The organism is Rhizobium sp. AN80A (assembly GCF_030053015.1).
Classification (GTDB): domain Bacteria; phylum Pseudomonadota; class Alphaproteobacteria; order Rhizobiales; family Rhizobiaceae; genus Rhizobium; species Rhizobium metallidurans.
The window spans coordinates 237,268-1,160,013 of sequence record NZ_JASJPX010000001.1 but is presented as its reverse complement, the minus strand read 5'-3'; the positions used below and the strand labels follow the sequence as shown (position 1 = coordinate 1,160,013).

General features: G+C 61.9%; 767 protein-coding genes, 57 pseudogenes and 4 riboswitches (2 of these 828 cut by a window edge). Of the genes and pseudogenes, 416 read left to right on the top strand and 408 right to left on the bottom strand.

What is annotated here, in order from left to right; translation table 11 throughout:
• The 4 genes from P3R82_RS05240 to P3R82_RS05225 form a co-directional block, all read right to left on the bottom strand.
• Positions 1-27, bottom strand: partial view of an ABC transporter substrate-binding protein gene (locus tag P3R82_RS05240; protein WP_283193283.1) — the beginning only. 1,671 nt of this gene lie to the left of the window's left edge; 27 of the gene's 1,698 nt are visible here — the first part of the coding sequence; the start codon lies at positions 25-27; its stop codon lies beyond the left edge, outside the window.
• Positions 28-175: 148 nt separating this feature from the next.
• The gene (locus tag P3R82_RS05235; protein WP_283193282.1) at positions 176-1,099 is read right to left on the bottom strand and encodes a polysaccharide deacetylase; all 924 of its coding nucleotides are present in this window, start codon (positions 1,097-1,099) and stop codon (positions 176-178) included.
• Positions 1,100-1,179: 80 nt separating this feature from the next.
• Positions 1,180-2,055 carry a carbon-nitrogen hydrolase family protein gene (locus P3R82_RS05230; RefSeq protein ID WP_283193281.1) on the bottom strand — a complete coding sequence of 292 codons (876 nt, stop codon included), beginning with the start codon at positions 2,053-2,055 and terminating at the stop codon, positions 1,180-1,182.
• Between the two features lie 172 nt (positions 2,056-2,227).
• On the bottom strand, positions 2,228-3,244 hold the full coding sequence (locus P3R82_RS05225; RefSeq protein ID WP_283193280.1) for a LacI family DNA-binding transcriptional regulator: 1,017 nt from the start codon (positions 3,242-3,244) through the stop codon (positions 2,228-2,230).
• A 165-nt stretch (positions 3,245-3,409) separates the two neighbouring features.
• On the opposite strand from P3R82_RS05225, the gene P3R82_RS05220 reads away from it, so the two are divergent.
• The 6 genes from P3R82_RS05220 (at position 3,410) to corA (ending at position 9,372) form a co-directional block, all read left to right on the top strand.
• Positions 3,410-4,249, top strand: coding sequence for an alpha/beta fold hydrolase (locus P3R82_RS05220; protein ID WP_283193279.1), 840 nt, complete (start codon positions 3,410-3,412; stop codon positions 4,247-4,249).
• A gap of 106 nt (positions 4,250-4,355) precedes the next feature.
• Positions 4,356-5,318, top strand: coding sequence for a sugar ABC transporter substrate-binding protein (locus tag P3R82_RS05215; RefSeq protein ID WP_283193517.1), 963 nt, complete (start codon positions 4,356-4,358; stop codon positions 5,316-5,318).
• A 1-nt stretch (position 5,319) separates the two neighbouring features.
• Entirely contained in the window at positions 5,320-6,354 is a 1,035-nt protein-coding gene (locus P3R82_RS05210; protein ID WP_283193278.1) for an ABC transporter permease, read from the top strand.
• A gap of 9 nt (positions 6,355-6,363) precedes the next feature.
• On the top strand, positions 6,364-7,155 hold the full coding sequence (locus P3R82_RS05205) for an ATP-binding cassette domain-containing protein (protein WP_283193277.1): 792 nt from the start codon (positions 6,364-6,366) through the stop codon (positions 7,153-7,155).
• A gap of 351 nt (positions 7,156-7,506) precedes the next feature.
• A riboswitch (yybP-ykoY riboswitch) is annotated at positions 7,507-7,676 on the top strand.
• 4 nt (positions 7,677-7,680) lie between these two features.
• The gene (locus tag P3R82_RS05200) at positions 7,681-8,244 is read left to right on the top strand and encodes a manganese efflux pump MntP family protein (RefSeq protein WP_283193276.1); all 564 of its coding nucleotides are present in this window, start codon (positions 7,681-7,683) and stop codon (positions 8,242-8,244) included.
• A gap of 180 nt (positions 8,245-8,424) precedes the next feature.
• Positions 8,425-9,372: a magnesium/cobalt transporter CorA gene (gene corA / locus P3R82_RS05195; RefSeq protein ID WP_283193516.1), complete on the top strand. Its 948-nt coding sequence runs from the start codon at positions 8,425-8,427 to the stop codon at positions 9,370-9,372.
• A 130-nt stretch (positions 9,373-9,502) separates the two neighbouring features.
• Here corA and P3R82_RS05190 read toward each other — a convergent pair whose 3' ends face one another.
• The gene (locus tag P3R82_RS05190; protein WP_283193275.1) at positions 9,503-10,426 is read right to left on the bottom strand and encodes a LysR substrate-binding domain-containing protein; all 924 of its coding nucleotides are present in this window, start codon (positions 10,424-10,426) and stop codon (positions 9,503-9,505) included.
• Between the two features lie 104 nt (positions 10,427-10,530).
• Between P3R82_RS05190 and P3R82_RS05185 the strand changes: the two genes are divergently transcribed.
• The 5 genes from P3R82_RS05185 to P3R82_RS05165 all read left to right on the top strand — a co-directional run bounded on the left by P3R82_RS05185 (position 10,531) and on the right by P3R82_RS05165 (position 15,509).
• Positions 10,531-11,598, top strand: a complete 1,068-nt coding sequence (locus tag P3R82_RS05185) for an ABC transporter ATP-binding protein (protein ID WP_283193274.1) — start codon at positions 10,531-10,533, stop codon at positions 11,596-11,598.
• A complete protein-coding gene (locus P3R82_RS05180; RefSeq protein WP_283193273.1) occupies positions 11,598-12,479 on the top strand; it encodes a sugar ABC transporter permease in 882 nt (293 codons plus the stop codon). The genes P3R82_RS05185 and P3R82_RS05180 overlap by 1 nt, the downstream gene beginning before the upstream one ends.
• A complete protein-coding gene (locus P3R82_RS05175; RefSeq protein WP_283193272.1) occupies positions 12,476-13,306 on the top strand; it encodes a carbohydrate ABC transporter permease in 831 nt (276 codons plus the stop codon). The genes P3R82_RS05180 and P3R82_RS05175 overlap by 4 nt, the downstream gene beginning before the upstream one ends.
• A 42-nt stretch (positions 13,307-13,348) precedes the next feature.
• Positions 13,349-14,599 carry an ABC transporter substrate-binding protein gene (locus P3R82_RS05170; protein ID WP_283193271.1) on the top strand — a complete coding sequence of 417 codons (1,251 nt, stop codon included), beginning with the start codon at positions 13,349-13,351 and terminating at the stop codon, positions 14,597-14,599.
• A 67-nt stretch (positions 14,600-14,666) separates the two neighbouring features.
• On the top strand, positions 14,667-15,509 hold the full coding sequence (locus P3R82_RS05165) for a phosphodiesterase (protein WP_283193270.1): 843 nt from the start codon (positions 14,667-14,669) through the stop codon (positions 15,507-15,509).
• A 65-nt stretch (positions 15,510-15,574) separates the two neighbouring features.
• On the opposite strand, the gene P3R82_RS05160 is transcribed toward P3R82_RS05165, so the two are convergent.
• Positions 15,575-15,739, bottom strand: a complete 165-nt coding sequence (locus P3R82_RS05160; protein WP_283193526.1) for a hypothetical protein — start codon at positions 15,737-15,739, stop codon at positions 15,575-15,577.
• Between P3R82_RS05160 and P3R82_RS05155 the strand changes: the two genes are divergently transcribed.
• Positions 15,662-16,282 (top strand): HAD hydrolase-like protein, encoded by a 621-nt coding sequence (locus P3R82_RS05155; RefSeq protein WP_283193515.1) that lies wholly within the window; start codon positions 15,662-15,664, stop codon positions 16,280-16,282. The genes P3R82_RS05160 and P3R82_RS05155 overlap by 78 nt on opposite strands.
• A gap of 158 nt (positions 16,283-16,440) precedes the next feature.
• Here the strand turns inward: P3R82_RS05155 and P3R82_RS05150 are convergent, their stop codons facing one another.
• Complete coding sequence (locus P3R82_RS05150; protein WP_283193269.1) at positions 16,441-17,256, bottom strand: IclR family transcriptional regulator; 816 nt, start codon at positions 17,254-17,256, stop codon at positions 16,441-16,443.
• Positions 17,257-17,552: 296 nt separating this feature from the next.
• On the opposite strand from P3R82_RS05150, the gene P3R82_RS05145 reads away from it, so the two are divergent.
• From P3R82_RS05145 to P3R82_RS05120, 6 genes are read left to right on the top strand one after another with little or no spacing between them, the layout of a single operon-like run.
• Positions 17,553-19,145: an ABC transporter substrate-binding protein gene (locus P3R82_RS05145; RefSeq protein ID WP_283193268.1), complete on the top strand. Its 1,593-nt coding sequence runs from the start codon at positions 17,553-17,555 to the stop codon at positions 19,143-19,145.
• A gap of 21 nt (positions 19,146-19,166) precedes the next feature.
• Positions 19,167-20,168, top strand: a complete 1,002-nt coding sequence (locus tag P3R82_RS05140; RefSeq protein ID WP_283193267.1) for a membrane dipeptidase — start codon at positions 19,167-19,169, stop codon at positions 20,166-20,168.
• Positions 20,169-20,208: 40 nt separating this feature from the next.
• Positions 20,209-21,156: an ABC transporter permease gene (locus tag P3R82_RS05135; RefSeq protein WP_283193266.1), complete on the top strand. Its 948-nt coding sequence runs from the start codon at positions 20,209-20,211 to the stop codon at positions 21,154-21,156.
• Positions 21,153-21,980: an ABC transporter permease gene (locus tag P3R82_RS05130; protein ID WP_283193265.1), complete on the top strand. Its 828-nt coding sequence runs from the start codon at positions 21,153-21,155 to the stop codon at positions 21,978-21,980. The genes P3R82_RS05135 and P3R82_RS05130 overlap by 4 nt, the downstream gene beginning before the upstream one ends.
• A complete protein-coding gene (locus P3R82_RS05125) occupies positions 21,973-23,604 on the top strand; it encodes an ABC transporter ATP-binding protein (RefSeq protein WP_283193264.1) in 1,632 nt (543 codons plus the stop codon). The genes P3R82_RS05130 and P3R82_RS05125 overlap by 8 nt, the downstream gene beginning before the upstream one ends.
• A 41-nt stretch (positions 23,605-23,645) precedes the next feature.
• Positions 23,646-25,082, top strand: coding sequence for an amidase (locus P3R82_RS05120; protein WP_283193263.1), 1,437 nt, complete (start codon positions 23,646-23,648; stop codon positions 25,080-25,082).
• Between the two features lie 195 nt (positions 25,083-25,277).
• On the opposite strand, the gene P3R82_RS05115 is transcribed toward P3R82_RS05120, so the two are convergent.
• The 6 genes from P3R82_RS05115 to scpA all read right to left on the bottom strand — a co-directional run bounded on the left by P3R82_RS05115 (position 25,278) and on the right by scpA (position 37,733).
• A complete protein-coding gene (locus P3R82_RS05115) occupies positions 25,278-27,356 on the bottom strand; it encodes a peptidyl-prolyl cis-trans isomerase (protein WP_283193262.1) in 2,079 nt (692 codons plus the stop codon).
• Position 27,357: 1 nt separating this feature from the next.
• Positions 27,358-28,491, bottom strand: coding sequence for an FtsH protease activity modulator HflK (gene hflK / locus P3R82_RS05110; RefSeq protein WP_283193261.1), 1,134 nt, complete (start codon positions 28,489-28,491; stop codon positions 27,358-27,360).
• Positions 28,488-29,405: a protease modulator HflC gene (locus P3R82_RS05105; protein WP_283193260.1), complete on the bottom strand. Its 918-nt coding sequence runs from the start codon at positions 29,403-29,405 to the stop codon at positions 28,488-28,490. The genes hflK (P3R82_RS05110) and P3R82_RS05105 overlap by 4 nt, the downstream gene beginning before the upstream one ends.
• An 18-nt stretch (positions 29,406-29,423) precedes the next feature.
• Complete coding sequence (gene hflK, locus P3R82_RS05100; RefSeq protein WP_283193259.1) at positions 29,424-30,965, bottom strand: FtsH protease activity modulator HflK; 1,542 nt, start codon at positions 30,963-30,965, stop codon at positions 29,424-29,426.
• A 492-nt stretch (positions 30,966-31,457) separates the two neighbouring features.
• Positions 31,458-35,456 (bottom strand): PAS domain S-box protein, encoded by a 3,999-nt coding sequence (locus P3R82_RS05095; RefSeq protein ID WP_283193258.1) that lies wholly within the window; start codon positions 35,454-35,456, stop codon positions 31,458-31,460.
• 123 nt (positions 35,457-35,579) lie between these two features.
• Positions 35,580-37,733 (bottom strand): methylmalonyl-CoA mutase, encoded by a 2,154-nt coding sequence (gene scpA / locus P3R82_RS05090; RefSeq protein WP_283193257.1) that lies wholly within the window; start codon positions 37,731-37,733, stop codon positions 35,580-35,582.
• Between the two features lie 379 nt (positions 37,734-38,112).
• On the opposite strand from scpA, the gene P3R82_RS05085 reads away from it, so the two are divergent.
• The 4 genes from P3R82_RS05085 (at position 38,113) to repC (ending at position 43,551) form a co-directional block, all read left to right on the top strand.
• Positions 38,113-39,165, top strand: a complete 1,053-nt coding sequence (locus P3R82_RS05085) for an integrase (RefSeq protein ID WP_283193256.1) — start codon at positions 38,113-38,115, stop codon at positions 39,163-39,165.
• Positions 39,166-39,869: 704 nt separating this feature from the next.
• Positions 39,870-41,048, top strand: a complete 1,179-nt coding sequence (gene repA, locus P3R82_RS05080) for a plasmid partitioning protein RepA (RefSeq protein WP_283193255.1) — start codon at positions 39,870-39,872, stop codon at positions 41,046-41,048.
• Positions 41,045-42,049 (top strand): plasmid partitioning protein RepB, encoded by a 1,005-nt coding sequence (repB, locus tag P3R82_RS05075; RefSeq protein ID WP_283193254.1) that lies wholly within the window; start codon positions 41,045-41,047, stop codon positions 42,047-42,049. The genes repA and repB overlap by 4 nt, the downstream gene beginning before the upstream one ends.
• A gap of 155 nt (positions 42,050-42,204) precedes the next feature.
• Positions 42,205-43,551 (top strand): plasmid replication protein RepC, encoded by a 1,347-nt coding sequence (repC, locus tag P3R82_RS05070; RefSeq protein WP_283193514.1) that lies wholly within the window; start codon positions 42,205-42,207, stop codon positions 43,549-43,551.
• A gap of 24 nt (positions 43,552-43,575) precedes the next feature.
• On the opposite strand, the gene P3R82_RS05065 is transcribed toward repC, so the two are convergent.
• From P3R82_RS05065 to P3R82_RS05030, 8 genes and pseudogenes are all read right to left on the bottom strand, one after another.
• Entirely contained in the window at positions 43,576-45,114 is a 1,539-nt protein-coding gene (locus P3R82_RS05065) for a SpoVR family protein (protein WP_283193253.1), read from the bottom strand.
• A 12-nt stretch (positions 45,115-45,126) separates the two neighbouring features.
• Positions 45,127-46,446 (bottom strand): YeaH/YhbH family protein, encoded by a 1,320-nt coding sequence (locus P3R82_RS05060; RefSeq protein WP_283193252.1) that lies wholly within the window; start codon positions 46,444-46,446, stop codon positions 45,127-45,129.
• Between the two features lie 37 nt (positions 46,447-46,483).
• Positions 46,484-48,432: pseudogene (locus P3R82_RS05055) on the bottom strand (PrkA family serine protein kinase).
• Between the two features lie 282 nt (positions 48,433-48,714).
• A complete protein-coding gene (locus P3R82_RS05050) occupies positions 48,715-51,144 on the bottom strand; it encodes a glucose/quinate/shikimate family membrane-bound PQQ-dependent dehydrogenase (protein WP_283193251.1) in 2,430 nt (809 codons plus the stop codon).
• Positions 51,145-51,561: 417 nt separating this feature from the next.
• On the bottom strand, positions 51,562-52,131 hold the full coding sequence (locus tag P3R82_RS05045; RefSeq protein ID WP_283193250.1) for a hypothetical protein: 570 nt from the start codon (positions 52,129-52,131) through the stop codon (positions 51,562-51,564).
• Between the two features lie 131 nt (positions 52,132-52,262).
• Positions 52,263-53,201 carry an agmatinase gene (gene speB, locus P3R82_RS05040; protein ID WP_283193249.1) on the bottom strand — a complete coding sequence of 313 codons (939 nt, stop codon included), beginning with the start codon at positions 53,199-53,201 and terminating at the stop codon, positions 52,263-52,265.
• A gap of 51 nt (positions 53,202-53,252) precedes the next feature.
• Entirely contained in the window at positions 53,253-54,527 is a 1,275-nt protein-coding gene (locus P3R82_RS05035) for an NAD(P)/FAD-dependent oxidoreductase (protein WP_283193248.1), read from the bottom strand.
• Positions 54,528-54,658: 131 nt separating this feature from the next.
• Entirely contained in the window at positions 54,659-61,672 is a 7,014-nt protein-coding gene (locus P3R82_RS05030; RefSeq protein WP_283193247.1) for a hypothetical protein, read from the bottom strand.
• A gap of 413 nt (positions 61,673-62,085) precedes the next feature.
• Here P3R82_RS05030 and P3R82_RS05025 point away from each other — a divergent pair, with 413 nt between their 5' ends.
• The 4 genes from P3R82_RS05025 (at position 62,086) to yghU (ending at position 65,684) form a co-directional block, all read left to right on the top strand.
• Positions 62,086-62,292 (top strand): hypothetical protein, encoded by a 207-nt coding sequence (locus tag P3R82_RS05025; protein ID WP_183898565.1) that lies wholly within the window; start codon positions 62,086-62,088, stop codon positions 62,290-62,292.
• A 95-nt stretch (positions 62,293-62,387) separates the two neighbouring features.
• Positions 62,388-63,506: a mechanosensitive ion channel domain-containing protein gene (locus tag P3R82_RS05020; RefSeq protein WP_283193246.1), complete on the top strand. Its 1,119-nt coding sequence runs from the start codon at positions 62,388-62,390 to the stop codon at positions 63,504-63,506.
• Positions 63,507-63,704: 198 nt separating this feature from the next.
• Positions 63,705-64,733, top strand: coding sequence for an LLM class flavin-dependent oxidoreductase (locus P3R82_RS05015; RefSeq protein ID WP_283193245.1), 1,029 nt, complete (start codon positions 63,705-63,707; stop codon positions 64,731-64,733).
• Between the two features lie 75 nt (positions 64,734-64,808).
• Entirely contained in the window at positions 64,809-65,684 is an 876-nt protein-coding gene (gene yghU, locus P3R82_RS05010; RefSeq protein WP_283193244.1) for a glutathione-dependent disulfide-bond oxidoreductase, read from the top strand.
• A gap of 86 nt (positions 65,685-65,770) precedes the next feature.
• Here the strand turns inward: yghU and P3R82_RS05005 are convergent, their stop codons facing one another.
• Positions 65,771-66,934 carry a low temperature requirement protein A gene (locus tag P3R82_RS05005; protein WP_283193243.1) on the bottom strand — a complete coding sequence of 388 codons (1,164 nt, stop codon included), beginning with the start codon at positions 66,932-66,934 and terminating at the stop codon, positions 65,771-65,773.
• Positions 66,935-66,964: 30 nt separating this feature from the next.
• Positions 66,965-67,132 (bottom strand): Thivi_2564 family membrane protein, encoded by a 168-nt coding sequence (locus P3R82_RS05000; protein ID WP_183898560.1) that lies wholly within the window; start codon positions 67,130-67,132, stop codon positions 66,965-66,967.
• Positions 67,133-67,308: 176 nt separating this feature from the next.
• On the opposite strand from P3R82_RS05000, the gene P3R82_RS04995 reads away from it, so the two are divergent.
• Positions 67,309-67,494 (top strand): DUF3008 family protein, encoded by a 186-nt coding sequence (locus tag P3R82_RS04995; protein ID WP_112818901.1) that lies wholly within the window; start codon positions 67,309-67,311, stop codon positions 67,492-67,494.
• Positions 67,495-67,517: 23 nt separating this feature from the next.
• Here the strand turns inward: P3R82_RS04995 and P3R82_RS04990 are convergent, their stop codons facing one another.
• From P3R82_RS04990 to P3R82_RS04940, 11 genes are all read right to left on the bottom strand, one after another.
• The gene (locus P3R82_RS04990) at positions 67,518-68,555 is read right to left on the bottom strand and encodes a dipeptidase (protein WP_283193242.1); all 1,038 of its coding nucleotides are present in this window, start codon (positions 68,553-68,555) and stop codon (positions 67,518-67,520) included.
• 125 nt (positions 68,556-68,680) lie between these two features.
• Entirely contained in the window at positions 68,681-69,025 is a 345-nt protein-coding gene (locus P3R82_RS04985) for a hypothetical protein (RefSeq protein WP_283193241.1), read from the bottom strand.
• A gap of 56 nt (positions 69,026-69,081) precedes the next feature.
• Positions 69,082-69,369: a helix-turn-helix transcriptional regulator gene (locus P3R82_RS04980; RefSeq protein ID WP_283193240.1), complete on the bottom strand. Its 288-nt coding sequence runs from the start codon at positions 69,367-69,369 to the stop codon at positions 69,082-69,084.
• A gap of 65 nt (positions 69,370-69,434) precedes the next feature.
• Positions 69,435-70,307: a glycine betaine ABC transporter substrate-binding protein gene (locus P3R82_RS04975; protein WP_283193239.1), complete on the bottom strand. Its 873-nt coding sequence runs from the start codon at positions 70,305-70,307 to the stop codon at positions 69,435-69,437.
• Positions 70,308-70,369: 62 nt separating this feature from the next.
• Positions 70,370-71,251 carry a proline/glycine betaine ABC transporter permease gene (locus tag P3R82_RS04970; RefSeq protein WP_183898555.1) on the bottom strand — a complete coding sequence of 294 codons (882 nt, stop codon included), beginning with the start codon at positions 71,249-71,251 and terminating at the stop codon, positions 70,370-70,372.
• Positions 71,252-71,273: 22 nt separating this feature from the next.
• Positions 71,274-72,506: a glycine betaine/L-proline ABC transporter ATP-binding protein ProV gene (gene proV, locus P3R82_RS04965; RefSeq protein ID WP_283193238.1), complete on the bottom strand. Its 1,233-nt coding sequence runs from the start codon at positions 72,504-72,506 to the stop codon at positions 71,274-71,276.
• Between the two features lie 436 nt (positions 72,507-72,942).
• A complete protein-coding gene (locus tag P3R82_RS04960; protein WP_283193237.1) occupies positions 72,943-73,437 on the bottom strand; it encodes a GNAT family N-acetyltransferase in 495 nt (164 codons plus the stop codon).
• 20 nt (positions 73,438-73,457) lie between these two features.
• Positions 73,458-74,282 (bottom strand): carbohydrate ABC transporter permease, encoded by an 825-nt coding sequence (locus P3R82_RS04955; protein WP_246400099.1) that lies wholly within the window; start codon positions 74,280-74,282, stop codon positions 73,458-73,460.
• A 56-nt stretch (positions 74,283-74,338) separates the two neighbouring features.
• Positions 74,339-75,229, bottom strand: a complete 891-nt coding sequence (locus P3R82_RS04950) for a sugar ABC transporter permease (protein ID WP_283193236.1) — start codon at positions 75,227-75,229, stop codon at positions 74,339-74,341.
• A complete protein-coding gene (locus tag P3R82_RS04945) occupies positions 75,226-76,341 on the bottom strand; it encodes an ABC transporter ATP-binding protein (RefSeq protein WP_283193235.1) in 1,116 nt (371 codons plus the stop codon). The genes P3R82_RS04950 and P3R82_RS04945 overlap by 4 nt, the downstream gene beginning before the upstream one ends.
• Positions 76,342-76,457: 116 nt before the next feature.
• The gene (locus P3R82_RS04940) at positions 76,458-77,714 is read right to left on the bottom strand and encodes an ABC transporter substrate-binding protein (RefSeq protein WP_283193234.1); all 1,257 of its coding nucleotides are present in this window, start codon (positions 77,712-77,714) and stop codon (positions 76,458-76,460) included.
• 164 nt (positions 77,715-77,878) lie between these two features.
• Between P3R82_RS04940 and P3R82_RS04935 the strand changes: the two genes are divergently transcribed.
• Positions 77,879-78,676, top strand: coding sequence for a GntR family transcriptional regulator (locus P3R82_RS04935; protein ID WP_283193233.1), 798 nt, complete (start codon positions 77,879-77,881; stop codon positions 78,674-78,676).
• Positions 78,677-78,717: 41 nt separating this feature from the next.
• Here P3R82_RS04935 and P3R82_RS04930 read toward each other — a convergent pair whose 3' ends face one another.
• Positions 78,718-80,043 carry a DUF882 domain-containing protein gene (locus tag P3R82_RS04930; protein WP_283193232.1) on the bottom strand — a complete coding sequence of 442 codons (1,326 nt, stop codon included), beginning with the start codon at positions 80,041-80,043 and terminating at the stop codon, positions 78,718-78,720.
• A 316-nt stretch (positions 80,044-80,359) separates the two neighbouring features.
• On the opposite strand from P3R82_RS04930, the gene P3R82_RS04925 reads away from it, so the two are divergent.
• Positions 80,360-80,758 (top strand): hypothetical protein, encoded by a 399-nt coding sequence (locus P3R82_RS04925; protein ID WP_283193231.1) that lies wholly within the window; start codon positions 80,360-80,362, stop codon positions 80,756-80,758.
• A 74-nt stretch (positions 80,759-80,832) separates the two neighbouring features.
• Here P3R82_RS04925 and P3R82_RS04920 read toward each other — a convergent pair whose 3' ends face one another.
• The gene (locus P3R82_RS04920) at positions 80,833-82,134 is read right to left on the bottom strand and encodes a hemolysin family protein (protein WP_283193230.1); all 1,302 of its coding nucleotides are present in this window, start codon (positions 82,132-82,134) and stop codon (positions 80,833-80,835) included.
• Positions 82,135-82,384: 250 nt separating this feature from the next.
• Here P3R82_RS04920 and P3R82_RS04915 point away from each other — a divergent pair, with 250 nt between their 5' ends.
• The gene (locus P3R82_RS04915; protein ID WP_283193229.1) at positions 82,385-83,305 is read left to right on the top strand and encodes a GGDEF domain-containing protein; all 921 of its coding nucleotides are present in this window, start codon (positions 82,385-82,387) and stop codon (positions 83,303-83,305) included.
• Positions 83,306-83,335: 30 nt separating this feature from the next.
• Here the strand turns inward: P3R82_RS04915 and P3R82_RS04910 are convergent, their stop codons facing one another.
• The 5 genes from P3R82_RS04910 to P3R82_RS04890 form a co-directional block, all read right to left on the bottom strand.
• Positions 83,336-83,599, bottom strand: a complete 264-nt coding sequence (locus tag P3R82_RS04910; RefSeq protein ID WP_283193228.1) for a hypothetical protein — start codon at positions 83,597-83,599, stop codon at positions 83,336-83,338.
• Between the two features lie 98 nt (positions 83,600-83,697).
• On the bottom strand, positions 83,698-85,788 hold the full coding sequence (locus tag P3R82_RS04905) for an HlyD family efflux transporter periplasmic adaptor subunit (protein WP_283193227.1): 2,091 nt from the start codon (positions 85,786-85,788) through the stop codon (positions 83,698-83,700).
• A gap of 35 nt (positions 85,789-85,823) precedes the next feature.
• On the bottom strand, positions 85,824-87,206 hold the full coding sequence (locus P3R82_RS04900) for an HlyD family efflux transporter periplasmic adaptor subunit (RefSeq protein WP_283193226.1): 1,383 nt from the start codon (positions 87,204-87,206) through the stop codon (positions 85,824-85,826).
• A 9-nt stretch (positions 87,207-87,215) separates the two neighbouring features.
• Entirely contained in the window at positions 87,216-87,977 is a 762-nt protein-coding gene (locus tag P3R82_RS04895) for an efflux RND transporter periplasmic adaptor subunit (protein ID WP_283193225.1), read from the bottom strand.
• A gap of 20 nt (positions 87,978-87,997) precedes the next feature.
• Positions 87,998-89,461: a TolC family protein gene (locus P3R82_RS04890; RefSeq protein ID WP_283193224.1), complete on the bottom strand. Its 1,464-nt coding sequence runs from the start codon at positions 89,459-89,461 to the stop codon at positions 87,998-88,000.
• 429 nt (positions 89,462-89,890) lie between these two features.
• Here P3R82_RS04890 and P3R82_RS04885 point away from each other — a divergent pair, with 429 nt between their 5' ends.
• The 3 genes from P3R82_RS04885 (at position 89,891) to P3R82_RS04875 (ending at position 117,134) form a co-directional block, all read left to right on the top strand.
• Positions 89,891-103,195 (top strand): tandem-95 repeat protein, encoded by a 13,305-nt coding sequence (locus P3R82_RS04885; protein ID WP_283193223.1) that lies wholly within the window; start codon positions 89,891-89,893, stop codon positions 103,193-103,195.
• Positions 103,192-115,083, top strand: coding sequence for an Ig-like domain-containing protein (locus P3R82_RS04880; RefSeq protein WP_283193222.1), 11,892 nt, complete (start codon positions 103,192-103,194; stop codon positions 115,081-115,083). Before P3R82_RS04885 ends, P3R82_RS04880 begins: the two co-directional genes overlap by 4 nt.
• A gap of 158 nt (positions 115,084-115,241) precedes the next feature.
• Positions 115,242-117,134: a diguanylate cyclase gene (locus P3R82_RS04875; protein WP_283193221.1), complete on the top strand. Its 1,893-nt coding sequence runs from the start codon at positions 115,242-115,244 to the stop codon at positions 117,132-117,134.
• A 221-nt stretch (positions 117,135-117,355) separates the two neighbouring features.
• Here the strand turns inward: P3R82_RS04875 and P3R82_RS04870 are convergent, their stop codons facing one another.
• From P3R82_RS04870 to P3R82_RS04855, 4 genes are read right to left on the bottom strand one after another with little or no spacing between them, the layout of a single operon-like run.
• Positions 117,356-117,595, bottom strand: coding sequence for a hypothetical protein (locus P3R82_RS04870; RefSeq protein WP_183898536.1), 240 nt, complete (start codon positions 117,593-117,595; stop codon positions 117,356-117,358).
• A 56-nt stretch (positions 117,596-117,651) separates the two neighbouring features.
• A complete protein-coding gene (locus tag P3R82_RS04865) occupies positions 117,652-117,999 on the bottom strand; it encodes a CAP-Gly domain protein (RefSeq protein ID WP_112425150.1) in 348 nt (115 codons plus the stop codon).
• Positions 118,000-118,015: 16 nt separating this feature from the next.
• Positions 118,016-118,339 (bottom strand): transcriptional regulator, encoded by a 324-nt coding sequence (locus tag P3R82_RS04860; RefSeq protein WP_283193220.1) that lies wholly within the window; start codon positions 118,337-118,339, stop codon positions 118,016-118,018.
• Positions 118,340-118,346: 7 nt separating this feature from the next.
• Positions 118,347-118,532 carry a hypothetical protein gene (locus P3R82_RS04855; protein WP_283193219.1) on the bottom strand — a complete coding sequence of 62 codons (186 nt, stop codon included), beginning with the start codon at positions 118,530-118,532 and terminating at the stop codon, positions 118,347-118,349.
• A 110-nt stretch (positions 118,533-118,642) separates the two neighbouring features.
• Between P3R82_RS04855 and P3R82_RS04850 the strand changes: the two genes are divergently transcribed.
• Positions 118,643-119,350 (top strand): L,D-transpeptidase, encoded by a 708-nt coding sequence (locus P3R82_RS04850; protein ID WP_349294033.1) that lies wholly within the window; start codon positions 118,643-118,645, stop codon positions 119,348-119,350.
• A 142-nt stretch (positions 119,351-119,492) separates the two neighbouring features.
• On the opposite strand, the gene P3R82_RS04845 is transcribed toward P3R82_RS04850, so the two are convergent.
• Entirely contained in the window at positions 119,493-120,485 is a 993-nt protein-coding gene (locus P3R82_RS04845) for a LacI family DNA-binding transcriptional regulator (RefSeq protein ID WP_283193513.1), read from the bottom strand.
• A 211-nt stretch (positions 120,486-120,696) separates the two neighbouring features.
• Here P3R82_RS04845 and P3R82_RS04840 point away from each other — a divergent pair, with 211 nt between their 5' ends.
• From P3R82_RS04840 to P3R82_RS04730, 23 genes are all read left to right on the top strand, one after another.
• The gene (locus P3R82_RS04840) at positions 120,697-121,485 is read left to right on the top strand and encodes a 6-phosphogluconolactonase (protein WP_349294032.1); all 789 of its coding nucleotides are present in this window, start codon (positions 120,697-120,699) and stop codon (positions 121,483-121,485) included.
• Positions 121,478-122,257 (top strand): sugar isomerase domain-containing protein, encoded by a 780-nt coding sequence (locus P3R82_RS04835; RefSeq protein WP_283193217.1) that lies wholly within the window; start codon positions 121,478-121,480, stop codon positions 122,255-122,257. Before P3R82_RS04840 ends, P3R82_RS04835 begins: the two co-directional genes overlap by 8 nt.
• Complete coding sequence (locus P3R82_RS04830; RefSeq protein ID WP_283193216.1) at positions 122,257-123,399, top strand: amidohydrolase family protein; 1,143 nt, start codon at positions 122,257-122,259, stop codon at positions 123,397-123,399. The genes P3R82_RS04835 and P3R82_RS04830 overlap by 1 nt, the downstream gene beginning before the upstream one ends.
• Positions 123,396-124,646: a neutral/alkaline non-lysosomal ceramidase N-terminal domain-containing protein gene (locus P3R82_RS04825; protein WP_283193215.1), complete on the top strand. Its 1,251-nt coding sequence runs from the start codon at positions 123,396-123,398 to the stop codon at positions 124,644-124,646. The genes P3R82_RS04830 and P3R82_RS04825 overlap by 4 nt, the downstream gene beginning before the upstream one ends.
• 106 nt (positions 124,647-124,752) lie before the next feature.
• A complete protein-coding gene (locus P3R82_RS04820) occupies positions 124,753-126,063 on the top strand; it encodes an extracellular solute-binding protein (RefSeq protein ID WP_183898530.1) in 1,311 nt (436 codons plus the stop codon).
• A gap of 121 nt (positions 126,064-126,184) precedes the next feature.
• Complete coding sequence (locus tag P3R82_RS04815; protein WP_283193214.1) at positions 126,185-127,072, top strand: sugar ABC transporter permease; 888 nt, start codon at positions 126,185-126,187, stop codon at positions 127,070-127,072.
• Positions 127,069-127,962 (top strand): carbohydrate ABC transporter permease, encoded by an 894-nt coding sequence (locus P3R82_RS04810; RefSeq protein ID WP_283193213.1) that lies wholly within the window; start codon positions 127,069-127,071, stop codon positions 127,960-127,962. Before P3R82_RS04815 ends, P3R82_RS04810 begins: the two co-directional genes overlap by 4 nt.
• A 5-nt stretch (positions 127,963-127,967) precedes the next feature.
• On the top strand, positions 127,968-129,203 hold the full coding sequence (locus tag P3R82_RS04805) for a hypothetical protein (protein ID WP_283193212.1): 1,236 nt from the start codon (positions 127,968-127,970) through the stop codon (positions 129,201-129,203).
• A 4-nt stretch (positions 129,204-129,207) separates the two neighbouring features.
• Entirely contained in the window at positions 129,208-130,281 is a 1,074-nt protein-coding gene (ugpC, locus tag P3R82_RS04800; protein ID WP_283193211.1) for a sn-glycerol-3-phosphate ABC transporter ATP-binding protein UgpC, read from the top strand.
• Positions 130,278-131,726: a mannitol dehydrogenase family protein gene (locus P3R82_RS04795; RefSeq protein ID WP_283193210.1), complete on the top strand. Its 1,449-nt coding sequence runs from the start codon at positions 130,278-130,280 to the stop codon at positions 131,724-131,726. The genes ugpC (P3R82_RS04800) and P3R82_RS04795 overlap by 4 nt, the downstream gene beginning before the upstream one ends.
• A gap of 4 nt (positions 131,727-131,730) precedes the next feature.
• A complete protein-coding gene (gene uxuA, locus P3R82_RS04790) occupies positions 131,731-132,912 on the top strand; it encodes a mannonate dehydratase (RefSeq protein WP_283193209.1) in 1,182 nt (393 codons plus the stop codon).
• Positions 132,913-132,931: 19 nt separating this feature from the next.
• Positions 132,932-133,936 carry a Gfo/Idh/MocA family oxidoreductase gene (locus P3R82_RS04785; RefSeq protein WP_283193208.1) on the top strand — a complete coding sequence of 335 codons (1,005 nt, stop codon included), beginning with the start codon at positions 132,932-132,934 and terminating at the stop codon, positions 133,934-133,936.
• A 463-nt stretch (positions 133,937-134,399) separates the two neighbouring features.
• Complete coding sequence (locus P3R82_RS04780) at positions 134,400-135,116, top strand: GntR family transcriptional regulator (protein ID WP_183898523.1); 717 nt, start codon at positions 134,400-134,402, stop codon at positions 135,114-135,116.
• Positions 135,113-136,027: a dihydrodipicolinate synthase family protein gene (locus P3R82_RS04775; protein WP_283193207.1), complete on the top strand. Its 915-nt coding sequence runs from the start codon at positions 135,113-135,115 to the stop codon at positions 136,025-136,027. Before P3R82_RS04780 ends, P3R82_RS04775 begins: the two co-directional genes overlap by 4 nt.
• Complete coding sequence (locus P3R82_RS04770; protein ID WP_283193206.1) at positions 136,020-137,537, top strand: aldehyde dehydrogenase; 1,518 nt, start codon at positions 136,020-136,022, stop codon at positions 137,535-137,537. The genes P3R82_RS04775 and P3R82_RS04770 overlap by 8 nt, the downstream gene beginning before the upstream one ends.
• Positions 137,534-138,880, top strand: a complete 1,347-nt coding sequence (locus P3R82_RS04765; protein WP_283193205.1) for an FAD-binding oxidoreductase — start codon at positions 137,534-137,536, stop codon at positions 138,878-138,880. The genes P3R82_RS04770 and P3R82_RS04765 overlap by 4 nt, the downstream gene beginning before the upstream one ends.
• A 78-nt stretch (positions 138,881-138,958) precedes the next feature.
• Entirely contained in the window at positions 138,959-139,810 is an 852-nt protein-coding gene (locus P3R82_RS04760) for a glycine betaine ABC transporter substrate-binding protein (protein WP_183898519.1), read from the top strand.
• An 85-nt stretch (positions 139,811-139,895) separates the two neighbouring features.
• Complete coding sequence (locus tag P3R82_RS04755) at positions 139,896-140,987, top strand: glycine betaine/L-proline ABC transporter ATP-binding protein (protein WP_283193204.1); 1,092 nt, start codon at positions 139,896-139,898, stop codon at positions 140,985-140,987.
• 22 nt (positions 140,988-141,009) lie between these two features.
• Positions 141,010-141,855 (top strand): proline/glycine betaine ABC transporter permease, encoded by an 846-nt coding sequence (locus P3R82_RS04750; protein WP_283193203.1) that lies wholly within the window; start codon positions 141,010-141,012, stop codon positions 141,853-141,855.
• Positions 141,855-142,712: an ABC transporter permease subunit gene (locus P3R82_RS04745; RefSeq protein WP_283193202.1), complete on the top strand. Its 858-nt coding sequence runs from the start codon at positions 141,855-141,857 to the stop codon at positions 142,710-142,712. The genes P3R82_RS04750 and P3R82_RS04745 overlap by 1 nt, the downstream gene beginning before the upstream one ends.
• A gap of 8 nt (positions 142,713-142,720) precedes the next feature.
• Positions 142,721-143,719 carry a 4-hydroxyproline epimerase gene (locus P3R82_RS04740; protein ID WP_283193201.1) on the top strand — a complete coding sequence of 333 codons (999 nt, stop codon included), beginning with the start codon at positions 142,721-142,723 and terminating at the stop codon, positions 143,717-143,719.
• A gap of 29 nt (positions 143,720-143,748) precedes the next feature.
• The gene (locus P3R82_RS04735; protein ID WP_283193512.1) at positions 143,749-144,759 is read left to right on the top strand and encodes a GlxA family transcriptional regulator; all 1,011 of its coding nucleotides are present in this window, start codon (positions 143,749-143,751) and stop codon (positions 144,757-144,759) included.
• Entirely contained in the window at positions 144,759-145,499 is a 741-nt protein-coding gene (locus P3R82_RS04730; RefSeq protein ID WP_283193200.1) for an MOSC N-terminal beta barrel domain-containing protein, read from the top strand. The genes P3R82_RS04735 and P3R82_RS04730 overlap by 1 nt, the downstream gene beginning before the upstream one ends.
• 24 nt (positions 145,500-145,523) lie before the next feature.
• Here P3R82_RS04730 and P3R82_RS04725 read toward each other — a convergent pair whose 3' ends face one another.
• Positions 145,524-146,615, bottom strand: coding sequence for a hybrid-cluster NAD(P)-dependent oxidoreductase (locus tag P3R82_RS04725; RefSeq protein ID WP_283193199.1), 1,092 nt, complete (start codon positions 146,613-146,615; stop codon positions 145,524-145,526).
• Positions 146,605-147,858: an aromatic ring-hydroxylating dioxygenase subunit alpha gene (locus P3R82_RS04720; RefSeq protein ID WP_283193198.1), complete on the bottom strand. Its 1,254-nt coding sequence runs from the start codon at positions 147,856-147,858 to the stop codon at positions 146,605-146,607. Before P3R82_RS04720 ends, P3R82_RS04725 begins: the two co-directional genes overlap by 11 nt.
• A 106-nt stretch (positions 147,859-147,964) precedes the next feature.
• On the opposite strand from P3R82_RS04720, the pseudogene P3R82_RS04715 reads away from it, so the two are divergent.
• Positions 147,965-148,851 (top strand): annotated as a pseudogene (locus P3R82_RS04715) (LysR substrate-binding domain-containing protein).
• Positions 148,852-149,167: 316 nt separating this feature from the next.
• Here the strand turns inward: P3R82_RS04715 and P3R82_RS04710 are convergent.
• From P3R82_RS04710 to P3R82_RS04695, 4 genes and pseudogenes are all read right to left on the bottom strand, one after another.
• Complete coding sequence (locus tag P3R82_RS04710) at positions 149,168-149,773, bottom strand: NAD(P)-dependent oxidoreductase (RefSeq protein ID WP_283193511.1); 606 nt, start codon at positions 149,771-149,773, stop codon at positions 149,168-149,170.
• A gap of 50 nt (positions 149,774-149,823) precedes the next feature.
• Positions 149,824-150,138: pseudogene (locus P3R82_RS04705) on the bottom strand (hydroxyacid dehydrogenase); the annotation flags it as partial.
• Between the two features lie 222 nt (positions 150,139-150,360).
• Positions 150,361-151,503, bottom strand: coding sequence for a Xaa-Pro peptidase family protein (locus tag P3R82_RS04700; protein ID WP_283193197.1), 1,143 nt, complete (start codon positions 151,501-151,503; stop codon positions 150,361-150,363).
• A gap of 141 nt (positions 151,504-151,644) precedes the next feature.
• On the bottom strand, positions 151,645-152,193 hold the full coding sequence (locus P3R82_RS04695; RefSeq protein ID WP_047504707.1) for a cupin domain-containing protein: 549 nt from the start codon (positions 152,191-152,193) through the stop codon (positions 151,645-151,647).
• 148 nt (positions 152,194-152,341) lie between these two features.
• Between P3R82_RS04695 and P3R82_RS04690 the strand changes: the two are divergent.
• Positions 152,342-153,677 (top strand): annotated as a pseudogene (locus P3R82_RS04690) (aspartate aminotransferase family protein).
• Between the two features lie 50 nt (positions 153,678-153,727).
• On the opposite strand, the gene P3R82_RS04685 reads toward P3R82_RS04690, so the two are convergent.
• The 6 genes from P3R82_RS04685 to P3R82_RS04660 all read right to left on the bottom strand — a co-directional run bounded on the left by P3R82_RS04685 (position 153,728) and on the right by P3R82_RS04660 (position 161,941).
• Positions 153,728-156,025: an FdhF/YdeP family oxidoreductase gene (locus P3R82_RS04685; protein WP_283193196.1), complete on the bottom strand. Its 2,298-nt coding sequence runs from the start codon at positions 156,023-156,025 to the stop codon at positions 153,728-153,730.
• A gap of 271 nt (positions 156,026-156,296) precedes the next feature.
• A complete protein-coding gene (locus P3R82_RS04680; RefSeq protein ID WP_283193195.1) occupies positions 156,297-157,205 on the bottom strand; it encodes a Hint domain-containing protein in 909 nt (302 codons plus the stop codon).
• Positions 157,206-157,962: 757 nt separating this feature from the next.
• Positions 157,963-158,799 carry a glycosyltransferase family 2 protein gene (locus tag P3R82_RS04675; protein ID WP_283193194.1) on the bottom strand — a complete coding sequence of 279 codons (837 nt, stop codon included), beginning with the start codon at positions 158,797-158,799 and terminating at the stop codon, positions 157,963-157,965.
• A gap of 134 nt (positions 158,800-158,933) precedes the next feature.
• Positions 158,934-159,863 (bottom strand): glycosyltransferase family 2 protein, encoded by a 930-nt coding sequence (locus P3R82_RS04670; RefSeq protein ID WP_283193193.1) that lies wholly within the window; start codon positions 159,861-159,863, stop codon positions 158,934-158,936.
• A 391-nt stretch (positions 159,864-160,254) separates the two neighbouring features.
• Positions 160,255-160,878: a glycosyltransferase family A protein gene (locus P3R82_RS04665; protein ID WP_283193192.1), complete on the bottom strand. Its 624-nt coding sequence runs from the start codon at positions 160,876-160,878 to the stop codon at positions 160,255-160,257.
• 130 nt (positions 160,879-161,008) lie between these two features.
• Complete coding sequence (locus P3R82_RS04660) at positions 161,009-161,941, bottom strand: glycosyltransferase family 8 protein (protein ID WP_283193191.1); 933 nt, start codon at positions 161,939-161,941, stop codon at positions 161,009-161,011.
• A gap of 567 nt (positions 161,942-162,508) precedes the next feature.
• Here P3R82_RS04660 and P3R82_RS04655 point away from each other — a divergent pair.
• The 9 genes and pseudogenes from P3R82_RS04655 (at position 162,509) to P3R82_RS04615 (ending at position 172,254) form a co-directional block, all read left to right on the top strand.
• The gene (locus P3R82_RS04655; protein WP_283193190.1) at positions 162,509-163,015 is read left to right on the top strand and encodes an acyltransferase; all 507 of its coding nucleotides are present in this window, start codon (positions 162,509-162,511) and stop codon (positions 163,013-163,015) included.
• On the top strand, positions 163,012-164,049 hold the full coding sequence (locus tag P3R82_RS04650) for a Gfo/Idh/MocA family oxidoreductase (protein WP_183898501.1): 1,038 nt from the start codon (positions 163,012-163,014) through the stop codon (positions 164,047-164,049). Before P3R82_RS04655 ends, P3R82_RS04650 begins: the two co-directional genes overlap by 4 nt.
• Positions 164,046-165,151: pseudogene (locus P3R82_RS04645) on the top strand (DegT/DnrJ/EryC1/StrS family aminotransferase). The gene P3R82_RS04650 and the pseudogene P3R82_RS04645 overlap by 4 nt, the downstream one beginning before the upstream one ends.
• Complete coding sequence (locus tag P3R82_RS04640) at positions 165,141-165,857, top strand: acyltransferase (RefSeq protein ID WP_283193510.1); 717 nt, start codon at positions 165,141-165,143, stop codon at positions 165,855-165,857. The pseudogene P3R82_RS04645 and the gene P3R82_RS04640 overlap by 11 nt, the downstream one beginning before the upstream one ends.
• On the top strand, positions 165,854-166,831 hold the full coding sequence (locus tag P3R82_RS04635; protein ID WP_283193189.1) for an NAD-dependent epimerase/dehydratase family protein: 978 nt from the start codon (positions 165,854-165,856) through the stop codon (positions 166,829-166,831). Before P3R82_RS04640 ends, P3R82_RS04635 begins: the two co-directional genes overlap by 4 nt.
• The gene (locus tag P3R82_RS04630; RefSeq protein WP_283193188.1) at positions 166,828-168,009 is read left to right on the top strand and encodes a DegT/DnrJ/EryC1/StrS family aminotransferase; all 1,182 of its coding nucleotides are present in this window, start codon (positions 166,828-166,830) and stop codon (positions 168,007-168,009) included. The genes P3R82_RS04635 and P3R82_RS04630 overlap by 4 nt, the downstream gene beginning before the upstream one ends.
• Positions 168,010-168,608: 599 nt before the next feature.
• Entirely contained in the window at positions 168,609-170,147 is a 1,539-nt protein-coding gene (locus P3R82_RS04625; RefSeq protein ID WP_283193187.1) for a Wzz/FepE/Etk N-terminal domain-containing protein, read from the top strand.
• Between the two features lie 63 nt (positions 170,148-170,210).
• Entirely contained in the window at positions 170,211-170,993 is a 783-nt protein-coding gene (locus tag P3R82_RS04620; RefSeq protein WP_283193186.1) for a CpsD/CapB family tyrosine-protein kinase, read from the top strand.
• Between the two features lie 67 nt (positions 170,994-171,060).
• Entirely contained in the window at positions 171,061-172,254 is a 1,194-nt protein-coding gene (locus P3R82_RS04615; RefSeq protein ID WP_283193185.1) for a hypothetical protein, read from the top strand.
• 258 nt (positions 172,255-172,512) lie between these two features.
• On the opposite strand, the gene P3R82_RS04610 is transcribed toward P3R82_RS04615, so the two are convergent.
• Positions 172,513-173,307, bottom strand: a complete 795-nt coding sequence (locus P3R82_RS04610; protein WP_283193184.1) for a WecB/TagA/CpsF family glycosyltransferase — start codon at positions 173,305-173,307, stop codon at positions 172,513-172,515.
• Positions 173,308-173,560: 253 nt separating this feature from the next.
• Here P3R82_RS04610 and P3R82_RS04605 point away from each other — a divergent pair, with 253 nt between their 5' ends.
• Positions 173,561-174,748 carry a glycosyltransferase family 2 protein gene (locus P3R82_RS04605; protein ID WP_283193509.1) on the top strand — a complete coding sequence of 396 codons (1,188 nt, stop codon included), beginning with the start codon at positions 173,561-173,563 and terminating at the stop codon, positions 174,746-174,748.
• A 47-nt stretch (positions 174,749-174,795) separates the two neighbouring features.
• Here the strand turns inward: P3R82_RS04605 and P3R82_RS04600 are convergent, their stop codons facing one another.
• The 3 genes from P3R82_RS04600 to P3R82_RS04590 form a co-directional block, all read right to left on the bottom strand.
• The gene (locus P3R82_RS04600) at positions 174,796-176,559 is read right to left on the bottom strand and encodes a monovalent cation:proton antiporter-2 (CPA2) family protein (protein ID WP_283193183.1); all 1,764 of its coding nucleotides are present in this window, start codon (positions 176,557-176,559) and stop codon (positions 174,796-174,798) included.
• A gap of 348 nt (positions 176,560-176,907) precedes the next feature.
• A complete protein-coding gene (locus P3R82_RS04595) occupies positions 176,908-177,423 on the bottom strand; it encodes a nuclear transport factor 2 family protein (RefSeq protein ID WP_283193182.1) in 516 nt (171 codons plus the stop codon).
• A 40-nt stretch (positions 177,424-177,463) separates the two neighbouring features.
• Complete coding sequence (locus P3R82_RS04590) at positions 177,464-178,936, bottom strand: aldehyde dehydrogenase family protein (protein ID WP_283193181.1); 1,473 nt, start codon at positions 178,934-178,936, stop codon at positions 177,464-177,466.
• Positions 178,937-179,112: 176 nt separating this feature from the next.
• On the opposite strand from P3R82_RS04590, the gene P3R82_RS04585 reads away from it, so the two are divergent.
• The gene (locus P3R82_RS04585; protein ID WP_283193180.1) at positions 179,113-180,024 is read left to right on the top strand and encodes a LysR family transcriptional regulator; all 912 of its coding nucleotides are present in this window, start codon (positions 179,113-179,115) and stop codon (positions 180,022-180,024) included.
• A gap of 45 nt (positions 180,025-180,069) precedes the next feature.
• On the opposite strand, the gene P3R82_RS04580 is transcribed toward P3R82_RS04585, so the two are convergent.
• The gene (locus P3R82_RS04580) at positions 180,070-180,846 is read right to left on the bottom strand and encodes a class II glutamine amidotransferase (RefSeq protein WP_283193179.1); all 777 of its coding nucleotides are present in this window, start codon (positions 180,844-180,846) and stop codon (positions 180,070-180,072) included.
• A 629-nt stretch (positions 180,847-181,475) separates the two neighbouring features.
• On the opposite strand from P3R82_RS04580, the gene P3R82_RS04575 reads away from it, so the two are divergent.
• From P3R82_RS04575 to P3R82_RS04565, 3 genes are all read left to right on the top strand, one after another.
• On the top strand, positions 181,476-182,216 hold the full coding sequence (locus P3R82_RS04575) for a 3-oxoacyl-ACP reductase family protein (RefSeq protein ID WP_283193178.1): 741 nt from the start codon (positions 181,476-181,478) through the stop codon (positions 182,214-182,216).
• Positions 182,217-182,382: 166 nt separating this feature from the next.
• Positions 182,383-182,667, top strand: a complete 285-nt coding sequence (locus tag P3R82_RS04570; protein WP_283193177.1) for an alpha/beta hydrolase — start codon at positions 182,383-182,385, stop codon at positions 182,665-182,667.
• Entirely contained in the window at positions 182,667-183,299 is a 633-nt protein-coding gene (locus P3R82_RS04565) for an alpha/beta hydrolase (RefSeq protein ID WP_283193176.1), read from the top strand. Before P3R82_RS04570 ends, P3R82_RS04565 begins: the two co-directional genes overlap by 1 nt.
• On the opposite strand, the gene P3R82_RS04560 is transcribed toward P3R82_RS04565, so the two are convergent.
• Positions 183,279-184,184, bottom strand: a complete 906-nt coding sequence (locus tag P3R82_RS04560) for a LysR family transcriptional regulator (protein WP_283193175.1) — start codon at positions 184,182-184,184, stop codon at positions 183,279-183,281. The genes P3R82_RS04565 and P3R82_RS04560 overlap by 21 nt on opposite strands.
• A gap of 142 nt (positions 184,185-184,326) precedes the next feature.
• Here P3R82_RS04560 and P3R82_RS04555 point away from each other — a divergent pair, with 142 nt between their 5' ends.
• The 8 genes and pseudogenes from P3R82_RS04555 (at position 184,327) to P3R82_RS04520 (ending at position 193,371) form a co-directional block, all read left to right on the top strand.
• On the top strand, positions 184,327-184,989 hold the full coding sequence (locus P3R82_RS04555; protein ID WP_283193174.1) for a hydrolase: 663 nt from the start codon (positions 184,327-184,329) through the stop codon (positions 184,987-184,989).
• A 282-nt stretch (positions 184,990-185,271) separates the two neighbouring features.
• Positions 185,272-185,970, top strand: a complete 699-nt coding sequence (locus P3R82_RS04550) for a nuclear transport factor 2 family protein (protein ID WP_283193173.1) — start codon at positions 185,272-185,274, stop codon at positions 185,968-185,970.
• Positions 185,971-186,048: 78 nt separating this feature from the next.
• Positions 186,049-187,091, top strand: a pseudogene (locus P3R82_RS04545) (LLM class flavin-dependent oxidoreductase).
• Between the two features lie 27 nt (positions 187,092-187,118).
• Complete coding sequence (locus P3R82_RS04540; protein WP_283193172.1) at positions 187,119-188,024, top strand: SDR family NAD(P)-dependent oxidoreductase; 906 nt, start codon at positions 187,119-187,121, stop codon at positions 188,022-188,024.
• A 27-nt stretch (positions 188,025-188,051) separates the two neighbouring features.
• A complete protein-coding gene (locus tag P3R82_RS04535; protein WP_283193171.1) occupies positions 188,052-188,987 on the top strand; it encodes a pirin family protein in 936 nt (311 codons plus the stop codon).
• Between the two features lie 78 nt (positions 188,988-189,065).
• Positions 189,066-190,316, top strand: coding sequence for a DUF5996 family protein (locus P3R82_RS04530; RefSeq protein ID WP_283193170.1), 1,251 nt, complete (start codon positions 189,066-189,068; stop codon positions 190,314-190,316).
• An 80-nt stretch (positions 190,317-190,396) separates the two neighbouring features.
• The gene (locus tag P3R82_RS04525) at positions 190,397-191,188 is read left to right on the top strand and encodes a carbon-nitrogen hydrolase family protein (protein ID WP_283193169.1); all 792 of its coding nucleotides are present in this window, start codon (positions 190,397-190,399) and stop codon (positions 191,186-191,188) included.
• A 125-nt stretch (positions 191,189-191,313) separates the two neighbouring features.
• Positions 191,314-193,371, top strand: coding sequence for a prolyl oligopeptidase family serine peptidase (locus P3R82_RS04520; protein ID WP_283193168.1), 2,058 nt, complete (start codon positions 191,314-191,316; stop codon positions 193,369-193,371).
• 147 nt (positions 193,372-193,518) lie between these two features.
• Here P3R82_RS04520 and P3R82_RS04515 read toward each other — a convergent pair whose 3' ends face one another.
• Complete coding sequence (locus tag P3R82_RS04515; protein ID WP_283193167.1) at positions 193,519-193,887, bottom strand: helix-turn-helix domain-containing protein; 369 nt, start codon at positions 193,885-193,887, stop codon at positions 193,519-193,521.
• 92 nt (positions 193,888-193,979) lie between these two features.
• Between P3R82_RS04515 and P3R82_RS04510 the strand changes: the two genes are divergently transcribed.
• The 5 genes from P3R82_RS04510 to P3R82_RS04490 all read left to right on the top strand — a co-directional run bounded on the left by P3R82_RS04510 (position 193,980) and on the right by P3R82_RS04490 (position 197,860).
• Positions 193,980-194,843 (top strand): enoyl-CoA hydratase/isomerase family protein, encoded by an 864-nt coding sequence (locus P3R82_RS04510; protein WP_283193166.1) that lies wholly within the window; start codon positions 193,980-193,982, stop codon positions 194,841-194,843.
• 297 nt (positions 194,844-195,140) lie between these two features.
• Entirely contained in the window at positions 195,141-195,509 is a 369-nt protein-coding gene (locus P3R82_RS04505; RefSeq protein ID WP_349294031.1) for a nuclear transport factor 2 family protein, read from the top strand.
• A 214-nt stretch (positions 195,510-195,723) separates the two neighbouring features.
• Entirely contained in the window at positions 195,724-196,065 is a 342-nt protein-coding gene (locus P3R82_RS04500; RefSeq protein WP_283193165.1) for a hypothetical protein, read from the top strand.
• A gap of 159 nt (positions 196,066-196,224) precedes the next feature.
• Positions 196,225-197,082 (top strand): alpha/beta hydrolase, encoded by an 858-nt coding sequence (locus P3R82_RS04495; protein ID WP_283193164.1) that lies wholly within the window; start codon positions 196,225-196,227, stop codon positions 197,080-197,082.
• A 127-nt stretch (positions 197,083-197,209) separates the two neighbouring features.
• Positions 197,210-197,860 carry a LysE family transporter gene (locus P3R82_RS04490; RefSeq protein WP_283193163.1) on the top strand — a complete coding sequence of 217 codons (651 nt, stop codon included), beginning with the start codon at positions 197,210-197,212 and terminating at the stop codon, positions 197,858-197,860.
• A gap of 78 nt (positions 197,861-197,938) precedes the next feature.
• Here P3R82_RS04490 and P3R82_RS04485 read toward each other — a convergent pair whose 3' ends face one another.
• The 7 genes and pseudogenes from P3R82_RS04485 to P3R82_RS04455 form a co-directional block, all read right to left on the bottom strand.
• The gene (locus P3R82_RS04485; RefSeq protein ID WP_283193162.1) at positions 197,939-199,435 is read right to left on the bottom strand and encodes a lipopolysaccharide biosynthesis protein; all 1,497 of its coding nucleotides are present in this window, start codon (positions 199,433-199,435) and stop codon (positions 197,939-197,941) included.
• A gap of 55 nt (positions 199,436-199,490) precedes the next feature.
• Complete coding sequence (locus tag P3R82_RS04480) at positions 199,491-199,664, bottom strand: hypothetical protein (RefSeq protein WP_283193161.1); 174 nt, start codon at positions 199,662-199,664, stop codon at positions 199,491-199,493.
• Between the two features lie 24 nt (positions 199,665-199,688).
• Positions 199,689-200,756, bottom strand: a complete 1,068-nt coding sequence (locus P3R82_RS04475; RefSeq protein WP_283193160.1) for a polysaccharide pyruvyl transferase family protein — start codon at positions 200,754-200,756, stop codon at positions 199,689-199,691.
• Between the two features lie 72 nt (positions 200,757-200,828).
• Positions 200,829-201,557, bottom strand: coding sequence for a TylF/MycF/NovP-related O-methyltransferase (locus P3R82_RS04470; protein ID WP_283193159.1), 729 nt, complete (start codon positions 201,555-201,557; stop codon positions 200,829-200,831).
• Positions 201,558-201,702: 145 nt separating this feature from the next.
• Positions 201,703-203,475, bottom strand: a complete 1,773-nt coding sequence (locus tag P3R82_RS04465; protein WP_283193158.1) for a N,N-dimethylformamidase beta subunit family domain-containing protein — start codon at positions 203,473-203,475, stop codon at positions 201,703-201,705.
• A gap of 464 nt (positions 203,476-203,939) precedes the next feature.
• Positions 203,940-205,187, bottom strand: coding sequence for an O-antigen ligase family protein (locus P3R82_RS04460; RefSeq protein WP_283193157.1), 1,248 nt, complete (start codon positions 205,185-205,187; stop codon positions 203,940-203,942).
• A gap of 301 nt (positions 205,188-205,488) precedes the next feature.
• Positions 205,489-206,431: pseudogene (locus P3R82_RS04455) on the bottom strand (glycosyltransferase family 2 protein).
• Positions 206,432-206,721: 290 nt separating this feature from the next.
• On the opposite strand from P3R82_RS04455, the gene P3R82_RS04450 reads away from it, so the two are divergent.
• Complete coding sequence (locus P3R82_RS04450; RefSeq protein ID WP_283193156.1) at positions 206,722-207,780, top strand: DNA topoisomerase IB; 1,059 nt, start codon at positions 206,722-206,724, stop codon at positions 207,778-207,780.
• Between the two features lie 39 nt (positions 207,781-207,819).
• Here P3R82_RS04450 and treZ read toward each other — a convergent pair whose 3' ends face one another.
• The 3 genes and pseudogenes from treZ to P3R82_RS04435 form a co-directional block, all read right to left on the bottom strand.
• Positions 207,820-209,589: a malto-oligosyltrehalose trehalohydrolase gene (gene treZ, locus P3R82_RS04445; protein ID WP_283193155.1), complete on the bottom strand. Its 1,770-nt coding sequence runs from the start codon at positions 209,587-209,589 to the stop codon at positions 207,820-207,822.
• Positions 209,590-209,689: 100 nt separating this feature from the next.
• Positions 209,690-212,177 (bottom strand): annotated as a pseudogene (gene treY, locus P3R82_RS04440) (malto-oligosyltrehalose synthase).
• A 100-nt stretch (positions 212,178-212,277) separates the two neighbouring features.
• Positions 212,278-213,015: pseudogene (locus P3R82_RS04435) on the bottom strand (endonuclease/exonuclease/phosphatase family protein); the annotation flags it as partial.
• Positions 213,016-213,080: 65 nt separating this feature from the next.
• Here P3R82_RS04435 and P3R82_RS04430 point away from each other — a divergent pair.
• On the top strand, positions 213,081-214,052 hold the full coding sequence (locus P3R82_RS04430; RefSeq protein ID WP_283193154.1) for a lysylphosphatidylglycerol synthase domain-containing protein: 972 nt from the start codon (positions 213,081-213,083) through the stop codon (positions 214,050-214,052).
• On the opposite strand, the gene P3R82_RS04425 is transcribed toward P3R82_RS04430, so the two are convergent.
• Positions 214,002-215,537 carry a phospholipase D-like domain-containing protein gene (locus tag P3R82_RS04425; protein WP_283193153.1) on the bottom strand — a complete coding sequence of 512 codons (1,536 nt, stop codon included), beginning with the start codon at positions 215,535-215,537 and terminating at the stop codon, positions 214,002-214,004. The two genes, P3R82_RS04430 and P3R82_RS04425, sit on opposite strands and share 51 nt — an antisense overlap.
• Before the next feature lie 189 nt (positions 215,538-215,726).
• On the opposite strand from P3R82_RS04425, the gene P3R82_RS04420 reads away from it, so the two are divergent.
• Together P3R82_RS04420 and P3R82_RS04415 are read left to right on the top strand one after the other, a co-directional pair.
• Complete coding sequence (locus tag P3R82_RS04420; RefSeq protein ID WP_183898479.1) at positions 215,727-215,984, top strand: YMGG-like glycine zipper-containing protein; 258 nt, start codon at positions 215,727-215,729, stop codon at positions 215,982-215,984.
• Between the two features lie 150 nt (positions 215,985-216,134).
• Positions 216,135-216,674 carry a hypothetical protein gene (locus P3R82_RS04415; protein ID WP_283193152.1) on the top strand — a complete coding sequence of 180 codons (540 nt, stop codon included), beginning with the start codon at positions 216,135-216,137 and terminating at the stop codon, positions 216,672-216,674.
• A 12-nt stretch (positions 216,675-216,686) separates the two neighbouring features.
• Here P3R82_RS04415 and P3R82_RS30210 read toward each other — a convergent pair.
• From P3R82_RS30210 to P3R82_RS04385, 5 genes and pseudogenes are all read right to left on the bottom strand, one after another.
• Positions 216,687-218,146 (bottom strand): annotated as a pseudogene (locus P3R82_RS30210) (aldo/keto reductase).
• 4 nt (positions 218,147-218,150) lie between these two features.
• Positions 218,151-219,122, bottom strand: a complete 972-nt coding sequence (locus tag P3R82_RS04400; protein ID WP_283193149.1) for a branched-chain amino acid ABC transporter permease — start codon at positions 219,120-219,122, stop codon at positions 218,151-218,153.
• Positions 219,119-220,030, bottom strand: coding sequence for a branched-chain amino acid ABC transporter permease (locus P3R82_RS04395; RefSeq protein ID WP_283193148.1), 912 nt, complete (start codon positions 220,028-220,030; stop codon positions 219,119-219,121). Before P3R82_RS04395 ends, P3R82_RS04400 begins: the two co-directional genes overlap by 4 nt.
• On the bottom strand, positions 220,027-220,767 hold the full coding sequence (locus P3R82_RS04390; RefSeq protein WP_283193147.1) for an ABC transporter ATP-binding protein: 741 nt from the start codon (positions 220,765-220,767) through the stop codon (positions 220,027-220,029). Before P3R82_RS04390 ends, P3R82_RS04395 begins: the two co-directional genes overlap by 4 nt.
• Entirely contained in the window at positions 220,764-221,573 is an 810-nt protein-coding gene (locus P3R82_RS04385) for an ABC transporter ATP-binding protein (RefSeq protein ID WP_283193146.1), read from the bottom strand. The genes P3R82_RS04390 and P3R82_RS04385 overlap by 4 nt, the downstream gene beginning before the upstream one ends.
• 127 nt (positions 221,574-221,700) lie before the next feature.
• Between P3R82_RS04385 and P3R82_RS04380 the strand changes: the two genes are divergently transcribed.
• The 11 genes from P3R82_RS04380 (at position 221,701) to eutC (ending at position 232,285) form a co-directional block, all read left to right on the top strand.
• Positions 221,701-222,453 carry a GntR family transcriptional regulator gene (locus P3R82_RS04380; RefSeq protein WP_283193145.1) on the top strand — a complete coding sequence of 251 codons (753 nt, stop codon included), beginning with the start codon at positions 221,701-221,703 and terminating at the stop codon, positions 222,451-222,453.
• Positions 222,446-222,796, top strand: coding sequence for a TIGR04076 family protein (locus P3R82_RS04375; protein ID WP_283193144.1), 351 nt, complete (start codon positions 222,446-222,448; stop codon positions 222,794-222,796). Before P3R82_RS04380 ends, P3R82_RS04375 begins: the two co-directional genes overlap by 8 nt.
• 10 nt (positions 222,797-222,806) lie before the next feature.
• Positions 222,807-223,859 carry an aldo/keto reductase gene (locus P3R82_RS04370; RefSeq protein WP_283193143.1) on the top strand — a complete coding sequence of 351 codons (1,053 nt, stop codon included), beginning with the start codon at positions 222,807-222,809 and terminating at the stop codon, positions 223,857-223,859.
• Between the two features lie 23 nt (positions 223,860-223,882).
• Positions 223,883-225,115, top strand: coding sequence for an ABC transporter substrate-binding protein (locus P3R82_RS04365; RefSeq protein WP_283193507.1), 1,233 nt, complete (start codon positions 223,883-223,885; stop codon positions 225,113-225,115).
• A gap of 182 nt (positions 225,116-225,297) precedes the next feature.
• Positions 225,298-225,684, top strand: coding sequence for a cytochrome c family protein (locus P3R82_RS04360; protein ID WP_283193142.1), 387 nt, complete (start codon positions 225,298-225,300; stop codon positions 225,682-225,684).
• 48 nt (positions 225,685-225,732) lie between these two features.
• Positions 225,733-225,973: riboswitch (cobalamin riboswitch) on the top strand.
• A 244-nt stretch (positions 225,974-226,217) separates the two neighbouring features.
• The gene (locus P3R82_RS04355; protein WP_283193141.1) at positions 226,218-227,249 is read left to right on the top strand and encodes an ABC transporter substrate-binding protein; all 1,032 of its coding nucleotides are present in this window, start codon (positions 226,218-226,220) and stop codon (positions 227,247-227,249) included.
• Between the two features lie 35 nt (positions 227,250-227,284).
• Entirely contained in the window at positions 227,285-228,286 is a 1,002-nt protein-coding gene (locus P3R82_RS04350; RefSeq protein WP_246400094.1) for an iron chelate uptake ABC transporter family permease subunit, read from the top strand.
• Positions 228,283-229,053 (top strand): ABC transporter ATP-binding protein, encoded by a 771-nt coding sequence (locus tag P3R82_RS04345; RefSeq protein WP_283193140.1) that lies wholly within the window; start codon positions 228,283-228,285, stop codon positions 229,051-229,053. Before P3R82_RS04350 ends, P3R82_RS04345 begins: the two co-directional genes overlap by 4 nt.
• A 6-nt stretch (positions 229,054-229,059) precedes the next feature.
• Positions 229,060-229,863, top strand: coding sequence for a class I SAM-dependent methyltransferase (locus P3R82_RS04340; RefSeq protein WP_283193139.1), 804 nt, complete (start codon positions 229,060-229,062; stop codon positions 229,861-229,863).
• 258 nt (positions 229,864-230,121) lie between these two features.
• Positions 230,122-231,507 (top strand): ethanolamine ammonia-lyase subunit EutB, encoded by a 1,386-nt coding sequence (locus P3R82_RS04335; protein WP_283193138.1) that lies wholly within the window; start codon positions 230,122-230,124, stop codon positions 231,505-231,507.
• Positions 231,500-232,285: an ethanolamine ammonia-lyase subunit EutC gene (gene eutC / locus P3R82_RS04330; protein ID WP_283193137.1), complete on the top strand. Its 786-nt coding sequence runs from the start codon at positions 231,500-231,502 to the stop codon at positions 232,283-232,285. The genes P3R82_RS04335 and eutC overlap by 8 nt, the downstream gene beginning before the upstream one ends.
• 6 nt (positions 232,286-232,291) lie before the next feature.
• Here eutC and P3R82_RS04325 read toward each other — a convergent pair whose 3' ends face one another.
• From P3R82_RS04325 to P3R82_RS04270, 12 genes are all read right to left on the bottom strand, one after another.
• Entirely contained in the window at positions 232,292-233,947 is a 1,656-nt protein-coding gene (locus P3R82_RS04325) for a GMC family oxidoreductase N-terminal domain-containing protein (RefSeq protein WP_283193136.1), read from the bottom strand.
• Positions 233,948-233,960: 13 nt separating this feature from the next.
• Positions 233,961-234,740 (bottom strand): 3-ketoacyl-ACP reductase, encoded by a 780-nt coding sequence (locus P3R82_RS04320; protein ID WP_283193135.1) that lies wholly within the window; start codon positions 234,738-234,740, stop codon positions 233,961-233,963.
• Positions 234,737-236,242, bottom strand: a complete 1,506-nt coding sequence (locus tag P3R82_RS04315) for a GMC family oxidoreductase (RefSeq protein ID WP_283193134.1) — start codon at positions 236,240-236,242, stop codon at positions 234,737-234,739. Before P3R82_RS04315 ends, P3R82_RS04320 begins: the two co-directional genes overlap by 4 nt.
• Positions 236,243-236,262: 20 nt before the next feature.
• On the bottom strand, positions 236,263-237,378 hold the full coding sequence (locus P3R82_RS04310; protein WP_283193133.1) for an ABC transporter ATP-binding protein: 1,116 nt from the start codon (positions 237,376-237,378) through the stop codon (positions 236,263-236,265).
• Positions 237,379-237,382: 4 nt separating this feature from the next.
• On the bottom strand, positions 237,383-238,318 hold the full coding sequence (locus P3R82_RS04305) for a carbohydrate ABC transporter permease (protein WP_183898458.1): 936 nt from the start codon (positions 238,316-238,318) through the stop codon (positions 237,383-237,385).
• Positions 238,315-239,268, bottom strand: a complete 954-nt coding sequence (locus tag P3R82_RS04300; RefSeq protein WP_183898457.1) for a sugar ABC transporter permease — start codon at positions 239,266-239,268, stop codon at positions 238,315-238,317. Before P3R82_RS04300 ends, P3R82_RS04305 begins: the two co-directional genes overlap by 4 nt.
• An 85-nt stretch (positions 239,269-239,353) precedes the next feature.
• Positions 239,354-240,616: an ABC transporter substrate-binding protein gene (locus tag P3R82_RS04295; protein WP_183898456.1), complete on the bottom strand. Its 1,263-nt coding sequence runs from the start codon at positions 240,614-240,616 to the stop codon at positions 239,354-239,356.
• Between the two features lie 104 nt (positions 240,617-240,720).
• Positions 240,721-242,229 carry an aldehyde dehydrogenase family protein gene (locus P3R82_RS04290; protein ID WP_283193132.1) on the bottom strand — a complete coding sequence of 503 codons (1,509 nt, stop codon included), beginning with the start codon at positions 242,227-242,229 and terminating at the stop codon, positions 240,721-240,723.
• Positions 242,229-243,008, bottom strand: coding sequence for an enoyl-CoA hydratase/isomerase family protein (locus P3R82_RS04285; RefSeq protein WP_283193131.1), 780 nt, complete (start codon positions 243,006-243,008; stop codon positions 242,229-242,231). The genes P3R82_RS04290 and P3R82_RS04285 overlap by 1 nt, the downstream gene beginning before the upstream one ends.
• Complete coding sequence (locus P3R82_RS04280; RefSeq protein ID WP_283193130.1) at positions 243,001-244,614, bottom strand: acyl CoA:acetate/3-ketoacid CoA transferase; 1,614 nt, start codon at positions 244,612-244,614, stop codon at positions 243,001-243,003. The genes P3R82_RS04285 and P3R82_RS04280 overlap by 8 nt, the downstream gene beginning before the upstream one ends.
• A gap of 5 nt (positions 244,615-244,619) precedes the next feature.
• Positions 244,620-245,624, bottom strand: a complete 1,005-nt coding sequence (locus P3R82_RS04275; protein ID WP_283193129.1) for a Gfo/Idh/MocA family oxidoreductase — start codon at positions 245,622-245,624, stop codon at positions 244,620-244,622.
• On the bottom strand, positions 245,621-246,667 hold the full coding sequence (locus tag P3R82_RS04270) for a LacI family DNA-binding transcriptional regulator (RefSeq protein ID WP_283193128.1): 1,047 nt from the start codon (positions 246,665-246,667) through the stop codon (positions 245,621-245,623). Before P3R82_RS04270 ends, P3R82_RS04275 begins: the two co-directional genes overlap by 4 nt.
• Positions 246,668-246,939: 272 nt before the next feature.
• Between P3R82_RS04270 and P3R82_RS04265 the strand changes: the two genes are divergently transcribed.
• Positions 246,940-248,106, top strand: a complete 1,167-nt coding sequence (locus P3R82_RS04265; RefSeq protein ID WP_283193127.1) for a dihydrodipicolinate synthase family protein — start codon at positions 246,940-246,942, stop codon at positions 248,104-248,106.
• 78 nt (positions 248,107-248,184) lie between these two features.
• On the opposite strand, the gene P3R82_RS04260 is transcribed toward P3R82_RS04265, so the two are convergent.
• A complete protein-coding gene (locus P3R82_RS04260) occupies positions 248,185-249,678 on the bottom strand; it encodes a DegQ family serine endoprotease (RefSeq protein ID WP_283193126.1) in 1,494 nt (497 codons plus the stop codon).
• Positions 249,679-250,189: 511 nt separating this feature from the next.
• On the opposite strand from P3R82_RS04260, the gene P3R82_RS04255 reads away from it, so the two are divergent.
• The 3 genes from P3R82_RS04255 (at position 250,190) to P3R82_RS04245 (ending at position 252,608) form a co-directional block, all read left to right on the top strand.
• The gene (locus P3R82_RS04255; RefSeq protein ID WP_183898448.1) at positions 250,190-250,975 is read left to right on the top strand and encodes a DeoR/GlpR family DNA-binding transcription regulator; all 786 of its coding nucleotides are present in this window, start codon (positions 250,190-250,192) and stop codon (positions 250,973-250,975) included.
• A 40-nt stretch (positions 250,976-251,015) separates the two neighbouring features.
• A complete protein-coding gene (locus P3R82_RS04250) occupies positions 251,016-251,474 on the top strand; it encodes a YbaK/EbsC family protein (RefSeq protein WP_283193125.1) in 459 nt (152 codons plus the stop codon).
• Positions 251,475-251,582: 108 nt separating this feature from the next.
• Positions 251,583-252,608 (top strand): Tim44 domain-containing protein, encoded by a 1,026-nt coding sequence (locus tag P3R82_RS04245; protein ID WP_283193124.1) that lies wholly within the window; start codon positions 251,583-251,585, stop codon positions 252,606-252,608.
• 22 nt (positions 252,609-252,630) lie between these two features.
• On the opposite strand, the gene P3R82_RS04240 is transcribed toward P3R82_RS04245, so the two are convergent.
• The gene (locus P3R82_RS04240; protein ID WP_183898445.1) at positions 252,631-253,302 is read right to left on the bottom strand and encodes a J domain-containing protein; all 672 of its coding nucleotides are present in this window, start codon (positions 253,300-253,302) and stop codon (positions 252,631-252,633) included.
• 349 nt (positions 253,303-253,651) lie between these two features.
• Here P3R82_RS04240 and panC point away from each other — a divergent pair, with 349 nt between their 5' ends.
• The 5 genes from panC (at position 253,652) to P3R82_RS04215 (ending at position 260,884) form a co-directional block, all read left to right on the top strand.
• Positions 253,652-254,527, top strand: a complete 876-nt coding sequence (gene panC, locus P3R82_RS04235) for a pantoate--beta-alanine ligase (RefSeq protein ID WP_283193123.1) — start codon at positions 253,652-253,654, stop codon at positions 254,525-254,527.
• Complete coding sequence (gene panB / locus P3R82_RS04230) at positions 254,527-255,348, top strand: 3-methyl-2-oxobutanoate hydroxymethyltransferase (RefSeq protein WP_283193122.1); 822 nt, start codon at positions 254,527-254,529, stop codon at positions 255,346-255,348. Before panC ends, panB begins: the two co-directional genes overlap by 1 nt.
• 306 nt (positions 255,349-255,654) lie before the next feature.
• Positions 255,655-256,728 carry an efflux RND transporter periplasmic adaptor subunit gene (locus P3R82_RS04225; protein ID WP_183898443.1) on the top strand — a complete coding sequence of 358 codons (1,074 nt, stop codon included), beginning with the start codon at positions 255,655-255,657 and terminating at the stop codon, positions 256,726-256,728.
• Positions 256,728-257,804 (top strand): efflux RND transporter periplasmic adaptor subunit, encoded by a 1,077-nt coding sequence (locus tag P3R82_RS04220; RefSeq protein WP_283193121.1) that lies wholly within the window; start codon positions 256,728-256,730, stop codon positions 257,802-257,804. Before P3R82_RS04225 ends, P3R82_RS04220 begins: the two co-directional genes overlap by 1 nt.
• Positions 257,801-260,884, top strand: coding sequence for an efflux RND transporter permease subunit (locus tag P3R82_RS04215; RefSeq protein WP_283193120.1), 3,084 nt, complete (start codon positions 257,801-257,803; stop codon positions 260,882-260,884). The genes P3R82_RS04220 and P3R82_RS04215 overlap by 4 nt, the downstream gene beginning before the upstream one ends.
• Here P3R82_RS04215 and P3R82_RS04210 read toward each other — a convergent pair whose 3' ends face one another.
• A complete protein-coding gene (locus P3R82_RS04210; RefSeq protein ID WP_283193119.1) occupies positions 260,885-262,093 on the bottom strand; it encodes a TIGR03862 family flavoprotein in 1,209 nt (402 codons plus the stop codon).
• A gap of 139 nt (positions 262,094-262,232) precedes the next feature.
• Positions 262,233-262,436, bottom strand: a complete 204-nt coding sequence (locus tag P3R82_RS04205; protein WP_283193118.1) for a DUF2735 domain-containing protein — start codon at positions 262,434-262,436, stop codon at positions 262,233-262,235.
• Positions 262,437-262,916: 480 nt separating this feature from the next.
• Here P3R82_RS04205 and P3R82_RS04200 point away from each other — a divergent pair, with 480 nt between their 5' ends.
• From P3R82_RS04200 to P3R82_RS04175, 6 genes and pseudogenes are all read left to right on the top strand, one after another.
• On the top strand, positions 262,917-263,957 hold the full coding sequence (locus P3R82_RS04200; protein ID WP_183898438.1) for a glutamine synthetase beta-grasp domain-containing protein: 1,041 nt from the start codon (positions 262,917-262,919) through the stop codon (positions 263,955-263,957).
• A 294-nt stretch (positions 263,958-264,251) separates the two neighbouring features.
• Positions 264,252-266,169 (top strand): annotated as a pseudogene (locus P3R82_RS04195) (BTAD domain-containing putative transcriptional regulator).
• A gap of 120 nt (positions 266,170-266,289) precedes the next feature.
• Complete coding sequence (locus P3R82_RS04190; protein WP_280637067.1) at positions 266,290-266,415, top strand: hypothetical protein; 126 nt, start codon at positions 266,290-266,292, stop codon at positions 266,413-266,415.
• 11 nt (positions 266,416-266,426) lie between these two features.
• Entirely contained in the window at positions 266,427-267,683 is a 1,257-nt protein-coding gene (locus tag P3R82_RS04185) for a YcaO-like family protein (protein WP_283193117.1), read from the top strand.
• A complete protein-coding gene (locus P3R82_RS04180) occupies positions 267,680-268,423 on the top strand; it encodes a TfuA-like protein (RefSeq protein WP_283193116.1) in 744 nt (247 codons plus the stop codon). Before P3R82_RS04185 ends, P3R82_RS04180 begins: the two co-directional genes overlap by 4 nt.
• 75 nt (positions 268,424-268,498) lie before the next feature.
• Complete coding sequence (locus P3R82_RS04175; protein ID WP_183898435.1) at positions 268,499-268,768, top strand: hypothetical protein; 270 nt, start codon at positions 268,499-268,501, stop codon at positions 268,766-268,768.
• A 27-nt stretch (positions 268,769-268,795) separates the two neighbouring features.
• Here the strand turns inward: P3R82_RS04175 and P3R82_RS04170 are convergent, their stop codons facing one another.
• From P3R82_RS04170 to P3R82_RS04150, 5 genes and pseudogenes are all read right to left on the bottom strand, one after another.
• Positions 268,796-269,194 carry a helix-turn-helix transcriptional regulator gene (locus P3R82_RS04170; RefSeq protein ID WP_018896782.1) on the bottom strand — a complete coding sequence of 133 codons (399 nt, stop codon included), beginning with the start codon at positions 269,192-269,194 and terminating at the stop codon, positions 268,796-268,798.
• Between the two features lie 600 nt (positions 269,195-269,794).
• Positions 269,795-270,283 carry a cupin domain-containing protein gene (locus P3R82_RS04165; RefSeq protein ID WP_283193115.1) on the bottom strand — a complete coding sequence of 163 codons (489 nt, stop codon included), beginning with the start codon at positions 270,281-270,283 and terminating at the stop codon, positions 269,795-269,797.
• Positions 270,284-270,330: 47 nt separating this feature from the next.
• Positions 270,331-270,663 (bottom strand): chaperone modulator CbpM, encoded by a 333-nt coding sequence (locus P3R82_RS04160; RefSeq protein ID WP_183898433.1) that lies wholly within the window; start codon positions 270,661-270,663, stop codon positions 270,331-270,333.
• Between the two features lie 2 nt (positions 270,664-270,665).
• Positions 270,666-271,583: a J domain-containing protein gene (locus tag P3R82_RS04155; protein ID WP_283193114.1), complete on the bottom strand. Its 918-nt coding sequence runs from the start codon at positions 271,581-271,583 to the stop codon at positions 270,666-270,668.
• 123 nt (positions 271,584-271,706) lie between these two features.
• Positions 271,707-272,506 (bottom strand): annotated as a pseudogene (locus P3R82_RS04150) (inositol monophosphatase family protein).
• 233 nt (positions 272,507-272,739) lie between these two features.
• Here P3R82_RS04150 and P3R82_RS04145 point away from each other — a divergent pair.
• The 3 genes from P3R82_RS04145 (at position 272,740) to P3R82_RS04135 (ending at position 277,132) form a co-directional block, all read left to right on the top strand.
• Positions 272,740-273,750, top strand: a complete 1,011-nt coding sequence (locus P3R82_RS04145) for a substrate-binding domain-containing protein (protein WP_283193113.1) — start codon at positions 272,740-272,742, stop codon at positions 273,748-273,750.
• A gap of 131 nt (positions 273,751-273,881) precedes the next feature.
• Entirely contained in the window at positions 273,882-274,766 is an 885-nt protein-coding gene (locus P3R82_RS04140; RefSeq protein WP_283193112.1) for an AraC family transcriptional regulator, read from the top strand.
• A gap of 170 nt (positions 274,767-274,936) precedes the next feature.
• Positions 274,937-277,132 carry a TonB-dependent siderophore receptor gene (locus P3R82_RS04135; protein ID WP_283193111.1) on the top strand — a complete coding sequence of 732 codons (2,196 nt, stop codon included), beginning with the start codon at positions 274,937-274,939 and terminating at the stop codon, positions 277,130-277,132.
• A 105-nt stretch (positions 277,133-277,237) separates the two neighbouring features.
• Here the strand turns inward: P3R82_RS04135 and P3R82_RS04130 are convergent, their stop codons facing one another.
• Entirely contained in the window at positions 277,238-277,384 is a 147-nt protein-coding gene (locus P3R82_RS04130) for a hypothetical protein (RefSeq protein ID WP_283193110.1), read from the bottom strand.
• A 249-nt stretch (positions 277,385-277,633) separates the two neighbouring features.
• On the opposite strand from P3R82_RS04130, the gene P3R82_RS04125 reads away from it, so the two are divergent.
• Positions 277,634-280,570 (top strand): PAS domain-containing protein, encoded by a 2,937-nt coding sequence (locus tag P3R82_RS04125; RefSeq protein WP_283193109.1) that lies wholly within the window; start codon positions 277,634-277,636, stop codon positions 280,568-280,570.
• A gap of 99 nt (positions 280,571-280,669) precedes the next feature.
• On the top strand, positions 280,670-281,284 hold the full coding sequence (locus P3R82_RS04120; protein WP_283193108.1) for a biliverdin-producing heme oxygenase: 615 nt from the start codon (positions 280,670-280,672) through the stop codon (positions 281,282-281,284).
• Between the two features lie 46 nt (positions 281,285-281,330).
• On the opposite strand, the gene P3R82_RS04115 is transcribed toward P3R82_RS04120, so the two are convergent.
• The gene (locus tag P3R82_RS04115; protein WP_283193107.1) at positions 281,331-281,894 is read right to left on the bottom strand and encodes a hypothetical protein; all 564 of its coding nucleotides are present in this window, start codon (positions 281,892-281,894) and stop codon (positions 281,331-281,333) included.
• Between the two features lie 11 nt (positions 281,895-281,905).
• On the opposite strand from P3R82_RS04115, the gene P3R82_RS04110 reads away from it, so the two are divergent.
• Complete coding sequence (locus P3R82_RS04110; protein ID WP_283193106.1) at positions 281,906-283,915, top strand: N,N-dimethylformamidase beta subunit family domain-containing protein; 2,010 nt, start codon at positions 281,906-281,908, stop codon at positions 283,913-283,915.
• Here P3R82_RS04110 and P3R82_RS04105 read toward each other — a convergent pair.
• The 9 genes from P3R82_RS04105 to P3R82_RS04065 form a co-directional block, all read right to left on the bottom strand.
• The gene (locus tag P3R82_RS04105) at positions 283,912-284,694 is read right to left on the bottom strand and encodes an ABC transporter ATP-binding protein (RefSeq protein ID WP_183898423.1); all 783 of its coding nucleotides are present in this window, start codon (positions 284,692-284,694) and stop codon (positions 283,912-283,914) included. The genes P3R82_RS04110 and P3R82_RS04105 overlap by 4 nt on opposite strands.
• 1 nt (position 284,695) lies before the next feature.
• Positions 284,696-285,553: an ABC transporter permease gene (locus P3R82_RS04100; protein WP_047504508.1), complete on the bottom strand. Its 858-nt coding sequence runs from the start codon at positions 285,551-285,553 to the stop codon at positions 284,696-284,698.
• A gap of 24 nt (positions 285,554-285,577) precedes the next feature.
• On the bottom strand, positions 285,578-286,594 hold the full coding sequence (locus P3R82_RS04095) for an ABC transporter substrate-binding protein (RefSeq protein ID WP_283193105.1): 1,017 nt from the start codon (positions 286,592-286,594) through the stop codon (positions 285,578-285,580).
• Positions 286,595-286,870: 276 nt separating this feature from the next.
• Positions 286,871-288,163 (bottom strand): hypothetical protein, encoded by a 1,293-nt coding sequence (locus tag P3R82_RS04090; protein ID WP_283193104.1) that lies wholly within the window; start codon positions 288,161-288,163, stop codon positions 286,871-286,873.
• A gap of 41 nt (positions 288,164-288,204) precedes the next feature.
• Positions 288,205-288,942: a histidine utilization repressor gene (gene hutC, locus P3R82_RS04085; protein WP_283193103.1), complete on the bottom strand. Its 738-nt coding sequence runs from the start codon at positions 288,940-288,942 to the stop codon at positions 288,205-288,207.
• Between the two features lie 49 nt (positions 288,943-288,991).
• Complete coding sequence (locus P3R82_RS04080) at positions 288,992-290,005, bottom strand: alcohol dehydrogenase catalytic domain-containing protein (RefSeq protein WP_283193102.1); 1,014 nt, start codon at positions 290,003-290,005, stop codon at positions 288,992-288,994.
• A 4-nt stretch (positions 290,006-290,009) separates the two neighbouring features.
• Positions 290,010-291,338: a histidinol dehydrogenase gene (hisD, locus tag P3R82_RS04075; RefSeq protein ID WP_283193101.1), complete on the bottom strand. Its 1,329-nt coding sequence runs from the start codon at positions 291,336-291,338 to the stop codon at positions 290,010-290,012.
• Between the two features lie 230 nt (positions 291,339-291,568).
• The gene (locus P3R82_RS04070; RefSeq protein WP_283193100.1) at positions 291,569-292,339 is read right to left on the bottom strand and encodes a glucose 1-dehydrogenase; all 771 of its coding nucleotides are present in this window, start codon (positions 292,337-292,339) and stop codon (positions 291,569-291,571) included.
• A gap of 85 nt (positions 292,340-292,424) precedes the next feature.
• Positions 292,425-293,228 (bottom strand): potassium channel family protein, encoded by an 804-nt coding sequence (locus P3R82_RS04065; protein ID WP_283193099.1) that lies wholly within the window; start codon positions 293,226-293,228, stop codon positions 292,425-292,427.
• A 192-nt stretch (positions 293,229-293,420) separates the two neighbouring features.
• Between P3R82_RS04065 and P3R82_RS04060 the strand changes: the two genes are divergently transcribed.
• Positions 293,421-293,630, top strand: a complete 210-nt coding sequence (locus tag P3R82_RS04060; RefSeq protein ID WP_283193098.1) for a hypothetical protein — start codon at positions 293,421-293,423, stop codon at positions 293,628-293,630.
• A gap of 318 nt (positions 293,631-293,948) precedes the next feature.
• Here P3R82_RS04060 and ugpC (P3R82_RS04055) read toward each other — a convergent pair whose 3' ends face one another.
• The 5 genes and pseudogenes from ugpC (P3R82_RS04055) to P3R82_RS04035 form a co-directional block, all read right to left on the bottom strand.
• Positions 293,949-295,013, bottom strand: a complete 1,065-nt coding sequence (gene ugpC, locus P3R82_RS04055) for a sn-glycerol-3-phosphate ABC transporter ATP-binding protein UgpC (RefSeq protein ID WP_283193097.1) — start codon at positions 295,011-295,013, stop codon at positions 293,949-293,951.
• Positions 295,014-295,037: 24 nt separating this feature from the next.
• The gene (locus P3R82_RS04050; RefSeq protein WP_283193096.1) at positions 295,038-296,558 is read right to left on the bottom strand and encodes a DUF5060 domain-containing protein; all 1,521 of its coding nucleotides are present in this window, start codon (positions 296,556-296,558) and stop codon (positions 295,038-295,040) included.
• Between the two features lie 36 nt (positions 296,559-296,594).
• Positions 296,595-297,476, bottom strand: a complete 882-nt coding sequence (locus tag P3R82_RS04045; protein ID WP_246400092.1) for a carbohydrate ABC transporter permease — start codon at positions 297,474-297,476, stop codon at positions 296,595-296,597.
• A gap of 2 nt (positions 297,477-297,478) precedes the next feature.
• Positions 297,479-298,378 carry a sugar ABC transporter permease gene (locus tag P3R82_RS04040; protein ID WP_283193095.1) on the bottom strand — a complete coding sequence of 300 codons (900 nt, stop codon included), beginning with the start codon at positions 298,376-298,378 and terminating at the stop codon, positions 297,479-297,481.
• Positions 298,379-298,471: 93 nt separating this feature from the next.
• Positions 298,472-299,708: pseudogene (locus P3R82_RS04035) on the bottom strand (extracellular solute-binding protein).
• Between the two features lie 232 nt (positions 299,709-299,940).
• Between P3R82_RS04035 and P3R82_RS04030 the strand changes: the two are divergent.
• Complete coding sequence (locus tag P3R82_RS04030; protein ID WP_283193094.1) at positions 299,941-301,140, top strand: ROK family transcriptional regulator; 1,200 nt, start codon at positions 299,941-299,943, stop codon at positions 301,138-301,140.
• A gap of 112 nt (positions 301,141-301,252) precedes the next feature.
• Here the strand turns inward: P3R82_RS04030 and P3R82_RS04025 are convergent, their stop codons facing one another.
• The 11 genes from P3R82_RS04025 to oiaX form a co-directional block, all read right to left on the bottom strand.
• Positions 301,253-303,130 carry a hypothetical protein gene (locus P3R82_RS04025; protein WP_283193093.1) on the bottom strand — a complete coding sequence of 626 codons (1,878 nt, stop codon included), beginning with the start codon at positions 303,128-303,130 and terminating at the stop codon, positions 301,253-301,255.
• Positions 303,127-304,161 carry a Gfo/Idh/MocA family oxidoreductase gene (locus P3R82_RS04020; protein ID WP_283193092.1) on the bottom strand — a complete coding sequence of 345 codons (1,035 nt, stop codon included), beginning with the start codon at positions 304,159-304,161 and terminating at the stop codon, positions 303,127-303,129. The genes P3R82_RS04025 and P3R82_RS04020 overlap by 4 nt, the downstream gene beginning before the upstream one ends.
• A gap of 3 nt (positions 304,162-304,164) precedes the next feature.
• A complete protein-coding gene (locus P3R82_RS04015; protein ID WP_183898405.1) occupies positions 304,165-305,229 on the bottom strand; it encodes an ABC transporter permease in 1,065 nt (354 codons plus the stop codon).
• The gene (locus P3R82_RS04010) at positions 305,226-306,770 is read right to left on the bottom strand and encodes a sugar ABC transporter ATP-binding protein (RefSeq protein WP_283193091.1); all 1,545 of its coding nucleotides are present in this window, start codon (positions 306,768-306,770) and stop codon (positions 305,226-305,228) included. The genes P3R82_RS04015 and P3R82_RS04010 overlap by 4 nt, the downstream gene beginning before the upstream one ends.
• A gap of 2 nt (positions 306,771-306,772) precedes the next feature.
• On the bottom strand, positions 306,773-307,417 hold the full coding sequence (locus tag P3R82_RS04005) for a DUF2291 domain-containing protein (RefSeq protein WP_183898403.1): 645 nt from the start codon (positions 307,415-307,417) through the stop codon (positions 306,773-306,775).
• Between the two features lie 84 nt (positions 307,418-307,501).
• A complete protein-coding gene (locus P3R82_RS04000; protein ID WP_283193090.1) occupies positions 307,502-308,443 on the bottom strand; it encodes a D-ribose ABC transporter substrate-binding protein in 942 nt (313 codons plus the stop codon).
• Positions 308,444-308,518: 75 nt separating this feature from the next.
• Positions 308,519-309,346: a phosphogluconate dehydrogenase C-terminal domain-containing protein gene (locus tag P3R82_RS03995; protein WP_283193089.1), complete on the bottom strand. Its 828-nt coding sequence runs from the start codon at positions 309,344-309,346 to the stop codon at positions 308,519-308,521.
• Positions 309,347-309,422: 76 nt separating this feature from the next.
• The gene (locus tag P3R82_RS03990; protein ID WP_283193088.1) at positions 309,423-309,860 is read right to left on the bottom strand and encodes an RpiB/LacA/LacB family sugar-phosphate isomerase; all 438 of its coding nucleotides are present in this window, start codon (positions 309,858-309,860) and stop codon (positions 309,423-309,425) included.
• Positions 309,861-309,913: 53 nt separating this feature from the next.
• Entirely contained in the window at positions 309,914-310,672 is a 759-nt protein-coding gene (locus P3R82_RS03985; protein ID WP_283193087.1) for a triose-phosphate isomerase, read from the bottom strand.
• A 2-nt stretch (positions 310,673-310,674) separates the two neighbouring features.
• The gene (locus P3R82_RS03980) at positions 310,675-312,009 is read right to left on the bottom strand and encodes a four-carbon acid sugar kinase family protein (protein WP_283193086.1); all 1,335 of its coding nucleotides are present in this window, start codon (positions 312,007-312,009) and stop codon (positions 310,675-310,677) included.
• Positions 312,010-312,013: 4 nt separating this feature from the next.
• Complete coding sequence (gene oiaX / locus P3R82_RS03975; protein WP_283193085.1) at positions 312,014-313,273, bottom strand: 3-oxo-isoapionate-4-phosphate decarboxylase OiaX; 1,260 nt, start codon at positions 313,271-313,273, stop codon at positions 312,014-312,016.
• A gap of 191 nt (positions 313,274-313,464) precedes the next feature.
• Between oiaX and P3R82_RS03970 the strand changes: the two genes are divergently transcribed.
• Positions 313,465-314,175 (top strand): transcriptional regulator NanR, encoded by a 711-nt coding sequence (locus P3R82_RS03970; protein ID WP_283193084.1) that lies wholly within the window; start codon positions 313,465-313,467, stop codon positions 314,173-314,175.
• 95 nt (positions 314,176-314,270) lie between these two features.
• On the opposite strand, the gene P3R82_RS03965 is transcribed toward P3R82_RS03970, so the two are convergent.
• Positions 314,271-314,558, bottom strand: a complete 288-nt coding sequence (locus tag P3R82_RS03965) for a hypothetical protein (RefSeq protein ID WP_047504423.1) — start codon at positions 314,556-314,558, stop codon at positions 314,271-314,273.
• Positions 314,559-314,858: 300 nt separating this feature from the next.
• Between P3R82_RS03965 and P3R82_RS03960 the strand changes: the two genes are divergently transcribed.
• Positions 314,859-315,848, top strand: coding sequence for an aldo/keto reductase (locus P3R82_RS03960; RefSeq protein ID WP_283193083.1), 990 nt, complete (start codon positions 314,859-314,861; stop codon positions 315,846-315,848).
• A gap of 78 nt (positions 315,849-315,926) precedes the next feature.
• On the opposite strand, the gene P3R82_RS03955 is transcribed toward P3R82_RS03960, so the two are convergent.
• Complete coding sequence (locus P3R82_RS03955) at positions 315,927-316,820, bottom strand: LysR family transcriptional regulator (protein ID WP_283193082.1); 894 nt, start codon at positions 316,818-316,820, stop codon at positions 315,927-315,929.
• Between the two features lie 130 nt (positions 316,821-316,950).
• On the opposite strand from P3R82_RS03955, the gene P3R82_RS03950 reads away from it, so the two are divergent.
• The 7 genes from P3R82_RS03950 to P3R82_RS03920 all read left to right on the top strand — a co-directional run bounded on the left by P3R82_RS03950 (position 316,951) and on the right by P3R82_RS03920 (position 325,059).
• Positions 316,951-318,144, top strand: coding sequence for an MFS transporter (locus tag P3R82_RS03950; RefSeq protein WP_283193081.1), 1,194 nt, complete (start codon positions 316,951-316,953; stop codon positions 318,142-318,144).
• 171 nt (positions 318,145-318,315) lie between these two features.
• The gene (locus P3R82_RS03945; RefSeq protein WP_283193080.1) at positions 318,316-319,389 is read left to right on the top strand and encodes an ABC transporter ATP-binding protein; all 1,074 of its coding nucleotides are present in this window, start codon (positions 318,316-318,318) and stop codon (positions 319,387-319,389) included.
• A gap of 28 nt (positions 319,390-319,417) precedes the next feature.
• Positions 319,418-320,380, top strand: a complete 963-nt coding sequence (locus tag P3R82_RS03940) for an ABC transporter substrate-binding protein (protein ID WP_283193079.1) — start codon at positions 319,418-319,420, stop codon at positions 320,378-320,380.
• A gap of 11 nt (positions 320,381-320,391) precedes the next feature.
• Positions 320,392-322,071 (top strand): iron ABC transporter permease, encoded by a 1,680-nt coding sequence (locus P3R82_RS03935; RefSeq protein ID WP_283193078.1) that lies wholly within the window; start codon positions 320,392-320,394, stop codon positions 322,069-322,071.
• 222 nt (positions 322,072-322,293) lie between these two features.
• A complete protein-coding gene (locus tag P3R82_RS03930) occupies positions 322,294-323,244 on the top strand; it encodes a 3'-5' exonuclease (protein WP_283193506.1) in 951 nt (316 codons plus the stop codon).
• 166 nt (positions 323,245-323,410) lie between these two features.
• Positions 323,411-323,557: a DUF1127 domain-containing protein gene (locus P3R82_RS03925; RefSeq protein WP_283193077.1), complete on the top strand. Its 147-nt coding sequence runs from the start codon at positions 323,411-323,413 to the stop codon at positions 323,555-323,557.
• Between the two features lie 479 nt (positions 323,558-324,036).
• Complete coding sequence (locus P3R82_RS03920; protein WP_183898388.1) at positions 324,037-325,059, top strand: LLM class flavin-dependent oxidoreductase; 1,023 nt, start codon at positions 324,037-324,039, stop codon at positions 325,057-325,059.
• Positions 325,060-325,145: 86 nt separating this feature from the next.
• On the opposite strand, the gene P3R82_RS03915 is transcribed toward P3R82_RS03920, so the two are convergent.
• The 4 genes from P3R82_RS03915 to P3R82_RS03900 all read right to left on the bottom strand — a co-directional run bounded on the left by P3R82_RS03915 (position 325,146) and on the right by P3R82_RS03900 (position 329,959).
• Positions 325,146-327,308, bottom strand: coding sequence for a glycosyltransferase (locus P3R82_RS03915; protein ID WP_283193076.1), 2,163 nt, complete (start codon positions 327,306-327,308; stop codon positions 325,146-325,148).
• Positions 327,290-327,748, bottom strand: a complete 459-nt coding sequence (locus P3R82_RS03910) for a hypothetical protein (RefSeq protein ID WP_283193075.1) — start codon at positions 327,746-327,748, stop codon at positions 327,290-327,292. Before P3R82_RS03910 ends, P3R82_RS03915 begins: the two co-directional genes overlap by 19 nt.
• Entirely contained in the window at positions 327,715-328,593 is an 879-nt protein-coding gene (locus P3R82_RS03905; RefSeq protein WP_283193074.1) for a hypothetical protein, read from the bottom strand. Before P3R82_RS03905 ends, P3R82_RS03910 begins: the two co-directional genes overlap by 34 nt.
• A 64-nt stretch (positions 328,594-328,657) precedes the next feature.
• The gene (locus P3R82_RS03900) at positions 328,658-329,959 is read right to left on the bottom strand and encodes an HlyD family efflux transporter periplasmic adaptor subunit (RefSeq protein WP_283193073.1); all 1,302 of its coding nucleotides are present in this window, start codon (positions 329,957-329,959) and stop codon (positions 328,658-328,660) included.
• 470 nt (positions 329,960-330,429) lie between these two features.
• On the opposite strand from P3R82_RS03900, the gene P3R82_RS03895 reads away from it, so the two are divergent.
• Both P3R82_RS03895 and P3R82_RS03890 read left to right on the top strand, forming a co-directional pair.
• Entirely contained in the window at positions 330,430-330,594 is a 165-nt protein-coding gene (locus P3R82_RS03895) for a hypothetical protein (RefSeq protein WP_283193072.1), read from the top strand.
• Between the two features lie 85 nt (positions 330,595-330,679).
• A complete protein-coding gene (locus tag P3R82_RS03890; RefSeq protein WP_283193071.1) occupies positions 330,680-331,135 on the top strand; it encodes a YbaN family protein in 456 nt (151 codons plus the stop codon).
• A gap of 26 nt (positions 331,136-331,161) precedes the next feature.
• Here P3R82_RS03890 and P3R82_RS03885 read toward each other — a convergent pair whose 3' ends face one another.
• Positions 331,162-332,052, bottom strand: a complete 891-nt coding sequence (locus P3R82_RS03885; protein WP_183898382.1) for an AraC family transcriptional regulator — start codon at positions 332,050-332,052, stop codon at positions 331,162-331,164.
• 201 nt (positions 332,053-332,253) lie between these two features.
• Here P3R82_RS03885 and P3R82_RS03880 point away from each other — a divergent pair, with 201 nt between their 5' ends.
• From P3R82_RS03880 to P3R82_RS03840, 9 genes and pseudogenes are all read left to right on the top strand, one after another.
• Positions 332,254-333,720 carry an alpha-glucosidase/alpha-galactosidase gene (locus P3R82_RS03880; protein ID WP_283193070.1) on the top strand — a complete coding sequence of 489 codons (1,467 nt, stop codon included), beginning with the start codon at positions 332,254-332,256 and terminating at the stop codon, positions 333,718-333,720.
• Positions 333,721-333,848: 128 nt separating this feature from the next.
• Positions 333,849-335,936 carry an ABC transporter substrate-binding protein gene (locus P3R82_RS03875; protein WP_283193069.1) on the top strand — a complete coding sequence of 696 codons (2,088 nt, stop codon included), beginning with the start codon at positions 333,849-333,851 and terminating at the stop codon, positions 335,934-335,936.
• Between the two features lie 108 nt (positions 335,937-336,044).
• Positions 336,045-337,052, top strand: coding sequence for an ABC transporter permease (locus P3R82_RS03870; protein ID WP_183898379.1), 1,008 nt, complete (start codon positions 336,045-336,047; stop codon positions 337,050-337,052).
• 24 nt (positions 337,053-337,076) lie between these two features.
• A pseudogene (locus P3R82_RS03865) lies at positions 337,077-338,186 on the top strand (ABC transporter permease); the annotation flags it as partial.
• A gap of 14 nt (positions 338,187-338,200) precedes the next feature.
• The gene (locus P3R82_RS03860) at positions 338,201-339,868 is read left to right on the top strand and encodes an ABC transporter ATP-binding protein (protein WP_283193068.1); all 1,668 of its coding nucleotides are present in this window, start codon (positions 338,201-338,203) and stop codon (positions 339,866-339,868) included.
• 21 nt (positions 339,869-339,889) lie between these two features.
• On the top strand, positions 339,890-341,260 hold the full coding sequence (locus tag P3R82_RS03855) for an alpha-glucosidase/alpha-galactosidase (protein WP_283193067.1): 1,371 nt from the start codon (positions 339,890-339,892) through the stop codon (positions 341,258-341,260).
• 236 nt (positions 341,261-341,496) lie between these two features.
• A pseudogene (locus tag P3R82_RS03850) lies at positions 341,497-342,476 on the top strand (alpha/beta hydrolase).
• 76 nt (positions 342,477-342,552) lie between these two features.
• Positions 342,553-343,266, top strand: coding sequence for a gamma-glutamylcyclotransferase (locus P3R82_RS03845; RefSeq protein ID WP_283193505.1), 714 nt, complete (start codon positions 342,553-342,555; stop codon positions 343,264-343,266).
• 168 nt (positions 343,267-343,434) lie between these two features.
• Positions 343,435-344,247 carry a cysteine rich repeat-containing protein gene (locus P3R82_RS03840; protein WP_283193066.1) on the top strand — a complete coding sequence of 271 codons (813 nt, stop codon included), beginning with the start codon at positions 343,435-343,437 and terminating at the stop codon, positions 344,245-344,247.
• Between the two features lie 93 nt (positions 344,248-344,340).
• Here P3R82_RS03840 and P3R82_RS03835 read toward each other — a convergent pair whose 3' ends face one another.
• The 5 genes from P3R82_RS03835 to P3R82_RS03815 all read right to left on the bottom strand — a co-directional run bounded on the left by P3R82_RS03835 (position 344,341) and on the right by P3R82_RS03815 (position 348,632).
• A complete protein-coding gene (locus P3R82_RS03835) occupies positions 344,341-344,574 on the bottom strand; it encodes a hypothetical protein (RefSeq protein WP_283193065.1) in 234 nt (77 codons plus the stop codon).
• A gap of 331 nt (positions 344,575-344,905) precedes the next feature.
• Positions 344,906-345,358: a hypothetical protein gene (locus P3R82_RS03830; protein ID WP_283193064.1), complete on the bottom strand. Its 453-nt coding sequence runs from the start codon at positions 345,356-345,358 to the stop codon at positions 344,906-344,908.
• A 129-nt stretch (positions 345,359-345,487) separates the two neighbouring features.
• Entirely contained in the window at positions 345,488-347,416 is a 1,929-nt protein-coding gene (locus P3R82_RS03825; RefSeq protein WP_283193504.1) for an adenylate/guanylate cyclase domain-containing protein, read from the bottom strand.
• A gap of 141 nt (positions 347,417-347,557) precedes the next feature.
• On the bottom strand, positions 347,558-347,920 hold the full coding sequence (locus tag P3R82_RS03820) for a hypothetical protein (RefSeq protein WP_283193063.1): 363 nt from the start codon (positions 347,918-347,920) through the stop codon (positions 347,558-347,560).
• 64 nt (positions 347,921-347,984) lie between these two features.
• On the bottom strand, positions 347,985-348,632 hold the full coding sequence (locus P3R82_RS03815; protein ID WP_283193062.1) for a helix-turn-helix domain-containing protein: 648 nt from the start codon (positions 348,630-348,632) through the stop codon (positions 347,985-347,987).
• Between the two features lie 155 nt (positions 348,633-348,787).
• Here P3R82_RS03815 and P3R82_RS03810 point away from each other — a divergent pair, with 155 nt between their 5' ends.
• Positions 348,788-349,762 (top strand): hypothetical protein, encoded by a 975-nt coding sequence (locus tag P3R82_RS03810; protein ID WP_283193061.1) that lies wholly within the window; start codon positions 348,788-348,790, stop codon positions 349,760-349,762.
• 52 nt (positions 349,763-349,814) lie between these two features.
• Here P3R82_RS03810 and P3R82_RS03805 read toward each other — a convergent pair whose 3' ends face one another.
• Both P3R82_RS03805 and P3R82_RS03800 read right to left on the bottom strand, forming a co-directional pair.
• Positions 349,815-351,182 carry a hypothetical protein gene (locus P3R82_RS03805; RefSeq protein WP_349294030.1) on the bottom strand — a complete coding sequence of 456 codons (1,368 nt, stop codon included), beginning with the start codon at positions 351,180-351,182 and terminating at the stop codon, positions 349,815-349,817.
• A 513-nt stretch (positions 351,183-351,695) separates the two neighbouring features.
• Complete coding sequence (locus P3R82_RS03800; protein ID WP_283193060.1) at positions 351,696-352,364, bottom strand: LuxR C-terminal-related transcriptional regulator; 669 nt, start codon at positions 352,362-352,364, stop codon at positions 351,696-351,698.
• A 268-nt stretch (positions 352,365-352,632) separates the two neighbouring features.
• Between P3R82_RS03800 and P3R82_RS03795 the strand changes: the two genes are divergently transcribed.
• The 4 genes from P3R82_RS03795 (at position 352,633) to arcC (ending at position 356,399) form a co-directional block, all read left to right on the top strand.
• Positions 352,633-352,983 carry a hypothetical protein gene (locus P3R82_RS03795; protein ID WP_283193059.1) on the top strand — a complete coding sequence of 117 codons (351 nt, stop codon included), beginning with the start codon at positions 352,633-352,635 and terminating at the stop codon, positions 352,981-352,983.
• 204 nt (positions 352,984-353,187) lie between these two features.
• Positions 353,188-354,417, top strand: coding sequence for an arginine deiminase (arcA, locus tag P3R82_RS03790; RefSeq protein ID WP_283193058.1), 1,230 nt, complete (start codon positions 353,188-353,190; stop codon positions 354,415-354,417).
• 37 nt (positions 354,418-354,454) lie between these two features.
• Positions 354,455-355,459, top strand: coding sequence for an ornithine carbamoyltransferase (locus P3R82_RS03785; protein WP_113199426.1), 1,005 nt, complete (start codon positions 354,455-354,457; stop codon positions 355,457-355,459).
• Position 355,460: 1 nt separating this feature from the next.
• The gene (arcC, locus tag P3R82_RS03780) at positions 355,461-356,399 is read left to right on the top strand and encodes a carbamate kinase (protein ID WP_283193057.1); all 939 of its coding nucleotides are present in this window, start codon (positions 355,461-355,463) and stop codon (positions 356,397-356,399) included.
• Positions 356,400-356,424: 25 nt separating this feature from the next.
• On the opposite strand, the gene P3R82_RS03775 is transcribed toward arcC, so the two are convergent.
• Positions 356,425-357,792, bottom strand: coding sequence for an amino acid permease (locus tag P3R82_RS03775; RefSeq protein WP_183898364.1), 1,368 nt, complete (start codon positions 357,790-357,792; stop codon positions 356,425-356,427).
• A gap of 222 nt (positions 357,793-358,014) precedes the next feature.
• Here P3R82_RS03775 and P3R82_RS03770 point away from each other — a divergent pair, with 222 nt between their 5' ends.
• The 6 genes from P3R82_RS03770 (at position 358,015) to P3R82_RS03745 (ending at position 366,520) form a co-directional block, all read left to right on the top strand.
• Positions 358,015-358,941, top strand: coding sequence for a cation transporter (locus P3R82_RS03770; RefSeq protein WP_283193056.1), 927 nt, complete (start codon positions 358,015-358,017; stop codon positions 358,939-358,941).
• A 146-nt stretch (positions 358,942-359,087) separates the two neighbouring features.
• Entirely contained in the window at positions 359,088-361,349 is a 2,262-nt protein-coding gene (locus P3R82_RS03765; RefSeq protein ID WP_283193055.1) for an arginine/lysine/ornithine decarboxylase, read from the top strand.
• The gene (gene speC / locus P3R82_RS03760; RefSeq protein WP_283193054.1) at positions 361,346-363,709 is read left to right on the top strand and encodes an ornithine decarboxylase; all 2,364 of its coding nucleotides are present in this window, start codon (positions 361,346-361,348) and stop codon (positions 363,707-363,709) included. The genes P3R82_RS03765 and speC overlap by 4 nt, the downstream gene beginning before the upstream one ends.
• Before the next feature lie 20 nt (positions 363,710-363,729).
• Positions 363,730-365,091, top strand: a complete 1,362-nt coding sequence (potE, locus tag P3R82_RS03755; RefSeq protein ID WP_283193053.1) for a putrescine-ornithine antiporter — start codon at positions 363,730-363,732, stop codon at positions 365,089-365,091.
• 18 nt (positions 365,092-365,109) lie between these two features.
• Complete coding sequence (locus P3R82_RS03750; protein WP_283193052.1) at positions 365,110-366,036, top strand: amino acid ABC transporter substrate-binding protein; 927 nt, start codon at positions 365,110-365,112, stop codon at positions 366,034-366,036.
• A gap of 232 nt (positions 366,037-366,268) precedes the next feature.
• A complete protein-coding gene (locus tag P3R82_RS03745) occupies positions 366,269-366,520 on the top strand; it encodes a hypothetical protein (RefSeq protein ID WP_283193051.1) in 252 nt (83 codons plus the stop codon).
• 32 nt (positions 366,521-366,552) lie between these two features.
• On the opposite strand, the gene P3R82_RS03740 is transcribed toward P3R82_RS03745, so the two are convergent.
• From P3R82_RS03740 to P3R82_RS03715, 6 genes are all read right to left on the bottom strand, one after another.
• Positions 366,553-367,677, bottom strand: coding sequence for an AI-2E family transporter (locus P3R82_RS03740; protein WP_283193050.1), 1,125 nt, complete (start codon positions 367,675-367,677; stop codon positions 366,553-366,555).
• Positions 367,678-367,717: 40 nt separating this feature from the next.
• Positions 367,718-368,566 (bottom strand): polyphosphate kinase 2, encoded by an 849-nt coding sequence (gene ppk2 / locus P3R82_RS03735; protein WP_283193049.1) that lies wholly within the window; start codon positions 368,564-368,566, stop codon positions 367,718-367,720.
• Positions 368,567-368,584: 18 nt separating this feature from the next.
• Positions 368,585-370,300, bottom strand: a complete 1,716-nt coding sequence (locus P3R82_RS03730) for a SulP family inorganic anion transporter (RefSeq protein WP_283193048.1) — start codon at positions 370,298-370,300, stop codon at positions 368,585-368,587.
• A 54-nt stretch (positions 370,301-370,354) separates the two neighbouring features.
• A complete protein-coding gene (locus P3R82_RS03725; protein WP_183898355.1) occupies positions 370,355-371,512 on the bottom strand; it encodes an HlyD family secretion protein in 1,158 nt (385 codons plus the stop codon).
• Positions 371,512-371,853 carry a DUF3302 domain-containing protein gene (locus P3R82_RS03720; protein ID WP_183898354.1) on the bottom strand — a complete coding sequence of 114 codons (342 nt, stop codon included), beginning with the start codon at positions 371,851-371,853 and terminating at the stop codon, positions 371,512-371,514. Before P3R82_RS03720 ends, P3R82_RS03725 begins: the two co-directional genes overlap by 1 nt.
• Positions 371,854-371,965: 112 nt before the next feature.
• Positions 371,966-372,127 carry a hypothetical protein gene (locus tag P3R82_RS03715; RefSeq protein WP_283193047.1) on the bottom strand — a complete coding sequence of 54 codons (162 nt, stop codon included), beginning with the start codon at positions 372,125-372,127 and terminating at the stop codon, positions 371,966-371,968.
• 58 nt (positions 372,128-372,185) lie between these two features.
• Between P3R82_RS03715 and P3R82_RS03710 the strand changes: the two genes are divergently transcribed.
• From P3R82_RS03710 to P3R82_RS03700, 3 genes and pseudogenes are all read left to right on the top strand, one after another.
• Entirely contained in the window at positions 372,186-372,476 is a 291-nt protein-coding gene (locus P3R82_RS03710) for a hypothetical protein (RefSeq protein WP_283193046.1), read from the top strand.
• 67 nt (positions 372,477-372,543) lie between these two features.
• Positions 372,544-373,976, top strand: a pseudogene (locus P3R82_RS03705) (DUF3300 domain-containing protein).
• Positions 373,977-374,012: 36 nt separating this feature from the next.
• Entirely contained in the window at positions 374,013-374,945 is a 933-nt protein-coding gene (locus tag P3R82_RS03700; RefSeq protein WP_283193045.1) for a DUF2950 domain-containing protein, read from the top strand.
• 85 nt (positions 374,946-375,030) lie between these two features.
• On the opposite strand, the gene P3R82_RS03695 is transcribed toward P3R82_RS03700, so the two are convergent.
• Positions 375,031-375,498 (bottom strand): hypothetical protein, encoded by a 468-nt coding sequence (locus tag P3R82_RS03695; protein ID WP_183898350.1) that lies wholly within the window; start codon positions 375,496-375,498, stop codon positions 375,031-375,033.
• A 344-nt stretch (positions 375,499-375,842) separates the two neighbouring features.
• Here P3R82_RS03695 and P3R82_RS03690 point away from each other — a divergent pair, with 344 nt between their 5' ends.
• Positions 375,843-376,220, top strand: coding sequence for a hypothetical protein (locus P3R82_RS03690; RefSeq protein ID WP_183898349.1), 378 nt, complete (start codon positions 375,843-375,845; stop codon positions 376,218-376,220).
• A 4-nt stretch (positions 376,221-376,224) separates the two neighbouring features.
• Positions 376,225-376,806, top strand: coding sequence for an OmpA family protein (locus P3R82_RS03685; protein ID WP_283193044.1), 582 nt, complete (start codon positions 376,225-376,227; stop codon positions 376,804-376,806).
• Between the two features lie 482 nt (positions 376,807-377,288).
• Here P3R82_RS03685 and P3R82_RS03680 read toward each other — a convergent pair whose 3' ends face one another.
• On the bottom strand, positions 377,289-377,492 hold the full coding sequence (locus tag P3R82_RS03680; RefSeq protein ID WP_183898347.1) for a cold-shock protein: 204 nt from the start codon (positions 377,490-377,492) through the stop codon (positions 377,289-377,291).
• A 224-nt stretch (positions 377,493-377,716) separates the two neighbouring features.
• Here P3R82_RS03680 and P3R82_RS03675 point away from each other — a divergent pair, with 224 nt between their 5' ends.
• The gene (locus tag P3R82_RS03675) at positions 377,717-378,013 is read left to right on the top strand and encodes a YkgJ family cysteine cluster protein (RefSeq protein WP_283193043.1); all 297 of its coding nucleotides are present in this window, start codon (positions 377,717-377,719) and stop codon (positions 378,011-378,013) included.
• Here P3R82_RS03675 and solA read toward each other — a convergent pair.
• From solA to P3R82_RS03645, 6 genes are all read right to left on the bottom strand, one after another.
• Positions 378,010-379,167, bottom strand: coding sequence for an N-methyl-L-tryptophan oxidase (solA, locus tag P3R82_RS03670; RefSeq protein WP_283193042.1), 1,158 nt, complete (start codon positions 379,165-379,167; stop codon positions 378,010-378,012). The genes P3R82_RS03675 and solA overlap by 4 nt on opposite strands.
• Before the next feature lie 10 nt (positions 379,168-379,177).
• Positions 379,178-380,668: a histidine ammonia-lyase gene (gene hutH, locus P3R82_RS03665; RefSeq protein ID WP_283193041.1), complete on the bottom strand. Its 1,491-nt coding sequence runs from the start codon at positions 380,666-380,668 to the stop codon at positions 379,178-379,180.
• Positions 380,665-381,441 (bottom strand): ATP-binding cassette domain-containing protein, encoded by a 777-nt coding sequence (locus P3R82_RS03660; protein WP_283193040.1) that lies wholly within the window; start codon positions 381,439-381,441, stop codon positions 380,665-380,667. The genes hutH (P3R82_RS03665) and P3R82_RS03660 overlap by 4 nt, the downstream gene beginning before the upstream one ends.
• A 27-nt stretch (positions 381,442-381,468) precedes the next feature.
• Positions 381,469-382,173: an ABC transporter permease subunit gene (locus P3R82_RS03655; protein WP_183898343.1), complete on the bottom strand. Its 705-nt coding sequence runs from the start codon at positions 382,171-382,173 to the stop codon at positions 381,469-381,471.
• A 10-nt stretch (positions 382,174-382,183) separates the two neighbouring features.
• Entirely contained in the window at positions 382,184-382,909 is a 726-nt protein-coding gene (locus P3R82_RS03650) for an ABC transporter permease subunit (protein WP_283193039.1), read from the bottom strand.
• 93 nt (positions 382,910-383,002) lie between these two features.
• A complete protein-coding gene (locus P3R82_RS03645; protein WP_283193038.1) occupies positions 383,003-383,845 on the bottom strand; it encodes a transporter substrate-binding domain-containing protein in 843 nt (280 codons plus the stop codon).
• A gap of 187 nt (positions 383,846-384,032) precedes the next feature.
• On the opposite strand from P3R82_RS03645, the gene hutC (P3R82_RS03640) reads away from it, so the two are divergent.
• Positions 384,033-384,791, top strand: a complete 759-nt coding sequence (gene hutC / locus P3R82_RS03640) for a histidine utilization repressor (RefSeq protein WP_283193037.1) — start codon at positions 384,033-384,035, stop codon at positions 384,789-384,791.
• A 295-nt stretch (positions 384,792-385,086) separates the two neighbouring features.
• On the opposite strand, the gene P3R82_RS03635 is transcribed toward hutC (P3R82_RS03640), so the two are convergent.
• Complete coding sequence (locus P3R82_RS03635) at positions 385,087-385,689, bottom strand: outer membrane beta-barrel protein (RefSeq protein ID WP_283193036.1); 603 nt, start codon at positions 385,687-385,689, stop codon at positions 385,087-385,089.
• Between the two features lie 359 nt (positions 385,690-386,048).
• Between P3R82_RS03635 and P3R82_RS03630 the strand changes: the two genes are divergently transcribed.
• Entirely contained in the window at positions 386,049-386,936 is an 888-nt protein-coding gene (locus P3R82_RS03630; protein ID WP_283193035.1) for a DUF6030 family protein, read from the top strand.
• A gap of 10 nt (positions 386,937-386,946) precedes the next feature.
• On the opposite strand, the gene P3R82_RS03625 is transcribed toward P3R82_RS03630, so the two are convergent.
• The 7 genes from P3R82_RS03625 to P3R82_RS03595 all read right to left on the bottom strand — a co-directional run bounded on the left by P3R82_RS03625 (position 386,947) and on the right by P3R82_RS03595 (position 394,897).
• Positions 386,947-388,098, bottom strand: coding sequence for a serine hydrolase (locus P3R82_RS03625; protein ID WP_283193034.1), 1,152 nt, complete (start codon positions 388,096-388,098; stop codon positions 386,947-386,949).
• 41 nt (positions 388,099-388,139) lie between these two features.
• Positions 388,140-389,171, bottom strand: a complete 1,032-nt coding sequence (locus P3R82_RS03620) for a histone deacetylase family protein (protein ID WP_283193033.1) — start codon at positions 389,169-389,171, stop codon at positions 388,140-388,142.
• Between the two features lie 65 nt (positions 389,172-389,236).
• Positions 389,237-390,271 carry an extracellular solute-binding protein gene (locus P3R82_RS03615; protein WP_283193032.1) on the bottom strand — a complete coding sequence of 345 codons (1,035 nt, stop codon included), beginning with the start codon at positions 390,269-390,271 and terminating at the stop codon, positions 389,237-389,239.
• Positions 390,272-390,293: 22 nt separating this feature from the next.
• Entirely contained in the window at positions 390,294-391,094 is an 801-nt protein-coding gene (locus P3R82_RS03610) for an ABC transporter permease (protein ID WP_283193031.1), read from the bottom strand.
• The gene (locus P3R82_RS03605; RefSeq protein ID WP_283193030.1) at positions 391,087-392,007 is read right to left on the bottom strand and encodes an ABC transporter permease; all 921 of its coding nucleotides are present in this window, start codon (positions 392,005-392,007) and stop codon (positions 391,087-391,089) included. The genes P3R82_RS03610 and P3R82_RS03605 overlap by 8 nt, the downstream gene beginning before the upstream one ends.
• Position 392,008: 1 nt before the next feature.
• Positions 392,009-393,109 (bottom strand): ABC transporter ATP-binding protein, encoded by a 1,101-nt coding sequence (locus P3R82_RS03600; RefSeq protein WP_283193029.1) that lies wholly within the window; start codon positions 393,107-393,109, stop codon positions 392,009-392,011.
• Positions 393,110-393,226: 117 nt separating this feature from the next.
• Entirely contained in the window at positions 393,227-394,897 is a 1,671-nt protein-coding gene (locus P3R82_RS03595) for an amidohydrolase (RefSeq protein WP_283193028.1), read from the bottom strand.
• Between the two features lie 176 nt (positions 394,898-395,073).
• Between P3R82_RS03595 and P3R82_RS03590 the strand changes: the two genes are divergently transcribed.
• The 3 genes from P3R82_RS03590 to P3R82_RS03580 all read left to right on the top strand — a co-directional run bounded on the left by P3R82_RS03590 (position 395,074) and on the right by P3R82_RS03580 (position 397,193).
• A complete protein-coding gene (locus tag P3R82_RS03590; RefSeq protein WP_283193027.1) occupies positions 395,074-395,964 on the top strand; it encodes a LysR family transcriptional regulator in 891 nt (296 codons plus the stop codon).
• 129 nt (positions 395,965-396,093) lie between these two features.
• Complete coding sequence (locus P3R82_RS03585) at positions 396,094-396,495, top strand: cupin domain-containing protein (RefSeq protein WP_283193026.1); 402 nt, start codon at positions 396,094-396,096, stop codon at positions 396,493-396,495.
• On the top strand, positions 396,492-397,193 hold the full coding sequence (locus P3R82_RS03580; protein ID WP_283193025.1) for a RibD family protein: 702 nt from the start codon (positions 396,492-396,494) through the stop codon (positions 397,191-397,193). Before P3R82_RS03585 ends, P3R82_RS03580 begins: the two co-directional genes overlap by 4 nt.
• 59 nt (positions 397,194-397,252) lie before the next feature.
• Here P3R82_RS03580 and P3R82_RS03575 read toward each other — a convergent pair whose 3' ends face one another.
• From P3R82_RS03575 to P3R82_RS03555, 5 genes are all read right to left on the bottom strand, one after another.
• Positions 397,253-397,867 carry a dienelactone hydrolase family protein gene (locus tag P3R82_RS03575; RefSeq protein WP_283193024.1) on the bottom strand — a complete coding sequence of 205 codons (615 nt, stop codon included), beginning with the start codon at positions 397,865-397,867 and terminating at the stop codon, positions 397,253-397,255.
• Between the two features lie 2 nt (positions 397,868-397,869).
• Positions 397,870-398,835, bottom strand: coding sequence for a glutathione S-transferase family protein (locus P3R82_RS03570; RefSeq protein ID WP_283193023.1), 966 nt, complete (start codon positions 398,833-398,835; stop codon positions 397,870-397,872).
• A 110-nt stretch (positions 398,836-398,945) separates the two neighbouring features.
• Positions 398,946-399,863, bottom strand: coding sequence for a LysR family transcriptional regulator (locus tag P3R82_RS03565; RefSeq protein ID WP_283193022.1), 918 nt, complete (start codon positions 399,861-399,863; stop codon positions 398,946-398,948).
• Between the two features lie 111 nt (positions 399,864-399,974).
• The gene (locus P3R82_RS03560; RefSeq protein ID WP_283193021.1) at positions 399,975-400,574 is read right to left on the bottom strand and encodes a nitroreductase family protein; all 600 of its coding nucleotides are present in this window, start codon (positions 400,572-400,574) and stop codon (positions 399,975-399,977) included.
• A gap of 136 nt (positions 400,575-400,710) precedes the next feature.
• The gene (locus tag P3R82_RS03555; RefSeq protein WP_283193020.1) at positions 400,711-400,932 is read right to left on the bottom strand and encodes a hypothetical protein; all 222 of its coding nucleotides are present in this window, start codon (positions 400,930-400,932) and stop codon (positions 400,711-400,713) included.
• Between the two features lie 166 nt (positions 400,933-401,098).
• Here P3R82_RS03555 and P3R82_RS03550 point away from each other — a divergent pair, with 166 nt between their 5' ends.
• Both P3R82_RS03550 and P3R82_RS03545 read left to right on the top strand, forming a co-directional pair.
• Positions 401,099-401,350, top strand: coding sequence for a DUF982 domain-containing protein (locus P3R82_RS03550; protein ID WP_183898330.1), 252 nt, complete (start codon positions 401,099-401,101; stop codon positions 401,348-401,350).
• Between the two features lie 162 nt (positions 401,351-401,512).
• Positions 401,513-403,330 carry an EAL domain-containing protein gene (locus P3R82_RS03545; RefSeq protein ID WP_283193503.1) on the top strand — a complete coding sequence of 606 codons (1,818 nt, stop codon included), beginning with the start codon at positions 401,513-401,515 and terminating at the stop codon, positions 403,328-403,330.
• Positions 403,331-403,339: 9 nt separating this feature from the next.
• Here the strand turns inward: P3R82_RS03545 and P3R82_RS03540 are convergent, their stop codons facing one another.
• The 7 genes from P3R82_RS03540 to P3R82_RS03510 form a co-directional block, all read right to left on the bottom strand.
• Complete coding sequence (locus P3R82_RS03540; RefSeq protein ID WP_283193019.1) at positions 403,340-405,061, bottom strand: glycerol-3-phosphate dehydrogenase/oxidase; 1,722 nt, start codon at positions 405,059-405,061, stop codon at positions 403,340-403,342.
• Between the two features lie 59 nt (positions 405,062-405,120).
• Positions 405,121-406,650 (bottom strand): FGGY-family carbohydrate kinase, encoded by a 1,530-nt coding sequence (locus P3R82_RS03535; protein WP_283193018.1) that lies wholly within the window; start codon positions 406,648-406,650, stop codon positions 405,121-405,123.
• 6 nt (positions 406,651-406,656) lie between these two features.
• Positions 406,657-407,517 carry a DeoR/GlpR family DNA-binding transcription regulator gene (locus tag P3R82_RS03530; RefSeq protein WP_283193017.1) on the bottom strand — a complete coding sequence of 287 codons (861 nt, stop codon included), beginning with the start codon at positions 407,515-407,517 and terminating at the stop codon, positions 406,657-406,659.
• A gap of 102 nt (positions 407,518-407,619) precedes the next feature.
• On the bottom strand, positions 407,620-408,567 hold the full coding sequence (locus tag P3R82_RS03525; protein WP_183898326.1) for a D-ribose ABC transporter substrate-binding protein: 948 nt from the start codon (positions 408,565-408,567) through the stop codon (positions 407,620-407,622).
• Positions 408,568-408,653: 86 nt separating this feature from the next.
• Complete coding sequence (locus tag P3R82_RS03520; protein WP_183898325.1) at positions 408,654-409,706, bottom strand: ABC transporter permease; 1,053 nt, start codon at positions 409,704-409,706, stop codon at positions 408,654-408,656.
• A gap of 23 nt (positions 409,707-409,729) precedes the next feature.
• Complete coding sequence (locus P3R82_RS03515; RefSeq protein ID WP_283193016.1) at positions 409,730-411,280, bottom strand: sugar ABC transporter ATP-binding protein; 1,551 nt, start codon at positions 411,278-411,280, stop codon at positions 409,730-409,732.
• A complete protein-coding gene (locus P3R82_RS03510; RefSeq protein ID WP_283193015.1) occupies positions 411,277-411,933 on the bottom strand; it encodes a DUF2291 domain-containing protein in 657 nt (218 codons plus the stop codon). The genes P3R82_RS03515 and P3R82_RS03510 overlap by 4 nt, the downstream gene beginning before the upstream one ends.
• 907 nt (positions 411,934-412,840) lie before the next feature.
• Here P3R82_RS03510 and P3R82_RS30205 point away from each other — a divergent pair.
• From P3R82_RS30205 to minE, 9 genes and pseudogenes are all read left to right on the top strand, one after another.
• The gene (locus P3R82_RS30205; protein ID WP_349294029.1) at positions 412,841-415,996 is read left to right on the top strand and encodes a glycerol-3-phosphate dehydrogenase; all 3,156 of its coding nucleotides are present in this window, start codon (positions 412,841-412,843) and stop codon (positions 415,994-415,996) included.
• A gap of 11 nt (positions 415,997-416,007) precedes the next feature.
• The gene (locus tag P3R82_RS03495; protein WP_283193014.1) at positions 416,008-416,940 is read left to right on the top strand and encodes a TIM barrel protein; all 933 of its coding nucleotides are present in this window, start codon (positions 416,008-416,010) and stop codon (positions 416,938-416,940) included.
• Positions 416,941-417,002: 62 nt separating this feature from the next.
• A complete protein-coding gene (locus P3R82_RS03490) occupies positions 417,003-417,971 on the top strand; it encodes a sugar-binding transcriptional regulator (RefSeq protein WP_283193013.1) in 969 nt (322 codons plus the stop codon).
• Between the two features lie 8 nt (positions 417,972-417,979).
• Positions 417,980-418,777, top strand: coding sequence for a triose-phosphate isomerase (locus P3R82_RS03485; protein ID WP_283193012.1), 798 nt, complete (start codon positions 417,980-417,982; stop codon positions 418,775-418,777).
• Positions 418,774-419,229, top strand: a complete 456-nt coding sequence (locus tag P3R82_RS03480; RefSeq protein WP_018896957.1) for an RpiB/LacA/LacB family sugar-phosphate isomerase — start codon at positions 418,774-418,776, stop codon at positions 419,227-419,229. Before P3R82_RS03485 ends, P3R82_RS03480 begins: the two co-directional genes overlap by 4 nt.
• A 237-nt stretch (positions 419,230-419,466) precedes the next feature.
• Positions 419,467-419,604 (top strand): DUF1127 domain-containing protein, encoded by a 138-nt coding sequence (locus P3R82_RS03475; protein ID WP_183898317.1) that lies wholly within the window; start codon positions 419,467-419,469, stop codon positions 419,602-419,604.
• A gap of 217 nt (positions 419,605-419,821) precedes the next feature.
• Positions 419,822-420,544: a septum site-determining protein MinC gene (gene minC / locus P3R82_RS03470; protein ID WP_283193011.1), complete on the top strand. Its 723-nt coding sequence runs from the start codon at positions 419,822-419,824 to the stop codon at positions 420,542-420,544.
• 31 nt (positions 420,545-420,575) lie between these two features.
• Positions 420,576-421,390, top strand: a pseudogene (gene minD, locus P3R82_RS03465) (septum site-determining protein MinD).
• Positions 421,387-421,644 carry a cell division topological specificity factor MinE gene (minE, locus tag P3R82_RS03460; RefSeq protein ID WP_183898315.1) on the top strand — a complete coding sequence of 86 codons (258 nt, stop codon included), beginning with the start codon at positions 421,387-421,389 and terminating at the stop codon, positions 421,642-421,644. The pseudogene minD and the gene minE overlap by 4 nt, the downstream one beginning before the upstream one ends.
• A 79-nt stretch (positions 421,645-421,723) precedes the next feature.
• Here the strand turns inward: minE and P3R82_RS03455 are convergent, their stop codons facing one another.
• Together P3R82_RS03455 and P3R82_RS03450 are read right to left on the bottom strand one after the other, a co-directional pair.
• Positions 421,724-421,933, bottom strand: coding sequence for a hypothetical protein (locus P3R82_RS03455; protein WP_112822703.1), 210 nt, complete (start codon positions 421,931-421,933; stop codon positions 421,724-421,726).
• Between the two features lie 225 nt (positions 421,934-422,158).
• Positions 422,159-423,259 carry a siderophore-interacting protein gene (locus tag P3R82_RS03450; protein WP_283193010.1) on the bottom strand — a complete coding sequence of 367 codons (1,101 nt, stop codon included), beginning with the start codon at positions 423,257-423,259 and terminating at the stop codon, positions 422,159-422,161.
• 371 nt (positions 423,260-423,630) lie between these two features.
• Between P3R82_RS03450 and P3R82_RS03445 the strand changes: the two genes are divergently transcribed.
• A complete protein-coding gene (locus tag P3R82_RS03445) occupies positions 423,631-424,623 on the top strand; it encodes a substrate-binding domain-containing protein (RefSeq protein WP_283193009.1) in 993 nt (330 codons plus the stop codon).
• Between the two features lie 51 nt (positions 424,624-424,674).
• On the opposite strand, the gene P3R82_RS03440 is transcribed toward P3R82_RS03445, so the two are convergent.
• From P3R82_RS03440 to P3R82_RS03420, 5 genes and pseudogenes are all read right to left on the bottom strand, one after another.
• A complete protein-coding gene (locus P3R82_RS03440) occupies positions 424,675-425,940 on the bottom strand; it encodes an ABC transporter substrate-binding protein (RefSeq protein ID WP_183898312.1) in 1,266 nt (421 codons plus the stop codon).
• A 27-nt stretch (positions 425,941-425,967) separates the two neighbouring features.
• Positions 425,968-426,804, bottom strand: coding sequence for a carbohydrate ABC transporter permease (locus tag P3R82_RS03435; protein WP_183898848.1), 837 nt, complete (start codon positions 426,802-426,804; stop codon positions 425,968-425,970).
• 11 nt (positions 426,805-426,815) lie between these two features.
• Positions 426,816-427,742: a sugar ABC transporter permease gene (locus P3R82_RS03430; protein WP_283193008.1), complete on the bottom strand. Its 927-nt coding sequence runs from the start codon at positions 427,740-427,742 to the stop codon at positions 426,816-426,818.
• Positions 427,735-428,897, bottom strand: a pseudogene (locus P3R82_RS03425) (ABC transporter ATP-binding protein). The gene P3R82_RS03430 and the pseudogene P3R82_RS03425 overlap by 8 nt, the downstream one beginning before the upstream one ends.
• A complete protein-coding gene (locus P3R82_RS03420; RefSeq protein WP_283193007.1) occupies positions 428,894-429,730 on the bottom strand; it encodes a metallophosphoesterase in 837 nt (278 codons plus the stop codon). The pseudogene P3R82_RS03425 and the gene P3R82_RS03420 overlap by 4 nt, the downstream one beginning before the upstream one ends.
• A gap of 302 nt (positions 429,731-430,032) precedes the next feature.
• Here P3R82_RS03420 and P3R82_RS03415 point away from each other — a divergent pair, with 302 nt between their 5' ends.
• The 5 genes and pseudogenes from P3R82_RS03415 to P3R82_RS03395 all read left to right on the top strand — a co-directional run bounded on the left by P3R82_RS03415 (position 430,033) and on the right by P3R82_RS03395 (position 434,159).
• On the top strand, positions 430,033-430,839 hold the full coding sequence (locus tag P3R82_RS03415; protein WP_283193006.1) for an ABC transporter ATP-binding protein: 807 nt from the start codon (positions 430,033-430,035) through the stop codon (positions 430,837-430,839).
• Positions 430,839-431,162 carry a TOBE domain-containing protein gene (locus P3R82_RS03410; protein WP_283193005.1) on the top strand — a complete coding sequence of 108 codons (324 nt, stop codon included), beginning with the start codon at positions 430,839-430,841 and terminating at the stop codon, positions 431,160-431,162. The genes P3R82_RS03415 and P3R82_RS03410 overlap by 1 nt, the downstream gene beginning before the upstream one ends.
• A gap of 56 nt (positions 431,163-431,218) precedes the next feature.
• The gene (locus tag P3R82_RS03405; protein WP_183898307.1) at positions 431,219-432,352 is read left to right on the top strand and encodes an extracellular solute-binding protein; all 1,134 of its coding nucleotides are present in this window, start codon (positions 431,219-431,221) and stop codon (positions 432,350-432,352) included.
• A gap of 147 nt (positions 432,353-432,499) precedes the next feature.
• Positions 432,500-433,325: pseudogene (locus tag P3R82_RS03400) on the top strand (ABC transporter permease subunit).
• Positions 433,325-434,159 (top strand): annotated as a pseudogene (locus tag P3R82_RS03395) (ABC transporter permease subunit). The pseudogenes P3R82_RS03400 and P3R82_RS03395 overlap by 1 nt, the downstream one beginning before the upstream one ends.
• Before the next feature lie 21 nt (positions 434,160-434,180).
• On the opposite strand, the gene P3R82_RS03390 reads toward P3R82_RS03395, so the two are convergent.
• The 7 genes and pseudogenes from P3R82_RS03390 to cyoA all read right to left on the bottom strand — a co-directional run bounded on the left by P3R82_RS03390 (position 434,181) and on the right by cyoA (position 440,540).
• A complete protein-coding gene (locus P3R82_RS03390) occupies positions 434,181-434,606 on the bottom strand; it encodes a hypothetical protein (RefSeq protein WP_283193004.1) in 426 nt (141 codons plus the stop codon).
• Positions 434,607-434,646: 40 nt separating this feature from the next.
• Positions 434,647-435,411 (bottom strand): phosphoglycerate mutase family protein, encoded by a 765-nt coding sequence (locus tag P3R82_RS03385; RefSeq protein ID WP_283193501.1) that lies wholly within the window; start codon positions 435,409-435,411, stop codon positions 434,647-434,649.
• Between the two features lie 92 nt (positions 435,412-435,503).
• Complete coding sequence (locus P3R82_RS03380; protein ID WP_283193003.1) at positions 435,504-436,256, bottom strand: SURF1 family protein; 753 nt, start codon at positions 436,254-436,256, stop codon at positions 435,504-435,506.
• 50 nt (positions 436,257-436,306) lie between these two features.
• Entirely contained in the window at positions 436,307-436,708 is a 402-nt protein-coding gene (gene cyoD, locus P3R82_RS03375) for a cytochrome o ubiquinol oxidase subunit IV (RefSeq protein WP_283193002.1), read from the bottom strand.
• Positions 436,705-437,325 carry a cytochrome o ubiquinol oxidase subunit III gene (gene cyoC / locus P3R82_RS03370; protein WP_183898303.1) on the bottom strand — a complete coding sequence of 207 codons (621 nt, stop codon included), beginning with the start codon at positions 437,323-437,325 and terminating at the stop codon, positions 436,705-436,707. Before cyoC ends, cyoD begins: the two co-directional genes overlap by 4 nt.
• A 4-nt stretch (positions 437,326-437,329) precedes the next feature.
• Positions 437,330-439,332 (bottom strand): annotated as a pseudogene (cyoB, locus tag P3R82_RS03365) (cytochrome o ubiquinol oxidase subunit I).
• 50 nt (positions 439,333-439,382) lie between these two features.
• Positions 439,383-440,540: a ubiquinol oxidase subunit II gene (gene cyoA / locus P3R82_RS03360; RefSeq protein ID WP_283193001.1), complete on the bottom strand. Its 1,158-nt coding sequence runs from the start codon at positions 440,538-440,540 to the stop codon at positions 439,383-439,385.
• 407 nt (positions 440,541-440,947) lie between these two features.
• On the opposite strand from cyoA, the gene P3R82_RS03355 reads away from it, so the two are divergent.
• Positions 440,948-442,279, top strand: a complete 1,332-nt coding sequence (locus P3R82_RS03355; RefSeq protein WP_283193000.1) for an MFS transporter — start codon at positions 440,948-440,950, stop codon at positions 442,277-442,279.
• A gap of 376 nt (positions 442,280-442,655) precedes the next feature.
• Here P3R82_RS03355 and P3R82_RS03350 read toward each other — a convergent pair whose 3' ends face one another.
• The 9 genes and pseudogenes from P3R82_RS03350 to P3R82_RS03310 form a co-directional block, all read right to left on the bottom strand.
• Positions 442,656-443,123 carry a cyclic nucleotide-binding domain-containing protein gene (locus P3R82_RS03350; protein WP_183898299.1) on the bottom strand — a complete coding sequence of 156 codons (468 nt, stop codon included), beginning with the start codon at positions 443,121-443,123 and terminating at the stop codon, positions 442,656-442,658.
• 93 nt (positions 443,124-443,216) lie between these two features.
• Positions 443,217-445,931 carry an ABC transporter ATP-binding protein gene (locus P3R82_RS03345; RefSeq protein ID WP_283192999.1) on the bottom strand — a complete coding sequence of 905 codons (2,715 nt, stop codon included), beginning with the start codon at positions 445,929-445,931 and terminating at the stop codon, positions 443,217-443,219.
• A gap of 185 nt (positions 445,932-446,116) precedes the next feature.
• Positions 446,117-447,256, bottom strand: coding sequence for a glycosyltransferase (locus tag P3R82_RS03340; protein WP_283192998.1), 1,140 nt, complete (start codon positions 447,254-447,256; stop codon positions 446,117-446,119).
• A complete protein-coding gene (locus P3R82_RS03335; protein WP_283193500.1) occupies positions 447,253-448,500 on the bottom strand; it encodes a glycosyltransferase in 1,248 nt (415 codons plus the stop codon). The genes P3R82_RS03340 and P3R82_RS03335 overlap by 4 nt, the downstream gene beginning before the upstream one ends.
• Positions 448,501-448,511: 11 nt before the next feature.
• A complete protein-coding gene (locus P3R82_RS03330; RefSeq protein ID WP_283192997.1) occupies positions 448,512-449,720 on the bottom strand; it encodes a glycosyltransferase family protein in 1,209 nt (402 codons plus the stop codon).
• Between the two features lie 87 nt (positions 449,721-449,807).
• Positions 449,808-450,980 (bottom strand): ABC transporter permease, encoded by a 1,173-nt coding sequence (locus tag P3R82_RS03325; protein WP_183898295.1) that lies wholly within the window; start codon positions 450,978-450,980, stop codon positions 449,808-449,810.
• A complete protein-coding gene (locus tag P3R82_RS03320; RefSeq protein WP_183898294.1) occupies positions 450,980-451,978 on the bottom strand; it encodes an ABC transporter permease in 999 nt (332 codons plus the stop codon). The genes P3R82_RS03325 and P3R82_RS03320 overlap by 1 nt, the downstream gene beginning before the upstream one ends.
• A gap of 3 nt (positions 451,979-451,981) precedes the next feature.
• Positions 451,982-453,893, bottom strand: a pseudogene (locus P3R82_RS03315) (ABC transporter substrate-binding protein).
• On the bottom strand, positions 453,887-455,782 hold the full coding sequence (locus P3R82_RS03310) for an ABC transporter ATP-binding protein (RefSeq protein WP_283192996.1): 1,896 nt from the start codon (positions 455,780-455,782) through the stop codon (positions 453,887-453,889). The pseudogene P3R82_RS03315 and the gene P3R82_RS03310 overlap by 7 nt, the downstream one beginning before the upstream one ends.
• Positions 455,783-456,176: 394 nt before the next feature.
• On the opposite strand from P3R82_RS03310, the gene P3R82_RS03305 reads away from it, so the two are divergent.
• Positions 456,177-457,517 carry a nucleotide sugar dehydrogenase gene (locus tag P3R82_RS03305; RefSeq protein WP_283192995.1) on the top strand — a complete coding sequence of 447 codons (1,341 nt, stop codon included), beginning with the start codon at positions 456,177-456,179 and terminating at the stop codon, positions 457,515-457,517.
• Here P3R82_RS03305 and P3R82_RS03300 read toward each other — a convergent pair.
• Positions 457,507-458,683, bottom strand: a pseudogene (locus tag P3R82_RS03300) (DUF3095 domain-containing protein). The gene P3R82_RS03305 and the pseudogene P3R82_RS03300 sit on opposite strands and share 11 nt — an antisense overlap.
• A gap of 272 nt (positions 458,684-458,955) precedes the next feature.
• Here P3R82_RS03300 and P3R82_RS03295 point away from each other — a divergent pair.
• Positions 458,956-459,435, top strand: a complete 480-nt coding sequence (locus P3R82_RS03295; RefSeq protein ID WP_283192994.1) for a class I SAM-dependent methyltransferase — start codon at positions 458,956-458,958, stop codon at positions 459,433-459,435.
• Here the strand turns inward: P3R82_RS03295 and P3R82_RS03290 are convergent, their stop codons facing one another.
• Together P3R82_RS03290 and P3R82_RS03285 are read right to left on the bottom strand one after the other, a co-directional pair.
• Complete coding sequence (locus P3R82_RS03290) at positions 459,436-460,314, bottom strand: FkbM family methyltransferase (protein ID WP_283192993.1); 879 nt, start codon at positions 460,312-460,314, stop codon at positions 459,436-459,438.
• Positions 460,314-462,036: pseudogene (locus tag P3R82_RS03285) on the bottom strand (adenylate/guanylate cyclase domain-containing protein). The gene P3R82_RS03290 and the pseudogene P3R82_RS03285 overlap by 1 nt, the downstream one beginning before the upstream one ends.
• Positions 462,037-462,228: 192 nt before the next feature.
• Here P3R82_RS03285 and P3R82_RS03280 point away from each other — a divergent pair.
• Together P3R82_RS03280 and P3R82_RS03275 are read left to right on the top strand one after the other, a co-directional pair.
• Complete coding sequence (locus P3R82_RS03280; RefSeq protein WP_283192992.1) at positions 462,229-463,317, top strand: glycosyltransferase family 4 protein; 1,089 nt, start codon at positions 462,229-462,231, stop codon at positions 463,315-463,317.
• A complete protein-coding gene (locus tag P3R82_RS03275) occupies positions 463,314-464,066 on the top strand; it encodes a polysaccharide deacetylase family protein (RefSeq protein ID WP_283192991.1) in 753 nt (250 codons plus the stop codon). Before P3R82_RS03280 ends, P3R82_RS03275 begins: the two co-directional genes overlap by 4 nt.
• Positions 464,067-464,076: 10 nt before the next feature.
• On the opposite strand, the gene P3R82_RS03270 is transcribed toward P3R82_RS03275, so the two are convergent.
• The 6 genes from P3R82_RS03270 to P3R82_RS03245 form a co-directional block, all read right to left on the bottom strand.
• Positions 464,077-464,907: an MBL fold metallo-hydrolase gene (locus P3R82_RS03270; RefSeq protein WP_183898284.1), complete on the bottom strand. Its 831-nt coding sequence runs from the start codon at positions 464,905-464,907 to the stop codon at positions 464,077-464,079.
• A 449-nt stretch (positions 464,908-465,356) separates the two neighbouring features.
• Positions 465,357-467,447: a glycogen debranching protein GlgX gene (glgX, locus tag P3R82_RS03265; protein WP_283192990.1), complete on the bottom strand. Its 2,091-nt coding sequence runs from the start codon at positions 467,445-467,447 to the stop codon at positions 465,357-465,359.
• 99 nt (positions 467,448-467,546) lie between these two features.
• Positions 467,547-468,341 carry an SDR family NAD(P)-dependent oxidoreductase gene (locus tag P3R82_RS03260; RefSeq protein WP_283192989.1) on the bottom strand — a complete coding sequence of 265 codons (795 nt, stop codon included), beginning with the start codon at positions 468,339-468,341 and terminating at the stop codon, positions 467,547-467,549.
• Between the two features lie 75 nt (positions 468,342-468,416).
• Complete coding sequence (locus P3R82_RS03255) at positions 468,417-469,148, bottom strand: glutathione S-transferase (RefSeq protein ID WP_283192988.1); 732 nt, start codon at positions 469,146-469,148, stop codon at positions 468,417-468,419.
• 91 nt (positions 469,149-469,239) lie between these two features.
• Positions 469,240-469,413, bottom strand: coding sequence for a hypothetical protein (locus P3R82_RS03250; protein WP_183898280.1), 174 nt, complete (start codon positions 469,411-469,413; stop codon positions 469,240-469,242).
• A 296-nt stretch (positions 469,414-469,709) separates the two neighbouring features.
• A complete protein-coding gene (locus tag P3R82_RS03245) occupies positions 469,710-469,970 on the bottom strand; it encodes a DUF2934 domain-containing protein (protein ID WP_283192987.1) in 261 nt (86 codons plus the stop codon).
• 290 nt (positions 469,971-470,260) lie between these two features.
• On the opposite strand from P3R82_RS03245, the gene P3R82_RS03240 reads away from it, so the two are divergent.
• From P3R82_RS03240 to P3R82_RS03230, 3 genes are all read left to right on the top strand, one after another.
• On the top strand, positions 470,261-471,724 hold the full coding sequence (locus P3R82_RS03240) for a phospholipase D-like domain-containing protein (RefSeq protein WP_183898278.1): 1,464 nt from the start codon (positions 470,261-470,263) through the stop codon (positions 471,722-471,724).
• A 93-nt stretch (positions 471,725-471,817) separates the two neighbouring features.
• A complete protein-coding gene (locus P3R82_RS03235) occupies positions 471,818-472,639 on the top strand; it encodes an endonuclease/exonuclease/phosphatase family protein (protein ID WP_283192986.1) in 822 nt (273 codons plus the stop codon).
• A gap of 111 nt (positions 472,640-472,750) precedes the next feature.
• On the top strand, positions 472,751-473,800 hold the full coding sequence (locus P3R82_RS03230; protein ID WP_283192985.1) for an alpha/beta hydrolase: 1,050 nt from the start codon (positions 472,751-472,753) through the stop codon (positions 473,798-473,800).
• Between the two features lie 55 nt (positions 473,801-473,855).
• Here the strand turns inward: P3R82_RS03230 and P3R82_RS03225 are convergent.
• The 4 genes and pseudogenes from P3R82_RS03225 to P3R82_RS03210 form a co-directional block, all read right to left on the bottom strand.
• Positions 473,856-474,895, bottom strand: a pseudogene (locus tag P3R82_RS03225) (sulfate/molybdate ABC transporter ATP-binding protein).
• A 9-nt stretch (positions 474,896-474,904) separates the two neighbouring features.
• Positions 474,905-475,777 (bottom strand): sulfate ABC transporter permease subunit CysW, encoded by an 873-nt coding sequence (gene cysW / locus P3R82_RS03220; RefSeq protein WP_283192984.1) that lies wholly within the window; start codon positions 475,775-475,777, stop codon positions 474,905-474,907.
• Complete coding sequence (gene cysT, locus P3R82_RS03215; RefSeq protein ID WP_183898273.1) at positions 475,767-476,624, bottom strand: sulfate ABC transporter permease subunit CysT; 858 nt, start codon at positions 476,622-476,624, stop codon at positions 475,767-475,769. Before cysT (P3R82_RS03215) ends, cysW (P3R82_RS03220) begins: the two co-directional genes overlap by 11 nt.
• A gap of 8 nt (positions 476,625-476,632) precedes the next feature.
• A complete protein-coding gene (locus tag P3R82_RS03210; protein ID WP_283192983.1) occupies positions 476,633-477,658 on the bottom strand; it encodes a sulfate ABC transporter substrate-binding protein in 1,026 nt (341 codons plus the stop codon).
• A gap of 338 nt (positions 477,659-477,996) precedes the next feature.
• Here P3R82_RS03210 and P3R82_RS03205 point away from each other — a divergent pair, with 338 nt between their 5' ends.
• A complete protein-coding gene (locus P3R82_RS03205; RefSeq protein ID WP_283192982.1) occupies positions 477,997-479,040 on the top strand; it encodes an NAD(P)-dependent alcohol dehydrogenase in 1,044 nt (347 codons plus the stop codon).
• Between the two features lie 3 nt (positions 479,041-479,043).
• Here P3R82_RS03205 and P3R82_RS03200 read toward each other — a convergent pair whose 3' ends face one another.
• The 4 genes from P3R82_RS03200 to P3R82_RS03185 all read right to left on the bottom strand — a co-directional run bounded on the left by P3R82_RS03200 (position 479,044) and on the right by P3R82_RS03185 (position 482,772).
• Positions 479,044-479,625, bottom strand: coding sequence for a DedA family protein (locus tag P3R82_RS03200; protein WP_283192981.1), 582 nt, complete (start codon positions 479,623-479,625; stop codon positions 479,044-479,046).
• A 39-nt stretch (positions 479,626-479,664) separates the two neighbouring features.
• Entirely contained in the window at positions 479,665-481,032 is a 1,368-nt protein-coding gene (locus P3R82_RS03195; protein ID WP_283192980.1) for an FAD-containing oxidoreductase, read from the bottom strand.
• Positions 481,032-481,490, bottom strand: coding sequence for a DUF4126 domain-containing protein (locus P3R82_RS03190; protein ID WP_283192979.1), 459 nt, complete (start codon positions 481,488-481,490; stop codon positions 481,032-481,034). The genes P3R82_RS03195 and P3R82_RS03190 overlap by 1 nt, the downstream gene beginning before the upstream one ends.
• Positions 481,491-481,584: 94 nt before the next feature.
• Entirely contained in the window at positions 481,585-482,772 is a 1,188-nt protein-coding gene (locus P3R82_RS03185) for an acyl-CoA dehydrogenase (RefSeq protein WP_283192978.1), read from the bottom strand.
• Positions 482,773-482,931: 159 nt separating this feature from the next.
• On the opposite strand from P3R82_RS03185, the gene mmsB reads away from it, so the two are divergent.
• Complete coding sequence (gene mmsB, locus P3R82_RS03180) at positions 482,932-483,807, top strand: 3-hydroxyisobutyrate dehydrogenase (RefSeq protein WP_283192977.1); 876 nt, start codon at positions 482,932-482,934, stop codon at positions 483,805-483,807.
• A gap of 8 nt (positions 483,808-483,815) precedes the next feature.
• Here mmsB and guaD read toward each other — a convergent pair whose 3' ends face one another.
• Together guaD and gcvA are read right to left on the bottom strand one after the other, a co-directional pair.
• The gene (guaD, locus tag P3R82_RS03175) at positions 483,816-485,183 is read right to left on the bottom strand and encodes a guanine deaminase (RefSeq protein ID WP_283192976.1); all 1,368 of its coding nucleotides are present in this window, start codon (positions 485,181-485,183) and stop codon (positions 483,816-483,818) included.
• A 172-nt stretch (positions 485,184-485,355) separates the two neighbouring features.
• A complete protein-coding gene (gene gcvA / locus P3R82_RS03170; RefSeq protein WP_283192975.1) occupies positions 485,356-486,258 on the bottom strand; it encodes a transcriptional regulator GcvA in 903 nt (300 codons plus the stop codon).
• A gap of 128 nt (positions 486,259-486,386) precedes the next feature.
• Here gcvA and P3R82_RS03165 point away from each other — a divergent pair.
• The 5 genes and pseudogenes from P3R82_RS03165 (at position 486,387) to P3R82_RS03145 (ending at position 490,470) form a co-directional block, all read left to right on the top strand.
• Positions 486,387-487,092, top strand: a pseudogene (locus P3R82_RS03165) (SDR family oxidoreductase).
• 191 nt (positions 487,093-487,283) lie between these two features.
• Entirely contained in the window at positions 487,284-487,847 is a 564-nt protein-coding gene (ahpC, locus tag P3R82_RS03160; protein ID WP_283192974.1) for an alkyl hydroperoxide reductase subunit C, read from the top strand.
• Positions 487,848-487,950: 103 nt separating this feature from the next.
• Complete coding sequence (ahpF, locus tag P3R82_RS03155) at positions 487,951-489,531, top strand: alkyl hydroperoxide reductase subunit F (RefSeq protein ID WP_283192973.1); 1,581 nt, start codon at positions 487,951-487,953, stop codon at positions 489,529-489,531.
• Between the two features lie 22 nt (positions 489,532-489,553).
• Complete coding sequence (locus P3R82_RS03150) at positions 489,554-489,925, top strand: LysR family transcriptional regulator (RefSeq protein ID WP_283192972.1); 372 nt, start codon at positions 489,554-489,556, stop codon at positions 489,923-489,925.
• Complete coding sequence (locus P3R82_RS03145) at positions 489,919-490,470, top strand: LysR substrate-binding domain-containing protein (RefSeq protein ID WP_283193499.1); 552 nt, start codon at positions 489,919-489,921, stop codon at positions 490,468-490,470. Before P3R82_RS03150 ends, P3R82_RS03145 begins: the two co-directional genes overlap by 7 nt.
• A 7-nt stretch (positions 490,471-490,477) precedes the next feature.
• Here P3R82_RS03145 and P3R82_RS03140 read toward each other — a convergent pair whose 3' ends face one another.
• Entirely contained in the window at positions 490,478-491,005 is a 528-nt protein-coding gene (locus tag P3R82_RS03140) for a hypothetical protein (protein WP_283192971.1), read from the bottom strand.
• A 445-nt stretch (positions 491,006-491,450) separates the two neighbouring features.
• Positions 491,451-492,905 (bottom strand): NADP-dependent succinate-semialdehyde dehydrogenase, encoded by a 1,455-nt coding sequence (gene gabD / locus P3R82_RS03135; RefSeq protein WP_283192970.1) that lies wholly within the window; start codon positions 492,903-492,905, stop codon positions 491,451-491,453.
• Between the two features lie 265 nt (positions 492,906-493,170).
• Here gabD and P3R82_RS03130 point away from each other — a divergent pair, with 265 nt between their 5' ends.
• From P3R82_RS03130 to P3R82_RS03105, 6 genes are all read left to right on the top strand, one after another.
• Positions 493,171-494,118, top strand: a complete 948-nt coding sequence (locus tag P3R82_RS03130; protein ID WP_283192969.1) for a lytic transglycosylase domain-containing protein — start codon at positions 493,171-493,173, stop codon at positions 494,116-494,118.
• Positions 494,119-494,296: 178 nt separating this feature from the next.
• Positions 494,297-495,442, top strand: coding sequence for an extracellular solute-binding protein (locus P3R82_RS03125; RefSeq protein WP_283192968.1), 1,146 nt, complete (start codon positions 494,297-494,299; stop codon positions 495,440-495,442).
• Between the two features lie 11 nt (positions 495,443-495,453).
• Positions 495,454-496,335: an ABC transporter permease subunit gene (locus P3R82_RS03120; protein WP_283192967.1), complete on the top strand. Its 882-nt coding sequence runs from the start codon at positions 495,454-495,456 to the stop codon at positions 496,333-496,335.
• Entirely contained in the window at positions 496,332-497,159 is an 828-nt protein-coding gene (locus tag P3R82_RS03115; RefSeq protein ID WP_283192966.1) for an ABC transporter permease subunit, read from the top strand. Before P3R82_RS03120 ends, P3R82_RS03115 begins: the two co-directional genes overlap by 4 nt.
• A 36-nt stretch (positions 497,160-497,195) precedes the next feature.
• Positions 497,196-498,323 (top strand): ABC transporter ATP-binding protein, encoded by a 1,128-nt coding sequence (locus P3R82_RS03110; RefSeq protein ID WP_283192965.1) that lies wholly within the window; start codon positions 497,196-497,198, stop codon positions 498,321-498,323.
• Positions 498,263-499,111, top strand: coding sequence for a glycerophosphodiester phosphodiesterase family protein (locus tag P3R82_RS03105; protein ID WP_283192964.1), 849 nt, complete (start codon positions 498,263-498,265; stop codon positions 499,109-499,111). Before P3R82_RS03110 ends, P3R82_RS03105 begins: the two co-directional genes overlap by 61 nt.
• Here the strand turns inward: P3R82_RS03105 and P3R82_RS03100 are convergent.
• Both P3R82_RS03100 and P3R82_RS03095 read right to left on the bottom strand, forming a co-directional pair.
• Complete coding sequence (locus tag P3R82_RS03100; protein ID WP_283192963.1) at positions 499,108-499,944, bottom strand: inositol monophosphatase family protein; 837 nt, start codon at positions 499,942-499,944, stop codon at positions 499,108-499,110. The two genes, P3R82_RS03105 and P3R82_RS03100, sit on opposite strands and share 4 nt — an antisense overlap.
• Positions 499,945-500,144: 200 nt before the next feature.
• On the bottom strand, positions 500,145-500,483 hold the full coding sequence (locus P3R82_RS03095) for a metalloregulator ArsR/SmtB family transcription factor (RefSeq protein WP_283192962.1): 339 nt from the start codon (positions 500,481-500,483) through the stop codon (positions 500,145-500,147).
• 569 nt (positions 500,484-501,052) lie between these two features.
• Here P3R82_RS03095 and P3R82_RS03090 point away from each other — a divergent pair.
• The gene (locus P3R82_RS03090) at positions 501,053-503,842 is read left to right on the top strand and encodes a bifunctional aconitate hydratase 2/2-methylisocitrate dehydratase (RefSeq protein WP_283192961.1); all 2,790 of its coding nucleotides are present in this window, start codon (positions 501,053-501,055) and stop codon (positions 503,840-503,842) included.
• Positions 503,843-503,975: 133 nt separating this feature from the next.
• Here the strand turns inward: P3R82_RS03090 and P3R82_RS03085 are convergent, their stop codons facing one another.
• From P3R82_RS03085 to P3R82_RS03060, 6 genes are all read right to left on the bottom strand, one after another.
• Positions 503,976-504,230 (bottom strand): helix-turn-helix transcriptional regulator, encoded by a 255-nt coding sequence (locus P3R82_RS03085; RefSeq protein WP_283192960.1) that lies wholly within the window; start codon positions 504,228-504,230, stop codon positions 503,976-503,978.
• Positions 504,231-504,353: 123 nt separating this feature from the next.
• Positions 504,354-504,719, bottom strand: coding sequence for a hypothetical protein (locus P3R82_RS03080; RefSeq protein WP_283192959.1), 366 nt, complete (start codon positions 504,717-504,719; stop codon positions 504,354-504,356).
• A 67-nt stretch (positions 504,720-504,786) separates the two neighbouring features.
• Positions 504,787-505,626 carry a TIGR01459 family HAD-type hydrolase gene (locus P3R82_RS03075; RefSeq protein WP_283192958.1) on the bottom strand — a complete coding sequence of 280 codons (840 nt, stop codon included), beginning with the start codon at positions 505,624-505,626 and terminating at the stop codon, positions 504,787-504,789.
• A complete protein-coding gene (locus P3R82_RS03070) occupies positions 505,619-506,896 on the bottom strand; it encodes an FGGY-family carbohydrate kinase (protein ID WP_283192957.1) in 1,278 nt (425 codons plus the stop codon). Before P3R82_RS03070 ends, P3R82_RS03075 begins: the two co-directional genes overlap by 8 nt.
• Positions 506,893-507,234, bottom strand: a complete 342-nt coding sequence (locus tag P3R82_RS03065) for a hypothetical protein (protein ID WP_283192956.1) — start codon at positions 507,232-507,234, stop codon at positions 506,893-506,895. Before P3R82_RS03065 ends, P3R82_RS03070 begins: the two co-directional genes overlap by 4 nt.
• Before the next feature lie 88 nt (positions 507,235-507,322).
• Entirely contained in the window at positions 507,323-508,060 is a 738-nt protein-coding gene (locus P3R82_RS03060) for a class II aldolase/adducin family protein (protein WP_283192955.1), read from the bottom strand.
• Positions 508,061-508,155: 95 nt separating this feature from the next.
• Here P3R82_RS03060 and P3R82_RS03055 point away from each other — a divergent pair, with 95 nt between their 5' ends.
• The 12 genes and pseudogenes from P3R82_RS03055 (at position 508,156) to ugpC (P3R82_RS03000) (ending at position 522,308) form a co-directional block, all read left to right on the top strand.
• Positions 508,156-508,932, top strand: coding sequence for a DeoR/GlpR family DNA-binding transcription regulator (locus P3R82_RS03055; protein ID WP_283192954.1), 777 nt, complete (start codon positions 508,156-508,158; stop codon positions 508,930-508,932).
• Entirely contained in the window at positions 508,932-510,332 is a 1,401-nt protein-coding gene (locus P3R82_RS03050; RefSeq protein WP_283192953.1) for a carbohydrate kinase, read from the top strand. The genes P3R82_RS03055 and P3R82_RS03050 overlap by 1 nt, the downstream gene beginning before the upstream one ends.
• Positions 510,329-511,873, top strand: coding sequence for a sugar ABC transporter ATP-binding protein (locus P3R82_RS03045; protein ID WP_283192952.1), 1,545 nt, complete (start codon positions 510,329-510,331; stop codon positions 511,871-511,873). Before P3R82_RS03050 ends, P3R82_RS03045 begins: the two co-directional genes overlap by 4 nt.
• A 31-nt stretch (positions 511,874-511,904) precedes the next feature.
• Positions 511,905-512,888 carry a ribose ABC transporter permease gene (locus P3R82_RS03040; RefSeq protein WP_183898244.1) on the top strand — a complete coding sequence of 328 codons (984 nt, stop codon included), beginning with the start codon at positions 511,905-511,907 and terminating at the stop codon, positions 512,886-512,888.
• 65 nt (positions 512,889-512,953) lie between these two features.
• Complete coding sequence (locus P3R82_RS03035) at positions 512,954-513,892, top strand: ABC transporter substrate-binding protein (RefSeq protein WP_283192951.1); 939 nt, start codon at positions 512,954-512,956, stop codon at positions 513,890-513,892.
• 77 nt (positions 513,893-513,969) lie between these two features.
• Positions 513,970-514,869 (top strand): sugar phosphate isomerase/epimerase, encoded by a 900-nt coding sequence (locus P3R82_RS03030; protein WP_283192950.1) that lies wholly within the window; start codon positions 513,970-513,972, stop codon positions 514,867-514,869.
• 1,216 nt (positions 514,870-516,085) lie between these two features.
• Entirely contained in the window at positions 516,086-516,808 is a 723-nt protein-coding gene (locus P3R82_RS03025; protein ID WP_183898239.1) for a FadR/GntR family transcriptional regulator, read from the top strand.
• Positions 516,805-517,971 (top strand): PLP-dependent transferase, encoded by a 1,167-nt coding sequence (locus P3R82_RS03020; protein WP_283192949.1) that lies wholly within the window; start codon positions 516,805-516,807, stop codon positions 517,969-517,971. Before P3R82_RS03025 ends, P3R82_RS03020 begins: the two co-directional genes overlap by 4 nt.
• 42 nt (positions 517,972-518,013) lie before the next feature.
• Complete coding sequence (locus P3R82_RS03015) at positions 518,014-519,273, top strand: sugar ABC transporter substrate-binding protein (RefSeq protein WP_283192948.1); 1,260 nt, start codon at positions 518,014-518,016, stop codon at positions 519,271-519,273.
• Between the two features lie 203 nt (positions 519,274-519,476).
• Positions 519,477-520,412, top strand: a complete 936-nt coding sequence (locus tag P3R82_RS03010; RefSeq protein ID WP_283192947.1) for a sugar ABC transporter permease — start codon at positions 519,477-519,479, stop codon at positions 520,410-520,412.
• 3 nt (positions 520,413-520,415) lie between these two features.
• Complete coding sequence (locus P3R82_RS03005) at positions 520,416-521,246, top strand: carbohydrate ABC transporter permease (protein WP_183898235.1); 831 nt, start codon at positions 520,416-520,418, stop codon at positions 521,244-521,246.
• Positions 521,247-521,250: 4 nt separating this feature from the next.
• A pseudogene (gene ugpC, locus P3R82_RS03000) lies at positions 521,251-522,308 on the top strand (sn-glycerol-3-phosphate ABC transporter ATP-binding protein UgpC).
• 12 nt (positions 522,309-522,320) lie between these two features.
• Here ugpC (P3R82_RS03000) and P3R82_RS02995 read toward each other — a convergent pair.
• Complete coding sequence (locus P3R82_RS02995; RefSeq protein ID WP_283193498.1) at positions 522,321-523,412, bottom strand: calcium:proton antiporter; 1,092 nt, start codon at positions 523,410-523,412, stop codon at positions 522,321-522,323.
• Positions 523,413-523,604: 192 nt separating this feature from the next.
• Positions 523,605-524,534, bottom strand: coding sequence for a LysR substrate-binding domain-containing protein (locus P3R82_RS02990; protein WP_283192946.1), 930 nt, complete (start codon positions 524,532-524,534; stop codon positions 523,605-523,607).
• A 175-nt stretch (positions 524,535-524,709) separates the two neighbouring features.
• Here P3R82_RS02990 and P3R82_RS02985 point away from each other — a divergent pair, with 175 nt between their 5' ends.
• From P3R82_RS02985 to fhuB, 3 genes and pseudogenes are all read left to right on the top strand, one after another.
• Complete coding sequence (locus P3R82_RS02985; protein ID WP_283193497.1) at positions 524,710-526,839, top strand: TonB-dependent siderophore receptor; 2,130 nt, start codon at positions 524,710-524,712, stop codon at positions 526,837-526,839.
• Between the two features lie 20 nt (positions 526,840-526,859).
• Positions 526,860-527,766, top strand: a pseudogene (locus P3R82_RS02980) (iron-siderophore ABC transporter substrate-binding protein).
• Positions 527,763-529,730: a Fe(3+)-hydroxamate ABC transporter permease FhuB gene (fhuB, locus tag P3R82_RS02975; RefSeq protein ID WP_283192945.1), complete on the top strand. Its 1,968-nt coding sequence runs from the start codon at positions 527,763-527,765 to the stop codon at positions 529,728-529,730. Before P3R82_RS02980 ends, fhuB begins: the two are co-directional and overlap by 4 nt.
• A 3-nt stretch (positions 529,731-529,733) precedes the next feature.
• Here the strand turns inward: fhuB and P3R82_RS02970 are convergent, their stop codons facing one another.
• From P3R82_RS02970 to P3R82_RS02945, 6 genes and pseudogenes are all read right to left on the bottom strand, one after another.
• Entirely contained in the window at positions 529,734-530,795 is a 1,062-nt protein-coding gene (locus tag P3R82_RS02970) for an Ldh family oxidoreductase (protein WP_283192944.1), read from the bottom strand.
• Between the two features lie 34 nt (positions 530,796-530,829).
• Positions 530,830-531,795 carry a hydroxyacid dehydrogenase gene (locus tag P3R82_RS02965; protein WP_283192943.1) on the bottom strand — a complete coding sequence of 322 codons (966 nt, stop codon included), beginning with the start codon at positions 531,793-531,795 and terminating at the stop codon, positions 530,830-530,832.
• A 74-nt stretch (positions 531,796-531,869) separates the two neighbouring features.
• Positions 531,870-532,859 carry a 4-hydroxythreonine-4-phosphate dehydrogenase PdxA gene (gene pdxA, locus P3R82_RS02960; protein WP_283192942.1) on the bottom strand — a complete coding sequence of 330 codons (990 nt, stop codon included), beginning with the start codon at positions 532,857-532,859 and terminating at the stop codon, positions 531,870-531,872.
• A 31-nt stretch (positions 532,860-532,890) separates the two neighbouring features.
• Positions 532,891-534,024, bottom strand: a complete 1,134-nt coding sequence (locus P3R82_RS02955) for an iron-containing alcohol dehydrogenase (protein WP_283192941.1) — start codon at positions 534,022-534,024, stop codon at positions 532,891-532,893.
• A 344-nt stretch (positions 534,025-534,368) separates the two neighbouring features.
• Positions 534,369-535,553, bottom strand: coding sequence for an exo-alpha-sialidase (locus P3R82_RS02950; protein ID WP_283192940.1), 1,185 nt, complete (start codon positions 535,551-535,553; stop codon positions 534,369-534,371).
• A gap of 10 nt (positions 535,554-535,563) precedes the next feature.
• Positions 535,564-536,468, bottom strand: a pseudogene (locus P3R82_RS02945) (dihydrodipicolinate synthase family protein).
• Positions 536,469-536,774: 306 nt separating this feature from the next.
• Between P3R82_RS02945 and P3R82_RS02940 the strand changes: the two are divergent.
• The 8 genes and pseudogenes from P3R82_RS02940 (at position 536,775) to P3R82_RS02905 (ending at position 545,201) form a co-directional block, all read left to right on the top strand.
• A complete protein-coding gene (locus tag P3R82_RS02940) occupies positions 536,775-538,415 on the top strand; it encodes an ABC transporter substrate-binding protein (RefSeq protein WP_283192939.1) in 1,641 nt (546 codons plus the stop codon).
• 158 nt (positions 538,416-538,573) lie between these two features.
• Positions 538,574-539,530, top strand: a complete 957-nt coding sequence (locus P3R82_RS02935; RefSeq protein ID WP_183898223.1) for an ABC transporter permease — start codon at positions 538,574-538,576, stop codon at positions 539,528-539,530.
• Between the two features lie 2 nt (positions 539,531-539,532).
• Positions 539,533-540,493 (top strand): annotated as a pseudogene (locus P3R82_RS02930) (ABC transporter permease).
• Complete coding sequence (locus tag P3R82_RS02925) at positions 540,493-541,500, top strand: ABC transporter ATP-binding protein (RefSeq protein WP_113362685.1); 1,008 nt, start codon at positions 540,493-540,495, stop codon at positions 541,498-541,500. The pseudogene P3R82_RS02930 and the gene P3R82_RS02925 overlap by 1 nt, the downstream one beginning before the upstream one ends.
• The gene (locus P3R82_RS02920) at positions 541,500-542,492 is read left to right on the top strand and encodes an oligopeptide/dipeptide ABC transporter ATP-binding protein (RefSeq protein ID WP_283192938.1); all 993 of its coding nucleotides are present in this window, start codon (positions 541,500-541,502) and stop codon (positions 542,490-542,492) included. The genes P3R82_RS02925 and P3R82_RS02920 overlap by 1 nt, the downstream gene beginning before the upstream one ends.
• Positions 542,489-543,550 (top strand): four-carbon acid sugar kinase family protein, encoded by a 1,062-nt coding sequence (locus P3R82_RS02915; RefSeq protein WP_283192937.1) that lies wholly within the window; start codon positions 542,489-542,491, stop codon positions 543,548-543,550. Before P3R82_RS02920 ends, P3R82_RS02915 begins: the two co-directional genes overlap by 4 nt.
• A gap of 19 nt (positions 543,551-543,569) precedes the next feature.
• Entirely contained in the window at positions 543,570-544,328 is a 759-nt protein-coding gene (locus tag P3R82_RS02910; RefSeq protein WP_183898219.1) for a FadR/GntR family transcriptional regulator, read from the top strand.
• A gap of 105 nt (positions 544,329-544,433) precedes the next feature.
• Complete coding sequence (locus P3R82_RS02905; RefSeq protein WP_283192936.1) at positions 544,434-545,201, top strand: SDR family oxidoreductase; 768 nt, start codon at positions 544,434-544,436, stop codon at positions 545,199-545,201.
• 18 nt (positions 545,202-545,219) lie between these two features.
• Here the strand turns inward: P3R82_RS02905 and uxuA (P3R82_RS02900) are convergent, their stop codons facing one another.
• Together uxuA (P3R82_RS02900) and P3R82_RS02895 are read right to left on the bottom strand one after the other, a co-directional pair.
• Positions 545,220-546,407: a mannonate dehydratase gene (gene uxuA / locus P3R82_RS02900; protein ID WP_283192935.1), complete on the bottom strand. Its 1,188-nt coding sequence runs from the start codon at positions 546,405-546,407 to the stop codon at positions 545,220-545,222.
• Between the two features lie 43 nt (positions 546,408-546,450).
• Positions 546,451-547,173, bottom strand: a complete 723-nt coding sequence (locus tag P3R82_RS02895; protein WP_183898216.1) for a GntR family transcriptional regulator — start codon at positions 547,171-547,173, stop codon at positions 546,451-546,453.
• Positions 547,174-547,383: 210 nt separating this feature from the next.
• Between P3R82_RS02895 and P3R82_RS02890 the strand changes: the two genes are divergently transcribed.
• The 6 genes from P3R82_RS02890 (at position 547,384) to recX (ending at position 552,437) form a co-directional block, all read left to right on the top strand.
• Positions 547,384-548,559 (top strand): extracellular solute-binding protein, encoded by a 1,176-nt coding sequence (locus P3R82_RS02890; RefSeq protein ID WP_283192934.1) that lies wholly within the window; start codon positions 547,384-547,386, stop codon positions 548,557-548,559.
• A 69-nt stretch (positions 548,560-548,628) separates the two neighbouring features.
• Positions 548,629-549,714, top strand: a complete 1,086-nt coding sequence (locus P3R82_RS02885) for an ABC transporter ATP-binding protein (protein WP_283192933.1) — start codon at positions 548,629-548,631, stop codon at positions 549,712-549,714.
• Entirely contained in the window at positions 549,711-550,589 is an 879-nt protein-coding gene (locus P3R82_RS02880; protein ID WP_183898213.1) for an ABC transporter permease subunit, read from the top strand. Before P3R82_RS02885 ends, P3R82_RS02880 begins: the two co-directional genes overlap by 4 nt.
• Before the next feature lie 2 nt (positions 550,590-550,591).
• Positions 550,592-551,434, top strand: a complete 843-nt coding sequence (locus P3R82_RS02875; protein ID WP_283192932.1) for an ABC transporter permease subunit — start codon at positions 550,592-550,594, stop codon at positions 551,432-551,434.
• Positions 551,435-551,574: 140 nt separating this feature from the next.
• Entirely contained in the window at positions 551,575-551,790 is a 216-nt protein-coding gene (locus P3R82_RS02870) for a hypothetical protein (RefSeq protein WP_183898211.1), read from the top strand.
• Positions 551,791-551,885: 95 nt separating this feature from the next.
• The gene (gene recX, locus P3R82_RS02865) at positions 551,886-552,437 is read left to right on the top strand and encodes a recombination regulator RecX (RefSeq protein ID WP_283192931.1); all 552 of its coding nucleotides are present in this window, start codon (positions 551,886-551,888) and stop codon (positions 552,435-552,437) included.
• Positions 552,438-552,476: 39 nt separating this feature from the next.
• Here the strand turns inward: recX and lpdA are convergent, their stop codons facing one another.
• The 7 genes and pseudogenes from lpdA to P3R82_RS02830 form a co-directional block, all read right to left on the bottom strand.
• Positions 552,477-553,874: a dihydrolipoyl dehydrogenase gene (lpdA, locus tag P3R82_RS02860; RefSeq protein WP_283192930.1), complete on the bottom strand. Its 1,398-nt coding sequence runs from the start codon at positions 553,872-553,874 to the stop codon at positions 552,477-552,479.
• 5 nt (positions 553,875-553,879) lie between these two features.
• On the bottom strand, positions 553,880-555,151 hold the full coding sequence (locus tag P3R82_RS02855) for a dihydrolipoamide acetyltransferase family protein (protein WP_283192929.1): 1,272 nt from the start codon (positions 555,149-555,151) through the stop codon (positions 553,880-553,882).
• Positions 555,152-555,153: 2 nt separating this feature from the next.
• A pseudogene (locus P3R82_RS02850) lies at positions 555,154-556,168 on the bottom strand (alpha-ketoacid dehydrogenase subunit beta).
• 1 nt (position 556,169) lies between these two features.
• On the bottom strand, positions 556,170-557,402 hold the full coding sequence (locus P3R82_RS02845) for a thiamine pyrophosphate-dependent enzyme (RefSeq protein WP_183898206.1): 1,233 nt from the start codon (positions 557,400-557,402) through the stop codon (positions 556,170-556,172).
• A 60-nt stretch (positions 557,403-557,462) separates the two neighbouring features.
• The gene (locus tag P3R82_RS02840) at positions 557,463-558,590 is read right to left on the bottom strand and encodes an acyl-CoA dehydrogenase family protein (protein WP_283192928.1); all 1,128 of its coding nucleotides are present in this window, start codon (positions 558,588-558,590) and stop codon (positions 557,463-557,465) included.
• Positions 558,591-558,612: 22 nt separating this feature from the next.
• On the bottom strand, positions 558,613-559,800 hold the full coding sequence (locus P3R82_RS02835; protein ID WP_283192927.1) for an acetyl-CoA C-acyltransferase: 1,188 nt from the start codon (positions 559,798-559,800) through the stop codon (positions 558,613-558,615).
• A 357-nt stretch (positions 559,801-560,157) separates the two neighbouring features.
• On the bottom strand, positions 560,158-561,411 hold the full coding sequence (locus tag P3R82_RS02830) for a D-amino acid dehydrogenase (RefSeq protein ID WP_283192926.1): 1,254 nt from the start codon (positions 561,409-561,411) through the stop codon (positions 560,158-560,160).
• 204 nt (positions 561,412-561,615) lie between these two features.
• Here P3R82_RS02830 and P3R82_RS02825 point away from each other — a divergent pair, with 204 nt between their 5' ends.
• The 5 genes from P3R82_RS02825 (at position 561,616) to P3R82_RS02805 (ending at position 566,620) form a co-directional block, all read left to right on the top strand.
• Entirely contained in the window at positions 561,616-562,074 is a 459-nt protein-coding gene (locus tag P3R82_RS02825; protein WP_283192925.1) for an Lrp/AsnC family transcriptional regulator, read from the top strand.
• 188 nt (positions 562,075-562,262) lie between these two features.
• Entirely contained in the window at positions 562,263-563,063 is an 801-nt protein-coding gene (locus P3R82_RS02820) for a glycosyltransferase family 25 protein (protein WP_283192924.1), read from the top strand.
• 81 nt (positions 563,064-563,144) lie between these two features.
• Positions 563,145-565,061, top strand: coding sequence for a nucleoside-diphosphate sugar epimerase/dehydratase (locus P3R82_RS02815; protein WP_283192923.1), 1,917 nt, complete (start codon positions 563,145-563,147; stop codon positions 565,059-565,061).
• Between the two features lie 43 nt (positions 565,062-565,104).
• The gene (locus P3R82_RS02810; RefSeq protein WP_283192922.1) at positions 565,105-566,040 is read left to right on the top strand and encodes an NAD-dependent epimerase/dehydratase family protein; all 936 of its coding nucleotides are present in this window, start codon (positions 565,105-565,107) and stop codon (positions 566,038-566,040) included.
• A gap of 1 nt (position 566,041) precedes the next feature.
• Complete coding sequence (locus P3R82_RS02805; RefSeq protein WP_283192921.1) at positions 566,042-566,620, top strand: sugar transferase; 579 nt, start codon at positions 566,042-566,044, stop codon at positions 566,618-566,620.
• 21 nt (positions 566,621-566,641) lie between these two features.
• Here the strand turns inward: P3R82_RS02805 and P3R82_RS02800 are convergent, their stop codons facing one another.
• A complete protein-coding gene (locus P3R82_RS02800; protein ID WP_283192920.1) occupies positions 566,642-567,895 on the bottom strand; it encodes an O-antigen ligase family protein in 1,254 nt (417 codons plus the stop codon).
• 61 nt (positions 567,896-567,956) lie between these two features.
• Between P3R82_RS02800 and P3R82_RS02795 the strand changes: the two genes are divergently transcribed.
• The 4 genes from P3R82_RS02795 to P3R82_RS02780 all read left to right on the top strand — a co-directional run bounded on the left by P3R82_RS02795 (position 567,957) and on the right by P3R82_RS02780 (position 570,901).
• Complete coding sequence (locus P3R82_RS02795) at positions 567,957-568,643, top strand: hypothetical protein (RefSeq protein WP_283192919.1); 687 nt, start codon at positions 567,957-567,959, stop codon at positions 568,641-568,643.
• Positions 568,644-568,809: 166 nt separating this feature from the next.
• Positions 568,810-569,238 (top strand): helix-turn-helix transcriptional regulator, encoded by a 429-nt coding sequence (locus P3R82_RS02790; RefSeq protein WP_183898195.1) that lies wholly within the window; start codon positions 568,810-568,812, stop codon positions 569,236-569,238.
• Positions 569,239-569,364: 126 nt separating this feature from the next.
• Positions 569,365-570,519, top strand: coding sequence for a YcaO-like family protein (locus tag P3R82_RS02785; RefSeq protein ID WP_283193496.1), 1,155 nt, complete (start codon positions 569,365-569,367; stop codon positions 570,517-570,519).
• 187 nt (positions 570,520-570,706) lie between these two features.
• Positions 570,707-570,901 (top strand): hypothetical protein, encoded by a 195-nt coding sequence (locus P3R82_RS02780; protein WP_246400052.1) that lies wholly within the window; start codon positions 570,707-570,709, stop codon positions 570,899-570,901.
• 22 nt (positions 570,902-570,923) lie between these two features.
• Here the strand turns inward: P3R82_RS02780 and P3R82_RS02775 are convergent, their stop codons facing one another.
• Positions 570,924-571,394 (bottom strand): GNAT family N-acetyltransferase, encoded by a 471-nt coding sequence (locus P3R82_RS02775; RefSeq protein WP_283192918.1) that lies wholly within the window; start codon positions 571,392-571,394, stop codon positions 570,924-570,926.
• A gap of 303 nt (positions 571,395-571,697) precedes the next feature.
• Between P3R82_RS02775 and P3R82_RS02770 the strand changes: the two genes are divergently transcribed.
• The 3 genes from P3R82_RS02770 (at position 571,698) to P3R82_RS02760 (ending at position 573,805) form a co-directional block, all read left to right on the top strand.
• Positions 571,698-572,396, top strand: a complete 699-nt coding sequence (locus tag P3R82_RS02770) for a glycosyltransferase (protein ID WP_283192917.1) — start codon at positions 571,698-571,700, stop codon at positions 572,394-572,396.
• A gap of 78 nt (positions 572,397-572,474) precedes the next feature.
• Complete coding sequence (locus tag P3R82_RS02765) at positions 572,475-572,945, top strand: acyltransferase (protein ID WP_283192916.1); 471 nt, start codon at positions 572,475-572,477, stop codon at positions 572,943-572,945.
• Positions 572,942-573,805 carry a 3-deoxy-manno-octulosonate cytidylyltransferase gene (locus P3R82_RS02760; RefSeq protein WP_283192915.1) on the top strand — a complete coding sequence of 288 codons (864 nt, stop codon included), beginning with the start codon at positions 572,942-572,944 and terminating at the stop codon, positions 573,803-573,805. Before P3R82_RS02765 ends, P3R82_RS02760 begins: the two co-directional genes overlap by 4 nt.
• Before the next feature lie 45 nt (positions 573,806-573,850).
• On the opposite strand, the gene P3R82_RS02755 is transcribed toward P3R82_RS02760, so the two are convergent.
• From P3R82_RS02755 to P3R82_RS02745, 3 genes are all read right to left on the bottom strand, one after another.
• Complete coding sequence (locus tag P3R82_RS02755) at positions 573,851-575,764, bottom strand: monovalent cation:proton antiporter-2 (CPA2) family protein (RefSeq protein ID WP_283192914.1); 1,914 nt, start codon at positions 575,762-575,764, stop codon at positions 573,851-573,853.
• On the bottom strand, positions 575,757-576,374 hold the full coding sequence (locus P3R82_RS02750; protein WP_283192913.1) for an NAD(P)H-dependent oxidoreductase: 618 nt from the start codon (positions 576,372-576,374) through the stop codon (positions 575,757-575,759). The genes P3R82_RS02755 and P3R82_RS02750 overlap by 8 nt, the downstream gene beginning before the upstream one ends.
• Positions 576,375-576,560: 186 nt before the next feature.
• Positions 576,561-576,806 carry a DUF982 domain-containing protein gene (locus tag P3R82_RS02745; protein ID WP_283192912.1) on the bottom strand — a complete coding sequence of 82 codons (246 nt, stop codon included), beginning with the start codon at positions 576,804-576,806 and terminating at the stop codon, positions 576,561-576,563.
• Between the two features lie 217 nt (positions 576,807-577,023).
• Between P3R82_RS02745 and P3R82_RS02740 the strand changes: the two genes are divergently transcribed.
• From P3R82_RS02740 to P3R82_RS02725, 4 genes are all read left to right on the top strand, one after another.
• The gene (locus tag P3R82_RS02740) at positions 577,024-579,066 is read left to right on the top strand and encodes an NADH:flavin oxidoreductase (protein WP_283192911.1); all 2,043 of its coding nucleotides are present in this window, start codon (positions 577,024-577,026) and stop codon (positions 579,064-579,066) included.
• A 195-nt stretch (positions 579,067-579,261) separates the two neighbouring features.
• Positions 579,262-580,263: an ABC transporter substrate-binding protein gene (locus tag P3R82_RS02735; protein WP_283192910.1), complete on the top strand. Its 1,002-nt coding sequence runs from the start codon at positions 579,262-579,264 to the stop codon at positions 580,261-580,263.
• Positions 580,264-580,374: 111 nt separating this feature from the next.
• Entirely contained in the window at positions 580,375-581,262 is an 888-nt protein-coding gene (locus P3R82_RS02730; protein ID WP_183898186.1) for a proline/glycine betaine ABC transporter permease, read from the top strand.
• Positions 581,255-582,340, top strand: coding sequence for a glycine betaine/L-proline ABC transporter ATP-binding protein (locus P3R82_RS02725; protein ID WP_283192909.1), 1,086 nt, complete (start codon positions 581,255-581,257; stop codon positions 582,338-582,340). Before P3R82_RS02730 ends, P3R82_RS02725 begins: the two co-directional genes overlap by 8 nt.
• An 86-nt stretch (positions 582,341-582,426) precedes the next feature.
• Here P3R82_RS02725 and P3R82_RS02720 read toward each other — a convergent pair whose 3' ends face one another.
• Positions 582,427-583,560 (bottom strand): hypothetical protein, encoded by a 1,134-nt coding sequence (locus P3R82_RS02720; RefSeq protein WP_283192908.1) that lies wholly within the window; start codon positions 583,558-583,560, stop codon positions 582,427-582,429.
• Between the two features lie 38 nt (positions 583,561-583,598).
• Complete coding sequence (locus tag P3R82_RS02715; protein WP_283192907.1) at positions 583,599-583,910, bottom strand: hypothetical protein; 312 nt, start codon at positions 583,908-583,910, stop codon at positions 583,599-583,601.
• Between the two features lie 93 nt (positions 583,911-584,003).
• On the opposite strand from P3R82_RS02715, the gene P3R82_RS02710 reads away from it, so the two are divergent.
• A complete protein-coding gene (locus P3R82_RS02710; RefSeq protein ID WP_283192906.1) occupies positions 584,004-585,077 on the top strand; it encodes an ROK family transcriptional regulator in 1,074 nt (357 codons plus the stop codon).
• 5 nt (positions 585,078-585,082) lie between these two features.
• Here the strand turns inward: P3R82_RS02710 and P3R82_RS02705 are convergent, their stop codons facing one another.
• The 6 genes from P3R82_RS02705 to P3R82_RS02680 form a co-directional block, all read right to left on the bottom strand.
• Positions 585,083-586,276 carry an ROK family transcriptional regulator gene (locus P3R82_RS02705; RefSeq protein ID WP_283193495.1) on the bottom strand — a complete coding sequence of 398 codons (1,194 nt, stop codon included), beginning with the start codon at positions 586,274-586,276 and terminating at the stop codon, positions 585,083-585,085.
• Positions 586,277-586,458: 182 nt separating this feature from the next.
• Positions 586,459-589,479, bottom strand: coding sequence for a glycoside hydrolase family 38 C-terminal domain-containing protein (locus P3R82_RS02700; RefSeq protein ID WP_283192905.1), 3,021 nt, complete (start codon positions 589,477-589,479; stop codon positions 586,459-586,461).
• Between the two features lie 26 nt (positions 589,480-589,505).
• The gene (locus P3R82_RS02695) at positions 589,506-590,348 is read right to left on the bottom strand and encodes a carbohydrate ABC transporter permease (protein ID WP_283192904.1); all 843 of its coding nucleotides are present in this window, start codon (positions 590,346-590,348) and stop codon (positions 589,506-589,508) included.
• A complete protein-coding gene (locus P3R82_RS02690) occupies positions 590,345-591,277 on the bottom strand; it encodes a sugar ABC transporter permease (protein ID WP_283192903.1) in 933 nt (310 codons plus the stop codon). Before P3R82_RS02690 ends, P3R82_RS02695 begins: the two co-directional genes overlap by 4 nt.
• 86 nt (positions 591,278-591,363) lie before the next feature.
• Complete coding sequence (locus P3R82_RS02685; RefSeq protein ID WP_183898835.1) at positions 591,364-592,647, bottom strand: extracellular solute-binding protein; 1,284 nt, start codon at positions 592,645-592,647, stop codon at positions 591,364-591,366.
• A 481-nt stretch (positions 592,648-593,128) separates the two neighbouring features.
• Positions 593,129-594,457, bottom strand: a complete 1,329-nt coding sequence (locus tag P3R82_RS02680) for a PLP-dependent aminotransferase family protein (RefSeq protein WP_283192902.1) — start codon at positions 594,455-594,457, stop codon at positions 593,129-593,131.
• A gap of 102 nt (positions 594,458-594,559) precedes the next feature.
• Between P3R82_RS02680 and P3R82_RS02675 the strand changes: the two genes are divergently transcribed.
• From P3R82_RS02675 to P3R82_RS02655, 5 genes are all read left to right on the top strand, one after another.
• Entirely contained in the window at positions 594,560-595,534 is a 975-nt protein-coding gene (locus P3R82_RS02675) for a nitrate ABC transporter substrate-binding protein (RefSeq protein ID WP_283193494.1), read from the top strand.
• Between the two features lie 40 nt (positions 595,535-595,574).
• Positions 595,575-596,465: an ABC transporter substrate-binding protein gene (locus P3R82_RS02670; protein WP_283192901.1), complete on the top strand. Its 891-nt coding sequence runs from the start codon at positions 595,575-595,577 to the stop codon at positions 596,463-596,465.
• The gene (locus tag P3R82_RS02665) at positions 596,462-597,394 is read left to right on the top strand and encodes an amino acid ABC transporter permease (protein WP_283192900.1); all 933 of its coding nucleotides are present in this window, start codon (positions 596,462-596,464) and stop codon (positions 597,392-597,394) included. The genes P3R82_RS02670 and P3R82_RS02665 overlap by 4 nt, the downstream gene beginning before the upstream one ends.
• Positions 597,391-598,170 carry an amino acid ABC transporter ATP-binding protein gene (locus P3R82_RS02660; RefSeq protein WP_283192899.1) on the top strand — a complete coding sequence of 260 codons (780 nt, stop codon included), beginning with the start codon at positions 597,391-597,393 and terminating at the stop codon, positions 598,168-598,170. Before P3R82_RS02665 ends, P3R82_RS02660 begins: the two co-directional genes overlap by 4 nt.
• 101 nt (positions 598,171-598,271) lie before the next feature.
• Entirely contained in the window at positions 598,272-599,453 is a 1,182-nt protein-coding gene (locus P3R82_RS02655; RefSeq protein ID WP_283192898.1) for a M20 aminoacylase family protein, read from the top strand.
• A gap of 111 nt (positions 599,454-599,564) precedes the next feature.
• Here the strand turns inward: P3R82_RS02655 and P3R82_RS02650 are convergent, their stop codons facing one another.
• The 5 genes and pseudogenes from P3R82_RS02650 to P3R82_RS02630 form a co-directional block, all read right to left on the bottom strand.
• Positions 599,565-600,014, bottom strand: a complete 450-nt coding sequence (locus P3R82_RS02650) for a helix-turn-helix transcriptional regulator (RefSeq protein ID WP_283192897.1) — start codon at positions 600,012-600,014, stop codon at positions 599,565-599,567.
• Positions 600,015-600,181: 167 nt separating this feature from the next.
• Positions 600,182-600,466, bottom strand: a complete 285-nt coding sequence (locus P3R82_RS02645) for a membrane lipoprotein lipid attachment site-containing protein (RefSeq protein WP_283192896.1) — start codon at positions 600,464-600,466, stop codon at positions 600,182-600,184.
• A gap of 137 nt (positions 600,467-600,603) precedes the next feature.
• Positions 600,604-601,764, bottom strand: coding sequence for a fumarylacetoacetate hydrolase family protein (locus P3R82_RS02640; RefSeq protein ID WP_283192895.1), 1,161 nt, complete (start codon positions 601,762-601,764; stop codon positions 600,604-600,606).
• 196 nt (positions 601,765-601,960) lie between these two features.
• Positions 601,961-603,805, bottom strand: a complete 1,845-nt coding sequence (locus tag P3R82_RS02635; RefSeq protein WP_283193493.1) for an IlvD/Edd family dehydratase — start codon at positions 603,803-603,805, stop codon at positions 601,961-601,963.
• Between the two features lie 127 nt (positions 603,806-603,932).
• A pseudogene (locus tag P3R82_RS02630) lies at positions 603,933-604,843 on the bottom strand (helix-turn-helix domain-containing protein).
• Positions 604,844-604,929: 86 nt separating this feature from the next.
• On the opposite strand from P3R82_RS02630, the gene P3R82_RS02625 reads away from it, so the two are divergent.
• From P3R82_RS02625 to P3R82_RS02605, 5 genes are all read left to right on the top strand, one after another.
• A complete protein-coding gene (locus tag P3R82_RS02625; protein WP_283192894.1) occupies positions 604,930-606,204 on the top strand; it encodes an ABC transporter substrate-binding protein in 1,275 nt (424 codons plus the stop codon).
• Positions 606,205-606,271: 67 nt separating this feature from the next.
• Positions 606,272-607,132, top strand: coding sequence for a sugar ABC transporter permease (locus P3R82_RS02620; RefSeq protein ID WP_283192893.1), 861 nt, complete (start codon positions 606,272-606,274; stop codon positions 607,130-607,132).
• Positions 607,129-607,965, top strand: coding sequence for a carbohydrate ABC transporter permease (locus P3R82_RS02615; RefSeq protein ID WP_018901638.1), 837 nt, complete (start codon positions 607,129-607,131; stop codon positions 607,963-607,965). The genes P3R82_RS02620 and P3R82_RS02615 overlap by 4 nt, the downstream gene beginning before the upstream one ends.
• Before the next feature lie 14 nt (positions 607,966-607,979).
• The gene (ugpC, locus tag P3R82_RS02610) at positions 607,980-609,065 is read left to right on the top strand and encodes a sn-glycerol-3-phosphate ABC transporter ATP-binding protein UgpC (RefSeq protein WP_283192892.1); all 1,086 of its coding nucleotides are present in this window, start codon (positions 607,980-607,982) and stop codon (positions 609,063-609,065) included.
• 69 nt (positions 609,066-609,134) lie between these two features.
• Positions 609,135-611,138: an aldo/keto reductase gene (locus tag P3R82_RS02605; RefSeq protein WP_283192891.1), complete on the top strand. Its 2,004-nt coding sequence runs from the start codon at positions 609,135-609,137 to the stop codon at positions 611,136-611,138.
• A 66-nt stretch (positions 611,139-611,204) separates the two neighbouring features.
• On the opposite strand, the gene P3R82_RS02600 is transcribed toward P3R82_RS02605, so the two are convergent.
• A complete protein-coding gene (locus P3R82_RS02600) occupies positions 611,205-611,510 on the bottom strand; it encodes a hypothetical protein (protein WP_283192890.1) in 306 nt (101 codons plus the stop codon).
• Positions 611,511-611,863: 353 nt separating this feature from the next.
• Between P3R82_RS02600 and P3R82_RS02595 the strand changes: the two genes are divergently transcribed.
• A complete protein-coding gene (locus P3R82_RS02595) occupies positions 611,864-613,036 on the top strand; it encodes a hypothetical protein (RefSeq protein WP_283192889.1) in 1,173 nt (390 codons plus the stop codon).
• A 54-nt stretch (positions 613,037-613,090) separates the two neighbouring features.
• On the opposite strand, the gene P3R82_RS02590 is transcribed toward P3R82_RS02595, so the two are convergent.
• Complete coding sequence (locus P3R82_RS02590; RefSeq protein ID WP_183898164.1) at positions 613,091-613,792, bottom strand: GntR family transcriptional regulator; 702 nt, start codon at positions 613,790-613,792, stop codon at positions 613,091-613,093.
• A 121-nt stretch (positions 613,793-613,913) separates the two neighbouring features.
• Here P3R82_RS02590 and P3R82_RS02585 point away from each other — a divergent pair, with 121 nt between their 5' ends.
• The 12 genes from P3R82_RS02585 (at position 613,914) to P3R82_RS02530 (ending at position 624,954) form a co-directional block, all read left to right on the top strand.
• On the top strand, positions 613,914-615,428 hold the full coding sequence (locus tag P3R82_RS02585) for an aldehyde dehydrogenase family protein (RefSeq protein ID WP_283192888.1): 1,515 nt from the start codon (positions 613,914-613,916) through the stop codon (positions 615,426-615,428).
• A gap of 253 nt (positions 615,429-615,681) precedes the next feature.
• Positions 615,682-616,632, top strand: coding sequence for a substrate-binding domain-containing protein (locus tag P3R82_RS02580; protein WP_112820326.1), 951 nt, complete (start codon positions 615,682-615,684; stop codon positions 616,630-616,632).
• Positions 616,633-616,701: 69 nt separating this feature from the next.
• Positions 616,702-617,721 carry an ABC transporter permease gene (locus P3R82_RS02575; RefSeq protein WP_283192887.1) on the top strand — a complete coding sequence of 340 codons (1,020 nt, stop codon included), beginning with the start codon at positions 616,702-616,704 and terminating at the stop codon, positions 617,719-617,721.
• Positions 617,721-618,458, top strand: a complete 738-nt coding sequence (locus P3R82_RS02570; protein WP_283192886.1) for an ATP-binding cassette domain-containing protein — start codon at positions 617,721-617,723, stop codon at positions 618,456-618,458. Before P3R82_RS02575 ends, P3R82_RS02570 begins: the two co-directional genes overlap by 1 nt.
• A gap of 37 nt (positions 618,459-618,495) precedes the next feature.
• Entirely contained in the window at positions 618,496-619,332 is an 837-nt protein-coding gene (kduI, locus tag P3R82_RS02565) for a 5-dehydro-4-deoxy-D-glucuronate isomerase (RefSeq protein WP_283193492.1), read from the top strand.
• A complete protein-coding gene (kduD, locus tag P3R82_RS02560; protein ID WP_283192885.1) occupies positions 619,329-620,084 on the top strand; it encodes a 2-dehydro-3-deoxy-D-gluconate 5-dehydrogenase KduD in 756 nt (251 codons plus the stop codon). Before kduI ends, kduD begins: the two co-directional genes overlap by 4 nt.
• Before the next feature lie 6 nt (positions 620,085-620,090).
• On the top strand, positions 620,091-620,423 hold the full coding sequence (locus P3R82_RS02555; protein ID WP_283192884.1) for a cupin domain-containing protein: 333 nt from the start codon (positions 620,091-620,093) through the stop codon (positions 620,421-620,423).
• A 196-nt stretch (positions 620,424-620,619) separates the two neighbouring features.
• Positions 620,620-621,651: a Gfo/Idh/MocA family oxidoreductase gene (locus P3R82_RS02550; protein WP_283192883.1), complete on the top strand. Its 1,032-nt coding sequence runs from the start codon at positions 620,620-620,622 to the stop codon at positions 621,649-621,651.
• 1 nt (position 621,652) lies between these two features.
• A complete protein-coding gene (locus P3R82_RS02545; protein WP_283192882.1) occupies positions 621,653-622,732 on the top strand; it encodes a Gfo/Idh/MocA family oxidoreductase in 1,080 nt (359 codons plus the stop codon).
• A gap of 140 nt (positions 622,733-622,872) precedes the next feature.
• On the top strand, positions 622,873-623,139 hold the full coding sequence (locus P3R82_RS02540) for a DUF2934 domain-containing protein (RefSeq protein WP_283192881.1): 267 nt from the start codon (positions 622,873-622,875) through the stop codon (positions 623,137-623,139).
• Positions 623,140-623,319: 180 nt separating this feature from the next.
• Positions 623,320-624,336 (top strand): diguanylate cyclase, encoded by a 1,017-nt coding sequence (locus P3R82_RS02535; protein WP_283192880.1) that lies wholly within the window; start codon positions 623,320-623,322, stop codon positions 624,334-624,336.
• A gap of 87 nt (positions 624,337-624,423) precedes the next feature.
• Positions 624,424-624,954, top strand: a complete 531-nt coding sequence (locus P3R82_RS02530; protein WP_283192879.1) for a hypothetical protein — start codon at positions 624,424-624,426, stop codon at positions 624,952-624,954.
• A 30-nt stretch (positions 624,955-624,984) separates the two neighbouring features.
• On the opposite strand, the gene P3R82_RS02525 is transcribed toward P3R82_RS02530, so the two are convergent.
• From P3R82_RS02525 to P3R82_RS02505, 5 genes are all read right to left on the bottom strand, one after another.
• The gene (locus P3R82_RS02525) at positions 624,985-626,445 is read right to left on the bottom strand and encodes an FAD/NAD(P)-binding protein (RefSeq protein WP_283192878.1); all 1,461 of its coding nucleotides are present in this window, start codon (positions 626,443-626,445) and stop codon (positions 624,985-624,987) included.
• A gap of 130 nt (positions 626,446-626,575) precedes the next feature.
• Positions 626,576-627,430 carry an ABC transporter permease subunit gene (locus tag P3R82_RS02520; protein ID WP_283192877.1) on the bottom strand — a complete coding sequence of 285 codons (855 nt, stop codon included), beginning with the start codon at positions 627,428-627,430 and terminating at the stop codon, positions 626,576-626,578.
• Positions 627,427-628,218 (bottom strand): ATP-binding cassette domain-containing protein, encoded by a 792-nt coding sequence (locus tag P3R82_RS02515; protein ID WP_283192876.1) that lies wholly within the window; start codon positions 628,216-628,218, stop codon positions 627,427-627,429. Before P3R82_RS02515 ends, P3R82_RS02520 begins: the two co-directional genes overlap by 4 nt.
• A gap of 65 nt (positions 628,219-628,283) precedes the next feature.
• The gene (gene tauA / locus P3R82_RS02510) at positions 628,284-629,297 is read right to left on the bottom strand and encodes a taurine ABC transporter substrate-binding protein (protein WP_283192875.1); all 1,014 of its coding nucleotides are present in this window, start codon (positions 629,295-629,297) and stop codon (positions 628,284-628,286) included.
• A gap of 177 nt (positions 629,298-629,474) precedes the next feature.
• Positions 629,475-630,059 (bottom strand): HutD family protein, encoded by a 585-nt coding sequence (locus tag P3R82_RS02505; protein WP_283192874.1) that lies wholly within the window; start codon positions 630,057-630,059, stop codon positions 629,475-629,477.
• Positions 630,060-630,122: 63 nt separating this feature from the next.
• Here P3R82_RS02505 and P3R82_RS02500 point away from each other — a divergent pair, with 63 nt between their 5' ends.
• Positions 630,123-630,332, top strand: coding sequence for a hypothetical protein (locus P3R82_RS02500; RefSeq protein WP_283192873.1), 210 nt, complete (start codon positions 630,123-630,125; stop codon positions 630,330-630,332).
• Between the two features lie 81 nt (positions 630,333-630,413).
• On the opposite strand, the gene hutU is transcribed toward P3R82_RS02500, so the two are convergent.
• The 4 genes from hutU to hutI form a co-directional block, all read right to left on the bottom strand.
• Positions 630,414-632,102, bottom strand: a complete 1,689-nt coding sequence (gene hutU, locus P3R82_RS02495) for a urocanate hydratase (protein WP_283192872.1) — start codon at positions 632,100-632,102, stop codon at positions 630,414-630,416.
• Positions 632,103-632,145: 43 nt separating this feature from the next.
• Positions 632,146-632,946 (bottom strand): N-formylglutamate deformylase, encoded by an 801-nt coding sequence (hutG, locus tag P3R82_RS02490; protein ID WP_283192871.1) that lies wholly within the window; start codon positions 632,944-632,946, stop codon positions 632,146-632,148.
• A gap of 204 nt (positions 632,947-633,150) precedes the next feature.
• Positions 633,151-634,686 carry a histidine ammonia-lyase gene (gene hutH / locus P3R82_RS02485; RefSeq protein WP_283192870.1) on the bottom strand — a complete coding sequence of 512 codons (1,536 nt, stop codon included), beginning with the start codon at positions 634,684-634,686 and terminating at the stop codon, positions 633,151-633,153.
• A complete protein-coding gene (hutI, locus tag P3R82_RS02480) occupies positions 634,683-635,945 on the bottom strand; it encodes an imidazolonepropionase (RefSeq protein WP_283192869.1) in 1,263 nt (420 codons plus the stop codon). The genes hutH (P3R82_RS02485) and hutI overlap by 4 nt, the downstream gene beginning before the upstream one ends.
• A 121-nt stretch (positions 635,946-636,066) precedes the next feature.
• On the opposite strand from hutI, the gene P3R82_RS02475 reads away from it, so the two are divergent.
• Positions 636,067-637,428, top strand: coding sequence for a formimidoylglutamate deiminase (locus P3R82_RS02475; protein ID WP_283192868.1), 1,362 nt, complete (start codon positions 636,067-636,069; stop codon positions 637,426-637,428).
• A gap of 57 nt (positions 637,429-637,485) precedes the next feature.
• Positions 637,486-638,205, top strand: coding sequence for a histidine utilization repressor (gene hutC / locus P3R82_RS02470; protein WP_283192867.1), 720 nt, complete (start codon positions 637,486-637,488; stop codon positions 638,203-638,205).
• 784 nt (positions 638,206-638,989) lie between these two features.
• Here hutC (P3R82_RS02470) and P3R82_RS02465 read toward each other — a convergent pair.
• Positions 638,990-640,000 carry an iron ABC transporter substrate-binding protein gene (locus P3R82_RS02465; RefSeq protein ID WP_283192866.1) on the bottom strand — a complete coding sequence of 337 codons (1,011 nt, stop codon included), beginning with the start codon at positions 639,998-640,000 and terminating at the stop codon, positions 638,990-638,992.
• Between the two features lie 297 nt (positions 640,001-640,297).
• On the opposite strand from P3R82_RS02465, the gene P3R82_RS02460 reads away from it, so the two are divergent.
• Positions 640,298-640,765: a hypothetical protein gene (locus P3R82_RS02460; RefSeq protein ID WP_283192865.1), complete on the top strand. Its 468-nt coding sequence runs from the start codon at positions 640,298-640,300 to the stop codon at positions 640,763-640,765.
• Entirely contained in the window at positions 640,762-641,244 is a 483-nt protein-coding gene (locus P3R82_RS02455) for a hypothetical protein (protein WP_283192864.1), read from the top strand. Before P3R82_RS02460 ends, P3R82_RS02455 begins: the two co-directional genes overlap by 4 nt.
• 17 nt (positions 641,245-641,261) lie before the next feature.
• Here P3R82_RS02455 and P3R82_RS02450 read toward each other — a convergent pair whose 3' ends face one another.
• Both P3R82_RS02450 and P3R82_RS02445 read right to left on the bottom strand, forming a co-directional pair.
• Positions 641,262-641,936, bottom strand: a complete 675-nt coding sequence (locus tag P3R82_RS02450; RefSeq protein WP_283192863.1) for a response regulator transcription factor — start codon at positions 641,934-641,936, stop codon at positions 641,262-641,264.
• The gene (locus P3R82_RS02445; protein WP_283192862.1) at positions 641,933-643,318 is read right to left on the bottom strand and encodes a sensor histidine kinase; all 1,386 of its coding nucleotides are present in this window, start codon (positions 643,316-643,318) and stop codon (positions 641,933-641,935) included. The genes P3R82_RS02450 and P3R82_RS02445 overlap by 4 nt, the downstream gene beginning before the upstream one ends.
• A gap of 185 nt (positions 643,319-643,503) precedes the next feature.
• On the opposite strand from P3R82_RS02445, the gene P3R82_RS02440 reads away from it, so the two are divergent.
• Entirely contained in the window at positions 643,504-643,854 is a 351-nt protein-coding gene (locus P3R82_RS02440) for a hypothetical protein (RefSeq protein ID WP_283192861.1), read from the top strand.
• A 235-nt stretch (positions 643,855-644,089) separates the two neighbouring features.
• Positions 644,090-645,727: a penicillin-binding protein 2 gene (locus P3R82_RS02435; protein ID WP_283193491.1), complete on the top strand. Its 1,638-nt coding sequence runs from the start codon at positions 644,090-644,092 to the stop codon at positions 645,725-645,727.
• Between the two features lie 36 nt (positions 645,728-645,763).
• Here P3R82_RS02435 and P3R82_RS02430 read toward each other — a convergent pair whose 3' ends face one another.
• Both P3R82_RS02430 and P3R82_RS02425 read right to left on the bottom strand, forming a co-directional pair.
• A complete protein-coding gene (locus P3R82_RS02430) occupies positions 645,764-646,822 on the bottom strand; it encodes a Gfo/Idh/MocA family oxidoreductase (protein WP_283192860.1) in 1,059 nt (352 codons plus the stop codon).
• Positions 646,823-646,839: 17 nt separating this feature from the next.
• The gene (locus P3R82_RS02425; RefSeq protein WP_283192859.1) at positions 646,840-648,324 is read right to left on the bottom strand and encodes a GMC oxidoreductase; all 1,485 of its coding nucleotides are present in this window, start codon (positions 648,322-648,324) and stop codon (positions 646,840-646,842) included.
• A gap of 136 nt (positions 648,325-648,460) precedes the next feature.
• On the opposite strand from P3R82_RS02425, the gene P3R82_RS02420 reads away from it, so the two are divergent.
• The 3 genes from P3R82_RS02420 (at position 648,461) to P3R82_RS02410 (ending at position 650,100) form a co-directional block, all read left to right on the top strand.
• Entirely contained in the window at positions 648,461-649,342 is an 882-nt protein-coding gene (locus P3R82_RS02420; RefSeq protein WP_283192858.1) for a sugar phosphate isomerase/epimerase family protein, read from the top strand.
• Positions 649,343-649,423: 81 nt separating this feature from the next.
• Positions 649,424-649,678, top strand: coding sequence for a hypothetical protein (locus P3R82_RS02415; protein ID WP_283192857.1), 255 nt, complete (start codon positions 649,424-649,426; stop codon positions 649,676-649,678).
• Positions 649,675-650,100 (top strand): hypothetical protein, encoded by a 426-nt coding sequence (locus tag P3R82_RS02410; RefSeq protein WP_283192856.1) that lies wholly within the window; start codon positions 649,675-649,677, stop codon positions 650,098-650,100. Before P3R82_RS02415 ends, P3R82_RS02410 begins: the two co-directional genes overlap by 4 nt.
• 14 nt (positions 650,101-650,114) lie before the next feature.
• Here the strand turns inward: P3R82_RS02410 and P3R82_RS02405 are convergent, their stop codons facing one another.
• On the bottom strand, positions 650,115-650,975 hold the full coding sequence (locus P3R82_RS02405; RefSeq protein ID WP_283192855.1) for a sugar phosphate isomerase/epimerase family protein: 861 nt from the start codon (positions 650,973-650,975) through the stop codon (positions 650,115-650,117).
• A 235-nt stretch (positions 650,976-651,210) separates the two neighbouring features.
• Here P3R82_RS02405 and P3R82_RS02400 point away from each other — a divergent pair, with 235 nt between their 5' ends.
• Positions 651,211-652,131, top strand: coding sequence for a DMT family transporter (locus P3R82_RS02400; RefSeq protein ID WP_283192854.1), 921 nt, complete (start codon positions 651,211-651,213; stop codon positions 652,129-652,131).
• Positions 652,132-652,143: 12 nt separating this feature from the next.
• On the opposite strand, the pseudogene P3R82_RS30200 reads toward P3R82_RS02400, so the two are convergent.
• Positions 652,144-652,349: pseudogene (locus P3R82_RS30200) on the bottom strand (hypothetical protein).
• A 131-nt stretch (positions 652,350-652,480) separates the two neighbouring features.
• Here P3R82_RS30200 and P3R82_RS02395 point away from each other — a divergent pair.
• A protein-coding gene (locus P3R82_RS02395) for an IS5 family transposase (protein WP_283192853.1) occupies positions 652,481-653,243 on the top strand; the annotation gives its coding sequence in 2 pieces (ribosomal slippage) (positions 652,481-652,812 and positions 652,811-653,243; 765 coding nt in all).
• A 22-nt stretch (positions 653,244-653,265) separates the two neighbouring features.
• Here the strand turns inward: P3R82_RS02395 and P3R82_RS02390 are convergent.
• The 5 genes and pseudogenes from P3R82_RS02390 to P3R82_RS02370 form a co-directional block, all read right to left on the bottom strand.
• Positions 653,266-654,048 (bottom strand): sulfite exporter TauE/SafE family protein, encoded by a 783-nt coding sequence (locus P3R82_RS02390; protein ID WP_283192852.1) that lies wholly within the window; start codon positions 654,046-654,048, stop codon positions 653,266-653,268.
• A gap of 4 nt (positions 654,049-654,052) precedes the next feature.
• Complete coding sequence (locus tag P3R82_RS02385) at positions 654,053-654,928, bottom strand: MBL fold metallo-hydrolase (protein ID WP_283192851.1); 876 nt, start codon at positions 654,926-654,928, stop codon at positions 654,053-654,055.
• Positions 654,918-656,372 (bottom strand): aminotransferase class V-fold PLP-dependent enzyme, encoded by a 1,455-nt coding sequence (locus tag P3R82_RS02380; RefSeq protein WP_283193490.1) that lies wholly within the window; start codon positions 656,370-656,372, stop codon positions 654,918-654,920. The genes P3R82_RS02385 and P3R82_RS02380 overlap by 11 nt, the downstream gene beginning before the upstream one ends.
• Before the next feature lie 345 nt (positions 656,373-656,717).
• Positions 656,718-656,936, bottom strand: a complete 219-nt coding sequence (locus P3R82_RS02375; protein WP_183900855.1) for a hypothetical protein — start codon at positions 656,934-656,936, stop codon at positions 656,718-656,720.
• Between the two features lie 25 nt (positions 656,937-656,961).
• Positions 656,962-658,906: pseudogene (locus P3R82_RS02370) on the bottom strand (hypothetical protein).
• Positions 658,907-659,135: 229 nt separating this feature from the next.
• On the opposite strand from P3R82_RS02370, the pseudogene P3R82_RS30195 reads away from it, so the two are divergent.
• Positions 659,136-659,399: pseudogene (locus P3R82_RS30195) on the top strand (TfuA-like protein); the annotation flags it as partial.
• A 25-nt stretch (positions 659,400-659,424) separates the two neighbouring features.
• Positions 659,425-659,850 carry a TfuA-like protein gene (locus P3R82_RS02360; RefSeq protein ID WP_283192850.1) on the top strand — a complete coding sequence of 142 codons (426 nt, stop codon included), beginning with the start codon at positions 659,425-659,427 and terminating at the stop codon, positions 659,848-659,850.
• A 57-nt stretch (positions 659,851-659,907) separates the two neighbouring features.
• Here the strand turns inward: P3R82_RS02360 and P3R82_RS02355 are convergent.
• Together P3R82_RS02355 and P3R82_RS02350 are read right to left on the bottom strand one after the other, a co-directional pair.
• Positions 659,908-660,484, bottom strand: a pseudogene (locus P3R82_RS02355) (peroxidase-related enzyme).
• A complete protein-coding gene (locus tag P3R82_RS02350; protein WP_283192849.1) occupies positions 660,481-660,963 on the bottom strand; it encodes a hypothetical protein in 483 nt (160 codons plus the stop codon). Before P3R82_RS02350 ends, P3R82_RS02355 begins: the two are co-directional and overlap by 4 nt.
• Before the next feature lie 168 nt (positions 660,964-661,131).
• Between P3R82_RS02350 and P3R82_RS02345 the strand changes: the two genes are divergently transcribed.
• From P3R82_RS02345 to P3R82_RS02320, 6 genes are read left to right on the top strand one after another with little or no spacing between them, the layout of a single operon-like run.
• Positions 661,132-662,121 (top strand): LysR family transcriptional regulator, encoded by a 990-nt coding sequence (locus tag P3R82_RS02345; RefSeq protein ID WP_283192848.1) that lies wholly within the window; start codon positions 661,132-661,134, stop codon positions 662,119-662,121.
• Positions 662,118-663,593 carry an NAD(P)/FAD-dependent oxidoreductase gene (locus P3R82_RS02340; RefSeq protein ID WP_283192847.1) on the top strand — a complete coding sequence of 492 codons (1,476 nt, stop codon included), beginning with the start codon at positions 662,118-662,120 and terminating at the stop codon, positions 663,591-663,593. Before P3R82_RS02345 ends, P3R82_RS02340 begins: the two co-directional genes overlap by 4 nt.
• An 8-nt stretch (positions 663,594-663,601) precedes the next feature.
• Positions 663,602-664,342, top strand: coding sequence for an amino acid ABC transporter ATP-binding protein (locus P3R82_RS02335; RefSeq protein ID WP_283192846.1), 741 nt, complete (start codon positions 663,602-663,604; stop codon positions 664,340-664,342).
• A gap of 16 nt (positions 664,343-664,358) precedes the next feature.
• Positions 664,359-665,177, top strand: a complete 819-nt coding sequence (locus P3R82_RS02330) for a transporter substrate-binding domain-containing protein (RefSeq protein ID WP_283192845.1) — start codon at positions 664,359-664,361, stop codon at positions 665,175-665,177.
• A 56-nt stretch (positions 665,178-665,233) separates the two neighbouring features.
• The gene (locus tag P3R82_RS02325) at positions 665,234-665,941 is read left to right on the top strand and encodes an amino acid ABC transporter permease (protein ID WP_283192844.1); all 708 of its coding nucleotides are present in this window, start codon (positions 665,234-665,236) and stop codon (positions 665,939-665,941) included.
• An 18-nt stretch (positions 665,942-665,959) separates the two neighbouring features.
• On the top strand, positions 665,960-666,652 hold the full coding sequence (locus P3R82_RS02320) for an amino acid ABC transporter permease (protein ID WP_283192843.1): 693 nt from the start codon (positions 665,960-665,962) through the stop codon (positions 666,650-666,652).
• Here the strand turns inward: P3R82_RS02320 and P3R82_RS02315 are convergent.
• The 6 genes from P3R82_RS02315 to P3R82_RS02290 all read right to left on the bottom strand — a co-directional run bounded on the left by P3R82_RS02315 (position 666,595) and on the right by P3R82_RS02290 (position 673,441).
• Positions 666,595-666,861, bottom strand: a complete 267-nt coding sequence (locus tag P3R82_RS02315; RefSeq protein ID WP_283193525.1) for a hypothetical protein — start codon at positions 666,859-666,861, stop codon at positions 666,595-666,597. The genes P3R82_RS02320 and P3R82_RS02315 overlap by 58 nt on opposite strands.
• A gap of 182 nt (positions 666,862-667,043) precedes the next feature.
• Entirely contained in the window at positions 667,044-668,024 is a 981-nt protein-coding gene (locus P3R82_RS02310) for an ABC transporter ATP-binding protein (protein WP_283192842.1), read from the bottom strand.
• 3 nt (positions 668,025-668,027) lie between these two features.
• Positions 668,028-668,825 carry a carbohydrate ABC transporter permease gene (locus tag P3R82_RS02305; RefSeq protein ID WP_283193489.1) on the bottom strand — a complete coding sequence of 266 codons (798 nt, stop codon included), beginning with the start codon at positions 668,823-668,825 and terminating at the stop codon, positions 668,028-668,030.
• 23 nt (positions 668,826-668,848) lie between these two features.
• Entirely contained in the window at positions 668,849-669,712 is an 864-nt protein-coding gene (locus P3R82_RS02300) for a sugar ABC transporter permease (RefSeq protein ID WP_183900868.1), read from the bottom strand.
• Between the two features lie 64 nt (positions 669,713-669,776).
• The gene (locus P3R82_RS02295; protein WP_283192841.1) at positions 669,777-671,051 is read right to left on the bottom strand and encodes an extracellular solute-binding protein; all 1,275 of its coding nucleotides are present in this window, start codon (positions 671,049-671,051) and stop codon (positions 669,777-669,779) included.
• 68 nt (positions 671,052-671,119) lie between these two features.
• Positions 671,120-673,441 (bottom strand): alpha-L-rhamnosidase, encoded by a 2,322-nt coding sequence (locus P3R82_RS02290; protein WP_283192840.1) that lies wholly within the window; start codon positions 673,439-673,441, stop codon positions 671,120-671,122.
• 131 nt (positions 673,442-673,572) lie between these two features.
• On the opposite strand from P3R82_RS02290, the gene P3R82_RS02285 reads away from it, so the two are divergent.
• A complete protein-coding gene (locus P3R82_RS02285; RefSeq protein ID WP_283192839.1) occupies positions 673,573-674,592 on the top strand; it encodes a LacI family DNA-binding transcriptional regulator in 1,020 nt (339 codons plus the stop codon).
• Between the two features lie 5 nt (positions 674,593-674,597).
• On the opposite strand, the gene P3R82_RS02280 is transcribed toward P3R82_RS02285, so the two are convergent.
• On the bottom strand, positions 674,598-675,515 hold the full coding sequence (locus tag P3R82_RS02280; protein ID WP_283192838.1) for a DMT family transporter: 918 nt from the start codon (positions 675,513-675,515) through the stop codon (positions 674,598-674,600).
• 301 nt (positions 675,516-675,816) lie between these two features.
• On the opposite strand from P3R82_RS02280, the gene P3R82_RS02275 reads away from it, so the two are divergent.
• Positions 675,817-677,283, top strand: coding sequence for an MDR family MFS transporter (locus P3R82_RS02275; RefSeq protein ID WP_283192837.1), 1,467 nt, complete (start codon positions 675,817-675,819; stop codon positions 677,281-677,283).
• 50 nt (positions 677,284-677,333) lie between these two features.
• On the opposite strand, the gene P3R82_RS02270 is transcribed toward P3R82_RS02275, so the two are convergent.
• From P3R82_RS02270 to pxpB, 3 genes are all read right to left on the bottom strand, one after another.
• Positions 677,334-677,747 (bottom strand): VOC family protein, encoded by a 414-nt coding sequence (locus P3R82_RS02270; protein WP_283192836.1) that lies wholly within the window; start codon positions 677,745-677,747, stop codon positions 677,334-677,336.
• Positions 677,748-677,857: 110 nt separating this feature from the next.
• On the bottom strand, positions 677,858-678,796 hold the full coding sequence (locus P3R82_RS02265) for a biotin-dependent carboxyltransferase family protein (RefSeq protein WP_283192835.1): 939 nt from the start codon (positions 678,794-678,796) through the stop codon (positions 677,858-677,860).
• Complete coding sequence (gene pxpB, locus P3R82_RS02260) at positions 678,793-679,536, bottom strand: 5-oxoprolinase subunit PxpB (RefSeq protein ID WP_283192834.1); 744 nt, start codon at positions 679,534-679,536, stop codon at positions 678,793-678,795. Before pxpB ends, P3R82_RS02265 begins: the two co-directional genes overlap by 4 nt.
• 61 nt (positions 679,537-679,597) lie before the next feature.
• Between pxpB and P3R82_RS02255 the strand changes: the two genes are divergently transcribed.
• Positions 679,598-679,837 (top strand): hypothetical protein, encoded by a 240-nt coding sequence (locus tag P3R82_RS02255; RefSeq protein WP_283192833.1) that lies wholly within the window; start codon positions 679,598-679,600, stop codon positions 679,835-679,837.
• A gap of 7 nt (positions 679,838-679,844) precedes the next feature.
• Complete coding sequence (locus P3R82_RS02250) at positions 679,845-680,705, top strand: D-amino-acid transaminase (RefSeq protein WP_283192832.1); 861 nt, start codon at positions 679,845-679,847, stop codon at positions 680,703-680,705.
• A 161-nt stretch (positions 680,706-680,866) separates the two neighbouring features.
• Here P3R82_RS02250 and P3R82_RS02245 read toward each other — a convergent pair whose 3' ends face one another.
• From P3R82_RS02245 to P3R82_RS02220, 6 genes and pseudogenes are all read right to left on the bottom strand, one after another.
• A complete protein-coding gene (locus tag P3R82_RS02245) occupies positions 680,867-681,742 on the bottom strand; it encodes a CoA ester lyase (RefSeq protein WP_283193488.1) in 876 nt (291 codons plus the stop codon).
• On the bottom strand, positions 681,739-682,191 hold the full coding sequence (locus P3R82_RS02240; RefSeq protein WP_283192831.1) for a MaoC family dehydratase: 453 nt from the start codon (positions 682,189-682,191) through the stop codon (positions 681,739-681,741). Before P3R82_RS02240 ends, P3R82_RS02245 begins: the two co-directional genes overlap by 4 nt.
• Positions 682,191-684,047, bottom strand: a complete 1,857-nt coding sequence (locus P3R82_RS02235; protein ID WP_283192830.1) for a biotin carboxylase N-terminal domain-containing protein — start codon at positions 684,045-684,047, stop codon at positions 682,191-682,193. Before P3R82_RS02235 ends, P3R82_RS02240 begins: the two co-directional genes overlap by 1 nt.
• A gap of 31 nt (positions 684,048-684,078) precedes the next feature.
• Positions 684,079-685,657: pseudogene (locus P3R82_RS02230) on the bottom strand (carboxyl transferase domain-containing protein).
• Positions 685,658-685,674: 17 nt separating this feature from the next.
• The gene (locus P3R82_RS02225) at positions 685,675-686,838 is read right to left on the bottom strand and encodes an isovaleryl-CoA dehydrogenase (protein WP_283192829.1); all 1,164 of its coding nucleotides are present in this window, start codon (positions 686,836-686,838) and stop codon (positions 685,675-685,677) included.
• Positions 686,839-686,943: 105 nt separating this feature from the next.
• On the bottom strand, positions 686,944-687,612 hold the full coding sequence (locus P3R82_RS02220; protein ID WP_283192828.1) for a GntR family transcriptional regulator: 669 nt from the start codon (positions 687,610-687,612) through the stop codon (positions 686,944-686,946).
• Positions 687,613-687,785: 173 nt separating this feature from the next.
• On the opposite strand from P3R82_RS02220, the gene P3R82_RS02215 reads away from it, so the two are divergent.
• The gene (locus P3R82_RS02215) at positions 687,786-688,556 is read left to right on the top strand and encodes a 5-oxoprolinase subunit PxpA (protein ID WP_283192827.1); all 771 of its coding nucleotides are present in this window, start codon (positions 687,786-687,788) and stop codon (positions 688,554-688,556) included.
• 196 nt (positions 688,557-688,752) lie between these two features.
• The gene (locus P3R82_RS02210) at positions 688,753-689,613 is read left to right on the top strand and encodes a DUF1989 domain-containing protein (RefSeq protein ID WP_283192826.1); all 861 of its coding nucleotides are present in this window, start codon (positions 688,753-688,755) and stop codon (positions 689,611-689,613) included.
• 136 nt (positions 689,614-689,749) lie between these two features.
• Here P3R82_RS02210 and P3R82_RS02205 read toward each other — a convergent pair.
• Positions 689,750-691,685 (bottom strand): annotated as a pseudogene (locus tag P3R82_RS02205) (methyl-accepting chemotaxis protein).
• Positions 691,686-692,083: 398 nt separating this feature from the next.
• Here P3R82_RS02205 and P3R82_RS02200 point away from each other — a divergent pair.
• The 9 genes from P3R82_RS02200 (at position 692,084) to cysG (ending at position 704,407) form a co-directional block, all read left to right on the top strand.
• Entirely contained in the window at positions 692,084-692,680 is a 597-nt protein-coding gene (locus P3R82_RS02200; protein ID WP_283193487.1) for an ANTAR domain-containing response regulator, read from the top strand.
• A 43-nt stretch (positions 692,681-692,723) separates the two neighbouring features.
• Positions 692,724-694,004 carry a CmpA/NrtA family ABC transporter substrate-binding protein gene (locus tag P3R82_RS02195; protein ID WP_283192825.1) on the top strand — a complete coding sequence of 427 codons (1,281 nt, stop codon included), beginning with the start codon at positions 692,724-692,726 and terminating at the stop codon, positions 694,002-694,004.
• A 359-nt stretch (positions 694,005-694,363) separates the two neighbouring features.
• A complete protein-coding gene (locus tag P3R82_RS02190; protein WP_283192824.1) occupies positions 694,364-695,662 on the top strand; it encodes a CmpA/NrtA family ABC transporter substrate-binding protein in 1,299 nt (432 codons plus the stop codon).
• A gap of 56 nt (positions 695,663-695,718) precedes the next feature.
• Positions 695,719-696,612: a nitrate ABC transporter permease gene (gene ntrB, locus P3R82_RS02185; protein WP_283192823.1), complete on the top strand. Its 894-nt coding sequence runs from the start codon at positions 695,719-695,721 to the stop codon at positions 696,610-696,612.
• 11 nt (positions 696,613-696,623) lie between these two features.
• Positions 696,624-697,421 (top strand): ABC transporter ATP-binding protein, encoded by a 798-nt coding sequence (locus P3R82_RS02180; RefSeq protein ID WP_283192822.1) that lies wholly within the window; start codon positions 696,624-696,626, stop codon positions 697,419-697,421.
• A gap of 4 nt (positions 697,422-697,425) precedes the next feature.
• Positions 697,426-699,888 carry a nitrite reductase large subunit NirB gene (nirB, locus tag P3R82_RS02175; protein ID WP_283192821.1) on the top strand — a complete coding sequence of 821 codons (2,463 nt, stop codon included), beginning with the start codon at positions 697,426-697,428 and terminating at the stop codon, positions 699,886-699,888.
• 4 nt (positions 699,889-699,892) lie between these two features.
• Positions 699,893-700,228 carry a nitrite reductase small subunit NirD gene (gene nirD, locus P3R82_RS02170; RefSeq protein WP_283192820.1) on the top strand — a complete coding sequence of 112 codons (336 nt, stop codon included), beginning with the start codon at positions 699,893-699,895 and terminating at the stop codon, positions 700,226-700,228.
• 53 nt (positions 700,229-700,281) lie between these two features.
• Positions 700,282-702,945 carry a nitrate reductase gene (locus P3R82_RS02165; RefSeq protein WP_283192819.1) on the top strand — a complete coding sequence of 888 codons (2,664 nt, stop codon included), beginning with the start codon at positions 700,282-700,284 and terminating at the stop codon, positions 702,943-702,945.
• Positions 702,917-704,407 carry a siroheme synthase CysG gene (gene cysG, locus P3R82_RS02160; protein ID WP_283192818.1) on the top strand — a complete coding sequence of 497 codons (1,491 nt, stop codon included), beginning with the start codon at positions 702,917-702,919 and terminating at the stop codon, positions 704,405-704,407. The genes P3R82_RS02165 and cysG overlap by 29 nt, the downstream gene beginning before the upstream one ends.
• A gap of 22 nt (positions 704,408-704,429) precedes the next feature.
• Here cysG and P3R82_RS02155 read toward each other — a convergent pair whose 3' ends face one another.
• The 4 genes from P3R82_RS02155 to cysP form a co-directional block, all read right to left on the bottom strand.
• Positions 704,430-705,464, bottom strand: a complete 1,035-nt coding sequence (locus P3R82_RS02155) for a sulfate/molybdate ABC transporter ATP-binding protein (protein WP_283192817.1) — start codon at positions 705,462-705,464, stop codon at positions 704,430-704,432.
• Positions 705,461-706,366, bottom strand: a complete 906-nt coding sequence (gene cysW / locus P3R82_RS02150) for a sulfate ABC transporter permease subunit CysW (protein WP_283192816.1) — start codon at positions 706,364-706,366, stop codon at positions 705,461-705,463. The genes P3R82_RS02155 and cysW (P3R82_RS02150) overlap by 4 nt, the downstream gene beginning before the upstream one ends.
• Positions 706,367-706,368: 2 nt before the next feature.
• Positions 706,369-707,190, bottom strand: coding sequence for a sulfate ABC transporter permease subunit CysT (cysT, locus tag P3R82_RS02145; RefSeq protein WP_183900896.1), 822 nt, complete (start codon positions 707,188-707,190; stop codon positions 706,369-706,371).
• Positions 707,191-707,424: 234 nt separating this feature from the next.
• Complete coding sequence (cysP, locus tag P3R82_RS02140) at positions 707,425-708,411, bottom strand: thiosulfate ABC transporter substrate-binding protein CysP (protein WP_183900897.1); 987 nt, start codon at positions 708,409-708,411, stop codon at positions 707,425-707,427.
• A 308-nt stretch (positions 708,412-708,719) separates the two neighbouring features.
• Positions 708,720-708,830: riboswitch (TPP riboswitch) on the top strand.
• Between cysP and P3R82_RS02135 the strand changes: the two genes are divergently transcribed.
• The 7 genes and pseudogenes from P3R82_RS02135 to P3R82_RS02105 all read left to right on the top strand — a co-directional run bounded on the left by P3R82_RS02135 (position 708,823) and on the right by P3R82_RS02105 (position 713,540).
• Positions 708,823-709,431: a YkoF family thiamine/hydroxymethylpyrimidine-binding protein gene (locus P3R82_RS02135; protein ID WP_283192815.1), complete on the top strand. Its 609-nt coding sequence runs from the start codon at positions 708,823-708,825 to the stop codon at positions 709,429-709,431. It overlaps the preceding riboswitch by 8 nt.
• A 35-nt stretch (positions 709,432-709,466) precedes the next feature.
• Complete coding sequence (locus tag P3R82_RS02130) at positions 709,467-710,291, top strand: ABC transporter permease (RefSeq protein ID WP_283192814.1); 825 nt, start codon at positions 709,467-709,469, stop codon at positions 710,289-710,291.
• Positions 710,288-711,077 (top strand): annotated as a pseudogene (locus P3R82_RS02125) (ABC transporter ATP-binding protein). The gene P3R82_RS02130 and the pseudogene P3R82_RS02125 overlap by 4 nt, the downstream one beginning before the upstream one ends.
• Before the next feature lie 65 nt (positions 711,078-711,142).
• Positions 711,143-712,114: an ABC transporter substrate-binding protein gene (locus tag P3R82_RS02120; RefSeq protein WP_283193486.1), complete on the top strand. Its 972-nt coding sequence runs from the start codon at positions 711,143-711,145 to the stop codon at positions 712,112-712,114.
• A gap of 244 nt (positions 712,115-712,358) precedes the next feature.
• Positions 712,359-712,562: a hypothetical protein gene (locus P3R82_RS02115; RefSeq protein WP_018898056.1), complete on the top strand. Its 204-nt coding sequence runs from the start codon at positions 712,359-712,361 to the stop codon at positions 712,560-712,562.
• A 176-nt stretch (positions 712,563-712,738) separates the two neighbouring features.
• Positions 712,739-712,963: a hypothetical protein gene (locus P3R82_RS02110; RefSeq protein ID WP_183900901.1), complete on the top strand. Its 225-nt coding sequence runs from the start codon at positions 712,739-712,741 to the stop codon at positions 712,961-712,963.
• Between the two features lie 322 nt (positions 712,964-713,285).
• Positions 713,286-713,540, top strand: coding sequence for a DUF982 domain-containing protein (locus P3R82_RS02105; protein WP_283192813.1), 255 nt, complete (start codon positions 713,286-713,288; stop codon positions 713,538-713,540).
• Positions 713,541-713,672: 132 nt separating this feature from the next.
• Here the strand turns inward: P3R82_RS02105 and P3R82_RS02100 are convergent, their stop codons facing one another.
• The gene (locus P3R82_RS02100; protein WP_283192812.1) at positions 713,673-716,825 is read right to left on the bottom strand and encodes an efflux RND transporter permease subunit; all 3,153 of its coding nucleotides are present in this window, start codon (positions 716,823-716,825) and stop codon (positions 713,673-713,675) included.
• The gene (locus P3R82_RS02095; RefSeq protein WP_283192811.1) at positions 716,825-718,009 is read right to left on the bottom strand and encodes an efflux RND transporter periplasmic adaptor subunit; all 1,185 of its coding nucleotides are present in this window, start codon (positions 718,007-718,009) and stop codon (positions 716,825-716,827) included. The genes P3R82_RS02100 and P3R82_RS02095 overlap by 1 nt, the downstream gene beginning before the upstream one ends.
• Positions 718,010-718,709: 700 nt before the next feature.
• On the opposite strand from P3R82_RS02095, the pseudogene bcsN reads away from it, so the two are divergent.
• Together bcsN and bcsA are read left to right on the top strand one after the other, a co-directional pair.
• Positions 718,710-719,709, top strand: a pseudogene (gene bcsN, locus P3R82_RS02090) (cellulose biosynthesis protein BcsN).
• A gap of 59 nt (positions 719,710-719,768) precedes the next feature.
• On the top strand, positions 719,769-721,958 hold the full coding sequence (gene bcsA / locus P3R82_RS02085) for a UDP-forming cellulose synthase catalytic subunit (protein WP_283192810.1): 2,190 nt from the start codon (positions 719,769-719,771) through the stop codon (positions 721,956-721,958).
• A gap of 52 nt (positions 721,959-722,010) precedes the next feature.
• Here bcsA and P3R82_RS02080 read toward each other — a convergent pair whose 3' ends face one another.
• Entirely contained in the window at positions 722,011-722,394 is a 384-nt protein-coding gene (locus tag P3R82_RS02080; protein ID WP_283192809.1) for a hypothetical protein, read from the bottom strand.
• 16 nt (positions 722,395-722,410) lie between these two features.
• Here P3R82_RS02080 and P3R82_RS02075 point away from each other — a divergent pair, with 16 nt between their 5' ends.
• From P3R82_RS02075 to P3R82_RS02055, 5 genes are all read left to right on the top strand, one after another.
• A complete protein-coding gene (locus tag P3R82_RS02075; protein ID WP_283192808.1) occupies positions 722,411-724,534 on the top strand; it encodes a cellulose biosynthesis cyclic di-GMP-binding regulatory protein BcsB in 2,124 nt (707 codons plus the stop codon).
• On the top strand, positions 724,531-725,583 hold the full coding sequence (locus P3R82_RS02070; protein ID WP_283192807.1) for a glycosyl hydrolase family 8: 1,053 nt from the start codon (positions 724,531-724,533) through the stop codon (positions 725,581-725,583). The genes P3R82_RS02075 and P3R82_RS02070 overlap by 4 nt, the downstream gene beginning before the upstream one ends.
• Positions 725,580-727,934 carry a cellulose synthase gene (locus P3R82_RS02065; RefSeq protein WP_283193485.1) on the top strand — a complete coding sequence of 785 codons (2,355 nt, stop codon included), beginning with the start codon at positions 725,580-725,582 and terminating at the stop codon, positions 727,932-727,934. The genes P3R82_RS02070 and P3R82_RS02065 overlap by 4 nt, the downstream gene beginning before the upstream one ends.
• A 130-nt stretch (positions 727,935-728,064) precedes the next feature.
• Entirely contained in the window at positions 728,065-728,232 is a 168-nt protein-coding gene (locus P3R82_RS02060; RefSeq protein ID WP_165936891.1) for a hypothetical protein, read from the top strand.
• A gap of 138 nt (positions 728,233-728,370) precedes the next feature.
• Complete coding sequence (locus P3R82_RS02055; RefSeq protein WP_283192806.1) at positions 728,371-729,039, top strand: HAD-IA family hydrolase; 669 nt, start codon at positions 728,371-728,373, stop codon at positions 729,037-729,039.
• A 72-nt stretch (positions 729,040-729,111) separates the two neighbouring features.
• Here the strand turns inward: P3R82_RS02055 and P3R82_RS02050 are convergent, their stop codons facing one another.
• From P3R82_RS02050 to ribB, 7 genes and pseudogenes are all read right to left on the bottom strand, one after another.
• Positions 729,112-730,440 (bottom strand): extracellular solute-binding protein, encoded by a 1,329-nt coding sequence (locus tag P3R82_RS02050; protein WP_283192805.1) that lies wholly within the window; start codon positions 730,438-730,440, stop codon positions 729,112-729,114.
• A gap of 82 nt (positions 730,441-730,522) precedes the next feature.
• Positions 730,523-731,374, bottom strand: coding sequence for a carbohydrate ABC transporter permease (locus P3R82_RS02045; RefSeq protein ID WP_183900911.1), 852 nt, complete (start codon positions 731,372-731,374; stop codon positions 730,523-730,525).
• A complete protein-coding gene (locus P3R82_RS02040) occupies positions 731,371-732,306 on the bottom strand; it encodes a sugar ABC transporter permease (protein WP_283192804.1) in 936 nt (311 codons plus the stop codon). The genes P3R82_RS02045 and P3R82_RS02040 overlap by 4 nt, the downstream gene beginning before the upstream one ends.
• Positions 732,299-733,399 (bottom strand): sn-glycerol-3-phosphate ABC transporter ATP-binding protein UgpC, encoded by a 1,101-nt coding sequence (gene ugpC, locus P3R82_RS02035; protein WP_283192803.1) that lies wholly within the window; start codon positions 733,397-733,399, stop codon positions 732,299-732,301. The genes P3R82_RS02040 and ugpC (P3R82_RS02035) overlap by 8 nt, the downstream gene beginning before the upstream one ends.
• A 245-nt stretch (positions 733,400-733,644) precedes the next feature.
• A pseudogene (locus P3R82_RS02030) lies at positions 733,645-735,156 on the bottom strand (alpha-N-arabinofuranosidase).
• Positions 735,157-735,263: 107 nt separating this feature from the next.
• Positions 735,264-736,190 (bottom strand): helix-turn-helix domain-containing protein, encoded by a 927-nt coding sequence (locus P3R82_RS02025; RefSeq protein ID WP_283192802.1) that lies wholly within the window; start codon positions 736,188-736,190, stop codon positions 735,264-735,266.
• A 179-nt stretch (positions 736,191-736,369) separates the two neighbouring features.
• Positions 736,370-736,996, bottom strand: a complete 627-nt coding sequence (gene ribB, locus P3R82_RS02020) for a 3,4-dihydroxy-2-butanone-4-phosphate synthase (protein WP_283193484.1) — start codon at positions 736,994-736,996, stop codon at positions 736,370-736,372.
• A gap of 110 nt (positions 736,997-737,106) precedes the next feature.
• Positions 737,107-737,250, bottom strand: a riboswitch (FMN riboswitch).
• 228 nt (positions 737,251-737,478) lie between these two features.
• On the opposite strand from ribB, the gene P3R82_RS02015 reads away from it, so the two are divergent.
• From P3R82_RS02015 to P3R82_RS01975, 9 genes and pseudogenes are all read left to right on the top strand, one after another.
• Positions 737,479-737,604 carry a hypothetical protein gene (locus tag P3R82_RS02015; RefSeq protein ID WP_283192801.1) on the top strand — a complete coding sequence of 42 codons (126 nt, stop codon included), beginning with the start codon at positions 737,479-737,481 and terminating at the stop codon, positions 737,602-737,604.
• A 16-nt stretch (positions 737,605-737,620) separates the two neighbouring features.
• Positions 737,621-737,710: a K(+)-transporting ATPase subunit F gene (locus P3R82_RS02010; protein WP_018898034.1), complete on the top strand. Its 90-nt coding sequence runs from the start codon at positions 737,621-737,623 to the stop codon at positions 737,708-737,710.
• A 31-nt stretch (positions 737,711-737,741) separates the two neighbouring features.
• On the top strand, positions 737,742-739,445 hold the full coding sequence (kdpA, locus tag P3R82_RS02005; protein ID WP_283192800.1) for a potassium-transporting ATPase subunit KdpA: 1,704 nt from the start codon (positions 737,742-737,744) through the stop codon (positions 739,443-739,445).
• Positions 739,446-739,654: 209 nt separating this feature from the next.
• Positions 739,655-741,743: pseudogene (gene kdpB, locus P3R82_RS02000) on the top strand (potassium-transporting ATPase subunit KdpB).
• Positions 741,744-741,803: 60 nt separating this feature from the next.
• Positions 741,804-742,373, top strand: coding sequence for a potassium-transporting ATPase subunit KdpC (gene kdpC, locus P3R82_RS01995; protein WP_283192799.1), 570 nt, complete (start codon positions 741,804-741,806; stop codon positions 742,371-742,373).
• A gap of 46 nt (positions 742,374-742,419) precedes the next feature.
• A complete protein-coding gene (locus tag P3R82_RS01990) occupies positions 742,420-745,131 on the top strand; it encodes a sensor histidine kinase KdpD (protein ID WP_283192798.1) in 2,712 nt (903 codons plus the stop codon).
• Entirely contained in the window at positions 745,128-745,868 is a 741-nt protein-coding gene (locus P3R82_RS01985) for a response regulator transcription factor (protein ID WP_183900920.1), read from the top strand. Before P3R82_RS01990 ends, P3R82_RS01985 begins: the two co-directional genes overlap by 4 nt.
• A gap of 2 nt (positions 745,869-745,870) precedes the next feature.
• The gene (locus P3R82_RS01980; protein WP_283192797.1) at positions 745,871-746,353 is read left to right on the top strand and encodes a PTS sugar transporter subunit IIA; all 483 of its coding nucleotides are present in this window, start codon (positions 745,871-745,873) and stop codon (positions 746,351-746,353) included.
• Between the two features lie 157 nt (positions 746,354-746,510).
• Complete coding sequence (locus P3R82_RS01975) at positions 746,511-748,394, top strand: ABC transporter ATP-binding protein/permease (RefSeq protein WP_349294028.1); 1,884 nt, start codon at positions 746,511-746,513, stop codon at positions 748,392-748,394.
• On the opposite strand, the gene P3R82_RS01970 is transcribed toward P3R82_RS01975, so the two are convergent.
• Positions 748,391-749,194, bottom strand: a complete 804-nt coding sequence (locus P3R82_RS01970; RefSeq protein ID WP_283192795.1) for an arginase family protein — start codon at positions 749,192-749,194, stop codon at positions 748,391-748,393. The two genes, P3R82_RS01975 and P3R82_RS01970, sit on opposite strands and share 4 nt — an antisense overlap.
• 393 nt (positions 749,195-749,587) lie before the next feature.
• On the opposite strand from P3R82_RS01970, the gene P3R82_RS01965 reads away from it, so the two are divergent.
• The 8 genes and pseudogenes from P3R82_RS01965 to P3R82_RS01930 all read left to right on the top strand — a co-directional run bounded on the left by P3R82_RS01965 (position 749,588) and on the right by P3R82_RS01930 (position 757,767).
• The gene (locus P3R82_RS01965; protein WP_183900924.1) at positions 749,588-749,872 is read left to right on the top strand and encodes a hypothetical protein; all 285 of its coding nucleotides are present in this window, start codon (positions 749,588-749,590) and stop codon (positions 749,870-749,872) included.
• A gap of 118 nt (positions 749,873-749,990) precedes the next feature.
• Positions 749,991-750,296, top strand: a complete 306-nt coding sequence (locus tag P3R82_RS01960; protein WP_283193483.1) for a hypothetical protein — start codon at positions 749,991-749,993, stop codon at positions 750,294-750,296.
• 92 nt (positions 750,297-750,388) lie between these two features.
• Complete coding sequence (locus tag P3R82_RS01955; RefSeq protein WP_283192794.1) at positions 750,389-751,285, top strand: LysR family transcriptional regulator; 897 nt, start codon at positions 750,389-750,391, stop codon at positions 751,283-751,285.
• 156 nt (positions 751,286-751,441) lie between these two features.
• Positions 751,442-751,921 (top strand): formate dehydrogenase subunit gamma, encoded by a 480-nt coding sequence (locus tag P3R82_RS01950; protein WP_283192793.1) that lies wholly within the window; start codon positions 751,442-751,444, stop codon positions 751,919-751,921.
• Positions 751,918-753,474: an NADH-quinone oxidoreductase subunit NuoF gene (locus P3R82_RS01945; RefSeq protein ID WP_283192792.1), complete on the top strand. Its 1,557-nt coding sequence runs from the start codon at positions 751,918-751,920 to the stop codon at positions 753,472-753,474. The genes P3R82_RS01950 and P3R82_RS01945 overlap by 4 nt, the downstream gene beginning before the upstream one ends.
• A gap of 228 nt (positions 753,475-753,702) precedes the next feature.
• The gene (fdhF, locus tag P3R82_RS01940; protein WP_283192791.1) at positions 753,703-756,582 is read left to right on the top strand and encodes a formate dehydrogenase subunit alpha; all 2,880 of its coding nucleotides are present in this window, start codon (positions 753,703-753,705) and stop codon (positions 756,580-756,582) included.
• A gap of 3 nt (positions 756,583-756,585) precedes the next feature.
• A pseudogene (locus P3R82_RS01935) lies at positions 756,586-756,842 on the top strand (formate dehydrogenase subunit delta).
• 451 nt (positions 756,843-757,293) lie between these two features.
• Positions 757,294-757,767 carry a hypothetical protein gene (locus tag P3R82_RS01930; RefSeq protein ID WP_283192790.1) on the top strand — a complete coding sequence of 158 codons (474 nt, stop codon included), beginning with the start codon at positions 757,294-757,296 and terminating at the stop codon, positions 757,765-757,767.
• 6 nt (positions 757,768-757,773) lie between these two features.
• Here the strand turns inward: P3R82_RS01930 and P3R82_RS01925 are convergent, their stop codons facing one another.
• Entirely contained in the window at positions 757,774-758,787 is a 1,014-nt protein-coding gene (locus tag P3R82_RS01925; protein ID WP_283192789.1) for a putative sulfate exporter family transporter, read from the bottom strand.
• 180 nt (positions 758,788-758,967) lie between these two features.
• Here P3R82_RS01925 and P3R82_RS01920 point away from each other — a divergent pair, with 180 nt between their 5' ends.
• On the top strand, positions 758,968-759,162 hold the full coding sequence (locus tag P3R82_RS01920) for a hypothetical protein (protein WP_283192788.1): 195 nt from the start codon (positions 758,968-758,970) through the stop codon (positions 759,160-759,162).
• A 108-nt stretch (positions 759,163-759,270) separates the two neighbouring features.
• Here P3R82_RS01920 and katG read toward each other — a convergent pair whose 3' ends face one another.
• A complete protein-coding gene (katG, locus tag P3R82_RS01915) occupies positions 759,271-761,445 on the bottom strand; it encodes a catalase/peroxidase HPI (protein ID WP_283192787.1) in 2,175 nt (724 codons plus the stop codon).
• Between the two features lie 160 nt (positions 761,446-761,605).
• Between katG and P3R82_RS01910 the strand changes: the two genes are divergently transcribed.
• Positions 761,606-762,565: a hydrogen peroxide-inducible genes activator gene (locus P3R82_RS01910; protein WP_283192786.1), complete on the top strand. Its 960-nt coding sequence runs from the start codon at positions 761,606-761,608 to the stop codon at positions 762,563-762,565.
• Between the two features lie 167 nt (positions 762,566-762,732).
• Positions 762,733-763,188, top strand: a complete 456-nt coding sequence (locus P3R82_RS01905; protein WP_183900935.1) for a DUF2721 domain-containing protein — start codon at positions 762,733-762,735, stop codon at positions 763,186-763,188.
• 50 nt (positions 763,189-763,238) lie between these two features.
• On the opposite strand, the gene P3R82_RS01900 is transcribed toward P3R82_RS01905, so the two are convergent.
• The 3 genes from P3R82_RS01900 to ltnD form a co-directional block, all read right to left on the bottom strand.
• A complete protein-coding gene (locus P3R82_RS01900) occupies positions 763,239-763,886 on the bottom strand; it encodes a phosphatase PAP2 family protein (RefSeq protein WP_283192785.1) in 648 nt (215 codons plus the stop codon).
• Between the two features lie 234 nt (positions 763,887-764,120).
• Positions 764,121-764,912, bottom strand: a complete 792-nt coding sequence (gene otnI, locus P3R82_RS01895) for a 2-oxo-tetronate isomerase (RefSeq protein WP_283192784.1) — start codon at positions 764,910-764,912, stop codon at positions 764,121-764,123.
• Position 764,913: 1 nt separating this feature from the next.
• Positions 764,914-765,828 carry an L-threonate dehydrogenase gene (gene ltnD, locus P3R82_RS01890; protein ID WP_283193482.1) on the bottom strand — a complete coding sequence of 305 codons (915 nt, stop codon included), beginning with the start codon at positions 765,826-765,828 and terminating at the stop codon, positions 764,914-764,916.
• Positions 765,829-766,023: 195 nt separating this feature from the next.
• Between ltnD and P3R82_RS01885 the strand changes: the two genes are divergently transcribed.
• From P3R82_RS01885 to otnC, 3 genes are read left to right on the top strand one after another with little or no spacing between them, the layout of a single operon-like run.
• Positions 766,024-767,028 (top strand): LacI family DNA-binding transcriptional regulator, encoded by a 1,005-nt coding sequence (locus P3R82_RS01885; protein WP_283192783.1) that lies wholly within the window; start codon positions 766,024-766,026, stop codon positions 767,026-767,028.
• 32 nt (positions 767,029-767,060) lie between these two features.
• Positions 767,061-768,329, top strand: coding sequence for a 3-oxo-tetronate kinase (gene otnK / locus P3R82_RS01880; RefSeq protein ID WP_283192782.1), 1,269 nt, complete (start codon positions 767,061-767,063; stop codon positions 768,327-768,329).
• The gene (gene otnC / locus P3R82_RS01875; protein WP_283192781.1) at positions 768,326-768,970 is read left to right on the top strand and encodes a 3-oxo-tetronate 4-phosphate decarboxylase; all 645 of its coding nucleotides are present in this window, start codon (positions 768,326-768,328) and stop codon (positions 768,968-768,970) included. Before otnK ends, otnC begins: the two co-directional genes overlap by 4 nt.
• A 92-nt stretch (positions 768,971-769,062) precedes the next feature.
• On the opposite strand, the gene P3R82_RS01870 is transcribed toward otnC, so the two are convergent.
• From P3R82_RS01870 to P3R82_RS01810, 13 genes are all read right to left on the bottom strand, one after another.
• Positions 769,063-769,569 (bottom strand): flavin reductase, encoded by a 507-nt coding sequence (locus P3R82_RS01870; RefSeq protein WP_283192780.1) that lies wholly within the window; start codon positions 769,567-769,569, stop codon positions 769,063-769,065.
• A 9-nt stretch (positions 769,570-769,578) separates the two neighbouring features.
• Positions 769,579-770,874: an LLM class flavin-dependent oxidoreductase gene (locus tag P3R82_RS01865; RefSeq protein WP_283192779.1), complete on the bottom strand. Its 1,296-nt coding sequence runs from the start codon at positions 770,872-770,874 to the stop codon at positions 769,579-769,581.
• A 7-nt stretch (positions 770,875-770,881) separates the two neighbouring features.
• Positions 770,882-771,640: an ABC transporter permease gene (locus P3R82_RS01860; RefSeq protein WP_283192778.1), complete on the bottom strand. Its 759-nt coding sequence runs from the start codon at positions 771,638-771,640 to the stop codon at positions 770,882-770,884.
• Positions 771,637-772,425 carry an ABC transporter permease gene (locus P3R82_RS01855; RefSeq protein WP_283193481.1) on the bottom strand — a complete coding sequence of 263 codons (789 nt, stop codon included), beginning with the start codon at positions 772,423-772,425 and terminating at the stop codon, positions 771,637-771,639. The genes P3R82_RS01860 and P3R82_RS01855 overlap by 4 nt, the downstream gene beginning before the upstream one ends.
• Positions 772,426-772,430: 5 nt before the next feature.
• Positions 772,431-773,456 carry an ABC transporter substrate-binding protein gene (locus tag P3R82_RS01850; protein ID WP_283192777.1) on the bottom strand — a complete coding sequence of 342 codons (1,026 nt, stop codon included), beginning with the start codon at positions 773,454-773,456 and terminating at the stop codon, positions 772,431-772,433.
• 56 nt (positions 773,457-773,512) lie between these two features.
• Positions 773,513-774,286, bottom strand: a complete 774-nt coding sequence (locus P3R82_RS01845) for a class II aldolase/adducin family protein (protein WP_283192776.1) — start codon at positions 774,284-774,286, stop codon at positions 773,513-773,515.
• A gap of 21 nt (positions 774,287-774,307) precedes the next feature.
• Entirely contained in the window at positions 774,308-775,243 is a 936-nt protein-coding gene (locus P3R82_RS01840; RefSeq protein WP_283192775.1) for an ABC transporter ATP-binding protein, read from the bottom strand.
• Positions 775,244-775,606: 363 nt separating this feature from the next.
• On the bottom strand, positions 775,607-776,485 hold the full coding sequence (locus tag P3R82_RS01835; protein WP_283192774.1) for a nucleoside hydrolase: 879 nt from the start codon (positions 776,483-776,485) through the stop codon (positions 775,607-775,609).
• Between the two features lie 58 nt (positions 776,486-776,543).
• Positions 776,544-777,473 (bottom strand): cupin domain-containing protein, encoded by a 930-nt coding sequence (locus P3R82_RS01830; RefSeq protein WP_283192773.1) that lies wholly within the window; start codon positions 777,471-777,473, stop codon positions 776,544-776,546.
• Positions 777,473-778,726, bottom strand: a complete 1,254-nt coding sequence (locus tag P3R82_RS01825) for a hydantoinase/carbamoylase family amidase (protein ID WP_283192772.1) — start codon at positions 778,724-778,726, stop codon at positions 777,473-777,475. The genes P3R82_RS01830 and P3R82_RS01825 overlap by 1 nt, the downstream gene beginning before the upstream one ends.
• 5 nt (positions 778,727-778,731) lie before the next feature.
• Entirely contained in the window at positions 778,732-779,610 is an 879-nt protein-coding gene (locus P3R82_RS01820; protein WP_283192771.1) for an alpha/beta hydrolase, read from the bottom strand.
• 43 nt (positions 779,611-779,653) lie between these two features.
• The gene (locus tag P3R82_RS01815) at positions 779,654-780,790 is read right to left on the bottom strand and encodes a pyridoxal phosphate-dependent aminotransferase (protein WP_283192770.1); all 1,137 of its coding nucleotides are present in this window, start codon (positions 780,788-780,790) and stop codon (positions 779,654-779,656) included.
• 3 nt (positions 780,791-780,793) lie between these two features.
• On the bottom strand, positions 780,794-781,576 hold the full coding sequence (locus tag P3R82_RS01810) for an SDR family oxidoreductase (RefSeq protein ID WP_283192769.1): 783 nt from the start codon (positions 781,574-781,576) through the stop codon (positions 780,794-780,796).
• 295 nt (positions 781,577-781,871) lie between these two features.
• On the opposite strand from P3R82_RS01810, the gene ugpC (P3R82_RS01805) reads away from it, so the two are divergent.
• The 8 genes from ugpC (P3R82_RS01805) to P3R82_RS01770 all read left to right on the top strand — a co-directional run bounded on the left by ugpC (P3R82_RS01805) (position 781,872) and on the right by P3R82_RS01770 (position 788,510).
• Complete coding sequence (ugpC, locus tag P3R82_RS01805; RefSeq protein WP_283192768.1) at positions 781,872-782,954, top strand: sn-glycerol-3-phosphate ABC transporter ATP-binding protein UgpC; 1,083 nt, start codon at positions 781,872-781,874, stop codon at positions 782,952-782,954.
• Between the two features lie 46 nt (positions 782,955-783,000).
• Positions 783,001-784,305: an extracellular solute-binding protein gene (locus P3R82_RS01800; RefSeq protein ID WP_283192767.1), complete on the top strand. Its 1,305-nt coding sequence runs from the start codon at positions 783,001-783,003 to the stop codon at positions 784,303-784,305.
• A gap of 15 nt (positions 784,306-784,320) precedes the next feature.
• Positions 784,321-785,259 carry a sugar ABC transporter permease gene (locus tag P3R82_RS01795; protein ID WP_051961529.1) on the top strand — a complete coding sequence of 313 codons (939 nt, stop codon included), beginning with the start codon at positions 784,321-784,323 and terminating at the stop codon, positions 785,257-785,259.
• 1 nt (position 785,260) lies between these two features.
• Positions 785,261-786,106, top strand: coding sequence for a carbohydrate ABC transporter permease (locus P3R82_RS01790; protein WP_283192766.1), 846 nt, complete (start codon positions 785,261-785,263; stop codon positions 786,104-786,106).
• Positions 786,107-786,160: 54 nt separating this feature from the next.
• Positions 786,161-786,697 (top strand): alpha/beta fold hydrolase, encoded by a 537-nt coding sequence (locus tag P3R82_RS01785; protein ID WP_283192765.1) that lies wholly within the window; start codon positions 786,161-786,163, stop codon positions 786,695-786,697.
• Positions 786,698-786,791: 94 nt separating this feature from the next.
• Entirely contained in the window at positions 786,792-787,502 is a 711-nt protein-coding gene (locus P3R82_RS01780; protein WP_283192764.1) for a GntR family transcriptional regulator, read from the top strand.
• Positions 787,503-787,563: 61 nt separating this feature from the next.
• Positions 787,564-788,259, top strand: a complete 696-nt coding sequence (locus tag P3R82_RS01775; RefSeq protein ID WP_283192763.1) for an NAD(P)-dependent oxidoreductase — start codon at positions 787,564-787,566, stop codon at positions 788,257-788,259.
• Positions 788,260-788,273: 14 nt separating this feature from the next.
• The gene (locus tag P3R82_RS01770) at positions 788,274-788,510 is read left to right on the top strand and encodes an NAD(P)-dependent oxidoreductase (RefSeq protein ID WP_283192762.1); all 237 of its coding nucleotides are present in this window, start codon (positions 788,274-788,276) and stop codon (positions 788,508-788,510) included.
• A gap of 70 nt (positions 788,511-788,580) precedes the next feature.
• Here the strand turns inward: P3R82_RS01770 and P3R82_RS01765 are convergent, their stop codons facing one another.
• A complete protein-coding gene (locus P3R82_RS01765) occupies positions 788,581-789,648 on the bottom strand; it encodes a LacI family DNA-binding transcriptional regulator (RefSeq protein ID WP_283192761.1) in 1,068 nt (355 codons plus the stop codon).
• A 233-nt stretch (positions 789,649-789,881) separates the two neighbouring features.
• Between P3R82_RS01765 and P3R82_RS01760 the strand changes: the two genes are divergently transcribed.
• From P3R82_RS01760 to P3R82_RS01730, 7 genes are all read left to right on the top strand, one after another.
• The gene (locus P3R82_RS01760) at positions 789,882-790,835 is read left to right on the top strand and encodes a sugar phosphate isomerase/epimerase (RefSeq protein ID WP_283192760.1); all 954 of its coding nucleotides are present in this window, start codon (positions 789,882-789,884) and stop codon (positions 790,833-790,835) included.
• A 53-nt stretch (positions 790,836-790,888) separates the two neighbouring features.
• A complete protein-coding gene (locus tag P3R82_RS01755; protein WP_283192759.1) occupies positions 790,889-792,118 on the top strand; it encodes an ABC transporter substrate-binding protein in 1,230 nt (409 codons plus the stop codon).
• 67 nt (positions 792,119-792,185) lie between these two features.
• The gene (locus P3R82_RS01750) at positions 792,186-793,082 is read left to right on the top strand and encodes a sugar ABC transporter permease (RefSeq protein ID WP_283193480.1); all 897 of its coding nucleotides are present in this window, start codon (positions 792,186-792,188) and stop codon (positions 793,080-793,082) included.
• Positions 793,079-793,960 (top strand): carbohydrate ABC transporter permease, encoded by an 882-nt coding sequence (locus P3R82_RS01745; RefSeq protein ID WP_283192758.1) that lies wholly within the window; start codon positions 793,079-793,081, stop codon positions 793,958-793,960. The genes P3R82_RS01750 and P3R82_RS01745 overlap by 4 nt, the downstream gene beginning before the upstream one ends.
• 6 nt (positions 793,961-793,966) lie before the next feature.
• A complete protein-coding gene (gene ugpC / locus P3R82_RS01740; protein WP_283192757.1) occupies positions 793,967-795,046 on the top strand; it encodes a sn-glycerol-3-phosphate ABC transporter ATP-binding protein UgpC in 1,080 nt (359 codons plus the stop codon).
• 67 nt (positions 795,047-795,113) lie between these two features.
• Positions 795,114-796,766 (top strand): GMC family oxidoreductase, encoded by a 1,653-nt coding sequence (locus P3R82_RS01735; protein ID WP_283192756.1) that lies wholly within the window; start codon positions 795,114-795,116, stop codon positions 796,764-796,766.
• A 173-nt stretch (positions 796,767-796,939) separates the two neighbouring features.
• A complete protein-coding gene (locus P3R82_RS01730; protein ID WP_283192755.1) occupies positions 796,940-797,974 on the top strand; it encodes an Ldh family oxidoreductase in 1,035 nt (344 codons plus the stop codon).
• A gap of 71 nt (positions 797,975-798,045) precedes the next feature.
• Here P3R82_RS01730 and P3R82_RS01725 read toward each other — a convergent pair.
• Together P3R82_RS01725 and P3R82_RS01720 are read right to left on the bottom strand one after the other, a co-directional pair.
• Positions 798,046-799,009, bottom strand: a pseudogene (locus tag P3R82_RS01725) (dihydrodipicolinate synthase family protein).
• A 117-nt stretch (positions 799,010-799,126) separates the two neighbouring features.
• Entirely contained in the window at positions 799,127-799,828 is a 702-nt protein-coding gene (locus P3R82_RS01720) for a GntR family transcriptional regulator (protein WP_283193479.1), read from the bottom strand.
• Between the two features lie 204 nt (positions 799,829-800,032).
• On the opposite strand from P3R82_RS01720, the gene P3R82_RS01715 reads away from it, so the two are divergent.
• The 4 genes from P3R82_RS01715 to P3R82_RS01700 all read left to right on the top strand — a co-directional run bounded on the left by P3R82_RS01715 (position 800,033) and on the right by P3R82_RS01700 (position 802,307).
• Positions 800,033-800,413, top strand: a complete 381-nt coding sequence (locus tag P3R82_RS01715) for a hypothetical protein (RefSeq protein WP_283193478.1) — start codon at positions 800,033-800,035, stop codon at positions 800,411-800,413.
• A 140-nt stretch (positions 800,414-800,553) separates the two neighbouring features.
• Positions 800,554-800,814 (top strand): DUF982 domain-containing protein, encoded by a 261-nt coding sequence (locus tag P3R82_RS01710; protein WP_283192754.1) that lies wholly within the window; start codon positions 800,554-800,556, stop codon positions 800,812-800,814.
• 205 nt (positions 800,815-801,019) lie between these two features.
• Complete coding sequence (locus tag P3R82_RS01705) at positions 801,020-801,373, top strand: PAS domain-containing protein (RefSeq protein ID WP_183900945.1); 354 nt, start codon at positions 801,020-801,022, stop codon at positions 801,371-801,373.
• 196 nt (positions 801,374-801,569) lie between these two features.
• Complete coding sequence (locus tag P3R82_RS01700; protein ID WP_283192753.1) at positions 801,570-802,307, top strand: Crp/Fnr family transcriptional regulator; 738 nt, start codon at positions 801,570-801,572, stop codon at positions 802,305-802,307.
• Here P3R82_RS01700 and P3R82_RS01695 read toward each other — a convergent pair.
• The 3 genes from P3R82_RS01695 to P3R82_RS01685 all read right to left on the bottom strand — a co-directional run bounded on the left by P3R82_RS01695 (position 802,291) and on the right by P3R82_RS01685 (position 803,766).
• Positions 802,291-802,530: a hypothetical protein gene (locus P3R82_RS01695; protein WP_283192752.1), complete on the bottom strand. Its 240-nt coding sequence runs from the start codon at positions 802,528-802,530 to the stop codon at positions 802,291-802,293. The two genes, P3R82_RS01700 and P3R82_RS01695, sit on opposite strands and share 17 nt — an antisense overlap.
• A 21-nt stretch (positions 802,531-802,551) precedes the next feature.
• Complete coding sequence (locus tag P3R82_RS01690) at positions 802,552-803,283, bottom strand: Crp/Fnr family transcriptional regulator (RefSeq protein WP_283192751.1); 732 nt, start codon at positions 803,281-803,283, stop codon at positions 802,552-802,554.
• 93 nt (positions 803,284-803,376) lie between these two features.
• Positions 803,377-803,766: a response regulator gene (locus P3R82_RS01685; RefSeq protein WP_283192750.1), complete on the bottom strand. Its 390-nt coding sequence runs from the start codon at positions 803,764-803,766 to the stop codon at positions 803,377-803,379.
• A gap of 191 nt (positions 803,767-803,957) precedes the next feature.
• Here P3R82_RS01685 and P3R82_RS01680 point away from each other — a divergent pair, with 191 nt between their 5' ends.
• On the top strand, positions 803,958-804,461 hold the full coding sequence (locus tag P3R82_RS01680) for a sigma-70 family RNA polymerase sigma factor (protein ID WP_283192749.1): 504 nt from the start codon (positions 803,958-803,960) through the stop codon (positions 804,459-804,461).
• 195 nt (positions 804,462-804,656) lie between these two features.
• Here P3R82_RS01680 and P3R82_RS01675 read toward each other — a convergent pair whose 3' ends face one another.
• A complete protein-coding gene (locus tag P3R82_RS01675) occupies positions 804,657-805,718 on the bottom strand; it encodes a D-TA family PLP-dependent enzyme (RefSeq protein ID WP_283193477.1) in 1,062 nt (353 codons plus the stop codon).
• A 206-nt stretch (positions 805,719-805,924) separates the two neighbouring features.
• On the opposite strand from P3R82_RS01675, the gene P3R82_RS01670 reads away from it, so the two are divergent.
• The 6 genes and pseudogenes from P3R82_RS01670 (at position 805,925) to P3R82_RS01645 (ending at position 810,276) form a co-directional block, all read left to right on the top strand.
• Positions 805,925-806,767, top strand: coding sequence for a transporter substrate-binding domain-containing protein (locus P3R82_RS01670; protein ID WP_183900952.1), 843 nt, complete (start codon positions 805,925-805,927; stop codon positions 806,765-806,767).
• Positions 806,768-806,865: 98 nt separating this feature from the next.
• The gene (locus P3R82_RS01665; protein WP_183900953.1) at positions 806,866-807,528 is read left to right on the top strand and encodes an amino acid ABC transporter permease; all 663 of its coding nucleotides are present in this window, start codon (positions 806,866-806,868) and stop codon (positions 807,526-807,528) included.
• A gap of 5 nt (positions 807,529-807,533) precedes the next feature.
• On the top strand, positions 807,534-808,193 hold the full coding sequence (locus P3R82_RS01660) for an amino acid ABC transporter permease (protein WP_183900954.1): 660 nt from the start codon (positions 807,534-807,536) through the stop codon (positions 808,191-808,193).
• A 12-nt stretch (positions 808,194-808,205) separates the two neighbouring features.
• Positions 808,206-808,977 (top strand): annotated as a pseudogene (locus tag P3R82_RS01655) (amino acid ABC transporter ATP-binding protein).
• Positions 808,978-809,004: 27 nt separating this feature from the next.
• Positions 809,005-809,394: a RidA family protein gene (locus P3R82_RS01650; RefSeq protein ID WP_283192748.1), complete on the top strand. Its 390-nt coding sequence runs from the start codon at positions 809,005-809,007 to the stop codon at positions 809,392-809,394.
• A 75-nt stretch (positions 809,395-809,469) separates the two neighbouring features.
• Positions 809,470-810,276: an IclR family transcriptional regulator gene (locus tag P3R82_RS01645; protein ID WP_183900957.1), complete on the top strand. Its 807-nt coding sequence runs from the start codon at positions 809,470-809,472 to the stop codon at positions 810,274-810,276.
• Between the two features lie 14 nt (positions 810,277-810,290).
• Here P3R82_RS01645 and P3R82_RS01640 read toward each other — a convergent pair whose 3' ends face one another.
• From P3R82_RS01640 to P3R82_RS01625, 4 genes are all read right to left on the bottom strand, one after another.
• The gene (locus P3R82_RS01640) at positions 810,291-810,638 is read right to left on the bottom strand and encodes a RidA family protein (RefSeq protein ID WP_283193476.1); all 348 of its coding nucleotides are present in this window, start codon (positions 810,636-810,638) and stop codon (positions 810,291-810,293) included.
• A 148-nt stretch (positions 810,639-810,786) separates the two neighbouring features.
• Complete coding sequence (locus tag P3R82_RS01635) at positions 810,787-811,305, bottom strand: DedA family protein (RefSeq protein ID WP_283192747.1); 519 nt, start codon at positions 811,303-811,305, stop codon at positions 810,787-810,789.
• 287 nt (positions 811,306-811,592) lie between these two features.
• On the bottom strand, positions 811,593-811,997 hold the full coding sequence (locus P3R82_RS01630) for a hypothetical protein (protein ID WP_283192746.1): 405 nt from the start codon (positions 811,995-811,997) through the stop codon (positions 811,593-811,595).
• A gap of 301 nt (positions 811,998-812,298) precedes the next feature.
• Entirely contained in the window at positions 812,299-813,180 is an 882-nt protein-coding gene (locus P3R82_RS01625; protein WP_283192745.1) for a MurR/RpiR family transcriptional regulator, read from the bottom strand.
• Positions 813,181-813,487: 307 nt separating this feature from the next.
• On the opposite strand from P3R82_RS01625, the gene P3R82_RS01620 reads away from it, so the two are divergent.
• Entirely contained in the window at positions 813,488-814,372 is an 885-nt protein-coding gene (locus tag P3R82_RS01620) for a metallophosphoesterase (RefSeq protein WP_283192744.1), read from the top strand.
• Positions 814,373-814,474: 102 nt separating this feature from the next.
• On the opposite strand, the gene P3R82_RS01615 is transcribed toward P3R82_RS01620, so the two are convergent.
• Positions 814,475-816,907: an autotransporter domain-containing protein gene (locus tag P3R82_RS01615; RefSeq protein WP_283192743.1), complete on the bottom strand. Its 2,433-nt coding sequence runs from the start codon at positions 816,905-816,907 to the stop codon at positions 814,475-814,477.
• A gap of 251 nt (positions 816,908-817,158) precedes the next feature.
• Positions 817,159-817,896 carry an IclR family transcriptional regulator gene (locus tag P3R82_RS01610; protein WP_283192742.1) on the bottom strand — a complete coding sequence of 246 codons (738 nt, stop codon included), beginning with the start codon at positions 817,894-817,896 and terminating at the stop codon, positions 817,159-817,161.
• 236 nt (positions 817,897-818,132) lie between these two features.
• Here P3R82_RS01610 and P3R82_RS01605 point away from each other — a divergent pair, with 236 nt between their 5' ends.
• From P3R82_RS01605 to P3R82_RS01575, 7 genes are all read left to right on the top strand, one after another.
• Entirely contained in the window at positions 818,133-820,439 is a 2,307-nt protein-coding gene (locus tag P3R82_RS01605) for a hydantoinase/oxoprolinase family protein (protein ID WP_283192741.1), read from the top strand.
• On the top strand, positions 820,324-821,994 hold the full coding sequence (locus tag P3R82_RS01600) for a hydantoinase B/oxoprolinase family protein (protein ID WP_349294039.1): 1,671 nt from the start codon (positions 820,324-820,326) through the stop codon (positions 821,992-821,994). The genes P3R82_RS01605 and P3R82_RS01600 overlap by 116 nt, the downstream gene beginning before the upstream one ends.
• Positions 821,995-822,059: 65 nt before the next feature.
• Entirely contained in the window at positions 822,060-823,616 is a 1,557-nt protein-coding gene (locus P3R82_RS01595) for an ABC transporter substrate-binding protein (protein ID WP_283192740.1), read from the top strand.
• A gap of 219 nt (positions 823,617-823,835) precedes the next feature.
• The gene (locus P3R82_RS01590; protein WP_283192739.1) at positions 823,836-824,843 is read left to right on the top strand and encodes an ABC transporter permease; all 1,008 of its coding nucleotides are present in this window, start codon (positions 823,836-823,838) and stop codon (positions 824,841-824,843) included.
• Positions 824,840-825,751, top strand: coding sequence for an ABC transporter permease (locus P3R82_RS01585; RefSeq protein ID WP_283192738.1), 912 nt, complete (start codon positions 824,840-824,842; stop codon positions 825,749-825,751). The genes P3R82_RS01590 and P3R82_RS01585 overlap by 4 nt, the downstream gene beginning before the upstream one ends.
• A 9-nt stretch (positions 825,752-825,760) precedes the next feature.
• On the top strand, positions 825,761-826,645 hold the full coding sequence (locus tag P3R82_RS01580) for an ABC transporter ATP-binding protein (protein WP_283192737.1): 885 nt from the start codon (positions 825,761-825,763) through the stop codon (positions 826,643-826,645).
• A complete protein-coding gene (locus tag P3R82_RS01575) occupies positions 826,645-827,469 on the top strand; it encodes an ATP-binding cassette domain-containing protein (protein WP_283192736.1) in 825 nt (274 codons plus the stop codon). The genes P3R82_RS01580 and P3R82_RS01575 overlap by 1 nt, the downstream gene beginning before the upstream one ends.
• A 74-nt stretch (positions 827,470-827,543) precedes the next feature.
• Here the strand turns inward: P3R82_RS01575 and P3R82_RS01570 are convergent, their stop codons facing one another.
• From P3R82_RS01570 to P3R82_RS01550, 5 genes and pseudogenes are all read right to left on the bottom strand, one after another.
• Positions 827,544-828,314 carry an ABC transporter ATP-binding protein gene (locus P3R82_RS01570; RefSeq protein WP_283192735.1) on the bottom strand — a complete coding sequence of 257 codons (771 nt, stop codon included), beginning with the start codon at positions 828,312-828,314 and terminating at the stop codon, positions 827,544-827,546.
• A 1-nt stretch (position 828,315) separates the two neighbouring features.
• Positions 828,316-829,163, bottom strand: a pseudogene (locus P3R82_RS01565) (ABC transporter ATP-binding protein).
• Positions 829,156-830,068 (bottom strand): annotated as a pseudogene (locus P3R82_RS01560) (ABC transporter permease). Before P3R82_RS01560 ends, P3R82_RS01565 begins: the two co-directional pseudogenes overlap by 8 nt.
• A 4-nt stretch (positions 830,069-830,072) precedes the next feature.
• Positions 830,073-831,134 (bottom strand): ABC transporter permease, encoded by a 1,062-nt coding sequence (locus P3R82_RS01555; RefSeq protein ID WP_283192734.1) that lies wholly within the window; start codon positions 831,132-831,134, stop codon positions 830,073-830,075.
• Positions 831,135-831,158: 24 nt separating this feature from the next.
• On the bottom strand, positions 831,159-832,754 hold the full coding sequence (locus P3R82_RS01550) for an ABC transporter substrate-binding protein (protein ID WP_283192733.1): 1,596 nt from the start codon (positions 832,752-832,754) through the stop codon (positions 831,159-831,161).
• A 129-nt stretch (positions 832,755-832,883) separates the two neighbouring features.
• Between P3R82_RS01550 and P3R82_RS01545 the strand changes: the two genes are divergently transcribed.
• From P3R82_RS01545 to P3R82_RS01535, 3 genes and pseudogenes are all read left to right on the top strand, one after another.
• Entirely contained in the window at positions 832,884-833,594 is a 711-nt protein-coding gene (locus tag P3R82_RS01545) for a GntR family transcriptional regulator (protein WP_283192732.1), read from the top strand.
• Positions 833,595-833,607: 13 nt separating this feature from the next.
• A complete protein-coding gene (locus tag P3R82_RS01540) occupies positions 833,608-834,516 on the top strand; it encodes a dihydrodipicolinate synthase family protein (protein WP_283193474.1) in 909 nt (302 codons plus the stop codon).
• Positions 834,517-834,526: 10 nt separating this feature from the next.
• Positions 834,527-835,665 (top strand): annotated as a pseudogene (locus P3R82_RS01535) (mandelate racemase/muconate lactonizing enzyme family protein).
• 98 nt (positions 835,666-835,763) lie between these two features.
• Here the strand turns inward: P3R82_RS01535 and P3R82_RS01530 are convergent.
• The gene (locus tag P3R82_RS01530; protein ID WP_283192731.1) at positions 835,764-835,931 is read right to left on the bottom strand and encodes a hypothetical protein; all 168 of its coding nucleotides are present in this window, start codon (positions 835,929-835,931) and stop codon (positions 835,764-835,766) included.
• A gap of 361 nt (positions 835,932-836,292) precedes the next feature.
• Between P3R82_RS01530 and P3R82_RS01525 the strand changes: the two are divergent.
• A pseudogene (locus P3R82_RS01525) lies at positions 836,293-836,987 on the top strand (L,D-transpeptidase).
• Positions 836,988-837,306: 319 nt separating this feature from the next.
• Here P3R82_RS01525 and P3R82_RS01520 read toward each other — a convergent pair.
• The 7 genes and pseudogenes from P3R82_RS01520 to P3R82_RS01490 all read right to left on the bottom strand — a co-directional run bounded on the left by P3R82_RS01520 (position 837,307) and on the right by P3R82_RS01490 (position 842,979).
• A pseudogene (locus P3R82_RS01520) lies at positions 837,307-837,737 on the bottom strand (helix-turn-helix domain-containing protein).
• 160 nt (positions 837,738-837,897) lie between these two features.
• Entirely contained in the window at positions 837,898-839,979 is a 2,082-nt protein-coding gene (locus P3R82_RS01515; RefSeq protein WP_283192730.1) for a cation-translocating P-type ATPase, read from the bottom strand.
• Entirely contained in the window at positions 839,976-840,197 is a 222-nt protein-coding gene (locus P3R82_RS01510; protein WP_283192729.1) for a copper ion binding protein, read from the bottom strand. The genes P3R82_RS01515 and P3R82_RS01510 overlap by 4 nt, the downstream gene beginning before the upstream one ends.
• A gap of 508 nt (positions 840,198-840,705) precedes the next feature.
• Positions 840,706-841,359: a thioredoxin domain-containing protein gene (locus tag P3R82_RS01505; RefSeq protein WP_283192728.1), complete on the bottom strand. Its 654-nt coding sequence runs from the start codon at positions 841,357-841,359 to the stop codon at positions 840,706-840,708.
• Positions 841,356-841,796 carry a disulfide bond formation protein B gene (locus tag P3R82_RS01500; protein WP_283192727.1) on the bottom strand — a complete coding sequence of 147 codons (441 nt, stop codon included), beginning with the start codon at positions 841,794-841,796 and terminating at the stop codon, positions 841,356-841,358. Before P3R82_RS01500 ends, P3R82_RS01505 begins: the two co-directional genes overlap by 4 nt.
• A 291-nt stretch (positions 841,797-842,087) precedes the next feature.
• A complete protein-coding gene (locus tag P3R82_RS01495; RefSeq protein WP_283193473.1) occupies positions 842,088-842,276 on the bottom strand; it encodes a hypothetical protein in 189 nt (62 codons plus the stop codon).
• 78 nt (positions 842,277-842,354) lie between these two features.
• A pseudogene (locus P3R82_RS01490) lies at positions 842,355-842,979 on the bottom strand (TetR/AcrR family transcriptional regulator).
• A 130-nt stretch (positions 842,980-843,109) separates the two neighbouring features.
• On the opposite strand from P3R82_RS01490, the gene P3R82_RS01485 reads away from it, so the two are divergent.
• Entirely contained in the window at positions 843,110-843,319 is a 210-nt protein-coding gene (locus P3R82_RS01485) for a hypothetical protein (RefSeq protein WP_183900971.1), read from the top strand.
• A 149-nt stretch (positions 843,320-843,468) separates the two neighbouring features.
• Here the strand turns inward: P3R82_RS01485 and P3R82_RS01480 are convergent, their stop codons facing one another.
• The gene (locus P3R82_RS01480; RefSeq protein WP_283192726.1) at positions 843,469-845,415 is read right to left on the bottom strand and encodes a methyl-accepting chemotaxis protein; all 1,947 of its coding nucleotides are present in this window, start codon (positions 845,413-845,415) and stop codon (positions 843,469-843,471) included.
• Between the two features lie 469 nt (positions 845,416-845,884).
• Here P3R82_RS01480 and P3R82_RS01475 point away from each other — a divergent pair, with 469 nt between their 5' ends.
• On the top strand, positions 845,885-846,928 hold the full coding sequence (locus P3R82_RS01475) for an SMP-30/gluconolactonase/LRE family protein (protein ID WP_283192725.1): 1,044 nt from the start codon (positions 845,885-845,887) through the stop codon (positions 846,926-846,928).
• A gap of 52 nt (positions 846,929-846,980) precedes the next feature.
• Here P3R82_RS01475 and rhaI read toward each other — a convergent pair whose 3' ends face one another.
• Positions 846,981-848,273 (bottom strand): L-rhamnose catabolism isomerase, encoded by a 1,293-nt coding sequence (rhaI, locus tag P3R82_RS01470; RefSeq protein ID WP_283192724.1) that lies wholly within the window; start codon positions 848,271-848,273, stop codon positions 846,981-846,983.
• Between the two features lie 83 nt (positions 848,274-848,356).
• Here rhaI and P3R82_RS01465 point away from each other — a divergent pair, with 83 nt between their 5' ends.
• The gene (locus P3R82_RS01465) at positions 848,357-848,515 is read left to right on the top strand and encodes a YqaE/Pmp3 family membrane protein (protein WP_183900974.1); all 159 of its coding nucleotides are present in this window, start codon (positions 848,357-848,359) and stop codon (positions 848,513-848,515) included.
• Between the two features lie 3 nt (positions 848,516-848,518).
• Here the strand turns inward: P3R82_RS01465 and P3R82_RS01460 are convergent.
• A pseudogene (locus P3R82_RS01460) lies at positions 848,519-850,616 on the bottom strand (bifunctional rhamnulose-1-phosphate aldolase/short-chain dehydrogenase).
• A gap of 197 nt (positions 850,617-850,813) precedes the next feature.
• Between P3R82_RS01460 and P3R82_RS01455 the strand changes: the two are divergent.
• The 9 genes from P3R82_RS01455 to P3R82_RS01415 all read left to right on the top strand — a co-directional run bounded on the left by P3R82_RS01455 (position 850,814) and on the right by P3R82_RS01415 (position 859,447).
• Positions 850,814-851,623, top strand: coding sequence for a DeoR/GlpR family DNA-binding transcription regulator (locus P3R82_RS01455; protein WP_112435443.1), 810 nt, complete (start codon positions 850,814-850,816; stop codon positions 851,621-851,623).
• A 50-nt stretch (positions 851,624-851,673) separates the two neighbouring features.
• Positions 851,674-852,669 carry a rhamnose ABC transporter substrate-binding protein gene (rhaS, locus tag P3R82_RS01450; RefSeq protein WP_283192723.1) on the top strand — a complete coding sequence of 332 codons (996 nt, stop codon included), beginning with the start codon at positions 851,674-851,676 and terminating at the stop codon, positions 852,667-852,669.
• 71 nt (positions 852,670-852,740) lie between these two features.
• The gene (locus P3R82_RS01445; RefSeq protein ID WP_283192722.1) at positions 852,741-854,276 is read left to right on the top strand and encodes a sugar ABC transporter ATP-binding protein; all 1,536 of its coding nucleotides are present in this window, start codon (positions 852,741-852,743) and stop codon (positions 854,274-854,276) included.
• Between the two features lie 9 nt (positions 854,277-854,285).
• Positions 854,286-855,299, top strand: coding sequence for an ABC transporter permease (locus tag P3R82_RS01440; RefSeq protein ID WP_283192721.1), 1,014 nt, complete (start codon positions 854,286-854,288; stop codon positions 855,297-855,299).
• Positions 855,296-856,309, top strand: a complete 1,014-nt coding sequence (locus tag P3R82_RS01435; RefSeq protein WP_283192720.1) for an ABC transporter permease — start codon at positions 855,296-855,298, stop codon at positions 856,307-856,309. The genes P3R82_RS01440 and P3R82_RS01435 overlap by 4 nt, the downstream gene beginning before the upstream one ends.
• On the top strand, positions 856,306-856,626 hold the full coding sequence (rhaM, locus tag P3R82_RS01430; protein WP_112973071.1) for an L-rhamnose mutarotase: 321 nt from the start codon (positions 856,306-856,308) through the stop codon (positions 856,624-856,626). Before P3R82_RS01435 ends, rhaM begins: the two co-directional genes overlap by 4 nt.
• Positions 856,623-858,005 (top strand): FGGY-family carbohydrate kinase, encoded by a 1,383-nt coding sequence (locus tag P3R82_RS01425; RefSeq protein WP_283192719.1) that lies wholly within the window; start codon positions 856,623-856,625, stop codon positions 858,003-858,005. Before rhaM ends, P3R82_RS01425 begins: the two co-directional genes overlap by 4 nt.
• Positions 858,006-858,090: 85 nt before the next feature.
• Positions 858,091-858,858 (top strand): fumarylacetoacetate hydrolase family protein, encoded by a 768-nt coding sequence (locus tag P3R82_RS01420; RefSeq protein WP_283192718.1) that lies wholly within the window; start codon positions 858,091-858,093, stop codon positions 858,856-858,858.
• Positions 858,859-858,943: 85 nt separating this feature from the next.
• Positions 858,944-859,447, top strand: a complete 504-nt coding sequence (locus P3R82_RS01415) for a hypothetical protein (protein ID WP_283192717.1) — start codon at positions 858,944-858,946, stop codon at positions 859,445-859,447.
• A gap of 3 nt (positions 859,448-859,450) precedes the next feature.
• On the opposite strand, the pseudogene P3R82_RS01410 reads toward P3R82_RS01415, so the two are convergent.
• From P3R82_RS01410 to P3R82_RS01400, 3 genes and pseudogenes are all read right to left on the bottom strand, one after another.
• Positions 859,451-860,705 (bottom strand): annotated as a pseudogene (locus P3R82_RS01410) (monooxygenase).
• Between the two features lie 16 nt (positions 860,706-860,721).
• The gene (locus P3R82_RS01405; protein ID WP_283192716.1) at positions 860,722-861,807 is read right to left on the bottom strand and encodes a rhodanese-like domain-containing protein; all 1,086 of its coding nucleotides are present in this window, start codon (positions 861,805-861,807) and stop codon (positions 860,722-860,724) included.
• A gap of 17 nt (positions 861,808-861,824) precedes the next feature.
• On the bottom strand, positions 861,825-863,423 hold the full coding sequence (locus tag P3R82_RS01400) for an ABC transporter substrate-binding protein (protein WP_283192715.1): 1,599 nt from the start codon (positions 863,421-863,423) through the stop codon (positions 861,825-861,827).
• 352 nt (positions 863,424-863,775) lie between these two features.
• Between P3R82_RS01400 and P3R82_RS01395 the strand changes: the two genes are divergently transcribed.
• The 3 genes from P3R82_RS01395 to P3R82_RS01385 are packed head-to-tail and all read left to right on the top strand — an operon-like array spanning position 863,776 to position 865,640.
• Positions 863,776-863,919, top strand: coding sequence for a hypothetical protein (locus P3R82_RS01395; protein ID WP_283192714.1), 144 nt, complete (start codon positions 863,776-863,778; stop codon positions 863,917-863,919).
• Between the two features lie 11 nt (positions 863,920-863,930).
• The gene (locus P3R82_RS01390) at positions 863,931-865,289 is read left to right on the top strand and encodes an LLM class flavin-dependent oxidoreductase (RefSeq protein WP_283192713.1); all 1,359 of its coding nucleotides are present in this window, start codon (positions 863,931-863,933) and stop codon (positions 865,287-865,289) included.
• A gap of 9 nt (positions 865,290-865,298) precedes the next feature.
• Positions 865,299-865,640: a DUF3088 domain-containing protein gene (locus tag P3R82_RS01385; protein WP_283192712.1), complete on the top strand. Its 342-nt coding sequence runs from the start codon at positions 865,299-865,301 to the stop codon at positions 865,638-865,640.
• 116 nt (positions 865,641-865,756) lie between these two features.
• On the opposite strand, the gene P3R82_RS01380 is transcribed toward P3R82_RS01385, so the two are convergent.
• Positions 865,757-866,767, bottom strand: coding sequence for a LysR substrate-binding domain-containing protein (locus P3R82_RS01380; protein ID WP_283192711.1), 1,011 nt, complete (start codon positions 866,765-866,767; stop codon positions 865,757-865,759).
• A 287-nt stretch (positions 866,768-867,054) separates the two neighbouring features.
• On the opposite strand from P3R82_RS01380, the pseudogene P3R82_RS01375 reads away from it, so the two are divergent.
• Positions 867,055-868,670, top strand: a pseudogene (locus tag P3R82_RS01375) (ABC transporter substrate-binding protein).
• Positions 868,671-868,740: 70 nt separating this feature from the next.
• Here P3R82_RS01375 and P3R82_RS01370 read toward each other — a convergent pair.
• The 7 genes and pseudogenes from P3R82_RS01370 to P3R82_RS01340 form a co-directional block, all read right to left on the bottom strand.
• On the bottom strand, positions 868,741-870,156 hold the full coding sequence (locus P3R82_RS01370) for an FAD/NAD(P)-binding protein (protein WP_283192710.1): 1,416 nt from the start codon (positions 870,154-870,156) through the stop codon (positions 868,741-868,743).
• A gap of 108 nt (positions 870,157-870,264) precedes the next feature.
• Positions 870,265-871,515 (bottom strand): acyl-CoA dehydrogenase family protein, encoded by a 1,251-nt coding sequence (locus P3R82_RS01365; RefSeq protein WP_283192709.1) that lies wholly within the window; start codon positions 871,513-871,515, stop codon positions 870,265-870,267.
• A gap of 83 nt (positions 871,516-871,598) precedes the next feature.
• Entirely contained in the window at positions 871,599-872,657 is a 1,059-nt protein-coding gene (locus tag P3R82_RS01360; RefSeq protein WP_283192708.1) for an aldo/keto reductase, read from the bottom strand.
• Positions 872,658-872,670: 13 nt separating this feature from the next.
• Positions 872,671-873,607: pseudogene (locus P3R82_RS01355) on the bottom strand (oligopeptide/dipeptide ABC transporter ATP-binding protein).
• On the bottom strand, positions 873,588-874,580 hold the full coding sequence (locus tag P3R82_RS01350; protein WP_283192707.1) for an ABC transporter ATP-binding protein: 993 nt from the start codon (positions 874,578-874,580) through the stop codon (positions 873,588-873,590). The pseudogene P3R82_RS01355 and the gene P3R82_RS01350 overlap by 20 nt, the downstream one beginning before the upstream one ends.
• Positions 874,580-875,584 carry an ABC transporter permease gene (locus tag P3R82_RS01345; RefSeq protein WP_283192706.1) on the bottom strand — a complete coding sequence of 335 codons (1,005 nt, stop codon included), beginning with the start codon at positions 875,582-875,584 and terminating at the stop codon, positions 874,580-874,582. Before P3R82_RS01345 ends, P3R82_RS01350 begins: the two co-directional genes overlap by 1 nt.
• The gene (locus P3R82_RS01340; protein WP_283192705.1) at positions 875,581-876,570 is read right to left on the bottom strand and encodes an ABC transporter permease; all 990 of its coding nucleotides are present in this window, start codon (positions 876,568-876,570) and stop codon (positions 875,581-875,583) included. The genes P3R82_RS01345 and P3R82_RS01340 overlap by 4 nt, the downstream gene beginning before the upstream one ends.
• Positions 876,571-876,841: 271 nt before the next feature.
• On the opposite strand from P3R82_RS01340, the gene P3R82_RS01335 reads away from it, so the two are divergent.
• From P3R82_RS01335 to P3R82_RS01315, 5 genes are read left to right on the top strand one after another with little or no spacing between them, the layout of a single operon-like run.
• Positions 876,842-878,449, top strand: a complete 1,608-nt coding sequence (locus tag P3R82_RS01335) for an ABC transporter substrate-binding protein (protein ID WP_283192704.1) — start codon at positions 876,842-876,844, stop codon at positions 878,447-878,449.
• Between the two features lie 23 nt (positions 878,450-878,472).
• Positions 878,473-879,651 carry an LLM class flavin-dependent oxidoreductase gene (locus P3R82_RS01330; protein ID WP_283192703.1) on the top strand — a complete coding sequence of 393 codons (1,179 nt, stop codon included), beginning with the start codon at positions 878,473-878,475 and terminating at the stop codon, positions 879,649-879,651.
• Between the two features lie 10 nt (positions 879,652-879,661).
• A complete protein-coding gene (locus tag P3R82_RS01325) occupies positions 879,662-880,699 on the top strand; it encodes an ABC transporter substrate-binding protein (RefSeq protein WP_283192702.1) in 1,038 nt (345 codons plus the stop codon).
• A 17-nt stretch (positions 880,700-880,716) separates the two neighbouring features.
• The gene (locus tag P3R82_RS01320; protein WP_283192701.1) at positions 880,717-881,871 is read left to right on the top strand and encodes an acyl-CoA dehydrogenase family protein; all 1,155 of its coding nucleotides are present in this window, start codon (positions 880,717-880,719) and stop codon (positions 881,869-881,871) included.
• Between the two features lie 50 nt (positions 881,872-881,921).
• Entirely contained in the window at positions 881,922-882,992 is a 1,071-nt protein-coding gene (locus P3R82_RS01315) for an LLM class flavin-dependent oxidoreductase (protein WP_283192700.1), read from the top strand.
• Positions 882,993-883,385: 393 nt separating this feature from the next.
• Here the strand turns inward: P3R82_RS01315 and P3R82_RS01310 are convergent, their stop codons facing one another.
• The 5 genes from P3R82_RS01310 to P3R82_RS01290 form a co-directional block, all read right to left on the bottom strand.
• Positions 883,386-884,138 (bottom strand): DeoR/GlpR family DNA-binding transcription regulator, encoded by a 753-nt coding sequence (locus P3R82_RS01310; protein ID WP_283192699.1) that lies wholly within the window; start codon positions 884,136-884,138, stop codon positions 883,386-883,388.
• Between the two features lie 19 nt (positions 884,139-884,157).
• Entirely contained in the window at positions 884,158-885,225 is a 1,068-nt protein-coding gene (locus tag P3R82_RS01305) for an ABC transporter ATP-binding protein (RefSeq protein WP_283192698.1), read from the bottom strand.
• Positions 885,226-885,247: 22 nt separating this feature from the next.
• Complete coding sequence (locus tag P3R82_RS01300) at positions 885,248-886,078, bottom strand: carbohydrate ABC transporter permease (protein WP_283192697.1); 831 nt, start codon at positions 886,076-886,078, stop codon at positions 885,248-885,250.
• A complete protein-coding gene (locus P3R82_RS01295; protein ID WP_283192696.1) occupies positions 886,078-886,980 on the bottom strand; it encodes a sugar ABC transporter permease in 903 nt (300 codons plus the stop codon). The genes P3R82_RS01300 and P3R82_RS01295 overlap by 1 nt, the downstream gene beginning before the upstream one ends.
• 80 nt (positions 886,981-887,060) lie before the next feature.
• A complete protein-coding gene (locus tag P3R82_RS01290) occupies positions 887,061-888,365 on the bottom strand; it encodes an ABC transporter substrate-binding protein (protein WP_283192695.1) in 1,305 nt (434 codons plus the stop codon).
• 1,009 nt (positions 888,366-889,374) lie between these two features.
• Between P3R82_RS01290 and P3R82_RS01285 the strand changes: the two genes are divergently transcribed.
• Complete coding sequence (locus P3R82_RS01285) at positions 889,375-890,040, top strand: GntR family transcriptional regulator (protein WP_283192694.1); 666 nt, start codon at positions 889,375-889,377, stop codon at positions 890,038-890,040.
• A gap of 46 nt (positions 890,041-890,086) precedes the next feature.
• A complete protein-coding gene (locus tag P3R82_RS01280) occupies positions 890,087-890,761 on the top strand; it encodes a GntR family transcriptional regulator (RefSeq protein ID WP_283192693.1) in 675 nt (224 codons plus the stop codon).
• On the opposite strand, the gene P3R82_RS01275 is transcribed toward P3R82_RS01280, so the two are convergent.
• Positions 890,758-892,644, bottom strand: coding sequence for a sugar phosphate isomerase/epimerase and 4-hydroxyphenylpyruvate domain-containing protein (locus P3R82_RS01275; RefSeq protein WP_283192692.1), 1,887 nt, complete (start codon positions 892,642-892,644; stop codon positions 890,758-890,760). The two genes, P3R82_RS01280 and P3R82_RS01275, sit on opposite strands and share 4 nt — an antisense overlap.
• Positions 892,645-892,883: 239 nt before the next feature.
• On the opposite strand from P3R82_RS01275, the gene P3R82_RS01270 reads away from it, so the two are divergent.
• The 7 genes and pseudogenes from P3R82_RS01270 to P3R82_RS01240 all read left to right on the top strand — a co-directional run bounded on the left by P3R82_RS01270 (position 892,884) and on the right by P3R82_RS01240 (position 897,473).
• On the top strand, positions 892,884-893,714 hold the full coding sequence (locus P3R82_RS01270) for a transporter substrate-binding domain-containing protein (RefSeq protein ID WP_283192691.1): 831 nt from the start codon (positions 892,884-892,886) through the stop codon (positions 893,712-893,714).
• Between the two features lie 93 nt (positions 893,715-893,807).
• A complete protein-coding gene (aroQ, locus tag P3R82_RS01265; protein ID WP_283192690.1) occupies positions 893,808-894,257 on the top strand; it encodes a type II 3-dehydroquinate dehydratase in 450 nt (149 codons plus the stop codon).
• Positions 894,254-894,923, top strand: a pseudogene (locus P3R82_RS01260) (amino acid ABC transporter permease). The gene aroQ and the pseudogene P3R82_RS01260 overlap by 4 nt, the downstream one beginning before the upstream one ends.
• Positions 894,924-894,933: 10 nt before the next feature.
• A complete protein-coding gene (locus P3R82_RS01255) occupies positions 894,934-895,578 on the top strand; it encodes an amino acid ABC transporter permease (RefSeq protein WP_283192689.1) in 645 nt (214 codons plus the stop codon).
• Positions 895,579-895,609: 31 nt separating this feature from the next.
• Positions 895,610-896,386 (top strand): amino acid ABC transporter ATP-binding protein, encoded by a 777-nt coding sequence (locus tag P3R82_RS01250; protein WP_283192688.1) that lies wholly within the window; start codon positions 895,610-895,612, stop codon positions 896,384-896,386.
• Between the two features lie 14 nt (positions 896,387-896,400).
• Positions 896,401-896,649 carry a hypothetical protein gene (locus P3R82_RS01245; RefSeq protein ID WP_283192687.1) on the top strand — a complete coding sequence of 83 codons (249 nt, stop codon included), beginning with the start codon at positions 896,401-896,403 and terminating at the stop codon, positions 896,647-896,649.
• A complete protein-coding gene (locus tag P3R82_RS01240; protein ID WP_283192686.1) occupies positions 896,646-897,473 on the top strand; it encodes a ThiF family adenylyltransferase in 828 nt (275 codons plus the stop codon). Before P3R82_RS01245 ends, P3R82_RS01240 begins: the two co-directional genes overlap by 4 nt.
• A 13-nt stretch (positions 897,474-897,486) precedes the next feature.
• On the opposite strand, the gene P3R82_RS01235 is transcribed toward P3R82_RS01240, so the two are convergent.
• From P3R82_RS01235 to P3R82_RS01150, 18 genes are all read right to left on the bottom strand, one after another.
• The gene (locus P3R82_RS01235) at positions 897,487-897,693 is read right to left on the bottom strand and encodes a hypothetical protein (RefSeq protein ID WP_283192685.1); all 207 of its coding nucleotides are present in this window, start codon (positions 897,691-897,693) and stop codon (positions 897,487-897,489) included.
• Positions 897,694-897,825: 132 nt separating this feature from the next.
• Positions 897,826-898,755, bottom strand: coding sequence for an electron transfer flavoprotein subunit alpha/FixB family protein (locus tag P3R82_RS01230; protein ID WP_283192684.1), 930 nt, complete (start codon positions 898,753-898,755; stop codon positions 897,826-897,828).
• A gap of 23 nt (positions 898,756-898,778) precedes the next feature.
• On the bottom strand, positions 898,779-899,525 hold the full coding sequence (locus P3R82_RS01225) for an electron transfer flavoprotein subunit beta/FixA family protein (protein WP_283192683.1): 747 nt from the start codon (positions 899,523-899,525) through the stop codon (positions 898,779-898,781).
• Positions 899,526-899,572: 47 nt separating this feature from the next.
• The gene (locus tag P3R82_RS01220) at positions 899,573-900,340 is read right to left on the bottom strand and encodes an aspartate dehydrogenase domain-containing protein (RefSeq protein ID WP_283192682.1); all 768 of its coding nucleotides are present in this window, start codon (positions 900,338-900,340) and stop codon (positions 899,573-899,575) included.
• 58 nt (positions 900,341-900,398) lie between these two features.
• Entirely contained in the window at positions 900,399-901,547 is a 1,149-nt protein-coding gene (locus tag P3R82_RS01215; RefSeq protein WP_283192681.1) for an alpha-hydroxy acid oxidase, read from the bottom strand.
• Positions 901,548-901,578: 31 nt separating this feature from the next.
• The gene (locus tag P3R82_RS01210; RefSeq protein WP_283192680.1) at positions 901,579-903,255 is read right to left on the bottom strand and encodes a hydantoinase B/oxoprolinase family protein; all 1,677 of its coding nucleotides are present in this window, start codon (positions 903,253-903,255) and stop codon (positions 901,579-901,581) included.
• A complete protein-coding gene (locus P3R82_RS01205) occupies positions 903,245-905,299 on the bottom strand; it encodes a hydantoinase/oxoprolinase family protein (protein WP_283192679.1) in 2,055 nt (684 codons plus the stop codon). The genes P3R82_RS01210 and P3R82_RS01205 overlap by 11 nt, the downstream gene beginning before the upstream one ends.
• A 155-nt stretch (positions 905,300-905,454) precedes the next feature.
• Positions 905,455-906,258, bottom strand: coding sequence for an amino acid ABC transporter ATP-binding protein (locus P3R82_RS01200; protein ID WP_283192678.1), 804 nt, complete (start codon positions 906,256-906,258; stop codon positions 905,455-905,457).
• Positions 906,259-906,260: 2 nt separating this feature from the next.
• Positions 906,261-906,977: an amino acid ABC transporter permease gene (locus P3R82_RS01195; protein WP_283192677.1), complete on the bottom strand. Its 717-nt coding sequence runs from the start codon at positions 906,975-906,977 to the stop codon at positions 906,261-906,263.
• Between the two features lie 12 nt (positions 906,978-906,989).
• Complete coding sequence (locus P3R82_RS01190) at positions 906,990-907,895, bottom strand: dihydrodipicolinate synthase family protein (RefSeq protein ID WP_283192676.1); 906 nt, start codon at positions 907,893-907,895, stop codon at positions 906,990-906,992.
• Positions 907,896-907,965: 70 nt separating this feature from the next.
• A complete protein-coding gene (locus P3R82_RS01185; protein WP_283192675.1) occupies positions 907,966-908,742 on the bottom strand; it encodes an ABC transporter substrate-binding protein in 777 nt (258 codons plus the stop codon).
• Between the two features lie 260 nt (positions 908,743-909,002).
• Positions 909,003-910,424: an FAD-binding oxidoreductase gene (locus P3R82_RS01180; RefSeq protein WP_283192674.1), complete on the bottom strand. Its 1,422-nt coding sequence runs from the start codon at positions 910,422-910,424 to the stop codon at positions 909,003-909,005.
• A 94-nt stretch (positions 910,425-910,518) separates the two neighbouring features.
• Entirely contained in the window at positions 910,519-911,415 is an 897-nt protein-coding gene (locus P3R82_RS01175; RefSeq protein ID WP_283192673.1) for a dihydrodipicolinate synthase family protein, read from the bottom strand.
• A 71-nt stretch (positions 911,416-911,486) separates the two neighbouring features.
• Positions 911,487-912,581, bottom strand: coding sequence for an ABC transporter ATP-binding protein (locus P3R82_RS01170; protein ID WP_283192672.1), 1,095 nt, complete (start codon positions 912,579-912,581; stop codon positions 911,487-911,489).
• Between the two features lie 69 nt (positions 912,582-912,650).
• The gene (locus P3R82_RS01165; protein WP_283192671.1) at positions 912,651-913,463 is read right to left on the bottom strand and encodes an ABC transporter permease; all 813 of its coding nucleotides are present in this window, start codon (positions 913,461-913,463) and stop codon (positions 912,651-912,653) included.
• On the bottom strand, positions 913,463-914,290 hold the full coding sequence (locus P3R82_RS01160) for an ABC transporter permease (protein WP_210279705.1): 828 nt from the start codon (positions 914,288-914,290) through the stop codon (positions 913,463-913,465). The genes P3R82_RS01165 and P3R82_RS01160 overlap by 1 nt, the downstream gene beginning before the upstream one ends.
• A gap of 45 nt (positions 914,291-914,335) precedes the next feature.
• Complete coding sequence (locus P3R82_RS01155) at positions 914,336-915,379, bottom strand: ABC transporter substrate-binding protein (RefSeq protein WP_283192670.1); 1,044 nt, start codon at positions 915,377-915,379, stop codon at positions 914,336-914,338.
• Positions 915,380-915,894: 515 nt separating this feature from the next.
• Entirely contained in the window at positions 915,895-916,764 is an 870-nt protein-coding gene (locus P3R82_RS01150; RefSeq protein WP_283192669.1) for a LysR family transcriptional regulator, read from the bottom strand.
• A gap of 92 nt (positions 916,765-916,856) precedes the next feature.
• Between P3R82_RS01150 and P3R82_RS01145 the strand changes: the two are divergent.
• Together P3R82_RS01145 and P3R82_RS01140 are read left to right on the top strand one after the other, a co-directional pair.
• Positions 916,857-917,981: pseudogene (locus tag P3R82_RS01145) on the top strand (pyridoxal phosphate-dependent aminotransferase); the annotation flags it as partial.
• A gap of 100 nt (positions 917,982-918,081) precedes the next feature.
• Entirely contained in the window at positions 918,082-918,516 is a 435-nt protein-coding gene (locus P3R82_RS01140; RefSeq protein WP_349294038.1) for a RidA family protein, read from the top strand.
• 66 nt (positions 918,517-918,582) lie between these two features.
• Here the strand turns inward: P3R82_RS01140 and purU are convergent, their stop codons facing one another.
• The 4 genes from purU to P3R82_RS01120 form a co-directional block, all read right to left on the bottom strand.
• Positions 918,583-919,467, bottom strand: a complete 885-nt coding sequence (gene purU / locus P3R82_RS01135) for a formyltetrahydrofolate deformylase (protein WP_183901656.1) — start codon at positions 919,465-919,467, stop codon at positions 918,583-918,585.
• A gap of 55 nt (positions 919,468-919,522) precedes the next feature.
• Positions 919,523-920,413 carry a bifunctional methylenetetrahydrofolate dehydrogenase/methenyltetrahydrofolate cyclohydrolase FolD gene (gene folD / locus P3R82_RS01130; protein WP_283192668.1) on the bottom strand — a complete coding sequence of 297 codons (891 nt, stop codon included), beginning with the start codon at positions 920,411-920,413 and terminating at the stop codon, positions 919,523-919,525.
• 110 nt (positions 920,414-920,523) lie between these two features.
• Positions 920,524-921,195 (bottom strand): hypothetical protein, encoded by a 672-nt coding sequence (locus P3R82_RS01125; protein WP_283192667.1) that lies wholly within the window; start codon positions 921,193-921,195, stop codon positions 920,524-920,526.
• Position 921,196: 1 nt separating this feature from the next.
• Positions 921,197-922,746, bottom strand: the 3' portion of a protein-coding gene (locus P3R82_RS01120; RefSeq protein ID WP_283192666.1) for a 2Fe-2S iron-sulfur cluster-binding protein. The gene runs 1,345 nt beyond the window's last position; the window shows 1,550 of its 2,895 coding nt (coding positions 1,346-2,895); its start codon lies off the right edge, out of view — the gene reads right to left on this strand; the stop codon is at positions 921,197-921,199.

The following is a 922,746-nucleotide window of genomic DNA, read 5'->3' as shown; positions in this document are numbered from 1 at the left end:
CGCGCCGGTGCGGTCGTCGAACTCCATGACCTGTCCGTGGTCGTCGACGAAGCATCGCCAACTGTCCCGAGATGGATCCATTTCAGCGCCCTTCTTCGCGGCCTCGCGAACGATAACACGTGCGTGGCAGGGTTTACCGGCCACGCACGAGAGTCAAGGACGTGTTAGGGAAAGCTTATCTGCCGGGCCAATTGTAATCTTTCGGCATGGGCGCAACACCACGGGCGTCGGGCAGGGCCATGCGGCGGCGATCATCGTCGTCGTCCATCCATGCGCGGGCAATCTCGTCGCAGGTCGCAAACCATACCCCGTCATGTCCCTTGATATGCTCGATCAATCTTTCGAGCATGATCATGTGATGGGCCTGCCCGATGATCTGCGGGTGCAGCGCCATCGCATAAATGCCGTTTTCCTGGTTGGCATAACCGTAGTCGAAGATGTCCTTCCACCGACGCAGGACGGCGTCGGTATCGGACATCCCTTCCTGATTGCCCGTGTATGCCAGCGCCGGGAAGTCGTCGAGATACCAACTCACCGGAATTTCGAGTACCTTGCTCGCCGGCCCGGCAACGTTGCCCGTCTCCCAGTTCACCTGCCAACGCTGCGGGCGATATGGCACAAGGTCTCGGGCCATCAGGCTGCTGTCGTAAAGAAACCCCGCCTCCTCGATCAGGTCGAGCGTGTTTTCGCTGTAGTCCCAGTAAGGCGACCGGTAGCCGGAGGGTCGAATTCCGAAGTGCTTCTTGTAGGTGGCGAACGCAAGGTCCATCAGGCGACGCTCGGTATCCCGGTTTATGAGGGTCGGGTTCTCGTGGTAGTAGCCGTGGTGCGCGATCTCATGACCAGCCTCGAAGACCTTCTGATTGATCTCGGGAAACGTATCGACCGTATGAGCCGGCGTGAAGAAAGTCGTGCGAATGTCGTGCTTCTTGAAAAGCGCGAGCAGTCTTGGCGTGCCGACGGCCGCACCGAATTCACCGCGAGACATGAACGAAGGCGTCGGACGGTTGAAACCGCCGAGCCAGAGTGATTGCGCGTCGAAATCGACACCGAGGTTTACGGCAATCTTCTTGCCGGCAGGAAGTTTCAAAGAACCCATTTTCTCCTCCTTGGATAGGGTCGCGCGAAGCCCCACGCGATCGGGGCCACGCTTCATCTCACTCATGCTTTTGGAAGGTCCTAGAGGTGCGAAGGCCACGCTCTGTAGAGATCGGCCCGACGGCGGCGATCCTTGAATGTCGTGGCCGCGCCGGTCTCCCGGTTATCGTAGAGAAGGTCCAGGTTGACCGTCCCGGTCACGGTAGTTTCGACGTTCGTCGGCGCCTGCGCGATGATGCCGGCGGGGTTCGTCCACGCGAGATCGCATGGTCCAAGAACCGAACTCTGCGCCCAGCCGTTCGGAAGCGGCCCTCCCGGCTGCCCGCCAAGGCAGCAATGGACAAGGTAGATCTGGTTCTCGATGCAGCGGGACTGCGCGCAGTGGCGCACCCGCCAAAAGCCTTGCTCGGTGAATGTCGCCGACGGTGTCAGGATGATCTCAGCGCCCTGCTCCACCAAGGATGCCGAACATTCGGGAATTTCGGTCTCATAGCAGATGTTGAAGCCGACCTTGGCGAACGGCAGCTGGATCACCTCCATCTTCGATCCCTCAGAAGTCGACCAGTGCGCTTCCGCGGGAAAGATATGCGTCTTTGAGTGCTGAAAGAGTTCGCCGTTCGGCCCGAACAGAAATGCGATGTTCTCGAAGCGGTCTTCCGAAACCTTGACCAGGTGCGAACCGGCCGCAATGAACTGCCCGCGCCTTCTGGCCTCCTCGCTGAAGAGAGACTGATAATCGCGGGTGAACTCGTCGATCAAGACCAATTCGGAAATCGGCCGCGTCTTCCAGTTCTTGAGCGTTGTGAAGAGTTCGATCGTGAATAGCTCGGGAAACACGACGATGTCTGAGCCGGAAGCCTGGTCCAGTAGCGTGCGAACGCGCATGGCCATGTCCTCGAAGCCACCGATTTCGCGAACATGGTACTGACAGGCCGATATGGTGACCTCACGTGGCATTTTTCTCCTCCTGAAATGCGCGGGCCCATGCAAGTTGCAAAGGCCTTGGGGAGAAGGCTAATGCGGGGAGGATCGAGCCTCCATACGCCTTAATGCGTACGCGATGAGATATCCGCCAGATGCACCGGAGAGATCGTCCAAAACCTTCCTCGAATGCATCGCTGTCGATAGATCACTCGCCAGCCGCATCGGGCGCCAAGGCCAAGGCTTTCCGGGTCGAATTGCGAACGATCAATTCCGGTCGCAACTCAACCATCTTGAACGGCGAGTCCGGCGCGATGCTGCGTCCAAGGATAAGCTCGCGTGCGCTCGCACCCATCTCTTGCCGAGAATAGGATATCGTCGTCAATGACACATAGTCGTAAGCCGCAATGGCAATGTTGTCGAAGCCGATAAGTTCGAAGTCCAGACCTGCGGTCAATCCTGCCTCTCTCGCGGCCCCAAGCACGCCCAAGGCCATAAGATCGTTTGCGGCGAATATGCCTGTCGGATATTGCCCGAGTGCAAAAAGTTCGCGAGCACAGCGGTAGCCACTTTCCTGCGTGTAGTCGCCGCGGAAGAGCAGAACCTCATCGCATCCGGAGTTGGCTGCCGCCCGCAAAAATGCCTCGCGGCGAAGCGATGCGCCGGCGCCATCGCCACCGTCGATATGCGCCATCTTTGCATGCGAATGGCCCATTAGATGCTCGGCGGCGATCCGGCCGCCCGCTTCGTCGTCCACCGATACGCAATCGACGCCGCCGATACGTCTGCCAACGGCGACGGTTGGAACCTGACGAGACAATTCCCGGATTTCACTCTCGCCGAGCAGCGATCCGAGAAGCACGATACCCTTCACACGATGGGACAGGAACGACTCGACCATCGCCCTTTCCCGATCGGCCGAATTGAACCCCGATGCGAGGTAGGTTTCGATCCTGGCCTCCGATGCTTCGAGAACGATGCCGTCCACGATGTCAGCCATGATGGGGTTGTGGAGATCGGAAACGAGCACACCGAATGTGGAAAAGTCAGCCGCCGCAAGGCGGCTGGCAATAACGTTTGGACGATAGCCCATCTCCTTGGCGACCTCGAGGATATGAGCCGTCGTCTTCTCGGAGATTTTCGGCGAACGTCTTAGGGCTAGGCTGACGGCACCCCGCGACACGCCCGCGCGGGCGGCGATATCGTCCATTGTGAATCGACCCATCTGAAATCCTCTGCGACGTTCTTGCCTCGATAACAAATCGTTCTTGACATCGCAAGGTAAAGCGCTTTAACAATCCAATTAAAGCGCTTTACCTAAGCCGCTTGTCAGTCACGGAGGAGGTGTCCGATCGCTGCCGATTGGTGGTCGGGCAGAATGGCAAGAATGATGAACCAGTATTTTCGCAACGGGGGGATCCCCGATTATCTCGCGTCGCATAGTGGACGCATATCAATTCCCGGCGCGGAGCCGTTCTTTATCGAAGGAAGCTCACCGACAGCGTTCCTGCTGCTGCACGGATGGTCGGCGAGTGCTGAGAGCACACGCTTCCTGGCCGCCGGTCTTGCCAAGGCTGGGCATTCGGTTCTTTCGCCGACGCTTCCCGGCCACGGGTCATCCGCCGAGGACATGCTGAACTATGGTCCGGTCGACTGGACCAGCGCCGCGCGAGAGGCCGCACAGCTGCTTCGGCGCCATTACGACCGTGTCATTGTCCTGGGTATTTCCATGGGCGGTGCTCTGGCAATCCAGTTGGCGGGCAGTTCGCCTGATCTGGCCGATGCGCTGATTACGGTGAACGCCCCTGTCTTGATGTCCAATTCGTCATTCGCGGACGAAATCGTCAGCGGAGACGCAGCGGATTATCTGTCTGGATGGAGCGTACCGGAGTTCTTTGGGGAACACGTGGATGAAATCAGCTATCCACGTCGCTTCAAGAAGAGCGGTGCGGATCTCTATTCCATGTGCGCCCTGGCGCGCGAGATACTTCCAAAGGTCGTGTGTCCAACGCTCGTAGTTCAGTCGGTTCTGGACCCGATTGTTCCCAAGGACAGCGCCGTCGAAATTCTGAACACCATCGGCGCAGCTCAAAAACAGGCGCTTTGGCTGGACCAATCATACCACGTTTCGCAGCTTGACTTGGACCGCGACCGTATCGTTTCCGTCGCGCTTGCCTTTGCCGCGGACAGTGTCGCCTTGGAACGCGCCCAGACGACCGGTGCGTGCTGAGCGCATGAGGAATGAATGGGGAGGACCGGGAGGCCTCCCTTCAAACAGGTGAGGAGCGGCCGGCACCCTGTTATCAATGGCCGCATCGGAGGAGAACAGAATGAATATGAAGATCGTTGGACTGTTGGCTGCAGTCTTGTCTCTGGGCACATCCCTGACCGCCGCGTCCGCGGCAAATATCGCGGTGATCGCCGGCAAGCCGGACGATACGTTCTGGCAACCCGTCAAGAAAGGCGTCGATGATGCCCGCAAGGTTGTTGAACTGACCGGTGGCAAGGTCTCGTTCCTGCAGCTTGCGAACTATGACAATCTCGGTCCGGATGCCGCCAATCTCGTAAGGACGGCCGTCAGCCAGGGCGTCGATGGTATCGTGGTCGCGAACTGGGTTCCCGATGCCATGGATGCGGCGATAAAGGATGCGATCGCCAAGGGCGTGAAAGTCATGCTCTACAATGCCGGCAACATCGACAAGGCGCATGAGCTTGGCGCGATGAACTATGTCGGCAGCGACGAATACGTCGCCGGCAAGGCCGCTGGCTCTTACTTTTCCGAGAAGAAATACAAGAACGTACTGTGCGTAAACCATGTCCCGGGCTCCTATCCTCTGGAGCAGCGCTGCAAGGGCGTCGTGGACGCGATCTCGCCCTTGGGCGGAAAGAGCAAGCAGCTCCCGCTTCCGTCGACCCAGGCCGACAACGCCGCCGCGGTGGCGCAATCCATCAAGGCCGCCTTGCTTACGGACCCCTCGATCGACGCAATCTTGACCTTGAACCCGGCTGTTGCCGACTGGGCCGCCAGCGGGATCATGCAGGCAGGCATGTCAGGCAAGATCGCGCTTGGTTCGTTCGACATGAACGAGGCCGGCCTGAATCGCATCAAGGACGGAACACAGACCTTCGCCATCGACCAGCAGCCGTATCTGCAGAGCTATCTCGCCGTCGGACTGATGAACAGCTATCTGGAATACGGTCTGAACCTGCCGACCAATCCTGTCCTCACCGGTCCCGGCTTTGTCGATAGCACCAATATCGAAGCCACGCTGGGCGGCGTCAAAAAGGGAGCGCGCTGACATGGTTGCCATCATGGATGCACAGGCGACAAAGCCACCGTCAAAACCCTCGCCCATTGGTGCCCTTATCCGCCGTCCCGAGACGGGGTCGTTTCTAGGCATGCTCGCCGTCTTCTGCTTTTTCGTGATCTTCGGTCAGGCGAACTTCATTTCAGCGGCCGGCGTGGCAAGCTGGCTCAACGTGGCAGCCACGCTAGGTATCGTGGCCCTGCCGGTTGGCCTGCTGATGATCGCAGGCGAGTTGGACATATCGATCGGTTCCATGATCCCGGCGGGATCGATGGTCTTCGCCATCATCTCGGGATATTTCGGACTGCCCGTCTGGGCGGGCATGGGCGCGGCCTTGCTTCTCGGCGTGGTGATCGGACTGATCAACGGCTTCATGGTGCTGAAGACATCCGTTCCCTCGCTGATCGTCACGCTGGGCACGCTCTTCGCCGTCGCGGGACTGACGCTCAGCCTGTCCGTTCTCATAACCGGCACAACCAGCGTTGCCGTCGCACCGCCACCGTTCGTGAAATCCATTCTCGGTGATTTCATTGGCGGCATGTTCCAGGTCACCATCTTCTGGTGGCTGGGTATCGCCGCGGTCTTTGCCTTCATCCTGCATTACTCGCCGGTGGGCAACTGGATCTTCGCCCTGGGGGGAGACAAGGTGAGTGCTCGCAACGCCGGCATCCCCACCGAACGGATCACGATCCTTCTTTTCGTAACGTCCAGCGTCTCCGCCTCGTTCGTGGGGCTGAGCCAGGCAATCCTGTTCAATTCCGCACAGGTGTCGTCCGGAAGCTCTTTCATCTTCAATTCGATCATCAGTGTCGTTGTCGGCGGGGTTCTGCTTACCGGCGGGTATGGATCGATCATCGGCATCGTCATGGGCACGGTAACGTTCGCGATCGTCAACCAGGGGATCTATTTCACATCGTTCGATGCGAACCTTGCGAGCCTGATCATCGGCGTCCTTATGCTCATCGCCGTGCTGCTGAACAACACGTTCCGCAAGATGGCCCTGTCCTACAGCAGCAAGAAGAAGTGAGGATGAGACATGTCGACTCCAATCATCAAGCTATCGAACATCAGCAAATCTTTCGGCCCGATCGACGTTCTCCACAACATCTCGCTTGAGGTGAACGCCGGAGAGGTTCTCTGCCTGCTGGGAGACAACGGCGCGGGAAAATCGACCCTGATCAAGGTGCTGTCCGGCGTCCACAAGCCGAATGCCGGCACTCTGGAGATGGACGGCAAGCCGATCTCCTTCGACAATCCTCGTGACGCAAGCAATCAGGGGATCGCTACGGTACATCAGTTTGGAGGGACCTTTCCACTGATGAGCATTGGTCGGTCCTTCTTTGTTGGCGTCGAACCGACAAAGCGGTTTGGGCCTTTCAGGATCTACGACCGCAAAACCGCAAACGAAACCGCGGTCAGGGCCGTGCGCGAGTTTGGAATTACCAGGATCGATGACGGTGATAGGCTGATCGGCGGTCTTTCCGGCGGCGAGCGCCAGTCCCTGGCGATCGCCAGGGCGGTGCATTTCGGAGCGCGCCTGCTTGTTCTCGACGAGCCGACAGCGGCCCTCGGCGTCAAGGAGGCCGCGCATGTGCTGCGCATTGTGCTCGAAGCCCGCAAGCGGGGTCTCGGCGTGATTTTCATCACCCACAATGTCGTGCATGCCCTGACCGTTGGAGACCACTTCGCGGTTCTCATTCGAGGTGCCAAGGCCGCGGACTTCCGCCGAGGCGAAAAGACCCGCGAGGAGATCACCGACCTCATGGCCGGCGGCGAGGCCATGGCGGAGCTTGAGGCCGAGATCGCCGCGCACACCAAGATTGCCTGACAGCCAGCTTGCGATTGATTGTTGGCCCGATGATGCGCATCGGGCCAGAATCGGACGCGGCTCGATTGTTCCTGCGTCTCACGGCGGGAGACGATTGCTGCCGTAAGTTTTCCGATCCAGCTCGCGGCCCACGAATGCCGGAATGGAATAACCTTTGTCACCGACGTCAACGGTCATATGCGGGCACCGATCAAAAACGCCTCCAGCATGATGCCGTCTGGGCCAAATTTCTGCGACTGCTTCGCACCTGCAGATCCAGCTGCAACTGCAGTTGCAAATCATTGTTAAGTAATGATATTTTCGAATGTCGCGAGTGATTTCCGGTTGACAGCCGGGGGGCGACACCCTAGGTCATCGCGCATCGGGGAGTAGCTACCGCTTACCCAGCGGGAACGTGTCAACATGCTCGTGCGCAATGCACGTGGCACGTTCAGCCGAAAACGTCGGCTCGGCAAGACCGTGGCGAAGTCTGCCACCTGGACAGGGCAGTCGACGCCCGGCTTCTATCGTCCGCGAGGTTTCAAGATGTCATTTGTTGCAATTGTCGTGCTGGCATTCAGCATGTCGATGGACGCGTTTGCGGTTTCCGTAGGGCGTGGCGCTGCTCTTGGGCGGACAAGCGTTAGAGACGCCGTTTGGACTGGCGTCGTCTTCGGCGTGGTGGAAGCAATCACGCCAATGATCGGCTGGGTCGCCGGCGTGGCGGCGGCGAGTTATGTCTCTGCCGTTGATCACTGGATCGCATTCGGCCTATTGGCGGCTGTCGGAACCAATATGGTGTATTCGGCGAGCAAGGGCGGTCCTGAGGAAGAGACCAAGCCCGGAATGTCCTTCGTTGTTCTCGTCGCTACCGCGATCGGAACCAGCCTTGACGCCATGGCGGTCGGTGTGTCGCTTGCATTTCTTCAGGTCAATATCCTGGTCATCGCTGCCGCGATTGGAGCGGCCACGTTCCTTCTCTCGTCCGGCGGCATGCTTATCGGACGTCTGATCGGCGAGCGTTTCGGGCGAATTGCGGAGGGAGTGGCCGGCGTTGCGCTTATCGCATTGGGCAGCTCGATCCTATACGAGCACATTTTTGCAGCGTGAGATCCGGAAGGTATCTCGCAACAGTTGAGGAACGCCAACCCAGGTGCACGACAATGGACCCTGACAGTCGAAGTATTAGCCCGATAGTTTGAGGCCTTTCGGAGTCCAGTCTCCGGGGCCGATATCCCCCAGGAGACTTCAATGCTACGTAGTTTTTTCCGCGATGCCGAACGCGTCGCAATGCACGACGATGTCGAAACTTTCGATGCCGGCGCCCAATATATTTGGTTCGACTTACTCAGCCCGATCCCGACGGAAACAAAATACGTGGAGGACAAGTTCTCGATCGCTATCCCGACGCGGGACGAGATGGAAGATATCGAACTTTCCGCCCGGCTCTATCAGGAGGACGGGGCACAATTCATGACGATGACCATGCTTGCCGGTTTGGAAGGTGACGAGCCTATTCGCACGCCGGTGACTTTCATCCTCAAGGAAAATTGTCTCATCACCGTGCGCTACGCTGACACGTTGCCGTTCCGCCAATCCACATCAAGATTGCTAAAGGGCCCGGCCGCCATCAGCCTTGCAGGAGAGATGGCGATGCTAGGTATCCTTGAAGCCGTTATCGATCGAACTGCCGATGTGCTCGAAAGAATCGGACGGGAGATCGATACAATTTCTCGCGAAGTGTTCCGCAGCAAGACCTCCAATGCCACCAAGAAAACGCGAAATCTACAATCCGTGATCGAGCAGATTGGCCAGAAGGGCGACTTTCTGACCGCTGTGAGCGAGGGTCTCGTGAGTATTTCAAGATTGGTGGCTTATCACGCTGCGGTTGAGCAGCCGGGACGCAAGATGTCCAAGGAAACGCGTCAGGTCATCAAGCTTCTTCAGCGAGACGGCGCATCCCTTGGGGACCATGCCGCCTTTTTGTCGAGCAAGATCAATTTTCTGCTCGACGCGACGCTTGGACTTATCAACCTCGAGCAAAACCAGATCATCAAGATCTTCTCGGTGGCCGCCGTTGTTTTCCTGCCGCCTACCCTTGTCGCGTCCATGTACGGAATGAATTTCGAAGTCATGCCTGAACTTCGCTGGGAATATGGCTACCCCTTTGCCATTGCCATGATGATTGTATCGGCCGCGATGCCATTTCTGTACTTCAAACGGCGCGGCTGGCTCTGAACTGCTGGTCTCTTGCCACCGGTTTCGCATCGTTCCAGATGGCCGATACACGATCGGCCGTCGTGGAGCGCGCCGTTCGCGAGGAAGAGCAGCTTGGTTCTTGCGAATTGCAAAGGACTGACCGGCGATATCATTCCACTATCGCCATCAGTGCTCGAACTTCACGCCTGCGTATGTTGCGTGATAGGCAAGCGACGTGTTCCACATAGAGTTCATTGAGTTCAACGACCGGCACTCTCGTCACGTCCTTATCATCACGGGTAACCGCAAGCTCGAACATGAATCCTATACCGACGCCCTGCAGCACGGCCTCGTAAACGGCTTCGCGTTCTCCTAGCCGCAGTGCCGGCTCGATCTCCAGTTCCGAAGCCTTCATCGCCTTCTGCAGCGCGTTTTGCGTCAAGGAATGCTCGGTACGGAAAATCAGCGGCTGATCTGTCAGTTCATGCATTGATACCGGCTTGTTGCGTCGGGCAAGAGAATGGCTGCTTGGAATAAGTGCGACCGCCCGCTGCTCCATATAGGGGATGCGGATCAAAGCCTCATCCTCGGGAACTCCGGTCAGGATGATGGCATCGCAGCGCTGCTCGTAAAGCGCCGTCGTTACCTGATGCCAGTTGCCGAAACTGGCGTTGATCCGCACGCCCGGATATCGACGACGGTACTCCGAAATCAGCGCCATCGCGGGGTTGGGGGCACCGCACATGACGTTCAGTTCACCGGTTTTCAGCGCGCTCGATGCGCTCAATATGTCGGTTGCCACTTCCTCGATGACGCTGAGTTCCCGGGTTTCCTGAAACAGGTTTTTCGCAAGCAGCGTCATCCTTGCGCCGTCGCCCGTGCGCTCGAACAGGAGCACGCCATAACTCTGCTCGATCGCCTTTATCTGCGCCGTCACCGCCGGCTGGCTGAGCCCGAGACGCCGCGCCGCGGCCGAAAAGCTCCCCTCCTTCGCAACGGCATTGAAGGCCCGCAACTGGGCATAGCTTAGCTTGGGACGCATGGGGGAACCTGATGTGGGGTATAAGCTGAATTTATAATGCGTCATGCGCATGTAAAATTCATGACATATCACGCCGCCATCGATGAACTTTCAGGACTTCAGGCATGGCCGGCGTAAACATCAGATCTGTCGCTAAGACGTTTGGGGAAACCCATGTGCTCAAACGCGTCGATCTCGATATCCGCGATGGCGAATTCATTTCTCTCGTCGGCCCGTCGGGCTGCGGCAAGTCGACATTGCTGCGCATCGTCGCCGGCCTCGAGCAGCAGACGGAAGGCAATATCCTTCTCGATGGCGAGACCGTCGATCGCCTGCGGCCGCGCGACCGCGATCTCGCCATGGTGTTCCAGTCCTATGCGCTCTATCCGCATCTGACGGTGGCCGAGAACATCGCGGTGCCACTGACCATGCGCCGGATGTCGACGCTGGACCGCTCGCTGCTCGGCGGCCTGCTGCCATCGGCCAGGGCAAAGCGCAAGGATATCGCCGCCGAGGTGAACAAGGTCTGCGAGGCGCTTTCCATCTCCATGCTCAAGGATCGCAAGCCGGCCGCTCTTTCGGGCGGACAGCGGCAGCGTGTCGCGCTTGCCCGCGCCATGGTGCGCAAGCCAAGCGCCTTCCTGATGGACGAGCCGCTCTCCAATCTCGATGCCAAGATGCGCGTGCAGGCGAGAGGAGAGATCGCCGCCCTTCATCGCCAGCTCGGCTCGACCTTCATCTACGTCACCCATGATCAGGCCGAGGCCATGACCATGTCGGATCGCATCGCCGTCATGATGGGGGGTGAAATCCTGCAGCTCGATACGCCCGACCAGGTCTACCAGATGCCGCAGGATCTGCGTGTCGCCGAATTCATCGGCAGCCCGAAGATCAACGTCGTCAAGGCCATCCGGCGGGATGACGGCGCTCTCTCTGTTGCGTCCGAGAAAACAGCCGGCCAGAGCATCCATGCGGCTTTCCGCCCGGAAGCCGCGCGGTTGACGGGCGAGGCAGAGGCGCCGCTTTCCGGCATCGTCCACCATGTCGAAAATCTCGGCGCCGATCTGTTCGTGCAGATCAGGCTCAATGATGGTGGGGATCTGGTCATCGTGCGCTGCGATCCCGCCGGCATACGCCCGGTCATCGGTGATCGGGCGGGTATCGCCATCGATCACGCACGGCTGCATGCTTTCGGGTCCGACAATCGCCGCATCGATGGCAGCTTCCGGCTGGAGGCCGCGTAATGAGCCTGTCCGCCAGCCAGAACAGGGCGGGGCTGACGCTGATCGCGCCGGCTGCCATTCTCGGCCTCGTCTTCCTCATCGCGCCGCTGGCGTCGATCTTCGTCCTCGCCTTCACCGATTATCAGCTCGGCGACCGCGCGCTGAGCTTCATCGGGCTTGGGAATTTCCGCGCGCTCGCGGATGACCCGGTCTTCTGGCGATCGCTGAGCAACACGCTGATCTATTCGGCCGTCGTCGTGCCGGGTTCGGTCCTGCTCGGGCTCGTCAGCGCGCTGCTGATCGATCCGGGAACATCGCTCCGTTCCTTTTACCGTACCGCCTTCTTCCTGCCGGTCATGGCAAGCCTGCTCGCCATGGCGATCGTCTGGGAGTTCATGCTGCATCCGAGTTTCGGCATCGTCAACGCGGTCATGAAGACGCTCGGATTTGCGCCGCGCAATTGGCTGAAGGATGGCAGCACCGCGCTTTACGTGCTGGCGGTGATCGGCATCTGGCAGAGCTTCGGCTTCAACATGGTGCTGTTCATGGCCGGGCTTTCGGCAATTCCGCGCGACCTTTACGACGCCGCCGAAATGGACGGTACGCCGCACGCCTGGGCGCGCTTCAAGCTGATCACCTGGCCGCTGCTGGCGCCGGTGACCGTCTTCGTCGCCATCACCTCGGTCATCCGCTCCTTCCAGGTCTTCGATACCGTCCAGGCGCTGACGCAGGGCGGACCCAACAAGGCGACGGAGGTCCTGCTCTACACCATCTACGCGGAGGGTTTCGAATTCTTCCGCAGCGGCCGGGCGGCTGCAATCACCGTGGTGTTCATCATGCTCGTCGTCGGCGTCAGCCTGCTGCGTTTCCTCTCCCTCAAGAAGACCGGATCGAACGCATGACCAGCGGCTCGTTTGTCACCTCGACGCTGCGCCACGCGGCCCTGCTGCTGATCGCAGCCTTCGCCCTCATGCCCTTCGCGGTCATGATATCGACCTCGATCAAACCTGCGAACGAGATCTTTTCCGATACCGTGCGCTGGTGGCCCGAAAAGCTGGCGCTGATCGAAAATTATTCCGAGGCGTTCTCCTCCGCGCCACTGATGCTTTATCTGATGAACGGCGTCATCGTTACGCTGGCCATCTTCTTCCTGCAGGTTCTGGTGGCCCTGCCTGCCGCCTATGCGCTGGCGAAACTGCGCTTCGTCGGCCGTCGCATCGCCTTCGGTTTCGTGCTCTTCTGCCTGTTGATCCCCTATCACGCCATCGCCGTGCCGCTGTTCATCCTGCTCTATTTCGTCGGCCTGCTGGACAGTTACAGCGCGCTCGTCCTGCCCTTCACGATCTCGGTCTTCGGCATTTTCCTGATGCGCCAGTTCTTCATGGGCGTGCCGGATGATCTGGTCGATGCCGCGCGCATGGACGGAATGTCGGAACTGTCAATCGTCTGGCGCGTCATGTTGCCGGCCGCCATTCCGGCGCTGACCGCCTTCGGCGTGTTCTCGGTGGTGGCGCACTGGAACGATTACTTCTGGCCGCTGGTGGCGGTATCGAGCGAAAGCTACTTCACTCCGCCGCTTGGCGTGATGGCCTTCCGCAATGCCGAGGCCGGCAACAATTTCGGCCCGCTCATGGCCGCAGCCACGATCATCGTCGCGCCGCTGCTCGTCGTGTTCCTGCTGGCCCAGCGCCGCTTCATCGAAGGCATCGCCTTCACCGGCATCAAATAACCACCCCTCCCACCCGACCCACTCTCACCGGAGACACTATCCATGCGAATGATCCTTACAGCCGCAGCGCTGTCGCTGACGGCATCCATGGCGATGGCGCAGACGACCATCACCGTACAGTATCCCTACCCGGAACTGTTCGATGAAACCCAAAAGCAGCTCGCCGAAGCGTTCAGCAAGAAGAACCCCGACATCAAGGTCGAGTTTCGTTCTCCCTACAAGGAATACGAGGATGCCGCCCAGCGCGTGCTGCGTGAAGGCATTACCGGCAATGTTCCTGACGTCACCTTCCAGGGTCTGAACCGTGTTCGCGTGCTTGCCGACAAGCAGATCGCCGTAGCGCTCGACGATTTCATCGCCAACGAAAAGGATTTCGACGCTGCCGGTTATCACGAAGGCATGCGTCAGGCCGGCGCCGTCAACGGCAAGGTTTACGGCCTGCCTTTCGCGATCTCGCTGCCGATCGTCTATTACAACATGGATCTGGTGAAGAAGGCCGGTCTCGACGCAAACAGCCTGCCGAAGACCTGGGACGAGATCATCGAGCTTGCCAAGAAGATCAACGCTCAGGGCGAAGCGGACGGCGTGATGGCGGAATGGTCCATCACCGGCAACTGGCTGTGGCAGGCTATGGTCCTCGCCAATGGCGGAACGATGCTCACGGAAGACGAGAGCAAGGTCGCGTTCGACGGTGAAGCCGGCAAGCAGGCAATCAACACGCTCGCGCGTCTGGCGACCGAAGCCAAGTCACCGAACCTGACGGCCAACGACATGCTGGCGGCGTTTTCGGCCGGCAAGATCGGCATCATGGTCACCACGACATCGCGCGTCAACGCCGTTACAAAGCAGGTCGGAAGCAAGTTCGAACTGAAGACCGGCGAATATCCCGACATCAAGGACGGCGTGACCCGCCTGCCTGCCGGGGGCAACGTTGCGATCATCACGGCGAAGACCACCGAGAAGCAGAAAGCCGCTTGGGAATTCCTGAAGTTCGCGACCGGCCCGGAAGGCGGCGCAATCATGGTCAAGACCACCGGCTACATGGCGCCCAACAACAAGGCCGCCGATCTTCTCAAGGATTTCTATACGCAGAATCCGAACCAGGCTGTCGCCCTTTCCGAGCTGCCTTACCTCACCGGCTGGTACGCTTTCCCGGGCGATAACGGCCTGAAGATCACCGACGTCATCAAGGATCACATGCAGTCGATCATGGATGGCACCCGCGCCAAGGAGCCGGAAGCCGTGCTTGCCGAAATGGCGTCCGACACGCAGGCGCTTCTGCCGCGCAAGTAAGCCGTCAACATGACGCCGCGCGGTCAATCCTTGGCCGCGCGGCCCCTTATCTCAGGGACTGCACACCATGAAAATCGTCCATATCACCGATACCCATTTCGTTCCGCAGCCGGCCACGCTCTACGGGCTTGATCCACGCGCCCGGTTCGATGCGGCGATCGCCAGCCTTCAGGCTGAGCATTCGGATGCCGACCTTCTGGTCATCACCGGCGATTTGGCCCACTGGGGGGAAGTGCCAGCCTATCAGGCGCTGCGCCAGCGTCTCGAGGCGGTCACACTTCCGGTGGTGATGATGGTCGGCAATCACGATGATCGGGCCTCGCTTCGGACGGTGTTTCCCGCAGCAATGGATGACGGCAACGGTTTCGTTCAGGGTAGCCGTGTCGAAAACGGCCACCGCCTGATCTTCCTCGATACCAAGTGCGAGGGAACGCATGCGGGCGCCTATTGCGAGAAGCGGCGCGCCTGGCTTGCCGATGCGTTGGCGAAGGGCGACGAGCCCGTCCTGCTATTCATGCATCATCCTCCCTTCCTCTCCGGCATTTCGTCCATGGACGCGATTGGACAACTGGATGCCGATGCCCTGTGGCTGGTTCTGCAGCCGCATGCGCGGCGCATCCGCCATATCTTTCTCGGCCATGTGCATCGCCCGATCTCCGGCAATTGGCACGGCATCTCGTTTTCGCTCATTCCGGGCCTCAACCACCAGGTGCCGCTGCAACTTGCGCCGCATGGCGAGGATATTCCCGGCAGCCACGAACCACCGGCCTATTCCGTCATTTCCGTTGGCCCGGACAGTATCGTCGTCCACCTGAAATATTTCCTCGACGGCTCGCGGCGTTTTCCGCTCGATGGCTACGAGGTCAAGGGCCGCGACTATGCGCTGGGCTTCCCGGCCTGCGAAGGCTGAAACCAAATCAAATCACGCCATTCAGGCGCCGACGCGGACAGGCGACTGTGTGCGAAAGGCCCAGCTTATTCCGGTTTCCCACTCACATGCATGAATTCCACGGCATAGACGCCACGCTTTTCGATCTTGACGGCACTCTGGTCAGCGGCGGCATCGCGCTTCCATGGGCGCATCAACTCATCGAAGCGAGCAAGGGGCATTTTGCGATCGTCACGAATGATGCCGAGCATACCTCCGCGGAGCTCGAATGCCTGATGCAGATGATCGGCCTGCCGATCAAGCAAGAGCGCATCGTGACAGCGGGGATGGAAGCCATCAGGCGGGTGGCTGAAGACATGCCCGGTGCAAAAATCGCCATGGCAACCAGTCGCTCGCTGCAGGCTTACGCGAGGACTTGCGGGCTATATGTGACGGATGCCGGCCCCGATGTCGTCCTGATCGGTCGTGACCGCCAATTTTCCTACGACACGATACGCTTTTCGGCAAATGCGGTGCTTGCCGGTGCCAAGCTCGTCGTCTGCAATCCCGATCGGACGCATCCAGGCCCGAATGGCACGATCGTGCCAGAGACCGGTGCTCTCGCGGCTTCGATTCTGGCTTGCACCGGGCCGGTGGAACATCGCGTTATCGGCAAGCCGCAGCCTGAAATTTTCCTTGCCGGACTAAAACTGGTTGATAGCGCGCCTTCCAGAACCCTGATGGTTGGCGACAACCCGGAGACCGACGGCAAGGGGGCGGAGCGGGCCGGGTTGCGGTTCTTGAAGGTCGGTTGACCGCAGCCGGTATGAGAGTGTCGGCAACATCCGAGCGTCTTCGTAAGAGCTCTTTGATGACGCGGCGATCGTCTGGTTTGCAGGTATGCTCGGCCACGCCCGCGTAAAGAGCAAACGTGACTCGACGAGAGGCCAGCCCCGAAGTGGGAAGCTGCAACTCAACTGTATTCAGACTGCGATTCACCGGCTTTTTCGAGGAGCGAGCCGAACTTCGCGGAGAATTCCTCAGGGGTGAATTCATCCGTCGATCCCCCAAGCGTGATGGCTCCCACCGGGCGTTTTCCTTCTCCCATGATGGCGACGGCTATGGCGACCTCGTGACGCTGGAGCTGGCGGTTCGAGATCGAATGCCCGCGAACGCGCGTCTCCTCGACCGCCTTCATCACCTGATCCAGCGTCGTGTAGGTGTCGGGTGTGAACGGGGTCGTGTCGGATCGCGCGAATATGTCGGCGATCTCCTCGTCGGGAAGCCGAGCCAGGATGGCGATGCCGCCCGAGGTACAATAGACGGGGACGGAATGTCCGGTCAGCGTTCCGACAAAAAGTTCGTGCTCCGACGGCATGCGAATGGCATAGATGATGCGCGTGTCGTCCCAGAACGACATATCGACACGGACGTCGGCACGTCGCCGCAGTTCCAGCAGGGCGGGCGTCACTTTCTGGCAGATCGGATTGAGCCGCAATCCCGAGTAAGCCATGGTCAGGATGCGCTTCCCAGGAAGGTAGCCGGTATCGTGCGCGTCGCGAACGATCATGCCAAGCTGGACCAATGTGTGGACGATGCGTTGTGCCGCGCTTCTGTCGAGGCCAGCCATCTGAGCGATCTCGGAAAGAGACAGCGGCTTGGGCGCGAGCTCGAAGACCGACAGCACGGCGACCGCGCGCGCGACGGCTCTGACGAAAAGTGCATCGTCGGCGAACTTGTCCGCTTCGTCAGGATCAAATGTCGATACGCCGATCAGCTTTCGGAACATGTGGCCTCCCCCCAATAAACTCGAAAAATAAGCGTTGACAGCAACAAACGTCACGGCCAATATTAACAAATACAACTGTATCGTCTAGCAATACAGTACAATTGTTTTTGTGAGGAGGCAAGAGCAAGCAGCAAGAATTTCCAATCCTGACTGAATAGCCTGACGGCGGGAAAATCCGCCGGTCGGACGCGGGGCTTTACGCACGGCGGCAGAATTGCCGCGACCTGCGCGGGCCACCAGTGAAGGATTGGCTCTACGTCACATCAATGAAATCAACATAAAAAGGGAACGAAATGATGGATGAAATGAAAACCTCGAATGCCGGTTCTGACAGCTACGTGTCTTCGCGCGATCAGTTCGCGCTTGGCCGCCGAAGCTTTCTCGTGGGAGCCGCGGCTGGCATTGGAGCAGGCTTGATCGGCCTCCCGGCGCTTGCCGAGGAGAAGCCGAAGACCGGCGGCAATCTGAAGCTGGCGATCGGGGGCGCGTCATCGACCGATTCTCTCGATCCCGCCACCTATCAGACCATGTTCCACGTCGTGCTGGCTCGCTCCTGGGGCGATACGCTGGTCGAGACGCACCCCGAAACCGGTGTCGCCGTACCGTCGCTTGCCGAAAGCTGGGAAGAAAGCGAAGGCGGAAAAGTCTGGCGTTTCAAGATCCGCAAGGGCGTCGAATTCCACGACGGAAGCAAGCTCTCCGTCAAGGATGCCATCCGCACGATCCAGCGGCATTCGGACGCTGCCTCCAAGTCCGGCGCGCTCGGCTATCTCAGCGATATCGCGTCCATCGAGGCCGATGGCGACTTCATGGTCATCACCTTGAAGTCTGCGAACGCGGACATGCCGACGATCCTGTCCATGTACAATCTCGTCATTCAGCCTGACGGCGGCTATTCGTCGCCGACCGCCGGTGTCGGCACCGGCCCCTACACGATGACGAACTTCAACGCGGGTGTCCGCGCCACGCTCAAGAAGGCGGCCAACGACTGGCGAAGCGATCGCGGCTTCGTCGAGAACGTCGAGCTCCTGGCGATGAACGATGTCTCCGCCCGCACGGCGGCGCTGGTCTCCGGTCAGGTTCACCTGATCAACCAGCTCAATCCGAACACCGTGGGCATGCTCGAGAAGACCGGACGCGTGGTGATTTTCAACACGCCGGGCCGCATGCACTACACCATGCCGATGATCTCCAACAAGGCACCGTTCGATAACAACGATCTGCGCCTCGCCATGAAATACGCGATCGACCGCGAAGCCGTGGTCAAGCAGGTCTTGAACGGATACGGATCGGTCGGAAACGACATCCCGGTCAATTCCCTTTACGACAATTTCCCGGCCGACCTGCCGCAGCGGGCCTATGATCCCGACAAGGCAGCCTTCCACATGAAGAAGTCCGGCTTTAATGGCACCATCCAGCTGAGCGCCGCCGACGTGATGGCCGGCGGCGTCGATATGGCGCTGATCTTCCAGCAGAGCGCGCGCAAGGCAGGCATCAACGTCGACGTCCAGCGTGTTCCTCAGGATGGCTACTGGAGCAATGTCTGGCGCGTGAAGCCTTTCTATCTTTCCTACTACGGCTCCCGCCTGACGCAGGACATGATCTACTCGATGGAGTTCAGCCGCAGCTCCGCGGCGAACGAGTGCTTCTTCGACAACGACGAGTTCGAGACTTTGCTTGTGCAGGCGCGTGGAACGACGGATGCCTCCTTGCGTGGTGAACTCTATGCAAAGATCGCCAAGATCGTTCATGAACAATCGGGAACCATCATTCCGGTGTTCATCAACTTCATCAATGCGGCGAGCCCGAAGCTGAAGGGCTACAAGCCGGATGTCGGAAACGATCTGGCGAATGGCTATGTCGCTTCGCGTGTCTGGCTGGAAGCGTAAGTAATGGCTGGAATGCACGCGATGAGTGATTTTGACATCGACGCAGCCGTGGCGGACATCTTTCGCCGATCGGTTATCTGGGACGGCCATTCGGGTTTCATGCCCGATCCGGCCGCCGATCTCACGCAACTGAGCCGCTGGCGGGATGCCGGTGTCAACTATCTGTCCGTGGACGTGTGTTTCGATGCTCTGGAATGGCAGAGTGCCATTGCAACCATCGCCGCCTTTCGTCGCTGGATCGATCTGAACGCCGACAAGTTCGTCCTTGTCTCGTCGGTCCATGACATCCACCGCGCCAAAGCCGAGGGCAAGATGGCCATCACATTCGATCTCGAGGGCGCGAATGCCCTCGATGGTCGCATCGAAATGGTCGAGCTCTATCATCGCCTCGGCGTTCGCCAGATATTGTTTGCGTATAACCGCAACAATCAGGCCGGTGGCGGCTGCCATGACGAGGATGTCGGCCTGACTTCGTTCGGCCGGCAGATGGTGAGTGAGATGAACCGGCTCGGCATCTTTGTCGATGTCACGCACTGCGCCTATCGCACCTCCATGGAGGCGATGGAATGCTCTTCACAGCCGGTCATCTTCTCGCATTCCAATCCGCGCGCGCTTCTGGATCATGAGCGCAACATAACCGACGAGCAAATTCGCGCCTGTGCGGCAACGGGCGGCCTTGTCGGCGTGGTGGGCCTGGAAAATTTCCTCGGCGAGGACGCGTCACCGGATACGATCTGCAACCACATCTGCTATCTCGCGGATCTGGTGGGGCCGCAGCATGTCGGCATCTCGCTCGACCACTCCTTCCCCGTCGATGTTCCGCACGCTCACGCGATGTTCGAGACGTTCCCGCAATACTGGCCGCTGTCGCAGGGCTATGGCCGCCCCAACCGTCAGCAGGCCCATCCGGGGGATCTGGCCAAGATCTGCGGCATCCTCTTGAAGCGTGGCATGTCCAGTCGCGATGTCGAAGCGATCCTCGGCGGCAACTTCATGCGTCTGGCGGCACAGGTCTGGCGCTGATCGGCGCCTCTCCTGTCTCTCAATCCAAAAAGGAACGTTGATGTACCCGATGATCCTTCGGCGTATTTTGCTCAGCGCCGCGTTGGTCCTTGCTGTCTCGGTCGTGATCTTCTGCGGCGTAAACGCCCTCCCGGGGGACTTCGCGGCGACCTATCTGGGGCAGTCGGCCACACCGCAGGCGATAGCCAACATGCGCGCGGAGCTGGGCCTGGATAGGCCCGCGACGTTGCGCTATTTCGAATGGCTTGGAAACGCGATCAGCGGTGACTTTGGCAAGTCCTGGTCGAGCGGCGCCGTCATTTCCGAACAGATCGGCCAGCGCCTCGGCAACACCCTCTTTCTGGCCGCGGCGGCGGCCGTGATCGCCGTGCCCTTGTCGATCGTCTGCGGCATGCTCGCGGTTCTTTACCGCAACCGGTGGCCGGACAAGCTGATCTCGGTCGTCTCGCTGACCGCGATTTCACTGCCGGAATTCTTCGTCGGCTATCTGCTGATCCTGGTCTTTTCGGTTCAGTTCGGTGTCTCGTCGTTCCCCTCGACCGTCTACGACGGAATGGACTTCTCGCAGCGCATTGCCGCGATCGTCTTGCCAACCGTAACGCTCGTCTTCGGCATCTTCGCGCATATGATGCGCATGACACGCGCGGCGATTTTGCAGGTGATGACGTCCGCGTATATGGAGACGGCTGAACTCAAGGGGATCGCGCCCTTCGTCGCCATATGGCGGCATGCCGCTCCCAACGCCCTTGCGCCGATCATCAATGTGGTGGCGCTCAACCTGGCCTATTTGGTCGTCGGTGTCGTCGTCGTCGAGGTGGTCTTCGTCTATCCGGGCATGGGACAATACATGGTGGATGCGGTGACGATGCGCGACATGCCCGTCGTGCAGGCCTGTGGCCTGGTGTTCTCCGCCATATTCATCTTCCTGAACATGCTTGCCGACATCTTGTCGATCGCGCTCAATCCGAAGCTGAGGCATCCACGATGAACCTGCGCCAAATTCCATTGTCCGCCTGTATCGGTCTGGCGGGGATCACGATCTTCGTTTTCACCGCCGCGCTGGCTCCGCTGCTTGCTCCCTATCAGCCCGACGCCGTCGTCGGTTCGGTCTGGCAGGCACCGGATCAATCGTTCCTGCTCGGCCTGGACAATCTCGGCCGCGATATGCTGTCGCGCATGGTCTACGGCGCGCGCACAACCCTCGTCGTGGCCCTGACGGCAACCGTCGCCGCCTTCGTCATGGGCGTGGTGCTGAGCTTCCTTGCGGCCGTCTGCGGCGGCGTCGTGGATTTCGTCGCCTCGCGCATCAACGACGTGCTGATGTCGCTGCCAACGCTGATCCTTGCGCTGGTGATACTGGCGGTGTTGCCGCAGAGCACGCTCGTGCTGATCAGCGTCATGGCGGTGCTGGGCGCCTCGCGTGTCTTTCGGTTGGGGCGCGCTATCGCGATGGACGTTACGGTCATGGAATACACCGAAGCGGCGCGTCTGCGCGGCGAAGGTCCGTTCTGGATCGTGTTTCGCGAGATCCTGCCAAACACGCTGGCACCGCTGCTCGCGGAGTTCGGCCTGCGCTTTTCGTTCGCGGTCCTCTTCCTGTCGACGTTGTCATTTCTTGGGTTGGGTATCCAGCCTCCCGTGGCGGATTGGGGAGGCATGGTGAAGGACAACAAGGATGGGATCATCTTCGGCATCTCGGCAGCCCTGATCCCGGGCGGAGCGATCGCGATTTTGACGATATGCGTGAACCTGGTCACGGACTGGGGCCTGAACCTAACCTCCAGCTTGAAAGGCGGACGTGGCGATGTCTAGGCTTCTCGAAATCCGTGATCTGAAGATTGAGGCGACGAGCTATGCTCCAGGCGAGCCTCCGCAGCTGATCAGCATTGTCGAAAATGTCTCGCTGCAGCTGGAGCAAGGCAAGGTGCTTGGGCTGATCGGGGAATCGGGCGCGGGCAAATCGACCATCGGGCTGTCGTCGATGGCCTATGGTCGCGGCGGAATCCGCATTGTCGGCGGATCTGTCAAGTTGGCCGGCCAGGAATTGCTGACCGCCAGACCGGGTGAAATTCGCAGGATCCGCGGTGCGCGCGTGGCCTATGTGGCTCAGTCCGCGGCCGCGGCGTTCAATCCCGCCCATCGCCTGATCAAGCAGGTGATCGAAGTCTCGGTCCGGCAGGGCCTCATGAGCGAGGCGGAGGCGCGCAGGCGTGCTGTCGAGCTGTTTCGCACATTAGGCCTGCCCGACCCTGAAAAATTTGGGGAACGCTATCCTCACCAGGTATCGGGAGGCCAGCTCCAGCGTGCGATGACGGCAATGGCGCTTTGCCCTCGACCGGAGCTGATCATCTTCGACGAGCCGACCACGGCTCTCGACGTTACGACGCAGCTCGATGTCCTGGCCGCGATAAAGCATGCGATCAGCACGACAAAGGTTGCGGCGCTCTACATCACTCATGATCTTGCGGTCGTCACGCAGATCGCCGACGAAATCATGGTGTTGCGAAACGGCAGAACGGTTGAAGTCGGCCCGGTGGAGCAGATCATCCACGCGCCGAGCCAGGCCTATACACGCGATCTCGTCCATGCGCAGAAAACCAGCAGGGGCACGGTCGATGTAACGTCGCAAGTCGTCTTGAAAGCCGATCGTCTGGTCGCCGGGTATAACGGACTTCCAGATACGGTCCGCGATGTCAGCTTTGATCTGAAAAAGGGCCATACCCTTGCCGTCGTGGGCGAAAGCGGCTCGGGAAAATCCACGCTTGCGCGCGTGGTCACCGGCCTGTTGCCGGCGCACTCCGGCAACATCGAGTTCATGGGGACCGCGCTCGCGCCAAGGCTGAAGCAGCGCAAGACGGATACGTTGCGGCGCATCCAGCTGATCTATCAGAGCGCGGACACCGCCCTCAATCCGCGCCAGACCGTCGGTGACATCATCGGCCGCCCCATGACCTTCTACCTCGGCCTGCGCGGAAAGGCGCGGCGGGCGAGAGTGATCGAACTGCTTGAGCAGATCGAACTGGGCGAGCGCTTCCTCAACCGCTATCCGGCGGAGCTCTCGGGCGGTCAGAAACAGCGCGTGGCAATCGCGCGCGCGCTGGCCGCCGAGCCGGATGTGATATTGTGCGATGAACCGACATCGGCCCTCGATCCGCTGGTGGCCAAGGGAGTGCTCGAGCTTCTTCTCAAGCTGCAGCGCGAGCGCGGGCTCTCTTATGTTTTCATCACGCACGACATCGCAATCGTTCGGGCGATCGCCGACAGCGTCGCGGTGATGAGGAACGGCCAGATCGTGCGGTACGGAACGAGCGCCGAGGTGCTGTCACCGCCATTCGACGATTACACCGACCTTCTCCTGAAATCGGTTCCACAGATGCATCAGGGCTGGCTGGAGCAGGCGCTCAGCGAAAGGGTGCTCGCTCCAGCGGACCACTGAGCGCGCGCCGAACAGACATTATGAACAAAAGGAAGAACGTGATGAGCGATACGCCATCGTGGGCATTGAGTGCGTCGTCGCTGGCGAAGGAAATTCGGGATGGCGTGCTGTCGGCCAAGAGCGCCGCACGCTCGGCAGTAGAGCGAATGCGCGCTGTGAACGGCCATTACAACGCGGTCGTCGATGATCTCGGCGATGCCGCCTTGGAAGAGGCCGCCGCGCTTGACCGGCTGATGTCCGAGCGAGGTTCTGTCGGACCACTCCACGGCGTGCCGGTGACCGTGAAGATCAATGTCGACCAGGCGGGTTATGCGACATCCAACGGCGTTGCGGCTTTCACCTCGACGATCGCCGATACCGACTCGCCCGTTGTCCGCAACCTGCGCAACGCCGGTGCGATCATCATCGGCAGAACGAACACGCCCGAGTTCTCGTTTCGGGCAACAACGGACAATCCCCATTTCGGGCGGACGATAAACCCGTGGAAGGAAAGCGCCTCGCCGGGCGGGTCTTCGGGAGGCGCCGGCGTTGCGGTCATGACCGGCATGGGAGCCTTGGCCCACGGAAACGATCTGGGCGGCTCCTTGCGCTACCCCGCGGCGGCGACAGGTGCCGCAACGATCAAGCCCGGTCTCGGGCGCGTGCCGGCCTATAATGCGTCGGCCGGCAAAGAGCGTGGCCTTCTTGCCCAGCTCATGTCGACGCAGGGGATTCTCGCGCGTCAAGCGGGTGATCTGCGCCTTGGCCTGCAAGCGCTGATCGCCTACGATCCGCGTGATCCCTGGATGGTGCCGATGGAATTCCGTGGCCCGTCCAGCCCCGAGGCGACCAGGGTGGCGGTTACAAGGGATGGCCTTGGCTTCGGATTGTCACCACAGACGTCGACCGCATTGGACAATGCATGCGAGGCGCTGCGCAGATCCGGATACGAGGTGGTTGAAGTCGAGCCGCCGCTGTTGCGTGAGTGTGGCGACACCGGGTTTCGCGCGCTGATGAGCGAGTCCGCGAAACTGTTGCAGCCGGACATCCAGAGATTTGGAAGCTCGCAACTCAACCAGATCTTCGAGAACCATTTGCAGGCCTTCCCGCCCTTTTCAGAGGGCGAGCTTCTGAGGGTCATGGCGCAACGCAGTTGGTTCGTGCGGGAATGGCTGATGTTTCTGGAACAGTACCCGCTCTTGCTCACGCCCTTCATGCTTGGCCCCGTTCACGACTGGAACCGGGACGCCGAGGGTGTCGAAGGCGCCGAGGACGTGTTGGGCAGAGGGCAATATAGCTACGCGATGAACTTCCTGGGGCTGCCCGCCGGTATCGTTTCAGCGCATTTTGATGGCGGGATGCCGGTCGGTGTACAAATCGTCGGCCGCCGCTTCCGAGAAGACATGATCATCGACGCCCTGGAAGCCGTCGAGGCCTATGCTGGTACGGTGTTCGAGCGACTTTGGAACGGGATCGATTCCTTGCAGACACCGGAATAGGTTCTATCCGGCCGATGGCCTTGCACTGTAGCCTCCACAACGATCGCGCGTGGAGGTTTCTTTTGTGGCGCGGACTGGGTCGGTGGCCTGCCCAGCCGTTCGATAAATCCTATGGCGCAGGTCAATCGGCAGCGGCGCGCCTCCGCGACTTTCAGCGGCTATGCGTTCCTCGGCTGGGCCACGTCCTCAAGGCCCTCACTCAACGGCGGCGGCATTCGCGTTCGAAGTCGCGTAAGCCGATAGTACCGTCGGAATGGTCTTGACGTTATACTCTTGCAGTTGCGCCCGGGTGAGTTGGTTTGCCAATTCGCGGTGCCTGCTTTTCAGCAGCGCTTCACGGATCATCGGGCGCGCGTCCTTGAAGCTTATGCGTTTGGCTTCCGTCTTCTCCAGCATCTCGATGATATAGATGCTGCCGGCGATCTCGATGGGCGCATTGGGCTTGCCAGGGTCGAGTTTCATGGCGGCCTCGTGGAGAGGATGATCGGCGATGTCGGCAAACGGATTGTTGTTTTCCCCAATCCATCCTTCGAACATGCCCCCATTCGCCCCAGCCTCGGTCGCCTCCGAATAGTCCCGCGCGATATCGGCGAACGTGCCCGCCGACCCGGCAAGCTTTGAATAGGCCTCCTGTGCCCGCACCCGCGCCCGAGCCGCTTCGTCTTCGCTGCCGCCGAGGCCTATCCTCATATAGCGTATCCGCGCTTTGGCAGCAGAGAGGATCTGCATTCTGTTGCGCGCGTAAAAGGCCTCGATCTCGGCTTCGGAGACATCGACCTTGTCGTCGACTTCCTCTTTTTCCCGCATCATCTTCAAAAGGCCGATCCTGGCTTCGTCGGACATCGATTTGTTCGTCACGTCGACAAGCTTGTCGTATGTCTCGCTCACCAGCAGCATCCGATCGATGATGCTGTCGGCAAGCGTCCTCATACCGGCGGCACCGGCATATTTCGTCCGCCCGGCCTCGGGAAGCTCTCCATATTCCGTGTAGAACTGGGCCAGAGTGTAGCGCTGGCCTTTCAACGTGAAGAGAACCTTGGCACCGTTATCCGCAAACCATTGTTCCTGCCTGCGCCGGTTAGCCTCCGCGACCACGCCCTGTCTCACTTCCTCGAGAGCTTGCTGCCGGGCCGGCCTTAGTTCGACCAGCCGGACTACATAATAGGACTCGCCCGCGCGAAACACGCTTGCCATATCGCCCGGCATCAGCGCGAAGACATTGGCATCCCATCCCGGCTTCGATTGACCTTCGGCGATTTCACGCGCGGCCTCGAGGCGCAGGTCATCGTCACGCTCGGCGACCTCCTGGAAAGACGCGCCGCCACGGATTCGCAGCAGCACATCGTTTGCCTTGGACTGGCTCGCATCCCCGAAAACCGATATCGGCACCTCGATCTGGTCGACCACGGCGCGCTTCGGCAGCGCGTATCTGGCGGTATCGCCGCGATAGACGGCATCGATCTCGTCCTGGCTCGGCGGCGGTACGTCGAGAAGTTCGAAATTGCGTTCCACCGAAGAATTGCTTCGCAGCCGCTGCAGATAGGCCTCGATATACTCGGGGGCTTTCTTTTCCGCGAGCGTGCGGCGGATCTCGTCGCGCACTGACATATAGTCGCGACCGTCGAACGTCGCGCGGTTCCCGTCGTAATAGCCGCGGATTTCGCTCTCCGTGACGACGATATCCTTTTCCTGGATCTGCTTGGACAGCGTATCGAGGCCAAGCTTTTCGTCCGCATGCTGCACGGCATGCTGGAAGGTCGCGTCCGTCTCCGGTTTGCGTTGCGAAGCCCACTCGAGGACGAGCTTGTCCGAGATCATTTCCTCGACCATCAGCAGCAATTGCGCAGACGAGCGCTTCACCTCGTTTTGGCGCGCCGGCGGCAGCACCTTGAGATGCTCCTCCATGTCCGCAACGGTGATTTCTCCACCGTCGAAGGTCGCCACGACATCGGAAAGCGCGGGTTTGGCAGGCGGCACGAAGTAGGGGATGAGAATCCAGGCCGCTATGGAAATGAGGATGACGCAAACGACCGCGGTGAAGGCCAGGACCGGCAGGATTTTGGCGTCGTGCTTTTCGGAATCGGGCGCCTTCGCAGCAGCCAATGGAGGCTGGTCCGGTGGGGAACCATCGTCCTCGGCCGCAGCCGTAGCCGTAGCCGCGTCTGTTTGGCGGTCGTCGTCATCCGTTCGTTCGGCGCCGGCATTTCCGCTCGCCTGACCAAAACGCAGGCTCGCCAGCAGATCCGCCCAAACCTGACTCCAGCCCTGTGCCATGTTACCTCTGATTCCTTCGTATCGACGGCGCGTTCTTGGCGGCATCGCCGGACAGTCTCAAATTGAATTTGCCGCCTCTGGACGTATCGACCGTATAGACCTGTACCCGCGGCATGATCTTCTCGATGGTTTCCAGATACATGCGATAGCGGGTTACATCGGCGCCGTTGGCCGCGGCGTTCCTGCGATATTCGGACAGAACCGATTGGAAGGCATCCGCACCGCCATTGGCCCTGGCCAGCACATCGGAGCGATAGGCCTCGGCATCGGCCTTGATCTGCTGCGCCTGGCCGCGCGCCTCGGGGATGAGGCTGTTCGCATATCCGCGCGCCTCGTTGATCACGCGGGCCCGCTCCTCGCGCGCCGTATTGACCGCCGTGAACGCGTCGGCGACATCGGCGGGCGGGAAGGCCTTCTGCAGATCGATGCCGACGATAACGAGCCCGCTGCGATATTCATCCAGCTGCCGCTGCGTTTCCTCGCGAATGGCTTCCTGCAGCGACTGCCTGCCGCTTGTCAGCAACGCGTCGACAGGCAGATTGGTGACACGCCGGGTGACGGCCGCTCGCAGCGTGTCGCGGACGATGCGGTAAGGCGCGTAGCGGATGTTGAACAGATAGTCGGCGGGGCTGCGGACCTGATACTGGACGATGACCTCGACATCCACGACGTTGGTGTCCCCCGACAGCGTCTGCATTTTCGACAGCGGCTCGGGATGCAGATGTTCCTCTTCCGGCAACACCACGCCAACCTGCTCACGCCGGATGTTGCTGACATTGACGATATCGACCTGATCGATCGGCCAGGGCATGCGATAGTGCAGACCCGGTTCGACGCGGGGAAGGATGATCTCGCCGAACCGACGCACGACCGCCGCCTCGCCGGGCGCCACGGAATAGACGCCGGTCGAAACATAGGTCACAAGCGCGATCGCCAGCGCGCCCCAGAGGACCAGGGCCGGGCGGATGTGACCGAGCGCCGTGCGCAGGTCGGATAGCGGCGATTCAGGATTGGTGGCGAACCACTGCAGAAAACGCAGGACAGCTCCCGTGACGCCGCCGCGTCGCGCGCGTTCCGCATCCGGCGAAGCGGCGTCCGCGTCCGCCCTGTCCGTCCTGACGCCTTCCCCGGTCATGGCCGCGTCTCCGTCGTCGGCGTTGCCGTGGTTCCGAGCGCGCTGCGCGGGTCGAGATAGCGAAGCAGTTCCGAATCCGACGGCAGGATCAGCGTCGTGCCTTCATCGATGAATTTGCCGTAGGATTCGAGCGTTCGGGAGAACTTGTAGAATTCCTTGTCCTTGCCGAAAGCCTCCGCATAGATGCGGATCGCGTCGGCATCGGCGCGTCCTCGGGCTTCCGCCGCCGACTGGTTGGCGGTTGCGAGGATTCCTGCCTTTTCGGCATCGGCGGAGGCCCGGATCTTGGCCGCCTCCTCCGTGCCTTCAGAGCGGAACTGCCGGGCGATCGCTTCGCGTTCGGAGCGCATGCGCTGGAACACGCTCGTCAGGTTTGCCTGCGGAAATGTCAGTTCCTTCAACTGCACATCGACGACGGTGAAACCATAGGGCTCCGTGCGGGATGCCGCTCTCTGGCGAACGGTCGCGAGCGTGTCTGGCAGGCGCACCTGCGCGGGATCAACCGTCACCAGGAGACTGAGATCGACCTGTCCCAACGCCGCGCCGATTTCCGACCGGATGATGTCGTTGAGCCGGACGTCGGCGGACTGCAGATCGCGGACGTTTTTCAGGAAGGCAAGAGCATCGGTCACTTCCCAGGTCGCATAGGCCTCGGCGACGATATTCTTCTTGTCGCCACTGAGAAATTCCGTGCGCGGCAGATTGTAGACCTGCACCTGCTTGCTGATCTTCACGACACTCTGGAACGGGTCGGGCAGCTTCGCATAAAGGCCGGGGGCGGTGACGACGCGGACGGGATTTCCGAACTGCGTGACAACCGCGTTTTCCGTGGTGTCGACCTGGAAGAAGACCAGGCTGACCGCCAGAAATCCGAAAGCCAGGAGGCCGAGTGCGAATATGCGAAAAAGCTTCATAAAAGGAAATCCCGATGGTTACGGCGCCGGCGGAAACGGCTGCATGCCGGCCGGCCGGCCAAGCCACAGATCCGTCGTTTCCGGCGAAACCCGTGGGTCGAGGATCAGCTTGTAGGCTCCGGCGAGCGCTTTTTCCGCTGCCTCCAGATAGAGACGCTGGCGTGTGATGTCAGGCGCCGCCGCGTAGGCGGCCTGGCGGGACAGGAAACTCGCCGTTTCGCCGGTCGCCGCCGCTGTCCGGCTGGCCGTGTAGGCCGCTGCCGCCTGAATGGTCTTGTTGCCCTCGCCCCGCGCCAGCGGGACCACTTCGTTGCGATAGGCCAGCGCCTCGTTGACGAAGGTGTTGCGGTCTTCGCGGGCGCTCGCGACATCGCGGAACGCTTCCGCGACTTCCGGCGGCGGTGCGCTCTCGAGCAACTGCACGCCGACGATGCGAAGACCGGAACGGTTGCGGTCCAGCACGATCTGCATCGCCTCCGCCGTGCGGTTCTCGATCGCCGCCTTGTCGAGCGTCAAAAGCAGATCGACTGCCTCGCTTGCTACGACCTGCCGCAAGGTGGCGGTGCCCGCCTGCATGACGAGATCCGCGGGATTGGCGACATTGAGCACGAATGCAACCGGATCGCTGACGACGAAATGCAGGCTGGCGCGGACCGAGACGAGGTTCTCGTCGCCGGAGAGCATCTGCATCTGCGGCATCACCATGCGGCGAACCTGATCGACGGCCACGATATCGACACGCTCCAGCGGCGCCGGCAGACGATAGTGAAGGCCGGGGTCGTTCTGTTCGACGACCTGTCCGAACCGCCTGACGACCGCTTTTTCTCCGGGCAATATGACGTAGAAGCCCGAAAGCATGTAGATCATCACGAGGAGAACACCGACGATCGGTCCGTAGGCGCGCCACCAGCCGCGTTGTGGCATATGCGAATGGCCCGCTTCACCTTCGATATCGACCCGACGGTGCTGTCTCAGAGCCGTAATGGCGGAAGCTGCGACCTGATAGCCCGACAGGAAAATCATCACCGCGACGATGGCCGCCGCCGCCTTGTCGAGGTTCGGCAGGCCGAGCGCCGCTCCGGCAAGGCCGGTGACAACGACGATGGAGGCGTAGATGTCGATCTGCGAATGATAGCCGCTGGCCGTCAGAGCCGGTGAATTCGTCTGCCGGCCGACGTAGAGCTTGTAGCGCGCCACGACATAGGTGATCACCACCGTCAGCATCGATGCCAGTGTGATCGTCGTAATGTTGCGCAACTCGACCGGCGCGTCGTTGAGCACATCGCGGACGATGTCGAGCCCGACGTAGAAGATCGCCACGGAGATCGCTATGGCCGTCCAGTTCTCAACCGTGCCTGACCTGCGGCCCGCCTTGACTTCCCGACGGCTGATGAACAGGCCGACGAGGACGAAGACACTGATTGCGACATCCGTCAGCGAGTGAAGCGCGCTGGAGCGCAAGGAGAGGCTGCCCGATGCCGACGCCAGCCAGAACTTCAGAAGTACGAGCAAGCCGTTGATCAGGATCGTCAGGAATATCGTGCGTTCCTTACGGTTCATCGTTCATCGAACCTCTCGCGGGAAGCCCGCTTTCTGAGGACAGGCAGTCGCTGACATGGCCGCAGCCTTACTCGACTTCAAAAGATGTCCTCGTGAACTCAACTCTCCGCAATCCCAGACCGAAGCGGTTGCGGACGAGGCGCGGTATGACAGAACCCGCGAAAAGTCAAAAATCAATTGCGTGATTTCCGCCAGTGCGACAGTTTGCCATCCTCATTCTACGGTGTCGATCGACCGCGGGATAGGTATCCCGAGCGCTCCGAAGCCGCCAGGGCGCTTGATGAAATCGTTATCGAACATCTCGGACAGATCGACCCCAAAGGGCTTTGCCCGTGGGTCGGATGCGAGGCCTCGGCCGCTGGCCGAATTCGCAAGTTCATGCGCACAGAACAACGTTTTCGAAACGTCGGCCAACTCATCGTCGGCTACTGGCGTCGAACATCCTCCTGACCGCGCCAGTGTCGAAGCGACGATGAGGTGCGGCTGCCCATCCTAGCTCGCGCCGCTGACGCTCTCCAACGCCTTCCTCAACTCGTCCAGTCCGTGTGGCTTCGTGAGCAGGACGGTCCTGGACGGATCGTCCATGTCGGGCTTCTTCTCCGAACCTGTCGCGAAAACGATGCCGATCTCCGGCCAACGCTTGCGAACCTCGCGGCAGAAATCGTCTCCGGACATTCCCGGCAGCCCAAGGTCGGTCACCAGAACGTCGGTATTTCCGGCCTCCAGCAGAGGAAGCGCCTCCTCGGCGGACTCGGCTTCGAGGACCTCGTTTCCGAGCTCGGCCAGCATGTCCGCGGTCGCCATCCTGATCAGCGCGTTGTCCTCGACCAGAACGACCCGAAGAACCTGCGACGTGGACTGCGGGATAGGCGCGGGCACGGCTGAAATGGACGTCTCCTTTCGGCGCTCGACGTTCTTCTGCGTTTCGTCGATGACATGCCGGATCTTGCGGGCGAGCGCCTCGCGTGTGTAGGGCTTGGACAGCAGCTGCACGCCGGGATCGAGCCTGCCGCCGTGAACGATGGAGTTTTCGGTGTATCCGGAGGTGAACAGCACGGCGAGACCGGGCAGGCGCTCCTTCGCCTTCTCCGCCATTTCGCTGCTCTTCAGCGGGCCGGGCATGACGACATCGGTGAAGAGCATGTCGATGTGGATGCCGCTTTCGATGACCGAGAGAGCGGCGGAAGCGTCGCCGGCCTTGAGAACACGATAGCCGAGTTCCTGCAGCATTTCGACCACCGTCGTGCGCACGCCCTCATCATCCTCGGCAACGAGAATGGTCTCGGGCCCGCCCTCGACGGGCGCATGCGGGTCGACGACCTGCAGGTCTTCCTGCTGATGCGACCGTGGCAGATACATCTTCACCGTCGTTCCGTGCCCGACCTCGCTGTAGATCTTGACGTGACCACCCGACTGCCGGACGAAACCGTAGACCATCGAGAGACCAAGCCCGGTTCCCTTTCCTTCCGCCTTCGTCGAGAAGAAGGGCTCGAACACCTTGTCGATGAGATCGGGAGAGATGCCGGCTCCGGTATCGGTGACCGAGATCGACACATACTGGCCGGGCACGACATCCTGATGCTGCCTTGCATAAGCGTCGTCGACGTAGGCGTTGCCGGCTTCGATCGTCAGATTGCCGAAACCCTCCATCGCGTCGCGGGCATTGATCGCGAGATTGAGGAGCGCGTTTTCGATCTGCATCGGATCGACAAGCGTGTTCCACAGCCCGCCCGAGACCACCGTTTCCACTTCGACGCCTTCGCCGATCGTCCGCCGGATCATCTCGTCCATCCCGCGGATGAGCCGGCCGGCATTGACCACGCGCGGATCGAGCGCCTGGCGTCGGCCGAAGGCCAGAAGCTGGGCCGCAAGCTTTGCGCCGCGCTCCACGCCGGCCAGCGCGTTGGTGATCTTGCGCTGCGCCTTGTCGTTGCCGACGACATCGCGTGACAACAGCTGGAGATTGCCCGCGACGACCTGCAGGAGATTGTTGAAATCGTGGGCGACGCCGCCGGTGAGATTGCCGATCGCTTCCATCTTCTGGGCCTGCTGCAGGGCAAGCTCCGTGTTTCGCAACGCGATCGCCGCTTCGCGCTCTTCCGTCACGTCGCGGCCGACCGCGTGAATGGACGCGTCATAGGGAACGGCGGTCCAGGAAATGGTACGATAGCTCTTATCCTTAGCCTGGTAACGATTTTCGAAGGAGAAGGTCGTTGCGCCCTCGCTGAGCTTGCCGATTTCGGCAAGCGTCGTCGCCATGTCCTCGGGATGGATGAAATCGAGGAACGACTGGTCGATGAGCTCGCCCTCCTCCCAGCCGAATACGGTCTTCCATGCCGGATTGACTGCCGTGATCCTGGCTTCGAAATCGGCGACCAGCATGATGTCGGTCGATAGCCGCCACATCCGGTCTCGGTCGGCGGTGCGCTCGGCGACGCGCTGCTCGAGCGTTTCGTTCAGCGCCTCGAGTTTGGCGCGTGTTTCCCTCTGGTCTTCGATGTCGGTGTTCGTGCCGATCCAACGGAAGACACGGCCGTCCTCGTCGCGCGACGGCACCGCGCGGGCGATATGCCATCGATAGGAACCATCGGCGCGGCGTAACCGCAGGTCCGTCTCGTAGGCCTCACCGGACGACAAGGCGGACCGCCAGCGGTCGGCCATGGCGGTGAAATCGTCGGGATGGACGATCTTGGTCCAGGCGCCACCGTCGAGTTCGCCGGGTGCGGCACCGGCATATTCATAGACGCGCTCGTTGAACCAGTCGAGCTGTCCGTCGGGACGCGCCGTCCAGACATGGTTGGGGATCGCCTGGGCGAGCGCGCGGAAGCGTGCCTCGCTCTCCCTCAGTTCGCGCTGGGCCTTGCGCCGATCCGTTACGTCCTGGACGACACCCACGAAACGCAGCGGCTTGCCGCTCGCGTCGCGCTCGAATTCCCCCTTGCGGGCGATGACCCGCTTCTGGCCGTTGTCGGCGCGACGGATGCGATATTCGACGTTCAATGGTGCGGCGCCCGCCGCCCGCGTCCGGGTGTTGGAACCGATGTCGCGGTCTTCCTCGACGATCAGCCCTTCCAGCGTCTCGATCCGGACGTCGCCGGCATCTTCGCATCCGTAGATCTTGCAGAATTCCGGCGTGGCGTTGAGAACGTTGGTTTCGAGATCGAGCGAGAAGACGCCGACACCGCCCGCTTCCTGCGCCCGGCGCAGCCGCGCTTCGGCGTCGCTCAGCGCCTGCGCCGTCAGGTGTTCTTCCGTGCGGTCGCGCAGAACCTTGACCAGGCCGACCGGCGTTCCATCCTTGTCGCGGATGGGGCGGATCTCGCCATTGGCCCAGAAACGTTCGCCGGATTTGCGAAGATGCCACCGGTCGTGGTGGGCGTTGCCCTGCCTCAGCGCCGCTGCCATCGCCTCGCTCGCCTTGTCGGCCTCGCGATCCTCAGGCGTGAAAAGCAGTTGCCAATGCTTGCCAGCGACCTCTTCTTCGGTCCAGCCGAAGATGCGGCGAGCGCCTTCGTTCCAGCGCAAGATGATCCCATCCAGATCGAGAGCAAGAATGGCGTAATCGATGGCGCCGTCCATGATCTGACGACTCTGGCGCTCGGATACCCGCAGCCCCTCCTCGGCCGCGACGCGGTCGGTGACATCGGAACCCTGGACGAAGACGCCGACGACCCTGCCGTCGGGTTCCGTCATCGGCTGGTAGACCAGATCGACATATTTTCGTTCGACCGGATCGTCGGGTGTTGCCTGCAGATCGACCGGCAGCGCCCGTCCCTCATAGGCGACGCCCGAGCTATAGACCTGATCGAGAAGTTCGTAATAGCCCTGCCCGCGAAGCTCCGGAAGCGCATCGCGCACCGACATGCCGACGACATCGCGGTCGCCGACCAGCTGGCGATAGGCGGCGTTGGTCAGTTCGAAGACGTGATCGGGGCCATGCATCATGGCAACGAAGCCGGGCGTCTGCTCGAACATGCGCCGCAGCCGCTCCTGCTCGCCATTGCGCCAGCGCTCCGCCGCCACCTTGGCGGTCGTCTCGACCACGATCGCGATTACCCCGCAAGGGCGGCCGTCCTCGTCCATGACTGGTGAATAGTCGAGGTTCATGAAGACCTGTTCGGCTTTGCCCGTCCGGAACAGAGTCAGCTCCTGGTCCTGATAGGCGAGCGTCTTGCCCGCCAGCCCGACCTTCATGACATTGTCGTTGAAATCGGCGACCTCGGGCCAGCCTTCGCGAACCTTCGACCCCAGAAGCTGCGGATGCCGCCCGCCCGCGAAGATCGAATAAGCGTCATTGTAGATCATGACGCCGTCTTCGCCCCAGAGTGTCACGATCGGCACCGGCGACTGCAAAATGGTCGATGCCGTGACCTTCACGGCGTTCGGCCAAAGCGAAGGAGGGCCGAGAGAAGTCTTCTCCCAGTCGAAGCCACGGATAAGCCGGGCGAGCTCGCCGTCATGGGCGAGAAAATCGAATTCATCAGGTGTCATGGACTTCGCCCGGTTGTTCCCGCCAGTTATGTAGCGGAAACATCGACTTGGGGAAGTGGGGCCGAGCGGAACCCAGCGCTTTATATTAGCGGTCGAACGCGGCGACAGGAGAAAACGATCACCTCACTGGTTTCGGCGCTTGCCTTCCAAGAGGTCGAGCACCGAATTGGCGGCATCCATGACATTCGTCCCGGGCCCGAACACAGCCGCGACGCCGTGCTCCGTGAGGAAGGCGTAATCCTGCCGCGGAATGACCCCGCCGACCACGACGATGACGTGCTCGGCACCCTTCGCCTTCAGCGCATCGATCAGCTGCGGCGCCAGCGTCTTGTGGCCGGCGGCCAATGACGACATGCCGACCACGTGCACCTTGCTCGATATCGCGAGGGCGGCTGCCTCCTCGGGCGTCTGGAACAGCGGACCCGCCAGCACATCGAAGCCGATGTCGCCGAAAGCCGAGGCGATGACTTTGGCGCCGCGATCATGTCCATCCTGCCCAAGCTTGGCGACCATGATTTTCGGCGCCCCGCCCAGCGCTTCGGAGATGGCCGTCATCCGCGTGCGCAGCTGCCGCAGTTCCGGCTCATCGCTATAGGCATCGCCATAGACGTGTCTGACGACCTCGGGCTCGGCCGTGTGATCGCCGAAGACGCCGCGCATCGCATCCGAGATTTCGCCAACGCTGGCGCGCGCGCGCGCCGCTTCCACCGCCGCCTCGAGCAGATTGCCCTTCCCGCTCCGCGCCACCTCGCGCAACCCGTCCAGCGTTTCCGCCACCTTGGCCGGGTCGCGGCGGCGCCTGGTGTCCTCGAGCCGCTTGATCTGCGAGGCCCGCACGGCGGTGTTGTCGATATCGAGGATGTCGATCGGCTCCTCGTTTTCCAGCCGGTACTTGTTGACGCCGACGATGATCTCCTCGCCCTTGTCGACCGCCGCCTGCCGGCGCGTGGCCGCCTCCTCGATCAACCGCTTCGGCAGTCCCTCGTTGACGGCCTTCGTCATCCCCCCCAGCGCCTCGACCTCTTCGATCAGCGCCCAGGCCTTTTCGGCAAGCTCGTTCGTCAGGCTCTCGACATAGTAGGAGCCGGCCAGCGGATCGACCACCTTGGTCACGCCCGTCTCGTGTTGCAGGATGAGCTGGGTGTTGCGGGCGATGCGCGACGAGAATTCGGTGGGAAGCGCGATCGCCTCGTCGAACGAATTGGTGTGCAGCGACTGCGTGCCGCCGAGCACGGCCGACATCGCCTCGAAGGCGGTGCGGATGATGTTGTTATAGGGGTCCTGCTCCTGCAGCGAGACGCCGGACGTCTGGCAGTGTGTGCGCAGCATAAGCGACGACGCCTTCTTCGGCGCGAACTCCTCCATGATCCGCGTCCAGAGCAGCCGCGCGGCGCGCAGCTTGGCGGCTTCCATGAAGAAGTTCATGCCGATCGCGAAGAAGAAGGACAGGCGGCCGGCGAACTCGTCGACATCGAGCCCCTTGTCGATCGCCGCCCGCACATATTCGCGTCCGTCGGCCAACGTGAAGGCGAGCTCCTGCACCAGCGTCGCACCGGCCTCCTGCATGTGATAGCCGGAAATCGAGATCGAATTGAAGCGCGGCATCTCCCTGGACGTGAACTCGATGATGTCGGCCACGATCCGCATCGAGGGTTCGGGCGGATAGATGTAGGTGTTGCGGACCATGAACTCCTTGAGGATGTCGTTCTGGATGGTTCCCGAAAGCGCGGCGCGCGATACGCCCTGCTCTTCGCCGGCGACGATGAAATTCGCAAGGATCGGAATGACCGCGCCATTCATCGTCATCGACACCGAGACCTTGTCCAGCGGAATGCCGTCGAACAGGATCTTCATGTCCTCGACGCTGTCGATCGCCACGCCCGCCTTGCCGACATCGCCTTCGACGCGCGGGTGGTCACTGTCGTAGCCGCGATGGGTGGCGAGATCGAAGGCGACGGAGACGCCCTGCTGACCTGATGCCAGTGCCTTGCGATAAAACGCGTTCGATGCCTCGGCGGTCGAGAAGCCGGCATATTGCCGGATCGTCCAGGGCCGACCCGCATACATGGTGGCGCGGGGACCACGCGTGAACGGCGCGAACCCGGGCAGTGAGCCCGGTTGCGAAACAGCGTCCAGATCGCTTTCGGTGTAGAGCGGCTTGACGTCTATCCCCTCGGGCGTTTTCCACACGAGCGTGTCGGGCGAAGCTCGAAGCTCCTTTTCGGCCAGCGCCCGCCAGTCCCCCATCGTCTTCTCCCCAGGCGTCCTCTTCGTCATCTCAAAGCTCCGCATTCTTCTTTTAGCATAGGCTAGCATTTTATCCGTGCCGGATGCGAGGGCGGCGCGCGAGAATAAGATGGCGGCTCGCATTGATGGGGATTTCAGGGCCAGACGATTGTCAAATCACCCTGATATCGCTATGTTGGCTTCCATGATGAGGGCGCGAAAGGCGCGGTTTTTAGAGAAAATTCATCATACTCAAAGCGTTGTTTTCAAGATGGAAACACCACGTTATTGAAGCTAAATCAGCCTTTTCTTTCCTGACTCATATCGCCGGTTTCCAGCCCCCCGTTCGGGGTCGTTATCGATAGTGATGGATGTCGAGTCGCAAAGTCGATATGGTGGCGATATCTCCCCGCCGAACGATCGACACGAAATGCCGAAATCTCCCCCGATAGCCTCGAATACGCTCGACGAAGCGGTCCTGCGCCGCGCGGAGACGCTAGACGCACTGGACAGTATCTTTCCGTTCGAACGCCGCGACCGGCTGGCGCAACTGCTGACGGACGAGGACGCGGAAACGCTGAGGCGGTTGATCGAGGGCGGCGCGCCGGAGAATAGCATCCGGGCACTCGCCGCCGACCTCGGCTATCTCCAGGCCTGGAGCCTCGCCAACACCGGCGGCCCCCTGCCCTGGCCGGCGCCGGAGGCTCTGGTTCAACTCTTCATGTCCCAGCACCTGACGAGCGCGACCTCGGCATCAACCGAGGGAGACGGCGGCATGCCCCAACCGGTCGAACAGGAGCTGCGCCGCCAAGCGATTCTGAAAGGCGCCCTCCCCCACGCGCCATCGACAGTGCGCCGACGGATCGCCAGCTGGGCGACGTTGACGCGCGCACGCGATCTCAGCGGACCGTTTGCCGGCGCGTCGATCAAGCAGGCATTCAAGCGGGCCGAACATGCCAGCCGGCGCTCGCCGACGAGAATGAGCGCGACCGACGTCACCGACGACATCCTCGCCCGGCTTCTGTCGACCTGCAGGCGAGACGGCTTGGTCGGCTGCCGCGATCGGGCGATCCTGCTTCTATTGGCGGCATCAGGCGGACGGCGACGCGCGGAGGTCGCCAGTCTGCGTTTCGACGATGTGGCGATTGACGGTCGAAAGGACCGTCCCGGGAAGCGCAGGCGCGCGGTTCATCTGACGGTGGAGATCAGTCGGCCGGGAAGCAGCGAACAGCTGAGCCTCACCGGCGATACCGCCACGGCGCTTCTGAGGTGGATCGCGGAAGCCGGGATCAGCGGCGGTCCGGTTTTCCGCAAGATCGATCAGTGGGGCAATGTCTCGCGGCGAACGCTGACGCCGCAGTCGGTCAACTTGATCGTGAAGGCGAGGGCGAAGAAGGCGGGCCTCGATCCGACGCTCGTCTCCGCGCAGGGGCTGCGATCGGGCTCGTCGGCGCGGACGCGCGACAAGGCTGCGGCTGATTGAGAGCAGGCGCCGGCGGACGGACGGCGAGCGTGGTGGCCGCAGAGAGATCGCGGCCGTGACCGCGGTCGAGCGGCGCACGCCTTGGCCTTGCGTCGACACCTCTCGACCGCCTCTTGAAATTCGCGGACCGCCGCATCATCTATCGTCCACTGCCCGTATCGATAGCCTGCAACGCCTGCTTTGAAGCGGCATGCTTTCGCTGTCCGGGAATGAAAGGGCGCTCCTCGATCGAGTTGAGCGCCCTTTCTGTTTTTCGGCGCACCTCCCCGAACCGCCGGCCGATCTCCGCCGGCGCGGCACGCCCGATCCCGCAAATCCAAATCAGCTGTTCGCAGTCGACGACCGGGCAAGACGCGCATGCCGACCCGTGCTATCATCCCAAGTGCAGGGCGTTGTCCCAAGCCTTTGGCACCTCGTTTTCAAATCGCCGGCCAGGCATGGAGCGCCGTCTCCAGCATCGCCTTGTCGAGAGGCCAAGATAGGAATGTTCCCCGCGGGGAACAGCTACACGCCGGTGGGCCAAGGGTGGCCAAATCCGTGTTCCCGCGGGGAACTGGCCAATTTGCAGCCAAATGCGAATCGCGCTACTTCTTCAACTACGCAAAAAGGGCGAATTATCGTTTTTTCGCGAAACAACAGGCGGGTTAACTCACCATTAACCATCTCGGCGCTTAGGTTATTGAAACCGAATTGAGGGTAGAATCGTGAACCGGCACTTGAGCAGCCTCGACTTCATGCAGAGCTTTTCCAGCAAACTGGAACTGGCCCTGCAAAACCTATCGATGGCACAATATCCACCGGACGCCCGCCGAGAGATGCGGAAGTTCACGTCGTCTGAAGTCGCATCGCTTCTCGATGTCTCCGAAGCCTATATCCGCCAGATCGTCGTGAAGGAAAAAGGCCCCGCGCCGGAGACGACGTCCAATGGCCGCCGCATGTACTCGCTGGAACAGATCCTCGAACTGCGCATGACGCTGGCCGAGAAGGGCCGCAAGAAGTGGATGAACCCGCGCCGTGTTGAAGGCGAAGCCTGCCAGGTTCTCGCCGTCACCAATTTCAAGGGCGGCTCGAGCAAGACCTCGACCACGATCCATCTCGGCCATTATCTTGCTCTCAAGGGCTACCGCGTCCTCGCCGTCGATCTCGACCCCCAGGCATCGCTGACCAGCCTTCACGGCAACCTGCCTGATTTCAATCCGCGCGAAGACGAAACGCTCTATGCCGCGATCCGCTTCGAGGATCCGAAGCCGACGCGCTCGCTTGTTCACCAGACCCACATCGCCGGCTTCGACGTCATCTGCGCCGGTCTCGATCTCACCGAGTTCGAAACCGCGGTCGCTCTCGAAATGCGCAAGAGCGGGGGCACCAGCTTCCTGCTGCGAGTTTCGCAGGCGCTCGAGCAGGTCGCCGACGACTATGACGTGATCCTGATGGATTCGGCACCGTCGCTGAACTTTCTGACGCTGTCGTCGCTCACCGCCGCGACCGCCGTCATCATTCCGGTGCCGGCGCATATGCTGGATGTCGATTCCACCGGCAAGTTTCTGGAGCTCGCATCCTCCTACATGCAGATCCTGAGCGACATGGGCGCTTCGGCGCAGTGGGATTTCGCGAAGTTCCTCGTCACCAAGTTCGAAGCCAACGATCACCCGCAGGCCAACATGACCGCGCTGATGCGTCAGGTCTTCGGCGATGATCTGTTGTTGAACATGGTGACCAAATCCACGGCCGTTGCCGATGCGCTGACCTGGAAGCAAAGCCTGTACGAAGTGCAGCGCTCCAGGTTCTCCGCGCCGAAGACCTACGACCGTGCCATGGAATCGATCAACGCCTCGAATGCCGAGATCGAAAAACTACTCTGGAATGCATGGGGGCGTGAATGAGCCGCAAAGACTCTCGGGGTATGTTCGCCAATGTGCTCGGTCAGCTCGACCAGCCATCGGCGACACCGCCGCAGGCCAAGACGACATCGCCGCATCTCTTGAAGGTGGCCGCCGGCGTTCGGCAGATTCAGGAGAAGGGCGAGGTTCTCGATCGTCTGCTGAAGGACGGCGATCATATAATCGACGTCGATGCCGATGACGTAGCGCCCTCGACCATTCCCGATCGCTTCGACGGTGCCTATGATGACAGCGCCATAGAAGATATCGCCGCATCGATCAGCGAGCGCGGCCAGATCGTGCCGGGCCTGATCCGTCCCTTCAAGAATGGCCCCAAGCCTTACCAGATCGTCTTCGGTCGCCGCCGTTTGGCAGCCGCCAAGAAGCTCGGCCTGAAGTTCCGCGCCATCGTTCGTGAGCTCACGGATGAAGAAGCGATCGTCTTCCAGGGCGAAGAGAACGCCAACCGCAACGATCTGTCCTTCATCGAGAAGTGCGCCTTCGCTTTGTCGCAGGAGCAGGCCGGATACAAGCGCGACATCATTTCGGCGTCGCTGGCAACCGGCAAGTCGCATATCTCCGAGATGCTGCGCATCGCATCCGCCGTTCCGCGTGCCACAATGCTTGTCATCGGGTCTGCGCCGGATATCGGTCGTCGTCGCTGGATCGAGTTCGTCGATACCTTCCTGGCGCGTCCCGATGCCGCCGAATGCGTGGAAGAGGCTCTCTCGGAGGTCAAGCGCAGTTCGGAGACCGATCGCTTCGCTCTGGCACTTGCGGCCCTGAAGACCGCTGCCGCCAAGCCCGCCGCTATCGAGACGCCGCAGACTGCCGAGATCCGTGCCAACGGCTTTCTCCTGGCAACCGTCAGCTACCCGAAATCAGGTCCGCGCATCAGCTTCACCAAGGCGGTGCCGACCAGTTTCGTCGATTTTCTGAATGATCGCATGGAGACGCTTCACGGCGAATTCCTGCAGTCCGTAGACAACAAGAACAAAGGATAACGCCGCAAAAGAAAAAAGCCCCCGGACGTTGCCGTCGCGGAAGCTCTTCTCATTGGTTTAGCAGCTAGAGAATCGCATTTCCTCGAATCACTGTCAAGCATCTTTGGCACCGTTTTGGTGGACGAAATTCTTTTGCCTTGAAAAAGGTGAAGGTGATGGAAGGCCAATTTGTAACGACGCCCTTTGGGCGGCGAGCGATGTCGCTTGGCATGCTCGCAAATCAGGTCAGAGCCCAGCAGATCAAGCCGGGATATTCGATCGATAAATGGAAGCTCTACCGTTCCCTGTGCGAGGCCAAGCCCTTGCTCGGTGTCACGGACCGTGCGCTCGCTGTCTTGAACGCGCTTCTGAGCTTCTATCCGCAGAACGAGCTTTCCGAAGAAAGCGGGCTGGTGGTGTTTCCTTCCAACGCCCAGCTGTCTCTGCGCTGTCACGGCATGGCCGAACAGACGATCCGGCGTCATCTGGCAGCGCTTATCGATGCAGGTCTTTTGACCCGCAAGGACAGCCCGAACGGAAAGCGCTATGCGCGCAAGGACCGCTCCGGCTCCATTCGCGACGCGTTCGGCTTTTCGCTTGCACCTCTGCTTGCGCGCGCCGAGGAGATCGAGCACCTGGCGGCAAAGGTGGTTGCTGAGAAATTGTACGTCCAGCATCTGCGCGAGCAGATCAGCCTGTTTCGCCGGGATATAGCCAAGCTGATCGAAGCCGCGATCGCCGACCAGGTTCCGGGCGAATGGGCCGAGACTTTCAACGAGTTTCGCGACATTGTCGAAAGCGTTCCGCGCACTCCAACTACCACCGAGCTGGAAGTTGTTTGCGATCTGATCGAACGTTTGCGCCTGAAAGTGCTTAACCATCTGGATCTACAACTAAAATTGCGAAATTTGAGCGCCAATCCCTATCAAAATGAGCGCCACATACAGAATTCCAATTCCGAATCTATTCTTGATTCTGAAGCGCCTGCCCAAATCGCGAACGAGCAACACGCGAGTGGACATAACGTCGAGCAAGATCGAGAGGATGCGGACAATGCGTCTCCTCGCAGATCTGTCTCGGTATCCATTCCGTCTTTGCCTGGACCTAACATGGTCGGCTCCGATGACAGAGCTGCGACGGTCGAATCAAAGGCTGGGGATAACCGGGGGTCGGAACTGAAATCCTTCCCGCTTGGTCTCGTGCTACAGGCTTGCCCCGATATCGCGGCCTATGGGCCCGGTGGCGGCATCAGAAGCTGGCGAGACCTCATCAGCGCCGCGTCCGTCGTCAAATCGATGCTGGGGGTGACACCCTCGGCCTATCACGACGCCTGCACGATCATGGGCTACGACAACGCCGCGACCGTCATCGCCTGCATCCTCCAGCGCGCTACCAAGATCAACTCCGCGGGCGGTTATCTGAGGGATCTGACACGGCGCACGGAGAAGGGTGAGTTCGCGATCGGGCCAATGCTCATGTCGCTCGTCAGGAGCAATGGAGGGCCTGTCACGCTGCAAAGCTGAGAGCAATGTCGTCCTCGGTGGCACTTACCCCGTCGAATGATCGTAGAGAACGTTGCCGGTCGCGCCATCGACGCCGGAGAGGCTGACCTCGTATCCCCAGAGATGACGGATATGGGTGAGGGTCTCGTTGCGGCTGGTCTCTTCGAGAAGAAGACCATCATTGACCGTGTGCTTCAGCCGAAGCCTGCGGTCGCCGAGGAGATCGACGTCGACGACCTGGATATCGGGCTGCCTGGCGCTGACATCGTAGCTGCGTGCGAGTGCCGAGCGGATTTCCGCGTAGCCGCGCTCGTTGTGGATCGAGGAGACCTCGCAGAACTTGTCGGCCGCCATGTCGGACAGTCTGAAGAGCCGGAATTTGCGGATCACGGCCGGGCTCAGATATTGCAGGATGAAGGATTCATCGCGATGGTTCGCCCATGCGTCGCGCAGCGTGCCCATCGGATCTCTGTTGCCGGCCATGGATGGAAACCAGTCCCGGTCCTCGTCCGTCGGATTGGTGCAGATGCGCTCGATATCCTGCATCATCGCGAAGCCGAGCGCATAAGGGTTGATGCCCGAGAAACGGGGGTCGTCGAAACCAGGCTGGAAGACGACGTTGGAGTGGCTGCTCAAGAGCTCCAGCATGTTGCCTTCGCTGATCTTGCCCTGATCGAACAGCCGATTGATGATCGTGTAGTGAACGTAGGTGGCGCACCCCTCGTTCATCACCTTGGTCTGACGCTGCGGGTAGAAGTATTGGGCGATGATGCGCACGATCCTGAGGATTTCGCGCTGCCATGGCTCAAGGATCAGACTGTGCTTTTCGATGAAGTAGAGAAGGTTCTCCTCCGGCAGGTTGAGCGCCTTCTTGCGTTCGGAGGCATTGCGCTCCGCCTCGTGGGGATCACGGCTGTCGGCGGAGGAGGGCAGGGTGCGCCAGAGGTCGCTATAGGTCTGCTCCTCGTATTCCAATCGTTCACGCGCTCTTTCACGCACCTTTTCGGAGGAGAGGCGGGGAGGGCGGCGGTAGCGGAAGACACCATTGTCCATCAGCGCATGGGCTGAATCGAGGATTGCTTCTACCGCCTCCGTGCCGTGCCGCTCCTCGCACTTGGCGATGTATTTCTTGGCGAAGTCCATATAGCCGAGGATGGCGCCGGCATCCGTCCACTGGCGGAACAGGTAGTTGTTCTTGAAGAAATGGTTGTGCCCGAAGGAGGCGTGCGCGATGACCAGCGTCTGCATGGCCATCGTGTTTTCCTCCATCAGATAGGCGATGCAGGGGTTGGAGTTGATGACGATCTCGTATGCCAGTCCCCGGTGGCCCTTGCGATAGAGACTGTCCTCGTAGATGAACCGCTTGCCGAAGGACCAGTGCTGGTACATCAATGGCATGCCGACCGAGGAATAGGCATCGAGCATCTGTTCCGACGAGATGATCTCCAACTGGTTCGGATAGATATCGAGGCCCATCTCGCCGATCGCGATATCCTGGATGGCGTCGTGGACGATCGACAGGGTCGCGAAATTCCAGTCGGAGCCTTCAAACAAGAGCTGGGAACTCTCCGCTCGTTTCGCCATATCCTTATTCCCTCAGTTACGCGTACGCGCGCCGGCTTGCCGGGTGAAGAGCTTGCGAAAGACTGGATAGATGTTGCCCGGTCTTGCGATGCGGGCCATGTGAAAGTTGGGGACCTCGCCCTCGACGGTTCGGTAGGCGCGCCACAGCGAGGTGCCGTTGTCGGTGGCGCCGAATATTTCCGTCTCGCGCTCGTCGATGATCTCGACATAGGCGTAATACTGGCAAAGCCGCATCAGGTCGCCGCGCAGGAGCGCCGCGCATCGCTCGGAATCGCCGCTGCTGTTGTCACCGTCCGAGGCTTGCGCCGCGTAGATGTTCCACATGTCGGACGGATAGCGCGCCTCGATGATCCGCTGCATCTCCTCAAGCGCTGTCGAGACCACCGTGCCGCCGCTTTGCTTGCTGTAGAAGAATGTCTCCTCGTCGACCTCATGCGCCTCGTCCGTGTGCCGGATGAAAATGATGTCGATCCGGCCGTAGCGGCGCTTGAGGAAGAGGTGCAGAAGCACGAAGAAGCGCTTGGCGAGATCCTTCTCGCGCTCGCCCATCGATGCCGATACGTCCATCAGGCAGAACATTACGGCGTTGGCGTTCGGCACCGGCTGCCGCTCGAAGCGGTTGAAGCGGACGTCGACGGGATCGACATAGGAAATCCGTCGGCGCCGCCGCTCCAGCGTTGTAAGCTCGTCGCGCAGGGCCGTCAGTTTGCGGCGGGTTTCCGCCGATAATGGGGTCTCGGCCTCGAGTGCCGCGATCTCGTCGGTGATGAGCTTCACCTGCCGCTCGCTCGGCCGCTGCAAGGCCATGCGCCGGCCGAAGCTGTTGCGCATGGTGCGGCCGATATTGATGTTGGTGGGGGAGCCCGAAGTGGTGAAGCCGACGCGCTGCGGCTTGAATGTCACCGTTTCCTTCAGGCTCAGCTTGACCAGATCGGGCAGTTCAAGGTCCTCGAAAAAGAGATCGAGCACCTCCTCGCGCGACAGGATGAACTGAAAATCGTCATCGCTTCCGCCGCCGCCCGCACCATGCCCGCCACCGCCGCCCGCGCCGCCATCCGGCTTCGAGATCCGGTCGCCCGCTGAAAACTCCTTGTTTCCCGGCAGAACATGTTCCCGATTGCCCGATGTGGGCGAGGAACGGAAGGTCGGCTCACCGGCACCACGCGCCGGCATGGGGACGCCATGGGCGGCATCGACATCCGTTATCTTGTCGGATTTTATCTGATCCTTGATCGCCCGCTTCAGCTCGTCGCGGGCGCGCTTCAGGAATCGTTGCCGGTTGCCGAGGCTCTTGTCCTTCGGGTTAAGCCGGCGATCGATGAAATTCGGCATGCGCCAATCCCTCGCTTTGGCTCCGGTTTTGGCATCGTCAACCGGCCTTGTTCACCCGCATGTACCAATCGACCAGTCGGCGGACCTGGCGTGCCGTATAGCCACGCTCGATCATCCGCTGAACGAATTCGTCATGCTGTTTCTCGGTCGAGCTGTCCTTCTTGGAGCCGAAGCTGATGACGGGCAGCAGATCCTCAACCTGACCGAACATCCGCTTTTCGATCACCTCGCGCAGTTTCTCGTAGCTCGTCCATGCCGGATTGCGGCCGCCATTGCGCGCCCTTGCCCGCAACGTGAACTTCACCACCTCGTTGCGGAAATCCTTGGGGTTGGCGATGCCGGCGGGCTTTTCGATCTGCGACAGCTCGCTGTCGAGGATTTCCCGGTTCAGGATCTGCCCGGTATCGGCATCCTTGAAATCCTGGTCCTCCAACCAGGCATCCGCGTAGGATATGTAGCGGTCGAAGAGGTTCTGGCCATATTCGCTGTAGGATTCGAGATAGGCCTTCTGGATCTCGTGGCCGATGAACTCGGCATAGCGGGTGGCAATCTCCGACTTGATGAAGTCGAGGTAACTGGCCTCCATTTCCTTCGGAAACTGCTCGCGCTTGATCGCCTGCTCGAGGATGTACATCAGATGCACCGGATCGGCGGCGACCTCCTTGGTGTCGTAGTTGAAGGTCTCCGACAGCACCTTGAAGGCAAAGCGGGTGCTGATGCCGTGCATGCCTTCGTCGACGCCGGCAACGTCGCGGTATTCCTGCACGGACTTGGCCTTGGGATCGGTGTCCTTCAGGTTCTCGCCGTCATAGACGCGCATCTTGGTATAGAGCGGCGAATTCTCATGGCGGATGAGGCGGGTCGCCACCGTGAAGCGGCTCAGATTCTCCAGCACTTCAGGCGCGCAGGCGCTCTTTGCGAGTTCGCTTTCGCGCAGCAGCTTCTCGTAGATCTGCCGTTCCTCCGTCACGCGCAGGCAATAGGGCACCTTGACGACAAGGATGCGGTCGAGGAACGCCTCGTTGTTGCGGTTGTTCTTGAACTGCTGCCACTCGGATTCGTTGGAGTGGGCGACGACGATGCCCTGATAGGGGAAGGCGCCGAAGCTTTCGGTGCCGTTGTAGCTTCCCTCCTGCGTCGCCGTCAGCAGCGGGTGGAGCACCTTGATCGGCGCCTTGAACATTTCGACGAATTCGAGCAACCCCTGCGTCGTGCGGTTGAGGCCGCCGCTGTAGGAATAGGCGTCGGGGTCGGCCTGGCTGTAGTTTTCGAGCTGGCGGATATCGACCTTGCCGACCAGCGCCGAGACGTCCTGGTTGTTCTCGTCACCTGGTTCGGTCTTGGCGATAGCGATCTGGCGCAGCCTGGATGGCATCAGCTTGACGACGCTGAAGCGCGAGATGTCGCCGCCGATCTCGTCGAGCCGCTTGGTGGCCCAGGGGGAAATAAGCCCGGTGAGGCGGCGCCTGGCAATGCCGTATTTGTCTTCCAGAAGATCGGACATCCGCTCCGGCTGGAAGAGGCCCAGCGGTGATCGAAAACCGGGCTCACCTGTCCGTCGATCGCCAGCGTGTAAATCGGAAAACGCTCCATCAGCTTCTTCAGGCGTTCGGCGAGAGACGACTTGCCGCCGCCGACGGGCCCGAGGAGATAGAGTATCTGCTTGCGCTCTTCGAGACCTTGCGCGGCATATCTGAAATAGCCGACGATCCTTTCGATCGTGTCTTCCATTCCATAGAAATCGGCGAAGGCGGGATAAATCTTGACGGTGCGGTTGGAGAAGATGCGGCCTAATCGCTCATCGGCGCTGGTGTCGATCAGTTTAGGTTCGCCAATGGCTTCCACCATGCGTTCCTGCGCGGTGGCGTATAGTCGTTTGTCATCGCGGCAGGCCAGGAGATATTCCTGGAGACTTAGCTCTTCTTGCGCGGCGTTCGTATAGATCTCCGAAAACAGATCGAATACGTCGCTTTCGCTCTTCTGCATCTTTGCTCTCCCGCGGCCGGTTGAATGAGGACGGGATCGCTACGTGTCGGCTCGCGAGATAGAACGCGTCAGACTATTTTATTACAATGCGCTTACGAAGTTCGGGACAGTCTGTAGCCGATAGCCGCGATACTCGTCAGACTCACATTATGCAGCCGCCGCGTCATATCGCCAAGGGCGCAGATAGGATTTCACTCTTTTTTGCACGGTATGTGACAAATCTCGCCTATGCACAAAAAAAGGGCCGCCGAGCGACCCTTTTTCGTTGCTTTGCGCTGACGTTCAGTTCGGCAGAGCGTAGGCGATGACGTAGTCGCCACGAAGATCCGACTGGCGTGCGCCGCCGGCCGAGATGATGACATACTGCTTGCCTGTCTTCGGCGACTTGTAGGTCATCGGGCCGCCCTGGCTGCCCACGGGCAGACGGGCTTTCCAGACTTCCTTGCCGGTCGCCGTGCTGAAGGCGCGCAGATAGAAGTCCTGCGTGCCGGCGATGAAGATCAGGCCTCCCTGGGTCGCGAGCGTGCCGCCGAGCGTCGGCATGCCGATCGGGATCGGCAGGCCCATCTTGATGCCGAGCGGGCCGGTGTCTTCGACGGTGCCGACAGGAACCTGCCAGGCGATCTTCTGTGTCTTCATGTCGATCGCCGTCAGGCTGCCGAACGGCGGTGCCTGGCATGGGATGCCGAGCGCCGACAGGAAGCGGTTCTTGTTGACCGCATAGGGAGTGCCCTTCATCGGAACGACACCCATGCCGGCATTGACGGATTCGCCGCCGCTGTTGACGGCGTTGGTCGGGGCGGCTTCCTGCATCTGTATCCAGAGGCCGAGGCGCATGTCGTTGACGAAGATGTAGTTCGAGTTCGGATCGGTCGAAAGGCCGCCCCAGTTCATGCCGCCAAGCGAGCCCGGGAAGTTGAGCGCGAGGTCGGTGCCCGGAACCGTGAAGACGCCATCGTAGCGCATTCCCTTGAAGGCGATGCGGCACAAGAGCTGGTCGAACGGCGTCGCGCCCCACATGTCGCTTTCGGTCAACGTCTTGGCGCCGATCTGCGGCATGCCGACGGAGAGCCTCTGGGTCGGTGCGTAGGGTTCGTTCGGGATGTTGCCGGGCTTGACCGGGACATCGTCGACCTTGGTCAGCGGCTCGCCTGTCGCGCGATCCAGCACATACAGCTGGCCTGCCTTGGTGCCGAAGACGAGCGCCGGAACGGTCGTGCCGTCCGCCTTCGGGAAGTCGATGAACGATGGCTGCATCGGTACGTCGAAGTCCCACAGATCGTTGTGAACGGTCTGATAGACCCACTTTTCGCGGCCGGTGGTGGCGTCCAGCGCCAGCATCGATGCGCCGTACTTGTGGTCTAGATCCGTGCGCGTCGCGCCGTAGAGATCGACCGACGAGCTGCCGACCGGCATGAAGACGGTGTTTGAAACAGGATCGTAGGACATCGATGCCCAGACGTTCGGAGTCGAACGCGTGTAGCTTTCGCCCGCAGGCGGCAGCAGCGTGATATTGGGGTTGCCTGGGTCGAACGCCCAACGCAGCTGGCCGGTCACGACATCGAAGCCGCGCATGACGCCGCCGGGCATGTCGGTGCTGACGTTATCGGCAACGCGGCCGCCGACGACGACGGTGGTGCCGGCAAGCGTCGGCGCCGAGGTCAGGACGTAGCTCGGATCGGGGGCCTCGCCCATGCCGATCTTGAGATCGACGCGGCCGTTCGTGCCGAAGTCAGGGCAAAACGCACCGGTGTCGGCATCGAGCGCGATCAGCTCGGCGGTGATCGTGTTCATCAGAATACGGCGTTCGCAAAGCGTGCCCGGTGCGACGGCGACGGCGGTGACCGGCGTGGAGCTCGGCGCCGACGGCTGCTCGATGGCGCGCGTCGCGTCGAAGTAAGCGAGGCCGCGGCACCGCATCCAGACCGACGACTTGGCGTTGATCTCGGTCTTCCAGATTTCCTTGCCGCTATCCGCGTCGATTGCGATGACGTTGTTGTGCGGCGTGCACACGAACACGCGATCGCCGACCTGCAGCGGGGTTTCCTGATCTTCCGCGCCATTGGCGCCGGGGCTGATCGGGGTGTCGCCGGTGCGGTATTCCCACGTCACCTTCAGATCGCCGATATTGTCGACGTTGATCTGGTCGAGCGCCGCGAAGCGGCTACCGCCCGAAGTGTTGCCGTAGTGTTCCCAGTTCTTCTGCTCGCGGGCGGGATCGACCGGCGTGCGGGCCGGGCCGGCGCCGCTTGCGACCACTGGCGGGTGTGGAATGAACATGCCGTAGAAGGCAGCGCCGGTGCCGATCGCCAGCACGACGGCAAGCCCGAAGGAGACACCGTAGGCGGGCGTGCGGCCAGCCGAACGACGCAGGAGCGGGAAGGAGAGGGCCACGACGATGGAGCCGACGGCAATCGCCAGCAGGCGCGAGATCAGCGGCCAGAACTCGAAGCCGGCGTCCCAGATGGCCCAGACAACCGAGAGCACGAAGACGAGCCCGAAGAGCAGGGCGCCCAGCGGCTTGCGCCGCGCGATGAGCAGGCCCGCGATGACGAGCCCGATGCCGGCGAGCAGGAAGTACCAGCTGCCGCCCAGCGAGACGAGCTTGCCGCCGCCGATTGCGAAAAACAGCCCGGCGAGCGTGATGATCGCTCCGAGCAATATCAGCCACAGACGGCCCAGGAGGGCCGGCGGGTTCGATGATTCATCCATTGAATAGCCTCACTGCATATCCGGCAAACGAAAATGGAGAGCCTGCAAATACGGGATGCTCGCCGTGTCCGTTCGCCGCTTGGTTTGCTGTCCTAACGACAGCTGGCGAAAGCTCGCGTTTCCGGGAACACCGACAAGGACAAGCAAGAAACTGGGGAAAATAGCGCCATATGCGCCAGTTCAGGGGATCTGATAAAGTCCATCAGGCTCGTCCTACGTGGTTCGTAAATGCACGTGTCAGGCACCGACAGAGGGAGACAGCATCTTAACGTCTCCAACCCTGAGCTGGGATATATCGCCAGCTAACGGATCGTTGCAAGTTCTATTTTAGACAAATGGATAATGCGCGCCGACCATTGGCATCGCCGACATCTCGCGGTGGCGATGCCGGTTCGGCTTGCCGTGCTTCGCGTTCCGTCAGAACGGGTTTGTCGTGGCGCTTTCGACCTTGGCCGGCCTCTTGTCCGACAGTCGCTCGATGCAGGCCGCATAGGTCGCATGCATCGGGTAGATGCGCGATGTCGGAATGACCCAGTCGGGTTCGTTGCCCTGGAACGAGACGTTGATGTCCGCCATTCCACTCAGCGCGGCGCGAATGATCGCCTGCACGCCGCCGGCGTTCTTGTTTCCGGGCAAGCTCCAGACGCGCAGGCTTTTGCTGTCGGCGCCGATGGCGGGCACATCCATGGTGTTGCTTTTGCCCGTGACCGAGACCTGTGTGGAGAGCTTGTCTGGCAGCGTCCACGCGTCATTCTTGATGATCCAGGATGCGTCCTTGAGGCTTTCCCGGAATTCGACGGTCTTTCCCGTCATGCTGTCCCAGACCAGCGCGCAGTAGGGCTCGCCGCCGTTGTTGACGTAGCCGATCGACCACTGGCGGGACGATCCGATCCACTCCTCGGTGCCGTTGGCAACCAGCGGCGCGCCGGCGCTGAAAAGAGCGGCGGCAAGAACAACTCTTGCAGAAAGAACGGCGAACGGTCTCATTTTTCCGTACCTCGGCGCAACGCGGCATAGCGCTCGGGGAGCGCCCCTTGATCCGTTCTTGTCGCACGAACAGGTTTCAAACCGGTGAATCGCCAGACGTGCAGCGGGCAACTCCGCGACACGCCAGGGTGTCACGGAAGGACACACAGCATCTCGTAGAGCAGATTGGCCGCGATCAGCGCCGTGTTGCCCGACGGGTCGAACGGCGGCGACACCTCCACCAGATCACCGCCGACGAGGTTCAGTCCGGCGCAACCGCGGATGATTTCGAGCGCCTGCCATGTCGTGAGACCACCGATCTCGACCGTTCCCGTGCCCGGCGCGAACGCCGGATCGAGGCTGTCGATGTCGTAGGTCAGATAGACGGGCGTCGAGCCGATCTTCGTCCTGATCTCTTCCATCAAGGGCTTCAGCGATTTGCCCCAGCAGGCCTCGGCCTGAACGACAGTCCAGCCCTTGTCGCGCGCCCAATCGAAATCCTCCGGCGAATAGCCGGTGCCGCGAAGGCCGATCTGAAACACCTTGTCGTTGACGAGAAGCCCGTCGTCATAGGCGCGGCGGAACGGCGTGCCGTGGGCGATCTTCTCGCCGAACATCTCGTCGTTGGTGTCGGCATGGGCATCGACGTGGATCAGCGCCACCGGGCCGTGCTTTTTCGCGATCGCGCGCAGGATCGGATAGGTGAGCGTATGGTCGCCCCCAAGCGTCAGCGGAATGCAGGGATGAGTGAGGAGATCGTCGTAGAAGGCGGTGATGATGTCGACCGACCGCTTCAGGTCGAAAGTGTCGATCGGCACGTCGCCGATATCGGCCACCTGCATCCGCGCGAAGGGGGCCGCGCCCGTTGCCATGTTATAGGGACGCAGCATGCAGGATTCCTGCCGGATCTGTCGAGGTCCAAGGCGGGTGCCCGGCCGGTTGGAGGTGCCGACATCGAGCGGAATTCCGACGAAGCATGCGTCCAGACCCTCCGCCGTGGCCTGGCTCGGCAGCCGCATCATCGTCGATGGTCCGGCGAAGCGGGGCATGTCGTTGCCGCCGAGCGGCTGGTTGAACCTGTGATCCGGCATGGCTTCATCTTTCCTGATCGCGATGGATATGTGTCGGGTGCTGTCTGGGCGCTACGGCGTTGCCTGAAGGACGGCGAGGACCTCGCGCGCGGCACGCTCGCCGCTTTGCAGCGCGCCGTGGGCGGTCGAGAAGTCGGTCGTATGGGTCGCTTCGCCGGCGAAGAACACACGCTGGTCCAGAGACCCGGCGAGCGTGAGACGGGCGTCGGAATGGCCCGGCAGAGCGTGGCTGTAGGCGCCGCCGATCGAGACTGTTCTGCTCCAGTCCGACGCGACGAGCGGGCGGAGATTGCGTCTTATATTGCTGCCGAACAGACGGACGAGCTGATCCGTCGCACGCGCGAATGCCTCGTCTTGGCCTCTTTCCGCCACGGCGCGCGCCCCGGCGCCGCCGAGGTAGCATTCGATGACGGGCTGACCGAAGGGGCGGATATAGTAGCTGCCGGTCGATGCATCGCGCGGGTCGCCGATAAGATGCGTCTCGTCCTCGAAGGGCGCCGGGCCGGTGATCTCGAGAAACAGCTTCTCGTTCGCGCCAAGCGGCAAGCGCATCGCCGCGGCTCGCCACGCATCGAATGCCGATGGCCAGCGAATGGTGTCCCCGGCCAGGATATTGGTGGAGACGGTGACGATGAGTGCGCGGGCACGCACGGTGCCCGCAGATGTCTTGACCTCGATGCGATGTCCGTCGAGCCCGATGGCTTCGACGGGCGTCGAGAGCTTCACCATCGCCTCAGCGGGCATGGCGGCGCCGACGAGCGCGCCATAGCCTGTCTGGACGCGCCAGTTGATCAATGTCGATGCTTCGTTGTAGGCGGCGTAGTCCTTGCAGGAAATACGCTCGAGTTCGTCGCCGCTGATATACCCGCTGAGCGCCTGCAGATAGCTTGTCCAGCCATCGGCCGGGTCCAGCGCATCGGCGGCGACATCCGACGGGGGAGGGGTCGTCGAGACGCGCTCCGTCCACCGTTCGAAGGCGAGATGGGCGGCGTCGCGTTCATGCGGCGCAAAGCCGAGATCGCGAAACTGCCCGCCCCAGGCGGATGGCTGGCGATCGACGGTGATGCCGATCTCGCCGGCGATGCGGGTCCAGGGGTTTCGATCGCCGGAGTGAAGCCAGCCGCAGCCGAGATCGACGACGTTTCCCGCCACCTTGGCCGTCGAGGCGCGGCCGCCGGTGCGGGAAAGAGCCTCGAGCACAAGCGTCTTCAGCCCGGCTTTGACGAGTGTTCGGGCCGCACCCGTGCCAGCCGCGCCGGCGCCGATGACCACGACATCGGGTTCTTCCATCATCGACATTGCCTGGGCGACTTTCCTTGCGGTCAACTGAATACGAACGTCTTCGCCACATGCTCCATAAAATGGCTTGTCGATCAATGCCGTTTCGCGGCTTTTTGCTGAAAATTCGAGCCATTGCGGGCGCGGCGTCGAATGTCGCCGCGCCCGCGATCAGTCTCTTATCCCAGATAGGACATGATCACCGAGGCAACCTGAGCCGATTCACTCGTGTCGGGTGCGGCTGCTGCCGATGCCGAGCTTGGCGTCTCCGAGGGTGCCGTGGTCGTGGTCGTCGTCGTCGTCTGGGAGGCGCTTACGCCAGCCAGCGGGCCGTTGGTCAGCGCCTGTACCTGTGCCGATGTCATCGCGTTGATCTGGGCCGGTGTGAAGGCTTCGGCCTGGCTCACCGTCAAGGCGCCGAGTGCTCTTGTGCTCAGTCCCGAAACCGCGCTCGAACTCAGCGCGATGATATGCTCGGGCGAGAAGCTGGCCAGATCATCGGGGCCGAGGGCCGCCGTCTGAACGACATTGAGGGCGCCGATCTGCGCGGTCGACAGCATTCCGATCTGCGCCGTGCTCATGGCGACGACCTGGCTGTAGCTCAGCGCTGCCACCTGACCCGTGGTCAATGCCGCGATGTCGCTTGATGGCAGGGTCGAGAACACCGCCGTCGTCAGGCCCTTGATCGAAGCCGGCGTGATTGCAGCGAACTCCTCGGTCGAGAGAGTCTGCAACTGGTCGGTCGTCAACCCGGCAAGGCCGGTCGAACTCAGGGATGCGATCTGGTCGGTGGAAAAGGTGCTGAACTGATCGGTGCTCAGCGCGCGGATCTGGTCGCTGGTCAGGCCGGATATTCCCGAACTTCCGAGCGCCGCGATCTCTTCCGTCGAGAGCGACGCCACGAAGGCCGTGGACAGTCCCTTCATGGCACCGGAGCTGATCGCCGCGAGCTTTGCGGGCGTGAGCGCATCCAGGCTGGACGAGGTCAGGCCCTTCAGCGCATCCGAGCTGAGCGCCGCGATCTGACCCGTGGACAATTTTTCCATCTGGTCGATGCTCAGCGCGCCCGCCTGAGCGCTGCCGAGGCCGGCAATCCCCTTGGCGCTCAGTGCCGCGATCTGCTCGACCGAGAGCACGGCGATGTCGCCGGTGCTCAGAGCCGCGATCTGAGCGGAGCCCAGGGCGCCGATCTGTCCTGTCGACAGCATCTCGACCTGGCTTGTGCTCAAGGCCGCGATCTGGGCGGTCGAGAGACCGGCAATGCCGGCCGTGCTCAAAGCGCCGATCTGCTCGGCCGAAAGCGAGGCGATCGTCGTCGGCGACAATCCGGAGATGGCCGCCGAGCTGATCGCGGCGATTTCGGCGGTGGTGAAGCTGTCCAGATCATCCGTTCCGAGGGCCGCGATCTGCCTGGAGCTCAGCACGCCGATCTGCGTGCTGGTCAGTGCCTCGGCCTGGTCGACGCTGAGCGCTGCGATCTGGTCCGTGCTGAGGCCGGCGACGCCCGCGGTGCTAAGCGCCGCGATCTGGCTTGGCGAAAGCGACGCCAGAGCGCCGGTCGACAGGCCGGAAATGGCGGACGAGCTGATCGCAGCGATCTCGGCCGTGGTAAAGCCGTCGAGGTCGTCGGAGGTCAGAACCCCGATCTGCCGCGAGGAGAGCGCGCCGATCTGCGTGCTGGTCAGCGCCTCCATCTGGTCGCTGCGCATGGCGACGAGCTGGCTGGTCGAAAGGCCGGCTATGCCCGCGGTGCTCAGCGCCGCTATCTGTTCGGGCGAGAACGCGGCGATGTCGGCCGTGTTGAGCGCGGCGATCTGCCTCGACGTCAGCGCACCGACCTGAGCGGTCGTGAGAGACTCCACCTGGCTGGTTCGCAGGGCGCCGATCTGGTCGCTGGTCAGGCCGGCAATGCCGGTGGGGCTGAGGGCAGCGAGCTGGTCGCCCGAGAGCGAGGAAATCACCGATGTCGAAATCCCAGCAACCGCGCTGGAGGTGATCGCGGCCATGTCGGCGGTGCTGAAACTATCCAGATCGTCCGTTCCGAGCGCCGCGATCTGCTTCGAGTTCAGCGCGCCCACCTGGACGCTTGTGAACGCCTCGACCTGACGGACGCTGAGCGCGCCGATCTGATCGCTGGTCAGGCCGGCTATACCCGCCGTGCCAAAGGCCGCGATCTGATCGACCGAGAGCGCCGCGATACGGTCGGTGGCAAGGGCCGCGACCTGCCTGGAGCTCAGCGCGCCGATCTGAGCGGTGGTGAGCGCCTCCATCTGGTTGGAACCAAGGGCGGCGATCTGGCCACTGGAGAGACCGGAAATTCCGGCCGAGCTCATGGCGACGATCTGATCCGTCGACAGCGCCCCGATGGCGGCGGTCGAAAGGCCAAGGATCGCGCCGGAGCCGATCGCCGCGATATCGGCGGTGGAGAAGCGTGAGAGATCGTCCGTGCCCAGCGCGGCGATCTGCCTCGAGCTCAGGGCCCCCACCTGCAGGCTGGTCAGGGCCTCGGTCTGGTCGGTGCTCAATGCCGCGATCTGGTCGCTGCTAAGACCGGCTATGCCCGCCGTGCTCAATGCCGCGACCTGGGCGGTCGTCAGCGATGCGAGGTCGTCGGTTCCAAGCGCTCCGATCTGCCGTGAGCTCAACGCGGCGATCTGGCTCGTGGTCAGCGCTCCGATCTGGTCGCTGCTCAGCGCGTTGATGAGATCGACGGTCAGGCCCGCGATGCCCGATGTGCTGAGTGCGGCGATCTGGCTCGTCGTCAGCGTCGCAAGCGCTGCCGCCGACAAGCCGGCGATCGCGCCGGAGTTGATCGCGGCGATGTTCTTCGCCGACAGGATGGCGATATCGTCGGTGCCAAGCGCCGCCGTCTGCTTCGAGCTCAGCGCGCCGATCTGCGCGGAGGTCAACGCCTCCACCTGATCGGTCCGCAGCGCCGCGATCTGCCCGGTCGTCATTCCCGTGATCGCCGCCGTGTTCAGCGCCGCGATCTGGCTCGGCGACAACGCGGCGATCGTGCTGGTCGAAAGGCCGGCGATGGCACCGGAGCCGATAGCCGCCATGTCCTTGGTCGAGAAGGTCGCGATGTCATCGGCGGTGAGGGCCGCGAGCTGCGCGGAGCTCAGGCCGCTGACCTGGCTGCTGGTCAGCGCTTCGGCTTGCGCGGTGGTCAGCGCGGCAAGTTGCTGGGTGGTGAGCCCGGCGATGGCATTCTTGCTCAGCGAGGCGATCTGCAGCGTCGACAGGGCCCGGATCGTATCCGTCGACATTCCTCCCAGCGCGCTGGATGTGATCGCGGCGATATCCTTGGTCGAGAAGGTCACGACATCATCCGGCCCGAGGACGGAGATCTGGCTGGAGTTCAGCGTGCCCACCTGGTTGCTGGTCAGGGCTTCGGCCTGCGCGGTCGAAAGGACCGCCAGCTGCTGCGAGTTCAATCCGGCGATGCCGGCGGCCGAGAGCGCGGCGATCTGCGCGGTCGAGAGAGCGGCGACGTCGTCCGTCCCCAGCGCGCCGATCTGCGACGAGGTGAGCGCGGCGACCTGCTTAGTCGACAGCGCCCGGACTTGCGCGTTGTCGAGGGCCGCGACCTGGCTGGTCGAAAGACCGGAAACGCCCGACGCGCTCATGGCGGCAAGCTGCTGCGTGGTCAGCGCCGCTATGTCGCTGGTGCTGAGCCCCGCCACCTGCTTGGAGGTCATCGCCGCGATCTGGCTGGTGCCGAGCGCGTGAAGCTGTGCGCTGTTCAGCGCATCGACCTGAGCGGAGGTCAGGCCGGTGATGCCCGATGGCGTCAGGACGGCGATCTGGTCCGTGGAGAAAACGCCGACATTGTCGCCAAGCGCCGCGATCTGCGCCGCCGTCAGTGCCTTCACCTGCGCGGTGGAGAGCCTGGCGATCTGGTCGGTGCCGAGTGCCTCGACCTGGCCGCTCGTCAGGCTGGCAAGAGCGCTGGTGCTCAGCAGCGCGATCTGCGCGGTCGTCAGGCCCGCGACCGCGTCCGTGCCCAGGCCAGGCAAGCCCTTGTTGGTGATCGCCGCGATGTCGGCGTTGGAAAAGGTCGCGATGTCTTCGGCCGACAGGGCGGAGAACTGCACGGAGGTCAGCGCCGCCACCTGCGCGGGCGACAGCGTCTCGATCTGAGATGTGCTCATCGCGCCGATCTGCAGGCTCGTGAGGCTGGCGATCGCGCTGGTGTTGAGCGCGGCGATCTGCTCGTTCGAAAGGCCCTCGACGGCGTCGGGGCTGAGGCCGGAGATCGCCTTGTTGGTGATCGCCGCGATATCGGCGGTGGAGAAGGTCGCAATGTCATCGGCGCCGAGTGCCGCCATTTGCGCGGAGCTCAGCACCTTCACCTGCCCGGGCGACAACGCTTCGACCTGTGCCGTACCGAGAGCACCGATCTGGTCGCTCGTCAGGCTCGCGATGGCGCTGGTGCTCATGGCCGCGATCTGGGCGGTTCCAAGCCCTGCGATCACATCCGTGCTCAGCCCCGGCAGGGCCTTGTTGGTGATCGCGGCCATATCGGCCGTCGAGAAGGTCGCGATGTCGCTGGCATCGAGCACGCCGAGCTGCAGCGAGGTCAGCGACATGATTTGGAGCGGCGAAAGAGCCTCGACCTGCGCGGAGCCGAGGGCGTCGATCTGGTCGGTGCTCAGGCTGGCGATCGACGACGTGCTCAAGGCGGCGATCTGAGCGGTGGACAGCATCGTGATCCGGTCCGTGCCCAGCGCCGCGATCTGCAGGGTCTTCAGCACGCTGATCTGGGCGGTCGTGAAGGCAGCGATCTGCCCCGAGGACAGGTTGGACAAATCAAGGCCGGGGATCGCCTTGCTCGAGAGCGCCGCGATATCTGCCGGCGAGAAGGTTGCGATGCCGTCATCGCCGATCGCCGAGAGCTGCAGCGAGCTCAGCCACGAGACCTGTGCCGGCGTGAACGCCTCGACCTGGCTGGTGCTCAGAACCGCGAGCTGCGTCGTCTTCAGCGCGCTGACCTGCGCCGTCGTCAGCGAGGCGATCTGGCCGGTGGAGAAGGTTGCGATGATATCGGTGCTGAGACCGGGTATGGCCTTGCTGGTGATCGCGGCGATATCGGCGGTCGAGAAGGTCGCCATATGCTCGGCATCGATCGCGGCGAGCTGAACGGAGGTCAGCGCCGCGACCTGTGCCGGTGAGAGCGCCTCGACCTGATCCGTGCTCAGGGCCGCGATCTGGGCGCTGGTGAGCCTCGGGATCGCGGTCGAGTTCAAGGCCGCGATCTGCGCGGTCGAGAAGGTCGCGATGATATCGGTGGTCAGGCCGGTGATGGCGCGGCTGGTGATCGCTGCCATGTCGTCGGTGGAGAAGGTCGCGATTTGCTCGGCGTCGAACGCGGCGAGCTGAACCGAACTCATGGCTTTCACCTGCGTCGGCGACAGCGCCTCGGTCTGGTCCGTGGTCAAGGCGGCCAGTTGGTCGGTTCCGAGCGCCGCGATCTGGGCAGTGGTCAGCGCCGCGATCTGGGCGGTGGAGAGCGAATCCATGCTCAGCCCGGTGAAACCCTGGTTGGTGATCGCAGCGATATCGGCCGTCGAAAAGGCGGCGATATCGTCCGCGCCGAATGCCGCGAGCTGAGACGAACTCAGCGCCTTGACCTGCGCTGGCGTCAAGGCCTCGGCCTGCTCCACGCTCAGCGCGTCGATCTGGTCCGTCGTCAGGCTGGCGATGGCGGCCGTGCTCAGCGCCGCGATCTTCGCGGTCGAAAGCCCTTCCAGCTGCCCGGTGCTGAAGCCCGCGATCTGCGCGCCCAATGCGGTTATCTGGCTGGTCGAGAACGACGCGATCTGGTCGGCACTCAAGGCTTCGAGCTGGCTGCCGGTGAGATTTGCGATCAGACTTGTGGACAGTGCGGCGATCTGGGTCGACGACAGGGCGCCGATCGCATCCGTGCTCAGGCCCGACATGGCGCGGCTGGCGATCGCGGCGATGGCGGCGGTCGAGAAGGCTTCGATATCGGCGGCGTCGAGTGCTGCGAGCTGCGCGGAGCCGAGCGCCTTCACCTGAAGCGATGAAAGCGCCTGGAATTGCTCGTCGTTCAGGGCCTGGAGCTGATCGGTCGTCAGGCTGGCGATCGAACCGGTGCTGAGGGCGGCGATCTGAGCCGAGGACAGGGCCGCGACGCTGCCGGGGCTGAGGCCCGCTATGGCCCTGCTGGTGATGGCGGCCATATCGGCGGTGGAAAACGTTGCGACGCCATCCGGGTTGATGGCCGCCAGCTGGTCGGAGCTGAGCGCCTTGACCTGCTGCGGCGTGAACGCTTCGACCTGCTCGGGGCTGAGGGCCTCGATCTGCCCAGTCGTCAGGCTGGCCAGAGCGCTCGAGGTGAGCGAGGCGATCTGAGAGGGCGAAAGCGCCTCGATCTGCGTGGGGTCGAGCGAGGCGAGCTGTGCCGTGGTCAAGGCGTTCGCCTGGGCCGTCGTCATCGCTCCGACCTGTTCGGGCGACAGGGCGGACAGGTTCAGGCCGCGCACGGCCTTGGTGTTGATCGCGGCAATGTCTTCGGGCGACAGCATGGCGATATCATCGGGGCCAAGCGCCGCCAGTTGCGCCGAGGTCAGCGCCGCTGTCTGCGTCGGCGAAAGCGCTTCGACCTGGTCAGTGCTCAACACGCCGATCTGGCTGCTCGTCAACGCCGCGACGGCGCCGGTGTTCAGAGCGGCGATCTGATCGGTGGACAGCGCCGCGATGGCAGCCGTTCCGAGACCCTGGATTGCCTTGTTCGAGATAGCGGCGATATCGGCGGTCGAAAAGGTCGCGATGTCGTCGGCCCCGAGTGCGGCGAGCTGCGCGGTGGACAGCGCCTTGATCTGGTTCGGTGTCAGGGCTTCCGACTGCTCGGTCGTCAGAGCGCTCAATTGCGTCGTGGTCAGTGCGGAGACCTGGACCGAGGTCAGGCTTTCGATGGCGTATTTGTTGAGCGCATTGAGCTGGTCGAAGGTGAGGCCGACGATCGACCCCTTGGCGATGGCGCTGAGCTGCTGGGAATTGAGCGCCTCGACATCTTCCACATCCAGCGCCGCGATCTGGGAGGAGGAAAGGGCTTTGACCTGCGCCGTAGACAGCGAAGCGATGTCTTCGGTCGTCCATGCGGCGACCGCCGCCGAAGAAAGAGATCTGATCTGCGTTATCGTCAGCGTGGAGGCAACCGTCGTCATGCTCATCAATCCCGAATGTTCAAATGGCGTCAATAAAAAGCCAGGCCGAAATTCCGATAGCGAACGGCAGGCGGCTTCCGATCCAAGGCCTGATTGAGGAATCGGTTATCCAGCCCGCGCAGCTAAGAACCGCAAACTAGGTTGTGTGGCTTGTCTGAACCTGAAATTGCAGGTGGTCTCCCCAAACAGGCTCGGGCCCGCTGCCGCGACGAGGGTTAGGCAGCGAGCCTTGCCCGCAGCTTGCCGTCTCGTACGCTCGCGGTTCGGGGCGCTGATGGCGACAAGGAAGACGCGCGAAGCCGGCAATTTCACACATGTCCAAAATTATCACGAGACTGTCACATGAAGGAATCACGGCTCCACTACACGGCGACGCAAAGCGATGGGATTTGCGCATGCCAAAGAGTGGACGAATGAACGTGTACGGGACGGCTCTTTCCGTGCCCTGCATATTTACCGAGAGCGACGACGGCGGAACGATCCGCGGATGCCCGCGATTTCTGGCGCTCGTGGCCGGAAAGCAGAGCATCCGGCTGCTCGACACCATCAGCGGCCGATCCACGCCGATCGCCTTGCATCGCGTCGGTCGACGCGGAAAGGCCTCGTTCCGCTGGCTGTGATCGCCCGGCAAGTTTGGGGCCGCGACCGATCACGAAAGGCTGATTTTCGTTATTCCGACCTTTCCCATGCTGCACTGCACCCTAGCTGATGTCGTATGGAACGCCTTATTCTCGACTTTCAGGAAGCAACCGACTGGTTGCCCGCTTGGCTGGTCAGCATCGGTGTGCTTGCCGCCGCCTTGGCCGTGGGCTTGATAATCCATCGCCTCGCTTTCCGCTTTTTGAGCCGACTGGTCGAAACGCGGGATCTGTTCTGGCGGTCGCTGGTCTCACGCGGTCGCCGGCCGCTGAGGCTGAGCATTCTTACCTTGACCCTTTCGCTTGGCGCGACCATCGCGCCGCTGACGGCAGCACAGGCAGGCGTGATCCGCCACATCCTGCTTTTGGGCTTCATCGCCGTCGTCGGCTGGATCAGCAAGACCACGCTGCATATCTGGATGACCGTCTATCTTCGTCGCTTCAAACTCGACGCCGAGGACAATCTGCTCGCCCGCACCCACGTCACCCAATCCAGGATCGGCGAGCGTATCGCGGCCTTCATGATCGTCGCCATCACGATCGCAGCCGGGCTGATGACTTTTCCGGCCGTGCAGCAATACGGAGTGAGCCTGCTCGCTTCGGCGGGCGTTGCCGGTATCGTGCTTGGCCTCGCCTTGCAGCCGGTGCTGAAGAACGTCTTCGCCGGCATCCAGCTTGCCATCACGCAGCCGATCCGCATCGACGACGCGCTGATCGTCGAGGGCGAGTGGGGCAATGTGGAGGAGATCACCTCGACCTATGTCGTGGTCAAGCTCTGGGATTGGCGAAGGCTGATCCTGCCGCTCAGCTATTTCATCGAGAACCCCTTCCAGAACTGGACGCGGGAGAGCGCGGCGCTCATCGGAACCGTCATGATCTATCTCGATTACTCGGTGCCGGTCTCGGCGATCCGCGAGAAGGTCGAGGAGATAGCCGCTTCCTCCAAGCTCTGGGACAAGCGGGTCGTTGCCGTGCAGGTCACCGATTTCCGCGAGAACGTCATGGAAATCCGCATCCTCGTCTCGGCGTCCAATGCGCCGAAGACCTTCGACCTGCGCTGCGAAATGCGCGAGAAGATCATCGATTTCGTGCAGCGGGAATATCCGGCGAGCTTGCCGCGTGTGAGAGCCGAAGGCGCGGCGAACTTCAACGGCGTGATCGGTGGCGATGCGGTTAGGGCCTCGGCGCAATCCTGATTGCGGGCGGCAGCGCGGCGCTGCTGTTCAGAGAAAGTCGGCCGTCTAGCCGAGGCATATCGGCCGGACGATGCCCGATCTCAAAAAAAAGCAGACGTCCCAACCATTGTTCGGGCGCGTCGCGGACTCCATATACCTTTCATCCAACGGCAACCGCTTCGCCGGTCGCCTCCCCTTGTTGATCTCAAAGGTATTGCCATGGCCGCTCTTTCCATCCTCGAACTTGTTCGCGTGACGGAGGAGACGGACGCCCGTGGCGCCCTCGACAACGCCCGTGATCTCGCCGCGCATGCTGAGGAGTGGGGTTACAAGCGCATCTGGGTCGCAGAACACCACAACATGATCGGGATCGCGAGTGCGGCGACATCGGTCGTGCTCGCCCATCTCGCGGCGGGCACGAAGACGATCCGCGTCGGCGCCGGGGGCATCATGTTGCCCAACCATTCTCCCTATGTCATCGCCGAACAGTTCGGCACGCTGGCGCGCCTGTTTCCCGATCGCATCGATCTTGGCCTCGGCCGGGCGCCGGGAACGGACCAGATGACGCTTCGCGCGTTGCGCCGCTCGCCCGAGTCCGCCGACCAGTTCCCGCAGGACGTTCTCGAGCTGCAGGCGTTTCTGGCGCCCGCCGGTCCGAACCAGCGTATACAGGCGGTTCCGGCAGCCGGTACCGAAGTGCCCCTCTGGATTCTCGGCTCCAGCAACTTCGGCGCCATGCTCGCGGGCGAACTCGGCCTTCCCTACGCCTTCGCCTCCCATTTCGCGCCGGAACTTCTTCTTCAGGCGTTGCAGATCTATCGGACCCGCTTCAAGCCATCAGAGCAGCTGTCTCGGCCCTACGCCATGGTCGGCGTAAACGTGATCGCCGCCGAAACCGATGCCGAGGCGCGCCGGCTTGCGACGACGCAGCAAATGTCCTTCACCAACATGTTTCGAGGCACACGCGGGCTGAGCCAGCCACCGATCGACGACATCGAGACCTATTGGTCGCCGATTGAGAAGGCGCAGGCACAGCAGATGCTCGCCCGATCCATCATCGGCTCACCCGAGACGGTTCGCGCCGGCCTGGAGCGGCTCGTCGAGGAGACCGGCGCCGACGAACTGATGATCGTGTCCGATGTCTATGATCACCGCGCACGCCTGCGATCGTTCGAAATGATCGCGGAGGCCGGGCGGGATATCGCCGGCTCGGCTGCCGGCGACATTTCGCTTCAGCGGAAGGCCTGACCGGCATTCCATCCGAATTCAGCGCAATCGAGACGGGTTGCGTATCGCATGAAGACGACACCACTGGAGACAAGCATGGCCAATTCGAATGAGTATACGCCGCCCAGAATCTGGACCTGGGACAAGGAGAACGGCGGGCAATTCGCCAACATCAATCGGCCGATCGCCGGCGCGACGCATGAAAAGGAACTGCCTGTCGGACGCCATCCGCTGCAGCTCTATTCGCTCGGCACGCCGAATGGCGTCAAGGTGACGATCATGCTCGAGGAGCTTCTCGCCGCCGGCCACACCGGCGCGGAATATGATGCCTGGCTGATCAGGATCGGCGATGGCGATCAGTTCGGCAGTGGCTTCGTCGCGGCCAATCCGAACTCCAAGATCCCGGCGCTGGTCGACCGCAGCGGCGCTGCGCCGATCCGCGTCTTCGAGTCCGGCTCGATCCTGACCTATCTCGCCGAGAAGTTTCAGGCCTTCCTGCCGACCGAGCCTGCCGCGCGTGCGGAATGCTTCTCCTGGCTGTTCTGGCAGATGGGCAGCGCGCCCTATCTCGGCGGCGGCTTCGGCCACTTCTACGCCTACGCGCCGACCAAGATCGAATACGCGATCAACCGCTTTGCCATGGAAACCAAGCGCCAGCTCGACGTACTGGATCGCCGCCTTGCCGAGAGCGAGTATCTCGGCGGTTCCGAATACACCATCGCCGACATAGCCGTCTGGCCCTGGTATGGCGGCCTGGTGAAGGGCTGGATCTACGAAGCGGCCGAGTTCCTGCAGGTTCAGGACTACAAGAATATCCAGCGCTGGGCCGATCAGATCGGCGAGCGCAAGCCTGTCCAGCGCGGGCGCATGGTCAACCGTCTCTCCGGCGAGCCATCGAGCCAGCTGTGGGAGCGTCACGACGCCAGCGACTTCGACACCAAGACGCAGGACAAGATCGGCGCTGCCAGCTGAGTTTAAGGTCGGTCGCACCCGGATCGTCGTCCTGGCGGTCCGGGTGTGCCCCTTCCTCTGTCCATCAGGAAGTCAGACAAAGCGGATCAGGCGGTGGTGGCGTTCGCCTTTCGCAAGGCGATATATTCCCACAGCGCCACCAGCAGCAGCGTGACCGTGCTCACCATCTGTATCGTGACGTTCTGCTGCCACGGCAGCAGAACGATCGTCGCGAGAAGAATGGCGAGACCGGCGATGTGAGACAGCGGCAGCGTGTGCGCGGCGGTGAACTTCAGCCAGGCATTTCCGATCAGAAACAGGGCCAGCCCGCCGAGAATGGCCAGTGCGGTCTTCAGGCTGCTGTGCTCTTCTGGACGCGACAGGCTGAAATCCTCGCCGACTGCGGTCAGGATGACGCCCGCGACGATCGGCAGGTGTCCATAGGTAAAGAGGCCATGAGCCACGGTTTCGGGAGCCGTGGTCGATTCCGCCTTGTCGGCGGCCTTCTGCTGGCCGTGATGAAAATAGATCCACCACATGAAGCCGGTGGTCAGGAAGGCGGTGCAGAACACCATCACCGACAGGCTCGACTGCATGTACTCCGCAGCGGTCCTGCCCGTCGTGAGAATGGCCTCGCCAAGACAGAGAATGACGAAGAGCGCGCAACGCTCGGCCATGTGCTCGCCCGAGATGTCGAGCGTTTCGCGCGGGGACCTGCCCATTCCGGGAACCCAGTAGCGCGCCAGCGGCGAGATATATTCGATCAGCAGCGCGACGGCCCAAAAGGCGACGCGCATCTCGATGCTAGCGAAACCGCCGATGATCCAGAAGACGCCGGATGCGATTACCCAGACGGTGATGCGCACGAAGGTGAGATAGGAGGCCCGGTTTACGCTCCTGAAAGCGTAGAGCATGAAGACCGAGCGCAGGATTTGCATGGCGCAGTAGAGCGCCGCGAATGCCAGGCCCTGATCCTTGAAAGCCTCGGGCAGCGCGATCGCCAGCAGGATGCCGCCGAACATCAGCGCGAAGAGCAGAAGTCGCACCGCCTCCTTGTTGGTATCCAGGAGGTTGGTGATCCAGGTCGTGTGGACCCACAGCCACCAGATCGCCAGGATCAGCAGGATCGATTCGGCGAGAGTCGTCGAACTGAAGTCCTCGACCAGGGTGTAGGACAGCTGGATCAGCGCGAATACAAAAACAAGATCGAAGAACAGCTCCGGAAAGCTGGCCTTCGTCTGCTTGGCGCTTTTGCCACGGATCAGGCTCAATGCGATTACCCCGCCAATCGAGCCAGGCTTTTAGAAAACCGCTAGATATTTCAAAAGCGAGATGATGCCGATGATGATCACGATGATCTGTACGATCTGCTTTGCTCTGGCATCGATCGGCAGACGCGCAACCAAGTATAGAACAAGGACGATCACCAGGAAGGTTATGAGTATTCCGATAAGAACAGATGCTGCCATTTGGATCCCACTCCGTTGAAAAATCTTTTAGTCACAGAGCGTTAGATAAAACTCTCTTTTGAAAAGGAAAGGACGGGACGTCGAGAAACTCCATTGTTGTTATCGGGCGGATCGCGCGCATGTTCTAGGAACCTTCGGGGTTGCGGCGGGTTCAAGAAGAAACGGAGGACATGACCATGCCCGCAAAATCGAAAGCGCAACAGAAGGCAGCCGGCGCGGCCTTGTCGGCCAAGCGCGGTGAAACGCCGAAAAGCAAGCTCAAGGGTGCATCGCGCGAGATGGTGGACTCGATGACGGAGAAGCAGCTCGAGGAATTCGCGTCCACGAAGACCAAGGGCAAGCCAGAGCACGTCTCCAAATAGCCCGCGGCTCGCGTTGGCCTAGACTAGCCGCCCCAGCTGCGCTCGAGCACGCTGATCCAGTTGGCGTGGGTGATGTTGATCAGCGCTTCCTCGTCGAAGCCGCCGGCGCGAAACGCATCGATCAAAAGCGGCAGGCCGGTCGCATCCTTCATTGCCGCCGGTATCGTCGTTCCATCGAAGTCCGAGCCCAGGGCGACATGGTCGATGCCGATGCGATCGGCGATATAGGCGGCGTGGCGTACCAGCAGGTCGAGACCTGTGTCCGGGTTTCTGGTGCCGTCGTCACGCAGGAAGAGCACGCCGAAATTGATGCCGACAAGCCCGCCCGTGTCGCGGATGGCGTCGAGCTGCCGGTCGGTCAGGTTGCGGCTGTGCGGGCTCAACTGGTGAACATTGGAATGCGAGGCGACCAGCGGCGCGTTCGAGAGCCTGGCGATGTCCCAGAAACCCTGCTCGTTCATGTGCGAGAGATCGACCATGATCCTCAACTCGTTGCAGGCGCGTATCAGGTCCTTGCCCGCGTCGCTCAGCCCGGGGCCGATATCGGGCGACGACGGAAAGCGGAATGGAACGCCATAGGCAAAGATATTCGGCCGGCTCCACACCGGGCCCAGCGTGCGCAGTCCGCTCTGGTGCAAAACGTAGAGCGCATCGAGATCGGCGGTGATGCCCTCCGCGCCCTCGATATGCATCACGGCGGCGAAGGCGCCCGTTTCGATCGACCGGCGAATATCGGCCGCCGTGCGGCAGACTTTCAGCCCGCCGGCGCTCCGGGCCTCGATGTCGAAGAGAATGCGCGCCATTGCCAGGGTGCGGTTCAGCGAGTCCGGCTGCGCCGGAGTCAGGAAATCATTATTGGCGTCCTTCGCCATGCCGGGCGAGGGGACGTAGATCGCGCAAAGCCCACCCGCCAGGCCACCGGCCCTCGCCCTCGGAAGATCGATGTGTCCCGCCGCCTCTCCCTCGATAAACGCCTTCGCCGGCTGGGCGATGCCCGAATGGTGCAGCCGGAGCAGCACGTCGTTGTGGCCGTCGAAAACGGGCATGAGGGCATTTGACATGGTCGGGACAGTCCTGCGTGGGTTTGCTTGCGCCTCTTCGTATGCCAGGTCGGTCCTCCCGCGCAAACGCAAACGGCGAGCCGCGTGTGGTCCGGCCCGCGTTCCGGCCTATCGCCGCATGTGGCCTATTGCCTGACGTAGGCAGCCGAGAGCGGGCCGAGTTCGGCCGATATCTGCCGCCATCTTGCCGGCTGGGCGCCCGTGCGCGAGATCATCGCCTCGATCAGCCCAGTGGAGACGGCATCCTTCAGTCTTCGATCGCCGTTGCGCATGCCGAGCTCGATCAGCTCGAATACGCGCTGCTTATCCTCGAGCGTCGAGAATCTTTCGGCAATCAGCCATCCCATGTCGGAGTAGAACGTATGCATGTCCTCGAGATCGGCGGCCCCGATGTCGTCGATTGCGTTCTCCAGGGTCGAGGTCGCAGGGACATGCTGCGCCAGTTCGGCGGTGATCGCTTTCGTATCCATTGTCGTATCCTTTTTCTTGTGTGCGGTGATCGGTCAACCGGATAGCGGGCTGCCGTTCAGCCCGGCCTGTGAGCGTTGTCGTTCGCCACCGGCCAGATCGGTCCCGCTCCGTGGCCACGCAACAGCCATGCGAGGCTGACCTCCAGTGTCTCGGCGATCGTTTCCAGGTCGCCGGCGGAGGGGGCCGCGCGGTCGTTTTCCCACGATGCCCAGATGTCCGGCGCCACGCAGAGGCTTCTCGCGGCGGCTTCGATGGAAATTTTCACGGCGTCGCGGGCGAGCGACATGCGCCCACCCATGGTGTCGTCTTCGGCGTCGGTCGGTTGCAGGCGGTCGATAGACATGCATCGCTCCTGTGCGGTCGAAGGTCCACGCCTCGCCAATCCTGGGGCGAGGCGCGATAGCGCAATCAGCCTTCCTCGCCGAGCCAGCTCTTCACCTGGTCGGGATGATCCTGGATATATTTATCCACCGCCTTGTCGTAGGACGTTTCCTGCGCGTCAAACATCGCCGCTTCGAGATCGGGGATCGGCAGTTTCATGCGCGACAGGAAGGCCGCGACCTTGGGATTGTCCGACTTGAAGTCCTTGCGGGCCAGAACGTTGACCTGTTCGGCTTCGCCGAGCGATTTCTTCGGGTCATCGAGGTAGCGCAGCTTGTGCTTGCCGAACATCCAGTGCGGGCTCCATGCGGTGGCCACGAACCACTTCTCCCCACGCGTCGCGCGGTCGACGGTCGTCAGCATGCCGGCCTCGCTCGAGACCTGGAGCTTGTAGCCGTCGAGCCCGTAATCCTTGAGTGCCTTTTCCGACAGTCGCGTGAGACCGGCTCCCGGATCGATCCCCTGGATGGTGCCGGACAGCTTCTTCTGCACGTCTTCCTTCTTCAGGTCCTCGATCGAGCCGATCTGGTCGGCGGGAATGTAATCAGGGACCACCCAGCCGAGCTTGGCGCCGTCATAGACCGTGCCGAGCATATCGACCTTGTCCTTGACCTTTGCATAGTAGTCGGCATGTGTCTGCGGCAGCCATGCCATCATCATCGTGTCGAGGTCGCCGCGCGCGACACCCTGGTAAAGCGGCGCGATGTCGGCCTGCACGAGCTCGACCTTCTGGTTCAGCTTCGTCTCGATCAGCTTGGCGGCAAGCTTGGTGACGAATTCGGCGTCGGACCAGGCGGCCCAGCCGATCTTCACCGGCTTGGCGTCCTGCGCCATGGTCGAGGTGACCGCGCCGCCCAAGAGCGCGGCGGCAAGGCCGAGGGTTGCGAGTGTTTTGAACATGAGTGCTCCTTTGTGAAGGTTCGCATTTGGCGGGCGCGCCCGCCATGATGAGTTGCTCGAGATCAGGCGGCCGCCGGCTTCAGCGCTTCGCTTTCGCTTTTGCGGAAGAAGCCCTGCCAGAATGCGGCGCGGGGCTTGCCCAGGCTCTGGGTGATGCGGTCGAGAATGACGGCGAGGATCACGACGGCGATGCCGCCCTCGAAGCCGCTGCCGACGTCAAGGCGCTGGATGCCCGTCAAGACCGTGTTGCCGATGCCGCCGGCGCCGATCATCGAGGCGATCACGACCATCGATAGCGACAGCATGATCGTCTGGTTGATGCCCGCCATGATCGAGGGCAGGGCATTCGGTAGCTGGACCTTGAACAGAAGCTGCGTCGCCGTGCAGCCGAAGGCATTGCCCGCCTCGATGAACTCGCCGTCCACCTGGCGGATGCCGAGATTGGTCAGGCGAACAACCGGTGGCATCGAGAAGATGACTGTGGCGATCGCGCCCGGCACGGCGCCGAGGCCGAAGAACATCGCGGCCGGGATCAGGTAGACGAAAGCAGGCATGGTCTGCATCAGGTCGAGCACCGGGCGCACGAAGGCGGCGACGGAATCGTTGCGGGCCATGGCGATGCCGAGCGGCAGGCCGACAAGCATGGCGATCAGCGTCGAGGCGATAACCAGCGACAGCGTTTCCATCATCGGGCCCCAGAGCTCGATATGGTTGACGAGCAGCAGCCCGAGCGCGGTGAAGACCGCAAAACCGATGCCGACGCGCCAAAGCGAGAGGGCCACGAAGATCGCGATGCCAACAGGCATGGGGATAGCCAGCAGGCCGTCCTGGATGCCCGAGGTCACGAAGCCGATCGCGGCGGCGATGAAATCAAGCACGGGTGAGAAGTTGTCGAGCACATAATTGACGGCAGCGTCGATGCCGTTTCCGATATCGAAGTTCATGATTTATCCGATGTGTTTGTGATCAGCCGGCGCGGTCGAGCGTTTCGAGCAGCGCCGATTTGCTGATGGAGCCGAGATAGCGCTTGCCGCCGTCGATCACGGGAACCGGCCAGGGGCTGGCCGCAACCTTGCCAAGAACGTTCGACAGCGGCTCGTCGGCCGGAATGGCCTCGATGTCGGGCAGGAAGGCGCCGCGATAGGGATCGGCCGTCTTCGCCCTGATCTTTTCGATCAGAGACGTCTGGCTGATCATGCCGTGATAGGTCTTGTCGCGGCCGAGGATGATCGCGTATTCGCGATCGTAGTTCTTCATCCGTTCGAGTGCCGCCGCGGCCGAAACGCCTTCGCGTTCGATGATCGTGACCTGCGACTTGCGTGCGACATCGCCGGCCTTGAAGACATGCGCGACATCGACATTGCGGAAGAAGGAGCGGACGTAGTCGTTGGCCGGCTTGGTGACGATTTCGTCGGGCGTGCCGATCTGCACGACATTGCCGTTCTGCATGATGCAGATGCGATCGCCGATCCGCATCGCTTCGTCGAGATCGTGGCTGACGAAGACGATGGTGCGGCTGTGCTCGGATTGCAGGCGAACGAGTTCATCCTGCATTTCGGTGCGGATCAGCGGGTCGAGCGCCGAGAAGGCCTCGTCCATCAGGAGAATGGTGGGCTCGCTGGCGAGCGCGCGGGCAAGGCCGACGCGCTGCTTCATGCCACCGGAAAGCTGATCAGGACGGCTGTCGGCGTAGCCGTCGAGGCCGACGGCCTTCAGCGCGGCCAATGCCTTTTCGCGACGTTCGGCCTCACTGACGCCGGCGACCTCGAGACCGAAGGCGGCGTTGTTGAGAACGGTGCGGTTGGGAAGCAGCGCGAAGGACTGGAACACCATGCTGATATCGCGGCGGCGAAGTGCGATCAGTTCGCTGCGCGACATCTCCGTGATGTCGCGGCCATCGATCTTGATCGAACCGGATGTCGGTTCGATCAACCGATTGAGAAGGCGCAACAGGGTTGATTTGCCGGAGCCGGACAGGCCCATGATGACGAAGATTTCGCCGGAGCGAATATCGAAGCTGGCGTCGTTGACCCCGATCGAGCAGCCCGTTGCTGCATGGATTTCGGTTTTTGACTTGCCGGCGCGCAGTAGCGCCATGGCCTTTTTCGGGTTTTCGCCGAAAACTTTGTAGATGTTGTTGAGACTGATCTTGGTCGAAGCCGATGGTGTCGGCGCGTCTGTTTCAGTTGCAGCATTCATATAATCTTGGCGCCGAGCTCAATAGGCCAGGCATTCTCCTTTATTCGCATACGTCCGCGATCCGAAGCATACCTTTCGGATCTGGATGTATTGTCCGTTGCCTTGCTGAGACAAATCGACGCTTCATAAGTCGAATTCGTCCGAGGAAAATATATATTATCGAAAATATCTATCCTACGTGGCGATATGCCATTCATTCAAAGTTAGATACTATAATTTTCGATGGAGCGCTGTGCTCCTTATCTGTGTATATAGGGGGATATACAAAAACTGTCCACCTTAAAATCAAATTTTGTGACAGATGCGCCGCTCGCCGGCAGCCTTGAAACAGGCCAGAACGCCTGTCGTACCGGGGAAGCGGCGCCGCGCCGGCATCGCAGGTATTTTTGAAATCAAAGGCTGAAATCCGACGCTGACGCATCCGAAATCGTGTCCTTTATGAGGAGATTTCGCTCGGGTGGGCGAGTGACAGCATGCCCCGATAGATACCTGGATCGGAGCCTTCGATCGGGATCGCGCCGACGCTCTTGCGGTAGAAATCCATAGGGCCGGCGCCGCCGATCACGCCGTAAGGATAGCCCTGCGCGTGCATGTCGAGCAGCGTTTCGAGCAGCAGAGCATGGCCGATACCCTTTCCGCGGGCCGCCTGATCGACACCGGTGGGGCCGAAGAACCCCTTGGCTGTCGCCTCGTGGCAGGCAAAGCCGATGAGCTCCCCCGCTTGGATGGCGATGAAGCAGGTGGTTGGCTGGCGCATGGCAGCGGCGGTCGTCTCGGCCGCCCAGCCAGCGCCGAAACGCGGTTCGATCCACGATGTCAGCGCCGGCAGTTCCGGCACCAGCACGCGGCGGATGATGACCCCCTGCGATGTCATGCGGCTGTCGAGGGCTGGGTCGCGCTTCAGCTCGTAGAGCTTCACAAGCATGTCCATTATCTTGATCCTTGTATCTGTCAGCCTTTGACGGCGCCGGCGGTAAGGCCCGCCACGATCCGCCGCTGGAAGACAAGCACGACGGCGATGAGGGGGAGCGTGACGGTGATCGAGGCCGCCATGATCTGCCCGAACGGATATTCATAGCGGCTGGTGCCCGCGATCAGGCCGATCGCCACCGGTACAGTGCGGTTCTCGTCCGTCAGCGTGAATGTCAGCGCGAACAGGAACTCGTTCCAGGCGAGGATGAAAGCGAGAATGCCGGTACTCGCCAGCGACGGTCCCATAAGCGGCAGGAGCACCTTCATCAGGATGCGGAAATGGGAGCAGCCGTCGATGATGGCGGCCTCCTCCAGTTCGCGTGGAAATTCCCTGATGAAGGTGGTGAGAATCCATGTCGTGAAGGGCACCGTCGACAGGAGATAGGTGAGGATCAGCGCGCTCGGGCGATTGAAGAGCCCCAGCCAGTTGATCAGCTCGAACATGCCCGAGAGCACGACCACCTGCGGGAAGATCGAGATCATCAGGACGATCATGAGGATCGCGCGGCGCTGCGGAAATTCGATGCGGCCGAGCGCGTAGGCAGCCGAAAGCCCGATGATCAGCGACAGGAAGGTCGTCGAGACCGCGACATAGGCCGAGTTGAGCAGCGATCCCATGAAGACCGGGTTGTCGATCAGCTGCCTGTAATAGGTGAAATCCAGCGCCGGCATCAGCGCCGAGCGATAGAGCGCGGCACCCTGCTTCGTCGAGGAGACGAAGGCCCAGTAGTATGGGAACAGCGTATAGATGAGCACCAGCAGCAGCGCTAAGATCTGCAGGCCGCGAACGACCCGCCGTCTCATGCGATAGTAGGCGGCGGGCTTGCGGAGCGCCTTTTGTGCGATTGCATTGGCCATCGTCAGGTCCCCGCTGCCTTGTCGAGGCGCAGCACCCCGATGATGATGATCGCGACCAGCGCGACGAGCAGGAAGACCCAGGTCGACGCCGCCGAGCCGACGCCGAGTTCCTGGAAGCTGATGAGCCGGTCGCGCGCGTAGATCGATACGGTCATGACGTTCTCGTTGCTCGCCGCCAGGACATAGGCGAGGTCGAACATCCTGAGCGCGTCGAGAACGCGGAAGAGGACGGCGACGCCGATCGCCGGGCGCAGCATCGGAAGGGTGATCGACCAGAAGCGTTTCCAGGCCGGAATGCCGTCCACCTCGGCGGCTTCGAATATCTCCGGAGATATCAGCTGCAGGCCGGCGAGGATGAGCAGCACCATGAAAGGCGTCGTCATCCACACGTCGATGAAGATGACCACGCCCATGATCAGCGAACTGCTGGCCGTCCAGGCGATGCCGTGATCGACAACGCCCAGCCCCGTCAGGATCTTGTTGATGACGCCGAACTGGTCGTTGAGCATCCATTCCCAGATCTTGGTGGCGACGACGACGGGAATGGCCCACGGCACCAGAATGGCGGCCCGCGCCAGGCCGCGGCCGGGGATCATCTCGTTGAGCAGCAGCGCGATCGCCAGGCCAAGGGCCGTCTCGATCGCGACCGAGATGACGGTGAACACAAGCGTGTTCTTGACGGCAACCCACCAGGTCGGGTCGTTGATGACCTCGATGAAGTTGTCGAGACCGACCATGGAATAGACCGACGGGTCGTCCAGATAGGCGTCGGTGAAGGAAAAGAAGAAGGTCCGGCTGAGCGGCCAGACGGCGACCAGGAGGATGACGGCGATCACGGGAACCAGAAACAGCCATGCGGCCCGGTAATCGCGGCGGGCAAGTTTGGCGCTCATGGTTCGTTCGCCTCCGACAGTCCAGCGGCCGGCGGGCTGAGGAGAACGCGATTGCCATCGGCGGTAAACGCGAAGAGGGCGGTATCAGTGAAATCCAGGCCGACAGGCCGGCCGATGAGATCGGGGGCCGGGGCTTTCGCGACGCGGATCACCCAGACGGTGTCGTCGGTGATCCGGCAATAGGCGAAATGCTCGTGGCCGAGGTCTTCGACGCGCTCCAGCGTGCAGGTGATGCGGCCTTGGTCCGCACCCACCAGCCGCAGTCCCTCCGGCCGAATGCCGATCTCGGCGATCGGTCCCGCCGGGTTGTTGGCGACCATGGCGATCGTAAGATTGCCGGGCCCGACGATCGTGCCGGCATCCGCGCCTGTCTTCGGCGACACGGCGAGAAAGTTCATCCTGGGGCTGCCGATGAAGCTTGCGACGAAGCGATTGTCAGGGGTGTGGTAAAGCTCCTGCGGCGTTCCCACCTGCTCGATGCGGCCATGATTCAGAACGACGATCCGGTCGGCGAGCGTCATCGCTTCGGATTGATCGTGCGTCACGTAGATCATCGTCGTCTTCAGGTCGTCATGGAGCTTTGCGATCTCCATGCGCATTTCCATTCTAAGATCGGAATCAAGGTTGGACAGCGGCTCGTCGAACAGGAAGATTTCCGGCTGGCGTACCAGCGCCCGGCCGATCGCCACGCGCTGGCGCTGGCCGCCGGAGAGTTCGCGCGGCCGGCGATCCATCAGGTGGTCGACCTTGAGCATGCGCGCCACCGACGAAACCTTCTGGCTGATCGCGTCCTTGGCCATGCCCAGCGTTTCCAAGGCGAAGCCGATGTTGCGGGCGACGCTCATATGCGGATAAAGCGCATAGGACTGGAAAACGAAGGCGACGCCGCGTCTTGAGGCCGGGACATCGGTCACGTCCTCGCCGCCGATCGTCACCACACCCTTGGACGCGGCCACGAGGCCTGCGACGATGCGCAGAAGCGTTGACTTGCCGCAGCCGGAAGGGCCGACGAAGACGACGAACTCGCCGTCATTGATCCTGAGGTCGACGCCCTGAATGACGGTATGCGTCCCAAAATTCTTCGAAACGGATTCAAGCGAAACCGATGCCATTTTTCACCCGGACTTGATCACGATAACTGGATCGCCACCCTGCCGGCGGCGATTTTCGATGCGCGCGACGAGGGCGGGACCGTTCGCCGGCCCACCCTCGTAGGTTCAGTTCGGGCTCAACGGCTTTCCTTGAGCTTTTCAAGCCGTCCGGCGAGCGAGGTCAGCCCGGACTTGATCTCGCCGCCGCCCGACAGCATGTCGTGGACGGCGCGATAGAAGGCCTGCGAGACGCGGTTGTAGCTGGTCCCGGTATAGCCCGAGGGGCGCACCGCGCTGTCGGCGAAGGCCTGCTGGTTGTCCTTGAGGAAGGGGATCTTCGCCAGCACGTCGGCGTCGCTGTAGAGCGCCGGGATCGACGGATTGACCGCATCCTGAAGCGCGCGCTTCTTCTGCATGTCGGGCCCGGTGATGAAGTTCACGAAGTCGGCCGCGACCTCGGGCTTGGCGCTGTACTTCGAGACGCCGTAATACATCGGGCCGAGGCATCCGCTCGACTTCTGGCCTTCCGCGCCGACGGGCAGCGGCATGACGCCGACCTTGTCGACAACGGCGCTGCCTTCCTTGTGCGACGTGCCCCAGACATAAGGCCAATTGCGGTGGAAGACTGCGTTGCCGGACTCGAAGACGGCGCGCGAGGCTTCCTCGTCATAGTTCAGCGTGCCCTCGGGGCTGATCGAGCCGATCCAGCCCTTTGCCTTTTCGATCGCCTCGGCGGCCTTCGGATTGTCGATGGTTACCTTGCCATCGTCGGAGATGATCGTGCCGCCGCCGTTCGATGCGATGAGCTCGATCGCGTCGCAGGTCAGGCCTTCATAGCTCTTGGCCTGCCATGCATAGCCCCATATATCGCCCTTGCCGTCGGCGCGCTCCTTGTCCTGGATTTCCTTGGCGGTCGCGGCCAGTTCATCCCAGGTCTTCGGCGGCTGCTTGCCGTATTTCTCCAGCAGGTCCTTGCGGTAGAACATCAGGCCGACGTCCATGTAGGCAGGCATCGCCACCAGATTGCCATCGAGCTTGGCGGCGTTGAGCGTGGAGGCGAAGTGCTTGTCCTGATCGGCCTGCGGGATGGCGGTCTTCAGGTCGAGAAGGCCGTTCTTGAACATGCCGAGCCAGATGACGTCGAGGAACAGCACGTCGATATCCGAGGATTTCGAGGCGATCAGCTGCTGATAGATCGGAATGGCGTCATCCAGCAGCGCCGGCATCTTGTTGATCTTCGCTTCGTTGCCCGTCTTCTCCTTCCAGGCATTGGCGACATTCGTGCAAAGCTCGAATTCCGTCGGCGCGCAGAACACGGAAATCGTCTCAGCGTGGGCCGTTCCGCTCCAGAGGGCGGCGGAGAACGCGAGGGCGGCAAGGCTCTTCTTAAGCATGGTGGGTTCCCTTGATTGTGATAATGCACGGCATCGTCAGGGCTCTTCTGGCTCCTTGCCATCAATAGGACTGGTTATGACCAGTTATGTCAATATGGACTTTCGAGAGAATTGCGTTGAAGATGAGAAGGGCAGAGGCGGCCAAAGCCCAGGGAAGATCGAATTTGAAGACGCTCGAAACCGACGACACATTGATCGCAACACGCGGCGTCATCGATCGCGGCGACCCGCGGCCGCTGCACAAGCAGGTGTATGAGGCACTGCTGGCGGCGATCAGCGACGGACGTCTGCCGCTGCGCGGCAAGCTGCCCTCCGAGCGCGAGCTCGTCGATCTCTACGATGTGAGCCGGATCACCATTCGCCACGCTGTGCGCGAACTCATCCAGCAGGGCGTGGTCCATAGTCAGCCCGGCAAAGGGCTTTATGTCACCGAGCGCGGCGGCGGCTTCGAGCTGCAGGTGCTGAAGAGCTTCACCAGCATCGCGCTCGCCAATGGCCGTACGCCGGGTCACCAGCTGATCGAGGCACGTCTCGTTCGGGCGCCGTTGGAAGTGAGCAGGCCGCTCTTTCTCGCCCCCGGCGCGGAAGTCGTGGTGCTATCGCGCCTGCGCTTGCTCGACAATATTCCGGCCGTGATCCAGACCGACTGGATACCCGCCGGGCGCGTGCCAGCGCTGCTGGCGCTCGATTGGGGTATCGCCAATCGCTCGCTCTACGAAGAGCTGCGGCAGCGCTACGGCATATTTCCGAAACGCGGCCAGACGACGCTGAGTGCGCGCCTGGCTGATGATGATGAGGCGCGGCTGCTGCAGCTGGCGCCGCCGGCCGCGGTGCTGACAGTCGATCAGATCGCCTTTGACGACCGCAATCGCCCGGTCAACATGACCGCGCTCGTCCACCATCCCGCCCGCTATCCGCTGACGCTGCTTCAATCGGAAACCGGCGATTTCACGCAATACTGAGTATTGTGGATCGATGGATGGTGGGCGGCTGACGATCCGCCCTAGCCGTCTAGGGCGAACCTGTCTTCGTCGAACTCGTCTTCCGCGAATTCGGTGTTATCGCTATCCATGGTCGGACCGACGTCATCCAGCGTCGTCAGACGCATGCCGGACGGACGGGGAGCGGTCATCTTGATGGTCATGCCCGGTGGCTGCAGCGCCCAGGAGACCAACGCCGCGCCCGACATGGCGCCGACGCCCGCCGATACGGCCTGCGGTTCGCGTGCCGGAACGGCGATCATGTTGGGGCGCTTCGCCGCGCTGCCGGCGAGGGAGCCGCCCGCATGGCGTGCGAGAAGAAGCTGGCCCGCCGAGCCCTTGCCCGTGACGGCGAGGGCAAGCAGCACCGGCGCGGCCGGCTTGGGAATGCTTGCCGTGGCATTTTCATCAAGCGCCGGCCTGAATGTCGGCAGCGGCACTGTGAGCGACGCGAGGTCGGGAGTGGTATTGTCGGCGCGGGGCGTCGGCCGGGCAAGTTGAAGTTCGAGGCCGCGTTCGGCGCGGGTTTGCGGCACCGGCAGCATCGCGGTCACGAGACTGGGCCTGGGTGCGGGCGGCGAACCAGCATCCTCGTCGTCGCTCTCCGACGCGCGGATGGTCTCTATCGCCACGGGGCGGTTGCGCTGTTTCTGGTCGGCGAGCGCTAGCTCATAGCCGGGCAGGGCTCTGCCGTCGGCCGGCAGATGCAGCGTACGACCGCTGGGAAACAGCCGGGCAAGTTCCTGGCGCGACATGCGCGGCCAGGCGCGAACATTGCCCACATCGAGATGCACGAAAGGCGAGCCCGAGGTCGGATAATAGCCGACGCCGCCGACCTGCATCTGCATCGCGAGCGCGCGCAGCGTGGCAAGCTTCACGCCCGGAATGTAAAAGTCCATGGCCTTGCCCAGCATGTGCTGGCTCTTCTTGGCGACGCCGCTGATGCGCGAACGGGTGCGAAGCATGTTGTTCGTGGCGGGCGAGCGATAGGCGGAGACGACGTTGATGGGCTCCTTGGCCCCGCTGCGCTGGTAGACTTCCCAAACCAGATCAAGCAGGCGCGGATCCATCTTGGTCGGCTCGTTGCGGCGCCAGTCACGCAGGAAGCGGTTGATCTGCATCAGACCCCTCGGATCGTACTTGCCGTTGCGCTTGAAGACGATGGTCGCCCGCTCTCCCGTGTGGGTGAAATAGAGATTGAGCGCGCGATCGCCCTCGGCAGCCTGTGCGGCGCCGGCCATGCCAGCGAACATGACAATGACGATCACGGCCATTCGATGCGCAACAAGCGACACCGCAAGGGCCAGCGTGGTCAGGGGAACGGAAAAGACTGCATGGTACACGAACACGACTTCCGTCATTGTTGAAGGGCGCGACGGCCGGAACTTGTGATCGGCGAAGTCGCTTTGCAGGCTATTATGGTCAACAGATCCCTAACGTATGGTTTATGACGGACTAATTTTCGAGACAGGCAACCTTCTTGGCCTCGCCGCGTGACGTTTTGAGACGTGTGCTGCGCGCAAGATGGCGTAGAATGCATGGTGGGCCGTCCGTTCGCCGAGCGTCCCTAAAGCGGAAATGCGGCCGAAAAGCGCGGGGCGGTCACAATCCTGTCGCTTCGGTTGGTATCTCTTGGAACATGGTTGCAGAGCAGAGGAGCGAGAATTGAATAATTTATACAAGACCTTGGCGATTTCGCTTTCAACAACGGCGATGATGGCGGCGCCGATCTGGGCGGCACAAGCACCGGCCGCCGATCCGCTCGTCGGCCGGGCGTGGGTCGAGACCAAGCCGCAATCCGGTCTCCCCGGCGTGATGATGGTGTTCATGGCCGACGGCAGTCTGCTGATGGATTCGTGCTGGGAAACCTACGCGCTTCGCAAATGGAGCCGCGCCTCCCAGGATACGGTTACCTGGGACGAAGATGGCGCGAAAATCACCGCGAAGGTGCAATCGGTATCGCCGACTCAGCTGACGCTTCGCGTAAAGGCCGGAAAGGATACGGTCGAGCACCGTTACAGCGTCGCCAAGGCACCGTATCTGTGCCCCGACATGAAGCGTTGAAATGGTCACCGCGCCAAAGAGCATGCGGCGAGCCGGTATCGTGTCCGGTCCGCTCGCCGCATGTCCTGTCTTGATTATTCGACGTCGGCTGTCTGGCGCGTGTCCAGCGAGCTGACGAGGATCTTGTCGATCCGTCGGCCGTCAAGGTCGATGACCTCGAAGCGCCAGCCATCCCTGGTGAAGCTTTCGCCGAGTACCGGAAGGTGTTTCAGCTCCTCGAGAACGAGGCCGGCGACCGTCTGGTATTCGAGATCGTCACCCAGCTTCAGGCTCATGAATTCCGCGAACTCGTCGATCGGTGTCCAGCCGGAGACGAGATAGGAGCCGTCGTCGCGGCGCGCGATCGCCTGTTCGTCGATCGGGCCGTCCTGCAGCGCGCCCATGATCGCTTCCATGATGTCGCCGGAAGAGATGACGCCCTCGAAATGGCCGTACTCGTCGAAAACAAGCACCATGTGCACCGGCGATGTCCGGATCGCCTGGATGACGCTGATGGCGTTGGAAAGATCCGAAACGATCGGTACGTCCTGCGTGATCGCCTTCAGGTCGGCGGTGCCCTGAACCGACATCGCGTCGTAGAAATCCTTGACCGCAAGCACGCCGAGCACCTCGTCGGAGCTGCCTTTTCGCACCGGTAGTCGCGATCGCTTCGTGCTGTGCAGCTGGGCGCGAATTTCGTCAAGGCTGTCGTCCACGTCGATGATCTCGACATCGCGGCGCGGCGTCATCAGCGCGCGCGCCGTGCGGTCGGCAAGCCGCATCACGCCGGAGATCATGGCGGACTCCTCGCTTTCGATCACGCCCGCGGATTGCGCTTCGGCCAGCACCGTCTTGATCTCTTCGTCGGAGACATTGTCGCCGGCTTTCCCGGATTGCCCGAGCAGCTTCAGGACGAGCTTGCCGGAGGCGTCCAGCAGCCAGACGAGGGGCAGCGCCATCCTCGACAGGACCGTCATGGCCGGCGCGAGCCTAGAGGCGACGGCTTCCGGTTCCCGCAGCGCGATCTGCTTCGGCACGAGCTCGCCGACGATCAGCGACAGGTAGGTGATGGCGATGACGACGGTACCGACGCCCACCGCGTCGGCGACGGCGGGCGAGACGCCATGAAACTCCAGCCAGCCGGTCAGGCGGCTGCCGAGCGTGGCGCCTGAAAAGGCACCGGAGAGTACGCCGACCAGGGTGATGCCGATCTGCACGGTCGACAGGAACCTGCCGGGGTTTTCGGCAAGCTTAATGGCTTGTGCGGCTCCTCTGCTTCCGTGATCGGCGAGAACTTTCAGGCGGGCGGGTCTGGAGGACACGACCGCCAATTCCGACATGGCGAGCACACCATTCACAATGGTGAGCAAGACCACAATTCCAATTTCGAGAAACACAGGAGCCCTTGTTCGTTGACGATGATGACGCAAGATAGGGGCATTCACACCGGTTGCAAAGCGGCGGTCACGATTTTATCCCGCGCGAAATCGCGTAAGGCATCGCAGCCATCTGTTTGGTAAATTAGCATTATAAGTCAGAAGAGCTTAACTTTCGTCTGTTAGAAGAGCGCCTGTACTTTTTGTGATCACGTGTATGGCCGACGAAGAGATACTGCCACCAGAGATCCTGACTTCGATATTGATGCGAATGTTCGAGTTCGCACCGATCGCCATGGCCGTCTCGACCAGCGACACCGAGACATCTAGCTATCTCAAGGTAAACGACGCCTATCTCAGGCTGACGGGCCTTAAATGGGAGGATATCAGCGGGAAGACGCTGATCGCGGAAGGGGCTGCGATCAGCAGTCCGGCGCGTGACCGGCGTCACCGGATGCTGGCCGAGGAAGGTGGCTACGTGCTGGAGGAAGTGGATATCCGCCATGCCGACGGTACCGTCCTGCCGACGCTGATCTCCGCGCAACGCACGGTCATCGATGGCGTATCGTTCGATGTCGAAGTCATTCTCGACATGTCCGCGCGTGTTCGCCACCAGCACGAGATCGAACTCGCACTCCGGGCTTCGGCGCGCACCGACGCGCTGTCGGGTCTTCCCAATCGCGCCTGTTTCGATGAGGTTCTGGCCGAACACCTGCAGCGGCGCGACGACAGCGAGAAGCTCTTGGCGCTGGCCTTCATCGATTTCAACGGTTTCAAGGCCGTCAACGACACGATGGGGCATGGCGCGGGCGATGAGGTGCTGAGGATCATCGCGAGCCGTTTTCGCGACAGCTTCCGCGCCAATGATTTCATCGCGCGCATCGGCGGCGATGAATTCGTCGTGCTTCTGGAAGTCGATCCCTCGCATCTGAACGACGTGGAACTGACGCTCAAGGACGCGGTGGATCGCATTTTCAAGCCGATCGCCGTCGAAGGCGTGGTTGTCGAATTGGGCGCGGCGATGGGGGTCACCCTGCTTCAGCCGGAGGACGACGCGGCCTCGTTCGTGAAACGCGCCGACAACTACATGTATCTGGCAAAGCAGACCGGCGATCGGCTCGCCATGATCTGGCTCGGCCAAGCCGGCGGAATTGAAGTGAGCGCAAGGCTTGTCACCGGTGTTACGGGTTGACCCGTCTCGGTCGCCTTGATGGCACCGTGATCAGTATTCAGGCAGCGGCGGCAACTCGCCGGCAGTGGCATCGAGCTCTGCCTGAACGGCCTTCATCGTTTCGCGTTCCGTGGGAAATGGGTTGCTGTCGACCGAGGGCAGTTCGCCGTTCATGTCGGACACGCGATAGAACCACCGCTCGTTGGCGCCGTTGATCGTCAGCCGGAACCTGCCATGGCTGGCATAGGCCCGGCCGGTGGTGTCACGCTTCCACACGGAGTGATGGTGACCTGTCCTCGACCTGAATAGGCGCATTGCGCATCCTTTCCGCTTTTGATCACCCGGAATACTATCCCCAGTATGTGATATAAAGCGATGACGCCCGCAATGGTTTCATAGTTCTTACGAAAATGTCAGGCACCCGCTTCGCGGACCAGAACTTTTACAACCTGGCGCCAAACCCGCCCGGCAATACTTTCGCCCTTGCCGTTCAATACGACCACGCCTCTCACTGTCTCCGACAAAGGCTTGCCGGATACCTCGGCGGTGATCGCATACTGTGCCGAAACAGGGCTGAGGCGCGGTCGCTCGCGGGCGTTTTGCGGGTGGACGGCGATTTCGCCGCGATACTCCGAGGTGAGCTGCGGAATATCGATTTCGGAGGCGCCGGCCGAAGCGATGGAGGTGAGCAGCACGGGCATCGAGGACTGCGAGATATCGTCGGGGATGAAGCGTCCCGCCGCGCCGACTTCGAGGCGACCGCGGTCGCCGCCGGACACGAAGCCGCGCGCCGCCGTGCCGGACGCACCGGCGATTGTCGCCAGCTGATCCTTGCGGCTGATCCACCGGCCCAGGTGGACCTGCGGATCTATGTCGATCACGGTACCGTCGAAAGGCGCGCGGACGATCAGTGATGCCTGACGGCGTGCAAGCCCGTCGCGCTTGGCTTCGAGTGCCGCCAGTTGCGATTGAAGGATGCCGCGGTCGACGAGGTTTTGCGGATCGGCGAGCACGCGGGCCAGGCGGTAGCGCGTCAGCTCGGCCTCGATCTCGGTCGTGCGCAGTTCCTGCTGCAGCTCGGGACGGCTGATCGAAAACAGCACGTCGTTTTTCTTCACGACATCGCCGCGCTTGATCTCGATCGCCTCGATCTTTCCGGGCTCCATCGGAAAAAGTCGCGTGAACTCGTTGGGATAAAGCGCTGCCGGGGCGGAGACGTTCTTGAATATGGGTAACGAGATCAATGCGATGATCGCAAGGAAGATTGCCAGCGACAGGTAGGTGCGTCTGCTCGTCTTGATGTCATGGCGCATGGTCCACCACTCCCGAAGTTCGGACAGGATTGGCCGAATGATGAAGAAGCCGATCTCGACGGCGAATAGCATCACACCCACGATCTTGATGGTGAAGTGATAGACGAGGAGCGCAATTCCGAAATAGAGAAACAGCCGGTAGATCGTCGTGGCGATCGCATAGAGCGTCACGGTCGCGTCGAGTTTCGGGCCGAAGCGATCCGGCCTCTCTTCGTCGGTGTCGAACAGCAGATGCCGAAGCCGCCAGCGCAGATGCCGGAATGCGCGCGGCTGCAGGTTCTCGACGCCTAGGAGATCGGCGAAGATGTAATAGCCGTCGAAGCGCATGAACGGATTGATGTTGACGATCAGGCTGAGCACCCAGCCGGTGGCCGCGAGAACGAAGGCCGCCGATCGAAACGGTCCGTCGGGGAGGAAGACCCAGAAAAGCAGCGCGAACACGGCGATATGCATCTCGGTCAGCACGCCGGCCATGTCGATCTTCAACCGGTCGAAGCGTGACTTCAGCCGCCATGCATCGCTGACATCCGTGTAGAGCAGCGGAACCAGCACCATGAAGGCGATGCCCATGGTGGGCACGCGGCAGCCGTGGCGGTGCGCGACATAGGCGTGGCCAAGCTCGTGCATCGACTTGATGACCGCGATCGAGACAACGGAGACCACGATGCCTTCCAGCGTGAATACATAGGGAAAGGTACCGATGAAGGCATCCCATTGCCGGGAAACCAGATAGAGCCCAAGCATGGCGGCGCAGATGGTGAAAGCCTGGAAAACGGGGCTGAAGAACACCGAAACGTAAGGTGCCGTCTTGCGGATGAAGCGGTCCGGCCGCACCAGCGGAATGCGGAAGAAGAGGTAGTTGTGGATCAGCCGCATGAAGAGCGAGTGCCGGTGGGTCGCGCCGGCGTGAAGCGCCCGCCAGGTGGCGGATGCAGGCTCCGTTACGAAGAAGCTCCTTTCCAGCATTCGCATCGCGGCGTAAATCTCTTCCTGCTCGGGAAGCCGCCCGAACTTCGTATGCACCGCCTGAATGAGACCGCGCAGCGAACGCGCGACGTTCCAGAGCGACAAGAGCTGGAACATCTCGAACGTGATGCGGAAGAAGCGGTTTCGGATCGGGTCGAGCACGATCCAGACCGGCTCGCCGGACAGGCTGGTGCCGCCGCGCACGATCTGCAGATCTTCGCGCAAGGAAGGCAGCCTGAGATCGGGCGAGGGAGGCGCCGTCATAGGCCGAGCCGCTGCCTGATGGCCGCGATCGGCCTGCGGAACAGATAGTAGGCGAGCGGCACTTTCTCGCCGAAGATCTGCGATGTTCCTCGGATGCCGAGACGCAGCCCGCGCTCCGGCGCCGCGTCAAAGCCGGCATAGATGCGATAGGCGAGAATATTGCCCTCGATCATCTGCGGATCGAAGGAGGACGACAGCGCCTTCGCCGCAACCGGACGCAGCGGATCGGAATCGAGAAATGCACTGACAGCCGCACCGTTCTCGACCGCGATCGCGTCGGCGACCGGCACGTCGATGCGCAGCTGAACGCGTTTGGGGTCGGCTACCTCCATCACCCGCTCGCCGATCGATACCGGCCGACCGATCCAGTCCCGCTTATCGGTGAAGATGACCACGCCGTCCGTCTCGGCTTTCACGTCGGTGCGCGCCAGCATGTCGGCGGCGTAGTCCCGCTTGGCCGAAGCGACACTCAGTTCGCTCCTGGTCACCGCCAGATCGCGCCGCGCTTCCGGGTCGGCAATCGCGCGCTGACTGATCTGCATCAGCCGCGCCTGAGCCACCTTCACATCCTGTTCGGCGACGCGCAGCTCGTTTCGAAGCGCGGTATCGGCGAGCCTGAAGAGCGGCTGTCCCTTTACCACGCTCGCGTTCGGGTTGACGAGGATTTCCTCGATCGCGCCGTCGAGCGGGGCCGCCACGATCTCCGGAGAGACGGGAACGACCTCGCTCGGCGCCAGCACCGTCATGTGCACGGGAATGAACATCGCGGCCAGTGCCAGCAAGGTGACGATGCCGAGCAGCGGCTTGATCGGCAGCTTGCGCTTCAGCCGTCTCGGTCCGCTCAGTGCGCGCCAGGCGTGGGAATAGGTCTCGGCCAGCCTTTCGGCAACCAGCAGATCCGCCTCCGGCCAGGGCGTCTCTCGTGCCAGAAGCATGCCCGCGAAGATATGGCCGTCGCGCAGTCGAAACGGCACCCAGGCCATGAATCGGAACGGGTAGCTGTCCTGTTCGATCTCGCCCGGCGGGCAATAGGCGGGAAGGGTAAAGGCCTTGATCTTCGCCAGCCCGGCCTCGCGGGCAAGCTGCCTGACGAGACCCTCGATGAAGCGGATGCGCGGTGCGTTTCGATCAACCGCGCCGATCGACGACACCGTCTCGACCTTGAAGGCGCCCTTGGGCACCGAAAGCACGAAGATCTGCCGCGCCTTGGCGAGCTTCATCGTCTCGTTGGCGATGAGGAAACGCAGTTCGCCCACGCTTTCGACGCGCCGCGCCTCGGCTTCGATCCTGAGCAGAAGCTCGTAGGCATGCTGGGCGGCGGCGGCTGCCGGTGGCTGAAGCTTGATTGGATCGCCAACTGGCTTTTCGACACCTTGCATCGTGCTCGCCTACTCACTCGGAATTCTGAACTGGGTGGGACCGCTCATGCCTGGCAGGATGCCGGCGGCATCGCCGGAGAAACGCCCGGTCACCTTCACGGTCTGGCTGACCGGATCGACGGTCGCGCCGATGCGGACAATGTCGATCGGCAGGGTCTTGGCCGTCTCGTCGACGCTCAGCGAAAACTGCTGGCCTTCGCGCAGCCAGCGCAGCCAGACGGACGGCACCAGCACATCGACCAGGAGGTCGTTGCTGGCGACGACATGCATGATTGGCCGGCTCGGTTCCGGGGTCTCATGCGCGCGTGACGGCATCGCCCCGATCCGGCCATCGAAGGGCGCCTTTATCGTGCAGCGGCCGAGCTTGCTGCGATAGGCATCGGCCTCGCCCGCGGCCTGGTCGGCCTTGGCGCGCGATATCTCGACTTCGAATTTTCCCGCCGCGTTCGAGCGCGCCAGCCGTTCGTCGTTGGCAAGGGCGATCTTCGCCGCCGCCATTGCCGCCTCCGCCGATTTGAGCTGAGCCTGGATATCCCCGCATTCGAAGGTGGCGAGGATATCGCCTTTCCTGAAGCTCTCTCCTTCCTTGAAGGGCAGGGTGGCGATGGCGAAGCCGAGATCGCTCGATATCGAGGCTTCGTCGGCGGCGCGAACGATGCCGCGCAGCCCTTCGAGCGATGCGGCGGCGCCCGGGACGTCACTGTCGGCGGCGTGGGCAACGCCACCCGCCAGAAGCTGTATGATCAGAACGGATGCCGCTAGGTGCTTCATCACGGTCTCCATGCCGGCCGTTATTTGGCCGCAACGAGGTCTGTCTTCAATTCACCGCGCTCCAGCCACATCTCGCGCAATTGGCCAGCCATCTCCTTGACGGGCTGGTTGGTGCGCAACGTTTGCGGGAACGGGTCGATGCCGAGCGAGGCGTAGATGTTGGCATAGGCGTTCTGCAGGTCGGCATAGGCCATATCGAGTTTCGCATCCGCCAGCAGGGCATTCATCTCCTCGCGGATCAGCATCTGTTCGCTGGTCTTCTGGGCGTCCGTCTCGGTGCGCACCTGCGTCAGGATCCGGCGTGAAACGTTGGAAAGGGCGGCTGCCGTGGAATAGGAGTTCTTCAGGTGGGCGTAGCGGGCGCGGCTGATATGGACCTGTGTCATGACCGCCATGGCAACCGAGAGCGAGCGCGTGTCGAGCATCTGCTTTTCCGCCTCGATCTTCCTGTTCACAGCAGGCAGCGTCGCGAGCTTCATCAGATTGAAGCTGACCTTGGCGCCCCACGACACCCAGTTGTTGGTGGCGATGTAGTCGTTCGAATCGTAGTTCGGTCCGGCATAGAGATTGATGCCGGGCAGCATGTCGAGCAGCGCCGCATCCACCTCGCGCCCGTTGATCCGCAGCCGGTAGGAAATCTCGCGCATTTCGGGCCGGTTGGTGGCCGCGATATTGAACATCTCCTCCGAGGTGTAGTTGATCTTCAGCTGTGTATCGCGGCGCTTGGGCACCTCGAGCGTGAACTCCGTGCCTGGCTTCACGTTCATCAGCGCGGAAAGCTGGGTCTTGGCGACGAGCAGTTCGCCTTCCAGAAGTTCGACCTCGCGCTTGACCTCGATCAGTTCGCGCTCATAGGTCAGCGCGACCAGCGGCGACGTCTCGCCGTTGGACGAAAGATTGCGGGTGTCCCTCAGGGCGCGGGCGACGCGGCCTTCAAGCGCCCGCATGCGGCCGACGAGACGCTGGTAGCTCACAGCGCGCCAATAGGCCGTGCGGACATCCTCTATGACCTTGTTGACCATCCGCCGCTTCATCTCATCCTGAACCAGCACCTCGTCCGTCGCCTGCTTGGCGCGCACATAGGAGAGGCCGAAATCCAGGATGTTCCAGGAGGAGGTCAGATCGGCTGTAACAATACTATCATCGCGGGTAGAGGCCTCGGTCGGGTCCGCTTCGTTGCGGCCAGCATACCCTGCGCCAGCTACAATCTTAGGGAGTGCGGAATAGCTTACCAGATCCGCCTCCCGTAATTTGAGCGCCGCCTGCATAACCTCTACCTTCGTGTCAAGATTGTATTTCAACGCTCTCGCCATGGCTTCGTACAAGTCCACCTTACCGGAGATGGGCTCCTGATCGGCGGTGGCAAGGGCAAGCCTCTCCTTGCCGAAGCTTGCATGCGCTTCCGGGGGTAGCGGTTTCGGGGTGACGGTGCATCCTGTCGCGATCAGGCTGACGGAAACCACTAGAAAGACTGGGAATTTCATTAAATCATTCCTCGAACCTGTTCCGTACACGACTAAGCCGCAGGTAGCTGATGTCTACGGATATGCAATTGCGTGGCGTAAATTCGGCAATCAGAGCGCGCTTTTGGAATGCGAAACTGTCGTCTGAGTGCTTTCAGTCTTTGCTAACATGGTTAATCAACACTTAACAAAACACAATTTTTCAGGGCATTCTTTATTGGTGTGTGCTAAATGATGTGTCGAACGGATACGGCTGACTGCTCCTGCAATGGTTGATTTAGTACAGGCTAATTCCTGATGCGGAAAATTAGGGAATTGTTAATTCTCTGCTCACTACGGTTGAAAATACCGGTCTTGGGAGCCGGTCGCGAGGATGACTGAACAGCAATAGACACGCGCCGGGTAATTGGGCACCCGGTCAACGAAACGATCTGTCGTGGAGGAAACCCCATGAACGAACGCTACGTTCGCCCCGCCCCTGACCGCGTCAAAAAGATGCGGGGTAGGAATGCCAAGCCGACATACGGCTCGATGTTGATGGAGTTGGAACAACGCATCGCATTCGACGCAGCCGGCGCTGCGACCGTGGAAAAATCCCAGGAAAAAAGCCAGCAGGATCAAACGGATCGTAGCGGGGCGGACGCTGTTCAGCGCGACACCACGAGTGACGGCCGCGATGCGCTTGTCGCCGCGCTCGCCGAACGCCAGGCCGCTTCGGCGCCACCCGAGGGCCCCGCGACATCCGCCGTTTCGCAACCGCGCCAGGTGGTGGTGATCGATTCCTCAGTGCCCGACTACGAGGCGCTGGTCAAAGACCTTGGCGACAATTTCAAGGTCGTGGTGGTCGATGCGAACGAGAACGGCGTTCGCGAACTGGCCGATACGCTTTCGTCCATGCAGGATGTCGAAGCGATCCACATCATATCGCACGGCAAGGAGGGTTTCCTGCAGCTCGGCTCCGCGTCGCTGACGGCCACGACGATGGCGACCGACTACGCCGCCGATCTGACATCGCTTCGCGATTCGCTTTCCGATGATGCCGACATTCTTGTCTACGGCTGCAATTTCGCCGAGGGCGATGGGGGCACGAATGCCGTCAAGATGCTCGGCTATCTCACCGGCGCCGACATTGCCGCCTCGACGGACCCGACGGGGAGTGCCGCGCTCGGCGGCAATTGGGATCTCGAATACCGCGATGGCGATATCGCTTCCGATGTGATCGGCACGGAGAGGAGCCAGGCGGATTTCGCCGAAACGCTGAATGTCGCGACCTCCAACGGCAATGGCGCGTTACTGGTGTCTGCCGGTCGGTCGATCTACAGCGTCGATGTCCTGACCGGCAAGGCGACGATGATCACGACGGTTCCGACCTCCGTCGGCGGCATCACGGTGTCAAACACGATCAACTCGCTGGCCGCCGACCAGACGAACGGCTTGATCTACTATGTCGATAGCTCGACCGATCCGGCCAACAAGGCGCTGTTCGCCTACGATTACATCAACAACACCCACATCCTGGTCGATTCCGATCTGACCACGGGCGCTACGACCAATATTGTCACGGGCACGACCGGTGTCGGCGGCGGCGCCGCGACCTTTTTCAACGGCGGCCTCTATCTCGGCGTCGAAAACATTACCGGCAGCAATGACCAGATCTACCGAATTACTTTCAGCAACAATGGTCGCACGATGGCGGGCGCGACGGCGTTCGGCGCGCAGATCACGACAGCGAACGACTGGGGCGATTTCGCAATCGATGCAACAAGCAACGCGCTGCTCAGTATCAACGCTTCGACGATTACCCGTTACAACCTGGCGAACGGGGCGATCATCGACAGCTTCACCAACGTCGGAGGCAGCACCGGCGCACAGGGCGGCGGCGATATCAACGGCAACACCTATCTCGTCGGCACCGATATCCGCCAGATCAACCCGACAACCGGCGCCGCCATTGGCTCGGCCGTTACCATCACCACCAACGGCACGACCGCGCTCACCGGTATCTCGGACGCCGCGCGCTGGACGCCGCCGACCGGGACAATCGGCGACAAGATCTTCAACGACGTCGACAAGAGCGGAACCTTCAACACCGGCGATGGCGGTATCGGCGGTGTCACTGTCCAGCTGATCGACGACGTCAACGGTGATGGCCTGGTAAGCACCGGCGAACGCATTCTGGCGACGGATACGACCGACGCCAACGGCAATTATTTGTTCACCGGCGTTCTCCCCGGCCAGTACATCGTGCGCGTCACCGACGCGAACGGTGTGCTTGGCACGGCGACGCTGACGACGGCAAGCACGACACAGGCGGTCACGCTCGCCACGATCGGCGCCACCAACCTCGCGGCCGACTTCGGCTACTATGCCCAGCCGCCCGTCGTCGACCTCAATTCCGGTACGACGCCGACGCAGATCATCACCAATGGCGGCACGCCGGGCACCACCGGCTGGACGATCGGCGGCACGGGCGCGACAGCGAATGACGGGTTTGCATGGACGCTCAATGGCGGCACCGGCACGCTCACCCAGGCGAACGTCTCCGGCTGGACCGACGGTCTCGCGCCATCGGGCGCGGCACAGCTGACCTTCGATGTGGGTTGGAGCAACAACCTGCTGCTCGGCATCTCCAACGACAACAATACCCCGGCGACGCTCGACGTCACGATCGGCGGCGTGCTTTATGCGCGTATCACGACCGGCACGCTCAACGGCACGCCGAACACCGCGACCATCACCTATTTCAACGGCGCATCCGGAACGCCGTCCACCGTCGCCGCATCGGCCGCCGGCACCACCGCCTGGGGCCGCACCGCGGTCACCATCAACCTGCCATCGACGGTGGTCGCAACCGGCGATCTTGTCTTCAGCTATTCCGCGGCCGGCGGCCTTCTGACGCCGAGCACGGATGATATCTTCATCGACAATGTCAGCGCCTTGCGCAATGTCGATACCGTTGCCGGCGTCAACTACACGACGACCTACACGGAAAACGGTGCCGGCGTGTCGATTGGCAGCACCGCGACCGACGTGCGCGATCTCGACAGCACCAACATGCGCTCGGCGACAATCGTGCTCACCAACGCGCAGGCCGGCGACGTACTCACGGTCGGAACGCTGCCGAGCGGCATCACCGGATCGGTCGATACGACGGTCGCCGGGCAGGTCACCGTCACGCTGACGGGCTCGGCCACCAAGGCGAGTTATGCCGCGGCGATCAAGGCCATCACCTTCTCCAACACCGGCGACAATCCGAGCACGACGCCGCGCGTCGTCAATGTCACGGTCAACGATGGCGGCCTGTCGTCGGCCGTCGCGACCTCCACCATCTCGGTGGTCGCGGTCAACGATGCGCCGGTCAACAACCTGCCGGCCAGCTGGACGACGAACGAGGATACCAGCCTGGCGCTGACGGGCCTCTCGGTCACCGACCTCGACGCCGGTACTGGCTCGATGACGGTGACGCTGAGCGTCGCCTCCGGCACGATCACGGCGACGGCCGGCGGCAGCGTCGGCGTTTCTGGGTCGGGAACCGGCACCGTGGTGCTGACAGGTACGCTCGCCAATATCAACGCCTATCTCGCCTCGGCGTCCGCCCCCGTCTACGTTCCCGTCGCCGATGCCAACGGCACCGTCGTACTGACCATGACGACCAACGACAACGGCAACACCGGCACGGGCGGCGCGCTCACCGATGTCGATACGCGCAATATCATCATCAACCCGGTCAACGACGCGCCTGTTCTGGATCTCGACGGCTCGACGACCGGAACCGGCTATTCGGTCGGTTACACGGAAAATGCCACCGGCGTCGCAATCTCCAACACCAACAGCAGCGTCATCGACGTCGACAATGCCAACATGGCCTCGGCCGCGATCGTGATCACCAATGGCCAGGCGGGCGACCTCCTCACGGTCACCGGCACCCTGCCATCGGGGATCACCGCCAGCTACAACGCAACGACCTTCACCCTGACGCTGTCGGGTTCGGCAACCAAGGCCGCTTACGAGACCGCCCTGCGTCAGTTACTTTATACATCCAGCTCGGACAATCCGACGCTGAACGGCGCCGCCGCATCGCGCAACATCAGCGTTACCGTCAATGACGGCGCCGCCAATTCCAACACCGCCGTCACCGCCGTTTCGATCACCGCCGTCAACGACGCGCCGGTCAATACGCTACCGGTGAGCTGGACGACCAACGAAGACACCAGCGTCGCGCTGACCGGCCTGTCGATCACGGACCCGGATGCCGGAACGGGCTCGATGACCGTCCGGCTGCAGGTGCCGACAGGCGTGCTGACGGCCACGGCCGGCGGTTCCGTCACCGTTTCCGGTTCGGGTACCGGCACGCTGGTGCTAACGGGCACACTGGCCAATCTCAACGCCTACCTGGCATCGAGTGCGGCGCCCGTCTATGTGCCGGTGGCCGACGCCAATGGCAGCGTCACCGTGACGATGACGACCAGCGACCTCGGCAATTTCGGCACCGGCGGCCCGCTGACCGATACCGACACGGCGGTGATCAACATCACGCCCGTCAATGATGCGCCGATCCTCGATCTCGACGCATCGGGTGCCGGCACCGGCTTCACCGCGACCTACACCGAAAACGACCCCGGCGTTGCGATTGCCGATACGGATGGCGTGATCACCGACATCGACAGCGCCAACATGGCCTCGCTGTCGGCGGTCATCACCAACGGTCAGGCTGGCGACATTCTGGCCGTGGCAGGCACGCTGCCCTCAGGCATCACCGCGAGCTACAACGCCGCGACCTTCACCCTGACGCTCACGGGTTCGGCCCAGCGCGCCAGCTACGAGACGGCGCTGCAGCAGATCCGCTTCCTGTCGAGCTCGGAAAATCCGTCCACCACACCGCGCAGCATCAACGTCACGGTCAATGACGGCGCCGCCAATTCGAACGTCGCGGTCGCCATCGTCAACGTCATCGCCGTCAATGACGCGCCGGTGAATACGGTGCCGACGTCAGTCACGCTGAATGAGGACGTGCAGACCGCGATCTCCGGCATTTCCGTGAGCGACGTCGACAGCGGCTCGGTCACGGTCACGCTGTCGGTCGCGAATGGTACGCTGTCGCCGTCGGTCATCGCGGGAACCGTGACGGGGAACGGAACCGCATCGGTCACTGTCTCGGGCACGCTCGCGCAGGTCAACAGCGTGCTCGCCTCGCTGCGCTACACCGGCCGCGCCGACTATAACGGCTCGGACACGCTCGTCGTTTCCACGTCCGACGGTTCGCTGACCGACACGGACAATGTCGCGATCACGGTTACGCCGGTGGCCGATATCACGCCGGATACGGTAGCGACCGCGGAAGACACGGCAATCACCTTCAACGTCATCACTGGGACGAACGGCGCAACGGCCGATACCTTCAAGGACCCCGGCCGCGCCGTCACGTCGGTCACGCAGCCGCCGGCCGGACAGGGCAGCGTCACCTTCGCCGCGGACGGGACGCTGGTCTATACGCCAGCCGCCAACTTCAATGGGCAGACGACCTTCACCTACACGGTCACCTCGGGCGGCGTCACCGAGACGGCGACCGTCACGGTCAATGTCAGCGCCGTCAACGATGCGCCGGTCAACAGCCTGCCGGCATCCGGCTGGAGCACCAGCGAGGATACCGCGATAGCGCTCTCCGGCCTGTCGATCTCCGACGTCGATGCCGGCACCGGCACGATGACGGTAACGCTCGCCGTTTCGGGTGGCACGGTCTCGGCGAGCTCGGGCGCCGGTGTCACGGTCTCCGGATCGGGATCGACCTCGCTCACCCTGTCGGGCACGCTTTCGGCGATCAACGCCTATCTCGCGTCCGCCGCCGCTCCGCAATTCAATCCGGCCGCCAATGCCAGCGGTTCGGTGACGCTGACGATGACGACCAATGATGGTGGCAATACTGGCTCCGGCGGCGCGCTCACCGATGTCGACACGCGCACCATCACCATCGATCCCGTCAACGACGCGCCAGTCAACACGCTGCCGGCGGGCGGCTGGTCGGTCAACGAGGATACGGCGCTCGCGCTGACCGGGCTTGCGATCTCGGATGTCGATGCCGGTAGCGGCACGATGACCGTCGTGCTCGGGGTCAATTCCGGACAGCTGACCGCCGTATCCGGATCGGGTGTGACGATCAGCGGCTCCGGCACCTCGTCGCTGACGCTGTCGGGCACGCTTGCCAGCATCAACGCCTATCTCGCCAGCACGGCGCGACCGGTCTACACGCCGGTGGCCGACTTCAATGGCGCGGTCACGCTGACGATGACGACCAATGACGGCGGCAACACCGGTTCGGGCGGCGCGCTGACCGACGTGGATACGGCGACCATCACCGTCATCGCCGTCAACGACGCGCCGACGCTCGACCTCGATACATCGGCGGCAGGCACCGGCTACGCGACCAGCTACACCGAGAACGCGGCCGGCGTCGCCATCGTCAACACCGGCGTTCTCGTTGCCGACGTCGACAACGCCAACATGGCATCGGCGACGATCATCATTTCGAATGGGCAGGCGGGTGACGTGCTGGCGGTCACCGGCACGCTGCCATCTGGCATCACCGCCAGTTACAACGCCTCGACCTTTACGCTCACCTTGACCGGTTCGGCGACCAAGGCCGCCTACCAGACGGCGCTCGGCCAGATCCGCTATGCCTCGACCTCCGACGATCCGGGTGCGGTGACCCGATCGATCAACGTCACCGTATCCGACGGTGCGGCGTCATCGAACACGGCCGTGACGACAGTCGCGGTCACGCCCGTCAACGACGCGCCGGTCAACACGCTGCCCACGGGCGGCTGGACTGTGGGCGAGGACGGAACGCTGTCGCTGACCGGCCTCTCCGTGGCCGACCCGGACATCGGTTCGGGCACGGCGACGGTGACGCTGTCGGTCGGCTCCGGCGTGCTGACGGCCGCGAGCGGTTCCGGCGTGACCGTCACCGGCTCGGGCACCTCCGCTATCACGCTGTCTGGCACGCTTTCCAGCATCAACGCCTATCTGGCGAGCACCGCCCGGCCGACCTATGCGCCGGTCGCCGATTTCAACGGCAGCGTGACACTGACGATGACCAGCAGCGACGGGCAGCTGACCGACACGGACACGCAGACCATTTCGGTGACAGCGGTCGCCGATATCGCCAACGATACGGCCACGACCAACGAGGACACGGCGGTTGTCATCGCCGTCGATGCCAACGACAGCTTCGAAAACGCCGGCCACACGATCACGGCGATCAACGGCTCGGCCATCGTCACAAACGGCGTGGTCAACGTCGCCAGCGGCACGGTGCGCCTCAACGCCGATGGCACGCTGACCTTCACACCATCGGTCAACGTCAACGGCAGCACGAGCTTCACCTATACGGTCACCTCCGGCGGCGTGACCGAGACCGCGACTGTCAACGTGACCATCGTGCCGGTCAACGACGCGCCGGTGAACACCGTTCCGGGCGCGCAGACCGTTGCCGAGGATACGCCGCTTGTCGTATCCGGCGTGTCGGTCGCCGATGTCGACGGCGATGCGCTGACCACGACTGTTACCGTCACCAACGGCATCGCCAACGTGACGACGGGAACCGGGGCGACGATCGCCAACAACGGCACGTCGACAGTCCGGCTGTCGGGCACGGCCGCGCAGATCAACGCGGCGCTGGCGGGCCTGACCTACACCGCCACCGCCGATTATAACGGCGCGGCGCAACTGACCATCCAGACGACGGATGGCACCCTGACCGACACCGACACGGTGGCGATATCAATCACGCCGGTCGCCGATATCGTCGCCGACAACCTGACGACCAACGAAGACACGGCCCTCACCTTCAACGCCATCACCGGCACGAACGGTGCCTCGGCCGACAATTTCGAGAATGCGGGCAGGGCGATCACATCGGTCACGCAGCCCCCTGCAGGCCAGGGTACGGTCACCTTCGCCGCCGATGGCACGATTACCTACACGCCGGCTGCCAATTTCAACGGCACGACGAGCTTCACCTATACGGTCACCTCGGGCGGCGTAACGGAAACCGCGACCGTGACGATCGTGGTCAACCCTGTCAACGACGCGCCCGTCAACACCGTGCCGCCGGCACAGACGACGGCGGAAGATACCTCCATCGTCTTCTCGTCCTCCGGCGGCAATGCGATCGTCGTCTCGGATGTCGACAATGGAACGCTGACGGTGACCGTCACCGTCACCAACGGCTCCTTCTCGTTGTCCGGCATATCGGGCCTGTCGTTCAGCGCGGGCGACGGCACGGCCGATCAGACGATGACCTTCACCGGCACCACGGCGGCGATCAACACGGCGCTCGCGGGCGCAAGCTACGCGCCGGTTGCCGATTACAATGGCACGGCGCAGATTTCGGTGCAGACCTCCGACGGTTCGCTCAACGCCACCAGCACCATCCCTGTCACCATCACCCCGGTTGCCGATATCGCCAATGATTCCGTTTCCACGGACGAGGACGTCCCGGCGGTTATCTCGGTGCTCGCCAATGACAGCTTCGAGAACCCTGCTCGGGCGATCACCGCCGTCAATGGAACCGCGATCACGGCAGGCGGGGCGGCGGTCACTGTCGCCAATGGCACTGTGCGGCTGAACGCCTCCAGCCAGCTGATCTTCACCCCGACGCTCGATTATAACGGCGTGACGACCTTCACCTATACCGTCACCTCTGGCGGGGTCACCGAAACCGCGCAGGTCAGCGTCGCCGTGGCTTCGGTGAACACACCACCCGTCAACACGCTGCCGCCCTCCTTCACCGCGATCGAGGATACGTCTCTCGGCCTCGCTGGCCTGCAGATCAGCGACCAGGATGCTGGCTCCGGTACGATGACGGTGACGCTGTCGGTCAATTCCGGCGTGCTCTCGGCGCTTGGCGCCGGTGGCGTCACGGTGAACGGCTCCGGATCGCAGGCTCTGACGCTGTCCGGCACGCTGGCCGATATCAACGCCTACCTCGCCGGCGCGACGCGCCCGAGCTTCACGCCATCAGCCAATTCCACCGCCAGCGTCACGCTGACGATGACCACCAACGACAACGGCAATACCGGCGGCCCCTCGCTCGTCGATATCGATACGGCAACGATCGCGATTACATCAGTCAACGATGCGCCCGCCGGCACCGACAATACCGTCACCATCAACGAGGACAGCGTCTACACCTTCTCTGCCGCGAGCTTCGGCTTCACCGATCCGAACGACAGCCCGGCCAACAGCCTCGCCGCCGTCGTCATCACCACCCTGCCGACCAACGGTGTGCTCTCGCTCGGCGGCACGGCCGTCACCGCCGGCCAGGTGATCTCCGCCGCCAATCTCGGCAACCTCACCTTCACGCCATCGGCCAATGCCAATGGCACGGCGCTCGCCTCCTTCACCTTCCAGGTCCGCGACAATGGCGGCACGGCGAATGGCGGCCAGGATACAGACCAGAGCCCGAACAACTTCACCTTCAACGTCACGGCCGTCAACGATGCGCCGGTCAACACCCTGCCGGCTAGCTTCGGGACAAACGAGGATACGGCGCTGTCGCTGGCCGGCCTGCAGGTCACCGATGTCGACGCCGGCTCCGGTGCGATCCGGGTGACGCTCAGCGTCAATTCCGGCACGCTCGCCGCCACCGGCGCTTCCGGTGTCACCGTCAGCGGCTCCGGATCGGGCACCTTGGTGCTGACCGGCACGCTCTCCAACATCAACGGCTTCCTCGCCGCAGCTGGCACCCGGCCTGTGTTCAACCCTGCCGCCAACGCCAATGGCGCGGTGACGCTCACGATGGTGACCAACGACAACGGCAATACCGGCAGCGGTGGCGCCTTGTCCGATACCGATACGGCGACGATATCAGTGGCCCCGGTCAATGACGCGCCCGTCGGTTCCGATACGGCGATCACCACCAACGAGGATACGGCCTTTTCCGGCACGCTGCCTGTCGCGACCGATGTCGACGGCGATAGCCTGACCTATGGCGCCGGATCGATCGCGCCGTCGCACGGCACCGTCGTGGTCAACCCCAACGGCACCTACACCTACACACCATCAGCCAATTTCAACGGCACCGACAGCTTCACCTATAGTGTTACCGACGGTACCGCCACGGTCCAATATCTGGTCAGCGTCACCGTCAATTCGGTCAACGACGCGCCTGTTGGCGTCAACGATACCGCCCAAACCAATGCCGGCGTCAGCACGAGCCTCAACGTGCTTGCCAACGACACCGATGTCGATGGCGACGTGCTGCAGGTCTCGGCCATCAACGGCGTCGCCGGCAATGTCGGGCTTGCGGTCACGGGCTCGAACGGCGGTACGTTCACGATCGGCGCCAATGGTGCCGCGGTGTTCAACCCGGGCACGGCTTTCACCGATCTTCCGGCCGGCCAGAGCCGCACCTCCAGCGTCACCTACCAGCTGTCGGACGGCCGCGGCGGCTTCTCGACGGCGACGGTCACGGTGACGGTCACGGGTGTCAACGATGCGCCGATCTCCACGCCGATCGCCAACCAGACCGGCAACGACGCGCAGTCGGTGACGCTCAACGTTGCCGGCAACTTCAGCGATCCCGATACCGGCGACACGCTGACCTTCACCGCGACCGGTCTTCCCTCGGGCCTGACGATCAACGCCACGACCGGTGTCATCTCCGGCACCATCAACCGCAGCGCCAGCGTCAACGGTCCCTATGCCGTCACCGTGACGGCGACCGACGGCAGCGGGGCGACAGCGAACCGCAGCTTCACCTGGGCCGTTCTCAATCCGCCCCCGGTGGCCGCCGCCGACAATCTGGCGACAACCGAGAACTCTCCGCTGACGGGCTCCGTCTTCGTCAACAATGGCAATGGCGTCGATACCGATCCCGATGGCGATCCGATTTCCGTCTCGGCGGTCGGCGGCAGCGGCGCTGGTGTCGGTCAGGCCGTGGCCGGGTCCAATGGCGGCACCTTCACGATCAACGCCGATGGCACCTACGCCTTCAATCCCGGCACTGCCTTCGACGATCTGGCCGCCGGCGCGACGCGCGTCACGACCGTGACCTACACGATCACCGACGGCCAGGGCGGCTTCTCGACGGCAACCGTGACCGTGACGGTGACCGGCCTGAATGATGCCCCGGTCGCGGTGGCCGATAGTTTCACCACCAACGAGGACACGTCCGTCACCTTCGACGTGCGCGCGAATGACAGCGATGTCGACGGCGGCACGCTTGGTGTCACGGCGATCAATGGCACGGCCATCGTTGCCGGCGGTTCGGTTGCCGTCACCGGCGGCGTGGTCACGCTCAATGCCGATGGCCGGCTGACCTTCACGCCGACGGCCGATTACAACGGCCGACCGACCTTCACCTATACGATTTCCGACGGCCAGGGCGGCACGGCGAGCGCAACCGTCACCGGCACCGTCAACCCGGTACAAGACCCGCCGGTCGCCGCCAACGACAGCTTCACGACCGACGAGGATACCGCTGTCACCTTCGATGTCCGCACCAACGACGGCGACGTCGATGGCGATGCGCTGGCCGTGATCCAGATCAACGGCTCGACTATCGCGTCCGGCGGCTCGGTCGCCGTCACCGGCGGCAGCGTCCGGTTGAACGCCGATGGCACGCTGACCTTTACGCCGGCAGCCAATTACAACGGCAATCCGAGCTTCAGCTACACCATATCCGACGGCCACGGCGGCACGGCGACGGCAACCGTCAACGGGACGGTCAATCCCGTTCAGGATCCGCCGGTGGCGCAAGGTGATAGCTTCACGACGCCGGAGGACCAGGCGGTCACCATCGCCGTTCTCAATAACGACAGCGATCCGGACGGCGACGCGCTGACGATCACCCAGATCAATGGCACCGGCATCACTGCCGGCAGGTCCGTGGCGATCACCGGCGGCATCGTCACCTTGAACGCCAACGGCACGCTGACCTTCACGCCGACCGCGAATTTCAACGGCAGCCCGAGCTTCACCTACACCGTCTCCGACGGCAATGGCGGCAGCGCGACCGCCACCGTCAGCGGCACGGTAACGCCGGTCAACGACATCCCCGTCGCTGTGGCCGACAGCTTCACGACGCCAGAGGATACGGCCGTCACTTTCGATGTGCTCGGCAATGACAGCGATGTCGACGGCGACACGCTCACCGTGACCGCGATCAACGGCGCCAATATCGCGGCCGGCGGGGTGGTGGCCGTTACCGGCGGCACGGTGCGGCTGAACGCCAACGGCACGCTGACCTTCACGCCGACGGCGAATTTCAACGGCAGCCCGAGCTTCACCTACACCATCTCCGACGGCAATGGCGGCACTGCGACCGCCACCGTCAGCGGCAGCGTGACGCCGGTGAACGACGCACCGGTTGCCGTCAACGACAGCTTCACCACGCTTGAAGACACGGCCGTGACCTTCGATGTCCGCGGCAACGACAGCGACGTGGATGGCGATGCGCTCAATGTGACCGCGATCAACGGCACCGCGATTGTGTCCGGCGGGTCCGTGGCCATCACGGGCGGCAGCGTCAGGCTCAATGCGAATGGCACGCTGACCTTCACGTCGGCAGCCAATTACAACGGCACCCCATCCTTCACCTACACGATCTCGGACGGCAATGGTGGCACCGCGACGGCCACCGTCAATGGGACAGTCACGCCGGTCAACGACGCGCCCGTTGCCTCCGATACCACCGTCTCGGTCGATGAAGATGGGGTGATCTCGAGCACCCTGCCTGCTGCGACCGACGTGGACGGCGATGCGATCACCTATGCCGCTGGCAGCACCACGCCGGCCCATGGCACCGTTGTCGTCAACCCAAATGGCACCTACAGCTACACGCCATCGGCCAATTTCAACGGCACGGATCGGTTCACCTATGTCGTCAGTGACGGCAAGGGCGGCAGCAACGAGTATACGGTCACGGTCAATGTCGCGAGCGTCAACGATGCGCCGGTCGGCACGCCGCTTCCGGCCCGCTCGGGCGCCGATGGCGCAGCCGTCAGCTTCGATGTTTCCGGCTTCTTCTCTGATGCCGACAACGATACCCTGACCTATTCCTCAAGCGGCCTGCCGGTCGGCCTGTCGATCAACGCGGCCGGCGTGGTGACGGGAACGATCGATCGCCAGGCGAGTGTCGGCGGTCCGACCGGCAACGGCGTCTACACGGTCACCGTCAGCGTCAGCGATGGCCGCGGCGGCACGGCCAGCCAGAGCTTCTCCTTCTCGGTCAGCAACCCGCCGCCGGTCGCCGTCAACGATGCCGTCACCGCGACCGAGGACACGCCGCTCACCTTCAACGTGCTCGACGGCACGGCCAGCGGCGGCGTGCCGGACAGCGATCCCGACGGCGATCCCCTGACGGTCACAGCGGCCAGCGCAGCAAATGGCACTGTGACACTCGGCACCGGCGGCCAGATCACCTATCAGCCGAACGCCAACTTCAATGGTACCGATACGATCACCTATACGATCTCGGACGGAAACGGCGGAACCGCGACCGCGACGGTCACCGTCACCGTTCTCGCCGTCAACGACGCGCCGGTCGGCCAGCCTATCGCCGACCGCACGAGAAACGACGGCGATACCGACAGTCTCAATATCTCCGCCTTCTTCTCGGATGCCGACGGCGATCCGCTGACCTATGCCGCGAGCGGCCTGCCCGCGGGATTGACCATCGATCCGGCCACCGGTCTGGTCTCCGGGCGTATTGCGCCGGAAGCCTCGGCCCGACCGGCGAGGCCGTCTATACGGTGACGGTAACGGCGGCGGACGGCAAGGGCGGCACGACGTCGGTCACCTTCAACTATACCGTCCTCAACCTGCCGCCGATCGCGCAGGACGATTTCGCGACCACCAACGAGGACACGCCCGTCGATATCGACGTGCTTGCCAATGACGGCGACCCGGATGGCGACAATGACGAGGTCATCCGCGTCAACAATGTGGTGCTGCAACTGAACGGTCCGGCGGTCGCGACGACGAACGGCACGGTTCGACTGGTCGATGGCCCGACTGATCGGCCGGTGCTGCGCTTCACGCCGAATGCCAACTACAGCGGTCAGGAAAGCTTCAGCTACTCGATCGATGATGGAAACGGCGGCGTCGATACCGCGACGGTGACGATCACGATCATTCCGCAGAACGATGCCCCCGAGGGGACCAACCCCATACCGGATCGCGTGCGGGCCGATGGGCAGCAGCTGATCTATCGCGTCTCCGATTTCTTCGATGATCCGGACGGAGATACGCTGAACTACACGATAACAGGATTGCCGGCCGGGTTGAGCTTCGACCAGGCGACCGGTCTCATCTTCGGCACCATCGATCATAACGCCAGCCAGGGCGGCACCGCGGGCGTCTATCAAATCACGGTGACGGCGCATGACGGGCCGAACGGGACCGGCGCGTCCGTCTCACAGAGCTTCAAGCTCGAGGTGACAAATCCGGGACCGACTGCTGTCAACGACAATCTCGCGATCAACGAAGATCAGTCCGCGACGTTCAACGTCATCACCGGCGCGGGAACGGCGAGCGGCGCCTCGGGCGCGGACACCGACCCGGATGGCGATACGCTCAGCCTGATTGCCGCCTCGGCCGGCCAGGGAACGCTGACCTTTACGGCGAACGGTTCGATCACCTACGTCCCGGCTGCCGATTTCAACGGCACCGACACGATCATCTACACCATCTCCGACGGACAGGGCGGGGTCTCGACGGCAACCGTCACGATATCGATCAACGCCGTCAACGACGCTCCCGATGTCAGCGGCCCGCTTCCAGCGCAGATGGACAGCGACGGCCAGACCGTCTCCTTCGACGCCGGCATCTATTTCTCCGATCGCGACGGCGATACGCTGAGCTATGCCGCGACCGATCTCCCGCCCGGTCTGCAGATCGACGCCGCGACCGGCGTGATCTCGGGTCCGCTTCCCAACAACGCCTCGCGTCCCGAACCCTATGTCGCGACGATCACCGTATCGGACGGGCAGGGCGGCACGATCTCGCGCACGATTACCTGGATCATCAGCAATTTCCCGCCCAAGGCATTCAGCGACGTCCTGTCGGTCGGGCAAAACAGCAGCGGTAGCGGCAATGCGCTGACCAACGATACGGACCCCGATGGCGACGCCCTGACCATCGACCGGATCAACGGCCAGGCGGGCGGTGTCGGCCAGCCGGTCGCGGGTTCGAACGGCGGAACCTTCACAGTCAACGCCACCGGCGGCTACAGCTTCAACCCGGGCAGCGATTTCGCCGATCTTCGCGCCGGCGAGACTCGCACGACGTCGGTCACCTACCGCGTGACGGATGCCGATGGCGAAAGCGATACGGCGACCATCACCGTGACGGTCACCGGCGTGAACGACAATCCGGTGGCAACACCCATCCCGGCGGTCACGCTTGCCGATGGCCAGTCGCTCGATGGAAAGCCGATCGACGTCAGCGATTTCTTCAGCGACGTCGACGGCGATACGCTGACCTTTACGGCATCCGGCCTGCCGACAGGTCTGTCGATGGACGCGAACGGGGTTATCACCGGCAAGATCGCCGCCGACGCGTCGTCGGGCGGCCCGATCTATACGGTGGAAGTAGTGGCGCTAGACGGTCAAGGCGGCAGGTTGGTGACAACCTTCAACCTCACCGTCACCAACCCGGCTCCCACCGCCGTCAACGATACCGCGACCACCACCGAGGATGTGCCGCTTCTCAACATCGACGTGCTTGGAAACGATACCGACCCCGATGGCGACGTATTGTCGATCGATCCGGATTTCCCGCCGCAGGCCGGCCACGGCACGGTGACCGTCAACAGCGACGGAACGTTGAACTACACGCCTGCAAAAGATTTCAACGGCATCGACACGGTGGTCTATCGCGTCACCGACGGCCAGGGGGGTCTCAGCACCGGCGTGTTGACGATCACGGTCGGCGCCCAGAATGACGCGCCCATCGAAACCCCGATCGCCGACATGGAACGCAACGACGGCGACACGATCAGCTTCGACATTTCGAGCTACTTCGCCGATCCCGAGGGCGGCGTGCTGACATACGACGTTCAGGGCCTGCCTCCGGGCCTGACCTTCGATCCGGTGACTGGTATCATCAGCGGCCAGATCAGCGCCGGCGCCTCCGGCCCGATGGGCCTCTCCAACTACGTGGTCAAGGTCATCGCGACCGATGACGGCGGCCTCACCGCCGAATCCGATTTCACCTACGTTATCCGCAACATCGCGCCGGACGCGATGAACGACACGGCAAGAACGCCGGAGGACCAGCCAGTCGATATCGACGTGCTCGCCAATGATATCGACACAGACGGCGATGTCAGGAGCATCACGCTCGTCAACGGCGTCAACCTGAGCGTCGGTGGCGCGGCCGTGCCGACCTCCAACGGCTCGGTGCAGCTCGTGCTGGTCAACGGCGCGCAGGTGCTGCGCTTCACGCCTGCCGCCAACTACGCCGGAACCGCTTCCTTCACCTATACGATCAGCGACGGCAATGGCGGCAGCGATACGGCGACGGTGACGGTTACGGTCGATCCCGTCAACGATGCGCCCGTGGCGACCCCGATCCCCGATCGCGCGCAGGCAGATGGCTCGGCCGTCAGCTTCGATGTCAGGGGCTTCTTCAGCGATGTCGATGGCGACACGCTGGCGATCTCGGTCAATGGCCTGCCGCCCGGCCTCGGCTTCGACCCCGCGACCGGTCTCATCAGCGGCACGCTGGATGCCAATGCATCGGCGGGCAGCCCCTACACCGTCGTCGTTACGGCCAATGACGGCCAGGGCGGCGAGGTCTCGACGCAGTTCGTCTTCACCGTCAGCAACCCCGCGCCGATCGCCGCCAACGACGCGGTTCAGACCAACGAAGACACCGCCGTCACCTTCAACCCGATCACCGGCGTTGGCACGGTCGGCGGCGGCGTGGATGTCGATCCCGACGGTGATCCGCTCACGGTCGTGGCGATCGACGGCCAGCCGATCGTCACCGATGGCACGGTTGCCGTTGCGGGTGGCGTCATCCGCCTCAACGCCGATGGATCGTTGACCTTCACCCCGACGGCCGATTTCAACGGCACCGTGCCGCTGACCTACCGTATCAGCGACGGCAATGGCGGCTTTTCGGAAGCTTCGATCGTCATCACCGTGGCGTCGGTCAACGATGCCGGCGTCGTCGATCTCAACGGTGCCGGCGCTGGCGTCGATATCGCCGTCTCATTCAACGAGGGCGATGTGCCGGTTGCGATTGCCAGCGGCGACGCCTCGGTGTTCGATGTCGAGAACGGGATCACGTCGCTGAACGTCGCGCTTGGCGGCTTCGCCAATGCGGGTTCGGAGATCATCCACCTGAACGGCGCGGTCGATGTCGTCTATGGGACGGCGAGCAGCGGCACGATCAGCTTCGGCGGCACGACCTTCCGCTTCACCTACGACGGCGCCAACGCGCTCGCCATCACCAACGCGGCCGGCGGTACCATGGGCAACGCGGCGACGAGCGCCCTGCTGCGCGCCATCCAGTACGAAAACAGGAGCGACAACCCGTCGGCGGGCGACCGCACCGTCTCGATCACCGTGACCGACGACGGCGGCGCGACCTCCGCGGCCGCGGTCGCGACGATCTCGATCGGAGCTGTCAACGACGCGCCGGTCGCCGTCGACGACACGGCGACAACGAACGAAGATACCGCGATTGTCGGCGCCGTACCCGGCGTGCTGGGCAACGACACCGACGCCGATGGCGATGTGCTCGTCGTCTCGGCCGTTGGCGGCGGCGCGCCCGGCGCCGCGGTTGCCGGCTCCACCGGCGGCAGCTTCGTTATCAACGCCGACGGCAGCTACCGTTTCGATCCCGGCGCCGATTTCCAGGGCCTCAAGGCCGGTGAAACACGGGTCACCTCGGTCAGCTATACGGTGTCGGACGGTGCTGGCGGCGCGGCGAACGCGACGCTGTCGGTTACCGTCGTCGGCGTCAACGACGCGCCGGTCGGCCAGGATGGCACCATTCAGACCGCCGAGGATACGGTTGCGACCGGCTTCCTGCCCGTCGCTACGGATCCCGACGGCGATGCGCTGACCTATGCGATCGCCACGCCGCCCGCGAATGGCGTGGTCACGATCAGCGCCGATGGCAGCTATCGCTACACGCCGCCGGCCAATTTCAACGGCAGCGACAGCTTCACCTACAGCGTTTCCGATGGCCGCTCGACGGTCACCTACACCATCGCCGTTACGGTGACGCCGGTCGACGATGCGCCCGTGGGAACGCCGATCGCCAATCAGGCCTACTCGGACGCGCAGACCATTCGCCTCGATGTCTCAGGCAATTTCAGCGATATCGATACGCCGAGCCTGACCTTCATCGCGACAGGCCTGCCGACAGGTCTGTCGATCTCGTCGCAGGGTATCATCACCGGAACGGTCGATCGCGACGCGTCGCAGTTCAACGGCGGCGCCTACTCGGTCACCGTTTCCGCCAGCGACGGCACGAACTCCGCGAGCCAGACCTTCATCATCACGGTCTCGAACCCGGCGCCCATCGCTCGCGACGATGCCGCCAGCACCGGCGAGAATGCCGATATCGCCGGCTCGGTTTTCGACGATAACGGCAATGGAGCGGACAGCGATCCGGATGGCGATGCCTTCGTCGTCAGTGCCGTCAACGGCGTTGCCGGCAATGTCGGTGCGTCGATCGCGGGGTCGTCGGGCGGGCGTTTCGTCATCGGCACCGATGGCAGCTACACCTTCGTGCCGGGCGCGGATTTCGACAATCTGAAGGCCGGCGAACAGCGCACGACCAGCGTCACCTACACCATCTCCGACGGCCAGGGCGGCACGTCGACCGCGACCTTCACGGTAACGGTATCGGGGGTCAACGATCTTCCTGTCGGTTCCGATATCGCGATCTCGACCGCCGAGGATACCGCCTTCAGCGGCCAGTTGCCGGCGGCGACCGACGTGGACGGCGATCCGCTGACCTATGCGGTCGGCAGTCAGCCGGCCAATGGCAGCGTCACCATCGATCCGACCGGCGCCTACGTCTACACGCCGGCAGCGGACTTCAACGGTAGCGACAGCTTCACCTACACGATCTCGGACGGCACCGCCGTCGTCACGCACACGGTGAGCGTGACCGTCAACCCGGTCAACGATGCGCCGGTTCTGCAGGATGTCGCGGTCTCGATCAACGAAGACGGCACGGCGACCGGCCGGATCGTGGCCACCGACATCGACGACGCGCCGGCGACGCTGGTCTACGGCCTTCAGACCGCCGCTTCCGGCGGGACCGCCGTCGTCAACCCCGACGGCACCTACAGCTACACCCCGAATCCGGATTTCAACGGCACGGACAGCTTTGTCGTTATCGTCCGCGACCCCGGCGGCGCCACCGCCACGGCAACGATCACGATCACGGTCGGCGCGGTCAACGATCCGCCTGTGGCCGTCGACGATACCGCCGCGACCACCGAGAACACCGCGATCTCCGGCAACGTGATCGTCGGCGGGCCGGGTGCCGACAGTGATCCGGATGGCGACACGCTGACCGTCGTCGGCGTCGGCGCGGCCGCCGGCAATGTCGGCACCGTGGTCCCCGGCCAGGGCGGCGGGAGCTTCGTGATTTCCGCCGACGGCTCCTATACGTTCGACCCCGGCACCGATTTCGACGGTCTGGCAGCCGGTGCTACCGCGACGACATCGGTGAGCTACACGATCTCCGATGGCAATGGCGGCGTCTCCACCGCGACCCTGACGGTTACCATCACCGGGCTCAACGACGCGCCGAACGCACCGACATTGCCACCACAGGCAAGCCTCGATGGCGCCGCGATCGTGCTGCCTCTCGGTGCTGAGTTCACCGATGTCGACGGCGATCCGCTGACCTTCGATATCACCGGATTGCCGCCGGGCCTCGGCTACAACACCCAGACCGGCGAGATCACGGGTAATATCCTCCCGGACGCCTCCGGCGCGACCGGCAGCGCGGTCTATAACGTCACGATCACCGCAAGAGACGGACTCGGCGGCGAAGCCGTTCGAACCTTCGCCTGGACGGTGACCAACCCGGTGCCGGATGCGGTCAACGATCTCTTCACGATGGACGAAGGTGGTCAGCTGACCGGCTCCGTTCTTGATGCCAACGTCAATGGCCCGGATACCGACCCCGACAATGATCCGCTCACCGTGACCCTGGTGACGGGTACCGCGCGTGGCGCACTCGTCCTCAATCCCGACGGCACCTTCACCTATACGCCGACCGCAGGGTTCAACGGCACCGACAGCTTCGTGTATCGCATCGATGACGGTAATGGCGGCACCGACACGGCGACCGTCACGATAACCATCAATCCGGTCAACGACGCGCCCGTCGTCGTCAACGACAGCTTCACCGTCGCGGAGGATGGCCAGGTGGTCATCGCGGTCTTGGCGAATGACAGCGACCCCGATGGCGATGCGCTGAGCATAACGCAGATCAACGGTCAGCCGATCAGCGTCGGCGGCAGTGTTACCCTCGCATCCGGGACGGTGACGCTGAATTCCGACGGCACGCTGACATTCGCGGCGGCACCCGATTTCGCCGGCAATGCCAGCTTCACCTACACGGTTTCCGACGGAGCCTTGAGTGTGCAGGGCACGGTCAACGGCACCGTGACGGGCGTCAACGATGCGCCGGTCAACGGCCTGCCGGCGACCTTCAATGGCACCGAGGATACGGCGCTGCCACTTGCCGGCCTGTCGATCTCCGACGTCGATGCCGGATCAGGCCCGATGACGGTGACGCTTTCGGTCGACGCGGGTACGCTGACGGCGGCGGCCGGCGGCAACGTGGTCGTGACCGGCAATGGTTCGGGCTCGATAGCGCTGACCGGCACGCTCACGGATATCAATGCCTACCTCGCCGGTGCATCGGCCCCGGCCTATCATCCGCTCTCGAATTCCAATGCGCCGGTGACGCTGACCATGGTCACCAGCGACGGCGGCAATAGCGGCGCCGGTGGCGTACAGACCGATACCGACCGGGCGACGATCATTCTCGCGCCCGTCAATGATGCCCCTGTCGCGACCGGTTCAATGATCCAGACGCGGGAAGACGTCCCGGTTTCGGGCGTGGTGGCCGCTACCGATGCGGATGGCGATCCGCTGACCTATGCGATCGCCACGGGTCCACGCAACGGCACTGCCGTCATCGATGCCTCCGGACGCTACCTCTACTCGCCGAACACCGATTTCAACGGCAGCGACAGTTTCGACATCAGCATCAGCGATGGACAGGGCGGTGTCACGACCGTGACGATCGCGGTGACCGTCACACCGGTCAACGATGCGCCCGTCGGTTCGGATGCGACGGCGACGGCGGTCGAGGACCAGACGCTGAACGGCCGGTTGCCGGTGGCGACCGACGTGGATAGCGCCAACCTGACCTACGGGCTTGGCGTCCAGGCGGCGCATGGCACGGTGACGGTCAACCCTGACGGCACCTACAGCTACGTGCCGACCGCGAACTATAATGGTGCCGACAGTTTCACCTACACCGTCTCCGATGGTCAGGCGACCTCGACCTATACTGTCTCGATCACCGTGACTGCGGTCAACGACGCACCCGTGAGCTCGGGAACCTCGATCTCTACCGAGGAGGACGAAACGGTTACCGGCCAGTTGCCCCCGGCTTCCGACGCCGATGGCGACCCGATCACCTACGGGCTCGCCACGCAGGCGTCCAACGGCACCGTGGTCATCGGTACCAACGGCAGCTACAGCTACACGCCGGCACCCGGCTACAACGGCTCCGACAGTTTCAGCTTCAGCGTATCGGATGGCACCGCTTCCACGATCTACGTGGTCAATGTCACCGTGGGGGCGGTCAATGATCCGCCGAGCGGTTCCAACGCCGCGATTACAGTCGCCGAAGACAGCCTCGCCAGCGGGAGGCTGCCACTCGCGACGGATCCTGACGGAGACGCGCTCACCTATGGGCTGGGTGCGCCTGCCGCGCATGGCACCGTCACCGTCAACGCTGACGGCACCTACAGCTATCGGCCGAATGCCAACTACAACGGCACGGACAGCTTCACCTACACGGTCTCCGACGGCATCGATCAGTCGACCTATACGGTCTCGATCACCGTGACGCCTGTGAACGACGCCCCAGTCGGATCGAACACCGCAATCACGGTATCCGAGGACGTGCCCTTCGACGGTGTGTTGCCGGCCGCCAGTGATGTGGACGGCGATCCGGTTCGCTATGCCGTCGGCACCCAGCCGATGCATGGCTCGGTGACCGTCAATCCCGACGGAACCTACCGATACGTGCCGGCAGCCGACTATAACGGTGCCGACAGCTTCACCTACCAGGTGACCGACGGCCAGGCGGTCTCGACCTACACGGTCGCGATCACGGTGACCGCGGTCAACGATGCGCCGGTTGGCAGCAACGTCTCGATCGCCGTCGACGAAGACGGCACCGCGTCGGGAACGCTGCCGCGCGCGGTGGATGTCGATGGCGATCCGCTGACCTATCTGCTGCAGAACGGTCCGAGCCATGGCGTGGCCACCGTGCTCTCCGACGGCCGCTATACATACGTCCCCGCCGCCAATTTCTCTGGGACTGATACCTTCACCTACGCGGTGTCCGATGGCACTGTGCTGTCCGTCTACACCGTGACGGTGAATGTCGGGGCTGAAAACGATGCGCCGACGGGCTCGGATCTGGCAATCAGCATCTCCGAGGATACGAGCTTTACCGGCTCGCTTCCATCAGCCTCCGACGCGGATGGCGATACCATCGTCTACGGCCTCGGCACGCCGGCGGCCCATGGGGCCGTCACCGTCAATCCCGACGGCACCTTCAGCTACGTGCCGCAGGCAAACTATGCCGGGCCGGACCAGTTCACCTACACCTTGTTCGATGGAACCGTGACGGTGACCTATACCGTGACCATCGACGTTCAGGGCGTGAACGACGCGCCGATCGGTGCGGATACGGCCATCTCGCTTGCCGAGGATACGGCCTTCTCAGGCCAGCTTCCGCCGGCCGTCGATCCCGATGGCGATCCCGTCACCTACGCTCTCGCCGGCGCGGCAAGCCACGGGACGGTCAGCATCAATGCCAACGGGACCTACAGCTACATCCCCGACAGCAACTTCAACGGCACCGACAGCTTCAGCTATTCCGTGAGCGACGGAACGGCGACCAATGTCTATCGCGTCTCGGTCAACGTCAGCGCCGTCAACGATGCGCCGATCGGGTCCGATACGTCGATTTCGGCGCAGCAGGGAGCGGTCGCGACCGGCAATCTGCCACCGGCCTACGATATAGAAGGAAGCCCGGTCACCTACGGACTGGGTGCGCAGGCCGCAAACGGAACCGTGGTGATCAGAGCCGACGGCAGCTACTCCTATCGGCCCAACAGCGGCTTCAGCGGCAGCGATCAGTTCACCTACACCGTCTCGGACGGAACGGCGGTATCGATCTACACCGTCACGGTCTCCGTCGGTGCCGTCAACAGCGCGCCCTCAGGTCAGGACACGACGCTGACGGTTTCGGAGGATACGCCGTTCGCGGGCCAACTGCCGGTCGCGACCGACGCGGATGGCGACGCGCTGACCTACGGCCTTGCCTCGGGACCGGCGCATGGCGTCGTGACCGTTTCGGCGGACGGGCAATATACCTTCACGCCCGACCGCAATTTCAACGGCGCCGACCAGTTCAGCTACTCGGTCAGCGATGGCCGGGCGACGGTGATCTACCGTGTGTTCGTCACTGTGGCACCCGTCAACGACGCGCCCGTCGGTTCGGATACAGCGATCTCGCTCGCCGAGGACACGACGTTTTCCGGACGGCTGCCGACGGCCTCCGACGCCGATGGCGACACCATCACCTATGGCCTGGCCGCCGCCGCCGGCAACGGCACGGTCACGATCAACGCCGATGGGACCTACAGCTATACCCCCAACGGCAACTTCAACGGGACCGATGGCTTCAGCTACTCGGTCAGCGACGGCACGGTTACCAACGTCTATCGCGTGAGCATCACCGTCACCGCCGTCAACGATGCGCCGGTCGGCTCGGATACGTCGATTTCGGTGCAGGAAGGAACGGTCGCGACCGGCACCCTGCCGCCGGCCTTCGACGTGGAGAATTCGCCGGTCACCTATGGCCTGGGCGCCAACCCCGTCCACGGCACGGTCACGATCGATCCGAACGGAAACTACACCTACCAGCCGGACAGCGGGTTCAGCGGCACCGACCAGTTCACCTATACGGTCTCCGACGGCACGGCGACCTCGGTCTATACCGTGACGGTGTCCGTCGGCGCGGCGAACGGCGCTCCTGTCGGCAGCGATACGACGTTGACGGTTGCCGAGGATACCACGGCGACCGGTACACTGCCCGTCGCCACCGATCCGGATGGCGATCCGCTGAGCTACGCGGTCGCGGCCGGGCCTGCGCATGGCGTCGTCACGATCACGGCCGACGGACGGTATAGCTTCACGCCGAACGGCAACTTCAACGGCACCGATCAGTTCAGCTATTCGGTGAGCGATGGCAGGGCGACGGTCGTCTATCGCGTATTCGTCACCGTCACCGCCGTCAACGACGCGCCTGTCGGGTCCGGCACCGCGATCGCGGTCGGACGCGACCAGACGGTCACCGGCACGTTGCCGCCGGCCTTCGATGTCGAGGGATCGCCGATCACCTATCAGCTGGGATCCGCCCCAGCCCATGGCGTCGTGACCGTCAATCCGGATGGAAGCTACACTTACACGCCGGCGGCCGGCTATGAAGGAGCCGACAGCTTCACGTTCACGGTGTCCGACGGCGATGCCACGTCGACCTACACCGTCGCGATAGCCGTGGGCGCCGCGGTGCCGCCGACGGAGCCGCCGGAACCGCCGCCGGGTGAACGCCCGCCGCTCGAGAGGGACCCGCCGGTCGTGTTCCCCGTCGATCCGAACGATCCGGGTGCGCCGGTCTTTGCCGACGACACGGAGGTTGGTGGTGCGTCGAAGGAGATCATGGAAGACCTCGGCGCCATATCGGACGATATCACGGCCGACGGCCCGATCGACGCGGTCGTCAACGCCGCGCAGCCCTTGAATGGTATCGGTTCTCTGCCGCGCCACGGCGCCGTGCTCGATGCCGTGCGCCAGATCTCCGAGTGGATCGAAAGCGGGCGCCGTCTCGACGACATCAACATCGGCTTCTTCAAGGGAGGGTCGAACATACACATCGCCGGAATAGGGGAAGATAACACCTGGTTCACGGTCGATACGATCTTCAACGAGAACTTCCTCTACATCCTGCCCGCCTATGGTAGCCAGACGGACAAGACGAGCTTCAGCGTGACGCTGTCGGATGGCCGCGCGTTGCCGGACTGGATGACGGTTACGCGCGGCGGCATGATCATCGGACGCCCACCCGTCGGCGCCGTCTCGGTCGACATCCGCATATGGGGCACATCGCGTGACGGTACGGTCAGCGACACGCTGCGCATCGACCTGCAGACGGGGACGGTTCTCGACCATGTCAGGGACCGGCGGGCCGATCTTGGCCCGGGTGCGCTGTTCTCCAGCCAGATGCTGGCCGAGGCGAACATCTATGGTGAGCAAAGCGATCGCCTCTGGAGCGCGTTGCGGGGACAATGAGGCAGGTCGTGGCGACACCGGCGCGGCATCTCGCAGCGAGTGCGGCAGCGGGGCGACCTCACGGCGGGGCAATAAGCTGTGGTCGCAGATTAAACGGACGGAAAGAAAATTGATGTAGTTGCGTTTTCTGTTGTCCTGAGTTCCAGACTAGACCATCGATGAACGCAACTTGGCAGATACTGCTCGGAAACCTCGCCATCACCGCGCTGGCAATATCGCTGTGGTCGCACGCCTATTATCATACGCGAGCCCTGTCCGAGCGCCGGCGCAACCAGGCGTTCGGCATCGCCATGGGCCTCGGCGCAATCTGTTCGATGATGCTGGCGGTGCCGCTGGATCAAGGCGTTTTCGTCGATCTGCGCTATACGCTGGTGGCGGTTTCGGCCTTGTTTGGCGGCCCGTTCTCCGTGCTCTTGACGATCGTGATTGCCTCCGTGTTTCGCCTTTCCGAGGGTGGATCGGGTGCGCTCGATGGCGTGACCAGCATGTGCATCGTCGGCATGGTCGGGCTCTGCGGCTATCTGATCGTGAGAAAGCGCAAGGTCAGGCTGGCCGACGCGGCCATTCTAGGGATCGCGGTATCGGCCGCGCTGCTGGTGGTCATGTCCTTGCTGACGTCGCAGGCCAATGCGCGGGCGGTCGAGCTCGTCGGGTTCCCGATCACCGTCTTGAACTTCCTCAGCATCGTGATTGCCGCCTTCGTTCTCATACAGTTCGAAAGAATGGCGCATGACCGCGATATCCTGTCGGCGGCGCTGACACAGACGCCTGACTTTCACTACGTGAAGAACCGCGAAGGCAAATTCGTGATCGTCAACAAGAACGTTGCCGAACACCATCACTACCCCTCGCCGGCCGCGATGGTCGGCGCCTCCGACTTCCAGCTCGCCACGCAACGTCGCGCCGAGATGCTCTACGCCGAGGAGCAGGCCTTGATGGAGAGCGGGCGGTCGCAGCTGGACAAGATCGAATATCTGACCGAAAACGGCCAGGAGCGTTGCTATTCGACATCGAAGGTGCCGCTTCGCGACCGGACGGGCACTGTCATCGGGCTTGCGGGCGCGACGCGGGATGTGACCGAGGAAAGAAAGATCGAGCAGGAATTGCGCGAGAGCAAGGATCTGCTTTCACTTGCCATGGCCGGGATGTCGGATGGCTTCGCCATGTTCGACCGTGCCGGCACGCTGGTCTTCAGCAACACGCAATATGCCTCGCTCTTTCCGCTGTCGGGCGAGGTCCGCGTGCCGGGAACGAATATCAGGGACATCCTCAAGAAAGTCGTGGAATCGAACGAGCGGCGGGATTTTCGCCAGGATGTCACCGATGAATGGCTGTCGGAAGCATCCGCCGCGTTGTTTTTCGACAAGGATGAGCACATCGAACTCCATGACGGGCGTTGGCTCAGCCTGCGCACGCGCGTCGCCGACAACGGCATGGCGCTTGTCGCGGTGTCGGACATCACGACGATGAAGCAGGCCGAATTCGCGCTCAGAACGGTCGCCGAGCAGATGAAAAGCCTCGCCGAGACCGACGCCCTGACGGGCCTGCTCAACCGCCGGGCTTTCGACCATGCGATATCAGTCGCGGTCGAGCGAAGCCGCCTGGAGCGCCGGCCGATGGCGGTGCTGATGATCGACGTCGATCGCTTCAAGGCCTACAACGACACCTATGGCCACCCGGAAGGCGACGAGTGCCTGAAGGCGATCGCCGATTGCCTGCGCCGCACGATGAACCGCCCTCAGGACGTGCTGGCGCGGTTTGGCGGCGAGGAATTCGTGGTTCTGCTGCCCGACACCGATGAGACCAAGGCGCTGGCGCTGGCGGAGCAATTCCGCCAAACGTTGCTTGCGCGGGCGATCGCTCACGCCGGCAGCGAATATGGCGTGGTGACGGCCAGCATCGGCATCGCGGCCAAATCCAACTGGAAGCAGCCGATGCGGGCCTCGGAACTGGTGCTCGAGGCCGATCAGGGTCTCTACCAGGCGAAGCGCGACGGGCGCAACCAGGCAGTGCTCTGGAACCCGCAAAGGACCAGCAGGACGGCGCGATAGGCGTTGCGATGACGGCCGCGGCCTCGCCCGCATATCGCCCCGGCAAAGAAAAAGGCCGGGGCGAAACCGCACCGACCTTCCTCGACCCGTCTCGACAACAACTGCCAGTACCTCCGTGGTCAGCTGTCAGAGACGAATTATGTAAGTTGAGTGTAACGCAACTTCTGGGAAGTTCAAGCGCCATTTATGGGGTCGTTTCGGGCGCGATCTACCTATTTCGGTCAGCCTGAAACGATGGCGGACAACCGATCGAGATCGACGAGCTTTACTTCAAGCGGGACCGGATCAGTCTGGGCGGCACGAAACCACTCGGCCGCCTCGCGCACCCGGTCGCCGTGCGGCTTGGGATAGGCGCCGAGCCGGATGACCCATTCCCTGACCGTTTCGCGCTCCATGCGGCCCGCCAGATAGCGTGCATGAACGGTCTTTGCGGAGGCGACGAGATCGGAGACGCTGTTCAAGAATTGTCCTCAATTTGGCGGGTGGGTTCAACATCGCGCGGTTGCGCGTATCGAACTCAGACCTCTTCCTTCTTTTTGACCTTCACCTTCGGCTCCGCCGGCGCATCGGGCGTGGGCGCAAGCAGCTTGCGCAGCGATGAGATCTTGTCCTTGACCAGCGGACGAAAGCGCGTGGCGCGAAACGGCATGTCGGCGGCTCCATAGCCCTCTGGACCATCATCGTTGCCGCGATGCAGCTCCTCCAGCTTCACGCCGAAGAAGGTGCCGTCGATGTAGTGCGTGTATTCGCCGACCCAGCGCAGCGTGTAGATCTCGCCCTTGCGAATACCCTGATCGATGCTGACATGCTTGAACCTGTCGTCGATGCACACGACCTTCTGGCCGACATGAAAGTCGTAGCTCATCTCTCAAACCTCAACTTCAACCACCGGCACCGGGAGGTGCGTCGTTCTTCATGAATTCGGGATATTGAACAACTTCCGCCTCGACCGTGTCGAACGACCTGGTCGTCGGCCGCGTCAGCCGTACGCCCGGCCCGCCCGCGATAAGCTCTCCGTCGGCTTCGAAGATGATACCCGAAGCTTCGAGCGCCAGCCTGACAGCGTTCATTGCCGTGCCGGCGCCTTCGGCCCCATGCTCGATACGGTCGAGATCGGCCAAGGAGATACCGGCGGCATGGGCCAGTTCGGCTTGCTGGAGCCCGAGCATCGCGCGGGCGCCACGGATCTGTGCGGTTGTTATCATGATGATTTTATATAACCGTATCGATCTTTTTCTCAAGCTGAAGCGTCTGGTCGATGACGCGATCGTCGAGGTCGAAAATATTGTTCGCCACGGCAAATCCGACCATAGGAGCGGCGCTCAATGCCTCCGACGAGACCGGCCTTGCCGTTGGCGCCATCTCGGCGAAGATCATTGCCGAAGCAAATATCCGCATGGATGGCGCATTTGTGATCGATTAATCGTCTTTCTGCCCGTCAGCCGCCTTGAGGCTTAAGCAGCTAAAGCCATTATAAGGGAAGAAATTTCAGTAGAAGGGAAAGAGTTTTGGTCGGTAAGCTTGTGACAAGACGAATGGCGGTCTTTGGAGGCATCGGGTTTGGTATCTCGGTCCTTGGAGGCTGTTCAGCTACCGGCGATGTGCAGCCGGAGCCGGCGGCCATGCCTGTGAGGACGTCGTCACTGGACATTACCTATGGTCCGAGGCCGGATGAGCAATTCCCGCTGCCGGCCATTCCGTACCAAAAGGTCGCCTCGCGTTTTCACCGTCAGATCGTCCCGAATCCCACCAGCGAGCGTCCTGGTATCATAATCGTGGATACCGAAAATTACTTTCTGTACCTCACTCAGGAAAATGGGATGGCTCTGCGCTATGGGGTGGGTCTTGGCCGGCAAGGCTTTGAATGGCAAGGCCGAGGCAGAATTCAGTATAAGCGCCAATGGCCAAGATGGACGCCGCCTGATGAAATGGTCGCGCGTCAGCCGGAGCTTCAACCATACAGCATTGCGAATGGCGGAATGCCGCCCGGTCTGGATAACCCTCTTGGAGCCCGTGCGCTTTATATCTTTCAGGACGGCAAAGATACGCTGTACAGAATACACGGCTCGCCGGAATGGTGGACCATTGGCAAATCGGTTTCCTCCGGTTGCGTGCGGATGATCAATCAAGACGTGGTCGACCTGTATAATCGGGTGCCTGATGGGACGCCGATCCTAGTCACGCGTATTGCAAAAGATGGCGTTGCAACGCTTTAGGTCGATCGACAGAGGCGCCGCTGCCGATAGGCGGCCTTGCCGATTCTGGAGTTCCGACAAGATCGAGATCCTGCGAGAAAAGCCGCTTTTAAGGGGCGGCTTTCATGGCTATGAACGAATTTTTCGGGCGTGACGCCGGATATCATGTCATTGCTCCGGTTGTGCTGCGAACGACAAGATGGGTCTCGAGCACATACCTCACATCGCGGATCGCGCCTGATTGCAGAAGATCAAGGAGCAGCGAAACCGCAACTCGACCCGCTTCTCGCGAACGGTTTGAGACCGAGGTCAACGCGGGATAGGTGACCGCGCCCAACACGTCGTCGCAGCCGATGAGGCTGAAGTCACCCGGCACGGAAACACGCCTCTCTGCGAGGCCGGCCAGAACCCCTTGCGCTGTCACATCATCGAAGGCGACCGCGGCTGTCGCACCCGTGGACAGGATCGCGTCGACCGCATTGCGGCCGGAATTGTAGCTGGGCAAGCTCGCGGCCACGATTTCCACGGCGATGCCTGCCGAAGCGGCCGCGGTGCGTATCGCGTTTCGCCGCTGCTTGTTTGACCACGACGTCTGTGGGCCGCTGACATAGACGATCTTGCGATGGCCGAGCTTTGCCAGGTGCTCGACCGCGCCCCGCACGCCGGAGCCACTGTCGATGAGAACACGCGGAATTCCATCGATGTCGCGATTGATCAGCACGAGCGGCAGTTGTGCTGCATGGGCCCGGATGCGTTCGTCGGAAAGCCGTGAGGAGGCAAGGACCAATCCCTCGACTTGTCCGGCGAAACGGCCGACAAGCTTGTCTTCCTGTTTTGGGCTTTCTTCCGTATTGCCGAGAAAGATACAGAAGTCCGATCGATCCGCCTCCATCTGTGCCGCCTGGATCAATGGCGGGAAGAACGGGTTGGCGATGTCTGGCACGATCAGGCCTACATTGCCGTGGCGACCGGTGCTGAGGGCGCGGGCAGTGTGGTTGGGTACGTAACCAAGAGCCTCGGCCGCCTTCATGATGCGATCGACGGTCTCCGGCAAAAGCATATCCGGCTTCGTGAAAGCGCGCGATACGCTCGAACGCGCCACGCCGGCTGCATCGGCAACCTGGCTAATGGTAACGCCCTTGGCCCGTTTTATCATGATGCGCAGAAACCCTCGTGCTCCGGCTTCGATTACCACCAAGTCCGGTGCCTTATCAATCGATGCATCACAGTGGCACACGGGTGCTTGACATGCAACCGGTTGCATGAAACTCTTCTGACGATCGGAACAGGGAATGAGACATGACGCGAGAGTGCATAATGCCTTTCGTGCCGACATTCGCTCCGCGCCCAGATATGGAGACCCATTGATGCCCGCCACTCTTGCCCGGCACCCACTGCCCAAAATCCGTCGAACCTTCGACCGGCTGGCGGTCCAGAGTTTCAGTTCGCGCGCCGACATGGGCACTGCCGCCGCGGCCGAGATAGCGGCGGCACTTGGCGATTGTCTCTCCAGGCAATCCAGCGTGCGGATGGTCTTTGCGGCTGCGCCAAGCCAGGCCGACATGCTCGCGGCACTCGCTGCCACGCCGGGGCTTGACTGGCACCGGGTAACGGCATTCCATATGGATGAATACATCGGCCTTGATCCAGCATCGCCGGCCCGTTTCGCCAACTGGCTCGATGCTCACATGTTTACGCGGCTCCCTTTTGCTGCCGTACATCACATGAGACCCGAGCCGAGCGCCGAGGCGGAAGCTGTCCGCTATGCGGCACTGATGAACGAAGCGCCGATCGATCTTGTCTGCCTTGGGATTGGGGTGAACGGCCATATCGCTTTCAACGATCCGCCGGTCGCCGATTTCAACGATCCGCATGATGTCAAGGTCGTCGAGCTCGATGATGTCTGCCGCCAGCAGCAGGTGGATGATGATTGCTTCCCCGATCTTGCATCGGTTCCCACTCAAGCGATTACGCTCACGGTGCCCCGTCTGATGCGCGCTGGACGCCTTTTCTGTGTGGTGCCGGGGGCGATCAAGCGCGATGCCGTGTCGAAGGCTCTTCACGGCCCGATCAGCACCCAATGCCCGGCCAGCATCCTGCGCCATCACGAGGCCGCCACCCTCTATATCGACGGAGACTCCGACCCCGATGCGTGAGAAAGGTCCAATCGATACCAATGCACTTTGCGAGGCCTATCTTGCCTCGACGCACGGACTGATGCGCCGGATCCTCGATGAGGAAACGGTGCCGCTCGAACGTGCCGCGGAGAAACTTGCAGAGCAGATTGCCGCCGACCGTCTGGTCTATATCTATGGTCCTGGCGGCCATTCGAACCTGGCGTCCCAGGAGGTCTTTTTCCGCGCCGGCGGCCTCATGCATATCAGCGCCATTCTCGACGAAGGTACGCTGCTTTCCAATGGCGCCTTGCGTTCCATGGCAATCGAGCGAACGCCCGGCTACGGGAGGATCGTCATCGAGAACCAGGGCTTGAAGGAAACGGATATCCTGATCCTGGTAAACGCCTACGGGATCAACGCTGCCGTCATTGATGCAGCGATAGAAGCGCGCCGTTGCGGCGTCTTCCTTATTGGTGTCAGCTCGCGCCAGCATGCCGAGCATACCGCGCCCGACCATCCGGCGCGTCATCCCACCAAACAGAACCTGCACGACGTCGTCGATATCGCGATAGACTGCAAGGTGCCAATTGGCGACGCTGTCGTCTCGATAGAAGGCATGGGAGAAAATATCGCCGCGATCTCCACCTTCGCCAATGCCTTCAGCCTGAACTGCCTGGTGGTCCGCACCGTCGCCAAGCTTGTCGAGCGTGGGATTGAACCACCCGTGTGGCGCAGCGGCAATGCACCGGGTGGCGATGAGGCGAACGGCCGGTTTATCGCCAACTTCCGCGGACGGGTGAAGGCACTCTGATGACGATCGTCGACGGCATCGATCCTGCAACCGGCAAAGGCATCTCGATCGAGATCGCCGACGGCGTGATTGCCGCCATACGGTCAGCCGACGGCAAGAACGCCAGCTATATCTCCGCGGGCCTGATCGACCTGCAGGTCAACGGCTTTCGCGGCCTCGATCTCAATTCCGGCAAGCTAACGTCGAATACCTTGCTGTCGCTCTGCGAGGAGTTGCTAAGCGTTGGCGTCACCAGCTGGCTGCCGACATTGATTACCGCTTCCGAAAGCTCGCTCCTGTCGGCTCTGGAGACGATCGCCAACAGTCGATGCGACCACAGGCTGATCGAGGAAATGGTGGCGGGCCTGCATATCGAAGGGCCATCGATTTCCGGTGAGGATGGTCCGCGGGGCGCGCATCCGCTTGCCCATGTTCGAGCGCCTTCGATCGCCGAATTCGAACGCTGGCAGAAGGTCTCGGGCGGCCTCGTCAAGATGGTGACACTGGCGCCGGAACATGACGGCACCCTTGACTATATCCGTTTCCTGAGTGCGCATGGCGTTGTCGTCGCGCTTGGCCACACCGCCGCGACGCCGGCGGAAATTCACAGCGCGGCTGAAGCTGGCGCGACGGTGTCCACGCATCTCGGCAACGGCGCCTCCGCGATGCTGGCGCGTCATCCCAATTTCATCTGGGCGCAGCTTGCCGACGATCGCCTGACCGCAACGCTGATTGCCGATGGTTGGCATCTTCCCGCCGATGCATTCAAGGCGATGTTGCGCGCCAAGGGCATCGAGCGAACCATTCTCGTCTCCGATATGGTCGCGCTTGCCGGCATGCCAGCCGGGCTTTACGAGCAGGCCGTGGGAGGCAGTGTCGAGGTCTCCTCGGAAGGGCGTATCAGCATTGCCGGCACGCCATATCTTGCCGGTGCGAGCCTGCCGCTTTGCGCCAATGTTGCGATCGCGACCGCCATGGCGGAAATACCGCTCGCCGTCGCCCTTCGGCTCGCCACCGAAAATCCAGGTCGCTTGCTCGGCGGGCGCGGACGACTGGAAGTAGGCGCGCGCGCCGATCTTGTCCGTTTTGACTGGGCTGAAGGTGCGCACGCCCTGGAGATCCGCGAAACCTGGGTGCGTGGCGAAAAGAGGTTTCAGCGATGATCCAAGCGGGGGCCGCAATTGTCGACATCACGCCGACGCCTGGTCTGGCAATGTCCGGTTTCGCCGCACGGAACCTCCCCGCCGAAGGCGTGCACGATGCCTTGAGCGTGCGTGCCGTCGTGGTCGGAGAGACCGCCATCGTCGTTGCGGATGTCATCGGCATCGATGCTGCGATGAGCGCTCGCGTCCGGTCGCGCTGTGTGCTTCCGGCCGACAATGTCGTCGTCGCGGCGCTTCACACGCATGGCGGCCCGGTATCCATGGTGGGTCGCCTTGGCATGGTCGCCGACCCTGCCTATCTCGAGCGGCTGGAAGACGCCTGTGTTGCCGCGATCGACAAGGCCGCAGCCCTGCGTCAGCCCGCAAACCTGACAGCGGGGCAGGGTAACGACCCCGGGATCGCGCGAAACAGGCGCCATCCCGGCGGACCCGTGGACGCATCCTTGCCTGTGCTGCGCATTCGCGACGAGGACGGCCAGATGATCGCGGTCGTGACAGCCTATGCCTGCCATCCGGTCGTTCTGGCAGCCGACAATCGCCTATGGACGGCCGACTATCCCTGCTATCTTCGCAAGGCACTTGAAGCGGCGTATCCCGGCGCCATCGCGCTTTTCATGACAGGATGTGCTGGGGACGCCAATACCGGCCACTCCGCTTATGCTTCGCTGGTGCTTTCGGCAAACCCGGAGCGTACGTTCGCGACCGCCGAGCGCATCGGCCGGCATGTGGCAAGGACGGCTCTCGACGCGGCCGAGCATGCCATCAGCGGCCAGGCGAGAGCCCGAAACGCAGATGTCGCGCTTGGCTTTCATCGCAGGGAAGTCGAGCACCCGGACACGCTCGAAGACCATTGGCGCCACGAAGCGCTCACCGCCGATCCCGCGCGTCAGAGCCTGCTCGGTTATTGGGCCAGATGGGCAAGAGATATCGCCCCCACCCAGCCGACACCTCTGATGGCCCGGGTAACGATGCTCGATTGGTGTGGCGTGCCGATCATCGCGCTCCCTGGAGAGATATTTGCCGAAACGGCGCTGACTATCCGTAGCGCGGTCGATGATGGCAAACCTGCTTTCGTCATCTGCTTCGCGGACGACAATCCTGGCTACATCCCGCCAACAAGCGAATTTCCGTTTGGTGGTTACGAGGTGGATGAGGCGCATCGGTATTACGGCTTGCCAATGTCGTTCGCACCTGGGGCAGCGGAAGCGCTTGCTTCCTCGGCTATCGGACTTCTGACCGCCCTCTGAAGGAGAACGGCGCGATGCAAACGCGCAGCCTCGGACGTCATCCGGCGCTTGACACGCAACCGGTTGCATGAGAGTTTTTTGTGAACAACAACAAGGGAACAGGCAAATGAAAAACACATCAGCGAAGACTGGAATTTCAACGAGGGCATTGCTTGGCGGTGCGGCCTTCGCCGCGATGCTTGCCTCCAGCGTGACCATGGCTTCCGCCGATACGCTGACGATCTGGAGCGGCTATCCGGAAATGGCGCCATTCTATCAGCATGTCGCGGATGGGATGAAAGCCAGCCATCCCGATCTCGATGTAAAAGTCGAGGCGATCGCGCTTCGCGAACATGAAAAGCGCGTGGCGCTCGGCCTCACGGGCGGAGGTCAGGAAGGCGCGACCGTCATTGAGCTTTCGGGGTCGACTGCAACCCGTTATCTGGAAAACGATCTGCTTCCCGAAGCGCCCGAGGACATGTCCGCCTTCGTCAAGGACGCGAAGAATTTCGATCCATTCTTCTCCGATATTGCCAGCTACAACGGCAAGATCTACGGCGTTCCACTGTTTCGCGGACAAGGCTCGCTCTTCTACAACACCGACATGTTCGAGGCCGCCGGCCTGAAGGCCCCGCCGAAGACCACGGAAGAATACAACGAATATGCCAAGAAGTTGACCCAGCGCGATAGCTCCGGCAAGCCGACGGTATCCGGCTGGAGCCTGCGTCTGTCCGGCGGGGGGCAGGGTATAGCGGAAAAGTTCTGGACCAATATGCATCAGTTCGGTGGCGCAATTCTCGTTCCGGCCGGCGACGGAAAATGGAAGACGAATTTCGCCAACGAGGCCGGCCGCAACGCCTTGAAGCAATATTTGCAGCTTATCTTTACGGACAATACGGTAACGCCGGAGATGCCTGCCGATGCCGACGCCTTCGAGCGCGGCCAGACCGCCATGTTTATCCGCGAATCCTGGGTTATCGGTGATATCGCCAAGAAAGCGCCGAACCTGAAATATGCGACTGCCCCGTTGCCAACCGGCTCCATCGCACTGCCGACCAACCTTTATGTCGTTGGTGAAGGGGATGGCGCCAAGCTCGGCTGGGAGTTTGCAAAGGCTGCCAACTCGCCGGAAAACCTTGTCTGGCTGCTGCAGAATGTTGGTTGGCTGCCGAACCGTGCCGGCGTCGATTATTCGTCGGTGACATCGAAACAGCCAGCCTTTGCCGCTTTCGTCGACTACCCGCAAGGCTACAAATTCTTCACGCTGCCGTCGATCGCACCGATCGAAGAGATCCTGACACGTGTCGCGGCCCAGCTTACCGTCGCCTTCGCGGATCCCTCGCTTGCGACCGATGACGCCAAAATCGATGCCTTCCTGAAGAAGGCCAGCGATGAAGTCGATACCATCCTCGATCGCGAAGGCCTGCTCGCGAAATAGTGCCGGCTATCTCCTAAATCCGATGTGCCTGGGGCGATACTGTTATGGTCGCCCCGGGCATTCTCCAGGGATAAGGGCTCGCCCCAGGGCGGATGAACCCATACGTCTACAGGTCAAACGCATGCTGAAGCGCAAAAGGTTTCTCTTTGCGATCCTCGCAATCCTGCCGACACTGGCGATCTTCGCCTATGTAAGGCTCTATCCGATCATTGATACGTTGAGGCTCAGCCTCTTTCAATGGAACATCCTGTCGAAGAACAAGCCTTTCGTCGGCCTCGCGAATTTTCGGGAGTTGATGGGCGATCAACTGTTCCTGGATGCACTTGTCAACACGACGATCATCGCGTTCGGCGTGCTCTTCTTGACGATTCCGATGGCGCTCGTCATTGCCGCGTTGATCTATCACAGGACGCGATCAAGAATGGCCGGTTTCTACGAGACCGCCGTTTTCATTCCACACGTCGTGTCGCTGGTGCCGGCCGCGATGGCCTGGAAATGGATTTTTGACGCTCGCCTCGGTCCGCTGAACGCGCTTCTGACCTTCTTTGGAATTCCCGCTCAGAACTGGTTGTTCGATCCGGTGCTGTCGGTGATCTGCATCATCATTCTCTGCTCCTGGCAGGCGCTGGGTTATGCGGTGCTAATCTATCTCGTCGGTTTCAAGAACCTTCCTGTCTCGCTTTACGAAGCCGCCAAGCTCGACGGTGCCTCTGGCCCGCAGAGCTTCTGGCACCTGTCGATCCCGATGCTCAAGCCGATCACCCTCTATGTGTCCGTCGTCACACTGGTTTCGGGCTTCAACGTCTATGCGCAGGCCTTCGTTCTGGCATCGGATTCGCAAGGCGCTCCCGGACGTCAGGTTCGTGTCCTCGTTCTCGACATGCTGGAAAACAGCTTCCGCAATTACCGCGTCGGCTATGCGGCGTCCGAAGCCGTCGTGCTTTTGGTCATCGTGCTCGGCTTGACGCTCATACAGTTTTCCATGCTGCGGGAAAGGGGGAAGGCATGAATCGTCACTATGCAGGTCCCAGCGACCGCACCGTCGAAGAAGTCGCGGAGGGCGCCAGCCTGCGCCGCAAGAAGCGGCTGACCAATCTCGCGATCGATATCTTTCTGCTGATCACTTCGATCTTCATGCTTCTACCGCTCGTCTTTCTGGTGGCGAATGCCTTCAAGACGCCGGCCGAGATGCTCGCCTGGCCGCCGACGATCATTCCGCGCGATCCGACGATCGCCAATTTCTCCGCCGTGTTGGGAGATACGCCTCTCCTGCGCTGGATCGGCAATAGCCTTGCTTTCGCGGTGCTGTCGACCATTGCCATCGTCGCCACCTCGGCGATTGCCGGCTATGTCTTCGGAAAATTCCGCTTCGGCACGATGAATGTGCTGTTCGCGCTGTTCCTCGCGACCGCGATCGTGCCGTTCGAAGTCTACATGATCCCGCTTTACTTCCAGGCAAAAAGTCTCGGAATCCTCAACTCCGTCTGGGGCCTGTTGCTTGGCTATCTGGTCATGAGTTTCGGCATTTTCCTGATCCGTCAGAATGTCATCCACACCATTCCCGATGAGTTGCTGGAAGCCGCCCGCATCGATGGGGCAGGTGAGTTCTGGATATTCCTGCATATCGTGCTGCCGCTATTGCGCGGTGCGCTTGGCGCATTGGCCGTCCTTGCCTTCTTCCAGGCCTGGACGGCCTTCGCCTGGCCGATCATCGTCGCCACGACGCGCTCCAGCTATACGATCGAGGTGGGCCTGGCGTTGTTCCAGACTGGTTTTACGGTCGATCTTGGTCGACTTAGCGCCGCCTCCGCCACCGTGCTCATTCCTTCAATTCTGCTGTTCGTCATCCTGCGTCGCAATTTCGTGCAGGGCGTCGCCAGCACGGGCATGAAGGAATGACGGAGATGACGTTTTTCGAAGAGGCCCGCCGCACCTATGTCGCGGCGAATGCCGCCACGCTTTACTGGATGCTGCAGCGGCCGATGCTTGGCGGTGGATTTCTAAATACCAAGCAGAACAGCCTGACATTGGCCGACTATGGCTCCGACGACGGCATTCGCGGACCGGATTACACCTATGGCTGGATCCAGGGCAGGGGGCTCGAAGCACTCGTTGCCCATGCGGAGTTCTTCGAAGAGGAGTTGCCGCCGCTCGCCGAAAAGCTGGATGCGGCCGGCCGTCGCCTCTACGACCTGCTGGCCGAGTTGCAGAAGGCGGATGGCCACGCCTATTTCTGCTACGACAAGCACATGAACGCCGTTTATGCCGATCAGCAAAATCGCCTTCATGCGCAGGAAAAGCCGGCGCTGATCTATTCCTATTCGGACGCTTTCGTCGCCAAGGGGTTGGTTTCGGCGGCGAGCCGCTACGGGTTGTCAGGCCTCGCCGATCATCTGGCCTATTTCGATCGCGTTGTCGCGTCGGTCGAGGCCGGCCGCTTCCAGATGGATGAGCGGCGTCCATTGTCGCAGCAGTGCCTTGGTGAACAGGCGGACGACATCGGGCCTCGCATGATCCTGCTCGGCGCTGCCGGAATGTTGAAGCGTTTCGGGCATACCGCGCATACCGCCTATGCCGATCGGTTCATTACCCATGTCATCGACAGGCATTTCGATACCCCTTCCGCTCTGCTGCGCAATGTACCGGGCGAGGACGCCTGCAATGTCGGTCATGGTATCGAGTTCGTCGGCTTCGCGCTGGATTATCTCGACGACGATGCCGATCCGACACTGATCGAGACGCTGGAGCGCATTCTTGTCGCATCGTTTGACAAGGGGTTCATTGGGCCGGGTCTGACACTGACAATTTCGATTGCAAGTGGTGAGGCACAGGGCCGCTATTGTCCCTGGTGGTCGCTGCCGGAAACGATCCGTTCCGCAGCGCTTGTCCACGGCAGGACCGGCAACCCGCAGAGCCTGCGGGTATGGAAGGCCGCGCATGCCGCCTTTTTCGAACGCTACTGGCGCGGGACGCCACCGATTGCCTATCAGACGATGGCAAAGGGCGAAGAGGGAGATGTCCCCGTGGACTTCGTTCCAGCCACGCCCGATCTCGACCCCGGATATCACACCGGCCTCAGCCTGCTTGCGGCCATTCATGCCGCGGATCGCTTGGCGCCGACCCCTCGAATTTCAGGATAAAATCATGGCTTCCGTTGAAATCCAGAATGTCCGCAAGGCTTATGGCGACTTCGAAACTATCAAGGGCGTTTCGGTCGAAGTTCCGGATGGCGCCTTCGTCGTGCTTGTCGGCCCGTCCGGTTGCGGCAAGTCCACGCTGCTGCGAATGATCGCCGGGCTTGAGGAGATTACCGGTGGCGCGATCCGTATCGATGGCCGCGTCATCAATGATGTTGAGCCGAAGAACCGCGATATCGCCATGGTCTTCCAGAACTACGCGCTCTATCCGCATATGACGATCGCGGAAAATATGGGCTTCTCGCTGCGTCTGGCCAAGAAATCGAAGGAAGAGATCGCCCAGCGCGTCGGCGACGCCGCCCGTATTCTTGGCCTGTCGGAATATCTGGAGCGTTATCCCAAGCAGCTTTCCGGCGGCCAGCGCCAGCGCGTCGCCATGGGCCGCGCCATCGTCCGCAACCCGAAAGTGTTCCTGTTCGACGAGCCGCTGTCCAACCTCGATGCCAAGCTGCGTGTGCAAATGCGCGCTGAATTGAAGGACATTCACGCCCGTATCAAGACGACGACGGTTTATGTCACCCATGACCAGATCGAGGCGATGACGATGGCTGATCGGATAGTGGTGATGAAGGACGGACTGGTCGAGCAGATCGGTGCGCCGCTCGATCTCTACGACCGTCCCGTGAATACGTTTGTTGCTAGCTTTATCGGTTCGCCGTCGATGAATTTCCTGACCGGAACGGTCGCCGAGGATGGCAGGGCGGTGATGACGGAAAACGGCATAAGGTTGCCACTCGCATCAGTGTCCGGCGCGGCACCCGGCATGGCGGTGACCTATGGTATCCGTCCCGAGCACCTGACGATCGCGGCAGCAAGCGGCGAGGTTATCCCGATGCTTGTCTCCAATATCGAGCCGACCGGCTCGGAGACTTTCGTGCAGGGCACTGTCGACGGTCAAAAGATGTCTGCCCAGTTGCGCGAGCGGATTTTTATCAAGACGGGTGAAGTGTTGAACCTGTCGCTGTCACCGGCGAATGCGCATCTCTTTGATGTGGGAAGCGGCAAGCGGGTCGAGGGATGAGCGCGCCTCTCTCAGACGCGACGCTCGGGAGCATCGACCCACGCGTCGAGCAGCCGGGCTACGATCGCTCCATCGTTACCCCTGGCATCGTGCACCTGGGAATCGGCGCCTTTCATCGTGCCCATCAAGCCGCGTTTACCGATGATTGTCTATGGGATGGCGAGAGTCATTGGGGAATTATAGGTGTCTCGCTGCGCAGCCGCGACACCCGCGATGCGTTGAAAAAGCAGGATTGCCTTTACACGCTCGCGATACGGGACGGCGATCGCCAGCAATTGCGCGTCATTGGCTCTGTCTGCGATATTCTCGTGGTTCCCGAGAATCCGGCCCTTGTGCTGGAGGTGATGTCGTCGCCGGATATTCGTATCGTCAGCCTCACGGTGACCGAAAAGGCCTATTTCCGCAATGCCGCCGGCGATCTCGATTTCGGCCATCGAGATATTCTTGCCGATCTCGCCGATCCGCGACGACCGCGCACGATTTTCGGCTTGATCGTCGGTGCCATCGAACAACGGCGGTTGCGGCGCATAAAGCCATTTACGGTGATGAGCTGCGACAACCTCGCTGCCAATGGCCGCACCTTGCATCGACTGCTTGTCCAGTTTGCGACGAGGCGGTCGGAGGAGCTGGCGGACTTTATCCGCGACCACGTTTCCTGCCCCTCGACCATGGTGGACAGGATCGTTCCGGCAACGACCGCACTGGATCGTTCCGAAGTTGGGGCTTTGCTTGGCGCCGAAGACGCGTGGCCGGTGGCCTGCGAACCCTTTTCCCAATGGGTGATCGAAGATGATTTTCCATCGGGGCGGCCATCCTGGGAACATCACGGCGCAACTTTCGTCAACGATGTCGAACCATTTGAGCTCATGAAGTTGCGCTTGCTGAACGGTGCTCATTGCGCCATCGCCTATCTCGGGCAATTGCTGCGCCACGAAACCGTTGCTGACTCATTTTCCGATCCTCGCGTTGCCCGGTTCGTCCGCGCACTCTGGCGTGAACTGATACCGACCTTGCAGCAGGGCGCGGGCTTGAAGCCAGCCGCCTACGTTGAGGATCTGGCCCTGCGGTTCGGCAATAGCGCGCTGAAGCATCGCACCGCGCAGATCGCCAATGATGGCTCGCAAAAGCTACCGCAACGGATCGTGGCGGCCGCAATGGAGCGCCTGGATCGCGGCGAACCGGTCGATCACCTGGCATTCGTCGTTGCGGCCTGGATCGCCGCGCTGCTCTCCCGTCAGCCCGATACATTCACCGATGCTCTCGATCCGCAGTTTGTGCATCTTGATCCGTCGTCGAACATAGTCGAACAGATATTCACGATAGCAGGCTTCGCCTCCGGTGACCCGCACCGCATCCCATTCGCAAAACAAGTGGCCACGCAGCTTGCCCGCATCGACGAAAGTGGTGTTGCGGCGGCTCTCGGCGCATTGAACGGAAAGGCATGAGAATATGAAGCAGACCTGGCGCTGGTTCGGACCCGACGACACCGTAGCCCTGGACCATGTGAAGCAGGCGGGCGCGACCGGTATCGTGACCGCTCTCCACCATCTGAACGATGGGCGGGCCTGGCCGGAAGACGAGGTCTTCAAGCGCAAGGCGATCATCGAGGACAAAGGCCTGACCTGGTCGGTGGTGGAAAGCATCATCGTGCACGAGGATATCAAGACGCGGACCGGGCGTTACAGGGAGTTGCTCGACAACTACAAACAGTCGATTCGCGCCGTTTCCAGAGCCGGTATCAAGACCGTCTGCTACAACTTCATGGCCATCACCGACTGGACCCGTACCGATCTCGACTACCCCATGCCGCATGGCGGCACGGCGCTCCGCTTCGATGTGGTGGAGTTTTGCGCTTATGACGTCTTCATGCTGAAGCGGCCGGGCGCGGAGGGGGATCACCCCGCCGATCGGGTCGAGCGAGCAGCCACCTGGTTGAGGGCCGCCAGCGAAACGGATCTTGCAAGACTGGAGCGCAACCTCATCGAATGGGTTCCGGCCCGCGAATTTGTCTATGACAGACAGAGCCTAAACCGCATGCTGGACGTTTATAACGAGCTTGCCGAAGACGGACTGCGCGCCAACCTCTCCGCTTTCCTGCAGGAGATCATCCCCGTTGCGGAGGAGGAAAATGTGAGGATGGCGATCCACCCGGACGATCCGCCATTCCCGCTGTTTGGCTTGCCGCGCGTGGTCTGCCAGGCATCCGACGCGCGCGCGCTCCTCGCGGCGGTGCCGTCTCCATCCAACGGTATCACGCTTTGCACCGGCTCCTATGGCGCCAATCCGGATAACGATCTGGTGGCGATGGCAAAGGAATTCGCGCCCGATATCCACTTCGCGCACTTGCGCAACGTCACCAAGGAGGGCGACGGTTCCTTCCATGAGGCTGAGCATCTGGAGGGCGACACGGATATGGTGCGGGTGACGATGGCGCTCATGGCCGAGGAAAAGCGCAGGCGGGCGAGCGGGCGGGCTGACTGGGAAATCCCGATGCGTCCCGACCACGGCCACGCCATCGTCGATGACATCGGCAAGCGGGTGAACCCAGGCTATTCATGCATCGGGCGATTGAAGGGGCTTGCCGAACTGCGAGGCATTATGAGAACGGTCGATACGCTGAACCTGGCCTGACCGACAGGAGTGCAATAAAGTGAGCAAGCTCCGGGTAGCAATTATTGGTCTTGGCATGGCGGCAGGCCACCACGCCCGCGCCGTGCTTGCGCTTGCGCACCGGGTCGAATGCGTAGCCGCCTATAGTCCGACGGCCGGTCGGCGGCAGGCTTTTTCGGCGGAATTCGGTATCCCCACTGTCGGCGGACCCGATGAGATATTCGAAGATCCCAGCATACGCGCGGTCCTTATCCTGACGCCGCCCAACACCCACCTGGAACTCGTTCGCCGCGCAACCGAGGCCCGCAAGCACATCTTGCTGGAAAAGCCGCTCGACGTATCGCTTGAGCGGGCCGAAGCGATCGTATCCTTGGCGCGAGACGCTAAGCTGCTGCTCGGCATGGTCCTTCAGAACCGTTTTCGTCCGGGTGCAATGAAACTCGACGAGATCGTCAAATCCGGCCGTCTCGGTGAACTGGTCGAGGCGTCGGCAGCGTTGCGCAACTGGCGACCGCAGAGCTATTACGATGAGGCGGGCCGAGGCACGTGGGCTCGAGACGGTGGCGGGGTGCTCTTGACCCAGGCGATACATGTGATCGACTTGCTGCTGAGCTACGCGGGAACCCCGGTCGACGTTGTGTCCTACGTTCGCACCACCCCTGTTCACAGAATGGAAACTGAAGATTTGGTCGCAGCCGTCTTTTCCTTCGAAAGCGGTGCGATAGGGTCGCTGAATGCGACAACGGCGGCATATCCCGGCTTTCCCGAGCGAATTGAACTGATCGGCACGAAAGGCACGGCAATCCTGTCTGGCGAGAGGCTGGACGTTTCCTTCGCAGATGGAACAAGTGAGAGAGTGATTGGTGGAAACACGAGTGGCGGCGCTGGTGCGAATCCGATGGCTTTTGGTCATGAGAGCCATCTCGCGCTGATCGAGAATTTCGTGGATGCGATCGAGACCGGTTCTCCGTTGCGGGTAACAGGCGAAGATGCCTTGAAAACTCACAGGTTTATCGATGCAATCCTGACCGCGGGTCGGACGTAGCAAAGGTGGCCTCCCGCCTCTCTGCCATTTGGCAGTCGAATGCAAGAACGCGGTCGTTGTTGCCCCCGCTGGCTTTCATAGACAATCCTATTGGGCGAGATAAAGCTCGTTTCGAGCATTCCGGCCTTTCGGCACCGTTTGGTGACGACCATGACGTCAGCGCGCGCAGTGGTAATGGTCAGCTTCAATTCGTTCGATAGAACGGTTGGGCGAACGGGCTGGGCTTTCGCCAGCCCTTGATAGCTTCGGCAGTCCGACTGCATCAACAAAGCTAGGTTATCGGCCAGAAATACGCACCTTAGCGTGTCGCGCAGGGTCTGCGACGGCGGCCATAACTCGCGTCTCGGAAGAATTGTGTTTTATGAATGCACTGAATGTGTACATGAAGTACACAATTACTTGACGGCCCTCGATCTCTATGAGATGCTCCTGTTCATAGCACCTGGAAGCTCGGAGTTATGCGATGGCAAAGACCGTTAAGAGCAGCCTCTACGAGGATCTGAAGCGTCAGATCCTGACGATGGAGCTTGATCCGGACACGGATCTCGACGAGATGTCGCTGAGCGAACGCTACGGCCTGTCTCGCACCCCGGTTCGCGATATCTTTCGGCGGCTGGCGGGCGAGGGTTATATCGATATCCGCGAGAACCGCGGCGCCCGCGTCATTCCGATGAACCATACGACGCTTCGCAACTTCTTTCAGGTGGCCCCGATGGTCTATGCCGCGATCGGCCGGCTGGCGGTGCAGAATTTCAAGCCGGCGCAACTTGTCGACCTGAGGGAAACGCAGGAGCGGTTCCGCAAGGCCAGTGGCGATCAGGACGCGCTCGGCATGGTTCTGCAGAACAACCGCTTCCACGAGATCTTCGGCGAAATGTCCGCCAATGCCTATTTGCAGCCGAGCCTCGGCCGCCTTCTCATCGATCACGCCCGCATCGGCCATACGTTCTTCCGGCCTCGCAGCGAGGACATGAAGCGCCGCCTGCAACTGGCGGTCGAGCATCACGACGGCTTCATCGAGGCGCTCGGCAGTCACGACGAAAACGCGGTCGTCGATCTTGTCTTCGAGCACTGGGAGCTCTCACGCGAGAACATGGAGATGTTCATTGCGCCACACGGCATCAAGTCGGATGCCATCCTTGGCGGTCCGACCACGCAATCACTGGAGAAGTCATCGTGAAGTTTGAGGGGATCTACACGCCGGCGATAACGCCGCTCGACGAGAGCGGGCAAATCGACCGGAAAGCATTCGCCGCGGTCCTGGAATCGCTGATCGAGGCCAAGGTGCACGGCATCATCGTCGGCGGCTCGACCGGTGAATATTACGCCCAGACCAACCAGGAACGGTTCGATCTCGCGGCCTACGCCAAGGAAGTCATCGGCAATCGCCTGCCGCTGATCGTCGGCACCGGCGCGACGCGCACGGAAGACTCCGTCGAATACGCCAAGGCCGCCAAGGAGATCGGCGCCGACGCGATCCTGGTCTCGACGCCGCCCTACGCGCTGCCGACCGAAAGGGAAAACGCGGTTCACGCGCTGACCGTCGATCGCGCCGCGAACATGCCGATCATGCTCTACAATTACCCTGCGCGCATGGGCGTGATGATGGGCGAGGAGTATTTCTCGCGCGTCGGCAAGTCCAAGAATGTCGTCGCGATCAAGGAAAGCTCCGGCGAGATGGCCAACCTCCATCTGCTGGCTCGCAAGTTTCCGCATATCGCGCTCTCCTGCGGTTGGGATGATCAGGCGCTGGAGTTCTTTGCCTGGGGCGCGCGCAGCTGGGTCTGCGCTGGTTCGAACTTCCTGCCGAAGGAGCACGTCGCGCTCTATGAGGCATGCGTCATCGAGAAGAATTTCGACAAGGGACGCGCGATCATGTCTGCGATGCTGCCGCTGATGGACTTTCTCGAATGCGGCAAGTTCGTGCAGTCGATCAAGCATGGCTGCGAGATCATCGGCCTCAAGGCCGGCTCGGTTCGCGCGCCGCTGCGTCCACTCAACTCCGACGAAAAAAGAACACTCGAGACCGTTGTCGCCACTCTGAAGCGCACGGTCGGAAAGATCACCTCGGGAGCCAATCGTCATGCATGAGCCATTGACCGCCGCCGAATACAAGGCGATCGCCGCCGATCTCCAGTTTCCGACGAACGCCTTCATCGATGGCACGTTCAAGCCGGCGAGTTCCGGAAAGACCTTCAAGACCAAGAACCCGGCAACCGGCGAGACACTTGCGAAGGTCGCGGCGTGCGACAGCACGGATGTCGATTTCGCTGTCCTGAAGGCGCGCGAAGCCTTCGATGACGGGCGCTGGCGCCTGCAGCATCCGGCCGAACGCAAGGCCGTCCTCCTCAAGCTCGCAAAGCTCATCGAACGGAACCGTCACGAACTGGCGGTCATGGAGAGCCTCGATAGCGGCAAGCCTGTACGCGAGTGCCAGACGGTTGACGTCCCCGATACCATTCATACGCTGCGCTGGCATGCCGAGCTGATCGACAAGCTCTACGACAACACCGCACCGGCCGGCTCCAACGCGCTGACGATGATCGTGCGTGAACCGATCGGCGTCGTCGGATGCGTCCTGCCCTGGAATTTCCCGCTGCTGATGCTCGCCTGGAAGATCGGCCCGGCATTGGCCGCCGGTTGCTCGGTGGTCGTCAAGCCGGCCGAGGACACGACGCTGACGACGCTTCGGGTCGCCGAACTCGCGCATGAAGCCGGCATTCCTGCCGGTGTCTTCAATGTCGTGACCGGTAGCGGCAAGGATGTGGGCGAGCCTCTCGGCCTTCATATGGATGTCGACATGGTCGCCTTCACGGGCTCCACGCCCACCGGCCGCCGCTTCCTGCGTTACGCCGCCGATTCCAACCTCAAGAAGGTCGTGCTCGAATGCGGCGGCAAGAACCCGGCCGTCGTGCTCGACGATGCCGAGGATCTCGACCTCGTCGCAGAACAGGTCGTCAACGGCGCCTTCTGGAACATGGGCGAGAATTGCTCGGCGACCTCGCGCCTGATCGTTCACTCGAAGGTGAAGGACGATCTCCTCAAGCGCATCGGCGCCTATCTCAGGGAATGGAAGACCGGCGACCCGCTCGATCCGGAGAACCGTATCGGTGCTCTCGTCAACAAGGCGCACTTCGACAAGGTGACGTCATTCCTCGACGACGCCAAGAAGGAAAAGCTCTCCGTCGCCCATGGCGGCGTAACGCAGAGCGGCGCCTTCGTGGAGCCGACCGTCGTTGACGGCGTCACGCCCAAGAGCCGGCTGTTCCAGGAGGAAATCTTCGGACCGATCCTGTCGGTAACGACGTTCAACACGCTTTCCGAGGCGATCGCGCTTGCCAACGATACCAATTACGGCCTGACGGCTTCGGTCTATACCGGGAGCCTGCGCAACGCCATCAAGCTCTCGCGCGAAATCCGTGCCGGTGTCGTTACCGTCAATTGCTTCGGGGAAGGCGACGCGAGCACGCCGTTCGGCGGCTACAAGGAATCTGGCTTCGGCGGTCGCGACAAGTCGGTCTTCGCTCACGACAATTACTGCGAACTCAAGACGATCTGGATCGACGTCTCCGAGCGCTCCGTGGACGAGACGATCAGATGACAACAGGATCCGTGAGGCGTCTGCCGGTCGAGAATGGCGTCTCCGGTTGGGAGGCGATCAGCGAGCGCCGGTTCCCGCTTAGAAAGCTCGAGGGTGCCGCATCCGCCGACTGGCTGGTTGTCGGCGCGGGCTTCGCCGGTCTGTCGGCGGCGCGGCGCCTGCAGGCGCTTCGCCCCGGCGAAAAGATCGTGCTCCTGGATGCGGGTGAAATCGGGAAGGGAACCTCGGGTCGCAACTCGGGCTTCATGATCGACGTCCCGCATAATCTTTCGGCAGGCGAGTATTCCAGCGGCGGAGCCGAGGCGACGCAGGTCGAGATGGCCCAGAACCGCTTCGCCATCGGCTTCGCGCGGGATGCGGCGCAGGAATACGGCATGTCGCGGGAGACGTTCGATCCGGCCGGCAAGATCAATGCCGCGGCGACGGCGCGCGGAATGAAGCTGAACCAGAGCTTCGGGCAGTCGCTGAAGGCGGCCGGCGAGAAGCACCTGTTTCTGGATGCCAACGAGATGCGGGAGCTTACCGGTTCCGACTATTATCTCGGGGGCCTCTACACACCCGGCACCGTGCTGCTCCAACCGGCGGACTATGTCCGCCAGTTCGCCGCCGGTCTCTCGGGCAAGATCGATATCTTTGAACGCTCGCCGGTTACCTCGCTGACGCGTCGCGATGGACGGTGGACCGCCGTCAGCCCATCCGGATCGGTGACCGCCGCGAAGGTGATCCTGGGCGTGAATGGCCATATCGACGATTTCGGCCACTTCGGCGGCCGGCTCATGCATATCTTCGCCTACGCTTCGATGACCTCGGGCTTTCCGGCGGACGAATTCGGCGCTTCGGTCTCGGGCAAGGATCGCTGGGCGCTGCTGCCCGCCGATGCCATGGGCGCGACGATCCGAAAGATCACGACCAACGGTGTCTCCCGCATCGTCATCCGCACGAAGTACACCTACGAGACGAAGGTCGCTGTTGGCGAACGCCGCATGGCGAAAATGAAAGAGGAGCATCGCCGCTCGTTCGAGGCGCGTTTTCCGCAACTGGCGCGGGCGGGTTTCGAACACAGCTGGGCCGGCCGTCTCTGCCTCAGCCGCAACCATGCGCCGGCCTTCGGCGAGGTGGAGGAAGGGCTCTTCTCCGCTTGCTGCGAGAATGGGCTGGGCACGGTGAAAAGCACGCTGGCGGGCGTCATGGCCGCGGACCTCGCGACCGGGACGACGTCGCCCGAACTCGACCGATACATGGATCACCCGGAGCCGTCACGGATACCGCCGGAGCCGCTTGCCTGGCTTGGTATCAATGGCGTGATCCGATTGCAGGAATTGCGTGCAGGCCGCGAGGGATAACCCCTCGCCGCGCAATATGAGGCCCGCGCCTGGCGCGACTTCAAGGAAAGTGGGAACAAAAAACTAGGAGTAAGAGCGATGAAGACGATGTGGAAGGCGCTGTGCGCCGCCGCCATGATTGGAATGAGCATGCTTCCGGCTCGTGCGGAAGAGAAGACCATCAATATGGGAACGTTGTCCTGGGAGGACCTGACCCCTATCACCGGCATCACCAAGAAGGTGCTTGAAGATGCCGGATATACCGTCAAGGTTACCGAATTCTCCGAATGGGGCATCGCTTACGCCGCTCTCGCGAAGGGCGACATCCAGGTTCTCGCGTCGCAGACCGATTACGTCGCGCAGGATTACTGGAACAAGAACAAGAACCGCCTTGAAAAGATATCGCCTGTTTCGCACGGCCTTTACCAGGGCATCGCGGTGCCCAAGTACGTGCCGATCGACAGCCTCGAGCAGCTCAACGAAAACAGCGACAAGTTCAGCGGCAAGATCATCGGCATCGAGCCGGGATCGGGCCTGATGAAGGATGCGTCCAACGCCGTAAAGGACTATGGTATCAAGCTGCAACTGGTCGAGGGCAGCACGGCTGCCATGACCGCGGCGCTGAAGTCGGCCTACGACCGCAAGGAATGGATCGCGGTCACGATCTGGGAGCCGTCGTGGATGGTCCAGAAGTACGAAGTGAAATACCTCAAGGACCCGAAGGGCGTCTTCCCGCCGCCTCAGAGCTATTACTGGATCGGCCAGAAGGGCTTCTCCGCTGATAATCCTCGTGCTCGCGAAGCCATGGCCAGCGTCTACGTACCGATCGCCGACATCACCGCGATCAACGGCGCGGTCAAGGACGGCAAGACGATGGACCAGGCCGTGCAGGATTGGATCGGCGCCAATGCCGACCTGATCAAGCGTTGGGAAAACATCAAGAAGAACTGATCACGTGTGGGTCGCCCGATGGGAGTCGGGCGACCTCTACCAAAGCAACCAGAGAAGCCAGCGCAAGTGGCTCAAGGGGATCGCCATGAAAATTGAAGCTGCTCAATCGAGCGAAATCCTGATCGACTGCCAGTCTCTCTGGAAGGTCTTCGGCGACAAGACGGGCGCCGCGATGCGATCGATTGCCGAACGTGGCATCGGCAAGAAGGAAGTGCTGCAGGAGTTCAACTGCGTTGTCGGCGTGAACAATGCGAGCCTGCAGGTTCGGCGCGGCGAGATCTTCTGTATCATGGGGCTTTCCGGCAGCGGAAAGTCGACGCTGATCCGCCTCTTGAACAAGCTCATCACGCCAAGCGCCGGCAAGGTGCTGGTCAAGGGACGCGACGTCGCGGCTCTATCTCCTCCCGATCTGCGCGAGATGCGCGCGAAGAACATCGGCATGGTGTTTCAGAACGTGGCGCTCCTGCCGCACCGGACGGTGCTTGAAAACGCAGCCTTCGGTCTCGAGGTTCAGGGTATCTCGAAGATCGAACGCAACAATACGGCCAAGCAGGCTCTCGAAAAGGTCGGGCTGGCCGACTGGCTGGAGCGTTATCCGAGGGAATTGTCCGGCGGCATGCAGCAGCGCGTAGGACTAGCGCGCGCACTGGCGTCCGACCCGGAAATCATTCTCATGGACGAGCCGTTCAGCGCGCTCGACCCGCTGATCAGAAGACAGCTGCAGGACGAGTTCCGTCAGCTGACGAAGCAGCTCGGCAAGTCCGCGGTATTCATCACGCATGATCTTGACGAAGCGATCCGCATCGGAGACCGCATCGCGATCATGAAGGACGGCGCGATCATCCAGACGGGCACGGCCGAGGACATCATTCTCAATCCAGCCGACGATTATGTGGCCGAGTTCGTGGCGGGCATTTCCCGCCTGCATCTGATCAAGGCGCATTCGGTGATGCACAGTGTCAGCGAATTCCAGAAGGTTCAGCCGAACTCGGATCTGTCGACGCTGGCCCGCACCACGCCGGACGCCGACATCGATGAGCTGATCTCGCTGACGATGCAATCGGATCGCGACGCGATCGCGGTGGTCGACAACGAACAGGTCGTCGGCATCGTCACCCCTCGCAGCCTGCTGATGGGCGTCAAGGGTTCTTCCAACAACGACCGCGCGGCGGCCTGACCTCTAGCTGGAGCTTCGTCAAATGGACACTTCAAGCTTTACGGATGCCTTCGACGAGTGGACGGATGCGAGCCTTGAATGGGTGAGCGAAAACGGTGAATCGCTTTTCGACTATGTTCGGCTGGTTCTCGAAGGCCTCTACAACGGCATCCTCTGGCTGCTGGAATCTCCACCCTTCTACGTGGTCGCGGCAATCGTGGCGCTGGTCGGCTGGCGGCTCGTCAATCGCTGGTTCGCGGTTCTGAGCGGCGTGGCCCTCGTCCTCTGCTACGCGATGGGGCTATGGTCGGAGACCATGAGCACGCTCGCGCTGGTGTTGACCGCGACCGTGCTGGCGCTGGCGATCGGCATTCCGATCGGCATCGCGGCCGGTTTCTTCACCGCGCTCGACCGTTTCATGGAGCCGGGTCTGGATCTCATCCAGACACTTCCGCCATATATCTACCTGCTGCCGGCGATCGCCCTTCTCGGATACGGTCCGGCCACGGCCTTGATCGCCACGGTTGTCGTCGCCATCCCTCCCGCGATCCGCTTGACCTCGCTTGGTATCCGGATGACGCCGAAGGAATTCATTGAGTTGGGCGAGGCGATCGGCATGACGCCGGCCAAGATGTTCTTCAAGATCCGCCTGCCCTTCGCCCTGCCGAGCATCATGGCCGGGGTGAACCAGAGCCTGATGATGGCCTTCGGCATGGTCGTCATCGCCGGCATCGTCGGATCCGGTGGGCTTGGCGAGACGATTTACGGCTCGATCCGCACGCTCGACATCGCCACGTCGATCAACGGCGCGATTGCCATCGTCGTGCTGACCATGGTGCTCGACCGGATCACCCAGAGCGCGGCTCGTATCGGAGCGGGGAGGAAGTGATGCCTGAGTTGAACCTGCAGTTTTCCCCAGGCGCCTTCCTGGCTCCTGCCGTCGATTGGCTGAACACCAACCTGCATCCACTCTTCGCGGCCATCGGCTACGTGGTGGAAGCCGTCCTCTCGGCGATCGAGGCCGCGCTGTTGTCGGTGCCGCCCTATGCGTTGATCGCGATCGTCGTCATCGCGGCGTTTGTCTTCGTCGGCCTCAGGGCGGCGATCCTCTCCGGGCTCTGCCTCGGCTTCTGCTTCCTCGTCGGACTTTGGACCGCATCGATGCAGACCATCGCGCTCGTGACCGTCGCGGTGATGATTTCCGTCATCATCGCGTTCCCGATCGGTGTCATGTGCTCGCGGCACAAGACGCTCGAGGCGGTCGTCCGGCCGGTTCTCGACGTCATGCAGACCGTGCCGCCATGGGTCTATCTGATCCCTGCGGTCATGATCTTCAGTCTTGGCCGCGTGCCGGCGATCATCGCGACGATCGTCTACGGTATCCCGCCGATGCTGCGTTTGACGACGCTGGCGTTCAACCAGGTGCCGCGGGAATTCATGGAACTCGGAAGTGCCATTGGCGCCCACCCGCGTTCGGTGCTCTGGAAGATCGAAATCCCCTTGGCCAAGCAGACGCTGCTCGTAGGCCTTAACCAGTGCATCCTGCTGTCGCTGGCCATGGTGGTGCTAGCCGGCCTCGTCGGAGCGGGCGGGCTTGGCGCGGAGGTGACGCGTGGCCTGACGCGAATGGAAATGGGGCTGGGCCTGCGTGCCGGCCTCGCGATCGTGGCCGTCGCTCTTCTTCTCGACCGGCTGAGCCGAGGTCTGCTCGACCGACGCACGGTCGCTCGACCGATCATGGAGTGAGGCAGCCTATGAGACATTCGTTCTTTTGCATCGATGCGCATACGTGCGGAAATCCGGTGCGTCTCGTTGCCGGAGGCGGGCCAATGCTTCCGCATCGTCCCATGAGCGAACGGCGGGAAATCTTCGTTCGAGATCACGACTGGGTACGGCGAGCATTGATGTTCGAGCCCCGGGGACACGACGTCATGTCGGGCGCCATCATCTACCCTGCCTATCGCGACGACTGCGATTTCGCTGTGCTGTTCATCGAGGTGAGTGGCTGTCTGCCGATGTGCGGGGCCGGGACGGTCGGAGTCGTAACGGCTGCAATTGAAGAAGGTCTGATAACGCCTCGCACAGCCGGGACCGTGGCGATCGAAACGCCGGCAGGCAGAGTGGACGTCAGCTACACGATCAAGGATGGCTTCGTCGACGCAGTCAGATTGCACAATGTTCCAAGCTACCTTCACCAAAGCGACGTCGAGGTGGAGGTCCCGGATCTCGGCCTGCTCACCGTGGATATTGCCTATGGCGGCAATTTTTACGCCGTGATCGAGCCGCAGCGGAACTGGAAAGGCTTCGAGGGCATGACGGCTTCGCAGATCGTGGAGCATAGTCAAAGGCTTCGCGAGGCATTGGCCGGCATTTGTGATCCGGTCCACCCCGAAAATTCCCGGATCAGAGGAGTGCACCATGCCATCTGGTGTGACGTACCGCTCAGCAACGGTGCCGATGGCCGCTCGGCCGTGTTTTATGGGGACAAGGCAATCGACAGATCTCCGGGAGGAACGGGCACATCCGCGCGCATGGCCCAGCTCCACGCAAAGGGGCGCCTGTCCGTCGGTGAGCACTTCCGAAACGAGAGCCTGATCGGCACGATCTTTGACGGTCGCGTCGAGGGCACGGTCGAAATCGGCCCCTTTCAAGGTATGCTGCCCAGCATCGGCGCCTGGGCGCGCGTCATCGGCCACAACACGATTTATGTTGATGATCGCGATCCGCTCGCGCATGGTTTCCAGATCCGATGAGCGACAAAAGCACGCGTGAGATCGATGCGATGAAATCATGCCACCGCGAAGAGAAAAACGGTCAAGACCAGAGCAGCCGGCTCAAGGTCGGCTTCGTCCTCGCGCGGTCGTTCACGCTGTCGGCCTTCGCGATGTTCGTCGATACGCTGCGTCTGGCGAGCGACGAGCAGGATCGGTCCGGACGGGTGAGGGCGGACTGGCAGGTGCTTGGCAGCACCCGTCATCTCATTGCATCGAGCTGCGGCGTGCAGGTCGCGCCGACGTCGGATTTCGTCGATCCCAGCCGGTTCGACTACATCGTTGTCGTCGGCGGACTGCTCAACAGGGAAGAGCCTGTCGACCGCGAGACGGTGGCATTTCTGAAGCTCGCCGATGCCAAGAAGATCCCGTTGCTGGGTGTCTGCACCGGCACGTTCATTCTCGCCGAGGCGGGGATGATGGCGAACCACGACGTCTGCGTCAGCTGGCTGCACGCAAAGGCCTTCAGGGATCGGTTCCCCGACCTGTCGGTCCGGTCGGACAGGATTTTCAATCTCGACAGACGTCGGGGCTCCTGCGCCGGAGGAAGCAGCGCCGCCGACATGGCAGCGGCGCTCGTTCGCCGTCATATCAGCCCCGAAGCGGAGCGAAACGCGCTCGAGGTGCTGCAGATCGAGAAGGCGCGCTCGCACCTGGAGGTCCAGCCACGGCGGCCGCTCTACGAGGAATACAAGGATTCGCGGTTAAGAGCGGTGATGATCATGATGGAGCAGCATCTCGACGGCGATATGCCGATAGCGCAGCTCGCGGCATCCGTGGGGGTCACGCGGCGGCAGCTCGAGCGAATTTTCGAGAAGGAGGCGGGGATGTCGCCGGCGCGAGCCTATGCCAAGGTCCGCCTCGAGCGCGCCAAGGTGCTTCTCGCGCAGACGAAGTTGCCGATGATCGACATCGCGATGGACGTCGGCTTTCATACGGCCTCGCAGTTTACCCGCTCGTTCAAGCGCGAATTCGGGCAGACGCCATCGCGCGTGCGCTCAACCCTGATGGGCGTCGGCTGATGCGTCGTGTCGGAACCATCAGCGAGCTCTGGCGCTATCCGGTCAGCTCCGTCACCGGCGAGCAGGTCGAAGAGGTGGAAGTCTCGCAGATCGGCATGATCGGGGACCGGCGATATGCCCTGGTCGATAGCTTGACCGGTATCGTCGCGCATCCGGAGCGAGACCAGCGTTGGCAAAAGGCGATCTTCATAAGGTCGAGAACCACGGCCACCGGCATCGAGATCCTGGTGCCGGAGCACGATTGGCAATCCGTCGATGATCCCGACCTTGCCAAAAGCATCAGCCAGTTCCTCGACTTCGAGGCCGACGTGCGGCCCTACGAGCGTACGCGCGAGGCCAGCCGGCGCGATGCATTCGCGCTCGATCGGTATGACGTGTCGCCGCTGCATCTCCTGACAAGCGCTTCGGTGGATCATCTGAAGACGCTGCACCCTGGCGGCAACCCCGACCGCCGCCGCTTCCGGCCCAACATCCTCATGCAGTCGGAGCCGGATATTTCGGGGTTCGCGGAGCTAGGCTGGATCGATGCCGGAATACGGCTGGGCGAGGTTGGCGGCAAGGTGATCGCTCCGACGAAGCGATGCGGCTTCACCATCATCGAACAGGAGGGGATTGCCAACGATCCCGAAATCTTGAGAAACGTCATGCGTTTCGGCAATCGAAACATGGGCGTCTATTGCGCTCCCGATGCTTCGGGAACCTTGCGAGTTGGAGACGGCGTCTTCCTGTCTGAGCAGTGACGCCGTTCATTCCATCATCGCTTCCTATCTGTCGACGACCAGATCGCTGAGCGGTTTCGAGCAGCACGGCAGGAACATGCCGGCATCGATCTCGCGCTGCCTGATGCCGCCATTGTGGTTCATCTCGACGGAACCGGAGACCAGCTTCGACTTGCATGTGCCGCAGACGCCGTTCGAGCAGGAGGATGGCAGGCGAACGCCCGCCTTCTTCGCCGACGACAGCACCGTTTGCTCGCCTTTGACTTCGATCTTGCGGTTCTGCTTCTGGAACTCGACCTGCCACACCCTGGCCGCCGCGGCCTCCTCGATTGGGAGCCCCGGCTCATCGATCACCGCCGCATCGAAGCTTTCCTCGATGTAGCTTCCGGCCTGAACGCCAAGCTGCGAGGAGATCGAGCGGGCCGCCGCCATGAACGGCGCCGGGCCGCAGCACATGACGGTTCGATCCGCGATGTCGGGTACCGCCAGTTTCATGAATTCAGGGGTGATCCGTCCGGTAAGGCCGGGCCATGAAGGCTCGCCGATGACCGTCTCGGGAAGGAAATGCAGACGCAGTCCCTTCATGCGCGAGGCCAGACAGTTCAGCTCGTCGCGGAAGATCAGGTCGAGTGGTGTACGCGCCGCGTGCATGAAGACGATGTCGGCCGGTTCGTAGCGGTCGGCGAGGTCACGCAGGATCGACATCACAGGCGTGATCCCCGAGCCGCCGGACAGAAGCAGCAGCTTGACAGGACCGCCGCGCGGACGAACGAAGTGCCCCAGGGGACCTTGGGCCTTTACGGTCGCGCCCTTGGCGAGGTTGTCGTGCAGCCAGTTCGAGACCCGGCCGTTCACCACACGCTTGACCGTGACCGTGAAGGTCGTCGATCGATGCGGCGACGAGGAGATGCTGTAGCACCGCGCTTCGGCGTCGTCGCCCACCGGAAAGTCGAAGAGGAAATACTGGCCGCTTTCGAAATCAAACCGCTTGCCATCGGGTGATGCGAAGGTGAAGCTCTTCACATCGGCGGTTTCCTGATGGATGTCGATGCAGACGAGCGTGTCGTCATGCTCCGGATCCCACACATTGCTGCCAGCGGCTGCGCCGCTCGGCCTGGTCACCAGCTCAATATCCATTTGCGCGCATCCGATCGATGTACCAAGTCGCGAACTTGTCGAGATTGGTTTCAGAGAAGCGGGAATAGGGGCCCGGGCGATAGGCGGGATCGAGCGCGCCGGCGTGAGAGCGCGCCACCAGATCGGCGTCCTGATCGGTGGTCGCGATCCAAACGTCGGTCAGCTTGTCGAAGTCGTAGTCGACACCTTCGACCGCATCCTTGTGAACAAGCCATTTGGTTCTAACGAGAGTCCGTCCAGCCGAGAGCGGGATGACGATCGCGATCACCGCATGGTCGCCCATGAAGTGGTTCCAGGAATTGTGCCCCCACAGATGCGTGTCGCCGAGATCCTTCCTGGTCATATGGCCGAGAAGTTTCGACGAGGCGGCCGTGGCGTCATGGGTCTGGGATTCGCCGGCGCCCGAGATGATCAGGCGCTGTGTCCTGAAATTGGTCGCGCAGTCGGTCAGTTGCTCGACCGCTGCGGAAGGGAAGCCGTCGGCCTCCCATGCCTTCGTCCGCTCGTCGTACAGCCGGAAGTGTTCCTCGGCCTGCTGGCGATCGTCGGGGCTCAGCGTTTCCGGATCGAAGCCGAAGTCGAGGTCGACGAAGGAAACGCAAAGCTCCGGATGGTTCGCCGAGCAATGATAGCACTCGCGATTGTTTTCCATCGTCAGCTTCCAGTTGCCGTCTTCGATAACGTCGGTCTGGTGCGCGATCCTTGCATTGCGGATATCGTAGGGCGCCAGACGTTCGATCATCGTCCGTTCGAGAACGTCGATATCCTCGGGCGGGGTGTCGGAAAGGCAGACATAGATCAGTCCGCAGATCGACCTGAAATTGACCCGCTTCAAGCCATGACAGTCCTTGTCGAAGTCCTTGCCCATGTGCGGCGCATAGCTGAGCTCGCCCGTCAGCTCATAGGTCCAGGTGTGATAGGGACAGACGAGTTTCGAGATGATCGTGCTGCCGGCGTCAAGCAGACGGGAACCACGATGGCGGCAGACATTGTGCAGCACGCGGATCTCACCCTCGTCGTCGCGCAGCAGAATGAGGCTGGTCTTGCCGATATCGACCACCGTCGCATCGCCGGGTTCCGGAACGTCGCAGTCGAGGCCGACGCAGATCCAGTGCTTGTGAAAGAAGACGTCGATATCCGCCTCGAAGACATCGTCGCGCGTATAAAGCCCGGCAGGCAGCGAGTGGCCGTTGGTGCGCGCGTCAAGCAATGACGAGATGGACGATGCAAGCTTGTTTAGCATGAGATCCCCTGATGTTTGTTTGAGTGGAGATTGCGCTTGCATGCCTTGGTTCTCAACGGCATTAATTCTCACGCTGGCATAACAAAATGTAATGCAGAGGTCGGATATGCAGTTTCGCAGGCGTCTGCCGTCCTTGACGGCGCTCATCATGCTCGAGGCGGTGCTGCGCCGCAAAAGCTTCACGGCCGCGGCCGGCGAGCTTGGAGTAACCCAGGCAGCCGTCAGCAGGCAGATTGCCTTGCTCGAGGATGAGCTCGGCGTGCCGATGTTCATTCGCAAGCATCGCGCGATCGAGCCCACGGCCGCCTGCGAGGCCCTGGGCGCGTCGCTGGCGCAGAGCTTCGTGAACATCGCGGAGACGATCGATGCCATCAAGCAATCGGCGAAGGACGTGGTGACCATTGGCGCCACGGTCGCGTTCTCGTCGTTCTGGCTGCTGCCGCGTCTGGCCGACTTCCGATCGCAAAATCCGGGAATTCAGATCCGCGTCGTTTCCCAGGACAACCGGATCAACCTGGATGACGGGGATATCGACATCGCCATTCGCTACGGCGTCCCTCCGTTCAGCGACGGTGTGGCGATCGCGTCGCGCGATGATGAACTCATGCTCGTATGCTCGCCCGAATATCTTAAGCGACGCGGCCCGGGGCCACTGGCCGCCACCGATGAGTTGATCGAAACGGATGTCGAGGACCGGTCATGGCTTTCGTGGAGCCATTGGCTTTCAAATTCGGACCTCCGCTTCGAGATAAGGCCGTCCCTGCGGTTCAATCATTACACAGAAACCATTTTCGCGGCGCGAGGGGGCAGGGACTGGCGCTCGGCTGGGGACTTCTGGTGTAGACGTTCCTCGACGATGGAACGCTGGTTCCCTTCGACGAGACAAGGCTGCCGTCCGGCGCTCGCTATAACGTCGTGTTGCCGACCAAGTCGCGGAGAACATTGGCGATCGACAGAGCGATGGCGTGGCTGACCGCGGCGCTGCATGCCTAGATCTCGGTCGCGTTCCTTGGGGCGTAACGGTCTGGTCGATTGGGCCCCAGCCGCGCGCCAAGCGCATGACGCATGGCTGCCCTGCGCAAACCTGCCTACCGTTTAGGCGCGGGCGTGTGTATATAATTCTCCATCGAAGCGATGCATCCTCCTCCCGCAGCGCTTCGAGTTTGCAAGAGCCTCACTCCTCCTCCCAGAGGCGCTTGCGCGAACAGTGGCACTCCTCCTCCCAGCTGCTGTTCATCTATTTTAAGAAGCCTGCCGCACCTCCTCCCGCGGCAGGCTTTTTTCTTTTCAGCCTTATCGCGACCGCGTCTCAGGAAACCGCCACCGGCTTCGAGCGCAAACGGCTTGCCGTTGCCGGGTCGGCGCGCCGGCAAAGCTGCGGCGGCAGGCCCTTCATGATCAGTTCGGCATCGGCCACGGCCATCGTTCCGAGTTCATAGAAGGCGTCGCGCGTGCCGCCGGTGCGATGCGCCGATAGCAGCAGGCCCGGCAATCCACGCACGGGATCGTCGCCCGCGACAGGCTCTTCCGGAAAGACGTCGGTGGCGGCGATGATATGGCCGAATTTCACCGCCTCCAGCATCGCGGAAAAGTCGACCACCGCCGCGCGGCTCATCAAGAGAAAGGCCGCACCCGGCTTCATCAACCGGAACTCGCGACGGCCGATGAAACCCTCGTTCTCGCTGGTCACGCTGGCGAAGACGAACACGACCTGGCTCTCGCTCAAGGTCTCGTCCAGACCGCAAGGAATGCAGTCCAGCCGCTCGATGATCTCGTTGGGCAGCCACGGGTCGAACACCCGCACGGTATTCTTGAACGGACGAATGAGATCGCGCAGCTGCCTGCCGAGATCGCCGAACCCGACGATCCCGACCGGCGCGCCGGCGAAGCGGAACACGCCGTCGTTGCCGGCCAGTCCATAGTGTTCGGTGCCGCCCCGGAAATCGCGATCGGCCCGGGTGATGCCGCGGCAAGATCAAGCGCCATGCCGAGCGCTGCCTCGGCCACTGGCGATGCGAATGCCGATGCCGGCGTGATCACCCAGATGCCGCGTTCGACGCAGGCCTGATAATCGATGTTGGGCATGAAGTTGGATTCGACATTGATGATCGCCTTCAGCTTCGGCGCCCGGTCCAATCTCTCGCGCGGCATGTCGGTCTGCCCGAAGATCAGGACCGTCTCGGGAAGCAATGCATCGACCTGCTCCGCTGGCATTTGCCGATCTTCGGAAATCACCAATTCGCCGAGTTTCTCCAGCCGGCGGCGAACATCCGGCTTCATGATCAGATCGAGCGTTCGTGGCAAGGGGTCTACCAGAACAATATTGCGGCTCATCACGTCATCCTCCATTCCCTGGAAGAAGACTTATCAGCAAATGCCGCCTGTAACAGGGGGCTGTCGGGCCCGTCGCCATAAAATGACGAGAGGCGAATGCCTGGGCAGCGGCCTCTCGTTTCCATCTTGCCGGGCGCCCGACAGCTCAGTCAGGCGATGCCAAGCAGGTCACGCAAACGGTTCGGTCGGGCCCTCGGCCGGTTGCGTGAACCATGCCGCGCCGGTTTCGGTCATATGGATATGGTCTTCCAGACGGATTCCGTAGCGTCCGGGGAAAACGATCATCGGCTCGTTCGAGAAGCACATGCCGGGTTCAAGCGCCGTCCGGTTGCCGCGAACGATGTAGGGCTCTTCGTGGATTTCCAGGCCGAGACCGTGGCCGGCTCTGTGCGGCAGGCCGGGTAGTGCGTAGTCCGGTCCAAGCCCGTGGCGAACCATGACTGCGCGCGCCGCGTCATCGAGGCTGGAGCAGGCTGCGCCGAGCTTGGCCGCGTCGAAGACGGCCTGCTGCGCCTCGCGCTCGATGGCCCAGGCCTGCGCGAAGTCCGCATCGGGCTCGTCCAGAACATAGGTGCGCGTCAGATCGGAATGATAACCGTCGATACGGCATCCGGTATCGACGAGAATGACATCGCCGGCCGCGTAGGTCTGCTCGCCGTCGGCGCCATGCGGCAGCGCTGTCGCTTGCCCGAAGGAGACGATGCAGAAACTCGACCCACCCGCCGCACCGAGCGCGCGGTGCTGTTCATCGATATAACGCACGACATCGGATGCCAGGACGCCGGGCTTGATATAGGCATGCGCGCGACGGTGGACTTCAAGCGTCAGGTTCATCGCGTACTGGATGATGCCGATCTCGGCCGCGGATTTGCGCAGCCGGATGTCGCGGAGCAGGCGCGCGCCGTCGACAAGGCGTTCCGCGCCGAGCGCCTCGGCAAGCGCGTGATAGACGAACAGCGGCAGGGCGTCGTCGAGCGCCACGCGGTCCTTCGCCGACAGGAGACCGGCCACCGTCTGCGCGCTGTTTTCGTCTTCCTCCCAGGTGATGATAGCGCCTTCGAGTTTCGGCAGGCTGTCGACGCGGCTGCGTTCGAAGCCGGGCACCACGTAGAAGAGGTCGTCCTGCGTGATCAGCGCGCCGACGAGCCGCTCGCTCTGGTGCCAGACAAGGCCGGTGAAATAGCGCAGGCTCTCCGTCGAGCCGAGCAGGACGGCGTTCACGCCTGCGGCGCCCATTTGGCTGCGCAGCGTCGAAAGCCGCTGGCGGCGTGCTGCTTCGGAAATCGGGGCGGGGCGGGGTGTGTCCGACATGGCTATTCCTCTTGATATCGATCCGCTGGTCTGCCGGCGCACGCGCGGCCGTATCAGCAAATCAAGTCTCAGCTTGATCGCGCGCAGCTAGTCCTCCTCGCGGTGCCAAGTCAACCGGCTGTCGATGCGTTTGGCGCGGTCTCAGAACGTCGGCGGCGTGCAGGCGCTGATCACTTCGCACGGCACGGGTCCGACGCAGCGAAAGCGATGTGGCCGCCTGCTCTCGAAGTAATAGGCATCGCCGGGGCCAAGGATGCGGCGCTCGTCCTCGACGGTCACCTCCATGCGGCCCGAAAGCACGATTCCGCCTTCCTCGCCTTCATGCACGAGCATGACCTTTCCGGTGTCGGCGCCCGGCTGATAGCACTCCTTGAGGATCTGCAACTGCCGGCCGAACAGGCTCTCGCCGATCTGCCGATAGGAAATCGGTCCCTTGCCGATCTCGACCAGCTCCTCGGCGGCGTAAAACGCCTTGCGCGACTTTTGCGGTTCGAAGGCGAAGAACTCGGCCAGCCCGATGGGGATTCCATCGAGAATCCGCTTCAGGGCGCCCACGGACGGGTTGGACGAATTGGATTCGATCAGCGAAATGGTGGAGTTGGTAACGCCCGCCCGCTTCGCCAGTTCGCGTTGCGAAAGATTGTGAAGCATGCGCAAATGGCGCAGGCGCTGGCCGATATCGACGGACATGGTGTTTCCCAGGTTTCGAGTGTTCGAAATGTAACAACATTCGACTTTGAGTGCCATGATTTTCAATGGGTTGACAGCAGCTAGAAAAGGGCTTGTTCGAATATACGAATTGGCCGATCAGTTATCATCACCATTCGGGAGAGACTTCATGGACCAGATCAGCAAAGCAAACAGCCCGTCGCTCGATAATTTCTGGATGCCGTTCACGGCCAACCGCCAGTTCAAGGCAGCGCCGCGCCTGCTGGCCTCGGCGCAAGGCATGTACTACACCGATGTCGACGGCAACAAGGTGCTTGATGGTACCGCCGGCCTGTGGTGCGTGAACGCCGGCCACGGCCGCAAGCGGATCGCCGAGGCGGTCGAGCGTCAGCTGACCACCATGGATTTCGCTCCGACCTTCCAGATGGGCCATCCGATTGCTTTTGATTTCGCCGAGCGGCTGGCCAAGGTTGCCCCCGGCGGCCCCGGCGCGCAGCTCGACCGCGTATTCTTCACCGGCTCCGGTTCCAGAATCCGTCGATACCGCGCTGAAGATCGCCATCGCCTACCAGCGCGCCATCGGACAGGGCACGCGCACGCGCATCATCGGCCGCGAGAAGGGTTATCACGGCGTCGGCTTCGGCGGCATCTCCGTCGGCGGTCTCGTTAACAACCGACGCGTCTTCCCGCAGATCCCGGCCGATCACATGCGTCATACGCTCGACGTCGACCGCAACGCCTTCAGCAAGGGCCTGCCGGCCCATGGCATCGAGCTTGCCGAAGATCTGGAAAGACTGGTCGGCCTGCATGGCGCCGAAACCATCGCGGCTGTGATCGTCGAGCCGATGTCCGGCTCCGCCGGCGTGGTCCTGCCGCCCAAGGGCTATCTCGAGCGTCTGCGCGCGATTGCCGACAAGTACGGCATCCTGCTGATCTTCGATGAAGTCATCACCGGCTTCGGACGTCTCGGCACGCCGTTCGCGACCGACTACTTCGGCGTCGTGCCCGATCTTGTGACCACGGCGAAGGGCCTGACGAACGGCGCGATCCCCATGGGTGCGGTGTTCGCAAGCCGCAAGGTCTATGACGCTATGATGACCGGCCCTGAGAACGCCATTGAGCTCTTCCACGGCTACACCTACTCCGGCCACCCGGTTGCCAGTGCCGCCGGTATCGCCACGCTCGAGATTTACGAGGAAGAGGGCCTGCTGACGCGCGGCGCTGGTCTGGCTGAAACCTGGCAGGAAGCGCTTCACTCGCTGAAGGGCCTGCCGAACGTGGTCGACATCCGCAACCTCGGTCTCGTCGGCGCCATCGAGCTTTCGTCGCGTGACGGTGCTATCGGCGCCCGCGCCTATGACGTGTTTGTCGATTGCTTCAAGAAGGGTCTGCTGATCCGCGTCACCGGCGACACCATCGCGCTTTCGCCGCCGCTGATCATCGAGAAGGATCAGATCGGCACCATCGTCTCGATCATCGGCGACGCACTGAAGCGCGCAGCCTGATCAATTCGTTACGGGCCTCGTTTAGGCGAGGCCCGTAACGTGCATCGTGCCTACCGCGCGGTCGCGCCCGTGACCGTCACTGGTACGCCTTTGTAGGCAGGTGTGCCCGAGATGCGGTCGTAGGCGGAGAGCGCGATCAGCGAATTCATCTCAGGGTAATAGCCGGCGATCGATCCCCTTGGAATATTGTACTCGATCGCGGTCAGGCCGCGTGCGCTGCGCGACCGGCCATCAGCCGCCGGCAGGGATTCGACATCGATGATATCGCCGTCCGACAATCCCCGTTTCGCAAGATCGTCCTTGTTCATGAAGATGACGTCGCGGCGGCCGAAAACGCCGCGGTAGCGATCATCCATGCCGTAAATCGTCGTGTTGTACTGGTCGTGGCTGCGCAGCGTCGTCAGGACGAGCGCGTCGGGATTCTTGACCAGAGGGTCCTCGTGGAGGCCACGGCCGATGAGGAAGTTCGCCTTGCCGCTTTCTGTCTTCCAGCGGCGATCGGAGGCCGGCACGTCCAGCCGGAAGCCACCACGCACCCGCACACGTTTGTTGAAGTCGAAGAAATCGGGAAAGACGATTTCGATCTTGTCGCGAATCCTGTCGTAATCGGCGACCATGCCATCCCAATCGATGCCATAGCGATCTCCGAGCGTCGCCTTGGCGATGCCGGCAACGATCGCGGGCTCGGATTTCAGCATCGGCCCCGGCGGGTTCAGGAAGCCGCGCGAGGCATGCACCATCGACATGGAGTCCTCGACGGTTACCGATTGCGGGCCCGTCGCCTGTGTGTCGAGATCGGTGCGGCCGAGACATGGAAGAATGATCGAGGTCTTGGCGATCAAGAGATGCGAGCGGTTGAGCTTGGTGGTGATGTGCACCGCGAGGTCCAGCTTGCGCATAGCCTCGAAGGTGACATCGGTGTCGGACATGGCAACCGCCAGATTGCCGCCGAGGCAGATCAGCGCCTTGGACGCGCCCTCCATCATCGCTTCGACGGATTCGATGGCGTTGTGTCCCTTCAAGTCGGTCGGGCGGAAGCCGAAGGCTCGCTCCATCCCGTCGATCAGCGCCTTGTTGGGGATCTCGGTGATGCCGACCGTCCGGTCGCCCTGAACGTTGGAATGGCCACGCAGGGGGCAGATGCCGGCTCCCGGGCGCCCGATATTGCCGCGCAACATCAAGAGATTGGCAAGCTGCTGCACATTGCCCGTGCCGTTGCTGTGCTGGGTGATGCCCATGCCGTAGCAAAGGATGACGCTCTTTGCCTTTACATAGACCTCGGCGGCGCCTTTGAGCGCTTCCCGGGTCAGGCCGGATACGGTGACGATGCTATCCCAACCGGTGTTGTCGATATCCTCGCGCAGCGCCTCCAGGCCGGTCGTGTGCTCGGCGATGAAGGCGCGGTCGAGAACACCAGGACCGCCGGCGGCGAGATCGGCGTCATCGATTTCGAACACACTCTTCATCAGGCCCTTGAGCGCGGCGAGATCACCGCCGGTGCGGACCTGATGATAGGCCGAGGCGATCCGCGTCGATGACAGTGTCGCCATCTCGACCGGGTCCTGCGGCGAGGCGAATTTCTCGAGCGCGCGCTCCTTCAGCGGATTGAAGACGATGATCGGCACGCCGCGCCGCGAGGCCTCGTGCAGCGTCGCCATCATGCGCGGATGGTTGGTGCCCGGATTGTGACCGAAGCTGAAGATCGCATCCGTGTGGTCGAAATCGTCGAGCGTGACCGTACCCTTGCCGACGCCGATCGACTTCGGCAGGCCGACGCTCGTTGCCTCATGGCACATGTTCGAGCAGTCGGGAAAATTGTTGGTGCCATAGGCACGCACCAGAAGCTGATAGAGAAAGGCGGCCTCGTTGGATGCGCGCCCGGATGTATAGAACTCGGCCTGATGCGGATCCTCCAGCCGATTGAGTTCGGCGCCGATCCGCGCGAAGGCAACGTCCCATTCGATCACCTCATAGCGATCGGTCTCGGCGTTGTAGATCATCGGATGCGTCAGGCGGCCCTCGTCCTCGAGAGCATGGTCGGTCCATTCCCATAATTCCGACACCGTATGCGCCGCGAAGAAGCTGGGATCGACACGCTTCGCCGTCGACTCCCAGGTGATGGCCTTGGCGCCATTCTCGCAGAACTCGAAGGACGACGTATGCTTTGGATCAGGCCACGCACAACCTGGGCAGTCGAAGCCTTCGGGCTTATTGGCTTTCAGAAGCGTTGCCGTCCCCTGGGCGACGACCTGCTGGTGCGCGAGCGTCTTTGCGACAGCACGCAAGGCGCCCCATCCGCCGGCCGGTGCGTCGTATTTCTCAATTCCCTCGGGCCGCTTCTTCGCCATGTTCATGCACTCCACACTTGGTCCAGCCAGTATGACATCCGTCGATGCCGCACTGCACTATACCCAAGCACGGGATGTTGCCATAGCTCTATAAGCGCTGCCTGACGCCGCTGGATGCGTCTTGCCGATCGCGGCGGTCATGAAAACATAGGCAAAGCGGGCAGAACCTGCTGGCCCTCGCCCTGCTGATATGAGGCGGCGGAGAATATGTGGTCACATGAAAACGGATTGGCGCGTGTCCGCGCCAATCCGCGATGGAGAGCCCGAATTATCAGCCGACCAGTTCGCCGGCGCGGCTTGATATGCGCCGCGAGACATCCTTGAACGGATCACGCATCGGAATGATCGGCGAGACGCCGAGCAACAGCAGAGCCTTCAGATGCTGCCGTCCGCTCTCTTCACCGACCACCGGCGCGTATGGCGCCATGGTGGGCCGGCGCTCGACCGGGTAGAGCTTTTCAAATTCGACGAAATTGTCGAAGTTCTCGTAGTCGCTGCCGCGAAGCTGGAATGTCTCGACCGGCGTGCCATCGGCGATCACCACGTCGTGGCTGTCGAGCAGCACGTTGTAGTATTCGATCGCTTCCCTGCCGTCAGGCAAGGCCGCTACAATCGAGCTGCCGTTGACAAGGTCCTTCGCTCGGACGAGAGCGCCATCGACATAAAGCGCGTGGCCGGCCGAGATATAGAGATCCTGGCTCGGCATGCCGTCATCCAGAGCATCCTTCGAGATGCGGACCGGCATGACGGACGGATGCCAGGCTTCGACGCTCCTGCGAAATGTCTGGCGGCCGATCCAGCGAACTGGCTTGGCTTCGCCGGAGATCGTTTCGACGAGATCGCCGAGGCGCAAGTCTTCGATCGCAACACATCCATTCGGCGTCGCAATGAGCGTTCCACGCAGCAGGCACTTGGCTCCGCCGCTGCCGCCGCCACCCGAGTTCCCGCCACCGGAGCCGCCGCCACCGTTGCCGCCGCCACCACCGCCGCCGTTTCCGCCGCCACCGCCACCACCGCGGCCGCCGCCCCAGTTGCGTCCCATCGCTTTCGCGGGCGAAGAGGCGATCGCCATCGTCGCTACGGCAATTCCGGCAACTCTTGCGCCGGTGGCTGCCGCAAAGCCGAGAAAGTGTCGGCGTGCACGGTTAGAGGGTGTTTCTTCCGGGTCCATCGGTGACATATTGCTCTCCGTCTTTTGGGTTACACCTATCTATTCTTGATTGCTGTCAGCCATCCTACACCAACTTCATCCGCGATAAACTCAGCCGAATAGGTTCACAGCTACTCAAATAGCGGTAGATAAAATGTGGCATCGAAGGTTGCGCGAATTCTGGCAATTGGACAACCTATAAGAGCGATATTTGGAAGAAAGGCGCCCCCGCGCCGGACGCCTATCTGTCGCCGATCTGGCAGGGTTGGAAGACTGGCCGCCAGATGCGGGCGCGTGATGCGGGTGGCCCCGACTGGCGGTGACGCAGCCAATGTGTCGACGGCAGGACTGCTGTCGCCAAGGTGAGATCGCGTCCAGGCAACGAGTGGCAGAGCTGCAACACGCCCTGTCTTGCCCAATCCGTCAGGAGCTCGTTTTGTTGCTGCGCTCCGAGGGCACAAAAGCGTCAGGACTGGCCGCGCCTTGATATATTTGGCCATGGACCGGGGGCAGGAACCATGAAGCTCACCAGGGCAAGCCGCCGACCTTGACGACGTGGCCGTGACTGGAGCGCGCCGGATCGTGGTACCGGCGGATGGTTCACTCCTATCCGCGTCGTCATTGACGCGGATAGACGCTCCTGCATGCCGACGCGATCGATCGAACCTGCCTCCATCGACCCTGCCCGAGCGCCGTCCTCAACAGAAGACGAAGCCCCGGCATTGAGAAGCGAGCGCCCGGATCGAATTGCTGCGCCAGCCTCTTCAACTCGAACGAAACGCTCGGCTCATCTTCGTTGAACGCCATGCAGGCCTGCTTCATCGAGATCTTTCGCCAGGTCTTTCATGACCATCCGCCGGAGCAACGACACGTCCTGACCATGGCGCCCCGCTTCCTGCAGGAAAAGCTCAAAGGCGGCCAGTCGTTGCTTGACGTCAGGCAACCTCGCCGATGCGTAAGTTTTCGACATGTTCTGTGCATGCACTCTGTAAACCGCCTGCGGCTCGTAGACGAAACCCACGGGCCCCGCAGCCGCCAGCAGCAGCCACATCGCGAGGTCGCCGGCGTGCGGCAACTCGTGATTATATCCGCCAGCCTGTTTCTGTGCGCTGGTCCTGACGACAGCGCTTGGGGTCGGGACGATATTCCTTCCCCCCAGCACTTCCACAAAATCGCGGCAGGACAAGACCGTTTCGCGAGCGCCTCGGCTTTTGCCAAGCGGTTCGCTCAGGACACGAATTCCCTCATCATTCTGCAGCATCGCGTTGCCGAACACAAAACTCAGATCAGGTCGATCCGCCATCATCCGTGCGACGCGCTGCAGAGCTCCGGGCAGCAAGGCATCATCAGCCGACAGGAGAAGAAACAGGTCGGAACTCGCCCACTCGATGCCTTCATTGTAGGTTGAAATATGTCCCTTGTTGCTGGCATGGCGACGGAATTCGACGCATGGGTGCAGCGCGGCCAATCCCTCGCCAACCTCCTGCGTGTTGTCCGGAGAACAGTCGTCTATGATCAGCACGCGAACATCGACACCGACCTGCGATACGACGCTGTTAACAGCCTCGGTAAGAAATCTTGCATAATTGTAGCACGGTATGACGACATCGACTGAAGTTCTCATCCAAATCCCCACATGCAGAAGCAGCGTTCATTCGCGAATATTATGCAAATTTAAAATCAAATCTACTGCTTCAATTTGGACATTATACTTTATGATACTTTCAGTATAATAATATACAGGTGTGCGCTTATTCGTTAAGCAGGCTGCGGTCGCTTGATCGCAGCAGGCCGTAACATTCGAAGAACCTTCTTCATGCCGGAAGAGATCACCAGTCCTGCGCTGAACGGATGATCCAAAACACTCGCTATCAGAAAGCGGTTTGCCGATCGTCTTTTGCCGAGTTTGAACAGGTGTCTGCTCAGTCCCAAAAGCAGGAGCGCTCTTTGATATCTCAGGCTCTTGAGCGTCAGCCTATTCTTGCGAAGGATACGCAGTTGCCCTATCGCCTCCCGGCGTGCGTTTCTGGAGATGCTATCCGAAGAAATAAAGCCAAGCACCACCGGCTCGATATCCTCGTGAATTGTCGTTTGTTGAGCCAGCCTTATCGCGAACTCCCAATCTTCGTTCGCTCGCGCACAGAGATCGAACCAATCGGTGCCGGAAAAACACCCCCGGCGAAACAGGGCGTTCTGCACGCTCAGTCTGTTTTCTGTCAGAAGTCTCACCACCTGGTTTTCGTCGCTTCGAAGCCTGCTCTCGGGGGGCGGCGCGTATGCCACCTTCGCAGCCCCGAAATTGAAATGGGAATCTCTCCCGTAGATAATCTTTGCGCCCGTCACGACACCAACATGCGCCGGAAGACTTGAAAGAAGCTCCATCTGCTTTGCGAGCTTTTGCGGAAGCCAGATGTCGTCGCTGTCCTGAAACGCGATGTAATCGCCCTTGGCGTGAGCAAGACCGGTGTTTCGAGCAGCCCCGGCGCCGCCGTTCCGCGGACGACGAACATAGCGCACCCGATGATCGCCGATGCTGCTCACGACCGCTTCGATATCCTCCGAAGACGCGTCATCGACAACGATCAGTTCAATATCCGAATAGGACTGCATCAATACGCTATTCATCGCAGCAGTAAGACTGTGGCTTCGATTGTAGGTCGGAAGTATGACTGAGACAGTGGCTGACATGAAACTCCTCCGGACACCTATAATGTCGCAAGCGCGTACTTGGCTGCGCGGCACTGGAAATCGACGCCAAGGCGTGTGCCGCTCGACCGCGTTCTTTCGAGATCAGCGCTAGGCGCCGCATTTGAAGTCCCGCTTTTCCGCACTCACGGATCCTGTCGGCGAGGCAGGTATGATCTGCCCGCAAAAAGAAGCAGTTTCATCAGACGCAGCATGTTGAATGGGGTCAGAGAGTAGGCCTTCACCATCTCCCTGCTTGCCTCGCCGTATCGATGCCCGGCATTCAGATAGTTCGCCAGATGAGAGCATTTTGCCGCAAGCCTCTTTACGGCTACGCGACTGGCCCGCTTGTGCCCTTCGGCCGTCCGATCGACAATTCGCTCGAACACCGTCTTCAGGCTCCGCAAGGATTTTTCGCTGTCGTTCGGTGTCTGATTGCTGTGGAACCGTCGCTGAAGCAGGGGGAGGAATCGTAGTGGAAACGCTTGGTAAGCGAAGCCCTGCTGAACCAATCTTCATCCTCGCCCATGGACAATGCCGGATCGAAGAAGCCGACCTCTAGAAAGGCAGCCCGCGTGCAGAGCATCGTGCCCAGATGGAAATAACGCCCTTCGGCGACATCAAGCACGGCATCCACGACAAAGCCGTCCGCATCAATTCGCGGCCAGATCACCTGCGACACCTGCTTCAGCAAAGAAGTGTCCTCATCAGTATCGACAAACCAGCCGACACCCTGGAAACTGAGGACACCGTCCGATGTCACGCGGTCCAGTTGCGCGCGCAGCTTTCCAGGTGCCCAAAGGTCGTCGCTGTCGAGAAATGCGATCAGCTTCGCCGAACTCTCGACGACGCCGCGATTTCGTGCCGCACTAACGCCTCCGTTTTGCTGGTAAACATAACGCACGCCGGGGCGGTGTTCCTGGAAGAGCTCCCGGGTACCGTCGGTCGAGCCATCATCGACAACGATGACTTCCACGCCGCTTATGCCCTGACTGAGAACGCTCTCGACGGCAGCCATGACCAATTGGCGCGGTTGAACGTCGGGATGATGACCGATACGGTTCGATCAACGGCGATGGAGCCGAAGCTCTCATGCTGCTTTGGTTCGAAGTCGACATTTCGGCACTGATCATTATCAACGAACACGGCTATTTATCCTCCGTGCGGCTTTGTGCGATTATGGCAGGCCTTGCGTTTCGAAAGCTCTTCGCCAAAGACCACGCCGATCGAACAAGGGACGATCTCTTCAGAAGCTTGTGTGCCAATGTCGCAATTTCTTCTCGTGCGATTTCCGGTATGCTGCGTGCGAACCTCGTCCTTGCGCGCACTGCGTCATAGCAGGCCGCATTCACGCTCATGCTGGAAGGCTTCCAAGGCTTCGACTTCGTAACGAAATGGGCGATTGCCGGTCGCCGCGCGTCGACCGCGGACACAATGCTTTCATGCGGCTCGCATTGAAAATTCCATTTGCTGTCGAGCTGTTTCCAGCGACCGTCGCACGCAACGTTGAGGGCATCCTGATCCGAAAACGGCGACTTCGGAAACCGATCGAGATAGTTGAGCGCCTTTTCCGTCACCTGCGCGTTACGCCAGTTGCCGAGATCGACGAGCAGCACGCCCGCATTGAAATAGTGGCCGACGCGCGGAACCTTCTCAAGACCACGCTTGTTTCGTTTGACTTCTGCATCAAGGGGATCGAGAACGGCGCCGATGACGGCGTCGCTCAAATCGATATCGCACAGAGGCGAAAGATCGCCAAAAACAAGAATATCGCTATCGAGATAGAGTACTTTTCCAACCCTCTCGGTCAAAACACTTGGCAACACCAAGCGCGAGAACGTCATTCTCGAGATGTATGGCAGCGGAATGTAGTCGCTGGCGAACAGTGAAACATCAATTGCGTGCCAGTCGATCGTGACAGAACCGCGGGGTGAGGAGTCGAAGATCCTCTGCTGCGTCGCGCTGTCAATGCCATCGTGAATGACATGGATTTCCAGGGGCCAAGCACTGGCATTTGCTTCCGCGACGGACCTTATCGTTGTCGCAAGCGGCATCGCATAGGCGGAGTCGGCGGCGAGCACCAGCGGGCATAGCCTTCGGCTCATGCTAGAGGTCTGACCGGCACGCCTTGCGCCTTCCAAGCCCAGTTTGTTCGTTTCACAGATGCCCACTAGGGTTGCCCCGATACCTAAACGCCTAAAGCTGTCTGCCTGCAGTGTCTTCCAACAACCGAAGCCCGGCAAGCCGGCGGTACTAAGCTAAACGGGTATGTCACGCTAACGCTTAAGCTACAGCGCGCCATCGGTTTACGCCTTTTGGTCCCACCTTATTCTGAAGCCGCTTCGTCAAGCTCGCCGGGCAAGTCGATGCCGCTGTCGGGCAGATTTCGGCGTGGCTATTGGTCATGCCCCCGCGACCGTCGTCATGGCGTCGCGAGCCGCCAAGCAACACCGATCATATATTTCGATAAATATGGATTTACTTCATCTGACAACAAGACACGTGCCGGGAGGTACGCCTTTAGATGCAAAATGTACAACATTTGTCATTCTTTACTGAGGAGTGAAAAAGCTATTCTTTTGACTTCGACAATACCAGCAGAGTTTCTGTGATCTCGATTAGTTGTGTGAAGTATGCGGGGTTCAAGCATGATTGCTGCAAGCGTGAAACTGGGGGAAGGCGTCGTTATCCACCACCCAGATCTCGTCAATCTTTATGGCTGCGTCATCGGCGCCGGGTCGCGGGTCGGGACCTTCGTGGAGATCCAGAAGGGTGCCCAGATCGGCGAAAGCTGCAAGATTTCCAGCCATTCGTTCATCTGCGAGGGCGTGACGATCGAAGACGGCGTCTTTATCGGTCATGGGGTGATGTTCACCAACGATCTGCAGCCGCGCGCCGTCAATCTGAACGGTTCTCTGCAGTCGGACGCCGACTGGTCCGTTGTCCCAACGCTGGTCAAGCGCTGTGCATCGATCGGAAGCAACGCCACAATCGTGGCAGGTGTGACGATCGGCGAAGGTGCGCAGGTCGGCGCCGGTGCGGTCGTCACCAAGAATGTTCCCGCTTACGCGATCGTTGCCGGCGTGCCGGCGCGGGTCATAGGCCGCGCAAAGGATGCGCCTGTCGAAATTCTATCATCTGGGAGGGCACGATGATCGGTATCGCCGTCGTCGGTTATGGTTACTGGGGACCCAATCTGGTCCGAAATTTCGCCGAAACCCCTGGCGCGCAGCTGATCTGGGTCTGCGACCTGAAGAAGGAGCGGCTGGGCGCCGTGCAGATGCGCTATCCCACGGTGCAGATCACCGACGATTTCGATGAGGTGCTTCGGGATCCCCGGGTGCACGCCATCGCGATCGCCACGCCTGTCTTCGCCCACTACAAACTTGCCATGCAGGCGATGATGGCCGGCAAGCACGTTTTCGTCGAAAAGCCGATGGCCTCGACCTCCGAAGAGGCGCGGCGCATGGTTGAGGAAGCCACACGCCGTGGGCTCATTCTCGCCGTCGACCACACGTTCATTCACACCGGCGCGGTCCGCAAGATGCGCGAGATCATCGAGACTGGTCTCGGCGACGTCTATTATTATGACTCCGTCCGCGTGAATCTCGGCCTCTTCCAGCACGACGTCAGCGTCGTATGGGATCTCGCCGTCCACGACCTGGCGATCATGGATTACGTACTGCCGGAAAAGCCGGTCGCGGTTTCGGCGACGGGCATGGGCCATGTGGCGGGCGAGCCTGAGAACATCGCCTATCTGACGCTGTTCTTCCAGAGCAAGCTGATCGCGCATATCCACGTCAACTGGCTAGCGCCGGTGAAGGTGCGCCGGACGCTGATCGGCGGTAGCAACAAGATGATCGTCTATGACGATCTCGAGCCCAGCGAAAAAATCAAGGTCTACGACAAGGGGATCACGCTGAACGGCGGCGCCGAGCAGAACGGCGACCAAGTCTACCAGATGCGCGTCGGCTATCGCACCGGCGACATGTACGCCCCGCAGCTCGACATGACCGAAGCACTCGGACGAGAGCTCAAGCAGTTCGTCGACTGCGTGGCCACCAACACACAACCGCTTGCCGACGGCCATGCCGGTCTGCGCGTCACGCGCATTCTGGAAGCCGCCACCCAATCCCTGGCCCAGCGCGGCCGCGTCATCGAACTCGAACAGGCAAGGCTGAGTGCATGATCCCGCTCCTCGATCTCAAGGCTCAGTATGCGTCGATCAAAGACGACGTCGATGCGGCGGTGCTGCGCGTTCTGGCCTCTGGCCACTATGTGCTTGGCGAGGAAGTCGCCCGCTTCGAGGAAGAATTCGCTAGCTACTGCAACACGAAGCACGCCATTGCCGTCAACACCGGCACCAGCGCGCTTCACCTGTCGCTGCTTGCCGCGGGCGTCGGCCCGGATGACGAGGTGGTCACCGTTTCGCTGACATTCGTAGCGACCACGGCGGCCATTTGTTACACGGGAGCGCGGCCGGTATTCGTCGATGTCGAGCCGGTAACCCTCACCATGGATCCGTCAAAGCTCGAAGCGGCCATCACACGCAGAACGAAGGCGATCGTGCCCGTTCATCTCTATGGTCAGATGGCGGATATGGATGCCATCCAGGCAATCGCCGACAGATACGGGCTGCCGGTCATCGAAGACGCCTGCCAGGCGCATGGCGCGGAATACAAGGGGCTGCGGGCCGGCAGCATCGGCCTGTCCGGATCCTTCAGCTTCTATCCGGGCAAGAACCTCGGCGCCTGCGGAGAAGGCGGCATCATCGTCACGAATGACGACGAGCAGGCCAAGACCATGCGGATGTTGCGCGATTGGGGCCAGGAGAAGCGCTACCATCACGTCATGAAGGGCTACAATTACCGCATGGACGAGATCCAGGGGGCGATCCTTCGTATCAAGCTCAGGCATCTGGAGGAATGGACGGAGGCAAGACGCGTGCGGGCCGCGCGTTACGATGCGCTTCTGGCCGGCTCGCGAAGCGTACGCGCGCCGACCGAGGCCGATGGCCGCCGCCATGTGTACCACGTTTACGCGGTGCGCAGCCCGGACCGAGATCAGCTGCAGCAGACGCTGCGCGACGAAGGCATCCACACCGGGCTGCACTATCCGGTTCCGGTGCATCTGCAGGAAGCGCATGCCGATCTAGGCTACGGCGTCGGCGATTTCCCGGTATCGGAGGCGGCAGCGCGCGAGGTCCTTTCGCTGCCCATCTATCCTGAACTGACAATGCGGCAGGTAGAGGAAGTGGCAACGCGGTGGAGCACGACGCCTATGTCAGCTGATGCCGCATCCCCGATCCGGCTCGTCCAGTCCGTCCACGGATTGAAGGAGAATATCGCCGATCCGGACTACCAGACCGAACTCGCCAAGGAGCTCCGACAGTCCTATGGACTTGCCGGACTGGTCGAACTGCACGCTCGATTTGCCAATGGCGACGGGTTCGTCGATGCCTTCATGCGCCGAGTGATCTGGCGCGCGCTGGCGCGCTCCTGCGGCTCCGGGCTTCAGGTAGGCAGCGGCGTCGGCTTCAAGCATGCCGAAACCTTCGAGATCGGCAACGGCGTGTTCATCGGCGCCCACGCCTATATCCAGGGCCGCTTCGACGGCACTTGCAAGATCGGAGACAACAGCTGGATCGGGCCGCAGGCTTATTTCGATGCCCGCAACCTCATAATCGAGGAATGCGTCGGCTGGGGGCCGGGGGCCAAGGTTCTCGGCTCGAGCCACACCGCCCTGCCGGTCGATGTCCCCGTCATCAAGACCAATCTCGAGATCAAGCCGGTGCGCATCGGCGCCTGGGCTGACATCGGAACGAACGCCACCATCCTGCCGGGCGTCACGATCGGCAAGGGCGCGATCGTGGGGGCAGGCGCGGTCGTGGTCTCCGATGTCGAGCCATTCTCGGTCGTTGCCGGCGTGCCGGCCAAATTCATTCGCTGGCGCGAAGATTGCGATCCATCAACTGTAAAGAGTCTGGAACAGCCATGAAAGACAAGCGAATTCTCATCACCGGCGGTGCTGGCCTGATCGGCTCACACATCGCTGACCTCGTGGCAAAGGAAAGCCCGCGCGAGATCGTCATCATCGACAATTTCGTGCGTGGCAGGCGGGAAAATCTGGCGGATGCGATCACGACCGCGCCAGTGACGATCATCGAGGGGGATATTCGGGACCGCCAGCTCCTGAAGGAGACCTTCGCAGGTATCGACACCGTCTTTCACCAGGCAGCCATACGCATCACGCAATGCGCCGAAGAGCCGCGCCTCGCCTTCGACGTTCTGGCTGGCGGTACCTTCGATGTTCTCGAAGCAGCCGTAGAAGCCGGTGTATCAAAAGTGGTCGCCGCCTCTTCGGCGTCCGTGCTCGGCCTTGCCGAGACCTTTCCGACGACGGAAGACCATCACCCCTACAACAATCGCACAATCTATGGGGCCGCCAAGGCCTTCAACGAAGGGCTGCTTCGCAGCTTCGCCGAAATGTACGGCTTGCGCTACGTGGCGCTGCGCTATTTCAACGTTTACGGGCCGCGCATGGATGTCCATGGCGCCTATACCGAAGTTCTCATCCGCTGGATGGAACGGATCGCCGTCGGATTGCCGCCGATCATCCTCGGCGACGGCACTGCGACGATGGATTTCGTCCATGTTCGCGACATCGCCCGCGCCAACCTCCTGGCTGCGAAGGCAGACGTGACGGACGAAGTGTTCAACGTCGCCAGTGGCGAGGAAACCAGCCTGCGCGAACTGGCTGCACTGCTGACCCACGTCATGGGGGCCTCGATGGAGCCGCAGTTCGGCCCGGCCCGCAAGGTCAACGCAGTTCCGCGGCGTCTCGCATCAACGGTCAAGGCGGCAAGCATGCTTGGCTTCAAGTCCGAAATCACGATGGAAGAAGGTCTTCGCGACCTCGTCGAATGGTGGCAGCAGGAAAAGAAGATCGTGAGCGCCGGAGAAGCGGCATGAGCCAGATACCTGTTGCCAAGCCCGTTCTCGACGAACGGGAAGTCGAGGCCGTTCGGCGCGTCATCCTTTCGGGATGGGTCACTCAGGGCCCGGAGGTTGCGGCTTTCGAACGGGAGTTCGCCGATTTCGTTGGCGCCGCACACGCCTGCGCCGTCTCCAACTGCACGACGGCGCTTCATCTTGCCCTGCTTGCCGTGGGTGTCACGGCCGGCGACGAGGTCATTACCGTCAGCCACTCCTTTATCGCAACGGCAAATGCCATTCGCTACTGCAATGCGACGCCGGTTTTCGTCGATATCGAAGAGCATGGCTTCAACATCGATCCGGATCTGATCGAGGCGGCGATAACACGGCGTACGAAAGCCATCATCTGCGTGCACCAGGTCGGTATGCCGTGCGATATGAGCCGCATCGTCGAGATCGCGGACCGCCGTGGCATACCTGTTATCGAGGACGCGGCCTGCGCCACGGGCAGCGAGATCCTTTGGAAAGGCCGGTGGGAGAAGATCGGCAAACCGCATGGCGACATCGCCTGCTTCTCGTTCCACCCGCGAAAGGTGGTAACAACTGGCGACGGCGGCATGCTGACAACCTCCAATCCGGATTACGATCGCAAGTTCAGGCTCTGGCGCCAGCACAGCATGAGCGTCAACGACACCGTGCGTCATGGCTCCAAGCAGGTTATCTACGAGAGCTACCCCGAGGTCGGTTTCAACTACCGAATGACCGACATGCAGGCGGCGGTAGGGCGCGAGCAGCTGAAGCGCCTGCCGGAAATCATCGCGCGCCGACGCGAACTTGCCGCGCACTATGCGACGGAGCTCGGTGATGCCGTCGGCATCAGTCTGCCTGTCGAGCCGCATTGGGCGCGCAGCAATTGGCAGAGTTTTTGCGTCGGCATTCCGGATCACTGCGATCAGCAGGAATTCATGCAGCTGCTGCTGGACCGTGGTGTGTCGACACGGCGCGGGATCATGAATAGCCATCTCGAGCCCGCCTACCACGGCGCGGAAACCCATCGAGTGGCCGGAAGCCTGAAAAACAGCGTCGATGCGCAGAACGGTTCGGTGGTCCTGCCACTGTTCGTACAGATGAGCGACCGCGAGTTGCTCGAGGTCACGGCGGCCATCAAGGACAGCATTGCGCTTTCGACACAGGCCATCGCCAAGGCTGGCTGATGTGGCGCTCCACACGGGACGCATATCAAAGGTGGTGGCCCTCGGTTACTTTCGCGCATCGGACAGATCGTGTGACCGGCAAAGGTGTCAGTGACGTGCTCACCGCCATTTGAGTACATCGGGGTCTATTCGGTTGACTTTATCGCGCCAAGACTTGGTGCGGGGTGGCTATTAGCAGAGCGAAATGGATACTGAGGCGTTGCCTTGACGATGTCTCCAGGCGAAAGCTCCATCGCCTCGGCCGCCTCCATTTCGGCCTTCTGCCGCACGGGCGCGAATGAATCACCATGCGCTTGTCGGCTTACACGCGGTCCAGTGTCCTCGTGGTCGTGGCTGCACGCAATAGACGTCATTTTGCCAGCGCTTTCCGCCCTGCCGCCAAGCACCATTCAACTGTTCGCACTCGCAGCATGGCAAGTATCCCGCCAGCGCATGCGCATATCTGAAGTAAAAATTCATACAGTAAAACCCGACTATCCGAATGTACTAGATGGGTTGCGCGCACATAACCTATCGAGGAACTACCGATTGCTTGGGAAGCGAATAAGATAAAAGTGCATAGGCACCTCATCGGTTTGTAAAGTTTGGGTGATCTCGTAATGAACGCCATCGATCTGAAGTTTTATCTGTCACTTGTTATTCGGAGATGGCCGCATGTACTCACCATCATCGGCCTGTGCGCGGCCACGTCGATTGTCATCGCGCTGCTGATGCCGCGCCAATATCAGTCGACGGCAAAGATTCTCGTTGAAGCACCCCAGATCCCATCGGAGTTGGTCAGGTCTACGGTGCCGACGAGCGCGCTGCAGCAGCTGCAGATTATCCAGCAGCAGATAACCACCCGCGACAACCTAGTCGAGCTGGCCGACAAGCTTGATATTTATGGCGGAGAGCGGGCAAAGCTGGCCGGAGACAAACTCGTCCGGGACATGCAGTCTCGCATCAGCTTCCTGGAATTGCCGCTGAGCAGTGACGGCATGGGCGGCGCGACGCTTCTCAGCGTTTCCTTCGATGCAGAGACGCCCGCGCTGGCAGCCAAAGGCGCCAATGAGGTCGCATCGCTTATATTGACCAGCAACCAGCGCCAGCGAACCGATCGTGCAGGCGATACGCTGCAATTCTTCAACGATGAAGTGAAGCGGCTGGATGATGAGCTCGCCCGCAACGAAGCGGAATTGTTGAAATTCAAGACCGAGAACAAGGACACTCTTCCGGAGAGCCTTAATTTTCGCCGTCAACAGCAGAGCAACCAGCAGGAGCGCCTGGTTTCGCTGGAGCGCGAGGAAGCGGATCTGCGCACACGGCGCAGCATGCTGGTCGAGAGTTTCCGCGCGACCGGGCAATACGCCAACGGCCCCATCAGTCCCGAGCAGCAGATGCTTCAGGATCTGAACAAGGCGCTGGCGGATCAGCTGACGATCTTTTCCGAGACGAGCCCCAACATTGTCGCGCTCCGCGGCCGGATAGCAGCGCTGCGCGCCAAAAGCATGTCCAAGGACGAACAGTCCGCAGGTGGTTCGGCATCGACCGGATTTGAGTTGCAAGTGTCGGACATTACCGATCGCCTGCAGGCGATCGGTCGGGAAAAGGCGGCCCTGAACCTTAGCATTATGGAGCTGACGCGCTCGGTCGGCGCGACACCGTCAACGGAAACCCAGCTGAACGCGCTGGAGAGGACGGTGGCAAACATTCAGACCCAGTACAACACCGCTATCGCGCGCCGCGCGGAGGCCTCGATGGGCAACCAGATCGAAGCGCGCTCGGATGGCGGGCGCTTTTCTCTGCTCGAGCCCGCCACCGCACCTGAAAATGCGTTGCGATCACGTCGCCGCCTGGTCGTTGCGATGGGGCTGGCGGCCGGCATCGGATTGGCGCTGGCATACATCGTTCTCCTCGAAATATCGAACAGAACGATCCGCAGGCCCTCCGAGCTTGCCCAGTTGCTGCAGCGTCAACCTCTGGCGGTCATTCCGTACATTCCGGCACCCTCGGAAATACGATCGCCCTATGCAACGCGTCAGCTCGCGACAGCTTTGACGGCCGGCGCCGTTCCCGCGTCGCTGCTTGTCGTCCACTATTTCTACATGCCCCTGGGAGCAGCGTTCCAGAAGCTGCTGTCCAGCTTTAGGAGCGGGTGACCGGTGAGTTCCAAAACCGAAGCATGCTCAGAATCTTTCGAAGTAACCGTTGGGGTCCAAGTCATGGAACGCGAGAATGTATCTACCTTGAGCCCAGACGCACTAAAGGACAAGGACCGCATGCTCACATCGCGTTTTCACGGGCTGTTGGCTTGGAGCGAACTGTCTCCTCTGAAACTCGATCCCGACGCGATAACACGAAACCGCATAGTGACGGCAAATCGGTCGGATGCTTCGCATGTCGCTTTTGACATGATGCGCACGAAGCTTTTGCAGACGATGAGACAGAACAACTGGAAATCTGTTGCGATCACTTCGCCGACGCCGGCGTGCGGTAAAACCTTTACGGCGTTGAACCTCGCCTTCAGCTTTGGAAATCAACAGGATTGCCGAACGCTGTTGCTGGATCTCGACCTCAGACGACCGCAGGTCGGCAAATCCTTGGGTGTCCGCAATGCCGCCTCAATGGAGAGCTTTCTGCGCGGCGAGATCGAGATCGACGACATTTTCCTGCGCCACGGAGACAATCTGGCAATTGCGGCGAACAGCAGCCCCGCCCATTATTCCGCCGAACTCTTGCAGAGTTCAACGACGGTGGATGTGCTGGCCAATCTGAACAGACGCGTAAATCCGGATATCGTCCTTTTTGATCTTCCGCCCATGCTGTCGACCGATGACACACTGGCATTCCTGCCGAACGTCGATTGTGTCGTTCTCATCGCCGCAGCGGAACAAAGCACGCTAAACGAAATCGACATCTGCGAGCAGACGCTCTCCGAAAAGACGAACGTGTTGGGGGTCGTGCTGAACAAGTGTCAATTCAGCGCCGAGCGATATGGCTACTGATACACTTTCCGCGACCGGGGCGACTTGCGATCTCGCCCGCGCCAACTGAGAGAAAATGAGGCACCCGATGAATGAGACATGGCGACGTGACGTTCTAAAGGTAATGGCTTCGCTGCCGCTGGCAAACCTCGGCTTGTGGCTGGGCGGCATGAACGCCGCCCATGCGGCAGAGCGCTCACTGCTTCCCGGGCCGAGCTTCTTTGTGCGCGGAGCTTACCAGCAGCCGGTTGAAAAGATGGCGCACTGGAAAGCTCTCGGCGTCAACACCATCTTCACGATGAATCGAGGCGCCGACCGCGCGGAATGGACGAAAGAGGCGGAAAAGTACGGACTATACATGGTCCGAGAGCCCGCAGGCGTCGATGACGATTACGTTCTCACAGATCCTGCGGCATTCAAAAAGGACATTTCCAGCCCTTATTTTCTGGCGATTGCCATGATCGATGAGCCGTCCAATTTAAAAGAGGGCGGCAAAGGGATCACCTATGAGGATGTCGGGGTTACGCCCGCTCAAGTCGACACCGTCGCGCGGGTCTTGTTCCGTGGCGGGAAGCCCTTGTGGCTGAATCATGTCGGAAACCACGTCAATAACATCTATGTCGAAAAGATCATGTCCGACTACGCCGACAGCCCATACATCGACTGGCTGGGACACGACTCCTATCCGATCGCCACCGGAAGCGATCTTGTCATAGACATCGACGACTATGCATCGACCCAACAGGGCCATGCTATCGACCGGCTCTCGCGCTGGAGCGGTGGCCGTCCGCAGTTTTCGTTCATCGCACTGACAAAATACGATGCGTCGTCGCCGGGAAGGAAGACAACGCCGGCCGAATTCCGAGTGCAGGCGTGGTCCTCCATTATTCACGGCGCCGTCGGCATCATCTATTTTCCGTTCATGTTCTCCCCGGAATTCTCATACGATGCGACGCCGGAAGACCTGCAGAAGGAACTGCTGGCGTTTCACCTGGAAATCGATGATATCGAAGACATTCTCGTCGACAAGGCGAAGGGCGGCAGGCGACCCTCCAAGCTGCTCAAGTCCGTCCGGACGACGGAAAAGCAGCTGGACGGCACCTTGCCCTTCCCATTTGAAGCATCGGCGATACCGACCAGCTCTGGTGAATACAAGATTATCCAGAACCTGTCGCCGAAACCGGCCGAGCTCACTTACGAAGCGTGGGGGTTGGATAAGGTCAAGTTCCAGCCATACGAATGCAAACGAGGCTTTACGGTAACGGATCTCACCAAGAGCTGACTTGTTTTTCAGAATGATTTTGCTGGTCTCCGGTTGCCTGCCGGAGGAGGGGGCGCGGTCGGTCGTCCGGGTCCGGAAGGCTTCGGCGCGCCGAGGTGTTGGATCGTCATGTCGGCGCTGTGGCCGCCGTTGACGAGCCTGCACCAACGAAGTCGTTCACCGCCGACAGCGCCCGTTTCAAAATCTTAAACCAAGCGGATGTGAACCCGGGGCGGGGTTAGGCGCCGCCGGTTTTTCTGGTGTCGCCTAACGAGCCGTCTACTGGCGTTGATGACGACGGGTGACGAGTTCCTTGGCGAACAATTGCAGCAGCGGACCAACGGCGAAAACATATCGCCGCCACAGCCGTCTGGGATCCGATGCCAGCCGGTGCGCCCACTCCAACCCCAACTGGCGCATCCAGACGGGCGCCCGCTTCTTTTCCCCGAGAAGAAACTCCAGCGATGCGCCGATGCACAGACCCACGCCGCATGCCTCCGGCCGCTGGGCAAGCGCATAGGCAATCTTCTCGGACTGCGGCGATCCGATTGCGATGAAAACAAAGCGTGCTGGCTCCGCGGCCACGAAATCCACGCAGGCCTGCAGGCCCGCAGGATTTTTCAGGACATTTGGAGGGGGAACGAAGCTTCGGAAACGGACGCCGGGAAACACTGTTGCCATCTGCTCCGCGACCATTGAATTGGCCGCGATCAGGGTAATGCGGTCGCCCGGCCGGATTACCGTCTTGAAGATACGCGCCGTCAGGTCCGATCCCGTAACGAGCGGCAGGTCGAGCGCCACGGCGTGCGACAGCGTCGAGATCGGCTTGCTGTCGCAAAGCGACATCCAGGCATCGTCATAGTAGGGCGCAAGCAACCGATCGCCGTTCAGGCGGACGACATGATCGACATTCGGCGTCACGATATAGCGAAAGCGATCCAGAGATTCACTGTTCCTCACGAGGTCGACAGCCGCATCCTGCGCGATCGTATCGAAAGGTGCGCCGAGAAAATAATGGCGTGTCCGGCTTGTCGGCGGAGCAGCCCGCGGAGATTGAACGTCCAGTAGCGGCATCTGTCCCTCCCTTGCGCTCGGGCACGCGTCGGCGTAGTGCGACGCAGAAAAACGGCTGTTCTCTTTCGTTTCAAAGATAATTTATCGGCGAATTCAAGCAATTGGCCGAAGTTCAGCAATTGGATGTATTTATTTCCGCGCGATCTAATCCGGTTCATCATAAGGGACTACCGAAGAGTGATGGGATAATTGTTCATGGCTGTGATATTCATTTTAAATTACGTGAAAACGGAGAGGCGATACTTTGCTATACATGATAGCGCTTCTGTCACTCACGGTGGCCGGCATTGCCTGTTTCGCGCTTGTGGCCATCTTCGCGATCGAATGCATCGCCGGCGCCTGGCCTTCGGGCCGGCGCGCCGAACGTTCGCTTTCCAGTCGGCCCGCAATCGCCGTTCTGATACCGGCCCACAACGAAGCGCTTGGGATTGCCGCGACGCTGAGGAGTATCGGCGATCAGATCCGCGGCGGCGATCGGATCGTCGTTGTGGCCGACAATTGCGATGACGAGACGGCGGCGATCGCGCGCACTTTCGGAGCGGAGGTGATAGAGCGCCGCGATTCCGTCAACCGCGGCAAGGGTCACGCGCTGGCTGCGGGCGTCGCGCATCTGCGGCAGGCGCCGCCGGCAATCGTCGTCTTCATCGACGCGGACTGCCAGATCGCAGGCGGTACGCTGGATGCGCTGGCCGCCGATGTCATGGCATTCAACCGTCCCGTGCAAGCGCGGAACCTGCAGCTGGCGCCGACGGGCGCGAGCATAGGCCTAGCGATCGGCGAATTCGCCTTCCGTATCAAGAACCATGTCCGGCCATTGGGAATGAGCAGGCTCGGCATGCCATGCCTGATGACGGGGACCGGCATGGCGCTGCCATGGAATCTCGTGGAACAGGCGAACCTTGCGACCGGGCACCTCGTGGAGGACATGAAGTTCGCGCTCGAGTTGGCGCAGAAGGGCGCGCCGCCGCGTTTCTGCGAGCAGGCCCTGGTAACAAGCCTTTTCCCAACATCTGCGGAAGCCGTTGAAACGCAGCGGCGGCGCTGGGAAGGGGGGCATCTGGCAATGATGCGCTTCGCGGTCGGCGCGCTTTCCCGTCCGAGCGCATGGCGCAGCGCGGCCTATTGCGCCCTTCTTCTCGACGTGCTCGTACCGCCGCTGACGCTGCTTGCCGCCGCCGTTGCCGTCATGACATTGGTCGCGGCATGCGCGGCAATCCTGGGCGTCGGCCTGCTCCCGCTGGCAATCGCCGTGGCGGCCGCTTTGCTATTTCTGCTGGCAATCAGTCTCAGCTGGGCGGCTTTCGCCACCGAGCTTCTGCCGCCGAGGCAGCTCGTCAGGCTCCCTGCCTATGCCGTCGCGAAACTATACAAATATCCCAGGATGCTGCTTTCATCCGGCCGACACGAATGGGTCAGAACCGATCGCTCGCGCCCGCAATGAAGACGAGCACCGTCCGGGTAGGCGCCAGCGCTGATTCACCGACAGACCTAATCTCTGACCGCCGCGTTACTCAACGGTTCCGGAAGCGGTTGCAGCAGCAAGTGGTCGCGGCCTGACATGCTATCTCCCTGCACCTGTTCCGAGAGGCGATCTTCATCCCGCTGCCGCACGTCTTCGGCAGTATCCTCGATATCCTGCTCCGCGTATCCCAACGTCCGAAGCCCTTCCGTACCCATCAGGTATGCGGACTCGACAGTCTCGCGGATCTGATAATCGACGCCTGCCCGGATCAGTTCGACCGCGTGGCCGCGATCGTAGCTTCTCGCCAGGATCCTGGCTTGTGGAAATTCATGCTGCATCAGTTCCACCATCTGCATCGTCGCCTTTGGATCGTTGACGCAGATCATCAGCGCATCGGCGGAACCGGCCCCGGAATGGCGCAAAGTATCGAGCCTGGTGCCATCTCCAAAAAAGACCTTGAAACCGAACCGCTCGGCATCGCGGATGCGGTCGGGATCGGTGTCGATCACAGACAGGCTGACGCCCCTTGCGAGCAGCAGCTGTGACGCGATCTGGCCAAAACGCCCGAAGCCGATCATCAGTATCCTGCCCTTCAGCTCACGGGCATGGTCAATTCCGTCCATCGACGCTTCGTTGCGCAGCAATCGATCCGCCGCAAGCATGAGAAGCGGCGTCAGGGCCATGGAAAAGATCACGACCGTCGTGAACAAGGCATTCTCGCGCGCGTCGATCACGCCGCCAGCTGCGGCGGCGGAATAGAGCACGAAGGCGAACTCTCCGCCCTGCAGGAACATCGAGGTGCGGTGCATGGCCTTGTGATTGGTGTTGCCGAACAGCCGCGCCACCCCATAGACCACCAGCCCCTTTGCGACGGTGAAGGCGACGAGCATGGACAGGAGCAGCCACCATTCCGCCGCGACGACAGACAGGTCCAACGACATCCCGACGGCAAGGAAGAACAGGCCCATCAGCAGGCCGCGAAACGGCTCGATATCGCTCTCGATCTGGTGGCGATAGCTCGAACTCGACAACATCACGCCGGCGAGGAACGCCCCCATTGCCATGGAGAGACCGGCGGCATCCATCAGCAGCGCCGCCCCCAGAACCACGATCAGCGCCCCCGCCGTCATCACCTCGCGCGCTCGGGCGCGCGCCAACAGCGCGAAGAACGGATTGAGGCCCCATTTGGAAACGCCCAGCAAGGCAAGCAGCGCGCCGACGGCCAACAGGATGTCGATCCAGCCCGACTGCTCTTGCGACAGCGGAGACAGGAATGCGACCACCGCCAGAAGCGGAACAATCATCAGGTCTTCGAAGAGGAGGATCGAGACGGATTTCTGGCCCTCGGCAGTCGATATCTCGCCGCGCTCCTGCAACACCGACATGATGACGGCGGTCGAGGACAGGACGAAACCTGCGCCGGCAACGAAAGCCACCGGTCCCGGTAGGCCGAAGATCAGCGTTCCAGCCAGGGTAAGCGCCGTGGTGGCTGCCGCCACCTGCGCCAGCCCCAGACCGAAAATCTGGCCGCGCATGGCCCAGAGCTTGTGCGGGCGCAGTTCAAGCCCGATCACGAACAAGAACATCACCACCCCGAGCTCGGAAAAACTCAGGATGGACAGCGTGTCGGTGAACAGGGCAAGGACCGACGGACCGACGAGCACGCCGGCCGAGAAGTAGCCAAGAACCGACCCCAGGCCTAGCCGCCGGAACAAAGGCACTGCGGCTACCGCCGCTCCCATTAGTACGATAGCAGGGCCGATCGTCTGCCCCAAGCTCGCTTCCGACATGCACTCGCCTTTCGGTATCAGCTACGCGCAAGAGGCCATGCCGCGTGATTGGTGCCTCTCGTGATTTCGACGCAGTTCCACATTTTGATAAACGGATGAAAATTATGGCCATGGGTCAGCCAAATCGACCAAGTTCCCCCGTGGACTGCTCGCAATCCGCTTTCAAAAATTATTGATAGCGATGCAAGGACCGACAGAATAGTCGCGTGATCGGCAAAGGGCTGTCGCAGATCCTGCAACACAAAATACCTGGCTGTCGAAGCTGAAATTCGGTCGACAATCAGAACCGACAACGCCGGCAAGCGCCATAAGCAGGATTACGGCTTTCCAGGAAGGGTTTCATCGCTCTCAGACGCTGATCTCCAATCCATCCGGATCTGCCTTGATGAGGTATTCGCCACCGCCTCTGAAACTGCGGACGGTCGCGAAGGTATCTTCCATGAATTGCACGTAGGACAATTTGCCGTTCCCGCCACGCGCCAGAACTGCAAATGGAGATGTCACCGTTTTGCGCAGAACGTGTGATGTGTAAGTGAACGTGCCGAAGATCGCTGCGCCGTCCTTATTTTCAAAACTGTCCTGAACTTCGAAGTTGTCCGTCCTCCAATATCGTCCGACATCGATAAAGGTCTGAACGAGCCCCTTGGTGCCTTGGCTGGTTCCGGCCCAAGGCATGATCTGCTTCAGTTCCGGATGGTCGTAATTGAGCGAGACATATGTGAAGTCGTCAGTCGTAAATTGTTTGACGAAATCCAAATCGGTTGGGTTCGACAAGATCGACTGAAGTACCGCTAAAGGCGACGCCGGGGATGCGGGCACCGCGATAGACAAATTCGTAGCGAGAGCAGGTGCGGTTGTGGACATGGTTGATTCCTACGTTTGGATAATGCGGCGCATTGAGATGTCAGGGTTGCTTCAAGCCGGGCTTGAGCGCGATGTGCTTATGCTCGATGAAATCGTCCAGAGCGGCCAAGCCGTTCAAACGGCCAAGACCGGACTGCTTGAAACCGCCCTCCTCTGTACCGTCGTAGACCTTCGCCCAGTCATTGATCCACACCGAGCCGGCTTCGAGCGCTTGCGCTACACGCAGGGATCTGTCCAAGTCGCGCGTCCAGATACTGGCCGACAATCCGTACTCGTTGTCATTGGACAGTCGAATTGCTTCCGCCTCATCGGAAAACCGCTGGATTGTCAGCACCGGACCAAAGGTCTCTTCCTGGATGATGGCGAGACTATTGTCGGAGACTTCCAAGAGAGCCGGGCGGAAGAAGGCGCCTCTCGAAAGCGGGCCGACCTTGATAGGACCGCCACGTTCGGCCACCTTGGCTCCTGCGGCCAGAGCGGTCTCGACAACGCCATCGACCCGCTCCACATTCGCGCGATCGATCATGGGTCCCATATCGCTGGAGGGGTCAGCAGCTGGGCCGACCTTGACGTTGCGTAACCGCTCAGCCAACGCGTCTCGAACGGCTTCGTACTTTCCATTCTGCACGAGCAAGCGGGATCCCGTCATGCAGAACTGGCCGCTGAAGACAGTCAGCGCTTTTTCTAGAACCGGCAATGCGGCATCAAGATCTGCGTCGTCAAATACAATCATCGGCGTCTTTCCGCCGAGCTCCATCCCAAACCGCTTGAGGTGCCTTGCGCCAGTGCTGCTGATGGCGCGACCGGTACGTGTCGATCCGGTGAAGCTGACCACCGGCACCTCAGGCGAATCCACGAGATAGCTGGAACCCTCCAAGCCGCTTTCGAAGAACAGATTTATGACACCGTTCGGCAGGCTTTCTGCTTCGGCCATGACCTCTGCCATAACGCTTGCAGTCTGCGCGACTTGCGCTGGGAGCTTGACGACCGTGGTACACCCGGCGGCAAGCGCCGGGGCAAGCGACCGGATCGTCAGAACAACCGGGGAGTTCCAGGGAGCGATGACCGCGGCGACCCCCATTGGTTGCCGAAGGATCAGAGAGATGCTGCCAGGCTTCGGTGTAATCGCCCTGCCGCCTTCAACTAAGGAAGTCGCTGCCGAGTAGCGCAACTTGCTCGGAACCATATCCAGTTCGAACGCGGCTTCCGCCTTTACCTTGCCGTTCTCCAACGACAGAATTTCAAGCAGTTTGGCTCGATTGCGCTCGAAGGCACACGCCAGTTGCTCGAGCACGCGAGCCCGCAGTTCGTGATCATGGACCCACATGGTCTCGTGGAAGGCTTTGCGAGCGGCCGCCACCGCTGACTTGGCTGCCTGGAGGCCAGCGTCGGGGTAGTGGCCGATCACGTCATATGTCGCTGGGTCGATTGACTCTTTCAACGGACCTTCTTGGCACTGAGAGCCATTGATCCAGTTGAACGCCTTGTGGCTTATGACGCTGTTGGGCACCATCTTCACAGTCCTTTTCAAACGTTCAGTTATCGTCTGCCGCAGCGATGCGATGCCCCGCTTGATCCGTCAGAAAGGTCACTCCCCTGAACTTGGCCGCGTCAGCAGTCTTCCGGATCAATTTGGACGAGCGAAGCAGTTGACTGAATAGGGATTTCCGTCGCATCATACCGGACATAATGTCTTCAATCCTTTCGATAGAGTCTCTTAGCGGCCTGATCGCCTTTTCCGTCGCGGTGGAAACTGGAAGTTTTGCGGCTGCGGGAAGAAAACTTGGGCTTTCCGCATCGGCCGTGGGCAAAGCGGTGGAGCGGCTTGAAGCGCGATTAGGCCTGCGATTGCTGTATCGTACCACCCGGTCGCTAGCCGTGACGGGCGAGGGCGACGTCCTCTATCGTCACGCTGCGCGCATCTTGAGAGACCTTCAAGCCGCGGAGAATGAGCTTCATCTGCTTCAGAAAGCACCACGAGGTCGCCTCAAAGTAAGCGTGCCGACTGTGATGGGGCGCAAGATTATCATGCCGGCACTGCGCGATTTTCAGGCCAGCTTCCCTGATATAACGATTGATATCAGTCTTGATGACGTGAAGGTCGATATCATTGAGGGTGGATATGACGTGGTTCTGCGGCTTGGTGAATTGGACGATTCAACCTTACGCGCACGAAGGATCGGGCCACACAGGTTCATTACGTGTGCATCACCAGACTATCTTGCGCGGTATGGGATGCCTTTGAGCCCGGCAGATCTCCTCGATCATTGTTGTATTCATTATCGCTTCCCAACCACCGGTCGGCCGGAGATCTGGGCCTTCAAGAATTTTCAACAAGCGAAGCCAATCAAACCGGCCATCGTCTTGAACGATGGCGAAGCATTGGCGTCTGCCGCTGTCGGCGGTCTGGGGATTATTCAGGCGCCAAGCTATCTCGTAAGTGAAGAGATTACCGCAGGCCGGCTTCAACCGCTCCTTTGCGATCACACAGCCGATCGCGGCAGTGTTTCGCTTGTGTGGCCGCCGATGTCGGCACGAGTTCCGAAAGTACGTGCCTTCATCGACTTCATCGCCGATCGGGTCTTCGAAGAGCTATACTAAGTAAGCTTGTTTGAGAGTTGGCTTCGAGGGATCAAGCCGGAAATTTCACTGAAACTTCCCGGGTCTGAACTCTACTTTTTGTAGTGCCTGCCCATCTGTAGCGATTGCGGTACCGGGTGAAACCTCTATCCAACCGGCACTGTCATCAAGCGGCTCGGAGCCTATCACGACGCCGTCATCTTTCACTTGATAGAACAGACTTGGAACGAAACGATCTGAAGCGTAACGAGCAGCGTAGACTTTCTTTCCATCGCTCCAGCACGCCGCGAAACGCATTTGTGGCGTGTACTCGGCTTCCCGAGCCAACGTCTGAACCTGTCCGACCGCTTGTTCCATCGCCGCGATGGGAGCCTGGTCGAGCCCCAGGCCCGCAGCAACGAGGAAAATTGCTTCACTGTCGGTGGCTCCATAGCGCTGAGCGTAGCACTCCGGCGGTATCATTCCGTCAAGCTTCTGCCGCAGCTGCAGATGCCCGCCAAGTTGCCCGTTGTGCATGAAACTCCATCGGCCCCTGCTGAACGGATGGCAGTTATTGCGTGAGGTGGCCGTCGACGTCGATGCGCGTACGTGTGCCAGGAACACGCTGGCCCTGGTGTGAGATGCAATTTGCGTCAGGTTTGCGTCCGACCAAGCGGGGTAGATGTCTTTGTAGATGCACGGCGTCTCGCGTTCCGAGTACCATGCAAGCCCGAAACCGTCGGCATTGAGCGACGTTTTCCCGATCAATGCCGATCGGCTCAGAGCTACAAGCGATTGATCGGCTTTGAGTACGAAATCATCAAGAAAGCGCGGGGCTCCGATCCAGGCAAGGAAGCGGCACATCAGATGACAACCTCGACAGTGTCGCTCGATATCCGAAAGCAACTGCCATGCGATACGTAGCTGGCAATGTCGGCGTATAGTCCGCCGGCGGGATGGGGTGACTTGATCAAGCTTGGCATCGCAAGCTGGAGAAGCGATTGCGTTAGGGATGCCTTGTCCGGAGTGATGCTATCGGTAGAACCTGCGCGTTCCATTGATTTTCCCCATCTCGACCATCGCAATATACAACTGATGTTACCTGCTCGGTAGTCGCAAAGGTTGTGTTTCTGTGTTGCGGACCGGGGAACGCGCCTCGACGGACTCCACTGCATCCAAGAAATCAACGAGGGTCGCTCATCGCAGTGACTTGAGCGACCGTTGTCGGTCAGCGACAGGCGGGGTGCCGAACATGCTCTTGTATTCCCGGCTAACCTGCGAGGCGCTTGCGACGGAGAGCCCGCGATCGGTCAACCGTCTTTCGACGGGATGCCCGGCAGCGTTCCTCCTTTTGCAACTCGGTTTAGCGGTTCTCGGCACTACGAGATGACAACTGGACGCACGAAATGTGGATCAGCGTATCGAAGATCGCTTCCCGGACCATATGCATTTCTCCTGACTACTCGAACCAACATCTTGGAAAGGATAGACTTATGATTGATCTTAGAGGCAAGCGCGCGCTCGTAACCGGCGGCTCTCGCGGGATCGGCGCCGCCATAACGTTGGCGCTCGCAGAGAACGGTGCCGACGTTGCGTTCACCTATCAACACTCCGCGGAGAAGGCCGGAGCGTTGGCCAGCTCCATCGAGAACTTGGGACGCCGAGCGATCGCAATCCAGGCCGACAGCGCCGACCCGAATGCCATAACGCGCGCTGTAAACGAGGCGGTCTCATCGCTTGGCGGGATCGACATCCTCGTCAATAGCGCCGCTATTGGCCATATGGGGACGATCGCCGACCTTGATATCGATGAATTCCAGGCCGTGATGGACGTCAACGTGCGAGCGCCGGTGCTTTTCGCCAAGCATGTCATCCCGCATCTTGCCGAAGGTGGGCGGATCGTGACGATCGGTTCGGCACTGGGGGAAAGAGTGCCATTTCCCGGCATAACACCTTACGCCATGTCCAAAGCCGCGCTGACCTCGTTCACCCGTGGTCTTTCTCGTGAACTCGGTCCCAAAGGCATCACCGTCAACCTGGTGCAGCCTGGCGCGACGGATACGGACGCCAATCCGGCAAACGGGGCAGCTGCCGATTTCCAGAAGAGCCTCACGTCGCTCGGCCGGTATGGCGATCCACGGGAAATCGCCAATGCTGTCGTTTTCCTGGCAAGTCCGGCCGCGAGCGTGATCACAGGCGCGACCCTTACCGCCGATGCGGGCGCCCTCGCCTGACGCGGGCACGATGAGCAAGGCACTGGCCGACGTTTCTTCGGCCGGTGCCTACGGGTGACGCGGACGGTCGAGTCGCTGGAGATCTGGCGGCGCTCGCCTATTCCGGTGCAGTGCTCAAGGCGGGCGAAATTCAATTTTGTTTCCATTGATGAAGAGGAAAGCAGAGATGAAGCGCATTTCTTTCATGAACGGGCAGATCGATGTCATCGGCAATATTCATCTTCCACCCCATTTCGATGAAAGCCGAAAATATCCAGCGCTTGTGCTGGCGACGCCCGGCAGTAGCGTCAAAGAGCAGATCGGCACGATCTATGCCGAGCGTCTGGCGGCACATGGCTATCTCGCACTGACATTCGACCCTTCATACCAGGGAGAAAGCGGCGGGGAGCCGCGGATCTTGAAGATCCGGCTTCCCGTGTCGAGGACATTCATTGCGCCGTCGACCATCTGATGACGTTGCCCTATGTGGACGATGCGCGTATCGGGCTTTTGGGCATCTGCGCCGGTGGTGGCTATGCCATCAAGGCTGCTCTGACAGAACCGCGCTTCAGGGCAATCGGAACCATCGTCGCCAACGATATCGGCGAGGCTTTGAGACGGCTGCTCCCAGACTTTCGCCAAACTCTCGCGGATGTCGCAAAGCAGCGCACTGCGGAAGCGCGTGGCGCCGCGCCGCGCCGCGACCCCTGGATTCCGGACAGCTTGAAGGACGCCGAGGAAGCCGGTATTGACGACCCCGATCTTTTGGAAGCGGTCACCTTCTACCGAGAATCGCAATATCGCCATCCAAACTCGACCAACCGCCTGCTGTTCACCAGCTACGGAGGTTTGCTCGGTTTCGACGCCTTCGGCCTCGTGCCCGATTTGCTGACACAGCCGATTCAAGTCATAGTTGGCGGTCGTCGCGGGGCAACAGGTCAGTTTGAGGCAGGCCAGCGCCTGTTCGATCTCTCGCCTGCCGAACACAAGCACTTTCTGTCAGTCGAGGGAGCCGGCCACTACGACATGTATTACAAGCCCGAATATGTGAGCCAGGCGGTAGAGCGGCTGGTGAAATTCTATTCACAACACCTTGTCGCTTAGTGGTGCCGAATGTTGATCCAGCTTGTCGAAGCATGCGATCATCATTTCGATCAGCACGCGAATTTTCTTTGATGGATGTTGACCTGGTGGCCGCAGGACGAAAATGCCTCCTGGCGGCGGCGGATAGCGGGTCATCACCGGAACGAGGGCTCCGGACGCTATATGTTCCTCCGTCAGGCCGTCGGGAACTCTGGCAATGCCGATCCCGGCCAATGCGGCGGCTACGAGCGCGACACCATTGTCAGCCTTGAAACGCCCCTGCGGTCGGATGGTGACGATCGCGTCACCATCCTTGATTTGCCAGGATTCGGTCCCCTGCAGGAGTGCTTGATGATCGAGCATTTCGTCCGGTGTCTCGGGTGAACCGTGTGCTTTGATATAATCCGGACTTGCAACATACTTCCCATGCACCGGACCTACCCGTCTTGCGATGAGATCTGAATCTTGCAGATAGCCGACCCTTATCGCGCAGTCGAACCCTTCGGCGATTAGGTCGACGAAGCGATCGGTATAGCAGGATTGGATTTGGAGCTGCGGATGCTCCCGCGCCATCCGAGCGAAGACGGGCGCAAAGTGCGTTGGGCCGAAAGTTAGCGGCGCAGCAATCCGGAGGCGGCCGCGGATTTCGCCGGCGGGAAGGATTGTCTCGCGCGCCGCATCGATCTCGGCACAAGCCCTTGCCGCGTAGTCTCGAAACGTCGCCCCGGCCTCGGTCAACGCGGTGCCTCGGGTCGTCCTTGCCAGAAGCTGCGCACCAAGTTCAGATTCGAGGCGCGCGATCCGCCGACTGACCATCGATTTGGAAATGCCCAGCCGAGCTGCGGCTGATGTGATTGCCCCGGAATCGGCAACTTCCACGAACGTTCTCAGATCCTCAACATCCACTAGGCGTTCCTCATTCTGCGACACAGCTTAGCATAGCCCAGGACTACCGCAGCACAACCGGGAATGACAAGTTCGGCGAGGAGGCTTTCTGGGAAATGCCTTCTCAACTTGCCTCGCGAACCGCCAATATAGGATTCATTCCATGACCTTTCGTAACGGCCTTAACTCTCTGCTGCGCCCTGAAGATTCCGTTCTCGTCTTGATTGACCATCAGGCCTATCAGCTCGCAAACGTGAACAGTCACGATCCGCAGGCGGTCGTCAATAACACGACCGCGCTGGCGAAAGCCGCGAAGGTGTTCAACGTCCCCACGGTCCTGACAAGCGTGGTCGCCGGTCGAGGGGGATTGCTTTTCAAGCATCTCACCGACGTGTTCCCCGGACAGGAAGTCATCGACCGAACATTCATCAACACCTGGGAAGACAGGAAGGTCGTCGAAATCGTGAAGGCGACCGGGCGCAAGCAGCTGATCATCGCCGGCCTGTGGACCGAAATCTGCGTCGCGATGCCGGCGATCCAGGCTGCCGGCGAGGGCTGGGACGTTACGGTGATCACAGATGCCTCGGGTGGGACCTCGGTCGAGGCGCATCAGGTGGCTATCCAGCGGATGATCGGTGCGGGTGTCAACATGATGACCTGGATGGCACTCGCCGCCGAATGGCAGCGCGATTGGGCGCGCGAGGAAACTGCACCCGCACTGACTGATGTCATCATCGCGCATGCCGGTGGCAGCGGTATCGCCTATCTTTGGGAGCAGCAGCTCCTCAATACCCCCGTCGAGGCGGCAAGCAAGCCAGGTCTGTAGGGTCGATTGGGATGACGGGATCTCGGGTTGCTGTCACCGCAAGGCCTTTCAGCTCGAGCCTCGCCATCCCGGTCCATTGCGCGGCTCCGAACCGAACCGTTAGACCGCTTCAAGCACAGTCCGCTTTCCTGACAACCCCGACAGCTATCTGTCGTTCCGGGCCATAGCGACTACTTCCGGGCAGAGCGAAACTCCACCTGGTAGCATCCCGAACCCTACGATGATCACTATTGCCGAAGGAAACCCACAATGCCGATCCACCACTTTCCAGTCGGGCTCGAGATGGATGTGTCCTATCCGGACTTTAAGGTCAGCCTGATGCTGCTCTCGACCCCGCAGTTGAAATTCGAGATCAAGGAAGGGCCGCTCAGGCATACGGAGATCGTCGATATCCATGTCATACCACTCGGCAACAGCATTTTCGCTGTCAGCTGGCAAGAGAAGGACGGTGCGACGGTCACAAACGTGCAGGACTACGACCGAGGGTTCATCCATTCACATGCAACGTTGTCGGACGGCCGGTTTCTCCGCATGACCGGAAGCATCACCGTCACCAGAGCCGCTGACCAGATCTTCGACGACCGCCCGCAGCGCAACAAGGCGCTGGTGATCGAAGCAATGACCGCGCTGTTTCAGCGCCATGATGCCGCCGCGGTGGAGAGGCTATATGTGGCGGACTATGTCCAGCACAATCCTACCATTCCGCAGGGGCGGGATGCCTTGCAGGCGATCGTGGCCAGCTTGCCGCAGGATGTCTATTACGAGCCAGGTCTGATCATTGCGGAACGCAATTTCGTCGCGATCCACGGCCGGATCCGCGGCTGGGCAGATAAGCCGCAAGTGGTGGTCGATCTCTTCCGGATCGAGGGCGACCGGCCTGCTGAGCACTGGGACGTGCTGCAGGACGAGGTCGTCACCACCGCCCGGGATATATCGATGTTCGATCCTGGAGAGGCCGCGCGTGTCGCGGGCAATCCCTAGATAGAAAATCGGCTGCGCCGCGCCTCTCGCGCAGCCGGGTAAACTAAAAGCTGTTCAATAGATCTGTAAGGAGCCCGCATGGAAATCGGTATCGACAGTTTTGCAGCAATCCTTCCCGACCCTTCGACCGGCAGGCTACCTTCGCCGACGGATCGCATGGCGGACCTCATCGAGGAAGTCGTCGTCGCCGATCGCGCCGGGCTGGATGTCTTCGGCATTGGCGAGCACCATCGCGGCGAGTTCCTCGATCTCGGCACCCACAATCATCCTGGCTGCCGCGGCGGCACGTACGAACCATATCCGATTGACGAGCGCGGTGACGGTTCTGAGTGCGGCCGATCCAGTGCGGGTCTTCCAGGAATTCGCGACGCTCGACCTGATTTCCAAAGGACGGGCGGAGCTCGTGGTCGGCCGGGGCTCCTTCGTCGAGGCCTATCCGCTGTTTGGTCTGGACACGCGCCACTATGACGCGCTTTTCGCGGAGAAGCTCGATCTGTTCCTCAAGCTCGGCGAGGCGACAGAGATCACCTGGGAAGGCCGGTTCCGTCCGGCGCTGAAGGGGCAGGGGGTGTTTCCGCGCCCGCATCAGACGCGGCTTCCCGTCTGGATCGGCGCCGGCGGCTCGCCGGAATCCTTCGCCCGTGCCGGTACGCTTGGCCTTCCCCTGATGGTGGCGATCATCGGTGGAAGTTTCGACCGCTTCCGCCCGCTGGTCGATCTCTACCGAGAAAGCAGGCCGGCGCGCCGGCCACGCTCCGGAGAAGCTCAAGGTCGGTGTGCATGCGATGGGCTTCGTCGGTGAGACCGACATCGCGGCAAAGGATGCCTTCTTCCCCGGATGGGCACATTTGACGACCAAGATCGGTCGTGAGCGCGGGTGGTCACCGCCGACGCGTGAGCAGTTCGAGGCTATGGCAGGCCACGGCGGCGCCTTTCTGGTCGGCGCTCCCGAAACAGTTGCGGCAAAGATACTGCAGGCAAGCGAAACGCTTGGCGGCCTTTCACGCATCACATTTCAGATGAGCACCGCTTCGCTCGAAACGGAGGCGATGAAGCGCTCGATCGAATTGCTTGGAACCGAGGTTGCGCCCGTCGTGAGATCAGCTCTGAATACCCTATAAGTGCACGGCTGAGATGGAGATCAGACGATGTTACGGACACCGCGGTACCCTTCTGCAGTCGTCATCGGGGCAGGTGCCGGCATAGGCCGGGCTCTGGCACTGGGGCTCGCGGCGAAAGGCTATATTGTCTTCGGAACCGCTCGCTCGACAACAGAGGTATCGGACCTCAAGGCAGCGTCCGGCAGGCGTGTAGGTCTTGCGGTATGTGATTTGGCCAGAGGCGAAAGCATTAAAGCATGGGCCGAGGGTGTATCGGACGCTCTCGGCGACGCCGGACTGAATGTTCTTTTCACCAACGGCGGCCGCTCGATCCTCGGCCCTCTTGAGGTTCTCCCAATTGAGGAAATCCGACGCGAGTTCGAGGTGAACGTGTTCGGCGTGATATCCATGATAGGCGCTTTTGTGCCCGCATTGCGAAAAGCTCACGGGCGAATTGTGCAGATTACTGACTGGACCGCGGCGATTGCCTTGCCCTTCGATGGGCCTTCAGCGGCGTCCCAGGCTGCGATGGAGGCTATCGCGATGGTCTACCGCGCCGAACTGAGGCCTTTCGGTATCGACGTGGTTATTGCCTCCGGCGGGATAGAAACATCGATGGGTGTGGCGGACACGGCGACCAAAGTAGAGAAAACGAAAGCAACGATGACGCGCGTTCATCGTAAACTTTACAAAAGGCCTTTCGACGTCGTCGGGAAGGCATTGGCTTCAATGCAAGATACCGATGCGGACCCTAGCGTGGCTGTCTCACGCCTTATAGCGCTCGCAGAGGAGCGGCCCCCCGCCATTTGTGGAGCGATCACGCATAGCGCCGAAAAGATTTTTCACGCGATACACCCGAAATCCGAGTTTGAGATCGAGGCGCTCCGGCGCGATTTTGCCGGCTTCGTTCAGACAGACAGTTACCGCCTCCCGCACCCTACAGATCGCGCATGACGAACGGAAACGCAAAGGATTGAGAACATGAGTTGGAACCCCGCCCTTGAACCAGGATGTCCCGACCAGGTCGGCATCGATGCGATCGAGACCTTGATCATCCCGCGGGCACGCGACATCGGAGGTTTCGAGGTCATGCGTGCTTTGCCGGCGCCAAAGCGACAGATGGTCGGCCCGTTTATCTTCTTCGATCAGGCTGGTCCGGCCGAACTGCTGACTGGGCAGGGGGTGGATGTTCGTCCACATCCGCATATCGGCCTCGGAACGGTTACCTATCTTTATCGCGGGGATTTTCACCATCGCGACAGCACGGGCGCCGATCAAGTCATCCATCCGGGCGAATTGAACTGGATGGTTGCCGGGCGAGGGGTATCACATTCGGAGCGTACGACCGCGATGGCGCGAACGGGGCCCAACAGCCTGTTCGGGATCCAGACTTGGTTAGCCTTGCCGGAGAGCCACGAGGACATGGCGCCGACCTTCGAGCATCACGGCAAGGAGGCACTGCCGGTGATCGAGGATCGAGGTATCTCCCTGCGGTTGATCCTTGGTGAAGCTTACGGCAAGGCCGCGCCTGCAAAGATGCTGTCTGAAACATTCTATGCTGATGTCGGTCTCGAGGCTGGCGCCCGCCTCCCCATGCCGGACAACCATGAAGACAGAGGCATCTACGTCGTCGAAGGTTCGATTTCGATCGCGGGTCAGGAATTTCAGGCGCCACAGATGATGGTGTTCCGTCCTGGCGACCGGATCACGGTGGCGGCCGGTGAACGCGGCGCAAGACTGATGATCCTTGGCGGCGCGACATTCTCCGCGCCGCGATACATCTGGTGGAATTTTGTCGCCTCCTCCCAAGAGCGCATCGAAGAAGCAAAAGCCGAATGGCGGGCTGAGAAATGGGGTAGCGGACGCTTCGATCTTCCCGCCGACGACAGGAACGAACACATCCCGCTCCCGGAATGACATCTCATCTCTACCGGAAATCGCAGAGATGGGACTCGCCGAACTTTATGCATCGTTCGTCAAAATCGGAGACGTGAAATGAGCAATAAATGGCCTCACCTGGATTACCTCAGCTGGCGGGAGACATGTGCGGCGCTGCATTTGTACATGCAGGTCGCAGGCAAGTATCGCCTGACACATACGCCGTGGCTCAACCATTCATGGAACGCGACGTTCTACGTCACTCCCAGGGGCCTGTCGTCTTCCACCATCCCCGATGGCGCAGGTATCGAGATCCATTTTGATTTTCATGATCATGTCGTCAGAGGCGTAAGTGGCGACGGTCGCCAAGCATCCTTCGCACTCGGACAGACCACGGTTGCGCAATTCCATGCGTCGTTCGTCAAGCTCGTACTGGAGCTCGGCGGCACGCCTGATTTTCACGGCCAACCCAACGAGGTTTCAGACCCTGTACCTTTCGAGGAAGATCATCGCGAACGGCCCTATGACCGAGTTGCCGTTCAGCGGTTTCATCAGGCTCTCATGGCGGTGGATAACGTCTTCAAGGCGTTTCGGACTTCGTTTCTCGGAAAGTCCAGTCCCGTCCATTTGTTCTGGGGAAGCTTTGACCTAGCCGTCACACGGTTTTCGGGACGGCGGGCTCCAGTTCATCCCGGCGGTATCCCGTCATTGCCCGACGACGTCGCGCAGGAAGCCTATGATCGCGAGGTTTCATCGGCGGGTTTCTGGCCGGGAGGCGGCGGCATCGATTATCCGGCGTTCTACGCCTATTCTTATCCCGCACCGAGCGGATTTCGCGCCGCGGCGATCCGACCCGATGACGCGTTCTGGCATGAGGGCCTGTCGGAATTCATCCTGCCTTACGAGGCTGTCCAGTCAGCCGCGGATCCGGATGAAGCGCTCATGGCATTTCTCGTTTCCACCTACGATGCCGCCGCTGATCTCGGTAGCTGGGACCGAGAGTTGCTTGACTGCTCGCACGGTGGGCGTGGCAGAGTTCGATCTCACGATGGCGAACAGGCAAAAAAATCTGCTCCCGCAGCCAGTGAGAAAGTCGAGCGGGAGGATGGCCAATCGAAGGGGCGCTACCATATCGTTGTCGATGGCGTCGAAGCGGAGATGACCTACAGTCGAGCCGGCAAGGATCGCATCATCATTGACCATACAGACGTGCCGGCTGCGTTGCGTGGACGAAAGGTTGGTGAACGCCTCGTCCGGCAGGCAATCGAGGACGCCCGACGGGATGGGATTACCATCATTCCGCTCTGCCCGTTTGCCAAAGCTCAGATCGAGCGCCATCCGGAGTGGCAGGATGTGCTTCGCAAATGAGCCATCTACGCCGGGGGCCAAGCATGCAGGGTTGCGAGGCCGCCTCGAACACCGAATGAACTGATAGAGAGGAATCACAAGTGACTCGCGTTTCCGTCGTCGAATGGCCGGACGGTTTGTCGCCTGGGTCTCAAGAATGGGACCGGATAAGAGCGGAGATCGATCATGCAAAACCGGAGCTTCTGATCACCAACGAGATGCCTTTCGGGCAATGGGCACCGACCACGCGCACATACGATAGAGACATCGCCGCGCGATGGGCAGATCTCCATGAGACCGCAATGAGTGATCTGGCGGCTTTGGGTGTGGCGAGGGTCTTGTCGACCAGACCCGTCCTAGCCCAAGGCTTCCTCGTAAACGAAGCATTTCTTCTTGAAGAGGGAAACTATCGCTTCCCGCACCACAAGCATCTATTCCCGTCGGAGCCAGACTGGGAGGAGGCCTCGTGGTTTAAACCCGTCACCTACGGCTTCACTCCCCAACCTTCCGGGAAAACGGTTGTCGGAGCGCTTGTATGCACGGAACTGATGTTTCCACAGTATGCGAGGCTGCTTGGTCAACGGCAAGCGCAGCTTATCGGCGTGCCGCGCGCGACGGGAGCAAACCATGATCTCTGGCGATCAGCAGCGGTTATGGCCGCTGTGACAGCAGGAGCCTTCGTCGCAAGTTCAAATCGGGTGAAAGGTAAAAGCTCGACTATCGCGTTTGGAGGCGGCGGCTTCATCGTGGACCCCCACGGAAAGCTGCTGGTCGCAACTTCCAAAGAACAAGCGATTGCCACTGCGGAAATCGACGAGGCTTTCGCCGATGCGGCAAAACAAGAATATCCCGCATACGTCAGCGATGATCACCTTGCAGGGAAATCGCTGTAGCGCCGCTCTGTCAGCATCGCCGTGCCAAGAAGGGCTCGGGCAACAGCAATATGTAGCGGCAGTCGCGCCCTCCAGCTTCTGGCTAAAGCCAGTTCCGCTTCACCCCATCCGGAGTTTTGCCCATCATGCTGAAAATCGATTACCCCACGACCAAACGCATCGATGTCACAGAAACCTATTTCGGACAGGCGGTGTCCGATCCCTATCGATGGCTTGAAAACGACATCCGCAGCGATATCAATGTGGCCGCTTGGGTAGAGGCCCAGAACAAGGCCACAGGCAATTATCTTTCAACCTTGCCTGGCCGCGACGTGTTCCGGCAGCGCCTCACGGCACTTTTTGATCATCACCAAGTTACCGCCCCACGCAAACGGGGCGACAACTATTTCCATACCCGCAATTCGGGGCTTGAGAACCAGCCTGTTCTCTACGTTCGCGAAGGTGTCAGCGGCCAGGACCGTGTGCTGGTCGATCCCAATGGCTGGTCGGACGATGGCGCGACCGCTTTGGCGGAGTGGGCGGTGTCTGACGATGGATCGAAGCTCGCCTATGCCGTGCAGGACGGTGGTACGGACTGGCGCACGATCCGCATCCTGGACACGGCGCGCGGCGAAGTTCTGGACGACGAAGTGAAATGGGCGAGATTTTCCGAGATTTCCTGGACCAAGACCGGCTCGGGCTTTTTCTATTCACGCTACCCGGAAGATGCCAACCCGTCGCAGGGTGGCGTTTCTAACCATGCCATCTATTTCCACAGGGTCGGCACCAGCCAATCGCAGGATCGTTTGATTTATGCAACGCCGGACCAGCCGCACTTTCTCAACCTGGTGGATCTCACGGAGGATGGACGATATGCCATTGTCTATTCGATGCCGGGAGTGGCGGCGAACACGCTTTCGGTGATCGACCTCACCAGCGACGACTGGGCACCTCGCGCGCTTGTCGCGGATCTACAGGATGAATGGAGTGTTCTCGGCAATGTGGGGACGGTATTGTATCTTGTCACCAGCAGGAATGCCGAGCGCAGGAAGATCGTCACGCTTGACCTCGAGGACGCGGCGGGCACGTTCAAGGAGCTGGTTTCGGAACGGGATGCCGTGCTGTCCAATGCCTGGCTTGTCGGGGGACGGCTGATAGCGACCTATCTCGTCGATGCCAAGAGCGAAGTCCACCGTTTCCGGCTGGACGGAACGTCCGACGGTGTTGTCGAGCTTCCTGGTATTGGTAGTGCCGGAGGGTTCCGCGGCGGTGTCGATGACAATGAAGCGTTTTTTGTTTTCACCAGTCTGAATGCGCCGACCACCGTTTACCGCTACGACGTCGCGACAAACAAAAGCAGCATCTGGGCCAAGCCCGACGCAGGGTTCGATTTCGATCGGATCCTCGTCGAACAGAAGTTTTACCTGTCTAAGGACGGCACCCGCGTTCCGATGTTTGTTGTTCGGCGCAAGGATGTCACGGGCCCTGCGCCGACTGTTCTATACGGCTATGGCGGCTTCGGCATCGCCATGCTTCCATTTTACTCTCCAGCGCAGATGGCATGGGTCGAGCAGGGCGGGGTTATGGCGATCGCAAATATTCGCGGGGGCGGGGAGTATGGTAAGGCATGGCACGACGCGGGGCGGTTTCAAAACAAGCAAAACAGCTTTGACGATTTCATCGCGGCTGGCGAATATCTGAAGGCGCAGGCAATATCATCCACCGGCGGTCTGGCTATCCAGGGTGAGTCCGGGCGGGGGCTTCTCGTCGGCGCCGTCGTCAATCAGCGCCCTGATCTCTTTGCGGCCGCGTTGCCGGGTGTCGGCGTGATGGACATGTTGCGCTACGCCAAGTTCAGTGGCGGCCAGTATTGGATGACCGATTTCGGAGATCCGGCGGTCGAGGAGCATTTTCGTAACCTCCTCGCCTATTCGCCCTATCATAACATCGCGCCAGGGCAACCTTATCCGGCAATTCTGGCGACCACGGCGGACACGGACGACCGTGTCGTGCCGGGCCACACCTTCAAGTATATAGCGGCCCTTCAGGCGGCAGACCTTGGCCCGAAGCCTCGGCTCGTGCGCATTGAGACCAGGGCAGGTCATGGGGCGGGAAAACCGACGTCGAAGATCATCGATGAATTGGCGGATCAGTGGGCCTTTGTCGCCTACTGGACGGGTCTGAAAGTGAGGCCGTTGACATGACAACAATCATCGCTTGAAAAGGCACTCTTACAGGAAACCCACACATCCTCATCGGGGCTGATCTGCCACGAACTCCCTTATATTTCTGTCGATCCAAGTCGGCTTGGCGAAAGCATTCGTGCAAGGCCAGAGGTGCTACTCGATAACTTAATGGCCCGTGTCACGCGTATCGTACTCAAATTGGCGTGACTGTATTTCATCCATGTTCTGAACTGTCCAAAGATAAAGTTGTGAGAACGGTCCTTGCAGAGAATTGCCTAGCGGTGTTCGGGCGTATTCAACCCCCAACGGAGGGCCGGGCAGTATGCGGCGGCTAACCATGCCGTTGCGTTCCAGCTTTCGCAACGTCTGCGTGAGCACGCGTTGTGTCACGCCGTCAAGTCGTCGCTTGATCGCATTGAACCGGCGCGGTTCGATGAGCACGGCAAGGACAAGCATCGACCATTTATCGGCGATCTGATCGAGAATTTCCCGGCTCGGGCAGTCGGCTCGATATACCGGATCAACATCGGACATTAGGTATTCTCCAGCATCCCTGGGATGGTTAAGGTGCGTAATTGACATCAGGTATACAAATCGTACCTTGAGTTCAATGGCTGATATTGGCCATGAACCAATGGGAATTTTCAATGATCGGTGACTATACACATTTGCGCATTCGCCTCTCCAATGGCGTCGCGTTCGTGACAATCGATAATGGGCCTGTGAACATCCTCGACGTTGCTCTCATGAGCGAACTCCGGAGCTTTCTCCTGGCAAGCCGGGGGAATGAAGACGTCAAGGTCATCGTGTTTGACAGCGCCAACCCCGACTTCTTCATTGCTCACGTTGACATGACGCTTATCGACCACCCGAATGCGTTCGACGGACTGGCAGAGGACACGCCAAAGGGCCTGAATGTGTTTCAAGCCTTTGCTGAGCTGGTTCGGCATCAGCCACAAGTGACAATCGTGAAGCTCGCTGGGATCGCCCGTGGCGGAGGCGCTGAATTCGTGACGGCAGCCGACATGACGTTCGCGGCGATTGGTAAGGCTGGCTTGGCACAGTGCGAGGCGTTGATGGGCATCGTGCCAGGCGGCGGCGGCACGCAATATGCTCTCAACCGGTTGGGACGTAACCGAGCGCTTGAAGTGGTACTCGGTGCCGATCTTATAGGCGCAGAGCTTGCTGAGCGATACGGCTGGATCAACAGGGCAGTACCAGCCGATCAGCTGGACGCCATTGTAGACGCGATCGCCTACAATATTGCGGCCTTGCCGGACGGTGTCATCGCGGCCGCGAAGCACGCGCTGCCGCCCGCTCCTATGAACGACGGCTTGCTTCGTGAGCATAAGGCATGGGAGGGCCTGTTTGCGCGACCGGCGGCTGAAGCATTGATTCGAGGCGGCCTTCGGGCTGGTGCACAAACGGTGCGCGGAGAGTTGCGTCTTGAAGAACTGCTACGCGAACTAAACCGGGCTCTCGTCGCGTAACCAACTTGTGGCTGCTTCCTCTTCCCACGACCGGCCGGGTCTTCACGATGACAATTTCCGAGTTTTCACAACAGGTCGCAGGGAAGGCGACGGATATCCTTTCGGCCTTTGTTCCGCCTTCTGCAACACTGTTTGGCGCGCTCCGGTGCTACTTGGGCCTCTGCCAATGCGCTACAACACACATGGTCATGGAAGCACTCTTTGTGGCGGAGCGGCGGAGAGACTCTTCGGTCCGCATTTTTAGGGGGTGTTTCCCAGAAGTTGCGGCTCACTCACACAAATGCGGAGGATCATATTTTGCAGTCACTTGACTACGATCAACTCATGCGCGCCAACCTGACCCGTGTGTTCAATGAGCGCGACCCTGCAAGACGCCTCGAAGCAATCGCCGAACTATACACGAGGGACGCCGTCCTCAACGAACCGGATGCCACGTTTTCTGGACATGCGGCGATTTCCCAGGCGGTCACCGATTTGCTGGACGGCTTTCCCGCGGATTTTTCCTTCACCGCAATCGGGCCGGCCATCGGCCATCACTCCATCGGTCGGCTCCGATGGAGCTCAGGTCCGCCAAGCGGACCCGCAGCCGTCACCGGTATGGACATCATCCAAGTCGAGGATGGTCGCATTCATTCCTTGCATGTTTTCATCGAACCAAATCTATGACCCTAAATCCATGGTGTAGTCTCGCGTTCAGAAACTATTCCAACTGACTGCTGAGCGGCCCCTTCACGGAGGTCCAGATTCCAAGGCGCACTTGCTGCGAAAACATCAACCCGACGGTGTGCGAAGCGGCCTGCCTCATCGGTTGGTCGCCGCTTGCGGACTTCCTTGCTTCTCTGAAGCTGCGCCAGGAGCAAACCATCAACGGAGATATGTCATGGCAGACAACTGCCCAGTTCTTACGCCGGCCGAAAGGCAAGTCGTCGATATAATCGAGCGGACCGACCAAGCTCTGATGGCTACCGTCTACAAGGCCCTTCAGAATGCCACGGATCAAGCCGCGGCGGACTTTCAATCGATCGGCTCCTCGGACAGGCCGCCGGCATACGAATATTTCGCGGCCGTTCTACATCAGAAAATGTACTGCGTGATGTGCGGAGCAGATCCGGATACGATGCAAGGCGGCGATCCCGACATCGCGGTTAATGTCATCCGCAACAGTCAAAACATCGCCAAGCACTATTGGGGCGCCGATATTGAGCCTGACGCCCAGCCCTAGCTTTGGACGTCGGCTGTTCAGCCAAATCAATACTTCAGGCGCAAGTTGCCGGCGTGACGTCGCGTAGCATCCGGACGTCGCCGGTCGTTTGTCGCGCGATTACGTCAACGCGCCGCGCTGGCCAAGTGTGTGAAGCCCGCCCGATCATAGGAGCACAAAATGACCGTCAGCTACAAAAGACAGCAGGTTGGAAATGTGGATGTCTTTTACCGAGAAGCGGGAAGAAGGGGCGCTCCGGTGCTGCTCTTGCTTCATGGCTTCCCTTCCTCGAGCCACATGTTCCGCGATCTGATCCCGCTTTTGGAGGATCGCTTCCACGTCATCGCCCCCGACCTTCCCGGATTTGGCCAAACACAAGCCCCGGGTCGAGGAGATTTTGATTACACGTTCGACAGTTTTGCCACCGTCATCAGCGGCTTCACTGAAGCTTTGGATCTTCAACGGTATGTACTGTACGTCTTCGACTACGGCGCACCGGTCGGCTACAGATTGGCGACAGCGAATCCGGAGCGAGTTCAGGCGATTATCAGCCAAAACGGCAACGCCTATCTTGATGGGTTCAGCGACGGCTGGACCGATTGGGAAGCCTACTGGCGTGACCCCACTCCGGAAAACAGGGAACTCTGCCGCGCGGCACTGTCCGCGGATGTCATCGAAAACTGGCAATACCGCACGGGAACATCGAGGCAACGCTTGTCGCCCGACGGATACCTACTGGATATCATGCTTATGGCTCGGCCGGGCGCGCAGGAAATTCAGTTGGACCTAATCTTGGACTACAGGTCGAACATTGAGCGCTATCCTGAATTTCAGGCCTACTTCCGCACCCACCAACCGCCTTTTCTGGCGGTCTGGGGTAGGCATGATCCCGCGTTCATTCCTGCAGGCGCCGAGGCATACAAGCGGGATCTTCCTGATGCCGAAGTTCATTTTCTGGACACTGGTCATTTTGCCTTGGAGACGCACGCTGCGGAGATCTCTCAGTTCATTCGGAGTTTCCTGCAGCGACACATTTAGCCGGCTTCGCAGATCGCCAGGGAACCTTGAGGCACGGATCCCTGGCGCCCTTTCGTAACGATCAATCCCAGTACCAATCATTTCTTTTGCAAGAATTCTAAGGCAGCGACTTTTTAAGGAGAAAAAATTGAACTCTCTCAACGACTATATTTTCAGCCTTTTTTCGATTGCCGCAGTTCAACTCGTCGCGGTGATGTCACCCGGGCCGAGCTTCCTGATAACAGCGCAGGCCGCCGTTGCGCGATCCCGCTCGGACGGCATCCGCATCGCCTTGGGGCTCGGGATGGGCTCGCTCGTTTGGGCGTTGGCCGCATTGCTCGGGCTCAATGTGCTGTTTCGCGCGCTGCCAATACTGCTCGTCATTGCCAAGTTCCTCGGAGCGCTTTTCATTCTCTGGGTCGCGTTCCAGATATTCCGACATGCCAATGCGCCCCTCGCGATCGAAAACGATAGTCCGACAGAACAACCAGTGCGCAAGGGGTTCCTGACGCAGATCGCCAATCCGAAGGTTGCCGTATTTTTCGGCTCAATCTTTGTGTCGATGCTTCCGGTTAACCCACCCATCGGAGCGATCATCGCGCTGTTGGTCATCGTCTTCCTGATCGAGTTTGTCTGGTACTCGGTCGTATCGATAACATTCAGTTTAAGGACGGTCAGAGAACTGTACACAGCGGCCAAGTCTTGGGCAGACCGAGCGACGGGGCTGTTCCTTGGCGCACTGGGCGCCAAGCTTCTTTGGGATCTTGGCTTATCGGAACTATTGTCGTTTGGCAGTTAACCGCGGGATTGCACGCAAGCCGGCCGCCGGTCCGCCGTTGGGTCGGCGCCATGGCGGCCACCAGCGTTCGAAATGCGATCAAGGATCTGCAAGTCGCTCACGATAGATCGCGGATACTCCCCGGCGAACGAACTGGAACAAATCCAACGCCTCGCGTTCGGGGCCCGCGGGCTTTCCGCTTACCAGCCAAAGCACGAGGCTCGCGCCGCAATAGCTGATGCCGCCGATCAGTACCATGATCGTCAGCTGCAGGCCCTCCGGCTCGTTGTTGGCCATGAGGCCGACGCTCCAGACGCAGCCAGCCATGAAGAGTGTGGCAACGCTCGCACGCCAGCCGGCGAGAAGCTGAGCCCGTACCGAGACGCCGATGAGACGCCTGGCCAGGAAAACATACATCATGATGCCGATAGCCGCGCTGATGCACCGTGCGAACAGAAGACCACTCAGCCCACCCAGGAGCAAGCCGGCGAAAATCAGGGGAAGGCGGATGAAGATGAAAGTGAGGTCAAGCTGGAACAGAGACCTGGTGCAACCGAGGCCCATGGCCAAGGGGGTCACCGGCAGTTTGAAGGCGGTGGTGGCCAAGACCACGCCCAACACCTGAGCCACCAGCGCGGCCGATGACCATGCGGGGCCAAGGACCATGTCGATGAAGGGCCTGGCGACCAGCGCGAAGCCGACACCCATCGGCAACGCTGCCGCAGCAAGCAGGCTCTGGGATCGAAGGAATGCATGCCGCAGGCGTTCGGGATCGTCCTGAAGCCGCGCGAAGGCTGGGAAGAGCACGCCCGAGATCGGCGCGGTCGATTCACGCACCGGCAGCGAGGCTAATCTGTCGCCTACCGTATACTGGCCCAGGGGGCCGGCGCCCAGCATGTCGCCAAGCGCGAGCTGGTCGGCGCGCCAATTGATCTCATTGAGGCCGGAGCTCAGAGCCGCCCACCCGGAAAACGAGAACAGATTTCTCCAGTGAGCAAATGAAATGCGCGGCAGATAAGGGAGGAGAACATACGACATCACCACACCGACCACCTGCGATGCGAGCGTGCTGATCACGAGCGCCCAATAACTGCGGAAAGCCAAGGCGATGGCGACGGCGACGACCACGCCAACCACTTTGTTGATCAGGTCGATGAATATCTCCTGGTGAAAGGAAAGGCGCCGCCGGAAATCCACGAGCCGGGGGTTTGCAAGGCCGCCGACGAGCGCTCCGCCTGCAAGCGCGAAAAATATGCTGGTGAGCCGGTCGTCGTGATAAATCCACGCGGCGGGATAACCTGCGATGACCAGCACGATGGCGATCCCCGACGCACGCAGGGCGTTCAGTGTCCATGCCGTATCATAATGCTCCCGCTGCGGGTTCTTGTGCTGGATGAGGGCCGAACTAAGCGAAAGCTCGGTTACAGCCGCAACGATCGAAAGGACGATGGTCGCAAGCGTCACCAGGCCGAAATCGACGGGCGTCAGCAGTCGAGCCAGCACCAGCATGCTGACCACGCCAAGGAGATTAGAAACAACACGTCCGCCGGCGGTCCAGATTGCTCCGACACTCAACTGTTTGCGTACACCTTCCAACGTCGTCTCCTCGCGTCATGCCTGCGGTACTCATGGTTCTAAAGACAGATATTCATCAGCCGGTGGTGCCCGGCCATCGCTTGCCCGCGGTGTGATGCGAGCAAGAGATCTTTGCATCGCGGCGCTGACGGCAATGGCAAAAGCCCTGGGCCAGGCAGCTGCTGATCGGATCGGCCGCAGCTCCACAGAAGAGCTGACGAATGCTGATCTGGCTCGTCGCAATAGCCATGCCAGCCGCTTCTCAACCAGCTCGCTAAACCGGGGTTCTTCGCGCGATGGAACGCGCGATTTCAAGCGCCTCCTCATGTGTATCGGCCCAGTGCACGGTGCTGTGGTTTTGACTTGTGTACTCGTAAACAGCGCGATTCTTGCCGAAGCGGTCAGGCAGCAGCACGCTATGTTGCGAACGCAGCGTGCAGAGAATATGCGGGTGCATGCGGTCGGTAACCAGCACCTTACCCGTGTCGAGCCTGTGGTTGCCGCTCGCCAGCATGTAGCGCGAGAAGCGATCGTAGCTGCCGGCGATCTGCCTGTTGGCGATCGAACGGAGCGCCGGCGCCAGCTTGCGGACACGGGAGAAAAAGCGCCCCGGAAACAGGACCCGCATGCCGGCGGGATCATGGTGGGTCCAGTCGAACACCTCGACCCCGCTCGGCGCTGACGATCCGACGCCCTCGATATCGTCGCGGGCGAGCCAGATGACATCATGCTCAGGCGCGCTGAGCCTCTGCTGCTGCGGCAGCAGCAGCGCCGAATCGTGGACCGTCTCCACACGGACGTTATCCGGGAATACGCTGCGTGCCGAAGCCGCGCTGACAGGATCCCTGGCCAGAAGCACCACATCGCGATGATTTCCGAAGATCGTTCTCGCCTCAAGGCGATCCTCGTCATCGACGAACAGCATGGTCGAGGGCAACGAGACGAGGCGGTTATTGGGGCACGCCTCGGCGACGATGCGCTTGATCTCCGCGTGCCGCGGCCATAGGCGCGAGACCGTGACTCCGCCCGAAAACAGTATCACGCCGTCCCCGACAGCCCGCATCATTTCCTGAAGATCGAAGTTGAGCCCATGCGCGGTGTAGGCGATGGAGGCATTGCGCTGCTTCAGATAATCCATGGCGGCCACCCACATCATATGGTTGCCGACATTGAAGTCGAACGGGAACTGCAAAATCGCTACCGGCTGGGATTCAGGTATGTATCGGTCAAGACACGCCCGAATCGCTTGCCTCTGCAACTCCAGTTGCGCCGCGTCTTCCGTCGAAAGCGCCTGACCGGTCACGTGACCATGATCTTGATTATATACTGCAGCGGCTGGCATCGATTCTCGAGTCCTTGCTGTATCTCATGCTGGCGGTTCCGTCTGAAACGTGTCTTGCAGGACGGAGAAGGTTCAGCGCGTTCGGGTCACAAGCAGGTGTCCGGCCGAGGTGTCGAAGGTCAGTCCTTCCCGTCCGACGCGAGAGAAGTAGTCGTCTGTCGCCTTTCGGCATCCGGACCAATCCGAATAGGCGCGAAGTGCAACGGCGCCGCCCACGATGACATGAGGCATGATCCGCTCCAGGCAGGCGGTAACGGGCTCGTACCAATCCACATCGATATTGGCCAAAGCGACCGGCTCGGCGACTGCAACCGTGTCTTGCGCCTTGCCTTTTATGAGCTGGACGTTGTTGGCTCCGACGGCATAACCAAACCTGGCGAAGTTGTTTGTCACCGTCGCCATCAGGTCTTCATCGTAGAGATAGTATTGGTCGCCGCCGAGGCCGACAGCGTCGCCAGCGGCAATCTCAGCGTACCGGGCTTTCATGTCTTCCCCGTCGTGCTCCGATGGTGGAGGGAGCATCGCAAACAGGTCGTACACGCGCATCGGGCGCTGCGGCGCCTTGGCCGAACACATCAGGATTGCCGAACCGCCGCGCGCGCATCCTGTTTCAATGATCAGCGCTCCGCTCCGGGCGGTTCGACGCACGACTTCGAGCAACTGGTGAAGCTGGCGATCGGTCGTGTAGGAAAGATTTTCGTTGCGTACCTTCGACCAAGTCTGTCGAACGGCCTTGGGGTATGCGCTTCGACGGGCACGTTCCGAAAGCGCTCCAATGCGCCAGCGGGCCGCATGCGCCACCCTATTTATTGCTTCCATCACGCCCGATCTCCCTGCAACAGCGCCGGTCCCGGCGAGGTCTTGCTCAATGCTGCATTCTACGACCATCTTCGGTTCTCACTTGCGTACTTACAACGTTGACAGGCAACTCAGCGATTCATCAAAACTAGGTAAGCCAGGAAGAGGGGGTCTGGGGTCTTGCACCCATCTCTGAAAAAACATTGACCGTCATCTGCTGCGCCCGTCTGTCCGCGCTGGGCAGGTTCCTTATGGGAACGACGACGACCAGAGACAGCAAACGCTTTATCCAGTTCTTTACTTTCCTCCGCCAACTGAACCGTGGAGGTTGGAAAGTCCAATCGTTGTCCAGGCCCCACACCCATTGAATCGACCCAGTCGAAAACACCAGCGCTCCGCTCGCCGCTCTATAGTAGGCAGCATTGGAGATATTTGGATTTGTGCCACCCGGCAGTGGCGCCAGAACTTCGTTGGCACGCGTAGGGGATTTCGAAAGGATGACGAGACCGGAAGGCGTTTCTTCGTTGTCTTGAACCGCATCCCATTCGTACCCGACCAGTCCTTTCAGCCTGTCGCCGTTTCTTAAACCTGTGCCCGCATAGATCGGGTCAGCGGCATTGGAAACGATGAAATCAAACCCCTCATAGACGCTGTCCTGTTCGGACACATAGGCAACCCCAAGCAGTGCATTCTCCGGTCTATTGACCTCCTCGGAACGAAACCGCGTCGTCGACGCACGCGGATCTACATCAGCCATCGGATCGAGCGGTGCGCCGGCGCCAATACCCGACGGATCCTTGTATACGGTCAGAACGCGGTTCGCCTGCCCCTGGCTTGAGCTGTCGAACCGGACTTGCCAATAAGCAGTATTGGCAGAGTAAAAGGCGAGATGAATGCCGCCATCGCGCGACAAATCAAGTCTATCCCGTTGTTCTTCGGACCAATACTCGTCGTGTCCGACCGAAAGAAATATTCCGTGCGAAAATAGTTGTAAAGAATTTCCGTGAACATCAATATTCGAATAATAGGATATGTCGTATCCTTGAGACTCCAACCAACGGACCATATTATACTCCCAAGTGAGCATATTATTACAATTAAATCCGTCAGTATTGCTGAATCCGAGGTGCGTGGCGCTGTAAGGCCGATCAAAACTTACCTGATATGCTCTTGTGTTATCGGCGCTATTGACGTCATAAACACTAAAGCCACCGAACGCATTGTAGGCTTGCGCGGTCGTTACCGCATCCTGGAATCCTATGTCGCTGGGGTGATTGTCTTTGCGCAGAACAAACGGGACGAGCGACTGCTTGCCGCTTCTGCAATCGGTCAACTTGATAACATACAGTCCGCTTGTCCAAGCCGCGGATGTCTGCAGCTCATAGGACACGTCCCAAAGGCATTCGACGAGGCGCGTGTCCTTATTGGTCATCACAGGGCTCGCCTGGGTCAATCCGTCCAGACCAAGCGCGCTGGCCATAAGCCTGCCGCCGGCGCCACCGTAATAGCCAAGGCGATATACCTCGAGATTATATTGTCCAGCCGCAGACAGGGAAACCTTTACGTTCAAACCGTCTCCGGCATTGATACTCGTGGCATCCGCGAAGGCCTCGATCTCGTGGTTTGTCGCCAGATTTGTAATCTTCCAATCGGTTGTGCCCGCATTCAGGTTTTCGATCACAATCGAGTTCCGGGCATTGATGCCGACCTCGGCACTGCTGACGCGGTTGAGGCCTTCTGTCGTGGATAGCTCCGCTAGAGCGCGGATCTGGCTGCCAAGAAGATCCGACGATAGACTGATGCGAGCGCTTGTCTCTCCGGCAATATTTGCCCATGCCCCGTCGATTTTTTGCTGCCAACGGTAAGTCGCTTCGTTGTCAAGACTTTGCCCACGGTCATTAAAGACACCTGCGGTCAGCATATTTCCAACGGTTGCACTGCCCCTAAGGATAACATGGTAGTTCTGTTCTTCGGTCGACGAAGTCGGTATCTCTTGTGCGCCACTCTCTACACTACCATGCATACGCGTAGAACTTTCGAAATAGCAAAATAAAACCAGTGCCCTGCAAGACCTTCGACAAAATTTATGGACGCTCTCAAAGTCTCCGTCAACGACCGACTGGTCTTGCCGACGCCACCTTTCGGCTGCGTGGCGAGGGCAGCCACTGCCCGTTTGACGGGGAAGACAGGCCGTCCATTCTCCATTTGGAGGGGCTGCGACATAATGACTTTAAATTGTGAGCGACTCGCGGCCCGCAACAACGGCGTATCAATACACCGCGATATACACATCTTGTTGCCAACGTTACTTTGGCGGAATTGATTTTCTAATCCTATGGCCGACGAGCTGGCAGCAAGGCGCCGAAAGCCAGGGACCTTCCGACATCAAGACGAGGCTCGGGTCGGGCGGCGACCGCCGTGGGGCGCGCGCGTTCGCAAAGATCGCCCCGCAGGCTTGCCGGCACGCTCCGTGTCCAGCAGCCAGACGCCGCAACCCACGAGGAAGAAGAACCAGGAGTATATTGCGGCCCAGAAATGGACCGTCGATCCGACGATAACGAAAGTGGCGATGCAGATCAGATAGCCTCTCCTGTAGGGCTCAAGCGCTGGCGCGACATCCCGTTTGCGAGCCAAGGCGGTCCAGATGGACAGAATGGAAACGAAGAGGATTATGAGCGATGGCAAACCATAGCGCATCGCGGTCAGCAGCCAGAAATTGTCGACCGTGGTGCTTACCATCCACGGCGGGCGGACCCAGTCGGCCTGCCCGATGCCAAGCAGTGGATTGTTCATGACGGAAGCCGAACCGTAATCCCAGATGAGAAGACGGTACCAACCAGTCTGTCGATCGAATGTGAAGTGTGAAATGTAGAACTGCACCGGGGTCTGGTTGGATCCGAACTCGACGACCAGGTAGCTTACAAGCGCGATCGCCCAGAGCAGCTTCCACTGCCACCAGAACCGCCCCAGCGCCATGGACCAGATCAGCAGAGCCGCCTGCAAGGCGACGCCGGCGATCGGCGCGGAGGAGAGAGACAAAAATGTCGTCGCGACGAGCAGGCTTACGGAAAGCCAGCGCCCGAAAATCAGTCGCTTCGAAACATCCACCGAACCCGCCAATGCGACGAGACTGCCGCAGAACACGCCGAAAAGAATGGAGTGGCTGAATGGGCCTTGCACGCGATACACGCCCATACGCGGCGGCATTGGCGCCAATTCGACAGTGGGAAACACTTTGCCAAACAGTTCCAACAGGATCGCGCGGCCGGTCATCCACTCATAGAGGGCGAAGGGAAGCAGAAGCGCGATGAGCTTGACGGCAAACGCCACCATGTTGCTGAAATCCTCGGCGCTGCGAATATAGCATCGCGCCAGCAGGTAGGCTCCCATCCCATCGATGAAGTATGACGCGCTCGGCTGCAGCGCAGCCGGGATGCCAGCGGCGGCGGTGAGGGCAACGGCGATCCAAACGCAATAGAGAAGAACGCCCAAATCGGCGGCGCGAACTGGACCGGCCTTTCCTGTGAGCCAGGACGCCAGCGATGGCATCAGCGTCATTATCAGCACGATGCGGTAGACCGGCAGGTTGACGCCCGCCAATGGCACTACCCATGGAATGATGAGGCCAATCATGAAGAACTTCACCGCTGGATGAAGGTCTGCCTTTGACTGTTGCGCGCGCTCAGAAGGCAGCGCCCGTGGCCGTCGCGATCCAAAGTTTGCAGTGTCGTCCCGCTCCGCCTGTTCCTCCAGCCTGCCGCCGATTTCCCGTACGCTGGACGTCGCGCGCCTAGACATGAAGCGGTCCGCCCGCACTTACCGCCGTTGCTTCAGTCCGGCCTCGCTTTACCATTCCGTGCGAGCCGGAAAAGCGATCGTGAAACCAGAGCGAAACCGCAGGAATGCATGGTCGGCGATCAGCCCGTCTCATCCATCAACTCCTGAGCAGCATGAAATCGGCACCTTTCAGCAGCGGCCGTAAGGAACTCGAGAAGGCTGCGCGGTGTGACGGATTGCGCCAGCAGCGCAGCGCCTCGCCGGTGGCAACGGCGGCGCGGAACACCAATGTCGCAAGAGTGCCGTGGCGCAAGGCATAGTAGCGGATCCGGTTTGCGGTCTGTAGCGCGAAAAGCTTGGGATTTCGACCGCTGCCTCCACCAGCGTGCATGACCTTGGCACGCGGCTCGTAGAGAACACCGAACCCGGCCTCCCGCACGCGCCGGAGAAAATCGACTTCCTCGCTATACAGAAAGAAGGACTCGTCCCATTGACCGGCTGCCTTGCGCGCCTTTGCCGATACGAGGAGTGCCGAACCCGTCGCCCAGTCGACCAGACCGGACCTATCATAGGAACTGGCTTTGGTTATCGTCTCACCCAGGCCGAGTCGACCCGCGATGCCACCACCCAAAAGCGCGTCCGCCCAGGCCGTCGTCATCGACGGTTCGCGCCTTAGGCTTGGATCGACATGCCCCTCTTCGCTGTAGTTCGTGGGCACAACGACACCCACGGACGGGTCGGAAAGCCGTTCGAGCAGCGGCATTGCCGCATTGGGATAGAGACGCAAATCAGGATTGAGGACGAGAATGGCGCGATCGTCGTCCACTGTCGCGACAGCGGCGTTGATTGCCGCAGCATAACCCGCATTGCGCCCCATGCGGATCACTCTCGGGCGGACGGGATGCGCTTCAGCCAACTCTGCCGATCCGTCATGAGAGGCGTTGTCCGCGATCACGATCTCGAAAGCGTCCACCCCTTCCAAGCCGGAAGGTATCAGAATCGAGCAGCGGAAGCAGAGCGTCGGCACTGTTGTACGTCACGATCACCACAGCCAAACTGGTCTGGTCGTCTCGCCGATCTCGTTGTGTTTTGCCTGACATGTGTCTCTTCCTCGCCTCGTCCATTGTCCTGTGGCGACGCCCGCTCTCGTATCCCCAGCCATCCGAGGGTCCAGCCGTCACATACGGTGCTCGTTTTTATTTAGTCATCACGAGCCGCAGGAAGGTAGTTAAACAAAAGTACAATTCGGGCGTAAGGCTTAGCTTGACTTTGCGCGCTACGCTGCGCAGCAACGGGCCTGCTCCATACGGTCCAGGCGCGCTGGCGGTATTTAGCCAAGCCTTTGAAGTTGCGATGGGAACTGAATCCCTGGTCGCGGTGTTTCTGCGACATGGATCAAGCGATCAACCAAACGGATGTCAGCGCAGCTGCGTTTATGTCGTCTCGACTGGTTTACACCACGGATATCGAGAGTGGCATCACGCGCAAGGCGGGGAAAAACGGCTTCCTCTACTACGCGCCCGATGGGCGTAGGATTACGGACAGCTTGGAAGTTTCACGGCTGAATGCGCTGGCCATCCCGCCTGCCTATACCGACGTTCGCATATCTCCCAATCCTCTATCACATCTGCAGGCGATCGGTATCGATGCGCGCGGACGCCGGCAGTATCGTTATCATCCTGAATGGCACTCGGAACGCGCGCGCGCGAAGTTCGACCAGTTGCTGGCCTTCGGCGAACGCCTGCCCGACATACGCGCGCGTGTCGATGCCGATCTGCGCGTGCGGGCGCCGACGATGGACAAGGCATTGGCCACCATCGTCTGGATGCTCGACAACCTCTACATCCGCATCGGCAATGCCGCATACGCGGAGGATAACGGCTCCTTCGGCCTGACGACGCTGCGCCGAAGGCATGTCAAGACAGACGGTTCGCAAGTGAAATTCCGCTTCAAGGGAAAATCCGGCAAGGAATGGAATCTGGTTCACACGGATCGACGCATCGCGCGCGTCGTCCGCAGCCTGCAGGAGCTCCCGGGGCAGCAATTGTTCCAGTATGTGTGCGAGGACGGTAGCCGCCGGCAAATATCCTCCCAGGACGTCAACGCATATATCCGCGACGTATCGGGGGACGAGTTCAGCTCCCGTCAATTTCGAACCTGGGGGGCGACCTGCGCGGCCGTTACCGCTCTGACGCCTCTGGAACTTGCCGCCACCGAGGCCGCGATCGCGCGGCAAATGAATGAAGTGATCGATGCGGTTGCCGCCATGCTGGTCAACACGCGCGCGGTCTGCCGCTCGTCCTACATCCATCCCGCCGTGTTCGACGAGTTCAAGGCCGGCAGATTGGGCCAGTTGCTGCGCACGAGACCAACGCGAAGCAAGCGTTTGTTGAAGTGGATGGATGCGGAAGAAGCGCGTGTGCTGGGGTGGCTGAAATCGGTATCCTGAACAGTCGCGTTTTCGGGCCGATGGTCCGGGCGTTGCACGTTAGTCGCTACTGACGCTCCAGAAGACCGACCATGGCGACAGGTTTCCGCCGGATGACGAACCCAGGCTGAATAGCATCCCGGTGTCGTCCATCAAGGTGTCGGTTGCAACTGTTTCGTTCCCAAGGTTCGCCCGCAGGCGCAAGTGGCCGCCGGTGGCCAGCGGCCAGTCGATCGCGACCGCCGTGAGACCGGAAGGGGCGATGATTTCTCCGCGGCGCATCCCGGTCAGCAGCGGAACGATCTTCTGGTGGCGGATGGCGAGTAGCGCGGCGTAGAAATCATGCATGGCGGCGGCGGCCGGCTCGTTCATGCTCGACCAGTCGAGCTTGGCCATCTCGAATGTCGATGGCGCGGTCGGGTCGAGAAGGTCGTCGGCATCGAAGCCCGGCAATCGCGACAGCTCTTCGCGGCGTCCCTTTCGCACCATCTCGTTCAGCTCGTCGTTGAGATCGCAGAAGTAGGGGAACGCATCCCGCGCGCCCCATTCCTCGCCCATGAACAACATCGGTATCTGCGGCGCCAGGAGATAGACGGCCGCCAGCGCCTTGACGATGTGAACAGGCTGCGCGGCGATGATCCGGTCTCCCATCGCCCGGTTGCCGATCTGATCGTGGTTCTGGATGAAGGAGACGAAAGCCGTTGGTGGCAAGTCGCGCGTGCTCTTGCCTCTGCTGTCGCCGCGATAGGGCATGTGCTGGCCCTGAAACACAAATCCTTCGGCGAGCGACCGCGCCATCGCTTCGCTATCCTCGGCGTAGTCGGCGTAATAGCCGAAGCGCTCGCCGGTGGTGGCGACATGCAGCGTGTGGTGGATGTCGTCGTTCCATTGGGCCGTGAACAGGGTAGCTTTGCCGTCGCTCGCGCGCTTTAGCAGATCGCTGTCGTTTTCCTCGTTCTCGACGATCAGGTGAACATGGCGGGTACCGGCGGCCGCGCGCACGCGCCGTGCAAGCTCCAGCAGGAGATGCTCTTCGCTACTGTCCTTGATGGCATGAACGGCGTCCAGCCGCAGCCCGTCCAGCCTGAAAGCCGTGACCCAATGGATGGCATTCTGGATAACGAACTCGCGCATCGGCAGCGCCGTAGCGCCATCGTAGTCGATACCCTTTCCCCACGGCGTCTTGTGCCGGTCAGTGAAGAGCGGCGCGTAGAGAGGCAGGTAATTGCCGTCGGGGCCGAAGTGGTTGTAGACGACATCCAGGAGGACCGAGATCCCGCGCTCGTGCGCGGCATCGACCAGCGGCATCAAGTGCTCCGGCCTGCCATAGCTGCTGTCGGGCGCATAGGGCAGCACGCCGTCGTAGCCCCAGCCATACCGTCCCGGAAAATCGGCAACCGGCATCAGCTGGATCGCCGTTACGCCCAGCCGCGCGAGGTGATCGAGACGCCTGATTGCCGCGAGGAAGGTGCCCTCCTCGGTGAAGGTGCCGACGTGCAGCTCGTAGAGCACGGTCTCTTCCCACGGGCGCCCAAGCCAGGCTTCGGTCTTCCACCGATAACGCGCGAGATCGACGACTTCACTGAAACCGTGCACGTCCTGCGGCTGAAACAGTGATGCCGGATCGGGCACGTGCAACCCATCTGGGAGAACAAATCGGTAGGACGTGCCGGCAGCGGCGCCGGCAACCTCGAGTTCGTGCCATCCATCCGCGCCTTGATGCATCGGCTGCGGCTCATGACCGTCCAGCTTCAAAGCGACGCTGTCGACAAGAGGAGCCCACAGGCGGAAGGTGACGCCTGTGTCGGAGATGACGGGTCCGAATTTCATATCAGTCACACGAGGCCTTTCGGTAAAATCGGATCGGCAGCCCAACGTGGTTGCCGCGCAAAAGTTTGCGTCGTTGCGATCATGATTGGTCACGACGGCGTCATAGGTGCCGTCCGGCGGGTCCGTCGTTCTGCAAGAGCGCGACCGGTTGCGTCCCCAGTAGCTGCGTCACGGGAACCGACGCCGTGGCGTCGATGGGCCTTTGCGTCAGGAGATCGTGTGTCGGACCGCGCAGCTCCGAAGGCAGCATGACCACGGTGTCGCCCCAGAATTCGGGGCCTGCATAGAGCTTGCCCGGCTCCAGCTGCCCCAGCATCATGCGCGGTGTCACCGTGACCGTGAAGGCATCGTCCAGTCGTCGGCCGAACGCGACGACATGGTTGCTGCGGCTTCCCGTGACCGATAGCGGCAGGTAATCACCGTTGGCGAACAGAGCAGGCAGGCGTTTGCGCAGATTGAGGCCAATGCCGATCATGCGCTGCTTCAGGGCTGGAACGGTCAGCTCAGAGATCGTCTCTCGCGTTGCCAGCATGCGGGCCAGCGCCTTGGTGTCGATCGGGCGCCGGTTGTCGGGATCGACGAGACTGAAGTCGCAGGCTTCCGATCCTTGATAGATGTCGGGCACGCCGGGCGCCGTCAGCTTGATCAGTGTCTGCGACAGGCTGTTCAGATATCCGGCGGCCGCCACAGGCCGGAGCGCTTCGGCGAAGTCCTCGTGGAAGGTCAGGCTGGCGGAGGCGGTCAGCGCCGCCGCATAGTTTCTGACCGCCGTCTCATAGTGCTCGTGCGGCTCGTTCCAGTTTGTCGCGAGCTTGGCTTCCCGTACGGCCTTTTCAGCATAGGCGACGAAACGATCCGTCAGGCCTGCGGCGGCGCCGTCGCGAAACTCCTCGGGCCATATGCCCGCAAGCGCCTGGTAGAGCATCCATTCGACATTCGCGTCGGGCGTCAGGCCCGCCGGCAACTCGGTCAGGTGGTTGCGGTTCATGTCTCGCCAGCGCTCGACGCCGAGCCGCCACACATCAGGCTCCTCGCTCAGCGCGTAGAGGCGGGCGCGGGCGTCTTCGCCGCGCTTGGTGTCGTGGGTGGAGGTGGCCGACAGCCCGTGCGGCTGAAGCTTTGCCCTTTGCTGCATCAATGCGTGAAACGCATCGACGCCGCCCGGCGACCGGTCGGGCTCGCCGCCGACCTCGTTGGCGCCAAGCAGGAGATTGTGGCGGTAAAACAGCGTGTCTTCCATGGCCTTGGCCATGATGGGCCCGCTCAGCTGCTGGAAGCGCCGCTGGAACTCCTCGGCGCGGGCGTCGCCATCGAAAAGCCCCGCCACGGCTTGCAACGCATCGCTGTCTCCGCTCTGCCCTGCCGCTTGATCAACGGCCGCCTCAATGAGCCGGCGATCACTGTCGGACAGTTTTCCCTCGCGGCCATAGGTGCGGTAGAAGGGAAACGCGACGAGCAATTCCCTGATCGCCGCCGAAAGCCGCTTTTGGTCGACATCAGCCAGAAGCGAATGCGCGATTGCCACCAGTCGGCTCGTCTCGCCTTCTAAGTTGCGATCGATCATCAGCAGCTTGGCCTCGCGCAGGCCAGCCGCGAAATCGGCGGCATCCGGCGAGAGACTGGCATAGGCATCACCAAGCTGCCGCATGCCATCGGGATCGATAAAGAGATTGCTCAGCGCCGAGATGAACTCGTAACCGGTCGTGCCCTCGATCGGCCAGTCGGCGGGCAGTGTCTCGCCATGCCCGACAATCTTCTCCGCAACGATATAGATATCGGAGCCAACGGCCGCGCGCAGTCGATCGAGATAGCCCGCGGGATCGGCGAGACCGTCTATATGATCGAGCCGCAGCCCCTGCACGTAGCCAGCGCGGATCAGGTCGAGCACGAGCGCATGGCTGTCGGCAAACACCTGCTCGTCCTCGACACGCAGGCCGACGAGCCCTGTGACCTCGAAGAAGCGCCGGTAGCTAAGCGTCTTGGCCGCATCCTGCCAGAACGTCAGCCGCCAGGGTTGCTGATCGTGGATGCTCGATATCAGCGACTGATCCTTCAGATCCCCGAATATCCGGCCGGTGCTTCCCGGATTGAGCGGCAGCCGGGTCTCGAAATAGGCAAGCGACCACTCTTGGGTCCGTGCATCGCGCTGCAACTCGAATTCGTTGTCGGCTAGGGCGTCTTCGAAGGTCTTTCCCAATATCGGCAGCGTCAGCCGCTGGCTCCAGTCGATATCGAAATGGCCTGCATATTTGCTGTCCGCGCCGAATTTAAGGACATCCGCCCACCAGGCATTTTCCGTGGAGGCGGCCATGTGGTTCGGCACGATATCGAGGATCAGGCCAAGACCGTCGGCCTTCAGCGCAGCGCTCAGTCGCTCGAAGCCGTCGGGGCCACCGATCGCGGGATCGATCTCGTTGCAGTCGGTGACGTCGTAACCATGCGTTGATCCGGAGGTGGCGGTGAAGATCGGGGGAGGCATAAAGATGGCTGACGCCGAGCGATTTCAGATAGGGGATGAAATCGATGGCGGTGTCGAATGTCATTCCATCTCGAAACTGCAACCTGTAGGTCGATGTCGGTATCGTCATGTGCCGCCTCTGGTGGGATCGCGACACTGCAACAGCGCCAGCGCGTCTTTTGTTCCTCAATTTCCGCCACGATCATCGCGAAGCGGGATCTCAGCGTGATCAGCAATGGCAGATGATCGGAGGCGCGCCTTGCCAGCGGCGTGGCGATGACGTCGGCGGTGCTCACCGTCAGGTCGTCGGACAAAAACACGTGGTCGATCCGCAGCAACGGAAAACGCGATGGAAAGGTTGGCCTCGGCCGTCGCGTCCCGCTCAACTGCGCGTCGCGGAACCGGCCGGCCAGCATCCTGTAGGCCGGCGATGATGGCCACGCGTTGAGGTCGCCGCAGACGAGTGATGGTGCCGTGTTAAAATCCGGGCTCCCGATCCACTCGTCCGAGAGCAGTGTCTGCACCTGCCTGACGCGGTCGATGTTGCGCAGGCCGAGATGGGTGTTGAGCACGTTGAGCTTGCGTCCACCGATGTCCACCTGCGTCCAGATCGCGCCACGCGTCTCACCGATCGAGGGCAGGGGGCCGGCCTTCATCAGCTGTGTGGGAAAGGCGGTCAGGATCGCGTCTCCATACTTCTCCTCCCGCACATGAAGCGCCGGGTGAAAATGGGCCTCCATCTTCAAAAGCGTCGCGATCAAGTGCGCCTGATCGATGCCGCCGGTTCGCTTGCGCCCGACATCGAGCTCCTGAAGCGCGATGATGTCGGCGCCGGATTGGGCGATCACATCGGCGATCCTGCCGGGATCGAGATGCCGGTCGGTGCCGATGCAGCTGTGCACATTGTAGGTGAGGACTTTCAGTTCCCGGTCTTCAGGTTCGTGCGAAGTGTCTGTCGATGCGCTCATCGACAGGGAACCCGATTTCATCCTGTTTCGTTCCATTGCTGGAAGATCAACGAAATGGAATGTTCATGTCGGCGAAGCGTGTCCTCATCAATGCAACCCTGGTTCTCGGACTGCTGCTCGCGGCCTACCTCCTCTACAAGGTTTTCAGTCGCTACTCGATCGATGAGATTACACGCTCGATCGTCGCCATTCCGGTCTCGCGGCTGCTTTCCGGGTTGGGTTTCGCAGCACTATCCTATCTCTGCCTGACGGGCTTCGATTGGATGGGATTGCGCTATGCCGGCAAGCCGTTGCGCTATCCGAAAGCGGCGCTCGCCTCCTTCACGGCTCTCTCCATTGGCCACAATCTCGGCGTGGCCGCGTTGAGCAGCGGCGCGGTTCGCTATCGCTATTATGCGCGATGGGGCTTGAGCGCCGAGGAAGTGGCGAAGGTCATTCTGTTTTGTGGTGTCACGGTTGGCATCGGGCTGTCGGTGCTTTCAGGACTGGCGCTTCTGATCAATCCGCGCGATGCGGCGAACCTGCTTGCCATGAGCGCCGATGGCCTGTTCGTGCTGGGTCTCGCCTGCCTCGCCGTCCCCCTGGCCTATGTCGTTCTCGCCGCGACCGTTCGGGCGCCGCTGCGCCTGTGGAAGTGGAGCTTCGAGATGCCGCGCGTCGAACTGGCGATCGGCCAGGTCGTCATCGGCACGCTGAACTTCGTCTTCGTCGCCGCCAGCCTTCATCAGATGCTGGCGGCGCAGGGCGATGTCAGCTTCGTGCAGACGGCAACGGCTTTCGTGCTCGCCAACATCGCGATCCTCCTCACCCATGTGCCGGGAGGTCTGGGCGTTCTGGAGGCAACCGTCAGCCATGTCCTGCCGGGCGCGGCGTCGATCGGTGCGCTCGTGGCGTTTCGGGTGATCTATTTCATCCTGCCGCTGTTGATCGGCATTGTCATTTTCGCCATCAGTGAAGTGGTGCTGCGCAAGCGCGGCAAGGCCGCATCAGAAGATCGCGGCGGCCAGCCGTCCGACGCGCAGGCGCAGCTTCTGTAGCGGCCAGTAGGGACGTCGGGGGTCAACGAGTGTTGTACCCGTCAGCGGCGACGTCTCGCCTTTCGAGACGTCGATGGCGAAGTGCCGCAGCCCGCGCTTGCCGACATTCAGTGCTTCCACTGCGGCATTCAGAGAGCGCATGCTCAGTTCGGTCTCGCGCACGGTCTCCGGCGTCGTGTCCAGATGCTCGGCCAGCAGCCGGTAGCGCAGCGTCGAAATGGCGGTGCGATGCGCATCGGTCGAGGCCTCGATCGCCAGATCGCATTCCGTATCCAAACCCTCCGACCGGTTGTTCAGGTTGGACGAACCGATGCGGATGAAGTGGTCGTCAACGATCAGCAGCTTGGAGTGAATGACCAACTCCTTCTCGCCGCCCTTCTTGTCGGGGACCACGGCATACATGACGCGCAGCCTATCATAGTGGTCGATGCGCTTCAGACGGCGGATCAGCCTGTCCCGATTGTTGCCCATCGTCAGCTTTTCGAGAAAGCCGTGGGAGCTCTTGGTGACAAGTACGGTGATCTCGGGACCATCACTTTCTTTCAGTCGCTTGGCGATGGTGCGCGCCACGCCGAAAGAAGCCAGATACTGAGTCTCGATGTAAATCAGCCTGCGCGCGGCCTTGATCGCGTCGCGCGTCAGCCGGAATGCCTCGTAGTGGCCGCGCTTCCCGATCAGGCCGGGCTCCGTCAGCGCGATGGCGGCGGTCGCGTTCGCAAGGTCGGGAGTGACGCCTGCCGGCCATGAGGCGCCGCCCGCCGGGGATGGCGCCGGGCGCTCGCCGGTGGCGCGCTTCCATCGTCTGCGCGCGACATCGCCGATCAACCGCGCCGCGTCGCCCGATACCATCGACTGCATGTCGTGGACGGGATCATAGGGGGTACCATCCGGCGACTTCCGCAGCGTGTTTGTCATCTTGTGGTCCGGCTCGTCCCAGCGCCTGGCGGTCAGGTCGATGCCGCCGAGAAAGGCCAGGCCGTCGTCGATCGAGACAAGTTTCTGATGATGGCATCCGCGGATCGGGTGGCGCAGATCGAAACGCATGCTGATCTGCGGATGGGAGGAGAATTCGCTTTCGCGGAAGAGACGCAACGATTTGCCGGAGTAGATCGGCCCCATTCCCCATACCAGTATGCGGATACGAAGATCCGGCTTCTCATCGGCGAGCGACAGGAGAAGCTCGCCCAGCGTCTCAGAACTCTGATGAGGGCGCAGCCTGATATCCGGGTTGAAGTCCCAGCCGACGATCCAGATCGTATGAACCGCCTTGCGAAGGGCTTGATCGAGCGCCAGAAAGTAGGCGGCGCCATCGATCAGGAAGGCCGCCTTGTCGACCTGGCCGACCTGCCACGCGTTGCGTCGCTGGCGAATGATACCGCCGGGCAAGGCGGGAAGAGAAGCTTCTTTTCTGCGGGTTGCTCGTTTCAGGAATTCGGTTGCCTTTGACGCCTTGCGGCGATCGGCGATGGGTTGAAACTCTGTCATTCTGCTGTCCGGCGCCCCGCTTGGTATTTAACCTGGCCGTAACGCTCGAATGCATGAGTTGTTCCATCGTGGTGCACGGCATTTTCGAGGCCGGCGCCGGACCGCCGCACGGCGCGGAAGCCGGGCGCGGAACGAAAAGCCGTTTCAATTGTTTACTTCACGGTAAAGGATGAGCCGAGGAGTGAGATTATGATCAGAACTATACTATTGGTAACAGCGGTCGCGGGCGGTCTGGCATCGTGCACAGCCACCGAACAAGGCACGGCGATCGGCGCGGGGACCGGTGCCGTCATCGGTGGCGTGGCCACCAATAGCTGGGGTGGTGCTGCCGTCGGCGCCGTGGCGGGCGGCGTGGCCGGTGCTCTGATCGGGCAGTCGCAGGAACGTCGCGGCTACTGTGTCTACCGCGACCGCTATGGCCGCACCTACGAGGCGCGTTGCCGCTAAGCGCTCCATCCGGAGAGAAATAACAATCGACGTGCGTGATGCCTCGCCGGTATAGCGTGCGCCGAATTATGACTGATCGGCGCGAACATCGCCCCCGCGCCATGATGCGGACCCATTCTTTTGCTGATGAGAACCCATCGGCAACGCGTCTTGGGCGAGCGCATGAACTGGATAAATCGTTATATCGATGAACCGCTGCTGCAGGGTGCGGCAACGGTCATGAAACTCTGGCATGGCCGTACCGGTCAGCGGCCGGACCTTCTCGAGCCGGTGTGGAACCTTCTTTCCATCGCTTTTCTGCTGATCGCGGGCCTGCAGTTGCTCGCGGGCGAGGTGCTGTGGCTGAGCGAGGCGGCGCTCGTGATGCTCGCGCTGCCATCGGTGCTGACGCTGTACAAGGCGAGCGCTGCTTCGGCCGACTACGACTTGAAAGACTACAAGGCATTGCGGGCCACCGCTTTGCAGAAGCGCGAAAACGAATGGGCGTTGCGGCTCGCGGTCGTCGTCGGGGCGTTGGTCCTGCCGCTCGCCAGGCCCGTCGACGATGTCGCGAGCGCCTATTTCATGCTCGGCGCATGCCTCTGGTTTTCGCTGACGGCGCCAGCGAGATTCTATTTGAACGCGGCCGAGCCGCCGACGCCTGACGAGGGCGATCGACTTTTCCGACCTGCGCTCGGCTCGGCGGCGTAAGCTCATAACCGATCAATCGCAGATCGCTTCCGCCTCGATCTCCACCTCGTAGTCGCCGACCAGATTGCCGGCTTCGATCAGGGTGTTGGCGGGGAGAACCGAGGCGAAGGCGCGTCCGTGCGCGCGCGACACCGGCTCCCATTGGCTGGCATCGCGCAGATAGATGCGGGTCCTGACGACGTCTTCCATCTTGCCGCCGAGCGCCGAGATGGAAGCGGCGATCTTGTCGAGGATGTAGGTCGCCTGCGCGCCCGCATCGCCTGATGCTACGCAGCGGTTCGTGCCATGCGTCGCGGTCGTGCCGGAAACGAGAATGCGGTCCCCCACCCTGACGGCGCGGCTGTAGCCGGCGATCGGCTCCCAGATGCTTCCGGAAGAGACTCGCGAACGGCCTGGACGACCGGGCACGGGTTGAGCCGTGTAGATGGACGGAATGGCATCCAGATGGTGGCTGAGATCGCCGGATGCGGTGAGGAATGGCGGCTTGCGGTATTCGTCGCCGCAATCGCCAGGAATGGGTTGCGTCTTGGCGAAGGCGGCGTTCAGTGCGGCGTGATCCTCTTCGTCGAGCGCGAAGGAGAAGACGTTCAGATTGTCGCCGCGATGCTCGTTTTCGCCGATCCGCGCGCCGACTATGGTGGCGGCGACGGCGTCGTGTTCCAGAACCCAGCGGCTCGCGACGTTGGAGATCGACACGCCATGCTTGGCGGCGATGGCGCGGCGGCGCCGAGAATGCCCTGGAAGCCTTCCCAGCCGCCGGCGGCGTCGATGAAGCGCTTGTACTTCGAGCGGCTCCAGTCGGCGATCGATGTCGGTTCCGGCTGGCCCAGCCACTTCTCGGAGAGGAATCCGCCGCAGAGCGTCCCATAGGCGAGAAGTTTGACGCCGCTTTCGGCGCAGAGCTTCGAGAGCGCGCCCGCGGCGCGGCGGTCGACGAGCGAGAACGAGACCTGATTGCTGGCGATCTCGATGCCATCGGCGAGCGCAAGCGCCAGATGTCCGGCATCGAAATTGGTGAGGCCAAGCGCGCCGATCAGGCCTTCCTCGCGCAGGCGCTGCATCTCGTGCAGGGCGTCGAGCCATGCCGGATGCTCGAAACTCCACCAGTGGAATTGCAGGAGATCGACCTTGTCGACGCCAAGCCTAGTCAGCCGCTCCTCGACGCCGCGGCGCACGACGTCAGCCGTCATCGGTCCCGGCTCCGGGCACCACTTGGTGAAGGCGACCGGCCGCTGGCCATTCTGAAAGCGCGACAGCAGTCGCCCCGTGATCAGTTCCGCCGAGCCGTAGTGATCGGCCATGTCGAACGTGTCGAAACCATCTCGCGCATAGGCCTGCAGCACATCTGCGCCCCTATCGGGATCGATCAGCGTGCCGTTCTTCTCGATGTCGGCCACCTGCCAGAGACCGCAGACGATACGGCTGATGGAGAGATCCTTGGTGAGCGCTATGCGTGGAGGCGTGGTGGACATGGTTCTATTCCCTGGATGTCTGTTTGCGCTTGCCCGTCAACGAAGCGAGCTCGTTGGAGGCGCCGAGAATGCCGCGCGGGCGCAGGAGCAGGATGAGGCAGAGCCCGACGCCGATCATGACGATCTGCAGCGATGCCGCGCGGGCCTGCTGTTCGGGCGGCACGAAGGCGGAGACGGCGGCGGCCGACAGCGCCCACAGACCCCAGACCATAACCGCGCCAAGAATGGCGCCGCGATTGTTGCCGGAGCCGCCGACGATCAGCATCGCCCAGACCTGGAAGGTCAGGATCGGCAGATAGTTGTCGGGCGCGATGAAGCCGATGAAATGCCCTTGCGCGGCACCCGCCAGCCCCATGATGGCGCCGCCGATGGTGAAGGCCTGCAGACGAAAGCGGATCGGTCGCTTGCCGAGCGCCTGCGCCGCGCTCTCATCCTCGCGGATCGCGCGCAGCACGCGGCCCCAGGGACTCCTGGCGAGATGCTGTAGCGCCAGATAGAGCGCGAGTACCACGCCCGCCATCAGCGCGAGGTTTGAAAGGGAAAATGCCAGCGGATCACCGGCAAGGTTGCCGAACGGGCGCGGAATGAAGCCGATACCGAAGGCGCCTCCGGTCAGCGGCTGCAGGTTGAGCACGCAGAGCTGCACCGTGACCGCCACGCCGAAGGTGGCGATGGCGAGGTAATCGGATCGTAGCCGAATGGTCAGCGCGCCGACCAGCCAGGCGGCAAGCCCCGCGAACAGCGCGCCGCCGAGCCAGCCGATGGCGATCGGCATGTCGAAACCGCCGAAGCGGCCGGGCGCATCCGGCGTCGTCAAGAGCGCGGATGCGTAAGCGCCGATCGCGACGAAGGCGGCAATGCCGACGTTGAAGAGACCGGTCTGGCCCCACTGCACATTGAGGCCGAGGCACATGATGGCGTAGGTGAGCGCCATGGTGAGGAAGAAGGCGGCGTAGGCGATCAGATCAAGGCTCATGCCGCTCTCCCGAACAGGCCGCGCGGGCGAAGAAGCAAGACCGCCACCAGGATGACGAACGAAACAGCCGCCCGCCACTCGGCGCCGACGATCTGCACGGCCGCCGCTTCCGACAGGCCGACGATCAGGCCCGCGATCATCGCGCCGGGAACGCTGCCGATCCCGCCGAGGATCGCGGCGGCGAACAACGGCAGCAGCAGGTCATGGCCGAGATAGGGGCGGATCTGCACGAGGAGCCCGGTCATGATGCCGGCGATGCAGGCAAGGGCGGCGCCAACGAACCAGACGACGCGGATCACACGGCGCACGTCCACGCCCGCGATGCCCGCCAAAGCCGGATTTTCGCTGACGGCGCGCATCGAGCGGCCGATATCGGTGCGGGTCATCAGCAGGTGGATGGCGACGACCGCGACCACGGACAGGCCAAGCGACAGGAGCTGATCGGGCGTGGCACGCAGGCCGCCGCCGATCTTCACGGCGATCTGCAGCGCCTTGGTGTAATAGGCCGGCTTCGAGGTGAAGATGAATTCGAGCAGGCTGCGCAGCGCAAGCGAGGCACCGAAGCTTGCCATGACCAGGATGATGATCGCGCCGCCGCGCGCCCGCAGTCGCCCGAACAGAACCGCGTCCACCGCGAGCGCCAGCAGGCCCGTGAGCAGGATTGAAACGATGGCGGCGAGCGGCAACGACCAGCCGAAGGAGAAGGGGCCGATCGGCTTCGTCAACATTGTCGACAGGAGCCCGAGGCCGCCGCTGACGGCGAGAGCCAGATAGGCGCCCCAGGAAAGCATCTCGCCATGCGCGAAATTGGCGAAGCGCAGGATCGAATAGGTGAGCGTGACGCCGATGGCGCCAAGGCCGATCATCGCGCCTGCGACCAAACCGTCCATGAGAAATTGCGGGTTCATGGTGCCTCCGACGCCTGCTTGCTGGTGCCGAGATAGAGCTTGGCGATCAGCGGGTCGCCGAGCAGCGAGGAGGCCTCGCCCTCATGCCTGATCCTGCCTTCGACCAGGATGACGGCGCGGCTGGCGATCGCCAGCGCTGCCTTGACGTTCTGCTCGACGAGAATGACGGTAACGCCGGCGGCGTTGATCTCCTTCAGCATCGAAAACACCTCGCCGACGATCTTCGGCGACAGGCCGGCCGAGGGTTCATCGAGGATGAGCACGGCGGGATCGACGATCAGCGCGCGGGCGACGGCCAGCATCTGTCGTTGCCCGCCCGACAACGCGCCGGCAAGGCGCGAGGGCTTGCTGGCGAGATCGGGAAAGCGGCGATAGAGCGCGGCGATCCGTTCGGCTCGCTGCGCCTTCGGCAGGACAGCTGCGGCAAGTTGCAGGTTTTCGTGGATGGTCAACGTCGCGAAGATGTTTTCCGTCTGCGGCACGAAGGCGAGGCCTTCGCCGATCTTGCGGTGGGACGCGACGCGGGTGATCTCTCGCTCGCCCAGCATGACGCTTCCCGAGTGGATCGGCACAACGCCGGCGATGGCTTTGACGAGAGTCGACTTCCCGGCGCCGTTCGGCCCGAGCAACACCAGCAGCTCTCCAGGCGCCACCGAGAGATCGACGCCGCGCACGATCGGCAGGTCGGGTTCGTAGCCGGCGACCAGCGCGCGGGTTTGAAGCGCCGACGCGGTCATGCCGCCGCTCCCAGATAGGCTTCGATGACATCGGGGTTGGAGGCGACGTCGGCAGGCGTGCCCTCGGCCAGCGGCTTGCCGAGCGCCATGGCGACGACACGGGTACAGAGGCGCGACACCATATCCATGTTGTGCTCGATCAGCAGGATCGACTTGCCCTGCGCATTGAGCTCCAGCACGCGTTCCATGATCGTTTCCAGAAGCGCCGGATTGACGCCGGCCGCGGGTTCGTCAAGCAGGATCGCCTGCGGATCGGCCATCAGTATCCGCGCCAGTTCCAAAAGCTTGCGCTGTCCACCCGAGAGAACCTTCGCTGGTTGCCCCTCGAGACCCGACAAGGTGACGAACTCCAGCAGCGCGCGCGCCTTCTCGATTGCCAGCCGCTCCTGCTGTCTGACATGGCCGAAGCGCAGGAAATTCGCGAACAGCCGCTCGCCGTCCTGCACCTGCGCGCCGACGAGCACATTCTCCAGGACAGTCATTTCGAGAAACGGCTTCGGGATCTGAAAGGTGCGGCCGACACCGCGGCCAATTCTCTGTTCCGGGCTTTCCTGCGATACCTCGCGGCCACCGATCCAGATCTCACCCGATGTCGGTTTGAGACTTCCGGCGATCAGATTGAACAGCGTCGTCTTGCCGGCGCCGTTCGGGCCGATGAGGCCGACCATCTCGCCTTCGCCAAGCCTGAGCGACATGCCGCCGACGGCCACATTGCCCTGAAACGACTTCACCAGTTCACGCGCGTCGATCACGGCTCTGGCGGGTTCTGCCGCTTTCGATGGGGCGTCTGGCACTGGCAAAGGCATGGAGGAAAGAAGTCTCTTGATTTGATTGGTGATGTTTGATCAAACTTCACCCCATGGTGAAAAGCAACCGAAAAAAGCGGCATACCCCGGAGCAGGCTGGATGGTAGTCCAAGCGGGAGGAGCCCAGGTGAGGAGAACCGCCGATGGTGGGCCGGGCGGTCACGATCGTGATGACGCGCTGTCGCCGGTCGGGCGCGAGACGCTGCAGGACCGTGTCTACGCCCAGCTTCGCAACTCGCTGATCAACGGGATGTTCGACGCGGGCGACGTATTGCGCATCGTCGATCTCGCCGAGCGGCTGCAAACCAGCACCATGCCGGTGCGCGAGGCGCTTGGCCGTCTCGTGTCCGAACAGGCGCTGGAATCGCTGCCCAATCGCTCGGTGCGCGTGCCGCTGATCACCCGCGAACGTCTCGACGATCTCGCCCGCGCCCGCATCCTGATCGAGGGCCAGATGGTGGCGCTCGCGCTGCCCAATCTGACGGACGCCGACTTCGCGGTGTTGAAGCAGGTCAATGTCGATTGCGACCTGGCTTTCGAGCAGCATGGCAAGGACATCGGCCATGTCACCTCGGCGCTGAACCAGCAGTTCCATTTCCACATCTATCACGCGGCGCGCTCGCAGGTGCTGATCCCGATCGTCGAGAGCCTTTGGCTGCAATCGGGCGCGATCATTCGCAAGGCCGCGCATATTCACGACGAACAGGGCGGACTTGCCGCCACCAATCATCACTGGGCGCTGATCGATGCGCTGGAAAAGCGCGATGTCGAGGCCGCGATGCAATCGCTCTCCAACGACATCAGCCGTTCCTTCGATCTGATCCGCGGGCGGCTGGATGCCGAGCCTGAAGGCGACGCGTCGGGAGACCATCATGGCTGAACCCATCGACGACGGCTTCGATCTTTTCGATCTCAGGGTCGACGTGATCATTCCCGAGGGCGGCGCGGTCTACTGCGGCGCCAAGCCGGGCGATCATTTCGAGCTCAAAGGCGAGATGCTGCACCTGCCGGAAGGGCAGGGGATTTCGATCTACTCGCTCTCCTCCGTGTTGCCGCTGCTCGCGGCAAAGCAGCGCCCGACGGATCGCAACGACTGGATGACGACGGACGCCGACATCGCTTGCCCGGACCCGAATTGCTCGACACGGCTGAGGATCACTCGCACGGGTATCCGCCGTTTCAGCCATGCCGCCACCACGGCGGTTCCCTTGAATGACGAATAGGCCGAAAGATATGCAGCGCATCACCATCGCCCCCGGTTACGAAATCTCCCGCGTCATTCGCGGCGGCTGGCAGCTGGCTGGCGGGCACGGTACGATCGATGGCGACAGCGCCGTCGAGGACATGATCGCATTCGCCGATGCCGGCATTACCACCTTCGACTGCGCCGACATCTATACAGGTGTCGAGGAACTGATCGGCCGCTTCCGCGTCGCCTACAGGAACCTGCGCGGCGCCGAGGCCCTGTCGCGCATCCGCGTCCACACCAAGTTCGTGCCCGATCTCACGGTCCTGCCAAACATCAGCAAGGCCTATGTCGAAGGCGTCATCGATACCTCGCGCAAGCGGCTCAATCTCGATTGCCTCGATCTCGTGCAGTTCCACTGGTGGGCCTATGACATCGAGGGCTGGCTGGAGACGGCAGGCTGGCTGAAGGAGCTGCATGAGGCCGGCAAGATCGGCAAGATCAGCGGCACCAATTTCGACACGGATCATATCGAGGCGATCATTGGCTCGGGAGTGCCTTTCACCTCGCTGCAGCTGCAATATTCGCTTCTCGACCGGCGCCCGGAAAAGCGCATGGTGGCGCTTGCGGCCGAGAAGAACTTCGCGCTGTTCTGCTACGGCACCGTGGCCGGCGGTTTCCTCGGCGATCGCTGGCTCGGCCAAAAGGAGCCGGAGCACCCGCTCGAAAACCGATCGCTGACGAAGTACAAGCTGATCATCGACGATTTCGGCGGTTGGGAGCTGTTCCAGGCGCTGCTATCGACGCTGCGCGGGATCGCCGACCGGCACGACACCGATATCGCCACCATCGCCAGCGCCGCCATGCTGACCAAGCCTGGCGTCGCGGCCGTCATCGTCGGCGCCCGCAACAGGGATCACTTGCAGTCCAATCTCGCCATCGCCGACATCGTGCTCAGCCAAACGGATAGAGCCGAGATCGATGCGATCCTCGCGCAATCAAGGCCGCTCGACGGCGACGTCTATACGCTGGAGCGGGACCGGGAAGGCCGCCACGGCAGCATCATGAAGTACAATCTCAACAAAGGGGAACAAAAATGAGAACGACATTCCTGCTTTCCGCCATGGTCGCTGCCCTTGCGGCGTCCACGGCGCCGACGTTCGCGGCCGATTGCGACATCACCGTCGGCCTCGTCATGGAACTGACCGGCCCGGCCGGCGAATATGGCCAGGCGGGCGCCAAGTCCGTCGAGATGGCTTTCCGCGATATCAACGATGCCGGTGGCGTCAATGGTTGCAAGATCGTTGCGGACACGCGCGACAGCCAGAGCCAGGGCAACGTCGCTGTCGATCAGGCGACCCAGCTCGTCAACATCAAGAAGGTGCCGGTCGTCATCGGCGGCATCATCTCGTCGGTCTCTATCCCGATCCTGACATCGGTGACGGCGCCGGCAGGCGTCGTGCAGGTCTCGCCCGCATCCTCTTCTCCGACGCTGACCGAGCTTGGCCGCAGCGGCAAGACCAACGGCGTCTTCTTCCGCACCATCACGTCCGATGCGCTGCAGGGCACGGCGGCCGCGAAGTTCGCGATCGATCAGGGCCTGAAGAAGATCGCGATCATCAACGTCAACAACGACTTCGGCGTCAACATGGTCAAGGAGTTTTCGACCGCGTACCAGAAGCTCGGCGGCACGATCACCTCGACCACGCCCTATAACGAGAAGCAGTCGAGCTATGCCTCGGAAGCCAGCGCCGCCATGGCCGGTGATCCCGATGCGCTCTATCTCGTCAGCACCCCCGTCGACGGCGCCACCATTGCCCGCGCCTGGGTTTCCGGCGGCGGCAAGCAGACCTTCCTGTTGAACGACGGCATGAACTCCAAGGACTTCATCGAAAGCGTCGGGGCGCAGTATCTGGAGAATGCCTACGGCACCTCCTCGGGCACCAGCCCGACGGCGTCCACGGAATATTTCAATGGCAACTACGAAGCCTTCTCCGGCGGCATCTCGCCGTCGGCGCCGGCCGCCGACCGCTCCTATGACGCCGGCGCGATCGTGGCGCTGGCGATCGCCAAGGCCGGCAAGGCCGACGCGGCCGCCATCAAGGCAGCGATGCCCGAGGTCGTCGCCGAGGGCGGCACGCCCATTTACGCCGGCAAGGCCGAGTTCGCCAAGGCGCTGCAGCTCATCAAGGATGGCAAGCCGGTGAAGTACGAGGGCGTCATCGGGCCCGTCAGCTTCGACAAGTATGGCGATATCACCGGTCCGTTCCGCTTGTGGAAGATCACCAATGGCGAAGTGACCACGCTCGGCGAGCTGAGCGCCGAAGAAGTGACCAAGATCAAGGCCGCGCAATAATGCGTCAGGCGACATGGGAGCTGTGCTCCCATGTCGCACCAGTCTGGTCTGGGCGCACAGATGATTTGTTGGGTAAACAGCGTCGTTCGCGGGTCGCGCCGTGCAAGACGACGAGGCCGGGTCTCGTGTGACAGCCGCGCGATCCATCGGCAACCGGAACCACAACGACAGACCATCGACACATGAAAAAACGTCCAATCCTCCTATCGATCTGTTCGATCACCAGCCTGCTCGTCATGACATCCACGGTATCCGCACAGGATCTGGAGAATGGACGACGGGCCTTCCGGTCCTGTGCCTCCTGTCACTCGGTCGATTCAGAGCGCAGCGGCTTCGGCCCGTATCTCAAAGGTGTCGTCGGTCGTCCCGCGGGCAGCTTGTCCGGATATAGATATTCCGAGGCGATGAAAGCGGCCGGCGCCGGCGGGCTTGTCTGGGACGAGGCGGCGCTGGCGGAATTCCTCTCCAGCCCGAAAAAGAAAGTGCCGGGCACGAAGATGAGCTTCGGCGGCCTCTGGACGACTTCGGAAATTGACGACCTGATCGGCTACCTGCGAGCCAATCCATAAACGCGCCGAATGTCGGTTCGTCATGGCTTGACGTCTTGGCGCCTGATCGCCTAAGTCTCATTCGATGGTTCCCGAAGGGATGACTTCCGACGGGATTAATAGGGAACACGGTGCGGATGACCCGAATGGGGCCAAGACCGTGGCTGCCCCCGCAACTGTAAGCGGATTGCCTGATGTCCTCGTGGTGTTCTTCTGGAGCACCATGCCACTGCGAAAGCTCTTCGTGGGAAGGCAGATGTCAGGCGCATATCCGCAAGCCAGGAGACCTGCCGTCAAAACAGTGTCCACCATCCCGGACGGGGTTGTCCGGAGAGGAGCATCATATGATGGTTTTTGACGTCAACCGCTGGCGCGGTCCCGCTTTATTCCCCTCCGTAACTCTCATGTCCGTGATCCCGAGATAGCGTTCGCCGCCGCACGATATCGAGCGAGCGCTTTGCTGTGTCGTTCCGCATCGTTCGCGGCGGTCCCCGCTTCGAGTTTCACAGCCGCAGCCAGTGGGCTGCGGGCTTCAGCCATACATGAGGACCAACATGAACCGCATCATCCTGCGAACCGCGCTGCTTTCGATCGCGACGGCTTGCACTTTCACGACCTTTCTCCCGTCCGCCCAGGCCGCGGCGACGACCTATCCCTTGACGATCACCAATTGCGGTCAGCAGGTGACATTCGACAGCGCGCCGAAGAAAACGGTGTCGATCGGCCAGGGCATGACCGAAATTCTCTACTCGCTCGGCCTTGCCGACAAGGTGGTGGGGACGGCGGTCTGGGTCGGACCGGTGCTGCCCGCCTATGCCGAGGTCAACAAGGGGATCAAGCGACTGGCAGACAACGATCCGAGTTTTGAATCCGTCGTCGGCCAGGAGCCGGATCTCGTCGCGGCTGAGTTCGAATGGCACGTCGGCACGCAAGGGTCGGTCGGCAAGCGCGAGCAGTTCGCCGGTCTTGGCATCAAGACCTACGTTTCTCCGGCCGATTGCGTCGCGAAGACCAATACGAATGGCGGCGACGGCGTGCGTAGCGAACTCTTCACGATGGAGCTGATCTATCGGGAAATCGCCGAACTGGCTGAGATCTACGACGTCCAGGATCGCGGCTCAGCCCTGATTGATACCTTGAAGAAGCGCGAGGCGGATGCCGCTGCGTCGCTCGGCGGGTCGGCAAAGGATCTGCCGATCGCTTTCTGGTTCTCCAGCAAGGAAGTGGCGGGTGATGCCTTCATCGCCGGCAAGAACAGCGCTCCCGCCTATATTCTGAAGATGCTCGGCGCCCGCAACGTCGTCAGCACCGAGGAAGAGTGGCCGCTGGTCGGCTGGGAAACGATCGCGCAGGCCAATCCGGCGGTCATCGTCATCGCCAACATGGACCGCCGTCGCTACACCGCGGACGATCCCAAGGCGAAGATCGATTTTCTGGAAAAGGACCCGGTCACGAGCCAGCTCGACGCGGTGAAGAACAGGCGTTTCGTCGAGATGGATGCGCAGTCGATGAACCCGACGATCCGCACCATTGATGGCCTGGAAGGCCTGGCCGCGGGCATCAAGTCCTTCGGTCTCGCCAAGTGAGGCACGCGTCGATAACCCACCGGGGATGGGGAACGCTGCTGCTTCTCTTCGCTATTGCCGCCGCGGCATTGGGCCTTGTCATCAGTCTCGCCGTGTCGATCGGCGAGATTCCCATTCCGGTCGCCACGACGGCCAAGGCCGTGGCGAACCGTGTATTCGGCACCGGCTTTGAACTGAGCCGCATCCATGAAGGCATCATCTGGGACTATCGGCTGAGCCGCGCGCTTGTCGCCGCAAGCGCCGGCGCGGCCTTGGCGCTATGCGGCGCGGTGCTGCAGGCGCTGTTGCGCAATCCGCTGGCCGAGCCCTATGTGCTCGGCATCTCCGCCGGCGCGTCCACCGGAGCGGTCGCCGTCATGATCCTCGGTTTCGGCTACGGGGTCCTGACGCTTTCGGCCGGCGCCTTCGTCGGCGCTGTCGCCGCGTTCCTGCTGGTCTCGTTGCTCGCCGCCGGCTCCGGCGGCGGGACTGACCGCATCATCCTGGCCGGCGTCGCCGGCTCACAGCTTTTCAACGCGTTGACGTCCTATATCGTCACGACGTCGGCCAATGCCGAGCAGGCGCGCGGTGTCATGTTCTGGCTTCTCGGCAGTCTCGCGGGCGTGCGTTGGCCGGATGTCTATCTCGCCGCCCCTGTCGCGATCGGCGGCTTCCTCGTCTGCATGCTCTACGCCCGCGCGCTCGATGCGTTCACCTTCGGCACCGATGCGGCGGCGGCGCTCGGCATTCCGGTCGCCGGCATCAGGATCGCACTGCTAGCTCTCACCGCGTTGTTGACGGCAACGATGGTCAGCATCGTCGGCTCGATCGGCTTTGTCGGCCTCGTCATTCCGCATGCGGCGCGCTTCGTGGTCGGGCCGGGGCATGGACGCTTGTTGCCGGCAACGGCGATATCCGGCGCCATCTTCATGGTGGTCGCCGATATCGTCTCGCGCGTCATCGTCCCGCAGCAGGTGCTGCCGATCGGCGTGGTCACCGCGCTCTTCGGCGCGCCGGCATTCGCGCTCATTCTCTACAAGGCGAGGCGACCCGCATGAGCATTTCCATCAGCGACGTGTATTGGGCAACGTCAGGCGTGCTTGTCGTCAAGGGCGTGAGCCTCGAGGTGCCAACTGGCCAGACGCTTGGCCTGATCGGGCCGAACGGTTCCGGAAAATCCAGCCTGCTGCGATTGATCGGCGGGCTGCGCAAGGTCAAGAGCGGCGTCATTACGCTCGGTGATACCGGCATCGAGACGATGCCACGTCGCGATATCGCCAAGCGCGTCGCCTTTGTCGAGCAGCAAGCCACGACCGAGACGCAGGTGACGGTGACCGAGGTCGTGCGTCTCGGACGTACACCCCATCGTGGTCCGCTGGCGCCTTGGAGCACTGTTGACGAAGAGGCGGTGGACAACGCGCTGCGGCAGGTAGGCATGCTCGGAAAAGCACGGCAGCTCTGGCACACGCTGTCGGGCGGCGAGCGTCAGCGCGTTCATATCGCGCGCGCCCTGGCGCAGACGCCGAGCGAGCTTCTGCTCGACGAGCCGACCAATCATCTCGACATTCAGCATCAGCTCGAAATCCTGTCGCTGGTCTCGAAACTGCCGATCACCAGCATCGTCGCGCTTCATGATCTGAACCTCGCCGCCATGTTCTGCGACAGGATTGCCGTGCTCAGCCAGGGTCGGCTTGTCGCGGTCGGCCCGGCGGACGAGGTGCTGACGGAGGAGCTGATCGCCGACGTGTTCGGGGTGCGCGCCCATATCGAGCGTTCGCCGCATCACGGGCGGCAACATATTCATTTTCTTGACTGCATTTCTTGAGGTTCGATGTCCATCAGACAAACCAACTTCGATCTGAAGGAAGAGATCCGGGAGTATTGGTCCAAGCGTTCGCAGACTTTCGATCTTGCCTTCGGTCACAGGATACCGCGTGGCCCGGAGTTCGATGCCTGGCAGCAGCCGATGCGCGATCACCTGGGGCCGACGCCTTTGCGTGTCCTCGAACTCGCCTGCGGGACCGGCGAGGTTACGGCGCTGATCCACGATCTCGGCCATGATGTGACCGCGCTGGATTTTTCCGAGGCGATGCTGTCCGTCGCGAATGCCAAGCATGCCGGCAAGGACCGGCTGCGTTTCGTGCTCGCCGACGCGGAAAACCCGATGGAGCCGGACGCCTGCTACGACGCCATCATTTGCCGGCATCTGGTCTGGACGCTGACCGATCCCGCAAAGGCGTTCGGCGAGTGGCATCGGGTGTTGAAGCCGGGCGGCACGCTGCTGGTGTTCGACGGCGATTGGGCGAAGCCGACGCGGCTCGGCCGCGCTGCGGCATGGCTCATCCGCCGGATCGATCGTTTCTGCGGCGCGGACCGCCATTATGATGGCGCGATGAGCGAGCGCCATTCGGCGATCATGTCCGCGCTCCCCTTCGGCGCCGGGCTGCGGCCGGATGATCTCATTCCGCAATTGAAGCAGGCCGGCTTCGTGGACTTCGAGATTTCGTCGCATGGCCCGATAGCCAAGGCGCAGCGACGTGGCGCCAATCTGCGCAACAAGCTCAGAACGCTGGTCTACCGGCGCTTCATTCTCGTCGCCAAATCCGCTGGCGCCTCGCACGGTGGCGAGGCCTGATCTATCGCCAAAAGGCGGTCGAATTGGTGCCGTCGGCGAATTTTGCGGCGTCTTGTCATCGGAGCATGTTGACGTGATCGGCTGGACTGGGTCATCTGCGGATAACGGCATGGCGCTCATGCTTGCGGTGATCGGCACGGGAGGCCGCTAACTGTCTCGAACGGCCGAGCGCCGGCAGTCTCAAGGGAGGAATACACCTGTCAGCCAGCCCGATCGGATCGGGATGGGCTGAAACCCTTGAACGCTAGGACTCCCGCAATGGCATACAGCACGACGATCGAACGAACGCGTTTCGGCTTTCGCGATCTCAAGGACCTCCTCGCGAAAGCGACGCCGGAACGTTCCGGCGACCAACTCGCCGGCATCGCGGCAAGCGGGCCGGTCGAGCGGCTCGCGGCGCAGATGGCGCTTGCCGATCTGCCGCTGAAGGCGTTTTTGGCTGACGAGGTTATCCCGTCGGAGAGTGATGAGGTCTCCGCGCTGATCGCCAGGCAGTTCGACGCCAAAGCCTTCGCGCTGATCAGCTCGTTCACGGTGGGTGAGTTTCGCGAGTGGCTGCTGAAGCCTGAAACCGATCAGCGGGTACTCGAAGCGATCACCTATGGCATCACGCCGGAGATGCTGGCCGCTGTTTCCAAGATCATGCGGCTGCAGGATCTGATCGCCGTCGCCGCCAAGCGGCAGGTCGTCACGCGCTTTCGCAACACGCTCGGCCTGACCGGCCGATTGTCGACCCGCAACCAGCCGAACCATCCGACCGACGATAGCCGCGGCATTGCCGCCTCGGCGATCGATGGTCTTCTGATGGGCTCCGGCGACGCCGTGATCGGCGTCAATCCGGCGACCGACAGTGTCGAGGATTATGTGCGGATCGTTTCGCTGCTCGACGAGATCCGCGAGCGGCTCGCCATACCCACGCAAACATGCTGTCTCGGGCATGTTACCACGGCCATTCGCGCGGTCGAGGCGCGTGCGCCGGTTGATCTGATGTTCCAGTCGGTCGCGGGATCGCAGAAGGCCAATGAAGGCTTCGGCATCGATCTCGCGCTGTTGAAGGAGGCGCAGGATGCCGGGCGATCGCTGAAGCGCGGCATGCCGGGCGCCAATCTGATGTATTTCGAAACCGGGCAGGGGGCAGCACTTTCGGCCGACGCCCATTTCGGCGTCGACCAGCAGACGATGGAGACGAGGGCCTATGCCGTCGCGCGTGAGTTCGATCCGCTGCTGGTCAATACGGTCGTCGGCTTCATCGGGCCCGAATATCTCTTCAACGGAAAGCAGATCATCCGCGCCGGCATCGAGGACCATTTCTGCGGCAAACTGCTCGGCCTGCCGATGGGTGTCGACGTTTGCTACACGAACCATGCCGATGCCGACCAGGAAGACATGGACACGCTGTTGACGCTGCTTTGCGCGGCAAACGTCAATTTCGTCATCACGGTGCCTGGTGCCGACGACATCATGCTGAACTACCAGTCGCTGTCCCACCACGACGCCGTGTTCTGCCGCGAGACCCTTGGGCGCCCGCCGGCGCCGGAGTTCGAGGCGTGGCTTCGCGACGTGGGACTGACCAATGAAGCCGGGGCGCTGTCGGGTGCGCCTGCCATGCTGACCGATTACTTGTCGAGGGCCGCTCTTGTCTAAGTCCGACGCCGCCGAACTCAGAACCGATTGCCAGCCAGCCACCGTCGATCTCACCGAGATGACCGATGCGCGCGTCGCACTCGGGCGTTTCGGATCGGGCGCGCCGACCAGGGCGCAACTGGCCTTCCTGCTTGATCATGCCCGCGCCCGCGAAGCGGTATGGTCTACCGTCGACGAGAACAGGCTGAAGAGCGATCTAGAGGCGCTCGGGCTGGATGTCGTCTCGGTGGAAAGCATGGCCGAGGATCGCGGCAGCTATTTGCGCCGGCCGGATCTCGGCCGCAAATTGTCGCGCGCCTCGGTCGAGCGTCTCGCCGCCTTGCCGGCTGACGCCAAGGGGTGCGACGTTGTGATCACCATTGCCGATGGTCTGTCGTCGAGCGCAGTGGACATCAATGCAGTCGCGCTCGTGCGCGAGCTTTCGAGGCTTCTGACCAGTGCCGGCTTGTCGATCGGACCTGTTGCCGTCGCCCGCCAGGCGCGGGTGGCGCTCGCAGACGAGGTCGGCGAAATTCTCGGTACACGGATGACGATCGTGCTGATCGGAGAGAGGCCCGGTCTCTCCGCGGCCGATAGTCTCGGCGCCTACATCACCTACGAGCCGTCGGCCGGTACGCCGGATTCCCGGCGCAACTGCGTCTCGAACATGCGCGAGGGCGGCCTCTCGATGGAACAGGCGGCGAAGACCATCGCCGGTCTCGTCGCCGACATGACGAAAACAGGTGTCAGCGGCGTTGGCCTGAAGGAAGCGCTGGCCAGGCTCCCCGGCGCTTCGTAACAGACTTCACCGGATGCCGGCCCGTGCGCGGGGTCGCGTGTCGTTGCGCTCGTGCTCGAAGATGGCGCCGGGAAGCGGCAGCTTGCCGCGAACGATGTCCGAGCCCTTCTCGCCGACCATGATGGTCGGAGCGTTGGTGTTGCAGGAGGGAACGCGCGGCATGACGGAGGAATCGCAGACACGCAGGCCTTCCAGCCCGTGCACCTTGAGATCGAGCCCGACGACCGCGTCTGCGCCCGTGCCCATCTTGCAGGTTCCGACGGGGTGATGGTCGGTCTTGGCGTTGGCGCAACCATAGTCGAAGAGTTCGTCGTCGGTCATCACCTTCGGCCCGGGAAGCCGCTCGGCCAGCACGAAGGGCTTCAGCGCCGCCTGCTGCATGATCTCGCGCGCGATCTTCAGCCCTTCCAGCGACATTGCCCGGTCATGTGGATCGGACCAGTAGTTCGGATCGATGAGCGGGGCTGCCGCCGGATCGGATGACTTGAGCCTGACGGTGCCGCGCGAGCGGGGATGGAGATAGGCCGAGTTCAGCGTCACGCCGGCGTTCTTCAGCCGCTCCACGCCCGCCTCGATGCCGGAGCCGAGGCCGAGGTGGAACTGAATGTCGGGGGAACGCGCATTCGGGTCCGCATACCAGAAGCCGCCCGTCTCGAAGAGCGAGGACGCAACCGGCCCCGTGCGGAAGAGAATGTATTCTAGCCCCGCCCAGACCGTCCGGTGCAATTTGGCGACGCCGTCATAAGTGTGGTCGCCGGTGCATTCGCAAATGACGAAGAGATCGAGATGGTCCTGCAGGTTGCCGCCGACGCCGGGGAGATCGTGGCGAACCTTGACGCCGACGGATGTCAGATGATCGGCCGGGCCGATGCCTGATTGCAACAGGAGCTTCGGCGAGCCGATCGCGCCCGATGACACCAGGACTTCGCGCTCGGCGCGGATCACTTCGGAGCCTTTGTCCGTCACCACTTCGACGCCGACGGCCCGCGTTCCCTCGATCACGATCCTGCTCACGCGGGCGCCGGTGCGGATGGTCAGGTTCTTTCGGCCCTTGATAGGCGAGAGATAGGCAAGAGACGCGGACGAGCGGCGGCGGTTGCGCTGCGTCAGCTGGTAGAAGCCGATACCCGCCTGCTGCTTGCCGTTGAAGTCGTGATTGTAGGGAATGCCGAGCTCCTGGCCGGCGCGGATATAGGCGTCGCAGATCGGTAGCGCGGAGACGGGCATCGAGACGCCGAGCGGCCCGCCATAGGCGTGGTAGTCGTCGGCGAAGCGCTGGTTGTCCTCGGCACGCTTGAAATAGGGCAGGATCGAGCGGTAGTCCCAGCCCTCGCAGCCATCCTCGCTGGCCCAGAGATCATAGTCCGCTGCATTGCCCCTTGTGTAGAGCTGGGCATTGATGGACGAGCCGCCGCCGATCACCTTTGCCTGCGTGTAGCGCAGCACGCGGCCTTTCATGTGCTTCTGCGGAACGGTTTCCCATCCCCAGCTCGCCACGCCCTTGGTCATCTTGGCAAAGCCGGCCGGCATGTGGAACAGCGGGTTCCAGTCGCCGCCACCGGCTTCCAGAAGCAGCACGCTGACATCCGGATCTTCGCTCAGCCTGCTGGCAAGCACGCATCCGGCGGGACCCGCACCCGTTATGATATAGTCAAAGCCCATTGGTTCTATCCTGTCACAAGCGGGGAATGGAAAGGCCGCCATCGGCGTCGATGACGGTGCCGGTCGCAAAGGCGAAGGCGCCGGAGGCAAGGGCCGAGCAAATCCGGCCGATATCGTCGGCCTCGCCCCAGCGCTTCATCGGCACGAGGCCGCCTTCTATCAGCGCGTCGTATTTCGAGGTCACGCCTGCCGTCATGTCGGTGCGGATGATCCCCGGCCGGAGTTCGAAAACGGAGATGCCGGATTCCGCCAGGCGCAGCGCCAGCCCTTGCGAAAAGGCGGCAAGGCCCGCCTTGCTGATGCAATAGTCGAGGCGCTCCGGAGAGCTCGCCTCGGCCGATACCGAGGTGATGTTGATGATCGAACGCGGGTGCGGCTTGTCGCCGGAAACAAGCATCGCCTTCACCACCGCCTGGGTGAAGAACACCGTGCCGCGCAGGTTCGTGGCCATGATCGCGTCGAAATTGTCGGGTGTCAGTCCAAGGAAATCGCCCCTGACCACGGCAGCCATGCCGGCATTGTTGACCAGGCAATCGATGCGGCCGAAGGCCTGCAGGATCGCGTGAACCGTTTCCTCGTGCTTTTCGACCGCGGAGATATCCGCCTGCAGGTAGATCGCATCGCCGCCGTGCTGCTTCAACTGCGCGACGGTCTCGTCCGCAGTCTCCACGGCGCCGACGCCTGTTATCACGACATTGAAGCCTGATTTGGCCAGCGCGCCGGCGATGCCCAGCCCGATGCCGCGACGGCCGCCGGTGACCACGGCGACGGGCTTGTCCGAATGCGTCGTCATGCTCTCAAATCCTTTGATGCGATGTGATCGGCAACGCGCAATGCCTGGCTCGCCACCGTCAGGGCCGGATTGACGGCCGCCGAGGTCGGCAGGAAGCTCGCATCGACCACGAAGAGGTTCTGGTGATCGAAGGCGCGGCAGTAGATGTCGAGCGGAGCCGACGCCGGGTCGCGGCCAATCCTGATGGTCCCGCACTGGTGCGACGGCGTGCGCTTGTCGAACGGCCGGCTGAGCACCAGCGGAAAGCCGATCGACTTCAGGATTTGTTTGAGCTTGGAGACGAGCGAGAGATGGGCATCCCAATTGGTGCGATGCCATTTCAAGACGATGCGGCCGCCATCCACCATGACCCGGCTTTCCGGATTGGGAACGTCTTCGCTCATGGCGTAGAAATCGATCGCATGGCCGGTGATCCGATTGAGCAGCCATTCCGGGACATTGGGTAGCGAGCCCTTCAATACCTTGCCGGAGATGCGGCCGAGCAGCTGGACATTGCCGAGCGGCGGCCCGCCATTGCCGTCGGAAAGGTAGAAATCGTTGAATGCGAATGTCTTCTGGTAGATCGAGGTGTTTCGATATCGCGGCGAGACGCCGATCACGGCCGAGGAGTTGTGGTTCATGAAGTTGCGCCCGACCTGGCCCGACGAATTGGCAAGCCCCTCGGGAAACCGGTCACTTGCCGAGCGCAGCAACAGCACCGCTGACTGGACGGCGCCGGCGCTCAGGATCACGAGCTTTGGATGCAGCGTGCGGGTTTCGCCCGCTTGGAGGTAGGTGACGCCGGAGATGCAACCGTCCGCATCCGCTTCCAGCTTGATGACGGTAGAGCCTGTCTGAAGGCGGACATTGTCGTGTTGCAGGGCCTGCGAAAGTGCCGCCGTTTCCGCATCCATCTTGCCGTCGTCGGAATTCGGATGCGCGTCCCAGGGGGTTGGCGCCTTCGCCAGCCATTTGTCGATGTCGACACCCAAGGGGAGCGAGAAGGGATGCAGCCCCTTCGCCTTCAGCCGTGCCCTGACGTCGGCGATGGCGGGTTCCTCGCGCACAGGCGGGTAGTCGTAAGGTGTCGAGTGAGACGGCTCCGTCGGATCGTCCCCGAGCGCGCCGCGCACGCGGTACAGCTTTTCGGCACGGCCATACCACGGTTCCAACTCCTCATAGGGGAACGGCCATGCGGGCGACACGCCTTCGCGGTGATGGATTTCCTCGAAGTCCTCGCGGCGGTAGCGTGAGAGGACGGCGCCGAAGAACTTCGAATTGCCGCCGACATTGTAGTAGTTGCCGGGATTGAAGCCGGTGCCGTCTGCCTCGTACCAGGTCTCCTTGGGGCGGAAATGGCCGCGCTGGAAGATCGCCCGCTGGTCGCGGTTGACGGGGTGGTCGGCGATCCGTTCGCCGGCTTCGAGAATAAGGATCTCGGCGCCGGTGGCGGCCAGCCCGGCAGCGACGGTCGCGCCACCGATGCCCGAGCCGATGATGACGATATCAGGTGTTCTGTTCATATTGCTGTCCCGCCGTCGGATCACGCGATCCGCGCCTGGCTCTGCGGGTCGAAGAAGACCACCTTGTCGAGGTTGAATGCCAGTCTGGCGTTCTGGCCGGGCTGAATGCGGGCGTCGGCGCGCAGGCGGGCGACCACCTCCTTGCCGCCGAGTTTCGTCACCGCGAAGGTATCGGACCCGGCCGGCTCAACGACGTCGATCAGGCAATCGCCCTCGGCAAGCATCCGCGCGTTGCGGTCCGCCCCGTCAGGATCGGTCAGCGCTTCCGGCCGGATGCCGAAGACGATCTGCCGACCGGCATGCGCCTGCAGCGCGTCGCGGCCCGGCGCGATCGGCAAGCGGATCGGCTCGCCGCTGGGGCGGGCGAGCGACACGGAGAGGCCCGTTGCGCCCTGTTCGATGGTGCCGGACAAGAGGTTCATGGCCGGAGAGCCCATGAAGTCGGCGACGAACATGTTGGCGGGGTTGTTGTAGATCTCGGCCGGCGTGCCGAACTGCTGCACCTCGCCGTCCTTCATCACGGCGATCTTGGTCGCCAGCGTCATCGCCTCGATCTGGTCGTGCGTGACATAGACAATCGTCTTGCCGGTCGCCTGGTGCAGGCGCTTGATCTCGATGCGCATGTCGACGCGCAGCTTGGCGTCGAGATTTGAGAGCGGCTCGTCGAACAGGAAGAGCTTGGGATCGCGCACCAGCGCGCGGCCCATGGCGACACGCTGTCGCTGGCCGCCGGAAAGCTGGCTCGGCTTGCGGTCCAGCAGATGGCCGATCTGCAGCACCTTGGCGACCTTGTCGATCGCGGCCTTGCGCTCGTCGGCCGGTACGCCGCGCATCTCCATGCCGAAGGAGATGTTTCCTGCAACCGTCATGTTGGGGTAGAGCGCGTAGCTCTGGAACACCATGGCGATATCGCGCTTCGATGGATGGAGATCTGAGATGCTGCGGCCATCGACGCTGATGTCGCCCTCGGTGATGGCTTCCAGCCCGGCGATGGTGTTGAGCAGCGTGGACTTGCCGCAGCCGGACGGGCCGACCAGCACCAGGAAGCCGCCCTTTTCCAGCTCAAGATCGATGCCCTTGAGGATTTCCAGTGCGCCGAAGCGCTTTCTGAGGCCTGAGATTTCGAGAAAAGCCATGGGATTATCCTTTGACCGCGCCCGCCATCAGACCGCGAACGAAATAGCGGCCGGCGAGGATGTAAACGAGAAGCGTGGGCATGGCGGCGATCATCGCGGCGGCCATGTTGACATTGTATTCGACCACACCGGTCGAGGTGTTGACGACGTTGTTCAGCGCCACCGTCATCGGCATGGACTCGCCGGTTCCCGCATAGGCGGATGCGAACAGGAAGTCGTTCCAGATGTTGGTGAACTGGTAGATGACGGTCACGACGATGATCGGCAGCGAATTCGGCAGCATGATGCGGCGGAAGATCTGGAAGAAGCTCGCGCCATCCACCTGTGCCGCGCGCACCAGTTCCGTCGGAAACGCCTCGTAGTAGTTGCGGAAGAACAGCGTGGTGAAGCCGAGACCGTAGACGACGTGGACGATGACGAGGTTGACCGTCGGATTGCCGAAGCCGAGCGACATGCCGATCTCGTTGGTGAGCGTGTTGCCGAACCGGCCGAGACTGCCGAGAATGGTCGCCATCGGCAGCAGCACAGACTGGAACGGAATGAAGCAGGCAAAGAGCATCAGCCCGAACACAAGCGTATGGCCGGGGAAGCGCCACTTGGTGAGCACGTAGCCGTTCAGCGCCCCGAGGATGGTCGAGATCGCCACGGCGGGGACCACCATCTTGATCGAGTTCCAGAAGTAGCCCTTGATGCCGGCGCAGGTGAGGCCGACACAGGCTTCGCCCCACGCCTTGAACCAGGCGTCGAACGACGGCGACTGCGGCAAAGCGAGCATGTTTCCGCCCTGGATCTCGTCCATCGTCTTGAACGAGGTGACCAGCATGACGAAGAGTGGCATCAAATAGATGATCGCGAAGATCGCCAGTATGCCGTAGATGAAGATGCGGTTGAACATCCGCATGCGTGCCATGCTGGAAGCATCCGATGTGACCGTGCTCATCGCGATTTCTCCCGCAGTTCCGAATAGAGATAGGGAATGATGATCGCGGAGATGGTCATCAGCATGATCACGGCGCTGGCCGAGCCGACAGCCATCTCGTTGCGCTTGAATGTGTATTCGTACATGAAGTTGGACGGCAGCCAGGCCGAGCCGCCGGGGCCGCCCGAGGTCAGCGCGACCACAAGGTCGTAGGACTTGATCGCCATGTGCGCGAGCACGATGAAGGCGGAGAGGAACACGGGCCTCAGAAGCGGGATGATGATGCGGCGATAGAGCTGCACCGTCGAGGCGCCGTCGATCTGCGCCGCCTTCATGATCTCGCTGTCGATGCCGCGCAGCCCCGCCAGGAACATGGCCATGACAAAACCAGACGCCTGCCAGACGCCGGCGATGACCACGGTGTAGATGACGAAGTCCTTGTTCTTGATCCAGTCGAAGTGAAAGCTCGTCCAGCCGAAATTATGCAGCGTCTGTTCCAGCCCGAGGCCCGGATCGAGGAACCATTTCCAGGCGACGCCGGTCACGATGAAGGACAGCGCCATCGGATAGAGGAAGATCGGCCGCAGGATGCCCTCGCCGCGGATCTTCTGGTCGAGCAGGATGGCGAGCAACAGCCCGAGCCCCAGGCAGATCGCGATATAGAGAAAGCCGAAGATCCCCATGTTGGTGATCGACGTGTACCAGGACGACGGCGGATCGCTCTCGAAGGTCCAGCGCCAGAGCCGTTGATAGGCGCGAGGCCCGGTCAGCGCGTAGGACGGAAAGGTCTTGGAATTGGTGAAGGACAGATAGACCGTCCAGAGGATGAAGCCGTAGACGAAGACCAGCGTGATGGCGAAGCTCGGCGCAAGCACGATTTTCGGCAGCGCGTCCTGTAGCCAGCCGCGCATGGAAAACGTCGTTCCGCGCCGCGCCGCGACTTCTGGTTTGGTGGTAGCGATAGTGCTCATAACATTCATCCCCCTCCCAAGGGTGACGTTGGCAGTCGACATCTTCCCCGCCGTGAACGGCGGGGAAGACCATGTTCGGAGCCGATTACTTGGCGTCGTCGATCGCCTTCACGAGTTCCTCGACGGCCTGGTCGGAGGTCTTGATCTGGCCGTGAACGAACTTCGAGACGACGTCCTTGTAGGCGTTGGCGACGGCCGGAGGCGCGCCATAGCCCTGTGCCAGCGAGCCGAACAGCGTGCCGCCTTCGTTGGCTGCCTTCAGGTCGGCGATGCCCTTCTTGCCGCAGGCGTCGAAGTCGGTGTCCGGCACGTCCGTACGGGCGGGAACCGAACCCTTGACGACGTTGAACGCCGACTGGAAGCTCTTCGACAGCGTGGCCGTCGCAAGTGCCACCTGGGCAGCCTTGCGATCATCGGGCACGTTGAACATGCCGAACATGTCGGAGTTATAGATCACGCTGCCGTCGGTGCCGGGGAAGCGGTAGCAAAGGAAGTCGGTGTCGGGCTTCTTCTTGGCGGCGACGAATTCGCCCTTGGCCCAGTCACCCATCACCTGCACCAGCGCATCACCCTTGATGACCATGGCGGTCGCAAGGTTCCAGTCACGGCCGGAGAAGTTCGGATCGACATACTTGATCAGCGTGGCAAGGTTGTCGAAGGACTTCTTCATCGTGTCGGACTTCAGCGACTCCCCGTCGAGTTCGTTGAAGGCCTTCTTGTAGAACTCAGGCCCGCCGGTCGACAGCACGACGCTGTCGAACATGGTGGCTTCCTGCCAGTTCTGACCGCCGAGCGCGAGCGGTGTAACGCCTGCAGCCTTCGCCTTGTCGAGCAGGGCAATCAGGTCCTCGAAGGTCTTCGGCTGCGTGCCGCCGATCTTGTCCATCACGGCTTTGTTGATCCACAGCCAGTTGACGGAGTGAACGTTCACGGGAGCCGCGACCCACTTGCCGTCATAGACGGAGAACTTCTGCAGCGCTTCCGGGACCGACTTGTCCCAGCCTTCCTTCTTCGCGGTTTCGGTGAGATCGCCCATCACACCGGCTTGCGCATAGTCGAGAACGGTGTAGCCGAGCATCTGCGAAGCCGTCGGATATGTCCCGGCCGCCACCATCGCCTTCAGCGCGGTCATCGCTGCGTCGCCGCCACCACCGGCGACGGGCACGTCTTTCCACGCGTAGCCTTCCTTCGCCAGGTCGCCCTTCAGCACGTTGAGCGCGGCGGCTTCGCCACCCGACGTCCACCAATGCAGCATCTGCACTTCCTTGACATCGGCAGCGCGCGCCAAACCGCCCACAGCACCAACCGCCAATGCGACCAAGGCGGTCGCCGTTAGAAATCTGCGCATTTGAAAACCTCCCGTTTTCAAGTTCGCGAAACGAGACCCATTCTCGTTCCGTATCCCCCGCCCTCCTCGAGCGTGGTTTCTGCAGACCGGCTCCCCGCCGGTCCTCAGCTTTTGGGCATCCACCAGTTGGTGCGGCTGCCGATATGCATGTTGAGCGTCTTCGTCTCGGTGTAATCCTCCACCGCATGGCGACCGAGTTCGCGTCCGAGGCCGGACTGCTTGTATCCCCCGAACGGCAACTCCGATGCGCCGTCCATGAATGTGTTCATCCAGACGGTTCCCGCGCGTACTCTACGCCCGATCGTCAGGCATGTATCGAAATCCTTGCTCCAGACGCCGGCCGAGAGGCCGTAATCGATGGAGTTGGCGATCTCGATCGCTTCCTCAGTGGTGTCGAAGGTGAGGACGGAAAGAACGGGTCCGAACACCTCCTCGCGCGCGACCGTCATCCCTGGCGTCACCTGGGAGAGAATGGTCGGCGCCATGAACTGACCCATACCAAGATCCAGCGCACCACCGCCATGGGCGACTTCGGCGCCGGCGCTCTTTGCCGCCGCGACGTAGCCGGCGATCTTGTCGAAGTGCTGCGGCGTGATGATCGCGCCGACCTGTGTCGTCGGGTCGAGGGGATCGCCGACCTTCACATGCTTGGCGAGCGCCGCCACGCGCGCCACGACATCGCTGGCGATGGACTTGTGCAGGATCAGCCGCGAGCCGGCATTGCAGCACTCGCCGGCATTGAAATAGGCGCCGAACACGGCCGCGTCGATGAAGGCGTCGAGGTCCGCATCCGGGAAGACGATCTGCGGGTTCTTGCCGCCGAGCTCCAGCGAGACCTTCTTCAGTGTCTGCGCCGCATTGGTCATCGTCAGCTTACCAACGCCGGTCGAGCCGGTGAACGAAACCATGTCGACGTCGGGATGCGACGTCATGATCGCGCCGACCTCGGCGCCCGTGCCGGTCACGATATTGACGACGCCATCGGGAACACCGGCTTCCTGCAGGATTTCACCGAGCACGATCGTCGAGCCAGATGTCAGCTCCGATGGCTTGACCACGCAGGTGCAGCCCGCGGCCAGCGCGAAGGGCAGCTTCTGGCCGACGATCAGGAACGGGAAGTTCCACGGCGTGATGATCGAGACGACACCGATCGCCTCGCGCAACACGACACCCAGTGTGCCGTCGCCGAGCGTGTTGTAGCTTTCGCCATGCAGATCGCGGGCAAGGGCCGCGGCATAGCGCCAGATATCGACCGATCCCGCGATCTCGCCCTTGACCTGAGAGATCGGCTTGCCGGCCTCGATCGCATCGAGATAGGCGAGTTCATCGGCCCTGGCGGCAATGAGGTCGGCGGCCTTGAGGAGGATGGCGGAGCGCTCGGATGCCGTCATGCGCGGCCACGGCCCGGTGTCGAACGCCCTGCGGGCCGCGGCAATCGCGCGCTCGGCGTCCGCTTTGCTTCCGGCCTGAAAGCGGCTGACGACGACGCCATGGCTCGGAGCGATACGCTCGATCGGAGCGGCATTGCCGGTGATCCATTTGCCGTCGATCAGCATCTTGAAGTCGCGGATCGCCTGATTGGCGAGCGCCTTCGGGGTGACCAGAACCGTCATTACCATTCTCCCTTGAACTGTGCCGGGCGTTTCTCGCTGAACGCGGTAACGCCTTCCTTGAGGTCGCCGGTCTTGGCGACCAGGATCGAGCCGAGCGCTTCCACCGCCGTGCCGTTGTCCTCGCCATTGGCCGACGCGATCATCAGCTTGGTGATCTCGAGTGCCGCCGGTCCACGCGTCGCGACGCGGCTGGCATAGTCTCGTGCCGCATCGACAGCTGTGCCGGTGGCGACGACCATATCGACCATGCCGAACTGGCGGGCTTCCTCGGCGGTGAAGATTTCGCCGCCCAGCGCCATGCGGCGGACGATCTGCGCACCGAACCGCTTGACGAGACGCTGCGTGCCCGACCAGCCGGGGATCATTCCGAGTCCCGTTTCCGGAAGGCCGATCTTGATCTGCTCTTCGGCGATCCTGATATCGGCAAGGCCGGCAAGCTCCAGCCCACCGCCGAGCGCATGGCCGTTCAGCGCCGCGATCAGGGGAACGCGAAGCGTGGCGAGCCGCTCGAAAACGCGATGGCCGTAGCGCACCCAGGCGTGCCCGAACTCCTGCGGCGCCATATGCCCCCAGGCCTTGATGTCTCCGCCCGCCGAAAAGGCCTTGCCGTCACCGGTGAGGATGGCGACGTGCACATCCGGATTGGCTTCCACTGCGTCGGCGGCTTCCGACAGAGCCTTCAGCATATCGAGGTCGAGCGCATTCAGCTTCTCGGGCCGCGATACGGTCATGATGGCAAGTGAGCCGTCGATATCGACGCGCACGGTTCCGCTAGTCATGGAAGGTGCCCTCCAGAACGCGGGCGCTTTTCACCGGCAGCGACAATCCGATCGGCCCTTCGGCAAACAGCCTGGCGTCCATCACCTTGAGATCCTTGGCGACGAGCAATGGGAATTCCGACTGATCCAGAATATGTGCCTGTAGGTCGATCCCGGGCGCGATTTCGGTCAGCACGATCCCGTCGGCGGTGAGTTTCATCACGCAACGCTCGGTCACGTAGGTGATGTCCTGCCCCTGTTCGATCGCCCGGCGGCCGGAGAAGGTCACGTGTTCGACCTCGTTGACCAGCTTCTTCAGCTTGCCTTCCTTCTCGATGACAAGCTTGCCATCGGCGATGCCGAGCTTGGCGCCGGCATTGAACATGCCGGAGAAGACAATCTTGCGGGCGCGTGCGGTGATATCGACGAAGCCGCCGGCTCCAGCCGTCACATGCGGGCGGAAGGAGAGCTTGGAGACGTTGACCGAGCCATCCCGGCCGATCTCCAGGAAGGACAGGAGCGATGCATCGAAGCCGCCACCCTGGAAATAGGTGAACTGGTAGGGCGATGGCATGTAGGCATCGGCGTTCGAGGCGCAACCGAAGGCGAAGTCGAGCAGCGGCACGCCACCGACCGCGCCTTGCTCGATCACCCAGGTGACGGCCCCGTGCTGACCCTCTTCCATCAGGATCCGTGGCACATTCGCCGAGATGCCAAAGCCGAGATTGACGCAGCTGTTGGCCTGAAGCTCCTGCGCGACGCGACGCGCGATCACCTTCTGGATGTTGAATTCGGGCACGCGGAACGTATCCAGCGGGCGGAAGATCTCGCCCGAAATCGCTGGGTCGTAGAGCGTCTGCGTCGTCTGCTTCTGTTCGGGATCGACGATGACGTAGTCCACTAGCATCCCCGGCACGCGCACATCGTGCGGTTTCAGCGAGCCCTGCTTGGTGATGCGCTTGACCTGCGCGATGACGATGCCGCCGTTGTTGCGCGCCGCGAGCGCCTGGTCGAGCCCGCCCAGATAGGCTCCCTCGTGCTCGTAGGTCAGGTTGCCGTGCTCGTCGGCGGTCGTCGCCCTGATGATCGTGACATCGGGCGTGATCGCCGGGAAATAGAGCCAGTCGTCGCCCTCGAAGGAGACACGCTTGACCACGGGCGTCTCTTCAGCGGCGGCGTTCATGGCGCAGCCCTGACGCTTCGGGTCCACGAAGGTATCCATCCCCACTTTCGTAAGCACGCCGGGCCGCTTGGCGGCAGCCTCGCGGTGCATGTCGAAGATCACGCCGGAGGGGATGTTGTAGGCCGGGATCTCGTTGCCTGATATCATCTGCCAGATCAGCGGCGGCTCGGCGGTCGACGGGCCGGAAGGGTAGGAGCCGCCGATGATCCGCTTCAGGAGGCCCTTGCGCGCGATGTGGTCGATGCCCTTGATCCCGCTCATGTCGCCGGCGGCGATCGGATGCAGGGTGGTGAGATCGCGCGGATGGCCTGTTGCCTCGAAGCGCTCACCGATCGCTTTCAGCATCAGATCTGGGCAGCCGAGGCCGCTGGACGAGGAGACCGAAACGACAGCGCCATCGGGGATCAGGTCAGCGGCTTGCGATGGGGTGATGTGCTTGTTCATCTCTCTCAGAGTCCTGTCTTGACCGGCACCGCGGCGCCCGTGCGCGCGGCTTGCGCAACCGCGAGACCTGTCGCCAGCGACCAGATGCCATCCTTGGCCGTTGCCGATGGCTTGCCATTACCGGCGACGGCGGCGTGAAAGGCGGTAAGCGCGGTCTCGTAGAGATTGCCGCCGCCAACCGGCAGCGACTGCTCGCCTTCGGCGGTCCGCAAGGTCACGGTGCCGTCAGGCCGCTGGGTCATGACGTTGCGGCCGATCAGCGAGCCCTCGGTGCCATGCACCTCGAAACCGGTCTCGGCGTATTTCGTGGTGAAGCCGTCGTGGAACTGCGCGATGATATCGTCGTCGAAGCGCATGACGCCCATGACGGCGTCCTCGAGGCCTTCCTTGCCCATGCCGCCGGCCTGCGAGAAGGCGATGACCTCGACCGGGTTACGTCCGAGCACGTAGCGTAGCGTGTCCGTGTCATGCACGGTGATGTCGAGAATGACACCACCGCCGGCCTGCGGCTTGTCCAGCCGCCAGCCCTGCAGGTGCGGCGGCAGGTAGACGGCATGAAACACGCGCGCCGAGAGCGGTTTTCCGATCTTGCCTGCCGCGATCGCATCACGCATCGCAGTGTGCGTCGAGGCATTGCGCAGGTGGTGGTTGGTGGCGAGAACGACGCCCGCCTCATCGGCGACCTTCGCCATCGCGTGGGCATCCTCGAGAGACAGAGCCAGCGGCTTCTCGCAGAGGATGTGCTTGCCGGCGCGTGCCGCGGCGATCGCCTGGGCGCAGTGCAACTCGTTGGTGGTCGAGATATAGACGGCATCGATCTGCGGATCGGAGACAAGAGCGTCGAGATCGGAGACATGCTTGCCTATGTTATTCTCGGCGGCATAGGAGCGGGCCCGCTCCAGGCTGGTGCTCATGACGGAGACGACGTCGCCGCCAGTGGCGCGAACTGCTCCGATCACCCATTCGCGCGCGATCGTGCTCGCGCCGATGAGACCCCAACGAACCGTCATGCCATTTTCCTCCCAGGCTTGTTCATCGCTGCGCCGCAGCTTTCGCGCACGATCAGGCGCACGGAACTGACAACGGATTCGGCCTCCGGCTTTCCGGCGTTTATCTGCTTCAGCAGCATCTGCGCGGCGCGCTGACCGATCCCCTGCGGATCGACCGATATGGTGGTCAGTGCCGGCACCGTGGTTTTCGCCTCGATCACATCGTCGAAGCCGACGACGGCGAAGTCCTTGCCGGGCTCGATGCGGCGTGCCCTCAGCCCGTCGCAAACACCGAAGGCAACAGCGTCGTTGAAGCAGACGGCCGCCGTCGGCGGCTCTGGCATAGCCATGGCGCGGGCAAGCGCATCGACGCCGCCGGCGCGCGACGGCGCGGACGAGACGACCAACTCCTCCTTGAAGCCGGTGCCGGTTTTCGACATGGCGTCGCGGTAACCGCTCAGGCGCTCGTCGAAGACGGCGGTGTCGGGGAAGCCGCCCACGAAGGCGATACGGCTGTGGCCCAGTGCCGCCAGATGTTCGACTGCGGCAAAGGTGCCTGCATGATTGTCGGAGACCAGCGACGAGACCTTGGCGCCGGGTATGTTGCGAACGACGAGCACGACAGGAATGCCGGCAACCACCAGCGGCTTCAGGTCGGTCGCTTCGGTGCCGCGCGCCGGTGAGATGATCAGGCCGGAGACGCCGTGTTCGCGCATCGACGCTATGACTTCGCGCTGGCGATCGATGCTCTCGCTGGTGTTGGAAAGGAATTGCACAAAGCCGGCCGACTGCACCACCGTATCGACGCCCACGGCGAGTTCGGCGAAGAAGCTGTTCGTCAGATCGTTGACGACGATACCGATGATCTTCGATCGCGCATTCGCCTGGCGCAGGTTCGCCGCGCCGCGATTATACACGTAGCCCAATTCCCGCATCACGGCGTTGACCTTCGTACGGGTGCTTTCATTCACCAGGGGCGAGGCCTGCAGCACCAGCGACACCGTCGACTTGGAAACGCCGGCAGCCTTGGCGATGTCGATGACGGTGACCCGTCCCTTGCCCATGAAAGTCCTCCCTTGGCCTGTGCCAATTTTCACTGTTAATAATTGGAACGTTCCAACTTTGTCAAGCGGAGTTGGTTGGTGGAGAACGATGTCCATGGACGAGTTTGCCGAAAGTATTGGTTGCGATGCAAAATAATATCGAAAAACAATGGATATCATCGTTCGCGCATCGGCAAGAGCGAGATGTTGCGGGCGGCTTTCATGGCCAAAAACATGCTTGCAATTTGGAACGATCCAAATTATTGCATTGGCCTCGTCTTGAGGAGGACCCCATGAGCTTGACTTTGAATCTGCCTGAAGCCGACGGCGCCGTGAGTGAATACCGCATGGTCGGAACCCCGATCGAGCGCCCGTCCAAACCACCGGTATTCAATCGGATTGCCTATGCGGCGGCCCACGTCGTCTCCGATCCGCGCCGGGATCTGGATCCCTGGGGCAAGCCTGCGATCGATTGGGATACGACGATTGCCTTCAGGCGCCATCTCTGGAGCCTGGGCTTCAAGATCGCCGAAGCCATGGACACCTCGCAGCGCGGGATGGGGCTCGATTGGGTGGGCGCGCAGGAACTTATTCGCCGTTCGCTGGAAGAGGCGCGCCATGTTGAAGGTGCCGATCTCGCCTGCGGCGCCGGCACGGACCATCTCACGGCTGCCGATGCACGCTCGCTGGATGATGTCATCAAGGCCTATGAGACGCAGATCGAATTCGTGGAAAAGCATGGTGGCCGCGCCATCATGATGGCGAGCCGCGCGCTTGCCCGCGTCGCTAAATCGCCTGACGATTACATCAAGGTCTATAGCCGCATTCTCTCGCAGGCCAAGGACAAGGTTGTGCTGCACTGGCTGGGCGACATGTTCGATCCCAACCTTGCCGGTTACTGGGGAAGCGCCGAGTTCGAGCCGGCGCTGGAATGCGCATTGGCGATCATCAAGGAGAACCGGGAGAAGGTCGAGGGGATCAAGATCTCATTGCTCGACAACGCCAAGGAAGTGCAACTTCGCAATCGGCTTCCCGAGGGCGTCATGTGCTTCACCGGTGACGATTTCAACTACGCGGAATTGATCGAGGGCGATGGCAAGCGCTACAGCCACGCGCTTCTCGGCATTTTCGACGCCGTGGCGCCGTCCGCCTCGAAGGCGCTCGCGTCGCTGGCTGCGGGAGACACCACGACGTTCCGATCCGTCATCGAGCCGACGGTGCCGCTGTCGCGCAAGATCTTCGAGGCGCCGACGCAGTATTACAAGGCGGGCGTGGTCTTCCTGGCCTGGCTGAACGGTCACCAGAGCCATTTCAGCCTGCCCGCCGGCATGCAGTCGGCGCGCGGAATCAATCACTACGCGGATATCTTCCGCCTTGCCGACAAGGCAAACGTGCTCGACCGGCCGGAGCTGGCAACCGAGCGCATGAAGAACTTCGTCGGTGTCTTCGGCGTGCGGTAAGCCAGGCGGCTGGTTCGACAATATCCGCTACCAACCAATAAAAGGACCGGCGTGGGGTGACGCCGGTCCTTCCGAACGCTAGGCCGCAGCGAAGGGAACGGCCACGAAGGTCTTGTTGCCGCCTCGCTGCACGAGGAGCAGTACGGACTTCTTTTCGGTCTTTGCTGCATCCGCCACAGCGTTCTTAGCTTCACTCGCGTCACGAACGGTCTTGTCGTTGACCGACAGGATGACGTCACCTGTCTGCAGGCCGGCCTTTTCGGCGGGTTTGTCCGGCGCGACATTGGCGACAACGGCGCCTTCCACCTTCTGCGACAGGCCAAGCCGCGCGCGAATGTCGGGGGTGAGGTCGGCCAGGGCTACGCCGATCCTGGGTCCGCTCTGCGCCTGCTTTTCGCTGCCGCTGGCGCTAGCGAGCTGCTGTCCGTCATCGCCTCCGCCGATCGCGACCTTCAACTCGACGCTCTTGCCGTCGCGCCACACGGTGAGGGTCTGCTTGTCGCCGGGCGACAGGTCGGCCACGAGGCGCGAGAGATCCTTCGGCGATGCGACGCTATCGCTTCCGACATTGGTGACCACGTCGCCAGCCTTGAGGCCGGCCTTGGCCGCGGGAGAGCCTTCGGTGACATCGGCCACGAGTGCGCCTTGCGGTTTCGCAAGGCCAATCGCGTCGGCGACATCCTGGTTAACGCCCTGAATCTGGACGCCGAGATAGCCGTGCTCGATGGAGCCGTTCTTCTGCAGCTTGGCGACGATCGTCCTGGCTTGATCGGAGGGGATCGCGAAGCCGACGCCAACGCTGCCGCCGTTCGGCGAGTAGATGGCGGTGTTGATGCCGACGACACGACCGTCGCGATCGACAAGCGGGCCGCCCGAATTGCCGTGGTTGATCGGCGCGTCGATCTGGATGAAATCGTCGTAGGGGCCGCTGTTCAGATCCCTGCCGCGGGCCGAGACGATGCCCGCCGTCACGGTCGTGCCGATGCCGAACGGGTTGCCGATCGCAAGAATCTGGTCGCCGAGCTTGAGCTTGCCGGAATCGCCCCAGGCGATCGTCGGCAGCGGCTTGTTGGCCTCTATCTTCACCACGGCCAGATCGGCCTTGGCGTCGGCGCCGATCAGCTTGCCGGGCAGTTCAGTGCCGTCGTCGAGCGTGACCTTGATGTTGGTGGCGTTCGCGATGACGTGGTTGTTGGTGACGATATAGCCATCCGGGCTGACGATGAAGCCTGAGCCGAGGGCCTGCGCGCGTTCGCCGGATCGCGGTGCCTGACGCGGGGCAGGGATGCCTTGCTGTTCGAAGAACTGCTTGAATTGCTCCTGCATCTCGGAATTGTCGGTGCCACTGTCCGCGTCGGCCGCCTTCGTCGTCGTGACGATGGTCACGACCGCCGGCTTGTCGGCGTCGACGATATCGGCGAACGAACCGCTGCCGTTAGGGGAGGTGGCGACCGCCGCCGGCGACGCAGCGGCCGACGACGTTTCGAAGGCATAGGGAAGCGAAGCGGCGCCAACTATGATGGCCGCGCCGAGCAGGGCTGCTGACCGGCGGCGATTGAGGATATTCGACATGATGTCCGTCCTGTGATGTGTTGCTCGATCGCGTGATGGCTTAACCAGAAGCAAACGCGTGAAATACATATCTTCCGGACGAGATGTATTTTCAAATTAAATATAAATTAGGAAATGGTTACGTTTAATTCATTTATTACAACAATTTAATGGTCGTAATAAAGTATAACTGGCGGCGATTGCGCGCGACTGCTTCGGCATCAAACGTGCCGCGCCGCGCTGTATTCGATTGGCTTTCAGGGGAGGTTTCTGCCGCGACCGGCAAGCTTGTCCTGAGGATGAAGCATGGCCGATCGCGGAAGAGCCTTGGGAGGCATTGCGTGGTCCGCCGCAGGGCTGGGACGCGGGGCTTCACTAGCCCGGTGGCACGGGCGCGTCGATACACACTAAAGTGACCCCCGCGTTGGATTTTGTTATGAACGAAAGTCGCAGCGGTCATTTTGCGCGCCAGCCTCAGCTCTGTTATGGCTGTCGGGGCAGAAAACGAAACCGAAGCGAAAGCACTCGCACAATGTTCCTGAGCGACCGTCAAACCGAAATCGTCGACATGGCCAAGTCGAAAGGCCGGATTTTCGTCGAGGATCTCGCCGCGCACTTCTCCGTGACGCCGCAGACCATCCGCAAGGACCTCAACGACATCTGCGATGCCCAGATACTGACCCGCGTGCATGGCGGCGCGGTGTTCCCGAGCGGGACGGAGAACGTCAAATACGAGGCGCGGCGCCAGATCGCGTCGAGCGAGAAGCAGGCCATCGGCGTGGCCGCCGCAAGTCTCATCCCCAACAATGCATCGCTGTTCATCAACATCGGCACGACGACCGAGGCGGTCGGCGAAGCTCTTATCAATCATCATGAGCTGATGGTGATCACCAACAACATCAACGTCGCCAACCGGCTGAGGCTGCTGCCGGCTATCGAGGTGGTGATTGCCGGGGGCGTCGTGCGCAGCGCCGATGGCGGCATCGTCGGTGAGGCGGCCGTCGACTTCATCCGACAGTTCAAGGTCGACTACGCCGTGATCGGAGCCTCCGCGATCGACGAGGATGGCGCGCTTCTCGACTATGATTTCCGTGAAGTGAAGGTGGCGCAGGCGATCATCGCCAATGCGCGCCATGTCATCCTGGTGGCCGACTCCACCAAGTTCGAGCGCACCGCGCCGGTCAGAATTGCCCAGCTTTCCCAGGTTCACACCTTCATCACCGATCACTGCCCGGTTCCATCAGTGCGGCAATTCTGTCTTGAAAACGACGTGCGGCTGGTCGAAACGCAAAGACAGTCGCAGACCGAACTGGCGTGAGACGTTTTTCCGTTATTCCCTTCAAGGATGATCGTTGCCCATGAGCCTAGAGACCGTCCGCGCATTTTTCAGCGCATCCGCTCCCGATATCGAGATCATCGAAACCGAGCTGAGTTCAGCGACCGTTGCTGAGGCGGCTGAAGCGCATGGGGTCGATCCGGCGCAAATCGCCAAGACGATCTGCCTGCGGCTCGGCGACGAACCGATCCTCGTGGTCGCGGGCGGTATGGCGCGGCTCGACAATCGCAAGTTCAAGGATACGTTTGGCACCAAGGCGCGGCTGCTGAATGCCGAGGAGGTCGTTGAGGCGACCAGCCATCCGGTCGGCGGCGTCTGCCCGTTCGGGCTTCCATCGCCGCTGCGCATCTATTGCGATGTGTCCTTGAAGCAGTTCGACGAGGTCGTTCCCGCGGCTGGATCGACGAATTCGGCCGTGAGGATCGCGACGGATCGCTTGGCGGAATTGACCCAGGCCACCTGGATCGACGTCTGCCAGTAGGTCGATGCACGAACAATTGAACGAGATTGAACGCAAGGCTTAAAACACAGAGAAAGAAACCTATATAAGGGATCGTCACTCAACTCTTGCCATTTAGGAGATTCCAGGATGCCTCGTGCCGTTTCACGTTTTGCCAAGGTCGCGGCGATTGCCGCCCTGACAGGCGTTACCGTATTTGCTTCCATCGGGGATGCGGATGCGCGGCGGGCAGGTAGCTCCGGTTTCGGCAGCCGCGGCACACGCACGTTTCAAGCGCCGCCGGTCACCAGCACGGCGCCGTCTCCCGCCGCGCCCATGCAGCGTTCCATGACCCAACGCCCTGAAACCAACGCCCCCGCCGCGACGCAGGCGGCCGGCGGGTTTCAGCGTGGCGGTCTCTTCGGCGGCTTCGGCCGGTCGATGATTGGTGGTCTGGTCGCCGGCGGCCTGCTCGGCATGCTGCTCGGCCAGGGGTTCGGCGGCGGCTTCGGCTTCCTCGGCATGCTCCTGCAGGTCGCTCTGATCGGTGGCGCCATCATGCTCGCCGTCCGTTTCTTCGCCAACCGTCGCCGGCAGCCAGCTTATGGGGCAGCCGGTCCAGGCGGCGTCAGCCCGATGGCATCGAACGGCAACTCGTCCTTCCGTATCCCGACCATCGGCTCGGACGCGGCCGGCTTTGGCCTGGGCGGCTCGCATGCCGCGCCGCAGCCCCCACGCAACAATCAGCCGAGCGATGAAATCGGTATCGAGCAGGACGACCTCGACCGGTTCGAGCAGCTCCTGACCGAGGTTCAGACGGCCTACGGCGTCGAGGATTACGGCACGTTGCGCAAATTGACCACGCCGGAAGCCATGTCCTATCTCGCCGAGGAACTGGGCGAGAATGCCACGAACGGTGTCCGCAACCAGGTCAGCGACGTCAAGCTCCTGCAGGGCGATGTCGCCGAAGCCTGGCGTGAAGACGGTTCCGATTACGCCACGCTTGCAATGCGCTACCAGTCGATCGATGCGCTCGTCGAGCGCGATGGCGGCCGGGTGGTCAGCGGCGACGTGCGTTCGCCCACGGAGAGCACCGAGGTTTGGACCTTCGTGCGCAAGTCCGGCACCGATTGGAAGCTGGCGGCCATCCAGGGCACGGAACAGCGCGCCGCCTGATCGCTAGTAGTTAAACCCTGCTTCAGCCCTCCTGGGCTGTGGCAGGCACGACCCAGAGCGGTCGATCTTCGCGCCGCGGCGCGGAAATTGTTGGAGCGGCCTCCTCTTCGGTCAGGAGGCCGTCTTCGTTTTCGCTGACATCGACTTCGTAAGCATAGTCGTAAAGCATCTCGCAGGCGCGCTCGCTGGCCTTGATCTTGGCTTCGGTTTCGCTGATCGCCGAGGCGATGGCCTTGACCCGGGCGCGCAGCATGGAGCCGAGAATATCGGTCGAAGGTCGTTTTTCCAGCCGTTCCAGGTGATGCTCGATACGCGCGGCATGGCGCTCCAGTTCGCGCTTGGAGAAGCGTGCCTTACGCATGTCTTCGGACAGATCATCCCGCATTCTCGCAAGCGGGTCGAAGCTGCCGGGTTCACGCTCATCCAGCGTCAGCTCGTTGACGAGTTTCTCGATCACGATCAGCGCCTGCAGATCGACGGGATCGGCGAGTTCGACATCATAACCGGTATCGTCGAATACCTTGCGGCGAACTGGGTCCAGCAGCAGCTCATAGGCCTTCTGCACCCGCCCGAACGCGTTCGGATCACCACCGGAATCCGGATGCGTCGTCTTCGCGCGCCTGCGGTAGGCCGATTTGATCTGGTCGTCGCTCGCGTCCCTGCGGACACCGAGAATCTCGTATGGATTGGTCACTGTCCCTCCGCTGCTGCCGGACATCGTCATGACACCCGTGAAGGGCATTCGTCTATCAATGTCGTTCTTCTACCATCACTGGGGCGGAGTTTGGACAAAAGAATGCATAAGTTTGCGTGAATGCCCGGATTGGCTGAAGGCATCCACCGCCTATCCACAGCTTGATGACGCGCGTCTGATTGCCACGTCTTTTTCACGCGGAAATCAATCCGATAGGAAAATCGGATGTCGCATGAATGCTTAATCGATATAATTGCGACACTTGCGTTGACGCTGCCAGTCAAATCGAGTTCTATCCGCCACCTTCTTGTGCCAGCCATTCTGGCGGGGAGCTTCGGAGGAGGGTTTCGTGCGTATTATCAAATCGATAGCGGATCTGAGGGCTTGTCTCGAGGTTCATCGGCGTGACGGCAAGAAGATCGGTTTGGTGCCGACAATGGGCTTTCTGCATGTCGGTCATATGGAACTTGTCTCGCGTGCCAAGGCGCGAAACGACGTCACGGTGGTCTCGATCTTCGTCAATCCGCTGCAGTTCGGCGCAAACGAGGATCTTGCGCGTTATCCGCGCGATCTTGAGCGGGATGCGGCGCTGCTGGAGAATGCCGGCGTCGATTTTCTTTTCGCGCCCGAGGTGACGGACATGTATCCACGCCCGATGCTGACCGTTGTCGACGTGCCCGACATCGGCCGGCAGCTGGAGGGCGAGGTGCGCCCGGGGCATTTTGCCGGGGTCGCCACAGTCGTCACCAAACTTTTCAACATCGTCCAGCCACATGCGGCCTATTTCGGCGAGAAGGACTACCAGCAGGTGGTGCTGATCAAGCGGATGGTCGAGGATCTCGCGCAACCGGTCGACGTGATCGCGGTGCCGACGGTGCGCGAGGCCGATGGCCTGGCTTGCTCCTCCCGAAATGTCTATCTGAGCGAGAAGGAGCGTGCGGCGGCGGTCATCGTACCGCGAACGCTCGACGAGGCTGCGCGGCTTTACGCCGAGGGTTGCGATGATCCCGCGCAATTGGAAGCGGCATTGGCGCTTTTCGTGGCATCCGAACCGCTCGCCACCGCCGAGGTTGTCGCCGTCAGGCATCCGGAGACGCTCGAACCGCTCACGTCGCTGCAATCCGGGCCTGCGCTCGTGGCGCTTTTCGTGCGCATCGGCAACACGCGCCTGCTCGATAACCGCGTCATCGGCCTGAGCCCGACTGCACGGTCGAGGGCCAGGTGATGAGTGCGCAGGGCAAGCAAAAGCGGCTGACCACGGCCTCGATCCGGTCGATGAAGGGCGACGGTCGTATCGTCTGTCTCACCGCCTACACGACGCCGATCGCGCGCTTGCTCGACCCGCATTGCGATCTGCTTCTGGTCGGCGATTCCCTCGGCATGGTGCTTTACGGCATGGAAACGACGGTCGGCGTCACGCTCGACATGATGATCGCCCATGGCCGCGCGGTCATGCGCGGAACGTCGCACGCCTGCGTCATCGTCGACCTGCCATTCGGCAGCTATCAGGAATCCAAGGAGCAGGCCTACCGCAACGCCGTCCGCATCCTGCAGGAAACGGGATGCGACGGCGTCAAGCTAGAGGGTGGTGAGGAGATGGCCGAAACCATCGCCTTCCTGACATCTCGCGGCGTGCCCGTCTTTGCCCATGTCGGGCTGATGCCGCAACTGGTCAACACGGCCGGCGGCTTCCGCTCACTGGGGCATTCCGAGCAGGAGGCGGCGAAGATCCGTCGCGATGCTGCGGCGGTTGCCGATGTCGGCGCCTTCGCCGTCGTTATCGAGGGAACGGTCGAGCCGCTGGCGCGCGAGATCACCGCCTCGCTGGCGATCCCCACCGTCGGCATTGGCGCCTCGGCCGCCTGTGACGGCCAGGTGCTGGTTTCGGACGACATGCTGGGCCTGTTCAGCGATTTCAAGCCGCGTTTCGTCAAGCGCTTCGCCGACTTGAGCCCTCTCGTGTCACAAGCCGTAGAGGCCTACGCTGAAGACGTGCGCGCCGGTCGCTTTCCGGGTGCCGAACACACCTTCCAGCCGCGCAAGTAAACGCCAGCGTCATTGATACGTAAGCGCGATGTTTGATCACGCGCCTTTCGTGGAAATTGCATCTTTTTGGAAGTACGCTACAGTCAGCTGGCTTCACATCAAAGTTGCGACCGGCTGATATCGATGGTCGGCGCCTCTTCTCGAAGTGGTGACGGTACTATGTCGATCCCGACGTATTCGCGGCGGTGGAAAGATTTCTAGGAGTGATTTGATTGCTGCAACCTCCGGCCATCGGCCGACAGGTCCGCAGCGCCGATAAGGCCTACTCAGCTTGTGTCAGTTATGGAATTCGGGGGAACTCCTAAAATGCACATCAAGACGTTCAGCCTGCTTCTCTTATGCCTCTCGTTAGCCTCCTGCCAAAAGCAGGGCGGTGAGCCCGCCGAAATCACCATTCCTGTTCGCGCCGAACCGGTCGCCCTTCAGGATTTCCGCTACAGCATCAAGCTCACCGGCGCGATCGCCGCGCATGTCGAGTCCAATCTCTCGTTCCGCGTCAGCGGCAAGGTCACCGAGTGGACCGCCGATGTCGGTGCGCATGTGACCGCCGGACAGGTGATCGCGCGGGTCGATCCGCAGCAACAGAAAGCCGATGTGGAGGCCGCGCAGGCAGCGCTTGTCGCCGCGCAAGCCGACGTCGAGCAGGCGACCTCTGAGTTCGAACGGCGCAAGACGCTGCTCGCCAGCGGTTCGATCTCCAAGGAATCCTATGATCAGGCGGCAACCGCGCTCGATACATCGAAGGGCTCGCTCGACAACGCCAAGGCGCAGCTCGGAACGGCACAGGATTCTCTCGGCTATACCGAGCTGAAGACGGATGCGGATGGCATCATCACTGCCCGCAACGTCGAGGTCGGGCAAGTCATGCAGGCGGCGCAGACCGCGTTTACCCTGGCGCAGGACGGGCCGCGCGATGCGGTGTTCTATATCTACGAGACGTTGCTGCAATCGAAACCCGACAGCCCCAGAATCGAGGTGGCGCTCGTCAGCGATCCCAATGTCACGGCCTTTGGCAAGGTCAGCGAGATATCGCCGACGATCGATACGTCCACCGGCACTGTGCGCGTCAAGATCACGCTGGAAGAGACGCCGCCGAGGATGACGCTGGGTGCGCCGGTGACCGGCTTCGCGCAATCGGCGCCGACGAAAATGATCATCCTGCCTTGGACGGCGTTGTTTGCCATCGACGGCAACCCCGCTGTCTGGGTGATCGATACGAAGGATGAAACCGCCAGTTTGAAGCCGGTCAAGGTCGCGACGTACGAGACCGGCCGCGTGATCATATCGGGCGGGCTCGATGTCGGCGAAATAGTCGTCACCGACGGTGGCAAGATGTTGCGACCGGGCCAGAAGGTGACGGTCGAGGGAGGGCAGAGCTGATGTGGCGGTCGTCTATCCCGAAGCTTCTTGTCATCCCCATGATCATCGCGCTTGGCGCCTGCAGCGAAGAACAGGAGACCGCTCCCCCGATAAGGCCGGTCCTGTCGAGCGTCATCGAGCTCACGAATTTGCCGACGCCAAGCTTTGCCGGAACGGTCGCGCCGAAGACGGAGACGCCGCTGGGCTTTCGCGTCGGTGGCTTGATGGTGGCGCGCGACGTGAATACGGGCGATGTCGTAACCAAGGGCGAGCTTCTGGCGTCACTGGAGCCGACGGCGCTGGAGCTTGCCGTCCGGTCGGCGCAGGCCGAGCTTGCCAATGCGCAGGCGCAACTCGCCAATGCGCGATCCACCGAGGAACGTGCCCGCGCGACGTTCCAGAGCGGAACGGCGACCAAATCCAGTCTCGAGAGCAGCGTCCAGGCGACCCAGACCGCGCAATCGGCCGTGGTGCAGGCGCAGACGGCGCTCGACAAGTCGAACGAGGATCTCTCGTACGCGCAGCTTCTCGCGACCTTCGACGGGATTGTGACCGCCACGTCCGTCGAGGTGGGGCAGGTGGTGTCGGCCGGCGAATCCGTGCTGACGGTCGCCATGCCGGGAGAGCGCGATGCGGTCGTCGACATTCCCGAAGGGGAGCTGATACCCGCAATGGGCGACGCCTATTCCATCCTGTTGCAGATCAATCCGTCGATTACGTCGATGGGTGTCGTGCGCGAGGTGGCGCCGACGGCCGATGCTGCGACCCGTACGCGCCGCGTCAAGATCGCCCTTCAATCCCCGCCGGACGCCTTCAGGATAGGCACGACCATCACGGCTATCAGGCAGGCTCGCGATATCAAGAAGCTCTTCCTGCCGGCTTCGGCGATCCTCAATCAGGATGGCAAGACCCTGGTCTGGGTGGTGGATGAGAAACAGGAGATCGTTCGATCCCAGGAGGTGAGGCTTCGCGACAAGACGTCGGCGCATCCGGAGGTCATCTCCGGCCTGGAGCCGGGGACGCGCGTCGTCATCGCCGGCGTCCATAGCCTGAAAGAGGGGCAGAAGATCAAGGTCGAGGGTGGTGCGCGCTCATGAACAAGTTCAACCTCTCCGACTGGGCGCTCGAACACCGCTCGATGATCTGGTACTTCATGATCGTCTTCGCGCTGTTGGGTATTTTCTCCTACATGAACCTCGGGCGCGAGGAAGATCCGAACTTCACCATCAAGACGATGACGATTTCGACCCAGTGGCCCGGAGCTTCCGCCGAGGAGACCACGCGGCAGGTGACCGAACGCATCGAGCGCAAGCTCGAGGAGCTGGATTCACTCGACTACACCAACTCGCTGACGATCGCGGGCCAGACGACCGTGTTCGTCTACCTCAAGGATTCCACCAAGGCGCGCGATGTGCCGGGGATCTGGGTCGACGTTCGCAACATGATCAGCGATATCGAGGGGCAGTTTCCCTCGGGCGTGCAACCGCCGACGTTCAACGACCGCTTTGGCGACGTTTTCGGAAACATCTACGCCTTCACCGCCGATGGCTTCACGCAGCGCCAGCTCCGCGACTATGTCGAGAGCGTGCGTCGCAGTATCCTCACCGTTCCCAATGTCGGGAAGGTCGATCTCGTCGGAGCGCAGGACGAGGTGATCTTCCTCGAGTTTTCGACGCGCCAGCTCGCCGCGCTTGGCATCAGTCAGGCCGATGTGCTCAACACGTTGCAATCGCAGAACGCGATCACGCCGTCGGGCGTGCTGCAGGCGCAGGGCGAGCGTGTCAGCCTTCGTGTCAGCGGCCAGTTCACCTCGGAAGACAGCCTTCGCAGCGTCAACTTGCAGGTCAACAACCGCTTCTTCCGGCTGAGCGACATCGCGACCATCACGCGCGGCTACACCGATCCCCCGACGGCGCTCTTTCGCGTCAACGGCATGCCCGCGATCGCGCTCGCCATCGGCATGAAGCAGGGCGCCAATCTGCTGGAGTTCGGCAAGGCGCTGCAGACCGAGCTGCGCAAGGTGCACGCGACGCTGCCGATCGGCATCGAGCCGCATCTGGTCGCCGACCAGCCCGTTATCGTCAAGGAGGCGGTGTCGGGCTTCACGCGGGCTCTGGCGGAAGCGATCGTCATCGTGCTTCTGGTGAGCTTCGTCAGTCTCGGCTGGCGGGCGGGGCTGGTCGTCGCCTTCGCGATCCCGCTGACCTTGGCGATCACCTTCGTCTTCATGGAATATGACGGCATCTCGCTGCAGCGAATCTCGCTCGGCGCGCTGATCATCGCGCTTGGCTTGCTTGTCGATGACGCCATGATCGCCGTGGAGATGATGGTCGCCCGACTTGAAGCCGGAGACCCGATCACCAAGGCGGCGACCTACGTCTACTCGCATACGGCCTTCCCGATGTTGACGGGAACCCTGGTGACCGTCTCGAGCTTCATGCCCGTCGGCCTCAACAACAGCGCGGCCGGCGAGTTCACCTTCTCGCTCTTCGTGGTGATCGCGGTGTCGCTGATCGTGTCGTGGATCGTGGCGGTGGTGTTCGCGCCGCTGCTCGGGGTGACGATCCTGCCGAAGACGATGAAGCGACACGAGGAGAAGAGCGGTTGGTTCGTCAACGGCTTCGCGCGGCTGCTCGATCTGTGCATGCGGTTCCGCTGGATCACCATCGTGTTCACCGTCATCGCCTTCGCCTGCGCCGTCTTTGGAATGCGTTTCGTGCAGGAGCAGTTCTTCCCGTCATCCGACCGGCTGGAGCTGATCGTCGATTTCGCATTGCCGAACAACGCCTCGATCAGCGAAACCGACAAGCAGATGGCGCAGTTCGAGAAGGAGAAGCTGCAGGGCAATCCCGATATCGAACGCTGGTCCACCTATGTCGGGCAGGGCGCGCAGCGCTTCGTTCTCTCCTTCGACGTGCAGCCGGCGAGCCCGTCGTTCGGCCAGGTGGTGATCATCACCAAGAGCCTCGAGGTTCGCGACAAGCTGCGTGTGGATCTCCAGGATTATCTCACCAAGACCTTCGTCGGCACCGACGCCTATGTGAAGCTGCTCGACATCGGTCCGCCCGTCGGTCGCCCTGTCGCCTATCGCCTCAGCGGTCCTGACATCGAACAGGTCCGCCAGCGCGCGCTGGAACTCGGCGCGGTCATGAGCCGCAATCGCTCGCTCGGCGATGTCGTTTACGACTGGAACGAGCCGCAGCGCGTCGTGAAGGTCGATGTGCTGCAGGACAAGGCGCGCCAGCTCGGCGTCACGTCCGAGGACATCGCGTCGGCGCTGAACGGAATCGTCGGCGGCGCGTCGGTGACGCAGGTGCGCGACGATATCTACCTGATCACCGTTCTGGCACGCGCCCAGGCATCCGAGCGGCGGTCGATCGAGACGTTGCGCGACCTGCAGCTGCGCACCAGCAACGGCAACTCCGTGCCCTTGGCGGCGATCGCGAACTTTCGTTACGAAACCGAGCCGCCGCGGATCTGGCGCCGCGACCGCCTGCCGACCGTCACCCTCAAGGCCGCCGTCATCGACAGCAAGCAGCCCGCGACGGTCGTCGATCAACTGACCAAGGACATCGATGCCTATGCAGCCCAGCTACCGCCGGGCTTTACGCTTGAGGTGGGCGGCAGCGTGGAACAGAGCGCCAAGAGCCAGGCGCCGATCGCCGCTGTGGTGCCGATGATGTTGTTCACGATGGCGACGATCCTGATGATCCAGCTGCAAAGCTTCTCACGGCTGTTTCTCGTCTTCGCCGTGGCGCCTCTCGCGCTGATCGGCGTCGTGATCGCGCTTCTGTCGAGCGGCGCACCGATGGGTTTCGTGGCGATCCTCGGCATTCTCGCCCTCATCGGCATTCTGATCCGGAACTCGGTGATCCTCGTCGTGCAGGTCGAGGAACTCCGACGAGAGGGGCATCATCCCTGGGATGCGGTGCGAGAGGCGACGCAACATCGCATGCGGCCGATCTTGCTCACGGCGGCGGCGGCGAGCCTTGCGCTTATTCCCATCTCCCGCGAGGTGTTCTGGGGGCCGATGGCCTATGCCATGATGGGCGGCATCATCGTCGGTACAGTGCTGACGCTGCTCTTCCTGCCCGCGCTCTATCTCGCCTGGTTCCGGATCAAGCGACCGGACGGCGAACATGTTCCGGAAAAGGAAGCGACTGGAGGCGCGGGCTGATCAGGCCCGTAGCCAGTCCGTGATGCCGCGCGCGGCGGCGCGCCCGGTCGCGAAGCACGCGGTCAGCAGATAGCCGCCGGTCGGGGCTTCCCAATCGATCATCTCGCCCGCGACGAACAGGCCGGGGTGCCGCTTCAACATGTAATGCTCGTCGATCTCGTCCCAATCAATGCCGCCTGCCGATGAAATGGCCTCGGCGATCGGGCGCGGGGCCACGACCGGGATAGGTAGCGCCTTGATCAGCCGTGCCAGCCGTGCCGGGTCGCGCAGGTCTGCATCGCCGCCGCATTCGCGAACGAGGTTCGCCTTGACGCCATCGAGGCCGGCGCCTTTGCGCAGCCGGCTGGCGAGGCTCGCCTTGGCGTCCTGCCTCGCAAGATCGTGTTCGATCCGCTCCAGCGCGCGACCGGGCATCAGATCGACGGAAAGTGTGGCGGGCTGCCCGGACGTCAGCGCGTCTCGCAATGCCGCGGCATGGGCGTAAACCAGGCTGCCTTCGATGCCGTGTCGAGTGATGACGAATTCGCCCTGCGACGATCCCGCCGACGAGGTCGCCACCACGGACTTTATCGCGGCGCCGGCGAAGCGCTCGCGAAACACCCCGCTCCAGTTGACGTCGAAACCGCAATTGGCCGGTTGGAAATCGTGAACGGCAATCGCCGCATCCCGCAACCAGTCGATCCAACGACCGTCCGATCCAAGGCGCGGCCAACTCTGGCCGCCAAGCGCCAGAAGGGCGGCATCGGGCCGGACAACATGGTTGCCCTCAGGCGTTTCGAACACACACCCGCCGTCTGAAAAGCCCTGCCAGCGGTGTCTCGTCCGTATCGTCACCCCTTGCGCGTCCAGCCGCCTGATCCAAGCGCGCAACAGAGGTGATGCCTTCATCGCCACGGGAAAGACGCGTCCGGAGGTTCCGACGAAGGTCTCGGTATCCAGGGTCGCGGCCCATTGCCTGATGTCATCAGGGCGGAAAGCGTCGAGCGCGCCGCGCAGGCGACCGTTCGCGCTGCCAAAGCGTGTCGCAAAGCGCTGATAGTCTTCCGAATGGGTGATGTTGAGGCCCGATTTTCCCGCAAGCAGAAATTTGCGCGCGACCGTCGGCATGGCCTCGTAGACGGTGACCCTGTGCCCGGCTGAAGACAGAATCTCCGCCGCCATGAGCCCCGCCGGCCCGCCGCCGATGATGGCTACCTCTTTGTCCGACATATATTCGCCCGCAATTGAACTCGCGAGCCCGTCATGACGCTTACGCCCAATATACGCAACCCCGCCAAAGCGGAACCGCGTACAATCACATCAGATCTGGGTGGTGAACAGATCGAGCTTACCCGCCGGCGAAGCCGCCTCAGTCCACGAAGCGCGGGGTAAAGCGCGGCTTTGCCGACGCTTCTTCCTCTTTCATGGCGTCCTCGTGGTACCAGCAGCTATCGTAGACACAGGGTTCCAGATCTTTTTCCAGGTCGACCTTTTGCCGAAGCGACGATGAAGCGAAACGCTTCCCCGGAAAAGCGTGGATCGTTGCCGACTCGTGATGCGCACCAGTAACCATGTCATGCCTCCAAATTGAGTCCGCCCTAAAGCGTTAAGAAGGACAATAGCATGGATGCACAGAGAATGCGCTATTTGATTGAAAAAAGTGCAACAAATGTTTGAATCGTGGGCAATGGCGATTTGAGCAGCTTTATATCAGAAGTTGGTGCAATATATAAAATGTGCATTTGCATAATAAATGTTCACAGTGACCGTCGTGCGGAAAAAATTGACGCCTTCGCTGTTCAGTCTTTTCAGGCGTGGCAATTGATCTCGCGGTGACGTAACCGCTTGAGTCCGCTGGCAGTTCCGGACCGTTTTCGGTCGTTGGACGCTCGGGGTGTAGCCATACAATCGAGGCGTTTCCGACCAGCCGTTTCACCCCTCGTCGCGAACTGGCACGGTACATGCATACCCCTTTGCATCCCTCCATGGGCAAGGAAGCTTCGGCTGACGCGTTCCTGGGACCTGCTGACACCTTAGTTTGAGAGACTCGCAAATGACCAAGTATAAGCTCGAGTACATCTGGCTCGATGGATACACCCCGGTACCGAACCTTCGTGGCAAGACGCAGGTCAAGGAATTTGCAGAATTCCCGACGCTCGAGCAGCTGCCGCTCTGGGGCTTCGATGGTTCCTCCACGATGCAGGCCGAAGGCCGCAGCTCCGATTGCGTGCTGAAGCCCGTCGCCGTTTATCCGGACCCGGCTCGTACCAACGGCGTGCTCGTCATGTGCGAAGTCATGATGCCCGATGGCGTCACTCCGCATCCGTCCAACAGCCGCGCGACCATTCTCGACGACGAAGATGCATGGTTCGGCTTCGAGCAGGAATACTTCTTCTACGAAAACGGCCGTCCGCTCGGCTTCCCGGAGCAGGGCTATCCGGCTCCGCAGGGTCCTTATTATTGCGGCGTCGGCTCCAGCAATGTCGGCCCGGTTGCGCGCGAAATCGTCGAAGAGCACCTCGACCTGTGCCTCGCTGCGGGCATCAACCACGAAGGCATCAACGCCGAAGTGGCCAAGGGCCAGTGGGAATTCCAGATTTTCGGCAAGGGCTCCAAGAAGGCCGCTGACCAGATCTGGATGGCACGCTACCTGCTGCAGCGCCTGACTGAAAAGTACGGCATCGACATCGAGTATCACTGCAAGCCGCTCGGCGACACCGACTGGAACGGTTCGGGCATGCACTGCAACTTCTCGACCAAGTTCATGCGCGAAGTTGGCGGCAAGGCCTACTTCGAAGCTCTGATGGCCCAGTTCGAAAAGAACCTCGATGCTCACATTGCCGTTTACGGCCCGGACAACGACAAGCGTCTGACCGGCAAGCACGAAACTGCTCCGTGGAACAAATTCTCCTACGGCGTTGCCGACCGTGGCGCTTCGATCCGCGTTCCGCACTCCTTCGTCAAGAACGACTACAAGGGTTACCTGGAAGATCGCCGCCCGAACTCGCAGGGTTGCCCTTACCAGATCGCCTCCCAGGTTCTGAAGACGATCTCGGAAGTTCCGACGGCTGGTTTCGCTTCGGCTGCCGCCTAAGCGCTATGCTTGATTGAATGTGATGGCGCTGGTCGAAAGGCCGGCGCCATTTCTTTTAGATCGCGGCTGATGTGCCTCGCATTGGCACGGCGATCGACGGTCGCAGCGGTTCCTTCCCGCCGATCCCGATTTTTCTAAACCGTGTTTGAGATCGCTATCGTCTAACGGTTGAAAAACTCAACCGAGTGGCCGCATTCCTTTTGCGTTATAGTCGCTTTTCACTATACTTGTCTTGGATCATCCAAACGCGAGTTACCCTTGGTGTCAGTGGCTAAGCACAGCCTCCTGCTTCGCTTGCTCGGAAAGCCAGCGCTTTTCGCCAATGACGGCGAAATCGTGCTTCCGGAAAAGGCCTATCCGCTCCTGGCTTTCGTGGCTGCGTCGTCGCAGTTTTCGATGGAGCGCGAGACGTTGCGGGGTATGCTATGGCAGTCCGACGTGTCGAAACAGCGCGCCGGCAGCCTTCGACAGCTGCTTGCGCGGATCGATCGCAGCGTGCCGGAAGGGCTGCCGCGCCTGATCACCGCCACCAACACGTATATCACGCTCAATGCCGAGAACTGGGCCACGGATGTCCTGCTCTTGCGGGACGCGACGCATCCGTTGGCGCGGAGCGATTGGGGTCTGCTCGAAGGCGAGCTGCTTGAGGGCTTCCGCGCGCCGACGATGGAAGCCGATGAGTGGGTCACGATCGAGCGTCGCCGGATCGCCGAATGCCGCGATGCGCATCTGATGACGCTGCTTGATCTCGCCCGAAAAACTGACGCTTGCCGATATCGTGTTGCTGGCGGGGCTGCTTGTGGCCACCGATCCGGCGAACGAGGCGGCATGCCGCGCGCTGATGAAGGCGCATGCGACGGCGGGCGATCTCGCTTCGGCGCGGCAAGCCTATTTCCGCTGCCGCAACGAATTGAAGGCCGAGTATGGCGCCGAGCCGGATGCAACGACGCAGGCGCTCGCGCTGGAACTCGGCATCATCGCGCCGGCCGCGCCCGTTGTAGCGGAAACAGCATCCGTCCGGCCTGCGGCCGCCGATCCGCTCGGCCAGCCGCGCGTGCTCATCCTTCCGCCGGAGACAATGCTGTCGGAGCCGCTGCTGCAGCGTGTCGGCCGGGCGCTCCTAGAAGACGTCACGATCGGCCTCAGCCAGCAGCGCGGCTTCAAGGTGATCGCGGCGCATACCAGCGTCGAGATCCTGAACCGCAGCCTCGCCAGTGGCGAACTGCAGCCCATGCCGCCGGAATTGCGCTTCGATTACACCGTCTACGTGACCATTCACGGCCGCGAGGATGAGATTTACGCAACCTGCCGCCTGACGAAGACCTCGACCGCCGAGGTTCTGTGGGCGATCGATCTGCCGCTTGCCATGCAGAAGGTCAACCAGTCCTTCGGCCAATTGGCGCGGCGCATCGTCATGACGCTCGCCGATACGATCGAGCGGCGCGAACTGACGGATATGATGCACGATGTCTCGCCCTCCGCCTATCGGCTTTATCTCGAGGGCAAGCGGCTTGTATCGAAAACCGATCTGCAGCACCTGCGGCAGGCGCGAAAGTGGTTCAAATCCGCGCTGACGAGACATGACCGGTTCTCCTCCGCCCATGCCGGCATGGCCCGGGTGCTGGGCATGGAGTGGCTCGTTCGCGGCATGAAGGACACCGCACTCCTGGAAGAGGCGGATCGCTCGGCGTGGCAGGCGCGCGACAGCGATCCGAACAGCGGAAGAGCCATGCGCGAGCTTGGCTTCGTCGCGCTCTATCGCCGACGCTTTGCCGATAGCCTCGATTTCTTCGCCGAAGCGCAGATGCTCAATCCGAATGATGCGGATATTCTGGCCGATCACGCCGATGCGCTCTTGCATGACGGACAAAGTGATCGCGCGCTGGAGCTCAGCCACGCCGCGCTGAAGCTCAATCCGTTGCCGCCGGATTACTACTACTGGAACCTGGGCGGCATTCACTTTGTCCAGGAGAATTACGCCAAGGCGATCGAGGTGCTCGACCGTGTCAAGGACCGGCCGGCGACCTCCCGTCTGCTCGCCGCGGCGCACGCCAAGAATGGCGACAAGGCCACCGCAGCGCACTACGCCTCGGTTGTCCTCGAGAATTTTCCTGATTTTCGCACCGAAGATGTCTGGCGTTTCGTGCCGGATCGCAACCCTGACGATACTCGTCAGTTGATAGACGGACTCAGGATGGCCGGTCTGTCCTGAAGTGCGACACATCGCGATTTTGGCCGTTAATTAGCGAAATTTCCAGTCACACCGGAATAACGCCGGCCGTTCACAGTCTCTCCTGTTCGCAGCAAATGCTGCCACCAAAAGGAGAAAACAATGACCAACGCAATCAAGTCCACCGTTCGCCTCTCCGCTGCTGCTCAGGCTGTTCTGAAGCAGAATGCCGTTCAACTCGACACCAACGCGACCGCGAACATCGTTCACGCTCTGAAGTTCCGTTGAGGTTATTGCGGATGTCTGTTCAGGCAGCACTCACGGATCTGGCTGGGGATCTAAGTCTCTCCGCGGCGGGCGTCAGCGCCTACCACGACCGCTCCCTGACGCCTGGACAGACATTCGCGGCGATCAAGCCGCACTTCGCCGAGCTTGGAATAACGCGCGTCGGCTTGTTGACGGCGCTCGATCTTCTGGAAATTCCAGTTGCCTTCGCGACCCGCCCGAACAGCTACACGCTGTCCGTCTTCCAGGGCAAGGGCATCGACGAGGAAGCCGCGATGACCTCGGCCGCCATGGAGGCGGTCGAAACCCGCGTTGCCGAGATGCAGCCGGATGATCTGATCATCGCCACGCTCGCCGGCATGAAGGCCGAGCGTGCACCGCTCATCGATCTCGATTCCGTTGCCCGTTGCGTGCCGTCGGACATCGATGCCGGCCCGCTCGCCTGGAGCGAAGGCCTCGATATCATGAATGACAAGCCGGTTTTCGTGCCGTGGTCACTGGTCGGGCTCGATCACCGCGGCACGCGTCCTTCCGGCTTCGAGCAGTCCAGTGACGGCCTGGCATCGGGCAACCGGCCCGCCGAAGCCGTGCTGCACGGCCTTTGCGAACTGGTCGAGCGCGACGCATGGGCACTGACGCAGCTGCGCCCCTTCGATGAACTGCGCGGCGCTTGCATCGACCCGGCTGGGTTCGGCGATCCCGTCATCGACATTATCACCGACCGCATCGCCCGCGCCGGCATGCGGCTCCTGCTGCTTGATATGACAACTGATATCGGCGTGCCGAGCTTTCTCGCTGTCATCGTTCCCGGCGACCTCGGCGATCGCGTCGATGCGCGCTGGACGAATGTCTGCGGCGGCTGCGGCTGCCATCCTGATCCTGTCCGCGCGGCACTGCGCGCCATCACAGAGGCAGCGCAGAGCCGGCTGACGGCGATTGCCGGCAGCCGCGACGACTTTTCGCCGCGCGTTTACCAGCGCCTCGATGGCGACGGGCCGATGCAGCAGCTGATCGAACTCTGCGACGAGACGCCGGTCGCGCCGCGCTTTGCCGAGCCTGCCAAGCGCAGCATCCAGCAGACCATCCGTCATATCCTGGATCGGCTGCGGGCGCGGGGTATCGAGCAGGTCGTGGCCGTGCCGATCCCGCATCCGCGCCTTCCGGTCTCCGTCGTCCGCGTCATCGTGCCCGGCCTTGAGGTCGATGTCAGCGGTGAATTCATTCAACTTGGCTTGCGCGCCATCGGCGCCATGCAGGGAGCCCAGGCATGAGAGTAATTTTCGCAGGACCGAGCTTCGGCCGAGATCTCGACAGGCTTCAGGCCGAGCATCCGTCGATCGAGTTTCGCGGACCAGCCGCTCGCGGCGATATCCTGCAGGCGGTGCGCGACGGCGCGCGTGCCATCGGCATCGTCGATGGCTATTTCGGCGAGATGCCGTCCGTCTGGCACAAGGAAATCCTCTTCGCGCTCGAGCAGAACGTCGTCGTTGCCGGCGGCGCCAGCATGGGGGCTCTGCGGGCAGCCGAATGCTCGGCGTTCGGCATGGTCGGCATCGGCTCGATCTATGACGATTACGCCGATGGCCGTCTTGTCGACGACGAGGCGGTGGCGCTGGTTCACGCGCCGGCCGAGCTTGGCTGGCTGCCGCTTTCGGTTCCGTGGGTCGATTATCAGCCGACCATCGACGCGCTGAACAGGCAGGGCCTGCTCCTGTCGGGCGAATACAAGAAGCTTCTTTTGGCGGGCCGCGCGCTGCATTTCTCCGAGCGGACATATCCGAAGGCCGTCGAGCGTTGCGCCTTCGACAATGCCGCTCGCGCCAAGGAGATCGTGAGATTGATTCGCGCGAACAAGATCGAGCGGAAGCGCGCCGATGCCGATATGGTGCTCGCTTACCTCGGCAGCGTGAAATTTACCGCCGGAAAGCGCAACTGGGGCTTTGCCGCAACGTCGCATTGGGAGATGCTGCACGCGGAAATCAGCACCCCGGTAACGCCTGTAACGCTCTAATAACGCCACGCCTGAATGATGACAGCACTGGAGCCCCGGAAGTGGTGTTTGGGGCATCTCAGAGAGGCGGACGATATGAACATTCAGACGGTGGACGAGGGCAGCGGCAGCGAATATGCGAGGATATTCCGCTTGCTGTCCGCAGCAAAAGATGAAGCGCAGAAGCTCAAGCTGAACAATCTGACGCATCTTACGAACATGGCTCTGCTGCAGGTCGTCATCGATTGGGATGGAATCGACCCGGAGCGCGAGCTGGATGTGAACCTGGAGAAGCTGATCGGCACAAAGACGAAGCTGGCGATGAAAGACGCGCGAGAAAACCTCGTCGTCCTGGAGCGCCACTGACCGTCGATTGGATCCGCGAAAGCCGCTTTACTCGGCGGCTTCGCTTTCGATCTGCTCCATGCCGGCAATTGCCTGCACCAGCTTGACGATCTTCTTGCGGACCTGTTCGTTCTTGATCGACAGGAAAGCAGCGTTGAGCAGCACGCCATCGCGCGAGACGACGAATTCGTCGCTCGGCGTCGGATTGTCGTTGGCATTGGCCGAAATATCTTCGAAGAAGGAGCGAACATCGACATCGAGCGCGCCGGCGATTTCGACCAGCATGCTTGCCGAAACGCGGTTCGAGCCTTTTTCATACTTCTGAATCTGCTGGAACGTGACGCCGACGCGGTCGCCGAGTTCGGTCTGCGAAACCTTGCGCATCAAGCGCTTGATGCGGATCGTCTTGCCGACGTGTACGTCAACGGTATGCGGAGCTTCTTTCATGGCCTTATCCTTCTAACGCCAGTTGCGGCGTGCTTATTATTCCCTGCGGCAACCTTACCAAGATATTTGAACGGATCAATTGTGCCGTTCATTTTTATTCCCGCCAACTCATCTGCCTGAATAGCCTGACTTTCAACTGAAAAAGCCTGTAGATCAGCAAATTTGCGTGACGTCGAATGCAATCATAAGTAAGCATTTCGGTTCATTTCGGTCAAGCGAGGCTCATATACATCTTCCGGTAGATAAATCGCCGGATTTTGAGATTTGCATCGAAGGCCGTGATATCCACCTGGAGCCGCTTTTCGATTGGCTGTCCAGGCGATAACAAAGCGGTGTACGCTGCGGATCAAAGATTGGATTAGTGCCATCCGAACTTATTGTTGTGGCCTGGATTTGTTCGCGCGTACCTGCGGCAGCCCCTGCTGGTCAACGATTTTGACGTAAAGTGCCAACAGAATGTCGTGAAGCCGGCTATCTTTTTTCGCAAACTTAGCGCGCGAGCCGCGATGTTCCGATGCATGCGCGGCCAAGGGGACATTCGTCGAAAATTTCGGACGCGATCAACGATCAATTCTTCATTAGCGCACTACCGAGAGTGGATTATTTGTGTATCGGATCGATCCACCGGACGTGTTCCGGCTTTTCAACCGGTTCGATATCGAGATTGACGACGACAGGGTCCTGCCCGGAGCGAACGAGGACGCATTCCAGCGTCTCGTTTTGGCTCGCATTGATCTCCTGATGCGGCACGTAAGGCGGCACGAAAATGAAGTCGCCTGGCCCAGCCTCGGCGGTAAATTCGAGATTGTCGCCCCAGCGCATGCGCGCCTTACCCTTCACGACATAGATGATGCTCTCGAGATCTCCGTGATGGTGCGCGCCGGTCTTCGCGTTGGCGTGAATGGTCACCGTGCCGGCCCAGATCTTCTCAGCGCCGGCGCGGGCGTGGTTGATCGCGGTCGCGCGGTTCATTCCCGGTGTCTGAGCGGTGTTTGGGTCGAGCGCATCGCCGGGGATGACTTTGACGCCGTTCTCGCGCCAGTCGATGTGGGAATGATCAGCGTCATGACGGCCGTCATCGTTGCTCAAGTCGGGTCTCCTTGCCTTGTCCGATCGCGGGCTCCGCCCGCAGATGCCTAACCGACGTGCGCCGACGAAAGCGTGTCGAGCTTGCGGCGCAGCCGGCGGCGAACGTCGTCGTCTTGCTGCTCCATGGCGCCGAGCATGTCGCGCAGTGTGCCGCGCAGACCGTGTATCTGATCGACGAGATCCATGATGAGATCGACACCGGCGTCGTTGACGCCCATATCCCGGGTGAGGTCGAGGATCAGCCGCGCCCGCGCGACATCGTCGTCGCGAAATTCACGATCGCCGTCGTGAGCTTCGGGGATCAACCAGCCCTGCGCGACCCACACGTCCACCACGGTGACGTCGATCTTCAGGGTTCGGCGGAATTCAAGATCATTCATGGCTACTCCTCCATGCCCTTTCTCGGATTCTGCGGATTGGCCGGCACCCACGTGCTCATGAATTCGGCAAGCTTCGGCTCCGGTCCATCCGGCAAGACGACTTTCAGTGACACATAGATATCGCCGGCGCCGCCGCCGCGCTTCGGCGCGCCCTTGCCCTTCAGGCGCAATATCTTCCCGGTGCTGGAATTGGCGGGCAGCGTGAGATTGACCGCGCCGGATGGCGTCGGCACGCGCACCTTGCCGCCGAGCACCGCCTCGGGCAGCGATATCGGCAGATCGAGGCGGATATCGTCGCCATCGCGCACATAGAACTTATGCGGGCGAACGCGGATTTCGACCAGCGCGTCACCCGGCGGACCGCCGCCGATCCCGGGCTCGCCCTTGCCCTTCAGGCGCAGCGTCTGGCCGTCGCGGGTTCCTGCCGGGATCTGCAAATCGAGCGCGGGGCCGTCCGGCAGGCGTATCTGCGTCTTGGTGCCATTGATGGCGTCGAGAAAGTCGACCTCCATGGAATATTGCCGGTTCTGCCCCTGCGAGCGGAATTGCCCGCCGCCGCGTCCGCGTCCGGAGAAGAAGCTCGAAAATATGTCGTCGCTGTCGCCGAAGTCGGCGAACCCGGCATTGTTCTGGTAGCGGCCGCCGGCGCCGGCCTGCGAGGCGTAGTCGCGATAATAGTTGCGCTGCGCCTGTTCCGCGCCCGTCATGTCGATCTCGCCTCTGTCGAAGCGCTTGCGCTTGTCCTCGTCGCCGACGATCTCATAAGCCGCCGAGATCTCCTTGAACCGGTCTTCGGCCTTCTTGTCGCCGGGGTTCAGGTCGGGGTGCAGCTTCTTGGCGAGCTTGCGGAACGCGCTCTGGATCTCTTTTTGCGTAGCGTCCTTCTTGACGCCCAGAAGCTCGTACGGATCTCGGCTCATACATGTCTCCGTTCAGCCGGTACTGATCACCGACATCTCCGCATGTATATAGGTTGCAAAGCCGCGCGGGACGAGAGGCGCGATGTCGCGCCTTGAACTTCAGCCGACCGAGGGAGGGGCGTGTTACACGCCTGCTATCCTGCGAAGATCGTCAATGGCGCCGGGCCCGCGGCAAGCACCTTCGCGCCCTTGGTCAGCCCCTCGCCGTTGGTCGGGAAGGGGTGGAACCAGCCGCCTGCTTCCTTGACCAGGCAGTATCCTGCCAGGCAATCCCACGCGTGCATATAGGGTTCGTAATATCCGACGAGACGGCCGGCCGCGACATAGGCGAGCATGAGCGCGCCGGACCCGTTGCGGATGAAATTACCGCCCGCTCCCAGCAGTTCCTCGACCATCCTGGCGACCGTGGCGGGCGAGACGTGGCTGTTCGCGCCGATGCCGGTCACGGCGTTGCGGATGTTGCGCTTGGGGCTGAGCTCGAGCCGCTTGCCGTTCAGGGTGGCTCCCATGCCGAGCGCGGCGGCGTAGAGCTCGTCGTGGCAGGGCGAGGCGATGACGCCGACAACAGGCACGTCGTCGTGCAGCAGGGCGATGGATACGCACCAGTTCGGCATGCCGTTGACGAAAGGGCTTGTTCCGTCGATCGGGTCGATGACCCATGTGAAGCCCGAGGTGCCCGGGGTCAGGCCATATTCCTCGCCGAGAACGCCATCGCCGGGATAGACTTCCGCGAACCGCGCGCGGATCAGGTTTTCAACCTCCCTGTCGGCAATCGACACGACGTCCTGCGGATCGCGCTTCGTTTCGACAATGAGCGTTTCCCGGCGCTTGAAATAGTCGAGCGCCACGGCGCCCGCCTCGCGGGCAACGGCTTCGGCAAGGGCGAGACGTGCTTCGAGCCCTGGAATAACGCGCAATGTCATCGCAACATGTCCTTTGTTGGAAACGATGGCTGGAAACAGCCGCTGAAACTCGCGGTCGCAAGGTGCTGCAGCCGGGAAGGCCGCCGCAGGCATACTTGCAAGCGCGTGCAAAACGAACACTTCGCCAAGCCGGATGTCAATAATCGTCATGAAAACTTCATATTGGCCGAGGTCATTGCGGATTGCACGCAAGTGCAAGTCGATGCAAAAGTGCGTGCAACAAAGGGATCGTCATGCCGTCTAAATTATTCGTGAGCGCACAGGAAGTTGCCGAGAGGGCAGGGGTATCGCGTTCGGCGGTATCGCGAACCTTCACGCCGGGCGCCAGCGTTTCGGCCGACACCCGCAGGCGAGTGCTGGAAGCGGCCGAAGCGCTCGGCTATCACGTCAATCATCTGGCCCGCGGTCTGATGCGCAACGAGAGCGGCATCGTCTGCCTGATCGTCTCCGACGTTGCGACGCCGTATCGCTCGGCGCTTTTGCGGGAACTGACCATCCAACTGCAGAATGCCGGCAAGGTCGCGATGTTCGTCAACACCGACCGCTCGGATGGCAGTGTCGATCGCGCGTTGCAGCAGGCCATTCGCTACCGGGCGGACGCCTCGATCATTCTCTCCGGCCTGCCGGATAAGTCCATCACCCAGCTTTGCCTTCGCAGCGGCCAGCGTCTGGTGCTGATCAATCGCGATGACGATCAGCCGGGCACGTTGAAGATCAATCTCGACGACTACGAGTCCGGCGGTCGGATCGCCACCGCATTCGTCCGCACCGGGTGCCGGACGCTCGCATTCGCCAATTCCGAAGCGAGGACGCCGAGCCTGATGGGTCGCGAGCGCGGCTTCATCGCCGCCGCGGAAAAGCTCGGTCTCGAGGTCGTCGTCGAACGCTACGGATCGACGGGGTACGAGGCGGGAAGGGTGCTTGCACAACGCATGCTGACGCGCGCCGAACGGCCCGATGGCGTGTTCTGCGCCACCGATCTGCTCGCCTGCGGTTTCATGGATGCGGCACGCCATCAGTTCGGGCTGTCCATCCCGGACCAGCTCTGCGTCGCGGGCTTCGATGACATCGAACAGGCGTCGTGGTCATCCTTCGACCTCACGACATTCGCGCAGCCGGTCATGGCGATTGCCTCACAGGCCGTGAAATGGCTTGCCGGCGGCCATGAGGACGAACCGGAAGAGGCCCACTCGATCACGTTGAAGGCCGAACTGATCTGGCGTGGTTCCATCCGCAAGGGGTGAGCCTACCCGCACGGCCCTTGAAACCACAACTGTCCTTGAAACATGGCGTGCTTTTTTAACGCAGGATTGCCTTATCGTAGCGCTTGCCTTAAACATGACTTTCTTAAGAAGGTATAGTGCGCATCCTATCCATGACATTTCAGCCTCGCATGCAGAACAAGATCGAAGGTTTCTCCGTTGTCGGCGGCCTTCACAGGCGATCATGGAACGGCATCGTCGCGGACGTCTGGGATGTCGAATGCGCGCCCTATGCCGGTGGTTACTATGTCTCGAATGACCCCCGGCTTTTCGTTCTGCTCGATATGAACGGAGCCGGCCGTTCGACGATGAAGCTGACCTCGAAGGGCGCCGACGCCGCGGAGGATGGCGAAAACCAGCCGATCTCCTATGTGCCGGCGGGCATGGAGCTCTGGGCCGATCTGAAGAATGTCCAGTTTCTTCGTCATCTGGATCTGCATTTCGACGCCGAGATCGTGGCGCGCCGGTTGATGGAGGAGCTTGATCGGGACCGGTTGACGAGCGCACGGTTGCTGTTTTCCGATGATCGCGTGCTGACGCTGTCGCGCATGATCGCCGCCGAATGCATGAACCCGGCGCCGTTGCACGATCTCTATGGCGATGGTCTCGCGCTGGCGCTGATCATCGATGTCATGAAGCTTGGGAAGGCCGAGCCCCGCAAGCGCAGCAAGCTTGCCGCCTGGCAACTACGCAAGGCAACGGAGTTCATCAGCGAAAACTGCATGCGCAATATCCGGCTTGAAGAGCTTGCGACACTGGCGGGGCTCTCGCAATCCCACTTCAGCCATGCCTTCAAGGCTTCCACAGGCCTGGCGCCGCACCAATGGCAGATGAACGCCCGGCTGGAACGCGCAAAGCAGCTTCTGCTTCATGGCGACCAGTCGCTGATGGTCATCGCGGCGGAAACCGGCTTCTCCGATCAGGCGCATTTCACACGCGTGTTCCGAAAGAATGTCGGAACGACACCTGCCACGTGGAAGAAAGCCCGCGTTGCCTGAACGACACACCATTTGAGCGTTTGGCCGCGCCGCGAAAAATTGCCCAAAAACATTCAATTCGTCCGCGATCGGGACAAGCTGAACCGTTAAAACTGAGTTAATCACTCAGCTTATTCTTTGAGTTGGCCGGTCGTTGGGATGGCGGTGGCGTGAGTAGGGTGACAGTAAACATGGGTGTGAGAGCAGACCGCGTGATCTTCAGGGCAAGGCTTTTGGCGGGCGTCGCCATCTTTGGTGCGAGCGCCACGTTCGCTATCGCGCAGGACGCGACCGAGCTGAAACCGGTCGTCATTCAGGGCTCCGGCAATTCGGCCGATGGCTCCAGCGAAGCAACCGGCACGGGCCCCGTCAAGGGCTATGTCGCCAAGAAGACGACGGCTGGTTCGAAGACCGATACGCCGCTGAAGGAAATTCCGCAGGCTGTCTCCGTTATCGGCCGCCAGGAGCTCGACGATCGTGGCGTTGTCAACAAGGTCGACGAGGCTCTGCGTTATACGGCAGGCGTCGCCACGCAGACCTTCGGCACCGATCCGGATACCGATTGGTTCTACGTCCGTGGCTTCGATGCCGGACAGAGCGGCGTCTATCTCGATAATCTCAACCTGTTTTCCTACGGGTTCGGCAATTTCCAGATCGATCCCTTCATGCTCGAGCGTGTCGATGTCCTGAAGGGGCCGGCCTCGGTTCTCTACGGCGGCGCCAATGCCGGTGGCATTATCGACATGGTCCGCAAGCGCCCGACCGACGATCCGCTCTACTATACCGAGATCGGCATCAACTCGAACGGCAACGCCTTCACGGGTTTCGACTTCTCCGACAAGGTCGGATCGAGCGACACCATGACCTATCGGCTGACCGGCAAGATCGCCGGAGGCGATGGCTACACCGATTACACTCGTGATCTGCGCGGCTTCGTCATGCCGCAGCTCACCATTTCGCCGGATGACACCACGAGCCTGACCGTTTGGGCCTATGCCGGTGGTCTGGATCAGACCCATACGGGCAACGGCTTCCTGCCTTATGAGGGTACGGTCGTCGACCGGCCGGGTATCGGCAAGATCTCGCGCCGCTTCTTCCCTGGTGAACCGGATCTGGACACCGGCCGTTACGATCAGCAGATGATTGGCTATGAGTTCGAGCGCGAGTTCGAAGGCGGCTGGAAATACTCGTCGAATGCCCGCTACGGTCGTCTCGACAAATACGAGTTCCTTGTCTATCCCTCGCTCTATGCCAGCCAGACCGAGCTCCAGCGCCTGAACTTCGAGGGCGACACCTCGGTTGGCACATTGGCCTGGGACAATCGCATCGAAAACACGTTCGACCTTGGCGCCACCGAGCACAAGGTGATGTTTGGTGTCGATTACCGTCTGTACAGCATCGACAACGTGCAGAACTCCGTCTTCGGCGCCGGCGATCCGGCCCAGCCCTACAACGGCAATCTTGACGTGCTGAACCCGATTTATGGCCAGACACAGCCGACACCCGGAGCGCTTTACAGCGAAGACGTCAGAATGAATCAGCTGGGCGTCTATGCTCAGGATCAGGTCCGTTTCGGCAACGGATGGCTGGCAACGCTCAACGGCCGCTACGATTACGTCAACACCGACTTCAAGGATCGGCTGGATTCGTCCAACAGCTTCGACGAATCCGACGGCGCCTGGAGCGGCCGCGCCGGCCTCGCCTACGAGTTCGACAACGGGCTGACGCCTTATGCCAGCGCATCGACCTTCTTCAACCCGATGGTCGGCCGTGGTGGACATGGTCCGCTCAAGCCGGAAGAGGGCGAACAGTATGAAGCCGGCATCAAGTACGAGCCCACCTTCATGGATGCGTCCTTCACCGCCTCCGTCTTCCGCATCAACAAGCGCAACAACTCGGTTTCGATCCCGGTCGCTCCGTGGACGGACCAGCTTGGCGAAGTGGAATCGAAGGGCTTCGAACTGGAGGCCAAGGTCAATATCGACGATAACTGGAAGCTGCTCGGCGCCTTCGCCGCGACCGATGTCACCGTTGTCCAGAATGACCCGAACCCCGGCCTGATCGGCAAGACGCCTTATGTCGTTCCCGATTACACGGCGTCCATGTGGGTCGATTACACGGTGACGAACGGCGCGCTTGAAGGGCTCAGCCTCGGAGCCGGCCTTCGCCACAAGGGCCGTTCCTGGGCGGACGAAGCCAACACGCTTCGCGTTCCTGAATCGACCGTGTTCGACGCGGCCATCCGCTACGAAAAGGAAAACTGGATGGCATCGCTCAACGTCACCAACCTGTTCGACAAGCAGTATGTCGAGGCTTGCCGTACGGCCGGCGCTTGCGGCTACGGCGATGCCCGCACCTTCACCTTCAAGCTTGCCAAGAAGTGGTAAGTCTACTCTGATCGTGAAAACGGCCGGAGAACGGGTTGTCCCGTTCTCCGGCCGTTATCGCTTCCATGCGGCCGCTTCACGCATGCGACGCGCGCAATGGCCAGATCAGCCGGCGACCGTGAAGTAGATCCAGGCCGCGACAAAGGCCGCGATCACCGCGACGATCGAGATCAGTTTGCGCAGCCATGGGCGTGGCGGCTTCGGGGTCTTTTGCGGCGCGGGCTTGCGGAACTGGATGACGTTATCGCTCATCTCGCCTGTTTCCTCGTTCTAACGGACGACATCATGCTCCCATAGCAGCGTCAACTTAAATGAAAAAGCGGGTGATCGCGTCGCGTTTCTTTTTTCTGCGCGCGACAACCGAATTGCAACGCCGGCGGCCGTTGTCTCGCCTTCTTCGTATCGATGCCTGTCCGGCCACTTGTTCTGGCCGCTCGCCATGGACAGGACCAATCCTGTCGCCTATGAAACAGGAGAATTTCTGGTTCACTTGGTGGCTTTATGACATATCAGTTCACGTCCGGCCATTGGCCCATCGGCGGCGGCGAAACCGGAGAACTTGTTCGCGGTTTCGATTGGGCGGCAACCTCGCTTGGCCCGATCAGCGAGTGGCCGCAGAACCTGAGAATCAAGGTCAATTCGATCGTCAATTCGCCCATCCCGCAGGTGCTGATGTGGGGCGACGATCATGTGATGATCTATAATGACGGCTACGTGGAGATTGCCGGCAGCTACCATCCACGCGCGCTCGGCGCGACTGTCCCCGGCATCTGGCCGGAGATCTGGGACTGGAACAGCAAGATTCTCGAGGCCGGCTTTCGCGGCGAGGTCCAGTCCTACCGAGACCAGACGATGGTGCTGCATCGCCACGGGGTGCCGGAAGAAGTCGTCTTCGACCTGTTCTACACGCCGATCTATGACGACGACGGCAAGGTGAACGGTGTCCTCTGCACGGTGCTTGAAAACACCGACAAGGTGAAGGCGGTGGCCGAGCTCGCGGACAGCCGCGAGGAGCTGAAGCGGCTGACGGATGCGCTTCCCATCCTCGTCGGCTTCATTGATCGCGGCCATGTCTACCGTTTCGCCAACCAGGGCTACATGGAATGGTTCGGCCTCGACGCAGCCGACGTCGTCGGCAAGCACGTATCCGAGGTGATCGGTCAGACGAGCTACCAGGCACGTCTTTCCCTGGTCGAGCAGGCGATGGCGGGCGACCGTATCATTACCGACACGTCCATTGTCCGGCCGGATGGGGCGCATCGCAATGTCGAGATACGCTACGTGCCCCGGCGCACATCGACCGGCGAGATCGACGGCATCTACGTCGTGATGATCGATATCGAGGATCGCAAGCGATCCGAAGTCGCCTTGCAGCGGAGCAATGGCCGCTTCCGCGCGGCGGTGAACGCCGTCCACGGCGTGATCTGGACGAACGCCGCCGACGGACGCATGCTGGGTGAGCAGCCGGCATGGTCCGCACTGACCGGGCAGCCCTTCGAGAGCTATCAGGATTATGGCTGGGCGGAGGCCGTTCATCCGGACGACAAGGACGGCTCGGTCGAGAGCTGGAAGGCCGCGGTCGCCGCGAAGGCGACCTATGTCCACGAACACAGGGTTCGGCGCGCCGACGGCGTCTATCGAACCTTCGCCATTCGCGGCGTGCCGATCTTCGACGCTTCCGGTGAGATCGAGGAATGGGTCGGCGTTCACACAGACATCACCGAGCAGCGCGAGGCCGAGGCCAGCCTTCAGGACCACGCCACCAGCCTTGAGCGGCAGGTTCGCCACCGCGTGCGGGCGGAAGAGCAGTTGCGACAGCTGAACGAAAGCCTCGAGGCGAGGGTCGAGGCCGAGATCGCCGAGCGCCACCAGACCGAGCGCGCCCTGCAGCAGGCGCAGAAGATGGAAGCAATCGGCCAGCTGACGGGCGGCGTGGCGCATGATTTCAACAATCTGCTGCAGGTCGTCTCCGGCAACCTGCAACTCCTGTCGAAGGATCTGATGGGCAACGAGCGGGCGGAGCGGCGTCTGGCCAATGCGCTGGCCGGCGTCAATCGCGGCGCGAAGCTTGCCAGCCAGCTGCTCGCCTTCGGCCGCCGCCAGGCGCTGGAGCCTCGGGTTATCAATATCGCGCGCTTCATCGGCGGAATGGACGACCTGCTGCGGCGTTCGCTTGGAGAAGCGGTCGAAATCGAGGTGATCACCAGCGGCGGGCTATGGAACACCTATGCCGACCCCACGCAGGTGGAAAACGCGCTGCTCAACCTTGCCATCAACGCGCGCGACGCGATGAACGGTTCCGGTAAGCTGACGATCGAGATGGGCAACGCGGCGCTAGACCAGGAATATGCGCGCACCCATCAGGAGGTCATGCCTGGCCAGTATGTCATGCTCGCGGTCACCGATACCGGAACGGGCATGTCGCCGGACATATTGAACAAGGTGTTCGAGCCGTTCTTCTCGACTAAGCCCGAAGGCAAGGGGACCGGGCTCGGGCTTTCCATGGTCTACGGCTTCGTCAAGCAATCGGGCGGACATGTGAAGATCTACAGCGAAATCGATCAGGGAACGACGGTGCGCATCTACCTGCCGCGTTCTGTCGCTGACGAGGACCGCGAGGTAACCGTGCACGGCGGGCCGGTGGTTGGCGGTACGGAAACGGTGCTGGTGGTCGAGGATGACGAGGAAGTGCGTTCGATCGTCGTCGAGACACTGTCCGATCTCGGCTACAGCGTTCTGACCGCCAAGGATGCGCAGGCCGGATTGAACGTCATCGAAAGCGGCATGCAGATCGACGTGATCTTCACCGACGTCGTCATGCCCGGACCGCTGAAAAGCAGCGAGATGGCACGGCGCGCCAAGGAGCGGCTGCCCGGCGTGGCCGTGCTCTTCACCTCGGGCTACACAGAGAACTCGATCGTTCATGGGGGAAGGCTGGACCCCGGCGTCGAGTTGCTATCGAAGCCCTATACGAGGGAGGCGCTGGCGCGCCGGCTTCGTCACGTCATCGCGAACCAGAAGCAGATCAGCCAGGTGTCCTCGCCGCGAAGCGCGGCGCCGATCGACCAGCCCGTGGCGGCAGTCGGCGTGCGTATTCTGCTCGTCGAGGACGACTTCCTGATCCGCTCGAACACGGCCGAAATGCTGCTCGACATGGCGCATCAGGTGACGGAAGCGGCGGATGGAGCGGAGGCACTCGAGTTTCTGCGGGCCAACGAGATCGACGTGCTGATGGCGGATATCGGGTTGCCCGATGTCAACGGCGTCGATCTTGCCGCGGCCGTGCTCCGCGAGCATCCTGACATCGCCGTCGTGTTCGCGACAGGGGAGCACAGTCTGCCGGCCGGCGCGCCGCCCAAGGCGGTTCTGTTGCGGAAACCCTATTCCGAAATGGATTTGAAGTCGGCCGTCGAGCGCGCCGTGGCCACGAGGCGCTAGGCGCGACCGGCCAGCATTGTCGTTATCATCGCCTTTTCGCCGAAGCGTGAATGCCGGAACTGACCGAAGATCAGGATTTGAGTGAAGGGACTGAATTGAATGTCGATTGCGACTGAAATCTTGCCGGTGACCGAGGAAACGCGCACCCAGCGACTGAAGGCCGCAACACACGCAGCGCATGAGCGTCTGGACAAGCGTATCATGCAGGTCAATCCCTTCGCCGACAGGCAGAGCTACGCTCGCCTCCTGCACATGCAATACCTGTTTCACCGGGATCTCGATGCCTTGTTCTTCAACGAGCAACTCGATGCCCTGCTTCCGGATCTGGCCGGCCGCCGGAGACTGGCGCTCATCGAGCAGGACTTTGCCGATCTCGGCCTAGACACGCCGCAAACTGAGAGTGTTCCGACATTCGCCAGCGGAGACAAGGTCGCGATTGCGGAGGCTTTGGGATGGCTCTACGTGATCGAAGGCTCCAATCTCGGCGCGGCCTTTCTTCTGAAATACGCGGCCAAGCTCGGTCTCGACGAGAATATGGGAGCGCGCCATCTCGCCGGAGCGCCCGAAGGGCGTGGCCTGCATTGGCGTATATTCACCGCGGCGCTCGATGGAGTCGATCTGAGCGCTGAAGAGGAACGGGCGCTCATCGCCGGGGCGGATGCCGCATTCGCGCGCGTCTACGATTTCGCGGAGCTTGCCTTCTCCAGGCAATAAGATCGTCGGGCTTCACTGGTCCTGCCGGCGTGGCAACGTAGACCGATCAGGTCACTATCAGGAAATTGGCGCAACTCGCATCGACGCTTCCGATGCGGATTCGGTGTTCGGTCGCGGCGGCAAGCGGTCGGAAAGTAACGCGCTTGGCGGCCTTCGCCCGCCGCAGCAATTCTTCGCCGGCAAACAAGAGACCGTCTTTCTCGGTCATTTCGTAGGCAACATGGCCGTTATGCCCGTCGTCGACGATCGTGATCGTCCCCAAGCCTGAACGCATTATGTGAGTCTCCCTCGCATTGTGCATATCGTGCATTAGGGAGATAAAAAGTTCAATGCGCTGAACGGGTTGTCCACCTCTTGGCGAGCGAACGGCGGACAAAGAAAAAGCCCCGCGGAGTGCGAGGCTGAAGTTTCGGTCGCATCGGGGAAAGCGAATACGACCAAGGCGCTCATAGCCTATTGCCCGCGTCGTTAACAGGCCAGAATCTGTCGGTCTGGTACGCATCGCGAGAATATCTCGGCTGTCACCGCGCTTGACCGCGCTGAGATGTATAGACAAAATTCCGCATGAGAACTGGGTTGCCATCGGACCGATGCCCCGATTCAGGAACATGGGGTATCGGCATGCGAAATCGATTGAACCACGACGCAATGGCTGCCGTGGGGTTCATCGAACCCTGGAGCGTGAAGGCCGGTTCCGCCACGGGCGCCTTTCTTTCCTGCACCGATCCGAATGCGAGCGTCAGGGTCGTCACGCTTGATCGCGACGAAGCGCTCGAGGTCGATTGGGAGATTGAGAGGCATTCGAACGCGTTCTCCATCCGCGAATATGATCTCGGCTCCTGGGCCGAGATTCCGGCTGTATCTCGTCGGTCTGAGGTCTACGAGCTGTCCCTGGAAATTCTCTTCACCAGGAACGAGAGCACGAAGCCGGTCGTCGCGATCGGTCCGCTGCTCCTGAATCTGGTGCCCGATGGTGGTCTGGTTGCCGTTGTTGACGGTGAAAGCCATCCCGTCGCCGATGTCCGTAACGAGCGGTGGTATCAGCTCGACATCTCTTTTTCGCTGAGCGCGATGGGTTTCAAGGTCAGGCGTGCCGACCAGCCGGTCGTAGCGGAACGCACGATCCCGCTTGGCCTGGCGGATATCTCCGGACCGATTTGCATCGGCGGCGTCTCGGATCGTTCGCGCCGGACCTTGAATGCCAGACTCGGCCGCATCCGGCTAACCAGCGCCGACCAGACGACGGAATGGCGCTTTCCCAGGCGTGGCCCGGTAGGCAGCATTTCACCCGTGCAGCAAGGCGGCCCGGCGATCATCGTTCACAATGCGCCGACATTTGCGGTCGCCTCGCCGCGCTTTACCGGCGAGGTCCACGATCCCCGTCTGTGCTCGGATCAATTCGATGCCATTCATCTGCACGACGATGATTTCGGCGGCTTCGACTGGGCGGCGGATCTGACCGTGAATATCCCCGAGGATGCACGGTCCGGCGTCTATGCGCTCGAGATCGGGACGGATCGCGGAGTGGAGAGGCTGCCATTCTTCGTGCGCCCACGCGAGCCGCGATCGAACGTGGCGGTGCTGCTGCCGACCGCCACCTATCTCGCCTACGCCGACGAACAACTACCGCCGCATCGCTACCCCTGGCATGGCAGCGACCGCGCCCACCTGTTCGCGATCGACAACAATTTCCTCAGTCTCTACGACACGCACAGCGATCTCAGCGGCGTCAGCCTGACCTCGAGCCGGCGTCCGCGCGCGACGCTGAGGGATGACTATCATTACCCGCTGTCGAACTCGCCGCATCTGCTCCCGGTCGATCTGCAGCTGCTGAGATTCTACGCGCGGCGTGGCATCGCGGTCGACGTATTGACCGATCGGGATCTTCACGATGAAGGCTTGGCGAGCCTGTCGCCCTATAGCCTGGTGTTGACGGGCAGTCATCCGGAATACTGGTCGTCGGCGATGATGAATGGCCTGGATCGCTATCTCGGTTCTGGCGGCAGTCTCGGCTATCTCGGCGGCAACGGCTTTTACTGGGTGGTCGCTTTCGACGGCGACAAGATGGAACTGCGGCGCGGCAAGAACGATATCTGGAGCGGGCGGCCGGGAGAGATGCATCTCTCGATGACGGGCGAGCCGGGCGGAAACTGGGAAGATCGCGGCAACCGCCATCCCCAGGCGCTGGTTGGTGTTACTTATGTGATCATGAGCTTCGGCGCATCGAGGCCCTATCGCCGCTTGAAGGGGAGCTACGCCGCCGAATATGCGTGGCTGTTCGAGGGTGTCGGTGAGACCTTCGGCGATAGCGGCACCGTGCTTGGCGGAGCGGCGGGGTATGAGGTGGATGCGGTACTGCGCTCGGAAGAGACGCCTGCCAATCTGGTCCGGCTGGCGGTCGCCGATGGCTTCGACGACAGCTTTCAGGTCCGCCCGGACCTTTGGCTTGCCGATGACGAGGCGGAGCGGACGGCGATGCGGCGATCGGATATGACGATCTACCGGCACGAGGCTGGCGGATTGGTGTTTTCCGCCAGTTCCGTTGCCTGGATCGGTGCTCTACCGGCACCCGGAGAAGACAATGATGTTGGACGCATCATGCTCAATCTCGTCGGCCGGTTTATGGGTTAAAGCGCATCGTCCTGCTGCGATCCCGCTCGGATCGCCGCGAGCACTTCCTTCTGGATGGAGATGAAGTCCGAGGTCGAGATCATGTCCTGATGTCTCGGTCGCGCCAGGCCGACATGGAAGGTGGCGTTGATCCGGCCGGGATTGATGCTCATCGAAATGATGCGGTCGGACAAGTAGACCGCCTCCTCGACGTCATGGGTGACGAACAGCACTGTCAGACGATGCTCTTCCCAGATTTGCGTCAGCAGCTCCTGCATCTGATGGCGCGTCAGCGCATCCAGCGCGCCGAAGGGCTCGTCCATCAGCAACATCTTTGGCCGATAGGACAGCGCGCGCGCGATGGCGACGCGCTGCTTCATGCCGCCTGAAAGCTGCGAGGGGAAGGCATCGGCGAAACGGTCGAGCTTCACCAGATTGATATGGTGTCGCGCGACTTCCCTGCGCTCGGCAGCCGACAAGCCCGCCGCCTGAAGGGCGAACTCGACGTTCTGCTGCGCGGTCAGCCAAGGGAGCAGCGTGTAGGACTGAAAGACGACGCCACGGTCGAGACCGGGGCCGACGATCGGCGCGCCATCGGTCAAGAGCACTCCGTCATTGAACTTCTGCAGGCCGGCGACGATCGAAAGCAGCGTGCTCTTGCCGCAGCCGGAAGCGCCGACCAGTGACACGAACTCGTTGTCCGCCAGTTCCAGATCGATATCGCTGAGGGCGTGAACGCTTCGCTTGCCCGATCCGTACCACTTGTTGAGCGATTGGATCTTCAGTTTCGGTTCATTCATATCAATGTCTCGACGTATAACGGAAGAAAACACGCTCGAGAGCCTTCATGCTCTGATCGGTGATCAGACCAAGTATGCCAAGAAGCAGGATGTAGCCGATGATCGTCTGCGTCTGGAAATAGCGTTGGGACACCACGATGCGGTAACCAAGCCCCGAGGTGGCCGCGACAAGCTCGGCCAGAACAAGCCAAGTCCAGGCCCAGCCCATGCTGATCCTCAGCGTGTCCCAGATACCGGGCAGCGACGACGGCAGAACGATGCGCCAGAGGATCTTCGGTTCCGACAGGCCGAGCGTTCGCCCAAGCCCGACGAAGTCAGGCGGCACGCGCTTGACGCTGTCCATCACCATCAGCACCTGCTGGAAAAACGTGCCGATCCAGATGATGACGAATTTCTGGATGTCGCTCGTTCCGGCCCACAGGATCGTCAGCGGCACGAAGGCGACGACAGGCATGTAGCGCACGAAGTCGATGAACGGTTCGATCGCCGCTTCCCAGGTGCGGTAGCAACCGATCATGATGCCGATCGGGATCGCCATCAAGGACGCCAGCGCGAAGCCGACGAGCATTCTGTAGATACTGATGCCGGCATCGTTCAGCAACGTCCCATCGAGCGTCAGTTCCACCATCTTGGTCCAGACAGCCCCCGGGCTCGGAAGAAAGATGGGCTTGACCCAGCCGGTCGCGGTCGCCGCCCACCAAAAGGCAAATAGCAGCGCGAAGACGCACACCGCGATCAGGAGGAACGTTTTTGCGCCGAGCGGATCACCGATGCGGAATGCGCTGGGCGGTCGCCCGACACCCGCGCGCGAGGACGCGCGGGTGTCGGTGCTGGCAGACGAGGATTGTGATGCCGACATGGATGATCCGTCTTGAGAAGCGCGTTACTTGTTGGCCGCGTCGACGAAGGACGAATCGATCATCTGTTCGGCGGTCACGTCCTGGGTCAGGATCTTGGCAAGCTTGGCTGCCTTGAGCACATCGACGAAGGTCTTGGTCTTGAATTCGCCGGCGAAGGCCTTGGATGCCTCGGCGGTCGTGTAATATTGCACGCCGTCGAATGCGGTTGCGAGATCCTCAGGCGATGCGCCCACGGCCTTGGCGATGATCGCGCGGTCTTCGGCGGTGTTGGCCTTGTAGTCGGCGAGCGCCGCGTCCCAGGCCTTCAGCATGGCCAGAACCTGACCCGGCTTGGACTTCAGAACGTCTTCGCGAACAACCAGCACGTCGGATACGAGGCCCGGATCCTTGCCGGCTTCGAAGAGAAGCTTGATGGCCTTGTCCTGCGCACGTGCGGTGGAGATGTACGGCTCGTAGGTCACGGCCACGGGAACCCGGCCGGCGATCAGAGCGGAGCCAGCATCGGCGGCCGGCATCGGAACACGGGTGATGTCGTCGATGGTCATGCCGTTGGCGGCGAGCGCGTAATTGAGCAGGATGTCGCTCGTCGTGCCTTCTTCATAGGCGACGCTCTTGCCCTTCAGGTCGGCGACGCTGTTGATGTCGCTGCCCGCGAGGATGGCGTCGGCCGTCAGGCTGAAATCGAGAAGCGAGACGATCTTCACCGGCAGGCCGGCCGCGACCATGCCCATCGCGGTGTGGGTCGCGATGTTGGCTGCGTCCAGCTGGCCACTGGCAAGCGCTGCGTTCAGATCCTTGTCTTCGGTGAAGTTGACGAGTTCAACCTCTTCGAGGCCGGCCTTCTTGAACAGACCCTTGCTGGCCGCGACGTGCCACTGGCCGTAACCGAGCCACGGCTCGATGCCGAGCTTGAAGGTGCCGGCTTCCGGCTTGGCGGGAATATCCGCCGCCGCGGCCGGGCCGGCCTGCACCAGAGCGCCGATAATGCCGGCGACAATGGCCAGGCGCGACATGTGAGACTTGATCGATGCGTATGTCATGGTAACCCCTCTTTTCTACGATGATGTGTTCGCTAAGCTCGAAGCCAAGACGTCATTCGTGTGTTTGTATGTTCAGCCTATATTTTGGGCAGTCGGCTGAACGGCATTATGTATAGTCATTTGTTTGCCCGAACTTGTAAATCTGAATCTGCGCGGTATCGCCGATCGAGGCCTCGAAACCCCGTCGGCGTCTACCCCTCTATGAATGCGCATGACGATTTCGGCAATCGCCGATGTCGCGTCCTGGCGAATTCGTGATGTTTGAAAGCTCTCATCTCACGCATGCTCCGGATCGATCGCGTCGAGGAACCGGGTCACGATATCCGAGCCTTCCCTTGGCTCGCTGCCCACCATCACGGCGGTTGAAAAGCCGATCAGCGAGGAGGTCGGATTATGCGTGGCCGCGCCGGCGCGAAGGTTCATGACCAGCGTCGGGCAGAGGAAGAGCCCGAGCCGGATCACCGTTCGCCAATCCTGTGGAAGCAGCGCTCGACTCTTCAGCTCCGTAAGCAACGGCTTCCACAGCGCTGTCGCCTTGGCGTCGAGAAGGGCCTGGCGGACCGGGCTTGGCTGCCAATCGAAATCGGCATGCAGCGTGCCATTTTCACAGCGCGCACGGGCTTCGAATCTCTGCTCGGCAAGATCAGGCTCGTAGAGCCAGAGTGGGTGGGCGAAGATGTTGTGGAAGGTGGTTTTGACTTCGGCAAGCAAAGTCGGAATGTTCTCGCCGGCGAAAGCGGGGTCGAAGAAGGAGAGTGAGGCGCCGTTTTCGCTCTTGCGGTACCAGACGTTCGCGTTGTGGGCATCGCCATGGGCGGTGACGCCGCCGGCATCGGCAAGGCGAAGCGGCGCGAGCCGCTTGTGCGCATCGTCAAACAGCTCGCCGACCGTCTTTTCATAGGCAATGCCGTTGATGACGAAACGCGCCGCCGCGAATTCGTTCCAATCGAGCGAAACGCCGGGGAAGGCGAAACGCTTGCCGATGTAGAAGCTCTCGTATCGGCCACCCGGGAATGTAGCGCCGGGTTCGCTGACGAGACGGGCGGAAAAGAGCCGGTGCACGGGCTCCTCCGCCACCTGTTCCGGCGTCACCGGGTGCAATGTCTCAAGATAGACCTTCAGCACCGCCTCGCTGAGTTTGCGTTCGGCATCCACCGCCTCAGCGGCCGCGCCGGCATCCGGCTCGAGATCGATGGCGCGCAGCACGTCTGAGAACCTGGGGTCGAAGCGACGTTTATAGACGAGGATCTGTTCGCCCGGCAGGGTCGACATCATCACGGGCTGATCGACGGGAAGGCCCGCGCGTGTCAGGATATCCGCGCGGTAATACTCGCCGCCCATCTTCTCCTCGCCTTCCTCCTGGTGGAATTTGAAGAAGTATTTCTCCTCGCCGCTTTCGAAGAAGCCGTTCAGCGAGTTCAGACTGTACTGGTCGAAATTGATCGCGAGGTTCCGCGCATCGAGCTCGAACAGATCGAAAAGCAACTCGGCGAGAAGTGTCTCGGCCATGCCATCGCGCTTCTTGGCGTGATCGCGAATAATGGCGGTTCGGCTCTTGGTCTGGGTCATGAAATGCGCTTCTCGAATAAGCTGGGAGTTGATGCGTGTTGTCAGGCAGGCTTGTGGGTTGGGCGATACCGGCTGCCGAGGGAGTAGCGGCTGCCGACATGGGTGAAAGTATTGACGGTCGCGACCGTGGCGCCAGTCCAGGTCTTGCGGTGAAGAACGAGGCAGCTGTCGCGCTCGGGCATCTGCAGCAGCCGCGCCTGCTCCGGGCCTGCTGGTAGCGCGCTGATCAGGTGTTCGACTTCGGTCAGCGGCGTGCAGCGCTGCAGATATTCCAGCGTCGCGATCGAGGTGAAGTCCTGATCGAGATAATGCGGAACGAGCGCGGGGTTCACATACCGCTCCTCCAACTGCACCGGAATGTCATTTTCGAAATGCACGACGAGCGAGTGGTCGACGGGCTTGGTCCGATCGAATTCGAATGCGCGGACAATGGCGGGGGCGGGATGCTCGACGCGCTCGAGCAGGATGACACCGGCGCGGTGCTTGCCGCCGCGATCCCGGATCTCGTTGATGATGTTGCTGACCTCGATCAGCGTCGACTGCGCCTTGGGCGGCGCGACAAAGGTGCCGACGCCCTGGACCCTGCGAAGATGGCCCTCCGCGGTGAGTTCGCGCAGCGCACGGTGGACGGTCATACGGGAGACGCCCAGCGAATTTACGAGGTCGTTTTCGGAGGGCAGCCGGGCATTCTGCGCCCACTTGCCGCTGCCGATGTTCGCGAGCACGAAGTCCTTGACCTTCTCGTAGAGCGGCGATGCCGAATCCGAAAGTGCACTCAATGACAAACTCTCCAGTTCCTTCTCGTAAACGGCTATCGCGTGGCGAACCTCAATCCGCGATCTCGACGATGGTCTTAAGTTTCTGGCTCTGGCCTTTGAGCAGCCGCTGATAGGCATCCGGCACGTCGTCGAGCGATGCCAGAACCTCGCTGAATTCGATGAGCGCGGGCGCCAGCTCGGGCAGCAGGGCGATCGCTTCCGGCAGCTCGGATGCGAAAGCGTGGCAGCCGACCAGCGATATTTCCCGTTCCACCAGGATGTTCGGGTCGAGATCCAGCTTGCCATGGCTGATGCCCACAAGCGCCAAGGCGCCGCCACCGGCAAGCAGATCGAGGCCGGCGGCAATCGCGTGAACGTTGCCCGTCGCATCGATGGCATAGCGCAGCCGTTCGCCGTTCAGCGCGGCATCGATCGCGGCTTTGTCCAGACCGACCGCCGCCCCGCCGCAGATGCGCGCGACCAGCGCGGCGCGCTCGGCATTGGTATCGGCGAACAGCAGCTTGCCTTTGTGAAGCTTCGAGAGCAGCAGACCGCTCAAGCCGCCGATCGTGCCGCAACCGATGACGAGAACAGCGTCACCCTGTGTCGCGTTGAGGCGTCTCACGGCATGCAGAGCGACGGCGAGCGGCTCGGCCATAGCCGCGACCTTGGGTGCGAGCGATGGTTCATGCTTGAAGAGCAGCTTGGCCGGGAGTTGCACATGCTCGGCAAAACCGCCTTCGCATGCTTCGCCGACGAAGCCCAGCGCCTCGCATATGTTGCTGCGGCCCGACATGCAGGCCGGGCAGGTGCCACAGTAGACGCGCGAGTCGGCCGCCACGTAGTCGCCGACCTGAAGATGCTCGACACCTTCGCCGACATCGGTCACGCGACCGCAGAACTCGTGGCCTGCCGTCGAGGGGCGTCTGCTGATCCACTGGCCGGTGCGGTAATTGTGCAGGTCGGAGCCGCAGATGCCGGCGGCGCGAACCTCCACATTGACGAAGCCGCGGGGTGGGGCCGATGGCGGGTCGATCGCTTCGACCCGCAAATCCCCAGCATCGTGGAGGCGCACCGCTTTCAAGGGCTCAGCCTTTCGTCTTCAGGTAGGCGTCGCGCACGTCGGATACGGCGTTGGCGTGCGATGAGAAGCCTTCGTAGAGCGCAAGCTTGCGGGCGTGCGCGGCGAACTCGGGATAGGCTGGCGCCGTGACGTAGCCGATCGAGCTGCGCTTGACGAAGTCGGTCACCGAAAGCGGGCCATAGGTGCGCGCCCACCGGCTGGTCGGCAGAACGGCGTTCGGGCCCAGGCAGAAATTGCCGATGCTGACAGGCGTGTGCGGCCCAAGCAGGATCTCGGCGGCTTCGGTGATGTGGCCGAGATGCGCGAAGGCGTCCGTGGAGAGAATTTCGAGGTGTTCGGGCGCGTAGGCGTTCACGAAGGCGTAGCTCTCCTCGATCGAGGAGGTCAGCACGATCCCGCCGCATTTTCCTGTGAGCACCGTCTTGGAGAAGCCGACGCGCTGTTCCGTCATCCGGCCCCAATGCTCCGGAAGGGCGGCGATGGCTTCTTCGGCGACACGACGGCTGTGTGTGACGAGGTAGGCGGACGAATCCGGGCCGTGTTCCGCTTCGATCAGGAGATCGAGTGCCGCAAGACCGCCATGCACGGTGTCATCGGCGAAGATCATCGCTTCGGAGGGCCCGGCAGGCAGGCCGGTGTCGATCACGCCCGAGAGCAGGCGTTTTGCCGCCACGACCCACGGGCTGCCTGGCCCGACGATCTTGAGCGCCGGCTTGATCGTTTCCGTGCCGTAGGCGACGGCCGCAACGGCCTGTGCGCCGCCAACCTTGTAGACGGTGTCGACACCGGCAAGACGGGCCGCAACCAGCGTCGCGGCGTCCACGGTTCCATCGGGTGTCGGCGGGGTGACGATCGCAAGGTTAGGCACACCGGCAACCACGGCCGGAACCGAGGTCATCATCGTGACCGACGGGAAGGAGCCCTTTCCGCGCGGCACGTAGAGCGCGACGGACTGGATCGGCGTGACGCGGTCACCGGCGAATGCGCCCGGGCGAATTTCCTTCAGCCACATCGCCTCGGGCTTCTGCTCCTCGTGGAAGGTGCGGATGTTGGATATGCCGAACTTGATCGCCCCGATGACGTCGTCCTCGACAAGCTTGAAGGCGGCGTCGAACTCGGCCTCGGTCACCTTGATCGAGCTCTCAGACACATCCGCCTTGTCTAGCTCGCGTCCGAAGCGTGCGACGGCCCGGTCGCCTTCCGTGCGAACGGCCTCGAGGATCGGGCCTACCTTTTCGATAAAGCCGGAGATGTCGGTCTCCGACCGACGAAGCAGAGCCGATTTCTCGTCTGAAGAAAGCTTCGAATATTCGTAAAAGGAGACTTCAGTCATTGTGCACGTAACCTTGTTGGCGTCTTGGGCAACCGCCGGCGAAACCCATTGAAATGGGCACGGCTTCGCCGCCGATGTCCGTTCGATCGGCTGTCTACTCAAACCAGTGGCTCAGGTCGAGGATTGATGTTCCGCTTTATAATTTTCGTCGAATGAAACATGTATATACATGCCATGTCAACGCACTTCGCGACGAGAATTGTGCGTCGCAGCTGAAACGTGGTCATGCGTCAGATGGAGGCGAGGAAGCCGCCATCGACGGGAAGGCAATGGCCGGTGATGTAGCCAGCCGCATCGCTGGCGAGAAACACGACGGCACCCCCGAGATCGGCCGCTTCGCCGAAGCGGCGCTGCGGTATCCTCGTCAGCATGCGCGCCTGCCAGTCCTCGTCCTCATAGAAGCCGTCGGTCATCGCTGTCCTGAAATAGCCGGGGGCGATCGCGTTCACGCGAATGCCGGCCTCGGCCCATTCGGCGGCGAGCGCGCGGGTCATCCCGAGCAGGCCGGATTTGGATGAGCCGTAGGGAACGGCGGTGGGGACGCCGACAAAGGAGGTCAGCGAGCAGAGATTGATGATGCTGCCGCCGGTCTCCTGGTTGGACATCCGCTTCGCCGACGACTGCGACCAGAAAAACGCGCCCTTGAGATTGGTTCCGACAATGCGGTCCCACAGCGCCTCGTCCACATCCAGCGACGGTGCGACCTGCTCGATGCCGGCATTGTTGACGAGGATGTCGATCCCCCCCGTGAGCGTGCAGGCCTGCTCCAGCGCGGCATCGATAGAGGTCAGGTCGCTGACATCTTGTGCGACGGCGACGCACCGGACACCCCGGCCTTCGACCTTGGTCTTCGTATCCTGCAGCGACGCCAGCTCTCTCGCAGTGATGCAAAGGTCGGCACCCGCATCCGCCAGAGCCAGGGCAATCGCCTGGCCAAGGCCGCGGCTTGCGCCGGTCACGACGGCGACCCGCCCCTTCAGATTGAATGAATGTCCGGACATGTGATCCCTCCGATGTTTCACCGAGGAAAGCATCTTTCCGCGATCATATCTATACATGTAACGGTCGTGGCTGATGGCGCCGCCGTCACTGGCCCTCGTCGGGGATGTTCAGCAGATGTCCGCAAGCCTTGCAATGCACGGCATCGGCATCATGGCGCTGCAGGCCGCATTGCGGGCAGGGGAAGTTGACCTTGTAGGGCCGAACGACCGCCTGCGCGAGGCGAACGAAAAGCGAAATGCCGACGATCATCGTGACGATCGATGTCAGCTTTCCCATCACACCGGGCAAGGTGATGTCGCCGAAGCCCGTCGTCGTTACCGTCGCCACGGTGAAATAGAGGGCATCCACGAAGCCTTCCCAGCCGCCCTGGCCGTAGAAGAACGTCGTGTAGACAAAGCCGGTGACGATGAACAGGAAGACCACGAGGTTGACGCAGGCGCGCACGACATCCAGCAGATGCGCGCAGCCGAGCCGCCGCAATCCTTCCTTCAGAAACGGGCTGTTGCCGATCGCCCAGATCCGCATGGCGCGCAGGAAGGTGAAGTTGAACAGCAGATCCGGAAGCAGCAGGGTCGCAAGTATGAAGAGATCGATCCAGCTCATCGGCCGCTTCACGAAAGCCTTGACACTGCCGGCGAGAATGGCCTGGGCGATCAGTTCGATCGTCACCCACACGGCGATCATGTAATCGATGATAAGATAGGAAGGCCCCGTTCTAAGATAAGGACCGAAGAGAAAGAAGGCCAGGATGGCGAGATCGACGAAGGCAAGCAGACCCTGCAGCTGAAGCGAACGGACATCCCTTCCGCGTTGCAGCCAGTTCAGTTGTTTTCGGAGTTTCGTGACGATGCAGCCAGCATCGCCTGAATCGGTGTGCGCGTTGCTCATCCGCCAGAACTATCAACCGCTTTCAGCTTTTCAACCGCGAACCCGCCGCAGGGGCAAAATCCCGGCCCGACGCGGCCGCTTCCATGGGATGTCTGGCAACCACAGCGTGTCGCTTGCCTTGATCCTGCCACGCTGACGACATTTGCGTGTTACATCGGTGTAGTATTCCCCTTTGCAACAAAGGAGTGTGCCATGCAGGACATGACCATGTCGGAAGTCTTGAGGGATCCGATGATCCGCCAGATGCTGCGGGCCGATCGGATCAGCCTCGGCGTTTTCGCTGAACTGCTCGAAACGGCGGCCAAGAAGCGCGCCCATGCCTTTTCCACAAATGGAACAGCCGCGTTTTGCGCCGGAATGCTTGCCGAACAGGCCGAAACGCAGGGCAAATCGGCGCCTTGAGCCGCTGTTTGCCGGAGGCCGATCCTCGGGCGTCGAAGATTATTCAACAGAAGAATTAGATATAAGAACCCGTCCCCGCCCCGCGGGACGGGTTTACCGATCCGTAACCCCACGGACCACGGTGTTTGGGACCGCTGTCCTTTTGATGGCATTCCTTCATGTTGCCATGCAACTGAAAGTACGTTGCTTGGTTAGCTGGTAAGGTTACCAGCTAAGCGATGGGGACAATACCTGCGTTGAAGGCAATGCTGCCTGCCAAAGCTTGCATCCGCCGTCCCGACGTCGCTGGATGTAAGATCGGTTTCGTTGCGTCGCAGTCTAGATGCGCTGCTGTGTGGCCTTGTCGAAGAAATGCACGTTCGGCGATCTCAACGAGAGCCTGACGACCTGGCCCGGCGCAAGGTCGGCGCGCTCACGCATGACCCACGTAATCTCCTTCCCCTCGACCTCAAGCGCCACATGCGTCTCCGACCCTGTCGGTTCCACCACGCTGACGGTCGCCGGCACGCCGCCGTCCTGCGCGAACGCCAGGTCCTCAGGGCGAATGCCGACGATGACGTCGCGGCCATCGGCGTTCGCGGCACCTCGCGAGAGTTCGACCTGTTTACCCGATGGCAGCGTTAGCCGCGGCTTGTCGCCGCCCGTCAACTTGCCTTCGAGGAAGTTCATTGCCGGTGAGCCCATGAAGCCGGCGACGAAGACATTCTGCGGTCGGTCGTACAGCTCGAGCGGCGTGCCGATCTGCTCGACCTTGCCGCCCTGCAGCACGACGATCTTGTCGGCCATGGTCATGGCTTCGATCTGGTCGTGCGTGACGTAGACGATCGTGGTCTTCAGGCGCTGATGCAGTGCCTTGATTTCCGCGCGCATCTTGACGCGCAGCTTGGCGTCGAGGTTCGACAGCGGCTCGTCGAAGAGGAATACCTTCGGATCGCGCACGATGGCGCGGCCCATGGCAACGCGCTGGCGCTGGCCGCCGGACAGCTGCGCCGGCTTGCGGCCGAGCAGCGGCTGGAGGCCGAGAATCCCCGCGGCCTCGCCGACCTTCCTGTCGATCTCCGCCTTCTTCGCGCCGGCCAGTTCCAGCGCGAAGCCCATGTTCTGCGCCACCGTCATCTGCGGATAGAGCGCGTAGTTCTGGAACACCATCGCGATATCGCGATCCTTGGGCTGCAGATTGTTGACGACGCGACCGCCGATCGAAATCTCGCCCCCGGTGATTTCCTCCAGCCCGGCGATCATTCTGAGCAGGGTCGACTTTCCGCATCCGGACGGGCCAACGAGAATGACGAACTCGCCATCGGCGATGTCGACGTCCACGCCATGAATGATGTCGACGGCGCCGTAGGATTTCCTGACGTTTCTAATGGCCAATCCGGACATGGAATTCCTCCCTTTGAGACCTGCTCAACGCTTGCTGCGTACGCGAAGTGCCAGATATGGCTTGCCCGGCAGCTCAACGCCGAATGCGGCGTCCGCCTTGCCGCCGCGCACGATCGCGCCGTGGCGCGTCGGGTGCGGGATCGGTGCTTCCACCTTCTTCGCGGGCGTGATCGTCATGTTCCACGTGTCGATGATATCGACTTCATAGTTGTCGCCATCCTTCGGGAAACCCGAGGACCAGACGACGGGCTGATGCTCGCCGAGATAGATGTAGCGTAGGTCGGTGCTGCCATCGCGCACGCCGGAAACGCGGGTCCATGGCCACTCGCCGACGGCGCCCATTGGGTCGAGGCCGTGTTTTACGTCCTGCTCCAAGAGATCGCGGAAAAAGCCGATGCGCTTCCACGCTTCGCCGCGCAGTTCGCCGCCCTTGGCCCACCAGATCAGGTCGTCGGGATGCGAATAGGTCTCGCCATGTCCGGCATAGCCGCCGCGCGTTACGGTGATCCAGAAACGATGCACCAGTTCCTGTGCGGTCAGGTTGCCCCAGCACTGAACGATGTTGCCTTCATATTCCGGTTCGTCGTTGACGACGGGCTTGCCGTAGGCGTCGCGCCAGGTCTGCGTCAGCTTGACGTCGGGATTCTGGATGCAGGTATGCGTAACCCATGGCTTACGGTGATCGAAGTTCATCGACACTTCGCCGTTATGGATCGACTTCAGGTGCTGGTAGGGATCGTTTTCCTCCAGGATGTGGAAATAGCGGTCCCACTGCGCGACCGGCTTGGTGTCGAGCAGGAAGTCGTATTCGTTGGCGAGCGCCCACCAGACGTTACGATAGGCGGCAAGGCGTGCCGCGAGATAGGCGACATAGCGGAAGTCCTGCTCGGCCGACATGTCCGCGTAACCCCAGCGATCGTAGGGGTGGAACATGATGATATCGGCCTCGATGCCGAGCGCGCAAAGGGCGGCGACCTGCTGTTCGAAATGGCGGAACATGACAGGGTTCGGACGATCGAAATCTTCCTTGCCGTCGGCGCCCTTCTCGAAGGAGGGGTAAAGCGGTTCGTTGGTGTTATAGGGGTAATCCTTGGGGAACACGCCCATCCGGATCTTGTTGAAACCGGCGGTCTTCAGCGTCTCGAGCGTCTGCGCCTGCATGTCGAGCGGCTGGTGCGTCCAGGCGTAGCAGGTCGTGCCGAAAGAGAGGAACGGCTTGCCGTCGGCATAGGCGAAATGGAACTTGTTGCGCACGCGAACCGGGCCGTGGTTGCCCTTCAACGGTGCGGTCGCGACGAATGCGCCGGTCTTGCCGTCGAGTTCAGCCGTCCGTGAGCGCGTCTTGAACGACCATTCACCTTCGATATCAGGCATGAAGCGCACGCGGTAGACGCCATCGCCATCATAGAAGCCCGGCACGCGGACTTCGCGGCTCTTATGGCTAAAGACGGCGTCGAGGCTCACGTCGAGATAGGGATTGCCGCCGGACGGGCCGTTGAAGGCCGCTTCGAACACACCCCATTTTTCGACTGTTGCTGTGGACATGAAGGATCTCCTCGAAAGACTTTGAATTTCGGTCGCTCAGCCCTTGACCGCACCAGAGGTGAGGCCGGAGACGAAGTACCGTTGGAAAATGAGATAGACGAGCGTCGCGGGCAGCACCGTCATGACGATAGCGGCATTCAACTGGCCGTAATCGCTGGAGAACTGGCCCTGGAAGGACATCAGCCCAAGCGGCAGCGTCCACATGTGCTGATCCTGGAGAAGGACGAGCGCCATCGCGAATTCGTTCCAGGTGGAGACGAAATCGAGGATCAGCAGCGCGGCCAGAACCGGCAGGCAGACCGGCAGGAAGATGCGCCGGAAGATGGTAAAGTGGGTTGCGCCGTCGATCAGCGCGGCCTCGGACAGTTCCTTCGGCAGGCCTTTGAAGAAGCCGTGCAGGATGAAAACCTGGTAGGGAACGCCGAAGGCGATGTAGGGCAGGATGACGCCGGGATATGTGTCGATCAGGCCGAACGAATTGACCAGCGTGAACAGCGGCGCCAGCATAACCTGGAACGGGATCATGGTGCCGAAGACGACGACGAGCAGCAGGAGCTTGCTTATTCTCATCTTGATCTTCGCCAGCGCATAGGCCGCCATCGCCGAGATGGCGAGGCCCAGCGGCACCTTGACGACGGTGATGATCACGCTGTTCATCAGGGACTCGGCGAAATTGCCGCGGCTCCACGCACTGCTGTAGTTCTCGAAGGCGAACTCGACCGGCGGCATGAAGGCACCGGTGCTGGTGACCGCCGCCTTCGTCTTCAGCGATGTGAAGACGATGAAGACGAACGGGGCGAACCAGATCAAGGCGACGATGATCAGCGCGATCCAGAGGCCAATCAGAACCGGGTCACGGCCGGGCTTGTTCGTGGCGGCGATGGTTTCAGACGCAGAGATCGGTCCTGTCGATGTCATCGTCATTGTTCGGTGTCCTCATGCTTCTGTGTCCAGCGCAGGTACGGCACGACGATCGCGATGGTGATCAGCAGCAGCACGACCGAGATGGCGGCGCCGCGTCCGAAGTCGAAGATCTGCATTGCCTGCGTGAAGGCCCAGAGCGCCAGCATCTGCGTGGATTGTGCCGGTCCGCCGCCGGTGAGGCCGTAGACGATATCGAATGCCTTCAGCGACGAGATGATCGAGAGAACGAGCACGATGGTCATCGTGGTACGCAGCGCCGGGAAGGTCACATGCTTGAAGATCGCCCAGCGGCCGGCGCCGTCGATGCGGGCCGCCTCGACCAGCGTTTGCGATACGTTCTGAAGTCCGGCGAGGAAGAGAACCATCGAAAAGCCGACGGACTGCCAGAGATAGGCGACGAAAACCGAGTACAGCGCGATGTTCTTGTCGCCGAGCCAGTCCTTGATCCACATCTGCAGGCCCATATTGGTCATCAGCTGGCTGAACAGGCCGAAGAAGGGGTCGTACATCCACTTCCACATCGTCGCGACCGCGATCGGCGCGATGATGACGGGAAGATAAAAGATGGCGCGAAACGTATTGCGGCCGAAGATCTTCTGATTGAGCGTCAAGGCCAGCAGCAGGCCGACCATCGGCGGAAAGACCACCGACATGATGGTCCAGATCACCGTGTTCTTGAAGGCGACCCAGAACACCGGATCACGCGTGAAGATATACTGGTAGTTCGCCAGGCCAACGAATGGGCGCTGCGGATCAAGACCGTTCCACTTCTGGAAGCTAAGAACCACGACGTTCAGCATCGGGTAGAGCGCGAAGACCGCGTAGATCATCATGGCCGGCGCCAAAAGCATTAGTGCCTGGAAGCGCGGATCATGTGTTCGGTTTTTCAATGACATGGGTATCTGCTCCGCGCGACGTGTGTCTGGCGAGTGGCATTGGACGAGTGGTCGGTCCCCGACTGTGGGGACCGACCGATGTCCCGGGAGGACTTAGGTACGACCGGCTATGAACGTCTGCAGCTGCTTGGCTGCATCGGCCGGCGCCGTGTTGCCGGCGGCAACGTCATTGATCACGCGGAAATATTCGGTCGTGACGTCAAGCGGGAAGGCCTGGTCGCCGTTCATGTAGACCTTGCCGTAGGTCTTGAAGACGTCGAGCCATTCGGCTTCCAGCGGCTTCAGATTGGCATACTGGACGTTCTTGTTGACCGATGTCGAGCTGATCTGGCCGACGAGATCCTGCTGGACCTTGGTCGAAAGGAAGTAGTCGAGGAACTTCGCGGCGAGATCGGGATTCGGGCTCTTGGTGCTGATGTAGTTGTATTCGGCAAAACCGTAGAGCCGCTGCGTGTTGGTCGGGAACGGGAACATGCCGTAATCGTCGAGATTGGCGCCGCTGTTTTCCAGCTGGCTGACCAGCCAGTCGCCTTCCAGCATCATCGCCGCGCGTCCCGCCGTGAACAGGCTATAGGACTGCTTGTTGTCGATGCCCATGAAAGGCTGCAGCGTATAGTCCTTCGTCCACTTCGCGAATTCCGTGAAGGCGTCGGTGGCGCAAGCCTCGGTGGACCAGTCGGCCTTCATCGACTTCAGCGCATCGTGCTTTTCGGCGCCGCACTTCGTTTCCAGGATGACGTCCATCAGGCGCATGACGTGCCAGTTGACCGACCCGCCGAAGGTGAAGGCGGGAATGCCGGCTGCCTTCAGCTTCTCAGCGTCGGCGAGAAACTCTTCATAGGTCTTCGGCTCTTCCGTGATGCCGGCCTGCTGGAACAGCTTCTTGTTGTAGTAGACGGCTTCGCCCTTGAAGGTGAAGGGCACGCCCTGCTTGCCGCCGGCATAGAGGTCGGCGAAGGCGCGGCCGCGGCAGAAGCTCATCGTTCCACTTGTATTCGGTATAGTATTTGTCGAGCGGCGCCGAGAGGCCGGCCTTCACATATTCACCGCCGAGGCCAAGGCCTGCCCAGCTGAAATAGATGTCGGGACCCTTGTTCGAACCGGCCGCGACGCGCAACGCGGTCTTGTGCTCGTCGATGCCGCGCTGAACGATCTCGACCTTCGTGCCGGGATTGGCGGCCTCGAAGTCGGTTGCGACCTTCTTGAGCGCGACATTGGCGGCGTTGTTGTCGAAGTTGAGTGTCCAGAGTGTCAGGTCTTCCGCTTTCAGGCTCGTCGCGGTGATCGCGAGCACGGATAGCGTAGCCAGAAGTGTGGTCTTCATCGTCATTAAACCCTCCCTTGAGCGGTCCTCTCCGCTGATGGTTACAATTCCGAAAATTCCTGCGACTGTCAATACTTATTTCGTACTCGAACAAAGTCGATTGCATTTCCTCCTTCGTTTCGGCTTAATAGAACGAATTGTCCGATTTTTCTCATGAAACAGGCCGCAATAGTTTCCTTCTAGAAATATGTTGCGAGCAAGCGGCGAGTCAGGGCTATTGCACCGGGAGGAGCGATGAATGGTTGGCATCAGGGAACTTTTCGAGGATCAGGCTTCGCCGGCCGGGCGCATCGTGCGCGCTATCGCGGCGATCGGGTCCGCCACCGCCACGCAGCTGGTAAAGTCGACGGGGCTCGCGCGATCGACCGTATCCACGCTTCTCACGGAGCTGAAAGACGGCGGCATCGTCCTTGACATGGATACCAAGAGCAACGGTTTCGGACGGCCGTCGCAGCTGTTGTCGCTGAACCCGGCGGCGGGTCGTTGCGCCGGCGTGCTCCTTGGGCTCGGCGAAATCCGGATCGCCATCTGCGACCTCGCCCACACCGTGTTGTCCGACATCTGGTTCGCGATGGACAAGGACTATACGCCTCAAGATGCCGCCAGATGCGTGCGCTCCAGTCTGGAGGAGCAATGCGCCCTGCTCGGTGTCGATATGTCCGAGCTGCTGGGCGTCGGCTTGGCGATTTCCGCGCCGGTCTCCTATGATGGTGAAATTCTCAACGGCTCCATTCTGCCGACATGGTGCGGGACCAATATCGCTGCCGTATTTTCCGAGCAGCTCGGTTGTCCCATCCATGTCGAGAACGAGAGCCATTGCGGGGCGCTGGCGGAAATGACGTGGGGTGCTGCGGTGGGCGAACCGAATTTCGTCCTGTTCAAGTTCGATCTCGGCATCGGCGGCGCCATCGTCATCGACGGCACCGTGCAGCGCGGCGCTCACGGATATGCCGCCGAGTTCGGCCACATGTCGCTGGATCCGCGCGGACCGCCATGTCGCTGCGGCAATCGCGGTTGTCTGGAGACTTTCGCCGGCGGGTTTCAGCTGCTCAGATATGCCGAGCAATCCTTCGGAGAGACAATCAGCATAGAACAGTTCGTGGAACGTGCCCGAGATGGCGAGGCCGCCTATGCGCGGCTTGTCGATGATGCGGCCGAGATGGCAGGCTGGGGAATGGGGATCGCCTTCACCATCCTCAATCCGCCCCTGTTCATCATCGCCGGTAAACTGGCCGAAGTGGGCGAGAGTTTCATCAATGGTCTCGAGCGCAGCTTCGCCCGCCATTCCGTCGCTCCTCCCGCGCATTCGCCGGAAAAGCGCAAGCCTCGCTTCGTCGTGGGTACCTTCCGCGGTAACGACGACACGGTCATGGGCGCGGTGGCGCTCGTACTCAGGCAACACGGACGCATCACCAGCGAGGCCTCGCCCGCTTCCTGATTGCCTGGATGGGATTTCGGCGGGCGCTGGTTGCGCTGGCAACACGGCTTTCACGCCGGCCGTCCGGTTTGTCGGGTCTGGAAAGTTATCGCTAAGCTTTCCAGACATCGGCTCACTCCGAAAGCGCGACCGAGGTCGCCTGATAGGGTGAAAGCGTAAGAACGCCGCCCATCAGGGCGTCGGAAAGCCTCAGCGAGCCGAGATCGACCTCCTGATCGTTAGCGGTGATATTGATGATCCAGAGCGTTGCGCCTGCCGCTGTCTTCGTCGCGAACGCCAGAACGTGCGAGGGGTTGGAGGAGATGCATTCCCTCCATTCGGCGCCGGCGAGACCGGCGAGCGTCTTGACCGCGTTGAAGAGCGGTCGGCGCCCATCGGCGGCGAAGGGTTCATCCTTGCCGGCGAGAAGACCGAAACTTCCCGTTAGAGCCGAGAGTGTCAGGCATTCGAGCTCGGCGTCCAGCACCTTTGCGATATAGGCCATCGCGAAGGCTTCCGCGAAAAACCCGTTGTGGCGCGGGTCGGTGTTGGCCATCGGTATGCGGGCGCCCTTGGGATTGTCCATGGTTCGGCTGCCATAGGGATTTTGCCGCATGGGAATGGTCGATGGCCCGATGCGATAGGGCTTGTCGCCATAGATGGCGCGGACCGATCGCGTGATGAAGGGCAGGGCTTCCAATGTCTGCATGACGCTGAGGTCGTCGGCGGCGTGCACGATGGGATTGGTGCAGTGGCTGATGAAGGAAAGCGGCGCGGAAGGAACGCGCTTGCGATTGAGCTCGGTGAAATAGCTGAGCATGCCGCCGCCGACGCGGATATCGGTGAATGCCGCATGCGCGGCCGCGTAGACTTCTTCCAGCGGCGGGCATTCCGGCCATTTGCTGCCCGGTGGGGTGGATTGACGATCGACAGATGGCGAGATGATGATCGCGTCGGGTTTGAAGCCTGCATCGCGCATCTGCGTTGCGATCAGACTGGGCTCGTCGAGGAGCGGCTGCGTGCATGGCAGCGCGATCTCCAGCGTCGAAGTGCCGGAATGACGCTTGGCGACCTCGGCGAAGCGCTCGAAGGCCGCCGCCCCATGCCCCGCCGTCGGATCGAAATGGAAGAGAAGTTCCTGCGGCCTGATCTCGCCGAGCACGGCGCTTGCCCTGACAACGGCGTCCGCTTCCTCCGGCGTTACGATGACGCCGATCGCAGGCATCCGCCCACGCCGCTCGCCGAGCGTGAGCGTCGTCGGCGATGAGTGGCCGTTCGTGGTCGTGGCCGATGTATTCGGGCGCTTGTCGGCGATGTCGAGCACGATGCGCTGCTTGACCGTTTCGCCTGCGGGAATCTGGTAGGGCCAGGGCAGGGCGAGTGGTCGCACGTAGGTCTTGTAGGACGCATCCGACCAGTTGCGCTGGTCTTCCATCTCGAAGACGTCGCCTTCCATGCCGCACCGCGCCGTCACGTTGGTCATGACGGTGTGGGTGATCGCGCTCATGTTCATGAACGGCTGCCACGGTTCGATCAGATCCGGAAACCGGGTCTCGACGCGCCTTCCATCGGCATGCTCGACCGTGACGGGCGCACCCGCGACGCCGACGATCGGGTGGAGAATGCAAAAGCCGCAGCGGTTCGTTTCAAAACCGGTGCCGGAGAGCGCATCCGCCTCGAAGATCAGCGGCGCGCCGGCTTCCGCCGAGATGCGCACGCCGATCGCGAGTTCGGTCGCGTCGGGACCCTTGCAAACGGCGGTGTAACGGACAGAAAAGCCCTCGCCTTGCTGTTCGATGATCAGGTCGGCGATATCGGGCGCATAGGTGCCCCAATCGCGATCACGCACGAGATACGAGACGGCGCGCAGCACTTCCACGCCGTCATAGGCGATCGTGCGCAGATTGCCGTCGCTGAGATCCGCGGTCAGTCGGCCGGCGGTGAGGCGGATAGGCTTCTGTTCTAGCGCATGCGTGCCGTAGATCCTGAAGCTGTCGGACGACGTGCTCATCGCAGCATCGCCTTGACATCGACCGTCTGGCCGCTGGCGGCGCTGTCATAGGCAGCTTCGACGAGTGCGAAGGTCTTGAGGTTGTCGGCGCCCGAGGTCGAGGTCTCGCCGCCGGCGGCGAGCCGCTCGGCCCAATGCTGCTGGATGGCGTAGACGCTTTCCTGGATATTGTGCCACGGGCGGGATGCCCAGGAGAGCAGCGTCGGCGACACGTCCGAGACCTCGGTTCCGCTCTTCCCGGTTACTTCGAGCTTGTAGCCCTGCGACAGGCGGATGCTGCCTTCGGTGCCGTCGAGTTCGATCAGCGTCTCGGGGAAGGGTTCGGTCGATAGCTTCGAGGCATAGCTGACATCGACGATGGAAGTCGCGCCGTTTTTGTGGTCGAGCAAGATGGTTGCGACATCTTCGCCCTTGATCCTGGGATTGACCCGCTTCGTGCGGGCGCTGAGCGCCGCCACGTCACCCAGAATGTAGCGGGCGATGTCGAGCGTATGGATGCCGAGGTCCTCGATGATGAAACGCTCGCCTTCCGCCAGATAGGGCTGGCCGGAGAAGACATCGTAGCCCGAACGGAACGAGAAGCGGCCCCAGAACGGCTGGCCGATCGTGCCGGCCTCCAGAACCTTCTTCACGGCCTGGATCGGCGTCTGCCAGCGGAAGTTTTCGTGCACCATCAAGGGAAGTCCGGCATCGGCGCAAACCTTGACCATGGCCTTGGCGTCGTCGAGCGTCTTTGCGAATGGCTTCTGGCAGATCGCCGGCACCTTGTGCGCGGCGGCCATCTCGACCAGGGCGCGATGGCTCTGGACGGTGGTCGCGATGTCGACGAAATCGAAGCCGCCGTCGGCGAACATCTCGGCCGCATCGCTGTAGCGTCTGCTGATGCCGAACTGGTCGCCGACGATCCGCAGCCGCTCGGGATCGCGATCGCAGATCGCCACGATCGAAGCCCCGGCCACGTCCTGCCACGCATGCATCTGGTTGACCGCAAAAAAGCCGCAGCCGATGAGTGCGCCATTCAATTCCGTCATTGCTTAACCTGCCTTTGCCATTTGCATGAGAGTCACGCGCTGTTGCAGACGGCGCTGCGCCTGGTCCACGACCACCGCGATAATAATGACCAGCCCCTTGATGACCATCTGCCAGAAGGACGACACACCCATCATGACCAGTCCGTCCGACAGGATGCCGATGACGAAGGCGCCGATGATCGTGCCGCCGATCGTCCCACGTCCACCCGACATGGAAGTCCCGCCCAAGACCGCCGCAGCGATCGCGTTCAGTTCGAAGCTTTCACCGGTGGCCGGATGCGAGGCCATCAGCTGCGACGAGATGATGAGGCCGACGATCGCCGCGCACAGGCCCGAGAACATGTACACGAAGATCTTCACCACATCGACGCGGATGCCGGACATGCGCGCCGCGCGCTCATTGCCGCCGACCGCGAAGATATGCCGGCCGATCGGCGTCGAGTGCGCCACGTAGGCGGCAAGTAGGGCGAGCACGATCAGAATCCAGATGGAGACAGGCAAGCCCAGCACGCTGCCGGCGCCAAGCACGTCGAAGCCCGTTGTCGCGTATTCCGGACGACCGACGAGATTGGGGAAGGTACGGCCGTCGGAGGAGAGCAGCGCGAGGCCGCGCGCGATATAAAGCGTCCCGAGCGTCGCGATGAAAGGCGCGACGTTGAGCTTGGTGATCAACAGGCCGTTGATCAGGCCGATCGCCAGGCCGACGGCAAGCGTGATCAGCACGATCTCGTAGATGTTGAAGAAGATCGTGTAGCCGATCGGCAGCGCCACGCCATTGAGGATCAGCGCGCCGGCGACCATGCCGCACAGGCCGACGATCGAGCCGACTGAAAGGTCGATGCCGCCGGTGATGATGACGAAGGTCATGCCCATGGCCAGGAAGGCGTTGAGCGCGACGTGTTTCGACATCAGGATCATGTTGGCCGTGGAGGTGAAATTCGGCGCGAAAATCGCGAAGAAGATGATCACGGCGAAAAGGGCGATGAAGGTTCTGAGCTTCATCAGCGTGAGGAGAATGGAGCCGTTCGACCGCTTGGCCCCGAATGTGGAAGAGGTGTCCGCCGTCATGACGCGAGCTTTCCTTGGTGTCCGTGACCTTTGGCAGATGCCGCGATGATAGCCTCTTCCGTTGCTTCGCTTCTGTCGAAGACGGCGACCAGCTTGCCGTTGCTGAGAACGGCGATGCGGTCGGAAAGGGCCATGACCTCTTCAAGGTCGGAGGTTGAAAACAATATTGCGAGGCCCTTGGCGGCCAGTCTGCGCATGGTGCGGAACACGTCCGCCTTGGCGCCGACGTCGATGCCGCGGCTGGGCTCGTCCATCAGCAGAACCTTCGGATTGGTCATCAGCGCCTTACCGATGACCACCTTCTGCTGGTTGCCGCCGGACATCGAGGTGACCTCGAATTCCGGGTTTGGCGCCTTGATCGACAGATCGCGGATCATGTCGTTGATGCCCTGCTTCTCGGCATTGGCCTTGATGTGAAAGATCCGCGTGAAGCGATCGAGGCTTGCGAGCGTCAGGTTGCTGGCGATCGAGAGTACCTGCACCAGACCTTCACGCTGACGGTCCTCCGGTATGAGGGCAAGTCCTTTCTTGATCCGTCCGGTGGTGTCTTGCGCGCGCACCTCCTGGCCGTCGATGAAGATCTTGCCGGTGGAGTGCCTGTGGCTGCCGATCACGCATTCGAAGAACTCGCTGCGTCCCGCCCCCATCAGGCCGTAAATGCCGAGGATCTCGCCCGCCCGCACCGAGAGCGATACATGATCGACAGCGAGCCCACCGGTTCTGCGCGGCAGGCTGATGTCCTCGGCGCGAAAGGCCTCCGGGCCGAATTCATGTTCCGCCGCCTTGGCGAAATCCTTGGCGTCCGAACCGATCATCGAGCGGACGATCCACTTGGTGTCGATGTCGCGAACCATCGCATGGCCGGTGATCTGGCCATCGCGCAGCACGGTGATGTAATCGCCGATGCGCATCAGCTCTTCCAACCGGTGCGAGATATAGACGATGGCGACACCCTGCGCCTTCAATTCGGCGATGACCTTGAACAGGATCTCGACCTCGGCGGCCGAAAGCGCCGATGTCGGTTCGTCCATGATCAGGATACGGGCGTTGAGCGACATCGCCTTGGCGATCTCGACCAACTGCTGCTGGCCGATCGGCAGATCCTCGACCATCGTCTCGGCGTTGATGCCGGCGTCCAGGCGGTCCAGAAACGCGTTCGCCTTTTCGATCTGCGCCTTGTGGTCGATGCCGCGTATGCCGCGGGTGATCTCCCGGGTGGCGAAGATGTTCTCGGCCACCGACATGTTGGCGAACAGGTTGAGCTCCTGGAAGATCATGCCGATGCCGTGCGCCTGCGCGTCGGCCGGACTGTCGAAGGTGACCGTCTCGCCATCGAGGATGATGCGGCCGAGTGTCGGCCGCTCGACGCCGGCGATGATCTTCATCAGCGTCGATTTTCCGGCGCCGTTCTCGCCGACCAGCACATTGACCGCGCCGCGCCTGAGTTCGAGGTCAGCGCGCTTGACGGCCACGATGCCGGAATAGACCTTCGACACCTCCTCGAGGCGCAGGATGACGTCGTGTTCGATCGTTTCGCCCATCGTTACGGCCCCACCGTCAGTTCGGCCGGCGTGATCAGCGGCAATTGTCCGGATGCCGGTAGCGGAAAGGCGCCGGTAACCGTCACCGTCTTGCCGGCCAATCCGTCGCGCGGCAGCGGCGCCAGAAGGGTGGTATTGATCTTCTCGTTGAACGCCTTGCCGAATTGCGCCCACTCGATCTGATTTTTGAATTCGTTGAAATTGACGAATTCAAGCGTGTCGCGCAGCGCCGTTCCGCGCACGGCGGGGCCGATCTGCACCTTCGCGTCGGCCTTGCCGTCGCCATCGGCGTCCACGTCGATCGTGGCCGCGCGCGAGGCGGTATCGGCCGCGACGACCTTTCCGCTCAGTTTGACCGCATAGGTCCACGGCGCGCTCGCCTGCTTGCGGGTGTTGCCGAATTTTTCGCCGGCCTGGTCCGGGCTGGACGCGGCAAGCGCCACGACATCCTTCAGCTCGCCGGCGCGCTTCTGCACATAGGGAATTGCCTGCGATTGCCAGATGGCCTCGACTTTCGCCGCGGGATCGAAAGCGTTCTTGGCGGTCTCCGCCGCCGTTTCTTCCGCCGTCGGCGTCTTGATGATTTTGCAGCCCGGCAGTGCCATCGCAAGCAATGCGATCACGACCGCGCTTCTGACCCTCGCCATCCACGAAACTCCAATCTTATGGAATAGGATAAAGAACGAAGAGCGCCGATGATCGCGCTCTTCGTCACTGGTCTCAAGCCGTTATTACTTGCTGAGCGCGAAGGTCTCGAGCTTGCCGGCGTTGTCAGCGTTGATGAGAATGCAATCCATCAGCTGCTTCTCTTCCTTGGGAAGAGTCTTGTTCTTGATGTAGGCGTCTGCCTGTTCGACAGCCATCTGCGCCTGTGCATAGGCGGGCTGCAGAACGGTGGCCTTGATGCCGCCGGACTTGATGGAGTCGCGGACGTCGTTGGAACCGTCGAAGCCGACGACGATCACGTCCTTGCGGCCGGCGGCCTGGAGCGCGGCGATCGCGCCCATGGCCATCGTGTCGTTGCCGGAGATGACGCCCTGGATATCCGGGTTGGCCTGCAGGATGGTTTCCATCTTGGCGTAGGCTTCCGTCTGGCTCCAGTTGGCCGACTGCTTGGCGACCGACTTCATTTCCGGATAGTCGCCGATGACGTCGTTATAGCCCTGTGAGCGGATGCCGGCATTGGTGTCGGACTCTTTGCCGACGAGCTCGACATAGTTGCCCTTCTCGCCCATCAGCTTGACGAATTCCTGCGCGCCGAGCTGGGCGCCCTGGTAGTTGTTGGAAACGATCTGCGCGGCGGCGACGCCCGTGGCGTTGATTTCGCGGTCGATGAGGAAGGACGGAATGCCCGCGTCCTTGGCCTTCTTCACGGCGGCAACGGTGGCGTCAGCGCCGGCGTTGTCGAGAATGATGGCCTTCGCACCGCGGCCGATGGCGGTGTCGATCATCTGGGATTGCTTGTTGGCGTCGTCGTCATGGGTCATGACGAGCGTTTCATAGCCCAGTTCCTTCGCCTTGGCTTCGGCGCCGACGGCTTCAGCCTTGAAGAACGGGTTGTCGTGTGCGGGGGTGATGATGGCGATCAGGTCCGCCGCGAAAGCGGGCATGGCAACGCCAAGTGCAAGCGCGCTGGCAAAGGCAGCGACGGTCAGTCTACGTGTCAGTCTCATGGTTTCCTCCCAAAAAGAGCCCTGTTCCCAGCAGGGCGGTGAAAGGGGAGGGGTTGCCCCCTCCCGGGATCGGTATCAGGTGATACGCTTGATGCTGTCAGCGATCTCCTGCGGTTCGAAAACGCGCTTCCAGTCGTCCTTCATCAGGGCGGGAATGCCGAATTCGATAGCCTTGTTGCAAGCGTCCGAGAACACGCCCTGGACTTCGCCGAAGATGACAGCGCCGAGAACGTTCAGGTGGCCGAGCAGGAAGTCGCGGGCAGCTTCTTCCGGAACGCCGCGTGCGACGCACTCATCCATGGCCTGCTTCATGACGACGAGCAGCGAGGCGGCAACGGTTTCCGACAGACCCGGCTCCAGCATCGCCATCTGCTCGACGGTGACGCGGTGCGAGCGCATGACCGGCGCCCAGATCGTCTTGGCGACTTCTTCGCCGACGGCGTAGGCTTCTTCCGGACCCTGCATCAGAGCCGAAACGATGTGCTGCTTGGCGAAGAGACCGCCGAAGTGGTCCTTCTTGGCCTGCATGTCGGTTTCATCGTTGAAGATCGGCGGATGGCACGGATGCGTGACGAAATACGTCAGATCAGGACGCTCCGGGAAGTGGCCAGCGAATGGCGCGGCCGCGTCGAGCGCGATGACCATGGTGCCGGCCTTGAGCTTGTCGGAGATGCCTGCGGCAACCTTGCCGATATGCGTGTCCGGAACGGCCAGGATAACGACGTCGGCGCCGTCAAGCGCAACATCAACGTCAACGGTCGAAAGACCGAGGTCGTCCTTCAGGCGTGCCTTGCCGACATCGCTGATTTCGACGTGGCGAACGTCGTAGCGCGAACCCTTGAGGTTTTTCGCAAGCCGGTAGCCCATTTTGCCGCCGGCGCCGAACAGAGCAATGGAAGTCATGTTTCCTCACTTCGTGTTTTGCTGGAATTGTTAACGTTGCTGGTATGATGAGTCAATCACCACGCCAGGATAAGTATTACTTAACCGCATCAAGCCTGTTGATGGCGTCGACGTTGCCTGCCGAAGCGCCCTGCGGGTCGAATTCGGAGGCAAGCCAGGTGTCGACGATCGACTTGGCAAGTTCCGGGCCGATGACGCGCGCGCCCATGGTGATGATTTGCGCATTGTTGGACTTGGCGGCGCGCTCCGCCGAGTATGTGTCGTGCGTCAGCGCGGCGCGGATGCCGGGAACCTTGTTGGCCGAAATCGAAACGCCGATGCCGGTTCCGCAGATGAGGATGCCGCGCTCATGCTGGCCGTCGACGATGGTCTGCGCGAGGTTCTGCGACAGGTCGGCGTAGAAGCCGGACTGGCTGAGATCGTGCACTTCGAGGCCCGCCTTGGTGGCGAGATGGGCGGCGATCACGTCAAGCAAGGGCTTGCCGGCGCTATCCGCTCCGATGGCGATTTTCATGGTCTGTGTCCTTTCAATCATTCGGGGGCTGGATGAGGGATTGGTCGCTGCGATCAGATGACCGCGGCGACGCGCTTCAGAATGTCGAGATAGCCTTCGACGGCCCAGGCCGAGCGGCCGATGAACAATCCGTCGATGTGTGGCTGCGTGATCAGTTCCTCGGAGTTTTGAGGATTGACGCTGCCGCCGTAGAGAACCGGAACCGCGCGACCGAGCGCCTTGGCGGCCACGTCGGCGATGCGCGCGTGGCGTTCGTCGGCGTAATCGGCGGTCGCCGGAATGCCGTTCACGCCGATTGCCCAGACGGGTTCGTAGGCAAGCAGAATTTCCGCGTCCTTGCCTGATGTGGTGACGCGCGCGAGCGCGCCTTCCACCTGGCGCTTGAGCACCGCGTCGGCGTCACCGGCGTTACGTTCGCTCAGCGTCTCGCCGATGCAGATCAGCGGGATCAGGCCGTGGTTGACAGCGCTCTCGACCTTCAGGCCGACTGTTTCGTCTGTCTCGCCGAAGTGCTCGCGACGCTCGGAATGGCCGAGTTCGACGATGTCGAGGTTGCAATCCTTCAGCATCGGGGCCGAGATTTCGCCGGTCCAGGCGCCGGCCGCGTCCCAATGCATATTCTGCGCGCCGACCTTCACCGAGCTATCGGAAAGGGCCTTCTTGACTTCACGCACCGCCGTGAACGGCGGGATGACGAAGCGCTGGATATCCGCGTGGCGATCGCCATCGGCGGCTGCGAGCTTTTCGGCGAAGGAGAGAGCTTCGCCGAGCGTCTTGTTCATCTTGAAGCTGGTGCCAACCCAGTAGCGCATGTTCAAGTCCTTCGTCCGTCGCGGATCTGTGCGAAATAGCCGTCGGTTCCGACCTGGCCGCCCTTGAGCGCGATCTGCAGCCCGTTGGTCGGCGCGTAGTTGCCGTGCGCGGTGCAGAGTGGCGAACCGGGGGTCTGTGGCAATGGCAGCAGCGTCGTCAGAGCATCGACGCGCAGTTCCTGCAGCGCGTGGCTCGATGTGTCGCCGCCGGCGATGACCGCGCGCGGCAACTTCTCGGTTTCGATCAACCGGCGCAGGATCGTGCCGAGAGCCGAGCCGAGGCGGTGGCGCGATCCGGGGATACGATCGATATCGGTGCCCTTGTCCGACGATGAGCCGAGCGCCGTGTGCAGGATGACGCTGCGGCCATCCTTCAGGCGCTGGACGCCCTCTGCCACCGCCGCATCGATGGCGCGATCACCGCTTTCGCCGACGAGATCCAGCGGATCGACAGCGATGCCGTCGAAGCCGTTTTCCGTCGCGTTGCGGATCTGCCGTTCGGTGGTGGGCGATACGCTTCCGGAGACGACGGCGAGGCGATCGACCTTGCCGGGCTCGGCGAAGGTTGTCGGTTCGCCGAGCAGGCCTTCGGCCTTCCATGCCTGCAGCAATGCGTATTCGACGCCCGAGGAACCGGCTGTAAACAGGCCGCCTTCGCGCTTCGCCCGCCAGATCTGACGGCCCGCCAAAGCCTGAGACGGGGCGCTATCCACGTCGATCAGCAGGATGCCGTCAAGCTCCGCCATCGTCTTGTCGACACGCTGGTCGGCATCGGCTGCCGATATCGTCACGAGATCGGCGAGCGCCACGGGCAGCGCTGTCTGCTTGCCGAGATGCAAGGTGAGATCCGCTTCCGCCATCGGTGTGACCGGATGGCGGCTCATGACGGGGTGGCGATCGATACGGTAGTAGCGATCCTGGTAGGCGGCGAAGAGATTGCCGAAAGCCGTGAAGCGCTTCAGCTGCGGCGCGCCGACGACGACAGGCACGACCGGCTGGCCGTAGAGCGCCTTGCCGATTTCGATCGCCTTGCCGATGTTGCCGATCGCGGGGCTGGAATCGAAGGTCGAGCAGACCTTGTAATGGCAGATGTCGGCGTCGAGCGCCTTCAGCCATTCGAAGATCGCCGGCAGATGCTTTTCCATCCATTCAGGTGTCTCGCTGCGGCTGGTGCCGGCAATGCCGAAGGCGCGGTAATCGGCGAAACGCTTGGCGGTCTCGGCGCTTGGGATGCCGAGAAAGAGCACGGTTGGCACGCCGTTGGAGGCGAGCGCCTCCATGACGTCTGCCGAGCCGGTGAAATCGTCACCGTAATAGGTAAGCAGAGGTTTGGTCATGGTCTCAAGCTGCCTTGCCGTCGCCGAATTTCGCGATCGAGGCCGCGAGTTCTGGATGATCCTTGGCGTATTCGTCGAGCGGGATGTCGGCGACCGCCGCCTGCCAGGCCTGTTGCACGGCGCGCACGCCAGCCGCCGGGCCGCCGGGATGGCTGACGATGCCGCCGCCGCATAGATAGAGCAGATCGGTGGTGCGACCGGTGCGCTGGTAGGTGTCCGGCGCCTGGCCACCCCACTGGCCGGAGCCTGCGACGGGAAGCGGGCAGTCGGCCTTGCTGAACAGCGGCGTGCTGACGGCCTTGAAGGATTCGACGAAGCTTTCGTCCGGCTCCCAATACTTGATGCGGATGCCGTTGATCTGGAACTGGTCGACGCCGAGCAGGCGCCAGAACTGCTGGTAGACCTTGAAATCGAGGCCGGCGCCCGGATCGCGGGTCAGGATATCCCAACCGTTGCGATGAGCATGTAGCACGAGGCCCGACCGCTTGCGCAGGAAGCTCATGCCGCCGAAGCCGATCGAGTTGATGTTGACGACGGCGCAGTTGCCGCCGGCCTTCAGGACGAGATCGTGATTGCGCATCATCTCGTCTGGATCGGCATGCGAGATGCCGAAGGCGTACATGACCTTCTTGCCGGTCTTCTGCTCGTGATCGAGGATCCTCGGCATGATCGCCTCGACGCGCTCCTTGAGCGGCGAATAGGCCGGGCTCATCAGCTTTTCGTCATCCTTGATGAAGTCGACGCCGGACTCGATCAGTTCGCCGACGAGTTCCGCGGTCTCATGCGGGCGCAGGCCGAGCGCCGGCTTGACGATCGTGCCGATGATCGGCCGACCCTCGACGCCGGTCAGCCGGCGGCTGCCGGGCAGGCCGAACTGCGGGCCGGGATGGGCGGAGGCGAACGCTTCCGGCAATTTCATGTCGACGATACGGATACCGGTCATGCCCTTGATCGAAAAGACGCCGCCGATCGCGATCGTCATCAGGGCGGAGAGATCGGTACCGATCGCGTCCATCGGGAAGGCGATATCGGCATCGGCGCGGTGAATGGGGCCGTGGCCGGGTGCTGCTTCCGGCCAGGTCGGATGCTCCGCATCGGGAAGGTGACGGATGGCGATAACGCGCGCCGCGACGCGGGCCTTCAGTTCTTCCGTCTCGCCGGGAACGGGGACGAACGTACCGGTCGACTGATCGCTCGCGATCTTGGCGGCCATGGCCTCGACGCTGCCGGTCGTTTCGATGCGGTAGGTGACTGTGATCATCATGAGGTTTCGTTGCTCCTCCTGCCTCGGCCGAAAGTTTGCCATGGCGTCAACTCGTGAACTGGTATAATGAGTATTCCAATTTCTGCAACGAAAATTTTTTGAAGGAACCACCGACCGATTTCAGACGACGGCCTTTCTTGCCGTAACGCTAGCATGCATAAAGGAGGGATATTGTGAGCCAGCGAGACACCATGAGCCAGCCAATCGAACAGATCGTGCGTCGTAAACTATCCGATGAGGTTTTCGATCGACTGGAGAGAATGATCACGTCGGGCGAGCTTCGCCCCGGCGACGAAATGCCTTCGGAGCGGGTGCTGATGGAGCGCTTCGGGGTCGGAAGGCCGGCGATCCGGGAGGCGATGCAGTCGCTGGCCAACATGGGATTGGTCAATATCTCGCACGGAGAGCGCGCCAAGGTTCTGCAACTGACCGCCAGGTCGATTTTCCGCCAGGTCGACCTGACGGCCAAGATCATGCTGGCGCAGTCCGCCGACTCGCTCGACCATCTGAAGAGTTCACGCATATTCTTCGAACGCGGCATGGCGCGCGAAGCGGCGGTCAAGGCCACGCCCGCCGACATCGATGACCTTCGCGACATCGTCGAGGAGCAGCGCCGTTCGCTCGGCAACGCGGAGGAATTCATCGCCGCCGACATGCAGTTCCATACGCGGATCGCGCAGATCTCGGGCAACCCGATCTTCGTCGCCGTGAGCGAGGCGATGCTGGCATGGCTGAAGGCCTACCACACGGACATGCTGATCTGGACCGGCAAGGAAAAGTTCACGCTGGTCGAGCATGAACAGATACTCGATTGTCTGGCCGCCAACGATGCAAACGGCGCGGAAGCGGCGATCCTGAAGCACCTCGAGCGCTCCAGCGCGCTCTATAGCAACCGCGACTGACGTTTCCGGCTGTCGGCGTCTGAAGAGGTACGCGGATGCGTTTGATCACGGCCGCTCAGATAGCCGCAATCATCCGGTCTGCGTCCATTCTCGGCTCAATGAAGCGTCAGCGTCTCGGGCCGATGCGGGTCGCGAAAGCGGAATTGCTCGATCAGTGTCATGGCTTGCTGCAACAGGAACTCGGCGGCCTTGAGATCGGTATTCGCAAGTCCATGCACGCTGCCACGAATGGTCAGCGCCAGGTTACCCGAGCTCGCGGCGAAACTCGCATTGCCCTCTATCAATGCCTCCTTGGCACTGGTTTCAAGTGCATCGGCAACGGCGGCCAGGATATCCTGCCGTTCGCGCACACTCATCTGCACAATCGTCTTCGATCCCTTCATATGGACGACCCCCTTCCCTGAAAGGTGCACGGCAACAGCCGCCGATAATGCTTGATGTAGGCGCGATCGGCGGTTCATCAATGTTCGCTTGTTTCTCTCTTACTCATGATCCAGAAGCATAAGTTCATGCCGAAATCATGATCTAATGCGGCCTTGGGCATGGTGTTAGCTTGCTGGCTCGGGCGTATCCGGCGTGCTTGGGAGATATGGGAAGCATCGCGACTTCCGTCCCAGGGTGCCAAAGTCACGTCCCGCTCATACCGACGCAAGACGGCGAGCGCCGTCCTCAAGGAGCATAAGATGCAGAAGCGAATACTTGGAAAAAGCGGACTTGAAGTATCGGCCCTCGGCTTCGGCTGCATGGGCTTGAACTTCAGTTATGGCGACGCGCTGAGCACCGAGGATAGCGTGACGCTGGTCCGGCAGGCCGTGGAACGTGGCGTGACCTTCTTCGACACCGCCGAAGTTTATGGACCCTACACCAACGAGGAGATTGTTGGTCAAGCACTCAGGCCGATGCGTGACCGGGTCGTGATCGCCACGAAGTTCGGCTTTAATATCGTTGACGGCAAGATGGCCGGCGTCAACAGTCGCCCCGAGCAGATCCGCAAGGCGGCCGAGGGGTCGCTGAAGCGCCTCGGCGTCGATGTCATCGACCTCCTCTACCAGCACCGGGTCGATCCCGCCGTGCCGATCGAGGATGTGGCTGGCACGGTCAAGGATCTGATCGCGGAAGGCAAGGTGAAGCATTTCGGCATGTCGGAGCCGGGCGCACAGACCGTACGGCGCGCCCATGCGGTGCAGCCGGTCGCCGCGCTGCAGAACGAATACTCGCTGTGGACGCGCGGGCCGGAGACCAACGGCATTCTCGAAGCCTGCGAGGAACTGGGCATTGCGCTGGTTGCCTATAGCCCGCTCGGCAAGGGCTTCCTGACCGGCGCGATGACCAGCGACACGAAGATCGGCGAGGGCGATTTCCGAAAGCTGCTGCCGCGCTTCACGCCCGAAGCAATGGCGAAAAACCAGGCATTGGTCGATCTCCTGAAGCGCATCGCCGAAGACAAGAAGGCGACACCGGCACAGATCGCCCTGGCCTGGCTGCTGGCTCGAAAGCCCTGGATCGTACCGATCCCGGGCACGAAGAAGCTGCACCGTCTCGAGGAAAACCTCGGCGCGACGGACATCGCGCTGAGCGTCGACGATCTCGCACGCATCGAAACCGCCGCGGCCGCCATTCAGGTCGAGGGCGAGCGTTATCCTGAGCAGCTGATGAAGACGACAGGTCTCTAGGATACGGACGTTGAGTTGAAACATGGAAACGGTGCGCCTCTTTTGCGCCGTTTCCGCTTGGTAGGCTGACTTTCTCGGCTAGATCCGTTCGGCGAGAAAATCGATGAGCGCCCGGATGCGGCTGGCGAGATGCGGGTGGCCGGGGTAGACGGCGTGAATATGCTCGATATCTCCCGGGTTGAACGCCTCCAGCACCGGTACGAGGCGACCGTCGTCGATGTACTCCTGCACGTGAAACCTGCCCACCCGGATAAGCCCGACGCCCGCCAGGCAAAGACTGCGAATGGTCGGCCCGTTGTTCACTTCGACATTGCCATGGACCGCCTTTGAGAAGGTCTGCCCGGTTGCGGGGTCTCGAAACGGCCACTCTTCCCATGTCTGCCGGAAGTTGAATGTCATGCAGTTGTGCCGGTCGAGATCGGTCGGCTTCTCCGGGTTTCCCATGCGCTCGATATAGCTCGGGGCCGCCACCACGACGCGCCGGCTGTCCATCAGCTTGCGGGCCTTCAACGACGTGTCTCGCAGATTGCCAGAGCGGATCGCGACATCGGCGCGCTCCTCGACGATGTCGATGATGCCGTCGGTCAGGGAGAGGTCGAGCTGGACGTTCGGGTAGCGGGCGAGGAACTCCGGCACCAGCGGCACGACATGGCGTACCCCGAAGGCCACCGAAGCGCTGACCCGCAACCGTCCGCGCGGCGCGACCTCGCCGCCTGTCGACACGATCTGTTCGGCCTCCTTGATATCCTCGAGAATGCGCTGCGCGCGCTCGAGATAGACCTCGCCCTCCGGCGTCAGCTGCAGGCTGCGCGTGGTCCGGACCGCCAGGCGGGTCTTGAGGCGCTCCTCCAGCCGGCTCACCAGCTTGCTGACCGCCGAAGGCGACATGCGCAGCAGGCGCCCCGCGGCCGAAAAGCTCTGCAGCCTCGCCGTATGCACGAAGACTTCCATTTCGCCGACGGTGTTGTCCACTTGCCTGTTCCTGTGAATTCAATTCATAACTGTTGAGGAAATGTAGCTGCTTATCGTGGTAATGTCATCGGGCCATATTCCAGCCATCCCAACTCGCCGCTTGTCGGCATCGTCAATGGATGGATTCACAATGCCCCTTGCCCTTTTTGCCTTGACGGTCGCGGCCTACGCGATCGGCACGACGGAGTTCGTCATCGTCGGGCTCCTGCCCACTGTCGCCAATGATCTGCAGATCGATCTGCCGCTTGCCGGCCTGATCGTCAGCGTGTACGCGCTCGGCGTCACCTTCGGTGCGCCGATCCTCACCGCGCTGACCGGTCGCCTTGATCGCAAGCTGCTGCTTCTCGGCCTGATGGCCCTTTTTATCCTCGGCAACACGATGGCAGCGCTCAGCCCTGGCTACGCACCTCTGCTCGTCGCCCGTGTTCTCTCCGCCTTCGCGCACGGCGTCTTTTTCTCGGTCGGCTCCACCATCGCCGCGGATCTCGTTCCCGAAGACAAGCGCGCCTCCGCCATTGCCATGATGTTCATGGGATTGACGGTGGCGATCGTAACCGGCGTTCCGCTTGGTACGCTCATCGGCCAGACCTTCGGCTGGCGCGCGACGTTCGCGGCCGTCGCCGGCCTCGGTGTCATCGCCTTCGCGGGTCTCTGGATCCTTCTGCCGACAAACCTCAAGAAGGCGCCTGCGGCGACGATCACCGAGCAGGTCAAGGTTCTCGGCAGCGGTCGTCTGCTTGTTGTCTTCGCCATGACCGCTCTCGGTTACGGCGGCACCTTCGTCACCTTCACCTTCCTGGCCTCGATCCTTGAGCAGGTAACCGGTTTCCAGGCATCGAGCGTCAGCTTGATCCTGGTGCTCTACGGCATCGCGATCGCCATCGGCAACATCATAGGTGGACGCCTGGCGAACCGCGATCCGATCAAGGCTCTTGCCTGGCTGTTCACGGCGCAGGCCATCGTTCTCGCCATCTTCAGCTTCACCGCCGTTTCGCCATGGCTGGCGATCCCGACACTTGCGGCCCTCGGCTTCCTGTCCTTCGCCAATGTGCCGGGCCTGCAGATCTATGTCGTGCAGCTCGCCGGCGTGGTTCGCCCTGCAGCGGTCGACGTCGCCTCGGCCTTGAATATCGCCGCCTTCAATCTCGGCATCGCCGCCGGCGCCTGGGTCGGCGGCCTCGTGGTCGCCTCGTCGCTCGGCCTGGGGGCCACGCCATGGGTCGGCGCCATCTTCGTCGTCGGAGCCCTCGTTCTCACGCTCTGGAGCGGCGCGCTGGACCGACGGACGCTTCCATCGAGCAAGACCGCTGCCTCCGCGGCCTGAGGCCATCAGCCTGTTGAAACAAGGAGCGGGGGGATCTTTGCCCTCCGCTCCGCATCTCGCCGGATCGGCGCTCCGAAACGCCATGGCAGCATACATCCCACGTTCACGATTGTGTCACGAAAGTGTCATTCGGCCTGACTATAAGCGGCTAAATTTTCTCCGTTGATTGTCATGACATCCACTTTTTCTGCACAACCAGCCGCCGTGTCGGTGTCGGGTCTCAGCCTGCATTTTGGCCAGAACGCGGTCCTCAAGAACGTCGATCTCGCGCTCGAAAAGGGCAAGGTTCTGGCGTTGCTCGGCCCGTCGGGCTGCGGCAAGACCACCCTTCTTCGACTGGTGGCCGGCCTGCTGGCGCCGACCAAAGGCAACGTAAGGATTAACGGAAGCTTGGTGGCCGATGCCGCGGGTGGCCTGTTCGTGCCGCCGGAAAAGCGCGGCCTCGGCATGGTGTTTCAGGATTATGCGCTCTGGCCGCACTTAAGCGTCGCGGACAACATCGCTTTCCCGCTGGAGATGCGCGGTGTCAGCCGAAAGGACTGCGAGCGGCGTGTCGCGACGGCCCTCGAGCGGGTTGGCCTCGGCGGCTTCGGCGCCCGGCGGATCAGCGATATGTCCGGCGGGCAGCAGCAGCGCGTTGCGATTGCCCGCGCGATCGTCGCCGAGCCCGCCATCGTCCTTTTCGACGAGCCCATGTCGAACCTCGACCGCGAGCTTCGCGAGACCATGGTGCGTGAGATCGGCGCGCTGATGTCGGATCTCGGTCTCACCGCCATCTATGTCACCCATGATCAGAGCGAGGCGTTTTCGCTGGCCGATCAGGTCGCCGTGATGCGTGGCGGTGTCATAGAACAGATGGCGGCACCCGAGACGCTGGTGAGCGCGCCGGCAACGCCCGAGGTCGCGGAATTTCTGCGCCTCGGCTGCGTCGTTCCGGTCACTCGCGGGGATAACGGTCTTCGTCTCAAGCAAACCGGCATCGTGCTGAAGGACGATACGGCCCCCGCTGGCGCGACGCATGTGCTGCTGCCGTCTCAGGCCGTACGCCTGACATCGGGGGAGGGGTTTTCCGCCGAGGTCGTCCACTCGCAGTTTCGTGGCGACGGCTATTTGACCACGGTCGCGCTTGGTGCGCGCCCCGATGCAAGCGAACTCACATTCCTGGCGCGTCAGCGCGTTGTCGCGGGCGAGGTGGTGAGCCTCGTCATCGATAGCGGGGACATGCGCTGGTTCACGCGTAAATAAAACATATCAACCACTTATGGAGGCACATATGAGCAGATCATTCTTCGGTGCGGGCCTTGCCCTCATCGCCGGCGTACTTACTGCAGGCGTCGCGCATGCGGACATCACCGTCTACTCCGCCGGCCCGGGCAGCCTGATCGAGAAGCTCGCCGCGGGCTTCACGAAGCAGACCGGCAGCAAGGTCGAGGTATTCCAGGCAACGACCGGCAAGATCATGGCGCGCATCGAAGCCGAAGCCGCCAATCCTGTCGTCGACGTCCTCATCTCGGCATCCTGGGATACGGCGACGGACTTCACCAAGCGTGGTTGGCTCGTTTCCTACACCAGCCCGAACGCCGCCAAGGTTCCTGATTTCCTCAAGTCCGAGACGGCCGTCGCACAGGGCGTGTCCGCGCTCGGCATCGCCTGGAACCCTGCAAGCAACACGCCGAAGCCGACCGAATGGGCCGACCTCGCCAAGCCTGAGTACAAGGATATGGTCAACCTGCCCGATCCTGCGCAGTCGGGTGCAAGCTTCGAACTGGTGGCTGCCCTCTCCGGTAGCCAGGGCTGGGACCTCTTCTCCAAGCTCGATGCCAACGGCGCGGTTGTCGCCGGCGCCAATGCCGAAGCGCTGAACCCGGTTCTGCAGGGTGCGAAGGCCGCCGTATTCGGCGCGGTCGACTACATCTCGCTCGCCGGCAAGGCAAAGGGCGAGTCGATCGACGTCATCTTCCCGGCTTCCGGCACCGTCGTCGCCCCGCGTCCGGCGATGATCCTCAACTGGTCGAAGCATCAGGATGAAGCCAAGCAGTTCATCGACTATATGCTGTCCGACGAAGGCCAGAAGCTGGTCGCCGCCACCTACCTGATGCCGGCCCGCAGCGACATCCCCGCCAACCGTCCGCTGGTTGCCGATCTCAAGGTTCTGAAGATCGATGCCGCTGCCGTCTATGGCAAGCGCGACGAGACGCTGAAGGAATTCGGCAAGATCTTCGCTGCCGGCAACTGAGACTGAAGAGTATGAAAGCGAACGGCGCAGCCGGCACCGGGCCGATAGCATGGGTGGCGACATCGGGTTTGATTGTCGTCGTGGCCGTGCCGTTCGTCTTCATTGTCCTACAGGCGATTTTCCCTGATCTGGGGCGGAGTTCTCTTGCCGCCCCTTTTCTGCATCTTCCGCAGATGCTGTCCGATCCCAAGCTCTTGCGGATGAGCGGCAACTCCGTCGTTCTCGGCATCTGCGTGATGTTGGCGGCAGCCCTGCTGGCGGTGCCGCTTGCCGTCTTCCGCGCCCTGTTCAAGGTGCCCTTCGCGATCTTCTGGGACGTGGCGCTGCTCGTTCCCTTCATGATCCCGCCTTATATCGCGACCCTCGGCTGGATCATGACGCTGCAGCCGCGCGGCTATCTGCAGCAGCTGACCGGCGTCCACCTCGCCCCCTTCCTGTTCTCACTGGCGGGTATGACGACGGTAATGGCGCTCAACACCTTTCCGCTTGTCTACTTCGCGGTTTCGCGCACGATCGAAGCGGTCGGTGCGCGCTATGCCGACGTGGGCCGCGTGTTCGGCGCTTCGTCCTGGCGTGCCTTCTGGCGCATAACGTTGCCGCTTTCGACGCCGGGGCTGGCCGCCAGCCTTCTCCTCGTCTTCGCCGCGGCGATCGAGGAGTACGGTACGCCGGCGGCGCTCGGTCGTCGCTCGGGTTTCGACGTGCTGGTGACCGAGATCGACCTGCGCATTTCCGACTGGCCCATCGACCTTGCCGGCGCCGCCGTCTTCTCGCTGGTGCTGGTCATTCTGTCGCTTGCTGCCTTCATGACGCAGCGTTGGATACTTTCCCGCCGCTCCTACGTGACCACGGGAGGCAAGCCGCAGGCCAAGGACAAGCGCCCGCTTGGCGTGATGACCATTCCGGTTCTGCTGCTCTTTGGGCTGGTGACGACGCTTGCCACCGTGATCCCGCTTCTGGCGATCCTGGCGACCGCGTTATCGAATACGATCTCCGGCGGCCTGGCTATCGGCAATCTCGGCTTCTCCAATTTCGCAGCGATCGCCGATAACAGCGCGGGGGCGTTGCGGGCGCTCGGAAACAGCTTCGCGCTCGGGTTGGGCACCGCCTTGCTGACCGGCATCCTCGGCGCCGTCTCGGCCTATGCGGTGGCAAAGACAAAGTTCCGCGGCCGCATGGTGCTCGATCTTCTGACGGCATTGCCGAATGCCCTTCCGGGTGTGGTCGTCGCCGTCGGGCTTATTCTGGCGTGGAACCAGCCGGTGCTGCCGATCACGCCCTACAACACCCCGCTTATCCTGCTCCTGGCCTATTGCTGCATCCTCCTGCCGCAAACGATGCGCTACACCACGGCCGCGCTGCACCAGATCGGCGACAATCTCGAAGCCGCCGCGCGCGTCTGCGGCGCCAGCGCCTTCACTGCATTTCGTCGCATCCTGCTGCCGCTGATCGCGCCGAGCCTGGTCACGGCGATGCTGCTTGTCTTCGCGGTCGCCACCCGTGAACTGGTCGCGTCAATCCTGGTCGCGCCTGTCGGCATGCAGACGATTTCGGTCTTTATCTGGCGGCAGTTCGAGCAGGGGTCGATCGGTCTCGGCATGGCGATGGCCTTCGTCACGGTGGTGCTGACGACGCTGATCCCCTTGGTGCTGCTCTCGCTCCTGCGGCGAAGCGGGCTCGTCGCGGAGTAGTTTTACGCTTCCGTGCCGGTGCTGACGTGCCGCCCGATCCCTTGGTTTTGTCCACAGCGTTTATGACCTCTGTGAGCGTTGGTGGTCTCCGCTTGCTGTTTATCCTTGCCGATCAGCTCGATTTCCCCATTGTTTTTACGGGTATATCCACTCGATTCGTTCGCTACGGCCGCGAAACGGGGACGACGGCAGAGATCAGGGATAATGGCAGAACAGTTCGACATGTTCTCGGGCGGCGCGAGCCAGTCCTCCGGACAAACCGCGCGCAAGGTGCCGCTGAAGAGGCAGCCTCCAGTCGAGGTCAGCGAGCAGGGCATGGTCGATTGCCTGCTTGAAACAGGTCGCTACCGGATCTTGAAGAAGCTTGAGCCACGCGCGGTCGCGACGACGAAGCGCGCCGGCTTTCCGCTCCGTGGCGTCATCCTCGATACCGAAACAACGGGTCTCAGCCACCGCAAGGACGAGATCATCGAGATCGGCGTCATCGCCTTCAGCTTCGACCACGACGGCAATATCGGTGACGTCACCGGCGTCTACGGTGGTATGCAGCAGCCGACGGTGACAATACCTTCAGAGATCACCAAGCTGACGGGCATCACCGATGCGATGGTTGCGGGCCAGGAGATCGATCTGACGGCGTTGAAAGCCCTGATCGAGCCCGCCGACCTCATCATCGCCCACAATGCCGGTTTCGACCGGCCGTTCTGTGAGGCTTTCTCGCAGATTTTTGCAGGCAAGGCATGGGCCTGCTCAAACGCGGAGATCGACTGGTCTGCCCGTGGCTTCGAAGGGACGAAGCTTGGCTACCTTGTCGGCCAGGCGGGCTATTTCCACGATGGCCATCGCGCGGTCGATGATTGCTTCGCATTGCTCGAGGTGCTCGGCCAAAGTGCGGGTGCCGGCACCGCGTTTTCGGAACTCTATGCGGCCAGCCAGCACGCGCGCATCCGCATTTATGCCGAAAACAGCCCCTTCGACATGAAGGATCACCTGAAGGCACGCGGCTATCGCTGGTCAGACGGCAGCGACGGCCGTCCAAAGTCGTGGTGGGTCGAAGTGGACGAGGGCGCGCTCGAGGATGAGCTCACCTTTCTCCGGTCGGATATCTACCGCTGGCCGGATGCCGACCCTCCAATCCGGCGCCTGACGGCCTTCGATCGCTTCCGGGCTTAACTCCGATATTTTCCTCGGCAGGTGGACCTCTGCATTTCACGCATGGGTGGCGTGACGCATTGTCGCTGTTTTGCTTGGACAGGAGCTCCTATATTAGCGACATCAAACGACGCTGGAGCCAATCACGGTTGCTGACGTCAAACGAACCTCAGGAAAGGGGATCACCATGAACGTAGCACGCAGCCTGAACAACTGGCGCAAGTACCGTCAGACCGTTACCGAACTCGGCCGGATGAGCAACCGCGAACTGAATGACCTCGGCATCGCCCGCGGCGACATTCGCGCCGTAGCCCGCGCTTCCGTGGCGCTGTAAGTCTTTCGCAAATCCATTTGCCTTGAGAAACGCCCGCTCGATCGCAGCGGGCGTTTCTGCGTTTCGGTCAGCAAAATACGTCATACATGCGTCGGGTTTTTATTCCATGCGCCTGATGCATGGCTGCACTGCACAATAACGCCTACAAAATGAACAGAAACCGGATATAGTCATTTTCAACGAAGCGATGCACCTCCTCCCGCAGAGCTTCGTGGTTCAGGCGCCCCACTCCTCCTCCCAGGGTCGCCTGAGGAACAACAGCACTCCTCCTCCCAGCTGTTGTTCGGTTCTTTTCGAAAGCCTGCCGCACCTCCTCCCGCGGCAGGCTTTTTCGATTCTGGACCATGCTTGTCGACGTGAGGCTGACGCTCGACGCGATGAAGCGTTGACACTGTGGTCACACACGCGAACCTGTATCCGCCGCCGGAACTGTGCGATGAAGCTACCATTCGTCAATCACGCTGCCACGGTGCTAAATCATGAAGAAAATCGGCTTCCTCTCGTTCGGACATTGGACACCGTCGCCGCAATCCGGAACGCGCTCAGCTGGCGATGCGCTGCTGCAATCCATCGATCTCGCGGTCGCTGTCGAGGAGCTTGGGGCTGATGGCGCCTATTTCCGCGCTCACCACTTTGCTCGCCAGCTCGCTTCGCCGTTCCCCTTGCTTGCCGCGATCGGCGCCAAGACCAGCCGTATCGAGATCGGCACGGGCGTCATCGACATGCGCTACGAGAACCCGCTTTACATGGCCGAGGACGCTGGCGCCGCCGACCTGATTTCAGGCGGGCGTTTGCAGCTTGGCATCAGTCGCGGCTCGCCGGAGCAGGTGATCGATGGCTGGCGTTATTTCGGATATCAGCCGCCCGAGGGTGGTTCCGATGCCGATATCGGCCGCCGTCATGCCGAAGTCCTGCTCGACGTTCTGCGCGGCGAAGGTTTCGCCCAGCCGAACCCGCGCCCGATGTTCCCCAATCCTCCCGGTCTGTTGCGTCTCGAGCCGCACTCCGAGGGTCTGCGTGAGCGTATCTGGTGGGGCTCCGGGTCGAACGCGACGGCGGTCTGGGCGGCGAAGCTCGGCATGAACCTGCAGAGCTCGACGCTGAAGGACGACGAGACCGGCGAACCTTTCCATGTGCAGCAGGCCGCGCAGATCCGCGCTTACCGCGAAGCCTGGAAGGAAGCGGGTCACGCGCGCACGCCGCGCGTCTCCGTCAGCCGCAGCATTTTCGCGCTGGTGGACGACCGCGACCGGGCCTATTTCGGCGGCAGCGGTCAGGGCGACGACAAGATCGGCTTTATCGACGAGAAGACGCGGGCGATATTTGGCCGCAGCTATGCCGCCGAGCCCGATGCCCTCGTGAAGCAGCTGGCCAAGGACGAAGCGATCGCCGAGGCCGACACCTTGCTGCTGACCGTGCCCAATCAGCTGGGCGTCGATTACAACGCGCATGTGGTCGAGCAGATCCTGACCCACGTCGCTCCCGCCCTGGGTTGGCGCTGAATCGCTTTGCCCCAACGGCTACCCGCCAACAGAGATGCCGGGCCTCGATGAGGTCCGGCATTTTCCTTCCGGATGCACAGGCCGGATCACTCGGCCGCAGCCGGCGGCACCGCCCCGCCGCCGAGTTGCAGCAGCGGAACCTTCGGTGAGAAGAAGCGCGGCTTGTGGAACTTGCGCGGCGCTTCGCGCCCGTTCAGCGTATAGGGCTCGATGTCGCCGATCAGAACCGCCGGCCGCGCGAACATGCGCTGCATCAGTCCCTGGACGGCGAGAATGGGGAAGGCCCGCGCCGGCATCACCTCGGGCATTTCGCTGAACATGCGCTGCACCATCTTGCGCCTGATATCCTCGGCGCCCTTCCTGATCTCGTAGTCGTCGCGCCTGTCGCGAACGGCGACGATGGCAAGCGACAGGCCGGCATTCGCGCGGTCCATGCTCGTGATCTGCCCGGCGACGTCGAAGTTGTCGAAGGGCGCGAAGATCAGGATGTCGCCGAGGCGCATCTGGCTGAGCGCGCTATCCTCGTTCATCGTGATCCTGGCGGTATCGACAGAGATCGTATCGATCATGCAACGTGACGCCTTTCCGCCGCTGGCGATCTGGCCTTCGCGTGCAAGCGAAAGCTCAAGCTTCTCCAGTGGCGCGCGGGGGAGTTCGATGCAGACGAGCATCGAGACGAAGGCGTAGACCATGACGACCATGCCCCAGGCGATGCTGAAGCCGTCGAGATCGTTGTAAGTGCTGAGCAACGGCCCGTTGAGCATGCCGATGAAGGTCAGCACGATGATGGCGAAGAACGTCGCGGCGATCGGGTACAGTATTTCCACGCGTCCACGATCCTCGCCCTTGGCCGTAACCTTGAAGGGGCGGCCGAACGGATGGAACAGGGCGTGGATAAGGGCGATGGTGATCGGGATCGCCGACACCATCTGCGACACCTCGGTAAACAGCGGCAGGCTGCGCCGTCCTGAAACCCAGGAATGGAACGTCCACATGGCCGCGACCATCGGCAGTGCATAGAGGAAGAACGCCTCCGGCTCCATCAGGATGGCGGGAAGGCCGAGGAAATAGAAGAGCAGCGGCGCCGCCATCAGGAGCAGGATGAAGGGACGGCAGAACCAGAAGAGCAGGCCGTGAAAATAGTGCAGCCGTTGCATCAAGGTGTAGCCGCGGCCAAGGAAGGGCCCATCCTTGAGCAGTGCCACCTGTATCGTGCCCAGGCACCAGCGGCAGCGCTGGGTGATATAGCCAGAGAGGCTTTCCGCCGAGAGGCCGACGCTCAGGCGTTCGTTGAGCCAACGCGTCTTCAGGCCCTTCTGCATCAGACGGTAGGTGAGGTGAATGTCTTCCGTCACCGTTTCCTGCGGCATGCCGCCGATCAGTTCCAGGGCATCGCGGCGCACGATACATGACGTGCCGACGCAGAAGGCGGCGCCCCAGCCGTCCTTGGAGGGTTGCATGACGTCGAAGAAGATGCGCTGATCGTCGACCCATGCCTTCGAGGCCAGCAGGTTATGCTGGACGGGATCGGCATTGTAGTAGAACTGCGGCGTCTGGATCAGGCCGATTTCAGTATCGATGAACTGGCCTACCGTCCGTTTCAGGATGCCGCGTTGCGGCGCGAAATCGGCGTCGAGAATGAGGATGAAGGGCGCGTTGGTCTCTTCGGCGGAACGCCTGACCGCGTTGTTGATGTTGCCGCCCTTGGCGCCGACATTGTCGCCACGCCTCAGATAGCGCACGCCGATCTCGTTGCAGTAGTCTTCCAGCCAGTCGCGGCGTCCGTCATCCAGGATCCAAACCGTGAAATTGCTGTAGTCGATCGCCTTGGCGGCGAGGATCGTGCGCTCCAGAATGGAGAGCTCTTCGTTGTAGGTGCAGATGAAGACATCGACGGCCGGGTGCCGCGAATGCTGCGCGATGAGCGCTTCGCTGGCGTCGGCGGCGTCGCTGTGGTCGGTCCGTCTGAAAAAGAAGACGATCGACAGCACCGTGTAGAAGATGACGACCACCTCGAAGCCGAGATAGAAGCGCGGCCAGATCGCGTAGGGGCTCCACTCGAAATCCGGCAGGGTCTTGGTGATGCGGAAATACAGGTAGTTCAGGAGCATCACGATCAGGATCGTGCCGAAAATGACCCGATCCTTGCCGCGACTGGCATCCAGCAGCCAGGCGCAGCCCACGATCAGGGCGATCGCCAGCAGTGAGAAGAGAATCGAGTCCGACAAGGTTACGACTTCGGGGGACATGGACTATCCTTGCTGCTGGTCGTCGCCTGGCCGTTGCGGCCGACGAAGGGGTTGATGCCGAGAGCGGCGAGAACGGCCCAACCGGTCGCACCCACATGCGGCAGTCGGTAGTATTTGAAGTCGCCGGGCGCGGAGTTCGGCCCGACCTGCAGGCCTGTTGTCAGCTGTTCGTTCGCCGTGGCGTAGACGAGGCCGTTGGGCGCGCGCTGCTTGGCGATCGTGGCGAAAAGCGGTTCGGCCCTTTCGGGCCGCCCGATCTCGCGAAACACCAGGGCCGCCTGCGCCGTGCCTTCGAGCCAGATGCCGTCGCGGTCGCTGTTGAAATCGTAGCCGCCGTCCACTCCGTGGTTGAGATCGGTCCATTCCATGACGCGGTCGGCCTTGGATTTGAACTCGGGAACCGCGATCAATGGCCAGAGTTCGGCATCGAGGCCCGACATGGCCACATTGGGTGCGTTGCTGTCGGGCGCGCTGCCGATGTAGAAGCGGCCCTCGGCCTCGTTCCACATGGCCTTAAGAAACTGCAGGGCGCTGTCGCCCTGATATGCCCAGTCGCCCCCGGATCCAGCCGGGCAAGCCAGCTGTCGGCGGCGTAGATATCGAGGTTATGCTCCGTCGATTTCCAGGTCATCCGCTCCGGCGTCGGTTCGTGACCGAAGAAGCCGCCGAGATAGCCGACATTCTTCGGGTCGGCGGTGTTGCGATGGATCCAAGTCATGATCTTGCGGGCGGCGTCGAGATAAGCCTGCTGGTTGGTCTCTTCGTAGGCCATCAGCATGGCGAGCGCGCCCCAGGCGGTGCTGCCGGTGGCCGTGCCGACCTGGTAGCCGTCCTCGACCCAGGAATTGCTGGCCGTGCTCCAATAGCCCGGAAGCAGCATGCCGTCCTTGCCCGGAATGACGGGGCCCGACCGGTAGCCGTTTCGCAGCCGCCCGTCGTTGTAGCGGCGGTCGGTCTCGAGCGCGACCACCAGCGCATCGGCAACCCGGCGGGCCTCGGCTTTGCGCTGACAGCCGTAGAGCGCCATCATCACAAGCGCGTTGTCGTAGGTGAAGCCCGTGTTCTCCAGCGACGGGTGCAGAGCCGAGCCGCCATTGGCCGGCTCGTAACTGCGGAACACGAAGGGCTGCTCCGGCTCCCCTGTCATCCTCGCCGCCAGCGCGTCGCACATCGAGCAGGCGAGCTGCTTGGTCTCGGTATCATCGGCCTTGGCAGCGCCGATTGCGATTGAAAGCAGCAGCGCGGCCAGCAGCGATGCGACCAACCCGCGCCAAACCTCATGCATTGACGAGTTCATGCCCTTCATTTTCGCCCCTCGCGATACGCAGGTAAACGTTCAGCTTGGCCCTTCAGGGTGTCGCGGTCTGGTCGGCCGGCAATCGCGGGCCGGTGGTCTTGTCCAGCGATGCGGATGCGGAGAGAATGCTGACCGGTGACGTCAGCCCGGCAACGACGGCCTTCGAGTACCGCGCGAGACGCGAGGTGATCGTCTCGCCGAGCGAGACAATGACCTCTTCGCCGACGTTGCAGCCGAAGAATTTGTCGTTGTTTTGCTTGGCCACGCTGCCGTCCTGCGCGGTCTGTTCATCGATCTTGACGAGAACATAGACCTCATGGCCCTCGGCCTCGGGAAATTTCGCGAAATAGCGGTTCTCTGGCCCGGAATTGAAGTATCGGACGATTTTGTAGATACGCCCGCTGCGCTTCACGCCAAGGCTGCGGAAGTTGACCATGGCGGGCGTGCCGATCTCGAGCGCGGTCACGTCGCGGCTTCGGTAAACGGCCGCGGCGAAAGCTTCGGTGCAGTCGAGAGACTTGGCAACGGGCTGGCCCTGCATGACGAAATCGCCGAAGGATGCGTCGACGCTGACGATCTGGCCGTAGCGTTCGGCGGTGACTTCGGCCGCGCCGGTCTTGCCCAGGCGTCCTTCCTCACGCGCGATCAGGTTTTCGACCTGTTGCTTGCGCTCCGTCATCTGGTTGATTTCGATATTGTCCTCGGCGATGTCGCCCGCGAGCTTCGTCCGCTGCATCTCGAGTGTCAGCAGATTGGCGGCGACGGTGCCTCCGGTATAGATGTCGCGGCCGACGAGCGACTGTACGATTTCGTTTCGACGCAGTTCGCCCTTGGCGGAATCGAGTTCGGCCTGGGCGGCGTTGCGCTTCTGACGCTGCGGCTCGAGGCTCGTGTCCGATATCAGGCCCTTTTTGAGCAGTGTCTGCTGCCGCAACAACAGCGCGTCCTGCTCGTTGAGGCGGGCCTGATAGGTCTGCACATTGAATTGGGAATTGACGATCACCGCCGACAACTCGCTCAAGACGCCGGCCTTGACGCTGTCGATTTGCGTCTTGACCTTGTTGAGCTGCTCGGTGCGCTCGGCCGCCACGCTGGTCGTGTTGTTGAGCTTTTCGGTCAGATCCAGCTTCTCGAGCCGCAACCCGGTCAGCGATGTCTGGTCCTGGTTGGGATTGGATACCGTCGCCATGACATCGCCAAGATTGACGACCTGTCCGACCTGCAGCGAAATCTTGTCGACCCGGCCATAGATGGGCGAGGCGATCAGCTGCACCGGTGCGTTGATCACCGCCCGTGTCGAGACGATGAAGAACTGGTTGGGGATCATCGCCATCGCGATGATGAAGATCAGCATAAATGCGAACGCATAACCTAGGATACGCGATACAGACAGTATCTTACGGTCCCTCGGATCGATACTCGTGGTTGCGGCCTTCATTTTCTTCAATCCTGACATCATCATGCTGCAGGTAACTTGAAGGGCGTTTCCGGGGTGGTGTTTTTTATTTTGAATGTCTTTTATAGCAGTAAAAATATTCAGGCAAATAAAATGTGTGCATTCAAAATGATGTATTGACTGAAAATTTCTATTTAATTCGGTTGCTGTTGCAATAATGACAGCAATAGTTGATGAAACTATTCATCCTTGTTCGTTTGGTGCTCTTTATTTGTGACGGTTTTATATCGTTTCTTTTACGACTCAATCAACGGTAGAATTTTCGCCACTGCTCCTTACCATGATATCCAGAACGGCGGTAGGCCGCCTCGATGTCGGCGTCATCGACGTGCCGGAGCAGGCGCAGGGCCGAGGCGCGGCCAGCCTCGTTGCTCCCGCGGGCGCTCGACACCGCGCTCGATACGGTTCGCGGCCCTGTTGCGTCGCCGGCGGCGATCCTGAAGGCGCTGGTCGGCCTGCGGCACAATCTGTTTCCCGACGCCGACCCACCTCACGATGTCGAGCCACCGACGCTGCGGGAAGCGGCGGAGTAGGGTCGTTCATCGGAAAGCCCTCCATGCATCTTGCATTCCACGACGGTGTCGTGAAAGGGATATTCAGTCCTCTATAAACCGGAAGATGTCTGTGAAACCCGGCCGCGTCACCTCCTACACTCTGCGTGCGGGATATTTCGTCCTTGGCATCCTGATGCTGGTCCTCGCGTTCATCGGCGCGCTGCTGCCGCTGATGCCGACGACCATCTTCCTGATCCTGGCCGTCTGGTGCTTCACGCGTTCGTCGCCGCGCCTCGAAGCCTGGGTGCTGAACCACCAGACGTTCGGACCGACGCTGCGTGCGTGGCATGACCAAGGGGCGATATCGCGGCGCGCCAAGGCCATGGCGCTGACCGGCATGGCGGCGGGCTACGTCCTGTTCTATCTCGCCGCCAGCCCCGGAATATTGCTCGCGCTTTTCGTCGGCTTCTTGATCGGATGCTGTGCTTTCTACGTCGGGTCGCGGCCACTTCCATCCGCACCACCGCCGCCGCCGTCGGACGCCAATCATGGCGCGGCGTCGGAAAAGCCTGGGGACTGATCTTGCCCTGATGATGGCGACCGCGGTCAGCGAGCCTTGCCGACGCTTGCATACATGCCCGTCGTCCGGAATTCCGTCGGGTTGGTGCCATAGACGCGGCGGAACACCTTGGAGAAGTAGTTGGCGTCCTCGAAGCCCGAGCGGATGGCGACCTCCTTGACCGGCATGTGAGCGGTCTTCGTCAGCAGCTTGACGGCGCGCTTCAGCCGCTTCTGCAGCACGTATTCGGCGGGCGGCAGTCCTTCGTTGGCGGCGAACATGCGCGAGAAATGCGCGCGGCTGAGGCCTGCCACCCTTGCGAGGTCCTCCACCGGCAGCGGCTTTTCCAGATTGTCGGTGATGTAGTCGATCACGTGCTGCATCGTCCGGTATTCCTCGCTGAACACGGGATGCGATCCGAACACGTCGTCATAGAGCGCCATGGCCGCCTCGTAGGCGATCGATGATGCCAGTCCCGGCGTTTCGGCGCCCGATATCAGGCGCAGGCTGCAATCGGCGAGGTGCTCGATCGTCTGCGGCTGCAGCTTCAGGATCGGACCCGTGACGGCGAGGATGGATCGGTGAATGCGCAGCGCCTCCTCGCCGTTCATCGATATCCAGAAAAATTCCCAGCGATCGCCGTCCTCCAGCCAGTAGCGGTGATTGTGCGGTACCAGCACGAGCAGCGTCTCGCCCTCCTTCACCCGCAGTTCTCGATTCTCGTAACGCAGGTTGCCCGCGCCGCTGATCGTATGCTGCAACACGGTAAAAGGCGTCTGCCCACGCTTGCGTCCGTCCCAGTCATAGGTAGCATTCTCACGCACCTCGTAACCGGTGCTTGTCGGCATGGTGTGCAGGGATTGTCGGCCGCGTGGCAGGGAAACCGTGCGCATGGACGGTCCACGATCGATCAATTCTCGCAGCACAGAATTACCCATGAAAGCATAATCCTTCTCTGGCGGCCCCGAAGATTTTACGCATAATCCGCCCCAAGAGAGAGAACACCGCCGGGCTTGAAGAGCGGCGGGGAGGAGAATAGGCCGGATTTCTGGCCTTTTTCGGCGCTGGACGCAAGCCCGCCGCCTATTCTTCTTCCTGTTATCCAATCCGGGCACTTTGATCGCATCGAGGTTAGGATCATGAGTTTCAAAATCGCTATCATCGGCGCAGGCAGCGTCGGTTTCACGAAAAAGCTGTTCACCGACATTCTGTGCGTTCCGGAGTTCCGGGACATAGAGTTCGCGCTCACCGACATGAGCGAGCACAATCTGCAGATGATCAAGCAGATCCTCGACACGATCGTCTCCGCCAACAAGCTGCCGACCAAGGTGACGGCGACGACCAACCGCCGCGAGGCGCTGACCGGCGCCCGCTACATCATCAGCTGCGTGCGTGTCGGCGGTCTCGAAGCCTATGCCGACGATATCAGGATTCCGCTGAAATACGGCATCGACCAGTGCGTCGGTGACACGATCTGCGCCGGCGGCATTCTCTACGGCCAGCGCAACATCCCCGTCATCCTCGACTTCTGCAAGGATATCCGCGAAGTCGCCGAGCCGGGCGCCAAGTTCCTGAACTACGCGAACCCGATGGCGATGAACACCTGGGCGGCGATCGAATACGGCAAGGTCGATACGGTCGGGCTCTGCCACGGCGTCCAGCACGGCGCCGAACAGATCGCCGAAGTGCTCGGCGCGAAGTCGGTTTCCGAGCTTGACTACATCTGCTCGGGCATCAACCACCAGACCTGGTTCGTCGATCTGAAGCTCAATGGTCGCAAGATCGGCAAGGACGAACTGATCGCCGCCTTCGAGGCGCATCCGGTGTTCTCGCAGCAGGAAAAGCTGCGTATCGACGTGCTGAAGCGCTTTGGCGTCTACTCGACGGAGAGCAATGGTCACCTGTCGGAATACCTGCCCTGGTACCGCAAACGGCCGGACGAGATCACCAAGTGGATCGACATGTCCGACTGGATCCACGGCGAAACCGGCGGCTACCTTCGCCACTCGACGGAAACCCGCAACTGGTTCGAGACGGAATTCCCGCAGTTCCTCGCTTCGGCCGAAAAGCCGATCGATCCGGCCAAGCGTTCCAACGAACATGCCAGCCATATTCTCGAGGCGCTGGAAACCGGCAGGGTCTATCGCGGTCACTTCAACGTCAAGAACAACGGCGTCATCACCAACCTGCCATCCGATGCGATCATCGAATCGCCCGGCTTTGTCGATCGCTTCGGTATCAACATGGTCTCCGGCATCACCATTCCGGAAGCGTGTGCCGCGACCTGCATGGCCTCTATCAACGTCCAGCGCATGTCGGTTCATGCCGCCATCAGCGGCGACATCGATCTTCTGAAGCTCGCCGTCCTGCACGACCCGCTGGTCGGCGCGGTGGCGACGCCGGAAGAGGTCTGGCAGATGGTCGATGAAATGGTTGTCGCCCAGGCGCGCTGGTTGCCGCAATATGCCGACGCGGTCCCGGCCGCCAAGGAGCGTCTGGCGAAGTCGACGGTGAAGACCCGCGAATGGGCCGGCGCGGCACGCCGCAACGTCCGCTCGATCGATGAACTCCGCGCCGAGAAGGCGGCGCTCAAGCAGGCCGTGTAAGCTTCCCCGGAGGACGGGTGGCTATGGCGTTCCAAGGAGGGGACGCCATAGCCGAAAGCCCGTTTCCGGATCGTTGAGGAGAACCGGGGCAGCCGACAAGCGCCTCGATACCAAAAAAGGGAGAGACGATGAGATATTACCGCAACCTTGGTATTCTGGCCGGACTGGCGCTGAGCGTCTCGGTCTCGGCTTTGAGCGCCTACGCCTCCGAGCCGACGACACCGCCTGCTCCGCCGCCGTTTCCGGCGGAAGGCAAGATCAATTACGTATCGAGAGACTCCATCGAGGAGTTCAAGGCGCTTCCCTCTTATAACGAGCCGGACTGGGTGAAGAAGAACTTCGTCGACACCGGCAAGCTTCCTCCGGTCAAGGACCGTCTTCCCAAGGAACCGCTGGTCTTCAAGACCGACAACATGGTCGATGGCACCGGCGTCTATGGCGACACGCTGCGCCACGTCATCGGCGGCCGGCCCGAGGGATGGAACTACGGCGCCGGCCAGACGCAAGGCTGGGGCGGCATCGACATCGGCCTCTCCGAATGCCTGACGCGCACCGCACCGCTCTTCCAGGTTCAGGCCAAGGATACCGAACCGCTTCCGAACCTCGCCAAGAGCTGGGAATGGTCTCAGGACGGCTTCAAGCTGACGATGCGTCTTGTCGAAGGCGCGAAATGGTCGGATGGCGTCCCGTTCACCGCCGATGACGTCATGTTCTATTGGGAAGACGAAGTTATCGATCCCAATGTTTCGCCGCTCGGCGGCGGCGCTTCGCCCGAAGCTTTCGGTGAAGGAACCACGCTGAAGAAGATCGACGACTACACCGTCGAATGGACCTTCAAGCAGGCCTTCCCGAAGCAGTATCTCTACACGATGGCCTATCCAAACTTCTGCCCGGGCCCGTCGCATATCCTCAAGCCGCAGCATCCGAAATATTCGAAGAACACCTACGACCAGTTCAAGAACGCCTTCCCGCCCGAATACATGAACATGCCTGTCATGGGCGCCTGGGTACCGGTCGAATATCGCCCCGATGACATCATCGTCATGCGCCGCAACCCCTACTACTGGAAGGTGGACGAGAAGGGCAACCAGCTGCCTTATCTCAACGAGGCGCAGTACAAGCTCTCCACCTGGGCGGACCGCGACGTACAGGCCGTGGCAGGCTCGGGCGACATCTCGAACCTCGAGCAGCCGGAAAACTTCGTGGCCTCGCTGAAGCGCGCCGCCGAAAAGACGGCACCCGCCCGTCTCGCCTTCGGCCCGCGCCTGATCGGCTACAACATGCGCATGAACCTTTCCGGCAACGGCTGGGGCGAACCGGATGCCCGCAGCCAGGCGATCCGCGAACTGAACCGCAATGTGGATTTCCGCAAGGCGATCACCATGGGTCTCGACCGCAAGGCGATCGGCGACTCGCTGGTCAAGGGTCCGTTCACCGCGATCTATCCTGGCGGCCTGTCCTCGGGCACCAGCTTTTACGACCGCAATTCGGTGGTCTACTATCCCTTCGACCTCAACGGCGCCAAGGCGTTACTTGAAAAGGTCGGCCTGAAGGACACCGATGGCGACGGCTTCGTGAACTTCCCGGCCGGCACGGCAGGCGGCAAGAACCTCGAGATCGTGCTCCTGGTCAACAACGGCTACGCCACCGACAAGAGCCTTGCCGAAGGCGTCGTGGGCCAGATGGAAAAGCTGGGCGTCAAGGTCATCCTCAATGCCCTCGACGGTCCGAAGCGTGACGACGCGCACTACGGCGGTCGCTTCGACTGGCTGATCCAGCGCAGCTCGCCGGAACTGGCTTCCGTGGTTCAGAACACCGAACAGCTCGCTCCTGTTGGCCCGCGCACCAGCTGGCAGCACCGCGCCGGCAAGGACGGCAAGGTGGATCTGATGCCCTACGAGCAGCAGATGGTGGATATCGTCACCAAGTTCCAGACGAGCCAGGACAACAACGAGCGCGTCGAGCTCATGAAGCAGTACCAGAAGGTCGCGACCGAAAATGTCGATACCGTCGGGCTCACGGAATATCCGGGTGCGCTGATCATCAACAAGCGCTTCTCGAACGTCCCCCAGGGCACGCCGATCTTCATGTTCAACTGGGCTGAAGACTCCGTCATCCGCGAACGACTGTGGGTGGCTGCCGACAAGCAGGGCAAATACGAACTGTTCCCCGAACAGCTGCCCGGCAAGCCCGGCGAAAAGGGTCCGATCAACTAGGTTCTCCTCCCGAAGAAACGGACCGGCCGCGCGTGATGCGCGGCCGGACAAGATCAACAGGCCGGCCGCACCGAAGGGCGCGACTGGCAGTAAGGAGAGACGAGCCCGATGTTACGCTTCCTGCTCGTGCGCATAGCGTCCTCTATCCCGGTCCTGATCATCCTGAGCATCGTGACGTTCGCGATCATTCAGGCTCCGCCGGGCGACTATGCCGACTACATCCGATCGCAGCTGATCAACCAGAGCGGCGCATCCTTCGAAGCCGCCGATGCGCAGGCCCAGGCCTACCGTGTCGCCAACGGCCTCGACCAGCCGATGGTGGTCCAGTATTTCGCCTGGATGAAGGGCATCATCACCGAAGGCGATTTCGGCTACAGCATGTTCTACAACAAGCCGGTCGCCGACGTCGTGGCCGAGCGCCTGCCGCGCACGCTGCTGCTCGCTCTCGTGTGTCACATTCTCGCTTCGCTTCTCGGCATCGGCTTCGGCATATGGGCGGCCACGCGCCAGTACAGCTGGATCGACAGCCTGCTCTCGGGCATCTCCTTCCTGGGTATGACGGTGCCGCGCTTCCTGATGGCGCTGATCATCGTCTACCTCCTCGTCTTCCAGTTCAACGTCTCGGAGATCGGCAGTTTCTTCTCGCCGCAATATGGCGGCGCGCCGTGGTCCTGGGACAAATTCGTCAACCTCGTCAGCCACGTCTGGCCGGTTGTCGCCATCGCCACCTTCGGCGGGCTTGCCTACAACATGCGCGTGATGCGCGGCAACCTGCTCGACACGCTGAACGCCCAGTATGTCGAGACGGCCCGCGCCAAGGGGCTGTCGGGCAGCGCGGTCGTGATGCGACATGCCGTGCCGAACGCGCTCCATCCTCTCGTCATGTACCAGGGTGTCGTGCTTCCCTACATGCTGACCGGCGAAATCGAAACGGCGATCATCTTCTCGCTGCCGACTGTCGGGCCCGCCATCGTCGGCTCCATGGCGATCGGCGACGTTTATGTCACCGCCACCTTCATGATGGTTCTTTCGGCGACGCTGATCGTCGGCAACATCATCGCCGACATGCTGCTTGCCATGCTGGACCCACGCGTCCGCCAGTACGGAGGAGCCTGATATGCTCGCCTTCGATCCGCTCCCCCGCCGCCGCACGAAGAGACCGTCAAAGGCCAGCAGAACGGCAATGAAAGCTACCTGTCGCTGGTCTGGCGTCGGCTCCGTCGGTCCTGGACCGGCATGATGGGCCTCGTTCTCGTCGGCCTGTTGCTCCTGATGGCCGTCTTCGCCGATTTCTTCGCGCCGATGGACCCCAAGGCCACCGATACCGGCTTCGCGCCGCCGCAGATGGTGAGCTTCCGCGACAAGGAGGGCAGTCTCACCTATCCGCCGCGTGTCTATGCGCTGGGCGAATCCGAAGAGCTCGACCCGGTCACGTTCCAGCCGATCGTCGGCCCCGATTACGACAATCCGCGCATGCTCGGCTTCTTCGTGAAGGGGGCGGACTACAAGCTTTTCGGCCTGATCCCGGCGAACCGTCACTTCTTCGGCTCGGTCGATGGGCAGCCGGTGCATTTCCTCGGTACCGACAAGTTCGGCCGCGACGTTCTCTCCCGCGCCATCATCGGCTCGCGCATCTCGCTCACCATCGCGCTGACCGTCGTCTTCATCGTCACCGTCATCGGCACCACGGTCGGCATGGTTTCCGGCTATTTCGGCGGCGCCTTCGATGCCTGGGTACAGCGCTTCGTCGAGATCGTCCTCGCCTTTCCGCAACTGCCGCTCTACCTGGCGCTGACCTCGCTGATTCCGGTGACGGCGCCGACCAACGTGTTCCTCGCCTTCGTCATCGTCGTCATGTCGGCGCTCGGCTGGGCACAGATGTCGCGTGAGGTGCGCGGCAAGACGCTGGCGCTCGCCCGCATCGACTATGTGCGCGCGGCGATGGCCGTCGGTGCGACCGACCGGCGCATCATCTTCCAGCACATCTTCCCGAACGTGATGAGCCACGTCATCGTCGCCGTCACGCTGCATATCCCGAGCGTCGTCCTGCTCGAATCCTTCCTCGGCTTTCTTGGCTTCGCCGTAAAGCCGCCGCTGATCTCCTGGGGGCTGATGCTGCAGGACACCGCCAATTACTCGGTGATCGGCACATACCCGTGGATTCTTGCCCCCGTCGGCTTCGTGCTCGTCACCGTATTCGCGTTCAACGCGCTCGGCGACGGTCTGCGCGACGCGGTCGATCCCTATTGAGTGAGGTGAAGAACATGGCTCTCGCACTCGTCAACTCGTTTGCCCCGCCCGTCCGCCTCGATCACGATGCGCACAAGGAAAGCCCCGTCATCGACGCCCGCAACATCGGCGTGAACTTCAAGGTCGAGCATGGCACCGTGGAAGCGGTGAAGGATATCTCCTTCCAGCTCTACCGCGGGGAAACGATCGCCATCGTCGGTGAATCCGGTTCGGGCAAGTCCGTCACCGCCCGCACCGTCATGGGGCTCCTGTCGAAGCGCGCCGTCGTCGCGCCGAAATCGACCGTCGAATATGACGGCGCCAATATCCTGAAATATCCCGAGCGGGAGCGCCGCAAGCTGCGCGGCGACCGTATCTCGATGATATTCCAGGAGCCGATGAGCTCGCTGAACCCGATCTACACGATCGGCAGCCAGATCGTCGAAGCCATCCGTGTCCATCAGAAGATGAGCAAGAAGCAGGCTCTGGCCAGGGCGCTCGAACTTCTGAAGCAGGTACAGATCCCAGATCCGGAAGCGCGCCTCAAGCAGTATCCACACCAGCTTTCCGGCGGCCAGCGTCAGCGCGTGATGATCGCCATGGCGCTTTCCAACAATCCTGACGTCCTGATCGCCGACGAGCCGACCACCGCGCTCGACGTGACGGTGCAGGCACAGATCCTCAATCTCATCCGCAATTTGCAGCAAGAGAGGCGGATGGCGGTGATCCTGATCACCCACGACCTGACGGTGGTGCGCCAGTTCTCCGACTACGTCTATGTGATGCAGCACGGAGAAATGCGCGAGCACAACACGACGGAAAAGCTTTTCGCCAATCCGCAGCACAGCTACACCAAGCATCTGCTAAGCTCGGAGCCGCGCGGTCAGGCAAACCCGCTGCCCGAGGGATCAGAAATCATCCTCGACGCCAAGGGCGTGCGCGTCTCCTTCATGATGCGGCACGGCACCTTCTTCAAGCCGGAGCTGAAGGAACTCGTTGCCGTCGACAGCCTCGGGCTGACGCTGCGCAAGCATGAAACGCTGGGGCTCGTCGGCGAATCCGGTTCTGGCAAGACGACCTTCGGGCAGGCGCTGCTCAGGCTGAACGACGCCGAGAATGGCGAGATCTATTTCGACCGCCAGCCGATCCATGGCAAATCTCGCGCCGAGATGCGGCCGCTGCGCTCGCGCATGCAGATCGTCTTCCAGGACCCGTTCTCATCGCTCAACCCGCGCATGACGATCGGCCAGATCATCGAGGAAGGGCTTGTGGTCAACAAGCTCGGCGCGACCAAGGCCGAGCGGCTGGACCGCGTGCGCGAGGCGCTGATCGCCGCGGGCATGCCGGGCAATATCCTGTCGCGCTTTCCGCACGAATTCTCGGGCGGCCAGCGCCAGCGCATCGCCATTGCGCGCGCCATCGCGCTCGAGCCCGAATTCATCCTGCTCGATGAGCCGACATCGGCGCTCGACCTCTCGGTCCAGGCGCAGATCATCGAGCTCTTGCGCAAGCTGCAGGATGAACGCGGCCTCAGCTACCTCTTCATTTCGCACGATCTGAAGGTCGTGCGTGCCCTCTGCCACCGGGTGATCGTCATGCAGCATGGCAAGATCATGGAAGAGGGACCCGTCAACGAAGTTCTCACCAATCCCAAGACCGCCTACACCGAACGGCTCGTCAAAGCCGCTTTCGAAGTAGCCTGATTGCCAATGCCGGAGGATATTATGGCAAGAAACCCCAAGATCACCTTCATCGGAGCTGGTTCCACCGTCTTCATGAAGAACATCATCGGCGACGTGCTGCAGCGGCCCGCGCTGTCGGGCGCGACCATCGCCCTGATGGACATAAACCCGCAGCGCCTGGAAGAGAGCGCCATCGTCGTCAACAAGCTGATCTCGACGCTGGGCGTCAAGGCCAAGGCCGAGACCTATTCCGACCAGCGCAAGGCGCTCACAGGCGCCGACTTCGTGGTGGTCGCCTTCCAGATCGGCGGCTATGAGCCCTGCACGGTGACCGACTTCGATATTCCCAAGAAATTCGGCCTGCGCCAGACGATCGCCGACACGCTCGGCGTCGGCGGCATCATGCGCGGCCTGCGCACCGTGCCGCACCTGTGGAAGATCTGCGAGGACATGCTCGCGGTCTGCCCGGAAGCGATCATGCTGCAATACGTCAACCCGATGGCGATCAACACCTGGGCGATCGCCGAGAAGTACCCCACCATCAAGCAGGTCGGCCTTTGCCATTCGGTGCAGGGCACGGCGATGGAACTCGCGCACGATCTCGATATCCCCTACGAGGACATCCGCTACCGCTCGGCCGGCATCAACCACATGGCCTTCTACCTGAAGTTCGAGCATCGTCAGCCCGACGGTTCCTACAAGGACCTCTATCCAGATCTCGTGCGTGCCTACCGCGAGGGACGTGCGCCGAAGCCGGGCTGGAACCCGCGCTGCCCGAACAAGGTGCGCTACGAGATGCTGACCCGCCTCGGCTATTTCGTCACCGAAAGCTCCGAGCACTTCGCCGAATACACGCCCTACTTCGTCAAGGAGGGCCGCGAGGACCTGATCGAGAAATTCGGCATCCCGCTCGACGAATATCCGAAGCGCTGCATCGAGCAGATCGAGCGCTGGAAGGGCCAGGCGGAAGCTTATCGCTCGGCCGACAAGATCGAGGTCAAGCAGTCGAAGGAATATGCCTCCTCGATCATCAATTCGGTCTGGACCGGCGAACCCTCCGTCATCTACGGCAATGTCCGCAACAACGGCTGCATCACCTCGCTGCCTTACAATTGCGCCGCCGAAGTGCCTTGCCTCGTCGATGCATCCGGCATCCAGCCGACCTTCGTCGGCGACCTGCCGCCGCAGCTGACCGCCCTGATGCGCACCAACATCAACGTACAGGAACTGACGGTTCAGGCGCTGATGACGGAAAACCGCGAGCACATCTACCACGCCGCGATGATGGACCCGCACACGGCGGCCGAACTCGACCTCGACCAGATCTGGGCGATGACAGACGAACTGCTGGCCGCGCACGGCGACTGGCTGCCGGCATGGGCGCGCACCGCGCGCAAGGTTCAGGCCGCCTGACCAACTCTCTCCCGGTCACGGCCTCAAGAAGTCCGCGGCTCAGCCGCGGGCTTTTTTCATACGTGCATGGCCTGAACGCCGCGCGAATCCCCCGCGCCAGCGAATAATTGCATTTTTCGCAATTCAATCTCAATTATTGTTTCAATTGTGGCTGAGCGTAAATCCCGGCATTACTGCGTCATCAGAACAACACGCCGCCCCGCTAGACGGCAGCGGACGAGGTCGCAGGAGCAGACATGATAAACAATGAACTTTCCATTTCCCGGCGTGGTGTCCCGCTTTCAGGAGCAGCCCTCGCCACTGCGATAGCCCTTCCTGCGACCTCCGCTTTTTCCGCAGACCATATTTCCACAACCACTCACTTCAAGAAGGATATGACCATGAGCACTGTAACCACCAAGGACGGCGTCGAAATCTTCTACAAGGACTGGGGTTCGAAGGACGCACAGCCGATTGTCTTCCACCACGGCTGGCCACTGTCTTCCGACGATTGGGATGCCCAGATGTTGTACTTCCTCTCGAAGGGCTATCGCGTCGTCGCTCATGACCGCCGCGCCACGGCCGCTCCGCCCAAGTCGCCGACGGTCATGACATGGATCACTACGCGGCCGACGCTTTCGCCGTCGTCGACGCGCTGGACCTGAAGAACGCCGTTCATATCGGTCATTCCACCGGCGGTGGCGAAGTCGCCCGCTATGTCGCCAAGTTCGGCCAGCCCTCCGGGCGTGTTGCCAAGGCCGTGCTCGTCTCCGCCGTTCCGCCGCTGATGTTGAAGACCGAGAGCAATCCCGAAGGCCTGCCGATCGAAGTGTTCGATGGCTTCCGTGCGGCACTGGCAGCCAACCGGGCGCAGTTCTTCCGCGACGTTCCGGCCGGTCCGTTCTACGGCTTCAACCGGGATGGCGCCAAGGTTCAGGAAGGGGTCATCCAGAATTGGTGGCGCCAGGGCATGATGGGCGGCGCCAAGGCGCATTACGACGGCATCAAGGCCTTTTCCGAGACGGACCAGACGGACGACCTGAAGGCGATCACCGTTCCGACGCTTGTCCTGCACGGCGAAGACGACCAGATCGTTCCGATCGCGGATTCCGCACTGAAGTCGGCCAAGCTTCTGAAGAACGGTTCGCTCAAAACCTATCCGGGCTTCTCGCACGGCATGCTGACCGTCAACGCCGACGTCCTCAATGCCGACCTGCTGGCTTTCGTCCAGTCCTGATAAAAGTCCCGCGCGCGGCGAACATTCGCCGCGCCCGCCAATACGAACACTTGCCGCGAGGCGGATTGATAAGATGATGCAGCTTACGCCCGAACTGGTCGCCCTGACCATCAGAGACGTCCGCGATGACGGCCCGGAACCAGGCTGGACACCGATATCGGAAGCGGAAATCGATCATCTGGTCGAGTCGATCGAAAGCGATGCTGGAGGCGAGCCGATCTGGGTATTCGCCTACGGGTCATTGATCTGGAACCCGGAATTTGAGGCAGCAGGGCGCCAGCGCGCCACCGCCTATGGATGGCATCGGTCCTTCTCCCTCAAGATCGAGCGTTGGCGCGCCACCACCGCGCAGCCCGGCCTGATGCTGGCGCTCGAGCGCGGCGGCCAGTGTGACGGTGTCGTGTTTTTGTTATCGGAGGAGCGACGGCGCCAGGATCTGCGGGCTCTCGTTGCCCGAGAGATCAGGTACCGGGAGGTCACGGACATGGTTCGCTGGCTGTCAGTCAAGACACCCAATGGCATGCGCAAGGCCTTGACCTTCTGGGCAGGCGGCAAGCGGGCTGGACTGACGAAGCTGGTACCGCTCGACGAGGCCGCATCGCTTATCTCCGGCGCATGTGGAGAGGGCGGCTCCTGCGCTCAGTATTTGCGCAATACGATCGTGGACCTTCAGGCGGAGGGAATTCGCGATCGCAATCTTTGGCGTCTGCAGGCGCTGGTGGCGGCCGAGATAAGCGCGCGTCAAAGCGATGCGCCACGTTTTCACGAAGGCCGGCTGGCCAACGGCTGAAACGCTGTCGGTGGTCTTTCGGCCAGCGGACAGGAAGACATGGTCCTCCCGATGAAGCCGGTTCTTGCTGATTGCCGTGCAAATTGAGCCATGGCATTCATCCGGAACTTCCGGTATATATTAACAATCACTAAATAAGACGGATTGTGTTCCTTGAGGGAGGGCGCGATGGGGATGTTTGCGACCATTTCGGCGGTGATCTCGAGCGCCGGGTCCGGCCACTCTGGCGGCCGGCTGCATACGCCGGCCCTTGTCATCGTCACTACCATCTCGGCAATATGCGCCGTTCCAGTCCTGGCCGGCGCCCAGCAGCCGACCGATGCACAGCGCAATGCTATTCGTTCGGCCTGCCGGGCGGATTTCATCGCCCAATGTTCCGGAGTAACGCCGGGCGGCATGGAGGCTTTGAGCTGTCTTCAGAAGCATGACGCCTCGCTTTCCAAGCCCTGCCGCGATGCCATCTCCGCGGTGGAGGGAACGAAGAAGAGCTCCAACGATACGGCGCCTGCCCAAGCCCCCAGCGCACAGCAAACGACCGCTGCAACGCCGCCCGCCGCGCCGGGACAGGCTGGCCAGCCCACCGCGGCGCAGCGCGATGCGGTCAAATCGTCGTGCCGGTCAGATTTCATCGCCCAGTGCCCCGGGGTGACGCCCGGTGGCGCGCAGGCGCTTGCCTGTCTGCAGCAGCACAACGCAACGCTCTCGCCATCCTGTCAGGCGGCGGTCGGCGCGATCGGCGGAGCCGGGCCCTCCACGGCGGCAGGCGCCGGTAGCGCGGCGAGGGGTGCCGTGCCTGCGGTGCCAATGGCATCGTTCACGCCACGAGAGGAACTCATCGTCATGCGTCGCACATGCGGACCGGACTTCCGCGCCCTTTGCCATGCGGTCCCGCTTGGCGGGGGACGCGGTGTTGCCTGCTTGCGGGATAATTTCGCGCGGCTTTCGCCGCCATGTCAGCGGGTGTTGAGCAACGGCCTGTAGCCGCTGCAGCCATTCATATCACATTGAGTGCAACGTGCGCTCGCGCGGGCAGAATGCAAGCCGGCAAAGCGATCGCCGACCGGCCGCAAGCGATCATTGCTTGCCGCGTGGCTCGTCCGCCTCGTCGACGATCGAGGGGAGGTAGGATTGAACCTCGGCCCTTTCCCTTTCAGGCAAGGGTGCGATCTTGGTCTGCCAAAATCGCTCGGCTTCCGGCGTATCCTTGTCCCAGGCGCGAACCGAGGCCTTGTTGTCGTCGAACGCCGCCAGTCGGCGCCCGCCAAGGTGGCGATATTCATCGGCTGTCTGCTTGGCGTGATTTTGCATGATCGTCTCCTATTCCAGAACCCGACGGCAAAGCGCCCTGAACCAGGAACGCCTTGCCACAGGAGAATCTCGGGTAGGGTTTATTCCCGAGACATGGGCTTAACGGACGCCCGGGCCTGTTGTTCCGCCAGCGCCGCGTCCACGGCCGAGAACGGCTCCGCGAGGTTGCGACGGTCGCACTCGGTTTTTGCCCGTCACTGCCGTAGATGTCGTCGTCGGAGTGGATTGCCCGTCCGCGAAGTGTAAACGGTGGACGCCGCCGGAAACGTTCGCCCGGACCTCGTTGCCTTGAGGCGGAATGCCCGGAAGGCCGTGTCAGGCGCCGGAGGCGTCACACTTGCACGGATATAATAGTGTCGACCGAGACCGTTCCCTCGACGATACCTCTCCGCAGGCCGGCGCGTCCGTGTTCGATTTCGATCACGGTATAGAGCTTGTCGTCCCTGAAGGCGCTGGCATTGACTGTCGTGACGTCATCGGCCGGCGCGGCATCGACTTCCATGAAGTCCAGTTCCTTGGAAGCAGCGACAATGCGCGCATCTCCGGATGTCCGCGCAGCCACGATCAGCGTGCCGTGACCGGGCGCGTTATCCCAGCGCGGGTCGTCGGGGGCGGCCAGAGGTTCCAGCCGATAGAGATTTAACATCTCGCCTGAGCCGATATTGCTGGCGCCGGCCTGGGCTGCATCGTCCATCTGAGCTTGGCTTTCCACGGATTTTCCAAATGTGTTGGATGTCGTGGCATTGTTGACGGCGTTCTCACCGTTCCTGACGACGTTCGACATGACTTGTGGTCCTCCTGTTCATTCATGAAGAACGAATGGAGGCCGACGTCGTTCCGCTAGGAGCGCGGCTTTGCCGCTGGTAGAACGCTGTAAGCGAAGCACGGTCGTCCGCTCTCCGGGGGGCGCGCTTCAGCGCGATGTCTGTTCAGCGTGCCGTTCTCCCCTTAGTTCCCACACATCCACCTTGCTGGCGCGGCCTTTGAGCTGTACGGGCCCGAGCGAGCGAAAGTCGAAATGATCGGCGGTCGTATCCCTCACCGGCCCGCTGACGAGGATGGACGTATCGAACTCCTTGTTCAGTCCTTCGAGCCGCGATGCGACGTTTATCGTGTCACCCATCGCGGTGTATTGCTGACGAGAAGCCGCGCCGAAGCTTCCGACGACCGCCGGTCCGGTATGCAATCCAAAGCGTGTGAACAGGACAGGACGCCCGCTCTGGCGATTGGTGGCATTCATCGCGTCAACGGCGGCCTTCATCGCGAGCGCGCATCGGCAGCCCTGTTGCACGTGCTCGATGGCTTCTACCGGGGCGTTCCACATGACGAAAATGGAATCGCCCAGATATTGAACGACCGTTCCTCCATGCTGTTCGGCGATATTGTTCAGCAGTTCGAAATAGTCCGACAGCGATTCCACCACTTCCTCGGGTGTGTGCTGTTCGGAGATGGCCGTGAAGTCGCGGATATCGCTGAACAGCACGGTGACATCTTGTCTCTTCGCCTTGGCGATCCCCTGTCCGTCCGGGTTGACGATCCGCCGAACGACCTCGCGCGGCACGTAAAGCGCGAACTGGCCGATGGCATGGCGGCTCGCCGCAAGGGCGGTCGCCAGCGTGTTGATCTCGGTGATCCAGGAATGCGACATACCCTTTTCACGAATATCGAGATCGCCGATCCTGCGCGCCTCCTGTGCCAGCTGGTCGAGAGAACGGCTGACCATGCGCGACAGGAGCACAGAAGCAATCACGCCGGCGATGACAAAGCCGGCGGCGACAAGGAGATTGCGCATCAATAGTTGGTTTGCGCGCGCCACCAGATCCGAAAGCGGAACGACGATTACCGCCTCGCTTCCCGCAAAGAGGCCCGAAACGCTGATCGGCGCGATCTGCACGAGATAGCGTTCGCCTTCTAGCTCCAGTCTCGCCGAGCCGCCGGTGGCGAAGGCAGGGTTCCGCCTTAATGTGTTGACCGCGGCAAGGCTGGTATCGAAGTTGCGATCCGTCGCCTGGATACCCCCCGTGTTTCGCGACCACAGCTCCACCAGCTTGCTCATGACGTCGGAATCGGAATGGGCAACCAGGTAATCCGCGCCATCTATGATATAGGCGCGGGCGCGGGGTGAAATGTCATGTGCGTCCAGGAGGCTGCTGATCGTTCTCAGGTGGATATTGATGCCGACAACGACTTTGCCGTTGCCTTGCATTGGCGCGGCGATCGTCAACGTCGGTGCCTTGAGCGTTCCCGTGACATAAGGCCCGACCGAGACTGCCTTGCCGTCCTGAACCACCGCCCGATACCATGGCCGGTCCCGCGGATCGAAGGACGTATCTCTTATGGCACGCTCCTCGACCACGCCTGTGCGGGCGTCGAGAAAACGCAGCGTTGATATCACATCGGGCCGGTCCCGGCGTGCGATCGTGCGGATCGCGAAGGCCGCCTCCTTGGGCGCCGACAATACCTGTCGCACCTCCTCGCGCACGATACTGATCACCTGCAGATAGGAGCCGTCGGGATATCCCGCGTAGACGCTTGTCGCGTCGGGAACGTTGCGCAGGATCTCCATAAACAGCTTCTCTTTGCTCTCCATGTCCTCGGGAGGCGTCGAGACGAGTTGCGGCATGGTTGAGGCCAGCGCGACAGCTTCGTCGGCTTGCCGCAAGGTCGTGCGGTACCCGTCGATCAAGCGCAGGCTCATCTGGCGCATCTGTTGCGCGCCGGCTGTCACGGCGGCATCGGTGCCCTGACTGAAGGCCATCCAGATGATCGGCATTGACGTGCAAAGCAAAGACGCCACGACGAGGACGCCGAGATGCAGCCTCAGCGGCCGCGACCAGCCGATAACGTTCCTGGAGATGTTACCGCCTGCCATCGCGCTTCTCCCCGCCACGCTGCCTTGTCGATATCATACGATGTTGCGGCAGGGACCGGCTACAGAGACTGCGGCTCATCAGCTTGCGATGTGGTTGCAGGCCAATAAGGATCACTGCGGCTTCAAGTCGTAGACCTGATTGGAGTCCCTGAGGTCCTGGAGGGTTTTGCCGACGCAATTGCCGCCGCCTTCGCCACCGACGGCCTTGGCTCGGCCATCCAGCGAGATCGTGCCGGCGATGCGATCGGAGGCGACGTAAGTCGCGACGCCGGCGTCCGTGACCCTGGAGAGGTAGAAGGCGTGCGTCGTATCCTTCTGCTTGCAGTGGATGATCATCGGGAAGCTTTCGAACGGGTCGTCGGCAGCGTAAGCCGACCGTTCGACGCTAGGATAGAGTGGGGCGACGGAGGCGGCAATCATCGCCAAGGCCGGCCAGAGCCGTTTGGTTGCACGCCAGGATGCGATATGTGTCATCGGGACCTCCTGTTGTCAGCGGTTAACGTCGTTCGCGATCCGCCGTGGCGTTGCCGCGATCCGTTTAAAGCGCGAGCGCGGCGAGCGCGTCCCTGTCCAGCAATTGCACGCATCGCTGCAGCTTGCCCTTGAGGCGGATGATCCGCCTCTCTCGCAGCTTGGTGAAGGAGCGCGCCACCGTTTCGATCGTGAGGCCAAGATAGTCGGCGACATCGCTGCGGCACATCATCAGGTCGAATTCGCTCTCGTCGGGATGACGCTCGGCCATTTCCTGGATGAAGACGGCGACACGCTTCAAGGCGCTCTGCTCGATCATCGCCATCTGCCGCGACTGTGCCTTCGCAAGATTGGCAAGTGCGATGTTGAGGAGGTTGTTCGTGAACGTGCTGCTGCCGGTGGTCGCGAAGGGGCGTATCCGTGCCTCGCACACAGCTTCGGCGAAGTCGGCGCGCCGATCGCCCTGTTCGAGGCCGAACCAGTCGCCCTTCACGCAAAAGGACAATATGTGCCTGTGTCCATCCGGCATCAACCGATAGATCCGGATCGCGCCGGCTTCGACCTGGTAGAAGGCGAGCACTTTCTGGCCCTCGCTGTAGATCGTCTGATCCTGTTTCAGCCGGATCGTCTGGTCGGCGCGGGCGGCAGGTTCGAAGGCGCGCGGGCGCGTGGGAACTTGGATAGACTCCTGTCGCAGATCGTGAACGTGCAACATCGTATCTCCCTCCGTTCCCAGGAAGAATAGGCAAGTCCCGCGACGCGGCACATTCGAAATTCCCCTTACGTAGTCCTACGGAAGCTCTCTTCGCGCGGGCGGTGTATAACGCCCAAGCCCCACAGAACGACCGGGTCTTTCCGCAGGAGGGATCGATGGCATCGAGCGACGGCGAAGACCGCGACGCCGAACAGAACCGTGCCGAGATCATCGAACAGCTCGAGCGGATCTTGAGAAGTCGCGAGTTCCAGGCGCCGGATCGGGGGCGTCGCTTCCTGCGCCATATTGTCGAGGAGGCGATCGGCGGTCGAAGCGAGTGGTTGACCGCCTATAATATCGCGCAGGCCGTTTTTGGCCGGGGCCCCGACTTCGACGCGCAGAGCGATCCCGTCGTGCGGATCGAGGCCGGCCGCATCCGCCGCGCGCTGGAGCGCTATTACCTCGTCAGCGGAAGTGGCGATCCCGTTCACATCACCATTCCCAAAGGACATTACGCGCCGCATTTCGAGCGAAGAGCCGGGGTCGGCGGATCGGCAAATGGGCCTGCCGCCCGCTCGGGCGAGACGAGCGCAACGGCGCAGCCACGGCGGGGCGAACGCAAGCTTTCCTATCGGGATCTGCTGGTGCCGGTCGGTGTTCCCGCCATCTTCGCGGTGCTGGCCATGTTGGCTCTTATCCGTCCGCTCGAGGAATACCTCACGCCGGCGCCTAGCCGGCCTGCCGCAACCGAGGACCAGGCGGGCGGTGCGCGGATCGTCGTCGAGCCGCTCGCCACCCTCGGGGCTCCATCGGGCGGTGTGGAAATCGCCAGAGGCCTGAATGACCAGATCATCTCGCAGCTCACGAAGCTTGATGGCGTCGTGGTCCTGACCCCCGCCGGCTCATCTCCAGCGGCGACAACGGGAAACGCGGTGTTCGCGTTGCAGGGCAACGTCACCTTCGAGGACGACGCGCTTCACGTGCAGTTGCGGTTGATCCGTCGCGCTGACGGCCGCGTGATCTGGGCGAAGCGGTTCGACCACGACACGACGGGTCAAACCGCCTTCGATCTCCAGGATGCGATCGGGACACGTGTCGTCAAGGAGATTTCGGCGATCAGCGAAATCAGGGACGCGTCGCGACCGCGCTAGCGACCTCGCATGGCGGAAGGCCGACGCCTGTGGGCCGACCAATCATCAGTTTTCACTTCGGGTGGTCGATCCTGAGGTTGGCGACCTCGTTGCCGACACCCAGCACCCGCAAGCCGCCAAAAAAGCGGTCCTGATCTTCTGTGCGCTGGAGGCGACGGGAGACTTCCTCGCGGACGTTCTTCATCATCTCCGGCGCGTTGGCGTTCAGCCATACCTTCAGCTGAAGGGCTTCCTCGGTCTTGCCCTGCGCTCCGAGGATGGACATGAGGACCAGGCGGTGCATCGGGTTGTACTCCAGGTCAGACATACGCGACCAAAGCTCCGCGGCCTGCAGATCACCGCGCATGAAAGCGCAAAGCGCCATGCCGACTTCATAATATCCCTTCGGTCCCGCATCCTTGTTGACGGCGCGAGACACCAACTCGCAGCCGGATTGCCACTTTCCAGACATGGCGAGCCGCAACCCGTATTCGCCGGCAACCTCGGTATCGTTGGCGTTGGCGGCGTAGGCGGCGGCGCCGAGTTTCAGCGCCCTGTCGATATCGTTTGTGAAGAAGCTGACCAGCATTTGCGCCTGCAGAGCGCGGGTGTTGTTCGGATCGATCGCCGTCGCGCGCTCCGCCGCCTCCGTCGCCCGCGTCATGGCATCGGGAGAGGGCTGCGAGCCGAACTTGTAGCGAAACCGGATTTCATCGAGATAGACGAGGGAGAGCAGCGCCCATGACGAGGCGTTGGTCGGGAAGCGATCGGTCGCGCGAAGAAGACAGTCACGGGCAACGGCATGGCTTTGCGTATCCATTCCGCGGCGGTAGCTGTAGTAGGCCATTGTGCAGTCGTATGCCCCGCTCAGTTCGGTCATCGACGGCTCCGCGATTTTGTTGGTGCCAGCCGTGAAAATCGCGCCATAGGGTCGAGCCACCGCGACGGCAATATCCTGTCCGATGTCGGCTTGGATCTGCAGTATGCTCTTGGCCTCAAGATCGGCGTCGTAATTGTTCGCCCAGATTACGGCGGCGTCAGACCGCCGGATCAACCGGGAGATGGATCGCAGCTTGTTGCCGTCGCGTTGCACGCTGCCCTGCAGGGCAAAGCCGCTCGCGTTCCCATCATTGCTCCGAGATGGATCGGCGACGACGACGATGTCGTCGAACGTCGCGAGCTGACCGATGACCTCGTCTCTCAACCCCTGCGCGATGTCGACGGTCGACCCTTCGGCCCCATCCGATTGAAACTCGTCCACGATGATCATCGGGCTCGACGTATCGGCGAGCGGGGATTGCCGCATGCCGATGCTGCTCTTCAAGGAGCCCGCGGGCAACAGGAGATAGCCGGCTGCAAGCGCGATCATGAACACGGCGCCGGCCGCCAGCATGGAGATAAACCGTGTGTCCCGCGTCTTGCGATCGACCGGCAGGTGCAAGGTCTCGCGCTCCGACCGAGGCTCGGCATCGGCGGCTGCGCCGGTTGGCTCGGCATGATCGAAATGAGGAACGTACCCCCCCCTTCGGGATCGTGATCACGATCGGATCGGCCTGCCCGGCAACCAGATAATAACGCTCGAGGCCACGGCGAATCCGGCCGGCTTCGATCCTGACGACCGGGTCGTTCTGCGCGTCGAACGAACTCTGCCTACCGAAGATTTCGTTGGCGATCGTGAAGGCCTTGAGGAACTGGGCACGTCCCTCCAGCGTCTCGGTGACCACGAAGCGAAGGAATTTCCTGCCACGCTCCGGCGAGTGAAACTCGTCGCTGGCGAGAACACGCTCGAGTTGTTGGAGAATGTCTTCGGGATTAGGTCTCGGTTCGCCCGAAAACTCGACCTTTGCGTTGCTCATGATGCCCCTCCGACACGACCACGCAATTCTATTCAGTCCCTGCTAATTGAGCATAGCTTATAACCATGAGTGGTTTCAATGGCTTTGTTGAACGCAGCCTAGAGTAGGCGGACTGGAACGGCTGGCAGGGCCTGACTGCGTGCCGCAACGGGCTGCGGCATACCGCCCGAGGTCAACACCATTCGCAGCAATTCCGCAAGGTTGCGCGCTTCCATCTTCGCCATGACATTGGCGCGATGAACCTCGACCGTGCGGGCGCTGATGCCGAGATTGAAGGCGATCATCTTGTTCTGCAGGCCATCAAGAACGGCGGCAAGAACCTGGTGTTCCCGATCGGTCAACTGCCGCAGCCGATTGGCGACCATCTCGGTATCGACAGGCACTGGCGATGGAGGTGTTCGGCGTAACGCGGCCTGGTTGATCGCCGCGATGAGCGTCTGGTCCTCGAACGGCTTCTTGATGAAATCGGCGGCCCCGGCCTTCATCGCCTGCACGGCCGTTTCCACGTCCCCGTCGCCACCGACAAGGATCGTGGGAATGTTCGCGTTGAGCGCATTCAGCCGCTCCAGTAGCTGCAATCCATCGACGCAGGACATCCGCGTGACTTTGACGAGGCAGGCCCTGCCGGATAGGGGCAGCTGATCCAGAAACGCCGAGGCGCTTTCATAGGCGCGGACCGCGAAGCCGGAGGATATCAGCAGGAACGTCAACGATCGCCGCGGTATCTCCTGGTCATCGACAAGGTGCACGGTCAGGTCATTCGCCATCGAGTAAGCTCTCCCTCAAATGCAACGAAAGCGCGAGAGCGCGGTTCCCCAAATCCACCCTCTATCTAACTGTATATTACCACGTCGCTGCCCTGTGCAGGCGTAGCATCGCGTAAACTCTATGGTAGCTTGAGCGTTGAAAACATTGCTCTTGGGTGCATCGGCTCGACCTCGAGCGCCGGAATGCGTTGATCCCGCTCAATGCCTGGTGGCCACGCATGGCCTATGATCTCGGAACTTTCCCCAAGTTCTCGACGGAGCCCCTACGATGAGAAAGCTGGCCCTTGCGACAGGAATTGCGATCGCCGCCGTCATGGCGGCCCCTGTCGGTGCGCAACAGGATCGCAAGGAATACCGGCGCATGAACTGGGCCGAAAATCTGCCCGGTGCGGTCAAGGCCTACCACGGCAAACGGTTCTCGGTGGTCAGCTATCGCACGGCGATCGAGACTGGCGCGCTGCCTCAGCCGGGTACGGCGGATGAGGTAAAGGCGGTTCAGGCCGCGGCACGGTCCAACAAGTGGCTGGTCGAACAGCTGAAGGCGAAGAAACTGACTCCCAACGATATCGAATGGGTCACGCGGGCGCGCAACGGCAATCTCGTCTTCTATGTGGAATGATCCGGGCTTGCGGGTGGCGGCGGTCCCGGCGGCTGGCTCCGCCGGGACCGCCATTCCCGACGTCGCGCATGTTTGTCGCCGACACGGAATAGCGCGCGGCGGATTGCTTGCGATCAATGACACGGTCGAACCCGTCCCGTTAGGCTCATGCCATCCGTGGGTAGCAGGGCGATCGCTATCCCAAGCAGCTTGGAGGAGAGCTTGATGCGTGGTTTTGGGGTTCATTCGGAAGTCGGCAAGCTCAGAACGGTGATGGTCTGCCGGCCGTCGCTGGCTCACCAGCGTCTGACGCCGGGCAATTGCCATGATCTTCTTTTCGATGACGTGCTCTGGGTTCATGAGGCGCAGAAGGATCACTACGACTTCGTGCTGAAGATGCAGGAGCGCGGCGTCGAGGTGCTCGAACTGCACGACATGCTGGCGCAGACCCTGGTCGACAAGCCGGCGCGCGACTTCGTGCTGGATCGACGCATTACGCCGAATGTGCTGGGTTCGCAGATCGCCGAGGCGGTGCGGCCCTGGCTCGACGAGATGCCGTCGACACAGCTCGCCGCCTACATGATCGGCGGCATCGCCATTTCCGACCTGCCCGACGTGAAGGCCAAGGCGCTGATGCTGAGCGCGCTGTCCGAGACCGAATTCGTCATTCCGCCGATCCCGAACACGCTCTTCCAGCGCGATCCCTCGTGCTGGATCTACAACGGCGTCACCTGCAATCCGATGTTCTGGCCTGCGCGGCAGCCAGAGACGCTGATCCAGCGCGCGGTCTACAAGTTTCACCCGCTGTTCCGCGACGGCGATTTCAAGATCTGGTGGGGCGATAGCGACGAGGATTTCGCCAACGCCTCAATCGAGGGCGGCGACGTCATGCCGATCGGCAACGGCACCGTGCTGATCGGCATGGGCGAGCGCACCACCTACCAGGCGGTCGGCCAGGTCGCGCGCTCCTTGTTCAAGAACAAGGCCGTCACCAGGGTCATCGGTTGCCTGATGCCGAAGAGCCGCGCGGCCATGCACCTCGACACGGTCTTCAGCTTCTGCGACCGCGATGTCGTGACGCTCTTTGCCGAAGTCGTCGATCAGATCCGCTGCTACAGCATGGTGCAGACGGATGACGACGGCAATTTCGACATTCGTCCCGAGACGGAGCCGATGCTCGATATCGTCGCCAAGGCGCTCGGTGTCGGCAAGCTCAGGGTCGTGGAAACAGGCGGAAACGCCTACCAGGCCGAGCGCGAGCAATGGGATGACGGCAACAACGTCGTCGCCTTGGAGCCTGGCGTGGTGGTCGGTTATGACCGCAACACCTACACAAACACGCTGCTGCGCAAGGCGGGCATCGAGGTCATCACCGTTCGCGGTTCCGAACTCGGCCGCGGTCGCGGCGGCGGGCACTGCATGACATGCCCGATCTGGCGCGACCCCGCCTATTGACATCAGACATCCTGAAACAGCCCTACGGAGCAAGACCATGAGCTTCAATCTGCGCAACCGTTCGCTTCTGACCGTGCAGGATTATACGCCGCGTGAATTCCGTTATCTTCTCGATCTCGCGCGCGACCTGAAGCGGGCCAAATACGCTCGCACCGAGCAGCAGCACCTGAAGGGCAAGGAGATCTGCCTGATCTTCGAAAAGACCTCGACGCGCACGCGATGCGCCTTCGAGGTCGCCTGCTCGGACCAGGGGGCGAACGTCACCTATCTCGATCCGTCCGGCTCGCAGATCGGCCACAAGGAATCCTTCAAGGACACGGCGCGCGTGCTCGGCCGCATGTATGATGCGATCGAATATCGCGGTTCGGCGCAGCACGGGGTGGAGACGCTGGCCCGCTATGCCGGCGTGCCCGTCTATAATGGCCTGACCGACGAGTATCATCCGACGCAGATGATCGCCGACGTCATGACCATGCGCGAGCATGCCGACAAGCCGATCGCCGATATCAAATACGCCTATATCGGTGACACACGCTCGAACATGGGGCATTCGCTGCTGATCGTCGGCTGCCTGATGGGCATGGATGTCCGGATTTGCGGGCCGAAATCGCTATGGCCGGCCGAGGAATACATCAAGATCGCGAGGGAATTGCAGGAGCGATCCGGCGCGCGGCTGTTGATCACCGACGATCCGAAGGAGGCGGTGAAGGGCGTCGATTTCATCCACACCGACGTTTGGGTGTCGATGGGCGAGCCGAAAGACGTCTGGCGCGAGCGCATCAAGCTGTTGACGCCCTATCAGGTGAACGAAGAGTTGATGAAGGCGAGCGGCAATCCGCAGACCAAGTTCATGCACTGCCTGCCGGCCTTCCACGACACGGAGACGACATTGGGCAAGCAGATCGCCGAGGATTACGGCATGAGCAATGGCCTTGAGGTGACTGGCGAGGTGTTCGAATCCGAGGCCAATGTGGCCTTCGAGCAGGCGGAAAACCGGCTGCACACGATCAAGGCGCTGCTTGTCGCGACATTGGGAGACTAGGATGCGGATCGTCATCGCGCTTGGCGGCAACGCTCTTCTCCGGCGCGGGGAAGCGATGACCGCGGAGGTCCAGAGACGCAATACGCGGGTAGCGGCCGAGGCGATCGCGCCGCTGGCCGCCGAGCATCAGCTGATTATAACCCACGGCAACGGTCCGCAGGTCGGCTTGCTTGCGCTGCAGGGCGCCGCCTACAAGCCGGATGAGGCCTATCCGCTCGACGTGCTCGGCGCCGAGACCGAAGGGATGATCGGCTACATGCTGGAGCAGGAGCTCGGCAACGTGCTGCCCTTCGAGCAGCCGCTGGCGACATTGCTCACCATGGTCGAGGTCGATGCCGACGATCCTGGTTTCACGAACCCCACCAAGTTCGTCGGCCCGGTCTACGAGAAGGCGGATGCCGATCGCATCCGCTCGGAGAAGAACTGGGTGTTCAAGCAGGATGGCGACAAGTGGCGCCGCGTCGTTGCCTCGCCGCTTCCCAAGCGCATCTTCGAGATCCGCCCGGTGCGCTGGCTGCTCGATCAGCGCACCATCGTCATCTGCGCCGGCGGCGGCGGCATACCGACCATGTACGAGAAGGGCAAGGAACGTCACCTGGTTGGCGTCGAGGCCGTCATCGACAAGGACCTTTGCTCGGAACTCCTGGCGCGCGAGATCGGCGCCGATCTCCTGATCATGGCGACCGACGCGCCAGCCGTCTGCCTCGACTGGGGCAAGCCGTCGCAAAAGGCCATTCACAAGGCCCGCCCCGGTGACATGAAAGAGTTCGATTTTCCGGCGGGGTCCATGGGGCCGAAGGTCGATGCCGCATGTCATTTCGCCGAGACGACGGGCAAGGCTGCGGCGATCGGATCGCTCGCGGATATCGCCGGGATGGTGCGGGGCGATTTGGGCACGATCATCGATGGCCGCTTCGGTGGGCTTAGCTGGCACGGGTGAGCAGGCTGACCGGAAGAGGCAAAGGTTAGAGAGAAGCAGCGGGGCGTATCGGCGCCCCGCTTTGCGTTTCGACGCTTTCCAGCCGCGCGATATCACCGTTTCGCCGTTGCCAGACATAGACGGGAATGCCGAGCATCAGAAGCACCATGCCGTAGAGCACCGGCTCGGCGCCTGAGCCATAGAGCGTGAACATGGCGAAGAGGAAGGCGATCAATTCGATGATGGTGACGCGGGGCGTTTTCTGCCCGTTGCTCAGCCGCGAGGCGACAAGGGTGCCGGCAAGCGCGCAGAAGGCGTAGGGGACGACGGCCGTCATCGTGCTCAACCCCACCATCAGCCGGTAGACCGCCGCGAAACTGTCCGATCCGACTGCCTGGACGAGGACGAGCAGGGTCGCGAAGGTGGCGGAGACGACCATGCCGATCGCCGGCACGCCGCGCGTGGAGAGGCGGGCGAAGAGCGGCGGAAACAGCCCGTCGCGGGCGGCGGCCATCGGCACCTGACCCATCAGCAGCGTCCAGCCATTGAGCGCGCCGATCGAGGAGATCACCACCGCAATCGAGATTGCCAGTTCGCCGCCTCGCCCCCACATCAACCCCGCCGCTTGAGAGAAGGGCGCGACGGAATTGACAAGCTGCGCGCGCGGCACGACGCCCATCACGACGACGGTGCCGAGGACATAAAGAGCCGCGGCGATGGAGATACCGAGCACGGTCGAACGGGGGATTGTCCGGCGCGCGTCCCGGACATCGCCAGCGGGAACAGTGGCCGATTCCAGACCCAGATAGGCAAACATGGTCAGCGGCGCCAAGGCCGCGAAGGATTGCAGCAGCGATTGGCCGCTCGGGTTGAATTCGGCGAAATGAGAGGTGTCGATGTAAAGAAGGCCGATGATGGCGACGGCGCCGAAGGGGATGAGCTTGGCATAGGTCGTCACCTGCGCGAAGAGCCCGGCCGCGTGGACGCCGCGCAGGTTGACGAGAACGATAGCCCAGATGACGCCGAGCGTCAGGATCGTTGCGGTGAGCCGGTTGCCGAAGACAGGGAAGAGATCGACCATCACGCCGGTGAAGGCGATGGCGATGACCGGCAGCGACGACCAGATCGATATCCAGTAACCCCAGGCGATGAGAAAGCCGGCGAAATCACCATAGGCAAGCCGCGTATAGGCGTAAGGACCGCCGACGGCCGGCACCATGCCGGCAAGTCGCGCGAAGGTCAGCCCAAGGCAGATCGCGCCGGCACCCATGATCATCCACACCAGGATCGCCAGATTGCCGTAGGGCGCCACCGCGGCCGGCGAAAGATAGAAGCCGGACCCGACCATATTGCCGACGACGATCGCGGTACAGGCGGCAAGCCCGAGGCTTTTCCCGTTCTGCGAGGTTGTCATGAAATCCCTCCCGAAGATCGGTTTCCGCTGTGGGCGATAGCCGTGAGACGTTGGCCGTGACACGCGTTGGATGGTCTCCCTTGTCGTGTGGCCACTCGCATCCTCTTCCCAATCCACTGGCCTCGCAATCCGGATCAATGCGTAGTCCGCGACCCCTCGTCACGCCTTCACCAATCGCTTGAACGCGCTAGAATGCGATGGGGAGCTCAAGCGGAGACGACGATGCGGAACGAGCAGCGCTTTTTGACCATATCGATCGCAGCAACGGTGGTGGTGGCAGCCCTCGGCATCGTCTTCGGCATTGTCTCGGGCTCGTTTTCGATCGCCTTCGACGGCGTTTATTCGCTGGCGGATGCCGCGATGACCGGGCTTGCGCTCTGGGTATCCAGCCTGATCGTGCGGTCGGCGCAGAATAGTGAGAAGGCTCGCCGCATTCGCAATCGCTTCACCATGGGATTCTGGCATCTGGAACCCATCGTTCTGCTGCTCAATGGCTGCCTGCTGGTCACGGTCGCCGTCTATGCGCTGATCAACGCCGTCATCAGCATCATCAACGGCGGGCACGAGCTGTTTTTCGGCGCCGCGATCGTCTATTCCGGCGCCACGCTTGTCGTCTGCGTGGTGATGGCATCGATCGGCATCGCGTTGAACCGCAGCCTGAAATCCGATTTCATCGCGCTCGACATCAAGGCCTGGATCATGTCGGGCGGTATCGCCTTCGCACTCCTCGTCGCCTTCGTGATCGGTCTCGCGGTGCTGCCGACGCCAATGGCCTGGATCGCCCGCTACGTCGATCCCGTGGTACTCGGCCTCGTATGCCTGGTGATGATCCCACTGCCGATCGGCACGATCTGGAAGGCACTGAGCGAGGTGCTGCTGATCGCGCCAGTCGACCTGCAGGAACATGTCGACCAGGTGGCGGCTGAGACCGTCGAACGCCTTGGCTTCCTCTCGTACCGCGCCTATGTCGCCCGCGTCGGAAGGGCGACGGAGGTCGAGCTCTACTTCATCGTTCCGCAGGGACTACCCGCCAAGACGATCGAGGAATGGGACGCGTTGCGCGACGACATCGGAGAGCGGATCGGCGGCGAGAGCGCCAATCGCTGGCTGACGATCGCCTTTACCGCCGATGCCGAATGGGCCGAGTAGGCGTCTTTTCGCCTCGCCGTCTGCTTTTGCCCTCACGTTGACTGCAATCAACGACGGTCCTCAACCTGCCGTGTACCATCCGCCCAATTCGAGACGCATGGGGCTGCATGACAGCCGTTGTCCAAACTTGGGTTCTGGAGGGGCGCATGGAATTCCACAAGTCATTTCCGATCGCCGTCATCGACGAGGATTTCGACGGCAAGAGTGCCGCCGGCCGCGGGATGCGCGCTTTGGCGGCCGCCATCGAGGCGGAGGGGTTTCGTGTCGTCTCCGGCGTGACTTATGAGGATGCGCGGCGTCTGGTGCATATCTTCAACACGGAGTCGGCCTGGCTGGTTTCCGTCGATGGCACGGAGGACAAGGCGTCGCGCTGGCAGGTGCTGGAGGAGGTCCTGAGCGCCAAGCGCCGCAAGAACGACCGGCTGCCGATCTTCCTGTTCGGCGACGACACCACGGCCGAGGACGTGCCGGCCAGCGTGCTGCGCCACGCCAACGCCTTCCTGCGGCTTTTCGAGGATTCCGCCGAGTTCATGGCCCGTGCCATCGTGCAGGCGGCGCGTAATTATCTCGACCGGCTTCCGCCGCCGATGTTCAAGGCGCTGATGGATTATACGCTGGAGGGGGCGTATTCCTGGCATACGCCTGGCCACGGCGGCGGTGTCGCCTTCCGCAAGAGCCCGGTCGGGCAGCTCTTCTACACCTTCTTCGGCGAGAACACGTTGCGGTCGGATATCTCGGTGTCGGTCGGCAGCGTCGGGTCGCTTTTGGATCACGTCGGGCCGATCGCGGAGGGGGAGCGCAACGCGGCGCGCATCTTCGGCACGGATGAGACCCTGTTCGTCGTCGGCGGCACCTCGACCGCCAACAAGATCATCTGGCACGGCATGGTGGGGCGCGGCGATCTCGCGCTTTGCGATCGCAACTGCCACAAGTCGATCCTGCATTCGCTGATCATGACCGGCGCGACGCCGATCTATCTCATTCCGTCGCGCAACGGGCTCGGCATCATCGGGCCGATATCCAAGGATCAGTTCACGCCCGAGGCGATCGCCCAAAAGATCGCGGCCAGCCCCTTCGCGGGGGAAACGAGCGGCAAGGTCCGGCTGATGGTGATCACCAACTCGACCTATGACGGCCTCTGCTACAATGTCGATGCCATCAAGGCGTCGCTTAGGGATTCAGTCGAGGTGCTGCACTTCGACGAGGCCTGGTATGCCTATGCCAACTTCCACGAGTTCTACGACGGTTTCCACGGCATCTCGTCGACGCAGCCGGCGCGCTCGCAGAACGCCATCACCTTCGCCACGCATTCGACGCACAAGCTTCTCGCCGCCTTCTCGCAGGCGTCGATGATCCACATCCAGCACGCCGAAAACAAGAAGCTCGACGTCACGCGCTTCAACGAAGCCTTCATGATGCACACCTCGACCTCGCCGCAATACGGCATCATCGCGTCCTGCGATGTCGCCGCGGCGATGATGGAGCAGCCGGCCGGCCGCGCGCTGGTGCAGGAGACGATTGACGAGGCCATCAGCTTCCGCCGGGCGATGAACGCGGTGTGCGGGCAGATGGGGCACAGCTGGTGGTTCGACGTGTGGGAGCCTACGATCGCCGAGGAGACGCCGAGCGATACGCATGCGGAGTGGGTGCTGAAGCCCGGCGACGCCTGGCATGGCTTTACGGGGCTTGCCGAAAACCATGTGATGGTCGATCCGATCAAGGTCACCATCCTGTCGCCCGGGCTTTCGGCGGATGGGACGATGCAGGAGCACGGGATACCGGCAGCCGTCATCACCAAGTTCCTCTCCTCCCGACGGATCGAGATCGAGAAGACCGGGCTCTATTCCTTCCTCGTGCTGTTCTCGATGGGGATCACGCGCGGCAAGTGGAGCACGCTCGTTACCGAGCTCATCAACTTCAAGGATCTCTACGACAGCAACGCGCCCTTGACGCGGGCGCTGCCGGCACTAGCCGCCGCTCATCCCGAGGCCTATGGAAGCATGGGCCTGCGCGATCTCTGCGAGCAGATCCACGCCATCTACCGCAAGGACGATGTGCCGAACGCGCAGCGCGAGATGTATACGGTGTTGCCCGAGATGGCGCTGCGGCCGGCCGACGCCTATGACCATCTCGTCAAGGGGCGGATCGAGAGCGTCGAGATCGACAAGCTGATGAACCGCATCCTGGCGGTGATGATCGTTCCCTATCCGCCGGGTATTCCGCTGATCATGCCCGGCGAGCGGATCACCGAAACGACGAAATCCATTCAGGATTACCTGCTTTACGCGCGCGATTTCGATCGTAAGTTCCCGGGCTTCGAGACCGATATTCACGGCCTGCGCTTCGAGGCCGGCAGCAACGGGCGACGCTATCTGGTCGATTGCGTGGCGGATGGAGCGGTCCAATGATCCCGCGCGACGTGAAATCCCCGACGGTTGCGATACCGTTCAACAAGATGCTGAAGATCGTCGCCGTCGTCGATCGCGATAACCGCCAGGTGCAGGAACTGCTGGCGCAGCTCGCGGCAGACAATTTCGAGGTCGAACTCCGCGATGATTACACGGCCGACGTTTCGGAAGACGCCTCGGTGGGCGCCTATATCGGCTCCGTGGAAGGCGGCCTGCTTCCCTATGCGCGCGGCTTTCTCCGCTCGTTGCGCGAGGCGGGTTTCCGCACGCCGGTCTGGGCGATGGCGGATACGCTCAGCATTGCCGACATGGATGTCGTCGAGATGGCGGGCGAGGTGGATGGCTTCGTCTATCTCGGCCAGCAGACGCCGGCCTTCTACGCCAAGCAGATCGTCTCCAGCCTGATCAATTACGGGAAGTCACTGCTGCCGCCGTTCTTCGGGGGCATGATGGCCTATGACGGAGAGGCCAATATCGCCTTCGATTGCCCCGGCCATCAGGGCGGGCAGTTCTATCGAAAGTCTCCGGCCGGCCAGCTGTTCTTCAAGTATTTCGGCGAGAGCATCTTCCGCAACGATCTGTGCAACGCCGATGTCGATCTCGGCGATCTCCTGATCCACGAAGGCCCCGCCGTCGAGGCGCAGAAGCAGGCGGCGCGGATTTTCGGGGCGGATCGCACCTATTTCATCCTGAACGGGACCAGCACCTCCAACAAGGTGGTGACCAACGCGGTGCTGCGCGCCGGCGATCTCGTGCTCTTCGATCGCAACAATCACAAGTCGCTGCATCAGGGCGCGCTGGTGCAGGCGGGTGCGATCCCGATCTATCTGCCGACGGCGCGCAACTCCTTCGGCATGATCGGCGCCGTCGATTGGGCGGCATGGGACGAGGGCTGGCTGCGCCAGCAGATCGCGGCCCATCCGCTTCTCGCGGACAAGAGTCGGGCCAATGCCGAGCGTCCCTTCCGGCTCGCCTGCATCCAGCTCGCCACCTATGACGGCACGATCTACAATGTCCGCCAGGTCATGGAGAAGATCGGTCACCTCTGCGACTACGTCCTCTGGGACGAGGCCTGGATAGGCTATAACGCATTCCATCCGCTGTTCGAGGGCCATAGCCCGATGCGGCTCAAGGACCTCAAGCCCGACATGCCCGGCCTGTTTTCGACGCAGTCGGTGCACAAGCAGGGCGCAGGCTTCTCGCAGGCGTCGCAGATCCACAAGCGCGACGAACATATCAGCGACCAGCGCCGTTTCATCGAGCACAAGCGCTTCAATGAATCGCTGCTGATGCACGTCTCGACATCGCCCTTCTACCCGCTGTTTGCGTCGCTCGACGTCAATGCGAAGGTGCATGAGGGCAAGGCCGGAGAGATGCTCTGGGACCGCTGTATCGGTCTCGGCATCGAGGTTCGCAAGAAGCTGCGCGGCTTCGTCCAGCACTATGAGAGCAAGGCGACAAGCGCCGAGGAACAGTGGTTCTTCGATCCCTTCGTGCCGGACAAGATCTCCGTCACGGGGTCCAAACATACCGGCGATCTCGCTGGGATCAGATGGGAAGACGTGCCGACCGATGTCTTAAAGCGCGAGCAGCAGTGCTGGCGGTTCGACCCCGAGGCGACATGGCACGGCTATGCCGGCTATGCGCCCGGTTACACGATGGTCGATCCCAACAAGCTGACACTGCTGACGCCTGGTATCGACCGGAAGACGGGTGAGTATCGCGATTTCGGCATCCCGGCGACCGTCGTTGCTAACTATCTGCGCGAGCAGCGTGTCGTGCCGGAGAAGTGCGATCTCAACAGCCTGCTCTTCCTGCTGACGCCGGCCGAAGACGAGAGCAAGCTCAACACGCTGGTCGCCAAGCTGGTGAAGTTCAAGAACCTGTGGGATCGCGACGCGCCGCTGCAGGATGTGTTGCCGACGGTCTTCGCCGCCAATCGCGAGCGTTATCAGGGTTATACCGTGCGGCAGGTCTGCAAGGAGATGCACAGCTTCTACCGCTCCGCCGGCGTCAAGGAGCTGCAGCGCCTGTGCTTCCGCTCCGAGAGCTTTCCGGAACCGGCGATCTCGTCGAAGCAGGCTTACGAGGCGCTGGTTGCCAACAATGTCGACTACGTGCCGCTGTCGGAAGCCGCCGGGCGCATCTCGGCGACGCTGGCGCTGATCTATCCGCCCGGCATCGGCGTGATCGTGCCCGGAGAGCGCTGGGACAACAGGGCGCGACCGATGCGCGATTATTTCCTGGCCTTCGAGGAGTCCTTCAACCGCTTCCCGGGCTTCAACTACGAGGTCCAGGGCGTGTTCCAGGAACGGATCGATGGGCGCATCAAGTTCCATACATATGTCGTGCGCGAGTAGGGCGAGGGGAGAGTGCCATCATGACCGATCACACAATGCATGCTGCGGCCGATACCACGGCCAAGAAAAAGATGAACCTGATGCAGCTGACCTTCATCGTTGCCGTCAACATGATGGGGTCGGGGATCATCATGCTTCCGGCGAACATGGCGCAGGTCGGCGCCATCTCGCTGCTCTCCTGGATCGTCACGGCGCTCGGCTCGATGGCGATCGCCTACGGTTTCGCGCAGGCCGGGCTGTTCAATCAGCGGCCCGGCGGCATGTCGGCCTATGCCGAGGATGCCTACGGCAAGGACGGCTATTTCCTCGTCTTCTTCCTGTATTTCCTGTCATTGGCGATCGGTAACGTCGCGATCGGCATCTCGGCGGTGGGGTATCTCGCCGGCTTCTTCCCGGTGTTGACCTCCACACCGGTCATGACCTGCGTCGCGCTGATCGCCCTCCTGTGGCTGACCACGGCGGCCAATTTCGGCGGCCCGCGCATCACCGGGCGGATCGGGTCGATCACCGTATGGGGCGTCATCATCCCCGTCGGTCTGCTCTCGATCATCGGCTGGTTCTGGTTCAGCTCGAGCACGTTTGACGCTGCCTGGAACCCGAAGGGGTTGACGCTGGCGCAGGGCATGGGATCGAGCATCTCGCTGACGCTGTGGGCGTTCCTCGGCATGGAGTCCGCGGCGCAGAACTCAGATGCTGTCGAAAATCCCAAGCGCGACGTGCCGCTTGCCTGCATGTTCGGCACGCTCGGCGCTGCCGTCATCTACATCCTGTCGACGACTGTGATCCAGGGCATCGTGCCGAATGCCGATCTCGCGGCGTCGACCGGTCCTTTCGCGCTTGCCTATGCGACCATGTTCAATCCGACGATCGGCTCGATCATCATGGCGCTCGCGGTGCTTGCCTGCGTCGGGTCGCTGCTCGGCTGGCAGTTCACCATCGCGCAGACGGCGCGCACGGCGGCCCAGGAGCGGATGTTCCCGGCGATCTTCTCGCGCGTGAACCAGATGGGCGCGCCGGTGCAGGGCATGATCATCCTCGGCATCGTGCAGACCGGCCTTGCCCTGATGACAATCTCGCCGACGCTCAACGAGCAGTTCTCGGCCCTCGTGAACCTCGCCGTGGTGACCAACGTGCTGCCTTACATCGTGGCGCTTTCGGCGCTCTTCGTGATGATGAAGAAGGCGGGCGTGCCGCCGGGCAAGTACCGGTTGAACTCCATCATCGCCACGCTCGGCATGCTCTACAGCGTGTTCGCGATCTATGCCTCGGGCAAGGACGCGGTGCTTGGCGGCATGCTGGTCACGGGCATCAGTTTCATCATTTACGGCCGGATTGCGCCGCGCTTTGCCACTGGGCTGAACCGTGTCGCGGCGGCCGAATAGTTCCGGGGAGGATGTGTCATGCAACAGAAAAGTCGTTTGAAGACATTGCTGACTGCGTCGATCCTCGCCGGCGCGACCGCCTCCACGGTGCTATCGCCGGCCGAGGCGCAGACGCTCGATCGCATCAAGACAAGCGGTGCGCTGAAGCTGGGCTATGAGCCGGATGCGCGGCCATTCTCGTTCAAGACCGAGCAGGCTGAGCCCGGCGGCTATGCGGTCGCGCTTTGCGGCAAGATCGCCGACAGCCTGAAGACGGCGCTGAACCTGCCGCAGCTAAATGTCGAGTGGGTGCCGCTGACGGATAAGGGGCGGGAGCCGGCGATAAAGGATGGGACGGTGGATCTCGTCTGCGGTGCCGCGCCGATCACGCTTGCACGTCGCGCCGAGGTGTCCTTCTCGCTGCCGATCTTTCCAAGCGGCACCGGAGTGGTCCTGAGCAAGAGCGCGCCATTGGCGCTGACGGAGGTGCTGGCCTACGGGCAGCCCAGCAGCCGGCCGATCTGGCGCGGCTCTCCGGCCCGAACCGTGCTCGAGCACAAGACCTTCTCGTCGATTGCGGGAACGACCAGCGAGGGCTGGCTGGCTGAACGGATCAAGACCTTCCAGCTGGCGGCCACATCGGTGCCCGTCGAGAGCTACACGATCGGAATCGAGCGCGTCGTCGACGGCAGCTCGGCCGCGCTGTTCGGCGACATGCCGCTTCTCATGGACGCGGTCGCGCGTAGCGACAATGCGGATAACCTCGTGGTGCTCAGGCGGCACTTCACCTACGAGCCGCTGGGGCTCGAACTGGCGCGTGGTGACGAAGACTTCCGGCTCGCCGTTGATCGCGCTCTCAGCCAGACTTATGCCTCGGCCGATTTCGCGGGACTTTTCACGACATGGTTCGGTGTGCCCGACGAGGCGATCGTCACCTTCTTCCGGCAGACCGCGTTGCCTGAATAAGCACACGGTTACGGCGCCGGCAGCTCTGCTCGCCGGCGTGCACGGCCGTCGTGGCAGACGCCTGCATTTCGCGAGCCGCGGCACTTCTTTCTTGAAATGCTTAGTCGGGCACCGATCGGAGCCCGCGTCGTCACGCTTTTTCCGTTGATAAATATCATATTTGCTGCATCGCGGAACAATCCGACCCTCGAGCGAATTCGTACAAGGAGTGATGTGAATGCGGAGGTAATCCATGAACCGGGAGCGCGGAAGGAGGAGGCTGATGCTCAGACTGCCGGACATCCGGCATGTCCTGTCGGGCGTGCCGACGGAAGCGCTCGGTGACATGTTCGAGTCCTACGCCTTGGCCGCCGATGCATTGGACCGGTTTCGCAGTGAAAGACCGCTACAGGAGAGCCTGATAGCCGAATATGCGCAGTTGTGCCATGAGATAGAGCAGGAGGTGATCCTCTATTGCTCCGGCGGGTTGCGATCTCGCGGCTGACGACCTTCATCTTTCTTGCTTTTATAGTTCAGCTAGCCAGGGGCTTGCTGAAGCGGCGTCGCTTCGGTGCTTTCGCGCGGGGGCCACGCCCAGGCGCGCAGCAGTTCGTAGAACACGCTGAGCACGATCGGCCCGAGAAACAGGCCGAGCAGCCCATAAGATAATGTTCCGCCGATCACCCCGATCAGGATCACCAGCATCGGCGTCGAGAGGCCTTTCGCCATCAGAATCGGCTTCAGGACATTGTCGACCAGCATGATGGGCACCGCCACGACGGTAAGCGCGAAGGCGACCGAGGTCGGCCATGAGAACCAACCCCAGATGACCGCGGGCACGAGGACGAGCCCGGGACCGAGCTGCATCACGCATAGGATGAAGATGATGAAGGTCAGCGCTCCGCGCGCCGGCAGGTCGAAGAAGGCGAAACACAGGCCGCACATCAGCGTCTGCAGGAAAGCAACGCCGATCACCCCGCGCGAGACATTCCTGACTGTCGTTCCCGCCAGCTTCGCGAAGCCGACGCCCCGCTCGCCGGCAACGCGGCTCGCGAGAACCCGGATCGCCTCGGCAAGGCGCGTCGACTGGGTGAGGAAGAAGCCGGAGAGGATGACGGAGACGACGAAGCTCAAAACGCCGCCGCTGATCGAAGCCAGCTTCGCCACCACGATGCCCATCACGTTCAGGATCGGCTTTTGAAACTCTATGATGTTGGAAGCCAGATCGCCGGCCACCTTGTTCCATGCGGCGTAGGCGCGTTCGCCGATAACAGGCCATGCGCGAATGCTTTCAGGCGCGACCGGTAGTGCGAAGCTCTGCGTCTGGAGTTTGCCAACCAGCCCTTCCACCGCGTCCGCGAAATTGACGGCAACAAGCGCCAGCGGCGCGATGATGAGGACAAGGCAGGCGAGGACGATGGCTGTCGCGGCAATCACCGGTCGGTTTCCGATCAGCCGCGACAGCGCGTTGAACATCGGGTACAGCGCGACGGCAAGGATGGCCGACCAGACGACGATCAGCGCGAACGGCGCGATGAGAAGCATCGTCCAATAGGCGAACAGCCCGATGATCCCAAGTCGCACGAGGTCGCTGACCCTCGCCTCGATCGAGATCTGTCCGGCGTCTTTCGCTCCAATGCCCACATCGTTCGTCTGGTCCATCGTCATATCCCGCGCAACGCGTTCCAGTGCGAACCCGACATCACTGCGTCATGTCGGGCACGACGTGGCGGACGCTGCCGTCCTCGACGAAGTCCGACGGCCGCTTCTGGCGCTTTCCAAGGTCTGGCTCCTCGAATTTGATGCGCTCGTAGGGGATGGATTGCAGGATGTGCGAGATGCAGTTGATCCGGGCACGCTTCTTGTCGTCCGAGGGAACGATCCACCATGGGGCGTGATTGCTGTCGGTCATCCTGAGCATCTCGTCATAGGCGCGGGTATAATCCCACCAGCGCTGATAGGACTCGACGTCCATCGGGCTGAGCTTCCACTGCCTGACCGGATCGTCGATGCGGCGCCGGAAGCGACGCTCCTGCTCCTCCTCGCTGACAGTCAGGAAGTATTTGAGCAGCGTCACGCCGCTTTCGACGATTGCCGCCTCGAAACGCGGCGCGAGCTCGAGGAACCGCTGCACCTTCTTCTCGCTGCTGAACCCCATGACTCGGTCGACGCCGGCGCGGTTGTACCAGCTGCGGTCGAAGATCACGACTTCGCCGGCCGCCGGCAGGTGGTTGATGTAGCGCTGCATGTAGATCTGCGATTTCTCGCGTTCGGTCGGCGCGGGCAGCGCGATCACGCGGAAGACCCGCGGGCTCACCTTCTCGGTGATCCGCTTGATCATGCCGCCCTTGCCGGCGGCGTCTCGACCTTCGAAGACGATAACCACCCTGGCGCCCGATTTCTTGACCCATGCCTGGAGATGCGCCAGCTCCACCTGCAGGCGGGCGATCTGCTTGTCGTAATCCCACGACTTCTTTTTCTTCTTGTCCTTGCCGTTGGATTTTGCTGATGGCTCCGGGTCGTGACCCTTGGTTTCCAGTATCTCGTCCATGGTTCTCCCTCCGTGCTTTTAAACCGTACGGCCTGCCGACGCCGTGCCTGTCTTGTCGTAGTTTCCGACCAGCGCCCGCAGCGCTTCTTCCCTGCCGTTGAAGATGTTTTCCGGGCCGATCGTCCTGATCACGTCGGCGCGGCTCAGAATGCCGCGGCTCTCCTCGCTGAGATCGGCGATCGAGAAGGTGATGTTGCGCTTGTCAAGGATGTCGGCCACGGCCTCGAGCGCCGTGGCGCCGGTGCTGTCGATATGGGTGATCGCGCTGGCATCGAGCACCAGGCATCGGGTCTCTGGGGCAAGGTTTCGCGCCACCGAGGTCAGGCGGTTTCTGATGTAGTCGGCGTTGTAGAAGAGGATGCTGCCCTGCACCGCGAAGACGGCCGCGCCATCGACCGGGCGTGCCTCGGGGTAGCGGGCAAGGTCGAAGAAGCCGTGCCGGCCTTCGATGCGGCCGAGCAGGCCATCGGGCGGAAACATCGTCTGGCGGAGCAGATAGACCAGCGTCGCAGCGACCGCGACGATGACGCCATTGAGCACGCCGAAACTGATGGCGCCCCACATGGCGATCAGCGCGAAGATGAATTCCATGCGGCTGATGCGCCAGATCTTGCTCAGTTCGTGAACGTCGATGAGGCTGATTGCCGCCATGGCGAGGATTGCGGCCAGCGCCGGGATGGGAAGGATGCGGAGCGCGCTGTGGAGGAAGACGAGGGCCGCGATCAGCGTTGCGGCCGACACCAAGCCCGCAGCCTGCGAGACGCCGCCGGTCGACAGGTTGATTGCCGTGCGGGAATCCGAGACGCTGATCGGGAACGAGCCGAAAAGGCCGGGCGCGATGTTCGCCGCGCCGAGGCCGATCAGTTCCTGGTTCGCATCGACCTCTTCGCCGGTGCGCGAGCCGAAGCTGCGGGCCGCTACGATGCCCGCGCCGAAGCTTACCAGAAAGATCGCGGCGGAGCCGAGTATGATCTTGTCGAGCGGCATCTGATGGAGCGGGGGCAGCGAGAAGTTCGGCAGGCCGCTCGGGATGTCCCCGACGACGGAGATGCCGCGCCCTTGGAAATCGAAGACGGCCGAGAGCACCACCGAGAGGACGACGACCAGGACCGGCCCTGGAATCTTGAGCTGGAAGGCTCGGACCAGCCAAAGCAGCGCGAACATGAACAAGCCGAGAAGGAGCGAGGGCCAGTGGATCAGTCCGCTTTTGCCTGCGATTTCGACCAGCGGCGGGACGAGCCCGTCGGACTCGATTTTCACGCCGGTAAAGCGGCCGATCTGGCCGACGAGGATAGACAGCGACACGCCGGCGAAAAAGCCGACGAGGATGGGGCGCGACAGGAAGCTTGCGAGAACGCCGAGACGTAGCAGCTTGGCGGCGATGCAGCATAAGCCGACACCAAGCGCAAGCGCCGCCGCGATGCCGACCCGATCGACCGGCGTACCGGCAGGGTAGGCGGCGACGATCGTTCCCATCGCCGCCGCAAGCACGGTCATGGTGGCGGCATCCGGGCCGACGACGAGTAGTCGCGAGGGTCCGAAAATCGCGTAGGCGATCGGCGCGACGATGCTGGCGTAGATGCCCGTCTCCGGCGGCAGGCCGGCAATGGCAGGATAGGCGATCGCGCTCGGCAGGCCGACCGCCGCGATCGACAGCCCGGCTGGAATGTCACGGCGCAGCCAGTCTCGATTGAAACCGGCCAAGCCGCGCAACATCGGAATGCTGCCTATCACCGTTCGCTCCTCTTGCTCTCCGCGTTCTCCCGACATCGCCTCCCTTGCGGGCGGTCAGTGCTCGAGGAACACGTAGTTCATCCAGCTGTTCATGCGCAGAAGCACTTTCCGGAGAATGGCGACCTGGCGCCAGTATTTCGAATAGACGGCGACCTCGGCGACCACACCGCCGGGCAGCTGATAGCCCTCGGTGCTTTCCAGCAACTGGATCTGCGCCAGCGTCTGCCCCGGCGACAGGCGCTCCGGCGATTGCGGGTCTATCAACGCTCCGCTCGGCTGCAGCTGGCCCTGTGCCATCACGTCGATAATGCCTTGCACCTTGGCCTTGAAGATCTTGCCAGGGACGGCCTTGAACGACACCTCGGCTTCATCGCCGACGCGTACGCGTTGCAGCGAGTTCTGAATGAAGGCCGCGCCGAGCATCTGGTCGTCGCTGTTGATGAAGACCATCACCGGTCGCAGCGGCAATGGGTTTGCCATCATGCCCGGGCGAAGGAAGACCTGCGTGACGTAGCCGGCGCTCGGCGCACGCACGACCGTTTGTTCGAGATCGTATTCGGCATTCCTGAGTTCGGCCTGGAGGCGTGCGACGGTCGGGTTCGTGCCGTTGATCTCCGATTCATAGGCGAGCTTTGCCTGGGTGGCTTGCGCGCGCGCCGTGTCTACCGCTGCTTCCGAGGTCAGGTAGAGACCGCGCCGGTTTTCGACTTCGAGTTCGGAATAGACGGCTCCCCTGCCGCTCGACTTGGAGTTCTCATTCGATTGCTGAAACTTCTCGAATGCCTGCAACGAGCGATCGCGCGAGGCTTCGGCGCCGGTGACGGCGGCGTTCGCCGCATCAAGTGCCGCCTTCAATTGCAGCACCGTCTGCTCGGCTTCGGCAAGCGCCGCCTTTTTCTGGTCGACCGTGAACTGGTAGGGTCGAGGGTCGATGCGGAAGAGAACGTCACCCTTCTTGAGCGGCGCGTTCGGGATCACCGGGACCTCGACGACCTGTCCGCCGACAACCGGAATGACCGGGGCCGACGTGAAATAGACGCGCGCTTCGCTGGTATAGGGGTGGTTGTAGCTCATCAGCAGCAACAGGGTCGCGATCAGGAATATCCCGCCGAGAACCGCTGTTCCCAGCGTCCACTGGTTCACCGGGATGCGGAATATCTTGAAGATGGCGTAGCAGATCGCCGCGTAGATCAATATGAGAAGCAGGTCCATCAGGCGTTCTCCTTCTCCGGCGCTTGGCCTTCAAGTTCGGCGATGCGCGCATGCAGTCGCGCGATTTCAGCGTTGGCTTCCTGCGCCGGCGACAGCTTGCCGTCCGTGCGCATGCCCCAGCCGCGATCCTCGCGGTAGATCGTCGCCCAGATGAACAGGAACGGCCAGATGACGTGGAGGGTGAACAGGCTCACCCATCCCGCGATGTGGATCGCATCCTGATGCGGATGGTTTCTGGCCTTTGCGATCAGGTGCGGGATGTCGTGGATCGCGATCACCGCGTAGAACAGTGTGATCACGACGAAAAACAGAACGCCCAGTGCGAAATAGTCGAGGAACACGGTCTTTGCCTTTCGACAGCGAATGGTCGAACCTTGCGGGTGTGATGAATACGCAAAAACAATAGACCTGCGCCGACGGCGACGCCCGTAGCATCACGTAACATCTATCGGATCAGCGGCTGTCGATTGGCTGCGCGCGCCATGAAGGCGCGTCGCCGATCGACGGTCTCAAGCCGAGAGACGGCGCCGCCATGCCCGGTGCAGCCGCCATGGATCGCCATTCACCCGGATCGGAGGCGCCGCGTATCTTCGCGTATCTTACGTCTGCGGCCATCCGAACCGCCCTATAATCAGCTCGTCTTCCGGGGGGGGGATCGGCGGTGGGGGGTGCGATGAGCTGGAGAGAAAGCAATACGCCGCGACTGTCCGCTCTCGCCGTCGCCGAGGTCCATTTCCCCGATCAGGCCAGCAGGGTCCGGCATTTATACCAGGTCAGCGACGCGTTTCGCAGCATGTGCGACGACCTCGCGGTGATCCTGGAGACGCTGACGCATCTCGATGATCTGCCACGCGCCGAGCGGGAGGCGCGCAGGCAGGAATACAAGGAACTGGAGAAAGCGCTTCTCAGCGAGATCGGCGAGGCGCTGTCCCAATCGAACGTCGTATCACTCAAGCGCTCCTGAGCGCTCGGACACGGATCGTGTCGCGCAGCAGCATTCATCGCCATTTGCACGGAAAGGTCGATGCGTCATGAAAGCAAGATCGTTCAAACTAGCCAACAGCCTGACCACCGGACTGGCGGCGCTGGCTCTTGTCATGCAGCCGGCGCCGTTCGTGTTCGCGCAAACGGCGGCTCCCGCTGCCGCGCCGGCCCCAACGGCACCGGCGGCTGCCGCGACCGCGCCGGATCTTCTGTCCGAGGACGAGCTGGAAATCCTGGTCGCCCGCATCGCGCTCTATCCCGACGAGCTGGTCGCCGCGATTTCGGCCGCGTCGCTCTTTCCGCTGCAGATCATCGAGGCGCAACGCTTCCTTGAAGCGAAGAAGAAGAACGCCGATCTCAAACCCAAGGACGATTGGGACGGCAGCGTGATCTCGCTGCTCAACTACCCCGACATAGTGAAGATGATGAGCGACGATCTCGACTGGACGCAGTCGCTCGGCGATGCGCTTACCAACCAGCAGAAGGATGTGCTCGTTGCCATCCAGCAGCTGCGCGACGAGGCGGTGGCGAAGAATATCATCAAGACGGACGACAAGGTGACAGTCGTCACCGAGAACAACAATGTGGTGATCCGCCCGACCGATCCGGAGAAGGTCTACATCCCGCAGTATGAGCCGCAGATGCTCTATGAGCCGGGTTACGCGGTCGAGCCGATCTCCTATTATCCGAGCGCCTACGACAATTATTATTATCCGGGCGCCGCGTTCTTTGCCGGCGCGGTCACCGGCGTGGCCTGGGCGGCGATCGTCAACTGGGATGATTGGGGGGTATGGGGTGGCCGTTGGAACGGCGATGTCGATATCGACTGCAACAATTGCTTCAACGACCGGAATTTCAACGGCAAGGTCAAGTGGAACGACGTCGACTGGACGAAGGTCGATCGCAGCAAGCTGAGCATGGACAAGAGCCAGCTCGCCAATCTCGACCGATCGGCGATCAGGTCCGGCCTTGAAGGCGACAAGCGCAACCAGCTGAAGAACCAGGTCGGCGATCGCCGACAGGATTTGGGGGCAGGGGGACGCAACACGGCCGCACGCGCAGACGACATCCGCAAGGGCACCGTCAACGGCCTCAAGGCCAACGCCAATCCAGGCGCCGCGAACAGGGCGGCGCAGAACCGGCCGAATGCGGCGAACCGTCCCGCGAATGCGTCACGGCCGGACGCCCGTCCCGGCAATGCCGGGGCCAATCGTCCGTCGAAGCCGTCAGGGAATGTGAAAAAAAGTCCTCGGCGCCGAAGATGGCGGCAAGACCCGACAACCGCTCGCGGCAGCCGAGCGCGCTCGGTAACCCGCAATCCGGCCGCCGCGAAGCCATGGCGTCGCAGCGTGGCGGCCAGAGCATGGGAGGCGGTCAGCGCGGCGCCCCGCGGGCCAGTCGCCCACCGCCCCGATCTTACGGTGGTGGCGGCGGCGGCCGTGGCGGCGGTGGCGGTCGTGGTGGCGGCGGAAGACGATAGGATCCGACGAAGTTTATCGAGCCAATGGAGGCAACCATGGCATTGCGATTGAAGTTGATGCGTTTGCTGGTTGGCGTGGTGCTGCCCTTGACGTTCGCAAGTTCGTCCGTGGCGCAGACCGCCCTATCGGAGTTCATCGGTACGGCATCGCCGCCGTCCTTCGACACGCCGGAACTGGCGCTCGACCGGTTGAAGGCGGTGCTTGCATCGAACGACGTGGACGGGCTTGCGGGGCTGCTCGGCCTGAAGGCCGACAAGCTCAGGGGAAACAATGCGGCAATGATCAGCTACGGGCTGATCCGCGAAGGCGCGTCACGGCTGATGAGGCTGGAGGACCTTGATGGCCGCAAGATCGTCGCCATCGGAGACAGGCTCTGGCCGCTGCCGTTTCCGCTCACGAAGGGTGCCAATGACAAATGGTCGTTTGACACCCGCACCGGACTGGAGGAGATCGTCAATCGACGCATCGGCGAGAACGAGCTCGCGACGATCGAGACCATCCATAATTTCGTCATCGCCCAGCACATCTATGCCTCTGAGGATCGGACCGGCTCGGGCATATACGAGTATGCGCAGAAGCTGATCAGCGCTCCCGGCAAGCGCGACGGTCTGTACTGGCAGGCAAGCCCTGGCGAGGAAGACAGCCCGGCCGGCCCTCTGGTCGAGACCGCCGCCTTCGGCAAGGCCAAGCGCGGTGACGGCTATTTCGGGTACCGCTATCGGATATTGACCGCGCAGGGCGATAACGTGCTGGGCGGCAAGCAGAGCTATATCGTCAACGGCCATATGACGGCCGGGTTCGCGGTGATCGCGTGGCCGGTCAAATACCGGGTGACGGGTGTCCAGACATTCATCGCCAACGGCACGAGCGTGATCTACCAGCGCGATCTCGGGCCGGAGACGGAGAAGAAGGCGGCCGCGATCAAGACGTTCAATCCCGATGAAAACTGGTCTGTCGTTTCCGAATAGACCGGAACGGGTTCGGGTGGCGGTTGTCCGAAGCAACCGCCACCCGTGAAGTCGATCAGCCGAAATCGAGAAGCCCGACGGGGCGCTATTTTACCGGGGGCTCCCAGGTCAGGAACAGGCCGACATCGCCGGGGATGCCCTCGGGGAAGTTGATGATCATGGCCTTCAGACCATAGCCTTGTGGTTTGGCCAGTTGCTCGAACATGTCGAGAAGTTCCTTCGCCTTGCCCTGAAGCGTCTTCTGCCATCCGGGCAGGTTGTTGTTGATGGCGCGGCCGCCATCGTCGCAGAAGCTCGAGGGGAAGCTGTAGATCATCGCTTCGTATTTTCCGTCCGCCGCGGCCTTCATGACGAGGCGCTTGATCATAGCGCGTTCTTTCTCGTCGATATGCTTGCGAAAGAAATCCTCGACGAACTCGGCGTGCTTTTCAGCCTCCCGCGCCTTGATCCTCTCGTCGCGCTCCATCTCGGCGATCTGGAGCTCAAGGGCGCGTTTGCGCAGTTCTTCGGCGCTGGCCATGGAATGGGGTGCGGATGTCTGCGTCGATGTCATCTCTACGTCCTCCAAGTTCATCCTCAAGGGATGATAGGGCCTATGGAGAAGCGAAGGCAGTATGATACGCGGGGGTGGCTGTAAGATACGGTATGTTACGGCTTTGGCCCGGATCGCCCCGGAAAACAACGAAAACACCGGCTGCGGCGACCGATACCGCCCCGCTTCCAGCGGCCTGCCGCCTGCGCTTGCCGACCGACGAAACGAATGTGCGTTACGGTAATATACGCTCCATTCGCGCGACATCATGCGATCGTCCCGCCCGTCGATCTAACCAGCCGGGGACGGACAGGATGAAAAAGATAAGACGAGGGATTTTGATAACGGTCGTTGCGTGTCTCTCCATGGGTCTTGCCGGGGAAACATCCGCGCAGACGATGAGCTACGCGGATGCGGTGACGAAACTCGCAAGCGATTGCGGCGCCGACATCCAGAAGCTGTGCAAGGGGCTGAACCTTGGGAATGGACGCATTGCCGACTGCCTGCAGCAGAACGCGGCGCAGGTCTCGCCGAGCTGCAAGGCTTCGCTGAGCACCGTCTTCCAATCGATCACCCAGCGCGAGCAGGCGCAGACGGCCTATGAGCGTGTCTGCCAGCGCGACATGTCGAAGAGTTGCTCCGGCATCAAGGGCGACGGGTTCGTGCTCGCCTGCCTGATCAAGAAGCAACCGCGTGTCAGCGACGAATGCAATCAGGCGATCACCAACGCGGGCTGGAGATGAGACGATGAAGCGGTTTCTTTCGAGAGCAGTCATTTTCGCCGCGGCGGCAATCCTTTCTCCCGCCCTTGCGTCGGCGCAGGAGGTGTCGCAGGAGCGCATCATCAACGGGCTCGGCAAACTGACATCCGCCGCCCCGACTATCGATCTTGAAATCCTGCGGCAGGAGGCGATCAGCGGTGGCGACAAGCCGATGTCGGCGCTGCCGAACTGGAAACGGATCGCCAAGCTGCCGCAGATGGTCGTCGAGATCAATTTCGAGAACGATTCCGTCGCGATTCTGCCGAGCTCCTACCGCACGCTCGGGCTGCTCGCCGATGCGCTGCACCATCCGAACCTCTGGGACTACAAGTTCCTCGTCGTCGGGCATGCAAGCTCGACCGGCGATGACAAGTACAATCTCGACCTCAGCGAAAAAAGGGCGGCCGCCATCAAGGAGGCCCTGTCCACGACCTTCGCGGTCGATCCGCAGCGGCTTTACGCGGTCGGCGTCGGCGAATACATGCCGATCCCAGGGACAGATAGCACGGGATCGAACAACCGGCGCGTACAGCTCATCAATCTCGGGGTCTTCAAGAAGAAGTCCTGAGCGAGCCGGGCAGGGCAGGGGACGTCCCGTGTTTCGCTCGTTATCCCATGGCCATGTTCAAGCCGTCCCGCCGACAGGCAGCGGGACGGCTCGCGCCCCGCGTTCATGAAGCCGTTCGTCGATGCGATTGGTACGAACTGCGAGACCCATTCCCGGCCTGCTGCTATCTTGGCTGTTGCGCGCACCCCTTGCCGATGGTCACGGAACCGGTAGCGCTAACAAAAACTTAACAGGAATAAAACTAGATCGCCGTCTGCTGCGTATAGCTTGCCAAAATGGCATGAAATGACGTGGAGCAGCAGTTGCGTCTTTTAATAATGGTGCTTGGTATACTGGCAATACTCGCCTGGATTGTGACTTTCTATCTCACTTCAGCCTATTATTAGCATTGGTTGAGCAGTCGCTGGTTCCAGCCGCACTAAATTTCGAAAGTGGGTCTAGCCTGCCGCTCAAGCAACAGGCTAGACGCTTTAAACGCCCAATCAGAGGACAGAGACGTTCTCAGCCTTCGACTTGCCGGTCTTGCGATCCTGGCCGAGTTCGAAGCTGACCTTGTCACCTTCGCGGAGCGAGGCGCCGCGCGGGAGCGCGGTGATATGAACGAAAACGTCGGTTCCGCCGTTTTCTGGCGTGATGAAACCGAAGCCCTTGTCCTCGTTGAAGAATTTAACAGTACCCTCAGGCATGGATATTCCCTTTTAAGTGTTTTGCTTGCAATGGCGACGCGAACCTATAGTGCTGCGGCGCGTCCATCAACTAGAAGCATGCGTCGAAGCCGCTTCATTTGTATGAAATTCGGATTTTTGCCGGTGCGAGGCCCGATTTGGCGTCTCTTCAAGCGCCGTAGCGCCAAAATCGACAAAGTCCCGTTGCACCTTGCGCGGCGTGTCCTCTGGAAAAGAAAGCGACGATGACCATTCCAGCTGATTTCGATTGCCAGACCTGCGGCGCCTGCTGTTCGTACTCATCGAGCTGGCCAAGGTTCTCGACCGAAACGGATGCCGAGCTCGACCGCCTGCCCGCCCGCTTCGTCGCGGATGACCAGGCGGGCATGCGCTGCCATGATAACCGCTGCTCGGCGCTGGACGGCACGGTTGGTTCCGGCACTTCCTGCCTGGTCTACGAGATCAGGCCGCAAGTGTGCCGCGACTGCCTTCCCGGTGACGGCGAATGCCTCGAGGCGCGCGCCGCCTATGGTTTCGTCTAGCCCGCTCTTCTATCCAGATACCGCCGCATCGCATCGAAGGAAAAAGCGCCGATCGGAAGCTCGCTTCCGCCATCAAGGGCGAGATCGGCGAGGATTTCCCCGACCACGCTGGTAAACTTGAAGCCGTGTCCCGAGCAGGGCGAGGCGATGACGACGTTGGCGCTCGATGGGGCGATGTCGAGCAGGAAATCCTCGCTGGGAAGCATCGTGTAGCGGCATGTCGTGGCATTGGCCCGCACGCCGGCCGCAGCCGGCAGGCGCTTGCCGATGAAGCCGTCCAGCAATGCGGTGTCTTTATCGTTGACCGGCGGGTTCGGCTGGTTGGGGTCGATCGGCTCGCGGAAATGCGCATGTCGGCCGACCTTGACGCCGTCGACACCGATGGCCGGGAAGCCGAAATAGGAGCCCTCGTCACCCTCGTCGCGCAGGAAGCACGGCATGCGGCCGGGTTGCGTGACGAAGCCGTCTTTGGGCTGGTACCAGGCGACGACCTGACGGATGGGAACGGCATGGCCCCGCAATTCCGGCAGGAGTTCGGCAATCCATGAACCCGTGGCGACGATCACCCTGCGAGAGCGGTACGTTCCCTCGGCGGAGCGGATGGTGACGCCTGCGTCGTCGTGGTCGATCGCTGTGACGCGTTCGCCGAAATGGAGCACGGCGCCATCTTCGGCCGCGAGCTTCAAATAGCCCGAAACCGCCGTTTCCGGCCGCAGATAGCCGCCTTGCGGGTCGAGTACGGCGATATCGTCCCGGTCGAGCTGGAACACGGGAAAGCGGCGGGCCGTCTCGTCGCGATCGAGCACCTCGTGCGCCAGTCCATGCATGGCGCAGGACGCCCGTGTTCCGCTGACGATCTTGCTGTCGGGAGCTCCGATCTGCAAGACGCCCGTTATCTCGAGCACGTTCGCCCGCAGCCTGGCTTCGAGCGCGCGCCAGTTCCGATAGGCGCGTTGCAGCAGCGGCACATAGGAGGGGTCTTCGAAGTAGCCGAGCCGGATCAATCGGCTGTCGCCATGCGACGAGCCAAGGGTATGGGCGGGATGATAGGCATCGATGCCTATCACCTTCACTCCTCGGGCGGCGAGGAAAGCCAAGGCGGCGCTCCCCATTGCTCCAAGGCCGACAACGGCGACGTCATATTGAGCAGTCATGGCTTTTCCTTCAGGCGATGGGAGGCGGCGTGTGCCTGATCAGCGCCCGCGCGTGCTCCATATCGAGCGATAGCGGTCTGTCGTCGGCGTAGTGGGGGACGACGCTGCGAACGGCGACGTGGAGCCTGTCGGTGCCGACCGCGCGTCGCGCCGTTGACGACAGAAAATCGTGCGCCTGGGCCGCCGCCATCAATTCGATGGCAAGTATGTATTCGGCGTTGTCGATGATCGAGAGAAGCTTGTTTGCGGCCGCCGTCGGATGGGCCAGGAAATCTTCCTGCAAGGCCGATGTCAGTCCGCCATCCAGCGACGCCGGGGCGGCAAGCCGCCGGTTTTCGTTGCTCAAGGCGGCGGCCGTGTACTGGGCGATCATGAAGCCGGAATTGCTTCCGGCATCGCTTGCCAGAAACGCCGGCAGGCCGCTGACAAGCGGATTGACGAGACGGTCCATGCGGCGCTCGCTCATGGCGGCGATCTGCGCAAGCGCGATGCCAAGGCTGTCGGTCGCCTGGCCGAGCGCTGGCGCAACGGCATGCGCTTCCGATGAGACGATAGGCGCATCGGGTGTGCCGGATACCGCGGGGTTGTCGGTGACGGAAGCGAGTTCGCGGTCGACCACGGCACAAACCATGTCGAATACATCGCGCGCGGCCCCATGCGCATGCGGGACCGATCTCAGGCTCAGCGCATCCTGCGTACGCTTGCCGCGCGCGGCCTCGATCAGGCCGCTGCCCGCGAGATAGCGGCGTAGCCGTGCGCCCACGTCCTGGATACCCTTCGAATGTCGCAGCGCCAGGACCTCCGCGTCGAAGGCTGCCATCTGGCCGCCGACGGCCTCAAGCGTGAGGGCGGCGATGGCGTCGGCCCAATCGAGCAATCGCTCCGCCCGCGCCAGCGCCACGCTGGAAAGGCCGGTCGCGCAGGCGGTGCCGTTGACGAGGCTCAATCCTTCCTTGGCGCCGAGCACCAGTGGCGCGAGATCGAGCGCTGCAAGCGCGTCGCGGCCGGACATGGATTTCCCGGCAACATGCGCACTCCCCTCGCCAAGCAGCACGAGCGCCGTATGGGCGTTGTGCGTGAGATAGCCGGCCGAGCCCTTGGAGGGCACATCGGGAATGCAGTCGCGTTTCAGGAATGCCAGGAGATAGCGAAGAATATCGGGCCGCACGCCGGAGTGACCGTGGCCGAAATTGGCGATCTGGGCGGCGATGATGGCACGCACCTCGCGTGGTGCGAGCCTGTCTCCGACCCCGCAGGCATGGCTGAGGACGATGTTGCGGGACAAACGGCTTTGCGACTGGCGATCGACCACCGTATCGGAAAGCGCGCCGACGCCGGTGTTGACGCCATACGCCCGGACACCGGTCTCGACGATCCGCTCGACGATGCGGCTGGCGTTTTCCACGCGCTGCCAGGCGGCTTGCGAGAGCGCCAGCGTGTCTCCCCCGGCGACGCGGGCAATATCCCGCCAGCCAAGGACGTTATTGAGGACGACTGTCATTGCCCGGTTCCGAAGTGACCGATGAACTGGCGGAACGCCGGTGAGCCGCCACCGCCGAACATTTCGTCGGGCGTGCCGCTGCTGTCGACAACGCCTTCGCGCATGAAGACGACCCGGTTCGAGACGTTGCGGGCAAAGCTCATTTCGTGGGTTACGACCAGCATGGTCATGCCTTCTTCGGCAAGCGCGCGCATGACGCGCAGCACCTCGCCGACGAGTTCGGGATCGAGCGCCGACGTCGGTTCGTCGAACAGCATCACCTTCGGCTTCATGGCGAGCGCGCGGGCGATCGCGGCGCGCTGCTGCTGGCCGCCCGAAAGATGGGCCGGATAGGCGTGGCGCTTGTCGGCGATGCCGACTTTCTCCAGCAAGGCTTCGGCCTCCGCGATGCATTCCAAGCGCGGGCGCTTCAACACATGCACCGGGCCCTCGATGATGTTCTGCAGGATCGTCATGTGAGACCAGAGATTGAAGGACTGGAACACCATGCCGAGTTCGGAGCGGATGTGGTCGACCTGCTTCTGGCTCGCCGGTCGGCTCTTGCCGCCCTTGTGGATCATCCTGATCTGTTCTCCGTCGACCCAGATTTCGCCGTCGGTCGCGGTTTCCAGCAGGTTGATACAGCGCAGAAAGGTCGATTTGCCGGAGCCGGAAGCGCCGAGCAGCGAGATGACATCGCCATCCTGTGCATCCAGCGAGATGCCGCGCAGGACTTCATGGATGCCGAAGCTCTTGCGGATATTGCGGACCGAAAGTCGGGTTACGCCGGGCATGGGTGCTCCATCGGTTTGGTTCTGCTCTTATGCCTTCAACGCGGGCGGCGCGGCGCGGCGATGTCGCGAAAGCGAGTATTCAAGCAGGGCCATGGCCTGCAGGATTATGAAGTTCAAAACGAGATAGATGATGGCCGCGCAAAGGAAGACTTCCATCGTGCGATAGGTCTGCGAGATCAACCTTTGCGCGACGCCGGTTACCTCCCAGACGGTGACGAGGCTTGCGAGCGCCGTCGATTTCATCATCAGCACGACTTCGGTGGAATAGGCAGGCAAGGCGTGACGGAACGCGATCGGCGCCAGAATGCGGCGCACGAGCAGGAAGCCCGACATCCCGATTGAGCGCGCCGCTTCGATTTCGCGCGGCGAGACGGCGCGAATGCCGCCTCGGAAGATCTCGGCCGAATAGCCGGCCGTGCACAGTGCCAGCGAAAGCACGGCGCAGATGAAGGGCTCGCGCAGGAAGGGCCACAGGAACGAATAGCGGATGAAGCCGAACTGGCCGAGACCGTAGAAGACCAGGAACATCTGGATCAGCAAGGGCGATCCACGAAACACGAAGATGTAGCCCTTGGCAAAGGCGGAGAGGACTGGGTTGCCGCTGACGCGCATCCACACGATCAACAGCGCAAGCAGGCAACCCGAGACCACCGATACCGAAAACAGCGCCAGCGTGGTGGGGACGGCCTTTAGCAGCGTCAGCATGGTCTGGGTGAGAAAGGCGATATCCATGGGCTTGTCCTTATGCCTTTCCCATCGCCGCCGTCGGCATGCTGCGGTTGGCGCGTCGCTCGGCGCCGTTGAAGACGCGGTCGGACAGGCTCGTCAGGATCAGATAGAGAATGCCGCCGACGATGAAGAAGAGGAAATACTGCCGCGTCGAGCCCGCCGCCACCTGGCTGGTGCGCATCAGTTCGGCAAGGCCGGTCACGGAGATCAGGGCCGAATCCTTCAGGCTCAGCTGCCAGACATTGCCGATGCCGGGGATCGCGAAGCGAAAGACCTGGGGCATGATAATGCGACGGAAGCGCAGGGCGCGATGCATGCCGATCGCCGACGCCGCCTCGAGTTCGCCCTTGGAAATCGCCTGGAAGGCGCCACGAAAGACTTCGGCCTGATAGGCGCCGGAGATGATGCCGACAGCCAGCGCGCCGGCGATGAAGGACGGCATGCCAAGGAAGCCCTCGTAACCCATCGCCTTGCCGATCGCGGTCACGGCCGAAGAACCGCCGAAATAGATCAGGTAGATGATCAGAAGCTCGGGCACGCCGCGAAAGACGGTCGTGTAGATATTGCCGAGCGTGGCGAGCGCCAGATTGCCGGATAGCTTCGCGGCCGCGACGATCGCGCCGATCACGGCGCCGATCGCGAGCGCTGTCGCCGTTACGCACAGCGTGATGAAGGCGGCAAAAAGCAGAAGCGCGCCCCATCCGCCGGAGCCGAATCCAATCAGTGACAGTGATGCCATGGCGCGTTCCCCGCGTGCGTCGCTCGATCGACGTTGTCAGACATGCGGTCCCCGGCGCGAGCGCCGGAGACCGGGCCGTGTTCGCCTCAGGCCTTACTGCTGCGGGCTGACGTCGACCTTGAACCACTTCATCGACAGGTTCTTCACGGTGCCATCGGCAAGCGCCGACTTGATCGCTTCGCTGAACTTGTCGCGCAGGTCGGTATCGGCCTTGCGGATGCCGAGCCCTTCGCCTTCGCCCCAGATCGGCCCGATGATCTCCGGACCGGTAAAGGCGAGCGCGCCGCCCGCGGTTTCGAAGGCGCTGTTGAAATAGACGGCGTCATCGAAGCCGAGATCGATACGGCCGTTCTGCAGATCGAGGTCGCGATCGGCGCCCGTCTTGTACTCGCGAATCTGGGCGATCTCGCCGAAATTGTCGTAGACAAACTTGGCATAGACGGTGGCGGCCTGGATGCCGATCGTCTTGCCCTTGAAGGCTTCCTTCAGCGCGTCGATTTCCTTCACGCCGGTCTGGCCGGGCGTCATCTTGATGATTGCGCCGGTGCCGGCGGCATTGGCGAGCGGGCTGTCCTTGGCGGTGGCGAAAGCGGCCGGCGTCGCGGCGTAAGGCACCGTGAAGTCGATGATCTGCTTGCGCTCCTCGGTGATCGAGAGTGCGTCCATGATGACATCGAACTTGCCGGCGTTGAGCGCCGGGATCATGCCATCCCAGTCCGAGGCGACGAGCGTGCATTCGATCTTGGCGCGTTCGCACAGGACCTTCGCCAGTTCGGGTTCGAAGCCGCCGAGCGTGCCGTCGGCATTCGTCATGTTCCACGGCGCATAGGCGCCTTCGAGCGTGATGGTGGCGGTCTTCCAGTCCTTGGCGGAAACGGGAGCGACAAGCGCCGAAAGCGCGACGGCGCTGGAAAGAAGAATGGCTGCGAGTTTCATAGAGATCTCCTCTGAAGTTGTTGGTGGCCCTGCGGCTGCGTAATGCCGATCTGCGCCGGCTTGCCTGTCGTCCTTCGAAGAGAAGTTGATCAGGTAGTTGTATAGGGTACCATATGAGATAATTTATGATATGCAAGAGGAAAGTCGATTGAATGGGCGGATTTCATTCGTGCAAAAGGAATAGGCAATGAAGCATTCCAGCGAGATGAAGCGTGAACTGGCGCAGAACGATAGCGCCCCGCTCTATGTCGGTGTCAAGCAGATGATCCTCGACCGTATCCAGAGCGGCGAATGGCCGCCGAAATTCCGCGTTCCCTCCGAAAACGAATTGGTCACCGAGCTCGGCGTCAGTAAGATGACGGCGAACAGGGCGCTGCGCGAATTGGCGGCGGAAGGGGAGCTTGTTCGCATCCAGGGCGTGGGCTCGTTCGTGGCGGAGCGCAAGGGCTATTCACCGCTGTTCGAAGTCAGGAACATCGCCGAGGAAATCGCCGAGCGCGGGCATTCGCATGAGGCATCGGTCATTGTTATCGCTGAAGAACCGGCCTCTCCGGAGACCGCGGACGCGCTCGATCTGGACATCGGCGCGCCGGTCTTTCATTCCTTGATCGTTCACAGCGAGAACGGTGTCCCGGTTCAGATCGAGGATCGCTTCGTCAATCCGGCCACTGCGCCGGATTATCTCAAGCAGGACTTCTCATCGCAGACGCCGAACGCCTATCTGGTGGAGGCGGCGCCGCTCAGCGGTTCCGAGCATGTGGTCGAGGCTGCCATGCCGCAGGCCTGGGAGTGCAAGCTGCTGACGATCCTGAGAAGCGAGCCTTGCCTGACCATTCGGCGCCGGACATGGTCGGGCCGGCAGGTCGTCTCGACGGCCCGGCTCGTCTATCCCGCGCACCGCTATCGCCTGGAGGCGAGAAGCGGCAAGGTTTTTGAAGAGCAATAGCTTATGTTGTATATGGTACTTAGGGTATAGGCGCGATGTTACCAAGCGTCACGCGCTGCGAGCCGGACCGGTCGAGGACGCGGTCAGTGACTTTGCTCGGTGGGAATCAGGCCGATCCGTACGGTTTCGACGAAGGGGAAAGAGCTTTGGGATTTGCCGTATCGGCGCCATGCTCGCCGGCAATCCACCTGACCACGTTGGGTCGAGCTGCGCGAACCGGCGCTTCCTGGCTTGCAGGCAGCGCCGGACATATGCGCGTGAAAGATGGCGCCATCCGCTGGCGCCGTCCTTATGCTTAGAAGCTTACGTTGAGACCGGCCTTGAGCGTGTGGTCGCGGACGTTGCCCGTCGTGCCGACGCCGTTGGAGTAGGTGCGCACGCTGTTGGTGATCACGTAGTTGTATTCGACGCGGGCCGAAACGTTGGACGTCAGTTTCTGCTCGACGCCGGCGCCGAGGATATAGCCTGGCTTCCAGCCATCAGGACCGGCAACATTGCCATTGTCGCGGAAGTTGGTCATTGCCAGGCCGGCCGTTCCGTAAATCAGCGTCTGGTCGATCGGCGCGCCGACCTTGCCCTTGGCGCTCAGGCGGTGACGCTCCTTGATCCGGCCGCCTTCCACCTTGACCCGGCTGTCGCCGAGATAGGAGGCTTCGACTTCGCCACCAACGACCGCGCCGCCAACGGTGGTGTTGTAGCCTGCCTGTGCGCCGACGCTCAGGCCCTTGTTGCCGGAAAACGGGTTGAGGTTCGGCGAGGACATGCCGCCGCTAGCACCGACATAGGCGCCGTCCCATCCGCCCGCGGACGGCTGGTCGTAGGAACCCAAATCGGCGGCGAGAACCGGCGTGGCAAGAAGGCTGATGGCAAGGGCTGCCGCAAAGGGATTGATACTCATGATTACGCTATACTCCATACGCATTGCTACGCACCTTGTCGCGCGTGAGCGTTTACTCGTTAAACCACGTCATTTGGATGCAATGCGCCCGGAATTTCGCCCCGGAACGTAGCATTGCCACGATCGTCCATCTCTAATTTTCACGATTTCATAAATAGTTTCTTAACTTGCTGACCAATCTCGCAGATGTGAACGGCTCTGTATTTCCGGCGTTCGATGGCTGAGGCAAGCGGTACTGTGGACGGATTCTTCTGCGCCGCAGCATGAATTCTCGGTCCGGCGATTGCCAATTGCAATGTATTGCAGCATGGTGAGTATGAGCTTTAACTTATGATCCAGCCGCGAAGGTGATGGATTTGATGAGTGATGCATCGAAAGGACCGGTAAAAGTGCCGTTGCGGAACAATATCCGCAGATATACCCGGTCGGTATTCTTGTTTCTCTTGCCGTGCCTCGCGGGCACGGCGCTGTTTCTTGGCGATCCACAGCGGTTTGAGAGCGTCGCTCGCTATTTCGGAGTTCAAATATCCGAAAATTCACCGCCTCGGCCCGTGTTGGTCGAGCCTGCCGCCGTGTCCACGCCGGCGCCGCCGCGATCGACAGATATCCCCGTTCGCCTCATCGAAGCTCCGGAGCCAGAGGTTGCAGGCCAGTTCCTGCGCATGTGGCGCGTGTCCGGGCCGGTGATCTGCAAGGCGCTTCGTGACGCCGGTATCGAGACAAGCGAGTGGCGCGCGCCGTCGATGCGCAGCACCAGTCGCGAATGCTATTTCCAGCGCATATACAGAAGGAACGACGTTCGTCCGCTGAGTTCGGTTTTCCTGCGGGTCAAGGGTAGCGCAAGCGGCGACATTGTCGATATCAGAGGAAAACTTGTCGGCCCGCCGATGGACGCGGAAGGACGGCTGGATGCCGGCCATATGAAGATATTCGAAACCTTGGTGCGGCAGGCGGGATGGAGTGACTTTCAGGATGCGCTCGCACCCATTCGAAGTCTTCGCGACTTCGAGAACGAGCGGTTCGGTGCCTATTTCAGTTTCAAGCGGGATGCCGCGAGCGCGGATAGCTACAATTTCATGCTTGTGGTCGCTGCCGGCTCGGGACCGCAGACGCGAACCAAGGCGTACTTCTCGGCAGAGCGTTGGGTCGAGGCGCCCGATCCCCGGATCACGGAACTCTCCGTGCCGATAAGCCAACTGGCGTCGAAACAGGGTGCGTATCGGCAACAAGGCGTGGCGTCCCGTTGACCGGGTGCGGTCACCGGCTCCAAGCGCCGCAGATCGCCCGCATCATCCGCACGATCGCCTGGTCGAGGGCCGGGTCGACCGGCAAGCGCTGCGAAGACAGCTTGACGATCACGGTTTCGCTTTCAGGGTGAATCCAAATCCACTGGCCATGAATACCGATCGCCGCCAGTTCTCCGGCGCCCGTCTCATACCAGTAATTGCGATAGCTGCCCTCCGGAAACAGATCCAGCTGATCTCCATCCTTCCATGCCTCACGGCGCTTGCGCGACCAGAGGTCGGCGATGAAATCCGCTGAAATGATCCCGGCGCCGCGCCTGCGAACGAGGTCGCCCGTCAGGGCCAGATCCCGCGCGGTGGCCGAAATGCCGCCCGCCGCGCGTGCTGTGCCGATACGGTCAACGGTGACGAAGGCGTCCGTCGCGGCACCGACGACCTTCCAGAGATGCTCGCTGAGAAGCGATGCAAACCGCGTTCCCGCGGCCCGTTCGAGAACGATGCCGGCAAGGTCGGTGTTGGGCGAGCGATAGGCGTGCCTCTCGCCGTGTTGTCCGGCACCCTTGCCGATGCCGCAGATAAAGCGCTTCAGATCAGGCGCGGGATCGCCGGGCTTTTCGGGGTTCCAGCCGGTGGCGCGACGATAGCGCTCGAAGCCGCCGGATGTATCGAGATAACTCTCCACGAAATCGACGCTGATCTCCATGTCGAAAAGCTGCTGCACCGTTGCATCCGCATAAGCGGAACCGATGACTTCGGGCACATACACGCCGATCGGCTTCTCAAAGGAGAGCAGGCCCTTGTCCGCCAGAATTCCGGCGAGCAGTCCGGTCAGGGATTTGGAGACGGAGAATATGATATGTGGACACGTTGGATCGGAATGCGGCGCCGACCAGTCGGCGATGACGCTACCGTTTCTCATGACCACGAGTTCATCTGTTTCGCTCTCGGCCAGAAATTCCCGTAGCGATGAAGGCGCATCCGTCACACCCGCGAACGAAATGCCTGATAGCGCGTCGAAGCCGATTGGCCCGGCGTGTTCTGCGCCGCGCGCACACGGTATCGTCGCCGAGGGAACGATCTCGCTGACATGCTCGAACGACCAGCGGCTGTGGGGGGCGGTGCGCCAGTTGGCGAGCGTCACATCCGCGCGATCGAAGGTGGTCACGGGCTTATCCTCAGGCATTCGATTTTCATCCCAATCGGCAATCAGGCGCCTTCGAAACCGGTGAGCACGCTCACCACGTTGACGCCGATCTCCTCGACGGCATAGCCGCCTTCCATGACGAAGAGGGTCGGAAGCCCGAGCTTTGCGATCCGCTCGCCGATCTTCGGGAAATCCTCGGTTCTGAGCTTGAACCTGCTGATCGGATCCTTCTCGAACGTATCGACGCCAAGCGAAACGACCACCACGTCTGGGGCGTAGGAAAGCAGTCTGCCGCAGGCGTCCTCCATCGACTGGCTCCACCTCGTCCAGTCGGTACCGAAGCGCATCGGGTAGTTGAGGTTGAATCCCTCGCCGGCGCCCACTCCCCGTTCGTCGGCATGGCCCAGAAAATAGGGGTACTCCTGCATCGGATCGGCATGCAGGTTGATGACCTGGACATCGTCGCGCGCGTAGAAGATCTCCTGCGTGCCGTTGCCGTGGTGATAGTCCACGTCGAGGATCGATACCCGCTTGGCGCCCTTGTCGCGCAGCCATTGCGCGGCCACCGCGGCATTGTTGATGTAGCAATAACCACCCATGAATCCGGCGCCGGCATGGTGGCCGGGCGGGCGGCAGAGCGCGAAAGCGGCGCGTTCTCCTGATTGCACCAGGCCGGCTGCTGTCAGCGCTACGTCGTAGGAGGACTTGATCGCGTCCCAGGAACCCTGGACGATGCCGCAGCCGGCATCGAACGAGTAGTAGCCGAGCAGGCCATCGATGAATTCGGGTCGCACATCGCCGCGCAGGCCGCGTGTCGGCCAGGTAAACGGCAGCGCGGTTCCAGAGCGTCCCTCCGCCGTCCAGCGGTCCCAGATCGTCGGCAGGAAGTCGAGGTAATCCTTGCGGTGAACCCGCGCCGCCGTCGTCAGGTCATGCTCCACGGGCTCGATGATCCTACCGAGCTTGGTCGCCGTGACGCGGGCGGCGATATACTCCGCCCGCGACGTCAGCTCGAAACCGGGAACAATAGCGCCCGCCACCAGCTCAAGCTGGTCGGCATGCCCGCGATGACGGGGAGAAAAGACGGTCTTCATGCAAATATCCGTTGTCTGGAAAGGATTGCACCCCGCGCGATCACGGGCGGGGTGCGCGACCGGGCCTATTTCTGCAATTCGGTCCAGATCTTCGTGTAGAGCGCCTGAACTTCAGGCGGGCAGGTCTGGGAAGGCACGCCGACTGGCGCGAATTCCGCCGGAATAGTGATCTCCGGCGCGTCCTTCATGTCCGCCGGCATGAACTTGTCGGAGCCGGCGATGCCGTTCGCGTAGCGGTGGAAACCGGAGTTCATACCCGCGTTCTCCGGGTCCATCATGAAGTTCTGGAACAGCTTGGCGTTCTCGACGTTCTTCGCGTCCTTGAGGACGGCGAGGTTGTCGCTCCAGTTGACGAAGCCTTCCTTGGGGTACCCGAACTTGATCGCGGGGTTCTTGAGGCGCTGGCGGAAGGCCGAACCGTTCCAGTCGCTGGACGCGGCGAAGTCGCCCGAGCCCATCTTCTCGATGGTGCCGTATTCCATGGCGACCCAGTCTGGCTTGGCCTTCAACAGCGTGTCGCGCACTTTCTTGAGCACGGCAAGGTCGCCTGTGCACTTCTTGCCGCCGTTATAAAGCACCGCCGCGTCGATGACGTCGATCATTTCGGGGACGACGTTGACCTTGCCCTTCAGCTCCGACGGCGTGTCGAAGATGATGCCCCAGGTGTTGATGTCACCCTTGTAGACGTCGGTATTCACCACGGTGCCAACGATGCCCATCGCCCAAGGAACGGTATATTTGCGGCCGGGGTCGAAGTCGGGATTGGCCCACTCCTTGGCCACGTTCTTGAAATTTTCCATCTTGTCCGGATCGGTCTGGAGCAGCAGGCCCTCGGAAATCCAGATCGGAATGTAGTTCTGCGAGGGTACGACCATGTCGAAGCCGGAGCCGCCCTGGCGAACCTTGGCGAGCGCCGTGTCGTTGGAATCGTAGTCGGTGATCGTCACCTTGACCTTGTATTTGTCCTCGAACTTCTTGATCATCTCAGGGCTGGTGTAGTTGCCCCAGTTGTAGATGTTGAGCTCACCCTCGGCGTGCGCGAGGCCCGCGGTACCAAGGAGTGCCGCCACCAGGGCGATTGTCGAAGTCATCCGTTTCATGCGCATGTTCCCTCTCTTGTTTTCAGGCACGTTTTCGATTGACGACAAAGAAGATGGAAACGACGAGGATCGACAGGCCGAGAAACAGCGTCGAGATCGCATTCATTTCAGGTGTGATGGAGCGGCGGATCTGTCCGAGCATATAGGTCGGAAGCGTGTCCTGGCCCGCGGACTTGACGAACTCCGTGATGACGACATCGTCGAGCGAGATGACGAAAGCGAGCATGAAACCGGCGAGAATGCCCGGCCACAGCAGCGGCAGGGTGACATGGCGGAACGCCTTCCATGGCGTGGCGTAGAGGTCGGCCGCCGCCTTCTCCAGCGTCAGGTCCATATTTTCGAGCCGCGCGCGGATCGGCAGATAGGCAAAGGGGATGCAGAAGGCCGTATGCGCGGCAATGAGGTAGCCGAGGCCGGAGTAGCCGGTCCAGATCTTGATGCGGGAGAAGAAGATCAGAAGCGCCACGGCCGTGACGATTTCGGGGATCATCAGCGGTTGGTTAATGAAGGCGTATTTGATCGTCAGGCCGCGATAGGGCGCGGTTCGCGTGGTCGCCAGCGCCGCCATCGTGGCTGCGATCGTCGAGACGACGGCGGCGATCGTCGCGATCTGCAGCGAGCGCAGCGAAGCATCGATCACCTGCCTGTTCTCGAAAGCCTTCTCGAACCAGCGCAACGACACGCCGTCGAACGAGGCGAGCGACTCGCCGGCGTTGAACGAATAAAAGACCAGCACTCCAATCGGCAGATAGAGCGCCGCGAAGCAGACCATGGCGATAGTGGTGAAGCCGCGTTGGCGCCTGACGGAAAAGGATCTAGCCATGCCGGTTCTCCTGCGCCCCGGCGTTGCGCACATAAAAGAGCAGGGCGATCATCACGATCATCATCAGCGTGATCGACAATGCCGATCCCAGCGGCCAGTTGCGCCCCTGCCCGAACTGCAGTTCGATCAGATTGCCGAGCATCAGGTTCTTGCCGCCGCCGAGGATGCTCGGCGTGACATAGGCGCCCAGCGCCGGGATGAAGACGAGGATGGAGCCTGCGATGATGCCCGGCTTGACCAACGGAATGATGACGCGGCGCAAGACCTTGGACGGCGTGGCGTAAAGATCATATGCCGCCTCGACCAGCCGGAAATCGATCTTCTCCATGCTGGCATAAAGCGGCAGGACCATCAAAGGCAGGTAGACATAGACCATGCCGGCGAGAATGGCACCGTCGGTAAAAAGCATCTGGATCGGCTTCGAGATCATCCCGAAGCGAAGCAGCAAACTGTTGATCAGCCCTTCGTTGCGAATGATCTCCAGGATCGCGAAGGTGCGGATCAAAAGATTGGTCCAGAAGGGGATCGTGATCAGGAGCAGCCAGAGCTCGCGCGTCGTCTCCCGGCGGGTGGCGATGAAATAGGCGGTCGGAAAGCCGATGGCGAGCGTCAGAAGCGTGGTGGCAAGCGACAGGGTGACCGAGCGGATGAAGATCGAGACATGGGCATCCGCCAGCGACAGCGAACCGTCGAAAATGTCCTGCTGCAGCGCGACGCTGATCCATCCTTCGATGGATGGCAACCAGACAACGTCGCCGTAAGGCCCTGGCGTCAGAAACGAATAGGCGACGACGATCAGAAGCGGGCCGCTCGCGGCGGCGAGGATGATCAGCAGGGCGGGTAGCGAAAGAAGCCAGCGTGTCCGGATATCCCGGCTCTTCTCCGCCTCAATCACGTCCGCCACATCGGTCATGTCAGTTCCTCAGCACCCTGGCGGCATTGGGCTCTATCGCGATGCCGACCCTGTCGCCCTCCGCGTACCGCGCCGCCTGCAGCGGCTTGTTCTGCTCGCGCAGCGCGAACAGGGTTTCGTTGTCGGCGAGGCGAACGTGGTAATGCGTATCCGTGCCGAAATAGACGATCGTCTCCAGCGTGCCCGTCATCTGGCAGCGTGCATGATCGGTCGGTGTGCAAAGGGCGGCGTGTTCGGGTCGCAACACCAGGGTGACCTCTCCATCCTCGCCTAGATTGCTGGGCATTGTCGCCGAAATGCGGCCGGCAGCGGCGGTGTCCACCTCCGCGATCCCTGAATTCACCGCGTGAATGCGGCCCTTCAGGAAATTCGTCTCGCCGATGAAGTCGGCCACGAAACGGTCGGTCGGCGCATCGTAGATCTCGCGCGGATTGCCGACCTGCAGGATCTTTCCCGCCGACATCACGGCGATGCGATCCGACATGGTCAGCGCTTCTTCCTGGTCGTGGGTGACGAAGATGAAGGTGATCCCGGTTTCGGCTTGCAGGCGCTTCAGCTCAATCTGCATATCCTTGCGCAGCTTGTAGTCGAGCGCCGACAGAGGCTCGTCGAGCAGAAGCACCTTCGGCTGCGGTGCGAGCGCGCGGGCAAGCGCCACACGCTGCTGCTGGCCGCCGGAAATCTGGCTGGTGCGCCGGTTGGCGAGCGCTTCCATGCGTACCAGCTTCAACATCACCGCGACCCGGTCACGGACCTCCTGCTTCGGTCGGCCCAGCATGGTCAGGCCGAAGCCGATATTCTCGGCGACCGTCATGTGCGGGAAAAGCGCGTAGCTCTGGAAGACCGTGTTGATCGGCCGTTTGAACGGCGGCATCGCGGCGATGTTATCGCCGTTGAGCATGATCTCACCCGACGTCGGATACTCAAAGCCGGCGATCAGGCGCAGCAGCGTTGTCTTGCCGCATCCAGACGGCCCCAGAAGGGTGAAAAACTCGTTCTGTCGGATGGAAACCGATGCGTCGTCTACCGCGGAAAAGGCGTACTCACCAAAGCCGAATACCTTGGAAACACTGCGAATCTCAATCGCGTTCAATCCCGCCATATGCGGCCTACTCATGGTTGCTGATGGTGCTGTTCCCGCCTTTTCGGCTTTTGGCTAGGTGACCACACGCGTTCTGCGTTGACAACCAGATTTTACGCTTCCGGTAGAAAATATTTATCAGTCGGAAAAACTAATGTAGCCGCCGCAGATGGTCGTGACCGGCTTGATGGTATCGAGATCATCGGGCTCGATCGCCTCGATATCGCTGTCGAGAATGACGATGTCGGCCAAGTAACCCTGCCTGATCATGCCCTTGCGATCCTCCTTGAACTCGGCATAGGCGCCTTCCACGCAATAGGCGGCGAGCGCCTCCGGCAGCGAGAAGGACTGGTCGGGATCGCTGTCGCTCCACCGCTTGCGCGTGACGGCCGCCTTGAGGCCGACCAGTGGGTCAATCGGCGAAACCGGCCAATCTGAAGCGAAGCAGATATGAGCACCTGCGTCCTTCAACGTGCACCATGCATAGCTGACCGGCCAGCGGTCCCTGCCGATGCGTGATATGGTTGGCTCCAAGGGCAGGCCGGCGCAGCCGGGTGGATGAGGAGGCTGCATGGAAGCGATGACGCCGAGTTCGGCGAAGCGCTTGATATCATCAGGGTGCACCACTTCGATATGCTCGATGCGATGGCGGCTGTCGCGCGCACCGTTCTCTTCGCGCGCCGCCGCGTAGCCATCAAGCACTGCCCGGACGGCGCCGTCGCCGATCGCGTGAACGGCGATCTGCAGGCCTCGCCGATCGGCCTCCACTGCGACCGCGCGAAACGCTTCCGGCGTGAAGAGGCCCTCGCCACGGTCACCCGGCTTGTCTGCGTAGGGCTCGACCATCACGGCGGTGCCGCTTTCGATCACGCCATCGTAGAACAGCTTGACGAGGCCGGACGAGAGCCAGTCGCTCTTGTAGGTCGCCATCATGCTTGAGGCTTTCTCCAGCATGTCGAGCGACATGAAGTTCTTGAAATGGAAGGGGATCTGCACGCGGCAGGGAAGGTGGCCATCCTCTTTCTCGATCGCGGCGAGCAGCTGCAGCTGATAGAGATTGCCATCCATGTTCTGGACCGTAGTGATGCCGTGGCGGGCACAATAGGCAAGGCCGGTGCGCATCACGGCGATGTCCTGCGCCCACTGGGCGGCATCCGGATAGGGCTCGGGCTCACCGCCCGTAGACAAGCCCAGCCGATAACGATCGAAACCTCCGGCCGCCTGAAGCGGGCTGAAGGCTTCCATCTCCCTGAGTTCGCCGGTAGCCAGACCGTCGGCGCCTACCACAACCTCGTTTCCGGGTCCGAGATTGGCGCCGTGAAGAATGCCGACCAACTCGAGTGCCGCGGTATTCGCCCAGGCCGTGTGATGATCGGGTGCGAAGAGGACAAGCGGCTGAGCCGGCAGGATAGCATCCAGGTGCTGGCGGGTCAGCGGCTCTGCCTCGCCGAGAATGTTGTAGTCGGCGCCCTGCGCGAAAAGCACCTTCTGCGCTTGGCGGCCCTGCGCGTAGTTTTCGATGGCGTCGGTTAGCGCGACCATCCCTGTCACGCCCTTCAGCTGCAGATGATCCAGCTCGGCCGCGCCGGAAAACAGGTGCATGTGATTTTCCGAGAAGCCTGGCAGAACCGTGTTCCCGCGCGCGTCGATGATGCGCGTGTCGGGGTCGCGATGTGCTTCGATCTCCTCGTTCGTGCCGACGGCGATGATCTTTCCATCGCCGAGTGCTACCGCCTGGGCGCGCGAATGTTCCGGATCGAGGGTGAGAGTGCGGGCGTTGATTACGATGATGTCGGCCGTCGATGTCATGGGATGCTCGCTGCTGAAGGAATACATGCGAGCTAAGCCGATGCCGGGATCGAATTCAACCGGCTTTCGCGCGGAACCGATTTGCGGACCGCGGCTAGTCTCGATGGAAATTAGCGCTGGCGATATCGATAACCGAGATGTTAAATTCCGCGCGAACTTATGCGATGGATTCATGGATGAAGCGCGATGAACTCGGAGATCTTGCCGCCTTTCTGATGGTGGCTGAAGAGCGGAGCTTTACGCGCGCGGCGGCACAGCTCGGGACATCGCAATCCTCCCTCAGCCACACGGTTCGCCGCCTCGAGGAGCGGATGGGTGTGCGCCTGCTGACGAGGACGACGCGAAACGTTTCGCCGACGGAAGCGGGCGAGCAGCTCGTCGAAACTTTGCGGCCCGCCTTCAATGATATTCGCGGCCGGATCGACGCCTTGAGCGCGATGCGGCAGAAGCCTGCCGGTACGATCCGCATCACGTCGAGCCGGCATGCCGCGGAGACCATTCTCATGCCGGTCGCAAAGCGGCTGATGGCGGAGTATCCCGACATCAGCATCGAGATTTCGATCGAGCAGAGGCTGATCGATCTGGTGGCCGAACGCTACGACGCCGGCGTTCGGCTGGGGGAGCGGGTCGAGAAGGATATGGTCGCGGTCAAGATCGGACCGGAGTTGCGGATGGTGGTCGCCGGATCGCCAGACTATTTCAAGCGACATCCAAGGCCGGTGACGCCACATGACCTGACGCATCATACCTGCATCAACCTGCGGCTGCCCACGCTCGGCGGCCTCTATGCCTGGGAATTCGAGAAGGATGGGCGACCGCTCAACGTGCGCGTGGACGGGCAATTCATCTGCAACGACGTGCCGATGATCATCGACGCGGCGATCAGCGGCCTGGGGCTGACCTGCCTGCCGGATGATCACCTGGGTCCATTGGTTCAAGAGGGGAAGCTGACAGCGGTTCTGGAAGACTGGTCGACGCCATTTCCCGGCTATCATCTTTATTATCCGAGCCGCCGCCTTGCTTCGCCCGCTTTCGCGCTTCTGGTCGATGCCCTGCGCTATCGGTGACGACAGGACGCAAGCCGTTTATGAACCGCTCGCATAGCATCATGCGGAACGGCGCACCTAGTCCTCGGCAATTGCCTGGCCTATTTCGTCTCGTGAGACAACAGGTGAAACGCTCATAGGAGTGCGACGGTGGAGATTAAAAGAAGCGGCGCGCTGGCGTCGGCGAAGGGGCCGGATGACTATTTCACCGGTTCCGTGCGACTTGATGCGCGATTTAGCGGTAGCGGAAATCTGAGCGGCGCGACCGTCACCTTCGAGCCCGGCGCGCGCACCGCGTGGCATACGCATCCTCTCGGGCAGACCTTGATCGTGCTGTCGGGGCTCGGCTTGGCTCAGCGCGAGGGCGGAGCGATCGCGGAAATCCGCCCCGGCGATATCGTCTGGTTCGAGCCCGGCGAAAAGCATTGGCATGGCGCCGCGCCCAACTGCGCCATGAGCCATCTGGCGATCGCGGAAATGAAGGACGGGTCCGCTGTCACCTGGATGGAGAAGGTCACGGATCTGGAATACGAGGGTCGGGATGCGCCATGAAGCCTTACATCGTCTGCCACATGATCACCTCGCTCGACGGCGGTCTTCATCCGAGCCGCTGGACGGCCAGCCCGGATGGCAACCGGGCAATATGGTCGGCCGCCTATGAGGCCATACACAAGACGTTTGGCGCCGATGGCTGGCTGGTCGGCCGTGTCACGATGGCCGAAATGTCGAAGGCTGGTCCACATGCGCCAGCGGGACCATTTGACGTCGACCGCAAGGTGCATGTTGCCAGGCCCGATGCCAGGAGCTTTGCCATTGCTGTTGATCAGCACGGCAAGCTGCATTTCAACGGCGGTGATTTCGATGGCGACCATGTGATCGTCTTGCTCGGCAAGCAGGTTTCCGATCAGCATCTCGCGGAGCTCGTCGCCGACGGTGTGTCCTATATCGTCTCCGACGGCCAAGAGATGGATCTGGCCCGCTTGCTGGAAACTCTGGGACGCGAATTTAACATCCGCCGTCTGCTTCTGGAAGGCGGTGCCGGCGTCAACGGTTCGTTCTTCGCGGCCGGGCTGGTCGACGAGTTGAGCCTGCTCGTGGCGCCGGCCGTCGATGCGCGCAAGGGAAGCGACCGTGTCATCGAATACGAGCAGGATGGCCTGGCGGGAAAATGCGAACTCTCGCTACTCTCCTGCGACAAGCTGGATGACGGGCTTCTGCACCTGAAATACGCGGTCAAGGCGTCGAGCTAGCAGCTTTCAAGCAGAGCGTCGCGCCGAGCACGGCGCAACGTCTTGCTTGCAGCCGGGGATTATTTCAGCGCTTCGGCCATGAACGAGACGGCCCGGGCGGCGCCTTCAGCCGAAATCGTATGACCGAGCCCGGGAACGATGACCGTCTCCACGCTCATGCCAAGCGGCCGCAGGGCCGCTGCGGCGCGGGTCGTTTCAGCAGCCGGAATGACCGGATCGGCGCTTCCGTGCACCAGCAGCACGGGCGTCCCGACCGCTGGCGCAAGCGGAAGCGGCGAGGCGAGGCGGCCGGAGAAGCCGACGACGGCGCCGACTGGCCAGCGTCCCGACGCCACGGCGTCGAGCGCCATGATGGTGCCCTGCGAGAAGCCGACCAGAACGATCCGATCCAGCCGGTCGGCAAAGCCGTTCTCGTTGATGATCGCCGATATGGTTGCGTCAAAGGCCGGGCGCGCCTCCTTGATGCGCCCGCTTCTGTTCTCCTCGGTCACGCCGGCGACGCTGAACCACTGATAACCCGCGCCGAAGCTGGACGGGCTTGGCGCATTCGGCGACGCGAAGATGGCGCCGGGCACGGCGTTTTTCCAGAGATCGGCCAAGGGCGCGAGATCGGCGCCGCTCGAGCCGACGCCGTGGAGCATGATAACGAGCATAGGAGATGCGGTTGTCGACATGACTATTCCTCTCGGATCGCGAACGGAAGCAACGGACCGACGGGCACGATCCCTGTCGGGTTGAGCGCCTTGATCGAGTAGTAGCCGTGCTTGATGTGATCGATGCTGACCGTCTGGCGGACGCTTGGTATCGCAAGCATGTTGTCGACGTAACGCGTTAGGTTGGGATAATCCGCCAGCCGGCGCAGATTGCACTTGAAGAGCCCGTTATACGCCGCGTCGAAGCGCACCAGCGTTACGAAGAGCCGGACGTCGGCCTCTGTCAGTCGCGTGCCGAAGAGGAATGGTCGCTGCCCTTCGAGGCGTGCGTCCAGTTCGTCGAGCATCGCGAATACGTCGGCGAAGGCTTCCTCGTAGGCGACCTGTGTGGTCGCGAAGCCGGTGCGATAAACGCCGTTGTTGAGCCGTGGATAGATACGCTCGTTGAGAGCATCGATCTCGGCGCGCAGATCTTCGGGGTAGAGATCCAAAGCGCCATCGGCAAGTGCGCCGAAGCCGGAGTTGAGCATCCGCAGGATATCCGCCGACTCGTTGTTGACGATAGTGCGGCGTTCCTTGTCCCAGAGCACGGGAACGGTCGCACGACCAGTGTACTGCGGGTCGGCGCTGGTGTAGATCTCGTGCATGTAGGTGGCGCCGTTGAGCTCATCGCGATTGGCGCCCGGATAGTCGCCGAAGCGCCAACCCTGATCGGAAAGAGCCGGTTCGACGACCGAGACCGAAATCACATCTTCCAGCTTCTTCAGCGCGCGACCGATCAGCGTACGCGAGGCCCAGGGGCAGATCAGCGCGACATAGAGATGGTAGCGACCGGCCTCGGCCTTGAACCCGGCCTCGCCGGTAGGCCCGGCGCTGCCGTCGGGGGTGATCCAATTGCGGAAGCCCGAAATTTGCCGGACGAAGCCGCCCTTGGCGTCGGTCGCCTGCACGGGATGCCAATCGGCGGTCCACTTTCCATCCACGAGCATGGCTGAACTCCTGATCTGTTCTTGCGCGTTGTCGGATGGAGATATGGCCCAGTTCCAGACTGATGATTATCCGGTCACGAAGATAATATTTCCTTCCGAAATGGAAACAATCATGTCCAGTCCTTGTCCCACACCGGTTGGCCACGAAAGGCGTTCGCCAGGAAGTCGACGAGCACTCTGACTTTCGGCGCCAGATGCCGGGCAGGCGGATAGACGGCGTAAAGGCCGCGCGGTTCATCCTCGAAGTCAGACAACAGAGGAAGCAGCGCGTTGAGACGAAGCCGCGCGCCCGCAACGAAACTCGGTACGCGCGCGATGCCCAGTCCCGCTTCGGCCGCCGCGACGCAAGCCTCGGCGTTCGAGAACTGTATGCGTCCGCGAACCTCCGCCACCAGCGACCGCGATCCGGCCTTGTCGCGGAACCGCCAGCTCAGCGGATCGCGGAAATTGGTGTCGATGATGCAGTCATGAGCCGCCAGGTCCGCCGGCGTCACAGGCACACCACGGCGGTCGAGATAGGACGAGGCGGCGACCAGCACGATGCGCGCGGGGCAAAGCTTGCGCGCGATCAGGCTGCTATCGTCGGGTCGCCCGATGCGCACGGCGGCATCAAATCCTTCGTCGACGAGATTGACCGTCCGATCGGAGAAGCTGACGTCGAGATTGATGTCGGGGAAAGCCGTCGCGAATTGACTGAGCACGGGGGTGAGTTGCGTCGTGCCGAAGGTGATCGGCGCGGTGATCCGCAGCCGGCCGGATGGCGCGCGCGAGGCATTGCGTACCGATGCATCGAGCGCGTCGAATTCTTCGAGAAGCGATTTGACGCGTTCGTAATAGGCGCGTCCGGCCTCCGAAAGAGACAGCGCGCGCGTCGTTCGCATGATCAGTTGCACGCCGAGGCTTGCCTCGAGCCGCGAGACCAGCTTCGAAGCCTGGCCGCTGCTGGTGCCGAGACGGATTGCGGCGGCGGCGAAGCTTCCCGTATCAATGACGGCAACGAACATCCGGTCGCATTCGAGACGATCCAAGTAGTTGTCCCCCTACCAACTCGCCGTAACGGTCATCCAATGTTGACTGCCTGACATGTGGCTGCCGAGGCAAAGAATAACGGCGGCGCATGGCGCCGCCGGAAGACGTTGTCAGCCGAAGACCTTGAAGCGATCGCTGTCGTCCATGAACGCCTTTTCGCCGAAAGCGGCGGAGTTGGCGCCGAACGGCATCTGGGCGCGCAGCTTCCACGAGGCCGGAATGTTCCATTCGGCCGCGATCTCGGCGTCGGCCAGCGGGTTGTAATGCTGCAGGCTGGCGCCGATGTCGGATGCGGCGAGCGCCGACCAGACGGCGAATTGCGTCATGCCGCTCGACTGTTCCGACCAGACTGGGAAGTTGTCGGCATAAAGCGCGAACTTTTCCTGCAGGCCCTTCACGACGTCCTGGTCCTCGAAGAAGAGAACGGTGCCGGCGCCGGCGGCGAAGCTGTTGATGCGCTTTTCGGTCGATTCAAATGCGTCGGCAGGGACGATCTTGCGCAGTGCGTCCATCACGAAGCCCCAGAGCTTGTCGCTCTCCGCGCCGTAGAGAACCAGAACACGCGAGCTCTGCGAATTGAAGGAAGACGGCGTGTGCTTGACGGCTTCCTGGATGAGCTTGGTGGCTTCGTCCTGGGAGATCGGCAGGGTCTTGCCGAGCGCATATTGGCTGCGGCGCTTCTTGATGGATTCAATCAGTGTATTGGTCATGTGGGGCACTATCCTCTTATGTGGATGCGGCCGCCCTACCGCTGGGAGGAGCAGTGAAACGCGGCCGACAAGAAGGGATAGTCCATACGGGCGACGATGCATATTGCGTTGCACCAAGCGCTGAAGATTTTTTTGGCTACGGTTTCCACGGCATTTCGTCGCGCGCCAGTCGCTCCAACTCCTTTTCGTCCCGCACGCCGAATTCGAACCAGTCGATCAGCGCTTTGGCGGTCGCCTGGCCACGGTCGCTGGTCACGTCGCAAGTCTGTTCCGTGCACCATTGTCTCAGAACACGATCCAACATCTCCATTGCTTCCGATGTCAGCGCTTCTTTCGGCCAGTCCGTCTTCGTCATCATACCCGCCCTCGTTTCGCACCACCGTAACGCGTATTGGATGCCGCGCTATGACCGCCGAAGCACAGTCGCTCAAAATCGTCTATGATCGTCCGCTATCGACCATGACGTTGAAATATTGGAACGCCACAACCGCGCCCGCGTTTACCCGTATCGGAGGTATTGCGTTATGGACCCGAAACGATGGAGCCGGCCGATCTACTTCCAGGCGAGCAGATACGGCGAATTTCGAACAGTGACGAATACGAGCGAAGCCGCGACGGCGCTGAATACGGCGTGGCCGATTTCGCGCGGGCGCAGTCTGAAGACGGCCAAGCGCACCTGCCAACAGGTTCTGAGCGGCAAGAGACCACCTTCGGAGGCGCGAAATGCGTTCATCGCGGCCGCTGTCGAGGCCAATGTCTACGTGAAAGAGCGATAGCCAGAACGGACACAGCGTCGTCAATTCCTGGTCCCGTGGCTTGAGACTAAAAATCAGGAAAATCTTATTTAGATATGGCGCAAGGATAGAATTTTAACGATGCATTCAATCCGATCTGAACGAGCACATGCCACTGTGGGTTTCGTAATCTCGAGTGGGACAATCATGCTGACGCTGCAGAACGCCATTCTCGAAATGATCGCCAAGGGCGAGCCGGTGAGCGCCGTCGTGCATGAACTGTGCACGCGCGTGGAGGCTGCGATCCCATGGACCGTGTGTTCTGTGCTGACGGTCAAGGACGGGCGCATGCATCCGCTCGCAGGGCCATCGCTGCCTCCCGCCTATTCGCAAGCCATCGACAACATGGCCATCGGCCCGCTCGCCGGCTCCTGTGGAACGGCGGCCTATCATGGCGTGCCTGTCACGGTGACAGACATCGAAAACGATGCTCGGTGGCAGGACTTCAAAGCCATGGTGATGCCTCTCGGCTTCAAGGCCTGCTGGTCGACGCCGATCATGAGTGGCGACCGGGTTCTCGCGACCTTTGCCTTCTATTTTCGCGAACGACGCGGCCCGAGCCAGCTGGAGCGCGATATCGTGGACGCATGCGTCCATCTTTGCGCGATCGCGCTGGAGAGAAACGAACGCGCACTCGAGCGTGAGGCGCTCACCTATACCGACGCCTTGACGGGTCTGCCCAACAGGGCACGGTTCAACGAGGTTCTCAAGCAACAGCACCGGTCCGCCGATCGGAGCTGGGGCATGCTGCTTGTCGACGTCGATAATCTGAAACTGGTGAACGATACATTCGGTCATGGGGCGGGTGACGCGCTCATTCAGGTCGTGGCGCGCCGGATGGCCGCCACCATGCCCACCGAAACGACCTTCCGATTGGGTGGCGACGAGTTCGCGGTCATTCTGCATGACGGCCCGGAACCCGACCTCGCCGCGAAGGCCGAGGACATCTTGCGGGAGATCAAGAGACCGGCCCAATGCGATAGCCACGTCATCTTTCCGGCCGCCACCGTCGGCGGTGCGATTGCCGCGATCGACGACACGCCCGATCAGGTCCGGCACAATGCGGATGTGGCGCTCTATCACGGCAAGGAGCGCAATCGTGGCCAGTATTCAGCCTATCATGCCGGGCTGGGCACCGCCCTGACGCGGCGCTTCCGCGCCATTCGCGATGTCAGTGTGGCGCTGGCGCAAAACCGCATCGATGCCCACTACCAGCCTATCCTGCGCCTCGACACGCGCGAGGTCGTTGGCTTTGAGGCACTCTGCCGGATGACCACGTATACAGGCGATGTCGTCTCGGCCGCGAACTTCCACGACGCGACGCTGGATGCCCAGGTCGCGTCAGAGTTGACCGAGCGCATGCTTTCGCGCGTGGCCGCCGATGTCCGCCGCTGGCTCGATATGGGCCTGCCGTTCCAGCATGTCGGCATCAACCTGTCGGCGGCGGATTTTCACGCCGGGGACCTGCAGGAGCGGCTGTACAGCGCCTTCGCGGCGTCAGGTGTACCTTTGAAGCACGTCATCATCGAAGTGACCGAATCGGTCTATCTCGGCCAGGGCGATCATGTCGTGGCAAGCGAGATAAAGGCCATGCGCTCGAAGGGGCTACGTGTGGCGCTCGACGATTTCGGCACCGGCTTCGCCTCCCTGACGCATCTGCTGACCGTGCCTGTCGATATCATCAAGATCGACAAGTCCTTTGTCGATCGCCTGGTGCCCGGCGATGCGGGCGCCGTGATCATCGAGGGCCTGATGGGGATCGCCGAGAAGCTTGGCATCCGTGTCGTCGCCGAAGGAATTGAAACGGAGATGCAGGCCGAACACCTGCGCGCGCTCGGGTGCATGCTCGGGCAGGGCTATCTGTTCCACAAGGCGGTCGACCGCCACTCGGCCGCCTGGCTGTTGCAGGAGTTCGGCCAGTGTCTGGCGCCTGAGGAGCAGGCGATGTCACGTCAGGCGTAAAGACTGAGATCAGGCCGCAAGCCTGAGATCCTGCCCGTGGAAATCCGCGAGTGTCACCACGACGTCGTCGATTTCGCTTTCCGTCCGCGCCGTATCCCAGCCGAGCGCTTGAGCCGCAACCCTTGCCATGTCCTGCAGGCCCGCCATCGTCAACGCGCCCTCGATCGCAATCGTTGTCCGGCGAAGAACGATATCGGAGAGGTGGACGACGAATTCCCGCCGGGCGATCCAGTCGATCTCCAGCAGGCTGTAATGCCCGGCATCGGAAAGCCGGTCGCTGTCGCGATAGGGTGACGTTGCAGCGTGATCGAGGATTTCGGATGCCGTGGTGCCGTATCGCGACAGCAGCGTTTCGGCGCGCGTGACATCGATGCCGCTCTTTCGCGCCGCTGCCTCTATCCATACTCGACGCTGAGCGGGATCGGCTGGAAACTGCCGGCCGCCGCCGATTGCCAGTTGCTGGGTCGACTGGCGACGCTGACGCTGCAGGCGCTTCAGCACGAGATCGGCGACCTCCTCGGAGAAGCCACGGAACGTCGTCCACTTTCCCCCGACCAGCGAAACGACGGGGAAAGGACGCTCCGCCGTCGCTTCCATCACCGGTGCCGAGTGGTCGCGGCTGATGAGGCCCGGAGAGGAGGCATCGGAGGCCGGCAGCGGACGGATGCCGCTATAGGTGTAGACCACCTGATCGCGGCTTAAGCGCAGCGAAGGGAGAAGGGAGCGCACACTCTCGAGGAAATACTGGATTTCCGGCTCCTCGCAGCGCACCGTCTCGGGATCGTTCGCCGGTATGTCGGTCGATCCGACCATTGCGAGACCGAGATAGTCGTAGACCAGGCAGATGCGGCCGTCATCGGCCTCGAAGTAGATCATGTGCCCGTTAAGGCTTTTCACCAGTTCCGGATGATCGAGCAGGATATGCGAGCCCTTGGTACCGCCGATCAGCTTCGAGGGCGCGTCGAGCGATGCGTTGGCGTGATCGATCCATGGTCCGGCGGCGTTGATGACCAGCTTCGGGCGAACGGAAAACGTCTCGCCATTCGCGCGCCTGAAGGTGAGAACGCCGTTTTCCGACGAGATCAGCGTCGTGAAGTTGGTCGCCAACGCATTGTCGTTGGCCTGAAGCCCGTCCGCCACGAGTTCGTAGACCAGGCGTTCCGGGCGGCTGATCTTGGCGTCGTAGTAGATGCCACCCGCGACGATGGCGGGCGTGACATGCGGCATCTCCTTCAGCGCCTTCTTCTTGAACAGAAAGCGATGGTTCGGCATCACCCGGTTGCGGGCGCCGAAGAAGTCGTACATACGCAGGCCGATCTTCACGAGAACGGCACCACGGCTGCGCGGTGCCGTGGTCGAGCCCGTCAGCGTCCTCAGCGCCGCCCAGATGCCGCGCGTCCAGGAGAACACGGGAATGAAGGTCGGGAGCGGCTCGACGCAATGCGGGGCGTTGCGCAGCAGTAGATTGCGCTCCAGTGTCGATTGCGCGACCAGCCCGAACTCGCCGGTTTCCAGATATTTCAATCCGCCATGGATCAGGCGTGACGGCGCTGAACTCGTGCCGGAGCCGAAATCCGCCTTGTCGACGATCAGGCAGTCGACACCCTGCACGCAAAGGTCGCGGAACGTTCCCGCACCGTTGATACCCGCGCCGAGGATGACGACGTCAATGTCCTTGATCGCGCCGAGGTCTTGGAAACGAAGCGTGTTGGCGGCGGAAATATCGATCATCTGAAATCGTCCTGCTGAATGTCGTCTGCGAACCGTGCCCGGCGGGCGCGGTTCATATCTCAAGCCGATGCCTTGTCCGCCGTGAGCTTGCCGATCTTCGGCCAGATCGGCGCCATCGCGTCGGCGACCTCTCGGAAAAGATCATAGCGTTCCTGGTATGCGGCACTTCGCGCCGCATCGGGATAGCAACGGTGCGCGATGGCCGCCGTATCGCGTGGATCATGTCGAGGGCTTGCATAGAGGCCAGCACCCGCGCCGGCGCAAAGGGCGGCACCCCAGGCGGCCGCTTCGTCGGTTTCCGTGACCGTTGCCGGCATGCCGAGAATGTCGGCGAACATCTGCACGACGCGCTTGTTGCGCGAGATGCCGCCGGCAAGCCTCGCCTCACTGAAGGTGAAGCCATCCCGCAAGGCGTCGACATGAATGCGGTGGTTGAAGGCGATGCCCTCGAGCACGGCGCGCAGCATGTCGCCGCGATTGTGCCAGCCGCCGAGGCCGAAGAAGCCGGCGCTGGCGGCCGCCCCATAGGGTGAGCCGAAGAGATAGGGGTGAAAGAGCGCGGTCAGCGGACGCTCGAAGGCGGCCTCGATCTCCGGCGCGAGCAGCGCGTGAACCGAACCGCCGGATGCCTCGACCCTCTGGCGTTCGCTGGCGCAGAGCGTGTCGAGAAACCAGTCGTAGTTGGCCGTCGATGCCGGCGAAATCGACATGTTGTTCCACTGGCCCGGTTCGATGGCGTTGCGGCAGAACCAGCGGCGGTCCATCCGCGGATGAGGCGACAGCGTCTCGTTGATGGAGTAGGTGCCGGCGATGACGGCGACGACGTCATCGGCATAGCCGCCGGAACCGAGCGCGGAGGCGGTGACGTCGTGCAGGCCGGCAACGACGGGTGTTCCGACGGCCAGGCCGGTACGCTCCGCCGTTTGCGCGGTCACGTAGCCGATGATCTCGTCCGAGCGGGAAATCGGCGGCAGGGCCGACGCCATCTCCTCGATGTCGAACAATCTCAGGGCATCGAGATCGTAGTCCTGCGTCCTAACATTGGTGAACGAGGTGCTCGCCTCGGTGCGATCCGTGCCGATCACGCCACTCAGGCAAAAGCGTAGCCAGTCCTTGCACGACAGGATATGGCCGATCTCTCTGTAGCGCGCCGGCTCGTGCTTTTTGATCCAGGCGAGCAGTGCGGATGGTGCCGAGACATGTGGGACCTGCCCGGTCAGTTCAAGCGCCTCGTCGGCGAGCGGACTGGCAAGCCAGGCCTCGACGATATCGACCGAACGGCTGTCGAGCGACAGAAGCGCCCGGCCGAGAGGGGCATTGGTCTTGTCGGTCAGATAGATGCCGTCGCCATGCGCGGTGGCCGCGATCGCGGCGATGTCGCCGGCGGGACGTCCGCTGAGTTCGATGGCCTCGCGGATGGCGTCGGCCGTCTGTGTCCAGAGTTCGTTCATGTCGCGCTCGACATGGCGCGCATGCGGCATGAACTGGGTCACGCGGCGGCGGGCAACCGCGATCGGCGTTCCGTCGACGTCGAAGATCACGGCCTTGGTGACGGTGAGGCCGCTGTCTATTCCAAGCAGACTTGGCATTCAGGCTTACTCCGGCTGATGTGGTCGCGGACGCGCCTTGTCCTCCCGCGCGATGATCACGTTGATGTCTCGTGATCGCATGCGGTCGATATGGACGGCGGGCGTCTTGTCGTCGACGATGATGACGTCGAATTCGCTGAGGGCGGCGAAGCGATGCAGGGCGCGCCGCTCGAATTTCGTGTGGTCGGCCAGAAGGACGCGTTTGGCGGCGCAGTCGAACATGGCGCGTTTCGTGTCGACCATTTCCGGCGACTGGTGAAACACCAGATCGTCCGTGATCGCAGACATGGAAATAAAGACGACGTCGGCACGCAGACGGTGGATCTCGTTGACGGTGGTGCGGCCGACGAAGGCGTTGCACCAGTTATAATACTGCCCGCCGAGCGCCAGCAATGTCAGGTCCTGCATGCCCTTCAACGCGTTGATCAGCGTCAGCGAATTGGTGATGGCGGTGATCGGAACCTTCGCGGGAAGGTGATCGGCCATGGGCAGCACGGTGGTGGAATCGTCGAAGAAAATGGCCTGGCCCGGCTCGACGAACTGCATGGCCGCCGCGGCGATCATGTTCTTCTCCACCGACTGGCGGCCAGAGCGATAGACGTCGCTGGATCCGATTAGGCTGGAAGCGGCGGCGGTAACGATGCCGCGCGTCTTGCGAAACAGTCCGCGGCTTACGAGGTCGTCCACGTCACGATGGGCGGTCATCAGGCTGATGCCGAAGCGGTCGGTCAGATCCTCAATCCGCATCTGTCCTTCCGCCATGACGGCCTCGGCGATCATTTGCCGGCGCACCAGCTGGCGCGTCTGGCGGCTGTCGCTCGGGAGTTCGTCGATGGGGAGCGCGCCTGCGCCTATCTTCTGTGTCACGATGGCCTCTGCGCTCGAACGACGGATATGCGCGTTGTATCGCGAAGATACGCAACTGTGGAGGAAAAAGGGGGCGCCTCGGCGAGGCGTCCCCTTGCTGTCTTACTGCTCGAGAACGAAGGGAGCCGTGTACTTGTCGACATTGTCCTTGGTGATCAGCAGGCAATCGAAGAGCTGCTTTTCGCTCTTGGCGCCGGTGCTGCCGGTCTTGATGACGTTGTCGGCCTGCTTGACGGCTTCTTCCGAGAAGACGGCGACCGGCTGGAGGACGGTGTACTGCAGTTCGCCGGCCTTGATCGCGGCAACCGCGTCGGGCGAACCATCGAAACCGCCGACCTTGACGTTTGCCAGCTTGCCGGCCTGCTTCAGAGCTGCGATCGCACCGAGAGCCATTTCGTCGTTGCCGGAGATGACGCCGATGATGTCAGGATTTGCCTGCAGCATCGACTGCATCTTGTTATGGCCTTGCGTACGGTCCCAGTTGGCGACTTCCTTCGCGGACTTCACCAGATCGGGATACTGGGTCAGGACCGACTCGTAGCCGTTGGAGCGGGTGGCGGCGTTGTTGTCGGACGGAGAGCCGAAGAGCTCGGCATATTTGCCCTTGTCGCCGACAGCTTCGACCCACTGCTGCGCGCCGAGGGCCGCGCCCTGGGCATTGTTGGAAACGAGCTGCGCCTTGGCGAGGCCTTCCTGGTTGATCTCGGCGTTGACGAGGATAACCGGAATGCCCGCAGCAACGGCCTTCTTGACGGCGCCGACGGAGCCATCGGCGTTTGCCGGGTCGAGGATGATGGCAACCGACTTGTTGGTGATCGCGGTGTCGATCAGGTTGCTTTCGGTGTTGGTGTCACCCTTGTGCGCGCCGACGGTTGCGGTGTAGCCGAGCTTTTCAGCGGTCGCCTTGGCGACGTTGCCTTCGGTGAGCCAGTAGGGGTTGGACGGGTCGTTGACGATGATCGTCATCAGGCCCTCTGCCCATGCGGAGCTTACGAAGATCGGCGCTACGGTAACTGCCGCCAGAAGAACGCGCATGCCCTTTTTAAACATAGTCTCTCTCCCATTGATGAGTTCGTGTGGTGCCGGCTTCCCGGCGGTGCTTTCCGCGTCGTTGCGGAGAAGGTCTTGAGCGTGCGTCAGGAAGATTTGACCCGACGCCCGTATTGGATGCTGTTCATGAGAACGGCGAGAACGATGACCGCGCCGGTGAAGACCGTCTGCCAATAGGCCGACACGCCGATGATCACGAGGCCGTCGGACAGGAAGCCGATGACGAAGGCGCCGAGCATGGTGCCGCGTACGGTCCCCCGTCCGCCGGTGAGCGCGGCGCCGCCGATGACCACGGCCGCGATAGCCGTCAGTTCATAGGTGGTGCCGGCGGTCGGACCGGCGGACGTCAGCTGGGAGGAAAGGACCAGGCCGGCAACGGCCGCGCAGACGCCGGAGAACACGTAGACCAGGATCTTGACGCGCTTGACGGGTACGCCCGAGAGTTCGGCGGCGCGTTCGTTGCCGCCGGAAGCATAGAGCCAGCGGCCGAAAGCGGTCTTGCTGAGCACGATGGCGCAGATGATGGCGATGGTCGCGAGCACCAGAACACCGATCGGAATGCCGCCGAGGCTGTTGAAACCGAGCCAGTCGAAGCCGGTGTTGCCGAGTTCGGGGCGGCCGCCGAGACTGTTGTAGGTCAGGCCGTTCGTCATCAGGAGCGCGATGCCGCGGGCAACGTAGAGAACGCCGAGCGATGCGACGAAGGCGGGCACCTTGAGATAGGCGATCAGCACGCCGTTGACGGCGCCGACCAGCGCGCCCATCGCGCAGGTGATCACGACCACGGCCCAGACCGGCGGATAGAGGATGACGCCGAAGGAGGAGAGCGTAACGCCCTGCATCAGGAAGCCCGCGATACAACCGGCGAGGCCCAGCGTCGAGCCGACCGAAAGGTCGATGCCGCCGTTCAGGATGACGAGCAGCATGCCGATCGCCAGAATCCCGAAGATCGCCACGTGCGAGGCCATGACCAGGAAGTTGTTGAGGCTGAAATAATAAGGCGACAGGAAGGAGAAGACCGCGATGATGACGATCAGCGCGAAGAACGCGCGACCTTCCAAGAGCAGGCGTACGATATTGAAATCCCGCCGTGGCCCGTTCGAAACTGTCTTTTTGTCGTTTGCTTCAGTGACTGACATAATCAGTGCTCCATAATTCCGGGCTAGTGCGCGACCACTGCTTCGCCAGAGGCGGCCATGATCTTTTCCTTGGTGACGTCAGAGCTGAACTCGGCGGAAATCTTGCCGCGATGCATGACGATGATGCGATGTGCGATGCTGAGGCATTCGGCGACTTCCGAGGTGGAGTAGATCACCGCCAGCCCCTGCTTGGCGCGTTCGGCGAGAAGCTTGAACACCTCGGCCTTGGCGCCGATGTCGATGCCTCGGCTCGGCTCGTCGAGCAGGATGACCTTCGGATGCGTCGCCAGCATCTTGCCGATAACGACCTTCTGCTGGTTGCCGCCGGAGAGCGAGCCGATGGCAGCCGCGCCGCCGTCGGTCTTGATGTGAACCTTGCGGATCGAATCCGTCACCAGCTCGCGCTCGCGGCCACCCGACGTGAAGAGCCCCTTGGTGAAGGCGCCGATGCTGGCAAGCGACAGGTTGGAGCCGACGGTCATCGTCTGCACCAGGCCGTCCCGCTGGCGATCCTCGGGAACAAGGCCGAGGCCGCTTGCGATGCGGTTGGCGATGCTGAGGCCGGCCACGTCGCGGCCTTCGAGAAGGATGTGGCCGCCGCTTGCGTGCAGCCGACCGGCGACGCATTCGAGCAGCTCGGTGCGGCCGGCGCCCATGAGTCCGTAGATGCAGACGATCTCGCCGGCGCGCACGTCCAGCGACAACCGGTCGACCGCGTTGTAGGCGGCGCCGGAGGGGCCAGGAACCGTGAGTTCCTTGATCGAGAGGGCGACCTTGCCCATCTCGTAGCCGGTCGGCGGGCTGCCGAGGTCGAAGTTCTCACCCACCATGTTGCGGACGATCCATTCGAGATCGATGTCCTTGCGCTCGGCATAGGCGGTCATGGTGCCATCACGCAGGACGACGGCGTGGTTGGTGATCTGCAATGCTTCTTCGAGGTGGTGCGAGATGTAGACGATCGATACGCCGCGGCTGGTCAGATCACGGATGACCTTGAACAGCACTTCCACTTCGGTGGCGCTCAGCGCAGACGTCGGCTCGTCCATGATCAGGATACGCGAATTGACGGACAGCGCGCGGGCGATTTCGACGATCTGCTGCTGGCCGAGGCGGAGATCCTCGACGGGGGTGAGCGGATCGATATCCTCTTCCAGCTCCTCGAGCAGGGCGCGGGTCTGGCGCTCTTCCTCGGCGAAATCGACGGTTCCGCCGGTGATGATCTCGCGGCCCATGAAGATGTTGTCGCGGACGCTGAGATTGGGCGCGAGGCTGAGTTCCTGGTGGATGATCGAGATTCCGCATTCGCGTGCATGCGTCGAGGACACGAAGTTGACGGTCTGTCCGTCCAGCACGATCTCGCCCGACGTCGGGCGCACGACGCCCGACAGGATCTTCATCAGCGTCGACTTGCCGGCACCGTTCTCGCCGAACAGCGTGGTGACCTGGCCGCGATGAATGTCGAAGTTCACGCCCTTGAGCGCTTGCACGCTGCCATAGGTCTTGGCAACGTTGCGGGCGCTGAGCACGACCTCACCGATCTCGCCTTTGATCTGGCGTTGGCTTGCCTGGCTCATTTGACTTCAACCTTGACGGGGGTGACGAGCCAGTTCTTCGGGTTGATGAGCTTGAACACGCCGGTGACGGTGACCGTCTTGCCGGTCAGCTGCGTGGGGTCGATATTGCCCAGCACCGCCTTCTTCATCTCGTTGTTGATTGCCGAACCGGCATCCTGATACTCGATCTGATTGGTGAACTGGCCGAATTCGATCGTGCCCGTGGCATCGCGAAGATCGGTGCCGTTGATCGCCGGTCCGGTCTGCATGCGAATGACGATTTCGGGCGGCAGTCCATCGACCTGTACCGCGTTGATATTGCCCTTGCGCTCGCCGACGACGCCGGAGAAGGACACCGGCAGAACCGGGCCGGTGGTCGTCGCGATGCCATACTTCTCGCCCGCCGCCTTCTTGTCGGCGATGACCGCGGGTGCAAGCTCGGCCGCCGCGACGGCGCGCTTCTCGACATCGGCCGCGATCTTCGGAAACTGCTCCACACCATAGGTGTCGGAGGAGAAAACCTGTTGGCGTACGTCGCTTTCGGAACCGATGTTGACGACCTTCGTGTCCAGCGCGATCGCGCCGACGACAACCACGACCGCCGCTATGCCGACCGCGATTTTCAGTTTGCCGCTCTTCGGCTGGGAAGCCGCGTAGTCCGTTTCTATGCTCATTTTCTGACAACCTTCGGCGCGGGGCCGGATTTCCTGTTGAGGGAAAGAAGAAGGGATGAGGGGATTATCGACGTCGCGACCGGTCAGTCAGGCGAAAATCGGGAAGGTCGCCGGCGAAGTCGCCAAGCGTCGATGGGGCGCCGGAGCCGGAGTGCTGGCGTGACGCCAAGCCATGTCTGGAAACAGAAATTCGCACCGTCGTGATCCTCCTCAATAACCCGGCGCTTGTTTCTCCTCCAACCGCCGGGCGTGTCACGCAGATACCGTATTAGCCGTGAGCTATGGTATCGCCGTGTTATCAATGGCAGTAAACATGTTATAAAGATCTCCCCTTGTCAATCGACCATTCGGCTGCGTTTTCGATTTCGGACCATGCTGGCGGCCGCTGCGCGTGATCGGGTCTGCCCCTGACGCGGGTGGCTGCACGACAACGTTTTGTAATTCATCGCATTCCGGGTGCGCGCCTGATCAATCAGGGTAGTTGATCGCAAGTTATTGATAATAATGTTTTATTTTGATTTCGCGACGTCGTGTGCGTTGGCGCCGTATGGCGTCCTCGCCTCGGTCGCATAACGGCACCCAATTTGGCGTTTTGCCGATCGGGTCAATTTGATGAGTTACATTATAGCTGAAAAAAATTGCGACGACAGAAAAAAAATTCATTTGCGGTGATAAGTTTGTGTTATATTCTACATGAGACGAAAATTCGGTGATTGCCGGTTTCCGGTTGCTGCCCAAGGCGAGGTCTTTCAGTCTGATCTTGCGAGGAGCAGTCGCAATGCGACGTATTTGCCTGAACGGCGGCGCTAGGCGCGGGTCCGCGGCGGTCGTCTGGGAGGAGTGACCATGAGTGGGATGAGGATGCCGTATCCAGCGGCATGGATTATCGTGGGCGGCGAGGCTTTCGATGTCTGAACGTGGACAGATCATTATCGGCATCGATGCCGGGACGTCGGTGATCAAGGCGGTCGCCTTCGAGCTCTCCGGGCGCCAGATCGCGTCCGCTTCGGCGCGTAATCAGTATCATATGGGCGATGACGGTTCGGCGACTCAATCATTGGCGCAAACCTGGGCCGACTGTGTGACGGCGATGCGTGGCCTCGGCGAGAAAGTACCCGGTCTTGCGGAGCGCACGGCTGCGATTTCCGTGACGGGACAGGGCGACGGCACATGGCTGGTCGGCGCCGGCAACCAGCCGGTTGGCGATGCCTGGCTATGGCTCGACGCGCGCGCAGCCCCCACCGTGACGCGGCTTAGCGCGGGAGCCGGCAATCGCGCGCGTTTCGAAGCGACCGGGACCGGCCTCAACACCTGCCAGCAGGGCGCTCAGATCGCGCATATGGATCGCAATCAGCCCGAACTTCTCGATCACGCTGAAGTCGCGCTTCATTGCAAGGACTGGCTCTATCTCAATCTCACGGGCGTCCGCGCCACCGATCCATCGGAAGCGAGTTTCACCTTCGGCAATTTCCGCACGCGGCGATATGACGATACGGCGATCGATGCCCTCGGGCTGTCGCGCCGCCGGTCGCTGCTGCCGGAGATCATCGACGGTACAGAGGTCACCCATCCGCTCTCCGCCGACGCGGCGCGGGCCTGTGGTCTTCTTGCCGGTACACCTGTCAGCCTGGGTTATGTCGATATGGTCATGACCGCGCTCGGCGCCGGCGTGCGCAGCGCGGGTCAGAACGCGGCCTGTTCGACCGTCGGTTCCACCGGCGTCCATATGCGCGCGAAGGCGGTGGCCGACGTGCAGCTCAATGCGGAGGGAACGGGGTATGTGATCGCCTTGCCGATGCCCGGCATCGTCACCCAGGTGCAGACCAACATGAGCGCCACCATCAACATCGACTGGCTGCTGCAGATGGCCGGATCTCTGATGGCGGAGGGCGGCAAGACCGTGTCTCATGCCGATCTGATCGCCCGCATCGACAGCTGGTTCGCCGAGAGCCGTCCAGGCTCGGTACTTTATCATCCCTATATCTCCGATGCCGGCGAGCGCGGCCCCTTCGTCAACGCCGCTGCGCGTGCCGGCTTCACGGGCCTTTCCATGCGTCACGGCTTTCCTGATCTGTTGCGCGCCGTCGTCGAGGGTCTCGGCATGGCGACGCGCGATTGCTACGCGGCGATGGGCGACATGCCCGAAGAGCTCCGGATCACCGGCGGCGCGGCGCGTTCGCGCGCGCTTCGCGGTTGCCTGTCGGCGGCGGTCAATGCGCCGGTCAGGGTATCGCGGCGCGAGGAGGCGGGCGCCGCCGGCGTCGCAATGATGGCGGCGGTCGCGATCGGCGCCTATCGCAACATGGACGATTGCATCGCCGAATGGGTGACGCCGCTGCTCGGCGAGGCCGAAGCGCCCGACAGCGAGCAGGCCGAGCGATCTCGAGCGCCTGTTCAAGGCCTACGTAATGGTGCGCCAGGCGGTTGCGCCTGCCTGGGATCAACTGGTCGCCACGCAATAAACGGAAACGCCGCGCTGGGCCGCGACGTATGCGCGGTCGCGCTGACTGAATTTGTTGATGCAAAGAGCATCCGAAGGAGCATGTTGATGACTGAGTCCGGAATGGTGGATCTGTTCGTGATCGGTGGCGGGATCAATGGCGCCGGCATCGCGCGCGACGCGGCGGGCCGTGGCCTTAAGGTCGTTCTGTGCGAGAAGGACGACCTGGCGCAGGGAACGTCGTCGCGCTCGGGCAAGCTGGTGCATGGCGGCCTGCGTTACCTGGAATATTACGAATTCCGGCTGGTGCGCGAGGCGCTCATCGAGCGCGAAGTGCTGCTCAACGCCGCGCCTCACATCATCTGGCCGATGCGCTTCGTGCTGCCGCATTCGCCGCAGGATCGCCCTGCCTGGCTCGTTCGCCTCGGCCTCTTCCTCTATGATCACCTCGGCGGCCGCAAGAAGCTTCCGGGCACTCGCACGCTCGATCTGCGCCGCGACCCCGAGGGCACGCCGATCCTCGATCAATACACCCGCGGCTTCGAATATTCCGACTGCTGGGTCGACGATGCGCGCCTCGTCGTGCTCAACGCGGTCGATGCCGCCGAGCGCGGCGCCGAGGTTCTGACCCGCACGGCCGCCGTCTCCGCCCGGCGTGAAAACGGCGGCTGGAGCATCACCACCAAGAACAGCGTCACCGGCGAAACCCGCAATTTCCGCGCCCGCTGTATCGCCAACGCAGCCGGCCCCTGGGTGTCCGACGTCATCGGCCGTGTGGCCGGCGCCAACAGCAGCCGCAATGTCCGGCTGGTCAAGGGTAGCCATATCATCGTGCCGAAGTTCTGGGCGGGCTCCAACGCCTATCTGGTGCAGAACCACGACAAGCGCGTGATTTTCATCAACCCCTATGAGGGCGACAAGGCTTTGATCGGGACGACCGACATCTCCTACGAAGGCCGGGCCGAGGACGTCGCGGCGGATGAAACGGAAATCGAATACCTGCTCACGGCCGTCAACCGCTACTTCAAGGAGAAGCTCCGCCGGCAGGATGTGCTGCACAGCTTCTCCGGCGTGCGGCCGTTGTTCGACGACGGCAAGGGCAATCCGTCGGCGGTGACGCGCGATTACGTCTTCGATCTCGAAGAGACCGGCAACGCGCCGCTGCTGAACGTGTTCGGTGGAAAGATTACCACCTTCCGCGAACTCGCCGAGCGCGGCATGCAGCGGCTGAAGCATATCTTCCCGCAAATGTCCGACAATTGGACGGAGCACGCGGCACTTCCGGGCGGCGACATGCCGAAGGCCGATTACGAGACCTTCTTCAATGGACTGAAGGAAGCCTACCCCTGGATGTCGCGCACGCTCGCCGGTCACTATGGCCGTCTTTACGGCACCCGCACCCGCAAGATCGTCGGCGATGCAAAAGGCGTCGAAGGCCTCGGCCGTCACTTCGGCGGCCATCTCTACGAGGCTGAGGTTCGCTATCTCGTCTCAAGCGAATGGGCGCTGACCCCTGAGGACGTGCTGAAGCGGCGCACGAAGCACTATCTGCACCTGACCGAGGCCGAGCAGACCGCCTTTGCCGACTGGTTCGCCGGCGCGAACTTCGTTGCGGCCGCCTGAGGACACCGATCATGGCATTGACCCTTTCCTTGAACACCAATCCGCTCGTCAATCGCTTCGCCGAGCCGGATGACCTGATCGAAACCGTGGCACGGGATCTGCGCATTCGCGACCTGCAACTCACCCACGAGTTCATCAATCCAAGCTGGCAGGCGCCCGTCATTCGCAGGCTGACCCGCAACATGTCGGCGGCGCTCCAGCGCACAGGCGTGCGGGTCACGTCGGGGATGACCGGCCCTTACGGCCGGCTCAACCACTTCGGCCACCCCGATGCCGACGTTCGCCGCTATTATGTCGACTGGTTCAAGACCTTCGCCGATATCACCGCCGATCTCGGTGGGACGTCCGTCGGAACGCAGTTCGCGATCTTCACCTACAAGGACTTCGACGATCCCGCGCGCCGCGAGGAGCTGATCAAGATCGCCATCGATTGCTGGGCCGAGGTTGCCGATCACGCGAAGTCGGCGGGGCTCTCCTATGTCTTCTGGGAGCCGATGAGCATTGGCCGCGAGTTTGGCGAGACGATCGCCGAATGCATGAAGCTGCAGGACCGCCTGACCGCCGCCAACATGGCCGTGCCGATGTGGATGATGGCCGATATCGACCATGGTGACGTGACCTCGAGCAACGCCGATGATTACGAACCCTATGCCTGGGCGCGCGCCGTACCCAAGGTCTCGCCTATCATCCACATCAAGCAGAGCCTGATGGACAAGGGTGGGCATCGTCCCTTCACGGCCGAATTCAACGCCAGGGGGCGCATCCAGCCACCGGAGTTGCTCAAGGCATTTGCCGAGGGTGGGGCGAGGGATAACGAGATCTGCCTCGAACTGTCCTTCAAGGAGCGCGAGCCGAACGACCGTCAGGTGATCTCGCAGATCGCCGAAAGCGTCGCGTTCTGGGCGCCCCACATCGACACCGGCATCGCCGACCTGCATATCTGAACGAGAGGCGAATCAAAAACAGAGGCGGGATATCCGCCTGGCCAAATCGGGAGAGACTGTCGATGAACGATCCTGAAGAATCGCTCGCGGTGCGAGCCGCTTGGCTTCACTACGCCGGCGGCTTGACTCAGTCCGAGGTGGCCAAACGCCTTGGGCTGCCTTCGGTGAAAACGCACCGCCTGATCGCCCGGGCGGTCGCCGAAGGCGTCGTCAAGATCAGCATCGAAGGCGATATCATCGAGTGCGTGGCATTGGAGAACAGCCTCTCCGAGCGCTTCGGTCTGCAATATTGCGAGGTGACGCCGTATGTCGGCGAAGACGAGTCGATCTTTCGCACACTTGGCCTTGCCGGCTCGAACTTCCTGAAGCGCGAGATCGAGCGCGGCGACAATTCCGTGATCGGGCTCGGCCATGGTCGCACGCTGTCGACGGCAGTCCATCTCCTACCGCGCGTCTCGGCCCGCGACCTGCGCTTCGTCTCGTTGCTTGGCGGCCTTACGCGCAATTATGCGGCCAACCCCTACGACGTCATGCACCGCATCGCCGAAAAGACCGGCATGCCGGCCTACGTAATGCCAGTGCCCTTCTTCGCCAACACCGCGGAGGATCGCGAGGTGCTTTTGGCCCAGCGCGGCGTCAAGGAGGTGATGGATCTCGCCAATACCGCCACGCTGAAGCTCGTCGGTCTCGGCACGGTCGATACGCATGCGCAGCTGGTGCAATCGGGGATGATCGAGGCGCGCGAGATCAAGGAAGTGGCGGCTGCCGGCGGCGTCGGCGAAATCCTCGGCTACTTCTTCGATTCCAACGGCCGCATCCTCGAGACGGCATTGACCGAGCGCACACTTTCGGCCGCCTTGCCGCAACCGAGAACCGAGCGGCTAGTGGCGCTCGCCGGTGGGGTGGGGAAGGTGGAGGCGATCCGCGCCGTGCTTCGCAGCGGTAGCCTGCATGGCCTGATTACCGACGAAAACACCGCCGAGGCGCTTCCTGCAGTAGCGCCGCGACAGATTGAAGACGAGATGGAATAGGATTGCACATGGCAAAATCACCGCGTTTCTGGATCGGCACCAGCTGGAAGATGAACAAGACGCTTGCCGAGGCGCAAAGCTTCGCCAGCGGGCTCAAAAATGCGGATGGCGCGCGCGATCCGCGTATCCAGCGCTTCGTCATCCCGCCCTTCACGGCGGTGCGCGAGGTCAAGTCGATGCTTGCCGACACGTCGGTCAAGGTCGGCGCGCAGAACATGCACTGGGCCGATGACGGCGCATGGACCGGCGAGGTGTCGCCCGTCATGCTCAAGGACTGCAATCTCGACATCGTCGAGCTCGGCCATTCCGAGCGGCGGGAATTCTTCGGCGAGACCGACGAAACCGTCGGCCTCAAGACCGAGGCGGCCGTTCGTCATGGTCTGGTCCCGCTCATCTGCATCGGCGAGACGCTGGCCGACCGCGAAAGCGGCCGTGCGGCCGAGGTGCTGGCGACGGAAGTTCGCGGCGCTCTCTCCAAGCTCACCGGCGCGCAGAAGGATGCCGAAATCCTGCTCGCCTACGAGCCGGTCTGGGCAATCGGCGTCAACGGCATTCCGGCGACGGCCGAATATGCCGATGCGCGCCAGGCCGAAATCATCGCCGTTGCCGAGCAAGTGCTGGGTCGCCGCATTCCCTGCCTTTACGGCGGCTCGGTCAATCCCGGAAATTGCGAAGAACTCATCTCGAGCCCACATATAGACGGGCTCTTCATCGGCCGATCGGCCTGGAACGTCGAGGGCTATCTCGACATCCTGGCGAAATGCGCCGCCAAACTTGACGCAAAACTCGAAGGAGAAAAAGCATGAAACTGGCAATCGCAGGAGACAGCGCGGGCGAAGGTCTCGCCAAGGTTCTCGCCGACCATCTGAAGGATCGCTACGAGGTGTCCGAGGTCTCGCGCACGAGCGCGGGCCCGGATGCCTTTTACGCAAGCCTTTCGGATCGCGTGGCGTCAGGCGTGATCGACGGCACCTATGACAAGGCGATTCTCGTTTGCGGCACCGGCATCGGCGTTTGCATCTCCGCCAACAAGGTCCCCGGCATCCGCGCCGCGCTGACCCATGACACGTACTCGGCCGAGCGCGCCGCACTGTCGAACAACGCCCAGATCATCACCATGGGCGCGCGCGTCATCGGACCCGAACTGGCCAAGGCCATCGCCGATGCGTTCCTGGCGCAGACCTTCGACGAAAACGGCCGTTCCGCCGGCAACGTCAAGGCGATGGACGAACTCGACGCGAAATACAATCAGCGCTGATTGTTGTCGGCGGGCGGTCTGCGATCAGCAGGCCGCCTGCATTTCCGGCATGTCTCCGGACGCAAGGCTATCTCGTTGGTCCGACTGATGGTGATCTGCGGTGTCGATTTCGCCGCCCGAAATTCCCGTCCGATCAAGCGTCGATTGCGATTCTCGGATGCCTCTTATGCAAATTTATCTCTGCTCATTATCAGGGCAATAAGATAAATAATTGGGCATTCAAAAAGGAGATATGCAATGAAAATCGCCAACAGGATTGTCGAATACTTCCAGCTCGGCAAGGCATACCGTGAACTTTCCCGCCTTGACGACGCAGCTCTCAAGGACATCGGTGTTAACCGCGCCGATCTGAAGCGTCGCGTATACGGTCGCTGATCACCTCACTACCTGATTGCTTCCGATGGGCCTGCTCAAGCGGGCCTTTATCGTTTCTAGGGCCTTTTCTCAGCAAAAAAACGAGCGCGTTCGATACTGTGTATCCGCTCTCGAAAATGCCCGGTCATCGAAGCCGCTCCCTGCCGGCTGAAGCACCCGCGTTAACCTTTTGTTAACCAAATCATCGTTAATAAATCTCAACGATTTCTTAACGTAGATGACCAAATTGCTAACAGATGCCCGCTCCATCCGTATCAAGGGCCGCTCGTTTCTGGCGGTGATGCTGTCGCCGGACCTGCCGCTCGATGACTGGCTGGTGCGGCTGGATGATCTGGCCGCGCGTTCGGCCGGATTTTTCCTCGGGCGTCCCGTCGTGCTCGATATCAGCGATCTGGAGATCGATCGCGCGCAATTGAAGGAGCTGATCGCGGCGCTCGGCGAGCGCAATGTCAGCATCATGGGCATCGAAGGCGGCCGTCCTTCGCTCGTCGGACCGGGCATGCCGCCGGCGCTCAAGGGTGGGCGTCCGGTTTCCGATTTCGAAATGCCGCAGAACGAGCCTGTTCTCGAAGCGCCGCGCAAGCCTGACGCAATCGAGACGCGGCAAACTCCACAGTCACTGGTTATCCGGGAGCCGGTTCGCTCCGGGCAGTCGGTGATATTCGCGGAAGGCGACGTGACGATCATCGGATCGGTCTCATCAGGCGCGGAGGTCATTGCTGGCGGTTCGATCCATGTCTACGGCACTTTGCGCGGACGAGCGATGGCGGGATCGTTGGGCAATGCGTCTGCGCGCATCTTCTGCCGCAAGCTCGAGGCGGAACTGGTTGCCATCGATGGCATCTACAAGATGGCGGAAGACCTGGAGCCGGGGCTTCGCGGACAAGCAGTCCAGCTCTGGCTGGAAGACGACGCGATCAAGGCCGAGAAACTTAGCTGAGCCCAGGTTGGCCAGGAATTAGGAGAGAAAGATGGGGAAAGTCATCGTCGTCACTTCAGGCAAGGGCGGAGTTGGAAAGACAACCTCCACCGCGCCCTCGGAGCGGCTCTTGCACAAAGAAACGAGAAGGTTGTCGTTGTCGATTTCGACGTCGGACTTCGTAACCTCGATCTGGTGATGGGCGCCGAGCGCCGGGTCGTCTACGACCTGATCAACGTCATCCAGGGCGATGCCAAGCTGTCGCAGGCGCTGATCCGCGACAAGCGTCTCGAAACGCTGTTTCTCCTTCCCGCCTCGCAGACGCGCGACAAGGACAATCTGACGGCCGAGGGTGTCGAGCGCGTCATGGCCGACCTGAAGCGTCACTTCGACTGGGTCATCTGCGATAGCCCTGCCGGTATCGAGCGCGGCGCGACGCTTGCCATGCGCCATGCCGATGTCGCCGTCGTCGTCACCAATCCCGAGGTCTCGTCGGTTCGCGATTCGGACCGCATCATCGGCCTGCTCGATCTGAAGACGCTGAAGGCGGAGCGCGGCGAGCGCATGGAGAAGCACCTGCTTCTCACCCGCTATGATGCGAACCGCGCCGAGCGCGGCGACATGCTCAAGGTCGACGACGTGCTGGAGATTCTCTCCATTCCGCTGCTCGGCATCATTCCTGAGAGCATGGACGTCCTGCGCGCTTCCAACATCGGCGCCCCGGTCACGCTCGCCGACAGCAAGAGCGCGCCCGCCATGGCATACTTCGACGCCGCGCGCCGACTGGCCGGCGAAGAAGTGGCGATGACGGTCCCCGGCGAGAAGCGCGGTATCTTCGGCAAGATTTTTGGAAGGAAGGCCGCATGAGCATTTTTCGGCTTTTTGGAAAACAGAGAACCGCACCGGCTGCCCGCGAGCGCCTGCAGGTGCTCCTGGCTCACGAGCGGTCCTCGACCGGCTCTGATCTGATTTCGGTCCTCCGCGAGGAAATCCTCGCCGTCATCGCCAAGCATGTGCAGGTCGACAACGACCGCGTGCACGTGAAGATGGACCGCGATGAGCACATGTCGATTCTCGAGATCGATGTCGAGATCCCGCTGAACGCAGCCCGCGCAGCCTGAGCGAGAATAGGGGAGGCGGCACTCATGGTGCCGCTCTTCCATGGCTAGATCGCCGGCTCAGTCTCGGCTCATTGGCAAGCTACCAGTTGTTCTTTGCCAGTTCCCACTCGCCGTCGGCACCGATTTCGACGCGCTTGTTGCCGCGATAGAAGACCGGCTTTCCCGACTTCTTGTCGATGGCGAAGCGGCTGGGCGAAAACTTCGCCTTTTCCTTGCCGTCCAAGGCAAGCGTCAGCGCTTCCTTGAACTTCCCGTTTTTGCATAGTGCCATGAACTGGGCTTCATTCATCGGAGCACTCCTTGGTGACGCATGCCGTTGTTTGACCGACATACGCGGTCGCAATGGTTGAGAGCTGTGACCTACTGCAGACGCATGGCATCCCGCAAGCCGAATGTCACCTTAGCGTCCGCCTGCGATCATACGCCGGGCCGGCGATGAACGGGGCGGATGTCTTCGCCCCATCACCGCTCTGCCGATGCCCTGTCCCTATAAGGGCATGCGAGGTGGCCCTGATCAACCGGCCATCAGCCCGGTCGCGCCTCGCCTCCAGTAGCCGGCAGCCAGCGTCTGGTCACGACCATAGGACAGGGTATCGCGCCAATACTCGCGGATCTCTTTGGTGGCCTCGTTTTCGGAGGCAAACCAGCCGAAGCTCGAGATGCCCTCCGGCCATTCCACCGCACGGATGGCGCGGACCAGTTCGCCGTGCTCGCCGCCGGGAACGCCGTTGCGGTGGATCCAGCGAAGCTCGATACCCTTGGGGTGGGTGATCGGCTGTTCGTCTGTCGCCTGCGCCACTTCGACGAAGGCGTGGCCGCGCGCATCGGGCGGCAGTCGCTCGAGGATGCGGCTCAGCGCCGGCAATCCGGTCTCGTCGCATCCCATGATGTACCAGTCCGCGGGTCTGACCGGGCGGCCGAGAGGCCCCATGATACCGACCTGATCGCCCTCCTTGGCATGCATGGCCCAGTTGCAGCCGACGCCTTCGTGCGAGCCATCGCCATCGCCGTGAACGACGAAATCGACGTCGACATAGCCAGCCTTCGCATCCATCTCGCGAATGGTGTAGACACGCGCGGCCGGCTTGCGCTCCTCCGACGGCCAGAATGTCAGGCCGTTCGGTCCGGCGATCGGCCACACCGGCTCGGGGACATCGGCTGTCGGAAAATACATGCGGATGTGCATGCTGCTGGGGTTGTCGAAGCGCTCGAGATTGCTGCCCGTCAGGCGCACACGTCGCATGCCCGGCGTCACCTGCCAGGCGCGCTCGACGCGCATCAAGCGGAACGAAGAGAGTGTCGTGTCGCCGGCGAGATCGCCAGTCCAGACGAATTGCGGCTTTTCGCTCTTGGCATAGAGTTCGACGGCGACGCCGAGAAGCTCCTTGGCGCGGCGAAGGCCCTCTTCATCCGCCGACGAGGCTTCCATCGTCAGCCGCTCGGGCGTCATGTCGAAGCGCGCGGAAGCGAAGGGGAATTCGAAGGTTATGCTATCATCGGTCTGCACGACGGCGGCATCGAAGCTCGCCAGCCGGTCGACGATCAGGTGCAGGTATTCAGGCAGCTTCAGCAGTCTAATTTCAGCGCTGCAGCGCAATCGTGTGGGTTCGGTCATCGGGTATCACCTCGGGTAAACGACCGGGGAATGGCAAACCATCCCCGATGGGACATCGGACACCCCGATCCCGCCCGTGGAATGATCCCGAAGCTCGTGTTGCTGTCATCGCCTGTTGTATCTGCCCTGAAGTGCGCATGTAGGCAACGGTATAGGCGACGTCTCTCCGGTTTTCTACACCCATGCCGATGTTAGACGCCCGCAAACTTGGCAATTCGCAAAAAGACGGCTGAATTCGGCCGATCGATCGGTGATGGCGGCTGCCGTCGATGGGGCGCTTCGTGCAACCAGGCGTATTCTTGCGCGGAGCCCGGGATCCCTGCTAAAGCCGCGTGCGACAGGCTGCATCCGGAAACGCGAGAAGACGATCCATGGCGACACTGCGCCAAGTTGCTGAACGGGCGGGCTGTTCCACGGCGACGGCGAGCCGCGTTCTGAACCACAGCGGACCGGTTAGCCCCGCGATGGTCGGCAAGGTCCGCAAGGCGGCGGGCGAACTCGGCTATCGCGCTTCCGGAGCAACTGCCAGGGGCGGCCGAAGGCCCGTCATCGGCGTGCTCGTGCCCAGCCTGACCAACCCGGTCTTTGCCGCTTCCTTGTCCGGTATCCAGAACCGCATGCTGACCGCAGGGCATAGCGTGCTGATCGCGCAGTCCAACTATGACCCGCTGCAGGAAGCGGACGCCGTGTCCGGCCTGATGAGCGAACGCCCGACCGGCTTGATCCTGACCGTCTGCAACGGCCTGAACAGCCAGGCGCTGTTCGCGGATCTGCCGCCGACGGTGCTCTTGCACAATCTGCCGACGGATCGCTTTCCAGCCGCCGTCACCGTCGATAATTTCGCGGCCGGCCGTGATCTCACGCGCTATCTGCTGCAGATGGGGCACGAGAGGATTTTGTTCGTCTCCGGCAGCTTTGTCGCGTCCGATCGCGCCGCGCGCCGTTACCGGGGGTATCTCGAAGCATTGCGGGAAGCCGGAAAGCAGCCGCTCGACGCGATGCAGATCTCGTTCGTGTCGGAGTATGATCAGATAGACATCCTGGCGGCGATCAGGGACGGTCGCCCGACCGCGATCATCGGGTCGAATGACCTTTTGGCACTGGGCGTGATCGCGGCCTTGCGGCGCGAGGGACTGGCAGTTCCCCAAGACATGTCGGTGGCCGGGTTCGATGGGATCGTCATCGGCAAGCTGATCGATCCGCCTTTGACGACCGTGAACATGCCTGACGCCAGCATGGGCACGACCGCGGCGTCGCTGCTCCTCGACATTGCCGAAAACGCCGCGCCCGAGCGGCATCTCGAACTCGCCTACTCGCTTCACAAGGGCGGGACCGTTCGCGATCTGAATCGGCCGTCCCGATAAAAAAGCCGCCGCACCAGGGTGCGACGGCTCGGTATGATCATCGGCTCGCGCTTAGCTGCGCGGCAGCATGCCTTCGACGTCGGCGGCTGCATCGTCGAGCGCTTCCTTCGGCGCTGCCGACTGGTCGACGATGCGCGAGAGGTTGTCGACGATCGTCTGGGTGACGCGAACGCCGTTGGAGCCCGGGAAGGCATACCATGGAACCATCAGCGGCATCTGCTTCAGGCCGGCCTGGAACAGCGGGTTCTTGGCGTAGAAGTCGCCGAGATAATCAGGCGACTTGGCGGCAAGCTCGTTGTTCGGAACGTAGCCCGTGCCGGGTACGACAACCGAGGCGCCGTAAGGCCCGGCCGCGAACTTGGCGAACTTCCAGGCGGCTTCCTGCTTGGCGGCGTCCTTGGTGAGGATGACGACGGCGTTGCCGCCGGTCGGCAGGCGACCCTTGGCGGGGTCGAGCAGCGGCAGCGGCGCGGTCCGCAGATCGAACTTGTCGCCGACATTCTTGATGGTGTTGCGCAGCGCGCCGGTGGTCTGGAACTCGAAGCCGACCTTGCCGGCCGCGAATGCCTGCTCTCCAGCGGACTTGGTGAATACCGGCAGACCGCCTTCCTTGACCATGCGCTCGATCACTTCGCCGGCCTTCTGGCCTTCCGGACCGTTGAACGTCACCTTGCTTTCGTCTTCGCTGAGCATGGTGCCGCCGGCGCCAAACAGCAGCGCGGAGAACATCCAGTCGTCGCCCTGCCAGCGGAAGTCGATGCCATCGACGCCGTTGCCGAGCGCCTTGATCTTGGCGCCGAGCGCGATGACTTCGTCCCAGGTCTTCGGCGGGTTCTCGGGGTCGCCACCGGCGGCCTTAACGAGATCGGCGTTGTAGTACATGATCGGGGTGGAGGTCGCGAACGCGAGGCCGATCTGCTTGCCCTTGACCTGGGCGAGCTTCAGGATCGTGTCGGAGAAGCCCTGGGCGGCCATGTCGCCGTCCTTCTGGACGAGCGGGCCGAGATCGACGGCGACGTCGCGCTCGTCGATCATGCGCAGGCGGTTCAGGCCGATGAAGGTCAGGTCCGGCATTTCGGAGGTGCCGACCTGGCGAAGGATCGTCTGTATCCCTTCTTCATAGGTCGCGGACGGGCTGGCGAACTGGATCTTGATGTCGGGGTTCTCTTCCATGAACTTCTTCGAGATCGTGTCCATCACGTCCTTGAAGAAGCCCGGCATCGGATAGTGGACCGTCAGCGTCGTCTCGGCGAAAGCCGGCACGGTTGTCGCCATCGAGATGGCCGCCGCGGCGAGAAGCTGGGTGATACGTTTCATCGCTCGTTCTCCTGTTGATGCGACCGGTCAGCCTTTGAGACCGGTCATGGTGATACCCTCGACGAAGCGCTTCTGCGCGAGCAGGAATGCGGCGACGAGGGGAATGGTAATGATCATGGTGGCGGCCATCAGCGCGCCGTAGTCGTCACCGGCCTCGGCGGCGCGGAAGTACATCAGGCCGAGAGGCGGCGTGGCGTACTCTTGCCTGGTGATGACGACGAGGGGCCAGTAGAGGTCGTTCCAGTGGGCCACGACCGAAAAGATCGAGAAGGCGGTGACGGCTGGCCAGGCATTCGGCACGATCACACGCGCCACAATGCCAAGCTCGGACATGCCATCCAGGCGCGCCGCATGGATGAGGTCATCCGGCATGGCCCGGAAGAACTGCAGGAACATGAAAATCGCGAAGACCGAGATCGAGAACGGAGCCACCAGCGCGGTATAGCTGTTGAGCAGCGACAGGCTGTTGAAACCGACATAGAGCGGCAAGGCGGTCGCATGGATCGGCACCAGCAGGCCGAGCATGACGAGAACCATCATCAGCCGCGCCGCGCGGAACTTGAGCTTCGCCATGGCGTAGGCGCACGGAATGGCAACCAGCACCTGGAAGAACAGGATCATCGCGCAGACCAGAATGCCGTTCAGGAGCAAGGTGCCCATCGGCACGCGGGCCAGCGCCTTGGTGAAGTTTTCGATGTAGTAGAAATTCGTAGGGATCAGCGACAGGGCGGAGGTGAAAATTTCACTCTGCGCCTTGCCTGCTGTCGACAGCATGAAGACATAGGGCGAGAGGAAAAGCAGGGCGCCGAAGGAAAGCAGAGCCAGGCGGGTGACGCGGCCCAGGGTCCACCGGTTGGCGATCATCGTGTTCGAGCTCATGAATAGTGCACCCGGCGGTCGAGAACGTTGTACTGGAGGAAGGTGAGCACCATCAGGATGGCGATGAACACCACGGTCATCGCCGAGGCGTAACCGACGCGCAGATAGACGAAGCCTTCCTGGTAGATGCTGAAAAGCAGCACCTCGGATGCGCGGTTCGGCCCCCCTTGGGTCAGGGTCTGAACGGCTTCGAAGACTTTCACCGAGTTGATGATGCTGATGGTGGTGACGAACAGCGTTGTCGGTCCGAGCATCGGCCAGGTGACAAGCCGGAACCGGTCGAATGCCGAGCGCGCGCCATCGACCTCGGCAGCCGCGTAAAGTTCACGCGGAATTGCGGTGAGGCCCGCGAGGAAAAGCACCATGTTGAAGCCCACCGACTGCCAGACGCCGATGATCGACAGGCTGTAGAGCACGGTGCTCGACGCGGCCAGCCAGTTGGGACCGGGGATGCCGACCAGCGCCAGCAGACTGTTGATCGGCCCGATTGTCGGGTGAAAGAGATATTGCCACACGGTCGCCATGGCGACGATCAACGACGCCACCGGCAGGAAGTAGACGGTGCGGAAGAAGCTGCGGGCCGTCCTTTCGCCTTCGATCAGCAGAGCGACCACGAGGCCGAGAACGATGGAGACCGGCGCGACGATCGCGGTATAAAATGCAGTGTTCCACAGCGCCTTGCGGAAAGTGCGGTCGCTCATCAACTCCGCATAGTTCTCGAAGCCGACAAAGCGAAACTTGCCCATGCCGAGTTCGAAGTTGGTGAAGCCGAGCAGCGCGACGGCGACGATCGGCAGAATCACGAAAACAAAGATCAGGATGATGGCCGGCAGCGCGAGAAGCCAGGCCATGCGCTCTTCGTTGCGTTCGCGCGCAGCCGCGGTCTTGCGGGCGGCGGGTGCGCCAATGGCGATGCTAGCCATGAGCCTTCTCCAGCGTCGCGTCGATCGTAAGCGGGCTTGCGCGCAGGCGGCTGCCATCCTCGGCGAAGACCAGGGCCTTGTCCGGCGACAGCGAGAGGGCAACGGGCATTCCAGCCGAAATGCCGCCGGCGTCCGCCGGCGAAAGCTTCGCGATCATCATCTCGCCGATCGCATCGAGCTTGCAGTAGAGAATGACCTCCGAGCCGAGGAACTCGATACGCTCGACCTTCGCCGCGAGGCCGTCCTGACGGCTGTCCGCCAGACGCACGAATTCGGGGCGGATCGCCAGGCTCACCGGCGTACGGGCCGGAACGGAAGTATGCAGGCCGAGCCTGATGCCGCCAAAGGACACCACGCCGCTCTCGGCGAGCGCCGGCACCACATTGATGCGCGGCTGGCCTACGAAACGGGCGACTTCGACGTGAGCGGGGTCGTCGTAAATGACCTGCGGGCTCGCCAGTTGGAGAAGATTGCCGCCGATCATCACCGCCATGCGGTCGGCCATCGACAGGGCCTCGGCCTGATCGTGGGTGACGTAGACGGTCGGCACCCCGGCGCGCCGGTGCAGCTCGACGATCTCGCCGCGGGCGTGGACACGCAGGTTCGCATCGAGGTTGGAAAGCGGCTCGTCCATCAGGAACACGCTCGGATGGCGCACCATGGCGCGCGCCAGGGCGACACGCTGGCGCTGGCCGCCCGACATCTGGCCGGGCTTGCGGTCCAGCAGATGATCGATCTTCAGCGACTTCGCCATTTCGGTGACATCACGCGCGATGGCGCGGTGATCGCGCGCTGGCCCGGCAGCAAGGGGCCGATGAACGGGAAGCGCTGCGCGCCGGAGAGACGGCGCATGGCGAGCGGAACGGCGATGTTCTGGCTGGCCGTCAGATGGGGATAAAGCGCGTAGGACTGGAAGACCATTGCGACATTGCGGTCAGCGGCCGCGATGGCGGACATGTCCTCGCTGCCGATGATGATCTCGCCCTCGTCCGCGTGATCGAGGCCGGCGAGGATGCGCAGCAGCGTGCTCTTGCCGCAGCCCGACGGGCCGACGAGCGCAATGAACTCGCCCGGCTCGACGTCGAGGCTGACGCCCTTGAGAATGGCGTTGCCGGAGAAGGATTTGGTGATGCCGCGAAGGGAAAGCGCGCTCATTCCGCCTGCTCCCGCTGCTTCTTCGGCGTTGCCCGCGGATAGACTTCCTCCAAGACCTCGTCGAGGAAGTAGGCGGTCATGCCCGGCACGGCCACCAGTTCGGTCCTGACGTCGTCACCAAGTTCGTGCACGGCCGCGCCGACAAGACGCTCGCCCGGCATTTCGCGTTCCATCTCGCCCAGGATGAAGGCCGCCGGAGGCGCCCACACGACGGATGTCTGACCGAACGCGCCCTTCCACGTCCAGTGCAGGTGGCCGCTGCCGAAGAGCGCGACGTCGTGGGCGGCGATCAGGTCGTAGAGCCGGCGGCGCTGCGTCGGGCGCACGCTCCAGTAGCCGGTATCGCCTTCATTGGCGTCGTCCACGAACAGCGGTTTGTGAGCGAAGATGGCGACGCGGCGCTCGCCCCGCTCGGCGAGCGTCTTCTGCAACCAATCGAACTGCGCCTGTTCTTCCGCATCCTCGAAGCCCATCAGCAGGCTGTTGAGACCGATGATGCGCCACTCGCCGATGTCTTTCGCCCAATAGTCGGGACCGACGAGATTGCGCCAGCGCGCCAGACGCTCCGGATTGACCGGCTGAGCCGAACCGGGGAGGTGACCGACGTCGTGGTTACCGGGAACGATCAGCATCGGGATCGAGACTTCGCGCATCAGATCCATGGAGAAGACCAGATCCTCGTCCTTGTCCGCGCCGTCAATGCTAAGGTCACCCGTGTGGACGATGAGATCAGCGCCGGTCTCTTCGATCCAGCGGGCCAACGGCGCCCAGTTGCCGTTGAAATGCGGCTTGTTGGGGCTGAGATGTGTATCGGTGATGTGGATGATCTTCACGGCGCTTCTCCAGTTCCAAGGCGCCGACCGAACTCAGGCCGTCGACTTCTTCCGGCGCCTCTTTAGAGCCATCATGTGTCGTGGGCGTAACACGGCTTTCCAACCGCGTTTCATTTTCGTCATCGAATTGTCACCGCATATCCGGGCGGCATTCAGCCCTCTTGATTGCAGCTGAAATGGAGCCACGATCATCCATTCGATGCAGACGACCGCGATAACGCGCGGACCGTCATCTAACTGTAAAGGAAACATTCTAACTAGCTCCTGGACAGATTGCACAGCTGTGCAACGGGAGTTTGAAGATGAGCCAACGAGCGTTTCTGGAATTGCGGTCGGTTGCCTGCAGATATGGCAACACCCAGGTTCTGGAGGACATAGACCTGAATATCGAGCGTGGCGAGTTCGTCGCCTTGCTCGGGTCTTCCGGTTGCGGAAAGACGACGCTGCTGCGTGTTCTCGCGGGCTTCGTAACGCCGTCCTCGGGCTCGGTTTCCGTACGCCACCGCGAGGTGACGCACCTGCCGCCCGACAAGCGCGGCATGGCGCTCGTTTTCCAGTCCTACGCGCTGTGGCCGCACATGACCGTGGCCCAGAACATCGGCTACGGCTTGAAACTGAAGAAGGTGCAGCGGAGCGAAATCGACAGCCGCGTCGCCGCCATGCAGTCACTTCTCGGGCTGGATGGGCTTGGAGCAAGAAAGCCGGCGGCCTTGTCCGGCGGCCAGCGCCAGCGCGTCGCGCTGGGCCGCGCGCTGGCGGTCGATCCTGAGATCCTGCTGCTCGACGAGCCGCTTTCCAATCTCGACGCACGCATCAGGCTCAGCGTCCGACACGAGTTGCGCGCCTTGCAGAAGCGCCTCGGCATTACCGCCGTTCACGTGACGCATGATCGCGAAGAGGCGATGGTGATGGCCGACAGGATCGTGATCCTGAATGCAGGCCGGATCGCGCAGCAGGGCACGCCAGAGGACGTCTACAACCGGCCGGCCTCGGCCTTCGTCGCGGCGTTCATGGGCGCCGAGAACGTGATCTCGCTGAACGGCGCGCCGCAGGACAGCGATTTTCTCATCGAGGCTGGGCCCTCGAATGCCGCGGCCGCGTGGCACTGATGGGGCGAGGTCTCGCGCAGGGCATCGTCGAGGCGCGCTTCCGGCCGGAAGCGGCTCAGATCCACCCCGCCGAGACCGCCGTCGTCGGCCCGGGCGTCACACTCGAGGGCGAGATCGCGGCCGTCAGCTACCCCGGTGGTCACTGGCGCCATGCCGTTCATGTCGGTGATCGCGAAATCATGGCCGACGCGACCCGCGCCTTCGAGCCGGGCGAGCGCGTCCGGGTACATGTCCCCGCCGACGCCCTGTTTCTTTTCAATTCGCCGGGCTCGCAGCCGGCAAACGCCATTTCCCGGGTTTCGCCCGGGAAAGTCCACGCCTGACCCTTTTGATTGCCTGACTTTTAGAACCTCACCTTTTCATAACAAGGAGAAGCCTGATGCAGAGATTGACGTATGCCGCTATCGCCATTGCTCTCGCGACGTTGCCGGTAAAGGCCGCAGAGCTGACGGTCGCCACCGCCGGCGACCAGAACATGGTCGATTACATCAACCAGTATCTCGGACCGTTGTTCGAGAAGGCCAATCCGGGCGACACCGTTCGCGCGGTCGGCACCGGCCCCGGTGATGCGGGCTCGCAGAAGATCCTCGAGCGCTTCGACGCGCAGGCCGCGGCCGACAGCAAGGTCTGGGACGTCGACGTTGCCGTGGTGCACGAAAAGTTCGCGGGCCCAATGGTTCAGAAGGGCTACCTCGAGAAGTATCGCGGCAACATCGAAACCGGCAAGCTCGTGACCCGCGGCAATGCGAAGAACGCGCTCGGCTCGGATGTCGATGGCTACGTGATGCCGATGTTCAACAGCCAGACGGCGATCGCCTACAATCCGGCGCTGGTTCCGAACCCGCCGAAGAGCTACGCCGAACTCGCCGAATGGGCAAAGGCCAATCCGAAGCAGTTCGGCTACAACGGCATCAAGGGCGGCGCGTCAGGCGTGAGCTTCGTCATGGGCTGGGTCTATGCCTTCGGCGGCGGCGATGCCAACAACCTGATGACGGGTCCGTTCAAGCAGGACGAGACCACGAAGTGGGATGGCGCTTTCAAGAGCCTCGCCGACTTCACCAAGAACGCCACGCTGACGCCTGGCAACGCCGGCACGCTCGACCTTCTCAGCCGCGGCGAAATCGCCATGGGCCCAGTCTGGGTCGACATGTTCTACAGCTGGCAGGCCAATGGCCAGCTGCCGCCGGAAATGAAGCTGGTGCTGCCCGCACCTGGCATGCCCGGCCAGCCGATGCACTATGTCGTTCCTCAGAAGTCGGGCAACAAGGCGCTTGCCGAGAAGTTCATCGCGCTCGCGACCAGCCCGGAAGTGCAGGCCGAAGGCATCGTCAAGCGCTTCAACTGGTATCCGGGTATCGACGCCAACTTCGTCAAGCCGAAGCTCGACGAGGCGACCTGGAACAAGCTGTTCGTCGATATCACGCCTGAAGACCTCGCCAACAACGGCAAGCCTTTCCCGATCGCGCCCTACAACACCGCGATCCTCGAAGCCTACGAAAAGTCCGTAAAGTAATCCTGCGTGCCGCCTTCTCCTCCCGGGGGAGGCGGTTCGACGTGCTGGATGAGAGGTAGCACACGGTGTCGCCGTCGTTCGCTCGGAGGCGCCGGTCTCTGTCACCGTTATCTCTCATCCGCCTCGCTCGCGCTTCAAGGTCATGAAATGTCGAAACGCTTACTCGGTCTCCTGCTCGTCCTGCCCGCGCTGGCGGTCATCGCGGCGCTGTTCATTCTTCCGCTGATCATGTCGGCGGTGGGCGCCTTCAGGGTGGAGGGCGGCGCCTTCGGCCTCGACAATTTCGCCAAGACCTTCGATCTCTATACCAAGGATATCATCTTCACTGTCGTCATCGTCAGTCTCTCGACGGTGCTGATCGGCATCGGCGCTGTCGCGATTGGCGGTTATCTGACGCTCGGCGAGAATCCCAAGGCCGTCGCGATCCTGCGTTGGCTCTATCGCTGGCCGATGTTCATTCCATTCATCGTCGTCGGCCAGATCCTGCGCACCTTCCTTTCGAAGAACGGAATGATGAACAATACCGCCGTAAGCCTGGGTCTGATCACACCGCTCGATGCCCGTCAGTTTCCTCGACTGGCGCGGCATCGTCATCGCCTTCGTCTGGAAGCAGACGCCGTTCGTGGCGTTGCTCGTCGCCGGCGCGATGGCCTCCATCAACCGCGATACGATCGAGGCCGCCCGCAATCTCGGCGCCTCGAAATTGCGGCTGCTGTTCGAGATCATCGTGCCGCAGGTCGCCGTCACGCTCACCGTCGGCCTCATTCTCTCCTTTGTCACCATGATGTCGGTGCTTTCGGTGCCCTTGATGATCAATGCGCAATCACCAACGATGCTTACCGCCGACATCGCCTTCCGTGTCAACGCCTATGGCGATTATGGCGTCGCCAATGCGCTTGGATTGGTATCCCTGGTGCTGGCGTCTTCCGTGGCATGGATCTATCTCCGCCAAAGCCTCAAGGAGCGCGCATGATGACGACGGCTTCTTCTTCGCGATCGCTTCTCGCCGCGCTGTGGTGGGTACCGCGCGGCATCGTCTTCGGACTGATGGCCTTCTTCATCTTCGGCCCGCTCGCCAATCTTGTTTTGTGGACGGTCGCCGAGAAATGGTACTTTCCCTATAGCCTGCCTTTGGAATACGGCTTCAGCTCATGGGCCAAGGTCTTCGCGCCGCGGGGGCGGTGCGCTGGATTCGTTGCGCAACTCGCTCGTTGTCGCCGTCTTGACGGTGATCGTCTCTCTCATCCTCGCCATTCCGGCGGGATATGCGCTGGCGCGGCTCAAGCTGCCGCTGCGAAGCGCCATCCTGCTTGCCTTCCTCATTCCGCAAGCCTTCCCGAACCTCACGGTCTACGTGAACGTGGCGCGCATCTTCTACGAGATCGGCCTCAATGGCACGATCCCGGGCGTGGTTCTGGTGCACGTCTCGCATGGGCTCGTCTATGCGGTCTGGATCGCCACCGCGGCTTTCTCGGCGATCGATACCGAGCTGGAGCAGGCCGCGCGCGTGACCGGGGCGGGGGCGTTGAGAGCCTTCTTCGATATCACGCTGCCACTGGCCGCTCCCGGCCTGATGGCAAGCGCGATCTTCGTCTTTCTGGAAAGCCTCGACGAATTCACCGGCAGCTACTTCGTCGGCGCGCCTGATGTGAACATGCTGCCGCTGTTGCTCTATACGACGGCCTCCGGCGGCAACTATCAGATCGCCTCGATCACGGCGCTGCTGCTGCTGATCCCGTCGCTCGTCTTCATGCTGATCGTCGAACGGTTCCTGAAAGCAGACGTGCTCTCGCGCGTCGGCCACTGAGGCGCATGCGCTCGGCGGCGGCTACGCTTTCGCCGCCGAGATTGCAGGAACGATCTTGTGGACGTCGTCTCCGACGAAGACGATGACATAGCCGCCATCATCTGCAGCCGCGGTCGCCCATGATCCGAGCTGGGCGGCGTACGGTTCCTCGCGCCACGACAGCGGATGATCGGGATCGACGAGCACCGTCAGCTGCTTGCCCTGGCCATAGACCATCATCTTGGCGACCGTCGGGTCCCATTCCGCACCGAGCTCATCGTCTGTCATCCACGCGCAGAGAAAGTCCCGGCATAGATCCGGGCGGTCGTCGTAGATGCGACAGCCCTGTCCCGTCACGCAATTCACGCAAGGTGCGTTCGCGGGCTTCGAAAGCAGCTCGATCTCGGGCAGCCGGCAGCACAAAGTGCAGGCGCCGCAGGAGCGGGTCTCCATACCGGATGTGGCCATTCCTATCATCGTACGCAGCAAGGGTTTGGAGGTTCGTGGGTCATGTCTCGCTCGCTTCCGCAGTGCCGGGTTTCGGCGCGATCGTCACCTGCGCGCCATAGGCCTCGCGCATGTCACTTTCCTCGCCCGGCTGACGATCGGCGGCGTGGTGAAGCAGTCTTGATGCGTATCCCGCCGCGTCCGATCCCTCGATCAGGGTGACGTCGGCATTGCCGGGATTATAGGAGCGCTCGAACCAATCGACGGGTTGCTGCAGGAAGTTCATCTCGAATGCCCGATTGGTGACGCCATGGCCGACGATGATGACGTTGTCGCTGCCGTCGCGCGTGCCGTGCAGCGTTGTTTGGAGAAACAGGCGCATTCTTTGCGCGACATCGGCGCGGCTCTCGCCATCCGGCGGTCGTGCATAGAACTTTCCGCTGTTGTTGCGCAGCCTTGCCCATTTCTCGAATTCGTCGGGAAACTTCTGCCGCTGTTCCGCGTGGTCGTAGATCTCGGTGAAGAGGCCGAAATCCTGCTCACGCAACAGATAGTCTTCCCTGACCTTGCCGATCAGGTGCCGCGGCAGAACGGCAAGTAGTGCATCCTTGGTCTGGCGCGTTCTCAAGAATGGCGAGTACCAGATATGAAGCTGAACGCTGGCGTCGTCCAACGTATCGAGATAGCACGCAATCGCGTCGGCCGCGCCGATAGCCTGCTGGTGTCCCCATCGCGTCAAGGGAACATTGTGATCGCCGAACTGGCCGTAGGCCCGCTCATCGAGATTGCCGAGGGATTCGCCGTGGCGAACGAGAAAGATGCGCATCATGCGGCCCGGATTGTCCGAAATGGAATCGCCATATCATGAACGCTGCGCCTGCCGGGGGCAACGGCGGGCACGCGGTGTCCGCGCGGGGCCTATCCCCGCTGGCGTAGCTCGCTTCGCAACACGTAAACCAGAAGGCCGGCCAGCATCGCGGCCAGCGCGAACCAGGTGAGCGCATATTGGAGGTGGTTGTTCGGGAAACTCACCTGCGTCAGTCCGCCGACCGGAAGGCCGCCCGGATTGGCGGTCGCGTCGGCGTCGATGAAATAGGGGGCGATGTCGGCCACGCCACGCTTTGCCGCCATCGCGTCCACGTCGCGGGAGTACCAGCGGTCGTTTGCCGGGTCGTTCGACCTGATGAAGGTGCCGCCCGGCTCGTTGAGGCGAAGCAATCCGGTAATCTTGATGGGGCCGGAAATCCGGCCGTCGCTGCGGGAGTTCACGTCGCGTTTGTTCGTCGGCACGAAGCCCCGGTTGATCATGACGGACGTGCCGTCGGCAAGCGTCAAGGGCGCGATCACCCAATATCCGGCGCCGAGCTCCGTTGCCGAATAGACAAGGCTTTCCTTGTCGCTTTGCAAGGTGCCCTCGGCGGTCACACGGCGATATTCGTCGTTTTCTTTCGTGATGCCTTCCCACTCAGCACGGGCCGGAGCCGCGGTGGGTTCTGCATTGATGCGCTGATCGATGCGAGCGATCAGGTCCAATTTCCAGGCGCGGCGTTCGAGCTGCCAGACGCCAAGCGCGAAAACCGCGCACATGACGACGAAGAGCAGGCCGCAGAAGATCGTCAATGCGATCGTGGAACGATGTTTGGGAGCTTGTTCTGCTGTAGATTCCGTCAATGTCTCATACCGTAACGGGCGGCGTTGTCGCCGCCCGACTATTGTGCCGTTCAGGGCATGCTTTTCATCATTTCCGGGCTCATGGGCATCATGTTTGTGTTCAGATGATGCATGACCCACATGGAGCCGGAGAGAGCGATCACTACGAGGAGAAGCGTGAAGATCAGAGCCATCAGGGTCCAGCCGCCCTCGGAGCGTGCGTTCATATGGAGGAAGAAAATCATGTGCACGACGATCTGTATCACGCCGAAGCCCATAACCAAAGCCGCCGTGACGGCTTTGCTGTCGAATACACCTGCCATGACCAGCCAGAACGGAATGGCGGTCAGGATCACCGACAGGATGAAGCCGATCATGTAGCTCTTGAAGGAGCCGTGCGCGGCCTCGTGCCCATGGCTGTGCCCATGATGGGCTTCGTGAGCATCCTCGTGTGTTGGGGCGTGCGAACTCATCCGAGAACTCCCATAAGATAAACGATCGAAAATACGCCGATCCAGACGACGTCAAGGAAGTGCCAGAACATCGAAAGGCACATCAGGCGACGCCGGTTTTCGGTGGTCAGGCCGTGCATGGAAACCTGCACCATCAGCGTAACCAGCCAGATGATGCCGAAGGTGACGTGCAGGCCGTGCGTGCCGACAAGCGTGAAGAAAGCCGACAGGAACGCGCTGCGGCTCGGGCCCGCACCCTCATGGATGAGGTTCGCGAACTCATAGAGCTCAAGCCCGATGAACACCGCGCCCAGGAGGCCGGTGACACCGAGCCAGAACAGCGTCTCTGCCTTCTTGGCCCGTTCCATCTGCAGCATGGCAAAGCCATAGGTGATGGACGACAGCAGCAGCATGGACGTGTTCACGGCCACGAGCGGCAGTTCGAACAAGTCCGCGGGCGAGGGACCGGCCGCGTAGTTGCGGCCGAGAACGGCGTAGGTTGCAAACAGGATCGCGAAGATCAGGCAGTCGCTCATCAGGTAGAGCCAGAAACCCAGCATGGTGCTGTTTTCCGGGTGGTGCTCTTCCTTCATGTAGAATTCTGGCTTTTCAGCCATGTCGATTGCAGTGTTGCTCATGGTCTTATGCCTGTCCGGCAAGCAGCTTGGTGCGCTTGTCTTCCGTTTCCACGACTTCCTCTACGGGGATGTAGAAGTCACGCTTGTAGTTGAAGGTATGACCGATGCTGACGACGAGCAGCGCAACCGCGGAAACCGCGACGAGCCACCAGATGTACCAGATCATCGCGAAACCGAAGACCACGCTGAGCGCGCCGAGGATGACGCCGGTGCCGGTGTTCTTCGGCATGTGGATCGGCTGGAAGCCTTCCGTCGGACGATCGTGGCCGCGGGCCTTCATGTCGTACCAGGAGTCGTGATCGTAGACGATCGGCGTCTTCGCGAAGTTGTAGCTCGGCGGCGGCGACGAGGTCGACCATTCGAGCGTGCGTCCACCCCACGGATCGCCGGTGGTGTCACGCAGCTGGTCGCGCTTCACATAAGTCATGACGAGCTGCATCAGGAACGAGCCGATGCCAAGCGCGATCAGGAACGCGCCGAACGCGGCGATGATGAACCAGATCTGCAGCGACGGATCGTCGAACTGCGACATGCGGCGGGTGACGCCCATCAGGCCGAGAACGTAGAGCGGCATGAAGGCGAAGTAGAAACCGATCAGCCAGAACCAGAAGGACATCTTGCCCCAGAACGGATCGAGCTTGTAGCCGAAGGCTTTCGGGAACCAGTAGTTGACGCCCGCCATCAGGCCGAACACCACGCCGCCAATGATGACGTTGTGGAAGTGTGCGATCAGGAACAGCGAGTTGTGCAGCACGAAGTCGGCCGGGGGATAGCCAGCATGACGCCGGTCATGCCGCCGATGACGAAGGTGATCATGAATCCGATCGTCCACAGCATGGGCACTTCGTAGCGGATGCGGCCGCGGTACATCGTGAACAGCCAGTTGAACATCTTCGCCCCTGTCGGGATGGAAATGATCATCGTGGTGATTCCGAAGAACGAGTTGACGCTTGCGCCGGAACCCATGGTGAAGAAGTGGTGCAGCCAGACGAGGTAGGACAGGATGGTGATGACCACGGTCGCGTAGACCATCGAGGCATAGCCGAACAGGCGCTTGCCGCTGAAGGTCGCGACTACCTCGGAAAAGATGCCGAAAGCGGGCAGCACGAGGATGTAGACTTCCGGGTGACCCCAAATCCAGATGAGGTTCACATACATCATCGGGTTGCCACCAAGGTCGTTGGTGAAGAAGTTGGTGCCGGCGTAACGGTCGAGCGACAGAAGCGCGAGCGTTGCCGTCAGGATCGGGAAGCTGGCGACGATCAGCACGTTGGTGCAGAGCGAGGTCCAGGTGAAGACGGGCATCTTCATCATCGTCATGCCGGGCGAGCGCATCTTCACGATGGTCGCGATCAGATTGATCCCCGACAACGTCGTTCCGATACCGGCGACCTGCAGGCCCCATATGTAATAGTCGACGCCGACGCCGGGGCTGTACTCGATACCCGAGAGCGGCGGGTAGGCCAGCCAGCCCGTACGGGCAAACTCACCGACGAACAGCGAAATCATGATCAGGATCGCGCCGCCAGCCGTCATCCAGAACGAGAAGTTGTTCAGGAAGGGGAAGGAGACGTCGCGCGCGCCGATCTGCAAGGGAACCACGAGGTTCATCAGGCCGGTGACGAACGGCATGGCCATGAAGAAGATCATGATGATGCCGTGGGCCGTGAAAATCTGGTCGTAGTGGGACGGCGGGAAAACGCCGGGATTGCCGTTGAAGGCAATTGCCTGCTGCGTGCGCATCATCAGCGCGTCGGCAAACCCGCGCAGAAGCATGATCAGGGCAAGAACGACATACATGATGCCGATCTTCTTGTGATCGACGCTCGTGAACCATTCTTTCCAGAGGTAGGTCCAGAGCTTGAAATAGGTGATAAGACCGAGGACCGCGATCCCGCCGAGCACGACCGCGCCGAATGTCGCGACGAGAATCGGCTCGTGGTAGGGAATGGCCTCGATCGTCAACCGTCCGAAGATCAACTTCATTAGGTCAGGATTGGAAAACATGGAATAACCCGTTCATTGGTGTCTTTTGGGGGCAAAGCACCTAGCTTGAACTATTCGCTAGGTGTGGACGTGCTGGTACCGGGTGCCGGCTTGGTCTGGCTGTCATGCTGCATGGTGGTGCCGGACATGTTTTCCATCCCGGGCATATTTTCCATGCCGGGCATGTTCTCCATGCTGCTGGCGTCGTTGGCCGGCGCATCGCTTGCGCTGACCGGTGTCGGCGGGGCAGCGCCATCGAGCGGCACGCCTTCGAACTTCAATTTGTCGCGGTTCTCGAGGCTTTCCTTGCCGGCGCCGCCCATCATGTCGATGTGCATCATTTCGCTCATGCACATCTTGCCCGGCGTCGCGCACATGTTCAGGATCGCGCTATAGAGATCCTTGTCCGTGGTCGCGTAGTAACGAACCGGCTCGCGCTCGCTTGGACGCTCGAGCTTGAGATAGGTGTCGCGATTGAGCGTGGTGCCGACGTTCTTGACCTGAGCCACCCAGCTGTCGAAGCCCTGCCGGTCCATGCCGCGGAACTTGAAGCGCATGTTGGAGAAGCCGGCGCCGCTGTAGTTCGCGGAAAAGCCGTCGTAGGCACCTTCCTTGTTGATGACCGCATGCAGCTTGGTTTGCATGCCTGGCATCGCATAGATCTGTCCGGCGAGCGCGGGGATGTAGAACGAGTTCATCACGGACGAGGCGGTGATCTCGAAGTTGATCGGAACATCGATGGGGGCAGCCAGTTCATTGACGGTGGCAATCCCGAGATCGGGATAGAAGAAGAGCCATTTCCAATCCAGCGCGACGACCTGGACCCTGAGGGGCTTGGTGTCGCCGGGTATCGTGCGTTCCGCATCGATGCGGTCGAGCGGGCGGTAAGGATCGAGCTTGTGCGTGGTGATCCAGGTGATCGCGCCAAGCACGATGATGATGGCGAGCGGAGCGGACCAGATGACCACTTCGAGACGCGTGGAATGATGCCATTCCGGATCATACGTGGCGGAGGCGTTCGACTGGCGGTAGCGCCAGGCGAAGAACAGCGTCAGGAACATCACCGGGATGATGATCAACAGCATCAGCAGGACCGATACGATGATCAGGTCACGTTGTTGCATGGCGATGTCGCCCGAGGGCGACATGACCACCAGATTGCATCCTGCGAGCATGAAAAATAGCGGCAGAATGACGAGGTGGCGGGAAAACTTTGACAGCTTTTGCACGTCGTTATTGCTCTTTTTGTTTCGTCACATCCGCGACTAAAGCACACAAACGTAAAGTAACATGAGGTTTTTGGTCGCAGTGCAGCAGAATTGCGGCGCTGCGGGATACGACGGCCCACATGCGATGTCAAAAGTTGGTGCGACGAAGAGACGCATTTAATGCGCCGCGCCAAATTCCTAGCCGACGCGGCGTCGCATTCGTGCAACTATATATCCTCGAAAGGCCGCTCGGCCACCGTTCACGACCTTATTTTAGCGCTCTCACGCACGATTCTGCAGGCCGCTCGAATTTTCGAAGGTCGTGATAAACTATTTCTGCATTCCGCCCTTGATAAGCACGCCAGTTAGTTCAAACTCTTACGTGAGGCGCTTTGCCGCAGCGCCTTAACGAGGGAGGCGTTTTGAATATGGCTAATGCGACTAACTATGGTCCTTCGTCCACGTCTATGGAGCGTGACGCGAGACAAATTCATGCTGACAAGCCGGTGTCGCCGAACAGCATTGCAATCGGTGTCGTCATTGGACGGACATCCGAATTTTTCGATTTCTTCGTCTACGGGCTAGCGTCGGTGCTGGTCTTTCCGCAGCTTGTCTTTCCGTTCGCGCCAGACAGGCTGACGGCCACTCTTTATTCGTTCGCGATCTTTTCGCTTGCATTCATGGCACGTCCCGTCGGCTCGGTGGTCTTCATGACTATCGACCGGCTATACGGCCGCGGCACCAAGCTTACCATCGCCCTGTTTCTGTTGGGGGGATCCACCGCATCCATTGCGTTTCTACCGGGCTACAACGAGATCGGCGTCTGGTCGATCGCGCTTTTGGCACTTTTCCGACTGGGGCAGGGATTCGCTCTCGGCGGGGCATGGGACGGCCTGGCTTCACTGCTGGCGTTGAACGCGCCGCAGAGCCAGCGTGGATGGTACGCGATGATCCCGCAGCTGGGTGCGCCGATCGGCTTCGCGCTGGCAAGCCTGCTGTTCGGCTATTTCGTCGCCAACCTTTCGTCCGAGGACTTCCTCAGCTGGGGCTGGCGTTACCCGTTCTTCGTCGCCTTCGCCATCAACGTCGTCGCGCTCTTCGCGCGCCTGCGCCTCGTCATGACGAAGGAATTCGGCACGGCGCTGGAACAGCATGAGCTCGAGGCCGCGCCTATCCGCGACGTCGTGCGCATTCACGGTCGCGACATCCTGATCGGCGCTTTCGTGCCGCTGGCGAGCTTCGCGATGTTCCACCTCGTGACGATCTTTCCGCTTGGTTGGATGAGCCTTTACGGCAATCAGCCGATCGGCGCTTTCATGCTGGTGCAGACGGTCGGCGCCATGGTCGGGGTTCTGGCCATCGTCGCCTCCGGCTTGATGGCTGACCGTATCGGCCGGCGCGGACAGCTGGCGGTTTGCGCGGTGCTGATCGCGATCTTCAGCTTCGTCGGCCCGATCATGCTCGGCTCGGGTTCGAACGGGCACGATGCCTTCGTGATCATCGGCTTCGGCGTCCTCGGCCTGTCCTTCGGCCAGGCCACGGGCTCGATCTCGTCGCGCTTCGGCCGCGGATACCGCTACACCGGCGCGGCGTTTACGTCCGATCTGGCCTGGCTCGTCGGCGCCGGCTTTGCGCCGCTCGTCGCGCTCAGCCTGTCCAGCCGCTTCGGTCTGACCTTTGTTGGCTACTACCTGCTGTCAGGCGCGATCTGCACGCTGGCGGCGCTGGCCTTCAGCCGGGCGCTCGAGCAGCGCGACTGACTGATCGCCCAATAAGAAAAGCCCGCCTGAACTGATGTTCGGGCGGGCTTGTTGCGTTTATCTACACGGCGCTGCGGGGACGCTTAGAGCCTTTCCTGGTTAGATTGAAGCATTCTGCCGGAGCAGGTTTTCGTCAGGGCAAAGGCGATTGGCGAAGGGCATACCCCAGGTACGGTCGAGCCGATCGCCTTTGATCCTGGCGGAAAGATGCCCGGCCCCAGCCGGTTTGCGAAGCAAACCAGCGGGGTTGGCTGAAACGGGCCGCCTGATCGTCCGGCCGGCTTGGCCGTATGCGTGGGCTACGACGCGCGCCTGCCGGACGACCATCCGACTCCGTTTGAGCCAACAGAATGCTTCAATCTAACCAGGAAAGGCTCTAATTCACCGGTTCCGGCTTTTTTGCCGCGCGCGCGGCGGTCAGTTCGGCGGTCGTGTGGTTCAGGCGGTCTGCGAGAACACGCATGATCTCGACCGCCATCTCTGGAAAATCACTCAGCAACTTCAGGAAATGCTCCTTGCTGATCCGGAGCACTTCGAGCGCCGAGGTGGCGCGAACGGTTGCGGTACGGGACACGTCGCAGAGGATCGCGATCTCACCGACGATGGAATTGGGATCGACATCGGCAACCTTGATGTCGCCGGCAGGCGAGCGAACAAGAATGTCGGCCGTACCCGAGAGGACCACATAGGCTGCATCGCCCGGGTCTCCCTGTCGGAACAGGTCCTGACCTGCGTTGTATGTCATGCGGTCCGAGGTGAAGGCCAAAAGCTTGAGCTTGGCCGGTGCTATCCGTGAAAAGATCGGCACTCGCCGCAGCATCTCGACTTCGTCTCTAAGCAGCATGAGCTTATTTTCTCCCTGCGCGCCCATGGCGCGCTTGCTAGAATGACGCGCGTCCTTTTGGCAGGACGTCGCTTTTGTAGCCCCTGTAGAATATTACGATAACAGTTCCTTGAACATACCGTTCTGTTCGGAAAGTTCCGGAAAATTACCGGCTTCGACCAGGCTTCCGCGGTCGAAAAGCAGGATTCGGTCGAAAAGCGCGGCCAGTCTGGCGTTCGAGAGAACCCACACGATCGCCGGGCGCTCGCCCTCGTGATGCAGGTCGTTGACGAGATTGTTGGTGATCTGGTCCTGCACCCGCTGATCCAGCGCCGACAGCGGCCGGTTGAGAATGATGTAGTCGGAACGCCTCAGCAGCGTTCGCGCGAGGTTCAGTTTCTGGCGCTGAACCATCGTCAGCCGCTTCCCGCCGGAGCCCACGTCGAACTCGAGCCCGATCGAAAGCACATCGTCGAAAAGATCGAGAGAATCGAAGAGGCCGACCATGAGCGATCGGATGCCTTCGGAAGCGTCGGCGCGCTGGTAGGCGATACGGCCGAACAAGACGTTGTCCATCAGGCTTGCCGACGAAATGAAGTGCTCGGGATCGTAGCGCTCGATGACCGCCGAGAGATCATCGGGAATGTTTTCGTGGAACTGCTTGCGCGCGCTGACGATCTTGGCCGTCAGCTCGTCGGTGAGGAGACCGAAGCGGTGGCGGGGTTCGATGTAGGCGAAGCTCAGCCGAATGATGGCCGAACGGTCTTCCGGCGTGGCGTCGTCGAATTTCCGGCTGCTGAGCTTCTGCAGCAGAGCTTGATAGGTCGGAATGTCGTCCGCCGTCATGAAGGTCAGCTGCTGGAAGAACGGATGGTCCGGCGGCAGGTCGTGGAAGAGTTCGATCGCGTTCTCGGCGATCTCCAGGCCCATGGCGTAGAGATCGTTGCTCAATCCCGTTTCTCGGAAGAGTGCTTGAAAATAGGGATGGGCGGCTAAGCGCCGGTTGTTCATGATCGGCCGCTTCATGGAGCCGAAAAGCAGGTTCTCGCCCACCGTTGCCTGGGCGTTGTAGCTGTCGAAGTCGAACGGAACGACGATGTCGCCCAGTTCCGACTGCTGCATTTTCTCACGCAGGGCGGCCCGGAGGTCGACGATATGCTCGGCAAGCTTGGTGTGGATCTGCGTATCCACCGTCGAGCGAAGCGCGAGGTCGAGAATATCCTCGGTGATCAGCACGGCGTCGAGAACCGGGCGCATGGCCGTCAGGATATCGGCTGGACCGGTGGCGCCGGCAGCGCGGTAATCCACCCAGTCGCTGTTTGGATCGAGCGTCGGATTGCCGGCCTTTATCGCTTCGGCGGCATGCCACTTCGCTTCCTGCGCCGTCTGCTCGTCGTAATCGGGCTCGGTCAGAGGCGCGTGTTTCAGACCGTAAAGAAGGTTGTCGCGCAGCGTCCCTTGGAAAAAATAGAGATCCGAAGAGGCATAGGAGATCCTGCGGCCGGAAACCGATTCCGGCAGTTCCAGCAGATCCTTCCCGTCGATGGTGATGCGACCAGAGTTTGCCCAGACCACGCGGCCGAGCGCTTCGGCGAATGCCTCCGCGCCGCTCGAATTGGGGCCGACGACGGCGACCGTCTCGTTCGGCTTGATTTCGACCGAGACGTGGTCGATCAGCTTGGCGCCACTGTCGTCGCTGACGGCCAGATTGGTGACGATGATGGGAGCCGCCAACATGGCGACATCGTCCATGGCAACCTTGTGAATGCTGTCGTCGATCAGCGGCTCGACGTTGAACTGCTCGTAGACCTGCTGGTATTTGACCTGCACGTCCTGGCGCATCTGGTCCCAGTCGATGAGTTCCTTCAGCGGCCCCGGCAGGTCCTTGTAGGCGCTGATGACGGCCACGAGCTGCCCGATATCCAGGCGACCCTGTAGCGCCAGATAGCCACCGATCGCGTAGAACAGGAACGGCGTCACCTGCGCGAGGAAATTGTTGAGAAACTTGACCAGGAATTTCCACTGATAGAGATCGTAGCGGATCGAGAAGATCAGCCCCAGCCGGGCGGCGATGTCGGCCCGTTCGAGGTTCGACGTGTCGTTGCCATGGATCGTGCCGATGCCATCGACGATTTCGCCGACACGGCCGGAAAGTTCGCGTGCCGTCAACTGGCGCTGGCGACCGAGTTCCAGCAGCCGCTTGCGCATGCGGGGGATGACGATCGCCTGAACCCCGACGATCGCGGCGGCGATCATTCCCAGCCAGAAGTTCTGCACGATGATGAAGGCAAGCGCCGTCAGCGCCTGGCCGCCGAGGAGCGCGGGCGAGACGAAAGCATCGCCCGTGAAGCCGCCCATGGGCTCGACTTCGTCCTTGATCATGGTGGCGATTTCGGCGGACTTCACACGCTTGAAGTGATTGGGCGGGAAGCGCAGAACCCGGTCGATCAGCTGAAAGCGGATGCGCCGCAGCATGCGCTCGCCGAGCCGGCCCTTGTAGGTGTTGATGTAGAACTTGAAGAGACCGTTGAGGACGACAAGCGCCAGGAAAACCAGGCTGAGCGCCATCAGCATCTGCTCGCGGCCGAGCTGGAGGCCCTGGAAGATCTCCACTTTTCCGATCAACGGAAACGTGTAGGAAAGCTCCATAAAGGTCTGTGTCGCACCCTCACCCTCGAAGCCGGAGCCCTGAATAGGTCCATTGACGATCTGCTTCGGCAGGTCGAACGACAGGAAGTAGGGCACCATCGAAAATGCGACGACCGCCAGAATCCAAAGCTGCTGCAGCCGCGTGTTCGACCAGATGTAGCGCGCGAGGCTTTTTTCCATTGCTAACCGTCGATTGTCTGGAAAATGTGAGACATCAATCCTGCACGAGAGGGCGGTGGTACCGAGAACAGGATCATGCTACCGGATCGCTCAACAAAAACAACGCGAAGCGGCGTGCATTGCTGGATGCCGATTCTCGCGGGAGTCTGTTTTATATCACATGATTTTCATAAAGCGCGAGAGTTTCACGCGAGCATGGCGCGAATGATTTCCGTTGTTCGTCTTGCGCCCTCAAGGTCGATATCGAGCTCGGCGGTGGTTCGCTTTGGAGCCGCGAGCGCCGCGCTCACCGTCGCCGCCACATGATCCGCCGTCAAGCCTTTCTCGGGCAGCAGTTCAGCGAGGCCCAGCTTGGCAAGGCGCTCGGCCCTGACGGTCTGTTCCGTCTCTCCACCGGCCACGAACGGGATCAGGATCGGCCGGCAATCGGTCCGCAGCAGGTCGCCCACCGTGTTGTATCCCGCCTGCGAAATGGACACGCGCGCGGCGCCGAGAAGCGACGGGAAATCCTTGCGGAACCGGACGAGCGTGACGTTCGGTGGTATCGCCTGCGACAGGGTCTCGAAATCCACCTCCGGCAGGTTCGGGCCGCTGATCAGCAACCAGCGCAGGTCAGCCGGCAGCATCTTCGCGGCCTGGGCGGCGGCATCAAGCAGCTCCATTCCAACCGCGCCGCCACCGGCGGATGCAATGATGTCGAATGTCTCCGACGCCTGCTCGGGCGGTGGTGGCGCCACGATCCCGGTATAGGTGATCTTGTCGGCGATATCGTGTGTCAGCGGGAATGTGTCCTCGAGGCGCACGAAACCAGGGTCGCCGTGAACAAGAACGCTGTCGAAATGCGCCTGCACGAGGCCCACGGTTTCGGCGTCGCGGCCGGCCTTGCGGTTTTCCTGCAATATGTCGCGTACCGAACTCAACAGTTTCGGTCGCGGGTTCGAACCTTCGATCGCTTCGATGAGAGGCAGAAGTTCGAAGCGCATCTGCCTGCGCCCGAAAGGAAACGCCTCGATAATGACGACGTCCGGCCGCGTGTCGTGAAACGCCCGCAGCAAGAGATCGCGGCGTCGATCGAGAAAATCCTGGTCGACCGCAACACCGCGTTCGTCGGCAAGGCCTGAAAAGCCGGCGTTGCTTGCCACCACGGGCGGCAACGCAACCGTCTTCAACCCCGCCGCCGGGAAGCCCGCGACAGGCAGGCCTCCGGTCACGACAGTGACGTCAAATCCATCGTTCTGCAGGGCATTGGCAATGCGGCTCGCGCGCGCGATGTGGCCGATGCCGAGCAGATGCTGAACGTAGAAGAAAACACGCGGAGCGCTCATGATGCCTTCTGCCACTCCTGTTGGAACAGCTGGCTGAGCTGGTCGATGCTGGCGTTGTAGTCGAAATGGCTGCGTACGCGCATTTCGGCGGCGTCTCCCAGCCTCCGCCGCAAGCCGGGATCGCGAATGGCCGTCTCCAGCGCCTTCGCCAGGGCCTTCGGATCATCGGGCTCGACCAGAAGGCCGTTTTCACCGTCCACCAGCAGCTCCGGAACGCCGGACACGGAGGTGGAGATGCAGGGGAGGCGCTGGCTCGATGCCTCGACCAGAACGTTCGGCAACCCGTCGCGATCGCCATTGGCGGCGATGCGGCAGGCGAGCGCGAAGAGATCGGCGCGGCGGTAGTGATCCAGGACCTCTTCCTGGGCGAGCGCGCCTTTCCAGATGATGCGCTCGGAGAGTTTGAGCTCGGCTGCCAGTGCTTTCAGCTTCGCAAGCTCGTCACCGCCGCCGATATGCTCGAAACGCCAGTGCAGATCGCCGGGCAGGAGCGCCAGCGCACGCAGCAAGGTGTCGTAACCCTTCTTCTCGACCGCCCGCCCGACACTGAGAAGGAAAACGGGTTTCGTGGGATCGCTGCCATCCTCTGCGGATCGCTCGCCGGGGAAATGGCCGAAGCGCGCGAGGTCGAGGCCGTGATAGCTGAGATGCACGGCGTCCTTGCGCGATGTCAGTGTGCGCATGTGCTGGTAGCCGTTGCGGGTGCAGGTGACGGCCCACCGGGCACTGGAAAGCTTTTCCGTCAGCTCCCAGTCGGGCGATGTCCAGATGTCCTTGGCATGTGCCGAGCAGGTCCAGGGCACGCCGGTCAAAAGGCTCGTATATTCGGTGACGGAGGCGGGCGTGTGGATGAAGTGCGCGTGCAGCCACTGGCCGCCATCCGGCCATTCGCGCGCGAGCACCATCGCCTGGCCAAGCCTGCGGAAGCGATTGCGCGAGACGTCGCGCGGCAAGTCCTTGAAAAAGCGCTTGATCAGCGCGCCGAAGCCGGATTTTCGGAAGCTTGAGAACAGCCCCTTCAGTACCCGCAACGGCTCCTCGTGCAGATATTCCGGCAGATAGACGACCCGCGCCTTGATCTCGTCATGGACGGGATGGCGCTTCTTGTCGGTCGGGCGACGCATCGAGATCAGGGTCAGGTCGAACCCGGCCTTCTCCAGACCGAGCAATTCCTGCGCTATGAATGTTTCCGAAAGGCGTGGGTAGCCCTTCAAGACGACTAGCAGTTTCCGGCGTGGCGGCAATGATACGACTTTCACTCGGCGCCGACGACGGAGAGGTGGCGTCCACGGTTGTCGAGCCAGCTGCCGACTGTCTCGGAGATATGGTTCAGGCCTTCAAGCCGCATGTTGGAGCCACTCATCGAGGGCGGCTGGCGGTGCGGCAGGCGCTTCAGCGCGTCGGCCATTACCGTCGCGTCGGCCGATGCTTCCGGCAGGAGCATCTCGACAAGGCCGAGTTCGCTGGCACGCCGCGCGCGCAGGAGTTGCTCCTCGCGCGGTTTGACACGCGGCACGATCAGCGCGGGTTTGTCGAAAGAGAGGATTTCGCAATAGGTGTTGTAGCCACCCATCGCCACCACGCCCGAAGCGCCGGCGATCAGCTCCTCCATGTTGTTATCGAATTCGATAACCTGGATGTAGGGGATCTTGGCGCCCTTCTGGACCAGCGCGGTGCGCTCGGCGACCGGCATGTAGGGGCCGAGCACGACGAGCGCCTTCTGCTGCAACGTCGGGTCCTGCTCGTAGGCATTCATCACGTCGTGCACCAGATCGGAGCCGTCGCCGCCGCCACCGGTCGTGACGAGGATATAGTCGTCATTTCGCGCATTGATCGAGGTCTTGTTGGCCGAGACGCTGCGCTGCAGGAAGCCTACGAAGTCCATCTTGCGGCGAACGCTGGCGGGCACGTCGAGGCCGACCAGCGGGTCGTAGAAATCGGGCGGGCCATAGACCCAGATCGAATCGTAATATTGATCGATCTTCTGCATCACACCGTTCTTCTTCCACTCGGCGTCGAGCAGGTGAGGGGCGTCCATGATCTCGCGCAGGCCAAGCACGAGTGTCGTGCCGCGCGCCTTGAGATAGGCCAACGTCTCCTCGACCTCGCCTTTCAGGCCCATCGGTTCCTTGTCGACGATAAAGATGTCGGGCTGGAACGTCTCGGCCGTGTGGCGGATGATCGATCCGCGCATCTTCAGCGTATCCTGAAGATCGATATGGCTTGCCATCGACGTATATTCGCCGTTGCGCAGCTTGATCACGCTCGGCACCTTCACGAAGTCGACGCGGGCGCGGTAGTCGAAAGCGCCGGCGATCGTCGCGCCCGAGATGATCAGGATGTTCAGGCCGCGATAGTCCTCGACCAGCGCATGCGCGATGGTGCGACAGCGTCGCAGATGGCCGAGCCCGAACGTGTCGTGGCTGTACATCAGGATGCGTGCGTCTTCCAGGCGCCGGGCCATGGACATTCCTTCCGGGCTACTCATCATCTAGCACCGCTGCTTCCAACGACGCTGGCGACCGATCGGGGGAGGATCAATCGTCGGCCGTTATTTGTAGGGATCTGCCGCATCGCGCAAGCCGTCTCCCAGAAAGTTGAACGCCAAAATAACCAAGACCACCGGTATAATTGGGAAAAGCAACCACGGATAGAACGCAATAACACTTACGCTCTTGGCCTCCGTGAGCAGGATTCCCCAGCTGGTGATCGGCGGACGAAGGCCGAGCCCGAGGAAGCTAAGCGCCGTCTCGCCGAGAATCATGCTGGGAATGGAAATCGTCGCGGAGGCGATCAGATGCGACATGAAGCCCGGCACGAGATGCCGGCCGATCACGCGCGGCGTACTGGCGCCCATCAGCTGCGCCGCCTGCACATAATCCTCCTCGCGCAGAGCCAAGAGCTTTGAGCGTACGGCGCGCGCCAGACCCGTCCAGTCGATGATCCCGAGAATGATCGTAATCCCGAAATAGATCACGAGCGGGCTCCACGTCACTGGCATGATCGCCGCCAGCGCCATCCATAACGGCAGGCTGGGAAGCGACTGAAGCACCTCGATCAGCCGTTGGACGATCAGGTCGAATACACCACCGCGGTATCCGGCAAGCCCACCGATGACAATGCCCAGAAAGAAGCTGATCGATATGCCGATCAGCCCGATGGTCAGGGAAATACGGGCGCCATAGAGAATGCGCGACAGCACGTCGCGTCCCAGGCGGTCGGTTCCGAGGAGAAACATCTGGCCGCCCGGCGCCGGGCAGACGACGTGGACATTCGATTGCACGAGACCCCAGAACTTGTAGGAATCGCCACGGCAGAAAAAGCGGATGGGCTGAACATCGTCGGGGTTGTCGGTGTATGTCCGCCGCAACGTGTCCATATCGAGCGACATGGTGCGTCCATAAACGAAGGGTCCGACGAATTTTCCCTTGTCGAACAAATGGATGCGCTGCGGCGGTGAATGAATGAAATCCACGTTCTTGGTGTGCAGGCTGTAAGGCGCCACGAATTCCACGATCAGGATCATCAGGTAGACGGCGATGAGGAAGACCGCCGATGCCACCGCCAAGCGGTGCTGCTTGAATTTCCACCACATGAGCTGCTTTTGCGAAGCAAGGTGGATGCGTGATTGCGCGGCCGTCATCGTTTCGGTCGCCATCGGATCGAATGGCGCTGTCGAAACGAAGTGCGGCAGCGGCGCGCCGGGTGGGGGCAAGGGCGACATTATTTGGTGCTCCTGCCTTGCAGGCGAATACGTGGGTCGAGGAAGCCGAGGGCGATGTCAGATATCAGCACGCCGATGACGTTCAGGAACGCCAAAAACATCAGGAAGGAGCCTGCAAGATACATGTCCTGGCTCTGCAGCGCCTTGATAAGCATCGGGCCGGTGGTCTCGAGCGACAGCACGATGGCGACGATCTCCGCCCCCGATATGATCGACGGCAGGATCGAGCCGATGTCGGCGACGAAGAAATTCAGCGCCATGCGCAGCGGATACTTGACCAGGGCACGCAGCGGATGAAGGCCCTTGGCGCGCGCCGTCACGACATATTGCTTCTGCATCTCGTCGAGCAGGTTGGCGCGAAGCCGCCGGATCATCCCGGCGGTGCCGGCGGTGCCGACGATGATGACGGGGATCCACAGATGCGAGAGGATCGATCTCGCCTTTTCCCAGCTCATCGGCTCGGCGAGGAATTTCTGGTCCATCAGGTGGCCGATGGTGACGCCGAACCAGATATTGGCGAAATACATCAGGATCAGCGCTAGCATGAAATTTGGAATGGCAATGCCGAGCAGGCCGAACAGTGTCAGGCCGTAATCGCCCCAGCTGTACTGGTGGGTCGCGGAATAGATGCCGATCGGAAACGCGATCAGCCATGTCAGCAGGATGGTTGAGAACGATACCAGGATGGTGAGCCACAACCGGTCGCCCACGACCTCCGAGACCGGCAACTGGTACTCGAACGAATAGCCGAAGTCGCCCTGCAGCATGCCGCCGACCCAGTAGAAATAGCGGACCACGGCCGGCTTGTCGAAGCCGTACTGTTTGCGGAGTTCCTCGATTTCCTGAAGGTTGGCGCTTTCACCCTGCGCCCGCAACTCGGCGATCTGGCTTTCGAAGAAGTCGCCGGGTGGTAGTTCGATAATGGTGAAGACCAGCGCAGAGATCACGAACAGCGTGGGCACCATGGCGGCGATGCGCCAGAGAATGTATCTCAGCATCGCTCAGGCCTCCTTGAACCAGAAGGTGTCGGGCATGTAGATGCCGAGATAGGATGTCGGGTCGAAGCCGTAGAGGCCCTGCTCCGGCACGTTTTGCAGTTTCGCCGACTTCAAAATGGGCTGCAGCGTGCTGTTGATCAGGCCGATGGAAAAGACCTGCTGCGTGTAGAGCGACAGCATCTGGTGCCAGATCGCCTGCCGTTCCTCGAAGCGCGAGGTCGCGCCCCAATGGCTGAGCAGGGCTACAAGCTGCTCGGCTTCCGGCAGGTCGGGCGCGGTTCCGCTCTGTCCGGCGGACAGATGGTACATGCCCCAGAGAGGCCATTGCAGCTGGTCATCCATGGTCGGTGCCAACTGGCTGGGCGACATGTCGGCGGTCGCCACCCCGTTGTCGATGCCGAACCAGATCGACATCATGATGCGGCCGCTCATCGCGCGGTTCTGGAAGATGTCGCGTTGCGAGGTGCGGGTATAGAGCGCAAGCCCAACCTGGCGCCAGTGATCGCGCACGAGTTCGAGCACGTCGGTGTCCAGATTGCTCTCGCCCGCGGTTTCCACGGTGATTTCGGCGCGGCGTCCATCCGGCAACAGGCGGATGTCTTCGCTGTCGCGCTCGGTCAGCCCCAGTTCATCGAGCAACCGGTTGGCCTCGTCGGGATCATAGGCGATGAAGGCGTCGGCATATTCCTGCTTGAACAGCGGACTATCCGGCAACACTGTATCGGCGCTTGGCTTGCCGAGGCCATAGAACGCCACCATGTTGATCTCGTGCCGGTTGACGGCGAGCGAAAGCGCGCGCCGGAAGCGCGTCTCCCGGAAAAGCTTGCGCCAGGCATCGTCGGCGCAGTTGAGGTTCGGCAGCAAGGCCACGCGCGAGCCGCGTATCTGCTTCCAGAGATTGACCTTCACCGGGAAGCGCTTCTCGGCGTCCTTCAGGTACGTGTAATCGGTAAAGTCGACACCCGTCGCCTGCAGGTCGGATCTCGCCCGCGCCAGCCTTGGCGGCGATGATCGAGGACGAGCTGACGTTCATGATGAACCGGTCGATATAGGGCAGTTGCACGCCGTTCTCGTCGATCCGATGGAAGTACGGATTGCGCACGAAGACGAACTGCTCCGCGGGCGGCGCAGTCGTGTTGACCCATGGGTCGAGCGATGGAAGGCTGGGGTTTTCGGGTCGCGAGGCGCGCGACATCTTGATGTGCAGATCGACCCACTTCTTGACCCGGTTCTCCTTCATCAACGCGGAGAGACGAAAGTCGTCCTGATACTTCTTGTGGAATTGCTTCAGATAGTGGCCGGGCCCGTAGATGACCAGCGGCAGCGGGCCGGCGAGCGCCGGCATGAAATTCGGGTTCGGTCGTTCCCAGGTGTAGCGCACGGTCAGGGGATCGAGCATCTCGAACCGCGGCAGATTCCCGTGAGGACGAAGTTCCAGCGCGCCGCCGCCCGGCGTCAGCTCCTTGTTGAGGATGACGTCTTCCCACCAGTAGCGGAAATCGTCGGCTGTGAACGGCGATCCATCGGACCAGCGATGCCCTTCCCGCAGATAGAAGGTGAAGACGGCGTCGTTTTCCGAGGTGAAGCCCATGAGGATGTCGGGCTGGATCTGCAGCTTTTCATCATAGCCGACGAGCCTCGAATAACCGTAGACCGTCATGTAGCGGATGTCCTTCGCGCTGCCGATAATGGTGCGCACGGTGCCGCCGTAGACGCCGGGCTGTAGCCCGGCCTTCTTCATGTTGATGATTCGCGGATGGGTCGGCAGGCGGTCCACCATCGGCGGAATGCGGCCCGCCCGCAGCCAGTCACGCAGGAATTCGGGCTCGATGTCGCGGTCGCCGACCGCCTTTGCCAATGAGGGGGCGACGGCCGCTCCAACCAGTCCCCCGATGAAACCACGACGCGTTACCATGCGCGCAACTCCTTCACGTCGGCGCCTTTGCGCGCACGCACGAAATGCCCGTTGCCGAGGTCGGCATAGGCGAGTTCCGATGCGTCGTCGTGCTCGGCGGTAAAGGTCACGCCCCAATTCTGCTTGTCCGCCGCGCCGTTTTTGCGAAGCGCTTCGAAGTCGAGCGGCCGGTCGAGATCGGGGAACGGCACGGCTGCGAGGAGCGATTTCGTATAGGGGTGAACGGGATCGCGCAGGATGATTTCACGCGGAGCGATCTCGACGATACGTCCCTTGCACATGACCGCGATGCGATCGGCCATGTAATCGACCACGGCCAGATTGTGCGAAATGAACAGATAGGTCAGCCCGAGTTCCTTCTGGAGATCCTTCAGGAGATTGAGGATCTGCGCCTGCACCGAAACGTCGAGTGCGGAGACGGGCTCATCAAGAATGATGAGTTTCGGCCCGAGTGCCAGCGCGCGGGCGATGCCGATGCGCTGGCGCTGGCCACCGGAAAAGCTGTGCGGATAGCGGTTGAGATAGCGCTTATCGAGCCCGATCGCGCCCATAAGCGCCTCGACCTTGCGATTGCGTTCGGCGCCGTCGCCACGATCATGGATCTCGAGCGGCTCGCTGAGGATGTTGCGCACGGTCATACGCGGCGACAACGACGACACAGGGTCCTGGAAGACCATCTGGATATTGGTGCGCAATTGCTGAAGGTCGTCGCCGGTCACCGACAGGACATCGACGGCATCCTTGCCATCGTTGAAGACCACCGAGCCGCCATCTGGCGCCATCGCCCGCATGAGGATCTTGCTGACGGTCGTCTTGCCGCAGCCGGATTCGCCCACCAGTCCAAGACACTCGCCACGGCGGATATCGAAGCTGACATCGTCGACCGCTCGAACGCCCGCGTGATCGCGCATGCCGAACAGGCCGCGGTTGCGCGTCTTGAAGGTCTTTGTGAGATTTTTCACCGATAACAGGACGTCCGGCCCCTCGATCTCGACCTTCTTCTTCTTGCCGACGAGGGATTCGAGATTGACGGGCACGTCGCGCAACGCCTTCAGCCGCTCGCCTTCGCGCATATCGAAGTGCGGAACGGCGGCCATCAGGCCTTTCAGATAGGCGTGCTGCGGATTGCGGAAGATCGATTCCACCGGTCCGGCCTCCATGATCTCGCCGTGGTAGATCACCACCACTTCGTCGGCCATGTTGGCGACGACGCCGAGATCGTGGGTGATCAGCAGCATCGCCATGCCGAGCTTGTGCTGCAGATCCCGCAGAAGTTCGAGTATCTGCGCCTGGATCGTCACGTCGAGCGCAGTCGTCGGCTCGTCGGCGATCAAAAGGGCAGGTTTGCAGATCAGCGCCATGGCGATCATGGCGCGTTGGCGCATGCCGCCCGACAGTTCGAAGGGGTACATGTCGAATGTCCGCTTCGGATTGGCGAAGCCTACGAGGCCAAGCATCTCCTCCGTCTTCTGCCGCGCTTCCTTTTTCGTCGCTTCCGTATGGATCAGCAGCGATCCGCTGATCTGGTTGCCCACGGTGTGCAGCGGCGACAGCGACGTCATCGGCTCCTGGAAGATGGTCGCCATCCGCCGGCCGCGCAAATCCCGCATCTCCTCGCTGTCGCGCGAGTATTGCAGGATATCGGTGGCTTTGCCATCCAGAGGGTCGGTGAAGACAATGCTTCCCGATGCCTGAGCCGGGTTTGGCAGGATGCCCATGATGCTCTGGCTGATGACCGATTTGCCCGAACCGGACTCGCCAACCAGCGCCGTCACTTTGCCGGGCAAAATGCGCAAATTCGCGTTCTTTACGACACGCAGCTTGTCGCCGAAAACCGAGAAGGAGATATCAAGATTTTCAATGCGCAGCAGATCGGACGCGGACGCCATACCAATGAAATTCCCCAGTTTTCTTCGTTCCCTTTACGACGACACTAGCGTACGGCAATCAGGGTGTCCAGTTGATGACGAACACATTGAAATTGGGGACATTTCTGCATTTTATTCGGCCAGGCCCAGGCCGTCGGCCCGGGGTTGTTATCGCATGAAGCTATCCGCGGTCGCGGCACGTCGCACAGCTTGCCCTCAGCATCCCGAAATTCCGCTTGTCGGTCAAACGTCCGGCAAGCGGCGAGATGTTTTCACAATACCCTTATGCACGGCCGTCGGAGGTGAATCTCGCGGTCACGTTCGCGTCAGTTTTCCAATATGGCTTTTGGCGGGTTTAATTCGCCGCGCTCTTACACTAGATCAGAGATCCTTTCTGTTTTAGGCGAGATCCGCTTTGCAAAGCACCTCTGTATTCGACGCTCTTTCAAACAAGATCGAGACTCGCACGGCGCGCGCCGGTATCATCGGCCTTGGCTATGTCGGCTTGCCGCTTGCCATGGCGATTGCCCGCAGTGGCTTCTCGGTCACCGGGTTCGATGTCGATCCGAAGAAGATCGTCGCCATCGATGCGCGTCGCTCCTATATCGACGCGGTCACCAGCGCCGATCTGCAAATCGAGATCGATGCCGGACGGTTTGCCGCGACGACCGAGTTTTCCGGCCTTGCCGATTGCGATGTCATCGTCATCTGCGTGCCAACGCCATTGACCAAGCACCGCGATCCGGATTTGTCCTTCGTTGAGGCGACTTCGCGCACGATCGCCGAGCATCTTCGCAAGGGCCAGCTCGTCGTGCTGGAATCGACGACATATCCAGGGACCACCGACGATGTGGTGAAGGTGATCCTCGAGAAGACCGGCCTCAAATCCGGAACGGACTTCTTCGTCGGCTTCTCGCCGGAACGTGAAGATCCCGGCAACCAGCATTTCAACACGGCCACGATCCCCAAGGTCGTCGCCGGCGACGGCGCGGAGGCCCTGTCGCTGATGTCGGCCTTCTATGGCGCCGCCGTGAAGACGGTGGTTCCAGTGTCGTCGAATGCCACCGCCGAAGCGGTCAAGCTGACGGAAAACATCTTCCGGTCGGTCAACATCGCGCTCGTCAACGAGCTGAAGACGGTCTACGCGGCCATGGGCATCGACGTCTGGGAAGTGATCGATGCGGCAAAGACCAAGCCGTTCGGCTACATGCCGTTCTATCCGGGTCCGGGGCTGGGCGGTCACTGCATCCCGATCGATCCCTTCTATCTGACCTGGAAGTCGCGGGAATACGAGTTGCCGACGCGCTTCATCGAACTCGCCGGCGAGATCAACTCGGCGATGCCGCGTTACGTGGTCGGCAAGCTCGCGGAAGCGCTGGATATCCGCGTCGGCAAGGCGCTCAGCCGTTCGCGTGTTCTCATGATCGGCCTCGCCTATAAGAAAAACGTGGCGGACATCCGCGAAAGTCCGTCGTTGCGGCTGATCGAGGTGATCGAGGAGCGTGGTGGCCGCGCGGATTATCACGATCCGCATGTGCCCGAAATTCCATCCACGCGGGAGTATCAGGCTCTGAAGGGGCGTCGCTCCGTGGCGCTTACCGACGAGGTGCTGGCAGGCTATGACGCGATCCTGATCGCAACGGATCACGACGGCGTCGATTACAAGTGTCTTGCCGAAAGTGGCGCGCTGATTGTCGACACGCGCAACGTGTTCGCGCGGCTCGGGATCGCCGCCGACACGATCGTCAAGGCGTGACCTCGTCGATCGACAGCGTCTTGCCGGTGATCTGGCTGGCGGCGACGGCGTAGCCGCCGCTTGCTCCATCGATGAAATGCATATGATCGCGCGAAAGCGGCGTCGGCACGAAGCAGGTCATGAGTGCCGATGTCTGGCTGTGAAGCCCATAGCGCGCGATGCCGTCGGCCTGCGCCTTCTCCAGCAGCGTACGGATGAGACCGAGACGATGTGCGTCGATGTCGAGCGTCATCTTCAGGCCGTCGTCGAACTTGCGAAAATCGGAGTTGCCGGCGACATCTCGCTTGTAGAGCCGGGCATCGAAGCTTCCGAATTTCAGGTTCAGCTTGTGCAGGACAACGGTGAGCGCGATCTGCAGCATGATGATGATACGCTGCCGCAGCCGCCCCGCGTGCGGCGCCGTCGCGCGGACCTCCCGGTTGATGCCTTTCAGCGAGAAGCCAAGCGCCGGCCCGTCGGCCGGCACCGGATGCGCATCGCGGCTCTGCTCCGTGGAGATGGCGACCACGTCGCTGACCAGCTGTCGGAATTCCGGCGTCACGCCACGCTCGCCCGGCACCGCGATGATCGAAGCGATCTCGCCGTTGCTGGATCTCGATCGGGTTCCAGCGGCAGGAAAGGCCGGTCAGATCCGGCCGCGCGCCTGCCGGCGCCGGTTCGATGGCATAGTTGCCCTCCTTCATCTGCTTCTCTGCCCAGCTGCCTCCGCCGCCCGCGAACATCGCGTAGCTGACGAACGGGCTCGCCGAATAGCGCGCGACGCGCACGTCCAGTCCCTCGCGCCGGATGTCGCTGATCGGCACCAGGGCAATGCGCAGTGTCAGCTGCAGATCTTCCTCGGCCCATCGCTGAGTCGCGGCAAGCGCGTCACGCGCAGCCGCTTCCATCGAGCCGGGCAGGGCGACGATCGCCCCGTCGCCGCCGAAAACGAAGGGATAATCGCCCTTTCCAAGCGCATTGAGCACGGCGGAGATGACGCTCGCTCCCGCCATGTTCACGTCCTTGTAGCGGCCATCCATGATCGCCTGCGTCGAGCCCACGATATCGGCGACCGCCAACACCCAATCATCCGGCAGGCGCCGATAGTTATTGGTATCGGTGACGCCCTCGAACTGATCGAAGACCGGCACGCTGGCGAAGAAGCTGTCGTTCGAAATGTCGTTCATACCAGAACTTAGAACAGACAGCCCGACCTGCGGCAATGCATTTTCGGCTCGGGCCGGTCTTGCCCGTTTCCAATTCGACATGCGGCCGGCGACGACGATAACCTTCATGTGAGTTTGCCGCGTGCCGGCGCATGCCTGCTTGCGCGGTCGAACCTTTGCCGCTAGCTCTGTCACCAACGCACATGCCTGCAACGCGGGCTTGCATCCTTCCTTCCCACGAACGCGATGTCCCGACATCCGCTTTCAAGACTTACGAACGGACACAGTCGCAGATGAGCCGCCTCGACAGCTTCATTCGCCGTTTGACGGCCCAGCGTGATATTCTGAACTCCATCGTCGATCTGGTTCGGACAATCGAGGGCCCGGTGCTGGAATTCGGGCTTGGGAACGGCCGAACCTACGATCATCTGCGCGAGCATTTTGCCGATCGCCGCATCATCGCCTTCGACCGCGATGTGCGCTCCTATTCCTCCTCGACGCCGCCTGCCGAGAACATGGTGACCGGCGAGATCCGCGAATCTGGCCAGGCGTTCGTCGGTATCGGTGCTGCTCTCGCGCATGCCGATATCGGCACGGGGCATGACGAGATCGATGCGGTGACGCTGACGTGGCTACCGCAACTGATGGTCGGCGTTCTGGCAACGGGCGGCATCGCTGTCAGTGGTCTGCCCATTGAACGGCCCGAGCTCGAGCCGCTGCCGCTTCCACCAGGTATCAAGGAAGGCCGCTACTACCTTTACCGTCGGCGCTGATCAGGGCAGGAACAGCACGTCGTATTGCTCGATGTCGCCGGGCAGATCCTTCACGGCCATTTCCTTCTCTCCATCTTCGAAGAAGACAAGGCAGCGATCGTAGAAACCGGCAAGGGTGGCGATGAACTCGCCTGTCTGCGTGGAGCCGTAGAAGCTTGGCGTGAACTCCATGTAGAGCGGCACACGGCGCGACAGGAGCGGAACCATGGACCGGCAGGCGACCGGCTCGTATCCTTCGATATCCATCCAGACCAGGCCGATCGCGGCGGGGTCGATCGAAAGGTCGGCCAATATCTCCGTTACCGGCCGAACCGGGACGCTGATCTTCGTGTCGCTCGGGCTTTGTCGGATCGCGCTGCTCTTGCCGTGATTATTGGCATTCATGAAGAAGTCGATCTCGCCCGACATGTCGCCGGCGGCGCAATTCACCGCGGTCACTTTGTCGTCGAGCCGATTTTGCCGCAGGTTGAGCTGCAGCAGCGGAAAGTTGCGTGGATCGGGCTCGATGGTGACGATGTGCCGATAGGCGCCGCTGAGCGCGAAATACACCGTCTGCGTGCCGATATTGCCGCCGATCTCGAGCAGATGCGTGTCGCCTCGCAACAGGCCGCGTTGGCGCAGGATCGTCAGCAACCGGTCGACGTGATCGCGCTCGAAATGACCTTTGCGGAACACCTTGCGACCGATGTAGTCGGCGGGAGAAAAGGTCATCAGGTGGTCGCCGGCATCGACCGTCATGGAGACGACGCGCGGCCCGATGCTTTCGATCAGAATCCGGCGGCCGGTGCGCGTGTCAAGCAGCCTGCGCGCGATCGCGTTGCGCGCCTTGCGCCAGCGTTTTGTCCAGTATTTGGCGGTCAGCCGCGATTGGCCGGGCATCAGGTCTGTCCTTCGAGCAGTTCGATCGCCTTGTCTCGCGGAATGACATAGACTTTCAAGGGCAGCGCGCGGCCCCTGACGCTGATTTCACGACTTTCTATGCCGCCCATGTCGGCGCCGGCGAGCGCGGCCACCGGTTCGGAGACGACAAGCGCGACCTCGAATTCCTTCGCGGCCGCCTCCAGGCGACTGGCGACGTTCACCATGTCGCCGATCGCCGTCGTGCTGCGGGCGCGGCCAAAGCCGAGCGTTCCCACCACCGCCGGGCCTGTATGAATGCCGATGGCGATGCGCAGCGGCATCGACAGTTCGTCCGACAGTTCCTCGCTCAGCTTCTCGATGTCGCGCGCGATCGACGCCGCGGCCGTCAGTGCTTGCCGGCAGGCTTCCTCGGGCGAAGTGCCGATGCCGAAGAGCGCCATGGCGCCGTCGCCGATGAATTTGTCCACCCGGCCACCTGCCTTTTCGACAGCATTGCCGACCAGCGCGAAATAGCGGTTGAGCAGGAAGACGATATCGAAGGGCAGGCGGTCCTCGGTGAGGGCGGTGAAGTCGCGAATGTCGCAGAAGAGGACGGCGATCTCGCGTTCTCGACCGGGCGCCGTTTCCTGCGTGTTGATGGGGAGGGCCGCTTCGGCCGCGCGAAGAAGCAGCGGCACGACCGTCACGTCGTGGGTCGGGCGCAACTGGCAGGCAAGCCGGACGTCGGGCGCGGCATTGATCCGCTTCAGCGTCGATTGTTCCATCCGGTCGGGTGCGGGGAGGGCGTCGAGATTGCTCAGCACCTGCACCCGACAGGTAGAGCACTGACCCTTGCCACCGCAGACGGAATAGTGCGGGATACCCCCAAGCCGGCTCGCTTCGAGAACCGTGGAGCCGCGCGGAACACGCACCAGTTCCCCGCCTTGATAGTGCACGGTGATCTGGTCGGCGCGCTCCTTCCAGCGGCGATGCGTCCTTGCCGCGAAGACGAGAAACAGAGCGCCCGCGAACGACCCGTAAAGGCCGGTGCGGATCATCGTGACCTGCGCGACCGCCTGCGGATCCTTCATGTAGCGCGAATTGAGATTCTGCTTCGTATCTGCCGACATTGGCAATTCCCTCATAGGCTGGCTCGGCAATGGTGCGGCCCATTTCGATGAAGCCGAGGATGGCGAGCACAGGCAAGAGGATGGCCACGACCAGCAGAGACGCCTGTATATTGCTGTACCAGGTGCGATAACGTAGCCAGTAATGCAGGCCGATGCAGGCGTGGAACCACACGACAACGAGTGCTACGACCTGGCGCAACCCGTTGCCGGGCGCGGTGATCCACAGCGTGCGCACGACCGTTTCGTAATTGTCGCGGTATCCGTAAAGCGCGCTGACGACACGCGTGCCGACGACATGGTCGATCAACAAAATGGGAATTGCCAGGCCAAGAACGATCTGCGCAAGCTCGCCCTTCGGCATGACAAGGCTGCGCCGGACGTAGATCGATCGCATGACGAGTGCGATATGGGTCAAAATCGCGCCGTACAGAAGCAAGGTACCGACCGGATTTCGCCACAGTGCGGTGAAAAGCCGCCTGCCTTCTTCCGCCGCGGTAACGGAAATGAGGCCGAGCGCATGATTGGAGAAATGCAGGAGCACAAAGGCGAACATGACAAGGCCGGAGCCCAGCCGTGCGCGCCTGATCGAGCGTTCCGAAAAAATGCTGCTGCCTGCCGCGACGCTCGCCATTCAATCCCGTTCTTGAAACCCAAATCACATTTGCACTAGTGATAGGGCAATTGAGGTTTTATTGCCGCCTTTCGACCGTCCGTGCACGTCACATGTTCGTCAGCAAGCCGTAAGGATGAAGACCATAGCAAACTTTCGCCCGGCGGGCACAGGGGCCGGTTTTGAACACTGCGTCTCAATATGGATGACCTCATGCGCATAGCATTCTACGCGCCGCTGAAGTCGCCCAACCATCCGGTGCCATCGGGGGATCGGCTGATGGCGCGGCTGCTGATCCACGCCCTGCAGATGGGTGGGCACACGGTGGAAATCGCGTCCGAATTCCGCAGTTTTGCGTCGACACCGGCAGCGGCGGTCGGCCTCGAAGGCGAGATGGCCTGCGAGCTGCAGCGACTGCGGGCCAAGTGGTCGAGCGCGGGCAAGGCTGATTTATGGTTCTGTTATCACCCCTATTACAAATCGGTGGACCCTTTCGGGCCGGCGCTATCAGCGGAATTCGGGGTTCCTCTCGTCACCGCGGAAGCTTCCTACTCTCCCAAGCGCGATCAGACCGACTGGGCGCCGCACCAGGCGCGGGTCGGCGCGATGGTCAGGGATGCCGCGGTCAATATCGCCTTCACGCGGCGCGATCGATTGGGCCTGGAGCAGGCGATCCCTGAAGCGCGCATCGCGGCACTTGCCCCCTTCATCGACACCACGGCATTTGAGGAGCTGCAGCCGGTGCCGGAGCCGACGCGGCTGATCACCGTTGCGATGATGCGCGCCGGCGACAAGATGCAAAGCTACACGATGCTTGCCGAGGCGCTTGCCGCGATAAGGCACAAGCCGTGGACGCTCGCCGTCGTGGGTGATGGTCCGATGCGCGGTGAGGTTGAGCGTCTCTTTTCGACATTCGAGCCTGGAAGGATCGATTGGCTTGGAGAGCGTGGCGCGGATAGCATCGCTCAAGAGCTCGGCAAAGCGGGCGTCTACGCATGGCCGGGCTGCGGCGAGGCTTATGGGCTTGCCTATCTCGAGGCACAAGCCGCGGGCCTGCCGGTCGTCGCGCAGAATACGGCCGGGGTTCCCGAAGTCGTCCAGGCTGGCTTGACCGGATTGCTGACAGCGGAAGGGGATGTTGCCGCCTACGCTTCGGCGATCGACGCATTGCTCGACGATCCCTCCAGACGCACGGCGATGGCGCGCGCCGCGCGCCGCTTCGTCTTGAGCGAAAGGTCGCTTGATATCGCGGCCAAGGTGCTCGACGACATTTTATGCAGATACACGGGAAAACAACGATGACGGCTCATGATATCTGGACGCCATTGCTGACCGAGCTTGACCGGTGGCAGGCCGCTGGCAAGGTCGCCCGTTTCTGGCTTCGCGACGACGACGCGATCGAGCCGACGCCAGCGCTGGAGAAGCTGTTGGAGCTAGCCGCCAACGCCGGCCTGCCCTTGACGCTCGCCGTCATTCCGGCGTCCACGGGCGAGGCGCTGGCAACGCGGCTGGCTGACGAGCGGCACGTGCTGGTGGCCCTGCATGGATGGTCGCACACCAACCACGCGGGACCTGACCAGAAGAAGCAGGAACTTGGCGCGCATCGCGCGCCGGATATCGTGCTTGGTGAACTGCGCGACGGTTTTGCCATTCTGCAGCGGCTGTTCGGGCAGCGGTTCATGCCGATGCTGGTGCCGCCCTGGAACCGGATCAACGGCGCGCTTATTGCGGAATTGCCGACGCTTGGTCTTAAGGTACTGTCCGTCTACGGGGCTGCCAAGGCGGATAGCCCGATCAAGCTGCTCAACACGCATGTCGATATCATGAACTGGCACGGCGTCCGTGGCGGCAGGCCGCATGCTGAGCTGGTTGCCGATGTGGTAGCGGAACTGCGCACTCGCTTCGATGATGACGCGGAGCCGATCGGCATTCTCACGCACCATCTGGTGCATGACGAGACCGCCTGGGCGTTTCTCTCCAACCTTCTGACCGAGACGAGCGCCCATCCGGCGGTCAGATGGGCATCGGCAACGTCACTGGTCGAGAGCTAGCTAGTCTAGTCTAGAGTTCGAGAACCTGGTTGTCGCGGGCCGCGAACGAGGCCGGGAAGGCGGCCTGGGCCTGCTTTTCCATGGCTTCCAGCTGCGCGTCGGTGCGCGAGGGAGCGTGGTGGAAGAGCGCGAATTGCTTGGTGCCCGCCATCTTCGCCAGTTCGATGCCATGCTCCCACGTCGAGTGGCCAAAGCCCTTGAAGCGCTGCATTTCGTCTTCGTTGTAGGTGCAATCGTAGACGGCGAGATCGACGTCCCGCATCATTTCCAGCGCGACCGGATCATGGTGACCGGGCGTATGCTCTATGTCGTAGATCAGCGCGATGGAGCGGCCCTGATACTCGATTCGATAACCGATCGCCCCACCGGGGTGATTGAGCATGAAGGTCTTGATCCTGACGCCCGGATGAGGCTCCAGGACCTGTCCGGCGTGAAAGTCGCGGAAGCTCATCGTCGCCTGGCAGATGTCGGTCTTCACAGGGAACCATGGGGGGCTGATGAATTGCTCGATCATCTCGCGCGTCGTCATCTTGCCGTCGAGATGACCGGACCAGATGCGCAGATCGATCGCCGGATAGTAGATGGCCTTGAAGAACGGCAGGCCGATGATGTGGTCATAGTGACAGTGGGTGAAGAACAGATCGACGTCGCGGACCTGATCGTTGAGCATGCAAAGCCCAGCTTCGCGGGCGCCAGAGCCCGCGTCGAAGATCATGCGGTGTTCGCCACAGCGAATCTCGATGCAAGAGGTGTTGCCACCATAACGATCGAACTCAGGTCCGGAGACCGGGATACTGCCGCGAACGCCCCAGAACTTTACTTGAAAGAGATCTTTACTCATCGCTTTTTCAAAATGGTCCGACCCCACCGCGCTAACGTGATCCTCATTGGAACCTGATGCCAAGCGTGGCATTCCACAAGCCGTCTTGTCTTACGTACCGTATCCACACTATCAACCAAACCGGTGGAAATTCTTAAGCAACCGGGTTTTGTCGCAGAAAGCAACAGCTTATGGTTCGATTTCGGTAAATTACGGTGCGCGATCTGCCAGCTCACGGTGCCGAATCCTGATTTTCCTGAAAAATATATGGGAATTCGAATACGGGAATTCAAATGGCGCAAGGCCCGACTTAAGTCGAAGGATTCGGCTGACAATGCGCGCGCAGAAATCAGGCCAAGGCCTCCCAGCCTTGCCTGATTTCATCTGCCGCTGCTTTCGCTTTCGCAGGCTTCGCCAGGAAAAACACTGACTAGGCCATGATCAAATGGTTTCGCTACCCGCGCGGAGGCTTAGGCGCCTTTCGGCACAAACACAGCCACACTTTCGCGGTCGATTGTCAGCGGTTCCCTGACATCCAGTTCAGCGAACGGGTCATCGGCCCCGGTCGCAAGCACACGGCTCCACTCGTTGATCCCGTTCACCGCAGGAAAACGGATCTCGCAGTCGCCGCCGGCGTTGAACACCAGGAACAGACCGGCCGCCTTTTCGACGTCGGGCGTATTGGCGCTGTAGGACATGTAGACACTGAGCAGGCGAAGTTCCGGATCGCTCCAATCCTCTTCCCCCATCTGCTCGCCATCGGGCCGATACCAGGCGATTTCGGTTCGCTCATCCTCGCCGATGGCGCCGGTCAGAAAGCGCTCCTGGCGAAGTTCGGGATGATCCTTTCGCAACGCGATCATCTTCTGGCAGAAGGTGAGGAAGGGGTCGTCCAGGCCCGACCAGTCGACCCAGCCGATCTCGTTGTCCTGGCAATAGGCGTTGTTGTTGCCGCCCTGGCTGTTGCCGACCTCGTCGCCGGCGACGATCATCGGTACGCCCTGGCTGAGAAGCAGCGTCGCCATCATGTTGCGTCGGCGCCGCGAGCGCGCATCGCGGATGCCAGCGTCGTCGGTTGCGCCCTCGGCTCCCATATTGTCCGAGTGATTGTCCGAATGGCCGTCGCGATTGTCTTCGCCGTTCGCCTCGTTGTGCTTGTCGTTGAACGAGACCGTGTCCATCAGCGTGAAGCCGTCATGGGCGGACAGGAGATTGACCGATGATGTCGCCGCGCGGTCGGAGTGGTTGAACTGCAGCTGCGAGCCGGTGAGGCGCGAGGCGATATCCGGCGCCATGCCGCCATCGCCCTTCCAGAAGCGCCTGGTGTCGTCGCGGAATTTGTCGTTCCACTCCCGGAATGGATGCGGAAAGCCGCCGACCTGGTAACCACCTTCGCCGACATCCCAAGGCTCTGCGATCAGCTTCACGCCTGACAGGATCGGGTCCTGGCGGATCGCGCCGAAGAAGATGCCCTGGCGATCGAAGTCGAGATCCTGGCGTCCCAGCGTGCTGGCGAGGTCGAAGCGGAACCCATCGACGTGCATAACGCCGACCCAGTAGCGCAGGCTGTCGAGCACCATGCGCATGACCATGGGGTGCGCGACGTTCAGCGTATTGCCGGTGCCCGTTGTGTCATAGGTGTGGCGCGGATCGTCGGGCGAGAGGATATAGTAGCTGGCATTGTCGAGGCCGCGGAAGGAGAGTGTCGGCCCGCGCTCGCTGCCCTCGGCGGTGTGGTTATAGACCACGTCCATGATGACCTCGATACCGGCGGCGTGGAACGCCTTCACCATGGTCTTGAACTCGGTGATCTTGCTTCCGGACAGATATCGTGGCTGCGGCGCGAAGAAGCCCAGTGTCTGGTAGCCCCAATAATTGGTGAGGCCTTTCTCGAGAAGATAGCGGTCGTTGGGAAAATGCTGGATCGGCAGCAGCTCGACCGCCGAAATGCCAAGCTTCGTCAGGTGATCGATGATCGGCTCGCTGCACATGCCGAGAAACGTGCCGCGCAGTTCATCCGGTACGTCGGGATGCGTCATCGTCATCCCGCGCACATGCGCCTCGTAGATGATCGTGTCCGTCCAGGTGCGGCGGATTGCTTGATCGCCGTCCCAGTCGAAATCCGGGTCCTGCACGATCCCCTTGACCATGTAAGGGGCGCTGTCGCGGTCGTCGAAGGAGAGATCGTCATCCTTCGCGCCGATCGTGTATCCGTAAAGCGCGTCGTCCCACTTGAGTTCGCCAAGTACCTGCTTGGCATAGGGGTCGAGCAGCAGCTTGTTCGGGTTGAACCGATGACCAGCCTTGGGGTCGTAAGGGCCGTGGGCGCGGTAGCCATAGACGGTCCCCGGGCCGACGCCGGCGATATAGCCCGACCAGATGTCGCCCTCGCGCTTTGGCAGCGCCATGCGCGCAACCTCCTCCTTGCCGTCGGGCGAGAAGAGGCAGAGCTCCATCTGTTCGGCATGGGCGGAAAATACCGCGAAATGCGTTCCCTGGCCGGTGTACTCGGCACCGAGTTCGGGCTTGAGAAAGTCGAGTTCTGAAAACGAAAAGCTCATGGAACGCCCCCGGCTTGATTGTTGGCCTGCAGGGAACGTTGTTGCGCTGCAAAGGTTCCTTGGATCAAGGCGAGGGCGTATCGATTTGCGCCACCGCAATCACGGCATCAGCTGTCCGCCGTTGACCTCGATGATCTGGCCGGTGATGTAGCCGGAAAGTGTTGGCGATGCGAGAAACAGGTAGGCGCCGACGCAATCCTCCGATGTGCCGACGAAACCCATCGGTATCGATTTGCGCTGCATCTCCATCTGCTCGTCATTGGTGTAGCGCTCATGAAACGGCGTGGCGATCACGCCCGGAGCTACCGCGTTGACGCGAATGCGGTCGGGAACGAATTCCTTCGCATGGCCACGGGTGATGGTCGACACGAACCCCTTGGCGGCGGCGTAGAGAATGGCGCCGCCACCGCCACCGTTTCGGGCCGCGATCGATGTCGTGTTGATGATGAAGCCGCCCTGCTTCTTGAGCCACGGGTGCGCCGCGCGGGTCGCGGCGAGCACCGAGCGGGCGTTCAGGTCCATCACCTTCTGGTAATGCTCGTCGGTGTATTCCGAGGTCGGCTTGCGGCCGAGCATTCCGCCGGCATTGTTGATCAAGCCATCGAGATGGCCGAACGTCTTGGCGGTCTCTTCGACCACACGCTCGGTCTCGCCCTCTTTCGACACGTCGCCATGCACGAGATGGACGTGGCCGCCTGCTTTCTTGATCTCGTCGGCCAGCGCTTCGGCCTGTTCGCGGCTGGAGTTGTAATGAATGCCGACTTTCATTTCCTGGGCGGCAAGCGCCCTGGCGAGCGCCGCGCCGATTCCTGTCGAGGCGCCGGTGATAAGAACGGCCTTGCCGGCCAGGTCGGGAATTTTGATTGCCGCAAGCGATTGCGCAAGATGTGCCATGAAAACGATCTCCCAGTTCTGTCGAAAGGCCGGCGTTCGTCCGGCCAAGATGTGCCCGCCGGATTAGATTGGAGATCAGCTGGCCGCGTCAAGCTCCGGATAGTGACGGAAAATGCCGTCTTCATTGAAGGCAAGGCGGCGAGGGGAGGCGAGATAGGCGGCGATCCGGGGCCGCTCGCGCACTGCCGCATGCAAGCCAGCCAGGGCATGGTAGCGGTGCTGATATCCCTTCATCGCATTGGGAAATGCATAGCAAAGCCCCTCGATCACCTGGAACAGCGACAGATCGACATAGGAAAGGTCCGAGCCAACGATATGCTCAGCACCGCTCGGGTTCTGCTTCAGCATGCGCTCGAAATAGCCGAGATATTTCGGGATGCGGTCATCGATGAACGCCGTGGAGCGCGCCTTCGCTTCTGCCTTCTGATCTTCGTAGTAAAGTCCCGTCGATATCGGATGGTGGGTGTCGTGCACTTCGCAGACGAAATCGGTAATCGTCAGCTGAAGCCCGTTCGCGACGTGGCGCGGGCCTTCATCGGAAGGAGCGAGGCCGAGCTTCGGGCCGAGGTAGAAGAGAATGTTGGCGACGTGCGAGACCATGAGGTCGCCGTCTTGCAGAAACGGCGGGGCAAATGGGATGGTTGAATTCAACCCTTTATCCAGGATTTCCAGCATGGCATCGGTGCCCAGCCCGGGCTGGTCGTGTCGCGCGACATCGACGTAGTCGGCGCCTGCCTCTTCGAGCGCGAGACGCACGAACTCGCCCCGTCCCTGAATGCCGTTCCAGTAGTAGAGTTGATACGCCATCCGCGCCTCCGTGAAAGGCGCCTGGGCGTTCTATCGTCGTTCAGGCGCCGCCTGTTGAAATATATCGGCGATTGGCATCGCCGCCAGCTTTCTACTTGCGGCCATAACGGCGTGAAACAGCCACGATACGTTCAAGCGCCGACCGGCGCACCGAAATTGCAGCCGATTTTTCTCGGAAGAAGAAGGCCACGAGATTGTCGACGACGACGACAAGCAACATGGCGAGCGCCAGATAAGCCGTTGCAGCTAGGACCAGGGTCGGCATTGTCTCTCACACGGGAGCGATGAACATGTAGCAACCTGCTACGATGAGGGAAACGAGAATTGCGTCGAAGTAGCTGCGGTTCATGACCATTCTCCCAGTTTTGCAGGACAACCGTCAAACGTCACTTTTGTTCCATCCAGAACAGTCACCGCCACACTTTTAAGCAAAGCTGAAATTGCGCTGCGACTGAAGACTTTCCGGCATTCATTCAATACGACTGAATTAATGCAGAGATATGACTGAAATGAAAACAGGGCGCCTTGGGAGCGCCCTTTTAAATCAATAATTTGCGGAGATCATGCCGACTTTCGAGCCGGCGATTTCTTAGGCGCGGCCTTCGTCGCCTTCGCCGCGCCGCTCACCTTGATCTCGGGAGCCGCGCGCTTCGTTCTTGTCTTTACTTCCTTGCCGTCGGAAGACGCAGCCGATCCCTCGAGCGCGGCGCGCTCTTTCATCGCCTGTTCCCAATGCGCATGATCACGCCCGGTGGGGCGACCTTCCTCTTCCCAGAGCGCATACGCGCGCTTCTGAACCCACTCTCTTTGAGTTTCCGTCATCGCCGATCTCCACTGCAGGGATGCCATCGTTCAAACGCGATACTAATTGAAGAGTTCCAGACGAATCGCATTGTTTCAAGTCATTTCTGACACACTGCAAAAATATATGCGGCGTTGCAGCACGATGATTAAGCTTAGGTGCCGCTCATGCTCCAAATACGGACATATCGAGCTTCAGATAGCGCCACTATACTATCTTCGGACCATGGACGCTATCCGCCGAACGGGGCCGGGCGTTGCTGCCGAAGGCGTGATTGAACAGTGCCGAATTGCGACTATATCTTGCCTGCATGTTTTATCTCATATCGACCTATTGGCCGCATATCCTGTTCGTAATTTCGTTGCTCATGGGCGCCGCCGCGGCGATCCATGCGACCATGACGAAGGTGGAGGTGCGCGCCGCGATCGGCTGGGTCGGCGTGATCGTCTTGTCCCCCATCATTGGCGCCGTGCTTTACGCGATCGCCGGCATCAACCGCATCAGGCGTGCCTCCTTGAGCATGCGCCGCGACGCGCTGATGCCACAGGCCGATCTCGATGAGTTGGAAACGTTCGACGCGGAAGCCGAGATCGTCATCAGCGGTTTCGGGCGACGTTTCGCAGCCCTGCAGACGCTCGGCGACCGCGTCGCCCGTAGTCCGATCTCGACCGGCAACACGATCGACATACTCGACACCGGCGATGAGTGCTACGCCGCGATGAAGGCATCGATCGACAGTGCCGAGCGAAGCGTTCTTCTCGAAACCTACATCTTTGATCGTGATCCGATCGGTCTCAGGATCGCCGATGCATTGATCGCGGCGACAAAGCGTGGCGTGCTGGTTCGCGTGCTGATCGACGCCGTCGGCGCCCGCTACTCGGTACCGAGTATTCTGGGTTATCTGGAGGAGGGCGGCGTTTCCGTTTCCGTATTCAACGGCAATGTCATCATGGGGTTACGCCTGCCTTACGCCAATCTTCGTACCCACAGAAAGATCGTGATCGTCGATGGCCGGGTGGCGCTGACGGGCGGCATGAATATCCGGGCGGGCTTTACACGCGAGATCGCCGGCGAAGACTTCGCGCGAGACACCCATTTCATGGTCACCGGGCCAATCGTGGCCGATCTGTTCGACATCGCCGCGGAAGACTGGCGGTTCACGACGGGCGAGGCGCTTATAGAAGACGAGTGGCGCATCGCCGCGCCGGAGCGGGAGCCGGGCGATCCCGTTTTCATGCGCGTGGTCGCTTCCGGTCCCGACAGGCGGGTGGAGACAAACCACAGGATGCTGATGGGTGCGTTTTCGGTTGCCCGTAAATCGATCAAGATCATGTCGCCCTACTTCCTGCCCGATCGGGAACTGATCAGCGCGCTGGCGACCGCCGCACGCCGGGGTGTGGAGGTCGATATCGTGGTGCCGGCCGCCAACAATCTCGTTCTTGTCGATCGGGCGATGACCGCGCAATTCGACCAGATCGTCAGCAACTATTGTCGTATCTGGCGCGCCAGCGGCTCCTTCAGCCATTCGAAACTGCTGTCGATCGATGGCGTCTGGTCCTATGTCGGGTCGTCCAATCTCGATCCGCGCTCGCTGCGGCTGAACTTCGAGATCGATCTCGAAGTTTTGAACGAGGGGTTCGCCAACGAAATAGAGGAGCATATCGACGAGGCCATCCGCTCGGCGTCGCCGGTCACGCTGGAGGGGTTGCGGTCCGAGCCTTTTGCAGTCCGTCTGCTGAACAAGGTTCTCTGGCTCGGCTCACCCTATCTGTGACCGTTTTTCGCGCTTCAACATGGCAACTTCGGACAGAGCGCCTATACTGAAACCAAGGGAACCATTCGCTTCACGGAGAACCGGAAAACAACGATGCATGCCAGGAACAACAATCTGCCAGCAAGCATTCTTGCTTCCATAAGAAACCACAGGAAGCGCATCGAACTGGCTCCTGACAGCCCGATGTCACGGCCCGAGGGCACGCTGATTGCCTCCTACAACGTGCATAAATGCGTTGGCAACGACAGGCGGTTCGACCCCGATCGGACCAGCCGCGTCATTCACGAAATCGGTGCCGACGTCATCGCCCTTCAGGAGGCCGATACGCGTTTCGGCGAGCGTACGGGCATTCTCGATCTGCCCCGGCTCGAACGGGAGAGCGGGCTGCTGCCCGTACCGATCAGCGGCGTCAACAAGGCGCATGGCTGGCACGGCAACGTGGTGCTGTTCAAGAAAGGGCTGGTCAGAGACGTCCACCAGATCAAGCTTCCAGGCCTAGAGCCGCGGGGCGCGCTTGTCGCCGAACTCGACCTCGAGCGGGGTGGGGCGCTGCGCATCATCGCCGCGCATTTCGGCCTCCTCAGACATTCCAGGGCGCAGCAGGCGAAAGTGCTGCTCGAATTGATGACGGACAAATCCGACGTTCCGACCATCCTGCTCGGCGACCTGAATGAATGGCGGTTGGGCGATCGCTCGTCGCTCCACTCGTTTCAGTCGGTCTTCGGTCCGCAGCCGCTGGCCGTGCCGACCTTTCCAGCGCGTTTGCCGGTACTTGCGCTCGATCGCATCATGGCCAATCGCAAGGGCGTGCTGACCACGGTCGAGGCTCACGATACGCCACTGTCGCGCGTTGCGTCCGATCATCTGCCCATCAAGGCCTTCGTCAATCTGCGGCGAGCGGCCGAGCCCGCCTGATAAGAATCTAGCCGCCAGGTTTACAATAGGCGTCTCGCGCATCTTGACAGAGTTTGCAGTCGTGCGAGGTTCGCGCGGACCGGCATGGGGGCCGGCGCGGAGAGTCCAGCTATGCGAAGCGCACACCATTCTGGAGATGCGGTCGGCCGGTCGATAGCGGCCGCGCTGCGTGCGGCCGTATCAGTCGCCTTGCTCTTGCTCTGTCTCGCGGCTCCCTCGCTTGCCGCAGAAGAGCCCGTCCAGACGGAGGCCTCGAAGGCACAGGTCGCGAAGCTGCTGGACAAGATGGGCGAGTATTATTCCAAGGCCGGTACCCTTGCCGAGCGCCGCGCCGCTTTCGAACAGTTGATGCAGGAGACGCCGGGCCCGTCGAAAGTGCAGATCAGGCAGGTCGATGCCGGCGGCGTGGCCGCTGAGTTGATATGGCCGGCGCGGGTTCACTACGCGCTCGGGAAAAGGGCCATCCTCTATGTCCATGGCGGCGGCTTCTACAGCGGCTCCCTGGATACGCATCGCGCGTCGGCGGCTTCGTTCGCGAAGGCGGCATCGGCGGATGTGCTTCTGATCGACTACCGGCTGGCGCCTGAATATCCCTATCCCTCCCAGATCGACGATACGTTGACCGCCTATCTGTGGCTCCTCGATTCCGGATACGAGAGCGACAACATCGTGGTGCTCGGCGATGCCGCCGGTGGGAACCTCGCGATCCAGGCGGTGCTCCGGCAGATCAAGTTGCGCGGGCCGCCGCCAGCGGCAGTCATCGCCATCAGCGCGGTTACGGATCTTGCGGCGACCGGCGCGTCGATCACGACCAACGCCGCCAATGATCCGTTCGGGAATGCGTTACAGATCGAGGCGGCGCGAACGGCCTATCTTGGAGACCGTTCGCCGACGGATCCGCGCGTGTCGCCGCTTTATGCCGACATGAAGGGATTTCCGCCGCTCCTGATGCAGGTCGGCTCCAGGGAGATCTCGCTCGACGACACCTTGCGTCTCGCCGATAGGGCCAGGCAAGCCGGTGTCGATGTGACGACCGAGGTGCTGCCGGGAATGGTGCACCAATGGCACCTGTTCCCGTTCTGGCTCGATGACGCCCGCAAGTCCAACCAGCGAGCCGCTGAATTCGCGCTCCAGCATTTCGCCGACAAGCCGCGACCGTAGAAACGACAATTGGAACTCACCCGGCCGCCAAGCGGCACCGTGGCCGGGTCGATCCTCAGGCCGACCGGAACAGCTTCCAGCGGGTCGGACGAAATGCGACGCCGCCGTGCTCGAGGCCGCCCGCGGCTACCGGCGGCAGCTCAAGCTCGATCGGCGGATGGCCGTGTGCGATGTCGATCTCGACATGGCGCGTTCCGGCAACGCGGCGGCTGCTGGTCACGACACCTGCGATGCCCTCGGTGCCATCGCGAATTTCGATGTCGTGCGGACGGAAATAGAGGCTCGCTTCGCCATCGGCCTCACCCTCGGCGCGGATGCCGAGCGAGCGCCCGTCGAACCAGATGTCGCCGTTTGAAATCTTGACCTTCAGACAGTTCGATTGGCCGACGAAGCCGAAGACGAATGGCGAATTCGGGTGATCATAGACATCATCCGGCGTGCCGACCTGCTCGATCGCGCCCTGGCTCATCACCACGACCCGGTCGGCAAGCTCCATCGCTTCGTCCTGGTCGTGGGTAACAAAGACGGTCGTGTGCCCGGTCCTATCGTGAATCTCGCGGAGCCACTTGCGCAGATCCTTGCGGACCTGCGCGTCGAGCGCGCCGAACGGTTCGTCGAGCAGCAGTACATTCGGTTCCACCGCCATGGCGCGCGCCAGCGCCACGCGCTGCCGCTGGCCGCCGGAGAGCTGCGCGGGATAGCGCTTTTCAAGGCCGGGAAGCTGCACGAGATCGAGCAATTCCAGCGCCCTTCGGCGTATCTCGTCCCGCGGGGGCGGCGTGAGGAATGGCGGACCTTGAGGCCGAAGGCGACATTGTCGAGCACCGTCATGTGGCGGAACAACGCATAGTGCTGGAACACGAAGCCGATATTCCGCTCCTGAACGCTCTTGCGTGATGCATCCTCGTCACCGAAGTAGATCAGCCCCTCGGTGGGGCTCTCCAACCCGGCGATCAGGCGCAGGAGGGTCGTCTTGCCGGAGCCGGACGGACCGAGCAGCGCGATCAGTTCGCCGGAACGGATATCGAGCGAAACGTCATGCAGAGCCGGAAACCGATCGAATTCCTTGCGTAGGTTTTGAACACGAACTTCCATTCTAATTCCTCAGTGCCGCCGGCTCGCGGCGATTTCATCGCTGTATCGCATTTCCAGCAAGGTCTTCAAAACAAGGGTGACGAGCGCGAGCAGCGCCAGCAAGGTGGCCACGGCGAAAGCACCGGTGAAATTATACTCGTTGTAGAGGATTTCCACCTGTAGCGGCATGGTGTTGGTCTGGCCGCGAATGCGACCTGAAACGACCGAGACCGCGCCGAACTCGCCCATCGCGCGAGCGTTGCACAGCAGTACGCCGTATAGCAGTCCCCACTTGATGTTCGGCAACGTCACGTACCAGAAGGTCTGCCAGCCGCTCGCGCCAAGCGAGATCGCCGCCTCCTCGTCGCCGGTTCCCTGCTCCTGCATGAGCGGGATGAGCTCGCGCGCGACGAAGGGAAAGGTCACGAACATGGTTGCCAGGATCAGTCCTGGAACCGCGAAGAGGATCTTGATGCTGTTGGCGCTCAGCCATTGCCCGAGGTAGGTGTTGGCGCCGAGCAGCAGCACGAACACAAGACCCGATATGACCGGCGAGACCGAGAAGGGCAAGTCGATCAGCGTTGTCAGGAAGGCCTTGCCCTTGAACTCGAACTTGGCGATCGCCCAGGCGGCCGCCACGCCGAAGACGATGTTCAACGGCACGCTGATGCCCGCGACGATCAGCGTCAGCCTGATCGCCGAAAAGGTTTCCGCGTCCTGCAAGGCCGTGAAGAATGCCGCCGGCCCCTTTCGCAACGCCTCGACGAACACGGCCGCCAGCGGCAGGATCAGGATGAGCGTCAGGAACACCAGTGAAATGGCAATGAGCGTCCACCGCGCCCACCGATGCTCGGTGACTACGGATCGGACTTTCGCCGCGGGAGCATTGGTCTCAAGCGCCATTGCCATACCTCCTTCTGCTCCAGCTCTGGATGAGGTTGATCACGAGAAGCATGGCGAAGGACAGAACCAGCATGACGGCGGCGATGCCGGTGGCGGCCGCGTAATTATACTCTTCCAGCTTGATGACGATCAGCAGCGGGGCGATCTCCGATTTGAACGGCAGGTTGCCGGCGATGAAGATGACAGATCCGTATTCGCCGACGCCTCTGGCGAAGGCCAGGGCGAAGCCCGTCAAGACAGCCGGCGCCAGGCCGGGCAGCAGCACCCGTGTGATCGTCTGCAGGCGGTTCGCGCCAAGCGTGGCCGCCGCCTCCTCGACCTCCTTGTCGATCTCCTCCATGACCGGTTGCACCGTACGCACCACAAAGGGCAGGCCGACGAAGACCAGAGCGACCACGATGCCGACGGGTGTGAAGGCGATCTTGATGCCGAGTGGCGTCAGGAACTGCCCGAGCCAGCCATTGGGGGCGTAGAGCGTCGCAAGCGCGATACCGGCGACGGCGGTTGGCAGCGCGAAGGGCAGGTCGACCATCGCGTCGATGATGCGCTTGCCGGGAAAGCGGTAACGCACGAGAACCCAGGCAAGTACGATGCCGAAGAGGACGTTGACGCAAGCGGCCGCGAACGCGGTGCCGAAGCTGATCCGCAGGGCGTTCACCGTGCGGGGGTCAATGGCGATCGACCAGAATTTCTCCCAGCCGAGTTCGCTCGAACGCCATGCGAGGCCCGAAAGGGGTATCAGGATCAGAAGGGTGAGCCAGATCAAGGTAAAGCCGAGTGCCATTCCAAATCCTGGAATGACACTCGGCCGCCTGAACCGCCACCGCGTGGGGCTATGTGCTCTCATGCGATGTATTATTGTGCCGGCTTGTAGATTTGGTCAAACACGCCGCCATCGCCGAAGAATTTCGGCTGCGCTTCCTTCCAGCCGCCGAAATCGTCGATCGTCGCGAGCGTCAGCTTCGGGAAGCGGGCGATATCGGCAGGATCGGCTGCTTCAGGCTTGATCGGGCGGTAATAGTGCTTGGCCGCGATCTTCTGGCCCTCGTCGGAATAGAGGTAGTCCAGATAGGCCTCGGCGACCTTGCGCGTACCCTTCTTGTCGACATTACCGTCAACCACCGCGACCGGCGGGTCGGCACGGATCGAGAAGCTCGGGGTGACGATCTCGAACTGGTCCGGGCCGAGTTCCTCGAGCGACAGATAAGCCTCGTTTTCCCACGCAAGAAGCACGTCACCCAGTCCGCGCTGGACGAAGGTGGTGGTCGCGCCGCGTGCGCCTGTGTCGAGGACGGGAACGTGCTGAAGCAGGCTCGTCACATAGGCCTGAGCCTTCGCGTCATCGCCGCCGTTGGCCTGCTTGGCCCATGCCCAGGCGGCCAGGAAGTTCCAGCGCGCGCCGCCCGATGTCTTCGGGTTCGGCGTGATCACCTGCACGTCGTCCTTGACGAGGTCGGCCCAGTCCTTGATGCCCTTCGGATTGCCCTTGCGCACCAGGAACACGATGGTCGAGGTGTAGGGCGTCGAGTTGTTGGGGAGCTTGCTCTTCCAGTCGGCTGGGATCTTGCCGGTCTTTGCGGCGATCGCGTCGATGTCGCCTTCAAGAGCAAGTGTCACGACATCGGCATCGAGGCCGTCGATGACCGATCGCGCTTGTGCGCCGGAGCCACCATGCGAAGCCTGGATTGCCACCGTCTCGCCGGTGTCCTTCTGCCACTTCTGTGCGAAGGCGGCGTTGAAATCCTTATAGAGTTCCCGGGTCGGATCGTAGGACACGTTGAGAAGCGTCTGGTCGGCAAAAGCCGGTGCGACAGCGCCGATGGCGAAACTGCCTGTCAGAACCGCGACCGCGAGAAGCCGGGTAATCCGTTGTGCGTGCATGGGAACCTCCTTCGTTGTGATCAAACTCTACCAACTTGGTCGTATAATGAAACGAAGATTGTTTCTGTTCCATACGGCGGTTTCGGAATGACGTGCCATTTCGTCCGCCGTTTTGAAATGAATGTGCTGTGATGCGGGGCTGCCGGCATCCGACGGTCTGACTCGTGCGGCGCCAGAATGTGGGAATTTCGCGAGTGCCTTGCGTGGATTCATGAGCATTTCATCGAGGCGGGAGCAAAAGCCTCGGGACGGAATTGAAATCCGCCTTGTTCGGCGATTATAGTCCGCCGACGCCGCGCTCGACTCGCGCGCGGGGAGGCAAGGGAAGGAACGCTTAGATGACCAAAGTCCGCGCACTGGTGCTGGAGCGCCAGCATGAACTCGCTATCCGCGAAATCGATCTGCCGATGGAAACCGGGCCGGGCGAGGTCAAGATCAAGATTCACACGGTCGGCGTCTGCGGCTCCGACGTGCATTATTACACGCACGGGAAGATCGGGCCTTTCGTCGTCAACGAGCCGATGGTTCTGGGGCACGAGGCGGCGGGCACCGTCGTCGAGGTCGGCGCGGGGGTCTCGCATCTGAAAGTGGGCGATCGCGTCTGCATGGAACCGGGCATCCCCGATCCGAATTCGAAAGCAAGCCGGCTCGGCATGTACAACGTCGATCCCGCCGTCAGCTTCTGGGCCACGCCGCCCGTTCACGGCGTGCTAACGCCCGAGGTCGTGCATCCCGCCAACTATACGTTCAAGCTGCCTGACAATGTGAGCTTCGCCGAAGGCGCGATGGTCGAGCCTTTCGCCGTCGGCATGCAGGCCGCCACCAAGGCGAAGATCGCGCCCGGCGATACCGCCGTCGTGCTCGGCGCCGGTCCGATCGGGACGATGGTCGCCATCGCGGCGCTCGCTGGAGGTTGCGCGCGCGCGGTCGTGGCCGATCTTGCCCAGCCGAAGCTCGATATCGCCGCCCAGTATCAGGGCGTGATCCCGGTCAATATCCGTGAAGCGAACCTCGTCGAAGAGATCTCGCGGCTGACGGACGGGTGGGGAGCCGATGTGATCTTCGAATGCTCCGGTTCGCCGAAGGCCTGGGAAACGATCATGGATCTGGCACGCCCCGGCGGCGTCATTGTTGCGGTTGGTCTGCCGGTCAACCCTGTTGGCTTCGACGTATCGACCGCGTCGACGAAGGAAATCCGCATCGAAACGGTGTTCCGCTACGCGCATCAGTACGAGCGGTCGATCGCGCTGCTCGGTTCCGGTCGCGTCGATCTGAAACCTCTGATCTCCGAAACCTTCGGCTTCGAGGACTCGATCAAGGCTTTCGACCGCGCGGTCGAAGCGCGGCCGAGCGACGTGAAGCTGCAGATCGTGATGGAATAGGCTCTAGGATCGGCCGGCGCTGAGCGTCGCCTTTCTGAAGATCCTCCTGAAGACGAGGGCCGCGCCAGCCACGATGGCCGCGGCCCCGATCGCCATGACAAGATGATGTTGCAGCGGCAGACGGCCGAGCATCCGTTCGATACCTTGCCCGAAGAGATAGCCGAGCGCCGTGAACAGCTGTCCCCATATGAGAGCCGCGACCGCGTTCAGCACCACGAACTTTCCGGTCGAAATGCGCGTCGTGCCGATCACGATGGGGCTGATCGTTCTCAGGCCGACGAGAAAGCGGAACGCGAGGATGAAACCTGTCGGGTAACGCTCGAGAAGGGACGTGACCTGCGTCAGCGTCGGCGTCTCGGTCAACTTGCGGACGACGCGCCAGCGCACCGCATAGCGGCCGGCGAAGAACCAGATCTGGTCGCCGGCGAATGAACCCGCCGAGGCCATCAGCGAGGCCGACAAATAAGAGATCAGCCCGCGATGGGAGATGATACCGCCGAGAAAGGCCGCGGTTTCTCCCTCGATTGCCGTGCCAAGGAAGATCGCGACGATCCCATAGTGTTCGATCAGCTGCTCTATGGACACGATTGACACCTCGGCATTTTCGGCCCGCCGCCGCGAAGGCTACACGCTCTTCAGGTCGCCGAGCAATGTCGGGATCAATTCGGAGACCGTCGGGTGGATCGGCACGGCCCATTTGAGTTCGGGATAGGTCGTCTTCGCGTTCATGGCGTCGATGAAGCCATGGATCGCCTCGTCGCCCTCAATGCCGAGGATCGCCGCGCCGAGAATCTGCTTGCTTTGCGCATCGGCGATCACCTTCATGAAGCCCTTTGTCTCGCCCCGCTCCTTGGCGCGGCCGACCCTGGTCATCGGCCGGGTCGAGATCATGATCTCGTGGCCGGATGCGCGGGCCTGCCTTTCCGACATGCCCACGCGACCGAGCGGCGGATCGATGTAGAGCGCATAGGCAAGGATACGGTCGCTGAGCTTGCGATCCTCGCCGTCGAGCAGGTTCGCGGCCGCGATCTCGAAGTCGTTGTAGGACGTATGCGTGAAGGCGCCGTGGCCATTGCAGTCCCCGAGCGCCCATATGCCATCGACATTGGTCGCCAGCTTGTCGTCAACCGTGATGTAGCCTCGCTTGTCGGTAGCGACCTTGGCTCGTTCAAGGCCGAGATCATCGGTGTTCGGCACGCGGCCGGTTGCGACCAGTACATGGCTCGCGGTGATGTCGGCGATACCATCGCCGACCGCGACCACGATCCCATCGGAACTGTTTTTGAAGGCGATGCGATCGGCGCTGGTGTGGACCGCAATTCCTTCCGCGCGCAGAATGTCGGCGATCGCGTCCGAGATGTCGTCATCCTCGCGCGAGGCGAGCTTGGGGCCGCGCTCGATGACCGTTACCTCCGCGCCGAAGCGGCGATACATCTGGGCGAACTCAAGGCCGATATAGCTTCCGCCGATGATCACCAGATGCCGGGGCAGTGTGTCCATCGCAATGATCGATGTGCTGGTCAGGTAATCGATGTCGCCGATACCCGGCATATCCGGAATGGCCGGTCGGGCGCCGACGTTGAGATAGATGCGCGGCGCGGTCAGCAATTCGCCGTTAACGGTGATCGTCCGCTCGTTTTCGAAGCGGGCATGACCGTAGATCACGGTGATGCCGTCCATGTTGGCAAACCACGAGAGCAGACCATTGCGGGCCTCCATGATAACTGTCTCGGCTCGTTTGCGGACGATTTCCATGTCGACGCCGATCTCGCCAGGGATGGTCACCCCGTAGCCGCCGGCATTGCGCGCGACATGGGCGGCGCGGGCGCTGGCGACGAGCGTTTTCGTCGGCATGCAGCCCGCGTTGACGCATGTTCCGCCGAGAAACTTGCGTTCGATGAGCGCGACCTTCATGCCCCTCTCCGCCATCCGGGCGGCGAGAAAGGGGCCGGACTGGCCGGCGCCGACAACGATTGCGTCGAAGCTGCGCATCAGACCGCAGCCACGATCAGGATCGCGCCGACAATGGCGACCGCGTCCTCGATGATTGCGGCCGGCGGATCTCTCTGAAAGGCGCCAGCCAGCCTGGCGCGCGCCGCGGCGCCACCAAGCGTGCCCGCAACCGCGCCGAGAATGCCGGCGGCGAGCGCCGCGATCATCGAGCCGCCGGCGGCGCCGATGGTGGCACCTGACAGCGCGCCCATGATCAACCGCGCGCCGAACTGCATGGGCACCTTGCGGGAAGGGGTGGATGGCAACTGATCGGTCACCAGTTCGACCAGCGCCAGCAGCGTGAATATCCATGGGGTCCAGCGGTAACCCATGAAGGACAGCGGTGTCTGGGACACATCGAACCAGCCGAGCGCCGCGCCCCATGCGACGGCCGCGGGCGCTGTCAGCGCGCGCAGCCCGGCGATGATGCCGATCAGAAATGCGAGAAACAGAAGCATGCGCAATCCCCCATCGCAGCGCAGGCTATCCCCGCGGTGAAGCAAGGCTTGCACATTGTCGGTTCGGTTGCAATTTGACGGCGAAGGATTTCTCTCAGTTCGAGAACGCCGCTATCCCCGTTATGGCGCGACCGAGGATCAGGGCGTGAATGTCGTGCGTGCCTTCATAGGTGTTGACCACCTCGAGATTAACGAGATGCCGCGCGACGCCGAACTCATCGGAAATGCCGTTGCCGCCAAGCATGTCGCGTGCCATTCGGGCGATGTCGAGTGCCTTGCCGCAGGAGTTGCGTTTCAAAATCGAGGTAAGCTCGACCGGCGGGTGGCCGTCCTCCTTCATCCGGCCGAGACGCAGGCAGCCCTGCAGGCCAAGGGTGATCTCGGTCGCCATGTCGGCGAGCTTCTTCTGGATCAACTGATTGGCGGCGAGCGGTCGATTGAACTGTTTCCGGTCGAGCGTGTATTGCCGCGCCTTCGCGTAGCAATCCTCGGCGGCGCCGAGCGCACCCCATGCGATGCCAAAACGGGCCGAGTTGAGGCAGGTGAACGGACCCTTCAGGCCGGAGACATCGGGCAACAGGTTCTCTTCCGGCACGAAGACGCCGTCCATGACCACTTCGCCGGTGATCGAGGCGCGCAGACCGACTTTGCCGTGAATGGCTGGCGCTGTCAGGCCCTTCCAGCCCTTTTCGAGGATGAAGCCGCGGATGACGCCATCCTCGGTCTTTGCCCAGACCACGAAGACATCGGCGATCGGCGCGTTCGATATCCACGTCTTGGCGCCGGAAAGACTATAGCCGCCGTCGACCTTCCTTGCGCGCGTCGCCATCGATCCCGGATCGGAGCCATGGTTCGGCTCGGTGAGGCCGAAGCAGCCGATCCATTCGCCGGTGGCGAGTTTCGGCAGATACTTCTGCTTCTGCGCTTCCGATCCGAAGGCATCGATCGGTACCATTACCAGCGATGACTGTACGCTCATCATCGATCGATAGCCGCTGTCGACGCGTTCGACCTCGCGGGCAATCAGCCCGTAGGCAACGTATCCGAGGCCCGCGCCGCCGTATTCGGGTGATATCGTCGGGCCGAGCAGACCGAGTTCGCCCATTTCGCGAAAGATATGCGGATCGGTCTTCTCATGGCGAAAGGCTTCGAGCACACGCGGCGCGAGCTTGCCTTGCGCGTAGGAGTGCGCGGTGTCGAGCACCATGCGCTCTTCGTCCGTCAGTTGCTCGACGAGCCGGAACGGATCGGACCAGTCGAAACTCTCGCGGGTGTGCTGCATGGTTCATCCTCCTCGATCCATCGGCATTCAGCGGACCCTATTGGGATACCGCCGGGGCGAGGGAGCGTCAACACGCGCCGCCGTCTGCGTTGCTCTCGACTGTGCGCGTTCATGACATAGCTATTCCTCATGGGATCGTCTCGATAATGGGAGCAGGACATGGCAAAGATCGCGTTTATCGGCCTCGGCAACATGGGTGGGCCGATGGCGGCAAATCTGGTCAAGGCGGGCCACGCGGTCGCTGGCTTTGACCTGGTGCCGGCATTGCTTGAGGCGGCCGAAGCGACGGGCGTGAAGCCGGCAAGCGATATCTCTCAGGCCGTGAGCGGCGCCGACGTTGTCGTGACCATGCTTCCGCAGGGCAGGCACGTGCTGGCGGCGTGGACCGATATTCTCGGCGCCATTCCCTCGGGAACGCTTGTCATCGACTGCTCGACGATCGACGTCGCCAGCGCGCGCGAGGCGCATGATATGGCAAGGACGGCCGGTTGCCCGTCACTCGATGCACCCGTCTCGGGCGGAACCAGCGGGGCGGCGGCCGGAACGCTCACCTTCATGGCGGGAGGAACGCCGGAGAGTTTCGCCAGGGCGAAGCCTGTTCTTGAAGCGATGGGCCGGAAGATCGTTCATTGCGGCGAGGCAGGCGCGGGGCAGGCGGCGAAGATCTGCAACAACATGATCCTCGGCATATCGATGATCGGCGTTTGCGAGGCTTTCGCGCTGGGCGAAAAGCTCGGCCTCTCGCACCAGGCCCTGTTCGATGTCGCCTCGACGTCATCGGGCCAATGCTGGTCGATCAACACCTACTGCCCGGTTCCCGGTCCGGTGCCGACATCGCCCGCCAACAATGATTATAAACCCGGCTTTGCGGCCGCCTTGATGCTGAAGGACCTCCGGCTGTCGCAGGAGGCTGCCCTCGCAACCGGCGCCTCGACGCCGCTCGGCGCCGAAGCCGCGCAGTTGTTCGCGCTCTTCGAAAAGCAGGGCAATGGCGGTCGCGACTTCTCGGCGATCATCGAGATGTTGCGCGGCTGACGCCGTCTTTACGGCAAACGCAGGTTTGTGCCGCCAACCCAGGCGGTTGAGATGTTGGGCTTCGAGGCGGTGTTGATAATCTTCTGCAGGATCTGTTCGCCGCTATCGAACTCATCGAACAAGCGCACCGATCCCTTCGGCGCCTTGGTGTCGATAACGATCGCATCGAAGAGATAGCCGGGCGTGAACTGGCCGATCGGCAGATCGAGCGCCACGCCGCCCCCTGCTGTTGCGATATAGAAGGCGTCGCGAAAATCGATCTGGGCCGGCCCGTAGCTCGCGCGCGCCTCAGCGTCGCGATTGGGATCGACACCGCTTTCCAGCGCCCGCGACATAAGGATCGCGCCGCGGCAGTTTTCCAGCATCGAGGCGCTCGGTCCGCCAGAGATATCCGTGCCGAGGCCAACGTGGACGCCTTTGTCGAGGGCGGCCTTGAGCGGGAAGACGGCATTGGCGAAATAGACGTTGGAGAGCGGGCAGTGGGCGACCGCCGCTTCGCGCTCCCGCACCTTGTCCATGTCGTCATCCGTCAGGAAGTTGGCATGCGCCAGCACCGTGCGTCGACCAAGCAGGCCGAAGCGGTCGAGCGCTTCGGTATCGGTCACGCCATAGCGCGACAGCACGTAACCATGCGCCCAATCGCTCTCCGAACAGTGGGTCTGCACGTGGCAGCCGCACTCCCTGGCCAGAGCACCCAGCCCTTCGAGCGTTGCGTCGGTGCAGGATGGAACGAAGCGCGGCGTGATGACGGGAAGCACCCGCTTCTCGCCATTCTCGGGGTGGGTATTGATGTAATCGATCAGCGTCCGCGTGCCTTCAATGGCGTCATCCGGCGTTGCGTCACGGTAATAATCCGGGCACTCGTCGGCATTGTCCATCGCCACCTTGCCGATCAGCGCCCGCTGGCCCTTCTCCAGGCAAATGTCGGCGAGCGATCGCGTCGCATCCTGGTGCACGGTGGCGAAATAGAGCGCCGTGGTCGTGCCATTGGCGAGCATATCGTCGACAAGCAGGCCATAGCTGCGCTTGGCGAAGGCGAGATCTTGGTAGCGGGCTTCCAGCGGGAAGGTATATTTCTGCAGCCATACTTCGAGCGGCACATCGAGCGCACTACCAAGCTGGGGATATTGCGGAGCATGGACGTGAAGGTCGACGAAACCAGGAAGAAGATAGGAACCAACGGGCAGCGTGACCAGTTCGCCGCTTTCCTCACGCGCCTCACGAATGGTCCGGTAGTTCGGATCGCTCGGACGATGCATGGCGGCGATCGTGCCGTCCGCGCCGATATCGATCAGCACCTCGTCCAAGATATCGATCTTTCCGCGCTCCGGTGCGTGAAATCCGGAGGCGCAGAGCGTTTTATTCCGCAGGTCCAATGCTGTATTCCCAGTTCAAGCGATGCGTCGGTATTCGCGCACGTATACGCGAATACAAATCTATAGCGAATAACCGGCCGGTCCATTCCCCGAGCCGTGCGTTTTTTGGGTGGCTGCCGTGCATTCGCGGGACGCTCGACACGATTGATGGCCGGGCGGCGCGCCGCGTGGCCTATCGCGAAAGAAGGTGCCGGCCGGCATGTTGAAGCAGCCACGCCCTGACCTTGGCGACCGATTGGGCTTGCCTCGGCTTGCGCAGCGAGACGACGTAAAAGTCCGACTGCGCGTGCATTGTTTCCTTGAATGCCGGCACCAGTCGTCCGGCGGCGATATCTTCGTTGACGAATACCCCGCTTGCCAGTGCGATCCCCTGGCCTGCGAGGGCGGCCTCGATCGCATGGGACGTCTGGTTGAAGCGAACGCCCTTGGAGGCCGCAATCGGCCTTTCACCCGCGATCGTGGCGATGAACTCGGGCCATTGATTGTGGGTGTCGTGGAGCAGCACGAAACGCGCGAGATCGACAGGGTCGAGGCCGTCGGCCGTCGGCATCAGTGCCGGGCTGCACACCGCGACGAGCTCCTGCTCGAAAAGCAGATCGGCCTCCAGCGACGCCGGAAAGGGCGGCCGCGCCAGACGGACGGCGATATCCACGTCATCCGATTGGAAATTGGCCACGCGCTCGCTGGCGAGAATGCGCATGTCGAGATCCGGGTGCGCGGCCAGAAAGTCCGGCAGCCTCGGGATCAGCCATTTCGACGCGAAGGTCGGCGTGACGCTGATCGTCAGCCGCAACGGCTCCGGCCGCAATGTCACGGTGGCATCGGAGATCAGTTCGAAGGCGCGGCGGATGCTTTCGGCATACCCGCGTCCGGCCTCGGTCAGGGCAAGCGTGCGGGGGAGGCGTTCGAACAAAGCGAGGTTCAATTCCTTCTCAAGGCCGCGAACCTGCTGGGCCACGGCCGCCTGGGTGACGCCCAGCTCCTCGGCGGCGACGCGAAAATTCAGATGGCGGGCGGCTACCTCGAAAGCGCGCAGGCCATTCAGCGGCGGAAGGCGGAAAAGCGGGTCTTTCATGCGATAGATTTTCTACTGAATGATGCCAATCGAATTGGCTCGAAGCTATGTCTTCCTGATGGTATCATCTCGCATCAGAGCTGAAAACATGCGCGATGAACAAGAAAAATGACGAAAGGGTGGATGTCATGACAGTAGAAAAAGTGGCATTGGTGACGGCAGGCGGCAGCGGCATGGGGGCGGATGCCGCCAAACGTCTGGCGGCCGATGGCTTCAAGCTCGCCATCCTATCCTCTTCGGGTAAGGGTGAGGCGCTGGCCAAGGAACTGGGTGGCGTGGGTGTCACGGGTTCAAACCAGTCGAACGACGATATCAGGCGACTTGTGGATCTGGCCATGCAGGCCTGGGGTCGCATCGATGTGCTGGTCAACAGCGCCGGGCACGGCCCGCGCGCACCGATCCTCGATATCACCGACGAGGACTGGCACAAGGGCATGGACGTCTACCTGATGAACGTCATCCGCCCGACGCGGATCGTGACGCCGATCATGCAGGCGCAGAAGTCGGGCGCGATCGTCAATATCTCGACCGCCTGGGCCTTCGAGCCGTCTGCCATGTTTCCAACATCGGCGGTCTTCCGCGCCGGTCTCGCGTCCTTCACCAAGATCTTCGCCGACACCTACGCGGCGGACAATATCCGCATGAACAACGTTCTGCCGGGCTGGATCGACAGTCTGCCGGCAACCGAGGAGCGCCGCAGAATCGGTGCCGATGAAGCGCTATGGCACGAGCGAAGAGATCGCGGCGACCGTCGCGTTTCTGGCGTCGGAAGGTGCCGGATATATCACAGGGCAGAACATCAAGGTGGACGGCGGGCTCGGTCGATCGGTTTGATCGCGCAGGCCAAATTTTGCCAGATCAAGCGGCTGGTTCGCGGGCCGCTTGATAAACATCACTTAGAAGATCGCCGATAGAGATTACCTATCGAAATATTTTTCTTTATCTATTTCATTTATCGCCGGCCCCTGTTTATGTTGCGCCGCGAAAGCGGGTTTTCGCTTCGCAGCAATTTTACAGGAGCCTTCATGTCCCTTATCAACACATCCATTAAGCCCTTCAAGGCGCAGGCCTTCAAGCAGGGCAAATTCATTGAAGTGACCGATGCCGACACCAAGGGCAAGTGGGCGGTATTCTTCTTTTATCCGGCTGACTTTACCTTCGTTTGCCCGACCGAACTCGGCGATGTCGCCGATCACTATGCCGAGCTGCAGCGCCTTGACGTCGAGGTCTATTCGGTCTCGACCGACACGCACTTCACCCACAAGGCTTGGCACGACAGCTCCGAGACAATCGGCAAGATCCAGTACACGATGATCGGCGACCCGACGGGCACGATCAGCCGCAACTTCGAAGTCATGCGCGGATCCGAAGGCCTTGCCGATCGCGGCACTTTCGTCGTCGATCCCGATGGCGTCATCCAGGCGATGGAAGTCACCGCCGAAGGCATCGGCCGCAATGCCGTCGACCTGCTGCGTCGCATCAAGGCAGCTCAGTATGTGCGCGCGCATCCGGGTGAAGTTTGCCCGGCCAAGTGGGAAGAGGGCGAAAAGACGCTCGCTCCGTCGCTGCACCTCGTCGGCAAGATCTGACGTTCAAATGACAAGCCGCCTTCCGGTGAATGCCGGAGGGCGGCAGCCAATGCCATATTCAGCGCCCCAGTGGCGCGGCCATCCATTTTTAGCGGAGTGCCCCATGCTCGACGAGAACCTGAAGTCCCAGTTGAAGGGCTATCTGGAGAGGGTCGTTCGCCCGATCGCGATCACTGCTTCGGTCAATGACAGCACAAAGTCCAAAGAGATGTCGGAGCTTCTCGGCGAACTGGTCGCGCTTTCCGACAAGATCTCGGTCGTGGAAACGCGCGATGACGGAGAGCGTGCACCCTCCTTTACGTTGACCAGCCCGGGCCACGACATCAATCTGCGTTTCGCCGGCATTCCGATGGGCCACGAGTTCACCTCGCTTGTGCTGGCTCTGCTGCAGGTCGGCGGCCACCCGCCGCGCACCGAGCAGGCGATCATCGATCAGATCAAGGATCTCGACGGCGATTTCCTCTTCGAGACCTATTTCTCGCTCACCTGCCAGAATTGCCCCGATGTCGTGCAGGCGCTGAACCTGATGGCCGTGTTGAACCCGCGCGTGAAGCATGTGGCGATCGATGGCGGCGTGTTTCCGGCCGAGGTTCAAAGCCGCCAGGTCATGTCGGTCCCGACGGTCTATCTCAATGGCCAGCTGTTCGGTCAGGGGAGAATGGAGGTCGAGGAGATCGTCTCGAAGCTCGACACCAATTCCGCGGCCCGCGCCGCGGAAAAGCTCAACAGCCGCGAAGCCTATGACGTTCTCGTCATCGGTGGCGGGCCGGCTGGCGCTGCGGCAGCAATCTACGCCGCGCGCAAGGGCATCCGCACAGGCGTTGCCGCCGAGCGCTTCGGCGGTCAGGTGCTCGACACGATGGCGATCGAAAACTTCATCTCCGTCCAGCACACCGAGGGTCCGCAGTTCGCGGCCTCGCTGGAAGCGCATGTGAAGCAATACGACGTCGATATCATGAACCTGCAGCGTGCTGAGAAGCTCGTTCCCGGCAAGGACATGATCGCGGTCGAGCTTGCCAACGGCGCGACACTGCGCTCGAAGACGGTGATCCTGTCCACCGGCGCGCGCTGGCGGCAGATGGGCGTTCCCGGCGAAGACCAGTATCGCAACAAGGGCGTTGCCTATTGCCCGCACTGCGACGGTCCGCTGTTCAAGGGCAAGCGCGTTGCCGTCATCGGCGGTGGCAATTCCGGCGTCGAGGCGGCGATCGATCTTGCCAACATCGTCAGCCATGTGACGCTGATCGAGTTCGACAACAAGCTGCGTGCCGACGACGTTCTGCAACGCAAGCTGCGCAGCCTTCCGAATGTCGATATCCTGCTCTCCGCCAAGACGACGGAAGTGCTGGGCGATGGCCAGAAGGTGACCGGGCTCGTCTACGAAAATCGCGTTGCCGGTCAGCGGCACACGCTCGGTCTGGAAGGGATCTTCGTTCAGATCGGTCTGCTTCCGAACACCGAATGGCTGAAGGGTGCCGTCGAGCTTTCTCCGCGCGGCGAGATCATCGTCGATCATCATGGCCAGACCTCGGTTCCCGGCGTCTTTGCCGCCGGCGATTGCACCACGGTGCCTTACAAGCAGATCGTGATTGCGCTCGGCGAGGGCGCGAAGGCATCGCTTGCGGCCTTCGATCACCTGATCCGCACATCCGCGCCCGACGAGGATGCAGTGAAGGCGGCCTGAAGCCGGCCGACACGGTCCTGCAATGACGCTGCGCGAGCTGGAATACCTGATTGCCTTGGCGGACCACCGGCATTTTGGCCGGGCCGCCGAAGCGTGCCTGGTCAGCCAGCCGACGTTATCGACGCAGATCCGGAAACTGGAGGAGACGCTAGGCGCTCCTCTGATCGAGCGCACGCCGCGCACCATCATGCTGACGCCGTTCGGCGAGGATACCGTCGAACGGGCGCGGCGCATCATGCGGGAGGTCGCCGAGATCAGATCCTCGGCGCTGCGCAGCCTCAATCCAGAGGTCGGCACGCTGCGTCTCGGCATCTTCCCGACACTGGCACCTTATTTCCTGCCTTATGCGGTGCCGCGCATCCACAGGCAGTTCCGCGGCTCGAGACGCTGCTGATCGAGGAAAAAAGTGACGCGCTCCTCGCGCGCCTCAGAAGCGGCAATCTCGATGCCGCGATCCTCGCTCTTCCCGTCAACGACGATCACCTGAAGGCCGAGTTTCTCTTCGAGGAAGACTTTCTGCTTGCCGTTCCCGGCACGCATCCGCTCGCAAGACGGCAGTCGCTGGTGCTTGGGGACCTCGATCGCTACGACCTTATGCTACTCGAAGAGGGGCATTGCCTTCGTGATCAGGCGCTCGATGTGTGCCGCTTATCGGGTGCGAGCGAGCGCACCTCGTTTCGCGCCACCAGCCTGGAGACGCTGCGCCAGATGGTCGGCGCCAATGTGGGGATCACGCTTCTGCCGGAGCTCGCCGCGCTGCATCCGGCGTCCGGTGATATCAGGCTGCTTCGTTTCGAAGGCATATCGCCGAACAGACGGATCGGCATCTGCTGGCGCACGGGTTCGGCGATGGGCGCTTTTCTGGAAAGTATCGCTGGTCTCCTGCGCGACGTTGCCCAGGAGCTGCTTGCCGACATCAGCCGTTCGCCTGCCACCTAAGGCGACTTTACTTCCACTCCCACAGGAGCTTGGTTGAAAACGGCCGTGTATCGATCAATAGCTCGGGTTGCGTCAACTTGGCTTCGAAAGTCGTGGCATCAGCGTCGCCATTCAGCCCGACAAAGAGCATCTTCATCGAAGCGCCGCGCGGCTGGCCTTTCTTTCGGTAGGAGAACTGGACCGCGCAGGTGGGATATTCCCATCCCGCCGTCAGCGTCTCCGCGAACGCTTCCTCGCCGAGCCCGTTCGCCCGGCCCGTCGACGCCAGGAACTGGCCTAGTCCGAAGAAGCCGGAAAACACCCGGTACGCCGTCTCCTGCGACATCTGCGTGCCTTGGCCGCTCGCCGTGTCGCGCCGATAAAACAGGCTGTCGACCTGGCCCTGCTTGCGGCTCATGGCGTAGCTGATGAGGTTCTTCTGGGCCAGCAGCTCCATCGCCAGATCGTAGGTCTGATAGGAGGCGGGGTCGCTATGCAGATCGTCCAAGCGTGCCTTCAGATCGACAACGTAATCACGATAAAATGCGGCGCTCATCGGCGTTTCCTCATGGCTTTTGGCGCGTGGTAGCAGAAAACGCGGAGATTCCAAGGGGTAGTACGACCTGCGCCGCAACGGCCACGAGGCGCAAATCTGCGACAGAAGCCGCGCGCCACGCGCATAGCGCATAGCTGCGCTGCAGAATTGTGCCTATGATTTGAGCGTGCTTGCTGTATAAACAAATCATCGAAGCGATGCACCTCCTCCCGCAGAGCTTCGAATTGCAGGTGGCCTTATCCTCCTCCCAAGGGCGCCTGCGGGAATGACAGCACTCCTCCTCCCAGCTGTCATTCGGTTATTTTCGAAAAGCCTGTCGCACCTCCTCCCGCGGCAGGCTTTTTCGATTCTGGCCTGCGCGTTCTTCAGCTTTCAGTTTTCCGGATCACACGGTAGCGCCAGCGCGCAAACCATTCGGCTTGCGCGCCTTTCGTTCAAGCAAGCGTCAGCTGATGCCGCCGAGGCATACGTATTTGATCTCGGTGAATTCCTCGATGCCGTATCGCGAGCCCTCGCGGCCGAGACCCGAGAGCTTCACGCCACCGAACGGCGCTTCCGCCGTCGAGATCAAGCCCGTATTCACGCCGACCATCCCATATTCCAGCGCTTCCGCCACACGGAACACGCGCGCGAGGTCCTTTGCGTAAAAATAGGAGGCGAGGCCGAATTCGGTGTCGTTTGCCTGTTCGATCACATCCGCCTCGTCCTTGAAGCGGAAGAGGGGAGCAAGCGGGCCGAAAGTCTCTTCCCGCGCCACCGCCATGTCCCTGGTGACGTTGGCGAGAACGGTGGCCTCATAGAAGGTGCCGCCCAGCGCATGTGGCTTGCCGCCGCGGATGATGTTGGCGCCCTTGGCAAGCGCGTCGGCGACATGTTCCTGCACTTTCTCGAGCGCCAGCTTGTCGATCAGCGGCCCGAGGATCACGCCCTCGTCGAAGCCATTGCCGGTCTTCAGCCTGCCGACGGCTTCCGCGAGTTTTTCGGAGAAGGCGTCATAGACGCCATCCTGCACATAAAGCCTGTTGGCGCACACGCATGTCTGGCCGTTGTTGCGGAACTTGGCGATCAGCGCGCCCTCGACGGTGGCGTCGAGATCAGCGTCGTCGAAGACGATGAACGGCGCATTGCCGCCGAGTTCCAGCCCGAGCTTCTTGATCGTCGGCGCGCTCTGCTTGTAGAGCTCGGCGCCGATTTCGGTCGACCCGGTAAAGGTGAGCTTGCGCACGGTCGGGTTCGAGGTCATCTCCGCGCCGATCGCGGCGGCGGACCCCGTCAGCACCGAGAAAAGCCCAGCCGGCAGCCCGGCGCGCTCCGCGAGCACGGCAATGGCGATCGCCGAGAACGGCGTCTGTGATGCCGGCTTCAGCACCATGGCGCAACCTGCCGCCAGTGCGGGGCCGGCCTTGCGGGTGATCATCGCGTTGGGGAAATTCCAGGGCGTGATCGCGGCGACCACGCCGATCGGCTGCTTCATCACCATGATGCGCTTGTCGGGCTGGTGGCCCGGAATGAGGTCGCCATAGACGCGCCGTGCTTCCTCCGCGAACCATTCGATGAAGCTTGCGCCGTAGACGATCTCGCCGGTCGCTTCGGCAAGCGGCTTTCCCTGCTCAAGCGTCAGGATGCGCCCGAGGTCGTCCTTGTTCTCGATCATCAGGTCGAACCACTTGCGCAGGATGCCGGCACGCTCCTTCGCCGTGCGGGCGGCCCAGCCCTTCTGCGCGACACGCGCGGCCTCGATCGCGGCCTTTGTCTCCGCGCCGCCGAGCTTGGGCACGCGCCCGATGATCTCTCCGGTTGCCGGATTGTTCACCTCGATTGCATTGGCGGGGTCGGCGTCGGTCCATTTTCCTCCGACGAGGGCGGCTTGGCGAAAAAGGGAAGGGTCTTTCAGCTGCATCGCATTCATCCTGTTTGACAAGCCGCCGGCACTGATCGGGTCAGCGTTTTCTGGTGCTGAGGATAAACTGGTCTCCCGTCCGGCAACGTCAAATTGGCCGAATTGCCGAGGACTTGCAACCGAAGCCGCCGACGGTCTTGCATGGTGTCGGTATCGCACGGACGGAAGGCCGTTTTAGGGATGTCTTGACTGCGCGCGGCAAACGAAATGGTATGCGTCCTGATATCACCCTACGGCGGTGCCGCCGGCGCGGCACCGGGAGCAAATGATCGCGATCAGGCGGCGCAGCATCGGTGTATTCGTGGCTTGGGGCTTCCGCGCCGCCCTTTGCACGACGCTGACCGGCATCGCCAGCGCGGCCGAGATCATCGAAGCCGCGCCGCCAGCGGCCTGCCTCTATACGCGCTCGATCACCGGTTCGGCGGAGACGCTCTGCATTCGCAAGGACAGCTTCAACCGCGATCTCTGCGGTGCGATCGAGCGGACCGCGACGGAGCACGACCTGCCGCCGGATTTCTTCGCTCGGTTAATCTGGCGCGAGAGCCGGTTCAGGCCGGACGCCCTGAGCTACAAGGGTGCGCAGGGCATCGCCCAGTTCATGCCGGGCACCGCCAAGCTGCGTGGCCTGCAGGACAGCTATGATGTCTTGGAAGCCTTGCAGAAGTCGGCCGAATATCTCGATGAACTCAGGGATCGCTTCGGCAATCTCGGCCTTGCGGCGGCAGCCTACAATGCCGGCGAAAACGGGCTGTCGAACTTCCTCAATGGCGGCGGCCTGCCGACGGAAACCCGCAGTTACGTGATGGCGATAACTGCGCATAGCGTCGAGGAGTGGAAGTCCTCGGTACCCGAAAAGGCGGCGGGTCCCCTGGCGGAGGACCAGCCGTTCATCGAGGGCTGCGTGGCGCTTGCCGATCGCCGCAAGATGGCCGAACCAGCATGGCGGTCTGAAGGAAACTGGGCGCCCTGGGGCGTGCAGATCGCGGCGAGCGCCAACCCCGACGTCGCCCGTCGCCTGTTCTTCGAGGCGGTTGCCCGGTTTCCCGCGCCGCTCGACCAGGAGCAGCCGCTGATCCTCCGGCAGCGCGACCGCAGCTTCGGTTTTCGGCCGCGCTATGTGACGCGTATCGCGCGGCAGACGAGGGCGGAAGCCAATGACGTCTGCAAGCAGATCCGCCAGAAAAACCCGATCTGCCTGGTTTTCAAGAATTGAGATGTTGCGGTCAGTGACATTGGGATGTGCCGCGAGCAGTCGCGGCCATTCGGAGATTTAAATTGCACGGGTGTGCAAAAAATGAAATCCGGCCCTATTTTGTCATGTCACTGTTACGCGTCGGCGATAGCAAAACCACAGTCCAGAGGGCAGAGCCCCAAACCGAATGGAGACGGTCATGAACAGACGCGAGTTTCTTGTCACATCATCGGCGGCAGCCGGTGTGCTGGCCCTGCCACGCTTCGCAATGGCTGCGGATGCGACGATTAACCTCTACAGCGGCTCTGACGCCAACATCATCGATTTCTGGAACAACACCGTGCGTCCGGCCTTCGAAAAGGCCAATCCGGGTCTTGCCCTCAAGATCACCGATGCCGGCGACAACACGGGATTGCGTGCGATTGCAGACCGTGCGCTGGCCGCGCTGAAATCGAAGGCCGATCCGCAGTCGGACATCTTCGAACACTTCGATCCGCGTCTGCCTGCCGGCGGTATCGACGCCGGCCTCTGGGTGAAGTTCTCGGCCGACAACATCGATGGCTTCGCGAACGTCAATCCGCTGAGCGTCGACAGCGAATATTCGCTGCCTTACCGCGGTTCGCAGGTGCTGCTCGCCTACGACAAGACGAAGCTCGACCCCAAGGATGCGCCGAAGACCTGGGAACAGCTGACGGCCTGGATCAAGGCCAATCCTGGCCAGTTCATCTACAACCGCCCGGACAAGGGTGGTTCCGGCGGAAACTTCGTTCGCCGCGCGATTCACGAGGCCAATGGCCGTGATCCCAAGAAGTTCACCACCGATAACTACACAGCCGAACTCGGCAACAAGATGCTGACCCCGGCCTGGGCGATCCTCAACGATCTCGCGCCGTCGCTTTATGAAAAGGGCGCCTACACCGCCGGCAACACGCAGTCGATCCAGCTACTTGCCCAGGGTGTCGTCACGATGACGCCGGTGTGGTCCGACCAGGTGCTCCAGGCCCTTTCGCAGGGTGTTCTGCCGGAAACCACCGGCCTGGTGCAGTTGAGCGACCTGGCGCTTTGCGGCGGCTTCTCGCGCATGACCGTGTTCTCGAACGGCGCCAACAAGGATGCCGCTCTCAAGCTCGCGGCATTCATGCTGACGAAGGAGATCCAGGAAGCGATCATCACCGAAATCGGCGGCTTCCCTGGCGTTTCCTGGGATCATATCTCCGACGAGCTCCGTCAGAAATACGCCGACGTCATCCCGACCACGATCCCGACATTCCCGTCCGGCGATTGGGAAACCAACATCAACGATGGCTGGTACCGCAACGTTGCTCCGGGCATCAGCCGTACCTGATGCGTAGAGGCATGACATTGCCGCTGCCGGCGCGGGGAACCGCGCCGGGCAAGGCGCAAAATCCGGTGGGACTTCTTCTGGTCGCCCTGCCGGTGTTCCTGCTCGGATGGCTGATCGTCTACCCGATCTTCTCGGCCGTCATCACCACCGTTTTCGTCCGCCAGGCGGATGGGACGATGTCGGTATCGCTGGCCTCCTATGCGTTTTTCTTCAGCGATTCCTACAGTCGTGCCAATCTCTGGATAACCCTGTGGACGACCTTTGTCTGCGGCGTCTTGCTGCTGGTCATCGGGTTGCCGATCGCGCTCTATCTGCGCTTTTCGCAGGGGCGCCTTCCCGCCTATGTGCAGGGACTGGCGATTTTCCCGATGTTCGTGCCATCGATCATCCTGTCCTATGCGCTGATCCGGACAATCGGGCCCAACGGCACCGTCGATCTGCTGCTGAATGCGGTCGGGCTGCCGAAGCTGCCGTCGCCCTATCTGACGCCATGGGGTCCCGTCATCGGCCTGGTATGGGACAATCTTCCGCTAACCGTGCTGATGCTGACAGCCGGACTTGGTAACATTCCCACGAGTTCCGTCGAGGCCGCGCGCGATGTCGGCGCGTCACCGCTCAGGGTTTTCGTGTCGATCATCCTGCCGCGCATGGGCAATTCCTTGCTGGTCACGGCCTCCTTCGCCATCCTTGGCATCTTCTCGTCCTTCACGTTGCCATATGTGCTCGGGCCGGCATCGCCGGAAATGATGGGACCGTTCATGCAGCGTACCTTCTCGGATCTCAACGATCCCCAGAATGCATTGACGCAGGCTGTCATCGCGTTCGGCTTCTGCCTGATTTTCGGGATATTGTATGTGCGTTCCATCGCCAAAAATCGGGGGGCGTCACGATGAGAGTATCGAGCACCGTCAAGGGTTCCGGCATCGATTGGACGGGCATTGTCTTCGCCGTGCTTCTCACCCTGTTCATCGCCGTGCCGCTGATCGTGGTCGGCACCTGGGCGTTCACGGAGGTGTGGCGCTACCCATCGGTCGTTCCGCAGCAGTTCGGTTTGCGTTTCTGGTCGCAGACGCTGTCGCGCTCGGATGTGTGGGATGCGCTCTTCCTGAGCCTGAGGCTGACCACGACGGTCACGCTTCTGTCCGCCATCATCTGCCTGCCGGCGGCTTACGCTTTCGCGCGCATGTCGTTTCCCGGAAAGAACGTGCTGTTCCTGTCGTTTTTGTCATCCTACGCTTTTCCGAAGTTCGGCCTGCTGGTGGCGATCGCCGGCATCTTCCTGAAGCTCGGGCTGATCAGCACCTTCTGGGGCGTGGTCCTGATCCAGCTGGTCGGGACGCTGATGCTGATGATCTGGATTCCCGTGGCGGCGTTCCAGAATATCGATCGCCGGATGGAGGAGGCTGCTCGCGATGCGGGCGCCGGGCCGCTGCGGGTGTTCTGGTCGATCACGCTGCCGCAGGCGGCACCGACGATCGTCGCCGCATTGCTGCTGACCTTCGTCGGCACATTCTATGAAACCGAAGGCGCTTGGCTGATCGGCGCGCCCGAGATACGCACCATGCCGGTGTTGATGATCACGTTCATCAACAACCAGATCGTCGTGCAGTATGGCGCCGTTCTGTCGGTGATGCTCTGGGTGCCATCATTCATCGCGCTGATGTTTGCCCGCCGGGTCGTCGGAACGGGTTCTTTTGCGCGTGGCTTCGGCGCGTGACGTTGGGATCGGGCTCTGCCCGAGGAAAGGCTTGATATGGCACGCTTGACGATCAGGAACGTCTCCAAGACGTTCGGCACTTCGTTCGCGGTCCGTGACTTCTCGCTCGATGTGGAGGATGGCGAACTCGTCTGCCTGCTCGGTCCGTCCGGATCAGGAAAGTCGACGCTGCTTCGCATGATCGGCGGCTTCGAGCAGCCGACTGGTGGCTCGATCCTGATCGATGCCAAGGACGTGACGGCACTGCCGCCGGAAAAGCGCCCCACGGGCATGGTCTTCCAGAGCCATGCGCTGTGGACCCATATGGACGTGTTCAACAACATCGCCTTCGGTCTCAAGCTTCGTCGGCTGGCAAAGAACGAAATCCGCGAACGTGTCGAAAACGCTCTGGCGCTGGTCGGTCTTGCCGATTACGGCCGACGCATGACGACGCAATTGTCGGGCGGTCAGCAGCAGCGCGTGGCGCTCGCCCGGTCGCTGGTCCTGGAACCGAAGATCCTCTTGCTCGACGAGCCATTCGCCAGCCTCGACCAGCACTTGCGGGAGCGGCTGCGCGAGGAAGTGCGCGATATCCAGCAGCGGGTCGGCATCACCACCCTGTTCGTCACCCACGGGCAGGACGAGGCCCTGGCGCTCGCCGACCGCATTGTCGTGATGCGCGACGGCAGCACCGAACAGATCGCGCCGCCCGATATCGTCTACCGGGAACCGCAAACGGAATTCGTGGCAGGCTTCATCGGCTCGATGAATTTCGTCAGGACCAGCATCCGCGGCGGTATTAGCCAGCATCCGGCCTTTCCCGTGGCCGTGCCGATCGAGGATGGTGATGTCGTTCTCGCGTTTCGCCCCGAGGCGCTGTCGCTGCAGCCGTCGAAGACGCTTTCGACCGCCATCGTTCATCGCAGCATCGATTTCGGCACCCACAAGATCGTGGACATCGACCTCGCCGATGGTACGCGCTTGAAGGCGATGACCGCGCCGGATAGCAATTGGAGCAAGGGCGTGGGCATCGAGCCGAGGGCCTCCGCGTTCCGTGCCTTCCGCGACAACCGGCTGGTCTATCAATCGACAACCTCAGGCGAACGGCATCATGATCGAGATCCTTGGCAACGCTTGATCGCAGCGGCATCGCGATCGATCAGGCAGGCCACAAGACCTGGCTGAAATGGCATCGCGGCCATCGCTATGCCGGTGATATCTCGTTTACGGGGCAACGCATTGCCGAGGCGATGGCGCTGGGCGCCAGCGTCGAGATCGATCTGGTGCGTTTCAATGGCGCCGGCTTCGCCGTGTTGCATGACGAGACACTGAACATGGCGACAACGGGCGAGGGGCGCGTCATCAAGGCGACGGAGAGCGAGTTGCGCGCGCTTCGTTTGCGCGACCCTTTTGGCGAGCCGACGGCCCATAAGATCATGCTGATCGATGATCTCGGTCATCTCCTGCAAGGGATCGACCGCGAGGGCGGCGCCGTTCTGCAGCTCGATCTCAAGGAAGATTCCCCTGCCATCCGCGATGAGGATATCGCGGCCTTCGCCGCGGCGATCTCGCCGGTCGCGCAGTCTGTCATTCTCTCGGCGGGGGATCCCGAGGCCGTGGAACGCCTGTCCCTGAGCGTGCCGGAGATGCCGATTGGCTACGACCCGTGCCATCACGGCGCGATCGAGCGGCTGAAGGAAAGTCGTGACTTCGACGGCTTCGTTGCCGATGCCGTGGCGGCGTCGCCGCGAGCGCGGATGATCTACCTGCATCACCAATTGGTACTGTTTGCCGAGGACGCCGGATACGACCTAGTGGCGGCCTTCCATCGCGCCGGGCGCAGTATCGACGCCTACACCATCAATTCGGCAATCCCGGCCGCACTGCCTGTCGTGCGCCGCCTCCTGGCGCTGAAGGTCGACCAGATCACCACCGATGACCCGGTCGGCCTGGAAACACTGCTCCTCGGCTAGGCCTGCTCGGCTTCAAATCCTTGAACGAGCCAGGGGTGGAGCGCGGTGTTGGCGGCGAGAATGTCGCCGTTCGCCGTCACGTCGCCACCCTTGAAGGCCGAGACCTTGCCGCCTGCCTCGGTCACCAGCAACGCGGCCGCGCCGTAGTCATGCGGCGATAGCCCGTCCTCAAAGAAACCGTCCAGACGGCCGCTTGCGACATAAGCGATCGACAATGCCGCCGAGCCCAGACGTCGCACGCCGGCGGTGTTGCCCATCAGCCTCTTCAGCGCATGGAAATAGACCTCCGGTGCAACGGCCTTGACCTGACCGGGAACGGGCAGACCGGCGCCGACGACGACGTTTTCGATATCGGCGTTATCGACGCAGGAGATGCGCTCGCCGTTGAGATATGCGCCGCCGCCGAGCTCCGCGCTGAACAGCTCGTCCAGCATGGGGTCGTAGACCACGCCGGCAACGATCCGCCCGCCTTCGGCGATCGCGATGGTCATGCCGAAATGCGGAATGCCCCAGGCGAAGTTGGTCGTTCCGTCGATCGGGTCGATGTAGATGATGGGCGCGTCCGTTCCCGCCACCCGGTTGCCGACATCTTCCTCACCCTTGATGGAATAGGAGGGGAATGCCGCGATCATATCCGTGACGATGATGCGCTCGACGGCAACATCGATCTCCGTCTGGTAGTCACGCGGCGCCTTTGACACCACATCGCTGATGCGCCGACGCTGCAAGGAACGGCGCGCCGTTTCGCCGGCTTTCACGACCGTCGAGGCGAGAGTGATCAGGCGCTGGGAGGCTGTCGGCGAAAGGCGTGAGGATATGGGAGAGGATGTCATCAGGAACCCGGATAATGAAACTGCAATACGGCCGGAACGCATGGCAGAGCTGCATGACGCTTTCGTGACGTGTATACGGCTTTTCGAGGATCACGCCACGCGGTTGCGCGACCCTGGTTTGCTTTTTAACCACATGGTCAATTCAATGCGAGCCGCAGTGCGTCATGGCCCGCCTGCAACGGGTACGACGCGCCATGCGTCTAAGGGCGCTGCGCGGCTGCGCGTTCGGTCTCGCCCTCACGTGTGCCGATGAGCAGATCCCGCGCATCCGACAAGGTTGTGGCGATCGAACGCGGCTTTAGCGAATAGAACACGGATTGCGAGGCGCGCCGCGTCGAGACGAATTCGCATGCCCTCAGGATGGCGAGGTGCTGCGAAAGCGCCGATTGGCCGAGGCCGAGCTTCTTGGCGAGCACATTGACCTGGATCTCGCCCTCGGCGAGGTTGGTCAGGATGGCGAGCCGGTTGGCGTTTCCGAGAACCGCGAGTTGATCCGCCAGAGCGGCAATGCCCTGCGGGTTCCGATTGTCTTCCTGCATATGATTTTCCCAATGAAATAAGCGGGAAAACGCCGCCCACGATGTGACGCGGTCCGTCGTCCCAGGATGTTTAAGTACGAAACGTAACGACTAGCCCGACGCGGCGGGCAGTCGCTGGAGGGTCGACGGATGAATGGATTGGAAGCCAATGTGGAAGCCGACGGAACAAGGCCGTGGCGGCAACAGCGCATTTTCCGCCATATGGGGCGGCTGGCCATGCTGTGATGGAATAGTGGACATCATGTTCACCCGGTTGAAGTTACCCTGCCACAATCGTTCACAGTGTTGAAAAGATGGTTAACGACAGGCCTTCAAGCCTATGAAAAATTTGGCTTACCGATGTCATCAGTGGTTGCGTTCCGCTCACGGTTTCCGTTCGGTGCGTTGGTGGCGAGCCATCAAAAGCGCGCGGTTGTCGATCGAAGGTAATATTTTTTTTGCTGAAGTACGGTATCTGCGCTGATGGCCTTGGTTGACGCGCACGAAAGCTGTAAGACCTCGGCTGATGAACACTGCCGTTCGGTGGCGCTGCGCGTCGGCGCCCCATAGACCATGACGTTGGGATTGCGATGAACCTTTACCTGGAATACCTGGCCGAGATCAAAAGCAGAGAAACTCAAGGGCTCGCCCCCAAGCCGATCGATGACGGCGCGCTGACTGGCGAAATCATTGCCCTGATCGAGGATGCCGGTAGCGAATACCGCGCCGATGCTTTGAAATTCTTCATCTACAACACGCTGCCGGGCACGACGAGTGCTGCCGGCGTCAAGGCCGCCTTCCTCAAGAAGATCATTCTTGGAGACGTCATCGTCCCTGAAATTACGCCGAAATTCGCCCTCGAGTTGCTGTCGCACATGAAGGGCGGCCCTTCGGTCGAAGTGCTGCTCGACGTAGCACTCGGCAGTGACGCCGAGATTGCCTGTCAGGCCGGCGACGTGCTGAAGACCCAGGTCTTCCTCTACGACGCCGACATGTTCCGCCTGCGCGATGCCTACAAGGCCGGCAATGCCGTTGCCAAGGACGTTCTCGAGAGCTACGCCAAGGCGGAGTTCTTCACCAAGCTTCCCGATGTCGACGACGAGATCAAGGTTGTGACCTTCATCGCCGCCGAAGGCGACATCTCGACCGACCTTCTTTCTCCCGGCAACCAGGCGCATTCGCGCTCCGACCGTGAGCTGCACGGCCAGTGCATGATCACGCCCGAGGCGCAGGCCGAGATCGTCGCGCTTCAGAAGCAGCACCCGGACAAGCGGGTGATGATGATCGCCGAAAAGGGCACGATGGGCGTCGGCTCCTCGCGCATGTCCGGCGTCAACAATGTGGCTTTGTGGACCGGCAAGCAGGCCAGCCCCTACGTTCCCTTCGTCAACTTCGCGCCAGTCGTCGCCGGCACCAACGGCATCTCGCCGATCTTCGCGACCACCGTCGACGTCACCGGCGGCATCGGCCTCAACCTGAAGAACTGGGTCAAGAAGCTCGACGAAAACGGCAAGCCGATCCTCAACAACGAAGGTAACCCGATCCTCGACCAGAAGTTCTCGGTCGAAACCGGCACCGTGCTGAAGATCGACGCGAAGAACAAGAAGCTGCGCGACGAAGCCGGCAACGAACTGGTCGATGTTGCGTCGTCCTTCACGCCTCAGAAGATGGAGTTCATGAAGGCCGGCTCGTCCTACGCCATCGTCTTCGGCAAGAAGCTCCAGACCTTTGCCGCGCAGACGCTCGGTGTCGAAGCAACACCGGTCTTCGCGCCGAACAAGGAAATCGCCATCGATGGCCAGGGCCTGACCGCGGTCGAGAAGATCTTCAACCGCAACGCGGTCGGCGTCACGCCTGGCAAGGTGCTGCATGCCGGCTCCGACGTTCGCGTCAAGGTCAACATCGTCGGCTCCCAGGACACCACCGGCCTGATGACCGCGCAGGAACTGGAAGCAATGGCGGCCACCGTCATCTCGCCGCTGGTCGATGGCGCCTATCAGTCCGGCTGCCACACGGCATCCGTCTGGGACAAGAAGGCCCAGGCCAACATTCCGAAGCTCATGTCCTTCATGAACAACTTCGGCGTCATCACCGCCCGCGATCCGAAGGGCGTCTATCACTCGATGACCGACGTCATCCACAAGGTGCTGAACGACATCACCGTGGATGACTGGGACATCATCATCGGAGGCGACAGCCATACCCGCATGTCCAAGGGCGTAGCCTTTGGTGCTGACTCGGGCACCGTGGCGCTGGCGCTTGCCACCGGCGAAGCCACCATGCCGATCCCGCAGTCGGTCAAGGTCACCTTCAAGGGTACGATGCAGCCTTACATGGACTTCCGCGACGTGGTCCACGCCACCCAGGCGCAGATGCTCAAGCAGCACGGCGACAACGTCTTCCAGGGCCGCATCATCGAAGTCCACATCGGCACGCTGCTCGCCGACCAGGCCTTCACCTTCACTGACTGGACGGCAGAAATGAAGGCCAAGGCCTCCATCTGCATTTCGGAAGACGAAACGCTGATCGAGAGCCTTGAGATCGCCAAGTCGCGCATGCAGATCATGATCGACAAGGGCATGGATAACGAGGCTGAGACGCTGAAGGGCCTTATCGCCAAGGCCGATCGCCGCATCGCCGAAATCCGTTCGGGCGAGAAGCCGGCGCTGATGCCTGACGACAACGCGAAGTATTTCGCGGAAGTCGTCGTCGATCTCGACCTCATCGACGAGCCGATGATCGCTGACCCAGACGTCAACAACGCCGACGTCTCGCGCCGCTACACCCACGACACGATCCGCCCGGTCTCTTACTATGGCGGCACCAAGAAGGTGGACCTCGGCTTCGTTGGCTCATGCATGGTGCACAAGGGCGACATGAAGATCGTGGCGCAGATGCTGAAGAACATCGAGAAGAACGAGGGCAAGGTCGAGTTCAAGGCGCCGCTCGTCGTCGCCGCGCCGACCTACAACATCATCGACGAGCTGAAGGCCGAAGGCGACTGGGAAATCCTCCAGAAGTATTCGGGCTTCGAATTCGACGACGTGAAGCCGAAGACATCGAACCGCACCGAGTACGAAAACATCCTCTATCTCGAGCGTCCGGGCTGCAACCTGTGCATGGGCAACCAGGAGAAGGCCGAGAAGGGCGACACCGTTCTCGCCACCTCGACCCGCCTGTTCCAGGGGCGCGTCGTTGAAGATACGGCGGAAAAGAAGGGCGAGTCGCTGCTCGCCTCCACGCCGCTGGTCGTGCTCTCGGCGATCCTCGGCCGCACGCCGAGCATCGAAGAGTATCGCGTCGCCGTCGAAGGCATCAACCTGACGAAGTTCACCCCGCCGAAGACGACGCCGATCGACAGCCGGTCCGTCCACTACTAAGGCAGTGATCCGACAAAAACGCCCCTCAATGCGATCCATTGAGGGGCGTTTTCTATTTTTGAACGACGTTCCTTCGATAGACGCCGGATGGGCAGCCGCCTTTCGGGGCCGAAACGAGACTATCGGGCTCGAATTAGGCAGCGACGGACGGGGACAGCGAAGTCGCGGTCATCCCCAGCGCCTTTGCAATCCGCGTCACGAGCCGCTGATCTCCCTCATGGCCGGACTCGACCTTGGCAATTTCCGTTTCCGTCAAACCACAAGTCACGGCCACTTGTTCGATGCTGTAGCCAGCCAGGTGCCTTGCCGCGCGCACCGCTTCGCCCAGGTCGGTGGTCAGAGATGTGGGAACGTTCGAGTCCTCGATATTGCCGTAGTATCGTGACATGTGCGCTTCTCCAGATGCGTCTACTTTCGGACGCAATTTAGATGCTGCGCTAACAATTGCAATGCCATTGAATTCACTATTCGTTGTATGGAATAGTTCGCTCTGTAGCCCAGTGGGTCTACGTCAGCTTGCGGTCTTTTGAGAGTTCTGAGCCTGCGCACCTTCGGTGTGCTGAAGAAGGAAGACGGCCTCGCCGAAAATCTCCCGCCGCCGTTGGTGGCGAAGCTTGTAAGCGCGCTCCTTGTCGTCCGCCCTGATGTCGAGTTGCGAGGCCGACGCTTCGTTCTCCACCATGTCGATCAGCAGATTGCGCATGACGGCATTCATCTCCCGGATCTCCTGCATTTCCGTCAAAATCGGCGATGCGCGAAGTTTGCGAGCGATGGCCTCATCAATTTTCTTCTCGGCGAGGCGCGTTCTCGCCGCAAGATAGCGCATGACGGAAAACGCGCACAAAGCGATACAGAGCACGATGATGATCGACGTCATTGGCAGCCTCCTGATGCCATGTAGATCGTGGTTCGCGGCGGCAATTTCAATATTCACCAGCGATGCGTCAGAAACAGAACCTGTCTAGTACATAGTTTGCATGGGCGGACGATTGTTCAGACAATCTCGCGAGCTCTTTTTCGTCTTTGTCGGCCAGGATTCCGGTGCGTACCAGCACGGAGGCCAGTCCGGCGGTGTTCGCGCCGAGGATGTCGTGCTCGATGCTGTCTCCGATGCAAATGACACGACGCGGATCTTCTACCCCGGCAACGCGCAGGGCGTGCCGATAGATTTCTGGAAACGGCTTGCCAAGCCAAGCCACTTTGCCGCCCATTTCCTCGTAAAGCCTGGCAATGCTTCCGGCTCCCGGGGCGACCCGACCCTCGTGCAGCTTGTGGATGTCCGGGTTGGTGCAATAGCAGGGAATCCGGCTCTCGGCTGCCGGCCGGAGCATCTCGCGGTACTCCTCCATGGGGATGCGCTCGGCTTCGCTGCCGGAAATGATGATGACATCGGCGTCGCGCGCGGCATCTATCGAGAGCAGTCCCAGGCGATCCGCCAGATTGCGATCGCCGCCGCTGGAAACGGTGAAACAGCGGCGGTGTTTGGCGATACTCGATTGCGCGCGCGAAAGAATTTCGAACGCGACATCGCCCGAAGTGATGAAGTGTTGGAAACTGGTCGGCGCGAAGCCGAGTTTGATCAGTCGTTCGGCGTTGTATTGGCCACTTCGCCCGGAATTCGAAAGGATTATGATTTGCTTGTTTAGCGCTGCCAGCTGAGACAAGGCGGATATGGCGCCGTCATAGGGTCCGACGTCATCGCGGAGCACGCCGAACTGATCGACGAAGAAGACATCATAGGCTCGCGCCAAGGCCGCCAGATCGGCGTGAACAGTATCAGACATCGTTGCCTCGATTGGCCAGAACCAGCGCGGCTGTCCCCACGGCAGCCTCAACCGACTTCGCGGGCAGTGGCTCGACGCCCATCGCACGCGCTCTCATGGTTGTCCATACCGGGTTGCGCGCGCCGCCGCCGACCGTACGCAGGCTTCTCAGCTGCGGTGAGCCAAGTTCGTGCAGACGCTGGTAACCCAGCCGTTCGATGTCCGTCATTCCCTCCAACAGCGCCTGCAGGAAGATGGCGTCGTCGGCGGGCCTTGGATCGAGCCTTGGCTGGTGGTGCGGATCGTTGATCGGGAAACGCTCTCCCTCCCGCAAGAGAGGATAAAACCCCAGCCCGAGCGGACGGTCCGGATCGATCTTACGTGTGAGATGGTCCAGGCGGTCATCTCCGATCAAAGCACGCAGGACGTTGCCGCCGCTGTTCGATGCCCCGCCGACCAGCCAGAAATCACCGACGCGGTGCGAGTAAATTCCGTACTCCGGTGCATTGATGGGGTTCCTGGACGCCAGCTTCAGCACGATCGTGGACCCGAGTGCCGTCACGGCGTCGCCGACGGCGGAGGCGCCGGTCGCCAGAAACGACGCGCAGCCATCCGTGGTGCCGGCGTGATACCAAGCTGTTTCAGGCAACCCAAGCTCGCAAAGATATCCTGACACGCGCGCAATCTTCGCGCCGGCGCTGTGGATACAAGGAAGCTTCGAGATATCCATGCCCGCCGCTTCGATCCATCTCGGCCAGTCCCGCGCGTCGAGGTCAAACCCCGACTTGAGTGCGTTGTTCTCGTCGCCAGGACGCCCGGGGCATCCCAGTTTCATGAGAATCCAGTCCGCCTGATGTACGACAGCGTCGACGCCATGCCCATGCGACAGATGAATGGCGCGGGCTAAACCCGAATTCGCGCCGACTGCCGTCGCGCCTGTTGGCGCGTGCTTCGAGATGCGCGCGACGATGGCTGCATCGGGGCACGGCTCATTGTACATGAGCACCGATCCAGTCGCTTCGCCGGAGGCGTCCAACGAAAGGACAGTGCCGGAGGTCCCGTCAACGGCGATACCCTCGATTGCACCGAGATCGGTTGTCGCTGCGAGGTGTTCGATCGCCTCCTTCACCCTCAGCCACCAGAAAGCCGGCTCGCGCAATTCGTCACTGGACCTGAACGGCGCGGCGGCGAACGCCACGGTGTTGCCATCGGCATCGATCGCGGCCGCGCGCGCGCCCGATGTCCCGATGTCGATGCCGAGGGCAGCGGCTCGTCGCGAATGCGCGATCACGCGGTCTGCCTCGCCGACCCGCGATCGAGCGCCTGGCGATATTGCTCGGCCTCCCAGTGCGTCAGCTCGTATTCGTCTTCCTCGGACAAATATATGACCTTGCTTCCATCAGGAATGCGGCCAACGACCTCGGCCAGGCAACGCGCCATAACCTCGCCGCCAGCAGTCAGCGAACTCGACAGCAGGACACCCTTGTCGGGAACAATCAACATTTTGGGAGGCGCTCGTCCCGCGTCGTGCAGCGCGGCCTGGAAGTCCACCGCGCTTTGGCCTTCCGACAGAACGCCGATCTTGGTTCCGAGGAAGATGACGTGGTCGGGATACAGCGAACCGCCCAATGCGAGCTTCCGGTTGACTTCGGACAAGGCGACGGCGTGACTTGCGGGGTCTCGCGCGGGATGGAAGCCGGACCCTTCGGCAATCTCTTCAAGTGCCGCGACATCCGCCTTGATCGTCTCGCGCGTCTCGCGAGACAGCGCTTTCGTGACACGTTCGATCCTGTCGGCGACCTGTTCGAGAGTGTCGCCGCATACGATGATGCCGTGATTGAACAGGATCAGAACATCCGGTCGGGCCGCGGCGGCCTTTTTCGATCTCGCCCGCCAGTGGTGTTCCAGGGCGCCGGTAGGGGATGGTCACCCATGTCAGATCCGGAACTGTGCTCATTCGAGCGGCGAGCTCGCTGTCGCGGCTTTCGAGCACGGCAAGGGCGATCGCGTTGACACAGTGGTAGTGAGCGACAACGGGACTGTTGAGTGCCGCATGAAAGCTCGTTTCGATCGAGGGTCTCAGCCCACTCGAGTTCAACTCGCTGACGATGAAATCCGTGGATTTTTCCGCGCGCGAGTCGCCTTCGCGCAACGCGGACACGAGTGGATCGACAACCACCGGTACCATGATGTCTTCGGCCTCCGCCTTCGCGAGCCAGGTGCCCGACGCCTTCACCCACATGACGCCGTCCTGCTTGAAGGAAGTGTTCCCACCGGCGCCTTGGGTTTTCAGGATGTCGTTTCCGATTTCGCTCGAAAGCCGGAGGAAACCCTTGAACACGTCGGTTTCCCTCAGGTCTGGTTTGCCCATGAATGCCTCCTCCCGCTTATTGACGCCCATCGAATGAGCGAACTCTGGCGCAATCATATGAATGTGATTGAATATCGTCAACAATGAAGATTTTCGATCTTTATCGGTTGCGGATCGCAATTTCGTGTGATTATAGTTTGTCATGGACGTTAGGGAGAAACGTCAGTGGAGGTCAATAGTTGAACGATTCCGATCGCCATCGCCTGATTACGGAGATGCTTCAAGAGAGGCCCTTCGCATCCGTGCGCGACCTCCAGGAGCGGCTCGGTGTTTCTCCCGCCACCATTCGGCGTGACATCGACAAGCTCGATGAGATCGGCGTCGCCCGCAAAGTCTACGGCGGCATTTCGGCGAACGAAACTTCCGCCTCGGGCCGCCTCTCGGCGCGTCCATACGATGAAAACCGCGATATCGCGGTCGATGCCAAGCGTGCGATTGCGGAGAAAGCGGCAAGCCTTGTGCGGGACGGAGATTCGATCATCGTCCATGCGGGTTCGACATGTTATCAGCTTGGGCTGCAGCTGGCCCGGCGTAATGTCCGGCTCTATACCAATTCCATGCCTCTCGCCGCATATCTCGGCGAACACGGCACCTGTAGTCTGATTTTGGCTGGCGGCGTTCTCTACAGGGAGCCCGGCATCATTCATGATGCGTCGGCTGGCGCCCCTGATTTCTTCGCGTCTCGCTTTTTCCTCGGCACGCAAGGGATCAGCGCTGAGGGGCTCCTGGAGTCGCATCCGCTGCTGACGAAGGCGATCGGTGAGCTGAGCAGCTGCGCGGACGAGATCGTCTTGCTGGCGGATAGCCGGAAGCTGTCGATCCAACCTCGCAACGTCGTCCTGCCGCTTTCTCGTATCGGGACGATCGTCACCGACGATGGCTTGTCGGATGCCGGTGCGAAAATGCTCGAGGACGCCGGCATCACGATCATGATCGCAACGGTCGGGGGGCAATGATGACGTCCCCAAACGCCGTCGCTGTCTTCGATCTGGGCAAGACGAACTCGAAACTCTTCGTGTTCGGTGCTGACGGATCGATCCTCGCGCAAACCCGGACCAAGCCGCAATGGGTCGAGCACGACGGAATTCGTGTCCTCGATGACGAAGCGCTGTTCGAGTGGATGACGGCTACATTGCGGCAGGCCGTCGATGATTACGCGGTGGGCCACGTGATGTTTTCCGGACACGGGTGCACCTTCGCGCTTGTCGGCGGCGATCACCTGACGCATCCGATCCTCGATTATGAGCAGGATCCACCAAAGGCGCTTGCGCCGCGCATCGACATGCTGGCGCCTGTATTCAGCGAGACATACTCACCCAAGCTGCCGCTCGGCTTCAATTATGGCCGGCATATCCTGTGGTTGGAAACGACCAGGCCGGACAGTCTGTCCAAGGCTGACGCGATCCTCGCATATCCGCAATTCTGGTCATGGAAGTTCTCCGGCCGCAAGGTGTCGGAAGTCTCCTACATCGGTTGCCATTCTCATCTCTGGGCGCCGCTCAAGCAGGATTTCAGCAGCCTGGTCGATGGTCGGGGCTGGCGGGCCAAAATGCCGGAGTTCGCGCGTGCGGGCGCTGTGATCGGAGGCTGGAGGGTGTCGGAGGGCAAAAGCGCCGAAGTCAAAGTCCACAACGGTGTCCATGACAGCAACTCGGCGCTCCACTACTACCGCTCGCTGGGATTTGACGACTTCACTCTCGTATCGACCGGCACCTGGGTGGTCATCTTCAATTCGGCTTGCCCGCTGGATGCGCTCGACGAGCATCGCGACATGCTGGCTAACGTTACCGTGGATGGAAAGCCTGCTCCTACGATCCGCTTCATGGGCGGCAGGGAATACGATCTGGCGGGCGGCGGATGGGCCAAACCGGTCAGCCTCGAGGCTCTATCAAGGGTGATCGCAAAGGGTGTCTTCGCTCTCCCATCCTTCGCACCAGGCGGCCCCATGCAGGGGGTCGAGGGTCGCTTCGTCGGGCCACAGGTCGAGGGCGAGGAGCGGGCCGCCGCCGCACTCCTCTACGTCGTCATGATGACGGACCTGTCTCTCGATCTGATCAGGTCCGAGCATTCGATCGTCATCGACGGCGGCCTGGTGAAAACTGGTTTGTTTGCCGAGCTTCTCGCCGAACTGCGTCCTACGCAGGAAGTCTATTCAAGCACGACCGCGGAGGGGAGTGCGTTCGGCGCGGCGGCGCTGGTCTTTGAAACCGTCGGGCAATCCCCTTTCGAAAAGGAAACGAAGCGGGCAACGCCATTGCCGCTTTTTGGGCTCCGCGCCTATCGTCAGGCCTGGAGGTCGTTGGCCGAGATCGAAGAGCCGGATGTCGCGCGGCCACGCAAGGAGTTCCACGCATGACGACCGCAGGAACCGTCGAGCACGTCCCCCTTCTCGAGATGCGCAACATCAGCAAGACTTTCGGAAGCACCCGGGCGCTAACCAATGTATCGCTCACGGTTTACCCGGGAGAGGTCCACGCGCTGATGGGGGAAAACGGTGCGGGCAAATCGACACTGATGAAAGTCCTGTCCGGCGCCTACATAGCCGACCCGGGAGGTGCTGTTGTCGTGGAGGGCAGGCCGATCGTGGCGGGGGATCCGATCAAGGCGAAGGCAAACGGAATTTCCGTCATCTATCAGGAATTGTCGCTCGCTCCTAATCTGACCGTCGCCCAGAACATGTTTCTCGGAGCCGAGCCCTCCCGTTATGGCGTTGTGGATAAGGCGGAAGCGCGTAGCCGCGTCGAGCCGATCCTCAAGCAACTCGGCATTTCCTTCGGCCCTTCGCAGATTGTGGCCGCCCTCTCCCTGGGCGAGCGCCAGATGGTGGAGATCGCGCGTGCTCTGACAACCAACGCGAAAATCATCGTGATGGACGAACCGACGACCTCGCTGACGTCAAGGGAGACGGAACGGCTGTTCGAGGTGATCGCCGGGCTGAAGGCGCGCGGGATCGCGATCATCTATATCAGCCACCGCATGGAAGAGATTTACGCGCTGGCCGACCGGGTGAGCGTTCTGCGCGACAGTGCCTATGTCGGCACGCTCGAGCGCGAAGACCTGTCCGCCGAGAAGCTGGTGGCGATGATGGTGGGACGCGATCTGTCGTCATTTTACAAGAAGGAACACCGCGCACCGCTTCAGGCGGCTAAGACGGTCCTGGCCGTCCGGGATATGGGAGACGGCCGTCGCGTTCACGGCTGCTCATTCGATGCAAAGGCCGGCGAGGTCCTGGGTATCGCCGGTCTCGTCGGCTCTGGTCGGACAGAACTCGCACGCCTGATCTTCGGTGCGGACGGAAAGACATCGGGGACAGTGGCCCTCGACGGAAATGAGCTGGCGATCGGCGGGCCGCGCGACGCCATGGATGCGGGCATTGCTTACCTCACCGAGGACCGGAAGGGGCTCGGGCTCTTTCTCGATATGACGATCAACGAGAACATCAATATCGGCGTTATCGGCAAGGACGCGGCGCGCGGCGGCATATTGAATTTCGCGGCTGCAAAAGAGCGGGCGAGCCGGGCTATCAAGGCACTCTCCATTCGCACCCTCAGCGCCAGCATCAATGTCGGAGCATTGTCCGGCGGCAACCAGCAGAAGGCCTTGATCGCGCGTCTTCTCGAGACCAAGCCCAGGGTGATCATCTTGGACGAGCCAACGCGCGGCGTCGATGTTGGTGCCAAGTCGGAAATCTATCGGATCATCGACGAACTCGCGCAGAGCGGGATCGCGATCGTGGTGATTTCAAGCGATCTTCCTGAGATCATCGGCATCGCAGACCGTGTCCTTGTCATGCGCGAAGGCCGCATTGCGGGCGAGGTCCAGGCGACGCCGGAGCATCCGATAAGCCAGGAGGCCGTCATGGCCTTTTCCACGGGATCGGCATCGAAAGTAGCCTGAAGCCTGAAACCATAGACGACGGGATGATACCATGACCTCGACATCGACCGACCAGACAAACGTCAGCAAGGCAAAATTCAGGTCGACATTGACCGCGCTTGGGATGCTGCCGGTGCTTGTCATCCTGGCGATCGGCTTTCACCTTCTGAGCGGTCGCTTCCTGAGCGTCAACAATCTGTCGATCGTCACCCAGCAAGCCTCGATCAACACCGTGCTTGCCGCGGGAATGACCTTCGTCATCCTGACCGGCGGCATCGACTTGTCGGTCGGCTCGATCCTGGCGGCCTCGGCGATGGTTGGCGTCATCGTTTCGCTCTATCCTGAGATCGGCATGCTGGGCATTCCGGCTGCAATTGGCGTCGGCCTCGCCTGCGGCGTGGTCAACGGGGTCATCATTTCGTTTCTCAAGCTGCCGCCGTTCATAGTGACGCTCGGCTCGCTGACGGCGATGCGCGGCATAGCCCGTCTTCTCGGCAATGACACGACGGTCTTCAACGCCGACCTTCCGTTCGATTTCATCGGCAACGGCTCCCTCTTCGGCATCCCGTGGCTCGCGATCATCGCGCTCGCCACCATTGTCATCTCCTGGTTCATCCTGAAGCGAACCGTGCTCGGGACGTGGATCTACGCGGTGGGCGGCAATGTCGAGGCGGCACGACTGACGGGCATCAAGGTGCCGCTCGTCCTGCTCTTTGTCTATTCGATGTCGGGGCTTCTGGCCGGCGTCGGCGGCGTGATGTCGGCGGCGCGCCTTTATGCGGCAAACGGGCTGCAACTGGGGCAGGCTTACGAACTCGATGCGATCGCGGCGGTCATCCTTGGCGGTACCAGCTTCGTCGGCGGTGTCGGGTCGATATGGGGAACGCTGATCGGGGCTCTCATTATCGCCGTGCTGTCAAACGGTCTCATCCTCGTCGGTGTCTCGGACATCTGGCAGTACATCATCAAGGGGCTTGTCATCATCGTTGCCGTGGCGCTCGACCGCTACAGGCTGAAAGGGCTTAGCCGCACATGACGTGCGGCTCAAGAAACCGGGTTTACCGGGTCACGGGCGCGGGGAGCGCCAAAATGGAGGAAAGTATGCGTCTGTTTTCTAAACTGCTCGTCGGTACCGCACTCGCGGCGGCCATTGCAATGCCCGCTTCTGCCAAGGACCTCCAGAAGATCGGTATTTCGGTCGGTCTTCTCGGAAACCCCTTCTTCGTCGCGACGATCAAGGGCATCGAGGACCGCGCCAAGGAGATCAATCCGAACGTCCAGGTGACCTCCGTTTCAGCGGACTACGACCTCAACAAGCAGGTCTCGCAGATGGATAGCTTCGTCGCCGCCGGCGTCGACATCATCATGCTCAACGCTGTGGACGCGAAGGCAATCGCCCCGGCGGTAAAGAAGGCCCAGGCCGCCGGCGTGATCGTAGCGGCGTTCGACGTCTCCGCGCCGGGCGCGGACGTCACCGTCATGACAAACAACATCAAGGCCGGCGAGGAAGCGTGCAAGTACATCGTCGATCAGCTCAAGGGCAAGGGCGACGTCGTCATCATCAACGGCCCGGCATCGTCCTCGATCATCGACCGCGTTCAGGGTTGCAAGAACGTCCTGAGCAAGAGCCCGGACATCAAGATCCTGTCCGACGACCAGAACGCGCAGGGCTCGCGTGACGGTGGTCTCGCTGTCATGCAAGGCTTGCTGACCCGCTTCGACAAGATCGATGCGGTCTTCGCGATCAACGATCCGACGGCGATCGGTGCGGAGCTGGCGGCCAAGCAGCTGAACCGCAACGAGTTCTTCTTCACCGCCGTTGACGGCGCACCGGATATCGAAAAGTCGCTTGCCAGCGGCAACTCGATGATCAAGGCGTCGGCATCCCAGGACCCTTACACGATGGCGGGCGACTCGCTGAAGATGGCGGTCGATCTCTTCAATGGCAAGAAGCCAGCCGAAGCTACGGTTCTTCTCGATCCTCAGCTGATCACGGCTGATAACATCAAGGACTACAAGGGCTGGACCGCGGCTCGCTAAAGTCTCCTCCCGGTGCTCCGTCGGAACCTTCGGGTTTCGGCGGGGCTCATTCCGCAAGAAATCAGGAACTTGATGTCATGTCCAAAATCGGCGTCCACTCGTTTGTCTGGAGTGCAGGGTCTTCGAAAGACGAGATCGAGAGGACCCTTGCGCGGTCTCACGAGCTCGGCTTCAAACTGGTTGAGTTCTCCTATCTGGATCCGGAACAGGTCGATGTTAAATGGCTTGCGTCCCGCATTCAGGAGCTTGGACTGGATGTCGCTGTCAGCATGGGGCTGCCGGCGGAAGGCGATATCTCCAGCGATGATCCGTCGGTTGTCGCCAACGGTGAAGCGATCCTAGACCGCGCCGTGGCACTGGTTCGCGATCTCGGCGGCTCAAAGCTCGCGGGCATCTTGAGTTCGGCCCACGGCAAGCAGGAACATGCGCTGTCGCGAAAAGGTTGGGACCAAAGCGTCGGCACGCTTTCGAAGGTCGCGGACCGTGCAAAGGCTGCGGGTGTGACGCTGAACCTCGAAATCGTCAATCGTTTCGAGAGCAACATGCTCAACACCGCGGCTCAAGGACTGGCCTATATTCGCGATACGGGCGCTTCGAACGTCTTCCTGCATCTGGACACCTTCCACATGAACATCGAGGAGGCGGATGTCGGCCTCGCGATACGAAACGCTGCTGACAAGATCGGCTATGTCCACATTGGTGAAAGCCATCGCGGCTATCTCGGAACCGGTAACATCGATTTCGCTGCGATCTTCGACGCTCTCGTCGCGATCGGGTGGAACGACTTCGTCACGTTCGAGTCGTTTTCGACGACCATTGTCGATAAGGACCTCTCGCTGAAAACCGCTATCTGGCGAAATCTCTGGCAAGACAATGTCGCGCTCGCAAAACATGCGCGTACATTTATCGAACTTGGTCTGGAAACGGCGCGGCTGAAGGCCGATCTGGTGAAGGCGGCCCATATGCCGACGGCCTGAAGCGTAATTCGAGATTTACGTTCGGCGGTGTTTCATGCCGCCGGCAAGCATGAATCGCGTCGGGCTTGCCGGAGGCCCTTTCGTTTGAGTTATGCGGCGATGGCTGAGTATCGGCCTCAGTCTTCCTCACCCATCGATCAAACGCGGCTGGCAAGCCGCCGATCGTAGCCGCTGAATGACACAGCTTCCTCCCGCGACGAATGCTCGGCTTCATGATTGCAGCACCATACGGATCGCACGCCCAGGGACTTGAGGTGAAAACTTGTTCCTTGGCCACCGCCGATCTGAATCCTCATGTCGCTCACAGCACATTGCTGGTGCCCTCTAACACTGTCCTCGCAAAAATCATCAAGCCATTGGAATCCTTAATCTCTTCTTTGGAGGCTTTGCTCACCAGATGACGGCTGTTTCCCTGAAATGGTGTCCCCAAGCAGAGGAGAGCTTGTCGGGGAAGAAAATTGACCGCATTTGGCAGGGGAGAAAAGAGTTGGCCACAGGAACATCGGGGGTCCTCTAGAGAAGGCTTCAACAACCTTAATCAGGTTGTTGGTACGGCTGGCGAGACGAGTATCAAAATTGTGGTAAAAGCCCCGCGTAGCGACCTTATCGTCACGGCGTATCCCGTGCACTAGGTTAGGAGAGGGAATTTGTCACATAAGAAATGGTGCCCACGATGTGACCAAGGCTGGGTTGTGCCCGTTAGGGTCATCAAGAACGGGATCATTATCCAATTTTGCTTGGAGTGTGACGCGATCTGGCCGAGTGAATTGACGGAACTTCAAGCGGAGCGGTATAGCCCAGATTTCGAGCCTGATACCTTTTGGAGCCTCTCTCCGTTCTTGGATAGTCAGGGAATACATGAAGAAATCGGATCGATAGAAAACGTCTGGCCAGACAATGAGCATCTCTGGCGCGCTTGAAGGAAGTAGTCTTCGATGAGTTTTCTACTTCGGGCTATGGTGTAGGCTGGGCGTTCTGTTGCCGTGGCTGCGCGATCGGGCGAGGTCTTGGCGTGCAGATCGCAGCGGGCTCGGCGGAATTTCCGCAGGACGAAAATGTGCTTTTGTAAGCGGCGCTCACAACCCACTGCTAGCGATCCCAGGTGAGCGAGCTTGCCGTCATCATTGCGGCGTCTTGACGAGTCGTTAATTTCTATGAAATGCTAAGATGTCAGACCAATTCAGAGGTCGGCTGCCTATAAGAATATTGGGGAACCATGAGGGCATCAAACAGCGATAGGCCGGTCATCCGGCCGCTTCCGGCGATGGATCGCGCGCGTCAGGTAACGGATGCGCTGGCGGACTATGTGGAAGCCGCGCGGCTGCAGGCCGGCGAGCGGTTGCCGGCGGAGCGCGAGCTGATGGCGAACCTCAGGGTCGGGCGATCGACCATTCGCGAGGCGATCCGGCACTTCCAGGCGCTCGGCGTGATCGAGACACGCAAGGGCAGCGGAACCTACCTGCTGAAGCCGATCTCCAAGGCGACCATTCATATGCCGCTGTCGCTGCATGCGACTGATCTGCGCAATGCATTGCTGCAAACGCTGGAAGTCCGTCGCGGCATCGAGTGCGAGGCGGGCATGGTGGCGGCGAAGAAGCGGACGGCGCAGGACCTGATCGTCATCGAAGAAAAGCTCGACGAGATGGAGCGGGTTCATCTGGAGAAGGGCACGTCGGGTCCCGAGGACCTGGCCTTCCACCTCGCCATCTATGACGCCAGCCACAATCCGCTGTTTCGCCAGTTGCTCGAGCAGATGCGCGAGACCTTCTGGCAGTTCTGGCAGCACCCCTTCGAACGGCAGGATTTCGCCCGCCGTTCCTTTCCCTTTCACCGCACGCTGTTCAACGCGATCGCCGCGCGCGATCCCGAGGCGGCGCGCGAAGAGACACTGAAAATCCTCGCCGTCGTCGAGGAAGACATCAAGGACATGTCCCAATGAGCAACGGTTCAGACCCGTTCGAGTTCGCATCCCTCATCACCGCGCACGACGAAGGAAATTTCGCCGAGGCCGTGGTGCCGCCGATCTTCCAGACGTCGCTGTTCACCTTCTCCGATTACGACGACATGATTGCCTCCTATCGCGGTGAAAAGGTGCGCCCGATCTATACCCGCGGCCTCAATCCGACGGTCAGGATGTTCGAGGAGATGCTGGCGAAGCTCGAGGGTGCTGAGGACGCGCTCGGTTTTGCCAGCGGCATGGCGGCGATCTCGTCGGCGGTGCTCGCCTTCGTCGAGCCGGGGGACCGTATCGTCGCGGTCAAGCATGTCTATCCCGATGCATTCCGCCTGTTCGGCACGGTTTTGAAGCGGATGAAGGTCGAGGTGACCTATGTCGATGGCCGCGATGAAGAAGCCGTTGCCAAGGCGCTGCCCGGCGCCCGGCTGTTCTACATGGAAAGCCCGACGAGCTGGGTGATGGAGGCGCACGATGTCGGCGCGCTCGCCGCGCTGGCAAAGCAGCATGGCGTCATCTCGATGATCGACAACAGCTGGGCAAGCCCGGTCTTCCAGCGGCCGATCACGCTGGGCGTCGATCTCGTCATTCACTCGGCCTCGAAATATCTCGGCGGCCACAGCGATGTCGTCGCCGGCGTCGTGGCGGGATCGAAGGAGATGGTCGCCCGTGTCAAGGCGGAATCCTATCCCTATCTCGGCGGCAAGCTGTCGCCCTTTGACGCCTGGCTCCTGATCCGTGGCATGCGCACCTTGCCGATCCGCATGAAGGCGCACGAGGCGGCGGGCATGACGATCGCCAAGCGCCTGCAGGATCTCGATGTCGTCGAGACTGTCTGCCATCCGGGCCTGGCCAACCGGCTGCCGGCGGGTCTCAACGGCACGTCCGGCCTGTTCTCGTTCATATTCCGCGAAGGTGTCGATATCCGCGCCTTCGCCGATCACCTCAAGCTCTTCAAACTGGGAGTGAGCTGGGGTGGGCATGAAAGCCTGATCGTACCAGGCGAGGTCGTCCTTCAGCAGAAGGCACAGCCCAATTCCGCGCATACCTTCGGGATCCATGCGCGGTCCGTACGCCTCCATGTCGGCCTCGAAGGAACCGAGGCCTTGTGGAGAGACATCGAGGAGGCGCTTTCCGTCGCTTCGTAAAAGTCCAGAAACCGAGGAAAAACCTGGAAGGGGGAACTGAGCATGAAAAGACTGATAACCGCAACGCTGCTGGCCACGTTGATGGCGGGTACGGCCATGGCCGAAACGACGCTGAAGCTCGTGGAGGTGATCACCAGCCCCGAGCGCACAGAAACGCTGAAGTCGATCGTCGCCAAATTCGAGGCCGCCAACCCCGGCACCAAGGTCGACATCATCTCGCTGCCCTGGAACGAAGCGTTCCAGAAATTCGCGACGATGGTATCGGCGGGCGACACCCCTGACGTCATGGAAATGCCGGACACCTGGCTCTCGCTCTACGCCAACAACGGCATGCTGGAGAGCCTCGAGCCCTACCTCGAAAAATGGGAATACACCAAGGGCCTGACGCCGCGCGCGCTCGAGCTCGGCCGCGACGTCAAGAATACCGCCTATATGCTGCCCTACGGCTTCTATCTGCGCGCGCTCTTCTACAACAAGAACCTCTTCAAGCAGGCCGGCGTTTCCGAGCCGCCGAAGACGATGGACGAATTCGTCGCCGCTGCCGAAAAAGTCTCCAAGATTCCCGGCAAGTCCGGCTACTGCCTGCGCGGCGGACCGGGCGGCCTGAACGGCTGGGTGATGTTCGGCGCGACCATGGCCGGCTCCAACAAGTTCTTCAACGACGACGGCACTTCGACCATGAACAGCGAAGGCTGGACCAAGGGTCTCGAATGGGTGGTCGATCTCTACAAGAAGGGCCTGGCGCCGAAGGACAGCGTCAACTGGGGCTTCAACGAGACGGTGGCCGGCTTCTATTCCGGCACCTGCGCCATGCTTGACCAGGATCCGGACGCCCTGATCGCGGTCGCCCAGCGCATGAAGCCCGAGGATTTCGGCGTCACCAAGATGCCGGTTGGACCGAGCGGCAAGGGCTTCACGACCATCGGTTTCGCCGGCTGGTCGATGTTCACCACCAGCCAGAACAAGGATCTGTCCTGGAAGCTGATCGAGACGCTTGAATCGCCCGAAGGCAACATCGAGTGGAACAAGCGCACCGGCGCGCTGCCGGTTCATACTTCGGCGGAGAAGGACCCCTTCTACGCCAGCGAGCAGTTCAAGGGCTGGTTCGACGAACTGGCCGACAAGAACATCGTTCCAACAGTGATGCCGACCTACCTCGAGGAATTCGCCTTCTTCAAGGATTCGCTGGCTATCAAGACGACGCAGCAGGCGCTTCTCGGCGATATCACGCCGAAGGAACTGGCTGACCAGTGGGCGGACTACCTGACCAAGGCTCAGCAGAAGTACCTCTCGAAGAAGTAAGCGGGCTCAGAGCAGGCAGCCCCCTCATCCGACCCTACGGGCCACCTTCTCCCCAAGGGGAGAAGGGAACGGAGGCGTCGCGGCAAATCCCTTCTCCCCAACGGGGAGAAGGTGCCGGCAGGTCAGGTGCAACTTGTTGCACCGGGGATGAGGGGGCTACCCCCGATCGGGGTCCTATAGTCGAACCATGAAAGCCGCCAAAGATGACCATGACCGCCGATACGCTCGATAGTCGCCGTGACCGAAGGTCGTGGCTGAAGCGCGTCGCCGATGCCTCGGAACCCTATCTCTACAGCGCGCCATCGCTCGTCCTCATCATCGCCGTGATGCTGGTGCCGCTGGTGATCGGCGTGTCCTACGCGTTCCGCGACGTCCAACTGCTGAACCCCTTTTCCGGCGGCTTCGTCGGCCTCGATCAGTTTCGTGCGCTTTCGAAGGACGCCGCCTTTTATGGGGCGCTGAAGAACACGCTCTGGTGGACCGGCGCGTCGGTCGTCCTGCAGTTCATCTTCGGGCTGATCCTGGCGCTGCTGCTCGACAGACCGTTCTGGGGCAGGGGGCTCGTTCAGGCGCTGGTGTTCCTGCCCTGGGCCGTCCCATCGTTTCTCGCCGGCCTCAACTGGGCCTGGCTGTTCAATCCCGTCATCGGACCAATTCCGCACTGGCTTTACGCGATCGGCCTGATGAGCGAGCCGCGCAACATCCTGTCCGATCCCCAATACGCCATGTGGGGACCGATCATCGCAAACGTCTGGTGGGGCATTCCCTTCTTCGCCATCACCCTGCTCGCCGCCCTGCAGGCAATTCCGCGTGACCTCTACGAAGCGGCGTCTATCGACGGTGCCACCTGGTTCCAGCGGTTCCGCTCGATCACGCTGCCGTTTCTGGCGCCCACCATCGCGATCACCGTTCTCCTGCGCACCGTGTGGGTGTCGAACTTCGCCGACCTCATCGTCGTCATGACCGGCGGTGGTCCGGCCGATCGCACGCAGATCGTTGCCAGCTATATCTTCACCCAGGCCTTCAAGCGGCTCGATTTCGGATATGCCTCGGCCATTGCGCTTGTGCTGCTGGTGCTGCTGCTCGCCTATTCCATGCTGATCATCCTGCTGCGGCAGACCCTGCTGAACAAGGATTGAGCCATGAGACGATCCATCATCCCCACCATCGCGCACCGTCTGGCGATCCTGTGCTACATCGCTTTCGCGCTGTTTCCGCTGTTCTGGCTGCTCAAGGTCTCCGTGACGCCCAACGACCTTCTCTATTCCGAGGGTGTCCGGATGTGGCCGTCGCGCACGACATGGGACCACTATAGCTTCGTGATCCGGAACAGCGCGTTTCCGACCTTCTTCAAGAACAGCCTGATCGTTTCGGCCTCGACCGCCGTCGTCGTCACCATCTGTGCCTCGCTTTCGGGATATGCGCTGTCTCGGTTCAATTTCCGGGCGAAATACTGGATCGTGGCGCTGATGCTGCTGACGCAGATGTTCCCGCTGGTCATGCTGGTCGCCCCGATCTTCAAGATCCTGACGCCGTTGCACCTGACCAACAGCCTGACCGGCCTTGTCGTCGTCTACACCGCCTTCAACGTGCCCTTCGCGACCTTCCTGATGCAGTCCTTCTTCGACGGTATCCCGAAGGATCTGGAGGAGGCGGCGATGATCGACGGCGCGACGCAGTTCACCGCGTTTCGCCAGATCATCCTGCCGCTGACATTGCCGGGGATCGCAGCGACGCTCGGCTTCGTCTTCACCGCCGCCTGGAGCGAGTTGCTCTTCGCGCTGATGCTGATCAACGGCAACGATGCCGCGACCTTCCCGGTCGGGCTGCTGACCTTCGTGGGCAAATTCTCGGTTGATTTCGGACAGATGATGGCGGCGGGTGTCCTCGCGCTCATCCCGGCCGGTCTCTTCTTCCTTCTCATCCAGCGCTACCTCGTCCAGGGCCTGACGGCCGGCGCGGTCAAGGGTTAATCACATGGCATCGATCGACATCCAGAACGTCAAGAAATCCTTTGGCCATGTGCACGTCCTGCAGGACGTCCAACTCAAGATCGAGGATGGCGAGTTCGTCGTGCTCGTCGGGCCGTCAGGCTGCGGCAAATCCACATTGCTCCGGATGATCGCCGGCCTCGAGGAGGTGACCTCCGGCGAGATCCGGATCGCCGGAAACCGGGTCAACGAACTGCATCCGAAAGACCGAGACATCGCCATGGTGTTCCAGTCCTATGCGCTCTATCCGCATATGAATGTCGCCGGAAACATGAGCTACAGCCTGAAGCTCAGGAAGACGGCCAAGGACAAGATCGCCAGCGTCGTCGGCGCCGCGGCCTCCAAGCTTGGGCTCGATCCGCTTCTCGAGCGCCGCCCGAAAGCTCTATCGGGGGGCAGCGTCAGCGCGTCGCCATGGGCCGCGCCATCGTGCGCCAGCCGAAGGCGTTCCTGTTCGACGAACCGCTGTCGAACCTCGATGCCCGTCTGCGCGAGCAGATGCGTGCCGAGATCAAGAAACTGCATGGGGACCTGAAGGCGACCTCGATCTACGTCACCCACGACCAGATCGAGGCAATGACGCTGGCGGACCGGATTGTCGCCATGTATGGCGGGGTGGTACAGCAGGTGGGCAGTCCGCTCGAACTCTATGATCGCCCCGCCAATCTCTTCGTCGCCGGCTTCATCGGCTCCCCGGGCATGAATTTTCTCGACGCAACCTACAGGAACGGCGGCGCGCAGCTGAAGGACGGCACCGTTGTCTCGCTGTCCACTCCGCTCAAGCTTGCCGTTGGCGACAAGGTGACGCTTGGAATCCGTCCCGAGCATGTCGTCATGACATCGGAGGAGACCGGCATGAAGGCAAGTGTCGAGCTGATCGAGCCGACCGGCTTCGGGATCATCCTCCATCTCTCGCTGCATGGTTTGCCGTTCAAGATATTCACGCTTGATCGGGCGGCACTGACGGCGGGGCCGGATGTCAATGTCAGCTTCCCCGCGCAGCATCTTCATGTGTTCGACGCGAAGGGCGAGAGGGCGAGCTGATCGCGATCAGCCTTAAGCCTCGAAGATCAGAAGGAAGTAGGCCACGAACAAAACGAGGTGCACCGCCCCCTGCATCAGATGCGTGCGACCGCTTGAAAAGGTGATGATGCTTAAGGCAAGCGTGAGCACCAGCATGATCGGGCTGCTGTGATCGAGGCCGAGAATGACGGGATTTCCCGTGAGATGGCTGATCACGAGCATGGCGGGGACGGTGAGGCCGATGGTCGACAGCACCGAGCCTAGAAAGATGTTGACCGATCGCTGCAGGTGGTTGGCGACCGATGCGCGCACCGCGCTTATCGCCTCGGGCGTCGCTACCAGTATGGCCATGATCACGCCGCCGAGTGCTGGCGGCGCGCGCAGCGTTTCGATGAAATAGTCGATCGGCGGCGCCAGCTGCTCGACAAGAAACACGACCAGCGACATGTAGACGAGGAGCATCACGATCGGCCACCAAAGCGGTCCCTGATGAGCCGCGTGACGGCTTTGAGGCATCGCCTCTTCCGTATCGTCGATGAAAAAGCCCCGGTGGCGTCCGGTCTGCAGCATCAGGAACACCCCATAAAGCCCGACCGAGATGAAAGCCAGCACAGTCTGCTGGACAGTCGAGTAACCCGGTCCGCCGCTGGGGTGAGTGAAGTTCGGCATGATCATGCTGAGCGTTGCCAGCGGCACGATCACGCCCAGATAGGCATTCGCGCCTTGCAGGTTATGCCTCTGCTCATGTCGCCGCCAGGCGCCGAGCAGCAGCGAGAGCCCGACCATCCCGTTCAGGATGATCATGACAACGGCAAACAGGGTGTCGCGCACCAGCGTCGGGTTGTTCTCGCCGTGCTGCATCACGGCGGTGATCGCCACCACCTCGATCGTGGTGATCGAGAGCGTCAGTATGAGCGTCCCATAGGGCTCGCCCAGGCGCTCCGCGAGATGATCGGCATGCCGCACGACCGCCAGCGCGGAGCCGAGAACGACGGAGAACAGCCATAGAAAAATGAGCGTGAGCAAGAAGGGGTTGGCAAGCAGCGCCAACAGCTTCGGACCCTGAAGCAGGAAAATGACGCTCGTCAGCGCGCTGATCGCAAGGAACCACTCCCGCTGCAGCATGCTGCCGGTGGGCGGACGATGCAGCGTTCCCGCATCTGCTGTCACGTCGCGTTTCTCCCGCGGCAGGTTTCCGTAGCCAGGCAGCACGTCCCATGAGAAAGGCCCGGCGACCCCATGTGATGAAAGCACGGGGCTTGCTCGGCCTCAAGATCAAATCAACCGAGCGTTTCGCGCAAGGCGCTGCGTTTTTGCTCAGAGGTTGCGTTTGCTGTGGGCGATGAACGCCCGAACAGCCGGAGAGGCTTCCGTTTTCCTGTAGGCGACGACGAGGTCGGAGGTTACGTTGGTATGAGGCAGCGGGACGTAGCGGATACCCGGTAGCCGAACGCATTCGAGCGATTTCGGCACGACCGCGACGCCTGCTCCGATCGCCACCATGCTGCCGATGCCGGTGAAGTCCCAGGAGGTGGAATCGATATTCGGCTCGAACCCCGCCTCCTTGCAGGCCGCGTAGGTCGTGCCGTGGAAGCCGACATCGCGCGGTTGCTGTGGCGTCAGAAACATTTCACCAGCGAGAGCCGCGAGATTGGCGGTGCTGCGTTCCAGTGTGAGCGGATGCCCATCCGGCACCATCAGCATGATGGGCTCGCGGCGGATGATGTGGGTTGCAAGGCCGTCGGGGATAGGCGCGGGGCCGCGGATGAAGGCGAAATCGAGCAGTCCTTCGACGATGCGGGCGAGCTGCTTGCGCAGTTCCATCTCGGTCAGGTCGATCTCGACGCCGGGGTGGTCGCGCTTGTAGGCCTTGATCGACTGCACGACGGCGCCGGAATAGGCTGCCGACGCCACGTATCCGATGGAGACGCGTCCCGTTTCGCCCCGGCTGATCCTGTTGACCGCCGCCATCGCGACATCCGCCTGCGCGAGGATCTTCATTGCCTCGTCGTAGAGCACCTGGCCGGATTGCGTGAGGTGCACGGATCGTCGTGTGCGATCGAGAAGCGACGTTCCCAAGATCTCCTCGAGTGCCATGATCTGCTGGCTCAGGCCCGGTTGGGCGATGCCGAGCCGGGCGGCGGCGCGCTCGAAGTTACGTTCCTCGACAAGGGCCACGAAGTATTTGAGGTGGCGCAGTTCGAAGGTTGGGTTGCGGGAAGACCGTCGTGAATTCAGGTTCGTCATGCGGGGGGCTGCTTTAGAATAATCATAAACTATGAGCGTTGAAAGTTATCATAACTACGACTGATGAAAATACCCCCTGTTATTTATTGGATGAATCGGGATAAGGTGACTAAACAAGTCCAGTTTTCGGATCGTGACTGGATTGGGCGGTAGAGTGGCAAGACACCTTAGTTTCATGGAAGCGCTGGCGGCAACGGCGGTGGTAGGCGTATCGGTATCGGCTCCGGGCCAATTGCGGGCGCAGGATACCGACGCTGCGACGGTTCTGGCGCCGATCACCGTGCAGTCCAAAGGCGCCGATGATCCCAAGGCGCCCGTGAAAGGCTTCGTCGCCAAGACCAGCTCGACGGCGACCAAGACGGGGACGCCGCTCCTGGAGACCCAGCAATCCATCTCCGTCGTCACCAACGATCAGATGCGCGCGCAGGGTGCTGAAACGGTCGGGCAGGCGGTGGAATACACGCCGGGCGTTTCCGGGACGCCCTACGGCTCCGATCCGCGCTTCGATTCGCCGAGAATCCGGGGCTTCGACGGCCGCCAGTCGCAATATCTGAATGGGCTGAAGATGATGCGCACCGCCGGCGCGCCGGCGATCGATCCCTATCAGCTGGAGCGCATCGAGGTTCTCAAGGGGCCGGCGTCGGTGATGTATGGCCAGGGAAATCCGGGCGGCATGATCAATCTGATCAGCAAGCGGCCGGTGTTCGAGCGCTTCGGAGAGGTCGGCCTGCAGGCGGGAAGCTATGATACCTACGGCTCGTTCTTTGACGTCGGTGGTCCCGTCGGCGACGGTTCGGATTTCGCCTACCGCGTCACTGGCCTGGTGCGCGCCGCCGGTGCCCAGACCGACAACCTCGACAACGATCGCTACTTCATCGCCCCCGCCCTGACATGGCAGCCCGATGACGATACGAAGCTGACGATCCTGACCAGCGTCCAGCGCGATAACCCCAGCACCCCATCCAGCCTGCCGGCCCAGTTGACGCTCAACGCGAAGGGCAATCGTCTTTCCCGCGACTTCTTCGTCGGCGACGAGAGTTTCGACAGTTCCTCTCGAACGCTGACAAACCTCGGCTATGAGTTCGAACAGCGTCTGAACGACGTCTGGACCTTCCGGCAGAATGTTCGCTACTCGAATTTCGACTGGAGTTATCAGGCGCTCGGTATGGCCACGTCAGGTCTGGCGGCCGATGGTCGGACCATCAATCGAAACGCCACCTTCCAGGACGAAAACCTCAACACGTTCAACATAGACAACAATTTCCTGGCTGAGTTCGATACCGGTGAAGTCGACCACAAGCTGCTGATGGGCGTCGACTATCGATACTTTTCCAACGATGCCAGCACGCAATTCTGGAGCGCTACGCCGCTTGATGCGTTCAATCCCGTCTATGGTGGTCCGATCAGGCTCACGTCCAAGACGACGGACGCGCATGTCGTCTCCGACCTGCAGCAGCTTGGCATCTATATCCAGGACGAGATGGCCTACAACAACTGGCGCGCAACGCTTGGCCTGAGACAGGATTGGGCGAGCACAAGCGGCACTTCCTTGAATGGAAAGACCAATGTCGAGCGGTCGCTCGACAAGGACGACCAGAAGCTGACCGGTCGCGCCGGCCTCGGTTATGTCTTCGACAACGGCATCGCGCCCTATATCAGCTACGCGACGTCGTTCGATCCGGTTCCGGTGCCGACGACCGGCCAGCTTCTGGAACCGACCACCGGCAAGCAGGTGGAAATCGGCGTCAAGTATCAGCCCGAGGGCTGGAACGGTTTCTTCTCGGCCGCCGTCTTCGATCTTCGCCAGAAGAACGTATCCAACACGGTCGCTCTTCCGGGCGGCGGAACGACGATCGCGCAGATCGGCGAAGTGCGCGCCAGGGGCGTCGAGCTCGAAGGTGTGGCAAGTCTCACCGACGGGCTGGACCTGCGCGCCGCCTACACGTACATGGACACGGAAATTCTGGGGCGCGCGGACAATGGCAAGCGGTTGGACAACGTCCCGGCAAACGCCGCAAGCCTCTGGCTCGATTACACCTTCCAGGAGGGAAGCGAGCTGGATGGCTTCGGCATCGGCGGTGGCGTCAGATATGTGGGACAGCGTTATGGCGATACGGCCAATACATTCGATCTTGCCGGTGTCGCTCTCCTCGATGCCGCGATCCGCTACAAGAAGGACGGCGTTACCGCGTCGCTCAACCTCAAGAACATTACGGACAAGAACTATGTCTCAAGCTGCTCCTCGTTCGGCTGCTCCTATGGTGATGGCCGCACCGTCATGGCCAGGTTGAGTTTTGCCTGGTAGGCGGCGGATAAAGTGGGCGCATGATTTCAGACAAATCCAACAGATCGGCTCTGATCGGGCGGCGGCAGGCTCTTGGCCTGCTCGCTGCCCTTGCCGTTGCATGGGATGCGAAGGCGGCAGATGCGCCAGGCCGCATCGCCGCGATCGACTGGGCGATGCTCGAAACGCTGATGGCGCTCGGCGTGACCCCGATCGCGGCGACCGAGCTCATCCAGTTTCGCAATGATGCCGTCGAGCCGGAGATTCCGTCTTCCGTCGTCGATCTCGGCTTGCGCGGCTCGCCCAATTTCGAGCTTCTCTACCTGCTGAAACCCGAGCTCATCCTGATTTCGCCGTTCTACGTCAGGCACCAGCCGGCGCTTGAGGCCATCGCTCCCGTCTACTCGCTGCCTTTCTACGTCAAGGGCGAGCCGCCCTATGCCAAGGCGCTGAACGCCGTCTCGCAATTGTGCGCTCTGCTCGGTCGCGCGGATATGGCGGCCAAGGTGCTGGCAGATCAGGGAGGCGCTGCTGGCGAGCCTTCGCCGGCAACTCGCACCGTTTTCGGCGCGGCCGACCTACATCGTCAACATCGGCGATTCCCGCCACTTCCGTGCCTTCGGCGCCGACAGCATGTTCGGAGACATCCTGCAACGACTCGGTCTGCCGAATGCCTGGACGGACCGGTCGCGCTTCACCTTCGCCGCACCGGTGCCCATGGAAAACCTCGCCGCCAATCCCGAGGCGCGTATCGTCATCGTCTCCGACATTCCCGTCGAGGCGCGAAGCGGCCTGCGCAACAGCATGATCTGGAAGTCGCTCCGGCCGGTACGGGAAGGACGCGTCGTCACCATCGGCAACGTCAACCCTTATGGCGGCATCACCGCCGGTCTTCGCTTCGCGCGGCTGTTGAGCGAAGCGCTCGCCAACAGCGGAGAGACGCTTTGACGACACGCACAGCCTTAATATTCTTCGCCGCCGCAACCGCGCTTGCGGTCCTGCTCTTCCTGCAACAGGCGCTGTCGTTCCTGCCGTTCGCTGCCTGGCCATCGCTGCCGCTGGCGCCGGATGGCATGAGCACAGAGCAGATTATTCTGGCCTACGGCGTCTTTCCAAGAGCCGCCGTCGCCATCCTGGCGGGTGCCGCCCTCGGCCTCGCTGGCGCCTTGCTGCAGCGGCTGCTGCGGAACCCGATCGCCGATCCCTCGACATTGGGCGTTTCGGCTGGCGCCCAGCTCGCCATTGTCGCGACGACGCTGTTTTATCCCGCGGTGCTTGACGGCTACCGCGCGCTCGTCGCGCTCGCGGGCGCCGGCGGCGCAACGGCGCTGGTTTTCCTGCTCGGCTGGCGCCGCAGCTTCGATCCCGTCACCATGGTCGTCTCAGGCCTGCTCGTCGGCATCACATGCGGCGCGCTGTCGGCCGCGATGACGCTTTCGCAGGGCGAATATCTCATGTCGCTGGTGACATGGAACGGCGGCGCTCTCGGCCAGCAGGACTGGTCCGTCGCCTCGACGCTTTCGCTCGAACTGCTCGCGGGCCTTGCCGCCAGCATCCTGCTGCTGCGGCCGCTGGCGCTGTTCGGCCTCGGCGACAGCGGCGCGAAATCGCTCGGCGTCGGGCTCGTCGGCATACGCGTGGCGGTCGCGGTGATCGCGGTGGGTCTGGCCGCGGGTGTCGCGGCGAGCGTCGGGCTGGTCAGCTTTGTCGGCCTCGCCGCGCCAGCCCTGGTGCGCGGTCTCGGCGTCAGGAAGCCGCATGCCATCATCCTTTTGTCGCCGGTTGCGGGCGGTCTGTTGCTCTGGCTCTGCGATGGCCTTGTGCAATTCCTCGGCTCCTCCACCAGCGAGACCTTTCCAACGGGAGCGATGACGGCGCTGATCGGCGGGCCGCTGCTGCTCTGGCTGCTGCCGAAGGTGAAGCCGGTGGAACTGCACGAGGAGCGTGCGCATGTGGCCGGTGCGAGGGCGCCGCGCAGATGGCTGATCCTGCTTCTCGCTTTCTTGCCGGCGATTGCTTTGGTCGTGCTTTTCCTGGCGCGGACCCCTGCCGGGTTCACGCTGCTGTCGACACAGGACTTCGCCGACCTTCTGCCCATGCGCTGGCCACGGCTGCTGGCGTCGGCCGCCGCGGGCAGCCTGCTCGCGATCGCCGGCACCATTCTGCAGCGGTTGACCGGCAATCCGATGGCAAGCCCCGAGGTGCTGGGCGTCAGCGGCGGCGCCGGTGTCGGCTTTGCGGCGGCGATCACCATCGTGCCTGCCGCCGGTATCGCCGAACTGTTCGCCGGCGCCGGTATCGGCTCGATGATCGTGATGATCATCGTCGTCGCATTCGCCAGCCGCCGGCAGCTCTCGCCCGAAAGGCTGTTGCTGGCGGGCATCGCCGTCAGTTCGCTGACATCGGCCATATTGTCGGCGCTGCTTGCGATCGGTGACCAGCGCTCATGGCAGATTCTTTCATGGCTCGGCGGCTCGTCGAACACGGCAACGTCGGCCTCGTCGACGGTTCTGGCGGTTCTGGCGCTGGTCAGCACGGGCATCGTGCTTTTCTTCACGCGCTGGCTGACGATCCTGCCGCTCGGCAGCGCTGTGCCGGTTGCGCTTGGCGTGCCGGTGCGCTCGGCTCGCACCACGATGATCTTCGTTGCCGGGCTTGCGACCGGCGCGGCGTCGCTACTCGTCGGACCTTTGAGTTTCGTGGGGCTGATGGGGCCGCACATCGCCCACCGCGCGGGCTTCATAAAGCCGGCGCACCAGCTTCTGGCATCGTCGGCGATCGGCGCTCTGTTGATGATCGTCGCCGATCTGGGTGCGCGCACGGCGACCTTTCCCTACGAACTGCCGCTCGGCCTGTTCGCGGCGCTCGCCGGCGCGCCCTATCTCGTCTGGCTCATCGCGGTCAGGCGCTGAGCGTCAAGCCAGTGCCGATGGCATCGCGACGCCCAGCCGCTCGGCATGGCCACGTAGCGAGTCGATAATTCCGGGAAACAGGCGCACACCGTTGGCCAGCGCGCCGCGCTTGCGCGCGAGCCCGTTCTCGCCCGGAAGGCGGACACGCTCGACGCCGGGGCGGGGCGGATTGTCGTGGCATGCATCGACGAGCCATCCCGTCTGGCGCAGGAAGGCTTCGCGACCGCCGAACGCGGCCGGATCGAATACCTGTACGGTGACCGCGGCATTGGTCCCCTTCGGCGCATCCGCGCGGCCATAGCCCGATAGCGCCTGGGTGAAGGCTTCGACATGCAGCGCCATGCCGTATCCCTTCTGGCCGTGGTCGAGCCCGCCGGTCGGCAACAGCGTCCCGCCGCGTTCGATGACACCAGGGTCACGGCTCGGGTTGCCGTCCGCGTCCATCAGCCATTCGTGCTCGTACTGGCGACCTTCGCGGATCAGGCGCTGCGCCATGTTGACCGTGGTGATCGAGGCGCTGATATCGATTAGGATCGGATCTCCCGATGTCGGGATGCCATGCGCCACGGGGTTGGGCGTGTAGACGCCCTTGCGGCCGCCGAATGGGGCGACCTGCGCGCCCGAAGGGCTCGAACTTGCGATGCTCACCATGTAGCCGCGGTCGGTCGCGATCGGCAGATAGGCGGCGAGGCAACCGATATGGTGGCTGTTGGCGATGGTTATCGTCGCCGTCCCGTATGTCTCGGCTCTATCGCAGCCAAGTTTGACGGCCTGCGATGTCAGCCATGCGCCGGGCAGGCGCTTGCCGCCCCAGGCGACGGCGGGGCCGCGGTCCGATATGACATCGGCGCTGCCCTCGCGCATCATCACGCCATCGGCGATGCTCTGCAGATACCAGCCGGCAAGTGCAAGGCCATGGGTCGTGTGCCCCATCAGATCCGCCTCGACGAGATAGAGGGCCACCGCCTCCGCTTTGTCTTCCTCCAGGCCGGCGGACATAAACAGGTCCTTGGCAAAGCCGCGCAGTGCCTCGGGCGCATATCGGATATCGGCGGTGTCGCTCATGGGTTTCTCCGTCGTTATTGAAAGTGCGAGCCGTTCAGCGCGCGAGAAAGCGCGCTTCGAGCGGCTTTCCATCCAGCGCATCCAGGACATTGCGTGCCGCCATCACCGATACCGCGCGCTTGGCATCGAGCGTGACGCCCGCCACATGCGGTGAGACGAGCGTGTTGGGGAGCTGGAACAGCGGATTGTCGGCGCCGGGCGGCTCCTGTTCGAAGCTGTCGAGACCGGCGCCGGCGAGATGGCCTTCCTCCAGCGCGCGAATAAGCGCGCCTTCGTCGACGACCTCGCCGCGCGCGGTGTTGATCAGAAGTGCGCCCGATTTCATAAGCGCGATCCGGCGCGCATCGATGAGCTTGTCGGTTTCCGGCGTCAGCGGACAGTGCAGGCTGACGATATCCGATGAAGCGAGCAGCTTGTCCAGGTCGGTCTCGCGGCGAACGCCTCCGGCAAACGCGCTTTCCGGCGTATGCGGATCGAAGGCGATAATCTCCATGCCGATCGCGCCGGCCATCTTCGCGAGCGTCTGGCCGATGAAGCCGAAACCGACGATGCCGAGCGTCTGGCCACGCAGTTCCCGGCCTTGATACTGGTTCTTGTCCCAGATGCCGTCACGGATCAGCGCATCCTGCCGCGGCAGGTCCTTGGCGAGCGTCATGATCATCGCCAGCGCGTGTTCGGCAACCGAGTGACCGTTGCTGCCTGTCGTCATCGAGACCGGAATGCCGAGCGCGGTGGCGGCCGCGACATCGATATCATTGGTCCCGACGCCATGCTTGGCGATATGCCGGAGCTGTCCGCCAGCCTTCATCTCCTCGGGGCCGAGCTTGTCGGCCAGCAGCCGGATGATGGCGGCATCCGGCTTGTGGGTCTTCATGATGTCGATCACCGCCTGCCTGTCGATATAGGGCTCGGTCGATACGACCGTGACGCCGGCTTCGACCAGCAAGGAGAACCCTTCCGGCGCCAGCTGGCCGCCGAGAACGATAACGGTTTTGTTCATTGTTCATCTCCTCCCGCGAGAATGACCGGCCATGGCGCGTGGTGACACCGAGGCGTTTCAGATCTCGTTCCGGATCAGGCCGCCTGACGTCGCGGCGAGCGGGCCATCAGTCTGGCATAGGCGATCGCCGAGAGCATGTTGACGTGATTGGCCTTGCCCGTGCCGGCGATATCGAAGGCCGTGCCGTGATCGACGGAGACGCGATCGATCGGCAGGCCTAGCGACACGTTGACGGCCGTGTCGAATGCGACGAGCTTGATCGGGATATGTCCCTGGTCGTGGTATTGCGCGATCACCAGGTCGAAAGCGCCATTATAGGCGCGGGCGAAGACGGTATCGGCCGAAATCGGCCCGACCACGTCGATACCCTTGGCCTGTGCCAGTTCCACGGCGGGCGCGAGGAATTCGGTGTCCTCGGTGCCAAACAGGCCATTCTCGCCGCAATGCGGGTTGAGGCCGGCAACGGCAATGCGAGCATTCTTGCCCAGCCGCAGGAAATGCTGGTGACCGGCTTCGATCGTGGCCAGCACGCGCTCGGTGCGTGCCCGTTCGATCGCCCCCTTCAGCGAGATGTGCGTGGAGACGTGAATGGTGTTGAGGCGCTCGGAGGCAAGAAGCATGAACGAGCTCTTCGATCCGGTCAGGTGCGCCAGAAGCCCCGTGTGGCCGTCGAAGTGATGGCCGGCAAGGTTCATCGCCTCCTTGTTGATCGGCGCTGTCACGATGACATCGGCCTCGCGCGACATCGCAAGCTCGACGGCGCGGCTGATGTAGCGGACCGAGGCGTCGCCCGCGACCGGGCTGACCTTGCCGATTTCGGGCAGGGCGGCGCCGAGATCCACTTCATCGACGGCGATGCTGTCCTCACCCGACGACCCGGCAAGCGCGAACCGCAGGCCCGTTCCAGCTGAACGATTGGCACGCTCAAGCGCTTCGGTGTTTCCGACGATCACGAAATCGCGGCGCTCGATCTCAGGCAAGGTTGCCAGCGCCTTGACGATCACCTCGGGGCCGACGCCGGCCGGATCACCCAGAGTCACCGCGACTTTTGCATTTCTGTCCATCAGTCACATTCCCTTATTGGATCGAAGGCACTCAGTAGGCGGCTTCGTATATCGAACGTATGTCGGCGCGCGCGAGATCGCGCGGGTTGTTGTCGAGAAGACGGCGAATGGCGAAGGCATCGTCGGCCATGGCGTCGAGATCGCTATCCGGCACGCCGAGCGCCGAGAGCTTCATCTCGATGCCGAGATCGGCGCAGAAGGAATAGGCCGCGTCGAAGACCGACTGCACGTCGTCCGATGTCTTGCGGCCAAGCGCGTCCATCACCGCGCGGGTCTTTTCCGGAACCGACGGTGTGTTGAACGCCAGCACATGCGGAAAGATCAGCGCATTGGCGGCGCCATGGGCGATATGCCAGCGCGTGCCGAGCGGATAGGCCAGCGCGTGACCGCCAGCGGTGTTGACCGGCCCGAGACAGAAACCGCCGTAAAGCGAGGCGAGCGCCAGGCCGGCGCGGGCCTCGGCGTCGGCGCCATCCTTGACGGCGCGGGCGAGATACTTGCCGACCAGTCGGGTTCCCTCGATCGCGTAGAGGTCGATCATCGGATGCGCCTTGCGATTGGTGAAGGCCTCGACGCAATGCGCCATGGCGTCGACACCCGTCGCCGCCGTCGTGCGCGCCGGAACGGTGAAGGTCAGCGCCGGGTCGATAACGGCGATATCGGCGAGCATGTGGATGCTTTCCACGGCAAGCTTGGCCATCGTCTCGGGATCGGTGACCAGCGCGCGAATGCCCGCCTCACTGCCCGTTCCAGCCGTCGTCGGCACTTGCGCCAGCGCCACACGGCGTGGGCCGTGGACCTTGTTGGGACCGACGACTTCGCGCAGCGTCTGCGACGAGCCGGCAAGAACCGCGGCCAGCTTTGCAAGATCCATGGCACTGCCGCCGCCGAACCCGACGACCAGCTGCGCATCGGCGGCATTGGCGGCCGCAAGCACCTTGTCCAGATTGGCGGTGTCCGGCTCTGGCGTCACATCGGCGAAGACCGTGATCTCACCCTTCAGGCCGAGTGTGTCGACGCGCGTGGAATTGAATGCGTCGGAAATAACGAGGATCCGGGCATAGCCCTTGTCGCTCGCCCATTTACCCAGGCGCTCCGCCGTCCCCACGCCGAACTCGATGATATCGGGCCTGATGATTGTGATAGGCGAATCCAAGCTGACCACCGGATTACTCCTCCCCTGCGGTATCGCGGCATCTTTCGGTGCCGCCAAGATGTAAATTTGTTATACCAGCTCTGTCGTGTTGGCAAGCTTGGAGAGTATATTTGTTCGGAAAAATACAATGCGCTCCAGCTGGGTGCCGTCGTGTTTGCCGGAAATGTCAACTATCTGTTTGATAATGTTGTATTATTGCGCAGAGCAGAAAAGTTTCCGCACGAAGCGACCCTTTGCGTGGTGCACTGGCCAGCGGCCGACTAATTTGTAAATTCCAATCAATGCGGCGCCAGATCGACGCGCCAAGCTGGTCCGCTGGCGCGTCGATTTGACAAGCGGCGTGAGGCTCGGCCTCAGCAGAGCGCGTCCGGAGACAGCCGCACATACTTGATCGCGCGGCGATAGTACGTGTAGGCGATATGCACCGTGCCATCGGCCCCTTGGGTTATCGACGGGTAGGAAAACTCGCGGTTGACGGCATCCTTCGAGTTGTTGCTCAAGCAGTAGCCATCGCCGGTATCGAGGTCGATCCGGCGCGGAAAGCTGTGGCCGCCATCCGTCGAAAAGGCGAGGCTAAGCGGCGCGCGCGGCACGCCCCAGATCGCCTTGCGTCTTTGGTGCGGTTCAGCTGCGGCGGACGCGGTTTCCTCGTCGCCTTCGATCTCGTCATAGAGCGACAGACGCCGGGCGTCGGACATCGAGGCATTACAGTGGTTGTAAACCATTGCAATATCGCCATTTTTCAGCTTGACTGCCTGGATGGACGAATTGTTGTTCGGCAGGTCGATCGGCTCCGGCGCGCTCCAGCTTTCGCCGTCACGCGAGCGGCTGGATAACACCGATTCGGCGAAGCGGTTGCGATAGAAGGCGACGAATTCACCGTTCGGCAAGGGCACGATGTTCATGTGAACAGCGCCCACGCTGTCGGGCACCTCGGTCATCGCCCAGCTTTTCCCGGCGTCGCGCGAGATCAGCACGCCCGCGGTATCGGCGTCGCCCGTCCAACGCTCGCCGGACAGTCCGACGCAGCGAAAGACGGGTAGAAGCCAGGTGCCGGCGCCGTTCACGACAATGGGCTGCCTCACGAACGTGCCGGGAAGATCGCACAGCACGCGGACCTCGCCGAAGGTAAGGCCACCGTCTTTGGATATCCGACATTTGACAACCGAGCCGTCCTGGTTTCCAGATGTCTGAGAGGTGTAAAGCAGCCAGACATTTCCATCAGGAGCATTGAAAATCAACGGATTTTGCTCGGACTTTGCAGGATCGTCGGACATTTTCTCCGGTTGCGACCATTGCGTGGCGCCGGGCGCCAGGCGCGACATGTAAATCGAGATGTCGCCCATGCCCTCCATCGTGCCGCCGAACCACACACAGGTCAGCGTCCCGTCCGGCAGGAAGGCGAGATTGGCCGCATGGTTCTGGATGCAGGGGGAGAGGAGGTAGGCGTCGAAACGTCCGCTTTCGCTGCGATTGGCGGTAATTTCGCCCGTCATAAGGGCCGGAACGGCATCCGGCTGCAAACCCGTGAAGGCCATGTCGTCCTCCTTACGGCAATGTCTTGTAGGCTTCGGCAAGCGATGCGTAATCCGCGTCGCTGATCGGCATCAGCGGCGCGCGCGTACGCTTCCAGGCGGGGTTGCCGGTCTTCAGGCCGACCATCGCCTTGATGGTCGGGATCTGGACGTAGGAATTGGACAGCGTGCGGTAGGCGTTGATGCGCGCCTGCGCGGTTTCGACTGCGTCGGCGCTGCTTTCGTCGTGCACCTTGTCATAGACGGTGCGCAGCGAATCCGCGACGAGGTTGGAGGTTGCCGTGATGCAGCCGGCGCCGCCGGCCTTCAGCAATGGCAGCAGCAGCGGATCGGCGCCCGCAAGAACCGAGAAGCCCGGGTAGGCGGCGATGATTGCCTGCATGTTGTTGAAATCGCCCGCTGATTCCTTGATGCCGGCGACCGTGTCGGGGAAGGCTTCGATCAGCCGTCCGATCAGCGGCACCGACAACGGAACGCCTGAAACCTGCGGAATATGATAGAGGATGACTGCAATCTGTTGTCGGCGATCTTCTCCAGGATCTGGGAATAGGCGGCAAACAGGCCGTCGTCGGAGACACCCTTGTAGTAGAAGGGCGGCAGCATCACGACCTTTGTCACGCCGAGCGACAGGGCATGCTTGGTCAGTTCCACCGTCTCCTGGATGGCGACGACGCCGGTGCCTGGCAACAACTTGTCCGTAGGGATGCCCGCCTTCAGTGCCGCCTCGAGGATCGCCTTGCGCTCGCTCGAGGAAAAGGAATTCGCCTCGCCCGTGGTGCCCAGAAGCGCCACGCCGTGGCATCCTTCCGAAAGCAGGCGCTGGCAATGCTCGGTAAACAGGCCGAGATCCGGGCTTCCGTCGGCATTGAGGGGAGTGGCGGCTGCACTATAGACACCGGTGATCTTGTGATTGTTCATGTCGTCCTCCTCGGATGAACGCCGCAAATGGCGGCAAAAGGCGGGAAGTCCAGCCCTGCAAGATGCGGGTTTTCTCATCCTCGTTCCGTATGTTGTCAATATGACAAAGCGCATTTCAATCGATCGAATTTTTTAAGTATTTGAAATTTAATAAGAAAAATTTTTGTGCGTTTTGCCGACGTGTTGTTGAATTAATTTCTGTTGACATATTTACATTATCGAGCGAGTGTCAGCGCCACGTCATGACGCACTTTCGGGATGGAGCGAAAGATGGAGACGTCATCGATTTTGTCATGGGAGGATGGAATGACTGATCGGACTAATAACGAAAATAAAGGAATGTCGCGTCGCGAGGCGTTGAAGCTCAGCCTGGCCGCGGGTGTCGGCCTGACGATTTTCGGCCTGAATGCGCGCATCGTGCTCGCCCAGGACGGCCAGGTTCTGAAGGTGGCCAACCCGGCGTTCAACCAGGATTGGTCGCCACTGCGCGGCGGCGGCGTTCCATTCCGCTGGAACTCGATCTGGTGGGCCTCGCCGATGTATTTCGACAGCGAAGGCAAGATCAAGCCTTACGTCTTCACCAGCTGGGAATCATCGGACAACAAGGTCTGGACCTTCAAGATCGACCCCAAGGCCGTCTTCTCGGATGGCAGCAAGATCACCGCGGCCGACGTCAAGGGCTCCTGGGAAGTCGCTTCCATGCCCAACACCAAGAGCCAGCGCGCCGACCAGGTGCTGAGCAAGGTTCAGGGCTACAAGGAAATCGGCGCCGGTTCCGGCAACGAGCTGACGGGCGTTGCCACGCCTGACGAGGGCACGGTTGTCGTAACGCTGACGGAAGCCGACCCGATCTTCTTCATGCGCCTTGCAAACCACATCGCGCCGATCACCAAGGCCGCGCAGTCTCGCGGCAGCGACGGCGAGGAAGTGGTGGATTGGTACAAGCCCGACAGCAGCGCCGTCTATTCCGGCCCGTTCAAGCTCACCAGCATCGATATCGACGCCGGCAAGCTGGTGTTCGAGCCGAACGAGAACTTCTTCGGCCCGAAGCCGAAGCTGGCGCGCATCGAGATCACCTCGATCGAGGACAACGTCACCGCGACGTCACTGATCAAGTCCGGCGAGTTCAACGCACACACCGAGCTGGTCACCTCGACGATCATCCAGGACCTCGGCCCTGAATTCTCCGCCGGCCCGCTGATCCCGACCAGCCAGCACTTCTGGTTCAACGTCACCCGCGCGCCGATGGACGATCCGAAGGTTCGCCAGGCGCTGATCATGGCAATCGACCGTGACGGTCTCTTCAAGGCTTCCTATCCCGATGGTCCGCACAAGAAGGCCGATCAGATCCTGAACTCGGTGCCCGGCGCCGACAATTCCGGCTTCGAGCCCTATCCTTACGATCCGGCCGCCGCCAAGAAGCTGCTCGCCGAATCCAGTTACGGCGGGCCTGAGCGCCTGCCGAAGATCCTCTTCGTCGGTATCTCCGCTCCGGCCATTCAGGCCGCGGCGCAGTTCATCGCCGAACAGTGGCGCCAGAACCTCGGCATTACCGCCGTCGACATGAAGCCGCAGCAGGACTCCTACGCCGGTCCGGACCAGAACTCGGTGCAGATCTTCCGCGACGACGTCGGCACCCGCGTGCCTGACGCCGTATCCTACCTCGCCGGCTGCATTGCCTCGACCTCGTCCAACGCCCAGAACAAGCTTGGCGGCTACAAGAACGAGAAGGTGGATTCCGCTCTCGCCGAAGCCGCGACCAAGGCGGCCGACGATCCCGATCGCATCAAGCTCGCACAGGATGCCCAAAAGGCATTCCGCGAAGATTGGGCTTTCATTCCGTGGTACTCTCAGGCGATGTCGCGCTGGGCCACCAAGGAGGTCAAGGGCATGGAGAAGAACCTCGACTGGCAGGTCGTGGCGCCCTGGGACATTTCGATCGGCTGAGCTGCTCAGAAACCTACGAACAGATAGCCCGCCCGTAATCGGATTCTGGGCAAATTAGCAACCGCGCGAAGACCGCAAGGCCTTCGCGCAAGTTTCAAGAAGACATCGCATGTCCGCATCGCCGCGGAAACGTGTCTACCAACCGGTGGGAGGTGACCTTGTTACGCTACGTGCTAACCCGGTTTGCCATCTGGATTCCGTCAGTCCTGATCGTAATGCTGGCCGTCTATGCGCTGGCTTTCTATGGTGCTGGCGATCCGATCAAGCTGATCTTTCTGCGTGCACCCGGCGATGTCGCCTATAATCCGCAGCGCATCGAAGCCATCCGCGAAAGTGCCGGCCTGAACAGGCCCTTCATCGAGCAGTTCGGCCTTTACATCTGGAACCTCCTGCATGGGCAGTTCGGCAATTCGCTGACCTCGGGCCGCTCGGTCTGGGCGATGGTCTCCGCCGCCGCTCCCGTTTCCTTCAAGCTGGCGCTCTGTTCCATCATCCTCACGACGGTCATTGCCATTCCGCTCGGCATGATCGCCGCGATGAACCAGAACAGCCGCCTCGACTATGCTATCCTCGGATCGGCGCTCTTCCTCTGGGCGATCCCGGCCTATGTTGCGGGCCCGCTGCTGATGGTCGGTCTCATCGTTCTCCTGCCTGGTGTCAGCGTTCCCTATGGCTGGGGCGGCGTCTTCGACGTGCGCATCCTGCTGCCGCTGATCGTCCTATCCTTCCAGCCGATCGCGCTGATCGTGCGCCAGACGCGCGCGGCCGTCATCGAGGTGCTGTCGGAGGATTTCGTCCGCACCGCCCGCGCCAAGGGTGTGCCTGAAATGGTGGTAGCCTTGCGCCATATCCTGCGCCCGGTGCTGACACCCGTCGTCACACAGCTCGGCCTTATCATGATCACCATCGTCAACGGCGCGATCTTCGTCGAGCTCGTCTTCGGTCTGCCCGGCCTCGGCCGCCTGACCGTGCAGGCGCTGACCAATTCCGACTATCCCGTCATTTTGGCGATCACGCTCATCGGATCCTTCCTGGTGATGATGTCGAACCTCCTGGTCGATGTTCTCTATCCGCTACTCGATCCGCGTGCCAACGATGCAAGAAGGAGCCGCTGACCATGTCCGCTATCCCTCTCTCTCCCGTCGCCCAACAGGAAGAGGCGCCCGTCAATCTGTGGCGCGACGCCTGGTATCGACTGAAGCGCAACAAGCTCGCCGTCTTCGGGCTGATCGTCGTGGCCATCCTCGCCTTCACCGCGATCTTCGGCCCCTATCTGACACCCTATGACTATCTGAGCCAGGATCTGCAGGCCCGCAACGCCACCCCGTCGCTGACGCATCTTTTCGGCACCGACGATCTCGGCCGCGACGTCTTCAGCCGCGTCGTCTTTGGCACCCGCACGGCCTTCCTGGTCGCGGTCATCGTCACCGTCATCGCGGTCTTCATCGGCACGCTGCTCGGCGCCATCGCCGGCTTCTTCGGCAATCCGTTCGATCGCGTGATCATGTGGCTGACCGACATGACCATGTCGGTACCGAATCTGCTTCTCGTCGTCGTCATCAACGCCTCGCTGAAGGCGCCGATCGCCAAGTGGATGGAAGCGCAGTATCTGGCGACCCTCAATCCCTTCTATCGCCAGACCGTGTGGGTCGACTTCATGCTGGTCTTCGGCTCGATGGCGCTGATCTCCTGGCCGCCCTATGCGCGTCTCGTCCGCGCCCAGGTCCTGTCGATCCGCGGCCGTCCCTATATCACCGCCGCCCAGGCGCTGGGCCTGTCGAACTGGGTCATCATGAAGCGCTACGTCATTCCGAATGCGCTTGGCCCATTGATCGTTTCGGTCAGCGCCGGTCTCGGCACGGCCATGGTTCTGGAAAGCGCCTTCAGCTTCCTCGGCGTCGGCGTCAATCCGCCCACACCCAGCTGGGGGCAACATGATCTCCGACGGCCTGCGTGTCTGGCAGCACTATCCGCACCTGCTGGCCGCCCCGGCCGCCGTCCTCGGCCTTGCCTCGGTCGCCTTCAGCTTCCTCGGCGATGGCCTCAACGACGCACTCAATCCGCGGGGTTCCAAATAATGAACACGACGCGATCCAATGAGAAACTGCTCGATGTCCGCGGCCTGACCGTCGAGATCGACGGCAGAAACGGCCCGGCGGTCGTGGTCGATGGCATCGACCTGCACGTCAACAAGGGCGAGACGCTCGGCGTCGTCGGCGAATCCGGCTGCGGCAAGAGCCTGACCATGCTGAGCCTGATGCGGCTTCTGCCGAACAAGATCAAGGTCACCAAGGGCTCGGCGAGCTTCGATGGTCACGACCTGCAGAAGATGTCAAACAGGGAACTGCGCAAGGTGCGCGGCGGCGATATCGGCTTCGTCTTCCAGGATCCGATGACCTCGCTGAACCCGGTCATGCGCATCGGCGATCAGATCTGCGAGCCGCTGATCTACCACCGCGGCATGAAGAAGGCCGAAGCGCGGACCCGCGCCGTCGAACTGCTGCGCCTCGTCGGCATTCCCGGTCCCGAAGAGCGGCTGCAGGCCTATCCGCACGAACTCTCCGGCGGCATGCGCCAGCGCGTGATGATCGCGATCGGCCTTGCCTGCAATCCGAAGCTTCTGATCGCCGACGAGCCGACGACGGCGCTCGACGTCACCATCCAGGCGCAGATCGTTGACCTGGTGAAGGACCTGCGCGCCAAGCTCGGCATGTCGGTCGTCTGGATCACCCACGATCTGGCACTGATCGCCGGTCTCGTCGATCGCGTCGCCGTGCTCTATGCCGGCACGGTGGTCGAGGATGCCCCCGTCGACGAACTCTACGCTCGCCCGAGCCACCCCTACACGCGCGGCCTGCTCGCTTCGATCCCGAAGCTGTCGGATGCGCCGGCAAGCCGTCTGAGCTCGATCGGCGGCACGCCGCCGGAACCCGGTCGCCGTCCCAAGGGCTGCCCATTCGCTCCGCGCTGTCCGTTGGCGGAAGCCGTTTGCCACGAGCGCGTGCCGAAACTCGAGCCCATTTCAGGCGCCGGAAACCACCGCACCGCCTGCTTCGTCGTCCAGAAAATGCAGGAGGCCGCGTGATGGGTGCCCAACCGCTGCTCAAGGTCGAAAACCTCGTCAAGCATTTCCACGTCAAGCTCGGCGCCTTCGGCGAACGCTCGGCCACCGTCTATGCGCTCGACAACGTCAATCTCGACATCATGGAAGGCGAGACGCTCTCGCTCGTCGGCGAATCCGGCTGCGGCAAGTCGACAACAGGCTTTACCATCCTCAACCTCTACAAGGCGACATCTGGCAAGGTCGTCTACAAGGGGCAGGACCTGGCGACGCTGGATGAAAAGCAGATGCGGCCTTTCCGTCGCGACCTGCAGATCGTCTTCCAGGACCCATATTCCACGCTCAACCCGCGCATGACGATCGGCGAGGCAGTCGGCGAGCCGATCCTCTTCCACAAGCTCTGCACCAAGGCCGAGTTGAAGGGCCGCGTCGCGGCACTCCTCACCGACGTCGGCCTGCCGACCCGTTTCGCGCAGCGTTATCCTCACGAGCTCTCCGGTGGTCAGCGCCAGCGCGTCGTCATTGCCCGCGCGCTTGCCTGCCAGCCGAAGTTCATCGTCTGCGACGAGGCGATCTCGGCGCTCGACGTGTCGATCCAGGCGCAGATCATCAACCTGCTGCTCGACCTGCAGGAAAAATACGGCCTGACCTATCTGTTCATCGCTCACGATCTCGCGGTCGTGCGCCATATCAGCACCCGCGTCGGTGTCATGTATCTCGGGCGTTTGGCGGAGCTCGCGACCCGTGAGGAGCTGTTCGAAAACCCGCTGCACCCCTACACCAAGGCGCTGCTTTCGGCCGTTCCGGAAACCGATCCGGAGCTTGAACGCACCCGCACACGCCAGATCCTCCAAGGCGACGTGCCGAGCCCGCTCAACCCACCCAGCGGCTGCCGCTTCCATTCGCGCTGCCCGATCGCCATGGATGTGTGCAGCAAGGTCGTGCCGGAGTGGAAGGAAGCCAAGCCCGGCCATCTCGTTGCCTGCCACGCGGTGAACACGGGACAGGCTGCATGACGCTGAAGGTCGCGATCATCGCCGACGATCTGACCGGCGCGCTCGACACGGGAACCCCGTTCGTCGACGCCGGTCTTTCCGTTGTGGTGGCGATCGATGTCGAGGCAATCGACGATGCTCTGGCGACCGGTTGCGAGGTGTCAGTTGTTAACACCGCCTCGCGCGCCCTCCCGGAGGGGGAAGCGGCGAGAAGGGTCGGCCTCGCGGCCAGCGCTCTTCTTGCCGCACATCCCGAGATCGTCCTGAAGAAGATCGATTCCCGGCTGAAGGGCAATGTCGCGGCCGAAAGTGCCGCCATTGCCGCCATCTTCGGCCATCGCGAGGTAGCGGTCGCCCCCGCCATTCCCGACCAGGAGCGTTTCACCCGTGATGGCCATGTGGTCGGACGCGGTGTGGAGGCGCCGTTGTCGGTTGCCGCCCTTTTCGACGGCAGTGACGATCGGGTTGTGATCGCAGATGCAAGCAGCGATGCGGATCTCGACCGGCTCGTCTCGGCGCATGATTGGACGACGACGCTAGCCGTCGGAGCTCGCGGACTCGGCAGCGCTTTTGCTCGTCATCTTCGCCGCGGACGTGGCGCGGCGACGGCGTTCGACCCGACGCGCAATACGCTCTTCGCATTCGGCTCGCGCGACCCGATCACCGGCGCGCAAATGGCCCGGCTCGAGGCGTCGGGGTTTCTGCGTGCCTCGATCGCGGCGCCGATGGGTGCGCTCGACCAGACTGAAGCGCTGGACCTGCCGGCACTGCTATGCTGCACCGGCGACATATCGGAGGACGCGGTCGCCGTTGCCGATCGCTTCGCCAAGGGCGTGAAATCGGCGATCGAACGGACGCATCCCGATATGCTGATGGTTGGCGGTGGCGACACGGCTCTGGCGGTGTTTAGGGCGCTCGGCGTTCGCACGCTGGTGCCCAAGGGGGAAATAGAGGCGGGGATACCCTGGTTCGACGTGACAGCCGCCGATGGTCGCCATTTCCGTTGTGCGGTAAAGTCGGGGGGCTTTGGGAAACCCGATAGTTTGCTAAGACTGATTTCTCAGAATCAGGCGGCCTGAAACAATGCCTGCGGGGAGAATGGACGTGGATGAAGCAAACGGTGCGCCGGCAACGCCGGCGCCGAAGCCGGAGCGCGGCAAGCCGATGAAGCTGGTGGACCGTGTGTTCGATCAGTTGCAGGAACGCATTCGTGCCGGGAATTATCCGCCGGACTCGCGGCTCCCGGGCGAGCACGAGCTTGCCTCCATGCTCGGGGTTTCCCGGCCGATCGTCCGCGACGCGCTGGCCAAGCTGCGTGACCAGGGCATGGTCTACGCCCGCCAGGGCGCCGGCACCTTCGTCAGCGCCAACAGTTCGCCGACAACCCATCTTTCCTATTCGCCGGTCAAGACGATCGCCGATATCCAGCGTTGCTATGAATTCCGCCTGACGATCGAGCCGGCCGCGGCCTTCTTCGCCGCCAAGCGCCGCGATGAGGCCGCGATCCAGAAGATCGCCTCGGCGCTTGCCGATCTCCGGGAAGCCACGAGCCATCAGCTGCACAGGACCGACGCGGATTTCAATTTCCACCGCGCCGTGACGGAAGCCGCCAACAACCATTATTACACTGCCTCGATCGATGCGCTCAAAGCCCATATCGCGGTCGGCATGCATCTCCACGGGTTGTCCTTGCTGGGGCCGAGACCCGGCCTCGAGCAGGTCTTCCAGGAGCACAACGCCATCTACAAGGCCATCGCGGACGGCCGCGCCGAGGAGGCGCGCGACCTGATGCGCTCGCATCTCGAAGGGTCTCGCGACCGATTGTTCGAGGGCAGGGCGCTCGATCTGTCGTTCTGATGCGGTGCTGATGTCGATGGCGTTCGATGATCTGGCGCAAGCAGGACTTGCCGCATCGGCGTTTCGCGCTCATGTAGACCGGATCAGGCTGCATGGAGACCCGGCATGACATTCCCGTTGTTCGACCTCACAGGCAAGCGCGCGCTGGTGACCGGATCGTCGCAAGGCATTGGGCTGACGCTGGCGCGCGGTCTGGCCGAGCACGGCGCCTCGGTCGTGATCAACGGCCGCGACGCGAACAAGCTTGCCGCGGCGGCGCGGGGTCTGTCGGATTCCGGGCATGATGTTCATGTCTCTGCCTTCGACGTCACGGATCATGACGAGGTGAAGAGCGCGGTCGATAGGCTCGAGCGCGATATCGGGCCGATCGACATCCTCGTCAACAATGCAGGCATGCAGTTTCGCGCGCCGCTCGATGTGTTTCCATCGGACAAGTGGGATCAGCTGCTGCGCACCAATATTTCCAGCGTGTTTTACGTCAGCCAGTCGGTCGCAACGCACATGATCGCGCGCGGCCGTGGCAAGATCATCAACATCGCATCGGTGCAGAGTGAATTGGCCCGCCCGGGCATCGCGCCCTATACGGCAACCAAGGGCGCGGTGAAGAACCTGACGCGCGGAATGTCGGCCGATTGGGCCAAGCACGGCCTGCAGGCAAACGCCATCGCGCCTGGCTATTTCGATACGCCGCTCAATCAGGCCTTGGTCGATAGCAAGGAATTCACGGCATGGCTGGAAAAGCGGACGCCCGCCGGACGCTGGGGCAATATCGACGAGCTGATCGGCGCCGCCGTGTTTCTGGCAGCGCCGGCATCCTCCTTCGTCAACGGCCACACCCTTTATGTCGATGGCGGCATCACCACCTCTCTGTGAGAGGTGAAGACGCTTTCGTCAGGTCGGCGGCGCGCCCAGTGCGTGCAGGATGCCGCGAAGCTCGGCGAGCCCTCGCAAGCGACCGATCGCCGGATAGCCCGGCGTCGTGGTCTTGGTGAGGTCGTCGAGCATCCGGTGGCCGTGGTCGGAGCGGAAAACGATCGTCTCGTCTGACTTGCGATTGCGGTCCTCCGCGACCAGTTCCTTCAGCACGGCAACCATGTCGACATCGCCTTCGAGGTGAGCGCTTTCGTGGAAGCTGCGGCCGTCCCCTTCGCGTTTGGTCGCACGCAGATGCGCGAAGTGGATGCGCGAGGCAAACCGGCGCGCGATGGCGGGCAGGTCGTTATCTTCGCGTACGCCGAGACTGCCGGTGCAGTAACACATGCCGTTTGCCGGCGATGGGACGGCATTGAACAGCGCTGCATAATCCTCGGCGGTGGACGCGATGCGCGGCAGGCCGAACAGGGACCGGGGCGGGTCGTCGGGATGAAGCGTCAGCTTGACGCCACGGGCTTCCGCCACCGGCGCCACAGCTTCGAGAAACTCGATCAGATGCTGGCGCAGTCGTGCCGCATTGATGCCGGCATAAGCGGCGAGCCTGTCGCGAAATTCAGGAATGGTGAGCGGCTCTGTCGTCGAGCCCGGCAAGGCCGAGGTGATGTTACGGGTGATGTCGGCGATGTCGCTCTCCGACATGGCCTCGAAGGCGATGCGGGCGCGCGCCTTGTCCTCCTGGGAGTAGGCCGCATCGGCGCCGTCGCGCTGCAGAATGAAAAGATCGAAGGCGGCGAACTTCTCGTGGTCGAAACGCATCGCCGTCGCGCCGGTGTCGATCTCGTGGTCTAGGTCGGTTCGTGTCCAGTCGACGACGGGCATGAAATTGTAGCAGACGATCGGGATGCCGCAGGCCGCGACCGCCTCAAGGCTGGCGATCCATGCTTCGATCTCCACCGTGGCCTGCCCCCCCTTGCGCTTCACCGCGTCCGGAATGGGAATGCTTTCGACGACCGACCAGGTGAGCGGCGAGCGCCCTGACGGCGTCGTCTCGATCATCGCCTGCCGCTCGCGCACTTCGGCTTCGGTCCATGCACGGCCGATCGGCACCTGGTGCAGCGATGACACGATGTTGGTCGCCCCGGTTTGTCTCACCTCGTCGAGAGCGACCGGCGCATCCGGTCCGAACCATCTCCAACCCTGCCGCATCTGTTTCCTCCTTCAATGCCTTTTGTTTTGCTGTTGCTGTTCGTCAGCAGAAATAATCGGGATAGCGCGTGCGCAGCTCCGCCACGTCGGGGATGACGGCGCTCAGATGATGCGTCATCGCCGCGCGCGCGGCTTCCACGTCATGCGCGGCGATCGCGTCACGGATGACCGCGTGCTCGCCCACGACATTCTCCATGCGGCCCAGCACCGGTAGTGTCAGCCGCCGAGCACGGTCGATCTGTACCTTGACGGACTTGAGAATGCCCCAGATGCCGGGATAGCCGGCAATCTGCGCGATCGCCTCGTGAAAGGCCTCGTCCTCTTCGTGAAAGCCCGAGGTGTCGCCCAGGATGGAGAGTGCTCTCTGGCGCGTGATGATGGCGTCGAGGCGGGACAGATCGGGCGCCGAGGCTATTTGCGCGGCGCGCTCGACCGTGGTGCCTTCCAGCGCCTTGCGCACCACGACCGCCTCGGGGATCGCCGATACCGGCACGCGCGACACGACGGTGCCCGACTGCGGATAGATATCAACCAGCCCACCTTCCGAAAGCCGAAGCAAGGCCTCGCGCACGGGCGTCCGGCTGACCGCGAAATCCTCGGCGATCCGCTTTTCCTGCAACGCCATGCCGGGCGGCATCTTCAGGGAGACGATGTCGTCGTAAAGCCGTTCGAAAATCGCGTCCGCCGTCGTAACGCGCCGCAGCTTGGGCGGCCGCTCGGCCTGTGCCGAAAGGTCGGGAGTGGCGGTGGCTGCGGCTGGATGCATGTAGTGCCCTAACGTTGACTTGAACGTGAATACTAGTATATCAATTGAACATGGCTGCCAAGATCCACCGCGGAGGAACGGTGTTTTTGGCAGGGAATTCAGGAGGTTCCAAAAAAGCAGGCCAGAAAATCCGACCGCGAAAATGGATCAGGATACGCAGTTGCACGGATTTGTTGTGCTCCGTGCGGCCACAAGAGGAGGAGAGACAGCATGAAATTTACCCGCAGAACATTCGTCGGAACCGCGGCAAGCGCTGCCGTTGCCGCCATGCTTCCCGTCAAGGTCTGGGCGCAGGCCAAGAAGCCCGCGAGCCCGGTGACCATCACAATCGCCGACGTCGCCGGCAATCTGGCGCTGACGCAGGGCATGTTCGAAGCCTATGCATCCGAAAAGTCCGACTGGGTTTCGAAGTTCGCATTCACCAAAGCGCCGGCCCCCGAGCTTCCCGGCAAGATCAAGGCGCAGCAGGCGGCCGGCAAGGTCGATATCGATCTGGTGCTGACGGGAACCGATGCGCTTTCGGCTGGTCTCGACCAGGGCCTCTGGCTCGACCTCTCCGCGCATAAGGCGGCCCTTCCCGACTTCGAGAAGATTCTGCAGCCGCAGGCATTCAAGATGCAGGCCCTCGCCAAGGATCAGGGCGTCGTCATCACCTATTATCCCTCGGGTCCGCTGATCGAATACATGCCCGACAAGGTCGCCAACCCGCCGAAATCGGCGCCAGAGCTGCTGGAGTGGGCAAAGGCGAACAAGAACCGCTTCATCTATGCCCGTCCGGCGAATTCCGGCCCAGGCCGCACCTTCCTGATGGGGCTGCCCTATCTGCTCAAGGACAGCGATCCCCGCGATCCAGTCAATGGTTGGGCGAAGACCTGGGAGTATCTGGCGGCGCTTGGCGAACACATCGAATACTATCCGACCGGCACCGGCCAGGTGATGAAGGAGCTCGGTGAGGGGACGCGCGATATCGTTGTGTCCACCACGGGGTGGGATATCAACCCGCGCGCGCTCGGCATCGTTCCGGCCGAAGCGAAGGTGCAGAAGCTGGAAGGCTTCCATTGGGTGACGGATGCGCACTACGCCGTTATCCCCAAGGGCGTCTCTGACGAGAAGATCGCGGTGTTGATCGACGTCTTGAACTACATCCTGCAGCCGAAGCAGCAGGCGATCGCCTATGACGCCGGCTATTTCTATCCCGGCCCCGCCGTCAAGGACGTGACGATCGAGATGGCACCACAGGAAAGCCAGGACACGATCAAGGAGTTCGGCCGGCCGGAATATGCCGACTGGATTGCCAACAATCCGCTGGAAGTGCCGCTCGAGCCGAAGCAGCTCGTCGAAGCCTTCCGGATATGGGACGAAAAGATCGGCTCCAAGAAGGGTTGATCCAGCCTGTCGCCGGCGCTGGCTGCGATAGCCGGTGCCGGCCAATTCCATCCTGACACGGAGAGTGGTTTGAACTCGGTAGCGAATACGGTGGCCTCTTCGCGCGGCACCGCGCGTCTTGAACTCGATGGGCTCAGCCGTTCCTTCGGCGCTTACAACGCGCTCGATGGTATCGACCTTGCGATCGAGCCCGGCGAATTCGTGGCGCTGCTCGGCCCGTCGGGCTGCGGCAAGTCCACGGCGCTCAACTGCATCGCCGGCCTTCTGGGGCTGTCGGGTGGGGAAATCCGTCTCGGAGGCAAGCGCATCGACCAGCTGGAGCCCGAACGCCGAGGGTTCGGGATGGTGTTTCAGAGCTACGCGCTCTTTCCGCATATGAGCGTGCGCAAGAATGTCGGCTTCGGCCTTGCCATGCAGGGCATCAAGGGACCGGAGGCCGACAAGCGGATCAATGATGCATTGGCGCTGGTGCGGCTGGAAAGTCAGGCGGAGAAGCTGCCCGGGCAGCTCTCCGGCGGCCAGCAGCAGCGCGTGGCGATCGCGCGCGCCATCGTCATCCGCCCGCCGATCGTGCTCATGGACGAGCCGCTGTCCAATCTCGACGCCAAGCTGCGTCTGGAGATGCGCGCCGAAATACGCGGTATCCATGATCAGATCGGCTCGACGACGATCTACGTCACGCATGACCAGGACGAGGCGCTGTCGCTGGCCGACCGTATCGTCGTGATGAGCCAGGGGCATATCGAGCAGATCGGCTCTCCTCAGGACCTCTATCAGCGCCCCGTCAATGTCGGCGTTGCCGACTTCATGGGGTTTCGAACCCGCGTTTCCGGGAAGGTCGTCTCGGTTTCAGGCGAGGAGGCCGAGATCGATGTCGCGGGCGCGCGCATCACCGGCACGATGCGCACGCCGCTCAAGACCGGCGACGCCGCCATCCTGTCCGTGCGCCCCGAGGATCTGGTCGCCGCGGACGAGGGCATCGCCGCCACCGTTTCAAGCATGGAATACCGCGGCCGCGCCTTCTTCGGGCTGGCACGTTCCGCCGATGGGTCCGACCTCTATTTCAGGGCCGACGACGCCTTGCCGCGCGGAACGGCGACGCGGCTGAAGCCGGTCGCGGGCAGGGCGCTCCTGTTCGGGGATAGCGCACGATGAGCGCGCCATCGCTTCGAACGCGGCTGGCCGCCCGTGGCTTCGACGGCACCACCATGCTGATCATCCCCGGCCTCGGCTTCATGATCGCACTGTTCGTCTATCCGTTTCTCTACGGCGTGGTCGACTCGCTCACCCCGAAGGACGGCGCGTGGTACGCCAACTACGCCAAGTTCTTCAGCGATCCCTTTCAATACAACACGATCGGCGCGACGCTCTGGCTGGCGCTGCCGGTCACGATCATCAATCTCGCCTTCGCCGTGCCGGTGGCCTTTCGCGTCCGGCTGATGCGCCGGCAACGCCTGCTGACGACCATCCTCGTGCTGCCCATTACGCTCGGCACGGTCTTCGTCGCGGAGGGGTTGCTGACATTTCTCGGGCCGCGTGGCTGGTTTAACCAAACGCTGTTGATCATCGGCATCATCGACAATCCGATCAAGCTGACCAACAACTACTGGGGCGTCTTCGCATCGCTGCTTATCACCGGTTTTCCCTTCGCCTTCCTGCTGACGCTGTCTTACATCACCGGCATCGATCCGGCGATCGAACAGGCAGCCGCCACGCTTGGAGCGGGCCCCCGGCAGCGCTTCCTGCGCGTGTTCCTGCCGCTGCTGGTGCCGGGGCTTGCGGTGACCTTCTGCCTGGCTTTCGTCCAGGCGTTTGCCGTGTTCCCATCGGCCGTGCTGCTCGGCGCGCCGGCGGGCCCGACCCGCGTCATCTCGATTGCCGCCTATCAGGCCGCGTTCGAGCAATATGATCATTCTCTGGGCTCGGCGATCGCGCTCATCATGGGCGGCGTCGAATTGGCTGTAGTGCTGGCCGTCCTCGGCGCACGCTCATTCTTCTACCGCGGCCCCGCCGGCGGCACGAAAGGCTGACCATGATCCGCGACCAAGGCCTGACCTCGAGGATCTGGCGTTTCGCCATATGGGCGCTGGCTACGCTCTTCGTCCTCAATCTCCTGGCGGTCATCGCCGCCGTCGTCGTCAATTCCTTCGGGACACGATGGCTCGGCACCTGGCTGCCGGCCGGCTGGACAACCAAGTGGTACTTCAGCGCCTGGAAGGAATTCCAGCTCTCCAGCGTCGTCCTCGTCACCTTCGAGATCGTCTTCACCGTCGTCATCATCTCCGGCATTCTCGGCGTGATGACCGCCTACGCCCTGGCGCGCCGCGACTTCGCCGGCAAGCGCGTGGTCATTCTGCTCTTCCTTCTGCCGCTGCTCATTCCGCCGCTCACCTACGGCATCCCGCTGGCGACGGTGCTCTACCAGCTCGGACTGGGCGGAACCTTCTGGGGCGTCGTGCTGATCAACGTGGTGCCGTCGCTTCCCTTCGTGGTGCTGGTGATGATCCCCTTCATCGAGCAGATCGACCCGCGCATAGAGGCCGCCGCCCGTGTCTTCGGCGCAGGCACCACCAGCCTGTTCCTGCGCATCCTGCTGCCGCTGCTCTTGCCGGGAATGCTGGCAGCGCTGCTTTTGGTGCTGGTTCGCACGATCGCGATGTTCGAGCTTACCTTCCTCATCGCCGGGCCGACCACGCAGACCCTCGTCGTGTCGCTCTACTATGCCGTCTTTGCTTCCGGCGTGCGGGCTGGCCAGTCGATCGATGCCATGGCGGTCGTCTATATGGTGACGACGCTGTTCTGGCTGGTGATCGCGCTGCAGTTCGTCAACCCGACGCAGATCGTCGCAAGGGCAAAGCAGCAGCCCGCGCACTGAGCGGAGTGTGTCCGGCGCGCGCCGCGGTTCCGATATTTCTGTTAACAGAAAACTTATTGGGTAGGGCGGGTGTTCTTGACTATCGGCAGGTGGCTGCCAAGTATTGTGGGCGTGACGGTCATTTCTTGAGGAACTTGATCATGGCGCAGTACAAAGAGACCAACCGCTTTCACTGTGAGAGCAGTTCGGGCGCGCATTACGTTGTTATCGAGCAGATCCTGACGTCGCGTTTGGCGCTGGATGTCGGCGAAAGCCCACGTACCGATTACGTGACAGATACCGGCGAGATCGCCGAGCGGCTTGATGACGATACCTTCCTTCTGCTTCTGTCGGCGGAAGTCCTGCACGTTGCCTGAGGCGGCCGTGAGCCGGTCGCGGCTGGAAATCTCCGCCGGATGGCTTTAACTGGACAGAGCTGCTCCGGGCGATTCCGTGAGCGATCCGGAACGCCATGGCCGACCAAGACACGCAATCCGATATGCCCACCACCCGCATGCAAAGCTGGGCGCGCAACTCGACCATCTACCGCCTTGGGCGACAGATGATGACCGAAAAGCAACTGGCGGACGCGATCTCGCGCAAGGCGCGGCAGAAATTCGAGGACATATCCGAAGCTCAGGTCAAGGCGCTCGCCGATCTCGCGGTCAAGTTCGGCCATGAACAGGGCGGATTGAACGATACCGTCTATGCCGAGATCAGCGTGCGCTCCGGCGTGCGCAGCGGCCGGTCGAAGCGGATCATGGCGCAGAAGCTCGCGATCAAGGGCATCGACCGCGAGACAGCCGTCATGGCGCTCGAGGAGAGCGACGACCTCGTGGCTGCGATCAACTTCGCCCGTAAACGCGCCTTCGGCCCCTTCCGGCGCGAGGAAGCCGACGACAAGCGATACAACAAGGAAATGTCCGCCTTCGCCCGCAACGGCTTCGGTTTCGAATTGGGACGTTCTGTTCTCCGCATGAGCCGCGATGAAGCCGAGACGGTGCTTGACGAGCGACGGTCGTAGGCGCAGGCGACAGCACTCGAATTTCGGCCATGCCTCGTGTCACATGTGCAAGGCATGCCCAAGCGCCTTCAGCGCCGCTTCCTGAACCGCTTCGCTGCGGGTTGGATGGGCGTGGATCGTTCCGGCGATATCCTCGAGGCGAACGCACATTTCGATCGCCAGCGCGAATGCCGCCGACAATTCGGAGACGCCACGACCGACCGCGTGCAGGCCGAGCACGAGATTGGTGTCGGCGCGCGCCACAACACGCACGAAGCCATCCTCGGATTGCATGGTCATGGCGCGTCCATTGGCCGAGAACGGGAACTGTCCGACCCTGATCTCATAGCCCTGCGCGCGTGCTTCCTCGGGCGACAGTCCGGCGCTGACGATTTCCGGATCGGTGAAGCAGACGGCGGGAATGCAGCGCTTGTCCCAGCTTCGCGGTCGGCCTGCGATGATCTCCGCCACCATCTCGCCTTGCGCCATAGCGCGGTGCGCGAGCATCGGTTCGTCGGTGATGTCGCCGATGGCATAGACGCCGCGCATCGACGTGCGACACTGGTCGTCGATGCGCAGATACGGCCCGGCGCGATCGAGATCGAGTTCTTCCAATCCCGCGCCTGTTGTTGGCGGCCGACGCCCGACGGTCACCAAAACGCGGTCCGCCGGTAGTTTCATCTCGCGGCCATCGGCTTGCTCGACGATCAAGCTTTCCTCGACATCGGACAGCGCCTTTGCCTTGGCCATCAGATGGAGGTCGATGCCGCGTTCCTTCAGCGCCTTCGCAACAGGGCGGACAAGGTCAGCATCGTAGTGCGGCAGGATCTGGCCGGTGGCCTCGACGATGGTGACGGACGAGCCAAGCTTGGCGAAGGCCGTGCCGAGTTCCAGGCCGATATAGCCGGCGCCGACAACCACCAGTCTCTCCGGCACGCTTTGCAGCGCCAGCGCTTCCGTGGAGGAGATCACCCTTCCACCAAATGGAATGCCAGGCAGTTCGACTGGCTCGGAGCCGGTCGCGATCACGATGCTCTCCGCGCGGATGAGCTGTGCCCCGGTTTCCGTCTCGACCTCGACTGTCTTTCCGTCGCGAAACCGCGCCCGGCCATGGACCTGCTTCACCCTTGCCTTCTGCAGCAGGGCGGCAACGCCACCGGTGAGACGCCCGACAATCCCATCCTTCCAGGCGATGGTCCTGGCGAGATCGATCGTAACGCCTTCGGCTCGAATGCCGATGGGATCTCGACCGCTCGCCATCCGGCGTGCGGCGTCGAATTCGTCGGCGGCATGGATGATCGCCTTGGAGGGAATGCAGCCGATATTGAGGCAGGTGCCGCCGGGCTTTTCCATTTCGACGATCACGGTGTCGATGCCCAGCTGACCGGCGCGTATCGCGCAGACGTAACCGCCGGGTCCGGCGCCGATGACCAGCAGTTTGCAGATGATCTCTTTCATCGCCTTCAACCTTCAATGAAAATCAGCGCCGGCGTTTCAAGCAGCACGCGGATGCGCTGGATGAAGGTCGCCGCGTCCCAGCCATCGATGATGCGATGATCGAAGCTGGAGGAGAGGTTCATCATCTTGCGCGGCACGAATTGCGTCCCATCCCAGGCGGGGCGCGTGGCGATCTTGTTGACGCCGATGATCGCGACCTCCGGGTGGTTGATGACAGGCGTCGAGACGATCCCGCCAAGCGCGCCCAGTGAGCTGATGGTGATGGTGGAGCCTGTCAGTTCGTCGCGCGTTGCGGTTCCGCTACGCGCCGCCTCCGCCAAGCGCGCCATCTCGCCGGCGCAGTCCCAGATCGTGCGTGCCTCGGTGTGGCGCACGACCGGCACGACGAGGCCGGCGGGCGTTTGCGCGGCGATACCGACGTGAACGGCGCCGTATCGGGTGAGGATGCCGGCATCGTCGTTGAAGGTGGCGTTGAGATCCGGCTGGTCGGCGACGGCCTTGACGATGGCCCGCATCAGGAAGGGAAGGATCGTCAGCTTCGGATGCTCCGGCTTGCGATCCCGGTTCATCGTCGCCCGAAGCTCTTCCAGCGCCGTCATGTCGATTTCCTCAACATAGGTTATGTGCGGGATGCGCGAAGTGGAGAGCGACATCTTCTCGGCGATCCGCCGCCGCATGCCGGTCAGTTTGACGTCCTCGGTCGTCGTATTCCTCGCGAATTGGGCTGGTGCGGCAAGCGAAGAAGCACCGCGCGCGAGATATTGCTCGACGTCCTCGCGCAAAATGCGTCCATCCGGACGGTTCGGTGAAACTTGTCTGAGATCGACCCCGCTTTCGCGGGCGAACAGGCGCACGGAAGGCGACGCCAACGGCTTGTCATGCGGTACGATGCTTGCTGGCTGGGAAAGCGGTTGCTTGTTGGCCTGCGCCGGCTGCGGCTGAGCAGGCGCTTCGCTTTCACTGGCAGCGGCGGACGGGGTCTCGGTCATCGATGGCGCCGGCAGAGCGGGCGTCGGAGCATCATCTCCACCTCTGTCGGCTGTCTCTATCCTCACCAGCGGCGCCTTCACGGCTACCGTGTCGCCCACTTCGGCGCCGAGCCAGGTCACCGTGCCGCTGACCGGCGACGGGATTTCGACCGTCGCCTTGTCGGTCATCACGGCCGCGATCACCATGTCCTCGAGGACCGGATCGCCGGCCTTCACGTGCCATTCGACCAGTTCCGCTTCGGCCACACCTTCGCCGACATCGGGCATCTTGATCGTGAACTCGCCCATCCTCACGCCTCCATGACTTCGCGAAGCGCCCGTCCGACACGCGCGGGGCCGGGGAAATAGTCCCACTCCTGCGCATGCGGATAAGGCGTGTCCCAGCCCGCGACGCGCACGATCGGCGCCTCCAGATGGTAGAAGCAATGCTCCTGGATCAGCGACACGATCTCGGCCCCGAAGCCCGAGGTCAGCGTTGCCTCATGGACCACGACGCAGCGGCCGGTCTTCGACACGGATTGCACGATCGTGTCGAGGTCGAGCGGCAGCAGGCTGCGCAGATCGATCACCTCGGCGTCGACGCCGGTATCCTCGGCCGCCGCGAGCGCCACATGCACCATCGTGCCATAGGCGATGACCGTGACCCCGCTTCCGGCGCGGCGGATTTCCGCCTTGCCGATCGGGATCGCATAGTGGTCTTCGGGCACCTCGCCGAGTTCGTGTTTCGACCATGGCGTGACCGGGCGCTCGTGATGGCCATCGAACGGGCCGTTGTAGAGCCGCTTGGGTTCGAGAAACATCACCGGATCAGGGTCCTCGATCGCGGCGATGAGTAGCCCCTTGGCGTCATAGGGGTTGGAGGGGACCACCACCTTCAGGCCGCAGACATGGGTGAACAGCGCTTCAGGGCTCTGGCTATGCGTCTGACCACCGAAGATCCCGCCGCCCGTCGGCATCCTGAGCACGATCGGGCATGTGAAATCGCCGTTGGAACGGTAGCGAATGCGCGCCGCCTCCTGGGTGATCTGGTCGTAGGCCGGATACATGTAATCGGCGAACTGGATCTCGACGCAGGGCTTCAGCCCATAAGCCGCCATGCCGATCGCCGTGCCGACGATGCCGGATCTCGCTGATCGGGGTGTCGAAGCAGCGCGTCTTGCCGTATTTCGCCTGAAGCCCATGCGTGCAGCGGAACACGCCGCCGAAATAGCCGACATCCTCGCCGAACACGACGACGTCTTCGTCCCGGGCCATCGAGATATCCATGGCGCTGCGCACCGCCTCGATCATGGTCATGCTCGCCATATCAATACCCCGCTTTCTGCCGCTGCCGGCGTATATGCGGCGGCATCTCGGCGTAGACGCCCTCGAAAATGTCCCGCACCGAAGGCTTGCCGCCGGCATGCAGCGTTCCGTGTTCCTCGGCGCGTTTTTGCGCGTCTATCACCTCGTCGAGGATCTCGGCCTCGGCCTGCACGTGACGCTCCTCGGACCACACACCCTTGAGGATCAGATGCTTCTTCAGCCGCAGCACGGGATCGCCAAGCGGCCATGCGTCGGACTCGGTCTTCGGCCGGTAGGCGCTGGGATCGTCGGAGGTCGAGTGGGCGCCGACGCGGTAGGTGACATATTCGATCAGCGTCGGCCCCAGATTGCGCCGCGCCCGCTCCGCCGCCCAGCGGGCGACCGCATAGACGGCGAGATAGTCGTTGCCATCGACGCGCAGCGCCGGGATGCCGAAGCCGAGCCCGCGAGCGGCGAACGTGCCGGAACCGCCGCGCGCGATCCCTTGAAAGGTGGAGATCGCCCACTGATTGTTGACGATGTTCAAGATCACCGGCGCTCTGTAGGTCGAGGCGAAGACAAGCGCGGAGTGAAAATCGGACTCGGCGGTTGAGCCGTCGCCGATCCAGGCGGCCGCGATGCGTGTATCGTTCTTGATCGCCGATGCCATCGCCCAGCCGACGGCCTGGACATATTGGGTGGCGAGGTTGCCTGATATGGTGAAGAAGCCATGCTCCTTGGAGGAATACATGATCGGCAGCTGCCGCCCGCGCAGCGGATCGTTCTCGTTGGAGAAGATCTGGTTCATCATCTCGACCATCGGATAGTCGTCGGCGATCAACAGGCCGGCCTGCCGATAGGTCGGGAAATTCATATCTCCCTTGTTCAGCGCCTTGCGGACCGCGCAACTGACAGCCTCTTCGCCAAGATGCTGCATGTAGAAGGATGTCTTGCCCTGGCGCTGCGCCATCAGCATGCGCGCGTCGAAGGCGCGCAGCTTCATCATGTTGCGCAGCCCGGTCAGAAGCGCCTCGTCCGAGAGCAATCCCGCCCAGGGGCCGACGGCTTCGCCCTGCTGGTTGAGCACGCGGATGATCGAGTAAGCGAGATCGCGGATGTCTTCGGATGCGACATCCACCTCCGGGCGTGGCACGGCGCCGGCCTTGGCGATCTTGACGTTGGAGAAATCGGGTAGACCGCCAGGGCGAACGGCGGGTTCGGGGACGTACAGGCTCAGTCGTTGACTGTCTGGCATTTCCTATCTTCCTCCTCCGCTCGCATCGATCCTCTCCTCAGGATCGACACGGCGTTCTCCCTATAGATTGCGGGCGATCACCATGCGCTGCACGTCACTCGTTCCCTCGTAGATCTGGCAAATGCGGACATCCCGGTAGATGCGCTCGACGGGGTAATCGCTCATGTAGCCGTAGCCGCCGTGGATCTGGATCGCATCGGAACAGACGCGCTCGGCCATTTCAGATGCGAAGAGCTTGGCCATCGACGCCTCGGAGAGACAAGGCAGTCCCGCCTCGCGCAGGCCTGCTGCATGAAACACCAGTTGCCGCGCCGCCTCTATCTGTGTCGCCATGTCGGCGAGACGAAAGGCGACGGCCTGATGCTCGATGATCGGTTTGCCGAAAGCGGTCCGTTCGCGAGCGTAGTCGCGGGCCGCTTCATACGCCGCGCGCGCCATGCCGACCGCCTGTGCCCCTATCCCGATCCGACCGCCTTCGAGATTGGCGAGCGCGATCCTGTAGCCGTCGCCTTCCTCGCCGAGGCGAAGGTCCGCGCCAATGCGCATGTCGTTGAAGGCGATCTGGCAGGTGTCGGAGGCGTGCAGGCCCAACTTGTGCTCGACGCGAATGACTTCGTATCCCGGCGTATCCGTCGGCACGATGAAGGCGGTGATACCCTTCTTGCCGGCCGCCGCATCCGTCACCGCGAATACGATGATGACCTGCCCGTTCTTACCCGAGGTGATGAACTGCTTGGCGCCGTCAAGCACGTAGTGATCGCCGTCACGGCGCGCGCGGGTCCGCAGATTGGAGGCGTCGGAGCCTGCCTGCGGCTCCGTCAGCGCAAAGCCGCCGATCCATTCGCCTGCGGCAAGCCTGGGAAGGAAGCGCTGCTTCTGCTCTTCGTTTCCGAATTTGAGGATGGGAACGCAGCCAACGGAGCTATGGACGCTCATGATCGTCGAGCAGGGGCCATCGCCGGCGGCGATCTCTTCGAGTGTCGCGGCGTAGGCGACCGTTCCCGTATCGGAGCCGCCATACGTTTCCGGCACCAGCATGCCGAGAAGGCCGAGTTCGCCCATCTCCTTCAGTTCGTCACGCGGAAAGCTGTGGGTTCGATCCCGCGCGGCCGCACCCGGCGCCAGTCGTTCGCGTGCGAAATCGCGCGCAAGGTCCCGGATTTGGCTCTGCGTGTCGGACAAGATCATCAGCGCGCCTCCCTGTCTGCGCTCACGGACGCTCGATCGCGATGGCTGTCGCCTCGCCGCCACCGATACAGAGCGCCGCCATCCCGCGCTTCAGCCCGTATCGCTCAAGTGCTGCCAGCAGCGTGACGATGACACGGGCGCCGGAGGCGCCGATCGGATGCCCGAGCGCGCATGCGCCGCCATGGATGTTGACCTTGTCGTGGGGGATAACGAGATCGCGCATCGCGGCCATCGGCACGACGGCGAAGGCCTCGTTGATTTCAAACAGATCGACGCTCGAAAGCGGCCATCCCGTGCGCTCGGAGAGCTTTCTCAAGGCACCGATCGGCGCGGTGGCGAATTCGCTGGGTGCCTGCGAGTGTGTAGCGTGCCCGACGATCGTCGCACGCGTTTCCACATCGTTTTGGTCGGCCCGTGACCGGCGCATCAACACGAGTGCGGCTGCTCCGTCGGAAATCGAGCTCGCATTGGCGGCCGTCACCGTGCCGCCCTCGCGGAAGGCCGGTTTCAGGCGGGGGATTTTGTCGATGCTGGCCTTGCCCGGTTGCTCGTCCTCGAGGATCGTCGTTTCGCTTTTGCCTGATATGACCGACACCGGCACGATCTCGCGATCGAAATAACCCGCCTCGATCGCCTTCTTTGCCCGGGTGAGGGAGGCGATGGCATAGGCGTCCTGCGCCTCGCGCGTGAATTGATAGGCCTCGGCACAGTCTTCCGCGAATGTCCCCATCAGGCGCCCCTTGTCATAGGCATCCTCGAGCCCATCGAGGAACATATGATCGACCACGCGCCCATGGCCGAGCCGATAGCCGCCACGGGCACGATCAAGTAGATAGGGCGCATTCGTCATGCTTTCCATGCCGCCCGCGACCACCACCGAGGCGCTGCCGGCGGCCAGCAGATCATGGCCGATCATGGCGGCCTTCATGCCGGAACCGCACATCTTGTTGACGGTGCTTGCGGCGGTGGAGAAGGGAAGGCCGGCGCCAATCGCGGCCTGCCGCGCCGGCGCCTGCCCCTGGCCGGCGGCGAGCACGCAGCCCATGATGACCTCGTCGATGCTCTCGGCCGGTACGTTGGCTTGCGAAAGCGCCGCCGCGATCGCCGACGCCCCGAGCTGTGGGGCGGTCGCCGCGCTGAACACGCCCTGAAAGCCGCCGATCGGCGTGCGGGCAGCGCCTGTGATCACGATCGGATCCTGCATCGTCATTGCGACCTCCTCCTCGAAGCCGGCATCGGGCTACACCGCAGGCCACAACACAATTGCCCCTCCGAAAACGGAAAGAGCATGATGTCGTCGATCGGCACGGTTCTCCTCCCATGCGGCATCTCGCCGATTGCACCGCGCCGCAACCTCCCACGGCACGTCAGGCAATCAAGATGAAGTAAAGTCTATGCGCGCTCGGCGTTGAAAGCGATGGCAAATTGTTGCGATGTTCTTCCGCGCCGGGCAACGATGTTGCCGGACATGCGCCTGCCTTGGACCGATCGTTGCGACGCGGCTCCATCGCTGACGCTGGACCGCGACGGTGTTTCGAGTCCAGCGCCTTTGGGGTGGTTGCGTCGGCTATCGGCCGTATCGGGCGAGCGACAGATCGCTGACGTCGATATCCGCTTTTCGGCCACTGACGATATCCGTCAGCACTCGCGCTGAACCGGTGCTCATCGTCCAGCCGAGCGTGCCGTGGCCGGTGTTGAGGAAAAGATTGCGGATATTGGTCGCACCGATGACAGGCGTGCCATCCGGCGTCATCGGCCGCAGCCCCGACCAGTAGTTGGCAGCCTTCAGATCGCCGCCGGGGAACAGATCACTGACGGAATGCTCAAGCGTTTTCCGGCGCGCCGGGCCGAGATCGTTGGTATAGCCGGAGATTTCCGCCATGCCGCCGACGCGGATACGGTCGCCGAGACGCGTGATGGCGATCTTGTAGGTCTCGTCCATGACCGTGGACTCTGGTGCGCGCGACGCGTCCGTGATCGGGATGGTCAGCGAATAGCCTTTCACCGGATAGACGGGAAGCTTGATCCCGAACGGCTTCAGGAGCAGTGGAGAATAGCTGCCGAGTGCCACCACGACGGCATCGGATAGAACGGTGCCGGTATCGGTCACGACACCCTTGGCTTGTCCGGCCTCGACCACGAGCCCCTTGATCTGGCGCCCATAATCAAACGCAACGCCCATCGATGCGCACTTGGCGGCCAGCGCGTTGGTGAACTTGAAGCAATCGCCCGTTTCGTCCTTCGGCGTCAGCAGGCCGCCGACGATCTTGTCGCTGACGTGGCGCAACGCCGGCTCCATGCGGATGCAGCCCTCGCGGTCCAGCACGTCATACGGAATGCCGTCGGCGGCCAGCGCCTTGACATCCTTGGCCGATGCGTCGAGCTGCGCCTGCGTGCGGAACAGCTGCAGCGTGCCCTGCATGCGTTCGTCATAGGCGATACTGGTCTCGGCGCGCAGCTCGGCGAGCGATACGCGGCTGTAATCGGCAAGCCGCAGCATGCGTGACTTGTTGATCGCATAGCGCTCGGATGTGCAGTTTAAGAGCATCCTGACCATCCATGACAACATGGCGTAGTCGACCTTCGGTCGGAGAACCAGGGGCGCATGCTCCATGAACAGCCACTTCAGCGCCTTCCGCGGGATACCCGGCGCGGCCCACGGAGAGCAATATCCGAACGATACCTCGCCGGCATTGGCGAAACTCGTTTCGAGCGCCGGGCCGGACTGGCGATCGATGACGGTGACCTGATGCCCGGCTTTCGCCAGATAGTAGGCGCTGGTAACGCCGATGACGCCGGCGCCGAGAATGGTCACTTTCATGATTGCCCCTGCTATGAATTATCGTGCCATATCGACAGGCGTTGGAAGCGCCCGCGATCGCCCTTTGCGCGCCCGCCTCCCCGTGGAAGCGTCTTCGCGAAGATACCGAAAGAATCGAACAATTTCCCGCCAATCATCGCGCAGGCATTGCGACCGATGGGAGTATGAGACAATAATGACGCGTCAAGAGAAGGAATATTGCGCATGCTTCTGGACGCGATCGATCGCAACATCGTCCGGCATCTCAGGTTGAATGCGCGGATCGCCAATACCGCCCTTGCCGCCGAAGTCGGTCTTTCGCCATCGGCCTGTCTTCGCCGCATCGCGCGGCTTGAAAAATCAGGCCACATCAGGGGCTACACCGCGTTGATCGGCAGGGCGGATGACGACGACGCGCTGGCGGTGATCGTCAACATCACGCTCGATCGGCAAACGGAAGAGCATCTGAACCGGTTCGAAGCCGCGATCCGCAAGTACCCTGAAATTCAGGAGTGCTTCCTGATGACCGGCGGTTCGGACTACATCCTCAAGGTCGAAGTCGAAAGCGCCCGCGATTTCGAACGAATACATAAGGATATCCTGTCGACCTTGCCCGGCGTGGCGCGGATACACTCAAGCTTTTCGATCCGCGATGTTCTGAAGAGCGGGGTGAGGCGCACATAATTGCCGTCGGCATCGCGTTTCGACCCGCGCGGATTCGCGGTAAAACGCCGTGCGCGCTTGGGTAGATCCTTGCATGGCCACCGCATACATATTAATGCCTGTCGTCGTTGGCTGCGTTCGACATTTGTCCGGCGGCGGAAACATTTAGCAATCTTTGGCGGTTCGACGGAATGCCTGAGGAGACGATTGTGCGTGAACCCCAGCAAGCCGGGAGCGGTACCGATGCCTTTGCCGCCCAGCGTTTGACGGCGGAAAAGATCGTCTCCTACGTCATCAACCTCGACCGGTCCATCGAGCGTTGGCAGCATATTCAAAGCCAGGCCGAGGGCTTCGGTCTGGACGTGCGCCGCATTTCCGGCGTTGAAATCGACCCGGCGAGCCGCAAGCCCTGGCCGCATTATGACCATGCGGCATTCGTGCGCGGCAGCAGTCGTCCGATGTTGCCCCAGGAGTATGGTTGTTATCTCGCCCACGTCAAAGCGCTGAATGCCTTTCTGGCAAGCGAGGCGGAATGCGCTGTCATCATGGAAGACGATGTCAGTCTGAGCGCGGATCTTGTGTCTCGCGCCTACAGCGCCCATGAGGCTGCGCCATTCGCCGAGGTCATCAAGCTGTTGAACCACCGCACGGTACTCTTTCGCGCGGTCGCGACATCCGTCAACGGTGATGAGATCGGCAAATGTCTGTTCGGTCCGCAGGGATCGGCGGCATGCTACCTCGTTACCCGCGACGGCGCGCGGAAGCTTGTCGATGCGCTCAAGATCATCACCTGTCCGTTTGACGTGGCGCTTGAGCGCGGCTGGGCCACTGGTGTGCGGGTCTACACCGTGAAAGACAATCTGATCGCTTTGTCGGTGCGCTCGAAAGAAAGTCAGATCGCCGATCGCGCACGCTATCGATCGATCAAGCTGCGCGGACTTCGCAAAATTCCAACGCATGTCTGGCGCACGGTGGAACTCTTTCGCAGGGTGCGGTACGCAGTTTCATGAGCCACGCTTCCCAATCTCTTTCCTGCCATGGCATTGCATGTCGGCTGCTATCGCTAAACCCGCCACGATCGAGCCTGCCTTATGTTTGAAAGCTACGTTCAGCAAGTTCTTGCCTTGCCGCGACCGGCCAAGCGGGTCATCGCGTTGCTGTTCGACGCCTGCCTGTGCATCATCACCGTGTGGCTGGCCTTCTGCTTTCGCTTCAACGACTGGTACCTGCTGACGGGTGCTCAATTCTGGACGATTCCGGTATCGCTGGTCATCGCCCTGCCGTTGTTCATCACCTTCGGCCTTTATCGCGCGATTTTCCGATTCATGGGCTGGGCAGCCTTTTCGACGGTCATCAAGTGCGTGCTGATCTACGGCGCGGTCTACATGGTGATCTTCACCGTCATCAGCGTTCCGAGCATACCGCGAACGGTTGGCATTTTGCAGCCGATGCTGTTGCTGCTCGCCGTTGGCCTGTCGCGCTTCGTGGCGCGCTACTTCCTCTATGATGCCTATAGCGAAATTCTGAGCGAGGCCGCGCCGATCCGCACCCTGGTCTATGGCGCGGGGTCACAAGGCCGGCAGTTGGTCAGCGCCCTTGGGCACTCGGCCGAGTTCAAGGTCGTCGGCTTCCTCGATGACGATCGTGGCCTGAAGGGCATGTCGCTCAATGGCGTGAAGATCTACAGCCCTCTTAACATAGAGAAGGTTTGCGCCGATCTCGAGGTCAAGACCGTTCTGCTCGCCCTGCCGCAGATCGATCGCGGCCGGCGCAACGAAATTATCGAACGTTTGCGCTCCGCAAGGGTCGCCGTGCGCACGGTTCCCGACATCAGCGCGATCGCAACCGGCCAGGCACAGCTGACCGACCTTCAGGATCTCGACGTCGAGGACCTGTTGGGCCGCACCGCTGTCTTGCCGAACAAGGGGTTGCTGGAGCAGAACGTGCGCGACCGGATCGTGTTGGTCACGGGCGCTGCCGGCTCCATCGGAAGCCAGCTGTGCCGCGAGATCGCCAAGCTGAGCCCGAAGGCGCTCCTGCTGCTCGACCAGAACGAATTCGGCATCTACGCGCTGCAGGGCGAACTCGCTGGCGAAGACGCGGAGCCGCCGTTTCCGATCGTCCCGCTGCTGGCGGATGTCTACGACGAACATCGCATCGGCACGATCCTGCAGACCTGGAAACCCGCGACCGTCTATCACGCCGCCGCCTACAAGCATGTGCCGCTGGTCGAGCAGAACCCGGCTGAAGGCGTCAAGACGAATGTCTTCGGGACGCTGACGGTATCCAGGGCTGCCCTTGCGGCGGGTGTCGAGCGCATGATCCTCGTCAGCACCGACAAGGCCGTTCGCCCGACCAATGTCATGGGCGCCACGAAGCGGCTGGCCGAGATGATCCTGCAGGCGCTCGCCGAGGAGCGCAGGAACACGACCTTCTCCATGGTCCGCTTCGGCAACGTTTTAGGGTCGTCGGGGTCCGTCGTGCCGCTCTTTCGCCAGCAGATCGGGCGGGGCGGTCCGATCACGCTGACGCACGAGGAGATAACGCGCTTCTTCATGACGGTGCCGGAAGCAGCACAGCTGGTTATCCAGGCGGGCGCGATGGCGACCGGCGGCGATGTGTACCTGCTCGACATGGGCGAGCCGGTGAAGATCATCGACCTTGCGCGCCGCATGGTCGAACTATCTGGTCTCACGGTGCAGGACGAGCAGAACCCGGGCGGCGACATCAGCATCGTGACAACCGGTCTGCGGCCGGGAGAAAAGCTCTACGAAGAGCTGCTGATCAACGACAATCCTGAAATGACCGACCACCCGAAAATCCGCCGCGCCCGCGAACAATTCCTTGGCTGGCCGCAACTGTCGGCCAAGCTCGATGAACTCGCAGAGCTTGCACGCGATGGCGACGCAAGGCGCCTGAAGGCGGCGTTGAGCGATCTTGTGCCGGGATACAGCCCGATGGAAGGTGTCGTGGATCTTGTCGCTCTCCGGCAGGAAGTATCGCAATGACCATGTCCGCTTCGCGAAACAACGCTTTCTCATGGAGTCCGCCATGTTGCTGGTAACCGGGGCGTCAGGCTTCGTGGGGCGGGGCCTCATGAGAACGCTGCGCCAGCATGGCATGCCGTTTCGGTCGGCGAGCAGACAGGGTGGAGACGAGCTCTTCGCGGTCGGCGAGATAGACGGTCGCACGGATTGGTCGGCCGCGCTCGCCGGCATCGACACCATCGTTCATCTGGCGGCGGTCAACCAGAATGTCGTCGAGGGATCGCCGGCTGTTCTGGCGCAATACCGGTCGGTGAACGTCGAGGGAACGATCAATCTGGCACGTCAGGCCGCGATGGCCGGCGTCAGGCGGCTGGTGTTCATCAGCTCCATCAAGGTGAACGGCGAAGCGACGGCGAGGGGCAAGCCCTTCACCGCCGCGGACGCGCCCGCCCCGGAAACCGACTACGGCCGGACGAAGCTGGAAGCCGAGCAGGGGCTGCGGGCGCTGGCCGACAGCACCAAAATGGAGATTGTCATCATCAGGTCTCCGCTGGTCTACGGCCCCGGCATGCGCGGAAGCTTCCAGGCCCTGGTTCGGCTCGCTCAGCGCGGCCTGCCCTTGCCCTTCGCCTCGATCGATAACCGCCGATCGATGGTTTATCTCGAAAACCTGACCGATCTCATCGTCACCGCCGCAAGACATCCGGACGCCGCCGGCGGGACGTTCATGGTTGCCGACCGGACGAGCCCATCGACGCCGGCACTGGTACGCCTGATTGCTTCAGCGGTCGGATCATCGACATTGCTGCTGCCGTTTCCGCCCGCGCTTCTGGAACTTGCGGGTCGCGTCACCGGAAAGCGGGAACTGGTCAATCGTCTGACGCGGTCGCTCGAGGTGGACATCTCCGACACCAGCCGGCGCCTCGGCTGGACGCCCCCATTCGACATGAGCGACGGTCTGTCGCGCACGCTCGGCACGACACAACCCGCGAAGGACTGACATGACATCGACACTGAACCGGGGGATGAAGAGGACCTTTGATTTTTGCGCCGCCTTGGGCGGGCTGGTCGTCCTGTCGCCCGTGCTGCTCGTGCTCACCATCATGGTTCGGCGCTCTTCGCCCGGCGGCGCATTCTTTCGGCAGCTGCGAGTGGGGCGAAACGAAGTGCCGTTCACCTGCCTGAAGTTCCGGACGATGGCCGCGGGCACGCCGAATGTCGGCTCGCATGACGCCGCGGAAGCCTGGATCACGCCGATCGGCAAGACGCTGCGCGCCTACAAGCTCGACGAGCTTCCGCAGCTGGTCAATGTGCTGAAGGGCGAGATGAGCCTGGTCGGACCCCGCCCGTGCCTGCCGACACAGCCGGATGTGATCGCCGCCCGCAGGGCCAAGGGTGTGTTCGCTGTTCGCCCCGGGATAACCGGCCTGGCGCAGATCGCGGGCATCGACATGTCGACGCCTGAAAAGCTTGCGACCGCCGATGCCGAATACGTCAAGACAGCCAGCCTCTGGAACGACATCGCGATGATCCTTGGATCCGTCATGGGCAAGGGAAAAGGCGACGCCGCGCTGAAGTAGACCCGTTGTTTCTTCGCGGCTTTATGCCGCCGCCGGCAAGGGCGATGCTTCCCTTGCGGCCGGCCGTAAACGGAGATTGCACCAGCAAGCGAATGCCGATGTCACGAGAGCAAGGCTCTCGCCGATCGCCAGCCTGTTGTTGGAATTGCTGAGCAGCGTCAGCGCGAAGAAGAAAATGCAAACGAGATAGGTATGCATCGCGGCGCGGGGAATGAGGCCCCGACGATACGCCTTGACGACGGATACGACGAAGCTCGCCAGGATAAGGGCCATGACGAAGGCGCCGAAGAGGCCGAATCGGACCAGTATTTCCAGATAGCCATTGTGAAGCAGCGTATAGGCCACGGTGGCGTAGCGTGTCTGCTGCCAGCGCTCCAGCCATTGGTTGCCCCAGCCGAAGACCGGCGCCGATGAAAACAGCTCCCAGCCGTTGGACCATAGCTGCAGTCGTTCGTCCATCGCGGTCGGTGTCTCTCCCGACTGAATGGCCTGCGTGATCGCGTCGGCGCCGTTCGAGCTGCCCCATATGCCGCCGATCATCGAAGCCGTTGCTCTTACAGTCGGACCGGCTGTCTGGTCGAGGTTCTGACGCACGGCATATATGCCGCCGACGAGCAGGATCGCGGCGCACGCGATCATCAATCCGCTGCGGGCGCGTATCCTGATGTAGCGCATGCCGAGCACGGCGATGACGGGCAGCGTGAACGCCATCGCCAGCCACACGCCCTTGGACTTCGCGCCATAGATGGCGATGAGACAGAGAACAAGGATAATCGGCGCGATCATCTGCGCGAGGCGTGCAAAACGGGGATCGGCGTTTGGTGTGGTCACGTAGTGCAGGAGCCAGAACGTCGTCGTCACGAAGATCAGGCCGCAGGCGACCGCGCCATGGATCTGGTTGTTCATGATCAGCGGGCTGACCGCGACGCCGGTGGTGATCGTGCCGATGGTTCGGGATACGGTGACGGCGAGCATGATCAGAGCCACGATGAAAAAGGCGGCAATGATCTTCTCCATCTGGTTTTCGTAAAGCGCGAACGCTATGCCCAAAATCGGGAAGAACAACGGGAACGCAAAGAGCCAGTCGGATGCTCCGAGGTCGTGATTTTCCGTCGTTATGTAGATGTAGGCGAAGCGCGCCAGAACATACGCCGCCCACCCCATGCAGAGCCAGCCGAGCCAGTTTGTGCGTGGGCGCGAAGGCTCCTTCACATAGTAGACGAGCGCGATGATGGCCAATATGCCCGAGGCGTAGCGGTATGTGTCGCTTTCCACGAGAAGCGCCGACGCCGCTAGCAGCCAAAGAAAACAGCCGAACATTCGAAGGGCAAGGCTCATGGCTGCGCTGGACGCGCGGAACGAATTATCCAACACTTTTACTTCTGCTCGCGCGCGTTTCCATGCGTCTTTATCGACGGCCGCTCTCTTCGTCGACATGACCCGTCCCGCGTCTTCTCGGAGCACGGTACGGTTGTTTGATGAAATCCATATTTACGAAAATAGTAAGGCCGACAAGCCGTCATCGGCGTCGTCCAGATCAAAAGTCGGGCCGTGGACGCAAAAAAAGCGTGGGAGTGACATGATCGTCGCGCCCTGCGAAATCCACCACCGCATGACCTTGCCGCGTCGGCTAGTGGGTGGCGCGGTTCTGCTTGGAAAGCGTAAGGATATAGTCGTCCGCGATATCGGCGATCGCCATCGCGATCTCGGCCGGGGAGAAATCCATTTGCTTTTCCCCGAAGATCAACTGATGAACCGCTTCCTCGATCTGCTGACGGCAAGCCAGCAATCGGTCGGCGTGACTAATTTCAATGGCAGGTATCTGCATGGCATCTGTCCCCAATGTGCTGCGCCTGAAACGAAGTTCCGTGTCCAGATTGCTCCGGCGCTGACGGTCGCCGACGCGACCATGGCCACACGCATGCCCCGATCTTCGCATGCCAGTATAGAGAGTAAGTCCAACGATTTGCGTGAAATCGCTGTGACACCATTTAAAGTGGTTCTTTTGAATTCGCTAACCTAAAACGGTAAAAGAGCCTCGGCGTTGCTATGTGGCGGCCGCGGCCTCTTTTCTGCAACGTTCGAGATGGAGCGAAAAGAATTTTCGCCGCTTCTTTACTTTTAGTTGCATTTTCCTGCGACGGCTTCATTATATGCCGGTATTCCTAATATTGCAGGCGAGGGACGCCATGAAGGCGAAATCGACGAACGCGATCGACGGCTATGTCGGGGAGCGAGTAAGGCTGCGCCGCAAGATGCTCGGCATGAGCCAGGCCAGCCTCGCGGAGGCCCTTGGCATAACTTTTCAGCAGATTCAGAAATATGAAAAAGGCATCAACCGCATCGGCGCCAGCCGGCTTTTGCGGATGGCCGAGATATTCGGTGTAGCGGTCGGCTATTTCTTCGAGGACGGCCTCGTAACGGCGGGCGACGACAACATGCGTCCGGAAACGGACGCTGTCGCTGCCTTCATGGCGTCGAAGGAAGGCCTGGCGCTCGGTAAAGCCTTCATTGCGATAGAAGACCCGAATGTGCGCCAGAAGCTGCTGGCGTTGACGCGCAGCCTCGGCTCCTCCGGTATCGTCATTGCCGACCGTGACGGCGCCGACCAGACATAAAGCGATTTGGACGAGAGCAATGATGCGTTTTGATCGATCGCCGACAGAGCCTTCGCGTCGCGCGCGACCAATGGGTGAACGGTTCTGACGGATTTCTCTCAGCATCAAAGCTATTCGGATCGGATCATTCCCGCATCCGAAACGCTCACGCGCGTAACCCCGTTGCTCGGGCGTTTCGGCATTACCCGCGTCGCCCGCCATACCGGCCTTGACCACGTCGGAATACCCGTCTGGTGCGCCTATGCGCCAAACGCGCGGTCCGCCGTGATCGCCCAGGGCAAAGGGCTGTCGGACGAGGATGCGAAGGTTTCGGCGGTCATGGAGGCTCTGGAAAGAGCTGTTGCCAGCCGCCCGGCGGTATCGTCCTTTCAGACCACGGCGAGAGACCTTCAGGAGCAAGGGCATCGGTTCACGACTCTGAAAGAGCTGATCGGTCTGCGCAAGGCCGATATCGGCTTGGACGATACGGTGGAGTGGGCGACGGCCCGGGAGCTTATATCCGACACGCCCATTCATCTTCCGCTTGAGGCCGCTGTTCTCGACCGGCGGCATGAGGGTCGGTTCTGGGCGTCATCGGACGGGCTTGCTTCGGGAAACAGCCTTGATGAAGCGATCCTCCATGGCATGCTGGAGCGCATCGAACGTGATGCCTTCGTTCTGTGGCAGATCGGCAGCGACAGCCATCGGCACGCGACATGTGTCGACCCGACCGCGTTCGGCGATGAGGTCCTGAACGGACTGGTTCAAAGGATCAATGCCTCTGGCCTTGTGCTGAAGCTGTTCGACATCGGCAGTGACATCGCCGTTCCGTGTTTCACCGCCCTGTTGGGACCAAGGACGGTTCTATCGGGTGCAGAGGTGCGCTTTACCGAAGTCACGGGCGGAAGCGGGGCGCATCCGTCGCCGGTAAGGGCGATCATCCGGGCCGTGACGGAAGCCGCGCAATCGCGATTGACCTTTGTCAGCGGCGCGCGGGACGACATCTCGCCCAAAATGTTCCAGGCGACACTGCCCGACCAGCTGCGCCAGAATTTGCTCGCCTTGCCGGTCAAAGCGCCGGCAATCGTCGCTCGCACCGAGCGATCACTCCAGCAATGTCTGGCTTTCACGCTGGATGCGCTATGCAGGGCGGGCATCACTACGGTCGCGGCGTTACCGCTTGGAGATCCCGATCTTCCGTTCAGCGTCGTTAAGGTCTTCATACCGCAGCTGGAAAACCCCGAAGGCAAGAGGGCGCGTCGGTTCGGTAGCCGTGCTCTATCGAAAGCGTTCGTTTCGTGACGGTCCTGCTTTCGCAGGCTCGAAAACGTCATGCGTTTCAGCACCTTAAAGTTGTTTCACGCTTTATTCACGGGCGCGAACCGGCGGGCTGTCTTATGTTGCAGCCAGTTGGCGGAGAAGACATATGAGTGCTATGCCCAAAGGCGACGGGGACGATCGACGCGGTAATGCAAGATCGGATGAAGAGATGAAGGAACTCGCGGCTCTCGCGCGTCTGATCAGCTATGCGCGGTGCGCGGCGGAAGATGTGGAGCTGGTCGGCGCCATGCATTGGCTTGAACTTGCCGTGCAGGCCGTGAATCGCGAGATACTGGAATCGCCGAACGTCGAGATGATCACGCCATATCTCGGTACCACGACCGACCGTCGCAACACCCACTGACCAACGGATAGATCTCGAGCGTCTAGGCGACCTGCGAAGCCGCCTTTTCCTCGATGATCTTTGCATAGACGCAAAGGTTTTTCGACTGATCGTAGCCATTGGCGCGATAATAATCCGCAACGCCGCCGGCTTGGCGGGACACCAGCCATATCTGCTTGTAGCGCAAGCGGATCGCTTCGCGCTCGATGTGAAAGAGGAGCGTGGTCCCTATTCCCATTCTCTGATGCGATGGCAGGACGGCGATCTCGGCGACATACAAGCCCGTGCCGATGGCCGAGGTATAGGGCGACGCGAACACGTAGCCGACGATCCGGTCTCCGTCGAAAGCGGCCAAGGATATGGTATCGGCCGAAGAGCACAGTTCGGTCAGCCGTCGTCTGGCGTTGTCGAGGTCCCAGCGTTCCTCCCAGGGAGGAGCGGCGTATGCCTTGACGATAATGTCCGCGCTGGCCAGCGCCTCTGCCTGATCAATTCGCTTTACGCTGAACGTCATACGAACCTGCTACCGACCGGTGCCCCGTTTGTTTCAACCGACGCAATAAAACATACCTATGCCTGCAGATGTTGTGACTTCGATGTGACACACCTTATGGGTGAATTCGAGGCATAATACGTACATCCCGAATGCAAGTGGGTCGAGCGCGAGCATATGATCGCTTCGAACGGATCGTGGCGGGAAGCATCGCCCATCGACCGCCTATCGCGCGTCGAGACCTCGTGCAGATGTTGACTTTCACATTCAGCATTCCAGATGACTTATCTTGAACTGTTGCGCGCTGACGTTTGGAGGAAATGAATGGCGGAACTAGCAGTTTTTATCGGATGGGATTCCCGCGAAGATATTGCCTACCAAGTTGCGAAGGCCACCTTGCTCGATAAGGCCTCCATCGACGTCGAGGTGCACCCAATCAAATTGCAGGAACTGGTCGATCGGGGTGTTTATACCCGTGAAGTCGATCCCCTTGCTTCCACGGAATTCACCTACTCCCGTTTCTTTACGCCGTGGCTTGCCGATTATAAGGGGTGGGCGCTGTTCTGTGACTGCGATTTCCTGTTCTTCGGCGATGTCGCGGAACTGCTGCGCTACAAGGACGACAGCAAGGCCGTGGCCTGCGTCCATCACGACTACACGCCCAAGGAGGGGGTGAAGATGGATGGCAAGGTGCAGACCAATTATCCCCGCAAGAACTGGTCCTCGTTCATGCTGTTCAATTGCGAACATCCCTCCACCCGCCAGCTGACGCCCGAGCTCGTCAATTCTCAGACCGGTGCCTATCTTCACCGCCTGCAGTGGGCCAGGGACAGCGAAATCGGTGAAATTCCGGAAGAATGGAACTGGCTCGAGGGCTGGAGCACCAAGCCGTCCCAGGGCTTTCCGAAGGGGGTTCACTACACCAACGGCGGCCCATGGTTCCATAACTGGCAGGACGTCGAATACGCGGACGTCTGGCTTGAGAAGGCACGGGCGCTCGACCCGCAGTTCGCCCCCGTGTGACCCGTGAACCTCGGCTTTCTGGTCCGCCTCCGCGCGGCCTTGTCGGGCGGAGCGCTGCGGATCGGCAGGAGCCCGAACATGCGGTATCTGCCAAGGCTTCGTTATCGGGACGGTACGATAGAAATCGGCGACCGGCTTTTCACCCGATGCGGCGTCGTCCTTGATGCGCAGAGCGGTATGATCGAGATCGGCAACGATGTTTCGGTAAACGATTACTCAATCCTGTTAGGACATGGCGGTGTCAGGATTGGAGATAATACCCGGATCGCGGCACACGTCGTCATCGTCTCCTTCGAGCACAGCTATGAAGACCCCACGATTCTCATCAGGGATCAGCCGATCAAAAAGGGCAGGGTGGTGATCGGCAAGGACGTCTGGATCGGTGCGGGCGCAAAGGTGCTTGCCGGCAGCAACATCGCCGATGGCTGCGTCATCGGTGCGAATAGCGTGATCAAGGGGACGACGGAACCGTTTGGCGTCTATGTCGGCTCGCCAGCGCGGCTCATCAAAAGGCGCGCCTTGCCCGACATGACAGGGAGAGATCAATGATCGGCAGAGATGAGGGCGTCGGCTTCGAGACCAGAAACTCCGCCGCCGCCGAGGAGTGGAAATCCCTGCTAGCGGGATATAGCGATGTTGTGCTGGTCGCCAACAGCGATGAAGTGGACATCGAGGAGCTGAAAGCGCGTTTTCCGGAGACCACGCTTTTCATCTTCTTCAACAAGGTCTTCAAGGTTCTAAGGGAGCCGTTCACCCGCCAGGCTATCCTGCTGTCGAGAAGCGGAACGCTGGGCGCGAACCTCGTCAAGAGCGGCAAGGTCGACAAGGTGCTGCCCTATTTCGACATGCGCACCTTCCACGGCGTCGTCAACATGAAGGCGGGGCCGAACGAACAGCTCAGCCCGGCATCGGACTTCGGCGACGTTCATGTCAGGCACCTCGATCTGACCGAGGTGTTCACTCCGTTCTACCCGCGCGCCAGCGTGCCGACGACGGGATTTGCGCTGTGCTTCTGGCTGACGACGCTCGATCTTGGCGTCAGGATCACACTGGCTGGCTTCTCGTCGAAGCGGAGCGAGCGCTACAAGGTGTTCGATGTTCACGACTGGACATTCGAACAGGTGTTTCTGCGTCTGATGTTCCGCAAAGGGAAGATCGATATCATCGGGCGCGAGGCATCCAACGCCTATGCTGACCTTTCCGCGTACTTTCCCGAATACACGCCCGCGGATATTGCGCTCACCGCCAACGAGATCATCGGAGAACGCCTCTCCAACCTGAGCTCGATCGTCGACCGCCTGATGGACGTGACCCGTTTTCTCCGCTTCCTGGATCGGACCTGGAAGAGCATAAAGCCAAAGTCTCGCAAGCAGCGGCGATGGGATGCGATGGAGAAAAAGGGAGGCTGATCGATCGGCGATCGGAGCCTGCCCGCAAAGCCTGCCCGCTGACCATTAATCGATGTTTTTTTCCAGTTGTTCAGCCGCGATATCGGGCGGCGTCCAGCCACGCTCGGCCTTCTCGCCGAGCGCGCTTCGGTCTCCCATCATCGCCTGCTCCAGCAGGTCGGCGATTTCCTTGGCCTTGGCGACATATTCCTCATTGTCGTACACCTCGACGTCCTCCCGCCACAGGGGCGCAAGTTTGCGAAGGCCTCGGACGTCCTGCCGGACAAACACCGCCTTGCTCTTCTCGACGTCGTAGGGATGCATGCCGAGCCCCTGCAGCGCGTAGCCGGCGGCGCGCACGGAGCTGTCGAAGACCTCGCGAACGATGTCGTGCGCGCCGGCCTCGTAGAGCCGGTAGACGGTGGTGCGGTCGAAGGCGCGGGCGATGATGCGGATGTTCGGGTTCTCGCGACGTGCATGCTTGACGATCTCGATCGCCCGTTCCGGATCGTCGATCGCCACCACCAGGACCTTGGCCTCGTGAAGTCCGGCCGAATGCAACAGGTCAGGGCGGCTGGCGTCGCCGAAGAAAGAGCGGACGCCGAACTTGCGCAGGCCATCGATGACCTCGGCCTGGTGGTCCAGCACGATCGTCTTGTAGCCATTGGCGAGAAGCATGCGGTTTACGATCTGCCCGAAGCGGCCAAGGCCGGCGATGATGACGGAACCCGGTTCGGGTATCTCGTCGGCCTCTTCCTCCTGCCGCCGGTCGAAGCGCGGCACGATCAGCCTGTCGAAGATGATGAAGAGGGCCGGCGTGAACAGCATGGAAACCGCGACGACGAGCAAAAGGATCGCCGCCAGATCGGGCGGTATCACAGCGCTTTGCACTGTGAACGAAATCAGCACGAAACCGAATTCGCCGGCCTGCGCCAACCCAAGCGCGAAGAGCCAGCGATCGGGCCCGCGCAGTTTGAAAACGAAGGCCAGCGCGAAGAGCACGATGGCCTTGAGGAGCATGACACCGAGCGTGATCCCGAGCACGGCCCAGATTTGTGCGTAAAGCAGTGAAAAGTCGATGCTGGCGCCGACGGTGATGAAGAACAGGCCGAGCAGCAATCCCTTGAATGGCTCGATATCGCTCTCGAGCTCGTGGCGGAATTCGCTGTTGGCGAGCACGACGCCGGCGAGGAACGTACCGAGCGCCGGCGACAGGCCAACGACGGTCATCAGCAGCGCGATGCCGACGATCAGTAACAGCGCCGCGGCGGTGAAGATTTCGCGCAGCCTGGAGCGGGCAATGAGGCGGAAGATCGGCCGCGACAGATAGTGGCCGGCGGCGATGACGAAGGCGACGGCGACGATCGTCACCAGCGTTACCTGCCAGCCGGGCAGCCCATCGACCAGGCTGAGCGATCCATGGCCGCCGCCCTCGGCATTGCCGGCAAGCGGGCGCCGCGCGAGCTCCGGCAGCGCCAGAAGCGGGATGAAGGCCAGCATGGGAATGACGGCGATATCCTGGAACAGCAGCACGGAGAAGCTACACTGTCCGCCCGACGAGCGCAGCAGGCCCTTTTCGCCGAGCGTCTGCAGCACGATCGCGGTCGAGGACAGCGAGAAGATGAAGCCGATGGTGAGCGCGACGCTCCAGACCTGGCCGAGAAGCATGGCGCCGCCCATGACCACGAGTGCGGTGACGACAACCTGCAATCCGCCCAGCCCGAGCAGCTTGGAGCGCATCTCCCACAGCGCGCGCGGCTGCAGCTCGAGGCCGACGAGAAACAGCATCATCACGACACCGAACTCGGCGAAACGCTGCAGGTCCAGCGTTTCGTTGCCGACCAGATGCAGGGCCGGGCCGATGACGATACCGGCGATCAGATAGCCGAGCACGGAACCAAGCCCCAGCCTCTTGGCGATCAGCACGGAGACGACGGCGGCCAGCAGATAGATGAAGGCCTGGAAAATGAAGCTATTCATGGGGTGTGCTCTCACGAAGCGGAAGCGTTTCGGCGCTCAGCAACTCCATTCGGGCGGCGGCGTCGATGTCGAAGGTTTCGTCGCGCAAGGCTTGGAGCAGCCGCCCGTATCCCTCCAGATGCGGATCGGCCCGGCCGTCGCCGCGCGCATCGTGCGCGGAAAACAGCGCGTATGGCGCGATGAAGCGCATCCGGCAGAGATTTGCCGTCTGCTCCAGCGGCGAAAGCAGGGCCCGTAGACGGAAGTGGTTGCGGCCTTCTTCGGTGTAGGCGTGATCCGGGCCGCCGGAGGTGATCACGGGCAGGAACACCTTGCCCGCCAGCTTGTCTCCCGTGTGACCATAGGCGAAACCGTATTCCAGCACCAGGTCCTGCCACTCCTTCAGAATGGATGGCGTCGAGTACCAGTAGATCGGAAACTGGAAGATGATCACATCGTGCTTCAAAAGCCGGTCCTGCTCCACATCGATGTCGATATCGAGCTTTGGATAGTCGGCGTAGAGGTCGACGAAGGTGACGCCTTCGATGCCGCCGGCGATCTTGGCCATCAGGATATTGACGCGCGAATGGCGCTGTCCGGGGTGAGCGAAGAGCACGAGCACCTTGGCCATGTATGGGCTCCCATCTGAATTCGAAGTGCGTGAGATCCGGGGCCGGATCGGCTCTACCTGTTCAGTTTGGTCTGGCAAGTCAACCATGATTTCATCGGCATGGCACCAGCCCATCGTTCGGGCGCTCAAGGAAAAAGCGCCGGACGTGTTCGCGGCCGGCGCTTCCAGTTTTTCCAGAGTGAATGATCAGCTTTCGATCTGAAGGTTGGCGTCCCGCGCCGCGGCGATCAGGGCCTGCCTCGCATGGCCGCCGCCACGTTTTCCCTCCATCACGGCGGCGCACGCCCTGAGCGCGCGGACGAACGCGTCGCCTGTCAGCACCGGCCATTTGTCGGCAAGCAGCCAAGCCGCGTCGCGTGCGCTTTTCACGACGTATTTCACCGAGCCGATCGCGATTGTCAGCGGTCTTTTCCAAAGCTTTTCATCAGTCATGCATCACCTCATCGGCGGCCTTAACGCCGGCCGGCGGATTTGGTTCCGCTCGCTACGTCAGATGAGGTGGTGCTCATAAAGCATCTGCTGGACGAGCATCGTGCCGCGCAAAAATCACGGCGCGACGCATTGGGGGCGTTTGATGGCGTTTTTGTTCATCGCACACGGCGTCGTTTTGAGTGAAGATCAGCTCTTCTCTTATTGGTGGTGCAGATCGATGGCTTCGCAGGATCCCCTACTTCAACCATTCCAATTGAAACATCTCGTACTGAAGAACCGGCTGATGTCGACCGCGCACGAGCCGGCCTATTCGGAAGACGGCATGCCGACCGACCGCTATCGGCTCTATCATCTCGAAAAGGCCAAGGGTGGCATCGCCCTGACCATGACGGCCGGCTCGGCGGTGGTCTCGCCGGATTCTCCGCCCGCCTTCGGCAACCTGCACGCCTATCGCGACGAAATCGTGCCATGGCTGAAGCGGCTGTCCGACGACTGTCACGAGCACGGTACGGCCATGATGATCCAGCTTACCCATCTCGGCCGCCGCACCGGCTGGAACAAGGGTGACTGGCTGCCGGTGCTGGCGCCAAGTCCGATCCGCGAACCCGCCCACCGCGCATTCCCCAAGGAGGCCGAGGATTGGGATATCGAAAGGATCGTCGACGACTATGTTTCGGCCGCGCAGCGCATGCAGGCCGCGGGCCTCGATGGCATCGAGTTCGAGGCCTATGGCCACCTGATGGACGGCTTCTGGTCGCCGGCCACCAACATGCGCGAGGACGAATTCGGTGGCGGGCTCGAGAGCCGCATGCGTTTCTCGACGATGGTGACGGAGGCCGTGCGCAAGGCCGTCGGTCCCGATTTCATCGTCGGCATCCGTCTCGTCGCCGACGAGCAGTGGGACAAGGGGCTGTCGCGCGAGGAAGGGGTGGAGATCGCCAGAAGGCTGGTGGCCGGCGGATCGATCGACTTTCTCAATGTCATTCGTGGCCATATCGACACCGACGCCGCGCTCAACAACGTCATCCCCATCCAGGGCATGCCGTCCGCGCCGCATCTGGATTTCGCCGGCGAGGTCAGGGCGGCCACCAAATTTCCGGTGTTCCATGCCGCCCGCATTTCCGACGTGGCGACCGCGCGCCACGCGATCGCCGAAGGCAAGCTCGACATGGTCGGCATGACGCGTCCTCACATCGCCGATCCGCACATCGTCAGAAAGATAGAAGCCGGCGAGGAGGCGCGTATCCGTCCATGCGTCGGCGCGACCTACTGTCTCGATCGCATCTACGAGGGCGGCGAGGCGCTCTGTATTCACAACGCGGTCACGGGCCGCGAAACGGAACTGTCGCACGAGATCGCCGCCGCTGCGTCGCCACGGCGGGCGGTGGTTGTGGGGGCAGGGCCGGCCGGGCTTGAAGCCGCGCGCGTGCTGGCAGAGCGTGGCCACAAGGTCGACCTTCTGGAGGCGAGCGGAGAGGCCGGTGGGCAGATCAATCTTCTGGTCCGCAATCCGAGGCGGCGCGAGATGGTCGGCATTGTCGACTGGCGCCTGGAGGAACTCGAGCGTCTCGGGGTCGCGATACACTACAACGTCTTTGCCGGCGGCGACGACGTCCTGGCCTTCGAGCCGGATCTGGTCGTGGTGGCGACCGGGGGCATCGCGCAGTCGCCGACGCTCGATGCCGGCGACGGGCTGGTCACCTCGTCATGGGATATCCTTGCCGGCTCGACGAAGCCGGGCGACACCGTGCTTCTGTTCGACGACAATGGCGGCCATCCCGGCATGTCGGCAGCCGAGGTCATCGCCGCGACCGGCGCGGAACTTGAGCTGGTGTCGCCGGAGCGCTTCTTCGCGCCTGAGATCGGCGGCATGAACCATGTGCCCTATGCGAAGGTCTTCGCCGAAAACAACGTCAGGGTGACGATCAACACCCGGCTGAAATCGGTGCGCCGCGATGGCAACCAGTTGGTGGCCGTCCTCGGCTCCGACTACGCCGAAGCCACGGAGTGGGAGCGTCGGGTGTCGCAGGTCGTCGTCGAGCATGGCACGATGGCCAATGCCGATCTCTACTTCGAGCTGAAGCCGCTGTCGCGCAATCTGGGCTCGGTGGACTACGGCGCGTTGATCGCGAGACGGGCGCCGTTGCCGCGGCGCAATCCGCAGGGGCGTTTCGATCTCGTTCGAATCGGTGATGCCGTGGCGAGCCGCAATATCCATGCCGCGATCTACGAAGCCTTCCGTTTCGCATCACTTCTTTGAGATCAGGTGCGACAAGGATGATCTTATTGCGACTGCCGTTCCATCAGAACATTGAAAGAAACCTCCAATGCGCCATTTTTTGACGCAATCGGAATGGCGCATGCCGAGCCAATGACGGCTCAATGGGGAGGCTGGCGGACGCGGTGCTGCCGGCGCCCGGGTTCACGTTGCACCGCGACCAGAGGGAACAAGAAAATGAAAATGCTTTTGGCTTCCACCGTCCTCGCCGCCGGCCTGCTTGGCCTTGGCGGCGCTGCATCCGCCGCCGAATGTGGTGATGTCACCATCGCCAACATGAACTGGCAGTCCGCTGAAGTGGCGGCGAACATCGACAAGCTGATCCTCGAGGCGGGTTATGGCTGCAAGGCCGAACTGGTTGTCGGCGATACCGTCCCGACGCTCACCTCCATGGCCGAAAAGGGCCAGCCCGATATCGCGCCGGAGGCTTGGGTCAGCCTGCAGCCCGAGATCGTCAACCGCGGTCTGACCGACGGAAAGTTCATCAAGGCCGCGAAGATCTTGTCCGACGGCGCCATCCAGGGCTGGTGGATCCCGAAGTATTTCGCCGACGCCAATCCCGACATCAAGACGATCCCGGACCTGATGAAGCGTCCGGATCTCTTCCCGGCGCCTGAAGACAAGAGCAAGGGTGCCGTCTTCAACGGTCCGCAGGGCTGGGGCGGCACGGTCGTGACCGCGCAGCTCTTCAAGGCATACGGCGGCGACAAGGCCGGCTTCACGCTTGTCGATACCGGCTCGGCCGCCGGCCTCGACGGCTCGATCGCCAAGGCCTACGAAGCCAAGCAACCATGGGTTGGCTACTACTGGGCGCCGACAGCGCTTCTCGGCAAGTACGAGATGGTGAAGCTCGGCTATGGCGCGGAATATGACGCCGCCGAGTGGAAGCGTTGCACCTCGGTCGCCGATTGCGCCGATCCGAAGGAAAACGCATGGCCGGCCGACAATGTCGAGACGCTGGTCACCAAGACCTTCGCCGATCGCGCCGGTCCCGATGTCGTCGGCTACCTCAACAAGCGCGCCTGGACCAACGATACCGTCAACAAGCTGATCGCCTGGATGTCGGACAACCAGGCCAGCGGCGAGGAAGGCGCGAAGTATTTCCTGAAGAACAATGAAGCGCTGTGGACCACCTGGGTTTCGCCCGAGGTCGCAACGAAGGTCAAGGCTTCGCTCTAAGCGCCGCATCGACAGCGGGCGGCCCCGATTGTGGGACGCCGCCCGCCTACACACCGGCGAGACGGCCAACAATAATCAAAGCCGCCGCCGATTTTGTCATGGGGAACCGACATGGATTGGCTCTGGAAATTTCCGTCGATGGACGAGGACATGCTGCGCGCCTTGAAGAAGAGCGTGGACGAAGGCTTTCGCGCCTTCACACGCGGCTATGGCAGCGGCATCGAAAACCTGTTCAGCCCGCTGCAAAGCTTTCTGATCTGGGCTGAACGCCTGATGACGGGCATGCCATGGCCGCTGGTGATCGCGCTCATCGGCGCGATCGCGTGGCTTGCGACGCGCAGCTGGCGGATCGTCGTCGGCTGTATCGTCACGCTGCTGCTGATCGGCTATTTCGACATGTGGGACGACACGATGAAGACGGTCTCGATGATCTTCGTCTGCACCGTGCTCTCGATCGCGATCGGCATTCCGATTGGCATCGCCATGTCGCGCTCGGATCGGCTGCAGAAGATCATCAACCCGATCCTCGACGTCATGCAGACGATGCCGAGCTTCGTCTATCTCATTCCTGTCGTCATGCTGCTCGGCATCGGCCGTGTGCCCGGAGTGATCGCCGTCGTCATCTACGCGCTCCCGCCGATGATCAGGCTCACCAATCTCGGCATCCGCATGGTCGATCGCGACGTGCTTGAAGCCGCCGACGCCTTCGGCTCGTCCAGCTGGCAGAAGCTTCGCAACGTGCAGCTGCCGCTGGCACTGCCGACGATCATGGCCGGCATCAACCAGACGATCATGATGGCGCTCGCCATGGTGGTCATCGCCTCGATGATCGGCGTCCAGGGTCTCGGCCAGCCGGTCTTGAAGGCCATCGCCAACCAGTATTTCACGCTCGGCGTCTTCAATGGCCTCGCCATCGTCGGCATCGCCATCATCTTCGACCGCATCAGCCAGGCCTACGGTCTGCGTCTGCAGAAGCACCGGGAGGTCGTCCATGGCTAGCCAGTCGATCAATATCCGCAGCCTTTACAAGATCTTCGGCCCACGCGCTCGCGATTTCGTCGAACCCGTCATGCGCGGGATGTCGAAGACCGAGCTCAACCGGGAACACGGTCATGTCCTCGGCCTGAAGGACATCAACATCACCATCCCCGGTGGCGGCATCACGGTCATCATGGGTCTGTCAGGCTCGGGCAAATCCACGCTGATCCGCCACATCAACCGCCTGATCGATCCGACCGCGGGCGAGGTTCGCTATGGCGACGTCGATGTCTGTCGCATGGACAAGGAGCAGCTGCGCCAGTTCCGCCAGAAGAAGACCGCCATGGTCTTCCAGAAGTTCGGCCTGCTGCCGCATCGAAACGTGTTGCAGAACACTGTCTACGGCCTTGAAATTCAAGGCGTCGGGAAGGACGAGCGCGAGGAGCGCGCGCAGCACTGGATCAAGCGCGTCGGCCTCGAAGGCTTCTCCAATCACTATCCCAATCAGCTGTCGGGCGGGATGCAGCAGCGCGTCGGCCTTGCCCGCGCGCTGACCAACGATGCCGAGATCCTGCTCATGGACGAGGCCTATTCGGCGCTTGATCCGTTGATCCGCGTCGACATGCAAACCGTTCTGCTCGACCTGCAGAAGGAGCTGAAGAAGACCGTGGTCTTCATCACCCACGACCTAGACGAGGCATTGCGGCTTGGCGACCGGATCGCCATCCTGAGAGATGGCGAGGTCATCCAGCAGGGCACCTCGGCCGATATCGTGCTGAGACCTGCCGACGAGTACATCACTGCCTTCGTCAAGGAAGTGAACCGCGCAAGGGTCATCCAGGTCGATGCCGTCATGGCGCCGCCAACAGCATCGGCCAAGTCCGCCCTTCGCATTCCCACCGGCACGACCGTCGAGGAAGCGCTGCGGCAGCTATCGGCCGCGAACGCGACAATGGCCGCCGTCGTGTCCGGCGATGGACAGGAGATCGGCAGCGTCAGCATGGGCGAACTGATCCGCTGCCTCGTCGGTCAGGAGCCCGGCACATCGCAGCAGGCCTCGCCGACGGCGGTGGCCGAGGCGATGTCGGCGATCCCTTGATCGGCGGCGACGCAGTATCGCACTGACTTGAAGCGTGCGCGGTCGGCCAAAAGCACGGCCGCGCATTTCTCTTTCAGCCCAATCGCTTAGGTGCGCGCGATCCAGTCCTGGTTGAAATCGGCGAAGGATGCGGCGGGGAGCGGCCCGGCGGTCATCAGCGTGAAGTCGAACGCGGAACGCAGATCGGAACCCAGCACGTATTGGCGGTGCACGCGCAGGAAATCCCGGCGGATCTTGCGATAGTGTTCCTTCGTCAGCATGTGGCGCATGCGGATCGTGGCGATCGACGCCTGCGGCGCGTCGGCGTGTCCGCAGAGTGCCACGACGCGCGACTTGTAGAAATGGATCACGTCGGTGAGACAATGGATCTCCAGCCAGAATATCTGGCTGTTCCGCGCGATCGCGCCAACTCTTGCCCGCAGGCTCCTGGCGGATCGCAACAGCGCACATTGCAGAATGGCGCCGCCGAGCGTTACGAAGACCACCCGCTTGTCGGCGAAAAGCTCGGGCTCATCCTCCACCAGCATGCCGATGACATGGCAGGCGACGCTCGATCCCATGCTGTGCGAGGTGATCACATACTCGTCCGCATCCTCGCGCAACGCGTCCCGCACGCGCGCCTTGCACCGGTCTAGCCATTGAACGATAGCGGGATCGTCGAGCTTTGCCAGTGCGACAGCCAGATCCCAGTCCGCGAAGAGATGCAGCGTGTGGAACCTCGCGGCGAAGGGAAGGAAGACGAAGCGGAAGAAAACAACGGCGAGCAACACACTCCAGAGCAAGTTCCAGCGCTGAAGTCCGAGAAGAGAAGGAGCGGCTGCGATCGTGGCGCTGAGCGCCAACGCCAGCAGGACCAGCGCGAATGGAAATACGAAGAACAATCCGAAGCGCCAGGCATGCCGGAAATAGCCGACAAGCCCGCCCTGGACGATGACGCGGGCGGCGCTCGCGTATCCCGACGCGAGGCGTCGTATCAGAGCCTTGTCGCTATATCTGCGCACGAGTTCGTTGTGGTCGAAAACGAAGACGCGGGTCGACGTCGTTTCCTTCTCCGCGCCGCAGCTGACGTCGAACGGGCCGCCCTCCCTGAAGGCGCCGACATTCACGTCGAGGCTCCAGGCCTTGGCGCTCTGCCTGGCGGACCTTGCGTAGCGAGCATGGTGGGCCTTCGAATCGAGTGGCTCGAAACCGGGAAAATGCAGGACGACACGTTTTTCCACGGGAGGGGTGGCCACGGGGTTGATGGCGGTTTTTTGATTCAATGTTTATGACCCTGGCGGAAAATCGGAATGCGACGACCGGCCTCTTGTCGATGGGCCATGTCGCTCTTACGGACGATGACGGATGGCAGACCACTGACATCCTCGGGGATTGCGCCAGTCCAGTCGCGAGGACTGAAACAGAAAACCCTAAAAAATGAGTGGTTGTTTCGAAGCTCATCTACGAGCCGACCATGGAAACAACAAGGCCTTTCACCATTCTTTTCGTCAAACGCGGAGACTTTCCGCGACAAGGTCGACATTTTTCCGGTATCGCGTTGCATATAGGCGACGGCTTTCTTGCTGCTCATGGAAAATTGCGCGATATTTCAAGGGATTGGATTGCGCACAAGAGGGAGGCTGTCGGTGACCCGCGCCACGACCATGGTTCAAGGATCTCGCGGTTGAAGACGGCGCGGCGGCTTTCCGTTTCCGGCACGCCGAGGGCGCGCGGCCCGTCGGACGGGCGTTCCGGCATCAGCCCGGTCGATATCGCCGATCACAACTCCCGAGCGACGCTCGGCCTGCTGCGCCGCTTCGGCCCGCTGACGCGGCAGGAGTTGTCGCGACGCCTCGGGCTCACGGAACCTGCGATCGCCGGGATAGTCCAGCGCCTGGCGACTTCAGGGCTTGTTACCGGCCGTAAGCGTGCCAGCGCGACGCGCTACGCGGCGCTGGAGTTCACGCTCTGTCCCGAGGCCGCTTCCTCGCTTGGTATCCGGATCACCCCCGAGGGAGGGGAGATCGTCGTCATCGACCTCTCCTGCACGATCCGCGCACGCATCGGCTTCACCGATGTCGACGAGATCGGCGAGGCGATCACAAGCATTCGGCATGCCGTGTCGGGCCGGCTTGCCGGCTGCGGCGTCGCGCTTGCGCCCGGGACCGTCATCGATCGCGCCGCACTTGCAGACAGCATCGGCCAGACGGGCGGGCCGCTTTATGTTCTCGACGACAGCGAAGCCGCGATCGGCGCGGAGCGCGCGCTCGGCATCGGTGACCCGGAAGGCGGGCTGGTGACCATCCTGATCGACGGGACGGTTCGTGCCGGGCTTCTCATCGGCGGCCGGCCGTTTCGCGGTATTCATGGGCTTGCCGGCCAGATCGGCGACATGCGGTCGGGCGTGGATGGCGCGACGCTGAACGAGGTTGCGACGCTGCCCTCGCTTGAACGCCACATGGCGGTCGCAAGCGCCTCGCCGGATGCCTGGATCACGGTTGCCGCCCGCCACCTTCACGAAGCGGTTCTGGCGATCTCCGGCTTCATCGCGCCGGGCGCGATCCTCATCGGCGGATCGCTGCCCGATGGCATCCTGGCCTCCGTGATATCGAGCATGGCGCGGGAGCGGGAAGAGAAAATCCGCGATCTGGTGATCGCTCCCTGGATCCCGGTGGTGCAGCCGGCGACGCATCCGAGAGACGGCGTGGTGCTGGGCGCCGCCCTTCGACCTTTCAACGACACGCTGTTTCCCGCCTGACCGCGTTATCCGACCGCGACCTCTTGCGTTGCCGCGGGCCATCGTCCCGGCCCGTTCGCGAGGCCACCGATCGGATTGCGGAACCGCTGCGCCGGTTCGGCCGACGGCAGCCCGAGACGATGCGCGAGCGGAATGGCCGCGGCGCCGAGCGCCGCCGCATCCTCCGAGCCGGCCGCGCGATGCAGCGACGGCGCGTTGGCGCCGAGGCGGCCAATCTCGTCGTGAACATAGAGCAGCAGTTCATCGATGATGCGGACGGGAAAGCGACCGCCGATGAGAACACCCTCGGGATCGACGATCATGCCGATATGCACGACCGCCTGGGCGATCTTGACGCTCACCTTGCGCAGCCATGCGCTGACGAGCGCGCGCCCGCTTGCATCGAGCGTCAACAGGTCAGCCGGGGTGGAAGCCTCGACACCGTTCCGCTTCAGGTGATCGAGGAGGATGAAGAGCGAGAACATCTCGCCGAGCGGCTGCGTGCTGCCGGCGAAGGGGCCGTCGTCGAACAGCACCGGCAACCAGCCGATTTCGCCGCCGATCCCGCTGGCGCCCTTGTGGCGGATGCCATCGATGACAAGGCTGCCGCCCAGACAGGCATTCGCGAGGATGTAGAAGAAGCTGCCGATCTCGGTGCCGAGCCCGTATTCGATTTCGCCGAGAGCCGCCGCGTTGGCGTCGTTGTCGATGAACACGGGGTGGTCGGAGATCGCCTCCAGCGCGCCGCGCACGTCATAGCCGCTCCAGCGCCGGTATTCCGGCGGAAAGCCGATGACGGGCACTTCTCCGAGCCAGTCGGGGATGGCGAGGCCGATCCCGGCCAGCCGACTTTCCTCGATAACCTTGCGCCGCCGGAAAGAGGAGAGCGCGTCGGCCATCAGCGCGGCGAAATCATCCGGCAGCAGAAACCGCGCCTCGTGGTGAATGCGGCCGCGCACCGTACCGACAGCGTCGACGGCGACGATGGTGAGGTGATCGCGGTCGATATTGGCGCCGATCGAGAACACGCCTTCCGGATCGATCTCCAGTTCGATCGCCGGCTGCCCGCGCAACCCGTGCCGCCGCCGCGCCTCCATGACGAGGCCTTCGTCGAGCAGGCGCTCGACGATCCGCGTCACGGCCTGCTTGGTCAGCCGCGATCGCGCCGCCAGTTCGGTGCGCGAAATCGGCCCGCCGCGATGGATCGCGCTCAGGATCATGGCCCGATTGGCCGCCGCCGCCTGCTCAGGATTGGAACCCGAAACCTGCAACTTCCGTCTTCTCCCTTGGGCGCTGGACCTGTTGAATCGCTACAAGATCTATCGAGACTAAGTCATTGTGTCGTAAACGGAAAGAGCCCAGCCACTCCGTGACCGGGCTCCGACGATCCACCTGACGTCGGTTAGCGCGAAATACGCCAGCTCTTCACCTGGAACGGCATCAATCCCTCGACCGGCACATCGCGCATCGGCTCTTCGAGAATGCTCACCGTTCCCTCGTTGCGCCATCCCTGCGGTAGCGTCAGGCCGAAGGCGCCGCGGCGGCCTGCTGGCTCGTAAACGCGCAGGATCAGGCCATCGCCATCCTCGCACGGCTTAATCGCCGACAGAGCCGCGCCGATACCCTCGGTCTTGATCGGCTGCCATGCCCCGACGGCGCGATCGGAGACGGCCATCGCCAGCAGCGGCTGGTTGAGGTCGTCGGCTTCCTCGCGCACGCCCCCCTCATGCCAGGAGCCCTCGTGCGGCATCAGCGAGTAGGTGAAGCTCTGCAGCCCCTCATCGGCCAGCGGGTCGGGATAGATGGGCGAGCGCAGCAGCGAGAGGCCGAGCACGTTGCCCCGGATGCTATGCCCATACTTGGCGTCGTTGAGGATCGCGACGCCGAAGCCCGGCTCCGAGAGATCGGCGAAGCGGTGTGCGGGCGCCTCGAACATCGCGGCGTCCCAGGACGTATTGGAATGCGTGGGCCGCTCGACGACACCGTAGGCGCATTCGCAGGTGGCGCGTGCGTTGCGTACGGCAACATCAGTCAACGTCCGCAAGAAGGCCCGGCGGTCGTGCCAGTCGAGCTCGGTCTGAATGTCCAGCCGGCGGGCATTGGCGCCGAGCGACAGGATCTGGGTGATGCGCGAATGGCGCCAGGTGCGCACGATCCGGATCGCGGCGCGGTGCGCGGTATTTTCGATCAGCTCGATGCTATCAAGCGCGGTGATCTCCTCGCCACGCGCGGCATAATCCTCCTCGACGTCCCAGGCGTCCCAGTTGCGCGGCTTGTCCGCCGGGTAGACGAACAGCCGGTTGCCGGCGCCTTCGAGCGCCTCGCGGCCGCTCGGCTTGTGCAGGATGCTCGAAATCGAGCCGTCCTTCGCCAGCGTCACCTTCAGCGTTTCGTTCTCGAGGTGGTTGTTGCTGGCCGAAAGGCCCGGTCGCGCCTTCAGCGAGGCAATGTCGATGACGGCGATGGCGAGGGGCGCGATGCTGTCGCGTGACGAGACGTGACTGCCATCGGCCAGCGTCAGCCTGACGGGCCGCTCGTCGAGCGACGGGTTGACCACCAGCACATTGCTGCCGCTTCCCGATGGCAGCTGTTTGGCGATGGCCGCGAGCGCGCTTGCCTGCGCGGCCTGGCCATCGGCGATCACGCCGTCGAGTTCTTCAGCGCTGTCGGCGTAGACCTCGGCGATCGAGGAGCCCGGCAGGATGTCGTGGAACTCGTTCTTCAGCACGACGCGCCATTCGTTCTCCAGCGAAGCAGGTTTCTCGCCGCCCATCAGATGCGCCAGCCCGGCGAGTGTTTCCGCCGTGATCAGGCTGCGTTCGGCCTTGCGGTGCAGGCGCTTGACGACGCTCTGGCTGGTCAGAGTCGCGCGGTGCAGCTCGAGATAGATCTCGCCCTGCCAGGTGGTGAGCTCCTTTTCCGCGGCACTCTTGTGCGCGCCCTCGAAGAAATCGTGCACCTTCGTCCAGCGCGCGGCGGGCAATGCCGGGAAGGCGCGCAGCTGTTCCTCGCGGGCGATCATCTCCGGCGTCACGCCGCCGCCGCCATCGCCATAGCCGACGGCCAGAAGCGTCGTCTCGTGCTTGTCCTTCTGCTGGAAGTTCCGCCAGGTGGGCACGAAGCAATCCGGCTGCACGAAGCCGTTATAGCCATGCATCGGGTTGTCGAAGGTGTGTGTCAGCACCCGGCTGCCGTCGAGGCCTTCCCACCAGAAGAGGTCGGCCGGGAATTTGTTGGTCTCCGACCAGTTCACCTTGATCGTGAAGAAGCTCTTCATCCCGCCCTGGCGCAGTAGCTGGGGCAGGGCGCCGGAGAAGCCGAAGCAATCGGGCAGCCAGCACACGGTGTGGCGAACGCCGAAGGTCTTTTCGAAGTAGCGCTGACCGTAGAGGATCTGGCGGCTGAGGCTTTCGCCCGTCGGCATGTTGGTGTCGGGCTCGACCCACATGCCGCCGAGCGTTTCCCATTGCCCTTCCTTCACGCGCTCGACGATGCGCTTCAACAGTTCGGGATCGTCCTCGGCGATCTGGTTGTAATAATGCGCCGTCGACTGGTTGAAGCGGAAGTCGGACGACTGCTCCATCAGCGCGAGCGCCGTGTGGAAGGTGCGGCGCATCTTGCGGCGGGTCTCGCGGTAGGGCCACAGCCAGGCGAGGTCGATATGCGCGTGACCAGTCAGCGCGATCTCGCCCTGCGGCGGGAAGCGCTCGCGCAGCTGCTTCAGTTCCTTGATCAACGTGTCGTAAGCCGCGACCACGCTGGCGCGCTGTCCCTGGTTGAGGCCCTCGGGGGCGGTTTCGAGCTCGGGCAGCCGCCAGATCTTCTGCTGCCCGACCGATGGCGACATGCGCGCTATGTAGGCTGCCGTCGATGACGGCCAGTCGAGCCCGCGCATGGCGGCCTCGGCGATGTCGATCAGATGCGGAATGACCTCGTGTCCCTCCAGCGTGTCGACCGCCTCGGAGATCTGGCGCAGGAGCAGCCACAGCCGGTCGACCGGCCCATCGAGCCACAGGAGGTTCGCCCGCTCGAGCCGAGGCGCGCGGACAGGCTCGCCGAACGGCAGACGCGCGACCGTCTCCGAGGAGATTTTGATCCGGCGCGACGTCAGGCGGAATTCCTGGTGATAGGGGTCGAGGCCAAGCCGCGTTTCGTGGCCCGCCTCGTCGGCGATGGCGATGAGGCTTTCGCCGCCGAGATTGAGGCTGAGACGGGCCTCGTCAATCGGCCAATGTTCGGGGAGACGCGCCGAGGCGGCGAAGCTCACCGTGCCATCCTTGCGCGGCCATGCGTCGCCGATCGCGATCGGTTCGCCATCGAAGGTCCAGTCGCCGATCTGAACGGTTTCACGGGCGCGCCAGTGTTCGAGTTCCGACATGCGGACGCGGATGCGGTCGAGGCGTTGGGCAAGCGTAAGCGACATGATCATATCCTGAGGTTTGAAAGATATCAGCCCTTGACGGCGCCGGCCGTCATGGCGCCGAGAATGAGGCGTTGGAGCGAAAGAAATGCGACGATGGCGGGCACGACCGACACAAGGCAGGCAGCCGCCAACAGCTGGATGGAGCTGTCGTTCTGGGTGCCGGCATACTGGAAGATGCCGACGCCGATCGGCATCAACGCTTCCTTGCTGATCAGCAGGAACGGCACGAGGAATTGCGACCAGCCGGCGATGACGGAGATGATGAAGGCGGACGCGATCCCCGGCGTCGCCAGCGGCAGAATGATCCGCCAGAAGACGCCGAAATGACTGCAGCCATCGATCAGCGCCGCCTCGTCGAGGCTGCGCGGGATGCCGTCTATGAAGCCCTTCAAAATCCATGTGACCATCGGCACGGCAAGCGCGATATAGACCATCGTCGCGCCGAAATGGCTGTCGGTGAGGCCGATCTTGGCCATGTAGCGGTAGAGCGGCACCATGATGACCAGTGGCGAGATCATCTGGAAGGCAAGCAGCACCATCATCCACGGTCCCTTGCCGCGAAAGGGAAAGCGCGAGAAGGCATAGGCAGCCGGCAATGCCACGATCAGGCAGCCGATCGCGCTCGCGGATGACAGAAGAAGCGCGTTCCAGAGATAGCCCGCGAACTTGTCGGAGGAGAGGATCGTGATGAAATTATCCAGCGTCGGCGATTTGGGGATCAGCCTGGAGACACCGAGAAAAACCTCCTTGCGGGTGCGTAGCGCCAGCGACAGCAGCCAGACCAGCGGCCAGGCGAAGAAAAGGAAGGTGATCAGCAGGAAGAGATAGCTGAAGAGGTCGCCGATGCGTTCCTGTCTCGAATTGATCATTGGGGCTCTCCCTTCGGCAGGAAGCGGGCATAGACGAGCGCCAGGCTGAGACTGATGACGAGCATCAGGATCGAGAGAACCGCGCCTGCCGCCAGGTCGTAATTCCTGAAGACGACGTTGAACGTATAGAGCGACAGGACCTCCGTCGCCCGGCCCGGGCCGCCGCCGGTGAGCGAGATGATCGCATCGAAGGTGTTCAGCGTCTGGATGGTGATCAGGATCATGTTGACGAGGATCGCCGCGCGCAACTGCGGCAGGGTGATGTAGATCATCCGCTGCCAGGGATTGGCGCCGTCCATTTCGGCGGCTTCGTAGAGTTCCGGATCGATCGCCTTGATGGCGGCGTACATGACGACCATCGAAAATGCCGTTCCGCGCCAGACGTTGGAGATGACGACCGACCACATGACCATGTTCGGATCGGACAACCACTGAACCGGCGAGGCGCCGAGCATCCTGAGCAGGCTGTTGAGGCCGCCGAAGGGCGCTTCGTTGAACAGCATCTTCCAGATGATGCCGCCGGCGATCCCGGGCACCACCCAGGCGACCAGCGCCGTGGTGCGCACGATGGTCGAGCCGAACAGGCCGCGCTTTTCGCTGCGCACGACGACCTGTGCGATGAACAGGCCCAGCACCTGTTGGGCAACGACGCTGGAGGCGGTGAAGACAAGCGTCACCCAGAGGATCTGCAGCAATTCCGGCTTGGAGAGCGTGTTGGCGATCGTCCGCAGCGTGTATTCCTCGTCGTCGCCGACGAGCGATATGTTGGTGAAGGCGAAGCGGAAGACGTCGATCAGCGGGTAGAGATAGAAGATCCCGAGAACTAGGATCAGCGGCATCAGCCAGGGCGCGGGCGAGGGGTAGAATTTTCGCGCCGCAAGCCTGCTTCCGGTAGGCGCAGTCTCGGCGGCAATGCTGAGATTGGTCATCGATCCGTCCGGTCATCTGTCATTGACGATGGCATTTCCGTCATCGGTGGCGCGGGTGAGGTTGCCCCGCGCCACCGATCATCAGCTCAGCTCCGTTTGAAGGCGGTGAGCGAGGCGGTAAAGGCTTCGTCGACGGCGGCTTCCGTCGCCTGGGTGCCGGTCAGCACCTTGCCCATCATGATCTGGATCTGGTTCGATATCTCGGGATAGACGGCGGCCCCCGGCCGCGCCTGCCCGACCTTGAGCGCCTCGGCGAAGGTCTTGTTCGCCGGCGTCGAGAACACCTCGTACTTCTCGTAGAGATCGGCGCGCGTCGGCAGCTGTTCCTGCAGCGCGTTGGCCGGGCCCATATAGATTTCGCGGGCGAGGTCTGCGCAGGCCTTCACCTTGGCGGCATCCTTGCTGAAGGCGGCGACAGTCCAGCCGCCGGTGCCGGTAGAGCGCTCATTGGCGGTCGGGCCGGGGAGCGGCGAGAAGGTCCACTTCGCGAATTCCTCCTCGTCGAGCGCGGTCTTCAGCTGCGCGTACTGCCAGTTGCCGCCGACGAACAGCGCCGTCGTTCCGGCGGCCGCGGCGGCATTGAAGTCGTCATAGCTGCCGAGCGTCGCGACGCGCTTGGGTGCAGCACCCGATTCCACCAGATCACGGTAGTAGTTCACGGCCTTGATGAACTTTTCGCGGTTGTCGCCTTCGCCGAAGATCGGCTTGCCCTGATCGTCGACCAGCTTGCCGCCCTGACCCCAGAAGTTGGCGAGCCAGTCGAAGGTCGTGCCCTCGTAGCGACTGCCGTTGAAAAGGATACCCTCCATGCCCTCGTCCACCGACCGCAGCGCCGCCTTCTTCAGGTCGTCCCAGGTCTGCGGCGCGTCTGGCACGATTTCCTTGTTGCGGTAGAGGACGCGCAGGTCGGTCGACCACCACCAGGCATAGATGTTGCCGTCATCGCCGGTAATTCCCTCGCGGATGAAGGGAAACAGCTGGCCGATCTCTTCCTTGCTGAAGTAGGGCGAGAAGGATTGCAGCACGCCGGATTTCTTGAAGAGCGGCAGCACGAAGGAATCGACCGCGGCGCAATCGGGCGCCGACCCGGACTTCGCCTGCTCGAGCATGCGGGCCTGCTCCTGTCCGATATCACCCGACATCATCTGCAGCTCGATCTGCCAGTCCGGACGCTTGGCAATGAAGTCGTTGAAGAGCTTGCTGTAACCCTCGGCATAAGCAGGCTCGTTGTTGCGCGGCCCGTCGGTGGTCATGCGGAAAATGAGCTTGTTGGGCGCATCGGCCTTGCCGACGATGTCGCCCGTGATCAGGTCCTGAGCCGCCGCGACAACAGGCGCGGCCAGGAACGAACCCGCCAGAAGGGCGAGCATGATTGCCTTGTTCTTCACCAGTCTTTCCTCCCGATTCAGGATCCCATCCGAGCCGCTGCCTCCACAACAGCGGATCTCCTCCGATCCGTCGACTAGATTAAGTCACTTTTCTTTTGTGTCAAGCAGGTGGCAATTTGCGCGAGGTTGCACGCGTGGCGACAATGAGGGCATTCACGGTTTGGGGCCTTGCATTTGCCGCGGCGGAAAAGCATTTTCCGATGGAGTAAAAGCCATCGTGAGGAAGTCCAATGCGCGCGGTTCACAGGTTCGTATCAGCCGGAGCAGTGATAATCCTGGCCGTGCTCGCGTCCGCATGCACGACGGGCGCCAACTACAACGCGGCGGACAACTACTATAATCCTCGAACGTCGGTGAACCCGGCTTGCGCCGATGGGTTCAGGCCGACCAACAACTGGACGTGCAGCTACTGACTTTCACGCCAAGCGATGGTCGGTCTCACGGGTATCGCTGCGTCTGCCGATCAATCGTGCGACGCCGCAAGTGCGATCGAATCCGCGACCTCGATACAGCGATCGGACAAGGTGGCGGTCGCCACGCGAAGGTAGTTTCCCGGCAGCACGGAGAATTTCGTGCCGGGATGCACGGCGATCCCGCGTGCTGCAAGCGTCACCATGGCGAAGGGCTCCGAGGAGACCGGCACCCAGGCAGACAGGCCGGCGCCATGTGCCGCGTTTATGTTTCGATCGCGCAATGCCTGCACCAGGTCATGTCGGCGCCGCGCATATATCGCGCGCGCTGTCCGCACCGTCTCCTGCGTGGCCGGGTCGCGGATCAGCCAGGCGCCCGCCGCCTGCAGGATGCGGCTCGTCCAGCCGGCGCTGAAGCTGCGGAACGACTGGATCTGCTCGACGATCGGCCGCGAGCTGGAAAGGACGGCCAGGCGTAGATCCGGGCCATGGGTCTTTGACAGCGAGAAGATATGGATCACCCGGTCAGGGAAGATATCGCCCATCGATTGTCTCGGCGCATCGGAAATGTCGCCCACACCGTCGTCTTCCACGATCAGCGTATCGGCATCGCGCAGCACCTCGGCCAGGCTTTGCATGCGCGAGGCAGTCACGGTCTGGCCGGTGACCGAATGGATGCGTGGCTGAAAGACGAAGGCGACGGGGCGATAGGCCATCGCCTGGCGCAGTGACGAGGGCAGTGGACCCTCATCGTCGCACTCGACCGGAATGATGCGCGCGCCGCGATCTTCCAGGATATCGAGCAGGCGCATGGCCGTCGGGTTCTCGATGGCGACCGCGGCACCGGGCATGACAAGCGCGTTCATCAGCGTGTAGACGGCGTTGTAGCCGCCGTTGGTGGCGAGAAACGCCTCGGGCTCATAGGGCCATGTTTCTCTTACCGCCGTTTCGAGCTCGGGCAGAATGCGGTTGCGCTCATAGCTATTCAGGTTTTCGGCGGATGCGCCGTAGGCCATCGCATGCTCGAGCCTCGGCAGAAGCGTGACGTCGGGAACGGCGGCCGTCAGGTTCAGCACGTCCTCGCCATAGTTGCCGGAACTCGCCAGTCGCTCGGGCTTGGCGACGAAGCGGTCGCCGCTCACCCATGTTCCATTGCGCCCACGGCCGCTGATGATCTTCTGGCGCCGCAACTCGCTCCACGCTTCGGAGATCGTGGCCGGGCTGATGCCGAGCGCGAATGCCAGGTCGCGAATGGCCGGCAGCTTGGTGCCGACGGGGAGCGCGCCGCCCCGGATCAGCGCGCTGGTCTCGAGCGCGATGCCGCGAATTGTCCGATCGGTTATTTTTTGGGCAAACCAGGATGCGTCCCGACTATCGCTCATTTTTTACACCACATTTAATGTTCAATAACGTAATAACATTTGATCAGTATTATTTGAACATTTAACGATGCGCCAGACACGAAATTTTGAGAGTGAATGCAGATGCCGATCACACTTCGCCTTGCCCTTCGCGACTGGGACTACATGACCCCTCTCATTCTCGGCGACGTCTCGTCGTCGAAGCTCGACGTCAAGGTCGAGCGCATCGGCACCCTGGTCTCGCATGTCGGCAAGAGCGACACCTGTGACGCGGCCGAAATGTCGTTCAGCCGCTATACCCAGCTGCGTTACGATGGCGACCAAAGCGTCGTCGGCATTCCGAACTTCATCATGCGCGGCTTTCGCCATCGCTGCATCATCACCATGAAGGACAGCCCGATCACCGAGCTGTCGCAGCTTGCAGGCAAGCGCATCGGCGTCACCGGCTGGCGTGATTCCGGCAACACCTGGACGCGCGCCGCTCTGCGCCGTGAAGGCGTTCAGGTGGAGGACGCGATGTGGTATGCTGGCCGCCTGACGGAAGCGCATCCTGTTGTCGATCGCCTCGACGGCTTCGGCCGCCCCGGCCGGATCGAGGCTGCCCCCGGCGAACGCCCGATGGTCGATCTGCTGCGCGAAGGCCAGCTCGACGCGATCTTCACTCCGTTCATGCCGGACGGCTATTTTGCCAGTGGTTCACCTTTCCGGCAGGTTCTCGCCGATTTCCGTAGCGCCGAGCGTCGATATTTCGATGAGGTGGGATATGTACCCGGCATGCACCTCATCGGCATCAAGGCGGAGATCGTGGAAGAGAACCCCTGGATTATCGCCGAGCTGAGCCAGCTGATCGAGGAATCGCAGCGGATGTGGCTGAGCAAGCGCCGCAAATATGCCGATACGTCGCCGTGGATGTTCGACGAGCTCCTGAAGACCTCCCTCGAACTCCCTGCGAACTGGGATGAAAACGGTCTCGCCGCCAACGAGAAGATGATCGCCGATTTCTCGGCCGAGCTGCACGCCCAGGGCATTCTTGCCCGCGCAATGACGCCGCTCGAGCTTTTCCCGTTCGATACCGACGGCAGCCGTACCACCGCCTAAACGCATGCAACCACGACAGCATCAATAAAGGGGAATGAACATGTTGCTGAAGAAAATGACCTACCTCGTTCTGGCAAGCGCCGTGGCCTCCAGTGCCGCGATGGCTCAGGATGCGGCAGTGCCGAAGCCCGCGCTCAACGCCGAACTGAACGCAAGACTGCCGGATGCGATCAAGGCCTCCGGCAAGATGATCTCCGTCAACAACGGTTCGTTCCCGCCCTACGAAATCGTAACCGGCACGGAAATGACCGGTGCCAGCGCCGATCTCACCGAAGCACTCGGCGCCGTCCTTGGCGTCAAGATCGAGCATGAGACGGTTGGCGGCCTGCCGGCGCTGCTCGCCGGTGTCAATTCCGGCCGCTATCAGTTCGCCTTCGGCCCCGTTGGCGACTACAAGGACCGCGAAGCATCCAACGACTTCGTCGACTGGGTGCAGGAATTCGTCGTCTTCGCGACCCAGAAGGGCAACCCGAAGGGCATCACCTCGCTCGATACCGCCTGCGGCCAGCGCATCTCGGTCATGGCCGGCGGTTCCGCCGAGCGGGTGATCAAGACCCAGTCCGACAAGTGCAAGGCCGACGGCAAGAGCCCGGTCGAAGTCCAGTCCTACACCGATCAGCCAAGCTCCATCCTCGCCGTGCGCTCCAAGCGCGCAGACGCCTTCTTCTCCTCGCAGGCGCCGCTCACCTATTTCGTCAGCCAGGCCAACGGCCAGCTGGAACTGACCGGCGTCGGCCAGAAGAACGGCTTCGAGGATATCTTTCAGGGCGCCGTCGTTCCCAAGGGCTCACCGCTCGGCCCTATCCTGATCGACGCCATCAAGGTCCTGATCGCCGACGGCAGCTATGCCGCCATCATGAAAAAGTGGGGCCTTGAGAACAACATGATCAAGGAACCCGGCCTCAATCTCGGCGGGCAGCTTCCCAAATGAGCACCAACACCACGACCAATGCACCGCCTTCGGGCGGTGCTGAGTTCCGCGACGTCGTCACCGCGCACACGCCGTTCAGAACGGGACGCCTCGTTCTCTGGGCGGTCATCGCCATCGTCGTCATCGATTTCGTCTGGATCGTCGCCAACAACGAGAATTTCGGTTGGCCGGTCGTAGCCCAATACTTCTTCGACCCGACCGTCATCAGCGGCCTCTATGTCAGCCTTGGCCTGACCGTCATCGCCATGATCCTCGGTGTCGCGCTCGGCCTGATCATCGCGATCATGCGGATGTCGAACGACCGGTTGGCGAGCGGCTTCGCGTCGCTGTTCATCTGGTTCTTCCGCGGCACGCCGCTGCTTGTCCAGCTGATCTTCTGGTACAACATGTCGACGCTGTTTCCGCAGCTGTCGATCGCCATCCCCTTCGGCCCCTCGCTCATCAGCTGGGACACCAACGCGGTGATCACGCCGATGACGGCCGCCATCGTCGGCCTGGCGCTCAACGAAGCGGCTTACATGGCCGAGATCATTCGCGGTGGTCTTCTGTCGGTCGATCGCGGCCAGGCGGAAACCGCCGAAGCCTTCGGCATGACAAAGGGCAGGGCGCTGTGGCGGATCATCATTCCGCAGGCCATGCGCTCGATCGTCCCGCCGACAGGCAACCAGCTGATCAGCATGATCAAGGCGACCTCGCTCGTCAGCGTCATCGCCATGGCCGATCTGCTCTATTCCGTGCAGTCGATCTATAACCGCACCTTCGAGATCATCCCGATGCTGCTGGTCGCCGTCATCTGGTACCTGCTCATCACCTCGGTCCTCAATATCGGCCAGAGCTATATCGAAGCCTATTACGGCCGTAGCGAGCGCCGCAATGGCGCAACGGCCAAGCCGGCCGCCGTCGCCGCCGCAGAGGAGGCAAGCCATTGACCGCCGTCTCCAATACCAAGCCGCTGGTGCAGGCGCGCAACGTCCACAAGTCCTTCGATCATCTCGAAGTGCTGAAGGGCATCGACCTCGACATCATGCCCGGCGAAGTCGTCGTCGTTCTCGGCCCGTCGGGCTCGGGCAAGTCGACCTTCCTGCGCTGTATCAACCACCTCGAGTCCATCCAGAAGGGCTATATCGAGGTGGATGGCGAGCAGATCGGCTACCGGGTACGCAAGGACCGGCTGGAGCGGCTGTCGCCCAACGGCATCGCCCGCCAGCGCCGCAAGATCGGAATGGTGTTCCAGCAGTTCAATCTCTATCCGCACATGACGGTGCTGCAGAACATCATCGAGGCGCCGGTCGGCGTCCACGGTGAGAACCGCAAGGATGCCATCGAAAACGCCAGGCAGCTTCTGCAGCGTGTCGGCCTGTCGGAGAAGGCGGATGCCTATCCCCGCCAGCTTTCCGGCGGACAGCAGCAGCGCGTGGCGATTGCCCGAGCGCTGGCGATCAAGCCGAAGCTGATGCTCTTCGACGAGCCGACCTCGGCACTCGATCCGGAGCTCGTCGGCGAGGTGCTCTCGACCATGCGCGATCTCGCCAAGCAGGGCCTGACGATGATCGTCGTCACCCACGAAATCGGCTTCGCCCGCGAGGCGGCCGACCGGGTGGTGTTCATGGACGGCGGCGTCGTGGTCGAGCAGGGCAAGCCCGGGGATGTGATCGGCAATCCGCAGCATCCGCGCACGCAGGCCTTCCTGTCGCGCTTCCTCTGACGTTCAGCTCATCTGGCGCGACGCCGTGATGCAATCGAAGACCCGGCCGGCCCTGTCGTGGGGCCGGCAGCGTACCACGCATGCAAAGAATTGGAACGGACATGACCATCGACAACGATTTCGCCCGCCTTTCGGATTTCGAGCCCATGGACGCCGAACTCCGCGCCATCCGCCAGCATCTGCACGCCCACCCCGAACTGTCGTTCGAGGAGACGGAAACCGCGCGCTTCGTCGCCGAAAAGCTCGAGGGCTGGGGCTATGAAGTGACCCGCAACGTCGGTGGCAACGGTGTCGTCGCCCGCATGACCCAGGGCGCTGGCAAGAAGAGCATCGCGATCCGCGCCGACATGGACGCACTGCCGATCACCGAGCAGACTGGCAAGCCATATGCCAGCCAGGTTCCCGGCAAGATGCACGCCTGCGGCCACGACGGCCACACGACGGTGCTGCTGGGTGCCGCCGAATATCTGGCACGCACCCGCAAGTTCAACGGCACGGTCAACCTGATCTTCCAGCCCGCCGAAGAAGCCGGCGGTTTCAGCGGCGCGCAGGCGATGATCGAGGATGGCCTGTTCGAACGCTTCCCGTTCGACGCCATCTTCGGCCTGCACAACCACCCCGGCGCGCCCGAGGGCAGCTGGCTGATGCGTTCCGGTCCGCTGATGGCGGCCGCCGACACGGTCGAGATCAAGATCACGGGCAAGGGCGGCCACGCATCGCGTCCGCATCTGACGATCGATCCCGTCGTCGTCGCCTGCAACCTCGTCGTCTCGCTGCAGTCGGTCATCTCGCGCAATGTCGATCCGACGCAGACGGCTGTCGTCACGGTCGGCGCCATCCATGCCGGCGAAGTCGCCAACGTCATCCCGGAAAGCGCGAGTATGCTTTTGACGGTGCGCTCGTTCGATCCGAAGGTTCGCGAGATCCTCGAAAAGCGCATCCGGGCGCTGACCACGTCGCTCGTCGAAGGCTTCGGCGCGACCGTCGAGATCGACTACGCCTACGGCAATCCCGTCGTCGTCAATTCCGAGAAGGAAACCGAGTTCGCCCGCATGGTGGCCGAGGAATTGGTTGGCGAGGGCAATGTCGCGCTTTGCCCGCTGATCCCAGGCAGCGAGGACTTTTCGCACTTCCTCCAGCACAAGCCGGGCAGCTTCCTGCGCCTCGGCAACGGCATGAACTCGGCGATCCTGCACAGCGCGAAATACGACTTCGCCGATGACAGCCTGACGGCCGGTGCGGCGATGTGGGCGCGCCTCACGGAACGCTACCTCGACGCGTGATCGTCCGGCATCGAAGTCCATGACCAAACGAAGAAGGGGCGCCCGAAACCGGCGCCCCTTCTTTCATGTCATGCAGCCCGAGGCGCGGATGCGCCGCCGACGGAAAATCCGTTACTGATTGGATGGGGTGCCGGATTTCTCCGAGGCCGCCTGGGTCTGGGTCTGCGTCTGCGCCATCGCCTTGACGAGCGCCACGATCTTTTCGCGCAACTGCACGTCGGTGATCTTGATGAACGCCTTGTTCAGCGCGAGCCCTTCCTTGGAATTAAGGAATTCCGCGACCGGATCGGTCGTCACCGTCAGATCGAGTCCGGCGAGCGAAAGGGGCTCCGACGGATCCTGCTGAAAGAAGAAACTTGGCGTGGTGTTCATGACTTCGGCGATGCGCTGCAGGCGGCTGGCGCCGATTCGGTTCATTCCCTTTTCGTACTTCTGCACTTGCTGGAACGTCACGCCGATCTGCTCGGCCAACCTTTCCTGACTCATTCCCAGCAACTGCCTGCGCACTCTGACTTGGGAACCCACATAGCTATCGATTGCGTTCGGTGTCTTTGCATTCATCCTGTATTTCCTATGCCGGAATCGAAGCGAAACAGTCCCCGGCAAACCGGCTCTTCCCAGCAATGACAGTTTGTCTTAGCAAGCGATCAAATTCAACCGCAGGATTATGACGATAAGGTGATCTGTTGGTAAAATGCGTGAAGATTCACGCTATGAGTGCGTGTCGCTCAATCTCTACCGCCGAAACGGATCGGTCGGATGACGCGGTGCACAATCTTCAGGGTCCGGTCGGGCTGGATCATGTAGGTTTCCTCGACCTCCTGGCCATATTGGTCGATGAAGCTGTGCGGGAAGGTGGAGCCGATCGGCGACTTCGTGAGCTTCGTCCGCGGCTGGCCACTATAGATGATGCTGCCGGGAATGGGCGTGAGGCCGGGTGCGGAGTAATCCTTGCCCGTCGTGCATCCTGCCAGGAGAGCCAGTGCGACAATCGCAACCACAGTCCGTTTCATCGCGCCCTCACATATTAGCTTCGCTTACCCCGTGAATATATGGTTGCGGCCGGGAATGGACAGGCGGTGACGGCTTATCCCGGATGTTTTTTGATGGCGGCACGACGCCGCCATCCGAGCTCGCCTGCGCTATGCGGCTAAAGCAGCCCGCGCTTCGCCAGATTGACCATCAACGCGCTGATGCCGAAGGTCCATGGCGGGCAGTCGTTTGAGCGGCGGACCGTGTTGACAAGCGAGCCGAGCCCGGCCGACGAAATCTCCACGACGTCGCCGATCTTGTGGGTGAAGCCCTGGTTCGGCGCGTCGCGGTCCTGCGTCGGGGCGAACAGCGTGCCGAGAAACAGCATGAAGCCGTCGGGATACTGGTGATGCGCGCCGCAGGTCTGGCGCACGAGATCGGTCGGATCGCGGCTGATCTTCGACATCGAGCTCTTGCCGTGAAGCACGAAGCCATCTTCGCCGGTGACCTTCAGGTCGAGTTCGGCGCTACGCACGGCATCGAGATCGAAGCTCTCGTCGAGCAGGCGGATGAAGGGGCCGATGGAGCAGGAGGCGTTGTTGTCCTTGGCCTTGCCGAGCAGCAGCGCCGAGCGCCCCTCGACATCGCGCAGGTTGACGTCGTTGCCGAGTGCGGCGCCCCTGATCTCGCCACGGCTGTTGACCGCGAGCACGATTTCCGGCTCCGGATTGTTCCAGGTCGAGACCGGATGCAGGCCGACATCGGCACCCCAGCCGACGGAGGAGAGCACCGGAGCCTTGGTGAAGACTTCCGCATCCGGGCCGATGCCGACCTCGAGATATTGCGACCACATGCCTTCCTCGATCAGCGCCTGCTTGACCGTGGCTGCCGCGGGAGAACCGGCCTTGAGATTGTTGAGGCTGCCGCCGATGAGCGTGCTGACACGCTCGCGGATCGCGGCCGCGCGATCCGGATTGCCGGCGGCCTTCTCCTCGATCACCCGCTCGATCATCGACTGCGCGAAGGTGACGCCACAGGCCTTGACCGCCTGCAGATCGACCGGCGCCAGAAGATAGGGGCGCGAGTTGTCCGGCTTGCCGGTAGTGTTGGCGGCGATCTCCTCGAGTGTTCCGAGAGACTTGCCTTTAGCCGAGCGGACGAAGGCCACGAGATCGGACCGCTCCAGAAGCGCGCTCACGGTTGCCGCCTCCTTCGAGGTGATGTCGATCACCTGTTGATCGCGGATCGTCACGATGCTGGGGCCGTCGGCGGCAGGATTCCAGGCGCGGCCAACGAACAGACCACCCGTGGCGGCGGCGTCGAGAAGGGTATGAGGCATGATAATTTTCCGTCACGCGAGCGATGGACGCGCTCTATGAGCCAAGGATGCGCCGCCCTCCAACCCAGCGGCAGCGAAATCGATCACATTCGCCGACAACGGGCAAGGCCGGAATACGCGGGAGGGATCGCCGATCCGCGAAAACGCTCACGGGCCGGCGCCTCTCCGGTCACCGGCCCATGATTAATGTCGCCGCTTAGTGGTTGTCGCGCGGGATACCCTTGGTCTGGGCGATCCGCTGATACTTCACCGCCGGCTCCAGCACCGCGCCGGTCTCCATCTGCCCGACATAGGAGCGCTGGATTTCCTGCCACGGCGTCTGGCTTTCCGGATAGACATAGCCGCCGGCCGCAACCAATTCGGCGCGCCGTCTGGCGATCTCCTCGTCGCTGATCAGGATGTTGGCGGTTCCCTTCTTGAGGTCGATGCGCACCTGATCGCCCGTCTGCAAGATCGCAAGCCCGCCACCGGCGGCCGCCTCCGGCGATGCGTTGAGGATCGAGGGCGACCCTGATGTGCCCGACTGGCGACCGTCGCCGACGCAGGGGAGCGACGAGATGCCCTGCTTCAGCAGGTAATCCGGCGCGCGCATGTTCACTACCTCGGCGGCACCCGGATAGCCGATCGGGCCGGCGCCGCGCATGAAGAGGATGGTTGCGGCGTCGATGGCCAGCGACGGATCGTCGATGCGGTGGTGGTAATCCTCCGGCCCGTCGAAGACGACGGCGCGGCCGGTGAAGGCTTCCGGGTCATCGGGATTGGAGAGATAGCGGTCGCGGAACTCCGGCGAGATGACGCTGGTCTTCATGATCGCGGATGAGAACAGATTGCCCTTCAGCACGCGGAAGCCGGCGCGCTCCTTCAGCGGCCGGTCGAACGGCCGGATGACCTTTTCGTCCTCGATCATCGAGGCCGTGTAGTTCTCGCCGACCGTCTTGCCGTTGACCGTCATCGCGTTGGTGTCGAGATGGCCGTGCTTGATCAGTTCGCCCATGACGGCGGGGACGCCGCCTGCGTGGTAATAGTCCTCTCCGAGATATTCACCTGCCGGCTGCAGGTTGACGAGCAGCGGGATCTCCTCGCCATGGGTCTGCCAGTCGTCGACCGAGAGTTCGACGCCGACATGGCGGGCAAGCGCGTTCAGATGGATCGGCGCGTTGGTCGAGCCGCCGATCGCCGAGTTCACCTTGATCGCGTTGATGAAGGCTTCCCTGGTCAAAATGTCGGATGGCTTCAGATCCTCGCGCACCATCTCGACGATCCGCAGGCCGGTCTCGTAGGAGATCTCCTGGCGATCGCGGTACGGTGCCGGAATGGCGGCGGCACCCGGTAGCTGCATCCCCAGCGCTTCGGCAAGCGAGTTCATCGTGGTTGCCGTACCCATCGTATTGCAGTAGCCGGTCGAGGGTGCTGAGGAGGCGACGAGCTTGACGAAGCCCTGGTAGTCGATCTCGCCGCGCGCCATCATCTCGCGCGCCTTCCACACGATCGTGCCCGAGCCCGTGCGCTCGCCACGGAACCAGCCATTCAACATCGGGCCGACGGACAACGCGATCGCGGGGATGTTCACGGTTGCCGCGGCCATGAGACAGGCCGGCGTGGTCTTGTCGCAGCCGATCGTCAGCACGACACCATCGAGCGGATAGCCGTAGAGCACCTCGACGAGGCCGAGATAGGAGAGATTGCGGTCGAGGCCGGCGGTGGGGCGCTTGCCGGTTTCCTGGATCGGATGGACCGGAAACTCGATGGCGATCCCGCCGGCATCGCGGATGCCTTCGCGCACGCGCTTGGCAAGCTCGATATGGTGGCGGTTGCACGGCGACAGGTCCGAGCCCGTCTGCGCGATGCCGATGATCGGCCGGCCCGACTGCAGCTCTTCCTGGCTGAGGCCGAAGTTCATGTAGCGCTCGAGGTAGAGCGCCGTCATGTCGGGATTGGCCAGATTGTCGAACCAGGCCCTGGAGCGAAGCTGCGGCGCCCCGGTCTTCTCGTCGATTGCGGTGTCACTGGATGAGGCGGGTGTTTTCTCGACCACGATCATTTTCCTTGGTTTTGCTGCGGTATTGTCATGCGGTTTGCCGATCGTCATTGTCATCGGCAAGAATGGCGGATTGTCGGCGCGCGAAACGGACTGAAGTCACTCCGGCAACGTTTACGGCGCTGCCTCCTCAGGCAGGAACGTATTGCGAGATGAAGCGCGCGTCGCGACGGAAATCGGATGGCGACATGCCGGCGATATGGCGGAAGGATTTGTTGAAGGCGCTGATCGAGCCGAACCCGCTATCCATCGCCACCTGCAGCACATTCGCCTCTTCGTTCATCAGCATCGCCTGTGCGCGCGAAAGCCTTAGCAGGTTGACGTATTTGCTGAGCGTCATGCCCGTCGTCTTCTTGAACAGGTTCATCGCATACTTCGGATGCAGGTCCGCCGCGCGCGCGATATCGACCGAATCGATCTCGTGCAGGAAGTTCAGGGCGATGAAGTCGCACATGCGCGCGACGCTGCGCGAGGATTGCGGATAGGCCTGCTCGACATCATCCGTCGCCGAAAGCCCGTTGGGCGCCAGCATCGAATAGGGGTCGAGCACGATGCGCTCGATGCGCAGAAGCATCTCCTCAACGGCGTGCTGCGCCTTGGCCGCATCGCCGGATTTCGCGTAAGCCACCCAGCGCGGGAAGTTCTCTATGTCGGCGGCGTCGGTCGCCGACGTGAAGAGAATCTCGCCCTTCATCAGCCGGCTCGAGATATTGATCGGCAGCCGCATGCGAAAAAATAGACCAGCGGCAGATGCCCGCCGGCATAGATCGAATCATCGCTGCTTTCGTCCATCTGGTGGGGTTGCCCGCCCCAGAACAGGCACATGTCGCCGGCCTTCATGCTGATGTCTTGGCCGTTCATGCGGTAGTGCACCTCACCGCGCATGATGTAGTTCAGCTCCACCTGCACATGCCAATGCGGCATCAGCATCGGTGGCGGATGGTTGTGAAACATCTGGAGTGCCGTCGGCAATCCCTCGATGCTGCTCGCTCCCGGCTGATAGACAGCCCTCTGCTCAATCTTACTTTCCGCCAAATCCATATTCCCTTTTTAGGAGACAGCGGCTCCCTTGCGGTTAGTGTAGTCACGTTCGCTAAGGGACGGCAATTGAAAAGGGAGGATTTTCAATGCGCTTCAAACTTATCGGTGCAACCGCTGCTGTTGCACTTCTTGCATCCGGCTCCGCCTTCGCGCAGTCGGGCAATCTCACCATCTGGAGCTGGAACGTCGCCGCATCGGCGCTGAAGTCCACGCTCGAAGGCTTCAACAAGCTCCATCCGGATATCAAAGTCACGGTGGAAGACCTTGGAAACCAACAGGTTTTCGACAAGATGCTGGCAGCTTGCGCGGCGGGCGGCGAGGGTCTTCCCGACATCGTCACGGTCGAAAACTTCGAGGCCGAAATCTTCTGGAACCGTTTCCCGGATTGCTTCGCCAACTTGAAGGACCTCGGCTATACGGCTGAAATCCAAGCGAAATTCCCTGAGTTCAAGCGCACCGAGCTTGAAGTGGGCGATGTCGCCTATGCCATGCCCTGGGATTCCGGTCCGGTCGCCGTCTTCTATCGTCGCGACTTCTACGAAAAGGCCGGCGTCGATCCGGCGTCGATCAAGACCTGGGACGATTTCATCGCCGCCGGCAAGAAGATCTCGGCCGCAAACCCCGGCGTCGTCATGGCGCAGGCCGATTTCAACGGCGACAGCGAATGGTTCCGCATGATCTCCAACGAGCAGGGCTGCGGCTACTTCTCGAGCGATGGCCAGAACATCACCATCAACAAGCCCGCCTGCGTCGCCACGCTTGAGAAGGTCAAGGAGATGAAGGACGCCGGCACGCTGACGGCCGCCATCTGGGACGAGAAGATCCAGGCCAACACCGCCGGCAAGGCTGCCAGCCAGATGTATGGCGGCTGGTACGAAGGCACCGTGCGCTCGGGCTCTCCCGATCTCTCCGGCAAGTGGGGCGTCTACATGATGCCGAGCCTGACGGCGGACGGACCGCGCGCGGCCAATCTCGGCGGCTCGTCGCTGGCGATCGCCGCCAACTCGGCCAACAAGGAAGCCGCCTGGACCTACATCGACTACGCGCTCGGCACCAATGAGGGCCAGGTCGCGATGCTGAAGTCCTTCGGCCTCGTTCCGTCGCTGCTGTCGGCGGTTCAGGATCCGTTCGTCAACGAGGCGCAACCCTATTGGGGCGGCCAGAAGGTCTGGGCCGATATTCTCTCGACCCTGCCGAAGATCGTGCCGAGCCGCGGCACGCAGTTCCAGACGGATGCCGACGCCATCTACAAGGCGACGCAGACCAAGTATTTCGCCGGCGGCTACCCGGACGCGAAGGCTGCGCTCGACGATGCCGCCAAGCAGATCGAGACCGCCACCGGTCTTCCCATCGCGGAATGAGTGACGATACCGGGCACCCCTTCGGTGCCCGGCTTCCATCTCTCGCTTCGACTTTGAGGAGAATGAAATGCCGATCCGGAACCGGAGCGCATATCTGTTTCTTGCGCCCTATCTGCTGGTCTTCGCCACCTTCTGGCTATGGCCCATCATCAGTTCGTTTCTGATCTCGTTTCAGAATACGCGCGTAAACCCCTGGAAATTCAGCGCTTCCATCAATTGGGGACGCCTGATCGGCGATCCCGCCTTCTACAATGCGCTCTATAACACGCTGATCATCCTGGTGATCCAGGTGCCTGTCATGATCGCGCTCGCGACGCTGATGGCCGTGCTCCTGAACTCGCCGCTCCTCAAGGCGCGCCCGCTCTATCGCTTTGCCTTCTTCGCGCCCGTCGTCGTCGGCGAGGTGGCCTATGCCGCGGTCTTCCGGCTGATGTTCAGCATCGATTTCGGCATCGTCAACAAGCTGATCACCTCGGTCGGCCTGTCTCCCGTTTCCTGGTTCGACAACGCCAATGCCGCGATGGCGCTCGTCATCATCGCCGTCACCTGGCGCTGGGCGGGCTACAACGCCATCATCCTGCTCGCCGGTCTGCAATCGATCCCCGACGATGTCTACGAGGCGGCGACGCTCGACAAGGTCTCGAAGACCAGGCAGTTCATTCATATCACCCTGCCGCTGTTGAAGCCGATCATCCTGTTCTGCGTCATCCTGTCCGTCATCGGCACGATGCAGCTCTTCGCCGAACCTTTCCTGATCACCAATCGCGGCGGTCCCGGCGGCGGCACCGAAACGCTCGGCCTGCTGCTCTATCGCCAGGGCTTCCTGTCGCTGAACTTCGGCTACGCGTCCGCGATCGCCTACACCATGGCCATCCTCGCCATCACCATCTCGCTGCTCAATCTCTGGGTCGGGAGGGAACAGAAATGAAGTCCAAGTCCCAATCCAAGATGCTGCAGACCGTTCTCTTGCATGTGGTGCTGACGCCGCTTGCGATCGTCTGGCTGTTTCCGATCTGGATGATGTTCGTCTTCTCGACCATGCCCGACTACGGCATCTTCAGCCCCGACATCGTGCTCTGGCCGTCGACGAACTTCGTCGAGAACTTCAAGAACCTGCAGGCCGATACCGATTTCGTCCGCGCCATGTTCATCTCGGTCGTGGTGGCCTCGGTGTATACCTTCCTGTCGGTGCTTCTGACCTCGATGGCCGGCTGGGCGCTGGCGCGCTATCGCTTCGTCGGAAAGTCGATGGTCGTCGCCATCATTCTCGGCACCATCACGCTTCCCTTCGCCGTCGTCGTCATCCCGCAGTTCATCATGGTGGCCCGCGAGTTCAAGCTCGCCAACACCTGGGTGGCGCTGATCGTCCCGCCGCTCTTCAACTCGCTTGGCGTGCTGTTCATGCGCCAGGCCTTCTCGATGATGCCGGCTGAACTCTTCGATGCCGCGCGCGTCGAAGGGGTCAAGGAGCGGCAGATCTTCCTGCGCATCGCTTTGCCGCTGGCACGCCCGACGATGGCGGCGCTCGCAATCATCCTCTTCCTGGCGTCGTGGAACAACTACCTCTGGCCGCTGCTCATCAATTCCAAACCCGGAATGATGACCGCGCCGGTGGCGCTCGGATCGCTGATCGGTCTCACCAAGGTTTCATGGGGCGGCATCATGGCAGGCGCCATGTTGCTCACCGCGCCGATCCTCGTGGTCTTCGTGTTCCTGCAACGTCACTTCATCGCCGGCATTTCGGCCGGCGCCGTCAAATAGTCGGGGAACGCCTGATGTCTGAACTTTCTTTGAAAAACGTGGTCAAGCGCTTCGGCGCGCTCGAGATCATCCATGGCGCCGATCTCGAGGTGAAGGATGGCGAGTTCGTCGTCTTTGTCGGTCCGTCGGGCTGTGGCAAGTCCACGCTGCTGCGCATGATCGCCGGGCTCGAGGATATCTCCGGCGGCGAGATCAACATCGGCGGCAGGGTCGTCAACGATGTCGAGCCGGCCGATCGCGGGATTGCGATGGTCTTCCAGTCCTATGCGCTCTATCCGCACATGACGGTCGAGCAGAACCTGAGCTTCGGCCTGCGCATGAACGGCAATCCCAAGGCGGATACCGAAAAGCGCGTGACGCATGCCGCCAACATCCTGCAGATCAACGAGCTGATGCAGCGGCGGCCCAAGCAGCTCTCCGGCGGCCAGCGCCAGCGCGTGGCGATCGGACGCGCCATCGTGCGCGAGCCGCAGGTCTTCCTGTTCGACGAGCCGCTCTCCAACCTTGATGCGGAGCTGCGCGTGCAGATGCGCGTGGAAATCTCGCGCCTCCACAAGCAGCTGGGCACCACGATGATCTATGTCACGCACGACCAGACGGAGGCGATGACGCTTGCCGACAAGATCGTCGTGCTCCGGTCCGGCAACATCGAACAGGTGGGAGCGCCGCTCGACCTCTACGACGATCCCGCCAACCAGTTCGTCGCCGGCTTCGTCGGCTCGCCGAAGATGAATTTTTTGAAGGCTCAGGTGGTGGAGACGGCGCCGGGAACCGCCACCGTCGCCATCGCCGGCGAGCAGAACGTGCGCCTGACGCTGCCGATCACCTCGGTGGTCGAGAGGGGGACGGACGTCACTGTCGGTATCCGGCCGGAACATTTCAGCGATGCCGGGCAGGGCGACACGGATCTGACCGTCTCCATCGACGTCGCCGAGCACCTCGGCAACACCAGCTACATCTACGCCACCACATCGAGCGGCGAGCAGATGATCATCGAGCGCCCTGAATCGCGCACCGCTGCCCAGCGCGACACGCTGACGGTCGGGCTCACCGCGAAACGCGTCTTCCTGTTCGACAGCGCGGGCAAACGCCTGCGCTGAAATCACTCCATCCCAAGACTCTGATCCCAAGACTTGCAACTGACCGACATGAAAGAAGAGGACTTTCCCATGAGTTCAGCTCAACCGATCCGCTGGGGCATCATCGGCCCGGGCACAATCGCGCGCACCTTCGCCGATGGCATCGCGCATTCGCGCACCGGCAAGCTCGTCGCCATCGCCACCCGCAACCCGGAAAAGCCGGGCCTCGCTGAAAACTTCCCCGGCGCTCGTATCGTCAAGGGCTATGAGGCGCTGCTCGAGGATAGCGAGATCGACGCCGTCTACATCGCCGTGCCGCACACCGGCCACGCCGAATGGGCGATCAAGGCGATCCGGGCAGGCAAGCATGTGCTGGTCGAAAAGCCGATCGCGCTCACTTCATACGATGCCGACGCCATCTATCATGAAGCCAAGAAGGCCGGCGTTTTCGCGGGCGAGGCCTTCATGTACCGAGTCCATCCGCAGACGGCCAAGATCGTCGAGCTGGTAAAATCCGGCGCGATCGGCGCCCTGCGCATCATCCGCACCAGCTTCGGCTTCAACATGGGCACGTTCAGGCCCGAACACCGCCTATTCGCCAACGAGACCGCCGGCGGCGGCATTCTCGATGTCGGCGGCTATCCGGTATCGATGGCGCGCCTGATCGCGGGGGCTGCCGAAGGCAAGCCGTTCGTCGAGCCGGAGAAGGTTGCGGGCGTTGGCCATCTCGGCCAGTCGGGCGTCGACGAATGGGCGTCCGCCGTGTTGCAGTTCCCCGGCGGCGTCATCGCCGAGGTCTCGTGCTCGATCATGGCCAACCAGGACAACACGCTGCGCATCATTGGCTCGGAAGGACGCATCGAGGTCAAGGACTTCTGGTTTGCCTCCGGACACAAGGGTGGTGTCGGCAAGATCGAGCTCTTCAAGGGCAACGAGCAGCAGACGATCGAGGTCAAGGAAGATCGCTGGCTCTATTCCTTCGAAGTCGATGCGGCGGGCGATGCGATCCGCGCCGGCCGGCAGGAATTCACCTCTCCGGGCATGGGATGGGCTGATTCCGTCGGCAATCTGCGCGTGCTCGACCAGTGGCGCGCGTCGATCGGCCTGGAATACAGCGTCGAGAAGGCGGCGAAGCGGGTGACCAATCTTGCCGGCGACAAGGTCACGCTCGGCAACAGCATTCCCAAGCGGTCCATCCCCGGCATCTCCAAGCCTGCCTCGGTCGTCACCCTCGGCTTCGAATTCTTCCCGAACTTCGCCGCCGCCTCGCTGACGCTCGATGCCTTCTATGAAGCCGGCGGCAATGTCTTCGATACTGCCTTCATCTATGGCGGCGGCAAGACTGAAAGCATCTTCGGCGACTGGCACACGAGCCGCAACGTCAACCGCGAGGAGATCGTGCTGATCGGCAAGGGCGCGCACTCGCCGCTGGTCTATCCGGATATCATCGCCAAGCAGCTCGACCAGTCGCTCAACCGCCTGAAGACGGATTACGTCGACATCTACTTCATGCACCGCGACAACACCGACGTCCCGGTCGGCGAGTTCGTCGATGCCATGGACGCCGAGGTCAAGCGCGGCCGCATCCGCGGTATCTTCGGTGGCTCCAACTGGACCCGTGAGCGCATGGACGAGGCGGCGGCTTACGCCGCGAAGAACGGCAAGCTGGCGCCGGCAGCACTGTCGAACAACTACTCGCTCGCCGAAATGCTCGACCCGATCTGGGCCGGTTGCGTGACGTCGTCGACCGACGAATGGAAGACATGGCTCAACGAGCGGCAGGTGCCGAACTTCGCATGGTCCAGCCAGGGCCGCGGCTTCTTCACCGACCGTGCCGGTCGCGACAAGCACGACGACGAGGAAATCGTCCGTTGCTGGTATTCCGACCGCAACTTCGTGCGCCGCGACCGCGCCATCGAGCTGGCGGCCAAGCTTGGCCGCAGCCCGATCCACATCGCGCTCGCCTATGTCATCGCGCAGCAGTTCCCCGTCATTCCGCTGATCGGACCACGCACGATCGCCGAACTGGAGGACAGCCTCTCGGCGCTCGATATCAAGCTGACGCCGGATGAGGTGAAGTGGCTCGAGGCATAGCGCCTCGTTCTCGAGGATGATGTGAGAAGGCGGGAATTCGGGCTCCGGATTCCCGCCACGCCAGGACTAGCGCCGCAACCCTTCGATGACGGCCTGATACTCGTGGGCAAGCGAGATTGCCGCTTTTGCAACCACCGGGTTGATCGAATTCCGGTCAACCGCCTTCGAGCACGTCTCGAACAGGCCGCGCAGCTCGCATTCGATCTCGGACAGTTCGGGATATTGCCGCACGAGCACCTGCGGCAGCAGTTTCGCTTTCGTTTTCATGGATTTGGCGCCGAGCCATATATCCGGCGAGGCGATCGTCGCGTTCAGGATGGCCGTCTCAAGCTGTCCGGTGGCACTCACGATATCGGTGACCAAGGCCGTCATTCTTCCCTCCAACCAAAGGAACCCCGCTGTAGCGACGCATATCTCGTGCCAACTGCTAATATGCCGCCGAGATGCGGTGGCACGCTTGCCGTTCGGTTGACGGAGCTGCCCCGGCATATGAAAACGGCACGCGGATGCCTGAATATTAGTCGTTCGTTAATTAGATTTTCTCGCGCCGTCCCCCTCCCAGGAACCGACCGGTACCTTGGAACTTTACCCTCACGTGATGGTTGAATGGTTGTAGATCACGCTTGATCTCGCCTTGACGATCTGAAGTGCGCACTTCCGCTTTTGACCGGGGCCTCTTGCCCCTGGGGCTCATGCCCTTTCAGGACATAACGGAGGAGAAAATGATGTACTTGAAGTCAACGATTGCCATATTGGCGGCCGGCTGCGCGAGCGTGCTGGTTCCACCTCAGGTCGCGGCTTTTGATATAGGCGGCTCGAACGGCATCAGCGTCAACAGCAGCGGCGGCGGGCTCAACGTGTCCGTCGGCGGCGCCAACGGTGTCAACGCCACGGTTGGCGGCGGCTCGAATGTCGCGAATGTCTCCGTCGGCGGAACGAGTGGCGTGAACGCCAATGTCGGCGGCAATTCCACTGGCGGCCTCGGCGTCAACGCGTCGGTTGGCGGCACCGGCGGGATCAACAGCGCCACCTCGGTCGGCGGCAGCAATCCCACGGGCGGCCTGGGCGTCGGCACGACCGCGACGATCGGTGGATCAAGCGGCGTCAATGCCGATGTCGATGCAACCGTCGGCGGCTCCAATCTCGCCACCGTGGGCGCTATCGCCAATGTCGGCGCGGGTGACAACACGCTTGCCAATATCAACGCCAATCTGGCTGTCGGAGGGGCCTCGACAGGCGCCGGCGATGGCACGCAGCCGAGCCTCGTCGATCTCGGCACGACCGCAAGCATCGGCGGCACGAACGGCGTCAACGCGGATGTCGGCGCGACCGTCGGTGGCTCCAACCTTGCAACCGTCGGCGCGGTCGCCAATGTTGGTGGCGGCGACAATACGCTAGCCGACGTCAATGCCAATGTCGCGATCGGCGGCGGATCGACGGGCTCGGGTGGGGGCGGTTCGACAACCGGCAGTCTGGTCGATGCTGATGTGACCGCCAGTGTTGGTGGCACGAATGGTGTGAACGCGGATGTCGGCGCGACCGTCGGTGGCTCCGGTCTTCCCAGCGCCGCCGCCATGGCCAATGTCGGACTGGGCGATAACACGCTCGCCGAAATCAGCCTCGCCATCCCGTCCGGCGCTGGATCGGGCGGGACGGATCCGGGCACACCCGGCGTCCCCGGTACGCCCGGCATTCCCGGTGGTCCGGGCGCCGGCAACAACCCCGGCGATGACGCCAATGGCGATACGGGCGAGCGCGGCCGCAATCTGGCGATGATCAACGACATGTCCGCGAGAGATCGTGCCAAGGCCAAGGCAAGCTGCAAGGACGTGGTTAGGTCCGGCGGCTTCGATGCCGGCCTCGTCAGCCTCTGCAAGATGGTGATGGCAAGCCGCTGATTAAGCTGAAACTGGAAAAAAAGGGCGTCGGTTTCGGCGTCCTTTCTGCATTGCTTATTCAAAAAGGTCGGGATGATCCGCTTCGATCTGCGGAAGATCCGACAAGATCCCGTTGAGGTGGGTGCGCATGGCCGACGCGGCGGCGTCCGCATCGCGTCCATCGATCGCCGTGATGATCGCCTCATGTTCGGTGATCAGCCGCATCATGGAATCCGGATGGCGAAGCTGCAGATTGCAGACCCGGTCCATATGAGCCTTGATGTCGGAAATGGCGTTCCAGGCAAGGCCGCAGCCGGCGCCCTCGGCAATTGCGATATGAAACTGTTCGTCCTCTCGCCTGAATGCGTTGTGATCGTGCGCCTGCATGGCGGCCCGCTGCCTGCCGATGATCGTGTCGATCCGGCGGCGCGTCCAGCTGTCGAAACTCTCGCTGGCGCGGCGCGCCACTGCGGTCTCCAGCGCCTCGCGCACGAAGCGCGCCTCCATCATCTGCCGTGCCGAGATTCGGACGACCACGGTGCCTCGGTTGGGGCGCACATCGACCAGCCGTGATTTCCCGAGCGCGATCAGCGCCTCGCGCACCGGCTGGCGGGAGACACCCATGCGCGTCGCGATCTCCTGCTCGGAAAGCCGCGTGCCCGGCGCCAGTTCCAGCCTGATGATCTGCTCGCGCAGGTCGCGTTCCACCTGCGCCGCAGCGGTTTCGCCGGTCTCAATCTTCAAGGATTCGAGGTTCATGTCTTTCGTCGCCGTCATCCGTTGACATCCAATTTAAACCACCATACAGTACCATACAATTCAAACGCAACATAAATCCGGTGGTCCGAAACCGGGTGAAAAGGGAGGGCCGGCACGATGTGTCGGCTTTAAGGGAAACGTGCTGTCCAATTTCATTGCGCCTGATTCCAGTGATCCGCGGCTGAACATTAAATCCCGCTACCAGATGCTTGTCGATGGCAAGTCGGTGGATGCCGCATCCGGCCGCACGATTGACCGTGTGAGCCCCGGTCACGCAGGCGTCGTCGTCGGCACCTGGCCGGAGGCCTCGGCCGATGATGTGCGCCTGGCGGTTGCCGCCGCCCGCCGCGCCTTCGATACAGGCCCCTGGCCGCGCATGTCGGGTGCGGAGCGCTCGCGGCTGATGTTCAAGGTGGCCGACCTGATCCTCAAGAACCAGGAAGAGCTTGCGCTGGCCGAAAGCCTGGAGGTCGGCAAGCCGATCGCCCAGGCGCGCGGCGAAATCGGCTTCTGCGCCGACCTCTGGTCCTATGCCGCCGGTCAGGCGCGGGCTCTGGAAGGGCAGGCGCACAACAATATCGGCGACGATCGCCTGGGCCTGGTGCTGCGCGAAGCCGTCGGCGTCGTCGGCATCATCACGCCCTGGAATTTTCCCTTCATCATCGCCTCCGAGCGCGTGCCGTGGGCGATCGGCGCCGGCTGCACCGTTGTCCTCAAGCCGTCCGAATTCACCTCGGGCACGTCGATCCGCATGGCGGAACTGGCGCGTGAGGCCGGTATTCCCGATGGCGTCTTCAACGTCGTTACCGGCTACGGCGATCCGGCCGGCCAGGTGCTCGCCGAAGACCCCGGCGTCGACATGGTTGCCTTCACCGGCTCTGTGCGCGTCGGCACCAAGCTTGGCGAGATCGCCGCGCGTAGCGTCAAGCGCGTCGGGCTGGAGCTCGGCGGCAAGGGTCCGCAGATCGTATTCGCCGATGCTGATCTCGAGGCGGCTGCCGATGGCATCGCCTACGGCGTCTATCACAATGGCGGGCAGTGCTGCATTTCCGGCAGCCGGCTCTTGGTCCAGGAAGGCATTCGCGACGCGTTGATGGAGCGCCTGCTCGATATCTCGCGCAAGGTGACCTTCGGCGATCCCCTGAACGACCGCACCAAGATCGGCGCGATGATCTCGGAAGCGCATGTCGGCAAGGTCCATTCCTACGTGGAGGCCGGCATCGCATCCGGTGCCGAATTGCTGCTCGGCGGCGAGCGCGTCGGCAAGGACACCGGCATCTATTACGCCCCCACCGTGTTTGCCGGCGTGAAGCCGGAGATGTCGATCGCCCGCGAGGAGATCTTCGGACCGGTGCTCTCGACCTTGACCTTCAAGACCGCGGACGAAGCCGTCGCCCTCGCTAATGCCAGCGAGTTCGGCCTTTCCGCCTCGGTCTGGTCGACCAATCTCGAAAACGCCATGCAGAGCATCCGCCGCATTCGCGCCGGCCGCTGCTGGATCAACAGCGTCATCGACGGCACGCCGGAACTGCCGATCGGCGGCTACAAGAAGAGCGGCCTCGGTCGCGAACTCGGCCGCTATGGCTTTGATGAATATTCCCAGTTCAAGGGCGTGCACGTGACGTTCGGGCGACCGGCGCCGTGGTTCGGCTAAAGCATGTCTCCCGAAAGTGGTCACCGGTTTCGGGATAAAGACATGCGACGAAACAAGAAGATGAAGCGCATGAGCGAGATCTGAAAGATCGCGACGCGCTTCAGGGAAATAGAGGGATAGGGCGTTTCCGCTTTTGGGAGAAGGCGGAACGTCCAGGAGGGAAATCTCGGCCGGCGTGATCTTTGGTCGGAGCCCGCCAGCCGAGACTTGGGTCTTTCGACCCGCATTGCACATCCAAAGGGAGGATACGCAAATGAAATTGACCAGGTTGAAAACCGCGGCATTGGCCGCGGGTATCGCCACGATGATGACATCTACGGCATTGGCCGCCGACGTCAAGGCAACGATGATCATCTATCTCGATCCGAGCGTCCAGTTCTTCAACCCCGTGGTGAAGGGCGCCAAGGATGCGGCCGCGCAATTCGGCGTCGATCTCGACGTGCAGTACGCCAACAACGATCCGGTTCGCCAGAACGACCTGATCGAGAGCGCGACGGCGGCCGGCGTCGATGGTATCGCCGTCGCCATCTCCTCGTCGGATGCATTCGATGAAAGCATCTGCGCGGCCGTGAAGGCCGGTATCGTCGTCATCGGCTTCAACAATGACGATCTTGAAGGCGCCAAGGGCAATTGCCGCCAGGCCTATGTCGGCATGAACGAATTCTCATCCGGCTACGAGCTCGGCAACCGGATGATCAAGGAATTCGGCCTGAAATCCGGCGACGTCGTTTTCAATCCGCGCGAAATCCCCGAGGCGAGCTTCGCGGTCGCGCGCGGCGGCGGTATCGAGAAGGCGATGAAGGAAAACGGCATCAAGGTCGAGACGGTTCGCGCCGGGCTTGATCCGGCCGAGGCGCAGAACATCATGGCACAGTTCCTGATCGCCAACCCCGGCGTCAAGGCGGTGTTCGGCACGGGCTCGGTCACCTCGACCGTCGGCGCCGGCGCCATCAAGGACGCGGGCGTGAAGGTCCCGTTCGGCGGCTTCGATCTCGCGGTCGAGATCGTCAATGCGGTCGAGTCAGGCGCGATGTTCGCGACCATGGACCAGCAGCCCTACCTTCAGGGTTACTACCCGATCGCCCAGATCGCGCTCTCGAAGAAGTACGGGCTGACCCCGACCGACGTCGATACCGGCCAGGGCGCCTTCCTCGACAAGTCGCGCATCAGCTCGGTCAAGCCGCTGATCGGCAGCTTCCGCTAACCGCGTTTCGCGAGAACCTGCCGGCGACGCCGGCAGGTTCTCCGTCGCCAATCGATCGAGTACCAGACCGTGACACCAATCCTCGAGACAAGTGCCGCGCCCCGGTCGCGGACCCAGAAACAACCGATTATCCGGCAGATCATGGCGATGCCCGCCGGCGCGATCTTCCTCGTCTTCATGACGCTGCAGATCGTCTGCATCGCGGGCGCCTTGCTCTTTCCCGATCAGTTCCGCTATCTCTCGCCGCAGAACCTGACGATCCTGATGAAGGCGATCCCCGTGCTCGGCAGCCTGGCGCTCGGCGCCGGCGTGCTGATGATCGCGGGCGAATTCGACCTCTCCATCGGCTCCGTCTACACCTTCACCGCCATCCTGATGGCAAGCCTCGTCGGCGCCGGATTGAGCGCCTTCATCGCCGCGCCGATCGGCATCCTCGCGGGTGTCATGATCGGCCTTCTGAACGGCCATCTCACGCTGCGCTTCGGATTGCCGTCCTTCATCGTGACCCTGGGTGGCCTGTTGTTCTGGCGCGGCGCCGTGCTGCTCTACAATGGCGCCGTCCAGGTGCGCTTCGATCCGGAGCCGCTCTTCACCAGCCTGTTCGCCGGCACGCTCTTCGGCATCAATGCCGCCTTCATCTGGATCGTTCTCTTCGTGATCGGCTTCCACTACCTCCTTCACCGTCACCGCTTCGGCAACCATGTCTTCGCGACCGGGGGCAATCGTGCCGCCGCGGAAGCGATCGGCATCAACACCAACCGCGTCAAGCTGGTGGCCTTCGCGATCGCCGGTGGCATGGCGGCGGTGGCCGGCATCCTGGCCACGGCCCGCGTCGGAAGCGTGCAGCCGGGGCAGGGCGCCGGACTGGAACTGCAGGCGATCGCCGCCTGCGTCATCGGCGGACTGTCGCTGCGCGGCGGACGAGGCTCGATCATCGGCATCTTCCTCGGCGTCCTCCTCATCCACACGATCACCGACGTGCTGCTGCTGCTGCGCGCGCCGGGCTTCTATCTCGACATGTTCATCGCGACGCTGATCGTGCTGGCCGCCATCTTCAACCATCTTATCGAGCGGCGAGGTCTTGCGTGATGTCGGTCCCCAATCTTCTTGAACTGCACAACATCTCGAAAAGCTTCGGCGCGCTGACGGCGCTGCGCAATCTGAGTTTCCATATCGGCGAAGGCGAGGTGGTGGGTCTGCTCGGAGACAACGGCGCCGGCAAGTCGACGACCGTCAACCTCATCTCCGGCATTCACAAGCCGACGGAGGGCTATCTCAGCGTCGACGGCAAGAAGACGGCGTTCACCTGCCGGTCGGATTCCGCCGACGCCGGTATCGAAACGATCTATCAGCATACGGCGCTGGTGGATTCGCTCTCGATCACCCGCAACATCTTCATGGGCCGCGAACTCACCGACCGCTTCGGCTTTCTCAGGCAGAGCGAAATGCGCGAGATCGCCATGGAGGTGCTGCAGAACGCGGTGCACATCTCCGGCATCGACAGCCCCGATACGCTTGTCGGCAATCTCTCCGGCGGCCAGAAGCAGGCCGTCGCCATCGCCCGCGCCGTCTATTTCAAGAAGCGCGTCCTGCTCCTCGACGAGCCGACATCGGCCCTGTCTGTGCGCGAGACGGAAGCTCTCTTGAACCAGGTGCTGAAGCTCAAGGCGGAAAACGTCTCCAGCGTGCTCGTCACCCACAACATCTACCACGCCTATCAGGTCTGCGACCGCTTCGTGATCATGAGCCATGGCACCAAGGTCTTCGATGTCGACAAGGCGGACACGACGATAAACCAGCTGACCGAATATGTCGTGCTCACCTGATCCCACCCAACAGACGGAAGGGGCATAGCCCGTGACCATGAAAGTATCAGTACGCCAGGTCGTTGGACCCGAGGATGCCGCAAGGCGCGACACGAAAGGCCTGCGCGACGGCTTCGTGATCGAGCACCTGTTTCGCCGAGGGGAGGCCAATCTCACCTACAGCCATCTCGATCGGATGATCGTCGGCGGCGTGATGCCGGGAAGCGAGCCTCTGGAGATCGCCGCCATCGCCGAGACCGGCACGGAGCGCTTTCTCGACCGGCGCGAGGCCGCCATCGTCAACATCGGCGGCGCGGGGACGATCAGCATCGCGGGCAAGCGTTACGAACTCGGCTTCCAGGAAGCGCTCTACGTCGGCATGGGCGAGGGTGCCTTGAGCTTCGCAAGCCGCGATCCGGCGGAACCGGCGCTCTTCTACCTCTTGAGCGCACCAGCGCATCGGACGTGTCCGACGGTGCACATCACCCGCGAGATGGCGAAAAAGGTGGTCGTTGGCTCTGCGGAAGAATCCAACGCTCGCACCATCAATCAATATGTCCACCCCGATGTCTGCGACAGTTGCCAGTTGCTGGTGGGATTGACGATGTTCGAGCCGGGTTCGGTCTGGAACACCATGCCGGCGCATTTGCACGATCGCCGCATGGAGGTCTATCTCTACTTCGGCATGCAGGAGCAGACGCGCATCTTTCATTTCATGGGTGAGCCCAGCGAGACGCGGCATGTGGTACTCAAGAACCACGACGCGGTGCTGTCGCCCGGCTGGTCGATCCATTCGGGTGCCGGAACCGGCCGCTACGCCTTCATCTGGGCGATGGCCGGCGATAACATGAGCTTCACGGACATGGACAAGGTGCCGATGGAAGACTTGCGATGAGCCTTTTCGATCTCGCCGGCCGCTGGGCCATCGTCACCGGTGCCAATACCGGCATCGGCCAGGCCATCGCGATCGGTCTGGCGCAGGCGGGTGCCGACATCGTCGGCGTCGGCCGCTCGGCGATGGACGAGACGGCGGATGCGGTCACATCGACGGGGCGCCGGTTCGTATCGCTCAAGGCGGACCTGTCCGATACCGGGGAGGCGAAGGCCGTTATCGAACGCGCCCTTGCCGCCGGCGCCTCGCCCGATATCCTCGTCAACAATGCAGGCATCATCCGCCGCGCCGACGCGCTGGAATTCACGGAAGAGGATTGGGACGCGGTGCTCGACACCAACCTGAAATCCGTCTTCTTCCTTTGCCAGGCCTTCGCGAAAGCAGCGCTTGCACGGCAGGCGCCGGCGAAGATCGTCAACATCGCCTCGCTGCTCTCCTTCCAGGGCGGTATCCGCATTCCGTCCTACACAGCCTCGAAAAGCGGGCTTGCCGGCATTACGAGATTGATGGCGAACGAGTGGGCGTCGAAGGGCATCAACGTCAATGCCATCGCCCCCGGTTATGTCGAGACCAACAATACCGAGGCGCTTCGCGCCGATGCCGAACGAAGCGCCGATATCTTGAAGCGCATTCCGGCCGCCCGCTGGGCGAAGGCCGAGGATATGGTGGGCACTGCGGTCTATCTTGCGTCGCGCGCTTCCGATTATGTTCATGGCACAGTGCTGCCGGTCGATGGCGGCTGGCTTGCCCGATAGGAGATTATGATGGCAGATCACTACACACTTCCCGACGACGTCACCTGGACGGAGGTCGCGCCCGGCAACCGCCGCGCCGTGCTGTCCCATCGCCCCGAGGCGATGCTCGTCGCCTTCCGCTTCGAGCCCGGCGCCATCGGCGCGCCGCATTCGCATCCGCACACACAGGTAAGCTACGTCGCCGAGGGCGCTTTCGACGTCACCGTCGACGGCGTCACCACAAGGCTGGATGCCGGCTCGAGCTTCATCGTCGCCCCCAACCTCGTCCACGGCGTCGTGGCTCTCGAGAAGGGCCTGCTGATCGACACCTTCACGCCGAGACGGGATGATTTTCTATAGGAAGGACCGGAGTAAATAACTATTTAGATACAAAATAATACACAACAAAATCATTATCATAGATCGTTTCTTGCCGACTTGGGAACGTCCGTCGATCTTGACAGGATACCGCTTTGGCTGTCTGTCTTGTCCCGAGGAGAGCGGTGAGGCCTGATAGTTGGAGGCTTCACGCCGCAAGCGAGGAGGACGCGTTTCTATGTTGAGATTTGCCGTTGTCGGGATCGACCATGGGCATACCTTCGATCATGTGAAGGGATTGCTGGCCGCCGGCGCCGAATTCGTCGGCTATTGCCCGAAGACATCCGTTCCCGCCATTCGCGAGATGTTCGAAAAGTCCTATCCCGATGCGCCGCAGATCGATCGGGAGCAGTTGCTGGCCGATCCCTCGATCGACGTGATATGCATCGCGGCGATCCCGGCCGACCGCGCCGATCTCGCCATCCGCGCCATGAAATCCGGCAAGGACGTGATGACCGACAAGCCCGGCGTGACGACATCGGCGCAGTTGCAGGCGGTGAAGGACACGGTGGCCGAGACGGGCCGCATCTTTTCGATCTGCTTTTCCGAACGCCACTGCGTGCGCTCCGCCGTCAAGGCTGGCAAGCTCGTCCAATCGGGCGCCATCGGCACGGTCATCCAGACGCTCGGCATGGGCCCGCACCGGCTGCAACTGCCGACGCGGCCCGACTGGTTCTTCGACCCTGAGAAATTTGGCGGCATCATCGTCGATATCGCCTCGCACCAGGTCGACCAGTTCCTGTTCTACACCGGCTCGACATCGGCCACCGTCGCCGCGAGCTCTGTCGGCAATTTCGGCATGCCCGACCGACCGGCTTTCCAGGATTTCGGCGAGGTACTGCTGCGCTCGGACAAGGGTTCTGGCTACATCCGCGTCGATTGGTTCACGCCCGAGGCATTGCCGACATGGGGCGACGGCCGGCTGACCATTCTGGGGACAGAGGGCTATATCGAGCTGCGCAAGTACATCGACATCAGTGGGCGCCCCGGCAAGGATCACCTCTTCCTCGTCAACGGCAAGGAGATGACCCACATCGATTGCAGCGACGAAAAGCTCGACTATTTCGAGGCGTTCCTGGCCGACGTTCGCGACCGCACGGAGACCGCGATGCCGCAGGCGCATGTCTACGAGGTCTGCCGCCTGTCGCTCGAGGCGCAGGCGAACGCTGTCAGGATCGGCCAAGGGCAAGCTCCGGTCGGGGGGCGCTGAGATGAGCAGGAAATTTCGCGTCGGCGTGATCGGCGCCGGCATCGCCGCGCGTCATCTGGCAGGCTTCGGGTGGAACAAGGATTTGTTCGACGTCGTGGTTCTGTGCTCGCTCGACGCCGATCGCGGCAAGGCGCTTTGCCAGGAGTTCGGCATCGCTGAATACACGCAGGATGCCGAGGCGATGATCGCCCGCGCCGACCTCGATATCATCGACATCTGCACGCCGCCGAGCTCCCATTTCGAACTCTGCCGCAGGGCGATCGAGGCGGGCAAGCATGTGATCTGCGAGAAGCCGCTGTTCGGCTCGATCGCCGAGGTGGACGAGATGGTTGGCATCGTCGCCAAGGCGAACGGCCCGAAGCTGATGCCGATCTTCCAGTATCGCTATGGCTCCGGTCTCCAGAAGCTGAAGATGCTGATCGATCTCGGGCTGACCGGCGAGGCGTTCCTGACGACGATCGAGACCCATTGGTGGCGCGGCCCCGATTATTACGCGGTGCCCTGGCGCGGCAAATGGGCGAGCGAACTCGGCGGCGGCCTGCTCGGCCACGCGATCCATGCCCATGACATGCTGAACTACATCCACGGCCCCTGCGCCGAACTCTTCTCCTTCGGCGCCACCTTGGTCAATCCGATCGAGGTCGAGGACACAGCGGCGCTTTCGGTCAGGATGAAGAATGGATCGCTCGCCAGCCTGTCGATGACACTCGGCTCGCGCGGGGAGATCTCGCGCCTGCGCTTCTGCTTCCGTGACCTTGTGGCCGAAAGTATCATCGAGCCTTATACGATGGGCCGCGATCCCTGGACCTTCAAGGCGGGCAACGACGCGCACCAGGATAAGGTCGATGCGGCGCTCGCCCGCTACGAGGTCAGGGAGGATGGCTATACCCGCCAGTTCGAGCTCTTCCATGAGGCGCTGGTCCGCAACGAGGAGCCGCCGGTGACGGTTGCCGACGCGCGCAATTCGCTGGAAGTGGTCACCGCCGCCTACCACTCGCAACGCACCGGCCTTCCGACATCCCTGCCGATCCTTCCCGACCACCCGCTCTACCGCTCCTGGCTGCCGGAAGACGCCCGTTAGCAAGGAGAGAAGCCGCCAGGAAGTCTACCGCACTTATCCTGCGGGGGGACAAAGAAAGTCCCACCGAAGTAACGACTTGCTAAGCTCCATTTGTCAGCCTTGATCCATTGATTTTCATAATCCGTTGCTCGAGGTCTTTCATGTTTTTGAGTAAAGACGATTGGATCGCCCAGCGTGCCTATGCGCTGTGGGAAGCAGAAGGCCGGCCCGACGGGCGCGGCGGCGAGCATTGGCAGCAGGCGGACCGCGAATATCGGATGCTGGAAGAGACGCGCGCCTCCGCCGACGGCAGCGATCTGATCGAGCGCTTGAAAGCGATGGGCCGGAGCATGCGGGCGGCGGAGGATCGCGAGGATCGACCGGAGACGCCAGGAAAGGCAATGCCTTCGCGCCGTTCCGCCAGATGATCCGCCCCGCCGCGCGGGCGTCATTCCGCGGTGTTGCGCGTTAAGCCGGCGTTAAGCACGATCGCCTGTTTCCCTTATATTTTAGTGGGAGAACGATCCCTAGAGTACAACGTCAACCTTTGCTGAGGAATATGCACAGTCGAAGGCATGATTGCCTTCTTGCAAGTGCAGGGGCGGCAGATGTTTTTTTCGATTGTAGACGCGGTCAGGTCACGGTTCACGGGACGTCAATCCGATCGTCCTCATCCGCCCGAAATCGGCGCCGACCCGCTTTCCATGGATACATCCGCCGAGCTTGCCCATCTGAAGAAGCTGTTCGACCATTCCTCGCGTGCCGCCCGCATCGGCGTGTGGGAGTGCAATCTCGCGGACGAGAAGCTGGCATGGACCGACATGGTCTATGAGTTGTTCGACCTTCCCATCGGCCATCCGCTCAATCGTGACGAGACCGTCAAGCTCTATACCGAGCGATCGCGCATCGAGCTCACCATGCTCCGCGATCGCGCCATCAGGGAGCGATCCGGCTTCAGCCTCGACGCCGAGATCATCACGGCTAAGGGCAATCACCGCTGGATACGCATCACCGCCACCGTCGAATGCGAGGGTGACCGCCCGGTCCGGATCTTCGGCATGAAGCAGGACATCACCGCCGAGAAAAAGCTCTTCGACGAGATCCGCTATCTCGCGGAATTCGACCTGTTGACCAGCCTGCCGAACCGGGTTCAGTTCCAATCCACCTTCGACACGCTTTGCGCGACCGAGGCGTCGGGGCAGACAGTCGCGCTGTTCCTGATCGATCTCGACGGCTTCAAGCAGGTCAACGACCGGCTCGGTCACCAGGCCGGTGACCAATGCCTGCGCGTGGCGGCCAATTGCCTGCGCGCGGTGCTCGGCGGGGCCGAGCTCGTGGCGCGCATCGGCGGCGACGAATTCGCCGTGCTCCATCGCTGCGGATCGAGCGATGAGGCGGCCCGGATCGCCAGCTCGATCGTCACCTCGCTCGCGGCATCCTGCGACGACGATGGCCGCCATATCGGCATCGGCGGCTCGGTCGGCGTGGCGCTCGCCACCGGCTACCGTGCGCCGAAGGACATCTTCGCGGCCGCCGATGGCGCGCTATATGCCGCCAAGAGCGGAGGCCGCAATCGCTTCAGTCTCGCGCAGCCCTCCTTCACGTCTCAAATCCACGCCGCGTAGGGTACATGCCGCTCGCTTGTGGCTTTTCATGCGGCGCGCTTTTGCGCTAACAGCTCGATATCGACATGATCCAGCGAGCAACAAGACATGAGCCACATTCCGCAGATCGATTACGACACCGCCTCCGACGAGATCCGCGCGGCCCACGATGAGGAAGTCAGGGTTCGCGGCCGGATGACCAACATGAAGCGGACGCTGCTGCATTCGCCAGCCGCGCATCGCATCTACGCGGAATGGTTCACGCTGCGCGCCGAGCTCGTCTCGATCGGCGACCGGCCGATCTGGGTCTTCTCCCATGCGATTTCGAAGGCCTGTAACTCGAAGATCGCCATCACCTTTTTCCGCCGCGCGCTGATCAACAACGGCTTTGATCCGGACGCGCTGCAACTCTCCGAGGAAGAGGCGCTGCTCGACGCGTTCGGCAAGGCGATCGTGGCCGATTCCAACGCCATACCGAGCGAGATCTGGGTGCGACTGAAGCAACGCTACGACGCCAAGATGCTGGTCGATCTGGTTGCCTTCGCCGGTATCATGATCGCGACCGCCGTCTTCAACAATGTCGTCGAGGTCGACTTCGATCCGGAGCTGGAAGCGTTCGCCGAGGGCGCCGCTCAGTAGACAGTCACGGTTTATCAAGAAATATCAATGCTATTTGAGGTCTTTCTCGACTTTTATATCAAGTTCACCCGCGACGAACACCGTGTGTTCGGTGATCTGCGGCAGGCCCATCAGCTCGCCGAACGTGCCGCGTGCCAGAGGGCCTGAGATCAGCAGCGTCGGATCTGGTCGGCTGTCGCCGTCAAGCGCCTCGGACAATTCGTTGCAGGCGATGCCGAGGCCGGTCGGGTCCAGCTGCAGGTGGCCGAGGTCGTGCAGCTTCTTGAGCCATGGCTGACTGTTCAGAATGCCGCCATGTGCCGGGCCGGTGGTGACGACCACCGCATCATAGGCCCGTTCCAGCAGGACGCCGTTGCGCAACCGAAGCACGACACTGATGTCTTCGTCCTGGCGCCTGATCGCGGAGACGGAAGCGGCCAGCACTTCCATGCGGCCGCTTGCCACCGCCCGGTCCAGCACCTCTTCCACCTGCGGCGCGATCCGGAAGCGGTGCACGTCCCAGAAAGGGCGAAGGTGGCGGACGATCCGGCGGCGTTCCGGCACGGGCAAGGCCCGCCAGATCGCGTGCCCATGACCGCGCAACTGATCCAGCACCGCATGCCAGGTCAGGCCCGACTGCTCGGCGTCGCGGATGGTCTGGCGAACGAGGCGCAAGAGCTGCGTGGCGCTGTGAACAGGCGCGGCCTCGAACTCCCCGAAAGGCTCCTGCTGGACCTGGGCATGTCCTCTCGACCTCAGGCCCCGTCTCGAGATCGACGTTACCGCGCCGCGGTGCCCCACGCTCTCGAGCGACGCCACGACATCGGCGGCCGTCAGCCCGTTGCCGACGACAAGCAGGCGGGCATCCGGTTGAATGGCGTCGAGCGCGCCCGGCTCCGTCGCATCGGCCACGAACCTCGGGTAGCCGGCAAGCGCCAGCAGGGCCGATGGCGTGGACGGCGAGGGGTGGCTGGTCGCGATGACAAGATAATCGGCAAAGGTCTGGCCGCCCTGGCTGTCCGCAATCCGCCAGAAGGCGCCATCGCGCTCGACATCGGTGACCAGCGCGCGCCGGTGCCTGACCGCGCCCGTCTCGACGAGCGGCCGCAGCGCTGACGCAACGTATCGGCCAAACAGCTGACGGCGCGGAAAGATCGCACCGTCCGCGCGGCACGCGGCGGGATCGTCGGCGATCGCGTCGTTGAGCTCGATCCATTCGAGGAAATCGCCCTGATGCTCCGGCAGGAGGCTCATGCGGGCCGCCGGCACGTTGATGCGGTGGGCGGGGTCGTCCGTGTCATAGGCGAGGCCGCGGCCAAGCTCGGCGCGCGGCTCGAAAACGGTGATGGCGGGCGGATGCTCCCGGCCCTGAAGCGCCAGATGATAGGCCACGCCCGCGCCCGAAATGCCGCCGCCGATGATCGCCACCAGCGGTCGCCGACGAGCGCCGCTCGGTCCGGCCTGCGAAGAGGCCGAAAAAAAGGCCGAGGAAGGGAAGGTGTCGTCATTCACGATCAGCGGTCCATTTCGGTCTGTCTCTCGGCATTGGTAATCTAGGTCTCGGTCGGCCGTCTGGCAACGCCGGCCAATCCTTGCTCCAAGATAGAGTAACCGACCGCCGCCAAGCGGGGATGGCGCTAGCCTAGCTCTTCCCCTTCCATGGCACGAGCACGGCTTCCAGCATGCGGATAGCGGCGCTGAAGGAGAAGGCGCAGGCGGCGATGATGCCGATGCCGACGAAGACGACGTCGGTCGCCAGGAACTGCGACGCCGACATGATCATGTAGCCGATGCCGCGGGTCGAGGCGATCAGCTCCGCTGCCACCAGCGTGCCCCAGCCGATGCCGAGCGCGATCCGCAGACCCGTCAGGATCTCCGGCAGCGCCGAGGGAAGCACGATGCTGACCAGGATCTGCCACGGCCGGGCGCCGAGCGAGCGTGCGGCGTTGACGCGTTCGATCGGCAGCGAGCGCACGCCGGCCTGCGCCGAAAGGCAGATCGGCGCGAACATGGCGAGCACAAGGAGCGTCACCTTGGAGGTCTCGCCGATGCCGAGCCAGATGATCATCAGCGGCAGATAGGCAAGCGGCGGCAGCGGCCAGTAGAACTCGATGGGCGTATCGAGCACGCCCTTGATCCAGCGGTTCAACCCCATCAGCAAGCCCAGGGGAATGCCGACGACGGTAGCGATGGCGGCGGCGGTGACGATACGAAACAGGCTCGCCGAGACATGCTCGTAGAGCGAGGCGCCGGCATAGCCGTCATTGTAGATCGCGCCTACCTGTGTCCAGACCTCCTGCGGCGTCGGCAGGAAGAGACGCGGCACCAGCGCCAGCTTTGCGACCAGCCACCAGGCAGCCAGAAGCACCAGCGCGGTTGCGATGCTGATCAGCACGGTTGGCTTTTCGCCCGCGCCGAAGCCCTTCATCTTCACGAGTTTCGGCTGTTCCGCGGGTGAACCAATGACGACGCGGCCGGTTTCGGTGAAATCGCTCATTCGGCTGCACTCCTCAGTTCTTCCGACCCATGCAGGATGTCGCGGATTTCCTCGCGCAGGCTGGCGAATTCAGGCGATGTCTTTACCGCCCGGGCATCCCCCGTTTCAGCGAAGCGGCGGACGAAATCGAGGTCGAAGCGGGCGACGATGCGGCCCGGGCGCGGCGACATCACCACGACCTGCGTGCCCAGAAACAGTGCTTCCTCGATCGAGTGGGTGATGAAGAAGATGCGGGTATGCGTCGCCTTCCAGATCGACACCAAGAGCTCCTGCATCTGTTCGCGGGTCAGGCTGTCGAGCGCGCCGAAGGGCTCGTCCATCAGGAGCACGTCGGGTTCGGTCGCCAGCGCTCTGGCGATGCCGACGCGCTGGCGCATGCCGCCCGAGAGTTCATAGGGGAAGGCCGCGGTAAAATCCTTGAGGCCGACGAGATGAAGCAGGCGTTCGGCCCGTTCGCGGCGGGCGACTTTCGGCACGCCGGCGAATTTGAGGCCGAGGGCGACATTGTCGATCACCGTCTTCCAGGGCAGCAGCGTATCCTTCTGGAAGACAACGCCGCGATCCGCGCCCGGGGAGGTGACGGGCCGTCCGTCGAGCGTGATCGCTCCATCGGACAGCGGCAGGAAGCCGGCGATGGCGTTGAGCAGCGTGGACTTGCCGCAGCCCGAGGCGCCGAGCGCGACCACGAAGCTGTTTTCGGGAATGGCGAGCGAGACGCGGTCGAGCGCATGAACCGTCCGGCCGTCTCGTGTCTGGAAATAGACGCTCGCGTGATCGACTTTGAGCATGTCAGGTCTCTTCGAAAATGAGGACGCCGGCGCGGTGCCGCGCCAGCGTATCCGCCGAAATCGGCTTAGTTGCTCGGATTGGTCAAAGCATCAGCTGTCACAAATGCGGCGTAGCTCGGCAGCACTTCGCTGACCTTGCCCTGTTCCTTCAGGAAAGTGGCGGTATCCTTGAGGATCTTGGCAGCACCCGCCTTCTCGCCGCCGCCGAGCCACGCGTCGGATGCCTGGACGTCGGGCGTCAGAAGCGTCAGGTTCTTCAGCGCTGCCGCCTGCTGTTCGGGCGTGCCGCCGAGCGCCTTGGCGAGCAGCTTGGCGTTTTCGCTATCGGCTTCCCAGGCCTTCTTGTCGTTGGCGAAGGAGGCGTAGTAGGTGTTGATGACGCCGGCGAAGCTCTTCAGGAATTCAGGGTTTTCATCGGCGAATTTCGAGGCCGCGACCCAGGCGGAGAAGGTCGGCGCGCCCTTGTCGGCGACATCCTTGGAGGTGACCAGCACCTTGCCCTTCTTCTTCAGTTCGCTCAGCGCCGGATCCCAGACGAAGCCGCCATCGATATCGCCGCGATTGTAGCTGGCGACGATCTCGGGCTGCGGAATGGCGAAGACCTGCACGTCCTTCTCGCTGAGGCCGAGCGACTTGATCAGCGCCAGGAGCTGATAGTGGTCGGTGGAAACGGGGGCTGCGGCGAGCTTCTTGCCCTTCAGGTCGTTGAGCGAGTTGATGCCCGAACCATCGCGCACGACCAGCGCCTCGTCGATGCCCGAGATCGAGGAGAGGTAGAAGGCCTTGACGGCAAGGCCGCGCGAGGTGGCCGCCGCGAACGGGCTGGAGCCGACGTAGCCGACCTGCACGTCGCCCGAGGCGATGGCCGCGAAGATCTCGGCGCCGGAATTGAATTTGCGGAAGTCGATGTCGTAGCCCGTCGCCTTGGCGAACTCGCCATTGGCAATGGCAACCGACGACGGCAGTGCGTCCGTCTGATAGGCAACGACGACCTTCTTGTCGGCTGCCTGCGCGAGGAACGGCGCGGCTACCGCCGCCACGCCAAGTGTAAGTCCTGCGATAATGCCCTTGATATTCATGTTTCGCCCCCAGATGCCGCGCTTGTGCGCCGGCTCAACTTGTTTCGACGGGAAAACACTAAGGCGGGCCATGGTTGGCACACAGATAAAACTATCTATTTTATAGAGTATAGCGACAATATTGTTTTGCGCCTGATTTGCCCGGTGGACAATTGCGGCTTGTCGGTCGTTGCCGCGTCAGGCGGCATCCATGGTGATGAGGTAGCAGAGCGCCTGGCCATCCATCTCGAGCGAAATGCCTGTCGCATCCTGCAGCAGCAACGTGTCGCCTTCACCAAGCGAGACCTCTTCATCCGGCCAGGTGAGATTGACCGCGCCGCGATGGCAGAACACCAGCAGCGTGCCGGATGCGCCGCCGAATGTGACTTCACCATCGACGACGATGCGTTCGACCCGGTGCCACAGACCACCGCGACGCGTCATGACGTTGAGATCCGTGATCGGCCCGGATTTCAGCGTCGCCGACACCGTGACGTCGGCGGGGAAGGCGAGGGGCGCGCTCTCCTGCGTCAACAGCACAGGAGCACGACCGTCGATCGCAAGCGACATGCCTTCGCCGTCGAGGATCGACAAGGTTCTGTCGATGCCGGGGAAGATCGAGAACGGCCCATCGGTCGCGACCGTCGCCATGCTGATGCGCCAATCGAACTCCGAATGTGCGGCCCCCTCCGGCGAAACCGCAATCTCCACCGTCTCCCCGCCACCGTTCTTCCACGGCATGCGGCGATAGCTGTTGGCGGTGAGGATTGTGGCGCGGGGCATGGGATCTCCGGAGGTTGCAAATGGGAGGGGAGTGGAGGACACTCAGGGCACTGGAGGCGAGTGATGGACATCGTCAACATGGCAAAGGACGCCCCGATCGTTCAACCGGACACGGCGCCGAAGAAGCGCCGCATTGGTTTCATGGAGGACATGATCAACGTTCCCGACGACTTCGACACGATGATGGTCGAGGAAATCGAAGACATGTTCTATGGCGGCGACCTCTTTCCCGCCGAAGACCCAATCAAGCCGATCCTAACAGACAAGGAATGAGCGGGGACGTTCGAGAGGACGCTGATTGCCGCCTCCAGTATCCGGGCCTCCTACCATTCTGAGGCCCGGTGTCTCGCTCTATCAATTCCCGAGAATCCCCGGCAGCCGCAGGCCCTTTTCCTTGGCGCAGTCCAGCGCGATGTCGTAGCCGGCGTCGGCGTGGCGCATGACGCCGGTCGCCGGGTCGTTCCAGAGCACGCGTTCCAGGCGCTTGGCCGCATCGTCGGAGCCATCGGCGCAGATAACCACGCCCGAATGCTGGCTGAAGCCCATGCCGACGCCGCCGCCGTGATGCAGCGAGACCCAGGTGGCGCCCGATGCGGTGTTGAGGAGCGCATTGAGGAGCGGCCAGTCGGACACGGCGTCCGATCCGTCCTTCATCGCTTCCGTCTCGCGGTTCGGCGAGGCGACCGAGCCGGAGTCCAGATGGTCGCGGCCGATGACGACGGGAGCCGAGAGCTCGCCGTTCTTGACCATCTCGTTGAAGGCCAGCGCCAGACGGTGACGATCGCCGAGGCCGACCCAGCAGATACGGGCCGGCAGGCCCTGGAAGGCGATGCGTTCACGCGCCATGTCGAGCCAGTTGTGCAGGTGCTTGTTGTCGGGGAGCAGCTCCTTCACCTTGGCGTCGGTCTTGTAGATATCCTCGGGATCGCCCGAAAGCGCTGCCCAGCGGAACGGGCCGATGCCGCGGCAAAACAGCGGGCGGATATAGGCCGGCACGAAGCCGGGGAAGGCGAAGGCGTTTTCCAGGCCTTCGTCCTTGGCGACCTGACGGATGTTGTTGCCGTAGTCGAGCGTCGGCACGCCGGCATCCCAGAAGGCGACCATGGCTTCGACATGCTTTTTCATCGAGGCGCGGGCGGCGGCCTCTACGGCCTTCGGATCGCTCTCGCGCTTGGCCTTGTGCTCGTCGACGGTCCAGCCGATCGGCAGATAGCCGTTGAGCGGGTCGTGGGCGGAGGTCTGGTCGGTGACGATATCGGGGCGTGGGCCGCCGGCCTTCATACGCTTGACGAGCTCGGGGAAGATCTCGGCGGCGTTGCCGAGCAGGCCGACGGACTTGGCTTCGCCCACCTTGGTCCATTTGTCGATCAGGGCGAGCGCTTCATCGAGCGTCTTCGCCTTCTCATCGACATAGCGGGTGCGCAGGCGAAAATCGATGCGGGTCTCGTCGCTCTCGACCGCGAGGCAGCAGGCGCCGGCCATGACGGCCGCCAGCGGCTGCGCGCCGCCCATGCCACCGAGGCCACCGGTCAGGATCCACTTGCCCTTGAGGTCGCCGTTGTAATGCTGGCGGCCGGCTTCGACGAAGGTCTCGTAGGTGCCCTGCACGATGCCCTGCGTGCCGATATAGATCCACGAGCCGGCGGTCATCTGGCCGTACATGGCGAGACCCTTCTTATCCAGCTCGTTGAAATGGTCCCAGGTCGCCCAGTGCGGCACGAGGTTGGAATTGGCGATCAGGACGCGCGGCGCGTCCTTGTGGGTGCGGAATACGCCGACCGGCTTGCCGGATTGGACCAGCAGCGTTTCTTCTTCCGTCAGCGTCTTCAGTGTCGCGACGATCTGGTCGAAATCCGACCAGGTGCGGGCGGCACGGCCGATGCCGCCATAGACCACCAGCTCATGCGGGTTTTCCGCCACCTCGGGGTCGAGATTGTTCATCAGCATGCGCAGCGGCGCTTCGGTCATCCAGCTCTTTGCATTGAGCTCGGGGCCACGAGGGCTTCTGACATCGCGAATGTTGTGGCGTGGATTGCTGGTCATTGCGGTTCCCCTTATCCGGGTTGGATGGCTTGTTGTTTCAGGCTTATTTCTTCAGGCTCGGCGCGATCGCGGCGATGCGCTCGAGGATGTCTTTCAGATGGACGCGCAGGCGCTCGGCCTTGGCGGTGTCATAGGCGAAGGGCGGCTTTTCGGTCTGAAGATGCGTGGACTGCGCCAGCTCCATCTGGATCGCATGCACGCCGGTTTCCGGCCGGCCGTAATGCCGCGTCGTCCAGCCGCCCTTGAAGCGGCCGTTGAGGATGCTGTCGTAGCCGGTGGCCGAGGCCGTCGCGGCGACGACCGCCTGCTCGATCCTGCTGTCACAGGTCTTGCCCATGTCGGTGCCGATATTGAAGTCCGGCAGCTTGCCTTCGAAGAGGAAGGGGATGTGCGAGCGGATCGAGTGGCAATCGTAGAGGATCGCGACGCCGTGGATCGCCGTCACCCGCTCGATCTCGGCGGCAAGCGCCGCATGATAGGGCGCGTGGAAATCGCGCAGCCGCTCTGCGATATCGGCCTCGTCGGGCGTCTCGCCGTCCTTCCAGATCGACAGGCCGTCGAAATCCGTCTCAGGCACCAGGCCGGTGGTGTTCTGGCCGGGGTAGAGGCTGGTGCCGGATGGATCGCGGTTGGCGTCGATCACGTAGCGGTGAAAGGTGGCGCGGACTGTAGTCACGCCATCAAGGAGGGCGTCATAGAGATTGTGGATGTGCCAGTCGGTGTCGGCGAGCAGCTTGCCGTTGTCGTTCAGGCGATCCCATATGGCAGGCGGCACGTCGGTGCCGGTGTGGGGGAAGCCGAGGATGACGGGCGATGTGCCCTGGCGGGTTTCGTGAGTGGTCATTGGTTGAATGCTCCACGGGTTGCGGGTGGGTTACCCCCCTCTGTCCTGCCGGACATCTCCCCCACAAGGGGGGAGATCGACCCGTTGTTATCGCCTTGCAGAACGGTTGACTTTGGAGCGAGCGGGTAAGCCCAGCCAATCTCCCCACCTGTGGGGGAGATGCCCGGCAGGGCAGAGGGGGCGCCACGAGCGTAGACATCACCATCACGCCTCCAGCACCGGCAGAATGCCCGAAGACACCGCCGCATTGAGCCCACCCGATGCCACCAGATCGCTGGCCGCCTGCAGGTCACCCGCCATGTAGCGGTCGACCTCCAGCGTCGCCACCACTGAACGGATCGCGGCGATAGCGCTTGAAAGTTCCGGGCTGGTGGCAAGCGGGGCGCGGAATTCGACGCCCTGGGCCGCCGTCAGCGCCTCGATGCCGATGATCGAGAACAGGTTGTCTGTCATCTGCAGCAGGCGGCGGGCGCCGTGGCAGGCCATGGAGACGTGGTCTTCCTGGTTGGCCGAAGTCGGGGTGCTGTCCACCGAAGCCGGGTGCGACATCTGCTTGTTCTCCGACATCAGCGCCGCCGACGTCACTTCCGCGATCATCAGGCCGGAGTTGAGGCCGGGCTTCTTGGCGAGGAAGGCGGGCAGGCCGTAGGAGAGGGCCGGATCGACGAGCAGCGCGATGCGCCGTTGGGCGATGGCGCCGATTTCGCAGACGGCGATGGCGATCTGGTCGGCGGCGAAGGCGACCGGCTCGGCGTGGAAATTGCCGCCGGAGACGACGGAATTATCGGAGAGGACCAGCGGGTTGTCGGTCACCGCGTTGGCCTCGATCTCCAGTGTGCGGGCGACCGAACGCAACAGGTCCAAGCAGGCGCCGTCGACCTGCGGCTGGCAGCGGATGCAGTAGGGGTCCTGGACGCGCTCGTCGCCCTCGATGTGGCTCTGGCGGATGACCGAGTTGTCGAGCAGTGCCCGCAGAGCAGCCGCCGTATCGATCTGGCCCTTGTGGCCACGCAGCGTGTGGATGTCGGGATGGAACGGGGCGGACGAGCCCATGGCGGCATCGGTCGACATCGCGCCGGTGATCAAGGCGGCCTGTGCGGCGCGGTGGGCGCGGAAGAGGCCGGCCAGCGCCAGCGCGGTGGAGGTCTGCGTGCCGTTGATCAGCGCCAGGCCTTCCTTGGCGGCCAACACCACAGGTGTCAGGCCGGCCTTGTCGAGTGCCGCGGCGCCGGAGAGCCGCTCGCCCTTATAGAAGGCTTCGGCTTCGCCCATCATCACGGCGGCCATATGCGCCAGCGGCGCAAGATCGCCGGAGGCGCCGACGGAGCCCTTTTCCGGGATAACAGGGATGACGCCCTTTTCCAGCATGCCCTCGATCAGCCGCACCAGCTCCAGCCGCACGCCGGATGCGCCGCGACCGAGCGAGACGAGCTTGAGGGCCATGATCAGGCGGACGATGTTTTCGGCAAGCGGCGCGCCGACGCCGCAGCAATGCGACAGGATGAGATTCCGCTGGAGCGTCGCGACGTCGGCGCTGTCGATCTTGATCGAGGCAAGCTTTCCGAAGCCGGTATTGATACCGTAGACAGGCGCGTTGCCGGCGGCGATCTCGGCGATGCGGGCGGCCGCCTTGTTGATGCCGGCGTCGAAGGAGCGGTCGAGCACAGCAGGCTCGCCGGTCCAGTAGATCGTTTCCAGATGCTTGAGCGATACGGAGCCGGGGTGAAGAGTGATGGTCAACGGTCGATCCTTTCGCCCTTGAAGACGTGTGCGTGAAGCGGGTTGAAGCCGATGCGGTAGACGAGTTCGGCGAGGCTCTCGACATCCCAGATGGCGAAATCGGCGGACTTGCCGGTTTCGAGCGTGCCGGTTTCGTCGATGAGGCCAAGGGCGCGTGCACCTTCGCGGGTGGCGCCGGCGATGCACTCCTCGACGGTGAGGCCGAACAGGGTGGCGGACATGTTCATGGTCAAAAGCAGCGAGGTCAGCGGCGAGGTGCCGGGGTTGCAATCGGTGGCGATGGCGATGTGGGCGCCGGCCTCGCGCAGCGCCTTGACCGGCGGCTTCTGCTTTTCGTTGATGGCGTAGAAGGCGCCGGGCAGGAGCACGGCGACGGTTCCGGCCGCGGCCATGACGACGGCGTCATCGGCGGTGAGATATTCGAGATGGTCGGCCGAAAGCGCCAGATAGGAGGCCGCGAAGCGGGCCCCGCCGAGGTTGGAGAGCTGCTCGGCATGGAGCTTGACCGGGAGACCCAGCTGCTGGGCGCGGTCGAAGACGCGGCGCATCTCTTCGACCGAAAACGCGATGCCCTCGCAGAAGCCGTCGACGGCATCGACCAGACCTTCGGCATGCGCCTGCTCGAGGCCGGGCAGCACGACATCGGTGATGTAATCGCCATTGCGGCCCTTGTATTCGACTGGCGTCGCATGGGCGCCGAGATAGGAGGTGACGACGCGGACCGGGCGAAGATTGCCGAGAGCGCGGGCGGCGCGCAGCATCTTCAGCTCGGCTTCGATGTTGAGCCCATAGCCGGACTTGATCTCGATCGTCGTCATCCCCTCGGCAAGCAGCGTGTCGAGACGCGGAAGCGATGCGGCGACGAGGCCGTCGACGGACAGCGCGTTGGTGGCCTTGACCGACGAGACGATACCGCCGCCAGCGCGGGCGACCTCTTCATAGGTGGCGCCATCCAGCCGCATCTCGAACTCGCGGGCGCGGTTGCCGCCATGGACGATGTGGGTGTGGCAATCGACGAGACCCGGCGTCACCCAGCGGCCTTCGAGATCGGTGATCTCGGCGCGCTCGATCGCCAGGACCGGCAATTCGCTTTCCGGGCCGACATAGGTGATGCGGCCGGATTCGACGACGATCGCGCCCTTCTCGACAACACCCAGGCCTTGCTTGGCCGGATCGAGCGTTGCCAGGCGGGCGTTGCGCCACAGGTGCGGCCGAGCCTCTCCCGAGGTCTGCCTGTCTGGAAAATTGTTCCCGTTCATCAGCTTTGCGCCTTTCCTTATGCCTCAACATGTATATACATAATAAACAGGTGACAAGGAAAAATTTGGGCGTATCTCTGGAAAAGAAAGAGATGCTTCCGCAGAAGGAGAGAAAACGGTCATGGCTCAAACAGTTGCGACGACACTCCACGCGCGCGCCGCTCTTCTGCCGGAGGGATGGCGGGAGAATGTCCGGCTGACGCTCGACGGTGGACGCATATCTAGCATCGAGACATCGGTTGATGCGGAGCCTGCCGACGAACGCCATCATACGCTCGTCCCGGCCATGGGGAATCTCCACAGCCATGCTTTTCAACGCGCCATGGCGGGCTTGGCCGAGGTAAGGGGCCACGCCAACGACAGCTTCTGGAGCTGGCGCACCGTCATGTACAAGTTCGCCTTGTCGATGACGCCTGATCATGTCGAGGCTGTCGCCTCGCAGCTCTACATGGAGATGCTGGAGGCCGGCTTTTCCCGCGTCGGCGAGTTTCATTATCTGCACCATGACAAGGACGGACGGCCTTACGCCAACATCGCGGAGCTGGCCGAACGGATTGGCGCGGCGAGTGCGACGGCGGGCATCGGACTGACCCTGCTGCCGGTCTTCTACGCCCATTCCGGCTTCGGCGGTGCCGAGCCGATCGAGGGCCAGCGCCGGTTCATCAATTCGCTCGACAGCTTCGCGGCGTTGATGGACGGCTGCCGGAAACTGACATCGCGGCTGAGCGGCGCCGAACTCGGGCTTGCGCCGCACAGCCTGCGGGCGGCGACGCCGGAAGAGCTCACCAAGGTGGTGCCGATGGCGGGCGAGGGGCCTATCCACATCCACATCGCCGAACAGGTGAAGGAGGTCGAGGATTGCATTTCATGGTCCGGCGCCCGGCCGGTCGAATGGCTGCTCGACAATGCCGATGTCGACAACCGCTGGTGCCTGATCCACGCCACCCACATGACCGACAGCGAGACCCGCGAGATGGCGCGGCGCGGCGCGATCGCCGGCCTCTGCCCGATCACCGAAGCCAATCTCGGCGATGGCACCTTCCCGGCGCCGCTGTTTCTCGAAGAGGGCGGGCGGTACGGCGTCGGCTCCGATTCCAACGTGCTGATCTCTCTCCCCGGCGAGCTCAGGCAGCTCGAATATTCGCAGCGCCTGGCGCTGAAAGCCCGCAACGTCATTGCCGCATCCGGCGGTTCCACGGCGCGCAGCCTCTTCGACCATGCGATCACGGGCGGCGGTGCGGCGCTGAAGGCGCCGGGCGGGCTGGCGATAGGGCACCACGCCGATATCGTAGCCCTGGACACGTCGGCCGTCCCCTATCTCGCCGGCGATCAGCTGCTCGACCACTGGATGTTTGCTGGCGGCGTCGGGGTCGACAGCGTCTGGGCGCTGGGTGAGAAGAAGGTCGAAGGCGGCCGGCATGTTGGCCGCGAGGCGATCAATCGGCGCTTCCTCAAGGCAATGAGCGAATTGCTGGCGGCCTGACGGCCTTCCCCGACTCGGACATTGCCGATAGACCGGGAAGAAAAGCGGAGCGTGACGATGGATCAGGGCAGGGACATCACCTTGCATCAGCGGATCGTGAACGACATCGAAGGCCGCATCGTCTCGGGCGAGTGGCCGCCGGGTCACCGCATTCCGTTCGAGCTGGAGCTCACCAAAGCCTATGACTGCTCGCGCATGACGGTGAACAAGGCGCTGACCCAGCTCGCCAAGGCCGGCCTGATCGAACGCCGCAAGAAATCCGGCAGCTTCGTCACCCAGCCGCAGGCGCAATCGGCCGTGCTGGAGATCCACGACATCGCCGCCGAGGTGAAATCGCTGAACCTTGCCTATTCGTTTTCGGTCGCCAGGCGCGCCAAGCGCAAGGCGGACGCCGACGATAACAGGCGCCTCGAATTGCAGCCGGGCTCCTCCGTCGTCGAGGTGGTCTGCATCCACCATGCCGGTGGACGTCCCTTCTGTCTCGAGGAGCGCCTGATCAGCCTCGCCACGGTGCCCGAGGCCGAGGATGCCGACTTCGCGAACCTGCCGCCCGGCGCCTGGCTGATCAACCAGATCCCATGGTCGAGCGCCGAACACCGCATCCACGCGGTTGCGGCGGGAGGCGAAGCGGCGACGTTGCTCGACATCGCGCGCAATACCGCCTGCCTCGTGGTCGAGCGCCGTACCTGGAGCAATGTCGGCCCGGTTACCCATGTGCGGTTTACCTATCCCGGCGACAAACATGCGCTGGTGGCGCGGTTTACGCCGGCGTCTTGAGGGGGATGGTTGACGGTGTGGAGTCGCCAACCCGGTTGTGGTGCCGCTTGGTATCCGGCTGGCCTGCCGGTCATTGATGTGAGCGCGTAGGGCAAAGACCCCTCCCAACCCTCCCCACAAGGGGGAGGGCTTAACTTGTGGCGATGTTGACGCCAAGACCGTGAGCGGGCCACGAGTCCTCTCCCCCACCTGTGGGGGGAGATGCCCGGCAGGGCAGAGGGGGGTGTTCCACGACGAGACCTCTCTATCATCGCACCACATCCCCACAGACACACCAAAACCCCACGCCGCCCGAAAGCCCGTGTCTCCACCATGCAATCTTCACTCGGACGGGGCGCTGGAAATCACCTCGATTGAGTAAGTAAAATATGGCGCTTTCCAGCGCCCCGTTCGGCGGTTTATGCCCGCGACTCCGATCTCTCTGCCTTCTCGCCCAACTTCGCCGGGGGAGACCATGTGTGCCTCACAGGCACGTCCGGGCTCAACTCGGCACCCTCTTGCAAGGGATACCGCCGTCACCGGAGGGAGATCATTTTCCGCGGACCCGGACCGTGAGGTTTTGCGTCTCACCCTCACGCTCCGCGCCGATCCCGCCTCGCCGGCACGCCTGCCGGGGTATCCGATGACGGGACGCCTTTATTGTAGGCCGAGGTCTTTCGAGCGGGGAAAATTGAAACAAGAAATTCGCGCAAACTATTGATTTGATGAAATCGCGTCGTCCTCAGACACAAGAAAGCCGCGCATCTTTCGACGCGCGGCTCCAACATCCTGGGGGCTGATAAGCTTAGAGCAGACCGGCGGCGGTCATCAGTTCGACGACCTTCTTGTTGTCGAGCTTGGAGGCTTCGACCTTCGGGGCCTGGAGATCGGCGATCGGAACCAGCTTGGCGTTGGAATCACCGGCAACCGAATACTCGAACGAGGTGCCGTTCTTCAGGATGTCCTGGCCAGCCTTGGAGGTGATCCACTTGAGGAACGCCTGGGCTTCCTTCGACTTCTTGCTGGACTTCAGCACACCACCGCCGGAGACGCTGACGAAGGCGCCCGGATCCTGGTTCTTGAAGTAGTACAGGGCGACGTTCTTGCTGTTCTCGGCGGTCTTGGCCTGATCGCCGAACCAGTAGTAGTGGTAGATGACAGCGCCTTCGACTTCGCCGGCATTGACGGCCTTCATGGCAACGCTGTTGCCCTTATAGGGCGTTGCGTTTTCCTTCATGGACTTCAGCCATGCCGCGGTCGCTTCCTCGCCCTTCAGCTGCAGCATCGCGCCGACGATCGCCTGGAAATCGGCGCCACCGGGAGATGCACCCCAACGACCCTTCCAGGCCGGATCGGCGAGATCGAGGATCGACTTCGGCAGCTTGTCTTCGGTGAGCTTGTTCTTGTCGTAGGCGAACACGGTCGAGCGCGCGCCGATGCCCGTCCAGGTGCCGTCGGCCGGGCGGAACTGTTCTGGAACCTGGGCCAGCGTTTCCTTGTCGACCTGTGCGAAGAGGCCGGCGGAGCCGACCAGTGCCATGGCCGGGGAATTTTCGGTCAGGAATACGTCGGCGGGCGATGCGTCGCCTTCCTGGATGATCTGGTTGGCGAGCTGCATGTCGCCGCCATTGCGGACGGTGACCTTGATGCCGGTATCCTTGGTGAAGGCTTCCGTCCACTCCTTGCCGAGGCCCTCGTGCTGGGCGTTGTACAGGACGATGCCTTCGGCATCCTGCGCGAACGCACCGTTTACGAAGGCTGTTGCGGCGAGAAGCGCGGCGGCGGAGGCCAGCTTCAGGCTGATGGATGTCTTCATGTCAAACTCCCGATTGGAGCGAAACCAAGCACGGATCGGCTCAGATTTTCGGTCGCTATGAATTGGTTAGCACTGCGTCTGAATTGTTCGGCCAGCCGTGCCGGCTAAAACTATTCCAACACACTCCACTTATCTTGAGCCGTTGGTCCTGACCATGGGGACTAAAGTCCCTATCGGCGGCCGTAGAGGACCGGGGCCGCTATGAATGAGCGTCGGATGCGCGAGAATTGACGAACCCGACCGGCAATATCTCACACGATCACAACCGTTCCGGCCGGAAAACCAAGGAGCATACGCATGAAGAAGATCGCTGTTCACACTTGCGTTGCCGTCGGATCGCTGCTTCTGGCGTTCGGTTCGGCCGGCGCCGGACCACTCTCCACCGACGCCGGCCTCACGGCGGCCAAGCCTCCGCTCGTCACGCTCGTACGCCAGGGCGCCGACGACCGCGTCAATCGCAAGCTCAAGCGCCACGGCCAGGGTCTCGACGACGGTCCCAACGACGTTCGCCACAGCTCGTCCTCGTCGTCATCCTCCTCTTCGCGCGGGCGCGGCTCGGATGATTCCGCAAGCCATCAGCGCAATGGCGGAGACGACCGCGGTGGCGACAATCGTGGCGGCCGTGGCGGCGGGGACGACAACGGCGGCGACAATCGTGGTGGCGCGGCGGCGGCGACGACAACGGCGGACGCCACTAACCGTCAGATCAGCCATGGCCCGGCCCGTTCGCGGACCGGGCCAACCCGTCAAGGAGATCGATCGTGAACAAGAAAATCGCCTGCGCCTTCATTCTCTGCACGATGTTCGCCGTTTCAGCGCCGGTCTCGGCATGGGCGGAGAAGGGAGGCGGCGATGGCGGCTCAAGCGGAAGCGGGAGCTCGGGCGGAAGCGGCTCGGGGTCCGGCTCAGGTTCGTCCGGTTCCGATCATTCCGGCTCCTCCGGCTCGGGTCATTCCGGCTCGTCCGGTTCTTCCGAAACGTCAGGTTCGGGCACGTCGGGTTCGGGGACGTCAGGATCATCCGGCTCGCGCTCGTCGGACGACAGTGGCGGCAGCCGGTCCGGTGGCGATCGGCATGGGCGCGGAGACGAGCGCACGGGTTCCATATCCCGGAGCGAAGATCGCGCCTTTGATGGCGGCTGGCGCGAGCGCATCCGGAACGGCCGTTATGAGCTGTTCGACCCGGAGGGGCGCCTCGTCATCCGGCGTGCCGCAAAGAGCAGCGATGTCGAGCGGTTTCGCTGACGCGACGCGAACGGGGTTCAGGGTCGCGACCGCGCGTCACGCAGGAAGATCGCGGCTTCGGTGCGGTTGCGCGCCTTCAGTTTCTGCAGGATGCGCGTCATGTTGTGCTTGATCGTCTTTTCCTGAAGGTTCAGCTGGCGGGCAACTTCCTTGTTGCTGTTGCCGTCGGCGACCAGACCGAGAATCTGTTCCTCGCGCGGCGTCAGCAAGGCCAGCGCGTCGTCGTGCGGATTGCGCGGGGCGGCGGGCTGTGGCAGGGCGGTCTCGCCCTTCATCTCCGTCAGGATGCGCGCGGCGAGGCTCGGCGACACATAGCTCTCGCCGGCCACCACATTGTGGATCGCCGATACCAGCGTCGAGGCGTTGACCCCCTTCAGGATATAACCCTTCGCCCCTTCCTTCAGCGCGTCGAAAAGATCGCTGTCTTCCTCCGAGGCGGTCAGCACGATCACCGTTGCGGCCGGGTCGGTCTCGACGATCGACCGCAACGCCTGATGCCCGCCGCCCGGCATGGAGAGGTCGAGGAGCAGCGCATCGGGCCGGTGCTCGTTGAACAGTGCAACCGCGTCGGCGGCGCTGGCGCCTTCGCCGACCACTTCGAAGCCCGGTTCGTCGGAAAGGCTGCGGGCCAGGCCGTTGCGGAAGATCGGGTGGTCGTCGACGATCGCGACCCTCAGCATATTCGACGTCATTCCGTTGGTCTCCTCGGCAATATCATCCTCAAGGCGGTTCCGGCGCTGGCATCCGACGTGATGTCGAGGCGACCGCCGAGCCCGGCCAAACGTTCCTCGATACCGGCAAGACCGAGCCCGTCCTCGTTGCCGGCCCGTACGAAACCGGTTCCGTTGTCCTCGACCGCGATCACGATCTGCTGGTCGTCTTGGGTCGCCGTCACCGAGATTCTCGATGCGCCGGCATGCCGGGTGGCGTTGCTCAGCGCTTCCTGGATGAAGCGGTAGATACAGATCTTCGCGGCCTGCGCGGTGACGTCGAGCGAGCCGACGTCCGATATGATCCTGCTGCGCGAATGTGTCTCGTGTGCCTGAATGGCGCGGCGAACGACGTCGTCGCCCGAAAGCCTCTCGAGTTCCGGCAGCGTCAGGCCGCGGCAGATGTTGCGGATTTCCTGGATGGCCTCGGTGATCGAGCTGCTGACCAGCGATTCGTCGTCGCCCTTCGCGGTTCCCTTCGCGATTGCTTCCAGCCTCAGCGCGGCAAAGCCGAGCAGCTGCGCGGGGCCGTCGTGCAGCTCGGCCGAGATGCGGCGCAGGTAGCGTTCGTTGAGCGTCGCCGTGCGCTGGTTCGCCTTGTCGGCGCGCTGGCGCAGAGTTCGGTTGAGGTCGAGCATCCGCGACAGCTCCAAAACCTGCGCATCGAGCGACCGGCGTTGGGCGTCGATCAGGTGGCTGCCCCTGGCAACGATGATGAAGAGCAGCGCGAGCATACCCGCGGTCACCGTGCCGACGACGAGCCAGCTTTGCAGCCTGGTGACCGCAAGTTCGGCGCGCAGGTCGCTGGCGACCTCGTAGAACTCCGCGACACCGATGATGTCGCCCGACCAGGGCTCGCGGATCGGGCTGTAGATTTCCAGAAGCGGCTGGTCGCTCTGCTGCTCCAGCTTGTTTTCCTCGCCCTCGAGATCGTCGAACTCGGCATGGACGGTGCCGGCGAGCGCCGTCGCAAGGCCCTCGGTCATCGAGAAATGCTTGCCGACGAGGCTGGATTCGCTGCTGAACAGCACGGTGGCGTCGGGACGCCAGATCTTGAACGAGTAGAGGCGGCCGCGCAGCACGCCCTGTTGCAGCGTTTCGGTCAACGCCCGCTTGGCGCCCTCGCCAAGCGACGTGCCCGAGGCGAGCTCCTGCGTGAGCGGCGCGATGATGCTGTCGACATAGAGCGCGGTGGCGCTGCCGGTGTTGCGCACCGTCGCACTTTCGATGCGGCTGGTCACCCACAATCCGATCAGCACCATGCCGAGTACGAGCACCAGCCCGCCCGCAATGCCGAACTGCCACGCCAGGCTTAGCCTTTGGCGCAGCATCCTGCGAGGTGGGGTGACCGAAACGACATTCATCGCGCTAGCATATCGATGTTTGCAGCCAAGAAGAAGAAGGACCAATGGCGGCCCCGCAGGGACGAAAGGCGACGCAGCGGGAGGCGTGCATTCGGAATTTCCATGGGCGGGATCGACGTCTTGAGAATTGGTTAATGTTCTGGCGGTAGGGTGACTAGAGTTAACGAAGCCTTACTCGGTAGAAGATGATTCGGCGCATTCTCATTGTTCTGATGATCATGTTGACGACGATCGGCAGTGCGCAGACATGCCTTCCGAGCGCTTCCTTCGCCGCGCCTGCTCAAACCGAGATCCTCATGGAGCCCGATGTCCTGTCCCACGCGGCCGACCGCGACATCGGACATGCGCATGACGGCGATCACTGGACCCGGCGGCAGCCGGGAGAGGCTTGGCCCAGCGCCTGGAAACTTGTCGACGTAAGCTATTATCCCGACCTGCCGATCTACCTCGAGGGCCGGATGCGCGCGCCCATCTATCGACCGCCAATCGCCGGCGGCCCGCTTTCTCATCCCGATCCACTAGCCAGAGCAGCCTGACGATCACCTGATGATATCAGGGCTGCTCGAGAGAGAGCCCAGATGTTTTCAGTAGCCGACGCACACAAGAGCCTGCCCGCCTCGCCGCGATATGCCCAGACGATGGGAGCGCGCTGACGATGAGCCTCGTATCGAAAATCGTTCTCGCGAAGCGCCGCGCCATCTCAATGTCTCGGCACTTCGGGTGAAGAACAGGAAAAAGGTCGATCTCTACAAGCAGGGCAAGACGCGCGTCGTGCTTGTGGCGGTAGGGCTTGTCATCGCCTTCGCGGCCAGCGCGGCGCGGCTCGTCGAATACGGGGTCCGCGATCCCGCGGCCGCATCCGACATTCTGCCTTCGGACAAGCTCATGGCGTCGCGGCCAGACATTCTCGATCGGAACGGACAGTTGCTCGCGACCGACATCCGGACGGTCTCGATGTTCGCCGAACCCAACAGGATCGTCGACGTGGACGACGCCGTGGAAAAACTCGCGACGATCTTCCCGGATATCGATCGCAAGGGGACCTATGCGAAGCTCTCGGTGAAATCGTCGAGATTCGCCTGGATCTGTCGCCAGATCACGCCTCGTCAGCAAAGCCAGATTCTCGAGCTCGGGATTCCGGGGGTCGGGTTCCGCCCCGAGAAGAAGCGTTTCTATCCGGGCGGCAATACGGCCGCGCACGTGCTCGGTTATGTCGATATCGACAATCGCGGCGTCGCGGGAATGGAGCGATACCTCGACGAGCAGGGGTTGCTCGACCTTCGCGCCGCCGGACTGACGAGCGACATGCCTCTGGAGCCGGTAACGCTGTCCATCGACCTGCGCGTCCAGAACATCGTGCGTGAGGTCGCCGCGGAGGCCTTGGTCAAGTACGAGGCGCAGGCGGCCGGAGCCGTCGTCCTCGACGTCGAAACCGGCGAGGTCCTGGCGATGGCATCGTTGCCCGACTTCGATCCCAACCAGCCGTCCCGCACGCTGCCCGACGGCAAGGTCGACAAGGAATACGAGAAGGGCTGGTTCAACCGCATCAGCAACGCGACATTCGAGATGGGCTCGACCTTCAAGAGTTTCACGCTCGCGATGGGCCTGGACGAAGGCAAGGTCACGCTGAACTCGGTTATCGACGCTTCCCGGCCAATCCGCATGGGCGGCTTCACCATCAAGGATTTCAAGGGCAAGAACCGCCCGCTGACCATCCCCGAGATCTTCCAGTATTCGTCCAATATCGGCACGGCGGGGGTCGCCGACCTGGTCGGCATCGAGCGGCACCAGGAGTTCCTGACCAGGCTGGGACTGCTCTCCAAGATGGAGACCGAGATGCCCGGCGTGGCGACGCCGACGCAGCCGAAGGTCTGGAAGAAGATCAACTCGGTCACGATCTCCTATGGCCACGGGGCCGCGACGACGCCGCTCCAGACAGCCGTTGCCGCCGCCTCCCTCATCAATGGCGGCAGGCTTGTCCCGCCGACATTTCTTCCGCGCAGCGCCGCGCAGGCAAACGATATCGCCAAGATCGTCATCCGCGAGAAGACGAGCGAGGACATGCGCTATCTCTATGCGTGGAACGGCATCAAGGGATCGGGCCGCAGCGCCCAGGTGGAAGGCTTCAACATCGGCGGCAAGACGGGAACGGCCGACAAGGTCATCAACGGCCGATATGCCACCGACCAGAACTTCAACGCGTTCGTCGCCGCATTCCCGATGGACCGGCCCAAATACATCGTGCTGACCATCATCGACGCGCCGCAAACCGGCGAGAATGGCGGTCGCACGGCGGCGTCTACCGCCGCACCGATGATCAAGTCCATCATCGGGCGTGCGGCACCGCTGTTGGGGGTCGCCCCGCGCTTCGGAGACCCGGGTGCGGAGTATCTGCTGGCGAATTACTGATCAGCGCGGGGGAAGGCCCGCGCCGAAGGCCAGGCGTCAGAGCTTGACGGCCTGGCCGGTGCGCACGCTTTCGTCGGCCGCGAGGCAGATCTTCAGCGATGTGACGGCGTCGTCCATATGGCGGGCGAGGTCGAGATCTTCCGTTATGGCGCGATAGACGAAATCCTGCTCGCGGTCGCACAGCATCTGGTGGTCGGGCTCGTCGTGCATGTCGAGCCAGTCGTCGGATCGGCTGAAGCCGCCCTTAGCATCGGTTCCCGCGTGGTGCACGCGAAGGCGCGACGTCTTGGTGTGGGCGTCGAGGCTGGCGGAACTCGCGCCTTCGTCCATGACGATCGAGACCGAGCCGTTGGGCGAGATCACGTCTTTGACGAAGAAGGCCGTTTCCGACATCATCGGACCCCAGCCCGCCTCGTACCAGCCGACGCTGCCATCCTCGAACAGCACCTGGAAGTGACCGTAATTGTACATGCCCTTGGGCAGGCCCTGCGCCAGCCCGACGCCCATGCCGCGCACCTCGACCGGCTTGGAATCGGTGATCTGGCACATGACGTCGACATAATGCACGCCGCAATCGACGATCGGCGAGGTCGTCTGCATGATGGAACGGTGAATGTCCCAGGCGGCTCCGCTCGATTGCTGATTGAGGTTCATGCGGAACACGTAGGGGCCGCCGAGGCTGCGCGATTCGGCGATCATGCGCATCCACGAGGGATGATGACGCAGGATGTAGCCGATGACGAGCTTGCGGCCATTGGCCTTGGCCGCCGCTACGACCCGCTCCGCATCCGCGACATTGGCCGCCAGCGGCTTTTCGACGAAAACGTGGGCGCCGCTTTCCATCGCCGCGACCGCCATGTCGGCATGGGTGTTCGTATGCGTGGCGACGGAGACGACATCGGGCGAGAATTCGGCGAGCGCTGCGGCATAGTCGTTACGCACCGGATAGCCGGAGAGCTCTGCCGGCAGCGTCGGGGTCGAGCGGTTGACGAGGCCGACGATCTCGAAGCCGGGATGCGCGTGGTACGCGAGCGCGTGGCTCTTGCCCATCTGGCCGAGCCCGACCACGAGGACCTTGAGTTCTGGATTTGTCATGAGATTCGCCTCGTTTATCAGGCCGCCGTCCGGCGCGCCCCGGCAATCGCGCGGGCGCCGATGCTGGCAAGGGCGACCGAGAACAGGGTGGGATTGGTCGCTGTTGCGGTCGGGATGACGCCGTTGCCGGCGACGTAGAGATTATCGAAGCCCCAGACCTTCGACGTCTTGTCGCAGACGCTGGTGCCATCGTCGGCCTCGCCCATGCGGATCGTGCCCTGGAAGTGGAGAGAAGAGCCCACCGGCTGCACGAAGGTGGCGAAGCCCGCTGCTGGCCGGCCGATGATGTTGGAAATCGCCAGCGCGTGGTCCTTGGCCTCTTCGAGGCGCGCCTTGTCGCCTTCCGACTGGCGCCACTTGATCGAGATGGCGGGCAGTCCGAGCCAGTCGGTGCGCGTATCGTCGAAGGTGACGCGGTTGTCGGGGCTGATGTCGGAAGAGACGAAGAAGCCCATGCCGATCGGCTGCCCGACGATGTCGCCCGAACGCGGCATGCTGTGCAGGCTGGCAGGCGCGATGGTCACCGAATAGGGGAAGTCCCTGGTGGCGGGAATCCAGCTCATCGCCTTCATCGGCACATCGGTATCCATCTCGGAGATCTGCGAGACGATGTAGTGATCGTTGAGGTTGCGGCCGAGGGCCTCGGGGCGGATGCCGGATGCGTGGAGAAGCTGTGGCGAATGGAGCGCATCACAGGCGACGACGACTGTGCCGGCGCTGACCACGAAGCTGTCGCCGGAGCCCGTGCTGGCGAGCTCGACGCCGGTGACGGTCCGGCCGTCGTGAATGACGCGGCGGCAGGCCGTCTCGGTCAGGATGGAAAAGCGCTCGGCCGGTTCATCGACGAGATCGCCGAGGACGACATCGGTTCCGTGATAATGCAGGCCGTCGGGGCCGGGCGTGGCCGCCAGCGGCATGGGCTGGACGAAGCGGTCGGGCGTTCGGCCTGCGTTGAAGACCGCGCCGAGACGTTCGCGAAGCGCAATGGCAGCGGGATCGCCGGCATTCGGGTCGGTGTTGGTGCCGAGAAGTTTGGCCGAGGTCGCCAACGCCGCCTGCATCTCAGGGGCGGAGATAAAGGGTACGAGTTCGATCTCCGAGGGCACCGGCGTGCCGGTCGACCACTTGGTGCCCATGCCGCCGACATTGGCGGCCGAGAATCCGGCGAACAGGTTTTCATCCTGGGGATCGCCGTCATTGGCGATGAACAGGCCCGAGCGGCGCAGCAGCGAGCCGTCGAAGCCACCGGCGCGGCGCGCCTCCCATTCCTCCTTGTTGATCGGCATGCGCGGGGTGCGGTCGCCGCCCTGGGCGAGAACCTCGAGCGCGCCGCGCTCGTCGAGATCGGCGACGTTGTCGAGATGTCCGCCTGTCTTGGGCAGGATCTGCGGCCCTGCCTCCACCATCAGAATGCGCGCCTCGGGCCACTCGTTGCGAATGACCCTGGCATAGGCGGATCCGGTCGGTCCGGTTCCCACGATGACGACGTCTGCGGACTTCATTCCCATTCCCCTGCATGCTCCATGCACTTCATCTCTTTGATAGCAAACAAGGATGTATCCGGGTGATTGTCAATCTCGATATTGACAGTCCCAACCGCGTTTCCGATGGTGGCGGCACTGATCGCGAGGAGTGCCCATGAAGTTCGGTTTGAGTTCCTACAGCTTCCGCCCGCTGATGTTGGACGGTTCGATGCGGATCGAAGATCTTTTCACCTGGATCAGGGACAATGGCGGCGAACATCTCGAATTGGCGTCGCTGTCGATCGCCCCGCCCGGCGAGGATTTGAACTACGAGCTGATCAAGGACGAGGACAGCGTCGAGCGCCTGCGCAAGGCGTCGAACGAAACCGGTATTCCGCTCTCCGGCATCTGCATCGGCGCCAACTTCATCGGAGACGACCGGCGGGCGCAGATCGACCGGGCGAAGCGCTACGTCGAGCTCTGCGACCGACTCGACGTTCGCTTCCTACGCCATGACGTCGTGCCGTGGTCGCTGCGGGCGACGAATGCGGCTGAGTTCGAAACGGCCTTCCCTGTCATCGTCGATGCATGCCGGGAGGTGGCGGACCATGCGGAGCGTCTCGGCGTGACCGCCAGCATCGAGGATCACGGTTTCTTCATGAACTCCAGCGAGCGCGTAAAGCGCCTGCTGCAGGCCGTCGACAGCCCGAACTTCAAGATGACACTCGACGTCGGCAATTTTCTCTGTGTCGACGAAAACCCGCTGACCGGCACGCGCGCATCGATCGCGCATGCGAGCTTCGTGCACATCAAGGATTTCTACGTGCGCGCCGAAAGCCCGGGACCGGGCTGGCTGGAGACGCTTAACGGGCAGTTCATCCGTGGTTCCGTCTTCGGCTTCGGCGACCTGCCGGTGAAGTCGCTTCTGAAGAGCGTCGTGGATTCCGGCTATGACGGCTTCGTATCGCTGGAATATGAAGGCAACGAACCGACCCTGTTCGGCTGCCAGACCGGCCTTGCCAACGCCCGCAGACTGTTCGCCGAACTCAGGGGCTGACATCGCGGGCGATGATCGACCCGCTCCTTGACGAGATGTGTAAAATGCGTATTTTACACATTTATAGGGAGATCCACGGTTATGGCTCAAGCTTTGAAAGTGTCTGCTACCGAGTTTGCTCGCAAATTCACGACCTTCAGGGAACGCGTGCAGTCGGAGGGCGTCATCGAGATCACCGCCCACGACCGCACCATCGGCGGCTTCCTGTCCGCCGCGGAACTCAGCCACTATCACGACATGATAAGGCGTGAGCGCGAGGTGATACGTGTCAGCGAAATGGACGACGAAACCATGGCGTTGATCATGAACTCTGAGTACGGCAAAGTTTCCGAGTGAGTTACCCGACGCCGGTTGCAGGCCTTGTCGTCCGGTACAATTACCTGTGGGATAAGGAAAGAAGCGAAGGTTTCGCTTTGGGCAGCAAGGATCGGCCTTGTGCCATTGTCGTGTACCACTCTCGGACCAACGATACGATTGTCGTCCCGATCACGCATTCACCACCCGAACTTGGCGAGGAGGACCTCTCGATCGAGGTTCCGGCAGAACTCCGTAGCCAACTCGGCCTGGATGACGACGCCAACTGGATTCGTGTGAGCGAGGTCAATCGGTTCGAGTGGCCCGGCATCCATCTCAGGGCGCTACCGTCCGATCCCAGCCGCTATCATTATGGAATGATCCCGCCTGAACTCTTCGAGCTGATCAAGGCCAAGCTTCATGAGACGATGAAGAGGGGACGGGTGGCTTTGGCCAAGCGCTAGCAAAATCAGGGCGGCTAGATCAACGTCGATATTCGGTCGACCCGTTCCTTGATCGCCGCCAGCCGGTGGCGGTCGCCGCCGGGAACCTCGACGGAAGCCCAGCCGGAATAGCCGACATCAGCGAGCGCGCGGTTGACCGCCGGCCAATCGCAGTCGCCATCGCCGATCTCGACCTCGAAGCCCTTCCAAGGACCCTCGGTGTTCATCTTGTCGAGGCTGTACTCCTTGACGTCGATCTTCAGGATGCGGTGGCCCAGCGCTTCGATCCAGTCGACGGGCCGTCCGTAGCGCAGGACATTGCCGACATCGAAATACCAGCCGACCTTCGGATGGTTACAGGCATCGACGAAACCGGCTGCCTCCAAGGGGCTCAGCAGGAAGTCGTTCCATACGTTTTCGAGCGCGATCGAGACACCCGTCTCTTCCGCGTGAGGGGTGATCTTGGCGATCTCCTCCAGCGCACGGGTATAGGCCGTCTTGTAGCTCGTCGGGCTGTTGCGCACGACGCCGGGAACCAAAAGCACCGTGTCGGCGCCGTAGAGTTTGGCATCATCAAGCGCCGTGATCATCGAGTCCACGCAGGCCTGGCGGACCGCCGGATCGCCGTCGGTGAGCGGGCTCTTCCAGTGCATCGCGTTGACGAGACCCGGAATGGCGACGCCGGTCCTGTCACGCGCATCCAGCACCTCTCTGGACGGCAGGTCATTGGGGGAATCGAGTTCCACCCCGTCGAAACCGAGATCCCGTACCAGCTGAAATTTTTCGAGGATGGACAGACTGCCCTCTTCGATCATCGACCATTTCAGGCTGATCTTAGCCAGAGGGCGGGAGGGCCGCGACGCGGCTGGGACAGATGCGGTGGCAGGATCGGTCATGCTCATTTCTCTGCTTAGAAAATGGATGCGTAGAGCGGACTATGTCATTGAAGTCGCGAGCTATCAATGCCTGTTGCCAGCCTGTCTGAACTTCGTCTGGACGGTGCATGTCCAGGCGCGGCGAAGGGCGAAATAAACATGGACATGTGCCCGTTTTGGCGGGTTTCATGGCTTGAGCCATGGCATTGGCTGGACTAGTCCAAGGCAAAAGCGATCAGACGCGGTGCCGGAGACCATGGACTTTAAAAGTAGCAGCCCCAAGCTGCAGGGTTACATATTCACGCTGGCCGCGGTTTTCATCTTCGCGGTCCAGGACAGCTTTTCGAAATACCTTGGCGAACGCTACTCGCCGATCCTGATCACGATGATCCGCTTCTGGGCGTTCGCGGCCTTCGTGATGCTGCTCGCAGTCCGCAAGCCCGGCGGGATACGCGGCGCCTTCGTGACCAAGCATCCGCTGATGCAGATGATGCGCGGTGTGCTGCTGGTGGCGGAGATCGCGCTCTTCGTTTATGGCCTGGCGCATACCGGGCTTGCGATCACCCAGGCGATCTTCCAGTCGACGCCGCTGATCGTGACCATCCTGTCGATCCCGTTTCTTGGAGAACATGTCGGCTGGCGGCGGTGGCTTGCCGTTGTCGCCGGGCTGTTCGGGGTTTTGCTGATCATCAATCCGACCGGTGGCGCGTTCAACCTCTATCTTCTCGTGCCGCTTGCCTGCGCGACCATGTTCGCGCTCTACAGCGTGGCGACAAGGGCGGTAAGCGGCAACGATTCGACCTTCACCAGTCTGGCCTATACCGCCGTCGGCGGCGCCGCCGCGATATCGCTGCTTGGCCCGTTCTACTGGACGCCGATCGCCATTTCGGACTGGCCGATGGTCGCGGCGCTTTGCGTCTGCGGCACGGTCAGCCACTATTGCCTGATCCGCGCCTATGATTCACTGCAGGCTTCCGAGGTACAGCCGCTCGCCTATCTGCAGCTCGTGGTGGGAGCGGTGATCGCGGTGATGTTCTTTGGCGAGACGCTGAGCTGGAACATGCTGGTGGGTTCGGCGATCGTCGTCGGCGCCGGCCTGTTCACCATGTGGCGGGAGCATCGCGCGCAGTCCAAGAACAACCCGGCGTCCGGTTCCGGTATCGCCGAACGCCCCTAGAGCCTTTCCTGCTTAGATTGAAGCATTCTGCCGGAGCAGGTTTTCGTCAGGGCAAAGGCGGTTGGCGAAGGGCATACCCCAGGTACGTCCGAGCCGATCGCCTTTGCCCTGGCGGAAAGATGCCCGGCCCCTCCGGGGTTGGCTGAAACGGGCCGGCTGATCGTCCGGCCGGCTTGGCCGTATGCTTTGGCTACGACGCGCGCCGGCCGGGCGACCATCCGACTCCGTTTGAGCCAACAGAATGCTTCAATCTAAGCAGGAAAGGCTCTAGGCTGTGGTGACAAATTAACGATCCGGGATTCCATTCGAGTCGCAAATCAGATTCAAGGCTGACTTTTGGAGGTCGGCGATGGATGGTGAGGTTCTTCGAGATGACCAGTGGGAGCGGCTGAAGCCGTTTGTGCCCGGTGGTCGTAAAGGCAGGCGCGGTCCTCGCAGTGATGGGCGCCGGTTCTTCGACGCGATACTGTGGCTTGCCCGGTCCGGAGCGCGCTGGCGTGATCTGCCGGAAGACCGTTTCGGCCCCTATCAGACGGTCAAACGGCGCTATTACCGTTGGATCGAGCAGGGCATATTCGACCGGATTTTCGAAGCAGTTTCTGTCGATCCGGACATGGAGTGGTTGTCCATCGACGCCACGGTTATCCGGGCGCAGGCCCAAGCCGCCGGCGGGCGGCGAAAAAGGGGGAGCGCAAGCCCAGGCTCTCGGCCGCTCCCGAGGTGGATTTGGCAGCAAAATCCATGCGGTAGTCGATGCACTGGGATTGCCGGTTCGCTTTCAACTCGGCCCTGGTCAACAAAACGACATGGCACCGGCTTGCGACCTTATCCGCGCTCTGCCAGCCAAACAGGTGCTCGCGGATCGCGCCTATGATGCCGACAACTTGCATGACATCATTCTTGATCAAGGCGGCGAGCCAGTCATTCCGCCACGCCGACATCGCAAGCACCAACATGCCTATGATCGCCTTGCCTACAAGCAGCGATGGGGCATTGAGAGCTTCTTCGCCAAGCTCAAACAATGGCGGCGTATCGCAACGCGCTACGACAAGCTCGCCGACAACTTCCTCGGCTTCATAAAGCTCGCAAGCATCATGCTATGGATCAAATAGTTAATTTGTCACCACAGCCTAGCTAAAACGCGGCGTAGCTGCGCCAGAGCACGTAGAGGCTGACGGCGAAGATGACGCCGCGGAAAATCGTCGCCAGCGTGTTGCGCCGGTCGGCGAGCCGCGTTGCGGCGATCGTTCCGACGATGCCGCCGCCGATGCCTCCCGCGATGAAATAGCCCGCCGTCAGCCAGTCGACCAGGCCCGACGTCGCATAGTTGGCCGCGGTGGTCAGGCCGAAGGTGCCGACGGCCATCAGCGAGGTGCCGACGGCGTTGATGAGGGGCATCCCGGTGGCCAGCAGCAGCGCCGGCACGATCAGAAAGCCACCGCCGATGCCGAAGAAGCCGGAAAACAGGCCCGTCAGCAAGGCGATCGCGGTCGTCTTGCCGTGCGTCGCCATGGTCAGCGACCGGGCCGTGACGTCGGAAGCGGTGCTGGTCTTGCGCATGGCGAAGCTGACGAACATCATCAGCAGGCCGAACATGAAGAGCAGCCTCTGGCCGTCGACGAGCTTGCCGAGGCTCGATCCCAGATAGGCGCCAAGCGCGCCGGCGACCGCGAAGATCAGCGCGCAGCGCCACCAGACGTGGCCCTTGGCCGCGTGTCCCGCGAGATTGAGGTAGGCATTGGCGGAGACCGCGAGCGCGCCGGTTCCGATCGCCGTGTGCGGGTCGCGCATGCCGACCGCGTACATCAGGAGTGGCGTCGCGAGGATCGATCCGCCGCCACCGATCAGGCCCAGCGTGCATCCGACCAGCGAGCCGGAGCCGAGCGCGAAAAGGACATTCTGGAGCGATCCATCCACGGCGTCACCTTCCCCAGACCGATCCGGGCAGGGCGTCGAGCGGGATCTTCAGGTAGCGCCGGCCATCGGCCTCGGGCTCCGGCAAGGCGCCGCCGCGGATATTGACCTGCAGCGCATGCAGGATGAGCTTCGGCATCGGCAGGGTCCTGTCGCGGGCCTCCCTGATTTCGATGAAATCGGCGCGGGAGCGACCGGCGACATGCGGGTTCTTCCGCTTCTGCTCGGCGACCGAGCTTTCCCAGAGAGCCTCGCGTCCACCGGGCATGTAGTCATGGCCGGTGAAGAGCCGGGTCTGGTCGGGGAGACTGAGAATCCGCTCGATCGATGTCCAGAGGCTGTTGGCACTGCCGCCGGGGAAATCCGCCCGCGCCGAACCGCTGTCGGGCATGAAGAGCGTGTCGTGGATGAAGGCCGCGTCGCCGACGATATAGCTGATCGATGCCAGCGTGTGGCCGGGCGAGTGCATCACACGGGCTTCGAGATCGCCGATCTTGAACGTGTCGCCATCCGAAAACAGCCGGTCCCATTGCGATCCGTCGCAGGCGAGGTCGGGCCAGTTGTAGATCTGTTTCCAGATCCGCTGGACCTGCACGATATGTTCGCCGATCGCCGTCGGCGCGCCGGTGCGGGCCTTGAGGTAGGAGGCGGCCGAGAAATGGTCGGCATGCGGATGCGTGTCGAGGATCCATTCGAGCGTCAGATCATGGCGCGCGACATGATCGAGCAGGCGATCTGCATTCGTCGTCGCCGTCGAACCCGACTTTTCGTCGAAATCGAGCACGGGGTCGATGATGGCGCATCTGCGGGTCTTCGGGCAGGAAACCACATACTGGATGCTGCCGGTGCGCGCGTCATGGAGGCCCTTGACCTCAGGCCGCATGGGCTTTGCCTTCCGAAGCCGCCATGCGCGGGAAGAAGATCGCCCGGCCCGGATCGAAGTCGTAATCCGCCTCGAACGCGGTCGCGTCGGCGGCGATCTGCGCGACGCAATCGAGAATGAACCGGACCTTGTCGTCATCAAGCAGGACGCTGAAATTCAGTCTCACGAAACCGGGCTTCATGATCTCGTCGCCGGACAGGATGGCCTGCCGGATCGCCTCGGACTGCTGTTCGTCGATCGACAGCAGACGGTGGACATAAGGCCCGGCGCAGGCGCAACCGCCGCGCGCCTGGATGCCGAAGCGGTCGCTCAGCATCCGGGTAATCAGCTGCTGGTGGACATAGCCGCCCTTGCCGTTCTTCACGCGGAACGAGAAGATCGGCAGCCGGTCCGGGCCGGGCAGGCCGAGGATTTCCAGCCGCTCGTGATCTTGCCAGGCGTTGAAGGCCCGCTCGGCGAGCGCATGATTGCGCTTGGCCATCGCCTGCGCGCCGATCGCGTCCTTGACGATGAAGGCAAGCGCCGCCCTGATGTCGCCGACGACATTCGGCGTGCCGGCTTCTTCGCGGGCTTCGAGGCTGTCGCTGTAGTCATGCGTCTTGGGCGACACGAACTTCACCGTGCCGCCGCCCGGCCAGGATGGCTTGGTCGCCGAGACCGCGTCGCGCCGCACGATCAGGATGCCGGATGCGCCGGGGCCGCCGATGAACTTGTGCGGCGAAACGACGATGGCGTCGATCTCAGCGTCGTGCGCCGGCGACATGGCGATCGGCACATAGGGGCCGGCGCCGGCGTAGTCCCAGATCATCCTGGCGCCGGCGGCCTTGACGATCCGGGTGATCGCCGCGACGTCGGTGGTGATGCCGGTGATGTTGGAGGCGGCGGAGAGCGTGCAGATCGTCAGATCGGCCTCGCCGGCGCGCAGCGCGGCTTGAAGAATGGCGATATCTGGGCCGCCGGACGCCTGCTCGGCGATCTCGACGATCTCGGCGCCGCTTTCGCGCCAGGGCAGGATATTGGAGTGATGCTCGTAGGGGCCGATAACGACGCGAACGCGCTTGCCGGCGGCGATTGCTTCGGTCACGCCAAACAGCGAGACCAGCCTGTTGATGCCCGATGTCGCGCCGGAGCCGGTAAAGATGACCGCATGGTCGCCGCTCGCGCCGCAGAGCGCGCCGATCAGTCCGCGCGCTTCCCGGCGCATGCGCGTCATGAAGCCTCCGCAATAGGAGGCCTCCGTGTGGCTGTTGGCGTAATAGGGGAGAACCTCCTCGAGCACGAAACGTTCGACCTGGTGCAGGGCCCGGCCCGACGCGACATAGTCGGCGTAGACGAGGCTCTTTTCACCATAGGGACCGGAAATCTTCGCGCTTGCGCCGACCAGCCCATCGCGAAGAGCGGCGATGACGTCGGCGGTTCCGAGATTGTCGCGGAACGTCGACAATACTGTCGCTTTATGCGCTGGGGCGAGGCGAGGGGTTTCCACGGTCGTTCTCCTTGCTGGTGATGACCTGGATTGTAATCTGGATCGGGCCGAGCAAACTCACCTGATTTTAGGCGAAATCGGCCGAAGTCGGATCATGTGATCGAATATCGCGGATTGTGCGATGACTTTGATATGGTGCGACAGGGGGAGCGCGATTTGATCGCGCGAAAACGGCGGGCGAGTCACGACGATAGATTGCCAGCGATGTGGCAAATCGCAGTGCTGACGATAAGCCGCACGCCAGCGGTGACGCCTTGAACATGGCAAGGCGCCCCCCTGACGGATTTGAGTGTTTGGCCTGGACTAGCCTTCGTAGTGTCCGGATGCGGCGTCCTTGGCGGACTTCACGACGACGGCAAAATCCACGTCCTTGGTGATCGAGGTGCCGGTCTTCCTGAGATCGGCGACCTCCTTGAGCTTGCTGCCTGCTGGTGGATCGAGCGGGATCACGGTTCCCGCGTCGAGATCGGCAACCCAAAGACCGTCTTCGCCGGTGATGCTGATGACAACGACTGCGCTCATGTTCTCTTCCCTCTAAGATGAACGGTTAAAAGCCTGCCTTCTTGAGGCCCTCGCGATAGAGGTCCTTATGCCATTGCTCCTTGCTGGGGACTGCCGCCAGCCAGGTATCGACGTCGAAGTTCGGGTTTGCCTCGCGCACGCGGCGCACGAGGATGCGCGCCTTGTCGGCGTGCCCCATCATTGCCCAGCTGGCGGCCGCGAGGCGATCCGCTAGGCTGGGGTCCGTCATCTGGCCGATATAATCGATCGATGACGCGAATTCGCCGAGCGCGTAATTGGCGCCGGCGGCCGTCCAGAGATACATGTCGGGTGTCAGCGGGTTGAGCTCGATCGCCCGCTCGATCTTCTGCAATGCCATGCCGGGGCGTGAGCAATGCACCAGCGTGTCGGCATGATCGGCGATGACGTCGGCGTAATGCGGCGCCAGCGCTTCCGCCACTTCCATCGCCTCGGCGCTCTCGTCGAAATCGCCCTGCAGCAGCTTGGCGACCCCGAATTCGCGGTAACCGTCGGCGAAGTCCGAACGCTTTTCGATCGCCTGTCTGGAGAGGTTTTCCGCCTGCTTCAAGAGCTCGATATCGCCGCGCGCGGTCAAGAGCCACTCCTTGGAATAGGTGCGTCCCATGGCGCTCAGGGCCGGCGCGAAATCGGGGCTGGCGCTAAGTGCCGCCTTCATCTCCTTGCGCGCGCGCCGGAGGTTGGGCAGCGTCATCCTGGCCATGTCGCGCTTGCCCGCGAGGTAGCGGTGATAGGCCACCGGATTGAGCTCGATATCGGCGCGCTGCTCCTCGTGGCGGGCGATCTCTCTCGAGACGGACAGGGCGATCTGCCGAGAGATCGCGCGCTTGTCGCGCAGCAGATCGAGGCGGCGCAGGCCGAAGCGTTCGGCCCAGAGAACCTGGGCGTCATCGACGAAGATCAGCTGGGCGAACAGCGACACGTCGTCGCCGCTGCCGCTGATGCGCGTCTCCAGTACATAATTGACGGCCTGACGCTCGAAGAAGGCGGCCTGCGTTTCCACGTTGTGACCGACCTGAACCCGCGGAGTAGGGGGCGATCACCCGCAGGCTGTTGAAGGCACAGAAGCCGATGGTGATGTCCTCGATCAGCGACGAGGCGATGAGGCCCGCATCCGGGCTGGCCGACTGGTTGCTCGGCGGCAGCAACACGAGACGCGGGATCGCATGGGCGATGCTGCTGGTCTCGACCGGCAGGCCGGCGCCCGCGCCATTGCGGGAGGGCGCTCTTGCTTGCGCCGGAAGCTTGGCGTCGCCGCTGCTCTTTGCGGCCGACGAGACCTTGACGCCGCGCTCGATCGAGCCACGTCGCTTGGCGAAATAATTCTGAAGAGATTCAACATCTTGCTCGGCATTGAAGATCTTCAGCAATAACTGCAGCGTCTCCGGGTCCTGCGGCTCCGAGCGGAAGAGGATGACCGCCGCCTTGCGCAGCACTTCCGCGTCGTCGCGCGTCCGTGCATCGCCATGCGCCTCTCGTAGCGTCCGTTCGAGAAGCTCGACATGTCGATTTCCCTCGTCGACGACCCAGCTCTTGAACTCCCGGCTCTGGCACTTGACCGGGCCGAGGAACGGCTGATCCAGCAGCTTGACCAGCCGCCGCAGCCGCGCGAAGGCCGTGCCGGCTGCCCTGTCTTCTCTAACGAGTTGGATGTCCGACGTCAGCTGCGCGCGATCGATCGCGATGGTGCTGCCCTCGAAGGATATGAAGCTGGAGCCGAGATCGCTCTGATAGGCTTTCAGCCGGGACAGCAGCTTTCGCAAGGTGGTATCGGAAGCGCCGTTATCCGTTTCGCCCCAAAGGAAGCGGGCGATCGTGGTGCGGTATGCCGCCCCGTCGTCAAGGGTCAGCAGGTAGGCGAGCAGCAGCAAACCCTTCTCGGGCAAGGCGATGACGCCGCCATCCTTGCCGGCCAACCGCAGCTTTCCAAAGGTCTCTAGAACGAACGTCATTTCACCCCTGATCAGCCCGGTTTTGCTGGGCGCCGGCTCGTCCCGGCAGGCACTTTGTCACGATGCGCGCCGACATTCAACAGCTGCATTCGCACTTGCGAGACGCAAAGGTTGTATTATCCTCGCGGCTGTATGAGCGCGTTCGCACTTGTCACAACGCCCGCGTTTGCGCGCTAATGCGGGAGACAACGTATGGTCTTTCGAAAACACGAAAAGCAGCGGGATCAGGATGCGGGTGATTTTTGCAGGGCCGACGCTTTTCGGTGCTGACGTGCGGCCCGGCACGGATTACGAGCTGCGTCCGCCCGCGAGGCAGGGCGATGTGCACAGGGCCATCATGCAAGGCGCCAATGTGATCGGGCTGATCGACGGGATCTACGAACATGTGCCTGCCATATGGCACAAGGAGATCCTCTTCGGCTTGTCGCATGGCGTGCACATCTTTGGCGCGGCCAGCATGGGCGCCTTGCGGGCGGCGGAGTGCGCGGCGTTCGGCATGGTCGGGATCGGCGAGATCTATGAAGCCTATGCCTCCGGCGCCCTCGAGGACGATCTCGGATGTCGCGCAGGCGCACGCGCCGGCCGAGATGGGCTTTCGTCCGCTAAGCGAGCCGCTCGTCAATGTCCGCGCGACGCTGGCTCTCTGCCTGGATCGTTCGCTGATCACCAGCCAGGAGCATGATCTGTTGCAGGCGACGGCGCGCGACATGTTCTTCAAGAAGCGTACCTACCGGTCTCTCGTCCGAACGGCGCTTGGCGAGAGCCTGCGCGCGGAGGCGGTCCTGGCGCAGCTACGAGAACACGCCGTCAACGCCAAGCTGCGCGATGCCGAGCGGTTGATCGCGGCGGTCGAACGGACGCCGGACAGCCGGTTCGCGCCGGCATTCGACTGGACGTTCCAGGCGACCGATTTCTGGAATGCGGAGTTTCCCGGCAGCGGCTGAGCAAGGCGGCTCCTGCCGGTGAACGGATGCTCTCATCCACCGGCTTTGGCTTTCCCGTCAGTCCTTGACGGGCTCGCCAAGCGTATGCATCAGCCGGTTCGCCCAGCCGAAGATTGCCGTGGACAGGACGAGGTCCAGGGATCTCGAGTTCGGAAAGGCCGACATCGGCCAGATCCCGCGCATCGGCTTGCGTCGCCTGCGGCGGCGTCGCCGACAGATGCGCCGAGAAATCGAAGATCGCCTGCAGGTGCTCGTCGAGTTCGGCGTCGAGTTCGTCGGTGAAGACCGCGTTGATCACGTCGGTGCGCTTGGTGTAGTTGATGAAGCGCGATGCATGGACGGCGGCGCAGTAGACGCAGCGGTTGACGACGGACGCGGCCGTTGCGCCCAGTTCGCGCTCGCCAAGCGAAAGCCCGTCCTTGCCGTACATGATCAGGTTGAACAGGGGCGAGCGGACCGCAAGCGATTCCGGATCGTGCGCGAGCGTCAGGACATAGGTCGATATACCCTTGTTCGATGGCGTGACCTGCATGGCCTCGCGCTGTTCGTCGGTGGCGGTCGCCAGATCCACGGGAACGACGTAAGGCTGCCAGCGGGGAACCGTGGTGGTGAAGCTGTGGACCGTCTCGCTCATTGTCTTGCTCCGATCAGTGCCAGGCCGGCGATGACGCGCACTTGATAATTCACGAAGGCGGCAAGCTCCGACAAGCGGACGATGTCGGCATCGGTCAGTCCCGCGCTTCGCAATGCTTCGATATGGCCGCGCGTCGCCTCGCGTGGCGCCACCGTCAGGCGGTCGGCGTGGCGGATGATCTCGGCGGTGCGCGGGTCGTCCACATTGGTGCCCGGCCGCGCCAGTGATGCCGTCGCGCTTTCGGCGGCGCGTTTCACCAGCGCGTCGTAATGTTCGGCGAGTGCTTGGTTGCCGTTCTGCCTTGCCATGCGCGCCGCCAGCGCCGCGCGCAATCCATGCGACAGGCCGCCGGGGTCGCGGGGCAGAAGCACGGCATCATGCGCGGCCTCGCTGAGGCGCAGGATCTCGGCGCGCTTCTGCATTGCCTCGGCAAGCGCCGAGCCAGGTTTTACGGCGGCAAGCGTTTCGATGAGTGTCAAAAGAAGCTCCTTTTGAATTCCGATGGCGAGAATCAGACAAGTCTCGCGACGGGTCATGTCAAACTAGCATGAGGCTGCCGATGTCATGCGAAATAATTATCTATTCTCTAGTGAAATTATAGAAAACTCATGCTTCAAATGCATGGTGGGCAATGGTTGATATGTCGCATGCATAGCAACTCAATTGACATTCGCCAGCTCGAAGCCTTCGCGGCCGTGGTGTCCGCCGGTTCGGTCACCGGCGCGGCCCGGCTGCTCGGTCGGTCGCAGCCAGCGGTCAGTCGCCTGATCCAGGATCTGGAGGCCGAGTTGGGCTACGCATTGCTTCATAGAAGCAGTGGCCGTATCCAGCCAACGGCACGCGGCCTGCGCTTTCATGCCGAGGTCGAGCGTCACCTTGCCAGTCTCATCCATATCCGTGAGCGTGCCGAGGCGATCGGCCGCGACGAGCCGGCAACGCTGACGGTCGCCGCGACGCCGTCGCTTGCGGCAGGGGTGCTGCCGCAGGCATTGGCCGCGCTCCCCGGCGAGCTCATACCCCGTCACCTGCACGTCCAGTCGCTTGCCGCCGAGAACGTGGTTCAGGCCGTGATCGCCCGCTCGGCGGATCTCGGCATATCGAGCCTGCCGCTCGAACATCCCGGCCTCGAGATCCACTGGATCGCGGAAGCGCCCTGCGTGGTCGCCATCGGCGCCGACGATCCGCTTGCCAATGACGACGTCGTTCGCCTGTCGGATGTCGCCGCCCGCCGCGTCATCACGCTCGCCAATCCATACCGTCTGCGTCATCGCGTCGACGAGGCGTTCGAGCATGCCGGTGTGGCTCCCGAGCGCATCATCGACGTCAATGCGTCGCTGACGGCACTGTCGCTCGTGCGCGCGGGATTGGGTGTCGCCATCGTCGAGCCGGCCACGATCCGCGGCGTGCCGCTCGAGGGCGTCGTCATGCGCAAGCTCGACCAGAACATTCCGTTTCTGTTCGGCGTGATCTCGGCCGCCGCGCTGCCGCTGACGCCGACCGTCTCCGCCGTCATCGATGCGGCGCGCGTGCAGTCTCTCGCCATGCCGGGCTGCCGTCTGTTGGAAGCCAACGGCACGGATGCGCTGGCCGACAGTGTCTACGGACAGGCAACCATTTCGGAAGGAACGCCCAGATGAGCGATCGTTCCGCGCACCCCGACAATCTCGCCGCTCTCGAGGAGCGCCTGCGTCAGGATCTCTCATGGCTGGAATTGCCGGCCAAATCCTGGGTGCCGGCGCGGGCCGTCGACGGACAGCCGGTCGTCGATGTGGTCGTCATCGGGGGAGGGATGGCTGGTCTTGTCGCCTCCGGCATGCTGAAGCGTCTCGGCGTCGCCAATCACCTCGTCCTCGACAAGGCGGCGGCGGGGCAGGAGGGGCCGTGGGTCACCTTCGCCCGCATGCGAACCCTGCGCTCGCCGAAGCAGCTGACCGGCCCGGCGATGGGGCTGCCCGCGCTGACATTTCGGGCTTATTACGAGGCCCGCTTCGGCCGCGAGGCGTGGGTTGCTCTCGACCGCGCGCCGCGCCGCATCTGGATGGACTATCTGATCTGGTACCGGAAGGTGCTCGATCTGCCCGTGCGCAACGGCGTGTCCGTCGACAACATCCTCCCGCGCGCCGACGGCATGCTCGACATTGCCTGCAGTGAAGGTGGTGCGAAGAAGACGATCGTCGCCCGCCATGTGGTGCTGGCAACAGGGCGCGATGGTCTCGGCGGCCCGTTCGTTCCCGCGATCGCCGGGAGCATGGACCGCAAATACTGGGCTCACACGGCCGACGAGATCGACTTCGCCGCGCTGCGCGGCAAGCGGGTGGGCGTGATCGGGGCGGGCGCCTCGGCCATGGACAACGCCGCAAGCGCGCTGGAAGCGGGGGCGGCCCGTCTCGACCTGTTCGTGCGCCGCAAGACGCTTCCCGCGATCAACAAGTTTACCGGCATCGGCAGCCAGGGTGTCGTCCATGGCTTCGCCGGTCTGCCGGACGAATGGAAGTGGCGCTTCCTGAGCTACGCCATGAGCCAGCAGACACCGCCGCCGCGCCCGAGCGTGTTGCGCGTCAGCGCGTTCGAACAGGCGCATCTTCATCTCGAAAGCCCGATCGACGCCCTGCGCCAGGAAGGCGACCATATCGTCGTGACCACGCCGCGCGGCAGCTATCCGGTCGACTTCCTGATCTTCGGAACAGGTTTCAAGATCGACCTCGAAAACCGGCCGGAACTCGCGAGCTTCGAACCGCACATCCGCCTGTGGCGCGATCGGTTTCCGACGCCGGCGGGGATGGAAAACGGGGAACTCGAGGGATCGCCGGATCTCGGCGATGCGTTCGAGTTTCTCGAAAGGGTGCCGGGGTCGTGCCCGGCTCTGTCGAAAATCCACTGCTTCAATTTCCCGGCGACGCTGAGCCACGGCAAGCTCACGGGCGACATTCCGGCGATCAGCGAAGGTGCCGACCGCCTCGCGCGCGGCATCGTCAGGTCGCTCTTCGTCGAGGACCGCGAGACGCACTTCGCCAACCTACAGGCCTTCGACACGCCGGAACTCCTCGGCGACGAGTGGGCCGACGACGATGCCGAAGCGCTTTCCGAACTATCTTCCCAGAGGAACTGAGACCCGAAATGCTCGAGATCAAGAACCTGAAGCTGTCCTACGGGAGCACCCAGATCCTGAACGGCGTCGATCTCTCCGTGAAAAGAGGCGACGTGGTGTCCATCATCGGCCCGAGCGGGACCGGCAAGACGACGCTTCTGAAGTGCATCAATCATCTCGCGAAGCCGGCGTCCGGAACCATCGAATTCGATGGCATCAGGATGGATTTCGCGCGGCCCGACAAGGCCGCCGTCCAGGCGATCCGCCTGCGCACCGCGATGGTGTTCCAGCAGTTCAACGTCTTCAAGAACATGACCGTCATCCAGAACGTCATGGATCCGCTGGTCGTCGTCCAGGGCAAGTCGAAGAACGAAGCCCGCGCGATCGCGCTGCAGGAATTGGAGCGGGTCGGGCTGTCCGGCAAGCTCGACAACTATCCCTCCCAGCTTTCCGGCGGCCAGCTTCAGGGAACGGGCATCGCCAGAGCGCTCGCGGTCAAGCCCGATGTCATGCTGTTCGACGAGCCGACGTCGTCGCTCGATCCGGAACTCGTCAACGAGGTGCTGAAGGTGATCAAGGACGTGACGTCCTCGGGCATCACCTCGCTCCTCGTCACCCACGAAATGCAGTTCGCCAAGAACATCTCGAACCGCATCGTCTTCATGGACGGGGGTGTCGTCGCCGCCGATGGCAGCCCGTCCGAAATCTTCGATACGCCTTCCAACCCGCGCCTCGCACAGTTTCTCAATTCCGAACGCGCGATCCAGTAAAGAAAGGATGCCTGAAATGACTTCCATGAGTTCAATCTCGCGCCGTGGTCTCGGTCTCGCCGTCGCAGGCGTCGCGATCGCGTTCGCAACGACCTCGCTTGCCGAGGACGTCCGCACCATCAAGATCGCCACCGCCGCCGAATCCAAGCCGCTGTCATGGGGCGCGATCGGCGTCGAGCCGCAGGGCTACGAGCCGGATGTCCTGAAGGCCATCAACGCCAAGCTGCCGCAATACAAGTTCGTCATGGAAGGGGCCGCCGACATTGCCCAGGAGACGGGCCTGGCGACCGGCAAATACGACGTCGCCACCGGCGGCTACTATCGCGCTCCGGCGCGCGAAAAGCAGTTCCTCATTCCCGAAGCGCCGATCGGCGCCAGCCTGATCAAGATCTACAGCCGCAAGGACAGCGGCATCAAGGAGATGAAGGATCTGGTCGGCAAGAATATCGTGCCGGTGACAGCTGGCGGCGGCATCTACAAGTTCGCGAACGCATGGCAGGAAAAGAACCCCGACTACAAGATCGAGGTCACCGCCTCGAGTGCCGGCATTCCCTATCCCAATCGCCTGAAGGAAGTCGAAACCGGCAAGTACGACGCGCTGGTTCTGCCGTCCAACCTAGGCGAGCAGACGGTGATCGACGAGCAGAAGCTCAATGTGCAGGCGAGCGAGCCCGTCGCGATCAACCAGACCTTCGTCCTGGTCCATCGCTCGGAGGAAAACAAGGCGCTGGCTGACGGCATCGACAAGGCCCTGAAGGAACTCAAGGCCGACGGCACGCTCGCCAAGCTCTCGCAGAAGTGGTTCGGTGAGGACATCACCACCTACATGAAGTGACGCCAGGCTTTCGAAGCCGGCGACCGGGCCCAGACTGAAAGAAGGAGTGTTCCAACGTGGACCTTTCCATAATGATCCCCGAGCTGCTCTTGGCATTGCCGCTGACGCTTGCGATCACGTTCACGGCCATGGTCGCCGGCTTCGTGCTGGCATTGATCGCGACGACGTTGCGGGTGCGCAGAATACCCGTGATCAGCCACATGGCCGATCTCTACGTATCCTACGCCCGCAGCGTGCCCGTTGTCCTTCAGCTGTTCGTCGCCTTCTATGGTCTTCCCGTGCTTGTCGGCGCCTTCGGCATCGACGACTTCGTCTCGCCGACGATCGCCGCCATTCTGGGCCTCAGCCTCTACCATGGCGGCTACCTCTCCGAGGTCATGCGCCCCGCCTATCTGGCGGTGGAGCGCGGGCAGCACGATGCGGCCGACAGCCTGGGCTACACGTTCCGGCGGAAGCTGCTGCGCGTCGTCGCTCCGCAGGCCGTCCACATCGCGCTTCCCGGCTATGGGAACGCCATCATCTACCTGATCCATAACGTGGCGCTGGTCATGTATATCGGCGCGGCGGACGTGATGGCGACGGCTCATCTGGTGATGCAGCGCGACTACAACCAGTACCAGTTCGAGACCTACCTCGTGCTCGCGGTGCTTTATTCGGTGCTGTGCCTCGTTGCCTGGGCAAGCGTCCGCTTCTTCGAACGCCGCGCTGGAAGATACGCATCGAACGACAGGGCCGCCAGCGCGCCGCTGATGGCAAGCATCTGATCAGGGAAAGAATTCAAAATGTTCGACAGCGAAGTTCTTCTTCCCGATCTCTACGAGATCCTGGGCGCCGTGCCGCTCACGCTTGCCATGGCGCTTCTCATCTTCGTGTTGTCTACGATCACAGGCAGCCTGTTCGCCATGGCTGAGTACCGGAAGACCCCGGTGCTTCGCCAGTTCGTCGTCGCCTACAAGGTCGCCTTCAAGGGCGTGCCGATGGTGATCGTCATCTTTCTGGCCTATTACGGCCTGCCATCGATCCTGCAGTTTCTCGCCTCGCTGGTTGGCATCGACTATAACGGCCATTCGATGCCCAACTGGGTGACGCTGATCGTTGCCCTGACGGCCTGTGTCGCGGCCTTCCAGGCGGAAGTCGTCAAGGGCGCCTTGAACTCGTTCGATACCGGCCAGGCGGACGCCGCCTATTCGCTCGGCTACAAGAAAAGCCAGCTTTTTCGCCGTGTCATGCTGCCACAGGTCGTCGTCGCGGCCATCCCCGATCTCGCCAATTCGTTCATGGTGATCATGAAGGCGCTGTCGCTGGGCTTTGCCATCGAGGTCATCGATATCTTCGCGCAATCGCAGCTGACCGCGGCCCTGAACTTCTACTATCTCGAAGCCTTCCTGGTCGCCGTGGTGATCTACATGGCGATAGCCTATGCCGTCACCCAGATCGCCGACAGGACCGAACGGGCATTGAGGGTGCGGACGTAGGGTGCGCGAAAACACCGGGCGTCGATCGGGTCGGTGGATACGGCCACGCAGAACGGCCGGCGGGGGCGGGTGCCCGGCAGCCGGCGGCCCTGGCGCTCGCTCAGGTCAAGCACATGCGCCGCCGACACCACGGTCATCCGACCGGCGATCACCTTCGATAAAATCTCGATCCGCTGCAGATCGCGCTCGCTCATCGCTATCAATCCCATCCGCAATCTCCCACGCATCCTTCAGACCCGGGGAGAGTGACATTCCAACTTTGCAGAAACAGGACATTCTAACTTTGCGGCTACACGCAGAAGTTCGATAACATATGTTATGGAACATAGACGTGAGCGTACGACGCGTGCGGATGCTGGCGTCCCGTCCGCCGAACGACTGGCCGCCGATGCTACTGAAACCGTTGCTCCTTTCCCGCCACTGGCGATGCGAACAGGTGTTCGCCGATTTCGACCTTGCGGTCGCCATCGGTGCGGACAACGAGTGATGGCAGGCCGGGGACGTCGAGGTAGATGATCGCGTCGGCGCCGAGCCGTTCGACATAGCGCACGGCACCCTTCCATTTGCCGTCGGTGGCAGACAGCGTCAGATGCTCGGGACGGATGCCGTAGATCCGGCATCCCTCTTCCGCCGCGATCCGGCCTTCGAAGAGATTGGTCTTGGGAGAGCCGATGAAGCCGGCGACGAAGGGCGTGGCGGGATGGTTGTAGAGCGTCATCGGCGAGCCGACCTGTTCGATCGTGCCGCCGTTCAGGACGACGATCTTGTCGGCCATGGTCATCGCCTCCACCTGGTCGTGGGTGACGTAGATCATCGTCGCGCCGAGCTTGGCGTGGAGTTCGGTGAGTTCGATGCGCATCTGTGAGCGCAGTGAGGCGTCGAGGTTGGAGAGCGGTTCGTCGAACAGGAAGACCTTCGGATTGCGGATGATCGCCCGACCGATGGCGACGCGCTGGCGCTGGCCGCCGGAAAGCGCCTTCGGCTTGCGATCGAGCAGATGCGAGAGCTGCAGGGTTTCGGCGGTCTGCCTGACCTTTTCCGCGATCTCGGCCTTGGGGCGCCGGGCGAGCGACAGGCCGAAGCCGATGTTCTCGGCAACGGTCAGGTGCGGATAAAGGGCATAGGACTGAAACACCATCGCGATGCCACGCTCCGAGGGCTCCGCCGCCGTCACGTCCTTGCCGTCGATGAACATCTGTCCCGAGGTCGAGGTTTCAAGCCCGGAGATCATCCGCAGCAGCGTCGATTTTCCGCAGCCCGAAGGCCCCACGAAGACGCAGAACTCGCCCGCCTCGATCGAAAGATCGATGCCCTTGATGACCTCAAGGCTGCCGAAGCTCTTGCGGACGTCCTGCAGCATGACGCTTGTCATGATTTACCCTTTCACGGCGCCGGCGGTCATGCCCGCCACGATCTGCCGGTTGAAGAAGATGAAGACGATGAGTGGCGGGATGGTCACCAGCAGGATGTTCATGAACAGCAGATTGAACTGCGTCTGAAACTGCCCCTGAAAATTATAGAGCGTGAGCTGCACGGTGACGTTTTCCCGTCCGGGAAGATAATAGAGCGGATTGGTGAAATCGTTGAAGATCGCGATCGACTGCACGACGATCACGGTGACCGTCACCGGCTTCAGCAGCGGCAGGATGACGCGGAAGAAGATCTGCAGCGGCCTGGCGCCATCGACGATCGCCGCCTCGTCGAGATCGCGCGGGATGGCGGCGATGAAGCTTCGAAACAACAGGACCGTGAACGACAGTCCGTAGGCGACCTGAATGAGGATCATGCCGGATATGGTCTTGAACAGACCGAGCGACTGCAGCACCCAGATCGTCGGAACGACGGCGGGCGGGATCATCAGGCCGGCCAGCACGAAAGCGTAGATGACGGTGTTCCAGCGCGACGGGCGCCGTTGCACGACATAGCCGACCATGGCGCCGAACAAAACGAGCAGCGTCACCGCGACCACGGTGATGACCGTCGAGTTGAAGTAGGCCAGGAAGAGCATGTAGTTGCGGGCTTCGATCACATCCATGAAGTTTCGCCAGAGCTGCCATTCGCCGGGCCATGTGAAGGTCAGCGCCTGGGCCTCCTGCCGCGTCTTGGCGGCGGTGAGGAAGACGAAGAGGAAGGGCAGGACGAAGATCACGCCGCAGGCGAGCATCGCGGCCATCCCGCTATAGAGTTGGCGACGCGTCAAAGGTCGATCTCCTTGCGGTTGAACCAGGCGGTGAGCGGCAGCACGATCAGGCCGATCAGCAGGAAGAGAATGACGTTGCCCGCCGTGGAGAGGCCGTAAAAGCCGGCCTGGTACTGCTTGTAGATGACGCTTGCCAGCACATCCGAGGAGAAGCCCGGGCCGCCCTTGGTCATCGCCCAGATGAGGTCGAAGCTGCGCAGGCCGCCGATCAGCGACAGCGTGACCACGGTGACCGTTGCCGGCTTGGACAGCGGCACGGTCACGCGGAAGAACATCTGCCGGCGCGTCGCGCCGTCGATCCGCGCGGCTTCGTAGTAGTCAGGGCTGATCGATGCGAGGCCGGCGATGTAGATGACGGTCGCGAGCCCGATCCCCTTCCAGACATCGACGAAGACGATGGAATAGAGCGCAAGCGCCGGATCGGTGAGCCAGCCGGGGCCGTGAATGCCGAGCGTCGCGAGCGCGACGTTGATCAGGCCTCGGGTCGGATGCATCAGAACGGAAAAGGTGATGCCGACGCCGATGGTGGAGACGAGAACGGGAAAGAAGATGATGGTGCGCAACGCACCTTGCGCCCAGATGCCTGATGTCAGCAAGACGGCGAGCAGCAGGCCGAGCACGGTCTTGGCCGCGGATGTCGCCACCGCATAGATGACGGTATTGATCAGTCCCTTGATCAGGAAGGGCTCGCGGAAGAACTGCTTGTAGTTTTCCAGCCCGATGAACTCGGTGGTGAAGAGATCCCAGCGGGTGAGGCTGAACCAGAAGGATGCGATGGTGGGCGCCAGAAACAGCGTGGTGAAGACCACCGCCGCGGGAAGAACGAACCAGTAGGGATAAGGGGACTTGCGGGCGACCATGGCGGCTCCTTGAGCATCTGGCCCACATCCCATGGCATGGCCACCGGGATGTGGGCCAAGGTGTTTACCAGTTCGGCAGGCCGAGCTGCTTTGCCTGCTTTTCCACATCCTGGTCATAGAGCGCGGCGGCGTCCTTGGCCGAGCGGATTCCCGTCCCGACCTCGACGGCGATCTGCTCCAGCGCCGGGCCCTTCACCGGCGACAGAAACTCGAGCGCCGGTCCGGTGCGCCCTTCGGTCTCGAAATAGGGCAGCATGTCGCTGACCGCCTGCGGGACATCCTTGGGCAGTTCGCAGCCCTTGATCAGATAGGGGCCCGATGGCACGGCCTTCGCCATCAGCTCGCAGCCTTCCTTCGAGGCGACGAAATCGAGAAATTTCTTGGCCTCCTCGAGGTTGTCGCCCTTTGCCGAGAGATAGAGCGCCGAGGGCATCCAGATCGTCAACCCGTTCTTGGTCGCGTCGCTGCCCGGAACGGCGAAGAAGCCGACGTCCTGCAGATTGTCGGGGAAGTTCTGCTGGATGTTTCCGATCCCGAAGGTGAGGCTCGGATAGTGCGCGGCTTCGCCAGTCGATACCATGCGCATGCCGTCATCGAAGGTCGCGGCGCCGAAGTCCTCGTTGAGGAAACCGGCCTTGGCCACCTCCTCCACATGCTCGAAGCCGCGCAGCGCGGCCGGCGTGGTGGCGTATTTCACCTTGTTGGCCGTATAATCCGTAGCGAAACCAGGCACTTCGGATTGAACGTTGAAGAAATCGGCGAGCACGAAGATCTGCGATGTCCAGGTCGTGCCGTAGGTCTGCGCCAGCGCCACCTTGCCGGCGGCCTTTATCTTCTCGTTATTGGCGATGAAGTCGGCCCAGGTCTTCGGCGGCTGGAGGCCGAGTTCGGCGTAGATCTTTCTGTTGTAGAAGATGCCGCCGCCCATGGCCGGACCGAACGGAATGCCGCGAACACGGCCATCGGAAGCGCTGACGACCTTCTTGAAGGTGTCCAAAATGCCTGCGGCCGAAGGAAGATCCGAAAGATCGGCGATGGTCTGCTCCGGTTTCAGCGCCTGGAACAGCGAGCCGCTATTATACTGAAAGATGTCCGGCATCTCGCCGGTTGCCAGCCGCGTCTTGACGATGTTGTCGCCTTCCGACCCGCCGGCGCGCTGCTCGACGTCGAAGGTGACGCCGGGATTTTTCTCGCTATAGGCCTTGGAGACGGCATCGAACGAAGCGATCGTCTCCGGATTGGTGTCGATCAGGACGCCGAGCGTGACGTCGGCCCATGCGGCGCTGGCGGATAAAGCCAGCATGCTTGCGGCGACAATGCTGTATCTCGTCATTCTCATGGTCAGTTCCTCCTCTTGAAGACCAGAATGATTTCAGCTTTTGGTTGTGGCAAGGCCAAAACCCGATATCAGATCGAAAACTCGATCACATGTCGGCCGGCGGCGATCGCCGCCGAGGCGCCGGGCGCGACGGCTTGCCCGTCGATGCGCAGCGCGCGGCGCTCCGGTGTCGCGTTCATGCGCGCGGTCATGCCCCCGGGGATGACGAGGTCGCAGGTCACCTGCCCTGCTTCCAGCCTCCACCGCACTTCCACCCGGCCGAAGCCTGTGTCGTGCCAGGCCGAGACCGGCGACAGTGCCGGAAGTATGGCCGGGTCGAACAGCACATCCTTGAACGCCGGGTTCTTCTCCCGCGGCTTGATGCCGGCGACATCCTCGAACAGCCACTGGCATACGGCGCCATACGCGTAGTGGTTATAGCTGTTCATGTCGGGGTCGTAGATCGTGCCGTCCTCGGCCAGCGCATCCCAGCGCTCCCAGATCGTCGTCGCGCCGCGCTCGACCTGATAGAGCCAGCCGGGGACCTTGCGGTTGAGAAACATCTTTTCGGCGAGATCGCGGATGCCAAGGCGCGTAAGAGCGGGCAGAAGCGCCGGCGTGCCGATGAAGCCGGTGCCGATGACGCCATCGGTTTCCTCGGCGACCTTGCGGAAGTATGCCCGCCCGGCTTCCTCGTATTCGGCAGGCACCAGCCCATGGAGAAACGCCAGTGCCCAGGACGTCTGGTCGTTGTGCGCTATGCGGCCCGATGGCGAGAAGAACTCGTGCTTGAAGGCCTGCCTGATCTCGGCCGCCCGCGCCTCCAGCCGTTCTGCTTCGCGGTCCTCGCCGATGACGCGGGCGATCCTGGCCGAAAGTTCTGTCGAGATGAAATGATAGAGCGTGGCGGCGCAATCGTCCGCGACGGTCGGCCGCGGCTTGCGATTGTCGCCGACGGGCTGCAGCCAGTCGCCGAAGGTAAAGCCGTGCTCGCCCCACACCGCCGGCGGACGGATCACCGGTCCTTCCGAGATGTTCCAGAGATAGTCGAGCCAGCGCAACATCGCCGGGAAGCACTCCTCGAGAGCGGCCTTGTCGCCATAATGCAGATAGAGCTGCCAGGGGATGATGACGATCGCGTCGCCCCAGCCGGTGGAGCCTGCCCAGTCGCCGCGGTCCGTGATCGGGTGAAGGCGCGTCGGATCGGGGGAGAAGTGCGGGACGGCGCCGTTCGGGCGCTGATCGTGCATGACGTCGCGCAGATATTTGCGCAGGAAGGACTGGCTGTCGGCAAGCCAGCATGCGGTTCCTGCGAACACCTGCGCATCGCCGGTCCAGCCAAGGCGTTCGTCGCGTTGCGGGCAATCGGTCGGGATCTCGATGAAATTGGAGCGCTGCGACCAGATCGTGTTCTCGACCAGCCGATTGACCGCCTCGACCCCGCAGGTGAAACCGCCGGCAACGACCGGCACCGAGGAAATCGGGACCATCTCGATCGCCAGCAACTCGACGCGCCCGGCCAGGCCGACGCGGGCATAACGGAAGCCCATGAAGGTGAAAAGCGGCGCGTAAAGCTCCTCGCCCTCGCCGCTCAGCGTGTAGACAAGTTCCGCGCGGGCGCTGCGATAGTTGCGATTGTCGAAATGACGGTCCGGACCGAGTACCTCCGAATGCTCGATGCGAACTTCGGCGCCGGCCTCGCCGCGCACGCGGATGCGGACATAGGCGCCGGCATTCTGGCCGAAGTCGTAGACCGCGCGGCCATCGCCCTCCCGCCATGTGTCGAGCGGCTGGCGGGCCGCCAGTTCGCGGACGGCAGCCGTTTCATGCGGCACGAGCTTCGTCTTGTCGAAGGACAGGATGTCCACGCCGCTATTGTCGCGGGGCTGAATACGCGCGTCATAGTCTTCGCCGAAATAGATGCCATTGCGCACCACGGGAGTGAAGCCGCCGCGCCAGCTGCCGTCGGTCTGGAGAAGGACGGTATCGCCGCTTCTGAGGTCCGCCAGGGCCCCTACCCTGTCTCCCCAGCAATTGACGATCGGGTTGGAAGCCCACATCAGCTGGCTGCGGTACCAGCCGTCGCCGAGCCAGATCTCGATCCGGTTCTCTCCAGCGACCAGGAGATCGGAGACTTCGTAGGTCTGGTAGGCGATCCTGTCGTCGTAGCAGGTCCAGCCGGGTGTGAGGAGGTCGAGGCCGACCCGGTTGCCGTTGACGAAGGCCCGGTAAAGGCCGAGCGCCGATATGCGCAGCGTGGCCGTTTGCGGACGCTCCGCAAGGGTGAAGTCTCGCGAAACGAAGGTGCCGGCGGTTCCTTGGCCGGCATCGCAGGAAGGCGCGATCATGGATGCGCCGGACCAGGCATGGCTGTCGGCGGACACGGTTGTGCCTTGTGTCGCGATATTCATTGGTGTTCCTCCTCCAGCCGTGGTCCCGCACGGTGTATATCGTTCTATGTATATCATTCTACAAATCGAATTGCGTGGCAAGCGCTTTTTGCCTATAATCGTCGACGACACCGGCGAGAGAACATTTCTGCATGGATTTTCAGGACGTTAACAAACCCAAGGACCGCATCACCATTCGCGATGTGGCTGTTGATGCCGGGGTTTCCGTGGCCGCCGTCTCCAAGGTCTTGCGCAACGCCTACGGCGTCAGCGAAAGTTTGCGGCAGAAGGTCGAGACCTCGATCGAGAAGCTCAACTATCGGCCGTCTGTCGCCGCGCGTGCGATGCGCGGGCGGACCAGCACCGTCGGCGTTCTGGTGATCGAGCTCGCCAACCCGTTTCTCGCCGGCGTCGTCGAAAGCGCCAATGCCGCGCTGCTTGGCAGCGGCTACAAGTCGCTGATCGGGATCGGCCATTCCGCCAGTTCCATCGAGACCTCGATGATCGAGTCGATGATCGACAACCGCATGGATGGGGTCCTGATCATCGCGCCGCGCATATCGGGCAAGGTGCTGGATCGCTATGCGAGGCAAATCCCGATCGTTGTCATTGCGCATCATGAAAGCGACGCGCAGGCCTATGATTCCGTCAATTCGGACGATCGCAACGGCGCGTTCATGGCTGTGCAGGCGGCTGTCGACAAGGGATACAGCGATGTCGCCATGCTCGGCTACGAGTTTCTGGATTCACCACCGACCGTGGTCGCGATGCAGCGTGAAAGCGGCTATCTGGAAGCGACGAAGCGTTTCGGGTTGCAAGGCCGCATCATCCGCCTGCCGCCCGTCGCCTCGGACCGGAATGCGGAAATAGAGGCGTTCCTGGCCATGCCGGATCGGCCGCGCGCCGTTTTCGTATGGTCGGATCTCGACGCCGTGCCACTCGTCAACATGGCCCGGATGCGTGGCATCAGGGTTCCGGAAGATCTCGCTATCATCGGTTACGACAACTCGCCCGTTGCCGCCATTCCCCTCGTCGGTCTCGACAGCATCGATCAGAACCCCGCCGAGCTTGGTCGCATGGCGGCCGAAATGCTGCTCAGCCGCATCAATGGCCGGGGCGTGGCCGAGCATTGCCTGATCGAGCCGCGCGTCGCGGCCCGCGGCAGTCTCTAATTCCGCTAGCCGTGGCTCGCATCGTTGGGCACCAGCGGCTCGACATCCTTGACCTTGGCGCGATGGAAGATGAACAGCCCGGCGAGCACGATGACGGCGGCGCCGATCAGCGTCTGTCTGTCGGGGAAGTCGCCAAAGAACACCCAGCCGAAGATGATCGCCCAAAGCAGCAGCGTATATTGCAGCGGCGCCAGCAGCGATGCCGGTGCAAGCTTCAGCGAGCGCGTGATCATCAGATGCGCCGAGCAGGAAACCACGCCGAGCAGCAAGAGCGCGAGCAGCTGGTTCGCGCTGAAGCCGCTCCAGCTGCCGATGCTGAGCAGCGCGCCGGTTAAGAGGCATCCCACGGTTTGCCAGGTCACCAGTGTCGCATCGGGCGTCGAGCGCAACACGCGGCCAAGTACCAACGTCAGCGCGAATGACATGCTGCCGACAAGGCCGAACATGGACGGCCACGAGAGCATGGCCGAGGAAGGCCGGAGCGCGATGACGACACCGACAAAGCCGATCAAGACCGCCAGCCAGCGCCGCCAGCCGATACGCTCTCCCAGCAGGAAATGCGACAGCGCCGCGACGTAGATCGGCCCGGCCATGTAGAAGGTCATGACATCGGCGAGCGGAAGATAGGCGACGGCCGCATAGAAGAGCCCGGTATCGGCGGTGGCGAGAACCACGCGCGCGAGCTGCCATCGCGGCTTTTCGACCTTGTAGAGCGCGGCGACGGGCTGGCGCGCGAGCATCGGACCGAGCACGAAAAAAGCGCCAAACGAGCGGATCAGAAGGACCTGGCTGACGGAAAAGCTCGCCACCAGCCATTTGCCCATTGCGTCGTTGAGGGCGAACATGAAGTCGCCCACGAGCATCAGGAGGATGCCTGCCAGGATGGCGTTGCCGCCCACGGCGAAAGCCGCTTGTCTGCTCATGATGTCAAGGCGCTCCGAAACGCCGTTTTGCGGCGAGGATCGGAAGGCAAAACGATTTGAAAGCCTCCGCATCACGCCGATGCCTGTTTGTATGGCGGATGCTTACTCTAGCGGCAGGATGTGTTGCAAGGGGCCAAGCACGTCATCCATCGGAACGGCTTCAAATCCATCCGCCACTCGCGACTTTCATACCCGAAAGCTCTTGACGCGGCCGCTGCGAGGAATAGTAAGGGCACTACTAAATAACAGCCGGCGCCGCATGCTTCATCGTCCACGCCGACGTTTGCCCCGAAAGCCTCACATGACACAAAGAACTTCGCATCGCGGACTGGTCGTTGTCGCGATCATGGCAAGCATGGCGATGATCGCCATCGAAGCAACCATCGTCTCGACGGCAATGCCGCAGATCGCCGCCCAGCTCGGCCAGATCAATCTCTATTCGTGGGTCTTTTCGTCGTTCCTGCTGACGCAGACCGCGACGACGGTGGTGTTCGGCAAGCTCGCCGACATCTATGGCCGCAAGCCGATGCTGATGGTCGGCATCGCGTTGTTTCTGGTCGCTTCGGTGCTCGCCGGCTTCGCATGGTCGATGCCCTCGATGATCGCGTTTCGCCTGCTGCAGGGGATCGGCGCCGGCGCGATACAGCCCGTCGCCATGACCGTCGTCGCCGATCTCTTTCCCGGAAACCAGCGCGGCAAGGTGCAGGGATATCTGGCAAGCGTCTGGGCGCTGTCGGCCGTCGTCGGCCCGCTTCTCGGCAGCCTGATCATTCACAATCTCCCATGGGCCTGGATCTTCTGGATCAACGTGCCGGTGGGTCTTTTGGCGGCGCTCGGGTTCCTGTTTTTCCTGCACGAGGAAAAGCGGCCGCGCGTCGTTTCGATCGATGTGCTCGGCGCCGCGCTGTTCGCCGTCTCGATCTCCGCGCTGATGATCGCGCTCACCGAGATCGAGAGCGCCGTCTCCGGCTATGCGATCGCGGCCTTCGTCGTCTTTCTTGGCGCCCTCGCCGCCTTCATCTGGCAGGAGCGCAGAGCCGAAGCGCCAATGGTCGCGCCCGACCTGTGGCTGCGGCGGCCGATCGCCTTCGCCAACCTGGCGGTCTTCTTCGCAAGCATGTCGATCATGGGGCTGACGACCTTCCTGCCGATGTATGTGCAGACCGTGCTTGACCGCTCGCCGCTCGTTGCCGGCTTCGCTCTGACCATGCTGTTGCTCGGCTGGCCCTGCGGCGCGACGATCGCCTCGCGCCAGTTTTCCCGCTTCGGCCTGCGCCCGATCATGATCGTCGGGAGCCTGTTCATACCGGTCGGGACCTGCCTGCTCGTGCTCCTGGCGCCGTCCAGTTCCCCGGTGCTTGCGGCGGCCGGCTCGCTGATCATGGGCTTCGGAATGGGCCTGCTGAACATCGGCGCGCTCATCCTCACCCAGGAAAGCGTGAGCGCCTCCGACCGAGGCAGCGCCACCGCCTCCAACGTATTCTCGCGCAATCTCGGCAGCACGCTCGGCGCGGCCGTGCTGGGCGCCGTCCTGACCTATGGTCTGGCGAACGCCAATAACGGTCAGGCGATCACGCCCGAGCAATTGCGCGCCTTGCTGAACGGCACGGGCGCGGCGCTCGGCGGCGGCGAGGAGATCCGCCAGGCGTTGCAGCAGGCGCTGCATGCGACCTTCATGGTGATGATGCTGATCGCGGTACTGATCGTCCCGGCATGTCTCCTGGTGCGGCAACCGCAAACGCCGCAGGCGGAACCGAAGAGCGCGTGACTGAATGAGACGACAAGAGACCGGGCGATCATCTCGCCCGGCCTCTTGTCTCAATGCGCGAAGACGCTGTCGAAGTCCTTGAAACCCTTGACTTCGATCGGGTTGCCGCTCGGATCGAAGAAGAACATGGTCCGCTGTTCGCCCGGCTCACCCTCGAAGCGGACAACCGGCGGAATGTCGAAGGCGATACCGCCCTTCTGAAGGCGTTCGGCAAGCGCGAACCAGTCCTCGAGCGGCAGCACGACGCCGAGATGCGGCATCATCACCATGTGGTCGCCAACCTTGCCGGTGCGGGTGACTTCGAACGGCTTGCCGAGATGCAGCGATATCTGGTGGCCGAAGAAGTCGAAATCGACCCAGCTATCGGTCGAGCGGCCTTCGGCGCAGCCGAGAACGTCACCATAGAAGCGTCTTGCCGCATCGAGATCGGTGACGTGGTAGGCGAGATGGAAGAGTGAGCGCACGGTGGTCTCCTTTGTGATGCGAGATGGTGTTCATCAACGGATGGAAAGGTTCTGGGTTCGATAGCCGCTTGGTGCCGCGTTTCCGTTCAGCGCATCGGCCCGTCCATCCGCTATGGCTTTTCTTCCAGCGAAGCGAGAATATCCGCGAGCGCCTCGTTGCGCGCGATCAGCAGGTCTTCCGCTTCTTCCTGGGAGACGGATTTGAAGCGAATGGCGCTTCCGGTCGTGGTCTGCGCCAGCCGCGCAAGGTCGACCGAGGCAACAGTGGCGATCTTGGGATAGCCGCCAGTCGTCTGTCGCTCCGCCATCAGCACGATCGGCCGGCCGGACGACGGCACCTGGATCGAACCCGCGACCGTACCGTCCGAGACGATGTCGTGACCGGCGAAAGCGTGGATCGCCGGACCGTCGAGCACCTGCGCCATGCGGTCTCGGCTCGGCGTGACGTGAAAGGGTTCGCGCAGGAAATTCTTCCAGGCGGCGGCGTCGAAATGATCCGCCTGCGGCCCCGGAACGACCCGAACCGGACCGCCCGAACGGGAAAAGGGTTTGCGCAATGCCAGGAGCGGTGCCTGCGTCGTCTCGCCAAGCGGCAGACGGTCGCCGATCGCCAGACGCCGGCCATCCACGCCGCCGAGACCCGAGCGAAGATGCGTCGAGCGCGCCTCCAGGACCTTCGGCGTCTCAAGCCCGCCTGAAATGGCGAGGTAGCCCCAGACCGCCTGTCGCAGCGCGCCGATCTTCAAGACCTCGCCCGGCATCAGCCAGTGGCTTTCCCAGCCATGCCTCGCCTCACCATCGACGGTAATATCGACGGCGCCGCCGGTCACCGCGAAGCGCACGGGCGTCTCGACCTCGAAAGCACCGCCGACATGCGCGAATTCCAAAGTCGCGGCGCGATCGGCATTGCCGACGAGGCGGTTGCCGATCAGCATCGACATCAGGTCCATCGCGCCCGCGCCGGAAACGCCGAGATGCATCAGCCCGGTGCGCCCGAGATCCTGGACCGTCAACATCGGCCCGGCCTGTTTGATATGGAGCACGGTCATGGCGCCTCCCACTCCTCTATCGATCCGCCTCGCCTGACGGCGGCGTCGAGGCATTCGGCCTCGTCGGCATCGACAGGACGGAAGCGCACGCGATCACCGGCGCGCAACAGGAATGGCTCGGCGCGCGACGGATCGAATATCCTGAGTGGCGTGCGGCCTATGTATCGCCAGCCGCTCGGGCAAGGAACGGAATTGATGCTGGCCTGCTTGCCGCCGATGCCGATCGCGCTCGCCTCGATCCGCTGGCGCGGAACGGCAAGGCGTGGCGTGTGCAGCTGCTGCGGCAGGCCGCCGAGATAAGAAAAGCCCGGCGCGAAACCGATCATGTAGACGCGATATTCCGCCGAAGCATGCAAGGCGATCAATGCCTCGCGCGACATCTGCTTCATCTCCGCGAGGTCGTCGAGATCGATCCCGACCTCATGGCCGTAAAGAACCGGCACGGTGATCCGGCGCGCGGTCACGCCGCCCACCGACAAGTGCCCGAGTCGTGCTTCTAGCGCAGCGGAGAGGTTCTTTCCACGGATGACGGTGGGATCGTAGGCGACGAGAAGCGAACGATAGGTCGGAACGGTCTCGACGACGCCTGTGATCGGCCGCGTCGCCAGCATGTCCGCCAGGGCAATGACGCGCTCATTCGTCTCTTCATCGATCTGGTCGGAGAACTCGACCACGAGGGCGCTGTCGCCACAGGGGATGATGCGCGGATAGGTGTGTCGTAACGACTGCGTCATGGCCATGTGCGCCACCTAATCTGCTGGAAGGATTCGGGCGCGGTGGAATGCCCCTCGGGAGGTCTGGATGCCGAGCGCCAACGCAACGCTAGAGATATTTCCACCATCACCATCAAACATGTCTCGACAAGCGAGATTCTCAATCGACAATGCTCTTGTCATTTCAGATACCAATTTTATGTCAAGCCATCCCGCACCGACCGGCAATGGCGATATGCCGGGTGCCGTCGTGACGGCGCGCGCGTTGCGTGACAAACTCATCGGCGGTGGAATCGATATAGCCCCCTTTTTCCACGCCGAAATCTGAACGAGGAATGATCTTGACCCGTACCGTATATCTGAACGGCAGCTGGCTCGCCGAAGCCGACGCAAAAGTCTCCATCTTCGACCGAGGCTTCCTGTTTGCCGACGCGATCTACGAAGTCACCGGCGTTGTCGGTGGCAAGCTGCTCGAATATGCCGGCCACGCGGCCCGGCTTCAGCGCTCCTTGGCCGAACTCGGCATCGCCTGCCCGCTGACACAGGAGGCGCTGCTCGCCGTTCATCGCGAGATCGTCCGCAGGAACGATCTTCGGGAGGGGCTGATCTATCTGCAGATTTCCCGTGGCGCGGCCGATCGCGACTTCGCCTTCCCGACAAACGCCACCCCGACGCTGGTCCTGTTCACCCAGGCCAAGGCAGTGCTCGACAATCCGAAGGTGAGGACCGGTATTTCCGTGGCGCTGGTTCCCGATCAGCGCTGGGCCCGGCGCGACATCAAGACGGTTCAGCTGCTCTATCCCTCGATGGCGAAGATGCAGGCGGCGTCCGTCGGCGCCGATGACGCCTGGCTCGTCGAGGACGGCTTCGTCACGGAGGCGAGTTCAGCGAGCGCGCACATCATCGGCAAGGACGGGACACTGATCACCCGTGGCCTGTCGAGCGCGATCCTGCACGGCATCACGCGTCTCAGCGTCCTCGACATCGCCCGCGAAGCCGGCCTTGCCGTCGAGGAACGCGCGTTCACGCCCGAAGAAGCCAGGGATGCCGCCGAGGCCTTCATCACCTCTGCCACCAGCTTCGTTCTGCCGGTCACCAAGATCGACGGGCAGCCGGTCGGCGACGGCAAGCCCGGGCCTCGGACGCTGAAACTTCGCCAGCTCTATATCGAAAACAAGCTGGCGAACGCCATCTGATGGCTCGCCGTTGCCGGCGCTTCGGTCGCAAGCCCGGTCGCCTGCGTCAGGCTGGCAAGCGGCGGCCGGAAATCGGCCCCGCGACATGAGCCTCTTCTCTGCCGGGGAGCAACGGCAACATGCTTTAAAATCAAGGCGAAGCCGGAAGATAGGCGCGGCTCTCACTTCGGTTCGCGCGGTGGCTGTTCATCCTGTTGCGGTCCGCCCGTTCGCAGCGCGTCGACGATCCGCCGCGCGTGCCTCAGATGCGGGGCGTCGATCATCCGGCCGTCGAGTTGAAAAGCGCCCCTCCCCGGCTCCGCTTCGAACGCGGCGATCGTGGCCCGGGCGTTCGCGATCTCCGCTTCCGTCGGCGTGAAGGCATCGTTGATGATCGGGACCTGCGAGGGGTGAATGGCCATCATGCCGGTAAACCCGTCGCGGCGCCCGCGCCTGGCGTAGCTGCGCAAGCCCTCAAGGTCGCGGAATTCAGGATAGACCGTTTCGATCACCGCGACACCGGCGGCATGGCCCGCGAACAGCGTCAGCGAGCGCGCCAGTTCATAAGGCTGGGTATAGCTGCCGTCTTCATTGCGGGCGCTTGTCGCTCCGATCGCAGCCGGTAGATCCTCGGCCCCCCAGGTCAGCCCCAGCAAGGATTGACGAACGGCGGCGTAGCTGTCCAGCTGAAAAATGGCCGCCGGCGTCTCGGTCGCGATGGGCAATATCGGTCTATCCGGCGCCATTGCCGCCAGCGCTGCCACGCTTATGCCGCCCTCCGCTTTCGGCAAGACGAGACCGTCCAGCCCAGCGTCGAGGACGGCGCGAAGATCCTCCTCCACCAAGCCGCTGTCCAACGCATTGATGCGAACGAACAGCCGCGCCTTTCTTTCCGCTGATCGCAGGAACGAGGCGACCGCCGTTCTCGCCGCCGGCTTTGCCTGCAGGGTGACGGAATCCTCAAGGTCGAGGATCAGCGCGTCCGCGGACGATCCGAGCGCCTTTTCCATCCGGTCCGGTCGGTCGCCCGGCACAAAAAGCAGCGAGCGCAACCTCATGCCGGCCTCCTCTGCACCAGCGCCGTGCGCAGGCACCGGCAGACCACTTCGCCTCGCTGGTTGATCAGTTCGTGCTGGAAGGTGACAATGCCCGCAGTGGGCCTCGAACGGCTCTCCTTGAGATCGCTGACTTCCGTTTCGGCACGCATCGTATCGCCGATGAAGACCGGCTTCGGCATGACAAGCCTGTCGTAGCCTAAATTCGCGACCAGCGTTCCCATGGTCGTATCGCCGACCGAAAGCCCGACCATCAGCGCGAAGGTAAAGGTGCCGTTGACGATGATCTGGCCAAATTCGCTGGCTCGTGCCGCTTCCGCATCGATGTGCAGCGGTTGTGGATTGTGGGTCATGGCGGAGAAGAGGAGATTGTCCGTCTCGGTGACCGTGCGGCGGATCTCGTGCGAGATCCGGTCGCCGATGGTCCACTCCTCGAAATGACGGCCTGCCATCATGGCTCTCCTTCCAGCTGCATGAGAACACTGCCTTCGACGACCTGCGCGTCGGCAAGCACTTTCATCTCCGAGACGACGCCGTCGAACGGCGCGCTCAGCGTCTGCTCCATCTTCATCGCCTCGATGACGACAAGAGGCTGTCCTCTGGTGACCCGATCTCCGCTGGCGACCATGAGCGCGATCACCCTGCCCGGCATCGGCGCGACGATCGCGCCGTCGAAATGGCCCGAATTTCCGCCGGCATGGCCAGCGCGAACCGGCCCATAGGCCCAAGCTTCGCCATCCAGAAAAAGCACGCCGGCATCGGTCGCGACCGGTTCGCCGCCATCCCGAAGTTCCACGCGATAGGGGTCGCCGCCTACCTCGACACCGATCTCCCGGGAAGGCGGCGCGTTCATTCGGAATCCCGTTGCCGTCGCCCATACATCGCTGCCCGGTTTCGGCAGGATCGCTCGCGCGGCCGCCTGCAGCACGCGTGCGCCGGGCTCGATCGAGGGAATGAGATGCGTCGAGTGCCGCTCGATGAAGCCGGTGTCGACCGCACCCGCCTGAAATTCAGGGTGGTCGATCGTGCGCGCCAGGAACGCCGCGTTGGTTCGCACCGGCCAGACCTCGACGCTTGCCGCCGCGAGAGCCAGTCGCCGTGCCGCCTCTTGTCGCGTCGCGCCGTGGCTGATCAGCTTGGCGATCATCGGGTCGTAATAGGCGCTGATCTCATTGCCCTCCTCGACGCCGCTATCGACCCTGACCCCGTCGGGAAACCGCAGACGGTGCAGCCGCCCGGTCGAAGGCAGGAAGCCGGTGGAGGGGTTTTCGGCGTAAAGCCTCGCCTCCATCGCCCATCCCTTGATCGATAACTGCTCCTGCCGCAGGGGCAGCGGCTCGCCGGATGCCACCAGGATTTGCCATTCGACCAGATCCTGGCCGGAGATGGCCTCGGTAACAGGATGTTCGACCTGCAGCCGTGTGTTCATCTCCATGAACCAGATGCGATCGGCGCGAAGTCCGTCGGAGGCATCGGCGATGAATTCGATCGTTCCGGCGCCGACATAATCGACCGCGCGCGCGGCCTGAACCGCCGCCTGGCAGACAACCTCTCGGGTCGGTGCGTCCATGCCCGGCGCCGGCGCCTCTTCGATCACCTTCTGGTGACGGCGCTGCAGCGAACAGTCGCGCTCGAACAGATGGACCACGTTTCCGTGAGTGTCGCCGAAGACCTGAACCTCGATGTGGCGGGGCGAGAGGATGTATTTCTCGAGAAGCACCCGGTCATCGCCGAAGGAAGCCGCGGCTTCGCGCCGGCAACTGGCGAGTGCTGCTGCAAATTCCACAGCGCCATCGACCCGCCGCATGCCCTTGCCGCCGCCGCCGGCCACGGCCTTGATGAGGACAGGATAGCCGATCGCATCCGCTTCCCGCCGCAACCGGTTATCCGCCTGGTCCTCGCCGAGATAGCCTGGCGTGACAGGGACACCCGCAGCGATCATCCGCTTCTTCGCCGCATCCTTGAGGCCCATGGCCCGGATGGCGGCGGCCGGCGCGCCGATCCAGATCAGGCCGGCGGCCGCGACCCTCTCGGCGAACCCGGCATTTTCCGAGAGAAAGCCGTAGCCCGGATGGATCGCCCTGGCACCGGTCCGGATCGCGGCCTCTATAATGCTGTCGGCATTGAGATAGCTCTCCCTGGCCGATGCCGGACCGATAGGAACCGCCTCGTCCGCCTCGCGAACGAAGGGCATGTCGCCATCGATCTCGGAGTGCACGGCGATCGTGCGGATCCCGAGCCTTTTCGCCGTTCTTATGATCCTCCTCGCGATCTCGCCGCGATTTGCGATCAGCAGGCTGTCTATCACAGTCTCTCCTCTCTTCTCCTCGCCGTTGAGGCTACATGCGAAACAGGCCGAACCGGGCGCGCTCCGGTATCGGTGCATTGAGCGTGGCCGCGAAGGCCAGCCCGAGCACATCGCGCGTCTGAGCCGGGTCGATGATGCCGTCGTCCCATAGTCTCGCGGTGGCGTAGTAAGGATTGCCCTCGTCCTCGTATTTCTGGCGGATGGGCGCCTTGAATGCTTCCGCCTGCTCGGCGCTCCAGCTCTCGGCATCGCGATGCACGGTCGCCAGAACGGAGGCGGCCTGCTCGCCGCCCATGACGGAGATGCGGGCATTCGGCCAGCTGAACAGGAAGCGCGGCTGATAGGCGCGGCCGCACATGCCGTAATTGCCCGCACCGAAGCTGCCGCCGATCAGCACCGTTATCTTCGGTACCGATGCCGTCGCCACCGCCGTCACGAGCTTTGCGCCGTTCTTGGCGATCCCCTCGGCTTCATATTTCCCGCCGACCATGAAACCGGAGATATTCTGCAGGAAAAGCAGCGGTATGCGCCGCTGGCAGGCAAGCTCGATGAAGTGGGCGCCCTTCAGCGCGCTTTCGGAGAAAAGCACGCCATTATTGGCGAGAATGGCGACGGGGATGCCCCAGATCTCGCGCGAAGCCGCAGACCAGCGTGGTGCCATAGAGCGCCTTGAACTCCTGTAACTCCGAGCCGTCGACAATACGGGCGATGACCTCACGGACGTCGTAAGGCGTGCGGACGTCTCGCGGCACGATGCTGTAGAGCTCCTGCGGATCGAACTTCGGCGGCCGCGGCTCAGCCATGTCGATATCGATCCGTTTCGGGCGGTTGAGCGTGGCGACGATGTCGCGAACGATCAGAAGCGCATGCTCGTCATTCTCGGCGACATGGTCGACGACGCCGGATTTTCGACCGTGCGTATCGGCGCCGCCGAGTTCCTCGGCGGATATGATCTCACCGGTCGCCGCTTTCACGAGCGGCGGCCCGGCGAGGAAGATCGTTCCCTGGTTGCGCACGATGACGGTTTCATCCGACATTGCAGGCACATAGGCCCCGCCCGCGGTGCAGCTGCCCATGACGCAGGCGATCTGGGCGATGCCCGCCGCCGACATTTGCGCCTGATTGTAGAAGATGCGGCCGAAATGTTCGCGATCCGGAAAGACCTCCGCCTGATGCGGCAGATTGGCGCCGCCCGAATCCACGAGATAGATGCAGGCCAGCCGGTTTTCCCAGGCGATTTCCTGCGCCCGCAGATGCTTCTTCACCGTCATCGGGAAATAGGCGCCGCCCTTCACCGTCGGATCGTGCGCCACGATCATGCACTCGACGCCCGAGACGCGGCCGATGCCGGCGATCATGCCCGCCCCGGGCGCCTCGTCGTCGTACATGCCGTTGGCGGCCAACTGTCCGATCTCGAGAAACGGCGAGCCGGGATCAAGCAGGCGCTGAACGCGGTCACGCGGAAGCAGCTTGCCGCGTTCGACATGCCGCTCGCGATGTTTTTCGGAGCCGCCCCGGGCCGCCTGCGCCACCTTGGAGCGGAGCGCCTCCACCAGAGCCAGATTGTGCGCCTTGTTGGCGGCCAACGTCTGCGAGCCGAGATCGAGCATCGTCTGCAGCTCCGGCATCAGCCTCTCCCTTCGTCGCCGATGACTTCACGTCCGATCAGCATGCGGCGCACTTCGTTGGTGCCGGCGCCGATGTCGAGCAGCTTCGAATCCCGCCAATAGCGCTCCACCGGCCAGTCCTTGGTATATCCGGCGCCGCCTAGCGCCTGGACCGCCTGCTCAGCCACCCTGACGGCGCTTTCCGACGCATAGAGAATGGCACCTGCCGCATCATGCCGCGTCGTCTTGCCGGCGTCGCAGGCCCTCGCCACTGCGTAGACGTAGGCGCGAGCCGAATTCAGCGCCACGACCATGTCCGCCACCTTCGCCTGAATCAGCTGGAAGCTGCCGATCGGCGTTCCGAACTGCTTGCGCTCTCTCACATAGGGAAGGACGACATCCAGGCAGGCCTGCATGATGCCGAGCTGAATCCCGGACAGCACGACGCGCTCATAGTCGAGGCCGGACATCAGCACCTTGACGCCCCCGTTCAGCGGGCCCATGACGTTTTCGTCGGGCACGAAGCAGTCATCGAAGACCAATTCCGCCGTCGGCGATCCACGCATGCCGACCTTGTCGATCTTCTGCCCGATGGAAAAACCCTTGAAGCCTTTTTCGACCAGGAAGGCGGTGATGCCCTTCGAGCCGCCATCGGGCACGGTCTTGGCATAGACGACCAAGGTCTCCGCGTAGGGCGCGTTTGTGATCCAGAATTTGGTCCCGTTCAGCCGATAACCGCCGGCGACTTTTTCGGCGCAGAGGCGCATCGATACGACGTCCGAGCCCGCTCCCGCCTCCGACATCGCAAGACTGCCCACGTGTTCACCGGATATCAGCGCCGGAAGGTATCGCTGTTTCTGCTCGGCCGATCCCCAGCGCGAAATCTGGTTGATGCACAGATTGGAGTGAGCGCCGTAGGACAGGCCGACCGATGCCGATGCTCTGCTGATCTCCTCGCAGGCGACGACATGTTCGAGGTAGCCGAGCCCAAGGCCGCCGTCATCCTCATGCACGGTCACGCCATGAAGACCGAGCGCGCCCATCTCTGGCCAGATCTCGACCGGGAACCAGTCTTCCGCGTCTATCCTCGCCGCAAGCGGGGCAATGCGATTGGTCGCAAACCGATGCGTCGTCTCACGGATTGCCTCCGCCATTTCGGAAAGCCCGAAATCCAACTCCAGCATGTCGCCAGTCCTCCCAGACTGCGGTCATGCTAACGCGGGCAATGCGATTAGTAAAATCGGCCGTCCATCGCGCGACAACGCGGCCGCGGCACCGCCGGGCGGGCGCTAGGACCTGGCGCGCTGCAGGGCCGCCAGAACGGAGCGTTCGGACCGCAGGAGATAGTCGTCGAGTTGGTTCGAGGCGGCTTCGATGTCGCCACGCTCGAGGGACGCAAACAGCGCGGCATTTAGCGCGATATAGGGTTCGTGGAGGTGCGCCGTATCCTCGAACCGCGCGAAGACCAGACGCAACTCCGCCAGAACGAGTTCGAAGCCTGCACTCAAGCGGGGACTGTCGCAGAGGTCGACCATCGAGCGGTGAAATTCCATGTTGATGGTTCCGACCTGCCGCCAGTCGGCATCCGCCCGGGCCGCGCCCGTTCGCGCCAGCTGGTCCTTCATACGAGCCAGCGCCGGATGCCTGGAGGTCGCGGCCTGCACGGCGCCCTTTTGTATGACGCGCCGGACGCGGTAGATATCCACGACGCTGGCTTCGCCCGGGGTCGCGACGAAGACCCCCCGGTTTGGGATGTAGGTCAGCAGGTTCTGGCTCGTCAGCAGGCGAAAGACCTCGCGCAACGTGTTGCGCGATATGCCAAAATACGTCGCTATGTGCTGTTCGGAAAGCTTCGCGCCCGGCTGTAATTCGCCCGAGATCAGCATTCCCCTGATCTTGCCGGCGACATGTGCGGTCAGCGGCTGATCTTCGGTAAGGCCTTGCGACGCGTAAATCATCAGGAGCTTATCCTCTCATGCATCCGGATTTGGAAACGCGCCATGATCTGTTATCCATCGCAGCCGCGCATCGCATTCTCGAACCAAATCGCACGAATTCATATTGTTGAACAATATCCATTGCGTTATTGAACAATAATCCGGGGCGCTCGAACTTTCAACGGAGATGGAACATGGCGGCAATCGACCTGAACAGCGATCTCGGCGAGGGCTTCGGCCCATGGCCGATGGGGGATGACGCCGCCATGCTGGCGACGGTGACCAGCGCCAACATCGCCTGCGGCTTCCATGCCGGCGATCCCTCGGGAATTCTGACGGTGCTCAGGGAAGCGGCCCGGCGCGGCGTGGCCGTCGGCGCCCATATCGGTTACCGCGATCTCGTCGGCTTCGGCCGTCGCAACATGGACCCATCAAGCGCCGAACTCGTCGGCGACACGATCTACCAGATCGGCGCGCTGCAGGGCCTCGCGAAGGCGGCGGGAACCAGGGTTCGCTACGTGAAGCCGCATGGCGCGCTCTATAACACCATCGCCCATGACGCCCGACAGGCCGCCGATGTGATCGAAGGCATCAAGGCCATCGACCCGAGCCTCGTGCTGATGGCTCTGGCCGGCGCGCCGATCGTCGCGCAGGCGCGCGAAGCCGGGCTGACCGTCGTTTGCGAGGCCTTCGCCGACCGCGCCTATAACGTCGACGGCAGCCTCGTCAGCCGTCGGCTGCCCGGCTCCGTCATCCATGACCCGCAAGCCGTCGCCGAGCGCGTGCTGCGCATGGTCAACGAACAGCGCGTGGTGGCGATCGACGGAGCCGAGATCGCGCTCGATGCCCAATCGATCTGCATCCACGGCGACACACCGGCCGCGGTGGCGATCGCGAGCACGCTGCGGCAGACCCTGGAAACCCGCGGCGTCGAGCTCAAGTCCTTCGTCGACATGTCGTCATGAAAAAGCGCTCGGCTTCCGGCTTCGCCTGTATGGTCTATGGCGAGCCGTGTTCCGAAGTGCCGATTGTCAGGAAACAAACGGCGGAACGCGTGGTGCCGAGTGCCGCCCGCGCGCGGAGCCGGCCGTGCACCAGCAAAACATTGGCCGCGCCGGCAGACTGACGCGGCCCCCCCGGCATACCAGGAGAAAATCAGGGATGAAGCCACAACCGATTACCAGTGCACCGGAAGACGCGGCGCGCCGCAAGGCGATCAAGCCGGTCATCTGCTATCCCGTCGAGACGCTGCCCCGCCCGGATCTTGCGGCATACCGCGCGCTGCGCGACGATCTGGAGTTCGTCGAGCGCGTGGTTGTGCCGCCGCGCGACGCTGCATGCTGGACCGTGCCGGCGGGTCATTTCTGCCGCATCCTTTCAAGTGAAGGATCGCAGGTGGGTGATCTGAACCTCTTCAATGCCAACAATCTCGAGGAACGGCTGTTCACCGGCAAGACCCGGGCGCTCAATGGCACGCATGTGGGCCTCGGCGACCAGCTCTTCTCCAACATGCCGTATCTGCGCCCGATCGCGACGATCACCCACGATACGCTCGACTGGTATGGCTTCGACGAATTCGGCGGCTCGGTGCACGACGTGATCGGCACGCGCTGCGATCCCTATACCCACAATCTGCTCAGCAATGGCGGCCAGTACCACCATTGCTGCCATTCCAATCTGACGCGCGCCTTCGCCGCCCGGACCGGCAAGTCCTTGCGGGAGGCAGGCACCTATATCCACGATGTGCTCAATGTCTTCATGTGCACCGGCTTCACGCGCGACACCGGTCAGTATTTCATGAAGGCAAGTCCGGTTCGCCCCGGCGACTATCTCGAATTCTTCGCCGAGATCGACCTCCTCGGCTGCATGTCCGCCTGCCCCGGCGGCGATTGCTCCACCGAGCACTCCTCCGACGCCGTCGCCTGCTATCCGCTGGTGGTCGAAATCTACAAGCCGGCACGTGCTCCGGCAGGCTGGAGCGCGCCCGCGATCAACGGCTACGACGGCACGCACGGGCTTTAGGCCGCGAAGCTACTGCTAGAAAAAAAGGCTCCCGCGCGCATGTCGCGGGAGCCTTTTTAGCACTGATCGGCCATATCCGCCGACCGACCGGAGAGCCTTGGACATGGCCCCGTTCGCCGGGGCCATGTCGAGGTGATCAAAAGTCTTCCCAGGCGGGCGCGGTCGCCACTGCGGCATTGCCACCCCTGAAGCTGGACGCCAAGCGCTGCGTCAGCGCCCGCGCCTTCGAAGGCACCGGACGCGATGCTTCGTTGGCGACGGCGATCGGCGCCTGGTTGCGGCCCTGCTCGAGCGTGAACTGGCCGATAAGCGCATCGAGCGCACTGGCTTCCTTCGCCAGGCTGTGGCTGGCCGCGTTGGTCTCCTCGACCATGGCCGCGTTCTGCTGCGTGCCCTGGTCCATGCTGTTGACCGCGGTGTTGATCTCCTGAATGCCGGTCGACTGCTCGCGGGCCGCCTTGACGATGGCGTTGACATGCGCGGTGATCTCGGTCACCTCGGCCTCGATCTGGACCAGTGCAGCTCCGGTTTCGCCAACGAGAGCAACGCCGGTGTTGACCTGGTTTTCGGACGTGGTGATCAACAGCTTGATCTCCTTGGCGGCCTGCGCGGAACGCTGCGCCAGTTCGCGCACCTCCTGGGCGACAACCGCGAAGCCCTTGCCGGCTTCGCCTGCGCGGGCGGCCTCGACGCCGGCGTTCAATGCCAAGAGGTTGGTCTGGAAGGCGATGTCATCGATGACGCCGATGATGTTGCTGATCTCACCGGACGATTTGGCAATCTCGTTCATGGCCGAGACGGCGTTGCGCACGACGCTGCCCGATTTCTCGGCGCCGGACCGTGTGCGTTCGACCAGCACGCTTGCTTCCTCGGCCCGCTTGGTCAGAATCGCGAACGGTCGTGGTGATCTGCTCCAGGGCTGCCGCGGTCTCTTCGAGCGACGCAGCCTGCTGCTCGGTCCGGCGCGCCAAATCGTCGGCGGCGGAGCGAATTTCGGCGGCGCCGGAATTGATGACGCTGGCATTCTTGCCAACCGCGACGAGCGCGGCCTGCAGCTTGTCGAGCGACATGTTGTAGCTGTTGCGCAGGGCATCCAGATGCTCGACGAACGGCTTGGAAATGCGATACGAGACGTCGCCGTCGGCCAGGCGGCCGAGACCGAGCGCAAGTGCCTCGACGGCCTCCCGGGTATTGGCGGCGTCCTCTTCCTTCGCGAGTTCGCGCGCGTGGCGTTCGCGTTCGGACAGCGAACGGCCCTCGTCGGCTTCGCGCTCCAGACGTGCACGCTCCAGCGCGTTGTCGCGGAAGATGGCGACGGCCGCGGCCATCTGCCCGACCTCGTCCTTGCGCTCCAGGCCAGGCGTCTCGCTTGCGGTATCTCCGGCCGCCAGTGCGCCCATGCGCTGACGCAGACGGTCGATCGGTGCGGTGATGCCACGCGAAACCACGAAAAGTCCAAGCAGGGTAATGGCGACGAGGGCAAGACCGAGCGCCGACAATCCGGTGATGATCGTCTTGTTGGTCGTGGCCTGTAGCTCGGCTGTGCCTTCCGACATCATCTTGATCAGCTGATCGTTGCCGCCTGCGAACATCGGCAGGATCGCCGTCAGTTCGGTGCCGGCACGGCGCATCACGACGACGGCCTCGTCTCGCCTGCCCTCTTTGACGAGCGCGATCATCTGCTGGGCAAGTGCATCGAAGCCATTGACCGCGGTCAGCATGGCTTTCGCCGGCTCGGCTCTCGACTCCACAAGCTGCCCGACGGTCGCGATGCGCTCCTTCATCAGGGCGAAGTTGTCGTTGTAGATCTTGATCGATGCCGCGAACTCGGGAGACGAGGGATCGTTGATCATCATCAAGCCGAGCTGGAAGCCGAGCTGCAGAAGGCCGCCCGTTGCTCTGGCGTTGAGCGTGGCGCCCATGCTTTCCTTCGACAGGAAGCTGGCATAGCGGGTGTCCGCGCTTTTGAACTGTGTACTGACATAAGCAAGCCCGGCAATGGACGTGACGGCCATGAGGGCAATGACAGCGATGATTTTCGTGCGAATTTTAGCGTTTTGAAGAAAGCTCATTGGAGACCTGACGGGTGGTCGGCCGGCCGCGCATTACCGACGTGCGGACATCTACCGAAGCGTGATGGGTCATTGGCAGTGGAACCCCACCCTCATGGCGAGTAACTCCTCCCAGAACTACCGCCGACACTTGTCATACCATTAGCTTACAGAACCATTAAAATTCGACCGATTGTTTCTTAACCATAAGATTTCAATAGGCAATTCGATTGCTAATGTAGCGCATGATTGAGTGGCTGAGTCTGGAAACGATATCCAGGGCGAACACGCTGAAAATCTCCGTGCAATCGCACATATTTTGTGCAATTCAATATTTGCTTGATTTTTCGGCCAATCTCGCGCATTTCAGCGGAGGAAAATCGACGCCCTCCTGAACGGAATGCTGACTGCCGGTGGCAATATCTCAACCTGCCAAGCCCAGCCTGAATGTGCTGGTTATCGACGAGAACAGCATTCGAGCCTCCATCATCGAACTGGGGCTGCACGAGGCCGGGTATCAACGGGTGACCGTCGTCAACGACATGAATGGCCTGGCGCGGCGCATCGAGGAGGTCAACCCCGATGTCATCGTCATCGATATCGAGAACCCCAATCGCGACATGCTCGAGAGCATCTTCCAGATCTCCCGCGCCGTGGCGCGGCCGATTGCCATGTTCGTCGACAAATCCGACGAGGATTCCATCATTGCCGCGGTCGATGCCGGCGTGTCGGCCTATATCGTCGATGGCCTGAAAAAGGAGCGGGTGAAGCCGATCCTGGAAATGGCCGTCAGTCGTTTCAACGCCTTCAACCGCCTGCAGCGCGAACTGGCCGATGCCAAGTCGGCGCTGGAGGAGCGCAAGATCATCGACCGCGCCAAGGGCATTTTGATGAAGATGCGCGGCCTGTCGGAAGACGAGGCCTTCGCGCTTCTGCGGCAGACCGCCATGAACGAGAAGAAGAAGATCGCCGACATCGCCCAGAGCGTCATCACGGCCGCCGGGCTGTTGATGTGAGTGCCGGCGCCTATCATATGCTTGATGTCCGGAGGAAACCGGGATGGACAAGATCATGACCGACAATGCCAGCGGTAGCCTTGCCGCACCGACAAGCACCGCTGCCGAAGGCTCGAGAACGCTGCGCGCCGGCTTCATCCCGCTTGTTGACGCCTCGGTTCTGATCGCGGCGGCGGAATTCGGCTTCGCGACCAAGGAGGGGCTGGCGCTCGACCTCGTCAAGGACGTCTCCTGGGCCAATGTTCGCGACCGCCTGGCGTTTCGCCAGTTCGACATCGCCCATATGCTGTCACCCATGCCGGTTGCCTCGGCGCTCGCGCTCGGTTCCAACCCGTCGCCGACGATCACGCCATTCTCGCTTGGGCGCGGCGGCAATGCGATCACCTTGTCGACGGCGCTGTTCGAGCGGATGCAGCAGGCGGCGGGGCTTGCCGAGATGCCGAGCGCGCTCGAGAGCGCGCGTGCGCTGGCGATGGTCCTGGGAGAGATGAAGGCGCGAGGCGAACCGACGCCGACGCTAGGCATGACCTATCCCTTCTCCTCGCACAATTACGAGTTCCGCTATTGGCTCGCAGCGGGCGGCATCGACCCCGACAATGACGTGAGACTTGTCGTGGTGCCGCCACCCTTAACCTCGGACGCGCTCGCCGCCGGCGCCATCGATGGCTTCTGCGTCGGCGCGCCATGGAACATGATCGCCTCCGAGCGCGGCGTGGGTCGCATCGTCGCCGCGAAGCAGGATATCTGGCCCTCGGCACCGGAAAAGGTCATCGGCATGCGCCCTGATTGGGCGGATGCCAATCGCGACACCGTTTCCCGGCTGATCGTTGCGCTTGATGCCGCCGCCCGTTGGTGCGACCGCGTCGAAAACCACGATGCGCTGGCGCAGGCGCTCGCCGACCCGCGCTACATCGCCGCGCCCGTCGAGATCATCCGGCATGTGCTGGCGGGCGAATTCAGCCTTGATGCCAAGGGCAACCGCCGCGTGATCGACGACTACTTCCTTTTCCACGGCCGCTCCGCCAACTATCCGCGCCCCAGCCAAGCGCTTTGGATCTACAGCCAGATGGTGCGTTGGGGGCAGGCCGAAATGTCGCTGAACAACGCCAGGGCAGCGGCCTCCGCCTATCGTCCCGATCTCTACCGGGCGGCACTCGGCGCGGATAGCGCCCCTGCGGATGCCGACATCCGCATCGAAGGAGACACGGACGGAGACCGGTTCATGGACGGTCATGTCTTTGATCCGTCGCGGTTCGCGGACTATGTTTCGGGCTTCGCTGTCCGTAGCGTTCAATCGCCACCGAAGGGCTCTGACGACCACTGATCGATTGCTGCCATGCACAAATAGCTTGCACTTGGGAATGCCGTCGCGATGGCATTCGCACAAAACATCGCCACGGGAAAATCGGGGTGAAAAATTGAGCAGATAAGCATCTGCCGATTTTGCGGTTTAGTTTCAATCACATAAAATCTCATCTCAGAACTGGCACACCGCTTGCTTCGTTGAAACCGCATCGGTCAACGGCGATCGGGGCGAGATGAGCGCGCGATAAGCGCTCGCAAAAGACATCGACGTCGCAAGGCCTTTGCAGTCCGGGACCCTCCCTCCCGATGACGCATTCGCCGAGCGGCGTTTTTTTATTCCCGAATTTCCGGCCAGCACCAGCAGAGGGAACCTGCGTAATGAGCAAGATAATCACGACCGGCATCACACGTCGCGGCCTGTTGAAGACCACGGCGACGGCAGCCCTGATCACAGCGGTCCGGAGCGCGTTCCCGTCGGGTGCCTTCGCCGCCGGCGCCGGCCCCGAGGTAACGGGCGCCAAGCTCGGCTTCATCGCGCTCACCGACGCCGCACCGCTCGTCGTGGCGCAGGAGAAGGGCCTGTTCGCCAAGCACGGCATGCCCGATGTCGAGGTCGCCAAGCAAGCCTCCTGGGGTGCGACGCGCGACAATCTCGTGCTCGGTGGTGCGGCCAACGGCATCGACGGTGCCCACATCCTCTCGCCGATGCCCTACCTCATGCACACCGGCAAGGTGACGCAAAACAACCAGCCGGTGCCGATGACCATTCTCGCCCGGCTCAACTACGACAGCCAGGGCATCTCGGTCGCCAAGGAATATGCCGATACCGGCGTGCAGCTGGACGCCTCCAGGCTGAAGGCCGCCTTCGAGAAGAAGAAGACCGAGGGCAAGGAGATCAAGGCCGCGATGACCTTCCCGGGCGGCACGCATGATCTCTGGATCCGTTACTGGCTCGCCGCCGGCGGCATTGATCCCGACAAGGATGTCTCCACGATCGTCGTTCCGCCGCCTCAGATGGTCGCGAACATGAAGGTCGGCAACATGGACGTCTTCTGTGTCGGCGAACCCTGGAACGAGCAGCTGGTCAACCAGGGCATCGGCTTCACGGCGGCAACGACCGGCGAACTCTGGAAGGGCCATCCGGAAAAGGCGCTCGGCATGCGTTCGGATTGGGTCGAGAAGAACCCGAACGCTGCCAAGGCGCTGCTGATGGCCGTGATGGAAGCCCAGCAATGGTGCGACAGCATGGACAACAAGGAAGAGATGTCGGCGCTGCTCGGCAAGCGCCAGTGGTTCAACGTTCCGCCGAAGGACGTGCTCGGCCGCCTCAAGGGCGACATCAACTACGGCAACGGCCGCCTCACCAAGGGCACCGACCTCTACATGAAGTTCTGGGCCGGCGGTGTCTCCTATCCCTTCAAGAGCCACGATACCTGGTTCCTCGCCGAGAACATCCGCTGGGGCAAATTCGCGCCGGATACCGACATCAAGAAGCTGGTCGACGAGGTCAACCGGGAGGACATCTGGCGCGCCGCCGCCAAGGACCTTGGCGTTGCTGCCGCCGACATCCCGGCATCCTCCTCGCGCGGCAAGGAAACCTTCTTCGACGGCAAGGTCTTCGATCCCGAGAATCCCTCCGCCTATCTCGACAGCCTGACGATCAAGGTTGCGTCCTGATCCGTGCCGCCGGCGCAGACCACGCCGGCTCTTCCATCCCGCAAGAGGAGCGCAGAATGCCCGCTTTGGCCAAGAAACAGACGATCGCGACATCGGCAACCGCATCGAAAACCGCAACCATCCTGCCGCTCGCCAGGCGTCCGGCGGCAAGGTTCGACATCAGGAAGATTTCGGCCACGCTTGCCCGCAACGTCGTACCGCCACTCGTCGTGCTCGCCATCCTGCTCGGCATCTGGCAGGTGCTCTGTTCGTCGCCGACCGCCTCGCTGCCCTCGCCCTATCAGGTCTGGCAGGAGAGCTTCGACCTGATCGCCTATCCCTTCTTCAACTACGGCTCGCAGGATATCGGGCTTGGCTGGCGGGTGCTGATCTCGCTGCAGCGTGTGGCTTACGGCTTCGGGCTCGCCGCTGTCGCCGGCGTGATTGTCGGCGCCGTCATCGGCCAGTCGGTATGGGCGATGCGCGGCCTTGATCCGATCTTCCAGGTGCTGCGCACCGTGCCGCCACTTGCCTGGCTGCCGCTCTCGCTCGCCGCCTTCCAGAACGCCAACCCCTCGGCGATCTTCGTGATCTTCATCACCTCGATCTGGCCGGTCATCATCAACACCGCCGTCGGTGTGCGTAACATCCCGCAAGACTATCGCAACGTCGCCCAGGTGCTGCGGCTGAACCAGATCGAGTTCTTCTTCAAGATCATGCTGCCTTCGGCGGCTCCCTACATCTTCACCGGCCTTCGCATCGGCGTCGGTCTCTCCTGGCTGGCGATCGTCGCGGCTGAAATGCTCACCGGCGGCGTCGGCATCGGCTTCTTCATCTGGGATGCGTGGAACTCGTCCCGCCTGCCCGACATCATCGTCGCGCTTGCCTACATCGGCGTCGTCGGCTTCGCGCTCGACAAGCTGGTGGCGGCGGTCGGCAAGCTGATCACCCGCGGCGCTTCGGCCAATTGAAGGGAACGACCATGACTGCCTATCTCAAGCTCGACCATATCGACAAGCATTTCGACCGGGCCGGTGTGCGCGCCGAGGTGCTGAAGGGCATCAACCTGACGATCTCCAAGGGCGAGTTCGTCTCTATCATCGGCCATTCCGGCTGCGGCAAGTCCACCCTGCTCAACCTCATCGCTGGCCTGACGCCGGTCTCATCGGGCGCCGTGCTGCTGGAAAACCGCGAGGTCAACGCCCCCGGCCCCGAGCGCGCCGTCGTCTTCCAGAACCACAGCCTGCTGCCCTGGCTCACCGTCTACGAAAACGTCAACCTCGCCGTCTCCAAGGTATTCGGCAATTCGAAGAGCAAGGCCGAGCGTCACGACTGGGTGATGGCGAACCTCGATCTCGTGCAGATGGCGCACGCCAAGGACAAGCGTCCCTCCGAAATATCCGGCGGCATGAAGCAGCGCGTTGGTATCGCCCGGGCGCTCTCCATGGAGCCGAAGATCCTGTTGCTCGACGAGCCGTTCGGCGCGCTCGACGCGCTGACGCGCGCCCATTTGCAGGATGCGGTCATGGAAATCCATGCGCGCCTCGGCAACACGATGGTGATGATCACCCACGACGTCGACGAGGCCGTGCTGCTCTCCGACCGCATCGTGATGATGACCAACGGCCCGGCCGCCAAGATCGGCGAAGTCCTCGACGTGCCAATCGCCCGCCCGCGCAACCGCATCGAGCTCGCCTCCGACCGAACCTACCTCAAATGCCGCGAAGCCGTGCTGAAGTTCCTCTACGAACGCCACCGCTTCGTCGAAGCCGCGGAGTAAACCCATGTCAGACACCCGCATCGAAAAACTCGTGATCATCGGCAACGGCATGGCGCCCGGGCGCATGCTCGAGCACTTGTTCGAAAAAGCACCCGGCCAGTATCAGGTCACGATCTTCAACGCCGAGCCACGCGTCAATTACGACCGCATCATGCTGTCGCCGGTTCTATCCGGCGAGAAGAGCTACGAGCAGATCGTCATCCATGGCGACGGCTGGTACATCGACCACGGCATCACGCTCTACAAGGGCCACAAGATCGTTGCCATCGACCGTGCCGCCAAGACGGTCACCTCGGACCACGGCGTCACCGAGAGCTACGACAAGCTGGTGATCGCCACCGGCTCCGTACCTTTCATCATCCCCGTCCCCGGCAAGGACCTGCCGGGGGTCATCACCTATCGCGATCTCGATGACGTGCAGGCCATGCTTCTGGCGGCGCAATCGCGCGAGAAGGCGATCGTCATCGGCGGGGGCCTGCTCGGACTGGAGGCGGCGGCCGGCCTCGCGCAGCGCGGCATGGACGTGACCGTGCTGCACGTGATGCCGACGCTGATGGAGCGCCAGCTCGACCCCGCCGCCGGCTATCTGCTGCAGAAGGCGGTCGAGGAACGCGGTATCAAGGTCATCACCAAGGCCAACACCAAGGCGATCGTCGGCAACGGCAAGGTCGAGGGCATCGAGCTCGATGACAACAGCATCATTCCGGCAAGCCTTGTCGTCATGGCCGTCGGCATCCGCCCGAATGTCGGCTTGGCGAAAGAGGCTGGCCTCGCGGTCAATCGCGGCATCGTTGTCGATGACGGCATGCGCACCTCGGATGGCGATATTCTCTCGCTCGGCGAATGCGCCGAGGTCGGCGGCATGGTCTATGGCCTCGTCGCGCCGCTCTACGAAATGGCCCGCATCGCCGCTTCCCACCTTGCAGGCGACACCTCGCCCGCCTTCGTACACTCCGACACGCCGACCAAGCTCAAGGTCACCGGTATCGACCTCTATTCGCTCGGCGACTTCGCCGATGGCGACGACCGCGAGGAGATCGTGCTGCGCGACGCCACCGCCGGCGTCTACAAGCGCCTGGTGCTGAAGGACAACCGCATCATCGGCACCGTGCTCTATGGCGAGACCGCCGACGGCGCCTGGTTCAACGACCTGAAGAAGAAGCAGACCGACATTACCGAGATGCGGGACACGCTGATCTTCGGCCAGGCCTACCAGGGAGGGTCGCCGCTGGACCCTATGGCGGCCGTTGCAGCCTTGCCGGATGATGCGGAAATCTGCGGCTGCAACGGCGTATGCAAGGGCAAGATCACCTCGACCATCACGGCCAAGGGACTGACGTCGCTCGACGACGTCCGCGCCCACACCAAGGCGTCGGCCTCCTGCGGCTCCTGCACCGGCCTTGTCGAACAGCTGATGTCGCTGACACTCGGCGACAGCTACAACCCGGCCGCCGTGACCCCGATGTGCACCTGCACCGAACTCGGCCATGACGATGTTCGCCGCCTGATCAAGGCCAAAGGTTTGAAAACGATCCCCGCCGTCATGCAGGAGCTCGAATGGAAGACCTCCTGCGGCTGCGCCAAGTGTCGCCCGGCGCTCAACTACTATCTCGTCTGCGATTGGCCGGATGAATACGCCGACGACTACCAGTCGCGCTACATCAACGAGCGTGTCCACGCCAACATCCAGAAGGACGGCACCTATTCCGTCGTTCCCCGTATGTGGGGCGGCGTCACGAACGCAAGCGAGTTGCGCGCCATCGCCGATGTCGTCGACAAGTTCGAGATCCCGATGGTGAAGGTCACCGGCGGCCAGCGCATCGACCTGCTGGGGATCGAGAAGGAGGACCTGCCGGCCGTCTGGGCCGATCTCGGCAAGGCCGGTTTCGTCTCCGGACAGGCCTACGCCAAGGGGCTGCGGACGGTGAAGACCTGTGTCGGCTCCGACTGGTGCCGCTTCGGCACCCAGGATTCCACCGGTCTCGGTATCCGCATCGAGAAGTTCATGTGGGGCTCCTGGACGCCGGCCAAGCTGAAGCTCGCCGTCTCCGGCTGCCCGCGCAACTGCGCGGAAGCGACCTGCAAGGATATCGGCGTCATCTGCGTGGATAGTGGCTTCGAGATCCATTTCGCCGGTGCCGCCGGTCTGGACATCAAGGGCACCGAGGTTCTCGGCCTTGTGAAGACCGAGGACGAGGCGCTGGAGCATATCGTGGCACTGACGCAGATGTACCGCGAGCAGGCCCGCTATCTCGAACGCATTTACAAATGGGCGAAGCGTGTCGGGCTTGAGGAAATCCGCCGCCAGATCATCGGCGATGCCGACAAGCGCAAGGCCTACTACGACCGCTTCGTCTTCTCGCAGACATTCGCCCAGGTCGATCCCTGGTCGGAGCGCGTCTCCGGCAAGGACAAGCATGAATTCAAGCCGATGGCGACGATCGGCTTTCCCCAGGCAGCGGAGTGAGGAGATGGACATGAACTGGATCTCGATCGGCGACATCTCCGACATCCCGCTGCGCGGCGCCCGCTGCGTGAAGACCCCGCAGGGCAAGATCGCCGTTTTCCGCACGGCGGAGAACGAGGTCTTCGCCATCGAGGATCATTGCCCGCACAAGGGCGGGCCGCTGTCACAGGGGATCGTGCATGCGAAGGCGGTGACCTGCCCGCTGCACAATTGGGTGATTTCACTGGAGACAGGCAAGGCGCTCGGGGCGGACGAGGGTGAGGTCAGGACCATTGCCGTGAGGAACGAGGATGGGGCGCTGTTCATCGCGTTCGAGAGTCTGCTGATGGCGGCGGAGTGATCGGCTGATGGTGGAAATGGCACCCCCCCTCGACACTCTGAGAGGGCACCCCCATGCCCGCTGAAACCAAAACCACCTGTCCCTATTGCGGCGTCGGCTGTGGTGTCATCGCAACGGTCGCCGACGACGGTGTCGTCTCCGTCAAAGGCGATCCCGACCATCCGGCCAATTTCGGTCGCCTGTGCTCCAAGGGCTCCGCGCTCGCCGAAACCATCGATCTCGACGGACGCCTGCTCTATCCCGAAATCGCCGGGCAACGCGCAGGCTGGAACACCGCCCTCGATCTCGTCGCCGACCGCTTCTCGAGGGCGATCGCCGAACACGGCCCGGACTCCGTGGCCTTCTACGTCTCCGGCCAGTTGCTCACCGAGGATTATTACGTCGCCAACAAGCTGATGAAGGGGTTCATCGGCTCCGGCAACATCGACACCAACTCCCGGCTTTGTATGTCGTCCTCTGTCGCCGGTCATCGACGCGCCTTCGGCGCCGATACGGTGCCGGGCGTCTACGAAGATCTCGAATTGGCCGATCTCGTCATCCTCACCGGCTCCAACCTCGCCTGGTGCCATCCCGTCATCTACCAACGCCTTGCGGCTGCCAAGGCGGCGCGCCCGGGCATGAAGGTCGTGGTCATCGACCCCCGTCGAACGATGACATCCGATATCGCAGACCTGCATCTGGCCATTCGTCCGGATAGCGACGTCGCGCTGTTCATGGGTCTCTTCGCGCACCTCATCGCGTCCGGCGCGGTCGACCAGAACTACGTGGCGGAGCATACCGGCGGTTTCAACGAGGCCTTCGCCACGGCCGCGACGCTCTCCGCCAGCGATATACTGGAGCAGACCGGCCTTCCCGCCATGCAGCTTCGCGAATTCTATCGCCTGTTTACGGCGACCGAAAAGGTCGTCACCTGCTACAGCCAGGGCGTCAACCAATCCTCAACAGGCACCGACAAGGTCAATTCGATCATCAATTGCCACCTTGCCACCGGCCGCATCGGCCGGCCAGGCATGGGGCCCTTCTCGCTCACCGGCCAGCCGAACGCCATGGGTGGACGCGAGGTCGGGGGGCTCGCCAACATGCTCGCCGCGCATATGGCGATCGACAACGCCGATGACCGTGATCGCGTCCAGCGCTTCTGGCAGTCGCCTGCTATCGCGCAGAAGCCCGGCCTGAAAGCGGTCGATCTGTTCAAGGCTGTCGCTGACGGTCGCATCAAGGCGCTGTGGATCATGGCGACCAACCCCGTCGTCTCGATGCCGGATGCCGATGCCGTCGAAGCCGCGATCAAGGCCTGCCCCTTCGTCGTCGTCTCCGATGTCCTCAGCGACACCGACACAACCCGCCATGCCGATGTCCTGCTGCCCTCGCTCGGCTGGGGCGAAAAGAACGGAACCGTCACCAACTCCGAGCGCCGCATCTCGCGTCAGCGCGACTTCCTCGACGCACCGGGCGACGCCCGCGCCGACTGGTGGCAGCTTGCCGAGGTCGGACGGCGCATGGGCTTCAACGGCTTTGGCTATGCGTCGCCGGCGGACATCTTTGCCGAGCACGCCGCCCTCTCCGCCTTCGAGAACGACGGCAGCCGCGACTTCGACATCGGCGCCTTTGCAGGGGTGGATGAGGAGAGCTACCGCGTCATGTCGCCGTTCCAATGGCCCGCCACGCCGGAGCCGGCTACCGTCAGCAGCGGCGGCAAGCGCTTCTTCGCCGATGGCCGATTTTACCACGCGGATGGACGAGCACGGTTCGTCGCCCTTGAGCCAGCCGTCGCCGATCGTACCAATTCCGATTACCCCTTCACGCTCAACACCGGTCGTATTCGCGACCAGTGGCACACGATGACGCGCACGGGCAAAAGCGCCCGCCTCTCCTCGCATATCGCCGAACCCTTCGCCGAGTTGCACCCGCGCGACGCGATCGAGATCGGCGTCGGCAATGCCACCCTGGTCGAAATCGAAAGCCCGCATGGCAAGGCGATCGTGCGCGCCTTGATCACGGAGCGGCAGGCCCGAGGCAGCGTTTTCGTGCCCATGCACTGGAACGACCAGTTCGCCGCCAAGGCCCGGATAGACGCCGTCGTCGCGCCGGTCACCGATCCGCTATCCGGCCAGCCGGCTTCCAAGAACGTCGCCGTCTCGGCCCGGTCTTTCAACGCCACATCGTACGGCTTCGCCGTTTCGGCAGCCAGGCCCGAGGGGCTTGATACGCCCTATTGGGCGCTGGCGAAGGCCGATGGCGGCTGGCGGCTCGAGTTTGCCGTCGACCAGCACGTCGAGGACTGGTCGCGGTGGTGTCGCCGCACATTCGCCATTCCCGAGGCGCTCGAGCCGCTCGGTTACGCGGACCGGCAATCCGGCGACATCAGGCTCGGCTTCTTCGACGGTGACCGGCTTCTCGCCGCGCTTTTCATCGCCCGGCAGCCGGTGGCCGTCGCGCGCAACTGGGCGATCGCGCAGCTTTGTGCATCGCATGATCAGCCGCGCAAGCGCTTCGCTCTGGTTGCCGGCCGCCCCGGCTCGGACATGCCGGATCCCGGCGCCACCGTCTGTTCCTGCCTCGGTGTCGGCGTCAACCAGATCATCTCCGCCGTGCGCGGCGGTTGCCACAGCGTCGAGGCGATCGGCGCGCAAACCAAGGCCGGAACCAATTGCGGCTCGTGTCGCGCGGAAATCAGGGGGATCATCGATGGATGTCTTGCAGCAGCAGCGGAATGACAGCCCTGCCCGGATGGAACCGCTCGCCAAGCTCCCGGTCTTCTGGGCACTCGACGGAAAGCGTGTCGTGGTCGCGGGCGGCACGGATGCGGCGGCCTGGAAAGCCGAGTTGCTGGCGGCCTGCGGCGCCCATGTCGAGATATTCGCCAAAGACCTCAACGACGCCTGCGCGGCCCTTGTCGCCCGCAAGCCGGGGCATCCATCCGCAAGCATCCGCCACCATCAGCGGGATTGGCAGGAGGCTGACCTCGACGAGGCCGTGCTGGCGATTGGCGACTGCGACCATGACGATGAAGCAAGACGTTTCTTCGGAGCCGCGCGCGCGGTGGGCGTGCCCGTCAACGTCATCGACAAGCCGGACTATTGCCAGTTCCAGTTCGGCTCCATCGTCAACCGCTCTCCCGTCGTCGTGTCGATCTCGACCGATGGTGCCGCCCCCATCCTTGCGCAGGCGATCCGCCGACGGATCGAGACCTTGCTGCCGCAGGCGCTGAAAGGCTGGGCGGGGTTGGCGCAGGCGCTGCGGGATGGAATCAACGAACGCTTGGCACCGGGGCCCCAGCGCCGCGCCTTCTGGGAAAAGTTCGTCGATCGCGCCTTTTCTAGTTCGGATACGCCGGAGGAGGGCGTTGGCGGGCTGCTTCTCGAGGAGGCCGAGAGGCTCCGGGGAGCGCCCGCCCACATGTCTCGAGGCCGCGTGACGCTTGTCGGCGCCGGCCCCGGCGATGCCGAACTCCTGACGCTGAAGGCAGTGCGGGCTTTGCAGGCGGCCGACGTGATCCTTTTTGATGATCTCGTCTCCACTGAGGTACTGGAGCTTGCCCGCCGGGAGGCCAAGCGGATGCTTGTCGGCAAGCGCGGCGGCCGCACGAGCTGCCGCCAGGAAGATATCAACGACATGATGGTCAAGCTCGCCAAGGCGGGCAAGCATGTCGTCCGCTTGAAATCGGGCGATCCGATGATCTTCGGGCGCGCCGGCGAAGAGATTGCGCATCTGGACCGCGAAGGCATCCCCGTCGATGTCGTCCCCGGCATCACGGCGGCGAGCGCGATGGCGTCCAGGCTCGGAATTTCGCTTACGCATCGCGATCACGCCCAATCCGTGCGCTTCATCACCGGCCACTCCCGCCATGGCGGATTGCCTGATGATGTGAACTGGAAAAGCGTCGCCGATCCGCATACGACGACCGTCTTCTATATGGGCGGGAGGACGGCGGCGCTGATCGCCGAGCGACTGGTCGCGGAAGGGCTGGCGGCTTCGACGCCAGTCATGGTGATGAGCGACGTCAGCCGGGACACGCAGCGTCACTGGCGCGGTTCGATCGCAAAGCTCCACGAGGGCATTGCCGTCATCGGCTACGAGCAGCCTGTGCTGATCGCCGTCGGGTCGGCATTCGCCGCGCGTGTGGCGACGGACCAGGATGACATTCAGCCTGAGTTGTACCTGCAGCGCGAGGCCTGATCCCGCCCGGCGCTGGCTCCGTTCAGGCCGCGGTCTGGGCGGCGCCGAAGACCTTGGCACGGCGCACGGTGACGAAGCCGCGATCCCCCGCCTTGACGGCGCGCTCCGGTTCGACGTCGAATTCGAGCTGCACGCCACTTTCGGTGCTCGCGAGAATACGGCGGCCATCCGGCCTGTCGAGAACACGGTCGACGCGGGCGCCGATGCCGGGAGCTTCCGCGGACCAGTCGAGATCGGCCGGGCGCGCGTAGATCTCGCCGGCGCCATCGGCAATGCCGGGTGCGGCGACCGAGGCACCGCCCGCATAGGCGACGCCAGCCCGGATTTCGGCCGGCAATACGTTGGCGTCACCGAGGAATTTCATCACGAAGGCCGATTGCGGATCGCGGCAGACCTGTTCGGGCGTTCCCTCCTGAACGATCTTGCCATCCTTCAGGATGACGACGCGGTCGGCGAGATCGAGCGCCTCTTCCTGATCGTGGGTCACGAATATCGTGGTAATGCCAAGCTCGTGATGAATCTCGCGCAGCCAGCGGCGCAGGTCGTGACGGACATTGGCATCGAGCGCGCCGAACGGTTCATCGAGAAGCAGTACCTTCGGATCGACGGAGAGCGCGCGGGCAAGTGCCACGCGCTGGCGCTGTCCGCCGGAGATCTGTGCCGGAAACCGGTCGCCCAGCCCCTCGAGCCGCACGAGGCGCAGCAGTTCGGTGACACGCGCTTCGATCGCCGCCCTGTCGCGCTTGACCTTCGACACCTTCATGCCGAAGGCGATGTTTTCGGCGACCGTCATGTGCGGGAAGAGCGCGTAGTGCTGGAAGACGAAGCCGACGCCACGGTCACGCACCGGAATGTCGGTCGCATCCTGGTCGCCGAAAAAGATCTGGCCGCCATCCGAATATTCAAGGCCTGCGACCATGCGCAGGATGGTGGTCTTGCCGGAGCCCGACGGTCCCAGCAGCGCGAGCAGCTCGCCGCTGCGGATATCCAGCGAGACGTCGCGCACGGCGCGAAACGTGTCGAAGGTTTTGACGACGTGGTCGAGGCGGATCTTCATGAGCTTTTCTCTGCTGGCTGGGCAACGAGCGCCGGATGAGCGGCGGACTTGGCGCGGGTCCGGCGACCGGCCCCCTGGCGCTCGAGCGCCACCTTGGCGATGATGGTGAAGATGGCGATGACCGCCAGGATCGAGGCGGCGGCGAAGGCGCCGGTTGTCTGATAATCGTGATAGAGCAGCTCGATGTGCAGCGGCAGCGTATTCGTCTGGCCGCGAATATTGCCCGACACCACCGATACGGCGCCGAACTCCCCCATCACACGCGCGTTGCAGAGCACGACGCCGTAAAGCATCGCCCATTTGATATTCGGCAGCGTCACCGAGAAGAACGTGCGCCAGCCGGACGCGCCGAGCGATGTCGCCGCCTCCTCCAGATCGCGTCCCTGCGCCTGCATCAGCGGGATGAGTTCGCGCGCGACAAAGGGCGCGGTCACGAACATCGAGGCCAGAACGATCCCCGGAAGCGCGAACAGGATCTTGATGTCATAGGCTTCCAGCGTCGGCCCGAAGATGCCCTGCAGGCCATAGACGAAGAGATAGGCAACGCCGGCGACGATGGGCGACACCGAGAAGGGCACCTCGATCAGGACGAGCAGGAAGCGCTTGCCCCAGAAATCGAACTTGGTGATCGCCCATGCGGCGGCAACGCCGAAGGCGGTGTTGACAGGCACGGCGATCAGCGCTGTCAGCACCGTCAGCATGATTGCATGCCGCGTGTCGGGACTGGCGATCGTGGCGCTATAGACCTGCCAGCCCTTGGCGAAGGCTTCGACCCCGATGATGACAAGCGGCGCCAGGACGAGGAAAGCGCCGATGACGAGTACAAGGCCGATCAAGGTGCGCCTGACGATCGGCTGGTCGCCGACGCGCGGCGGTTTGCGGTGGGTGGGAATGCTGCTCATGATCAGTTCCTCACCGTGTATCGCAGCGCCCGCGCCTGCATCCAGTTGGTGATCGCCAGCATCACGAAGGCAGTCAGCAACAGGACGGAGGCAATCGCGGCGGCGGCCTGGTAGTCGTATTCCTCGAGCCGGATGAAGACGAGAAGTGCCGTGATCTCCGTCGACATCGGCTGATTGCCGGCGATGAAGATGATGGCGCCGAACTCGCCGAGCGAACGGGCGAAGGATAGAGACACGCCGGCAAGCAGGGCTGGCGTCAGCAAGGGCAGCATGACCTTGCGGAAGATCGTCCAGTCCGAGCCGCCAAGCGACTGCGCCGCCTCTTCGTAGGCCGGGTCGAGATCCTCCAAAACAGGCTGCACGGTGCGAACGATGAAGGGAAGACTGGTGAAGCACATGGCGATCATGATACCGATCGGCGTATAGGCGACCTTGATGCCGACACCTTCAAGCACAGAGCCGAACCAGCCGTTCGCAGCAAACAGCGTCGTGAGAGCGATGCCGGCCACCGCCGTCGGCAGCGCGAACGGCAGATCGACCATCGCATCGACGAGCCGCCAGCCGGGAAAGCGATAGCGCGTCAGCACCCAGGCGAGCGCGAAGCCGAAGAACAGGTTGAATGTCGTGGCGCCGAGCGCCGAAAGCACGGTGACCCGATAGCTTGCGAGCGCGCGCGTGGACGAGACGATGCGCCAGTAATCCTCCAGCCCGAGGCTCGCTGCCTTGAACACCAGCGCCGCCAGAGGCAGAACGACGATGAGGCCGACATAGAGAAGGGTCACTCCCAGCGACAGCCGTAACCCGGGCAGGACATTGCGTCTCAAGCGGTCATTCCCTTATCAATGCAAAGCCGACAAAATTCATCAGGCCGCCGTTCGGGCGTCGCTTGGCGTGACATCCCTCATTCCTGTGCTTGTCACAGGAATCCAGCGACCCGACGTCTGTCGGGTCATATGACTCTTTCAGCCCAAAGACTTGGGCTGACTGGATTCCTGTGACAAGCACAGGAATGAGGGTGGTGGATATAGTGCCCCTGTGAAGAACTAGGTTACCGAACGTTATCGGCTGCCATAGAGCTTGTCGAGGACGCCGCCGGAGGCGAAGTGCTCCTTCTGGATCTTTTCCCAGCCGCCGAACGTATCGTTGACGTTGACAAGGCGGATCGCCGGAAACTGATCCTTGAACTCGCCGGCCACCTTCTCGTTGCGAACGCGATGACCGAACTGCGCGGCGATCCGCTGGCCATCCTCCGTATACAGGAAGTCGAGATAGGATTTCGCAAGCGCCTCGGTGCCATGCTTGGCGGCGACCTTGTCGACCACGGCCACGGGGAATTCCGCAAGCAGGCTGACCGACGGGATCACGCCCTGCACCTTGTCGGAGCCGTACTGCTTCTCGATGCCGCGGGTCTCGGCCTCGAAGGTGATCAGCACGTCGCCGGTCTCGCGCTCGACGAAGGTTGTCGTCGACGCGCGGCCGCCGGTGTCGAAGACCGGCACGTTGTCGAAGATCTTGGTGATGTAGGCTTCGATCTTTCCTTCGTCGCCATTGTAGGCTTCCTTGGCCCAGGCGTAGGCCGCGAGATAGGTGTAGCGCGCGTTGCCCGAGGTCTTCGGGTTCGGGAAGACCGCGCGTACGTCGTCACGGGCGAGATCGCCCCAGTCCTTGATGTTCTTCGGGTTGCCGGCGCGCACGAGGAAAGATGGGAAGGAGTAGAACGGCGAAGCGTTGTTCGGAAACGCCTTGGCCCAATCCTTGGAAACGAAACCGTTCTTCGCGAGGAAATCGATGTCCGTCGACTGGTTGAAGGTAACGACGTCGGCTTCGAGGCCCTCGATGATCGAGCGCGCTTGCTTGGACGTGCCGGCATGCGACTGATCGATCGTAATGCCCGGATTTTGCTTGATGAAGGCTTCGTTCTCGGAAGCGAAAAGCTCGCGCGAAACGTCATAGGATGCGTTGAGAAGCTTTGTCGGCTCCTGGGCATGCGCCTGAACGGAGAAAAGGGCGGCAAGCGCTGTGCCGAGAATCAGAAGGCGGTTCATCTATCGCTCCGGTGTTTCATTGTGCGTTGAAACTAATCTGACAGCGCCCGGATCGCGAGGAACCACTGCCCCCGGTTGCCGACTGGCTTAGAAATTCTGTCCCTTTTTCGCCATATTTCGCGGCGCTTTTACTTCAGGCGATGCGTGAACCATATTATGACCGCTGCCTAAGTTGCTGCTAATAAAATGTTTTCCCGACGGACCCAAGACGATCCTCCCTTAAGGCCATGGTGACAAAGCCCTGCGGGGACATGGCTCTTCGGTCCGCGATATTGCTCTTGCGCTCGTTCAGCCTTTGACGTATCACCCACCCATCACAGGGGTGCTCCGTAATGCCGGGGCTGAGATACGATCGCATGATCGTGGACCCTCAAGCTGATCTGGATAATGCCAGCGGAGCGAGGTAGAGCGATGTTTTCCGGCGCACAGATTTCCCTGTATCCCATGACCGACGATTTCGTCGGTGTCATAACGCGTGCGCTTGCCGCGCTCGATCCCCATCGCGACCGGTTGCGGATCGAGACGGACGACATCTCGACGCTGATCATCGGCACGCCCGACGTCGTCTTCGCCGCCATGCGCGATCTGTTCGCGGCCGCCGCCAGCAGTGGCGAGCATTGCGTACTGCACGCGACCATCTCGCGCGGCTGCCCCGGGGAGCCTGATGATCCGATCTGCCAGACGCCTGAACTGACCGGCCCGATGGCGCCGCTCGACGAGCGGAAGGCACGGGCGCATCAGGCGGTCAAGGACGCAGTCGTTATCGGCCAGGAAGCGGCAGCGCAGTTTTCGCTTTATACGCTCGGGATCGACGGCCACATGGACGAGATCTATGGCTGCATCGACTTCCTGAAGAATTCCGGCGTCTTCGAGAAATCGAAGAACTTCTGCACGAAGCTGCGCGGCGATACCGGTGCCGTATTCTCGACGGTGCACGAGGCGCTGGTGCGCTTCGGCCCGCCGGCGGGCCATGTGACGATCGACCTTACCGTCTCGGCCAACAGCCCTTCGAAGCGCTAAGCGCCGCACCGCGCGCGCCCAAACCGGTTGGTCCCATGTCGACATCACGTCCGCCCGCATGGCAGGTCGTTCGCGACCTGCACCATCACATCCGTACCGGCCTCGGCCGGGCGCTGCCGGCCATCGTGGCCGTCTGCCTTCTGGTGGCAGCCTGGGAGGCCTATGTGCGCCTGTCGGGCATTTCGCCCACGACCCTGCCCGCGCCGTCGCGCGTTCTGGCGCAGACCTTCCAGTCGCGGTGGGCCCTGTTCGACAACGTGGTGCCGACATTGCGCGCCACGCTTGCCGGCTTCGGCTGTTCGCTGGCATTGGCCTTCATCCTGTCGGTGCTGCTCGATTTCTGTCAGCCCCTGCGTCGGGCGCTGTTTCCGCTCTTCATCATCAGCCAGACGCTGCCGCTGGTCGCCATCGCGCCGCTGATCGTGCTGTGGTTCGGCTTCGGCCTGATGCCGAAGATTCTGCTTGTCGCGCTTGTCACCTTCTTTCCGATGCTGGTGGCGCTCTGCCAGGGCTATCAATCGACCGAAGACGAGTTGCAGCAACTGGTCGCCTCGATGGGGGCGCCGCGCTGGAAGCAGTTCCTGCTCGCGCGCCTGCCGTCCGCCTTGCCCTTCTTCTTCGCCGGGCTGCGTATATCCATCACCTACGCCGTGGTCGGCGCGATCTTCGCGGAATATGCCGGCGCCGCCAAAGGGCTCGGCATCTACATGCTGAACGCCAAGAACAACTTTCGGCCCGACCTGGTTCTGGCCGCCGTGCTCGTCAGCGCCGTGCTGACCCTGACGCTCTTCGGCCTCACCGTCATAGCCGAACGCCTGGCCATGCCATGGACGAGACGCGGAAAGGGCGGAACCAGATGAGCGCTCCACGCCTGGAACTCGACCGCGTCACCTGCAGCTACGACGAAACCGCCGTCCTTTCGGATATCTCGTTGACGGTCAGGCCCGGCGAGTTCGTCTCCATTCTCGGGCCGTCGGGATCGGGAAAGTCCACGCTGTTCAAGCTCCTCACCGGCGCACGGCGTCCTGACGGAGGCAGCATGCGCTTCGATGGTCGCGTGCTCGACGGAGCGGTCCGTCCCTTCGCCTTCATGCCGCAGCGCGATGCGCTGATGCCGTGGCGGCGCATCATCGACAATACCACGCTCGGTCTCGAGGTGCAGGGCATGAGCCGCGCCGAGGCGCGCCGGCGGGTGATGCCGCTTTTCTCCGAATTCGGTCTTGATGGCTTCGAACAGCATTATCCGGGGGGAACTATCGGGCGGCATGCGGCAACGCGCGGCGCTGCTGCGCACCGTTGTACAGGACAAGCCGATGCTTTTGCTCGACGAACCGTTCGGCGCGCTTGATGCCTTGACGCGCGCGGGCATGCAGCGCTGGCTGCACGAGATGTGGTCGCAACACGACTGGACAGCGCTTCTCGTCACGCACGACGTGCGCGAGGCGGTCTATCTCTCCGATCGCATCTATATCTTCTCGCCACGCCCTGCCCGCATCATCCGCGAGATCACCGTCGATCTCCCACGCCCGCGCATATTGGACGGCGCGGCGCGTGCGCGTGCGGCCGAGATCGAGGCCGACATCCTCGATACGCTCTTCAATGCCCCGAACGACGCCACAATCACCACTATGGAGGAAACACCATGAAAACCCCGATGCTGACCCGACGCGCTGCCCTAGCTTCGGCCGCGGGGCTTGCTCTGACGCTGCCAATGTCGCCGCTGCTGTCGAGGCCGGCCCGCAGCCAGGAGAAGCGCCCCGTCAAGGTCGCGCTGGACTGGACACCGAATACCAACCACATCGGCCTCTTCGTGGCGCGCGACAAGGGCCTTTACCGGGATGCGGGCCTCGATGTCGAAATCCTGCCCTATACGGATACCTCGGCCGGCACGCTGGTCGCCAACCATGTCGCCGATTTCGGCATTGTCGGCTCCATCGGCCTGATGACCCAGCGCGCCGCCGGCGCCGATCTCGTCGCGACCTACGCCGTCGTCCAGACCGAGACTGGGCGTCTCGTCTTCAATGCCAATCGGGACGACATCCGCAGTCCGAGGGATCTCGACGGCAAGACCTATGGCGGTTTCGGCAGCGCCTGGGAGAACGCGCTGATCGGCTCGCTCATCCGCAACGATGGCGGCAAAGGCGAGTTCGAGACCGTGACACTCGGCACCTCCGCCTATCAGGCGCTGGCCAACGGCAGCGTCGACTTCACGCTCGAGGTCTACACCTGGGAAGGCGTGCAGGCGGAGCTCGAGGGCGTCAAGCAACGCGCCTTCCGCTATGCGGATTACGGCGTTCCCGACGAGCACACGACGCTCATCGCCTCCAGCCAGGCATTTCTGGACGACAGGCCGGACCTCGCCCGCGCCTTCCTGCAGGCGACCCGCAAGGGTTACGACTTCGCGGTGGATCGCCCCGACGAGGCCGTCGATCTCATGATCGCGGCCAATAGCGACGCACTGACCAACCCCGCGCTGGTCCGGGCCTCGTTGAAGGCGCTGATCGACGGGCGCTACTTCCGCACACAGGACGGCATGACGGGGCGGATCGACCCGGCGAAGATGACGGCGATCGGCGACTATCTGTTCCAGGCGCAAATCCTGAAGGACGCCGACGGCAAGCCCCTTGGCGCCGCGCCGGACTTCTCGCGCTATTTCACCAACACCCCGCTCGACGCCGCCTGACGCACGGTATCGGCCGCCAATTTCCATCAGTAGCTTCGCGCGGCCGTGACTTTGGCCGCGTGCCTTCCTGAACACGGACCAAGGGCCGGGTAGCAAAGCGCGTGCGATCATGCTCTCTTGGCACTATCAGGTGTCATTTCGGGACGATGCTGGCTATAGTTTATTGGATATTAAGAACGTTGAACGAGACTCGCCTAGCCGTGACAGCGAAGCATGTAAATCGATGCAGGCAAGAATCGCTTGCATGAATGGCATGGCGGAAAACATGGAACATGAAGGTTTCGATCTACCGTTCCTCCTCAAGGAGATTGATATCCTTGCGGATGAACTCAGCAAGCTGCCTCCTTCGATGGACAGGACGGCGCTGGAACTTAGACTGGCACAGATGCGCCAGATCGTTGAACTGCGGCATACGCGCCGCGGCATGAAAAACCTCGATCCCAACTAAAGGTTAGACTGTCGTCATTTGGTGCACTCTGTTGTTGCAAGTGCGGCAAGCGAAGCCCGATTGCCGGCGATCTTCCCTGCACCGTTTCCGCAAGCAATTGGCCAGATCGACGATTGTGCTTAAAGATTCCCGGCAAAGAGGCTAATGAACGCGCAAGCGAAGCAGAGGATGTGGCCATGGAACCGGAAACCGTAACGATCGACAACCGCAACGACTTTTCGCTTTGGGCGATCGAGCGTGCCAAGCTGATCGTCAGCGAACAGGGGACGGCGCTTGCGCTTGCGGCGCGAGATATGGACGACACCGAGATCGGTCAGGCCGGCAACGCGCTTGGACAGGCGATCGCCGATGCCATGATTGAAGTATTCGACGGCCTGATGAACGGCGTTGCCGAGGAATAGCGGCTCAGTCGTTGATCTCCAGCCCGAAAGACCGGCAAGAATGGCGCGCCCGATATTCTTTAGGGAACCTTTCCGTGCCTCACGGGTTTTATCTGCGCAACGTATTGAAATCCGCGTTGCTGGATCAGCAAGCCCAATGCAATCCAACCAAAAGCCCGGTGCAGCCCCTCGCACCGGGTTTTTTCTTGTGCGTTGCTGTCGGCGTCCGCGCCTGACGCATAAGGAACTTACTATATGTTAAGAGAGGCATGTCACCGTTGCACGGATCGCCACAAAGGGATTGTGCTTCGAGGGGTATAGGGCGTTGGATACGAGACCATGGATGATCCCCGTTTTGGTTGCCTGCAGGCGGAGCGGCGCCGTCCATACGGTCACCAGTACCCGTGAAGCGCTCAGACTGCTTTTTACCGCATGGCCGGTCTCGGAAGGCAAAGCCTACTTTTCCGCTCTGGAAGTGTGTGACGGGGTCGCGATCGGCAAGGCATCGCCTGAAGATGCGCGCCTCGCCTTTATCGCCGCGGCCGTTGAGGCCAAGGTGCCATACGACGTGGTGCCCGCGACGCCTGTTCCGCTCTAAGCGCCTGGGCTGCGCTCAATACTCGGTGCCTATATCCGCATATAGCCGCTGCACCTCCGCTCCACCCCAGAAATGGCTCGGGCCGGCGTGGACATGATGTCCACGCCGGCCCGTTGGTTGAAAAGGCCGTCGTTATTCGCCGGGAACGATCGCCGGATCGCCGCCGGGAACCGCCTTTGCGCTGTTGGCGGGTTTCGGCGCCTTCCAAGCGATCAGGCGGTAGAACATCGGGATGAAGAAGGTCGCGATGAACGTCGCCGCGAGCATGCCGCCGATGACGCCGGTTCCGATGGCGTGACGGCTGGCCGAGCCCGCGCCGGAACTGATGGCGAGCGGCACGACACCCAGAATGAACGCCAGCGACGTCATGACGATCGGACGGAAACGCAGGCGGGCCGCCTCGATCGCCGCCTCGCCGGCGCTCATGCCCTCCTGGCGCTTCAGGACCGCGAACTCCACGATAAGGATGGCGTTCTTGGCGGCCAGACCGATCAGCGTCACCATGCCGATCTGGAAGTAGACGTCGTTGGTCAGTCCGCGCAGCATCGTTGCCAGCAACGCGCCGAACAACGCGAACGGAATGGCGGTGATGACTGCGAGCGGCAGCGTCCACTTCTCGTATTGCGCGGCGAGGATCAGGAACACCATGATGATGCCGAAGATCATCGCCTGCGTTCCGGCGCCGCCGGCCGCCAGCTCCTGGTAGGCCGAGCCAGTCCAGGCGATCTGGTAGCTTGCCGGCAAGGTCTCGGCCGCGACCTCCTGCAATGCCTTGATCGCATCGCTGGACGTATAGCCGGGTGCAGGATTGCCGGTGATCTTGGCGGAGTTGAACGCATTGAAGCGCTCGACCTGATCCGGGCCGATGATGCGTGTGACGTTGACCAGGGCGTCGAGCGGGATCATGGCGCCGCTGTCGGACCGCACGAAGACCTGACGAAGATCCTGCGGCGACTGGCGGAACGCGTCCTCCGACTGCAGCTTGACCTGGTAGTTGCGGCCATAGAGCGTGAAGTCGTTGACATAGAGGCTGCCGAAGGTGGCCTGCATGGCATCGAAGACGGTATTGATCGGAACACCGAGCGCCTTGGCCTTCTCGCGATTGAGATCGGCGCGGTATTGCGGCACGCTGGAATCGAACGTCGTTCGCACGGCGGTCAATTCCGGCCTTTTCGACGCCGCCGCCACGAGCTGGGCCGCCTGATCGGCGAGACCGGCGATGCCGTTGCCGCCGCGGTCCTGGACATAGGCCTCGAAACCACCCGTGGTGCTCAACCCCTGAATGGGCGGCGGATTGAATGCCAGCACCATCCCGTCCTTGATGCCGCTGTTGGCGCCGATGATCGGCCCGGCCATGTTGCGGGCGTCGAGCTCCGGCGTGGTTCGCTCCTTCCAATCCTTGAGGATGATGAAGGAGACACCCGCGCTGGTCTTGAGACCGCCGGAGAGGATATCGAAGCCGGAGACGGCGAAGACGTCCTGGATACCAGGGAGTTCCTTGGTATTGGTGACGACCTGATTCATGACGTCGCTGGTGCGCGGCAGAGACGCGGCCGGCGGCAGGATGGCGACCTGCAGCACCCAGCCCTGATCCTCGTTGGGCACGAGCGAACCGGGGATGGTGTAGAACATGTAGCCGGTCGCGCCCAGGAGCGCTCCCACGAGAACAAGGCCGATCGCGAAGCGCTTGACGAAGAACCGCACGCCGGCCGTATAGCCTGCCGTCATCCGGTCGAACGCGCGGTTGAAGACGCGGAACGGCAAGGCCGGCTGATGGTGGCCGGGCTTCAGGATCAGTCCGCAAAGCGCGGGCGTCAGCGTCAGTGCGACGATCCCCGACAGAATGACCGAAATCGCGATCGTCACGGCAAACTGCTTGTACATCTGCCCGGCCAGGCCGCCCATGAAGGAGACCGGAATAAAGACCGAGCAGAGGACGAGAACGATCGCCACGACCGGACCCGTGACCTCGCCCATCGCCTTGATCGCGGCTTCCCGGGGCGGCAGCTTCTCCACGGTCATCAGGCGCTCGACGTTCTCGAGCACGACGATCGCGTCGTCCACCACGATGCCGATCGCGAGGACGAGACCGAACAGCGTCAGCAGGTTGATGGAGAAGCCGAGGATGTACATGCCGGCGAAGGTGCCAACGATCGAAATCGGGACCGCGATGACAGGTATGAGCGTCGCCCTCCAGTTCTGAAGGAACAGGAAGACCACGATGACGACCAAGGCGATCGCCTCGATGAAGGTTCGCAGGACTTCGTCGATCGAGACCTGAATGAACTTCGTCGTGTCATATGGCACGCGGTAGTCGATACCGTCGGGGAAGGACTTCTTCAGCTCTTCCAGACGCGTCGACAGGGCCTGCATGGTGGCCAGCGCATTCGCTCCGGGCTGAAGATAGACGGCGATCGGCACGGCCGGGATGCCGTTGAGACTGCTCGTCACCGCATAGCTCTTGGTGCCGAGCTCGACACGGGCGACGTCCTTCAACCGCAGGGTGGCCGCGTTGCTGTTGGAGCGCAGAATGATGTCGCCGAACGCCTCGGGATCGGCGAGCCGGCCCTGCGTGGTGACGCTGTAGGTGAAAGGCTCGCCACTGGCGCTTGGCTGGTCGCCGAAGCGACCGGCGGCGAACTGCGAGTTCTGCTCCTGGATGGCCGTCGAGACATCGCTTGGCGTCAGATTGTACTGCGCCATCTTGTCCGGACGCAGCCAGACGCGCATCGAATAGTCGATGTCGCCGAGAATATTGACATCACCCACGCCCGGGATGCGCTTGAGGTCGTCGAGCACGTTGAGCAGGGCATAGTTGCCGACATAGGTGCGATCATACTGGGCGTTGTTCGAAAACATCGCGACGAAGCCGAGAATCGAATTCGAGCGCTTCGCGACCACGACGCCCTGACGCGTCACTTCCTGCGGCAAGGTCGATGTCGCACGTTGGACGCGGTTGTTGACGTTGATCGCCGCCTGGTCCGCATTCGTTCCAAGCGCGAACGTCACCGTGATCTGCATCGTGCCGCTGTTGGAGTTCGTCGATTGCATGTAGAGCATGTTCTCGACGCCGTTGATCTGCTGCTCCAACGGAGCGGCGACCGTTTGCGCCACCGTCTCGGCGCTGGCGCCGGGATAGTTCGCCGTAACCACCACCTGTGGCGGCACAAGCTCCGGGTACTGCGCGATCGGGAGAGCACGCAGCCCGAGAATGCCCGCAAGCACGATAACGATTGAAATGACCGCCGCGAAAACCGGGCGGTCGATAAAGAACCTGTTACTCATCAGTTGGCTGCCGTCTCTTTCGTGCCCTTGCCGGCATCGGCCGCGGCCGCTTGAGCCGTGGCATTGACGGCCGAGCCCGGACGCACCTTGATGACGCCTTCGGTGATCAGCTGGTCACCGGCCTCGAGGCCCGAATTGACGATCCAGTTGCTGCCGACCTTCTGGCCGAGCGTGACCGCATTGATCTTCGCCTTGCCATCCTTGCCGACCGTATAGACGAACTGGCCCTGCGGGCCCTGCAACAGCGCCACCTCCGGAATGACGATCGCCGAATCGGCGGTCACGCCGCTCACCGTCGCACGCACGAACTGCCCGGGGATGAGCTGACGATCCGGATTGTCGATGACGGCGCGTGCCTGAATGGTGCCCGTGTTCACGTCGACGGTCGCCGAGGTGAAGTCGACGAGGCCTTCGGAGCCGTAGGTCGAGCCATCGCCGAACGTCAGCTTGACGCGCAGCTTCTGCTCCTGGCCCTTGCTCTTCATCAGATCGATGAGATGGCGGATTTCCCGCGCTTCGGCATCCGAGAAGGAGAAGTTGACGTAAACAGGGTCCAGCTGTGTGATGTTGGTCAGCAGGCTCGAATCCGAGCTGATCAAGCTGCCTTCGGAAACCTGCTCCAGGCTCGTGACGCCGCTGATCGGAGCGGTCACCTTGGTGTAGCCCAGATTGAGCTCGGCGGTCTTGACCTGAGCTTCGGCCGAGGCGACCGCCGCTTCGGCGAGTTCGCGCGCGGAAATAGCATCGTCGCGGCTTTTCTGGCTCCCGACTTTCTGATCGAAGAGGCTGATGTTGCGCTTCTCCTCGCGGATGCCCTGGCTGAGCTGCGCTTGCGCCTGCTTCAACCCGGCCTGCGCCTGCATCAGCGCCGCTTCATAGGAGGCCGGGTCCATGAGGAACAGCACATCACCGGCCTTGACCTGCGCGCCTTCCACGAAATTGCGCTTCAAAAGGATGCCGTTGACGCGGGCGCGTACTTCCGTCTGGCGAAACGCCGAGATGCGGGCGGCGTATTGGTAGCTCAGAGGCACCGAGCTCGTGGCGATGCTGACGGTGGTGACTGAAGGAGGCGGTGGGGCCGCGGCCTGCTGGGCCAATGCCGCCGAGGACATGAATATCGATACAGCCGCTACAAGCACCCCACTACGAACGGTGGAAAAATGCCGCTGATTTTTATTTTGCACTATATTCGCCTTTAACTTGTGCTCGATCGACCGAGCAGCCTTCGTTCCCTCCTCCCCTGGCCCTCCGCCAGACTCGATTCCATTGAGAAATGTTCCGTTCGAGACTCCGCCCGCAGCCGGCAGAAGCGACGTTCGCCTGCCGATTGCCTGTCTCGTGGAACCTTGGCACATCCATGAGGAAGCAGCCGGGCATCTCGCCTCTGCTTCCAGTTTATCGTTTTATATCCCGTATTTAACACGCGACGGAAGCAGACGCTCCGCCATCGCGTTTACGTAACAGCTGGGTCGGAACATGTTAAGATGCCGAAATCCGCATGACGCCATGAAAACTGTTCATGAATAGCGCTTGTTTGATGATGCCGGGCGGGTACGAACGCGCGTTTTTCAGCCCCGCACATTGAGGTTCGGCGCCAGCGACCTGCTCTAAGCGGGCTCTCCACCGCGCTTATTAGTCGAGCCTAATGCCATGAGATCAACGGGTCGGTTGCCTGGACATGATCGCCTGAGCGACGACATGTCGGCACAAGCAATTTTTCGTGTTCACGAACGCCGCCACCGCACTCCCAGAGATCCCAAAATTAACGATTGGTTAACCATATCCGTCGTTTACAATGATTAACGGCCGTCGGGTCGTTGATTCGAGGGCCCGGCGTCAAATTTGTGCCGGATACAGGGGAATACGATTGCGGCGATCGGAAACATGGGTTTGCTAAGATTGATGGCCCTTGCGGGGTTGGTCGGCCTGGTCGCCGGCTGCACATCGACCGGAAATATCAGACAACCAAGCGCCGCTGAAACCATAGCGAGCGAGAAGGCGCTTGTCCTGCCGCCGCCCGGTGGCCCCTCGATCGTGAGCGTCGTCGAGCAGAAGCGCGGCAACGGCGTGGATCAATCCATCTCGCTGTTTACCTCGTCCTCGGTTCCCGGCCAGAATTTCCTGAAAGTGCAGTTTCTCGGCGGGCGGGGGTGAGAATCCCGGGGCGGGCAGCGTCTCCTACAAGATGGTCAACGAGAGCACCATCGCGCGCGAAATGGTTGCCGCCGTCCCGGGCGTGCGGATGGCGCGTTCAACGACTTTCCTGCAGAACAGCTACGGTCCCTTCGGCTATGCCTCCGGCACCAGCCGCGGCGGAGACACATGCATCTACGGATGGCAGCAGATCCGTTCCAGCCGCTCGGACCAGACGCAGGCCCGCAATTTCGGAATGATCCAGGTGCGCCTGCGGTTGTGCGATGCGCGCGCGACCGAGCGCCAATTGCTCGGCGTGATGTACGGGTACACCGTCATCGGCACATTCAATGGCGAAATCTGGAACCCCTACGGCACGACGCAAGGGGCCGATCCGACCCTTGGACGCCCCGGGAGCCCGATCTATCCCGACGAAGGCGGATATCGCGCAACGTCGATGCCGATCGGCTACGAGCCGGCGCCGACGCAGACTTACTCGCGCCCCGCGACGGTGCGGCGCGCGGCTGCTCGCCCTGCCGCCGCGGCGCCGATCTTGCCGCAAGCGATCGGTCCCCGCGTGCCGGGCCCCGACCTTTCCGAGAACGTGCCGCAAGCGCCTATGGAAGCACCGGCAACGACCAGTGTATCCGCTCAACCGCAAGCCCCGCGACAGACGATGACCGCGAGTGGGGTCAACGTCCCGTCGCCCGACTGCATCGGCAACACGGCGAGCGCCGCCTGCCAGAGATGACGATCAGATAGGCCGGGACCGGCGACGGTACCCGGCGCAATGCCTTTGAAGGAAAGCCGATGCATAAGGCCCGCAGCATCTTGATCTGGGCAGTGGTTGCGATCTGCGTGGTCACGCTGGTGACCTTGCCGGTGAACCTGCAGGCGCAGCTGATCGCCAGCATCACCGTGGTTGCCGTGATGGCGATCATCAAGGGGCTCAAGGGCGAGGGAATGTGGCGTCTGATCGCGCTCGCCTTCGGCACGGCGATCGTTCTGCGCTACGTCTATTGGCGCACGACCAGCACATTGCCGCCGATCAACCAGCCGGAGAACTTCATCCCCGGCCTGCTGCTCTATCTTGCCGAAATGTACAGCGTCGCCATGCTGGCGCTCAGCCTTTTCATCGTCGCCACGCCCTTGCCGCCGCGGCCGTCACGCGTTGGAAAACTACAGCGTTTCCCGCATGTCGACGTTTTCGTGCCGACCTATAACGAGGATTCCCACCTTCTCGCCAACACGCTGTCGGCCGCCAAGGCGATGGACTATCCCGCCGACAAGCTGACCGTCTGGCTGCTCGATGACGGCGGGACGGTGCAGAAGCGCAATTCGAACAAGCTGCTGGAGGCCCAGGCGGCCGTCGCGCGTCACAACGAGCTCAAGCAGCTCTGCGAGGAAATCGACGTGCGTTACCTCACGCGCGAGCGCAACGAGCACGCCAAGGCCGGCAATCTCAACAACGGCATGCAGCATTCGACCGGCGAGCTGATCGCCGTCTTCGATGCCGACCACGCTCCGGCGCGCGACTTCCTGCTCGAGACCGTCGGCTATTTCGACGACGATCCGAAGCTCTTTCTGGTTCAGACGCCACACTTCTTCATCAATCCCGATCCGCTGGAGCGCAATCTGCGCACCTTCGACAACATGCCGAGCGAGAACGAGATGTTCTACGGCATCATTCAGCGCGGGCTCGACAAGTGGAACGCGGCCTTTTTCTGCGGCTCGGCGGCGGTTCTCAGCCGCAAGGCGCTGGAATCCCAGAACGGCTTCAGTGGCATCAGCATCACCGAGGATTGCGAGACGGCGCTGGCGCTGCATGGAAGCGGCTGGAACAGCATCTATGTCGACAAACCATTGATCGCCGGTCTGCAGCCGGCGACCTTCGCGAGCTTCATCGGCCAGCGCAGCCGCTGGGCCCAGGGGATGATGCAGATCCTCAGGTTCCGTTTCCCGCTGCTCAAGCGCGGGCTGACGCTCCCGCAGCGCTTCTGCTACATGTCGTCCACGCTCTTCTGGCTCTTCCCCTTCCCGCGCACGGTGTTCCTGTTCGCGCCGCTGTTCTACCTCTTCTTCGATCTCGAGATCTTCACCGCCTCCGGTGGCGAGTTCCTGGCCTATACGCTGGCCTACATGCTCGTGAACCTCATCATGCAGAACTACCTCTACGGTTCGTTCCGCTGGCCGTGGATCTCCGAGCTCTACGAGTATGTGCAGACGGTGCATCTGCTGCCGGCGGTGATCTCGGTCATGCTCAACCCGAGAAAGCCGACCTTCAAGGTGACCGCCAAGGACGAGTCGATCGCCGTCAGCCGACTGTCGGAAATCAGCCGTCCGTTCTTCGTCATCTTCGCCGTGCAGATCATCGCGCTTATCGTTACCGTCTATCGCATCTATACCGAGCCCTATAAGGCCGATGTCACGCTCGTCGTCGGCGGCTGGAACCTGATCAACCTGATCATGGCCGGCTGCGCGCTCGGCGTCGTGTCGGAACGCGGCGAACGCGCGTCGTCGCGCCGCGTGCGCGTCAACCGCCGGGCGGAGTTCGGCATCAACGGCAAGTGGTATACGGCCTCGATCGAGGACGTGTCGGTGCATGGCGCCCGCTTGCATGTGTTCGACAAGCAGCTGGAACAGTCGCTGGTCGGCGTCGAAGGCGAAGTGCGCTTCCGTCCGTTCAGCGGCGCCGAGCTGGAGACGCTGCCTTTGGTCGTGCGCAACATCCAGCCGACGGAGGGCCTGCTTGCCGTCGGCTGTCAGTATGCTCCCAAGAGCGCGCTGGACCACCGACTGATCGCCGACCTGATGTTCGCGAATTCGGCTCAGTGGACGCAGTTCCAGCAGGGCCGGCGCCGCAACCCCGGCCTGATCCGGGGCACGATCTGGTTCGTCGGGCTTGCCTTCTACCAAACGAGCCGAGGCCTCGTCTATTTCTTCCGCAGCATGCGGCCCGAGCGCGAAGAGCAACGGCAGGTCTCGAAGGTGAACGGCTGATGCGGAAGATCGCCACGAGCCTTGCTTTTCTCCTCGCGGCCTCGGCCCTGGCTTACGCGCAGACGACGCCCTTCGACATGTCGGGCGAACGTCCGCCGGAAGCTGCGCCCGCCATTCCCCGCCTGACGCTGCCGGCGACACCGCCTGCTTCGGCTGCGCCGTCGACCAGCGCCGCGCCGCCTTCCGCGCCGGTCACGCCCGCACCCGTGGCCCCGCCCGCGCCGATGCAGCCGATCCAGCCATTTGCCGTCACGCCGCCCGCGCCGGCGCCAGCGGCCGAACAGCCCGCGTCATCTTCGCCCCAGCAAAACGCGGCCCCAGCGGCGGTACAGCCAGCACCTGCGTCTGCACCCGCGGCACAGAGGCCAGCGCCACCGACCGAGGCATCCGTCGGTTCGGCGCCCGCGGCGGCTTCGCCCGCTCTGCCGCCAGGCACATCACGGCGTTATGTCGTGCCTTTCGCGAAGCTCGGGCTCGACGGCGAGTATGACCGCAGATCGTGGTCTGTCTATCTGACGCCGGAGCAGGCGGCAGCGCAGGCGACCTTCAACTTCAGCTACCAGAATGCGATCGTCGTCGCGCCCGAGAGCTCGCAGTTCGCGATCCTGATCAACAACAGGGTGATCGGACAGCAGCCGGTCGGCTCTTCGGATGGCTCGTCGACCGTCTCCTTCAGCGTGCCGCCGCGCTTGCTGCAGCCGGGCGCCAACCTCCTGACGATCGAAGCGACACAACGCCATCGCACCGATTGCAGCGTGCAATCCACGTATGAGCTGTGGTCCGACATCGACCCGGCGCAGACCTATCTGACTTTCGTCGGCGAGGAGACCGCGAAATTCTCGAGCACGGACGCCATACGCGCGATCGGCGTTGATGGCGCGGGACAGACGGCGTTCAATTTCGTCGTGCCGGCGCTGGAGCAGCCCGGGACCACCAAGCCGTTGCTCAGACTGGCGCAGGGCCTTTCGATCTTGAGCGGCATGCCGAACCAGACCGTGTCCTTCACCACGAATTCTTTGCCCGCGTCATCTCCGGGACGGATGACGGTCGTGGTCGGGACGCCGAGCGAACTGCAGCCGCTGTTTGCCGTACCGGTTGCCGCGCAGACGGCTCCGCTCGCGACCTTCGCGACCGACCCGCGCTCCGGCCAGACCGTGCTCTTGATAACCGGACCGTCCTGGCCGGCGATCTCCACCGCGATCGAGACGATCGTCTCGACCACCGACCGCGCCGTAACGGTTCGTCGCGATGCTCTGGCGACACAGCGCTGGACCGCACCGGATGCACCACTGATCTTCTCCGACAGGACGATTGCCTTCTCCCAGCTGGGCGTGAAGTCGACGGAATTCTCTGGACGCCGCTTCCGCACCACCTTCAACATCGCCGTCCCGGCCGATTTCTACGCCAATGCCTATGGCGAGGCGACCGTGCTGCTCGATGCGGCCTATACGCAGAGCGTGCTGCCGGGCAGCCAGATCGATGTCTACGTCAATGGCAACATCGCATCGACCTTGCCGATCACCGCCAAAGGCGGCGGCATCTATCGTCATCTGCCTATTCGCGTGACGATGCGCCACTTCAAGCCCGGTCTGAACTCGGTATCGATCGAGACGATCCTGCGGACGGAAGAGGACAATGTGTGCGTGCCGGGAACCGCCGCGGGCGCGGGGCCGCGCTTCGCGCTTTTCGACACGAGCGAGTTTCGCATGCCGGATTTCGCCCGCGTCGGCCAGCGTCCGAACCTCGCGGCGCTCGCGGGAACCGGCTATCCCTACAGCCGCGCCGCCTCGCCCACCCCGCTCTTCATCGACCGCGTCGACGCCGACACGCTATCGGCCACCGCGACCCTGCTCGGCCAGATGGCTCTGATGGCCGGCCGGCCGCTCGATGTCGAACCGGCCGCCTCGCCGGGCGCGATCGGCGAACGTGACGCGATATTCATCGGCTCCATCTCGCAAATGCCGCAGGCAGTGCTGTCGCAGCTCAATATCGCGACCACGAGCCAGGCGACCTGGAGACCGCTGGCCGCGACACAGACGACGCCCAGCGAGACCAACGTGATGTTCGACGAGTGGCGCTCCAGGGTCAGCGGCGGCGTCTGGCAGGGCCAGATCACCTCGTTCCAGGAATGGCTGCGGCGCAACTTCGACATCTCGCTGAGTTCGTTGCAATTCGTGCCCGGCGCCGAAAAGGTATTCACGCCCTCAAACACCAACAGCTTCATGATCGCACAAGGCGCGAGCACTTCCGGCGACGCCACATGGACCGTTGTCACCGCTCCCTCCGCGAAGGATCTCAGGGAAGGCGCGAACGCCATGACGGCGCAGCAAAATTGGCCGCTGATCGCCGGGCACGTCACGACCTATTCCGCCGCCACGGGCAAGATCGACACGGTTCCCGTCACCCGGTTCGATTTCGTCAAGACCGAGACCTGGACGCTTGCCAATTACCGCCTGATCGCGGCGAACTGGTTGTCGACCAATGTCCTGTCCTATGCGGTTCTTCTCGTGGCCTTGTCGCTGCTGATCGGCGTTGCCACCGCCGGCATGCTGGGAAGACTGGGTCGGCGCGAATGAGGGGCTGGCTGACGATATTGGTCGCCGCGGCGATCGCATCGCTGCTCGGCTGGAGCCAGCCCGCATCCGCGCAGACCGCCAGGATCGACGCGGCCGCCTGGAGCGCCTACAAGGCCAAGTTCCTCGACCCCACCGGCCGGATCATAGACAACGCCAACGGCAATATCAGCCACAGCGAGGGACAGGGCTACGGGTTGTGGCTCGCCTATCTCGCCAACAACCAGGCCGATTTCGAGCAGATCTGGTATTTTACCCGTACCGAGTTATTGCTGCGCGACGACGGCCTCGCCGTCTGGAAGTGGGACCCATCAGCCAAGCCGCACGTCACCGATGCCAACAATGCATCCGATGGCGACATGCTGATCGCCTATGCGCTGGCGCTGGCGGGCTCGGCTTGGAAAAACAATGATTACATTGAAGCGGCCGCCAGGATAGCGAAGGCGCTTCTGGCCAATGCCGTCGTCAAATCGGGCGGACGCACGATCCTGCTCCCCGGCGTCGAGGGTTTCGACGCCGCCGGGCGCCAAGACGGGCCGGTCATCAATCCATCCTACTGGATTTACGAGGCCATTCCCATCATGGCCCTGCTTGCTCCATCCGACGCATGGAATGCGCTCACAGAGGACGGGCTGACATTGCTCCGCTCCATGCAGTTCGGACCGCGCAAGCTGCCGGCCGACTGGGTGAGCCTGCGCCGCCAGCCGCAGCCGGCCGAGGGGTTCGACGCCGAGTTCGGCTACAACGCCATCCGGATTCCGCTCTATCTCGCCAGGGCGGGAGTTTCGGACAAGGAAATGCTTTTACGATTGTCGTCGGGAATGACCGCCGGCGATGGAGCACCGGCGACGATAGACTTGAAAACTGGCCAGCCGAAACAATCACTTGACGACGCTGGTTATCGAATTGTTAACGATGTTGTGGCCTGTGTAGCACAAGGAACGAAGCTGCCCGCGTCGTCCCGGCAGTTCGCGCCATCGCTCTATTATCCGTCGACCCTTCAGCTTCTGGGGTTGGCGTTCGTCGCGGAGAAATATCCAGAGTGCCTTTGAAATCCTCGCTTGTCGCAGTGTCGGTCGCAGTCGTGGTGGCAGGTCTTGTCACCGCGCTGAAGGATCGCGCCGCCATTCAGGAGATGCTCGGCCTCGGTGAACCCACGGCGACGCCTCAGTTGATGCTGATGGGACGGATCACCGGTCCCGACGGCCCGGCGAGGCAGCCGGCGATGGACATGCAGACGATCGCCGAGGAGATACAGGCAAAGGCAAGCGCCCAGGCCCCGTTTAATTCGCAGCCGCAGACCGAAGCGATCTCGCCGCAGCCAGATGCGGTCGCCCAGGCGCAGCCGCAACAGCCGGCCGTACAGCGACCCGTCCCCACCCCTTCGAGCGCCCAACCGGCCGCGCCGAAGGTGGACGAGAGCGCGCTTCGCTATTTCGCGAGCCGCGGCGACAAGGCGCGACTGCAGGCCGAGATATCGCGACTTCAGGCGCTCTATCCGAACTGGGTCCCTCCGGCCGATCCGCTCGCCGTTCCCCAGAGCGGTGACAAGCAGCTCGAAGCCATGTGGCAGCTCTATTCCGAAGGCCGCTACGCCGAGCTTCGCAAGTCGATCGCCGACCGCCAGGGAGCGGAAACCGGCTGGCAGCCGCCGGCCGACCTGCTCGACCGGCTGGACGTGGCGGAAGCGCGCGCGCGGCTCGTCAACGCCTCCGATCTGAAACAATATACGACCGTCGTGCAGATCGGCGCGGCGACGCCGAGCCTGCTCACCTGCGCCGACATAGACGTGCTCTGGCGCGTGGCCGAGGCCTTCGCCCGGACCGACCGCATGCCGCGCGCGCAGGATGCCTACAGCTACATTCTGAAAACCTGCACCAACCCGCAGGAGCGGCTGGCCACGGTACAGAAGGCGTCCGGTCTGCTGCCATATGCGCCGATGCAGGTCTTGCTCGGTCTGGAGCGGCCCGATGGAAATGGCGGACGCGAATTCGACAGCATCCGTAGCGACCTCGCCCGCAATTTCGTCGCCGCCGGCAATGCCAATCCCGACCTTGCCGTCTCGCCCAACTATCTGACGCTGGTGCAGCGGCTGGCCGAGACGCAGGGGCTGGCGTCGGACGATCTTCTGCTGGGCTGGTATCATCTTCGCCGCGAGAATTACGCCGAAGCGGAAAAGTGGTTCCGCGCCGGACGCGCAAAGGAGGATTCGGCCAGCGCATCGCAAGGGCTGGCGCTGACGCTGATCGCCGGGAAGAAGGAGCAGGAGGCGGAAGACGTCATGTACAAGTGGCGCGGCGACTCCAAGGATGCCACCGCCACCTATCTCGCCGCCACCGCCAACCTGATGGCGCTGCAGCCGCCGGCGAATATCGCCGAAAACGTGCTGAGCCGCATCGCAACCGAAATCATCGCGCAGAAATACGTTCCGACGGCACAGCAATTCGGCTGGTATGCGCGCTCTCTCAATCAGCCACAGACGGCGGCGCGCTGGTTCGAGACCGCGCTGCGCTGGAAGCCGGATGACGAACCGTCCGCCTACGGCCTGGTGATTACGCGCGAACAGCTGAACGACCGCCGTGGCGTCGCGGAAGTGCAGCGGCTCTGGGCCGGGCGCTCGGAGCGCATCGCCAGACTGGGCGAGACCTCGTCGCTGACACCGCCGACGCAGGCGCCGCTTCCCGCGCCTGGTCAGGCACCGCAGCTTCAGCCGCAACAGTTGCAGACGCCACAGGCGCAGAGCTACCAACCTCAGGTGATCGCCGAGCCCGCTCCCGTGGTGGCCGTGGCTGCTCCAGCACAGCGCCCCCTGCCAAGACAGGCGGACGTGGCCCGTTCGCCCATGCCGTCCGCTTCCGTCTCGCGCGGCGCCCGCCAGCCACGCGGCTGCTCGACCACGGTCGATGCGCGGCTGCTCGATCCTCAAAGCGCGCTCACCCGCGGCTGGTGCCTGATGGACCTGAACCGGCCGATGGAAGCGGTTGCAGCCTTCGAGGCCGCGCTCGCGAGCCCGACACGCAAGGTCCGCGAAGACGCAGCCTACGGTCAAAGCCTCGCCTATCTGCGCGCCGGGCTGTCCAACAATGCCGCCGTCGCGGCGACCAAGGCGCCGCAGACCCGCCAGCGGGCGGCGGAACTGCAGGTTTCCATCCTCGCCGACCGGGCCCTTGCCGCCTTCTCCGCCAAGCGCTATCGCGAGACGCTCGTCTATCTCGATCAGCGCGCGCAATTGCAGCAGGAACGCATCGATCTGATGGTGCTCAGGGGCTACAGCTACCTGAACCTGCAGATGTATGGAGACGCCGAGCGCATCTTCAATGCCGCGGCATCCGTCGGCAGCAGGGATGGATATCGTGGCCTCGCCGACCTGAAGGCCGCGACGCACCCCGAAGCAAAGCAATAGTCATCCAGAATCCGGTCGATGCGTCTGGCCCGCCAGCGCAGCCAATCCTTGCCGAAACGCGCCCAAGCTGGCTGCTCTTGACGTTCTCATAAAAATAGAACATAACAAGAACAAATAGCGAGGTAAGCGTATGACCAGAACTGAGGAAGTCATAGCAAACGCACTGGCGGTCGTGGCCGCGTCGCGCGCTGAGCGAGAGCGCGATGCCGAACGACGACGCCGCGTCTTCGGCAAGATCGAAATCGGCCTGCCGCTCCCCAAGATCAAGGGCCAGCAGCTCAGCCTGGATCTCCACTGACCGGTGCTTGCGGGGCGACGTGGGCTGGTATTTTCTCGTGTCGGGTGGTTTCAATAGCCGGGCGGATCGGTTATCCCGGCTGCCGAGAAAGAAGATGGGCGAGTGCGTTTGCCCGTCACAGATGAGAAAGCTCGTCCATTGCCGGATACCACGCCTTCCTGCTTCGACCGCCCCTACTCCGCCTTCCTTTTCGACATGGACGGCACGATCCTTAGCTCTCTTCTGGCCGCCGAGCGCGTTTGGGGCGCATGGGCCGCGCGGCAGGGGCTCGATGTCGAGGCTTTCCTGCCGACGATGCATGGCGCGCGCGGCGTCGATACCATCGCCAAGCTGAACCTGCCCGGCGTCGATCCGGTCGCCGAGGCCGCTGCCATCACCGAGGCGGAGATCAACGACGTCGAGGGTGTTTTCGCATTGCCTGGTGCCGCGGCATTCCTGGCCGCGCTGCCGAGCGACCGCTGGGCGATCGTCACCTCGTCGCCGCTTCGGCTCGCGCACAAGCGCCTGGAGGCAGCCGGCCTGCCGATACCGAAATTCATCGTGACCGCCGAGGACGTCGAGGTCGGCAAGCCCAATCCGCAATGCTACATCCTGGGCGCCGAACGCCTGGGCTTCAGCCCGAGCGAATGCCTGGTGTTCGAGGACGTGCAGGCAGGCATCCTGGCCGGAGAAGCAGCCGGTTCCGATGTCCTGGTCATCACGGCGACACAGCACCACGATCTCGAGACCTCGCATCCGACGCTTCATTCCTACGAGGACGTCCGCGTTCGGATCTACGAGGACGGCAAGGTCGGCCTCCGCAAGTAATACACGGACTGAAAATGCCCGCCGCGAGACCTGCGGCGGGCATCTGCTCTTCGGCTCGGGAGAGAGTGAGCCTTAGATGTTGGCGAGCAAATCGTTGATGCGTGACTCCATGTCGGCAAGCGCCGCATCGATTTCCTTCTGGCCGGTGATAGCAGCGCTCATCTCCTGGCCGATAATGTCCTGGATCGCGAACTGGCGCTGAACGGTCGGCGGCAGCGGGGTGCCGAGCGTCGCGATCGCCGAGATCGTGTCGCGGTGCGGCAGCGCCTTGAACTCCTTGGAATCGAGCACCGCCTTGACGGCTGGCAAATGGCCGGTGCGCGACCAGTCGAAATCGTTGTCGCGGAAGAACTTCAGGAACTTGCCGATGGCGGCGACCTCCTCCTCGGAGCGGTCCTTCTGCGACACAGCCCAGCTATGGCCGTCGGCATACTGCGCCTTCTTGCCCGGGAAGAGTTGCGGATACGGATAGACGGCATAGCCGCCCTTGTTGAGCGCCGTGCCCGCTGTCTCGGACGAGGCATTGTAGTCGCCGATCACCCAGGTGCCGTTCAGCTGCACGCCGCCTTCGCCGGCCAGGAACGCGTTGATGCTGGCGGCGTAGTCGAGGTCCTTGACCGTATCGCCGTTGTCATAGATCGCCTTGTACATCTCGAGGACCTTCTTGGCCTCGGGCGTATTGATCTTCACCTGCTTCGGATCGGCGAAGAAGTTGGAATCCTGCTGGAAGAGGTAGGTATAGAGGTTGCGCGTGTAGAGCGCGACTTCGTTGGCGAGGTTCTGGACGAAGTAGGGCTTGCCGGTCTTTTCGCGGAACTGCTTGGCTTGTGCCAGAAGCTCTTCCGGGCTGGTCGGCAGCTTGGGCGTGCCGTCGGCGTTGACGAGGTCGGCCTTTTTGAAGAGGTCCATGTTGATGTGGTAGAGCATGGTCCAGTTGTCGATCGGCAGGCCGTAGATCTTGCCTTCCTTCGTCACGCCGCCGAGGCTGGCTTCGGTGAAGTCGGTCGGCGCGACGCCTACGGACTTCAGCACGTCGTCGAGCGGCATGATCAGGCCCTTGCTCTGGTAGTCGGCAAGCACGGACTGGTGGATGGTGACGATGTCGGGCGGATCGCCCGCGGCGAACTGCGCGGTGAGCTGGTCGTAGCCCGGCCATTCGACCGTGGTCACGGTCACGCGCACATCGGGATTGTCGGCGTTGAACTTGTTGATCAGCGAGGTGATGATACCGCACTCGCCGACGGCCTTGCTGACATCGGTGTTGGTGCCCCAATCGGCATCGCAGGCCCCAAAGAAACGTTGCACGGTAAGCTCCGTGGCGGCGAAGGCCGGCGTTGACGCGCCGGCAAGCGCGATCACCGACGCCGCCGCCAGCATGTATTTCCTCAATGTATGTGTCATGCCCTTCTCCTCCTCTTCGGGGCTTTGCCCCTTTGGCTGGCCTCCTCCCGGGAAGCCGGTTTCGACGTCACCGCTTCAAGCCTCAGCGCACGGCGGCGCCGGAGACCGCGGTCACGATGTATTTCTGGAAAAACAGGTAGAGAACGAGGATCGGCGCGCTGGCAAAGACGGCCTGCGACATCAGAAAGCCGAGGCCTTCGGACTGCGCGAAGTTGGTCTGTGTCGATGCGATGCCGACCGTCAGCGTATACATTTCCTTCTTCGTGCCCGAGATCAGCGGCCAGAAGTAATCGTTCCAGGCGCCGAGGAAGGTGAAGATGCCGAGCGTCGCCTGGGCCGGAACCGTCAATGGCAAAAGCACCTTCCAGAAGATCTTGAAGCGACTGGCATTGTCGAGCAGTGCCGCTTCGTCGAGCTCCTTGGGGATGGCGCGGAAATACTGGGTCATCAGGAACACGCCGAACGGCGCTGACAATCCGGGCAGGATCAGTCCCTGATAGGTGTTGTGGAACTTCAGCCAGCTGAACAACTGATGGCGGGCGATGAGCACCGCCTGTTCCGGAACCGCCAGCCCCAGGAGCACGATGATGAACAGCGTGTTGCGATAGGGAAAGTTCAGCCGCGCGAAGCCGTATCCGGCGAGCGACGACAACACCAGCGTTCCGATGGTAAGCCCGCCTGCGACGATCACGCTGTTCAGCACCCAGCGGAACACCGACGATGTCGCCAGGATATTGATATAGTTGCCGATCGTGTAGGGCGCGTTGAAGACGGAGTTCATATCCGCCATCAGCTCCTTGTTGTCCTTCAGCGACAGGCCGATCACCCACAGCACCGGCGCAAGCATCACCAGCGCGCAGAGAATGGCGAGGAAAAGGATCACGCGGTCGCCCAGCGAGCGGCCGACCATATTGCCACCTGTCGCGAGACTCATCCTTCTTCTCCCTTTCGGCGCGAAATGACGTACTGCGCCATGGCGGCGACGAGGATCAGCATGAAGAGGATTTCGGAGGCGGCAGCACCCAGCCCGAGATCCCATTTGGTGAAGGCCGCTTCGTAGATGTAGAAGACGATCGGCTTGGAGACGTTGTTCGGGCCGCCGTTGGTCATCAGCTTGGCCTGACCGAAGAGTTGGAACTGCAGGACGATCTGGATGATCACGACCAGCGCGAAGGTGCGGCGGATGGACGGCAGCGTGATGTACCAGAGCGTGCGCCAGCGGCTGGCATTGTCGAGCGCCGCCGCTTCGTAGATATCGCCCGGAATCTGCTGCAGGGCGGAGAGGAACAGCATCATCGGCAGGCCGATGCACCACCAGATGGTGGCGATGGCTATGCCGATCATCGCCAGCTTCGGATCGGAAAGAAACGCCGGAGGCGTGGCGCCGAACCAGCCATAGATGGTGGCGAGCAGGCCGAAATTGCCGATGAAGACGATACGCCAGATCAGCGTGACGATGGTCACCGACAGAACCGACGACGAGAAGTAGATCGTGCGAAGGGCGGCCGCCGTGCGCGTCTTGCGGTTCAAGGCCAGCGCCAGCATCAGGCCGATGATGGCGAGCGCCGGGACAGTCAGGAGCACGAAGTAGAAGGTGTTGCCGATCGCCTGGATGAAGATCTTGTCGCGAAACAGCCTGAGATAGTTGTCGATCCCGACGAAACGGCCGACGCCAAAGGCATCCGCCTTGTGCAGGCTCAGCCAGATGCCCCAGAAGAGCGGCACGATGAGCAGCGTCACGAAGAAGAACAGATAGGGCAGAACGAAGATCGCGTTGCGCCAGAGCGGGGCGTTGATGTTCTGCACCTTCAGGCGGGCGGAAGCCTTGGCGAGCGTGCCGGTGGCTGACAGCGTCGTCTCAGCCATGGCCCGGCTCCTCATTGTGCCAGGCGCGGCCGTCGTCGTTGAATAGATGCGTTCTGCCGCCGTCGAGCGTCAGCCCGACTTCGTCGCCGATCGCGACACGGCTGTTGCCGATATCCTCGGCGACGATGACGCTGCCATCCGTGAGCCTGGTATAGAGCAGCGTGCGATCGCCCAGGCGTTCGAGCACATCGACCTTGCCCCTGGTGGTGGCGGGGACGCCGTTGGCGATCTTCACCGCCTCGGCGCGAATGCCGAGCGCATGGTTGCCGCCACCGAGACCGGCGGCGCGGATGGCGGTCTTGAGTTGCGTGCCATCAGGCAATTTGGCGGTGATGAAGCCGTTCTCTTCCGCTATGCCGACATCGAGAAAGTTCATCGTCGGCGAACCGACGAAAGTCGCGACGAAGCGGCTGGCCGGGCGGGAGTAGATCTCCATCGGTGTGCCGATCTGCTCGATCTTGCGGTTGTTCATGACGACGATGCGATCGGCCAGCGTCATCGCCTCGATCTGGTCGTGGGTCACGAAGATCATCGTCGACTTCACGCGGTTGCGAAGCTGCGCCAGTTCGACGCGTGTGCGGACGCGCAACGCCGCATCGAGGTTGGACAATGGCTCGTCGAACAGGAATGCCTTGGGTTCCTTGACGATGGCGCGGCCGATGGCGACGCGCTGGCGCTGGCCGCCGGAGAGCTGGCCAGGCTTACGTTCCAGGAGATGACCGATCTCGAGCATACGGGCGGCCTCGGCCACGCGCGCCGTGATCACATCCGATGGAACCGCGATGTTGCGCAGCCCGAAGGCCATGTTGTCAGCGACCGTCATGTGCGGATAGAGCGCGTAACTCTGGAACACCATGGCGATGTCGCGCTGGCCGGGTGGCAGCGTATCGATGCGCTCGCCGTTGATCGAGATCGTGCCGTCATCGACACTCTCAAGCCCGGCGATCATCCTCAGAAGCGTGGATTTCCCGCAGCCGGAGGGGCCGAGGAAGACCATGAACTCGTTGGCCTTGATCGACAGCGACAAGCCGTCGAGCACGGTCATCGAACCATAGCGCTTGCTGACATTGCTGATTTCGATATTGGCCGTCATCCGGCTGCTCCCAAGATGCAGTCGGAATCCGAAAATCCGATATGAACACATGGTTGGCACGAAACGGCTCGAATGGCGCCTGCCTCGACGAGCAGGCCGCCCTTCGTCCATGATGGTGCCAAAACAGAAGCGGTAGCTCCCATCTTTTCCTCCCAGTGGCACGTCAAATCTGGTGCGTCGACGTTAAATCATACAACTTCGATGTCAACATATCTTCGATATGTATCAGATATCGTGATTTATAATCAGGCCTGCAGCCGGATCACGCGGTAGGACAAAGGCGCGATCTTCGCCGTCAGCTTGCCATCGGCGAATGCGGAGCCGCTGGCCTTCACCGGAACGACATTGTCCGGCTTTTCGGCCGTGTTGGTGATGGCGAGATCCGAATGGGCAATGACCTGATCGTCGATGACCTTGAGGTTGCCGAATTCGAGCAGGCTGACGTCGAGATCAAGCGCTTCCGTACCGTGACGGTTGACGATGAAGAAGGTAACGACGCCGGCGCCCTTGTCGTGGACGGCCGAGACGTCGAGGTAGGGAACGCTGCCGACGTCGTCGACCTCGTAAGTCGGGCTGTCGACCATCAACTTCAGGGCCGTGCCGCGCCATAGACCGAGGCGAAGTAGTAGGGGTAGAAGATCGTCTGGCGCCATGCCGCGCCGGCCGGCGTCGTCATGATCGGCGCGATGACGTTGACCAGCTGCGCCAGGCAGGCGATCTTCACGACATCGGCGCGGTTGATGAAGGTGTTCAGGATGCAGCCGACCTGCAGCACGTCCTCGAAGTTATAATCGTCCTCGAGCAGCGCCGGCGCGTGCGGCCAGCCATTGGCGCCCGCGAGCGTCGCCTTGTCGCGCTCCTTGGAGTGGTACCAGACGTTCCACTCGTCGAAGGAGATGTAGACGTCCTTGGTCGAGCGCTTCTTCGCCTTGATATAGTCGATGACGCCGGCAACCGTGCCGATGTAGTTGTCGAGTTCGATGCTGCGGGCGAGATAGTTCGCCGTGTTCTTTGCGCGATTCTCCGAAATACATGTGCAGCGAGATGTAATCGACCTCGTTATAGGTGTGATCGAGAACGGTCGCCTCCCATTCCGGATAGGTCGGCATATGGGCGTTGGACGAGCCGCAGACGACGAGTTCGAGCGAGCTGTCGAAGGCGCGCATCGCCTTGGCGGTTTCATGCGCCAGCCGGCCATACTCGTCGGCGGTCTTGTGACCGATCTGCCAGGGGCCGTCCATCTCGTTGCCGAGGCACCAGAGCTTGACGTCCCAGGGCTCGGAGCGGCCATTGGCGATGCGCTTGTCGCTCCACTCGCTGCCGCCGGGATGATTGACATATTCGAGGAAATTGCGGGCTTCATCGAGGCCGCGCGAGCCGAGATTGACGGCCAGCATCATCTCGGTCTTGGCCGAGACGCACCAGTCGGCGAATTCGTGCATGCCGACCTGGTTGCTTTCGGAGGTGTGCCAGGCAAGATCGAGGCGCGTCGGGCGGCTTTCCTTCGGGCCGATGCCGTCTTCCCAATTATAGGCCGACACGAAGTTGCCGCCGGGATAGCGCACGATCGGAACGTTGAGCTCCTTGACCAGATCGATCACGTCCCTGCGCATGCCGTTTTCGTCGGCGGTCTCGTGACCGGGTTCATAGATGCCGGTATAGACGGCGCGGCCCAGGTGCTCGATAAACGAGCCGTACAGGCGCGGATCGATGTCCGAGATCGTGTATTTGCTGTGCGCGATAACCGCCGCCTTCATGATATCCTCCACCATATCATTTTTTGTGATTTATATCACAATTTACGATGAATAAAGCGGAAGCGTCGGCCGCGGTCAAGGGCAAAATTCGGAAAATCGGATACAGTCTAGCGTGTTTTGATACGCAGCAGGATGTCCTGGTCGTAATTGCCGAAACCGCGGCCGAAAATGTTGATGCCGCCAGGGTGCTTGGCGTCGTCGCGAACGCCGATGCGCAGGCGAATCGAGTGGTGCTCGTCGAGCTTCAGATCCGAAAGCGCCACGTCGGAAATGCGCAACCCATCGACGAAGGCACCCTCGTCGTTGATACGGAAGCTCTTCAGCTTGCCGTATTGCGAGCCCTTCAATTTCCACCAATCCGGCGTGAAAGCCCCACGTTTGTCGCCGAAATCGCCCGGAGACGTCCAGGTGCCGATGTCGATGCCATTGACCGTGAGCGTGATATCGGAAGGCCAGTCGGCGCTGGTTCCGGGCACTTCCGAACTCAGTTCCATGACGAACTCGATCTCGCGGACGCGGGTGTTGGTCAGCCTGGCATTGTTGGGAAACTGGTATTCGACATGCCCGCGCGTGAACCAGATCAGCGCCGTCTTCATGCGGTCCGGATCGAGGAAAGTATTGGGCACGTCGAGCAGGCCGATGATGCCATCCACCGAACAGAGGCCGCAGGGTGCGGTCACATCATAGCTGGTATAGAGACCAAGCGGCATCGCCACCTCGATCGCATCCGGTTCGGTTTCCTTGATTTCATTCTTGAAGACGACGAGGATCTCGTCATAGACGCTGTGACAGACCTTCTGGTTGCCCTTTCGCGCCTTCTGCGTCTCTGTGCGGATCAGCCCCGCCTCCTCCAGCATCTGCACGTTGGTCGAGACGCTGGACTGCGGCAACTCAAGAATATCAGCGATTTCGTTGACGTTGAGAGGGCCTTTTTCGTGCAGGAGCTTCAATACGGAAACCCTTGCCGGCGATGCCAGCCCCTTCAGGATGGGCATGCCTTCCTCGGGATCGACGACAAGAAAATTGCGGCTCATGGGTTTCCGATCGCACGTAGGTAAGAGAATAAAGAACTACGTTACATATCAGCAATCTCGATAGATTCAATCGGGACGGCAGCGTCGTGTTACGTTTTCGTGACAAGCTGACGACAATCACCTCGCTCGCATGACGAGCGAGGTGATTGCATAGGAGCGGCGTTGAACTCCGCCGTATGTTATGCGGCCTTGACCGGAGCCTCGCCTCGTCTGTAGGCGATCAGATCCTCGATGGTGATCAGGTGCAGGCCATGGCGCTCGGCGAAATGCTCGAGCTCCGGCAGACGGGCCATCGTGCCATCGTCGTTCGCGACCTCGCAGATCACGCCGGAGGCCGGCAACCCCGCCAGTCTGGCGAGATCGACGGCCGCTTCCGTATGCCCGGGGCGCGACAGGACCCCATCGGGATGGGCGCGAAGGGGAAAGATGTGGCCCGGCCGCGCGAAATCGTCCGGCCGCGCATTCGAGCCCACCAGCGCGCGAACGGTGGCGGCGCGGTCGGCGGCCGAAATGCCGGTGGTCGTTTCGGGAATGTAGTCGACCGAGACGGTGAACGCCGTCTTCAACATTTCGGTGTTGCGCGGAACCATCAGCGGGATGTCGAGCTCGTCGAGACGCTCGCCCTCCATCGCGACGCAAATCAGCCCGCGGGCGTGGTTCATCATGAATGCGATCGCCTGCGGCGTCACCTTCTCGGAGGCGATCACGAGATCGCCTTCGTTTTCGCGGTCGCGATCATCGACGACCACGACGATTTCGCCGCGCGACATCGCGGCAACCGCATCTTCAATCCTGGAAATAGTCAACGTCATGCCTTTCAAGGGTTAGCCGCTTGCGCGGCGTACATGGCCGTAAGGCCACAATCATCCCTTGGGCGAACAAGCATGGAGACGCCGCACGGATGCGACGTTCGCTGCATTGCTCTCTTCCATCCGGACTATACCGTCGGCTCCGGCATCTCACCGGATCTGCTGACCCTTCGTTTCACCGAAGGCGCTCGCGGGCTCCGAGTTTCCTCGATACCGCCGGTGGGGAATTGCACCCCGCCCTGAGAACGAAGCGACCATAAGCGAATACAGGCGCATTCCGCAAGTGCTGGACGATCCAAACCGGGGGCGCTGACCGAACGCAGTGTTCAATCATTTGCGGCCGCCATGGCTCGGATGGATGCCTGAAATCTTTATAGCTTTTTTATTTGGGACGCCGGGCGTCCGTCTCGACCCTTTATGCGGATCGGCAGCATAACTCACGTGCGGACCAAGATCGTCCGCCGGTTGCAGGCATCTCGATGACCTCACCGCTTCGAAACATCTGGAAGGAAATGCGACCGATGATGGACATCGTTCTGATCGGCACCGCCGTGATTTTTTTCGCGCTCTGCTTTGCCTACGTCAAGGCATGCGACGCACTCTGAACCGAGGCCATACGCCATGATTTTTGACTACGTGCTCAGCGGTGCGGTGACGGTGTTCCTCGCCGTCTACCTCACCTACGCCCTCATTCGCCCCGAGCGCTTCTGACCGTCGCCGCTCGTATTGAAAGTTTCGTCTCATGACCCTCATTGGATGGTTACAGATTCTGCTGTTTTGCGGAATCCTTGTCGTGCTCGTCAAGCCGCTGGGTGGCTATATGACCCGCGTGTTCGGCGGCGAGCGCACCCTGCTCTCTCCCGTCCTCGTTCCGATCGAACGGGAACTTTACCGCATCGCCGGAACCAGCGAGCGCGAGGACCAGCACTGGACGTCGTATACGCTCGCGATGCTGACGTTCAATCTGCTCGGCGTCCTCGTGCTCTATCTGCTGCTGCGTTTCCAAGGGATGCTGCCCCTTAATCCGGCGGGCATGACAGCGGTCGGGCCCGAGCTCTCCTTCAACACCGCCACCAGCTTCGTCGCCAATACCAACTGGCAGAACTACGGCGGCGAAAGCACGATGTCCTATCTCACGCAGATGATGGGCCTGACGGTCCAGAACTTCGTCTCGGCGGCAACAGGGATGGCGATCGCGGTGGCGCTGATCCGCGCCTTCGCGCGCGCGTCGGGCAAGGCAATAGGCAATTTCTGGGTCGATATGACCCGCGTCACGCTCTATGTCCTGCTGCCCATATGCATCGTGTTGACGCTGGTATATGTCTATCTCGGCGTCCCCCAGACGCTTGGTCCCTATGTCAACGCGACGACGCTCGAAGGCGCGCAACAGACGATCGCAGTCGGGCCGGTGGCGTCACAGCTCGCCATCAAGATGCTTGGCACGAATGGTGGCGGCTTCTTCAACGCCAACTCCGCGCACCCGTTCGAAAACCCCGACAATTATTCGAACATGCTGCAGATGCTGTCGATCTTCGTGATCGGCGCGGCCTTCACCAACGTCTTCGGGCGCATGGTCGGCAACCAGCGTCAGGGCTGGGCGATCCTTGCCGCCATGGGTGTGCTCTTCATCATCGGCGTCGGCGTGACCTACTGGGCGGAAGCGGCCGGCAACCCGCTGATGCAGGCCTTCGGCCTTGGCGGCGGCAACATGGAAGGCAAGGAAGTGCGTTTCGGCATCGTCATGTCGTCGCTCTTCGCCGTCATCACCACCGCGGCATCCTGCGGCGCGGTCAATGCGATGCATGGCAGCTTCACGGCACTTGGCGGCCTCATTCCGCTGATCAACATGCAGCTCGGCGAGGTCATCGTCGGCGGCGTGGGCGCGGGCTTCTACGGCATCGTTCTGTTCATCATCGTCGCCGTCTTCGTGGCGGGCCTGATGGTCGGCCGCACGCCGGAATATCTCGGCAAGAAGATCGAGGCGAAGGAAATGAAGATGGCCGTGCTCGCCATCCTCTGCCTGCCGCTCGCCATGCTGGTGTTCACCGCGATCGCGAGCGTGCTTCCCTCCGCCGTCGCGTCGGTGGGAACGGCCGGGCCGCATGGATTCTCCGAGATCCTCTACGCCTATACGTCGGCTGCCGCCAACAACGGCTCGGCTTTCGGCGGCCTCACCGGCAACACGCCCTGGTACAACATCACGCTCGGGCTGGGCATGCTGATGGGACGCTTCCTGGTCATCATCCCGGCTCTCGCAATCGCCGGATCGCTGATCGCCAAGAAGACCGTGCCGGCATCGGCAGGAACATTTCCGACCGACGGCCCGCTCTTCGTCGGCATGCTGGTCGGCACCATCGTCATCGTCGGCGGCCTGACCTTCCTCCCGGCCCTGGCGCTCGGCCCCGTCGTCGAACACCTCGCCATGGTCGCCGGCCAAACCTTCTAGGTGGGATCATGATCCTCCGTCACATCAGACGAAACCAGACAGCACGCCCCAGACGATCGGGGCGTGAGCGCCAGCCGCAGGCGAGAGGTACCGACATCATCATCGCCATGATGGCTGTCCTGCTCGTTCTCGCCTGTGCCTTCAAAATTCTAATCGGCTGATCGGACAGGTCCGATCCCCTCGTTTCCTTTCGAAAGCTGGAGTCTCCTATGAGCCAGGCAAAATCCGCGAGCATCCTGGATACTCGCATTCTCATTCCCGCCGTGGGTGCTGCCTTCAAAAAGCTGGACCCGCGCACGCTCGCCCGCAACCCCGTCATGTTCGTCGTCGCCACGGTTTCCGTTCTGACGACCGTGCTCTTCCTGCGTGATCTGGTCTCGGGTGGCGGCGATCTCGGTTTCTCCTTCCAGGTCAATCTGTGGCTCTGGTTCACCGTGCTCTTCGCCAACTTCGCCGAGGCCGTCGCCGAAGGGCGCGGCAAGGCGCAGGCGGAATCGCTGCGCAAATCGCGCACCGAAACCCAGGCCAAGCTTCTGACCGGGGAGAACAGGACCAGCTACAGGACGGTCCCGGGCACCAGCCTGAAGGTCGGCGATATCGTGCTGGTCGAAGCCGGCGACATCATTCCGTCGGACGGTGAAGTGATCGAGGGCGTCGCTTCCGTCAACGAGGCCGCCATCACCGGCGAATCCGCGCCCGTCATTCGCGAGATCCGGCGGCGACCGTTCGGCCGTCACCGGCGGCACGCAGGTGCTCTCCGACGAGATCCGCGTGCGCATCACGGCGGCCGCCGGCTCGACCTTCATCGACCGGATGATCGCGCTGGTCGAAGGCGCGGAACGGCAGAAGACGCCCAACGAGATCGCACTCAACATCCTGCTTGCAGGCATGACGCTGATCTTCGTCCTTGCCACCGCGACCATCCCGAGCTTCGCGGCCTATGCTGGCGGCTCGATCCCGATCATCGTGCTCGTCGCCCTGTTCGTGACGCTGATCCCGACAACGATCGGCGCGCTTCTTTCCGCAATCGGCATTGCCGGCATGGACCGGTTGGTCCGTTTCAACGTGCTCGCCATGTCGGGCCGGGCCGTGGAGGCCGCCGGCGACATCGACACGCTGCTGCTCGACAAGACGGGCACGATCACCCTCGGCAACCGCCAGGCAACCGCATTCCATCCTGTGCGTGGCGTCAGCGAGCAGGAGCTTGCCGATGCCGCGCAGCTGGCCTCGCTTGCCGACGAAACCCCGGAGGGCCGCTCGATCGTCGTCCTCGCCAAGGAAAAATACGCCATCCGTGGCCGCGACATGAGCCATCTGAAGGCAACCTTCGTGCCGTTCACCGCGCAGACCCGCATGAGTGGTGTGGATATCGAGGGATCATCCATCCGCAAGGGCGCCGTCGATTCGATGCTGGCTTACGTGAATGGCTCTCCCGCGATTGCCACCGGCAATGCCGCCGTCGCGCTGCACGTCAACAACGACACCGCCCGCGAACTCCAGTCGATCGCCGACGAGGTCGCAAAGAGCGGCGGCACACCGCTCGCGGTTGCCCGGGACGGCAAGCTGCTTGGGGTGGTGCAGCTGAAGGACATCGTGAAGGGTGGCATCCGCGAGCGGTTCGCCGAGCTGCGACGCATGGGTATCCGCACCGTGATGATCACCGGCGACAATCCGCTGACCGCCGCGGCCATCGCGGCCGAGGCAGGCGTCGACGACTTCCTGGCGCAGGCAACGCCTGAGATGAAGCTGGCGCTGATGCGCGAGGAACAGGCGAAGGGCAAGCTTGTCGCGATGTGCGGCGACGGCACCAACGACGCCCCGGCGCTCGCCCAGGCCGATGTCGGCGTCGCCATGAACACCGGCACCGTCGCAGCCCGCGAAGCCGGCAACATGGTCGATCTCGACAGCGATCCGACAAAGCTGATCGAGATCGTGGAGATCGGCAAGCAGCTGCTGATGACGCGCGGCGCGCTCACCACCTTCTCGATCGCCAACGATATCGCCAAGTATTTCGCGATCATCCCGGCGATGTTCCTGACGTTCTATCCGCAGCTCGGCGTCCTGAACATCATGGGCCTGTCGACCCCGCAAAGCGCCATCCTGTCGGCGATCATCTTCAACGCGCTGATCATCATCGCGCTGATTCCGCTGTCTCTGAAGGGTGTGCGCTATCGGCCGATCGGTGCCGGTGCGCTGCTGTCGCGAAATCTGCTGATCTACGGCGTCGGCGGCATCATCGTACCCTTCATCGGCATCAAGGCGATCGACATGATCGTCGCCTCTCTCGGCCTTGCATGATTTCAGGGCTGGACGCGAGGCGCCCGGCCCACGCCCTCATTCGAATTCCAGGAGTTCACCATGTTGAAACAGCTTCGCCCAGCCATCGTGATGATCGTTGCAACCACGGCAATCACCGGCCTCGTCTATCCGCTTGCCATGACCGGCGCGGCTCAGGCGCTTTTCCCGAAACAGGCCAATGGCAGCCTGATCGAGAAAAACGGCACGGTTGTCGGGTCGGCCCTGATCGGTCAGGCCTTTACCGGCGACACTTATTTTCACGGACGCCCGTCGGCCGCCGGCGACGGCTACAATGCGAGCGCCTCCAGCGGCTCCAACCTCGGCCCGACCAGCCAGAAGCTGATCGATCGCGTCAAGGCAGATTACGAGGCCGCCAAGGCGACCAACCCGAACGCGGACGTTCCGGTCGATCTGGTCACGGCATCCGGCAGCGGCCTTGATCCGGATATCTCACCGGAAGCCGCCTATTTCCAGGTCCCACGCGTCGCCAAGGCACGCAATCTAGACGAGGCAAAGGTCAAGGGCCTGGTCGATGCCGCCATCGAGGGTCGGGAACTCGGGCTGCTTGGAGAGCCGAAGGTCAATGTTCTCGCACTCAACATGACGTTGGACGCAACCTCGACGCAGTAGGTGGCCAAGGCCACCTACAGTAGAACAGCCTGCGAAGGAACAGAGCATGTCCATTGGCGACCGCGACCCGACGATCAGACCGTCTCCCGACGCCTTGCTCGAGAGGGTTCGCTCCGAGATGCGCGGCCGCCTGAAAATCTTTCTGGGCGCGGCGCCCGGGGTCGGCAAGACCTACGAGATGCTCGTCTCGGGACATGCGAAGATCGCCGATGGCGCCGACGTCGTCATCGGTGTGGTGGAAACGCATGGGCGCAAGGAAACACAGGCGCTCCTGGCAGGCTACGAGATCATTCCACGTGTCGTTATCAGTTACAAAGGCCGGTCGCTGGACGAAATGGATATCGACGCCATACTGGCGCGGAGACCGGATCTCGTGCTGGTCGACGAACTTGCCCATACGAACGCCGAAGGCAGCCGCCACCCGAAGCGGTACCTCGATGTCAAGGAACTGCTCGAGCGCGGCATCGACGTCTATTCGACCTTGAACATTCAGCACGTCGAGAGCCTGAACGACGTCGTGCAGCAAATCACCCGCGTGCGTGTGCGCGAAACGGTGCCGGATTCCGTCATCGACCTTGCCGACGATATCGAGATCATCGACCTGACGCCTGACGATCTCATCAAGCGGCTGCATGACGGCAAGGTCTACATGCCGGGCACGGCGGCGCGGGCGCTCACCAATTACTTCACATCAGGCAATCTGACGGCGCTGCGCGAACTGGCGCTGCGCAAGACCGCGCAGCGTGTCGACGACCAGCTGCTCACTCATATGCAGGCCAATGCGATCTCCGGCCCCTGGGCGGCAAGCGATCGCGTGCTGGTGTCCATCGACCACCAACCGCGTTCGGCGGCGCTGGTTCGCTACGCCTCGCGCATGGCGTCGCGCCTGCGCTCACCCTGGGCCGCCGTCTATGTCGAGACGAACCACGCCGTCAGGCTGACGGACTTAGAAGCCGACAGCGTCGCCGCGACATTGCGGCTGGCCGAGCAACTGGGCGGCGAGGCCGTCACGCTGCCCGGCCGCGAATGCTCCGAGGAGCTGCTGCGCTACGCGGCCGCCAACAACGTCACCCACATCGTCGTCGGCGCGCCCGGGAAAACCTCGTGGTGGAAGTGGTGGGAGCGATCCGACGCCGACGCCCTGATCCGTCAGGCCGGTGAGATCAGCGTCCATGTCATCTCCGGCAGCGAGCGCGACAGCAGGACCGCGCCGTCGGGCGTTCGCAGCGCCACACCCGCAAAGTCGCTGGATCTCAGGGCTTATGCGCTCGCGACCGGCTACGTCGCCGTGGCGCTTCTCGTCGGCGTCGTCCTTGATCAGGTCCTCGACGTCAGGAATCTCGCTCTGGTGTTCCTGATGTCCGTGCTGACATCGGCGGTCCTTCATGGTCTACGCCCCGCGCTCTATTCATCGCTGCTCGGCGCGTTTGCCTTCAATTTCTTCTTCCTGCCGCCGCGATACACGCTGACGATCAGCGATCCGGAAAGCGTGCTGGCGCTGTTTTTCTTTCTCGGTGTGGCGATCATCGCCAGCAATCTCACCGCGACCGTGCAGCGCCAGGCCGCCGCCGCGAGGCGCCGCGCCCGCACCACCGAGGATCTCTACCTGTTTTCAAAGAAGCTCGCGGGCACCGGCACGCTCGACGACGTCCTGTGGGCGACGGCGTTTCAGCTTGCCTCGATGCTCAAGGTGCGCGCCGTCCTGTTGCTGCCCGAGCAAGGATCGATCGCGGTCAAGGCCGGCTATCCACCGGATGACACGCTTGACGATGCCGATATCGCCGCCGCCCGCTGGGCCTGGGAGCACAATCATGCCGCGGGACGGGGTGCTGATACGCTGCCGGGGGCCAAACGTCTCTATGTGCCGCTCAGGACCGGCCGCGCCGCCGTCGGCGTGATCGGCCTCGACAGTGATCGCCGGGACGGACCGCTGCTGACACCAGAGCAGCAGCGGCTGCTCGATGCGCTGGCCGACCAGGCAGCGCTCGCGATCGAGCGCATCCAACTGGTCGCCGATGTCGACCGGGCGAGGCTTGCGGCGGAGGCCGACCGGCTGCGCTCGGCCCTGCTGACCTCCATCTCTCACGATCTGAAGACACCGCTCGCCGCCATACTGGGTGCGGCGGGCACCTTGCGCGACTATCTCGATTCGATGACCGCGGACGATCGGCTCGATCTTCTCGCGACCATTGTCGACGAGTCCGAACGCCTGCATCGTTTCATCGCCAATCTGCTCGACATGACGCGGCTGGAATCCGGCGCCATGGAGCCGAACGCGACGCCGCATTTCGTCGGCGACATTGCCGGGGGTGCGCTTCGGCGTGGCGCGAAGATCCTCGCGCACCACAAGACGGAAATGACGGTCGCTTCCGATCTGCCCATGGTGCGCGTGGATGCCGTCTTGCTTGAACAGGTGCTGTTCAATCTGCTCGACAATGCCGCGAAATATTCGCCCGAGAACTCGACGATCACGATCACCGGCCGGGCAAACGCCTACAACGTCTTCGTTCAGGTCTCCGACGAGGGCCAGGGCATTCCGCCGGCCGATCTCGAACGCATATTCGACAGCTTCTATCGCGTCCGCAAGGGCGACCAGGTTCGGGCCGGAACGGGCCTCGGCCTATCGATTTGCCGGGGCTTCGTCGAAGCCATGGGCGGAACGATCTCGGCTGAAAACCGAAGCGACCGGCGGGGCGCGCGCTTCACCGTGCAGCTGCCGATCGCCATCGACATTCCCCAACTGGATGATCTCAAATGACAGGCATGGCCATTACAATTCTTGTCGTGGACGACGAGCCGCCGATCCGCAAGCTTCTGCGGGTGGGGCTTACGGCACAGGGTTACACGGTCGCGGAAGCCGCCGACGCCAGTTCGGCCAAGGAATACACACGCCATCAGATGCCAGACCTGATCATCCTCGACCTCGGCCTGCCCGACCAGCATGGCTACGAACTGCTGCAGGAGTGGCGTCAGGCGGGGCTTGCCACGCCCGTCGTCATCCTCTCCAGCCGCACCGACGAAACGGGCATCGTCCGGGCGCTTGAAACCGGCGCGGACGACTACATCACCAAGCCGTTCGGCATGAACGAGCTCGGCGCGCGCATCCGCGTGGCGCTGCGCCATCGGCTGCAACAGCAGGGCGAGCGTGCTGTCTTCCAGACCGGCGGTCTTTCAATCGATCTGGTGAAGCGCATCGTGAAGGTGGATGGCAACGAGGTGAAATTGTCTCCGAAGGAATATGAGATCCTGCGTATCCTGGCGCAGCATGCGGGCAAGGTCCTCACCCACCAGTTCGTGCTCCGGCATATCTGGGGACCGGCGGCCGATGTTCAGTATCTGCGCGTCTACGTCAGGCAGTTGCGCCAGAAGATCGAGAGCGCTCCCGACCAGCCTTTCTACATCACCACCGAAACCGGCGTCGGCTATCGGCTGCGCGAACCCGACGACATCACCGACACGCCAAGACCGGGGCAAGGTCTGATCGGACCGACATGACAATGAACCTCACGACCATATTTCTTCCCGATGACGTCCTCTTCGACGTGGCACAGCAGAACAAGACGAACGTGTTGCGCTTTGCCGCAACGACGGCGTCACGGACGTTGGGCGTGGACCCGGTTGCGCTGTTCACCGTGCTCGAAGCGCGTGAATTGCTCGGTTCGACGGGCATCGGCCGCGGCATCGCGGTGCCACATGCAGCGCTTCCCGATCTCGGGCCGCCGCGTGGTTTCATCCTGAAACTGGCGCGGCCTCTGGATTTCGATGCCATCGACGAACAGCCGGTCGATCTGGTCTTCCTGCTTCTTTTTGGAGAAAGGTGGCGCTCGGAATACCTGAAGGTGCTGGCCACCATTGCCAGGAAGGCGCACGACAGCGCGGTGCTCGACGCCATGCGACGTGCGACGAGCGCCGGCGACCTTTACGGGTGCTTCGCCGGCCCCGAACCACGAGACGGCGCGCTGACGATCGCCAAGACATAGCCTGGAAAGCATCGCGCACCTTCCTGAATCGCCTGAACCTTCTCCTCCCGCGATCGTTATTGCTGCTATGAGGGACGTTAGGACAAAAAGAGCGCCGCCTGACAACGATGAACCGGATGCCACAGGCAAATCCGATGCGGCGGCGACGTCGACCGACGTGGAGGAAACGCCCCCTGCCCCGGAAGAACCCGACGAGAAACTGACGCCGGAGGAGTTGGAGCGCGCCCGCAAGGCCTATCTTCTGAAGCGGTTCTGGATCAGCGCGCGTGGCTTCTGGGGCCGCAAGGGTGACAGGTTTGCCTGGCCTTGCTGCGTGGGCCTGCTTGTCCTCATCGGACTGAATGTCGCGTTTCAGTACGGGATCAATGTCTGGAACCGCGAACTGTTCGACGCCATTGAACAGCGCAACGCCCCGACGGTCTATTTCCTGGGTGCCGTGTTCCCGCCGCTGGTTCTCGGAAGCGTTGCGCTTGTCACCATCCAGGTCTACGTCCGCATGATGATCCAGCGGCATTGGCGATCGTGGCTGACCACGGCGCTCATCGCCCGCTGGCTCGACAATGGACGCTATTACCAACTGAACCTGATCGATGGCGATCACAAGAACCCGGAGGCCCGCCTGTCCGAGGATCTGCGCATCGCCACCGAATCGCCGGTCGACTTCGTTGCCGGCGTGATTGCGGCGTTCGTCTCGGCATCCACCTTCATCGTCGTTCTCTGGATGATCGGTGGCGCCTTGTCGTTGCCCATCGGCGGCATGGTGATCACGATCCCGGGCTTCCTTGTCGTCACCGCGATCATCTATGCAATCACCACCTCGAGCGCGATCGCGTTCATCGGCCGGCATTTCGTCAAGGTGTCGGAGGCAAAGAACCAGGTGGAGGCGGAGTTTCGCTACACGCTTACCCGCGTTCGCGAAAACGGAGAGAGCATCGCGCTCCTCGGCGGTGAGGAAGAGGAACGCAACGACCTCGGTAAAACGTTCGGTAACGTCCTTCGCCAATGGGCGCTGCTTGCGCGGCAATATATGCGCACCACGCTGGTCTCGCACGGGTCCATGCTGATCGCGCCTGTCGTGCCGGTCCTGCTCTGCGCGCCGAAATTCCTCGATGGCAGCATGACATTGGGACAGGTCATGCAGGCGGCGTCGGCATTCACGATCGTCCAGGGCGCGTTCGGATGGCTGGTCGACAACTACCCTCGCCTCGCCGATTGGAACGCGAGCGCGCGCCGCGTCGCATCGCTGATGATGTCGATCGACGGCTTGCAGCGCGCCGAACAGAGTGACACGCTGGGACGCATCGAGCACGGAGAAACCGCGGGCGACGTGACGCTGAGCCTGCATAATCTGTCGATCTCGCTTGGCGATGGCACCGCGGTCGTCAAGGAAACAGAAGTCGAGATAGATCAAGGCGAGCGGGTCCTGGTGGCAGGCGAATCCGGCTCCGGCAAAAGCACGCTCGTGCGCGCGATCGCGGGCCTCTGGCCGTGGGGAACCGGCAGTGTCAACTTTCACGCGGACAGGCAGCTTTTCATGCTTCCGCAGCGGCCATACATCCCCTCCGGAACCTTGCGGCGCGCAGTTGCCTATCCCCGCGCCGCCGATAGCTGGGAGCTCGATGACATCAACGCGGCTCTCGACAAGGTTGGCCTCGGCCATCTCAAGGACAAGATCGAGGAAGACGCGCCCTGGGATCAGACGCTGTCAGGCGGCGAAAGGCAGCGGCTCGCTTTCGCGCGCCTGTTGTTGCACGATCCCGATATCATCGTGCTCGACGAAGCAACGTCGGCACTCGATGACAAGAGCCAGGACCAGCTGATGGAATTGCTCGTCGGGGAGCTGCCCAATGTCACCATTCTCAGCGTGGGACACCGCGCGGAGCTTGAAGCCTTTCACAGCCGCAAGATCACGCTGGAAAAACGCAATGGCGGCGCCCGGCTTGTCAGCGACGTCGATCTCATGCCGCGCAGGAAGAGCCGCAACGTGATCTCGCGTATACTAAAGCACCGAAGTCGTCCTCGCAAAAGTCCGGCGGGCTAGCGGCTGTTCGACGCAATGAGCGGCTCGACGATGTCGCCGATGATCGCCAGCGCCTTGGCGCGCGCACGCTCATCGTCGGGCGCCTCGAACTCGGCAAGCTCGATGCCCGCGATCCGTTCAGCCGGTATCGCCTCCAGCAGCGAGCGAAGCTCGCCCGGCAACAGGCCATCCGCGATCCGGTAGGCGGCGGGAACATGATCGGGTTCGAGCGCGTCCCAGTCGATGTGTATCCAGACCGGGGCGTCGCCAATGAACGACAGCACGGCCTCCAGATCGATCGAGCCCGCCATCAAGGTGACGCGGGCGCTTTCGAGCAGTTCCCGCTCCGCCCTGTCGATGTCCCGGATGCCGATGATGGCCACATCCGACGCCATAACCTCCGAGCCATGCCCGCTTTCCCAGAGGCCGCAAGCGCCGGCCAAAGCCATTCCGCCGAGATAACCGGATCCGGTCGTCACCGGCGTGTTGAAGTCGCCATGCGCATCGACCCAGAGCATCTTGAGGCCCGGAATGGTGCGCGCCGCCGCCGGCAGCGTGGCCAGCGCGGCCGAGCAGGTGTTGACGCTGAGCAACGGAATATCGCCGGCATCGATCGCCGCGACCACCTCACGGGCAAGCCCGCTCAACGTCTCGTTGGCGGCGGGCAGGCTGACGCTCCAGTCGTCCACCCGGTGCTCGCTTTCACGTCCGACGACGTGAGCCTCGGTGGAGAGACGAACGGCCAGCATGTCGGAACAAGCCCGCGCGCCGGCTATGGCATGCGGTGTCCGGTCGCCGATGCGGCCTTGCGATGTGATCAAGCGAAACGGTCGATTGCGCATGGTATTCCGTTTTGGTTGGCTGTCTGAATGGGCGAGGCGAATTGCCACTGGCTAGGCAAAATTCCGATGTTAATCAAGCGGTTCGTTGCGGCAATACGATCGTCCACGCTGGCGTCCCGTCAGCAGTCCAGCCATTAGCGGCAGCGCGGCCATTGGCGTCGCTGGATGTTCGGGTGTCGCCGCCTCAGCTCTTGGCAACGGGCGCTGCTGGCAGAAGCCTGCCGTCGAAGATCATTGCGATGGCGCCCATCCGAGCGCCGCGGGCCTCCAATGGCCAATGATGCATCGGACCAGCTCCGGGACGATATCGTCGCGAACAAAATCAAGGCTGGGGCGTTGATCCCATGTGGTTTTTCGAAAAGGAGCAATCCGATGAAGAGAACGCTAGGCGCGGCAATGGCCGCAATATTCATCGTCGCGGGCGGCCTGAGCCCGGCAATGGCGCGCGACAACAATCATCGCGACAACACCGGACGGGCGATCGCCGGTGGCGTTGCTGCCGGGGTCGTCGGCGGGTTGATCGGCGGGGCCATCGCCAATTCGCAGCCTCGCTACGCCGAGCCGGCGCCACGTCCGCGCTGCTGGTATGAAGATCGTGAGGTCGGAAACAGCTATGACGGAGGATCCCATGTCGAAACGGTGCGCGTCTGCCGCTAGCCTCCTGCGCTACGTCTATGCGGGGAACCGCTCCGCATAGACCGGCCTCACCGCAAAGTGTGGGTTGACCACCCTGCGTGGCGAGGCGACAATCAGCTATGGAGAACGCGAGGAGGACCTGATGGAAGCAGAACGCTGGCGCCATATGGAGAGCGCGCCCAGGGACGGAAGCCGGATCCTGGTGACCATCTATCCATCCGAACAGGGACCGGGAGAAGTCGATCTGGCATATTGGTCAGCTGGCGATCGTTCTGGCGGCGAAGGGTGGCGCGCATCGGATTCCTCACCCGGGCGTGTGATCGAATATGCGGAGCCCGAGCTGAAGTGTTGGATGCCAATGCCATCAGCCAATCTCGACCGCGCTTCCATGCCGCTACCCTGGGAAGTCGACGACGCTTTGCAACTGGATGGTTCGGGCATCTAGCGGGCCTGTAACCTGATTGCGGAGCCCGACCGCAGGGCGGCCCTTCACATTCGCGACGATGGCGGTAAGGTGGCGCCCGGCAGGGAGGCCGCATGATCGACAAACTGGAATTCTTCATCGCCGTCGCCACTGAAAAGCATTTCGGCCGCGCCGCCCAGGAATGCGGCATATCACAGCCCTCCCTCTCCGCCGCCATTCGCCAGCTCGAAGACCAGCTCGGCGTTATTCTCGTGCAGCGCGGCTCGCGCTTTCAAGGGCTGACGCCGGAAGGACAGCGCGTGCTCGAATGGGCGCGCAGGATTGTCGGCGACGCGCGCACCATGCGCCAGGAAATGCGCGCCGCCCGCGCGGGCCTCGCCGGCCATATCCGGATCGCCGCCATACCGACCGCGCTCTCCATGTTGCCGCAATTGACCGCGCCGTTTCAGGAGCGCCATCCCGACGTCACCTTTTCGATCGTCTCGCGCAATTCGCTCCAGGTGCTGAGCATGCTCGAGAATCTCGAGATCGACGCCGGCATAACCTATCTCGAGAACGAGCCGCTCGGGCGCGTGACCAGCGTTCCGCTATACGCCGAACAGTATAATCTCATCACCGCCGCCGGCAGCCCGCTGTCGGATCGGGAAAGCGTCACCTGGAAAGAGGTCGGCGACATCAGGCTCTGTCTATTGACCGCCGACATGCAGAACCGGCGGATCATCAACCAGTTGCTGGCCGAAGCAGGCGCAACGGCGCGGCCGACCCTCGAATCCAATTCGATGATCGTGCTGTTTTCGCATGTACGCACCGGCCGCTGGGCCAGCATCATGCCGCGCAATGTCGCGAAATCATTCGGCTTTCCGTCCGAAATCCGGATGATCCCGATTGTCGAGCCACAGGCGCATCACGTCGTCGGTCTGGTGGCGACGCATCGCGAACCCTTCACGCCGCTGGTCTCCGCGCTGCTGCATGAGGCGCGCACCCTCGTCGACAGACCGGAATTTCAATAGGAAAATCCTATCGACCGACGAGACAGCTTTATTGATCGCTTCGTCCTTCCCTGAAAAAGTCCTATAATGATTTGACGGCCCATGTCGTCGGCCGGGGCTTCTGGAGGAGGCTTGCCGAATGTCCGCGGGGTCGCTGCTTGTCTGGGAGGGCAGCTGATGAATATTCATGTCGCCAAGGGCGATATCTCCGATCAGGTGCGTGACATCGTCGATCGTCTGAAGACGCTCGAAGGGCCGATGCTGCCGATCCTCCACGAGATCCAGGACGTGTTCGGCTATGTGCCGCAGGAGGCGCTGCCTGTCATCGCGCACGGTCTCAACCTGTCGCGGGCCGAAGTCCACGGCGTCGTCACCTTCTATCACGACTATCGCAGCCATCCGGCCGGCCGGCATATCCTGAAGCTCTGTCGGGCCGAATCCTGCCAGTCGATGGGCGCAGACCGTCTGGCGGAGCGCGCGAAGGCGATGCTTGGCATCGACTGGCACGGGACGACGCCCGACGGGGCCATTACGCTGGAGCCCGTCTTCTGTCTCGGACTCTGTTCGTGCTCTCCATCAGCGATGATCGACGGCGAGGTGCATGGCCGGGTCGATCTCGCCGATCTCGAGGAGATCATCGCGGAGGCGCGCCGATGACTGTCAGGATCTATGTTCCGCGCGATGCGGCGGCAGTGGCGCTCGGTGCCGACAAGGTGGCGGCGGCGGTCGCCAAGGAGATCAGCGATCGCGGTCTCGATGCGGTGATCGTCCGCAATGGCTCGCGCGGCATGCACTGGCTGGAACCGCTGGTCGAAGTCGAAATCGCGGGTGAGCGGATCGGCTACGGTCCGGTAAAGACGCGGGATGTCGTGTCATTGTTCGATGCGGGACTGCTAGCAGGCGGGGATCATCGGCTCTGTCTTGGCGCGGTCGAGGAGATCGCGTTTTTCAAGCGGCAGACACGACTGACTTTCGCTCGCTGCGGGGTGATCGATCCGTTGTCCCTCGTCGACTACGAGGCGCATGGCGGGCTGTCCGGCCTGCGCCGTACTGTCGGCATGCAGCCTGCCGATATCGTCAAGGACGTCACCGATTCCGGGCTGCGCGGGCGTGGCGGCGCGGGTTTCCCGACCGGCATCAAATGGAAGACCGTGCTCGACGCACCGGGTGCGCGCAAATATATCGTCTGCAATGCCGACGAGGGCGACAGCGGCACCTTCGCTGACCGGATGATCATGGAAGGCGACCCCTTCGTGCTGATCGAGGGCATGGCGATCGCGGGGCTGGCGACGGGAGCCACCAAAGGCTTCGTCTATATCCGCTCGGAATATCCACACGCGATCGCCACTATGACCGAGGCTGTCGAGATCGCGCGACGGGCTGGCGTGCTCGGCCCGTCGGTGCTCGGCTCCGGCAAGGCATTCGACGTCGAGATCCGCACCGGCGCCGGCGCCTATGTCTGCGGCGAGGAAACGGCGCTCCTGAACAGCCTCGAGGGCAAGCGCGGGATCGTGCGCGCCAAGCCGCCGCTGCCGGCGCACAAGGGTCTGTTCGGCTGTCCCTCCGTCATCAACAACGTGATCTCGCTCGCGTCCGTGCCTGTCATCATGGACAAGGGTGCTGCCTATTATCGCGATTTTGGTATGGGGCGCTCGCGCGGTACCATCCCGTTGCAGATCGCCGGCAATGTCAGGCATCCCGGCCTTTATGAGGTGGCCTTCGGGCTGACGCTGGGCGAGATCGTCGATGAGATCGCCGGCGGCACGGCATCGGGACGACCGGTCAAGGCCGTGCAGGTGGGCGGACCGCTGGGGGCGTATTTCCCACGCGCGCTGTTCCACACCCCCTTCGACTATGAGGCCTTTGCCGCGAAGGACGGCTTGATCGGCCATGCCGGCATCGTCGTCTTCGACGACAGCGCCGACATGCTGAAGCAGGCGCGCTTCGCGATGGAGTTCTGTGCCGTCGAGAGCTGCGGCAAGTGCACGCCCTGCCGCATCGGCTCGACACGCGGTGTGGAAACGGCCGACAAGATCGCCAGCGGCATCGAGCCGGAGAAGAACCGGGCGCTGCTGACAGATCTCTGCAACACGATGAAGTTCGGTTCGCTTTGCGCGCTGGGTGGGTTCACGCCTTATCCCGTTTTGAGCGCGATGACGCATTTTCCGGATGATTTCGCGCCGGCGCCGATGGTGGAGGCTGCGGAATGATTGACGCTGCATTGACCGTCTATTCCCCTCCCCAACCCCTCCCCACAAGGGGAGGGGCTTGGAACGCCGCGCGCTTCCCGTTCTCATCTCAACGCTTCCACATGCGGGAAAGCCGCTGCAGTGCGATGACCGCGCCGCAGTGAAGCCCCTCCCCCTTGTGGGGAGGGGGTTGGGGAGGGGTCTTAGCGCCATCCACGACAGCAGATCATTCTCTTACGGAGGCACACCATGTCCCTCGTTCATGAAATCGACTACGGCACGCCGGCCTCCGCCTCCGAGACCATGGTGACGCTCACGATCGACGGCAATCAGGTGACGGTGCCCGAGGGCACATCCATCATGCGCGCGTCGATGGATTCTGGCATCGAGATCCCGAAGCTCTGCGCCACCGACATGATCGACGCCTTCGGTTCCTGCCGGCTCTGTCTTGTCGAAATCGAGGGTCGCGCGGGCCTGCCCGCGTCCTGCACCACGCCGGTCGCGGCGGGCATGGTGGTGTCGACGCAGACGAACCGGCTCAAGGACGTCCGACGCGGGGTCATGGAACTCTATATTTCCGACCATCCGCTCGACTGTCTCACCTGTGCCGCCAACGGCGATTGCGAACTGCAGGACATGGCGGGCGCGGTTGGCTTGCGCGATGTGCGCTACGGCTATGATGGCGAGAACCACGTCAAGGCGCGAGACAATGGCGGGCTCAACGCCAAATGGGCACCGAAGGATGAGAGCAATCCCTATTTCACCTTCGATCCGGCGAAATGCATCGTCTGTTCGCGCTGCGTGCGGGCCTGCGAGGAAGTTCAGGGCACGTTCGCGCTGACCATCGAGGGGCGCGGCTTCGATTCCCGCGTCTCGGCCGGCATGCACGAGGACTTCGTCTCGTCGGAGTGCGTTTCCTGCGGCGCCTGCGTGCAGGCGTGCCCGACGGCAACACTGACCGAGAAGTCGGTGATCGAGATCGGCCAGCCGGAGCATTCCGTGGTAACGACTTGCGCCTATTGCGGCGTTGGCTGCTCCTTCAAGGCGGAGATGCGCGGCGAGGAGCTGGTGCGCATGGTGCCGTGGAAGGATGGGCAGGCGAACCGCGGGCACTCCTGTGTCAAGGGCCGCTTCGCCTACGGCTATTCCAGCCACAAGGACCGCATCCTTAATCCGATGGTGCGCGAGAAGATCACCGATCCCTGGCGGGAAGTGACCTGGGACGAGGCCTTCGCGCATGTGGCCTCCGAGTTCCGGCGCATCCAGTATCAGTATGGTCGCGATTCGATCGGCGGCATCACCTCATCGCGCTGCACCAACGAGGAAACCTATCTCGTGCAAAAGCTGGTGCGCGCCGGCTTCCGCAACAACAATGTCGATACCTGCGCCCGCGTCTGCCATTCGCCGACAGGCTACGGCCTCGGCCAGGCCTTCGGCACCTCGGCGGGCACACAGAATTTCGACAGCGTCGAAAAGAGCGATGTCGTCGTCATCATCGGCGCCAACCCGACGGATGGGCACCCGGTCTTCGGGTCTCGTCTGAAGAAGCGGCTGCGGCAGGGCGCAAAGCTGATCGTCATCGATCCGCGCCGCACCGATATCGTCCGCTCTCCGCATGTCGAGGCGGCCTATCATCTGCCGTTGAAGCCGGGCACCAACGTCGCCGTCATGACCTCGCTGGCGCATGTGATCGTCACCGAAGGCTTGTTCGACGAGCGCTTCATTCGTGAGCGCTGCGACTGGTCGGAATTCGAGGACTGGGCGGCCTTCGTCGCCGAGCCACACCATAGCCCGGAGGCAACCGAGGCGCTGACCGGCGTGCCGGCGGAGATGCTGCGCGGTGCCGCCCGCCTCTATGCCACCGGCGGCAACGGCGCGATCTATTACGGGCTTGGCGTGACCGAGCACAGCCAGGGTTCGACGACCGTCATGGCGATCGCAAACCTCGCGATGGTGACCGGAAATATCGGCCGTCCCGGCGTCGGCGTGAACCCGCTGCGCGGCCAGAACAACGTGCAGGGCTCCTGCGACATGGGCTCCTTCCCGCACGAGCTGCCGGGCTATCGCCACGTTTCCGACGAGGCGACGCGCGATATCTTCGAGAAACTCTGGGGTGTCAAAATCAGCGACGAGCCGGGCCTGCGCATTCCCAACATGCTCGATGCGGCCGTCGACGGCTCCTTCAAGGGGCTTTATGTCCAGGGCGAGGATATCCTGCAGTCCGATCCCGACACCAAGCATGTTGCGGCGGGGCTGGCGGCGATGGAATGCGTCGTGGTGCACGATCTCTTCCTGAACGAGACCGCCAACTACGCGCATGTCTTCCTGCCGGGCTCGAGTTTCCTTGAGAAGGACGGGACCTTCACCAATGCCGAACGACGCATCAACCGCGTGCGCAAGGTGATGAGCCCGAAGAACGGCTATGCCGACTGGGAAGTGACGCAGAAGCTGGCACAGGCGATAGGGCTTACCTGGAACTACAAGCACCCGTCCGAGATCATGGACGAGATCGCGGCGACGACGCCGAGCTTCGCCATGGTCTCCTACGACTATCTGGAAAAGATGGGCTCCGTGCAGTGGCCGTGCAACGAGGCGCATCCCGAGGGATCACCGATCATGCATGTCGATGGTTTTGTGCGTGGCAAGGGCAAGTTCATCCGCACCGAATATATCGCCACTGACGAACGCACAGGACCGCGCTTCCCGCTGCTTCTGACGACGGGGCGCATTCTCAGCCAGTACAATGTCGGGGCGCAGACACGGCGCACGGAAAACGTCGTCTGGCATTCCGAAGATAGGCTGGAAGTCCATCCGCACGACGCCGAACAACGCGGCATCCGCGATGGCGATTGGGTGAAGCTCATGAGCCGGTCGGGCGATACGACGCTGCGCGCGCTGATCACCGACCGCGTCTCTCCCGGTGTCGTTTATACCACCTTCCACCATCCGGACACGCAGGCCAACGTCATCACCACCGACTTCTCCGACTGGGCGACCAACTGTCCGGAATACAAGGTCACAGCCGTCCAGGTTTCACCGTCAAACGGGCCGACGGATTGGCAGGTCGAGTATGACGAGCAAGCGCGGCAGAGCCGGCGGATCTCGGGCAAGCTAGAGGCGGCGGAGTAGACGATGTCACACGGCACCCACGACAAGCTTGTCTACATGGCCAACCAGATCGCGGGCTTCTTCGCGACGCAGCCCGATGCCGAGGCCGCGCAAGGGGTGGCCTCGCACATCAACAAGTTCTGGGAGCCACGCATGCGCCGGCAGCTGTTCGAGATCATCGAACACGAGGACAAGACGCTCAGTCCGCTGGTGCTGCGGGCGGCACCCTGATCAAGAAACCGGCGCCGGTCGCGCCGCCCAATCCGGAGACGATCGGCTGACGGCATGGCACCTCAGCGTTTGCGGGCCTTGGGTCGCGAACGCCTGCTGGTGCGGCATCACTCCGGCGTTGCGGCCGGCTCGCGCTTCGCCTCGCCTGTTCGCGGTATATGAGATAGGCCGAAGGATCGGACGCGAGCGGCGCTTTGCATGAGTTGGGCGAACGACCGCTCGCTTATTCCGTCCGCCTTGTTCAATTGGGCGATCATCAGATCGTCGAGCACTTCCGAAACCGTAAAATCCAGATCCACTGTTTGATCCTCCGCCAGTAGACAAATCACTATCAGCGGAAAGCGGCGGAGACGTGTACCGGAAAGTCACATCTAGGTTACCCGTTTGGACGTTATGCCTGTGTGCTCGGTCATGGGCGCTCTTTTTCGCGACACGCGTCGTATACCGAGCTTGCCTCCGGAGGGAGGCTGCTTTAGCTCCTTGATGGAATGGAGCAGGCAAATGATATTTCTGGTAATTGCGGTCCCGATCGTCGTCGTGTGTTTTCTTCTGGCTCCCCGACCGACATTGATCGCTGTAGCGTGCATGCTTCTAGTGGGCGCCGGCGTTGGCCTCTACGTCTACTTCCAGCAGACCGACCGAAATAGTCTTGCAGCGCTCGTTTCGGGAACAAGCACCGGCGGTCAGGGCTGCCCCGATCCGGCCAAGTCGGTTTTCGTGACGTTGGCGAACGCTTCCGACAGGCAGGTCAACGTGGTCCGCTTCAGATTGATCGCCAAGCGCTCCGGCCATAGCAGCGAAGTCTATTCGGACTACTTCACGACCGACAAGATCATCGAGCCGCGCAGCGAGTTCGGCAATTGCTGGACGCTCAACCCCTATCGCGGCCTCGACACATTGCCGGGCAAGCCCTCCCCCGCCGATTTCGACTGGTCGGTGGAGATCTCGTCGGTCGATTTCGCGGCCAGGCCATAGCGCCTGCTATCGGGCCTGCAGAATAAGGAGCCCCACCACACCGAGAAGGCTCATGGCCGCGAGCGAGAGGACGCCGGCCAATAGAACGCGGCCACCGGAGGCGAACACTGTGCGCATATTCACCGATAGGCCAAGCGCCGCCATGGACACCGTCGTCAGGATCGTCGATGCCGATTTCGCGGTGTCGACCGCTCCCGGTGGAATAAGGCCGAGGCTGCGCAAGCACATCATCGCGAAGAAGCCGACGATGAACCAGGGAACGAGGCGAGTTGCGGAAAGCCAAGCTCCGCCAGTGCGTTGGCCGCCGTTTTTCAGCCGCAGCAGCAACACCACGGGACCGAGCATGAGAACGCGCATGAGCTTGACCAGCGTGCCGACTTGAACGCTGGCGGCGCCGATGGGCGCGGTGGCGGCCAGCACCTGGGGCACGGCATAAACCGTCATTCCGGCGAACACGCCATATTGCCACTGCGTCATCCCGAAGGCCGAAAACAACCACGGCAGCAACAGGACGACCAGGATTCCAAGCGCCGCGGTAAAGGCAATGGACGAAGCCACGTCATCGAAGTCCGCGCCGATCACGGGAGCAGCCGCGACGATCGCCGAATTGCCGCATATGGAATTGCCGCAGGCAACGAGCGTCGCCAGATGATCCGTCAGGCCGAGCAGGCGACAGATGCTGTAGCTGATGACCAGGGAGAGCATGACAGTGGCGAACACGACGGCGACCATCATCGTTCCCGCATCGACAACCGTCCGGACACTGATCGAAGCGCCAAGGAGCACGATCGCCATTTCGAGCAGGAGCTTGCTCGAAAAATCCACGCCGGCGCGCAGTGAAGGCGCGAGCCCGACGACACTGTGATAGATCGTGCCGAGCAGGATGGCGAAGACGAGCGCATCCATCAGTTCATAGCCGAATACCGCTTTCTCCGTGAAAGCGATCGCCTGCGACATCAGGGTGACAATGACGCTAACCCCCACGCCGGGAAGAATTTCCACCAAACCAGACCTGCGCAATTGAAACTCTCCGGCATTGATCGCCCGAAGAAAATAAAGCTCTTCATCATTCCTATCCATAGAATAATAAATGACATTTTATTCGACATAAATGAACGGTTCGCGAGCGCTGGCGAGCCATGGAACAAGCCGCGTGCGCGATCATTAACCTCCGGTCAGCCGCGACAGGAGACGGAAGCAATGGCAAAGGACGTTACAAATCGCAGGGCGAAGGAACATGTCGACGATGACCAGAATGGTGTGATCGTTGCTGGACCCGAAGCGCATGCGCGCGAGCACGCCGGAAAAGACCCGGCGCACAAGATATCACCCGAGAAAGACAAGGCCACCGCGAAGCCTGTCGCGGGCGGGCGTGGTTCCAAAAACGCCAAATAGGGTGGCAGGCGCCGAGACGAGAGGCGACCTGTCCAAACGTAAAAACCTCCCGTACGCTATCCGCGCGCGGGAGGTTCCTTTTCAAGGCCTGCTGTAGGCCGTTTCGCTTCAGTTGGTCAGGTCGAAGCGGTCGGCGTTCATCACCTTCGTCCAGGCAGCGACGAAGTCCTTCACGAACTTCTCCTTGCTGTCGTCCTGAGCATAGACCTCCGCATAGGCACGCAGCACCGAATTGGACCCGAAGACGAGATCGGCACGCGTCGCGGTAAAGCGGACGGCACCGGTCTTGCGATCGCGGATCTCGTACGAGTTGCGGCCGGTCGGGACCCAGGAATAGGTCATGTCGGTCAGCGTGACGAAGAAGTCCGTGGTGAGCGCTCCAACCTGGGACGTGAAGACGCCATGGTTCGAGCCGCCATGGTTGGCTCCGATGACGCGCAGGCCGCCAACGAGAGCCGTCATTTCCGGCGCCGTCAGACCCATCAACTGGGCGCGGTCGAGGAGCAGTTCCTCGGCGCTGACCACATAGTGCTCCTTCTGCCAGTTGCGGAAACCGTCGGCCAGCGGCTCGAGCGGCGCGAAGCTCTCGGCGTCGGTCTGCTCGGCGGTGGCGTCGCCACGGCCGGCCGCGAATGGCACCTGGATATCGAAGCCGGCAGCCTTGGCCGCCTGTTCGACACCGTAATTACCGGCCAGCACGATGACATCGGAAACCGAAGCACCGCTTGCCGCCGCGATCGGTTCCAGTACGGCGAGAACGCGGGCAAGGCGTTCCGGCTCGTTGCCGGCCCAGTCCTTCTGCGGCGCCAGGCGTATGCGGGCGCCGTTGGCTCCGCCGCGATTGTCCGAACCGCGGAAGGTGCGGGCGCTGTCCCATGCCGTGCTGACGAGGTCGGAGACGGAGAGACCGGACGCGGCAATCTTCGCCTTGACCGCCGAGACGTCGTAGCTCGTGCTGCCCGACGGGACCGGATCCTGCCAGAGCAGATCCTCGGCCGGAACATCCGGGCCGATGTAGCGCGCCTTCGGGCCCATGTCGCGGTGGGTCAGCTTGAACCATGCGCGCGCGAAGGCATCGGAGAATGCGGCGAAGTCGTCGCGGAAGCGCAGCGAGATCTCGCGGTAGATCGGGTCTACGCGCAATGCCATGTCTGCGTCCGTCATCATCGGGTTGAGACGGATGCTCGGGTCTTCCACATCGACGGGCTTGTCGGCATCGGCGATCGAGATCGGTTCCCACTGGGTGGCACCGGCCGGGCTCTTGACCAGATGCCATTCGTGCTTGAACAGCATTTCGAAGAAGCCGTTGTCCCATTTGGTCGGCTCGGTGGTCCAGGCGCCCTCGATGCCTGAAACCACGGTATTGCGGCCGATCCCGCGTCCCTTGGTGTTCAGCCATCCGAGACCCTGGGCTTCCGGACCCGCCGCTTCAGGATCGGCGCTGAGGTCGGCGGGATTGCCGTTGCCGTGGCTCTTGCCGATGGTGTGACCGCCAGCGGTGAGTGCAACGGTTTCCTCGTCGTCCATGCCCATGCGGGCAAAGGTCTCGCGCATCTGTGCGGCCGTGGCGAGCGGATCCGACTTGCCGTTGACACCCTCGGGGTTGACGTAGATCAGACCCATCTGGACGGCCGCGAGCGGGTTCGAAAGCGTTGCGGGCTTTGCGACATCGCCATAGCGACCATCACTCGGCGCAAGCCATTCCTGTTCGTCGCCCCAATAGACATCCTTTTCCGGCTGCCAGATATCTTCGCGGCCGAAACCGAAGCCGAAGGTCTTCAAACCGGCGACGTCATAGGCGATCGTGCCGGCGAGCGCGATCAGGTCGGCCCAGGAGATACGGTTGCCGTACTTCTTCTTGATCGGCCACAGCAGGCGGCGGCCCTTGTCTGTGTTGACGTTGTCCGGCCACGAATTCAGCGGTGCGAAACGCTGGTTGCCGGTGTTGGCGCCGCCACGACCGTCGGCCGCGCGATACGAGCCGGCCGCGTGCCAGGTGACGCGGGCCATCATGCCGACATAGCTGCCCCAGTCGGCCGGCCACCACTCCTGGCTTTCGGTCATCAGCGCCCTGAGATCGGCTTTCAGTGCCTCGACGTCGAGCTTCTTCAGCTCCTCGCGATAGTTGAAATCCTTGCCGAGCGGATTGGTCTTGGTGTCGTGCTGGCTGAGAATGTCGAGGTTCAGCGCGTTGGGCCACCATTGCGTGACGGATTTGCCGAGTGCCGTGTTGCCACCGTGCATGACCGGACACTTGCCGGCCGATTGTGTCTTCGTGTCCACGTTAACTCTCCCTAAAATTCGAACTCGGGTTGACGTCGCGTGCCAATTGTTCTTCGCGGGCCAGGGAACCGGCTGGCGGTTCAAGCCCCGAGATAGGGAATAAGCAACTCCCTCGATAAATTCCAATTGTATATTCTAAAGAGTCTGATAGCTTTTAATTATGATTGGCCTATCCATGAAGCATCTCCGCTATTTCGAGGCTCTGGCGAGGCTTGGGCATTTCGGCCGCGCCGCCGAAGCCTGCTCGATTTCCCAGCCGGCGCTATCCGTACAGATACGCGAACTCGAGGAGTTGATCGGCGCGCCGCTGGTGGAACGTGGTGGCAGGCAGATCAGGCTGACCAGCCTCGGCGAGGAATTTGCCGAACGCGTGCGCGGCATTCTGCGCTCGGTCGATGATCTCGCGGAACTGGCGCGCGCCACGCGGACAACGCTTGCCGGGCGGCTTCGCATCGGCGTCATTCCGACGATTGCCCCCTATCTTCTGCCCGATGTCATCAAGACTCTGACGCAGCGTTATCCCGGGCTCGACCCGCGCCCACGCGAGGCGGTCACCCAGCGGCTGATCGAGGATTTGCACGAGGCAAGGCTTGATGCGGCCATCGTCGCCCTGCCCGTCTCCGAGCCGACGCTCGAGGAAATCCCGCTCTTCAACGAGGAGTTCGTTCTGGTGCGCCCGCTCGAGGACGCCGGCAAGCCGGTTCCAAGTTCGGAAATGCTGCACGCGATGCGCCTGCTTCTTCTCGAAGAGGGCCATTGTTTCCGCGAGCAGGCGCTGTCGTTCTGCAACATCGCCGCCGCGCCGCCTCGCGAACTCATGGAAGGAAGCTCGCTGACCACGCTGGTGCAGATGGTGGGCGCCGGCATCGGCGTCACCCTGCTGCCGCAGATGGCGGTGCGTACGGAGACACGCTCGGCCGATGTCAGCGTGTTCCGCCTGCTGGAACCCCGCCCCTTCCGCACGATCGGCATGATATGGCGCAAGACCAATCCGCTGGTATCGCAATTCGGGCCAATCGCGGAAATCGTCCGCGAAGCCGGTGCTCGCAGAACTTACGAATTCGAAGATCTGTCGCAGTCACCGCCCGCGGTCATGTTTGATGTGTCCAGTCGGAGCTGAAAATCAGGCTCGGCCATGATGCGGAAGACTTGACGGAGAAGGCCGGCCCTTGCCCTGCCAGGGGCGTTGGCGGTAGTGTCGCCCGGCATCGCGACGGCAACCCTTGCGGCATGACCGGCCTCTTACGGGGACGCGCGCGGATGATGCGTGACTTGCGAGGAAGCGTCGTGGATACACCTCCTGTTGTGATCGACTATGCCGGCGTCATCCAGACGTCGCTCGCGCCAGTCTTTCTGTTGGCGGGTACCGCGGCCTTTGTCGGGATCTACGCCACCCGCCTCGGACGCGTCTCGGACCGGTTGAACGAGGTCGTCGAGAAAGACATTCCGGACGACAGGCGACAGCGGCAACTCATCTATCTTCGTCGGCGCACGCTGGTTCTGGAGATCGCCGTCATTCTCGGTGTCGTTGCCGGCATCAGCACCTGCGGAGCGATCCTTAATCTCCTGTCCGGCGCGCTCGATATCCGCATCCGGCCTTTGAACCTTTTCTGGTTCTTCGGCACCGCTATCGTCGCGCTCATGCTGTCGCTCATCGCCTTCCTGCTGGAATTGATCGCAGCTGGCCGCAGCATCCTCCTCCAGATCCGCGACAACAATCGTGACCCCGGGGTGGGCTCCTAGAAGCCGATTTGCTCCGCACGCGGAAATACGGAATTTCCGACGATTGAGCTTCAGTTGATACGGATGCCGCCCTTGCGGTCGTCGATCGCCTCTTCGAGAGCCAGCATACCCGCGAAGACGGTGACGGAAACGAGCACGCCGAGCGTGGCGTCGGATGCATAATGAGCCCCGACCACGACGCGAAGGGCGGCGGTCGTGACCGAGGCGATGATCACCGGAGGCGCTATCCATGTGCGATATCGCGGCGGCAACAGAAGGAGAAGGCCGATCAGCCACCCCGCCCCGGACGCCTCGCCGGAGATGAACGAGCAATTGCGTTCGCATGCCCCCCCGAACGATCCCGCTGGCATGAATGTCATCTGCCCACCAAACAGGTCTGTTTGTGACGGACGCGGACGGCCGAATTGCTCCTTGAAAAGCAGGCTCGTGATCAAGCCGGCGCTCACACCCAGGCTTGCCAGAGAGAGCCAGAGCCGGCGCACCGGCAGGTAATTACGGACCCTGCGCGACACCCCCGCCAAAACCAGGGCGGCCAGGATAGTCGCTGCAGCCACGTAGGGCAAAGCGTAAAGGGTCCAGCGAAGGGTTCTCGCCCAGGTCTCGGCGCCGATCGTGAAAGACCCGCACGAATTCCCCGGCGATAGTTCCATGCAGAGCGGGCTGCTGAAGAACAACGCCGAAATCTTGATGTCGATCATCGGCCAAGCGTGAAAGATCGCCAGCAGCGAGAACCATAGCGCCACCAGGATGAAAAACGCCTCCGCGTATGTCCGCCGACGGGCAGCGATTTGCAATGTCATCATGGTCGGCTCTCTTCGCCAAAAGATATGCCGGCCATATTTCGTCATCGCCTGACGTGAACCTGAACGCTCGCTCTCAATTCCTTACGAATTGGTCACGAATCCGTAAGCAGTGCGTGTGAACGCACAGTGTCAGAGCATTCCCGCATGCCGGGAGCCGAGCTTCCTCGTCCATCCAAGTCCGGCGACCGTTTCCCCCGCCGGCCGGTACTCGCAACCGACATAGCCCTGGTAACCGAGCTCATCGAGCGCCGCGAATATCCTGAAATCGTCGAGTTCGCCGGTTCCCGGCTCGTTGCGCTTCGGCACGGAGGCGATCTGCACGTGCCCGATGAGAGGCATCGCCTGTTCGAGGCCGACAAGCACGTCGCCATGGATGATCTGCCGGTGATAGATGTCGAACTGCAGCTTGACGTTGCGATGGTCGAGATCGGAAATGAAGCCGATGGCGCGATTGAAATCGTTCAGGAAATAGCCGGGCATATCGCGGCCGTTGATGGGCTCGATCACCAGGCCGATACCGTCCCGCGCCGTCGCGTCTGCGGCATAGGCTAGCGCGTCACGGTAGGCGGCGATGGCAGCCGTATCGTTCGCATCGGCGATCCCCGCCATCATGTGCAGGAGCGGCGATCGGATGGTCCTGGCGTAGTCGATCGCCTTGCGCACCCCATCACGGAACTCGTCGCGGCGTTCCGGTAAGGCCGCCAGGCCACGCTCGCCCGTGGCCCAATCGCCCGGCGGCATGTTGAACAGTGCCTGCTTCAACCCGGCCGCGTCCAGCTTCTCGGCGATGACATCGGCGGGGTGATCATAGGGGAAAAGGTATTCGACGGCTTCGAAGCCCGCATCGGCTGCGGCCTGGAAACGGTCGAGAAAAGCGTGCTCGTTGAACATCATGGTGAGGTTGGCGGCAAAACGCGGCATATCAGGCCTCCTTGTCCATGCCGGGCAGTTGCAGCCCTGCAATCGAAGCCAGAAGACGCGCGACGGAGGAATCATCGTCCCGCCCCATGCCGGCCGCCTCCGTCATGACGAAAAGCTGCAGGGCGGCGCTGGCGATCGGCAGCGGAAATTTCCGTTGGCGGCCGATGTCGGAGACGATGCCGAGATCCTTGGTAAAGATCGAGACGGCGCTGTGGGGCGTATAATCACCGGCAACCACATGCGGAATGCGGTTTTCGAACATCCAGCTGTTTCCAGCCGACTTGGTGATGACGTCGAAGACCCGGGATATGTCGAGCCCGAGGCTCTTGGCGAAGGTGATCGCTTCGCAGGCGACGGCGATATGGACGCCGGCAAGCAGCTGATTGACGATCTTGAAGGATGATCCGATACCGACGTCGTCCCCGAGTTCGTAGACCGTCGCCGCCATGGCGTCTAGCGCCGGCCGCGCTGCGGCAAAGCTCTCGGGCGAACCGGACGCCATGAAGGTCAGCGCGCCGGCATCCGCCTTGACCGAGCCGCCGCTTATCGGCGCATCGAGATAAAGTACGCCATGTTCGCCGGCTCTGCGCGCGAATTCCTTGGCCTCCGCCGGGGAGATGGTAGCCGACGATATTACCACGGAACCAGGCGTCAGCGCGGCAACGGCGCCTTCGGGGCCAAACAAAACAGCTTCGGTCTGCGCCGCATTGATGACGACGACAACGACGATCCCCGCATCCCTCATAGCCGCGGCCGGCGTGGTGAACGGCGAGCCGCCGGCCGCCTCGAGGCTGCCCAGAGCCGCCTCGCTGATATCGCACCCGGAGACGGTGTGGCCGGCACGTAGCAGCGAGCGTGCCATGCCAAGCCCCATCGAGCCCAATCCGACGACTGCGACGTGGGTGGATGCGGTCATCATCGCTTGTTCCTTTCAAATCCGCGCATCAATATCGAGCCCTGGACAGGCGAAAGCCTCGAGAGCAGCGCCAGAATGAAGAATCTCAGCGCTAACATAAAAAAGTAATCACATCCTCTAGCAATCTTCAAGCGGAATATGTTAGCGCTGAGATAACGAAGGATGCGACGGGCGTCGCCATGGAAGGGAGGCCATATGACGCGATATGAAGTTCCCACCCTGGCGCATGTGGCCAAGCTCGCCGGTGTCAGCGAAAACACGGTGTCACGCGTCATCCGCAACAAGGGATCGATCGCGGAGGACACGCGCAACCGCGTCGTCAAGGCGATCGAAACGCTGGGTTATGTTCCCAATCGCGCGGCGGGATCGCTTGCCTCGTCCGGCTCGCTGCTGATCGGTGTCCTCCTGCCGTCGCTGTCGAACGTCGTCTTTCCCGAGGTGCTGCAGGGCATCCATGCGGCCCTCGCCACGACCGCCTACCAGCCGATGGTCGGCGTGACGAACTACGATGCCGGCAAGGAGCAGGACATCCTTTCCTCGCTGCTCGCATGGCAGCCGGCCGCGATCGTGACCACCGGCTTCGACCACACGCAAGCGACGCGGCGTATGCTGAGCAACAGCCGCGTGCGCGTGGCCGAGCTGATGGATATCGATGCCGAGCCCATCGACGTGGCCGTCGGTCTTTCGCACCGGCAGGCCGGATACGCGACCGGGCGCCACCTGATCGAGCGCGGTTACCGTCGCATCGGTTATGTCGGCCATGACTGGGCGGCCGACCGGCGCGCCCGGCTGCGGCATGATGGCGCTTGCCAGGCGCTGTCCGAAACCGGTTTGACGTTGCGGGCCGAAGAACGCTTCGACGGGCCGAGCTCGACGATGGCGGGCCGCGATACGCTCGCGACATTGCTGGCGCGCGCGCCCGATATCGACGCCGTCGTCTTTTCCAACGACGACATGGCCGTCGGCGGCTTCTTCCATTGCCTTGCGACCGGCATTGTCGTGCGCAAACAGCTTGCCCTCTTCGGCTTCAACGGCCTCGACATCGGTCAGGCACTGCCGATGCCGCTTTCGACGGTACGATCCAACCGGTTCCTGATCGGCAAGACGGCCGTCGAAAGGCTTCTGGAAAGCCCCACGCGGCCCGAGCAGCGCGTGGTTATCGACACTGGCTTCGACATTATCGAAGGCGCGACGGCCTGACGAATGTCTCTATATCTTGGGAGTGAGTAAACATGCTTTTAGGCGCGGTGGCGGATGATTTGACGGGAGCGACGGACCTTGCTCTGACCCTGTCTCGGGAGGGAATGCGAACGGTTCAGGTGGTCGGCATTCCGCCTGCCGATTTTAACTATGGAGACGCGGAAGCCGTCGTCGTCGCGCTGAAATCGAGAACGATTCCGGCAGCGGAAGCCGTCTCCTTATCTCTCGACGCCTGCCGTCGCCTGATCGCAGCCGGCGCCGAGCAGATCATCTTCAAATATTGCTCGACCTTCGATTCGACGCCTGAGGGCAATATCGGCCCGGTCGCAGAAGCCCTGCACGCGTATTTGGGCGGCCCGCTCACGCTCGCCTGCCCCGCCTTTCCCGCCAACGGGCGGACGGTCTATCGCGGTCATCTCTTCGTCGGCGACATGCTGTTGTCCGATAGCCCGATGAAGGACCACCCGCTGACGCCGATGACCGATTCTAACCTCGTTCGGGTGTTGCAGCGGCAGACGGCGCTCAAGGTCGGACTGGTGAACCGCGACGTGGTGGGCAAGGGTAGCGATGAGATCGGAGCGGCCTTCCGGCAGGCGTCGGATCGGGGTGAAGGGATCGTCGTCGTCGACGCCGTCACCGATGACGATCTGCGCGCGATCGGACAGGCGGCGGCCGGCATGCGGCTGATCACCGGCGGTTCCGGCATCGCGATCGGGCTGCCCGAAAACTTCCGCCGCGCCGGCAAGTTGCGCCCGCATCGCGCCGAGAGCGGCATCGCCGCGCCGCAGGGCAAGGCCGTGATCCTCGCCGGCTCGTGCTCGGCGGCCACACGCCGCCAGGTTTTGGTCGCGATCAAGGCCGGGACGCCGGCGCTGAAACTCGATCCGCTCGACATCGCGGCCGGTCGCACCACCGTGGATGCGGTCGTCGACTGGGTGGCACCGATCACCGGCGCCATTCCGCTTGTCTATTCAAGCTCCGAGCCGGATGACGTGAAGCGGGCGCAACAGGCACTCGGGCGTGACCGGGCGGGCGAATTGGTGGAGCATCTGCTGGCGGAGGTGGCGTTCCAGCTGACAGGTCGGGACTATTGCCGCTTTCTGGTCGCGGGGGGCGAAACCTCCGGCGCGGTGGTCAACCGGCTTGGCGTCCAGGCGCTGTTCATCGGCCCCGAGATCGATCCGGGGGTCCCATGGACGGTGAGCATCGGCCGCGAGAAGCAGCCGCTGGCACTCGCGCTCAAATCCGGAAACTTCGGCGGCGACGACTTCTTCTTGCGGGCATGGGATCTGGTGCGATGACGGCGATCATTTCTGAAGAAACAAAATTGCGGGACGAGATCGCGAGCGTCGGGCGGTCCCTGTTCGACCGGTCGCTGACCTTCGGCTCGACGGGCAACATCAGCGCGCGGCTGAGCAATGGCGACATGCTGATGACGCCGACCAATGCCTCGCTCGGCAGCCTCGATCCGGCACGCCTCTCCCGCTTCTCGGCGGAAGGTGTGCATGTCGATGGCGACAAGCCGACGAAGGAAGCGTTCCTGCACCAATGCATGTATTGCCAGCAGAAGATGAGCGGCGCCGTCGTGCATCTGCATTCCACCTACGCGGTCGCCGTCAGCATTCTCGACGGCGTCGACCCGACCGACGTCCTGCCACCACTGACGGCCTATTACGTGATGCGCGTCGGCAAGCTTCCACTCGTCGAGTACTTCCCTCCCGGTGACCCCGCGCTCGCCACCGCGGTCGCGGAAAAAGCGAAGGACAGCCATGCGGTGCTCCTTGCCAACCATGGCCCCGTGGTCGCGGGCAAGACGTTGCGCGAAGCGCAATACGCGACCGAGGAACTCGAAGAGACCGCGAAGCTCCACCTCCTGCTTCGCCCGCACAAGGTCAGGCCACTGACGGCGGCTCAGAAAGCCGAACTGTTGTCCCCTCAGTAGCTGTAGGCCGGCAGCCAACGGTATGCGCGTCTCATGACAAACACAGATCGTGTCGACGTGCGTGGGTACGCTTTTGAATGTTCTGCAAACGCTTATGCCCCGACGGTCACATAGCGTCGCGCGCAATAGAGGAGTGCATCCTGGCTCTCGGCGGCGTTGACGCCGATCACACGGCCAAAGAGCACCCGATGCGTTCCTTGATCGAGCGCGTTTGTCAACTCGCATTCGAAGCTGACCAGCGCATCCTCTAGAACAGGCGCGCCGGTATTGCCTTCGACCCATCCGCCAGTCGCGAAGCGTTCGGCCATCGGGGTCTTGCCGCCGAAGAGGTTGGACAGCGCTTCGTGGCTCGGGGCGAGCGTGTTGACGCAGAAGAAGCGCGCGGTCTCGAAAGCCGGAAAGCAAGAACTCGTTCGGTTGATACAGGCGAGCAGCGTGGCAGGCGTGTCGCTGACGCTGCAGACGGCGGACGCCGTGAAGCCATAAGGCCCGTCACCGGCGCGCGTCGTCACGATATTGACCGCGGCGCCGAGGCGCGACATGCCGTGGCGAAAGGCGGCGCTCTCCACGGTCTCGAAGCTGTGTCCCATCATCCCCATGTCGCGCTCCTAAACCCGTTCCGGCCGTTCGAAACCCATGCGGTCGCGCAACGTTTTACCCTCGTACGCGGTACGGTAGAGGTCCCGCTGCTGCAGGATCGGCACGACCATATCGACGAAATCGGTCAGGCCATCGGGGAAGTGCGACGGCATGATGTTGAACCCATCGGCGGCGCCTGTTGCAAACCAGGTCTCAAGCGTGTCGGCGATATACTCCGGCGTCCCGCACAACACCCAATGACCGCGCGCGGCCGCCATGAGGTTGTAGACATCCCGTAGGCGCATACTCTCTCGCCGCGCCTTGTCGAGCATGACCTTGGCGAAGGCGTGATAACTGTCCGATGGCTTCAAGTCCTCGGGAATGGGGCCGTCGAGATCGTAGACGCTCATGTCGATCCCGAAGCGATCGGAGAGCAGCGACAGGGCATTGGTCTCGCTGATGAAGCCCTGAAGCGCTGCGAGCTTATCATGCGCCTCACGCTCGGTGCGGCCGACGATCGGCATAACACCCGGCAGGATCACCATGCTGTCTTCCGTGCGATCGTATTTCGACAGTCGATCCTTGACGGAGCGGTAGAAGGAGCGCGCCTCGTCGAGATCCTGTGTGACCGAGAAAACGACATCCGCCGACTTCGCCGCCAGTTCCTGGCCGGGACCAGAGCCACCGGCTTGCAGAATGATCGGTTGGCCCTGCGGAGAGCGGCCGATGTTCAGTGGTCCCTTGACCTTGAAATGCGCGCCCTCGTGGTCGAGGCAGCGAACCTTGGCCGGATCGATATAGAGGCCGGTCGCACGGTCGGCGACGATCGCGTCGTCCGCCCAGCAGTCCCAGAGGCCGCGAACAACCGTCACGAATTCCTCGGCGATCTCATAACGCTTGGCATGATCCGGGTGGATCGTTCCGAAGTTCGCCGCTGCCGTCGGGTTCGCCGTCGTCACCGCGTTCCAGGCCGCGCGGCCGCCGCTCAGGTGATCGAGCGACGCGAAGACGCGGGCGACCGTGAAGGGATCGTTGTAGGTGGTCGAGACGGTGGCGCCGAGGCCAATATGTTTCGTCGCGCCGGCGACGGCCGAGAGCAGCGTCAGCGGCTCGAGCCGCGCCGTGTAAGAAGGATGCGCCGCCGGATCGGCGTGCAGGTTGTCGCCCATGAAGATCAGGTCGAAGAGGCCGCGCTCAGCTTCCTGCGCGATGGCGCGGACCTGATCGATATCCTGGAAACAGTCGATCGCGCCCGGCATCCGCCATCCGGCGACATGGCTGCCGGTACCGAGAAGGAAGAGGCCGAAGTGAATCTTGCGTGTCATGTTATGCTTATCTCCAGAAGACGTAACGCCGCTCTACGAAGCTGATCGCGCCGAAGAACACGAGGCTGATCGTCGAGGCGACGATGATGGCGGCCCAGACCTTGACGAAGTCGATCTGCAGCACCGCCTGATAAATGACCCAGCCGAGGCCGCCGTAAGCGCCGAGCATCTCGGTGACGATGGCCACCAGAACGCTGCGCACGGTCGAGACGCGCATGCCGGCGATGATCAGCGGCAGCGCGGTCGGCAGGCGCAGCCGCCAGACGATGGCAAACTCTCCCGCGCCGAAAGAGCGGATGAGATCGACCGTCTTGCGGTCGATCCGGTCGAGGCCGGCGATGGTGCTGAGAAAGATCGTGAAGGAAACGGCGATCGCCACCATCACCACCTTCGACGTCATGCCCATGCCGAACCAGAGCAGGACAAGCGGCGAATAGGCGACGACGGGCACCGAGTTGATGGCGGTCGCCAACGGCAGGACGACGCCGCGCGCGGCGGGGATAATGGTGACAAGCACCGCGAGCGACATGCCGATGGCGCAGCCGATCACGTAGCCCGCGATGGCCTCTCCTGCCGTAAAGGCGGCGGCGTCGAGGAGCGTGGCCGAGTCGGATACAATTCCAGCCAGAATGCTGCTGACGGATGGCAGTACGTAGGACGGCAGGTTGAGGCCTCGCGCCGACAGCTCCCATATCGCGGCAAGCAACAACGCTCCGGCGATACCACGCCCGATCTGACGCAGGTTTTCCTTAGGTTGGCTGTTCATTTCTCGCTACCCCAGAAGACAATGTGGCGCTCTACCCAGGTCACGACGCCGTAAAGCCCCATCCCAAGGCAGGCGGAGACGACGATGGTTGCCCATATGCCGACGACGTTTTCATTGTACATCGCCTGTAGCAGCAGCACGCCGAGACCGGTGGTGTCACCGAACCACTCGCCGACGATCGCACCGACGAGGGCAAGCGAAGAGGCAAGCTTCAGCGCAACGAAGATTTGCGGCAGGGCGGCCGGTAGATAGATCCGCCGCAGAATCTGCCCATCCCTGGCGCCGAAGCTGCGCATGAGCTGGACCTGCTTCGGATCGACCGACGAAAAGCCCAGAATCGCGTTTACGGTGACCGGCAGGAAGCTGACGTAAAAGGAGATCACCGCCTTTGCGAACAGCGTATTGCCGAACCAAAGCACGACCACGGCGCCGAAGGCGACAACGGGAATGGTCTGCGACACGATGAAGAGCGGGAAGAACAGCTCGCGAAGCACCGTCCAGCGGTGAAAGACGACCGCGACAGCCACGCCGAACAGACTGCCGGCGACGAAGCCGACCGCGGTCTCGAGGAAAGTCCGCCACAGGCCGGAGAGATAAGCGCCAGGCGTCGCCATGATGTTGGCGGCGATGGCGCTTGGGCGCGGCAGATAATAGGGGCGTATACCGAAGGCCATGACGATGACTTCGATCGCCAGAAGTCCGGCGACCAGCCACAAGATTGGTTTTACCGCGGCGGAGATCCTACCCGTCGAAATGACGGGCAGGTCTGTCGCGGATGGGTTCATTCCAGTCACAGGCGTCGTTCCTCGGCCGGAATCTTGTCGATGAAGCTCGCGTTGAAAGCCTTGTCGAGATCGACCGGCTTTGAGATCACGCCGTATTTGGCTAGAAGCTCGTTGGCGGAGCCGACGGCGGCCTTGTCGATAGTGAAGATGCCATCGGTCGATGCTTTGCCCGCGGTCATGAGCGTCTTGATCTCGGACAGCATGAATTCCTGCTGGGCGCGGTCAAGCGTCGGTGCGATCTTCATGATGGTGTCGATTGCTTCCTTCTCGTTGGCGAAGGCTGCCTTCCAGCCCTTGACGCTGGCGCGCAGGAACTTTTCGACGAGCTCGGGTTTCTCGTTGGCGGTCTGCTCGGAGACGATCAGCGTATCGCGCGGGAAGGAGACACCGCTATCCTCGGGTACGAAGAGGTTGAGGTTTTCCTTGCCCACCCGCTGGTTGATCACATAAAGCTCGTTGTAGCGGGTGGCGGTCACGACATCGACCTGCTTGTCGACGAAAGGCGTGACGGAAACCTGCTGCGGCTGGATATCGGCTTGCTTGGGATCGATACCTGCCTTTGACAGCATCGCGGAAAGCACGTGGTTGGCGCCGGTGAACCAGGTCGTGATCTTCTTGCCGTTGAAATCGGCTACGTTCTTCACAGCCCCGTCCTTGCGCGAGACGAAAACGAATGGCGTCTGCTGATGGGAGACGCCGATGCAGACGATCGGCAAGCCCTTGTCGCGTGCGGCAAACACGCTGTCGGTACCACCAGAGAGCCCAAAGGTGTCGGCGCCGGTCGCGACGAGGTTTTCGGTCAGAAGGTTCGGGCCACCGGGGTTGATGGTGAGGTTTATGCCTTCGTCCTTGTAGTAGCCCTTTTCAAGCGCCACGTAGAAGCCGGCGAACTGCGCCTGGGTGAGCCACTTCAGGCGCAGGCTGGCATTGACCATCTCCTGCGCTCCGGCAGGAGCGGCTGACATGCCAAGCGCGGGAAGCGTCATGGCGGTGGCAGCCAGTGCTGCGATCACGTTACGTCTGTTTAGCATGAAACCCTCTTTTATATTGTTCGTGACTTGTCGTTGTCTTCTCCCCCCTGATGCGCTTACTGCCGGAAGTCCGAGCCTTCCCTGTCGAGCTGACGCAGAAAAGCCGGCCACTCCCTTTCGCCGGCAATAAGAATATCGCCCTTGCTCTCCCAGAACTGGCGCGCCGCCTTCTCGCAAACGTCGTGCGGCGGGATGACCATCTCGACGCCGGATGCGGCCTGAAGATCGAGCTGGATGCGCGCGGCGCGCTCGAAATAGTAGAGCAGCATGAAGGCCTCGCCCGGCGTGCGACCGATGGTCAGGATCCCATGGTTGCGCATCAGCATCACCTTGTTGCCGCCGAGATGGCTGATAAGGCGCTCCTGCTCCGCCAGATCGATGGCGACGCCTTCATAGGCGTGGAAGGCCTGGCGCTGATAGAAGCGCATGGCGAACTGGCTGAGCGGCAACAGGCCGTCCTTCTGGCAGGAGACCGCGACGCTGGAATCCGAATGCGTGTGCAATACGCAGACGGCATCATGGCTCGACTTGTGCAGCGCGCCATGGATGACGAAGGCCGCCTTGTTGACCGTATATGGCGTATCGTCGAGCTTATTGCCCTCGATATCAATCTTCACGAGGCTCGACGCGGTGATCTCCTCGAACAGGAAGCCGTAGGGGTTCAGAAGAAACTGATCCTCGTGGCCGGGCACGCGCATCGAGATGTGGTTGTAGATCAGATCGTCCATGCCGAGCCGGGCAACCATACGGTAGCAGGCGGCAAGATCGACGCGCGCCTTCCATTCGTCTTCGGCGATGTGGGCCGGGCGCCCCGAATAATGGTCCGTCATACTCTGTTTCCTCGTTCTCTATCAGTGTCCAGCGACCTGGAAGGACTTCATGCTTTCCTCCTCGATTGCCTCGAGAAGGGTCTTCTTCAGTGCAATAAATTCGGGAGATGTGACGATGTCGGCCTTGCGCGGACGCGGCAGGTGGACCAGCTGTTCGAGTTTAACCTTGCCCGGACGCGCGGTCATGACCAACACGCGATCACCCAGAAAGATTGCCTCGTCGACATCGTGTGTGATGAACAGCACCGTGCGCTTGTGCTTCTGCCAGACGTCGAGCAACCAACGCTGCATCATCGTGCGCGTGAGGGCATCGAGCGCACCGAACGGCTCGTCGAGCAACATCAGATCGCGCTTGAACAGGAAGGTGCGCATCAGCGCCACGCGCTGGCGCATGCCGCCCGAGAGCTGGTTGGGATACTGCTTCTCGAAGCCGGCGAGACCGAACTCGGGGAGCATTTCCATGGCCAACTTGCGCGCTTCGGCGCGCGGCACGCCTTCGATTTCAAGCGCCAGAATCGCGTTGTCAATGACGTTGCGCCAGGGCAGCAAGAGATCGCGCTGCGGCATGAAAGACACCTTGCCGAGGAGATCCGATGCCGTGGAGCTGACACCCTTGAGGCGCAGGATATTGCCCGGATCCGGCTCTTCCAGGCCGGCGAGGATGTTGAAGAGCGTGCTCTTGCCGCAACCGGACGGACCGACCACGGTGACAAGTTCACCGGGGCGAATTGATACATCGAGATCGCTGAGTGCCTTCGTCGCGCCGAATGTCTTCGAGACGTTCCGCAACTCTATGAGCGGCTTTCCATCATCCACGGCCTCGGCGGCCTCGAGCAACGAAGGATCTGGGGTGGCAGCTCGCGCCTTTCGCGGCTTTAGCAACTCGATCAATCCCATGGCACCGGAGGTTGGCCGCCGAGGGAAGAATTCGGTTGGCGTAATCGCCCTGTCAGTCATGCTCACCGCTCCTGTCACGTATGCAAATCTTGATCAAAGAAATACAAGCAAGCCCTATGCCAGATGCATATCAGTCTTCACTTTCATTCAAATAGCTCCTTCTGCACCACATCCTGGAAGCCGCCGCGCTCCCAAGGGCATTTCTGGCTCTTAAGATATACGGAATATGCCATTTGAGTATTCAAATAATCGATATTCGTGTTCTGAAAATGCTAATTGTTGTGCACGGAAATGGATATTTTTTAGCCACTCGCAATCAAGGCCCGAAATGGCGGCAAATCGACATCTCTGGCACATGCACGCAAAAAAGACCGGAAGCGACATCGCTCCCGGTCTACCAAAATCAATAAGGAAGACCTGCGCCTAGGAAAGAGCCCGCTTCATCATCTCGAAGAAGCCATCGTTCGATGCCGTCTCAACAACTCGCGCATTGACCTTGAACTCCGGCCAGCGGTTGCCGAGCACCGGCGGGTGAACGGCGGAGAAGCCTCGCGTGATTTCACCCGCGGTCTCGATCCGGACAACCGCGTCCCGGGCACTCTCGATCAGATCGGCATTGAGTGCCATGGCGCAGGTGAGAGAGTCAGGATGCGTGCTGATCGGGCGACCGTAACGCGCCTCGGCGGTCTTGCGCGGCACCGCCGAAACCTTGCGGTAGAACTCCGAAAGCGGCGTGTTCATCGCAAAGATTTCATCGAGCTGGTCCGCTTCGAACAGGCTGGAGCGCATGGTAAGCGTCCAGGTCGAGAGCGTGATGTTGAAGCCAGCCTCGAAGACGATCTTCGCCGCTTCCGGATCGATGAAGAAGTTGTACTCGGCGCACGGCGTGATGTTGCCGACCGAGTTGTCGGTACCGCCCATGATCCAGAGATGGCGAACCGCCTTGGCGATGCGCGGCTCCTTCATCACCGCCAGCGCGATGTTGGTCAGCGGCGCCTGGGCGAGGATGTCGATCTCGCCAGGCTCCGCCATCACCTTCTCGATGATCGCATCGACGGCATGCATCGTCTCGGGCCGCTGACGGGCGATCGGCAGGTTGGCGCCGCTCATGCCGTCATTGCCGTGCATGGTAGAGGCTTCCCACGACTTGACCATCGGCCGCCGCGCGCCGCAGTAAACAGGAACGCTGCCTGAGAAGCCGGCGGCCTCGATGGTCGCCAGCGCGTTCTCCACCTGCTGGTCGAATGGCACGTTGCCGACGCAGACGGTCACCGCCTCCAGCGTAGAGCCCGGCGTCTTCATGGCCAGCAGCAGGGAATAGGTATCATCCCCGCGGTATCGGTATCGATAATCAGCCGCATCAGTAGAACTCGAATCCCATGGTGCGGGCATGATAGTAGAGGCCACCATCCTGCACGATCAGAAATTCGGCGCGGGTGTCGCCGTCATTGTGGTGGCTGTGCTTGGCAGCAGCAGGCGTTACCAGCGTTGCCCAAGGCGACCAATCGCATTTCTCTTCGGCAACCATGGAGTAAGCAGGGTCTCCGGCGACGACCAGCGTGATGGCGGCAGAATTGTGCTTGTGCGGCGGCTGCGCACTCTTCGGCTTCAGCGTGTTCAGCGAGAGCGTCATGGTTGGCGTGATGTTGCGGGCGGCTTCTGTCTTTTCAGCCGAGAATATCAGCGCGTGACCCGATGTCGAGGCATTGGCGTTCGAACTGTAGACGACATCCAACTGATGTGTGATTTCATCGGCCGGATAATGCACGAACTGCACCGCGGCTTCCGTGCCGGTGACAGGAGCGGAGGTGTCGAACTTCAGCTGCGGATCATTGCCGACAGCCCAGAAGACGCAATCGTCCTTGGCGGTGATCGCGGACGTGACGCCACCCGGCATAAGGAAGACATCGCCCTTGCCAAGCGTCGCCTTCTCGTCACCGACGACGAGGCTGGAGCTGCCCTTGATGACATACCAGATCGAGGCCGTGTTTACGAGCGTCGTATCCAGCGTTTCGCCGGCTTTGACCACAGCATAGCGAGCCAGCATCAGTGGCGTCGTCGCTGCAAAGCCGCATTCCATCTTCTGGGACTGGTCGCAGTTGATGAAGCCGGTCTTCTCCATCTTCATCGCCTCAGCCGGTTCGTCCATGAAGATGTGCCCCGGCACGGCGGGAAGCTTTATGTTGAAGGCATTGCCGGAATTGAAATAGCGGCTGCGCGCCTCCGCTGCGTTGGCGGGCTCGCGCGGCAGTTGGACCGGCATTTCGGCCATGTCGTTGGCTGTGCTCATCATGCATCTCCTTGGTTGAACGAAACACCCGCTTCCTCCAGAAGCAGGTCGAGAAGAACGGTCGCTCCGGCGGCGACATGATCCGGCTCGGACCATTCGTCCGGATGGTGGCTGATGCCGCCCCGGCAGGGAATGAAGATCATGGCGGAACGCGTCAGCGGTGCCATTTGCCGGGCGTCGTGTCCGGCTGCGGAAAGAACGTCCAAGTGCGACAATCCATGCCGGTCCGCCGACACGCGGATCGCCTGCTTCAGCCCTTCGTCGAAACCATTGGATGGCGCATCGACGAGACGGCGGATCTCGACCTGGCAGGCGTCGGCCTCCGCGCATGCGATTTCCTCGAGGCGGGCGCCGCACGCTTCCAGCAAGGCATTTTCGGGATGACGCAAGTCGATGCGGAAGATGACTTTAGCCGGGACGACCGACGGCGCATTGGGCTCGACCACGACACGGCCGATGGTGAACTTGATCAGTTCCTCGCCGGCCACGGCATCATGCATCCGCGTCGCCATGCGCGCGAAAGCCTGCAACGCATCCTGCCGGCGGGCCATCGGCTCGGTACCGGCATGGGCCTCGCGGCCGGTGATCGTGATGTCGTAAGTCTTCTTGCCCTGGATGCCGGAGACGACGCCGATGACGGCCCCTTCCGTTTCCAATACATCCGCCTGCTCGATATGAGGTTCGATGTAGGCGTGGATCGGAAAGCCTAGCGCGCGACGTGGCAGCTCGGGGAACGCCGCATGCAGCGCGCCAAGGGCATCGCCGACGCTGACGCCATCGGCGTCGCGCACCGCCATCACTTCCTCAGCTGTGCGCAGCCCGGCGAAAAGCTCGGAGCCCATCATGCCGGGAGCGAAGCGGCTGCCCTCTTCGTTCATCCAGCCGACGACCGTGATCGAACGCTCGAGTTTCAGGCCAGCTTCCCATATCGCTGTCACGGCCTCCAGGGCCGCCATCACGCCGAAAGCTCCATCAAAAAGACCGCCTGTCGGCTGACTGTCGATATGACTGCCGGCGACGACAGGCGCCAGTAGAGGAACTGAACCCTTGAGCGTCAGAAGCAGATTGCCCGCCGGATCGGTGGATGCTTCGAGGCCGGCCTCGGCGCCCCATGCGATGATCCGGCGCCAGGCCAGGATTTCCTCGCCCGACAGTGCCTGGCGATTGACGCCGCCGCCGGGCAGCGCGCCATCCTCGCCGAGCGCCATCAGGCGGGTCCAGAGACGATCGGGAGAGATTACGGGCCGCGCCATGTCCTTTACTCCGTCCGCATCACCTGACCGGGATCGGCACGGGGATCGCGCACTTTCCAGGCGCCCTGCTCCACCTGGGCAATGAAATCGGACACGAGAGAATTGAACAGCGCCGGCTCTTCGAGGTTCAGCGTGTGGCCCGTCTTGGGAAGGATGGCGAGACCCGCGGCCGGCAGCACTTTCTTGAGGTAGATCGAAGGCTGCAGGCAATGATCGTCCTCGTCGCCGGTCATGACCAGCGTTGGCACCATCATCGTCTTCAACTGCGCTTCGAGATCCCAGAAGGACGGGCGGCGGCACTGGACACCGCGCATTGTATTGGCGGCACCGACAGCCGAGTGATGCGACAGGCGTTCGGCGAAGGCCGCCCAGCCGCGCGGGTCCTTGTTCTGGAACTGCACCCGGCTGGCACCGAGCGAATAGATCTTCGAGAATTCGGCCGGATCCTTCTCGAAATTGTCAGCGACCTTCAGCGAGGTATTGCGGAAATAGTCGGCCGTTTCCCGCTCCGTGCCGTAACCGGCGCCGGCGACAGTCAGCGAAAGCGCGCGCTCCGGCGTGCGAAGGCCGAAATGTAGGGTGGCGAAGCCGCCCATCGACAGGCCGACGATATGCGCCTTCTCGATGCCGAGCGCGTCGAGCACGGCAACCGCATCGTCGGCGGCGTTGGCCTGCGAATACATCTCGATATCAGCGGGGATGTCCGACGGCGCATAGCCGCGCGCCGCATAGGTGATGCAACGGTGACGACGGGCAAAGAAGCTCATCTGCGGTTCCCAGGCATCGTAGTTGCCGCCAAACTCGTGGATGAACAGGATCGGCGTTCCGCTCTCTCCTGCCGTCTCGTAGTAAAGCTTCGTTCCATCCTTGGCGGTCGCGTACATGTGAAAGCCTCTTTGCCTCGTATCGTCGATGGATATGCCGGCCCTAGAAAAGGGCCGGTACGTCGTTGAGCGTGCGCGCCGTTTCGATGTAGCGCGGCAGGCCTTCGCAGAAACGCTCGGCCCAGGCCGATGGCACCGAGGTCGAGACCTTGATGAAGCGATCACCGAAAGCGGCCGTGTGGTAGCGGCCCTGGCGGATCATCACGCCTTCGCGGCGGGCAGCTTCGACGATGGCCTCGGGAGATACGCCGGTTGAGGCGGTTTCAAGAACCAGGAAGTTGCCGTGCGAGACCGGGATCGGAACCGAAAGGCCAGTGGCTTTCGCGGCCTCGATGATCATCGCCTTGTTGGCGCTGTCGATGCGACGCACGTCCTTCATCCATTCAGGTTTGACCGAAAGACCGGCCATCGCCGCACGCTGGGCCACGACCGACGCGCCAAGCACCGAGGTGGAGGCCGCCGAAAACTCGTCGACCAGCTTCGGTTCGGCGACGAGAGCGCCGATCCGCATGCCGGCAAGACCGAGCCACTTGGAGAACGACAGCGAAACGACCGTGCCCTCGGGGGCGACCTGCAGCACCGGCGTATGGCCGTCGGCGAAATCGCGATAGGTGCAATCGTGGATCAGCAGCGCGCCAACCGAACGGGCGATCTCGGCGAAGGCTTCGATCTCCTCGCGGTCATAACGGATGCCGAGCGGATTGTTCGGATCGACTATGTAGATGATGGCGCAGCGCTCATCGACATTGGCGCGTAGCGCTTCCGGCGTCAGCTTGTAGTTGACCGAGGCGTCGTAGATCGGAATCTGGATCACTTGCGCGCCTGCCTGTTCGGCGAACATGCACGGCCACTTCCAGGTCGGATCGGTGGTGATAAACGTAGTACCAGGCTTCGACCGCGCTTTGCAGATCATCGCGAGCGCATTAACGCCGCCTTCAGTGACGAGCGCTTCAACCGAGGTTCCGGCGACGCCGAGATCGGCAACGATCGCGCTGCGCAGCGCCTCGAAGCCCATCGGCGGGGCATAGGCATTGAACTCGCCGGCTTCGACCGAGCGGATCATGGCTTCAGCGACCGCCGGATGGGCGGGCACGTGGTTGGTGTTCTGACCCATCCAAGCCAGGTCAGGCGTCGAGAAGAGGTCGTCGAAATAGCGGTTGCGGGTGCGAGCGTCGGCCATGGATCAGATCACCGAGCCGCGCGCTGCGATGCCGCCGTCGATCGTGACGACCGTGCCGCTGATGTAGCCAGCCTTCGGCGATGCCAGGAAGACGCAGAGATCGGCGACTTCCTCGGCGGTTGCCGGACGCTTACCCGGATACTTGTCGTAGAGTTCTTCCCAGCGGCTCTCGTCGCCGAGCATGTCGATAGCCTTCCGCTTCATGATTTTGAACATGCGCGGGGTATCAACCGGGCCGGGGTTGACGCCGACGACGCGGATGCCTTCATCCATGCTGCGGCCGCCAAGCGCCTTGGTGAAGCTCATCAGCGCGGCATTACCTGTGGAGCCAGCGAAGTAGGCGGCATCCCAGTTCTCGCCGGAATTGCCGATGACGTTGATGATGACACCACCCTTGCCTTTGCGGCGCTTCCAGAATTCGCGCGCCAGCGTGATGTAGCCGAACACCTTGAGGTCGAAGCCGCGACGGATCGATTCGTCTGTGACATCCTCGATGGAGCCGGCGGGAATATCGCCAGCGTTGTTCATCAGAATATCGTAGTCTCCGCAGGCCTTGTCGAGCGCCACCATGGCGTCGGTCGTGCCAAGGTCGGCCTCGTGCACGGTAACGTTGACCGGATACTGCGCCAATTCCGCCTTCAGTTCTTCCATCGCCGCGCCGTTACGGGCGGCAAGGTGAAGGTGACATCCTTCCGCAGCAAGCACCTTTGCGATGGCATGGCCGATGCCCTGCGAGGCCCCTGTGATCAGCGCCGTCTTTCCAGCAAGATTAAGTTTCACCTGCATCTCCTATGTGAATACATATTTCGTATTCTTGCATACGCTGATTTGACGTCGTGTCCATAGGCGTGCCACTAAAATATCGAAAAATTTTTCTATCTATCATGAAGCTGAGGAATTTATTCGCAGTCTTTGCAAACCGAAAAGGCGCCCAGCCCATTTCATGGGCAATATCGCACTTATTTGAGAAAACGTATTTTATGTATACGAATATCTATTGCGCGAATACTGAAATGACATAATGTCACGTTCAGGCCTTCGGGCACGAATGACACCTGAAACAGACGGCTGGAATATCCTCATGGCAGATGTGTCCCTCAAAAATGTGGGGAAGACTTACGAAAACGCTTCGGCGAACACGATCGAGAACCTGAACCTGGACATTCGCAGCGGTGAGTTCGTGGTGCTTGTCGGCCCATCGGGCTGCGGCAAGTCGACGACGTTGCGGATGCTGGCGGGGCTTGAAGAGCTGACGGACGGAGAGATCTGGATCGGAGACCGGCGTGTGGACGAGCTGGAGCCGCGCGATCGCAACATTGCCATGGTGTTCCAGAACTACGCGCTCTATCCGCATATGACGGTGGCGCAGAACATGAGCTTCGGCCTGAAGCTGTCGGGTATGGACAAGGCCGAGATCCGCCGCCGTGTCGAGGAAGCCGCCAAGGTGCTGGATATCTCCGCTCTGCTGGAGCGCCGGCCCAAGCAGCTCTCGGGCGGCCAGCGCCAGCGTGTGGCCATGGGCCGCGCGATGGTCCGCGATCCCGCGGTCTTCCTGTTCGACGAGCCGCTTTCCAACCTCGATGCGAAGCTGCGCGGCCAAATGCGCGCGGAAATCCGCCGGCTGCACAAGCGTCTGAAGGCAACCACTGTCTACGTCACCCACGATCAGGTCGAGGCGATGACGCTCGCCGATCGCGTGGTGGTGCTGAACAAGGGGCTCATCGAGCAGCAGGGTACGCCGCAAGAGCTCTATGAGCGTCCGGCGACCCGTTTCGTCGCTGGCTTCATCGGTAGCCCGACGATGAATTTCCTACCAGCCGAGGTCATTCTGGATGGTGAGACGCCGACGCTGAAGTTCGCGGGTGCCACGCTGGCCGTTCCCGCCGACAAGCTCGACGCCTTGAAGGCTTTCGCCGGCCGCCGCGTCGAAGTCGGCCTGCGTCCCGAACATTTCCTGGCCGACGGTGCAACAGAAATCTCGGTGCCGGTCGACATGGCCGAACTGCTCGGCCCGACGACACTTGTCCATTTCACGCTTGAGGGCGTCTCCTGTTCGGCCATGCTGCCGCCGGAACTTGCGGCAGCCGAGGGGCAGATGCAGTCGCTGCGCATCGCCCGCGATCGCATGTCCCTCTTCGACCCGGATACCGGCCGCGCCATCTGACGCGACCACTGCCTGCACGACGACAAAAAAACAAGGAGAACAGCCGATGAATGCCCGCATACTCTTTCTCGCCGGCCTGCTTGGCGCCACCGCACTCGGCGGTACTGGCGCATTCGCCCAAGATGGCGTTGCCTGTACCGGTGACACCACGACGCTACGCATTCTGCGCACGCCAGGAAACTACCCCTATCCCGCGCCTATGGAAGCCTGGCAGAAGGCAAATCCCTGCGTCAAGTTCGAGATCAACGAAGTTCCCTTCGCCCAGCTTGCCGATACGATCTCCGTTCAGGCGGCAAGTTCCAACCCGCCTGACGTGCTTGTCTATGACGGCCCGAACACCCAGTCCTACGCCGCCTCGGGCATCCTGCTGCCTTTGACCAAGTACCTGCCCAAGGGCTGGGATGAAGATGTCCTTCCCGCAACCAAGGCCGAGCACAGCTACGAAGGCGAGGTCTATTCGCCCGGCATCGAGCAGACCACCGTCGCCATGTACTACAACAAGAAGCTCGTCGAAGCCGCCGGCATCAAGCCGCCGCAGACGCTCGACAAGGCCTGGACCTGGCCGGAAGCACTGGCTGCCTTCAAGGCCTGCCAGCAGGGCCCGGCCGGCGCACCAAGCGTCTGGGGTCTCGGCCCGACCCGCTTCGGCAACGGCCAGCCCGGCCTCGTTTACCAGGACTTGATCTACCAGCGGTCAGCCGGCGACCCGAAAGCCGACCCGGCAAGCTCCGCCTATAAGACCTACTGGGCGCTATCCAAGGACGGCAAGTCTGTGGAGGGATATCTGAACACGCCGGAAGCGGTGGAAGCGCTGAAATTCTATCAGTCGCTGTTCAACTCCGAAGGGGTCGCACCCAAGGTAGGCATTCCGAACGCCTTCTTCGACGCCAAGGCCTGCTTCTACATTGATACGCCAGCCGCCGGTAATGCGCTTATCAAGGATCCGAAGATCGAATGGGGCACGACCCCCATCCCCTACTTCAAGACACCGATCGTTCACACTGGCTCGACCACGATCGGCGTAACGGCGCGTTCCAAGAATGCGGACATCGCGGCCAAGTTCGTGGTCGACATGTCCACGGGTGAATACGCCTATATGAACGTCAGCCAGCGCGGCAACCTTCCGACGCTGAAAAGCCTGTTCCCACGCTTCGAGACCTATAACGCCTATCCGATGAAGGTGTTCGTCGACCAGCTTCAGGAATGGGGCCAGCCGCGTCCTCCGGGTCCTAAGTTCGCCCAGTACGACAAGCTCGTCACGGATTCTCTGCGTGCCGTCGCCTTCGGCGGCGATCCGGCCGATCTGATGGCCGACGCCGAGAAAAAAGTACAGCGAGTTCTTGATCGCTAAGCATTGGACGCAAGAATGTCGGTCTCAAATACCCTATCCACGGCTTCGGCCAAACCAAAGACGCGAAAGCCCGCTACGAAGCGGCAGAAGCGCGATTGGCTGTTTGCGGCCGGCTTCCTTGCGCCGTTCATGATCCTGTTGCTGGTCTTCCAGTACGTGCCCTTGCTCGTCATGGCCCGCAACAGCGTCTATGATTACTCCCTGCTCAATCCGGCCGCCGCCAAGTTCGTCGGGTTGCGCAATTTCACCGACATGATCGATTATGACGATGCCGCCGTCTCCTTCGGCGTCACCTTCCTCTTCGCGCTCGGCGTCGTCGTCTTCGTCATCCCGGTGGCCTTCTCGCTGGCACTCTTCCTCAATTCCAAGCTGCCGGCGCGCGGCTTGGTCCGTACCATGATCATGCTGCCGGTCGTGACCTCCTCCGTTGTCGTCGCCACCATGTGGTCCTTCTTGCTCGACCCGTCGAACGGTCTGATCAACGGCGTGCTGAACATCGTCGGCATCGGCAACCAACCGTTCCTCACTTCGACAAGCCAGGCGCTTCCCGCCTTGATCGCCATGACGCTATGGCAGCAGGTGGGCTTCGGCGCCATCCTCTTTCTGGCCGGCCTGCAGGGCCTGCCGGTGGAACTGACGGAGGCCGCCCGTATCGATGGCGCCACCCGCCGCCAGGTGCTCTGGAACGTGACGATTCCGCTTCTCTCCCGTACGACGCTCTTCGTCGTCGTGATCATGACGGTCTTCTCGCTGCAGGCCTTCGCGCCCGCCTTCCTGATGACCCAGGGCGGACCGCAGGACAGCACCAACCTGATCGTCTACCACATCTACAACAGCGCCTTCATCATGCAGCAGGCCGGCTATGCCTCGGCGCTATCCGTGGCACTGCTGCTCGTGGTGCTCGCCATCTCCATGGCGCAGATGGCCCTGCTGCGCTCTCGCTGGAATTACTGACATGAAGAAGCAACATCTCCGGCGTGGCGCCATGGTCGCCCTCATCATCGTCGTGATCCTATGCGGCTTCCTGGCGCCCTATGCCTGGATCGTCTCCTCGTCCTTCAAGAACCAGCTGACTCTGTTCAACGACGTCACGCCGCTCTCCTGGCGCGCCTTCCTGCCGGTCGAGGGAACGTTCGAGAACTATCGCACGCTGTTCGAGCGCACCAATGTGCTGACCGCGCTGATGAACACCGCGATCGTTGCCGGTGGCCAGGTGGCGCTGACGCTGCTGCTCTGCTCGATGGCGGCCTACTCGCTGACGCGCATCCGCTTTCCCGGCGCCAAGATCGTCTTCGTGCTGATCCTGCTCACTTTCCTTCTGCCGATCGAGGCGATGATGGTGCCGCTCTATCAGGTGGTTTCCGGTCTCGGCCTCTCCAACTCGCTGCTCGGTGTCATGATCCCCTGGATCGCCAGCCCATTCGGCCTTTTCCTCTTGAAGCAGGCGTTCGAGGAACTGCCGGTCGAACTCGAGGACGCCGCCCGCATCGACGGCGCCGGTCATGTGCGCATCTTCTTTTCCATCGTACTCCCGAACGTGAAGGTTCCGATGTTGACGCTCGGCCTCATCACATTCCTGTTCTCGTGGAACAGCTTCCTGTGGCCGCTCGTGATCATCCAGGACCCGGCGATCCAGGTCATCCAGGTGGCGATCGCCCAACAGGGTTCGCCGACGCAGCTGCCAAACTGGGGCGAAACCTTTGCCGGCGCAACTGTCGCGACCGTACCGCTCATCCTGCTCTTCCTGCTGCTGCAGAAGTATTTCACGCAGGGCATGACCACGAGCGGGATCAAAGGCTAGACCGTGAACGCATCGACCTTCAGCCCTGCCCCGTTTTCCACACTGGACGCCCCGATGGGCGGGCAGATCGGCTATCGCACGTTCGGCACCGAAGGCGATTGGCTGGTGTTGATCCACGGCTGGTGCGGCAATGCCGAGCATTGGAACGCGATCGCGCCCGAACTGGCGCGCGATTACCGCGTGCTGGCGGTCTCGCATCCCGGCTTCGGCGGGATGCTCCCGCCGCCGCCGGCTGGTCAGACAATCCGCGCGATGGGCACCGCTGTCGCGCATCTCCATCCGTCAACGGACGAGGCGATGCGCGAGGCAATTGCGGACGATATGATCGCCTCGGCTCCACCGACCTTCGCACTCGATGTGAAGGACGACCTCTTCGCATGGGACGCGGAAGAACGTTGGCCACTGGTCACTCGCCCCGCCGTGATACTCAATTCTACCTGGGTTGCAAGGCTGGCGGATCCCAAGCCGATGGCCTGTTTCAGCACCACTGATGTGATCGAATACGACTCCGGTCACTTCCCGATGATCGAAGCTCCCGTGATGATTGTGGAAAAGCTCCGAAGCTGCCTTGCCACACTCGTATACGCATAATCCACCCATTGAATGCACCGCAAAAAGAAAAGTATAAATGCCGCCAGCAAAATACAAATTGGCCATTCGCAGTTCCGCGAGAGGAGTGACCGCATTGGATCAGGATGACACGCGTCTGCCGGAGGCGGCAAACGGGATGCGCGCTCCGACCCGCGCCGGCGAGTTGCGTGAGCAGCTCGAGCAGATGATCCTGGACGGCAGGCTCGAACCCGGCGAACGGCTGGACGAGATGGAACTCGCGCGCCGCTTCGGTCTATCGCGCACTCCGGTGCGGGAAGCTATCAAGGCCCTGCTGGCGATCGGGCTCGTCGAGACACGCGGCCGCCAGGGCACTCACGTGGCATTGCTCTCCATCCCCGCATTGATCGAGATGTTCGACGTGATGTCCGCTCTTGAAGGCCTGTGTGCCCGCCTGGCCGCCCGCCGCGCGACGCCGGCCGAACGCGCCGGCATGCGCAAGGTGCACGAGGAACTGGTCGAAGCCTATAATTCCGGTGATCCGGTTGAGTTCTACAAGGTGAACCAGAAGTTCCACGACCAGCTCTATGAAGCGGCCCACACCCACTTCATCGCCGATCAGGCGATCCAGCTCCGGCGCCGCATCGGCGCTTACCGCATGCGCGCGACCTATCAGCCCGGGCGCATGCTGAGCACGCTGACCGAACACGTCCGCATCATGGACGCGATCGACGCCGGCGATCCGGAAGCAGCGCGCAAGGCTGCCAGTGATCACGTCCAGCTTCTCGGCGACCAGTTGACCGACTTCATATCGTCGCTGCCCGCGCATATGAGCCGCGCGCAGTAACACGCGAGAAATTCAGCCCATGCAGGGACCGCGCGGTAGCCGTCGCGCGGAGGAGGAACATATGCTCGCCGCATCGCATCCCGTCATCCTGAACCAGCTTGGACCAGAACTCGGCAAGGCGCTCGAAGTGCACCCTTCCAGACCGGTCGTGATAGAGGACGCCTTCCCACCGGAACCATGGAAGATCGCGCCGAAAGCCGATATTCTGGTGACAGGAGGCTTTGCCAGCTGGAAGCAGGCACCGCGCGACTGGCAGTTTCCGCAGCGGTTGAAGTGGGTGCAATCGCAAACGACAGGCATCGAGATCTACCCGCCGACCCTGCTGCAGGACCGGATCATGACCTGCGGGCGCGGGCTAAACGCACTGCCGATCGCCGAGTTCGTTTTCGCGGCGATGCTGCGCGTCGAGAAGCGGCTCGAAGAGACGTGCGCCCGCAGCGAGGCGGACTGGCGCCAGCACGACATTGGTCGCCTCTACGGCAAGACGCTGGGGCTCATCGGCTACGGAAGCATTGGCCAGGCGATCGCACGGCGGGCGCTTGCCTTCGACATGAATGTCATGGTCAACCGCCGCACGGCGTGGGAGGGCGATAGCGGCATCGTCGCGGCCGGGATCGACGAGATCTTCGCAACCGCCGACCACCTCGTCATCGCCGCGCCGCTGACGGCGGACACGCAAGGGATGGTCAATCGTCAGTTGCTCAGCTCCGCCAAGCCAGGATTGCACCTCATCAACATTTCCCCGGGGGCCTCGTAAATCAGGAAGCGCTCGTGGCGGCACTCGTCGGAGGTGAGATTAGCGCAGCCACGCTCGATGTCACGACGCCGGAACCGCTCCCCGACGCGCACCCGCTTTACACCTTGCCCAACGTCTTCATAAGCCCGCATATCTCCTGGGCGGGTGGCGATCAGGATCAGGCCTTCCGGTGCCGGTTGATGAAGGACCTTAACGCCTATCTGAAAGGTGAAGAGCTTGAAGCGCTGGTCGATCCCACGCGCGGTTACTGACCGGAACCGCTTTCATCAGCTCGATGAGCGTCTCTGCGATCGAATAGACGCGCCTACAATGCCTGATCATCTAGTTCGCGAGTGCGATGCTCTCGCGGCGGATGAAGCGGCTGGGGATCACGCTGCGCAGGTCCGAAACCACCTCGGACTTTTCCATCCTGGCGATCAACACTTCGGTGGCCGTCTCGCCGAGCGCGACCATCGGCTGTTCGATCGTCGACAGCGGCGGCGCGCAATATGCGCAGACCGGCGAGCCGTCGAACGAGACGATCGACAGGTCTTCGGGCACCCTCCAGCCCATCTTCTGTACGCGGCTCATGAACGAGATCGCCATGTCGTCACTGGTGGCCACGACCGCGGTCGGCTTTTCGGCAAGCCGCGCGAAATCCTCCGCGGCCCGCAATCCGGTTTCGAAGCCGAACTGATAGGTCAGTTCGCCGCCGGATCGCGTCACACTGTCTTCGGAAAGGCCCGCCTCCCGTACGGCCTCGACGAGCCCGGCATAGCGCTCGACGTCGTGATAGTTGCCCGATGGGCCGCAGATATAGAAGAAGCGGCGGTGTCCGAGGGCCAGGAGCTCGCGCGCGGCTTCCTTCACGGCCTGACGATCGTTGGTGATGACGCTCGGAACGGCCGTGTCGCTCATGTCGAGAAGAAGCGACACGATGGGCAGGCCGGCCTCGGCGAGCGAGCGGTTGGCGACGACCGGAAGCTGTGACGAGAGGATCAGCGCACCGCCCACCGTACCGCCGAAGGCCAGATCGAGGATATGCCGCTCGGAACTCTCGTCGCGGTCGAGGTTGGCGATCATCAGATTGTAGCCGTTGCGGATCACCGTGCGGTTCACCGCCTCCAGCACCTGCGGGATGATCTGCGAGGCGCCGTAATGCAGCGATCCCGGCAGAACGATCATGATCACGTTCGACTTGCCGACCCTCAGATTGCGGGCCGCCGCGTTTGGGGTATAGCCGAGTTCCTCGGCGGCGGCGGCGATGCGGGCGCGCGTCTTTTCGTTGACGCGGCCGGGGTTTGCCAGAGCCCGACTGACCGTCGAGATGGCGACGCCGGCCAGGCGCGCCACATCCGCCATCAGAGCGGACGATCCCTCTGTGGATGAATTGCTTTCATTTTTTTTCATTTATTCCATCCACTTAAACCCAGCGCCGGGCGAAGCCCCGCGCCTCCTGAAATCGTTATAGCAAACGTTTGCCAAAAAATCGAAGAAAGCCATTGCATCTTTTATCGGCTTGTCTAATATCGGTGCATGGCAAACGATTGCCAAGTGTCAAAGCGTTGAATTATCGAAATAAATTTCGCCGTGAAAGCCGTCTTTCGCGACGGGTTGCCTATGCTCATCGGAGGAATTGAACAATGGCGTCGAGTGAGAATCTGCGTTTCGGTGTGGATCTTGTTACCTTTTTCCATCCGGGATTCTGGGGCGTCGATAGCTACGACGCGATCATCGATCACGCCAAGTCCGAGCCGCGCAAGTTCTGGGACAAGATCCTCGACAGCATCCAGGCCTCGGGCGTCACCGGCGTCGAGCTGACGTTTTCGCCCTTCAACTGGCAGGACGCGATCAAGACCTACGGCTCGGTCGAAGGCTTCGGCGCTGAACTCTCCAGGCGCGGCCTGCAGCTCGCATCCGGCTTCTTCGCGGAACTCGAAGCATCGGGCGACTTCACCGAAGCGTCGGCGCAGGACGCCATCATCGCCAAGGCGGAACTTTACGCCGATTTCATCAAGGCCTGCGGCGGTGATGTCATGGTGATCGGCGCGCCGATGCGCCAGACCCCCGGCGCCGAACCCACCCGTTTCCGCGATTTCGAGCAGGCCAGGATCATCGCCGATTTCCTCAACCGGCTGGGCGCGATCCTCTACCGGAAGGGTATCAAGCTCGCCGTTCATACGGAAGCGCACTCGATCTTCGCCGCCGCCCGCGACGTCGATCTGCTGATGCTGTTGACCGACCCGACCTACGTCCACATGTGCCCGGACACCGCCCACATCATCCTCGAAGGCTCCGATCCGATCCAGCTCGTCGACCGCCACCACGAGCGCATGGTCATCGCGCACTGGAAGGACGCGATCGGCAAGATGCCTTCAGACACGCCGATTGGGGCCGATATCCACGAGCGCCATCGTCCCTACTTCTGCGGCTTCGGACTTGGCCGTGTCGACTGGCCGGCCTGGATCCGGTTGCTCCGCGACCGCCAGTTCAGCGGCTGGGCGATCCTCGAACTCGACGCCGCTCCCGATCCCGTCGGCGATATCGCCAATGGCCTGACCCTCGTGCGGCAGTCGCTGCTGCCGATCTATCGCTGACCAAACCTGTAACCAACGGCCCCGCGAAGAGGGTCTATTGAAGAGGTGGAACCATGAAGAAAATGACAATCCTGCTCGCCGGCACCATTCTGGTCGGCGCCGTCGGCCTTGCCCAGGCCGATGACAAACTGAAGGCCGAGGTCTTCACCTCGTGGACCTCGGGCGGCGAAGGCCGTGCCGTCGACGCGATCAAGAAGGAATTCGAAAAGCGCGGCGGCGTGTGGGAAAGCTCCACCGTGGCCGGCTTCGAAAACGCCAACGCCGCCTTCCAGAACCGCCTCGTTGCCGGCGACCCGCCGACGGCAAAGCAGGTCGTGGTCGGCAAGGACCCGGCCGAATTCATCGAGCAGGGCCTGATGAACCCGATCGACGACGTGGCCGCCGCGGGCAAGTGGAAGGACGTCCTTCCGAAGGCGCTCTACGACTATATCTCCTATGACGGCAAGGTTTACCTGACGCCAACGGGCATTCACGGCGAAAGCTGGATGTTCTATTCCAAGGACGCTTTCGCCAAGGCCGGCATCACCGAAGAGCCCAAGGACTGGGACGCCTTCTTCGCCGACATGGACAAGCTGAAGGCCGCCGGCCTGACGCCGATCGCCTGGGGTGGTCAGGCCTGGCAGGAGGTCAAGGTCTTCAACATGGTGCTCCTGTCGCAGGTCGGCATGGACGATTTCATGAAGATCTATGCCGACAAGGATCAGACTGCCCTGACGTCCGACGGCGTCAAGAAGGCGCTCGAGATCTTTGGAAAGCTGCGTAGCTACGTTGACGAAGGATCTCCGGGCCGCAACTGGAACGACGCAACCGCCATGGTCATCACCGGCAAGGCCGGCGTGCAGTTCATGGGTGACTGGGCAAAGGGCGAATTCACCGCCGCCGGCAAGGTCGCGGAGAAGGACTTCGGCTGCGCGCTGTCGCCGGCCTCCCCCGGCCTCCTCTACATCTCGGATGCCTTCGGCTACCTGAAGACCAACGATCCGAACCAGGACGCCGCACAGAAGCTCCTGGCCGAAGTCGTCATGGATCCCGCCGTTCAGGTCGACTTTTCGCTCAACAAGGGCTCTATCCCTGTGCGCACGGACGTCGACAAATCCAAGTTCGACGCCTGCACGCAGAAGGGCATGGCCTTCCTGGCAGACAGCAAGATCGTGCCCGAACACGCCATCACCACGACGCCGGAACAGGTCGGCGCCCTGACCGACTTCATCGGCGAATTCTGGGCAAACCCGTCCGCGGATATCGACGCGTCGGCAGCGCAATTCGCCGCGATCTTCGAGTAGGATCGGGCCGTTGCCGCCTGCGCCGCACCACCGGCGCGGGCGGCTTTTGAACCACTTTCGCAAAGACATTCAGATGAAACGCAAGAATAACCGCTCGAAGGCGGCGCTGATCGCGCTCATCCCGACCTGGGCCGCGGTGATCGTGGTCTATATCGGCACCATGGTCTGGTCGGTCACCCTCTCGTTCACGAATTCGCGGCTGTTCCCGTCGTGGAACTTCGTCGGCATGGAGCAGTATTCCAAGCTGTTCGCGACGGCGAAATGGCTTATCTCCTTCCAGAATCTGATCATCTTCGGCATTCTCTATGTCTTCGGCTGTCTGTTCCTCGGCTTCCTGCTGGCCGCCGCGCTCGATCGCAAGGTGCGCTTTGAAAGCGCCTTCCGTACGATCTTTCTCTATCCCTACGCCATGTCCTTCGTCGTCACCGGCCTGATCTGGCAGTGGATGATGAACCCGACGCTCGGCGTGCAGGCAAGTGTGCGCGCGCTCGGCTGGCAGAGCTTCACCTTCGACTGGATCATCAACCGCGACCTCGCGATCTATGCCGTGGTCATCGCGGCCCTGTGGCAGGGTGCCGGCCTCGTGATGATCCTGGTTCTCGCCGGCATGCGCGGGATCGATGGCGAACAGTGGCGCGCCGCGCGCATCGATGGCATCCCTGTGTGGCGGACTTATGTTTCCATCATCCTGCCGCAACTGACGCCGGCCTTCGCGGCCGCGGGCACGCTGCTCTCGATGGGCGTCATCAAGACCTACGATATCGTCGTGGCGCTGACCAATGGCGGTCCGGGGTCGGCCACCGAGGTGCCGGCGAAATTCATCATGGACAACCTGTTTCAGCGCCAGAACCTCGGCCTCGCGACGGCTGCGGCCACCGTTCTGCTGCTCACGGTCCTGATCATCATCGCGCCGTTCCGCTATGCCCAACACATCCGCGCCCGGCGCCAGGCAGGTACCCTATGACGACCCATCCCCGTGGCCCGAAGCCAACGCAGTTCACCGTCGCGCGCGTCGGCCTCTATGCCTTCCTGATCTCCGCCGCCCTGTTCTTCGCCGTGCCGCTCTACGTGATGATCGTCACCTCGCTGAAGACCATGGACGAGATCCGGCTCGGCCAGATCTTCGCGTTGCCGCTCCGTCTCGATTTCACCGCCTGGCAGACCGCCTGGTCCGGCGCCTGCGCCGGCAGCGAATGCGGCGGCGTGCGCATGGGCTTCTGGAACTCGATCAAGATCACCGTCCCGGCCGTCGCCATCTCCGTCTTCTTCGGCGCGATCAACGGCTATGCGCTGTCCTTCTGGCGCCCCAAGGGCGGCCGCGTGATGTTCGGCATGCTGATGGCCGGCGCGCTCGTTCCCTACCAGATCTTCCTCTATCCGCTGGTGCGCGGCATGGCCGTCATGGGCTTCTACAACAGCCTCGGCGGCATCATCCTCGTGCACGTACTCTTCGGCCTGCCCCTGGTGACGCTGCTTTTCCGCAACTACTTCGTGACGATCCCGGAAGAGCTCTTCAAGGCGGCTCGCGTCGATGGCGCCGGCTTCTGGCGGATCTTCATCGAGATCATGTTGCCGATGGCGCTTCCCATGATCGTTGTCGCCTCGATGTTCCAGTTCACCGGCATCTGGAACGACTTCCTGCTCGGCGTGGTCTTCGCCGGACGCGACAATCTTCCAATGACCGTACAGCTCAACAACATCGTCAACACGACGATGGGTGAGCGCAATTACAACGTCAACATGGCGGCCACCATCCTCACCGCCATCATTCCGCTTGCCATCTATTTCCTGTCCGGACGCTGGTTCGTGCGCGGGATCGCGGCCGGCGCCGTGAAGGGATAGAGCCGAATGCAATCCGCTGTTTCAATCAAGGACCTGAAGATCACCTATGGCGACCACACCGTCATAGAGAAGATGTCGCTGGATATCGCCGCCAGGGAATTCCTGGTCTTGCTCGGCCCCTCAGGTTGCGGCAAGTCCACGCTCCTAAACGCCATCGCCGGCCTTGCCGACATCACCGACGGCGAGATCTGGATCTCGGGCAACAACGTCACCTGGGACGAGCCCAAGGATCGCGGCATCGGCATGGTGTTCCAGTCCTACGCGCTCTATCCCCGCATGTCGGTGCGCAAGAACCTCTCCTTCGGCCTGCGCGTCGCCGGCCTGCCGAAAGCTGAGATCGATAGCCGCGTCGAGCGCGCGGCATCGCTGCTGCATCTCGAAAAGCTGCTCGATCGACGCCCCGCCGAGCTCTCCGGCGGCCAGCGCCAGCGCGTCGCGATCGGGCGCGCGCTGGTTCGTGAGGTTGATGTCTTCCTCTTCGACGAGCCGCTGTCGAACCTCGACGCCAAGCTGCGCAACGAGCTGCGCGTCGAGATCAAGAAGCTGCACCAGCAGCTCGGCAACACGATGATCTACGTCACCCACGACCAGGTGGAAGCGCTGACGCTCGCCGACCGTATCGCCATCATGAAGGAAGGCGTGATCCAACAGCTGGGCACGCCGGCGGAAATCTATCACCGCCCCGCCAACCTCTTCGTCGCCGGCTTCATCGGCGCGCCGGCGATGAATTTCATAAGCGGCAAGATCGAGCGCGAGGCTGACAGGCTCATCTTCAGGGCGGCGGATCTCGTGGTCGACATCTCCGGCTACGCCTTTGCCTCCGCGCCCAAGCCAGGCCCGGCGACCCTTGGCCTGCGTCCCGAACATCTCGCCATCCGCACGAAGGGCGAAAGTGCGGCGATCACCGCCAGCGTTTCGGTTATCGAGCCCATGGGCTCGGATACCGTCGTCTGGCTCACCTGGAACGACACGACGCTGTCGTTGCGGGTGATGGGCGATCTCGATCTCCAGCCGGGCGATAAGATCGGCCTCGGGCTCGATCTCTCCAAGGCATCGTTGTTCGGTGAGGACGCAAACCGTCTGTGAGCCCTCTTCGCGGCCGATAAAAAGGGCCGCGTCTCCATTTCATTGATGAAGTCAGGTTTTGAAAGACATGTCCGAGAAAATGTATGACGCGCTGGTAATCGGCTCCGGCGCAGCCGGGTCCTTTGCCGCCAAGGAACTGACGGCCAACGGTCTGTCGGTTCTTCTGCTCGAGGCCGGCCCCGAGATCGGCAAGAAGGATTTCAACCCATCCAGGAAGAAGCCGCCGGCAAGCGCCATCAACATCTGGGAGCGCGCGCGCGCCACCATCAAGGGCCAGCCGGTCCAGTCCCGCGCCGCGTTCTTCACCGAGCGTTTCAGCCGTTTCTTCGTCAACGACCGCAAGAACCCCTATACGACGCCGCGCGGTGAGCCCTTCCTTTGGATTCGCGGTCGCCAGGCCGGCGGCCGGTTGCACAGCTTCGGTCGCGTGCTGCTGCGCTGGACCGATGACGACTTCAAGATCAGCAGCCGCACCGGCCGTGGGGTCGATTGGCCGGTCTCCTATGACGAACTCGCGCCCTTCTATGCCGAGGCGGAAAGCCATCTGGGCCTCTACGGCAATGAGGACCATGTCCCAACGCTGCCGGACGGTGTCTATTCGCGTCCCGCCAAGCTGACGTCGGCCGAAGAGCTCTTCAAGAAGACCGTCGAAGGCGATGCGCCCGAACGGCATGTGGTCTCCTGGCGCTACATCGCGCCGGACGCAGAGCGCGTGCCTCGACCGCTGCGCGAGGCGATGGCGTCGGGCAAGCTCACCATCCGCTATGACGCCATCGTTCGCCGCGTCACCACCGACCCGCGGACCGGTCGCGCGACCGGCGCCGAGCTCATCGATCGCAACACGGGCAGCGTTCATACGGTCCGCGCGGAAAACGTCGTGCTTTGTGCGTCGCCAATCGAAAGCATCCGGCTGCTGCTGAACTCGGCTTCGGAGAGGCATCCGAACGGGCTCGGCAACAGCTCGGGCACGCTTGGCCGCTATTTCATGGATCAGCTGCCGTGCCTCGCCTTTGGCACTTTCCCGCCCGCCAAGGGCTGGTCGCATGACGACTCCGCTCCGCAGGACCCGTTCTACAATCCGTCGGGCGGCATCTTCGTGCCGCGGTTCGAGAACGTGGACGGCAAGCCGCAGCGCGGCGATTTCGCCTATCAGGGCAGCGTCGGCCGTGCGCCGGTGGGAGACAATGACGCCGCAAGCCTGGCGTTCTTCGGCTTCGGCATGATGCTTCCGCACGCCGACAACCGCATCACCCTGGATGCCCGCCGCAAGGACGCCTGGGGCATTCCGGTCCCGCATATCCGCTGCGTCATGCACGAGACGGAAAACGCGCTGATCCGCAAACAGGAGAAGACGCTGATCGACATGGTCGAGGGCGCCGGCGGCAAGCTCGACTTCATCGGTTCGCCTCTCGGTCTGAGGGAAATGGGCCGGGGCGCCTTCCCGGACGCCGACGCGCTGAGCCGCTTCCTGTTTCGCAAATGGTTCCGCAAGACCATGTGCATGGGGGCCGCGATCCACGAGAGCGGCGGCGCCCGCATGGGTACGTCGCCCGATAATTCCGTTCTCAACAGCTGGAACCAGAGCTGGGACGTTCCGAACCTCCTCGTCACCGATGCCAGCGCCTTTCCGGGCGGCGGAACGGCAGGCACGACGCTGACAGTCATGGCCCTGACGCTGCGCGCCTGCCGCAAGCTGGTTGATGACTACCGCAAGCAATAACGGGAAAGGGGCGACCTCGAAGCGCCAGCTGACGGGCCTCCCCTTCTTGATAATCATGGCGGCGTCATTGTGCGGTTGGCGCCTTGCTGCAATCTTGTCGACTTATTGTATTTTACATATTTCAAGTTCGAGATTATGAATGGCACTTTGATGCGACGATAAGGAACAGCGCCATGGAACAGGTCCAGATAAGCAAGAATGAACTGAATGACCGGGTCGTGGCCATTCTGCTCAAGGCCGGGCTCAGCGACTTCCAGGCGAAATCGGTTGCCGACGTCATTGTCGCTGGCGAGGCTGACGGATGCAAGTCGCATGGCATCTATCGGCTGGATGGTATCTTGCGCACGGTCAAGGCGGGCAAGGTAAACCCTGTGGCCGCAGCACATGTCATGAGTAGCGAGACCTCGGCGATCATCAAGGTCGACGCCGGCGGCGGTTTTGCCAACCCGGCTTTCGAACTCGGTTTGCCTCATCTTGTCGAGCGCGCGGCCAAGTTCGGCATTGCCGCGCTGGTCATCAACGATTGCACGCATTTTTCGGCGCTCTGGTGGGAAGTCGAAGCCCTCACCCGTGAAGGCCTGGCCTGCCTTGCCATGTGCCCGAGCTATGCGACCGTCGCGCCGACAGGTGGCAGCAAGCCGCTGCTCGGCACCAATCCCTTCGCCTTCGGCTGGCCGCGCAGCCAGGCCGTCCCCTATGTCTTCGACTTCGCGACCTCGGTCGCCGCGCGAGGAGAGATCGAGCTCCATCGCCGCGCCGGCAAGCCCCTTCCGGAAGGTTGGGCGATCGATGCCGATGGAAACCCGACGACGGAGCCGGAGGCAGCGCTGGCCGGTGCCATGCTGCCTTTCGGCGGCCACAAGGGCTCGTCGATCGGCACGATGATCGAACTTCTCGGCGGTATCATGATCGGCGATCTGACGAGCTCCGAAGCACTCGACTACCTCGGCACCACCACGCTTCTGCCGCTCCATGGCGAACTCGTCATAGCGATGTCTCCCCAGGCGTTCGCAGCCGGCCGCGCCGGCGACCCCTTCGCGCGCGCCGAAGTGCTGTTCGATGCCATTGCCGGCAGTGGCGCGCGACTGCCGTCGCAGCGCCGGTTCACGGCGCGCCAGAAGTCCGATGCCGAGGGGATCACGCTGACGGCTTCGGAAACAGAACATCTCGAGCGCCTGCTGGACAAGGGGCTCGACGCCGTCGCCTGACCGCGGCCTAAAGGCACAAACGAAAAAGGGCCCCGTTGGAGGCCCTTTTTTACTCGCGACTTTGTGTAAACCTACGCCTTGTAGGTCTGAACCGCGCCCGGCAGCTTGCTCCACTCGGCGTACCAGGTGTCGAACAGCTTCAGCTGGGCTTCGACGTAGCCGCGCTGGCTCTCCGAAAGCACGTCCGTTTCGTTGAAGTGCAGCGTGTATTCCCTGTCGCCCTTCAGAACCATCATGTGCTTGAAGAACAACACGAGTTCGGGGCCTTCATCGAAGGAAGAGAGAACCGCGAGAGCCGATTCCAGTTCCAGTGCGCGCTGGCGTGCCTCGCCATCGCCCTTGGCAGCGCCGTTCGCCAGATTGCACATGTGAAGCACTTCCTTGGGAAGCACGCAACCGATACCCGTGATCGCGCCGGTTGCGCCGCAGTTGACGAAGCCGTGGAATACGGCCGTATCGACGCCGATCATCAGCGACACGTCATCGTCGCGGCTGGTGATGTTCTCGGCTGCATAGCGCATATCGGCGGCGCCGCCGGAATTCCTTGAAGCCGACCAGGTTCTTGTGCTCTTCGCGAAGCGCGAAGAACAGGTCGGCGCGCGTGGCAAAGCCGTAATAGGGGCTGTTATAGATGACGGCCGGCAGGTCCGGGGCCGCCGAAAGGATCGCCTTGAAGTGGTTCTTCTGGGCGGCGACGACGGAGCCGCGCGACAGCACGCGCGGGATGACCATCAGGCCCTGAGCGCCGATCTTCTGGGCGTGGGCGGCATGTGCAACCGCGGAAGCCGTATTCACGGCACCTGTGCCGACGATAACAGGAATACCGGCCTTGACCAGCCGTTCGACGCCCTCCATGCGCTGCGCGTCCGTCAGCAACGGCCAGTCGCCCATGGAGCCGCAATAGACGACGGCGGACATGCCCGTGGCGATGAGCTGCTTGGCCTTGCGCACCAGCGCGTCAAAATCGGGCGTGCGATCGTCCTTGCAGGGCGTCATCAACGCGGGGATCACACCGGAAAAAATGCTGGCCTTCATGTCGCTCTCCATGGTCGGTTTACCGGGTCATCAACCGTACGTCTCGCGCACGCTACCCTTGGTGAAAAGGAGTATCATTTAAAATACTTCTTGTCGACAAGGAAAATGCATCGCCCGTCAGAGCGCGATGTCCAGCTTCTGATTGCGCGCGAACATGCGCTGGACCTGCTCGACGATCTGCTCACCATGTATCTTTCCCAAACGGTCCGCGGCCTCCAGGTCACGCCCCTCGATGGCGGCGATGATCTCGTCGTGCTCGTCCACGAAGCGTTGCGGAAACTGCTCCTCGTAGGAATTGTAATAGAGCCGCAATATGCGTCGTCCCTCGTCCAGCAGCCGCCGAAAGAGCCCGGTGAAATAAGGGTTTCGCCCGGCTTCGGCGATCGCCGTGTGAAAGGCCGCGTTGACCGCGATCATCTCGCGCAGATCCCTGGCCTCGACCGTTGCCGCATACTGGTGGTGCAGTTGACGGATCGCGACGAGGTCGGCCGCGTTGTGGTTCTGCGCCGCCAGCCTGGTCGTCACACGGTACATCAGGACAAGCGCGTCGAAATAGGTGTTGAGGTTCAGGAGATCGATGTTTGACACCAGCGTGGAGCGGTTCGGAAGCGTTTCTATCAGCCCCTCGCCGGCCAGCCTGACAAGCGCCTCGCGGATCGGCGTTCGCGACATCTGGAAGCGCTCCGCGAGCAGAACCTCGTCCACCGGGCTGCCGGGCGCAAGCTTCAAGTCGAGGATCTCGTCGCGCAAAATGTCGTAGACGAGCTTCACGCCCGAACCGCGGCGGCGCTCTACTACATCCTTGGTGGCCTGTTCGATCATGGCAGATCCCCGAATATCAAAGTCGAAGCTTACTATAGCCGAAAAGCGAAATTGAACAGACGTGGTCAAGCACGCTTCGACTGGCCATCCGGGCAATGGCTTGGATTGGACGGAATGGATCCGAATGAGCACAGGCCCGCCACCATTTGCTTTTGCGCTCGCCGCGCTACCTCCATCGGCATGAACATTGGAGGAAATCCCTTGCGTAAACCGATCATACTCTTCGCATTTGCCCTATTCGCCCTGCCCGCAACCGCCGTTGCACAATCACCTGACCTCGAAGAGACCTGCAAATCCGTCGCCAAGAGCTTCTTCATGAGCGATCAGCTCGCCATTGGCACCGTGCAGTCCTTTCCCGAGTTGAAGCCGCCGGGTGTTCGCATGACCTACTCGACAAGACAGGGCACGGCGCCTGCCGAGATGACCGATATATTCGAGTGCCAGTTCGACAAGACGGACAAGCCGCGCAACCTGGCCCGGTTCTGTGTGTCGAGCACATGCTATTTTCCGACCGTTGACGACGCGGACCGCAAGCGCCGCTTCGAGGAAATGCGCATACTTCTCAGCCGCTCCGAAAAGTAAGGGTCACCTGATCCCTTGCATCGCCGGCAGGTGATCAAGAAAGACGAGCTTGATCGGGAACTCCGCCGCTCGATCTCCGTTCGGTGTCCAGGCGACGGACGTCGCGTGAGGGCGATATCGTCCCGGATTGGACTTGCAACATGACGATCGAACCAAGCCGACCGTTGGTACCTCAGTGGGCCGCGCCGATTTCGGTGCGGATAGGCAACGGTCACTCCGAACTCATTCATGGACCCGACGAGGCATTGTATTACTTCCGTCACCGCTGGCCACTGACGGATTCGCTCGCGCTCGACACGGCGCGACGACGCTGCCTTGAGGCCCGTGGCTTCGACATACCATGCGAGACAGCGAAAGATGCAGTCATTGCCGCCGCGATCGAAGCGAAGATCCTTGCCTGATTTCGCAGCTTTGACGGATGCTCGTTGAGGCGGTTTGCGGTCGCTGCCCTGAACGATCATTTACCGAGAGCTAAATTCGCGATCAAAAATGTACGTTTCATGACAGTCGCTGGCAAAGCACGGCGACTTGCTCCAGATATCCGCCTAAGCACCTTGGGTTGAGTGGGTCGTTTGCGGGGTGCCAACGCGAAAGGCGCTTCATACGATGAATTCCACCGAAACGACGGATGAGCCCGGCATCTGGACCTGGTGCCTGGAAAGAAATGTTCTCTACGCGGATACCGCCCTTGCCGGGCTTTTCGGCCTTGACGCGGACGAAACGCTGGTTGGCCTGCCTGTCGACCGATATGTGGAGCGTATTCACCCCGACGACAGAGGCCGTGTCGCCAAGGCCATGTCGGAGGCGGTCATCGGCGGCATGCCCTACTTCGAGGAGTATCGCGTCAAGGACGGTTTTGGCGAAACAAGGCACGTGATCGCGCTCGGTCGATGCTTCCGAGACAGATCCGGAAATCCTGTTCATTATGCCGGAATAACCTATCCGCTAGACGCCCTCTGAGACCGCCGCGACGAGCGGCGCCAGACGCATCCTCCGCTATCAACATGACAGAGCAAATTCCGTAGAAGCAATGGCTTAGCACCCACGTCCAAGCAATTGTCGAAACCGCACAGACGCGTTAACGCTATGGAATAGCCAAGCCTTTCCCGCCTATTGTCGGCGCCGGGTCCGATGGATCGGCGACTCGGGGATGGCAATGGCAGGCTTTGACATGACGGATATCAGGAACAGGATCTTACGCGCCCTTCCTGAAAACAGCCTGTCTGCCCTGATCCCGCACTTGAAGGCGGTGGAACTGCCCTCGCGAAAAGTCCTGGTGCAGATCAACGAGCGGCCGCTGCATGCCTATTTCATCGAAAGCGGCCTGGCATCGATGATCGCGATGAGCACGGACGGCGAAAGCGTCGAGGTCGGTCATATCGGCTTCGAGGGCATGTCCGCCGCCCACATCGTGCTGGGAGCGGACACGACGCCGAACCGGACGTTCATGCAGGTCGCCGGATATGGGTACGCCCTGCCGATAAACCGATTGCGGCAGGCCGCCGACGGCGATGCGCTGCTTCTGGAGCTGTTGTTGCGCTACAACCATTATGCCGCGTTGCAGCTCGCCAATTCCGCCCTGGCCAACGCCCGTTACAGCATCAACGAGAGGCTTTCGCGCTGGCTGCTGATGGTGCACGACCGGCTGCGGTGTGACGATCTTCCGCTCACCCACGAGTTCCTGGCGCTGATGCTTGGCGTACGTCGTTCCGGCATCACCAACGAACTGCATATTCTCGAGGGCATACACGCCATCAGGGCTACCCGCGGAAACGTTCGCATTCTCAGCCGGCAGAAGCTTGAAGCGATAGCGGCGGGCAGCTACGGCACGCCGGAGCAGATCTACGAGGATCTGTTTCGCAAACCATTGAGCGGACCTATTCCGCCTCGCTGATCGCTTGGCGAAACGGAACCGTCAGCACGATTTTACCGTCGGCGTCGCGCACCTCGATCGATCTCGATGATATATCGCGCCCTTGCCGGATGGCATGCGCCATCAGGTCTCGCGCGTTGGCGATCGCTTCGGCAGTCGCGGCTCCAAGATCTGCGCAGTCAGTACCCTCCAGATCCTCGATCTTGCTCTTCTGGCCGACGACATGGAAGTAGTAGAGTGACATCAGCGTGATCCGATCGGGAGGCTACATGACGGGCTCGTCGACCGCGACGAGACGCGCATACTCGCGTTCCGACAATCCATAGCTATCGCCGGCGATTTGCATCAACTTGCCTCGGTCGAGGATCCGGATGTTGCCGCGCGTGGCCTTGATCGCGTGAAGGCCTTCGGCGATATGCAACTGGTCGGTCACGCCGGAGCGCCGGACGCCAAGCATCAGCGCCAGGAATTCGTGCGTCAGCGGGAGATCGTCGGAATCGACCCGGTCGTGCGACATCAGCAGCCAGCGCGCCAGCCGCGCCGGTACGTCATAGCGGGCATTTGCCAGTGCCGATTGGGCGACCTGGATCGACAGGTACTGCATGAAGCGCAGGAAAAGATCGAGTGCATCCTCGTTCGTAGCGAGAGCCTTGTTGAACACCACGACGGGAATTCTGATCCCCTCTCCCGCCACCTGCATGTAGGTGCTGGTCGGTGTGCGATCGGCCTTGAGGATGACGTGCCCGCCGGCCATCGCCTCCCTGCCAAGATGTCCAACCTCGACGCTCTGCCCGCTTTCGCTTTTGGCCACGACCGATGCGATGCCGGACTCAACGAAATACACGAACTCGGTGCGGCGATTGGGTGTGATCAGGGAGTGGCGCAAAGGCAAATCCATGCGCTCCATATGCGGTTGCAGCGTCCGATAGGCCGCCTCGGGAAGTCGCTTGAGAAGGTGGTTCGTCACCTTCAAGCGGTCGATCGTCATGAATGACATGCCGGCTCCTCCGCGAACTTTTCGACTGAACTCAACCCACGACAACAGCCAAAGTTCCCGGAAAGCACCGTGACACCATGAGGTGGATACGAGCTAGCGGATGATCGCCGGCTCGGCGAGGCCGCAGGCACGCGTGATCGCCATCGCAAGCATTCTTTGATCCGCCGGCTTTGTAAGCCACTCGCAGGCCTTGAGCATGTCGTTGTCTGCGTCGGGATCCGGCGAACGACCAGAATAGACCACTGTGGGGACAGTTAGGTCGGCGAGAGTGCGGATGAGCTCGTCGGCGACCTCACCTTTCAAGTGATAGTCGACGATGGCGATAGCGGGTGCCACGGACTTTAGCCAGGACATAGCCGCATCGATCTTGGAAAAGGTCACGACCTCGTCATATCCAAGTTCTTGCAGCGTCTCCTCAAGTTCAAGCACGATAAACAGGTCGTCCTCGACGATCAACGCGGTCTTCTTGTCTTGCGCGTTCATCGGGATGAACTGTAGCGCCTGGCATGAGTTACAATCGCAGCAGGCTTCAAGGTACGGTTCCGCACAGTGATCGGTTGTAGAAAGGCAGCGCCGTCCGAAACGCTGCGCACCATTGTCGAAACCGTACGGAGAAGCGGCAAAACGGAACAAAGCCGTGCCGGCGCGCTTCCTTTCCCATTGGAGGACGCGACATGATCTATCAGCAGATGACGAATTCCTTCGAGGAGGATGTCGTCGACCTCATCCCCGCATTGAATTCCTTCGCCAGGACATTCCACCGCAGCCAGACCGATGTCGATGATCTCGTTCAGGAAACATTGACGAGGGCCCTTGGCAACATCGACAAATTTCGCCCCGGCTCCAATCTCAAGTCGTGGCTTTTCACGATCATGCGCAACCTGTTCTGCTCGCGCTTCCGGATCGGCAAGCGCGAGATGGTCGGATTGGAGGAGTGCGTTTCGGACGCCGGCAGCGTGGCCGCCGATCAGGAATGGCGGATACGGGGCCACGAACTGGAGCGCGCCTGCGGCGGGCTCAAAGAGCCCTTCAAATCCGCTTTCGAATTCGTCTTCATCGACGGCCGTACCTATGAAGAGGCCGCCGAGCACTTTCACTGCGCTACCGGTACCGTCAAAAGCCGCGTCAACCGCGCCCGCCAGCGCATCGCCGCGGAGTGCGGAGAGGCAGTAGCTTAGGCACCAGCGACACTACAGCGGCTGCAGTTCCAGAGATCGGCGGATCGGATATCAAAGATGGCGACGAGCACTCTTGTCGCTTCTAACCCTCTCATCCTGGCTTCCGTCACCCTGCACGCTATACGCTGGACGTTCTCAACCCGGACCGTTGTCCTTCCCGTGTCTGCAAGGCATCGATCTGCTTGCCTTTCCACATCAAACCAAGCGGCCGCGCGCTGCAACAGTCCAGCGTTCCGGCGCCACACTGCCTTCGTCGACTACAAGAATTTCGTCGACCATGTTGGTGACCACGCAAGCATGATTGGGCACGATCCTGACCTTGTCACCGACCGAAAGGCCGATTGGGCCGGTGCTGACAAGCCTTCCATGCTCTTCCGAAAGCTGATCGATAGCGATGTCGTCACGACCGAGCACGTGGCCATAACCGGCAAGGCCGAGAAGATCGGAGGTCAGTGTTTTGGAACCCGCGTCGATCACCGCACGATCCACCGCCGGAACGGAGATGACGGTCGCGACCACCGTCAGCGCGCAATCTTCCCAACCGCAGGCGCCGCGTGAGACGAGCGAGCGGTCATTATAGACATAAGTACCTGGCCTGTATTCGGTCGTGACGGGCGCATCGGCCGCATGCATCATCGACGGTGTTCCACCCGAGGTGACGACCGGCACGGAGATTCCATTTTCCTCGATGCCCGCCTTGGCTTCCCTCATGAACGCCTCCACTGCCGCTTCGGCGCCGATCGGCGGATAGGTCATGAGGCCGCCAAACACGAGGCCCGGCATTCCGGCTATGAGCTTCGCCAGCGAAACGGCTTCATGGGGTGAAGCCACGCCGCAGCGGTTTGCCCCGGTATTGCACTCGACGAGAACCGCAAGCGGCGCGCGCGAATCCTTGAAGGCGGCGGAGAGCCCCTCGACGACCGTGCGGCTGTCCGCGACGACCGACAAATTCACCCTCTCCGACAGCGCCCGCAGGCGCTGCAGCTTGGCTTTCCCGACAATATTATAGGTGATGAGGACGTCGGTTATGGCTTTGCTGCCCTGCACCATGGCCTCGGCCTCGGATACCTTCTGGCAGGTGATCCCGCACGCCCCTGCCTGCAGCTGCATCTCCGCGATCGCGGGTATCTTGTGTGTCTTGATATGAGGGCGCACCCGCAGCTTGTGGGAATCCGCATACTGCTGAAAACGTTCAATATTCTTTCTTGCCACGACCAAATCGACCAGCACTGCCGGCGTATCGATTTCAGTCAGAATGGCGGCTTCAATTGGCACCGGATTACCCTCGATGAAAAAATGCTGCACTGCCGAAAAAACAGTCAGCGGCGTGAACTGCGTATTTTTTAGCTGCCTCTATTGACAATTCATTGCCGATCGAGCTTTCTATGTCAATCCAATAAAGCAGACACATGTCCGGTATATTGGACATCAGGTCACCGTACTTGTCAAAAAAGGGGAATGTCATGACAGTTTCTTTCCGCGCCAGCCTTGTTGCACTGGCTGCAGCCACGCTTCTTTCCACGCCGGTGCTCGCCGCCGACGGCAGCAAACTCGATGAGGTGCTGGCTCGCGGCAAGCTCATCGTTGGCACGGGCAGCACCAACGCCCCGTGGCACTTCAAGAGCGCCGACGACAAGCTTCAGGGCTTCGATGTCGACATGGGTCGCATCATCGCCAAGGCCCTGTTCGGCGATGCGGAAAAGATCGAATACGTCAATCAGTCGTCCGATGCCCGCATCCCGAACATCACGACCGACAAGGTTGACATCACCTGCCAGTTCATGACCGTCACCGGCGAACGCGCCCAGCAGGTCAACTTCACCATTCCCTACTATCGCGAAGGCGTGGGCCTTATGTTGAAGGCTGACGGCAAGTATGCCGACTATGCCGCGCTCAAGGCCGCAGGATCGTCCGTCACGATCTCGGTCCTCCAGAACGTCTACGCGGAAGCCATGGTCCGTGCGGCCCTTCCCGAGGCGACCGTCGATCAGTATGATTCCGTCGACCTGATCTACCAGGCGCTCGAATCCGGACGCGCCGATGCGGTCGCCACCGACCAGTCCTCGCTTGCATGGTACATGACGCAGAACCCAGGCCGCTACAAGGACGGCGGCTATGGCTGGAACCCCCAGAGCTATGCCTGCGCGGTAAAGCGTGGAGATCAGGATTGGCTGAACTTTGTCAATACAGCCCTGCATGAAGCCATGACCGGCGTCGAATTCGACACCTATGCCAAGTCCTACAAGACCTGGTTCGGCAAGGACCTGACCCCGCCGCAGATCGGCTTCCCGGTCGAGTTCAAGTAAGTCGAATACACTTATTCATGCACGTCCGATGACGATGCGGAGCGGGATCTCATCCTGCTCCGCTAGCCATCCGTTTCGCCTGCCGGAAGGCCGATCCGATGAATTACACGCTGAATTTCGCCGCCGTATGGCGCAACTTTGACGGACTGATAAACGGCCTGGTGCTGAGCCTCGGTCTGGCCGTCGTCTCCATCCTGATCGGCGCAGTGATTGGCCTCGTCGTGGCCTTCGCATTGATGTCGAAAAACCCTGTGGCGGCGATGCCCGCGCGTCTTTACGTAACGATCATCCGCAATCTGCCGATCCTCGTCCTGGTCCTCTTCGCCTATTTCGCCTTGCCGCAGATGGGCGTCAGGCTCGACAAGATAAAGAGTTTCGTACTCGTCCTTTCGATCTACTCCGGTGCCTATCTTGCCGAAGTTTTCCGCGCCGGTCTCCTGTCGATCCCACGCGGACTGACCGAGGCGGGCCTTGCGATCGGGCTGACATCCACGCAGATCCGCAAGTCGATCATTGCGCCGCTGATGTTCCGCAACGTACTGCCCTCCCTGTCATCCACGGTTATCTCCCTCTTCAAGGATACGTCGCTGGCCGCCGCCATCGCGGTGCCGGAACTGACCTTCGCCGCACGAAAGATCAACGTCGAAAGCTTCCGCGTCATCGAGACCTGGATGGTCACGTCGGCGATCTATATCGCAACCTGTTTCCTCATCGCCTTCGGCATGCGCTTCATCGAGCGTCGCCTGGCCCTGCCGAGGTAATCCCGATGTCCCAGTCCTTCCTCGACCAGCTCTGGATAGCTCGCTTCGTCATTTTGAACGGGCTTGGCATGACGGTCTCCATTTCGATCCTCTCCATCATCGCGGGTTCGGTTCTCGGAATTTTCGTGGGCCTTGCGCTCGCCTATGGCAAGTGGCCGCTGCGCCTTGTCGTGCGCGCCTATACCGACATCATCCGAGGGACGCCGGTCCTAGTTCTGGTTCTCGCGAGCTATTACATCTCGGCTGCGGCGGGACTTGACTTGAAGCCCTTCTCGGCCGGCGTACTGGCGCTGGCAATCTTCTGCTCGTCGCATGTGGGTGAAATCGTCCGAGGCGCGCTTCAGGCCATTTCAAAGGGCCAGACCGAGGCCGCCAAAGCGATCGGCCTCACCTTCGGACAGACGTTCACTTCCGTGCTGTGGCCGCAGGCAATGCGCCAATGCCTACCCGCCTGGGTCAACACCGCCGCGGAAATGGTCAAAGCCTCCACCCTGCTTTCGGTGATCGGCGTCGCGGAATTGCTGCTGCGAACGCAGGAGATCATCTCGCGCAATTTCATGAGCCTCCAGTTCTACTTCCTGGCCGGAGCGCTCTACTTCGTTGTCAACTTCGCGATCGAGCGCTTCGGCAAGTATGTCGAGCGCAAGACTGCCCTGCCATCCTGAGGAGGCCGAGCCATGGCCAAGACAATTCTGGAAATCAACGGCCTGCGGAAGACCTACGGCCAGAATGAGGTTCTCAAAAGTGTCGACTGCTCGGTCGAAGAAGGCGAAGTGATTTCGATCATCGGTTCCTCCGGCTCGGGCAAGACGACGATGCTGCGCTGCGTCAACATGCTGGAGGAATTCCAGGGCGGAACCATCCGCCTCGACGGGGGAGGAGATCGGCTATCACGTCGAAGGCTCGACCCGGCGTCGCAAATCGGAAAAGGAGATCGCCCGCCAGCGCGCGCTGACCGGCATGGCCTTTCAGCAGTTCAATCTCTTTCCCCATATGACGGCCGCCGAAAACGTCATGCTCGGCCTGATCAAGGTCAAGAAGATGAAGAAGCCCGAAGCGCGCGCCATCGCCGAGAAATGGCTCGATCGCGTCGGTCTTGGCGCTCGCACGAACCATTTTCCAGGCCAGCTTTCGGGCGGACAGCAGCAGCGTGTGGCGATCGCTCGCGCAATCGCCATGTCGCCGCGCCTGATGCTGTTCGACGAAGTGACCTCGGCGCTCGACCCGGAACTCGTGGGCGAAGTGCTGCAGGTCATCAAGGGTCTGGCCGCCGACGGCATGACCATGCTGCTCGTCACCCACGAGATGCGCTTCGCCTACGAGGTTTCATCAAGGGTCATTTTCATGAACCAGGGCGTCATCTGCGAAGAAGGTGATCCGAAGGAGATGTTCATCAAACCGAAAACCGAGCGGCTAGCCGAGTTCCTGAAAACCTCGAGCTTCAACTAGAAGAAACAAGCAGAAAGAGAAAACACAATGACGATCAAGCGTTACGGCACCGGAGAAAAAGGCGCCGGCGGCCAGCCGTTGCCCTTCGCGCGCGCCGCCGAAGCCGGCGGCTGGCTCTATGTCTCCGGCCAGGTGCCGATGGAGAAGGGCGAAATCGTCCCCGGCGGTATCGTGGCGCAGAGCCACAAGGCCATCCAGAACATGATCGCCATCCTCAACGAAGCAGGATACGGGGTTGAGGATATCGTGCGCATCGGTGTATGGCTCGATGATCCGCGCGACTTTTGGAGCTTCAACGGTGTCTACGCCGAATACTTCAACGAGAACCCGCCGGCCCGTGCTTGCGTTCAGTCTCACATGATGGTGGATTGCAAGGTCGAAGTCGACTGCGTGGCTTACCGCGCGGACCGCGCATAACGTTAATTTCGAGACGGCCCCATCGTAGCGCCCTGCGCGTTGCGATGGGGCCTGATTGTCAGATTGGAGACACGCATGGCTGAGTCCGCCTCGGATACGGCAACGCGACGCACACGGGGGCTGGATCGCGCTTTCGAGATCCTGGAATTCCTGCGCGTGAAGCGACAGCCCATGCGGCCCAACGAGATCGCATCCGAGATCGGCGCACCGCGTTCCTCGATTTACGAGCTCGTCAACCTGCTGCTCAGCCATGGCATGCTCGATTATTACCAAGACGATGGCCGCGTGTATCTCGGCCGCCGCCTTTATTTCCTTGGCACGGCCTATGCCGAACAGTTCGACCTGATGCGGGAATGCGACCGCATGTTGATCCGGCTGGCGGAAGAGACGCGCGAGACCGCGCAGATGTGCCTGCTGGAAGGGCGAAAGTATACTGTTGCCATGATGCGGGAGGGCATTCGTCCGTTCCGCATCTCCTCAAACGTCGGTGAACTTGTGTCGATCGCATGGACGGCGTCAGGCCGTCTTTTGGTGTCGCATCTTTCCGATCAGCAAATCCTCGACCTGATCCCGCCCGAAGATTTTGTCCTTCCGAACGGACGCCGGCTCGACCCGGCCGATTTCATCGGCCAAGTTCGCAGCGCCGCGAAGGATGGTTACTTCACTTTCAACAGCGAGGTGGAGAATTTCACTCATTGCTTCGCTGTGCCAATCCATCAAGCCGATGGCGCCTGTATCGCGACCTTGTGCCTCGTCGCTCCGCGAGAGGACGGGCTGCGCAACCGCGATGCCTACCTCGACAGCTTGCTCAGAGCCGCTGGTGAAATTTCCGAAAAGCTCGGCTTCCAAATCGATCGAACGAGGCTTGGAGCAACGGCCTAGCCTCCGATCAGCCGTTACTTCGCGGCGATTGCCGTCATTTCCACGAGCAATTCAGGACGGGCCAGACGCGCTTCGACGGTTGCACGTGCCGGCGCGTGGCCCTTCGAAACCCACGCATCCCAGGCTTCGTTCATTTCTTCGAAGCCGGACATGTCGGCCAGATAAATATTGACGCTGACGAGATTGTCCTTGGTGACGCCCGCGTTGCGAAGCGTGTCCTCCAAATCCAACAACACCTCCTCCGTCTGGAGCCTCACACTCTTGCCGCGCGTCGCCTCGGCGACATGACCCGAGAGAAAGATCAAGTTCCCCACGACAACCGCATCACTCCAGCGATCGGTCAATCCTATTCTCTCGATCATTTTGAACTCCACGCTGATGTTGACGGTATGAGTTAGTCGGGTTGCGCGGACGATCTACAGGCCTCTGCGACTTGTGACAACACCAACCTGGCGCTGCCGCAGAGCCGTCATAGTCACAACATGTCCAAAGAACGCGCGGTGCCCAGAACTAGATAAGGCTGATCCCCTTGATCGCCAACCAGCTGGGAAGGAGCATGACCGGAACCCAAACGACCGCCGAGACGACATTTGCGACCTGAAATCGAAACATGTCCATCCGCATCATCCCCGCCATGAACGGAACGGTGCAACGCAGGGGGCCCAGGAAGCGACCCATGAATACCGACAGGGGACCGTAGCGACGGAAAAACGCTCTTGCCTTCGCGGCCCGCGCTCGGTGTTTCTTTCCCCATGGACTATAGATGATCCGCCGCCCCGACGTGCTGCCGATCCGGTATGACACGATATCTCCCAAGACGGCGCCGAGGATCGTGGCAGCCACCATCGGTATTGCGTCGATCGCCCCGGAGGCGACCAACGCCCCGGCAACGATGAACAGAGGCGTCGCCGGCACGAAAAATCCGATGACAAAGACGGACTCCGCGAACGCAATCAGTCCCATGATGACCGGAGCCCAGCTCTGATTGGCCTTTATGAAGTCTATGATAATTGAAACTAGAGTGTCCAAGTGTCGATCCTGATTCGCGCCACGAAACTAGTCGTGCCGAACTGACGAAAGCCTGACACAGATAGGGTGAGGCCGCGCCGACGAGATTATTGGTTTTCCGTCTGCCTGGCGCCGGGTCCTTACGTGACGCGAGCCAGACGGGGTTGGGAACGGTTGGTGCAGCGCCCTAAATCACAACCAGCGGACAAACCACGAAGGTGTGCACGCGACGGTCATCATCAGGACGCTTCACGGCGACTTGCTAAACAAGGCAGTCGCGAGCTAGCCTCCGGCCAGCTGAGTGCGCCCTAGCGCAAACGCCCGACGATACGGCCAAGAATCATGGCCAGCATCGGCAGCATGAAGAGGGCGACCATGCCCAATCCCCAGATGATGACGATCAACGGCTTCACGATCATGGAAGCCAAGCCATATGCCTGTGAGATAAAGCCGCTTGAACCGACGAGCTTCACCGTCTCGCCTGCTTGCTTGCCACCCCATGTTTCAGCGACACCGGCTCCGCCGTCGACGACTGTGGTCGCCGCTCCCGCGGCCCAGGCAAGGATGGGGTCAGCCATCACATAGCCAACCCACGCGACTGAGGACCATCCCGCCATCAAGACCAGGATCAAAAGCCAGACAAAGGGCTTGACCCGGGTCGGTCGTCGGTTCCCGTTTGCCGGGCTGGAATTCGGGCTCTGGTAGTAGTTCATGATGCACTCCTGGTTTGCGCGGCTTTGGCCGCGCGCGGCCCGTGTTGGTCAGACACGGGCACGTCAATCAAAAAAACGGCGCAAGAAGGGCCCGTGCGAAGTTCCCGTGCCGAAATGCCGGGCACTGCATTGCCCGGATACCGTTCGCGGTAGACGCTTCGTTCTCGATCATATCGCTGAACCTTTCGCTCAAGACACCCTGATACGCCACTGAGCTGCAAGGTGGGTTCTCATGTAACTAGAGGGTCAAGGGAGTGCGACAAATTTGACCAGCGGCGACGATTGCCGCCTTCGTGCCCCATCAAACGCGCTTGGCCGACAACACGTCGAATGTCTTTGCGATCGTCGCGGTGGATCGTTCGTAGTCGGCCAATGCCAGGCAGGCAATCAGCGCGTCCACGACAGCGAGCTGGGCGATGCGGCTGGTCATCGCCTCCGTTCGAAATTGAGTCTCCCTGGCCAGCGTGTGCAAGACGATGTCGGTATATGCCAGTAGCGGCGTCTTGCCGAAATTCGTGATGGCAATGGTCGTGGCGCCCGCGTCCTTGGCCAGCCGTGTCGCGGCCAGTGTTTCGACCGTGCTTCCGGAGTGGGAAATCGTGATGACCACCGTCGACGGATCGGCAAGCGATGCCGTGATCGCTTGCACATGACTATCCACGCTGGCGCGCGACATGATGCCGATCCGCAGCAGCCGATAGTTCGCATCCTCGGCGATCGGCGCAGCACTGCCGATGCCGAACACCTCCACCCGGCTCGCCTTGCGGATGGCCTCGACCGCCTGGGCGATCGCCGAAACGTCCAGCGCCTTCTGCGTATCCTGCAATGCCTGGAGTCCCGATTGAAAGATCTTCTCGATCACGGTCCCGGTGGCATCGGCTTGGGTCAGATCTTCGTGGATGAATTGTACGGGCTGAACCAGATCGCGGGCGAGCGCCAGCTTCACCTGCTGGAAACCCTTGGCACCAAGCGACTGGCAAAAGCCGATGACGCTGCCTTCGCTTGCCTCCGAACGCTCGGCGACTTCCGTCACCGACATGTTGACGACATCCGCGGCGTTCAGCGCAATGAAGTCGGCGATCCGACCGGCCGCAGGCGTGAGGTCCTTCCGCATCGCGCGAATTCGGTCGACGACGCCGGAAAGTTCCTGAGCCTGGGCGGGTCTTCCGCGCTCGAATGCCATCGGGTTCTTCCCTTCTCAGGTTGTTCCGCTGCGAGCGTCATGCCGGCCGGATGAGGCCGCCATGCACCTTTGGAAACCGCGTGATGCTTACCAGAATTACTTCGATGTCAAAGAGATAGGCTTTGGCATGCAAATCCAGATGAGTCGCGTTCAATTCTCGTCTCATGGGTTGAACATCCGATGAGGAATCCTCAATGTCAACGACAAAACTATTGAGAGTTATTCATCAAACTGTCATGCAGGCTGTCTAATCGTGCTGGCAGCGGCGGGCCGAGCTCATCTTCAGCCCCGATCAGGAGACCTCTTTATGAAGATCGCCATCATCACCGATATCCATCACGGCCCCCTCTCCCATACCAAGGACGAGAGCTGGGATGGACTTGCCCATGTTCGCTCGTTCGTTGCTCGCGCTGTGGCCGAGAAAGCGGATCTGCTGCTCGATCTCGGAGACCGCATTTCCGATACGAACCATGAGACCGACCACCGCGTCGCATCGGAATTGGCCGATATCTTCAAGACCTATCCAGGCAAGCGGATCCACATCCTCGGCAATCACGACGTCGACAACCTCACCGTCGCCGAAAACGAGAACATCTTCGGCCAGTCGATGGCGAGTAGCGTGCACGATCTCGGCGACATCCGCCTGATCGCCTGGCAGCCAGGTGTCAAGATAGAGATGGGGATCGGTCTGCCCAAGGCAGAGCCGGCACTGGAGTGGCTGGTGGAAGCCCTGAATGCCGACGAGCGTCCGGCAATCATCGCGACGCATGTTCCCTTGTCGGGACATTCGCAGACCGGCAACTATTATTTCGAGCGCAACCCCCACTACTCCAGCTATCCCGACCATGCCGTGGTGCGCCGCGCTGTCGAGGCGACCGGCAAGGCCGCCCTCTGGCTGTCCGGCCATGTCCACTGGAACACGGTCACCAATGTCGGCAACGTCCAGCACATCACCATCCAGTCGGTCAGCGAGCGGTTCACCACGCATCCAATCACGGCTGCCGCCTATGCCGACGTCGAGATCAAGGGCGGCCAGTTCACGGTCGACGTCTTCGGCAACGATCCCTTCCATGTTCGACTGCCGTTCCGCAAATCCGGCGATCGTCCGTGGATGGCGCCGTGTGGCCCGTTCACGGAAGCGGACAGCCAGCGCGAGATACGCCAGCGCGAATGGGAATTGAGCCTAGCTTGATTATCTCGGCCGGCGCACCTCTGTCGAGCATGCATAAATGGCCGCAGTCGCGGCCGTTTTGCGGCCGGCGTGACCGGTCTCGATCAACGCAAGACCGGCGTCTTAAAACGTCACGATAAACTTTCCACTCACACCCTGATCGACAGCATCCCCGGACAAGGCCGCATTGTAGGACAGGCCCACCTTCATGGTGTCGGAAACAAGCGCGTCGAAACCCAGTTCGATCAGCGCCGCATTTCTGGTTGCAGCCAGCCCGGTCACGCCAAAGGGCGAACCACCGGAAAAGGCGACGTCGGTGACCGGCGAAACATCACCGAATGCATACCGCCAACCGATCATTCCTCTGGCTTCGACCACGAGGTCGTCGATGGAAAAGGCAGACGTGGCGCGCAATCCAAGGGTGGTGGTCCCGACGCTGTCGTTGCCATCGTCCACCTTGAGTGCCGCGCTCCCTCCGGTTTCGGTGAACCCATCAGAATTTACATTGACGTATGCGGCGCCGAGGAATGGTTCCAGCGTTGCTTCGCGCAGCTCGATCTTGTACCCGGCTTCGCCGAATATCTGCGCCGTCGCCGCCGAATAGCCGCCCGAGAGACGCTCACTGAACCCTGCGAACACGACATCGCGTGTCGTGTCGACGTTATGCCAGGCATAGGCGATGCCACCTCTTATAGTGACCTTGCCAAGATCGACCCCCGCATAGCCCGCAATGGACCAGTCGTCACTGCTTGCGCGGGCGCCACGGCCATCATCGTCGAAAGACGATCTGCTATAGCCGCCGGCGAGGCCGATCCTGACGGTATCGCTCATTTCGCCATCGCCACCGAGGAAGAAGCCGCCGATGGAACGGTCTAGCGCGGATGCCTCCGAAGTTGCGTCACGGGTGGCCCATGAGCCCACGCCTTGAAGCCAGAAGCCGTTTGCGACCTCATCGTTCCGCGCCGTCTGGCCGGCCCCATAGAGCCGGTCGTTGATCGCATCACGCACGAAGCGGCTGTCGTCGATCATCGAGGAGCGGATCGACGCGTAGCTCTGGCCCGAGAGCTGATCGAGGGCCGTGTCGATATTCGTCGGAGAGACCTGCCCCACGATGGCGTCGAAAACAGAATTGCCCGAGCCCAATGACTGCACGCCGGCTCCCGTACCGATCCTTGCAAAGGTCTGCGCCGCGATGGCGGACACAATGGGCTCTCCGTTATAGGTCACGTCGAGATAGCCGCTGGCGGCATCGTAGGCGAAGGCGAGGTCGGCCAGCGGGAGCTGTTGCGGCGTATTGGCGAAGAGACCGGCGACACCGCCGGTGGCTGTGATCAGCGTATAGCGGGCCGGACGAAAGAAGGAACCGACCAGATCGAGCGACGAGCCGCTGATCGTGGCCACGCCGGTGACATCGAGAAGATCGCTTGTGCCCGTGAGGCCGAGATAGCCTATGTCCGCGCGGTAGGTCGAGCCGGGCGCCAGCAGCAGATTGCCCGCGATGGCGAGCACGCCGATATCGTGGCCTGAACTGCCGGGGGAGATGAAGCCGCCAGCGTTCACCGTCGTCGACGGCAACGTGCTGTCAAAGCCGGCGATCGTGCCGCTCGAATTGACCGTAAGCGAACTCGAGCTCGACAGGTCCATGCCGTTGATCGCCAGAACCCCACCATTGACGATTGTCGCGCCGGTGTAGGCCGCCGTTCCGGAAAAGATCTGTGTGCCGGCGCCGGTCTTGACGATGCCCAGCGGACCGGCGGAGAAGCTGCCAAGAAACGCGACCTGCCGCCACGCCGCCGTATCGATGGTCAGTGTCGTCGCCCCGCCCGACGTGCCAACGCTTCCGGCACCCGCGAGCGAGCCGATCGTCGCCACATGTCCCAGCAGGTCGAGGTTTCCGTCAACGGTAAAGCCACTCGTTGGAGACAGCACGTTATCTGCGCCGGCCTGCAAGGTGGCGGCGGACCTGATCGTCGTATCTCCGGTATATGTGTTTATTCCGCCAAGGGTGAGCACGCCGCTTTGCAGCGTCAGCGCGCCGCTCCCCCTGATCGCACCTGACACGGTCGTGCTGCTCGCTGCGATTGCCAGTTCACCGTCTGAAATCAGCACGCCGCCGAGCAATGTCGCGCCGGTCGAAAATCCCAGAAAGGTTGAGCCACCGGTCTGCAAAGCATCCGCGCGCACGGCGCCATCGCCGCTCAAGCCGCCGATGATCGCACCACCGTTCGCGATCGACAGATCACGGCCGATAATGCCGGCGCCACCCGCGCCCGCTGGCCCAGGCGTACCAAGAGCGCCGCCCGATCCACCGGCTCCGCCCGCACCGCCGGTCACGGTCGCCCCCGCGCCGATCGTGACCGCGGTCGGAACAGACGCAATCAGCCCCGCGCCGCCCTCACCACCGGCGCCGCCCACGGACCCCACACCACCGCCAGCCGCACCACCGACGCCGCCTGCCCCGCCCGAGAGCGTGGTGCCAGGTGCGACGTCGTAAGGGATGCGCTGCTCCTGCGCTCGCGGATAGGCCGGCACGAAAAATGAGGTGGTGCAAAGCACGAGGGCTATCTGTATGTGGAGGCAACGGCGCGGGTGCGCCCCGTCGACATCCTCGCCGTGGCCAGCCTTGCGATGACGAAATAAGCGCCAACGACTGATAATGGACTTGTTCCCTCTGCCCAGAATCTCAGCGTATGCAAGTATTTGCGAATTGTCTAATGAATTTGGACTGAAATCGCTGTCGGCGTCCGTGCAACTCGGCGCGGGTGCCAGCCCAATGCGGTTCGAGCCCTCCCCGCGATGCTCCCAAGTTAATCCGACTTGATGCTGAGATCGGTCCGCATCTGATCGAGCAGCACGGCAATCTTCTCCCTCAGTTCGGGGGTACCAAGGCTCGCCGGATAGGAGATCGCCACACCGAATATCTCGAACGTATCGGGGTCGCGCATCGCAATGCCTTGAGATGACACGCCCTCGACGATCTCGTTCGAGGCATAGGAGCGGCCCGTGGCGCGGATTTTGCCAATTCGTTCCAGCAGTTCGGCGTGATTCCTAGGAGAATTCGGCGAGACATAGGGAAGCGGCTCGGGAACCCTCTGTCTCCAGACATGGTCTTCCAGCATCGCCAGCATGGCACGGCCGTTCGAGGTGGCGTAGGCGGGCGACTTGTATCCCGGCGTCGATGCGATCGCCAAGGGACTGGAACCGCGCACGACACGCAGCACCATCAGGTCGGCACCGTCGAAAACCGTGATGTAGCCGGTATGTCCGCCCAAATCGCAGACCTGCTTCACCCGCTGGTACACCATGTCGAGAAAATGATGGCGCGAGCGGAAGATCTGCCCGAGTTCGAAGAGCCGCATTCCCGGCGCATAGAGCCGGGTCGGGTGATCATATTCGAGCAGACCAGCAGCGACGAGGCTCTTCAGAGCTCGATGCACCGTCGCCTTCGGGCGGCCAAGTCTCCGCACGAACTCAGACTGCCCGATCGCCGGCTCTCCGAGCGAGAAGCACGCGAAAATTGCAACAGCATCATCAAGAACGCCCATTAAGCTACTCCTAATAGCAGTATTGCCCTTATTTGTTCCACTATTGAAATTCAGTGTCAACTTTGAAACTGATGCTGGACTCGCTAATAGAGATCGCCTACGCTTTGCCCAATGACAAGAGAAGCTGAATTTTGAGGCAATCGTCCGACGTGGCGATATTTGCTCAAAGCACGGCTCGGGAACATCGGGTACGGACCAGAACGGCCGGCTCAACTCGCGTGATCTAGGATTGACATATGCAAGCTACTGGCCAGACGACCGGTAAGCGCCTGCGTGCAGGCGTGGATATCGGCGGTACCTTCACCGACTTCATCCTCTTCGACGAGAGCGCGACCGCGATCCGTCTGCACAAGTGCCTGACCACTCCCAAGGATCCCTCCCAGGGCGCATTGGGCGGTCTCGGAGAACTGGTCGCGGCTGCCGGCATCGGCATTTCCGATCTTTCCGAGATCGTCCATGGCACCACGCTGGTCACCAATGCCGTCATCGAGCGCAAGGGTGCCTCCGTCGGCCTGATCACCACCGAGGGTTTTCGCGACATTCTCGAAATCGGCACCGAGCAACGCTACGACATCTATGACCTGACGCTGGCATTCCCGGCGCCGCTGGTCGAGCGCTCGCGCCGCATGGAAGTGTCCGAGCGTATCGATGCCGATGGCAATGTCATTCTCGAGCTCGACGAAGTCGCGGTTCTGCGCGCCGCCGAAGCCTTGAAGAAGGATGGCGTCGAGGCGATCGCCATCTGCTTCATGCATTCCTACCGCAATCCGGCGCATGAGCGCCGCGCCCGCGATATCATCGCCAAGGCAATGCCCGAGCTTTCGATCTCCATTTCGTCGGAAGTGGTTGCGGAAATCTCCGAATACCAGCGCTTCGTCACCACCTGCGCCAATGCCTATGTGCAGCCGCTGATGGACCGCTACCTGCGCCGTTTCGAAGGCGAACTCGCGAAAATGGGTTTTGCCGGCGATTTCCGTCTGATGCATTCCGCAGGCGGCCTCGTTTCGCTGGAAACCGCCCGCGCCTTCCCGATCCGCCTTCTTGAATCCGGCCCGGCCGGTGGCGCGCTTGCCACCGCATGGTTCGGCAAGAATGCCGGTCATGACAATGTCATCGCCTTCGACATGGGCGGGACCACGGCAAAAGCCTGCCTGATCGAGGACGGCAAGATCGACATCGCCTCCTATCTGGAAGCCGGCCGCGAACACCGTTTTAAGAACGGCTCCGGCCTGCCGATCAAGTCGCCCGTCGTCGACATGATCGAGATTGGTGCCGGTGGTGGCTCGATCGCATCGATCGACGGCGTCGGCCTCCTGCAGGTCGGCCCGCATTCGGCCGGCTCCGAGCCCGGCCCCGCCTGCTACGGCCGCGGCGGCCTGAGGCCGACCGTTACCGACGCCTCGGTCGCGCTCGGTTATTACGACCCGTCCTTCTTCCTCGGCGGACGTATGACGCTGGATCTGGATGCCGCGGAAAAGGCGCTCGGAACCATCGCCAAGCCGCTCAACATTTCGTCCGTGGAAGCAGCCTGGGGCATCCATCAGGTCGTCAGTGAAAGCATGGCGAGTGCCGCCCGAATCCACCTCGTGGAAAAGGGCAAGGACCCGCGCGGCTACTCGATGATCGGTTTCGGCGGTGCCGGCCCGGCATTCGCCGCCAAGGTGGCCCGCATTCTCGGTGTATCGGAAGTCATCATTCCTCCGGCAAGCGGTGCCGCCTCCGCGTTCGGCTTCCTGACTGCCCCGCTCTCCTTCGACATCGTCCGCTCGCACCCGATCGCACTGTCGAAGAATCTCGAAGCGGACAAGCTCAACGCCATTCTCGATGAAATCTCCGAGGACGGCCGCGTGCAGTTGCGCAGCGCCGGCGTTGCCAATGCAGACATTCTGGTCGAGCGCTCCGCCGACATGCGCCTCGTCGGCCAGTTGCATGAAATCAACGTGCCGCTGCCGGCGGGCAAGCTCGATGCCGGCGCCTATGCCGACATCCGCAAGGCGTTCGAAGCCGTCTACAGCGCGCGTTACACGCGCGTGCCGTCCGAGGCGAGGCTAGAAATTCTCTCCTTCCGCATCCGTGCCAGCGGTGCTGTACCGCAATTGACCGTCCGTCAGGCCGGGATCGAGGGCGGAGCGGCCGAGGCGAAGAAGAGCACGCGCAAGACCTATTTCGGAAACGGCTGGGTCGATGCCGGCATCTACGATCGCTACGCGATGCGTCCGGGCATTCTGGTCGAAGGTCCTGCGATCATCGAGGAACGCAGAATCCACCACCATCATCCCGCCGGGCGACAAGGTCACGGTCGACGAGACCGGCAACCTGCGCATCCAGATCGCCGAGACCGCCAAGGGCGCAACCATTGTCGACGAAAGCATGTCGCTGGAAGAGGCCGGCCGCCGCATCCAGTCCGATCCGATCGCGCTGGAAGTCATGTGGAGCCGCCTCGTCAACGTCGCGGAGGAGATGTGGTCGACGGTGTGCCGCACCGCGTTTTCGCTGATCATCTCCGAAAGCCAGGATTTTGGCTGCGCCATTCTCGATCCTGACGGCGAGACGCTCGCCCACTCGGCGCGTGTCATGCCGGTCTTCAATCTTACGCTGCCGATGGCGGTGAAGGCCATTATCGAACGCTATCCGGTCGATTCGATGAAGCCGGGCGATGTCTATATCACCAACGATCCGTGGCTCTGCGCCGGTCACCTGTTCGACCTCGCAATCGTCACGCCGGTCTTCCATCGCGACCGCGTCGTGGCGCTGATGGGCACGGTCGGCCATGTCGGCGATATCGGCGGCAGTCGTGACGGCCTCAATGTCACCGAGCTTTACGAAGAAGGCATCCAGATACCGGCCATGAAGCTGGTGCGCGAGGGTGTCGAAAACGAAGACCTGTTCCGTCTTATGGCGGACAATATCCGCGACAGCGATCAGGTTCTCGGCGACGTCCGCTCCTTCATTTCGGCCAATGAGACCGGCTCGGCCCGCATGCGTTCCTTCATGGAAGAGTATGGCATGCACGACCTGAAGGCGTTGTCGCATGTCGTGCAGTCGCTGTCCGAAAAGGCCATGCGCGATGCCGTCACCAAGCTCACGGACGGCATCTACCATTCGGAAATTTCCAACAATCCGATGGGCTCGACCATGACCTTCCCGCTGACGGTGACGGTCAAGGGCGACGAGATCGAACTCGATTTCGAAGGCGCACCGCCGCAGACGGTCAAGGGCGGCATCAACTGCACGCTCTCCTACACGACGGCGCATGCCACCTACCCGATCAAGTGCATGCTGACGCCAGGCATTCGCGGCAATGCGGGTTGCTACCGCCCATTCACCGTAAAGGCACCGAAGGGCTCGATCCTCAACTGCGAAAAGCCGGCGCCGGTCTCACTTAGAACCCGCACCGGCTGGTATCTGGCACCGAACGTCTTCCGCGCCCTGTCGGAAGCGGCGCCGCAAACGACACAATCCTTTTCCGGCTTGCCGAGCCTGATGAGCTTCTACGGCAAGTCGGTGGAAACCGGCGCGCTCTTCTACGAGCTGCTGCTGCTGGGCGGCGGTCAGGGTGCATCGCAGACCAAGGACGGCAAATCCTCGCTGCTGTGGCCGACCTCGGCGGCAACCTCATCGCTGGAAATGTTCGAGACCCGCTCGCCGATCGTCATCTGGGAGAAGAGCCTGTTGACCGACAGCGGCGGCGCCGGCGAAAACCGCGGCGGCCTTGGTGTGCGCGTCCGCATCTCGCGCCGCAACGCCGAAGGCAACCCGATCAAGGCGATCGTTTCGCCCGAGGGCGTCGACTTGCCTGTGGAGGGCCTGTTCGGCGGCCGGCCGGGCAAGACGGCAACCGGCAAGATCCTGTCGAAGTCCAATGGCGAAATGCTGCAAGACTGCGGAACAGGCGCGATCGTCGATCTCGTCGACACGAACGCGATGGTCGAGCTGACACTCGCCGGCGGCTCCGGCTTCGGCGATCCAAAGAAGCGCGACCTGGACAAGCTCGATGACGACGTCCGCCAGGGGTATGTCAGTGCCGAGGCGGCCGACACGATCTATGGCCGTGCCGCTCGCGGCGGGGAACGAAAGAAGTCCGACACCGCAGCCTGATCTTTCGAAAATCCCGGCCATCTTAGGGGAGATGGCCGGTTCTTAAAAACTAGGAGACCATTCGCATGCAGATGACCAGACGTACGTTCATGGGGTCGGCGATCTCCGCCGCCGCGCTCGCTTCGATGCCGCTCGAGAGCTTTGCGGCCGGCCGCAAGATCCTGATCATGGCCAGCAGCGTGGATATTCCGAACTTCGACCCGCATGTCGCCACCGGCTACGGTCCCGCGATGCTTTTGCGCAACACCTATGACGCACTGGTGCGCGTCGTCGGCACGCCGCCGGAGGTCAAGCCCGGCCTCGCCGCCAGCTGGACTGTGTCCGACGATCGCAAGCGCTATGAATTCAAGCTTGATCCGGCCGCGAAGTTCCAGGACGGGTCGCCGGTCACGGCTGAAGCGGTGGTTTATTCCTTCCAGCGCATCATCCGACTGAAGCGTGGCCCCTCGTGGATGATATCGGGCGTCGTTGACGCCGACAGCGTCAAGGCCATCGACGCCCAGACGGTCGCCATCGACCTCAAGGCACCGTTCGCGCCATTCCTGCAAGTCCTCCCCTGGATGTTCATCGTCAATAACGCCGTGGTCGAGGCAAATATCGGCAGCGACGATGGCCAGACCTACCTGATGAAGAACACCGCGGGCTCCGGTCCGTTCAAGATGGGCCGTGTCGCACCCGGCAATCTCTACGAGTTCGTCCGCGTCAAGGACGATTGGCACCAGGGTGGCGGCAACCTGGAAGGCGCGATCTGGAAGATCGTTCGCGAGACGTCCACCGAACGCATGATGCTTGTGCGCAAGGAAGCGCATATCGCCCTCGAGCTCAACGCCGAGGATATGGAAGCGATCAAGGGCAATCCCGCGGTTGTCAGTGTCATCGAGCCGGAATACCGCACGTTCTCGATCAAGATGAATACCGCCAAGGGGCCGCTGGCCGACAAGAACTTGCGCAAGGCGATCTCCTATGCGTTCAACTACCAGAGCATGCTGGATTCCGCAGGCCCCGCCGAACTGATGGTTGGACCGCTGCCCACCGGGATCTTCGGCCAGCATCCAAGCCTGACCGTGTATCGCCAGGACATGGCCAAGGCGAAGGAGTACCTCGCCAAGTCGGAGTACAAGGACGGGGGCTTCAAGCTCTCCGTCATGCACGCCACCGGCTATGAAAACCAGCGCCGCTGGTCGCTGCTTTTGCTTGAGGCCCTGAAATCGCTCAACATCGACCTCGATATTCGCCCGGCGACCTGGCCGGATACGGTAGCGGCGGCTCAGTCGCCGGATACCATGCCGAACTTCATGTGCCTGTTCCAGACAGCAAACTATGCGGACCCCGACAATATCGCCTTCGCGGCCTATCATTCCTCGCGCAATGGCCAGTGGCAGAACCCGGTCTACAAGAATGCGGAGGTCGACAAGCTGATCGAGGCGGCTCGCGTCGAAACCGATGAGACCAAGCGGGCGAAGCTTTACAAGGCGTTTCAGGAACTGGTCGTCGATGATGCGCCCGATATTTTCGGTGTGCTCGAAAAACGCAAGCTGGGCTTCGGGGCCAATGTGAAGAACTTTGTCTTCACCCCAGTCGCGGCCAACGCCATCGAGCTTCTGCCGCTGTCGCTCGACTGATAAGGACGATCGCATAGAGGAAAAGCCTCGGCATAAAGTCCTCCTCTGGCCTGCCGGCCATCTCCCCCACAAGGGGGGAGAAGACTTGCAGCACTCACTTCGCCCTACGAGAGGCTCGGCAGGTGCAGCTGGGTTAAGCCCTCCCCCTTGTGGGGAGGGTTGGGAGGGGTCTTTCATCCTCATGCGATCGGCCAAAACTAGTGACCACCGGAAGCGCCCATGATCTTTTATACTCTGAGACGCCTCGTCCTGTTGATCCCGATGCTGATCGGGCTGACGATGATCGTTTTCGCCATCGCCCGCCTTCTGCCCGGCGACCCTGTCGCGCTTGCCGCCGGCCCCAACGCCACGCCCGACGTGATCGAAAGCGTTCGGCAGGAATTCGGGCTCGATAAGTCGCTGCCCCTGCAATACTGGGACTATGTGACGGGGCTGGTGCAAGGCGACTGGGGCGTTTCCATCTTCACGCGGCGGCCAGTCTTCGAAGACATCATGACATTCCTGCCGGCAACGCTGGAACTGGTGGCAGCCGCCATGCTGATCGCCATCGTGCTCGGCATTCCGCTTGGGCTTGCAGCCGCCGTCTACCGCAATGGTATCGTCGATTATCTCACCCGGACTGTCGCGCTTGGCGGCATCGCCATGCCGCGCTTCTTTCTCGGCCTTCTATTGCAGCTGATGTTCGTGTCCTGGCTTGACCTGCTGCCGTTGTCAGGCCGTTTCCCGCTGATCGAGATCCCTCCGGAAGGCCCGACAGGTTTCTATACGATTGATTCCATACTCGCCGGTGACTGGTACTCGCTGTCGATCTCCCTGCAGCACCTCGCGCTCCCCGCCTTCGCCATGTCGTTGTCCCCTCTGGCCACCATCATGCGCATGATGCGTGCATCGACGATCGAGGTTCTGCAGCAGGATTTTGTCATGACCGAAAGGGCACTTGGCATTTCCAGCCGCAAGATCCTGTTCAAGTACGTCCTGAAGAACGCCATGACCTCGACGCTGACCGTCATTGGTCTTTATGTCTCATGGTTGCTCGGCGGCACGGTTCTGGTCGAAACCGTGTTCGACTGGCCGGGCCTCGGTCTTTACGCCACGCAGGCGATCCTTTCGCAAGATTTCATGCCCGTGATAGGCGTTACCTTGGTCATTGCCATGATCTATCTCGTCACCATGCTGATCGTCGATCTGCTCTACGGTGTCTTTAATCCGAGGGTTCGTTACACATGACCGACACTCAGAACACCCTCGCCCCAACCTCCCCGCCGAAGCGTGACCAGTCGGCACGCCTGGAAAACTGGGCCCGCGCTTTCTACCGCTTTCGCCAGAGCTGGCTGTCCGTCATCGGCCTCGCCATCGTCGTGGTGCTGGTGCTGCTGGCATTTCTGGCGCCGCTCATCGTGCCGTATCCCGAGCATGTTGCCGGTGGCACCAATACCGCTGCACGCTTCCTGCCGCCTGGCGCTGAATACTGGTTCGGCACCAATGCGCTGGGACAGGACATGTTTTCGCTGGTTCTGGTCGGCTCGCAAGTGTCGCTGTTTTCCGGCTTGGCGGTCGTGGTCATTGCCATCATCGTCGGAGGTATCGTGGGGGCGATCGCCGGGTATTTCGGCGGCTGGATCGACGAAATCCTGATGCGCATCACCGATCTTCTCCTGACGATCCCGAGCCTGATCCTCGCCATGGCGGTGGCCGCCGCGCTCGGCACCGGCGTCAACAACATGATCATCGCCATCGCCATAACCTGGTGGCCGGCCTATGCCCGGCTGGTGCGCGGTGAAGTGATCGGCAAGAAGGAAGAGCAGTTCATAACCGCGTCGCGCGCGCTCGGCGCTGGCTGGCCGCGCATCCTTGGCCGCCACATCCTGCCCAACATCATGTCGCCGATCATCGTCAAGGCATCGCTCGACATGGGCTTTGCCGTTCTGACCGTCGCCTCGCTCGGTTTCGTCGGTATCGGCGTGAAGGCGCCGACGCCGGAATGGGGCACGCTTCTTTCCGTCGCTCGCGCCGACATGCCGGATTACTGGTGGACGGCGGTCTTCCCGGGCTGCGCCATCTTCCTGGCGGTTCTTGCCTTCAACCTCCTTGGCGACGGTCTGCGCGACGTCATGGACCCCAAGGCACGGCGGTGAGGTGAAGACATGACACTCCTTGACATCAAGAACCTCAATCTCTCCATGCGCAGCTTCGAGGGCGAGACGCAGATCCTCCACGGCATCGACCTCAAGGTCGAACGCGGCGAGATCTGGGGCATGGTCGGCGAGACCGGCTCCGGCAAATCGCTCACCGGCCTCTCCGTTTCGCGCCTCATTCCGCCGGCAACCGGCCGCTATCTCGCCGGCTCGATCGAGTTCGAAGGCCGCGATGTGCTGAAGGCCGGCGAAAAGGAAATGCGCGCGCTGCGCGGCCGCAAGATCGGCATGATCTTCCAGGACCCGACAACCAACCTCAACCCGGTCTTCCGTATCGGCACGCAGCTGGTCGATGTGGCGCTGCATGCTGGCCAGGCCGACCCGACCGCGCTCGGCCTTGAACAGGGTGCCTCGTCCCGTGATCTGAAGAAGGCGGCAAAGCGGGTGGCGGTGGACATGCTCGACAAGGTCGGCATCCCGAAAGCCGCCGAGCGCATCCACGATTACCCGCACCAGTTTTCCGGCGGCATGCGCCAGCGCGTCCTGATCGCCATGGCGATGATCGGCAAGCCGGACTTGCTGATCGCCGACGAGCCGACGACCGCGCTCGACGTGTCGGTGCAGGCGCAGATCCTGAAGCTGATCCATGATCTCGTCGACGAGCGCAACATCGGCGTGCTGATGATCACTCATAATCTAGGCGTCGTGGCGCAGATTTGCTCCCATGTCGCGGTGATGTATCGCGGCCGTATCCTGGAGCGCGGGTCGGTGACGGAAGTGCTGAAACGGCCCGCTCACGTCTATACCCAGGCCCTCCTCAATTCCATTCCGACAGCCCATACCAAGCGCGGCGAGCTGCGCGGCCTTGGCGGCGTCATGCCGGAGGTTCAGTAATGCTTGAGATCAACAATGTCTCGAAGATCTTTCCGGGCCAGCGCAAGGGCCTGTTTGGTCATACCGAAGGTTTTCGCGCGCTTGATGATGTCAGCTTGCGGGTGCGCAAGGGAACAAGCTTCGGCCTGGTCGGCAGATCCGGCTCCGGCAAGACGACGCTGACGCGCTGTATCCTGCGGCTGGAAGCACTGACATCCGGCACTATCCTTTATGACGGCGCCGATATCGCGAAGCTGACGCAGACGGAGATGCGCCGCCTGCGCGCCCGTCTCCAGATCGTCTTTCAGGACCCCTACGCCTCGCTCGACCCGCGCATGACGATCCACGACATCGTCGCCGAACCGCTGGTCATTCATCGTGACATCATGCCGATGACCTCCCGTCAACGCACCGAACGGGTGCTGGAATTGCTCTTGCAGGTAGGGCTGCGAGCAGAACACCTGTTCCGCTACCCACACGAATTTTCCGGCGGCCAGCGTCAGCGTATCGGTATTGCCCGGGCTTTGGCCGTCAAACCGGAATTCCTCATCCTTGACGAACCTACCTCGGCGCTCGACGTTTCCGTGCAGGCGGACGTCCTCAATCTCCTGCACGGATTGCAGCAAGAGTTGGGGCTGACCTATTTCTTCATCAGCCACGATCTCGGCGTCATCCGCTATATTTGCGACGACGTCGCTGTGATCTACCGCGGGAAGCTGGTTGAAAGCGGACCGGTCGAGGACATCTTCGAGCGGCCGACGAACGAATATACACGCATGCTGCTGGATGCGATGCCGGATCCCGATCCTGACCGCTCACCATTCCGGCAAAAGGTAACCGCCTGAGTTATCAGGCATCCGGATGATGTTTTTCGGTTCCCTTCCTCTCCGCGCTAACCGACGCAGCTAAGAGAATCCTCTCATGTCTTCAGCCTGGAGGGAGCGACATATCCCCTGCTCCCGTCAAGCAGCGTCTTTGTGTAGGAATGCCGGACGCTGCCCTCCAGGAGTTGCTGACGCGTGGCGATCTCTACAAACACGCCGTCCTGCATGACCGCGACGCGGTTGCAGAGGTGCGCGATGACAGCCATGTCGTGACTGACGAGAATATAAGTCAACTTCGACCGTTCACGCAGATCCTTCAGGAGATTGAGGATTTCGGCCTGGATCGAAACGTCGAGCGCCGATGTCGGTTCGTCAAGCAGAAGGATCTTCGGCTCAAGGATGAGCGCGCGGGCAATCGCCACGCGTTGCCGTTGCCCGCCGGAGAGCTGATGTGGGAAGCGATGCCGGAAACCCGGCGGCAGGCCGACGTCACGCAATATTTGCTCGACACGCTCCTGCCTCCGATCCAGCCCATGGATTTCAAGGGGCTCCAACAGCGTGCGTCCGATCGTGTGGCGCGGATGCAGGGAGCCGAACGGGTCCTGAAACACCATCTGCTGCTTTGCGAGTTGCGCGCGGGACCGCTTCGGGCCGACCACGTCGCCATCGATCGAAACCGACCCGTTCCATTCCTTGATGCGTCCCGCCAGCGCGCCGAGCACCGTCGACTTGCCGCACCCGCTCTCGCCGACGAGACCGAAGGTCTCGCCGGATGCGACCTCGAAGGCGACACTTTTGACCACCTGCTTGAAGTCATTGCCGCTGCCGAAGGATACGGCGAGATCGTTTACCGATATGATCGACATCTCACGCCTCCGCCCAGCTTGCCTGACGCTTCAGCACTTCCAGTCGATCCCTGGGATGGTCGAGACTTGGCAGTGCCTCAAGAAGGCCGCGTGTATAGGGATGAGTTGCGTCGTCGAGCCTGGCGGCTTCGATCGTTTCCACGATCCGGCCCGCATACATGATGACGACGCGGTCGCAGAAGCTCTTTACAAGGTTGAGATCGTGCGAAATGAAGATCAGGCCGATATTGCGTTCGGTGATCAGGTCATCGAGGATCGACAGCACCTGCTGGCGCACGGTCACATCGAGCGCCGACGTCGGCTCGTCGGCAATGATCAGCGAGGGCGACGAGATCAGCATCATCGAGATCATGATGCGCTGGCCCATGCCGCCCGACACCTCGTGCGGGTAGAGATTGAAGACGCGCTGCGGGTCGCGGATATTCACCCTCTCCAGCATGGCAAGCGTGCGCTCCCGAGCGGCCTTCTTTCCAAGGCGCTCATGCAGGATGACGGTCTCGGCGATCTGCTCGCCGACCGTCATCACAGGATTGAGCGAATATTTCGGGTCCTGCAGGATCATCGAGATCCGGCGGCCGCGGATCGCGCGCATATCGGCTTCGCTGGCGGCCAGAAGATCAACGTCCTCGAAGCGCAGTTCATCGGCAACGACGCGGGCGGAGCCCGGCTGCAGCCGCATGATCGCGCGCCCGGTCGTGCTCTTGCCGGAGCCGGATCGCCGATGATGCCGACCTTCTCGCGGCCAACATCGAAGCTCACATTCTTGACGGCGTTCACCACGCCGGACAGCGTCGGAAACTGCACCGACATGTTGTTGACCGAAAGGATCGGCTTTGACTGTTCAAGCATTGCGGGGATCCATGATGTCGCGCAGCCCATCGCCGAGCAGGTTGAAGGCGAGACTGACCAGAAGAATGGCGATGCCTGGAACCGTCGTCAGCCACCAGGCGTCGAGAAGATATTGCCGGCCGGAGGCAGCCATGGCGCCCCATTCGGGCATTGGCGGCTGCGCGCCCAGCCCGAGGAAGCCGAGACCGGCGGCCGTCAGGATCACGCTCGACATGTTGAGTGTCAGGCGAACGATGATCGACGGCGCGCAGAGCGGCACGATATGTCGAAACAGGATGCGTCCCATTCCGGCGCCCTGCAGCTCCGCCGCGACGACGAAATCGGCGGCGCGGAATGTCAGCGTTTCGGCGCGCGCCAGGCGTGCGATCGGCGGCCAGACAGTGAGCGCGATGGCGATCACCGCGTTCTCGATCCCCGGGCCGAGTGCCGCGGAAAAAGGCGAGCGCCAGCACAAGGCTCGGAAACGACAGGAAGATGTCGGTGATGCGCATCAGGATGACATCGACCCAGCCGCCGAGATAACCGGCGGTCGCGCCGATCGCGAAGCCGATGGGCGCGACGATGACCGTGACCAGGATGCTGATATAGAGCGTTGTGCGCGCGCCGTAGATAAGGCGCGAATAGACGTCGCGGCCGAATTCGTCGGTGCCGAACCAATTGACCGATGACGGCGGTTTCAGCGCCATCGTCAGATCCTGGACAATCGGATCGTGATTGGCGAGCAGCGGCGCGAAGACGGCGATCAGAACCAGCATCAGCACGACCAGAAAGCCGGCGAATGCCAATGGATTGGCGAGCAGGTTCAGCCAGAGGACATATGCCTTGTGGAGGCGTGCCTGGCGTGTCGAGGAGAACTCCTCGTTGATCAGCCAATTGTGCAGATCGTTGAAGTAACGTGTCGCCATGATGTCACCGGGTGCGCGGATCGAGGAACCGATAGGTCAGATCCGACAAGAGGTTGATGGCAATCGATATGATGCCGATGAGGAGTACGCTGCCAAGCACCGCGTTCATGTCGGCGAAAAACAGCGCCGATGTCAGATACTGGCCGAGGCCGGGCCATGCGAAGACCGTCTCGATCAGAACCGTGCCGTCAAGCAGGCCGCAATAGGCGAGAGCCACGATCGTCAGCAGCTGCACGCGGATATTGCGGAAGGCATGGCGCCAGACGATCGCCTGCTGTCCAAGGCCCTTGGCCTTGGCGGTGAGCACATACTCCTGCCGCAGTTGCTCCAGCATGAAGCTGCGGCTCATGCGGCTGAGATAGGCCATCGCGGCATAACCGAGGATCAACGCCGGAGCCGCCACATGCTGTAGCGCATCCCAGAAGACTTCCCACTCGCCGGCGAGGATCGCATCGACGAGGATCGAATTGGTCGGCCCTTCGACCAGTCCCTCGTTATAGACGCTAAGACGGCCGCTACCGGGTATGAGGCCGAACTTGGCATAAAAGACGAGGATGACGATCGTTCCCAGCCAGAAGATCGGCGTCGAATACCCGAGCAGACCGACAACACGCGCAAGGTGATCGACCCATGTGCCTTTGCGGACAGCGGAGATGATACCGAGCGGAATGCCGAATCCCGCTCCGATGATGGTTGCCAGCGTGGCGAGCTCCAGCGTGGCCGGAAAGACGCGGGCAAGATCACTGGCGACCGGGTTCTTCGTCACATGCGACTGGCCGAAATCCAGCTGCGCGACGTTGCCGAGATAGGTGCCGAACTGCACATAAAGCGGCTGATCCAGCCCCATCTCCTTGTAGACGCGCTCATACGTCTCCTGATCGGCCTGGTCGCCAATCACGGCAATGACCGGATCGGCGGGCACCATGCGGCCGACAACAAACGTGATCACGAGCAGGCCAAGCAGCGTTGTCAGAATGACGGCAAAGGATGCCGTCACCTTGCGCAGCGCGCCGAGCGCGGCATGTCCGCCTGTCGGCGCTTTTGCGGATGTCTGTGAGATACTCACGTCATTCTCCTCGACAGGAAGGGCTTACTCGCCCTTCGAGACGGTGTCCCAACGGGTGAGCCAGGTCGAATGTCCGACATAGCCCTTGACTTCCTTCCGCACCGCCTTCGCGTCCGTCCGCTGGAAGGAGGTGATCAGGGCCGGCGAAGCGTCGAGATAGGCCTTGTTGATCTTGGCGTAGAGATCGGCGCGCTTCTGCTGGTCGGTCTCATGCGCCGCCGCCGTGACCATGTCCTGGATGTCCCTCGGAACCTCCCAGGCGGAGCGCCATGCGATCAGGCCGGAGAGCTTCGCATCGTCGGCATTGTTCGCGTTCGTCGCATAGGACGCCAGTACCGCGTGCGGGTCGGGCAGACGTTCGCCGGTGCGCGCCGAGAAGATCTCGAATTCGCGGTTGCGGAACTTGCCGATGTGGTCGCCGCCCTGAAGGTCGAGCTTGATGCCGGCCTTGGCCGCGTTCGCCTGCAGCGACTGGGCAACTTCGTATTCCGGCGTAACGGGCGTTGCGTAATAGACCTTGGAGAAGCCATCCGGATAGCCGGCTTCCGCCAGGAGCTGCTTGGCCTTGTCGATATCGAGCTTGTAGGGATTATCGGTGCTGGCACCCGGCAGGCCACCTGGAATGATCGTCTGCTGCTTGATGCCATAATATTTCATGACCGTGTTGGCGAGGCCGTCATAGTCGATCAGATAGCGGAACGCCTCGCGGACCTTGGGCTTGGAGAGGATTTCGTCCTTCTGGTTGAGCGCCAGGTAGTAGAAGCCGAAGCCCGGCGTTTTCTGGACATCGGCCTTGCCGCCGGCCTCGATCGCCGCCAGATCGGTGGAGGAGAGACGCGTAGCGACATCGACGTCGCCGGCCTCCAGCTGAAGACGCTGGCCTGACGATTCCGGCATGTGGCGAAGGACCACCCGGCGCATCTTCGGCGCGCCCTGCCAGTAATCCGTGAAGGCATCGGCGATCAGGAGGTCGTTGACGCGCCAGGTTCTCAGCGAATAGGGGCCGGAACCCGCGTCGTTGGTCTGCAGGAACTCGCGACCCATGTCGCCGTTCTTCTCGTTCTTGGCGAGAAGCTGGCTGTCAAGGATCGAGGTGGAGAAGCTGGCGAGCGAAAAGAGGATCAGATTGGGGTTCCAGACCTCCGGCGTCTGCAGGACGACGGTCGAATCGTCGGTCGCCTTGATCAGATCATCGACGTTCTTGTCGGTGATCCCCCATTGGCGAAGATCGACCGAGGGCGCCAGGCCGAGCTTTACCAGGCGACGCAGCGACCACTCCACATCCTTGGCGGTCAGTGTATTTCCGGAATGGAAGGTGACGCCGGAGCGGATCTTGAAGGTGAAGGTCTTGCCGTCGTCGGACACTGTCCAGCTTTCGGCGATGCCCGGCTGCGGCTTGGTGATCTCGTCGGCCGACAGGACGATCAGTCGCTCATAGAGGTTGGCGACGATTTCCGCCGACTCCAGCTGATTGAGTTCGTTGGGATCGAGACCGCGCATGGAGGACATGTTGGTGGCGATCACCAACTGGTCCTTGGGCGTTGCCGCCTCGACGGTAAGCGGCATGGCGAACGTCGATGCCACCATGGCCGAGGCCATCAGAAAACTGCGTCTTTTCATCGTCCTATTCTCCTCCCTGGTGCGCCGGACCTCGCCCCGAACGCGAATTTTCATATCGACATCGATCTGAAATCTGGTATATCAGATCTCACAAAACGATTTTGCCGTCAACGGGGGAATTTTCGGGACATGCAAAAAGAGGCATCGACGGAGGCTGGCGCGGACCGCATCGAGAAGATCGACCCGCGGTTTTTGACGACCTTGCGCGACCATGCGCACAAGAGCCTGCGGACGGCGATCCTCTCCGGGCGCTTCGCGGCGGGCGAGCGCGTCAACGAACGCCAGCTCGCCGAGCAGCTCGGCGTCAGCACCACCCCCATCAAGGAGGCTCTGCGTCAGCTCGAGGCGGAAGGGCTGGTCGAAACGCTTCCGCGTCGCGGGGTCTTGATCCGTTTCAACGCGGGTTGGGCCGAAGAGATGATCCTGGCGCGCGCAGCCCTGGAATCGATGATCGCCCACCTTGCGGCCAAGCGCATCGAAAAGGCCGAGGCCGGCAAGCTGGACGACATCGTCGCCCTCATGCGCAAGGCGACCGAGGACGGCGTGGCCGACGACCTGATTTCGCTCAACGAGACCTTTCACGAGCAGATCCACATCGCCTCGCGGTGCCAGTATCTCTCGCGCATGATCGAACGGCAGCAGTTTTACGACGGCAGCATCCGCCGCGTCATCCATTCCGATCCGCTCGAGCGCGGCAAGGCGCTGGCCGAACATGCCGCCATCGCCGCCGCGATCATCTCCAGCGACAGCGACAAGGCCGAACGCGTGATGCGCGACCATGTCGTCCGTTCCGGCGAAACCTACCTCAACATCGTGTTCAAGAAGAAGGAGGACATCTGACGTGACCGAGGCAATGGAAAAGATCCGCAAGGCCCTGACGGGCATATCGGGCGTGCCCGTGACCCCCTACAAAGCGGATGGCAGTGTCGATATCGCCAAGCTCTCGGCTCTGATCACCCGCCTCGCCAATGCGCGGGTCCACAATCTCATGGCCGCCGGCAATACCGGTGAGTTCTTCACCCTGACCATGGACGAAGTGCGCGCTGTCCACGCCGCGACGATCAAGGCCGCTGGCGGCAAGTCGTTGGTGAGCGCTGCAGTCGGTCGATCGCTGACCGAAGCCAAGGCACTTGCCCGCGATGCCATCGCCGAGGGCGCCGATGCGATCATGGGCCATCATCCGATGGACCCCTTTGCCGGCCCAAGCTACCAGGCGCGCTACTTCCTCGAGCTTGCCGAGGCCAGCACCGTTCCCGTCATCGCCTATGTGCGTAGCGACACCTTTTCCGTCGCCGACTTCCGCAAGCTGGCGCTGCACCCGAATATCGCCGGCATCAAGTTCGCATCAGGCAATCTCATGCTGCTTGCCGAAGTCATTCGCGCGAACAAGGACGCGCCGGCGATCTGGGTCTGCGGCCTTGCCGAGGGTTGGGCGCCGGCCTTTTATGCCATGGGTGCTCGCGGCTTCACCTCCGGCCTCGTCAATGTCTTCCCTGAGCGCTCGCACGCCATCCATCAGGCGCTGGAAAAGGGTGACTACGCAACGGCTCGCGCGCTCATCGATGACATCGCCGGCTTCGAGGCACTGCGCACCAAATATCTCAACGGCGCCAATGTCACCGTCGTCAAGGAAGCGCTCGGCATGCTTGGAACCGAGGTTGGCCCCGTCCGCGTCCCCGGTGTCGAGAGCCTGACCGAAGCCGAACGCGCGGACCTGCGCGCCATCGTCGACAATGTCGCCGAAAAGAGCCGCGCGGCCTGAGGAAGATCCCATGCATATCACAGGCATCAAGACCTACATGCAGCGCGTGGACGACCGCCCTCGCCTGCTTCTCAAAATTGAAACCAGCGAAGGCATTTCCGGGTGGGGCGAGTGCTACAACCACGGCCCGGACTGGGCGCTGCCGCCCCTTCTCGATTACCTCTTTCACCAGATCGAGGGCGAAGATCCACGCCGCGTGGAATTTCTCGTTCTCAAGCTCAATCAGCAATGCCGCTTTCCGCCAGGCGCACTCGGCCTCGCGGCGATTTCAGCGATCGATCACGCGCTCTGGGACATCGCAGGCAAGGCCGCCGGGCTGCCTGTCTACATGCTGCTCGGCGGCAATGTGCGCGACCGCGTCAAGGTCTACTGCGGCGTCTATACCGCGCCGGACCCGGAAGCCGCACGCGACCAGTCGCTCGAACTGAACGAGAAATATGGCTACACCGCCTTCAAGCTCAGCCCCTATCGCCGCGATCTGCATGTCGGCCGCTGGGGTGAACTCGTCAAGGAGACTGGCGACTGGTTCGGCAAGATCCGCGAGATCACGCCGTCGCATTTCGATTATGCCTTCGACGCTCATGCGAAGATCTTCGAACCCTATCAAGCTGTCCAGCTCGCCGCCGCCATCGCGCCAAACGATCCGCTATTTTACGAGGAGCCTATCCGTCCGGAACACATCCCGGCCTGGGCGGAATTGAAGTCGAAGGTCACCGTCCCGCTCGCAACCGGTGAATCGCTCTATTCGCGCTTCGAATTCCTATCCTTGCTGTCTGCCCGCGGCGCCGACATCATCCAGCCGGATATCTGTGTCGTCGGCGGCGTCAGCGAAATGCGGCGCATCGCAGCCATCGCAGAGGCGCATTACGTGACCGTCGCGCCGCATAACCCCATGGGGCCGCTGGCAACCGCGGTAAACATCCACTTCTGCGCGGCCCAGCCGAACTTCAAGGTGCTTGAGTTCAAGCCGCACGTGCACGCTCCTTGGGCGGCGGATCCCTACATGCCCGTCGACGGCCACAAGTACTGCGGCCCGATCGGCCCGGCTGGGGCCTGGAGATCGACGAGAAGGCGCTGCAGAGCGAGGACTACATCCACTGGGAGCGGAAGATCACCCGCAAACCGGATGGTGCGACGGCCTATCCATGAGAAGTTTCGCATCTGGCTGCGGCGCGCGAACGCGCTGCAGCCGAGGCTCGATCCGGAATGGTTGCCCGTGCCCGATTTTGGTCTCGAATTTATCGAGATCAGACATATCCCCGGCTCAATTCTCGCTGTAAATCCCCAGAAATCCAGTCATTTCCGTTTAGCTTTTGGCGCAACGCAGATGAGATCGACGTGGTATCGAACGGTGCGGCCACCCGTTTGGAGGCGATGTAGCCGTCAAGGCCCGCTACCGCGACATCAGGGCGCATGTGGCCGTTGTGCATCTCCTGTAAAAAACGATGCGATTGTGTAGAGAAAACAGCAGTTTTCGCTTGAAGCTAAACCCACTAGAGCTCTTAGCAATAGCGCGATCGAAATTTCGCATTTGGACATCCCGTTGGACGATTCTTCAGCACATTTGCCAGCTCCGCTTTCCACTGCCGGCTTGTATCAAGTTGCAGAAGAAGAGATCCAATACGGCCGCCTGCGCATAATTTCGATGAGCGGTTTTCATTGGCCGTATCCCATGGAGTGACGAACGGGGTTTTCCACGAGAAAGCCGAGTTTTCTGACGGCCGGAGACGGCTTGTCGCTCACGAAATCCAGATCCTACAGGGTTCCACTTTGATCATGAACGAAAAATCTCTCATCACTCGCCGCGGCCTGCTGCTCGGCATGACGACGGTTCCTCTCGCCCTGTCAGGCTGCACCAGCGTGCCTGCGCAAGCCCCGATCCCGCGGCTCAGCCGCGACCGGTTGGCCCTCCCAGCGAAGCCGAACTCGCGACCCGCTACGCCGCCATGGAAGACGGCGGTTTCCAGCTTCCGGCCATTCCCTACAAGCAGATCGAGCCGCGCCTCTACAGGCAGCGCGTGGAGAACACGACCGGCGAACAGCCTGGAACTGTAATCGTGGATGTGCCATCCCGTTACCTCTACGTCGTGGAGCCGGGCGGCACCGCGATGCGGTATGGCGTTGGCCTGGGCCGCGCCGGTTTCGCGTGGAGCGGTGAAGGCGTGATCCAATGGCGCCAGAAGTGGCCGCGCTGGAAGCCGCCGGCGGAAATGATCGCGCGCCAGCCGGAACTCGCCAAGTTCTCGGTCGAAAACGGCGGCCAGGAGCCGGGTCCCGACAATGCGCTCGGTGCTCGTGCGCTTTACATCTTCCAGAACGGACAGGACACTCTCTATCGTCTTCACGGCACCAAGGAGTGGTCTTCGATCGGCAAGGCGGTTTCTTCCGGCTGCGTTCGCCTGCTCAACCAGGACGTCATCGACCTCTACACCCGGGTTCCGTACAAGGCGAAGATCATCGTTCGCCAGTGATCAAGATCGTCTGCCGATCTCCGGCAGACCATCGGCAATATCGTGTCAGCGTCGTCTGGCCGGATGTTGTGCGCGGCGCTCGCCTGACAAATTTCAGGTGAGTCTGACGCCACGGTCGCGGTCGACCGATAATCAGACCAAAGCCGGCACGGGCTCTACCCGTGCCGGCGCTTCTTTTTCCGGCAGCGTCATAAAGCAAGAAAACGGCGATCTTTCAGATTAGCCTGGCACTTTAGCCGTCTGCATCTGAACGTCGCACTTGAAGCCTGCGGCAATCGCGGCGCGGTTCCTTCAGGTGTTTCTCGCCCACGGTATGGCGTCAATGCGCCGCGGAGACCTCGGGATCACGTTCGGGAGACAACGTCTCGATAATCCGGCATTCAGCGACAGTTCCGCAGGAACACATCGCCAACATCCGGTCGAGTTCGGTTTGCAATGCTCTCAGATCAGAGATCTTGCGTTGAACCTCCACGAGATGTTCTCTCGTAATCGCGTCGACGGCTTCGCAGGAGCGGTCCTTCTCGTCGGACAAATCAAGCAGAGCCCGGACCTGATCGAGCGAAAAGCCGAGATCTCGGGCCCTTCGAATGAAGCTTAAACGGTTGAGGTCCGATCGCCCATAAGAGCGATAGTTTCCGCGGTTCGCTCCGGCACTGGCAAGAGACCGCTCTTTTCATAAAATCGGATCGTCTCGACTTTTGTCCCCGTCATTTTGGCCAAGGCGCCGATGGCAAGCGAACGGTTCTTCATCTTCATATCCCTGTAGCTGATACATGGTTGTACCGCTGAAGAGAGCCTTGGGCAATCCGGCCGATCAGAAGATTTCCATAGCCACTTCGGGATATGCGCCGCTCAACGCAACATGCGGCGCGCCGAGTACCGGCGCGCCGCATGTCCAATCGATCCTTAACTACTTCTGTTTGATCAAGCGGGACGAATTGGCCAGAATGCCGATATCTGGCACCGCCTGAAGCGACGCGGCGACGATCGGCGGGATGACGCCGGTGGCCGCCAGCGAAAGACCGGCGAGATTGTAAAGCGCGGTGAAGGCGATATTCATCTTGACCACGCCCATCGTCCGGCGAGCGATGCGGAAGACATCGGCGATCAGGCCCCAGTCTTCGCGCATCAGCACGATATGGGCGGCCTCCATCGCGACATCAGTGCCGCCGCCCATGGCAATGCCGACTTCCGCCTGCGCAAGAGCCGGCGCGTCGTTGACGCCATCGCCGACCATGACCACGCGGTGACCCTTCGCCTGGTTTTCCCGGACCACGCGGATCTTGTCCTCGGGCAGGAGATTGGCCTGGAAGCCGATGCCGAGCGGGCCGGCAATCGCTGCGGCCGTACGCTCGTTGTCGCCGGTCAGCAACTCGATCCGCGTGATGCCGAGCTTGCGGATTTCGTCGATCGCCTTGCCGACTTCCGGACGCACCGTGTCCATGGCCGCGAGTATGCCGGCGGGACGACCGTCGATCGACATGATCAGCAGCGTTTTTCCTTCCGATTCAAGGCGCGCGACCGCGCTATCCTCGTCGGACATCGGAACGAGGCGGCGATTGCCGATCTCGATCGTCCGGCCGGCGATGACGGCACGGATGCCCTTGCCTGGAATGGCCTCGAAGCGTTCCGGTTCACCCGGGCGCAGCCCCTTGTCGCGGGCATGCGCACGAACGGCCTCCGCCAGGGGATGTTCCGAATGCCGCTCGGCCGTCGCCGCGAGCTGCAACAGTTCGCTTTCCGTGGTGCCGTCGAGCGAAACGATATCGGTGACGTTAGGCTTGCCCGTGGTCAGCGTTCCCGTCTTGTCGACGAGAACGACGTCGGCCGACTTGATCGCCTCGATATACTTGCCACCCTTGATCAGGAGGCCGCGCTTCGCGGCCGCGCCGATGGACGCCATCATGGCGATCGGTGTCGCAAGCGCGAACGAGCACGAGCACGCAACGACGAGCACCGCAACCACGGCCATGACATTGCCGCTGATCACGTAGGTGAGCGCAGCGATCGCCGCGACGATCGGCAGGTACCAGCCACTGAACTTGTCGGCGATGCGCTGTACTTCGCCGCGATTGGCTTCAGCCTCCTCGACCAGCTTGACCGTGCGGCCGAAGGTGGTGTCACGGCCGACGCCCTCAGCGCGCAGCTTGACATAGCCGAGCTTGGCTATGGTCGCGGCAAACACCTTGTCGCCCGTTTCGGCTTCCACTGGCATGCTTTCGCCGGTAATCGCGGCCTGATCGAGAGTCGCCTGACCTTCGAGGATGATACCATCGACCGGAACACGCTCACCGGGACGCACGATAACGATGTCGCCGACCACAACCTGGTCGATGGTCACCTCGACTTCGTCGCCATTCCGCTCGACGCGCGCCTTGGTCGGCGCCATGGCCTGCAGTTCACGCAACAGGCCACGCGCCTTTTCGCTGGTGAACCGCTCGATATAGACGCCGACCCGCATCAGGAAGACGACAACGGCAGCGGTATCCCACTGCCCGGTCACCAGCGCGGCGGTGGCCCCGACCGTCATCAGCGTATGAGCCGTGATCTCGAAGCGCATCAACGATTTGATGACGTCAAAAAAGATCGTCGCTCCGAACGCGAGTACGATCAGGGTACCCACCCAGAGCGGCACCATTTCCGTCACGGCCTCGAAGATGCCCAGCGCCTCGCCGCCGACGACCAGCAGCAGGATGACGCCGAACAGGATGCCAAGCGCAATGAAGAGCTGTTTCTGGAGGTTGTTGCCCTCCTTCACGTAGTAGGGAACGTCCGCGGATTTCGGCGCGGGAACGGTGAAGCCGACCTTCAGGACCGTTTCCTTCAGCTTGTCACGGCTGACAAGTTTCGGGTCGAGATCGATGATCGCCTTCTCCGCATTGAGGAGCACCTCGACGTTCTCGACGCCGGGGAGTTTCTTGAGCGCTCTCTGGACCTTCTTCGCGCAGGCGGCGCAATCCATGCCGCCGATGGGGAGCTCGAGCGTACTCATCGTGGCACATCAAAGCCGGCATCTTCGACCGCTTCGAAGATTGTGCCCTCGGAAATCTGCTCCGGGTGGAGGGTGACGCTGGCGCTGTTGGTCGCAAGCGAAACCTTGATCGCTTCAACCCCAGGCAAGCCACCGACAGCGGCCTCGATCTGCTTGACGCAATGGCCGCAGTCCATGCCTTCGATTTTGAATTCGATCGTCTTGGTCGTTCCGGACACCATATTTCTCCTTTTACATCAGCTCACTTCGAGCTTGTGAAGGCAATGTGGTGTCTGTAGTAACTACAGAGTCAAGGGGCTTTGATTTTTTCTTTGCAGAATTTCCGGGCGATGGTCTCTTTGGCGGCTTCGCAATTGAAGCACTCAACGCGTGGCGGCCTGAACGAGCCTCGCCGGACGGCTTCCGCACCCTTCCCCGGCCGGGAGAATCCGAGATATCTCCGTCCCTCCGCCTCGTAGAGCGAGCTACCCATTATATTGATGTGAAGGATGTTAGGTATGAGCTTGGGATGTGGACACGTCTTGTCGCGCTCCGTCTGCTGCCCGATGAGGATTGCTTCACATGTTGCCGCAGTGGCGTAGAGCTTCCCCAGGATCACGGCGCAATGCGGTGATCAAATCAAGCGGCGCCGTAAATGTCTTCCAATTTACGGCGCCTGACGTGTGTTTGACCTTAGATCGACAACGACAGCGCCCGAAACGGCGCTGTCGTTCGACGACTATATTTCTAACTTCCCTTTGACTTGTCGACCTCGCTCTTGACGAGGTCCATCAGGCCTTGCGGTCCAAAATTGACGAGTGGCTTGCCGTTCACGAAGAAGGTCGGCGTCTGCTGGACGTTATTCGACTTGACATCGGCGACATCTGCCTGGAGCACCTGCTCGACCTCTGGCTTGACGCTGTAGAGGCGAGCCCCCATCAGTTCCAAGCCCGCATCACCCGCGATCGCCCACGCCTTCTTCAAATCAGGCTGGCCGTCCACGGCCCACTCCGGCTGCCTTTGCATCAAGGCGGCCAAGACAGGTTCGAACTTGTTCTGATTGCGAGCAGCCTCGAGTATTCGCACTGCTTCGTCGGACCCTTCATGAAACGGCGTATATCGCAGAACGACCCGAACGTCATCGGGGTAGGTGGCGAGAATATTTTTCACGAGCGGAAAGAACGCTCTGCAGGCTTCGCAGGACGGGTCGAAGAATTCCACGATGGTGACCGGCGCTTCCACCTTGCCCAGGACAGGCGAATGGGGGCGGACAAGTGTATCCGCCGGCGCGACGACAGCCGCCGCGACCTCCTGTTGCGTGGCGGAATAATAGTAGGCACCGCCTCCAAATAGAGCGAGCGCGCTAAGCGCCGTAGCGGTGACGACAAGCAGGCGTTTCATCGAACGGTTTCCCTTCGGCCAATAAGGAGAAGAATTGAAATTGCGGAAAATGCGAACAGTGACAGCACCGGTAGCGGCACCACATTGAAGATTGTCATCTTCGCGTCACTGCAAGACGGGCCCTTGCCACAGGGAACGATAGCCTCGGGAATGAAGCCATAGTAGAGAAGCACATGGTAGACAGCGACCAGCAGGCCTGCGCCGCTGAGAGGCAATGCGTAACGCCAGACATTCCGGTCGGCCTGTATCACGGCAACCGCCAAAACCAGTGCCAGCGGAAACATGAATGCGCGCTGGTACCAGCACAGAATGCACGGCGCCTGGCCCATGATCTCACCGATGAAAAGCGCGCCGAGGGTCGCTGCAAGTGCAATTGCCCATGCGAAGAAAAGCGTCGACCACCCGCCCTCTTCTTGTCGTTCTGTCGAAATGCTCATGAAATGTCCGAATAATGCATACTCTTCAATCATGCACCCTCAACCAACTAAAGGGTCAAGTGGGCATTTTCCCGAATAGCGACGCATCGAAGGAAAACAGCATATTTTGATGCTTTTCCACAGACAGTGTGGAGCCTACCTCGCGCTTGAATGGCTGTTGAAAGCACACCAGCGATCGAACCGCACATTTAAGCGGGGAATCTGCGGTAAACCTGTTAAAGACCGCCCCCGTAACGCCATGGTCACATCACGGTCGATGCGACAACTACAGGACGTTACTGGAGGTCGGCATCATCCGGCTCGGGAGTGTTCGAGCATATCGATCTCCGCCGAGATTTCGTCTATTCTTGAGCGCAACTCACGGTCCGTGCCGTCGTTGACATCCTCGTCGCCGAAGCAATCTCGTGCATCATAGAGTTCAAGCTTGGCTTCAAGCTCCGCCCGTTTGGCATACAGGCGATGGAGATAAATGTGATTCATCGTCTCGCTCAACCGTGTTTCCACATCTGGTTGAAAACGAGCTCCCCTCACTAAAGTTCCAAGCTTCGGAGCCCGCGCTCAAGCGAAGGCGGCGACAGCGGCGTTGCAGGCTTTGGAAAAATGGCCACAACAGTTGTCCTTGCCCATCGACTGACGGGTGACGCGGGCGCCTTCCAGAAGCAGGGTCAAGGTGTCGGCCAGCAGCTGCGGTTCGCGCGCGCCGGCGGCGAGACAGAGCGCTTCCAGCCTGTCGCGCTCCTCCGCCTTATGGCGCTCGATAACGCCATAGGCGGGGTGCCCCTCCCCTTTGAGCTCGATCGCCGCATTGGCCAGGTCGCAGCCGACGTGATCGCCACAAAGGCTCTGTGTCCTGAGCTCGATCCAAGCGAGCAGCTGTGCGCGTGCGTCATCGGGATGCGTGGCTTCCAGCTCGCGCCAGATCGCCTCGGCCTTCTCGGAGGCGCGGCGCAGGGTTTCGCATACCAGTTCGTCCTTCGACCCGAAGTGCCGATAGAGCGTCATCTTGTTCGTGAGAGCACCTTCGGCAATCGCATCGACACCGATGCCGCAGAATCCCGTGCTCACGGAAAAGCTCCGCCGCGGTCGAGACGATGCGCTCCCGGGGAGGGATTTTTTCATCGGTACCCGCTGGCAGCAGAGCTGTCGAAGTTTTTGATTTTTCTGCGGACAATGTCCTTGACATCCATGTGACCGATCGGTAACAAATGCATTGTTACTTACCGGTAACACCACTTATCGCGGAAGTCAATGCCGAGAGGGCAGCGAAGCCGGAGTGGAACACGGGCGACCGCCCACGAAAGGAGGACTGAGCCATGAGAAAGACCAGAGACGACCTGACGATATCCGAAGCCCTTCGCGACCCCCTGATCGCCATGGTGATGCGCGCCGACGGCGTGAAGCTTGAAGATTTCAAGCGACTTCTGGAGACTGCGGCGGTGAAACGCGAACAGCGCGTCAACCCGGTCAAGAAATTCATCGACGTCATCAAGACCAATCCTGCTGCCGTTTGCAGCTACTGCTGACGCCTTGGGCTTCCCTGCCCCCCCCGAAAGCCGTCGCCTTAATGGCGGCGGCTTTTTTTGTCTTGTCGTGATCGATGTGATTGGGCGCGGAACGGGCCGTGCATCAGGAGAAGCGGAGCCCGCTGGGCTCCGTTTCCAGGCGATCCGGATCAGAACTCAGACCATTCAGGCTCTTGCTTGACCGCGGCGTTACCTCGGAACGCGTTGGTCAGCCTCTGGCCGAGCTGTCGCGCCGGCGATGCGACGGGACCGTGGTTGCCCGTCATCGCCGTCGGCTTGGCAAGGCTCGGCCGCGCCTGGTCGGCAACGGTGCCTCCGTCCAGCTTGAACTGGGACATTAGCTGGGACAGCGCCGTGGCTTCCTGCGCAAGGCTGTGGCTGGCCGCGGTCGTTTCCTCGACCATAGCGGCGTTCTTCTGCGTGCCTTCGTCCATGGCATTCACAGCGGTGTTGATTTCCTGCAGGCCAAGCGACTGCTCGCGCGACGCTTCGGCGATCGCGTGAACATGGCGGTTGATCTCCTGGACTTCGGCGACGATCGCATCCAGCGCCTTGCCGGCCTGGCCGACGAGTTCCACACCGGACTCCACCTGGGAACCCGAAGCGGTGATCAATGCCTTGATCTCCTTGGCGGCGCGCGCCGAGCGCTGCGCGAGCTCGCGCACTTCCTGAGCAACGACGGCGAAACCCTTGCCGGCGTCGCCGGCACGGGCGGCTTCAACGCCGGCGTTCAGTGCGAGGAGATTGGTCTGGAATGCGATATCATCGATCACGCCGATGATGTTGCTGATCTCGTTCGAGGATTGTTCGATAAGATGCATCGCGGTTACAGCGTTGCGAACCACCTCGCCGGAGCGTTCGGCGGCCTCGCGCGTTTTGGCGACAAGCTGGCTGGCATCGTTCGCGCGTCCGGCCGCGTCCTTGACTGTCGTCGTGATCTCCTCCAGCGCCGCGGCCGTTTCCTCAACGGAAGCAGCCTGCTGCTCGGTACGCCTGGAAAGGTCATCGGCGGAGGCGCGGATCTGGCTCGACCCCGCGCTGATGGCGCTCGCGTTGGCGCCGACCGCCTGGAGCGCGTTGTTGAGCTTGGAGACCGCGGCGTTGAAGTCCTGACGAAGCGTGTCGAGGTCACCGGTAAACGGCGTATCGATCTGACAGTTGAGGTCGCCATTGGCGAGATCGCCCAGCGCGCCGCCAAGGGCCTTGACCGCCCGATGCAGGTTGGCTGCTTCCGCTGCCTTCTCGGCCTCGCGCTCAAGGCGCTCGCTATCGCTCATCGAACGGGTGGCCTCGGCCTGCTGTTCGATACGCATCCGGTCGATTGCGTTGGTGCGGAACACGGCGACGGCGGCGGCCATCTGGCCGATCTCGTCGCGGCGGTCGAGGCCATGCACGTCTTCGCCGGTCTCTCCGGAAGCAAGTGTTTCCATGCGTTGACGAAGCTTCGCCATCGGTGTCGTGACACCCTTCTGGGCGATGATCATTGCAAGCGCAATGGCCGCGACGACGCCAAGGGTAAGGCCGACAAGGGTACGAAGGATGGTCGATGAAACGGACGCCGACAGCCCGCTGCCGCCCTCGGCCAGCAGATCGGCCATTGCCTTGTTGTTCGCGCCGAACTTGGGTGACAGGCCGACGATCATGTCGTCGAGCTTCGCGGCGAGTTGCTGCGTCTCGGCTGCATTGCCGGCGGCGCGTGCTGCAAGAAGCTGATCGCCGAGCGACTTCAGGGCGTCCGCGCCGGCAAGCAACTCATCGATCGCGGCCTTGCGGCTCGGAACCAACTCGGGAACCTGTGCAAGGCGTTGGCGGGCGCCGGCGAATTCGGTCGCGAAGCGCTTGGAGATGTCGTTGAAGGCAGCAGAGCCAGGCTCCTGCGCGACGGCGCGGCTCAGCCATGTCGTGGATGTCCAGATGCCAGCTGCCGCGCGGGCGCTGAAGGTCGCAGCCTGACTCTCGTTCTGAAGAAAGCCGGTATACTGCTGATTGGCGGCGCTGAATCTATCGGTGAGATAGAGCAGGCCCGCCATGGAAACGAGGCCGAGCATGGCGATAGCAATAAGGAACTTGGTTTTTATCTTAAGGTTTTTCAACATGATGCACCTTGTAAATCGTGATGAGACTGCACGGCGACGCCTGCGAATGAGTGCAGGTCAAACGCAAGTGAAATGAATTCTGAAACTTTGGGACAACGCATCATGCGCGGTGGATCGACTGCTCATCTCGACCCGGCGACCTCAACCTAGGCGCTTACTCTTAAGGAAATCTGACTTTTGAAAACACATCCGGATAGAATCGACTGCGGATTTGAATTTTGTCAAAGTCTTCCGACGACATCTCGTAAGTATATATTTATTCAATCTAATTTTTCGATTCATGTTGTTCACAAGCAAGCGACGCGGGCTGTGGCTTTACGGTGACCGCTGGTTAACCAGTTGGGCAAGTGCCTGAAGAGTATTGTTGCGGCACACGCATAGGTCACCCTACATGGGCGCGATCATTACCTTGATCGCGAGCCGCCACCCTGGCGAGCCGATTTGAAACAAGTCATATTGAGGATGCTTAGTGGTTTACACACGCCGTAACATCATTGCCATGTCCGGAGCCGCGCTGGCCGGGGCCGTTCTGCCGAAGGCCGCGGCCGGACAATCGATCGATTTCAAGCCGAACGCGCGCTATCCCGATCCGGCCATCGAAATCCTGGATCCAAGCTTCACCAAATACAGGCTGGGAAGCAGCTCGGTGGAACAGCTCGCCACCGGATGTCGCTGGTTGGAGGGGCCCGTCTGGTTTGGCGATGGCCGCTACCTGCTCGTCAGCGACATCCCGAACAACCGCATCATGCGCTACGACGAAGCCACCGGCGCATGGGGCGTTTTCCGCAGCCCGTCCAATTTCTCAAACGGCAATGCGCGCGACCGACAGGGGCGCCTGCTGACATGCGAACATCTGACACGCCGCGTGACCCGCACCGAATACGATGGAACGATTACGGTGCTGGCCGACAACTACAAGGGCAAGAAGCTGAATTCGCCCAACGATATCGTTTGCAAGTCTGACGGCTCCATCTGGTTCACCGACCCGCCTTTCGGCATCTCCGGCGAATGGGAAGGCGAGAAGGCGACGCCGGAATTGCCGCACTCGGTCTACCGCATCGCGCCGGACGGCTCGCTCGGGCTGGTGACGGATGAGCTCAAGGGTCCAAACGGACTGGCATTTTCGCCAGACGAGAAGAAGCTCTATATCGTCGAGGGCCGTGCGCAGCCGTACCGTATCATCTGGAGCTATGATGTCGGCAAGGACGGCTTCACGCTCAGCAACAAGACGGCGCTCGTCACCGCTGATGACAATGGTGGCCTCGATGGCTTCCGGGTGGACGTCGACGGCAATCTGTGGTGCGGATGGGGAAGCAACGGCACCGCCGCCGCCAAGCCGGAACAGCTGGATGGCGTAAAGGTCTTCAATTCGGCGGGCAAGGCCATCGGCTTCATCCGCCTACCGGAGCGGTGCCCGAACCTCGCATTCGGCGGATTGAAGAAGAACCGCCTGTTCATGGCAAGCAGCCATTCGCTCTACGCGCTCTACGTCGAGACGCGCGGCGCGGTGTGATTGAAATGCGAGCCGTCGCGGCTATCGCGACGGCTCGATCAAGCTTCTGACCTCAGACGATGCCGCCGCTGCCGCCGACCGATGCCGGGCGCTCGGCGACGACCTTCTTGCGGTATCCGCTGGCGCGGTATGTCGCGATCGGATCGATGGCGCCACCAGCACGGCGACGGGCTTCGGCGAGGATCGGCTCGACATCGGTGCGATAACCGCGCTTCAGGGTTTCGGTCGCCATGAGCGCGTCGTTCTCGTCCTGGAAGCCGGAAAGCGCCTTGCGGTCGACGATCAGCGCCTGCGCGTAGGCGCGGCGGATTTCGTTGGCGCTGTTGATCAGGCTTTCGATCGGATCGGTGACATTGTGCGACTGGTCGATCATGTGGGCCGGATTGAAGTCGTTGACGCCGCGCTGCTCGGCCTCGACCAGTTCGTTGAACACGAGGAACAGGCGGTAAGGCTCGATCGAACCGGCATCGAGATCGTCGTCACCATACTTCGAATCGTTGAAATGGAAGCCGCCGAGCTTGCCGAACTGGATCAGCCGGGCCACGATCATCTCGATATTGGTGTTCGGCGCGTGGTGGCCGAGGTCGACAAGGCAATGCGCCTTCGGGCCGAGCGTCTGGGCGATCAGGTAGTTGGTGCCCCAGTCCTGCACGACCGTCGAATAGAAGGCCGGCTCGTACATCTTGTGCTCGGAAAACAGCTTCCAGTCGTCGGGCAGCGCTTTGTAGATGTCGGCCATCGAGGTGAGGTAGCGCTCAAAGGCCCTCGTGAAGTTGCTCTGGCCCGGGAAGTTGGAACCGTCGCCGACCCACACGGTCAGCGCCTTGGAGCCGATCGCCTGGCCGATCTCGATGCACTCGATGTTGTGCTCGACCGCCTGCGCGCGGGTTGCCGCGTCGGTGTGGCTGAGCGATCCATACTTGTAGGAGTGGGCCTGGCCGGGCGCGTCGGAAAAGGTGTTGGAGTTTATCGCGTCGAAGCCGAGGCCGAGCTGATCGCCCTTCGCCTTTAATTCCCTGACGTCGGTCTTGTCCCACGGAATGTGAAGCGAGACGTTCGGCGTGGCGCGGGTCAACTCGTTGATGACGGAGCAATCGTCCAGCTTGTCGAAGATCCCGCGTGGTTCGCCGGTGCCGGGAAAACGGGCAAAGCGCGTTCCGCCGGTGCCGACACCCCACGACGGAACGGCGACGAAGAATTCGGAGACGCGGCGCGTGATCGCTTCAATGTCGACGCCACGGCGCGAAAGATTGGCGCCCAGCGCCTCGTAATCGGATTTGAGCGCGGATGCGCGCTTGTCGTTTTCCTGCGCAATCACATCATGCGCGATTTTAGGCTCGGCCATCGGTTCCTCCCTCTTCGCATCGAACCAAACGGCTCCTGTCCGCGTTTCGATGCGTGAAATGCTAAATCAATGACGAGGCGACCTTGGACATCATACGCATTCTTTTCGCGATCATCCTGCCACCTGTCGGCGTATTCCTGCAGGTCGGAATCGGCCTGCATTTCTGGCTAAACATACTGCTGACGCTGTGCGGATACGTTCCGGGGATCATCCATGCGATATGGGTGATCCTGCGGAAGTAACGGTCAGCGCGGGAAGCTATGCGCGTTGCCGGCATCGACGTTGATGATGTTGCCGGTGGACTTGGCCGAGAGATCGGACGCCAGGAAGTAGATCGCTTCGGCGATATCCTCCGGGAAGACGTTGAGCTTCAGCATGGAGCGCTTGCGGTAGTGCTCCTCCAGCTCGTTGATCTCGATCTTCGACGAAGCCGCACGCTGTTCGCGCCACTCGCCGTTCCAGATCTTCGATCCGCGCAGGACCGCATCCGGGTTGACGGTATTGACGCGAATGCCGGCTTCCGCGCCTTCAAGCGCCAGGCAACGCGCGAGATGGATCTCGGCAGCCTTTGCCGTGCAATAGGCCGCGGCGTTCGGAGACGATGCCAGTCCGTTCTTGGAGGCGACGAACACGACGTTGCCGCCGAGGTTCTGCTTGCGGAACAGGCGGAAGGCTTCGCGTGAGACGAGGAAATAGCCGGTCGCTAGAATGTCTATGTTCTTGTTCCACATCGAAAGCTCGGTGCTCTCGATCGGCGCGGACGACGCGATACCAGCATTCGAGACGAGGATGTCGACGCCGCCGAATTCGACGCAGGCTTCCGCGAAGGACGAGATCACGCCGTCTTCCTTGGTGACATCCAGCTTGACGCCACGAACGGCATCGGCGCCGAACTGCTTGGCGAAATCGGTCTTCGTGCTGTCGAGCGCTTCCTGGTCGATATCGGCCAGCACCACGCAGGCACCCTCGCCGATCAGGCGCGCGGCCGTCGCGCGGCCGATGCCGCCGGCGCCGCCGGTGACGAAGGCAACCTTGCCGGCCAGGCTCTTCGGCTTCGGCATGCGCTGAAGCTTGGCTTCCTCGAGCAGCCAGTATTCGATGTCGAAAGCTTCCTGCTCCGGCAGGCCCTGATATTCCGAAACGGTCGATGCACCGCGCATGACGTTGATGGCGTTGACGTAGAACTCGCTGGCGATACGCGCCGTTGCCTTGTCGCGGGCAAAGGACAGCATGCCGACGCCGGGAACGAGGAAGATGACCGGGTTCGCATCGCGCATGGCGGGCGAATTGTCATGCTTGCATTCGTTGTAGTAGCGCGCGTAATCGGCGCGGTAGTCTTCGAGCGCCTTGTCGAGACCGGCGACGATCGCATCCACATCCGGCTTCGCCGGATCGAAATCGACGATCAGCGGGCGAGATCTTGGTGCGCAGGAAGTGGTCGGGGCAGCTGGTGCCGAGCGCGCCGAGCGGTGCCAAGTTCTTCGAGTTGACGAATTCGAGAACGGCGTCCTGATCGTCGAAATGGCCGAGCTTGCGCTCCGACTTGCCGATGCGGCCGCGGATTTCGGGCATCAGGCGCGCGGCGATGGCCCGACGCTGTTCAGCGGCGAGGCTCTGGGTTGCGGCGCCGCCAAAGATCGTCTTGCCTTCGGTCTTTTCGGCGAACCAGACGATCGCCTTGTTGATGATCTCCAGCGTCAGCTCGTAGCAAGCCTTCGCATCGTTGGCCCAGGTGAAGAGACCATGGCTTTCGAGCACGACGCCCTTGGAATTCGGGTTTGCCTTGACGAAGGCTTCGAGGTCGAGGCCGAGCTGGAAGCCCGGGCGACGCCACGGCAGCCAACCGATTTCGTCACCGAAGATCTGCTTGGTCAATTCCTTCGAGTTCTTCGCGGCGGCGATCGCGATGATCGCATCGGGATGCATGTGATCGACATGCGTGAAGGGCACGAAACCATGCAGCGGCGTATCGATCGAAGCGGCACGGCCGTTGAGATTATAGGTGCAATGCGGAAGGAAGCCGACCATGCGGTCTTCGTCCTCGACGCCCTTGTAGATGCCTTTCAGCGAGTCCAGCTTGTCCTGGTAGAGGGTGGCGAAGCCGTCGAGCTTGATGGTGCCGACGTCGCCGCCCGAACCCTTGACCCAGAGAACCTTGACCTTCTCGCCGGTCAAGGGGTCGGTTTCCATGACCTTGGCCGACGTATTGCCGCCGCCATAGTTGGTGATGCGCTTGTCGGCGCCCAGCAGGTTAGAGCGATAAAGCAGCTTTCCAGGCTCATCCAGCCCTGCAGCGTACGAGTCATCCCAACGGTTATCCAGAAGCCGGACGGTTGCCGCCATGTCATCCTCCCATGTAAATTCGTCAGGGCGCGAAATGAGTCATACGCCCTTTGCGGTGACGGTATCGCTCATCAAAAGCGGCATTGTCAATCGAAAACGATCAAAAACGATTATGTTGCAGCGCAGTATGAAAAAATATGATCGTTTGTGATTGACACATTATCACAACTGCGGAATAAACGATGCAGGAGGAACCCATGCACGAACGCGAACGCCATCGCATCATATTGAGCGCCGTACAGGAAAAGTCGGTCGTGACAGTTCAGGATATTTCCGAGCTGACCGAGGCTTCCGAGGCGACGATCCGGCGCGATATTGCGGCCCTTCATGTGCAGGGAAAGATCCGGCGCGTGCGCGGCGGAGCGGAAGCGGTGCATCCGCCGCAGCTCGGCAATCTCGCCGGCAGGCCTTTCCGGGTTTCGGAATCAGTCAACTCCGATAAGAAGCGCGCAATTGCGCGCGCGGCCGTCGATCTCTGCGATCCTGGCGACGCCATCATCATCAACGGTGGAACGACCACCTTCCAGATGGTGCATTTCATGGCGGCGCATCGCATGCAGGTGATGACCAATTCGTTCGCGATCGCCGAGCATCTGGTCAAGCACTCGAAGAACACGGTGACGGTTCCCGGCGGCGTGATCTATCGCGAGCAGAGCCTGATCCTGTCGCCCTTCGACAATGATGCGATCCGCAATTTCTATGCGCGGCGCTTTTTCATCGGCGCTCAGGGCGTCGGCCCGCTCGGCATCATGGAGGCGGATGCGCAGATCATCCAGAGCGAGCAGAAGCTGATGCATCAAGCCGACGAACTGATCGTCATGGTCGATTCCAGCAAGTTTCATCGCCGCTCGAGCCTCATTCTGTGCCCGCTCGATCGCGTCACGACGGTGATCACGGACGAGGGCGTTTCCGACGAGGCGGTGCGGATGATCGAGGATGCGGGCGTCAAGCTCGTCGTTGCGAGCATGGTCTCGCAGGCAAGGGAGGATTCCTCGTCGGTCGCCTGAGCGGTGCCGGCAGGATGTAGTCAAGTCAATCAACGTGGGAGGAAGAGAGCATGAAATTCGCAAAGACACTGGCGGTGGGCGTCGCCTTTGCAGTCGCATTGATGGCCGGCGCAGCCAGCGCCAAGGACATCAAGATTGGCCTCGTGGTCAAGTCGCTCGGCAACGGCTTCTTTGAAGCCGCCAACAAGGGTGCCCAGGAAGCAGCCAAGGAACTCGGCGGCGTGGAAGTGATCTACACCGGCCCGACCTCGACGACGGCCGAAGGCCAGATCGAAGTCATCAACTCGCTGATCGCGCAGGGCGTCGACGCCATCGCGATCTCCGCCAACGATCCCGACGCTGTCGTACCGGCCCTGAAGAAGGCCAAGCAGCGCGGCATCAAGGTGATCTCCTGGGATTCCGGCGTCAACAAGGACGGCCGTATCCTGCAGCTGAACCCATCGTCGAACGAACTGATCGGCAAGATGTGCCTGACGCTCGTCAAGGACCACCTGGAAGGCGGCAAGGGCGACTTCGCGATCCTGTCGGCGACCACCACCTCGACGAACCAGAATATCTGGATCGACCAGATGAAGAAGCAGCTCAAGGACTTCCCCGGCCTGAACCTCGTCACCACCGTCTACGGCGACGACCTCTCCGACAAGTCCTATCGCGAAGCTGAAGGCCTGCTGAAGTCGAACCCGAACGTCAAGGTCATCGTCGCTCCGACGACGGTCGGCGTTCTGGCCGCTTCCAAGGTTGTCGAAGACAAGGGTCTCGTCGGCAAGGTCTACGTGACGGGTCTCGGCCTGCCGTCGGAAATGGCCGGCGCGATCAAATCCGGCGCCACGAAGGAGTTCGCGATCTGGAACCCGATCGACCTCGGTTACTCCGCCACGCAGATCGCCTATCGCCTCGTCAAGGATGAAGCGACCGGCAAGCCGGGCACGGAAATCGAAGCCGGCCGCATGGGCAAGATCAAGGTCGATGAAAACGGCGAAGCCGCCATGGCGGATCCCTTCGTCTACAACGCGTCGAACATCGACCAGTTCTCGAAGGTTTTCTAAGCCTTTCGTGGACGGACCAAACCCGGCGGCACAGCCGCCGGGCCTTTCCCAATGAACACTGGTAAGCGCTGATGAACAACGCCCTTCAACACCCTGTTGCAAGCGTCGCGACAAACGACGTACCCGCAATTCTCGAGATGCGCGGCATTTCGCAGATCTTTCCCGGCGTGAAGGCGCTCGATAACGTCAGCATCGCGCTCTATCCCGGCAAGGTCACCGCGTTGATCGGCGAAAACGGCGCCGGCAAGTCGACCCTCGTCAAGATCCTGACCGGCATCTACCGTCCGAACGAGGGCGAAATCCTCGTCGACGGCAAGCCGACGACGTTCGCCAACGCGCAGGCCGCGATCGATGCTGGTGTCACAGCGATCCATCAGGAAACCGTGCTCTTCGACGAGCTGACGGTTGCCGAAAACATCTTCCTCGGCCATGCGCCACGCACACGCTTTCGCACCATCGACTGGAAGCTGACGAACAGCCGCGCCAAGGCGCTGCTCACATCGCTCGAAAGCAATATCGACCCGACGATCCGCCTGAAGGACCTCTCGATCGCGCAGCGCCACCTCGTGGCGATCTCGCGCGCGCTGTCGATCGAGGCCCGCATCGTCATCATGGACGAGCCGACAGCCGCCCTGTCACGCAAGGAGATCGACGATCTCTTCCGCATCGTCGAAGGCCTGAAGGCTCAGGGCAAGGCGATCCTCTTCATCAGCCACAAGTTCGACGAACTCTACGAGATCGCCGATAACTTCGCGGTCTTCCGCGACGGGCGCGCCGTCGGCCACGGCAACCTCAAGGCCACACCGCAGGACGAGATCGTGCGCATGATGGTCGGCCGAGACGTCGAGAACGCGTTCCCGAAGATCGATGTCGCGATCGGCGGACCGGTGCTGCAGGTCGACAAATACTGCCACCAGACCGAATTCCGCGATATTTCGCTGACGCTGCGCAAAGGCGAGATCCTCGGCATCTACGGCCTGATCGGCGCCGGTCGCTCCGAGCTCTGTCAGTCCCTGTTCGGCATCACCAAGCCGCTATCGGGCAAGCTCACGCTTGACGGCCGGGAAATCAACATCCATTCGCCGCTCGACGCCATCCGGGCCGGCATCGTCTACGTGCCGGAAGAGCGCGGCCGCCATGGCCTGGCGCTCCCCATGCCGATCTACCAGAACATGACGCTGCCCTCGCTGGGGCGCACCTCGCGCAAGGGCTTCCTCAAGGCGGCCAACGAATTCGCGCTTGCCCGCAAGTACGCCGAGCGCCTCGACCTGCGCGCAGCGGCGCTTTCGGTTCCAGTCGGAACGCTGTCGGGCGGCAACCAGCAGAAGGTCGTGATCGGCAAGTGGCTGGCGACCATGCCCAAGGTCATCATTCTCGACGAGCCGACCAAGGGCATCGATATCGGCTCGAAGGCGGCGGTCCATGGCTTCATCAGCGAGCTCGCCGCCGAGGGCCTCTCCATCATCATGATCTCATCGGAACTGCCGGAGATCATCGGAATGTCCGACCGGGTTCTTGTCATGAAGGAAGGCCTGTCGGCCGGCCTCTTCGATCGCAAGGACCTGACGCCGGAAACGCTGGTGCGCGCCGCCACCGGCAATGCTTGAGGATAGCTCATGTCCAGACTCTTGAGAAAACGCGAAACGCTGCTCTTCATCATCATCGCCGTGATGATCGCCGCCTTTTCGACCCGTGCCGACGGCTTTGCGACGCCTGGAAATCTCGCCGGCATCTTCAACGACACGTCGATCCTGATCATCCTGGCGCTGGCGCAGATGACCGTCATCCTGACGAAGTCGATCGATCTATCGGTTGCCGCCAATCTGGCTTTCACCGGTATGGCGATCGCGATGCTCAACGCCGCCTACCCGGATCTGCCGCTGATCGTGCTCATCCTCACCGCGATCCTGATCGGCGCCTCGCTTGGCGCCATCAATGGCTTCCTGGTGTGGGCGCTCGAGATCCCGCCGATCGTCGTGACGCTTGGTACGCTCACCATCTATCGCGGCATGGCCTTCGTCCTCTCGGGCGGCGAGTGGGTCAACGCGCACCAGATGACACCGACCTTCCTCAATGTTCCCCGAACCGTCGTGCTTGGCATGCCGGTGCTGAGCTGGGCGGCGATCATCATCGTCCTTCTGATCTATATCGTGCTGAAGTATACACAGTTCGGCCGTTCCACCTATGCCGCCGGCGGCAATCCGACCGCGGCCGTCTATGCCGGTGTCGATGTCGGTTGGACCAAGTTCCTTGCCTTCGTGCTGTCGGGCGCGCTTGCAGGTCTTGCCAGCTATCTCTGGGTTTCGCGCTATGCGGTCGCCTATGTCGATATCGCCAACGGCTTCGAGCTCGACAGCGTCGCGGCCTGCGTCATCGGCGGCATCTCGATTGCCGGCGGCGTCGGATCGGTGCTTGGCACCGTGCTCGGCGCGCTTTTCCTCGGCGTGATCAAGAACGCGCTTCCCGTCATCGGCATTTCGCCCTTCACGCAGATGGCGATCTCGGGCACCGTCATCATTCTCGCCGTCGTCTTCAACGCAAGGCGCGAGCGCAACCGCGGCCGCATCATCCTGCGCGACAAGGCCGCCGCGGAAACTCAAACCGGGACCCAGGCAGAGGTGTCAGCATGAGCACCGTCGTTTCCTCGCCCACCGAAAAGCGAGTTATCCCAAATCGCCTCGGCACGCCATTCAAGCGGATCATGTCCAGCTGGGAAGTGCTGCTCTTCGGCGTGGCCGTCCTGATCTTCATCTTCAATTCGCTGGCGTCACCCTACTTTCTCGATGCCTGGAACCTCTCGGACGCGACGTTCAATTTCACCGAAAAGGCGATGATCGCGTTTGCCATGGCGCTGCTCGTCATCTCGGGCGAAATCGACCTGTCGGTCGCCGCCATCATCGCGCTGGCCTCCACCGCCATGGGCGCCGCGGCGCAAGCCGGTGTCGGCGCGCCTGGTCTCGTTGCCATCGGCGTTGGGGTCGGCCTGCTTTGCGGCATGTTCAACGGCTTCCTCGTCTCTGTGATGAAGCTTCCGTCGATTGTCGTCACCATCGGCACGATGAGCCTGTTTCGCGGCATTTCGTACATCGTGCTGGGCGATCAGGCATACGGCAATTATCCGGAGGATTTCGCCTTCTTCGGGCAGGGATACGTCGTCTGGGTCTTCTCCTTCGAGTTCGTGCTGTTCATCGTGCTGGCGATCCTCTTCGCCATCCTGCTGCACGCCACCAACTTCGGCCGCCAGATCTACACGATCGGCAACAATGATTTCGCCGCGCGCTTCTCGGGCATCCCAGTCGAGCGGGTGAAGTTCATCCTCTTCATGCTGACGGGCGTGATGAGCGGCATCGCGGCCGTGTGCCTGACCTCGCGGCTTGGCTCGACGCGCCCGTCGATCGCGCAAGGCTGGGAACTCGAAGTCGTCACCATGGTCGTTCTCGGCGGCGTCTCGATCCTCGGCGGCTCCGGCAAGATCGGCGGCGTGGTCATCGCGGCCTTCGTCATGGGCCTTGTCACCTTCGGTCTCGGCCTGCTCAACGTTCCCGGCATCGTCATGTCGATCTTCATCGGCCTGCTGCTGATCATCACCATCGCGATCCCGATCATCGCGCGCCGCATCAAAGCCATGAGCTCGAAATGACGCTGGAAAAACACGCCTTCAAGATGACGCTCAATCCCGGCATGGAAGCCGAATACATCAAGCGCCATGACGAAATCTGGCCGGAACTGGTAGAACTGCTGCACCAGTCCGGCGCCAGCGACTATTCGATCCATCTCGACCGCGAGACCAACACGTTGTTCGGTGTGCTGACGCGGACAAGCGACAATACGCTGTCGAGCCTGCCGGAGCACCCCGTGATGAAGCGCTGGTGGGCGCATATGCGCGATATCATGGCCACCAATCCTGATAATTCGCCTGTTCAGACCGACCTCGTCACCGTCTTCCATATGCCATGACGTCAAGCAAGAGCTACGCCCGCATTGCGGTTCTCGATATCGGCAAGACGAATGCCAAGGTTGTCGTGCTCGACAGCGCCACCGGCGCAGAGGTGGCGGTCGTCAAGACCCCGAACGTGGTGATCAAATCGCGCCCCTATCCGCATTACGATGTGGACGCGCTTTGGGCCTTCGCGCTCGACGCACTGAAGAGATTTGCGCTGTCGCCCGGTTTCGATGCGATTTCGATCACCACGCATGGCGCGAGCGCCGCTCTGCTCGATGCGGATGGAGCGCTCGCCATGCCGGTGCTCGATTACGAGCACGAATATCCCCAAGAGATCATCGACGCCTACACGGCGCTGCGCCCGTCATTCAACGAAACCTACTCGCCGCGCCAGTCCATGGGTTTGAACATCGGAGCCCAGTTGCATTATCAGCAGACGGCTTTTCCGGAGACGTTCGCCGGTGTCGCCACCATCGTTACCTATGCGCAATACTGGGCGGCCCGCCTGACGGGTGTCGCGGCCAACGAGGTGACGTCGCTCGGATGCCATACGGATCTGTGGAACCCGCGTGCCTCGAGCTATTCCAGTCTGGTCGACACGCTTGATATAAGGCCGCTGATGGCGCCGATCCGGCCGGCTTTCGATGCGCTTGGCCCGGTTCTGCCTGAGATCGCCGAGGAGATCGGGCTTTCGACATCCGTTCCAGTTTATTGCGGCATCCACGATTCCAATGCGTCGCTGCTGCCGCATCTGGTCAGCCGCCAAGCTCCGTTCGCCGTCGTCTCCACCGGAACGTGGGTTGTCAACTTCGGTGTCGGCGGCGATCTCGACCATCTCGATCCGAAGCGCGATACGCTCGCCAATGTCGATGCCTACGGACGTGCTGTCCCATCGTCGCGGTTCATGGGCGGGCGCGAATTCGAGATTCTGTCCGCCGAAATCGGCCCCGTGCCGATCGATGACGCGGTTGCGGCCATGCCCGGGGTCATCGAGAAGGGCATGATGCTGTTGCCCAACGTGGCGCCCGGGTCGGGCCCATTCCCGGGCAAGGAGCGGCGCTGGGTCAACGCGGACGCGGCGAGCGCGGCTGAACGCCACGCCTCTGCCTGCCTCTATCTGGCGCTGATGACCGAAGCGTGCCTGGCCTTGATCGGCGCCGGCGGGCCTGTCGTCGTCGAGGGGCCGTTCTCGTTGAACGAGACCTATCTCGATCTGGTTGCGGCGCTGACCGGTCGGGATGTGATCGCCGTTCCCGGCTCGACAGGTACGAGCGCGGGCGCCGCGCTGCTGGCGGGAATTGCGCCGATCGCGGGCAAGGAGAAGCATTTTCCGCCACGCGAAATCCTTCACCTGGCCGAGTACCGGCGGCGCTGGTACGTCGCGCTTGCATAGCACTCTTTCCGGATCGGCTCTTTGCTCCATCTATGAATGCCGATAGAGTTGCGGCGCATTTGATACCAGGTGAGGAAAGCACGACATGACAGTTTCATCCGGCGAGGGTTTCGATCCGCGGGCGCTGGCCGCGCGTTTGAGTGGCCTTGAAAAATCGGGGGAAAGAGCGCAGACGGCGGATTTCGTATTGCCCGCGACATTGCGCGAAGCAATGGATGCGCAGAATTTTCTGGCAGCCGAAGAGCGCATATCCACCCATGCGTGGAAGGTGGCCATGTCGCCGGCTGGCGAGGCTGTGCTCGCGCCCTTGCACCCTTATTTGGAAGCCGTGTCCGGCGCATCGATTTCATGGCGTCCGGGCATGAAATTCGAGGCAGAAGTCGCGGTGCGTCTGGGACAGGATATTCCGGTTCGTCAGAACGGTGAGTATACGCGCGAGGAGATCATAGATGCGATCGCCGAATGCCATCTCGGTGCCGAGCTCCTGGCCAGCAGCATCCAGGAGAGCGGGCAGGTTTCCTTCCTGCTCTATCTGGCCGAACGCATCGGCAACAAGGGCTATGTTCTCGGCCCGGCGCTTCCGAAAAGCGTTGTCGATACCATCGGCGACACCACGCTCAAGGTGACCCATGGCGGACAGGTGATCTATGATGCCCTGGCGCGTCATCCGAAGGACGACGTGCTGGTATGGCTGCTGGCCTACGCCAATGACAGGCTGCGCCCGCACACCTCGCTGAAGAAGGGTGCACTGATCACCACCGGCACGCTGTGCGGAGCGATCGAACTGACGTCGCGCGGTCCTATCGACATCGTCCTCGGGAACGAAGCGCGTCTCAGCCTTTCGATCGTCTGATCGAGCTCGATTTCGTTTCCCGTCGTCATCGCGGAACATTGACGCGCCTCACGCATTCTCCCGGATTGAACGTCGGGAGGATGTGATGGGGAGCTATCGTCTCGCCTTGTGCGTGCTCGTTGTCTGCGCGGCCGGAGGTGCCTCCGCGAGCGAGGCGCCTTTCCTGAAGTCACTTGCGGGCAGTTGGACCGGTGCCGGCATGATGAAGCGAACGACGGCTTCGTCGCCAATCGATCTAAGCTGCAGTTTCCAGTCGAAGGCCAACGGCGAAGCCCTGTCGATGAACGGAAAGTGTACGGGCCTGCTCGTTGTTTCGCGCGACGTTTCGGCGCAGCTGACCGCGACCGGCGGCAATTACGCCGGCCGCTACATCGGTCCATCAGGCAGGGTTTCGGCGCTCAAAGGCGCGAGACGTGGAGATGCGATCGAACTCGCCGTCACCTGGTCCAGGGTGGTCAACGGTGACCGCGCCGCGACAATGACGATCCGGCGTTCCGGCGCGAATGAGCTGCGTATCAGGACGGTCGACAAAGATCCCGCATCCGGCAGGCAGGTCGTGACCAGCGAGATCAATCTGCGACGAAACTGATGCTCATGCGCCGGTCGGTTCACGCTTTTCTTGTTTGGCGACACCCACGCCCGCCTGCGGACCGGGGATCGTGCCGTTGACAGCGAAATCACCGACGATCCGATCGTGATAGATGCGTGGATTGTGTGACGCGATGGTGCGGGCATTGCGCCAATGGCGGTCGAGACCATGCCCGCGCTTGGCCGGCGGATGCCCCCAAGGCGTCGAACAGCACGGTGCTGGCATCGAGAATCAGCGAGGTGACGGTGGTGACGGACTGGCTGACCTCCAGCTCTGCATTGCGACCCGCCAAAGTGATCCGGTCATGATCGCCGCTCCGGTTGGCCTCATAGGCGCGCTGCAGCGCCTTTGCCGCCTGGAGAACGATCGCGCCGGCGCTATAAGCCGCGCCCCTCACCCTGCCCACCACTTCCTGAACCTGGGCGTCCTCAGCCGATCGGGACGCGTTGCCGCGGCTGTAAACCCTTTTGCGCGCCGCCACATGTCGCGCCAGATCGTTCGCCGCTGCGCGGCCGATGCCCGCTAGCGAAGCGAGATGGACCAGTTGGAAGAATCCACCGGAATAGCTGAAACGTACCGCGCTCGGCTTGATCAACTCGTCGGCGATCTCGACATCGCGAAAGCGGGCCGTGCCGCTGGCGGTCAGCGATTGCCCGAAACCGTCCCAATCGTCGATGATCTCGACACCTGGCGCCGACGTCGGCACCAGCGCCCCGATCGGCTGCCCGTCCCCGTCGATCGCGCCAAGTGTTATCCAGTCCGCATAAAGCGAGCCGGTGGTGTAGAACTTCTCGCCGTCGAGCCTCCAGCTGGCGCCATTGCGGACCAGCCGCGTCGAATAGCTGCCGAGCGGTGTGTCGCCGAGCTCGGAGAAGCCGCTGCCGACAGTTTCGCCCCGCCCAAGCCTTTTCAGCCAGGTATCACGCCAGGCGCTGTCGGGCGCGTTCAGCAGGTCCTCGGTGAAGCCGAAGTGGCTGCGGAAGGCGTTTGTGAGGTTCGGATCGGCCGCGGCGAGTTCGATGATGAGGCCGAAAAGTTCCGGCAAGGCTGCACCCAGGCCTCCATGTGCGACGGGCAGCCGCAGTCGCGGAAAGCCGGATACCCGCAGCCAGCTGTAAGCGTCGAAAGGCAACTCGTGCGCAAGGTCCCGCTCCACGGCGCGTTCTCCGATACGGGCGAAGACCGGCCGGAAGGATTGTGCGAGACGATCGAAGCCCTCGCTGGGCGGAGCGCCCCACACCTCATTGATATCAGTCATCTTGTTCTTCCTGTCCTTAGGCCGCCGCGCGCTCCCGCGCCTCGAAATCGCAAAGCAAGATCGCGATCTCGAAGCCCCGCCGGGCGAGCCAATGGGCGACGATGCGGGCGCGCGAACCAAGGGGATCGTCGATCAGGACGACGCGGGCGCCACGGACAGCGATCGTCCGGTAGGACACGCCGAGCAATTGCCCGCCCTCCGAGGAGATCGATCCCGGGACGTTGGCCCGCGCGATTTCCTCCGGCGTACGAACATCGAGCAGGTAGGTCGTGCGCGCCGGATCGGCATTCCATCTCTCCGCAGTCCGCGGATCGATGAAGGTCAACGCGTCCTTCGCCGAAAGGCTTTCACCGCGCTCGCTTGCAAAAGCGCGCGCCTCTTCGGACGGCTCGCCGTAAGACGCCGTGCGTCCGCTCTCCAGTTCAAAACCCGCATCGGTCCAGCCACGCGTCCCGTCGTCCAGATAGGAGACGGCATTCGCCACACCGGCGTCGATCAGCGTCTGGGCGCCAAGGATGGCGCGTGGCAGGCCGGCACAGGAAACGACGACCTTCGTGTCCGCACTGGGGACAATATCCTTGAAGCGCAGCAGCAGCTCAGCCCCAGGCACACCGACGGCACCCGGCACATGCGCCTTCTCATATTCGGCGAGCGTGCGCGTATCGAGCACGATCACATCCTGGCCCTGATCACGCCACGCGTTCAATTCGACCGCCGAGACCACCGGCGTACCTTTCTCGTCCCGAACCTTGGTGACGAAGGGAACGCCGGGAAGATCGAAGGTCGGTAGCTCCTCGCCTCCTTCCACCCAGGCTGGAATGCCGCCCCGCAGAAAATGGACATCGGACCAGCCGGCTTGCCGCAGTCGGTCGACAGCCGCGGCGGCTGGGCCGTCGCCGCCGTCGACCAGAACGGTCCGGACCACGCGACGCGGCACGAAACGGTCGAGTTCCACGTCCAAGCGTTCCGCCGGCAGGTTTGTCGCAAACAGCGGTGAGGCGTAACCGACCTCTTCGGTTGACCGGATATCAAGCACCGCCAGTTCCAACCCGTCACCCAACCAATCGATCAGGGTGCTCTTGCCTATCGAATACTCCGTCATCGTCCTGCTCCCCGATTTCAAGCGTTTGGATCGAGCCAGAGGTCGCCGAAGCTCCAGTTGATCCCCTGCGATCCCGTCACGTAGTTTTTCACACGCCTGTTGGCGACGATCTGGGCGCCGGCGGCGACGAGATCGACGGAGGCCACCTCGTCGTGGATGAGACGCTGGAACTTGCTCCAGATCTGCCAGCGCTTCTTTTCATCCGGCTCGATCGCGGCAGCCTCGAGCAGCGCGTCCGCCTCGGCGTTCGAATAGCGGCTGGCATTCGAGAACGGCAGGCCGATCTTGAAGTTCTTGCTCCAATAGGCGCGCTGGATGCCGAGCGATGGATCGAAGGTATTAGAAAGCGATTCCACCACCAGATCGAAGGCACGGTCGGTATAGACCGTCTTCAGGAAGGTCGGCAGGTCGTATTTCTTGATCTCGATGCCGACACCGATCTTTTCCAGCTGGCTCTTCAGCACATCGGCATAGCCTTGAGGCAGATAGGAATTGTAGGTGAGCCTCAGATCGAAACGCTTGCCGTCGGCCTTGCGCGGATAGCCCGCGTCGTCCAGAAGCTTTTCGGCAGCGGCCGTGTCATAGGGATGAGCCACGACGCTCTTGTCGTACCACTGCGGCAAGGCCGTGCTGACCGGGCTCGGCGATACCTGCGCATAGCCATAGAGCGCGACATCGACGATCTCCTGCAGGTTTATGGCCTGAGCGATGGCAAGTCTGACCTCACGCTTGGCGAACAGCGGATTGTCGTAGTTGAAGAACAACTGCTGCTGCGGTCCCGAATAGGCATAGGTCGTGGTATCGACGATGAGGTTCGGAACCTGCTTCAGCCTGTCGAGATCGGCAAGCGGCACCGGGTTGTCGCCGATGTCGGCTTCGCCCGTCTCGAGTGCCGCGGACCGGGCGGCCGGATCGGTGACGACGCGCAGGATAATGCGGTCGATATAGGGCTTGCCCGCGTCCCAATAGTCGGGATTGCGCTCGAAGATCAGATGGCTGCCGGGCACCCATTGCGTCAGCTTGAAGGGCCCGGTGCCGATCGCCGTCTGCAGCGTCTGTCCGTCACCGGGGGCCAGTTTCTCGAAGATGTGCTTCGGCACGATCGGCGATTCCGAGCTCGACTGCGCCGCAAGCAGGAAGGGAGCCGGCTTCGACAACACGATGACCGCGGTGAGCGGGTCGGGCGTCTCGACCGCCACCACGTTCTGATAGGTGATGCGGCCGCGCGGATGCGCTTCCTTCAGCCGGAAGATCGAGAAGGCGACATCCTCGGAGGTGAAATCCTTGCCGTCATGCCACTTCACGCCCTTGCGAAGCTTAAATGTGTAGCGAAGATTGTCATCGGAAACCGACCACTCCGTTGCCAGAAGCGGCTGCGGCCTGACGTCGAAATCGAACGTCAGCAGGCCTTCGACTATCTTCGGGCCGATCGCCTGGCCAGTGCCCGACGACGTGTTGATGGCAAACAGCGCATTTCCCGGGTCCACCCGATAGAGCCAGTTCAAGGTGCCGCCGGTCGCCGGCGCCGCGCCTTGGCCAAAAGAGATCGACGGGAGCAAGGTGCTGGCGCTTGCAAGCAACATCAGCTGGTTGAAACTGCGACGGTTGATGGACACGCGAAGTGCTCCTCTCTGGTTGGATTGTGGTCCGCTGAGGGGGAGCTTCGGCGCTGAACCCGAAAAGGCGAAGTCATCGTTTCTTCTCGTGAAAGAAAAGAAAAGTTGCATCGGAAACAGCGTTCACAGTCAGCCTGATGCGAAGGAAAAGCTGCTCAATTTCCGTGTTTTGACAGGATGCCGTTTCGTTGACTGGAAAACAGACGAAACGCGAAGTCCAATCGCCCCGGCGAAAGAATTTCTTTCCGAGAAACCAAGCAGATATTTCTGGACTTGAACGGCCAGCCGGCCAACCGTTGGCGCGAGATATTGGGGTGCACCAACCCCATTAGCGTCATTCCCGGGAGGCACGATGCCGTTCGAAAAGGCTGCCGACGACACGCTTCCGCGCCACGTCAGGACCCACACGCCCCAAAATCCCGCCGAATACGAGAAGCGCGCTGCCGGCTCATGGCTACCGGCACGCGAACTGCCCGTGCCGGCCATCTATCGTTGAAAGGAACCGCAATGGCGAAACGCAAGGACAAGATCAAGCTCGGCGCATTTCTGCTTTTTACCGGGCACCACGTCGCCGCATGGCGCCATCCCGCCGCCTCCGTCGGCACCGAGTTCGAGAACTATGTGGAACTCGCCAAGCTCGCGGAAGCAGCGAAGTTCGACGCGATCTTCTTCGCCGACGGTGTTGCCGCACGCATCAAGGATATCGAGGCGGCAAGCCGCAAGGCACACAGCGGCGTCTATCCGTTTGAGCCAATCACTCTGCTGTCCGCGCTTTCATCCGTCACCCGCAACATCGGGCTGATCGCCACCGCCTCCACCAGCTACTCCGATCCTTATAATCTGGCCAGGCAGTTCGGTTCGCTCGACCGGCTGAGCGGCGGGCGGGCCGGGTGGAACCTGGTGACTTCCTCAGACCCCGACGCCGCCTTCAACTTCGGGCACGAGACGCAGATTCTCCATTCCGACCGCTACGAGCGGGCGGAGGAATTCGCCAATGTCGTGCTCGGTCTGTGGGACAGCTGGGAGGACGATGCCTTTCTGCGCGACCGCGAAAGCGGCCGCTACTTCGATCACGCCAAGCTGCACCGGATCAACCATAGCGGCCGGCATTTCAAGGTGCGCGGGCCGCTCAACATTCCGCGTTCACCGCAGGGCCGGCCGGTTGTCGTCCAGGCGGGCGCCTCAGAGCCCGGCAAGGAACTCGCCGCACGCACCGCCGAAGCGATCTTCGCCGCCCAGATCACGCTCGATGAAGCGACAGCCTTTTACGCCGACGTAAAGGGACGGCTTGCGAAATACGGCCGCTCGCATGACGATCTGAAGATCCTGCCCGGCATTTTCCCCGTCGTCGGCCGCACGCGATCGGAGGCCGAGGAGAAGTTCCAGTCGCTGCAGGATCTCATCCAGCCGGAGGTCGGCCTGAACCTGATCTCACAGCTGTCGGGCGTCGATCTTCGTGACTACCCGCTCGATGGTCCCGTGCCGGACGATCCGCCCGCGACCAATGCCGGCAAGAGCCGCCAGGCGCTGGTTCTGGATCTCGCCCGCCGCGAGAACCTGACGATCCGCCAGCTCTATCTGCGTATTGCCGGCGCGCGCGGCCACTGGCAAGTCGTCGGCACGCCTGATGATATCGCCGATCAACTCGAGGAGCGTTTCGAGAACTACGGCGCCGATGGCTTCAACATCATGTCGCCGATCATGCCGGGCGGGCTTTCCGACTTCATCGAGCTCGTGGTTCCGGAACTGCGCCGGCGCGGCCTCTTCCGTCACGAATATGAAGGCACAACGCTGCGCGAGAACCTTGGTCTCAAGCGCCCCGGAAACAGCCTCGCCGCCCGCAGCGGCGCTGTCGCTGCCGAGTGAGGGAAACACATGAGCCGCGACACGCTCTTCCTGATAGCCCCCGGATTCTCGGATCCGAAACACGCCGGCCAGACATTCGTCTGCCCCCATTGCAACGCGATCGAAGGACTGCTTGCAAGCTTCCCGGAGCTCGCGAGCCGGCTCGACATTCACCGCGTTCCCTTCCCCCGTCCGCGCGCACGCGTGATCGACGCTGTGGGTGAGGACAACCAGTCCCTGCCGGTGCTGCTGCTCGGCTCCAACCCACCGACCGACGCAGAAAGTTGGAAAGGCAAGAGCTTCGTCTCCGGGACCAGCCGTATTCTCGATCTTCTGGCCGAACGACATGGCTTCCCGCGACTGCACGATTGACGGACGAGCGACGACAGCTCAATCCGGCCGAACAAAGGACCCCACATGTCTGTGCATGGTTCCTGCCCGGTGCAGATCTCGAGCCGTGTGCGTTGAAGTGAGCCTACGCGGCGGCTTCACTCTGCCGCGATCATGTCTGCGGTCGGCGAGATTCGGCGCGTGATGATTTCGTCCATCGTCCGCAGTGCGCGCGCCTCGGCAAGCAACCACTCGCGAAACAGATCGACGCGCATAAGCCGCGCCGTGTGCGCCGTACTGGCGAAGAAATAGGACGAACTGACCGGGTGCGGCACGCCGAAGGGACTGACCAGCCGTCCCGAGCGGATTTCGGCTTCCGCCAGCCTGATCTTGCCGAGACCCAGCCCTTGCCCGGCCAGCGCGGCATCGAGAACAAGCGACGATTGGTTGAGGCGAAATCCGCCCTGCGACAGACGATGGGCCAGCCCGGCGCTGCGGAGCCAGCCACTCCAATCAGGGCAGGAGTGATCGTGCTCGGCACCCTCCTCATGCAGCAACGGCACATCTTCGATCGCCTTCGGATTGCCCCACAAGCCGTAGGTATCGGCAAATTCCGGGCTGCAGACGGGCAAGACGGCTTCGGAGAACAGATGATTGACGACAAGGCCGGGGTAAGGCCCGCTTCCGTAGCGGATGACGCAATCGGCGTCGCCGGCGTCAAGGTTGACGAGCCGGGTCGATGCATCGACCAGCACCTGCAGCCCGGGCGCAGCGCGACGTAGCGCATCGAGCCGGGGGATCAACCATTTGCTTGCGAAGGACGGGGCGACCGAAATGCGGATCGGCTCGTCATGATCGTTCTGAACGAACTGCGCCATCGCGGCGAGAACGGCGTCGAAGGCGCCGGTCAATCCGGGCACCAGAGCGAGCCCGGCCGGTGTCAGATGCAGCTGGCCGCGCACGCGGTTGAAAAGCGGCTGGCCGAGATAATCCTCCAGCAGGCGAATCTGTTGGCCCACGGCTGCCGAGGTCACGTGCAGCTCTTCGGCGGCGCGAATGAAATTCAGATGCCGCGCTGTCGCGACGAAGGCCCGCAACGAAGTCAAAGGCGGCAGCCGCGCAAGCGTCGGCTGGAGTGCTTTTCTGCGAGAGTCGGTGAAGGTGCTCATGAGTTGATTGCACCACAAACTCGCACACGAAGACGAGAACCGCCTTTCCTTCCCGCCCGGACGGAGGAACATTTTCTTGCGCCGTGACGGTCGATCTGAGATGCAAAAACTCATTTTCATAAATTGTCTATATTTTTAGTAGATTAAACCGATGCCCGCCTGCCAGCGCGAAGTTTTCCTTTGCCGGACAGGGAGAAAAACATTCTTCCGGTTTCACGCAACGCTGCCCGATGATGGCGAAGACGACGCTTCCGATAGAGGCGTCCATCGCAATTCAGGGGATCATCATGGATATCAGCCGACGCCAACTCAACAAGCTCCTCGCCACAACCGGGCTCATCTCGCTCCTGCCTCTCAGAGCTTTCGCCGAGACCACGACGCCGGCAAAGGGCGGCACCTTGAACTTCATCGTCGAGCCGGAGCCGCCGACGATCCTGGCGCTCGCCCATACCGCCGGCGGCACGCAAAAGGTCAGCCCCAAGATCACCGAGGGCCTCCTCACCTACGATTTCGACCTGACGCCGAAGCCGCAACTCGCCACCGAATGGTCGATCAGCGACGACGGGCTGAGCTACACCTTCAAGCTTCGGCCGAACGTCAAATGGCATGATGGCAAGCCATTTACATCGGATGACGTCGCCTACTCCATCGAACTCCTGAAGCAGGTCCACCCGCGCGGCCGTGGCACCTTCGCAAATGTCACCACGGTCGAAACGCCGGACCCGCTAACCGCCGTGATCCGGCTTTCCAAGCCGGCCCCCTATCTCCTCAGCGCGCTCTACGCGGCCGAGTCGCCGATCGTACCCAAGCACGTCTATGACGGGGTGAAGATTGCCGACGTCCCGACCAATCCCAACGGCGGCGCGCCGATCGGCACCGGACCCTTTGTCTTCAAGGAGTGGGTGCGCGGATCGCACATCATCCTCGAGCGTAACCCCGACTATTGGGACGCCGGCAAACCCTATCTCGACCAGGTCATCGTGCGCTTCGTGCCGGACGGCGCGGCGCGCGCGGCCGGTTTCGAGACCGGCGAATTCGATATCGGCGGCGACAATCCGATCCCGTTGAGCGATCTCGAACGCGTGAAGGCGTTGCCGAACATCGCGGTCGAATCCCGCGTTACGAGACCAGGGGCGACCAGACGCAGCTGATCCTCAATCTCGACAACGTGTACCTGAAAGACGTTCGTGTCCGCCGCGCCATCGCCCACGCGATCGACCTCAACGTCATCCTGAATACCGTGTGGTACGGCTATGGCCAGATCTCGCCGAGCCCGATCAGCACCTTGCTACCACGCTATCGCGACCCTTCGATCAAACCTTACGCCTTCGACCTCAATGCAGCCGAAAAGCTGCTCGACGAAGCGGGATACAAGCGCGGTGCCAACGGAGTGCGTTTCGACCTGCGTCTCACCCACAATTCCTACAATGAAGGCTTCAAGCGGGTCGCCGAATATCTGAGGCAGAACCTGACGCGCATTGGCATCAACGCCACGATCGATTCCTACGACTTCTCCACCTACATCAAGAAGGTTTACACCGACCGCGCCTTCGACGTGACGGCGGAATATCTCGGCAACCAGTTCGACCCGACACTTGGCGTGCAACGCATTTACTGGTCGAAGAACTTCAAGGTCGGCCTGCCGTTTTCGAACGCCAGCCATTATAACAACCCGGTAGTCGACAGACTGCTCGAAGCCGCGTCCGTCGAAATCGACGATGCGAAGCGCAAGGAGCAGTTCTTCGCCTTCCAGAAGATCATCGCCGATGAAGTACCGGTGGTGAACCTTATTGCTCTTGAGAACGTCACCGTCTTCAACAAGCGCGTCAAGGACCACACGATCGGGGCCGAGGGTGTGCAGTCCAACTTCGCGGATGTCTACATCAAGGATGGCGAAGGCTGAGTGCAGCGGCCTGACCTGAACGAGAAAGGGGTGCCATGAGGCGCCCCTTTTTTGCATTCAGAGAAGGATGTCAGGCGATACGGATCGGCGTGAATTTCGCCAGGATGCGGTCGGCAAGCGCGATCGCCTGGGTGCGCTGCTCGGTGATGGAGCTCGATTCCCATGCAACGCCGCGCAACGGGTGCCCGATGGCGCTCAGATTGCGGTGAACAAGACCATCCTCGCTGATGAGATCGCCCGCGGGCGTCGCATCGATGCCGTAGCCGGTGCTGTGGGGACGAACCTCGCCGCTTGCGAGCAGGCTCTTCACGAAGGGATCGGAGATACGGCGCCAGTCATGCAACTGATGCCCCCGACAATCGATCACGCCGTCGAACGAGACAGTCTCGACGTTCGTTTCCGTCTTCAATCTGGCGGTGATGTCTCCATGCTCGACGGCAAATGCGAGGATGCGTGCGCGGCCATGCCGTAGCCGCTGCTCTGCCTTGACGCGCTCCACGATCTGATGGCTCTCCGGTGCCGAGCGATGCGCGGTTACGTCCCAGAAGGCCCTGAGATGGCGAGTGAACCGCAGCCGCTCCAGGTCGCTGGCGCCCTGCCACAACGAGAGAATGTGCGGACGGATCGCCAGCGGCAGACCTTGCCAGTCAGCGCCACCAGCCGCGATCGCGCGCCGTTCAGCCTTGACGCGCGACAGCAGTTCGCGCGCTGTCGCCGGCAAAGGCCCGTCGGCCAGGAAGTCCCGCGCCGCCTCGACGGTCCTGCGCCCTTCGACGAACTGGCCGCGACGCGATACGACGCGGTAGCGCCCACGATACCCCCTCGCCTCCATGCTGGCGATGGCATCGACCATCGACAGGCTGGAACCGATGAGCAGTATCTCGTCGCAGTCGACGAGCCGATCGAGCGCGCGTGCTTCCCATGGATTTGCCGCGAAACGCGGATGGCCGGCAAGATGGGATTCGGTTGCCGACAGCCGAGGCTGGAAAGCGCCAAGGGCCAATACGGCTTCGTCTGCCTCCACCAGCGTGCCGTCGGCGGTCGTGATCCGTATCCGGCTCGGCGCCGCCACCAATGCCTCGGCCGACGACCGTACATGCCGAAGCGTCGAGCCGAGCCGCGCATTGGCCACGGCATGGGCGAGTTGGTCGCGAACATATGTCCCATAGAGGTAACGTGGAGGACTGCTCGAGCCCACCTCGGCGGGAGGCGTCCAACCGTTGGCGGGACCGTGATCGACAAGCCAGCGTGAAAGATGATCGGGGTCTTCCGGATAGAGCGAAAAGATCTCAGCAGGCCCGTTGACGAGATGGACCGGCTCAGGCGTGCTGTAGGCAATGCCGCGTCCGAGTTCCTCGCGCCGCTCGATGACCGTGATCGCAAGAGGCACTTCGGTCCGATCAAGCAGCTTGAGCGCGGTCAGCGCGCCCGCGAAGCCGCCCCCGACGATGGCAACGGAGTGATGCGGAATACGATCGATACGCAAATAGGTCTCCTTTCCCATCGATATCGATGGGGTAAATCTCTCATTGGACCGCAATGATATGCGGCTTGGCTGATCACGCGGGGATTGCGGATGGATCCGGCCGCCGCCTCAGAAGACCCTGCCTTCCTCCAGATGCGTTGTGGTCCCGTTGATGTAGAAATCGCCCACCACGCGGGCCTTGTGCAGCAGCGGATTGTGGTTGAGCACCGTGCGGATGTTGCGCCAGTGCCGGTCGAGATTGAGATGGCGCGAGGTCGCCGAGCCGCCGCCGAGTTCGAAGACGTTGGTGGCGGCCGCCAGCGCGATCTGTGAGGCGATGATTTGCGTGCGCGCCGTCGTGAGCGCGCTTTCGATCAGTGCCGGTTCGAGCGCCTGCGGATCCCCCGCGCCGAACAGTTCGGCCGTTCTGTCCAGCGCGCGGGCGCTTTCGCGGATCAGCGTGTCGACGGCGAAGGAGCCAGCGGCAATCTCACCCAGGATTTTTTGCACGAAGGGATCGGCATTGGCGGTTTCGGCGGCGCTGTGGGCGGCCGAGCGTGCCTGGCGGCGGACATACTCCGTCCCTTCGGCCAGCGCGCCGCGCACGGCACCCGCCATCGAGGCCGCGAGGTGCAACTGCCGCAGGGTCGATGTATGGCGCCCAACCAGCGTGTTGAGCCCGCGCGTGGAGATCTCGTGCGGCAGCACCTCGACATCTTCGAGCAAGACGCCGCCGCTTGCGGTCAACCGCTGGCCCATGCCGTCCCAATCGTCGAGGATCGAGATGCCGGGGCGATCGACGGGTAGCAGCACGCTGACGAACTCGCCGTCATCGTTTCTGGCGCTGAAGGAGGCAAAGTCAGAGAAGGCCGTACCCGTCGCATACCACTTGCGGCCGCTGAGGCGGTAGTGGTCACCCGATTTCGTCAGCCGTGTCGTCACTTCACCCGGCCGTTTGGTGCCCTGCTCGGTATGCGCGCCGCCGAAGAGCTTGCCCGACAGGACCCGGCCAAGCTGCGTGCGATCAATCGCAGTATTTGGGGTCAGAATAAGGGTTTCGGTGAAGTTGAAATGACTGCGCAGCGCATGCGCGACATTTGAATCAGCCGCGCCGATCGCCATGATCATCTCGATATAATCGGTGACCGATCCGCCGGGGCCGCCGAGTGCGACGGGAACGCGCAGCGCCCCGAACCCCGCCTCCTTGAACTGCCGGAAGGCTTCGAAGGGAAGTTCGCGCTCCAGGTCACGCTTGGCCGCCTCCTTCGCTATCCCTGCTGTCAGCGCCGGTATTTTCGCGAGCAGCGTCGAGAGTTCACCATCCGCCTGCGCGGGAGGCGCAAGCGTGGCGGACGATGATGCAGGAGCGGTATTCGGCATGCGGGACCCTTCTCGGCCGGGGAAAGAAGTTGGAAGGCCCCGCCTCGACAGCGGGGCCCTGTCTTGTGATCAAAAGGCCACGATCAGGCGACGGCGCGCGCCAACGGCACGACGTTGTCTGCGCCATCGGCGCCGCTGCGCGGCACGCGACCTTCGACCGGATGGCTCGGATCGTTGAAGCCGGCGGTAGACGGATGGCCGGTCGTGACCAGCCGGTCGACCAGCACCTCGTCCTCGGGGTCGAGCTTGACGTCGAGAGCGCGGATATAGCTATCCCAATGCTCCTCGGTGCGTGGTCCGGTGATCGCGGCTGAGACCAGCTTGTTGTTCAGCACCCAGGCAAGTGCGAACTCGGTCGGCGAAATTCCCTTGCGGGCGGCGTGCGCGGCGATCTCGCTGGCGATTGCGATCGATTCAGGACGCCATTCGGTCTCCAGGATACGCTTGTCGCCGCGGCCGGCGCGGGTGTCGGCGGCAGGTTGCTTTCCCGGCTCGTACTTGCCGGTCAGCACGCCACGCGCGAGCGGCGAATAGGAAACGACGCCAAGGCCGTAGTGATGGGCGGCCGGAAGCTGTTCGGCTTCGGCTGTGCGGTTGACGATGTTGTAAAGCGGCTGGCTCGCCACCGGACGATCGATCCCGAGTTCATCGGCAAGCTGCGCGATCTCGGCGATGCGCCAGCCCCGGAAATTGGAAACGCCGAAATAGCGCAGCTTGCCGGCGCGGATCAGGTCTGCGATGGCGCGTACCGGCTCTTCCAGCGGCGCATCGAAGACGGCGCGGTGGAAATACAGGATGTCGATATAGTCGGTGTTGAGACGGCGGAGCGAATTCTCGACGGTCTCGATCACCCACTTGCGGGAATGGCCACCAAGGTTCGGGCCCTTCTTGTGCGAATTGACGAACTTCGTGGCCAGCACCCAGTGATCGCGATGCGCCTTGATGCCCTTGCCGACAACCTCTTCCGACTTGCCGTCGTGATAGACGTCGGCCGTATCGATGAAGTTGATCCCCTGCTCGCGCGCCTTGTCGATGATGCGGAACGCGACGTCGTCGGGCGTCGGCCCGCCGAACATCATCGTTCCCAGGCTGAGCGGGGAAACCTTGAGCGCGCTGCGCCCGAGATAGCGATAATCGACCATAGTCTTCTCCTTTTTACTGAGCGTGATGGCAGGCGGCGGCGTGGCCGCTGCCGAACTGGCGGAACGCCGGGTCTTGCGCCCGGCAGATATCGGTGGCGAGCGGACAGCGCGTATGGAAACGGCAGCCGGAGGGCGGGTTGTGCGGGCTCGGCAGATCACCCGTTATCGGCGCCGCCTGCTTGCGCCGCGACGGATCGGGTACGGCGGCGAGCAGGGCCTGCGTGTAGGGATGCTTGGCGCCCTTCCAGAGTTCGCTCGTCGGTGCGCTTTCGACGATGCGGCCGAGATACATGACGAGCACGCGGTCGGCGAAATAGCGCACGACGGAGAGGTCGTGCGAGATGAACAGATAGGAGAGCGACAGTTCCGTCTTCATTTCGACCAGGAGGTTGAGGATCTGTGCCTGGATCGACAGGTCGAGCGCCGAAACGGGTTCGTCGCAGATGACCAGTTCGGGTTGCAGAATGAGTGCTCGCGCGATGCCGATACGCTGGCGCTGACCGCCGGAGAATTCATGCGGGTAGCGATCGAGCGAATCCGGCGGGAAGGCCGACATGGGCCACCATCTCGGCCGCGATCGCCTCGCGCTGCTTGCGCTCACCAATGCCGTGGACCGCCAGTGGCGCCGTCAGGATGGTGCGGATCGTCTGCCTCGGGTTGAGCGAAGCGAAGGGATCCTGGAAGATCATCTGGATGCTACGCCGGACCGACCGCAGTTCACGCCCGGCCATCGCCGTTACGTCCCTGCCCTTGAAGGTGACGTTTCCGGACGACGGATTGACGAGCCGAACCAGCGACTTGCCGAGCGTGGACTTGCCGCAGCCAGATTCCCCGACCAGCGCCACCGTCTCGCCTTCACCGATCTCCAAAGAAACGCCGTCGACGGCGCGCACGGTGCCGGCGGCGCCGGCGTAATGGGTCGAGAGCCGATCAACCGACAAAAGCGACATGAGACTTCTCCGCAATGGCTGGAACATAGGGGCACGCCACCTGTCGGCCGGCCGGCAACGCGATCAGTTGCGGCACCGCGGAAGCGCAGGAGGGCCGCGCGACCGGACAACGCGGGCGAAACGAACAGCCCTTTTCGCCCGCCGCCGAGACGATCGAGCCCGGAATTTCCGAAAGCGGGCCGTCGCGGTAGTGGTAATCGGCCTTCAGGCGCGGCGATGCCGAGAGCAGGCCGTTGGTGTAGGGGTGATAGGGCTTTTCGAACACTTCGCCCGGAAGCCCCTCCTCGATCTTGCGCCCGGCATACATGACGACAACGCGGTCCGCCCATTGCGCGACGATGCCAAGATCATGCGTGATGAGGATGACCGCCATGTTCAGTTGAACGCGAAGGTTATCGAGCAGCTGCAGCACCTGCGCCTGGATCGTCACGTCTAGCGCCGTCGTCGCTTCGTCGGCGATCAGCAGTTTCGGATTGCAGGCGACCGCAATCGCGATCATCACGCGCTGGCGCATCCCGCCGGAAAGCTGATGCGGATAGTCGTCGATGCGGCGGCGCGCCTCGGGAATGCTCACGAGGTCGAGCAGCGCGATCGCCCGCTCCCGCGCTTGCCGCCGGCTCAGATCTTCATGGATGCGCAGCACCTCGATGATCTGGTCACCAATCGTCAGCACGGGATTGAGCGATGTCATCGGCTCCTGAAAGATCATGGCGATGTCGCGACCACGGATGCGGCGCAGGTCCCGTTCGGGGAGACCGACGAGGTCGCGCCCGTCGAAACGGATCTGGCCGCCCGCCCTTGCATGCCGCGGTAGCAGGCCCATCAGGCCGAGCGCCGTAAGCGACTTGCCGGATCCGGATTCTCCGACGATCGCGAGCATCTCGCCCGGATTGGCCGAGAAACTTACGCCCTTCACCGGCTCGGCGGACGCGAAGCGCACCGAGAAGTCGGAAACTTCCAGAAGCCTAGACATCAGCGCTCCTCCGAAAAGCGCGGGTTCAGCGCGTCGTTGAGGCCATCGCCGATCAGGTTGAGCGAGAGCACGGTGAAAACGATCGCCAGCCCCGGCAGCGCAGTCAGGTACCAGGCGGTGCGGATGACATCGCGGCCGGCGCCGATCATCGAGCCCCAGGAGACGCGGTTGGGATCGCCAAGGCCCATGAAGGAGAGCGCCGATTCCATCAGGATCGCGCTTGCCACCATCACCGACGAGGTGACGATCAGCGGTGGAAGCGCGTTAGGAAGGATCTCACGGAAGATGATGCGAGTGTGGCCAAAGCCGAGGCTGCGGGCTGCCTGGACATAATCCTTCTCGCGGATCGCCCGGAATTCCGCACGCGTCAGCCGCGCCACGGTTGGCCAGGAAACGATCGCGATGGCGATCGTCACGGTTGCCGTCGTCGGCTGTGCGATGGCAACGAGAACGACGAGCAGCACGAAGCTTGGGATGGTCTGGAATATCTCGATGAACTTGACGAGGATATCGTCGATCAGGACGACAAAGTATCCAGCCACGGCGCCGATGGCGATCCCCGCCGTCAATCCCAGCGCGGTGGCCGCAAGCCCGACGGTAAGCGATATCCTCGCGCCGTGCACGATACCGGCCAGCACATCGCGCCCCATGGAATCGGTACCAAGCGGATAGGCCGGGTTCTGCCCGGGCCAGAGGAAGGGCCGCGCCACCATTTCCAGCGGATCGCCCGGGAAGAGAAGCGGCGCGAACAGCGCGGAGAGGGAAACCACGAGCAGGATCGCCGTTCCGAACAGCGCGTTGTAGTTGGCGAGGAAGATTTTCAGTTCGCGCCGCACGCCGCGCCATGCCGTGCCGGAAACCGAGGCGCGCACGTCGGGCGCGTGGATATGCGTCCAGCGTGGTTGCTTCGATGCTTCCGAGGCTGGCGGAGCCGTCTCGGCCTTTGCCTGTGGCGCGAAATCGATCGCCCGACCCGCCAATGTTCCGAATTTCTGACTGTTCATCGGCTTGCTCCAATTCGGGGATCGATCCATGCCTGGATAAGATCGACGGCCGCGTTGGCGACGATCACGAGGAAAGACGAAAGCAGAAGGATGCCGAGGAGCACGCTGAAATCGCGTGCCATGACGGCTTCGAAGGCAAGGCGCCCGAGGCCCGGCCAGCTGTACACGGTCTCGACAACGACCGCGCCGCCAAGCATCCCGCCGAAGTGCATACCGGCCATGGTGGTGATCGGAATGAGAGCGTTTCGAAGCACGTGCCGCGTCGTCAGCACGAAAGGCGAGACGCCCTTGGCGCGCGCGGTACGCACGAAATCCTGCGACTTGACCTCCAGCATCGAGGCGCGTGTCAGCCGGGCATAGATCGCGAGGTAGAAGAGCGCGAGCGAGGTCGCCGGCAGCACCATGTATCGGGCCCTGTCAAGCAGCGCCGGGAGCCCCGTCAGCCGCGAACCGATGGTGCTGTCTCCGCCACTCGGCAGCCAGCCGAGCTTGACCGAGAACAGAAGAATCAGCATCAGGCCGATCCAGAAGCCCGGAATAGAATAGAAGAGCAGCGATATCACCGAGATGATGCGATCCGGCAGGCGTCCGGAGAAGGCCGCCATCAGCGAGCCGAGCAGCAATCCGACCACGATCGCGATCGTCAACGCAGCGAGCATGAGCAGAAGCGTTCCCGGCAACCGCTGGCCGATCAGATCGGCGACCGACATGCCGTAACGTGGCGAGAAGCCGAGACTGAAATGGGCGAGATTGTTCAGGTAACTTCCGAGCTGCACCAGGATCGGGTTGTCGAGCCCGAAGCGTTCACGCAGCGCCGCCATCGTCTCGACAGTTGCCGAGCCGGATTCGGCGGCCATCACATCGGCAGCATCGCCGGGCGCCAGCTTCAGAAGGAAGAAATTGAGGATGACGATGCCGAACATCGTAGGCACAGCCTGAATGACCGTCTTGCTGACCGTGCGACCGATCCGCCTGTAAGCCGACATGTGCCCTACCTCGCGATCTAAAAAGTTTTCCTTGGTTTGTCGCTTAGTAGTTGACTAATTCTGTGGGTTTTGTCAAATCCATATCGGTAAATATTTCTATTCCGGATGACATTTTCCGCACATTTAGAAATATAATACCTGATTAATACGATCTGTAGGTTTTCGTCCCACGCCAAAGCACTGACGGGGCAAAAATCCCTAAAGCCGGACAGATCTGCGCGATGACACTGAAGCGGGCCCTGGCGGCCCTAGATCACGAGGGTTGAACACGATGTCACTACTTCCCGAATCCACACGCCGCAGTTTCCTGCTGGCCTCGGTCGCACTCGGCGTCACCGCGACAGGTCGGCTTCCAGTCTTTGCGGCCACACCGACACGCGGCGGCACGGCAACGCTTCTGCTGGCTGCCGAGCCGCCCGTCCTGACGACGATCGCCCACACGGCCTACAATGCGGTCTATGTCTCGCCGAAGACCACGGAAGGCCTTCTTACCTACGACTTCGATCTCAATCCGAAGCCGCTGCTGGCCAGGGAATGGACCATCAGCCCCGATGGCCTGACCTATACGTTCAAGCTGCGCGACGGCGTGAAATGGCATGATGGGCAGCCATTTACCTCCGCCGATGTCGCGTTCTCGATCAAGACGCTGAAGGAGGTCCATCCGCGCGGCCGCAACACCTTCCTCAATCTCGTCGACATCGAAACGCCCGACGTGCAGACAGCCATCCTCAAGCTCTCCAAGCCGGCGCCCTATCTGATCACCGCGCTCGCCGCCGCCGAAACGCCGATCGTGCCGCGCCATATCTATGAAGGCACCAAGGTCGCGGAAAACCCGGCCAACCTGGCGCCGATCGGAACCGGCCCCTTCAAGTTCAAGGAATGGGTACGCGGCAGCCATGTCGTCTACGAGCGCAACCCCGAATACTGGGACCAGCCCCGCCCCTATCTCGACCAGCTGATCATCCGCTTCATCCCTGATGCCGCCGCCCGCTCGATCGCGATCGAGACCGGTGAAATCGATCTCGCGCCCTCCACGCCCGTGCCGCTCAGCGATCTCGAACGCCTTCAGGCCGTCGACACGCTCGCCTTCGAGACCAAGGGCTATCAATACCAGAACGGCGTCAGCCGCATCGAGTTCAACCTCGAGCGCCCGTTCTTCAAGGATGTCCGCGTACGCCGCGCCTTCGCGCATGTGATCGACCGCAACGTCATCCTCAACACCATCAACTACGGCTACGGCACCGCGATCGCCGGTCCAATCAATCCCAACCTTGCCAAATGGTACGTGCCGGATCTCAAGACCTATCCGATTGATCTGGCAACCGCCGAAAAGCTTCTTGATGAGGCGGGCTACCCGCGGGGCGCCGACGGCATCCGTGCCCGCATAAGCCTCGACTACGTGCCGAGCGGCGAGACCTATCCGCGCGGCTCCGAGTATATCCGTCAGGCGTTGGCCAAGGTGGGCATCGACGCCACCGTTCGCAGCCAGGACTTCGCCACCTATACCAAGCGCATTTACACCGACCGTGACTTCGACTTCGCCTTCGAGGGCATGAGCAACCTCTTCGATCCAACTGTCGGCGTTCAGCGTCTCTACTGGAGCAAGAACTTCAAGCCGGGCGTACCCTTCTCGAATGGCGCCGCCTATAGCAACGCCAAGGTCGACGAGCTGCTCGAGGCAGCCGCCATCGAGGTCGATCCGACGAAGCGCGTCGAGCAGTGGCGCCAGATCCAGCAGATCCTCGTCGAGGACGTTCCGGCGATAGACATCGTCAGCCAACCGGAACTGACAATCTACAACAAGCGCATTTCCGACCACACGACCGGCGGCGAGGGTATCGCGGGCAACCTCGCCCATGCCTACGTCGCAGCGTCCTGAGCCAGATCAACGGGAGTACAATCATGTCCATTCAACATCGTCCCGGCTCGATCGTCGGCCTGCCGAAATTCGCGGCCCCGACCGACTTCCCGGATAGTCCCCTGTCAAGAGCGCTGAAGCAGCCGGTGCTGCTCGGCCTCTTCCTGCCGATCCAGGCTGGCGGCTGGACGCAGTCGACGCTCGAGCGATCGACCGACTGGCGCTTCGACTATAACAAGGCGCTGACGCTGAAGGCCGAGGAACTCGGCTTCGACCTCGTGTTCGCGCTGTCGCAATGGCTGCCGAAGGGTGGCTATGGCGGCGTCTTCGACGGCCAGGCGCTGGACAGTTTCGTCTCGACCGCGGCGCTTGCCGGCCTCACCAAGAAGATCATGCTGATCTCGACCATGCACGTACTCTACGGCCCTTGGCACCCGCTGCACCTGGCGAAGTTCGGCGCGACGCTCGACCATATCACCGGCGGGCGCTGGGGCATCAATGTGGTCACCGGCCACAGGGCGGTCGAGCACGAAATGTTCGGCTGGCCACGGATCGAGCACGATAAGCGATACGAGCTGGCGGCCGAGTTCCTCGAAGTCGTCCAGCGCCTGTGGAGCGACACCGAGAACTTTTCGTTCGAAGGCGAGAGCAGCTGGAAGCTCGGGGGCGGTTTCGTTACGCCGAAGCCCAACTTCGGCCGCCCAATCCTTGTCAACGCCACGGGTTCGGATGCCGGAATCGCTTTTGCCGGCCGTTACTCGGACATCGTCTTCATCACCAGCCCGACGGGTGCCGACATCGAAAGCGCGCTGCAATCGCTGCCGGCACACACCAAACGCGTCAAGGAGGCGGCGATCGGCGTTGGCCGCACGGTGCGCACCCTGCTCAACCCGATGGTGATCTGCCGGCCGACGGAAAAGGAGGCCTGGGAGCTCGCGGACCGTATCGTCGCTCATGCCGACCAGCGATCGCCGCAGGGCTTCCAGTCGCTGAACTCGGATGCGCAGGCATGGAAAGGCCGCGATCCCCAGGATCCATACCGCGCCATCGGCGGCAACATTCGCGTCATCGGCTCGCCCGAGCAGGTGGTCGATCAGTTCGTGAAGCTGAAGGAGGCCGGCGTCGACGGCCTGCAGCTCAGCTTCTTCGACTTCCGCGACGATCTCGAATTCTTCGGCTCGGACGTCCTGCCCCTGATGAAGCAAGCCGGCCTGCGCCACTAGGAGAAACGCCATGACACGCAATGCCATTTCCGAAATCTGGTACACGCGCTGCCCGGTGCCCACGCCTGTCGGCCTTGCCGCGCAGCTCGGCTACCTGGAGGAGAACTTCCGCAAGGACGGCGTGGCGCTGAAGTCGATCATCGATTCGCCCGACCGCAACATCCGCCAGAGCCACTTCAACCACACGCTCGACTGGTCGTTTCGCCATGGCGGCAACGTTCCGCCGATCCGTGCCCGTTCCGAGGGTCGCAAGACGCGGCTGATCGGCATCACCTGGACCGACGAGTTCCAGGCGATCATCACCTTGCCGGAAACCGGCATCAAGGCCACCGGGGACCTGAAGGGCCGTCGCTTCGGCATCGCCCGCAGGCCCGAAGGCATTGTCGACTTCATGCGCGCCACCGCTCTCAAGGGGTTGATTTCCGCCCTCTCGCTTGAAGGCCTTGCTCTCGACGACGTCGAGATCGTCGACATTGCGCTGCCGGACTCCGTGCTATCGACGCAAGAAGGCCCATCACTCTTCGGCCTGAAGCGTCGGCAAGCCTATGGCGAGGAGGTCGCGGCCCTCATTCGCGGCGACGTCGATGCCATCTATGTGAAGGGCACGGCGGGCATCAATGTCGCAAACCTCATCGGCGCCGTTGAGGTGGCCGAGTTCGGCTTTCATCCCGATCCCAAAATCCGCATCAATTCGGGCTCGCCACGGGTGCTGACGGTGGATGAGCTTTTGGCCGACGAGCGGCCGGATCTTGTCGCGCGCCTGCTGGACTCGATCTTCAGGGCAAGCGCCTGGGCCGAAGCGCACCCCGATGAAACGAGACGCTTCGTCGCGCGCGAGGCGGGCGCCACGGAAGAACAGGTTCTTGCCGCCAATGGCCCCGACATCCACAAGCACCTCGGCCTTGGCCTGCAACCGGAGCTGGTGGACGCGATTGGCCACTACAAGGACTTTCTGCGCGATTTCGGCTTCCTCGCCGCCGATTTCGAGATCGCCGACTGGGTCGACCGCCGCCATATAGACGCTTTCGACCAGCGCGCCGTGGCCTGATCGGAGGGAGAAAAATCATGCTTCAGGAAAAGATCGATCCAGTCGACAAGGCGCGACGTCTCGCCGTCGATTTCGCCGAACGCGCCGCGCATTACGACAAGACGGGGGATTTCCCCTTCGAGAATTTCGCCCGCCTCTTCGAAGCCGGCCTGCTTGGACTGGTAACGGCGCTCGAGCATGGCGGCCACGGCGCAGGCCTTACGGAGGCGCACGCGGTGATCAGCGAGATCGCGCGCGGCGACCCTTCGACCGCGCTCGTGCTCGCCATGCACTACAACAGTCACTACAGCCTGCGCCGCTTCGCCAGCTGGCCGGCACACCTTGCCGAGCGCGTGCTCTCGGCCAACCGGCTTGGCCCTGCCCTGATAAACGCCGCCCAGGCCGAGCCACGTATCGGCTCTCCCGCCCACGGCGCGCTGCCGGAAACCATCGCTCGCCGCGACGGCAACACTTGGCGCATCACTGGCCACAAGAGCTACGTCACCGGCATACCTATACTCAGATGGGTATCGCTGCTGGCGCTGACCGAAGAGGACGAACCTCGGCTCGCTTCCTTCCTCGTTCCGACCGACAGCCCCGGCCTGCGCATCGAAAAGGCGTGGAACGCCGCCGGCATGCATGCAACCGCCAGCGACGACATCATACTCGACGACGTCGTCATTCCGCTCGAAGACATCATCGAAGCCCAGCCCGCTTCTGAGCCGCTGCACCGGGAGGAACATGCAACGGCCTTCTTCTTTTCGCTGATCGGCGCGGTTTACCATGGCGTTGCGCTTTCCGCGCGCGACCGGGTGCTCGCCTTTGCCGCCCACCACGTGCCGGCAAGTCTTGGCGCGCCCCTCTCGACCGTCCCCCGCATCCAGGATGGCCTGGGAGAGATCGAGGTGCGTCTTGCCACCAATGCCCGATTGCTGCGCTCGCTCGGCGAGGACGTCGATGGCGGCAAGGTCGTCGGGATGGGCGGCATGCATGTCCGCCATGTCGTCATCGACAACGCAGTCTCCATCACCAGCCTCGCCCTCGAGCTTGCAGGGAACCCCGGACTCGACCGCGACTTCCAGCTTGAGCGCCATCACCGCGACGCCATCACGGCGCGCTCCCACGCGCCGCAGAGCCACATGATCCGGACAATCGCCGCCCGCAACGCGCTTGCTGGTCTGGCGCCGCGATAGAATGGCGATGACCTCGACCTCCACTGTTTGATCACAAGCGCAGGCCAACCATGAGCAAAGACAGCGAGTTCCTCTGGTACATTCCCAATGACACGAGGCCTGGCCATCGTGGCGATACAGTCGTCGACAATCACAACAGCCTTGCTAGTCTCATCGATCAGGCTAGAGCACTCGAGCAGCACGGCTGGAAAGGTGCGCTCATTGGGACCGGCTGGGGCAGGCCGGATACCTTCACCATTGCCTCGGCACTCGCGACGAACACCAAGACATTCGAGCCGCTGATCGCGATCCGCCCCGGCTACTGGCGGCCTGCGAACTTCGCCTCGGCCGCCGCGACGCTCGACCATCTCACCGGTGGCCGCGTTAGGGTCAATATCGTCTCCGGCCTCGACAACCTCTCCGCCTATGGCGACAAGGAGGGAGATCAGGCCCAGCGCTATGCCCGCACCAGGGAATTCATGCGACTGGTCCGTAGGCTCTGGATGGAGGAAAACGTCAGCTATGACGGCGAGCACTTCGGCGTTACGGAATCGACCGTAGCGCCGCGGATAGAGGCGCATGGCGATCGTCGCCACCCGAAGCTTTATTTCGGCGGCGCCTCCGCGGCTGCCGAAAGCGTCGCGGCTACCGAGGCCGATGTCCAGCTCTTCTGGGGTGAACCACTCGATGGCATCCGCGAGCGCATCGCGCGCCTGAAGGCGCTGAGCCGCGAACTCGACCGGGATCTGCCGCCACTGGAATTCGGCCTACGGATCACCACGCTGGTGCGCGACACGACCCGGCAGGCCTGGGCCGACGCGGAAGCGAAAGTGTCGGAAATGGCCAACGGCAATGGCGCCGGGTGGAGCGATCATCGCCGAACGATCGCCGTCGGCCAGCAACGGCTGTTCGACCTGAACCGTGCGGGCGACGTTCTCGACGACAACCTCTACACCGCGCCCGGCAAGTATGGCGGCGGCGGTGCCGGAACGACCTGGCTGGTCGGCTCTGCGGAAGATGTCGCGAGATCGCTGCGCAAGTACGAGGACCTGGGGATCACCCATTTCGTCCTCTCCGACACGCCTTATCTCTCGGAGATCAAGCGTCAGGGGAACGACTTGCTGCCGCTTTTGCGGGGTTAGAGCCTTTCCTGGTTAGACTGAAGCATTCTGTTGGCTCAAACGGAGTCGGATGGTCGTCCGGCCGGCGCGCGTCGTAGCCAACGCATACGGCCAAGCCGGCCGGACGATCAGCCGGCCCGTTTCAGCCAACCCCCCGCTGGTTTACTTCGCAAACCGGCTAGGGCCGGGCATCTTTCCGCCAGGATCAAAGGCGATCGGCTCGACCGTACCTAGGGGTATGCCCTTCGCCAATCGCCTTTGCCCTGACGAAAACCTGCTCCGGCAGAATGCTTCAATCTAACCAGGAAAGGCTCTAAGCGGCCGACGACCTCACCCGGAAAGCGTCGGAACTGGATTGTTCCATGGATGATTTTCCTGCGGACGGAAGAAACGGATTTCTCGGCAGACGAGCTGTTACCCGCCTTCGGAAAGAAGGATGTGCCCGTGCTCGATGCTCGCCGCGACATCGGGGGGCACATTGTCGGAAACGAGAACGTCAACCTGGGACCAGTCGCAGACATGAACGAGACCTGCTTTCCCAAATTTGCTGGCATCCATGAGAACGATCGTCTGATCGGCGCGCGCCATCATCGCGCGCTTGAAATCGGCTTCGAACAGATCGAAATCCGTACATCCGCGGGGAGAGGCCGCGACCATTGATGCTACGAAATAACTGGGGGTGAACTGCGACAAGTATTCTATCGTGCCTGCGCCGACAATCGTCCTGTCTTCGATGCGCAGTTCGCCGCTTGGAAGTATCAGCCGGTGGCGATGACCTGAACCCGAAAAGATTTGCGCGACTTCAAGAGAAATCGTCAGGATGGTCATCGGCTCCCGATGCACGAGCTCCCTGGCGAGAAAGCAGGCCGTGGTGCTGTTGTCGAGCAGGATGGTTGCGCCCTCGCGGATATAGGACGCCGCCCGAACGCCTATCCTACTCTTTGCGTCAACCTGTTCGCGCAGGCGGCGATCGAAGGGCGGTTCGGTTCGCGGCGTCGACATCCTGACGCCGCCATGAAATTTCTCCACAACGCCGTCCGCTGACAGAATCTTGAGATCTCGCCGGATCGTCTCGTCGGAAACATCACAATGTTCCGCCAGCTCAGTGATTGAGGCACGACCGCGTATCCCCAGAAGGTCGAGAATCTGCTGTTGTCGTGCGTTCATCGTTCATTCGCTCCGTAGGTCAGGGCGCGAGATCGAGCAATTGCCCCGTTCGCGTGTCAAACAGCCTAGCACGCGTCATATCGAAATTCAGCCCGACCTCAGTTCCGGGCTCTGGTATGTCCGTGACGCCGATTTTCACGGTCATCGTGTCCTTGCCGAGCGAAACGTCAACGAGCGCCTCCGCGCCTATGAACTCGCTGCGCCCTACCTTGACGCGGATATCGCTTGCCTGATCGAACTTCGCTTCCTCCGGGCGGATACCCAGCATGACTTGTGACGGGAGCGCGTTGCGAGATAGGCGGAGCGGGCGTGAAAAGGCTGGATGGTCCACGTGGCCGCCCGCCTGCCCGGTGCAGGAGATCAAAGCCATTTCCGGTGTGCCGATGAAAGAGGCAACAAAAGTGTTGGCGGGCTTCATGTAAACGTCCATCGGCGTCCCGACCTGCTGCAATTCACCTTTTGCCATGACCGCAACCCGGGTGGCGAGCGTCATTGCCTCGAGCTGATCATGCGTCACGTAAATGACCGTGAGGCCGAGTTCCTCATGCAGGCGCTTGAGTTCGCCGCGCATCCTGTTTCTGAGCTTGGCGTCGAGGTTGGATAGTGGTTCATCGAACAAGAACACCTTCGGCTGGCGCACCAATGCCCTGCCAATCGCCACACGCTGCCGCTCTCCCCCCGACAACTCCTTCGGACGGCGATCGAGCAGGTCGGTAATATGCAGGATTTCGGCGGCCTCGCGAACGCGGCCGTCGATCTCCGCCTTCGAGAGGCTGGTGGTCTTCATCAGGCCGAATGCCATGTTTCGGTAGGCAGTCATGTGCGGGTAAAGCGCGTAGGACTGAAACACCATGGCGATATCGCGCTTCTGCGGCGCGACGTCGGTGACATCCTTGCCGTCGATCAGCAGTTGGCCCGAGGTAATATCCTCCAGGCCCGCCACCATGCGCAGCATCGTGGACTTGCCGCAACCGGAGGGCCCGACCAGAACCATGAACTCCTTGTCGGCAACTGTAAGGTTCACGTCATGAACGGTGCGCCGTTCGCCATAGGATTTGCAGACATCGTGCAGGTTCACGGTTGCCATGGGATATCTCCGTTTCGGGGCATCACTTGACGCCGGTATGCATGAAGCTGTCGATGAAGCGGCGCTGGAAGATGACAAAGGCCAGGAGCAGCGGCGCCACGACGATGAAGGTTCCCGCCATCAGCCGTGTCCAGTCCGCCCCCGATCCGGCCTTTGCCAGGAGACCGAGCCCGATCGGCAGCGTGCGGATGCTGTCGGAATTGGTGACCAGCAGCGGCCACATGTAGTCGTTCCAGTGCGTCACGACAGAGATGATGCCGAAGGCGATCAATGTCGGCTTCACCAGCGGCAGATAGACGTGCCAAAGAATGGACAGATGTCCGCAACCATCGAGCCTTGCCGCATCGGAAAGCTCGCTCGGCACCTGCCGGAAGGACTGGCGCAGCATGAACGTTCCGTAGCCTGAAGCCACGAAGGGTACGATCATCGCGGGAATGGTATTGACGATACCCATATCATGCATCGTCACGAAATTGGTCAGGAAGGTCGCATAGATCGGAAACATGACCTGCAGCATGAAGAAGGTGAAGAGCAGCTTCTTGCCTGGAAATTCCAGGCGCGCAAAAGCATATGCCGCCAGTGTGATCGTGACCAGCTGACACGCCAGGATCGCCCCGGTGACAATGACCGAATTGACCATGTACATCGCGAACGGCGCAACTTCCAGGGTTTGGAGGTAGTTGTCGAACACCAGTCGCTTCGGCCAGAAACCCGCATTCGGATCGAAGACTTCATTTCTCTCCTTCAGCGACGTCACAACGATCCAGACCATCGGCGCGGCCCAGAGAGACGCCAGCGGGATCATCACGAGATGCAGCCAGTTGCGGCGCAGCACTTTCGAAACCGACGTCATCAGCGTTCACCCAGATAGTGCACGCGCCGACCGATCGTCACCGCCACCAGGCCGATCAGTCCCAGCATGAAGAACAGCAGGCTGTTCGCGATGGTCGAGGCATAACCCACGTCCTGATACTGGAAACCCGTCTGGTAGATGTAGTAGGTCAGGACATTGGTACTGTCCGCCGGACCACCCTGCGTCATGACATAGACGTAATCGAAGATCTGGTAGCTGTGCAGAACCGCAATGATCAGGACGAAATAGAGTGTCGGCGAGATCAGCGGCACGGTGATATGGATCAGCCGCGTCCAGCTGCTTATACCTTCGAGACGCGCCGCCTCATAGAGGTCTGAAGGCACCAGTTTCAAAGCCGCCAGCAGTATGAGCATGAAATATCCAGCATATTTCCATATGCTCATAATCATGATGGCGAACAGGGCCGTGCGCGCGTTGTAGAGCCAATCCAGCCGCGGCAAACCAAGGGCCTCCATCCCGTTGTTCACCGGCCCGAAGCCTGGCGCATAGAGATAGACCCAGACCATGCCGGCGGCTACCGATGGTATCATCACCGGATAGAAGAAGGCGGAACGATAGATCGCCATCCCCCTGAGCTTGCTGTCGAGCGCCACGGCCAGAAGGAGCGCCATGATGATCGAGGCAGGAATGGTGATGGCCATGTAGAGCGCAGTATTCTTCAGCGCCTTCCAGAATAGCGGATCGCCGATAAGCCGCTTGTAATTTTCGAACCCGAGCCAATAGATCTGACTGTCGCCCAGCATCACGTCATGCAGGCTGAACCACAGCGACCGCAGGATTGGCCAATAGGTGAACGCGGCAAGAAAGAGAAGCGACGGAAACAACAGGCCGTAAGCCAGCAGCGCTTCATTTCTCCTCGCGACGGCAAGCGTCTTCGACATGCGGGGGTCCCGGTATCAGGTAAAACATAAAGGAAGGCGCGGCAGCCTCTCGGATGCCGCGCTAAAGGGGATCTACTCGATCAGCCGGCCTGGCGACGCATGACGCGGGTGATTTCGCGATTGATCTCGGCAGTCACCGAGGTCAATGCGGCCGCCGGCGCGACCTCTCCCAGCATGGTGCGGTCGATTGCCGATTTCAGCAGGTCACGCGCACGCGAGTAGGCTGGAACCTGAAGGAACGGACCGGACTCGGTTGCCTGATCGAGAGCGACTTTCGCCTGTGGCACCTTCTTGACGTAGTCCTGCATCAGCGGCGTTTCCCAGGACGACTTGCGTACGGCGAGATAGCCGGTCGCCTTGCCCCATTCAGCCTGTACGTCGGTCGAAGTCATCCAGCGTGCGAAAGTCCAAGCGGCTTCCTTCTGGGCATCCGACTGCTTCTTGGCGATCATGATCGGCCCGCCACCCTGCGAGGCGCCCCAGGTCTTCTTCTTCGGCATGAAGGCTACGCCGACTTCGAAGGGCGACGTCTTCATGAGGTTTGCGAGCGAGCCGGTCGAGTGATAAAGCATGGCGGTCGCGCCGGCCATGAAGTCGTTGGCCGAACCCTGCCATGTCGATGCCGTCGGCATGACGCGGCTATCAACCATCGTCTTCCAGAATTCGAGTGCTTCGACGGCTTCCGGGCGATCGAACAGAACCTTGTCTTTCTGCCACGGCAGCAGGCCGTTCTGGCGGCAATAGCATTCGAACATCCAATCGTGCCAACCGCCACCGATGATCAGGCCCCAGCGCTTCAACGTGTCGCCTTCGCGAAGTGTCAGAGCCTTGGCGGTCGCGTGCAGTTCGTCCCAGGTTTCGGGAGCCTTGGCGATGCCTGCCGCCTTGAACGCATCGGCATTGTAGTAAAGCACCGGCGTCGACGGCTGGAAAGACAGACCCCACAAACGATCGTCTGACAGGGTGGTATTGAGGAAGCCCGGGATGAAATCCTGATAGATGTCATCGGCCTTGGCGGCCGCAGTCAGATCTTCGACGGCATCGAGGCCGCGGAAGGTCTGCAGCGCGGAATTGATCGGCAGCCACAGCGATGGCGGCTCGCCCACGCCGAGCGACGTAATGACCTTTTGCTCGGTATTGTCGTAGTTGCCGGCGTAGATCGCCTCGACCTCGATGGCCGGATGCTCGGTGTTGAAGCGCTTGATCAACCCGGAGATGATCGCATTCATGTCGCCGGAAACATCGACGGGATACATGAACTGGATTTTGACGCGGCTTTGTGCGCGAGCCGAGCCAATGACGCCCGGAATTGCACTTACGAAAGGTGCGGCAAGAGCCATAGCCAGCAGGCTGCGGCGATTTTTGTCGAAGTTTGCTGTGCTCATCTCTGAAATCCTCTTACTGATAGAAATTCAACCAATCTGAAACCGTGGGCCGCCACACGACCGCAGCAGCGCCGAGTTGTAAGTGCAGCCGTGAAAAAGTTATCGGATTGGAAAAGTGAACCGTGGTGATTTTGTTGAAGTACACGCGCATAATCATCAATTTCCGCAACGTTTTTGTGACAATCGCGAAAACATTGCCGTGATCATAGGATCCGGCCCGAGGACGCGGTGACAATGTCACTGACTTGTGGAAATGAGTTAGGAGGTGGAAAACATTCCTGACTTGCTGCCAAAGATGGCGCAAAGGCTATGGTTATGTTTCCAAGACGATGTCTTCGCCAAACCCGAACATTGCCAACTCACATATCAATGGCTTCAATGCCGAAATCGATTTGGCCAACCAAATCATCGACTTGCCCGGGCAGCACGTTCCCCGTTATGGCGATGCCATTGGAACAGATGGTGCGGACGCCATCTCCGTGAAACATCAATATCGGAGAGGTAAGCTTCTGGGACAGCAAGTTCAGCAGGCGCGATGCAACCAATAAGGTTGTCGCCGACAGGTGAGCCGGACGCGCCTGCCCTTACGAGAGATCAACGCCTGGAGCTTGCCCCAGCCGGTCGCACAAGGTCCTACTGCAAAGCCACGCTATCGAAATCGCGGTGGCCCATTCCTCATGTTTGCGAGAATCTCGTGCCTGGGCGCCAGTTCTCCGAGCAGCCTCACCAACTCCTCATCCGCGCCGGGAACGGCCAAGCCGTCATCGGAGGCGTAGAGTGCCTGCGCAAATCCGGTTGCTGCAAACACATAGTGTGCAGCTGACGCTTGTTCGATGTCAGGCGGCCGTTAAGGTTGCAGCTTGATGCACGTAGGCTCATGCTTGAGAAACCCTCGCAAAGCCCAACCAGCTTCGCCGAAATGAGCGAATGCTCTGCGACCCACTCCATATTGCCATCGGCTTCGATACCCGATACACCTATGATAAAATGAATAATATCGGAGATCATCGTGCCGCAGCCACCTTCCAGCGAAACCGTCGCGGAGAGCAGCTATCGTCAGATCAAGGCCGATATCATCTTCGGGCGTCTCGCTCCCGGGCACAAGCTGAAACTCGACAGTCTCAAAGCTGCCTATGGCACCAGCGTCAGCACCCTACGCGAAATTCTGAACCGCCTGACCTCCGAGGGACTGGTGATCGCCGAGGGACAGCGTGGCTTTGATGTTGCACCGGTTTCAGAGGATGATCTGCGGGAGATCGCGGCGCTCAGGCTGCTGCTGGAGGAGCACGCGCTCGAACAGTCTTTCGGCCGCGGCGATGTCGAGTGGGAGGCCGCTCTGATGGCTGCTCATTACAAGCTCGCGCGCATGGAAGAGGTCATGGCCACCGGAGATACCAGCAAGGCTGAAGACTGGAAACGCTATGACTGGGAGTTCCATCAGGCGCTTATCGCGGCCTGCGGCTCACGCCTTCTCATGGACATGCATTCGGCGGTCTTCGACAAGTATCTTCGCTATCAGATGGTCGCTCTTTCCTATCGCGGCAACGTGGCTGAGGCGGAGCATCGCCAGCTTCTGCAGGCAGCGCTTGCCCGCGACAGCGCGACGGCCAAGGCGATCCTGCAGCGCCACATCCAGGGTGGCGTCGAACACGCGCTGGCAAAGAAACGCCTTTGATCAACAACCGTGATCACCTGTCCTCGAATGTCGATCAGGAAATGCCATGCTGAAGCCCACTACCGGGATATCCGAGACCGTCAGCGATATCGTCTTCCGGAAGATCCGCGAAGACATCATTTCAGGTACATTGGCGCCCGGCGCGAAAATCAAGCTTGAGCAGGCGAAGGAACGCTATTCGATCAGCGTTTCCTCGCTTCGTGAAATCCTCAGCCGCCTGACCACCGAGAATCTGGTGATGGCCGAAGGGCAGCGTGGGTTCGAGGTCAGCCCGGCATCGCGCAAGGAACTGGCGGAGCTTGCGGATCTGCGCCGCGTTCTGGAGACTCACGCGATCGCGCTTTCGTTTGCGGCGGGCAATCTGGAATGGGAAGGCCGGATCGTCGCGGCACATCACAAGCTGGCAGCTGCCGAAAAGAAGCTGTTGTCAGGAGATGCGTCCCGCACCGTCGATTGGGTGCGCTACGATTGGGAATTCCACCAGGCGATCGTCTCGGCCTGCGATTCCGCGACGCTGATGACCACGTTATCTTCGGTCTTCGACCGCTTCCTGCGCTATCACATGCTTGCCCGCAGCTTCCGCGGTCAGGCCGTGGTCGATGATCACAAGCTGCTCTTCCAGCTCGCACTTAAGCGCGACATCGCCGGCGCCCAGGCGGTGGTCGTCAGCCACATCCAGAGCGGCGTCGACCATGTGCTGAAAAGTGGTCGACTTGCCTAGAGCGCGTCCTTCGGCAAACCCTCCGGCCGCATCTGCTTCTTCAGCGCCGCAATCCGGAAGATGGCATTCGGGGCGCCGTAGCCGCGATAACCGCGCCGCTCGACAATCTCGAAGAAGAAACCCTCGCCGTAAGTGCCGCTGTAAAGCTGGAAATATTCCCCTTGCTCGTCGCGGTCATAGAGTATGTTTTCTGCCTTGAGCCGCTCGCTGAGATCAGGATCGAGGCCGAACCGCGCCTCTGCGTCATCGTAGTAGTTCGGCGAGATGTGAAGCGCCTTGAAGCCTTTTTCGCGCAGTGCTTTCGCGGTGGCGAAGATATCGTCCGTCGAAAAGGCCAGATGCTGGATACCGGCGCCGAATTTCTCGGCGATGAAGTGACCGGCAAGCGTACGGCGGTTTTCGGCACCGTTCATGGTGATGCGAAGCGAACCGTCGGCATTTTCGATCACCTGGCTGCGCACGACACCGCCGGGATCGATGATGTCGACGACGGGCGTTTTGCTGGTCTCGAAGATCGAGGTGTAGAACAGCAGCCAGGTCAGCATTTCGTCATAGCCGACGGTCTGTGCGACGTGATCGATCCGCAGCAGCCCCGCATCGGAGTCCTTTTCCGTTTGGACCTGCTCGAAGTCGATCTCCGAGAAGTGGCCGAGCGGACTTTTGTGATCGATCAGGTAGATCAAGCCCCCGCCGACACCGCGGATGGCGGGGATTTCAAGCTCGCCCTCGGCCACCGCCTGCTGGAACGGCTCTGCATCCAGCGCCAGAGCCCGTTTGTAGGCTTGCGCGGCATCATCAACGGCAAGTGCCATCGCATATGCAAAGGTGCCATGAACCGCATAGGCGGCACTGGCAAAGCCTGCCGGATCGGCATTGACGAGAATGCGGATGTCGCGTTGCTGGTAGAGGCTGACATTCTTGGACTTGTGGACGGCCACCTTGCTGAAACCGAGCGTACAGAGCAGACCCTCGAGCTCGACGGCTTCATCCTCGTCGGTCGCAAATTCCACAAATCCGACACCTTCGGCCGCAGCCCGAGGCGGCATGTCGAGCCCGATTGCGGTCTTCACCCTGCGGCCCACCTGGTCGCCGAGATAGATCAGCGAACGATGGCCATCGGCGGCGATCTCGCGCGTGGAGCCGCCCCGGAACTGGTCGTTGAAGATCTCCAGCGAGTAGTAGCCGTCATAGCCGGTCGAAGCGACGGCCTCGGTAAACTCGGCGACCGGCAGATCGCCCTCACCCGGCATGTTGCGGAAATGCCGGCTCCAGTAGAGCAGGTCCATATCGATCAGGGGCGCGTCGGCGAGCTGAACGATGAATATCTTCTCCGGCGGGATGGACCGGATCGAGTTGACGTCGATCTTGCGCGACAGCGAATGAAAACTGTCGAGGATCAGGCCGACATTTGGATGATTGGCGCGGCGGACGATTTCCCAGGCATCGCGATGATCATTGATAAAGCGACCCCATGCGAGGGCCTCATAACCAACCCGCAAGCCCCGGCGCGCGGCGCGATCGCCGAGCTCGTGAAAGTCCGCAGCGGCGCGATCGATCCCGCCGAGCGCGGCAGACGAGACATTCGAGCAGACGAGAACGAGATCCGTTCCAAGTTCCTGCATCAAATCGAATTTTCGCTCTGCACGATCGAAGGTCCGGCGGCGTAGCGGCTCCGGCATACCCTCGAAGTCGCGGAAGGGCTGGAACAGCGTGATCGCCAGCCCGAGATCGCGCGCCATCTTTCCAACCTCCGCCGGGCTGCGGTCGAAGGCCAGGAAATCATTCTCGAAGATCTCGACCCCGTCAAACCCTGCTCTCGCGATCGCCTCAAGCTTGTCCGGCAATTCTCCGCTGATGCTGACAGTCGCAATCGAAGTCTTCATGTCCGTATCCTCCCGATCTCGCCAGTCGATGATGGCAAAGCCCGCAGCTTCGGCACCTTCTGTGCAGGCATTATGCAGAATGCCTGCCGCATTTCAATTCACGTGTGAAATTGATTATCATCATAGATTTTTCAAAAAATATGTTGCTGCTAGAACTGATCTCTGACAATTATGCTCGCACACGGTCGGGAGAGGATGACTGTGGAGGCCCAGCGGCCACCCAACGGAGGAGGAAAACAATGTTCAAATCGATGCTAACCCGCCGCAATGCGATGCTCGGCGCCGCGGCTGTCGTCGCCGCTATCGGGCTCGCCCAGCCCGCCGCTGCCGTGACACCCGAGGAAATCAAGGCTCGCGGCAAGCTGATCGTCGGCATCCAAGGCGACAACCCGCCATGGGGCTTCGTGACGTCGGCCGGCAAGCAGGATGGCTTCGACGCGGACATGGGCACTCTCTTCGCCAAGGAACTTGGCGTCGAGGTCGAGTTCGTACCACTCGAAGTCAACAACCGCATTCCGGCGCTGACGACCGGCCGTGTCGATGTGCTGTTCGCGACCATGGCCATGCTGCCGGATCGCGCCAAGGCCGTGCAGTTCAGCAAGCCCTACAACGCGAACGCCATCGTGCTCATCGGCCCCAAGAACAAGTCGATCAAGACGAATGAAGACATGGCGAACCTGACCATCTCGGTCGCCAAGGGCGCGGCGCAGGATACCCAGGTCACCAAGAACGCGCCGCCGACCGCCACCATCCGCCGCTTCGACGGCGATGCGGCGAGCGTCCAGGCTCTCGTTTCCGGTCAGGTCGATGCGCTCGGCGGCAACATCTTCTACATGGACCGTGTCGAGAAAGCCCGTCCCGGCGAGTTCGAAAACAAGCTCGAATTCCAGAAGCTCTATAACGGCGCCTGCACCCGCCTCGGCGAAAAGGAACTGAACGCCGCGCTCAACACCTTCATCGACAAGATCAAGGGCAATGGCGAGCTGAAGACCATCTACGACAAGTGGATGAAAGTGCCGGTTCCGGAATTCCCGGAAAAGCTCGACGGTATTCCGTTCACGGCTGGCTGAGCGGAGCGCTCATGGAATCCAAATCCGAGACGGGCATCGCGATGCCCGTCCACCCGACCCTGTGCATGAATCTGCTTGTTTGAGATGCGCGCCATGACCAAGACCATCTTCGTCCTCAACGGACCGAACCTCAACCTGCTCGGCGAGCGCGAGCCCAGCATCTACGGTTCGACGACCCTTGCCGATATCAGGCAGATGTGCGTCGTCAAAGCTGGCAGCCTCGGCTTCGAGGTCGATTTCCGCCAGACGAATTTCGAAGGCGAACTGGTGGAGAGCATCCATCAGGCGCGCGCGCAAGCCTGCGGGATCATCATCAATCCCGCCGCCTATACCTTCACATCGATCGCGCTTCTCGACGCCCTGAAGACCTTCGATCCGCCGAAGATCGAGCTGCACATTTCCAATGTCCATGCCCGCGAGGACATCTATCATAAATCCCTCGTGTCACGCATCGCCACCGCCATCATGATCGGCTTTGGTGCGCGCGGCTATGAACTCGCCATCGAGGCGATGGCGGGCATGGTGGGGGCAACGAAAGCATGAACTATCAGCTGGATTTCACGCCTGTCATAGATGGGCTGCCGAGCCTTCTCATGGGGGTACTTCGGGACATTCCTCCTGGCGATCTGCGGCATGCTGGTGGCGATCGTCATCGGTATCGGCGGCGTTGCACTGCGGGACTCGCCGATCAAGGCCGTGCGCTGGCTGGTGATCTGTTTCGTCGAGCTGATCCGAAATACGCCCTTCCTGGTGCAAATCTTCTTCCTGTTCTTCGCCTTGCCGCTTATCGGCATCCGTCTTGCCCCGACGCCGACGGCAATCATCGCGCTCGGCATCAATGGCGGCGCCTATGCGATCGAGATCATCAGGGGTGGCGTCCAGTCCATCCCGAAAGGGCAGATGGAAGCGGGCCTGGCGCTCGGCCTCCACAAGGTGCAGGTATTCCGGCTGATCATCCTCAAGCCGGCGCTGAGAGCGATCTATCCGTCGCTGACCAGCCAGTTCGTGCTTCTGACGTTATCGACCAGCATCGCCTCGGCGATCTCCGCCTACGAGCTGACATCGGTGTCACAGCGCATCGAATCCGAAAGCTTTCGCAGCTTCGAGGTCTATTTCACGGTGACGATCTTCTACCTCGTCATATCCTGGCTGATGATGCGCCTCTTCGCGTTCTTCTCGGCCCGTTATTTCACCTATCCAGTCAAGTGAGGGTGCAGACATGGGCAGCGAAGAATTCGTCTTCCTTTTGATCGGCCTGAAATGGACAGTGCTTCTGTCGGCCGTCGGCTTCGTCTGCGGCTGCCTCGCCGGGCTTGCCGTGGCGCTGTCGCGCACGTCGGGCATTTCGCTCCTGGAGCGGATCACGGCTATCTATATCGGCATTTTTCAGGGTACGCCGCTCTTGATGCAGCTCTTCGTCACCTATTACGGACTGGCGCTGATCGGGTTGAAGCTCGATGCCTGGGTGGCCGTTGCGATCGGCCTGACCTTGCACGCCAGCGCCTATCTCGGTGAGATCTGGCGCGGCTCGATCGAGGCCGTTCCGCGCGGCCAGACCGAGGCGGCGAAAGCGCTGAGCCTCAAATACGTCTCGCGCATGAAGGATGTGATCCTGCCGCAGGCGATCCGCATCTCGCTGCCGGCGACGATCGGCTTTCTCGTCCAGCTCATCAAGGGCACGTCTCTCGCCTCGATCGTCGGCTTCACCGAGCTGACACGTGCCGGCAACATCATCTCCAACCAGATATTCCAGCCGCTGACAGTCTTCGGCATTGTCGGCGCCCTTTATTTCCTCATGTGCTGCCCGCTGACGATCATCGGCGCGCGCCTGGAGCGGCGCTTCAATGCCGCGCATGCGCGATAAGACAGCCACAGAGATCGATGGAAACCACGCCATGACCACAGCAACCGCCTCCATCCAAAGCCCGCTCGCCGGCGAAGCCGTCATCACGATGAGCCATGTCGAGAAGTGGTACGGCGCCTTCCAGGCGCTGCACGACATCAACATGTCCGTCCGCAGGGGCGAGAGGATCGTGCTTTGCGGCCCGTCGGGCAGCGGCAAGTCGACACTGATCCGCTGCATCAATCACCTCGAAAGCTACGAAAAGGGCGAAATCCGCGTCGGCGGCATTCTGCTCGGCAATCAGGCCAAGGCGATCGATGCGATCCGCCGCGAAGTCGGCATGGTGTTCCAGCAGTTCAATCTCTTTCCGCATCTGACCGTGCTCGAAAACTGCATGCTGGCGCCGATGCGCGCGCTTGGGGTCAGTAAAGCGGAAGCAGTTGAGCGCGCTCGCGCGCTGCTCGCCCGCGTGAAGATCCTCGAGCAGGCGGAGAAATATCCGATCCAGCTGTCAGGCGGCCAGCAGCAGCGCGTCGCGATTGCCCGGGCGCTGTGCATGCGCCCCAAGATCATGCTGTTCGATGAACCGACCTCGGCACTGGACCCCGAGATGGTCAAGGAAGTGCTCGATACGATGATCAGCCTTGCCGAAGAAGGCATGACGATGATCTGCGTGACCCATGAAATGGGCTTCGCCCGCCAGGTTGCCGACCGGGTGATCTTCATGGCGAGCGGCTCGATTGTCGAGGAGGCGTCGCCGGCCGAATTCTTCACAAATCCGCGCTACGAGCGAACCCGCAAGTTCCTCGGCGAAATCCTGCGGAACTAGGTGCGGGCAAGTCGATGGCAACGCATCAACAGGCAGCCAGCTTGAACATCGCCGTCATGGGCGCGGATCCGATCGGCAAGCGTCATATCGAGGCACTTTCCTCAGAACGGCGCACGACGCTCGCAGCGGACACCAGGCTGCTCGTCAGCGGGCGGGCAGGCACGGAAACATCGCGCGCTGCCGAAGCGATCAAGTCATCCGCCCGTTCGGGCACGACTGGTCACTTCCGGGCTCCGGCGCAGGACACGGAGCGATCGTCATGATCAGCGGCACGACCCGATTGATTGCCCATCTTGGCTACCCGACGGAAACCTTCAAGGCTCCGCTGATCTACAATCCCTATTTCGAGAAGCATGACATCGACGCCGTCGTCGTCCCGATGGGCTGCAAGACGGAGGATTACCCCACATTTCTGAAGCTCGTCTTCCGGCTCTCCAATATTCACGGCGCTCTCGTTACCATGCCGCACAAGATCACCACGATGACGTTGCTCGATGAAATCTCGACGAATGCGAAGGTCGCCGGGTCCTGCAACGCGGTTAAGCTCGGCGCGGACGGGCAGTTGATCGGCGACATGTTCGACGGCGAAGGCTTCGTGCGCGGGCTGCTGCGCAAGGGGCAGATCGTCAGGGGAGCCGACGTCCTGATCATTGGCGCCGGTGGCGTCGGCTCTGCGATTGCCGCCTCGTTGGCCGCGGCAAGCGTGCGCCGCATCGCGCTTCACGACGCCAACGAGACAACGCTGAACGGCTTGCAGGGCCGCTTGAACACGCACTATCCGCAGACTGAAGTAATCTCCGGATCCGCCGATCCTGCCGGCTTCGACATCGTCGTCAACGCAACGCCGCTCGGGATGCGCAAGGGTGATCCCCTCCCCGTCGACGTCTCCCGGCTTTCGCCCAAGACCTTCGTCGGCGAAGTCGTCATGAAGAGCGAGATAACGCCCTTTCTTGCCGCCGCACGCGACCGGGGGTGCGCCTTCCAAGTTGGCACCGACATGCTTTTCGAGCAGATCCCGGCCTACCTGGAGTTCTTCGGCTTTCCGCCCACGACAGCCGAGGAATTGCGCGCGGTCGCGAGGATTTGAAAGCCCGAGATCATCAGAATACCGGCTGCAACCAGCGGCTTCGCGTGCACTCCTTTCCTAAGAAGCTGTTCTCGGCGACGGCCGCCGTCGCAATGACGCCGACATCGACGTTCCTGTCGCCGGCGAGAGCCCAACGGCTCTTTCCGGCGGCACCCGCAGTCACCGAACCTGCCGCTCCTTTCACGATGGACCACGCGCCGGTTCGCACGATGATCGGCAATCCCTCGGCTTCACTCTCGGCATGACATTCCGGTCAGTGCTTCGGGCGAAGCGCTGCTCTCCGAGCGGCTGTGCAAGACTTATGAGCGCAACAGCGTCATCTTCACCGCCAACCTCCCTTTGCGCGTTCTCCTCAGAGAGCCTTCTGCAGTTCCGGCAGTGCGTCGAAGAGATCGGCGACGAGGCCGAAATCGGCGACCTGGAAGATCGGTGCTTCCTCGTCCTTGTTGATCGCGACGATGACCTTCGAATCCTTCATGCCGGCCAGGTGCTGGATGGCGCCGGAGATGCCGCAGGCGATGTAGAGCTGCGGCGCCACGACCTTGCCGGTCTGGCCGACCTGCCAGTCGTTCGGCGCGTAGCCGGCATCGACCGCCGCGCGGCTCGCGCCCACCGCGGCTCCGAGCTTGTCGGCAACGGGAAGGATCACCTCCTGGAACTTCTCCGAGGAACCCAGTGCGCGGCCGCCGGAGATGATGATCTTGGCCGATGTCAGCTCCGGACGGTCGGAGGTCGACAGCGCATCCTTGACGAAGGTCGACAGACCCGGATCGGACACGGCGGGGATCGCCTCGACCGAAGCGGAACCACCCTCGGCGGCGGCGGCGAAGGACGCGGTACGGACGGTGATGACCTTCTTGGCGTCGGTCGACTGCACCGTCTGGATGGCGTTGCCGGCATAGATCGGACGCTTGAAGGTATCAGCGGAGACGACTTCGATGATCTCGGAGACCTGGGCGACGTCGAGCAGGGCTGCGACGCGCGGCAGCACGTTCTTGCCGACCGAGGTGGCGGCCGAGATAATGGTGTCGTAGCTTGCCGCCATCGAGACGATCAGGTCGGCCAGCGGCTCGGCCAGATTGTTGGCAAGCTCGTCGCTTTCGGCGAGCAGGACCTTGGAGACGCCCGACAGCTTGGCGGCGGCATCGGCCGCGGGCTTGGCGCCCTTGCCTGCGACGAGAACATGCACGTCGCCGCCAATTTTTGCGGCTGCCGCGAGCGTCTTGGCGGTCTGGTCGGAAAGGCTTGCGTTGTCGTGATCAGCCAGAAGAAGAATGGCCATGATGTAATCTCCCTTTCCAGATCTTAGAGGACGCCGGCGGATTTGAGCTTTTCGACGAGCTCGGCGACCGATGCGACCTTGACGCCCGCCTTGCGGCCGGAGGGCTCCTCGGTCTTCAGCACCTTGAGCTTCGGCGCGGTGGAAACGCCGAAATCAGCGGGGCTCTTCTTGTCGAGCGGCTTCTTCTTGGCCTTCATGATGTTGGGAAGCGAAGCGTAGCGCGGCTCGTTGAGGCGCAGGTCGGTGGTGACGACCGCGGGCAACTTGACGTCGATCGTCTGCAGGCCGCCGTCGACTTCGCGGGTCACGGTTGCCTTGTTGTCACCGATCTCGATCTTCGAGGCGAAGGTGGCCTGCGCGGTGCCCAAGAGCGCCGCCAGCATCTGGCCGGTCTGGTTGCTGTCGTCATCGATCGCCTGCTTGCCGACGATCACGAGACCGGGCTGTTCGGCGTCGGCGACGCCCTTGAGGATCTTGGCGACGGCGAGCGGCTCGACGGCATCGTCGGTCTCCACCAGGATGGCGCGGTCGGCACCCATGGCGAGCGCGGTGCGCAGCGTCTCTTCGGCCTTGGCCGGACCGATCGAGACCACGATCACTTCCTCGGCCTTGCCGGCTTCCTTCAGGCGAAGCGCCTCTTCCACCGAAATCTCGTCGAAGGGGTTCATCGACATCTTGATGTTGGCCAGTTCGACGCCCGTGCCATCCGGCTTCACCCGGATCTTCACGTTGTAGTCAACCACCCGCTTGACGGGGACGAGAATCTTCATGGGGTCCTCCAAAGGAATGGCGCGGCATTCGATTGCCGCGACCGATGTCAGGCATTAGCAAAAGTGTCGCGGCCCAGTATCCTCTTCAGCGAACCGATCGCCGAAGCAGGCGTGTAGGAGCCGGTAACGCCGCCAAGCGACTGCGAGCTCACGGAAATCTCCCACTCCAATCCCTTGCCGGAAACCACGATATGGTGGCGCATCGCCTTCGTATCGGGATCGGCAACGACGATACTGCGTGTGCGATCAAAACCGATGCCTGCGAATGCGATTGCGGCGTGAACGTTGACGTTGCGAGGGAAGCGCACGCACGCTTCGCGGGTCGTCCCTTCGAAGAGCACACCCCGTGCATCCGCGGCCTGCCCGAGGCTCGTGCCGCTCTTCGTCGTCGTAATCACCACCTCTTCGATCTGCTCGCGGCCGTCACGCAGGCCATCGAGGCCGAGAACCGCACCATGCGGCACGAAGAAGCGGCGGCCGCTTCTGTTTGCCGCGGCATGCATCGCCTCCTCAACCGCACTGTCGGCCAGCGCCGAGCAGCTGAATCCGCACAGGTCCGAATGAGCGAGGATATCCGGCCCAAGTTGGCTCAAGAGCGCGGGCGTGGCGGATTCGAGGACCAGATCCGCTCGACGCTCCAATGCCTGCACGGCATCGTCAATGACGAAGGGGGCCAGCACCGTATCGCCGGCATATTTCTCCCGGTCGGAGACCAGGACGTAAGCGACCTCGGTTCCGTCCAGGCCGTTCACGTAATCGAACAGCTTCCTGCCAATTACGCCAGCGCCGATAATTCCAATAGTCTTGTACGTCATCATTCCACCTGCATAATTCTGATAGAACCTGCCACCGCAAAGCCAGCGAGACCTCCTGCTACCGGGAGGCAGCTCGCGGCAACAGCAGCTCTACGTCGCCCGGAGTTCTCGCACCAAGCAGCGACAACGTAATGTCTATCTCCGTTTTCAACATCTCGAACAAGGCATGTGCGCCCGCTTCTCCACCACAAACCAGACCCCAGATCGGCAATCGTCCAAGCATCACCGACCTGGCGCCAAGAGCCAGGTATTTCAGGATGTCGCTACCCCGCTTCACACCGCTGTCGGCCAGAACCTCGATATGTTTGCCGACAGCGTCCGCGATCGGAGGGAGGATCTGCGCCGTCGGGGGCGCACTATCGATATTGCGCCCGCCATGGGATGAGACCACAACGCCATCTGCGCCGATCTCCCAGCACTTGCGCGCATCCTCAACGCTGAAAATGCCTTTGACGACCAGCTTCCCCTGCCACCATTGGCGCAGATCGCGCAGGTCGTCCCAGTTCAGCAGGTTTTCGAGCTTGACCGCGTTCGCAACGGACGGTCTGGTCATCGCGGCACGGAACTCTTTCGGATAGTGACCGTAGACCGGCATACCGCTGCTCAGAAGATAGCGCAGCAGAACACCGAACAGCCAGCGCGGATGCATCATGACATCGGCGGTCGCGCGCGGCGTGATCTTCATGGGAATGGAGAAGCCGTTACGGGCGTTATATTCACGGTTCGGGACGACGGGCGTATCGACGGTGAGGACAAGCGTCGTCGCGCCGGCTGCAGCGGCTCGCTCCATGAGCCGCCTGGTCAGGCTCCTGTCCTTCCACACATAGAGCTGAAACCAGAGCATCGCCTCCGGCGCCCCGGCCCTGATTTCCTCGATCGTCGTGATCGACTGGGTCGAGATACAGACGGGAATACCTGCCTTTGCGGCCGCCCTTGCCATCTTGATCTCCCCATTATGCGATGCGAACCCCGCAAGCGCGGTGGGCGCCACGATGATCGGCAATTCCGCTCTTTGGCCGAGAACGGTGGTGGAGAGGTCGCGAGTGGGATGTCCGGTCAGCATTCGTGGCATGAACTGGATTTCGTCGAGACTTCGGCGCAGAGCGCCCAGAGCAAGCTCGTCCTCAGCACCACGATCGATATATTCGAACAGCAGACGCGGGAGGCGTCGCCGCGCCGCCTCCCGAAAATCATCCGCATTCCGCAATCCGCCAACCATCCCGGTTATGCCTCCCGCCCTATTTGCGATAGTTGAAGGCCACGAATTCGGGGGAGAACTTGCCGCTTTCAACGTCGTCCGCAAGCATATCCGGTCTGCGTTCCCGCGGCTCGCCATAGCCGCCAGCACCTGGGGTCTCGATGACAGCTGCCATCGCCGGCGTCAACCGGATGCGATTTGCCTTGGAGGGCAGACTTTCTTCGCCGCCTGCGCCGTCCAGCCGCAGGAACCGGCCAGGCAGGCCGGCAGTGCCGCCGAAAATGCCCCATGGCCGATTGCGGAAGCGTTCGCCGACACCATTGAACTCACAGTCATGGTCGACCGGGCGGATAGTGCGGCGGATGCCGAGACCGCCACGGAAGCGGCCTGCACCGCCGGAATCCTCCACCAGCGCATACTCGTCGACGCGCAACGGATATTCGATCTCGATCGCTTCCACCGGCAGGTTGGACGTGTTGGTGATATTGACCTGAACGCCGTCCTTGCCATCCTTCGTCGCGCGAGCGCCCATGCCCCCGCCAAGCGTTTCCAGATAGATATACTGCTTGCCGCTGCGAGGATCGATGCCGGCAAAGACGGCGCTGGTATTGGCTCCATTGGCGGCACCGATCGCCTGATCGGGAAGAGCCTCGGCCAATGCGCCGATGACAATATCGACGACGCGCTGGCAAGTATTGGCGCGCAATGCGACTGAAGCCGGAGCGACGCAGTTCATGAACGAGCCAAGCGGCGCCCTGATCTCGATCGCATCGAAAATTCCATGATTGTTGGGCACTTCAGGATCAAGCAGCGCCTTCAGCGAAAAGCAGACCGCAGACTGCGTTGCGTTGAACGTCAGGTTGAAGTTGCCGGGAACCTGCCTGTCCGTTCCCTCGAAGTCGAACAGGATCTTCTCGCCCGACTTGCGGATAAGGAGATTGATCTTGATGTCTTCCGTGCCGGCGCCGTCGTCATCCATTACGTCGCAGAATGTGTATTCGCCGTCCGGCAGCTTGGCGATGGCAGCCCGCATACGCAGATTGGTGCGGCGAATGATGTCTTCGAACACCGCCTCCATGTAGGCGGCGCTGTGGCGCGAGATGAACTCCTGCAGGCGGCGCTCGCCGAGACGGGCCGCTGCGATCTGCGCGTTGAGATCGCCCTTGCGCTCTTCGGGAAGGCGCATGTTGAGGAGGAGGACACGCATCATGTCATCCTGAAGCACACCCTTGCTGAACAGACGCACGATGGGGATACGCAGGCCTTCCTTGTAGATCTCGTCCAGTCCACCCGACATCGAGCCGACGGCCGCGCCACCGACATCGGCGTGGTGGACGATATTGGCAACGAAGCCAACCAGACGCCCTTCGCCGAATACCGGCATAGCGAGATTGATATCCGGCAGATGAGTGCCGCCGGCGACATGCGGATCGTTGCCGATAAAGACATCACCCGGCGCGATCGTATCGCCGTACTGGTCGAGAATATGCGTCATCAGGCCGGCCATCGAGGCGAGGTGGATCGGCAACGCGTGTTCCGCCTGCACCACGAGGCGCCCCTGGGCGTCGGCAATCGCGGTGGAATGGTCGTGACGTTCCTTGATATTGGTCGAGAACGCGCTGCGCATGATCGTCAGGAAGCACTCGTCGGTAATCGACTTCAGGCCGTTCCAGCTGATCTCGAGTGCGATTGGGTCAAGGCCTACCTTATTGAGCATCGTCGATCTCCAGAATGAGGCTAAGCGCAGGGTCGACCGTCAGGCTGGCCCATGGCGGCACTACGGTTGTGGTGTCAAATTGGGTGATGATGGCAGGCCCCTGCAGGCGGATGCCGGGTTGCAGCGTGCTGCGTGGATAGATCGGGGTAGAAACCGACGCATGTTCGTCGAACCAGACATCATGATATTCCGAAGCCTTGGCGGGCCCGGCGGGCTTTTCCGCAAGAGGGACCACCTGGCTCAGCCGCGCGACCGCCTTCATCCGCACGTTCATGATTTCGATCGGCGCTTCACGGTCGACATGACCGTAGCTGCGCTGATGGGCTTCGAAGAACGCTTCCTTCAGTGCCGCGATATGCGGCAGGTTGGGCTCTTCGCCAGGCTGGCCAAGCGTGACCGGCAATTCGTAATTCTGACCGACATACCGCATGTCGAGCGTCAACAGGCGATATGCCCCCTCGGCGCCCCGTGCCTCGATCGCAATCCAGGCCTTAGCCTGTTCATCAAGTTGATCCACGGCGGTTTCGATTGCAGCCAGCGAACCGTCGAGCGGCGTACGGCAGGTGAAGACGAAGTTTTCCTGGAGATCGGCCTCGATCAGGCCTTCGGCACAAAGAATGCCCGGCGCGATGGGAACAATGATGCGTCTGATGCCGAGCGATTTCGCCACATCGGCGGCATGAAGGCCACCGGCGCCACCGAAAGGCATAAGCGCGAAGTCGCGCGGATCGTGGCCCTTCTGCGTCGAGACGGCGCGGATTGCGCGCGTCATGTTCGACGAGACGATGCCGCAAATGCCGAGCGCCGCCTTGATCACCGGAATGCCGAGCGGTTCGGCAATCGTCCTGATCGCCTCGACCGCCTTCTCGCGATCGATCATCAGCCCGCCGCCGGCAAGCGAGGCCGGAAGGCGGCCGAGCACGACATTCGCATCCGATACGGTCGGCTTGGTGCCGCCCTTGCAATAGCAGGCAGGCCCGGGAACGGCGCCTGCACTTTCAGGGCCGACCTTCATCAGACCGTCTGGACCGATATGGGCAATGGAGCCCCCGCCTGCACCGACCGTATGAATATCGACCATCGGCAGGCGAATACGGAAGCCCGCAATGTCGCGGACATGAGCGATTTCGGTCTCGCCGTCTCTGATCAGGCAGACGTCGGTGCTGGTGCCACCGATATCGAGAGTGATGATATCGCCGATCGACGATTTTCCGCCGGCTGCCGCCGCTCCAACAGCACCCGCAGCCGGGCCGGAAAGCGCCGTCCGGACGGGAAATTCAAGAGCCTTGTCGACGGACATCAGACCGCCGCTCGACTGGAAAATACCGAACTTGGCATTCGGTGCGACCTGATTGATCGCTCCCTTCAGTCGTTCCATGTAGCGGCCAACCTCCGGCTGCAGGAACGCGTTGATCAGCGTCGTCGAAAAGCGTTCAAATTCGCGAAACTCCGGCTGAACCTCGCTTGAAATCGACACGTAGACATCCGGTATTGCAGCGCGGATTGCCGCCGCGATGCGCTGCTCATGAACCGGATTGAGGAAGGAAAAGAGCAGGCAGACAGCAATGCTTTCGACCTTCGGTGCCGCCTTCAATTCGGCGACCAGTCGCGCAATTTCCGCATCCGTCAATTCAACCACGATCTCGCCGCGCGAACCAATACGTTCGGTCACTTCCAGACGGTTGCTGCGCGAAACGAGCGGCGCCGGCGCATCTTCCTGAAGGTCGTAAATCAGCGGACGCACCTGACGCCCGATCTCGACCAGATCGCGAAAGCCCTTTGTGGTGATGAGACGGATGGCAGCGCCGCGACGCTGCAGCAATGCGTTCGTGGCAACGGTCGTGCCGTGGGCAAAGCGCACGATGTCCTCGCCCGGTATGCCCGTCTTTTGCTGAAGCTCGCCCAGACCTTCCAGAATCGCCCGCGAGGGATCATCCGGCGTTGATGGGCGCTTGTGAATATGAACGGCGCCTGTGCGAAGGTCCCGTGCAGAAAAATCCGTGAACGTTCCGCCGACGTCCACACCGACGATCCAGTCAGCCATGCTGTCTCTCGCTTCCGACTTTATAACCCTTGAGGGTAAATTTCAATTTCAGCATCCACATTGAATACCGAATGGCAAATAGAAGAGAAGACCGTCTCTGACTTTCGGCGGAGAAACCCGCTTTCGATCATGGTGTCTGCCTTTTCTCCGAATTCTCAGTTCGCGGCCGCGATAGCGCCCGTCAGCCCTGCAAGAAACCGCCGGCAGCGTTGCGTCTCGGGCTCGAACAGAACCTTGCTCGAAGCGCCCTGTTCAACGATCTGGCCGGCTTCCATGAAGATGGTCCGATCGGAAGCATGGCGTGCGAAATCCATTTCGTGCGTGGCTATCAACATCGTCATGCCGGAATCCCGAACCTCGCGTATGACGTTCAGCACTTCCTGTACGGTCTCTGGATCGAGCGCCGATGTCGGCTCGTCGAAAAGCATGATCTTCGGCTCCATGGCGAGTGCCCTGGCAATAGCGACGCGCTGCTGCTGGCCGCCGGAAAGCTGACGTGGAAAATTGCCTGCCTTGTCAGCCAGCCCGACACGCGCCAGCAATTCCATGCCTTGTCTGCGAGCGCGCTCGTCATCCTGTCCGCGAACGAACCGCGGACCCGACATCACATTGTCCAGCGCCGTCATGTGTGGAAAGAGATTGAAGCTTTGGAACACCATGCCGATGTCCTCCCGCTGGCGGGCCAGCACCTTCTCCCCAAGTTTGCGGCGACCGGATGATGTCGTCCGCGCGCCGATCTCCTCTGCACCGACCTTGATCGTGCCGGAGGAAATCGTCTCAAGCGTATTGATGCATCGCAGAAGCGTGCTCTTTCCGGATCCGCTGGGGCCGATCAGGGCGATGGCCTGGCCCTTTTCAACAGAGACGGAGACGTTATTCAGGGCCACGTAATGACCGTAGGTTTTGACCACGTCGCGAAGCTGCAGGAAAGGATGGGAATTGTTGACTGCTGTTGCCATTATCATACCGCCGCAGCCGTCTTCAGTGTTTCGGCCTTGGGCGCGCCGGCGTCGGCGAACCACTTAGAATTCCGTCTTTCGAATGCGTTCTGAAGCAAGGTCCATATGGCCGTCACTCCGAGGTAGTAGATCGTCGCGACGGAGAGGGCTTCGAGTACCCGAAAGTTCGTCTGGGTCAGATTGTCGGTCGCTCGGAACAATTCCGTCATCGAAATCACCGATACCAGCGAGGTGTTCTTCAACTGCCGGACGAATTCGTTTCCAAGCGGCGGAACCGCGATCCTCAGCGCCTGCGGAAAGATGATCCACCGCATGATCGACAGCGGTCGCATGCCGATCGCCTTGGAAGCTTCCCATTGCGCCGTGGGTACGGCAGACAGCGACGAACGAACAATCTCCGCCACATATGGGCTTTCCGACAGCATGAGACCGATGATCGCCGCCTCGATCACCGACAGGCGAATGCCCATCTGCGGCAACGCGCTGTAGAGAAACACAAGCTGCACCAGAAGCGGTGTTGCCCGGAAGAAGGCGACATATCCTTGGTAGAAGCCCCGCGCCAGAAAACTGTCGATCCGGCCGACCAGCGCGACGACGGTTCCGAGCACGATGGCCAGAAGCAGCGTCAGCAATGTCAGCCAGATCGTCGTCCACAAGCCCGTCAGGATGGCCGGATGCACCAGATTATTGAAGAATACGGACCAGTCCCAAACGTGCATTGCCTCCCCTCCTTATGCCGCCAGCGGAAGAGACGTGACGCCGGAAGCCTCCAGCACGACCTTCAGGCGCTCGCGAAGTTCGACAGGAGATGGCGCAAGCGGTTCACGCGGATTGCCGAGCGACAGGCCACGGATTTCCGAACCGGCCTTGGCAAGCGCCACGTAACCGTTGAGCAGCATGAAGTTCAGGATCGGCCACAGCCTATCCCAAACCTTCAGTGCCGCATTCCAGTCCTTGTCGACGGAAATACGGTCGTAGAGTTCGACGCAAAGTTCGGGAATGAAGGTCGATGCCCCGATGATCGAGCCGGGCGCGCCATGCGCAAGCACGGCAAGAAGCGCCGGATCGGACCCAGCCAGAACGGTGGGTGCGTCAGGGTTGGAGAGCATGCGCATCGTACGGGTGAAATTCTGCGGGCTGTCCTTGATATGGGATACGAGGCCGTCGCGCTTCAGCGTCACCATCTGGTCTTCGGTGATGTCGAGACGGGTGATCGAGGGGGTGTCGTAATAGATGATCGGGCCGCCGGAAATCTTGACGATCTTGTCGAGAAAGTGCTGCACATCCGTGAATTTCAAGCTATCGAAGTAAGGCGTAACCACCAGCATCTGATCGACGCCGACCTTGCGGGCATGCTCTGCAAGGTCCAGCGCATCGCGGACATTGTTGGACCCGACATGCGCGACCACGTCCATCTTGTCGCCGGACGCTTCGACGGCAATCTCGTAAAGGCGCTTGCGCTCTGCGACCGTCAGAGACGGATGCTCGCCAGTCGAGCCGCTTGCGACGACGGCATGGATGCCGGCATCGCGCTGCGAGCGGATCAACCGGCCATAGGCGGCTTCGTCGATCGCCACGCCGTCCTTGGTGAACGGCGTGAGAACGGCGCTGATAATACCCTTGAGTTCGCTTTTCATGAACCAAACCTTTCTTGCTGGAACGAGCGGGCCGATGACCCGCCGTCATCGGCCGATCTGTGATGTCGGATTACTTGAGCGCGGCGCTTTCGATGCCCCATTGCTTCAAGACCGCGTCATAGGAACCGTCGGCCTTCATCGCGGTCAGGGCATCGGCGACCAGTTTCGCCAAGGCCTTGTTGTTCGTCTGGAAGCCGATGCCGAGCTTTGTCGGGCTGATGCCTGTCGCAACCTTCTTCAGGCTGTCGTTCTTGCTCATGTAATAGGAAATGAGGCTATCGGTGGCGATGAAGCCTTCGACGCTGTCATTCTCAAGCGCACGGATGGCGACGGGCTGGGTGTCGAAAGCCTGGATCGTAACGGCGGGCTTGCCGGCTGCTTCGCATTTCGAGCTGGCTTCCTGCAGCACCTTCAGCGAGCCCGATCCCTGCAGCACGCTGACCGAACGGCCGCAAAGCCCCTCCAGTCCCTCGATATCTGCCGTCTTCTTGGTGACGACAGTCTGGCTTGCCTGGATGTAAGGCACCATCGCAATGGCCTGTTCACGCTCGGGCGTGATGTACATAGCGGCGCATACCATGTCGAAACGGTCCGCCTGGAGAGCCGGGATAAGACCCTTGAAATCGAGGCTGATGAATTCGGCGTTCGACCCCAGCTGCTTGGCGATGGCGCCGCAGAGCGCGACATCAACGCCGGTCGGCTTCTGGTTATCATCGTAGAAGCCCCAGGGCATCTGGGTCAGCGAGGTTCCGATCCTCAGGCTTTTCGGTGCTTCCTGCGCGTAAGCTGCTCCCGTCAGAGAGGCAGTCATAAGGATGGAGGTGGCGATGACATCAAGCATTTTCATGGCATTCCCCGTTTCTGATTATTTCAGTATCCTATTTGTATACTTAAAAACTTGTCAACTGACTTCCTGGCGCGAATTGAAGAAATTTCATTCGACAACTGCTGTAATTGACTGATCTTCGGGCCTTTCGCGGACGGCCGAACCCTGCTCCGCCTGACGACAGGCGAAGATGCATGATGCTGAACTCGTGATCGGTCGGATGATGTGAGGCGGATCACGCCGCCTGTCGCATCCGGCAGCCCTGCCTCAGGCGGGCGGCGTCATTCCGGCAGTATTCGACCCGGATTCATGATGTTGTGAGGATCGAACAGCGACTTCACCCCCTTCATCATTTCCAGTTCGATTTCGGATTTGTAGGTCTTCATTTCCGCCACGTGCAGCGCCCCGATCCCGTGTTCGGCGCTGAACGTACCGTTCATGCCTGCGGCAATGTCGTAGATGACCTTGTAGACGTCTTTGCGCATCTTCGATTGATCGGGAATGGCAGCCCAGCGGGACTTTTCGAAGATCACGTTGTAGTGCAGGTTGCCGTCGCCGACATGGCCGACAATCGCTATGTCGGCCTGCGGGAAAGCGTCGTCGACCTTCGCCTTGGCGATCTGAATGAAGCGCGGAATATCGCCGATCGGCACGGCGACGTCATGCGACATGCCCATGCCGTATTTCTTGTGAGACTCGGTGACCGAGTGCCGAAGTTTCCAGATCGCCGCTCGCTGCGCCTCGTTGGCGGAGATCAGCACATCTGTGATATGGCCGTCCTCCATCGCTCCGCCGAGAACATCCTGGAGGCGGTCGGCAATATCGCCCTGCCCGTCGGAAACGATATCCACCAGCAGGAACCAGCCGACATTCTGATCGTAGGGAATGCTCAGATCCGGCATCATCGCCTTCACGATGCGGACCTCGCTGCCGGAAATCAGCTCCATGGCGATGATCGATGTGTCAAATGTCTTCCGCAGCGGTTCCGTGAAGGCTGTCAGGTTGGCAATATCCTCGAACGAGATCAGCGCCGAAGTCAGATGGGGAAGGCTCGGGAAGATCTTCAGAGAAACCTTCGTGATGATGCCCAACGATCCTTCCGCACCAATGAACAGATGCTTGAGGTCGTAGCCCGTATTGTTCTTGCGAAGCGTCCGCATGCCGTCCCATATGCGGCCGTCCGGCAGCACGACTTCCATGCCGAGCACGAGATCGCGGGTATTGCCGTAGCGCAGGACGCTGGTGCCGCCGGCATTGGTCGAAACATTGCCGCCGATCTGGCAGCTTCCTTCTGCCCCGAGGCTGAGCGGGAAGAACTTGTCGACCTTGACGGCGGCCTCCTGAATGTCGGCAAGAATGCAGCCTGCCTCGGCGGTGATCGATGCATCGAGCGGATCGACCGATAGGATGCGGTTCATCCGCAACAGCGAAAGAACGATTGAACGGCCCGACGCATCCGGCACGGCACCAAGGCACGTGCTCGTATTACCGCCTTGCGGAAAGACCGCGATCTTGTGGTGAAAGCAGATGGAAAGGACGTCGGAGACCTCCTGCGTGCTGGCAGGCAGAGCGACACACAGTGTCTTGCCGCGCGCGCGTCCCCAGAAGTCTTCGAGGAACCCCTCGGCGTCGGCTCCGGTCCTGATATTCTTCGCACCCAACCGTGCTTCGATTTCGGCGACGATCTGCTTGTCGATGTCCATGTTTCACTTCCAGTTGGCAATCTGCCGGGCACACGTCTTGTCGAATATGGGCGGCTTGCGAGCGACGGCAGCCGATAGCCACCGTCCCCCAGTATTAAAGAGACGCTTCCAGCGCCTGCATTTCCGGAAGCATCTTGACCAGTTGCGCTTCCGTTTCCGCGCTCGCGCTCAGAAGCGGCAGCATGGCTTCGCCGCAGGGCCTGCCGAGTATGCGTAGCGCAGCCTTGAGCGGGATCGGATTGTGTTCGGAAAAGATGAGCTTCAGGAACGGCCTGATCCTGGAGTGCAGTTCCAGCGCCTCCTTGGTCCTGTTTTCCTGACCAAGTTCGGTAATCCTGTTCCAGACCTTGGGGATGATGCATGACGAGGCGAAGAGGCCACCCTTGGCGCCGGCTGCCAGATGCAACGGATAGACGTCCTCGTCACCGGAGAGGATCGCAATCTTGTCACCCGCCGCCTCAAGGACGCGCATCTGCAGGCCGGCATCGGCATTGCATGCCTTCATCGCGACGATGCGGGTGGTTTCGCCCAGAGCTTGGACCGTTTCCGCCGTGAGGGAGACCCCCGTGCGGTAGGGGAATTCGTAGAGGACGAGGTCCGTATCGAGCGTGTCGGAAATCGCCTTGAAATAGTCGATCACGCCCTGTTGGGTCGGACGAACGTAGAAGGGCGTGGTGACGAGAAGGCCGTCGGCGCCGGCATCGAGGATTCGCTTGCCGGAATCGAAGACTTCACCGAGACCCGGCGCGATCAGACCGGCAATCGTCGGGATGGCGCCATCGGCTGCCTCGACGGTCGCGCGAACCATGTCGACCTTTTGCTGTTCGCTCAGCGAGATATATTCGCCGGTACCGCCGATCGGCGCGAGGCCGGTGGCACCATTTGCCAGGAGGTAGCGTGCAAGCTCCTTGACGGAAGAAACGTCAACGTTTCCGTCCCTAATCGGGGTCGGTGTCGCCGTGACGATGCCGGAAAGATTGCTGATATCCATGATATGTCTCCAAAATTCCAATTATCGTCACGAGAGCGATGTGCGGGCGCGCTGGTGCGCCCTCAACCCCATTAGGCTTCATCCTGCAGAACGACGAGATCCTCTGCGTCCCAGCACAATTCGATTGCGTCGCCGACCTTGTAACGGCTCTGCAGCGGCAGGGAGGTGAGCTTCAGCTTGAGGACCGTGCGGTCCGGCAGCTCCACCGCAAGCGTCGTCATGCTGCCGATAAAGGTTACGCCCTCGACGCGCCCGGCGACCGTCTGCACGGTCGCGGACGAAGCCGCTTCGCCGGCAGCGACGGTTCTGATACGTTCAGGGCGCAGCATCACCTGACAGGACTGGCCAGCGGCAACCTTGGCATTCGACGACAGGGTAAGCGCGTAGCCGGTAGAGAGCTTCAGCCGTCCGCCGGCCTCCACAGTTCCGGTTAGCAGATTGGACTCACCGATGAACTGGGCTGCGAACTTGTTGACCGGACGAAAATAGAGGTCGTCGGGCGTGCCCAGCTGCACGATGCCGCCATGGTTCATGAGACAAATACGATCGGACATGTTCAGGGCTTCTTCCTGATCATGCGTTACGTAGATGAAGGTCGTGCCGATCTCGCGATGCAGCGTCTTGATTTCGTCCTGCATCTGCTCGCGCAGGTTCTTGTCGAGTGCGCCGAGCGGCTCGTCCATCATGATGATCGATGGCGAGTAGACGATGCAGCGGGCGATACCGACACGCTGCTGCTGGCCACCCGATAGTTGCTTTGGCTTGCGATGTTCGAAACCGGCAAGGCCGACACGTTTCAGGGCGTCCGTTACCTTGTCCTTGATCTCGGCCTTGGAAACTCCGCGCACCTTGAGGGGATAGGCGACGTTTTCGAAGGCTGTCATATGCGGCATGAGCGCATAGTTCTGGAACACCATGCCGATGCCGCGCTTGCGCGGCGGCGCATTGGTAATATCCACCCCATTGAGGAGAATCTTTCCGGTAGTCGAGGCAAAAGCGCCCGAAATCATATTGAGAAGCGTGCTCTTGCCGGAACCAGACGGGCCGAGAAGAGTGAGAAATTCGCCCTTCTTGACCTGGAGCGTCGTGGCGTGCAGGGCGAGAAACGTGCCGAATTCCTTCGAAACCCCCTGCAATTCAATCATATTCTGTTCGGTATCGGTCATGGTTTCTTCCTTGGCGCGGAAAGAGCCTCGGCTCTGGCGCAAATCTGTTTGTTCGGTCGATGGCCTGCCTCACGCTGCAACGTCGGCTTTCTTCTGAAGCATCACATTGACCAGGCAGACGACGAGCGAGATGGCCGTAAGAATGGTCGATACGGCCGCGATCACCGGTGAAATCTCCCACTGGATCGCGCTGAACATCTTGACCGAGAGCGTGGTCGTGCTGGGCCCGGCCAGGAACCACGAAATGACGACTTCGTCGAACGAGACGAGGAAGGCGAACAGCGCTCCCGCCCCGATCGAAGGATAAAGCTGCGGCAGAACCACCGTCATCATCATCCGGAAACGGCCCGCTCCCATCAGCATCGCGCCGAACTCCAGGTTCGGGTCGAGCTTCTGCACCCCTGCACTGATGATCACCAGCGCATAGGGAAGCACGAACATGGTGTGAGCGACGACGAGTCCTGCCGTGGTTCCAGTCAGCCTGAGATAGGAGAAATAGAGATAGACGCCGAGCGCAAAGACCACTGATGGAATGACCAGCGGGCTCATGATCAGTCCGATCAGCAACTTCTTGCCGAAAAAGCTGAAACGAACAATCGCATAGGCGGCAGGCACGGCGATGATTGTCGAGATGATGGTCGTCATGAAAGCGACCCGCAGGCTGAGGAACAGCGGCTGCATCCAGGAAGCGCTGGAGAAGAAGATGCGATAGAGATCGAGAGAATATTGCCGCGGCGGAAAGTTGAGTTCGTACTGCGAACCGAACGAGACCGGGATGACGATGATGCTCGGTGCGAGCAGGAAGATGTAGACGCAGACGGCGAGAGCCGTGCCGATCCAGCGGTAGGTGACCTTTCGACGATCGTTGATATGACCAGCCATCAGTGCCCTCCCTGCTGTTTGCTGCGCAGAAGCGTTGCGGGCACCGCAAAAATGGCGACCAGCGCGAATAGGATCACGCCCACCGCAGAAGCGATGTTCCAGTCCAGAACCTCGCGGGTGTAGAAATCGACGAGATTCGCGAGCATCAGATCCTGCTTACCGCCCATTAGTGCCGGCACGATGAAGAAGCCGAGCGACATGACTGCCGCGCTGAGAGCGCCGGCGAGAACACCGGGAACACTGAGCGGAAGCGTGACGGTCAGGAAGATGCGGGCAGGTTTCGCACCCATGATCTCGGCCGCGCGATAAAGTGCCGGGTCGATCGCCAGAAGACTGGCAAGAACCGGAAACACCACGAGCGGCGTCAGATAATTGGTCATGCCGACCATGACCCCGACGCGGTTAAAGATCAGCGGCAGGGCCACATCGATACCCGTCGCCCAGGACAGAAAGCCGTTGATGATGCCTTCACGGCCGAGGATAATCGTAAAGGCGTAGCTCTTCACGAGGATGCTGGTCCAGAACGGCAGCAGGACCAGAACCATCAGCGCGGCTCGCCGCCGCGCCGACTGCCGCGCCAGATGAAGTGCGACGACATAACCCAGGACCACGCTGATAAGACTTGCGAGGAGAGACACCTCCATCGTCGTCCGCATCGCGCGCAGGAACAGATTGCTTTCGACAATGCTGGCGAAGGCCTCCGCGGATGTTCCACCCGCCGTGCTGTTGTAGAAAATGAAGATGAGTGGGACCAGGGCTACCAGCAGCGAAAGAATCGCTGCTGGAGCAATGAAAGGTCCGGCACCCTTGGATGCGATGACTGTCACGGAAATGTCCTCTAGGCTTCAACCAACGATATGAAATCGTGACTGTTAACCGAGCAGCCATTCCTTGAAGCGGCGTTCCGTCGCCTCAAGCTTCGTCGACCACCATTCGTCGTTGATATAGGCGTTGTTCTTGTTGTCGAGTTTCGGCAGCCATCCAAGCGATTCCGGCTTCAGCAGCGAATAGGCCTTGCGGCTGATCGGAGCCCCGCCCTTCGCTTCCATGCAAGACGCCTGATATTCCGGTTTCATCGCGAAAGAGAGGAACTTGAACGCATTTTCCTTGTTCGGTGCTCCCTTCAGAACGGCAAGGTATTCCACGCCGTTGAGGTTCTGGTCGAAGGAGAAGCCGAGCTTCACGCCCTGGTCACGGTTGCTTGCCTGGATGCGGTTCGCATAGGTGAAGCTGAAATCCGCTTCCTTGGTCTGTAGCAGCGTCACCGTCTGGGGAGTGGCTTCAACCCACTTGGCGACGTGCGGCTTGATCTTCTCGAGCACCTTGAATGCACGGTCGATATCGAGCGGATAAAGATCGGCCGGCGCGACGCCATCGCCGAGAAGGGCGATTTCAAGCGTCTCCATCGCACGCGTTCTCAGCGTGCGGCGGCCGGGAAAGGCCTCTGCATTGAAATAGTCAGCGAAGGTATTGGGATGCTTGCCGTCCGGAAAACGAGCCGGGTCGAAGGCGATACCACCTGCAAAAGTAAAGAAGGGCACAAGCACTTCCTTGGATGGCAGGGTCAGGTCGGCTTCGTCGAAGAGGCCGGAGGGAAGCTTTTCCCAATAGCCGTTGGCAGCGCCACTGGCGCCCATCGAACCGGGCGCATCAAAAACGTCCCACTGTACGTTACCGGTCATGACCTGAGCCTTGACCTTGGCCATGTCGGGCGTATCGAGAACCGTCACGTTGATGCCGGTTTCCTTCATGAACGGCTTGACCAGGCCGTCCTCCATACCCTGGCGATAATTCCCACCCCAGGTAACAAGAACCAGTTCCTTGGTAGCCGCGTAGCTGGTGCTGACGTAGGGCGCGGCTAGCACGCCAACCGTTGCGAGACCCGCCTTGGCTAAAAAGTTACGACGATTGATCATGGGCAGATTCATGCGACGACGAGTCATTGTGTTCCCCTTTTTCTCTATCGTTGAATGTATTCGCTACTGGCAGCGTTGACGATTTTCACCGCTGCGATTGGATCGCTTGCAAACCCTTTCAATACGGGTGCAGCCCTTGGCTAAAGGCGCACCTCGGCATTCACAGCGCCGCTCACGCCGCGCCGCTTTCAACTTCACTTCCGTCGCCGAATCTCCCTGGCAGGCGGATTTATGGTCGGATGCAGTCCACAGTCTTTGATGACGCACCACTCGATTTCAGTGGAGGAGGTGCAAGGCAGCTTGTTGGTTTCAGTCGCCATTCAGAATACTTTACGTATACCGAAACCGCTGTCAATGGCCATCGTGAGCAAATCCTTTTTTTTACGGCAATCATGTTTCAGAGGCTGAAAGGCGCGACGGCAGCGTGATCTGCGCGCAATTTTTCCCAATGATCATAATTAGTTGGAAAAGCTCCGAAGCAGGCGCGCAGGAAAGAAGCGCTTAGCAAGCCTCGTTCAAACCTTCGAAATCGCTTCACACGCCTCCACAAAAGCGCGAATGGCGGCGATGCGCGGACCGGAATTGGCCCAGAGCACCCCCATATTGCGAAGCTCGCCATCCTCCATCCGATGTTTCTGCAGTCGAAGACCTTCGGGCCATGGTGGAGCCCAATCGGGAACCAGGGCGACGCCCAGACCGCGATCGACGAGTGCCGCGATGGCATCCAACGCGTCGAGCTCTGCCCATTCCCTTACAGTGATGGAATGACGGCGCAGATACCGGTCGACGATCTGGCCTCCCCATTGATTGCGGTCATAGCGAATGAACGGCTGCTCTGTGAGCACCAGACGGAAATCGTTGACTTCGAGATCAGCGGGCGCGAGCAGGAGCAAAGGTTCCTGCCGGATGGTGGACCAGCCAAAAGCCTTTGGAATCGGAAATTGCGGCTCGATCAGAATAGCCGCATCCAGTTCGCCCGACAGGACCGCATGGTAGAGGTTCACGGATGAACCAGGCTGCAGGAAATACTCGATCTGCTGAAAGCGTTCGCTGAGGTTGGCCGTAATCTGTGGAATGAGGCCGGTCATCGCAGTCGCGGTCGCACCAAGCCGAAGTTGACCGCTCGGAAGATCTCCGGCCGCGATTGCACTCAGGTCTCTTGCCGCGCGCACGAGAGCCGGCCCGTGGCGCTGCACGGCAAGACCGGCAGCCGTCGGACGGACCGTGCGCCCAACCCGTGAGACCAGTTCCTGACCAAGCTCGGCCTCCAGCGCCCTTATGCGCTGCGCCACAGCAGCCGATGTCATATTGAGGCGTCGTGCAGCCTCTGCGACGGAGCCACATTCTGCGACGATCAGGAAACTCTCCAGAAACTTCGTATCCATAAGATATATTTTCTATCTTTTGAAGAAACTAGCAAGCATATTTTATTGCTTTAAAACCCGGCTATCATTGCTTCAACGTGGCCTTCGGGCCGATGAAGGGAGTTTCAATGACTATTCAAGCTAAGTTCGAACGCATGGGCACAGATGCTGCGCCTGGTCAGGAAGTCCGCCAGCAGGCGGGAGATATCCAGGCGCTCCTGCGCGGAGAAAAGATCGAGGGCCGCCCCGTGGACTTTTCCCACGGCGACGTTGACGCGTTTACGCCGACACCCGGCTCCTTCGAGGTTTTCAGCGCGGGCGTGGAAGCAGGCGGCAAGCAGGCCTACACGGAATATCGTGGTGATATTTCGATCCGCGAACAGCTCGCCCCAAGCATTGCAGCCTTTACCGGCGCGCCCGTCGACGCAGCTGACGGCATGATCTTGACCCCCGGTACGCAGGGAGCGCTTTTCCTGGCCGTCGCGTCCACCGTCGCGCATGGCGATAAGGTCGCAGTGGTTCAGCCCGACTATTTCGCCAACCGCAAGCTGGTCGAATTCTGTGAAGGGCAGATGCTGCCCATCCAGATGGATTATCAGAATGTCGAGGGCCGCGCCGGCCTCGAGCTCGGTCAACTGGAAGACGCCTTCAAGTCGGGCGCGAAAGTTTTCCTGTTCTCCAACCCGAACAATCCGGCAGGCGTGGTTTATTCGCGCGAAGAGATCAAGACGATCGCCGCCTTGGCCAGCCGCTACGGTGCGACCGTCATCGTCGACCAGCTTTATTCGCGCCTGCTCTATTCCGGTGTGGACTACGCACATCTGCGTGCGGAAGCGATCGATGCCGAGAATGTCATCACCATCATGGGACCGTCCAAGACCGAGTCGCTGAGCGGCTATCGCCTTGGCGTCGCCTTCGGTTCGAAAGCAATCGTCACCCGGATGGAAAAGCTGCAGGCGATCGTATCGTTGCGCGCCGGCGGATACAGTCAGGCCGTGTTCCGCACATGGTTCAACGAGCCGGCGGGGTGGATGGATCAGCGTGTACGTGAACATGAAGCCATCCGCGACGACCTCCTGAAGGTGTTCCGCTCCAGCGAAGGCGTGAGGGTCCGCACCACGGAAGCCGGCAGCTACATCTTCCCGCAGCTGCCAAAGCTGTCCGTCAGCGGCAAGGATTTCGTTCGCATCCTGAGGCTTCAGGCAAGCGTGATCGTGACGCCCGGCACCGAGTTCAGCCCCTATTGCGACAGCAGCGTGCGCCTGAACTTCTCGCAGGACCATGTAGCGGCAGTGGCGCGGCAGAGCGCCTCATTACGCTCGCCGACCGATATCGCGCATGAACCCGGACCAGTCCGGAAATGGCAAGCCGATCCCGCAGGGGCTTTACGTCCCTGCGATTCGTCGTGGAGACATGATCTTCACGGCAGGAATGACTCCGCGCCGGAATGGCGTTCTGCAATTCACGGGCATCCTTCCCGCCTCGGCCGATCCGGCGCAGCATGGCGACGCGGTCATCCTCTCCTGCGGCAACGCTCTGTCGGCGGCACAGTCTCAACTTGGTGCCGACGAACGGCTTTCCGCGATCCTCAGCCTCACGGTCTATATCGCTGCCGAGCCGGGCTTTACGGCCCACTCGAAACTTGCCGACTACGCCTCGCAGTTCCTGAAAGATCAACTCGGCGACATCGCCATCGGATGCCGCGCCGCAATCGGCGTGGCCACCCTGCCGGGCAATGCGCCGGTCGAAATCCAGCTGGTCGCCTGCGTATAAGCATATGAAAAAGCCCTGCCCGCCATTTCTCAAGAATGGCGGGCAGGGCTTTTTGCGTTCCTGTTTTCAGCCCATGCGTTCCGAGGCGAACGAACCCGGTGACGCCGGGAAGACGATCGTGCGGTTTCCGTTGAGGAATACACGGCGATGGATATGAGCATGGATCGCCCGCGCCAGAACCTGGCTCTCCACATCGCGACCGAGCGAAACGTAGTCGTTCGGGCTTTGCGCGTGCGTCACGCGGATCGTGTCCTGCTCGATGATCGGACCTTCGTCGAGATCCGCCGTCACGTAATGCGAGGTGGCGCCGATCAGCTTCACGCCGCGCTCATAAGCCTGCTTGTAGGGGTTCGCACCCTTGAAACTTGGCAGGAAGGAGTGGTGAATGTTGATGATACGCCCCGACATCCTGCGGCACATCTCATCCGACAGAACCTGCATGTAACGTGCAAGCACCACCAGATCGGCATTCGTTTCATCGATGATGGCCAGCTGACGCGCTTCCGACTCCGCCTTGTTGGCCTTTGTCACGTTGATGTAGTGGAAGGGAATGTCATGGTTCACCACGACCTTCTGGTATTCCATGTGATTGGAGATGACGGCAACGATCTCGATCGGCAGCGCGCCGATCCGCCAGCGATAGAGCAGGTCGTTGAGGCAATGGCCGAAGCGCGAGACCATGATGACGACCTTCATCTTCTCGGTCTCGTCATGGAATGAATAGGTCATGCCGAATGCCTTAGCCGGATCAGCGAAACCCTCGCGCAGTGTAGCAAGGTCGGTTCCAGTCTCGGAGCGAAAACTGATCCGCATGAAGAAATTGCCGGTCTCGCTGTCGTCGAACTGCGAACTGTCGGTGATGTTGCAGCCTTTCTCGGCAAGGTAGGTGGTGATTGCCGCAACGATGCCCCGCGTCGAGGGGCAGGTCACTGTCAAGTAGAACTGGTTCATGGAAGCTCCTGGAGGATGGGCGGACGTCAGCCGGTTCGGCTGGCGGATGTTTCAATCAGGCCGTGAGGCTGGATGGTTCGGAAAGGCCTTTTGCGCGGCAGCACGCCGTCAGCGTATTTGCCAAGAGGCAGGCGATGGTCATGGGGCCGACACCGCCGGGCACGGGTGTTATGGCACCGGCCATATCGGCGGCACTGTCGAAATGCACGTCGCCCACCAGTTTTGTCTTACCGTCGCGTTCGATGCGGTTGATGCCGACGTCTATCACGGTCGCGCCTGGTCTGATCCAGTCACCCGTCACGATTTCCGGCCGCCCGACGGCGACGATAACAATATCCGCGGATCGCACGATGCTTTCGAGATCGCGACTGCGGCTATGGGCGATGGTCACGGTACAGTTGTCGCGCAGTAGAAGCTGCGCCATCGGCTTGCCAACGATATTGGAGCGGCCGAGCACGACCGCGTTCAGCCCATCCAGCTTGCCGTGATGATGGCGAAGCAGCATCAGGCAACCGAGCGGTGTGCAAGGCACCATAGCCTTCTGTCCTGTCCCCAGCAAACCGACATTCGAGATGTGGAACCCATCGACATCCTTGGCGGGATCGATCGCATTTAGGATCTTGTTGCTCTCTATGTGCGACGGCAGGGGGAGCTGAACGAGTATTCCGTGAACGGACGGGTCGGCATTGAGCCTGTCGATCAGGCCAAGCAACTCGGCTTCGGACGTGGCGGCATCCAGCTTGTGCTCGAAACTCGCCATGCCGCATTCGCGCGTCTGCTTGCCTTTGTTGCGGACATAGACTTCGGACGCCGGATCTTCGCCGACGAGCACGACTGCCAGACCTGGCGTGACGCCATGATCCGACCGGAGTTGCGCAACATGCCGGGCCACGTCCTGGCGGACGGTTTCAGCAAAGGCCCTTCCATCGATCTTCGTCGCGACCATGCGCATTCAATCCTTTACTGGCCCTCATCGGAACACGCGTCATCGTACGCGGGTCTGAACACCACGCAGAAAGCGATCCGTGTTGGCTTGTGGTTTTAGAAATTCCGCACTCAGGCGACAGCGCGCAACGCCGCCAGCTGAAAGCCCGCATCCAGTTCCTGCGCGGTTTCGGTCAGGACATCCAGAGCGAATTTCGCCGAGGCGATGTCGAGAAAGATATCGTAGGAAACTGCGCCGAAACGATCTTCGCGGGCAACGACGACATCCAGATGCAATGCGCGCGTCTGTGCGATCTCGTTGACCTTCAGGGTGTTCGGCCCGAGATCCGCCATCGAACTGCGGCGCATCAGCACCGGTGCGTCGGGACCGGAGACGACGAACCAGGCCCAACCTTCCTCGCGATAGGCATCGTAACCTTTCGCGGGAAGCGTGCTCTCGTTCCATGCCGAACGCAGTTCGCGCAGCCGCTGTCCATCGTCACCGACAGGAGCGGTCAGCAGAACTTCCTGCTGACCGAGACGCATGACCGTCGTCCCGCAGGGCGAAATCGCGGATGTGTTGACCGCTGGCGGCACAGCCAGTCCCTGCGCCGCGACCCAGTCGATGGTTCCCGGCCCGCGAACGCCGAAACGTTCTGTCGGCGTGCATTCGATAACGACATTCTCGGCGCCTGTCGGCACGGTCGCGCGGCGGGTAAGGCGCGCACCGAGAAGATCGTTGCGCAGAGCAAGGTCGGGCTGCGATGCCGTCGCGGCAGTATTGATATGTCCAGTCGTGCTCATCTCACATCTCCTGCCGCTTGCTTTCCGGATCGTAGAATGGAACCTTCACCACCTTGGCCGAGATATCCTGACCGCCGAAGCTCTTGATGCTGAGGCTTGATCCCGGCTGGACATCGCGCGGATCGGCATAAGCGAGGCCTACCCATTTTCCGAGCGTCGGCGAATAACAGGCCGAAGTCACGAAGCCAGCAGGACGGCCATCGCGGAAGACGAGGTTGGATTCGGCCAGATGCTTGCCATCGTCACCCGAGATTTCGAAACCACACAGCTTGCGCGTGGTTTCAAGCTTCGCGCGCGCCTCCACGCCGGCTTTACCAACATATCGGGCCTTGGTCTTGGAAATGGCCCATTCCATCGAGAGCTCTTCCGGTGTCGAAAGCGCATCCGTATCCTGGCCGATGATGATATGGCCCTTTTCGAGACGCAGAATACGCGAGGCTTCCAGGCCGTAGGGACGCAGACCGTGAGGAGCGCCCACTTCGAGCAGCTTGCGCCAGAGGGCGGCACCGTAGGACTGCGGTACGTGTAGTTCGTAGCTGAGCTCGCCGGTGAAGCCGATACGCATGATGCGAACGGGGCATCCGCCGATGACGCCGACGCGACCGTTGAGATAGGGAAATCCTTCCGCCGAAAGATCGATATCGCCGCCGAGTGCTTCCAGAACCTGACGAGCGGCAGGGCCGGTGACATTGATCGCGGCGAAAGCGGCGGTGATATTCTGGATATCGACCTGCATGCCCCATTTGGCATTGAGGAACATCATCTCGCTAAAGACGCGCGCGACGGCGCCGGTCGTGGCCGTGACGTAGAATTCGTTCTCGGAGATGCGGAACGCGACGCCGTCATCGATCACGGATCCCATGTCGTTCAACATCAGGCAGTAACGCACGCGGCCTATCGGCTGCTTGGCATGTGCCATCGTATAGATGCGATCGAGAAAAGCAGCGGCATCCGGGCCCCGGATCGCGAGCTTGCCAAGCGTCGAAACGTCCAGCATGCCGACCTTGTTGCGCACAAGCGCGACTTCGTCCGCGATCGCACGGCTGACGTCGCCCTTGCCGGCATAGTGGAACGGACGCCACCATGCGCCGACCGGCGTCAGTTTCGCACCGCTTTCGACATGCTCGTCATGAATGGCCGTATGGCGATAGAGAACATGGTTCGGACCGGCAAGAAGGCCCAGCTTTTCCGGACCATAAGGCGGACGCGAGGTCGTGATACCGACCTGGCCGACGCTGCGGGCTGTCGAGCCGGCGACGATGCGGGCCGTTGCGAGCGCCGAATGCCGGCCCTGCGATGGACCCATGCCGACCGTCGAATAGCGCTTGACCAGTTCAAGCTCGCTATAGCCGTCGGCGACCGCGTTCTTGATGTCCTTGACCTGCAGGTCCTCGTCGAAATCGACGAAATCCCGACCCTTCGGATGTGCGGAAAGCTCCTGCGCATAGTTCATTTCCGGTGCGTCGAGATCCTCGATCGCCATGGGGACGACCACGTCATGGCCAAGCGCCCTTGCTGCCGCCGAACCGGCGATCTCGCCGCTGCGCAATA

Bases quoted from the DNA above. Each gene is read 5' to 3' on its own strand.
- P3R82_RS05235 (WP_283193282.1), bottom strand. From the start codon at position 1,099: ATGGGTTCTTTGAAACTTCCTGCCGGCAAGAAGATTGCCGTAAACCTC.
- P3R82_RS05230 (WP_283193281.1), bottom strand. From the start codon at position 2,055: ATGCCACGTGAGGTCACCATATCGGCCTGTCAGTACCATGTTCGCGAA.
- P3R82_RS05225 (WP_283193280.1), bottom strand. From the start codon at position 3,244: ATGGGTCGATTCACAATGGACGATATCGCCGCCCGCGCGGGCGTGTCG.
- P3R82_RS05220 (WP_283193279.1), top strand. From the start codon at position 3,410: ATGAACCAGTATTTTCGCAACGGGGGGATCCCCGATTATCTCGCGTCG.
- P3R82_RS05215 (WP_283193517.1), top strand. From the start codon at position 4,356: ATGAAGATCGTTGGACTGTTGGCTGCAGTCTTGTCTCTGGGCACATCC.
- P3R82_RS05210 (WP_283193278.1), top strand. From the start codon at position 5,320: ATGGTTGCCATCATGGATGCACAGGCGACAAAGCCACCGTCAAAACCC.
- P3R82_RS05205 (WP_283193277.1), top strand. From the start codon at position 6,364: ATGTCGACTCCAATCATCAAGCTATCGAACATCAGCAAATCTTTCGGC.
- P3R82_RS05200 (WP_283193276.1), top strand. From the start codon at position 7,681: ATGTCATTTGTTGCAATTGTCGTGCTGGCATTCAGCATGTCGATGGAC.
- corA (WP_283193516.1), top strand. From the start codon at position 8,425: ATGCACGACGATGTCGAAACTTTCGATGCCGGCGCCCAATATATTTGG.
- P3R82_RS05190 (WP_283193275.1), bottom strand. From the start codon at position 10,426: ATGCGCATGACGCATTATAAATTCAGCTTATACCCCACATCAGGTTCC.
- P3R82_RS05180 (WP_283193273.1), top strand. From the start codon at position 11,598: ATGAGCCTGTCCGCCAGCCAGAACAGGGCGGGGCTGACGCTGATCGCG.
- P3R82_RS05175 (WP_283193272.1), top strand. From the start codon at position 12,476: ATGACCAGCGGCTCGTTTGTCACCTCGACGCTGCGCCACGCGGCCCTG.
- P3R82_RS05170 (WP_283193271.1), top strand. From the start codon at position 13,349: ATGCGAATGATCCTTACAGCCGCAGCGCTGTCGCTGACGGCATCCATG.
- P3R82_RS05165 (WP_283193270.1), top strand. From the start codon at position 14,667: ATGAAAATCGTCCATATCACCGATACCCATTTCGTTCCGCAGCCGGCC.
- P3R82_RS05160 (WP_283193526.1), bottom strand. From the start codon at position 15,739: ATGCTCGGCATCATTCGTGACGATCGCAAAATGCCCCTTGCTCGCTTC.
- P3R82_RS05150 (WP_283193269.1), bottom strand. From the start codon at position 17,256: ATGTTCCGAAAGCTGATCGGCGTATCGACATTTGATCCTGACGAAGCG.
- P3R82_RS05145 (WP_283193268.1), top strand. From the start codon at position 17,553: ATGGATGAAATGAAAACCTCGAATGCCGGTTCTGACAGCTACGTGTCT.
- P3R82_RS05140 (WP_283193267.1), top strand. From the start codon at position 19,167: ATGAGTGATTTTGACATCGACGCAGCCGTGGCGGACATCTTTCGCCGA.
- P3R82_RS05135 (WP_283193266.1), top strand. From the start codon at position 20,209: ATGTACCCGATGATCCTTCGGCGTATTTTGCTCAGCGCCGCGTTGGTC.
- P3R82_RS05130 (WP_283193265.1), top strand. From the start codon at position 21,153: ATGAACCTGCGCCAAATTCCATTGTCCGCCTGTATCGGTCTGGCGGGG.
- P3R82_RS05125 (WP_283193264.1), top strand. From the start codon at position 21,973: ATGTCTAGGCTTCTCGAAATCCGTGATCTGAAGATTGAGGCGACGAGC.
- P3R82_RS05120 (WP_283193263.1), top strand. From the start codon at position 23,646: ATGAGCGATACGCCATCGTGGGCATTGAGTGCGTCGTCGCTGGCGAAG.
- P3R82_RS05115 (WP_283193262.1), bottom strand. From the start codon at position 27,356: ATGGCACAGGGCTGGAGTCAGGTTTGGGCGGATCTGCTGGCGAGCCTG.
- hflK (WP_283193261.1), bottom strand. From the start codon at position 28,491: ATGACCGGGGAAGGCGTCAGGACGGACAGGGCGGACGCGGACGCCGCT.
- P3R82_RS05105 (WP_283193260.1), bottom strand. From the start codon at position 29,405: ATGAAGCTTTTTCGCATATTCGCACTCGGCCTCCTGGCTTTCGGATTT.
- hflK (WP_283193259.1), bottom strand. From the start codon at position 30,965: ATGAACCGTAAGGAACGCACGATATTCCTGACGATCCTGATCAACGGC.
- P3R82_RS05095 (WP_283193258.1), bottom strand. From the start codon at position 35,456: ATGACACCTGATGAATTCGATTTTCTCGCCCATGACGGCGAGCTCGCC.
- scpA (WP_283193257.1), bottom strand. From the start codon at position 37,733: ATGACGAAGAGGACGCCTGGGGAGAAGACGATGGGGGACTGGCGGGCG.
- P3R82_RS05085 (WP_283193256.1), top strand. From the start codon at position 38,113: ATGCCGAAATCTCCCCCGATAGCCTCGAATACGCTCGACGAAGCGGTC.
- repB (WP_283193254.1), top strand. From the start codon at position 41,045: ATGAGCCGCAAAGACTCTCGGGGTATGTTCGCCAATGTGCTCGGTCAG.
- repC (WP_283193514.1), top strand. From the start codon at position 42,205: ATGGAAGGCCAATTTGTAACGACGCCCTTTGGGCGGCGAGCGATGTCG.
- P3R82_RS05065 (WP_283193253.1), bottom strand. From the start codon at position 45,114: ATGGCGAAACGAGCGGAGAGTTCCCAGCTCTTGTTTGAAGGCTCCGAC.
- P3R82_RS05060 (WP_283193252.1), bottom strand. From the start codon at position 46,446: ATGCCGAATTTCATCGATCGCCGGCTTAACCCGAAGGACAAGAGCCTC.
- P3R82_RS05050 (WP_283193251.1), bottom strand. From the start codon at position 51,144: ATGGATGAATCATCGAACCCGCCGGCCCTCCTGGGCCGTCTGTGGCTG.
- P3R82_RS05045 (WP_283193250.1), bottom strand. From the start codon at position 52,131: ATGAGACCGTTCGCCGTTCTTTCTGCAAGAGTTGTTCTTGCCGCCGCT.
- speB (WP_283193249.1), bottom strand. From the start codon at position 53,201: ATGCCGGATCACAGGTTCAACCAGCCGCTCGGCGGCAACGACATGCCC.
- P3R82_RS05030 (WP_283193247.1), bottom strand. From the start codon at position 61,672: ATGACGACGGTTGCCTCCACGCTGACGATAACGCAGATCAGATCTCTT.
- P3R82_RS05025 (WP_183898565.1), top strand. From the start codon at position 62,086: ATGAACGTGTACGGGACGGCTCTTTCCGTGCCCTGCATATTTACCGAG.
- P3R82_RS05020 (WP_283193246.1), top strand. From the start codon at position 62,388: ATGGAACGCCTTATTCTCGACTTTCAGGAAGCAACCGACTGGTTGCCC.
- P3R82_RS05015 (WP_283193245.1), top strand. From the start codon at position 63,705: ATGGCCGCTCTTTCCATCCTCGAACTTGTTCGCGTGACGGAGGAGACG.
- yghU (WP_283193244.1), top strand. From the start codon at position 64,809: ATGGCCAATTCGAATGAGTATACGCCGCCCAGAATCTGGACCTGGGAC.
- P3R82_RS05000 (WP_183898560.1), bottom strand. From the start codon at position 67,132: ATGGCAGCATCTGTTCTTATCGGAATACTCATAACCTTCCTGGTGATC.
- P3R82_RS04995 (WP_112818901.1), top strand. From the start codon at position 67,309: ATGCCCGCAAAATCGAAAGCGCAACAGAAGGCAGCCGGCGCGGCCTTG.
- P3R82_RS04990 (WP_283193242.1), bottom strand. From the start codon at position 68,555: ATGTCAAATGCCCTCATGCCCGTTTTCGACGGCCACAACGACGTGCTG.
- P3R82_RS04985 (WP_283193241.1), bottom strand. From the start codon at position 69,025: ATGGATACGAAAGCGATCACCGCCGAACTGGCGCAGCATGTCCCTGCG.
- P3R82_RS04980 (WP_283193240.1), bottom strand. From the start codon at position 69,369: ATGTCTATCGACCGCCTGCAACCGACCGACGCCGAAGACGACACCATG.
- P3R82_RS04975 (WP_283193239.1), bottom strand. From the start codon at position 70,307: ATGTTCAAAACACTCGCAACCCTCGGCCTTGCCGCCGCGCTCTTGGGC.
- P3R82_RS04970 (WP_183898555.1), bottom strand. From the start codon at position 71,251: ATGAACTTCGATATCGGAAACGGCATCGACGCTGCCGTCAATTATGTG.
- proV (WP_283193238.1), bottom strand. From the start codon at position 72,506: ATGAATGCTGCAACTGAAACAGACGCGCCGACACCATCGGCTTCGACC.
- P3R82_RS04960 (WP_283193237.1), bottom strand. From the start codon at position 73,437: ATGGACATGCTTGTGAAGCTCTACGAGCTGAAGCGCGACCCAGCCCTC.
- P3R82_RS04955 (WP_246400099.1), bottom strand. From the start codon at position 74,282: ATGAGACGGCGGGTCGTTCGCGGCCTGCAGATCTTAGCGCTGCTGCTG.
- P3R82_RS04950 (WP_283193236.1), bottom strand. From the start codon at position 75,229: ATGAGCGCCAAACTTGCCCGCCGCGATTACCGGGCCGCATGGCTGTTT.
- P3R82_RS04945 (WP_283193235.1), bottom strand. From the start codon at position 76,341: ATGGCATCGGTTTCGCTTGAATCCGTTTCGAAGAATTTTGGGACGCAT.
- P3R82_RS04940 (WP_283193234.1), bottom strand. From the start codon at position 77,714: ATGCTTAAGAAGAGCCTTGCCGCCCTCGCGTTCTCCGCCGCCCTCTGG.
- P3R82_RS04915 (WP_283193229.1), top strand. From the start codon at position 82,385: ATGTTCGAGTTCGCACCGATCGCCATGGCCGTCTCGACCAGCGACACC.
- P3R82_RS04910 (WP_283193228.1), bottom strand. From the start codon at position 83,599: ATGCGCCTATTCAGGTCGAGGACAGGTCACCATCACTCCGTGTGGAAG.
- P3R82_RS04900 (WP_283193226.1), bottom strand. From the start codon at position 87,206: ATGCAAGGTGTCGAAAAGCCAGTTGGCGATCCAATCAAGCTTCAGCCA.
- P3R82_RS04895 (WP_283193225.1), bottom strand. From the start codon at position 87,977: ATGAAGCACCTAGCGGCATCCGTTCTGATCATACAGCTTCTGGCGGGT.
- P3R82_RS04890 (WP_283193224.1), bottom strand. From the start codon at position 89,461: ATGAAATTCCCAGTCTTTCTAGTGGTTTCCGTCAGCCTGATCGCGACA.
- P3R82_RS04885 (WP_283193223.1), top strand. From the start codon at position 89,891: ATGAACGAACGCTACGTTCGCCCCGCCCCTGACCGCGTCAAAAAGATG.
- P3R82_RS04875 (WP_283193221.1), top strand. From the start codon at position 115,242: ATGAACGCAACTTGGCAGATACTGCTCGGAAACCTCGCCATCACCGCG.
- P3R82_RS04865 (WP_112425150.1), bottom strand. From the start codon at position 117,999: ATGAGCTACGACTTTCATGTCGGCCAGAAGGTCGTGTGCATCGACGAC.
- P3R82_RS04860 (WP_283193220.1), bottom strand. From the start codon at position 118,339: ATGATAACAACCGCACAGATCCGTGGCGCCCGCGCGATGCTCGGGCTC.
- P3R82_RS04855 (WP_283193219.1), bottom strand. From the start codon at position 118,532: ATGCGGATATTTGCTTCGGCAATGATCTTCGCCGAGATGGCGCCAACG.
- P3R82_RS04845 (WP_283193513.1), bottom strand. From the start codon at position 120,485: ATGATAAAACGGGCCAAGGGCGTTACCATTAGCCAGGTTGCCGATGCA.
- P3R82_RS04840 (WP_349294032.1), top strand. From the start codon at position 120,697: ATGCCCGCCACTCTTGCCCGGCACCCACTGCCCAAAATCCGTCGAACC.
- P3R82_RS04835 (WP_283193217.1), top strand. From the start codon at position 121,478: ATGCGTGAGAAAGGTCCAATCGATACCAATGCACTTTGCGAGGCCTAT.
- P3R82_RS04830 (WP_283193216.1), top strand. From the start codon at position 122,257: ATGACGATCGTCGACGGCATCGATCCTGCAACCGGCAAAGGCATCTCG.
- P3R82_RS04825 (WP_283193215.1), top strand. From the start codon at position 123,396: ATGATCCAAGCGGGGGCCGCAATTGTCGACATCACGCCGACGCCTGGT.
- P3R82_RS04820 (WP_183898530.1), top strand. From the start codon at position 124,753: ATGAAAAACACATCAGCGAAGACTGGAATTTCAACGAGGGCATTGCTT.
- P3R82_RS04815 (WP_283193214.1), top strand. From the start codon at position 126,185: ATGCTGAAGCGCAAAAGGTTTCTCTTTGCGATCCTCGCAATCCTGCCG.
- P3R82_RS04810 (WP_283193213.1), top strand. From the start codon at position 127,069: ATGAATCGTCACTATGCAGGTCCCAGCGACCGCACCGTCGAAGAAGTC.
- P3R82_RS04805 (WP_283193212.1), top strand. From the start codon at position 127,968: ATGACGTTTTTCGAAGAGGCCCGCCGCACCTATGTCGCGGCGAATGCC.
- ugpC (WP_283193211.1), top strand. From the start codon at position 129,208: ATGGCTTCCGTTGAAATCCAGAATGTCCGCAAGGCTTATGGCGACTTC.
- P3R82_RS04795 (WP_283193210.1), top strand. From the start codon at position 130,278: ATGAGCGCGCCTCTCTCAGACGCGACGCTCGGGAGCATCGACCCACGC.
- uxuA (WP_283193209.1), top strand. From the start codon at position 131,731: ATGAAGCAGACCTGGCGCTGGTTCGGACCCGACGACACCGTAGCCCTG.
- P3R82_RS04780 (WP_183898523.1), top strand. From the start codon at position 134,400: ATGGCAAAGACCGTTAAGAGCAGCCTCTACGAGGATCTGAAGCGTCAG.
- P3R82_RS04770 (WP_283193206.1), top strand. From the start codon at position 136,020: ATGCATGAGCCATTGACCGCCGCCGAATACAAGGCGATCGCCGCCGAT.
- P3R82_RS04765 (WP_283193205.1), top strand. From the start codon at position 137,534: ATGACAACAGGATCCGTGAGGCGTCTGCCGGTCGAGAATGGCGTCTCC.
- P3R82_RS04760 (WP_183898519.1), top strand. From the start codon at position 138,959: ATGAAGACGATGTGGAAGGCGCTGTGCGCCGCCGCCATGATTGGAATG.
- P3R82_RS04755 (WP_283193204.1), top strand. From the start codon at position 139,896: ATGAAAATTGAAGCTGCTCAATCGAGCGAAATCCTGATCGACTGCCAG.
- P3R82_RS04750 (WP_283193203.1), top strand. From the start codon at position 141,010: ATGGACACTTCAAGCTTTACGGATGCCTTCGACGAGTGGACGGATGCG.
- P3R82_RS04745 (WP_283193202.1), top strand. From the start codon at position 141,855: ATGCCTGAGTTGAACCTGCAGTTTTCCCCAGGCGCCTTCCTGGCTCCT.
- P3R82_RS04740 (WP_283193201.1), top strand. From the start codon at position 142,721: ATGAGACATTCGTTCTTTTGCATCGATGCGCATACGTGCGGAAATCCG.
- P3R82_RS04735 (WP_283193512.1), top strand. From the start codon at position 143,749: ATGAAATCATGCCACCGCGAAGAGAAAAACGGTCAAGACCAGAGCAGC.
- P3R82_RS04730 (WP_283193200.1), top strand. From the start codon at position 144,759: ATGCGTCGTGTCGGAACCATCAGCGAGCTCTGGCGCTATCCGGTCAGC.
- P3R82_RS04725 (WP_283193199.1), bottom strand. From the start codon at position 146,615: ATGGATATTGAGCTGGTGACCAGGCCGAGCGGCGCAGCCGCTGGCAGC.
- P3R82_RS04720 (WP_283193198.1), bottom strand. From the start codon at position 147,858: ATGCTAAACAAGCTTGCATCGTCCATCTCGTCATTGCTTGACGCGCGC.
- P3R82_RS04700 (WP_283193197.1), bottom strand. From the start codon at position 151,503: ATGTCGGACACACCCCGCCCCGCCCCGATTTCCGAAGCAGCACGCCGC.
- P3R82_RS04695 (WP_047504707.1), bottom strand. From the start codon at position 152,193: ATGTCCGTCGATATCGGCCAGCGCCTGCGCCATTTGCGCATGCTTCAC.
- P3R82_RS04685 (WP_283193196.1), bottom strand. From the start codon at position 156,025: ATGGCGAAGAAGCGGCCCGAGGGAATTGAGAAATACGACGCACCGGCC.
- P3R82_RS04680 (WP_283193195.1), bottom strand. From the start codon at position 157,205: ATGTCACCGATGGACCCGGAAGAAACACCCTCTAACCGTGCACGCCGA.
- P3R82_RS04675 (WP_283193194.1), bottom strand. From the start codon at position 158,799: ATGAGAACTTCAGTCGATGTCGTCATACCGTGCTACAATTATGCAAGA.
- P3R82_RS04670 (WP_283193193.1), bottom strand. From the start codon at position 159,863: ATGTCAGCCACTGTCTCAGTCATACTTCCGACCTACAATCGAAGCCAC.
- P3R82_RS04665 (WP_283193192.1), bottom strand. From the start codon at position 160,878: ATGGCTGCCGTCGAGAGCGTTCTCAGTCAGGGCATAAGCGGCGTGGAA.
- P3R82_RS04655 (WP_283193190.1), top strand. From the start codon at position 162,509: ATGATTGCTGCAAGCGTGAAACTGGGGGAAGGCGTCGTTATCCACCAC.
- P3R82_RS04650 (WP_183898501.1), top strand. From the start codon at position 163,012: ATGATCGGTATCGCCGTCGTCGGTTATGGTTACTGGGGACCCAATCTG.
- P3R82_RS04640 (WP_283193510.1), top strand. From the start codon at position 165,141: ATGTCAGCTGATGCCGCATCCCCGATCCGGCTCGTCCAGTCCGTCCAC.
- P3R82_RS04635 (WP_283193189.1), top strand. From the start codon at position 165,854: ATGAAAGACAAGCGAATTCTCATCACCGGCGGTGCTGGCCTGATCGGC.
- P3R82_RS04630 (WP_283193188.1), top strand. From the start codon at position 166,828: ATGAGCCAGATACCTGTTGCCAAGCCCGTTCTCGACGAACGGGAAGTC.
- P3R82_RS04625 (WP_283193187.1), top strand. From the start codon at position 168,609: ATGAACGCCATCGATCTGAAGTTTTATCTGTCACTTGTTATTCGGAGA.
- P3R82_RS04620 (WP_283193186.1), top strand. From the start codon at position 170,211: ATGGAACGCGAGAATGTATCTACCTTGAGCCCAGACGCACTAAAGGAC.
- P3R82_RS04615 (WP_283193185.1), top strand. From the start codon at position 171,061: ATGAATGAGACATGGCGACGTGACGTTCTAAAGGTAATGGCTTCGCTG.
- P3R82_RS04610 (WP_283193184.1), bottom strand. From the start codon at position 173,307: ATGCCGCTACTGGACGTTCAATCTCCGCGGGCTGCTCCGCCGACAAGC.
- P3R82_RS04605 (WP_283193509.1), top strand. From the start codon at position 173,561: ATGATAGCGCTTCTGTCACTCACGGTGGCCGGCATTGCCTGTTTCGCG.
- P3R82_RS04600 (WP_283193183.1), bottom strand. From the start codon at position 176,559: ATGTCGGAAGCGAGCTTGGGGCAGACGATCGGCCCTGCTATCGTACTA.
- P3R82_RS04595 (WP_283193182.1), bottom strand. From the start codon at position 177,423: ATGTCCACAACCGCACCTGCTCTCGCTACGAATTTGTCTATCGCGGTG.
- P3R82_RS04590 (WP_283193181.1), bottom strand. From the start codon at position 178,936: ATGGTGCCCAACAGCGTCATAAGCCACAAGGCGTTCAACTGGATCAAT.
- P3R82_RS04585 (WP_283193180.1), top strand. From the start codon at position 179,113: ATGTCTTCAATCCTTTCGATAGAGTCTCTTAGCGGCCTGATCGCCTTT.
- P3R82_RS04580 (WP_283193179.1), bottom strand. From the start codon at position 180,846: ATGTGCCGCTTCCTTGCCTGGATCGGAGCCCCGCGCTTTCTTGATGAT.
- P3R82_RS04575 (WP_283193178.1), top strand. From the start codon at position 181,476: ATGATTGATCTTAGAGGCAAGCGCGCGCTCGTAACCGGCGGCTCTCGC.
- P3R82_RS04570 (WP_283193177.1), top strand. From the start codon at position 182,383: ATGAAGCGCATTTCTTTCATGAACGGGCAGATCGATGTCATCGGCAAT.
- P3R82_RS04565 (WP_283193176.1), top strand. From the start codon at position 182,667: ATGACGTTGCCCTATGTGGACGATGCGCGTATCGGGCTTTTGGGCATC.
- P3R82_RS04555 (WP_283193174.1), top strand. From the start codon at position 184,327: ATGACCTTTCGTAACGGCCTTAACTCTCTGCTGCGCCCTGAAGATTCC.
- P3R82_RS04550 (WP_283193173.1), top strand. From the start codon at position 185,272: ATGGATGTGTCCTATCCGGACTTTAAGGTCAGCCTGATGCTGCTCTCG.
- P3R82_RS04540 (WP_283193172.1), top strand. From the start codon at position 187,119: ATGTTACGGACACCGCGGTACCCTTCTGCAGTCGTCATCGGGGCAGGT.
- P3R82_RS04535 (WP_283193171.1), top strand. From the start codon at position 188,052: ATGAGTTGGAACCCCGCCCTTGAACCAGGATGTCCCGACCAGGTCGGC.
- P3R82_RS04530 (WP_283193170.1), top strand. From the start codon at position 189,066: ATGAGCAATAAATGGCCTCACCTGGATTACCTCAGCTGGCGGGAGACA.
- P3R82_RS04520 (WP_283193168.1), top strand. From the start codon at position 191,314: ATGCTGAAAATCGATTACCCCACGACCAAACGCATCGATGTCACAGAA.
- P3R82_RS04515 (WP_283193167.1), bottom strand. From the start codon at position 193,887: ATGTCCGATGTTGATCCGGTATATCGAGCCGACTGCCCGAGCCGGGAA.
- P3R82_RS04510 (WP_283193166.1), top strand. From the start codon at position 193,980: ATGAACCAATGGGAATTTTCAATGATCGGTGACTATACACATTTGCGC.
- P3R82_RS04500 (WP_283193165.1), top strand. From the start codon at position 195,724: ATGGCAGACAACTGCCCAGTTCTTACGCCGGCCGAAAGGCAAGTCGTC.
- P3R82_RS04495 (WP_283193164.1), top strand. From the start codon at position 196,225: ATGACCGTCAGCTACAAAAGACAGCAGGTTGGAAATGTGGATGTCTTT.
- P3R82_RS04480 (WP_283193161.1), bottom strand. From the start codon at position 199,664: ATGGCTATTGCGACGAGCCAGATCAGCATTCGTCAGCTCTTCTGTGGA.
- P3R82_RS04475 (WP_283193160.1), bottom strand. From the start codon at position 200,756: ATGCCAGCCGCTGCAGTATATAATCAAGATCATGGTCACGTGACCGGT.
- P3R82_RS04465 (WP_283193158.1), bottom strand. From the start codon at position 203,475: ATGCTGACCGCAGGTGTCTTTAATGACCGTGGGCAAAGTCTTGACAAC.
- P3R82_RS04460 (WP_283193157.1), bottom strand. From the start codon at position 205,187: ATGATTGGCCTCATCATTCCATGGGTAGTGCCATTGGCGGGCGTCAAC.
- P3R82_RS04450 (WP_283193156.1), top strand. From the start codon at position 206,722: ATGGATCAAGCGATCAACCAAACGGATGTCAGCGCAGCTGCGTTTATG.
- treZ (WP_283193155.1), bottom strand. From the start codon at position 209,589: ATGAAATTCGGACCCGTCATCTCCGACACAGGCGTCACCTTCCGCCTG.
- P3R82_RS04430 (WP_283193154.1), top strand. From the start codon at position 213,081: ATGTCGGCGAAGCGTGTCCTCATCAATGCAACCCTGGTTCTCGGACTG.
- P3R82_RS04425 (WP_283193153.1), bottom strand. From the start codon at position 215,537: ATGACAGAGTTTCAACCCATCGCCGATCGCCGCAAGGCGTCAAAGGCA.
- P3R82_RS04420 (WP_183898479.1), top strand. From the start codon at position 215,727: ATGATCAGAACTATACTATTGGTAACAGCGGTCGCGGGCGGTCTGGCA.
- P3R82_RS04400 (WP_283193149.1), bottom strand. From the start codon at position 219,122: ATGAGCCTTGATCTGATCGCCTACGCCGCCTTCTTCCTCACCATGGCG.
- P3R82_RS04395 (WP_283193148.1), bottom strand. From the start codon at position 220,030: ATGAACCCGCAATTTCTCATGGACGGTTTGGTCGCAGGCGCGATGATC.
- P3R82_RS04390 (WP_283193147.1), bottom strand. From the start codon at position 220,767: ATGACCGCGTCGGCGCTTCAAACCCGCGCGCTGGTCGCCGGCTACGAA.
- P3R82_RS04385 (WP_283193146.1), bottom strand. From the start codon at position 221,573: ATGCCTTTGCCAGTGCCAGACGCCCCATCGAAAGCGGCAGAACCCGCC.
- P3R82_RS04375 (WP_283193144.1), top strand. From the start codon at position 222,446: ATGGCTGAACCCATCGACGACGGCTTCGATCTTTTCGATCTCAGGGTC.
- P3R82_RS04370 (WP_283193143.1), top strand. From the start codon at position 222,807: ATGCAGCGCATCACCATCGCCCCCGGTTACGAAATCTCCCGCGTCATT.
- P3R82_RS04365 (WP_283193507.1), top strand. From the start codon at position 223,883: ATGGTCGCTGCCCTTGCGGCGTCCACGGCGCCGACGTTCGCGGCCGAT.
- P3R82_RS04360 (WP_283193142.1), top strand. From the start codon at position 225,298: ATGAAAAAACGTCCAATCCTCCTATCGATCTGTTCGATCACCAGCCTG.
- P3R82_RS04355 (WP_283193141.1), top strand. From the start codon at position 226,218: ATGAACCGCATCATCCTGCGAACCGCGCTGCTTTCGATCGCGACGGCT.
- P3R82_RS04345 (WP_283193140.1), top strand. From the start codon at position 228,283: ATGAGCATTTCCATCAGCGACGTGTATTGGGCAACGTCAGGCGTGCTT.
- P3R82_RS04340 (WP_283193139.1), top strand. From the start codon at position 229,060: ATGTCCATCAGACAAACCAACTTCGATCTGAAGGAAGAGATCCGGGAG.
- P3R82_RS04335 (WP_283193138.1), top strand. From the start codon at position 230,122: ATGGCATACAGCACGACGATCGAACGAACGCGTTTCGGCTTTCGCGAT.
- P3R82_RS04325 (WP_283193136.1), bottom strand. From the start codon at position 233,947: ATGGGCTTTGACTATATCATAACGGGTGCGGGTCCCGCCGGATGCGTG.
- P3R82_RS04320 (WP_283193135.1), bottom strand. From the start codon at position 234,740: ATGACGACGCATTCGGACAAGCCCGTCGCCGTGGTCACCGGCGGCCGT.
- P3R82_RS04315 (WP_283193134.1), bottom strand. From the start codon at position 236,242: ATGAACAGAACACCTGATATCGTCATCATCGGCTCGGGCATCGGTGGC.
- P3R82_RS04310 (WP_283193133.1), bottom strand. From the start codon at position 237,378: ATGGCTTTTCTCGAAATCTCAGGCCTCAGAAAGCGCTTCGGCGCACTG.
- P3R82_RS04305 (WP_183898458.1), bottom strand. From the start codon at position 238,318: ATGAGCACGGTCACATCGGATGCTTCCAGCATGGCACGCATGCGGATG.
- P3R82_RS04300 (WP_183898457.1), bottom strand. From the start codon at position 239,268: ATGAGCACTATCGCTACCACCAAACCAGAAGTCGCGGCGCGGCGCGGA.
- P3R82_RS04295 (WP_183898456.1), bottom strand. From the start codon at position 240,616: ATGCGCAGATTTCTAACGGCGACCGCCTTGGTCGCATTGGCGGTTGGT.
- P3R82_RS04290 (WP_283193132.1), bottom strand. From the start codon at position 242,229: ATGACGGTTCTGGTCACCCCGAAGGCGCTCGCCAATCAGGCGATCCGC.
- P3R82_RS04285 (WP_283193131.1), bottom strand. From the start codon at position 243,008: ATGACTAGCGGAACCGTGCGCGTCGATATCGACGGCTCACTTGCCATC.
- P3R82_RS04280 (WP_283193130.1), bottom strand. From the start codon at position 244,614: ATGAACAAGCACATCACCCCATCGCAAGCCGCTGACCTGATCCCCGAT.
- P3R82_RS04275 (WP_283193129.1), bottom strand. From the start codon at position 245,624: ATGACGGTTCGTTGGGGTCTCATCGGCGCGAGCACGATCGCGCGCGAA.
- P3R82_RS04270 (WP_283193128.1), bottom strand. From the start codon at position 246,667: ATGGGCAAGGGACGGGTCACCGTCATCGACATCGCCAAGGCTGCCGGC.
- P3R82_RS04265 (WP_283193127.1), top strand. From the start codon at position 246,940: ATGAGCTTGACTTTGAATCTGCCTGAAGCCGACGGCGCCGTGAGTGAA.
- P3R82_RS04260 (WP_283193126.1), bottom strand. From the start codon at position 249,678: ATGTCGAATATCCTCAATCGCCGCCGGTCAGCAGCCCTGCTCGGCGCG.
- P3R82_RS04255 (WP_183898448.1), top strand. From the start codon at position 250,190: ATGTTCCTGAGCGACCGTCAAACCGAAATCGTCGACATGGCCAAGTCG.
- P3R82_RS04250 (WP_283193125.1), top strand. From the start codon at position 251,016: ATGAGCCTAGAGACCGTCCGCGCATTTTTCAGCGCATCCGCTCCCGAT.
- P3R82_RS04245 (WP_283193124.1), top strand. From the start codon at position 251,583: ATGCCTCGTGCCGTTTCACGTTTTGCCAAGGTCGCGGCGATTGCCGCC.
- panB (WP_283193122.1), top strand. From the start codon at position 254,527: ATGAGTGCGCAGGGCAAGCAAAAGCGGCTGACCACGGCCTCGATCCGG.
- P3R82_RS04225 (WP_183898443.1), top strand. From the start codon at position 255,655: ATGCACATCAAGACGTTCAGCCTGCTTCTCTTATGCCTCTCGTTAGCC.
- P3R82_RS04220 (WP_283193121.1), top strand. From the start codon at position 256,728: ATGTGGCGGTCGTCTATCCCGAAGCTTCTTGTCATCCCCATGATCATC.
- P3R82_RS04215 (WP_283193120.1), top strand. From the start codon at position 257,801: ATGAACAAGTTCAACCTCTCCGACTGGGCGCTCGAACACCGCTCGATG.
- P3R82_RS04210 (WP_283193119.1), bottom strand. From the start codon at position 262,093: ATGTCGGACAAAGAGGTAGCCATCATCGGCGGCGGGCCGGCGGGGCTC.
- P3R82_RS04205 (WP_283193118.1), bottom strand. From the start codon at position 262,436: ATGGTTACTGGTGCGCATCACGAGTCGGCAACGATCCACGCTTTTCCG.
- P3R82_RS04200 (WP_183898438.1), top strand. From the start codon at position 262,917: ATGACCAAGTATAAGCTCGAGTACATCTGGCTCGATGGATACACCCCG.
- P3R82_RS04190 (WP_280637067.1), top strand. From the start codon at position 266,290: ATGACCAACGCAATCAAGTCCACCGTTCGCCTCTCCGCTGCTGCTCAG.
- P3R82_RS04185 (WP_283193117.1), top strand. From the start codon at position 266,427: ATGTCTGTTCAGGCAGCACTCACGGATCTGGCTGGGGATCTAAGTCTC.
- P3R82_RS04180 (WP_283193116.1), top strand. From the start codon at position 267,680: ATGAGAGTAATTTTCGCAGGACCGAGCTTCGGCCGAGATCTCGACAGG.
- P3R82_RS04175 (WP_183898435.1), top strand. From the start codon at position 268,499: ATGAACATTCAGACGGTGGACGAGGGCAGCGGCAGCGAATATGCGAGG.
- P3R82_RS04170 (WP_018896782.1), bottom strand. From the start codon at position 269,194: ATGAAAGAAGCTCCGCATACCGTTGACGTACACGTCGGCAAGACGATC.
- P3R82_RS04160 (WP_183898433.1), bottom strand. From the start codon at position 270,663: ATGAATGATCTTGAATTCCGCCGAACCCTGAAGATCGACGTCACCGTG.
- P3R82_RS04155 (WP_283193114.1), bottom strand. From the start codon at position 271,583: ATGAGCCGAGATCCGTACGAGCTTCTGGGCGTCAAGAAGGACGCTACG.
- P3R82_RS04145 (WP_283193113.1), top strand. From the start codon at position 272,740: ATGCCGTCTAAATTATTCGTGAGCGCACAGGAAGTTGCCGAGAGGGCA.
- P3R82_RS04140 (WP_283193112.1), top strand. From the start codon at position 273,882: ATGACATTTCAGCCTCGCATGCAGAACAAGATCGAAGGTTTCTCCGTT.
- P3R82_RS04135 (WP_283193111.1), top strand. From the start codon at position 274,937: ATGGGTGTGAGAGCAGACCGCGTGATCTTCAGGGCAAGGCTTTTGGCG.
- P3R82_RS04130 (WP_283193110.1), bottom strand. From the start codon at position 277,384: ATGAGCGATAACGTCATCCAGTTCCGCAAGCCCGCGCCGCAAAAGACC.
- P3R82_RS04125 (WP_283193109.1), top strand. From the start codon at position 277,634: ATGACATATCAGTTCACGTCCGGCCATTGGCCCATCGGCGGCGGCGAA.
- P3R82_RS04120 (WP_283193108.1), top strand. From the start codon at position 280,670: ATGTCGATTGCGACTGAAATCTTGCCGGTGACCGAGGAAACGCGCACC.
- P3R82_RS04115 (WP_283193107.1), bottom strand. From the start codon at position 281,894: ATGTTCCTGAATCGGGGCATCGGTCCGATGGCAACCCAGTTCTCATGC.
- P3R82_RS04110 (WP_283193106.1), top strand. From the start codon at position 281,906: ATGCGAAATCGATTGAACCACGACGCAATGGCTGCCGTGGGGTTCATC.
- P3R82_RS04105 (WP_183898423.1), bottom strand. From the start codon at position 284,694: ATGAATGAACCGAAACTGAAGATCCAATCGCTCAACAAGTGGTACGGA.
- P3R82_RS04100 (WP_047504508.1), bottom strand. From the start codon at position 285,553: ATGTCGGCATCACAATCCTCGTCTGCCAGCACCGACACCCGCGCGTCC.
- P3R82_RS04095 (WP_283193105.1), bottom strand. From the start codon at position 286,594: ATGACATACGCATCGATCAAGTCTCACATGTCGCGCCTGGCCATTGTC.
- P3R82_RS04090 (WP_283193104.1), bottom strand. From the start codon at position 288,163: ATGACCCAGACCAAGAGCCGAACCGCCATTATTCGCGATCACGCCAAG.
- hisD (WP_283193101.1), bottom strand. From the start codon at position 291,338: ATGACTGAAGTCTCCTTTTACGAATATTCGAAGCTTTCTTCAGACGAG.
- P3R82_RS04070 (WP_283193100.1), bottom strand. From the start codon at position 292,339: ATGTCCGGACATTCATTCAATCTGAAGGGGCGGGTCGCCGTCGTGACC.
- P3R82_RS04065 (WP_283193099.1), bottom strand. From the start codon at position 293,228: ATGAGCAACGCGCACACCGATTCAGGCGATGCTGGCTGCATCGTCACG.
- P3R82_RS04060 (WP_283193098.1), top strand. From the start codon at position 293,421: ATGCAGGACATGACCATGTCGGAAGTCTTGAGGGATCCGATGATCCGC.
- ugpC (WP_283193097.1), bottom strand. From the start codon at position 295,013: ATGTCCGGATTGGCCATTAGAAACGTCAGGAAATCCTACGGCGCCGTC.
- P3R82_RS04050 (WP_283193096.1), bottom strand. From the start codon at position 296,558: ATGTCCACAGCAACAGTCGAAAAATGGGGTGTGTTCGAAGCGGCCTTC.
- P3R82_RS04045 (WP_246400092.1), bottom strand. From the start codon at position 297,476: ATGACATCGACAGGACCGATCTCTGCGTCTGAAACCATCGCCGCCACG.
- P3R82_RS04040 (WP_283193095.1), bottom strand. From the start codon at position 298,378: ATGTCATTGAAAAACCGAACACATGATCCGCGCTTCCAGGCACTAATG.
- P3R82_RS04030 (WP_283193094.1), top strand. From the start codon at position 299,941: ATGGTTGGCATCAGGGAACTTTTCGAGGATCAGGCTTCGCCGGCCGGG.
- P3R82_RS04025 (WP_283193093.1), bottom strand. From the start codon at position 303,130: ATGAGCACGTCGTCCGACAGCTTCAGGATCTACGGCACGCATGCGCTA.
- P3R82_RS04020 (WP_283193092.1), bottom strand. From the start codon at position 304,161: ATGACGGAATTGAATGGCGCACTCATCGGCTGCGGCTTTTTTGCGGTC.
- P3R82_RS04015 (WP_183898405.1), bottom strand. From the start codon at position 305,229: ATGACGGCGGACACCTCTTCCACATTCGGGGCCAAGCGGTCGAACGGC.
- P3R82_RS04010 (WP_283193091.1), bottom strand. From the start codon at position 306,770: ATGGGCGAAACGATCGAACACGACGTCATCCTGCGCCTCGAGGAGGTG.
- P3R82_RS04005 (WP_183898403.1), bottom strand. From the start codon at position 307,417: ATGGCGAGGGTCAGAAGCGCGGTCGTGATCGCATTGCTTGCGATGGCA.
- P3R82_RS04000 (WP_283193090.1), bottom strand. From the start codon at position 308,443: ATGAGACTGACACGTAGACTGACCGTCGCTGCCTTTGCCAGCGCGCTT.
- P3R82_RS03995 (WP_283193089.1), bottom strand. From the start codon at position 309,346: ATGACTTCCATTGCTCTGTTCGGCGCCGGCGGCAAAATGGGCTACCGG.
- P3R82_RS03990 (WP_283193088.1), bottom strand. From the start codon at position 309,860: ATGAAAATCGCCATCGGAGCGGATAGCGCCGGCAAGCCCTTGCTTGAC.
- P3R82_RS03985 (WP_283193087.1), bottom strand. From the start codon at position 310,672: ATGCGCTACTGGGTTGGCACCAGCTTCAAGATGAACAAGACGCTCGGC.
- P3R82_RS03980 (WP_283193086.1), bottom strand. From the start codon at position 312,009: ATGACCAAACCTCTGCTTACCTATTACGGTGACGATTTCACCGGCTCG.
- oiaX (WP_283193085.1), bottom strand. From the start codon at position 313,273: ATGATGATCACAGTCACCTACCGCATCGAAACGACCGGCAGCGTCGAG.
- P3R82_RS03970 (WP_283193084.1), top strand. From the start codon at position 313,465: ATGAGCCAGCCAATCGAACAGATCGTGCGTCGTAAACTATCCGATGAG.
- P3R82_RS03965 (WP_047504423.1), bottom strand. From the start codon at position 314,558: ATGAAGGGATCGAAGACGATTGTGCAGATGAGTGTGCGCGAACGGCAG.
- P3R82_RS03960 (WP_283193083.1), top strand. From the start codon at position 314,859: ATGCAGAAGCGAATACTTGGAAAAAGCGGACTTGAAGTATCGGCCCTC.
- P3R82_RS03950 (WP_283193081.1), top strand. From the start codon at position 316,951: ATGCCCCTTGCCCTTTTTGCCTTGACGGTCGCGGCCTACGCGATCGGC.
- P3R82_RS03945 (WP_283193080.1), top strand. From the start codon at position 318,316: ATGACATCCACTTTTTCTGCACAACCAGCCGCCGTGTCGGTGTCGGGT.
- P3R82_RS03940 (WP_283193079.1), top strand. From the start codon at position 319,418: ATGAGCAGATCATTCTTCGGTGCGGGCCTTGCCCTCATCGCCGGCGTA.
- P3R82_RS03935 (WP_283193078.1), top strand. From the start codon at position 320,392: ATGAAAGCGAACGGCGCAGCCGGCACCGGGCCGATAGCATGGGTGGCG.
- P3R82_RS03930 (WP_283193506.1), top strand. From the start codon at position 322,294: ATGTTCTCGGGCGGCGCGAGCCAGTCCTCCGGACAAACCGCGCGCAAG.
- P3R82_RS03925 (WP_283193077.1), top strand. From the start codon at position 323,411: ATGAACGTAGCACGCAGCCTGAACAACTGGCGCAAGTACCGTCAGACC.
- P3R82_RS03920 (WP_183898388.1), top strand. From the start codon at position 324,037: ATGAAGAAAATCGGCTTCCTCTCGTTCGGACATTGGACACCGTCGCCG.
- P3R82_RS03915 (WP_283193076.1), bottom strand. From the start codon at position 327,308: ATGTCCCCCGAAGTCGTAACCTTGTCGGACTCGATTCTCTTCTCACTG.
- P3R82_RS03910 (WP_283193075.1), bottom strand. From the start codon at position 327,748: ATGTCGGGCCTCGATGCCGAACTCTGGCCATTGATCGCGGTTCCCGAG.
- P3R82_RS03905 (WP_283193074.1), bottom strand. From the start codon at position 328,593: ATGCATGAGGTTTGGCGCGGGTTGGTCGCATCGCTGCTGGCCGCGCTG.
- P3R82_RS03900 (WP_283193073.1), bottom strand. From the start codon at position 329,959: ATGCTGATCTTCATCATCGCGATGGCGATGATCCCCAACCAGTTCTTC.
- P3R82_RS03890 (WP_283193071.1), top strand. From the start codon at position 330,680: ATGTCTGTGAAACCCGGCCGCGTCACCTCCTACACTCTGCGTGCGGGA.
- P3R82_RS03885 (WP_183898382.1), bottom strand. From the start codon at position 332,052: ATGGGTAATTCTGTGCTGCGAGAATTGATCGATCGTGGACCGTCCATG.
- P3R82_RS03880 (WP_283193070.1), top strand. From the start codon at position 332,254: ATGAGTTTCAAAATCGCTATCATCGGCGCAGGCAGCGTCGGTTTCACG.
- P3R82_RS03875 (WP_283193069.1), top strand. From the start codon at position 333,849: ATGAGATATTACCGCAACCTTGGTATTCTGGCCGGACTGGCGCTGAGC.
- P3R82_RS03870 (WP_183898379.1), top strand. From the start codon at position 336,045: ATGTTACGCTTCCTGCTCGTGCGCATAGCGTCCTCTATCCCGGTCCTG.
- P3R82_RS03860 (WP_283193068.1), top strand. From the start codon at position 338,201: ATGGCTCTCGCACTCGTCAACTCGTTTGCCCCGCCCGTCCGCCTCGAT.
- P3R82_RS03855 (WP_283193067.1), top strand. From the start codon at position 339,890: ATGGCAAGAAACCCCAAGATCACCTTCATCGGAGCTGGTTCCACCGTC.
- P3R82_RS03845 (WP_283193505.1), top strand. From the start codon at position 342,553: ATGCAGCTTACGCCCGAACTGGTCGCCCTGACCATCAGAGACGTCCGC.
- P3R82_RS03840 (WP_283193066.1), top strand. From the start codon at position 343,435: ATGGGGATGTTTGCGACCATTTCGGCGGTGATCTCGAGCGCCGGGTCC.
- P3R82_RS03835 (WP_283193065.1), bottom strand. From the start codon at position 344,574: ATGCAAAATCACGCCAAGCAGACAGCCGATGAATATCGCCACCTTGGC.
- P3R82_RS03830 (WP_283193064.1), bottom strand. From the start codon at position 345,358: ATGTCGAACGTCGTCAGGAACGGTGAGAACGCCGTCAACAATGCCACG.
- P3R82_RS03820 (WP_283193063.1), bottom strand. From the start codon at position 347,920: ATGACACATATCGCATCCTGGCGTGCAACCAAACGGCTCTGGCCGGCC.
- P3R82_RS03815 (WP_283193062.1), bottom strand. From the start codon at position 348,632: ATGTTGCACGTTCACGATCTGCGACAGGAGTCTATCCAAGTTCCCACG.
- P3R82_RS03810 (WP_283193061.1), top strand. From the start codon at position 348,788: ATGGCATCGAGCGACGGCGAAGACCGCGACGCCGAACAGAACCGTGCC.
- P3R82_RS03800 (WP_283193060.1), bottom strand. From the start codon at position 352,364: ATGGCGAATGACCTGACCGTGCACCTTGTCGATGACCAGGAGATACCG.
- P3R82_RS03795 (WP_283193059.1), top strand. From the start codon at position 352,633: ATGAGAAAGCTGGCCCTTGCGACAGGAATTGCGATCGCCGCCGTCATG.
- arcA (WP_283193058.1), top strand. From the start codon at position 353,188: ATGCGTGGTTTTGGGGTTCATTCGGAAGTCGGCAAGCTCAGAACGGTG.
- P3R82_RS03785 (WP_113199426.1), top strand. From the start codon at position 354,455: ATGAGCTTCAATCTGCGCAACCGTTCGCTTCTGACCGTGCAGGATTAT.
- arcC (WP_283193057.1), top strand. From the start codon at position 355,461: ATGCGGATCGTCATCGCGCTTGGCGGCAACGCTCTTCTCCGGCGCGGG.
- P3R82_RS03775 (WP_183898364.1), bottom strand. From the start codon at position 357,792: ATGACAACCTCGCAGAACGGGAAAAGCCTCGGGCTTGCCGCCTGTACC.
- P3R82_RS03770 (WP_283193056.1), top strand. From the start codon at position 358,015: ATGCGGAACGAGCAGCGCTTTTTGACCATATCGATCGCAGCAACGGTG.
- P3R82_RS03765 (WP_283193055.1), top strand. From the start codon at position 359,088: ATGGAATTCCACAAGTCATTTCCGATCGCCGTCATCGACGAGGATTTC.
- speC (WP_283193054.1), top strand. From the start codon at position 361,346: ATGATCCCGCGCGACGTGAAATCCCCGACGGTTGCGATACCGTTCAAC.
- potE (WP_283193053.1), top strand. From the start codon at position 363,730: ATGACCGATCACACAATGCATGCTGCGGCCGATACCACGGCCAAGAAA.
- P3R82_RS03750 (WP_283193052.1), top strand. From the start codon at position 365,110: ATGCAACAGAAAAGTCGTTTGAAGACATTGCTGACTGCGTCGATCCTC.
- P3R82_RS03745 (WP_283193051.1), top strand. From the start codon at position 366,269: ATGAACCGGGAGCGCGGAAGGAGGAGGCTGATGCTCAGACTGCCGGAC.
- P3R82_RS03740 (WP_283193050.1), bottom strand. From the start codon at position 367,677: ATGGACCAGACGAACGATGTGGGCATTGGAGCGAAAGACGCCGGACAG.
- ppk2 (WP_283193049.1), bottom strand. From the start codon at position 368,566: ATGGACGAGATACTGGAAACCAAGGGTCACGACCCGGAGCCATCAGCA.
- P3R82_RS03725 (WP_183898355.1), bottom strand. From the start codon at position 371,512: ATGGACCTGCTTCTCATATTGATCTACGCGGCGATCTGCTACGCCATC.
- P3R82_RS03715 (WP_283193047.1), bottom strand. From the start codon at position 372,127: ATGGCCGCAGACGTAAGATACGCGAAGATACGCGGCGCCTCCGATCCG.
- P3R82_RS03710 (WP_283193046.1), top strand. From the start codon at position 372,186: ATGAGCTGGAGAGAAAGCAATACGCCGCGACTGTCCGCTCTCGCCGTC.
- P3R82_RS03700 (WP_283193045.1), top strand. From the start codon at position 374,013: ATGGCATTGCGATTGAAGTTGATGCGTTTGCTGGTTGGCGTGGTGCTG.
- P3R82_RS03695 (WP_183898350.1), bottom strand. From the start codon at position 375,498: ATGACATCGACGCAGACATCCGCACCCCATTCCATGGCCAGCGCCGAA.
- P3R82_RS03690 (WP_183898349.1), top strand. From the start codon at position 375,843: ATGGGTCTTGCCGGGGAAACATCCGCGCAGACGATGAGCTACGCGGAT.
- P3R82_RS03685 (WP_283193044.1), top strand. From the start codon at position 376,225: ATGAAGCGGTTTCTTTCGAGAGCAGTCATTTTCGCCGCGGCGGCAATC.
- P3R82_RS03680 (WP_183898347.1), bottom strand. From the start codon at position 377,492: ATGCCTGAGGGTACTGTTAAATTCTTCAACGAGGACAAGGGCTTCGGT.
- P3R82_RS03675 (WP_283193043.1), top strand. From the start codon at position 377,717: ATGACCATTCCAGCTGATTTCGATTGCCAGACCTGCGGCGCCTGCTGT.
- solA (WP_283193042.1), bottom strand. From the start codon at position 379,167: ATGACTGCTCAATATGACGTCGCCGTTGTCGGCCTTGGAGCAATGGGG.
- hutH (WP_283193041.1), bottom strand. From the start codon at position 380,668: ATGACAGTCGTCCTCAATAACGTCCTTGGCTGGCGGGATATTGCCCGC.
- P3R82_RS03660 (WP_283193040.1), bottom strand. From the start codon at position 381,441: ATGCCCGGCGTAACCCGACTTTCGGTCCGCAATATCCGCAAGAGCTTC.
- P3R82_RS03655 (WP_183898343.1), bottom strand. From the start codon at position 382,173: ATGGATATCGCCTTTCTCACCCAGACCATGCTGACGCTGCTAAAGGCC.
- P3R82_RS03650 (WP_283193039.1), bottom strand. From the start codon at position 382,909: ATGGCATCACTGTCACTGATTGGATTCGGCTCCGGCGGATGGGGCGCG.
- P3R82_RS03645 (WP_283193038.1), bottom strand. From the start codon at position 383,845: ATGAAACTCGCAGCCATTCTTCTTTCCAGCGCCGTCGCGCTTTCGGCG.
- hutC (WP_283193037.1), top strand. From the start codon at position 384,033: ATGAAGCATTCCAGCGAGATGAAGCGTGAACTGGCGCAGAACGATAGC.
- P3R82_RS03635 (WP_283193036.1), bottom strand. From the start codon at position 385,689: ATGAGTATCAATCCCTTTGCGGCAGCCCTTGCCATCAGCCTTCTTGCC.
- P3R82_RS03630 (WP_283193035.1), top strand. From the start codon at position 386,049: ATGAGTGATGCATCGAAAGGACCGGTAAAAGTGCCGTTGCGGAACAAT.
- P3R82_RS03620 (WP_283193033.1), bottom strand. From the start codon at position 389,171: ATGAAGACCGTCTTTTCTCCCCGTCATCGCGGGCATGCCGACCAGCTT.
- P3R82_RS03615 (WP_283193032.1), bottom strand. From the start codon at position 390,271: ATGAAACGGATGACTTCGACAATCGCCCTGGTGGCGGCACTCCTTGGT.
- P3R82_RS03610 (WP_283193031.1), bottom strand. From the start codon at position 391,094: ATGGCTAGATCCTTTTCCGTCAGGCGCCAACGCGGCTTCACCACTATC.
- P3R82_RS03605 (WP_283193030.1), bottom strand. From the start codon at position 392,007: ATGACCGATGTGGCGGACGTGATTGAGGCGGAGAAGAGCCGGGATATC.
- P3R82_RS03600 (WP_283193029.1), bottom strand. From the start codon at position 393,109: ATGGCGGGATTGAACGCGATTGAGATTCGCAGTGTTTCCAAGGTATTC.
- P3R82_RS03595 (WP_283193028.1), bottom strand. From the start codon at position 394,897: ATGACATCGACGGCCGACATCATCGTAATCAACGCCCGCACTCTCACC.
- P3R82_RS03590 (WP_283193027.1), top strand. From the start codon at position 395,074: ATGAAGCGCGATGAACTCGGAGATCTTGCCGCCTTTCTGATGGTGGCT.
- P3R82_RS03580 (WP_283193025.1), top strand. From the start codon at position 396,492: ATGAAGCCTTACATCGTCTGCCACATGATCACCTCGCTCGACGGCGGT.
- P3R82_RS03575 (WP_283193024.1), bottom strand. From the start codon at position 397,867: ATGTCGACAACCGCATCTCCTATGCTCGTTATCATGCTCCACGGCGTC.
- P3R82_RS03570 (WP_283193023.1), bottom strand. From the start codon at position 398,835: ATGCTCGTGGATGGAAAGTGGACCGCCGATTGGCATCCCGTGCAGGCG.
- P3R82_RS03560 (WP_283193021.1), bottom strand. From the start codon at position 400,574: ATGACCAATACACTGATTGAATCCATCAAGAAGCGCCGCAGCCAATAT.
- P3R82_RS03555 (WP_283193020.1), bottom strand. From the start codon at position 400,932: ATGATGACGAAGACGGACTGGCCGAAAGAAGCGCTGACATCGGAAGCA.
- P3R82_RS03550 (WP_183898330.1), top strand. From the start codon at position 401,099: ATGGACCCGAAACGATGGAGCCGGCCGATCTACTTCCAGGCGAGCAGA.
- P3R82_RS03540 (WP_283193019.1), bottom strand. From the start codon at position 405,061: ATGATCGATATTTCCGCCGCCAACACGCTTCGTTTCCAAGACCTCGGC.
- P3R82_RS03535 (WP_283193018.1), bottom strand. From the start codon at position 406,650: ATGCCAAGTCTGCTTGGAATAGACAGCGGCCTCACCGTCACCAAGGCC.
- P3R82_RS03525 (WP_183898326.1), bottom strand. From the start codon at position 408,567: ATGTTTAAAAAGGGCATGCGCGTTCTTCTGGCGGCAGTTACCGTAGCG.
- P3R82_RS03520 (WP_183898325.1), bottom strand. From the start codon at position 409,706: ATGTCAGTCACTGAAGCAAACGACAAAAAGACAGTTTCGAACGGGCCA.
- P3R82_RS03515 (WP_283193016.1), bottom strand. From the start codon at position 411,280: ATGAGCCAGGCAAGCCAACGCCAGATCAAAGGCGAGATCGGTGAGGTC.
- P3R82_RS03510 (WP_283193015.1), bottom strand. From the start codon at position 411,933: ATGAGCATAGAAACGGACTACGCGGCTTCCCAGCCGAAGAGCGGCAAA.
- P3R82_RS30205 (WP_349294029.1), top strand. From the start codon at position 412,841: ATGTCTGAACGTGGACAGATCATTATCGGCATCGATGCCGGGACGTCG.
- P3R82_RS03495 (WP_283193014.1), top strand. From the start codon at position 416,008: ATGGCATTGACCCTTTCCTTGAACACCAATCCGCTCGTCAATCGCTTC.
- P3R82_RS03490 (WP_283193013.1), top strand. From the start codon at position 417,003: ATGAACGATCCTGAAGAATCGCTCGCGGTGCGAGCCGCTTGGCTTCAC.
- P3R82_RS03485 (WP_283193012.1), top strand. From the start codon at position 417,980: ATGGCAAAATCACCGCGTTTCTGGATCGGCACCAGCTGGAAGATGAAC.
- P3R82_RS03480 (WP_018896957.1), top strand. From the start codon at position 418,774: ATGAAACTGGCAATCGCAGGAGACAGCGCGGGCGAAGGTCTCGCCAAG.
- P3R82_RS03475 (WP_183898317.1), top strand. From the start codon at position 419,467: ATGAAAATCGCCAACAGGATTGTCGAATACTTCCAGCTCGGCAAGGCA.
- minC (WP_283193011.1), top strand. From the start codon at position 419,822: ATGACCAAATTGCTAACAGATGCCCGCTCCATCCGTATCAAGGGCCGC.
- minE (WP_183898315.1), top strand. From the start codon at position 421,387: ATGAGCATTTTTCGGCTTTTTGGAAAACAGAGAACCGCACCGGCTGCC.
- P3R82_RS03455 (WP_112822703.1), bottom strand. From the start codon at position 421,933: ATGAATGAAGCCCAGTTCATGGCACTATGCAAAAACGGGAAGTTCAAG.
- P3R82_RS03450 (WP_283193010.1), bottom strand. From the start codon at position 423,259: ATGACCGAACCCACACGATTGCGCTGCAGCGCTGAAATTAGACTGCTG.
- P3R82_RS03445 (WP_283193009.1), top strand. From the start codon at position 423,631: ATGGCGACACTGCGCCAAGTTGCTGAACGGGCGGGCTGTTCCACGGCG.
- P3R82_RS03440 (WP_183898312.1), bottom strand. From the start codon at position 425,940: ATGAAACGTATCACCCAGCTTCTCGCCGCGGCGGCCATCTCGATGGCG.
- P3R82_RS03435 (WP_183898848.1), bottom strand. From the start codon at position 426,804: ATGATCGCCAACCGGTGGACCCTGGGCCGCGTCACCCGCCTGGCTCTG.
- P3R82_RS03430 (WP_283193008.1), bottom strand. From the start codon at position 427,742: ATGGCTAGCATCGCCATTGGCGCACCCGCCGCCCGCAAGACCGCGGCT.
- P3R82_RS03415 (WP_283193006.1), top strand. From the start codon at position 430,033: ATGAGCCAACGAGCGTTTCTGGAATTGCGGTCGGTTGCCTGCAGATAT.
- P3R82_RS03410 (WP_283193005.1), top strand. From the start codon at position 430,839: ATGGGGCGAGGTCTCGCGCAGGGCATCGTCGAGGCGCGCTTCCGGCCG.
- P3R82_RS03405 (WP_183898307.1), top strand. From the start codon at position 431,219: ATGCAGAGATTGACGTATGCCGCTATCGCCATTGCTCTCGCGACGTTG.
- P3R82_RS03390 (WP_283193004.1), bottom strand. From the start codon at position 434,606: ATGGCCACATCCGGTATGGAGACCCGCTCCTGCGGCGCCTGCACTTTG.
- P3R82_RS03385 (WP_283193501.1), bottom strand. From the start codon at position 435,411: ATGCGCATCTTTCTCGTTCGCCACGGCGAATCCCTCGGCAATCTCGAT.
- cyoD (WP_283193002.1), bottom strand. From the start codon at position 436,708: ATGAGTTCGCACGCCCCAACACACGAGGATGCTCACGAAGCCCATCAT.
- cyoC (WP_183898303.1), bottom strand. From the start codon at position 437,325: ATGAGCAACACTGCAATCGACATGGCTGAAAAGCCAGAATTCTACATG.
- P3R82_RS03355 (WP_283193000.1), top strand. From the start codon at position 440,948: ATGGCTAATGCGACTAACTATGGTCCTTCGTCCACGTCTATGGAGCGT.
- P3R82_RS03350 (WP_183898299.1), bottom strand. From the start codon at position 443,123: ATGCTGCTTAGAGACGAAGTCGAGATGCTGCGGCGAGTGCCGATCTTT.
- P3R82_RS03345 (WP_283192999.1), bottom strand. From the start codon at position 445,931: ATGGAAAAAAGCCTCGCGCGCTACATCTGGTCGAACACGCGGCTGCAG.
- P3R82_RS03340 (WP_283192998.1), bottom strand. From the start codon at position 447,256: ATGAGCGCTCCGCGTGTTTTCTTCTACGTTCAGCATCTGCTCGGCATC.
- P3R82_RS03330 (WP_283192997.1), bottom strand. From the start codon at position 449,720: ATGGCCCGGCGCCTGGAAGACGCACGCATCCTGATGTACAGCCACGAC.
- P3R82_RS03325 (WP_183898295.1), bottom strand. From the start codon at position 450,980: ATGTCGCCCTTGCCCCCACCCGGCGCGCCGCTGCCGCACTTCGTTTCG.
- P3R82_RS03320 (WP_183898294.1), bottom strand. From the start codon at position 451,978: ATGCTGAGATACATTCTCTGGCGCATCGCCGCCATGGTGCCCACGCTG.
- P3R82_RS03310 (WP_283192996.1), bottom strand. From the start codon at position 455,782: ATGGCGTCCGCGTCCGATCTGCTGCGCATTGAAAATCTTGATATCTCC.
- P3R82_RS03295 (WP_283192994.1), top strand. From the start codon at position 458,956: ATGAGCCGCCTCGACAGCTTCATTCGCCGTTTGACGGCCCAGCGTGAT.
- P3R82_RS03290 (WP_283192993.1), bottom strand. From the start codon at position 460,314: ATGCCCGGCCAATCGCGGCTGACCGCCAAATACTGGACAAAACGCTGG.
- P3R82_RS03280 (WP_283192992.1), top strand. From the start codon at position 462,229: ATGCGCATAGCATTCTACGCGCCGCTGAAGTCGCCCAACCATCCGGTG.
- P3R82_RS03275 (WP_283192991.1), top strand. From the start codon at position 463,314: ATGACGGCTCATGATATCTGGACGCCATTGCTGACCGAGCTTGACCGG.
- P3R82_RS03270 (WP_183898284.1), bottom strand. From the start codon at position 464,907: ATGAGTAAAGATCTCTTTCAAGTAAAGTTCTGGGGCGTTCGCGGCAGT.
- glgX (WP_283192990.1), bottom strand. From the start codon at position 467,447: ATGAGCTTTTCGTTTTCAGAACTCGACTTTCTCAAGCCCGAACTCGGT.
- P3R82_RS03260 (WP_283192989.1), bottom strand. From the start codon at position 468,341: ATGGCACATCTTGCGCAATCGCTTGCGGCAATCAAAATTCCCGACCTG.
- P3R82_RS03255 (WP_283192988.1), bottom strand. From the start codon at position 469,148: ATGGCGTATCAACTCTACTACTGGAACGGCATTCAGGGACGGGGCGAG.
- P3R82_RS03250 (WP_183898280.1), bottom strand. From the start codon at position 469,413: ATGCCGACCCTGGTCCTAGCTGCAACGGCTTATCTGGCGCTCGCCATG.
- P3R82_RS03245 (WP_283192987.1), bottom strand. From the start codon at position 469,970: ATGACGGAAACTCAAAGAGAGTGGGTTCAGAAGCGCGCGTATGCGCTC.
- P3R82_RS03240 (WP_183898278.1), top strand. From the start codon at position 470,261: ATGTTTTATCTCATATCGACCTATTGGCCGCATATCCTGTTCGTAATT.
- P3R82_RS03235 (WP_283192986.1), top strand. From the start codon at position 471,818: ATGCATGCCAGGAACAACAATCTGCCAGCAAGCATTCTTGCTTCCATA.
- P3R82_RS03230 (WP_283192985.1), top strand. From the start codon at position 472,751: ATGCGAAGCGCACACCATTCTGGAGATGCGGTCGGCCGGTCGATAGCG.
- cysW (WP_283192984.1), bottom strand. From the start codon at position 475,777: ATGGCGCTTGAGACCAATGCTCCCGCGGCGAAAGTCCGATCCGTAGTC.
- cysT (WP_183898273.1), bottom strand. From the start codon at position 476,624: ATGAGAGCACATAGCCCCACGCGGTGGCGGTTCAGGCGGCCGAGTGTC.
- P3R82_RS03210 (WP_283192983.1), bottom strand. From the start codon at position 477,658: ATGCACGCACAACGGATTACCCGGCTTCTCGCGGTCGCGGTTCTGACA.
- P3R82_RS03205 (WP_283192982.1), top strand. From the start codon at position 477,997: ATGACCAAAGTCCGCGCACTGGTGCTGGAGCGCCAGCATGAACTCGCT.
- P3R82_RS03195 (WP_283192980.1), bottom strand. From the start codon at position 481,032: ATGCGCAGCTTCGACGCAATCGTTGTCGGCGCCGGCCAGTCCGGCCCC.
- P3R82_RS03190 (WP_283192979.1), bottom strand. From the start codon at position 481,490: ATGCTTCTGTTTCTCGCATTTCTGATCGGCATCATCGCCGGGCTGCGC.
- P3R82_RS03185 (WP_283192978.1), bottom strand. From the start codon at position 482,772: ATGCAGCACACCCGCGAGAGTTTCGACTGGTCCGATCCGTTCCGGCTC.
- mmsB (WP_283192977.1), top strand. From the start codon at position 482,932: ATGGCAAAGATCGCGTTTATCGGCCTCGGCAACATGGGTGGGCCGATG.
- gcvA (WP_283192975.1), bottom strand. From the start codon at position 486,258: ATGAAAGACCCGCTTTTCCGCCTTCCGCCGCTGAATGGCCTGCGCGCT.
- ahpC (WP_283192974.1), top strand. From the start codon at position 487,284: ATGTCCCTTATCAACACATCCATTAAGCCCTTCAAGGCGCAGGCCTTC.
- ahpF (WP_283192973.1), top strand. From the start codon at position 487,951: ATGCTCGACGAGAACCTGAAGTCCCAGTTGAAGGGCTATCTGGAGAGG.
- P3R82_RS03150 (WP_283192972.1), top strand. From the start codon at position 489,554: ATGACGCTGCGCGAGCTGGAATACCTGATTGCCTTGGCGGACCACCGG.
- P3R82_RS03140 (WP_283192971.1), bottom strand. From the start codon at position 491,005: ATGAGCGCCGCATTTTATCGTGATTACGTTGTCGATCTGAAGGCACGC.
- gabD (WP_283192970.1), bottom strand. From the start codon at position 492,905: ATGCAGCTGAAAGACCCTTCCCTTTTTCGCCAAGCCGCCCTCGTCGGA.
- P3R82_RS03130 (WP_283192969.1), top strand. From the start codon at position 493,171: ATGATCGCGATCAGGCGGCGCAGCATCGGTGTATTCGTGGCTTGGGGC.
- P3R82_RS03125 (WP_283192968.1), top strand. From the start codon at position 494,297: ATGAACAGACGCGAGTTTCTTGTCACATCATCGGCGGCAGCCGGTGTG.
- P3R82_RS03120 (WP_283192967.1), top strand. From the start codon at position 495,454: ATGACATTGCCGCTGCCGGCGCGGGGAACCGCGCCGGGCAAGGCGCAA.
- P3R82_RS03115 (WP_283192966.1), top strand. From the start codon at position 496,332: ATGAGAGTATCGAGCACCGTCAAGGGTTCCGGCATCGATTGGACGGGC.
- P3R82_RS03110 (WP_283192965.1), top strand. From the start codon at position 497,196: ATGGCACGCTTGACGATCAGGAACGTCTCCAAGACGTTCGGCACTTCG.
- P3R82_RS03100 (WP_283192963.1), bottom strand. From the start codon at position 499,944: ATGACATCCTCTCCCATATCCTCACGCCTTTCGCCGACAGCCTCCCAG.
- P3R82_RS03095 (WP_283192962.1), bottom strand. From the start codon at position 500,483: ATGCAGGAAGACAATCGGAACCCGCAGGGCATTGCCGCTCTGGCGGAT.
- P3R82_RS03090 (WP_283192961.1), top strand. From the start codon at position 501,053: ATGAACCTTTACCTGGAATACCTGGCCGAGATCAAAAGCAGAGAAACT.
- P3R82_RS03085 (WP_283192960.1), bottom strand. From the start codon at position 504,230: ATGTCACGATACTACGGCAATATCGAGGACTCGAACGTTCCCACATCT.
- P3R82_RS03080 (WP_283192959.1), bottom strand. From the start codon at position 504,719: ATGACGTCGATCATCATCGTGCTCTGTATCGCTTTGTGCGCGTTTTCC.
- P3R82_RS03075 (WP_283192958.1), bottom strand. From the start codon at position 505,626: ATGTCTGATACTGTTCACGCCGATCTGGCGGCCTTGGCGCGAGCCTAT.
- P3R82_RS03050 (WP_283192953.1), top strand. From the start codon at position 508,932: ATGACGTCCCCAAACGCCGTCGCTGTCTTCGATCTGGGCAAGACGAAC.
- P3R82_RS03045 (WP_283192952.1), top strand. From the start codon at position 510,329: ATGACGACCGCAGGAACCGTCGAGCACGTCCCCCTTCTCGAGATGCGC.
- P3R82_RS03040 (WP_183898244.1), top strand. From the start codon at position 511,905: ATGACCTCGACATCGACCGACCAGACAAACGTCAGCAAGGCAAAATTC.
- P3R82_RS03035 (WP_283192951.1), top strand. From the start codon at position 512,954: ATGCGTCTGTTTTCTAAACTGCTCGTCGGTACCGCACTCGCGGCGGCC.
- P3R82_RS03030 (WP_283192950.1), top strand. From the start codon at position 513,970: ATGTCCAAAATCGGCGTCCACTCGTTTGTCTGGAGTGCAGGGTCTTCG.
- P3R82_RS03025 (WP_183898239.1), top strand. From the start codon at position 516,086: ATGAGGGCATCAAACAGCGATAGGCCGGTCATCCGGCCGCTTCCGGCG.
- P3R82_RS03020 (WP_283192949.1), top strand. From the start codon at position 516,805: ATGAGCAACGGTTCAGACCCGTTCGAGTTCGCATCCCTCATCACCGCG.
- P3R82_RS03015 (WP_283192948.1), top strand. From the start codon at position 518,014: ATGAAAAGACTGATAACCGCAACGCTGCTGGCCACGTTGATGGCGGGT.
- P3R82_RS03010 (WP_283192947.1), top strand. From the start codon at position 519,477: ATGACCATGACCGCCGATACGCTCGATAGTCGCCGTGACCGAAGGTCG.
- P3R82_RS03005 (WP_183898235.1), top strand. From the start codon at position 520,416: ATGAGACGATCCATCATCCCCACCATCGCGCACCGTCTGGCGATCCTG.
- P3R82_RS02995 (WP_283193498.1), bottom strand. From the start codon at position 523,412: ATGCTGCAGCGGGAGTGGTTCCTTGCGATCAGCGCGCTGACGAGCGTC.
- P3R82_RS02990 (WP_283192946.1), bottom strand. From the start codon at position 524,534: ATGACGAACCTGAATTCACGACGGTCTTCCCGCAACCCAACCTTCGAA.
- P3R82_RS02985 (WP_283193497.1), top strand. From the start codon at position 524,710: ATGGAAGCGCTGGCGGCAACGGCGGTGGTAGGCGTATCGGTATCGGCT.
- P3R82_RS02970 (WP_283192944.1), bottom strand. From the start codon at position 530,795: ATGAGCGACACCGCCGATATCCGATATGCGCCCGAGGCACTGCGCGGC.
- P3R82_RS02965 (WP_283192943.1), bottom strand. From the start codon at position 531,795: ATGAACAAAACCGTTATCGTTCTCGGCGGCCAGCTGGCGCCGGAAGGG.
- pdxA (WP_283192942.1), bottom strand. From the start codon at position 532,859: ATGGACAGAAATGCAAAAGTCGCGGTGACTCTGGGTGATCCGGCCGGC.
- P3R82_RS02950 (WP_283192940.1), bottom strand. From the start codon at position 535,553: ATGGCCTTCACGGGTTTGCAGCCGGATGCCGTTCCGGCCCTTATGACG.
- P3R82_RS02940 (WP_283192939.1), top strand. From the start codon at position 536,775: ATGACTGATCGGACTAATAACGAAAATAAAGGAATGTCGCGTCGCGAG.
- P3R82_RS02925 (WP_113362685.1), top strand. From the start codon at position 540,493: ATGAACACGACGCGATCCAATGAGAAACTGCTCGATGTCCGCGGCCTG.
- P3R82_RS02920 (WP_283192938.1), top strand. From the start codon at position 541,500: ATGGGTGCCCAACCGCTGCTCAAGGTCGAAAACCTCGTCAAGCATTTC.
- P3R82_RS02915 (WP_283192937.1), top strand. From the start codon at position 542,489: ATGACGCTGAAGGTCGCGATCATCGCCGACGATCTGACCGGCGCGCTC.
- P3R82_RS02910 (WP_183898219.1), top strand. From the start codon at position 543,570: ATGGACGTGGATGAAGCAAACGGTGCGCCGGCAACGCCGGCGCCGAAG.
- P3R82_RS02905 (WP_283192936.1), top strand. From the start codon at position 544,434: ATGACATTCCCGTTGTTCGACCTCACAGGCAAGCGCGCGCTGGTGACC.
- uxuA (WP_283192935.1), bottom strand. From the start codon at position 546,407: ATGCGGCAGGGTTGGAGATGGTTCGGACCGGATGCGCCGGTCGCTCTC.
- P3R82_RS02895 (WP_183898216.1), bottom strand. From the start codon at position 547,173: ATGCATCCAGCCGCAGCCACCGCCACTCCCGACCTTTCGGCACAGGCC.
- P3R82_RS02890 (WP_283192934.1), top strand. From the start codon at position 547,384: ATGAAATTTACCCGCAGAACATTCGTCGGAACCGCGGCAAGCGCTGCC.
- P3R82_RS02880 (WP_183898213.1), top strand. From the start codon at position 549,711: ATGAGCGCGCCATCGCTTCGAACGCGGCTGGCCGCCCGTGGCTTCGAC.
- P3R82_RS02875 (WP_283192932.1), top strand. From the start codon at position 550,592: ATGATCCGCGACCAAGGCCTGACCTCGAGGATCTGGCGTTTCGCCATA.
- P3R82_RS02870 (WP_183898211.1), top strand. From the start codon at position 551,575: ATGGCGCAGTACAAAGAGACCAACCGCTTTCACTGTGAGAGCAGTTCG.
- recX (WP_283192931.1), top strand. From the start codon at position 551,886: ATGGCCGACCAAGACACGCAATCCGATATGCCCACCACCCGCATGCAA.
- lpdA (WP_283192930.1), bottom strand. From the start codon at position 553,874: ATGAAAGAGATCATCTGCAAACTGCTGGTCATCGGCGCCGGACCCGGC.
- P3R82_RS02855 (WP_283192929.1), bottom strand. From the start codon at position 555,151: ATGGGCGAGTTCACGATCAAGATGCCCGATGTCGGCGAAGGTGTGGCC.
- P3R82_RS02845 (WP_183898206.1), bottom strand. From the start codon at position 557,402: ATGCCAGACAGTCAACGACTGAGCCTGTACGTCCCCGAACCCGCCGTT.
- P3R82_RS02840 (WP_283192928.1), bottom strand. From the start codon at position 558,590: ATGATCTTGTCCGACACGCAGAGCCAAATCCGGGACCTTGCGCGCGAT.
- P3R82_RS02835 (WP_283192927.1), bottom strand. From the start codon at position 559,800: ATGACGATGCAGGATCCGATCGTGATCACAGGCGCTGCCCGCACGCCG.
- P3R82_RS02830 (WP_283192926.1), bottom strand. From the start codon at position 561,411: ATGAAAGTGACCATTCTCGGCGCCGGCGTCATCGGCGTTACCAGCGCC.
- P3R82_RS02825 (WP_283192925.1), top strand. From the start codon at position 561,616: ATGCTTCTGGACGCGATCGATCGCAACATCGTCCGGCATCTCAGGTTG.
- P3R82_RS02815 (WP_283192923.1), top strand. From the start codon at position 563,145: ATGTTTGAAAGCTACGTTCAGCAAGTTCTTGCCTTGCCGCGACCGGCC.
- P3R82_RS02810 (WP_283192922.1), top strand. From the start codon at position 565,105: ATGTTGCTGGTAACCGGGGCGTCAGGCTTCGTGGGGCGGGGCCTCATG.
- P3R82_RS02805 (WP_283192921.1), top strand. From the start codon at position 566,042: ATGACATCGACACTGAACCGGGGGATGAAGAGGACCTTTGATTTTTGC.
- P3R82_RS02795 (WP_283192919.1), top strand. From the start codon at position 567,957: ATGGCTGCGCTGGACGCGCGGAACGAATTATCCAACACTTTTACTTCT.
- P3R82_RS02790 (WP_183898195.1), top strand. From the start codon at position 568,810: ATGAAGGCGAAATCGACGAACGCGATCGACGGCTATGTCGGGGAGCGA.
- P3R82_RS02780 (WP_246400052.1), top strand. From the start codon at position 570,707: ATGAAGGAACTCGCGGCTCTCGCGCGTCTGATCAGCTATGCGCGGTGC.
- P3R82_RS02775 (WP_283192918.1), bottom strand. From the start codon at position 571,394: ATGACGTTCAGCGTAAAGCGAATTGATCAGGCAGAGGCGCTGGCCAGC.
- P3R82_RS02770 (WP_283192917.1), top strand. From the start codon at position 571,698: ATGGCGGAACTAGCAGTTTTTATCGGATGGGATTCCCGCGAAGATATT.
- P3R82_RS02765 (WP_283192916.1), top strand. From the start codon at position 572,475: ATGCGGTATCTGCCAAGGCTTCGTTATCGGGACGGTACGATAGAAATC.
- P3R82_RS02760 (WP_283192915.1), top strand. From the start codon at position 572,942: ATGATCGGCAGAGATGAGGGCGTCGGCTTCGAGACCAGAAACTCCGCC.
- P3R82_RS02755 (WP_283192914.1), bottom strand. From the start codon at position 575,764: ATGAATAGCTTCATTTTCCAGGCCTTCATCTATCTGCTGGCCGCCGTC.
- P3R82_RS02750 (WP_283192913.1), bottom strand. From the start codon at position 576,374: ATGGCCAAGGTGCTCGTGCTCTTCGCTCACCCCGGACAGCGCCATTCG.
- P3R82_RS02745 (WP_283192912.1), bottom strand. From the start codon at position 576,806: ATGACTGATGAAAAGCTTTGGAAAAGACCGCTGACAATCGCGATCGGC.
- P3R82_RS02740 (WP_283192911.1), top strand. From the start codon at position 577,024: ATGGCTTCGCAGGATCCCCTACTTCAACCATTCCAATTGAAACATCTC.
- P3R82_RS02735 (WP_283192910.1), top strand. From the start codon at position 579,262: ATGAAAATGCTTTTGGCTTCCACCGTCCTCGCCGCCGGCCTGCTTGGC.
- P3R82_RS02730 (WP_183898186.1), top strand. From the start codon at position 580,375: ATGGATTGGCTCTGGAAATTTCCGTCGATGGACGAGGACATGCTGCGC.
- P3R82_RS02725 (WP_283192909.1), top strand. From the start codon at position 581,255: ATGGCTAGCCAGTCGATCAATATCCGCAGCCTTTACAAGATCTTCGGC.
- P3R82_RS02715 (WP_283192907.1), bottom strand. From the start codon at position 583,910: ATGAGCAGCAAGAAAGCCGTCGCCTATATGCAACGCGATACCGGAAAA.
- P3R82_RS02705 (WP_283193495.1), bottom strand. From the start codon at position 586,276: ATGATCCTGAGCGCGATCCATCGCGGCGGGCCGATTTCGCGCACCGAA.
- P3R82_RS02700 (WP_283192905.1), bottom strand. From the start codon at position 589,479: ATGTCGCTTACGCTTGCCCAACGCCTCGACCGCATCCGCGTCCGCATG.
- P3R82_RS02695 (WP_283192904.1), bottom strand. From the start codon at position 590,348: ATGATCAATTCGAGACAGGAACGCATCGGCGACCTCTTCAGCTATCTC.
- P3R82_RS02690 (WP_283192903.1), bottom strand. From the start codon at position 591,277: ATGACCAATCTCAGCATTGCCGCCGAGACTGCGCCTACCGGAAGCAGG.
- P3R82_RS02685 (WP_183898835.1), bottom strand. From the start codon at position 592,647: ATGCTCGCCCTTCTGGCGGGTTCGTTCCTGGCCGCGCCTGTTGTCGCG.
- P3R82_RS02680 (WP_283192902.1), bottom strand. From the start codon at position 594,457: ATGAGCGATAGTCGGGACGCATCCTGGTTTGCCCAAAAAATAACCGAT.
- P3R82_RS02675 (WP_283193494.1), top strand. From the start codon at position 594,560: ATGCCGATCACACTTCGCCTTGCCCTTCGCGACTGGGACTACATGACC.
- P3R82_RS02670 (WP_283192901.1), top strand. From the start codon at position 595,575: ATGTTGCTGAAGAAAATGACCTACCTCGTTCTGGCAAGCGCCGTGGCC.
- P3R82_RS02665 (WP_283192900.1), top strand. From the start codon at position 596,462: ATGAGCACCAACACCACGACCAATGCACCGCCTTCGGGCGGTGCTGAG.
- P3R82_RS02655 (WP_283192898.1), top strand. From the start codon at position 598,272: ATGACCATCGACAACGATTTCGCCCGCCTTTCGGATTTCGAGCCCATG.
- P3R82_RS02650 (WP_283192897.1), bottom strand. From the start codon at position 600,014: ATGAATGCAAAGACACCGAACGCAATCGATAGCTATGTGGGTTCCCAA.
- P3R82_RS02645 (WP_283192896.1), bottom strand. From the start codon at position 600,466: ATGAAACGGACTGTGGTTGCGATTGTCGCACTGGCTCTCCTGGCAGGA.
- P3R82_RS02640 (WP_283192895.1), bottom strand. From the start codon at position 601,764: ATGCCTCATACCCTTCTCGACGCCGCCGCCACGGGTGGTCTGTTCGTT.
- P3R82_RS02635 (WP_283193493.1), bottom strand. From the start codon at position 603,805: ATGATCGTGGTCGAGAAAACACCCGCCTCATCCAGTGACACCGCAATC.
- P3R82_RS02625 (WP_283192894.1), top strand. From the start codon at position 604,930: ATGCGCTTCAAACTTATCGGTGCAACCGCTGCTGTTGCACTTCTTGCA.
- P3R82_RS02620 (WP_283192893.1), top strand. From the start codon at position 606,272: ATGCCGATCCGGAACCGGAGCGCATATCTGTTTCTTGCGCCCTATCTG.
- P3R82_RS02615 (WP_018901638.1), top strand. From the start codon at position 607,129: ATGAAGTCCAAGTCCCAATCCAAGATGCTGCAGACCGTTCTCTTGCAT.
- ugpC (WP_283192892.1), top strand. From the start codon at position 607,980: ATGTCTGAACTTTCTTTGAAAAACGTGGTCAAGCGCTTCGGCGCGCTC.
- P3R82_RS02605 (WP_283192891.1), top strand. From the start codon at position 609,135: ATGAGTTCAGCTCAACCGATCCGCTGGGGCATCATCGGCCCGGGCACA.
- P3R82_RS02600 (WP_283192890.1), bottom strand. From the start codon at position 611,510: ATGACGGCCTTGGTCACCGATATCGTGAGTGCCACCGGACAGCTTGAG.
- P3R82_RS02595 (WP_283192889.1), top strand. From the start codon at position 611,864: ATGTACTTGAAGTCAACGATTGCCATATTGGCGGCCGGCTGCGCGAGC.
- P3R82_RS02590 (WP_183898164.1), bottom strand. From the start codon at position 613,792: ATGACGGCGACGAAAGACATGAACCTCGAATCCTTGAAGATTGAGACC.
- P3R82_RS02580 (WP_112820326.1), top strand. From the start codon at position 615,682: ATGAAATTGACCAGGTTGAAAACCGCGGCATTGGCCGCGGGTATCGCC.
- P3R82_RS02570 (WP_283192886.1), top strand. From the start codon at position 617,721: ATGTCGGTCCCCAATCTTCTTGAACTGCACAACATCTCGAAAAGCTTC.
- kduI (WP_283193492.1), top strand. From the start codon at position 618,496: ATGAAAGTATCAGTACGCCAGGTCGTTGGACCCGAGGATGCCGCAAGG.
- kduD (WP_283192885.1), top strand. From the start codon at position 619,329: ATGAGCCTTTTCGATCTCGCCGGCCGCTGGGCCATCGTCACCGGTGCC.
- P3R82_RS02555 (WP_283192884.1), top strand. From the start codon at position 620,091: ATGATGGCAGATCACTACACACTTCCCGACGACGTCACCTGGACGGAG.
- P3R82_RS02550 (WP_283192883.1), top strand. From the start codon at position 620,620: ATGTTGAGATTTGCCGTTGTCGGGATCGACCATGGGCATACCTTCGAT.
- P3R82_RS02545 (WP_283192882.1), top strand. From the start codon at position 621,653: ATGAGCAGGAAATTTCGCGTCGGCGTGATCGGCGCCGGCATCGCCGCG.
- P3R82_RS02540 (WP_283192881.1), top strand. From the start codon at position 622,873: ATGTTTTTGAGTAAAGACGATTGGATCGCCCAGCGTGCCTATGCGCTG.
- P3R82_RS02535 (WP_283192880.1), top strand. From the start codon at position 623,320: ATGTTTTTTTCGATTGTAGACGCGGTCAGGTCACGGTTCACGGGACGT.
- P3R82_RS02530 (WP_283192879.1), top strand. From the start codon at position 624,424: ATGAGCCACATTCCGCAGATCGATTACGACACCGCCTCCGACGAGATC.
- P3R82_RS02520 (WP_283192877.1), bottom strand. From the start codon at position 627,430: ATGAGCGATTTCACCGAAACCGGCCGCGTCGTCATTGGTTCACCCGCG.
- P3R82_RS02515 (WP_283192876.1), bottom strand. From the start codon at position 628,218: ATGCTCAAAGTCGATCACGCGAGCGTCTATTTCCAGACACGAGACGGC.
- tauA (WP_283192875.1), bottom strand. From the start codon at position 629,297: ATGAATATCAAGGGCATTATCGCAGGACTTACACTTGGCGTGGCGGCG.
- P3R82_RS02505 (WP_283192874.1), bottom strand. From the start codon at position 630,059: ATGCCCCGCGCCACAATCCTCACCGCCAACAGCTATCGCCGCATGCCG.
- P3R82_RS02500 (WP_283192873.1), top strand. From the start codon at position 630,123: ATGGACATCGTCAACATGGCAAAGGACGCCCCGATCGTTCAACCGGAC.
- hutU (WP_283192872.1), bottom strand. From the start codon at position 632,102: ATGACCAGCAATCCACGCCACAACATTCGCGATGTCAGAAGCCCTCGT.
- hutG (WP_283192871.1), bottom strand. From the start codon at position 632,946: ATGACCACTCACGAAACCCGCCAGGGCACATCGCCCGTCATCCTCGGC.
- hutI (WP_283192869.1), bottom strand. From the start codon at position 635,945: ATGAACGGGAACAATTTTCCAGACAGGCAGACCTCGGGAGAGGCTCGG.
- P3R82_RS02475 (WP_283192868.1), top strand. From the start codon at position 636,067: ATGGCTCAAACAGTTGCGACGACACTCCACGCGCGCGCCGCTCTTCTG.
- hutC (WP_283192867.1), top strand. From the start codon at position 637,486: ATGGATCAGGGCAGGGACATCACCTTGCATCAGCGGATCGTGAACGAC.
- P3R82_RS02465 (WP_283192866.1), bottom strand. From the start codon at position 640,000: ATGAAGACATCCATCAGCCTGAAGCTGGCCTCCGCCGCCGCGCTTCTC.
- P3R82_RS02460 (WP_283192865.1), top strand. From the start codon at position 640,298: ATGAAGAAGATCGCTGTTCACACTTGCGTTGCCGTCGGATCGCTGCTT.
- P3R82_RS02450 (WP_283192863.1), bottom strand. From the start codon at position 641,936: ATGACGTCGAATATGCTGAGGGTCGCGATCGTCGACGACCACCCGATC.
- P3R82_RS02445 (WP_283192862.1), bottom strand. From the start codon at position 643,318: ATGAATGTCGTTTCGGTCACCCCACCTCGCAGGATGCTGCGCCAAAGG.
- P3R82_RS02440 (WP_283192861.1), top strand. From the start codon at position 643,504: ATGATTCGGCGCATTCTCATTGTTCTGATGATCATGTTGACGACGATC.
- P3R82_RS02430 (WP_283192860.1), bottom strand. From the start codon at position 646,822: ATGACAAATCCAGAACTCAAGGTCCTCGTGGTCGGGCTCGGCCAGATG.
- P3R82_RS02425 (WP_283192859.1), bottom strand. From the start codon at position 648,324: ATGAAGTCCGCAGACGTCGTCATCGTGGGAACCGGACCGACCGGATCC.
- P3R82_RS02420 (WP_283192858.1), top strand. From the start codon at position 648,461: ATGAAGTTCGGTTTGAGTTCCTACAGCTTCCGCCCGCTGATGTTGGAC.
- P3R82_RS02415 (WP_283192857.1), top strand. From the start codon at position 649,424: ATGGCTCAAGCTTTGAAAGTGTCTGCTACCGAGTTTGCTCGCAAATTC.
- P3R82_RS02405 (WP_283192855.1), bottom strand. From the start codon at position 650,975: ATGACCGATCCTGCCACCGCATCTGTCCCAGCCGCGTCGCGGCCCTCC.
- P3R82_RS02400 (WP_283192854.1), top strand. From the start codon at position 651,211: ATGGACTTTAAAAGTAGCAGCCCCAAGCTGCAGGGTTACATATTCACG.
- P3R82_RS02385 (WP_283192851.1), bottom strand. From the start codon at position 654,928: ATGCGGCCTGAGGTCAAGGGCCTCCATGACGCGCGCACCGGCAGCATC.
- P3R82_RS02375 (WP_183900855.1), bottom strand. From the start codon at position 656,936: ATGAGCGCAGTCGTTGTCATCAGCATCACCGGCGAAGACGGTCTTTGG.
- P3R82_RS02360 (WP_283192850.1), top strand. From the start codon at position 659,425: ATGAAGCCTATGCCTCCGGCGCCCTCGAGGACGATCTCGGATGTCGCG.
- P3R82_RS02345 (WP_283192848.1), top strand. From the start codon at position 661,132: ATGCATAGCAACTCAATTGACATTCGCCAGCTCGAAGCCTTCGCGGCC.
- P3R82_RS02340 (WP_283192847.1), top strand. From the start codon at position 662,118: ATGAGCGATCGTTCCGCGCACCCCGACAATCTCGCCGCTCTCGAGGAG.
- P3R82_RS02335 (WP_283192846.1), top strand. From the start codon at position 663,602: ATGCTCGAGATCAAGAACCTGAAGCTGTCCTACGGGAGCACCCAGATC.
- P3R82_RS02330 (WP_283192845.1), top strand. From the start codon at position 664,359: ATGACTTCCATGAGTTCAATCTCGCGCCGTGGTCTCGGTCTCGCCGTC.
- P3R82_RS02320 (WP_283192843.1), top strand. From the start codon at position 665,960: ATGTTCGACAGCGAAGTTCTTCTTCCCGATCTCTACGAGATCCTGGGC.
- P3R82_RS02315 (WP_283193525.1), bottom strand. From the start codon at position 666,861: ATGGGATTGATAGCGATGAGCGAGCGCGATCTGCAGCGGATCGAGATT.
- P3R82_RS02310 (WP_283192842.1), bottom strand. From the start codon at position 668,024: ATGACAAGCGTCATGCTGCAGGACGTCCGCAAGAGCTTCGGCAGCCTT.
- P3R82_RS02305 (WP_283193489.1), bottom strand. From the start codon at position 668,825: ATGGCCGCGATGCTCGCCTGCGGCGTGATCTTCGTCCTGCCCTTCCTC.
- P3R82_RS02300 (WP_183900868.1), bottom strand. From the start codon at position 669,712: ATGGTCGCCCGCAAGTCCCCTTATCCCTACTGGTTCGTTCTTCCCGCG.
- P3R82_RS02295 (WP_283192841.1), bottom strand. From the start codon at position 671,051: ATGAGAATGACGAGATACAGCATTGTCGCCGCAAGCATGCTGGCTTTA.
- P3R82_RS02290 (WP_283192840.1), bottom strand. From the start codon at position 673,441: ATGAATATCGCGACACAAGGCACAACCGTGTCCGCCGACAGCCATGCC.
- P3R82_RS02285 (WP_283192839.1), top strand. From the start codon at position 673,573: ATGGATTTTCAGGACGTTAACAAACCCAAGGACCGCATCACCATTCGC.
- P3R82_RS02280 (WP_283192838.1), bottom strand. From the start codon at position 675,515: ATGAGCAGACAAGCGGCTTTCGCCGTGGGCGGCAACGCCATCCTGGCA.
- P3R82_RS02275 (WP_283192837.1), top strand. From the start codon at position 675,817: ATGACACAAAGAACTTCGCATCGCGGACTGGTCGTTGTCGCGATCATG.
- P3R82_RS02265 (WP_283192835.1), bottom strand. From the start codon at position 678,796: ATGACCGTGCTCCATATCAAACAGGCCGGGCCGATGTTGACGGTCCAG.
- pxpB (WP_283192834.1), bottom strand. From the start codon at position 679,536: ATGGCCATGACGCAGTCGTTACGACACACCTATCCGCGCATCATCCCC.
- P3R82_RS02255 (WP_283192833.1), top strand. From the start codon at position 679,598: ATGCCGAGCGCCAACGCAACGCTAGAGATATTTCCACCATCACCATCA.
- P3R82_RS02250 (WP_283192832.1), top strand. From the start codon at position 679,845: ATGATCTTGACCCGTACCGTATATCTGAACGGCAGCTGGCTCGCCGAA.
- P3R82_RS02245 (WP_283193488.1), bottom strand. From the start codon at position 681,742: ATGAGGTTGCGCTCGCTGCTTTTTGTGCCGGGCGACCGACCGGACCGG.
- P3R82_RS02240 (WP_283192831.1), bottom strand. From the start codon at position 682,191: ATGGCAGGCCGTCATTTCGAGGAGTGGACCATCGGCGACCGGATCTCG.
- P3R82_RS02225 (WP_283192829.1), bottom strand. From the start codon at position 686,838: ATGCTGGAGTTGGATTTCGGGCTTTCCGAAATGGCGGAGGCAATCCGT.
- P3R82_RS02220 (WP_283192828.1), bottom strand. From the start codon at position 687,612: ATGATTTACGCGTCGCAAGGCCTTACCGAAGATCAGCCGCTGACCGCA.
- P3R82_RS02215 (WP_283192827.1), top strand. From the start codon at position 687,786: ATGGCGGCAATCGACCTGAACAGCGATCTCGGCGAGGGCTTCGGCCCA.
- P3R82_RS02210 (WP_283192826.1), top strand. From the start codon at position 688,753: ATGAAGCCACAACCGATTACCAGTGCACCGGAAGACGCGGCGCGCCGC.
- P3R82_RS02195 (WP_283192825.1), top strand. From the start codon at position 692,724: ATGGACAAGATCATGACCGACAATGCCAGCGGTAGCCTTGCCGCACCG.
- P3R82_RS02190 (WP_283192824.1), top strand. From the start codon at position 694,364: ATGAGCAAGATAATCACGACCGGCATCACACGTCGCGGCCTGTTGAAG.
- ntrB (WP_283192823.1), top strand. From the start codon at position 695,719: ATGCCCGCTTTGGCCAAGAAACAGACGATCGCGACATCGGCAACCGCA.
- P3R82_RS02180 (WP_283192822.1), top strand. From the start codon at position 696,624: ATGACTGCCTATCTCAAGCTCGACCATATCGACAAGCATTTCGACCGG.
- nirB (WP_283192821.1), top strand. From the start codon at position 697,426: ATGTCAGACACCCGCATCGAAAAACTCGTGATCATCGGCAACGGCATG.
- nirD (WP_283192820.1), top strand. From the start codon at position 699,893: ATGGACATGAACTGGATCTCGATCGGCGACATCTCCGACATCCCGCTG.
- P3R82_RS02165 (WP_283192819.1), top strand. From the start codon at position 700,282: ATGCCCGCTGAAACCAAAACCACCTGTCCCTATTGCGGCGTCGGCTGT.
- cysG (WP_283192818.1), top strand. From the start codon at position 702,917: ATGGATGTCTTGCAGCAGCAGCGGAATGACAGCCCTGCCCGGATGGAA.
- P3R82_RS02155 (WP_283192817.1), bottom strand. From the start codon at position 705,464: ATGAAGATCCGCCTCGACCACGTCGTCAAAACCTTCGACACGTTTCGC.
- cysW (WP_283192816.1), bottom strand. From the start codon at position 706,366: ATGAGCAGCATTCCCACCCACCGCAAACCGCCGCGCGTCGGCGACCAG.
- cysP (WP_183900897.1), bottom strand. From the start codon at position 708,411: ATGAACCGCCTTCTGATTCTCGGCACAGCGCTTGCCGCCCTTTTCTCC.
- P3R82_RS02135 (WP_283192815.1), top strand. From the start codon at position 708,823: ATGTTTTCCGGCGCACAGATTTCCCTGTATCCCATGACCGACGATTTC.
- P3R82_RS02130 (WP_283192814.1), top strand. From the start codon at position 709,467: ATGTCGACATCACGTCCGCCCGCATGGCAGGTCGTTCGCGACCTGCAC.
- P3R82_RS02120 (WP_283193486.1), top strand. From the start codon at position 711,143: ATGTCGCCGCTGCTGTCGAGGCCGGCCCGCAGCCAGGAGAAGCGCCCC.
- P3R82_RS02115 (WP_018898056.1), top strand. From the start codon at position 712,359: ATGAATGGCATGGCGGAAAACATGGAACATGAAGGTTTCGATCTACCG.
- P3R82_RS02110 (WP_183900901.1), top strand. From the start codon at position 712,739: ATGGAACCGGAAACCGTAACGATCGACAACCGCAACGACTTTTCGCTT.
- P3R82_RS02105 (WP_283192813.1), top strand. From the start codon at position 713,286: ATGATCCCCGTTTTGGTTGCCTGCAGGCGGAGCGGCGCCGTCCATACG.
- P3R82_RS02100 (WP_283192812.1), bottom strand. From the start codon at position 716,825: ATGAGTAACAGGTTCTTTATCGACCGCCCGGTTTTCGCGGCGGTCATT.
- bcsA (WP_283192810.1), top strand. From the start codon at position 719,769: ATGCATAAGGCCCGCAGCATCTTGATCTGGGCAGTGGTTGCGATCTGC.
- P3R82_RS02070 (WP_283192807.1), top strand. From the start codon at position 724,531: ATGAGGGGCTGGCTGACGATATTGGTCGCCGCGGCGATCGCATCGCTG.
- P3R82_RS02060 (WP_165936891.1), top strand. From the start codon at position 728,065: ATGACCAGAACTGAGGAAGTCATAGCAAACGCACTGGCGGTCGTGGCC.
- P3R82_RS02050 (WP_283192805.1), bottom strand. From the start codon at position 730,440: ATGACACATACATTGAGGAAATACATGCTGGCGGCGGCGTCGGTGATC.
- P3R82_RS02045 (WP_183900911.1), bottom strand. From the start codon at position 731,374: ATGAGTCTCGCGACAGGTGGCAATATGGTCGGCCGCTCGCTGGGCGAC.
- P3R82_RS02040 (WP_283192804.1), bottom strand. From the start codon at position 732,306: ATGGCTGAGACGACGCTGTCAGCCACCGGCACGCTCGCCAAGGCTTCC.
- ugpC (WP_283192803.1), bottom strand. From the start codon at position 733,399: ATGACGGCCAATATCGAAATCAGCAATGTCAGCAAGCGCTATGGTTCG.
- P3R82_RS02025 (WP_283192802.1), bottom strand. From the start codon at position 736,190: ATGAGCCGCAATTTTCTTGTCGTCGATCCCGAGGAAGGCATGCCCATC.
- P3R82_RS02015 (WP_283192801.1), top strand. From the start codon at position 737,479: ATGACCTCACCGCTTCGAAACATCTGGAAGGAAATGCGACCGATGATG.
- P3R82_RS02010 (WP_018898034.1), top strand. From the start codon at position 737,621: ATGATTTTTGACTACGTGCTCAGCGGTGCGGTGACGGTGTTCCTCGCC.
- kdpA (WP_283192800.1), top strand. From the start codon at position 737,742: ATGACCCTCATTGGATGGTTACAGATTCTGCTGTTTTGCGGAATCCTT.
- kdpC (WP_283192799.1), top strand. From the start codon at position 741,804: ATGTTGAAACAGCTTCGCCCAGCCATCGTGATGATCGTTGCAACCACG.
- P3R82_RS01990 (WP_283192798.1), top strand. From the start codon at position 742,420: ATGTCCATTGGCGACCGCGACCCGACGATCAGACCGTCTCCCGACGCC.
- P3R82_RS01985 (WP_183900920.1), top strand. From the start codon at position 745,128: ATGACAGGCATGGCCATTACAATTCTTGTCGTGGACGACGAGCCGCCG.
- P3R82_RS01980 (WP_283192797.1), top strand. From the start codon at position 745,871: ATGAACCTCACGACCATATTTCTTCCCGATGACGTCCTCTTCGACGTG.
- P3R82_RS01965 (WP_183900924.1), top strand. From the start codon at position 749,588: ATGAAGAGAACGCTAGGCGCGGCAATGGCCGCAATATTCATCGTCGCG.
- P3R82_RS01955 (WP_283192794.1), top strand. From the start codon at position 750,389: ATGATCGACAAACTGGAATTCTTCATCGCCGTCGCCACTGAAAAGCAT.
- P3R82_RS01950 (WP_283192793.1), top strand. From the start codon at position 751,442: ATGAATATTCATGTCGCCAAGGGCGATATCTCCGATCAGGTGCGTGAC.
- P3R82_RS01945 (WP_283192792.1), top strand. From the start codon at position 751,918: ATGACTGTCAGGATCTATGTTCCGCGCGATGCGGCGGCAGTGGCGCTC.
- fdhF (WP_283192791.1), top strand. From the start codon at position 753,703: ATGTCCCTCGTTCATGAAATCGACTACGGCACGCCGGCCTCCGCCTCC.
- P3R82_RS01930 (WP_283192790.1), top strand. From the start codon at position 757,294: ATGATATTTCTGGTAATTGCGGTCCCGATCGTCGTCGTGTGTTTTCTT.
- P3R82_RS01920 (WP_283192788.1), top strand. From the start codon at position 758,968: ATGGCAAAGGACGTTACAAATCGCAGGGCGAAGGAACATGTCGACGAT.
- P3R82_RS01910 (WP_283192786.1), top strand. From the start codon at position 761,606: ATGATTGGCCTATCCATGAAGCATCTCCGCTATTTCGAGGCTCTGGCG.
- P3R82_RS01900 (WP_283192785.1), bottom strand. From the start codon at position 763,886: ATGATCGACATCAAGATTTCGGCGTTGTTCTTCAGCAGCCCGCTCTGC.
- otnI (WP_283192784.1), bottom strand. From the start codon at position 764,912: ATGCCGCGTTTTGCCGCCAACCTCACCATGATGTTCAACGAGCACGCT.
- ltnD (WP_283193482.1), bottom strand. From the start codon at position 765,828: ATGACCGCATCCACCCACGTCGCAGTCGTCGGATTGGGCTCGATGGGG.
- P3R82_RS01885 (WP_283192783.1), top strand. From the start codon at position 766,024: ATGACGCGATATGAAGTTCCCACCCTGGCGCATGTGGCCAAGCTCGCC.
- otnK (WP_283192782.1), top strand. From the start codon at position 767,061: ATGCTTTTAGGCGCGGTGGCGGATGATTTGACGGGAGCGACGGACCTT.
- otnC (WP_283192781.1), top strand. From the start codon at position 768,326: ATGACGGCGATCATTTCTGAAGAAACAAAATTGCGGGACGAGATCGCG.
- P3R82_RS01870 (WP_283192780.1), bottom strand. From the start codon at position 769,569: ATGGGGATGATGGGACACAGCTTCGAGACCGTGGAGAGCGCCGCCTTT.
- P3R82_RS01865 (WP_283192779.1), bottom strand. From the start codon at position 770,874: ATGACACGCAAGATTCACTTCGGCCTCTTCCTTCTCGGTACCGGCAGC.
- P3R82_RS01860 (WP_283192778.1), bottom strand. From the start codon at position 771,640: ATGAACAGCCAACCTAAGGAAAACCTGCGTCAGATCGGGCGTGGTATC.
- P3R82_RS01855 (WP_283193481.1), bottom strand. From the start codon at position 772,425: ATGAACCCATCCGCGACAGACCTGCCCGTCATTTCGACGGGTAGGATC.
- P3R82_RS01850 (WP_283192777.1), bottom strand. From the start codon at position 773,456: ATGCTAAACAGACGTAACGTGATCGCAGCACTGGCTGCCACCGCCATG.
- P3R82_RS01845 (WP_283192776.1), bottom strand. From the start codon at position 774,286: ATGACGGACCATTATTCGGGGCGCCCGGCCCACATCGCCGAAGACGAA.
- P3R82_RS01840 (WP_283192775.1), bottom strand. From the start codon at position 775,243: ATGACTGACAGGGCGATTACGCCAACCGAATTCTTCCCTCGGCGGCCA.
- P3R82_RS01835 (WP_283192774.1), bottom strand. From the start codon at position 776,485: ATGAAGACGCCGGGCTCTACGCTGGAGGCGGTGACCGTCTGCGTCGGC.
- P3R82_RS01830 (WP_283192773.1), bottom strand. From the start codon at position 777,473: ATGAGCACAGCCAACGACATGGCCGAAATGCCGGTCCAACTGCCGCGC.
- P3R82_RS01825 (WP_283192772.1), bottom strand. From the start codon at position 778,726: ATGGCGCGGCCCGTAATCTCTCCCGATCGTCTCTGGACCCGCCTGATG.
- P3R82_RS01820 (WP_283192771.1), bottom strand. From the start codon at position 779,610: ATGTACGCGACCGCCAAGGATGGAACGAAGCTTTACTACGAGACGGCA.
- P3R82_RS01815 (WP_283192770.1), bottom strand. From the start codon at position 780,790: ATGGCCGACGCTCGCACCCGCAACCGCTATTTCGACGACCTCTTCTCG.
- P3R82_RS01810 (WP_283192769.1), bottom strand. From the start codon at position 781,576: ATGCAGGTGAAACTTAATCTTGCTGGAAAGACGGCGCTGATCACAGGG.
- ugpC (WP_283192768.1), top strand. From the start codon at position 781,872: ATGGCAGATGTGTCCCTCAAAAATGTGGGGAAGACTTACGAAAACGCT.
- P3R82_RS01800 (WP_283192767.1), top strand. From the start codon at position 783,001: ATGAATGCCCGCATACTCTTTCTCGCCGGCCTGCTTGGCGCCACCGCA.
- P3R82_RS01795 (WP_051961529.1), top strand. From the start codon at position 784,321: ATGTCGGTCTCAAATACCCTATCCACGGCTTCGGCCAAACCAAAGACG.
- P3R82_RS01790 (WP_283192766.1), top strand. From the start codon at position 785,261: ATGAAGAAGCAACATCTCCGGCGTGGCGCCATGGTCGCCCTCATCATC.
- P3R82_RS01785 (WP_283192765.1), top strand. From the start codon at position 786,161: ATGGGCGGGCAGATCGGCTATCGCACGTTCGGCACCGAAGGCGATTGG.
- P3R82_RS01775 (WP_283192763.1), top strand. From the start codon at position 787,564: ATGCTCGCCGCATCGCATCCCGTCATCCTGAACCAGCTTGGACCAGAA.
- P3R82_RS01765 (WP_283192761.1), bottom strand. From the start codon at position 789,648: ATGAAAAAAAATGAAAGCAATTCATCCACAGAGGGATCGTCCGCTCTG.
- P3R82_RS01760 (WP_283192760.1), top strand. From the start codon at position 789,882: ATGGCGTCGAGTGAGAATCTGCGTTTCGGTGTGGATCTTGTTACCTTT.
- P3R82_RS01755 (WP_283192759.1), top strand. From the start codon at position 790,889: ATGAAGAAAATGACAATCCTGCTCGCCGGCACCATTCTGGTCGGCGCC.
- P3R82_RS01745 (WP_283192758.1), top strand. From the start codon at position 793,079: ATGACGACCCATCCCCGTGGCCCGAAGCCAACGCAGTTCACCGTCGCG.
- ugpC (WP_283192757.1), top strand. From the start codon at position 793,967: ATGCAATCCGCTGTTTCAATCAAGGACCTGAAGATCACCTATGGCGAC.
- P3R82_RS01735 (WP_283192756.1), top strand. From the start codon at position 795,114: ATGTCCGAGAAAATGTATGACGCGCTGGTAATCGGCTCCGGCGCAGCC.
- P3R82_RS01730 (WP_283192755.1), top strand. From the start codon at position 796,940: ATGGAACAGGTCCAGATAAGCAAGAATGAACTGAATGACCGGGTCGTG.
- P3R82_RS01710 (WP_283192754.1), top strand. From the start codon at position 800,554: ATGACGATCGAACCAAGCCGACCGTTGGTACCTCAGTGGGCCGCGCCG.
- P3R82_RS01705 (WP_183900945.1), top strand. From the start codon at position 801,020: ATGAATTCCACCGAAACGACGGATGAGCCCGGCATCTGGACCTGGTGC.
- P3R82_RS01700 (WP_283192753.1), top strand. From the start codon at position 801,570: ATGGCAGGCTTTGACATGACGGATATCAGGAACAGGATCTTACGCGCC.
- P3R82_RS01695 (WP_283192752.1), bottom strand. From the start codon at position 802,530: ATGTCACTCTACTACTTCCATGTCGTCGGCCAGAAGAGCAAGATCGAG.
- P3R82_RS01690 (WP_283192751.1), bottom strand. From the start codon at position 803,283: ATGTCATTCATGACGATCGACCGCTTGAAGGTGACGAACCACCTTCTC.
- P3R82_RS01685 (WP_283192750.1), bottom strand. From the start codon at position 803,766: ATGAACGCGCAAGACAAGAAGACCGCGTTGATCGTCGAGGACGACCTG.
- P3R82_RS01680 (WP_283192749.1), top strand. From the start codon at position 803,958: ATGATCTATCAGCAGATGACGAATTCCTTCGAGGAGGATGTCGTCGAC.
- P3R82_RS01670 (WP_183900952.1), top strand. From the start codon at position 805,925: ATGACAGTTTCTTTCCGCGCCAGCCTTGTTGCACTGGCTGCAGCCACG.
- P3R82_RS01665 (WP_183900953.1), top strand. From the start codon at position 806,866: ATGAATTACACGCTGAATTTCGCCGCCGTATGGCGCAACTTTGACGGA.
- P3R82_RS01660 (WP_183900954.1), top strand. From the start codon at position 807,534: ATGTCCCAGTCCTTCCTCGACCAGCTCTGGATAGCTCGCTTCGTCATT.
- P3R82_RS01650 (WP_283192748.1), top strand. From the start codon at position 809,005: ATGACGATCAAGCGTTACGGCACCGGAGAAAAAGGCGCCGGCGGCCAG.
- P3R82_RS01645 (WP_183900957.1), top strand. From the start codon at position 809,470: ATGGCTGAGTCCGCCTCGGATACGGCAACGCGACGCACACGGGGGCTG.
- P3R82_RS01640 (WP_283193476.1), bottom strand. From the start codon at position 810,638: ATGATCGAGAGAATAGGATTGACCGATCGCTGGAGTGATGCGGTTGTC.
- P3R82_RS01630 (WP_283192746.1), bottom strand. From the start codon at position 811,997: ATGAACTACTACCAGAGCCCGAATTCCAGCCCGGCAAACGGGAACCGA.
- P3R82_RS01625 (WP_283192745.1), bottom strand. From the start codon at position 813,180: ATGGCATTCGAGCGCGGAAGACCCGCCCAGGCTCAGGAACTTTCCGGC.
- P3R82_RS01620 (WP_283192744.1), top strand. From the start codon at position 813,488: ATGAAGATCGCCATCATCACCGATATCCATCACGGCCCCCTCTCCCAT.
- P3R82_RS01610 (WP_283192742.1), bottom strand. From the start codon at position 817,896: ATGGGCGTTCTTGATGATGCTGTTGCAATTTTCGCGTGCTTCTCGCTC.
- P3R82_RS01605 (WP_283192741.1), top strand. From the start codon at position 818,133: ATGCAAGCTACTGGCCAGACGACCGGTAAGCGCCTGCGTGCAGGCGTG.
- P3R82_RS01600 (WP_349294039.1), top strand. From the start codon at position 820,324: ATGTGGAGCCGCCTCGTCAACGTCGCGGAGGAGATGTGGTCGACGGTG.
- P3R82_RS01595 (WP_283192740.1), top strand. From the start codon at position 822,060: ATGCAGATGACCAGACGTACGTTCATGGGGTCGGCGATCTCCGCCGCC.
- P3R82_RS01590 (WP_283192739.1), top strand. From the start codon at position 823,836: ATGATCTTTTATACTCTGAGACGCCTCGTCCTGTTGATCCCGATGCTG.
- P3R82_RS01585 (WP_283192738.1), top strand. From the start codon at position 824,840: ATGACCGACACTCAGAACACCCTCGCCCCAACCTCCCCGCCGAAGCGT.
- P3R82_RS01580 (WP_283192737.1), top strand. From the start codon at position 825,761: ATGACACTCCTTGACATCAAGAACCTCAATCTCTCCATGCGCAGCTTC.
- P3R82_RS01575 (WP_283192736.1), top strand. From the start codon at position 826,645: ATGCTTGAGATCAACAATGTCTCGAAGATCTTTCCGGGCCAGCGCAAG.
- P3R82_RS01570 (WP_283192735.1), bottom strand. From the start codon at position 828,314: ATGTCGATCATATCGGTAAACGATCTCGCCGTATCCTTCGGCAGCGGC.
- P3R82_RS01550 (WP_283192733.1), bottom strand. From the start codon at position 832,754: ATGAAAAGACGCAGTTTTCTGATGGCCTCGGCCATGGTGGCATCGACG.
- P3R82_RS01545 (WP_283192732.1), top strand. From the start codon at position 832,884: ATGCAAAAAGAGGCATCGACGGAGGCTGGCGCGGACCGCATCGAGAAG.
- P3R82_RS01540 (WP_283193474.1), top strand. From the start codon at position 833,608: ATGGAAAAGATCCGCAAGGCCCTGACGGGCATATCGGGCGTGCCCGTG.
- P3R82_RS01530 (WP_283192731.1), bottom strand. From the start codon at position 835,931: ATGCGCCCTGATGTCGCGGTAGCGGGCCTTGACGGCTACATCGCCTCC.
- P3R82_RS01515 (WP_283192730.1), bottom strand. From the start codon at position 839,979: ATGAGTACGCTCGAGCTCCCCATCGGCGGCATGGATTGCGCCGCCTGC.
- P3R82_RS01505 (WP_283192728.1), bottom strand. From the start codon at position 841,359: ATGAAACGCCTGCTTGTCGTCACCGCTACGGCGCTTAGCGCGCTCGCT.
- P3R82_RS01500 (WP_283192727.1), bottom strand. From the start codon at position 841,796: ATGAGCATTTCGACAGAACGACAAGAAGAGGGCGGGTGGTCGACGCTT.
- P3R82_RS01495 (WP_283193473.1), bottom strand. From the start codon at position 842,276: ATGAATCACATTTATCTCCATCGCCTGTATGCCAAACGGGCGGAGCTT.
- P3R82_RS01485 (WP_183900971.1), top strand. From the start codon at position 843,110: ATGAGAAAGACCAGAGACGACCTGACGATATCCGAAGCCCTTCGCGAC.
- P3R82_RS01480 (WP_283192726.1), bottom strand. From the start codon at position 845,415: ATGTTGAAAAACCTTAAGATAAAAACCAAGTTCCTTATTGCTATCGCC.
- rhaI (WP_283192724.1), bottom strand. From the start codon at position 848,273: ATGGCCGAGCCTAAAATCGCGCATGATGTGATTGCGCAGGAAAACGAC.
- P3R82_RS01455 (WP_112435443.1), top strand. From the start codon at position 850,814: ATGCACGAACGCGAACGCCATCGCATCATATTGAGCGCCGTACAGGAA.
- rhaS (WP_283192723.1), top strand. From the start codon at position 851,674: ATGAAATTCGCAAAGACACTGGCGGTGGGCGTCGCCTTTGCAGTCGCA.
- P3R82_RS01445 (WP_283192722.1), top strand. From the start codon at position 852,741: ATGAACAACGCCCTTCAACACCCTGTTGCAAGCGTCGCGACAAACGAC.
- P3R82_RS01440 (WP_283192721.1), top strand. From the start codon at position 854,286: ATGTCCAGACTCTTGAGAAAACGCGAAACGCTGCTCTTCATCATCATC.
- P3R82_RS01435 (WP_283192720.1), top strand. From the start codon at position 855,296: ATGAGCACCGTCGTTTCCTCGCCCACCGAAAAGCGAGTTATCCCAAAT.
- rhaM (WP_112973071.1), top strand. From the start codon at position 856,306: ATGACGCTGGAAAAACACGCCTTCAAGATGACGCTCAATCCCGGCATG.
- P3R82_RS01425 (WP_283192719.1), top strand. From the start codon at position 856,623: ATGACGTCAAGCAAGAGCTACGCCCGCATTGCGGTTCTCGATATCGGC.
- P3R82_RS01420 (WP_283192718.1), top strand. From the start codon at position 858,091: ATGACAGTTTCATCCGGCGAGGGTTTCGATCCGCGGGCGCTGGCCGCG.
- P3R82_RS01415 (WP_283192717.1), top strand. From the start codon at position 858,944: ATGGGGAGCTATCGTCTCGCCTTGTGCGTGCTCGTTGTCTGCGCGGCC.
- P3R82_RS01405 (WP_283192716.1), bottom strand. From the start codon at position 861,807: ATGACGGAGTATTCGATAGGCAAGAGCACCCTGATCGATTGGTTGGGT.
- P3R82_RS01395 (WP_283192714.1), top strand. From the start codon at position 863,776: ATGCCGTTCGAAAAGGCTGCCGACGACACGCTTCCGCGCCACGTCAGG.
- P3R82_RS01390 (WP_283192713.1), top strand. From the start codon at position 863,931: ATGGCGAAACGCAAGGACAAGATCAAGCTCGGCGCATTTCTGCTTTTT.
- P3R82_RS01385 (WP_283192712.1), top strand. From the start codon at position 865,299: ATGAGCCGCGACACGCTCTTCCTGATAGCCCCCGGATTCTCGGATCCG.
- P3R82_RS01380 (WP_283192711.1), bottom strand. From the start codon at position 866,767: ATGAGCACCTTCACCGACTCTCGCAGAAAAGCACTCCAGCCGACGCTT.
- P3R82_RS01365 (WP_283192709.1), bottom strand. From the start codon at position 871,515: ATGCCGAATACCGCTCCTGCATCATCGTCCGCCACGCTTGCGCCTCCC.
- P3R82_RS01360 (WP_283192708.1), bottom strand. From the start codon at position 872,657: ATGGTCGATTATCGCTATCTCGGGCGCAGCGCGCTCAAGGTTTCCCCG.
- P3R82_RS01350 (WP_283192707.1), bottom strand. From the start codon at position 874,580: ATGTCTAGGCTTCTGGAAGTTTCCGACTTCTCGGTGCGCTTCGCGTCC.
- P3R82_RS01345 (WP_283192706.1), bottom strand. From the start codon at position 875,584: ATGAACAGTCAGAAATTCGGAACATTGGCGGGTCGGGCGATCGATTTC.
- P3R82_RS01340 (WP_283192705.1), bottom strand. From the start codon at position 876,570: ATGTCGGCTTACAGGCGGATCGGTCGCACGGTCAGCAAGACGGTCATT.
- P3R82_RS01335 (WP_283192704.1), top strand. From the start codon at position 876,842: ATGTCACTACTTCCCGAATCCACACGCCGCAGTTTCCTGCTGGCCTCG.
- P3R82_RS01330 (WP_283192703.1), top strand. From the start codon at position 878,473: ATGTCCATTCAACATCGTCCCGGCTCGATCGTCGGCCTGCCGAAATTC.
- P3R82_RS01325 (WP_283192702.1), top strand. From the start codon at position 879,662: ATGACACGCAATGCCATTTCCGAAATCTGGTACACGCGCTGCCCGGTG.
- P3R82_RS01320 (WP_283192701.1), top strand. From the start codon at position 880,717: ATGCTTCAGGAAAAGATCGATCCAGTCGACAAGGCGCGACGTCTCGCC.
- P3R82_RS01315 (WP_283192700.1), top strand. From the start codon at position 881,922: ATGAGCAAAGACAGCGAGTTCCTCTGGTACATTCCCAATGACACGAGG.
- P3R82_RS01310 (WP_283192699.1), bottom strand. From the start codon at position 884,138: ATGAACGCACGACAACAGCAGATTCTCGACCTTCTGGGGATACGCGGT.
- P3R82_RS01305 (WP_283192698.1), bottom strand. From the start codon at position 885,225: ATGGCAACCGTGAACCTGCACGATGTCTGCAAATCCTATGGCGAACGG.
- P3R82_RS01300 (WP_283192697.1), bottom strand. From the start codon at position 886,078: ATGACGTCGGTTTCGAAAGTGCTGCGCCGCAACTGGCTGCATCTCGTG.
- P3R82_RS01295 (WP_283192696.1), bottom strand. From the start codon at position 886,980: ATGTCGAAGACGCTTGCCGTCGCGAGGAGAAATGAAGCGCTGCTGGCT.
- P3R82_RS01290 (WP_283192695.1), bottom strand. From the start codon at position 888,365: ATGAGCACAGCAAACTTCGACAAAAATCGCCGCAGCCTGCTGGCTATG.
- P3R82_RS01280 (WP_283192693.1), top strand. From the start codon at position 890,087: ATGCTGAAGCCCACTACCGGGATATCCGAGACCGTCAGCGATATCGTC.
- P3R82_RS01275 (WP_283192692.1), bottom strand. From the start codon at position 892,644: ATGAAGACTTCGATTGCGACTGTCAGCATCAGCGGAGAATTGCCGGAC.
- P3R82_RS01270 (WP_283192691.1), top strand. From the start codon at position 892,884: ATGTTCAAATCGATGCTAACCCGCCGCAATGCGATGCTCGGCGCCGCG.
- aroQ (WP_283192690.1), top strand. From the start codon at position 893,808: ATGACCAAGACCATCTTCGTCCTCAACGGACCGAACCTCAACCTGCTC.
- P3R82_RS01255 (WP_283192689.1), top strand. From the start codon at position 894,934: ATGGGCAGCGAAGAATTCGTCTTCCTTTTGATCGGCCTGAAATGGACA.
- P3R82_RS01250 (WP_283192688.1), top strand. From the start codon at position 895,610: ATGACCACAGCAACCGCCTCCATCCAAAGCCCGCTCGCCGGCGAAGCC.
- P3R82_RS01245 (WP_283192687.1), top strand. From the start codon at position 896,401: ATGGCAACGCATCAACAGGCAGCCAGCTTGAACATCGCCGTCATGGGC.
- P3R82_RS01240 (WP_283192686.1), top strand. From the start codon at position 896,646: ATGATCAGCGGCACGACCCGATTGATTGCCCATCTTGGCTACCCGACG.
- P3R82_RS01230 (WP_283192684.1), bottom strand. From the start codon at position 898,755: ATGGCCATTCTTCTTCTGGCTGATCACGACAACGCAAGCCTTTCCGAC.
- P3R82_RS01225 (WP_283192683.1), bottom strand. From the start codon at position 899,525: ATGAAGATTCTCGTCCCCGTCAAGCGGGTGGTTGACTACAACGTGAAG.
- P3R82_RS01220 (WP_283192682.1), bottom strand. From the start codon at position 900,340: ATGACGTACAAGACTATTGGAATTATCGGCGCTGGCGTAATTGGCAGG.
- P3R82_RS01210 (WP_283192680.1), bottom strand. From the start codon at position 903,255: ATGCTCAATAAGGTAGGCCTTGACCCAATCGCACTCGAGATCAGCTGG.
- P3R82_RS01205 (WP_283192679.1), bottom strand. From the start codon at position 905,299: ATGGCTGACTGGATCGTCGGTGTGGACGTCGGCGGAACGTTCACGGAT.
- P3R82_RS01200 (WP_283192678.1), bottom strand. From the start codon at position 906,258: ATGGCAACAGCAGTCAACAATTCCCATCCTTTCCTGCAGCTTCGCGAC.
- P3R82_RS01195 (WP_283192677.1), bottom strand. From the start codon at position 906,977: ATGCACGTTTGGGACTGGTCCGTATTCTTCAATAATCTGGTGCATCCG.
- P3R82_RS01190 (WP_283192676.1), bottom strand. From the start codon at position 907,895: ATGAAAAGCGAACTCAAGGGTATTATCAGCGCCGTTCTCACGCCGTTC.
- P3R82_RS01185 (WP_283192675.1), bottom strand. From the start codon at position 908,742: ATGAAAATGCTTGATGTCATCGCCACCTCCATCCTTATGACTGCCTCT.
- P3R82_RS01180 (WP_283192674.1), bottom strand. From the start codon at position 910,424: ATGGACATCGACAAGCAGATCGTCGCCGAAATCGAAGCACGGTTGGGT.
- P3R82_RS01175 (WP_283192673.1), bottom strand. From the start codon at position 911,415: ATGGATATCAGCAATCTTTCCGGCATCGTCACGGCGACACCGACCCCG.
- P3R82_RS01170 (WP_283192672.1), bottom strand. From the start codon at position 912,581: ATGACCGATACCGAACAGAATATGATTGAATTGCAGGGGGTTTCGAAG.
- P3R82_RS01165 (WP_283192671.1), bottom strand. From the start codon at position 913,463: ATGGCTGGTCATATCAACGATCGTCGAAAGGTCACCTACCGCTGGATC.
- P3R82_RS01155 (WP_283192670.1), bottom strand. From the start codon at position 915,379: ATGATCAATCGTCGTAACTTTTTAGCCAAGGCGGGTCTCGCAACGGTT.
- P3R82_RS01150 (WP_283192669.1), bottom strand. From the start codon at position 916,764: ATGGATACGAAGTTTCTGGAGAGTTTCCTGATCGTCGCAGAATGTGGC.
- P3R82_RS01140 (WP_349294038.1), top strand. From the start codon at position 918,082: ATGAACCCGGACCAGTCCGGAAATGGCAAGCCGATCCCGCAGGGGCTT.
- purU (WP_183901656.1), bottom strand. From the start codon at position 919,467: ATGAACCAGTTCTACTTGACAGTGACCTGCCCCTCGACGCGGGGCATC.
- folD (WP_283192668.1), bottom strand. From the start codon at position 920,413: ATGGTCGCGACGAAGATCGATGGAAGGGCCTTTGCTGAAACCGTCCGC.
- P3R82_RS01125 (WP_283192667.1), bottom strand. From the start codon at position 921,195: ATGAGCACGACTGGACATATCAATACTGCCGCGACGGCATCGCAGCCC.